Origin of the sequence: Sneathiella chungangensis, from assembly GCF_009882935.1 — a bacterium.
Taxonomy (GTDB): domain Bacteria; phylum Pseudomonadota; class Alphaproteobacteria; order Sneathiellales; family Sneathiellaceae; genus Sneathiella; species Sneathiella chungangensis.
The window spans coordinates 169,397-1,082,760 of sequence record NZ_WTVA01000015.1 but is presented as its reverse complement, the minus strand read 5'-3'; the positions used below and the strand labels follow the sequence as shown (position 1 = coordinate 1,082,760).

The window sequence follows — 913,364 nt, the reverse complement described above, 5'->3', positions numbered from 1 at the left end:
CGCGAACGGACCCGACGCCTTCGTACAGCGTGTAGATCGCCTCATTGATCATCGGCAACAGGATGCGATTGACGATGAAGGCGGGAAAATCCTCTGCTGGCGTCGGTGTTTTATGAAGCCGGACCGCCAGTTCCCGGATGGTCTCGAAAGTTTCCTCATTCGTTGCGATCCCGCGGATAAGCTCGACCAGCTGCATCACCGGAACCGGGTTCATGAAATGCATGCCGATGAACTTCTCCGGCCGGTCCGTAATCGCGGCAAGGCGCGTCACGGAGATCGAGGAGGTGTTGGTGGCAATAATCGCTTCCGGTTTCAGTTTCGGGCCGAGAGCAGAGAGAATGGACTTCTTTATCTCTTCATTCTCGGTCGCCGCCTCAATCACCAGATCGACTTCCGCAAGATGGGCATCGTCGGTTACGGGATTGATATGAGCCAATGCCTTGGTGATATCCCCTTCAGAGAGCGCCCCGCGGCCGACTTGCCGCCGCAGGTTATGCTCAATCGTCTCCAAGGCTTTATCAAGCTGTTCCTTGGAGATATCCTTCAGGAAAACATCGATATCGGCAATCGCCAGAACATGGGCAATACCATTGCCCATCTGGCCGGCGCCAATCACACTTACTTTTTTTATCATTGCCTCATTCCAAGCATAAAGTTGAGCGCGATTAAACCGCCGAAAATCTGACCCTGCCGCGTCATCCGAGAGCTTCATCCAGCTCCGGCAGCGCCTTGAACAGGTCTGCCACAAGGCCATAGTCCGCCACCTGGAAAATCGGGGCCTCCTCGTCCTTGTTGATGGCCACGATGACCTTGCTGTCTTTCATGCCGGCCAGATGCTGAATGGCGCCGGAAATACCCACGGCGATATACAGCTGAGGCGCGACAACCTTGCCCGTCTGGCCCACCTGATAATCGTTGGGGACGAAGCCCGCATCAACGGCCGCGCGGCTCGCGCCGACCGCCGCACCGAGTTTGTCGGCCACTTTCTCAAGCAGATGGAAGTTATCGCCCGACTGCATGCCACGACCACCGGAGATCACGATCTTTGCAGAAGTAAGCTCGGGCCGTTCGGATTTTGACAATTCGGCGCCGACAAATGTTGAAAGGCCGGTGTCCGCCGCCGCGCTTGCCGCTTCGACGCTGGCGGAGCCGCCTGTCGCTGCCGCAGCCGCAAAATTGGTCGAGCGAACCGTGATCACCTTCTTGGCATCGCTCGACTGCACGGTGGCCATGGCGTTACCGGCATAGATCGGACGGACAAAGGTATCGGGGGACACAACCTCGACAATTTCGGAAATCTGCGCGACATCGAGAAGCGCAGCAACCCGCGGCAGGATATTTTTACCGGACGTCGTCGCCGCGGCGAGAATGACGTCGTAGCTGTCCGCGAGCGAGACAATCAGCGCCGCCATGTTTTCCGCGAGCGCATCGGCATACATCGCATCTTCCGCCAGGAGAACCTTTGCAACGCCGGCAACCTTGGCCGCCTCGTCCGCGACCGCCGCACATCCGTTCCCCGCGACAAGAACATGAACATCGCCGCCAAGTTCCGTCGCGGCCGTTACCGCGTTCAATGTCGCCGCGCCAAGCGCCTTATTGTCATGATCGGCAAGAACAAGAACAGTCATCAGATAACCCCCGCTTCATTTTTCAGCTTGTCGACCAGTTCGGCGACAGACTCTACCCTTACGCCGGCTTCGCGTTTCGCCGGTTCTTCCACTTTCAGCGTCTTCAGACGCGGTGAGATATCAACGCCGAGATCTTCCGGCGTCTTTTCATCGATCGGCTTTTTCTTGGCCTTCATGATGTTCGGAAGCGAGGCATAGCGCGGCTCGTTCAGGCGAAGGTCCGTCGTAACGACCGCCGGCATTTTCAGCTCGATCGTCTGCAGGCCGCCGTCGACTTCGCGGGTGACCTTGGCGGTGCCGCCGTCGAGATTGACCTCGGAGGCGAAAGTGCCCTGGGACCATCCCAGCAACGCCGCCAGCATCTGGCCGGTCTGGTTGGAGTCATCGTCAATGGCCTGCTTGCCGACGATGATCAGGTCCGGCTTCTCCTCTTCGGCGACCGCCTTCATCAGCTTTGCCACACCGAGAGGCTCAACGGTTTCGTCAGTCTTCACCAGAATACCCCGATCGGCGCCCATGGCGAGCGCAGTCCGCAGAGTTTCCTGCGCGGCCTGCGGACCGACGGACATGGCAACAACTTCGGTGGCCACGCCGGCTTCGCGAAGGCGAAGTCCTTCCTCGACGGCAATTTCATCAAAGGGGTTCATGGACATTTTAACGTTAGCGAGGTCTACACCAGTCTTGTCCGCTTTAACACGGATCTTAACGTTGTAGTCCACGACACGTTTAACAGCGACGAGAACTTTCATGGATCGGTCTACTCCCGGGGTCATAGTTTCTTCAAGATCCTACGGAAACCCATTTTCCGCAGGCATGAATTTCAGATTATAAGACACTCAAATTCGGCAGTGCACAATAAATAGCTAATGACAATCTGTCAATTCGCCCAAGCAGGACATTTTAACGCAGCCATAAGGCGCGGTTTCGAGGGCGAAATCCACCAGATTCCGTCATCTGTTGGCGCCGGGAACCCAAAGAACGTCCTCTCTGCCCTTATTATTGAGAAAACGGCCCAGAACGAAGAGAAAATCGGAAAGTCTGTTCACATAGGCGATCGCAACCGGGTTGATGTCTTCCGAATCACCAAGCGCGATAATCCGCCGCTCGGCCCGTCGGCAAACGGTCCGGGCAAGATGGAGATATGCCGCCGCCGCCGATCCCCCCGGCAGAATGAAGGAGTTCAGCGGCGCCAGATCGGCATTGAGCCGGTCGATTTCCTTCTCCAGCCGCTCGACCTGTTCCTGTGCGATGCGCAGCGGCGGATATTTCGGATTTTCTTGCGACGGCGTACAAAGATCTGCGCCAAGGTCGAAAAGGTCATTCTGGATGCGCGCGAGCATTTCATCCGCCTCGCCGTCGACATGCAGGCGCACCAGGCCGATCACCGCATTCGTCTCGTCGACGTCGCCATAGGCCTCGACTCGCGCATCCGTCTTGCTGACGCGGGCGCCATCGCCCAGCGAGGTTTTTCCCTTATCGCCGCCGCGTGTATAGATTTTTGTCAGCTTTACCATGATTGCCTTTGTGTTTGCTGTCAGCTGCCCGAATTGGCAATCCAAAGACCTACCATGATCAAAACAACGGCAAGGGCTTGCATCGCAATGCGCAGGCGCATCAATTTGTTCCCATAGCGGCGGTTGAAATCGCCGCCCCGGGCAAATGTCAGCACGCCGAACAGGAGGACGAGGGCCGTTGCGACGACGGCGGCAATAATGAAATAATTGATCATAATCGGTCCGATCTGTCATATAAGAATGCGGCACCTAACGCTACACCCTCATGTCTTATATGGACAGGATTTTTCATGGAAGCAACCCGGGATATTGTAATTATCGGCGGCGGCGTTATCGGCTCCGCCATCGCCTATTTTCTGACGGCGGCGCCAGGGTTCGCCGGCACGGTCACCGTTCTGGAAAAAGACCCGAGCTACGAATTCGGCTCCACGGCGCGCTCCTGGGGCGGTGTCCGGCAGCAATTCTCAACACCCGAGAATATCCTGATTTCCCGATTCACTGAGGAGTTTTTGGGTGAAATTACGCGCCATCTCGGCATTGATGATACGCCCGTGGACGTGAATTTCCGGGAGCGCGGCTATCTGTTCCTCGCCGAGGACCGCCATATCCCGCAACTCTACAGCAACAACGCCATCCAGCGCGGGCTCGGCGTTAATGTCGCGCTGCTGGATCAGGACGATCTCGCCAGTGGGTATCCCTGGATGAATGTCCACGACCTTGCCGGCGGGTCTCTCGGCCTGAGCGGCGAAGGCTGGCTGGACGCCTACAGCCTAAATCAGGCGTTTCGGAAAAAGGCAATTTCCCTCGGCGCGGAATATCGGGCAGTCGAGGCCGTGGGCCTTGATAGGTCGGAAAGCCGGATTCTTGCCGTCCGGCTCGCCGACGGATCGCGCATTGCCGCCGGCGCCGTCGTCAATGCCGCCGGTCCCGCCGCGGCCACCGTCGCCACCTGGGCGAAAATCGACCTTCCCGTCCGGTCCCGCAAGCGCTTCGCCTATTCCTTCAGCTGCCGGAGCGAAATATCGGGCTGTCCGCTGGTGATCGATCCCAGCGGGGTCCATTTTCGCCCCGAAGGCACCCAGTTTCTCGCCGGTTGCTCCCCGGATCCCGCGAATGATCCCGACTGCACCGATTTCGAAATCGACTATGGCTGGTTCGAGGAACATATCTGGCCGATCCTCGCCCATCGCGTGCCGGCCTTTGAGGCCATCAAGCTCGAAAACGCCTGGGCCGGGCATTATGCCTATAACCTGCTCGATCAGAACGCGGTCCTCGGGCCCCATCCGGAGATTGCTAATTTTTACTTTGCGAACGGTTTCTCGGGCCATGGACTGCAGCAGTCGCCCGCGGTCGGACGCGCCATCGCCGAACTGATCATCCATGGCGAATACCGCAGCCTTGACCTCTCCCGCCTCTCCTTTTCGCGGCTGGTGACAGGCGAGGCTGTTTCTGAGCATAATATCGTTTAGGTAAACGTGAGGGATAGGGAATGCCAATTGTCAGGATTGATATGTTTGAAGGCCGGGACCGCAAGACGAAGCAGGAACTGGTAAAATCGATTACCTCTGAAATGGTGCGGATCACCGGATGCAGCGAAGCGAGCGTACATGTGGTCATCAATAATGTCGCCAAGGAGGATTGGGGACTTGGCGGGGAGCTCGCTGCGATAAAATTTCCGGACTAGACAATGATGGTAAGGGACTGAGGTGCGGAGAATCTTTTTGATCGCGTTGTTGGCGCGGATCTGGCGTCACTTCAAGGAGCAGCATTGTCTGCGCATGGCGACGGCGCTCAGCTATCAGACGCTGCTGGCCATTGTCCCGCTGGCGGCGGTTGTTTTTGCCCTGTTCACCGCGATTCCCGCCTTCACCCATTTAAAACAAAAGGTGACGACGCTCTTATTCGACAACCTGTTGCCCTCGAAGATATCCACCGTCGACGCGGCGCTGAGTAACTTCGCCGTCAATGCGGGACAGCTGACCTATATCGGCCTTGCCGGTATCGCCATTACGGCGCTGATGCTGATGGCAAGCATTGAAGAGATTTTCAGCCAGATATGGCAGGTGGCGGCGACACGCAATCCGTTCAAGCGATTGATGACCTATATATTGATAACACTGATCGGGCCCATCGCGGTCGGCTCCAGCCTGACGCTCGTTCGTTGGATCATTGATATCAGCGAGGAGGCAACCGGATTTCACCTGACGGGCGCAATGGCGGTATTAAGCTCAATTATGCCCATCCTGTTGCCCTTCATCATTCTTTTCATACTGTATAGGATCGTTCCCGCCTGCGACGTTAAATGGCGGCATGCCTTTATCGGGGCGGCAATTGCGACGGCGCTTTTCCTGTTCGGAAAGTTCATGTTCAAGCTCTACCTTGAATATTTTCCGTCCTATGAGGTCGTCTATGGCGCCATGGCTGCCATTCCGCTCTTTCTCATCTGGCTCTATGTCAGCTGGGGGATTGTTCTTTTCGGCGCGACGATCGCCGCCGTTCTCGGTTTCGAGTTTACCGCCGACATGAAAAAACGGTAACGGTCCCGATTAATCCGGAAGGTTCACGGCACCGGTCGCATCGATCTCGAAACCGGGATTCCAGGCCACCTCCCAGAGGTGCCCGTCAAGATCCCGGAAATAGCCCGAATAGCCACCCCAGAAGACATCCGCGGCGGGCTTGACGATGTCCGCGCCGAGCGCCTGGACGGCCGTCAGAACCTCGTCGACCTCTTCCTTGCTGCGGGCGTTATAGGCGATGGAGAAACCTTCGAAGCCGGACCCCTCCGGCGAGACGCCCGCATCATTCGCAAGCTCGTCACGCGGAAACAGGCCAAAAGCAATCGAGCCACACTGAAAAAAGGAGACGCCGGGAGCGTCCTTCACGGAACGCTTCCAGCCGAGTTTTTCGAAGAACGCCGTGCTTCGCGCCAGATCCCTGACGCCAAGCGTGATCAGCGAAAGTCGTTGATCCATGGGGAACCCTTGTTAGTTCGCCCCCTCAAGCAGGCGGCGGGCGATCACCTGTGCCTGAATTTCACCGGCCCCTTCGAAGATATTGAGAATGCGCGCATCGCACAAGACCCGGCTGATCGGATATTCCAGCGCGAAGCCGTTGCCGCCGTGAATCTGCAGCGCATTGTCCGCCGCATTCCAGGCGACGCGGGCGCCGAGAAGCTTGGCCATCCCGGCCTCAAGATCGCAGCGCCGGCCTTCGTCCTTGGCCCGGGCGGAGGCATAGGTCAGTTGCCGCGCCATCATGATTTCCACCGCCATCCAGGCGAGTTTGCCGGCGACACGCGGGAATTTGATGATGGGGCGCGAGAACTGGATACGGTCGAGCGCATAGCGAAGCCCAAGTTCCATGGCGTTCTGGGCAACCCCGAGGGCGCGGGCCGCCGTCTGGATGCGGGCGCTTTCGAACGTCTGCATCAACTGCTTGAAACCATTGCCCTCTTCCTCGCCAAGAAGGTTTTCCGCCTTGATCTCGAAGTTATCAAACCCGAGTTCATATTCCTTCATGCCGCGATAGCCGAGAACCTCGATCTCTCCGCCGGTCATGCCGTCGGCCGGGAAATCCTCGTCCTCGGTCATATGCGGCTTTTCTGCGAGGAACATCGAGAGGCCCTTGTAGCCCGGCTCATTCGGATTGGTGCGGACCAGCATTGTCATGACATCGGCGCGCGCCGCATGGGTAATCCAGGTCTTGTTTCCCGTCACCTTGTAGACATCGCCATCCCTGACGGCGCGTGTCTTGAGGGAGGCGAGATCGGATCCGGTGTTCGGCTCGGTGAAAACGGCGGTCGGCAGGATCGCGCCCGTGGCAATGGCGGGAAGCCATTTTTCCTTCTGCACCTCCGTGCCGCCGGTCAGAATCAGCTCCGCCGCAATTTCCGACCGCGTGCCGAGGGAGCCAACGCCGATATAGCCGCGCGACAGTTCTTCCGACACCACGCACATTGACATCTTGCCAAGCCCGAGCCCGTCATATTTTTCCGGCACCGTCAGGCCGAACACGCCGAGTTCCGACATTTTCTCGACAACCGGCATCGGGATCAGTTCATCCTTCAGGTGCCAATCATGGGCGAACGGCATCACCTCTTCATTGGCGAAGCGGCGGAACTGATCGCGAATCATCGCGAACGTCTCGTCCAGGCCGGGATCGCCGAAATGGCCGGTGTCCATGCCTTCGGCGACCAGCTCGGCGATGCGTTCCTTGACATCGGCGGTATATCCGGCCTCGATCAGCGCCATGACCGCAGGCGTTTTAAACTTGGCAATCGCCGCGTCGTCCAGACCAAGGTCGGCCGGACGGATAATTTCGCCGAGCGTCATCGGAATGCCGCCGGTGATCTGGCTCAAATACTCGCTGAATCCGGCCTGCAGGATCAATTGCTCCAACTCGCCATATTTTCCCTCTGCGGCGAGATGACGCGACCAGTTAAGGGTCTCCCGCAAGGCCTCGACATAGGTCGCAAGCCAGGCAAGGCCGTGGGTCGCATATTGATTGGCTTCCACCAGTTCGGCGCTGATCCGGCCGTTGCCGCCACGGGTGATATCCGCGACCGCCATGATCGCCTGTTGCTTGAATGACTCGGCGGCGCCCAGTGCTTTTTCACAAAGGCCGTCCAGCCCGTCCAGCAAGAGTGCGCCGGGCGCGTCAATCATTTCCGACATTGTCATTATTTTTCTTCCTTTTGGGTTATGACTTTCGCTTATTCGTTACCGGCTTCGATTGCATCCTCGACCGTTCTCAGGCCCGGGTACTTTGCCGAAACCAGCACGGCCATATTGCCCGGTTTATGCTGATTATTCATCATTTTCGTATGGGCGCGCGGAATATCGTCCCAGGAGAAGACTTCCGACATGCAGGGATCGATCCGCCGTTCCACCACCAGATTGTTGGCCTGCGACGCCTGTTTCAGGTTGGCGAAATGGCTCCCCTGAATCCGTTTCTGGCGCATCCAGACGAAGCGGGCATCCATGGTCAGGTTAAAACCGGTCGTTCCGGCGCAGAACACCACCATACCGCCGCGCTTCACGATGTTGCACGATACCGGGAAGGTCTGTTCGCCCGGATGTTCGAACACGAAATCAACGTCGTTGCCCTTGCCGGTGATTTCCCAGATCGCCTTGCCGAATTCGCGGGTCTTCTTCATATAGTCGCCAAAGCCCTCGCCGTTGACCTTGGGCAGCTGACCCCAGCAGTCAAAATCCTTGCGGTTGAGAACGCCCTTGGCGCCAAGGGACATCACGAACTCGCGCTTGCTTTCATCGGAAATAACGCCGATGGCATTCGCCCCGGCGGCCGCGCAAATCTGGATCGCCATGGAGCCGAGGCCGCCCGACGCGCCCCAGATCAGAACATTATGGCCGGGCCGCAGGATATGAGGGCGGTGACCGAACAGCATCCGATACGCCGTTGCAAGGGTGAGCGTGTAGCAGGCGCTCTCTTCCCAGGTCAGATGCTTGGGGCGGGGCATCAGCTGACGGTCCTGCACGCGCGCAAACTGCGCGAAAGAGCCATCCGGTGTCTCATAACCCCAAATCCGCTGGCTGGGGGAGAACATCGGATCGCCGCCGTTGCATTCCTCATCGTCGCCATCGTCCTGGTTACAATGCACGACCACTTCATCCCCGATCTTGAAGCGCTTGACCTTGTTGCCAACCGCATAGACGATCCCGGAGGCATCCGACCCGGCAATATGATAGGGCTGTTTATGGTAATCAAAGGGAGAGATCGGCTCGCCAAGGGCGGCCCAGACGCCGTTATAGTTGACGCCCGCCGCCATCACGAGGATCAGCACGTCATGACTGTCCAGTTCCGGCGTATCGACGACCTCAACCTGCATCGCCTTTTCCGGCTCGCCGTGGCGTTCGCGGCGGATCGCCCAGGCATACATCTTGGAGGGGACGTGACCGAGCGGCGGGATTTCCCCGACTTCGTACAGATCCTTTATCTCGCCGGCCGGCGTTTCGATACCTTCTTCAGACAGCGCAGAAGCTTGCGTATTTGACATTAAAAAACATCCCTCATCTTTTGCATGGTTTTTGGTTTATAGGGCGTCGGTATTTAGAATTCATAAATTCCCGTTTTCTCGCCCTCTTATATCGCATTGCATCAAAAAACGAAACAGAGACCTTTACTTTGGCCCGGTTTATGAGAAGATTACTGACCTTTGATCAGATAACAAGTTTTTTTTGCGCTGCAGCACAAAGTTATGTTATTACGTGCGGCAACAAGAACACGTAACAACCGGTCTTTTAAGAGTAATAAAACGAAAGAAAATTATGGCAAAAGACGACAAGGAAGCCGTAAATACCGGCGCCCAAAGGAAAGATCGCCCCTGGCTGTTCCGCACCTATTCCGGCCATTCCTCGGCGAAAGCGTCGAACGAACTCTATAAAACGAACCTGGCGCGCGGCCAGACCGGTCTGTCCGTCGCCTTCGATCTGCCGACACAGACGGGTTATGATTCGGATCATATTCTCGCCCGCGGTGAAGTTGGCAAGGTCGGGGTGCCGATCTGCCATCTTGGCGACATGCGCACCCTGTTCGACGGCATCCCGCTGGAAAAAATGAACACCTCGATGACGATCAACGCGACGTCGGCCTGGCTGCTTGCGCTCTATGTCGCGGTTGCCGAGGAACAGGGCGCCGACGTCTCCGCGCTTCAGGGTACCGTGCAGAATGACATCATCAAGGAATATCTCTCGCGCGGGACCTATATCTTCCCGCCGACGCCGAGCATGCGTCTGATTACGGATGTCGTCAGCTATACCTACCGGGAAATGCCGAAATGGAATCCCACCAACGTCTGCTCCTACCACCTGCAGGAAGCGGGCGCGACACCGGTGCAGGAACTCTCCTTCGCCCTCGCAACGGCGATTGCCGTGCTTGATGCCGTGAAAGAGAGCGGACAGATCAGCGCCGAGGATTTCCCCTCCGCCACTGGCCGGATCAGCTTCTTCGTTAACGCCGGTATCCGCTTCATCACCGAAATGTGCAAGATGCGCGCGTTCGTCGATCTCTGGGACGAGATCCTGCGGGACCGCTATGGCGTCAAGGACGAAAAATTCCGCCGCTTCCGCTACGGGGTTCAGGTGAACTCCCTCGGCCTGACGGAGCAGCAGCCGGAAAACAATGTCTATCGCATTCTTCTTGAGATGCTGGCAGTCGTGCTGTCCAAGAAGGCGCGTGCGCGTGCCGTTCAGCTTCCGGCGTGGAACGAGGCGCTGGGCCTTCCCCGCCCCTGGGACCAGCAATGGTCGCTCCGGCTGCAGCAAATCGTTGCCTATGAAACCGACCTCCTGGAATTCGGCGATATTTTCGAAGGCTCCGTCGAAATCGACCGCAAGGTGGAGGAGCTGAAAGCCGCCGCGCGGGAAGAGCTTCGCCTGATCGAGGAAATGGGCGGCGCCGTTGCCGCTGTCGACACCGGGTATCTCAAGGAAAGCCTCGTCAATTCGAATACCGCGCGGGTGCAGTCCGTCATTGCCGGTGACCTCCCTGTCATTGGCGTCAACAAATTCACCGAATCCGCCCCCTCCCCCCTCACGCAGGAGGCCGATGGCGGCATCATGACCGTCGATACGGCGGCGGAAGCCGAACAGATCGAACGGCTTCGCGACTGGCGCGCGGGCCGGGACGACGCCGCCGTCAACAAAGCGTTGGAGGCTCTCACACGAGCGGCGAAAGAAGGGCAGAATATCATGCCGCCGTCGATCGCCGCCGCCAAGGCGGGGGTTACCACCGGCGAATGGTCGGAAGCGCTCCGTCATGTATATGGCGAATACCGCGCCCCGACCGGTGTTGGCACCGCCGTTTCAAATGCCGAGAATGACATTCTGGAACCGGCGCGCGAAAAAGTCGCCCTCGCGGCGCAGAAGCTCGGCCGTCCGCTCAAGGTACTGGTTGGCAAGCCCGGCCTTGACGGCCATTCGAACGGCGCGGAGCAGATTGCCGTTGCTGCACGCGATAGTGGTATGCAGGTCGTCTATGAAGGCATCCGCCTGACGCCGGAGCAGATCGTCACGGCGGCCAAGGCCGGCACCGTCGATCTTGTCGGTCTGTCGATCCTGTCCGGATCGCATGTTCCGCTCGCGAGGGAGGTCTGCGAGAAGCTGAAAGCGGCCGGTCTTGGCGATGTCCCCGTCGTCGTCGGCGGCATCATCCCGGCGGAGGATGCCGACACGCTCAAAAAAGCAGGGGTCAGCGCGATCTACACGCCGAAGGATTTCGACATGGCCGGGATCGTTATCGATATGGTCGACATGATCATGAAATACGAGGATGTCGCCTGATAGAAAGCCCGGTGGGAAGATTCGCAGAAAAGTGCCGAAAATTAACCATAATCGACCATTTTCAGAACCTCCTCGGGACGGTAACCATATTCACGTAAAGATTTGATTGTTGCATCCTTGTCACGTTTCGACAGGCGCCGGCCCTTGTTGTCGGAGATCAGTCCATGGTGAAAATAGGCGGGCGTCGGCAGGTCAAGAAGCGCCTGCAGTAACCGGTGAATATGGGTCGAGGGGAACAGGTCCTGCCCCCGGATAACATGGTTAACATTCTGGATCGCATCGTCAAAGGTGACCGTCAGATGATAGCTCGCCGGTGTCTCTTTCCGGGCAAGTACGATGTCCCCGAAGGGCAACGGATCACATAGGATGAAGCCCTTTCCGATTTCCTCAAACCGCAGGGCGGCGAGGTCAACCGAGGCAACCGCATTAACCATATTCAGCCGAAGCGCGTATGCGTCACCGCGCGCGAACCGGGACTGCCGCTCGGCATCCGTCATGTTACGGCAAGTGCCCGGATATGCTGGACCTTCGGGGCCATGCGGCGCGGTATTGCTGCGGGCGATCTCCGCCGCAATTTCCTTTCTCGTGCAAAAACAGGGATAGATCAAATCGCGGTCGCTGAGCTTCTCGAGCAGGGCGGCATAGTCGTCTAAATGATCGCTCTGGCGGCGTACCGGCGCATCCCAGTCGAGACCCAGCCAGGCCAGGTCCTCGTAGATCGCCTCCTCGAATTCCGGGCGGCATCTGGTGACATCGATATCCTCGATCCGGAGCAGGAATTTCCCGCCATCCTCACGCGCCCTCCTGCGGGCGAGCGATGCCGAATAAACATGTCCGAGATGAAGAAAACCTGTTGGGCTTGGCGCGAAACGCGTTATAGTTACCATATAGTTAACAAGGAGGTCGGTCCGAAAAAAATACTCAAATACATCTAAAATTTTATCTGTTTTTCTTGTCAGCCAACCGGCCCGGCGCTAGCCTTTGTTAATATTTTGTTAATTATAAAAAATTTCAACGGGCGAGACAAATGTTTAAAAGAATATTGATCGCACTGAACATATTGATGCTGGTGACGGCCTGTGCGATTCCGATTACCAGAGACCATGATGTCAATGTTGCGATGGACCGGTACGAAATGGCCTATCGCGAGACGGTCAAGAATGATCCCATGATGGCGCAGAATATTGGCATTATGGCCGATGTGCTGCAGACAGTGGATCGGCGCTATGTGGATGACGTCAACCCCGAAGATCTTATCGACAAGGCCATAGAGGGCCTGAAAGCAATTCCCGAGGACGATGAAGGAGAGAGTGATCCGACCACCCGCGCGCTGAATGCCATGCTCGCGTCGATGGATCGCTATACCGGCTATATGGCGCCGCAAAGCTTTTCCTCTTACCGCGAAAGCCTGGACGGCCATTTCGTCGGCCTCGGCATACATATCCGGACGATTGACGGCCAACTGACCGTCATGAGCCTGCTTGCCGGCTCCGGCGCCGAGGAAGCCGGCGTGCAGGAAAAGGATATCATCACCCATGTTGATGGCGATCCGATCGATGGCCTTACTCTGGCGCAGGCGCGCAAACGGCTGCGCGGCCCAGAAAATACTGTGGCGGCGCTGACCATCAAACGGGTGAATGCGCCGACACCGCTCAAGATTTCCGTGACACGCCGTGAAGTGGAAGTTGCCGCCGTCGCCCATCATATCGAGGGGAATGTCGGCTATATCCGGATTTTCTCCTTTACCAAGAAAACCGGCCCGGGCGTGACCACCGCGCTACAGGATATCCGGTACAGGCTGGGGTCCGGCCTTTGCGGTATCGTTCTCGACATGCGGAACAACCCCGGCGGCCTCGTCTCCGCCGCCGAGATCGTTGCGGATGCCTTTCTCGATGGCGGCAATATCTATTCCGTCGAAAACCGCGGCCGCGAACTTGTCGCCCGCGAGGCGGACAGCGGAGACCAGACGCAAGGCGCGCCTATCGTTGTCATGCTGAACAAGAAATCCGCCTCGTCGTCTGAAATCGTGGCGGGCGCCCTCAAATATCAGGCCCGGGCAAAGCTGTTCGGCGAACAGAGTTATGGCAAGGGCCTGATGCAGTCGCTGATGCCGCTGCGCAATGGCGGCGGGCTCCGCCTGACCACCGGACGCTTTACCACAGGCGGCGGCCCGACCTTCCACGGCGTCGGCCTGACGCCGGACATCCCGCACAAGGTTGAAGACGGCGAAAGCGATGCGCAGCAGATCGCACTGGCCGCGCAAAGCCTGAACTGCTCGACCGGGATGACGACGGCCTTTGCGACAACGCAATGACGGCGGACGGCGATAGTGCAGCGGCTCTGGCATTTATCGCCGACCGCGACCCGGACTTCGCTCATGCCCTCACCCTAATTCAACCCCTGCCGGATCGCGGGCGACCGGCTGGGTTTGAACATCTGACGAAAATCATCGTCGAACAGCAAGTGTCGCTGGCCAGCGCCGAGGCCATCTGGCGGCGGCTGACCGCTGCGGTGACGCCGTTTACGCCGGACCGCCTGATCAGGCATGGCGAGGAAGAGTTGCGCGCCCTCGGGCTCAGTCGTCAAAAGGCGCGATATTGCCGCGCCCTCGCCGAAGAGATCATCGAGGGCCGACTGCTTCTGGAGGCGCTTCACGGCCATGATGACGACGCCGTGCGAGACCAGCTCACCCAGGTGAAGGGGATTGGCCGATGGACGGCGGAAATCTACATGATCTCCTGTCTCGGCCGGACGGATATCTGGCCGGCGGGCGATGTCGCGCTGCAGGCCGCCCTCGGTCATCTTAAGAAACTGCCCGACCGGCCGGACATCGCCACAATGGACGCGCTGGCGGAACCGCTTCGGCCCTACCGGACGTTCGCCGCGCGGATCCTCTGGCGCTATTATGCCGATGTCGTCCAGGCGCCAACACGCCGGAAAAACACCGCGCAATAAGGCGGCGTTATCTCCCGGACCGCTCGACAATCTACCCGGACAACTCTATCTTAAAGGGAGCGTCGGTTTGGCAGAATAAAGCCCTCAACATGCGGTAGTTTCAAAAATATTTCATACAAAATGCTGTATTAGGGTTTGCAATTTTCGGAGGGACAGGCCAAACTTTCAACGAAAACATCCTGTTTGGAGACTACGATAGCCTTGCAAACGTCCGTGGAAAAATATCCGGCCCTGGTTTTAAACGCCGATTACCGGCCGTTGAGCTATTTTCCGCTGTCATTGTGGTCCTGGCAGGATACGCTCAAATCGGTGTTTCTTGAGCGCGTCGATATTGTCTCTGAATATGACCGGGTCGTCCGCTCCCCCAGCTTCGAGATGCGCCTGCCGAGCGTGATCAGTCTCAAGCGCTATATCAAACAGAGCAAGCAGCCGGCCTTCACCCGCTTTAACGTATTCCTGCGCGACGGATTCCGTTGCCAGTACTGCGGATCGCTTGAGGAACTGACCTTCGATCATGTGCTGCCGCGCCGCCTCGGCGGACAGACCGTCTGGGAGAATATCACAACGGCTTGCGCGCCCTGCAACATGAGGAAAGGAGGCAGGCTTCCCCGGGAAGTAAATATGTTCCCGGAAATCCGTCCTTACATACCCACGCCGCAAATGCTCAACAAACAGGGCCGCGCCTTCCCGCCCAATTACCTGCATGAAAGCTGGCGGGATTATCTCTACTGGGACACAGAACTCGAAGAATAAGCGATTTTCCCAACCCCCACTTGCCTTTACCGCGCTTCGGCGTCTATATAATAGCCAATTTACACCTGTTCCTTTCACCGTTGAGATGTGACGCACAATGAGTTATGGCCTCGGTCTTTCAGAAAAAAAACTAGCGCGGCAACGGCGCAACCGCTTCTTCAAGTTCGTCTTCTACATCGCGCTGCTGGCCGGTGCCGGCGTCTATGGATATTATGAAGGCCAGGCAAATGCGGATCGGCGCATTGCCGATATCGAAGGCCAGGTCATCGTTTTGACGACAGAAAATGACCGCCTGAACGATCAGGCCCGGGCCGCACTCGACAAGCAGAGCGCCGCGCTGGCGGAAGCCCGTGTCTGGCGCGACAAGTTTGAGAATGAAATCCCGAGCGGGCCGACGCGCGATATTCTCGATCTGGTGCAGAAACGCCTGGCCGACGGGCTGGAGCCGGAGCGGCTGATTTCCCTGATTACGCTCGCGCAGAACAGCCAGAATTGCGACGCGGCGCCCGAAACGAAGCGCTTTATCGTCAATACCCCGATTTTCTCGAGCCCGGGAAATTCCATCAGCCTTGGCGATGGCACCATTACGGTAACGGGAAACGGGACCTCGGTTACCAATTCGGAAGGAAAGGTCGAAGCCTGGTATGACCCGAACCAGCCGGTCGAGATCCTCTTCACGCAGCTGGGTGGCCAGACGGAAAAACTCACCGGTGTTCTGCCGCTGCATAAAAGCGTGGTTTTCGGACCCAACGAGTATCGCTTCAGCATTCTTGCCGGCAAGCAAAGCTTCGCCACCATTTCGGCGACGCGCTGCGATTTCCCGTAAGTCTATGGATCGTCAGATCCGTGAGGACAGCCAGATGGCAAGCTTCGATCCGGCCTTTACGGCGGAGGTCAGAAGTTCATAGCCGGGCGCTTCACTTGCGCCCTGCTCGCGGGCGATATCCCGATGCTCAATCTCTTCATCGCGATATCTGGATATAATTTCCTTCAGCTCCCCCTCGCTGTCATCCAGCGTGTCGAGCTGATCGCGATAATGCTCGTCAATCACTTCCTCGACGGCCTCCGTGCAGGCCATCGCCGCTTCCTTGCCCAGCATCGCCGTGCCGGCGCCAAGAGCGAATCCGGCGACGTGCCAGAGCGGGCTTAAAATAGTCGGGCGGACGCGTCTCTCGCTCAGCAATTCCTCGAATTTCTGCCTATGAACCTCTTCCTGCGCTTTCATATGGCGAAGCGTCTCTCCGGATTCGGTTTTTTCAAGGACGGCAAGCTGACCTTCGTAAATCCGCACCGCGCCGAATTCACCGGCATGATCGACACGGATGATCCGTTCAATCTGCTCCCGGGGGCTGAGGTCGCCGGGCTGGCGCCCGAAGGCCGGTTTGGTGTCTTTCGCGGTCTTTTTTCTCATTTACGCCTCCAACTCGCTCTTCCTTGAAGTTAGCGCGGAGAACAGGCAAAAAACAGCAAGAATCGTCGCCGCAATGACATTATATCCCGCCATCGATATGCCAAAGAGCGACCATGCCACCTCATCGCAGCGGACAATCGGCGTCGACATGATCTTGGCCTTCAGATCCTGGAGATTATCCACCTTGCTGGTATCGCCGACACATTCCGCGGTTCCTTCCCACCAGCCCTGCTCGACGCCCACATGGAAACCGCCAATTGCGGCGGTTGCGAGAAACCCGACGGCGCACAGGAGGAGGAAGGGTCCCGCCCCCATACGCCGTTGCAGGGCGATCCCGGCAATCGCGATCACAATGACGGCCGCATAGGGCCAGCGCTGATAGAGGCAGAGGACGCAGGGCCAGAGATCAAATACATACTGTGCGACAAAAGCAGTTCCCAAGGCTCCCATACTCGCGAGCAGGGCCACCCAAAGTGCGTTTTTTCTCAAAATTGGCAAAGCGGCCGGGTCCTTTCTCGTCTTCTACAGCATATATTTGATCGCCACGAACCCGCCAATGAGCAGAATGAAAAAGAGAATGGTCAGGAGGCCGAGGTATTTCTCGATAAACAGCTGTATCGGCGCCCCGAACTTCCAGAGAAGCCCGGCGACCAGGAAGAACCGGAGGCTGCGGGACAGGACCGATGCGACGATAAAAACCAGAAGATCGAGATGGGTGACGCCGCTGGCGATCGTGATGACCTTGTAGGGAAACGGCGTCAGCCCGAAAAAGGCGACGATCCATCCACCCCATTCGTTATAGGCGTCGGTAAAATTGTCAAACTTGTCCGTATAGCCGTAAAAATCGATAATTGGCGCGCCGATCCAGTCGAAAAAGAGATAGCCGACCAGATAGCCGAACATCCCGCCAACCACCGAGGTCAGGCTGCAGAGAAACGCAAGGCGCCAGGCTTCCTTGCGATTGGCCAGCACCATGGGGATCAGCAGAACATCGGGCGGGATCGGAAAGAACGAACTTTCGGCGAAGGAAACGCCGCCGAGAAACCATTTCGCTCGCGGCTTTGCCGCCAGTCCCATCGTGAAATCATACAAACGTCGCAACATAGGCGGACCAAAAGCTAGACAAAACCAAATAAAGACTAAACTTTCTAGCCGTTTTCGCGCGCGGCCACAATGCTTATCGTCGATTTCATCTAATGATATCATCGGCGAGAAGTCCTATTGACCCTTCAAAATTCATCGCTATAGTGCGGATTTTCCACACGGGCCCCTGTGGCGGAATTGGTAGACGCGACAGACTCAAAATCTGTTGTCCTTAGGGCGTGCCTGTTCGAGTCAGGCCAGGGGCACCACCGGCATATCGCAGATTTCCCACTTTCGCGGTCGCCTTTCCTTAACCATATCCTAATAACTGGCGGCTAGGATTTACGGCAATCGTTACTGCTTTGCTCCAGAGGATGCGTAAATGCCTGTCCTGATGATGTCCGCCGGTGGCCTGGTTCTTCTTGCTGCGGCATGGGATGTATTCTCCCGCCGGATTCCGAATTTGCTGCCGCTCATTATCGCGGCGCTGTACTTCGTCGACGCGGGATTTGCCGGAGACTGGGCGGAAATGCCCTGGCATCTGCTGTGCGGAATGGCCGTTCTCGTCGTCGGGATTTTCATTTTTTCGCTGGGCTGGCTCGGCGGTGGCGATGTCAAGCTGCTGGCGGCTCTCGCCTTCTGGGCCGGGCCGGATCAACTGATGCTGCTTTTGCTGATGACCTGCCTTGCCGGCGGCATTCTCGCCCTGATCTATGTCATTCCGATGATAATTTACCGAATGCCGGCCGTTTCCGGGCTGGTTGACTGGTTTTTCATGACTGTTCTGAAGAAACCGGCGCCGATGTTACAGGCCGGTAAGGCGTTGGGCTTGCAGCTTCCTTATGGCGTTGCCATCGCCGCGGCCGGCTTCGTGGTTTTCTACCAGTTTATCAAGGTCATGTGACGTTCAGGCCGTCCGGGCCAGCCAGATCCCGAGAACGATAAAGGCCGCGCCCGCCAGATACCGGAGACTTATCGGCTCCTTCAAGAACCAGTAGCTCAACAGCGGCACGAAAACAAAGGTGAGGCCCATGAACATATAGGCCTTGCTGAGCGGAAAATGCCGCAGCACATAAACCCAGGCCACGGTCGCCACCGCGTACAGCAGCAACGCAACAATAAAATAGCCGTTCACGGATAGCTTCAGCAGCGACGCGACATCCAGCGCCGCGACGTCGCGGCTGGTGATCTTGAAGAGGATCTGCCCAACGGCAATAACGATGGGCAGCATGATCAGGGCCGCATCTTTTGCAAAATCCATTACTTCCTCCTCACGACTCGCGCGTCTCGCAGTAAAAAATGTCCCGGTTGATGTCCTCGCACGAATAATCGGCGGGCACCGGCTGCATCGCCCTCAGGAAACTCTCCGGGTACGGGAAAAAATTGAAATGCGGGTTGAACGTATACCGATACTCCCGCTCCCGCGGCACAACGATGATAAGCTTCCTGCGGCAGATACGGCGAAGCTCCTGTATCGCGGTGCGGTAGTCGAGGATATGTTCAATCACATGCGTGCAGATCACCGTATCGAACGCGTCGTCCGCAAACGGCAGTTTCTCGATTTTCGCCGGGACGAGTTCGATGCCCTCCTGCGCGTCGGGGACGATCAGGTCCGTTCCCGTCACCCTGTCAAATTCTTCCCCGCGGATTTCCATAATTCGCCGGAGCAGATATCCGGTTCCGCATCCGACGTCGATTATGGACCGTCCGACAACTTCCTCGGCAATGCGGCGAATGCAGGCGTCCGAGTTATCCGTGAGGTCATGGACGCGGGGATGCTGGCGGTAGAGCTTCTCATATTCCTCGTCGGTCAGAAAAGGCGCATTCTTGCGAAACTCCGCGAGCGCGACGATATGGTCGCCCCAGATGGCCTTGGCGAGCCATTTGAACAAAACCGAATCCCGCAACAACGGCGGCAATAAATCTTCCAGTACAAACCTGATTTTATTCGTGGTTTCGCGGTTCATCCGACATCTTACGCAAACTGCCAACTAGTCCGCGTACTCCCTGAATTCCCGCGCCGGGGCAGCCTCGGTCTGCGATCGCACGTTGATCGCCGCCGGACCGGCAATGGACAGGTAGGAAATTCGCTTCCGTTCCCGTCTGCCGCGGGTCACCGAATCCAGGATAAATCCGCAGGCAAGGAAGAGAAAGGATAGCAGCATGCAGGCACTCGACAGCACCGCCGTCGGCAATCTCGGAACCAGTCCCGTCTCGATGAAGGTGAGGGTGATGGGGATGGCGAGAATGATCGACATCGCCGCAAACAGGAGAAACAGCGCCCCGAAAAAGGTCATCGGGCGTTCGTCCTTGACCAGCTTGAAGATGAGTTTTGAGATCTTGAGCCCATCGGAAAAGGTATGTAGCTTGCTGTCGGACCCTTCCGGGCGTTCATTATAGGCACTCGCAATTTCAGCAACCGGCATATTCAGTTCAAGCGCATGAATGGTGAGCTCGGTCTCGATCTCGAAGCCTTCCGACAGGATGGGAAAGGATTTGACGAAACGCCGTGAAAATACCCGATACCCGGTCAGGATATCGGCAAACCGCCGGCCGAACACGCGGGCAACGATGCCGGAAAACATCCGGTTTCCGAAAACATGCCCCTTGCGATAGGCCGCATTCGCCGATGCAACGCGCTTTGCACAAACCATATCGAGGCGATGTTCCCACAGCTGTGCAACCAGTTTTGGCGCAAGGCCGGCCTCGTAGGTGTCATCGCCGTCGACCATCACATAGATATCCGCGTCAATGTCGGAAAAAAGCCGCCGGATGGCGTTGCCCTTACCGGGCAGCTCTTCATAGATGACCTCGGCCCCCGCATTTTCGGCGACAGCCGCGGTATTGTCGGTCGAGGCGTTATCGCAAATGACGATCCTGGCCCGTGGCAGCGCGGCCCGGAAGTCGGCGATGACCTTGCCGATCGTCAATTCCTCGTTCAGGCAAGGCACCATGACCGCAATCGACGGAACATATTCCGTCTTCGCGGTTTTCTCATGAACCTCCAGCCGTTCGCGCAAATAACTTTGGGTCACATCGCATTACCCCTATATTCGAAGAGCATCCAGGGTTTGGGCGCCGCCTCAACGGGCACCAGTTCCTCCGGCAAATCTCCATTGACCAGACGGTTATAGAGAACGGATGCCTCTGCAGACTTCCGAAAGTATGTTTCGTCCGAAGCATTGGGGCATATAAGAATATAGTCAATCCCGTATTTCCCGAGAAGGTCGCGGCTCCGGCTGAATTCCACCGCCGTCATCAGGTCATATGTGTCCAAAATCGTCTCGCCGTTCCGGTGATAGGGCACGGCAAGAAAGTGATGCCGCGTGCGGTATATAAGCTCCGGTCCGTAATCGAGGTTATTGGCAAAGCGCAGAACGCCGCGGCCCTGAATGAATTTATCATCGGCGAGAAAACCGGCGATGTCCCGGACAGTGCACTCTGTCTCCGCCGCCTGTGTCACCGTGGTGGCCGCCGCCGGTTTCAGTCCGTTTGCAAAGGCACCCACCAAAACCGCCAGCGAGAAGGGGCCGAGAATAATGACGGCGCGGACCAGCAGGCCCGTCGCTCCTTTTCTCCATCCGCTGAAACGCGCGCTCACGGCGTTCAGCACGTCCTCCATGAGGGGGCCGGCCGCGATAACCCCGGCAACCGAGAGATACAACGCCGTCCGCATATGCGCGAGGGCAAGCGCGCCCGTGCAAACAAGGACTAGCGACAGCAGAACCCATGTATGCCGCTGCTCCTGATGCCGCTTCCCCGAGAGAACGAACAGGCCGTAGACAATTCCGCAGAACGGCAAAAGACAAAAGAGGATCATCTTTCGAATACTGGTGAACAGGGGAAGCATTTCGCTGACATTGTCATACCAGATTGCGGCAATGCGCGGGTCCGCCTCCGCTTCCGGTCCGATAAACAGACCCGGATACCAGAATTTTATCAGCGCCAGACAGACGATGGCAAACAGCCCGGCCCCGACCATGCGAGCAGTAATAGTGCCGCCGCATTCGCTTGTCTTTGCCACAAGAATCCAGAAGACGGCCGGACAGGAAACCAGGAAAAGCTGGGCAATTGAAATGCGATCGTAACGGGCCGTCAGCCAGTTATCCGGTGACACATCGACAAGGACGGCCGCAAGGCAGGCGAGACCGACGCCGAGCGCAAAATCGCGATTTATCCGCCGCCAGGATGTTCCCCACAGGAGCCAGCAAACACCGAGACCCAGCGTTACCGGAACATAGACGACAAGAAATTCCAGGCTGATCCATATGCCAAGACCAGTCAGAATTCCCGCGAGCAACGCCGGGCGCGAATTACTGCCGGATTTATCAAGCCGGATAAGATACCCGAGGACGGCCGCCGTTAGGACCGCAAGGACCATATGGTGATCCACCCGCCCGATACCGAAATAGTTCTGGATAATCGGCTGGACGGCGAGGAGTATGACGATCGAGAACAAATTCCCGGGCTGCATCAACGGCATCACCGCCCAGATACAGACGAAGACGAGAATGAGTGACATAAGCGCCGGCAATGCAACGCCCGCGATCTCTATGGCCTGCCTGGTTTGCATAAACGGGACCAGGGGCGCCGCGACGCCAAGGATCAGCAGATCCATCGGCCGCGTCCAGTGAATATCGGCACCCTCCGCGCCGGCGGCGCGGGCGATATGGCCATCATACCAGTTGCCCGTCTCGACCAGCGTATTCACCCGCTCCAGACGCATAAAGGCATCCGGCTGCTTGGGCGCGAAGATGTCCGGATCGGTTGCAAGTTGCGCCGGCAAAACCACGAAACAGGTAAGCCATAGCAGCAAAAACATAAAAACGCGTTCAGCGGTCAAAACAGGTCCCTAAATTCAGAAAACATCGTTCAATGCAGATGGTCTGAAATGTACCGCAAATTCCTTAACAAAAAGGAAGGATGGCGATGAAATCTTGAGCAACCTGAAGTCGTTTAAAGAGATGCCGGGAACGCTATCTGTTCTTGTTTTTCGAAAGCAGTCCGGCATCGGACGTGGTGGCGGGATTATGGGGCGCAGGGTCGCTGGCCAGCGCCTCGGTCACTTTTTCACAGATTTCATCAAGGGTGAAGGGTTTGGCAATGACGTCGTGGATGAGCATGTCCAGGTTATAGGCCCGCTGCCGTTCCGCCGCGTAGCCCGTCATCATCAGAACCTTGAGGCCCGGAAAATCCTTGGATACCTTGAGGGCAAGGGCGATTCCGTCCATGATGGGCATGACAATATCGGTCAGCAAAAGATCGAACGGCGTTTTCTTTTGCAGGACGGAAAGCGCCTCCGCGCCATCCGCGACCGCCACGACTTCATGGCCATGATGGGTCAGGGCGCGGCTGATGAATTCCCGAAGGGCGGCTTCGTCCTCAGCAATCAAAATGCGCGCCATACCTGCCCTCCGTTCAATGCTTGACGATATACCCGATATAGGGAAGTTCGCGGTAGTAATGGGCGTAATCGAGGCCGTACCCGACGACAAACAGGTCGGGACAGTCAAAGCCGACGAAATCCGCCTCGAAATCGGAGACGCGCTTTCCCTTCTTATCCAGCATCAGGCAGGTCTTCACCGTCGCGGCGCCGCGACCGAGCAGTTCCGCCGTCGCGAAGGCCATGGTGCGCCCGGATTCCAGAATATCATCGATCAGCAACACCTTGCGACCCTTGACCGTATCGACGATGTCGCGGGTGATGACCACGGAGCCGCTGCTGACGGTCTTGTCGCCATAGGAGGAGAGGGCCATGAAATCGATCTGCGGATTGACCCCGGCATGATGCAGAGCCCGGATCAGGTCGGCCGCAAAAACAAAGCTCCCCTTGAGAACGGCGATAACAAGGATATCCGACCCCATCGTCGCGGCGATTTCCTCCGCGAGCTCTTCGTTGCGCTTCGCGATATCCGCGCTTGCGAACAAAATTTCGATGTCCGGCTTCATTTCAGCCTTGCTCATAATGGTCCTTCCAAAAATAGCGGCGGTACCGGCCTCACGAATGGCCGGCGATTAATTCTCGGGGTCGATAAGATCGACTTTGACATTTTTCGCCTCTTCGGGCGGCTGATTCATACTGCTGGAAAACTCCACCTGCCCCCAGGGCATGACTTCCGGTTCCTCGACAGTCGTTGTCCAGCTGTAGACACTTTGCCCCTCGGCATCGATAAGTGCAATCTTGATCCGCGGCAATGGTTGCGGACTGTCGGTGATATTCTTGATAATGCCGGAGACCGTCAGCGTGGTCACGCCATTTTGCAGGACGGACTTGGTTCGAAGGTCATGGATTTCGAGGCCGAGCATATTCTGTGTTTCAACATCGATGCGCAGATACTGGTACATTTGCGCCGAGGCGGGCCACGCCATGACCACGTAATTGCGCCCGAAATAGGCGCCGCCAACAAGCGCAGCCAAGACCAGAAGCAACAACAGCCAGGCGATCCAGCGCCGGGGTTTGCCGGAGGCGACCTTCGCCGGGCCGGGCGCTTGCCCCTTCGTCATCTGCTCGATGCTCATGCCCTGCTCTTGCGGCGGGGCGCTGTCAACTGCCGGCGGCGGCTCGGTCAGTGTCTTCGGCATATCCGTCGGCGGATACTCCCGCCATTTATGCCCGCATTTGGCGCATTTCACGGCGCGCCCTTCCGGGCCGATGGTAATCGCGTCAATCGAATAACGGGTTGCGCAACTTGGACAGGTTAAAATCATTGGCGAGAGTCACCATCTCACGGATTAAAGTTTCTTTTTTATAGGCGTTTGCTTGGACATGCACAAGACTGGCTGATAAATCTAACATAGTTTATGTTCAGTCGCGTAACCTTTGGGAGGAATGATTGGTCAGGTTCGAAAATGTCGGCATGCGTTATGGCCTGGGACCGGAGGTCTTGCGCGATATCAGCTTTCACCTGCAGCCCGGCTCCTTCCATTTTCTGACCGGGCCGACGGGCGCAGGCAAAAGCTCGCTGCTGAAACTGCTCGCGCTGTCGCATAGGCCGAGCCGTGGCCTGATTACCCTGTTCAACAAGGAGGTTTCCTCCCTTGCGCGCGACGATCTTCCGGCGATGCGCCGTAAAATCGGCGTTGTTTTTCAGGATTTTCGCCTGCTCGACCATCTTTCGGCGCTGGAAAATGTCGCCCTGCCGCTCAAGATAGCCGGCGCCAAGAACAGTCAGATTTACCAGCATGTCGCGGAACTGCTCGAATGGGTGGGCCTCGGCCGGCAGGTGGATGCGAAACCGCCAACCCTCTCGGGCGGCGAGAAACAACGCGTTGCCATCGCCCGCGCGGTCATCAACCGCCCGCAACTCCTGATCGCCGACGAACCAACGGGGAGCATGGACGCGGAAATGGGACTGCGGCTGATGTATCTGTTCCAGGAGCTGAATAAGATCGGAACGACGGTCGTTGTCGCGACCCATGACCTCGGGCTGATTAAACGGTTCGGAAATCCGGTCATGTTCCTGAAAGACGGGATGCTGACTACGCGCAAGCAGGATGAGCTGCCCTCGCAATTCAGTCGGGACGGCGGATGATGCAAATTATCGGCAAATCTGCGGAACTGCAGCTGGAGAAGGATGTATCCACCCGCTATCTTCCTGTCGTCATCGCGGCCATGATCTTCCTTGCGGCGCTTGCCATCGGTGGGCTGTTTTCATTGAGCAACGCCATCAGTGACTGGTCGGCAACCCTGACCGGCAACCTGACGGTCGAGATTGCCTTCGATCCGACCGCCGATCTCGACAAAAAAGTCACAGATGCCGTCGAACTCCTTTCGAAGACGCCCGGCGTCGCCGCGGCGAGGGCCATCGAGCAGGAGGAAACCCTGAAACTGCTGGAGCCATTCCTCGGCCGGAATGCCGCGCTTGGCGATCTGCCGATCCCCCGGCTTATCGAAGTGATTATCGACGAAGACAGTGCCATCGATCTTGCGGCACTGAACGAAAAACTGGGCGAGGCGGTTGCCGGCGCCCGTCTCGACATCCACCGGCCCTGGCTCGACAAGATGGTGCTGCTCGGCCGCTCCGTCCAGATCCTGGCGGCCGCCATCATGCTGCTGATCGGCGCGGTAACCGTCATTATCGTCATATTCGCGGTCCGCACCGGCCTCATCATGCATGCGGAGGTGATCCAGGTCCTCCATCTTATCGGCGCGCGCGACCAGTATATCGCCGAACAGTTCCAGAATTACTTTGCCCGCCTCAGTTTTCTCGGCGCCCTTCCCGGCCTTATCGTCGCCATCATTGTCATGTTTATTTTCAACTTTCTCGTTGGATCGCTGGAGGCATCGATGCTGCCGCCGCTTTCCCTGGGAGTTGAAGGAATTATCGCCTTGTTGCTGCTGCCGTTGATGGTCGCCCTGTTGACCAGATTTACCGTTCGGCGGGTGGTTCTGGGGTCGCTTGAACGGATGATGTAGGATGCTCGTATTGCTGGACAGGGATGGTGTCATCAATGAAGATCGGCCTGATTTCGTCAAGAATCCGGGGGAACTTGTCTTCATTCCAAATTCGCTTGAGGCGATCGCGCGGCTGAACAGTCACGGCCACAAGCTGGTTGTGACAACCAATCAATCCTGTATCGGGCGCGGCATCATCACTGAGGAGCAGCTGGCGGCGATCCACGGCAAACTTATCGAGGCTCTCGCCAAGGTATCCGGGCGGCTTGACGATATCATCGTGGCCCCTGATGCCCCATGGGCGGCGACGGATCGGCGCAAGCCCGGGCCCGGAATGCTGATCGAGGCTATGCGCAAGTTCAATGCGCGGCCCGGCGAGACCGTCATGATCGGCGACAGCACGCGCGATATCGAGGCTGCCGGAGCAGCGGGATGCCACCGCATCCTGGTGCGCACGGGCAAGGGCCGGAAAACGCTGGCGGAGGGCCTCGGACGGCATTTGCTGCCCGTCCATGTCGCCGACGATCTTGACGAAGCCGCCGACTTCATTCTCGCGGGGAGGTTTTAACGAATGCCCTTTTTCCCCGGAAAAATAATCGCGGCCGTCTTTCTGTTCCTGTGCCTTTGGGCGGGCGGCTTCCTCACCTTCATGGGAGAGGTTGAGAAAACGACGCCCGTCCCCGCCCAGAACGTTGACGGCATCGTCGTCTTGACCGGCACGCCCGCCCGCCTGACCGCCGGATTTGATCTCCTTAAGGAGAACGAGAATGCGCGCCTCCTCGTCTCGGGCGTGAATTCGAAAGTCACGCGTGAAACCCTCCGTCAGGCGACGGGCCAAAGCGAGGAGATCATGAACTGCTGCGTCGACCTCGGCCGTCTCGCCCGGAATACCGAGGGCAATGCCTATGAAACCTCTCTCTGGGCCAAATCCCATAACTTCGACAACATCGCCATCGTGACCAGCGCCTATCATATGCCGCGCAGCCTGGTGGAGCTGAAACGCCAGATGCCGGATGTAAAACTGATTGCGTATCCGGTCGCGAGTGATACGCTTGAGCTTACCGGCTGGCGGAAAAACCCGCGGGCTTTCCTGGTCGTTGCCGGGGAATTCAACAAATATGTTTTCAGCCTCATACGTGCCCGGCTCTATGATTAGGCGATAAGAGAGGAACGCGTGACGCATATTCGATCCCTGGGGTTTTTTATCTGCTTCTTTGCCTGGTCCGTGATCATGAACCTGGCATTTCTGCCGTTTCTCCCGTTTGACCGGAGATGGATCGTCTTGGGGCAACGGATCTGGACAAAGGGAATCATTTTCCTCCTCCGAAATATCTGTGATCTGCGCCTCGAAATCCGTGGGCGAGAACATCTTCCCAAAGGGGCGGCGATTGTCGCCTGCAAACATCAATCCGCATTTGAAACCATGGTCTTTCATGAGATCACCGACGATCCGGCGGTAATTCTAAAAAAGGAGTTGCTGAACATTCCGGTCTACGGCTGGTATTGCCGCAAGACAAAGATGATCGCCGTGGATCGGAAAGGGCACGCGGCGGCACTTAAATCAATGCTCGCACAGGCGCAGGAAGCCATTGAGGATGAACGGCCGATCATCATTTTCCCGGAAGGCACGCGTTCCCCGCTCGACCAGGATCTTCCCTTCCAGCCGGGTATTGCGGCGCTTTATACGAAACTGCAGCAGCCGGTAACGCCCGTGGCGCTCAACACGGGCCTGTTCTGGCCACGGAGAAGCTTTTTCTGCCGCCCCGGCGTCATGGTCATCGAGTTCCTGCCGCCCATCGAGCCCGGACTCGACCGCAAGCTTTTCATGAAGGAGCTGAAAACCCGCATTGAGGAAAAAACTGAATCCCTGGTTGCGGAAGGCCGCGAGAAATTTCTCTCATAGGGGCGGACAGGCACATTAAATTTTACGTCAGGCACCTTTCGGACTATATTTAAAGAGAAGCATTTTTAACGTCTCAAGGTACTTAAATGTCACCTGTCGCCCCGATATCGCAACAGATATGGGATATGAAATACCGGCATAAATCCGCCGATGCCAGCAGCAAGGAACGCTCCATCGAGGATAGCTGGCGCCGTGTCGCCCGCGCCATGGCCGCGGCGGAGCCGGAGGAGGCGCGCGCGCATTGGGAAGAGCGCTTCTATGCGCTTTTGGAGGATTACAAGTTCCTGCCGGCGGGCCGCATCCTGTCGGGTGCGGGAACGGAACGACGAGTTACCTTATTCAATTGCTTCGTCATGGGCGATATCGAGGACGACATGTCCTCGATCTTCGATAACCTGAAGGAGGCCGCCCTCACCATGCAGCAGGGCGGCGGGATCGGATATAACTTCTCCACCCTCCGGCCGAAGGGCGCGCCCGTGCATGGCATGGGGTCGGACGCCTCCGGCCCGCTCAGCTTCATGGATGTCTGGGACAGCATGTGCCGCACGATCATGAGCGCGGGCTCGCGCCGGGGCGCCATGATGGCAACGATGCGCTGCGATCATCCGGACATTCTCGATTTCATCAAGGCGAAACAGGATCCGGGACGGCTCCGGATGTTCAACCTGTCGGTCCTGGTGACAGACGCCTTCATGGAGGCCGTCCGGCGCGACGACGCGTGGGAGCTTCGCTTCAACGGCACCCTTTACAAAACTGTCCAGGCGCGGGAGCTTTGGGACGAGATCATGCGCTCGACCTACGCCTATGCGGAGCCGGGCGTCATCTTCATCGACCGCATCAATGCCCGCAACAATCTTTATTATGCGGAAACCATCACCGGCACCAACCCTTGCGGAGAGCAGCCCCTGCCCGCCTATGGCGCCTGTCTTCTAGGTTCCGTCAATCTCACCAAGATGGTGGTTCGCCCGTTCGAGAAGAAAGCCGCGATCGATCTGAAAAAGCTCGACGGCGTCGTCCGCGATGCCGTCCGCCTTATGGATAATGTCGTTGACGTTTCCGGCTATCCCCTGCCCGAGCAGGCGAATGAGGCCCGCACGAAGCGGCGCATTGGCCTCGGGATTACCGGTCTTGCCGATGCGCTGATCATGTGCGGCGTGCGTTATGGTTCGGACAAGGCGCTGGCGCTTACCCGCAAATGGATGGCGCAGATCCAGCGCTCCGCCTATCTTGCGTCAACGGACCTCGCCGCGGAAAAAGGCTCCTTTCCGCTCTTCGACAAGGAGAAATATCTCGCCGGGGAAACGATCAAGGCACTGGACAAGGATATCCGCGACGCCATTGCCGAAAAAGGTATTCGCAACGCGCTGGTCACCTCCGTTGCGCCGACGGGCACGATCTCCCTGCTTGCGGATAATATCTCCAGCGGGATCGAGCCTGTCTTCAGCTTCTCCTACACCCGCAATGTGCTGATGCCGGACGATACCCGGAAATCGGAGGAAGTGACCGACTATGCCCTGCGGCTGTTCCGGCGCTTAAAGGGCGAAGACGCGCCCCTTCCCGACTATTTTGTCGATGCGCAAGTGTTGACCCCGCCGGATCATGTCAAGATGCAGGCCGCGGTGCAGGACTATATCGACAGTTCGATCTCCAAAACCATCAACTGCCCCGAAGATATCAGCTTCGAGAATTTCAAGGATATCTATCTGCAGGCCTATGAGCAGGGCTGCAAGGGCTGCACGACCTATCGTCCCAACGACGTCACCGGCGCGGTGCTGGAAGTCAAGAAGGAACAATCAGAGGAAGGTGCGCAGCCTGATTTACCGCTCGATGTGCCTTACAGCAAACCCTCCGACAGCTTCGAGGCGGGCGGCATTGTCTATATGACGAAACCGCTGGACCGGCCCGGCACCCTGCCCGGCCAGACCTACAAACTCCGCTGGCCGGAGAGCAACCACGCCATATATATAACACTCAACGACATCATTCAGGACGGTCGCCGCCGCCCGTTCGAGATTTTCATCAACTCCAAAAATGTCGAGCATTTCGCCTGGACGGTCGCGTTGACCCGCATGATTTCCGCCGTTTTCCGGCGCGGTGGCGATGTCAGTTTCGTGGTGGGCGAGTTGAAGGCCGTGTTCGATCCGCGCGGCGGTGCCTGGGTGAAAGGGAAATATGTCCCCTCCCTCCTCGCGGCGATCGGGGAGGTGATCGAAACCCATATGATCCAGATCGGCTTCCTGCCGCCCCCTGCGGAGAAGAATTCCGACGCGAGCGAGGCCGTCTCGAAAGTGGTCGTCGCCGGGACAAGCAAGCCGAAGGAAGGGTTGCTCCGCCAGTGTCCGCAATGCGGGGAGGCTGGCCTCCTCCGGATCGAGGGCTGCGATACCTGCACGACCTGCGGCTATTCGAAATGCAGTTGACCGCCGGTTTCCCGAATTGAATTGCGATCTAGATTCCGCTTTCAATGGGGGGCAAAAGGCGGTAATAACGCCTTATATTCTGTAGCGGAGACAGCAATGACGGAACAAACGATCTTCCCCTTTCATCTCGCCTTTCCCGTTGATGACGTGGAGGCGGCGCGGGGCTTTTACAAGGGCCTGCTGGGATGTGCAGAAGGGCGGAGTTCCGCCGACTGGGTCGATTTTGATTTCCATGGCCATCAAATCGTTGCCCATCTCGCACCGGAGGAAACCGGCACCGCCAAAACGAGCAATGTGGACGGACATGGCGTTCCCTGCCGTCATTTCGGGCTGGTTATGTCGATGGACAAATGGCAGGAAACCGCTGACCGACTTACGGCGGCGGGCGTTGACTTCATCATCGAGCCTTATATCCGCTTCAAAGGCGAAGTCGGGGAACAGGCGACAATGTTCTTCAGCGATCCCGCCGGAAACGCCATTGAACTCAAGGCCTTCAAGAATATGGATCAGCTCTTCGCGAGCTAAATGCCGTTTTCGATCAGCTCCATAATACGATGGAGCGGCCCGTCGGCGATGCCGAACTCATCGAGATGCTCAAGCGTGCTTTTCAGATACTCCACATTCGGCCCGCCCCGCCCATGGGCCCGGGCAATGATCCGCGCCGCCTCCTCCAGTGAGGGTTTGCCGCAATATTGTTCATGGCCCGGATTGGCGACGAAGGTAAGCGCGGACGCCATGGCGCCACTCTCCAGAAGCCGGATGCGTACCATCTTCGGCCGATAGACACTTGTCACCATTTCCCGGCGATAGAGGTAATCGATCACAGGTTCCCGGATGTCCGACGGGCAGAGGATGCCTTTTCCGCGGCAGGAACCGCCCCGGTCAAGACCGAGCACAAGGCCCGGATTTTCCCGCGTCCCCCGATGCACAACCGACGTCACGCAAAAGGCGCGGTGATAGCCATAAAGCTGGGCATCCTCTATGCCGAGATGATCGAACCCCGGCCGCCACATGAGGGAGCCATAGCCGAATATCCAGAGGTCCTCCTTTTCCGGCAACTCCGGAAGCGGATAATCGACCGGCGGCAGGTCCGGCTCTAAAGCCAAATCATACTTACGTGTCATATGTTTCCCGTTTTTTTGAACCGATAATTTACCAGCGCCACGCCGAGCACCGCAATTCCCATGCCGATCAGGGCGAGAATGCCCAGCGTCTCGTCAAAAAGGAAATAGGCGACCACCGCCGTACAGGGCGGTGTCAGGTAAAAGAGGCTGGAGACATTCGCCGCCGCCCCGCGCCGCAGCAACAAATAAAGGAGCGTCATGGCGCCAAGAGAGAGAACGATCGTCAACCATGCCAGGGCAAAAACAAGTTCCCCCGACCAAGTAATGTCGCCCGTCTCGAACAACAGGGACATGAGCAAAAAATAGACGGCCGCCGCCGCGAACTGGATCAGGTTCCCGCTTTTGATGTTCATATTGGCACAGAATTTCTTCTGATAGAGCGTTGCCGCCGCAATGCTGAGGAGGGCGACGAAGGAAAGGCCCATGCCGAACAGCGTCCCCTCGCCAACCGACAGTTTGTCGAATACCACCAGAAATACCCCGGCGAGCCCGAGCAACAGGCCGATCCATTTCTGTAGAGTTACATTCTCGTTCAGGAGAAGCCCGGCAAGTGCCGCAACGATCAGCGGCTGAATGCCCGTTATCAGGGAGGAAATCCCGGCCGGCGTGCCCAGGGATATCGACAGAAAGACAAATCCGAGATACCCGCCATGCATCAGGAGCCCGCCGATGGAAATATGGACGTAATCGATTCCCCGTGCGGGCCAATGCGTCCGCGTCAACAGGACCACCGGGATCATCAGCAGGACGCAAATACCGAACCGGACCGCAAGGAAGGTCATCGGTTCGATATAGGGAAGGCCCATCTTCGCGCCGATAAAGCCCGTGCTCCAGAAAAAGACGAAAATAACGGGCATTGCCTTGATGAACAGGGTATCGGGCGATGGAGTAGGGTTTTCGGTCATGAAACGTGGTCGGCCCGGGTCAGGAAATTCTGTAATTACGCCAGTTCTTTCTATATAGAGTGCAGATAGGTTTCACAAGCAATCACCGGACGGGTAATGCGTATTCTATACAGCGGAATTCTGGCCCTTGTCGCCATTGGTGGCGGCTATAGCTACTGGTGGCACCATGTTGCCGACCGGATGGTTGAACTGGCCGAGAACTGGCGGGATCAGAGGGTCGCCGAAGGCTATGTCATCAGCCACAAACCGCTTGTCGCCTCGGGATTTCCCTATCGGGTCAAGGTGACGGCGGAGACCCTTTCCATCGCCAATCCCGCGCATCTCCAGACGCCGCAAGTCAACATTCCGCTGTTCTGGGCCGTCGTGCAACCCTGGCAAATCAATCACGTGATTTTCGGGATCGACGGCGCCGGCCGGGCCGAATGGCAAGAACGCGGAGAGGAAAGGCGCGTCGATTTCACCGCCGCCTCCGCGCTTGGCAGTGCGACGTTCAACACACGCGGCCGCATGGAGACTGTCGCTATCGATGTAAAGGAGCTTACGGTCCTGCCGTCCTGGCGGCCCCCGGTCATGGCCGAACGCCTGCAGCTTCACGGCCGACCGAAACCCGCGCAAGGGTCGGATGAGGCGGACGGGCAACAGATCGCCGTCCGGGCAAACAACATGATAATGGAGGGCATGGATGATTTCCCGCTCGGCAAAGAGATTGCGGATTTCTCCCTCTCCTCTGTCCTCTATGGCACGATCCGCAAGCTTCCCGCCGCCGATACCCTGGCCGAATGGCGCGAAAAGGGCGGTTTTGTCGGTATCGAAGCGTTGAATATCGCCTGGGGCCGTGTCGCCCTCAAAGGCGAGGGGGCCCTCACCCTGGATGACCGGATGCGCCCGTTGGGCGAGCTCGATACCCGCATTTCCGGATACAAGGATATCCTCAAAGCCCTTACCAGCACGCGGCAGATCAATGCCGATGCCGCCCGCACGATCGGTTTCGGGCTGGAGTTGCTGGCGAAAGAAGACAAGGACGGCACAAAATATATCGGCCTGCCCCTTTCGGCGCAGGATGGCGGGGTCTATCTCGGCCCCGTCTATCTGATGCGGCTTGGCTCGGTTATCGGCAGCAAATAACGACTTCAGGGTTTCTTCGGTGATTCATCCGCCGAATGAACGCGGCCGAAATCCGGCTCCGGCGTTTCCTGACCGGCGTCAATGATCTGTCGGCGGATCGCCCGGGTGCGCGAGAATATCTTGAAGAGAGTGTCGCCGTCATCCCAGCGGATCGCCCGCTGCAGCTGCGCAAGATCCTCGGTGAAGCGGCCCAGCATTTCCAGCACCGCCTCCTTGTTATGCAGGAACACATCCCGCCACATGGTCGGATCGGAGGCGGCGATACGGGTAAAATCCCGGAAACCGCCGGCGGAATATTTGATCACTTCCGACTGGGTCACATCCTCCAGATCATCCGCCGTACCGACGATATTATAGGCGATCAGATGCGGGATATGCGAGGTGATGGCGAGGACGAGATCGTGATGCTCCGCGTCCATGGTCTCGACTTTGCTGCCCATGGCGCTCCAGAAGGCCGAAAGCTTTTCAACGGCCTCGTCCCGCGCCGTGTCTGTCGGCGTCAGGATGCACCAGCGATTGATAAAAAGCTCCGCGAAGCCTGCGGCCGGGCCGGATTTTTCCGTTCCCGCAACCGGATGCCCGGGAATGAAGTCAACATAGTCCGGCATATGCGGGCCGATCGCCTTGACCACGGCCGCCTTCACCGATCCGACATCAGTGACAATCGCGCCTTGTTCCAGCGCCGGGGCAATCTGCTCCGCAAGTTTGCTGTAGGTGCCGACCGGCGTGCAGAAAATAACCAGATCCGCGCCCCGGACCGCCTCAACCGGATCGTCATAAGCGGCATCGACAATTTTGAGCTCTTTCGCAACCCGGCGACTGTCGGCGGTGCGGGCCGCGCAAACAATCTCCTCCGCAAGCCCGTGCTGGCGCGCGGCGCGTGCGATTGAAGATCCGATAAGGCCGATGCCGATCAGCGCCAGCCGTTTGAATGTCACTTCCGTCATAATCTATTTGCCGAGGAATTCCCTCAACGCCTCTATCACTGCGTGGTTCTCGTCATCCCGCCCGATCGTCATGCGCAGGCAGGTGGGAAGCCCATAGCCCGCCACGGCCCGGAGCAGCAGGCCCTTTTCCGTCAGAAAGTTTTCCGCCTCCGCCGCCGTCTTCCCGCTGCCGTCAAAATCGAGCAACAGGAAATTGCCGACACTCGCCGTCACACCAAGGCCCATTCCCCGGAAACTTTGCGTCAGGATCGGCAGCCATTTATCGTTATGCACGCGCGCCTTCTCGATATGCGCCTGGTCGCGGACCGCCTCGACACCACCCGCCTGCGCCAGCGCGTTGACATTGAAGGGGCCGCGCACCCGGTTGAGCACGTCGATGATCGCCGGCGGACAATAGGCCCATCCGAGACGCAACGCGGCCAGGCCATAGATTTTCGAAAAGGTGCGCGTCATGACGACGTTATCATGCGCATCCACAAGCTCGGCGCCCGGGCGGTAGTCATCATTGGTGACATATTCGGCATAGGCCGCGTCGAGCACGAGCAGGATATCCTCGCGAAGGCCCGCGCGCAGCCGCCTGACTTCCGAATCCGGCAGATAGGTTCCCGTCGGGTTGTTCGGATTGGCAAGGAAGACAATTTTCGTATTTTCCGTCACCGCCGCAAGCAGATTATCGACATCGGCGGTGCGGTCGACTTCCGCCGCCCTGACCGGAGTTGCCCCGGCCGCGGATGCGGAAATCGCATACATCAGGAACCCGTGCTCGGTGAAAAGAACCTCGTCCCCCGGTCCGGCATAGGCCATGTTGAGCAGGGAAATAAGTTCGTCGGAGCCATTGCCGCAGACGATGCGGGCCGGGTCGAGTTTATGAATTTCGGCGATTGCGCCGGTCAACAGCAGCGAGCCGCCATCGGGGTAGCGGTGTGCGCTGGCGGCGGCGGCTTCGATCGCGGCGATGGCCTTGGGGCTCGGCCCGAGCGGCGACTCATTGGAGGAGAGTTTCGCAACCGTCTGCTGTTCGCCCGCCTTCGACTTGCCGCCGACATAGGGCGATATATTCATAATACCTGGTTGGGGGACCGGTGTCGTCATGGGTCTGCTTTCAACTGGGATATCTATCAGGCTACTTTATGGGAACGGCATAGGCCCCGAGGATCACGGCCTTGATAAAGCCGTCACCGCTGATCTTGCCAAGATCGACAAGGCGCGGGTCCGTCTTGGCGACGAATTCCGGCATCTCGATGAGATGGAGCCAGTCCCCCTCACCGCCATCGGGCAGGCGGGAATCCGCGCAATAGCCTTTAAGGCCGGCCTTGATCAGGTTTTCATTGAGGCGGGCGCGGCTCACTTCCTCGCGGGTCGCCAGCACCATCAGGGTAACGTCGTCGCCCGAGGGCTCCGGTTCCGCGCGGCCGATCACCAGTGAGTTCAGATCCTCGAATTCACCGGACGGGTTATCGAGGAACGGCAGCGCCGCCAGGATTCTCGGCACATTCTCCCCGCCCTGCGCGAGATGCGTCCACCAGGTATCGCGCTCTCGCGTGAGCCAGGGCAGCACCCCGAGCGTCGCCGGGTTCTCATAGACTTCGCGCAGAACGACCGTCGGTAGCTGGTGCAGCTTCATCGGCGTCGCGGAGCCAAAATGAAACCGCGCCAAATCCCAGTAGCCTACGGATTTATCGGGCGCGGTTATGGAAACCGAATAGGGCCGCTGCATCCAGCCGACGGCCGAGATCAGTTCACGCCATATGGCGGCAACCACCGTGTCGGGAAGCTTGCTGGAATGCGCGCTGAGGATTTTGCGCAATATGGTGGCTTCCCTGCCGGGCCGGAAGGCCAGCGGATTGCCATCGTCCTTCTTCGCCGCCGCAATGTCCCCGACGATCGCAACGCGCTTTTCAAGCACCGATAATAGTTCCGCGTCCAGCCGGTCAATTTCAGCCCGCAGCGCGTCCAGTTTTGAATTTGTTATTGTCACCATAGTTACCTGAATGAACGAACCGTTTTGTCAAAATTGGACCACAAAGCCCGCTGTTTGGCAAAGAATATATTGACAGACCTCGCCCCGCCGCACTAGCTAACAGCAAAGTCATCCAAAACAAAGATTTTTCTAATCCAATTGCGCGAAAAGAGAAGTAAACGTGTCCATTAGTCCTCCACATTCGGATAATCAGACCGTTATCCTCGGAAGGGAGACGCCGCTCAAGCTCGACTGCGGTGTGACGCTGGACGCCATCAGCATGGCCTACTGCACCTATGGCACGTTGAACGCCGACAAATCGAACGCGATTCTGATCTGTCACGCGCTGACCGGTGATCAGTTCGCGGCGAGCCGGCAGCCGGTGACCGGCAAGAACGGCTGGTGGGAGATGATGATCGGACCGGGCAAGGTTCTCGATACCGATAGATATTTTATTGTTTGCAGCAATGTGCTGGGTGGCTGTATGGGCACCACCGGCCCCGGCGATATCGATCCCAAGACATCTAAGCCCTATGGCCTCAATTTCCCGATTATCACGATCGGAGACATGGTGCGGGCGCAGGCGATGTTGCAGGATCATCTCGGGATAAAGAGCTGGTTCAGCGTCATCGGCGGGTCCATGGGCGGGATGCAGACCCTGCAATGGGCCAGCGCCTATCCTGAGCGGGTCTTCAGCGCCATTCCGATTGCCTGCGCCGCCCGTCACAGCGCGCAGAATATCGCCTTTCATGAGGTCGGGCGGCAGGCCGTCATGGCCGATCCCAACTGGCAGGGCGGCGACTATTACGCGAGCGACAAACGGCCGACCGCGGGCCTTGCGGTCGCGCGCATGGCCGCGCATGTGACCTATCTTTCGGAGGCGGCGCTGCACCGCAAGTTCGGCCGCAACCTTCAGGACCGCGACAACCTTACCTACGGGTTCGATGCGGACTTTCAGGTCGAGAGTTATCTGCGCTACCAGGGGATCAATTTCGTCGATCGCTTCGATGCCAACTCCTATCTTTATATCACCCGGGCCATGGATTATTTCGATCTGGTAGAGGATCATGGCGGCTCTCTTGCCAGCGCGTTCGAGGGGACAAAGACCCGATTCTGCATTGTCTCCTTTACCAGCGACTGGCTGTTCCCGACCTCGGAGAACAAGGAGATTGTGCATGCGCTGATCGCCGCGGCGGCGAATGTGAGCTTTGTCGAGGTGGAAACCGACAAGGGTCATGACGCCTTCCTGCTGGATACCCCGGAGATGTTCAAGACCATCGACGGATTTTTGCAGTCAAGCGCGAAGAGCCGGGGCCTGATCGCATGAACGATCCCATCAAATTTGTGCCCAAGCGGGATATCCGTGTCGATTGGCAGCTTATTGCGGATATGATCGAGCCGGGAAGCCGCGTTCTCGATGTCGGTTGTGACGACGGGCAGTTGCTTGCGCATCTCGCAGAGACAAAAAATGTCGAAGGGCGCGGGCTGGAGCTGAGCCAACATGGCGTCAATATCTGTGTTGCCAACGGATTATCGGTGGTCCAGGGGAACGCCGATACGGATCTTGTCTATTATCCCGATGACAGCTTCGATTATGCGATCCTGAGCAAGACGCTGCAGACAACGCATCAGCCGCATGTAGTACTGGAGCAACTCCTGCGCATCGGCCGGCGGGCAATCGTTTCTTTTCCGAATTTCGCCTATTGGCGCTGCCGCACCTATCTGGCCTTCCAGGGCCGCATGCCGATGACGAATTCGCTGGATATTCCCTGGTACGAGACGCCGAACATCCATTTCTGTACGCTCACGGACTTCACGGCGCTTTGCGAGGAAATGGACGTCAAGATCGAACAGTCGGTGATCGTCAAGGCTTCGGGCAAGGTGATGACCCGCTCGACCTATGGCGCCTTCGCCAATTTTTTCGGCTCTGACTGTATTTTCATGCTGTCGAAGAAAGATTAAGCGTCATCGCGGGTGCAACGGGCTTCCCGGCTCGCGATCACCGGGCGCGCGGCGGGCAGGATCACCGGGCGCTTGCGCACTTTCCGTTCAGGCTGCGCCGTCAGCGCATAGACCTGTTTTTCCGCCTCCATGATGCGGACACCGCTGAAATGGCTCCACCATTTTTCGCCGATATTCTCCCACGCCTTGGCAAGGCGGAGATTGATCCGCCAGTTGCTGGGCGGCAGATAGAGCGCGCCCTGCCGATCCCCGGGCGTAAAGCTGTTATCCCTGAGCAGACGGTTGAGCTGCTTGTCACTATAGGGATGGCCATAGCCGAAAGGCGTGTTTTCAGTGCGCGCCCAGAGACCGCGCCGACCCGGCACCACGACCATCAATTTTCCGGTCGAGGTGAGTACGCGCCAGAGTTCCTGAAGAATCGGATCGACATCCGTCGTGTTCTCAAGGCCATGCACCCAGATGATTCTGTCGATCGATGAATCGGGAAGCGGCAATGTCCGCTCATCGACGAGGCTGACCAGGCTGCCGCCTTCGCGCGGCCATTGAATAACCCCCTGCTCAAGGGGCATGAAGGAAATCACCCGTTCGGCCTCTGCGCGGAATACATTGAGGTAGGGCGTGGCGTAGCCGATACCAAGCACGCGAAAATTTTTAAGGTCGGGCCACATCAGCCGGATCTTGCGGCCAATCGTCCGCCGCACCACCTGCCCGAGAGAGCTGTGGTAAAAATTCCGCAAATCGATAACATCGGGTCTGATCATGGTGGTATACTGCCATACTATATAGAAATGGAAACGTAACAAAAAAGCGGAAACGCGAAAGAAAGACCCATGAGCAAGCTTGAAATTCATCAGATACCCGTTCTGAGCGACAACTATGTCTATCTTTTCCGGGACCCCGACAGTGGCCAGGTGGGCGTTGTCGATCCTGCCGTCGCCGGCCCTGTCCTCGACAAGCTGAAGGAACTTGGCTGGACATTGACCCATATCATCAACACCCATCATCATCCGGACCACACCGGCGCCAATCTGGAGCTGAAGGAAAAAACCGGTTGCACGATCGTCGGGGCGAAAAACGACGCGGCGCGCATTCCCGGGATCGATATCAAAATCGAGGACGGGGATATTTTCGAATTTGGCGGGGCAACCGCAAAAGTCTTCGAGGTGCCGGGCCATACGGTCGGGCATATCGCCTACTGGTTCGCGGAATCGGAGGCGCTATTCTGCGGCGATACGCTTTTCGCGCTCGGCTGCGGACGGCTGTTCGAGGGCACCCCCGCCCAGATGTGGAAAAGCATCGGCAAGTTCCGCAATCTTCCCGACAGCACGCGCGTTTACTGCGCCCATGAATATACGGAGGCAAATGGCCGCTTTGCCGTCTCGGTCGATCCGAAGAACGATGCGCTGAAAAAGCGCTTCGCCAGGATTGTCGAGATGCGCAGGAACAAGCAACCGACTGTCCCCTCCACCCTCGGCGAAGAGAAGGCAACGAACCCCTTTATGCGCGCCGACGATCCGGTTCTGGCGTCGGAACTGCACTTAAGCGGCGCCGACCCAGTCGAGGTGTTTGCCGAAACCCGCCGCCGCAAGGATAGTTTCTAGACGATGACCCTCACCGCCGCCGATATCATCCGGAACCTCGACATGAAGCCGCATCCCGAAGGCGGCCATTTCGTCGAAACCTTCCGTGATAATCTGACGCTTCCCGGTCAGGACCGCGCCATGTCCACCGCGATTTACTATCTTCTCGAAAGGGGGGAACGCTCCCACTGGCACAAGGTCGACGCGGTGGAAATCTGGCATTACTACGCGGGCGCGCCGCTTGTCCTATCTATCGCGGCGGAAGATGCGCCGGGGGAGGAATGGATGCTGGGACCGGATATCCTTGCCGGCGAACGCCCGCAGATCATCATTCACCGGGGATCCTGGCAATCCGCCCATTCAACCGGGGACTGGACTCTGGTCGGCTGTACCGTTGCGCCGGGCTTTGAATTTACCGGCTTCGAGATGGCGCCAAGGGACTGGTCGCCGGGCGGCGCCTAGGCGCGTCCTTTCGCGGTGAAGACCCCCTGCAGTATCTTGAGCGATCCGACGATTGCGCCGCCTGTTATCAGAAGACAGCCGAAGAGGAGCGAATAGGAAAAGCTCGCGACACCCATGGCAAGCAGGATCAGGGTAGATAGCAATGGCGAGAGATAGGACAGCACGCCGAGCGTCTGGATATCGCCATGCTTCATTCCGCGGTCCCAAAGGAAGAAGGCCGCACCGACCGGCCCGATGCCGAGCCCGACAACCGCCAGCCATTGCAGGACATTTTCAGGCCAGAGGGTCACCTCAAACAGAAGATGGCAGAGAAGGGCCAGACAGGCCGTAATTCCGCAAAAGAGCCCGATGACGTCGGACGAAACGCCGGCATATCGGCGGCTCAGGACGGAATAGCCGGACCAGATAAAGGCGCAGCAGATGGCGGCAAGATATCCCGTGGCAAATTCCGGCTGGAAGTCGAACGCCGTTCCCTTGCTGATCAGGAGGCCGGCGCCGGCAAGGCTCAGGAAACCGCCCGCGAAATGAAACCAGTAGAATCGCTCCCCCGGCAGGAGGGTCGAGAAAAGGACGATCAGCAGCGGCCAGAGATAGGCGATCAGGCTCGCCTCCGCCGCGGGCGCATTCTTGAGGGCAAGAAAATAAAAGAAATGGTAGCCGAACAGCCCGGCAACGCCGAGCGCCCAGAGCCCCGCCGGGATGCGGAAGAACGGCCGGACATTCTGGCGATAGAAAAGCCATTTCAGCGACACGCCGCAAAAGGCAATAAAGAATGTCATCGCCGTCAGCTGGAACGGCGGAATCTGCGCTGTCCCGGCGGTAAACAACGCGAGTAGCGCCCACAGCAGGATCGCCCCGAGGCCACACAGACTCGCAATCATTCGTCCCTTGGTCTGGTCGGTCATGAAGTTTCCGGAATGAATAGGGTCAAAATGAAAATGGCATGCGCCGGTCGCCCGGCATCATGCCATTCCCGATTGGAGCCGTAAAGAGCGGCGCGTCAGTACATATGCTGGCCGCCGTTGATCGAGAGCGTCGAGCCGGTAATGAATCCGGCATCGTCGGCGGCAAGGAAGCAGACCCCGCGGGCAATCTCGGACGCCTTGCCAAGCCGCCCGACTGGAATCCCGGCAACGATTTTCGCCAGCACATTCTCCGGCACCGCCGCCACCATATCCGTATCGATATAGCCCGGCGCGATCGCATTCACCGTGATGCCCTGCGCCGCGCCCTCCTGCGCCATGGCCTTGGTAAAGCCATGAATGCCCGATTTCGCAGCGGCATAATTGACCTGGCCATACTGTCCGGCCTGCCCGTTGATCGAGCCGATATTGATCACACGGCCGAACTTGGCGGCGCGCATATCCTCGATCGTTACCCGGCACATGTTGAAGCAGGAACCGAGATTGGTATCGATCACCTTCTGCCAGTTTTCATGGCTCATCCGGTGCAGCGTCCCGTCCCGGGTGATCCCGGCATTATTGACAAGAATTTCAATCGGACCGAGATCCGCCTTCACCTTTGCCACACCTTCAACACAGGCATCAAAATCGGAGACGTCCCATTTATAGGCGCGAATGCCCGTCCGGGCCGAAAACTCTTTCGCCCGTTCGTCGTTCCCGCCGTAGTTCGCCGCCACTTTGTAGCCCTTCTCGTGCAGCATTACGGAAATGGCTTCTCCAATCCCACGGGTCCCGCCCGTTACGATTGCTACTCTCGACATTGTCTGCCCCCTTTTGGTCTATGGAAAAATCTATCTTTCGACACACATGGCGATACCCATACCGCCACCGATACAGAGCGTCGCCAATCCCTTATGCGCGTCGCGCTTCTGCATTTCATGCAGCAACGTGACCAGCACGCGGGCACCCGATGCACCAATCGGATGGCCAATGGCAATGGCGCCGCCGTTCACATTGACCTTGCTGGTATCCCATCCAAGGTCCTTGTTCACCGCGCAGGCCTGCGCGGCAAATGCTTCGTTCGCCTCGACAAGGTCGAGATCATCCACCGTCCAGCCGGCCTTGGCGAGCGCCGCCCGGCTTGCCGGAATCGGTCCGGTGCCCATGATGGCGGGATCGACACCGCTCTGCGCCCAGGACACGATCCGCGCGAGCGGTTTCAGTCCCTTGGCTTCGGCCGCCGCCGCCGTCATCAGGACAACCGCCGCCGCGCCGTCATTGATGCCCGAGGCGTTGCCCGCCGTGACCGATCCGTCCTTGGCGAACGCCGGGCGCAGGGCGCTCAGCTTTTCGAAGGTGGTGCCGCCGCGGATATATTCGTCCTGATCGACAACCACGTCGCCCTTGCGCGTGGAAATCGTAACCGGCACAATCTCATCCTTGAAGCGGCCCGAGGCCTGGGCTTCCGATGCCTTGCGCTGCGATTCGGCGGCAAACTGATCCTGAACCTCGCGGGTGATCTGCCATTTGGCGGCGACATTTTCCGCCGTGTTGCCCATATGATAGCCGTGGAAGGCATCGATCAGGCCGTCCTTCAGCATGGTATCGGTAAATTCGAGGGGGCCCATTTTCTGGCCATTGCGCAGATGGGCGCAGTGTGGCGCCTGGCTCATGCTTTCCTGACCGCCCGCGACGACGATCTGCGAATCCCCGTTGAGGATCGCCTGATAGCCCAGCGCAACGGCGCGAAGGCCGGATCCGCAAAGCTGGTTCACGCCCCAGGCAGGCACTTCATAGGGCACGCCCGCGTTGACCGACGCCTGACGCGCCGGGTTCTGGCCCTGACCGGCGCTCAGGATCTGGCCGAGGATGACTTCGGAGACTTCGGACGCTTCGGTCTGTGAACGCGCCAACGCCTCCTTGATGGCGATTTCGCCAAGCTTATGCGCCGACAGCGGCGACAACGCACCGTTGAAAGACCCGACAGGTGTGCGCGCGGCACCGGTAATGACTACGTCCATTTTTTCTTTCTCCTGTTTCTCAAAAGAGTAATTAAAATTCAAAAATTACATCGCATGAGAAATTTTACGTCGATTTGACTTCTTCATACGAAATAACGTTAGTTTTCTTCAACCGCAACCCTTTATTTCGGTTTGTCCGCAAATTTCCCGCCTGAGGCGATCCAGTCACCGAGCTGTCGCCACAATCCCGTTTCCGCCTGGCGGCCGGCCATCATGCCGACATGCCCCGAAGGGGGAGTAATGACCGTTGCCTCGGGCAACGCGTTCGAGAGCGCAAGGGCGGAGGGGCGCGGAACGATTTTATCGGATTTCGGAACGGCGACAAGCGACGGAACCCGTATATCCTGAGGCCGGACAATCTGTCCGTCAACCTCCCAGCGCATTAAATTCGGCTCGTTGCGGCCGTACCATTTGTCAAAAACTTCCTTCGCAACGCCCTTGACGAGGGGATAGCCGTCGTTCAGCCAATCCTCGATCGCGACAAATTCCAGGGCACGGTCCGAGTCCATGTCCATCTGTGCAAACTTGCTGAATTTGCGAAGCCCGAGGTTCGGATCGAGGCTTGTAAAGAATGTCTGCAGGAGATCGACCGGAAGCTCGCCGAAGCCGGTGATGATATTATCCCACATCTGCCGCTGGCTGAGCAGGGTTTTTGCCTCTCCGCCGAAATCGGCATGGAAATCCCAGGGCGAGGCAATGGCGATGAAACTTCTGATCTTCGTCTGCCGCCGCTGCGCAACGGCGGCGGCAAGCGTCCCGCCCATGCAATAACCGGCGAGATGTAGCGGCGCGTCCGCCATATTCTCGGCGACGAAATCGACCGCCGGCAGAATGCGCGCCCGGACATAGTCCGACATGTCGAAATTCCGCTCCTCCTCCCCCGGTGCGTTCCAATCGAGAAGCAGCGGCCGGAAGCCGCGGGCCGCGAGATAATCCAGCAGGCTGCGGCCCGGCATCAGATCAAGCACATAGGCCCGGTTGACGAGCGAGGGAACCAGGAAAACGATCGGCGCAGAGCCCGGCGCATCTGGCGCGCCATCCAGCAAAGTGGTGGTGCCGGACTGCCAGATAACCGGCCGGTCGCGGGATTGCCGCCGGTACGGATGGTTGTGGTACCGGCGAATCCCGTCGATCATGTCGCGGACCATGTCGCTGCCCTGATCGGCGAGCGCCTGCAATATATCCGCGCGCCCCTCCTCCGCCATTTGCCGCGCCGAGGTCTCCAGAGGATCCGGCAGCGGCAACGGCAGATCGGCGACACCCTGCTGCCGCAGGGGAAGCGTCGCCAGTGAGGTCGCCACGGATGTCGTCGCCAGACCGAGATGCAGCGCCAGCGGTCGCGGGCCGAGGCGCGGCGGGGCGGGCGTCATTTGCGGGGCATCTCTCGTCATTGGTAAATCAGGGTTCCGGCGGATCGGTTGATACAGCGCAAACCGGTCGCATCATCCGGCCGGTCCGGCTGCATATCATAATAGTCTATATATATACCAGATATCCCGGTTGCCATAAATCACCGCGAATAATTTCGACAATAAACCGCATTTTTACCAACGGCATTGCACAATAAACTTGCGCAGCGCAACAATTACAGGCGAAAATGCGTCCCTACACCTCTTCCAACACAAGTTAGGAGACACTGTGGTTGAAAAAACGTCAGATGACAAAAAGCCCATTGTCATAAAAAAATACGCGAACCGTAGACTGTACAACACGGCCACGTCCTCTTACGTCACGCTCGATCACCTGAGCCGCATGGTCAAGGAAGGCACCGAGTTTGTCGTGTTCGACGCCAAGACGAATGAAGATATCACCCGGTCGGTCCTGACCCAGATTATCTTCGAAGAAGAAGCCAAGGGACAGAATCTTCTCCCCATCAACTTCCTGCGTCAGCTGATCAGCTTTTACGGCGACAGGCTGCAGACGGTTGTGCCGGATTATCTCGAAATGTCCATGCGCTCTTTCTCCGACAACCAGGACAAGATGCGCGAGATCCTGCCGGACAACCTGATCGCCAACCCCATGTTCAAGCAGTTCGAGGAGATGGGCCGCAAGAATATGGAAATGTTCAGCCAGGCCGTCCGGATGTTCGCCCCGCCGACCCTGTTCGGCGCTGGAGAGAGTGAACCGGACAAGGAACAGGCGGCCGCATCGACGAAGGACGCGCCCGATCACACCGCGGAAATGATGCAGGAACTGAAAGATCAGCTGCAATCCATGCAGAAACGCATCGACGAAATGAGCAAGAAAAAATAGGTCGGCGCGGGGCGGGTCTCGGCGGAAAGTTGTATTCCGCGCAATTTTGAGGTAAATTAAGGGGAAAGCTAAATCTTCCGTTAAGGATTTTTTGTCGATTTTCTGACAAAGTTTTGACGGGATTGCCCGGGATAGACGGAGAAGCCGTCATACCCGTCATTGTCAAAAGGCTTCAGAACGACCGCCTTTGCCTCCGATAAATGTTTGATCCGGGATCGGATATCGATGGACGCCACACGGCCCATATCCAGCATCATTTCCCTGCCGCCGAAGCGGGAGGATAGCGGCGCTTATATAGTTGGCCGGAAAAATGCGGCGTCACGGCAGGATCCCGTTCGCATCGACGCGGAGCAGGGGCTTTCCGCAAAACGCCAGCATGCCCAAGCACAGACCGCCATCGCCAGAAAAACGGCGATCGTTCCGGTCGATCTTCGGGATATCCAGCAGACGTTTGTCTCGCCGCGCGAAGGTGCGGATCGACTTCACACCCCCTATTCCGCGCAATTTCTGGCCCAGCAGTTGAGCCAGCAGGACGAGGTCGACCTCCCTCACGATCCGGCTCGCGCGCACCACCAGGCCGCCGCCGCCTATGACAACAGCCTCGGGCTTACCGCGACAGTGATCGGATTTGCCGGCCGCGCGGAACGCATCGCCTGACCGGCGGCCCTCCCATCTAGATATGACAGGTGGCGAGGCCGCGTTTTTCCAGATATTGCTGGTGATAATCCTCCGCCGGATAGAAATCGAGGGCCGGTGAGATTTCGGTGACGACCGGTCGGCGGAAAAGGCCTCGCGTCCCTTGCGCCTGTTTCGAGTCCTCGGCAATCCGTTTCTGCGTCTCGTCCGCATAGAAGATCGCACTCCGGTATTGCGTGCCGATATCCGGTCCCTGACGATTGAGCGTCGTCGGGTCATGGCTTTGCCAAAAGACATTGAGTAGATCCTCGTAGCTCACGACCGCCGGATCATAGACGACCTTTACAACCTCGGCATGCTGGGTGCGGCCCGTGCAGACATCCTCATAGGTCGGGTTGGCGGTGACGCCCCCCTGATAGCCGACGACCGTCTCTCTCACGCCCCGGACCTGGCGAAAGGCAGCCTCGACCCCCCAAAAGCATCCCGCAGCGAAATAGGCGATTTCCGTTGTACCCGTCATTTTCCTCTCCTCGCACTCAAGATATCCGTAGATCCTTATCTTGCGCTTTTTTTGAAGAATACAACATCGCGCAAGAAAACTTGACCGCAATGTTACCGCAGGCAAATAAATCTTGGTATTGGTCTGAAAAGAACCTAGAATTTGCGTTTATTCTGAACCAATTTGGTGTGCCCATGTCCCGGCGGCTCAAGAATGCGCAACTGCAGACGCTTACCCTCGACAGCGACGGCAAGGTCGCCCTGCATCAGCAGCTATTTCTGGCGTTGCGGCAGGCGATCCTGGACGGCCGCCTGAAGCCGGACACCCGCCTGCCCTCCAGCCGGTCACTTGCCGCTGATCTGAACATCTCGCGCAATACGGTGCTGAGCGCCTATGACCAGCTGACGGCGGAAGGTTATCTCGTCAGCCGCATCGGCGCCGGCTCCTTCGTCTCCGACCAGCTGCCCGATGATCTTCTCCAGCGGAAAACCGACGGTGCACATCCGGACCTGCGAGAGCGGGATATCTATCTTTCCAAGATGGCCGCGCCCTTCAAGGGGAAAGTTTTACGCCCGGCAAACCGGGGCCTGCCCTTTTCGCCAGGGCTTCCGGCGCTCGAGGTTTTTCCTTTCGATGACTGGGCCCGCCTTCTCGCCCGGCACTGGCGGCGGCCGGCCCGCGAATATCTGGTCGACAACCCCATTGGCGGCACGAAAGCGCTGCGCGAAGCCGTCGCCTCCCATCTCGGACAGACGCGCGCCGTGCGCTGCCATGCCGATCAGGTGATCATCCTTTCGGGATCGCAGCAGGCGATCCATCTCGTCGTGCGCGCCTTCGCCGAACCGGGCGATGCGATCTGGATGGAGGAACCGGGCTATCCCGGAATTCGCGATTCCATCCTCGCCGCCGGCGCGACGCCCGTCTCCATCCCGGTTGACGAGGAGGGATTTTCGCTTGCACTGGCGCGCGAGATTGCGCCCGACGCCCGCCTCGCCTGCATTTCGCCGTCGCATCAATACCCGCTTGGCCAGACGATGTCGCTCGCGCGGCGTCTCGATCTCCTGAAATGGGCGAAGGAGGAGGGTCGCTTCATCCTGGAGGATGATTACGACAGCGAATATCGGTACGCGGGCCGGCCCCTCTCCTCCTTGCAGGGGCTCGATGACGACAACCGGGTTCTCTATGTCGGCACCATGAGCAAGGTGATGTTTTCCGGCCTCCGGGTCGGCTATATGGTGGTGCCGGAGGATCTGGTCGACGTCTTTCTCTCGCTCCGCCGGATCATCGACAACCATTCCCCGGCGGTGCCCGAGGCGGCGCTCGCCGATTTCATCAATGAAGGCTATCTCGCCGCCCATGTCCGTCGGACACGACTGCTGTATGAACAGCGGCAGAAGCGCCTAGTGACATTGCTCGAGGACAAGCTCGGCGATATCGTCACGGTGACGGGGCAGGAGTCGGGCATGCATCTCGTCGCCTTTCTTCCGCCGCATATCCGCGATACGGAGATCGAGCGCGCCGCTGCGGAGAGCGGCATGCTGGTGCGAGCACTGTCCGGTTTCTACAACCTGCCGACCGACCAGACCGGCCTGATCCTCGGTTTCGCCGGAACACGGGAAGAAGAAATGCCACACCTCGTCGACAAGCTCGCCGCCATCATCCGCGCGCGGGCGAAATAGCTTTTTATGCCGTCTTTTATCACATTCCTTTTGCTCTTGCTTGTCTTGACCGGCCCCATGGCGAAGCCGGCAGTTTCGGCGGAAAAGCGCCATGCCATCGCCATGCATGGGGCGCCGAAATATGCGCCGGGATTTCAGCATTTCGACTATGTAAATCCGCAGGCGCCGGTGGGCGGGCAATTGCGTCTTGGCGCCATCGGCAGCTTTGACAGCCTGAACCCCTTCCTGCTCAAAGGGATCAGCCCGCGCGGTCTCGGCGATGTGTATCAATCCTTGCTGGAACGATCCCGGGACGAGCCCTTTACGCTCTATGCCAACATCGCCCGGTCGATAGAGGTGGCACCCGATCGAAGCTGGATCATCTTTAATATCGATCCGAAGGCGCGGTTCTCGACCGGCGATCCGATTACCGCGGAGGACGTGCTTTTCTCCTATCAGACATTCCGCGACGAGGGCCGCCCCAACGTCCAGAGCTATTACCGCAAGGTGACAAGCGCCGACATTCTCTCCCCCCTCTCGATCCGCTTCACCTTCGAAGAGGAGGGCCGGTTCGAGATGCCGCTGATCCTGGGCCTGATGAGCGTGCTGCCGAAATCCGCCTTCGAAACGGTCGATTTCAACGAAAGCTCGCTCACGCCGTTTGCCGGATCGGGGCCCTATCTCATTGAAAAGGTCGAGCCCGGACGCCGCATTGTCTATCGCCGGAACGAGCATTTCTGGGGCTGGCACCTGCCGCAAAACAAGGGCCGCTATAATTTCGAGCGGGTCATCTATGACTACTTCCGCGACGATGATGTCGCGCTCGAGGCGTTCAAGGCGCATAACATCGACGCCCGCTTCGAATCCAGCGCCGCGAAATGGAGCAGCGCGTATGAAAGCGCGTCGGGCTATCGCAAATCAATGCCGAGGATCGGCCTGCCCGCGCCCATGCTGGGGATTGTCTTCAACACCCGACGCGCCAAATTCGGCGATCTCCGCGTCCGCATGGCCCTGACCTACGCCTATGATTTCGAATGGGTCAATGCCAATATCCTCCATGGCCTGTATAAACGCACGCAGAGTTATTTCGAGAATTCGCCGCTGGCTGCCAGGGGCGTCATAAATGATGCGGAACGGCTGCTGCTCTCCCCCTTCGCCGATGAGCTCCCCGATGCGGTTTTCGGCGCCGCATTCCGCCTTCCCGAAACCGACGGGTCGGGCCGCGCCCGGGACAACCTTCGCGACGCGCAAAAACTGCTGATGGAGGCCGGCTATCGAATAGAAAACGGCGTGCTGAAGCAGGGGGAAACGGGCCAACCCTTCGAGATCGAGTTCCTGATCAATAACGCCGATTATATCAAGCTGATTTCGCCGTTTCAGCGCAATCTCGAAATCCTCGGAATCAAGAGCACGATCCGCCAGGTCGATACCGCCAGCTACCAGAACCGCCTTACCGGCTATGATTTCGACATGATCATCAACAGCTGGGGCCAATCCCTGTCGCCCGGAAACGAGCAGGCCTTCTACTGGAGCCGTGACGCCGCCGCAACGCCGGGAACGCGGAATTATCCGGGAATAAGCCTCGCCTCCGTGGATATGCTGATCGAAAGGATCGCCACCGCGCGAACGCGCGAGACGCTGGTCACTTCCGTGCGGGCACTTGATCGCGTCCTGCTCGCCGGGCATTACGTTATTCCGCTTTACTATACCGATCGGCAGTGGCTCGCCCATTGGCCGGAGATCAGGCTGCCCCAAATCCCGTCATATTGGGGAACCGAGCCGGATGTCTGGTGGTATGAAGAAGCGAAACAGCCCTAGCCGAACCGCCCCTTGTCCCGGCTTTCCCAGATGTCGCGGGCCCGGCCTTCCGCGGCTTTATAATCAAGGTCCGGCTCCGCGAGTTTGAGCGCGAAGGCAAGGGTCCCGATGATCGCAAGTTCGGGCACCGGAAGAATGAGCTTTCCCTGCCACATGCGAAGAAGTTCCGCGGGAGAAAGATCCTCTTCGCGCCATTTATAGACGCTTTCACCGGTCATCTCCGGCCATTCCTGGACCTGATGCTCCCCGCCCACAAGCGCATCGACCAGCACCGGCTTCATGGGATTGCGCTGCACTTCGCCGCCGCCGCCCTTGAAAATCAGGCTGTTCGGCTGCTTCAGCGCTTTCAGTGTCTCCAGATGCAGTGCCTTGTAGGGCGGATGGAACACGCCCTGCAATTGATGGGGAGCGGCGAAGGGATTGAGGTCGCGGCCGAAGGTATTGACCGCGGTGCGCACGTCAAGGAGCGGACGCAATTCAAACAGCGCCTGCACCGACGGGCAGAAATGCTCGAGCCCGAGATAGACGAGATTTTCTGCTTGCAACGCCGTGGCCGCCTCGGAAAGGGAGGTTGCCTGACGGATCCCGAAAATATCGAGCGCAGGACGCGTCGGCGCATAACCCTCTGTATATCCCGCGATGCCATGCATGAGGATCCTGTACCCCTGATCGGCGAGCAGAATGGCGGAGAGAATGAACCAGGGCTGCTGCCGGTGCCGGTCGGCATAGGACGGCCAGTCGAAATCAACGGGGGCACGGACATCCGTCTCGAGGAAGTGATCGCGCGCCGCCGCAACCATCCCGGCGAGTTCCTCTCCCGTTTCTCCCTTGCGCCGCAACAGCAGCAGAAAGGCGCCGAGTTGCAGCGGTTCGACCTCCCCCGCCAGCACCATATTCATGGCGGCGCGGGCCTCGTCGAACGTCATGTCACGCCACATTTTCGGGCCCTTGCCGAGAATGCGGACATATTGCGCAAAGGGATGATCACTTGTCATGTGCGGAACTTTAACAGGAATATGCGGGAGACTTCAGAAAATATCGAGAAGGCGCCTGAGATAATCACGCTCCAGCAGCGGGCGCGCCGGATCGGACAGACGCCGCTGTAATTCATTGCGGATGTCGCGGCTCTTGCTGAAGCCTTCGGACTCCCCGCGCAACATGGCGCCGTCGGAGATGCTGCCCTCATTGCCATCCTGCTCCATGGACCGGCCGAGGGGGTCGCGGCCCTGTCCCGGCTGCCCGGGGCCGGCCTGCTGCTGGCCCTGGCCTTCGCCGTTCTGCATCATCTGCTGGGCCAGGGATTCCGTTCCCTGACGCAGGCTTTCAAGGGCGTTGCTTTCCGATTCCATGGCCGACTGCCCCTGCCCCTGCTCAAGCGCGCCCCGGGCGTCATTCATCGAACGCTCCGCCTGTCCCAGCGACTCCGGGATTTCGCCATTTTCCCCGATCCGCCCCATCAGATCACCGAGCATTTGCCGGATCGCCTCCTGAACTTGGGCAAGGTCCTGCAGATTGCCCCGCTGTCCGGACTGGCCCTGCTGGCCCTGCTGGCCCTGTTGCTGGCCATTTTGCGGTTGCTGGCCGGGCTGCTGCCCCCGCCGATCGCCCTGTTGCGGCTGTCGGCCCTGCGACTGACGGAACGTCTGGTCAAGAAGCTCCCGCTGCTTCTGCATCAGCTTGCCGAGCTCGTTCAGCATCTGTTGCCCGGCCTGCTGGGAGGCGGAAGGCGGCATCGCCTCGGCATTCTTCAGGTTCTCCATGATATCCTGAAGCTCGCTCAACAGCTGCCGCGCCGCGTCCCGGGCGCCGCCGCGCGCAAACTGGTCGATCCGGTCGAGCATTTTCTGCAGGTCCTGCGAATTAATGAACTGATCCTGGCTGTTGGGATCGCCCGCCGCCGGATCATCCATCGGCCGCTGCTGCTGCGCCAGGGCCTGGAGGAAATTATCCATCGCCGCGCGCAGCTCCTCGACAAGGCGTTTGATTTCCTCGTCGCTGGCGTTGTTGTTGAGCGCCTCCATAAGCGCCTCCTGAGCGGCGCGAAGGGCCGCCTCGGCCTGCGACAGATCGCCATTTTCAAGGCGCAGCGCCGTATCCCACAGGAGCTCGATTACCTCATCGAAGGACTCCTGGCCCACCCCGTTGGCAAGAATAGCCCGCGCAGTGGAAAGCGCGAGAATGACGGTCACATCGTTGTTGAAACTGTTCGGCAGGCCCGCGATCGCTTCCAGCACAAGGGCGACATTTTCCGCGTTCGCCTCCGGGTCGGTGACAAGGTTTTTTCGCTGCTCGATCAGCGCCTTGGCGACAGGATGCGTGAATTTGCGCTCGGGAAGGACGAAGGACAACGGCTCCGAATAGCCTTTCTGGCCAATCTGATCTTCGGCAAAGAGCGTGAGCGTCACCGGAAGCCCGGCCCAGGGATGGGCCGTCAGGTCATGATAACTCTTGCTGACGATCTGTTTGGACCCCCGCCCCGGCGTCGGCAATCCGAGCTCGATTTTTTCCCCGTCTTCCCCGCGCGAGATTTCGCCGCCAATCTGCATAACGCCGTAATCATCCGTCGCCTGATACTGTAATTTGAAGGCCGCCCGGTCGGTCACTTCGGGATCGCTGATCAGATCCACCGCCGGCAGCTCGTCGACGACGATCGTCAGGCGCCAGTGCGCGATGACCTCTCCGTCCTTTTCAATTCGGACGGTCGTCGAATTATCGAAGGCGGACTGAATCTGGAAATTCTGGGCATCGGTTGCCGTAAATTCCTCGCTCTGGTCTTCCAAGATCAGGGACGGCGCCTCCGGTCCGCCGCCGAAAACATGGGCGATAAAGCTGCTTTGCGCAGGAACGATGTAGGTCTTGACCGGTGCCTCTTCACTATCGAGCTTGTTCAGCAGGATGGGGGCCCGGCCCGTGTAGGCGGGCGGCGTGACCCAGGCGGTAACGTCGACCGGCACCTCCGGCGTTCCGATTGTCGGCGTCACGGCGGCATAAAGCCGCTCCCCACTGCGCGGACCGGCGATAACGACGGCGGCCACCAGAAGCAGGATGATCACAGCCCTGAGGCCGTAGCCATCCTCGGATCCCATATCAAGGTTCGGAAAGCCGACCTTCAGCCCGTTGACATAGCGGCGCAATGATTTCTGATAAATCCGCCACATCAGGCTGCCCGAGGTATTGTTCAGCTTTTCCGCCTCGGAATGCCCTCCGAGGGATTGAAGCGGCCGGTGGCTGAGCTCATTCCGCCGCTCCAGATAGCGAAGGGCGCGCTTGCGGCTCGGCAATCTGAAACGCCGCAGTCCCGTGAACAGGCTGTAAAGACCGGCTATTGCGAATAGAGCGAGGGCGGCAATATGCAGCCAGTTTGCGGTGAATGACCAGAAGTCGAGCAGCGACAGCCCGATAAAAAGACCGATGATGCAGAAAAACAGCCTTCCCCGTCGCCAGACTTCTTCGAGAAGAAGGTTGGCTTCGGCAAGCAGGATACGGATTTCAAACGTTAATCCATATCCCCTGTCACCTGTGTTGTCGCGACGCTGCATTCATCCTCGATTCACCCCTCGAGCCACTGAGGCAGTATATCAAGCTTCAGCAATTCCTCCAAGCTCGGCCGTGCCCTGATCACCGCATATTGATCGCCCTTCACCAGAACCTCCGGCACCAGCGGCCGGGTATTATAGGTGGAGGCCATCACCGCGCCATAGGCCCCGGCGCTTCGAAAGGCGACAAGATCGCCGCGCGCAAGCTCCGGCATGTCCCGTTCCCGCGCGAAGGTATCGCCGGTCTCGCAAACCGGACCCACCACATCGGCGGGAGAGTATTTCCCTTGCTTCTGGTCCTCCCGGATCGGATCGATCTGATGGTAGCCGTCATACATGGCCGGACGGATAAGGTCGTTCATCGCCGCATCCAGAATGATGAACTTGCGCTGCGTCGCCTGCTTCACATAGATCACCTCGGACACCAGCACGCCCGCGTTGCCAACGATCAGGCGACCGGGCTCAAAAATAATCTGGCAGCCGAGATTGCCAATGGCCTCCAGCGCGACGGCGGCATAGGCCGTCGGGGCGGGCGGAATTGTGCTGTCATAGGGAATACCGAGCCCGCCGCCAAGATCGACGCGGGTAATGTCATGCCCTTCGCCCCTAAGCTGCTGGACAAGGTCGCGCACCCGGTTGAAGGCATTCTTGTAGGGTTCAAGATCGGTAAGCTGCGACCCGATATGGACATCCACGCCCTTGATCGCAATGCCGGGCAGGGCGGCGGTCTCGGCATAGATGCGGGACACATCCTGCCAGGGCACGCCGAACTTGTTTTCCGCCTTGCCGGTGGAGATTTTGGCATGAGTTTTCGCATCCACATCCGGATTGACGCGGAAGGTGATGGGCGCCATGACGCCCATGCTGCTCGCCACCTCGCTCAAGGTGCGCACTTCGGGCTCCGATTCCACATTGAACTGATGGATTCCGGCCTCCAGCGCATAGCGCATTTCCTCCGGTTTCTTGCCGACGCCGGAAAAGACGATTTTCTCGGGCGGCACTCCGGCCTCAATCGCGCGGCGCAGCTCCCCTTCGGAGACCACATCCGCGCCCGATCCCAATTTCGCGAGGGTGCGGATCACCGCCTGGTTGGAATTGGCCTTCAGCGCGTAGCAAACAAGTGCATTCGCCCCGTCAAACGCACCGGAGAACACCTTGTAATGGCGTTCCAGCGTTGCAGTGGAATAGCAGTAAAAGGGTGTGCCCACTGTCTCGGCAATGGCGCTGAGGGGAACATCCTCGGCATAAAGCTCGCCATTCTTATAAGTGAAATGATCCATTTCTTGGTAATCTTTTCTAAAACTAGTCTGTCTTCTGTTCGGATTTTGGCGCATCCGGGGAATATTTGGGTGGGCTTTTTACACCGCAGGCCGACAATAATCCGAGTGTCATCACAATCAGGACGGCCCCTGCTAGCAATCGTTTCATTTTCCGCCCCCTTCTTCCGCCCGCCGTTTGCGCCAGCGCGTAACCTGCTCGCGCACGTTCGAGGGCGCCGTACCGCCGTAACTCACTCGGCTGGCAACAGAATTCTGAACGCCGAGCACCTTATATATATCATCCGTGATGCCGCTCTCGACCGATTGCATCTGGGCGAGGGACAAATCCTCAAGCCCACATTTGTTATCCTCGGCGAGCTTTACAAGGGCGCCGGTTACATGATGCGCCTGGCGGAAGGGCATGTCGAGTTTCTGCACCAGCCAGTCGGCAAGATCGGTTGCCGTGGTGAAGCCCGCGCCGGAGGCCGCCGTCATCACCTCCCCATTGACCGTGATATCGCGGATCATCCCGCTCATGGCGGCGAGGCAAAGCTGCAGGTTGTCGGCGGCATCGAAGACCGGTTCCTTGTCTTCCTGCATATCCTTTCCATAGGTCATGGGCAGGCCCTTCATCATCATCAGGAGCGACGTGAAGGCGCCCGCGCTACGCCCAGCCTTGCCGCGGATCAGCTCCGCCGCATCCGGGTTCTTCTTCTGCGGCATGATCGAGGAACCGGTCGAGAAACTGTCGGAGCATTCAACAAAGCGGAACTGCGCGCTCGACCAGATGACGATCTCCTCCGCGAGGCGGGAGAGATGCATCGAGCAGATGGAAGCAAAGCCGAGGAATTCCAGCGCAAAATCCCGATCCGACACGCCGTCGAGCGAGTTCGCCGTCGGCCGATCGAATTTGAGCGCCTTCGCCGTCATCTCCCGGTCGATGGGAAAAGAGGTGCCGGCCAGCGCGGCGGAGCCCAGCGGGCTTTCGTTCAGCCGCGCCCGCGCGTCCTTGAGCCGCCCGCGATCACGGCTGAACATCTCCACATAGGCAAGCATATGATGACCGAAGGTGACCGGCTGCGCCGCCTGCAGATGGGTGAAGCCCGGCATCACCGTATCGGCCTCCGCCTCCGCCTGATCCAGAAGCGCATCCTGCAGATCGGCAAGCTCCCCATCCAGATGATCCATGGTGTCGCGCACCCAGAGCCGGAAATCCGTCGCCACCTGGTCATTGCGCGACCGCGCCGTATGCAATCGTCCCGCCGCATCGCCGATAAGCTCGCGAAGCCGCGCCTCCACATGCATATGGATATCTTCAAGCGCCGGGTCGGTCTTGAAATTCCCCGCCTCGATCTCACGAAGAATTGTCTGCAAGCCTTCCTGAATTTTCCTACCATCTTCCTCGGAAATGATTTTGCAGGCCATCAACATACTGGAATGCGCCATCGAACCCATTATATCCTGGGCATAGAGCCGGCGATCAAAGTCAATGGAGGCATTGATCCGTTCCATAATTTCGGCGGGGCCTTTGGCAAATCTGCCACCCCAAAGCTCGTTTGCGCTCATAATCTGGCTCGCTTAGTAACAATTGGACGTTTAACAACCATGATGAACAAACCCATGAAAGTCACAGGCCTGCTTTTCTTGCTTACATTTACAGGGCTTGTGGCGGGAACATCAACAGCTTTCTCGGAAAATCTGAACGCGTTGCTGACCGGCGAGATGCAGAATTTCGCCCCCTATGAGACGCCCCGCGCCTTCAAGGATTTCACCTTCCTGAATAGCGAGGGAGCGGAGGAGACGCTTTCCGATCATCGCGGCAAGGTCGTCCTCATCAATTTCTGGGCCACCTGGTGCGCGCCCTGCCGCAAGGAAATGCCGAGCCTTGACCGGTTGCAAGGGGAAATGGGCGGTGATGATTTCGAGGTTCTCGCGATCGGTCAGGACCTTCAGGGCATGGAAAAGGTAACAGGCTTTTTCAAGAAGCTGGGCATCCGGAACCTTGCGCCGCGCAACGATAAAACCGTGAAATCCGGCCGCGATTCCGGTGTTTTCGGGCTGCCGGCGAGCATCCTGCTGAACCGGGACGGAGAAGAAATCGGCCGTCTTGTCGGCCCCGCGGAGTGGGATTCGCCGGAAGCCAAGGCATTGATCCGCCACATCATCGACGGGTCATGACGTCGGCGGCGAGCGATCTTTCCGGCGCTTGAGCAGATAAAGGCGAAAGAGCCGTTCGACCCCCCAGCTGATGGCGAAGTAAAGCACGACATTCGTGATCGTGACGATCATCAGCTCCATGCCGAGCGCCATATCCTCTTTCTGGATGCCGATATAAAGCTGAAAGCCGAGGATTGCGGCAATCCCGGCGGTCGCCAGCACGGCCAGAACCACCCGTATTTTTCCGTCGGTCCAGGGAATCGCCATTAAAGAGAGGAAGGAGGCCGCCTGAAACACGGCGCCCCAAAGATCAATCCCGAGTTCGGTCATTCGCCGTCCAGAACCGTCAGCGCCACATCGACCATGGGACGAAGCACCGCTTCATCCGGGTTGACCTTGCCGACGACCCGCATGCCCTGCATGACGCCGACAAAAAAAGACGCGAGGCTGGCCGCATCGCGTTTTGTGTTGAAGGTTCCCTCGCGCTGCCCGCGGGCAATGAGCTCTTTAAGCGCATCCTCCATGTCCTCAAAGAAGACGCGCACCCGTTCCGCACATTCGTCATCGCGGGAGCAGAGCTCGACCGCCGCATTGGTCATGAAGCAGCCCCGGCGTTTCGGGTCCATCACCTGTTTCTGCATGAAGACATACATGAAGCGGGAAAGGATTTCGCGCGGATTTCCCTCCCCGCGCAGCACGTCCGTGCGCAGCAGCGCCCCGGTGCCATACTGATCGAGTGCTTCGAGAAACAGCCTGTGCTTGTCGCCAAAGGTGTCATACAGGCTGCCGCGGTTGATGCCCATGCATTCGACGAGGTCCTGGACGGACGTGGCCTCATAGCCCTTCGCCCAGAAAGCCTGCATGGCTTTTTCCAGCGCCTCTTCGCGATTAAAGCATTTCGTCCGTGCCATCTACTGTTCCATCCGGCCTCAAATACAGTCTTTAGAATGGTTATATACCGATTCTGGCGGGAAGCAAAGCCGCCAAACCTTCCCTGTATGTGGGATATTTTAGGGAAATCCCAAGCTCCGACTTGATTTTCGCGTTGCTGACCCGCTTGCTGTCCGCATAAAAGCTGCGGGCCATGGGGCTGAGATCGGCGGAATCGAAGTCGATCAGGGGCGGCGGATCCATGCCGAGAAGCTCTGCGGCGTAGGTGACCACATCCTGCGGCGGGGCGGGTTCGTCATCGGCGACATTAAAGATGGCGCCCGGATTCGGCCGTTCCATCGAGGCCATCAGGATCGCGGCAAGATCGGCGACATGGATGCGCGAGAAGACCTGGCCGTCCTTGACGACGCGCCGGGCCTTGCCCGACTGCAGCGAGACAAGCTGGTTGCGGCCCGGTCCGTAAATCCCGGGCAGGCGAAAAATATGGACCGGCAGGCCTTTTCGTTCATATAGCCCGCGCCAGTCCTGTTCCGCCCGCATCCGCCGCCGCCCGCGATCGCCGGAGGGGTTGTAGGGGGTATCCTCATCGACCCATCCGCCGTCGAGATCGCCGTAGACGCCGGTCGTCGAGAGATAGCCGACCCATTCCAGCTTCGGCAGGCGGAGAATATCCTCCGCCATCACGTCGAACACCGGATCCCCCGCGTCATCCGGCGGGATGGAGAGCAGGATATGGCTCACATTCCTGGCGATTTCGGCGAAACTCTCGATCCGCTGGCCGCGTCGGAAGGCGAACAGCGACGGCGCGTGCGGCGCCGGATCGAAGGCAGGCGACCGGCTTGTGCCCATCACCCGCCACGCCGGATAATCCGCCGCGATCTGGCGCGCCGTGAAGCCGAAACCGAAACAGAAAAGCCGCTTCGTCATGCTATTCCTGTTTCATCGGCATGGCGCTCCGGCCAAGCACGACCTGCGCGGAGACCGACTGCTTGACCGAGACGAGAAGCTCGGCCCCGCCCTGCGAGCCCGAGGATTCGGCCGCCATGCCCGATTTCATCATCATCGTGCGCGGCGCCGCGTCCATGGCCTGCACCGGATAGAGCTGCACGAAATCGACCTTGCGGACATGATAATCCGCGCCCGGCATTACCTTGTTGAGCCGCGCAACTTCATCGAGCGCCTGCTGGTAAATCTGCTCGCGCAAATCCGCCTTCAGTTTCTCGAACTCGGCGAGGGAAGGCGTGAAATCCACATCCGAAATGTTGACCTTGTACCCCGGGCTGCTCGCTTCCTTCGCCCTGTCCTGCAGGCCCGAGATCGCGGCTTCCGGAATGCGCGCCTCGGCAGTGACATACCAGCGGTTCAGGCCCGTCTGGTCGAGCTGCTGCCGCGAGGAGGTGATGCGCCAGTCGACATCCTTGGCGAGGGACTGGAGCGAGCCATCAATCTTCTTTTTCAGCGCGTCGGCGCCTTCCTCCTGCTGGACAAGCTCGATGAAGACGGAAACCCGCGCCGTATCGGTTTTTACCCAGCCCTCGCTTGTCAGGTTGAGGACGACCTGGTCCTGCTGGGCGAAGGTGCGGTGAGGCATGTCCGCCGCCGCGGCAAGAGGGGCAAAGCTGAGAAAAGCAACGGTAGCGATAACCAGTCTGTTCATGGTAGAACTCCCAAAATAATCAATCCGTTTCGGCATGTAAGGTCGAATCAAGACCAATTTAAGGCATTTTATGCGCGCGCAAACCCTCTTCCTCTTTCTTGCACCGGCAATCTCGCTCGCCCTCCCGCAATCCGCCGCGCTCGGTGCGGGTGCCGCGGATGGGATCCGGACGCAGGAAAGCGAGTATGAAGCCTGCCTCACGCTGACACGGCGGGAGCCGGAGAAGGCCTTCGAATCCGCCCTCGCCTGGCGCGATTCCGGGGGCGGATTTCCGGCCCGCCATTGTGTCGCGCTGGCGCTGGTGGCCATGAAGAAATATGATCATGCGGCGCTGACGCTCGAGGAACTGGCGGAGGATATGCAGGCGGCAGGCTCCGATCTTGTCGTCCCGGTGCTGACGCAGGCCGCCAATGTCTGGCTTCTGGCGGAGGAATATGAACGGGCCAACGCGGTCGCCACGACGGGGCTCGGGATCGAACCCGAGAATATCGACCTTCTCATCGACCGCAGCCGGATTCTCGCGCGCGTCGGCGACTACAAGCGCGCCTTCGATGATCTCGATCTCGCGCTCAAGCTCGACCCGGCCCGCGCCGATGCGCTCACCTTCCGCGCCGCCGCCTGGCGCCAGCTCGGGGATGATGTGCGGGCGCTCGAGGATGTCGAGCTCGCCCTGTCGCTTGAGCCCGACCTCGCCGATGCGCTGATCGAGCGGGGCATCCTCTACCAGAAATCGGGGAAAACCGATCTCGCCCGGACGGACTGGCTCCGCGTGCTTGAGCTTGTCCCCAACTCCCCGGCCGGCGACGAAGCCCGCCGCCATCTGGAAGCCATTGACGTCAACAAGGATAAATAGCGGCGTCTACCCGCCCATCGCGAGGCGGCGGCGGTATTCCAGCGCCTCGGCGATATGGGAGCGGCTGACGGCCTCGCTTGCCTCCAGATCGGCGAGGGTGCGGGCGACCCGCAAGACCCGGTGATAGCCGCGCGCGGAGAGTTTCAACTTGCCGATGGCGTCCTGCAATAGGTGTCGCGCCGGCGTATCAAAGTCAACGAATTGTTCCAGAATTTCCCCTTCCGCATCGGCATTGGTTCGGATGGGCGTCGCGTGATCGATATCCTTATAGCGTTCACGCTGGATTTCCCGGGCCCGAAACACGCGCGCGGCGACCATCTCCGTCGTGTCCGTCGGCGGCGGCAGGGTCAGGTTTGCGGCGGAAACGGCGGGCACATCGACATGGATATCGATGCGGTCCAGCATCGGCCCGGAGATGCGGGAGCGGTACTCCATCGCGCATTTCGGCGCCCGCGCGCAGGCCAGCGACGCATCATCCAAATGACCGCAGCGGCAGGGGTTCATCGCCGCGACAAGCTGCATCCGCGCCGGATAGGTGACATGCAGGTTGGCGCGCGCAACGACGGCCTTGCCGCTCTCGACGGGCTGACGCAGGGATTCCAGAACCTGGCGGTTGAATTCCGGCAACTCATCGAGGAAGAGAACGCCGAGATGGGCGAGCGAGACCTCTCCCGGCTTCGCGCCGCGGCCGCCACCGACCATGGCGGCAACCGACGCCGAATGATGGGGGTCGCTAAAGGGACGGCGGCGGGAAAGCCGGCCCTCCTTCATCTCGCCGGCAATACTGGATATCATATTGACTTCCAGCGCTTCGGCGGCATCGAGCGGCGGCAGCAGGCCGGGGAGCCGTGACGCCAGCATTGATTTGCCCGACCCCGGCGGCCCGGTCATCAACAGGTTATGTCCGCCCGCCGCGGCAACTTCAAGCGCCCGCTTCGCCGTTTCCTGCCCCTTTATGTCTTCAAGCTTGAGAGACAGCACCTCATCGAGGATGTCGCCGTGCGCGGGCGGGGTCAGCACCTGCGTTCCCTTGAAATGATTGATGAGAGCGAGCAGGCTCGGCGGCGCCAGCACCTCAAGCTCCCCCGCCCAGGCCGCTTCCGGGCCGGAGGCTTCGGGGCAGATGATGTTTCTGTCCTCCGCCACGGCGGCGACGGCCGCGGGCAGCACGCCGGAGACCGGATTGCAGCTCCCGTCCAGCGACAGCTCGCCCATGACGTAGTAATCATCCAGCTCATCGGCGGGGAGGATACCCATCGCCGCCAGCACGCCAAGCGCGATGGGAAGATCGTAATGCGCCCCTTCCTTGGGCAGGTCCGCCGGGGCGAGATTGATGGTAATGCGTTTGGGCGGCAGGCCGACGCCGAGGGAGGTCAGCGCCGCGCGCACCCGCTCCTTGCTTTCGGCAACGGATTTGTCCGCAAGGCCGACGATCGTGAAGGCGGGCAGCCCGGAGGCCATCATCACCTGCACATCCACCTCCCGCACGTCGAGCCCCTGAAAGGCAACGGTCTTTATCTTTGCCTGCATACCAATTTTCAGAATATTACCGCATCATGCGTTCAACGATAGCATGTGCCGCCAGATTCTTCATGGTTAAAATTGACAGGAAAATGTCAGTAATTGCGGGCGGCTTTTACCTTTTCCTCGATCCGGTCCCAGATGATGGTTTCCAGTTTGGCATCGTCGAAGCGGTTGATTTCCTGAATACCGGTCGGGGAGGTCACGTTGATTTCCGTGAGATAATCCCCGATCACGTCAATCCCGACGAAGATCAGCCCCTGCTCTTTCAGCGCCGGACCGATGGCATGGCAAATCTCTTCCTCCCGCGCGGTAAGGGCGGATTTCATGGCCTTTCCCCCGACATGCATGTTGGAGCGGACCTCGCCTTCCTGCGGCACCCGGTTGATGGCGCCGACTGGCTCCCCGTCCACAAGGATGATGCGCTTGTCGCCGACACGCACTTCCGGCAGGTATTTCTGCACGATCATCGGCTCGCGATAGAACTGCGTGAACATCTCGCAGAGCGCCGTCAGATTTTCATCCTCCGGCTTGATATGGAAAATCCCGGCGCCGCCGTTACCATAGAGCGGCTTGACGATGATATCCTTGAATTCGGCCCGGAATTCCTTGATTTCCCGTAGGTTCGAGGAAATCAGCGTTGGCGGCATGATGCCATCGAAATGGGTGACGAACAGCTTTTCCGGCGCATTCCGCACGCTGACCGGATCGTTGACCACCAGGGTCTGCGGATGAATATGCTCAAGAAGATGGGTCGCCGTAATATAGGACATATCGAAGGGCGGATCCTGGCGCATCAGCACCACATCCATGGTGGCAAGGTCGATCCGCTCCGCCTCGCCGGCGGTGAAATGATTGCCGAACTCCCGCTTGAGCTTGATCGGGCGGGCGCGTGCGATGATGCGTCCCTGTGAGAACGACATATCCTGCGGACCGTAATGATACAGGCCGTGGCCGCGCGCCTGCGCCTCCAGCCCGAGGACGAAGCTGCTGTCCCCGTTGATATCAATATTTTCGATGGGATCCATCTGGATGGCTACGGCAAGACTCATTCTTCACGACCTTCTGTTTATTGTGATGCGCCGCTGTTGTTTCTGTGGCGGGAGCCTATCCCGCCCGAGCCATCGGTTCAAGCCTCGTTCAGCTCCGATTTCAATTTGACATAGCTGACGATATGACGGACGCCGGAAATCTCCTTGGCGTGGTTCTTGACGCGCTGCAGTTCCGCCTCGTTCTGGGCGATCCCCATCAGGTAGACCGTCCCGTCCACCGTATCGACGGAATAGTTGATGTTCATGATTTCCGGATCGCGCAGCAGCAGCAGTTTCAGCTTGGTCGTGATCAGGCTGTCGGACGCGAAATTCGAGAGGCCCTCGCTATCCGCCACCTTCACTTCGTTATGCAGTTCCTTGACGCCCTTCACGCCCCAGATCAGGCGCGAGATTTCCACCCGGTCTTCAGGCGTCGGCACCTCGCCGGTTATCAGGACGACGCCGTCGATCACCGTGGTCGAGGTGGAGGTGAACATGGGCTCGCTCTTCTGGAAAATGGCGTTGCCGATCTGGACCTTGATGGTCGCATCGTCAATCACCGTGCCGACGGAGCGTTCCTCCGCCACGGCGACGCCGCCGATTGCCGCACCACCAAGGATCACCGTCGGCGTGCAGCCGCTCAGGGTAAGGAGGGAGGAGAGAGCGAAGAGAGCATAAGCAACTAATTTCATTCCGGTACGCCTTTAACTATGATTGTCCGGCCACTATAAAACCAATTTCCGCCGGTTGAAAGGGCTTGATCGCCCTATTCCCACGCCGCCACGACATGATGGGGCAACCGCCAGGCCGAGGTGACCAGCAGCACGTCGAAGCGAACATTCAGACCATTGAATTTTGGCCTTTCCATGACGAAGGCTTCGAGTGCCCGGGAAATGCGCCGCCGCTGTTTGGCGCTGATGGCATCCGCCGCATCGGTGATTCGCGCGCGCGCCTTGACCTCGACGGCGATGAGAAGATCACCGCGGCGGGCGATGATGTCGATTTCGCCGAAGGGTTTGCGGTAGCCGCGGGCAACGATATGATAGCCCTTGAGCCGGAGCAGGCCCGCGCCCAGAAACTCGGCCCAGCGCCCCCTTATATAGGCGCGCCGCCGTTTGCGTTTAAGCGCGTCTTTCGACGGATGTGCCAAAATGTCGCCCCATAATGCCGTTAATGATACCGCGTTCAACAATTTGCTTGCCCGCCTGACGGGCCTTACCTAGTCTTTTGGATCAGGAGTCCTTTAGAAAACCAGCGGAGTGGAAAGTTGCTTCCCGGAAAAACTGTCATGGCGTTACTTTACCAGTTCAATTGGAAATCCGTGGGTTCCCTCTGCCTTGCCGGTATCCTCCTGCTCCTGATCTCCGCCTGTCAGCCCGCCAAGGTGAGCGAAAGCGAACAAAAGGACATCAAGGAAGATACCACAAATGCGAAAGGCGCCCAAGATCTCAAGGACCTGCTACCGCCGAAACGCACGCCGTCCTATGAGGATCTTACCAATACGCCGACGGTTGATCCGCTCGCCCGCCTGATCGAGCCGGGCCCCGCCGTTACCGGCCTGCGCGCGACCGCGCCGGCGGGCCTAACCGAGCCCATAAAAATCGCCATCCTGCTGCCCCTGTCCGGCCCGGCGGCGGCTGTCGGCAATGACCTCCTGAAGGCCGCGAATATTGCCCTTTTCGACCTCGCGAACGGTCAGGTGCAACTTCTCCCCTTCGATACGCAAGGGACGCCGCGCGGCGCGGAAAGCGCCGCGGCGGAGGCGCTCGTCTCAGGCGCGGAGCTTATCCTGGGTCCGCTTTTCTCCTCTTCCGTTGCCACGGTCCGGCCGCTTGCGCAATCGCGCGGCGTCAATGTCATCACCTTCTCGACGGATACGACGGTTGCCGGTGACGGGGTCTATGTGATGGGACTGACGGTCGGACAGCAGATCCGGCGGGTGATGGAATTCGCCTACCGGCAGGGCCTGTTCAATTTCGCGGTGCTCGCGCCGAATACGCCCTACGGCGACGCGGTGGTCCGGAATGTCACCGAAACCACGGGCAATCTCGGCCTTTTCCTCGATCGGACAGTGCGCTATCCGGTCAATGTCGCGCCAGGCTCGCAGGACCTTCACGAGATCGCGAAAACCCTCGGCGATTACGATCTCCGGCACAAACAGCTGCTCAAGGAAATCCAGCTCTACAAGAGCAAGGAAGACGATCAGTCGAAAGACTATGTCAAACGGCTGGAGAAGCTGGACACGTTCGGCGAGGTGACGTTCGATGCCCTGGTCATCCCTGAAGGCGGCGCGCGCCTGAAGGAACTGGCGTCGCTCCTCTCCTATTACGACGTCGATCCGGAAATCGTGCAGTTTATCGGCACCGGCCTGTGGGAAGATCCGTCCCTGTCGGCGGAACCGGCGCTGGTGGGCGGCTGGTTTTCCGCCCCCGCCCCCGCCAAGGCGGCGGAATTCCGGAAGCGGTTTGAAAGCCTCTATGGCTATCAGCCCTCCCGCATTGCCAGCCTTGCCTATGACGCCATGGCGCTTGCCGGGATCATGGCGCTCGATCCCGTCGATGCCCGTTTCAAGCGCGAGGATATTGAAAACCCCAGCGGCTTTACGGGATATGACGGCATCTTCCGCTTCCCGGAAAACGGCGTGGCGGAGCGCGGCCTTGCGGTGCTGGAAGTCGGACCGAAGGGGCAGCTTGTACTGGAACCCGCCCCGGACAGCTTCGCGCCCGCGCTAAACTAGGATTTCCGGCAGCAGGCTATTGAGGACGAGACGGCCGCGATCCGTTGCGCGCAGCCGCCGCCCGTCCATCTCCATCAATCCCGCGTCTATCAGCCGACGGAGCCGCGGCCGATCCAGAAAGTCGGTTATGGGCGCCCCGATGGCAGCGGAGAAATTCTCGAACCAGACGCCTTCGGCAAGTCGCAGCCCCATCAAGAGCAGTTCCTCCGCGCCCTCAAGCGGCCGGTCGAGCGGTGTTTCCGCTTCCGTGCCATGGCCCGCGGACTCGACCGCCGAAAGCCAGCTTTCCGGACGCTTCCTCTGTTGCGAGGCCGTTCTCACCCCACCGCGAACCAGTCGCCCATGCGCACCCGGGCCGACGCCGATATATTCGCCATAGCGCCAGTAAGTGAGGTTATGGCGGCATTCGAATCCGGGCCGGGCATGGTTTGAAATCTCATAGGCCGGCAATCCCGCCGCCGCGCATACCGCCTGCGTCATCTCGAAAAGCGCTTCGGCATTCTCTTCGGGCGGCAGGGCGAAGTCACCCCGGCGGACGGCACCGGCAAATCCCGTGTTGGGCTCGATCGTAAGCTGGTAGAGCGAGAGATGATCGCCCGCCAGCGAGAGCGCCCGCTCAAGATCGGCCCGCCAATCCTCGATGCTTTGTCCCGGCAGGGCGTAGATCAGGTCGAAGGAGATATTGGCGAAGGTCTCCCGCGCTAGCTCGATCGCCTGCAACGCCTCACCGACGGAATGTTCCCGCCCAAGGAATCTCAGCGCCTCATCCCGCATCGACTGCACCCCGAGGGAAAGCCGCGTCACCCCGGCCCCGGCATATCCTTTAAAAGACGCCGCCTCGACCGAAGTGGGGTTGGCTTCCAGCGTGATCTCGATATCGCTGGCAAAGGCGAAATGCGATCGCGCGCCGTCGATCAGCGCCCCGACCGTCTCGGGCGCCATGAGCGAGGGGGTGCCGCCGCCAAAGAAAATACTGGTCAGCGTTTTTTGCGAGGATTGCCGCGCGAAATGATCGAGCTCCCGCAGCAGCGCCGCGGTCCAGCGTCGCTGGTCAACCGTCTCGCGGACGTGGCTGTTGAAATCGCAGTACGGGCATTTCTTCCGGCAGAAGGGCCAGTGAAAATAAAGTCCGAAGCCGGGATCAGGGGCCCTATTTTTTGTCGAAGCAGGCATCGATCAGCTGCCGGAAGGCGTCGGCACGGTGGCTCATGGCATGCTTTTCCTCCGGCGCCATCTCGGCGAAGGTCACCTCATACCCGTCGGGCTGAAAAACCGGATCATAGCCGAAGCCCTTGTCGCCGCGCGGCGGCCAGATGGCCGTGCCCTCGACCGTGCCTTCAAAACTCTCCACATGACCGTCGGGCCAGGCGAGGGTGAGCGCGCAGATGAACCGGGCGCGGCGCTGCTCTGGCGTCATGGCGCCAGCTTTTCGGAGTTCGTCCTCAACCTTCTGCATGGCGAGCGAGAAATCCTTTGTCGGCCCCGCCCAGCGCGCCGAGAAAATGCCGGGCGCGCCGTCAAGCGCCGCCAGCGCAAAACCGGAATCGTCGCTGAGCGCCGCCATATTCGCGCCCCTTGCCGCGGCCAGCGCCTTGATTTCAGCATTGGCGATAAAGGTCTTCCCATCCTCCACCGGTTCCGGCAGGCCAAGATCACCGGCAGAGACAGGCGTCACGTCGAACGCCGCCAAAAGATCGCCAATCTCGCGAAGCTTGCCCGGATTATGGGTGGCGACGACGAGCTTCGAGCCGTCGAATTTCCGATGCCCGCTCAAATGCCGAGGGCCTGGCGCTGCAACACGCACAGATCCCTGACGCCCTTCTTGGCGAGCGAGAAGAGAGAGGCGAATTCCGCTTCGCTGAACGGGTTTTCCTCAGCCGTGCCCTGAATCTCGATGATCTGCCCTTCCGAGGTCAGGACGAAATTAGCGTCGGCCTGGGCATTGCTGTCTTCGGGATAATCAAGGTCGAGAACGGGCGTGCCCTGATAGATCCCGCAGGACACGGCCGCGACCTGCCCCTTCATCGGGATTTCGAGAATTTTCCCCTGCTCAACCAGCTTGTCAAACGCCTGATAGAGCGCAACATAGGCCCCGGTGATGGAGGCCGTGCGCGTCCCGCCGTCGGCCTGGATAACATCGCAATCAACCGTGATCTGGCGTTCGCCGAAGCCTTCAAAATTGACGAGCGCCCGCAAGGACCGGCCAATCAGTCGCTGAATTTCGACGGTGCGGCCCTGCTGCTTGCCCCGCGCGGCCTCCCGGCCCATGCGCGATCCGGTGGAGCGGGGCAACATGCCGTATTCCGCCGTCACCCATCCCTTGCCCGTGTTGCGCAGGAACGGCGGCACCCGATCCTCGATACTGGCGGTGCAGAGCACGTGGGTATCGCCGCATTTGATGAAACAGGACCCTTCGGCATTCTTCGCATAGCCGGGTTCCATAACGATGTCGCGCAATTGGTCGGGGGCTCTGCCGGAGGGGCGCATGAAACTTCCTTTACTTGAGATTATCGGTCGGCGCCTGTTGTACCCGCTGCACCAGATTGACGCAAGCCTCCCGCGTCACTACATTCAAACGGCAAGAAGGAACCGCCGTCAGGCATGAAAACGATATGACGATACAGGAACTTAATGAACGCAGCCGCGTCGTCTTCCGGCATATAGTCGAAACCTATATGCAAACCGGGGAACCCGTCGGCTCGCGCACATTGTCGCGCATCAGCGAGCTGGACCTTTCGCCCGCGTCCATCCGCAATGTGATGGCGGACCTCGCGGACGCCGGTCTCCTGTATTCTCCCCATACCTCCGCCGGGCGGCTGCCGACACAGCAGGGGCTGCGGCTGTTCGTCGACGGCATCCTCGAAATCGGCAATCTGACCGAGGCCGAGCGCGCCGATATCAAGGCGCGTTGTGCCGTCGAAGGCCGCAATATGGAGGAAATGCTGGGCGAGGCCTCGTCCATGCTGTCGGGACTGTCGAACTGTGCGGCGCTGGTGATCGCGCCGAAAAGCGACAGTTCGATCAAGCAGATCGAGTTCGTCCGCCTCGGCGTCGACCGGGCCCTGGTGATCATCGTCACCGCCAACGGCATGGTCGAGAACCGGGCCATCGAGCTGCCGCCGGGCCTCAGCGATTCTGCGCTCCGCGAGGCGTCCAATTATCTCAACGCCAAATTTGCCGGGCGGACCCTGCAGGAGGCGAAACAGGAGATTCAGCGCGAACTCGACAATCATCAGGCGCAGCTCGACGAATTGACGCAGGATCTGATCGCCCATGATATCGCCAGCTGGGGCGGCGGCGAAACGCTGATCGTCCGCGGCCATGCCAACCTGCTCCAGAATGTTCAAGCCCTTGAGGACCTTGAGAAAATCAGGGAACTTTTTGACACACTTGAAGTCAAGAAAGAACGGATTAAATTGCTGGAACTTGCCGAGGCCGGCCGCGGCGTCAAAATTTTTATTGGTTCGGAGAATAATCTTTTCTCGCTTTCCGGCACCTCAATGATTATCTCTCCCTACCAGAACAGCCGCGAACAGGTCATCGGCGCCATTGGCGTCATTGGCCCGACACGGCTAAACTATGCGCGTATCGTGCCGATGGTGGACTATACCGCGAAAGTTATTGGTAAATTGCTGGACTAAGGTCGAGATTAGGAAGCAGACAGGATGAATGAACCCAAGCAGCATCCCCTGAACGATCAGGAGGAACAGGAAAAAATGTCACAGGCAGCGGACACGCCGGAAACCGAAGCGGCCCCGGAAACGGAGGCAGCGGAAGACGGCGGCGAGAACGATATCGTCGCGGCGAAAGACGCCGAAATTGCCGAATTGAGGGACAAGCTGCTCCGGGCGATGGCGGATGTCGAGAATATGCGCCGCCGCACCGAGCGTGAGAAGCAGGATGCGCATACCTATGCGGTGACGAAATTCGCCCGGGACATGCTGGGCGTTGCCGACAACCTGCGCCGCGCAATCGAGAGCATTCCGGCGGCGGCCAGGGAAAATCCCGACGTGAAGAATGTCCTGCCCGGCATCGAATTGACGGAATCGGAGCTGCTCAACACGCTCGAGAAATACCAGATCCGCAAGATCGACCCGAAAGGCGAGAAATTCGATCCCAATCTGCATCAGGCGATGTATGAGATCGAGGATCCGACGGTGGAACCCGGGACCGTCCTTCAGGTCACGCAGGCCGGCTTCGTCATCGCCGACCGTCTGTTGCGCCCGGCCATGGTCGGCGTTTCCAAGGGCGGGCAGAAGCGCAGCGAAGCCCATGTCGACGAAAAGGTGTAGCCCCGGCGCTATGCCTTGACCGCGGCGGGACGGCGGCGGCCACGATATCCATCGATACTGTAGATTATCAGGCTAAGCCAGATCAGGCCGAAGGCGATCAGCCGCGACTGGTCGAACGGCTCGTTGTAGATATAGACGGCGATAAAGACATGCATCGTCGGCGAGAGATACTGCATGACGCCGATTGTCGTGAATTTGAGATAGCGCGCGGCGGTCGTGAACAGGATGAGCGGCGTCGCCGTCACCACGCCCGTGCCGATCAGCAAAAGGAAACTCCCGGTGTCGTAAAGAAAACCGCCGCCGGTCTCCCCGCTGGCGGCCGGATCCACGGTGAAGGTGAGATACAGCAGAAAGCCCAGCGCGAGGGGAAAGAGAAGCGTCGTCTCGACCACAAGCCCGACGGCGCTGTCGGTAGCAACCTTCTTGCGCAGCAATGCATAGAAGCCGAAGGAAAAGGCGAGCACGAGGGACACCCAGGGCAGATATCCGAGCTGAATCGTCAGGATCGTCACCGCCGCGATGGCGAGAAGGATCGAAACCGTCTGCCACCGGTTCAGCCGCTCGCCGAGGAACAGCATGCCGAGAAGGATATTGACGAGCGGGTTGATATAATAGCCGAGGCTGCCCTCGAGAATGCGGTCATTGGTGATCGCCCAGATAAAGGTCAGCCAGTTTCCGCCGATCAGCGCCGTCGTCAGCACGAATACCGACAGCTTTTTCGGATCGCGGTAAATCTCGATCAGCTGCCCTACCTTGCGCATCATCACCACCATCAGCAGGACGAAGACCGACGACCAGATCGCCCGATGCGCAATCACCTCCATCGGCGAGACATGGGAAAGCCACTTGAAATACACGGGCGCCCAGCCCCAGACGATGAACGCGCCGAATGCGCTGAGGAGTCCACGGGTCTCGTCAGGAGAGAAAAAAGGCGCGGCGGGGCGGTTCCCGCTACTTGGCGGCTCGCTGGTCAATCGAATTCCCTGTTATAACTTATGGTTTTATCGCTCCTCCCTCGTAACAGAGCAATTCGGGTAGGTAAAGCGGGGATAATGCATGGCCGGCATTCTTTTCCTGACGCGCGATGCCGCGCTTGCGACTGCAATATTATGGCACGCTTTGGCCATTCCAGCCCTTGCACTGAAATTGTTTCGAACTTATATACACGGCAACAAACGCAATGTTTTGACTCCCGGGGATCGCCTTGGTGCATGATGTGGCCATGACGGTCTGCCAATATTAGAGAGGATATGATGGCTAAAGTAATCGGAATCGACTTGGGAACGACCAACTCCTGCATCGCCGTTATGGACGGCAAGAATGCGAAGGTCATTGAGAATTCGGAAGGCGCGCGGACGACCCCGTCGATGGTCGCGTTCACGGAAGATGGGGAAAAGCTCGTTGGACAATCGGCAAAGCGCCAGGCGGTGACGAACTCGCAAAATACCTTCTTCGCAATCAAACGTCTTATTGGACGCCGGTTTGACGATAAAACCACCCAAAAAGACAAGGAGATGGTCCCCTACGAGATCGTCAAGGCCGATAATGGCGACGCCTGGGTCGAATCCCGCGGCGAAAAATACTCACCGAGCCAGATTTCCGCCTTCATCCTGCAGAAAATGAAGGAAACCGCGGAAAGCTACCTGGGTGAAAAGGTAACCCAGGCCGTGATCACGGTTCCGGCCTATTTCAACGACGCCCAGCGTCAGGCCACGAAAGACGCGGGCAAGATCGCCGGTCTTGAAGTGCTGCGTATCATCAACGAGCCGACGGCCGCCGCCCTTGCCTATGGCATGGACAAGGCGAACCAGACCGTTGCCGTCTATGACCTTGGTGGCGGTACGTTCGACGTCTCCATTCTTGAAATCGGCGATGGCGTCTTTGAGGTCCGCTCGACCAACGGTGACACCTTCCTCGGCGGTGAGGACTTCGACCTCAAGCTGGTCGACTATCTCGCCGATGAGTTCAAGAAGGAACAGGGCATCGACCTGCGCTCCGACAAGATGGCGTTGCAGCGCCTGAAGGAAGCCGCCGAAAAGGCGAAGATCGAACTGTCGTCTTCCCAGTCCACGGAAATCAACCTCCCCTTTATCACCGCCGATGCCTCGGGTCCGAAGCATATGCAGCTGAAGCTGACCCGCGCACAGTTCGAGCATCTGGTCGAAGACCTGATCAAGCGGACTTTGTCCCCTTGCGAAAAGGCATTGAAAGACGCCGGATTGCAGAAAGGCGAAATCGACGAGGTTATTCTCGTTGGCGGCATGAGCCGTATGCCCAAGGTGATCGAGGCCGTGAAAACCTTCTTCGGCCGCGAGCCGCACAAGGGCGTGAACCCGGACGAGGTTGTCGCCATTGGCGCCGCGATCCAGGCCGGCGTGCTGCAGGGCGACGTGAAGGACGTTCTGCTGCTCGACGTGACGCCGCTGTCGCTCGGCATTGAAACGCTGGGCGGTGTCTTTACCCGTCTGATCGACCGCAACACGACGATCCCGACGAAGAAGAGCCAGACCTTCTCGACCGCCGAGGATAACCAGCAGGCCGTGACCATCCGCGTGTTCCAGGGTGAACGCGAAATGGCGGCGGACAACAAGCTGCTTGGCAATTTCGACCTGACGGACATTCCGGCCGCGCCGCGCGGCGTACCGCAGATCGAAGTGACCTTCGATATCGACGCCAACGGTATTGTCAATGTCTCGGCAAAGGACAAGGGCACCGGCAAGGAGCAGAAAATCCAGATTCAGGCCTCCAGCGGCCTGAGCGAGGAAGATATCGACAAAATGGTCAAGGATGCCGAGGAGCATGCCGCCGAGGACAAGGCCCGCAAGGAAAAGGTCGAGGTGCTCAACCAGGCCGACAGCCTGATCCACGCGACCGAGAAAACGCTTGCGGAAGCGGGCGATAAGGTCGGCGACGACGTGAAGGGCCCGATCGAAACGGCGCTTGGCGAATTGAAGGAAGCCAAGGACGGCGACGACGTCGAGGCCATCAAGTCGAAGATGGAAGCCCTGCAGGCCGCCTCCATGAAACTTGGCGAAGCCCTCTATGCCCAGTCGCAGGGCGACGCCGGCGATGCCGCCGGGGCGGAGGACGCACAGTCGGAAAGCAGCGCATCGGATGATGACGTTGTTGACGCCGATTTCGAAGAAGTCGACGACGACAAAAAGGACAAGTAAGGATTTTGTTAGGGGGAACCCGCTAAGATCCTGTCTTCCAACATACCGCCTCGATCCCGGAATTCCGGGTCGGGGCGGCATTCGTTAAGTGATAGAGTTGATGGCCAAACGCGACTACTACGAAATTCTTGAGGTGGACAGCACTGCCGAGGCGGCGGCGATCAAGTCCGCCTACCGCAAGAAGGCGATGCAGTATCACCCTGATCGCAATCCCGGTGATGCCAAGGCCGAAGCCGCCTTCAAGGAAGTCAATGAAGCCTATGAGGTCCTGAAGGACCCGCAAAAACGCAGCGCCTACGACCAGTATGGTCACGCCGCGTTTGAAAACGGCGGCGGCCCCGGCGGCGCCCGCGGTTTTGGGGGCATGGGCGGTTTCAGCGATATTTTCGAGGACCTCTTTGGCGACTTCATGGGCGGCCAGGGCGGCGGACGGGCCCGGGCGCCGCGCGGCGCCGATCTTCGCTACAATCTCGAAATCTCCCTCGAGGATGCCTATCACGGCAAAAAGATGGAACTGAAAATCCCGACAACCGCCCCTTGCGAGAGCTGCGACGGGTCGGGTGCGGAGGCAGGCTCCGAGCCGGCGACCTGCGAAAGCTGCCATGGCGCCGGGAAAATCCGCGCCCAGCAGGGCTTTTTCACCATCGAGCGCACCTGCCCGACCTGCCAGGGCCAGGGTCAGGTGATCAAGAACCCCTGCAAGACCTGCCGTGGCCAGGGCCGCGTCCACCGCGAGAAAACCCTTTCGGTCAATATTCCGGCGGGCGTCGATGATGGCAACCGCATCCGCCTCTCCGGGGAAGGCGAAGCCGGCATGCGCGGGGGCGCGCCGGGCGATCTCTATATTTTCCTGACCGTCCAGGATCATCGCATCTTCCAGCGCGACGGCCAGAATATCCATTGCCGGGTTCCCATCCCGCTGACGACGGCGGCGCTTGGCGGCGACATCGAGGTGCCGACGCTTGACGGCGCGAAGGCGAAGGTCAGCATTACCGCCGGCACCCAGTCGGGACGCAAGTTCCGCCTCCGCGGCAAGGGCATGCCGGTGATGAATTCCCACAGCCACGGCGATATGTATATCCATACGATTGTCGAAACCCCGGTCAATCTCACGAAGCGCCAGAAAGAACTTCTGAAGGAATTCGAGGCCGAGGGAAAGGGATCCCACAGCCCTGAATCCGAGGGCTTTTTCGCCCGCGTGAAGGATTTTCTCGCTGACCTGAAAGACTGACCGGCGCCGCGCCGCAATCGCATCTCGCAACTTTCCTCCGTCTGTGGTAAATCCAGTGCGCGAGACGAAAGGTGTGTGACATGAGCGATTTAAGGATTGGAATTGTCGGGGCGGCCGGCCGCATGGGACGGATGCTGGTCCGGCAGATCGACGGCACGGCCGGATGCGTCGTTTGCGGCGGCACCGAGCCGGCGGGATCGGATTTTCTCGGCAAGGACCTGCAGTCCCTCGCGGGGCTGGAACCATCGGGCATCCTCATCAGCGACAATACCGCAAAACTGTTTGACGAGGCCGATGCGGTCATCGACTTCACCATGCCCGCCGCGTCGATCGCGCATGCGGCGCTGGCCGCCGAAAAGGGCAAGATCCTGGTTATCGGCACCACCGGCATCAGCAACGATCAGCAGGCGGAAATCACGGCCTGCGGCGACCGGGCGGTCATCGTCCAGGGCGCGAATATGAGCCTTGGCGTCAATCTGCTCGCCCAGTTGACACGGAAAGTCGCCGCCATTCTCGATGACGATTTCGATGTCGAAATTCTCGAGATGCACCATCACCACAAGGTCGATGCGCCCTCCGGCACCGCGCTGCTGCTTGGAAAGGCCGCCGCCGCCGGGCGCGGGGTCGATCATGACAGCGTCGCCGATCGCGGCCGGGACGGCATTACCGGCGCCCGCAAGCGCGGCGATATCGGCTATGCGGTGCTGCGCGGCGGCAATGTGGTCGGCGATCACACGGTTATCTTCGCCGCCGAGAACGAGCGGATAGAGCTGACCCACAAGGCGGGCGACCGCTCCATCTTCGCCCGCGGGGCGGTGCGCGCCGCGCTCTGGGCGCGGGGCAAGCCGGCCGGCAATTATGACATGATGGACGTGCTCGGGCTCGCAGACTGACCAAGGTCACCGGCGCGATAGGCACGCAGCGTCCTGGTGATCAGATCGCGGACCTCCAGCTTTTCCTCTTCCCCGAGGAAGGCGCCAATCTCGTAGGCCAGGCCGCGATTGACCAGCTGTAGCCTGCCCTTTTCTATCAGCGCCCGCGCCCAATAGGCGTCAAACGCCACCGCCTTTTCCCGGCCGTCCGGGGCAATGCGGGTAATGGTGATCCGGTCATCGCCGATGCGGATCGTCTCGAACAGGCGGGCGGCGCGGAAATTGTAGCGAAAGGCGAGGTAGATCAGCACAACGTCAAGCCCGAAGAAACCGAAGATCGGCCAGGCGCCAAGCGACCAGAACAGCAGCCCCGTCACGAAGCTGATACCGGTGATCAGGCTCATCAGAACGAGAAAGCCGGAGCGCGAGAGGCTCTGGTTCGGGTGAAGCGAGAGAAAGAGGGTATCCGCCGCGCCGGGCGGCGCGCCGTCGTCCGCTGTCATGTCATCCTGTTTCGCCACCCGCATCCTCCATATTGATTATTGCGCATGAATTCCGCCTATGCCAATAAGATAGAATGAAAAAAGCCGATATCAGAGAATTTTTTCGTCGTCTTCAGGAAAACAATCCGGAACCGCAAGGGGAACTCGACTATGTGAACCCCTTCACCCTGCTTGTCGCCGTAGTGCTGTCGGCGCAGGCCACCGATGTCGGCGTCAACAAGGCGACGGGACCGCTGTTCGCCGTGGCCGACACCCCGGAGAAAATGCTCGCCCTCGGCGAGGAGACGTTGCGCGATTACATAAAGACCATCGGGCTTTACAAGACGAAGGCGAAAAATGTCATCAAGCTATGCGACGCGCTGATCCGCGACCATGGCGGAAAAGTACCCGAAACCCGCGAAGAGCTGGAAAAGCTGGCCGGTGTGGGCCGGAAAACCGCAAATGTGGTGCTCAATATCGCCTTCGGGCAGCCGACGATCGCCGTTGATACCCATCTCTTTCGAGTCGGCAACCGGACCGGCCTGGCCCCCGGCAAGACGCCGCTGGAGGTCGAGAAGAAGCTTGAGAAAAATATCCCGAAGGAATATCTCCGCCACGCCCATCACTGGCTGATCCTGCATGGGCGCTACATCTGCAAGGCGCGAAAGCCCGAATGCTACCGCTGCCTCGTCGCCGATCTCTGCGCCTTCAAGGGAAAAACCGTCGCCTAACGGCAGTCAATGCGCGAGGCCGCGGCGTCACGACGCCTTTTTCGCGATAAAGGCCTCTTCCGCGCCGACGGCACGCAGATGATCGTTGAAGCATTGCTTGCGATCCAGATCGGAGAAGGAGGCGACGCTGCGGCCGTTGATGGCGATGTAGCGCACGACCAGCGAATCGCCTGATCCGCCCGGATAAAAGAACAGATGCAGCGCGCAACCGGGCGTCAGATACTGCCAGACTTCCGCCGGGCTGTCTTTCCGCCGCAGATTGGGATCACCGAAGGCCTTCATGATTTCCGCATCGCTCCGGCCGACGACGACCTCCGGTTCCAGCAGGATCGGCGGCTTGATCGCGGCAACGGCGGGCGGGGCCTGTTTTTTCGGCGCGGGGGCCGTCATCGGCTTCGCGGGCGTCGCCACCACCGTCTTCTGATCGCCGGATTTTGCCGCGGGGGCCGGCGGCGTTTGCGCACAGGCGCCAAGCCCGAGAGCCATGATGAGGAAAGCTGCAGATCCAGCCTTCATCGCGTCGCCAGTTCCCGGCCCTTTGGAACGCTGCCCACCCGCTTCTTATAGAGATGCACCATTGCCGCCGTGGCCACGATCGGCGCGACCAGATTGACGATCGGAATGGTCAGGGAGAAGGCGATGACGATGCCCATCATATACAGCTCCGTCGCGTTCTTCTTGCGAAGCCGGGTCACCTCCTCCATGTCGTGGTGGCGAATGGCCACCATCTGGAAATATTCGCGGGCGATGAGATAGCCGTTCAGGAGATAATAGACGAACAGATTGATCACCGGCATGAAATAGAGCGGCAGCACGATGATATTGCAGACAATGACCAGCGCGAGAAACTTGACCGCATCCCAGATACTGGACAGCAGCGGGACATTATGGGCCGGCGCATCCTGGGGATAATGCTCTTTTTCGACGGCATCGGAAATATCATCGAGAAACAGGCCGATCAGAGCACTGATAACCAGCGGAAACAGAAAAAAGCCGCCGAGCAGGAAGCCGAGGCCGGCCAGAAAGCTGATGACCGTATTGACCCAGCCATATTCAAACTCGGGGACCAAATTAAGGGATTCCGATGCGCCAAAGCCGACGAGAATGAAGATACCCGCCGTCAGCGCCAGGGCCTTGAGAAGAACCGAGCGGAACGCCTTGTCATCGAGCTGGCCGATGGCCTTGGTAATTGCGGAAAACAAATTACGCCCTTTTGTTTTTCAAACCAAAATACTGCTGGGTCATGTATGTGTTTATTCCCTCCGTTGCAAGAATTTTAAGGCTCAGGCGGGGGTTATCGGATCAATGGGAAGGCGCGCCGCGAAATCGTGGTCGCGTTCGAACGCATAGGCGGCCTGAAGCACGCGATCCTCGCGCGCATTCGGTCCCATGATCTGCAAACCGACCGGAAGGCCGCTTTTCGTGAAGCCGCAAGGAATTGAAATCACGGGACAATTGGTGACCGTCAGGATCGACGGCAGCGCCAGCCAGGACATATAGTTATCGAATTTCACCCCCGCGACTTCCTCGACATAGCGTTTCTGATGGCTGAACGGCGGCACGATCGACGTCGGCGTCAGAAGGAAATCATATTCGCTGAAGAATTTGACGACCCGCTGATAAAGCGCCCCCTGCGCCCGCTGGGCGGCGCCGATCTCGTCGGCCGTCAGTTTCGCGCCCTTCTCGACATTCCAGATGACCTCGGGCTTCAGCTTGTCGCGATGCGCCTTCAGGAGCGGCGCGTGATTGGCAATGAAAATCTGCGCCCGCAGGGTCTGGAAGATTTCCTCCCCGTCATGGAGATCCGGGCAGGTCTCCTCGACCCCGTCGCAATAGCGGGCGAAATCCTCCGCCGCTTTGGCGCAGATATCGCGAACCTCCGGATCGATCGGACATTGGCCAAGGTCGGGGCTATAGGCAACTCGGCCGAATTTCGGAATGGTCTTCAGGCTGTCGACATAGGAAATTTCGGGCGCGGGCAGGCTGCTCGGATCGAGAATATGCGCGCCGGACATCATATCGAGGAAAAGCGCCGCATCGGGCACGTTGCGGGCCATCGGGCCTTCGACAGGGTAGATCGAGAAGGGCAGTCTCAACGGGCCATGCGCCACCCGTTTCGGCGACGGACGCAGGCCGACAATGCCGGTAAAGCTCGCCGGTGTGCGCAGGCTGCCGCCAAGGTCGCTCCCTTGCGCAAGCCAGACCTGACCGGCCGCCAGCGCCGACGCCGCGCCGCCGGATGATCCGCCCGGCGTCAGGGTCGTGTTCCAGGGATTTGTCGTCGTTCCGAAAACTTCATTGAAGGTCTGCCCACCCGCGCCGAATTCCGGCGTGTTCGACTTGCCGACGACGATACCGCCGCGTTCCTCCAGCCGCTCCACCATGACATCGGACATCTCCGCAACCTGGTCGGCGAAGATGGGAGATCCCAGGGTGAACCGCACATCCTTGACCGGCGTCAGATCCTTGATCGCGATGGGAAGGCCATGCAGATGCATTTCCGGCCGGTCGGCGGGATTTTCCTTTTCAAGCCGCGCCGCATGCGCCCGGGCCCGGTCGAAGCACAGCGTCGGGATGGCGTTCACCGCGCCGTCCGTTTCCCCGATGCGCGCCTCGGCGGCGTGGAGCAGCTCGCCGGGAGACACCTTTCGCGCTTTCAGAAGACCGACAACGTCGGTTGCCGTCATTTTTGTTAATTCTGTCATTCTGTCGTCCTCTAAATAGTCGCGAGGCGCAAAGCCTGCTTGCTCCGTCGGGCGCAGCGACTATACTCGCCCGGTGCCGGAGTAACGAGTGAGAATATTATGACGAAGCGGATGTTTGACACAACCTGTATCGGCAATGCGATTGTCGACGTGATCAGCAAGGCGGACGATGCCTTCCTAAAGGCCGAGAATATAACGAAAAGCGCCATGACGCTGATCGATATGGCGCGCGCCGAAGATCTCTATGCGAAAATGGCGGCCGGGATCGAAATGTCTGGCGGCTCGGCGGGCAACACGGCGGCCGGCATTGCCTCTCTCGGCGGCAATTGCGCCTATATCGGCAAGGTTCGCGATGATCAGCTCGGCGCCATTTTCACCCACGATATCCGCGCGAGCGGCGTCACGTTCGAGACCGGCAAATCGACCGACGGCGCGGCCACGGCCCGCTGCCTGATCCTGGTGACGCCGGATGCGCACCGCAGCATGAATACCTATCTCGGCGCCTGCATCGAGCTGGGCCCGGAGGATATCGATCCCGACATGATCGCCGCCTCGAAGGTCACCTATATGGAAGGCTATCTGTGGGATCCGGAGAACGGCAAACAGGCGTTCCGCAAGGCCGCGGAGATTTCCCATGCCGCCGGGCAGCGCGTCTCCCTCACCCTGTCCGACAGTTTTTGCGTCGATCGCTACCGCGCGGAATTTCGCGACTTCATCAAAGGCGGGGTCGATATCCTGTTCGCCAATGAGGAAGAGATAAAATCCCTCTATCAGACGGAAGACTTCGATGCCGCCCTTGCCGCCGTGCGGGGCCAGGTCGAGATTGCCTGCCTGACGAGAAGCGAAAAGGGCTCGGTCATCGTGACGGAGACCGAATTGCATCAGATTCCGGCCGATAGGGATATCAAGGTGGTGGATACCACGGGCGCGGGCGATCTTTTCGCGGCGGGCTTCCTCTATGGCTTCACCAACGGTCACGACCTTGCAACAAGCGGGCGGATTGGCGCCATGGCCGCCGCGGAGGTGATCAGCCATTACGGCGCACGCCCGGCGGTGAGCCTCAAGGAACTGCTCCAACAAAAACTGGCCGCCGCATTGTAAGCAAGGCAACTGAATGGAATTGTCGACGGGTCTGAAGCGAAAAGCGGTATCGGTGCGAAAGATCTTCCGGCCGGACCGGATTCGTCTGGCAAGCGGGTTGGTGTTGATGTTCTTCCTTGCGGGGCATCTCATCAACCACGCGCTCGGGCTGATCTCGCTGGACGCCATGGAGGCCGGACGCGACATCTTTCTCGGCTTTTGGCGGAGTTCCCCGGGCACGGTCCTGCTGATTGCCGCGATGAGCGCGCATATCATTCTCGTCTTTGTAAAGCTGCTCCGCCACCGGTCATACAGCCGCCTGCCCGCGCGCGACATCGTCCAGATCATTCTTGGCCTCCTGATCCCGCCGCTTGTCATCCTGCATGTGATCGGCACGCGCGTCGTCCATGAAGTCTTCGGCGTCACTGACAGCTACGCCTACCTGCTGTTCTCCATCTGGGTTGCCACCCCCGTCTATGCCTTGCAGCAGAGCATCGTGCTTCTTGTCGCCTGGCTTCACGGCTGCATGGGCATTCACTTCTGGCTCCGGCTGAAGCCGTGGTACAGCCGCCATGTCACGCTGCTCTACAGCCTTGCGCTGATCCTGCCGATCCTCTCGCTGAGCGGCTTTATCAATGGCGCGAACGAGCTGGAGCATCTCTATGCCGACGCCGCCTGGCGGGAGGCCTTCTTCACCGAGATGAACCTGCCCCCGAACCTGGAGGGATGGGCCTATGAGGTCCGTGACATCGGTTACTGGGTCATTTTCGCCGCCCTCGGGCTGTTGCTGGCCAGCCGGATTTACTGGCTGATCCTGTACCGGCGGCGCAAGGTCAATGCGATTTCCTATCCCGACGACAAGGTCGTGCTGGCCTCGCCGGGCCTCACCATTCTGGAGGCAAGCCTGCTTGGCAATGTTCCCCATGCGCATGTGTGCGGTGGCCGCGGACGATGTTCCACCTGTCGTGTCCGGGTGACGGAGGGCGCCGACAATCTGAACCCGCCGAGCGACAAGGAAACCGCCGTCCTGCGCCGCGTCGGCGCGCCCGAGGGAACCCGCCTCGCCTGCCAGAGCATTCCGGCCGGCGACGTTGCCGTCATTCCGCTGCTGCCCGCCACCGCCACCGTGCGTCAGGCGTTCAACCAGCCGGGCTACCTGCAGGGGCAGGAACGGGAAGTTGTCATCCTGTTCGCGGATCTGCGCGCCTTCACCAAGTTTTCCGAGCAGAAACTGCCCTATGACGTGGTGTTCGTGATCAACCAGTATTTCCGCCATATGGGCGAGGCGATCGAAGCCAACGGCGGCCATCTCGACAAATTCATCGGCGATGGCGTCATGGCGCTTTTCGGGCTCAATGAAAACAGCCGCGAGGCAAGCCGGCGGGCGCTCAACGCCGCGCGCGCGATGGCGATGGAGCTGGAAATCATGAACCGCAACCTCGCCTCCGACCTGCCGAGCCCCTTGAAGATCGGCATCGGCCTTCATCTCGGGCAGGTGATCGTCGGGCAGATGGGATATGGCCGCGCGACCTCTGTTACGGCGATCGGCGATCCGGTCAATACCGCAAGCCGGCTTGAGGCGCTGACAAAGGACTATGCCAGCCAGCTAATCTTCTCGGGCCAGGTGGCGGAACGGGCGGAGGAGGATTTTTCAGACCTGCGCCATGAAAGCGTGGAAATCCGCGGCCGGATCGAGCCCCTCGGCATCTATATCGTCGATGACGCGCGCCGCCTGCCGGAACTCCCTGTCTGAGGCGGCGGGAAACAGGGCTTACATACCCCGCGCCATGCTGCCTTCCTTGATCCGCTGACCGCCCATGATATGGACATGGAAATGCGGCACGATCTGGCCCGCGTTTTCCCCGTTGTTGGTGACCACCCGGTATCCGCCGTCATGCAGTCCAAGCGACCGCGCGATCTCTCCCACCTTGATGAAAAAATGCCCGATCTCTTCGGGGGAACCATTGGCCGAAAAATCATCCATGTCGATATAGGGCCGCTTCGGGATCACGAGGACATGGACCGGCGTTTTCGGCGCGATATCGTTGAACGCGAGGACCGCTTCATCTTCGTAGACGGTGGTATTGGGGATTTCCCCCCGCAGGATTTTCGCAAATATATTGTCGTTGTCATACGCCATTATCGTTCCTCTTCTCCGCTTTTGCGCGCCGCCTTTTCCGCAAGGCCGGATTGCCCTTCCCGCTGCGCCAATTTGGCATAAATTTCCGTCGGGTCAATGCCGGCATCCGCCCAGAGCACCGCCAGATGATAAAGCAGATCAGCGCTTTCGGAAATAATGTCATCGCGATCCTCAAGCGCGGCGGCGATGGCCAGCTCGACCGCCTCTTCGCCGACCTTCTGGGCGATTTTCGCCGCTCCCCGGGCATAGAGCGACGCCGTGTAGGAACTCCCGGGGTCCGCCCCCTGCCGCGACGCCACCAGCCGGTATAGCCGCTCCAGCCCCATCTCTTCTTTCTCGCTCATGCCGCTTCCTCCTCTTCCAGCCGGACCGCAATCCCCGCATCGCGCATGGCCCGCTTCGCTTCCGTGATCGTAAACTCGCCGAAATGGAAGATCGACGCCGCCAGCACGGCCGTCGCATGACCGTCGCGAATACCCTCCGCCAGATGGTCGAGCGTGCCAACACCGCCCGAGGCGATCACCGGAACGGGTATGGCGTCGGCGACGGCCCGGGTCAGCGGAATATTGAACCCGGCGCGCGTTCCGTCCCGGTCCATGGAGGTGAGCAGGATTTCCCCCGCCCCGTAGTCGGTCATCCGCTTTGCCCATTCCACGGCATCGATGCCCGTCGGCTCGCGCCCGCCATGGGTAAAAATCTCGAACTTGCCGGGCGCCGTCTGCTTTGCATCGATGGCGACGACGACGCATTGGCTGCCGAACTGCTCCGCCGCCTCGCGCACGAAATCGGGACGCTTGACCGCCGCGCTGTTGATCGAGACCTTGTCGGCCCCGGCCAGCAGCAGCTTGCGCACATCCTCCACCTGCCGGACGCCGCCGCCGACGGTAAGCGGCATGAAGCATTGCTCCGCCGTCCGCCGCACCACGTCATAGATGGTCTCGCGATTGTCGGAGGTGGCGGTGATATCGAGGAAACAAAGCTCGTCCGCGCCCTGCGCATCATAAATGCGTGCCTGCTCCACCGGATCGCCCGCATCGATCAGGTCAACGAAATTGACGCCCTTGACGACGCGGCCGTCCTTGACATCGAGGCAGGGAATGATGCGGGCCTTAAGCATTTGCGCCCCTCACCAGAGCCAGGGCCGCCGCCGGATCGATGCGCCCGTCATACAGCGCGCGGCCGATGATCACCCCTTCGATGCCGCTTGCCTGCACGGCAAGGAGGTTTTCGATATCGGCGATTGACGCCACGCCGCCGGAGGCAATCACCGGGATGGAAATCGCCGCCGCAAGATCGCGCGTCGCCTCGACATTGACGCCCTGCAGCGCGCCGTCCCGGTCGATATCCGTATAGATGATGGCTTCGACCCCCGCATCCTCGAACTTGCGGGCAAGATCAAGCGCGGAGGTCTCGCTTGTCTCCGCCCAGCCTTCGACCGCGACCATGCCGTCGCGGGCATCGATACCGACCGCAATATGCCCGGGGAACGTTTTGCAGGCGTCCTTCACCAGCCCCGGATCACGGAGCGCGATGGTGCCGAGAATGACCCGGCTCAATCCCTTGCCGAGCCACATGTCGATGGTCGCCAGATTGCGGATCCCGCCGCCGAGCTGAACCGGCACGTCCGTCGCGGCGAGAATTTTCTCGACCACCCCCGCATTGACCGGCTTGCCTTCGAAGGCGCCGTTGAGATCGACAAGATGCAGCCGTTCGAACCCCGCATCGCGGAAGGCCCGCGCCTGGTCCGCCGGATCGGTGTTGAACACCGTCGCCGCCGCCATCTCGCCGCGCAGGAGCCGGACGCAGTTGCCATCCTTCAGGTCAATCGCCGGGTAGAGGTTCATGATCGTCACAGCTCCGCCAGTTCTTTTTTAAAGTAAAAGCCGTCGACATAGCGCTCGCCATTCCAGGCGTAGTTCTTTTTCGTCGCCCATTTCTCGTAGCCGTTCGCCTCGAGAAGCGCAATGGCCGCCGCCTGGGTTTCGCGCACATCAACCTCGAGGACCTTGAAGCCCTGCTCCCGCGCGCTGTTTTCAATCACCGCAAGAAGACCGATGGCAAGGCCGTGGCCGCGCGCATATGGCGCAATGAAAAAGGTCGCAACCTGCGCTATATGGGCCCCCGCCTCGTTATTCGAAAACGGTTTCACAAGCTGACCAGAGCCGACGATGCGCCCCTCGAAACGAGCGCAGTAAAGCTCGCGCACCGGCACCATCAGGACGCCTCTCCAGAAATTCTCCTGAACGCTGCGGCGCGGCGGCGTCAGCCAGCCGAAACCGTTGCCATCGATGATGGCTTCCTCCGCCGCCTCGCAAAGATCGTCGAGATCCGCCTGGCTGAATTCGGTTATCGCCTCGATAACCGGCTGCTGAATAGGTCTGGAGCGATCTGCCATCAGGGGGTCCACCTTAAAAAGTTCTCGATCAGCCGGAGCCCGGTTTCCTGACTTTTCTCCGGGTGAAACTGGGTGCCGATCATGTTGTCGCGGCCGACGATTGCCGTCACCGGCCCGCCGTAATCCACCGTCGCCAGAATATGCGCCGGATCCCGCGCCGCCAGATGATAGCTATGCACGAAATAGGCGTGGCAACCGCTTGCAATGCCATCGAAGAGCGGATGGGCCGCCCGGAATTCCAGTTCGTTCCAGCCCATATGCGGAATTTTGAGGTCCGGATCGTCCGGCGTCAGTTTGACGACATCCCCGCCGATCCAGCCAAGCCCGTCCGTCGTGCCATGCTCGATCCCGCGGTCCGCCATCAGTTGCATGCCGACGCAGATGCCGAAAAACGGCCGGCCTTTTTCGATGACCGCCTCCTGCAGGGCCTCGACCATGCCCGCAACCGCCAGAAGGCCGTTCTTGCAGGCGCGGAACGCCCCGACGCCGGGCAGGACGATGCGGTCGGCGCGGGCGACTTCGTCGGCATGGCTGGTGACATTGATCTTCATCGAAAGACCGGCGTCGCGGCAGGAACGCTCGAACGCCTTCGCGGCGGAGCGGAGATTCCCCGAGCCATAATCGATAATGACAGTTTCCATATCAGGTACAAATCCTCCGGCGGAGACGCCGGGCTCTGAAATTACAGGCTGCCGCCCAGCACGCCCTTTGTCGAGGGAACGGCGTCGGCGCGGCGTGGATCGATTTCCGTGGCGTCGCGCAGGGACCGCGCGAGCGCCTTGAAGCAGCTTTCCACGATATGATGGTTATTGGTTCCGTAAAGATTTTCCACATGCAGGGTGATGCCGGCGGCCTGCGCGAAGGCCTGGAACCATTCCTTGAACAGTTCCGTGTCCATCTCGCCGAGCTTGTCGCGGCTGAACTCCACCTTCCAGATGAGATAGGGCCGGTTGGAGATATCGAGCGCCACCCGCGTCAGCGTCTCGTCCATCGGGATAAGCGCGGATGCATAGCGGCGGATGCCCTTGAGGTCCCCGAGTGCCTTGGCGAAGGCTTCCCCGATCGCAATGCCGGTATCCTCGGTCGTGTGGTGATAATCGATATGCAGATCGCCTTGCGCGCGGACTTTCAAATCCATCAGGCTGTGGCGCGACAGCTGTTCCAGCATATGATCGAGAAAACCGATGCCCGTCTTGACATCATAGACGCCGGTGCCGTCGAGATTGAGCTCAACCTCGATATCGGTTTCTTTCGTCTTCCGCTTTACCGTTCCTACGCGCATGGAATTTCCTTCCGGCCTGGCATCTCGCCGCGTGAATGTCTGGCGAGGATATAGCAGGATCGGTGAGGAAAACCAAGCCTTTGCAGCGCATGGCCGCGCAAAAGACCGAATATTATACGCCGATCACTTTGTCCGGAATAGTCACCGCCGGCGGGATATCGCCGCTGGTCCCGTCACCCGTTGTCGCGTCGGTCCCGCGGCCGGCCTTGATCAGCTCCTCCGCATGGTTGAGCGCAAACTCGATGCGTTGGGCAAGTTCCTTGTAGTTGTCCCGCGCGGCATCGACATGGATATAGCTCAGAATCTCGAATATCGCCCGAAGGTTCGAGGCTTTTTCCGCCGTTTCGTCCAGGGCATCGCGTTCGGTTGGCATCGGTTTCTCCTGCGTTGTGCTTTGGCTTCCCTGGGATGACGTCCGCCACCGGCAATTGTGAAGTCCGGTATCGGCAAAAATACAGGCGTCATCACCGGCAACACCCTTTCAACCTTGACCCTTGGCGGAAAATGGTTACATCGTCAGGGCAACCCCAATTACAGAAGAGTTTCTATGTCCGAAAAAATTGACAGCTGGCACGGGACGACAATTCTGTCTGTGCGCAAGAACGGAACCGTTGTCGTCGCCGGTGACGGGCAGGTTTCGCTCGGTCAGACGGTGATCAAGTCCAATGCCCGCAAGGTGCGCCGGATCGGCGCCAAGAATGACGTGATCGTCGGGTTCGCCGGCGCCACCGCCGATGCCTTCACCCTGTTCGAGCGGCTGGAAGGCAAGCTGGAGCAGCATCCGGGCAATCTCACCCGCGCCTGCGTCGAGCTGGCCAAGGACTGGCGGACCGATAAATATCTCCGCCGGCTGGAAGCCATGATGGCGGTCGCCAACCATGAGGTGTCGCTGATCCTGACCGGCACCGGCGACGTTCTGGAACCCGAAGACGGCATTATCGCGATCGGATCGGGGGGCAATTATGCCCTTGCCGCCGCGCGCGCGCTGGTCGACCGCGACGACATGGAGGCGGAGGATATCGCCCGGAAAGCCATGGCGATCGCCGCCGGGATCTGCGTCTATACGAATGAAAATGTAATCATCGAAAGTATCGGTAAAAAATGACAAGTCTATCGCCACGGGAAATCGTCTATGAGCTTGACCGCTTTATCATCGGTCAGTCGGATGCCAAGAAATCCGTTGCAATCGCCCTTCGCAACCGCTGGCGCCGCCAGCAACTGCCCGAAGAGCTGCGCGAAGAAGTCCTGCCCAAGAATATCCTGATGATCGGCCCGACGGGCGTCGGCAAGACCGAAATCTCCCGCCGCCTCGCGAAACTCGCCAATGCGCCGTTCCTGAAGGTGGAAGCCACGAAATTCACCGAGGTCGGCTATGTCGGCCGGGATGTCGAGCAGATTATCCGCGACCTGATCGAGATCGCGCTCAACATGGTGCGCGAGGCGCAGCGCCAGCAGGTCGTCGCCAAAGCGGAACTCGCCGCCGAGGAACGGGTTCTGAACGCGCTGGTCGGCGAGAAAGCCTCTCCCGATACGCGGCAGAAATTCCGCAAGATGCTGCGCGAGGGCGAGCTCGACGACAAGGAAATCGAGCTGGAGCTGGTGGATACCGGCGGCATGGGCCTTCCCACCTTCGATATCCCGGGGATGCCCGGCGCGCAGATGGGCATGCTCAATCTCAATGACATGCTGGGCAAGCTCGGCGGACAACGCACCAAGCCTCGGAAAATGCTGGTGAAAGACAGCTACAAGGTGCTTATCGACGAGGAGAGCGACAAGCTCCTCGATGAGGATGCCGTTGTCCGCGACGCCATCAAGCTCGTTGAAAATAACGGCATCGTCTTCCTCGACGAGATCGACAAGATCTGCGCCCGCAGCGACCGCCAGGGGGCCGATATCAGCCGCGAAGGCGTGCAGCGCGACCTGCTGCCGCTGATCGAGGGCACGATCGTCAGCACGAAATACGGGACGGTGCGCACGGACCACATCCTGTTCATCGCCTCCGGCGCCTTCCATATCGCCAAGCCCTCGGACCTGCTGCCGGAGCTTCAGGGTCGCTTGCCGATCCGGGTGGAGCTTCGGGCGCTGACCAAGGATGACTTCAAGCGAATCCTCACCGAGCCGGAAGCGAGCCTGATCAAGCAGTATGTCGCGCTGATGGAGACCGAGGAAGTGCATCTCAACTTCACCGATGATGCCATCGACGCCATCGCGACGATTTCCGCGGATGTCAACGCGGCGATCGAGAATATCGGCGCCCGGCGGCTGCATACGGTGCTGGAACGGGTGCTCGAGGAGATCAGCTTTCAGGCGTCCGACAAGGGCGGCTCGGTGGTCAATATCGACAAGGAATATGTCGATGAGCATCTTGGCGAGCTGGCCACGAATATGGATCTTTCCAAATTCATCCTCTGATCGAAAACGCCGGCGGGATCAGGCCCCTTTGAACTTCGCCGGCCTTTTTTCGGCCATTGCCTGCTTTCCCTCGCGGAAATCATCAGATTGCAGGCAGTCGGCCTGAAACCGCCGCGCCTTCGCGATGTCAAGCTCCCCGCGGGCGATATCGTTCAGCGTTTCCTTCATGCCGCGCAGGGAGAGCGGGGCAAGGCCCGCAATATCCTGAACCAGCGCGGCGGTCCGCGCCGCCAGCGCCTCCGGTTCGACGAGGTAGTCGAGAAAGCCGATGGCTTTCAGTTCTTCCGCCGACATCTTTTCACAGGCGAGGAAAAAACGCTTTGCCGGACCGAGACCGAGCCGGGCGACGGCGCGGGCAAGGCCCGCCGGCGGATAATGAATACCGATGCGGGCCGGCGGGATAAAGGCACTCATCGTTGTGATGCCGATCCGGAAATCGCAGGAAAGCGCAAGATCCGCCCCGCCGCCATAAACCCCGCCGTTGAGCGCGCAAATCGTCGGAAAGGGCAGCCGCTCGACCACATCCGTCAGCTGCTCCAGCGGATTTTCATCGAAATTATAGCGGCCAAGCTCGCCAAGGTCGGCGCCCGCGCAGAAGCTCTTGCCCGTGCCGGTCAGCACCATCACGCGGAGCGATCTGTCCTCCGCCTTCCCGGTAAGTTCCTCCCGCAGCGCCTTCATCGTCGCCGGCGAGAGTTTGTTATGCTGCGCGGGATTATCAAGGCGCACTCTAAGAGTGGTATTTTCAACGGCTATATGAAAAGATGCGCCCATCAGCAGTATCCTTTTTGCTTTTCTTGAGTTGAGCCGACCATAAAGAGATTGCCGCAGCCGCGCCATGCAAAATAATCAAACAGTTGAATTTCGGAAGACCTTGTCATGAATTTGCGCCGCCTGCGCATGGGCCTCAAGACCGTCCTTGGCCTGAAGAAAGAGGGGTTTTTTATTCCCTACCGCTATGCTTCGAGCCTGCCGGACGCGGGCGAACGCAGGCCCTATCCCGCGATTGCGGCGTTGATGGCAGCTCGGGAGGGGCAATTTGCGGAAATTCTGGACAGCCTCGCCGCCTACGCGGATGACTTCAAGACCTTCGGCACGGCCCCGCCGCCGGACCCGCGGTTCGAACAGGACTGGTTCCCGAGGCTGGACGCCGCCGTCGCCTATGCCATGGTGCGGCAGAGAAAACCGGCGCGCATCGTCGAGGTCGGCTCCGGCCATTCGACGCGCTTCATGGCCCGCGCGATCAAGGACGGCAATCTCGCGACGAATTTCACCGCGATCGATCCGGCGCCGCGTGCCTCCATCGAGACGCTTCCCGTCACGATCGTCCGCAAGACGCTGGCCGACGCCGGGGAGGCATCGTTCCGTGACCTTGCCGCGGGCGATATTCTCTTTATCGATTCCAGCCATATCGCCATGCCGGGGAGCGATGTCGATGAGCTGTTCCTGAACATCCTTCCCGCCCTACCGGACGGCGTTTTTATCCATATCCATGATATTTTCCTGCCCGACGACTATCCGCCAAGCTGGGACTGGCGCGGCTATAACGAGCAGCTCCCCGTCGCGACAATGTTACTCTCCGGCGGATATGAGCTGCTCTTCTCCAGCGCCTATGTCGCAAGCCGGATGACCAATCAACTTGCCCGCTCCGCCATCAGCGGATTGCCGCTGCCCGACGGGGCCTTTGAGACAAGCCTCTGGCTTCAAAAACGACTGATCACGCAAATATGAACCTTTTTGCTTTTCAATTACCCGAAAAAAGATTCATATGACGGGAATGTGGAAAAGCCTTCTAAGAACAGTTCTCGGCGAGAAGATAGAGGGAAACCTGCCCGCCCGGGTGCAGGAGGCGATATCCCGCCAGCAGGCCCAGTCGGAAATCCTCATCGCCTGGGTGCAGGTCTTCATTGTCGTCACCTTCTCGATCCTGTATGCGCTGTCGCCGAAAACCTTCGCCGCCGACGTCATGTTCGCGCCTGTTCCCTACGCGCTTCTGATCTATGCGCTGTTTACGGCGCTGCGCCTGTTTCTCGCCTATTTTCAAAAGATGCCCTGGTGGTTTATCAGCCTGTCGGTCATCGCCGACATGGCGCTGCTGATGTTCCTGATCTGGAGCTTTCACCTTCAGTATGAACAGCCGCCCTCCTTCTATCTGAAGGCACCGACGCTGCTCTATGTCTTCATCTTCATCGCGCTCCGTGCCCTCCGTTTCGAGGTGAGCTACGTCCTGCTTGCGGGCGCGGCAGCGGCGGTCGGCTGGCTTGTCCTGATTGGCTATGCCGTACATGAAGAGGGCGGCATGGCGCAGATCACGCGGGATTATGTCGAGTTCACCATGTCCCACAAAATCCTGCTCGGCGCGGAATTCGACAAGGTGATCAGCATCGTTCTCGTCACGCTGATCCTCGCCCTCGTCATCGTCCGGGCGCGGCGGCTGCTTGTCCATTCGGTCGCCCAGGCAACCGCGGCGGCGGACCTGTCGCGCTTCTTCTCGCCGGAAATCGCCGCGCAGATCACCCATTCCGAAAGCTGGATCGAACCCGGCACCGGCGAAGCGCGCCAGGCGGCGATCCTCCATTGCGATCTGCAGGGCTTCACCAAACTCTCCATGGAACGGCCCGCCAACGAGGTGATTTCGCTGCTGGCGGAATATCAGTCGCGCATGGTGCCCGTCATCCAGAAGCATGGCGGCACCATCGACAAGTTCCTTGGCGACGGCATTCTCGCGACTTTCGGCGCGGCGGTGCCGACGGACCGCTATGCCGCCGATTGCCTGCGGGCGATGGAAGATCTTGCGACGGAGGCCGCCCGCTGGTCGGCGGAGCGCGACGCGGAGGGCAAGGATCCGATGACCGTCCGCTTTGTCTCCGCCGTCGGCGCCATCGTTTTCGGCGCGGTCGGGGACAGCAGCCGACTGGAATATACGGTGATCGGCGAGCCGGTCAATCTCGCCGCCAAGCTCGACAAGCATGCGAAGGAGGAGCAGGCGACCGGCGTCACGACGCGCGAGGCGCTGGACCTTGCGAAAGCGCAGGGTTACGCGCCGCGAACGAAACTGGAAATCCGCGAAGGGCGGGCGGTCGACGGCGTGAAGGGCACCGTCGATCTTGCGATTTTCCGCGCCTGACCGCCCCTATTTGTAAGGATCGGCGGCGTCGCGCAGGCCGTCGCCGAGGAAATTGAACGCCAGCACGACCATGATCACCGGCAGCACCGGATAGATCAGCCAGGGCGTCGTCGCCACCGCGTTGATATTCGTCGTCTCATTGAGCAACACCCCCCAGGAGGTGATCGGCGGCCGCAGCCCGAGCCCGAGGAAGGACAGCGCCGTTTCCCCCAAAATCATGCTCGGGATCGCAAGGCTCGCGCTGGCGATCAGATGGCTCGCGAAGGAGGGCAGCAGGTGCCGACCGATAATCCGCCTGGGCTTCGCGCCCATCAGCTGCGCGGCGGTGCAGAAATCCTCCTCCCGGAGCGAGAGGAATTTCGATCGCACGGCACGCGCAAGCCCCGGCCAGTCGAGCAGCCCGAGAATAACCGTCAGCCCGAAGAAGACGAGGATCGGCGACCAGGTCACCGGCAGCGCCGCGGACAGCGCCAGCCAGAGCGGCAGCTGCGGCAGCGATTTCAACAGCTCGATCGTCCGCTGGATGACATTATCGATCCAGCCGCCGTAATAGCCCGATATACCGCCCAGAATGATGCCGAGGGTGAAGCTGATGGCGATGCCGATCAGCCCGATGGAGAGCGAAATCCGCGCGCCATAGATGATGCGCGAAAGAATATCCCGGCCCAGCCGGTCGGTGCCGAGCCAGAAGAAGGACGCCAGCTTCTTGTCATCGGGGCAGACCAGATGCAAATTCGCCTTGAACAGGCCCCAGAATTCATACTCATCCCCGGCGCAGAAGAAGCGCAAGGGATAGGGCTTGTTGGTATTGACTTCATATTCGCGCTTCAGGGTTTCGCGGTTAAGCCGCTGCTTGTAGCCATAGACGAAGGGTCCGACAAACTCGCCGTCATGGAACAGATGGATCGATTGCGGCGGCGCGAAGATATATTTCGTATGCCGCGTCTGCAGGTCATAGGGCGCAAGAAATTCGGAGATCAGAATCGAGAGATAGAACAATAGCAGCACAATCCCGCTGATGACGGCGACCTTGTGGCGACGGAACTTCCACCACATCATCTGCCATTGCGAAGCCATGTAGAAGCGTTCCTGCTCAGCCGTGAACTTCTCCACCGAATAGGGATCGAAGGGCTCGCGGGAATACCAATGCTCGAGCGGCGGTTCCTTGTTCGGTCCGGTCGTGTCCGTCATTTCGTCGCCCCCCCGGTCAGCCTGATACGCGGATCCAGAACCGCCAGCAGCACATCGGAAATAAACATGCCGACAACCGTCAGAAGCGCGAGGAACATCAGCAGCGAGCCCGCCATATACTGATCCTGATTGCGCAGCGCCTCCAGCAGGAGCGGCCCCACCGTCGGCAGGCTCAGCACCATGCTGACGATCACCGAGCCGGAAATCACGTCGGGCAGCAGGTTGCCGATATCGGCGATAAAGGGGTTGAGCGACATGCGGATCGGGTACTTGATCAGTGCCTTCAGCCGCGGCACGCCCTTCGCCTTCGCCGTCGTCACATATTGCTTTTGCAGCTCATCCAGCAGGTTCGCCCGCAACCGCCGGATCATCGAGGCGGTGCCGCTCGTGCCAATGACGATCACCGGTACGATCATATGATCGAAGACCGACATCGCCTTCTCGAAGCTCCAGGGCTGGTTGATATATTTATCATCCATCAGCCCGCCGATGGAAATGCCGAAATAGACGTTCGCATAATAGAGAAGCACCATGGCGAGCAGGAAATTCGGCGTCGCCAGGCCGAGATAGCCGATGAGCGTGAACCCATAGTCGCCGATGGAATATTGCCGCGTCGCCGAATAGACGCCGATGGGAAAGGCGACGATATAGATAAAGAGAATGGTCGAGAAATTGATCAGGAACGACAGGCCGAGCCGGTCTCCTATCACTTCCTTTACGGGCAGGTCATAGGCAAACGACTGTCCCCAATTGCCCTGGATCAGGCCGGAAAAACCATCGGGCCCCGGCCAGAAGCCCATCCAGCGCGCATATTGTTCGAGCGGCGATTTATCGAGCGCATATTGTTCGCGGTAAAATTCGATCTTCGCCATCGCCGAGGCGGACTCGCCCTGCGATTTAAGCTCCTCCAGATGGTTCGAAAGATAGTCGCCCGGCGGCAGCTGAATGATGACGAAGGTCAGAATGCTGATCACCAGCAGGGTGGGGATCATCACCAGCACTCTGTGTACGAAATAAGTAAACATTCAACCCTGCCCCGTAAGGTTCCGGGTTTTCCCCGGCGTCGCCCCTGCCCTTTTCGCATTGTTCGCCGAAAAGTCGCGCGCCGTCAACAGCTTGGCCGGAATTAACCGTGGTGAATATGCCGTTATCATCCGCGCCAATGCCATCCCCTTCCCGCCCGGTTATTTGTCGAACCAGAACAGGTCCGGATGATACACGCCGAACTGGGCGCCGGGATCCCAGTTATAGACCCCTTCTTTCGGGACATTGCGCAGGCTGTTGGTAACGACGACGGGTTGCAGAATGGCGCCGACGACCCCGATGGTGAATTGCTGATCGGCGTGGATTTCCAGCATCTCGCGCCAGATTTTCGCCTTTTCGTCATCATCCGTTGTCGCCAGCCAGCGTTCATACAGATCGAACAGCTTCTGCGCCTCGGGCAGGTCGATCGGCTCCCCGGACTTCCCCTTGGTTTCGAAATACTGGCCCCATTTCGGCCATTGATAGCTGGTCTGGCTGGTCGGCGCGCGCGTCGCCGGGCTCGATTGCGCCGTCGGGATGCCGTCTTCGAAACCGGACCAGACGGACATCACCGTCTCGCCGGAGAAAATCCGGTTGCGGAAAACCGCCCGCTGGGAGGGTTTGGTGAACAGCTCGACCCCGATCTTTTCCCAGGATTCGTTGATCAGCTCCAGAATGTCCGACTGCTCCGTCTCCTCGCCCGCCGTCTCGATCACGATCGTCAGCGGCTCGCCGTTAGGCAGCAGCCGGACGCCATCGCCATCCCGCGCGGTGAGGCCCATGTCATCGAGAAGGGCGTTGGCCTTGTCGAGATCGAACGTCGCCCATTTCGTGCGCAGCTCCTCGGTGTAAAAGGGGCTTTGCTTCTGCACGGCGTTGTTGCCCTCCACCGCCAGGCCGAAGAAGAGGATGTCGTTCACCTCTTCGCGGTCAATGGCAAGCGACAGGGCGCGGCGGAAGCGCACATCGCGCATCAGCTTGCGCCAGATCGGATCCTCGGCATTGAGATTGGGAAAGAGCGTGAAATGCGACCCCCGCGCCGTTTCCCAAAGCAGGACTTTGTAATGGGAGCGTTCCTCGTTCTCTTTCAGGAAGGTGGCATCCTGAAGTCGCAGGCCGCGCGCCTGCAGATCGACATCGCCCGAGGCCGCCTTCGCCGGGATCAGCTTCCCCTCGGACACCGTGAAAATCAGCTTGTCGATATAGGGAAGCTGGTTACCTTGCGGGTCGACCCGATGGAAATAGGGATTGCGCTCACCGACAAACCGCGTCGCCGGGGAGGGGGTGACATTGCGCCAGGGCTGCAGGGTCGGCAATTCGGGATTATCGAATTTATACAGGTTATCCAGGCGGTTATGGTTCGCCGCCCAGGATTTCATCATGATCCGCTGCTTCGGCGTCAGCTTCTTCTTGTCGATATGCCTCTCGTGATGATGCTTCAGGTAATGCGCCGGGCGGTAGATCAACAGCGGCGCCGCCCCGGCAAGTTCCGACAGGAAATTCGGGTTCGGCACGGACCAGGAATAGACAACCGTCAGGGGATCGGGAAATTCGACCACCGGCATTTCTCCGTTGATCAGCAGCGACGCCGGCGGTCCCGCCGGAGACAGCTTTTCGTTATTCGCGATATCTTCCCACCAGTAGCGGAAATCCTCTGACGTGAACGGCGCCCCGTCGGACCATTTATGACCGGCGCGGATCTTCATGGTGAAGATGCGGCCCTCCTCGACGGTGACCGATTCCAGGATATCGGGCCGGATTTCAAAATCGGGCGTATAGCCGACAAGCCGCGCATAGCCGTTCACGAACATCAGCTTGACGTCGGAGGGATTGCCGATCAGCGTGCGCAGCTCTCCGCCGTATTTACCGAGGGTCTGACCCTCCATCGGCGTGACGACCAGCGGATTTTTCGGCAGACGTTGGTCCATCGGCGGCAAATCCCCCGCCTTCACCGCCGCTTCAAAAAAGGGCACCTCGGCCTGCGCAGCATGAAGGGGCGCCAGCGCCAGCAGCACCGGCAACAGCATTCCCATCCCCAATTTGCGCATCCCGATCACAATTTCAGCTCCGTCACGTCCGTATTTTCATGCACCCGCACATAATGTCCCCCTCCAATATCCATCATAATCGGGTTGGTATGCAAATCCGCCGTGAAGGGCGCGGGCCAAAGCTCGGGGTTGGAGGCTTTCTCCTCCACCAGATTGGCGAAATTGAGCCGGTGATTGGGATCCGGTTCCGGCACCGCGGCAAGCAGGCGCTTGGTATAGGGATGCACGGGATTAGCAAACAGCACTTCCTTCGGCGCCGTTTCGACAAGGCGTCCCTTGCACATCACGGCGATCCGATCGGCGATATAGTCGACCACCGCGAGATTATGGGAAATGAACAGATAGGTCAGCCCGAGTTCCGCCTGCAAATCCTTCAACAGATTGAGGATTTGCGCCTGGATCGACACATCGAGGGCGGAAACCGGCTCATCACAGATCAGCAGGTCAGGCTTCAGCGCAAGCGCCCGCGCGATGCCGATCCGCTGGCGCTGACCGCCGGAGAAGGAATGCGGATAGCGGCGCAGGAAGCGAAAATCAAGGCCGACGAGGGTCATCAGCTCGCGCACCGTTTCCTCCCGCTCCGCCGCCGTGCCGACATTATGGATGATGAGCGGCTCGGAGATAATGTCGTAGACCGTCATCCGCGGATTGAGGGACGAAAACGGGTCCTGAAAAATAAACTGGACCTTGTTGCGGTAGTCGAACAGAGAATCACCGGTGAGCGCGAGCACGTCGATATCCCGCCCGCGGTCATTATAGACCACCTCCCCCTCCGTCGCGGTAAGGGCGCGCAGGATCAGCTTCGAGAGGGTCGTCTTGCCGCAGCCGCTCTCGCCGACGAGGCCGAGACATTCGCCCGGGCGGATAAAGAAGCTGACATTGTCGACCGCCAGAACCTCTCCGGCCGGCTTCGCGCCGAACAGCGAGGATTTGCGCGTCGTGAACCGCTTCGTGAGGTTCGTCACCTTGAGGATCGGCTTCTCGTCGCCACTGAGGATCGGGCGGGGGTTCGCCTGCTCCAGGAACTTGCTGTCGGCATCGCGCTTGATCTCGCGGATCGGCGTCAGCCGCTCTCCCGGTTTCATGTTGAAACGCGGGATCGCCCGCATCAGCGCCTTGAGATAGGGATGCTCGGGGCTCCTGAAAATATCCTCAAGCGTGCCCTGCTCCATCACCTTCCCATGGTACATGACGATGATCTCGTCGGCCATGCTGGCAACGACGCCGAGGTCATGGGTAATGAGCAGGATGGACATCCCGAGCTGCTTTTGCAGGTTCTGCATCAGATCGAGGATCTGCGCCTGGATCGTGACATCGAGCGCCGTCGTCGGCTCATCGGCGATAAGCAGCGCCGGGCGGCAGATAATCGCCATGGCAATCATCGCCCGCTGGCGCAGTCCGCCCGAAAGTTCGAAGGGATAGGTATGAAACGCCTGCTCCGGTTCGGGAAAGCCGACAAGGCGGAGCATGTCGACGGTGATCTGCGCGCCTTCCTGCTTCGTCTTCTTGTGGTGGAGATGCAGGGCCTCGGAAATCTGGTCGCCGATGGTATGCAGCGGCGAGAGGGAGGTCATCGGCTCCTGGAAGATGATCGAGATGCGGCCGCCGCGGATGTTGCGCATCTCCTTGCTGTCGGGTTTCAGCTTCGCGATATCATAGAAAACACCGGGCTTTTCCGGATCGAAGAAGAGGATTTCGCCGCTGGTGATATGCGCGGGCTTCGGCAGGATGGACATGATCGCCTGGCTGATCACCGACTTGCCCGACCCGGATTCGCCGACCAGCGCGACGGTCTTGCCGTCGGGCACGCGGAAACTGACCCCGTCTACCGCCTTGATCGTTCCCTCTGCAACACGAAACTCGACCTTCAGATCCCGCACCAGCAACACATTCGTCATCGGTTCACCGTTCCATACGCAGCCGAACGGCCGCTTTCGGGCCGGGAAATGCCGAGCGCCTGAAGGTTCCGGACCGTCTTCGCGTCCGGCATCAGGCCGTTTCTGGCCGCCGCGCCGAAACTCAGCCGCACCAGCCCTTCGAAATCACTGATTGTTGAATCGATGCCCAATCGCGCGCCCCCGCCCTTAAGTTTCAGCTGCATCCAGCCCGCTTCCCGATCGCGCCGCGTCGAGTAGTAATTCAGGCTGAACCCCTCCAATTCCTCCCAGTTTATTCTCCGATTTACGGGGCCGGACATGACAATGCCCGTCCCGCTCACCTCGAAGCGGGTGAATTGCCGGATTACCGCACGAACGCCGAAACCGACAAATACGCACAACAGGAAAACCAGCAAATAAACAATGACAGATATCGGGTTTAACAACAAGAGCGGAACAAGCGTCAGGGCGATCCCGAACCCGGCCCGCGCATAACCGCCGAGGATGATCCTTACGGGATAGGCATGGACCGTCGTCATTCGTCTTCCTCCGCGGCCTCCCGCATGAAGGCCGCCTCGGGAAGTCCGTCGATGAGCGCGAGCGCCCCCTCGATGGGGAGAAACCGCACGGCCGGGTGAGCCGTCAGCACCGACAGCAAGCGATAGAGCGCCGCCCAGATATCCTCGTCATGCACTAGATGATGGGTCAGCAGGCCCGTCGGCTCCTGCGGGTCGGCGGGGCCGAGGCGCCGTGACCCCAGATGCCCGACAACCATTTCCAGCAGCGTATCTTCCGCCACCACGCTCCTACCGCCGCGCCAGTCGATCGGATCGACATGGGTGTTGATCTCGGCAAGATGCGGGGCCGCCAGTTCGCCCGCGCGGGCGGTATAGCGGGAAATGCCGAGATAGCCGAGCCCGGCCAGGGCACCAAGATGGTGGTTCGCGATACGGTTCCAGGGTGGCACCATTATGGGGACGAACTGGTCGGTGAATATCCGCGTGAGGATCTCTTTCCCCCTGACGAGGTCGGCCATCGCGTCTTCGGATGCCCGGTTTTCCGGGAATTCCGACTTCTTCTTGCCCTCGGCGGCAAAATTCCGGTGCTGATAGCCATGCTGGAGAATGGCGCAAGGCTCCAGATGCTCGACCAGTTCCGCCTCCACATCGGCCGGGATGACCGCAAGCGCGAGGGGCAGATCGAAATGCGCCTGCAGGTGAAGCAGCCGCGCCAGCGCCGGCGTCATCCGGGTCGCATCGTCGTCGCGCCACCAGAAGGTGGCGATACGGCCTTCCGATTGCCAGTTGTCAAGCTCCCGCGAGAGGCGGTCCCAATCACTCATCAGTCCGGTTTCGTCCACATTTTCAGCAATTCTATCGTTTTCGCGGCGCCGTTGACATCTATTTCGGCGCGCGCCGGCGGGCCGTTCAGCGCGTCATCCACCCGGGCCGCCAGAATCTCCGGCGTCAGCCCGTCCTCATCGGCGATCTGCAGCACCCCTTTCTCGGCCAGCAGGCGGGCGCGCAGGGTCTGCTCGGTCTCGAGGCCGCCGGCGTAGGGCACGATCACCGCCCGGCACCGGGCATGCAGGGTTTCCATCACCGTATTATAGCCGCCCTGGCTTATCGAGAGGGCGCAGTTCATGAGAAGGGTCGTGAAATCGGGACGCGCGCGCTCGACAATCACGCCCTCGGGCGCAAGGGCGCAAAGTTCATCGAAGATTTCCGCCTCCACCGTGACGCCGACCAGCATCCGCCAGATGCGATCCTTCGCCGTGCTCAGGGCGCGCGCCGTCATCGCAGTCTTGAGAAGGTTGGTCCCGACCGCGCCGCCACCGCTGGAGACAATCACCTCGCCCGCGCCCGGCGCCTCCGCCCCGCCCCGGACGCCCGTGTGATCGACCACATAGCCGGTATAGAAGATCCGCTCCCGGATCCGCTCTGTATGGGGAAAGGTCTTGTCGAGGGAGATAAGCTCGGGATCGCCATGCACCAGCACATAATCGAAATAGGTCCGGGCGAGATCCAGCATTTCGTCATTGCGGCCGGGCTTCTTCTGCGCGACCAGGATATCCCGGACCGAGGAGATGACGAGCGGACGGCGGCGATCGGCGCGCGCCGCCTCCAGCAGCGGCAGAAGCTCGAACCGCATTTGCCGCCGGCCGAAGGGGAACAGCTCGGTGATCAGGATTTCCGGCTGCAGATCGCGATAGATTTCAAGCAGGCGGTCCGCCCGCCGCTGCCGCCATTCATCGTCGATCTGCTGGCCGTCCTCGTCGACCAGCACCTTGAAATATAGGTCCGTCGCCCGCGTCGCGGGAAGCTGGATCAGCCGCGCGCCGCCAAGATCGACGTCAATCTCATGCCCGCCGGAGACGACGGTGACATCAAAACCGGCCCGCATCATGTTGCGCGCCAGCGTCGCCGTCCGCTTCAGATGCCCGATGCCCAGCAGATGCTGGACATAGAACAGGATTTTTACCGGCCGCGTTTGTTCCATCATGCGTCTTTCATTTCTATATTGATCCGGAGCGGTGTAAGCCCGCCCCCGGGGCTTACCTCGAACAGATGTCCCGTCGCCCAGTCGAATTTCACCGGCGCCTGCGCGGTCATGTCCCAGTCATAGGCGAGGGATTTGAGCGCGCGGATCACCCCCTTGTGCGTGACCGCGATGGTATCCGTCTCCAGGCTTGCAAGCCAGGGCCGGAGCCGCGCCACCACATCGGCGGGGCTTTCGCCGCCCGGCGGCGTCATATCAAGGCCGCGCGATTCATTATATCTGAATTCCGCGCCGTATTTCGCCCGAAGATCGGCAAGGGTCTCCCCCTCCCACGCGCCCCACTGCATTTCAATGAGCGCCGGTTCGATCTTGATATCTTTCGCCCCCAGCAGCTCCGCCGTCTCGCGCGCACGGTCGAGCGGGCTCGCCGTCCATTCGAAGCCGCGGAACTCCTCCGGCACCCGTTTGCCCGCCAGTTCCGCCCGCCCGTCGGCGCATAACGGGATATCCGTCCGGCCCTGGATCTTTTTTTGCAGGTTCCAGTCGGTCTTGCCGTGCCGGATGACGAGAAGGCGCGGCATCACAGAACCCCTCCGATATGGGATTTCAGCAGCGCCGCGGCGCGGGCGATTGTCCGTTCACGCCGGACGAATTCCCGCGCCTTTTCCCCCATTGCGCGGCGGCGGTCGTCATCCCTGAGCAATATCTCCACCGCATCGGCAAAGGCCGCCGCATCGCCGGGCGGCGTCAGCAGGCCGGTTTCCCCGTCGCGCACGACATCGGGAACACCCCGGATATTTCCCGCGACGACGGGAAGGCCGCAGCCTTCGGCTTCCAGAAAGGCCATGCCATAGGCTTCGCCATGGGCGGGCCAGACATAAAGATCGGCCATGTCATACCAGGCCGGCACCTGCTCCGGCGTCATGGCGCCAAGGAAAACGGCGCGCCCGCCAAGCGGGGCCAGCGCCGCCTCGACCTCGGGCCGCTTCTCGCCGCCGCCAACCACCAGAAGCTGCCAGTCATCGCCGCCGAGACGGGCAAGGCTCTCGCCAAGCTGGCGGTAGGACATCATCTTGTCGCCGCCGCGCATCATCGCGACTGACAGCAAGGTCTTCACCCCCCGCCGCCCGCCGGCCGCCGCCATCGCCGCCGCGGTATCGACCGGGACGGCGCGTTCAAGATAGGTGTCGATATCGATGAAGGGCGGCAGCATGACCAGCGCGTTACCGGGCGACATCAAGGGTTTCAGGCAGGCCCCGTCGAGCGTCGTCATATGAAAGACGATCCGCGCGGAGGCAATGGCGGCGGCGGCGGCCTCGAAACCCGTCTGCCAGTCACCGCGCGCGCGCTTCGGCGCATGGCTCGCCTCCGCCACGATATAGGGAATATCGAGCGCCCGGCAAACCTCCGGCCCGATCCAGTCCGGCGCCTTGTGATACAGGTGATAGGTGAACCAGCCGTCGGGCGCGTCATCGGGGCGGTCGCGCCATTTTCTGATCAATTCCGCCGCCTCTTTCGCGCCCTGCGTCTTCACCGCCGCCTGAAAAGCGGGATCACCCTTACCATCGAAACTGCGCAGGCCGGAGGCGAGCGTCACCTCGAACCCCGCCATCTCCAGCGCCGACCGGAGCAACCGGCCCATCCGCCGATCACCGGAGGGGACCGGATGGTCCGGCGATTTCATCGGCGCGTAGAAGGCAAGCTTCATGATCCGGTTCCGGTCCGGGGCAATTCACCCGGGGCGCCAAGCTTGCGGGCAAGCTGGCCGACCCAGGCGTTGACATCGAAAAGTTTCCTGAGGCGCGCATTCCCCGCCTCCGAGAAGACGCGCCGGAGGTCCGGATCACGGGCCAGCGTCAGGAGCGCCGCCGTCATCGCCGCCGGATCGCGCGGCTCGACCAGAAGGCCGGTTTCCCCGTCGATCACCAGTTCGGGAACCGCCGAGACATTGGTGGCAACCGTTGCGAGCTTCTGGCTCTGCGCCTCCATCAGCACATTCGGCAGCCCGTCGCGGTCGCCATCCTCGGCAATCCGGCTGGCCAGAACGAAGATATCCGCCGCCTTGAGGGCCGCGAGCACCTCCTCCTGCGGGCGCGCGCCGCGCCAGTCGATGCGCGCCGCAATGCCAAGCTGCTGCGCCTGCGCGCGCAATTCGCCAAGCAGCGGGCCGCCGCCGATATGCGTAAAGCGCCAGTGAAGATCCCCGGGCAATCCGGCAAGCGCGGTCAGCAGATCGTCATATCCCTTCTTCGCCACCGCCCGCCCGACGGAGAGGATTTCAACAGGCGCCGCCGGGTCCGATCCGTCCCGGACATGGCGGCGATCGGGGAATTCCGGAAACCGGGTCATGTCAAGGCCGTGATACATCAGCGACACGCGGGATTTATCCGCCGCCAGACCGGCCAGATACTCGGCATTGACGGAGGTGCAGGTGACAAGCCAGGAAAGCGCGTCCAGCTTTTCGCGCAACTCCCATTCCGGGGTCGTCCAGATATCCTTCGCATGCGCCGAACAGCTCCAATCGTGGCCAGTCATAAGGCTGGCGTAGCGGGCGACGGAGGCGGGCGTATGCAGGAAATGCGCGTAGACCATGGCGGTGCCTTCGGGCATCTCGGCGGCGAGCACCAGTGCCTGTCCGAACCGGCGCACCCGGTTCGGCGTCAGATCCCGCCGAAGGTCCTTGAGCCAGACCGACCGCGCCGCCGCATAGCCCGGCAGGCGCCGCGCCCTCCACCAGGATTTCAGGACACGCAGCGGCTCCTGATACAGATATTCCGGCAGATAATTGACCGGCGCCGAGATTTCATCATTCACGGGATGGGTGGATTTGTCCGTCGGATGACGCAGCGAGACCAGCTGCAGACGCAGACCCAGCCGCTCCAGCGCCAACAGTTCCTGCGCGATAAAGGTCTCCGACAGGCGCGGATAGCCTTTCAGCACCACGACAACGAGAGGGGCTTGATTTTGCAGGTCAGACATGGCGCTCCGCTTCGGAATGGATGTACCGGCATTGTTAAGGGCAGATCGGCTAAATATCAACAAGCAAAGGCGCTATCGGCGTCCATCTCGGGCCCGCATTCATATTTCCCGCTTGCAGCGGAGGATAAAACTATGAAAAACTAAGTCCTCGCTGGGCCCGCGCTTTCTGCGGGATCGATGGGAAGCAGGCAGGTCGCGTTCAATGGAACATAGCATCTACAAGTATATTCTGCGCTACAGCAAGAAGCAGCAGATTATACTGACGTTAATGTCGATCCTGTCTTTCCCGGCGCTTTACTATTATCTCGAGCTGCCGAAAATCATCATCAACCAGGCGATCCAGGCGGACGATATCGCCTTTCCCGTGGAATATGTCGGCGTCGAATTTGACCAGACGGACTTCCTCTACCTGACCGTCGGCCTGTTCCTGCTGATGGTGATCGTCAACCAGGCCTTCAAATATGTGATCAATGTCTATCAGGGCATCACCGGGGAGCAGATGCTGCGCCGGCTCCGTTATGAGCTCTATTGCCGGATCCTGCGTTTTCCCCTGCCGACCTTCAAGAAGAAGAGCGCGGGCGAAATCATCCCGATGATCACGGGCGAGGTCGAGCCGCTTGGCGGCTTTATTGGCGAGGCCTTCGCCCTGCCGATCTTCCAGGGCGGATATCTGGTCGTCATCGTCAGCTTTCTCGTGGTGCAGAACTGGATTATGGCGGTGGCGGCGATTGCGCTCTATCCGTTGCAGGCCTATTTCATCCCGATCCTGCAAAAGAAGGTCAATCTTCTTGGCAAGACGCGCGTGCGGCTGGTCCGCGTCCTGTCCGATCAGCTCGGCGAGTCGGTCAGCGGCGTCGAGGAAGTCCATGCCCATGACGGATCGAACTTCATGCGGGCGAACTTTTCCAACCAGCTCGACAAGATCTATGTCGTCCGCTACCGGATTTACCTGCTGAAATTCGTCATCAAGTTTCTCAACAACTTCATCCAGCAACTGGGCCCCTTCTTTTTCTATGCCATCGGCGGCACGATGGTCATCAACGGAACGCTGGAGGTCGGGACGCTGGTTGCCGCGATCGGCGCGCATAAGGAAATGGCCGCGCCCTGGAAGGAACTGCTCGCCTATTACCAGCGGCGCGAGGATGCCCGCATCAAATATGAGCAGGTCGTTGAACAGTTCGAGCCGGCCGGGATGCGCGATGAGGATAACCAGCTTATCGAACCGGAGGAAATTCCGGTGCTCACCGGGGAATTCGTCGCCGGCAATGTCGAGCTTTCGGACGATACCGGCAACAAGATCCTGGACGGGCTCAGCACCCGCTTCAGGCTGGATGAGCGGATCGCGGTCATCGGGCCCGCGGGATCGGGCCGCGAAGCGCTGACCCATGTACTCTCGCGCCTCATCGATCCGGATCGCGGCCGGCTGACGGCGGGGAAAATCAATCTCGTCACCGCGCCCGAGGCGATTGTCGGCCGCAAAATTTCCTATGTCGGCCAGCATGGCTATGTGTTCAACACGACCCTCGGCGAAAATCTTTTCTTCGGCCTCAAGCACCGGCCGCTGCATGAAAAAAGCTATGAGGGCGAGGAAGCGGAAGAGCGCGAGGCCTATATCAAGAACGCGCAGATTACCGGCAATTCGGCGGATGATATCGAGGCGGACTGGCATGACTATGCCCTTGCCGGCGTCAAGAACAAGGAGGAGCTGAACGCCCGCGCCCTCGAAGTCCTGGAGATGGTCGATCTCAGCGAGGATGTCTACCGCCTGGGCCTGCGCAGCACGATCGACCCGAAGGAGGCGCCGGAAACGGCCGAGCTGGTCCTGAACGCCCGGCGCCGGTTTTTCGAGAAGATCGAGACCGACCCGAGCCTCAAGAACATGATCGAGGCGTTCGAGCAGGACAGCTACAACACCAACGCCTCGGTCGCGGAAAACCTCCTGTTCGGCACGCCGGTCGGCGATGATTTCGATCTCGACCGGATGGCGGAGAACAAATATGTGCAGAAAATCATCGAGGAAGCGGGGCTGACGGAAACCTTCCTGAAAATGGGCTATCAGGTCGCGACGCTGATGATCGAGCTGTTCGCCGACCTGCCGCCGGATCACGAATTCTTCCAGCTTTACGGCTTTATCTCGTCCGACGACCTGCCGGAATATCAGGCGATGCTGAGCCGCATCGATTCGGAACGGCTCGACAGCCTCAAGGAAGAAGACCGGCTGCGCTTTATGTCGCTGCCCTTCAAGGTCATTCCCTCCCGTCATCGCCTCGGCGTGCTGACCGATGACATCGAGGAAAAAATCGTCGCGGCGCGGCATCGCTTCGCCGAGGAACTGCCGCCGCATCTCAAGGACAGCGTCGCCTTCTTCGACGCCGACGCCTATAACCCGGCGACCAACCTTCAGGACAATATCCTGTTCGGCAAGATCGCCTTCGGCTACGCCCAGGCCGCCGAGAAGATCGGCGCCGTGCTGGCCGATGTGGTTCAGGAAATGTCGCTGCGCAGCGCCATTATCGCCGTCGGGCTGAATTTCGCCGTCGGTTCCGCCGGCGCGCGGCTCAATGCAACGCAGCGGCAGAAACTCTGCATCGCGCGTGCTATAATCAAAAAACCGGATGTGCTGATCCTCAATCAGGCCACGTCCTCTTTCGACACCGCGACACAGACGCGCCTGATGAAGAACATTCTTGAGGAGTTCGAGGGACGCTGCCTGATCTGGTCGCTTGATCATGCGGAGAAGACCGCCGGATTCGATCATGTCCTGGTCATGCGCAGTGGCCGGGTGGTGGAGCAAGGAAATCCGGAAAAGCTGAAGCAGGGAAGCGGGCCATTTAAGGAAATGCTGTCGGCTTCCTAGAAAGAGAAGGGAGAAAATCGGTGAGCCTGAAAGAAGAAGTTGAGATCCTCCGGCAGATACCGTTGTTTGCGAAAATTGATCCCTCCAAGATCAAGTTGCTGGCCTTTACGTCCGAACGGCTGACGTTTCAGCCCGACGACCTGGTCTGCCAACAGGGCGACAATGGCGACGCCGCCTATTTCATCATGGCCGGCGAGGCCGAGGTCATCGTGGATACCCCCTCGGGTCCGCTGACGGTGGCGACGCTGGGCAAGAATGACGTGGTCGGCGAGATCGCCATCCTGATCGATGTTCCGCGAACGGCAACCATCAAGGCGAAGACGGAGCTGACGACCCTCAAGATCACCAAGGACGTCTTCTTCCGGATGGTAACGGAATTTCCGGAAATGGCGGTGGAATTGATGCGCGTGCTCGCGGAACGGCTGGTGCGGACAACGGACGATCTGCAAAAGGCAAAGGAAATGCTTCGCAACGAGTCCTAGCGGGCGACGGCCCGTCCCATTTGGAGTAGAGTCACGCGTATGAGTAACCTTATCAAGACACCCGCATAATGACCCGTTGGATTTCCGCGCTTTCCGTCTATCGCGACAAACGTATCCTGAGTATCACCCTGCTCGGCTTTTCCTCCGGCGTTCCGCTACTTCTGACCGCGAGCATCCTGCAGGCCTGGCTGACGCAGGAAAATGTCGATCTCACCTCGATCGGCCTGTTCACCCTCGTCGGGCTGCCCTACACGCTGAAATTCCTCTGGGCGCCTGTCATCGACAATATCCGCATCCCCGTGCTGTCAGCCTTGATTGGCCGGCGGCGAAGCTGGCTGCTCCTGCTCCAGGCCTTCCTGATCGCGGCGACGCTGGCGCTGGCCTTCAGCGACCCGAAGGCGGACCTTTTCCATGTCGCCGTCGCGGCGCTGGTCGTCGCCTTCGCCTCCGCCTCCTACGATATTATCGTCGATGCCTTCCGCATCGAGATCTGCGACGAGAAGAACATGGCGGCGGGCGCCGCGACCTATGTCTATGGCTATCGCGTTGCCATGTGGCTGACCGGTTTTTCCAGCTTTGTCATCGCCGATTATTTCGGCTGGACGATCAGCTATATGGTGATGGCCGCCTTTATCCTGATCGGCACCGTCACGGTCCTGTTCACCGCCGAGCCGGAGGTCGGGGAGACCGCTGCGGAAGAAAAAGCCCCGGCGACGGCAAACGCCTATCTCGACTGGCTGAAAACCTCCGTTATTGATCCCTTTCTCAATTTCATGGGCAAGCCCGACTGGCTGATCATCCTTCTCTTCACCGTGCTCTACAAGTTCGGCGACAGCCTCGCGGGCGCCATGACGAACCCCTTCTACCTGCAGACGGGCTTCACCCTCACCGAGATCGCCGAGATCGTCAAAACCCTTGGCACGGTCGCCATATTCGGCGGTCTGTTTCTGGGCGGCTGGCTGCTCGCGGCAACCACCATGTACAAGGCGCTGTGGATTTCCGGTCTGCTGCAGATGGTCTCCAACCTGATGTTCGCCGCCCAGGCCGCCATCGGGCCGGACCTTTCCTTCCTTGCGCTGACCATCGGCATCGAGAATGTGGCGAGCGGCATGGGCACCGCCGTTTTTGTCGCCTATCTGTCCAGCCTCTGCAACGTCGCCTATACGGCAACGCAATATGCCTTGCTCACCTCGCTGATGGCGGTGGCGCGCACGGTGCTGGTCTCTCCCGCCGGCTGGCTGGTCGAGCGCACCGGCTGGATCGAATTTTTCATCATCACCACCGCAGCGGCCTTGCCCGGTCTGGCGCTCCTCTGGTATCTCTCATATCGTCAGCCAATCGAACAACAAGAAGAGGCGGCCTGAAACCCCTCGGGAGTCAGTAAACAATGAATATCGCAAATCTGCTGGAGCGGACGGCCAAGACCTATCCGGACCTGCCGGCGCTGGCCTATGGCACGAAAATCACCGCCCGTTACCGCGACTATGCGGATCAGGTTGCCGGCCTCGCCGGGGCGCTGCGCGGCAAGCTTGGCCTCAAGGCCGGGGACCGGGTCGCGCTGATCATGAAGAACCATCCGGAATACTGGATCGCGCTGTTCGCAGTCTGGCGCGCCGGACTTGTCGCCGTGCCGGTCAATGCCAAGCTGCATATCAATGAATTCCGCTATATCCTTGAAAATTCCGACAGCCGCATTGCCTTCGCCACCGCGGAACTGGCCGATGAGCTGGCGTCCCTGATACCGGACCTTCCCGAGCTGGAGACGGTCATCTCCGTCCATGACGACAGCTATCAGGCCCTGAAAAAGGAGCCGCCCCTCGCCATGCAGGAGGCCGCGCCGAACGATCTTGCCTGGCTGTTCTACACCTCCGGCACGACCGGCAAGCCCAAGGGCGCGATGATCAGCCACCGCAACCTGCTGACCGCCGTGCTCAGCTATTTTGCCGATGTCACCTCGATCGACCCGGGCGATGCGGTGATCCATGCCGCGCCGCAGACCCATGGTTCGGGCATGTATGGCCTGCCGCTGATCGCCAAGGCGGGCATTCAGGTGACCCCGGAAAGCGGCGGTTTCGATCCTGCGGAAACGCTTGAGCTGATCAATCATTATCCCAATTCCTGTTTCTTCTTCGCGCCGACCATGGTCCATCGGCTGATCTCCAGCCCGGCCTTCGAGGGGGCGGATACCAGCAACCTCAAGGTCATTGTCTATGGCGGCGGCCCGATGTATGAGGCGGATATCCGCCGCGCCATCGAGGCGCTCGGCCCCCGTTTCGCGCAGATCTACGGGCAGGGGGAATCGCCCATGACCATCACCGGCCTTTCCATAGCGCTGATCCGCGACGAAACCCATCCAAGACGCAGCGAAATCCTCGCCTCCGTCGGGACGGAGCGCACGGATGTCGAGGTCAGGGTGGTCGATGCCGACGACAATCCACTTCCCGCCGGCGAAGTCGGCGAGGTGGTGGTGCGCGGCGATGTGGTCATGCAGGGATACTGGAAAAACCCCGAGGCGACCGCCGAAACCCTGCGCGGCGGCTGGCTGCATACCGGCGATATGGGCTGTTTCGACGAGGAGGGGTTCCTTACGTTGAAGGACCGCTCGAAAGACATGATCATCTCCGGCGGCACCAACATCTATCCGCGCGAGATAGAGGAGGCGTTGCTCACCCATCCCGCTGTCGACGAGATTTCCATCGTCGGCCGCCCGCATGCGGACTGGGGCGAAGAAGTCGTCGCCTTCGTCGTTGCCCGCAAGGGAAGCGCCGTGACGGCCGAAGAGCTCGACCGGCACTGCATCGAGCAGATTGCCCGCTTCAAGCGGCCGAAGGAATATTTCTTTATCGAGGAATTGCCCAAAAACAACTACGGCAAGGTCCTGAAGACGGAACTGCGGGAGCGGCTGGGCAGTTAGTCCCGCCCGGTCATGAGGCCAGCTTGCGGATGGCGGCGGCGGGGACGGAGGCATTTTCGACACCCCAGAGGCCATCGGTATATTGCGTAAAAGGGGCCGAGCCATACCAGCTCGTCCGGCCGCGCCAGTATTTCTCCTTGTCATCCTGATAGGGGTTCGGGGCGTTTGCTTCACTGAGGCGGAGGCGGATATCCCCGCGACTTCCGGTGAGGCGCTTGAGCTCGAAATTCGTAATCTCGCTCGCCTGAAACGCCCTTTCATGCACGCGGAACAGGCCCTTGCGCAGGATGACCACGCGCTTGTCCGTCACGAAATAGGCCGTGCGATACGCGCGCCAGCCATAGCGCAGCGGACTTGAGAGAAGCCAGAAGGAGCCGAGCGCCAGCACAATCTCGGGCAGGCGCGGATCGCTGATCCCCTCGGACGTCCACCAGAAGGCGGCGAGCAGGGCGGTCAGGAAAGCGCCCGCAATGCAGAACCAGAAATTAAAGAAGAGGGAGCGGAAAATGCCCGGCCTGCCTGACCAGATCAGCGTTTCATCCGGCCAGAGAACAGAATCGCGAAACCAGGTTTCTGCGGGAGAATAGGGTGGCGCGGCAGGGGTCATTTCACATCCTCATGATTTGGGTATATATTAAGGGCAATGGGTGCGCATAAACAACCTTGAGGAAATAATGAACAACAAGCTCACGCGGCCGATAACGGATGAGGAAATCAGGACATTTCAGGAGGATGGCGTCGTCTGTCTTCGCGGCTTTTTCGATATGGACTGGGTCGAACGCCTGCGCGATCTGATCGACGAGGATATCGCCAATCCATCGGGCATGGTCAAAAGCATCGATGCCAAGGGCGCGAGCGGCTTTTTCTTCGGCGATACCTTTGTCTGCCATCATCTCGACGGTTTCAAGGATGCGGTGTTCAATTCCCCGGCGGCCCGGATTGCCGCCTCGATCCTGAAGGCGAAGAAGGTCAATCTGCTGTTCGACCAGATTCTGGTGAAGGAGCCGGACACCTCCACCCCGACGCCCTGGCATCAGGATTATACCTACTGGCCCGTCGCGGGGGATCAGGTGGCGACGCTCTGGCTCGCGCTCGATCCCGTCACCTTCGAGAGCGGCGCGGTGGAATATCTTCGCGGCTCGCATCGCTGGGGCAAGAAATTTCTCGCCATCAGCTTCGATCCCGACCAGAAGTATGAGGAGGAACTGCCCGAAGTGCCCGACGTGGAAGCCGCGCGCGAGGAATATGACATCGTCTCATTCGAGCTGGAACCGGGGGACTGCACACTTCATCACGGCCTGACCCTGCATGGGGCGCAGCCGAACCGGACGCCGAATGTCCGCCGCCGCGCCTATATCCAGCGCTGGGCCGGCCATGATGTCACCTATAATCCGCGGCCAAATCTTCAGAAAATGCTGCGCGATCCGATGATTCCGCCCGGCGCGCCCCTCGATAGCGACCTTTTCCCGGTCGTCTGGCAGGCCTAGCCCGCTTTTCGCGCACGCGCGGCGGTTTCCCTATCCAGATACAGCTCCTCAAGGGCCGCGAGCCCCTTGAAGAGCGCGGCGCTGTTTTCCGTGCCCAAGCGGGCGATCATTTCCTTTTCTATCTGCTGCATCTTCGGCACCAGCTTTTCATAGGCCCGTTTTCCCGTCGCCGTCAGGGTAATGCGTTCCAGCCGCCGGTCATTTTCATCAACCTCCCGCACCAGCCAGCGTTTCTGTTCCAGCGCGAAGATGGCGCGGCTGACCTTCGTCTTATGCATGGTCGAGTAATAGGAGATCTCGGTCGCCGTCATCGTGCCCTTCTGGCCCAGCAGCGCAAAGGCCCGCCATTCCGGCCGTGTCATTCCATATTCCGATTTGTAGGTGACACTCGCATTGCGACTGAGCGCCTCGGCCAGGCGATTGAAGCGGTAGGGAAGAAATTCCTCCAAAACGAGATTCATCAAAAAAAACTTTCTTGATAGTTACAAAACAGACTGTTACAAATGTTACTAATTTCTACGGAGAAGATCAACAAGGATTTGTCCCAATGGCTCTTGCCTACATGACCGGTTTCAATAATGAATTTGAAACGGAGGCGCTTCCCGGCGCGTTGCCGCAAGGTCGCAACAGCCCCCAGAGATGCGCCTATGGTCTCTATGCTGAACAGTTTTCGGGCACTGCCTTCACCGCGCCCAACGCGACGAACGCCCGAAGCTGGCTCTACCGGATGCGCCCCTCTGTCCGCCATGTGCGGCATTTCACGCCGGCGGATCGGCCGCTGTGGCTGTCCGCGCCCGCTGTCTATGAAAACGCCCCGCTCGGGCAGTTCCGCTGGAACCCGATTCCCCTGCCCGACGACGCGACATCATTTATCGGCGGGATTCGCACCATCACCACGGCGGGCAGCGTCCTCTCCCAGGCAGGAATGGCGGCGCATGTCTATGGCGCCAACAAAGGCATGACTGATGACTATTTCTTCAATGCGGACGGGGAGATGCTGCTGGTGCCGGAGATGGGCCGGCTCCGGATCGTAAGCGAGCTTGGCATATTGGAGGTCGAGCCGCTGGAGATCTGCGTGCTGCCGCGCGGCATGATGTTCCGGGTGGAGCTGATGGACGGCAAGGCGAGAGGCTATATCTGCGAGAATTACGGCCCGCGCTTCACGCTCCCTGAACGGGGGCCGATCGGCGCGAACGGTCTCGCCAATCCGCGCGACTTCAAAACCCCCACCGCCGCCTATGAGGAGAAGGAAACCCCCTGCCGGGTGGAGGTGAAATGGGGCGGAAAGTTTTTCCAGACCGAAATCGGTCATTCTCCGCTCGATGTCGTCGCCTGGCACGGTAACTATGCGCCCTATAAATATGATCTACGCCATTACAACACCATCGGGTCGATCTCCTTCGATCATCCCGACCCGTCGATCTTCACGGTGCTGACGGCGCCAACGGGGGAGCCCGGGACGGCGAATATCGACCTCGCCATCTTTCCGCCGCGCTGGATGGTGGCGGAGGATACCTTCCGCCCGCCCTGGTACCACCGCAATATCATGAGCGAGTTCATGGGCCTGATCGAAGGGCAATATGACGCGAAGGAGGAAGGCTTCCTGCCCGGCGGGATCAGCCTGCATAACATGATGCTGCCGCATGGGCCGGATACCTTCGGCTTTGAAAAGGCGAGCCATGCGGACCTGTCTCCGCAAAAACTCGACAATACCATGGCCTTTATGTTCGAAACCCGCCTGCCGCAGCTCGTCACCGAGTTCGCCGCGCGGCACGACAGCCTGCAAAAGGACTATATCAAGTGCTGGGACGGGCTTGAGAAGAAATTTGATGGAACCATTGAGGGGAAGACATGAAGCTTGCAACCTTGAAAGACGGCAGCCGGGACGGAAAGCTCGTCATTGTCACGAGGGATCTTTCCCGCTGCGTCGCCGTGCCGGAGATTTCCGACCATTTACAGGGCGCCCTCGATAACTGGACGGAAGCGGCCCCGAAACTCCGCAAGATCGCGGAAAAGCTGGAGAGTGACGGGTCTTTGGGTGAGAAATTCGACGAACGCACGGCGCATTCTCCGCTGCCGCGCGCCTATCAATGGGCGGACGGCTCGGCCTATGTCAATCATGTGGAGCTGGTGCGCAAGGCGCGCGGGGCGGAAATGCCGCCGTCCTTCTGGACCGATCCGTTGATGTATCAGGGCGGATCGGACAGCTTCCTCGCGCCCCATGACCCGATCCGCATGGCCGATGAGGCCTATGGCATCGATATGGAGGGGGAAATCGCTGTGATCGTCGATGATGTGCCGATGGGTGCGACGGCGGATCAGGCGCGGGCGGCCATCCGTCTCATTATGATCGCCAATGACGTCTCCTTGCGCGGCTTGATCCCGGCGGAACTTGGCAAGGGGTTCGGCTTTTTCCATGCCAAACCGTCGAGTGCCTTCGCCCCTGTCGCCGTGACGCCCGACGAACTTGGCGAGGCCTGGGACGGCGGACGGCTGCATCTGCCGCTCCTTGTTGACTATAACGGAAAGCCCTTTGGCAAGGCCAATGCGGGCATCGACATGACCTTCGATTTTGGCGAGCTGATCGCCCATGCGGCGAAAACCCGCCCGCTCTGCGCCGGTTCGATCATCGGCTCGGGCACCGTCTCCAACAAGCTCGGCGACGGGCCCGGGAAATCCATCGCGGAGGGCGGCGCCGGATATTCCTGCATCGCGGAAATCCGCATGATCGAGATGATCAACGGCGGCAAGCCCGTCACCCCCTTCATGAAATTCGGCGATACCGTGCGAATTGAGATGAAAGATGCAACCGGCGCCTCCATCTTCGGCGCGATTGACCAGACTGTTGAAAAATACACCGCGCCCGGCGCGTAAACCTATAGGGAAAACATCATGAGCAAAGCATTTGCCTCGCAAGGCGACATGGAAGAAAAAACCATCTCCTTCACCGAAATCGGCCGCGATCTCTGGGCCTTCACGGCGGAGGGGGACCCCAATACCGGCGTGATCATCGGTGATGACAGCGTGATGGTCATCGATACGCAGGCGACCCCGCGCATGGCCAATATGGTGATCGAACGCATTCGCTCCGTCACCGACAAGCCGATAAAATATGTCGTTCTCTCCCATTATCATGCGGTCCGGGTGCTCGGTGCTTCCGCCTATCAGGCCGAGGAAATCATTGCCTCCGATAAATGCCGCGCCATGGTCGCCGAACGCGGACAGGAAGACTGGGACAGCGAGTTTGAACGCTTCCCGCGCCTGTTCGAAGGGCATGAAGGGATTCCCAGCCTCACCTGGCCCACCATGACTTTTTCGAAAAAGATGACCGTCTATCTTGGAAAGCGGCGCGTCGATCTGATGCATCTCGGCCGCGCCCATACCGCCGGTGATGTGGTGGTCCATGTGCCGGATGCGGGTGTGATCTTTTCGGGCGACGTGGTCGAGTATCATTCTGCCTGCTATTGCGGAGACGGGCATTTCAACGACTGGGGCAAGACCCTGGACGCCATCGCCGCCTTCAACCCGAAATCCATCGTGCCCGGGCGCGGCGATGCGCTTGTCGGTGATGAGATGGTGACGGCCGCCCTCACCAACACCCGCGATTTCGTCGAAAGCACCTATCGCCCGGTCGCCGCCGTTGTCGCGCGCGGGGGCAGCCTGAAAGAGGCCTGGGATGCGGTGCGCGCCGAGTGCGATCCGAAATTCGCCGATTATGCCATTTACGAGCATTGCCTGCCGTTCAATGTCGCCCGCGCCTATGACGAGGCGCAGGGAATCGATACCCCGCGCATCTGGACGGCGGCGCGGGACAAGGAAATGTGGGCGTCCTTGCAGGGTTAATCCGGCCATGCATTATGAAAACAGGGAATATCCGTTTCGAACGCCGCCGGAGCTGAAGGGCGAGACCCCGGGCCGATACCCCGTCGCCATTGTCGGCGCGGGGCCCATCGGCATGGCTATGGCGATTGATCTGGCGCTGAAGGGCATCCGCTCGGTCATTCTGGACGATAATAATGTGGTCTCCGTCGGTTCCCGCGCCATCTGCTGGGCCAAACGCACCCTTGAAATCTTCGACCGTCTCGGCATCGGGGACAGGATGCTAGAAAAAGGCGTCACCTGGAAGGTCGGTCGTTTGTTTCATGGCGACAAAGAAGTCTACAACTTCGATCTGCTGCCCGATGACGCCCATAAAATGCCGGCCTTCGTCAATCTTCAGCAATATTATGTGGAGGAATATCTCGTTGACCGGATTGCCGATTTCCCGGACCTCATTGATCTCCGCTGGCTGAGCAAGGTGACGGGGGAAGAGGTTGTGGCGGATGGCGTCACGCTGACCGTGCAGACAGCGGAGGGGGATTACCAGCTTGCCGCCGACTATGTGCTTGCCTGCGACGGGGCGAAATCCCGGATCCGCCAGCGCATGGGCCTCAAATTCGAGGGGCATACCTTCGAGGAACATTTCCTGATCACCGATGTGGATATGCCAAAGCCCCCGTTCGAGAGCGAGACGCCGGAACGCTGGTTCTGGTTCAAGCCGCCCTTTCACACGGGGCAGTCCGCCCTCCTCCACAAGCAGCCGGATGATATCTATCGCATTGATTTACAGCTGGAATTCGGCTCCGACCCGGCCGAGGAAGCGAAGCCCGAGAAGGTGATCCCGCGGCTCAAGCAGATTGTCGGGGACCGCGCGTTCGAGATTGACTGGGTCAGCGTCTACAGCTTTACCTGCGCGATGCTGGAAAAATTCGTTCATGGCCGGGTGATTTTCGTCGGCGACAGCGCCCATGTGGTTTCCCCCTTTGGGGCGCGCGGCGGCAATGGCGGCATTCAGGATGTCGATAATCTGGGCTGGAAGCTGGCCGCTGTCCTCAAAGGCGAGGCGCCGCCGGACTTGCTGATGACCTATGATGAGGAACGGCGCCATGGCGCAGCCGAAAATATCATGAATTCCTCCCGCGCGACCAACTTCATGACCCCGAAATCGAAGATGGAGGCGGTGTTCCGCGATGCCGTCCTCAACCTCGCGAGCGATCTGCCCTTCGCCCGCCGCCTCGTGAATTCGGGCCGGTTGTCGGTGCCCTGCTCGCTGGAAGGGTTGGCCCTGCAGAGCCCGCGCAGAACGGACCGGGGCCTCGCGCCCGGTACCCCCTGCCCCGATGCCCCGCTTGGCGAGGGCTGGCTCCTCAACAAGCTCGGCGGCGAATTCATGCTGCTCACGGTCGGGAAAAAGACGCGCGACGATGCGCTTGCCGGCGTGAAATCCCTGCATTTCGAAAACCATCCCGACGTCACCGCCCATTATGGGGATAATATGATCTATCTGATCCGCCCGGACCAGCATGTCGCCGCCGCCTTCGAGGCGGGAACAGACGTTGCCACCCTCACTCAGGCGCTGGCCCGCGCAAAAGGCCAAGCCGCCCTGGAGACCGCATCATGAGCAAGAGAATAAGCCCCGAGGATAACCTGCAACCCCATGGCGATGAGTTTTACGAGCTGTTGATGAAGGCGCATGAGGGGCTGGATTTCGATCAATCCGCGGCGCTGAATGCCCGGCTTGTCCTGATCCTCGCCAATGAGGTGGGGGATTTAACCACCCTCTCCGCGGCCATCGACCGCGCGGCCAGAAGCTGACCGGCGGGGCGGGGATGAGCGACATCACGCTATATGACTACTGGCGGTCCAGCGCGAGCTATCGCGTTCGCATCGCGCTCAACCTCAAGGAAATCGCCTATCGCGCCGTGCCGGTCAATCTGCTGACAAGGGAGCATCTCTCCGCGGCGCATCTTGCGCGCAATCCGCAGGGTTTTGTGCCCGCACTCGATATCGACGGGCAGATGATGACGCAATCCCTCGCCATCATCGATTATCTGGAGGAAACGCGGCCGCATGTCCCGCTGCTGCCGGAAGGGCCCCTCGACCGGCAGAAGGCCCGCGCCATGGCGCATGTCGTCGCGATGGATATTCACCCCGTTTGCAACCTTAATGTCGCGGCGCGGGTGGTGGAGCTGACCAACGGCGGGGATCGGGAGAAGGCCGACTGGATGCGGCATTTCATGGCCAAGGGCCTCGCCGCCCTTGACATCATGGCGAAAGAGCCGGGACGCGGTGACTTCTGCGTCGGTGACCGGCCGACAATCGCCGATATCTGCCTGATCCCGCAGCTTTATAATGCCGAACGCTGGGGCGTCGATCTATCCGCCATGCCGCGCCTTCGCGCGATCGGCGACCGCTGCGCCGCCATCGATGCCTTTCAAAAGGCCGCCCCCGACGCCGTTCATCCGCCCGCAGCTCACTAGCCGGCGCACAACAGGCACCGTGCGCGCCCTATTTCCCGGGGCCCGCGCCAATCTCCGCCCGCCAGATCCCGACAAGTTCCGCCGCGCCGGGCACCTGCTGCATCGGCTGTTCGGTGAACCCTTCCTTCAACTCCCCGGTGAGGTCCGTCTCCTGCACCTTGGACATGAGCGCTTCCGAGATCACGACGTCCGCCCCTTTTGCGGCGACGGATTTGTCGAGGCGGCTGGCGAGCCCGATGGTATAGCCGGACAGGCTGATATCCGGATTGTCGTCGTCGCCGCCCGCATGGACGCGGACAGGGCCGAAATCGGCGGCAATGCAGAAATCGACGGTTTTTCCGGCGGGGAAATCCTGCTGCGCCGCCCAGTCCGCCAGCGCCTTCGCCAGATCCCGCGCCGCCCGGACGCAGCTTTCCGCATCTTGCGAATCGCCCTCGGGCAGGCCGAAAAGCCCCATCACATCGTCATCGCCGAACTGCTCGAGAAAGCCGCCATGGGCGGTGATTGTTTTTTCGATAAGCTGGTATAAAGAATGCAGAAACTGGACCGCCCGCGTCGGCCCGAAGCCCTTCGCGGCGGCCCGGAAACCACTCATATTGAGGAAAAGAACCGCCACATCATATTTGTTGGCCGACCGCGCGCCGAGCGCCGGACCGGCCACCGAGGTGAGCGCGACCTTTTCCCGGCGCGGCGCCGGTTCCAGCACCGGAATAAGCGAGGCCGGCTTTTTATGTTTCTGCGCCGTGGCGGGCGTTTCCTGCTTTTCCGTCGGCGGCGGCGTCACGGCCTGCACCGGCGGCTCTTTCACGGCGGGCTTTGGCGGAACCGGAAGCGCACCGGGTCCCGGCGCGGGATTGGCCGCTGGCTTGAAGGGCGCAACATTCGATGGCGGCGCCGGGCTCGCGGGCGTTTCCTCTTCCGCCGCCGCGCCCTCCACCATTTCCTCGGCTTCCCCGTCGCTCTCGTCGCTCTCGCCGCTCTTTTCCGGCTCGGCCTGGAAATCGGGCATGCCGGCAATTTCTTCCTGAACGGCAGTGAGGGTCAGGACCTCGTCTTCGGGCTTCGGCTCACCCGCCTCGTCCTCGCTCTCCTCCTCCGCGGCCGCGGTCTCCGCCATCTCCGGCTCCACTTTTCGCGCCACCCGATCGAACGTCCAGGGGGCGCTGAACTGGGTTTCCTCCGCCTCCTCGGCAGCCTTGAGGGCCAGCCGCCGCCGCCGCGAAATCTGCTTGGTCGCCACCAGCACAAGGGTGCAGATCACCATGGCCATCAGCGGGAAGGTGAGGCCGAGCCAGAGGTTGAAAAGGACAAAGGCCTGAACATTCCCGACCACCAGCAGCGCCGTCGCGATAATCGCCAGGGTGACAACCGCCCAGTTCCGCCGCGCCGCCGAGACCAGCGCGAAGAACAGGCCGATCAGCGCCAGCAGCAGGATATCGAGGACAATCACCTGCTGGGAGCGGATCAACGGATTCGCGCGCCCGAGATTGTCGATGACATTGGCAAGAAACTCGACCTCCGACATCGCCGGATCAAAGGGTGTCGTAAAGGCCCCATCGGTGACGGAGGCGGCAAAGCCCATCAGCACCAGCTTCCCCTTGAAGTTGTCCTCCGGCAGCTCGCCGGCGAGCAGGTCGGTGAATCTGGTCCGTTTGTAGCTGCCGCCGGGACCGTGGTAATTGACGGCAAGCCGCATTTTGCTATCGGTCGGGATATAGAGGCTGCCGATGCTGATCCCCTCGCCGAAATTCACTTCGATATCCGCGATCCGCATATCCGCCGAATGCCGATAGGCCTCGATCGCGAGGGAGGGATAATAGGAGCCGCCGTACCCGATCACCGGATAGGCGAACTGCCGGCTTCTCGAATGGCGCACGGAATAGGTCACATGACCGGGCTGACCGGCGGCGAGAAGTTCGGCGCCCGGCGCGAAATAGCCGCCCGCCTCGACGGGGCGCTTGACCGACGAGGTATCCCGGGTTCTGAATTCGCTATAGGCCGTCCGCTGGATCGCCGAGGGAAGCGCCGTCCGCCCGCCCGCCGACGGCGTCAGCGAGAAGACATAGGGCACCATCACATTGCCAACCTCGTTCAACGCCTTGGCAAGGTCGATATCCTGGGTCGGGTCCGACTGCTTGGCGCCCGGCGCGCTCATCCGCACCAGCCGTGGATCGAGGACGATCGTCCTCGCGCCGAGTTTCGCAAGCGCCTCGACGCCGTCGATCAGCTTGGCCGCGGAAACGGTTGTGCCCTCTCCGGCGATGGCGTCGCTGTCCTCAATCAGGATCAGTTCAATATTCCGGTCGACCGGGACCGGGCCGCGCAGGATAAACCGCCAGTCGAGCAGTTGCCCCTCGATCAGCTGGACGATCGGCTTGTCGCGCAAATTCACGAAGGCGACAATCAACGCCGCGCAGATGCCCAGAACGATCATGGCCTGGCTCATTCGTGTTATCGGGGATCGAAGGCTTTTCTTCATTCTCTGTTATACGAACCAGTCTGCGGCATGGTCATTCTTTTCGAAAAAAAATCCGGTTGATTGAAGGCCTTAGCCTATCAGCATCGGATAAATTTACTACTGATTTTTTGCGGCGAACCCCGTCAAACCGCATCTTTTGCGCCGGAACAAGCAGGGCTTTACCTCGGGCGATAAATTTGAAATACTTTGCGAACCGGTAAAGAAGAAACAACAACAACCGGTCTTCCCGAAGGGGGAGAGGGAGGAAACCATGCCCGCGCATAATTATGTCCGGCTGCGGCAGATCTGTCTGGCCGCCGCCGATATCGCCCGAACAGAGCAGGTTTTTAACAATGTCCTCGGGCTCGAGGTCTGCCACCGGTCGGAGCTGTCGCAGTTCGGGCTGGAAAATATCATGTATGCGATCAACGGCTGTTTTCTAGAGATTGTCGCGCCGACAAAGGAAAACACCGCGGTCGACCGCTTCCTTTCGCGCAACAACGGGCGGGGCGGCTATATGGCGATTTTCGACTGCGCCGATGTCGACCGCCACAAGCGCCTTGCCGGCGAGGTCGGTGTCGAGCCGATCTACGAGCGGCGGAACGAAAAGGCCGATCTTCTGCAGCTCAATCCCAAGCAGACAGGTGCCACCATGATGGAGTTCGACCACCATTATGGTGACGACGGCCTGCTCGGCCATTATGAATGGGCCGGGGACGACTGGCACCGCTTCGTCAATACTGGCGTGACCGGCGATATCCTTGGGATCGAGATTGCCAGCCCCGATGCGGCGGCGCGCGCGAAGCACTGGGCCCATATCTGTGACCGGCCGGTGACGACAGAGGGCGGCGCCGGCCGCATCACGCTCGATCACGGCTCTATCCGCTTCACGGAGAGGGCGGGGCCGGAGCTCTTTACCGCCATCGATCTCACGGCGGCCGATCCGGAGGGCATGAAACAACGCGCCGCCGCCGCGGGCTGCGCGCTGACCGACGCGGGCTTTGATTTTTGCGGCGTCGAATTCCGCCTCAAACCGGCGGCCTGACGAAAAGACACGGAAAAACAGGCGCCACGGCGCCGCATAACTGCCCTGGGAGGGGGAAACATGACGATACTGGATCTCGACAATTTCGAAACCGATTTCTGGAAGGACGTGGACAAGCGCGCGACCTGGGATGAAATCATTCCCGGCGAATTGCGCGATACCACGCCGGTCACCCTGACGCAGGAAGTGATCGCCCGCTATGCCAAGGGCGTCGGCGAGGACAATCCGCTCTATTTCGATGAGGAATACGCGAAAACAACCATTTACGGGGGTATCATCGCGCCGCCGTCGATCCATATCCTGCTGATGTTCGCCTGCACCACGACGGAGGACTGGATGCGCTCCCCCGGCACCATCAATGCCGGGCAGAACTGGTCCTATCACGTGCCGATCCGCCCGGGCGACACCATCACCATGCGCGGCACGGCGCTCGATCGCTTCATCCGCAAGGACCGGCTGTTCGCGGTCCATGAAAATACCTTTACCAACCAGTTCGGCGAAGTGGTCTGCACGGGCCGTGGCCAGACGATCCGGCCAGCCTGACCGACGAGGGAGCATAAAATGACGGCAGAAGAACAGTTTAACAAGGTCGAGGAAGGCGAGGTCATCACCGGGCGCCCCTTCACGGTCACCCGCGACACCATTCAGGCCTTCGCCGATGCGTCGCTCGACTACAACCCGCTGCATTTCGACGACAATTACATGAAGAACAAGTTCGGCAAGACCAGCTTCGACGGCGTCATCATGCATGGCATGCAGAATTTCGCGCTGATCACCCGCACGCTCACCGACTGGCTGGTCCCGCGGGGCGGCTTTCACCGGCGGCTGGAGACGCGCTGGCTGAAACCGGTGCAGCTCGGCCATACCATCACGCCCGTCGCAACCCTCCGGAACAAGAAAAGAACCGAGAAAGGCTACTGGCTGCTGTTCGATGTCGAGGTGAACAACCAGGACGGCATGCTCGTCGCCACCGGCAACGCCATGGCCGAATTCCTCGACGTGATCCCGGGACAGCGACGGTAAGGCTATAGCTTTCACCTCGTGACCGGCGACCCGTTTAGCAAGCTTTGGTCCGGTGAATTGATTGCTTTATTCCGTGTTTGTTCTCCTTTTGATAGTATATATTATCTTATTATAATATTATGGCAATGGGAAACGGGCGGGAAGATTCATTCGCGGTGAGTGAGGATGTTGACGACGCGGCCAAACGGGTCCTTGAGGTAGAAGCGGCGGACGCCCCAGGGCTCCTCCACCGGGCCGTAGAGGATGGGGATTTTCGCGGCGATGGCATTCTGATAGACCTCGTCGAGATTGTCGACCTCGATGGACAGATCGGGAACGTCGGTCCCCGAGCCGCCTTCGCGCGCGAAACTGACCTGCGGCGCGGCAAGGCCCGTGCCCACATATGTCTGTATCCAGCCGAGGTCCATTGCCATTTCCAGCCCGAGGATATCGCCGTAAAAGGCGCGGGCGCGGTCGAAATCCTGTGTCGCAATATTGACAACGATGCGCTTTACGGCCATGCCGCCGCTCCTTTCTATCCGTCAGATTTTAGGATGCCGACGCCATCATGGCGGCGGCAATTTCGTGATATCCGTTGCGTTCGGCCTCTTCCAGGGCCGACAGGCCCTCATCGATGCGGGTCTTGAGATGCGGATCGGCGCCGCGGGACAGCAGGATCTCGACCGCCCGCAAATCCCGCTGCGCCGCCGCGTAATGGAGAGGGGTCCAGTCATTGATCCCGCGCCGGTGGATATCCGCGCCATGATCAAGAAGATGCGCCAACAACTCATATTTATCCGCGCGGTCTGTCTCAAGCAGGGTGAAAAGCGCCGGAAACCCGTCGCCCGCGTCATAGTTCACATCAGCGCCGAGCGCGAGAAGCGCGTAAATCATCGCCGCGGGGGACCAGCAGAAGGCGTAATCAAGCGGCGCGCCCGCGCAGCCGAGCTCAAATGGCTGGGGGCAATTGGGAAATCCGGGCGGATCGCCGAGCAGCCGCCGGACGGTTTCAAGATCACCGGCGCGGTAGGCAGCGTCCAGTTCAATGGCCCGACGCTGTATATCGGTTGGGTCTTTTGACATGGCCGCATCATATCAGGAAATTGGCCCCGGCGAACATCGAAAATATCCGCCTCGGTTATTCCGCCGACGGCGCGCGGTAGACGCTGGTGATGGCCTCCTTCCAGGCGGCATCGGTCCAGAAATCGTCGGGCCGCGATATCCGGATCCCGCGCGCGGCAAGATCCTCACAAAAAACATCGATGATCAGGTCTTTCGTCAGGTCATTGCTGTGATCGTCATAGGCGGCGGCCTCCGCTTCATCCCGGAAGCAATATCCCTTCCAGAGAACCGACAGGCGGACAACGCCGAAGTCAAGATCGGCGACCGTCGTCCCCTCATCCGCCACCTGCCAGCGGTTGTCCGCCGTCAGGGTCAGCGTGGCGTCATGGCCGAGGGCATCATAGCGATGATGCTCCGCCTCCGGGCCGACACTGCCAACCCGGTGGTACATATATTCATTATCGGCAAGCACGCAGCAGTTGGAATAGGGCGGCCGCTCGGTCTTCGAGGGCGCGTCCAGGCCGTCGGGCCAGTATTCGAACTCCCCGCCCTCGCCGTCATAGAACCAGGTGATCGCCGAGGCTACCGGCACCGCCCAATTGTGAAAGAGCCCGGAATAGCCCATCGGCTCCAGCATCCAGCTCGGCACCTCGCGGTTCTGCGCGCCCCGGAAAAACGGCAGGTCCTGATGCGCCGGAAGCCCCGCGGCCGGGAGGTTGAGATTGGTCATCATGGCGACGGGGCGGATCACCTCGGCCTGGAAGGAGGCTTTCGCCGCATCGATAAATCGCTGGTTATGAAAGTACGGCTCGGCGCCGTCGAAAACGACCTTGCCGCCCAGCGCCCAGAAATTGCGGAACCAGCCGCCCGAGGTTTCCCCCGTGTTGCGATGCACCGCCGATAAGGTCTTGTAGGGACTGCCCTTCCTGATCAGGGCGACGACGCCGTCCGGGTCGTCAAATGCCGGATCGAGCCGGACCGGCGGCGCGAGAAGATGTTTCGGGCGGACAGTGAGCGCAATCCCCATGGCGGTTTCCCCTTGTTCTTGTTTTCCGAAAGTATGGCACAATCGGGGCTGGGCGGCAAATACCGCGATCCGCCCTACTCCGCCGGGGACAGCGTCGTCTGTGGCGATGGGCGCACCCGGCCGGGGAGGATCAGCGCGGCCAGCGAAATAAATACCGCGACAATGGCAACGACGGTGATCACCCCCTGAAAACCGGCGCCGGATTCGAGGATAAAGCGGGCCGCCATGAGCGACAGGGCGCCGATCACCAGATTCAGCATCAGCTTGACCGACATGACTTTCGTCCGCCAGACATCCGGCACATAGCGGGCGATCACCGTATCGGTGATCGGGATCTGGCCAAAGACGAAGGCCATGGCGGCCAGCGTCGCGGCAAACAAGGCATAGTTTGTCTGCAACGCCATGATGCCGATCAGCACCGGCTGCGCGAGCGCAATCGCAAAGAGCACCGGCTTGATCCGGTAGGTGTCAATCAAACGACCGACCACGAGCTGCGCAAAGGCGGCAATGGCATACACCAGCGCCGCCAGCAGCCCCGTGGTGGCGATATTCGTGGTGACGTCCGGCAGGCTCACCTCGAACATGCGGGGGATGACGAAGGTCATGGTGCCGAAGACAAATCCGCCGGCCGAGGTGACCAGCGAGATCGCGACCAGCGCCCGTTTCCAGCCGGGCATGAAGCCGACAATCTCTTTCTCACCGGTCGCGTAACTCGGCGCGGCGCCGCCGCCCCGGCGCACGAAGACAAGAAAGGCGATACCGGCCAGAATGGCGACAATCCCCGGCAGGATGAAGGCAAGCTGCCAGTTATAGCCGGCAAGGATAAAGCCGGTGATCAACGGCGCGGCGGCCACGCCCATATTGCCCCAGACGCCGTTCATCCCGACGCGCCAGCCGACGCGGCCGCCGCCCTGGACGACCATGGCGATGCCGACCGGATGATAGATCGAGGCAAACAGGCCGATCGCGGCAAGGCCGACCGCTATCTGCAGCGGGGATTGCGCGAACCCCGTGGCGATGGCCGAGATGCCGATCCCGACGAAGAAGACCGTCATCATACCGACGCGGTTCCATTTATCCGCCAGATAGGCGGCAAGCGGCGCCCCGGCGCCAAACAGGACCAGCGACGGGATGCCATAGGGCAGCATTTCCGCATAGGCGCCGTCTTCCGCAAGGCCGAAGGCGAGGCCGGCGCTGAAGGCCGCTTTTGCGAAAATCAGCATGAACAGATGGTCGACGAAGTGACCGAAGTTGAGAAAAGTAAACCGAACCTGCTGCTGGGTCACGAGATATTCCTGCTATTGGGCGGGGCCTGAAGCCCTTCTTCGCGCTTTATTATTATAGAAAAGTAGCATAAAGCCGGACAGGTTGTCACACGAGATTTCCTCATGTTTCGGCTTAGTTTTTTCGACATGATATTTCCCGTTGCAAATCCATCGAATGGTCCTAATATGGCAGTCACTCATCGGGGTGCCCTTGGAGGCTGAGAGGCAAGATCGCCGACCCGCAGAACCTGATCCGGTTAGCACCGGCGGAGGGAATTGAGGCCGGTTCATCGAAGTATATGCACATCGCGCCCTTCCCTCAAACGAACGAATGGAAGGATGACGGCATGCGCGAAGACATATCTAGACATCTGTTGCAGGAGATGAACAGCCGCCGCCCGGCGGTGCATTGCCTTACCAATACGGTGGTGCAGGCGCTGACCGCCAATATGCTGCTCGCCGTCGGCGCCATTCCCTCCATGTCCTCGGATATTGCGGAGGTGGCGCATTTCACGAAAAGCGCCAACGCCCTCCTCGTCAATATCGGGACCCTGGACGGGGATCTGAAAAACTCGATCAAGGCCGCCATCGGCGCCGCGCGAGACCATAACATTCCCTGGATATTCGATCCCGTATTTATCGACCGGTCCGAGCCACGCGCCGCCTATGCGATGGAGCTTCTCTCGCTTGGCCCGGCGCTGATCCGCGGGAATAGGGGGGAAATTGGCCTTCTCGGCGGTAATCCCGCCGATCTTGCGCGAAAAACCGGCGCCATCGTTGCCATGACCGGCGTGACCGACATCGTCACCGACGGCAGCACCGAAATCACGCTCGAGGGTGGCCACGAACTGATGAGCCTGGTCACCGGCATCGGCTGCGCGGGGACGGCCCTGCTCGGTGCCTGTCTCGCCATCGTCCCGGCGGAGGAACGCTTGCAGGCGGTCGCGGCGGGCCTTTCCCTTCTGGGGGAGGCCGGAGAAAAAGCCGCCGCCGAGGCGACCGGCCCCGGCAGCTTCGCCGCCCTGATCCTCGATAAGATATACCAGATTAGCCAATCCAGCCTCCAGGAAAGGAAGGAAAATGAGTAAGACATCCCTCACCCGTCGAAAATTTCTTGCCGCCGGCGGTGCCGGTGCACTGGGCGCCGGTTTCGCGGCGACCCCGGCCATCGCGAGCGGCGCGCGGGAATGGAAGATGGTCACCTCCTGGCCGAAGGGCGCGCCGGGCGTCGGCGTCACGGCGCAACGCCTTGCCGACCGGATCACCCTGATGAGCGGCGGCAAGCTGACCGTGAAGTTGTATGCGGCGGGGGAGCTGGTTCCCGCGCTGGAGGTGTTCGGCGCCGTTGGCGGCGGCACGGCGGAGCTTGGCCATACCGCTTCCTTCTTCTGGCAGGGCAAGGCGAAGGCCAGCGTCTTCTTCACCACCGTTCCCTTCGGCCTTACCTCGCTCGAGCATATGGCCTGGATCAACCAGGGCGGCGGTCAGGAGCTTTGGGACAAACTCTATCAACCCTTTGATATAAAACCCTTTATGGCCGGTAATTCGGGCATGCAGATGGGCGGCTGGTTCAAACGGGAGATCAAGTCCCTCGATGATCTGCGCGGGATCAAGATCCGCAGCGCCGGTCTCGGCGGCGATCTGTATGAGAAACTTGGCGCGACCGCGGTCCTGCTGCCACCGGGGGAGATTTATCCCGGCCTGCAAAGCGGGCTGGTGGACGCGGTCGAATTCCTCGGACCCTGGAGTGATCGGGCCTTCGGATTCTACAAGGCCGCGCCCTATTACTACTGGCCGTCCTTCAACAAGCCGAACGGGACGGCGGAATGCCTCGTCAACCGTCAGGCCTACGACTCGCTGGACGATGACCTCAAGGCCGTCGTCGCCAATGCCTGCCAGGCGGAGAATGCGGTCGGCCTGACCGAGGCCGAGTGGGAAAATGCCCGGGCGCTGGCCGATCTGGTCGCCAACAAAAAGGTCGAGGTGCGGGAATTCCCCGCCGATCTCATCAGCAAGGCGAAGGAACTGACGCCGGCGCTGATCGACGGGTTCGTCGCCGGCGATGCGATGGCGGAGGAAATTCTCAAATCCTACCGCGCGGCGCTCGATCTCTCGCAAAGCTGGTCCCGGGTCGGACGGGAGGCCTATTTCGCCGCCCGCGACCGCTAACGGTCAACCACCATTATGGTTAACGAAGGGTAAATCCGGCACCATAATGGTGCCATCGGCAGTCTTTCGCCGCGAAACGGCAACCATAATGGTGGCATTACCGCCGCAATAGGCCTTGACCGGCCCCGGCAGGCTTCGCACAATTGCCGGGCGGGTCAGGGGCGCATCTGAAAAGGGGAAATCCATGTCGATCCAGAACGGGATGATAATTTTGGGCGTCGTGATCCTCCTCGCCCTGCTCGCGGGGGCCGTGGGGCTCTATCTTTTCTACGGATCGATCTACCGCTTCGATCAGGCGACGGACGGCCCCGAGGCCTATGACCTTGCCGGCGTCCGCGACGTGACATTTCCCTCCGAAGACGGCGCGGAGATTTCCGCCTGGATCCGCCCGCCCGTGGGCGATGCGCCGGTGATCCTCTATTTCATGGGGAATTTCACCTCCATCGGCCCATCGGTCCAGCGGCTCAAACCCCTGCTTGAAAAGGGCTTCGGGGTCGCGGCGCTCGTCTACCGGGGATCGAGCGGCAAGCCCGGCACCCCGTCGGAGGAGGCCTTCGCCGGCGATGCCCGCGCGCTCTATGACCGCCTCGACGACCTGATGGCGGCGGAAATTCCCGCCAACCGGCGGATTGCCTATGGCTATAGCCTGGGAAGCGGGATTGCCGTGCGGCTGGCCGCCGACCGGCCCGTCGCCGCGCTCACGCTGGAGGCCGCCTATGCCCGCTTTTGCGATTATTTCACCGACAGATATTTCGGCCTGCCCTTCTGTGCCGTCATGACGAAGGAGCGGTACGATTCCATCGACCGGATCGCGAGCATCGAGGCGCCGCTGCTCATGTTTCATGGGGAACAGGACAGCGCCATCCGCATTGCCTCCGCCCGCCGCCTGTTCGACGCGGCGTCCGAACCGAAGCGGTTCATCGCCTATCCCGCCGGCAGTCACGTCAATCTCTGGCAACAGGGCCTGCCCGAGGAAAGTCTTGAATTTTATGGGAAAATTGTCCCCTGTGGCTGGATCAACGGTTGAGCAGCAACTCGTTCAGGATCTTGCCGATTTCACTGATCGTCGGGTCGATCATCATATTGAAATGATCGCAGTTGAAAACCATCACCTCGATATTGCCCGAAACGAATTTATCCCAGCCCAGATGCTGGCCGGCCCGCAGGAATTCGACGCTGGCCTGCCGACCCTTGAACAATAGGACATCCGCCGGATAATCCTCCGGGCGGTAGCGGTTTTCCGCCGACAGATAGGCCTGCGTCATCCGCTGGCCCACCAGCTCGTCCGGCAGCTGTTCGCCTTTTGCCAGAAGCTCGGCAATCTGCGCCATCTCGCGTCTCGCGGCCAGGCTCCGCCATTTGCGCAGCGGCCAGCGCAGCGCAAAACCGAGGCTCCAGTGCCGGGCGGTCCAGAGTTTCTCGAGCAGATTAAGCGTTACCGGCTCCGGATCGGGGGCGAGGGTATCGAAAAAGATGAGGTTCCCGACCTCATGGCCCGCCTTTCGCAGCTGCTGCGCCATTTCGAAGGCGATTACGCCGCCGCCCGAATAACCGGCGAGGTGATAGGGCCCCTCGGGCTGGTTCTTCAGAATGGCGGCGACATAGCAAGTCGCCATTTCCTCAATGGATTCATGGATTTCCGCCTCCCCGTCCGAGCCGAGCGCGCGCAGCGCATAAAACGGCACCCGGGGGTCGAGATAGCCGGACAGGGACCGGAAATTAAGGACATTCCCGCCCGCGCCATGGACAAGATAGAGCGGCTTCACATCGGCGGCGCCGGCCTTGATCCGAACCAGCGGCGACCAGCCGTCGGCGTCCGCGGGCGTCTCCGCCGCGGCCATCTCCGCCGTTGCCGCGACCTCGATATTCCCCTTCTTGATCACCATGTCGGAGAGAAGCCGCAAGGTCGGCGCCTGGAACAGCGTGGCGAGCGGCAAATCCGTCGCATATTCCTTGCGTATTTTCGCGAACAAGCGCACCGCCGCCAGTGAATGGCCGCCCAGATCGAAGAAATCGGCATCCGGCTCGGGCTGGCCAACGCCAAGAAGGTCCGACCAGAATTCGGCGATTTTCTCCTCCACCGCATTGGCATAGACCGTGCCGGCACCGGCGCCCTCCGCCGCCTTCGCGCTGTCCTTCTTCCGGCGGTGAGCCCCGATCCGCGCCATTTCCCGGGCGATATCCGCCATCGCGGTCGGCGAGATCACCATCGCGCGGGCGTCGGAATTGAGCATCCGGCTGAACACCGCCGGGGCATCGGCGGCGGCGATCCCCTGGGCGATCATGACATCAACAAGCTGCGCCGGGGAGCTGCCCTGCTCGAACGAGGTTCCTTCGACGCGGCTGAGCGCAAATCCTTCCATGATGATCAGCGGCGTGCCCTGGTCATCCATGAAGAGGACATCAAAACTTGCGTAGCGGCCGGGCGTCTCCGCGACCAGGCGGGCGCGGGTCCGGAACCGCGATGGCAGCGGCGCAAGGATGCGCAGCCGGTCGATAGACATCGGCGCATAGAAGGCGCCCTGCGTCCCGACATCGCTCAGCAAATTGAGCCCGATCGTCGCCGCGGTATCGGTCAGGCCCGGATGCGCGGCATAATCGTCAAGATCCGCGAGAAAGGCATCGGCAAGCGCGAAATCCGCCTCGATTTCCTTCCTGCCGCACCGGATCTCGCCGATATTGTCCCAGCGCGGGCCGAAATCGATCAGGTCGGCTTGCGAATCCTGACCGCTGTTGTCGGAAACCGCAAGGGCCGACGTCAGTTGCAGCTCGCGCGGGACCTTACGGTCGGTCAGGCGTTTGAAAACGATCTGCGCGCGGCAATGCTCGACAAGCGGCGCCTCCGGCGAGGGGCTGCTGCTGACCTGAAACTCATAGCCGCGCTCATCCGGCGTCAAGGTCACGACGACACGCATGCGCGTCCCGTCGGGGAAGATCATCGGGCTGAAGAGGGAGAGCGACTGGAGTTCCCATTTTCTGCCTGCAGCCGCCGCCTCCATCGCCGCATGGGCAATCTCGATATAGGCGGTGCCGGGCAGCACCGGCACGCCGCCGACCACATGCTCGCTCAGCACCCAGAGCGCCGCCGGATCGTAATAGGAGGTGAAGGAGATTGCGCCGTTGCTCTCTGTTTCCGGGGCGCCGAGCAATGGATGCGGACCTGCCGCGCTGTCTTCCAAATTGCGATAGGCGCGCGCTGCCATGCCGACATCGCGCCAGACGCCCCAGGAAATCGCAAGACCATCGGTGCGCGAGGCCGCGAGGCTTTCCAGATAGCTGTTCGCCGCCACATAATCGACCTGGCCGGGCGGGGCGGTAATGACCGAAGTCGAGGAGAAGACGGCAAAGAAATCAAGACTGCCATCGGGCAGCAGCGCCGCGAGATTGGCGCCGCCCGTCACCTTGGGCGCCAGGACATTATGGGCATCGTCAAGGCTCTTGCCCAGCATCGGCGCGTCATCCATGATGCCGGCCCCGTGGAAGGCGCCGTCGATGCCGCCAAATTGCGCCCGCGCCGTTTCAAGGGCCTTGCCGAGCGATGCCTTGTTGGTCACATCGGCGCTTAACAGCAGGACCTCTCCGCCCGCCGCCTCGATCTCCTGCAGGATCCGGATGGCATGGGCAGTGCGGCTGTTCGGGGATTTGGCGAGCACGACAGGCCAGTCACCGCCACCGGGGAACCGCGATCGGCCGATGAGCGCAATGCGCGCCCGGGCCGTGGTGCCAAGATAACGCGCGAGCTCGAGCCCGATGCCGCCGACGCCGCCGGTGATCACGTAGCGCCCGGCCTCCTTCACCCGCTTCGGAAGCACCTCCGTCGCCGTGACCGGTAGGGGTTCCAGCTTCTGCGCATAGCGTTGACGGGCGCGGAAGGCGATGCAGTCATCGGCGCTCGCGCCGTCATGCTCATCGAGAATGGTTTTCGCCGCCCAGCCCGGATCTTCGGTCGCCTCCAGATCGATATATTGACCATGCAGCCCCGGAATTTCGCGCGGCGCGACCCGGACCGGCCCGATCAGCGTGCTGAGCGCCGGATGCAGGACCGGTTCTCCGTTCACCGAGAAGGCGCCGCTGCCGATAAAGCTGAGGCGGATATCCCCGGACGGGTCCGCCGACTGGATGGCGCGGGCGAGGCAGAAACCGGCGTCAAACAAACCCGTCTGACCGTCCGCCGCCGACGCCATGGGCCAGCCGTTCAGGATCTGCGCCGGGATCTCACCAAGCTCGGCAAAGAGCGCCTCGTAATCCTCCGGCACGTCCGGGGCGAGGCGGTATTCATCCCCGTCGCGGGTGAAATGATCGCCGGGACGGACTATGACCAGGGTCTCCCGCCGCTCCGCAAGCGCCGCGGCGAGGGCGTCCGAGACCGGATCGCCGCCATGGAAGAGCAGCCAGCTGCCGCCATGGCGCATTTCCGCCGGCGGGACGGGCGCAACCACCCATTTTTTCGTGACATACCAGTCATCGGGATTATCGTGCCGCGTCAGGCGGATGGCGCCCTCGGCGATGGCCGTTTCGGTATCGGCGACGAGGCCCATCCCCGGTTCGATCCAGTGGCGTTCGCGCGCGAAGGCATAGGTCGGCAGCGAAACCCGCCGCCCGCCGGCGCCCGGCAGTTTTTCCCAGTCAAGCGCGCCCCCTGCCGCCCAGATCCGGCCCGCGGCGAGCAGCGCCCGCGCCATATCGTCATCCGCCTCCTTCGGCGGGCGGCCAGAGGAAAGGACGGCGCGCGGTTCATTCTCTCCGTGCCCCATCTCGGCGAGCGGTCCCAGCGTCTGGCCGGGCCCGACCTCGAGCAGGATTTGCCCCGGCTTCTTGAGGACGGTTTCCACCGCATCGGCGAAAAGAACCGTATGGCGCAAATGGCTGACCCAATAGTCGATGGTCGAGAAATCCCCGTTTTCCGGCCAGTCCCCACGCAGGGACGACACAAAGGGAATCTCCGGATCCTTTAGGCGGATCCCCTGGATCCCGTTGCGGAAGTTATCAAGCTGGTCATCGAGGATGCGGCTATGGGCGGCGACATTGATGCGCACCCGCGTGGCCTCATATTCCGTGCCCTTCAGCTCGTTCTCCAGGGCGTCGATTCGCGCGACCTCCCCCGACACGACACAGAGATCGGGGGCATTCAGCGCCGCAATGTCAAGGCTGTCGCCGATCATCTCCAGCACCTTTTCGCGCGGCGCGGGAATGATGCTCATGGCGCCGGCGGCGGCGGCATCCATCACCTTGCCGCGCCAGACAACGATTTTAAGCGCGTCGGCAACCGACATCACCCGGGCGATCACGGCGCCCGCATATTCCCCGGCGCTATGGCCGAGAACCGCGGCGGGCTCTATCCCCCAGCTCATGAACATCCGGGCATAGGCATATTCAAGGATGAACAACGCCGGAATGGCATAGCCCGACCTTTCCATCCTGGCGCGGGCATCCGCATCCTCGAGGCATTTATCGAACATCACGGCGCGAAGATCGGCAGGCGCATCCGCCGGCATCTGCGCGAAGCATTCATCGACGGCGGCGCGAAAAGGCGCAGAACTCCTTAACAGTCCCGCGCCGGCGCCGGGATATTGCGCCCCGCCGCCGGGGAACATGAAGACCACCTCCGCCTTCGCGGTTCCGGCGGTCCCCTCGCCGACATGGGCGGGCGCCTCGTTCCACAGCGCCGCCTTGAGATCGTCCCGGGACCGGGCAACGATCACCCGGCGCTCGGAAAATTCGCGGCGGCCATGCCGCAGGGTAAAGGCGGCATCGGCAAGATCGGGCATCTCCGGCGATGTAACGAAATCGCGCCATTTCTCCTGAAGACCATCGAGGGCGTTTCGATTGCGCGCCGAGAAAGGGAAGAGCCGCCAGCTTTCCTCCCGTGGCATATCGGGGCGCCGTGGCGCCTCCTCGACAATCGCATGGGCGTTGGTGCCGCCGACACCGAGCGAGTTGATCGCGGCACGGCGCGGAATATCCCCGCGCGGCCAGGGCTTGCTCTCGGCGACCACATAGAAAGGACTGTTGGCGATATCGAAGCGGCTGTTCGGCGTCTTGTAGTGAAGCGAGGCGGGGATCATCTCATGGCGCAGCGCCTCCACCACCTTGATCAGGCTGGTGGCGCCCGCCGCCGTGTCGAGATGGCCGATATTGCTCTTGACCGAGCCGATCCCGCAATAGCCGGTGCCGCCGGCCCCGTACACTTGCGCGAGACCGGCCAGCTCGATCGGATCGCCGACCGGCGTGCCGGTGCCATGGGCTTCGACGTAACTTACGGTTTCCGCAGGCACACCCGCAATGGCGAGGGCCTCGGCCGCGGCTTCCGCCTGACCGTCGACGCTGGGCGCGAGATAGCCCGCCTTCTGCGCGCCGTCGTTATTGACGGCGGAACCGATCAGCACCGCCTTGATATCGTCGCCATCGGCAAGCGCATCCTCGAGCCGACGCAAGATGACGAGCGCCGCGCCGGAGCCGAACACCGTGCCCTCACTGTCATCATCAAACGGGCGGCAGAGGCCATCGGGCGACTGGATCTCCCCTTCAACGAATTTATAGCCATGGCGATGCGGCAATTCGATGGTGACGCCGCCGGCAATCGCCATGTCGCACTCCATGGAGAGCAGGCTGGCCGCCGCCTGATGCACGGCGACGAGCGAGGTCGAGCAGGCCGTCTGGATCGCCACCGACGGCCCCTGCAAATTCAGCAGATAGGACAGCCGTGTCGTCAGGAAATCCTTGTCATTACCGGTATGGCGCAAGAGGAACATGCCGATTTCCGCGACAAGGTCGGGATTGGTCAGCAGATTGAACGGAAGATAGGCCTGCATGCCGGAGCCGGCAAAGACGCCGATCCGCCCGTCGAAACTTTCGGGCATATGGCCGGCATCCTCCAGCGCCTCCCAGGCGCATTCAAGGAAATGGCGGTGCTGCGGATCGAGGATGGAGGCTTCGCGCGGCGAAAAGCCGAAAAAGCCCGCATCGAAACATTCCATATCGGAAAGATAATTCGCCGCGCGCACATAGTTCGGGTCGGCCAGCTCTGTCGCGCTGACGCCGTTCGCCAGCATCTCCTCGTCCGTGAACCAGCGCGTGCCGATGCGCCCGCCCGCCAGCATGTGCCAAAGCTGCGAGACGGTGCGCGCGGACGGGAACCGTCCGGCCATGCCGACGATGGCAATCTTTTCAGAAGCCTGAAGTCCTTCTACGCCGTCTGTCATCTTCCCGCTTATCCCCACCGCAACCGGCGGTGCCGCTCGTCCTGACAGAAATCATATCCTGCCAAGGCTCATGTTTACTATACAGTTGTCCCGGTTCTTTGCGTCATCCGCGCCCGGCGCGCCGCCGCCCGCTGCGCCCCGCGCATCGCCGCCGTCGATTCCCCCTCCGCCTTGCCGCCGCCGTCGAGATGTCGGGCCAGCGCCTGAATGGTGGAGAAGCGGAACATGTCGGTGATCGCGACTTCCTTGTCGAACAGCTCCTTCAGCCGCCGCTGCACCTGCACCACGAGGAGAGAATGCCCGCCGAGATCGAAGAAATTGTCGGTAACGCCGACCTCGGAGAGGCCCAGCGCCTCGCACCAGATCTTGGCGATCGCCGCTTCGGTATCGCTCTGCGCCGTTGCGGCCGCCGCGCTCGCCTGCCCCTGCGGTTTCGGCAGCGCCTTGCGGTCGATCTTGCCGTTCGGCGTCTCGGGCATTTTATCGAGCACGACCACCTGCGAGGGCGTCATGAATTCGGGCAGCATCTCGCCGAGTTTCCGGCGCACCTCCTGCGGATCGATCTTGTGCCCCGGCGCCACGGTCGCAAAGGCGACGAGGCGCTTGTCGCTGTCGCCGGTCTCGAACACGGTCACGGCGGCATCCTTCACTTCCGTGAGCGATCCGAGCTTCGCCTCGATCTCGCCAAGCTCGATCCGGTGGCCGCGCACCTTGACCTGGTTGTCCATGCGGCCATGGAATTCAAGCCGGCCGTCGGGCATATGACGGACAAGGTCACCGGTCCGGTAAACGCGCCCTTCCGGCGTGTCCAAAAACCGTTCCGCCGTCAGTTCTTCGCGGTTCCAGTAGCCATCGGCAACGCCATCGCCGCCGATCCAGAGCTCGCCGGCAACCCCGCTCGGCAGCGCCTGACCAAATTCGTTGCGGACGGAATAGATCGTGTTGGCAATCGCCTCGCCCAGCGGGATGGTCTCGCCCACCGTTTCAAGATTGGCGACCGACGACCAGACGGCGGTTTCCGTCGTGCCATACATATTGAGAAGTGTTCCCTTGAGATTGGCGCGGAGATTGCGCGCAAGTTCCGGCGGGAAGCCTTCACCGCCGACCATCATCACGTCAAGCTTGCCGAGCGCCGTCCGGCCTGCCTGCTCAGCGACGAGGAAGGAGGCCATCGACGGCGTGCATTGGAAATGGGTGATGTCATGCTCGGCGATCTGCTCGGCGACCGAGGCCTGACGGGCAACGCCGCCTTCGGCCAGCAGGTTGTTCTTGAGATCATTGATATAGGTGAGATGCTTGAGCACCAGGTCCGTATCGACGCCGAAATCGATGAGGCAGGCAATCTCGTCAACGCCCATGCGGGCAATCTCGCGCACCAGCTCCTGACAGCTCTCAGGCGTGCCGAACAGACCGCTCGTCTGGTAATAGCGCTCGAACGCATGATCGAGAAGCGCTTCGGTCTCTTCCTCGGTAAGTTCCTGTTTTTCAAAGACTTCCTGCGGCGTTAGACCGGTCGCGTCGGCCTTCTGCTTGAAGGTCGGGGAGCTCCAGGAGGCGCGGCGCAAGAGATCGACCGAGCTTTTCAAATATCCCTTCATCGGTTCGCGCACCGTCTCGCGCACCTGATCCTCATCCTCACCGACAAACGTATGGAGCATGAGGGAGACCTTGCCGTTGCCCGGATGCCCCGCCTCGCGCCAGGCCATGCGGTAGGCACGGATTTTCTCGGCCACATCCTCGAATTTCTGGCCCAGCAGATGGGTCAGCACATAGCAGCCCTTTTCCGCCGCCGCCGCGAAGGTTTCCGGGTTCCCCGCCGCCGTCAGCCAGAGCGGAATCTCGCCGCGCACCGGGCGCGGCAGGGTCGAAATCTCGATTTCCTCGCCCTTGTGGTTGGGCAGCATGACGCTTTCGCCCCGCCAGAGCTTGCGCAGCGTATCAATGCCATCCAGCATGACCTCCTTGCGGGGTTCGAAATTTTCGGGCTGCAGGACAAAATCGTTGGGCTGCCAGCCGCTGGCGATGGCAATACCGGCGCGGCCCGCCGAGATATTGTCGACCAGCGCCCAATCCTCGGCGACACGGACCGGATGATGCAGCGGCAGCACGCAGGACCCGGCGCGAATATCGACGTTTTTGGTGAGCGAGGCCACGGCCGCGGAACTCACCGCCGGATTGGGATAGAGGCCGCCAAAGGCATGGAAATGCCGCTCCGGCGTCCAGATCGCCTCAAAACCGTTCTCATCGGCGAATTTCGCGCCCTGCAACAGGAGACGATAGGCGTCCGGCCCACTGCCCGCGACTTCGGAGGCAAAATAGAACAGGCTGAAGCCCGGAACCGGGGTCGAGGAGACGCCGTCCGTCTGCAGCACCACGGTGAATCCGCGGGCCAGGCTCCAGAAAATCTCCAGCACGGAAATATCGAAGGAAACCGAGGTGATGGCCAGCAGCCGGACCTCGCCCTCATGCGGCACGGTCAGGTCGGTGCCGGTGAAGAAATTGACGATATTCTGATGGGTCAGCATCACGCCCTTCGGAATCCCGGTCGAGCCGGAGGTATACATCAGATAGGCGAGATCGGAGGGCGCGCCGGCGGGCGCCGTGAAGCCATCGGCAACCGTCGCGTCCGGATAAACAATCTTTTTCGCATCCAGGCGGAACTTGTATTCGGTCGCCGGGCTCGCCACGATCAGCGGCGCGTTGCTGTCCTCGATCATGAAGGCAACCCGCTCCGCCGGATAGGACGGATCGAGCGGGAGATAGGCCGCCCCCGTTTTCAGGATCGCGAGCAGGGAAACAATTAGGTCGGTCGACCGATCCAGGCATAATCCAACGATGACGCCCCGTCCCGCGCCGCGCGCGGCAAGGGCGGCGGCAAGCGCATCGGTGCGTTTGTCGAGTTCCGCGTAAGTAAGCACATCGTCATCGGCCTTCAGCGCGATGGCGTCCGGCGTCTTGGCGACCTGGTCGCGGATGACATCGTGAATGCGCTTGTCGCGCGGATAATCCACGCCCATGGCATCCATCCCGGCCTGTTTCTGGTTCGGATCGGTGAGCGGCAGGTTTTTGAGCGCCGTCTCTTTTTTGGCGGCAAAAGCATTGAGGAAGAAAGCGAGATCCCGGCCCATGGCGGCGAGCATGTCCCGCGCGTAAAGGCCGGTTTTCGCGATCAGGCGCGGGCCCTCTCCCAGCGCGAGCACGAGGTTGCGATCCCCCAGAAGGTCGGCATCGGCCCCGTCGCGGGGCGTCACGGCGACATTCAGCGCGCGCAGGGCGACATCGCGTGCGGCCATGTCGGGCAACCGCGCGATCAGATCGATGCTGCGCGGACCGGCGGCGCGGCCGTCCGCCTGTATTCTCGATACCGCGTCAATCGTCTCCGCGGCGGTCTTTTCGGCCGCAAGGGGGAGCGTGACAAGCTGGCTTTCGGCGATCAAGGGATGCGTCTCGGCCCCTGAATCCATGCCGCAGGATACCGACTTCGCGCCCATGAGCAGCGCATGCCAGACAAGAAGACCGGCGGTCGCCACCTCCAGCGCCAGCGGTTGATCGAGCATGAGGGGCACGGCAACCGCGCCGGAGGCCGTATCCCGGTTCGACGGATAGGGCGATTGCAGCGGCTGCGCATTGGAAAGCGCGTCCTGCCAGTAATTTTCCGCCTTCGCGGTGGCCGAGAGAAGATCATCCGGCATGGCGGGCAGTGGTGGCAGCACGGCGCCTATCTGAAGCCCGACGGCGTTGGGATGGCGCGGCTCGCCCTTAAGGCAGCGGAACCCGCCCAGCCTTACATTGTGATCGGCGGCGGCAATGGTGATGCTGTCATCGTCAAGGCCGATCACCTGACCGGGCGCCCCCGATGCCGGACCGTCAAGGATATCGAGCGTACCGACGAGGGAGATGGCGGCGCCCGTCCACAGCTTCGCGGCGCCGAGCGGATTGGCATAGGCGCCGAAATCGAGCGCGCGGACAAGCCGGTCGAGGTCCGCGGCGGGTTTCGTGAAATCCAGCGCGCCAAGCTGCGCGGGCCGCATGGCGGCGGTGTAGATGTTTTTCTCCGTCCCCTGCTCCACCGGCCGGGCGGCGTCGGATTTGAGCTCCGCCACCAGCTCGGTGAAGGAGGCGAGCCCCGCCTCATAACATTTCGCATTGAGGCTCATCGAGGTTTCATCGGGCGCGATGTCAACGCGGCGGGATTTCAAAATCCGTCCCGCATCGGGACTTTCCTTCATCTCGTGCCAGGTGACCGCATGCGAGGTCTCGCCGTTTATCAGCGCCCAGGAAGTAACATTGATGCCGGTATATTTCGGCAGCGGTCCATCGAAGAAATTCACGGCAAACTTGCGGGGCGGGACGGGCAGGGCTTGCGGAAAGATCGTCAGGTTGACGACGCTGAACAGATAATCATAGGCAAGGTCGTTCAGCCCGGCATCGCCGGGATCACCGAAAAGCGGCAGGCCCTCCGCCTCCGCCCAGGCCCGAACCCTCGGTTCGTGACTTAGAATGCCGGCGATTTTGCCGCCCGCGCGCGTGAATGCCTCCGCGCATTGAACGAGAAGCGTTCCTTCCCCAATGAATAAACCGTTCATTGTTAAAATACGGTCCTTCGGCCGTGATCTTATTTGTTATTGAATACTCCTTAACCACACCATAGAAAAAACCTGTTTATTATCCCTTAACGGGCGGAGAAAACACCAATTCAACGAGGGGTTTAATCCGCCCGGGGGATATCCGTGACAAACTTGGGGACGTGATATCCCTTCTGCACCGCCGGACGCTCGAAAATACGGTTATACCAGCCCTTTACATTGGGATAGTCCGCGAGGTCGATCGTCTGCCATTCGAAGCGCGAAATCCAGGGCCAGATCGCGATATCGGCGATGCTGTAGTCCCCGGCGACGAAATCCCGGTTGGCGAGCGCGGTATCGAGCACCCCATAGAGCCGTTTGGCCTCCGTCAGGTAGCGGTCTTCCGCATAGGGCGCCTTGCCGGGGTTGAAGCGGACGAAATGATGGACCTGTCCGGCCATCGGCCCGAGGCCACCCATCTGCCACATCAGCCATTCCATCATCTGCCAATAGGCTTTCTCGTCCGTCGGCACCAGCTTGCCGCCGGCCTTCTTTGAAAGATACAGCATGATCGCCCCGGATTCCATCATGCGGATACCGGTATCATGATCGACAATCGCCGGGATCCGGCCGTTTGGCGAAATTTCAAGGAATTCCGGCGTCTTCTGCTCGTCGTTGCCGATATCGATGGATTTCACATTATAGGGAAGCCCCAGCTCTTCGAGCAGGATGGAGACTTTCCGTCCATTCGGTGTTGTCCAGGTATACAGATCGATCATGTTTTCATGTCCTCCTAGGATGCTTTTGCCGCATTTCCCTGCGCACGGGCGGCCGACAGGCTCTGCTCCGGCGTCAGGGCTTCCGGATCGACGACGATCTCGATCACCGCCGCCCGGTTCGCGGCCTCGGCCGCCTTGAAAACCTCCGCGAAATCCTCTGTCCGGGTGACTTTTTCGCCGAATGCGCCATAGGCGCGCGCAAGCGCGGCAAAATCCGGATTGGCAAGCGTCGTGGCATGAACGCGTTCGGGAAATCCGCGCTCCTGATGCATGCGGATGGTGCCGAGCATGCCGTTATTGACGATGATGAAGATGACCGGCGCATTGAACTGCATCGCCGTCGCCAGCTCCTGCCCCAGCATCATGAAACAGCCATCGCCGTTGAAGCTGACGACCGTGCGGGCGGGTTCGGTGATCTTGGCGCTGATCGCGGCGGGCACGCTGTAGCCCATCGCGCCGCTGGTCGGGGCGAGCTGCGTGCGGAATTTCTTGTGCTGGAAAAAACGGTGCGCCCAGACCGCGTAATTGCCCGCTCCGGCGGTGACGATCGCATCCTCGGGCAGGGTTTCATTGAGATAGGCGACGATCTTGCCAAGATTGACGGGCCCTGGCACCTCGGTCGGTTTGATCCGCGCGAGATAGTCGTTGCGGGCATTCAGAACCCAGCCCTCCCGCGCCTTTGCCGCGCCTGGCGCCATGGCGCATGCCGCCGCGGCAAATTCCGGCATCCTGGCATTGATGGCAAGATCGGGGAGATACACCCGGCCGAGTTCGGAGACGCCCGGATGCACATGCACCAGCGTCATCGCCGGGTTCGGCACCTCTAGCAGCGTATAGCCCTGCGTCGTCATTTCGCCAAGGCGCGGCCCGACGACGAGGAGAAGGTCGCTCTCCTTTATGCGCGCCGCAAGCTTGGGATTGAGGCCGATCCCGACATCGCCCGCATAGTTGGGATGGCGGTTATCGAAGCAATCCTGCGAACGGAGCGACGCCCCGACGGGAATTCCGTGGTTTTCGGCAAATGTCTGGATATCCCGGACCGCCGCTTCGGTCCAGGTCGCGCCGCCGACGATCATGAAGGGTCGCTCCGCCGCGGCAAGATGCGCCTCCAGCGCCATCATATCGGCGGCGGCGGGGGCAATGGCGGGCGCCGTCGCCGGATGCGCGATATCGGCCACCTCCGCCACCTCGGCCAGCATATCCTCGGGCAGGGCCAGCACCACCGGACCCGGCCGGCCCGACAGCGCGGTATAAAAGGCACGGCTGACATATTCGGGGATGCGGCGGGTATCGTCGATTTCGGCCACCCATTTCGCCATTTCGCCGAAAACGCGGCGGTAGTCCATCTCCTGAAACGCCTCCCGGTCCAGCGCGTCGCGCCCGACCTGCCCAACGAAAAGGATCATCGGCGTGCTGTCCTGAAACGCGGTATGCAGGCCGATCGAGGCGTTGGTCGCGCCGGGGCCGCGCGTCACCATGCAGATGCCGGGCCGGCCGGTCAGCTTGCCATAGGCCTCCGCCATATTGGCGGCGCCGCCTTCGTGGCGGGTATTGATCATGCGGATGCTGTTGGCGTGATTGTACAGCCCGTCGATCACCGCGAGATAGCTCTCGCCGGGCACGCAAAAGACCGTGTCCACCCCCTGCAACGCGAGTTGGTCGGCGAGTATCTGCCCGCCCGTTCTTGCTTTCAGCGATTGCGGCATTTCATCCTCTTGATTTTGTCCTTGTTCTGCGGATGCGTGATCCTAGCAGATTGCGCGGTCAAACCAATGACAAGATTCGGCATTTGGAAAATTCCGGGGGGCTCAGGCGCGCCGCCGGACCACCGCGGCGGCAACGGAGAGAAGCGCGAACATCACGGCGGCGGCGGTGACGATGCTCGGACCGGAGGGGGTATCGAGCTCGACCGAGCCGGAAATGCCGACAATCACCGCGATAATCCCGAAGACCCCTGCCCAGATCGCCATGCTCTCGGGCGAGGAGACGAGCTGGCGCGCCGTCGCCGCCGGGATGATCAGCATCGAGGTGATGAGCAGGATGCCGACAATGCGGATGGAAACCGCGACGACGATGGTCATCAGCAGCATGAGCAGGATATTCGCCCAGACCGTATTGACCCCCTCGGCGCGGGCCAGATCCTCATGAATGGTCATCAGGGTCAGCGACGACCAGTTGAAGACCAGAAGCCCGATCACCACCAGCCCGCCGCCGTAAATCCAGTAAAGGTCGATCTGCCGCACGGTCAGGATATCGCCGAACAGATAGCTGTAGAGATCGAAGCTGACGTTATCGAGAAAGCTGATCGCGACCATCCCGATGGACAGCGCCGCATGGGCGAGAATGCCGAGCAATGTATCCGTCGCCAGCACCCGGCGCTGCTGCAGCCAGACCAGCAGAAGGGCGAACAGGGTACAGACGATGACCGTGCCGAGGTTGATATTGATGCCGTACAAAAGCCCGAGGGCGATCCCGAGAAGGGCGCTGTGGGCGAGGGAATCGCCGAAATAGGCCATCCGCCGCCAGACGACGAAACAACCGAGCGGGCCGGCGATCAGCGCGACCCCGATCCCCGCCGCCAGCGCGCGGAGAATAAAATCGTCAACCATCAAGCTCTTCCATCTGATCGTGGGTATGGTCCGCATGCGGATGGGCATGATCATGGGTATGATCATGGTTGTGACTATGGTTATAGACCGCCATCAGCCGCGCCATGTCATCGCCGAACAGGCTGATGAACTCCGGATCGCGCGTCACCATATGCGGCTCCCCGTGACAGCAGATATGATGATAGAGGCAGACAACCTCCCGCGTGCTCGACATCACCAGATGCAGGTCGTGCGAGACCATCAGGATGCTGACATCGCGCTCGGCATAGATCTTCTCGATCAGCTTGTAGAACGCGAGCTGGCCCGTCACATCAAGGTTTTGCGCCGGCTCGTCCAGCACCAGAAGATCGGGATTATCGAGCAGCGCGCGCGCCAGCAGGACCCGCTGCAATTCCCCGCCCGAGAGCACATGAAGCGGCTTGTCGAGAAATTCCGTAATGCCTGTCTCCGCCGCGACATGCTGCAAATCGTCCTTCGCGGCCTTTTTTCGCAGGCTGAGAAACCGGCGCACGCGGATCGGCACCGTATGATCGGCGACCAGCCGCTGCGGCACATAGCCGATCTTAAGGTTGGCCCGCCGCTCGATGCGGCCCTCCGAGGGGTCGAACAGGCCCATCATGCATTTGAGAAGCATGGATTTCCCGGCGCCGTTCGGCCCAATGATGGTGATGAAGTCCTTCTCGCCGATGCTGAGCGAGACATCCTCGAGGATGGTTTTGCCGTCGCGATAGACGCTGACATGGCGGGCGGAAAGCAGGTCGGTCATGAGGCGGCGGACCCGCGGCAATCGCTGCATTCACCGGTGATTTCCAGCGTGACATGCTCGGCCTGGAATTCGTTCCGCTGGCTGGTTTTCGAGATCGCCTCGATGATGTCCGGATTGCAGCATTCCTTCGCCTCGCCGCAATCGGAGCAGATGAGGAAATAGCATTCCTTATGCCTGAGCGGATGGCTGCAGCCGACAAAGGCGTTGAGGCTGTTGATCTTGTGGACAAGGCCGTTCTCGGTCAGGAAATCGAGCGCGCGATAGACCGTCGGCGGCTTGATGGCGGCGATCCGGTGATCGAGCCCGTCCAGCCGGTCGAGAATATCATAGGCCTTGACCGGACCATGGTTCTGCCAGACCAGCTCCAGCACCTTGCGCCGGATTTCGGTGAAGCGCAGATGCCGCGCCGCGCAGATTTCCTCCGCCTGATGCAGGGCATCGGCGATGCAGTCTTTATGGGACGTGCAGTTATACATGGTCATTTCCCGAAAAGGCGATTGACATGGATATGTTATAATATAACATTCGCCGCTTCCGCAACCGAGAACTTTATATCTGCCGTCATGCGAATACGTTTTTTATCCAGTCTGATCGCCGTCTTTTTCCTTGTAACCTCCGCCCATGCCGAGGCTCCGGGGGGTGTCGTCGTCACCGTCAAGCCCTTGCATTCCCTGGTTCAGGGGGTGATGGGCGACACGGCGGAGGCAACGCTTCTGGTGACGGGGACGGCCTCGCCCCACGGCTTTTCCCTCAAGCCCTCGCAGGTTGGCGCGCTGCAGGCGGCAACCGTCGTCTTCTATATCGACGAGACGATGGAGACGTTCCTCAAGAACGCGCTGGATTCCCTGCCCGACACGGTTCGAAAGCTGCGGCTATCGCAGGCCGACGGGATCGTTCTGCTTGAGCGGCGCGACAGCGGCGCCTGGGAGGCGGAGGATCATCACGGCGGCCATTCCCACCATGCAGGAGAGGAGCATGGCGACGAGGCCCATAACATGCATCTCTGGCTCGATCCCCGCAATGCCGTGAAGATGGTGCGGGCCATCAATGAGACGCTCGCCGGGATTTATCCCGAAAATGCGGCGCTCTACACCGCGAATGCCGCCCGGCTTATCGCCCGGCTCGGCGCCCTCGATGAGGAGCTGGCCGGACGGCTGGCCCCGGTTCGGAACCGGCCTTTTGTGGTACTCCATGACGCCTATCCCTATTTCGAGGCGCGCTACAGCCTGACCGCCGTCGGCTCCCTGACCCTGGAGCCGGACAGCCCGGCCTCGGCGAAAAAGCTGAAGGAGATTCGCCACAAGCTGGAGGCGACGGGCGCCCGCTGCCTGTTTCGCGAGCCGCAATTCTCCGACCGGCTGCTGCGGACGGCGGCCGAGGGGCTCGACGTCAACATCGGCACGCTCGACCCGCTCGGCGGCGAACTCGAACCCGGGGCGGATCTCTATTTCATCCTGATGCGGACCCTCGCCGGCAATCTCGCCGACTGCCTCGCGGATTAGGGATCAGCGGCGGTTGGCCGTCAGGATCTTGCCGCTTCTTTCCTGCGCGCAGGCGATGCAGAGGGTGGTATAGGGCAAGGCCTCCAGCCGCGCGGCCCTGATTTCCTTGCCGCAGGAGGCGCAGCTCTTGTAATTGCCCGCCTCGATCCGGTCCAGCGCCGCCTTGATCATCTCGATCTCGTGGATGACGGTTTCCTCGAGGCGCTCATCCACCTGGTCGCCCTCGCGCTCGACCGCCTGTTCCCCGAAGGAGGCGCTATGCGCGCCGCGCAATCTCTGCTCGATCGCTTCCAGGCGGCGAATTTCCTCCGCCAGCCTATCCCGTAACTGCGTTTCGACTGCTTTCATATCCACGACACATCCTCCAGAAAAACATCTAATCAGACGAAACTATTTCCTTTGCCGCCAATACACATTGATATGGATCAATGCCGTCAACTCTCAAGGGTTTGCCCTCTAAAGCACCGAACCGGACCAGAGGGAATACAAACCGGTTGCAATAAACGCCACGGCGGCGACAATCCGGGCGACGCGAAAGGGAATATGCTGCATCAGGGCCGCGCCCAGAAAGACGACGGGAACATTGGCGATCAGCATGCCAAGGGTCGTGCCAAGGGTAACGATGATCGGCGCGCCGAAATTTGCACCCAGCAGGACCGTGGCGATTTGCGTCTTGTCGCCGATTTCAGCGAGAAAGAACAAAAGGCTCGAGACCAGAAACGCGCCATATCCATCCCAGCGCGAGGTTGGTGCATCCTCCTTGTCCGGAGTCAGCAGCCAGAGACCGACGGCAATGAAACTGCCGCCGATAATCCAGCGCCCGGTCTCGCTCTGAAGAAACTGGCCAAGCCAGACACCGGCGCCCGCCGACGCCGCGTGATTGAGAAGGGTCGCAACCAATATCCCGGCGATGATACTCCAGGGTTTGTTAAAACGGGTAATGAGAAAAAGCGAGAGAAGCTGGGTTTTATCGCCAATTTCCGCCAGCGCAACGGTAAAAACAGAAGTAAGAAACGCATCCATGATTTTCTTCCGGCGGGACGATAAACCAAAGACAAACAGCGGCCTCCCGCGGATGGGCCGTCATTTGCCTTAGGTCTTGTCGGCGTGGCGCCATGGCGCCACGCGAACCAGCCACAAGCCGTGAGGGCTCGAGTATGTTGACAGGCTCACTCACCGGATGTGAGCGGACTACTCCCCTAAAACGCGGCGAAAATTAACAGCGGCGTCGGCTTTTGTCCATGGCACAGGCCTTCGGTTTGAAGTTTTTTGAAAATAAGATAAATTTAATATATCCCCCGAAAGCGGAATCGCCCGTGCAAGAGGAAAGGACGCATCATGATCCGAAACTATTTCAAAATCTTTCTCCTATTGACGATTATCGGCACAATTTCATTCACGGCCGGATGTGCCTATAGAAACCCTGACGGCACTTTTTCCGAGGATCATCGCGGCGGAGAATGATGCAGTCAGGTTGAAATTGCGACGGTAACGCCTCATCAAATTTGACGACAGAAAACGGATAGTCGGCGCCGGCATTAAATGGCATTGTGCGTCCATCGGGTTTTCCGGTTTTGAGGGTAGAAAATGTCGCTGCGTGCCTGGGTCATATTGCTTTTGCTTTCGTTTCTCTGGGGCGGCACCTTTTTCTTTATCGAGCTGGCGCTGGTGGATTTCACCCCCTTTACCATTGTCTGCCTGCGCGTCGTCATCGCCGCGCTCGCGCTTTACAGCTATCTCAAGCTGAAGGGCGAGGCGATCCCCCACGATCTGCGGCTCTGGGGCATCTTTCTGGTGATGGGGCTGCTCAATAATATCATCCCCTTCAGCCTGATCGTCTGGGGCCAGACCCATATCACGGGCAGCGTCGCCTCGATCCTGAACGCGACGACGCCGCTTTTCGCGGTCATCCTCGCGCATTTCCTCACCACGGACGAGACGCTCAACCGCCACAAGTTGCTTGGCGTGCTGATCGGGTTCGGCGGCGTGGTGGTGATGATGCAGCCGAGCATGGCGGAGGGGTTCAATTTCGAAAGCATCGGCCAGCTCGCCATTCTTGGCGCGGCGCTTTCCTATGGTTTCGCCGGTATCTGGGGCAAGCGCCTGAAGGGGACATCGGCGCTCGTCAACGCCTTCGGGATGCTCGCCTGTTCCAGCTTCATCATGCTGCCGGTGGCGCTGATTGTCGATGAGCCCTTCGCGGCCAGCCCCGACTGGATCAGTCTCTCCGCTGTCGTCGCCCTCGCGATTTTTGGCACCGCGCTCGCCTATATCTTCTATTTCCGGCTGCTCGCGCTCGCCGGTGCGGTCAACCTGTTGCTGGTCACTTTCCTGATCCCGGTGACCGCGCTCCTCCTCGGGGTCGGCGTCCTTGACGAGGCGATCCACCCCCTCGCCCTGGTCGGCACGGCGATAATTTTTGCCGGTCTCGCCCTGATCGACGGGCGGATCCTCGTTTTCTTCAGAAAACCGCGGAAGGTGTGACGACGACCACCTCCGCCGCCTTGCAATCCGCCGCGGTTTATTACACTTTACGTTCAAGGGTTCATGAAAGACGGGGATTTGCCATGTGGCCGAACGAGAGACTGCTTGATCTGCTTCAAATCGAGGTGCCGATAATCCAGGCGCCCATGGCCGGGGCCAACGGATCGGCGCTGGCCATCGCGGTGAGCGAGGCGGGCGGCCTCGGGTCCCTTCCCTGCGCCATGTTGAACGAGGACAAGATGCGCGCCGAGGCGGGCAATATCCGCCAGCAAACCGCCAAGCCGTTCAGCATGAATTTCTTCTGCCATACCGTCACCACGCCGACGGCGGCGCAGCAGGCGGCCTGGAAAGACCGGCTCGCGCCCTTCTACGCCGAATACGGCCTTGATCCGGCCGACGTTCCCCCGGCCGCCATCCGCCGCGCCTTTGATGAAGGCATGTGCGCATTGGTCGAGGATATCAAACCGAATGTGGTCAGCTTTCATTTCGGCCTGCCCGATGCCACCCTGCTCGCGCAGGTCAAGGCGACGGGCACCCGCGTGCTTTCCAGCGCGACAACGGTGAAGGAGGCGCGTTGGCTGGAAGAAAACGGCTGCGATGCGATTATCGCCCAAGGCTCCGAGGCGGGCGGTCATCGCGGCATGTTCCTGACCAAGGACGTGACCGCGCAGGCGGGCAGCATGGCGCTTCTGCCGCAGGTGGTCGATGCCGTGACCGTGCCGGTCATCGCCGCGGGCGGCATTGCCGATGGCCGGGCCATTGCCGCGGCCTTTGCCCTGGGCGCCGCCGGTGTGCAGATCGGAACAGCGTATCTCTTTACACCGCAATCCCTGATCAGCGATCTCCATCGCGCCGCCCTTCATCAGGCGGCGGATGACCAGACGGTCATCACCAATGTCTTCTCGGGCAAGCCCGCGCGCGGCATGATAAACCGGGTGATCCGCGAGGTCGGGCCGATGTCAACCGACACCCCGCCCTTCCCGACGGCCGGCAACGCGCTGGCGCCCCTGAAAGCCCGGGCGGAAGCCGACGGATCGGGCGATTTCACCTCCCTCTGGTCTGGTCAGGCGGCGGCGCTGGCGCGCGATATGGACGCCGGGGAGCTGACCCGCAGCCTCGCGTCGGACGCCCAGAAACGCCTGAAGTCGCTGGCCGGTAAATAGAGAAAGTTTGACATTCCGGTAATTTAGCGTATAACTCGCCCCATTGCCGAAGCGATACCAGTAGAGTGTCGCGTTGCAGCTTTTCGCATGGCGCTAATTTCGATCTCTATTCATTAGGCCGTCGAAACCACCCCCGAAACAGCAAAACATCCGCATCGATCGAGAAACTCGACCGGTCGTTTGTGTTTGTTTGGATCGGGAAGCGTCTGCGCTGCAACAGGCCTTATAAAAACTGGAAAGTAACTAAAGTAATGACCAAATTTACAGACCTCGGTCTGAACCAATCCGTCCTTCGCGCTGTCGAAGAGGGCGGCTATGAAACCATGACGCCCATCCAGAAGCAGGCGATTCCCGCCGTGATGGAGGGCAAGGACCTGATCGCGATCGCGCAGACCGGCACCGGCAAAACCGCTGCCTTCTCGCTGCCGCTGATCCAGAAACTATTGACCGGAGAGGGCAAGCGCACGCCGAAGGGCGCCCGCGCCCTGATCCTCGCGCCAACCCGCGAGCTGGCCATCCAGATTTCCGAAAATGTCCAGGCCTATTCGAAATATCTGCATCTGAAGACCACCTTGATCTATGGCGGCGCCGGCGCCAAGCCGCAGATCAAGGCGATGACCGCCGGTGTCGATATCCTGATCGCAACCCCGGGCCGCCTGCTCGATCTCATGAACCAGCGCCATGTCAATCTCGGCAAGGTCGAGTATCTGGTGCTGGACGAGGCCGACCGGATGCTCGATATGGGCTTTATCCGCGATATCCAGAAGATCATCGCGCAGCTTCCCACCGCGCGCCAGACCCTGCTGTTCTCGGCGACCATGCCGACAAGCGTTGAAAAGCTGGCGAACAGCATTCTTCGCAATCCCCTCCGTATCGAGGTTGCCCCGGCGGCGACGACGGCGGAAAAGGTTGACCAGCATGTGCTGATGGTGCCCAAGGGCCGCAAGCGCGAACTGCTCGCCCATGTGCTGAAGGACGAGAGTCTCAGCCGCGTGCTCATCTTCACCCGCACCAAGCATGGCGCGAACAAGGTGTCCCGCCAGCTCGTGCAGCTCGGCATTTCCTCCGACGCCATTCACGGCAACAAGTCGCAGAACGCCCGGCAGAAGGCGCTCAACTCCTTCCGCGCCGGTGAGACCCGCGCCCTGGTGGCGACGGATGTGGCGGCGCGCGGGATCGATGTCGACGGCGTCACCCATGTGATCAATTTCGAGATTCCGAACGAGCCCGAAAGCTATGTCCACCGGATCGGCCGCACGGCCCGCGCCGGTGCGACCGGATCGTCCCTCTCCTTCTGTGATCATGAGGAACGCGCATTCCTAAAGGATATCGAGAAGAGCATCCGCCAGCCCGTCCCGGTGCTGGAAGATCACCCCTTTCATGCGGAAGGCATCGCCAATGCCCCGGCCGGTGAGGACAGCAAGCCCGCAAATGGCGGACGCGGGCGCCGTGGCGGTGGAAATGGCCGCTCAGGCGCCGCTTCCGGCAGCCGGCAGAATAACGGCGGCGGCCGCTCCGGCGCGCCGAAACCCCAGAACGCCGGATCGGGCAGGCCCCGCAACCGCAACCGCCGCCCGCAACGCGCCGCGGCGTAACCAATCACCGCATCGCGCGTGAAACCAAAAAAAGGCCCCGCTTGGTAAGCGAGGCCTTTTTAGATTCTGGTGGAGCCAAACGGGATCGAACCGTCGACCTCTTGAATGCCATTCAAGTGTTCCGTTATGAGACGTTTACCACAACAGATCGCAAAACGGCTATTTTGAGGAGTTTTCCGCAAATCATAACGAGCCGTTTACTACAATGGGCGCATATGTTACCTTAACCGGAGGTCACTTATAGGTCACTCGGAATGGTCACTCATAGCAGATACAGGCTCACAAAGCGGTTAATCGATAGTTTCGAATATGGGGGCGGAACGGATGTAAGATGGGATGAGAGTATCCCCGGCTTTGGGCTTCGCATTTATCCGTCCGGCAAAAAGGCTTTCATTCTTCGATACAGGGCACAGGGTCGCAAACGGCTATTAACGCTTGGCAGGTTCGGCGCTGATTTGACGCTAGAGGAAGCGCGGGACAAGGCGAAGGCGCACCGCGTAAGTGTCCGCGACGGCAAAGACCCGCTGGAAGAAAGAAAGAAGTTCTCACAGGGTAAAACTTTCAAGGAACTGAGCGAAAAGTATATCCGGGATCATGCCAAGCCCCATAAGAAGACGTGGAAGACAGACGAGAGCAGGCTTGAACGCCATATTCCCGCGTCATGGAATAGCCGCCTTGTTACGACAATAAACCGCGACGACGTTAGCGGGCTTCATGCCAAGATTGGCGTCACGGCTCCATATGAAGCCAACCGGACATTGGATTTATTGCGCGTCATCTTCGAGAAGGCGCGGGGCTGGTATTTCATTGAAAGCATGGCGGAGAATCCGGCCACGGGTATCAAGAAATTCCGGGAACACAAGCGCAAGCGGTTTGTGACACGGGAGGAATTGCCCAAGCTGGCGAAGGCAATAGACAAAGAGCAAAGCATTTATGTGCGCTCGGCCCTCTGGCTTTATCTACTGACCGGGCTGCGTAAGAATGAACTATTGAGGGTTAAGCGGTCGGAGGTAGATTATTCCCGGCAGATGCTTCGCCTCCCCGATACGAAATCAGGCGACGAGCAGGAAGTAACCCTGAGCGCCGCCGCAATGGCAATCATTAATGCAATCCCGGCAGAACAAAAGAACCCGTACCTCTTCCCCGGCAAAATCAAGGGTAGACATATCGTCAATATCGACAAAGCTTGGCGGCGCGTTCGTGCGTCCGCAGGAATAGACGATTTGCACCTGCACGACCTCCGCCGCTCCGTTGGAAGCTGGCTCACACAGACCGGTGTTGACCTGAATGTCATTAAATCCGCCCTCCGGCATTCCAACATTGCAACGACGCTGACATATGCTCGCCTAGGCGATGACCCTGCGCGCGCGGCAATGGAGGCGCACGGCGAGAGTATTATGACCGTGGCGGGGAAGGCCCGTCCTAAAGGAGCCGTTTGAATGATTGACGAGCTTTCGTTCCTAGACGACCACTACGAACTTCCCGAAGCGTTCCGCTATATTGCCTACGGTTCGGCTGAAATAAACGCAGATGTGAATTTCGTGTCGGGATGGGAGGCAGAGCACTGCCGCGAATTTCCGGTAAGCGAGCTCTATAAACATCAGTTATACGCAATTGATGTCCTGAGAAAAGTGGCATACGCAGGAAAGCTGCATGTCAGGGGAACACAAAAAGCTAGTGATAGTGAAATTGACCTAGATCGATACATATTTGAAAGATTTAGTTTTGACCCGACTATAGCAACAAGCATTGATCCAGACGCACAGCTTGCGGGCGGTCTGGCGTTGCGCGAGGGCAAAGGGTACTACGACAACGGAATAGGGGATATCTACCAGATAAGATTTATTAAGGACGAGATACATGAATTAAGAGAGCGCGTTGCAAAAGAACTAAAGAGGCGCATTTATAATCAAACTTGGATAAACGATCTTCCGACGCTTGGGAACAGCAATAAAAAAGATGGGAAAGCAAAGAAATCCGCCGGACGCCCAAGCATAAGGGATGATTGGTTTCCTCTCGTAAAAAAGTATGTTGATGGACTTGAAAACGAACAGGATGAGCCCTCGCCCACCAATATAGAGATGGCAAACTCTATAATTCAGGAATTAGTCCAGGGGGGATACCATCAAAAACGCCTGCCAAAAGCAAAAACCATTGCCGACGAAATAGGCCGCCAGAAAAAAACGCGATAAATTCAACGCGATATATCCCTCAATAAGCTCAAAAAACGCGATAAATTGCGCGATAAATATTGAATAAGCGCGATAAATCCCGGCAAGCCGATTGCTGTTTTTTCGCGTTTTAAAGCCGGGCAAAATACGCTCATTGCTACATCCTACTATGGAGATAGACGTTGAGCGCACTACAAAACCACAGGCCAGACATAGGGCCGAATATCCCCGACGAGGGCGATCCTGATTATTGGTTTGCCCTCATAAATGAGGACAAGGGAGCAGAGTTTGTCGGCCTTGATCCTCGCACCCTCCAAGCAAGACGACAACGGGGCGGTGGACCTAGGTTTGTCCGCATATCTTCTCGCTGCATCAAGTATCGAAGAATTGATTTAAAGGAATGGGCTGACGGCCTGCTCCGGCAATCAACTTCGGACACTGGCGAGGCCGCGTAATGACTACCCAGCTTCTCAATAAAAAAGCACCCGAGCAAGTTTTGGACAACGCCGCTCAAGGTGCTTTCTTTTCATCCCTTACCACAAAGGACACTCACAATGAAAATTATAAACTATGAACCCCAAAATCACAAGCCGTATGTTGTCGGCGATCATGACCCCGACCTACCTCTAACAGCATCGCTTGTCCGGCACCGCCTTGGCGTATCGCCCAACCTCGCCCGCTTAATTAACCGGGAACATTACGGAGGCGGCGAATGATATTGGTAGACGAATTTGATCAGTGCGTCAGCAATATGACGGACTGGCACCTTAGAAACCTCCAAGGGCTTGGCGTCGATGGCAAGACAATCGCGGCGGCTGGATGTGTCGGCACGGCAAAAGTTGAAGTCGGTAAGACGTATTGGCAGCCGGAGGAGTCCGGGAAACCGGCCCTGATTGTCCCGGTCACGCCAGACGGCAGCTTTAAAGGTATCGTTGATCTGGTTGCACTACAGACAGCAAATCCCCTCATATGGTGGCTCCGCACGGGCAACGGTTCAATCCTTGGTGCTTGGAACCTTGAGAAGGCCGCACACTTCAATGAGCAGCTAACAGTCCATTCAGATCCATTGACATGGCTACAAGCTGGTTGCGAGGGGATCGTTATCGTTGATTGGAAGGCTCATTTACCTCTCTGGTTTGGCAGTATCGAGCATCTTTATTGCCCCTGCCCGATGACAGGCCAAAAACTGAAAACAGCACTCAAGAGGCAAACATCACTGCCGGAAATTAGAGTAGGAACGACACGCCATGCAGCATAGTTCAGTACAAACCTTGAAGGGCGTTCCTCTCAATGAGGCAGCGCCAATTTTTGCACCGCTAAATATGGGTATTTTCAACGGCAATCGAAGCGATCCACCGCCGTTACCCTTGGAGGCTTTCAGAGGGTGGTCAGAATGGATATCAGCCGCGTCGGAGAAAAGCGGCGCTCCTATTGATTATCCCGCTATTGGCCTTGTCGCAGCCGCCAGCACCCTAATTGGCAATTCACGATGGGTAAGCCCATGGGATGGCTGGAAGGAGCCGCCGGTATTGTGGCTGTGCGCGGTTGGCGATCCATCAAGCAACAAATCCCCTGGACTCGATGTGACATTTGAAATCCTCAGCAAGTTTGAAATGGAAATGGCCGAAAGCTTCCCGGATGAACTGCGGGACTATGAGCGGAAAAAAGAAATTGCTGGTGCAGAGCGGGCAAAGTGGAAATTGAATGTTAGCGAGGCCGTGAATTCTGGTCGTAGCCCGCTGGAAATGCCGGAGGAAGCAGTAGAGCCGGAGCCGCCTGTAAGGCCCCGCCTGATGGTTTCAGATGCCACGCCAGAGGCGCTAGGGGGGTTGATATCGAGGCACCCCAAAGGACTGCTTTGTAAACGCGATGAATTGTCAGCACAGATCGCCAGCTTCGACAGATATTCTGGCGGTGGTGAGCGGGGGTTTTTCATAGAAGCGTACGGCGGGCGGCGGCATACGGTTGACAGAGTAAAGAACGCTACGCCAATCCAGATCAAGAGGCTGACGCTCGGTTTTGTTGGCGGAATCCAGCCGGAGAAACTGGCTGAACTTATCGGCAAATGTTCCGATGACGGTTTTCTCGCTCGTTTCTTGATGAGTTGGCCTAACCCAATCCCGCCAAGGCGGCCAACCTCCCCACCCATCTCTTCTGCTTATGAGGCAGCCCTGCGCAACCTTATGGCTCTTGAAATGGCGTTAGACGAAGACGGGGAGCCAACGCCAAGAGTGATGATGTTTACGGACGAAGCGAGCGCAAAGTTTCAGGAGTGGCGAGAGGAAAACGCAGCGGCGGAAGGTCACGTATACGGTTTAATGCGAAGCCACAACGGCAAACTCCCCGGCACGGTTCTGCGATTGGCGATTACGCTTGAATACCTTCATTGGTGCCTTGAGGGTGGACGGGAGCCAGAGGCGATTGGACTAGCGGCGGTTGGACGCGCGATTTATCTGGTTGATGAATATTTTTTCCCTATGGCTATGAGAGTTTATGGAGAGGCAGCACTTCCACCAGTGGAGAAAGCCGCGACGATCCTTGCTAGGCGGATCAGACGGGAACGTGCATCAGTGGTGAATGTCAGTGAAATGCTCCGCTTCTGGAAATTGCCGGGACTCACGCGAAAGGAGCCTTTAGCAGAGGCGCTAGCGGTTCTAGAGGAATGCGGCGTCCTCGCCAGAACAACGGAAAGACATAAGGATAATCGGCTGAAGCTGGACTACATCGTCAACCCCGAAATCTACGGAGATGATCATGAATAAGTATCTGGCAGCGGCATTAGAAGCAGATACGAAAGAGGCGGACAATGTAGCCGCTCCCCCTGTGCAAAAGGTGTATCAGGTGCAAGAGCTACCCGAAAAGGAACTAAAACCGAGCTCTTACACCTCTTACACCTCTTACACCAAGGAAAACAAAAACGGAACGCGCTACACAATATCCGAGCCGGAAGAATGGCGAGACGGTTTTGACAGGCTGATATCGTCGCCCGCTCCCAAAGGAATAACCGTCACTCGCTGGCGGCAATTCATTGAGGACGTGGAACGCTTCATGACTGATTGGGCGGAGAAGGCCCACGCGCTTGGCTGGACCGCCGTCGATGTCTTCGGCCTGCACCCGGAGGCCCCAACGCACCGACCGGACTCAGCGGGGCTTATATGGCTCCTAAGTGGGCATGAGGTTGCTGCTATGTCCGGGAGTGAAGCGGTGATCAAAATATCCGGCAACCGGACACAGACATTTCACAGGCGGGCGCAGGGTGGAGTCCCGGCTTGGAAATTGACGGAGGCCCGGAATGAGAGCTAGAGGATTTATTGATAGCTACCGGCCCAAGGGTGAACGGCTGGCCCTGATCGAGGCGGTAAACTCTATCCTTGCGGATAATGAAGATATTCTTCCGCTGACGATCCGGCAGATATTCTACATGCTGGTAACAAGCGGATTCCAGAAGGATGAACGCGCCTACAAACGGCTCACGGAGGCGATAGGGCAGGCCCGCCGCGCCCGTATGATCGATATGGACGCAATCCGGGACGATGGATTTCATGTTGAGCAAGCGAATGGGTGGCTAAACAGCGGAATGCTCCTTGACAGCTTTCGCCGGACAGCCGCCAGTTTCCGACTGGACAGGCAGACAGGGCAGAGCACACGGCTGATGCTTTGGTGCGAAGCCAAGGGCATGGTTCCCCAACTGGCGAGCGCCGTCAATGACTACGGCGTGAATGTGTATTCGTCCGGAGGGTTTGACAGCCTGACGGCAAAACACGATATGGCCCGAACGATAGCGCAGTATGATTTTGTTGAGATTCTTCATATCGGCGATCACGATCCGAGCGGCGTCCATGTTGCAAATTCGCTTTATGAAGATTTGGCCGCATTCTCAAAGCATTATCGCGGACGCCCGAGCCTCACCAGAATCGCCGTGACGCCAGCCCAGATCGAGAGCATGGGGCTGCCCACAGCGCCACCCAAGAAGACTGACAGAATATCCTTTGACGGGCCTGACAACACAGGCAGAGGCAATACCGCCAAGGCGGTTAAGAGAGATTGTGATCGATGCCGTCACTTCGAGGATGGACGGCGGCATATATGACGCCTTGTTGCAGCGTGAGGCGGCAGAGCGCAGAGGAGTGGTTGAATGGCTGGAAAGTCGATAGTCGGAGAAAATAAAATGAACGCAGTTGTGGTTGATATGGAAGATGCAGGACGGGAAGAAAAAAAGTCAGCATTTGTCCATATGCGGGCGGTTGGAAAATCTTACAGCCGAATATCGGCGGAGCTAGGTGTTTCGAAGGGGGCGCTATCAAACTGGAACGCTGAACTTGAGGAAGAAATAGCCGCCGCCAAAGCCATCGAGCTAGATGCCCTGCAAGAAGAATTCTTCATGACGAAGGAGCGGCGCATACGGGTTCTTGGCGAGCAGTTGAAGCGACTGGATGAGGAATTAAAAAACCGTGATCTATCGGAACTATCTACTGACAAGCTGATTGCGGCCCACATGCAACTCACACTGGCTTTGAAGGATGAGTTCATAGAGGCGCGGCCCTTACCGGCGTCGGAAATCCAGAAATTGAAGAACCTGAAAGTGTGAGAGCATGAACGAAGCTGCTACGAAAGTGAACGGCGAGACAATTTTGCAGGACTTGAACAGGACACTGCAGAAGTTCCGGGCGGGCCTGATTTCAGAAGGTCGGGCAACCAAGGAGACGGCCATACTTAACGCCATGTTGCGGGCCTATGACGTTGCCGATCTACAGAAGAAGATAGAGGCGCTTGAAAGCGCAATGGGGAATAGAAAATGACAGAAGGAGTAATTGATTTGGCTGGTGCACGTAAATTGAGGGCGGCGATGACGGGAAACCTGTCCGCCTTGGAGATAGTCCGTTTGAAAATGGGGGCCTATGTCTCAGCCGTCAGGGAGGAAAGCCCCGCATTCACGGAGTCCGAGATCGAGGACATTGTAAGGCGTAACTTAAGGAGCAATCCAGAGAAAGTGCGGTTTTACAGCAAGTGGATGTCGTTGGGGGCCGAATTTCAGGTAGAGGCGACATTGTGTCTATCGTTTTGCCTTGAGGCACAGGCGACGATCAACCGAATTCAAATATATCTGAACCTTGGTGAGTTGGCGTTTCTTCACAAGGACGACGAGCTTTTTCAGCCATTGGCGATGACGGAGGAGGCCGCGAAAAAATACAGGATCGACAGCGTAGAGGTGCAGAAAAAAAGGCGGCTGGATGGCTGGTATTCCATACAGGATATCTTCACCGAAAGGGCATTTGCACTACTTCCCGAAGCGGAGAGGAAGAAAATCAAGGCCAATGAATATGATAGCTCCCTGTGGTGGAGTTACCTAGAGGCATTCCCGGAAAAAGCATGGAAAATTGGCGAGGCGGCGTTAGAGCATATCAAGGCACTGATACAAAGCGAAAGGCTTGTATTCGAGGTAAGCGGGCCGACAAAGGACATGCTGGAAATGTGGCCGGAGATAAAGGGGGATGAGGCCGTCAATGTAAAGGCAGGCTGGCTTTGTTTGAATACCCTGATGGGAGAGAAAACAGGGGAGGCATTAGAGACGCTGCACGGCGAATATGTGATTAGCGGTTGTCAGGGGCATCAACTCTATGCCTTGAAAGACGATCTCCCTGAGTGGCAGGAGATAATCGCGAAGTATGTCCAGGCGGAGAGTCTTTCTGACCTTCCCTATTGCCGCCCCGTCGCGATAATTCAGGAGCCGTACAATGGCGGGCATTTAGACGAAAACGGGCATTTCATTCCAAGTGTGACAGATGTGGCGATCAAAGCATCGGCATTCCATAGAGCGTTGGATAAGGCAGGCCCTAATCTCTTTGACCAGCTCAACGAACGCGCCCGCAGGGCGGCACAGTCTTTTGTTTTGAAGGCCAGTCAACTGGAAGTGATTTCAGAGGCCGTTGGTATAGACATCTTCTCGCCATTCATAGCAAGCCTTCGGGCCGATCTGGAAGAAGCCGTACGGACGTTTAATGTCTCAATGGCACACCTCTATTTCGCCTGCTCAACTACGGCGGAAGGGTATGCCCACAGGGAGTATATCGAGCGATCGAAACCCGCCGATATCGTACTGGACGACCTTCGGCCAACTCAGGACGATATTGATATGCTTCACCGGCGCTTGGATGACCCAAGCCTAGACAACTGGTTTACCGAAACCTTCAAGCAACTGATGGTGGCGGCGGGGTAACTATAAAAATTGTCGGTTAACTTTCTATACATGAATATGTTTAAACTATATTCTACTAAGTTGAATGTAGTTTATTGGTCGCAGGCTTTGTTAAAAGGAAATCAAATCAGATTTTTGAGAAGACTTTATGAAAATATGCGAAGCAAAAGAATTCGAACTCCTTGTTAGCTCGATAGAAGAAGTGTCGAAACACTCTCGAAATCTGGTTTTTGCGTTAGTTGTTAGCTCCATTTACATTTTAATTACCGCTTATTCTCCGTCAGACGAAACCGAACTGACTCTTCCTGCGGTCGGTGTAAAAGTTACCAAAGATTTCTTCTTTGCGGGCGCGCCGCTTATTTTGCTTGGAATATATACCTATTTACATATTTACGTGAATCAGCTTGCCGAAAAACTGAGAGTATTTGATCAGGTGGATTTCGAGGTATCGTGGGTTTCGGACTCAAGAAACCTCCTTTTCCCCTGGCTCTTGATTTTTTCCAACTTCCCAAACGACGCGAGTGAAGACCCCGAGGCGCAGGTTGATGTAAGTCTGCAGGAAATCGCTTTGCCGACGAAGGTCGCCCAGCACATAATAAATATCGTTTCTTTTGTGATTGTCTGGATATTGGGTCCAACTGCAATGGGGTTGTTGTGGATACAATATGTAGTTCAACAACAAACAACCTCCTTAATTCCTTGCCTTTGTTTTCTGGTATCAATGCTAATATTATTTTCACGCTTCGGAGAAAAGAGACTGAACACTAGATTTTGGATTATTGTTAGTGGGATATTTTTACTTTTTACTATGATATCCGTATCCGGTATCCGACAAAGTATAGGATTAGACAATTATTGGAATCCTTTGCGATTTATATTGATTGCCTACAAAGACGTGCTTGAATTGACGTTTGAAGTTCTTCGATGGACCTTCGTAGGAATAATGTTCATTGGCAGTGCCTTTGGAGATAATATTAAGAGTGCGCTAGCTCATATGGAGGAAATCAGAACGAAAAACGGACGTGATAGTGAGGGGCGAACTTTTATTAATCGCTATAATCTCTTCAAAGGACTTGAGAAACTGTTGGTAATCTCTCTCTGTCTGTATGCGTCCATTTTCCTCGCAATTGGTGCCTTAATGTTCGTTCTATTTAGCAAATGAGCTTCCTGAGGCCATTTATTGATTGCATTCTCACTAGCATTGAGCAGGGATGCAAGAAAAGGATTTTTCCGAGGCACTATACGCACGGTTGTTTCTCTGCAAGATTGATTATATATTAAAATATTCTTGAATGGAGAGCGTCGCCGAAAAGGAGATTCTTTATGAGATACACAAGCATAGCCATTACAGCCCTTATACTGTCAGCCTGCAACACAACGCCAGTCGATACCAGTATCCCCACAGCAGCGGGCACGGCCTATGATGGTGTATGGTCCGGAGGTATGGGGAAGGGCACCGGGACAAGTTGCCATGATGTGGAGATAGAAACAACTATCACGAACGGTCACGCTTCCGGGGATATTGCGATAAACAACAACGGGCATGTCATCACCGATAGTTTTGTAGGCAATCTGAACAAGAACGGCGAACTGGTGCCGGAGCTTCGAAAGTATCCTGCCGATGTATCCGGGGTTATCCAGTTTCACAAGGACGGCACCACTACCGGCAAGATGGAAACAACGGTTTGCTCAACTGACAGAATTAACCTCAAGCGCACCTGACAAGCATTCTGCCAGCAAAGCCTATAGTAGACTTAAATAGACTATACGCCCATAAACGCCCGTACAGCGGTTTTGCCTGTTTTTGGCACCCCTGCTAAGGAATTGCTTGGCAACGCGGAAAATTGGCGGCCCCCAGCGGCTTTTTACAGCAATTAAACGCATGTAGTTACCGGTCGATTATTCCCCGACCGCAATAACAGGCCCGAAAGCACAAGTAATTCCGCCCCGCTATTTCCCTTTAACTTTATGAATACATTGGCAAATTCGCCGTGAAAATCACCGCTCCGCGCCGTATTTGTGCCTAATTCTCCCCATAATGTTCATGATGTGTTCAGGGTATACAGGGGCAGGAAATGTCATATAGCGATTGGAGTACAACGGCGGCAAACAACAACAGCGCCCCGCCGAACGGATTCCCGGAGGGGATGAAGGCCAGCACGGTGAACAACAGCGCCCGGCAATTAATGGCGGACCTTGCGCAGTTGCGGAATGACATCGAGGACGGTTCGTTCTTTGACAGCGCCCTTGATTTATCAAGCGCAACACTGACCCTTGCCGCAGGCGTGATTGATACCGACGAACTTGCAGCGGATGCGGTGACTACGGCCAAGATAGGCGATGCCGCCGTTACGCTCGCCAAGATGGATGACGTATCGCAAGGCGCGATACTTATCGGCGGGGCGTCGGACAGGCCGGTTGAACTTGACGTTTCCACAGACGGCAAGGTTCTCATGGGAAACGGGACGACGGCCACTATGGCGGATGCTCCCTACCCGCCCGAATTTAAATCAGGCTGCGTTGTTACCGCCGGGACAGACGACGAACACGATCTCGACATTACCGCAGGATATGTCAGGGACAGCACAAACGCGGTGAATATAACCGTTGCAGCCATGACAAAGCGGGCGGACGCCGCATGGAGCGCGGGCGACGGGAACGGCATGATGCTAACCGGTACTCTTGCCAACAGCACGGACTACGCCCTTTACGTGATAGCGAAGGCGGACGGAACGCAGGATTTCGGTCTGCATACCTCAATGACGGACCCGTCAGGCGATCTTCCGGCAGACTATGTTTACTACCGCAAAATCAAGCGGGTGAGAACGGATTCAAGCGCCAATCTCCTCGACGTGCCGGTAGAGATTGGGGGATATAACGAGGTTACGTTCGGCGACCTGACGGTAACGAATGGCGGCCCAATATCACTAAATCACGCGCTTGGGACCGACGACATAGAACTTAGCCTCTCCCTGATTATGCAAACGAATGAGGATGGCTATACGAGCGGGCAGATAATCCCTATCCCGCCGAATATGTTCTCTAGCGCGACCGTCAACGGTGGTGCGGCCCTTGTAGTTTCCTCCACCACCATTACCGGCAGATATAATACAAACTCGCCCGTTTTTAATCTCCTGAATTTTAGCACTGGTGGCGCAACGGGAATGACGGACTCGTCTGCCAAACTTCGAATTAAAGCGAGGGCAGCCATCCAATGAAACCAACACCCTTTGTAGATAAAGACGGGAACTATCTCGGCATTTTCAATTCTGCGCCGGAGGGCGGAATTCCCGTTGATACGGCCCCGGCACATGCGGGCCAGAAATGGAATAACGGCTGGGGCGATATCCCGGAAAGGCCGCAGGAGGAACAAGACAAGGATGCTCTTGCCGACACCGAGGCGCAGGCAACCATTCTTGTTGAACTATACAAGGGGCTTGTCAGGGAAGGCGGGCCGATTGACCCGGCCAGCGTTGACGTGAAGGCAAGCGCGAGTTTTCAGAAACTCAAGACCGCAATCGACCGGAGGAAGGCATGAGGGAAAAAGCGACATTTGACAGGCACATGCACTTGTGTTTCACCCCGCAGCTTGCAGAGCGGGCGCAGCGCCACGCGGCACGGCAGGATATGAGCCTTTCAGAGTTTATCCGGCAGGCAATCCGGCAACACCTGGACAACGCGGAGCAGGCCGCATGAGGTACGACAGGGCCGGAGTTTTGCCGCTATTCATCAAGCGGATTATTGAGGACGAAGAAACGCCGGAGGACGCAATCAGCCGAATTCGCAGCGCCTTGCCCTACTGGTCACTAGAGGCCCTTCACCGGGGCGCACTGGCCGACAGGGGCGCATATCAGGACAGAAAATATCAAACGAGGCTGGAAGAATTCATTCAGCACACGGGGGAACATTGTGAATTTACTCAATCAGTATGAAATGCCATACGGCCTGCTCAATATGCCGCCGTTAAATACGCAGCCAAACTATATTTTAAACAGCTATCCAAATATCTATGCGCCATCTCCTAATGCGCCGGTATCAACTCCAACGGTTGCGCCGCCGGTTGTCAGCAAACCTTGGAATGCAGACCCGTCGCCAAGCGCGACACATAGCAGCGGGCCAAGCGAACCTTATTCCGGTCAAGGTAACCTGAATGCGGCAGACGTAGGCAAGGGCTTACAGGCGGCGGGCACTGTGGTAGGCCTTCTTGGTGGGCCAACCCTCGCGGCGACAATAGCATCGCTGGCCGGTAAGGGTTTCTCCATGTTCGGCGGAAGTGATAATGAAAACGACAGTGTGCCGGATATTTCCATGAGCGGCGATGCGGGCATAGGGGGCGGCACTGGCGTAGCGGGCAACCAAGCAGCTACCCAAAGCGCGAACGACCCACAACCCGCCCCGACAGGCATTGCTGCGGATGGGCAGGGCAGCTTGTCTGGCAATGACACTGCAGGACCGGGCGCAGGCCCTAAAATCATTTGCAATGAACTTTACCGGCAAGGATACATGCCAAAGCATATCTGGGAAGCGGATGAAAGGTTCGGCGCAACGCTCGATGCGAGAACGCTAGAGGGTTATCACCGGTGGGCGGAGCCTTGGGTCAGGGTAATGCAGCGGTCCCGCCTAGCCACCCGCCTTACGTGGACTGTAGCAAAGCCCTGGGCGGAACATATGGCATTCAGGATGCGGGCGGTTGAGGAAGATAACCCCCTTGGCCGGGCAATGATGAAAATCGGCCTGCCGCTTTGCAAGGCATTAGGGAAACGGCAATCAGATTTAAGAGGGTGGGTTTAAGTCATGGGACTTCTCGACGACGCAAATATGCCGATGCTGATGGGCGGCATGGGGCTTCTGTCAGCATCCGGCCCCTCTTTGGTGCCGAATAACCGATATGCCGGACTTTCTGACGGCATGTATAGAGGCTTGTTGTTTGACCAGAAGGCCGCGCAGTTTGCCCAGCAGAAACAACAGCAAGAGCAAATGATGCAGATGCGGCAACAGCAGGCCGCCTTGCAAAAGTCACAGTACGACGCCGACCAGAAAAAGGCGGAAGTCTACGCCAATATGTTCAAAACCCCGACCGGGCAGGACGCCGCGCCCATTCGCAAGCTATTCCCGAACGCCCCGGAATCGGAGATTGCAGCGGCGGCGCAAATGGCCCCGGCGCAGGGGTATAAATATCTTGCCGACAATCAGGCGATACGCAATGCCCCCGCCAAGCCTAATATCATCAAGGGCGCGGACGGCTACCAGTATGACGCCAACACGGGCAAGCGTGTCTTGCCGGGTGTGGTCAAGCCAAAGACCCCAGCCGAGACGCGCGAACTAAAAACCGGCGACGCCATCGAGACGCAGGAATTCAACACCGCAACCGGGCAATGGGAAACCATATCAAACGCCCCGCGCTTCAAGGATGAAAACAGCACGTCGGCCCGCGACGATTTCATGATTGATAACGACCGCCGGATATTGCTGCAAAAGCTGGAAGGCATGACGCCGGCTGAATTGTTAAGGCGAACGCAGAAAAGCACAGACACCGGCTTTGACAACAAGGATTATGACCCCGTGCTTGAGAAGCAGATTAAAAACGCGCTCAAGAAGAAACGCGGCGACGACCCGGAGTTTGACCGGTTCCAACAGCTATTTGCCGGGGCACATGGTCCGCACAATCCGAAACAGCAGCCGAAAATCGAAGCCCCGCAGGCCGCTATCGACTATCTGAAAGCCAACCCCAATCTTGCGGCAGACTTCGACGCCAAATATGGGAAGGGGGCGGCTAAGGCTGTTCTTGGTGAATGAGTAACGCCTTCGACCAATTCGACGGACCCAAGAAAGCGAACGCCTTTGACCGTTTCGACGCGGGGAAGAAAGAAAAATCTTCCCTGTTTGTGCGCGGGGCGAAATCCGGCTTTATGGATGAAACGCTTGCCGGGCAGGTCATTCAGCATATCACGGCGGGAGAGCCTTACAATCTGGAACGATTGAAGCAGACCCCGAACATCGACCGAGGGCCGAAGGATACCTATAACTTTGAGCAGGCCCGCCCGGAACTGTTCGACCCGGACTTTGAAGCCATGACGGGAGAGGATGCGCCTATCACCCGCATGAGCCCGGCCATGCAGAAACGCTTTCAATCCAGATATGAGGCGTTGACCCCGGAGCAGAAAGAACGCTTCGCCAAGGAATACGCCGAGAAGCAGGCGGACTATAAAAAATGGCGCAAGGGTTTTGAGGAAAGTACGGCTGTTAGTCCGGAGGAATTCGAAGGCGTCGGCGATTATCTCGCCTATGGCGCGGGCACCCTGACAGGCACGGCGGCAAGCCCTGAATCCCTGATAGGCCCCGCAGGCGTGCGCACCGTCGGCAAAGGGGTAGTGGCAACCGCCAAGACTATCGGCAAGGCGTCAGTCGGCAACGTGGCGGCAGAGGCGGCAATTGACCCTGTTGTCCAGGGGCTACAGGTTGAGCATGGGCAGCGCGAGAAATTCGACATTCGCGATACCGTTCTATCAGCCATGGGGGCAGGCGTTTTGGGCGGTGTTCTATCGGGTGGCGGAATCCTCGCAAAGAAGGTTATTGACGCCGTGCGCGGCGCTAAACTTGTTCCTGACAGCATGACGGATGCGGAGATACTGACGCGGGCAAAAGAGGACGTGCCGGAGTTCGCAAAAGCCATGGAGGGCAACCCCGCAGACAATCAAGAATCATTTCGTGACCAGTACGTGCGCGAGGGAGACGCTAATCAGGCGCAGCAACCTAATCCGTTCGATGTATTCGACGAGGGCACGGGAAGGCCGGAGAACCTGACAAAACCTCACATTCAGGAAAATATTTCAGATCCCGACAACTTAGAATCAACTGGGGAAATTCCCCAGTTAGATAAAACCATTGAGACAGGCCCTGACTTAGCAAAACCTGACAATCAAGAAGGCCTGTTAAGTAATGTTAAGGTTCAGGATGACTTGCCCGACACCGCCAACATGGAGCCGGGCGAAAACTACACCGGCATGAGGCAGGACACCCCCGGAGCGGGAGGCCGGGAGTTAAACGACCCGATACGCCGGGAAACCATTATCAGGGATTTTTCAAAGGCGCTTGGTGTTCCGATTTACGAGGGCCGCATACCCGAACAATCGAAGGTGCTTGGCTTCTATCGCAAGGGGATTGAGGAAGTCCGCTTGAGGAAGTTTAACGACATCGAGGTCGCCGCCCATGAAATCGCGCATTTGCTGGATGACCGGGTGCCCGAACTATCCAAGCAGTACAAGGGAAACAAAACCTTCAAGGAGGAATTGCGCGGTGTTTCCTATGACAGAACGAAACTCTTTGAGGGCTTCGCCGAGTTTCAGCGGCTTTGGATGACGCAACCGGAGAAGGCGGCGGAACTGGCCCCGCGCTTCAATGCTTGGTTTGAGGATTTCGTCGCCCGGTCGGAATATGGTCCGGCGCTCCTGAAAGCCCGCAAGGACATGACAGCATGGTTTGACCAAGACGCGCTGAAACGTGCCCGCTCGAAGATAGGCGAGGCAGAGAAGGGGCTACCTTCAAACTTTGCCGGTCGATTGCGGCAGGCCACCATTGACGACCTGCAGGGCATTAAGGAAATGGAGCAGGAACTAACCGGCGGGCTATCCCCACGGGGCGCATATGAAACCGCCAGACTGACCCGTGCCAAGCATTCAATTACCGAAGGCGCGATGACAATCGGTGCGCCTATCGTGAAAGAGGACGGTTCGCATAGTTTCACCGGCAAGGGCTTAAAGCAGATATTGGAACCCGTCGCCAACCGGCAAGACGATTTCTGGACCTATGCCGTAGGACGGTCGGCCAAGGAATTGATGGGGCAGGGCCGGGAGCATCTATTCACCAAGAACGAAGTTGACGCCATGCTCAAGCTGGAAACCCCGGCATTCAAGAAGGCGTTTCAGGAGTATCAGGTCTGGAACAACAAGATACTTGATTTCGCGCAGGCCAAAGGCGTGATTGACCCCAAGGTGCGCCAGCTATGGAAACGCGCGGCCTATCTCCCCTTCTATCGTGTCGGCGGCGGAAGCCAGAAGGCCACCAAGGGAACGCAAGGCAACTGGAAGGGCATACAGGCGCTCACGGGCGGCACAGAGAACTTGCAGGACATTGCACGAAATGTTGTCCAGAACGCGGCCACCCTGATTGACGTGGCACTCACCAACGAGGCGCGGCTAGAGGTTGCCAAACTTGCACGGGGCAAGCGCGGCGCTCACTTCATGGCGAAGATCCCGAAAGAGCAGATTCCTATCGACATCGACAGCCGACAGGTTGAGGACGCCATCGTCAAGGCTCTTGGCGCGGACAAGAAAACGCAACTTCCTATTCACGTTCAAAGCACGGTTGACGATATCTCGACCGGGCTTGGACCGCTCACCACCTTCCTGCTAAGAGGGCAGGCCCCACGGGGCGGCAATGTGGTCGCGGTTCTCAATGGCGGCAAGCCGGAGTTTTACGAGGTCGCGGACCCGGTTCTATTGCGCTCCCTGACCAACCTCAACCGGGAGGCGCGGGGCTGGATTACCCGTGTTCTCTCAATCCCGAAACGGCTGGGGCAGGCAAGCATTACGCTCACCCCTGATTTTATGGTTGCGAACATTGCCCGCGACACCCTGCTAGGCAGTATCGTATCGCGCACCGGATTCAAGCCCGTTGTGGACAGTATCAGGGGCATGAAATCCCGCATAACCCATGACCAGAACTACAAGGATTTTATCGCCAATGGCGGCGGCTTTTCCTCTTACCTTGTCGATGAGGAAGCCTTTGCCAAGCATCTTGAGAAGTTCTACACCAAGAAGGGCATTAATCCCCATAACGTCCTGAACACCCCGGCCAAGCTGTTGTATGGGCTTGAGACGATTGCCGACGCCTTCGAAATGTCTACCCGGCTGGGCGAGTACCGCAGGGCCATGGCGCAGGGCGAACACCCCCGCCATGCGGCCTATCTGGCGCGGGAAGTCTCTACAGATTTCGCCATGAGGGGCGGCGGACTGCCGCGCGGCCATGAACTGCACGACAAATTTGATGACGTGGCGGAGGGGCTGGGCTTCATGTATGACACGGTTATCTTTTTGAAGGCGGCGGCGAACGGTATAGACCGGACCTATCGCGGATTCGTGCATGACCCCAACCGGGCAGCCATTGCCGCCAAGACCGGCCTGCTGGCGCTTGCCAGTATGGGGCTTTACCTGATGAACAAGGACAACCCGCTTTATCAGGATTTGGAGGACTGGGATAAAGACGGGCATTGGCATTTCTTTGTTCCCAAGCTGGATGCCCCGATAGATGCCACGCCGGAGGAAAGATATATTCACCTTCGCTATCCGAAAATCTGGGAGGTCGGCGCGATTTCTTCCATTGCCGAGCGGACTCTTGAAGGCATTGAGAAAGGCACCCCGGCGGAGACATTCAAGAACATTGCCGAGGTCATATCAACCACCTTCGGCGTTGAGTATCTGCCGCAGGCGATTGCCCCAGCCTACGAGGTTTACGCCAACAAAAACCGCTTTACGGGCAGACCGGTCGAGGGCATGGCGCAAGAAGCCGTGCAGCCTTGGGCGCGGGCGAACAACGGCACGTCGCAGACATTACGGGCCGCAGGCGAGACCGTCAGGAACATTCCCGGATTGAACAAGATTTCCCCTGTCCAGGCGCAGCATTTGATAAGGGGATATTTCAACACATGGGCGGCTTACGGCCTGATGCTTTCCGACGCTGCGCTGTTTGACGATGCCCCGGACTTGCGGGCGGACCAATACCCGGTCTTGCGGCGGTTTTACCAGCAATCCCCCTCCCGTCATTCAAAGGCGGTCGGCGATTTCTACGACATGCTCAAGGAAGCCACAGAGACGCGGCGGACTATCAGCAGCCTTGTCAGGAGCAACCGCGAGGACATGGCGCGGGAGCAGGAACATTCGAAGGCGAACAGGCTTTATACGCCGCTCACGCGGGCCAATAAAATCATGCAGGCCTATAACTCCGAGACCAAGAAGATTTACAACGCGAAGGGGCTGGAAGAAACCCGCCAGCTTGCCAAGGAGCAGGAAAATCTCGGCGAGGGCAGACTGCAAAGCCGCGCCCTGAAAGAAGGTGTCTGGAATGATGCGGGGGCGCTTAAAGCCTTCCTGCTGGATAACATCATTGCCGCCCGGAACGAGTACGCCAAGCGGGTCATGGAAGGGATTAAGGAACAATGACGGCAGTTCATGGAAACTACGGCTTCGACGTCAAGAATAAATTTGTTCCGTTCGCGGACCCGATAAAGGTCACATACAAGATTCTCGGCATGACGCCGGAAACGATTGTCAAAAGCGGTGACAGATTGTCGGAAGTCTGCGAGGCGGCGCGTCACCTGCTGGCCGTCCCTTGCGTGAGTGATGAATATTTCGATGATGCTTGGAGTATCGCGACCGAATCCATCATGGCGAACTGGCCGCAGTTTCCGCGCGAGAACCTGCCCGCCAATGACAGCCCGAAACAGGAGCGGCGGGAATGGGTGCATAACCAGATTAGCGAAATTCTACTCGCCAAGGAATTATACGAGCGGCGGTTAAGGGAAGTGACCGCAGGCGAAATTTCTTAACAATTGCCGGAATTTTTGGGCACGGTAAAAAGGGCCAGAGAAGCCCGTACAGCGGCGCTAGGCGTTTTGGGCACCCTGATGGCCTATTGCTTGGCAGGGGCGAAAATTTTCTAGAACCGGGGAGCACAATTCAGAAGCGGAAAGAGTGGGCGCACAACCAGATTAGTGAGGCGTTGATGTTGCGGGAGATATTCGATAGACGGCGGGCACGGGAAGTTAACTTACCCTAGTTTTGACGCAAGCCACGAACTTGCTTTAACTGGGAATTTCAACCTCCCATGAATGGAGGGAGAATAGGATGAAACATTCTTGTCCTATTGTGATGTTGCTTGTCTCCAGCAAAATTCGTCTTCGCCAATCCGTTTGAAAATTAGGCGGTTTGTCATTGTTCACATTAACACGTGATTTGTCCAATCGGCTCCGAGCAGACATTAAATAGAATCCACTGGAATATTAACCACGAATTAATGTAAAATTGACTCTACACCCGTTCATGAATAAACCTAAAAACAACTAATAAGGGGGTCTATTATGATAAGGATTCTTGCATTTTTATGCTGCATGCTGCCGATTACGGCTTTTTCTGCTACCTATAACCTAACGGGCACGGGAAGCTGTATTGGCTCACACCCAAATGGCGATCCTTGCCGTGTTTCTATTTCATTTGACATCGCTGAGGCCGATTTTGGTACTGAAGCGCGATTATATCGTACTTCGGGCCTTGATATAATCAATGAGGGCCATGCCGTTATTGGGACTGTCCATGTGTCGTGGCACGAAGATATTGAGGATATTTGTACAGATACGTGCGCCTATGCGACAACAGACCCGCTTGGCAATCTCATAGGGTTTAGTTATGTCTCGTTCAATACAGCCGGTCTCGAGGGACACGGTTTTTGGTCAGATACCCAAAATTATTGGGATGTAAGCAACGGTAACGGGCCATTTTATGCAGGCAGAGGAACCTGGGATGTTTCTTTGTCTGCCGTTCCACTTCCTGCCGCTCTTCCTCTTTATGGCGCTGGACTCGCTCTAATAGGATTTATTGGATTACGCGGTAGGAAATCGAAAGGGAAGCAAGTTTAGGACGGAAGGAAATAAAATTCATTTTGGAATACTGCAAATTGTTACGGAATGAATTAAGGGCGAGAACCGAAGCCCTCGCCCCCTTCCCGGAGAAACCGTTTAACTTGTTATCCCAGCCTTTCGACATCTTCAAAGATGCTTGTCAGGACATCACACCCGCCCAAGCAACCGTTATTGAAGTTTTCCGGGCGGCGAAGCCAACGGACCTTTTCCCGAACACCAGCCAAACTATCGGCGGGGATTTCGTGCAATGTGGCGGTCGCGTTGTTTGCGGCTTCCATGGCGGCGGTTAAATCGTCATCGGTTTGACAATCGGGACTACCAGCCCAATCAGAAAGCCGGGCATGTTCGGCGACCATTGCCGCAATAAGCCTGTCATTATCGCCAGCAACGGCGGCGGTCGGAATAGCTACCGCAGGAAGCGCGGCTATCGTTTTGAGAAATGTCCGCTTGTCCATTACGCTGCCCTCCTGACAAGAGCGGGGAGGCGGCTTACGAGGTCCGCGCAGCGTTCGCTTGGCTGGAAATCCTCGCCCAGACAAAACAATTCCTCTACCCGTCTGGCAAGCCCTTCCGCCGTGGTCGGGTCTGTATCCAGATATTCAATCAGCAGAGCCTTGCCCTTGGCGGCTTCGGCTTCATAGGTTGCCGCCAGTCCGGAAATGTTAAGCCGTGCCTCGGCTTGCCTCCGGCCTGCCAGAACCTTATCAAGCCCCTTGTGATAGGCGGCGAATTCGGTTTTCAAGTCGGCTTGAATGCCCCGCGCGGAGTTGAATTTTTCCCATGCGGTGCGCACATCTTGCAAAGCCTCGTGACTGTCAACAACGCCATAGCGGAATTTATATTCAACACGGGGCAAGGATGCCGCCGCTTCCTCAAGCCGGTTTAGCGCCTCAATTTCGATTGATTGTTGCGCCTCATACTTGGCCCAAAGCTGCAATGACGGGTCGGTATCAGCAAAAGCTGGAACGGCAGCGAGTGATAAAGCCGCCGCGCCCTTTAGTGCAGAACGCCTATCGAACTTGGGGGATTTAGAGTCTATATACAGGTTAGCCATGATTGAAACTCCTTTGCAGTTTCAGTTGTGGTCAGGGCTGGGATGGTGGTAGGACACCTTCTCGGCCCGCTTTATTGCAATTCTACGCTTGCAATATCCGCAATACTAGATTATTATGCGTACCATGTCAACATATAATGAAATGGTAATAACTCCGGCACAGTTAAGAATGGCCCGTGCCGCCCTCAAATTGACGGTAAGGGAGCTTGGCGCATTGTCAGGCGTTCATGCCACCACAGTCACCCGGATAGAGAATGAGCAAACAAAACCCCATGCGGCATCCATGCAGGCGTTTGCCAAGGTGTTCCGGGAGCGGGGACTATTATTCGTCGCCGGGGACGATCTGGCGGGGCCGGGGGTAAGAGTGGCAAAAAGTGGTTTGGCACCGGCGGAATAAATGTCTGATGCCAAAGGTGTATCCCCAGACAAAAGTTTGACTACTTGTAATCATTGTTCTATATTATTGCCAAATGGACAGGGCATTCCCAGTCGGCGTTATGGCCTCGGTTTTCCGGGGCCTTTCGCTTTATTATGGGAAGATTTTAATGCCATAGCCCTCGATACTACCTCGTTGGCTTCGCCGGAATTTCGTTTCAATAACCTCATAGGCCCTATTTGTTTGATTGGGGCGGAGAGCTTTCAAACCTATTGGACGCGCAATGAGATCGGCTATCTGCAGGCCCGATGAATTTGCTTTTTTATCGACAAATAAAATGTCTAAGCAATCAATTTTCCCAACAAAGTTTTGACCGTCACAAATACGGCGGAACTCAAGCTCCAATCCTTCGTCTTCATTTTTACCCCTGCATTCTACAATGATGTGTGTGAGTTTATCGCTTTGTCCCAAGTCTTTCAGGAATAAAACGGCTCGCTCAATGCAAAACCGAAGCGCAAGTTCATATGGATTGGCAGGCACCGCGTATCGGCTTTTGTGATTATCCTTATGAATAACTGCTGAGATAACCGTCATGGGTGCGTCCGCAACGATTTTTCCAAGCTCCGCCATAAAAGCATCGTTTGCCGCCTTGGTGTAAAGAACTTCAAATGGCCTTTCGCGTTTACGAATTTCTCTCTCATGAAGCACAATTGCATCGTGTCCAAACCAGCGAAATTTCAAATCTTGCAGCCTGGGAACCACCTCGTCAACGTACCTTTTTTTGTTAAAAATGCAGAATGCTAGAGAGAATATTGGGTACGGTGATTTGACCTGCGTAAGGTCATGGTCACCGCTTTCGTCCACATAGATAATGAAATCGCTATAATCCATTTTGTAAGAATAATAGAATATTGTTGATTTGTCTCTATGAGTGGACACAACAGCGCACGACCAAAGAGTATACCATGAGCAAAAACAAAACTCTTAGCCGTAAAGAGCTCTATGATCTTATTTGGTCGGAGCCTATGAAAACGCTGGCAGAGCAATTCGGCTTGTCCGACGTCGGAATGGCAAAAGTATGCAAGAGATCCAACATCCCGAAGCCACCAAGAGGTTTTTGGGCAAAACTTGCCGCCGGTAAAAACGTTCGTCGACAAGGGTTACCAGATCGCGGCCCTGGTATGTCCGATGTCATTACGATAGGTGGCTCTCAATACGACCTTCATTTTTATCGTCGGATGGATGATGAGATACTCGCAGTCGATCCGACGCCTCACTTCTTCGATGTGTCGATAGAAGAAGTCAGGGCCAAGGTAAAAGCACACATCAAGAGCGTCACGATGCCAGTGTTTCCGAAAAGAGCCCATCGCGCTATCCGTAAGCTTCTTGAGAAAGATGAGGAGAAGCGAAAGAAGCGTTTGGCATCACCCTACCCGTATCTCTTTGACAAACCGCTATTCGATAATTCTTTTGAAAAAAGGCGGCTGAAGATTTTAAACGCTGTATTCACGGCCCTTGAAAAAGCAGGGATGAAACCGAATATTCGAGGGGGAGACGCCAGCGAACTTTCCGTTCAAGTTAATGATACCCGCGTAGAAATCTCGCTTGAGAGCGCTTCCGTAACACCCGAGCGGTATCCGAGACGGCCATCCAACCCACAGAGAACAACTGACGATTTACGTTTCTCCGTCTTTTGCGGTGGTGTCACCGGAGATGTCCGAAGGTCTTGGGTAGATGGTAAGGGCGACAATAGGCTTGAAAAATATCTATTGGAAATAGTGGTCAGCATAATAGTTGCTGGTGAAGAGCAATATCGCGAGATTTGTCAGTGGTGCTATGAGAGGGAGGTTGAGCGAAAAAAAGACCTCATTGCAGAAATTCAAAAGCAAAAGGCCGAGGCGGGGCAAAAAGAACGAGAACGGCAAGCTGCATTGGATAAAGCTAGAATGGATCGTTTGCTGTCGGACGCCGACGCAATGCGCAAGGCTACGGATATAAGGCAGTATGTAGAGAGCGTTCTCACGCTATGGGGAAGAGGTAAAGTAGATATATCATCAGAAGAAATCATGCTTTGGAAGAACTGGGCAAGTGCACAAGCAGATCAGATAGACCCAGTACGGTCTGGTCAATTTCTGAAATCTCTAAAAGGTAACGATACTTAAGAATAGCTATCGCACCTAAAACAGCTTTTGCGCTCACTCACATATAGAGATAGGCCGGAAGTTTTGTTTCCGAGACGTGTAGGGATTCCATGAGGGTTTCTGCTTCACTGGCGGCAGGGCGACCGTCGCCACGTTCTTTGATCCGCAGCCGCAAACCATATGGGCGGCGATATCTTTAACAGCCATGGCGCAAATGTCGTTTGTCGGCTTCCTCAACCGTCGCTCCAGCCTCTTGACGATATCGACCACGGGAGGCGCAGCTATCCGGTCGCAGTCACAGCACATAACCTCGATGCCGTACCCTTTGATAATTATCTCCCGAAGTGTCGTCATGAGCGGATTCATAACACGACGGCTAAAGCGCGAGTCAAGGGGCTTGAAATCACTCCCGGCGGTCACTTATAGGTCACTTGGAAAGAAGAAGGGCCTAGCGTATTTCAGCTAAGCCCTTGAAATTATTGGTGGAGCCAAACGGGATCGAACCGTCGACCTCTTGAATGCCATTCAAGCGCTCTCCCAACTGAGCTATGGCCCCATGGAGGGCGGGCATGCCCGCCGCGGGTTCGGAACCTATGCCGAAGCCCTTTCAGATTCAAGTCAAAAATGCACGCTGGGCAGATTCAGCTTTCGTCATCGGATTTCGGCGCGCTGATGACTCCGGAAAGATCGTCGTCATCCTCATCGTCGTCATCATCGAGATCGACCGTATCCGGATCGACAAGATCGTCGGCGATGTCATCGTCGAAATCATCCTCGAGACCTTCTGTCTCGAGTTCCGCGGCCTTCTTTTTAAGTGCCGCCGCCTTCTTTTCCGCCTCCGTCGGTCCGGTGCTTGCAGGACGCCTTGGCTTCAGCAAGCGCTCCGGGACATGTTCCGTGCCGCAGGACGGGCAGATGATCGGCGATTTCTTCATATCGTAAAAGGGCTTGCCGCACGCGTTGCAGCGATGCTTTTCACCCCATTCCGCTTTTGCCATTGTCACCTCATTCTCAAGCTGGCGCCGGACCAGTAAACGGCACCCAAACCCACTTTTAGAGAGGGTGAATTGCCAGAATAACGGATCGCTGTCAAAAGTTTCTTTCATTTGGCGGCAGCTTTATGTGACATCCCTGAAAAAGCTTGCTAAAACCGTCGGTATTTTCATGCCCGTATTGCAAATTCCGGCCAGTTATCCATGACCACACATTCTTCTGTTCCCCTTCCTGTAACCGCCCGCCGGACCGGGCCGCTTGCCGGGACGATAAAAGTGCCCGGCGACAAGTCGATTTCGCACCGCTCGCTGATCTTTGGCGCGCTCGCCGCCGGGACGACGCGCATCACCGGCCTGCTGGAGGGGGAGGATGTTCTGCGCACCGCCGCCGCCATGCGCCAGCTCGGCGCGGAGGTGGAGAAGATGGAGGACGGCAGTTGGCAGGTACGCGGCAACGGCGTCGGCGCGCTTGCCGAGCCGGATACGGTTCTCGACATGGGAAATTCCGGCACCGCCGCGCGCCTGTTGATGGGCCTGGTCGCCAGTTGCCCCTTCACCACCTTCTTCATGGGCGACACCAGCCTGCATCGGCGCCCCATGGGCCGGGTGCGCCTTCCGCTTGAGGAAATGGGCGCGTTGATCACCAGCCGGTCGGGCGGGCGCTTCCCGCTTGCCGTCACCGGGCGCGACCTGATGCCGATCGATTATGAGCTGCCCGTCGCCTCGGCGCAGGTGAAATCGGCCATTCTGCTCGCCGCGCTCGATACCCCGGGCCTCACCCGCGTGACCGAACCCAAACCGACCCGCGATCATACGGAAAACATGCTGCGCCATTTCGGCGCGACCGTCACCGTGACCGATCTCGACGGGGGCGGACGCAGGATAGACTATCAGGGGCAGCAGGAACTGACCGCCGCCGATATTATCGTGCCGGGCGATCCCTCCTCTGCCGCCTTTATCGCCGTCGCCGCCGCGATCCTGCCGGGCTCCGACGTCACCATTACCAATGTCGGGCTCAACCCCTTGCGCGACGGGATCTTCGTTACCCTCAAGGAGATGGGCGCGGATATCGAGATTATGAACCTCCGCGAGGAAGCCGGTGAGAGGGTCGGCGATCTTCATGTCCGGGCGAGCCGCCTTAACGGGATCGAGGTGCCGCCCGAGCGCGCGCCGACGATGATCGACGAGTTTCCCGTGCTCTTTGTCGCGGCGTCTTTTGCCACCGGTAAAACGGTGATGCGCGGCCTGCATGAGCTCCGGGTCAAGGAATCGGACCGCATCGCGGCGATGGCCGCCGGGCTCAAATCCTGCGGCGTCAAATTCGAAGAGCTGGACGACGGCCTGATCATCGAGGGAAATGGCCGCGCGCCCAAGGGCGGCGGAAAGATCGAGACCCATCTCGACCACCGCATCGCCATGTCCTTCCTCGTCATGGGCCTCGCCGCGGAGAAACCGGTCACCGTCGATGATGGCCGGGTGATGGAGACGAGCTTCCCGGGATTTGCCGACCTGATGGGCGGACTTGGTGGCCAGATCACAGCGGACAACCACCGATGATTATCGCCGTCGATGGCCCCGTCGCCGCCGGAAAAGGCACCCTTGCCCGACGAATCGCCCATATATATAAGCTGGATTATCTCGATACCGGCGCGCTTTACCGCGCGGTCGGGCTGAAGATCCTGCGGGCCGGTAGGGATCCGGAGGATCCTGCGGCGGCGGTTGACGCGGCGCGTCATGTCGGCGACGTCGCGCTCGACGATCCGGCGCTGCGGGAGGAGGCAACGGGGGAGGCCGCCTCCATCGTCGCCGCCAATCAGGAGGTGCGCGCGGCGCTTCTTCAATATCAGCGGGATTTCGCCAAACGCCCGCAGGGCGCGGTTCTCGACGGACGGGACATCGGCACGGTTGTCTGCCCGGAGGCCGACGTGAAGCTGTTCGTGACCGCCAGCGCCGAGGTCCGGGCCCGCCGCCGCTTTGACGAGTTGATCGCCAAAGGAACGGATACAACTTATGAAGCTGTGCTGGAAGATTTGCACGCCCGCGATGCCCGCGACGCCGGCCGCGACAGCGCCCCGCTTAAAAAAGCCGAGGATGCGCACTTGCTTGATACCTCAAAATTGGATATAGAGGCGGCTGTTAACGCGGCGTGCAAGATTATCGACGCCGCCTGAATAGAAGGAGAATGTTCCGACCACGCCGGAATTTTATGAACAGCGCTTCTCTTGCGTGCGTATCCTGATTTGGAGAAGCCAGTGGCCATTGATCCGCCGGACGACCGGTTTGGCCTGATACCAGGATCGTGAAGGAAATCAAATATGTCAGATAATTCACTTGCCGAAGAAGGCATGCCCGCTGTCGAGGATTTCGCAGCGCTGCTCGACGAATCCTATGGCGCCAGCGACAGCCTTGAAGGCACTGTCATCAAGGGCACCGTTATCAATATCGAAAACGATCTCGCCATCATTGATGTCGGACTCAAATCCGAAGGCCGCATTCCGCTGAAGGAATTCGCCGCCCCCGGCCAGGACGCAGACCTGAAAATCGGCGATACGGTCGAGGTTTTTCTTGAAAGAATCGAAAATTCCGCCGGTGAAGCGGTTCTCTCCCGCGACAAGGCCCGCCGCGAGGAAGCCTGGGAGAAACTGGAAGTCGCCTTCGACAAGAACGAACGCGTCGACGGCATCATCTTCGGCCGCGTCAAGGGCGGCTTTACCGTTGACCTTTCCGGCGCCGTGGCCTTCCTGCCCGGCAGCCAGGTTGACGTTCGCCCGGTCCGCGACATCGGCCCGCTTCGCGGTATTCCGCAGCCCTTCCAGATCCTGAAAATGGATCGCCGCCGCGGCAACATCGTTGTTTCCCGCCGCGCCGTTCTGGAAGAAAGCCGCGCCGAAGCCCGCTCCGAGCTGATCGGGACGCTGGAAGAAGGCCAGACGCTGGAAGGCGTCGTCAAGAATATCACCGATTACGGCGCCTTCGTCGATCTGGGTGGTGTCGATGGCCTCTTGCATGTGACCGATATCGCCTGGCGCCGCGTCAACCATCCGTCGGAAGCCCTGACCATCGGCGAAACCGTCAAGGTCCAGGTGATCCGCCTGAACAAGGACACCCAGCGTATCAGCCTCGGCATGAAACAGCTTGAGGAAGATCCGTGGGAATCGCTGGAAGCGAAATATCCGGTCGGCGCCAAATTCACGGGTCGTGTCACCAACATCACCGACTACGGCGCCTTTGTTGAGCTTGAAGCCGGTGTGGAAGGCCTCGTCCATGTGTCCGAGATGAGCTGGACGAAGAAGAACGTGCATCCGGGCAAGATCGTCTCCACCTCGCAGGAAGTGGAAGTCATGGTGCTCGAGGTCGATCAGGCCCGCCGCCGTATCAGCCTCGGCCTGAAGCAGTGCATGGATAATCCGTGGGACAGCTTCGCCCAGACGACTCCGGTCGGCACCGAGATTGAAGGCGTGGTCAAGAACATCACCGAATTCGGTCTGTTCGTCGGCCTTGAAAACGACGTCGACGGCATGGTCCATATGTCCGACATCGACTGGAACCAGCCCGGCGAGCAGGCCATCCAGGCCTACAAGAAGGGCGATACGGTGAAGGCGAAGGTTCTCGACATCGACGTCGAGAAGGAACGCGTTTCCCTCGGCATCAAGCAGTTGAGCGAGGATCCGTTTGCCGGCGCGGCCGAACTGAAGAAGGGCGCCGTCGTCACCTGCACGGTCTCCAAGATCCAGGATGCCGGCCTCGATGTTGAAATCGGCGAAGGCGTTGTCGGCTTCATCCGCAAGGGTGAGCTGAGCCGCGATCGCGCCGAGCAGCGTCCGGACCGGTTCGCGGTCGGTGACAAGATCGACGCGAAGATCACGGCCATCGACAGCAAGACCCGCAAGGTCACTCTCTCCATCAAGGCCCGCGAGGTTGCCGAGGAGAAAGAGGCTGTCGCGCAGTACGGTTCGTCCGATGCGGGCGCGTCCCTTGGCGATATCCTTGGCGCGGCCATGCGCAAGGCGTCGGAAGACGGCGATGCCGGCCCTGACGACAAGACCGAAGGGTAATCCGCCCATGAAACCCGCTATCGACCGTCCGCTCGACCGAAAGGCTGAACATGTCAGTCGATAGCGACTCCTACCAGATCAGGCGCCGTCTCAAGCGGCGCCTGACTTTTTGGCGCGTCTTCGCCATCCTGCTGCTGATCGGCATCGGCGTCTGGATTTTCGCCGATTTCGAGAGCGACGAGGTGGCGGACCATATCGCCCGCCTCGACATCACCGAGATCATTGTCGAGAATGACCGCCGCGAAAAAGCCATCGATGACATCATCAGCGATCCGTCGGCCAAGGCGCTCATCGTCTATATCAACAGCCCCGGCGGCTCCACCTACGGCAGCGAGCGGCTCTACAAGGCGCTCCGCCGGGTTGCCGAAACTAAGCCCGTCGTTGCGGTGATCGGCACGGTCGGCGCGTCCGGCGGCTATATGACGGCGCTCGCCGGGGATCGCATCTTCGCCGGCGAATCTTCCATCGTCGGCTCCATCGGTGTGATCGTCCAGCTCACCGAAATATCGGAATTGATGAAAAAGGTCGGGGTCAGCGCCACCGCCATCACCTCCGGCGCGCTGAAAGGCGAGCCTTCCCCCTTCAAGCCGATTTCCGAGGCGGGGCGGGAGAATCTCCAGGACATGGTCACGGCCACCTATGACTGGTTCGTCGGCCTTGTGACCGCGCGGCGGCCGCTGGCGGAAAACGAGGTCCGCACCCTTGCTGACGGGCGGGTCGTGATCGGTCTCGTTGCCGTGAAAAACGGCCTGATTGACGAAATCGGCGGCCTCACCGAAGCGCAAAGCTGGCTGGAATCGGAGAAGCAGATTCCCGCCGGACTTCCGCTTCGCACCGTCGACTATAGCGAGCCAAAACCTCTGATTGCGAGGCTTTTGGGAGAAATGATGGGGAAAACTGTTTTATCAGAAAGACTTACACTTGACGGACTGCTTTCCCTTTGGCAACCTGACTGAATTCGGGAAAATGCCAGACAAATGATAAAAAATTATCACTGACGGGGAGAGTCGAATGATAAAATCTGAACTCATTGCAATCATCGCGGAGAATAATCCCCATCTGTACCAGCGCGATGTGGAGCGTATCGTAACCACGATTTTTGACGAGATTTCCGATGCCCTTGCGCGCGGCGACCGGGTCGAATTGCGCGGCTTCGGGGCCTTTTCCACCAAGGAACGGGCCGCCCGCGTCGGCCGCAATCCGCGCACCGGGGAGGCTGTGCAGGTGGAGAAAAAATACGTTCCCTATTTCAAATGCGGCAAGGACCTGCGCGACAGGTTGAACGCCGACGCTTAATAGGGATCGCTTTTGACCCGTAACATCGTTAATCTGGCAGAAACGCTTGTCTGAACCAGAAGGCCGTTCATGCTCAAATTTATCTCCTGGATCCTGTTCCTTGCTATCGCCCTCGTCGTGGCGGCACTCAGTATCGCCAACCGCGAGATCGTGACTTTTTCCCTCGATCCGCTGCCCTTCGCCTTTGATTTGCCGCTCTACGGGCTGCTGCTCGCGGCGGGCTTCCTCGGTATTCTTGCCGGATCGGTTTGGACCTGGCTGCGCGGCCACAAGGTGCGTCAGGAGAACCGCCTCCACAAGCGCGAGGTCGAAGAACTCAAGGGCAAGACCCTCAATCTCACCCGCGAACTGGAGGAGGCGAGAGCCCGCAACAGCGCGGGTCCCGCGCCGGACGCGCTGGCCCCGCCGATCACCGACACCCCGCGAATCGAACATCGCGCAGGCCGGTAGAGCCGGATGCGGATTATCGAAACCTCCGACATCGCGGCGGCGCTGCATTATCCGGCGCTGATTGCCGCGTTGCGCGATATGTTCGCCAAGGGCTGCACCCAGCCGCTCCGCCATCACCACGCGCTCGACCCGGAAAATGAGCGCAAAGGCACCCTGCTGATCATGCCCGCCTGGCAATCGGGCGGCTTTCTTGGTCTCAAAACCGTGACGGTGATGCCGGAAAATGGCACGAAGGGCCTGCCCTCGGTGCAGGGGACCTATCTGCTGTTCGATGCGGAGAACGGCAGCGCGCTCGCCCTGATGGACGCGGGCGAGCTCACCACCCGCCGGACCGCCGCCGCCTCGGCCCTCGCGGCCGATTATCTTGCGCGAAAAGACGCGTCAAGCCTGCTGATGGTGGGGGCTGGCGCCATGGCGCCCTGCCTGATCCGCGCCCATGCCGCGATCCGCGATTTCACCACGGTCTCGATCTGGAACCATCGTCCGGAAAAAGCGGAAATACTCGCCGCCGAGCTGACCGGGGAAGGGATCCCCGCCCGCGCCGTTACGGATCTTGAGGCCGCCGCGCGCGAAGCCGATGTTATTTCCTGCGCAACCCTTTCCACCGAGCCGCTGATCCAGGGGGACTGGCTGAAACCGGGGGCGCATCTCGATCTGGTCGGCGCCTTCACGCCGCGAATGCGCGAGAGCGACGATGCCGCCGTGAAAATCGCGTCGCTGTTCGTCGATACCCGCGAAGGCGGCCTGCATGAGGCGGGCGATATCGTCCAGCCGCTTGCCGCCGGCGTCATCACGGAGGCGGATATTCGGGCCGATCTTTACGATCTTTGCCGCCGCGCGCATCCGGGCCGCACATCGGAAGATGAAATCACCCTCTTCAAATCGACCGGCGCGGCGCTCGAGGACCTGGCCGCCGCCATTCTCGCCTATCAGGCCGCACCCTGATTTTTCGCGCGGTTTTCCGTCAAAAGACGCGTCTATCGCTTTTCATTTTGACAAAAGCCTCTATTATCGCCGCTAATTCCGCCTATATCTCCAACTTGAGGATGACTGGACATGAGACTGCCGCCGCAAAATGCCGTTTTCACCGCCATCGATACGATCGATCTTGAGGCTGCGATTGCGCTCGGCCGCGCGCTGGCGCCCATCTCCGGCGGCCTCAAGCTCGGCAAGGAGTTTTTCACCTCCCACGGGCCGCAGGGCGTGCTCGCGGTGGCCGGTGACAGGACGCCGCTCTTCCTCGATCTCAAGTTCCACGATATCCCGAACACGGTGGCGGGCGGCGTGCGGGCGGCCGCGAAATTCCTGCAGCCGAGCATGCTGACCATCCATGCAAGCGGCGGCCCCGCGATGATCCGCGCCGCCGCCGACGCATCGGCGGAATTCGGGGAGGGACGCCCCCTCATCCTCGGCGTCACCGTGCTGACCAGCATGGACGATGCGGACCTCAGGGCCGTTGGCGTGAACAGCCCGGCGGAGGAACAGGTGCTGCGCCTTGCCGAACTTGCGCAGGCGAACGGCGCCGATGGCGTCATCTGCTCGCCGCGCGAAATTCAGGCGCTCCGCCAGACTTGCGGCCCCGATTTCAAGCTGGTCGTGCCGGGCATCCGCCCGCTGGGCAGCGATCACGGCGATCAGAAGCGGGTCAAGACCCCGGTCGAGGCGATCACCGACGGCGCCAGCTATCTCGTCATTGGCCGCCCCATCACGGGCGCGCCCGATCCCGCCGCCGCCGCCAGCGCCATTGTCGGGGATATCGCGGCCTGAATGACAATTGATGCGAAAATATGCGGCCTCAATGACGCCGCCGCCGTTGACGCCGCCGTCCAGCATGGCGCGCGCTTCGTCGGCTTTGTCTTTTATGGCCCCAGTCCGCGCAACGTCAGCCCGCAAACGGCCGCCGAGCTTGCCGCGCGCGTTCCCCGCCATGTCCGGAAGGTCGGGCTCTTCGTCGATCCGGAGGACCGGCTGATCCAGGCCGTACTCAACGCCGTATCCCTTGACATGATACAGCTGCACGGCTCGGAAAGCCCCGACCGGGTCCGCGAAATCAAGCAGAAATTCCGTCTTCCGGTGATGAAGGCGGTGAAAATCGACAGCGCCGCCTCGCTTGAGGAGATTGCCCGCTATGACGGCGTCGCGGATATGTTGCTGTTCGATGCAAAAGAGCCTAAAACCATGAAAAATGCCCTTCCGGGCGGCAACGGGCTGGCCTTTGACTGGGAATTGCTGGCGGGCGCGACGGTCGACAGCCCCTGGATGCTGGCAGGCGGGCTGCAATCGGGGAATGTCGCCGAGGCGGTCCGTATCTCGGGCGCGAAAATCGTCGATACCTCCTCCGGCGTCGAATTTGAGCCCGGACGCAAGAACCCGGCGGAGATCGCGGCCTTTCTGGCGGCGGTCGCCGCGATTGAAACCTGAATTGAAGCTTGAGGCGTAAGACATTATGGCGAAACTGAACAGCTATCGCACGGGTCCGGATGAAACCGGCCATTTCGGTATTTTCGGCGGACAATTCGTGGCCGAGACCCTGATGCCGCTTATCCTCGAGCTGGACGACGCCTATGAGGCCTCGAAAAAGGATCCGGAATTCGCGAAAGAGCTTTCCGGGCTGCTCAAGCATTATGTGGGACGCGAATCCCCGCTCTATTTCGCCGAGCGGCTGACCGAGCATTACGGCGGCGCGAAAATCTATCTCAAGCGCGAGGATCTGAACCATACCGGCGCGCACAAGATCAACAACTGCATGGGGCAGATCCTGCTCGCCCGCCGCATGGGCAAGAAACGCATCATCGCCGAGACCGGCGCGGGCCAGCATGGGGTCGCCACCGCCACCGTCGCCGCGCGCTTTGGCCTTAAATGCGCGATCTATATGGGTGAGACGGATATCGAGCGGCAGAAACCCAACGTCTTTCGCATGAAACTGCTGGGCGCGGAGGTAATCCCCGTGAAATCCGGCGCGCGCACCCTCAAAGACGCGATGAACGAGGCGCTTCGTGACTGGGTCACCAATGTCGAGGATACCTTCTATATCATCGGCACGGTCGCCGGGCCGCATCCCTATCCGGAGCTTGTCCGTGATTTCCAATGCGTGATCGGCGAGGAAACCCGCCGTCAGGTGATGGCGGCGGAGGGACGGCTTCCCGACACGTTACTTGCCTGCATCGGCGGCGGATCGAACGCCATGGGCCTGTTCCATCCCTTCCTCGATGACGAGGGCGTCGAGATTATCGGCGTCGAGGCCGCGGGCCTTGGCATTGATACGAACAAGCATGCGGCCTCCCTGAACGGCGGGCGGCCGGGCGTGCTGCATGGCAACCGCACTTATCTGCTGCAGGATGACGATGGCCAGATCCTGGAAGCCCATTCCATCTCCGCCGGGCTTGATTATCCCGGGATCGGGCCGGAGCATTCCTGGCTCAACGATGTCGGGCGGGTCAAATATGTGAATGCGACGGACGCCGAGGCGCTGGAGGCGTTCCAGCTCTGCTGCAAGCTGGAGGGGATTATTCCCGCGCTCGAAAGCGCCCATGCGCTCGCCTATCTCGAAACGCTCGCCCCGGGCCTGCCGAAGGATCATATCATCGTCGTCAACCTGTCCGGGCGCGGCGACAAGGACATTTTCACCGTTGCCAATGCACTGGGAGTTGAGTTGTGAGTGAGACCCGTATTGACCGCCGCTTCAAGGCCCTGAAGGCCGAGGGGCGCGCCGCCTTCGTCACCTATGTCATGGCGGGGGATCCCGATTATCAATCCGCGCTGGCGATCGTCAGGGGCCTGCCCGCCGCCGGTGCGGATATTATCGAGGTCGGCCTGCCCTTCACCGACCCGATGGCGGACGGCCCGGCAATTCAGCAGGCGGGCTTGCGCGCGCTGGCCGGCGGCATGACCCTGAAAAAGACGCTGCACCTGATTTCCGAGTTCCGCGAGGACGATGACGACACGCCGATCGTGCTGATGGGCTATTACAATCCCATCTACAGCTATGGCGTCGACCGGTTTCTCTCCGATGCGACGGCCGCCGGCGTCGATGGCCTGATCGTCGTCGACCTACCGTCGGAAGAGGACAGGGAGCTTTGCCTGCCCGCGCGTGCGGCCGGGCTTAACTTCATCCGCCTTGCCACGCCGACCACCGATGACAAGCGCCTGCCGAAGGTTCTCGCCAATTCCTCGGGCTTCCTTTATTATGTCTCGATTGCCGGAACGACCGGCGCCGCGGCGCCAAGCCCGCGCGACGTGGCGACCGCCCTCACCCGTATCCGCAAGACGACGGATCTGCCGATTGCGGTCGGTTTCGGGCTTCGTACCGGGGCGCAGGCGGCGGAAATTGCAAAGATCGCCGATGGCGCCGTTGTCGGCACCGCCCTGGTCGAGCAGGTCGCCCTTGGCAGCGACAATGCGGATGCGGTAAAACGGGTGCTTGGTCTCGCGCGGGAGATATCCGCGGGCATCCGAAGCGTAAAAAAGACGTAACAGGACACGAATATGAACTGGTTGACGAACAAGGTCCTGCCGAAATTCCGGCAACTCACGGCAAAGCAGGATACGCCTGACAATCTCTGGGTCAAATGCCCCGATTGCGGTCAGATGCTGTTCCATAACGACCTGCAAGCGAACCAGAATGTCTGCACCCATTGCGACTATCACATGCGCGTCACCCCGAAGGAGCGTTTCGACGCGCTCTTTGATGAGGCGAAATACGACATGATCGAGCTGCCCAATGTGCCGCTCGACCCCCTCAAATTCCGCGATTCCAAACGCTATACCGAGCGGCTCAAGGATGCCCGCAACAAGACCGGCGATGTCGATGCGATGAAGGTCGCCCATGGCAAGCTGGACGGAAATCCCGCGGTGGTCGCCGTGCAGAATTTCGATTTCATGGGCGGATCGCTCGGTCTCGCGGTCGGCGAGGCCATCGTCGCCGCCACCAAGCTCGCGATTTTGCAAAAAGCGCCGCTGATCCTCTTTTCCGCGGCCGGCGGCGCGCGCATGCAGGAAGGTATCCTCTCGCTGATGCAGATGCCGCGCACCACTGTCGCGGTCCAGCGCCTCAAGGAAAGCCGCCTGCCCTTTATCGTCGTGCTCACCGATCCGACCACCGGCGGGGTCACGGCCTCCTATGCGATGCTGGGCGATATCCAGATTGCCGAGCCGGGCGCGCTGATCTGCTTTGCCGGTCCCCGCGTGATCGAGGAAACGATCCGCGAAACCCTGCCCGACGGGTTCCAGCGCGCGGAATTCCTGCTCGACCATGGCATGCTCGACATGGTGGTCCATCGCCGCGAGATGCGCGAAACCCTGAGCCGCATCATCAGCCTGCTCTCCAGCAAGCTGAAACTGGCGCCGGTGCCGGTCAAATCAAACGGCAAGAAAGCGGCGGAAAAGGCCGCGTCCGGGAAATAGACAAACCCCTATGACCGGACAGGACAGCGATCGGATTCTGGCGCGGATGATGACGCTGCATCCGAAGATCATCGACCTCACGCTTGATCGCATGATGCCGCTCCTCGCAAAGCTCAACCATCCGGAGCGGCGCCTGCCGCCGGTCGTCCATGTCGCGGGCACCAATGGCAAGGGTTCCCTCCTCGCCTATCTCCGGGCGATGCTGGAGGCGGCGGGATACCGGGTGCATGTCTATACCTCGCCGCATCTGGTGCGCTTCGCCGAACGCATCCGTCTTGCCGGGAAAATCATCGACGAGGAAGCGTTGAGCGAGCTTTTGCTCGCCTGCGAGACGGCCAACGGCCAGACCCCGATCACCTATTTCGAGATTACCACCATCGCCGCCTTCAAGGCCTTCGCCGAGACGGATGGCGATATTCTGCTTCTGGAAACCGGGCTTGGCGGGCGCTTTGACGCCACCAACGTGGTGGCACATCCGGCACTCACCGCGATTACGCCGATCTCCCAGGATCACGCGGAATTTCTCGGGACGGATCTTGCCGGGATCGCGCGGGAAAAGGCCGGAATCATGAAACCCGGCGCCCCGATCGTTATCGGCCCGCAGGAGGGGGTGGTGCTCGATGTCCTCCGGAAAACGGCGGAAAAGCTGGGCTCTCCGGCTTATATATATGCCGACGACTGGTCCTGCACCGAGGAGGCCGGCGGCTGGCATTATCGGGGGCGTGGGGGCATCCGCGCCTTTCCTGAGCCTGCGCTCCACGGGGTTCACCAGATCGCCAATGCCGCGACGGCCATCGCCTGTCTCGACCGGCTGTCGGACTTTAGCGTCCCCGACACGGCAATCGCCGAGGGGCTTCGCACCGTCGAATGGCCCGCCCGCATGCAGCGGCTGACGAGAGGGCCGATTGTCGAGGCGCTTCCCGGTCATGTCGAAATCTGGCTCGATGGCGGGCATAATCCGGCGGCGGCGGCGCAGATCGCGGAAAGCTTCCGCCGCTGGCACCAAGAGGATGCGAAACCCGCCTTCCTGATCGCCGGAATGCTGAACACCAAGGACCGGACGTCATTTTTCCGGCAGCTTGCCCCGGTGATCGAAAAGGGCCATTGCATCCCCATCCCGGGCGAAGCGGCGGCAACACCGGCGGCGGAGCTGACCGATCTCGCCCGCGCCGGCGGCCTCGATGCGACGGAAATGCCGTCCCTGATGGCGGCGGTGGCGGCGTTGGAACCTGCGCTCAGCGAAAAGCCCTGCCGCCTGCTGATCTCCGGCAGTCTCTATCTTGCCGGGCAAATTCTCCGCGATAATGGATGAGCGAGGTTACGGAACGAGGCGATAACCGCCCGGCTCGGTGATCAGGATTTTGGCGTCCGACGGTTCGGTCTCGATTTTCTGGCGCAGCCGGTAGATATGTGTCTCCAGCGTATGGGTCGTCACCCCGGCGTTATATCCCCAGACCTCGTTGAGCAGGATATCGCGGGTCACCACCTTGTTACCGGCCCGGTAGAGATATTTCAAAATCGCCGTTTCCTTCTCCGTCAGGCGCACCTTCTGTGCGGTTTCCTTATGCAGCATCAGCTTGGCCGCCGGGCGGAAACTGTAGGGACCGATGGTGAAGACCGCATCCTCGCTCTGTTCATGCTGGCGCAACTGGGCGCGAATCCGCGCGAGCAGCACGCCGATGCGAAACGGCTTCGCCACATAATCGTTGGCGCCGGATTCAAGGCCCAGAATCTGGTCGCTGTCGCTGTCCTGCGCGGTCAGCATGATGATCGGCGCCTTGTTGCCGGATTTGCGGATCAGCTTGCAGGCCTCGCGCCCGTCCATATCCGGCAGCCCGACATCCAGCAGGATCAGATCGAAATGACTTTTCTTGATCTTGTCCAGGGCCTCGCACGCCGTTTCCGCCTGCTGCGTCAAAAATTCCTCATGCAGATCAAGCTGTTCCGCCAGTGTTTCCCGAAGGCTGTTATCGTCATCGACCAGTAGAATCTTTTTCCCGCTCGTCATCTGTTTCCTTCCCGATAATTGTCCGCGCGCGCCGACCGGCGGCCCCGCTGACTTAAAAATTGGTAGCACATGGGGGTATTCAAGGGCAAGCCGGTCGCGAAGGGCCCTGCCTTCACGCGAATGTGAAGCTCCTTGAGGAAAATCCGGTCTTTCGGCCGCTTCGGCGCGCCTGCGGCAACTTAGTATTTGCGGCGGTGCGCCCGGGCCTGCTAATAGTCTTGCTGTATCACCAATTATCGCCGACCGGAATTCAAGGCAACATGAGCAAAAGCAACAAGAAAGACACCGAGCTCAAGCGGCTGCGCGCCGTCGACCGCGCCATTGCGGATTTGCGCCGGGGCCTGAGTGTCATCGTCAGGGGAGAGGGGGAAGCCTCCCTCGTTCTCGCCACCGAAATGGCGTTCGACGTGGAGCTGGAGGATCTGGCGGCAAAAAGCGGCGAGACACCGGTCCTCGCGCTCACCGCCCATCGCGCCAATGTCCTGCATATCCCGCCGACGGGCGATGACGTCGTCCGCCTGGTGATCGAGGACTGGATGGATGCGCCGCTGATGCGCGCCCTCGCCGATGCGGTGCATGACCTCGATCAGCCGTTCCGCGGCCCCTTCACCCGCCTGAAGGAAGGCTTGCCCCCCAGTATTTCCGCGGCCATCAAGCTGGTCAAGCTCGGGCGGCTCCTTCCCTCCGTCCTGGCTTCGGCAATCCCGATTGAGAAAGCCGGCAGCCTTGCCGAAAGCGCCGACCTTTCCGCCGTCGATATCGCGGATATCCTGGCGTTCGAGGAAACGGCGGCGCTTCAGCTTCGCAAGGTCGCGGCCGCCAGGGTGCCGCTGCAGGCGGCGGAAAACACCACCTTTTACGCCTTTCGCCCCAAGGATGGCGGGATCGAGCATCTGGCGATTGTCGTCGGCGAGCCGAACCGGCGCGCGGCGGTGCTGGCGCGGCTGCATTCGGAATGCTTCACCGGCGATCTCCTCGGCTCGCTCAAATGCGATTGCGGCGAGCAACTGCGCGGGGCGCTCAAGGCCCTCGCCGAGGAGGGCGGCGGCGTTCTCCTCTATCTCGCCCAGGAAGGGCGCGGCATCGGGCTGATCAACAAGCTGCGGGCCTATAAGCTGCAGGAACAGGGCTTCGATACCATCGATGCCAACGAACGCCTCGGTTTCGATGCGGATGAGCGCGTGTTCCAGCCCGCCGCCGAGATGCTGAAACAGCTCGGGTTCCGGAAAATCCGGCTGATGACCAACAATCCGGAGAAGGTCGAGGGGCTGGAGCGGCACGGGATCGAGATCGCCGAGCGGGTGTCGCATACATTTCCCTCCAATACCCATAACGAGCTTTATCTGGCGACGAAGAAAAAGCGGAGTGGGCATTATCTTTAGGTAAAACCGGCCGCGCCCGGCAGATTTTGCCTCCTTGTCCGATCCGGCGCCCAGAAATCCCCGTAAATCTGCGGTTGCTTTTGGCACGCTCCTTGCTTTTTACTCAGGCAAGGAGATGAATATGTTGAGCAATACCGTCACACATGACCCTTACGCCTATCTGAACCGGGCCCTGCCGAACGACCCGGTGGCGATGTATGTGCCCAAGGAACGCGTGAATGCGGACGGCGAAATGATCGCCAGCGAAGACGGTTTCGGCGAGGACGGCTTCGGCTTCGACGATTTTCTCGATATCATCAACCCCCTGCAGCATATTCCCGGCGTTTCCTCAATTTACCGCGAAATCACCGGCGACGAGCTGAGCCCCGGCGCCCGCATGATCGGCGGCACCATCTATGGCGGCGGCATCGGCTTTGTTGCCTCGCTTCTCAATTCCGCGGTGGAACAGGCGACCGGCCTCGATATCGGCGGCAATGTCATCGCGCTGTTCTCCGGCGGCGAAGGCGACACCACCGAAGGCGCAATGATCGCCGCCACCCCGGCGGACGCAAAACCGGAGGACGCAACCGCCGCCACAACACCGCTGGCGACCGGAACCGCGGCGCCTGGCGCCGTGGCGCCCGTTGTCACCGCACCGCTGGCGGCCCCCGTTCCGCGCGCCGAACCGCGCACGACCACCATTGACGATGAACTTGCGGCGACGCCGATCGGCCTTGAATGGAAGGGGGACAAGCCGGCCATACTGCAGCAGCTGCAACAGGCGAAGACGCAGGACCTCAGCGAAGAACAGCTGCATGCCATCTTCCGGAGCTTCCGCGCCGACCCCCCCGCCGCCAGCGAACCCGCAGTGAACGCCGGAACCGCCAGCGCCGCCTATCAGAAAACCGCCACCGCCATGGAACAGGCGCGACCGGCGGCCCCTTCGCGTATCGATCTGTTCGATAAACCCGCACCCTGATCCATCGGACAGGTGACTTGGCGGGAAGGCTCGCTTAAACTCCGCCTCATGGACATCATTGTAACTCTCATCGACGGGGCGCGTGGCCGGTTACGGTTCGGATCGCTTGACGTCGATTGCGCGCTTGGAAAATCGGGCATTACCACGGAAAAACGCGAAGGCGATCATGCGACGCCGGCCGGCCGCTTTCCCTTGCGCAAACTTTTCTACCGCGCCGACCGGATGGCGGCCCCGCGCTGCGCCCTGCCGACGGCCGAGATCGACATTCTGGATGGCTGGTGCGACGATCCGGACCATGAACTCTATAACAAATATGTCCGCCTGCCCTTCGGCGCGCGTCATGAGCGGCTGTGGCGCGAGGACCCCCTCTATGATCTGGTGGTCGTTCTTGGCCATAATGACGATCCGCCCGTTGCCGGCGCGGGAAGCTGCATTTTCCTGCATGTCGCCCATGGCGACTACCGGGGAACGGAGGGCTGCGTCGCCCTAAAAAAGGAGGATTTGCTGACACTTCTCGCGGCGATCGGGGAAGACACCCGGATGGAGGTGCGGGCGCCCTAGTTACAGCTCGTCGCGCGCGCCGAAAAGCGCCGTCCCGACCCGCACGGACGTCGCGCCGAACTGCACCGCCGTCTCGAAATCCGCGCTCATCCCCATGCTGAGACGGGAAAGGCCGTTGCGCGCGGCGATTTTCGCGAGCAGCGCAAAATGCGGCGCGGGCTGTTCTTCCACCGGCGGGATGCACATAAGCCCGACAACATCGAGGCCGAGATTGTCGCGGCATTCCGTGATGAAGGCATCGGCATCCTCGGGAAAAACGCCGGCTTTCTGCGGTTCCTTGCCCGTATTGACCTGGATATAGACCGGTAGGGCGCGCCCGGCCTCGGCCATTTCCCGGGCGAGAACGCGGGCGAGTTTGGGCCGGTCCACCGTCTCGATCACATCAAAGAGCGCCACGGCATCCTTCGCCTTGTTCGTCTGCAGCGGGCCGATGAGATGCAGTTCGATATCCGGAAACTGCTGCTTCAGCGCCGGCCATTTACCCGCCGCCTCCTGCACCCGGTTCTCGCCGAAATGCCGATGGCCATAGCCAAGCGCCGCCTCGATCAGCTCGACCGGCTGGCGCTTGCTGACGGCAATGAGGTCGACCGCCGCGGCATCGCGCTGCCATTTTTCCGCCGCCTTCTGGATGCGGGCCCGGATATCATCAAAATTGGCGGCGATATCACGGGCGATCCCTGTGTCGTCACCTGTCATCTGTCCCATTCTCCCGATGAAATTGAAAATCTGCAAATTTGCCGAATTAACAGGCTTTTTTCTGCGAAATCCGGATTTATAGGGTTAATTTTGTGTAAATTTCTCATTTATATCCCGGCGGCAGATACTTGAATTTCTTCATCACATCGTAATGCGCCGCGACAATCTTCTCGACCTGCTCCTGTGTCAGAGCCGTTTTCCACTGTCCCGCCTTGCCGACGCGGAAAAACCTTTCCGCCTTATCCGACCGCTCATTGAACCCTTTCGTGTCCTCAAGCTTTCTCAGTTTTTCAAAGGACGAAAACTTGATCGCCTTGCGAAGATGCTCCCGGCTTGGCTTTACGCCGAGAAATTTCGCCATCCCGCCGAAGGTTTTTTCCGGCTTGTAGAGCATATCCTCGTAGCGCATGACATGCACGCGGGACTTATTCCCTTCCTGCAGCCAGGAATTTACGTGATCGGACCAGGAGCAGAGAAATTCCGGGATTTTTTTATCCGTTCCTTCGGTCGAGGCATTATGATTGTTCATCATGTCGATGCTCTCGTCGACGCTTTGGCCGAAATGATTGGCGAGCGACAGGACGACATCGAGCGGATTGCGGATGAAATAAATCGCGCCCGCCGTATATGTCGGTGTGACCAGCGGGATGCCGTTGATCAGCCGGAGCGCATTATGGGTTTTGACGAAAACCGTATCGAACCTTGTCCGCGTGTAGAGTTCATGCACCTTCGGGATCAGCGCCGTGATCTCGGCCTCGGAAAAATTATCGATGCTCCGGCCCGCCGCCCTCTCGAACCATTTTTTCTTGCCGTCCCCCATGGTGAACTTCGTCAGCGAATTCAGATCCGCCGGCTCATCGCCATTGAGAAACAGGTTATGCAAAAAGATGCGCGCCCAGGTATTCCCTGACTTGGGGTAGGAGGCGAGCCAGACAATATCACCCATATTTCTACTTTCCGAACAGGTCCTGCAAAAGGTTACTTTGGAAGATACCCGAAAGTTTTCATCACGTCATGATGCACGTCGACAATTGCCTCGACCTGGCCAGGCGTCAGTGTGGTTTTCCACTGACCGGCCTTGCCGACGCGGAAGAACTTTTCGGCCTTGTCGGAGCGTTCGCTGAAGCCCTTTTGGGCTTCCTGCTTGCGCGATTCATCAAAGGATGAAAATTTGATCGCCCGTCTAAGCCGTTCCTTTGGCGGCTTGAGCCCGAGAAATTTCGCGAGATCGCCGAAGGTTTTCTCCGGCTTGTAGAGCATATCCTCGTAGCGCATGAGATGCAGCCGGGATTTTTCCATCGCCTGCCAGGAAGTGATATGACTGGACCAGTCGCTCAGGTAATCGGGGAGCTTACGGTCCGTCTCCGCGCTATAGGCTTCCTTGTCATTCATCATGACAACCCCGCCGTCGATCGACATGCCATAGTGATCGGACAGTGAAATCACCACATCGAGGGGATTGCGGACAATATAGATGGCGCCGGCCGTAAATTCCGGCGTGATCAGGGGAACCCCGTGGACCTTGCCCAGCATGTTATGCGTCTTGACGAAAACCGAGTCCGGCCGCGATTGCGCATAGGCCCGGTGCACCTTCGGGATCAGGGCCGCAATTTCCTCGGCGCTAAAGCTGTCGAATGGTTTTCCGGTGACATGCTCGTACCAGGACTTGTTGCCATCGCCAATGGTGAATTTCGTGAGCTCGTTGAGATCGGCAGGGCGCGTCGCGTTCAGCAACAGATTATGCAGGAAGGTGCGTACCCAGGTATTGCCGGATTTCGGATAGGAAGCCAGCCAGATTATTCCGCCCATGAATGTCGTCCCAACCTCATCCTGGATCTTATTTCGGAAGGTAGTCGAAGTGTTTCATCATGTCATGGTGACATTTAACGATTTTATCGACCTGCTTGTCGCTGAGGACATCCTTCCATTGATCTGCCTTGCCAACGCGGAAGAAACGGCCGGTTTTGGCTTTATGCGATCGCTCGCTAAATCCTTGTTCATCTTCCAGCTTGCGAACAGTTTCAAAGGAAGAAAACTCGATTGCTTTTTCCAAACGTTCCTTCGGCGGATTAAGCCCGAGAAACCGTGTCAGGCCACCGAAAGTTTGTTCTGGCTTGTCGAGCATATCCTCGTAGCGCATCAGATAGAGATACTGCCGGTTAAACAGCAGCCAGGAACTGACATGATCGGACCAGGAGCCGAAGACCTGCTCTATCGTACCATGTTCAACTCCTTTCTCCGCGCCTTTTGCCGACCCTTTCGGGTTATTCAGCATTCTTATGCCGTCATCGAGGCTAAGACCGTAATGGTCGGCAAGGGATATGACCACGTCGAGCGGATTCCGGACGATATAGATGGCGCCGGCGGTGCATTCCATGGTGATCAGCGGAATGCCGAAGGCGGTTCCGAGGCCGCTATGGGTCTTGACGAATACCGAGTCCGGATGCGCCTCGGTAAATGCCTTGTGAACCTTGGGCGTCAGCCAGGCAATCTCCCGCGCGGAAAGCTGGTCAACGGGCTTACCCGCGACTTTCGTGTACCAGGCCTTGTCCCCATCGCCCAAGGTGAATGTCGCTATACTATTGATATCGACAGGCTTTTCCGGGTTGAGGAACAGATTATGGATGAAAGTCCGCGTCCAGGTATTCCCCGATTTGGGATAGGATGCCAACCAGATGATGCCGCCCATGATTACTTTCCGTCAAAATTTTTTGCCAACCTAGCGGATGCCTCCCCGACGGACAACAAAAAAGGGCGGGAAATCCCGCCCTTTTCCGTTTAGCAATTCTCTCAAATTAGAAGGAGAGAGACGTACCGATGAAGTAGATGTTGGAGTCACCAGCAATACCAGCGCCCGTCGTGTTGTCATAAAGTTCAACACCACCGAATGCGGTGATACCCGGGCCAAGTGCGTACTGACCACCGATAACCCAGTTTTCGAGTTCGGTTTCAGCACCGGCCGGCGGCTCGTTCGTGCGCTTGGAGTACTGAACACCAACTGCCCACGGACCCATGCCGTATTTAAGACCAGCGGACCAGGTCTTCGCATCGTTATCAGCCGTGCCGCCGATATCGCTCTGCTTGCGATAGCCACCACCGATGGTGAAGCCAGCGAAGCCGATCTGCGTACCGAAGGAGTATTCGGACTGATCTTCAAAGGTCGTAACCGGACCAGACGGAGCTGTCTGCGTGCTACCAACGTTTGCACTCTGGTAACCAGCGGAAATCGCTACGTCAACGCCACCGAACTTGTTCACATAGTTGACAGCTGCTGAGTAACCGCGATCCAGACCACCTTCGATCAGGGTCGGAGCATATGCAGAATGCTGACCGGTTTCAGAAGATCCGTCCGGAACATAAGAAACACCCAACTGGAAGCCAGCGAAACGCGGCGTGAAGTAGGTGATCTTGTCGGTGTCGGAGAACATCGTCGGACGCGTGGAGTTCGTCGTGCCGATCGGATAGATGTTCGGTGAGTCAGCGGAGTACATCGGAACCGGTGACGGTGCATCATAATGCATCAGGTAACCGGCGGAGTCCTCTGAACCGAACAGGATACGACCGAAGGAACCGTCAACATAGATGTAGGTTTCGTCGATCTGGTCAGCCGTTGCATAGGATTCAAGCTGAACGTTGACACCGAATTTCAGGCCGTTGTCGAGAGTGGTTTCGCCGGTGAAGAAGATTTCACCTTCCTGCGTTACACGATCGTCAATGCGGCTCAGGTGGTTGGAAGAACCGGTCGGGTTCACACCATCATTGTCGTAGTCAGCGAAGTAATAGGTCGACTGCATGTAGCCGCCGAGACCCAACTTGATTTTTTCAGCGGCAGAAGCCGGTGCTGCAGCCAGTGCACCAACGGCAACGAGCGCTGTCGTACCCAAGATTGCTTTTTTCATTTTGTCTCCCCTCTGCTCAGAAAGCCAGAGAACTAGATTAAAATACAGACGCAAGGCCAAAGAGCCCTGTTAGTCAAGACGGAGTAAAGAAGGTTAATGGCCTCACCGTCAAGCGCAAGACGATGGGCTTTTTACCAAAATCAGCCGACTGTGCCGAAAAAGTCACATTCCGGTCACAGTTTTGATTTGCGGCCAATCGCCGCGCCGACGGAAAAGACGGCAATACCGCAATTTTCTGCTGTTGTCGGGACAAGAAAGCTGGCATAAACTCACCGATCTTGATTTCGCCCGATTTGGCGGGTCTAGTGGCGAGAAACATGAGGATTTTGACGGATATGACGCGAAGACAAATATACGCCCTGGCGGGAGGGGTCTGCCTGGCGCTTTTGCTGGCCGGTTGTGAATCTGATCTTGGCACGGACTCCACATTTCCGACATCGAGCCGCGGACAGGTGTACCAGACGGGGAACGCCCCGAACGATACGATCTTCGGCAAGGGCGGCATTTTCGGCGGCGATGACAAGGATCTGGAGAGTGGCGTCGGCTCGGGCGGCGGCCTTGGCGTCAATGCCTATCTGTGGCGCGCCTCGCTCGATACGCTCTCCTTCATGCCCCTCTCCTCGGCGGACCCCTTCGGCGGGGTGATCATCACGGACTGGTATTCCTCCCCTGATTCGCCGAACGAGCGGTTCAAGGTGACCGTCTATATCCTCGACCGGCGCCTGCGGGCCGATGGCGTCCGCGTCACCGCCTTCAAGCAGAATCTCGATACCGCGAACCAGTGGATCGCCGTCCCGCTCGCGCCGAAAGTCACCACCGACCTGGAAAACGCGATTCTTGCCAAGGCCCGTGAACTCCGGGTGGCGCGCGAAGGCGAATAACCCTATAACAGCCGGGCCGGAGCGCCGTCGGGCCCTCATCTCATAGCGGAAAAGAGGACCGGCCCCGCCCACCCTTGTAAATATTGACCAGATGAAACGGGAAAAAGCGATGTCCCGCTATAATGCAAAAGAAGTTGAAGCCAAATGGCAGGCCAGCTGGGCCGAGCATAAAAGTTTCGAGGTAGAGGCCGATCCGGCGCGCCCGAAATACTATGTGCTGGAGATGTTCCCCTATCCGTCGGGACGCATTCATATCGGCCATGTCCGCAATTACACCATGGGCGATGTCGTCGCGCGCTATAAGAAGGCGCAGGGCTTTAATGTCCTCCATCCCATGGGCTGGGACGCCTTCGGCCTGCCGGCAGAGAACGCCGCCCGCGACAAGGGCGTACATCCCGCCGACTGGACCTATGCCAATATCGCCCATATGCGCGATGAGCTGAAGGGCATGGGCCTCTCCCTCGACTGGAGCAAGGAAATCGCCACCTGCCACCCCGGTTATTACGGGCATCAGCAGAAGCTGTTCCTGGATTTCTTCAAGAAGGGCCTCGTCTACCGCAAGGAAAGCTGGGTCAACTGGGATCCCATCGACATGACCGTGCTCGCCAACGAGCAGGTGATTGACGGCAAGGGCTGGCGCTCCGGCGCCGTGGTCGAGAAACGGAAACTGGATCAATGGATGTTCCGCATTTCCGATTACAGCGAGGAACTGCTGAACGCCCTTGAAAAGCTCGACCGCTGGCCGGACCGCGTCCGCCTGATGCAGCAGAACTGGATCGGCCGCTCGACCGGCGCCCATATCGCCTTCGATATTATCGGCGAGGACGACCCGCTCAATATCTATACGACGCGCCCGGACACCCTGTTCGGGGCGAGCTTCATGGCGGTATCGGCTGATCACCCGCTGACCCAGCGCCTGGCCAAAGACAACCCTGCCGTCCGCGACTTCGTCGCCGAATGCCATCGCATGGGTACCAGCGAGGAAGCCATTGAAAAGGCGGAGAAAAAGGGCGTCGATATGGGCCTGAAAGTCGCCCACCCCTTTATAAAGGGCAAGACCCTGCCGGTCTATGTCGCCAACTTCGTGCTGATGGACTATGGCACCGGCGCGATCTTCGGCTGCCCGGCCCATGACCAGCGCGATCTGGATTTTGCACGGAAATACGGCCTGGACGTCACGCCCGTTGTCTCCCCGGATGATCAAACCCCGGAAATCGGGGATACCGCATATGTCGGCCCCGGCAGGATCATCAATTCGGACTTCCTGAACGGCCTGGAGGTTGAGGCCGCGAAGGCCGAGGTCATCCGCCGGCTGGAGGAATTGGGCAAGGGCGCGGAAAAGGTCAATTACCGCCTGCGCGACTGGGGCCTCTCGCGTCAGCGCTATTGGGGCTGCCCGATCCCGATGATCCATTGCGCAAAATGCGGCACGGTTGCGGAACGCGAAGAAAACCTGCCCGTCAAGCTCCCCGACGATGTCACGTTTGACAAGCCGGGCAACCCGCTCGACCATCACCCGACATGGAAGCATGTCAACTGCCCGGAATGCGGCGGCGAGGCGACGCGCGAGACCGATACCATGGATACCTTCGTGGATAGTTCCTGGTATTTCGCGCGCTTCTGTTCCCCCCGCGCCGACAAGCCGGTGGAGCGCGACAAGGTCGATTACTGGCTGCCCGTCGATCAGTATATCGGCGGGATCGAGCATGCGATCCTGCATCTGCTCTATTCGCGCTTCTATTCCCGCGCGATGATGCAGACCGGCTGGTCCCATGTGGAGGAACCCTTCGCCGGGCTGTTCACGCAGGGCATGGTCACCCATGAAACCTATAAATCCGCCTCCGGTGAATGGCTGCTCCCCGACGAAGTCGACCAGAATGACGCCGGGAACCTGATCGAGATCGCGACCGGCAAGCCGGTCACCGTCGGCGGCGTCGAGAAGATGTCGAAATCGAAGAAAAACGTTGTCGATCCCGGCGCGATTATCGAAAAATTCGGCGCCGATGCCGCGCGCTGGTATGTCCTGTCCGACAGCCCGCCCGATCGCGACATGGAATGGACCGACGCCGGCGCGACCGGCGCCTGGCGCTTCGTGCAGCGGCTGCATCGCTACATCCTTGAAAATCGCGACATGGCCGCCGCCCCCGGCACGGCCATGCCCGGTGAATTTTCCGACGCGGCGATGAAACTGCGCAAGGCGGCGCATAAAACGATCACCCAGGTCACCGAGAATATCGAGGAGTTGCATTTCAACAATGCCATCGCCCGCATCTATGAATTTATGAAGGCGCTCAGCGAGTATAAATTCGAAGCGGGCGAGGATGGGAAATGGGCGCTGCGCGAAAGCATGGAGGTTATCGTCCAGCTCATCGCGCCGATGATGCCCCATCTCGCCGAGGAACTCTGGCAGGCATTGGGTCATGACACCATGCTGGTGGAGACGGCCTGGCCAAAGGCAGACCCTGTGCTGATCGTGGAAGACCGGATTACCATGGCGGTGCAGGTCAAAGGCAAGCTGCGCGCCACCATAGAGGTTGCACTCAACGAGGAAAGCAAACGCGTTGAAGAAATTGCACTGGCCGAGAAAAAAGTCCAGAATGCGATTGGGGATGCCCCTATCCGAAAAGTGATCGTCGTACCGAACCGGATCGTCAATGTCGTTATTTAGGACCAGCCTTGTTCTCCTGATCCTCAGCCTGCTGACGGCCTGCGGGTTTCAGCCGCTCTACGGCAGCCAGACCCGCAGCGCCGATGTCCAGGAAAAGCTGGCGCAGGTCTATGTTGAACCGATCCGCGGGCGGACCGGGCAGATCCTGCGCAACGAGCTTCTCGACCGCGCCAATCCGCGCGGGATTCCGGCAACGCCCGCCTACCGGCTGAAAATCCAGATCGAGGTGCTGTCCGAAGGCCTCGCCATCCAGAACGACGATACGAAAACCCGCTTTAACCTGACGCTCAACAGCAAGTTCAGCCTGACCGACGTCGCCAGCCGGCAGGTGATCTATAATGGCTCGACGCAGAATATCGCCTCCTACAACGTGGTCGAGTCGGAATTCGCCAACCTGTCGGCCTCGAACAATGCGGAGAAGCGGGCGGCCCTGGTGGCGGCGCAGCAGATCAACCAGCAGCTGGCCGTTTTCTTCTCGGGACGCTGAGCGGTGGAGCTCGCAAGCGGCAAACTCCCGGCCTATCTCAAATCCCGCGACCCGAAACACCGCATCTTTCTTGTTTTCGGGCCCGATGAGGGGCTCGTGCGGGAACTGTCCCGCGCCCTTTGCGTTGCCGTCGCGGGGAGTCTGGACGATCCCTTCCGCTTTGCCGAGCTCGACGCCGGGGCCCTGTCCGCCGATCCCGCCCGCCTGATGGATGAGGTGACGGCGATTTCCATGATGGGCGGGGAACGGGCGGTGCGCCTGCGCGGGGCGAGCAACAATTCCAAGGGCTATCTTGAACCGCTCCTCGAGATGGATCTTGCCGATTGCGTCCTGGTGATCGAGGCGGGCGATATCCGTAAAGACAGCGCGCTCGTCAAGATGATCGGCAAGGCGCCCCAGGGCGTCGTGACCCATTGCGCCCATGACAAGGCGCAGGATATTCTCAGCCTGATCAACGAGGTGCTGGGCGCGGCAAATCTCGCGCCGTCCCGGGAAATCATCGACTATTTGCGCGAAAATCTCGGCAGCGACCGCGCCATATCGCGCCAGGAACTCGACAAGCTGGTTCTCTACATGGCCGGACGGACCGAGCCGATGACGCTTGCGGATGTGCGCGCGAATATCGGGGATTCCAGCGCCCAGACCATCTTCGACGTGGTCGATGCAACGCTGCTTGGCGATCTGGACGGGCTGGAACGGCGCCTCACCCGCGCCTTTTCGGCGGGCGAGAGCCCGATCGGCTTCCTGCGCATGATCCAGAACCAGCTCAAGCAGCTGCATAAGGCGGCGGCGCTCCGCGATGCCGGCGCGCGGCCTGAAGATGCCATCCGCAAGGCCGGCATTCCCTACTTCAACCAGAAGAAAGCGGCGGCGCAGATCGGCGGAAAATCAAGCGCCCATATGGCGACGAGCCTCGAGATCACATTGGAAGCGGAAATCAAGTGCAAGTCGACCGGCTATCCCGACGAAGCCATCTGCCGCCGGGCGTTGATGCGCCTCGCCATGGCCAACCGGCGGCGCTAGCACCATGGCCCGGCCCGATCTCGTCATTTTCGATTGCGACGGCGTGCTTGTCGATACGGAACCGGTCTCCAACGCCGTGCTTGCTGCCAATCTCACCCGTCACGGGCTTGCCCTTTCGACGGCGGAATGCACGGCGATGTTCACCGGCTGGAGCATGGCGAATGTCAGGACGGAGGCGATCTGCCTGGGCGCGACGCTTCCCGAAAACTGGATCGACGCGGTCTATGCGGAGGAGTTCGAGGCCCTGCGGCAGGGCGTTCCGCCGGTGGCGGGCATTCCCGAGATCCTCGACCGGCTGGACGCGGCCGCCATTCCCTACTGCGTTGCCTCCAACGGGAGCGAGGAGAAAATGGCGATCCCCTTGGGCCAGACCGGCCTTCTCCCGCGCTTTCAAGGCGCGATGTTCTCCGCCCACAGCCTCAACACCTCAAAACCCGACCCGGCGCTGTTTCAGGCCGCGCTTGCCGCCTTCAAGATGGCGCCTGCCCGCGCCGTGGTGATCGAGGACAGCACCCTTGGAGCAACCGGCGCCGCGCGCGCCGGCATCCCCTGCTACGGCTTCGCCCCGCACGAGGGCGGCACCGACCTCGCCGCCGTGGGGGCCAGAATTTTTAAGGATATGAGGGAGTTACCGGATTTGCTGGGGGTTTAGTCCTTCGCGTTTCTAGAGAGGCTTATTTTCAACATCGCCAGTCGGAATAAAAACACAGCGAGATAAATTGAAGCCGCTATAAGTATAATGCCCATGAAAGGTTGAGAGCTTTCAGCAAAATACCAAATGATGGCCCACAAAACAAAGATCGTGTTTAGCGCCGCCAAACTGATCCAGAACCAGCCTATGGATTGCGCTTGCTTGATCCTCATATCTGATACATTGAGCTTTTCAGAAGATCTTGGGAGGCCCTTCGTCAGTTTGCGAATTCCAAGAATGAACCAGATCACGTAAATGGGGCCAATCGCAAGCCCCCACCAGCCGCCGAATAAAATCATGCAGGCCATCGCCGCCAAGAAAAGCGCCAAATAGGTCAGCTTGACGAAGTTTCGAATTTTCCGTTCTGTTTCATCGGAATCGATAACATATGCCGATCCGCTATTCCCCCACGGAAAATATAATGTTCGTCCATCGCCATCTTTCTTAAAAAACGGGTCAACATAGCTATCTAAAATACCCATCCGTCCTCGCCACCGATTAATCCGTGCTTTGATGCGAGAAAATTACGCGATATAGATGTATTTGTACATCTTTTCCAGTCTTTAACCCTCATTACTCCGGAAACTTCGCGGCGAAATCCTCTCCCTCAATCCGCGCGATATTGGCGGTGAAACTGACCGTGTGGTAGGCGCCGCAGAGGGCGATGATCTCGAGCTGTTGATCGAGGGTCCAGGCGGACTGGAACTTTTCGAGCGTATCGTCGCTCAAATTGCCCGTCTCGCAGATTTCATCGACCACGCGGAGGAGAAGCGCCTCCTCCGGCGGCCAGCAGGGCGCATCGGCAGCGTCCAACCGCGTCGCGCGGACCTGTTCGGGGCTAAAATTCACATGATCCGCGAAGGCGCCCACATGCACGCCCCATTCATATTCACAATCCCGGTTCGCGGTAACGCGGAGGATGACGATCTCGCGCGCGCGCATGGAGAGCGGGCTCTCCCGGTCCAGCAGGTTGGAAACGCCCTTTCTGAGGAACCGGGCGCTGTTTGCGAAAATGCGGAAGAGTTTCAGGATATAGCCGTTCCGCTGCGGGTAAGTTTTTAATATTGCGGCAATTTCCGGCGCAAACGGTTCCACGATCGGTTTCAGAACATGCTTCATTTCTGGCGTCCTTTGTGCTATTTAATTTGTAGCAACATACTGCTACTAAAACCGTAGCGTCAAGGGAAAACGGGATGGACCAGAAAAAGCCGGGAACAAGAGTGCGCGGATCGACCACCGGCCGGCCGGTCATGGTACTGTTCGATGTGCTGGGACAGCGCTGGACATTGCGCATTCTCTGGGAGCTACGCCACGGCCGGCTTAATTTTCGCGATCTCCGCGGCCGCTGCGACGACATCTCGCCGACGGTCCTCAATGCCCGGCTCAAGACGCTGCGGGAGCTCGGATTTGTCGATCATGATACGGACGGCTATGGATATACCGCGCTCGGCGCGGATTTGGCGAAAAAGCTTGCCACCTTCGACCGCTGGGCGGAAAACTGGGCGCAATCCCTCGACAAGTCTTGAGGCTGGCGCAGGGTCGCCGATAGAAAACGGAGAATGAATGACACAGTCCCATGACATCACCACGATCGAGGCGCTGGAGGCGCTGTATGAGGCGGTTAATCCCGTGTCGCTCGCCAAGGAAACCCCGGCGCTGACGGCGGAATACCGCCGCTGGCTGGAAAAGGCGCCGTTTCTGGCGCTGGCAACGGTTGGACCCGGCGGGCTTGACTGTTCGCCGCGCGGCGATGCGGCGGGCCAGCTGTTCCGCATTCTCGATGACCGGCATATCGCCCTTCCCGACCGGCGCGGCAATAACCGCATCGACAGCCTGCGCAATATCGTTCTGGATCCGCGCGTCGCGCTTCTCTTCCTGATCCCCGGCATAGAGGAGACGCTGCGGATCAACGGCCGCGCCCGCATCACGACGGAAGATCAATTAATTCAAAGCTTTAGGGTTGGCGCCACGACGCCACGGTCGGTTCTTCTCATTGAGATCGACGCGGTGTTTTTCCAATGTGCGCGGGCGCTGAAACGGGCCGGGCTCTGGGATCCGGCGGCGCAGCTTGCCCGGGGCGATGTTCCGACGGCGGGACAGATGACCAAGGCCGCCCTGCCCGATTTCGACGCCGTTTCTTATGATGCCGAGCTCCCCGCCCGCCAGCAATCTTCCCTTTATTAGGGGACGACAGGTTGAGTGGCGGGCGGGGTCACCAGAGATGGGTTATTGCGGCCGTTTGGACCCGGCGTCAGCCGCAAAACCTGGATCCGCGAGGGAAAAAATCCCCGTCGTCAGACCCCTCTGGTGGGAGAAAGTCGCGCCGAATTTCTCGGCAAGCCGACGCATCGGCATATTGTGCGGCATGAAATCGACCTCGAGCCGCGTGATATGATGGTCGCGGGCGCGTTCAAGCGCGAGTTCCATCAATTTGCTGCCGATCCCGATATCCTGCCAGTCATCCTCGACGCTGATGGCGATTTCCGCCTGCGATGTCGGCGCATCCTTGCCGAAACGGATCTCGACAACGCCGCGAAGCACGCCGCCGATAAAGGCCCCGCAGATGATCGGCAACGGTTTGCCGTCATTCCGGCAGTAGCGTTGAACCGTCACCAGCGAGACCGCGGAACCGAAGCGCAAGTTCCGGCTGGCCGGGCTGAGGCGCATCAGATGCGGCTCCAGCAGGCGGTGTTCCGCCGGCCTCAGTTCCCGGTAGACCGGCGGCAGCAGACCCGGATGGAGCCCTGGCGCCAGCGTCTTTTGTGACCTAGTCATGATGCACCCGTGACTGCTGCATCCGGAGGGTCATGGCCTCCAGACCGTGCAGGGCCGCTTTGCCGGCCTTGGCGGCAACCCGCCCGAGTTCCAGAAATTCCTTGCGGACAAATGCGCTTGCGCATCCCGACAGCCTCCGGAGCTCTTCGCTCCTCATCCGTCGGCCCTCCCGGATGCCGCTCTCTATGTCCGCAAGCGAGATTTTCTCAATGGAGTGGCTCTGTAACAGATCATTCATCGGATTTTCCTCTTTTACTCTTGCGAAAGTTGGTGTCTGCAGCCATATTTATGCTGCATTGCAATAATATATGATGCATTGCAGCATTTTAATAAGGGTGAGATTGCTCATAACAGCTTTGCCCTGCAGGAATAGATGGAGACTCACGTCCCATGGACATTGCCAGCCAGATGATCCTGTTCGCCAATGTGGTCGATCACGGCAGTTTCTCGGCAACGGCGCGCAGCCTCGGCCTGACGCCCTCTGCGGTCAGCAAGCAGATCAGCCAGCTCGAGGACCGGCTCGGGGTGCGGCTTTTGAACCGCTCCACCCGGCATATTTCGATGACGGCGGAGGGTCAGTCCTTCTATGAACGCTGCGCCGAGATATCGGCGGGTGTCACCCGCGCGGAGGAACTGGCGCAGACGTTGAGCGGCAAACCGCAGGGAAATCTGCGGATTGCGGCGACGGTGGCCTTTGGCAAGGCGCGGCTATTGCCGCTCATGTCCGCCTTTATCGAGGCCTATCCGGAGATCAAGGTCGCGCTGGAGCTGACCGACCGGCATATCGATCTGTCGGATTCGGAATTCGATCTCGCCATCCGCTTTCCCGAGCAGATCACCGATGCCTCCCTCGTCGCCTGCAAGCTGGCGAGCAGCAAGCGCATTCTCTGCGCGTCGCCGGCCTATATCAAGGCCCATGGCGCGCCGCTCGGCCCGAATGATCTCAAGAACCACAACTGTCTCCGGATTTCAACGGTATCGCATTGGAATGACTGGCATTTCCGGCGCGGGGACGAGACCTGGACCTTCACCGCGACGGGCAATTTCGACGCCAACAGCGCCGATGCGGTCTATCATGCGACCCTCTCCGGGCTTGGTATTGCGCAGCTGTCCTCCTATCTGGTGGAGCCCGACCTCGCCGCCGGCCGTCTTGTCGCCCTGCTCCCGGATTATGAGGAGGAGGCGTCAGACATCTTCGCCGTCTATTCCGACAAGCGCAACCTCTCGCCCAAGGTCCGCGTCTTTATCGACTACCTCGTCGAACATTTCCGCCCCCTGCCACATTGAGGGGGAAAAATAACCACTGATGATTGAATCAGTCTTTCAGGGCGTCGCCGAGGGCGCCTTTGATTTCGTCGTCGTAGTTATAGTCTTCCTCATCCTCCGCATCATCCGCGTCGGCGTCTTTTTTGGCCTTGGCGGGCGTGTCGTCGGTTGCCTCCGCGGTCCCGGGCTCGTCCGCCTCAGCAGGCTCATCCGCTGCCTCCGCGGCGGTCTCGTCGGGCTCCGCGTCGTCCGCGGCCTCTTCCTCCTCCGCGGTTTCCTTCTTCGTCATGAAGATATTTTCCTCGCGCAGCGGCGGGTCATGTAACACGACTTCCGGCCCGCCCGTATAGGGCTCCGGCTCATAGATCTCTGCATCGGCGAATTCCTCATGCGGATCGAAATCCTCATCGAGCGGATCTTCCTCATATTCCTCGCGGATCATATGCAGCGGCTCGCGCGTCAGGCGGCGGCAGGCATCGTCGAGCTGGTCGAGCGTGGTATAGCGAATGGTGATCCGGCCGTGACCATCGGGCTGATGATCGATGGAGACATCCATGCCGACGGCGGCAGTCAGGTCGCTTTCAAGCGCCAGCACATCCGCGCCTTTCGCGTCCATCCGCTGGAATTTGCGCGCCATTTTCCCGGGCTTTCCCTCTCCGTCCGGGCGGCGTTCCTCGGCGATTTTCTTCGCCAGTTTCTCGGCGCCGCGAACGCTGAGCCCCTGCGCGACGATCTTCTTCGCCACTTCCTCCGCCCATTCGTGATTGATGAGCGTGCGCGCCGCGCCGGCGGCAAGACTTCCCTCGCGCACCATCTTCTGCACGGAGGCCGGCAGGGTCAGCAGCCGCATCATGTTGGCGACATGGGCCCGGCTCTTTCCGACATGCAGCGCCAGGCTTTCCTGGGTATGGTCGAACTCGCCCATCAGCCGCTTATAGGCCTCCGCCTCCTCGATCGGCGAGAGGTCTTCGCGCTGGATATTCTCGATCAGCGCGATTTCCATGGTCTCGGCGTCGGTCAGCTCCTTGATGATGACCGGAACCTGGTGAAGCCTTGCAATCTGCGCCGCGCGCCAGCGCCGCTCCCCGGCGATAATCTCGTATTCGCTGTCCGCCGTCGGTTTCCGGCGCACCAGAATAGGTTGCAGAACCCCTTTTTCGGCGATGGAGGCCGCGAGGCTGTCGAGTGCCTCCTGATCCCAGTCGAGGCGAGGCTGAAACTGGTTCGCGCGCATCTGTTCGACGGGCACTTCCTTGGTCGAGCGGACCTTGTCAAGATCCGCGTAATCGGCGGCCATGTCGTCGCCGAGGAGCGCGGAGAGGCCCCGCCCCAGTTTCTTCTTTGAATTATCGTCTGTCATCTGGTCAATCGCATTCCGGCGTATCAGGCCGCGTTGAGATGGCGTTCCCGCCGGATCACTTCACTGGCAAGGCGGATATAGGCCTGGCTGCCGGCGCAACGGTGATCATAGATCAGCACCGGCTTGCCATGGCTGGGCGCTTCGGAAATCCGGACGTTGCGGGGAATGACGGTCCGGTACACTTTTTCCCCGAGGAAATCGCGGACATCCTGAGCCACCTGAAGCGAGAGATTATTCCGCTTGTCGAACATGGTCAAGACAACACCCTGGATTTCAAGCCCCGGATTGAGGGTGAGCCGCACCCGCTCGATGGTTTTAATCAGCATGCTGAGGCCCTCGAGCGCGAAAAACTCGCATTGCAGCGGCACGATCACCGCATGCACGGCGACCATCGCGTTCAGGGTCAGGAGATTGAGGGACGGCGGGCAATCGACCAGAATATAGTCATAATCGGCGCGTACTTCGGACACCGCATCATAAAGGCGGTGGCTGCGGCGGGGCAGCTCGATCAGCTCAAGTTCCGCGCCGGAAAGGTCCGCCGTCGAGGGAACCAGGTCAAGCTGCGGGATATTTGTCTTGTGAATGGCGGCGTGGATCGTCGTTTCGCCCATCAGCACGCCATAGACGTTCTTTTCCCGGTCGTCGCGGCCGATTCCGAAGCCCGTGCTGGCGTTGCCCTGCGGATCGATATCGATGATCAGGACTTTCTGGCCAATGGCCGCGAGCGCGGTGGCGAGATTGATGGTCGTCGTGGTCTTGCCGACCCCGCCCTTCTGGTTGGCAATTGCCAGGATACGCGCCGATGCCGGATTATGAAGACCTGCCCCACTGTTACTCATGATATTCAGCCTCTCGTGTCGGTGACCGGCGGCGCAACTTGGTGATCTTCAGAATTGAGCCGTCTTCACTTGTTAAACTACGATGTCTCTCGATCTCCATAATCCAACATTTAGAGGCTTTGGTCAATTCCTCATCTACATCTTGTCCCTTTAAAAAGAGAATCTCTGTGGCGTCGTGAACGAATGGCGCCGCGAGGTCAAGCAGCCGGTCGAGTGGGGCGAGGGCCCGGGCCGAAATAATATCCGCCGGAACCGGGGCCATTTCCTCGATTCTCTCCTTATGGACGACGAGATTGGCCGATGTTTCACGTGAAACATTGCTCATGAAAAGACATTTGCGCTGATCGCTCTCCACCGCCTGAACGTCGAACTCGCTGCAGATGGCGACGACGAGCGCCGGAAAGCCGGCACCGCTGCCAAGATCGATCCAGCTGCCGCGTGCCCTGTCCGTCAGCGCGAGAAGCTGGAAACTGTCGAGCATATGCCGCCGCCAGATATCGGAGAGTGTCGATTTGCCGACGAGATTAATCGCCTTTTGCCATTTTTCCAGAAGGCCCGCGTAAATCGTCAGCCGGTCCAATGTTTCACGTGAAACATTGCTCGCCTTCTGAAATCCATCGGGTCCGAGGGGGGAAGGCGGTTCAGCCATGCTGGCGATGCGCCCCGCGCTTAACATAGGAGAGCAGCGCCGTCAGGGCCGCCGGGGTCACGCCGGAGATGCGCGCCGCCTGCCCCAGGGTCGCGGGCCGGACCGCCGCGAGTTTCTGGCGCACTTCGATGGACAGGCCGCCAACGTCCTCAAAGCGGAGATCCTCCGGCAGCTGCAGGGATTCGTCTTTCCGGAAATCCCGGATGTCGGACTTCTGCCGCTCCAGATAACCGCTGTACTGCGCGTCGATGGCCAGCTGCTCGAGAATTTCGGCCTCTATTTCCGCCACTTGCGGCCAGATCCGGGCGATCTCGACAATTCCGATATCCGGATAGGCCAGAAGATCGGTCGCGGAGCGGCGCACGCCGTCCTGATTGACCGTGAGGCCATGACGCCGCGCCTCGTTGGGAGTCAGCTTGAGGCCGTCGAACAAGGATCGCGCCGCCTCCAGATCCGCGAGCTTGCTTGTAAAGCGCCCCGCCCGCGCCGGCCCGATGCAGCCGAGTTCCATCCCGAGACCGGTCAGGCGCTGATCCGCGTTATCGGCGCGAAGGATCAGCCGGTATTCGGCGCGGGAGGTAAACATGCGATAGGGTTCCTTCGTGCCCCGCGTCACCAGATCGTCGATCATCACCCCGATATAGGCATCGGCGCGATCAAGGATCACTTCCGCCTCGCCGCCGGCCTGCCGCGCCGCGTTCAGCCCGGCCATCAAGCCCTGCGCCGCCGCCTCCTCATAGCCAGTGGTGCCGTTAATCTGACCCGCGAGATAGAGATTTTTCAGCCGCCGGGTCTCCAGCGTCGGCTTCAGTTCGCGGGGATCGACAAAATCATATTCGATGGCATAGCCCGGGCGATACCATTCCACCTTCTCCAGCCCCGGGATCGAGCGGAGAAACGCCCGCTGCACATCTTCGGGCAGGGAGGTGGACATGCCGTTCGGGTAAATCGTGTCATCCTCCAGGCCTTCGGGCTCGAGAAATATCTGGTGGCTCGATTTATCGGCAAAGCGCACCACCTTGTCCTCGATCGACGGGCAATAGCGCGGCCCCGTCCCCTCGATCTGGCCGGAATACATGGGCGCGCGGTGGAGATTGTCGCGGATGATCCGGTGGGTCTCCTCCGTTGTTCCCGTGATATGGCAGGAAATCTGCAGCGTCGTGATGCCATCGGTCATAAAGGAAAACGGCACGGGTCTGTCATCGCCCGGCTGCTCCTCCAGGATCGACCAGTTGATGGTTTTTCCATCCAGCCGCGCCGGGGTGCCCGTTTTCAGCCGCCCGAGCGCGAATCCGGCACGCTCCAGCGTCACGGACAGCCCGTTGGAGGGGGCATCGCCGATCCGTCCCGCCGGAATCTTCTTCTCCCCCATATGGATTAGGCCCCGGAGGAAAGTCCCCGTCGTCAGGATCACCTTCCCGGCCGGAATTTCCTCTCCCGTCGCGGTAATCACCCCGCCGACCGCCCCATCGCGGACGATCAGGTCTTCCACCGCGGCGGCGCGAATGTCGAGATTGGGCTGATCGCGGAGCGCGGCCTGCATGGCCTCCCGATAGAGTTTACGGTCAGACTGGGCGCGCGGGCCCCGGACGGCGGGACCTTTGCGACGATTGAGGAGACGGAACTGGATCCCCGCGGCATCTGCCACCCGGCCCATCACACCATCCAGCGCATCGATCTCCCGCACCAGATGGCCCTTGCCCAATCCGCCGATCGCCGGATTGCAGGACATTTCGCCGATGGTCTCCAGCTTATGCGTGATCAGGAGCGTGGCGGCGCCAAGACGTGCGGAGGCCGCCGCCGCCTCGCAGCCCGCGTGGCCCCCGCCAATGACAATGACGTCATATCCGCTCATCACACATTCCTTATAAAGATGCCGCCTTACATATAGCCTCGCCCGAAATTTGACAAGCGGGATCCACCGGCGGGCGCAAAATGTTTCACGTGAAACATCGGTCCCGGTCCCAATTCGCAATGTTTCACGTGAAACATTGGCCGGGAAATCATTTTCCGATGCAGAAATCCCCGAAAACGACGTCGAGAATGTCTTCGACATCGACCCGCCCGGTAATCCGCCCGAGCGCCCGAACGGCCAGCCGCACATCCTCCGCCGCGAGTTCCGGCTCCGGCGCCGCCGCGAACCGGCGCAGCGATTCGACACAGTCCTCGAGCGCCTGCCGATGGCGAACCCGGGTGAGCGCGGGCGCACCGGAGAGATCGAGACGGGTTGTCACATCCGCCTCCAGCGCCGCAAGAAATGTCTCGATCCCCGCCCCCGATTTGACGGATATCGGGAAAACCCGGGCGGCCGCGTCCTCAGCCATCGCCAGATCGGCCAGGTCGATCTTGTTGATGAGCCGGTAATCCCCCGCCTCGCAGAGATCGGCAAATTCCGCCGCAATCTCCGGCGCGTCCGCCGTCGTCATGAAAAGCCGGATATCGGCACGCGTCGCCCGATCCCGCGCCCGGCGCACCCCTTCGCGCTCGATCACATTCGCGGCCTCCCGCAATCCCGCCGTATCGGCGATCGTCACGGGATATCCGGCGAGATCCATCGGCACCTCGATAATATCGCGGGTCGTCCCGGCCTCCTCAGAGACGATGGCCGCCTCTTTCCGGGCGAGCGTATTGAGAAGGCTGGATTTCCCGACATTCGGCTGTCCGAGGATTACCACATCCAGCCCCTCGCGGATTTTCTCGCCGCGATGCCCATCGGCGAGATGCGCCTCGATGTCCCCGCGCAAGGCCGCAATTTTCGGGGCGATCGCCGAGGCGACGCCGTCCGGCAGATCCTCATCGGGAAAATCGATATCCGCCTCAAGATGGGCGAGCGCCCGGATCAGCGATTCCCGCCAGCCGTCATAGAGCCGCCCGAGGTCGCCCTGCATCTGGCGCAGCGCCTGCCGGGCCTGGGCCTCCGTCTCCGCATTGACGAGATCGCCGAGCCCCTCCGCCTCGGTCAGGTCCATCTTGCCATGCTCGAACGCGCGGCGGGTGAACTCGCCGGGAAGCGCCGGTCGAAAGCCGGGCCGCGCCGATAATTCGTCGAACAGCGCGCTCAGGATCGCCGGTCCGCCGTGCAGGTGCAATTCCACCACATCCTCGCCGGTAAAGCTGTTCGGCCCCGGAAAAATGATGGCAAGAGATTGATCTATAAGAGATTTATCCCCGCTTTTATATATGGGCCGGAGAACCGCCCGACGCGCAGCGGGAAGCGGAATTTGGCTCAAATCCTCAAGCGCCGCCATCGCGCCGGGCCCAGAGAGGCGCACCACCGCGACCCCGGCGCGACCCCGCCCACTCGCGAGCGCGAAGATCGTTTCCGAAAAACTCACCGCCCTCTCCCGCCGGGAGCTGCGCGCCTATTTCTTGTCATTCTCGCCGGTGTTAAACTGCGACCAGAACATTTTCTGCATCTGCTCCAGGCTCTGCACCCCGACCGGAAGCCAGGTCTTCATCATATTTTCTGGATCGAGATTGGCGATATTGTCGAGCATCTTCGCCTGCAGCTCCTTCATCACCGCCTCCTGCATTTTCTCGACTTCGGGAAGGCCGAGAAAAGTTCTTGCTTCCTGCGGCGTGCAGTCAATATCAACAGTAATCTTCATGAACGGGGCGCTCCTCATTGATCCGGCGGCGGTTGCTCTGCTACAACAGAACTCACTTGTCCCTATATACCGAAACGGGGGCCCAAGAACAGGGTTATAGATGAAAAATTTACTGAAGTTCGAGACCAGCCCCTATCTTCTTCAACATCAGGATAATCCTGTCCATTGGCAACCCTGGAGCGCGGAAACCCTGGCGCTCGCCAAAAAAGAGGGCAAGCCGATCCTGCTCAGCGTCGGTTATGCGGCCTGTCACTGGTGCCATGTGATGGCCCATGAAAGCTTCGAGAATGAGGAGACGGCGGCGCTGATGAACGATCTCTTCATCAATATCAAGGTCGATCGGGAGGAACGGCCCGATATCGACCAGATCTACCAGAGTGCCCTCGCGCTTTTGGGGGAGCAGGGCGGCTGGCCGCTCACTATGTTCCTGAATTCAAACGGAGAACCCTTCTGGGGCGGGACCTATTTTCCGCCGCAGAATTCCTATGGCCGGCCCGGTTTCAGGAATGTCCTGCAGACGGTTTCCGATATCTTCAAGAACGAGCCGGAAAAGGTCGCGAAGAACCGCGATGCGCTGAAATCCGCGCTGAAAAGCCTCAATGACACGCAGGCGGGAGAGCGGCCGAAACTCACCCTCGAGGTGCTGGAACGGATCGCCGCCCGCTATGCGGAGGAGGCGGACCCGGTCCATGGCGGGATCGGCTCGGCGCCGAAATTCCCACAAACCTATGTGCTTGAGAATATCTGGCGGAGCTATCTCCGGACCGGCAACGCCGCGCTGTCGGAGGTGGTGGTGAAGGCGCTCACCGGCATGTCGCAGGGCGGGATTTATGATCACCTCGGCGGCGGATATGCGCGCTATTCCACCGATGCGGAATGGCTCGCGCCGCATTTCGAGAAGATGCTTTATGACAATGCGCAAATCCTTGATCTGCTCCTGCTGGTCCATCACGAGACGAAATCGGAACTGTTCGAGGAACGCATTTATGAAACCATTGGCTGGCTGCTTCGCGAGATGGTGACGGAGGACGGCGGCTTCGCGGCGACGATCGATGCGGACAGCGAGGGGGTCGAGGGGAAATTCTACACCTGGTCGAAGGCGGAAATCGACGATATTCTCGGCGACCATGCCCCGCATTTCAACGAGATTTACGGCGTCCTGCCCGAAGGGAACTGGGAAAATACCAATATTCTCAATCGCTTGAAATATCCGGACCGGCTCGATGAGAAGAGCGAGGCGGCGCTGGCGCCATGGCGCCAGGCTCTATTCGAGCATCGCGAAAGCCGCATCCGGCCGGGCCTCGATGACAAGGTGCTGACCGACTGGAACGGCCTGATGATCGCCACCCTCGCCCGCGCCGGACAATATTTCGAGGAGGTGCACTGGATCGAGGCGGCGGAGACGGCGTTCGTCGCCCTCACGACCCATTCCATGGAACCGACTGGCCGCCTGTTCCACAGCTATCGTCTGGGGCGGGCGCAACATACCGGGCTTCTCGATGATTATGCCAATATGGCGCGCGCCGCCCTCACCCTCTATGAGGTGACGGGCAAGGCCTTCTATCTGGAGCGGGCCGGACAATGGGTGGAAATCCTCAATGCGCATTTCTGGGACGAGAAGGGCGGCGGCTATTTCTTCACCGCCGATGATGCGGAGGCGCTGATCGTTCGCAGCAAGAACGCCCATGACAACGCGGTGCCCGCCGGCAACGGCACCATGCTGGAGGTGCTGGCGAAGCTGCATCTGCTGACCGGCGCGCGCGAACCGTTCGAGAAGGCGACCAGTCTGCTGCGTTGTTTCACGGCCGGGCTTGCCCGCAATTTCTTCCCGCTGGCGACCCTTCTCAATAATTTCGAAACCCTGGTGAACGCCCGCCAGATCATCATCATCGGCACCCGGAGCGACGCCGAAGTCATTGATTTACTTAATGTAATGAAGGATTTCAGCCTGCCCTCGAAGGTCGTGAATGTGCTCGAGGATACCGAGACCCTGCCCTTCGATCATCCGGCCAAGGGCAAAGGCAAGCTGGAGGGTAAAGCGACCGCCTTTCTCTGTACCGGGCCGACCTGCTCCCCGCCCGCCAATAGCGTCACTGCCTTCGCGGCCTTGCTCAAGGAGACCTCTGCCCATGGCCCTGCTTAGCCTCCATAGCCCCGTCGGCGATCTCACGGTCACTGAAGAAGACGGGAAAATCATCTCCCTCGATTGGGGATGGGTGCCCAAGGAATGGCAATCCTCCACCCCGCTATTGGAGGACGCCATAAACCAGCTCAACCGCTATTTCGATGGGGAAATCGGCGATTTCGACCTGCCGCTGGCCCCGCCGGGAACGGAATTCCAGAAAAAAGTCTGGGCGGAGATGCTGAAAATCCCCGCCGGGAAGACGAAAAGCTACGGGGAAATCGCCAAGATATTAGGCTCCGCCGCACAACCCGTCGGCACCGCCTGCGGCGCCAACCCGATCCCGATCATCATCCCCTGCCACCGCATATTGGCGGCGGGCGGGAAAATGGGCGGTTATTCGGGAGATGGGGGACTGGAGACCAAGAAAGCCCTGCTAAGGCTCGAAAATGCCTTGCCAATGGACCAACAATTGCTTGATATTTAAGATGAATTTGCGGGCGCATCAAAAAAGGACAAGAAAATGGTAAAAGCAATCGTACAGCATGAACATGGCGGCCCCGACACCATGAAATGGGAGGATGTGACCCTTGGCAAGCCCGGACCGGGCCAGGCCCGGGTGCGTCACACGGCTGTCGGTCTCAACTATATCGATGTCTATTTCCGGACCGGGCTGTATCCGTCGCCGCTCCCCCTCACCACGGGGATGGAGGCCGCCGGCGTGATCGAGGAACTGGGCGAGGGCGTGACCAGCTTCAAGGTCGGCGATCGCGTCGCCTATGCGGGCCGGCCCGTCGGCGCCTATTCAGAGGCGCGGATCATGCCCGTCGACAACCTGATCGTGCTGCCCGACAGCATCGACGATACGACCGCCGCGGCGATGATGCTGCAGGGCATGACCACGGAATATCTGCTGCAGCGAACGTTTCACGTGAAACAAGGCGATACGATCCTGTTCCATGCGGCGGCGGGCGGCGTCGGCCTTTTTGCCTGCCAATGGGCGAAACATATCGGCGCGACGGTCATCGGCACCGTCGGATCGGAGGAGAAGGCGGAACTTGCCAAGGCCCATGGCTGCACCCATACGATCCTTTACCGGGAAGAGGATTTTCACAAGAAAGTCATGGAGATCACCGACGGCAAGGGGGTGCCGGTGGTCTATGATTCCATCGGCAAGGATACCTTCGAGAAATCCCTCGACTGTCTTCGCCCGCGCGGCCTGATGGTCTCCTTCGGGAATTCGTCGGGGCCGGTGACCGGCGTCGATCTCGGCATTCTCGGCGCAAAGGGCGCGCTCTATGTCACCCGCCCCTCACTGATGGTCTATAACGCCACACGTCCGGATCTTGAAAAATCCGCCGCCGATCTGATGAAACTGGTCGCGAGCGGCGCCATCAAGGTCACCATCAACCAGACCTACCCCTTAAGCGAGGCCCGCAAGGCGCATGAGGACCTTGAGGCGCGCAAAACCACCGGCTCAACGGTGTTTACGGTTTAACCAGCAAAAAAACCCCAACAAAAAAGGCGCCTCATCCGGGCGCCTTTTTTAGTGTAACTATCTGATTTAATTACGTATTCATGGAATCGAAGAAATCGTCGTTGGTCTTGCTCTGCTTGAGCTTGTCGAGCAGGAATTCCATGGCATCGGTGGTGCCCATCGGGTTGAGGATACGGCGGAGCACCCACATTTTCTGCAAGGTTGCCTTGTCGACCAGCAATTCCTCTTTCCGGGTGCCGGATTTGGTGATGTCGATGGCCGGGAAGACGCGCTTGTCGGAAAGCTTGCGATCGAGGATGATTTCGGAGTTACCCGTGCCCTTGAATTCCTCGAAAATAACCTCGTCCATGCGCGATCCGGTCTCGATCAGGGCGGTGGCGACGATGGTCAGCGAGCCCCCCTCCTCGATATTACGGGCGGCGCCGAAGAACCGCTTCGGGCGCTGCAGGGCGTTGGCGTCCACACCACCGGTCAGGACCTTGCCGCTGGAGGGCACAACGGTGTTATAGGCGCGGGCCAGACGCGTGATACTGTCGAGCAGGATAACAACATCGCGTTTATGCTCGACCAGGCGTTTTGCCTTCTCGATCACCATCTCGGCGACCTGCACATGGCGCGCGGCGGGTTCATCGAAGGTGGAACTGACCACTTCACCGCGCACGGAGCGCTTCATGTCCGTCACTTCCTCCGGCCGTTCGTCGATCAGCAGGACGATCAGATAGACTTCCGGGTTATTGGTGGTGATGGAATTGGCGATATTCTGCAAGAGGACGGTCTTACCGGTCCGGGGCGGCGCAACGATCAAGGCACGCTGGCCCTTGCCCTGCGGCGAGACGAGGTCGATCACGCGGGCGGAATTGATATTGTTGGCAGTGGGATCGGGGGTTTCCAGCTTGATACGCTCATCCGGATAAAGCGGGGTCAGGTTATCGAAATTGATCTTGTGGCGGGCTTTTTCGGGATCTTCGAAATTGATTTTCTGCACCTTCAGGAGGGCGAAATACCGCTCCCCGTCCTTCGGGCTCCTGATCTGCCCTTCCACCGTGTCGCCGGTGCGCAGCGAAAAGCGGCGGATCTGGCTCGGGCTCACATAGATATCATCCGGCCCGGCGAGATAGTTCGCATCGGGCGAGCGCAGGAAGCCGAATCCGTCCTGCAAAATTTCGAGCACCCCGCCGCCGGTGATCTCGGCGCCGTTTTCCGCCTCATATTTCAGGATGGCGAAAAGCTGTTCCTGCTTGCGAAGGGTCGAGGCGTTCTCAATCTCGCGCGCCTCCGCCAGTTCAAGGATTTCGGAGGGGGATTTTTTCTTGAGCTCTTGAAGATTCATTGATTTTTACTGTGTCTGGTTTCTGGAAAAGGGAAAAAAATCGGGCAAATGAATGACGGGGAAGTCAGGAGTCGCTTGGGCGATGGTCTTATAGAAAATTGCTGGTTAACTCGTGATGCAATGAGACCGTGGAACAGAATTCGTCCGAAGAAGTTTCGCCTCTATTGCATGATTTCAGGGCATTAGTCAAATGAAATATGCGATTATTCCCGCCGCTCAAAAAGGTTTTACAACGACCAAAATCACGATGCCGATCATGAGTACCGTCGGTATCTCATTGACAAGACGATAGAATTTCGATGGCCGCTGGTTTTCATCCGCCTCGAATTCCTTGCGCCACCTGGATAGGTGGCCATGAAAACCGGCCATCAGAAAAACAAGCGCCAGTTTCAACCAGATCCAGGGCTCTCCCCAATCGACAATCCCCGGGGTCAGCAGCAATAATCCGCCGAAAATGAAGGTGGAGATCATCGCCGGATTGATGATCCCGCGCAAGAGCCGCCGTTCCATGACCTTGAAGGTTTCCGACTGCACGGATCCGATCTCCGCCTCCGCGTGATAGACATAGAGCCGCGGCAGGTAGAACATGCCCGCCATCCAGGCGATGACCGAGATGATATGCAGGGATTTAACCCAGGGGTAGATGTCGGCCAGAATGTCGTCCAAGGCGGTTCCCTCTCCGTAAAGGTCAGTGCAATCCGATATTTACGGGATTTTGCGTCATGACGCCAGCATCAAACAATCTTTAAATCCGCCGGGGCAGATGCGGGTGCCGCTTTCGCTCGAAATCCGGCCGGGTGGCAGCGCCGTGATCATGCGGGCGAGACCGGCGATAAAATCCGCCTGCACGCCGACCGTGCGGATGCGGTGATATTCCGGCACCCCGGCCTCGCGCGCCAGATGGGCATATTCGATATCAAGCTCGACCAGCGTTTCCGAATGCTCCGAGACGAAGGCGATGGGCACGACGATCAGGCTGATCGCTTCCGCACCCGCCCGCTCGATTTCCGTCTCCGTCGAGGGTTCCAGCCATTTCATCGGCCCGACCCGGCTCTGGTAGCAGACTTTCCAGTCCAGCTCCGGCACCGCCAGCCGATCGACGATCTTTTCCGCCATTCTCTCCACCTGCCACTGATAGGGATCGCCCGCATCGACGATTTTCTGCGGCAATCCATGGGCGGAGAACAGGACCCGGACCTTCTGCCCCGCCATTTCCGCGACTTTCGGCGCGATCAGCTCCGTGCAGGCGGAAATCAGGCCTTTCTCGAACGGATAACAGCAGAGCGACGCCGTCGGCGCGGCAAGTCCGGCGGCGTTTGCCGCGCGGGTCCATTCCTCCAGCGAGGAGGCGGTGGTTGTCGAGGAAAACTGCGGATAGAGCGGAAGCAGGATCACCTCCTCCGGGGTCCAGTCGGCGACCGCGCGCGCAACGTCATGGGCGAAGGGATGCCAGTAGCGCATGGAGACGAAAACCCGGTAGTCATCGCCCGCTTCCTGATCGAGCAGGTCCTGAAGCGCCGCCGCCTGCGCCTCGGTCTGCGGCAAAATCGGCGAGGCGCCGCCGATCTGCGCATAGATTTCCTGCGCGACGGGCGCACGGCGACGCGATATCATCTTCGCGACCAGCCAGCGGAGCGGTTTGGGCAGGCGGATAATCGCCGGATCGTAAAAAAGGTTGAACAGGAAGGGCTCGACCGCCGCCGGACCGTCGGGACCGCCGAGATTGAACAGGACTACGGCTTTTTTTGTCATCTCTCGTCCTCAGGCGCCGCGGATGATCTCGGCGAGGCGCGCCACATTTTCCGGCGGCGTCTGCGGCACGATGCCATGCCCGAGATTGAAGATAAACGGCTTCCTGCCGAGCGTCTCGATGATATCCCGCGCCCGTGCCTCCATCGCCTTGCCCCCTTCGACAAGCAGCAGCGGATCGAGATTGCCCTGAACGGGGACGAGGCTCTGCACCTCCTTCGCGGCCCAGCCGACCGGCGTTCCGGTGTCCAGGCTGACGGCGCTGACGCCGGTCTCCCTCACGAAGTCGATAATATTGCCCCCCACGCCCTTGGGAAAGCCAATGACGGGCAATTCGGGGTGCTGGCGACGCAGACCCTCAATGATGCGCCGTGTCGGCTCTATGACCCATTTGCGGAACTCGTCGTCGGGAAGCACCCCGGCCCAGGTATCGAAAATCTGGATCACCTCCGCCCCTGCGGCGACCTGGTGGAGCAGATAGTCCGTGGTCGCCTCGACAAGAAGATCGATAAGCGTCGAAAATCCCGCCGGATCGCTGTAGATCCAGTGCTTGCTGTGGAGATAGTCCTTCGATCCCCGCCCCTCGACCATATAGGTTGCCACCGTCCAGGGCGCGCCGGCGAAACCGATCAGCGTACAGTCCTTCGGGATCGACTGGCTCAGCCGGGCAACGGTCTCATAGACCGGGTCGAGGGTCTTCTGAATGGCGGAAACATCCAGTTTGCCAAGATCCGTCGCCGACCGGACGGGATCAAGCACCGGTCCCTCCCCTTCGCGATAGGCAAGCGGTTGACCGAGCGCATGGGGGATCAGCAGGATATCGGCGAACAGGATGGCCGCATCCATGCCATAGCGGCGCAGCGGCTGCAGGGTTACTTCCTCGGCCAGCTCCGGATTGTAGCAAAGATCGAGGAAATTTCCCGCCTTGGCGCGGGTGGCGCGATATTCGGGGAGATAGCGTCCCGCCTGACGCATCAGCCAGAAGGGCGGCCTTGATGGCACCTCTCCTGCCAGGCTTTTGAGCAGGGGTTTGGTTGTCGATACTCTCACGCGGGTTTCCTTCCCGAAAACTTATCCCTTTTAATATATATATTAATATAAAAGGTGGTGGTTGTAGTATGGCGCTGTGGGTTACGGGGATTAAACTTTATCCCCGCCCTTTATAGAAATTCTGGGGATAAAATCCAGCCTTTCGCCTCTCTGGTGATATCTACGTTAAAAACGGCGTTCCGGCTCATAAAAAAAAGCGGGGAAACCGGGGATAAGTGATTTTCGCACCCTTCTTGGGGAAAATATACCCGTTTTTCGGTGACGGGGACTGTCTTCTTCCACAGTCGGACAAGAGGCCTTCAAAAAAACCCGTATCGGGGAGAAAATTTTTGCGGTATTCCGAATAGCCGTGTTATCCCTGTTATTCCCATTATTCACAGGACGCCCAGCGAAACAGCATGACGGAATTTCATCTTCATCTGGTCTCGGATTCGACCGGCGAAACCCTCCAATCCATGACGAAGGCGGCGCTGGTCCAGTTTGAGGGCGCCTCCCCGATCGAGCATGTCTGGACGCTGACGCGCACCGTTCGCCAGCTTGACGATATCCTTGAATCCATTGTTAAAAAGCCGGGTCTTGTGCTCTATACGCTGGTCAACAAGGAAATGCGCGACATTCTCGAAATGGGCTGCCAGCGGGTCGGGGTTCCCTGCGTGTCGGTGCTCGATCCGGTGCTGACCGCGTTTTCGAACTTCCTCGGCCAGGAAATGCGCCGCCTGCCCGGCCGTCAGCATATGCTCGACAAGAACTATTTCGGCCGGATCGAGGCGCTCAATTTCACCATGGCCCATGACGACGGCCAGATGCCGGAGGATTTGTATGAAGCCGAGATCGTCCTTGTCGGCGTCTCGCGCACCTCGAAAACGCCAACCTCCTTCTATCTCGCCCATCGCGGATACAAGACGGCGAATGTGCCGATCGTGCCGAGTATCCCGCTGCCGCCCGCGCTGTTCCGGCTGTCGCGGAAAACCATGGTGGTCGGCCTGACGACCAGCCCGGACCGGTTGTCGGAAATCCGCAAGAACCGCCTGCTCAGCCTCAACCAGAAGGTCGATACCGACTATGTCGACCGCGAGCGCATCAAGGATGAGGTGATTTTCGCGCGCAAGCTCTGCACCAAGGAAGGCTGGCCGGTGATCGATGTCTCGCGCCGCTCGGTCGAGGAAACGGCGGCGCAGATCATCACGCTGCACAACCGCCGCCGCGAAGAGGCGAGATAGCAGGGATGCCGGAGGAGAAAGTGCTTGTTCTGGCCTCGCAAAGCCCCTCCCGCGCCCGGCTTCTGGCGCGTGCCGGGCTTGTCTTTGACATTCAGCCGGCCCGCGTCGATGAAGAGGAAGTGAAACATGCCATGCGGGGCGCTGGGGCGGCGGCCAGGGATACGGCGGTGGCGCTTGCCGAGCTGAAGGCGAGCCGGGTGTCGCGACTGCTGCCGTCCGCGTTCGTGATCGGCGCCGACCAGATCCTGGAATGCGGCGATCTCTGGTTCGACAAGCCCGCCGACATGGATCATGCCCGGGCGCATCTTCTCAGCCTGAAGGGCCGGACCCACCGGCTCGCCAATGCGGTCTCGGTTGCCAAGGGCGGGGCGGTTCTCTGGCGGTATGTGGACGAGGCGCGCCTGACCATGCGGAATTTCGACGAAGCCTTCCTCGATAATTATCTCGCGCTCGCGGGGGAGGATATTCTCACCTCTGTCGGGGCCTATCAGCTGGAAGGGCCCGGCGCCCATCTTTTCGCCCGGATCGAGGGGGATTTCTTCTCGATCCTCGGGCTACCGCTGCTGCCGCTGCTGGATTTCCTGCGCGGCCATAAAATCGGGATCGCCGCATGACGGAAACAATAAAAATCGCCGGTGTCATGGGCTGGCCGATCAGTCATTCCCTCTCGCCGCGCCTGCATGGCTACTGGATCCGGAAATACGGCCTCAAGGCCGATTACCGCGCCTGGCCGGTAAAACCGGAGGAACTGGCGGAAAAACTCGCCTCCCTGAGGGTGGATTGCGCGGCGGAGGGCGGCGTTTTCCGGGGCACCAATCTCACCATTCCGTTAAAGGAGGCGGCGCTCGGCCTTGTCGACAGCCTCGATCCCTCGGCGACGCGGATCGGCGCGGTCAATACGGTGGTCGTCGGCGAAGATGGCCGGCTTTCGGGACGGAATACGGATGCCATCGGCTTTACCGACAGCCTTGCGGAACATATGGATATTGCATCGCTTAAGGGCGGCACCGCGATCCTCCTCGGCGCAGGCGGCGCGGCGCGGGCCGTTGCCGTTGCGCTTTCTGATCTCGGCCTGGCGAAGATCGTGATCTGCAACCGCTCGCTGCCGCGGGCGGAAACCCTTGCCAGGCATGTTGGCGCCATGGCGTCCGCCGCCCCGTGGGAGGATCGCGAAACGCGCCTCGCCGATGCGGACCTGCTCGTCAATACCACCAGTCTCGGGATGACCGGGCAGCCGCCGCTCGACCTATCGCTTGATCGCCTAAAAAAATCCGCGATTGTCACCGATATCGTCTATGTCCCGCTTGAAACCGGCCTGCTTGAGGCGGCAAGATCACGGGGGAATGTCGCCATCGACGGCCTCGGCATGCTGCTGCATCAGGCGAAGGCGGGCTTCGCGGCCTGGTTCGGCGTGACGCCGGAGGTCGACGCGGAGTTGCGCCGTCATGTGCTGGATGGATTGAAAGGGAACTGAAAATGCTGCTTCTGGGGCTGACCGGCTCGATCGGGATGGGGAAATCAACGGTGGGCGAGATGTTCCGAAAGCTCGGCATCCCGGTCTATGACGCCGATGCCGAGATTCACAAGCTCTATGCCAGGGGCGGCGCGGGCGTCGAGCCGATCCGCGAGGCGTTTCCCGATGCTGTCGTCGACGATCAGGTGGATCGCCAGCGGCTCAGCAAGCTTGTCGTCGGCAATGAGGCGGAAATCCAGCGGCTCGAGCAGGTTATTCATCCGCTTCTCGCCGAGGGACGGGCCGAATTCTTTGAAAAAGCGCAGAAAGAAGGGCATAGTATCGTCGTGCTCGATATCCCGCTGATTTTCGAGACCGGCGGCGAGGACCGGGTGCATAAGATCGCGGTTGTCTCGGCCCCCGCCGATGTGCAGCGGGCGCGGGTCCTGGCCCGTCCGCAGATGACCGAGGAAAAGTTCGAGGCTATCCTCTCCCGCCAGGTGGACGATGTGGAAAAACGGAAAAGAGCGGATTTCGTGATCGATACCCACTGCACGCCGGAGGAAACCTTCGCGCAGGTGAAAAAACTGGTGGAGCAGCTGAAAAATGCGTGAAATCGTTCTGGACACGGAAACAACGGGGTTCGAGCCTGACGAGGGCCATCGCATCGTCGAGATCGGTTGTATCGAGCTGATCAACCATATCCCGAGCGGCGAGACCTTTCACCGCTATCTCAATCCGGAGCGCGACATGCCGGAGGCGGCCTTCAAGGTGCATGGCCTCAGCGAGGAATTCCTGCGCGGCCACAAGGTGATTGCCGAGGAAATCGACGCGTTTCTCGCCTTTATCGGTGAGGACAAGCTGGTGATCCATAACGCGCAGTTCGACATGAAGTTTCTCAACGCCGAGCTGGCGCGCCTCGGCCGGCCGGCCCTTCCCATGCAGCGCAGCATCGATACGGTGTCCATGGCGCGCCGCAAGTTTCCGGGGGCGCAGGCGAATCTCGATGCGCTCTGCCGCCGGTTCGGGATCGACAACTCGGCGCGGACCAAGCATGGCGCGCTGCTCGATGCGGAATTGCTGGCGGAGGTCTATCTCGAGCTGATCGGCGGGCGTCAGCGCGGCCTGTCGCTGGAGGATGACGGCGCCGACATGGCCTCCAGCATCGCCGCGGAAATCCGCCCCCCGCGCCCCCATAGCGCCAGCGACGCCGAACGCGCGGCGCATGCGGCCTTTCTCGATAAAATCACCGACCCGATGTGGCGGCAATTATCCGGCAAATCGGATCAGGCGTGACCGGCGGGCTGCTGCTGAGCCGCCATCTGGTGTTTGTGGTCCTGGTAAAGCCGTGTGAAATCAATGGGATCGAGCATCAGCGGTGAATAGCCGCCGTCGCGCGTCGCATCGGCCACCACCCGCCGGGCGAAGGGGAAAAGAAGTCGCGGGCATTCGATCATGCAGACCATTTCGAGGGTTTCCGGCGGAAAATCCCTGAGCTGGAAGAGCCCGCCATAGACCAGCTCGACCACGAAGGCCGTCTGATCCCCGTGGCTGGCCTTCACTTCGATACGAAGTTCGACCTCGTAGAAATCGCGCTCGCCGGACCGGGCCTGGATATTGACGGCAAGCTGCACTTCCGGCTGGCCCTTGTCGGGATCGAGGCTGGCCGGCGCATTCGGGTTTTCAAAGGAAATATCCTTAACATACTGGCGAACGATCGCGAGCGAGGGCTGTTTCTTGGCTGTCTGTCCTTCCGCGCCGGCGCCTTCGGCGCCTGCCTGTCCTTCATCTGACATCGACGGATATCTCCTTGACTGTAGCGGCCGTTTTTGGGGCCGGATTGGCGATTGCCGCATTGGCTAGCATGGATGACCGCGCCGGACAAGTCCGAAGCGGCTATTTTTCCTTTGACCAGGGGCTGTCCGGATTGGGCTTTCGCGTGGTTTCGATGGAAAGGGCGTCTTCATCGACCACCTCATAGTCGCCGTCGATGACGGTTCCCCGGGGCGATCCGCCCGGACGGCGAACGTTCGCCGCCACGAATGTCGAATGACGCGCCATATAGGCGGCCAGCATCCGCCGGAGCGGCGGAATCAGCAGCAGAAAGCCGATGGTATCGGTGACAAAGCCCGGAATGATCAGGAACAAACCGGCCAGCGCCAGGAAAATTCCCTCGAATATTTCATGGACGGGCGTTTCCTGCCGGTCCAGCGTCGCCCGCGCCCGCATGAGCACGCCAAGACCCTGAATACGGATCAGCGCCACGCCGATCAGCGCCGTCGCGATCGTGATGATCACGGTGTTCAGCGCGCCGATTTCTCCGCCGACCTTGACGAAGACGAGAATTTCTATCAGCGGAATTCCGATGAGGGCCGCCAAAAACAATAGAGCCAAGCTTGTTTATCCCACGCAAAGTTTCTATGTAACTAACAGGTCCGGCAGAGGTGGGCGCGGGACAAGGCACTGGACCTTGGACATGGAACCCTTTAACCTCTTGTACAGACCTATCCTTTACATAAGGGCTGTGGGAAATTTTACCAAACCCAAATTGAAGATATCATCATGGACAACGGTTTTCAGTTCCTGGACATTATTTTGCTCGCCGCAGTTGCCGGGTTTATCTTCCTGCGCCTGCGCAGCGTGCTCGGGCGACGCATGGGACATGAACAGCCCCCGCGCGAAGAAAAGCCGCGCCGCCCGGTAGAAGGACATAAAGGCGATTTCGAGGACGCGCCGGTCGAGGATAATGTCGTCCTGCTCGGCGACAAGGGCCGTGCCACCGAGCCCAGCCCCTTCGCCGGCATGCCGCTGATGCGCACCCTCAATAATATCCGCCAGATCGACAAGAGCTTCGATCAGAAGGTATTCGTCGAGGGCGCCCAGGCGGCCTATGAGGCGATTGTCATCGCCTTCGCCAAGGGGGACCGGGAAACGCTGAAAATGCTGCTTTCCGACACGGTATTCGACAATTTCGAAAATTCCATCAAGGAGCGCGAGGATCGCAACGAAACGATGTCGACGGATATCGTCGCCATTCATTCCGCCGAGATCATCGACGCGACGCTTGAGGGCAAGGAAGCCGAGATCACCGTGCAGTTCGAGGCGGAGATGATCTCCATGACCAAGGACGAGGACGGCGTTGTCGTCGCCGGCGATCCGCAGCCGCATACGGTGAAGGAGCTCTGGACCTTCGCCCGCAACCTGAGATCCCGCAACCCGAACTGGCTATTGATTACCACCCGTCGCGCAAACTAGGAACCGGGCCCATAGATGCTGCTGCGTCCGCTCTTTTCCGTGAACAGAAGAACCGGCGCCGGCCTTGTTCTGATTGCGGTGCTTCTGGTCGGTATCGCGATCTGGTATTTCCAGATCAAGCCGCCGGCGGAAGACAAGCTCTTTCTTGAAAAAACGGCATTTTCCGACCTTCCCGGATGGGAGAAGGAGGATTTTGCCGGATTCTACCCGGCCCTGCTGAAATCCTGCGCGAAAATCGCCAGCCTGCCGGAAACGCGGGAAATGGGCGGCGATGGCATGGCGGGCACCGCCGCCGACTGGCAGCCGCTCTGCGCCGAGGCGCTGGCCCTGCCGCCGGAACCGGCCCTCCTCCGGGGGTTTTTCGAAAAGAACTTCACACCCTTCCAGATCACCAATAACGGCGAGGCGACCGGGCTGTTCACCGGCTATTACGAGGCGAGCCTGAAGGGCAGCCGCGAGAAGAAGCCGCCCTATCTCACCCCCCTCTATGTGCGCCCGCCCGAGCTGGTCATGGTCGATCTCGGCCGTTTTCGCGACGAGTTGAAGGGCCAGCGCATCGCCGGGCAGGTGGTGGCGGGGGATCTTGTCCCCTATCCCGATCGCAGCGGCATCGAGAAGGGCGCGCTTGAAAACCGCGATCTGGAACTCGTCTGGGTCGACAGCGACATCGACGCCTTTTTCCTGCATATCCAGGGTTCCGGCGTAATCGAGATGGACGACGGCAGCGAGCTCCGGGTCGGCTATGCGGCGCAGAACGGCCATCCCTATTTCGCCATCGGCCGCGACCTGATCGAGAACGGCCATGTCGCGAAGGAGGAGATGTCGATGCAGGCGATCCGCCGCTGGCTTGAGGAAAATCCCGGCGCGGCGACGGAGCTGATGCAGAAAAACGCCTCCTACGTCTTTTTCCGGGAACTGGGAACCGGCGACGGGCCGATCGGCGCGCAAGGGGTGGAACTGACGCCCGAACGCAGCCTCGCCATTGACCGCAAATGGTTGCCGCTCGGCGTGCCGCTCTGGCTGGCGACGGAAGTCGCGCCGGCGACCAGCGCCAGCGAGGTTGATAAATTCGAACGATTGATGATGGCGCAGGATACCGGCGGCGCGATCCGCGGGCCCGTGCGCGGCGATGTTTTTTGGGGCCATGGCGATTACGCCTATGACATGTCCGGCGGCATGAAAAGCGACGGCGAACTCTGGATCCTGCTGCCCAACGCACTTGCCGCGCGGCAGGCGGAAATGAACTAAGACAATGGACTTTCTCACCGATTACCATATTTGGGGCAGTTTTCTGTCGCTGACGGCGCTCGAGATCGTTCTCGGCATCGACAACATCGTTTTCATCGCCCTGCTGGTCAATCATCTGCCGGCCGAAAAACGCCAGAAGGCGCGGATCATCGGCCTCTCGCTCGCGCTGTTCATGCGGATCGGCCTGCTGTTCAGCGCCCTCTGGCTGATCGGGCTGAAGGAACCCTGGCTTGAGTTTTTCGATTTTTCCCTCTCGGGCAAGGATATGCTGATGCTGGGCGGCGGCCTGTTCCTGATCGCCAAGGGCACCACCAGCATCCGCGAGGAAATCACCGGCGAGCAGAAAGAGGGGTATCATGGCTATGTGGGCGGTTTCGCCGTGACGATCCTGCAGGTGATCTTCATCGATTTCATCTTTTCCTTCGATTCCATCATCACGGCGGTCGGCCTGACGAACAATATCTGGGTGATCATTGCCGCCATGGTCGTCGCCATGGTCGTCATGATGGTCTCGTCCAAGTTCGTTGCCGACTTCATCGCCGCCCATGCGACGCTCAAGATGCTCGCGCTGGCCTTCATCATGATGATCGGGGTCTTCCTGGTGGCCGAGGGTCTCGGCTTTCATGTGCCGCGCGGCTATATCTATTTCGGCATGGCCTTCTCGCTCGGCGTGGAAATCCTGAATATGAAGGTCCGGAAAAAGTAACCGCAAGATTGCTGGCGAAACGCGAAGCCAGGCGGTATAGTTCCCGGGATTAAAGGGAGAGTAATATGTCCGCGTCGAGTGAGAAGAAAAATGTCGCGCTGTTCGTCACCTGCCTCGTCGATCTGAACCGCCCCTCGGTCGGGTTTGCTGCCGTGAAATTGCTGGAGGCTGCCGGCTGCACCATCGTGGTGCCGGAGGTGCAGACCTGCTGCGGCCAGATCGCCTATAATTCCGGGGATAAGGAAAGCGCGAAAGCCATCGCAAAGGCGGTTATCCGCGCCTTTGACGGCTTCGACTATGTGGTTGCGCCGTCGGGCTCCTGCGCCGGGATGATCCGCCATCATTACAGGGAGCTGTTCGAGGGAGATGACACCATGATGGTGGCGGTCGAGGAGCTTTCGACCCGCACGTACGAGCTGACCTCCTTCCTCCATGACATCTGCGGCTATCAGCCGGAGGGCGTCCGTCTCGACACCAGCCTCACCTATCATGACAGCTGCAGCTCCTTGCGCGAAATGAAGGTGCGGGATCAGCCGCGCGCGCTTCTGGGCGGCATCGACGGACTGGAAATCAAGGAGGCGGAGGATCGCGAGGCCTGCTGCGGCTTCGGCGGGACCTTTTGCCTGAAATATTCCGAAATCTCCGAATCCATGGTCGATACCAAGATCGAGAACCTGCTGGCGAGCGGGGCGGACACCTTGGCCGCCGGGGATCTCGGCTGCCTGATGAATATCGCCGGGCGCCTGAAACGCCGGGGCGCCGATATGAAAGTGCTGCATGTCGCGGAAATCCTTGCCGGGATGGGCGACAAGCCGGGCCTTGGGGAGGGGGATAACTGATGCAGGTCACCAGTCGCCGCTTCAAGGAGGGCGCCCATGACGCGCTCCATGACAAGAATATCCAGCAGGCCTTCTCCAAGGTAAAGAGCGGTTTCCCCGTCGCCCGCGCAAAATCCGCCAGCGAGTTGCCGGAATTCGAGGAACTGCGCGATTCCGCGCGCGACCTCAAGAACCATATCCTGGAAAATCTCGACTATTATCTCGAATATTTCGAGGAACAGGTACAGCTTCAGGGCGGGCGCGTGCATTGGTGCAGCTCCTACGCGGAAGCGCGGGAGGTGGTGCTGCATATCTGCCGCGAGGCCAAGGCGAAGACGGTGACCAAGGGCAAATCCATGATCACCGAGGAAATGGCGCTCAATGATTACCTGTCGGAGCATGGGATCGAGCCGATCGAGACGGACCTTGGCGAATATATCATCCAGCTCGCCCATGAATATCCGAGCCATATCATCGCGCCGGCGCTGCATAAAACCAAAGACCAGGTGACCGAGCTGTTCCATGAAAATCACGGGAAATATGGCTTTAACGAACGGCTGACCGATCCGCAGGCGCTGGTGAACGAGGCGCGGAGTGTCCTCCGTGATAAATATGTCGCCGCCGATGTCGGGATTACCGGCGCGAATTTCCTGATCGCCGAGACCGGATCGACAGTCATCGTCACCAATGAGGGCAATGGCGACCTCACTCAATCTTTACCGAAAACCCATATCGCCGTCTCCAGCATCGAGAAGGTGGTGCCGACCCTGGAGGATGCGAGCCTGTTCCTCCGTCTACTCGCCCGCTCCGCGACGGGTCAGGAAATGTCCGTCTATACCACCTTTTCCACCGGCCCCAAGCGGATGGAAGATATTGACGGGCCAGCGAATTTCCATGTGGTGCTGGTCGACAGCGGGCGCAGCGATCTTCTGGGAAGCGATAAACAGGACCTGCTGCGCTGCCTCAAATGCGGGGCCTGCATGAACCATTGCCCGGTCTATCAGGCCGTCGGCGGCCATAGCTACGGCTGGGTCTATCCCGGGCCCATCGGCGCGGCGCTCAATCCGCATATGGTGGGGCTGGAGGAGGCGCGGCATTTGCCCAACGCCTCCACTTTCTGCGGCCGTTGCGAGGAGGTTTGTCCTGTGCGCATTCCGCTGCCCAAGATCATGCGGCACTGGCGCGAACAGGCGTTCGAGACCCAGGTCACCCCGAAACCCGAACGCTGGGGCATCGGCATCTGGGCATTTTTCGCCAAAAGACCCAAGCTTTACCGCCTGATGACCCGCGTGAGCGCCCGCGCGCTGAAACTGATGGCCGGGAAGAAGGGCGTGATCCATAAACTCCCCCTGATGAAGGGCTGGAGCTCGGTCCGGGATTTCCCGGCGCCGGAGGGGGCAACCTTCATGGAGCAATGGAAAAAGCAGCAGCGGGAGGGAAAATAATGCCGTCCCGCGACAAGATCTTCTCCCGTATCCGCCATAATCTCGGCCGCGGCCCCCTCAAGGAAGAGGCGGCGAACGCCCTGAAGACCCGGATCGAGGGGCACGCGCCCCATACCATCCCCAAGCGCACCGATATTCCCCATAAGGAACAGGTCGACCTGTTCGAGGCGAAGGCGACGGCGTTGGCCGCGACGGTCGCGCGCCTAAACGCGCTGGAGGATGTGCCCGAAGCACTCCGTGATTATCTCGCCGCGCATAATCTTTCCACCAAGGTCAAGATGGCCCCCGATAAAATCTTCGATGACCTGCCGTTCGACAAAACCCCGATGCTGGAAATCACCCGCGGCGCCGCGGCGCCGAGCGATGAAGTGAGCCTCACCCCCGCCTTTGCCGGCATCGCCGAGACGGGCACGCTCTGTATGGCCTCAGGCCCGGACCGACCCTCGACGCTCAATTTCCTCCCGGAAAATCATGTGGTGGTGATCAGGGCGAGCGAGATTACCGGAACTCTGGAGGACAGCTGGGCGCGGCTTCGCGAGAAATTCGGCGCGGGCAACCTGCCGCGCACCGTCAATTTCATCTCCGGCCCGTCGCGCACGGCGGATATCGAGCAGACGCTGATCATGGGCGCCCATGGGCCGCGCCGGTTGCATATCCTCATTGTTGACGATGACGGCTAGGAAGAACCGTCCGACAGGCCTGTCGGCGGCCGACCGCGATCTCTGGGATCATGTGGCGCGCAATATCGAACCGCTCAAAAGCGACCGCTACAGCGGCAAGGAAAAGGCCACCAGCATGGTGCCACAAAAAGCCGCCAAAGCCGAAAATGCCACCAACATGGTGGTAAAAGAGCCGCCGCCGGGCACCGCCACCCCCCGCCGCCTCAGCGCGGAGGAGATGGCGCGGGCCATGTCCGAATGGCCGAACGCGAAACCCTCCCGCCAGCCTGCAACGATCGAACCCTCGCTCCGCCAGAACGTGCCGGGGCTCGATAAACGCAGTGCCGAGCGCCTGCGCAAGGGCAAGATGGAAATCGACGGCCGTCTCGATCTGCATGGCCTGACGCGGGCCGAGGCGCATCGCCGCCTCCGGAGTTTCATCACCGCCGCGCAAATCCAGGGCAAGCGCTGCGTACTTGTCATCACCGGCAAGGGCTCGTCGAAGCAAAAGACCGACGATGCCCCCTTCATGGCGCCGGAGAAAACCGGAATCCTGCGCGAGGCGGTGCCGAAATGGCTGATGGCGGCGGATTTAAAGAATCTTGTCATTGACATCCGCCACGCACAGCCGAAACATGGGGGCAGCGGCGCGCTCTATGTCCTGCTCCGGCGCAGCCGAAACTAAGGATGAGGACCGGATCATGACCCCCTTTGGCCTTCGGGTGCGCGCCCTTCGCAAAAGCCGCGGGATAACCTTGAAGCAAATGGCCGCCGATCTCGACATCAGCTCGGCCTATCTCTCGGCGCTCGAGCATGGCCATCGCGGCCGCCCGTCCTGGTCGCTGGTCGCGCAGATCTGCGATTATTTCAACATCATCTGGGACGACGCGGAGGAATTGCAGCGTCTCGCCTCCCTCTCGCATCCGAAAGTCACCCTCGATACCAGCGGCCTCAGCCCGACGGCGACGGAATTCGCCAATCTGCTCGCGGCGGAAATCCGCGCCCTGCCCGAGCCGCGCCTGCGCGAAATGCTGGCCTATCTCAAGGCCAACAAGGCCGGGCGATGAGCGAGAGCCGCGCCGACAAGGGCGTCCGGCTGGCCCGCGGGGTGCAGAAACTGCTATACGACATGGGCTACGACAGCCTGACCGAGGTCAAGCTCCGTATCCGCCGCCGGGTCGATGTGATGGGCATCAATGACAAGGGGCGGATCATCGTGGTCGAGGTGAAATCCGGTCCCGCCGACTACCGCGTCGATGAGAAATGGAGCGACTATCTCGAATTCTGCGATGAATTCTACTTCGCCGTCGATGCGGACTTCCCGACGGCGCTGCTGCCCGACAGCCATGGGCTGATCATCGCCGACGCGTTCGGCGGCGCGATCCTGCGCCCGTCCGCCGATTTCACCCTCAATGCCGCGCGGCGGCGCAATGTGACGCTCCGTTTCGCGCGGATCGCCGCCCGCCGGCTTCTGGAAGCCGAAAATCCGATAAAGGAGAAATTCAATGTGTTCTAGCGCCCCCGACGGCTCCGCCACCCCCACCGTCTTTATCGATAATCCCCGGACTCGTGTCACGGAATGGAAGTTTGCCAAGCGCGGCGACGCCACCGGATGGCATGTTCATGAATATGATTATGTGGTCGTCCCGCTGTTCGACGGATTTCTCGATATCGAGCTGCCGAACGGCGAGAATATACGCGCCGAGCTCAAGACCGGCGTCCCCTATTTCCGCGAAACCGGCGTCGAGCATAACGTGAAAAACGGCAACGACTTCGACTGCGCCTTTATCGAGATCGAGTTTCTAACGCCCCAGCCGAAGGGGTTTTAGGGGGTTTGCTTTCAAAGCTAACAAATTTAATCGCTAAAGGAGAATTCAAAACGCACAATTTCTTGTAATAACTTTGATTGCTGCTATTCTAATTAGCGTTGGAGGCATACGATCACATGAAGATATCCAAGATAGAGATTCATAACTTTCGGTCAATAATTGATGCCGTTTTTCATCTGAACGATTATAACATATTAGTAGGGCCCAACAATGCAGGGAAAAGTGCATTTATAAATGCCATTAGAGCAGTTTATGAAGATTATAAATTCGTAGCTGATGATTTTCCTAAAACTGGCGCGCGCGACAAAGAATCTTGGGTTGAAATTACTTATAAATTACAAGAAGAAGAATGGGCTGGATTGGCGGATAAATATAAAATCCGTGGCCTAGATTATACACTAAAAATTCGACGATATTTTAAGTCGAGCACAAAAGATCAAGTTAAATCTAATCAAACCAACATATATGGCTACACGGAAAAGGGACTAGATACAGAATTGTTCTACGGAGCAAAAAATATCAGTGCTGCTAAGATCGGTGAAGTCATTTACGTACCGGCTCTCACCACCATTTCAGAACAAACGAAGATGTCCGGTCCATCTCCTCTTCGAAACATGCTGAACTTTCTACTAAAAAAGATGGTGGAAAAAAGCGACGCATATAAGGGTGTAACGGAAGCTTTTGAAAAATTTAATCAGGAAGCAAAAGCAAAAAGTGGATTCTTAAATGAGGTCGCTTCTCCTATTAATTCCGCGTTGTCAGACTGGCAAATACAAATCGATTTATCTGTAGATAATGTTAAACCGGAAGATATTACAAAGTCACTTATTAGCTATGAATTTGTGGACTTAGTTCTTCAAGAAAGCGGCAATGGGTTTGAATTAGAGCGTTATGGTCATGGGTTTCAGCGGTCAGTAATTTACGAGCTGATCAGGCTTGCTCCTACTTTTAAAGATGTAAAATCAAGAGAGAGAAAAGATTTTAATCCTGATTTTACGCTAATACTTTTTGAAGAACCTGAAGCATTTCTACACCCAAGCCAACAAGAAAATATGGCAATTAATCTTCGGAAGCTTGGAGCAGTGCAGGGACAACAAATAATTATTACAACCCATTCCCCAACGTTTGTTGGCAAGGCTGCCGAAGATATTGGTCAAATCGGAAAAATGCAACGAACCGATGGAATCACAAAATTGTTCCAGCCTAGTCAAGGCGATATTCAAGATTTGTTTGAACAAGGGGGAAATCTTTTAGCTGCGCTGCGTAGTTATATCGACGATCCAAATATAGAAGAAGACGCTAAAAGGGAAGCGCGGCGTTTAGTTGCAAATCCACCACAAGAGGAAATAGCGTTACAAGAAGAAAAATTTCGATATCAGCTTTGGTTGGATGGCGAAAGATCTTCCATGTTTTTTGCTGATCGGGTATTGCTTGTAGAAGGAGCAACGGAAAGAGCGCTGTTCAACTACCTTCTCGCTGACGATTGGCATGACCTTACCAGAAATAGAATTTACGTGGTTGATGTCTTAGGTAAATTTAATTTTCACAGATATATGGGGTTACTAACAGCGTTTGGCATTTCTCACGGCGTTCTTTTGGATGACGACGACGATCGTGGACATCACTATGCAATAAACCGACTGGTTTCTAATTCAAAAACCAAACTTACATTGTCTGAACCTGTGAAATTCTCTCCAAATCTAGAAGGATTTTTGGGGTTGGATATTCCTGGACGAAACGACATGAAACCAATTGAGATTTTAAAGGCTATCACAGGTAATCAAATATCAGAAGAGAAGCAGGCAGAACTAAAGCAAAAATTTAAAGAAGCTTTGGCAATTACTGATTAATTTTTCCACTCCAAAAAGTAAAGATTTTAAAACCTCACCGATACGGGTCATCTTTCGCGAGGTAGTTGGTGACGTAGTCGCGGATGCCGTCCTCCAGGCTGTGGAAGTTGCCGCCGAAGCCTTGGCTTCGGAGTTTCTGCATGTTGGCTTCGGTAAAGTATTGATATTTATCGCGGATCTCGATCGGGGTGTCGATGAATTCGATCTTTTCCGGCTTGCCCGCGGCGGTGAACACGGCGGCGGCGAGGTCCCGAAAACTGCGCGCCTTGCCGGTGCCGAGGTTGAAAAGGCCGGATACCTTGCCGTTATCCAGGAGCCAGAGCACCACATCGACGCAATCCTTCACATAGACGAAATCGCGGAGCTGGCCGCCGTCCTTATAATCCGGGTGGTGGGATTTGAAGAGGGTCACGGCCTCCCCCTTTGCGACCTTCGGATAGCATTGGGCGATCACGCTTTTCATGCTGCCCTTGTGATATTCATTCGGGCCGTAGACGTTGAAAAACTTGAGCCCCGCCCATTGCGGCGGCGTCGTGGCGCCCCGGGAAATCTCCCGCGCGACGAACTTGTCGAAGGCATGCTTGCTCCAACCATAGAGGTTGAGCGGCTGCAGCTTTTCCAGCGCCGCCTCGCTCATCTCATCGTCGAACCCCGCCGCCCCGTCGCCATAGGTCGCGGCGGAGGAGGCATAGATAAAGGGGATTTTGTTGTCGGTCGCGAAGCGCCAGAGCATTTTCGTCGGGCGGAAGTTGCGCTTGAGGATGAGATCGCCGTCCGTCTCCGTCGTCGCGGAGATCGCGCCCATATGGATGATCGCCTGCAGGCGGCTGTCGTTTCTATGCAGCCAGCCTTCCAGCTCGTCCGGGTCGATAAAGTCCGAAATCGTTGATTTGGCGACGTTTTTCCACTTCTCGCCCTGCTCCAGCCAGTCGCAGACAACAATCTTTTCCCCGCGTTCGGAGAGCGCCGCGACAATATTGGAGCCGATAAAGCCCGCGCCGCCGGTGACCAGGATCAGATTTCCCATTTCTACGCCTCTTTCTTGGTGGCGAGCAGCCGTTGGATAGTGCCGGTGGTGCTGAAGCCGTCCTTCAAGGTCGCCAGATGCACCCGCCCGCCATAGGCCTCGACAATATCGGCGCCGACGACGGTCTCGCGCGTGTAATCGGCGCCCTTCACCAGCACATCGGGGCGGATCGTCTCAATCAGGCGGATCGGCGTATCCTCCGCGAAGGGCACGACAAGATCCACATCCGAGAGGCTGGCGAGCACGATGGCGCGCGAATTCTCGTTGGTGACCGGTCGTCCCTCGCCCTTGAGCCGGCGGATGCTGTCATCGGTGTTGAGCCCGACGATCAGCCGGTCGCATTCGGCGCGCGCCTGCCGCATGAGGGAGATATGCCCCGGATGCACCAGATCGAAACAGCCGTTGGTAAAGCCTACTTTAAGCCCGCGCGAACGCCAGTTGGAGACCCTTTCCAGCGCCCGGTCGAGGCCGAGGATCTTGGCATCGAGGTCGCTGATCTCGAGACTGTGGAGCGACTGGCGGATTTCCGCCTTGGTGACCGCCGCCGTGCCGGATTTGGAGACCGCGATACCGCCCGCGAGATTGGCAATCCGCGCCGCATCGGCAAGCCCCGCGCCCGAGGCAATGGCAAGCGAGAGCGCCGCAACGACGCTGTCACCGGCGCCGGAAACATCGAACACCTCCTGCGCCTCGGCGGCGATATGATGGGCGGCGTCCTTGGTGATCAGGCTCATGCCCGCCTCCGACCGGGTGACGAGAATGGCGGAAACGCCCGCCTTTGCCAGGATCGAGCGGGCCGCCTGCTCAACCTCGTAATTGGTGCCGCAGGGCAGGCCGCTCGCCGCGATCATTTCCTTGCGGTTCGGCGTCAGCAGGGTGACGCCCGCGTAACGGCTGAAATCCGCCGATTTCGGATCGGCGATGACCGGAATATTCTTCTCCCGCGCCGTCGCGATGACCTGTTTCAGGACGGTATCGGAGAGCACCCCCTTCGCGTAGTCGGAGAGGACGATGATATCGGCGGATTTCACCACCTCCTGAAAGGCTTTCAGCAGGCTGCCCGCGGTTTTCGGCTGCAGCTGATGGGTCGCTTCATGATCGCTCCGGAGCAGTTGCTGGCCATCGGCGATGAACCGGGTCTTCACCGTGGTCGGTCGACCGACCGATTTCACCAGATGTGGCGTCATGGCGCCCTGGCTTCCGAAGATATGCTCGATTTCCCGCCCTTCCGCATCCTCGCCGACGACGGAGATCAGCCGCGCCTTGCCGCCGAGGGAGGCGATATTGCGCACCACATTGCCGGCGCCGCCCAGCATCTGCGACTGATGGGTCACGCTCAAGATCGGGATCGGCGCCTCGGGCGAGATGCGCCGGGCGCTACCATAGACGAAGCGGTCCAGCATCACGTCGCCGATCACCAGCACCTCGACCGACGCGGCGTCATCCATGATTTTGAGAAGGGAATTGCGGTTTTCCATGAGCTTCAGACCAGTTTCAGCGATTTTTCAAGGGCGCCGCAGAGCATATGGCCGAGCGTGATATGCATTTCCTGGATGCGCCGGGTGGACTCTGCGGGCACGATCAGCACCGCATCGGCGAGTTTTGGAATGACGCCGCCGTCGCGGCCGGTGAAGGCGGTGGTCACCAGGCCTTTTTTACGGGCCATTTCAAGGGCTTTCACGATATTCGGGCTGGTGCCCGAGGTGGAGATGCCAACGGCGACATCGCCAGGCTGGCCGAGGGCGTCGATCTGGCGGGCGAAGATCTCCTCGAAGCCGAGGTCATTGGCCCCCGCCGTCAAGGCCGAGGTATCGGTATTGAGCGCGATGGCGGCGATGGGCCGGCGATCCTCGACAAAGCGGATGACCAACTCCGCCGCCAGATGCTGCGCGTCCGCCGCACTGCCGCCGTTGCCGAAAAACAGGATCTTGTTGCCGTTCTGAATGGCGTTGACCCAGAGCCGCAGGATATCCTGGAACGGTTCGGCGAGCGCGTCCCGGCTTTTCGCCAGAACCTCGCGATGATCGTCCAGCTCGCGGTTATAATATTCTAGCGGATCCAAACCTGCCTCGCGCCTGATGGTGGAAATGTAATGGTCATAGTATAATCTCGCCGCCCCTGCAAATACGGAGTTGTTCCCGGGCCTAATTCGCCGACCTTTCGCGGGGCGGAAGGCGGCCTGCCGCCACATCCTCTATCAGCCGCAGCTGGCGTGGCAGCAGCTTTTCAAGCGCATATTTCTCCACCGCCGTTTTTCTTGCCGCCGCGCGGATATCCTGCATGTCATCGGCAGTGTCCAGCACCTCCTCGATCTGGGCGGCGAAGGCCTCGACATCGTCGAAGGGCGCGAGAAAGCCGTTTTCCCCGTGGCGGATCACCTCGCGCACCGGCGCGGTGTCGGATCCGACGACAAGACCGCCGCAGGCAAGGCTTTCAATCAGCGACCAGCTGAGGACGAAGGGCACCGTAAGATAGGCGCGCACCGTCGAAAACTGCAAGACCTTGACATAGTCGCCATAGGCGAGCGGTCCGGTGAAATGCAGCCGCGCCGGGTCCGGCTTCAGTTCGGCCACCATGCGTTGACCCCAGCCCTCCCCCTCGGGAAGCCTCTTGCCATAGGCGACTCGGTCCTCGCCGACGACAAGCACATGGAGGTCCGGCCGCCGGTCCATCAGCAGCGCCGCGGCGCGCATGAATTCCGGAAAACCGCGGTAGGGCTCCATCCCTCGCGTCGCAAAGGTCAGGATTTCCCGCGCTTCGCCGAGGTCGAGATTGCCGATTTTTTTCTGAACCCGCCGGTCGGGCTTGAAAAAATCCGTATCCACCCCGTCATGCAGAACGGACAGCCGGGCGTGAAAAACAGGCGGAATCTGCGCCAGCTGGAAGCGCGTCGGCACCTGGCCCCAGTCGCAGGTCGCCAGATCCATCAGCAGCGGCATGTTCTTGCTGTGAATGCGCGCCGCATCGTCATAGCCCATGGCGCCGGGGTCGAGAAAATCCGCATCCGTCCCGCGCGCGTGATAAAACCATTCGAAATAGCTGAGCAGCCGGGCGTTGGGAAACACCTCCTTGACATAGAGGCTGTTGCCCCAGCCGGAATGGGCGCAGACGATATCCGGCTCGAACCCTTTCTTCTTCAGCTCCAGGCAGTTGCGAAAAACCGCCTGCGCATTCACCACCGCCGCTTCCGTCGGGCGCAGGTAATGATGGGTCTCCGCCTTCACCTCGCGGTGCGGTTTAGAGAGGATGTTCGTGACGCCGGGGATTTTCCCGGGCACCCGCTGCGAGATAAAAACGACCCGGTTGGCCTTGTCGGCGGCCAGACGGCGGGCGACATGGCGGTATTGCGCCGGAAAATTATTGTGCAGAAACAAAATGTTCATCGGGCCTGGCCGGGTCCCTTCGGCAGGTCTTTTGAGGTGCGGGCGGCGCGGGGGTCTTGGCTGTCGAAGGCCTCGAACGGGGTTTTCAGGCGCGTTTTCGCCATATCGATATAGTCCGGGTTGATGTCGATGCCGATCGCGTGGCGGCCAAGGACATTGGCGACGCGCGCCGTGGTGCCGCTCCCTAAAAACGGATCGAGAACCACATCTCCCGGATCGGAGGAGGCGCGGATGATCCGCTCCATCAGGGCTTCGGGCTTCTGCGTCGGATGGGGTAGCCGCTCCGCCGCGCAATAATGCACATGGCTGAACTGCCAGACATCGCCGGGATTGGCGCCCGCCATATTGTTGCGCTTGCGGTAGTATTTCTGCGGCACCCGCACGTCATCGAGGTTGAAGCGCGCCTCCGCGCCCTTCGAGAACCAGAGAATATCCTCATGGCGCGGGGAAAAGCCGCGCTTGCGGCCCATGCCTTGTGTGTAATGCCAGGTGATCCAGCCCTGCGGCGTCAGGCCGAATTCCTCCTCCAGCATCAGATAGAGCCGGGCGATGAAGCGGACCCCCATGAAGCAATAGAGCGACCCGCCGGGCCGCAGCAGGCGCACCGCCTCCGTCAGCCAGCCCTTGGTGAAGTCGTGATAATCCCGGCTGTCCTTGAGGTCGATATTGTTGCCGTAGTTTTTGCCAAGGTTATAGGGCGGATCGGCGAGGATCAGATCGACGCTGCCCGCCTTGAGCCTCGCCATTTCCCCGGCGGCATCGCCACAGATCAGGGTACTTTTTTGAACGATCTGGTCCATCCGGCTATTGCGGGGACCGCTTGGCCATGATGCGTTGCAGGGTGCGCCGGTGCATGTTCAGCCGGCGGGCGGTTTCCGAAACATTATGATCGCAGAGTTCATAGACGCGCTGGATATGCTCCCAGCGGACACGGTCGGCGGACATCGGGTTTTCCGGCGGCGTCGGCATGGCGTCCTTGTCGGCGAGCAGGGCGTTGACGATATCCTCGACATTGGCGGGCTTGGCGAGATAGTCGATGGCGCCCGCCTTCACCGCCGCAACCGCCGAGGCGATATTCCCATAGCCGGTCAGCATGACGATGCTGGCCTCCTCGTTGACCTTGCGGATGGCCTCTACTACCTCAAGGCCGTTGCCGTCCTGCAGCCGGAGATCGACAACCGCGTAATCGGGCGCCGTCTCGGCGGCGCATCGCTTGCCTTCGCTGACGGAATTGGCGAGCGTCGGGCGGAAGCCCTTGCGCTCCATCGACCGGCCGAGCCGGTTCAGAAAGATTTCATCGTCATCGACGATCAGCAGCGACTTCTTGTCGTCCATTACACGCTCTTTGTACCTATACGCCTTCGAAACAAGCCGTCGAGGCTAGATTAACATATTTTCTAATTACTGAAAGGATCAGATTTTTCAAGTTGTCTGCGCGCCCAGAGGATTTCGACGACCGCGCCGCCGGCCTTGCGGTTGCGGAAGCTGAGCTCCCCGCCGCTGCGCTTGATCAGCATGTCGGCGATAAAAACGCCAAGGCCCATGCCGCCCTTGCCGCGCCGGGTCGACATATAGGGCTCGCCAAGGCGGCTGAGGATTTCCTCGGAAAATCCGGGGCCGTCATCGAGGATTTCCGCGCGCACCAGCTTGTCGTTCCAGTAAAGCTCGACGGTGACCGCGCTGTTCGCGAATTCGGCGGCATTGCTGATCAGGTTGCCAAGGCCGTGGCGCAGCTCCGCCGTCATGAACAGCCGCGGGATCGTCGCCGCATCGCCATGGCTGTTGATGACGAAGCTCTTGCCGCTGTCCGCGTATTTTTCGGTGATCAGCGAAAAGAGCGTGTCGAGCGCGAGAAAATTGTGATGCTCTGAGCCCCGGATGAAGCGCTCCGTCTCCGGGCCCCGGGACAGCTGCGCCAGCACCTCGGCGCATTTGCGCGCCTGATCGTGAAGAAGCGCCGCATCCGCCGCTGCGTCGCTCCCCTCGGGCAGCATCTGGCGCAACTCCTCCGCCACCAGCAGGATGGTGTTGAGCGGCGTGCCGAGCTCATGGGCGGCGGCGGCGGCAATCCCGCCGACGGCAGAAAGCTGCTGTTCGCGCGCCAGCTCGGCGCGGGCGATGGTCAGCGCATCCGACATCTTCCGGGAATCCGCGGCGATCAGCCAGGCATAGCCGGACAGAAAGGCGGTGCCGAGCACCAGCGCCGACCAGATCGCCAGGATATAGGTTTGCGAGAGCACCAGCGAGCCCGGCGGCAGCGGCAGCGGCCGGTAGACAAGCGCAAGCACGGTGATGCAGGCAAGGGTCGTCAGGCCGAGGAACACGGTGCCCTGGCGCGGCAGGTTGGTCGCCGAAATGGTTACCGGCACGAGGAAGAGCACCGAAAACGGGTTGGTCAGGCCGCCGGTGAAGTAAAGCAGCCCCGCAAGCTGGAGAATATCGTAGAAAAGATAGAGGATCGCGCCGCGGTCCGGCAGCCGCGCCGTCGGCTTGCGGTTAAGGCTGATCAACAGGTTGAGGATCGCGCTCGCCCCGATCAGCAGGCCGATCGGCATCAGCGGAAACTCGAACTTGAAAATAAGGGATACGATAAGAACCGTCAGCGCCTGTCCGAATACGGCGATCCAGCGGATATAGACCAGCGTCTTGAGACGCATCCCGCTGGCTGCGAGATTGATCTGGTCGGTCTCGTCCCCGGTCCGGCCGATTTGTCTGATCCTGTCGCCGATCGTCACGGAATCACGCGCATCGGTTTATTTTTCACAAGATTGTTCGACATATTAATGCCATCATTGATCCCTTACTCTATATCAGTATCCAGTTTTCCAACGATTATTCAAAAAGGATGGAGAAGATGCAAACGACAATTAGGGCAACCCGTCGAAAATTCCTGTCGATCGTGGGCGCAGGCGCGCTGGTTCTGGGATCCGGCAGCCTTGCCCTAGCCGGCGACGCGCAGGACCAGATGGTGGAAAAAGCCAAATTCACTATCACGGACCTTGCCGCGAAACCGGATATGGAACAATTCCGCCGGCTGCTTGCCGTCTCGAAGGGCGTGATCGTCTTCCCGCAGGTTCTTAAAGCGGGCTTCTTCCTTGGTGGCGCGGGTGGCGGCGGCGTGCTGCTGGGCCGCGATGAGGCCGGCAACTGGTCCTCGCCCGCCTTCTATAAAATGGGCCAGGGCAGCATTGGCCTGCAGTTTGGCGCCCAGGTGAACGAGCTGGTCCTCGTCATCATGACGGAAAAGGGCCTGCAGGCGATCATCAACAACCAGGTCAAGCTCGGCGGGGATCTGAGCGCGGCGGTCGGCCCGGTTGGCACGACGCTCGGCGCCTCGACAACCACCAACCTGAAGGCGGATGTTTTCTCCTTCGCCATTTCGAAGGGCCTGTTTATCGGGGCCTCGGTCGAAGGGTCGGTCCTGACGTCGAATGCCGAAGCGAACCAATCCTATTACGGCCAGCCGGTGACATCGCAGCAGATCGTGATCGAAAGAACCGTTTCCAACGCCCAGGCCGATGGCCTGAAGACGGCGCTGACGGCGGCGGAAGCGAAATAACCGCCTAGCCGCCCGCCTTTACCAGCACGGCGACAACTTCGGGATGACGGTTCTGTTTCGCATGATCCAGGGCCGTCCTTCCGGTAAAATCCGTGAGATCCACCGTCGCGCCCTTTTCAAGAAGTAATTTCGCAACCGCCGTATGGCCGGTTTTGGCGGCCTTGATCAGCGCCGTCTCCCCCTGCCGGTTTTCCTCATCGATTTTCGCGCCGTTTTCAATCAGGATCGCCGCCACCGCCGTCGATCCATAGGCCGCCGCCTGCATCAGCGCCGTATTGCCGAACGGATCGGCAAGATCGACCGTGGCGCCATGGCCGAGCAGCACCGTCACCGTTTTCGGAACGCCGGCAATGGCCGCATGATGGAGCAGCGGAACTTTCTTGAGATCGCGGATGTTCGGGTTATTGCCGGTCAGGAGAAATTTCTCGACCGCGTCCGTGTTGCCATAGTCGGCACTTTGGAAAACCGCGTCCTCGCCGAGAAGGGACTGGGCATGTGAGGGCGGCGCGATCAGGAGAACCAGCAAAAAAGCGAGCCAACAGAACCGCATAAATCGTCTCATATACATATTCTGTGTTAGATTCCCCACATGTTAAGTGTCAATTATTAATCAATTATCGGTAAAATCGCAAAAAAAACTGACAATTTAATAACTTTTCCTATATTATGTTGCAGTGCAGCGAAGAGTCGCTCGAAGAAGAATAACATGATCCACAGGTCCGGGTCCTGGCAAATAAGGAGAGTACGACGTGCTTTACCAGTTTAATGAAATGCAGAGATTGGCGCTTTCCCCGGTTCGTATGGCGGCTCAGTTTTACTCCCAGGTTCTGCGAAATCCGTTCAATCCGATATCCGAAACAGCGCCCGCGCAAACCCTCGCGGCGGGCTTCGATCTGTTTTCCGAGACCACACAGTATCATGGAAAGCCGGCCTTTGGCATCACCTCGACGAATATTGATATGCGCACCGTCGCCGTGACCGAGGAGATCCTGCATCGCAAGACCTTCTGCCAGCTCAAGCATTTCAAGCGTGATACGACCCGCAAGGATCCGAAGCTGCTGATCGTCGCACCGATGTCTGGCCATTTCGCCACGCTTCTGCGCGGCACGGTCGAGACGATGCTGCCGAACCATGACATTTATATCACTGACTGGCGGGACGCCGCCAATGTGCCGGTGTTCGAGGGCCGGTTCGATCTCGACGACTATATCGACTATATCATCGACTATCTGAATATCCTGGGCCCGGACACCCACGTCATGGCGGTGTGCCAGCCGGGCGTGCCGGTTACGGCCGCCGTCGCGCTGATGTCGGAAGACAACAATCCGAATGTGCCGCTTTCGATGACCCTGATGGGCAGCCCCATCGATACCCGCCGCCATCCGACGGAGCCTTGCAAGCTGGCGATGAACCACTCCATCGAATGGTTCGAGCATACGGTGATCCATCATGTCCCGCTCGGCTATCCCGGCGCGTTCCGGCGTGTCTATCCGGGCTTCATGCAGCTGACCGGCTTTGTCAGCATGAATTTCGGCCGCCATATGGAAGCCCATATGAAGCAGTTCGATCATCTGGTGCAGGGCGATGGCGACAGCGCCGACAAGCATCGCGCCTTCTATGCCGAATATAACGCGGTGATGGACCTTACGGCGGAATATTACCTGCAGACGATCGAGACCGTGTTCCAGAAACAGTCGCTCGCCAAGGGCGAGATGATGTACCGCGGCGAGCGCCCGGTGCGCCCGGAGCTGATCAAGAAGACCGGCCTGATGACCATCGAGGGCGAGCTCGACGATATCTCCGGCATCGGCCAGACGGTCGCCGCGCATGATATCTGCAGCGGCCTTCCCGACAGCATGAAAGCCCATTACGAGCAGAAGGGCGTCGGCCATTACGGCGTCTTCAACGGCAGCAAGTTCCGAAGCGAGATTGCGCCGCGCATTTCCGATTTCATCCTCAATCTTGAGCCGCGCAACCGCGTACGCCTCGCCCTTGTACCGGCAGCATCCGACGCCCCGGCCGCGAAAGCCGCGCCGAAAGCGGCGGTAAAGAAGCCGGCGGCAAAGAAAGTCGCGGCAAAGAAAGCGCCGGAGAAGAAAGCGGCCGCCCCGAAAGTCGCGGCCAAGACGGCGCCCGCAAAGAAAGCGGCACCAAAGACGGCACCGGCAAAGAAAGCCGCCGCGAGCAAGCCGGTAGCGAAGAAAGCACCGGCACGGAAGGCCGCCGCAAAACCGGCGATTGCCAAAGCGGCGCCCGCGGCCAAACCCACGATGACGGCCCCGGTGGCCAAGGCGGCAACGATTGAGGCGCAGGCGACAAAAAAACCCGCCGCCGAAGCCGCGCCGCTCAAGGCCGCGAAATCCCCGACGAAAACCAAAGCGGCGACGCGCCCCCGGCGCAAACCGGCAAAAAAGGCCTGAGATGGGGTGAGCGAGAAACCTTTCTGGGAGACGGTACCGCTTGATAAAATGACGACGGAGCAGTGGGAATCCCTCTGCGACGGCTGCGGCAAATGCTGTCTTCTCAAGCTCGAGGATGAAGATACGCTCGAGCTTGCCTATACAAATGTCGTCTGTCGCCTGCTCGATATGGGCAGCTGCCAATGCACCCGCTATCCCGAGCGCTCCCGCCTTGTTCCCGATTGCATCACCCTCACACCGGAAATTATCCCGAACCTGCGCTGGATGCCGCGCACCTGCGCCTATCGCCTGCTGTCGGAGGGAAAGCAACTGCCCTGGTGGCATCCGCTTGTCTCCGGCGATCCCGACACCGTCCATCAGGCGGGCATTTCCGTGCGCGGGCGCGTGATATCGGAGCGGCGGGCGGGCGATCTGGAAGATCACATCGTCGACTGGCCGGATGAAAACATTGAGTAACGGCGGCGCGCCGCTGCTGGTCGCCGGGCCGCAGCCGCATATCGATTTCGGCGGGCGGAAAATTCCGATCGAGATCAAGCGCTCCCCCCGCGCGGTCCGCATCCGGGTCCGGATCGACCCCCGGCGCGGCATCGTCCTGCTGCTGCCGAAACGTGCGTCGGTGGGCGCGGGGCTTGCGTTTCTCGACAAGGAAATCGACTGGATCGCCAGCAATATCAAGCGGTTGCCGGAAAGTGTGCCGTTTCGCGATGGCGCCATGCTGCCCCTGCTGGGGGAGCCGCACCGGATCACCCATGCGCCGGACCGGCGCGGCTATGTCTGGGCGGAGGCGGGCCATATTTACGTAACCGGCCGCGAAGAACATCTGCCGCGGCGTCTTCGTGACTGGACCCGCAAGCGGGCGAAGGCAGAAATCGGCCCCCTCGCGGAAGGATATGCGGCCGAGATCGGCAAAAGCTACAGCGGCATTACGCTCCGCGACCAGGTCTCGCGCTGGGGCAGTTGCTCCTCGACGGGGCGGCTGAATTTTTCCTGGCGATTGCTGCTGATGCCGGCGGAGGTGATGAGCTATATCGTCGCCCATGAAGTCGCGCATCTGCGCCATATGAACCATTCGCCCGCCTTCTGGCAGGTGGTTGACGAGCTCCATCCCGGTGTTGCGGCGGCCAAGAAATGGCTGAAAAAGCACGGCGCCGATCTACATAAATATGGCGTTGAACCCGCGGAGAGGGTATGACAGGGGCGTCCTCAGTCGAAAGCCGCCCATGAACCGCCTCGCCCCCAATTCCATTGCCTTCACGCTCTATCTTGCCGCCGCGGTGGCGCTCGGGCCGCTGTCGACGGACATGTATCTGCCGACCTTCCCGCAGCTTGCCGCCTTTTTTAACGCGAGCGCGGCGGAAGTGCAGCTCACCCTCAGCATTTTCACCTTCGGCATCGGCGGCTGCCAGCTGATTTACGGGCCGCTCACCGACCGCTTCGGGCGCAAGCCCGTCATTGTCATTGGCCTGTTTATCTATGTGTTTGCCAGCATCGCCTGCCTGTTCGCCTATCATATTGATCAGCTTGTGATTTTGCGCTTTATCCAGGCGCTCGGCGTCTGCGCTGCCATCGTCGTGCCGCGGGCGATCGTGCGCGATCTGTTCAAGCGCGAACAGGCGGCGCAGCAGCTGTCCCGCATGGGGACGATCATGGGGCTCGCGCCCGCCATCGCGCCGGTGCTGGGGGGATATATCGCCGCCTTCTACGGCTGGCAGTCGGTGTTTTTCGTGCTCGGCCTTGCCTCCCTGATCGTCGGGCTGGTGACCTTGCTGCTGGTCGATGAATCGCTTGCCGAGAAAAATTTCAACGCGCTGCGCCCCAGCCATATCGTCCGCAACTATCTGGATTTGCTCAGGCACCGCGAATTTCTCGGCTATGCGCTGACCGGCGGGCTCAGCTTCGGCGGCCTGTTCTCCTTCATTTCCGGCTCGCCCCTCGTGCTGATCGAGGTGCTGGGCGTGCGGGCCGAGAATTTCGGCTATTTCTTCGGGATTGTCGTGCTCGGCTATATGAGCGGGACGCTGCTCGGGCCGAAGATGACGAACGCCCGCGGCCTTTCCTTCTCGGTCGGGATCGGCACGGTGATTTGCGCGATCGGCGGCGGCAGCATGGTGCTGGCGGCCTGGGCCGGGATGAACACCCTGACCGCCGTCGTCCTGCCGATGGTCATCTATACGCTCGGCATGGGGGTTGTGCTGCCGCAATCGCAGGCGGGCGCCATGGCGCCATTCCCCGATAAGGCAGGCTCCGCCTCGGCTTTGATGGGTTTCCTGATGCTCGGCTTCGCGGCCTTCCTCGGCTTCATGATCGCCTATTTCTATGACCAGACCCAGTTTTCGATGGTCTATGCCATCGGGTTGATGGGCCTCAGCACGCTGGCCGTCTTCCTTGTGACGGTGCGCGGGTCATCCGACGAACAATGGGAAGAGAACTGACGCGCCCTCAGGGCTGGCGTCGCTGCTGATCCATATAGTCAAAGGAATCCTTCTTCTCCGGCGTGTTCAGATCAGCCGGCCCCGTCGCGTCGCCCGCCGCCGGCGGCGTCTTGCTTGAAAAGGCGCGGACGATCTTATCCCAGAGGCTTTGGCCGGACTGCTGATCCTCCACCCGGTTGAAGGCGACCGCATGGGAGGTTTCCGAATGGGTGATGAAATCCTTCCAGGTGATGGCCGGCAGGTTGCTGCCGTTCACCCGTTTCGTCGCCGAGCCGTCGTCATTGCCGAACCAGACGCCGGCGACCAGGTCCGGGGTGAAACCGATGAACCAGGCGTCGCGGTAATCCTGCGTGGTGCCCGTCTTGCCCGCGGCGGCGAAGCCCGGATTGGCCGCCTTGCCGGTGCCCCATTTGATCGTCGCCGTCATCACGTCCTGCATCTTGTTGATGGTCGCGGCGCTGACGATGCGCCCCTGCCCGGAGGTCTGGCGCTGGTACAGCACCGCGCCGTCCTTTTCGCGGATTTCAAGAACGCCGTAGGGAACCACCGCCGTGCCGCCATTGGCGATCACCGCGTTGGCGGCGGTCATCTCGAGAAGCGACACCTCATAGGTGCCGAGGGAGATCGACGGATGCAGCGGGAAATTCCCCGTCAGGCCGAGATTGCGCGCCATATCGGCGACTTTCTCCCGGCCGACCCGTTCGGTCACCCGCACCGCGACCGTATTGATGGAGCGGGCGTAGGCCTCCCTGAGGCTCATATCGCCATTATAGAGCTTGGTATAATTCTCCGGGGTCCAGCCGTCGATATTGACCGGGCCGTCGTTGAAAATATCGTCGGGCGACAGGCCATTTTCAAAGGCGGCCGCATAGACGATGGTCTTGAAGACGGATCCCGGCTGGCGGCGGGCAACGGTCGCCCGGTTATAGACGGATTCGGCATAGGACCGCCCGCCGATCATCGCCTTGACGGCGCCGTCGGGCGACATCGCGACAAAGGCGCCCTGGCTCACATTCATGGCCTTTCCTTCCGCCTTCAGCCGTGCCTCGATCGCGCGTTCCGCATCCGACTGCATCTCAAGATCGAGGGTTGTCGTGATCACCAGATCCTTTTCTGTGCGCCCGATATAGGCCTGGACTTCGCTGACCACCCAGTCGGCGAAATAACGGACATTGCGGAAATCCTGGCTCGCATTGACCAGAACCGCCGGATTGGCGCGGATTTTCTCGGCCTCCGCCGGGGTCAGATAGTCTTCATCGACCATCCGCGCAATCACGACATTCGCCCGGCCTTGCGCCCGTTCAAGGCTGCGGGTCGGGGCATAATAGCTCGGCGCCTTCAGCAGGCCGGCCAGCATCGCCGCCTCCGCCGTTGTCAGTTCCGTCGCCGGATGCGAAAAGTATTTCCGCGACGCCGCATCGATGCCATAGGTGCCGGAGCCGAAATACATGCGGTTGAGATAGAGCGCGAGGATTTCATCCTTCGTATATTCCGTCTCCAGCCAGAAGGCGAGCAGGGTCTCGCGGATTTTCCGCCCCAACGTGCGCTCCGGGGTGAGGAACAGGTTCTTTGCCAGCTGCTGCGTGATCGTGCTGCCGCCCTGGACGACGCGCCCGGCCTCGTAATTGCGCCAGGCGGCGCGGATCAGGCTGACCGGATTTATGCCGAAATGATTATAGAAATGGCTGTCCTCGGTCGCCAGCACGGCCTGCTTGATATTCTCGGGGATATCCTCGATCGGCAGCATGTCGCCGTAAAGGTCGCCATAGGTCGAATAGCGGATGCCTTCACGGGTCTGCAACACCATGGAGGGGCGCTTCTCGATGTCGCCGATGCCGGAAATATCCGGAAGCGTATAGGCGAAATAGCCGATGAACAGCCCGCCGATCAGCACCGACCAGAGAATGATCGTCCCGCCCCAGTTGACGAGCGGCGCCCAGATGCCGGACGCGGCCTGGCGTTTGCGCGCGCGGCCGCTCGCGCCCTTTTTCGGGCGGCGTTTGGCGGCGGTTTTCGTGGATTTCGCGGCTTTCGCCCTGGCGGCCGGTTTCGGGCGCTGCGGATAGCTGGCCCCGGCGGCCGACGCCTTCCTGCCTGATCCCTTAGATGCCTTCTTCATAATCGAACTCGATCGTTACTCCGGGTTACTCTGATTTCCCGACAAAGGCGGCACTATCGTCCAAATATAAGGCGAAAATGAGGTTTCGGGAATATCCCCCTCATCCCGCCTCAGGCATCCAGGAAGCTGACTTTCAGGGCATTATCCTGAATGAAATTGCGTCGTGGCTCCACCACATCGCCCATCAGGGTCGAGAACACCTCGTCCGCCTCGTCGCCGTGGTTGATCTTCACCTGCAGCAGCGTCCGCGCCTCGTGATCGAGGGTGGTTTCCCAAAGCTGTTCCGGGTTCATCTCGCCGAGACCCTTGTAGCGCTGGATCGTGAGGCCGCGCTTGCCGAGTGTCGTCACCGCCTCCATCAATTCGAGCGGGGAGTAGATCACCTGACGCTTGTCCTTATGGATAAAGACGGAGGGTTTCGCATAGATCGCCTGAAGCTCGTCCTTCATCGAATCCAGCTGCCGCGCCTCGGCGGAATGGATGAGATTGCTGTCGACAAGCTGCACTTCCGTGACGCCGCGTACCTCGCGGCTGAATTTCAGGCTGAAATCGGGCATCACCTCGCCGCTCCAGCCGCGCTCCGTCTCCGAGGAGATGGCGTCGAGCCGTTCGGCAACAAATTTGGCCGCCTCGGGGCCGCGGGTCGGATCGCTCAGCACCTCGTCGCTGAGCGCGCCGGCGATGGCCACCTGCTCGACGACCGGGCGGTTCTGGATGCGGGCGATGGCGTCGATGAGATCGCGGGCCTGGCGGGCGCGTGAGACGAGGGCGCGAAGATCCTCCCCGCTCCTTTGCTCGCCTGAGGCCAGCTCCAGCACCACCTCTTCCATGCCCTGGTCGATCAGGTAATCGTCCATGGCCTTCTGGTCCTTGAGATAGACCGAGGATTTGCCTTTCGTCACCTTGTAGAGCGGCGGCTGGGCGATATAGAGATAGCCCCGCTCGATCAGTGCCGGCATCTGCCGGTAGAAGAAGGTGAGCAGAAGCGTGCGGATATGCGATCCGTCGACATCGGCGTCGGTCATGATGATGATCTTGTGATAGCGCGCCTTCTCGATATCGAACTCCTCCGGCCCGATGCCGGTGCCGAGCGCGGTGATCATGGTGCCGATTTCGTTGGACGACAGCATGCGATCGAAGCGCGCCCGCTCGACATTGAGGATTTTACCGCGCAGCGGCAGCACCGCCTGATTATGACGGTCGCGTCCCTGCTTGGCGGAGCCGCCGGCGCTGTCACCCTCGACGAGGAACAGCTCGGAAACGGCGGGGTCCTTCGACTGGCAATCGGCGAGCTTGCCCGGCAGGCTGGAGATATCGAGCGCGCCCTTGCGGCGGGTGAGTTCGCGTGCCTTGCGCGCCGCCTCACGCGCGGCGGCCGCCTCGACCACCTTCGAAATCACGATTTTCGCGTCATTCGGATGTTCCTCGAACCACTGGCTGAGCGCGTCGTAGACCGAGCTTTCGACAATCGGGCGCACTTCGCTGGACACCAGCTTGTCCTTGGTCTGGGAGGAGAATTTCGGATCCGGCACCTTGACCGAGACGACGCAGGTCAGCCCCTCGCGCGCGTCATCGCCGGTAATCGTCGCCTTTTCCTTCTTGGCGATCCCGCTCGAGGCGGCATACTGGTTGATTGCCCGGGTCAGCGCCGCCCGGAAGCCGGCCAGATGGGTGCCGCCGTCGCGCTGCGGGATATTGTTGGTGAAGCAGAGGACGTTTTCGTGATAGCTGTCGTTCCATTCGAGCGACGCCTCGACCGTCACCCCATCCTTTTCCCCGGCGAGATCGATGGTTTCCGTGATCAGCGGGTTTTTCGACCGGTCGAGATATTTGACGAAGGCCGAAATGCCGCCTTCATAATGCAGATCGACCGTCACCGGCTCGGCCGAGCGGAGGTCGTTGATCTGGATATAGACGCCGGAATTGAGGAAGGCGAGCTCCCGCAGGCGGTGTTCGAGCGTCGCAAAATCGAACTTGATATTGGTGAAGGTCTGCGGCGAGGGCGTGAAAGTGATTTCCGTCCCCGTCTTGCCGACCGCATCGCCGAAGATTTCGAGCGCGCCGAGCGGCTCCCCATGCGCGAAACTGAGGCGGTATTCCTTGTCGTTGCGCCAGATCTTGAGATCGAGCCGGGTCGAGAGCGCATTCACCACCGAAACGCCGACGCCATGCAGGCCGCCGGACACCTTGTAGGAGTTCTGGTCGAACTTGCCGCCCGCATGTAGCTGGGTCATGATCACCTCGGCGGCGGACACCCCCTCCTCCTGATGGATATCGACGGGAATCCCGCGGCCGTTGTCGCGCACCGTCACCGATCCGTCACCGTTGAGCGCGACAAAGATCAGGTCGCAATGACCGGCCAGCGCCTCGTCGATGGCATTGTCGACCACCTCATAGACCATGTGATGCAGGCCCGATCCGTCATCCGTATCGCCGATATACATGCCCGGGCGTTTGCGCACCGCATCGAGGCCCTTCAGGACCTTGATCGATTCCGCGCCATATTCTTCCGCTTCCACATGACCCTCAATGTTACTCATTACGTCGTCTTCCCTTTCAGCGGGCGACCGTCTGGCGGACTGCGCCATTGTCGACCGTTAAAAACTGCGCCCGGCTTCCGAGTTCGGAAAACTGGGCATAATCCGTGCCTGTCATCCAGGCCTGTGTCTTCATCTCCTCGATCTCGTCGAACAGCGCGGCGCGCCGCGTTGCATCGAGATGGGCGGTGATCTCGTCGAGCAGCAGGATCGGCGCCTGCCCCTGCAATCCCGCCTGCAGCCGGGCATCGCCGAGGATGATCGAGATCAGCAGCGCCTTCTGCTCTCCCGTCGAACATAACTCCGCCGGCATGCCCTTGTCCTTGTGCAGCACGCCAAGATCGCTGCGGTGCGGCCCCTGCCCGGTCGCCCCGGCGAGCGCATCCTGACGCCGTGACGCCTCCAGCGTCGCCCGATACCGATCCTCGACGTCCAGCGCCGACATTTCCTCTTCCAGCCAGCCTTCCAGCAGCCCCCGGGCGCTTAGCTCCGCCTTCGGAAAGGCGCGCCCGCCCGGGCCCTGGTCCGCCGTGGCCATCGCCTTATTCAGCCGCTCCGTCGTTTCCCGCCGCGCCGCGGCAATGGCGGTGCCGGTCCCGGCGAGCGTGCGTTCCAGCGACGCCAGCCAGTGGCGGTCGTGACGCCCCTCCTTCAGCAGCCGGTTGCGTTCCCGCATGACCTTCTCATAGGCCGTCATCCGCTTGCCATGGGCCGGATCGAACCCGTAGGTCAGCCGGTCGAGAAACCGCCGCCGCCCCGCCGCGCCCTCCTGGAACAGGCGGTCCATCTGCGGGGTCAGCCAGCTGACCTTGATATGCTCCGCGAGCGCATTGGACCCGCTCATGGTCTGTCCGTCGATGCGGACCGAGCGCCGCTCCGCCATATCGGCGGTTCCGGCCTCCGTCCCCCCCGAGACGAGCCCGGTGCCCAGCGTGCTCTCGCCCGCGTCCGATCTCACATCCGCCGCCACGGCCCAGCCGCCGCCGCCGTTCGTATTCGCCGCCTCCAGCAGTTTCGCGCGGCGCAGCCCCCGTCCCGGCGTGAGAAAGGAGATCGCCTCCAGAAGGTTGGTCTTGCCGCTGCCGTTGGCGCCGGTAAGTACGACAGGGCGTCCGTCCGTTTCCACCTTCAAATGCGTATAATTGCGAAAATCTGTCAAAATCAGGCGCGTGATAACATAGGCGGACACAAATGGCTCCTCTATGGCGACACCCATCGTCCGGACCCCGTGAACCAGGGCGCAGCGAGGGCCGCCACCTTACACCCGCATCGGCATCAGGACATACAGCGCCCCTTCGTCGGCACTGTCCCGGACGATGGTCGGCGATCCGGAATCGGCGAACAGGAAGCGCGCATTCTCCCCGTCGATCTGGCCGGTGATATCCAGCAGATATTTCGAGTTGAATCCGATATCCATGTCGCCGGAATGATAGGAGGCCGCGACTTCCTCGGTCGCGCTTCCGGCGTCGGCACCCGTCGCCGAGAGGGTGATCAGGTCGTTGCTGAGCGAGAGCTTGATGGCCCGGGTCTTCTCGGTCGCCACCGTCGACACCCGGTCGACGGCCTGGGCGAAGGACTTGCCGTCCAGCTCCAGCACCTTGTCGTTATTGGCGGGGATCACCCGCTCGTAATCGGGGAAGGTCCCGTCGATCAGCTTCGATGTCAGGACCGTATCGCCGAAGGAGAAGCAGATTTTCGTTTCCGACAGGGCGATCGAGACATCCTCCTCGCGCTCGTCGATCAGGCGAAGAACCTCCGACACCGCCTTGCGCGGCACGATCACGCCGGGCATGCCTTCCGCATCCGACGGGATCGGCGTCTCGACGCGGGCCAGGCGATGGCCGTCCGTCGCCACGGCGCGCAGCATCGGCACGCCGTTCGTTTCCGCCGTATGCAGATATATGCCGTTGAGATAATACCGGGTTTCCTCCGTCGAGATGGCGAACCGCGTTTTATCGATCAGCCGCTTCAGAATGGCCGCCGGCAGGGTGAAGTTATGGGGCAGCTGATTGGTTTCCATGACCGGAAAATCATCCTGCGGCAGGCAGGCCAGGGCGAATTTCGACTGGCCGCAGCGCACATAAATCCGCTGTTCGGCGGATTTGTAGTCCAGCTCCACCTGGCTCCCCTCCGGCAGTTTGCGGATGATGTCATAGAGCAGATGGGCCGGCGCGGTGATGGCGCCGTCGTTGCTGATATTGGCGGCGACCTTTTCATTGATCGCGATATCAAGATCGGTTGCCGTCAGGCCAAGGAAACCGTCCCGCGCATCCAACAGGATATTGGCAAGGATCGGAATGGTATTGCGGCGCTCGACAACGCTTTGCACATGGCTCAGGGAGGTCAGCAAGGCGGTGCGTTCTATGGTCAGTTTCATTGGCTCAATCAGGCTTCAAATAGGTTACTCGAATAGGGCGATTATTATGCCCGAAAAAGACCGGCTACATCAATATAATTCTCCCGGTAACCGGTAAATCCGTCCGGCCTTAAGAATTTGATTCATAACCTTGAATCCTTTTTCGGCCGGCCGCGGGAGAGGCCTCGCCACTATAGCAGAGAGAGCGGGAGAAACCTAGGCTTTTCGCCCCCTGCGGGAGGCCGCTGCCGGACTGGAAATTGCCTGCAATATCAGGGGGTTGCGCGGCCCTCTTCCGGGCGCTGCAAAAGCGGTGCGAAAAAGCCCGCCGGCGGGCCGCTGAAATCGCCGGTCGGTTGCCGGTTCAGGACGGCGTTTTCGCCCGCGTGAAGAAAAAGGTGCCGACAAGTCCGATGGCGGCGGCGGGCAGGCAGGCGAGCGGCACCACCCAGGCGACCGTGGTGATGATATCCGGCCCGGCGTCCCCCGAAAGGCCCGCGGCATTGGCGAGGATGCCCGCATAGGCCGCGCCCAGCGCATAGCCGAGCCGTTGCAGGGTCGGAATGGCGCTGGCGACGCGCTCATGCTCGTCTTCGGGCGCGAGGCGGATGGCGCGGCGCAGGATGAAGGTCCAGGCGGAGCCGAACCCGGCGCCCTGCAGGGCCGCAAAAAGCGCGATCAGCCAGACCGGCCCGTTCGGCAGGCTGTAGGCGTAGCCCGGCAGGCTGAGGGTGACCAGGGACATCCCGAAAATGATCATCCGGCCGTCATGCTTCTCCGGAACGCCGGAGACGAGAAAGGCGACGAAGGCCCAGCCGATCGACATGCAGGCCATCACATAGCCGCCGACGATGGGCGGCTCATCATGCAGAAGGGTGATCAGATAGGGCCCGTAAACGGTGATCGCCACCGTCGTCGTCGAGAAGGCGAGGACGAGGATGAGCCCCGCGCCAACCGGGGTTCTGAGGCTAAGCGGCCGGTGCGGCAGCAGCCGGTTCTCGGTCTTGCGGCCATCGAGAATGAGAAAGACAATGAGCGCCATGACGCCAAGCGCAACAAAGAAGCTGGTTTGCAGGACCGACACCTCGATCCCGCCATAGGCGATGAAAAAGACACCGAGGGAGAGCCAGGCAAGCCGCCATACCGGGAAGCGGCCCCGCGCCGCCTCCCCCGGCTTTTTCGCCTTGCGCAGCGCGAACTGCACCCAGATCGCCATCAGCAGCGCCTGGACGGCGAAAAACCAGAAGCCGCCCTGCCAGGTGCCATATTCGACGAAAAGCCCGCCCACCAGCGGCCCGATAAAGGCGGAGACGCCCCACAGGGTGCCGATCGCCCCCATCGCCCGGGCGGTCAGGCGGCGCGGAAACAGCGAGCTCACCGCGACGAAGGCCATGGCCATCAGGCCGCCGCCGCCCAGGCCCTGGAACAGCCGTCCGACCAGCACGACCCACATTTCCGGCGCCAGCGCGCTGACCGCGCAGCCAAGGGCAAAGAGAAGCGCCGCCAGCGTCATCGGACCGCGCAGGCCATATTGCAGGGCGAGAAGCCCGCTCGCCGCGCCGGCGACGATCGAGCCGATCCCGTAGAGCGCCACCGTCCAGGAGATCAGCTCCGCCCCGCCGATATCCGCGACGATCTCCGGCACCATGGTGGCGACCAGCAGGCTGTCCGCCGCATGCAGCCAGATGCCAAGGCAGACGAGCGCCAGCGCAAGCCCGTATTCCCGGTTGAGAATCTCGCTCCAGCGTACGGCTTCTGTATTTTCGTTATCGGCCATTTCAGGAGAACCCCATCGTACTTTTTATTTGATTAAGTAAAAACTTTATATATTATTATTGCAATGAAAAAAACACCGCTGGATCAAATTTTATATTTCCTGAAGAGCCGCGGGCCCGCAACCGCCGGCGATATCGGCAATTTTCTCGATATTTCGAAGCCCGGGGCACAGCAGAACCTTGCGAAGGCGGCGCGCGAGGGGTTGATCTATTTCGAGGATCGGGCCGAAGGCCGGGGCCGCCCCCGCCGCTACTGGCATTTGACGGAAAAGGGCCACGCCCGCTTTCCCGACCGCCATTCCGATCTTTCGGTGGACCTGTTGAAGTCGGCGGAAAAGTTATTCGGCGCGGAAGGTCTTGAAAAACTGATCCGCGACCGGGAAGCGGAAACACTCGCGAAATACCGCGAGAAGCTGGAGAGCGAAGCCGATATCGCGGGAAAGATTGCGCGCCTCGCGGCTCTCCGAAACGCCGAAGGCTATATGGCGTCCTGGCGCGAGATTGGCGGCGGCGAATATCTGTTCATTGAAAATCACTGTCCCATCTGCGCGGCGGCGGCCTTCTGTCAGGGTTTATGCCGCTCTGAACTGGAGATTTTCCGAAAAGCCTTCGGGGCCCACGCGACGGTGGAGAGGACGGATCATATTCTTTCCGGTGCCCGGCGATGCGCCTATCGTATCTGCAAGACCCCGCAAGCGGAATAATAGGCCGGGCGCCGCCAACTTATTTTCTTCATAAATATAATTTCTGGGTCTATAGTGATCCGCGTAAAACAAACAGCCGGTTATTTGCGCGCCGAAGGCGCGAAAGTATGAAAAGGGAACCTGGTGCGGTTTTCAGATATGACGGAAACCAATGCCAGGGCCGCCTCGCGACTGTAGACGGAGAGCGACTGTTCATTGTCCACTGGCGTTTTTGCCGGGAAGGCGAACACAAGCTGTGACCCGTAAGCCAGGAGACCTGCCGGGAGTTTTGGGTCCAACAGGCCGCCGAAGGAGCGGTTTAGGGAGAGAAAAATGATATCAGCATCAACAAGCCGCGTCTCAGTCCAATCCAACGCCCGGACAATCGCGCTGACCATGTTCATCCTCGGCGCGGGCCTCGTGTTCCTGACCGGCTTTGCGCCGTCGACCACGTTGCATAATGCCGCGCATGATTCCCGGCATACCCTGTCCTTTCCCTGCCACTAGGGCGTAACTCATGCTTATACGATTTCTTTGGGTCGGCCTGATGGCCGGGCTGCTCGCTGGTGTGCCGACGGCGGCGATCCAGCATTTCACCACGACCCCGCTCATCATCCAGGCTGAACTCTACGAGCAGGCGGAGCATTCCGATCATGCGGCCCTGGATGGCCCTACCCTCCTTCAGGGCGGCGCCGTCATTCCGGCCGGATATCTTCTTGCCCATGGACCGGCAACGGAGGGCGCGGCCGATGAATGGGCGCCCGATGAGGGGCTGGAGCGGACCTTCTACACGTCAATCGCCACCATTATCACGGCCATCGGCTATGCCTTCATGCTGCTTGCCGCCATGTTCCTTGCGAAAAGCGAGATCACGCCAAGAACCGGGCTGCTGTGGGGCCTGGCCGGATTCGCGGCGGCGGGCCTCGCCCCCAGTCTCGGCCTCAGTCCGGAATTGCCCGGCGCGGCGTCGGCGGGCTTGCTGTCCCGGCAAATCTGGTGGATTACGACGGTTGTCACGACCGCCTGCGGGCTCTGGATGCTGCTGCGGATTTCAACGCCGCTGGCGATCGGGATCGGCGTGGTGCTGATGGTTGTGCCGCATTTCATCGGCGCGCCGCATCCGGAGTTGCTCACCAGCGAGGTTCCCTCCGAACTCGCCGCGCATTTTGCCTCCAGCTCGCTGGTGCTGCATGCCATCATCTGGGCGCTGGCGGGGACCTTTGTCGGGTTCATGTGGCAGCGCGGGGAGACGCCCGCTGAGCAATAGCCCCGTCACGGTCTTTGTCTGCACAGCCTGCGGGCAGGCGGCGCAACCGGACTCGCCGGAGGGGAGCGATGGCCAGCGGCTCTTCTCGGCGCTGAGCGCGGAGGCGGCGCGCTTTCCCGATATCACGATTGCCGACGTCGACTGCCTCGCGGTCTGCGAGACGCCGGTGGTGATCGCCTTTTCCGCGCCGGGCAAATGGTCCTATGTGATTGGCGGCGCCGATCCGGCCCGGGATGCGGGCGATATTCTCGCCGCGGCGACGGCGGTTGCCGCCTCCCCCCACGGGGTTCCGGCGATAAAGGACCGCCCGCCGTTCTTCAAAAAGGGTGTGGTTTCACGGATACCGCCGCTCCCCTCCCGCGCCTAGGCGCGCGCGGGCGGTTATTCGAGCATCCGCCGGAGCAGATCGATATCCTCCGCCAGGGCGACATCCTGCTGGCGTAATTCCTCAATCTTGCGCAGCGCATGCATGACGGTTGTATGGTCACGGCCGCCGAATTTCCGGCCGATATCCGGCAGGGAGCGGGAGGTCAGCTGCTTGGCGAGATACATGGCGACCTGGCGCGGCCGGGCGACGGCGCGGGCGCGGCGGGCCGAATGCATGTCGGACATGCGGATGTTGAAATGCTCGGCGACCTTTTTCTGGATTTCCTCGATCGTGATCCGCCGGTCATTGGCGCGCAAAAGATCGCGCAGCACTTCCTGCGTGCTTTCCAGCGTCACCGCCCGTCCGACCAGATCGGAATAGGCAAGCACGCGGTTGAGCGCGCCTTCCAGCTCGCGCACGTTCGAGGTGATGCGATGGGCGAGGAATTCGAGAATGCGCGGATCGATCTCGATCTTCCCCTGCTCGACCTTCGATTGCAGGATGCCGAGGCGCAGCTCGTAATCGGTCGGGTGAATATCGGCGACCAGCCCCCAGCCGAGGCGGGAGCGCATTCGTTCCTCCATCCCCTCAAGGTCGGTCGGCGAGCGGTCGCCGGAGATGATAATCTGGTGGTTCTGGTCGACCAGCGCGTTGAAGGTGTGGAAGAATTCCTCCTGCGTGCTGTCCTTGCCGGCGATGAACTGCACATCGTCGATCATCAGCACATCGACGGAGCGGAACTGGTCCTTGAAATTCATCGTATCCTTGAAGCGGAGCGCGCGGATAAAGCGGTACATGAATTTTTCCGCCGACAGATAGATGACCCGCTTCGTCGGGCAGTTGGCGGCGATGGCATGGCCGATGGCATGCATCAGATGGGTCTTGCCGAGCCCGACTCCGCCATAGATATAGAGCGGGTTGAAGGGCACGGAATCCTTCGCCTCCGCCACCCGGCGGGCGGCGGCATGGGCCAGCTCGTTCGATTTGCCGACCACGAAATTATCGAAGGTGAAGCGCGGATCAAGCGGCGCCATCAGCGACGCATCCTGCCCCGCCGTTTCGGCGGCAACGGCCCGCGCGCCCTTGAAGGTTTCGGTTATCTCGCCAAGGCCGAAGGTCGGCTTGTGCCCGGCCCCGTTCTTCCGGTCGAGCGGCTTGACGCGGATATCGACGGATTTGACGGAGTCATCGGCGGCGCACCAGAGCTGGCGGATGCGGTTGGCGTAATTGTTGAACACCCAGTCGCGCAAGAATCTCGTCGGCAGCGTCATCGACACCTTTCCGCCATCGATCTTTTCTAGCTCGATATTCTTGAGCCAAGAGTTGAAGGTCGCCTCGCCATATTCGGTACGAAGCTTCTCGCGGATTCGTTCCCAATTATCGTTATCTGTCATTACGGACGTCCCTGATCCTGCACCGGCGGTCATCAACCCTGTTTCCATTTCAGTCCCGCGACTTTCCAGCCGCCGACGGTTCCCCGGTGGCCGTCCGCATCGGGCGCGCCCTCGAAACCCTCAAGCACGTTGTAGCTGCGGTTGTAGCCCGCGCGCGTCGCCGCCTCCGCCGCCGCGATCGAGCGCACGCCCGAGCGGCAAAGGAAGATCATCGGCGCCGTTTTCTTCGGCTGAATGGCGGAAATCTCGTCGATGAAAGCCTCGTTTCTGGACATATCGGGGAATTTGACCCAGGAGACGGCCTGGACCGTTTTGCCGAGCGGCGATAAGTCTGGCAGGCCCACATAGGCCCATTCTGCTGTCGTTCGGACGTCGATCAGGACGGCGTCGGGATCGCTTGCCAGCAGATCCCATGTCTCCCGAACCGTCATATCCCCGGCGTAGGTGTTGCTGGCGCCGGACATCCCCCCGTTTGTCATCCAAAATTCCTTCACATCAAGTTGCTGGGCATGTCCAGAGATGTCTGGACATTACTGACGAAATCTTCCGGCGGCTCTCCCCCAAGCTCCGCCTCGATTTTACGCTACGCACGACTTTCGCTACTGAACACGCTACCGGATACGACATTTCCCGAGCGGCGGTAATGCCCCTTCATCCACTCAAAAAAATGGGCGATTTAGGTTCGGGTGTCCTCCCTAAGAGGGGGCAGATTATGCCCATCGACCTGCCCCTTGCAAGGGAACGCTTGTGGGATTGTTGAAATTTATTTTACCAATTGATGGAACAAATTCTTGACCTACAAGATGTAGTGAGCGGTTCCACAGCATCCAAGTTAACTGGTAAAAGACAACGCGAAATCCACATCGGGGACACGCCTATAAGGCGCAAAATCCACAAAAAAAACCGCGGCCCGTTTTCCGGGTCGCGGTTTGATTCTTGCCTGATTCTTTTGTTACGCGGAAAGGGCCTTTACCTTCGCGTTCAGGCGGGAAATCTTGCGGGAAGCCGTGTTCTTTTTGTACACGCCTTTGACCACGCCGCGGTCCAGTTCAGCCTGGGCCACCCGAAGGGCTTCGTTCGCCTTTGCCTGATCCCCTTCCGCAACGGCCATGTCCACCTTTTTCACGAAGGTGCGGATGCGGCTGCGGCGAGCCCGGTTGCGTTCGGTCCGGACGTCTGTCTGCCGGATGCGTTTCAATGCAGATTTATGATGCGCCATGACAATCCTGTCTTTTAGCTTCGAAATTCGGAAGCCGGGTTATAACCAGCGGAAAATACGCCGTCAACAGAAGAATATGCATTCTCGGCCGGAATCCGCAAAAAACGGCCTATCCGGCCCGGACGGCGCGTATTTTTCCCCGGAATCGCGGTCGATTACCGGTTCTTGAAGTTCGGTGAGCGCTTTTCGGCGAAGGCGGACATGCCCTCTTTCTGGTCCTCCGTCGAGAAAGTCGAATGAAAGACCCGCCGCTCGAACATGATTCCCTCCCTGAGGGTCGTCTCATAGGCCTTGTTGACGCTCTCCTTGCACATCATGACGATCGGCTGCGACAGCTTGGCGATTTCGCCCGCGACCTTGACGGCTTCATCCATCAGATCGGCGAGCGGGACGATCCGGCTGACGAGGCCGGCGCGCTCCGCCTCCTCGGCGCCCATCATCCGGCCGGTGAGGCACATCTCCATCGCCTTCGATTTGCCGACGGCGCGGGTCAGGCGCTGGGTGCCGCCAAGGCCCGGAATGGTGCCGAGCTTGATTTCCGGCTGGCCGAACTGGGCATTGTCGGCGGCGAGGATAAAGTCGCACATCATCGCGATCTCGCAGCCGCCGCCAAGGGCGTATCCGGCAACCGCCGCGATGACGGGCTTGCGGAAGGTGGCAAGCCGCTCCGATTCATTGCACAGGAAATTGGTCTTGTAGACATCCATATAGGTCTTGGGCTGCATCTCGAGGATGTCGGCCCCGGCGGCGAAGGCCTTGTCGGACCCGGTCAGGACGACGGCGCCGATTGCCTCATCCGCCTCGAACTTGTCGAGGGCGTCGGCAAGCTCGATGAAAAGCTCGGCGCAGAGGGCGTTCAGCGCCTTCGGCCGGTCCAGGCGGATAATGCCGACGGCGCCTTTTGTATCGATGACAATATTATTATAGGCCATGGGGAATTCCTGTTGTTCATGGGATGTGTAATTTGCGCCCATTATGTTCAAGCCGGGCGCGTTGTCCAGTCAAAGCTTGGGGATCTAGCGCTGGCATTTCGGGCAGTAAAAGGTTGAGCGGCCCGACTGGGTGATTCGCCGGATCGTGCCGCCGCAGCCATCCTTCGCGCAGGCGCCGCCTTCCTTGTCATAGACGAGAAAGCGATGCTGGAAATAGCCGAGCTCCCCCGTCGTATGGCTGTAGTTGCGCAACGTGGAGCCGCCGGAGAGGATCGCCTCCTCCAGCACCGTGCGGATGGCCGCGGCGAGAAGGTCGGCCCGCCGCCCCGTCACGTTTTCCGCCAGGCGCCTCGGTGAGATGCCGCTCCGGTGCAGCGCCTCGCAGGCATAGATATTGCCGACCCCGGCCACCACCGTCTGATCGAGAAGCGCGGTCTTGATCGGGGATTTCCGCCCGCGAAGCCGGTCGGCGAGCACGGGCCCGCTGAATTCATTGCCGAGCGGTTCGGGCCCGATCCCGGCAAGCTGCGGATGGCTGTCCAGCAGATCGCCGCTTGTGAGCAGCATGAAGCCGAACCGGCGCGGATCGTGATAGCGCACCCGCAGGCCCCGCTCGGTTTCGAAAATCACATGGTCATGCTTGTCGAGCGGGCTTTGCGGGTCGGGCGCGGGCTCGATGCGGAAACTTCCCGACATGCCGAGATGGCCGATCATCACCGTCCCGCCCTCGAGGCTCATCAGGATATATTTCGCGCGTCGGCGGATCGCCTCGATCCTGCGGCCGGTCAGCGCCGCCGCGAATCCGTCGGCAAACGGAAAGCGCAGGTTTTCCCGCCGCAAGGTCACGGCGGTGAAGCGGTCGCCGATCAGCGCATCGGCAAGTCCTCGGCAGACGGTTTCGACTTCGGGCAGTTCAGGCATGGCGCGACAGTAGCCTTATTTTACCCCTTGCGCTATGCTCTTGTTTCGCCCAAACAGGGGCGGTGATTTCAACGGGCGGACGGATTGCGCTATGACGGCATCGGACAATTCATCGGACAGCACACATTTCGGCTTTCGCGAAGTCCCGAAGGACGAGAAAGCGGGCCTCGTGCGCGGTGTTTTCGACAGCGTCGCGGAAAATTACGACCTGATGAACGACCTGATGAGCGGCGGCGTCCACCGATTGTGGAAATCGGCGATGATCGACTGGCTGATGCCGCGAAAGGGCCAGCATCTGCTGGATGTGGCCGGCGGCACCGGCGATATCGCCTTTCGCTTTCTCGATGCGGTGGAGGGTGACGGACGGGTGACCGTCCTTGACATCAACCATGCGATGCTGAGCGTCGGGCAGGACCGCGCCATCGATCAGGGGCGGTTGACCGGTCTCGACTGGGTGAACGGCGATGCGCAGTCCCTCCCCCTTCCCGACAAATCGGTCGATGCCTATACCATCGCCTTCGGCATTCGCAACGTGACCGACATTCCGAAGGCACTCCGGGAGGCGTATCGCGTGCTGAAGCCCGGCGGGCGCTTTCTCTGTCTCGAATTCAGCAAGGTCGAGGCCCCGGCCCTCAAGGAATTTTATGATTTCTATTCCTTCAAGCTGCTGCCGGAGATCGGCGGCCTTGTCGCCAAGGACAAGCCCTCCTATCAGTATCTGGTGGAAAGCATCCGCCTGTTTCCGGATGCCGACCGCTTCGCCGAGATGCTGCGCGAGGCGGGATTCGGACAGGTCAAGTATCGCCGTCTTTCCGGCGGCATCGCGGCATTGCATTCGGCCTGGCGGCTCTGAGTAGGAGCGGAACTTCGTGATCAGGACATTCAAAAATTCCCTGCGGCTGCTCTTCGTTGCCCGGACGATGGCGCGTCATGACGCCCTCTTCTTCCTGGATAAACTGGAACGCCTGCCCTTCTATCTCGTGGCGCTTCGCAAGATCATGCCGCTGTTCGCCCTCGGCGCCACCCGCAGCAAGGATCTTCGCGACGGGGAACGGCTCGCCAATGCCCTGCAGGAGCTGGGCCCGAGTTTTATCAAGCTCGGCCAGGCGCTCTCCGTGCGCGCCGACCTGATCGGCGAGGATATGGTGCTCGATCTCGGCAATCTGCGGGACCGCCTGCCGCCCTTCCCCTTCGAGAAGGCCCGCGAAACCATCGAATATGAACTCCAGACCCCGCTTGAGGAGCTGTTCGCCGAGTTCAATCCCGCGCCGGTCGCCGCCGCCTCCATCGCCCAGGTGCATTTCGCCAAAGTCCGCGAAACGGTCCCTGCCCCGACGGACGAGGATCCGGACGCGACGGAGGAAATTCTCCGCGATGTCGCCGTCAAGATCCTCCGCCCGGGGATCGAGGAGGCGTTCGAGCAGGATTTGCGGCTCTTCTTCTGGCTTGCCGGGCTCGTCGAACGCTATCAGCCGCATTTCCGCCGCCTCCGGCTGACGAAAATCGTCGAAACCATGGCCGATTCCGTCGAGCTGGAGATGGATTTGCGCCTTGAGGCGGCGGCGGCCTCCGAAATGGCCGAAAATTTCGCCGAAGATCCCGAATTCGACGTGCCGGAAATCGACTGGCAGCGGACGGCCAAGCGGGTGATGACGCAAAGCCGGATCGAGGGGATCAGCATCTCCAAGAAGGACGAGCTGGTCGCCGCCGGGCATGACCTGAACGCCCTTGCCGACAATGTCATCCGGGTTTTCCTCCATCAGGTTCTGCGCGACGGCTTTTTCCATGCGGACATGCATCACGGCAACCTGTTCGTGACGGCGGACGGGCGTCTTGTCGCCGTCGATTTCGGCATCATGGGCCGGATGAGCCGGGAGACGCGGCTGTTCATGGCGGAAATGCTGCATGCCTTCCTCACCCGCGATTACCTGCGGGCGGCGGAGGTGCATTTCGAGGCCGGCTACGTGCCGCCGCACAAGTCCCTCGCGAGCTTTGCGCAGGCCTGCCGCTCCATCGGTGAGCCCATCCTCGGGCGGCCGGTCAGTGAAATCTCCATCGCCCGGCTGCTGGTGCAGCTGTTCCAGATTACGGAAACCTTCGAGATGGAGACGCAGCCGCAGCTCCTGCTCCTGCAGAAAACGATGGTGACCGCCGAGGGCGTCGCCCAAAGCCTCAATGCGGAGATCAATTTCTGGGAATCGGCGGAACCGACCGTCGCGCACTGGATGCGCGAGAATATGGGCATCGAGGCGCAGGCCGCCGATATCGTGAAAGACGGCATCGCCCTGCTGCGCAAAATTCCCGCCATCGTGACCAAGGCCGATGACCTGCTGACGGAGCTTGAGGCGCGGGAAAAGGCGCTCGATCAGGCTGCCGATGCCGGGGAAACCGCGGCGGCGGAGCGTCGCAATCGCGCCGGTTACCTTGTCGCCGGCGTCGTCCTTGGCGCCCTCGCCGCCTGGATACTGCTGCTCGCCGCGTAAGGCGCCGCGGCAGATTAATTCCCGCCCCGGTCAAGAATTAGCTTGCCTGACGCCTGCGGAATATTTATTTTTTACAGAAAAGATCAGTAAAATATGGGGAATGCTTCATTTTGGGCGCAAATAGCATGAATAAGTCTGTACTGCTGATCATTGGCGGCGGGATCGCGGCGTTCAAGTCGCTGGAGCTGATCCGCCTGCTCTCCAAACAGGGCATTCGCAGCCGCGCCATTCTGACGGCGGCGGCCAAGGAATTCGTAACCCCCCTTTCCGTTGCCTCGCTCACCGGCGAGAAGGTCTATGACGACTTGTTTTCCCTGACGGACGAGGCCGAAATGGGCCATATCCAGCTCTCGCGCAGCGCCGATCTTCTCGTTGTCGCCCCGGCGACGGCGGATCTGATGGCGAAAATGGCGACGGGACAGGCGAATGATCTTGCCACGACCGCCCTGCTCGCGACCGACAAGCCGGTGCTGATCGCCCCGGCGATGAATGTCCGCATGTGGCAGCATCCGGCGACGCAGCGCAATTTGCGGACCCTGACGGCGGACGGGATAATGACCATCGGCCCGGATGAAGGCGACATGGCCTGCGGGGAATACGGGCCGGGCCGGATGTCCGAACCGGAGGCGATTTGCGCCGCCATCACCGATTTTTTTCAACATAACGCCGAAAAGCCCCTCCGGGGGCGGAAAATGCTCGTGACCGCCGGTCCGACCCATGAGCCCATCGACCCGGTCCGCTATATCGCCAACCGGTCGTCGGGCAAGCAGGGCTACGCCATTGCCGCGGCGCTCGCCGATCTCGGGGCGGAGGTGGTGCTTGTCTCCGGCCCGACCCGCCTTGACTCCCCGCGCGGCGTGACCCGGCAGAATGTTGAATCCGCAAACGACATGCTGGCCGCCTGCGAGGCCGCGCTTCCCGTCGATGCGGCGATTTTCGCGGCCGCCGTCGCCGACTGGCGGGTGGCCAGCGAGGCGGACCAGAAGATCAAGAAGAAAGAAGGCCGGCTCCCCAGCCTGTCGCTTGCCGAAAATCCCGATATCCTGGCAACGGTCAGCGCGCTGACGCAGGGCCGTCCCGCGCTGGTGGTCGGCTTCGCGGCGGAGACCGAGGCGATCATCGAGAACGGCAAGGCAAAGCTCGCCCGCAAGGGCTGCGACTGGATCGTCGCCAACGATGTCGGGACCGGAACCGGCACCTTCGGCGGTGACGAGAACCATGTGTTCCTGCTGACCCGCGAGGGGGTCGAGGATTGGCCGAAGCAGAGCAAGGACGCCGTCGCGCGCGACCTCGCGGCCCGAATAACGACGTTTTTTCAAGGTGTTGATGTATGACTGACGTAACAATCTCGATCACCCGCCTGCCCCATGGCGAAAGCCTGCCGCTGCCGTCCTACGAGACAGCGGACAGCGCCGGCATGGATATCCGCGCCGCCGTCGAGGCGCCTGTCGAAATTCCGCCGGGCGGCCGGGCGCTGATCCCGACGGGCTTCAAGATGGCGCTGCCGACAGGGTTCGAGGCGCAGGTTCGCCCGCGCTCCGGTCTTGCGCTGAAAAAGGGCATTACGCTGCCCAACAGCCCGGGCACCATCGATGCCGATTACCGGGGCGAGGTCGGGATCATCCTCCTGAATACGGGGGAGGAAACCTTTGTCATCGGGCGCGGCGACCGGATCGCGCAGTTGGTGATCGCGCCGGTATTGCAGGCGTCCTGGCGCGAAGTCGCCAGCCTTGACGAGACGGCGCGCGGCGAGGGCGGCTTCGGCTCCACCGGCGTTGCGGAAAAGGCGGGCTGACCATGCTGCATCTGCCGAAAAAAATGCTCTATGCACTGGAGGCGGTGGTCGATATCGCCTTCAACGCCCGTCCCGACCCGGTGCAATCGAAGGAAATCACCAAACGGCAGGGGATTCCGCTGCGCTATCTCGAGCAGGTGATGCAACAGCTCGTGCATGGCGGCATCCTGAAAGGCGTGCGCGGCCCGCGCGGCGGCTACCGGCTCGCGCGGGAGCGGCGGCGGATCACGGCGGGCGATGTCATCCGGGTGATCAGCGCCGCGGAAGCGGAGGAGGAGGCGCAGATTTTCACCTCCGAGATCGGGCAGAAAGTCGTCGGCCCGCTCTGGAACGATGCCCAGGCCAGCCTGCTTGCGGAGCTTGACAGCGTAACGCTTGAGGACCTCTGTCAGCGGGCCATGAAAAAGGGCCGGGTGGAGGCGCCAAGCGACGGCTCGCATTTCGAAATATAGGTTAAAAAACAAGACGTTGAGAAGATAAATGAAAAATGATCCCCCGCGCGGAAAAATCTATGACTCGATCGTTGACACCATTGGCGCAACGCCTCTCGTGCGGGCGCGCCGCATCGCCGCCGACCTGCCGGCGAAGGTGAATATCCTCCTCAAGCTGGAGTTTTTCAATCCCCTCGCTTCGGTCAAGGACCGCATCGCCGCCGCCATGATCGAGGCGATGGAAGAGGCGGGCCTGATCAAGGAAAATACGGCGATTATCGAGCCGACGTCGGGCAATACCGGGATCGGCCTCGCCTTCGTCTGCGCGGCGAAGGGATATCACCTGACGCTGGTCATGCCCGAGAGCATGTCGATAGAGCGGCGCAAGATGCTGAAGCTGCTCGGCGCCAATCTCGAGCTGACCGACGCGGCCAAGGGCATGGACGGGGCGATCGCCCGGGCGGAGGAGCTGAAGAAGCAGATCGGCGATGCGGTCATCCCGCAGCAGTTCGAAAATCCCGCCAATCCGGCCATTCACCGGGTCACCACCGCCGAGGAAATCTGGGAAGATACGCAGGGCAAGGTTGATGTGGTCGTCATGGGGGTCGGCACGGGCGGAACCCTGACCGGCGTCGGCGGCTTCCTGAAGGCGAAAAACCCGGGGATCCGCATCGTCGCGGTGGAACCGGAGGACAGCCCCGTCCTGTCCGGCGGGCAACCGGGTCCGCATAAGATCCAGGGCATCGGCGCCGGATTTTCGCCGAAAAACCTCGATGAAAGCCTGATCGACGAAATTTTGACCATCGGCAACGAGACCGCCTTTGAAACCGCCCGCGAGGTGGCGCGGCTTGAGGGTATTCCCGTCGGCATTTCCTCCGGCGCGGCGGTTGCGGCGGCGCTGGAAATCGCCGAGCGCAAGGAAATGGAGGGCAAGACCATCGTCGTCGTCATCCCGTCCTTCGCCGAAAGGTATCTCACGACCGCGCTGTTCGACGGTCTGTGACGCCATGGCGCTCAGCGATGACCAGCTCGACCGCTACGCCCGCCATATCATCCTGCGCGAGATCGGTGGCGCGGGTCAGCAGAAACTTCTCAGATCGAAAATCCTGATCGTCGGGGCAGGGGGGCTGGGCTCGCCGCTCGCGCTCTATCTTGCGGCGGCGGGGGTCGGCACCCTCGGGATCATCGATGACGATGCGGTGGATCTCTCCAATCTGCAGCGGCAGATCGCCCATGGCACGGCGGATATCGGCGCGTCGAAGGTGGAAAGCGCAGCCCAGTCCGTCGCCCGCCTCAATCCGGACGTGACGGTGATCGCGCATAAGGAACGGCTGACGGCGGACAACGCCGCGCGGATCATCGCGGGTTATGATCTGGTGACGGACGGGACCGATAATTCCGAAACCCGCTTCCTGCTCAATGATGCCTGCTATTTCGGCAAAAAACCCCTGGTTTCCGGGGCGATTTTGCAGTTCGACGGGCAGATCACCACCTTCAAGGCCTATGAGGAGGGCGCGAATCCCTGTTATCGCTGCCTGTTTCCCGTGCCGCCGCCGCCCGATGTGGCGCAGACCTGCGGGGAGGCGGGGGTCCTCGGCGCGCTCGCCGGTGTGGTCGGATCGGTCCAGGCGGTGGAGGCGGTAAAAGAACTGCTCAGCATCGGGGAGGGGCTCTCGGGCCGCCTCCTGCTGTACGACGCATTGGCCGCCGAATTCCGAAAGATCAAGGTTCCCCGCGATCCAAACTGCCCGCTCTGCGGCAACAGCCCGTCGATCACCGGGTTATCGTAGCCTTACATGAAATAGGCGGCGGCGAGGGTGAGCGACAGGGGCAGGGTGATCATGGAGATTATGGTCTGGATGGTAATGATTCCGGCCATCACTTCCGCATCCGCGCCAAGTAGCTTTGCCAGCGCATAGCCGGAACTGGCCGTCGGAATCGTGCCGTAGATGATCAGGATCATCGCCGCAACCCCCTCCATCCCCGTGGCGATGGCCGCGCCGGCGATAACCAGCGGGAACAGCACAAGTTTCAGAACCGTAGAGATCAGGACATAGGTCGCGCCGGTATGGATTGCCTTGATCTTCAGGCCGGCGCCGACGCACAGGAGAGCGAAGGGCAGGGCGGCCTTTGCCAGAAGCCCGGCAAAATTGCTGATGACGGGCAGGGGGCCGATCCCGGAAAAATTGAGAAAGGCGCCGATGGCGATGGCGATCAGCAGCGGATTACGGGCGATTTCCCCGATCAGCCGCCGCTTGAGCGAGTGGCTGCCGGTCCGGCCCTGATAGGTAACCAGAACGGTCACGCAGAACAGATTGGTCGGTGGCACAAGGACGGCGGTGGCGACGGCGGCAAGCAAAAGCCCCTCCGGCCCGAACAGATAGTCGGCAACCGCAAAGGCGATAAAGGTGTTGTGCCGCGCCGCGCCCTGAAACACCGCGCCGCCGATGCGGCGGTCAATACGGAATATCCGGACGATCAGCAGCGACGCAAGACCGGTCACCGCAAGACCACCCAGCAGGGCAAGGGCGTAGCTGCCCACGAGGTCATCGCTGAACGGCGCGGTCGTTGTATTGTAGAATAACAGGGCCGGGAACAGCACCCAATAGACCATCCGGTCCGCGTGATGCCAGAAATCGCCGCCCGGAAACCCGTTCCGGCGCAGCAGGTTGCCAAGAACAAGCAACAGGAATATCGGCAGCACGGAAAGCGATATCGCCCACATGTCGTTTTTGTCCCCTGTTTATTTTCAGGCTTCGGTTCTCCGCCGGCCCGCTGTGTGGTCGATCGCCCGCCGGTCCGCCGGCGGAATACTGTCGGTTTTAGTGCTTGCCCGCTTTCGGTATGACGAAGGCCTTCTCGCCCGCGTCGAAAAGCGCCGGGTTCGGATGATATCCGGGGCCGACGGTGAGCGCAACACCGGGAAGGTCGGACTGGTCCATGCTGGACTTGAATTCTTTGGAATAAACGGCGAGCGTCTCCCCGGTTCCCGGTTCCTTCAGGCTGACGGAGACCTTGTAGGGGCGGTCCTTGACGACACCCTGAACGCCGGGCGTGCGGAACATATATTGCAGCTGCGACGGCTTGGCGAGGGCCGTGACGATGATCGGGTCCCCGCCGGCCGGGTCTTCGAATTCCGCAATGATTTCAGTGCCTTCCGGTATCTCGCGGTGGGGTTTCACGACAAATCCGTAGAACGCCTCGCCGATGCGGTAGTTGAAGATGAAGCCGCCGCCGGTGAACTCGAGATAGGGCGTGCCGGGATCGTCGCCGCATCCTGCCAGCAGCATCCCCGCCATCAGCAACACCGCCGCCTTGATCCTCATTGCGAAATTCTCCCTGCGTCGCCATGCAATTATGATACGCTTCACGCCTGGTCCTGTCCATCATCCGAAGGAGCCGTCCCGGCCTGTCCATGCTTTACGTTTTTCAGCAGCTGTTGAATGCGGTGCAGGTAACGGCAATCTATGCGTTGCTGTCGGCGGCTTTTGTGCTGTTTTACGGCGTGACGAATCGCATCAACCTCGCCTTCGGCGCCATTGCCATGTGGGCGGCCTATGTCACGATCATGATGATCTCGCTGCTGGAAGGGGTGACCTTCTGGCCGCTGCTCGCCGTGGTTCTCGCCGGCGTCGTGATTGCCCTTGCCAATACGACGCTTCTCGGGTTCTCGCTGCATCATCTTGCGCTCCGGCGGCTTGTCGCCCGGCCCGTGCAGGCCATGCTGATCGCGACCATCGCGATTGCCATTGTGCTGGAGGAGACCATGCGGCTAATCAACAACTCCCGGGAACTCTGGCTCCGCCCGATCTTCGCCGACCCGGTTTCGCTCGCCGGCGCCGGAGAATTCCCGGTCCAGATAACGGCGCTGCAGATCGTGGCGGTCACCGTCGCGTTCGCCGTTGTCGTCATGCTTATCCTGTTGATGAAGCGGCACCGCTTCGGCGTTTACTGGCGGGCCTGCGCGGAGGATCTGCATATGGCGGCGCTCTGCGGCGCGAATATCCCGCTGATCCTCGCGGCCTCCTTCGTGCTGGCGAGCCTTGCCGCCGCGCTTGGCGGATCGCTGATCGCGCTGCTCTACGGGAGCGCGAGTTTCGTGATGGGCACGGTGATCGGCCTGAAAACCATGTTTATCGCGGTGATCGGCGGGCTTCGCTCGCTCACCGGGGCGCTGATCGCCTCCGCCGCGCTCGCCCTGTTCGAGACCTTCTGGTCCGCCTATCTCGATCTTGCCTATCGCGACGTCGCGGCCTTCTGCGCGCTGACGCTGGTGCTGGTGCTGAAACCGGAAGGATTGCGGGCGCGGTAATAAAAAACCCGGCCGATGGGGCCGGGTTTCATGGGGTGGTCGGGAGGCTGCGCGTCAGGCGATTTTCGGCGCCGACTGCAACACATCATCCTCGACATAATCGGTGAACTGCTCGAAATTCTCGATAAAGCGGGAGACGAGGTCTTTCGCCTTCGCGTCATAGGCCGTCTTGTCCGCCCAGGTATTGCGCGGGTTGAGAATATCGGAGGGCACGCCCGGGCAGGAGGTCGGCATGGCGAGACCGAAGAAGGGGTCCTTCTCGGTTTCCACCGCGGCCAGCGTCCCGTCGAGCGCGGCATTGACAAGCGCGCGGGTATGAGCGATCGGCATGCGGTGGCCGGTGCCGTAGACACCGCCGGTCCAGCCGGTGTTGACCAGCCAGCAATTCACTCCATGTTTGGCGATCTTCTCGCCGAGAAGCTTGGCGTAGACCGCCGGATGCCGCGGCATGAACGGCGCGCCGAAGCAGGTGGAGAAGGTCGCCTGCGGCTCGTTGCCAAGGCCCTTTTCCGTGCCGGCCAGCTTCGCGGTATAGCCCGACAGGAAGTGGTACATCGCCTGTTCCGGCGTCAGCTTCGAGATCGGGGGCAGCACGCCGAAGGCGTCCGCCGTCAGCATCACCACATTGGTCGGATTGCCGGCAACGCCGGTATCGGAGGCGTTGGGGATAAAGTCGATCGGGTAGGAGGCGCGGGTATTTTCCGTATAGCGGTTGTCGTCGAGGTCGAGCTCGCCGGTCGCCGGGTCCATCACCACATTTTCAAGCACCGTGCCGAAGCGGCGCGTCGTCTCGAAGATTTCCGGCTCCGCTTCCTTGGAGAGCTTGATCACCTTGGCGTAGCAGCCGCCTTCGAAGTTGAAGACGCCGTCATCGGACCAGCCATGCTCGTCATCGCCGATCAGCATCTTGCTGGCGTCGGCGGACAAAGTGGTCTTGCCGGTGCCAGACAGGCCGAAGAAGACACTGGAGTTCCCTTCGTCGCTGACATTGACGGAGCAATGCATCGGCAGCACATCTTTTGCCGGAAGCAGGTAGTTGAGAATGGAGAAAACCGATTTCTTGATCTCGCCGGCATAGGAAGTGCCGCCGATAATCACCAGCTTTTTCGCGAAATCCGCGAGGACGAACACTTCCGAGCGGGTGCCGTCAACGGCGGGGTCCGCCTCGAAGGAGGGAACCTGCAACACCGTGAATTCCGGCTTGAAATTCGCCAGCTCACTGGCCTTTGGCTGTATAAACATGTTGCGGGCAAAGAGATTGTGCCACGCGCATTCGGTGATGATCCGGACGGGCAGGCGGTGCGCCGCATCGGCGCCGGCGTAGCAATCCTGAACAAAAACGTCCTTCCCGGCGAGATAGTCGCACATTTTCTGGTGCAGGGCGGCGAACTTGTCCGCCTGGATCGGTTTGTTGACCTTGCCCCACCAGATATCCTTCTGGCTGCTCGGCTCCTCGACGATGAATTTGTCATTGGCGGAGCGGCCGGTATGCTGGCCGGTCAGGGCGACGAGAGGCCCGCCGGCGGCAAGAGAAGCCTCTCCGCGGGTGAGGGCTTCCTGATAAAGGGCTGGCGTTGACAGATTCCAGTATGCCTTGCCGACATTTCCAAGACCATTCGTCTCAAGCCCATAATTGCTCTTATGGGGTCCTAACTGCTCCACATTCATTCTCCAGTGCTGTATAAAGAGGGCCCGTTTTCAGGCGTTTCGTTACAGAATATGTTGCTTGATATACCGGCGCAACATAACTATCACCAAAAAACTGACTCCCGATCCCGCTTTTTTCGCGGCTGTTACAAATTTCCCTTAGATTTATGCTACTTAATACCCAACAGTTAAAAATATTGTTAATTTCTTTCGTTATTCAGCATCCTGACAAGGCTTTTCCGGACGTCGCCCGGGGTTGAAACCGGCGCGTCGAAAAGAATCCGCCGGTAGCGCCAGCCGCAGCGCAGATCGATGCCGTCGCGGTCAACGCCGCACATTTCAAAGGCTCCGTCCGGTTCCGGCCCGGCGGCGGCAGCCAGCGTCTGCACGGCATCCGCATGATCTTTGTTCATATGCTCGATAATATCGCTCTCGACATCGATATCGGTGGGAAAACCCGGGTCGAGAAGGAAATCACGCGCGTCAATCCAGTGAATGTCGCCGAATCCGGCAACCAGATGCGCGCGCGCGACCTCCATCCGGTATAAATTGAAATCGCGAAAGCCGGCGAAATCGCGGGCCGAGGGATAGCGGTTGACGTAGCGCGCTAACAGGCCGCTGTCCTCGACCTTGCGCAGCGATCCTTCAAGGGAGATGCGCGGCAGGGTCAGCGGGTCGCGATCCGCCGGATCCTCCGCGATCAGCAGCGAGACAGCCGGGCCTGCCGCGATATTCTTGCTGTGAACGGCGAGATCGGAAAGCAGCAGCAGCGGCCGCGCCTGCGGGTCCGTCGCCATCAGCACCAGCGACGCATAGGGCTGCGCGCCGGTCGGCATGGCGGTGGCCAGCGACGCGGTGGTCGCCGTCCGGAGCAGTTTTCGCACCGTTGCCGCGCGGGCATCTGTTGTTGCCGAATCCATCATGCGTCTGTTTTGCGGAATTCGCCGCGAAATGCAAAAGGTATTTTTTCTCCCCGTGGAATAAAATCGGCGGAGAACAAGGTTTTTTGATGGCGGCGGCCCGCTATTTTCGGCTTGGACATTCTCTTGCCTTATTTTGACGAAATGTAGATGGCAATTACCGGCGACAGATCATAGAATAAGGTGATGACATGACTCTGGGGACTGACATGGCCACGAAAGTAGCCCTGGTCGATGACGACCAGAATATCCTGACCACCGTTTCAATCCTTCTCGAAAGCGAAGGGTTCGAGGTGGATAAATATTCCGACGGGGAGGAGGCGCTCAAGGGCCTCGCCGACAGCCCGCCGGATCTCGCCGTGCTGGACATCAAGATGCCGCGCATGGACGGGATGGAGCTGCTCAACCGGCTGCGCCGCACCAGCAGCCTGCCGGTGATCTTCCTGACCTCCAAGGATGACGAGATCGACGAATTTCTCGGCCTCAAGATGGGCGCCGACGATTATATCCGCAAACCCTTCTCGCAGCGCCTGCTGGTCGAGCGGATCCGCACGGTCCTGCGGCGTCACGGCGCCGGCAAGGAAAGCCCGGGCGAAGGCGAGGAAGATATCCTGCTGCGCGGCAAGCTGAAACTCGACAGCGTGCGGCATGCGTGCTTCTGGGACGGCAAGGAAGTGACCCTGACGGTGACCGAGTTCATGCTGCTGCATGCGCTGGCGCTGCGCCCGGGTCATGTAAAAAGCCGCGATCAGCTCATGGACGCGGCCTATGATGACAATATATATGTGGATGATCGGACAATCGACAGCCATATCAAGCGGCTGCGCAAGAAGATCAAGGCAACGGACCCCGACTTTTCCGCCATCGAAACATTGTATGGCGTCGGATATCGGTTCAAGGAAAAATAACACGGGAACGGTTCTGACTGTATGACTGCAGACGCCAAGCCCTATGTGGGAAAATCGGTTCCTGACAGAAAAGCGGAAAAGCGTGAGAAGGAACAGAAGGTGCGGCGCGGCCCCTTCTCGTCCCTCGGTCGCCGGATCATGGCGATCAACCTTTTTTCCGTTATTTTTCTGGCGGGCGGAATTCTATACCTCGACCAGTTCCGCGACGGGCTGATCGAGGCGCGGTTTCAGGCGCTCACGACAAACGGGCGGATGATCGCCGGTGCGCTGGGCGAGGCGGCGCTTCAGGAAGTCTCCCTCGACGGTCAGGTGCAGTATCTGACGCTCGATTCCCTGCCGATCAAGCGGGTGCTCCGGCGCCTGTCCATCATCACCAACACCCCGGCGCTCCTCTTTGATCGCGAGGGGGTGCTGATTGCCGACAGCCGCCGGCTGATTTCCGCGGGCCGCAATATCGTCTCCGAGGAGCTGCCGCCGCCGGAGGTCAAAAGCCCCGTCCGCCTCTTCTTCGAGGAACTCTACGACGGCTGGGAAAAGCTGTTTCCGACGAAATATGACTATCCGCTCTTCCCGAGCAATCCGATCCCGAGCGGCGCGGATTTCCAGGAAATCGGCACCGCCATCAATGGTGATAACGGCCGCATGACCCGGCAAACGCAAAAGGGGGAGCTGGTGCTCTCCGTGTCCGTGCCCGTGCAGGGGTTCAAGCATATTCTCGGCGGCCTGCTGCTGACCGAAAGCGGCAGCAGCATCGACGATGCCGTGCGCTCGGCGCAGGTGACGACCCTGATCGTCTTCGCGGTGACGCTGGTGATTACCCTGCTGCTCTCGCTGTTCCTTGCCCGCACCATCGCCTCGCCGATCCATGTGCTGGCCGAGGCGGCGGACAAGGTGCGGCGCGGGATCGGGCGGCGCATGGTGATTCCCGACTTTTCCGATCGCAAGGACGAAATCGGCGACCTCTCGGCGTCCTTCCGCGCGATGACGACGGCGCTCTATGACCGGCTGGACGCGATCGAGGCCTTTGCCGCCGACGTGGCGCATGAGCTGAAAAACCCGCTGACCTCCCTCGGCACCGCGGTGCAGGCGTTCGAACGGGTGAAGGATGAGGAAACGCGCGAGAAACTCCGCGTGGTGATCGCAAGCGATGTGAAGCGGCTCGACCGGTTGATCACCGATATCTCGGCCGCCAGCCGCCTCGATGCCGAGCTGTCGCGCGCCGAAGGCGTGCCGGTTGACTTGATCAAGCTGGTCGAAGGCGTGCTGGACGGCTACCGGACGACGCAGATGTTCAGCTCCATCTCCTTCGACTTCAAGCGGCCGAGTAAGGACGTGACCGTCAACGGGCTTCCGGGCCGCCTCGGTCAGGTGCTGCGCAATCTCATCGATAACGCCATCTCCTTCTCGCCGGAGACGGGCCGGGTCGTGATCCGGCTGGAAACCCGCGAGAAAACCGTCGAGCTCTCCGTCGAGGATGACGGACCCGGCATCCCGGAGAACAAGCTTGAAGCCATTTTCAGCCGCTTTTACACCGAACGGCCGAAGGCTGAGGGGTTCGGCCGCCATTCCGGCCTTGGCCTCAGCATTTCGCGGTTGATCGTCGAGGCGCATGGCGGCACCATCACCGCCCGCAACCGGACCGACGACAACGGCACGATATTGGGCGCGCAGTTCCTTATAAAGTTGCCAAGATAGGCACAAGTATCTAGGCTCCGCGCATGATCAGATGTCACGCCAGTTCCGTTGCGATCGAGGGCAGGGGCGTCCTGTTGCGCGGGCCCTCGGGTGCCGGCAAGTCGGACCTTGCGCTCCGGCTCATCGATGGCGGCGGCCAGCTTATTTCCGATGACTATACGGAAATCCATGTCCGTGACGGCGCGGCCTTCCTCTCGGCGCCCGCCGGGATTGCGGGGCGGCTGGAAGTGCGGGGCCTCGGCCTTATGCCGCTTGCCGCCGTTCAGGATATTCCGCTTGCGCTCGTCTTCGATTTGAGGCCCTATGAGACCATCGAACGCATGCCCGATGCCGATGTCGAAACATTTGAAGGAATAGAGGTTCCGCGGCGCGTCCTCGATCCCTTCATGGCGTCGGCGGCGGCCATCGTCCGGCTGGCGCTTCGACAGGATCCGCTGCTCACAGGCTATGAATAACATGGACCCCGATAATCGATCCCCAAATCAGGTTGTTATCGTCTCCGGGCTTTCGGGCGCGGGGAAAAGCACGGCGCTCCGCCAGTTTGAGGATATGGGCTGGGAGGTGGCCGACAACCTGCCGCTGTCGCTGCTGACGCGCATGGTCGATGAGGCGGGCGAGGGCGGCGGCGCCAATCTCGCGATCGGCATCGATTTGCGGACGCGCGGTTTCTCGACCGAGCAGGTGCTGGCGGTGATTGACGAGCTGCGCGAAAAAGGCAATGACCCGGTGCGGCTGCTTTTCATGGATTGCGACGAGGCGGTGTTGCAGCGCCGCTTCACGGAAACCCGGCGGCGCCATCCGCTGGCCGCGGATCGCCCGGTCGGTGACGGAATTCGCCAGGAAAAACAGCGTCTTGCCGGGCTCAAGGATGCGGCGAGCCTCCGGATCGACAGCACCAACCTGTCGCTGCCCGAACTCAAGCGCATCCTGACCGGTCATTTCAGCCTGCAACGCTCCTCCCGGCTGTCGGTGACGGTGATGTCCTTCTCCTATATCAACGGCATCCCGAGGGAGGCCGACCTGATGTTCGACGTGCGGTTTTTGCAAAACCCCTTTTATGATAACCGGCTGCGGCCGATGACCGGCCAGGATAGCGACGTCGCGGACTTCATCGCCCGCGATCCGGCCTTTACCGATTTCATGGACCAGGTGGAAAAACTGATCCTGCTGCTGCTGCCGCGCTATGTGGAGGAGGGGAAATCCTATCTCACCATCGCCTTCGGCTGCACCGGCGGGCGGCATCGCTCTGTCTGTGTTGCAGAAAAAATCCATGACCTCGTGGTAAAATCCGGTTATTTTGCAAATTTGGTGCATCGCGATCTGTCCGATGCCAGAACGACGTAAACGTGAGCAAGACGTGCCATTTCAACGGAAGATGAGGGAAATATGATCGGAATGGTATTGGTGACCCACGGCCGGCTGGCGGAAGAATTCGTCAATGCGACGGAGCATGTGGTCGGGCCGCAAACACAGGTTCGCGCCATCTCGATCGGGCCGGACGACGATATGGAGCAGCGGCGCCAGGACATCCTCGCGGCCGTCTCCGATGTCGAGAGCGGCGCCGGCGTGATCATTCTGACCGATATGTTCGGCGGCACGCCGTCGAACCTGGCGATCTCGGTGATGGAGCGGGCGAATGTCGAGGTGATCGCCGGCGTCAACCTGCCGATGCTGATCAAGCTGGCGAGCGTGCGGACCGAGGACAATATGGCGAATGCGGTTGCCGCGGCGCAGGAATCGGGGCGTAAATATATCAATGTTGCCTCCCACCTGCTCGCCGACAAATCGTAACATGCGGCGCGCCAGCTTTTGCCGAGACAGGGCCCGTGATCATGAAGCGTGACCTGGTGATCGGAAATGCCCGGGGCCTGCATGCCCGCGCCGCGGCCAAATTCGTCAAATGCGCCGAGAAATTCGATGCCGACATCCGCGTGACCAAGGGCGAGAGCGAAGTGTCGGGCGCGTCGATCATGGGGCTGATGATGCTCGCCGCCGCCACTGGCACAACCATTTCCGTGACCGTCTCGGGCCCCGAGGCGGCGCCCGCCCTTGACGCCATCACCGAACTGGTCGCCGACAAATTCGGCGAGGAGTGAAATTTCGACAGCATTTGTCGTTATAACGATATAAATATTTCTTTATATGACTATTGCTAAAGCGGGGCAGGATTGCTATACAATCGGCAATCGCGGCCGGCCCGGCTGATCGCAAGGGCGCTCCGCTATGATGAGAAATTGACGCGAAAGAGCAGAAAATGACGAAATTTGAAGACTACAAGGTCGCGGATTTGTCGCTGGCCGACTGGGGACGCAAGGAAATCAAAATTGCGGAAACCGAAATGCCGGGCCTGATGGCGCTGCGCGAGGAATTCGGCGCGAAAAAACCGCTCAAGGGCGCGCGCATTGCCGGCTGTCTGCACATGACCATCCAGACGGCGGTCCTGATCGAGACGCTGACGGCGCTCGGCGCCGAAGTGCGTTGGTCGTCCTGCAACATCTTCTCGACCCAGGATCAGGCGGCGGCGGCAATCGCGGCTGCGGAAATTCCGGTCTTTGCCTGGAAGGGCGAAACCGAGGAAGAGGCGCTCTGGTGCATTATCCAGACGATCGAGGGGCCGAACGGCTGGCGTCCCAACCTCATTCTCGATGACGGCGGCGACCTTACACAGGTCATGCATGACGAGTATCCGGAATTGATGAAGGATGTTCTGGGCCTGTCGGAGGAAACCACGACCGGCGTTCACCGCCTCTATGAAATGGCGAAGGCGGGCACGCTCAAGGTTCCGGCGATCAACGTCAATGACTCGGTCACCAAATCGAAGTTCGACAATCTCTATGGCTGCCGCGAGAGCCTCGTTGACGGGATCAAGCGGGCAACCGACGTGATGATCGCCGGCAAGGTCGCGGTTGTCTGCGGCTACGGCGACGTCGGCAAGGGTTCCTCCGCCTCACTCCGGAGCCAGGGCGCCCGCGTGCTGGTCACCGAGATCGACCCGATCTGCGCGTTGCAGGCGGCGATGGAGGGGTATGAGGTCGTTACCCTCGACGACGCGGTGAAACATGGCGACATTTTTGTCACGACCACCGGCAATATCGACGTGATCACCATCGACCATATGCGCGAAATGAAGGACCGGGCGATCGTCTGCAATATCGGCCATTTCGACAGCGAGATCCAGATCAACGCGCTGCGCAACTACCCCTGGCACAATGTCAAGCCGCAGGTCGATGAGGTTGAGTTCCCCGATGGCAAGCGTCTGATCGTTCTCGCCGAAGGCCGCCTGGTCAATCTCGGCTGCGCGACCGGCCATCCGAGCTTCGTGATGAGCGCGTCCTTCACCAACCAGGTGCTGGCGCAAATCGAGCTTTGGGAGCGCCATGCGAACTACAAGAACGAGGTTTACGTGCTGCCCAAGCATCTCGACGAGAAAGTGGCGCGGCTGCATCTTGACAAACTCGGTGCGAAACTCACGGAACTGACGCCAGAGCAGGCGAAATATATCAGCGTGCCGCAGGCCGGCCCGTTCAAGCCCGATCACTATCGCTACTAGACATGAGCGGACAAAAATCTCAGGATTGACAGAAATGGCCGGCAGGACTATCCCTCCGGCCATTTTTTTTCTATTCTTTAACAAATTGCGCCGCATACTACGGGTGACACCATAAAAGCGGCCCCATTATGGTGGAATAGTCAGATAATGGCGTTGAGCCGGCAGGGATGATAGAAAATTTAACCTCAACACAGCTGACACTGGTCTGGTTGCTGTCGCTTGCTGTTATCGGTTTGCTGATGGCTGTCTTCGTGATGCGCAAGAAGGCGCTGGCGCTGCTCGCCCAGAATGACCGCGACGGCGAGAGGCTGCAGGCCAGCGAGGAGACGATCGAGGCGCTGAAGGCGGAGCAGGAACGCACCCAGGCGGAAATGATCGCGCTGAAATCCTCCCTCGCCACGGCGCGCGAGGAACGCGACGATTTCATCGAGCTTCTGAACGCCGCGCCGATCCCCATCTGGCGGCGCGACCAGAATTCGACCATCATCTGGCGGAACCGCAAATATGAGGAAATCGTCGGGCTGGAGGAAAATGCCGCCTCGGTGCCCGAACTGGCGCCGAGCCGCGATCCCGACCAGGCGCGCAAGCTGGCGACAAAGGCCCGGGTGACCGGCATGACGCAAAGCGAGACGCGCCGCTATATCGTCGAGGGCGACCGGCTCAGTTTCAAGATCGTCGAAACGCCCCTTGACTATGACAACCAGCTCGCCGGTTTCGCCCTCGATACCACGGCGGAGGCGGAACTGTCGGCGGAGCTCAAGCGCCACATCGACGGCCATGCCGACGTGCTGGAGAATATCGCCACCGCCATCGCCATCTACGGGCCCGACCAGCGGCTTGAATTCTTCAACCAGACCTATGCCAAGCTCTGGCGCATCAGCGATGACTTCCTGTACGGCAAACCGACGATCAGTGAGGTCCTCGACAAACAGCGGGAGCTTCGCCGGCTTCCCGAACAGGCGGATTTTGCCTCCTACAAGGAAAAGCGCCGCGCCCTCTTCACCAATGTCATCGAAATGCGCGAAGAACTGGTGCAACTCCCCGACGAGACGGTCCTGCGCACCATCATCACGCCGCACCCCTTCGGCGGCCTGCTCTTCCTGTTCGAGGATGTGACGGACAAGGTGGTGCTGGAGCGCGCCCGCAACACCCAGATCGCGGTGCAGCGCGCCACCCTCGACAATCTCTATGAGGGGGTTGCGGTGTTCGGCTCGGATGCGCGGCTCAAGCTTTTCAATGCGGCCTTCTGCGCCATCTGGGATATCGATGAGGACTTCCTCACGGAAGATATCCATATTTCGCAGATCATCGACCGCCATCTGGAAAGAAACAACCTCAACTGGAGCGATGAGCTGCGCGAGAAATATATCGCCAACGTCACCCGCCGGGATGCGGCGAGCGGCCGGCTCGAGAATAACGGCGGGAATATCATCGACTTCAACCGGGTGCCGCTGCCGGACGGCAATGTCCTCTTCACCTATATCGATGTCACCCATGAACTCCGGGCCCAGCGCGCGCTGCGCGAACGCAACGAGGCGCTGGAGGCCGCCGACAAGATGAAGACCGAATTCGTGGCGAGCGTCAGTCATGAGCTCCGCACGCCGCTCAACACCATCATCGGCTTTGCGGAAATCCTGGTGAAGGAGTTTTTCGGCCCGCTCAATCCCAAACAGGCGGAATATGGCCAGGGCATCCTCGACAGCTCCGACCATCTGCTGCTCCTGATCAACGATATCCTCGACATGGCCAATATCCAGGCAGGCCGGATGGAGCTCGAAAAGACGCCCGTCGATCTTGCCGCGACGCTGAACAATGTCGTGACCATGGTGCAGGAGCGGGCGAAGAAGCGCCATCTCGAGATCAGGACGGAGATCGACGCGGACCTCGGCGTCGTCGAGGTGGACGAGCGCCGGGTCAAGCAGGTGATCTTCAACCTGTTCAGCAACGCCATCAAATTCACGCCCTCGAAAGGCGAGATCGTGCTGGCCGCGCACCGCACGCCGGACGGCTATGTGATGACCGTCCGTGATAACGGCAAGGGGATTGCCGAGGACCAGATCGAGCAGATTTTCGAGCGCTTCTCCAAGGGCGACACGACGCGGCAGAATGCGGGTGCCGGTCTCGGGCTGTCGCTGGTCAAGAGCTTCGTCGAGCTGCATGGCGGCCGGGTCGAGCTGACATCCGAGGAGAATATCGGCACCACCGTTTCCTGCTATCTTCCCGCCTCCGTCGCCGCCGACCCGTTGGCGATGGCGGAAAACTCCTGACGGGCGCCATGGCGCATCCGGCGATATTCCGCTGCCGCGCGGCCTCCCTCGGTGATACCGCGTCGATCGCGGCGCGCCTTGCCGATCTCCTGAAGCCGGGCGATGTTATCGCCCTTGGCGGCACGCTCGGCGCGGGGAAAACCGCCTTTGCCCGGGCCGTGATCCGCCATCTCGCCCGCGAGGAGATCGACGTCCCGAGCCCCACCTACAACCTGCTGCTCACCTATGATTTCGATGACTATTGCCTCTATCATTATGATCTCTACCGGCTCGAAAGCCCGGAAGAGGCGTTGGAGCTCGATATCGATGAGGCCTTCGATCAGGGCGTGTCGCTCATCGAATGGCCGGACCGGCTGGGCCGCTATCTGCCCGAAAATCACCTGTTGGTCGAGATCACGGCGGAAAAGGACGGCGCGGGGGCCCGCGTTTTCACCTTCTCCGGCGATGAGCGCTGGCGCGCGCGGCTGCGCCCGCTGATGGAGGTCGGCGATGCGTGAGCGCCTGCGCGCCGGTTTCCTGAACGATCACGGGCTCGGCGAGGCGGACCGCCGGCCGCTTGCCGGTGATGCCTCCGCGCGCCGCTATGAGAGACTTTCCGCGGACCGGCCGCTGATCCTGATGGACACGCCGCCGCCGGAGAATGTCGGCATTTTCGCGGATATCGCCGAGGCGCTGCGGGCCCGCGGCTATAGCGCCCCGGAGGTGATCGCCGAGGATCGGGAAAACGGTTTCCTGCTGCTGGAGGATCTTGGCGACGATATCTTTGCGCGGCTGATCGAGGCGGGCGCGCCGGAAAAAGAGCTCTACCGCCTTGCCGTCGATTTCCTGATTGACCTTGCCGCCGCAAAGCCGCCCGAATTCCTGCCCCACTTCTCCGATGACTATGTGATGGCGCAGAACGCCCTGTTCGTTGATTTTTACCTCGCCGAAAAGCTCGGTCACCCGCTGGAGGCCGAGCCGCGCGCCTTTTATGACGATATCTGGCGCAATCTGCTGCCCCGCATGCGCGCCGGGCCGGAGGTCATGCTTCTGCGGGATTTTCATTCGGAAAACCTTCTGTATCTGAACGACCGGGACGGGGTGAAGGCGCTCGGCCTTCTTGATTTCCAGGATGCGCTGAAAGGGCCGCCCGCCTATGATCTCGTCTCCCTGCTCCAGGATGCCCGCCGCGACGTCACCGAGCCGATGGCGGCGGAGCTGGTCTATCACTATCTCGACAATACGGGGATCGAGGAGGCGGCGTTTCGCGAATCCTACGCCATCCTCGGCGCCCACAGGGCGCTCCGCATCCTCGGGATTTTCACCCGCCTCGCCAAAGTCGACGGCAAGACGCGATATCTTGACATGATCCCGCGCATGCAGAAGCATCTTGCGGCCAATCTGGCGCATCCGGGCCTTGCGGGACTGCAGAACTGGCTCGCGCTCACCATCGGGGAGGGAAAATCGTGACGGGACTGCCGGATATTTCTGACATACGGGCGATGATCCTCGCCGCCGGGCTCGGCACCCGGCTCCGCCCGATCACCGACGTCACGCCGAAGCCGCTGGTCAAGGTCGCCGGGCGCGCCCTCATCGATTACTGCTTCGATCTTCTCGCCGCCGCCGGAATCCGGCGGGTGGTCGTCAACAAACATCATCTGGCGGCGCAGATTTCGGATTATCTGGCGGGCGTTGCGGGCTTCGATATCGCAATTTCCGACGAGACCGCGTCCCTGCTCGAGACCGGGGGAGGGGTCAGGAAGGCGCTGCCTCTCTTGGGCGATGCGCCCTTTTTCGTCCTCAACTCCGATGTCATTGTCCGCGATCGCGCCGCGAGTTCCCTCCGGCAGATGTATGAACGCTGGGACAGCGCGGAGATGGACGCCCTCCTGCTCCTCCATCCGGTCAAGACGGCTGTCGGCTACGCCGGGGCGGGCGATTTCCATATAGACCCCAAGGGACGGCTCACGCGCCGGATCAAGGGCGAGGGCGCGCCCTATCTTTTCACCGGCGTCCAGCTTTTGAACCCCGCGCTGTTTGACGAGACGCCGGCCGGGCCCTTCTCGCTCAACCTCCTCTATGACAGGGCGCTCGCCGGGGGGCGGCTTTACGGCCTGCTGCATGAGGGCGACTGGCTGCATGTCGGCACGCCCGACGCGCTGGACGAGGCAAGCCGCAGGATCGCGGGGGCATAATGGCGGAAACGGCGAAAACTCCGGAAGTTTACAATATTCCGACGCAGTACAGTTTCGTCGATGTGCTGGCGCGGGAGCTGTTGCGGCGCCATGGCGCCAGCGGTACCGACCTCAGCCATGTCACCGTTCTCACGACGACCCGCCGGGCGGCGCGGGCGCTGCAGAATGCCTTCTTGCGGGAGACGGCGGGAAAGCCGCTGATGCTGCCGCGCATGCGGCCCATCGGCGATGTCGAGGAGGATGAGCTGCTGCTCGAAAGCGATATCGGCATCGGCGGCGCGGCGGAGGAACTGCTGTCCCTGCCGCCGGCGATCGATCCGCTCCGTCGCCAGCTGCTGCTGAGCCGCCTGATCCAGGCGCGCGGCGGCACCGACGGAAGCATCGCCGATGCCGCCGGTCTTGCCGCCGCGCTTGCCCGCTTTCTCGATCAGGTACAGACGGAGGGGCTGGATCTCAAGGGCCTGAATGACCTGGTGCCGTCGGAATATGCGGCCCATTGGCAGGTGACCCTGGAATTCCTCGAGATATTGAGCCTCAACTGGCCGGCGATCCTGCAGGCGGAGGGCGCGGTCGATCCGGCGCTTCGCCGCGATCTGCTGCTGCGCGCGCAAGTGCGGCACTGGCGGGAAAATCCGCCGCCGGGGCCGGTTTACGCCGTCGGCTCCACCGGCTCGATCCCGGCGACGGCGCTGCTTTTGAAGACGGTGGCCGGGCTGGAGCAGGGCGCGGTGGTGCTGCCGGGGCTTGACCGCCATCTCGATGAGAAAAGCTGGCAGGCGGTCCAGAAGGATCCCGGCCATGCCCAGCATGGCCTCGCGCTGCTTCTCGACAGGCTCGGGATCACGCGGGAGGATGTTGCGGATCTTACGGACGCGGCGGCGCTCTCCTCAAGCGCGGCGCGAATGTCGCTGCTCTCTGAAGCGTTGCGCCCGGCAACGACCAGCGACCAGTGGCAGTCTGCGGAACCGCCCGAAAAAGCGGCGCTCGACGGGGTTCGCCTGCTTGATTGCCTCGATGCCCAGAGCGAGGCGCAGTCGATTGCCCTTCTGATGCGGGAGGCGCTGGAAACACCGGAAAAGACGGCGGTGCTGATCACCCCGGACCGCGACCTTTCGCGCCGGGTCGGCGCCGAGTTGCGGCGCTGGGATATCGAGGTGGACGACAGCGCCGGCATCAGTCTCGACCAGTCGCCACCCGGCGTGTTCCTGCGCCTTCTCGCCCGGCTGATCGAGAGCGAGGCGGAACCGGTGGCGCTGTTGTCGGCGCTCAAGCATCCGCTGGCGGCGGGCGGCGCGGCGCCGGAGGCCTTCCGCCGCCATGTGCGCGAGCTGGAGCTGGCGATCCTGCGCGGTCCGCGCCCGGCCTCGGGCCTTGGCGGCATCGAGCGGGCGCTGAGGGAAAGCGGGGCAGGCGAGGAGCTCAAGAGCTGGTTCTCGGGGATTGTCGCGCTCGCCGCGCCGCTTGAGGATCTGGTGCGGCACGATGAGATCGATTTCGCCGAATTCCTGCGCCTGTTCATCCGCTTTGCCGAACGGCTCTCGACCGCGCAGGAGACCGGGCTGCCGGCGCTCTGGCAGGGGAATTTCGGCGAGGCGGCGGCCGGTTTCATCTCCGAGCTTCTCCGCGCCGCCGATGTGCTGGACGAGTTCGACCCCGCCGCCTGGCCGGAGCTGCTCGACAACCTGATGCGCGGGCGCATGGTGCGGCCGCAATATGGCCTGCATCCGCGATTGCAGATCTGGGGGCCGATCGAGGGACGGCTTGGCCGCGCCGATCTCGTCATTCTCGGCGGTCTCAATGAAGGAAGCTGGCCGCCCGATGCGGGGAGTGACCCCTGGATGAGCCGGCCGATGCGGGAAAAATTCGGTCTGCCGCTGCCGGAACAGAAAATCGGCCTTTCCGCCCATGATTTCCAGCAGGCCTTCGGCGCAAGAGAGGTGGTCATGACCCGCGCCGGCAAGATGGACGGCACGCCGACCGTGCCCTCGCGCTGGCTGCTGCGGATCAAGACGCTGCTTGAGAAATTCGGCCTCGCCCTTGAACAGACCGGCGCGGAACGCGTTCTCGACTGGCAGCGGCAGCTCGACAAGCCGGAGACCTATGCGCCCATCCTCGCGCCCCGGCCGACCCCGCCGGTGACCGCGCGCCCCCGCCGCCTCTCGGTGACGCGGATCGAGAAATGGATCAAGGATCCCTATTCCATCTTCGCCGAACAGATTCTGAAGCTGACGCCGCTGGAGGAGATCGCCATGGACCCCTCCGTCGCGGATCGCGGCACCTTCATCCATGCGGCGCTGGAGAAATTCGTCGATTATTACCCGGTGAAGCTGCCGCCGGATGCGCGGGACCGGCTGCTCGATTTCGGGCGCGAGGCCTTTGGCGATGCGCTCTCCTATCCGGCTGTCTGGGCCTTCTGGTGGCCGAAGTTCGAGCGGATCGCCGACTGGTTCGTCGGCTTCGAGACCGCGCGCCGCAAGATATACCGGACGATCAGGACCGAGGCGAAGGGCGAAATTGCCATCCCGGCGCCGGAGGCGGCCTTTATCCTGAGCGGCACCGCCGACCGGATCGATCAGTCCCTCGGCGATGGGACGCTTGCCATCCTCGATTACAAGACCGGCGCGCCGCCGTCGGTGAGCGAGGTGACGACCGGCGTCTCGCCGCAGCTCGCGCTCGAGGCGGCAATGCTGGCCCGTAACGGCTTCCCCGGCGTGACCGTCGCCCCGGTGACGGAGCTTGCCTATATTCAGCTGAATGGCGGTGATCCGGCGGGGAAATTCTCCGATGCGGCCGGGCGGCAGGGCCCCGCCGCCGAGGATCTGGCGCGCGAGGCCTATGACGGGCTGCAACGGCTGATCGCGCAGTTCGACCGCCAGGCAACGCCCTATCTGAGCTGTCCGCGCCCGGATCTGCCCTACCGGTTCAACGATTATGATCATCTTGCCCGCGTCAAGGAATGGTCGAGCGGCGAGGAGGAGACGGAATGAACCACACCGCCCTCGTCGAGAACGGCATCGCCCGCCAGAAACAGGCGGCGGACCCGGCGAAATCCGTCTGGGTGTCGGCCTCCGCCGGATCGGGCAAGACCCGGGTGCTGGTCGAACGCAGCCTGCGGCTGATGCTCGCGGGCACGCCGCCCGAGAAGATTCTCTGCATCACCTATACCAAGGCGGCGGCCGCGGAAATGGCCAACCGCCTCAATGGCGTGCTGGGCGGCTGGTCGGTGATGACCGACGCGGAGCTTGAGAAGAGCCTTATCGACCTTCTGGGCCGTCCGGCGAAGGGGCCCGAGAAAATATGGGCCCGCCGTCTTTTCGCCAGCGTCCTCGATGCGCCGGGCGGGCTCAAGATCCAGACGATCCATTCCTTTTGCGAATCCGTCCTTGGTCGCTTCCCACTGGAGGCCCGGCTGTCGCCCAATTTCGAGGTGATGGATGACCGCAGCGCGGACGAGATCATGCAGATCGCCCGCGATGATACCCTGCTGGACTGCCAGCGGCCGGAAAATGCTGCCCTCGGCGCGGCGCTCCGCCTGGTGAGCGAGAAAGTCAGCGAGGATAATTTCACCGCGCTTCTGAAAGACCTTGGCAACAAGCGAAGCCGGCTTTTGCGCCTCCGGCGCGCCTTCGGTGGCGTGAATAACGTGATTTCGGCGCTGGCGAAGAAAATCGGCATCGATGAAGCCCTCACCGAAGAGCATCTGATCACCCGCGCCTCGCGCGAGACGACCTTCGATGCCCCCTCGCTTCGCCGCGCCGTCGATCGCCTGCTGATGGGCAGCAAGACCGACGTCGCGATGGCGGAGATGATGGCGCCATGGCTCCTCAAGCCGGAACAGCGGCCGGCCCTGTTCTGGAGCTATGTCTCGGCCTTTTTCACGCAGACGGGCCATATCCGCGCCAAGCTGGCGACGAAAAAGGTTTCCGACGCCTGGCCGGAAATTCTTGATATTCTGGGCGCGGAGGCGGAGCGGCTGCAAAAGGTGCGGGAGACGATCCGGAAGGCGCGGGTGCTGGCGTCGACGGCGGCGCTGATCCGCCTCGGCATGGCGCTGGTCGATCGCTATGAAGCGGAGAAGGCCCGGCGCGGGCGGCTCGATTATGACGACCTGATCCTGAAGACCCGCGATCTGCTGACCGGTGATGGCGTCGCGCCCTGGGTGATGTACAAGCTCGATGGCGGGATCGAGCATATCCTCGTCGATGAGGCGCAGGATACCAGCGCCGAACAATGGCAGGTGATCGCCGCGCTGGCGGAGGAATTCTTCGCCGGGGAGGGCGCCGTCGCGGCGGAACGGACGCTGTTCGTCGTCGGCGACGAGAAGCAGTCGATCTACTCCTTCCAGGGCGCCGATCCGGCGGCCTTCGATGTGATGCGCCGCCAGTTCCAGGAACGCGCGCGCGCCGCCGGTAAGGCATGGCAGAATGTTCCCCTCGACCTTTCCTTCCGCTCGACCGAGACCGTGCTCGACCTTGTCGACCGGGTCTTTGCCGAGGAACCGGCGCGCACCGGCCTGACGGCGTCGGGCGATGTGGTGACGCATCTGGTGCGCCGCGCCGGCGAGGCGGGCCTTGTCGAGATCTGGCCGACCGTCAAACCGCCGGAGGCCGCCGCGGGCGATCCGTGGGAAATGCCGATGGCGCAAAATCTCGACGCCAAGCCGCCGGCCCAGCTCGCCAAGAATATCGCGCTCCAGATCCGCGACTGGCTGGACAAGGGCGAGGTTCTGAGCGCGACCGGCCGGCCGATTGCGCCCCGGGACATCATGATTCTCGTGCAGAGCCGCAACGCCTTTTTCGGCCATGTGGTGCGGGCGCTGAAAATTGCCGGGATTCCGGTCGCCGGAACGGACCGGATGGTGCTGACCGAACAGCTGGCGGTGATGGACCTTCTCGCGCTCGCCCGGTTCGTGCTGCTGCCCGAGGATGATCTCAATCTCGCGATTGTCCTCAAAAGCCCCTTTGTCGGCTGCGATGACAACCAGCTGTTTGAACTTGCCTATGGGCGCAAGGGCAGCCTCTGGCGGGCGCTCAGGGAAAACCGGACAGGCCTTCCCGTCTTCGATGGCGCGCGGGACTTGCTTCGCGAGTTGCTGGCGCGCGCCGATTTCGTCCCGGTCTATGAATTTTTTGCCGATATTCTCGGGCGGCTCGGCGGCCGCCGGAAGCTGCTCGCCCGGCTGGGACAGGAGGCGGCGGACCCGATCGAGGAATTTCTCTCCCTCGCGCTCGGCTATCAGCGGACGGAGGCAAGCTCGCTCCAGAGTTTCCTGCACTGGATCGAGGCGGGCGCGGCGGAAATCAAGCGCGATATGGAGCAGGGCCGGGACGAGGTGCGCATTCTCACCGTCCACGGTTCCAAGGGATTGCAGGCGCCGATCGTCTTCCTGCCCGATACCTGCCAGGGGACGCGCGCGCAGCCATCCGTTTTCTGGACGGAGGATGACACGCCGTTCCCGCTCTGGCCGGTCAAGACGGCGAATGACGATCCCCTGACGGCGGAGGCCCGGGCGCGCGCCAAGGCGCGACAGCTCGAGGAAAAGAAACGCCTGCTCTATGTCGCGCTCACCCGCGCCGAGGACCGGCTTTATATCTGCGGCTGGGAAGGAAAGAATAAACGGCCTGCCGATTGCTGGTATGAGCTGATCGACCCGGCCTTCGGCGAGGGGGTCGAGGAAGTCGCGCTTCCCTGGGGCGAGGTTGCCCGGCGCTGGTCCGGCGGCACGGCGCCCGAGGCGAGCGAGGCCGTGGTCGAGGCGCCGCCTTCCCCGGAAAGCCTGCCCGCCTGGATCCACCGCCCGGCGCCGGAGGAACCGACCCCGCCGCGGCCGTTGACGCCGTCGCGTGACATGGATGAGGCCGAGGTGTCTTCGCCGCTCGGCCCGGACGACGGCCGCCGCTTCCATCGCGGCCTGCTCATTCACCGATTGCTCGAAACCCTGCCGGGAATTGCCGCGGCAAATCGCGAGCGGGCGGCGCGGGCCTGGCTTGCCCGTCCGCTGCACGGGCTGGACGACGCCCAGCAGGAGGAAATCCTGCGCGAAACCCTGCGGGTCATCAATGATCCGGAATTCTCCGCGATTTTCGGACCCGCCAGCCGGGCCGAAGTGCCGGTCAGCGGCGTGTTCGAGGGCCGCGTCATGTCCGGCCAGATCGACCGTTTGATGGTCGGCGAGGACGAGATTCTCATTGTCGATTACAAGACCAACCGCCCGTCCCCGCGGGCAATTGACGCCGTTCCTGCCATATATATAAGGCAGATGTCGCTATACCGCCGCGCGCTCATGGAAATGTATCCCGGAAAAGCCGTGAAATGCGCGCTTTTATGGACGGAGGGTCCGCATCTGATGACCCTGCCGCCGGAATTTCTGTGATCTTGCTCTCTTGACGTCGGCGGGGGGGATACGTAATTATAACAGGGAAGAGTTTCCGCCGGGGTGCCGGAGAACTTGTAATTTATTGCCTGAAATGAGGATATTATGACCACTACGAAAGTCACCGACGCTTCCTTCAAAGAGGATGTCCTGGATAGCTCTGGCCTGGTTTTGGTCGACTTCTGGGCCGAATGGTGCGGTCCTTGTAAGCAGATTGCCCCGGCGCTTGACGAAATTTCCCAGGAAATGGGCGATAATCTGAAAATCGCCAAAATTAATATCGACGAAAATCCGAATACGCCGACGAAATACGGCGTGCGCGGCATTCCGACGCTGATGCTGTTCAAGGACGGACAGATTGCGGCGACGAAAGTCGGCGCCTCGCCGAAAAGTGCCATCGAAGACTGGATCAAGTCGGCGGGCTAACGAAAAATTCGAGATAAAACACTGAAAAGCGGGCCATTCTGGTCCGCTTTTTTATACGGAAAAGGGACCTCCCGCCCATGGCAAACCTGATCAGCAACGGCCTCTCCCTTGAATATGAGACATTCGGCGCCTCGTCCGATCCGGCGGTGATCCTGATTGCCGGGCTGGGGTTCCAGCTGATTGACTGGCCCGCCGCCTTCTGCGAGGCGCTCGCGGCGGAGAAATTCCATGTGGTGCGGTTCGACAACCGCGATATCGGCCTCTCCCAGAAGCTGGAGCAGAAGGGCCTGCCGGATCTGCCGCGGCTCATGCAGCAGCTGCAGACGGGGCAGCCGCCCGAGGTTCCCTATCATTTGAGCGATATGGCCGCCGATGTCGCCGGGCTGATGGCCGGGCTCGGGATCGATCGCGCGCATATGGTCGGCATGTCGATGGGCGGGATGATCGCGCAGCTGATGGCGATTTTCTATCCCGAAAAGCTGTATTCCCTGACCTCCATCATGTCATCGAGCGGCAACCGCCACCTGCCGCCGTCGACCCCCGCCGCAACCTCGGTGCTGATGTCGGCGCCGGCCAGCCAGGCGGTCGAGGATGTGGTCGCCTTTGGGCTGCAGGTGAATGACGTGATCGGCAGCCCGGGATTCCGCTGGGATCGCGCGGCGCTGGAAGAGCATATCCGCGCCTGTGTGGTGCGCAGCTATTGCCCGACCGGCTATCTGCGCCAGTATGCGGTTGTGCTTGCCGCCAATCCGCGGGTATCGGAGCTTCCCGGCGTCACGGCGCCAACCCTGGTGATTCACGGCAAGGATGATCCGCTTGTCCCCTACGCCGCCGGGGAGGATACGGCGCGCCTGATCCCCGGTGCAAAACTGGAACTGGTGGACGGCATGGGGCATGATCTCTCACCCGCGCTCTGTGATCATCTGGCGGGCCTGCTGATCCCGCATCTCGCCGCCAACCGCGCGGGCTAGCGGAAGGCCGGCTCGTCGAAACTCCGTAATTTCCGCGAATGCAGGCTCTCCACCCCGCGCAGGCGGAGCTGCCGCAGCGTATCGATCCCGATATGCAGATGCTTGGCCGTCCGGTCCTGATAGAATTTATTGGCCATGCCGGGCAGCTTGATTTCGCCATGGATCGGCTTGTCCGAGACGCATAGAAGGGTGCCGTAGGGCACGCGGAAGCGAAAGCCGTTGGCGGCGATGGTCGCGCTCTCCATATCGACGGCAATCGCGCGCGACTGGTTGAAGCGGATGGCGAGGTCTTTATGGCGCAGCTCCCAGTCCCGATCATCGGTCGTATAGACGGTGCCGGTGCGGAAATGCTCCTTGATATCGGCGCCGCCCGTGGAGAGATCGGCGGCGCGCGCCACCGCGTCGGTGAGGGCGACCTGGATCTCGGCGATGGCGGGAAGCGGGATCGAGGGGTGCAGATCCTCGTCCAGCACATGATCCTCGCGCACATAGGCATGGGCGAGGACGAAATCGCCGAGCCGCTGCGTATGGCGAAGGCCGCCGCAATGACCGACCATCAGCCAGCAATGGGGCCGCAGCACGGCAATATGGTCGGTAATCGTCTTCGCATTCGACGGCCCGACCCCGATATTGACGAGCGTGATGCCCATATGCCGCTCCCCTACAAGGTGATAGGCGGGCATCTGCGGAAGATGCCCCGGCGGCGTGCCGGTCGGCGGCCTGTCCGTCAGCTGCGGATTGGGGGTGACGACATTCCCCGGCTCGACGAAGGCGTGATACTCATCCCCCTCCAGTACCTGCTTTTTTCCATATTCGATGAATTCGTCGACATAGCGCTGGTAGTTGGTGAACAGGACGAACCGCTGGAAATATTCCGGCACCGTGCCCGTGTAATGGGAAAGCCGGGCCAGCGAATAATCCACGCGTTCCGCCGTGAACAGCGCGAGCGGGCGCGGCAGCCCCTCGGCCGGTACAAAGGTGCCGTTGGCGATGCTGTCGTTGATATTGGCCAGCTCCGGCATCGTGAAAATCGCCTGCAGCGCCGGAATGTCATCGGCGGACACGTTCGACGACGCGGCCTCGATCACGAAGGGAAGCGGCATCTGCCGGTTGCTGAGGCCGACATAGACCGGCCGCTGATGGTTCTTGAGGATGAGGCGGATCTGCTCCTTGTAATAACTCTCGAACAGGTCCGGCTGCGTCAATGTCGTACCGAAGGTGCCCGCCGCGTCGATCTTGCCGTAGGACCGCTTGCCGGAACGGGTGATGTCGGTGGATTCCACCGTCAGGCCGAGATAGGGATAATAGCCGGGTTCCGCCGGGCTTGTCTTGTCGCCGGCCTCGAACCGCGCGAAGCGGTGCTTGACCTTGGCGATGTTCGCCTCATAGAGCGACTTGATATAGTCGAACGCCGCCTCTGCGTCGGTGAATTCCTGAAGGTCCGTTGCATTTCCGTGGGGTTGGGCGGTGCCGGTCAGAAATTCACTCATTTTAATCTTCCTTTTACATTGAACTGCCCCTATGACAGCTCCGATAATATCTTTCTTTGTGATCGGTGTGATTTTACCATTAAAATATGACAAGGAAAATAGAGGAATAAAGTCGGTGGCAACAGTGACGCTGGCCCCCATGGAAGGGGTCGTCGATGTCTATATGCGCGATATGCTGACGCGGATCGGCGGGTTCGATCTGTGCGTGTCGGAATTCGTGCGCGTCAGCCAGCATCTCTATCCGGCCTCCGTGTTCCATCACCTCTGCCCGGAACTGAAACAGGGCGGCCAGACGGCGGCGGGCGTGCCGGTGCATGTGCAGATCATGGGTGGAGAGGCGCAGGTCATGGCGGAAAATGCTGCCTTCGCCGCCGAGCTTGGCGCGCCGGGGATCGATCTCAATTTCGGCTGCCCGGCCAAAACCGTCAATCGCCATGATGCCGGGGCGACGCTGCTGCAATGGCCGGAAAGACTGCATGAGATTGTCTCTGCCGTGCGTCGCGCGGTGCCCGGGAATGTGCCGGTCAGCGCGAAAATGCGCCTCGGCTTCTCGGACAAGGCGCTGGCCCTCGACAATGCGCTGGCGGTTGCGGCGGCCGGTGCGGGCAAGCTTACCGTGCATGCGCGCACCAAGATGGAAGGTTACCGCCCGCCCGCGCATTGGGACTGCCTCCGCCCGATCCGGGAACGGCTGGACATTCCGGTGGTCGCCAACGGGGAAATCTGGACGGCGGCGGACTATGCGATCTGCCGCGAGATCAGTGGATGCGATGACGTGATGGTTGGCCGCGGCGTGATTGCGCGCCCGGGCCTTGGCCGGGAAATTGCCGCCGCCCGCAAGGGACAGCCGTCGACGCCCGCGCTTGACTGGCCAGACATTCTTTCCCTGATCACGGAGTATCGCGCCCTCATCCGCGGCATGGATAATCCCCCGCGGGAGGCCGGGCGGTTGAAGCAATGGATCAAGTTGCTCGGGCGGACCTATGGCGATGCCGGCGACCTGTTCCTCAAGATCCGGCGCCATGACACCCCGGACGATATCCTGCGGGATGTCGAAAGGGCGCGGGCCGACCTGCCGGCGGCGGCGTAAATGGGAAAGGGCGCAAGGAGTCCGGTGCCAATTGCCCGATCGCAGGAAAGCAGCCGCGCGGGCATTTTTCTGCGGCTTTTCGCGCTTCTCATGGCTGCCGGGGTGAGCGTCACCAGCTGTACCGCCCCGCCGCCGCCACCGGCGGCGACCTTGCCGGGCGCGCTCCTGACCGAGACCGGATATCGCCTCGGCGAGGGGGCGGTTGCAGAGGAAATCGCGGGCGCCGAATGCGCCGCCGAAAGCCGGTATGATGGCGCCGCCGGGCCCGTCCAACTGCTCGTCTGCGTGGCGCCGCATGCCGCCGACGGCCGCCGCATCCGCTATCGGATCAGCTTCTCCCCGCCCGAGGACGGGCACCGGATCTGGAAAATCGATGCGAGCCTGCCGGACCAGACATTGCGGCAGTCGGAAATACCGGCGGAATTCGCGAAGAAATATGGCCCGCCAGAGGTGCAACAGGGTGGTAAAACATTGAAATGGCAGGTCGGTACCGCCTATCTCGAGATTCGCGAAGACCGCTACGGCGTGCAGTTTTCCCTATGGGATCGCAGCCTGAGACAGCGTTAGCCCGGGGCCTTCGCGGCGCGGCGGCGCAGCAGGAGAAACATTATCCCCATTCCGGCCAGAATTCCGGACATATTTGCCACAATGTCCAGAACTTCAAAGTCGCGGCCGGTTAAAGGCTGGAGAAACTCGACGAGGATGCTTACCATCAATGTGAGGGCGCAAAGCGTGGCGCGTGACCGCCAGGTCCCGACGGCGTGACAGGCAATCAGGGACAAAATTGCATAGGCGGTGAAATGCCTGATCTTGTCACCGACAATATTGGTGAAGGATGGCTCGCTCCCCGGCGGCAATAAAGATAAGATCACCAGAGCGAACAAGCCGGCGACCCATAAATAAAAGGCAATTCGTTCGCTTTTTTGCGCATTAACGTTTAAAACAGACATAGATTTTACAGGCGCCACTGAGTTTAGGAAAAATTAACCTTAAGCAGTGTAAATTACCGGCAAGAGTTTGTAAAAGTTATAGTATTTTTTGCGGGCACCGTCGAGATAAGCTTCATCAACCAGGATAGGCCAGAGGGTAATGGGCTGCGTTCTCAAAGCGCCTGACGTCGGAGAAATTCGTTGAACAAGATTTCGGATAACGGGTTAAACAGTAAGAAGATTTCCTCCGAGAATGTATCTTCCCAGGGGGGCGGCTATCCGCTGTCGTCGCGCGTTCTGTCGCGGATTTTCAATTTTCTCGATATTTTCTGGCTGTTTCTGGCGGGATATGTTTCCCACTATGTCGTGATCGGCAGCAGCCTGTTCGCCCATGAGAGTTATCTCTATGCCGTGGTTCTGGCGCTGATTGTCTTCTTCTTTCTCGGCCGCTATGCGGGGATTTCCTCCTTCTCGACGCTGCTGGCGCCGCTGACCAATATTCCAAATCTGGCGATCGTCTGTCTGACGACCTTCATGCTGCTGCTGGCCGTGGCCTTTTCGCTCAAGGTGTCGGACGAATATTCCCGCATCTGGCTCTACAGCTTCGGGCTGTCGTCGTTCGCCGTCATTGTCATCTACCGCCTCATCGCGTTTTTTATCATCAATTACCTTGCGGACCGCGGGATCTGCACGCGGAAAATCGTCGTGCTGGGCGGCGGCAAGCAGACGGAACAGCTGCTGCGCCAACTGGAAAATGAAAAGCCGACGGTGAACAAGGTGATCGGCATTTTCGATGACCGCATCGGCCGCGTCGGCCCGACGGTCGCCGGATATCCGCTCCTTGGCAATCTCGATGCGTTGATCAAGTTCGTGCGGAACAACCATGTCGATGACATCATTGTCGCCTTGCCCTGGAATGCCGACGAGCGGCAGCTGGAAATTGTCAGCCGCCTGCGCGAGCTTCCCGCCCATGTGCATCTGGTGTCCGATCTGGTCGGATTCCGGTTTCCCCATCGGCCGTCCCCCAACCATTTCGGCGGCCTGCCGATGATCGAGGTGGTGGACTCCCCCCTCTCCGGTTTCAAGATCGTCGTCAAGGCGCTCGAGGATCGCATCCTCGGTTCGCTGGCGCTGCTCCTCTTCTCGCCGCTGCTGCTTATCATCGCCATCGCCATCAAGATGGAAAGCAAGGGCCCCGTCCTGTTCAAGCAGAAGCGCTATGGCTACAACAACAAGATTTTCGAAATCTACAAGTTCCGCTCGATGTATCACGACGGTGAAGAGCGGGAGAAAACCGTGCAGGCGTCCAAGGACGATCCGCGCATCACCAGGGTCGGCAAATTCATCCGCCGGACGAGCCTTGACGAGCTGCCGCAGCTTTTCAATGTCGTCAACGGCACCATGTCCCTGGTCGGCCCGCGGCCCCATGCCATCGACCATAACGAGGAATATTCGGCGCTGATTGACGGCTATTTCGCCCGCCACAAGGTGAAGCCCGGCATTACCGGCTGGGCGCAGGTAAAGGGCTATCGCGGCGAGACGGACACGCTTGAAAAAATGGAGGCCCGCGTTAATTACGATACCTATTATGTCGAGAATTGGTCGTTGTTTTTCGATCTGCAGATACTCGTGATGACGGTGTTCGTCGGATTCATCAATAAAAACGCCTACTGACCGTATGAGCGCTTGACAACAAAGCCGTTGATGCGGACAAAGAGGATGTGATTTTGTATGGTTTTCCCTGTGGTATTATGCCCATGAATAATCTTCCTTCGGGCCGATACGGGTAGCGGGAAAAGTAAAATTTAGCGCAATGTTGCCAATTTATATCAGTTACCAACCATTCCTTAACTCTTTGAGCCTAAAAAGGCCTGTGGCATTTGTTGATCGGCTTGGATGGTTGTAAAATTCTAACCATAAATGCGGGCGGCAATGCGCCGCCGGAAATTTTCTTAGTCGATTGAATTGAACGAATTCGAGCAATAATATGAGCCAAGACTACACCTTACATGAAGAAGAGGCTTCGCCGATCAACATCGAGCGGATTATTTCGGCAGCGCGGCGGCGTTTCCTGTTCTTTCTGATCCCCTTTCTTCTGGTTCTGGCCGGAAGCTTTGCGGTTATCCTGGTCTTACCACCGCTTTATTCGTCCTGGGGCACCATTCTCGTCGAAACGCAGCAGATTTCTCCTGATCTGATCGAGTCAACCATCCAGACCGATCCGGATCAGCGCATCCGGGTGATTGAGCAGCGGGTGATGACGCGGGAAAACCTGCTCAAGATCATCGACAAATACAATGTGTATGGGGATGACCGGAAGTTTCTGACGGTAACGGATCTTGTCGGCAAGATGCAGGATGAAATCGGCATCGACGTCATTACCTCCTCCATGAGCGGTACCCGCCGGAGAGGGGATACGACGATTGCTTTTACGGTCGCCTTCAATCATGAAAATCCACAGATTGCGGCGGATGTCGCAAATGAACTTGTCACGCTTTTCCTGAGCGAGAATGTGCGGACACGAACTGAACGCGCCTCCGAGGCGACGGCCTTCCTCTCCGATGAGGCGGAAAAGGTCCGGCGCCAGTTGACGCAGGTTGAAAGCGAGATCGTTGCCTATAAACAGAAATACCGGGAGGCGCTTCCCGAACATCTTGGGCTGCGCCAGAGCATGCTGGACCGGTCCGAGCAGCAAATCCGCGATTTACGCCGCGATTTGCGGGCGCTTGAAGAAGACAAGCGGTATCTGCAGATCGAGCTGACATCGGCGCGGACGGGCCGCGTCGGCGGCGCCGGTGAGCAAACGGAACTGGCACGAAATCTCTCGAGCCTGAAGGATCAGCTGCTTGAGGCATCGACCCGCCTGACGGAATCGCATCCCAACGTCATTGCGCTGAAAAAGCGCATTGAAGCGCTTGAAAAGCAGGTTGAAGAGGAAGCGGCCGCCGCGCTCGCCGCCGCATCGCAGGATCAATCTGCGGCAAGCACCGCCTTCAATCCGCTCGTCGAGACGCTGCAGATACGGCTTGCCGCGGCAGATGACAAAATCGCGGAAACCCGCCGCCAGATCGCGACGATGACCAAGAAAATTGCCGATCTTGAGGCCATCATCCTCGAAATCCCGCAGGTCGAACGCGGCCTGACAGTCTTGAACCGGACCTATTCGGACCTTCTGGAGAAACTGAATTCGCTGGAATCCAAGCAGACACAGGCGCAGCTTTCGCAAAATCTCGAAGAAGAGAAAAAGGCGGAACGCTTTGTCATGCTGGAACCGCCGGTGGTGCCCACCGAGCCCGTTTCGCCGAACCGGACCAAAATCCTGGGTGTTGGCGGATTTGTCGCCTTCGCGCTTGGCGTTGCCTGCGTGTTCCTTGTCGAGCTTCTTGACAAGCGGATCCACAGCGCGTCGGAACTCGAAGCCGTTCTCAAGCATCCGCCGATTGTTTCCATTCCCTATATTCACACAAAGGATGAAACAATCCGCCATCGGCTGAAAGTTGTCGTGTATATGCTTATTCCAATATTGCTGATCGCCGGGTTGCTGGCGGCGGTGCATTATCTATACGAGCCGCTGGACGACCTTTTCTACCGGGTCTGGGTAGCCTTCGACAGGCTCATCGTCACACTTTAATAGGGGGTTCACGTGGAACGAATTAAAGAAGCAATCGCGAAGGCCAGAGAAAGCAAGACTGGCGGTTTGACCGATGCCCCCGGTGCGGCGCGAAAGGCCGTTAAGGGCGCGGATGTCATTGACGGACCGATTGTCTATAACCAGACCCGTGTCGTCGATCTCGACCTTGGGCATCTGGAAGAAAACCGGATCATCACGATCGATAATGAAGATCCCAATTCGATCAGTTTCGATATCCTGCGCACGCAGGTCCTGGCCAAGATGGAGGCGAACAACTGGCGGACCCTCGCCATTACCTCGCCGACGCCGGCCTGCGGCAAGACGGTGGTCGCCATCAACCTCGCGCTCAGTATCGCGAAGCAAACCGACTATACGGCCCTGCTTGTCGATTTCGACCTGCGCCGCCCACAGGTTGCCGCCTATCTCGGGCTGCCGAAGGATATCAGCTTCGCCGACTATCTCGATGGCAAGATCGAATTCAACGATACGCTGGTCAATCCCGGCATTCCGCGCTTCGTCGTGCTGCCGAACCGCCGGCCTGTCAAGAACTCCACGGAAATCCTGACGTCACGCAAGGTGAAGTCCGTCGTGGCGGATTTGCGCGACCGCTATGAGAAGCGCATCTGCATTTTCGATTTGCCACCCCTGAAATCAACGGACGACGCCATCGCCTTCCTGCCCCAGGTCGATTGCGTCCTGATGGTCGTGGCCAGCGGCGAAACAAAGCCCAGCGAAGTCAAGGACTGCCGCCGGCAGCTGCAATCGAGTAACCTCTTGGGTGTTGTTCTGAACAAATCAACGGAAGTCGCCAAAACATACTATTACTAGACCCAGACGGCGGATCCGAGGTTCCGGTCGCAAAATTGCCGCAATTGCCGCGTTGATATGGGAAAAGGAGCAGTAGCGAGAGGATGAATGGAACTGGCATTACAAAGGATTGACCGCACCCGACTGTTGCTGCCAGCCCTTCTGTGCCTGGTTCTGCTAATCTATATTCCCGACGGCCTGCTGCTGTGGCATGACTGGATGAATGTCGAGGAGTTCAGCCATGGACCCCTCATGCTTGTCGTCGCGCTGTATCTTCTCTGGGCTCGGCGGCCGCTGCTGCAGTCCCATGACAGGCGCGGCAACTGGGCCGGGCTCGTTTTCTGCATCCTTGCCGCGGCGGCCTATGCGCTGGCCATCAAGGCGGGGATCATCAATGTCCGCCATATCAGCCTGCTGCTGATGATCCTTGGGCTTTTCGTCGTTTTCGGCGGTGTGACCTACGGCCGTTATGTCCTCCCCTCCCTCGTCCTGCTTCCCTTCGTCGTGCCGCCCCCGGCATTTCTGAACGCCAATCTGACCTATGGCCTGCAACTGCTCTCGACGGATATGAGCGTCGGCCTGCTGCGCTTCGCCGGGCTGTCGGTGTTTCAGGACGGCAACATCATCGACATGGGAACCATCAAGCTCGCGGTTGTCGAGGCCTGTGCGGGCCTGCGCTATCTTTACCCGATGATCGGCCTTGGCGTCCTGCTGGCGATGCTGTTCGACATGCCGCTGTGGAAGCGGGGGCTCTTCGTCCTGCTCGCCGCCGTCGTTTCGGTCATTATGAACAGCGTGCGGATATTTCTCACCGGCGCGTTTGCCGAATGGACGGACACGGCCGTCTCCGACGGGTTCTTCCATCTGTTCGAAGGCTGGGTGTTTTTCCTGTTTTCCTTCGCGGTGATGCTGGCGATCTGTTATCTGACGCTGACGAAACGCGAGAAGGCGACGATTGGCGGCGGTGTTCTCAAGGTATCCGTCCCGGAAGAGCAGCGCGAGGAAAAGCCGTTGCGGCTGGGCCCCGTGATCGGTGCGATGCTGCTCTGCATTGTCCTTGTCCCGTCGATTTTGGCGCTGCGCAACATTCCGCCGGAAATTCCGGAGCGGCGGGCGTTCAACAGTTTCCCGCTCAAGATCAACGATATGATCGCCGAGGAGGATGTGCTGCCCGGGGTCGAACAGACGATCCTCAATATGAGCGATTATTTTCTTGGTCATTACCGCGACGGAAATGTTCCGCCCGTTACGTTATTCATTGGGTACTACGAGCAACAATCGGCCGGCAGCACCCCGCATTCACCGCGGGTCTGCATCCCGTCCGGCGGTTGGAAGATCGAGGACCTTTCCGAAATCACGATAACGGACGGAGAACGGCAGGTTCCGGTCAACCGCGTGCTGGTGACCCATGGCGAGGACAGGCTGCTTGTCTATTACTGGTTCAAGCAACGCGGAAAATATATTGCAAACGAGTATATTGCGAAGTTCAATCTGTTGTGGGGCGGTTTGTCATCGGCGCGGACCGACGGCGCACTCATCCGTCTCACCATGCCGATCGAAACGACGATGTCGGAGGTTCTGGCGGACCGGGAGCTTACCGGTTTCGCCCAGGAATTGTTCAAGGTTCTCCCGGCCTATGTGCCGGACTAGGCGGTTGGGTCAGAAGGGTTAGTCAGGTAAGTACAGGAAAATGTCTGAAAAAGAATCTGTAATCAAGATCGGGTTGTTCGGCGCCGCTCCCGACACCTATAATATGGGCGTCTCGGCTCTCTTCGCATCAACCGTCGAAGGCATTACCCGGCTGTTGCCGAATGCCCGTTTTTCCGTCTTCGATAACGAGCTTGGAAAAAGGACGAAAACCCATCATTTCTCGCAAGGCAACACGATCGATATCGACCATATCGGCATTCGCGCCGGCCACCGCTATTACCTGCAGGAAAATATCATTGCCATTTCCGTCGCCTCGCATCTTGGCGCCCTTGGCGGCCTGCTGAATTCGGTGATTCACGATATTGACCAGTTCGATGTGGTTCTTGATGTCTCCGGCGGCGACAGCTTCAGCGATATCTATGGCGTCAAACGTTTCATGAGTGTCGTCCGGCCCAAATTGATCACGCTCAAGCGGCATGTCCCGCTGATCCTGCTGCCGCAAACCTATGGCCCCTATTACGATCCGAAATTCAACGATATTGCGGTCAAGGCGGTGAAGGGCGCGGATATGGCCTGGGCCCGCGACCCGAACAGCTTCAAGATCCTGCAAAACATGCTGGGCGAGGAATTCGACGCGGACCGGCACAGAAGCGGGGTGGATATTGCCTTCGCCCTTGGCGCCAGAAACGCCGAGGAGCTGATCGATCCGGCGCTCCTGCAGACGATTTCCGAAACAGATACGAATTCGCCCCTCGTTGGCCTGAATGTCAGCGGCCTGATCTATAATGATCCCGATGCCGCCTATTCCCGATATCACTTCAAGGCGGATTACGGGCAGATCATCCTCGGGTTCTGTAACTGGCTGCTCGAGGAGACGGGCGCGCGGCTTGTCCTTATCCCGCATGTGATGAGCGGACGGCAATATACGGAGTCGGACTATGCGGCCTGCGAGAAAGTCGCGAAAACCCTCGAAGACAAATATCAGGGCCGCGTCTTCGTTTCGCCCGATACCCTTGATCAGAACCAGGTCAAATGGCTGATCTCGAAGATGGACTGGTTTTGCGGCACGAGAATGCATTCGACGATTGCGGCGCTGTCGCAGGGCATTCCGGCGGCCGCCATCGCCTACAGCGACAAGACCCGCGGCGTTTTTGACACCTGCGGTCAGGGCGGCGAGGTTTTCGATCCCCGCGAGCAGGACACGCAAGAGGTTATCGACGGCATGAAGGGGTCTTTCCTGAGGTGGAAGGAAATCAGGCAATCCCTTGAAAAAGCGCTCCCGGAAATCAAGGAGCGGACCAACAGCCAACTCTCCATTATTGCGAATACGATAAAAAATCTATCCAGCGCCCGCAGCCCTGAAAATAGAGAAAGTAACTAGATTGCGTCTACATGGCTTCATAAAAAGCGGGCTACTTCTTTCATCAGGCAGCGCGATAGGCGCAATTTGCACTTTTGCGCGCAACATCATCATCACCCGTTTGATCAGCGTCGAAGACTACGGTATCGCCGCGACCTTCGGCATCACCATGGCGTTGATACAAATGGCGACGGGCCTTGGTGTCGACAGGCTGATTATCCAGGCGGTTGATGGCAATGAACCCAAGCTGCAGGCGACGGCGCAAGCGTTTAACATCCTGCGCGGAATTTTTCTCGCCATAGTCCTCTATGCAGTGGCCAGCCCGGTTGCCCATCTGTTCAAATTACCGGAAGTCGTCTGGGCGTTTCAGTGGCTTGCCGTGCTGCCCCTTATCACCGGATTTGTCCATATGGATTCCGCCCGGTTTCAGCGGGCCATGCGGTTTGGCCCCCTCGCCATCATCGGCAGTGTGCCGCAGGTTATTACGCTGGCGGTCTCCGCGCCTCTTGCGCTTTATTTCGGCGACTACCGGGTGATGCTCTGGATCATTACCATTCAGGCGGTAACCACCGTCCTGCTGTCCTTTCTGCTGGCGGAGCGAAAGTTCAAGCTGGCGATGGACAAGGAATATCTGCACCGCATATTTACCTTCGGCTGGCCCCTGATGCTGAACGGATTACTGATGTTCGGCATTTTCCAGGCCGATCGCGGCATTGTCGGGATCGCCTATGATATGGAGAATCTGGGCTGGTTCAGCGCGGCATTCACGCTGACGCTGTTTCCGGCAATTGTTCTGATGAGTGCGGCGCAAAATCTCATGACGCCGATGATTGCCAAAACCCAGACGGATCCGGAACTGCTTGGGAAAAGCGCCGTGGCGTCAACCAAGGCGTTCTTTATTCTCGGAACATTAATGGCCGTCGGGCTGGCCCTTGGCGGCCCGTCCCTGTCGGTGGTGCTTTTCGGCGAAAAATACCTGGGCGGGGCCTATATCATCCCCTGGCTTGCCCTGATGCAGGGCATTCGGATGATCAAGGCGGGACCGACAACGGTTGCCGTCGCCTGCGGAAAGACGAAACTGCCGCTCTATTCGAATATGCTCAGAAGTACCGCGCTGCCCCTGGCGTTGTTCTCGGTCTGGAATGACTGGGGCGTGATCGGCATTGTCCTGAGCGGTGTTTTCGGCGAATTCCTGGCCGCTGTCTTCTTCATTTTCCTGATCCGGAAAGTGACGGGATTGCATCTTGCCTCTCTATACGGGACGATGATTATTTCTATCGCCCTGATGGCGGCGGCCATGATCTTGTCGCTGTACCTGGTGACGGGACTGAGCCCGGTTCTGGAGATTTCCGGCGCGGTGGCCTTCTCTCTGGTGGCGCTGGCCGTTTTGTTGCTGTTTGCCGCCGACCTGATTGCCTGGGTCAAGGAACATGGCAAGACGCCGCAGGCGACTTCGGGCAGCATTGAACAGTAAGTACGGGGAATTTTCTCTTTCGCCATCCAAACGAAACCGCCCGGGATAAACTTTGCGCTATTTTAAGGAAAGTTTTTGCGTCTCAGCGTTCATTTTATGCAAATTTAAACTCTTTTCATGTGAGTATCGACAGCGGTGAATTGATTAATATGCCGAATTTCGGTTCTATGGATCGGTGACGGCCGCAAGGGCGTCGATATGAACGGCCAATTGGAAATAACGGATAGAGAATGGGTTCAGCCGGCGGTCCGCCTGTCGGCGCGTCCAGAAATATAGGGATTTGAGTAGTGAGTAACCGTATCAAGGGAATAACGGACGTTGTCCGCAATCAACTTTGCACGGGATGCGGTGTTTGCGCCTTCATGGAGCCTGATCGGTTCAAAATGGCGGAGTCCCTGGACCTCGGACGGCGGCCTTTCCTCCGCGAAAATCCGGCCGATGAAACGGGGGCGGCGCTGAAATCCTGCCCCGGCGTCAATTTGAAACACGACTACAGCCTTGATACGCCGCATCTGAAAAAAGACATGGCGGCGGCCTGGGGGCCGGTGCTCGACGTTTGGGAAGGATATGCGTCCGATCCTGAAATTCGCGGCAGCGGGTCAAGCGGCGGCGCGGCGACGGCGCTTTCCACCTTTGCGATCGAGCAACAGGGATTCTCCGGCGTGCTGCACACGAATGCCCGCAAGGACTATCCCTACCTCAATGAAACGGTGATGAGCAAAAGCCGTGAGCAGCTGGCCGCGGCGACAGGATCGCGCTATGCGCCGGCCAGCCCCTGCGACGGTCTGGACCGTGTCGTCAAAGAAAGTGCTCCGGCCGCCTTCGTCGGCAAGCCCTGCGACGTTGCCGCCGTTCAAAAGGCGCGACTGATTGACCCGGAACTCGACAGGAAGATCGGCGTGACCATTGCTTTCTTTTGCGCCGGCACGCCGTCGACCAAAGGCACGCTGGACTTGCTGAAGAAGGCGGGCGTCGAGGATCCGTCACGGCTCAAAAACCTGCGGTATCGCGGAAACGGATGGCCGGGGATGTGGACGGCGATATATACCGATCACGACGGCGCGGAAAAGTCGGTGGAAATGACCTATGCGGACTCCTGGGGGTTCTTGCAGAAATACCGGCAATGGCGCTGTTATATCTGCCCGGACCATACCGGAGAATTCGCCGATATCGCCGTTGGCGATCCGTGGTATCGTGACATTGAAGAGGGGGAAACGGGAAAGTCGCTGATCGTTGCCAGAACCGGCAAGGGACGCGACTTTATTCTCGAGGCGGCAAAGGCGGGATATATCACGCTTGAAAATCATGACGCCTCGCTGTTTCCAAGATCGCAGCCGAACCTGCTCGGCACGAGAGGAAATGTCTGGGCGCGGCTTCATCTTCTCCGCCTTTTTGGCGCCGCCGTTCCCAAATATACCGGGTTCCGCATGGCGCGGTTCTGGTGGACAAATCTGACGAATTACGAGAAAGTGCAGTCAATTACCGGCACGGTCGTCAGAATTTTCAGGAAGCGCCTCAACAAACAGATAGAGGTTGAAAGCTGGACGCCTCCGGCGAAGGAAAAGAGCTAATGGTTGGCGTAACCGCATTTGTAACCGTATTTTTTGGGATAATGGCCCTTTGGGTGCGCCCCGGCGCGGCCGTCGGCATTCTCGTCTTTTCCATGCTGATCTGGCCGGAATATCTCCGGGTGCCGCTGGGACCGGCGGACATGTCCGCGCCGCGTCTTATCGCGCTGGCGCTGCTTGTTCGCTTCGTCGCCCAGGGCCGGAATATCCGGATAAATATCTGTTCCGTCGATTATCTCGTCTTCTTTCTGTGGCTGTGGTACGTCCTTTCGACATTTCTGGGCGGCGCAGGGTTCGACAAAACCACCGAGATGATCGGCTATGGTTTCGATACGGTCCTGATGTATTTCGTTGCCCGGCTGGGCATTCGCTCCATGCAGGATGTCGGATCAATGGTCTTTCCGTTGTTTGCCATTTCCGCCGTGATGCTTGTGATGGGCTGGCAGGAAGGCATTATGACGTCGTCACCCTATACCGGCCTTGATGCCTACAAGACCTGGTCCTGGATTCCCAAGGCGCCCGAATTCCGCCTTGGCATCATGCGGGCGAAGGTCAGTACGTCCGTGCATATCTTTTTCGGCATGGCGATGATGCTGATTGCCGGTATTGCCTGGGCCCTGCGCAGCAATCCGCGCAAGAAGAAGATGTGCACAATTACGATCATCCTGGCCATCGGGGCCGGCCTGTCCTCGATGTCAAGCGGACCCTGGCTTGCGATTATCACGCTGATCATCTGCAATCTGTATGTTCTTCGCCCGAGCATGATCAAGCCGACTCTTTATAGTTTGGTGGCGCTGGCGATATTCCTTGAGCTTGCGTCCAACCGGCATTTCTATCACCTGATCGACTATCTGGCGCTGAGCTCGGGTAATGCCTGGTATCGAACCAAGCTTCTTGAGGTCGCGGTGGCGCAGTGGCGCGATTACTGGCTCGTCGGGACCGGCGGCACGGACATCAACTATTGGGGCGGGCTGCTCGACGGGCGGCAGCATATCGACCTGGTGAACCATTTTGTGGTTGTTGCCGTTCAGGGCGGGATTCCGGCACTCCTGATGTATGTGTTCTCGCATGTGAATGCGGTCCGCTACGGGATAAAGGCGCGGAAAAAGTCGATGGATCCGTATCGCCGGAAACTCATATTTTACCTGACAAGCGCGCTTATCGCGGTGGACGTCTCCAGCATGTCGGTGGGACTGTTTGGGCCGCCGCTGCTGTTGACCAACATACTCCTCGGGATGCTGACCAGCGCAGGCGTTGCCTGGAACGAGGTGCCGGTAAAGGCGCGGCCCGGAACGGCGCCGAGACCGATACCGCAAGAGCAGGCCGGGGCGGTTTCCAACCCACCAGGTCTTTCAAAATCATAATTTCCGGACCGGGTTGGAACGGGCGGCAGGATCGCGGAAGAATGCGGTGTATGCAAGCCGACCGGCTCGACGAAAAAGAACTGGGATCAAAGGGTTAATATATCATCGTGGAACGTTTCGAGTTGAGCATCGTTATCCCGCATTTCAACGACCCCGCCGGTCTGGCGGCGTGTCTTGCGTCGCTGGATGCGCAAAGCTGCGACAAGGCCGAGTTTGAAGTGATCGTCTGCGACAACAATTCCCGCCAACCGGTTGAGGGGCTGGAAAAGTATAACCTGAACGCGCGTCTGGTGGTCGAAACGAAACGCGGGGCCGGGCCGGCGCGCAATGCGGGCGTTGAGATCGCACAGGGCCGGTTTCTTGCCTTTACCGACTGCGACTGCCTGATCGATCCGGATTTCGTGAAAAACGGCCTTCGGCGGATGAAAGAACAAGGCGAACGGAGCGTGATGGCGGGAGAGATCGTCATGTATCCCCGGCACGAACGGCCAAACAGCGTCGAGGCCTTCGATATCGTCTATTCAACGAACCAGGAAAATTACGCGAAGAAGAATGAAGCGGCGACGGGGAACCTCTGGACAAGCCTCGCGCTTTTCCGCGAAGTCGGTCCGTTTCGATCCGATGTCGCCGAAGATACGGACTGGTGTCACCGGGCCTTTGCGGCCGGCGCAACATTTCACTATGGCGGCGATTGCATCGTAAAGCATCCGGCGCGGGCGACATTCGACGAACTCAGGGCAAAATGGAAACGGCAATCCGCCATGACCTTCAATGTCCTGAAACAGAAGCCGGGGTTCAACGCGCGGTGGCTCGCGCTGTGTTTCGCGACCGCCGCCTCGGCGGTACCCCATAGTATCAAGGCGCTCAAGAACAAAAGGCTTGTCCGGATGTCCGATAAGCTGAAGGCGATTGTCGTGTTGTTCTGGTGCCGCCTTTTCCGTGCGCGGATTATGCTCGGGTTTCTCGCCAGCGGGCAGGACCATATAGATCCCAACAAACACTGGACGCGCGCGTGATGCGTCATGGCGCCCGCGCCCGCCGTCCTATCGCCGCAGGTATTTTTTAAGCATTTCCTTCAGGCCCGGCGGCATCGTCGCCGACAGTTCCTGCCGAACGAAAAGCAGTTTTCTAAGTCCCGCCGCCCGGTTGATCGGAATGGACAGAAGCTCCGGCCAAAGACGTTTCGCGATATCCTTGCACAGGCCGCCGTCGGCGCGATAGCGGTCGGAAAAAGACATCATTGTCTGAAATGTATCGACGCTGTTGAAGGGCGAAATAGACGGCAGGGGAATATCATGGCCGGTCATGGCGACTCCCGCCCAGCAGCCCAGGCGCAATTCGATATAGGCGAGGTCGTACACCCAGCAGGCGCTTCCTTTCGGAAGTCCCTCCAGCCATCGCCTTGCCTCGTCGTTCAGGATTTCCGTATTTTTAAATCCAAGCCTCTGCAATAAGATTTCCGGCGTTGGCGGGCTCTTGCCGATATCATCGGAGTTCCAGTAGAACGCGCGGGCAACCTCGCCCGCGGCGCCGGCAAGCGTAACCTCGCCCGCTTGCGCGACACCGCATTCGGTTGTCGATAATCCGATAACATGATCGTTCAGGCAATATCCCGTGCGCCACATCCAGTCGCGCCGCTCCGCCTCCGACACGGGCAGCAAATCGACGAATTCATGTTTCAGTTTGAACCTGTCCGAGAGTAGTCTGGCGAGCTGCTGGTCCAGCTTGCCGCCGCTTCCGCCCGTCCGGTAGGTTCTGAAATCGATATCGCGGATGCTTTCCCGGGCGGCGGAGAGCATCATGCGCGTATCCCATCCGCCGGTCAGATGCATGATTGTCGGCTGTGCCGCCGTGACGGTTTTTACTCTTCCGCTCAGGCTTTCGCATAATCTCTGCAACAGCGTTTCATCGCTTTCCCCGTGATGCTTGCGAAAGTCGTCCTCGTCTTCCAGGGGCCAGGTTCGCGTGGCGTCGAACGAGGCAAGATTGAGGGCGCGATTGGGAAGCAGCCGCCTTATTCCGGCATGGGCGGTCAGGCCGAAGGGATACCAGCCGCGCTCCGTCAAGAGATCGAGATCGGCGATCGTTGCCGGATCCCGGTTCTCGGCGGTCACCTCCGGTATCATGCAGGAGGAGGAGGCGATGATTTCCCGCGACTTGTCATACACGACCGGAAACAGGGCGCCGGCATCGGTCAACAGCGATGGATTTCCATCATATTCACAGAATACGACGAACCGGCCGCACAGGGAGTTGAAGGGATTACGGCTCCGCGAGGGCGCCGCCGCGATCTCAATTGCCGAGTCACTGCTGATAAATTCATCGTCCTTGATGAACCAGCCAAGCAGGAGCCCTAAAACCCGGCCATCCCCATCGCGGATTTCGGAAACAGGTAAACCGGGAGAGACCCAGATAGTCCAGTCCAAATAGGTCTTCGACCGGAAGCCGTCGGGCGGCGATAGCTTGGTACGCGCACAGATGAACTGTTTGTACACTCTGTTTCCTTCAATATTTTGCAGCGGGAAGGAATGATTACCCGTAAACAATAAATCTTTTATTATTACAACGCCGTCGGATTGTCGACCGCGACGTTGCCGGCCATTCCCGGGTTGCCATATCTTCCGGCGACCCTGGTTTCAGGGAAAGGCCAGCCGGCCCTGCCTAGGGCTTGGCGGTATAGCTCGGGCCGATGGGCTTTGCCTCCTTCCATCGGCTGAAATCATACTGCGGGAAAAGCTGGACCGGCAGCAATCCATAAATATTGTCGCCAATCGGCATATCGAGCTCCGGCCGCTTTTTCGAGAAATTCTCAATATCGTCAACGAACCCGTCATCGAGGTCGCTTTCGGGTTCCATACTCCAGCCGTATTTCGGCGATTGCGTCCAGGCCAGGGCCGTATAGATATTGTGCGACATCGTCCAGTCCGTCGCCGGCGGCTTCACGATCATCCCGTCAATAATATTGTTCTTGAAGGTCGTCCGCGGCTCATAACCGGAAATTTGCACGGCCTTGCCCACTTCATCTTCGGCGAAGATCAGATTGTGGAGATAGGTAACTTTGTCGAACTGGCTTCCCCAGCTGCGCACCGGACCAAGAATCACATTGTTGAGCAGCCACATATTGTTGGCTTCGTCGACATCGTCGGTTCCGTGATAGGTAAAGGCGAAGGGCACGTTTCGCAGAATGTTATCGGCGATGAGGATATTCCGGTTCTCCAGGTACACGGACATGCCGTTTCCGTGAATGCCGTAAATATTGGACAGCTGATTGCCCGAGATTTGCATGTTCTCGGTATTGATCAGGCGAATCCCGGTGCGCCCGATCCGGTCAATGACATTATCCCGCACGATGATATTGCGCGCCTCGTTAAACCGGATGCCCGAGCTTTTCTGAGAGTTGGCAATGACATTGTTGCTGATGACGGAATCGGCCGAATTATCAAGCTGGATGGCGCCAACGCCTTCCACCGACCGGAGATGGTCGATAGTGTTATCGCGAACGATGATATTGCGGACCGGGCTTTTCCCGTTGATAACGGCGGTTCCGCTCTGCCATCCGTCATGATCGCCGAAATAACGGCTGATATGAAATCCTTCGATGACGATGTTGCTGTTCCCATTCAGCGCAAATGCCGCCGGAAGGTCATTGACGCTGAGATCATTGCTCGTTGCCGCGTCGGCGCTTTCCGGCCAGAGGAGGATCACCCCGGTGTCATTATCGACAAAATATTCGCCCACCTGGTCGATGTCGGACGGGCGGTTGAACAGCGCATAATAGGAGTCCCGGTCGGTGTAGGGTTCATTGCCCGGCGGATCGAAATTGATGGTCCCGCTCGCCCGATCAATCCCCGTCACGTCCGTGAGCACGACCTGGTTCGGTTTCATCCAGAGCGCAATAATGGCGTTGCGCCAGTTTTCATCGGAGGTGTCGTCGAGGTCGGACCCGAGAATGAGCGAGCTTTCGGTCATTTCCGTGCCCCATCCGCCAACGGATTCATAATGTTCATAATCGTCGAACCAGAAGGGGTCGGGCTGGTTGGGTTCGCGGGACAGCCATATCCGTTTGCCGGACAGAAACATCGGCGTCAGCGGATTGACCTCCCCGTCGATGCGGGTTTTATAAAGCTTCTCCCAGTTCGAATTGCCGTAACAATCCTCCGCCGACTGGCAGGGCTTGAAATCGACGGCCAGTTTTTTCGCGCCGCTGATGATCGCCTGCGCCTCGCCCCATCCGTTTCCCTTGTAGGTTACGGGGTTTGATTGGGACCCTCCGGCGGAAAAGGTAATGCCGCCCAGATACTCAACGCCGCCCTTGAAATAGATGGTATCGCCGGGCTCCAGATCATACCGGCTCACATTGCCGCCGGCATTCGGGTCTCCCGGCGCATGCTTCCAGGGGGTTTCCCGGGTGAGGCCGTCATTTTCATCCTTGCCATTTTCGTAATCGACGAAAAGATCCTTGGCAAAGGCCGGGGACGTTGCTGTCATACCGAATAAAGCGAGCAAAATTATCAGATATCGCGTGCGCATTTTCCCTCCATCCCTTCGGCATCATGAGATGCCAGGATCATATTAGTTCAAAATGACCGGGCACCGCAAATTCGATCCCGCGGGGCATGTTCGGCGCGGTTAGTCCGCCACCTTCGACCATATATTGCGGCGCTGCCAGACGCTTTTCCAGACTTTGGCGGCGTCGCGTGATTTGGCGCGCCCGATCCAGCCTAAAAGCTGATGCGCAATGTATCGGGACAAGGGCCACAGGGTCATGAGTGTCATGGCAATGCCACGCGTCGCCGGCGGGAAATGTTTGTGGATGAGGGTCATTTTCGCCTTGATCAGGCGAACGAGCTTGTCGGACTGTATCGTTTCCGACGCGCCGCCATGATGGATGATCGTCGCCTCCGAGGTGACCATGGGCTTGGCGCCCGCCTTGGCCGCGCGGGCGCAGAGGTCCGCTTCCTCCGCATACATGAAGAAGGCCTTGTCGAAACCGTCCAGGCGGTTCCAGAAATCGCGGCGGATCAGGAAGAAACAGCCGGTAACGACATCGACCTCGCGGATACCCTCGCGGTCCCAGCCGCCCATGCCTTCGGGATTGAAAAAGCTGGACCTGCGGAACATCGACGAAAAACCAAGCGCCTGACTGGTCAGGCTCCACAGGGTCATGTTGGACCAGCAGGACGTCGGATTGAGGCTTTTATCCGCGAACAGGGTCCGTCCGCCCCAGATCCCGGCCTCCGGATAGGCGTCGGCGAAGGCCACCAGCTTGTCGATCGCGCCATCGAGCACTTCGGTGTCCGGATTGAGAAGCAGCAGGAAGTCCCCCGTCGCCTCCTTCGCCGCGAGATTGTTCGCGGCCGCAAACCCGAGATTTTCGTCAAGGCACATCACCGTCGCCTTGTCGGCATATTTCTCCTGGAGTGCTTCCGCCGAGCCGTCCGTCGAGGCGTTATCAATAACGATCATCTCGAACGGCGTGTCCCGGGTTTGGGCAAAGGCGGTGTCCAGCGCCTTCAGCGTCATCTCGCGCGTGTTATAGCTGATGACGATGATGGAAAGCTTGGGTGACTGCACCGGTTCAGGTTCCTGCTGCAACATAAGGCTCATAAACTAAAGATCCTAAAACTAACATATTCTCTGACGCGAAAAATCCATTTAACGTTCCGTAGGGCAAGACACGGCCGGTCGAGACCATCCCGCCAACGGAGAAATCAGTCCCGACTATTGCCGAATTTAATTAATATCTTGTTGCAATGGGAATTTTTGCATCCACTCTTGTCCATTTTATGGCCGGAGTTTTAAAAAAATTAACTAAATATCGAGATTCTGTTACCTATATTGATGCATGACATCGGGGATTGGAACTTAACCTATCAGGGAACGGAAATGCTAGCAGTTGTTGGTCTTGGCCTAGCGATCGTCGCGGCGGCGGGACTTTGGATAATACTTCCCTATCTTTACCGGATGAGGAAGGTGAAGCAGCTGGAGCGGCTCTGTCGCGCCACCAATACCCTTGTCTTGACATATGACGACGGGCCGAGCACGAATTTCACGTCGGAACTTCTCGATCTGCTTGCGGAATATGACGCCCCCGCCACGTTTTTTGCGCTGGGGGTTCAGGTGGATAATAATTCGAACGTCGTGCCGCAGATCGTCGCGAAAGGCCATGAGGTCGGAAGTCATTCCTATGCCCATCTGAATGCCTGGAAACGGATGCCCTGGAAAGTGGCGGCCGATATCGAGGCGGGGTTTGCCAGCCTTCGCCGCCAGAATGTTCCGATCGAATATTTCCGCCCGCCGAACGGCAAAATCACTCTGGCAACGCTCCTCCAGACCCTGTTCAAGGGGCGGAAAATGGCGTGGTGGACCATTGATTCAACCGATACCAAACCACAAACCATACCGGTGGACGAACTGGCCGAGACTGTCAAGAACGCCGGTGGAGGGGTCATTCTCCTCCATGATTTTGAGAGAAAAACCGACAAGGAGCGCAACCGCTTCGTGCTGGACGCGACGCGCAAGCTGCTTGAGATGGCGAAGGCGGAAAACTATTCCGTCCGCACCTTTGGCCAGCTTATGCGGGATGCCTGAGTCATAGTAAGTAAAGAGATCGATTGCCCATGCCAAAAAAACCAAAGATTCTTGCGATATCTTCAGCCGGTGGCCATTGGGTGCAACTGCAACGGCTACGCGTCGCCTGGGATGATTGCGATGCGGTCTATGTCACGACGAAGGAAGGCTATCGCGAAGACCTGATTGCCGATGCCGCCCGGCGCGGACAGTCCGAACCCCGCTTCTACCGTGTCGTGGACGCCAATCGCTGGCAGAAATTCCGGCTGCTGCGGCAGCTGCTCGGGATTGTCCTCATCCTTCTTCGCGAGCGGCCGGATGTGATCATTTCGACCGGCGCGGCGGCGGGCTTTTTTGCCCTGAAACTCGGCAAGATGATGGGTGCGCGCACGATCTGGATCGACAGCATCGCCAACGCCGGCACCCTGTCCCTGTCGGGCCAGAAAGCCGGGGGCTGCGCCGATCTCTGGCTGACGCAATGGGAGCATCTTGCAGGCGGCGCCGGCAAACGGGCGCCGGAATTCAAGGGGTCTGTCGTATGATTTTCGTAACCGTTGGCCATGAACTGCGTTTTGACCGCCTGATCGAGGGACTTGACGACTGGTCCCTCGCGACGGGCTATCAGGATATTTTCGCGCAGGTCGCCGAGCTCGGCGACGACGGGTACCGCCCGAAAAACTTCAAATGGCAGAGCTTTCTCGATCCCGACAGCTTCAAAAGCAACTTCGATCAGGCCGACCTGATCGTTGCCCATGCCGGGATGGGGACGATTATCACGGCGCTTACCCTCAAGAAGCCGTTGCTGATCATGCCGCGCAAGGGGTCGTTGAAGGAAACCCGGAACGATCACCAGATCGCGACGGCGGAACAATTCTCGCGGCGCACCGGCATTTATGTGGCGAAGGACGAAACGGAACTCGGCGCAACCCTCGATCATCTGATCGCCAATCCGCCCCCGAAAATCAACGAGGCCGCCAGCCAGTTCGCCGAGCCGCAGTTGATTCAGGCCATCCGCAGCTTCATATATAATGGGAAACCGCAAGAGTTGACATAAACGGAGCGATTTCGAGGCGCGAATTTAAGCATATCTTGAGAAATCAGGCCTATTCTTGTCCAATCCGGCGGCCGGGACCTTCGTTCGTTGGTTTTGCGTTTGTCCGGATTTGATGTTATGTGCACCAAGGCGCTGATTTAGCGCGAAGAATACGGCAATTGGTTATATATATCCTATTTGCGGGAAACGAAGTTAGTTAATACAATCGGGACGGAAAGCTTGATCAATGACCCTTGGAAGTGCCTACGCGTTTTTTAAATCACGGCTGGTGAACAGCATCGCGCTTGCGGTTATCCTTATGACGCTTGCAGCATGCGACACGCCGGAGGAGAAAGCGCAGGCCCATTACGAAGCGGGCATGGCGTTCATCGAGCAGGGCAACTACGTCAAGGCGGGCATCGAGTTTCGCAATGCCTTGCAGCTCAGGGAAAATTTCGCAGACGGCTGGTACGGACTCGCACTCGTCGAGGAGCATGAGGGGAACTGGCGCAAATATGCGGGCGACATCCTCAAGGCGATCGAGATCGATCCCAAGCATCTGAAGGCGCAGGTGCGATACGGCAAGATCATGCTGTTGTCCGGGCGTCTGGAAGATGCACTGGAAACCAGCGACCATGTTAACGAGATCGCCCCGAAACATCCCGAGGCGCTGGCGCTCAAATCTGCCGTGATGTTCCGTCTTGGCGACAAATCCGGCGCGATTGCCGCGGCGGAAGAGGCGCTTGCCGTCGATCCGTCCAACATCGACGCCATCCTGATCCTCGCCGCCGAGAAGCTCTCAACCGGCGGGGCCGCGGAGGCTGTGACCATTCTGGATGAGGGGCTTTCGCACACGGCGGGAAATTCCCAGCTCCAGGTCGTGAAAATCCGGGCGCTTGAAAGCCTCGGGCGGAATGACGAGGCTGTCGCCGTCTTCAAGGAACTCATCAGGGATAACCCGGACAACCACGCCTTTCGCAAAAGCCTTGTCCGCTTCTATTTGAAGAACGGGAAGGAAGTCGAAGCGGAAGAGGAAATCCGCAAGATCGCCACGGATAATCCCGAAGACGTTGCGGCCAATCTTGACGTTGTCCGTTTCGTTAAATCGGTGAAGGGCGATGACGCCGCGGCGGCGGAACTGGAACAGCTCATCGAGCAGCATCCGGATGTGGTTGACTATCGCTTTGCGCTCGCGACCCTTGCGCAGGCCGCCAATGATGACGAACGGGCGATGGTTATCCTGGGCTCCATCATCGACCGGGCGAGAACCGTCGAGGATGAAATCGCGGCGCGCAACAAGCTGGCGCAACTTCATTTCGCCAAAGGGGAATTCAGCGAGGCGTGGGAATTATCGGAGGATGTCCTCGATATCGACTCGACCAGCAGTGACGCGCTTATCCTCATCGGCGCCATGCAGATTGACCAGGGCAAGATCGATGCGGCGATTTCGAACCTGCGCTCCTCCATGCGCCAGCAGCCGGAATCCGTGCGTGCGGCGCTCCTGCTGGCGAAGGCCCATGAAATCAATGGCAGCCTGGAACTTGCCGAAGACCGTTTTTCGGCGGCCTACCGGTTCAGCAAGCAGCAGCCGCAGGTCGGACTTGTTTACGCGCAGTTTTTCATCCGCCATGGCGAACTTCAGCGGGCGGAGCGCCTGCTCGAGAAGATGGCGCAAAACGCGCCCGGGCAAACCGACGTTCTTAAAATGCTGGCCGAGGTCAAGCTGAGAAAGCAGGACTGGGTCGCCGCCGAAAATCTTGCGGAGCAAATCCGGGCGCTGGATAAAATGGACTCCGCCGCCTATCAGATCAGCGGCGCGGCACTGGCCGGCCTGCAAAATCTCGATGAAAGCCGGGATGCCTTCGAGAAGGCTTACGAGGTCACGCCCGAAGCGGGCCAGGCCATGAAGGCGCTGGTGGAGGCCTATCTCCGGGACGGCGATGTCGAGAAGGCGGCCACATTTCTGGAAAGCGTTCTGGAAAGAAGCCAGAATAACTATCTTGCCCGAACCCTGCTTGCGAATATCGAATTTCAGAAAAAGAATCCCGAAGCGGCGGAAAAGCTGATCCGCGACGCCATCGCCGGTGACCCGAAGGAAGAATCCGGTTACGTCATGCTGGCGCGCTATTATATGGCGACGGGCCGGCAGGAGGATGCGAAAGCCATTCTGAAACAGGGGCTTGAGGTTTCCCCGAACGGATTTCTCCTGAATATGACCGAGGCGGGCCTGCTGGAGTCGGAGGGCGCCTACAGGGACGCCATCAATATTTACGAAAAGCTGCTGGAGGAGCGGCCGAATTCGGAAATTGTCGCCAACAACCTCGCGAGCCTGATCGCCGAGGACTCCGATGAGGAGCGGGACCTGCGGCGTGCCTATACGCTGGCCAAGCGATTCCGCAATTCGAAGGTGCCGTATTTCCTCGATACCCTTGGCTGGATACATTACCGGCTTGGCGAATATGACCAGGCGATACCGCTTCTGCGCAAGGCAGTCGAGAATGAGCCGAAGGCCGCAATTCTGCGCTATCATCTGGGGATGGCCTACAAGGCGGAAAACAACCGCGATAAAGCCATTCGCGAGCTGGAGCAGGCCGTGACGCTTGGCAGGACGCAGCATTTCGCGCAAACTGAGGCGGCGGAAAAAGCGCTGGCGGACGTCAAGGCCTTGCCGAAAACGAATTAGAAGAATGACGCGTATTTTATTTTAATCAATCCGGATTGACGGGTGAAAGCAGACATAGATGTATAGAGAATTTTACGGACTGACGCAGAAGCCATTTTCTATTCTCCCCGATCCCCATTACCTGTATTGGGGCCACAGCCATTCGCTCGCCTATTCAATGCTGGAATATGGCGTCATGAACCGCGCCGGATTTACCGTCGTTACCGGCGAAATCGGCTGCGGCAAGACTACGCTTATCCGCCATCTTCTCGACCGGCTGGACGAGGAATTCACCGTTGGCCTGGTTTCCAACATCCAGGACGGGGATCTGCTGCAATGGGTTCTCATGGCCTTTGGCCAGCCCTATGAAGGCAAGTCCCACGTCGGGCTGCATGACGAGTTGCAGCAGTTTCTGATCCGTGAATATGCGGAAGGCCGCCGGACGATCCTGATTGTCGACGAAGCCCAGAATCTCGGCCCGAAATTGCTGGAGCAGTTGCGGCTGTTGTCGAATATCAATGCCGACAATGACCAGCTTCTGCAATTAATTCTGGTCGGCCAGCCGCAGCTGAAAGGGCTCCTGCAGGCGCCGGAGCTGGTCCAGTTCGCCCAGCGAATTGCCTCTGATTTTCACCTGGCGCCGCTGACCGCCGAGGATATCGACGCCTATATCAAGCACCGGCTTCACATCGCCGGTCGGGATTTGCCGCTGTTCACGATGGAGGCGTGCGAAAAGCTGTTTGAAGCGAGCCGCGGCATCCCCCGCATTATCAATATTCTTTGCGATACCTGCCTGGTTTACGGCTTTGCGCGCATGGCGCCGGAAATCGACGGCACCATCGTTGATGAAGTGATCCGGGACAAGCGCACGCACGGCATTTTCGATGTCGGCGCGCCCAAAGGGGTTGAGGAAACCCGCCGCCTTCCCGTGCAGACGAAGGAAGAGGCGGAGGAGGAGCAACCCGCCCTCGTCATTCATGACAAGGAACTTGCCAAGCTTATCTTCAAGAAGCTGCGGTCACACGGCTAGACGCAGAAACGCCCGGAACTCCGGTTCGGGAAAAGTCCGACAGGATCGTCCGGGCGCTGCGTAGGCGGTTAAAATTCTTTTCTGAGCGTTACTGAAATCGTATTTTCCCGAAAGCTGTCAGAACTGGTTTCGGCATCGCTGTTATAATGGCCATAGGCCACCCCGCCAATAAGGGTCGGGGTAAACTGATAACGGATGCCGGTCTCGCCGTAGAAGGTCTGTTCCCTGCCACCGGTAACCTGGGAATCAATAACTTCCGAATAGCCGCCCATCAGCGACCATTCAAGCCTTCTTGACAGTTGCCGCGTATAGCTGCCGTCAAAGGAGACGACATCCTCATCCGTGCCATCGTCGAGGAACCGGCGCATGACATAGCTGGCCGACGCGGAATAGATGTTTCTTCCCTTCTCGCCGGCCAGACCCATGGAAAAGGCCTTGGTTTTTGTAATGCCATCAGCATAACCGCCCGAAAAATAGTTCGGGTTCACGAGGCGGCCATTTTCGTCCAGATTGCTCGTATTGGCGAAGGCGGAGCCGGAACCCGCGACGTCGACATGATAGCCCGCGAAGAAACTTGCTTCGCTGGAAATCAGGTATGTCAGGTCTGCGTCAACAATGCCGCCGCCGAAACGGTGACCGACCTGAATGCTGAAATCGGTCCGCGGTCCCGGGGTGAGGCGCACGCCCCCGCTGTAGAACTCGCCGCTGATCGCGCTGTTGTCGATATTCTCACCGTCGAACTCATCCCAACCCGCCGAGGCGAGCAGCGCGACATAGCGGTTGATCGGCATCTGGCCGGAGCCCTTGAACGTTGCCCGCTTGAGATCGTCGCCGTTTTTCACCTGGTTGTCATAGGCAAACGCCTCTGCCGCCCATTTCGTCCTGGAAAATTCCCGGCCGCTCAGCAGGCTGAGGTCAACCCGATTGGTGCGGGTATCCGACGGTTCCGTTGATGCGATGTCCGAATTCGTATCGGTGAAGTCGACCATGCTGTAGGTATAGCGCGCAATCCCCGTGGCGTAGCCACCGAAATCATGCTGATAGTAGGGGCTGATGCGGGTATTGAGAACCCGCGTGCTGTCGCCCGACGTGGTCCGGTCGGAAAAAGCGGTTGATCCGTCGCTGGAATACCGCTCTTCCGTCAGGGCGATGTCCGTGTCCAGGAACAGATGCTCGGAGACAAATTCCACCTTGCTGGAGGCCAGCAGATTGTGGTTGAACCCGTTCAGTTCCGAATACCGCGAATAGATATCGTACCCGAGATCATACGCGGCAGTCAGTTGCAGGCGTCGACCGACGCCTGTCACTTCAAAGCCAGTGTTCAGACGCGTAATAAAATCGTCTTTCCGGTCGCTGGCATCTCCGAAGGCGTTGTCTGTGTAAATTTCGTCCACGCCGATATATGGATTGAACATCCATTCCGCGGCAAGGGCGTTTCCGGACATTGCCAGAACTCCTCCGGCAACGGCACATCCGATTGCCAGAGAAGTCCGTGACTTCTTCCTTCTGAAAACGAGCTGGTTTGCATTTAGCACAATGCGACTACCTTCTAATTGATTCCACCCTCAGTACGCACGGCAATCCGCTTGCCGCAACTCCTCCTAGAACCAGCTTTGCGGAATGATCAGGATATCGCCCGGAAGCAGCGGAACATTGGCCGACACGTCGCCATCGATGATCAGGTCGTCAAGACGGACATTGTAGGACTTCTTTTCGCCGCCTTCATTGCGGACAATAACGGCGCGGTTACCGGCCGCGAATTCTGTCATACCGCCAACGGCGATAATCGCATCAAGAACCGTCATTTCGTTGCGGTACGGAATTGCCTTCGGCTCTGCGGCCTGGCCGACAATGCGGATCTGCTGGTCATAGGGACCGTTGAAGGTCTTGACCGTTACGGTTACGAGCGGATCCTTGACATATTTGGACAGGACTTTCTCGATATCACGTGCAAGGACCTGCGACGTTTTCGACGCGGCCATCATGTCATCAACCAGTGGCGTTGAAATTCGGCCGTCGGGGCGCACCGGGACAGTGACCGAAAGATCCGGGTTCTGCCATACGAAAACATCAAGCTCGTCCTGCGGGCCGATAACATACTGGGGCGCCTGTGAGAGCGATGCCGGTGCAAGCGTTGCCGCCTCGTTTTTCGCGGCACATGCAGAAACAAACAGTGCCAGTGAAATCAAGATTGTCCGGGTGGCTGCGGACTTGATCTTTTGAAGTGTAAACACGTAAGTGCCTCCCCCTTGGTCTAAATAATTCTGACATGCCTATCAGAAACGGTTAAAATCATTTATTGAAGCCTTGTAACACAGCATATCCGCTATTTCTAAGGGTAACGCCATATTTTTATCCAGTATTTCCCTAAAAATGGCCATAATGCAACAATAGTTTGTGCGCGCATTGCAACGGGGATGTCACAATTTCCCCTGGAAATGCGTTTCTTAGAAAAAATATTAATCTTTTTTCAGCGTTTTTTATGTAGGATCTGCCGTGATCCAGCGTTGGCAAAGACGCCGATTATTTATATGATCCAGCCATGGCTGGTTTCGACTTATTGAGGGAAGCGTGAGCATACAGAAAAACCCGCTTCTGAAGGAAACTTTAGACAAATGTTCCCGGGTCTTCATCATCATAGCGGTTTTCGGCCTGGCCATTAACCTGCTTATGTTGACGGCCCCGCTGTTCATGATGCAGGTGTTTGACCGGGTCATCACCAGCCGCAACACGGATACATTGATATTGCTGATGCTGATTGCCGCCCTGGCTCTGTTGACCATGGCGATGCTTGAGGGTGTCCGCACCTTTATTCTCGTCAGGATGAGCCGCTGGCTGGACGGCCAGGTCGGCGGCGCGGCGCTGACGGCAAGTATCATGTCCGGCCTGACGACGGGACGGGAAGCCAGCGTCCAGGGACTTCGCGATCTCAGCACCTTCCGCTCGTTTCTGACCGGCCCCGGCATTTTTCCGATCCTTGATGCGCCCTTCGCCCCGATTTTTCTTGGCGTCATGTTTCTGCTGCATCCGCTTCTCGGCTGGATCTCCCTGATCGGCGCCGTCTTCCTTCTCGCGATCGGTATCGCCAACGAACGCTTCACCCGCAAGCTTCTCGCTGAATCCAACGGCCAGCAGATGGTGGCGATGAAACAGGCGGAGACGGCCTCGCGCAATGCCGACGTCATCGAGGCGATGGGAATGATGCCGCAGCTGATCAAGCGCTGGAATACCCGCCATGCTGATTCGCTGGCCCTGCAGGCGCAAGCCAGCGACCGCGGTGGCGTCCTCTCGGCGGCGTCCAAATTCGTCCGCGTGATGTTGCAGATCGGCGTGACCGGCGCGGGCGCCTGGCTGGTCATCCGGGCGGAGATGAGCCCGGGCGCGATGATTGCCGGATCGATTATCATGGGCCGCGCCCTCGCCCCCGTTGAGCAGGCGATCGGTTCCTGGAAGGGCTTCCTGACCGCGCGGGCGGCCTATGGCCGGCTGAAAGCGCAACTGGAAAGCAGCCCGCCGACGGGAACGGACATTATGCCGCTTCCCCGGCCGAAAGGCGCTGTTTCGGTTGAGGGGCTGAGCTATACGCATATCAATACGAAGGAGCCGATCCTTCGCAATATCAATTTCCGCCTTGAACCCGGTGAGGTGCTCGGCATTATCGGTCCGACGGCAGCCGGCAAGACGACGCTTGTGCGGCTGCTGGTCGGCAATCTCAAGCCGCGCTTCGGCCATGCCCGCCTCGACGAGATGGATGTCGCCGAATGGAGCGCCGACGACCGCGGCCAGTATATCGGCTATCTGCCGCAGGATATCGAACTGTTCGCCGGCACGATCCGCGAGAATATCGCCCGCATGAACGAAGGGGATCCGGCGCTGGTCATCGCCGCCGCCAAGAAGGCGGGCATCCATGACATGGTTCTGCGGATGGAAAAGGGCTACGAGACCGAGATTGGCGAAGGCGGCGCGGCGCTGTCGGGCGGACAGCGGCAGCGCATTGCCCTTGCCCGCGCCCTTTACGGCAATCCCAGCTTGCTGGTACTTGATGAGCCCAATGCCAACCTTGACAGCGTCGGTGAATCCGCGCTGATGCGCGCCATGGATAATCTCAGGGCCGAGGGCATGACGGTGATCGTTATTGCCCATCGGCCGAATATCCTGCGCCATGTCGACAAGATCCTGGTCCTCAAGGACGGCATGCTTCAGGAATTCGGTCCGCGCGATGAAGTGATGATGAAGCTCCAGGGTGTGCAGAAGGCGCTGCCCGGTCCGAACCAGACGATCCAGGTGAGGAAAGAAAAAGATCAGGCGGATAAGCCGGTGCGGACGAAAGTCCGAACCCCCGAACCAACCGACGCGGCGGGGATCAAGGTTGCCAAAAAATTCACACCGACACGAAGTGCGCCGTTATCTAAGGTGCCGCTGAAAAAGGCGAACGGGGTGCATATGAATGGCAGCGGGCCGCGAAAGAAACCGACTGTGCTGACCATGGGACCGAGCGAAAAGATCAAGGCTAAAATCCAGTCGCTGACGTCCCATCCGCTCAGCGATTCAGACATTTCGAAAATTTACTCCCTGTTCGTCCAAGGCGATCAGGAGGGCGCATTGAAGTATATCGAGGAAATCAAAAGATGATGAATGTACGCGGGCCGGTGCTTTTTGGCCTGGTCATAATTTTCCTCTTCTTCGGCGCGTTTGTCGGATGGGCGGCTTTCGCCCCCTTGGGAAGCGCGGCGATCGCCCAGGGGGTGGTCAGCGTGGAAGGAAACCGCAAGTCCGTGCAGCATCTTGAGGGCGGCATTGTCTCGGAAATCAAGGTCAAGGACGGCGATATCGTCAAGAAGGGCGACGTTCTGATCGTTCTTGACGAAGTGCAATCCAAGGCCTCCATGGAAATCGTCCGCAGCCGGCGCGCCGTCGCCCTGGCCCAGAAAGCGCGCCTGACCGCGGAGCGGGACGGTCTGGACAAGATCGATTTTCCGGAATGGCTTCTGGAACGCAAGGATGAGCCGAACATAAAGGAGGCCATGCAGGGCCAGCAGAATATCTTCGAGTCCCGGCGGACGTCGCGCGAAGGCCAGATCACAATACTCCGCCAGAAGGCGTCACAGCTGGAAGAGGAGATCAAGGGGCTGGAGGGACAGGTTTCCTCCTCCGACCGGCAGATTTCGCTGATTGCCGACGAGATAAAAGACGTCGAGAGCCTGGTCGAGAAGAACCTTGCCAAACGCCCGCGGCTGCGCGCCTTGCAGCGGAGTCTTGCCGAACTGAAGGGCAATCGCAGCCAGAATGTGTCGAGAATTGCCCAGACGCGGCAGGCGATCGGCGAGGTCGAGCTGCAGATCAACGAACTCAACAACAGCCTGATGGATGAGGTCGTCGCGGAGCTGCGTGACGTGCAGGCGCAAATTTTCGATCTCGAAGAGCAGACGCGCGCCTCCGAAGACGTGCTGAACCGGACGGAAATCCGGGCGCCGACCGATGGCTATGTGGTGAACCTGCAGGTCCATACCACCGGAGGCGTCATCAAGCCGGGCGAAACGGTCCTGGATATTGTTCCGGATAACGTCCAGCTGATCGTCGAGGCAAAGGTCAATACCAAAGATATCGACTCCGTCTATATCGGCGCCCAGGCGCGCATCCGCTTTCCCGCCTTCAGCCAGCGCTTCTCCCTGCCGGCGGAGGGAACCGTTTTGAGCGTATCGGCCGACAGCCTGGAAGATGATCGAACCGGGAATTTCTATTATCTTGCGCGGGTTCAGATAGACAATCTTGAAAATGCGGATATCAAGGTGACGCAACTGCGCCCGGGCATGCAGGCGGATGTGATGATTGCAACGGGCGAACGGACCGCGCTTGATTATTTCGTGAACCCGATCATTCTCAGCTTCAACCGCGCGCTCAGGGAAGATTGAGGGCGGCGGGCGGTCTGGTGCAAATTACGCCGGCTCGTGGGGAAACCCTTTCTTTCTCCGGCGCGTTTGCTATAGATTGATGGAGGAAGCTTAAAAGCAACCCCGGCGTAATTTTTTGAAGTACTGGCTCCGTGCGCATTCTGAACATCATCATTTCAAGTGCTTTTTGTATCTGCGCAGATTTTATTTAACATTCAAATGACATATTAGCCGCGAGATGTCTTGGACAAGGAACAATTTTACACTTTTTAAACCTTACTTCTCTAGATTGATGGTTACCAATTCCGGAATTGAAAGCGCGAGTAATGAAGATTGCGATAGTTTCACGGCATGACCCCACGAATATGTCCGCGTGGTCAGGGACGCCTTATTTCATTACCCGTGAAATAAAGAAAATCTCTGATGACGTGGTCGTTATTCGCGCGCAGAAAATGGGATTGTTGCTCGGCCTGACGAGAGTGATCCGGTATATTTCCAAATTGTTCGGCTCGAGTATCGATCTGTCGGTTACGAACGCCTATAGCAAGGCCGTTGGCCACGAAATTCAGAGAAAAATTGACCAGGCGGATCCGGAAGTCGTCATTGGCATTGCCGCCTCGCCGGAACTTGCCAATATCAAAACCTCCGCGCCCATCCTGCATATCTCCGATGCGACCTATGCGGTCATGACGAATTACTATCCGGAAGTGAGCCGTGTTCCGAAATGGCTATGGCGGGAAGGAAACGAGATTGAGCGGCGCGTCATCGAGAATTCCACCTATTCCATCTTCCCCTCGCAATGGGCGATGAAATCGGCGCAGCAGGATTACGACGCCAATCCCGCGAAGCTCCAGTTTATCCGCCTTGGCGCAAATGTCGGCGAGCTGCCGGGCGTGGATGAGCCCTATCTCGCGCGGAAGTTTGACGACGAGTTAAGACTCCTCTTCATGGGGAAAGACTGGGATCGCAAGGGCGGCGAGATAATCCTCTCGGCCTTCGAGAAACTCAGAAAAGACGGAATAGCCGCTGAGCTTTCCATTGTCGGCTGTGACCCGTTTCCGGGAAAACCGCCGGCGGGTGTCACAGTCTATGAGAATATCCGAAAGAACGATCCTGAACAGTTTGCGCTCTATAACAAGCTGTTTTCCGAAGCCTCCCTCTTTGTACTGCCGACGCGCGCCGAGGCATATGGCCTGGTCTTTGCGGAGGCCGCCGCCTTCGCAACACCGGTGATCGCGCCGATGACGGGCGGCATCCCGTCGGTGGTCGATGACGGAAAATCCGGCATCCTGTTGCCGCTGTCCGCCAGCGGCGAAGACTATGCCGACGCCGTCCTCGACCTTTGGCGGGACAAGGCACGGCTAAGGGATATGGCCAGTTATGCCCGCGACAAATATGTGAGCGAATTGAACTGGGACAGATGGCGGACGGACTTCAGCGCGATTCTCGCGGATCTGCAAACCAGCTCCGGGCAGGAGGACGATGCTCCGATCCGCCCATCGGCGATCCATTGAATTATCGTTACCTCGGGCTGCCGCGGGATGACAGGCGGGACTTGTACAGACGACAGCGCTTCGCCCGGATTGTTTGATGACTGAAGGAAAGAGCATGCCCACCCAGCGGATATCTGTCGTCATAGCGACCTATAACTGCGATGCGACACTACCCGTCACCCTCGACTCTCTGCTCGGTCAGACGCGCAAGGCCGACGAAATCATCATCGTCGACGATCACAGCGCAACCCCGGCCGCTGAGCTTCTCGGCGACCTTGATCCCGAGATACGGATTATCCGCCACGAGACAAATAAAGGGGTTCGATACACCCGCAATACCGGCTTTGCGGAGGCGACTGGCGATTATATTTTTTTCCTCGACGGTGATGATATCCTGTGCCCCGAGTTTTTGGCGGTCGCGCTTGATGCCCTGGACAAAAATGAGAAGGCCGGCGCCTGTTTCGCCAGCTTCTATAAATGTTTCGATGGCGACGCGGCACCAATTCTGGCGAGCCACCGCGAGCAGGTCCCCGATATAGAAACCCGTCCCAAAGGCGACGGACTGACCTACTATCTGAACCATACGGGCGCGATCATTCCCTCTTTCAGTATCTTCCGCAAAACGGCACTCGATGACATCGTGGAGGCGGACGGACTCTTTCCGACGGATCTTCTCAGCAACGAGGATTTTCACCTATTCGTCCGTATTCTGGCGAAAAACGATACGCTCTGGATTAACAATCCGATGGGCGTCTATTTCCTGCGCCCGGACAGCATTTCACGCGACCAGCTCAAGATATGGTCGTCGCGGGCGGCGGCGGTGGCCTCCCTTGTCGGGCTGGCGGACCGCCTGTCTCTCTCCCGTTTTCACGTTGCTTTCCTCAAACGAATGCAGGCCTCCGCAATGCGTCAATATGCCCGCATTCTTGCAAATGGCGGCGATCGAAACAAAGCGATGCGGTGCCTTGTCAAGGAACTCGGACGGTCACCGGATTTAAAAACATTTGCTGTTCTGGTGTTGGTCATGTTGGGTCTTCAAAAAAAGAAGATTGAATATGGCGGTGCGGAATATTAAGGCTACGTCATGGCTAGTGAAACAATCTCCATTATTATCCCGGCGTATAATTCCTCGGGCACGATCTGCGAGACAGTTGACGCTGTTTTAAACCAGACCCGCGTGCCCGATGAAATCATCGTTGTCGATGACTGCGGCCCGGACGATTTGCCGGCGGCGCTCGGGGAGCGCATGAAGCATATCACCTATATTCGCCATGAAACGAATACGGGCGTGGCGGGCGCCCGCAACACCGGCTTTTTGGCGTCAACCGGCAGCCTGATCTCCTTTCATGACGGAGACGACATACTTTTCCCGAAATTTATGGAAACGGCATCGCGCGTTCTTGCGGAAAGACCCGACATCCAGCTTTGTTTCGGCGCCTTTCACAGCGCCTTCGACGACCAGATCCCGTCGATAACCGATCGTGACATTCCGGAAAACCCGGAACTGACCATTTATAAAGCCGGAGAAATTCTGCAAGCCTATCTGTATGATGCAACCTCTCCGCTGATCAACTTCGGCCTGACACGGCGGAGCACGCTAGAACAGATCCTGAAAGACGGATGCGTTTTGGACCCGGCAAATAGGATGACCCCGGACTTCAATTACATGCTTGAGCTGTTCGTTCAGTTCAATCTTGCTTTCATTGAAAACCCCTGCGGGATCTGGCGTCTCCGGGCGAACAGCCTGTCGCAGGACCAGTTGGCGATGTGGGAAAGCCGCGTTCATAGTCTGACCTCTGTCCTTAAGGCCATATCCTCGCGGCCGGTCGCCAAGAAAAGCGTCGAATTGCTGGAGGAAAACCAGCGGGCATCCGTAAGATATTGCGGCAAGCTTCTTGCGCTTTCGGGGAAAAAATCCGCGGCTCTGAAGGTTCTCCTGAAGGAATTTTTTGCACATCCCAGAATAAAGACGGCGGCCTTGTTCGTGCTCATCGCTCTCGGGCTCCGGTATCGAAAGCAGGAGCAAAAAGAGGGCGATTGGCGGGGGAGCCGAATTAAGTAGCTGTTTTCGCTGCGCTTTCACAAAAAAACCGGCGGCCCTTTCGGAACCGCCGGTTTTCTTTTGTCCGTTTTTCGCGGCTTACGCGAAGTCGAGCGAGTCTTCCACAAGCGCGACGCCGATCACATCGAGATTTGAGCTGTTCAAATCGTCGTGCGCGTCGATATAGGCGGTCCGTTCGAACACCGACATGCCTGAGTCAATATCGAGGGACTCGTCAATGATCGAGAAGTCGGCGATCCGTCCCTGGAAATCGTCATTATTCTGGAAGGCGGTACCGCCCACCGTGACATCCCACCATTTCGGATCGGCAACCCCTCCGGTCACGCCGCTCTGCGACTGCAGCAGTTCACCGTCGAAGTAGATCGAGAAGGTGTCGGCCTCGTCATCCAGAACCAGCTGCACGTCGTGCCAATCGGTGTCCTTGATGGCATCCTTGAAGGTATAGACCTGCAACCTCTGTCCGTCTTCGGCGAAGTAGACCATAAGGTCATCGTCCTGGACCTGAATACCGTAATTCATGTGGTTCCAGAGCAGACGTCCCCGTCCGGCGTCAAGATCGTCGAGTGCGAAGGTGACACTTGCCGTGAAGTCATCCTGACCGAAATATTCGTCGCCCCGGCCGAGATTGAGAATACCGTCGCCGATGGCCGTTGCGGCCTGGTCGAGCGCGGCGATTTCCAATTCGTCGTCGAGATCCGGAATATTGCTATCGCCGGTATCCGTATCCGAGTCGCCCGTATCGGTATCGTCATTTCCGGTTTCGGTTTCATCGGGATCCTGCGGATCGGGCGTCGTGTCGTCGTCGGTCGTGTCGGTTTCATCCGGAGTTTCGGTTTCATCCGTCGTATCGTCGGTCGTATCGTCCGTACCCTGATCATCGTCATTCGTATCGTCCGTACCCTGACCATCGTCATTCGTCGAACCGTCGGTATTCTCGACCATGCTCTTGTACAACTCTTCGGCCTGGTCGCCGTTAATGGCGCCTTGCGCAAAGGATACATTATCGATGAGGCCGTTGAACGAGCCGCCGTATTCACCGCCAACGAAGAAGTCATGCCACTGGTTGCCGGTCTGGACGGCGCCGTCAAGACCCGTGACCGTCGCCGCTTCAACGCCGTCGACATAGAAAACAGCCTCGCCATTATCGCCGGAGAAGGTCAGCGTGAACTGATGCCAATCCGTATTATGGATATCGATATTGTCGATATTGACCCAGTTTGTGCCGTTTGACGTCTGGACCATCGCCGTAATGGTTTCGGAGTTGATCTTCACAACGAAGCTCGAGGAGAAGTAAATGGCGTAGCCAGAAGCGTTCTCCGCGCCGGCTTCCTTCTTGAAGTCGAAGGAGAGCGTGTAGGCGTCGTTATTCAGGAATTGCCCCGTGTTGTCATAGCTGATGGCGCCATCATTGAGCTTCACCGCCTCGCGATTGCCGTCCTTCACAAACGAGACGGAATTGGAAACAGTTTCATCGTCGCTGTTCGGATCTGCGGCGTTATTGGCATCTCCGTTCATGTTCGCCCGTATCAGGTCATCCGTTTCCACGGGATCGTTCGAGCCGGTCGTGTCGTCACCACCATTGCCGTTGTTGCCCGTATTGGTATCATCATCGGAATTATCCGGTGTTTCGTTGGAATCGTCCGGCGTTTCCGTATCTGAATCCGTCGTATCATCCGGTGTGTCCGGCGTTTCGTTGGAATCGTCGGGCGTCGAATTGTCGTCCGAGCCATTGTCATGGGTCGTACCGGGACCAACCTCCGTCAGATCCGCACCGGCGCCGAGATCTTTAACCGGCTGCAGGTCGTCCAGATCCGGGTTGCCGGACATGGCATCAACAAACAGCTTGCCGATATAGTTGCTGGCGCCCGAGTTCGATTCCTGAACATAATAGTTGTTGGAATTCTTCAGGATGCCGATGTCGTCGGTATATTCAGCAATCGGCGCCGAAATGACGTTGTCGGTGACGACGACATTCTTCGTTGCCAGGCTGAAATTAATGCCGGGAGAGTTCTTCGGGTCATCGACACTCGGAAGCATCGTGTTGTTGGTCACCTGAACGCCGTCGGCACCTTCAATCAGGATTGCCTGGCGATGACCGAGATGCATCACGTTGTTGTCGATCACGACATTTTCAAACTTGGCGGCCGTATTGCCATGATCTTCGATATAGACGCCCATGATGGGGAAGCCGTCCGACTGATCGAAGAAGTTGTTTGTAATGGTGATATTGGCGCTGTCTTCCGACTGGCTGCTGTCGATCCAGAAGTGAATATTGTCGCCATGGTCGTTGGAACCGCCATAACCGTAGGGGTTCGACGCACCGAAATAGTTTCCGTCCACGGTTACATCATGAACATCCGCGCCGACGATATGCGATGTACGGACATTTTCGATCGACCCGTTGAGAATTTCAACCTGCTCGGATTCATGAAGAACAACGCCCTTGCCGAACGTGTCAATGACGTTGCCGTCAAGTTTCACGTCGTCGGAATACTGAATGGTGACACCGCGTCCCGCGGCATATCCGGCAGCATTTCCGTTACTCGTCGTGGAGGCCAGCTCGCCCTCGATAACCGAATTGACGATGCTGATGTCCGACGACCGGTTCACCATGAATGCGCTGTCGTGAGAATAGGACGACGCGGTCGGATGGTAATCCACTTCGATGGAGTCGAAGGTAACGTTCGACGAATAGCTTACGTTAACGGTGCTAAATACCGCCATATTGTCGGGATTGGCAGAGACAATGGTAACTTCCGAACTGAAGTTAAGATTGCTGACACTTAAACTGCCGTAATTACCACTGTTCAAAACAATGGTTTCGCCGCCAGTGGCGCTCTTGAGTGCTGCGCTTAATTGGGAGCTGTTTGAGACTATAATTGTCGTATTCGCCATTTTATTTATGCTCACTTTTACCGGAATGGTTTTTATTTAATAAAATCTGGTTACTGGCAACACTTACTGGCCTGGTCTCAAAGGAACTGACCTTGTTATACGTGCATTCAGTAGACAGTATATTTGTTAACATGAAATTAATTTTTTAACCTCTGTGATCTCTCACGCTTAATATTAACAATTCGTTTACGATTACTTCGATTTCGTCCACATACAAAGTTATAGACACCTTATTTACGGGCGATTTTCTCGAAAAATCTCACGTGTAGACTAGTATGTCCACGAATAAGGCTAGAATATGGCACGGAAAGGGACTTTTTGCGGCCAATTTTTTTGTAAATCATTTGTTAATATAAAAATTATTTCTTAAAAATCATCAGTTTTATTTAAAGAGAAGTAATTAAAGGTTACTTTTTTATTAACTCTCGGAATGATATGCTGGTTTCGCCGCATTATTGTAAAAAATATTAAATTAAATAATTTTTTAATTTGCGAATTTATTTCGCTTATTCTTCGCAACTCCCGCCGAATAAACTGTGGGGCGTCAAACAATAATTTTTTTACGGCCTGGACCGGTCAAATTTTCGTCGGATGACTGGCATCGGCGGGTTTCGACCAAATTGGGCGGCTGCCCTATTTCCCGGAAAAAAGGTGAAAATTTTCTCCGGTCGGCCGGAAATCAGCCGGATTTTGCGCCGTAGATCATAGGAATATGCATTTTTTTGACCCTATCACCCATATGAGGGATGCAGGAAAGAGACGAGCGTCATATTCCTGTAGGCAATGAGGAATACCAAATCCGTGTCTCCAAAGTCGGGCGGACGGAAATCCGGGAGTAAAAAAGTGCTGTTTCAAAAGTTTGCAGTGACAGGTCTGGCGATGCTGTTGATGGGCGCCGTAGCCGCGTCCGCCGCGCCGGTGAGCGTGGAGAAGGCGTCCGTGGGCGTGACATTGCCACAACAGCCTGCCGTTGGGGAAACAGCGGAAGCGGGCGCCCTGTCGGCGCATCAGGCGACCGCATTCGCCCTGTTCAAGGATAAGCCGGCAACGGACATTGCCGAGAAGGGATCGACAGGCGGAAGTTTCATGAGTTCCGTGCCCTTGCCGCCGGCCGTTTTGCTCTTTGGCGGGGCGCTGGGCGCCATATTTTGGCTCGGCCGTCGCCGCAAGCAGGATAATTCAAACTGGGAATAAGTGAATTTAAATTGCCAGACTATATTACAAAGTAAATTTTCTATCGTCGCCGATCCCGTTTCGGGTGAGGCTTCAAAAGTAACATTTCAGTACCCATATAAAGTGGTGGCCGGTTGGCCACCACTTTTTTTTATTCTTCGAAAGATCACAATCTTGTTTGTAGAATATATGGATCAACCGCGTTAACATGGCGCCTTCGCCGTTGCGAGACGACGACAACTTTCAAATGCGCAGATTGGAAGAAGCATCTAATGCCCCTGACCCGGCTTAACAGGTTAATTTCAAGACGCTCGACGAACCTGGCCGAAGCAAAGCCCGACGACTTCGCCGGCGGTTCGGTTTCCCTCAAAAGCGCGACCCTGCCCGAGGGGCAGCGTGCCTATGTCATCGGTGACATCCATGGTCGCAAGGATCTGCTGCTGCCATTGCTGGACAGGATCGAGCGGGACCGGTCGCATAGCAACGATGTCAGGACCCACCTGATATTCCTGGGCGACTATGTCGACCGCGGCCCCATGAGTTCCGGCGTTATCGATCAGATGCTGGACATTGTTAACTCCGACATGAATGTCATCGCGCTCAAGGGCAATCATGAGGCGGCGATGATGTCCTTTTTGCAGGACCCGGTGAAAGGCAAGCGCTGGCTGCACTACGGGGGTGACGCGACACTCCGAAGCTATGGCGTGGACATTGACCTTGCGGGTCTGTCCGAAGAGACAATCGTCAAGGCGGGACGGCGGCTTAAAAAGAATCTCCCCGATTCCCATCTTAAATTTATCGGAACGCTGAAAAGCGGCCATTCCATGGGCGATTATTTCTTTGTGCATGCCGGTATCGAGCCCGGAACAGCGATTGACGAGCAGCGCGAGCATGATCTTCTCTGGATTCGCGACAGTTTCCTCGCCCATGAGGGCCTGTACGAGAAGGTCGTCGTCCATGGCCATAGTATTATTCCCGAGCCTGAGTTCAGGGAAAACCGGATCGGGATCGACACCGGAGCATTTTATTCGAACATTCTGACCTGTCTCGTTCTGGAAGGGGACCGCAAGGAGATCCTATGAATGTCCGGCCGTTTGCCTGCGTTATCCTGACCCTCGCTTCCCTCCTCTGCTCCCTTCCGTTCAATCCGTCTTTTTCTCAAACCGGCGCCGAGGTGCCCGCCGCGTTTCTCGATCGGCAGGATGTCTTTCCGGTCGGCGTATGGCTTCAGGATCCGGTAAATGCCCGCGCGTATCAATCGATCGGGATTAATTTCTATGCCGGTCTGTGGGAAGGGCCGACCGTCGCGCAGCTGGAACAGTTGCAGGCGGCCCGCATGCCCGTCTTCGCTCCGCAAAATGATATCGGCCTTTCCGGCCGCTATCGGGATATCATCGCCGGATGGATCATGCCCGATGAGCCGGACAATGCGCAGGCGAAAGATGGCGGCGGTTTCGGCCCGCCCATCCCGCCGGCCGAACTGTTGGCGCTCTACCGGAAAATGAAGGAACGGGATCCGGACCGGCCGATCCTTCTTAACCTTGGTCAGGGCGTCGCCTGGGATCAGTGGTACGGCCGGGGAACACGGACAAACCATCCGGAAGATTATAAGGAGTATGTCCGGGCCGGGGATATTCTCTCGTTCGATATTTATCCGGTCACCCACCGCGATGCCGGTGTCCGCGGGCGCCTTGATTTCGTTGCGCGGGGTGTCGATCGGCTGATCGGTCTGACCGGCGGCGCCAAACCCGTCTGGGCGGTGATCGAGGCGAGCCGCGTGTCCAATCCGAAGCTTCTCCCCACCGGAGACGAGGTGCGCAAACTCGTCTGGCTCAGCATTATCCATGGCGCGCGGGGCATCATATATTTCGTCCACCAATTTTCCCCCCGCTTTATCGAAGCCTCCCTCCTCGGGAACCGGGCGTTAAGCGCCGATGTCGCGGCGATTAACAGGCGGCTGCAGTCGTTGGCGCGCGTCCTTAAAAGCGACTCGCTGCCCGGCGCCATTCGTATCGAGACGGACGCCACGGCGCCGTCGGGAAGCATCTCGGCGATCGTCAAGAAAGACGACTGCCATCTTTACGTCTTCGCCGGTTCCGTCAGTAAATTTGCCGCCTCTGTGCGTCTCGTGCTGACCGGCGAGGCGGTGATGCCGCAAGTCGAGGTGCTCGATGAAGACCGGACGCTGCCGCTTGAGAAGGGGGCCTTCCGGGACGCATTCGAGCCCTATGCCGTGCATCTTTATAAAATACCCCGGAGCGACACGAAAAACTGCCATTAGCGCGGGACGCTGTTCGCCGGCGGCCCTCCGCGCCATGACGCCCTGCCCACTGAAAAGACGGACCCGAAAAGACAATCGGCGACTACCAAACGTTCGTTTTATATACAGAATAATTCTCTTATATAGGGGTGCGCCCTTACAGACGGATGATGCCGTCCTTGCTAATCCTCTGCCATGGTTGACGAATTTCCGCTGCGGTGATAAGCGGCTTTTATTAGGACATGAAACAAATTCAAATTTTGTTGATACACAAATAAAGCTTTGAAAAAAATAAGATTTTTAATGGTTAATATCCTTTTCAAATTTGGTCTTAAAGGATAATTTAAACAAATTCTTCTATTCTTGTTGCATACGGATGCAATGTCTGAAGGGGTGGGATTCAGAAAATGGTCGCGAAGGCGCAGGATTTAAAACAAGAGCAGATCGAAAAAGTTCTCTCTATAGTAGAAAATCGCTTGGACAAAAAGACGGCGGCGGATGCGATAAAATTCGTGCGTCAGTTCTATGAACGGCCGGCGCCGGAGGATGTGCTCGGCGTGCCGCCGGAATATCTCTATGGATCGGCATTGTCACTCTACAAATTCGCCGCGGTGCGCCTGCCGGGCGTGGCGAAGCTGCGCGTCTTTACCCCGGATCTGGAAGAGCATGGCTGGAAAACGACGCATTCCGTGATCGAGATCGTCAATGATGACATGCCCTTTCTCGTGGACAGCGTGACGGCGGCGCTGAACCGGCGGGGGCTTACGGTCCATCAGGTTGTCCATCCGGTGGTGTATGTCGAGCGCGACAGCAAGGGAAATCGCCTTCGGACCTACGACGCGGAGCCTTCGGGCAAACAGAAATCGGTGCGCGAAAGCGTCATGCATTTCGAGATCGACGAGCAATCCGACCCGGCAGTGCTTCTCGAGGTCGAGGCAAATCTTGCGGATATCCTCAATGACGTCCGGATTGCGGTTGAAGACTGGAAACCCATTCTCGCCCATGTTGATGCGATTAGCGAAAATCTGAAGAAAAATCCGCCGCCGCTGGACAAGGGCGAAATCGACGAAGCCCTGGCGCTGCTGCAATGGATGTCCGACAACCATTTTACCTTCCTCGGGTATCGCGAGTTCGAATTCGCCGCAGACAGCAAGGGAAAACTGGATCGCTGGGGCCTTGTCGAAGGGTCCGGCCTTGGTATCCTGCGAGATCCGACGCGCCGCATCATGACCGGCAGCACGGAAATATCGCCGGAAGTGAAGGATTTTCTCCGCCGCCGTGAACTGATCATCGTGACCAAGGCGAATGTCCGCTCCACGGTCCACCGCGCCGTCCATCTCGATTATGTCGGCGTCAAGAAGTTCAACAAGAAAGGCGAGGTTATCGGCGAATGCCGGTTTACCGGCCTGTTCACCTCGGCCGCCTATAACCGGATTCCCCGCGATATCCCCTATCTTCGCCGCAAGGTCAGCCAGACGCTGGAACTTGCCGGTTTTGCCAAAAACAGTCACGACGAAAAGGCCTTTACGCATATTCTGGAGAGCTATCCGCGCGATGAACTGTTCCAGATTTCCGTCGAGGATCTCTATGAGAACGGGACCAAGATACTTTCCCTGCAGGAACGGCCAAGGATCGGCGTGCTTCTGCGTCGCGACCGGTTCGAGCGGTTCGTCTCGGCGATTGTCTATACCCCGCGGGAGAAGTTCAACACGGACATCCGGCGTAAATTCGGCGATCTGCTGGCGGACGCCCATAACGGCTCGCTGTCGTCCCATTATGCCCTCGTCGGCGATGATGTCCTCGCGCGCATACATTATATCATCGCCCTCAAGAGCAAGCATAAACCGAAGGTCGATGAAGAAGACCTGGAACGACGGCTGGTTGAAGCGTCGCGGGACTGGTCGGACGATCTTCTCGATGCGTTGCTTGAAAAATGGGGTGAGGAAAAGGGCCTGCGCCTGAAGACGCGCTACGGCGACGCGTTCCCCGCCGGGTATAAAGAAAGATTCAATGCCGACCTCGCGCTCTATGACATCGAGAAGATCGAGGCTGTCTTTAAATCCCGGGAACTCGGCCTCAATCTGTATCGCTGGGTGGAGGACCCGGAAAACAAGGTGCGTTTCAAGGTCTACAGCCAGGAAACACCGCTGACCCTCTCCGATTGCCTGCCCATGCTCGAGAATATGGGGCTCAAGGTGCTGGCGGAAAATCCCTATCTCGTCCATTCGGAGGATATGCCGGGGAAAGTCTGGATACATGATTTCGAGCTGATCGAACCGGGCGGCTATGCCCTCGATCTCCATGACCTGAAGGCGAAATTCGAGGAAACCTTCCGCCGGGTCTGGACCGGCAATATGGAAAATGACGGCTTCAACCGTCTGGTGATGCGCGCCGGCCTCGACTGGCGGAATATTGTCGTGTTGCGGGCCTATGCGAAATATCTGCGGCAGGCCGGCATCACTTTCAGCCAGACTTATATGATGAACACGCTTTCGGGCAATCCGGAAATCGTCAAGCGCCTTGTCGAGCTTTTCTATGCCCGTTGCGACCCGGCGCAGGACAAGGATCGCGATGAGAATGTCGCGCGTATCCTGGAAGGCATCTGGCAGCAACTCGACGCCGTGGCCAGCCTTGATGAGGACCGCATTCTCCGCCGCTTCGTCAACCTGATTCTCTGCACCCTGCGTACCAATGTGTTCCAGGCGCGCGTCGACGAACAGGGCAAACCCTATTATTCCTTCAAGCTCGACAGCCAGAAGGTGGAGGAACTGCCGCTTCCCCGGCCGTTCGTCGAAATCTTCGTCTATAGCCCGCGGGTCGAAGGCGTGCATCTGCGCGGCGGCAAGGTCGCGCGCGGGGGCCTGCGCTGGTCCGACCGGCGGGAGGATTTCCGCACCGAGGTTCTGGGCCTGATGAAGGCGCAGATGGTCAAGAATACGGTTATCGTGCCGGTCGGCTCTAAGGGTGGATTCTACCCCAAGAACCTGCCGAGCGCCGGATCGCGGGAGGAATTCCTCGCGGAGGGGATCAACTGCTACAAGATATTCATCTCCGGCCTGCTCGATATTACCGATAATTACGTCGGTAGCGACGTCGTGCCGCCCGAGAATGTCGTCCGTCATGACGGCGACGATCCCTATCTCGTCGTTGCGGCGGATAAAGGCACGGCGACCTTCTCCGATATCGCGAATGAAGTGGCGATTTCCTACGGCTTCTGGCTGGGGGATGCCTTCGCCTCCGGCGGTGCCGCCGGCTATGATCACAAGAAGATGGCGATTACCGCGCGCGGCGCCTGGGAATCGGTGAAACGGCATTTCCGCGAGATGGGGATCGATACCCAAAGCCAGGAATTCGATGTGGCCGGCATCGGCGACATGTCCGGCGACGTGTTCGGCAATGGCATGCTGCTGTCCGAGAAAATCCGGCTTGTCGCGGCGTTCGATCATCGCAACATCTTCATCGATCCCGCGCCGGACGCGGCGAAAAGCTTCAAGGAGCGCAAGCGGATGTTTGCCCTTCCCCGCTCGTCCTGGGAAGATTACGATCCCAAGCTGATCTCGGCCGGCGGCGGCGTGTTCGACCGCAAGGCGAAGGCTGTTCCGGTGACGCCGGAAATCAAGAAACTGCTGGACATCAAGGCCGACCAGGTTACGCCCAACGAACTCATCATGGCCATTCTGAAAATGAAAGTTGACCTGTTGTGGTTCGGCGGGATCGGCACCTATATCAAATCAAGCCACCAGAGCAACGCCGAGGTCGGCGACCGCGCCAATGATTCCATCCGCGTCAACGGCAAGGAAGTGCGCGCGAAAGTAATCGGCGAGGGCGGCAATCTCGGGGTGACGCAACTCGGCCGCATCGAATATGCGCTGAACGGCGGCCGGCTGAACACCGATGCCATCGATAATTCGGCCGGTGTCGACTGCTCCGACCATGAGGTCAATATCAAGATTTTGCTGCGCGCCGTTCTCGACGATGGTGAGATGACGGACAAGCAGCGGGACCGCCTGCTTGTCGATATGACCGATGACGTGGCCGCCCATGTGCTTGAGGATAATTACCTGCAAACTCAGGCCCTGACCACGGCCGAGCGGCAAAGCGTCGACAATTTCGCCGAGAATATTCTGTTCATGCGGTCGCTCGAGAAGGCGGGGCGGCTCGACCGGGCGGTGGAGAATCTGCCCGATGATGAGGAAATCGCCCGCCGTCAGGCGGCGAATATCGGCCTGACCCGGCCGGAAATGTCCGTGCTCCTCGCCTATGCCAAGATGACGCTTTACTCCGATATCCTTGAAACGGACCTTCCGGACGATCCCTATTACGCCCTCTGGCTTGCCGACTATTTCCCGCCGCAACTGCGCGAGAAATTCGCCGCCTACGTGGCGGGGCATCGGCTGCGCCGTGAAATCATTACGACGATTATCATCAACCGGCTCGTCAACCGCGCCGGTCCGACCTTCGTCTTTCAGATGATGGAAGAGCAGGGGTGCCGGGCAGAGGATGTCGCCCGCGCCTTCGCGCTGGTCTGCGCCGTCTTCGATCTTGAAAAACTCTGGTCGGGGATCGAGGCGCTGGACAACAAGGTAAGCACGGATGTCCAGGGCCGGATGATCGACGTCACCCAGAAACTCGCCCGGCGGGCGACGCTCTGGTGTCTCCGTCATCTCAGCCGGTCCGATGACATCGCCGGTGAAGTCAAGCGGCTTTCGGCCGACATGCGCAAGCTCGAAAAAGGTCTTGAAGACCTGTTGAGCGAGGAGGGGTGCCGCCGCTTCGTCGCCCGGGCGAACCAGCTTTCCGCCGATGGCGTTCCGGAAACCCTCGCGCGCCGGGTTGCGGCGCTGGGGCCCCTGCGCTCTTCCCTTGATGTGGTGCAGGCCGGCAAGATGGCCAGCCGCCCGATCGCCGAGGTTGGCGAGGTGTATTTCGCCGTCGGCGCGGACCTCAATCTCGACTGGCTGCGGACCGCCGCAGAAACGATCGAGCCCGCCAATAACTGGGACCGGCTCGCCATCACCGCGATCATCGACGATCTCTACGGCCAGCAGCGCGCCATCACGGCCTCGATCTTTGCCGGGGCGAATGGTCACAAGGGACGCGCCGCGTTCGATTTCTGGGCGGGCAACAACCAACTGGCGATCCGGCGGTCGAAAGAGCTTATTCAGGAATTCAAGTCGACCGGCGCGCTGGATATTTCCAAACTCGCCTTCGCCAACCGGCAGTTCCGTTCCATGATTACGTGATTGTCTAATCCGGATCTTTCGCGTAGCGTGATCGTCTCTGGCGGGACGTGTAGGGGGAAGCGGCATGAGTGCGATCAGTGAAGGGACTCCGCAGGCGGCGGGGAAACTCGGGAAATTTTCCTGGGCGCTGTTTGACTGGGCGAACCAGCCCTATTTCACCGTCGTCACCACCTTTATCTTTGCGCCCTATTTTACGACCTTCGTCGCCGCCAGCCCGGCGGAGGGGCAGGCCTATTGGGGCTACACCCAGGCGATCGCCGGCGCGCTGATCGCGATTTTAAGCCCCGTGTTCGGCTCCATTGCAGATGCGGGCGGTGCGCGTAAACCCTGGATCCTGTTCTTCACGATCATCTGCGCCATCGGCGCCTTTTCACTTTGGTGGGCGGTGCCGGGCCAGCAAAGCGGGATCCTCTGGATATTGGCGGGGATCGTTCTCGGTACCATCGGCGTCGAGTTCAGCATCGTCTTCAATAATGCGATGCTGCCGACCCTGACGACGCCGGAGCGGTTGGGGCGCTTAAGCGGCTTCGGATGGGGGCTTGGCTATATCGGCGGGCTGATCGCCCTGTTTATCGTATTGCTCGGTTTCTCGCTGCCCGAAGTGCCGCTCTTCGGCCTCAGCAAGCCGATGCATGAGCCGGACCGGATCACCGGCCCGATGTCGGCCATCTGGTTCCTTGTCTTCATCATCCCGATGCTGATTTTCACGCCGGACCGGGCGCCCACCGGAATTTCGAAAGTGGCGGCGGTGAAGCAGGGCCTCGGCGCATTGGCGAATACCCTCCGGTCCCTGCGCGATTACCGCAATGTCGTGTTCTTCCTGATCGCCCGGATGTTTTATAACGATGGCATTCTCGCGCTCATCGGATTTTCCGGAATTTATGCCGCCGGGCTGTTCAAATGGGGAACGACCGAGCTTGGTATTTTCGGCATCCTGATCAATTTCTTTGCCATTGCCGGATGCTTTATCGGCGGCTATCTCGACGACAGGCTTGGCTCCAAGCCCACGGTCGTCATTTCCGTCCTCGGACTTGCCTTCGCCTCCGTCGGGGTGCTGTCGATCAGCGACGGCCAGGTCCTGTTCGGGCTGCCCGCCGCCATGCCGGTCGAGGGCGGCGCGCTGTTCGCGAGCCCCGCTGAAATGGTCTTCATGGTGTTCGCCTTTATCATGGGGCTGTTCTTCGGCCCGGCCCAGGCGGCCAGCCGGACCCTGATCGCCCGCATGTCGCCGCCGGACAAGGCCGGGGAATTTTTCGGCCTGTTCGCGCTGTCGGGCAAGGCGACGGCCTTCGTCGCGCCGCTTCTGATCGGGATTGTGACCTCGGCCACCGGGCAGCAGCGCCCGGCGATGATCGTGATCTTTACACTTCTGATGATCGGCGCGGCGCTGATGAGCTTCGTGCGCGAACCGGACCACGGATAGCGATCAGGCCAGCTTGACCGCCGTTCCCGAGACCGTGACCATCAGCATGCTGTCGCCGATTACCTCGACGTCGAGACTGATCCCGACAATGGCATCGGCGCCGATATCGGCGGCCTCCTCTTTCATATCTGAAAGCGCATGGGCGCGGGCATTGCGGATTTCCTTTTGATAGGCACCGGACCGCCCGCCGAGCGTATCGGACACCCGCGCGAAGAAATCGCGGATAAAATTGGAGCCCATGACGGCCTCGCCGCCGACCACGCCCAGATAGGACGCAATGGTATGGCCCTCAACGGACCCGGTTGTTGTAATAATCATCGCGTCGCTTCCCTGCCTGCAAATCTCAATGACGGAAATGTCGCATGCCGGTAAAGACCATGGCAAGCCCCGCGTCGTCGGCGGCGGCAATTACTTCATCATCGCGCATGGAACCGCCGGGCTGGATTACAGCGGTCGCGCCTGCCTCCGCCGCCGCGAGAAGACCGTCCGCAAAGGGGAAGAAGGCGTCAGAGGCAACGACGGAGCCTTTTGCCCAGGCGACGCTGTCCCCTGCATTCTGCGCGGCTTCCAGCGATTTGCTGGCGGCGATTTTCGAAGAATCGACCCGGCTCATCTGCCCGGCGCCGACGCCGACCGTGGCGCCATTGCGGACATAGACGATGGCGTTTGATTTCACATGCTTGGCGACGGTGAAGGCGAATTTGAGATCCTTCAACTCCTGCTCGCTCGGGGCGCGCTTGGTCACGACTTTCAGCTCAGGACCGGCGGTCAGGGCATTGTCGCGATCCTGAATGAGATAGCCGCTTGCCAGCGATTTCACGAGCCGACCCGGAACGCCCGGATCCGGCAGGCCGCCGGTCAGTAACAGCCGGAGGTTTTTCTTCGCCGCAATGATTTCCTTTGCGGCGTCATCGGCATCGGGCGCGATGATGACCTCGGTGAAAATCTTGACGATCTCTTCGGCGGTTGCCGCGTCCAAAGTCTGGTTAAGCGCGATAATCCCGCCAAAGGCCGACGTCGTATCGCAGGCGAAGGCCGTTTTATAGGCGTCCACGAGTGTTGGCGCCATGGCGACACCGCACGGGTTGGCATGCTTGATGATGGCGCAGGCCGGCCCGCTTACCTTCGGATCGAATTCCGCGACCAGTTCGAAGGCCGCGTCGGTGTCGTTGAAATTGTTGTAGGAAAGCTCCTTTCCCTGCACCTGCGTCGCTGTCGCGACCCCGATGCGTTTCTCGTCATTGGCATAGAAGGCGGCGGATTGATGCGGGTTTTCGCCGTACCGCAAGATCTGCTGACGGGTCCCGGCAAGGACGAGGCGGTCGGGATAATCCTCCCCAAGCTGGGCGGCGTACCAGTTGGAGATCGCCGCGTCATAGGCGCCGGTGCGGGCATAGGCCTTGGCGGCCAGCCTCTTGCGAAGCTCGATGCTTGTCTTGCCGCCGGTCTCGGTAAGTTCGTCGATCACTGCCTGATAGTCGCCGGCATCGACCACCACCGTGACGAAGCCGTAATTCTTGGCGGCGGAGCGGATCATGGCCGGGCCGCCGATATCGATATTCTCGATGCAGGTATGGAAATCGGCCCCCTTGGCGACCGTCTCCTCGAACGGATAGAGATTGACGATCACCAGGTCGATCCCGCCGATTTCGTGATCCTGCATTGCCTTGGCGTGATCCGGGTTGTCGCGAAGCGCCAGGATGCCGCCATGGATGGTCGGATGCAGCGTCTTGACCCGTCCGTCCATCATTTCCGGAAAGCCGGTATGATCGGCGACTTCGGTGACGGCAATTCCCGCCTCCATCAGCATTTTTGCGCTGCCGCCGGTCGAGAGAATTTCAACATCAAGCGCGGCCAGCGCCTTGCCGAGATCGACCAGGCCGGACTTGTCGGAGACGGAAATAAGGGCACGGGAAACGGGTTGCAAATCGCTGCGGGACATCGACGGAATCTATCCTTCAGAACATGGGTTGCGGGAGTATGCGCCCTATAGCACGCAGTAGGGATTTGCGGAACCTTTTAACGAAAAAAAAACTTGGACAAACTAATATCCGGGCGTTACCAACTACTGGCTTATATATAACTGGACAAAATATCTCATGGTGAAATCAGTACCGGCGGCCCTCAAGGGACGCGACAAGGTTAGCGGCAAGACGAAAATTTCGATTGTTGGTCTTGGCTATGTCGGGCTTCCGCTTGCGGTTGCGCTCGCGAAAAGCTTCGATGTGATCGGTTTTGACGTGAATGAAGGCCGGGTCAAGGAACTTCGCCATGGCCATGACCGGACCATGGAGATCGATACGCCGGCGCTCCGTGCCAGCAGTGTCCGCTTCACCACGGATGTTAACGACACGCGCGATGCCGATGTTCATATCGTCACCGTGCCGACACCGGTCGATGACGACGACAAGCCGGACCTTGGCCCGTTGCAGGGCGCTTGCAAGGCGGTCGGACCGGTTCTCAAGAAAGGCGCGATCGTCGTTGTTGAAAGCACGGTCTATCCCGGCGTCACCGAAGATGTCTGCGGCCCGATCCTGGAGGAAACCTCCGGCATGACATCGGGGGAGGATTTCTATCTCGGCTACTCGCCGGAGCGGATCAATCCCGGCGACAAGGTGCATACGGTCGACAAGATCATCAAGGTCGTCTCGGGCCAAACCGAGGAAGTGACCGACATCCTGGCGGATATCTACGGCTCCGCGACGACGGGCGGCACCTACCGCGCCCGCAACATCAAGACGGCCGAGGCCGCCAAGGTGATCGAGAACGCCCAGCGCGACATCAATATTGCCTTCGTCAACGAGGCGACGATGATTTTCCAGAAACTTGGCATTTCCGCCTATGACGTGCTGGAGACCGCGGGAACGAAGTGGAATTTCCTGAATTTTACGCCGGGCCTTGTCGGCGGCCATTGCATTGGCGTCGATCCATTTTACCTGGCGCATCGCGCCAATGAGGTTGGCCATTTCGCGGACCTGATCCTGACCGGCCGCCGGATCAACGAGAATATGGGCAAGTTCATCGCTGACAGCGTGCATGAGAATCTCGACGGCAAGAAAAGCAAAATTCTCGTGCTCGGCGTGACCTTCAAGGAAAATGTGCCGGACCTTCGCAATACCAAGGTGGTCGATATCATCAAGGTGCTCCGCGATCACGGTCATGACGTGGATGTGCACGACCCGCTCGCCGATAAGGACGAGGCGCAGCAGTTCCTCGGGATCGACCTTATCGAAAGCCTGTCGGACCTGAACGGCTACGACGCGATTGTCGGCGCCGTCGCGCATTCCGTCTATCGCGATCTTTCGCCGGCGGCGCTGGAAGAGATGGTGGGTGGCAAGGGCCTGCTCGCCGACGTCAAGGGCATCTGGCGCAACACGGAATTCTCTCCGGCCATCAAGCGCTGGCAGCTTTAGTCTCTAGTCGGACAGGCGGGTAAGGGCCCATTTGATCAGGATCGGTTCCTGATCAATAAGCTGGCCGTTGATCACGATCTGCTGGTTGTGGCGCCGCTCGCCCGGCTCGCTGCAATAGACGCTTTCCTCAAGCGACAGGCGCGGTGCCGCCGTCAGGAATTTCCAGCCCGTGCCGCTTGGCGTTCGGATCAGGATATTCTTGCCGCTGGCGCTTCGGGAAATGCTCAAGTCCGGATGCAGGTGGAAGCGCAGGCTGAAATGCGAGCGGCCGGAGGCCGGCATCCGTTCGGGGATGATCTGATCCTCCCCGCGCAGGGCGAGACCGCTGGCATCGAGATAAAGCCGTCGCCGGTGCAGAACGCCGATCGTGTCGAGATAGCCCCGGCTTTCAAGGTCAAGCCATATATTCCCCTCGTCCTCATTGCGGACGACCTGGCCCTGCTCCTCGCCGGAGGTGTCGCGCGCCGGGAAGACGGCGTTTATATTATCAAAGCCGAGCGTTGAATGGGCGGCGGTTGCCGCAAGCGCCTTGCCCCAGGCCGAGTCCGCATCGCGCACGGCACCGCAATTGACGATCAGCCGTTCGCGGCCATAGCTGAATTCAAAACTTAGCAAGCCATGATGACGCTGGTCTCCGGCGTTTCTTCCCCCCTCGCCGCTTTCCAGAATGACAAGCGCGCGTCCGGCCTTCAATCTTTCGAACCCGCCTTGCGGAAAGCGCTGCGGGGAGCGGCCCGTCGCGTCGGAGAGCGACAGGAGGTTGTCGCAATATCCTTCCGGCAGCTTGAGACCGCCGTTGAACATCGCGAGACAGCCGTCGCCATGCTGAAAAAACCGGATCGCCGGCGCCAGCCGGTCGATGGCATTGTTTATCGCGACCGGCACCATTTCGTTCGCCGCCATCAATGTATTACGGATGCTGATCAGATTGCCAAGGAGAATAAGGTGCCGTTCGGGATTGCGCGAGATGTGACAGCCGTCGGCGAGCACAACACGGGCGAGCTCCGTTTCAAGACCTGCGAGATATTTTGCCGTGGCCTTGCCCATATCCGGAAAGGCCAGCGCCCCATAGAGAAGGGCCTGCCAGCTCGACACCTTGTCGTCGCCTTGCGCCTTGCTCTTCGCAATGCGGCCGAGATGGATATATTGGCGGCGCAGCGAGCGGAGGAACTGATAATTGAAATCGCTCTCCTCCGCCTCGAGAAGAAAGCCGCTGTGACAGAACCAGGCGACCAGGCGCCGTGACAGCACATCCTCGTCCCAGATGTAGGGATGATAGCCGTCAAAGCAGTCGATCCAGGAAAGCACAAGCCCGCGGGCGTGGCGCTTCGCCGCTTCGGTTCCGTTCGCCACGAAATGCCGCAGCCAGGCGAATTCGTTTAATTCCTTGTACCAGACAAGCGGCATTCCCTCGACCTGCCAGGGCTCCTGACTGTCCTGATCGAGGCTGAAGCCGGCGAATTCGAAATGTCCCTGGAAAATATTGTCGGCCAGTTCGCCGTTGCCGGGGAAAATATCGACCGGCGCCCGGGCCAGCCGCTTGGGCACCCGGCTTTTCAGCAGCGCCTGATAGGCGCCGCTCGCGTAGATTATATCGGAAATCAGTCGCCGCGACGGCAAGCCTCCTTTCGCAGGCGATATCGCGGCTTTACTCATGTCCGTCCTAACACCGCGTTGATATTGGCGGCATATTGATCCGGCCCACCCTTGAAGACTGCACTGCCGGCCACCAGAAGGTCGGCGCCGGCCTCGATCACCAGCGGCGCCGTCTCGGCGTTGATGCCGCCATCGACCTCAAGATCGATGTCGCGCCCCGACGCGTCGATCATCGCCCGTAGCGTGCGGATCTTGTCAAGCTGGGAGGAGATGAATTTCTGCCCGCCAAAGCCCGGGTTGACACTCATCACCAGGATAAGGTCAACTTCGTCCATCACATGTTCAAGCGTCGAGGCCGGGGTCGATGGGTTCAGGGATACGCCCGCTTTGACGCCAAAGGACTTGATAAGCTGCAGGCTGCGGTGAAGATGCGGCCCCGCCTCCTGATGCACGGTGATGATATCCGCGCCGGCATCGGCGAATTCCGCAATATAGGGATCAACGGGCGAAATCATCAGATGACAGTCAAAGGGCAGGTCGGTATAGCCGCGCACCGATTTCGTGACCGCCGGACCGAAGCTGATATTCGGGACAAAATGGCCGTCCATGACGTCGACATGGATGAAATCCGCCCCGGCGCGGGCGACATTTTCCACTTCCTCCCCGAGCTTCGCGAAATCGGCTGCGAGAATGGAGGGAGATATTCTGACCGGTTTACGCATGACTCTTCCTTAAATCGACCAAATGGCTGTCGCAACGCCAGGTTAGGGAATTCTTTACCATGACAATATGGGGGGCTCAAGCGGCGCTATGACATTTTGCGAAGACGGGCGGCATAAAAGCCGTCCATTCCGCCAAGATGGAAGGGAAGAAAGCGCAGATCGCCATCGGGATTGATCACCTCCGCCAGGCCGCCGATTTCCTCCGCCGTGACCGGTTCCCGGACGAGCGTCGGATTGCGGGCGAGCAGGCTGGCGATTTGCGCTTCGCCTTCTTCCGCCTGCAACGAACAAACGCTGTAAACCAGCAATCCGCCGGGTTTGAGAATACGGGCCGCATGATCGAGGAGGCGTGCCTGAAGCGCGCAAAACTTGTCGACATCCGCCTGCGATTTAAGATACGCGACGTCGGGATGCCGGCGCAGGGTCCCGGTGCTGGAACAGGGGGCGTCGAGAAGAACCCCGTCCGGCGGGTCGGCGGGAACGAAATTTTCGGCATCGCCGAGCTCAATCTGCACCGGCAAGTGCAGCCGTTCCATATTCTCCGTCAGCCGCTTGAGGCGTCCCTTCGACCGGTCGAGCGCGATGACATTTGCGCCAGTGGCAGCAAGCTGCGCCGTCTTTCCGCCCGGCGCGGCGCAAAGATCGATGATGCGTTTTCCCCGGACATCGGCGAACAGCTTCGCGGGCAGCGCGGCGGAGGCATCCTGCACCCACCAGTCACCCTCCGCAAACCCGGGCAATTCCGTCAGGTCTCCCGTTGTCTCGCGGCGGAGCGTTCCGGTCGGCAGCGTTTCAGCCCCTAGCGCGGCGGTCCATTTTTCCGGGTCATTCTTGACGGAGATATCGAGCTTTGCCTCCTCAAGATGCGCGGTGGCGATTTTCCGCGTTGTCTCTTCCCCATAATGCGTTGACCAGCTGGTCCAGAGCCAGTCCGGGGTATTGCGGCGCGGTATATCGGTTTTGAGAAGGAGTTTTTCCCCCTGCCGGTCGCAGCGCCGGAGAAGCGCGTTGACAAGCCCCTTGTGTTTGCTGCGCTCCGCCACCAGTTCGACCGTATCGTGAACGGCGGCGTGCGACGGTATTTTCAGGAACAGGATCTGCGTGATGCCAATGCGCAGGATATGCCGGATATCATGCGCCTTTTCGGGCAGCGGCCGGTCAAGCATCATATCGATCAGGGAATCGATGACGCCGAGATGACGCAGTGTCGTCGAGGCGATGGCCCGTGCCAGCGCCCTGTCACGGCCCGAGAGACCGTAAAGGACGGCATCGAGCACATCCTCCAGCGGCTGATGTTTCTGAAGGACGCGGATCAGCAGTTGAACGGCGGCGGCGCGTGAACTTGCGGGAGGTGCTTTCATGTCCGGCTTCTAGCCGAATTTTGCCTTGCGGTCTATAGGCGCATCGGAAATACTGTCAGCGCCGGGAGAGATGCCCCGGAACCACCGCAATGCAGGATAGCTTACGCAAATGACCGAGAAGAAGACGGACAGCGAACCGGCGAAAAAGCCGAAAAAGGAGCCGGCCATCACACAGAAGCAGGCGACGGGCGAAATCGGCGGACCGAAGGGCCTTGAGCCGACCCGCTATGGCGATTGGGAGCGCAAGGGGATCGTCAGCGATTTCTGATCCGCTGACGTCCTAGGCGGGCGGCTTGCCCCGCTCTGACAGCCAGATCCCCAGAAGGACCAGAGTCAGCGCCGCGCCCTGGAATATCTCGAAGGGTTCGTCAAGTAAGGTGACCGCGAAAATCGATGCGAATATGGGCACCAGATTGACGAAAACCCCGGCCCGGCCGGGACCGATAATGCGAACGCCGGTCATGAAGCTGATTTGCGCGATAAGGGACGGAAAGACCGACACCATGACGACGATGATCCAGCCCGTTGGCGTCGGCGGCAGGAACTTCCCGAGCCCGATCTCGATGAAAACGAAGGGGACGGAGGTTAAGAAAGCCGACGCCGCCATGATCGAGAAGAAGGAGAGGGCCGAAATCTCCGGGCGGGAGCGAAGGGCGACCGTGTATCCGGCATAGAGCGCGCAGGCAAGCAGCATCAGCGCATCGCCCTCATTGATCTCGAAACCGGCGAGACGCGCGAAGGAGCCGCCGGAGGCGACGATCATGACGCCGATAATCGTGACGATCACGCCAACGGACTGCAACAGAGTAACCCGGGTTTTGTAGACCAGAAAGGCGCCGATCAGCACGAACACCGGAATTGCCCCCTGAAGAATTCCGATATTGACGGCCGTCGTCGAATGGGCCGCGAGATAGAACAGCATGTTGAAAGCGGTAAAGCCGAACGCGCCCATAATCAGCATATGGAAAAAATGCTTTTTCAGCACCGGCCAATCGCGCCGGACGGGACGCTGCGCGATGACCGACAGAATGATCACGACAAAGAACCAACGCAGGCACACCAGCGCCATCGGCGATATTTCCCCGACGGCAAGACGCCCCAGAATCGCATTCATCCCCCAGCAGGTCGTCGTCAGGGTCAGGAGCATATACGCCCGCATGTTGGAGGCCTGGCTCAGCGAGGGAGGGATTGGGGACATGATAACTTTCCGAGCTTTTGGAGCCGTGCTGCGACCTTACGCGATCGGGCGGCAATCGCCAATCCCTTTCATTGTCGATCCGGCGCTCAGAGAATATGGGAGCCGGAGAGGTCGTCCGTATCGGATTTTTCGGCCTGGTCGCCGTCCTTCTTCGGCGCGAAGCTGATGCTCGGTTTCAGGTTTGACGTGCCGATCTGCACGGTCGCCTGCGCCACAGGTCGGCTGCTTTGCTGGCGGCCGAAGACCGGACCGCTGAACCCGCCGAAGGTGACACCCGGTTGCGGCGCGGCGACGTCCGTCTCTCCGCGCATATGCCGGAGCAATTCGTAGTGATTGGGCAGGCCAGAGAGTTGCCGTTGTTCATATTTGATGAAATCCGCCATTCTCTGATCCCAGTCCTGGCGCGAAATAAACCGCTCCGCCGGGTAATGGATGCCGTTCAGATAGCCCTTCGAAAACAGGACGGTGTTATAGCTGAAATAATTGAAGAGATAGACGCCGTCGAATTCCGTATTGACCGGCAGCGTATGGCGGTATTCTTCGAGAACCGCCTCGACACTGTCCGGGATTTCCATTTCCTCGCGGGCGGTGCGCCAGTAATCGCTGTCGGTGCGGTTGTTGGTGCAATAATGCAGGATGATGAAATCGCGAATGGCCTGCATCATTTTCTCGGTTGTCTCGTTGAACCGGCGGGCGAGGGCCGGCGCGAAGGTCTTGTCCGGGAAATTGATGAGGATGAGCTTCACGAAATTCTCGATCATGTAGATCGCCGTCGATTCGAGGGGCTCGATAAATCCGGCGGAAAGTCCGATCGCGATGCAATTCTTTTCCCAGGCCTTCTCCATCCGGCCGATACGGACCGGGATCACGCGGGGGTCGGCGCCCTTGCCATCTTCGCCAAGATGGGCGATGAACTCCTCCTTCGCTTCGTCGTCGGACCGGAAATGGCTGGAAAAGACATAGCCGGTGCCGATCCGGTTATAAAGCGGAACCCGCCAGACCCATCCCGCGCCAAGCGCCGTTGAATTGGTGCAGGGCTCGATCTGGCGGACATCCCGATGCGGAATCTGAACCGCCAGCGCCCGGTTGTTGAGGAGATATTTGCTGTAATCGCGGAACGGCACGCCAAGAACCTGATTGATGATCACGCCCTTGAAACCCGTGCAGTCAATTACCAGCTCGACCGGTCGCCGGCCCTGCCGTTGGAGTTTGAGGGCGGTAATAAAGCCGCGCTCGTCCTGCTCCACTTCCTCGACATCGTCGAGGACATGATTGACGCCCCTCTCGATCGACACCTCGCGCAGGAACTCCGCGAATTTGCCCGCATCGAGATGGTAGGCATAGTTGAGCTTTCTTTCGTAGTCTCCGTGACTCAGGAGTTTCGGTCCAACCTTTGCGGCGATCGCCGCCCCGCTTACCGCCATGCAATCATCAATATTCTCCCGGCCCGGCGGGCCACCATATTTATTGAAATGATAGGCCGGATTCTGTCCGCCAAGCTGGGTTGCGATTGCATCGAAGGGATGAATGAAGGACGTGCTGTTGCCGTTTTCGTCATGGTTCCAGTTGGAAAACCGCACGCCCAGCTTGAAGGAGGCGTTGCAGCGGATAAAAAATTCCTTCTCCGAGATACCCAGACTCTGAAGGAGGGCGGGCATCGTCGGCACGGTTGCCTCGCCGACACCGATGGTGGGCACATTCGGCGATTCAATCAGGGTAATCTTTGTCGGCTTTTCCTCATTGCGCAAATTCATGAAGCGGACAAGAAAAGCGGCGGCCAGCCATCCCGCCGTTCCGCCGCCGACAATTGTTATTTCGTTGATCTGTTTGTCCATGCCAAGCCCCCACTTGCGCGAACTTTTCCCGGAAAATACTAGGGATTGGCTGAATAGCCGTCAAGTTCATAGGGAAATGGTGGTCCGCAACCGAACCCGGAAGTGGCCCTAAAGCCCGCCCATCTTGCAGATCAGGTTCCAGGTTGCCTCGTCGACGGGAACGACGGACAGGCGACTCTGACGGACCAGCCCGAAATTCTCAAGGCGCGGATCGGCCTTGATATCGGCGAGAGTTACAGGGTTGGGCAGCGCCTTCACCGCCTTCACGTCAACCATGCCAAAACGGCCCTTTTTATCGCTGGGGTCGGGGTAATATTCCTTGATGACCTCGACAATGCCGACGATCTGTTTCTCTTTGACGGAATGATAAAAGAAACAAAGGTCGCCGATTTTCATTTCCTTGAGGTTATTCGAGGCCTGGTAATTCCGGACGCCGTCCCAAAAGGTTCCCTTGTCGCCCGCATCGAGCTGATCCTGCCAGGACCAGGTCCCGGGTTCCGATTTCACAAGCCAGTAATTCATCAATTCTCCTTCGAGTGAGGCTAGTTCCGCTTTCCCGGATAAATTCCCATCTGCTTGGCGATAATCTCCAGCATGATCTCGTTGGCGCCGCCGCCGATCCCGGTCAGGCGAAGGTCGCGATAGGCGCGGGAAATCCAGTTCTCCGACATAAAGCCCTGTCCGCCCCAATATTGCAAGCAGGCGCTCGGGATTTTATTGGCGAGGCTGCCCATCATGAACTTGGTCATGGAGGCGAGCTTGGTGACATCCTCACCGGCGACATATTGCTCCGTCGTCCGGTAGAGGAGCGCCCGCGCCGCTTCCAGCTCGCTCTGCATCTCCGCCATTTTGTGATAGACGACCTGGTTATCCAGGATGGTGCCGCCGAAGACTTTCCGCTGGCCCGTATAGTCGATGGTATCCTCGATCGCCATCTCCATGCCGCGCAGTGCCCGGGCGGCGACGAACAGCCGTTCCTCCTGAAACTGCCGCATCTGATAGGTGAAGCCCATGTTTTCCTCGCCGATCCGGTTGCGCGCCGGCACGCGGACGTCATCGAAGAAAAGCTGCGCGGTATCGGAGCATCGCAATCCCAGCTTATCGAGCTTGCGGGCAACCGAGACACCCTTGGTTTTCAGCGGCACGATGATCAGGGATTTGTTGCGATGCGGCCCTCCGTCCTCCGACGTGTTGGCAAGAAGACAGATCCAGTCCCCCTGCACGCCGTTGGTGATCCACATCTTCGATCCGTTGATCACATAATCGTCGCCATCGCGCCGGGCGAATGTCCGGGTGTTGGCGACGTCCGAACCGGCGGTCTCCTCGCTGACGCCGATGCAACCAACAAGGTCTCCGGCGATCGTCGGGACCAGGAATTCCTGTTTCAGCTCTTCGCTACCATATTTGGTGAGTGCAGGCGTGCACATGGTGGTCTGCACGCCGATGGAGGTCGAGACACCGTTCGCGCGAATACCGCCGAGGGACTCGGCGAAGACCATCTCATAGGAGAAATCGAGATCGAGTCCGCCATATTGCTCGGGCTTTCCGATGCCGAGCAGGCCGGCCTCCGCAAGGCGTTTCATCACCTCATGCGCGGGGAAGATTCCGGCGTCCTCCCATGCATCGACATTGGGATTGATATGCTCGTCAATGATCCGGTTTACAGTATTTTTGAGCGCGATATGCTCTTCTGAAAATAGCATGTGACCACCCGTTCTTGTTTTTATTGTTATTTGGAGGGGGGTACTACATCACAATTTCAACCGAAAGGCAATCTTGGCCGCCGCCTTTACAATCCGCCGCCGATGGCATGTTTCCAGGGCTGTACAATGACGCTTTCAAAGAGACCGGCGGCGCCGTAAGGATCTTTGGCGACCCAGGCTTTTGCGGATTTGAGGTCGGTGTCTTCGAATATCAGAAGGCTGCCGTTCGGCGTTTCGCCGTCTTCAGCGAGCGTCGGTCCGCCGATTTTCAGCGCGCTGCCCTTTTCGGCCAGGAAGGCGAGATGGTCAGGACGGGTGTCGAGCCGGACCTGCAAATGGCCAGCCTTGTCGGTACAATGAGCGATGAACAGCATAAAAGTCTCCCTGTAATTTAAAATCCTGCGAGTCGTTCGTCCCTGAACGGCCGCGCCAGCAATTCCTCAACCGCGTTGGAAACGGCCACGCCGCCATTCAGTATTTCGTTGACGGCAAAGCAGATCGGCATCTCGATATTGAATTTTTCCGCGAGGCGGCAGATCGCGGAGGCGGTATATACCCCCTCGGTAACAGCGATACGTTGCTGCAATATTTCGCCGAGAATATCTCCCTGACCAAGGGCCGCGCCGAGTGAGAAGTTGCGAGAAGCGGGAGAGCTGCAGGAAAGGACAACATCCCCCAGTCCAGATAAACCCATCAGTGTTTCCGCCCGCGCGCCGAGCTTTTCCCCGAGCCGCAGGATTTCCGCCATGCCGCGGGTGATCAGGGCCGCGCGGGCATTCTCCCCAAGCTTGCCGCCCGATACGACGCCGCAGGCAATAGCCAGCACATTCTTTACGGCCCCGCCGACCTGGGCGCCTATTACGTCATCGGTCAGATACGGACGAAAGGCCGGTAGGCCAATGGCCTTCACGATATCCTCACCAATTTCCCGATCTCGGCAGGCGAGCGTCGTCGCCGTCGGTAGCCCCAAAGCAATTTCCCGGGCGAAGTTTGGTCCTGACAGGATCGCGATCGGATTGGTAGGCGCGATCTCCGCCATGACTTCGCTCATCAACAATCCGCTGTCCTGCTCAATCCCCTTGGCACACATTACCAGCACTGTTTCCGGCGCGAGCCATGGTTTGAGCTGGGCTAGGATTTCCCTGACATGTTGCGCAGGGACCGCCAAGAGCAGGATATTTGCATTACCTGCCCGCGCCAGTTCCGAAGTTGCCTCAACCCCGGGCGTTAAAGAAACATTATCGAGATATTTGCTATTGCCTTTTTCTGAATTGATCGCGTCAGCATGATCGCGATGCCGGGTCCAGAGGAGTACATCATTTCCGGCTTTCTTGGCCGTTATTGCCAAGGCCGTTCCAAACGCACCGGCGCCGATTACATTTACTTTGGTCATCTGCCTCGCTTGTCCTGATTTTCCGGCGTTTCAGATAGGCTTGATTACCATGATCCGCCGCCAACAAGAAGTGGAGAATGAAACGGCGCGACGTGACGGCACGCTAGACTTCGATCACTTCGACACCGCTGTCCGTGCCGATCAGGACGAGATCGGCATAGCCGATAAACAGGCCATGCTCGACGACGCCCGGCATGGTGCTGAGCTCGAGGGCCAGCCCCTCCGGATCGTCGATCACGCCGAAATCGCAGTCATAGATATAGTTGCCTTCGTCCGTAACGAAGGGATTGCCGTCCTTGCCCTGGCGCAATATCGGGGTGGAGCCGAGGGCCTCCAGCTTCGGTTTCAACGCCGGCGCGGCAAATCGGATCACCTCCACGGGGAGCTTGAAGGCGCCAAGTCGGGCCACCTTTTTCTTGGCCTCGGCAATGACAATCATTTTATCGGAGAGGGAGGCAACGATCTTCTCGCGGAGATGCGCGCCGCCGCCGCCCTTGATCAGGCGCCCTTCCGGATCGACCTCGTCGGTGCCGTCGATGGTAAGGTCGATGACGCCGACTTCATCCAGACCGACAACCGGAATGCCGAGCGCGCGCGCCTGGGCCGCCGTCGCCTCGGACGTCGGAACGCCGGTGACATAGAGTCCATGCGCGACCTTTTTCCCGAGCAGGTCGACCATCTTTGCGGCGCAGGATCCGGTGCCGAGGCCGACAACCATGCCGTCTTCGATATATTCAACCGCCTTTTCGGCGGCGGCCTGTTTCTGTTCGTCTTCGGTCATCGTCACTTTCCATTTCTAGTCAAGCTTTATATCCGGCGAAGGGGGCCGGTTCGGCATCCGGGTCGAGCGGCCAGCGCGCGCGGGCCGCAAGGTCAAGCGTATCCGTAAATCCGGCATTAAGGCGTTCGATCCCCGCCCAGGCGATCATCGCCCCGTTATCGGTGCAGAGTTTCGGCGGTGGGACCCGCAATGTCACGCCTTTATCCCGCGCCAGTGTTTCAAGCGCCGCCTTCAGGCATTGATTGGCGGCGACTCCACCGGCAACAACCAGCTCGCGGCCGGGTCCATATTCGTCGTTGAAAAGATCAAGCGCCTTGCCAACGCGATCCATCAGGCTTTCGACCGCCGCCTTTTGAAAGCTGGCGGCCAGATCGGCTATATCCTGTTCGCCGGCTGTCTCGCCCAGCGCTTCGCGCGCCTGCCGCACCGCCGTCTTGAGGCCGGAAAAGGAAAAATTGCATCCCTCCCGCCCTTTCATCGGCCGCGGAAAATCGAAGCGGTCCGGATCGCCGGATTTTGCCGCTTTCTCAACCGCCGGGCCGCCCGGAAAGCCGAGGCCGAGCATCTTCGCCGTTTTATCGAAGGCCTCGCCGACCGCATCGTCGATCGTCGTGCCCAGACGCCGGTACCGTCCCACGCCCTCAACCACCAGCAATTGCGAATGCCCGCCCGAAACCAGCAGCAGCAGATAGGGAAAGTCCGCCTTTCCGGTTAGCCGCGCCGTCAGCGCATGTCCCTCCAGATGATTGACGCCGATCAGCGGCACGCCCGCGACCGACGCAATCGCCTTTGCCGTCATCAACCCAACAAGGACACCGCCAATCAGGCCTGGCCCCGCCGTCGCGGCGACGGCCGAGAGGTCGGAATAGGAAAGGCCGGCCTCCGTCATCGCCTGATCGACCAGACGGTCCATCTCGGTCACATGCGCGCGCGCGGCAATCTCCGGCACCACGCCGCCAAAGGGCGCATGGGCATCATTCTGCGAGAGGACGACATTGGCAAGAATTTCACGTTCCGCCGTCACCACCGCAGCCGCCGTTTCATCGCAGCTGCTTTCCAGCCCGAGGACGATTACTTGTTTGTTTGGCATTTGTTTTCTATTACAAAGCAATGCAAATTGCGCGAAGCACTAACATCTGAGGGAATATCCCGCAACATGGCCTTTGTCAAAAAATACAGGATCGGCACCCGGGGAAGTCCGCTTGCGCTCGCCCAGGCGGAGGAGACCCGCACCCGGCTTCTCGCGGCGCATGAGACTGCGCTCACGGCGGATCAGCTCGAGATTGTCGTGATCAAGACCACGGGCGATCAGATTCAGGACCGGGCTCTCAGTGAGGCGGGTGGCAAGGGCCTGTTCGTCAAGGAAATCGAGGAGGCGCTGCTCTCCGGCCGTATCGATTTCGCGGTTCATTCGATGAAGGATATGGAGACGACATTGCCGCCGGGTCTGATAATTGACTGCATCCTGCCGCGCGAGGATGCACGGGACGCCTTTATTTCCGCGAGCGGGAAGGGCTTGGCCGATCTGCCGGCGGGTGCGCTTGTTGGAACGTCGAGCCTTCGGCGGCAGGCGCAAGTGCTGAACCGGCGGCCCGATCTGAAAGTCGGTATTTTCCGCGGCAGCGTCGAGACACGCCTGCGTAAGCTTGCGGAAGGTCAGGCGGACGCCACCTTGCTCGCGCTCGCCGGGCTCAAGCGCCTCGGCAATGAAGCGGTTATTACCGAGCTGCTCAATGTCGATGACATGCTGCCGGCGGTGGCGCAAGGGGCCATCGGGATCGAGCGGCGCGCCGATGACGATGACGTCGCCGCCCTGCTTGCACCGATCAGTGATTCGGTCAGTCTCGCCCGGATTTCCTGCGAGCGGGCCATGCTCGCGGTTCTTGACGGATCCTGCCGGACGCCGATTGCGGGATATGCGGAACTGGTCGAGGGCAACATTCTTTATTTCCGCGCCAGCCTGCTGGCGGAAGACGGCTCTGTCCGCCTTGATGCAAGCGGACGCGACGACATCGAAAACGCGGTAAAACTCGGCGAACGTATCGGCGCGGAGTTAAAGACGCAGGCGAGGGGTGCCAAATTGTCATTTGGCCTGTAAACTAAGCCGCAATGAAAATATTGATCACCAGACCGGAACCGGATGGCAGCCGACTTGCCCGCATCCTGAAAAAAATGGGGCATGAAACGCGTATTGCGCCGATGATGCATATCGAAACCTTCGGCGACAGGAAGATTGACGCCGACGGTGCGCAGGCGTTGCTCATCACCAGCGCGAACGGCGCCCGGGCGCTGGGTCCGGCGCTGAAAGAGAGGAAGATAAAGGTCTTTGCCGTTGGCGACGCAACGGCGGAGGCGGTGCGCCAGGAAGGCTTTAACGACGTCGCGGCGGCGGGCGGCGATGTGCATTCCCTGGCCGCAAAGGTCGTTGCTGACGCCAAGCCGGAAGATGGGAGGCTTATCCATGTCGCGGGATCGGAAGTTGCCGGGGATCTCTCCGGCATGCTCACCGAGAAGGGATTCCAATGTGAGCGTGTCGTTCTTTACGAGGCGCTGCCGGTTACCTCCCTCGAGACGCGGATCGTAAAGGAGATCAAGGCGGGGGCGATTCCGGCGGCTCTTTTCTATTCGCCGCGCACAGCAGCCATTTTCGCCGGGCTGGTCGTCGCCTCCGGCCTGGCGCCCTATCTGAAAAACATGACCGCCTATTGCCTGAGTGCGGCCGTTGCGGAAAAGATATCCGAATTGTCCTGGGAGGCCGTCGAAGTCGCAGCGGAGCCCAATCAGGAAAACCTGCTTGCCTTGCTGACGGCTGTCGGCCAAGCTAAGCATAAGTTACACAGCGACGAGACGCCAAGGGAGCGAAAAATGTCCGATAAAAATTCTGGCAAGACAGAGGGTGAGGCGAAAACCGCCGTGCCGGTCGCCGGTACGGATAAGAGCGAAACGAAAACCGCCGGGAATACCGCAAGCGAAGGCGCCACGGAATCGGCGGCAACGGAAAAGCCGAAATCCCGCGCAGGTCTGATCGTCGGCGCCCTTGTCGTTGTCTTCTGTCTCGGCCTTGCGGCCTGGCCGCTGCTGTACCCCAAGGTCGAACCCTATCTGCCGGCGGAAACAGCGGCGATCATCTCGGGCCAATTCGGCAAGGCGACGGCATCGGATATGTCGGATGCCACGGCCGCGATCGAAGCCGTCCGGGACAATCTGAAAACGGAATATGCCGCGCTGTCGGATCGGATTTCGGCGCTGGAGGAGAAGGTTGCCAACACGGCGGGCGGGACGGTCACGGATGACGGCCAGCTCGCGACATTATCGGGGGCGCTGAAAGAAGAGCTGAACGGCCTTTCGGGCAAGATCGAGGAACAGCAGGAAAATCTCGCCGCTGCGCTTGAAAAACTCGACCGCCAGCAGGACAGCATCGCCGAGCTTGAAAAAGCGGAACCCGCGGTCGCCGACCTCAGCCCGGAAGTCCAGAATCAGATTGTCGATCTGAAAACGGCGCTGCTGGATATCAAGACGCAGATGAGCAGCCTGCAGACGGAACTCGCCAGTGACCGCGATACCGTGAAGGCGCAGGCGTCGCAGATTTCGTCCCTTGAAGGGGCGTTGAAGGCGGAAATTGCCGGCAAGACGGAGGAGGAGGCGGAGAACCAGCGCACGCTGATGCTTCTCGCTGTCGGTCAGCTTCAGCGCGAAACCCGCACGAACGAACCGTTTGAAAACGGCCTGAAACAGGTATCCGCGGTTGCGAATGACAAGTTTGCCGGATTGCTTGAGCAATTGCAGCCGATCGCCCCGGTCGGCGCGCCGACCATGGCCTCTCTGCAACGGGATTTCGCCTCCATCGCCACGGATATCAGCCAGTCGGCGCGGCTTCCCTCCGAGGAAACCTGGTATGGTCAGGCGCTCCATCGCATTGCCTCCGCCATTAAATTCCGCCGGGTTGATGATTATGAAGGCGACGATGTCGACGCCATCGTCGCCCGGGCGGAGCAAAGCCTTGCGAATAACGATCTCGACAAGGCGGTCGCGGAAATCGACAAGCTCTCTGGTGCGGCGGCGGACGTCGCCGCTCCGTGGCTTGAAAAAGCAAAAACCCGCCTGACCGTCGAGCAGTCCATCAACGGATTGCTGCAGGCCGCAACGACAACGGCGGTTTCCGCCCCGACGTCCAACTAGAGGGGCCGACATGTTACGCATCATCATCGTCTTTGCCCTGATCGTCGCCATTGCGATGGCCGCCGTCTGGCTGTCCGAATATCCGGGTGACGTGCGTCTGAATTGGGGCGGCTATGTGGTCGAAACATCGATCGTCGTCGTCGGCGCCATGACGCTTGTGTTTGCCGTCCTTGTCGCGCTTGCCTACCGGTTCTGGATCTGGCTCAAGCATGGCCCGGGGCGTATCGGCGCCATTTTTTCCGCCCGCCGCCGGGACAAGGGGCTTGAGGCGATTTCGAACGGCATGGTTGCGATTGCCGCCGGCGATGCGGATGAGGCGCGCCGCCAGGCCATTGCCGCGGAGAAGCATCTCTCGGGCGAGCCCATGACCCTCCTGCTGGCCGCGCAGGCGGCGGAACTCAACGAGGATAATCGCGCAGCCAGCATATACTACGACCGGATGATGGCGCGGCAGGATACGGAGTTTCTGGGGCTTCGCGGCCTGATCAACAGGGCGATAAAGGAGGGCGATCTTGAAAAGGCGCGCGATCTGGCCCGCCGCGCCGATGAACTCCGGCCCGGGACCTCCTGGGTTGTCAAGGAGCTGTACGAACTGGCGCTGAAGCTGCGCGACTGGGAGGCGGCGGAACAGGCCCTGACCCGGATGGCGCGCGGCAAAGCGGCCAAGGGTGACGCCGTGCGCCGCGCCCGGGCGGTCATTACCTACGAACAGGCGCTGGCGGCCGTCAGGAACCAACGGGACGCGGACGCGCTCTCCCTGGCCGAGCAGGCCCATGACCTGGACCCCACCTTCGTGCCCGCTGCCGTTCTGGCCGTGAAGCTGACGGCGGATCAGGGCTCGTCGCGCAAGCTGCACAAGCTGATCGGCGAAACCTGGAAACATGCGCCGCATCGCGATCTGGCGGAGGCAATCCGCAAGACCGTCTCTGGCGAGCAGCCTGCCGACTGGCTGCGCCGGGCCAAGGAGACCGTGGCGCCGCATAACCCCGATCATGTGGAGACGCATCTGATGCTGGCCAAGGCGGCGCTGGCGTCTCGGGACTGGGGCCCCGCGCGGGAGCATTTGATGAAGGCCGGCGGGGATCATCCCTCGGCGAGTATCCTCCGGATGCTGGCCGAGCTGGAGGAGAAGGCGAATGCCGACGCGTTCGCCGCCCGGGAATGGATTGTCAAAAGCGCGGTGGCGCCGCAGGACCCGCTCTGGATCTGCAATGCCTGCGGACGGCAGGAAGAGAACTGGCACGCGCATTGCCCGGCCTGTGATAGTTTTGACAGTTTCACCTGGCGCACCGCTGACCGCGGACCCCATAACCCCGATCTGATCGAAGCCGAGATTGTCCGCGAGATCAGCGCCGGAAGTTAACCCGCGACAAATTAACGGGACGTCAGGAAACGCTTGCTTCTCATTTCGGGACAGACTATATGTTGCCGAAATTTACGATCCGCCGCTGTAGCTCAGTTGGTAGAGCACCGCATTCGTAATTATAAGGTCGAATACGGATAGTGGTTGAAGATTAAAGGGTTACGATCTGCCCTTAGCCTGTAAAAAGGCTATAAAAAGGTCGGCAATGAATTTGTGCCGCTGTAGCTCAGTTGGTAGAGCACCGCATTCGTAATGCGTAGGTCGGGTGTTCGAGTCACCCCAGCGGCACCATTTTCTTAAATTAAATCAACGTCTTAGATGATTTAAAGCTTCGGACGCCATAAAGCTTAGACAGCTGGGCCGACAATCCCTTCAATACTCTCGAAAATCGGCTTGAAGGCTGCAAAGTGTTCAGCTGAAACAGTCGGCACGACGTCGGTTGCAAAGTGGACCTTGTCACCAATGAACCGGGTAAAACGCTCTGGACGCGACTGATCGATTTCAAAGTATGCGTTTAATCCAGGAACGCCGTACAATAAGAGCTCGATGGTCAGAAGAGACCGGTTTGCGTAATGACCGCCAGTGTCCGAATTCAGCACTTGCTGTCTAATATGGGGGTTTTGTGGAACAGGTAGCAGCATTGCATAACCTTCTCTGCCGTTTAGTTTCTTTCCCAAACACTTAGTCGGGTCGGTCTCGAAATCAGCACCCAGTTGCACCCAGTCGTTATAAGCTTCATCGAAGTCGAAAAGGCCCAGAAACTTCCTCCCTGGGTTCGAGTCATAGAGATTTTGCTCTTTCAACAAATTGCGAAGGAAGCCGCAACTAAAAGCGTTCTGTATCTCAAATGGACGTTGAACTCCATCGCGCAATTTTTGCCATGCGGTCTCAAGTATCAACTCATCTGTGATGCCCTCGGTGAAGAGAATAGGCCTAGTCGTGTTCTTCAATATGAATGAAATGTTCAATCTGGCTTCAGTTTCCGAGAATGTAATCAGGCCGGCAGAAAGAGATCGGATGATAGCAGACCTATTTGAGCTATGGATGGTGACAAAATCACCATCAAACTCGAACATCCGGATATCTTCTTCGCTCGTCCTAGCGATGGTCGACGCACTGTGACTGCTCAACAGAACATGATTGCTTTGTGATGCAGCCCCGGTGATCTCAGTGACCTGCTTCAAAAAATCGAACTGCCACTCTGGGTGCAGAAATGAATCCGGCTCATCGAGCAAGCTGACGCAGTTCCGATCTTTGAAAAGTTCCGAAATTGAATAGATGTAGATCGATTGAAATTGGCCGTCACTGAAATGACCGGTAGTCGCTTTGATCCCACCCTCCAGCGTGATAGGAACCGATATGTCCTTGATCATTTCCAAGGTCCGAATGTTGTCGAAACTGCGGAATAACTCTGAGGGCTCAACCTTTTCGAAAGCGGTGCGGAACAAGTCCAGATTTATCGGAATGGAAAACTGATCGGCGTCGCGATCATATAACGATCCGGGAGTGTATTCATCCTTTATGCAGCCTAAAAGCTTGTCCAGAAAGTCGCGAACGATCCCCTCTATGCCCCAAAGGAATGTTCCGGCATCAAATGGATCGACTTCCATCCCCTCGGCAAATCGAGGGCGGGAGAGGACGAGATTTGTCTCGGTGCCCAGAATTTCAATTTTAAGTTTTTCCTGGATGAAATCCCGTGCCTGACAATCAACTGGCTGCATTAGGAGTATCGATAACAACAGTTGTTTGTACTCTGGGCCAACTCCGATGAACTTCCGGCTTTCACCAACCTCGGCGCCACGAATACGCCGCCGGAAGGTCGTTTCGTAGCGTTTTATCAGCGTTGCAATCGTGTCGTTATGACCTGAGTAATAGACGAGCACATTGTCTGGCACGGGGGTTCGCCCGACTGTCTTTCTTTCACGACCGTTAATCGTTAAGACTTCACCCCGAAAGGCTATTGTGGTTTCCGTGCCTTCAATCTCATACGATATTTCATAGTCGAAACTGATTGCATCAAGCTCGTTGGTGCTGTCGTAAATGTGGCGAAATATCTCAATGAGTGCTTCGAAGAAATTTGACTTCCCTGTCCCGTTTTTGCCGACAAAGACGTCAAGAAAACTGTTCCCGTCGAAAGTGAGGGAGAAGTTATGGAGGTTCTTGTAATCTCCGATCCAGACGGATTTCAGGCGCATCTAGTTTCAATGAATCCTTAAAGTAAGAGCATCGGCCAGGTCACGCTCTATTGATCGTGCACTTTGCATATGGCCGTCGATGAGACTGCAGCGCTGAACCAAATCTCTGACGCGCCGCAAAATTCTCTTTTGTTCGTCCATGGGGGGGACAGGAATAGGATAGGCTCGAACCAGCGTCATATTCACCCTTGGAGCTGCGCCACCCGTGGTCTTTTCTTCCGCGAAATTTGTGATCCAAGGAGAGTTAATTACTAACTCAAGGAATTCTGCCAGGACCGCTTCACCGGCACGGATAAGCATCAAGCGCTGCCCAAGGCACACCCGCGTTCCTTTGGGAATTCGCGCACCTACTCCAAGGATTCCGCCCTCTCTTTTGTAAAGAATGTCATCTTCTTTTGGTTCTAGCCGTTCGATCCGCTCCAAGTAGGTCTGGGAAGACACAAAATTAGGTTCAGAAAGATCAAGGTGTCTCGCATAAATCTGATTAGACTTGACGCACAACTCTCCAGAATCGGTCCATTTTGGGGTGGTGTGAGGGCAGTCGACGATGTGAGAAGTTACACGACTTAATGGTTGAATTACCCAGCCTTTGGGAAGCTGGAACTTCTTTGCCTGTTCTTCAAATGCTGAAAGGTCGTATTTCTCAGCCTGCGCGTCTGGTCGAAGGTTTTTTTGATTGCTTCGATTTTCGTATTCTATCTGCTCAACCAAGTGCCCGCTGACCGCTAGTTTGAAAACGGTGTTTTTTAATTGTTTAACACTCTCCTGGGTCGTGAAGAGAGTGTCGAAGTGGTTCTCGATGCGGGCCCAGTTTTGGGAGAGGTCTTCGGGGGTTTGGCTGTTGGTGAGGGTGGCGAGGCAGGTTTCGACGAGGGTTTGGTGCGCCTTGAGGCTGTCCTCGGTCTGCGTCTCCAGCGCATCGCAAAGCCCCATCAGTTCTTTTACCTTAGCCACGATACGGTGTTGTTCAGCAAGCGGAGGCACAATTATCGGCATCTCAGCCAACTTCCCCAAATATATTCCTTTTTGAGCTGTACCCTTTGCGTTTCTCCAAAAATAGTCCATACAAAGAGGTGATTGAAATAGCAAACAGAGAAATTCGGGCTCCAACCCGGTTTGGACAACCGCAACGCTTCTCTGAAGAGCAAATTCAGGGAAGTTATTTGGCACCACAGCGGAACGCCCTAAGGATGCAACTATCGTCAGCAAGACATCACCAACTTCAATCGCAGTCCGCTCATTCTCGGCAAGATAATCCGATCGGGTCACAAATCTAGTAGGATTGTCAAAATCGATGCGGCCAAAATTCACATTCTGGCTGCTGAGCATTGGAATACCGGAACCAACATTCTTAGGAGGATTGTGGGAGCCGTCAGTTATCTTTGTAGCTATTTTTCCAAGTCGAACGCTCGACCAATTCGTTGGTACCGCGAAACCAATTTCCGCGTGAGACACGTCAGAGTATTTTTTGGGCTTACGGATTTTTCCTTGCTTATAGAGGTCATTCTTTTTATCCAACAGTTGCGAAACGTACGCGGATGATTCTTCACTCGAAAGCTCTTTAGCCTCCACCAACTTCCCGCGTACAGCAAGCTCTAAGATCAACTCACGAAGCTTCTTGATTCCATAGAGGCTGACCGCGCCACCATTTCCGCGACCCGCGCTAGATTTCTTCTCAGTCGCCGAAGTCCAGATATCCAGATGCTCGGTGATAAGCTGGTTTACATCCGTCACTTTCGATCTCCAGCTAGTGCCTCAGATAGGATCGCTTTCAACTGGTCGCGCAACACCTGGATTTCTCGTTGCGTAATAGCATAGTCGGCCAGCAATTCGTCCGGATCGTGGCTAACTCCTTCTTCCACATGGGGGTTCTTGAGGTCGAAGTTATAGCCGCGCGCGGCGAGTTCTTCGGCGCTGACTTTCCAAGCCTGCGGGGTCTCTAGGCGCGCTTTGAACCCGTCTGCCTCTTCTCCCCACCAGTCGATCTCGGTTTGGAACTCCTCAAACTGCATGGGGCGGCCTTTGTTGTAGTTCTTCACACCCTCTGGATAGGGATGTTCGTAGAACCAGACATCCTTGGTCGGCTCGCCTTTGGTGAAAAACAGAATGTTGGTCTTGATGCCGGTATAGGGAGCGAAGACGCCGTTCGGCAGACGGACGATGGTGTGAAGGTTGGCTTCCGTCAGGATCGCTTCCTTTAAGCGAGTCTTCATACCTTCGCCAAAAAGGAACCCGTCTGGAAGGACCACGGCCGCACGTCCGTTCTGCTTCAGCAGTCGCAAGATCAAAGCCAGAAACAAATCGGCTGTCTCACGTGTTCGATATTGAGACGGAAAGTTATTCTCGATCCCATCTTCTTCCATTCCGCCGAAAGGCGGGTTGGTGACGATGATGTTTACGCGGTCCTTCTCGCTATAGTCCTTATAGGGTCGCTCCAAGGTGTTGCCATGGATGATAGATGAAGGTGTGTCGATCCCGTGCAGGATCATGTTTGTAACGCAGAGCATATGTGGGAGCGCCTTCTTCTCCACGCCCTTGATTGATCTTTGAAGAACTTTTTCATCAGCACCCGAATTGACGTATTTTTCTCTCTTGTGGTCCACGACACAAGCTAGGAAGCCACCTGTACCGCATGCCGGGTCGAGTACAGTCTCATCAAGCTTGGGATCAACGCGGTTTACGATGAATCGCGTTACGGCACGAGGTGTATAGAATTCGCCAGCATTCCCCGCGCTTTGCAGGTCTCTTAGGATTTGCTCATAGATGCTGCCGAACGTGTGCCGGTCGGCCGTATTGTTAAAATTTATCTCGCAAATTTTGTTGATGACCTGACGCATCAGTGTGCCAGACTTCATGTAGTTGTAGGCATCTTCGAAAACGCCGCGGATCACCTGCGCGCGTGCAGCCTGCGGTCCATAAGTAGGTAATTTTTGTTTTAATGTTGGGAACAGCTGAAGGTTTACAAAGTCTGACATCGCATCGCCGGTGATGCCCTCCGGGTCCTTTGCCCAAGAGCGCCACCGGATATGTTCTGGCAACGGAGATTGGTAATCATCCTCCAGGAGCTCCATTTCAGCTTCCCGATCATCAAAGATCTTCAGAAAGAACATCCAAACCATCTGGCCGATACGCTGCGCATCGCCGTCGACACCAACGTCTTTGCGCATGATGTCTTGGATGGATTTGATGATGCCCGAAATGTCGCTCATTATGCGTCTGCCTGTTTGTATATTTGTTCTTCAAGCTCTTTTATAGCTTGTTCATACTGGTCTTTACCACCGAACACATCGTTGATGATCTCCATTGGGGTACCAATTGAGTTGAAGGGCTGAAGGCGCAGTACCTTAGCGCTTTCGATGGTCATGATCCCTTCGTCCGCGTACTTTTCCAACAAGGCCGACAGAACTGCTCTCGCTTGATCGCCATATTTCGTGAAGTAGTCCCGCTTCTTAACATTGTTGGCACGTTCCTTTCGCGTCAGTGGCGGCTGTTCGTAGGCGATGTGACATAGGAGATCGAAGTCACCAAAGTCTTTGCCGACCTCTGCTGCCAGGTTTTCCAGAAGCACTCCGTACTCTTCGAGTTCCTCGATTATTGCTCGTTTTTTATCAGTTTCGTTCCAATTGCGGATAAATTCGTCCAATGAGGCATATTCCGAAAGGACCTGCTTCTTGGCGAAATCTTTGTAGGACTCTGTGATCAGTGTTCCGTCTGGGCCAAGGTACTCGATCCGCTCTGCAATGATGTTTGCGTCTACGCCGCTAACGCGAATTTTCGTGATGCCCACCGGGCCTTCATCATCAGGTCCGTCACCATCACCGTCAGGATCATCGGGTGGATCGGGTGGAACCGGATCATCATCAATGTCAGGTGCATAGATGACGACTGGGTTTCCATCGAAGTCTGGATCCCGAAACAAATCTGTCGCGCCCTTGAAATCCATGATCGTAAAGAAATACTTGTTGTGCTCTTCATCGATCCGAGTACCTCGACCAATGATTTGCTTGAATGTGGTCATTGAAGAAATGGTTTTATCCAGCACTATGACTTTGCAGGTCTTGGCGTCCACACCGGTCGTCAAAAGCTCGGACGTCGTCGCAATGACGGGGAATTTGCTTTCCGGGTCGATGAAATTGTCGAGTTCAGCTTTACCTTCGACGCTATCACCCGTAATTCTCATAACGTACTTTGGATTCTTAAGAGCTAGTGGACCTGCAGCATTGACGATGGCTTTACGCATGCGTTCAGCATGGTCGATGTCCTCGCAGAAAATGATCGTTTTGGAGAATGGATCGGTAGCTTTAAGTAGTTGCATGACTCGGGTGGCAACGAGTTTCGTCCGCTGGTTCAAGACCAGAATCCTGTCCATATCCTGCCGATTGTACTCGCGCTCGTCGATCTCTGCACCCAGGTCGTCCGTCATGCCAGGCGGGGGTGTCCACCCTTCCACGTCCCGGTCGATATCGATCTTGACCACCTTGTAAGGCGCTAGGAATCCATCGTCGATACCTTGCTTCAGACTGTAGGTATAAACCGGTTCCCCAAAGTACTCAGTGCTTGAGACGTATTTGGTTTCCTTTGGAGTAGCGGTCAAACCAATCTGTATGGCATCCGAGAAATACTCAAGGATTTCACGCCATGCCGCGTCCGCGGCAGCACTGCCCCGATGGCACTCGTCAATGACAATCAGGTCGAAGAAATCTCTTGAGACCGATTTAAAAATCTTGTCGCTTTCGTCTGGGCCAGTTAGGGCTTGGTATAGACCGAGATGTATCTCGTAAGAAGGATCAATCTTCCGATTCCGTACTTTTGTCATAACTGCGCCAAACGGCTTGAAATCATTTACTAGAGTTTGGTCCACGAGAATGTTGCGATCAGCCAAGAAGAGAATGCGTTTCGCTTCACCGGCCTTCCAAAGTCGCCAGATAATCTGAAATGTGGTGTATGTCTTTCCCGTCCCGGTTGCCATCACCAGAAGAGCGCGTTTCTGACCATTCGCGACGGCCTCGATAGTGCGGTTGATGGCCTCGACCTGATAGTAACGAGCTTCTTTGCCAGAGGGATCTTCGTAGTATGGCTGAAGAATCAGGCGTTCGTCTTCATCCTTGATCCCGCGAAACTTTTTGTAGCGTTCCCAAAGGGAATTTGGAGAGGGGAATTCCGATAACGAGAATTCCGTTTCAATGTCTTCTCCTGTTTCTGGCACCTTATTATGACTAGCAAATGCGTCCCCGTTGGAGCTAAAGGCGCTGGGGACTTCGAGTATGTCTGCGTAGCCCAGCGCCTGTTGAATTCCGTGACTGACACCGACATTGTTGTCTTTTGCTTCGATGACTCCGACAGGGACTGAGGGTTCCTGGAAAAGCACATAGTCTGCAAACTTCTTCTTTTTCTTGTTGCGCGATGACATGTTGCCACGGACGATAACTGGCCCTGGCGTCAGCGTGACCTCACGTCGGATTTGGGTCATAGGATCCCAACCGGCATCACGAATTGCAGGCGAAATAAAGAGGTCGCAAATGTCGCTTTCGCTTAGTTTCTTTTTTTCGCTGTCGTCCATGATGGCGGTCATTTCGGATTAGTCTTTAATTGAATTTCGGTCATAGTAGCGGTTAAGTTGAATTTTTCCAGCCGAAACTTAGGCTTGTCCTGGGAGTCGATCTCGACTAAGGGCTGCAAAATGTACTGTGTTTTTTTATGACATAGAAACCTCAGGCACAGACACGACAGGCGACCAAGTCGTGCAATTTGCGGCGATCTTGACGGATGCGGACCAGAACTAATTCATCTTTAAGAAAAGCAGCCGTTGTTAAGGTAAAGACGGAAACGACTTAGCGGGCGCCAGAGGCCTATATCTGGACAAATCTGGGGGGGTGAGGCCATGTTTTTCCCTAATTGCCGATCCTGCGGCGTTTCTGGGCCTTTTGGGCCCTTTTCCGATATGATGGGGATAGATGTCGCATCGCTTGCCGACAGTGCCATTATGCAATTTCGTTATTTAAGACCATAAGCGCTGACGGGGAACATATTAGCCAGATTCTATTCCCATCATTAATTCAGACGGTTTAATTTCGAACCCCCTCGCAATCTTGCAAAGAGTCTCCACTGAAATCTCCCGCTTGGCATTTTCAATATGGCTGATGTAAGTGCGATGCAGCCCCGCGCGATCAGCAAGCTCCTCTTGCGACCAGTTTTTCTCATGCCGTAGTTTGCGAATTCTTGTCGCCAGTTGCTCATAAACATTCATCCGGAAAGTAGGATGATATGTAGACGAACAGTCTATAGACTATCTGTAACAATCCGCTGGATAGTGCTGCGGTATTTCTGTATACCATCTGTAACAGTGAAAGTCAGTGGAGTTACAGGGCATGATTACAGGAAATTCGATTGAAGCCAAAACAGCAAAATACATTAAGCTTGGCGAAAAAGGGAGTTGGGAAGCTTCTTGTATCGAGGAAGGCGTGCTCCGGTTGGGTTACTATGAGGTGCCCCATGAAATGGCGCTGGCAGGCGACGGAGACGCAATCAGGGACCTTTTTGTGGCAAGGGGTGTTTCCGCAATGTCGGCGCGGGGCCATGCGCGTCAAGTCCTGGATTTCTACCAAGCGGGTCCCGAAACTATCTGGTTAACGTTTTGCAACGGTCAGCTATGGTGGTGTCAAACGGCATCGCCCGTCGATTTTCAGGGAAGCGACAGGGAACAATTTCCGGATGGCAGCCGAGCTAGACGAACCATGGCGGGCTGGAGCGGGACCTCCTTGGAAGGAAAACCGCTCGTAATGAATAATCTGAGCGGACGCTTGACTCGGGTCGTTGGCTATCGCCAGACCATATGCGATGTCAAGGGCGTGGCTTTTGATTACCTGCTCCGCAAAATCAATGATCGAAACCTGCCGGAAGTTGAAACGGCGCAGGCGATACGAAATGATTTATGGCAAGCTGTTGTTGATCTTATCAAGCTTCTTCAATGGAAAGATTTCGAATTGTTTGTCGAACTCGTTTTTAGCAATAGTGGATGGCGACGAGTATCCGCAACCGGCGGCGCGCAAAAGACCATTGATCTTGAATTGGTTCTTCCCTTAACCAATGAAACAGCTGTTGTGCAGGTAAAGTCAGAAACGAGCCAGGCGGAGCTGGAGGTCTATATTGAGGCTCTGGCAGGGTATCGCGCCGACCGGGCTTTTTTTGCCTACCATACGGCTTCGCAGGGCCTTTCCAGCGATAATTCTGATGTGATGGTAATGGACGTCGCATCGCTAGCTGACAGCGCCATACGGACAGGGCTTGTTGATTGGCTGATTGACCGCGCTGGATAACAATTCCTTGGATCTTTGATTTTCATATTTATCAGGTGAAGTTGAAAAAACGCCAGAGGAGCGCAGTAGGCCCATATCAGGATATTGTAAGGGAAAGTTTATCCACAGGCCCTTTTTTGACGATCCTGGGGCATCTCTCGGCCTTTTCGGTAGTAATTTCGATGATGAGTGAAGAGGCTGCCGATGCGTTAGTCATCGGCGTCATACGGATGGGGCTTATTGTGCCCGATAGCTTTGTAAAATACCATAAAGAAACCGGGCCCACCGCCTTGATCGGTCTTTCACTTCCTTAAAACTAATCGGAAATGTTATTGCGTGATCGAGGCGGTGGACCCGGTTATCCCGGAAAAAGATATAAAACAAAGTTATTTAGTGAATCTCGACTCGGCTTTAACCCGGTTTCTTTTCGGAATTAGAACGGTGGTTCCAAATCACGGATCCAGGCTGTGATATCCGCGTTCCATTCCGCACGGAATCTTTTACTGTCCCATATCCGCCGCGCTTCTTTTAAACTCGGCGTTATCCATCCGGACGGTCGGCGATTGCGATCCTGCCGGCAGCCCATTTCTTTTAGAATTTTACCGGCCTTTGTGTCGTTCGGGTGATGTGTGTTGGCTTCCTTCGCAAATTCCCGCGTCGGAATACGGAAGCCATCATCGCAGGGCTCGCCGATAGGAACGTCACCAGTTGACAGATAGCCAAACCACAGCAGGTCGAGTCCTTTTAATGATTCAATCCGTTGTCCATTGAGGGCGCTGTTTGCTGGGATATCTTCACGTGGATGCCATTTTTTTAAATCTAGATTCTGAAGAAAATGCATCATCGCTTCAGCGCCGCCATGTCGCATTTCATCGTTGATCCCTTTGAACCAGTCCTTGTTACCCGAAACTTTGCCCGAGACATCGAAAACTGCGTAACGACGTTCGTCGGCTGAGGCCGGAACAACCCACGAATTATTTGAAGCCATAACGACATGCAGATGATTTCGCGCTTGAATCAAATCTCGACCCTTGGCTTCAATCGGCAGGATGTGTTCCGTTATTAGCCCTTTCAACACACTTTCCGCGTCATGATCCTGGGGAGCTACCGCTTCGTCGGCAAAAAGAAGTACGAGTGCGCGAAGATGTGCGTTGAACCGACCAGATACATGTTTTGAAGAAAATATCTGCAATCCGTGTGAACCGAATAGATCGGTCAGCCAGCGAGCGAATGTTCCTTTGCCGGTCCCTTTGCCGCCCTTGAACACCAGCGCCACCTCTGCGGGACGATCAGGGTTTTGAACAGCCCAGGCAGACCACTTAATAATGTATCTGAACGCTTCGGAATCTTCATCTGCCAGGACCGTCCAGATATGCCGTCGCATTTTGCACCAGCCGCCCTGCACAGAAGGGTATTGAAATCCCCTCCATAGATTAAAGATGGTCGGCGGTGGCGTTTTTCCGGGAAGGAAATCAATCTGATCATATTCCCGGCGGTCAGAATGTTCCAACCAGAATTTGCCGAGCGGGACTGTTTTTGGTATTCCTGATTCAAATTCGCCAACGGTGACCCGTTTATTCATCATGAAGTTTTTGAAGTCCGAGAATGATTGATAAACCATAATTTCTCGAACCTGATCGTTTTCAAAATGCCGCTTTTCAAAGAATACGACGCGGCAACTTCCGCCGTCATTGCCGACGACGAAGTACTTTTCATTTAGCTCGGCTACCATTTCATCTGGTGATTTTCTATGGGAAGTGCTTTTTAGCCACTTTTGTAATTTTGGCTCTAGTTCTGCAATGCCCAACAAATCGCACAACGTCGGCAATCCGGTCACGTCCTCGCCAGCATCCAGTTTTCCCTTGGTACTTTCCGCCTTGAGACGAGCTTGCGCTTCCTCATCACCCTTGCTTTCAGCGATAAAGACAATCAGCCTATCGACCTGCTCGGGCGGCATACCCATTCGCAACAGGGTGCCGGCCAATGCCAGGCATATGTTGTCCCTGTTTCCCGCTTGTGCCGGGTATTTTTTCAGGACGATAGCGAGGAATGCGCAGATACCGGCCTTTTTCTCCATATCCGCCCATTTGACTGATGGGATTTGTTTCGGCAGTTCACTCAGCCATTCAATCGACTCTCCGGTCGGATGTATCGACCCCGGAAACATCGTATATCCACCAGTAGAGCGCAACTCCAGGATCATGGCTTTATCATCGCCATGAAGACCGGTAAGAGCGGCCTCTTCTGGTGTTAATCCGAACTGCGTTGTTTTGCCTGGATCGTCGCATAATGCGATACGATGGCTGCAGGGGGATGACTTTCTGCCGAAGCCGGGAAGCATATCGAAAAGAATGTTTCCTATTGCAGAGGCTTCCGAACTATCGAAATCAAGATCGATAAGGCCACCGCTTGCGGTACCCAAGGCAACACCAATGTTACTGTCCGGCTTAAACAAGGTCGGCAGCGTTTCTAGTGTTGCTTTTTGATCCTTCCATTTTCCAGTGGGTTCTTTCGAATTCGGGCGAAGCGGAAACACTTGCCAACCCTGCTGGATATATTCTTCGATCAGCTTTGCGTGTTTATCCGTCATCACGCCCTCCGACATATTCCATCGTGGAGGTGAATCGCTGCCGTTCCATATAAGCGTCAATATCTTCGATCTGATAGCGGACACTGCGGCCGATTTTTAAGAATGGGATTGGACTGCCAATGCGGCGGTCCTTTTGAAGCTTGTATATGCTACAGCCTAAACGCAGGGCTGCTTCTTTTTCATTTAATAAAGTACTCATTTGCTCTCTCCATAATTGGAAAGATACCTACTTTATTCATGGAATTTCGTAGCGGAAGGGAGCTAAATGGATGCCTAAAAGGTTAATTAACTGGAGCGTTCTTTTTCATATTTTGCAAGCCAATTGCGAATTAGAGATAATTCGTCGTCATACATATCTTCAAAACCTAGACCAGCATCATCACCATAATCATAATCTGCGGGATTTATGTCAGGCAGGCTTTGGTATACGGAAATTATTCTTTCGCGAACGCTCTCATGGTCAGTATCGTATTTTCTTTTCTCCGCTTTTTCGACATACTTATCCAGAAGAGCTTCCCGGGTTTTTCCGGTTGCTTTCATTTCTGCTTTCATCTGAAACATAAGCTTTTCATCGTTGGCCCTAAAACTTCTGTTCCCGCGTCTTTTGCGAACTGTTTCTTCGCCAAACAATATTGCGATAATGGCATCGGATTTCTGTTGTGGTGTGTAGAGGGGAAATTTTCGGCTGACTGCTTTTTTCTCATCCCCAGGAAATTTCTCGGCGCCATAAGGCAACTCTTGAAGAGTTTCGCTATATCCCACAAGATACTCAATCAAGTCACATAGTACCGTCCACGATTTTACGATCTTCGTCGCCATTAACTTTCCCTAAAATAAACTCCGCAATCCTTTCAACCGGATCCCGCAAGCGCTCCACATCCAGAATGATATAGCCGCCCGTGATATCCGTTACCCGATGATTGATCAGGCGCTTTAAGGCATAGGCGCTTATATCCAGTCCCTCGGCGATGGTAATGAAGGTTCGCCGCAGGTCATGACAGGTGAATTGTACCCCGGAATTATTAATAACCTTGTAAACGCCCTTTTTGGGTTCAGCCAGATATCCCAGCTTGCCGGGACCGGGAAACACATACTCGTAATTGCCATATCGCTTTCGCCGGGACATCAATAGGCCAATAAGGTAATCGCTCAGCGGCAAAGTTAGTGGATCGCCATTTTTCGTGTTTTCGATAGTGAATGTTTTTTCGCTGAACCGAATATCGCTCCATTTAAGCTTTGCGCCTTCGTTCCGCCGCAGTCCGGTGAATAGCAGGAACAAGAGAAAGTCGCGATAGGTATCGTTTTCCAATCTGTGGACGGCATTCCACCATGCCTTAAGGTCACTCGGCTTAATATGGGTCCGTCTTCTTGTCTCCTTATACCACCCCCTGACATGAGTTAGATACATGACCGGATTTGTGGGGCAGATGTCGTGGGTGGCATGCACATAGTTAAATAGGGCCCGGAGCACCCTCATTACCTTATTGGCCGTCGAAGGGCCGTTCTCGCGCGCAATTTTTTCGTGACGCAATCCGATCATATCCTTGGTAATGCCGGTCATTGCTTTAATTTTCCAATCAGCAAGATATCGATCAAGGATGTATTGATAATCGGATTTCGTTCGGGGCTTCAGGTTGCGTCGGGCGATCAGATATTCTTTTAGGGTTTCTTCTAACGAAATGGCTTCTTTAGCCTTCTGCTTTTGTTCCGCGTTGGGATTGATGCCTTGCGACATCATGTAAAGCTTGTCCTTGGCGATCTTGCGGGCATTGTCATGTGTGACCTGTCCATTTTTACCAATGGAATAACGCACAGTCTTTCCTCGAATGTCTTTCTGGGCAACGAAGGTTTTGGATTGATTGCCGACAATCAGATAGAAGCCCGGTAAATCTCGATCGCTGTACAAAACTTGCCCTTTTTCGGTGTATGGCAATGCATTGATTGTTGTCTGCGTAAGTTTGAGCTTTGGCATATGAGAATTACCCTTTCCTGATTTGGATCAGGCGGTTCTATAAAACTCATTCGTTGCAAAAGACAACATAAAATCAATAATATCAATGGTTTGTATGATTTCGTCTTAGATAGAATTACTCGGTACTATTCGAAAACTGAGGGTGATTGTCTGGAATGGCCAAATATACTGAAGGTTGAATAAATAACGATTCGGCAATAGCCGATTTCCTATCTGGAAAATACGGAGCTTTTTACTCAGGTAGTCCAGCATCAAGGTTTTGACTAGATCACGGCTTAAGCCAGATGTCTACTTGGGGCGGGGACAATCAATCTTGAAACAAAGCGAAAGGATCAAACTGACAACATTCAAACAACGGTGCTTGCAATACGGCAAGACCGCCGCATAATATCAACAAACTGAAGAGCCATACCTCTCTTAGCTTAAGCCAACACTAAGCTCATATTATATGACGACGGACAATCAATACACGAATTCACTATTTCTAATAGAAGCTCCCTTTTTATCCATTTAAAAAGCCTATTCAGAAGTATCAGGTCATCTCGACAAGTAGGTGGAGAAATTATGGGAGATCCGAAAGGCGAGCGGTGGCTTCGATTTCCACTAAACCACCTGAGGGTAAACTACAAACGCCGATAGCGCTGCGAACATGACGGCCTCTATCACCAAAAATATCGACCAAAATGTTGGATGCAGCGTCCAACACGTGAGAGTGTTTGGTGAAGTTGGGAGAAGCACAGACGTATCCTCGAAGAGTAAGCACTTGGGAAATGTTCTCCAGATTACCTGCAGCCTCCTTGAAAATTGACAGACAACGTAGAATAGATAGCTGCGCAGCTGCTCGAGCATCTTTGAGGGTATCACTTTCAGAAGCCTTGCCGACAATGGTTTGATGCCCATCCCTGGAAAGTTGGCCCGCAGTATATAATATCCCATTTTCAACAATCCAAGGACGATAGTTTCCATGCGCCTGAGGTGGCGCAGGCAGTACAAACCCTAGAGTATGAAGGCGGGTTTCAACGGTGCATATAGTTTTGGTTGTCGACATGGTATCTCCTTGAATCTAGCTTACTTGACATATATTTATTTACGTTACATATATGTAACGTAAATAAATATCAATGTGAAGGAGAGACTTATGGATTTGGTTCAAATCAACCACTTTATAGGAGGACAAGAGGTCGGGGTGGATGCTACTTCGCGCTTTGAAACTATTAATCCATCCAATGGGAAGGCTTATGCAAGTGTTGCACATGGTGATGCTTCGGATGTAGATACTGCTGTTGCCAATTGTGCCCAAACATTTGCAGAAGGGGCCTGGTCCAAGATGCCCCCTGCCGAACGGTCTGCTGTTCTTAGCAAAATTGGTGACATCATTTTAACAAGAATTAACTTTCTGGCATTGCTTGAAAGTCGCGATAGTGGAAAACCAATAATTAATGCACGCCGTGATGTGATGCGTGCTTCAAGTTTGATGAAGTATTTCGCAACGCTCCCAGAAATTGCAATTGGGGCAAACTTCAGTGAAGAGCCGGGCTATCACTCCTACTCAACCAGAGTTCCTTTTAGTGTGGTCGGCTCGATTGTCCCCTGGAATTTACCGTTTTTGTTTGCAGCCTGGAAATCTGCCCCGGCAATAGCACTGGGCAGCTCCGTTGTATTGAAACCGTCTGAGGAAACATCAGCCTCTGCAATTGAATTCGCGCGAATTTGTATAGATGCTGGATTGCCTCCGGGTGTTGTCAATGTCGTGCTAGGTGACGGCAAAACAGGTGCGGCACTGGTCGATCATCCTAAGGTTGAGATGATTTCTTTCACTGGGAGTACCTATGTTGGCCGAAAAATACTTCAGGCCGCCTCATCCCGACTTAAGGGTGTACATCTTGAATTAGGTGGTAAATCTGCCAATATTGTTTTTGCTGATGCCGATCTTGATAAGGCTGTAGAGGCAACTCTATTCAGTAGTTATTGGAACACGGGGCAAATATGCACATCCGGAACAAGACTGCTTCTTGCAGATGAAATTGCGGATGAGTTTATCAAACGGCTAAGTGTACGGCTACGTGATGCAGATTTGGTGGGGGATCCGTCTTTGACGACAACCCAAATTGGGCCGGTGATTTCGAAGCGTCAATTTGAGAAGGTGCAAAGCTACATTTCTCTGGCTGTAGAAGAAGGGGCTGAGTTGGTCTTTGGGGGGAATACGCCAACAATAAAAGACTGCGAAGACGGATTTTTTATCAATCCAACATTGTTTAAAAATGCTTCCCCTAAAATGCGAGTCGCTCAGGAGGAAATTTTTGGTCCGGTTACAGTGGCAATGACATTTTCGTCAGAATCAGAAGCAGTTGAAATAGCTAATTCTACACAATTTGGTCTGGCCGCGGCAATCTGGACACAAGACATCGCCCGTGCACATCGAATTGCAGAACAGCTTACAGCAGGAATCATCTGGACAAATTGCATTAACCGAATACGTTGGAATATTCCTTACGAGGGCCATGGTGTGAGCGGAATGGGTGAAGATCTCGGGGTTGAATGTATAAAAACATTCTCAAAACTCAAAGTTAACCAGATCAATTTTAGCGGCAATCCAAACGTAAGCTTTCCAGTATCAGCCTGAATGGAGATGGGTCGACGTGCGAATAAAGAAAGCTCACAACAGCGCGTTGACCATATCCTCAACATCCTTGTCAGCAGGGATGCCGTCTCTGAAAATTAGACGGAAATATATTCCGCCTAACAGCTGATCGATAGCCAAATTGACATTAATGTTGGGGTCAATATCTCCCCTCATCTTTCCTCGCATGATTGCTTTTGCCAAAAACAATCGACGCCCTATTTCAATTTTTTTGAACAATAACCCTAATTCGTCGTCGCGGCGAATCTCCGGGATGATACTGAGAATAGCCTGATCCATGCCATCTTTTCGTAGAAGGCTTAAAAAGCTTTTAAGCATGGTTGCTACATCCTTTTGCGTGCTACCTGTATCCACAACAATTGGAATGACGTCATTGAATCGCTTTGCGAGAGCCGCAACCACTAATTCTTGCTTAGATTTCCATCTTCGGTAAATGGCTGGCCGACTTGACCCGGCTTCAGTTGCAACGAGCTCCATTGTCATTTCATGATATCCAACACTTGCTAAAATGCTAATGGTGGCTCGAATTATCTCGAGCTCAAGCTTTTCACTTCTTGGACGGCCCCTAGGGCGTACCTTTGATTTAGTTGAATTGCTCATGCTGGCTCGTTACTCTTTATTTGCGGGTGCGATGTGATCGGCCCAAAGTCCATTTGTTATACAACTAACATGATTTGGTGGACTGAATTTTAAACCGTTGGGCAGATCGTTGGTCAATGCTTGAACGCAACTAAGGTCGACAAAATCCGCAAACGGGGCCAATGGTAAGAGTGGTGCAGCTGCTCGAGAACTAGCTGCAGCGGCTTCAAGGACGATTTTCAATCCCATTTTATTTGCTAAGGAAACGGTAGCAAATGCTTCAGTAAGGCCACCCGCCTTATCAAGTGAAATTACTACTCCTTGATATTTATTTCCGATTGACGCCAAGTCAGCCCTGGTATTGCAAGCTTCATATGCGCAAACTGGCGTCGTCAAAGTTAAATTGGTTAATTGCTCGTCTTCATAGTGTGAAAATGGTCTCAAAAGCAGTTTTACTCCGAATTCACTAAGAAGTGTATCAAGAGAAATCAAGTTCTTCTTCGTCCACTGCTTCCGGCCATCAACGATCAGTTCGGCGTTTGGTGATTGTGACCGTATAGCTATTAAGCGAGACTCAATCTCTTCTGGGAGAGCTGAAAGCCGTATGGACGAGACATTCTCAAACTGCCCCTTTTCAAGATCTTCAACGGATGACAGGTGTGTAACCAGTGGCACGGTGGGTGGTTTTTCCACATTTAGGATTTCCCAAACTGTTTTTTTGGACTGGCGTGACTCCAAATCCCACAGCGCGCAATCCAGAGCGTTACGCGCAGAATCTGCAGGAAATATTTCATTGAGTTCACTTCTAGTAAGCCCGCGCTCAATTAGAGGGCTTATCTCAGCGATTTCATCCATTGTCGAGGCAATGTCCTCCCCCAACTGAGGAATAGGAACACATTCGGCATGCCCAACAGTTTGACCCAATTGAATTTTTACGGCGACTGAATGTAAGGATTCGCCATCAGCTAACGTCCATTTTCGGGATTCGGCGAATACTGTTGTTGACTTCATATATTTCTAACTTTCAACCGTATACGGGAATAAGAAGATACTAGATTGTTTCCAGAAATGCTTGCAGAGTTTCATTGAAAACCTCTGGGACCTCATAATAGGGTGAGTGCCCAGATTCAAGTTCTACAATGCGTGCGTTTGGTATGTGTTGACTTAGTTCTTTGAGAACCTCAGGCGGCCAAAATTCATCTTCATTTCCAGCAATGACTAAGACCGGGGCGTTCAAATTAGTAGCTCGTTCAAGCGGTACTAACACGTCTGGATGAAACATCTGACCATATAAATCTAGCGAGCGTATGGCCACATTAAATGCGGAAATTTCGCGATACAGATGTGCATCCGAGTGTTGATTTTGGCGGAAAGCTGCCCCAAGAGCAACATTTGAGCCTCCGACTTCCTTTAGGCGCTCGATGACAGGCCCTATTTCTGAGACCCCGCTGGGAATATCAAATCCACCGATAGTGTCCCCAAGGGTAAGCGAACGCACTCTTTCTGGATGTTTAAGAGCGAGTTGGACTCCGGTCCAGCCGCCCATAGATTGGCAGACGATATGCGCTCTCTCAACCTTGGCTGCATCAAGTACAGCGAGGGCATCCTCACCAAATTTACTGACATCAAAATACTCTGAACTGCAAGATGAGCGGCCGAAGCCGCGATGATCCATGGCAATACAATGGTATTGTCTACTGAAATGGGCAAATTGTTGCCACCAAATTGTGCTATTACCACCTGCTCCGTGACAAAACAAAATGGGGTCAGATTCTCCCAATTCAGTATAATAGATTGGAATGTCGCGTTCTGCATAACTCATCACATGCCCCCCCAAGTGATTTGGCCACTGATTGTAGCAATACCCAACAAAATCAATATCCCACCTGTCGCGCGCGCTGTTATATGCCCGAAAGGAAGAATTTTTTCGACAAGTAGGTAGAGTGTTAAACTTGCCATGACGACCAGGTTCATCGTACCGATAGCAAACATTATGAGCATGAGTGCCCAGCAGCATCCGATACAATACATACCGTGGCTCAGACCCATCAAAAAGGCGCCCCACTTTCCTTCTCTCCATTGGTTCATTATATGGCTCATAGGTGAACGGCAATGAGATAAACAAGCATGCTTGTAGACCGTAAACTGATAGGCACCCGCAATGAGAAGAATAGTAGCCGCTAAGATGGGATCAGCGATCGCCATTTCTTTCATGATAGAGAGCGACTGCAACGCAAGCTGCAATCCTGCCGCCGCGACACCAAAACCACTCCAGACGACCAAATATCCAGAGAGAAATACTGGTGTTCTTACATACGCGCGGCCTTGCAGCCGCTTCTGGAGGTTAATCCCAGAGAATGCCAGGATCATCGCCGAAAAACTCGGAACCATCATGCCGACCATCATGGCAATCCACATTACGATCATAGACATAACTGCGCCAACGCTCATCCCGTTAATGGGCATTGAGTCTTTTGGCATTCCACTCATGGGCATCGTGTTTTTTTGCATGTCACCCTGGCTTTCCGAACCATGCATAGTCGCCATGGGTTCCATTTTCATTCCCTGCATATCTAGGCTCAGATATATTGTGTATGACCATGCCAATATGCTTACCACTATGAGTGACGACATTATGATCATGCGATCACGATAAAGGGTATTTTGATAGTACATGTTTATTACCTCACGCTTCTTCAAACCAGACTTCTGCTGGTGCGGGGCCCTTGAGATCAAATGGCATATGCTTTGAACTTTGGCCCTCCCAGTCCCAGTTAAATCCTTGCGTACTAACCTGACTTACTTTTGATTTGCCCCAAGTTGCTAATGCATCTGCACCAACTTCTGATCCCGGCGGATTGGTTGTCTGTACAAGAGTGCCCGGTCTTGTGGTTGGGCCGCCTAAGGCTTCAACATGCGCTTTTGCACGCCCTGGGCTCTCGGCTTTCCACCAAGTCAGATCATCAGCAATTTCAAATGTGATAGGGACATACTCAACCGCAACTATCTCAGCGATCGTTGAGAAAATATGGGACATAAATCCTCCTGCGTCTTCGGAGAATATAACGCCAAGTGCCTCGCGTTGTTCAGAAGTAGCTCGCTCGTCCACTAGCATTGTCACAGACATTTTGCACTCACCGGCCCACAGGTTTCCGTAGAATATCCCAGGAATAAGCACTGATAGCCCGTCAATTCTAATACCGCCGTAAGCACCTTCCTTGATGTTATAGGCCACAAAACCTTCGCATCGATTGTCTGAGGGTGCTTGCGCAAATTCGCAAGGGCAAGGGATATCGCAGCTGCAACTATCGAACCAGTCACCTTTCATCCACCAGTCTTTTACATTTGTCATCAGTCTCTCCAAATTGTTATTGACTATATACGTTACATTAATGTAACGTATATTAACAACCCGATATTGGTCAAGTCGTAAATACATTTAGAGATGAGTAGAAATGTTTCCGGAGAGCCCACAAGAAGGCCCGCAGAGGGAAATAAATACCTCCTGTCAGGCGCTGCTAGCATTGAACGACATTCGGAAGGAATATCCTGGTGTTGTTGCCTTGGATGATGTCAGTTTCGATTTGATGGAAGGCGAGATTCATGCTTTGCTGGGATCGAACGGTGCTGGAAAAAGCACGCTGATAAATGTTATGTCCGGTGCCGTTGTTCCTGAAGCTGGCTGTATTACTATAAATGGAGAATTGATCGCATTTCGCTCCCCCTTAGAAGCATTAGCGGCAGGGATTCATGTCATTCATCAAGAGCCGGCACTGGCCCCAGACTTAAGTGTGCTCGACAACATTTTTCTAGGGCGTGAAATACGCACTCGTTCAGGGGAAATAGATCGAAAAGCTGAGAAAGTAGCGGCTTCTGAAGCATTTTCCAAGCTGGATGTAGAATTTGATTTGGATATCTTGGTTGCAAGTCTTGGTTTTGGGCAACGACAGTTGGTCGAAATTGCGAAAGCCATTCTCGAAAGCCCACGTGTTCTAATTCTGGACGAGCCAACATCGGCCTTAAGTGAATCCGAGTCCACGAAGTTGTTCTCTCTACTTAAAAGTATGGTGGAGCAAAATGTAGGTGTGATTTACGTGAGTCATCGCCTAGACGAGATCGCGCCTTTGTGTTCGCGCGCAACGGTTTTACGAGATGGGCATTCTATCGGAACTTTTCCAACGGAAGAACTTGATCGTGCACGCTTAGTTAGCCTGATTTCGGGCAATATTAGCATGACAGAAATGAGTGAGCTGGCCAAACAAGGTGAACGTTTGCTTGAGATAAAGGGCTTAAGCTGCGTGAACATTTTTGACGATGTGTCTTTCAGTGTGCATCGCGGTGAAACTCTCGTATTAACCGGACTTATCGGTTCCGGCCGAACAGAGATACTGGAGACAATTTTCGGCTTGAGAGAGGCAAGTTCTGGTGTAATCGGCATAGACGGTCGAGCGCTTAAGATTGCTACTCCTTCAGACGCCATTGCGGCGGGCTTGGCATTAATCCCTGAAGATCGCCCGGGTCAAGGGGTAGCACTAAATCTTTCTATTAACGATAATATCACGCTTCCCAGTCTTAAGCGTTTTCTTGGTTACATGGGGCTGTCAGCTTCAAAGCAGAAAGCGCACTCAGTTCAAAAAATGAGTGATCTCTCCATTCGTGCGATCAGCGAAAAAGACCGGACCGGATCATTGTCTGGCGGAAATCAGCAAAAAGTAGTCTTGGCTAAATGCCTGACTACTAATACGCAAATATTCCTGTTTGACGAGCCAACACAGGGCATAGACGTTGGCGGAAAGGCTGAAATCTACGCGTTGATCGAGCGCTTGAAGCAGAAAGGCTGCGCGGTTCTCGTCGTGTCATCTGACCTCGAGGAAGTTCTTCACATCGCAGACCGAGTTTTGACCTTAAAGAATGGGTCAATAACCGGATCATTTGATCGTTCCACAATGTCGGCCGAACAAATCGTTGCCGCTATCACACACGGGGTCTAAGCATGAGTACGATTGCACCACAGGCAGCTTCCTTTTCTTCAAGAATTCCATTTGAGCCCGCAGTATTCGGCCCGGTGGCAATTTTACTAATCATGTTCGCGGGATATTCAATTGCAAGTCCCCACTTTCTAACGGTTGAGAATATCACAAACGTCCTGGTGCAATCGGCACCTCTCATCATACTTGCAGTTGGTCAAACTTTTGTTCTTCTAATTGGTGGTTTAGACCTTTCTCAGGGATCAATTGTCAGTGTGGTGAGCGTTGTTACTGCATCAACCATGATGGCTTTTGGGATCGAAATCGGTGCCTTCGTTGGGATCGGATCTGGTATATTGATTGGTGTGGCAAATGGACTGCTCGTCGGGTGGGCGCGCATTCAGTCATTTATTGTGACACTGGGAATGTTGTACATGGCAGCTGGGCTGGCCATGGTCATTTCAGACGGCTCATCCATTTTTGGCTTACCTCGTCCAGATGTCGATTTGTTCTTTTGGTTTGGAGGAGGGCGCCTAGGTCCCATACCGGTGCCCCTGCTTATCGCAGTACTAACTGTCGGCATCGCTCACTACGTCCTGCAGTACAGGCCGCTTGGCCGCTATATTTACGCGGTAGGGAGCAATGAACGTGTCGCTCACGTCTCGGGCATTAAGGTTGAACGAATAAAGATGACCGTCTTTATTTTCTCGGGAAGCTTAGCTGCTATGGGTGGTTTCCTTCTCAGTGGCCGGGTTATTTCGGGGCAACCTCTTCTAGGTGCAGGTGACCTACTTCTTCAGTCCATTGGAGCAGTAATTATCGGCGGAACAAGCATATTTGGCGGGAGTGGTGGTGTTCTGCGTTCTTTGCTAGGCGTTCTTGTTATTGCCTTCATGATCAACGGCCTCAATCTCCTTGCGATTTCGACATTTACCCAGCAGGTCATTGTTGGGGCGATCATCGTCGCTTCAGCTTGGCTAAATGCCATTCACCGTCGGAACTAGTCGGCGGAACTTTATCAACAACGAAAGGAATACGTAATGAAATTACATTTATTGAAAAAGACATTTGCCATAGTGTCGCTCGCCATAGGTTTGCAAGGAGCGACCATGCTGCCTGTCGCGGCACAGGACAAGGAAGTTGTTGTTATGTTGCCGGCCGCAGGCGCGCCATATTTTAAACTAAAGACTTATGGCTACCTAAATGAAGGGAAAAAGCTGGGTTATAAAGTCAGTATTTATGATGCGGGTGGCTTTGGAAATCTGCAGCAACAGATCACACAGATAGAAGACGCTATCACCCGCGGTGTTTCTGCCATAGTACTTGTCCCGGCTAGCTCAGACGGCACGGCACATGTTGTAGAAAAAGCGGCAAAAGCGGGGATACCAGTAGTTAATGATGGTATAGCAACAACAAGTGATAAGGTGTCAGGGTTTGTTGGTGAACCGTCCTATGTTATGTCCCAATTGCTTGGCGCCTACGCAGCAGAAAAGTTGGCTGCAAATGGGAAAATTGCAATGTTGACCGGGCCGGGAGGGCTCGATTTAACAGATGTTCGCACCGCGGGTTTCAAAGACTATATTTCCAAGTTCACGAATATGCATGTGGTGGCTGAAAAGGCCACACAAGTCAGCTCTAACGTAGCCATGAATACCATGCAGGATTTTCTCCAGGCCAACCCAGATATCAGTGCGGTGTATACGTTTACTGGATCAATGGCAGTAGGTGTCGTGCAAGCACTTCGAATTTCTGGGAGAAATCCAGGCGATGTTGTGGTTTTGACTGCTGACCTAGAACCAGAAACGAAACGCATGATCGAAGACGGTTGGATTCAAGCGACGGTAATAAGCCAGCCTGTTGAAATGGCCCGAATTGCAATACGCATGGCGGTTGATGCCGCAGAAGGCAAACAAATTGCTAAAGAAACCCTAACTCTTCCAAGTGTAGTGACTGCCGCAACTATTGCATCAGTGGACCTTTCAGGGCAAGCGGTCCCAGAGGGTTCTGATTAGTGGTAAACCTTTGGGAATATTCACCCTAAACCCTTAACGAAGTATGCGAATGCTAATGTCATTCGACCGTTCCTATTAAAAAACTAGAGAGCCAAATTATGAGTAATCAAACACAATCAAATACACGTGTTTCTGCCCTTCTTGACGCACTTGGAGATGGCCTGGATGGAAGTGCCCCCACAAGCCAACAATGGCAGCGCATACTCGGCCGTGATCAAGACGCGCCGCTCACCCTCGTCAATTTCTTCAAACTAAATGATAAAGCTGCCTATAGGGACGGTACCACCGGTACTGGTCAAGAAGCCTTCGATCGATATGCCGCTGTCAGCATGCCAACTATGGAACGAGTAGGAGGAAAATTTCTTCTTGCAGCGCCATTTGCTGGCATGTTTGCGGGTCAAGAAGAAGACTGGGATTTAGTTGTCCTGGGTTCTTATCCCAATACAAGAGCGCTATTCGCGTTATTTGAGGATGGCGAATACCAGAAGGTATTTCATCACAGAACCGCAGCCTGCGCGCGGCAAAAGGTTCTCGTTGTAAATGGGTAAGTGGTAGTTTGTATTATTACCTCCCTGTGAACGGCTCTATCTATTTCTTGATGGAGCCGTTCGACTATTTAGAGAAAATGTATCGTCCAGTCGTTATGCCCAAAAATCAATTACTTATTTGGAATTCGAGTTGATAGATTCACGATTTTTGTCATCAGCGGTTAGTAATATTCTGGCTCAATCAATTGTATTCGGTTTAGGAATTTGTCCTTCCCCCTATAACTGAGCCACGGATATTTGTAATATTCTACGAAACTGCTGGGGGTTATTTGGATGGCGAGGAAACGGTATACGGATGAGGATATAATAAATTTGTTGCGTCAGATTGAGCTGAGTTTGTCATCAGGAAGTGATGTTCAGACAGCCTGTCGGTCAGCTGGTGTGAGTGATGCAACCTATTATAATTGGCGCGAGCGTTATGGCGGGATGGGGCGATCTCAGCTCTCTGAGCTCAAGGGACTGGAGAAGGAGAATGCCCAGTTGAAACGGATTGTCGCAGAACTTGAGTTAGACAAACTCATTCTCAAAGAGAGTCTTGATTATTTAAAACCCAAGGCCTGACGGCTGCTGATCTGCGTCAGGCTGTGATCCATGTGCGCCAGAAACTCAGGTCTTCTGAGCGGCGCACCTGCAGAACGATCGGCATAGCCCGCTCCACCCACCGGTTCAAAGCAACTCCCAAAGAAGATGATAGCCTTCGACTGGCTTTGATTAGATTGGCTAAGGCCTATGGCCGTTATGGATATCGGAAGATTGCCGAGTTGCTGCGTATGGAAGGATGGAGGGTCAATCACAAGAAGGTTGAGCGTCTGTGGAGAGAAGAAGGCCTGCAACTCCTACAGCGCCACAAGAAGCGCAAACGCCTGTATCATAAAGACAGTTCCATTATCCGGTTACGCCCCAGATACCCCAACCATATCTGGAGTATTGAATTTGTCCATGACAAGCTTAGCAATGGTCGGCCTTACAAGATGCTGACGGTGCTGGATGAATATACTCGGGAGGCTCTTTGTGTTGCCGTGAAGCCCCGAATGGGGAACCAAAATGTACTCGATGCCCTGTACCCGATTTTTCTCACTCATGGAAAGCCGGAGTTCCTCCGCTCCGACAATGGACCGGAGTTCGTTGCAAAGGCATTTCAGACATGGCTCACCAAAGTGGGAATTAAACCAATCCGTATCTATCCGGGCAGTCCTTGGGAGAATGGCTACAACGAACGCTTCAATAGAACGCTCCGCAGAGAAGTGCTCAATGCTGAGTGGTTCTTAACTATTGATCAGGCCAAAACTGTCATCAACAAATGGCGCAGGCAGTATAGTCACATCAGACCTCATCAAGCCGTCAACATGAAACCGCCCGTTCCCGAAACTCTATCAAATAATGGTACATAGCAAGTGGGCTTTACAACTGTTGGGATGCTGTTGCAGTTTCAAAACGGCGGCTGGGAACTCACGAGATTAATTTTGCCAGCGCCGTGACGTCATATAAATGTATATTTGACTCTTTGCATCGTAGCGATGCGTAAGCTGGCTTTTCCAAACGAGACCGAATTTGTGGTGACATTTTTTGCCAGAGCCCTACGGACTGGGTTTTTTAATTGCGGATTGATCTCACGGGATGGTAATTCCTCGACTCTCGATTATCATATTTGTCACTCTACGCGCGGGCGCGCAGGTGGATGGTGGATTAGGTTCTCGCGGGTTGCGGTACATTACCGTGCATTGGCAATGCATTCTGATTGCCCGACCCGGCGGCGAGGAGTAACTCGGTGGTGAACCCGGAGTAAATTACTTCCTAATATTTCATAAAGAAACCGGGTCCGCCGTGTTGACCGAGTTTCCATTCTGACACAAAAGGTTTCTCAATAGTGCCATGGCCTCTAATTCCACATCTTTCAGTTTCAAAATAACGCATCGTCTCTATGTAACCTACAAATGCGGGTTATGAAGTTGGTTTAGCGATTTGTATAACCAAGACTGTCAGACACTGCCGAGCGTTCTTTAAAAAAAGGCTATAATAAGGTTGCAGGAAACTAATGGGTATTAAATCAGGCAGCAAACAACCGATATATTCTGCTTCCAATGAGCTAAAAATTCCTTATATTTCAAGATATTAAATTGATTAGTATTAAGCGGAACGGCCTCATATTAAATGACATGGAATATAATTCGTAATGCGTAGGTCGGGTGTTCGAGTCACCCCAGCGGCACCATTTTTTCCAATAACTTAACGATTGTTCCCCTCCCCATGCGATGCTTGGGGACACCCTAGGCACACGCAATTTAATATTTCGTATGCCGCTGTGACTGCGCCCAATGGGCAAGCCGTTTCACCAGTCCGCACCAACTAGGCAGAACGTTCAAAAGCCTTGTTCTTTTTTGGGTGCCTCCCTTTCGGAGCAATCAGCAACAATTCCGGCAACGCTCAATGAGGCGGGCCAGTGGGAGTTTGATGTCCACGAGGCTGGTAAGGCCTATGAAGTTGTAAAGGCTATCCGATCTCGAGATTATGTAAACCAAACGGCCGTCGCGGACGGGCTTGGGGTGGTCCAAGGGAGAGGTCTCCAAACAACTTAAAAAGGCCTATGCAGCAGGTATCCTTTCACATGAAGAAGATCATCAGTGTTTTGAGGATGCTAGAAGCTTGGTGGATGATTTGGATGACGACGATGACTTCTAGTATCGCTCAACGATGGTGCTACGAGGCTTAATCCGTAACGGGAGTTTCCATGTTTCTTTACTCTACTAGGGTGGAAACATGGAAACCCATAGGATTTCTGCGGGCATATGTATTCAGCGGCATTCAGCAGTTCCCCCATACCCCTTGAGGTGGAGGAGGGTCGGGGAGAAACCGCCGCGTTGTTTTGATGTAATTATATCAAGGAGTTAGAGATACTCTGCCTCCTTGCAATGCTGAATCCTGTGTCTATTTTCTACTCACTGATTCAGACAGGCAACCATACCGTCGGCGATGTCTTTTAGTAGGGCTGAATAGAGGCCGGGTCCCGGCGTCAGATTGGCGCCTATCGGATCGAGGGTTCCGATCTTTGCCTCTGTTCCTTCAGCGACGACAAGAGACAATTTGTCCGAAAACTGTGGCTCGCGGAAGATACAAACGGCTCCGCTATCCTTCACCTTTTGTCGCAAATCCGCTATCCGCTTCGCAGACGCCGCCTCTCCAGACTCAAGGACAATCGATCCAACAGCCGTCAGGCCGTAGCGCTTTTCATAATAAGGATAGGCATCATGAAAGACGATAAACGGCACGTTCTTAACAGGGGTGAGCATGGCCTTCACCTGTTCATCACTCGCCTCTATTTCTGAGATCATTGATAGTGCATTTGCTTTATAGGCAGACCGGTTCTCCGGATGCACCGCCGATAGCTCTTTGGCAATCGTCTTGATCATCACAATTGCATTTGCGGGATCCAGCCAGATATGAGGATTCACCGCTTCATGATCATGGTGGTGATGCGCATCCCCGTCTTGATGGCCGTGCGCCGAATGGTCGTGCTCTTCCCAATTACCGCCTTCTCTTACGTCGAGGATCGTCATTCCCGGTTGGTCCATCATGGCAACTTTATCGACATTCTCAGGAAGGGCTTCCAAGGCTCGCACCAAGAATGTTTCGAGATTTTCGCCGATATAGAATACGACCCGCGCCCGCTGCATCATTTTCATCTGGGAAGGTTTTAATTGGAAGTCATGAGGGCTTGCCGTGCCCCGCAACAATAGCTCGGCCGTTCCGGTCTCCCCCATAACGCCCTGAACGAGGGAATGCAGGGGGGCAATCGTCACCACGACCTCGGGAGCGGGCGCCGCATTTCCCCGCGCAACAATTGCCAGCACCAACCCGATAGCCAAAATATACGTCTTCATAGGATCACCATTCGTCCTTTTGTTCGTCCATCGCCATCAATAAAGCGACCTGCCTTGGCATTTTCCAGCGCGAGATTTCCGTCGCCCCGCAAGCCACTTGACAGGCCTCATTTTTTAATATTGTTATGTTATAACATTACAATTTAGGAAAGCAATGACGAATGAGACTTAAAACCCTACTTCCCTCACTTACCCTTTTCGTTCTTCCTGCCGTTGCTGCTGCGGAAGATCATAATCACGAGCATAATCATGACCACGGGACGAGCGGTTTTTACGGTCACCTGCATGTCAAAATTCTCTATGACCATGTCTATAAGGCGGAAGAGGCCGATGAGGAAATAGACGAGGCCTATACCCACTCCCATCTTGAAATGGGATACGGGTTTGGTAACGGGTTTTCAGTCAATACAAATATCGAACTGGAAGGCGAGCCCGCCGGTCACGATCACGGCGGGGGCGGCGCCACATTGGATGGCAGTAACCGATATTTCGAGGATGAACCGCTGTTCGTACGCGCCCTCACAGCGAATTACGACAAGGATTATTTTGGCGCCTACGCGGGTAAGTTCGACCCCGTTATCAGCTTCGATCAGCATATCATGCCGGGTATTTACGGATATCAGATTGTCGATGAATATACCGTCCGGGAAAAAATCGGCTTTGGTGGATATGCCAAGTTGAAAGCCGGAGATTTCGGCACTCACCGGCTTGATGTGAGCACCTTCTTTGCCGATACGACCTTTCTCAGCAACTCCATCCTGTATGAACGGGGCGTTAATCACAAAAGCGACGGCGGCGTTTCCAACACGGAAGATTTTTCATCCTTTGCGGTTTCGCTGGGCGGCTCGGATTTTTACTCCCTGAGAAGCGATATTCCGGAGGGACTTTCCTACCGCATCGGTTTTGCGCACCAGGCTGCCGGAGAGGGAGACGAGACAAGCGAGGACCGATACACCTTGTCCGGTCAGTATGAGCATGTCTTCACTTCTGACCTAAGGGGCCGGATTCTGGGCGAGATCGTCCATATCAACCATCTCGGCGGTGAGGCACCGCATGACCGGACCTATAACACTGTTGGGGCTGAGCTTAGATACCAACAATGGGTTCTGGGGTCGACCTATACCTATATCAACAATAAAAATCCCGAAGACGCGGATGAGGCGCAGAACGGAGAAGTCTTTCAAGCGTCATTGGGATATGTCTTTGAAAACGGCATAGCAGTTGGTGCAGGTTATAAATATCAGGAGGAAGAGGGGGAGAAGAACCACCGCATCGGCGCGATGGTCGGTTATTCCCTGACCTTCTAGCTTTCCTGAAACAACCCTTATTGAGCGCAACGCATAGGCATTTCCCCGGATTCACAAGCCGTCTATTGTAGAAAGCGGTTTGCTGCTTTATCTAAAGAGATGTCCTGTGGGACAGGTCAACCGCCTTCATCTCGGGAACAGTTTATGCGTTCTTTTTTTATTGCTTGCAGTCTTTTTCTGCTTACCCCGTTTCAGCCCGCGCAAGCCCATCCCCATGTCTGGACGGATATGACCATAGAGATCCTGTTTAACGATGATGGCATGGTCACGGGTCTACGCCAAACCTGGCTGTTCGATGATTACTATACGGCTTACGCGGTCGAAGGGATGGATTTGGACGGGGATGGCAATCCGGATCCGGAAAACCTGAATGAAATCATGCAGGTGAATTTGGAGCATTTGAAGGAATATGGCTATTTCACCGAGGCGCGGGAAAATGAAAAAATCCTAAAGCTGCAACCCTTAACCGGGAAATCCACAAGGATGCTGGGCAAGCGACTGGAAATGACCTTCACATCTCCGTTTGAAAACCCAGTCTCCCCGAAAGGTAATAATTTTTCCTATGCCATTTTCGATCCAACCTATTATGTCGAAATGCTTCATGCCGAAACGGAAAATCCCGTCATTCTCTCCGGCGCACCGGCCGGGTGCAGCTACAAGATCAATCCGCCCAACCCTGATCCGAGTGCGGTAGCGCAAGCGGCAATGCTTGATGCATCGGTACGGGGCGAGACGGGGCTGGGCTCATTTTTCGCGGAGCGGGTCAGCCTGACATGCCCCGAGGACTAGCAATTGTTATTCCTGCCGGTCTCACCCTGCTCACCTGCACGGTTCTGATCTCCCCGCTTGCCATTGCGGCAACCGGCGTGACCGAGCCAGGCCTCTGGGCCCAGGGTATAAACTGGATCATGCAACAGCAACGCGCTTTTCATGAAGAGCTCCTTGCGGCACTTAAGACCTTGACCGCCGGTGGTGGCCTAACCGCGGCCTGGAGCCTTATCTTCGGAAGTTTTCTTTATGGAATTTTTCACGCCGCTGGGCCCGGACATGGCAAGGCCGTTCTGACGACCTATCTGCTGACCCATCCACACAGAATCTCTCGCGGCGTGGGGATCGCCGCCGCGGCCGCTTTCTGTCAGGGCCTTGTGGCCATCGCCCTGGTTTACGGCCTGATTTATCTCGCCGGATGGATTCCCCGCGAGACCGGCACAGCCGTCGCCTGGAGCGAAAGAATAAGTTATGTCCTGGTGGCGGCCATAGGTGCTTTCCTCATCTGGCGTACACTGCGGCCGGTGATTGATCGGTATCTCACGAAGACGCAGGTGACGGACACTCATTCCCATCATCATGACGATGACGATGACGATTGCTGCGGACACACCCATATGCCGAGCGGAGAGCAACTGGAGCAGATCCGCGATTTACGCTCTGCCGCGAGCGTTATTCTCGCCATCGGACTCCGGCCCTGTACGGGCGCAATTCTCGTTCTGGTGCTCGCAAAAGCACTGGCGCTACCTGCCGCCGGCATCGGGGCCGTACTCGCCATGTCTGCGGGAACCGGTATCGCCGTTGCCGCACTCGCGTTTCTCGCCGTGACCGCACGCCGAAAGGCGGTCGCGCTGACAGAAGGCGGCAGTCCCTTCTGGAGGGTGGCAGCCAATGCCGTGGCCCTCGCCGGAGGCGGGCTGCTGGTCGCCATCGGCATTTCCCTCTTAAGCGCGTCCTTTTACAGCCGCCATCCACTTGGGCTTTAGTCGCAGCAACGACCAGTTTCACCCAAAAGCCTCCTGCTCTACTCTAATAGCGGAGATCGTTGATACTCAGGCGATAAATATGGGAATATGCATAAACGTTTTTCAAAAAATTTAATTTGTATAGCGAGCCCCCACATCAATCACCGTGTTTCCATAATTCCCCCATACCCCCTCAATCCAGTTTTGTTTGATCTCACTGGCTCAGAACGGCCAGAGGGACTTGTTGGCTGGAGTAAGCAAACTTGGAAGGGGAAATTTAACATTCTAAGCTAAACCCTATCAGAGATGCCCAAGAGCGGCTGACGACAATTACGACACTCATGAGACCTTGCCTTAATGAGACATTATAAGGACTCCTAGAAGTCTCTCATATAAATCAGTACTGACATATGAAATGCACCTTCGCGGATATGTATTGCGCGATCTTCATAAAATAATTCTTTAAAATCAATAGCTTAATAGAAAAATATAACGAACGGTCGATTTTTTTAATTACAGACACGTAATTAACGTTATAGTCATGTTAATGCGCCAGCGAAAAATAAGGCGCAACAGCAGGGGGAGAATGCCGTGGCCTCTTGGAAGTACGGCAGAGGGGGAGGTCAACTCTCCAAAGAAGCTATATGCACGCGAATTCTTGAGCGTCATCGCGCCACCATCGATGTCCGCAAGGACCACGTGGCGATTGCCAATCTTGAACGCATCATCCAAGCCACACTGAAACTGTCCAGCAAGACCGGGTTCCAGGCCATGAGCATGCGCGAGCTTGGCAAGGAGGCGGGCATCAGCATGGGCGGGCTTTACGTTTACGTTGCCAATAAGACGGTGCTGTTGTCGATGATCCTGGAAGAGGTCGTCGAGACGATGATCGATGCCATGAAGGCGGCACCGGAAGAAATTGCCGCGGATCCGCGCGCCCATCTGCGCTGGCTGATCGAGACCCATATTCGGCTGTCCAACGAAATGGTGCATTGGTTCGTGTTTGCCTTTCTGGAAGTCAAATCCTTTCCCGAAGCCGAGCGGCGCTATGCCATCGAAGCGGAAGAGCGAACCGGCGAGATCCTTGCCGGGGTGCTCAAGCGCGGCATGGACGAGGGTATCTTTGTCCGGCGCGACGCGGACCTCACGGCATCCCTCATCAAGCCGATGTTGCAGGACTGGTATGTCAAGCGCGGCAAATACCGCAAGCGGGGGACCACGATGGACGAATATATCGATGCGGTGATTGAACTTATTGAAATGCCTTTTGTCCCGGGTGCGGCCGCCGAACGTACCGTGGCTCGAGACTTTGGAGGCGCCCGGCTGAGCCGGGATGGTTGAGAATTTGCGTCGGTTCATGGCGGTACCGAACGGAAAAGGAAGTGGCGATAGAAGATGAAGAATTTCCGCGTAACCCAACAGGAAATCGTGCTGGTGGTGTTTGTAGCGCTGTTTGCGATTTGCTCGGTCTTCCTTAACGGCTTTCTGACGACGGATAATATCCTGACCTTGCTTCAGAACGTGGCTGTTTTGGGTATTCTGGGCCTGGCCATGGCCATCGTGGTGATCGGCCGCGGCATTGACATTTCGTTGATTGCCGCGCTGGCGGTGCCGCCGGGGCTGGTCCTGCAGTTGGTGCAGTATGGCTATACCCTGCCCTTCGCCATTTCCCTGGGCCTGGGGATCGCGATTATTTTCGGGCTCGTCAATGGCTGGCTGATCGCCTACGCGGAGGTGCCGTCGCTGTTCGCGACCCTCGCCACGGGCATATTTTTCGCCGGCCTGGGTCAGGCGTTCCTTTTCGAGCTGGAAGTGGTTCAGTGGAGCGAGGGGATGAACGGTTTTGAATGGTTGGGACAAGGCAGCCTCCTCGGGGTGCCGATGCCGATCGTGATGTTTGGCATTGCCTGTCTGGCGGTCGCCTTCCTGTTGAGACGCACCCGGGTTGGCGCCTATATCTATGCGATCGGCGATAATCTTGCCGCATCGCGCGTGACCGGCATCCCGGTCCGTCCGATCGTCGTTCTGCAATATGTTCTGGCGGCGCTGATCGGCTGCTTCGCCGGGTTGGTGCTGGCATCGTCGGTCAATTCCATGCCGACCCGGATCTACAGCTCGACCCTGATCTATGACGTGATCCTGGTCGTGGTGCTGGGAGGCATCGGCCTGTCGGGCGGCAAGGGCGGTGTCATCAACGTGATCCTGGGCACGCTGCTGATCGGCACAATGCTGAACAGCATGACCATCATGGATCTGCCCTATGCGGCACAGAATCTTTTCAAAGGCATCGTACTTCTCATTGCGGTGATTGCCGACACCTTGCTCAATCCACGCAATGAAGAGACGGCACAGCAAGGCGACATCTGAACTAACAAAACGATAATAAAAGGGAGGACTTAAAAAATGTTGATTTCAAAATTTATCCGCTACGGCCTGGTGGCCGTCGGCATGACGGCAGTGGCAAGCACGGCTGCGCTGGCCGATAAGGGGCTGGACGAACCGTTCCAGGCCGCCTTCCGCGCGGCGATGAAGGACAAGACAGTGGCCTATGTCCCCGTCGCCATGGGCTTTGACTTGGGCGAAGGCTGGTGGGCCGGGCTGAAGAACGAGCTTGAACCGCTGGGCATCAAGATGGAACTGCGCGACCCCAACTGGAACACCAGTGCCGGCGCGCAGGCGGTGACCTCGCTGATCTCGCAGCATCCCGACGTGATGGTGATCCATAACCCCGACGTGCAGACTTACGCACGCCTGCTCAAGCGGGCGGAAGAGGCCGGGATCTTCGTGATCCAGATTAACATGGGCTCGGCCTATCAGAGCACCGGCTTCGTCGGCGCCAACTGGATCGAAATCGGTGAAAAAGAAGCCGAAGCGGTGGTGGCGCATTGCAAGGGCAAGTCCAACAAGATTGCCATCGTGCAGGGTGCCCTTTCCGCGGCGGCGAGCGCCTATACGCTGAAGGGCGTGGAAAACGTGCTGGCCAAGCATCCTGAAATCCAGGTTGTGTCCAGCCAGGCAGCCGACTGGGATGCCGCCAAGGCCAAGGCGATTACCCAGACCGTGTTGAAGCAGCATCCCGATCTTTGCGGTATCGTTGGCTTCTGGGACGGTATGGATATTGGCACGGCCGCGGCGGTCAAGGAAGCCGGGCTGACCGATCAGGTCTTCGTCGCGACTTCGGGTGGCGGTGAGCGCAAGGGCGCCTGCGATCAGGTCAAGTCCGGCGCGTTCGACCTGAACCTGAGCTACAATGTGCCCAACCAGGCGGCGCAGATGGCCGGCATGATCAAGTGGCTCCTGTCTTCGGACTTGAAAGCCGGATCGGTCAAGGGCATGGCGTACACCACACTCATCCCGATCACCAAGGAAAACGCCGACTTGGCGATGACGTGCTGGAACCTCAGCGACATGAAGAAGTAGGCCGGCGGGCTTGCCAAAAAGCCTGGCGGGCATGTCCCGCCAGGCTGGTTCCCTTTAACTCATCGCCCTGGAGAGTATCGATCCGATGCGAGATACACTTGTGCGCTTGCGCTATCATTACTGGCCTGATCACTGGATTGGGGAAATCCTGTCGAAGCGTTGGACCGAAACGGCCATCCCGGTTTTCGTTCTGCTGATTGTCGGATTCTGGTTGAGCCAGACGATCGACAATTTCCTGTCGCCGACCAGCCTTGCCGATACCGCGCGTCAGGCGAGTGAAATCGGCTTTATCACCCTGGGCATGGCGCTCGTCGTCATCGTCGGCGGGATCGATCTCTCGGTGGGCTCGATGTTCGCGCTGTCCAATTTCTTCGCCCTGTTCGCGCTGAATGTGCTGGGATGGCCGGTACCGGTGGTGGCGGTCACGACAATTGTTTGCGGCATGTTGCTGGGGGCGGTGAACGGTATCCTGATCGGCTATCTCAGGCTCAGGGCCTTTATCACCACGCTGATCACGCTGATCATCTATCGCTCGGCCTATGAGCTGCTGATCCAGGACTATTCCAACACCATCGCCGCGTCCTTCCCGGATTTCCCGTCCTGGGATTTCCTGGGCTATGGCGAGGTCTATGGCTTTCCGAGTGTTGCCATCCTCTTTATCGCGGTGGCGATCTTCGGCCATATCTTCCTGACCCGCCTGCGCCCCGGCTGGCATATCACCGCCATTGGCGGATCGCGCCGGTCGGCGCATAATTCGGGCGTTGCGGTGAGGCGCACGATTGCGCTGTGCTATGTGGCAAGCGGCGGATTGACGGCGCTTGGATCGCTCTTTTTTGCGGCGCGTCTGGGCACCGTCGGGGGCGATATCGGCGTCGGCTGGGAGGTGACGGTGTTGACCGCCACCGTGCTGGGCGGCATCACGCTGGGCGGCGGCAAGGGCTCGGTCACGAAGGCGGCCGTGGGCACGCTGATCGTGCTGATGATCACCAACGGGCTGACCAACATGAACGTCAGTGGCGGCGTCAACCGCATGGTGCTGGCCAGCATCCTGTTGATCGCGGCAATGATCGATATCCGCTGGCAGAAGAACCGCAACCGGATCATCTCCAAGGTTTATGTCAGCCCGACCTACCTTGGCCTGCCGGAACCGCCCGAAACCGAGATTGGCCGCGGCGGCCCGTTTGAGCAGAATGACAAGCTGCGCGATGTCTCGCTGATCGGGCTGGGCCGGATCGAGGCGCCCGAGGATGTCATCCTGGACAAGAACGACAACCTTTATGCCGGGTCCCGCCATGGTGACATTATCCGCTTCCTCGCGCCGGATTACGAGGAGATGGAAGTCTTCGCCCATATCGGCGGACAGCCGTTGGGTATGGCGTTCGATCGCCAGGACAATCTCTATGTCTGTATCGGGGGCATGGGTCTTTACAAGATCGACCCGGACGGCAAGGTCGAAAAGGCAACGGACGAGACCAACCGGTCGATCTATTCGGTGAACGACGACAGCCGCCTGCGGCTGGCCGATGACCTTGATATCACCGACGAGGGGCTGATCTTCTTCTCGGAGGCGACGGTGCGGTACGAAATGGACGAATGGCCGGTTGACGGGCTTGAGGCGCGCGGCAACGGCCGGATCATCTGTTACGACACCAACACGGGCAAAACCCGCACGGTGCTGCGCGGGTTGCGCTTCCCCAACGGAATTTGCGTGGCCAGTGACCACCAGTCGATCCTCTTTGCCGAGACCTGGGGCTGCTCAATCAAGCGGTACTGGTATGCCGGTCCGAAGAAAGGCAAAGTGGAAACGGTGATCGACAACCTGCCGGGATTCCCCGACAACATCAATCTGGCGTCGGACGGCAATTACTGGCTGGCGCTGGTCGGTATGCGCGGCCCGGCGCAGGATCTTGCCTGGAAAATGCCGGGCTTCCGGATGCGGATGGCCAAGCGGGTGCCGCTGGATGAATGGCTGTTCCCGAATATCAACACCGGTTGCGTGGTGAAGTTCAATGAGAAAGGTGAAATTCTCGAATCCTACTGGGATCTGAAAGGCGAAAACCACCCGATGATCACGTCGATGCGGGAGCATAAGGGATACCTCTATCTTGGGGGCATTCAGAACAATCGTATCGGGCGCTACAAACTTGAAAATGCCGATCCCGAGTTTTCACAATACGGCACGCGGTGGGGGAAATCGTAATGTTAAGAACCATACGCGATATCACCCATTCAATTCTGGGCCGCGGTGAGGCGTCGATCACCGTTCCATCCTTTGACGGCGCGCTGAAACCGAACCAGGCGCTGGAAGGGGCCGAGATCCTGTTTGAATGCGCGGCGCCGGAGGATCTGGCAACGGATGGGAAGGATGTCTTTCTCGCCGACGGCTTAAAGCTGACCCGGATCGAGAGGGGCAAGGCGGTTCCGGTTAGGGAATTCGACAAGCCGATTACCGCGCTGGCCTGCCTGCCGGGCGGCGCTCTGGCCGTTGCGCTGAACGGGCGCGAGGTGCATGTCTATGCCACCCCCGGCGCGGCTGAACCGGAGATGAGCTTCGCCGGCGCTGATATGCGCAGCGTCAACGCGCTCTCCCCGGATGGAGAGGGCGGCCTTATTGCGACCGACGGATCGGCGGATTGCGATACGGATGATTGGGCCTGGGACCTGATGAAACGTGGCAGCTCTGGTCGCGCGCTCCGGCTCGATCGCAAAACCGGCGACGTCTCGCTGATGGCGCGCGGATTGCAATATGCCTTTGGCGCAGTGGCGACGGAGAATGGCCATGCGATTGTTTCCGAAAGCTGGCGGCATCGCTTGATGGCTGTGGCCCCCGACGGGGCGACCCGTATCGCGCTGGCCCATCTGCCGGTCTATCCGTCGCGGATGAGTCCGGGAGCGGGGGGAGGCTGGTGGATGACCGCCTTTACCGCGCGCACCCAGCTGGTCGAGTTCGTGCTCAGGGAAAAGACATATCGCAAGCGCATGTTGGCCGAGGTGGCGCCGGAATACTGGATCGTGCCGCGGCTGAGTTCGGGACATAGCTTCAAGGAGCCAATGCAGGGCGCGCATCTGAAGACAATGGGCGTGGTGAAGCCCTGGGCGCCGCCGCGCTCTTACGGGCTGGTGGTGCGGCTGGATGAAAATGTGCAGCCGGTATTTTCGCTGCACAGTCGTGTTGACGGCACCAATCACGGCGTCGTCGCCGCCGTGGAATGCAACGGGGCGCTTTACATGATCGCCAAGGGCCCGCGCCGCGTGCTGCGGTTGCCGGTCGAGGGACTCGCAGAGGAATTCATGGTATGACCGACACTGTTATTTCGCTGGAAAAAGCCACCAAGCTCTATTCAGGCGTGGCGGCGATTGAAGATATTGATTTCGATCTCTGGCGCGGTGAAATCCACGCGCTGGTGGGTGAAAACGGCGCCGGGAAATCGACCCTGACCAAGGTAATGGCGGGGGTTGTGACGCTGTCATCCGGCACGATGAAGATCGACGGAAAAGAGGCGGCGCCGAGTACGCCGCTGGAGGCCCGCCATCTGGGCGTTGCCATGGTGTTTCAGGAAAACAGCCTGGTGCCCACGATGACCGTGGCGCAGAACCTGTTTCTGGGGCAGGAGCGTTATTTCAACCGTCTGCGCGGGATCAACATCGCCGCCCAGCAGTTCCTGCAATCGCTCAATTTCGATGTCTCGCCGACAGCTGTGGTTGATACGCTGGGCGCGGCCAAAAAGCAGATGGTGGAGATTGCCCGCGCCGTGCTGCACAAGGCTAAGGTGATTATCTTTGATGAACCGACGGCGAGCTTGACCCCGGAAGAGCGGAAATATTTCTTCGATCTGGTGCGCAATCTCAAGGGGCGCGGCGTTTCGATCATCTTCATCAGTCACGCCCTGGAAGAAGCGCTGGAACTGGCGGACCGGATCACCGTGCTGCGCGACAGCAAAGCGGTGGTGACGGACGATGCTGCCAATTTCGACCGCGCGCGGATCGTCAAGGCGATGGTGGGCCGCGACCTGTCGGATACGCTTTATGGCACGAAAAAGACCACGGTGCGCCGGGCGGGCAAGAGGGTGCTGACCATTCAGAATCTGAAGATGGCGCCGATGGTGAAGAACAACTCGCTGTCGGTCTTTGCCGGTCAGGTAACCGGCGTGTTCGGCCTCGTGGGGGCCGGGCGGACCGAGACGTTCAAGATCGTCGCGGGCGTGATCAAGCGCGACTTTTTCCACGGGGGCGAGGTTATCCTGCATCAAAAGCCGGTGCGCTACCGGGTGCCGGCCCCGGCGATCAAGGCGGGCATCGCCTATATCACCGAGGACCGCAAGGCCGAGGGCTTTTTCGAAACCTTCTCAATCGCCCGCAATATCTATCTAGGCCTGTTGGCGAAGTTCCCCAAGGGCCGGGCCATCCTGTCAAAGCGCGAGCAGACGCAGGCCGGCAGCAACTGGATCGAGCGGCTGAACGTGCGGGCGATCGGGGATGCGGCCAAGATGATTGAACTGTCGGGCGGCAACCAGCAAAAGGTGGTGATCGCCAAGAGCTTGGTTCAGGAGCCCGATATCATCATCTTCGACGAACCCACCCGCGGCGTTGATGTCGGGGCAATCGAGGAAATTCATGAGCTGATCAACCGGCTGGCTGACGAAGGCAAGGCAGTGGTGATGATCTCGTCCTATCTGCCGGAGGTCATGGGGCTGTCCGACCGCATTCTGGTGTCGCGGCAGGGCAAGGTGGTCGAGGAATTATCGGCGCTTGAGGCGACCGAGGAAAAGATCATGTACGCCGCAATTCACTAAACTATTAAATAACGCGGAATGTAATTCGTCCTGTCCAGGTCGTGACGCTCCCGCTATCCCATCCGCTCCGAGGCGTAGCTGTTCGGGCTGGCCGGAAAGACAACCGTCTTGCTGCCGTTCACAAATACCCGCCGGTGAATATGGGCGTGGATGGCGCGGGAGAGGACCTGGCTTTCCACATCGCGGCCAAGACTGACATAGTCGGCGGGGCTTTGCGCATGGCTGACCCGGACCGTGTCCTGCTCGATAATCGGTCCTTCGTCGAGATCGGCGGTGACATAATGCGAGGTTGCGCCGATCAGCTTGACGCCGCGCTCGAAGGCCTGCTTGTAGGGATTGGCACCTTTAAAGCTCGGCAGGAAGGAATGATGGATATTGATGATCCGCCCTGACATCTTCTGGCACATTTCATCGGACAAGACCTGCATGTAGCGGGCGAGGACGATCAGTTCGGCGCCCGTTTCTTCGACGATGGCCATCTGTCTTGCCTCGGCGTCCTTCTTGTTCTCCTTCGTCACCTTGATGTGGTGGAACGGGATATCGTGATTGACGACGAGTTTCTGATAGTCGAAATGATTGGAAATCACCGCGACGATATCGATGGGCAAGGCGCCGATCCGCCAGCGATAGAGCAGGTCGTTGAGGCAGTGACCGAAGCGGGAGACCATGATGACGACCTTCATCTTTTCCGCTTCGTCATGGAAGCTGTACTGCATGCCGAAGGGGTCGCTGACGTCCGAAAATCGGCGGTTCAATGTTTCGAGGTCCGCCCCCTCTTCACTGAGAAAGCTGATCCGCATGAAGAAATTGCCGGTCTCCTGATCATCGAACTGGGCACTGTCGGTAATGTTGCAGCCATTCGATGCCAGGAATGCCGAAATGGCCGCGACGATGCCGCGCGTGGATTTGCATTTGACGGTAAGGGCAAAGGTCTTCATGTCGAATAACTTTCCGGAAGCTGCGGGCGGTCAGGCAATACTTCGCGCCGCCGTGACAAGAGTATGATGAAGCGAGGCCGCGGAAGACCGGGGCCCCAGTAGAGTGAAACTCCTAGCGGATTCCCGGCAAAGGATCAAGCAGCCCAGATGTTCGATCAGGCATCTTGTCGCATCGCCCGCCATCATGGCTTTGGTATCAAGGCTGCAAAGACGCTCAAGAAGCGGGATCAGGTTGGCCCCCGTAATATCAAAAACGACCCAGCCGTCGGTCTGTTCCGTGACGCTGGCGGTGTCCGCGACGAGGGCTTTTATTTCGGCGGCAAAATCGGGATGTTCGGGCAGGGGCGCCATCAGGAACCATTGATCAACCCCCGTCCAGACGGCGGTCACATCCCTTGCGCCAATCGCATGACCCGGTTGCGGCAGACTATCTCCCAGAACCGGCTGGATAAGGGCGCGAAGTTCCTGGTCTTTACCCTTTCGTGCGGAAAGCGAGGCAATCGCGAGACTAGTGTTCTCGCCTATGGTAACGCCGCCGATGGTCTCGATCATCGGGGCGTTCATTCCGAGCGCTGTCAGTGGAGCAAGTAAAGGGTCAGACACGGAGCCGTTCTCCTTCCGGGTCGATGAAATGCGGGCTCGAAACGGTTGCGTCAAATTCGCTGCCGCCAAGCGGGTTCACGACGCGGATCACCTCGCCGTGGCGTTTATCCCCGCTTTTGAGAAAAGCAAGCCCGATCGAGGACTTGAGATGCGGTGAATAAGCGGCGGAGGTAACCCATCCCTGATCATTTTGCGCAATTGCGGCCTCCCCCACCGTCATCAGATGCGCGCCGGACAGCAATGTGTCCTCCGGTTTTACCGGCACCAGACCTACCAGTCGATAATCATCCTCGCGGATAAGATGCGGCCGACCCGCAAGAATACGGCCAATACTGTCTTTCGTTTGCGAGACCATGCGCCCCATGCCGAGCATAGCGGCGGTGCTCTGGCCGTTGAGCTCATTCCCGGCGGCGTGGCCCTTCTCGATCCTGAGCACGCTCAGGGCTTCGGTGCCATAGGGGACAACATCAAATTCCTCGCCCGCGTCCATCAGCCGGCGGATGAGCGCATCTCCGTAGCGCGCCGGCACTGCAATCTCATAGGCGAGCTCGCCGGAGAAGGAAATCCGGAAGAGCCGGGCGCGCAAACCGCCGCAAATGGTGATCTCCCCGCAGGCCATATAGGGAAAGGCCTCGTTCGAGATGTCATGCGCCGGATCGACTATTTTCTGCAGGAGCTTACGGGAATTTGGCCCGGCAACGGCGAATTGCGCCCAGGCCTCGGTGGTCGAAATAAGCTGGACGTCGAGCCCCGGCCAGAGACACTGGCGGCAGAATTCCATATGCCGGAAGACGGAGACTGCATTGGCGGTCGTGGTGGTGACGATGAAATGATCTTCCGCGAGCCGCGCCGCAGTGCCGTCATCCATGGCCATGCCATCCTCGCGCAGCATCAGCCCATAGCGGGTCTTGCCGACGGGCAGTTTCGCAAAACCATTGCAATAGATATGATTGAGAAATTCCGCGGCATCCGCCCCCTGCACGTCGATCTTGCCCAGCGTCGTCACATCGCAGATGCCAACGGATTTTCGCACCGCCAGCACCTCCCGGTCGACGGATTGTCGCCAATGGGTTTCCCCGTCTAGCGGGAACCATTGCGCCCGCATCCAGTTGCCGGCCTCGACAAAGATTGCGCCTTGTTCCTCGGCCCATTTATGGCTGGGCGTCAGGCGACGGGGGCGAAATTCCTTGCCCCGCGATCGTCCGGCGAACGCCCCGATGGTGACCGGTGTATAGGGCGGGCGAAAGATCGTCGTGCCCACCTCCGGGAGGGATTTGCCTTCCAGCTCCGCGATGATGGCAAGCGCGCCAATATTCGCCGTCTTTCCCTGATCCGTCGCCATGCCGAGGGTCGTGTAGCGTTTGACATGCTCGACGGATTTGAACCCCTCCTGATGGGCCAGCCGGATATCCTTGATCGTTACGTCATTTTGCAGATCCAGCCAGGCGCGGCCCTTGCCACCGGTGACATGCCAGAAGGGAGCCACATTAACCGGCGCATCCTCCGCCGTCGGCAGCGGTATCGGTCCTGCGCGTCGGCCGAGATCGGCAAGGGCGTCGATGGCACCTTGCATTCCGGATTGCAGCGCGCCATGCGTCGAGAAGATGCCCGCCGCCGCGCCGGCGGCCCGCAGGAGCGGATCGACGTTTGGGTCCGGCACAAAGGCGGAGATGGCGGCATCCCACGCGGGCCGTCCGCGCTTGTGGCAAGTCAGATGCACATTCGGATTCCATCCCCCCGCGACACCGAGCGCGCCGCAGGCGATTTCCCGCGTCGATCCCCCTTGAAGACGAACTTTCACCGATTTGAGGCCGAGGCGCCCGCGGCTGTCGACAACCTCGGCACCCTTGAGGACTTCAAAATCGGCTGAAGCGGGGGCGTCGGCGCGACAATCGACCAGAGCCGAAATGCGGACACCCTTCGCCGCGAGATCTCTTGCCGTCCGGTGGCCGTCGTCATTATTGGTGAAAATCACGACGTCTTTTGCGGCGGTAACCGCCCAGCGGTTGGCAAAGGCCCGCATCGCTCCCGCCAGCATAATCCCGGGCCGGTCATTATTTTCAAACCCAATCGGCCGTTCCGTTGCACCGGCGGCGAGCAACGCCCGCTTCGCATAGATCCGCCAGAGGATCTGGCGTGGCTTATCCGCGGGCGGTTCAGATAGGTGATCCGCCGCCCGCTCAATCGCGCCGAAAGTACCGTGATCATACATGCCGAAAATGGTCGTTCGCGGCATGACGCGGACATTGGGAAGGCTCGCCAGCTCGCCCCTGACCTTGCCGATCCAGCTGTCTGCCGTCTGGTCCGACAGGAGGCCCGCATCGGCAAGCAGCCGTCCGCCCGGCATGAAATCCTCGTCGGCAAGGATGACGTCGGCGCCAGCGCGGCCTGCCGTCAGTGCCGCCGCGAGACCGCTGGGGCCCGCTCCAATCACGAGAAGGTCGCAATGGCGAAATCCCTTGTCATAGACATCGGGATCCTCCTCCGTCGACAGTCGGCCGAGACCGGCGGCGCGGCGGATGGCCGGTTCATAGACCTTTTCCCAGAAGGCGGAAGGCCACATGAAGGTCTTGTAGTAAAATCCGGCCGCAAGAAAGGCCGAGAGCCTGTCATTGATGGCAAGCACGTCGAAGGTAAGCGAGGGGAAGTGGTTCTGGCTCCGCGCCTGCAGGCCGTCATAGAGTTCGGCGACGGTTGCGCGGCTGTTCGGCTCCCGCCGGGCGCCGCCGCGAAGTTCGACAAGCGCGTTCGGTTCCTCCGATCCGGCGGAGAAGACACCGCGCGGACGATGATACTTGAAGCTTCGGCCCATCAGCCGGACGCCGTTGGCAAGAAGGGCGGAGGCGAGCGTATCACCGGCAAAGCCGCTGTAGCTTTTTCCATCGAACGTAAAGCTCAAAGGTTGGTTGCGGTCGATGAGGCCGCCGCCCAGGCGATTTTTCTGGCTCATCTGTCCCGACCCCGTTGTTTGGCATAGTCTGACGCCAGCTCGACATGGAGGATTTCATGGGTTGTCGTATCGCGGGTGACAACCAGCCAGGACCGATCCCCCTGCTCATGGTACCAGAGCTCCCTGTGGCTGCCCGCCGGATTGTCACGAAGATAGAGATAGGCGTGAAAATCATCGAGCGCCGTTTCCGACATAGTGTCCGGACGGTCGATCAGGCGGGCGTCGCCCAGATAGACGAATTCCTGCGCATCTCTCGGGCCTAGAAGGGGGTGGTTGATAATCATGCGGCCCTCAATGCAGGTTCGGCTGGGCGCCCGCGCCCTTCTCGTCAATCATCGCACCGGATTGAAACCGGTCGAGCCGAAAGGCGGTCGCCGTTTCATGGGGCGTATCGGTCGCCAGCAGATGCGCCAGCGCATAGCCCGACGCGGGTGTCGCCTTGAAACCGCCGTAACACCAGCCGCCATTGAAATACAGGCCCTTTATAGGCGTCCGGTCTATGACGGGGGAGCCGTCCATCGACATATCCATCAGTCCGCCCCACATACGCAGAAGACGCGCCCGCCCGATCATCGGCATCAGCGCCATGCCGCCTTCCAGCACATCCTCAACCACCGGCAGGTTGCCGCGCTGCGCATAGCTGTTGTAACCGTCAATGTCGCCGCCAAAAACCAGCCCGCCCTTGTCTGACTGGCTGATATAGAAATGCCCGGCGCCGAAGGTGATGACGCCCGGGATCACGGGTTTCAGCCCTTCCGAGACGAAGGCCTGCAGGACATGGCTTTCAATCGGCAGGCGCAGGCCCGCCATCGCCATCACGCGGGAGGAATTACCGGCGACGGCGACGGCGACTTTTTTCGCGCCGATATATCCCCGGTTCGTCTCGACGCCCCGAATCTCGCCATTGACGATCTTCATGCCGGTGACTTCGCAATTCTGGAGGATGTCCACCCCGTGACTGTCGGCGGAGCGGGCATAGCCCCAGGCAACGGCGTCATGGCGTACCGTGCCGCCCCGCCGCTGCAGCAATCCGCCCTGTATCGGAAATCTCGCGTTATCGAAATCGAGGAACGGCGCCATTTCCCGGACCTTTCGCTGATCGAGCAGTTCCGCGTCGGCGCCGTTCAGGATCATTGCGTTGCCACGGCGGCGGAAGGCGTCGCGCTGGGCATCCGAATGGCAGAGATTGAGGACACCGCGCTGGCTCACCATGGCATTGTAATTGAGATCCTGCTCCAGACCTTCCCAGAGCTTCAGCGCGAATTCGTAGAAGGGCTCGTTGCCATCGAGCAGGTAATTGGAGCGGATGATCGTCGTATTGCGGCCGATGTTGCCACTGCCGATCCAGCCTTTTTCCAGCACCGCGATCCGGGATTTCCGGAAGGTTTTGGCAAGGTAATGCGCCGCCGCCAGCCCGTGACCGCCGCCTATAATGATATAATCATACTCCGCCTTGGGTTCCGGGTTGCGCCACGCCGGTTTCCATCCGGCGTGCCCCGTCAATCCTTCCCAAAAGACTCTCATCGCGGAATAGCGCAATTGCGGCTCCCTGTCTGTTTTGCAAAAACCATCTCATAAAGCGGGCCTGCCGATTGTTCTGACAGGGTCATTCTTGACGTCAGAAAAGACATGGCGCCTGCAATGACAACGACGCCGAGGGTTGTACAATTTTATTATGAAGTAAAGACCGGAAAAATCGCCTTCTGCCGATACGCGCCGTTGACACTGCTGTGCCGCTTTGCCAAGTTTGAACAATCGGGCCGCGCGTGCCGTGTGGTTGTATTATGAAAATGGGCGGGATTATCAATGGCTGGGGAGCAGCAACCATCACAGAGTTCGGCGCGGCTTCCGACTGACCAGCATATTCCGATCCTGCTGTCCTTCATTTCCGCCTTTGTTGATGTGATCTGCTATCTCGGGTTGTTTCGGACCTTCACTGCCTTTATTACCGGAACCCTGATTATTCTTGCCGCCGAGACGATACATCCGGACGGCGTCTGGCTTATGAAGGCCGTTGTCGTGGCCGCGTTTATCGCAAGTCTTTTTCTCTGGGTTCTTTTGTTTCGCCGGCTGGCGCGATGGCGGTACCTGCCGGCGCTGGCGCTCGGGACGGAGGCGGTTTTGCTGGCGGCCTTCGCGATATCGGGCGAAGTCCTGTCACCACTCGCCGGCGCTGATTCTCCCGCGACGATCCTGGTGGCCCTGACGGCGGTATTCGCCATGTCGCTCCAGAATGTCGCGATGGCGCAGATTTTCCACCAGCATGTGCCGACGACGGTTATGACCGGAAATTTTACGCGATTTACCATCAGTGTGATCGACATTTTCAGGCCGGGCCGTTTTGACGTCAGGAAAGACGAAGCCGCCGTGTTCAAAACGCGGGCGCAGCTGCGCCATTACCTCTTCGTGCTGCTGGCCTTTACCGCCGGAGGTGTCGTCGGCGCGGCCGGATTTTTCGCGGCGGGATTCCCGGTGCTGGCCTTTCCGGCGATGATCCTCTGCCTGCTCGCCCTGCTGCTTTGGCGCAGGCAACATACGGCAACAATTTTACCGCAAAATCAGGAGTAACAGTTGATGGATGACCTATCCACGCTCTCGCCCGCCATTCTGACAGTTGCGCCCAACGGCGCCAGAAAGACAAAAAAGGATCATCCGATGCTGCCGATCACGCCGGCGGAACTGGCGGATGAGGCGGACGCCTGCCTCAAGGAAGGTGCGGCCATGATCCATCTGCATGTGCGCGACGATCAGGACGGACATACGCTCGATGTCACAAAATATCGCCAGGCCATCGCGGCCATCCGGGACGCGGTCGGCGACAGGATTGTCATTCAGGCGACGACGGAGGCTGTCGGCATTTACAGTCCGGAACAGCAGATGGACATGGTTCTGGAGCTGAATCCGGACGCGACTTCGCTCGCGATCAAGGAACTGGTGCCCAACGGCCAGGAGGAGCGGGCCAAGGCATTTTTCGCTGACGTCCAGGCGCTCGGTATCCTGCCGCAGTTCATTCTCTATTCGCCGGAGGATTTGCGGCGGTTCGAAAAATTGACGGCGGACGGCATTATTCCCTTCAACAACCCGTTTCTTCTGTTTGTGTTGGGCCGCTATACCTCCGGTCAGCAATCCGACCCCCGCGATCTGATCCCGTTCCTGACCGACCTGTCGGAAGGGGCATCTTGGGCGGTATGCGCTTTTGGCAGGCTGGAGAATGCGATCGCCGGCGCCGCGCTCTCCATGGGCGGCCATGTGCGGGTCGGGTTCGAGAATAACATGCTCCTGAAATCCGGTGAAACGGCGGGGCGCAACGCGGATCTTGTCGGCCAGGCGCGCCAACTCGCCGAGGCGATCGGACGTCCGGTCGCGACGGCGGCGGATCTGCGAAAAAAGTTTGGCAACTGAGATCGGGATTAAATGGTGCGATCCGTCCATAAGTCTTTTCCGCGATCCCGCTCCTGACGCGGGGGTGGGCCTAAAACGCGGGGCGGCAACTCAAGCGAAGGACGGGCATATCAATACAAAGGGCCATTCTTCGAAGTTGATATAAGTTCAATATTTCCAATCAACGTATCCGCCCCGGATCCTTGCGCGACAATGCAAACAGTCCACCGCCGCCCACGCGCTATCAGAAGGCGTAGAACGCTCACATCTCCGGTAATCCATGACACCAGTAAACAAACGGCAATTCGTGAAAAAATTGGCGCACCCGACACGATTCGAGCGTGTGACCTCTGCCTTCGGAGGGTAGGTGTCATATGTTTTCCCGTACTTACTCGGGTGCCCTGGTGCTTGATGAGAATCAATAAAAGAATTGTATTTCAATAAATTATGATTACTGTGAGGGTAAGGGTAATGATCTTAACATGATCTGAATTACTCTCTCTGGGTGCCCTATGGGTGCCCAAGGGATAGCGGGGCACCCAGAAAGGGTAATAGCATGGCACATCTGACAAAACGACAAATCGATACAACGCTGGCTAATGCTACGACGGAAATACGGTTATGGGATGATGATCCACGTGGACTTGGGTTGCGAATTAAACCCGGGGGCACGGGCACGTTCTTTGTTCAATACCGCAGCCCTGTGACATATAAGAAAGTGCGTTTTTCATTCGGTCAGTATGGGCGTCTTACGATAGTCCAGGCTCGAGATAAAGCTAAACGACTATTTGAGAACATTTCCAAGGGAATTGATCCGGCAATCGAAAAACGCCTCGCCAAACAGACTGCAGAGACTGCTGCTAGGATGGCAGAATTTTGCGACGACTATATGCACGATGCTCGAATGGGGATTGTGACATACCGAGGGAAAGCAAAAAAGGCGAGTACTTTGGCAATAGATAGTGGCAGAATAGAGCGTCACATTAAACCGCTTCTGGGCAACAAATTCGTCCGAGACATCACGACTAAAGACATTGAAAAGGCGATGCATGATATCCGCCTTGGTAAAACAGCAGTAGATGTCAAAACGGGATTCAGAGGCCGTGCCATTGTAAAAGGTGGCTCAGGAACTGCCGCACGCACTATCACACTGTTGGGTTCAATCTTCTCCTATGCAGTCAAACAGGGATTACGTGATGACAATCCGGTTCGGGGCGTAGAAATTCCAAAGGATGGAAAGAGAGCTCGGATACTGTCACCAGACGAATACAAGGCCCTTGGTGATGCTATGGCGGATTTTGAAAATAGCGGCGCCAACCCTATCGCTATTCGAGCATATAGAGCGTTGGCTCTTTCTGGATGTCGACGCGGAGAGATATTCGGTTTGAAGAAGTCCGAGGTTGATCCTCATAGCTCTTGTCTAAGACTGGAAGATACCAAAACGGGACAACAGGTGCGCCCTGTCGGTAGGTTGGTGATTGAGTGCGTAAGCCAATCTCACATTGATCAAAACTCTGTCTATGTTTTTCCAGCTTCGTCAGGCGATGGACATCTCAAAGACGCCAAGCTGTTTGGGCGCATTTGCGCTGCAGCAAAACTCAATGATGTTACTCTCCATACATTAAGACATTCATTCGCTTCAGTCGCGCTGGAACTGGAATATTCTGAAATGACTGTAGGAGGGTTGCTGGGTCATCGCGTCAACAGCATTACCAGCCTTTATGCTCATCATGTTGATAAGGCTTTGGTCGCAGCAGCAGATAGGGTCTCAGCATTTATTGCCGCGCGAATGGAAGGCAACGAAGCAAAAGGGGCGGATGTAATTGAGCTGCACAATAGGCGGTAGATACGTTGCTCCACTGAATAAGGGAATTCGATGGTAAAAAAGAATATTGATGGCAAAGGCTTGTTTTCTGTCTCACGTACCGGCTCATTTTATACGAATGAATCCATAATGAAAATTATAGATGGAGTGGGCAGTGACATCTCGACTAGTAACCAGATCATACTTCAGAATAAACTTGAATTAGCCGCTGAAGGATGGTCAATCGAAGATTATCTACAGCGTCAACCGACATCAAAAATGATGTTAAAAAAACTGGAAAAAATAGAGAAATCAGCGGCGCTACTCTTGAAATCATTGGGGTCCACCAACAGTGGATCAATATCAGGAATGTCTCCTGCTTTGCTTCAGAATTTCCAAATAGCTGCAGGCGAGAAGGCTCGACGTCTCGGTAATAGTCGTATTGGTCAATTGCGAAAGGAGATCAGTGGCATAGTACAAATCCGAAGGTGGGCTTTGAAAGTTATTAATACTGAAAATGGCAAGCAGTTGGCAGGGGAAAATCTAGCTCCACCAAATGTAGGTGATATCGCACTTAAAAAATGGATTTTGGAACTAGCCACTATTTATAAAGACGTTGGATGGGGTGATCCTGGAATTTCCTTGTCTCCAGTTACACTGGAGTATGGCGGCCCCTTTTTTAGATTTGTCGTTCTTTCTTCCGAAGGGATCGTTCCATTGAATGTGAATATTGGTAAGTTCATACGGCGCTCACTCCAGCGAAAGGACAAATTAGAAAATTAAGTAATTCAATATGTCCTTTTAGACGCTATTGATCACGATGGTTAAATTTCACTTCAAGTTCTCTAAACTGACTTGAGGTGGAAATAATGAAGAATACGTTGGAAGGCCGTCGTCTACGTCGCGCTGAAGCAGCTAAATATCTTTTCGATACCTGGGGGATATCCCGTACTCCTAAAACCCTTGCCAAACTCGCCGTCACAGGTGGTGGGCCTCCATACCAGAAAGATGGCAGGTTTCCGCTCTATTTGAAATCAGACCTTGATGACTGGGTTATCTCACGTTTGTCACCTTCAGTAACATCAACGGCGGAACTATCAGCATTAAAAAAGGGGATGTCCCATGACTAACCTCCTGGCCGATATTGATTTCAGTTACGAGACTTGGAATCTGAATGGGGGGAGACCCCTAATTCCAAATTCATATCCCCCGGTCGTTATATGTCCTACCTTCATAATGGACCGGCATCATGAAAAATAGATTTTTATTTCATCTGGCGGATGGTTGGGCATTAGGCGCTGACTCGCTTCAGTGGATGTTGCTAAGGGCTCGAAAGCGGCATGCAGAGACCGTTTGGCAGCCTCAGTCATACATTGGGTCCACAAAGGCAGTTTTATACTCCTGCATGCGCGACAAAGGCGTCAACCCCACCAATGAGGCAAAAGCGAAACTTGATGAACTGCCAGAAAAATTTCGGGATTGGTGGAAGGAGGACCTTGAACGTAAGAGCAGCAATATTGAGCAAAAGTCAATTTACCGTACTCGCTGCAGTGGGGCCAGCAATGAAAAATTCACTCCCAAAACGGATAAAGCTAATGGTTGATAGCATTCCAATAGAAACAAAAAATGGCGACACAGATCCAATTTGGTTTAAAGAAACTGCACCAAAGCTTGCTGGTTTGGGATATCTCCCAGTCCCGCTCGCGAAAGGCAGCAAAGGTCCTCGTCTGCTAGATTGGCCAAAATATAAATTTGGGATTGGTGACGAAGAAAAGCATTCTGATTTGGGATGCGGTATAATTTGCGGTCAAGTAATTGCTCTCGATCTAGATATACCCGACCTAGAAATTCTCAAAAAAGTCTGCGAAGCGATCGGCGTATCGAACGATAAGTTCTATGACGCACCAGAGCGCATTGGCTCCGCTCCAAAGACCTTACGAGTATTCCGTACAGAAACTCCATATAGGAAAAAAATGACGGGTGATTATTTTCTCACCTCTGGTGTCAAAGTTTCGGTGGAAATTCTCGCTGATGGGCAACAGTTCGCGGCATTTCATATTCACCCAGATACTGGACAACCCTATCATTGGCCGAAGGATTCTATTCTCGACTTTCCCGTGCACGAACTTCCAATCTTGAGCGAAGAGGAAGCAACTGAAATAATCGAACTTTGTAAATGTTTGTTTGAAAGTATGGGAGCACAATCGACGGCGGAAAATCAAGAATCGAAAGCTCGGGCAGGCCGCCCGTCAGAAAGTCATTTTGAACAAGAAGGAGATTTGCTCGCTATATCGAGCGCAGTAGCTGCAATACCTAACAATAATTGCTCCTACGATGATTGGCTAAAAATGCTATGCGCTATTAAAGGCGCATTAGGGGAAGCTGGGAAAAGCTTATTTCTTTGCTGGTCTGCAAATTCGACAAAAAACAACGCTGAATATTCTATGAATAAGTGGGAACACGAGACAAATTCAGTAAAAAGTGGCGCAGGGTCAATATACAAGAAGGCACAGGAGAACGGTTGGAACATTCCCAACCATATTTCTTTCAATCCAGAAAAACTTGCGACCAAGCTTCAAAGCTTAAAATATGCGGAAGTGTCGGAAAGTAAAATATTAGCAGATGCAGCCGCGGGTTGGCCTGAACCTGTAGATCCGTTTGGTGACTTTCCATGCCCTAAGATGACCAAAGGCCTGTTACCAAAGACAGTTGAACGGTTCTCCTTCACAGAAGCAGAGATAATTGGCGTTGATCCAGCAGCGGTGTCTCTAGCCGCCCTAGTTTCATGCGCAGCGATGATTTCCGATACCATAACTATCCAGCCGAAGGAACATGACACTGGTTGGCAAGAATCAGCACGACTTTGGAGCATAATTGTAGGTGCGCCAAGTACAAAGAAAAGCCCGGCAATCTCCGCCGCAACTCAGCACGTAAAGAAAATTTACTCAAAATCATACGCTCACTATCAAGAAAAAATGAACGACTATGAGAATGAGCAAAACCCGGATCATCCTGATGAAACGGAAGAAATTGTTGAGCCGAAACTGCCAAGGCGTCTATATGCAAATGACACGACGATTGAAGCGATGCAAGATATTCTGTCGCAAAATACTGATGGCTTGTTACTTGAACTGGATGAACTATCCGGCTGGATTGGCTCAATGGAAAAATATTCATCTGGCAAAGGGCCAGCAGCTGATAGAGCTTTTTGGCTTAGTTCATGGAATGGAGGCCCATATCAAGTCGATAGAGTAGTGCGCGGAAGTACTTATATCCCTAATCTTTCTGTCAATATTATTGGAGGAATCCAACCGGATGTCATTGCAAAGGATGCCAAAAAAACGCCTGATGATGGACTTATGCAACGATTTTTACCGATCATCCTTGATAATGCAACGGTGGGCGAAGATACAGTATTTGACGAGTCGATTAGGTCAGATTTTAGTTCGTTGATAATTCGATTGTGCGAAATCCAATCACCGATATCAGATGACGGGGAAACTCAATATTCCGTTAAATTTAGTAAAGAAGCTCAAGAAATTCGCAGGCAATTTGAACAGCATAGCTTTGATCTAACAAAGACAGAAGATGTAAGCACTCAATTTTCTGCATGGTCGGGAAAGCTGAACGGGATGTTCGCTAGAATGTGTCTTACATTCCATTGTATTCAAGCCGTGGAAACAAATCCGTTTACATTAAGTGTTCCTCACGAGGTTGAAGCGGGTACAGCGAAATTAGTCGATAATTTATTTCGGAAGTTTTTGATACCCCATGGTTTGCGGTTCTATTGCTCAGTTTTGGAGAAAAGTACGTCTTTAGTCCATGCTAAGGAGATCGCTGGGCTAATACTTTCTAAGGACTGGCAGCGAATTGTGCGATCTGACCTTGCACAAAATTATCGGCCAGCAAAGAGCGCAGAACAACACGAGGTTGATAAATGGATGATGACACTTGAATCCTTTGGGTGGCTGGAGGCTGAACAGATGAAAGGGTCATCTCGTGTAAAGTCCTGGCTGGTAAATCCTCGCACACACGAGATGTTTGCTGAGCAGGCAAAGCGAGAGCAGGAAAGACGCAAAGAGAAAAGGGAAATTGTCTTAAATAACATTTCGGGTTTTGCTAATTAGACGTTCTAGATCACGCACGCATAGTAAATATTAATCTGTTTATAAATAGAAAAAGAGAGTACTTTATTTTTCTCCGCACGCGCGATCTAGGTTGTCTAGTTTTTGAGCTTTCACCATACCCATACCGATAAAGCTCGAGTTTACTTCCTGTGTTTTGTTTGGTTAATACTCTGGCTCACAACCTAAGAATATATCCTGACGATATATATTTAGAGTTAATCGGCTGACCTTTTTTGGAGTGTTAGTTTCTCATATTTACTAATACTAAAGACATTAAAAAATTCTGCTCAGTCTAGAGAATGCCAGATACAATACGACAGCATTTTGGTTAGTAATAATAGGCATTTGACGGGTTTACTAACTTATATGAAATGGTCTTACGCGCACGCTCGTCATGGGGTACGGTTATGAGAGAAAAAATTATATGTGGCGCCAAAACCAGGCAGGGAACACCTTGCCGCGCAAAAGCATTGAAAAATGGAAGATGTCGTAATCATGGTGGTCTGAGTACAGGTCCCAAAACTTTAGAGGGCAAAGAACGGTCACTAGCGGCATTAAAATATGGAAAATATTTATAAATCTAGCCAAGTCTTAAGAGTAGCATTGAAGAGGATACAGCCGTTTCGGTTGGGTGGAATGGCTGCTTCGTTATGACACTTATTGGATAGGTGATTGGCGCTAAAAGTGGGTGTAGTGAAGAATAAAATCATGGGTTATGGTACAGGCTATTTGTCTTTGGGGTTCCAATAGAGCGCAATTGCCTTGTGGCGGACATGAAAATCCAATCCAGAAGATGGATGTATATGCTTAGAGAAAAACTGTAATGGGTTGCTGCAAGAGTCTTCAGTTTTTACATCTGAATTGCGACTTTCCAGCTCTCCCCGCCATTTTTGGATCTTGGTTTTGGCATCGGCAGCGTAGCAATACACCAGCACGTCACCATGATCCTGTCCTTTGACACCCGTGGAGTACCGAGTGGCCAGTTGCTGGAAGCCTTTATCCAACCAACTATAGCTACTGTGCTTTTTAGCTTCGGCAAGCCACAGGAACATATCCTTCCCCTCGATTGAAATGTCGCAATGTCCGCCAACATCTTTGTCATGAACCGCCTGAAAACCTGCCATTTTTAACATCGAACACAATTCAAGAGTAAGTGCATCTTCCCCAAGACCCTGCTTTTTGTGTTTGTGCTGCTCTAATTCATTGCAGGCGAAGTCCACCGCTTTTTGAACGGCTGCCAATCGTGCCTCATGATTTTGAGCAAGCATATAATCTATCGTCGCAGCGGTAGGACGTCCGTCAACCTCTCGGCGTAATTGGGCTACTGAAAACTCCGGCTTGTTCATTCCTCCTTCCCTTCGAAAATTTCACGAGCTAAAGCGAAAACAGGGGCGACGCGATTAGACGCTTTGTGTAACTCCTCTTTAGTAATCGGATGTATGAGGGTGTCGTGGTCCAAAACTTTTTGAAAATCTTCGGGTGAAAGTGGATAACGCCCACCCTCTGCATCTATATACTCACCACCCGATTTCAGTACTGCGAATTTCGATTGAGCAAGAATTGCGAGAGCTGAAATGATTTCACCATTCAGTTCACCGACATTGAGTATATCTAGAATGTCACTAACTCGAAGTGATTCCGTTCCCTTTGAGTTATTGAACTCTATAGCCTCGACGATTTTGAGTGCTATATCTGCCGCCGGCATGCCGTGCCATTTTTCTTTTATTCCAGCCTTGATATCATCTATTGAGGGGAGCTCTTTAATTGTGTCTTTTGCCTCATCAGAATCGATATCCAGCTTTGGTAGTCCTCGTACGATTTTTATTGTCTCAAGACTTACCGTGATCACGCGTTGGAACAGTAGCATCGGGTAACGCGGGTCGCCGATCGTTTCGTTGGCGTAGTCGTTGGCGTCATTCACAATACCGCTGGCCTTATCGGTTTTGACCACCTGCCGTTCCATCACCCATTCGAGTGCAGGCTTGCCGTTGACGACGTAGTCATAGGCCTCCAGCGGGATATTCTGCATGGTGATGTGTTCGTTATAGATGACGGTGGTCTTGTCTTTTTCCTTACCCTTGCCGCCGAACTTCATTTTTTTCACACGGTAAAATTTCTTTGGATCAGCCTGGGCTTCGGGGATCAGGCGGTGGTCGCCTTCCTTGTAAGTGACCATGTATGGCTCGACGCTTTCGAAGTTCACATGCAGATCACCGAGCGCGCGGCCCGCATCGCGGAAGGCGGCGAAGTCGGAAAAGGTTTTGACAGCTGGGATGCGGGGCAGTTGTTTGGCGAGGTTGTTTTTGAACCGCTCGCGGTAGTCGGGCGAATGCAGCAGGCCGTAGATGTAATAGAACAGGTCTTCCTTGCTGATTTCTTCCCCCGGATAGGCGGCTTGGAAATGCGCGAGGCCCTCATCGGTAATCGCGTCGCGGCGGGTAAGACCGCTGGCCTGATCGCTCGAAGCGGAGAAGAGGCCGTCATCTGGTTGGGCTTCTTCGTAGAGATAGAGGGGGAAACATTGGCCCTTTTCAATAGTATCCAAGCTTGGCATTTGATTGCTCATGATAGCGGAGAAGCCAGCACGCGCGCCTACACCAGACACCTGAACTACCAGATTTTCGGCTTCGGCGGTGGGGAAGATATGGGGTATTTGACCGCGGCGATCATTCAAGACCGCGTCGAAATATAGAAATTGGAGCGAAAACGGCCTATATAGATTTCGCCTAATATACTCTTGGTGAAAACGTTGCTCTGATACTCGCCCTGCTTTGGGAATGAGCGTGCTGGACCACTTGATTGAGCGCTCATCATACTCTACCGAGGTCGCGCCATCAATCAACGCGCGCCGCTGATCATTAAAAAATTGTTGTGTTTTCTTAATGTTGTGTTTGAGCTTGTTGGCGCTTGAGGAAATCACCCAAGGGTCTCGATTGGTGCTCACTCCGAGGCTGTAATTTTCAAAAATGACCGGAGCTAGATCATCTTTATTCTTGTCGCCCATTGGCAGAAAGCGATCAAAGCTGCGGTCTGCCTGATCAAGCCAATCATTGTTCTCGTCCGGTGTAATTGTGCTCCAGCCGCCAACCTTGGTAATGCCGTTAATTGAGGCATAATTGCGGATGATGTTCCGCTTTTGCGTGGTCGTTAGGTCTGGGCCGATGTCATGGAAATGGATCTGCCCCTGTTTCTCAGCATTAGGGTTCTTGACCAGAACGGAAATGGAAATGCCAGTCATGCTGCCCGAAGCAAATATGTTCTGGCCCTCGCGTGCGGCCCCTTTCGACAGCATATTTTTGCGGATATCGCCGCGCAGATGAAAGACGTAGATTTCGCTGAACTCGTCGGCCAGACATTTGCGCATCCCATCTGCGAAAGACCGTTCGATCCATCCGCTGCCCGAAACGAAAGCCATGACACCCGCATCGCCAATCCGTTCACTCGCCCAGCGGAATGCACGAATGTAGCTATCATAAAGTTTGTTGCTAAGGCTTCCTTCTGAATGAGCAACATAAGTGTAGCGGATCGCTGCGTCTAATCTGGGATATACGATATTTGCTGCTACATCATGGGCGTTCTTCTGCCCCGCCGAATATGGCGGGTTGCCGATGATCACTCGGATATCTAGCGCCTTTTGCTTGGTCCGGCGTTCCGAGTTGTCAGGCAAGAGGTTGGCGACCATATCGCGCTCCTGCTCATACATCTGAAAGGTGTCCGTCAGCAGGATACCTTCAAAAGGGTCGTATGGCGCGTTTTCGCTCAATGTGCCATAGGCCAGTTCGTGATAGACCGTTTCGATATTGATAGCAGCGATGTAATAGGCCAGCAGCACGATCTCGTTGGCGTGAATTTCGTGCTTGTATTTATGCTCCAACTCGTCTTGCGCGATCAGACCCGATTGCAACAGGCGGGTGATGAAAGTGCCGGTACCGACGAAAGGATCAAGAATATGTATTCCCTTGGAACCAAGCGTCTGGCCAAATTGAGTCTTCAGTACGTCATTCACTGAGTGGATGATGAAATCCACCACCTCGACCGGTGTGTAAACTATGCCAAGTCGCTGGGTTAGCCTTGGGAAGGCGTTGCGGAAAAACTTATCATACAGCTCTGTGATGAGCGTCTGACGACCATGCGCGGTTTTCACATCTGCGGCACGACGTTCCACACTGTCATAGAATTTGGAGAGGCTTTCTGACTCCTTTTCCAGATTGTGTTCGTGTAATTGCACTAACACGACCTCCATCGCGCGGGAGACGGGGTTTTCCTTGGTAAACCGGCTGCCTTTGAAGAGTGCGTCAAATACCGGTTTGGTAATGAGGTGCTGCGCCAGCATCTCAATCGCCTCGGCCTCGCTGATTTCCGGGTTCAGGTCATCCTGCAACTCTTCTAAGAATTCGAGGAAAGAAGTTCGTTCAGGCCCCTCTTGTGCGACGATTGTGGCAATACGGGTAATATGTGTCTGGGCGATCTTGGCGATGTCTTTCGCCCAGGTATCCCAATATTCACGCGTGCCGCATTTTTCGACAATCTTGGCCATGATGGCACGGGTAAACTCATCGAAGACAAGCTCTCCCTGCACAACTTCATCAATTTGGCGGCGTTCGGGACTATCACTTCCGATTCCTGCACTGCCTTTTGCTGCTTTGGTCTTGGTGGTCGCAAAATCATCGACGACAGCTGTAAGCTCTTTCAATTCGGTTTCCGAGGATATGCGCACAAGTTCGATTTTGTCGCTTATATCTTCGCCAATCTTGGCTTGGTTAATCCGCGCATCAAGGCGTTCATCATGTGCGCGCAGAGCGTTCAGGATTTGCCAAACAACTTTGTACCGCTCGTTGTCATTCAGCGCCTCTTCGGGCTTAACATCCGGGGGGATGGCAACGGGCAGGATGACATAACCAAGTTTCTTTTGCCCAGCCGGGTCTTTACGCATTACGCGACCTACCGATTGCACCACATCAATTTGGCTTTTGCGCGGGTGCATAAACATGATGGCATCGAGGGCAGGCACATCCACACCTTCGGAAAGCACCTTGGCGTTGGTCAGAATGCGGCAAACGTTATCGCCCGCGTCTTCCTTGAGCCAGTTCAGCAATTCCTCGCGCGCACTGGATTTAAAGCTACCATCCACATGGCGAACTTCCGTTTCAAGATTGCGCGCATCGTCTATCTGCTGGTTGCCTGTGTATTCCGCTATAACCTTTGTAAATTCATCTTCAATGATTTTGGATTTGGCAATGGTTTGGCAGAATGCCAAGGCCCGCTTCATCGGTTTTGGGTCAAATTCGAGATCAGCTGCAAGGTCACTCTTCGAAAGCGCCTTGTAGCAACCGATGATTTTTGTCGCATCGTCGAGTGTCAACTCCGCGCCGCTCTTGAGACGGTTTTGAATGGTGGTTGAGATCAACCCCTCATCCACGGCTAGTACGACAACCTTGTAATCAGTCAGCAGATCATTCTCGACAGCCCAGCCAAATCCACGATGGAACAGGTCTTCGCCGAACTTTTCCTTATCATCCATCGAGGCCAATTTGGCATCATATTCATTGGCTTTTTGCTTTGCGGCTTCCCCAAAGATGCGCGGAGTGGCGGTCATGTAAAGACGTTTTTTTGCGGCCACAACGTCATTGTCATGGATACGTACAAAAGCGCTGTCGTCTTCATCCTTTAACGTCACACCCGTAGTGCGATGAGCTTCGTCGCAGATCACCAGATCGAATTCTGGCAAACCAAATTGTTTTTGAGCACGTGTCAGCACGTCGATGGAATGATAGGTCGAGAAGACCACTGTCATTTTGTCCTGGCTTGCCTGATTTACCTGATGCGCGATCTTTTCAGGATCAGTTGTTGCAGGAAACGCAAGATCGTGCACATTTAGATCAAGACTATCAGCATCGACCTTCCGACCAACCCTGACATCGGAACAGGCCGAAAAGGCATTAAAATCCTCTTGGCAGTCATTCTTCCATTCACGCACAGTCTGCGACATCAGTGCGAGCGATGGCACCATGAAAAGGACATGCTTGCCTTTCCCAGCCAATGTTTCAGCTATCCGAAGTCCGGTGAACGTTTTCCCGGTACCGCATGCCATAATGAGCTTGCCGCGATCAGCTTCCTGCAATCCTTCAGCAACCGCTTCCAAGGCATCGCGCTGATGATCCCGAAGCTCTTTCTTCGGGGCAAGGCTGACATTTCCCGTCCGAACAAACTGTGACCAATCTATCCGGCTGGCTTCTAATTGAGCTATTCCAATCCGGTTCCAGTCCTTGGATAATTTATTAAGGGTGTCCGCTGCATTTTTCCCAAACTCTTTTCGGGTAGTGTCTACAACGATAAGGCGAGTGAAAATGTCATTTGAAGACGCCGAAATAAAACTATCTATGTCAGGCTTTTGGATACTATGCTCGGGAGCATAAAACTTACACTGAATTGCAGCAAAGCCTGACCCGTCTGCAAGCGTCGCAACCAAATCAATCCCTGTATCGGTATTGCTCCAGTTATGCAATTTCGCCCATTCAGCAAAAGGTACTACTTCCGAATAAAACTGTTTTTGAACATCGTCATGAAGCAGATATACTCGAACTAACCGCTCGAAATAATCACCCTTCTCGCGCTCGCTGTGCGCGGATGCACGATAAGTATCCAAAATATCTTGCAGCTGCATATGAACTTTCGGTCCCAAATCTGTCTTAATTTTTCACACCAGTTTTTATTTTAGTAGTTCTAGCGAAATACGGAAGCCTTTACCACCAATGATAGAGGAGGCGGAAGGGTTGCGCAAACCATCTGATAATTGGAACTATACAATGACGTCAAGAAATTTGACGTTATGATCTCGGGCATCCCCAATGCTATAGGTTTGGTTTGTAATGCTACAGCTTCGTGCTGCACCAGAGTATATGGTGAATATAGAGTGCACCTACTTGGCGTCACGTTGGGGCGTGTAAGTTGAGATAATTCATCATATCTTCGCAGGCTTTAAAGCCGCATGGGGATTTTCCAAGAGATTTAACGATGTATGGAGACACGCCACTAGCTAAAGATTAGTCATTCCATGGCACCGAGCAGAAGTTATAAACACGCTCCAGAAATGTTCCTTTTTCGTCGCAGACCAGACGTGAATTTCAACCAGACTTTACGCTATTGAATAAACCGTTGTACCTTGCGAGGAAGCCCTACACAGGGGTTGGATTATACTTCCCAGGTCCTGGTTCCCCGTCTCTCTTCACTGCAGCAATGTTAAGTTTGGATCGTTTGACGTTCAAATTTCCGCCAAGTTATACCAACCATCTCGCCGGAGGCGGTGCAACTGAAATCCAGCTAAAGATATCAACTGGGAGTGAAGACTTCCGCATTATCCCCAGAAGCGCCTAATCAATATTTGGAGCATTAGCTATTGTCGTAGGGTGCCCTATGGGTGCCCCAATCGCATATGATCGGAGCAGTTCAAGCTGATGTACCTTTAAGAATTTGATTTTTTTGAAAAAATTGGCGCACCCGACACGATTCGAACGTGTGACCTCTGCCTTCGGAGGGCGGTGGTATATGTTTCTTTATATATTTTGATATTTTAATAAGTCCTATAAACCAATATGTTAGTTTCCTGAAGTTTCCGCTTGTTTCCTGTATTGTGATTGCTGATGATTGCTATATGATTGCTGGAGCCGAAAATCGGGAGAGCGAGCATGCAGGCAAAGATCATCAAGCGAAACGTCGACGCAGCACGTCCGCAGGAACGGGACTGGTTTATGTGGGATACGGAACTTAAGGGATTCGGCCTTAAAGTCACCCGGTCGGGAAACCGTATTTATATTGTTCAGTACCGCATGAGCGGACGTGGCATGCCAACACGGCGTCTTACAATCGGAAAGCATGGATCGCCCTGGACGCCAGAAAAGGCGCGTGCAGAGGCTAAGCGCGTCTTGGGCGAGGTGGCGGACGGGCAGGATCCGCAGCAGGTCAAAATGACAGAGAAAGCCGCAATGACGGTATCGGAGCTCTGTGACCGTTACCTTGAAGAAGGCTGTGCAACCAAAAAGGCGTCGACGATTGCAACAGATAAGGGGCGGATAGAACGACATATTAAACCATTGTTGGGAAGGCGTCGGGTTAAGGATCTTACCGTAAATGACATAAAACGCTTCATGACGGATATCGCAAAGGGCAAAACGGCCATTGATGAGAAAACCGGGCCGCGTGGAAGGGCGCGCGTCGTTGGCGGGCAAGGGACAGCATCACGGACAACCGGACTTTTAGGCGGTATTCTATCCTTTGCCGTTGCCGAGGGAATTCGGAGTGATAATCCGGCGCATGGTGTTAAGCGATTTCCTGACCGGAAGAATGAGCGGTATCTCAATTCTCAAGAATTGGCGAAGCTTGGTGAAACCTTGCGCATCGCCGAAACCGCCGAAAAAGAACGCAACGAACTGGAGCGTATTTTAGGCCACATAAAAGATGAAACGGAACGGGCAGCGCTTCGTAGCAAGATAAACGCTCTGGCAAAGCAAGGCGAAAATGAAATGGCGATTGTCGCCATTCGTCTGTTGATCCTGACAGGATGCCGCAAGACAGAAATCCTCTCGTTGAAATGGCATGAAGTTGATTTTGAATACGGTTGCCTACGTCTGGATGATTCCAAGACCGGGCAGAAAATTGTCATGCTGGGCGCGCCCGCTTTGCAGTTACTCGCTGGGTTATCGCGAGATGAGCAGTCACCTTTCGTTTTTCCGGCATTGAGAGGGGAAGGGCATTATGTCGGATTGCCGAAGGCCTGGAATCGAATTCGAAAGCGGGCAAGATTGGAGGATGTACGCCTTCATGATTTGCGGCATACTTTTGCAAGTGCTGGCGCAGGAAGTGGCGTCGGACTGCAAGTACTTGGAAAGTTGCTAGGGCATTCAGATCCTAAAACCACGGGCCGTTACGCCCATATCGCGAACGACCCGATTAGGGCGGCAGCTGATCGGACTTCAAAGCAACTTGCAGAAGCAATGAATATGCATCATTCTAACAACGGGGAAATAATAAACTTAGTCAAAAACTAAATGTCGGATCGCCATGGAGAAGAACAATCCATACGTCGATATCTATGATGAAATTTTCTTCTTTTTATGGGATGTAACGACAGGAACGGCCGTATCAAAGAGGGCAGCGTACAAGGGAGCAAGGTTGTATGGCGAGTTTCTTCTTAGTGAAATTAGTCGATATGAGCGAGTAAAGAAAGAGGGCGGACATGCAATCGAACGCCACGGATTGGCGGCCCCAATGTCTGTCATGAATGCTTGGGCCTTCAATGTTCTGGAAGATTGCCACAGTTACCGAGTTACGCCTCCTCTGGAACTTTGCCATGCGATCTATCACTTAATGGGCTGTAGGCATTTAAATCCAAAAAGAGGAAAACACAAAGAGAGGGAAGCGTTTTCTAGACTTTCAGGTAACGTCGGAATAAGAGAGGCTTCTCGAAAGCTTGGAGTTAATCCGACAACGATACTAAGATGGAAAAACGAGCCTCGAAACAGATTTTATCCAGAATTTCCTGGCGGCGAAGATGCCCGGCTAAAAGAATACCAACGCATAAGAAAATTGACGAATGTAGATGATTTTTATCCCATGCGTTGGCGGGTGTTGCGAAAGAAATAATTAGCGCAACACGAGCAAGATGTTCCATAGTTTTCCGCAAGCCTTACCGGCTTTCGGTAACTACTAGAGGAACAGAATTTGAAGAAATCAGTATCTTACTCTCGCCGTCTAAGAACCCTTGATGCCGCATCTTATTGTGGTTCTACTAAATCAACCTTCGAAAAATTGAGATTAGTTGGCGACGGACCGACCTATGCCAAGATTGGCCGCGTCGTTGTTTACGATGTCGAAGATCTCGACGCATGGCTTGACAGCAAGAAGCATCGCTCAACCTCTGAGTATTCATCATCGCTTTGATCCGTGGAAGTATCGCGGCTGATATCAACTTATGAAGCCGCGAGAAGACTCGGAATCTCAGTCAGAACGTTAGAGCGCCACCGCCAGAACAAGACCGGCCCGGTCTTTCTCCGGCTGGGCAGGCGGGTGCTCTATAGCGTTTCGGAGCTCAATCGATGGTGTGAAGAAAACAAAACTGTTTGATGGTAGAGCCTAGTTGGAAACCGCCCTTTATCTTTCCGGGTGTTTCCGCCACAGGCCGCCAGTATTGAAGCTATTCCTCAATCTATTGATAGATAAAAATATCTGAATTTCAATGGGTTACTACGGGTGTCGACGGACCTTTACTTTATATAGTTATCTTATGATCGTAAGCATGAAATGAAGGTATCTCACTACATACATTACCCGGAAGCTTGCCGGTTTTTGGGGGCCGTGGAACAAAGCCAATTGATGGGCAGGCCGGTCAATACGCTCACGACTGTAAACCTTGAGCAGCTTGGCATTCCTCCAGAGGATTGCTCTTGCCAGCTTCGCTATTCCTTGCAGAAGCTTCGTAAGCTATTCGATAGGCGAGGTTGCCCATGGTGCGTCGCGTGGGTGCTAGAAAATAGCGACAGGAACGGCGTTCATACGCATATCCTGATCCACCGGAACCCTCCTCTGATGCGTGACTGGCGAGCCTTTCGGGCGCTGGTTCTGAAAGCTTTCAATCAACCGAAGCCGCCGCCCCGCGCCATCCGCTCCTGCAAATTCAGGACATGGTTTCAAAGTTACGAGCAAAGTCGCGGCAATCTAGAGAATTATCTCCTGAAAGGCATCCGCCCGGAGATCGCAGGCCTGCTCGACATTAACGCGACGCCACAAGGGATGATTTATGGAAAACGAATTGGATGGAGCAGATGAATTTAATGGCTGATTTTCAGTTGAGTCCGAAATGTTTCGTTTTTAATCTAGGTTTATATTTTCATGTGTCGGTATACTAGGTTTTGCTCGTTTTAGCGGTATCAGGGGAAACATGTTCGAACAAACCTTCAAAAATATAGACGATGTTTTATGGAAAGAGGCGGGCTGCACGACGGAGCTTGATTATACGGAGCAAACCTCCTGGATGCTCTTCCTGAAATATCTTGATGACCTTGAACGCGAGCGGGCATTGGAAGCCGAGTTGAGCGATACGCCCTATCTGTTCATCATTGATGAGGAACATCGCTGGAACCGCTGGGCTGCACCCAAGAAAGCGGATGGCAGCTTCGATCACGACACGGCGCTAACGGGCGATGACCTGATTGCCTATGTCGATGACAAACTCTTTCCCTATCTCAGAGGGTTCAAGCAGCGCGCCTCCAGCCCGGATACGATTGAATATAAAATCGGGGAGATCTTTGGGGAGATTAAATCCAAGTTTCAAAGCGGGTATAGCCTGCGGGACGCGCTGGAGCTGATCGATCAACTTCACTTCCGCACCCAGGACCAGAAGCATGAACTGTCGGCTCTCTATGAAGAGAAGATCAAGAACATGGGCAACGCGGGGCGCAATGGCGGGGAATATTACACGCCCCGCCCGCTGATCCGCGCCATGATTGCGGTGACGAAACCGAAAATAGGGGAGCGCATCTATGACGGTGCCGTCGGATCTGCGGGGTTTCTATGCGAAGCCTTCGACTATATGCGGCAAGGCGATTTGAGCGCGGGGCAGCTCGATACCCTTCAGCGGAAAACCTTCTACGGGAAGGAGAAGAAGAGCCTCGCCTACGTTATCGCCATCATGAATATGATCCTGCATGGCATCGATACACCCAATATCCTGCATATGAATACACTGGCCGAGAATATTACGGATATTCAGGATAAGGACCGTTTTGATGTCGTGCTGGCCAATCCCCCCTTTGGCGGGAAGGAGCGCAAGGAAGTTCAACAGAATTTTCCGATCAAGACGGGGGAGACCGCTTTCCTGTTCCTGCAGCATTTCATCAAGTCCCTGAAGGCGGGCGGGCGCGGGGCTGTGGTCATCAAGAACACGTTTCTTTCAAATTCGGATAATGCCTCCCGCGCCCTGCGGAAAGAACTGCTGGAAAGCTGCAATCTTCATACGGTTCTTGATTGCCCAGGCGGAACCTTTATCGGCGCGGGTGTGAAGACGGTGGTGCTGTTTTTTGAAAAGGGCGCACCAACACGGAACATCTGGTTTTACCAGCTTGATCCGGGCCGGAATATGGGTAAAACGAATCCACTGAATGATAACGATCTGAAAGAATTTATCGAATTTCAGACGGATTTCAAGGAGAGCGAGAAATCATGGTCAGTCGCAATTGAAGATATAGAAGAGACGACCTTTGATTTATCGGTGAAGAACCCGAATGCACTAGAAGAAGCGCCGCTCAGGGAGCCTGAAGAGATTATCGCGGAGATTGCTGCGCTGGATGCTGAGACTGCGAGTATTCTCGCGAACATCAGAGGTATGTTGTGACCATGGAATGGGCGATCAAAAAATTAGGTGATGTTTGCCAAGTCATTGCCGGTCAGTCGCCTGACGGCAAGTTCTACAATGACAACGGTAACGGCCTTCCATTTTATCAAGGGAAGAAAGAATTCGGCGACAAGTATATTGGTGAACCAAAAAAATGGACTTCTTATACGACAAAGGAGGCTATCAATGGCGACATTCTAATATCTGTCCGAGCACCTGTTGGCCCTATCAATTTTGCGACACAGAGAATTTGTATTGGACGAGGACTAGCGGCAATTAGGCCTACTGAACAGCTTGACCGAAACTTCTTATTCTATGGTCTGTTGAATATGCAAAAGGACATTAGTGGAAATGAGGGTGCTGTATTTGCGTCGATAAATAAATCGCAAATCGAACGAATTGAATTTTCTTTCCCACCGCTTTCAGAGCAGAAGCGGATTGTTGCTATTCTGGATGAGGCCTTTGCGGGAATCGACGCGGCGATTGAGAACACAAAGCGGAACCTGGTAAACGCCCGAGAGCTGTTCGAAAGCTACCTAAACAATGTCTTCATTCAGAAAGGTGAAGGCTGGGTTGAAAAGAAGCTTTCAGATATATGCCAGAATTTAGACAGCAAACGAATTCCAATTACAAAGTCGCAACGAGAGAGTGGCATTATTCCATACTATGGAGCATCGGGTATTGTGGATTATGTTGCGGGGTACATTTTTAACGAAAGCCTTCTTTTAGTTTCAGAGGATGGAGCTAACCTTCTCGCTCGCACCTATCCAATTGCATTTTCAATATCAGGAAAAACTTGGGTTAATAATCATGCCCATGTATTGCGGTTTGATAATTTATCGTCGCAGAAGTTTGTTGAATTTTATCTAAACTCAATTTCTCTAAAGCCTTATGTAAGTGGAATGGCTCAACCAAAATTGAACCAAAAATCACTAAATGAAATTCCGATTCCGTATCCAGATATTAATATGCAGGCAAAAATAGTAGAAGATTTGGAACGTCTATCATTCGAAACCCAATTGCTTAAGTCGACTTACCAACAAAAGCTCGAAGCCCTTAATGAATTAAAACAATCCATACTCCAAAAGGCCTTTAACGGTGAACTTACCAGAGAAGAGGTTGCCGCATGAACGAGGCGGACACGCGAGCTGATCTGATTGACCCAGCCCTGCGAGAGGCTGGATGGGGTGTGGTTGAGGGAAGCAAGGTCAAGCGGGAGGTTATCTCTCAGGGCCGCCTGGTTGGCGGCGGCAAGCGGGCGAAGCAGGAAATCGCCGATTATGTTCTTCTATATCGCGGGATGAAGCTCGCGGTTATTGAAGCGAAGAGAAGAGATCTTCCTGATACCGAAGGCGTTGGCCAGGCCAAGCAGTATTCCGCAAAGCTGCAAACGCGCTATGCCTATTCGACGAATGGCGTTGGTATTTATCAAATCGATATGCAGACGGGCGCGGAAGGCTATGTTGATGCCTATCCCACGCCCGATGATCTTTGGAGCATGGTTTTCGCCGAACAAAATGAATGGCGGGACCGGTTCGCAGATGTTCCCTTCGAAGACAGGGGCGGCGCATGGGAGCCAAGGTATTATCAGGACCTTGCGATCCAGAAGACCCTGCAGGCCATCGCGGACGGCAAGCAGCGCATTCTCCTGACGCTGGCCACGGGCACGGGCAAGACGGCCATTGCCTTTCAAATCGCCTGGAAACTCCATTACAGCCGTTGGACCCTCGCCCGTGACGGTGCGCGCCGTCCGCGCATTCTTTTTCTGGCGGACCGTAACATTCTTGCCGATCAGGCCTATAATTCCTTTTCCGCCTTTTCAGAAGATGCGCGGGTGCGCATTGCGCCGGATGAGATCCGCAAAAAGGGCCGGGTGCCGAAGAATGGCAGCGTCTTTTTTACGATCTTTCAAACCTTCATGTCCGGTCAGGATGCGGACGGGAACCCGGCTCCAAACTTTGGGGAGTATCCGCCCGACTTTTTTGATTTCATCATTATTGACGAATGCCACAGGGGCGGCGCGGATGATGAAGGGAACTGGCGCGGCATATTGGAGTATTTCTCTCCCGCCGTTCAGCTAGGCCTGACCGCCACGCCCAAGCGCAAGGACAATGTCGACACCTATGCGTATTTTGGGGAGCCCGTCTATATCTACAGCCTGAAAGAGGGGATTAATGACGGCTTCCTGACCCCCTTCAAGGTGCAGCAGATTGCAACGACGATGGATGAGTATGTCTATACCGCCGACGATGACGTGCTTGAAGGCGAAATAGAAGAAGGCCGCCGGTACAGGGAAGATGAGTTCAACCGTCTGATTGAAATAAAGGAGCGGGAAGCCTATCGCGTCCGGCTGTTTATGAACGCCATAGACCAGTCACAGAAGACGTTGGTGTTTTGCGCGACCCAAACCCATGCGCTGGCCGTGCGGGACCTGATAAATCAGATGAAGCAGAGCAAAGATCCGAACTACTGCGTTCGCGTGACGGCCAATGATGGAGCCATAGGGGAGCAGCATTTACGGACCTTTCAGGATAACGAAAAAACGATCCCGACGATCCTCACCACATCACAGAAGCTTTCAACCGGCGTTGATGCCCGCAATATTCGCAACATCGTGTTGATGCGCCCCGTGAATTCCATGATTGAATTCAAGCAGATTATAGGGCGCGGGACGCGGCTGTTTGATGACAAGGATTATTTCACCATCTATGACTTTGTGAAGGCTTACGAGCATTTCAACGATCCGGAATGGGATGGTGAACCGCAGGAGCCCGTCGCGACGACGACGACAACCGGAACAGGTGGCGGCGGAATTGATGAGCCGGGCGGCGGGGGAGGTGAACCCCCTGCGCCCCGACAGAAGATCAAAATTAAGCTTGCGGACGGAAAGGAGCGCACCATCCAGCATATGACCGCCACCATGTTCTATAGTCCCGATGGCAAGCCGATGTCTGCTGCGGAATTCATCAGGCGGATGTTTGGCGAGTTGCCGGAGCTGTTCAAGGATGAAGATGAGCTTCGCAAGCTATGGGGGCAGCCGGATAGCCGGAAAGCTTTGCTGGACAGCCTCTCGGAGCGTGGCTATGGCCGGGAACAACTGGATGAGATCAAGCGCATGATCAATGCGGAGAAGAGCGATGTTTATGACGTTCTGTCCTATATCGCCTTTGCGCTTACACCGATTACACGGCAGGAGCGCGTCGACATCCGGAAGGCGAAAATTCTTGATCAGTATGATGATAAGCTGCAGGCGTTTCTCGATTTTGTTTTGTCTCAATATGTCAAAGAGGGAACAAGCGAGCTGGAGGTTGAAAAGCTGACATTGCTGCTTAAAGCTAAATACGGCACGACAACGGACGGGGTGGAAACATTGGGCGGAACCCAAAGGACCCGAGACGCTTTTATCGGTTTCCAGCAGCATCTTTATGAATGATGTTCTGTAAAATTACCCGATAAAAGATCGGAGAAGGCGAGAGGAAAAAAAATAACGCCTTTCCGGCTGACATCGTGAGGATACGCAAAAAACTGCTAGACAATAGTTTTATATGTGCGGGAATCAGGCAGTTGCTTGTCCATCGTGTATCCCAGAATTTGAGCGATAGTAGTTGGGTACCTAATTCTCTCCAAAAGAAAGCGATCGACAGCAACCTCGTTTCTGTGGCTTTCCGCTTATCATGAACTGTACCAGATCTATCGTCTGTAAATGTCAGAAATCCGAAAATCTCATCGCTGCTGGCTTCACCCGCTTCTTAAGCTCCATCAAAAATAAAATAGTCCAAAATGGGCAGAGAAAGTGATCAAAATTTTCTCAATAATTCACATATATGAATTTATGGCTTTTCTAAATATAAAGATTTTTAATCTGCATATATCTAACTTATTGCAATATTTAATATAAAAATATTTACAAAATTATATTGACACAAAATTTCTGGAATTTAGTATATATATACGAATTAAGTTTATATATGTGAATTAAATGGTCAAATCAGCAGATCGAATAATTGATATCCTTGAGATGCTTGTCGCGAGTGAAAGGCCGCTCACGCAAACCGAGATTGCGTCCCAGGTCAAAATCCCGAAAAGCAGCGCATTTGCATTGCTGGCCACGCTTGAGAAGCGGGCATACGTCATTAGAAGCAAAGTAGGATATGAGTTGAATCTGCAATCACCAATTCAGTTCCGTATCGTTGATGAGCGGGTAACTTTGCGGCAGATTGCAAAACCCATACTTGATCAAGTAACAGCGACGACGCGGGAGTCGACATTTATTGGTGTCTTAACCAAAGGATATGAAGTTCGATATCTAGACAAAAGCGTTTCAGAACAAGAGATACGTTATGACGCTGACGTAACCAAACTTCGACCTGCTTATTGTACATCTACAGGGCAGGTGCTTCTGGCGGGCTTGTCGGATAGCGAATTTGAGCTTTATCTGAAAACTGTTCCAAGAGAAATGAACACTGAAAACACCCTAGTCTCGGAAGATCGGCTGCGTCAGAGGATTCTCGATGTTCGCCAATATGGTTATGCAAAAAACATCAATGAGAGGGTGGTGGGGGCGTCCGGCATTGCCGTGCCGATTAAAAATCAAAAGGGTTCAACTGTCGCAAGCATATGTGTTTCGGCCCCAACCCAGCGCTTTGAAAAGATTGAAGGCGAGTTGGAGTCAGCAATCATAGATGGTGGTGCGAGATTGTCGGATACATATGCTCGACTTCAGCACATAATTCACAACGAAAAGTAGATTATAGAAACATTAAAACTATTTAAGGAGATATAGTATGAAGAGTCTAATTTCTGCGATTGCGTTGACGGTAATAGCCTTTCAGCCGGGCGTCGCAATGTCTAACGAGTTTGTAACCTTTGGGGCTTCTGACTCCGGTGGCACATATGGTGTGATCGCGGCAGCCGTATCCAAAGTTGCTAATGTTAGTGATGGTGATCTAAATGTCTCGGTTGAGGCAACTGTCGGAGGCGGGCGCGGTAACGTCAGATTGCTATCGAAAGAAAGGCTAACTTTTGGGCTTGCGACAGTTGCTGATGCCGTAAACGGTTATCGCGGAACTGGGGCTTTTGAGGATTCAAAAGCGGAAAACCTCAGGACGGTTATGCTCGGCCCCGATCTCCCATTTCATCTAATGGTTCGAGCTGATTCTGATATATCGTCACCCGCGGACCTTAAGGGCAAGCGATTGGTGTCAGCTTCGGCGGGCAATGCATTGACCTTCGTTCCAGGAGGACTGTCAGGGTATGGCTTAGATAAAGATAGCTATACTATCACACAGCTTTCAGGCGCCGAAGCGGTGGAAACATTTCGAGATGGGCGGGTGGACGCTTATGCCAATTTCAATTTTATGCCGTCTGCAAATCTTTCTGATCTAGCTACTTCAATTGATATCAGAATATTGGGGTTTGATCCGGAAAAATTGGCAGAGCTTATAAAAAGTGTCGAAATGTTTAATGAGAGCACGATACCCGCAGGTACATATCCTGGCCAAACCGACGATATCAATGTGCCAGGGATCGCGGTTGGCATTTTTACGACCGACAGCGTTAGCGACGATGTTGTATACGCTTTAACAAAGGCTGTTATGGAAAGTAATGCGGAAATGAAAGAAATGCATTCTATGGCAGGCACTCTTACAAAAGAGCGGCAAGGCAGAATGCTGAAAGCGGGTCGAATCATTCCACCGCTTCATCCAGGTGCTCTTCGCTACTACAAAGAAATCGGCCTGAACTAAACCAACAATTTACATTGTTTTAGGAGAGAGTGCGATGATTTCGCTCGCCCAAATATTAACTTTTGTACGCACATATAAGGCGAGTGGAATCATCAGCATTATTTTTTGTTGCTTTCATCTTTACACAGGTTTTATGGGGTTGTTGCCGGGCCTGGATCAGCGAATTGTCCATTTAGGCTTCGCATTACTGATCACGTCTTGCCTTATTATTGAAGACGATGAGGGTATTTGGAACAAGGCAGTCGGTGTGGGACTGATGATTTCCTCGCTGGCGGCTTCCGGTTACGCATTTATTGAAGCTGAAAACGCGATTGGCATCCGTGCCGGTCTGACACTCCCGGGCGACATAATAATGGGTGTTGTCTTAACTGTATCGCTTCTGGAGGCGACCCGTAGACTTATGGGGGCGGCACTCCCAATAATTTGCATTGTGTTCCTGGCATTTGGATTTTTCGGTTATTTGTTACCAAATATGATAGCTCATCGGGGATACGATCTAGAAAGAGTGGCCCAGCAGCTTTACTTGTCGAATGAAGGGTTTTATGGTCTTCCACTTGGCGTATCCGCTAATTATTTGATTTTATTTATTATTTATGGCGCGGTCCTTAACGCTACGGGCGCGGGGAAATTTTTTATCGATATTTCTTTTGCAATGGTTGGCTGGGCTCGTGGCGGCCCTGCCAAGATGGCAGTTGCCGGATCTGCATTGTTCGGATCCATTTCCGGCTCCTCAGTTGCCAATGTGGCAGCGACTGGGACGCTCAGTATACCGCTAATGAAGAAAGTAGGGCTGCGACCTTCAACAGCCGGCGCGATTGAGGCAGTTGCCTCTTGCGGCGGGCAGGTCATGCCACCCATAATGGGAGCAGCGGCCTTTCTTATCGCTGAAATTGTCGGTGTGAGCTATGGGCAGGTACTTGTGGCCGCCACAATTCCCGGGATTTTATACTTTGCGTCATTGTTTATAGCTGTTGACCTGCGGGCTCAGCGAATGAATATCAAGGGAATTCCGAAATCAGAGCTTATGTCAGCACGGGAATTGATGAGAGATAATTACCATCTACTATTGTCTCCATGTTTACTTGTTTATCTAATTACGATTGAGGAAAGATCACCACTTTATGCTGCGGTCTGGTCGATTGTTGCAGCTTTAGTTGTGGCAACATTTCGCAAACATACGCGGCCAACGCTTGGGCGACTGGTGGACGCTTTTTCAGAAGCGGGTCGGCAGGGAATAGTTATTGCCGTAGCATGCGCAACAGCAGGAATTATTGTTGGCATATTTAGTTTAACTGGACTTGGCTTCAAGATATCCAGCCTTCTGATTACAATATCTGACGGAAACCTTGCTATTCTGCTGCTATGTACGATGGTGGTTTCCTTGATTTTGGGAACAGGTCTACCAACAGTGCCAGCGTATCTGTTACTGGCTGTTCTGGTGGCACCGGCCCTTGCCAAGATCGGTGTGGAACTATTGGCGGCCCATCTTTTCATTTTCTACTTTGGCGTTTTTTCGGGAATTACACCGCCGCTTGCTCTTGCCGCCTTTGTCGGTGCTGGAATTGCAGGAGCAAATCCAATGCGTACTGCCGTTGAGGCGTTTAGGATTGGTATTGCTGCATTTTTGCTCCCATTCCTCTTTGTGTATAAGCCTGCACTTTTAATGATGGGTGATCCTGTCAGTATACTTTTCGCTATTGTAGAAAGCTTGCTCGGGATATTCGCATTTATTGCAGGAATTGAAGGATTTTTGCTAAACCGTTTGTCAATTATTTTGCGATTACTTCTTATTGTATCCGGTATTCTTTTGGTTTCAAACGGCGTCTTGGTTACGACCGGCGGAATAGCCTTATTCCTGCTTGTCCTAGCATATCAGTATTTAGCGCGCTCTAAGTTCTCCAGCACGCGAAATAATCAGCAAACCTAGTAAATACGTATATGAAAGGGATTTTAATGCCTAAGGTAAGTGAACTACGAGCAGGCTTAAGAAGCCGTATTGAAAATGGCCCAATTGTTGTGGCGCCAGGCTCGGGAGATGCGCTCGGCGCAAGACTAGTGCAGTCTCAAGGGTTTGAGGCGGCTTACATGTCAGGTTTTGCGGTTGAAGGCACATATGGGAAGCCGGATGTAGGCTTGCTCGGATTGAAAGAAATGGCAGATCGTGCGGCGCAGATGGTTGATACCATTGAAATTCCGCTAATTTGCGATGCAGATAATGGTTATGGAGGTGCCATTAACGTTATCCGGACAGTTCGTGAGTTCGAGCGTGCTGGTGTAAGTGCGATACATATTGAAGATCAAATTTTTCCAAAGAAATGCGGTTCGATGGAAGGGCGTACGTGTGTTGAGACGCCAGAAATGGTCGGGAAAATCAAAGCAGCCCTAGACACCCGAACAGATCCGAATTTTATGATCATAGCGCGAACGGATATTTTTGTCAGCGAAGGGCGCCAGGCTGCAGCAGATAGGCTGGCTACATATGCTGAAGCGGGCGCAGATATGTTGCTCGTTACCGGACCTTACACAACTGAAGACGCCGAGTCTTTGATTAAGGGAGCGTCTCGGCCATTGGTATATCTTAATGCCGAAACACTAACAATGCCGATGATGCCAGTTAGTCGTCTGGAAGAATTGGGTGTTGGTCTAGTGTTGTTCCCACTCTCGCTCCTTCTGTCTAGCACACAGGCGATGTTGCGCACATTGTCCGTTATCAAAAATCAAGGGACAACATTAAACACGATGTCTGAATCCTCTGTTCCATGGAAAGAATTTACTTCCCTGGTCGGATTTGAGGACATCAAACGTTATGAAGAGGAATATTCTAAATGAATACTCACTCTCCACAAACGATAGCCCAGAAAGTATTTGCGCGCACTGCAGGTAAAGAATTTTCGAATATCGGGGAGCTGTTGATGTGTGAACCTGATTTATTTCAGGCTATTGATCTTACCTTGCCGCATTATTTGCAGACAATTAAGGAGCGTGGAATATATAAACTGCGTAATCCAGAAAAAATAATTGTATTTGCGGATCATGAAGTGCCAGCTCAGTCTGAGAGGGTGGCGGCTTTAAAACGTGATTTGCGCCTTCAATTGAAGGAGCTAGGTATTTCGCATTTCTATGATGAGGGCAGGCATGGAATCAGCCATCAGGCAATTGTCGAGAATGGTCATGTCCTGCCCGGAATGCTGGTGACCGGGAATGATACTCATATTACTACATTGGGTGCAGTTGGGGCGTTGGCAACACCCATTGTCTATGAGGCGTTGCAGGCTTTTGTAACAGGTGAAATGTGGTTTCGCGTTCCGGAGACCATCCGAATTAACTATTCCGGTACCCTAAATGAAGGTGTCATGTCACGAGATATAAGCCAATGGCTTATCAGTAAACTTGGCAGAGATCGGGTTGATTACCGTGTGTTGGAGTTTGGGGGAACTGCGACTGCTTCGATTGATATGGATTTTCGTATGACGATTTGCAATGTCGCCGTAGACATTGGTGCGAAGGCGGCTTTGTTTGAACCAGACAGTGTAACGCGTGACTATCTTGCCGCCCGAGTTAAGGGAGAATATGAGATTGTATCCAGCGATGCCGGAGCCTCCTATTCTGAGGTTTTCAACGAAGATCTTTCCGACTTTGAGCCGATGATCGCACTGCCTCCACGTCCAGAAAATGTTGACAAGGTCAGCGCGGCGGCGGGCGTAAAGGTTGATCAGGTTTATATCGGCTCATGCGCTGGTGGGCGTATGGAGGATTTGCGTGCGGCAGCTCGCATTCTCGAAGGTCGTACGGTTAGGGAGGGGGTGAGAATGGTAGTTGTGCCGACCTCTCAGCAAATTTACAGCGCCGCTGCGAAAGAGGGACTATTGAGTATCTTCGTTGACGCAGGGGCGATGGTTACTGCGCCTAGTTGCGGCCCTTGTTACGGTAGCCTGGCGCCGTTAGCCGATGGCGAAGTTTGTATCGGCACTGGCACCACGAACATACCTGGACGGATGGGTAGTCAGAAAGCCGATATTTACTTGTCAAATGCCATGACGGCTTCCGCCGCAGCGATTGCAGGTGAAATTGTCGATCCGAGAAATTACTTATAAAGGAATATATAGGCATGCAATGGCGTAAGACAGGCACAGCCTGGGTTTTTGGCGATAACATATCTAATGACGACGGCATTATGTCGCTTAAATTTGTGCGTGAGCAGGAATATCGGCCCGAGGTACTCGCACATCATATTTTTGAGCAAATTGATCCGACGTTACCCTCAAAAATTAAAGTTGGAGATTTTATTGTCGCGGGCCGTAACTTTGGTTTTGGTAATCCTCATGTGCAAGGGTTCCTGGGCCTCAAAGGAGCGGGAGTTTCTATAATTGCAGAATCTGTTCTGAGAGGTCCGTTACGCACTTGTATTAACGCAGGCGTTCCTATCTTGTCTCCGGTCTCCGGGATTAGGGGTTTGGTAGAGAGTGGTGATGAGTTAGAGGTAGATTTTATTGAAGGTTTAATAATTAACCTGACAACGCAAAAGGAACTTAAGACAGATCCAATTCCAGAGATAATGCGGGAAATTGTCGAGGCAGGTAGTGGAATGGATTTTATGTTTAGAAGAGCCGGTATCGTAAATACCTAGAAAGATCTTGCGCGCAGAATCCCTCTCTACTTGAGTGAAATAGTTTTCCTTACCTTCGAATAATAATCCCAACATTTATTTTACATATGGAGCAAGATAATGAGTGATAGTCGTTCATTGCCTGCAGAACTTTTCATTGCCACAGATATCGATCCGCTTTTTGAAGACGATTTCAATCGGTGGTATGATCGCGAACATATGGAAGAGCGTTGTGCTATTCCCGGATTTCAATGGGCCAGAAGATACAAATCTATTGCTGGCAATGGGCCTCAGTATCTAGCGATATATCGAGCGCGGAGTATTGATGTCTTTACGTCGGAGAAATATCGCGAAGCATTTAGCAATCAGACAGATTGGTCACTGCAGAGTTTTTCTCGGATGATAAATACTAATCGCCGTGTGATGAATGTTCCGTTCGACCAAGGTTTTGGAGTGGCCTCGTTCGCTGCACTAATTCGGTTCCCTGCGTCACGGTTGGATATGAGCTTTTGTTTTGATGACGTTGCAAATGTACTTAAAATCGACAACGTTCTGCGAATCCATTGTCTTGAACCGGACCCAAAGCTTTCCACTCCACTGCCATCGGAAGAAATTAAGAATAGAAAGTTAGAGGTAGTCTTTATCATAGATGCAACAAATTATGCTGCTTTGCAGAATGTTATCCAGTTCTTTTCTGAAACTCTTGGATTGGATCCAAATGGGCATCAGATCTTCCATTTGATCTGGGAACTTCGATCAGAAGATATTGACTAGGTTTGTGGTTAGATTTTTAATCTAATACTACGCACTATTAGATGAAAAGCGGTGCAGAAATCCGCCATTTATAGTAAAATTTCCTAATGATTTCGACGAAAAACAATCGGGTGGATTTTGGGTGGTGATGGTTCCGGTACGTGGTATCGGTGGAGCAAGAAAACGGTTGTAGAAGACGGCTTGACGTTGGACTTGTTCAAGCTGCTTCGGGAAAAGGCCATTATTCCGGGAAAGCATGTTAGAGGTTCCCTCACCTGGTGGAATAACCACACAGATGAAGCGCGGGCAAGCATTAGCTATGAAGCGGACCTGATCGATCCGTATGCGGCGTGGGTGCGGCTGCACTATCGGCACGATGGAACGCCAGAGGATTACAAGGTTCGATTGACGGTGACCTGCCCTCACTATGGCGGCCTGCGCTGGTGGTTTGTATGCCCCGCAAATGGCTCCAGGGTGGCAAAACTACATCTTCCTCCAGGTGGCAACCTGTTTGCGAGTAGATCGGCCTACAGGCTCGGATACACCAGCCAGCAGGAAAGTCCGATGTTCCGGTATCTATCGCAAGCGCAAGCTATCCGCCGTCGGCTTGGCGGTAGCACCTGCATTGATGAGTGGTTTCCCGAAAAACCCAAAGGAATGCACTGGAAAACTTACGAGAAATTGCAGGCAAAATGCGAGAGCTATGAGCGACGCTGCAACGCGATGGCCGCACAGCGGTTTAGGATTGGGTTTTGAAATCTGCTTGGGAAAAAATTGGTCAGATGTGTGTTTGAATTTATTCGCTTAACCGCATGCTATTCACTTCCGAAAAATGCTGACCGTTGGCATCTTCATCTGGAATATATTCAAAAGGATTCTTGCCGATATTTAACAGCGAGGTTGTAACCAGCCGCACATTTCTGCAATTTTTTAGTTTAAACTTTTATAAAGATAGCAAAAGGTATATTATGTTTATGCGACTTATAACAACTATTATAAGTAGTAAGGGGAAGGCAAATGATCGCTATGCTAGAAGAAAGATTTGAAGAGAAAGTGGGAAAAGGCGTCAAATTTGACAGCAACTTGTCGGAGGAACTTCAGCTTTTTTTACAAAATATTTCGAATAACAGAGTTTCATTTTACGATCTGTCCGACAGTGATAAACAATTGGTTTATAGACTTGCGGCATTGAAACTTGTTCAACCAATCGAGGAAGATTGCGAAATTTACGTCGAGCCAACAAATTTTACCAATTTTTTTCGGTATTTTAAGAGCATACCCTCATTTGAATGAGCAGGCATTTTAACGCATACTTGGGTTGGCGGCCCGTTGGTAGCGTGCCAATTGGAAATATACCCGTTAAAAATCGAGCAACTGAACTTTCGAAACAAGAAATCAAAGAAGAATTTGAAAAGTGTAATTGTGAAGGACTCTTGGAAAGGGATACTTCGATTAGGGTAGGCTTTCAGCAAAAGTTAGATGGCCTATTTACTATCGTTATTTTTTCCGACCTAGAGATCAAATCGAGTATTGCAGATCGAATTGCAAAGCACATATCAGACTTTGTGAAAGAAAATAAACTTGGTCACAATCATGATTTCCACGGATTGCGGCCCAAGTCTTTCTTCGCGCAACCGGATCGAGAATTTTTGGAAAGCCAGCCAGTTAAAATACGAGTTCCAGCAGACTATATTGTACGAAACTTATCACTAAAATCCTTATTGGAAAAGCTGGTAGAAAATATAGGAAATCTTGAATGGGATTCTAAGAAACATCGCGGTGATAACGCTGTCTTGGCGATCTTGAAAATTCGACAACAACAAATGAAAAAAAGAAAAACCTGTTTTGAAATGATCGGTGATTTTAATGTAAATAGAGCGTCAAGAAATTACGCCAAAACTATATTTATTATATTCATCCTTATTGTATTATACATTGTTCCTGCATCTTTGTTTATAGTAACTCTAACTAATCTACCGGAGAGTAATCAAAAGACCGCAAATTTTATATATAATAATATTTGGCCCTTACTTGGACTCTTGTCCGCTGCCGGATTTTTAATTTTAGCAGCTATGAATTATCTAAATATTTATATGGTGCGAATTCCAATTTTAAAAATATTAAGGGATACGCAGGGCTATTTTGTCTATACTAATGTTTACAATTTCGTACTACAAGATTGCTATGTTAGTGAGAAGGGGATCCATGATTATAGTGCTCCAATTGAGGCTATAAAAGTAAGAATAGACGGAGAATCTCAAGCAATGATATCTCAAAGGGATATTGGGCGATTGATGTTGGTGCTTGGAGGGCTTATATTCTCCGTCACTACATATTTGACTAAAAACAGCCTCTTAACTTGATTGTTCTGGCGACAAACGCTGCTATTTTTTCAACATAAATCTAATCTTTCTGACATATGGATTTGCGTAAATCGCGGCAGAAATCCCAATTAGCAGTCAGAAAATATCAATGAAAATAGATTAAGTTAAGAATCATCAAATTTGATTGCTATTTGATTGCTGACAACAACATCAAATACACTAAAATAATCTAACCCATTGAAAAGATTGGCGCACCCGACACGATTCGAACGTGTGACCTCTGCCTTCGGAGGGCAGCGCTCTATCCAGCTGAGCTACGGGTGCTGAGATGAAGTCCCTGCTATAGCCCAAGCGGTCTGCGGTTGCAACGATTTTAGGGCGCCGCCCTGCCCATTTGGCGCCGACTGTCAGCGGTTGCGCTTCAGTTGATCAATCTTTTCCCGGTTTTCCGCTCTCTCGCGATTGGCGGTCACGGTAATCATGAGATCGTCTTCATGCGGATCGGCGAGGCCCTTTCTAAGGTTTTTCTCTCCCTCCTCCCGCTGACGGCGACGCAGGTTCTTTTCCTGAATACGTTCAAAGTCCGATTTCATTGACATGAAACACTCCTTTCCGAACATGACAGTTCCCTTATACAATAGGTAGTCCGGATCGCGTTTGATGCCAATCAATTCTGCGAAAAAATCGTCAGAGACCACCAGATCTCAGGGGAAATCCACCTTCCGGCCGTTCTTGACGACCATCCGGTGGTTTGTCTTGGCGGCCGCCATCAGGATATCCTCCGCCGGATTTCCGTCGACAATCAGGAGATCTGCCTTGAATCCGCTCTTGATCTGGCCGCGATCTTCGAATTGCATCAGGCTGTGGGCGACGGACGTCGCGCTTTTCAGGGCATCCATGGGCGTCATGCCGCAATCGACCATATAGGCCATTTCCATGGCATTCTCGCCATGGAGGTTGAAGGGGGTGCCCGCATCCGTTCCCATGGCGATCTTGCCGCCTGCCTTGTAGAACATCTTGAAGCTTTCCTTGTGCTTTTCGAACACGCGGCGCGATTTCTCGACAACATAGGCGGCGATGCCCTTGTCGGCGTTATTGAGAATGTTCTGGACGGCGGCAAGGGTCGGGACAAGATAGGTCCCCCGTTCCATCATTGCGTCCAGGCATTGCTGGTTCATGAAAATGCCATGTTCAATCGAGGTGATGCCGGCGCGGACCGCATTCATGATCCCTTCCGCGCCCTGCGCATGGCTTGCGGACGTCTTGTGAAAACGGCTTGCCTCGGCGACGCCGACGCGCATTTCCTCGGCCGAATAATGGGCATCTTCCGGATTGACGCCGGGTGTCATGACGCCGCCAGTTGCCATGATCTTGATCAGGTCGCTGCCGGCATGTATCTGCTCGCGGACCGCTTTCACCACCTCATCGCAACCGTCCGCGACCCGGCCGTTTTTATTGCCATGGCCGCCGGTCATGCAGATCATTTTGCCCGATGCCATGATGTTCGGACCGAAGAGGCGGCCGCTGTTGCAGGCGTCGCGCACCGGAAACTCCAGATAGTCGCGGCCGCCGCAATCGCGAACCGAGGTGATGCCCGATTTAAGCGAGAGTTGGGCATTTTCGAGAACCCGGAGGGTGATTTCGCCGGGATTGACCCCTTCGATGCTGCCGCGCGGGTCGGCTTCGCCCTTATAGACCAGATGCACATGGCAATCCGCAATGCCGGGCATGAGTGTTCCGCCGCTGGTATCAACGCGCGTCCCCTGGTAATTCGCATATTTCTCGGCAGGCGCGACATCCTTGATGGTATCGCCGTCAACCAGCACCGCATGATTTTCAAGGAGGGTGTCAACGCCGTCAAATACATGACCGCCAGAATATAAAGTCGTCGTCATTTGTCTCGCCTATGATTTTTGTTTGACCGCAAACTATTTGCCACAAGATAACGCAATACAGGGCGCGGATCGAGACTTTATTGCCGTGCCGACGTCATCTGCAGGAAGGCATCTTCGAGGTCGGGCTCCTCCGTGGTCAGGTCGACAATGTCAAGACCGTCCTCCGTCACCGCCTTCAGGATCTTCGCCATTTCCGTCTCGCTCGGCCGGTAGGCGATATTGATCCTGCGGCCATGGGAGAGGGTGGCGTTGAATTTCCGCAAACCCGGCGGTACCTCGGAAATGTCATGACCGAGAACCAGGCAGACATTTTTCATATCGAGCCGGCCAAGAAGGTCTTCCGTTGGCTCGCAGGCAACCACCTCGCCATGATTGATGATGGCGATGGTATCGCAAAGCTCCTCCGCCTCCTCCAGATAGTGAGTGGTGAGGATAATTGTCGTGCCTTCATCATTGAGCTTTTTGACATGGGCCCAGAGTTGCTGGCGCAATTCGATATCCACGCCCGCCGTCGGCTCATCAAGGATCAGGACGTCCGGGCTGTGGACCATGGCCTTGGCGACCAGAAGCCGCCGCCGCATGCCGCCGGACAGCGTCCGGGCGTAGACATCCGCCTTGTCTGTCAGGCCCATGGCCGCAAGGATTTCGTCGGTGCGGCGTTTTGATTTCGGCACGCCATAAAGCCCCGCCTGAAATTCCATGACTTCGCGCGGCGTGAAAAAGGCGTCGAGATTGAGTTCCTGTGGCACGACGCCGATGGCGCTTCGGGCGGCGCGCATGTCTTTTTCCGTGTCGAAACCACAGATGCGCACTTCGCCGCCTGTCTTGTTGACAAGCCCGGCAATGATGTTGATCAGGGTCGATTTACCGGCGCCATTGGGCCCGAGCAGACCAAAGAAGGATCCCTGCTTGACGTCGAGGTTAATGCCCTTCAACGCGGTTTTGTCGGGACCCGGGCCCTTGACCTTGTAAATTTTCACCAGATCCCGAACTTGCAGGGCAGGCGTTGACGGCGCTGTTTCAGTCATTCTTTTATTTTCTTCAGTATTTATTGTTGGATCGCTACCGATCTAAATCCAGTAAGTGAGGGCGAGCGGTACGACCAGAATGGTCAGCAACGTTGACGCCATGATGAAGCTGGCAACGTCGGATGCATGTTCATTCTGGTAACGCTCAACCCAAAGATAGGTGGCGACGGACGCCGGCATCAGGCACATCAGAATGAAGACTCCGCGCGTCGTGCCCGTAAAACCGAAAAGCCACACGATCATATAGGCGACAGCGCCGGCCATGGCAATATGAAAGGCCGCAAGATAGAGGCCGGTGATCATGCCCTCGACCCGGAGAGTGGCAAGTGTATAGCCAAGCGTAAGCAGCATCAGAGGAACGGCAAGGCCGCCCAGAATCTTGGAACAGGCGGCGATGGGACCCGGAAGGCTGGTCCCTGTTCCCATGAGGAGGAGGGCGATAACCACACTGTAGACCGCCGGTTGGCGGATCAGGTCGGTCAGCGATACCTTGCCAATGGGAAGCCACATGCCGACCGTAAAAATACCGGCGATTACCACGGCGACAACCGCAAGGGCGATGGCCATGCCGTCGCTGCCGAAGGCCAGCAGGCTGATCGGCAGGCCGATATTGCCGACATTGTTCAACATCATCGGTGACAGAAAAGCGCGCACCGGCCGCCGGATGATCTTGAGAAAGGCATATCCGATGAGGGTAAATCCGGCGATCATCACGGCCGCGGCGGCCATGACATCGAGAAACTCACCGAACGAGATGTGGTTCTCGGTGAGATGCGAGAGGATCAGCGTCGGATAACCGACATTCGCCACGACATCGCCGACGGTTTTGGTATCGAACCGCTTGCGGAACCGGGCGAGAGCATAGCCAACCAGAATACAAAGCAGCACCGGAACCAGCACGTTGCTGACATGAAAAAACAGTGCTTCCACATTCCCCCCTGTTCACGCCCGGTCCCAGCGTAAGGGCAGCATGGTATGCTGACAATATATTCTTTATCCGGCGAGGAGAGCGGCGGGCGGGCAGAAAGCGCCGCGCGGCGACATTTCTCGGTTGCGTCATCGGCTGCAATCGATATCATCCATGCCGTGCCGGATGGTCGCGAAAAGCCTCGTGTCCGGCAATCTGCGATGACCATCTGAAGAAGTGAGACGGCTTTATGCAAGCGTTTGAGACAATTGAAGTTGATAGCCCGAAAGTTGCCTGCGATGGTGGCAAAGGCCCCCTCGGGCATCCGCGTGTCTTTCTCAATATGGGGGACAAGGACAAGGTGGAATGTCCCTATTGCAGCCGGCTCTATGTGTTGAAGGCGGGCGCAAAAGCCGCGGGCGGTCACTGAGGCTGCGCGACGATTATACGAAAAGCGAGGCGGTATGACCGAACCGGACGTCACAGGCGATCCAGACCAGAAGCACAGGATTTATCTTGTTGACGGATCGGGGTACATTTTCCGCGCCTATTTCGCGATGATTCGCGGGCGGCGCCCGATGTCTCGATCCGATGGAACCCCTACCGGCGCGGTTCTCGGCTTCTCCAACATGCTGTTCAAGCTGATCCAGGACACCCAGGCCGACGGCCGGGTGAGCCATCTCGCGGTCATATTCGACACGAGCCGGAAAACTTTCCGCTCCGAGATTTACCCCGAATACAAGGCGAACCGCGACGCGCCGCCAGAGGACCTGATCCCACAGTTTCCCCTCGTGCGGGAGGCAACCCGGGCCTTCAATGTTCCGGCCATCGAGAAGGAGGGGTTCGAGGCGGACGACATTATCGCGACCTATGCCGCGCAGGCGCGCGCCAAGGGGATGGAATGCGTCATTGTGTCGTCGGACAAGGATCTGATGCAGCTTGTCGGCGGGGATGTCACCATGCTCGATCCGATGAAAAACAAGGAAATTGGTGTCGCCGAGGTGGAAGAAAAATTCGGCGTCGGCCCGGACAGGGTGATTGATGTGCAATCGCTGGCGGGCGACAGCGTCGATAATATTCCCGGGGTGCCGGGTATCGGCATCAAGACGGCGGCGCTTCTGATCAATGAATTCGGTGATCTCGACAGCCTGCTTGAGCGCGCCGAAGAGATCCCGCAAAAGGGCCGGCGCGAAAAACTGATTGAGAATGCCGACTTGGCCCGTGTCAGCCGTGATCTCGTGACGCTGAAGACTGATGTCAATCTTGATATCGATGTCATGGACCTGACGGTCGAAATGCCGAAGCCGGCCGACCTGATCGCTTTCCTTAAAGAGAATGAATTCAAGCAGCTCACCGGGCGGGTGATGGAATTTTTCGGCGAGGGGTTTCGGGACGAAGTGGCGGCGCTTCCCGACGATGACCCGCCGGAGGAAAACGGCGTGCCCCAGGTCGACGAGGTTCACTATACGACAATTCTTGACATGGACGCGCTAAAGTCCTGGATAAGGGAGGCGGAGCGCGTCGGCCATGTTGCGGTCGATACGGAAACCACCAGCCTGAATGCCATGCAGGCGTCGCTGGTCGGAGTGTCGCTCTCCATCCATCCGGGAAGCGCCTGCTACATTCCGGTGGGGCATGTCAGCAAAAAGGCACAGGGCGGATTCGATTTTGACGGCGCTGCGGAAGGGCAGGCCGATGACATGCCGCGCCAGCTCCCGAAAGAGGACGTCATCAAGGCGCTTAAGCCGCTTCTGGAGGATCCCGGTGTCCTTAAAATAGGCCAGAATATAAAATATGATCAGGTCATTCTGGCGCAGGAGGGGATCACGGTCGCGCCGATCGATGACACGATGCTGCTGTCCTATTGCCAGGATGCCGGGCTTCACGGCCATGGCATGGACGAACTGGCCCAGCTTCACCTGGGCGTCACGCCGATCTCCTTCAAGGAGGTGGCGGGTACCGGTAAATCGCAGATTACATTCGCTGAAGTCCCGATCGACAAGGCGACGGAATATGCGGCGGAAGATGCGGATATCACACTCCGATTGCATAACCATTTGAAACGCCAACTGGTAAAGGCGAAAGCGGTCAGTCTCTACGAGACGATCGAGCGCCCGCTCGTGCCGGTTATCGCCCAGATGGAGCAGGAGGGCGTCCGGGTGGATGCCAAGCTCCTCAGCCATCTGTCGTCGGATTTCGGCGCCCGCATGGAAGATCTGGTCAAGGAAATCCACAATCTGGCGGGAGAGGAATTCAACGTCGGATCGCCGAAGCAGCTTGGCGAGATCCTGTTTGATAAAATGGGGCTTTCAGGGGCGAAAAAGGGGAAGACGGGCGCCTATACGACCGACGTCAACGTGCTGGAGGGTCTGGCCGCGGACGGGGTTGAACTGGCGCAGAAAGTGCTCGACTGGCGGCAGCTTTCGAAGCTGAAAAGCACCTATACCGACGCGCTGCAAGGCCAGATCAATCCCCGGACCGGGCGGATCCATACATCCTTCGCGCTTGCCGCGGCATCGACCGGGCGCCTGGCTTCCAGCGAGCCCAATGTCCAGAATATCCCCGTCCGCACGGAAGAGGGGCGCAAGCTGCGCGAGGCGTTTGTCGCGGAACCGGGCAACAAGCTGATCAGCGCCGACTATTCGCAGATCGAACTGCGCCTGCTGGCCCATATCGCCGATATCCAGTCCCTGAAGGAGGCCTTCGAGCAGGGCCTTGATATTCACGCGAAGACGGCATCGCAGGTGTTCAACACGCCGATTGAGGGCATGGATCCGATGATGCGCCGCTCCGCCAAGGCGATCAATTTCGGGATTATTTATGGGATCAGCGCATTCGGTCTCGCGCGGCAGCTCGGCGTCTCGAGAACGGAAGCTCAGGGGTATATCGATCAGTATTTTATCCAGTATCCGGGCATCCGCGATTATATGGAAAAGACAAAAAGTTTCTGTCACGAGCATGGCTATGTGCAAACGCTCTTCGGTCGCAAGGTCCATCTTCCCGGGATCAATGACAAGAACGGCGCCCGGCGAAGCTTCTCGGAGCGTGCCGCCATCAACGCGCCGATCCAGGGCTCAGCCGCCGATATCATCAAGCGGGCAATGATCCGTTTGCCGGATGCGCTGAACGAAGAGAAACTGTCGGCCCGTATGCTGCTTCAGGTGCATGACGAACTGATTTTCGAAGTGCCCGCAGATGAGGTCGAGAAAACGGTCGCTGTCGTTAAATCCGTGATGGAGGGCGCGGCGCTTCCGGCGCTGGAGCTTTCCGTTCCGCTCACTGTCGATGCCGGGATTGGCGATAACTGGGGCGAAGCGCATTAACGGGCCAGCCCCGGCCTGCTTGCCCAGCCGGAGCATGAAGGCTAGGATGCCGTAAATAATGCCTTCTTGCCGGGAGCCTCATGCTGGAAATCGCCCTGATCGCCTTTACAACCTTTTTTGCGACGATTGGCCCGCTTGACGTGGCGGCGTTGTTCGCGGCGCTGACGGTGAATGCCTCGGCGCGGGAAAAACGGCAGATGGCGCTCAAGGGATCGCTGATTGGCGGTGGCATTCTTTTCTTCTTTGCGCTTTTTGGCAAGGCGGTCCTCACCAGTTTCGGCATTACCCTTCCCGCGCTCCAGGCCTCCGGCGGCATACTCCTTCTGCTGATTGCCATCGATATGGTGTTCGCCCGGGATTCAGGCAGCACGACGCCGACGGATGAGGAACAAGCGGAAGCGCGCGGAAAAAAGGATGTTTCCGTCTTTCCGCTGGCGACCCCTCTCATCGCCGGGCCGGGCGCCATCGGCGCGGCAGTGCTGCTGGTGGCGGAGGCAAAAGGCGACACCGTCCATACGGCGATAGTCATCGGCGTTCTGGTTGGCATGATACTGCTGACCTTTCTGCTGATGCTTCTTGCAACCCAGGTGCAGAAGCTGCTCGGCGTGACGGGCCTTCATGTGATCTCCCGCGTTGTCGGCGTCCTTCTCGCGGCACTGGCGGTTCAATTCATATTCAACGGTATTCGCGATAGCGGGCTGTTAGGCTGATGCCGCCGGTCGCATGTCCCATCGCAAGAGAATCAATTCCCGCAAAAAATTAACCATTTATTTAAAAAAATTAACTATATCAACGGCATAGAAATTCGATTGAAGGGCAGAGGAAAGATCAATGTTTCCGCAGGATTGCAAGAAGTTTCATAAAATTTTATGCAAATCCTAGGTGAATTTTGTTGACATTTAGGCGCTAAATTGTCACTTTCATGGCATTGGAGAAGATGTAAGTCCTTTGCGCAGGTAAGGGGCGGACAGAAATCGCTGTAGTGCAGGTATATTTTTCTGCCGCCGGGCGAAATATTTTAAGATTTTCGCAATTCGACGAATTAAGATTGCAGTAGGAGTAAAAATATTATGATCAAACATGTTAAATCATTTATAGCGGTGGCGGGGCTCGCACTTGTGTTTGCCGCGCCGGCGCAATCAGCCGTTGTCTCCTGGACAACTGACTTGCCGGTTGCCGATACAGGCGTGCCCGCTCCGACCTCTACGGTTGGGACGGTTCTGCAGAATCTCACAACATCGGTTAAGAACGAATATCGGTCTCCCTGGCAGGGAACGGCCCTTGACGGCATTGGTACCTACACCGCTGTACAGGCGGATGCCTATGCGTCCTACGTTTTCGACAAAGGTTACTATGCGGTCGATTTTCTGTGGGGGTCTGTCGACAACTATAATGGCCTGGAATTCTACTATCAGGGTAACTGGGTAGATTCCCTTTATGGTGATGACGCCCAGTTGAACAGCGTTAACAAGGGTCTCGGCTTTATTGTCGCCACCGTCATGGCAACCGGTGTTTTCGATGAAATCCGCTTTAATTCAGGCAGCAACGCCTTTGAATATGGGAATATTTCGGTTTCCGCCGTGCCGCTTCCCGCCGCATTGCCGCTCTATGGCGCGGGTCTTGCCGCACTCGGCTTCCTTGGATGGCGCAAGCGTCGCAAATCCGCAGCGATTGCAGCCTAACACCAATTTGCATACTCCTATTGGAACGGCGGCTTTTCGAAGCCGCCGTTTTTTATGTCAACGCGATCATTTATAAATGCGTCCCGCCCGTTGTCTGTATCGCGGCAGGGACCAGCCAAAGGTAATCGCGCCCGCCCTCAGGCCAAACCCGATCGCGATTGCAAGGCAGGCGGCATTCAGCCGGGGCGTATCCAAATAGGTAATGGCGGCGATATAGGTGGCGGCACTCAATAGCGCCGCCGTCGCATAAACCTCCTGTTTCAAGAGCAAGGGTATTTCACCTGCGACCAGATCCCGCGCCAGTCCGCCGAACGTCGCGGTCGCCATACCGAGAATGATTGCCACCAACGGGCTTACCCCGCTTTCGCGGGCGATTTCCGCCCCCATGACGGCGAAGGCCGCCAAACCGGCGGCGTCGGCCCAGATCAACATCACGTAGCGTTTCTGAACGCGGGAGGCGAAGAAAAAGAGCAGCACCGCAATTGCAAGGCAAACCAGCAGATACCGCTGATCGTTTATCCAGAATACCGGTCGGTCGAGAATGATGTCCCTAAGGGTACCGCCGCCGATGCCCGTAAAGGTCGCCATCATGCCGAAGCCGATCAGGTCCATTTCCTTGCGGCTGGCGACCAGGCCTCCTGTCGCGGCGAAAACCGCCACCCCGACAAGGTCGAGTATCGTGATAAATTCTGCAAACATGGCGCCCCTCACTTGAAAGGCGCATCATCCGTCAGAAAAAATGAAAGAGCAAGACCTCCGAAATCAGAGCATTGCCTGCAGAACGCGATCCGGAGGCGTATGGCCGTCGATGAATGTTTTTATATTGATCAGCACTTTCTCACCCATATCGATCCGCCCCTCAATCGTGGCCGACCCCATATGCGGGAGCAGAATGACGTTATCGAGTTCCAAGAGACGGGGGTTGACCGCCGGCTCATGCTCGAACACATCAAGCCCGGCGCCGGCAATCTTGCCATTTCGCAGCAATCGGGTCAGCGCGTTCTCATCGACAACCTCCCCGCGGGACGTGTTGACCACGTAGCAGGAGGGCTGCAACAACGCGAGGCGCCGTGCATTCAGGAGGTGGAACGTCGCCGGGGTATGCGGGCAGTTGACCGAAACAATGTCCATCCGGGCCAGCATTTGGTCGAGGCTTTCCCAATAGGTCGCCTCCAGTTCGTTCTCGACATAGTCCGGCAGGCGGTTCCGGTTGTGATAATGTATGGAAAGCCCGAAAGCCCGGGCGCGCCGCGCGACGGCCTGACCGATCCGGCCCATCCCGATGATGCCGAGACGCTTGCCCCAGATCCTGTGACCGAGCATGCTTGTCGGCGACCAGCCATTCCAGTTGCCGGAGCGCATCAGACGCTCCCCTTCCGTGAGCCGCCGCGGCACCGCCATAATCAGCGCCATCGTCATGTCCGCCGTATCTTCCGTCAGTACGCCCGGCGTATTGGTGACGGTGATGCCGCGCTGGCGCGCGGTCGCAAGATCGATATGATCGACGCCGGTCCCGAAACTCGCGATGAGTTTGAGATTGGGATTCGTCTGGCTCAAGACGCCCAGGTCGATTTTATCGGTAACCGTCGGGACCAAGACATCGGCCATCTTGACCGCTTCGATCAGCTGGCTTTGAGTCATCGGCGTGTCGTCATGGTTCAGCCGGGTATCGAATAACTCCATCATACGGGTTTCGATAACGTCCGGCAGCCTTCTCGTGACGACAACTACGGGTTTCTTCTGCGGCATAGGATGACTCTCTTGTTCCTGATTTTTCGGCAAGACCAACAGACTTTATCTAGCAGATAGCGTTGATGGATACAATTGCGACCTTGGGATAATGGCCGGAGATTTTTTGCGGACTTGACCAAGGGGCCTCCCGCACGGCATAAGATGGACGACCTCCGCTTACATTTAAAGGTAATGGCACTTTGAAGCGCAGCATCTATCTATTTAGTTTTTTCCTTCTGGTCCTTGTCCCGATGCAGGCGTTGGCGGCGTCCACGGGGTCGGAAACCGGGCTGCCGCTGCCGCGTTTCGTTTCGCTCTCTTCCGACAAGGTAAATGTGCGCGCCGGGCCCGGAACGCGCTATCCCATCAAATGGGTTTTTGTCCGGCGCGGCTGGCCGGTGGAAATTATCGAGGAATACGAGCTCTGGCGTCAAATCCGCGATATCGATGGATCGATCGGCTGGGTTCACCGAAACCTGGTAAGCAACCGGCGCACGCTTATCATCACGGGCGATTTGCGGGCCGTCTATGAAGAGCCGGATGAGAAGAGCCCGGTCGTGCTTCTTGCCGAGCCCGGCGTCGTCGGCAAGCTGAACGAATGTGACGGTCGCTGGTGCGAGATCGAGATTGCCGGGCTCACCGGCTGGCTCCTGGCCAGCCAGTTCTATGGCGTTTACGAGAACGAGAAAATCCGCTGACGGCCTGTCCTAGTCGCTAAGGTCTTCGGCAAGGGCCGTCCGGGTATCCCCCTTGATCAGGGCGATATGGCCGTAATTTTCATGTTCCACCCCCAGCTGAAGCTCGACCGAAGGGTCCCTGAAAGCCGCTTTCTGTGCGCTCGTCAGGGGAAAATGAAGGAAGTGGATGGAGGAGGCCTTGCCATCGTCCGTCGTCCGCTCGACGTCCTGCTCAGGCACGGCGTAGATTTTCTCCCCGCCAATCGACAGATAGATCGTTTTTTCTATATGACCTAACTGGCGCAGCATGAAATCGCGACGCACCGGGTCGTCGATCTCGATCATGAAGGTCGCGACCAGTTCCGATCCGTTCGGGATGAGCGGGTTATAGGCGGCAAGCTCGTCCGCAAGCTGTTCGTCGCCGCCCTGCTCGATATAGAGCATCTCCTGGATCTGCGACCACATCGTTTCGTAGTTCTCGAAATAGAAAGTGGCGAAGGGACCGATTTCGACCCGCCGGTTTTTCTTTATCGGGATCAGCTTCTGTTTATGTTCCTTGCGGATCTTCTGATAGTCAGCAACCGGCAGGATATCTTCCGGCGTGATTTCACGTTTCTTAAGTGCTGTCATAACAGTTTCTCCTCTCAGAGGCCGTAGGCTTTGGCCAATAGTTCAATCGGATGCAGCGCGGTTTTTTCCGGTGCTGCGCCGGCATCAAGTTTTTCTATTCCCTGCAAAAGATGCTCCGCCGCCAGCGGGCATTCCGAGGCAATATATTTGGCTTTTGAATTCAGCGCGGTCCGCGCCGCCGGTTTGCCGACCTTGATAGCCGTCTCGAAATTTTCCTTCATGATCCCCCAGGACCCGCCATGGCCGGAGCAGCGCTCGACCACCGTGACCTCGGCCTGTGGGATGAGGCGGAGGATTTCTGCCCCTTTCGCGCCCATATTCTGGGCCCGGGCGTGGCAGGCAAGATGCACCGCCATGCTGTCCCCGATTGGCTGCATGCCATCGGCCATACCTTCCTTCTTGGCGAACTCCATGACATATTCCGCAACATCGAAAGTCGCCTTGGAAAGCTTTTCGATGGCGGGATCACCAGGGGCGAGGAGGGGCCATTCGAACTTCAGCATAAGCGCGCAGGAGGAGACGAGAGCGATCACGTCATAGCCCTTGTCAATCCAGCCGCCCAACTCGGCCGAGACCTTTTTCGCGTTCTCGACGACGCCCGCAAGATCCCCCTGCTCCATTAGCGGCATGCCGCAGCATCCCGGATAGACGACTTCCGTTTCGATGCCGTTCTTGGCGAGAACCTTGCGGGTGGCTTCGCCGGTCGCCGGATTGTTGTAATTGCCGAAACAGGTGGCGTAGATAACCGCTTTCCGGCCAAAAGCCGGGGCATCCTTGTTGATCTCCAGCGGCGCCTCTTTTGCGCGGGCCACCAGGCTTTTCGACTGGTATTTCGGCAGGGCGGCGTTTTTATCGATACCGAGAGTAGCCTCCATAATGCCGCGGGTCATTTTATTGGATGTATTGGTCGCCCAGTTCGCAAGTGGCGCAACGGGGGCGGCCAGCTTTCCGTTCCGGTCGGTCTTGGAAAGTTCGCGGCTGACGAATTTATCCTTGCCGTTCTTCTTTTCAACGGCGCGGTAGCGCAGCATGAGATGCGGAAAATCAAGGTTGAATTCATGGGGCGGCACATAGGGACATTTCGTCATGAAGCACATATCGCACAGCGTACAGGCGTCAACGACGGGCTTGAAGTCCTCCGACGAAACGGAATCGAGCTCCTCCGTCTCCGAGGCGTCGATCAGATCGAAAAGCCGGGGAAAGGAATCGCAAAGATTGAAGCAGCGCCGACAACCATGACAGATGTCGAAAACCCGGCGAAGTTCCTCGTCCAGTTTTTGCTCGTCATAGAAATCGGGATTGTTCCAGTCGATGATATGCCGTGTCGGCGCGTCAAGGCTTCCTTCGCGCATAATATTCCCCTGAATATAGGTGATTTGGAAAGGGGTAGCGAATTACGTAATCCGCTACCCCGTCAAACGAAAATCGTGATCCGGCGGATTAATCGTCGAGATTATCGAGAGCCTTCTGGAAACGGCCGGCGTGGCTTTTCTCTGCCTTGGCGAGAGTTTCGAACCAATCGGCGATTTCGTCATGGCCTTCTTCGCGCGCGGTTTTCGCCATTCCCGGATACATATCCGTATACTCATGCGTTTCGCCGGCAATGGCCGCTTTCAAGTTGGCGGAGGTTGCGCCTATCGGCAGGCCGGTCGCCGGATCGCCGACGGCTTCAAGATATTCCAGATGACCGTGCGCATGGCCGGTCTCGCCTTCCGCAGTCGAGCGAAAAACCGTTGCAACATCATTGTACCCTTCAACGTCGGCTTTCTGCGCGAAATAGAGATAACGGCGGTTTGCCTGGGATTCACCTGCAAAGGCATCTTTCAGATTTTTTTCGGTTTTGCTTCCCGCTAGAGACATGAAGTCCTCCTGGAATGAGAGATTGGAATGAGTCTGTTCGAGGATGAACAGGTTTACCCAGTCAATATAGGTCCAGGGAAAAGGGCTGTCAATAGATTAGAATTCTTCTAAAGAAGAAAAATTAGCGCCGCGGCGAATTGACCCGGACGATTACATCGACGCTGCTGATTTCGGTCCCTTCGGGCAGCGGCGGAATATTGGCGACTGTCAGATCGCTCTTCGCGATATCTTCAAGTGTGCCTTGTTCTTCATGGAAGAAATGATGATGCGGCGCGACATTCGTATCGAAATAGGAGCGGCTGGAATCCACCACAACTTCCCGAAGAAGGCCGGCGGTGGTAAATTGATGCAGGTTGTTGTAGATCGTCGCCAGTGAAATCGCGACACCGGCTTCCATGGCTTCGCTGTGCAAACGCTCCGCCGTGATATGGCGATTGCCCTGAGAATACAGCAGTTGTGCCAACGCCAGGCGCTGCTTGGTCGGACGCAACTCGGCGTCTCTCAGCTTCTTCTCCAATTCAACAAAATCTGACTGCGTCATCGGGCACACTCTTGTAATCCGGCCCCTTCCAATAAGAAGCCTTATCGCAAATATATAGTATTTATTTTAATAATTCAAATCTGCAATAATGATTCCACCGATTTTTCGTCTATTTTCCGGTCATAATGCGTTCAACAAGCTGTTTAACCGTTGGAATAAAACCGTTCGCATAAAACGGGTCGCTGGCAAAGCGGTATGCGCCATGCCCGGCAAACATCAAATTATTCTCGATATTCGCTTCTGAATGGATGACATCCTGCAACGTCTTCTGAATGCAGAAGCTCCGGGGGTCGGCTTTCCGGCCCGTATTGCCTTTCTCGCCTTCCGCCCAGTTGGAGAATTTGCACTGGGACAGACAACCCATGCAGTCGATCTGGTCCTTGCGGATTTCCGCCATCTTTTCCGGCGTTACAAAAATCAGGGTTGAGTCCGGGGTTTTAAGCCCCTCGGTATAGCCCTCGGCGACCCAAGCTTCCGCGCGTGCCTTGTCTTCTGCCGTCAGAAACACTTCGCGTTTGCGCGCGCCGATGCCAAAGGCGGTGTCGTGGGCGCCAACCGCTTCATGAGAAAAGGCGACCTGACGCTCGGAGCGGGCTTTCAACTCGTCCAGGAACTCGTTGCGCACCGCCGACGACCAGAATCCTGTCGGGCTGAATTTATTGAGGAAGACATCGCCCTTCTTCAGGGTGCCGAGCTTCTTCTTCCAGGCATCGGATATCGGGCTTTCCTTGGTCAGCAGCGGACGCGTTCCAAACTGAAATGCGATCGGCCCGATTTCCGGATTGTCCAGCCAATGCTCCCATTCGTCGATATGCCAGACGCCGCCGGCCATGATAATAGGCACCTTGTCAAGGCCGATCTCGTTCATCAGCTTGCGCAGGTCGGCAACCCGGAGGTAGGGATCTTCCGGCTTCAGCGGATCCTCGACATTGCTGAGCCCGTTATGACCGCCCGCGAGCCAGGGGTCCTCATAGACGACGCCGCCAAGCCATTCGGAGAATTTGTAGTAAGCCCGCTTCCACAACGCGCGAAAGGCGCGCGCCGACGAGATGATCGGGTAGTAGTGGACCTTGTAGTCGGCGGCGATCTGCGCAATCCGGTAGGGCATGCCCGCCCCGCAGGTGATGCCGTGAATGAGGCCTTTCGTTCCTTCAAGAACGCCATGCAGAATACGTTCCGCGCCGCCCATCTCCCAAAGCACATTCATATGAATCCGGCCGTCGCCGCCCGCCAGCTCATGGGCAATCTGGGCCTGCGCTATGCCGCCGCGGATGCCATAGGCGACCAATTCCTCATGGCGGTCACGGCGTGTCCGGCCATGATAGACCTGCGGAATGATATTGCCGTCATCATCAAAACTGTCGGCATTGACGCCGGAAAAAGTCGCGACGCCGCCCGCGGCCGCCCAGGCGCCGGAGCTCTGTCCCGAAGACACAGCAATCCCTTTCCCGCCCTCGATGAGAGGCAGGACTTCCTTGCCGGACAACAAAATTGGATTTAACGGCTTCACGAAATCATTCCCATGGCTACATACCTAAGTACTAACCTAACACTTAGAGCATGGCAGCCCAAGCATCAAGAGACATTACAAATGAGGGCGGTCGGACCATTTCGCCCGAGCCGCCCTCGTTTCTTATACTCGGTCAGGCTGGGGTTTATTCCTGCGCTGCCGTTTTCGCCTCATCCGCCAGAACGGCTTTCATCGACAGGCGGACTTTGCCGCGTCCGTCGATTTCGAGAACCTTGACGCGGACCTCATCGCCTTCGTTGACGATATCCGTGACTTTGGCGACACGTTGCGGTGCCAGTTCCGAAATATGAACCAGACCGTCGCGGTTTCCGAAGAAATTCACGAACGCGCCGAAATCTACGACTTTCACGACTTTACCTGTATAGGTTTCTCCGACCTCAGGGTCATCAACGATCGATTTGATCCATTTGATGGCCGCATCGGCGCTTTCCGCCGTCGTTGCCGCAACCTTTACAGTGCCGTCATCCTCGATGTCGATCTTGGCGCCGGTCACTTCGCAGATTTCACGAATGACCTTACCGCCCGTGCCGATGATATCGCGGATCTTGTCCTTATGGACCTGCAACTGCGTAATCCGCGGGGCTCCTTCACGAACGCCGTCACGGGCGCTGTCGATGGCCTTGCCCATTTCCTTGAGGATATGCAGACGGCCTTCGGTCGCCTGAGCCAGCGCGATGCGCATGATTTCCTCGGTAATGCCGGCAATCTTGATATCCATCTGCAGGGACGTAATACCCTTTTCCGTTCCCGCAACCTTGAAGTCCATGTCACCGAGATGATCCTCATCGCCGAGAATGTCGGACAGAACGGCGAATTTGCCGTCTTCTTCGAGGATCAGGCCCATGGCGATACCGGCGACCGGGCGTTCAAGCGGAACACCGGCATCCATCAGCGCCAGCGACGTGCCACAAACGGTCGCCATGGAAGACGATCCGTTGGATTCGGTCACTTCCGAGACAACGCGGAGCGTATAGGGGAACTTGTCCTTAGCTGGCAGAAGCGGATGAATTGCCCGCCAGGCAAGCTTGCCATGGCCGACTTCCCGGCGTCCGGTAAAGCCAATGCGGCCAACTTCGCCGACCGAATAGGGCGGGAAATTGTAATGCAGCATGAAGTTTTCGCGATATTCGCCTTCAAGGGCATCGACGATCTGCTCATCCTGGCCGGTGCCGAGTGTGGCGACGACCAGGGCCTGGGTTTCACCGCGGGTAAAGAGGGCGGACCCATGGCTGCGCGGCAGGGAACCGATTTCCGCGATGATCGGCCGAACCGTCTTGGTATCACGGCCGTCGATGCGTTCACCGGTTGCAATGATGTTCCCGCGAACGATCTTCTTCTCGATCTTTTTAAGGATGCCAGCGGCTGCTTCGCGTTCGTCTTCTTCAAGCTCCGCAAGCGCCGCGTCTTTTGCGGCGGTGACTTTTTCAACGCGGGTCTGCTTGACCTGTTCCTTGTACGCGTCGGAAAGGACACCCTCGGCGGCGGCTTTCACCTTCGCTTCCAGATCCTTGTCTGTTTCTTCCGGCTTGAAGTCCCAGGGCTCTTTCGCGCAGACTTCGGCAAGCTCGATGATGGCATTGATAACCGTCTGCGTTTCCCGGTGACCGAACATGACGGCGCCCAGCATTTCTTCCTCGGTGAGCTCATGTGCTTCCGACTCGATCATCAGGACCGCTTCGGATGTCCCGGCGATAATGAGGTCGAGCTTGGTATCCGCCATCTGCGAGGCAGTCGGATTGAGCACGTAGTTTCCATCGATAAATCCGACGCGGGCTGCACCCACCGGACCAAGAAACGGAATACCGGAAATCGTCAATGCGGCGGATGCGCCGATGAGGGAAACAACGTCCGGATCATTTTCCATATCATGAGCCAGAACCGTGCAGATGACCTGCGTTTCGTTTTTGAATCCGGTGACAAAAGACGGGCGCAGCGGCCGGTCGATAAGACGCGAGGTCAGCGTTTCCTTTTCGGATGGACGGCCTTCGCGCTTGAAAAAGCCGCCCGGAATTTTACCGGCGGCAAAAGCTTTTTCCTGATAGTTGACGGTCAGCGGGAAAAAATCCAATCCCGGCTTCGGTGTTTTTTCGGCAACGGCGGTGCAGAGAACCTGCGTTCCACCGTAGGTTATCATGACAGCACCGTCCGCCTGACGGGCAATCTTGCCGGTTTCCATAATGAGCGGACGTCCGCCCCACATCACTTCCTTGCGATGTACTTCAAACATTTTTTTTCCTTCCAACGCAGGAACAGCCCCATGCCGTCCTGCCCTAATCTGAGACCCTATGCCTCAGTCATTTTCTCTTTTTACTATATTTGCGCTGTCGAAAAGCGAACCTTCCTAAACGCGGCAAACGCCGATGTGCATTGGGGCTGGCCCAAGACAGTCACCGGCGTTTGTGGCTTCTGCGGACCGCTATTTGATCCGCGCAACTTGTTGTTATTTACGAATACCAAGACGCTTGATCGTATCCTGATAACGGTTTTCTTCGACTTTCCGAAGATAGTCGAGCAAACGACGGCGGCGGCTGACCATTTTCAACAGTCCGCGGCGCGAATGCACGTCGCCTTTATGTTCCTTGAAATGATCGGTCAGATTGCTGATTCGTTCAGTCAAAATGGCAATCTGTACTTCCGGGGAGCCGGTGTCCCCGTCCTTTGTCGCATATTCTTTGATCAATTCTGCTTTACGCTCTGCAGTAATCGACATCGGGTTCTCCTGAGTTAAATATTAAAAATACGAACAGGATACAGCCGCCCGGCCTCGATTTTCGCGATACCGATCGGGATGTTTCCGTCCATGGCGCAGACGATGCCGTCTGCCTGATTTGGAACCGCCACGTCATTTCCGTGACGCAGGCGACATGCCTGCTCTTCCGTTGCGGCCAGTGCCGGGATGTCGTCCAGCGCGGTCGTTAAGGGAAGCAAGTCCTCAAATTCTGCGGGACACTGCCACAGCTCGGCCAACTTATCCAGCGAAATCGCATCCTTTTCAGAAAATGGACCTACGCGAGTGCGCCGAAGGGCTGTCAAATGGGCAACAGTGCCAAGTTTCAGGGCCATATCACGGGCGAGCGAGCGAATATAGGTCCCTTTTCCGCAGATCACCTCAAAGACAGCGTGATCATCATCGAGCATGTCGACAAGTTTCAACGACTCGATATGGACATCGCGTTCGGGCATATCAAGCTGTTCCCCGGCCCGCGCCCGTTTATAGGCACGCTCACCGCGGATCTTGATGGCGGAATAGGCGGGTGGGCGCTGCCGGATGGTTCCGGTAAATGCGGGGAGAATGGCGTCGATATTTCCTCGGGTGGGACGGACTTCGGAGGTGGCTTCTATCTCACCCTCTATGTCATCGGTATTGCGCGCCTCGCCCCAGCGGGCCGTGAAACGGTATTCCTTTGTTTCATCAAAGATATAACCGACCGTCTTTGTCGCTTCGCCAAGGGCAATCGGCAGGACGCCGGTCGCGAAAGGATCCAGCGTTCCCGCATGCCCGACTTTCGCCGCGTCGGTGATGCGTTTGACGCGGCCGACAACCTGGGCCGAGCTCAGCCCCGCGTCCTTGTCGATATTGAGCCATCCATGGATGGGGATGCCGCGCCGTTTTCTTGCCATATGCGGCTATTGCGGCTCTTCTGGCAGCCTGTTTTTTCGGATCAGGGCGTCGATGTGACTGCCATAGGCGAAGGAATCGTCCTTTTTAAACACGAGCTTCGGCGTGAATTTCATGGTCAGGTGACGACCCATTTCACCTTGGATGACGCCCGCAGTCCGGTTAAGCCCGGCGATTACCGCGTCCTCGTTGACGCCGCCAAGCGAGGTAACATAAACCGTCGCGTTCCGCATATCCGGGCTCGGCTTCACTTCCGAAATAGTGACGGACACGCCCGCAACATCCGGATCATGGATCAAGTCTTTCGACAGGATCCCCGCGATAATATGGCGGAGTTCCTCGCCCACGCGCAATTGCCGCTTGCTCGCGGTTCTCGGACCTCGTTTCGAATGTGCCATGGGAACTCTCCCGCGTAATGAACGCGATTCCGTGACCGGCGGGCCCTAAAGCGCGCGGGCCACCTCCTCAACCTCGAAACATTCGATGAAATCGCCGACTTGCAGGTCGTGGTAATTCTCGAACGCCATTCCGCATTCCATTCCGGATTTAACCTCCTTCACCTCATCCTTGAACCGTTTGAGGGTAGAGAGCGTTCCTTCATGGATCACGACGTCATCCCGCAAGAGACGGACTTTCGCGCCGCGCTTGACGTTGCCTTCGGTGACCATACAGCCTGCAATTTTGCCGACCTTCGAAATATTGAATACCTCGCGGATTTCCGCATAGCCCAGGAAATTCTCCCGCAATGTCGGCGCCAGCATACCGGACAGCATCGCCTTCATATCGTCGATGACATTGTAGATCACCGAATAATACTGAATATCGACGCCTTGATGCTCCGCTTCCTCCCGTGCCTGTTTATTCGCCCGGGTATTGAAGGCAATGACGATCGCGCGCGATGCCGCGGCCAGCGATACGTCGGATTCCGTAATGCCGCCGACGCCGGAGAACAGGATCTTGACGGCAACCTCATTCGTCCCGAGGTTTTCAAGAGCGTTGGTAATCGCCTCTGCCGAACCCTGTACGTCCGCCTTGATGACAACCGGAAGCTCGTCCACCGTACCTTCCTTGATGGCACTGAACATCTGCTCAATCGTGCCGCGCGCGGTGGCGGTGACCTTCTTGTCCTTGTCAAGGCGCTGGCGGTAGCTGGCAATTTCCTTCGCCTGGCTTTCCGTTTCCGTTACGACAAAATCGTCGCCTGCCGTCGGTGTGCCCTGAATGCCGAGAACCTCGACGGGAACGGACGGCCCCGCTTCCTCGACATTCTGCCCGCGATAGTCGAGAAGGGCACGTACCTTGCCCATTGCCGGCCCCATAACGAAAAAGTCGCCGACATGCAGGGTGCCCCGGTTGACGAGAACCGTACCGACCATCCCGCGGCCGGTTTCCAGCTTCGCTTCAACGACTGTCCCATGCGCGGACCGGTTGGGATTTGCCTTCAGTTCCAGCAATTCCGCCTGAAGAAGAATGGCTTCCTGCAGTTTGTCGAGCCCGGCGCCGGTTTTTGCCGACACTTCCACGTCCAGCACGTCGCCGCCCATGTCCTCGACAAAAATTTCATGCTGCAGAAGTTCCTGACGCACCTTGCTGGGATCCGCCGCCGGCTTGTCGCATTTGTTGATTGCGACAATAATCGGCACTTCCGCCGCCTTCGCGTGTTTGATGGCCTCGATGGTTTGCGGCATGACGCTGTCATCGGCGGCAACCACCAGAATCACGATATCGGTCACCTGTGCGCCGCGCATCCGCATTGCCGTGAAGGCCTCATGGCCCGGCGTATCGAGAAACGTAATCATTTCGCCGGAAGCGAGCTTAACCTGATAGGCGCCGATATGCTGGGTAATGCCGCCGGCTTCGCCGGACACAACGTCCGACTTGCGAAGGGCGTCCAGCAGCGACGTCTTGCCGTGGTCGACGTGACCCATGACGGCAACAACGGGCGCGCGAGGCACAAGATCCTCTGGCGCATCCTCTTCCTCGCCGCCAAGGCCGATCTCGACGTCGGATGCAGCGACCCGCCTTGCTTTATGACCAAGTTCATCCACCACCAGTTCCGCCGTATCCGCGTCGATGGTTTGATTAGCCGTCGCCATGATGCCTAGTTTCATCAACGCTTTGATGACATCGACGGAACGTTCCGACATGCGGCTCGCCAAATCCTGAACGGAAATAACTTCCGGGATCGTCACTTCGCGGAAAATTTTCTGTGGCGGTTCGCTTATCTGTTGCTGTTTCTTGCGGGCGCGCCTGATGGAGGCCAGGGACCGCTGTTTCGGGCCGCGATCATCCAGTGCTTCCCCTATGGTGAGGCGCCCGGATCTCCGGCGCGGCTCATCCGGTTTACGTACCGGCGCGAACCGTTCTTCGGCGGCCCGGGCATGCTTCGGCACCTTCTTGCGTCCGCCGGCGGTGTCATCGCCGCCCCGAGCATCCTCTTCGACAGTACGGAAATGACGCACCGGTGCGCCTTTCGCTTCGCGGCGAAGTTCTTCCTCGCGCTCGGTCGATTTTACCTTTTCGCGATGTTCGGCCACCTGGGCATTCTTGGTCGCGTTCGCCTCTTCCAGCAGACGGCGTGCTTCTTCCTCTTCCGCCCGTCGGCGCTCTTCGGGAGAGCGGCGTTTCGGTTTCGCCGGAGCTTCCTCGGCTTTTGCCGGCGCGTCGGCGGCGGCTTCCTCTTTCGGCTGTTCCGCCGATTTTTGCTGTTCTTCTTTCGCTCGTGCCTCTTCACGCGCCTTGCGTTCCGCGGCCTCTCTCAAAGACTGTTCACGCGCCCCGGCAAGGGCAGCGGCCCGCGCAGCCTTCTCGTCGCTTGTCAGGTAATCCGCCGCCTCTTTTGCATCCGCTGACTTCGGCGCCTCGGCGGGCTTGCCCTTACTCGCAACGGGCTTCGCCACGTGAAGCGTTTTCTTCGCCGTTGCGTCCGCCGCCGTCGACGGTTTCGCCGCTGCCGGCTTCTGAGCACCCAGACCCAGCGTGCCGCGCTTTTTGCGCACCTCGACCTGCACGGTCTTGGAGCGACCATGGGTAAAACTCTGACGGACCTGACTATTGCCGCCAGCGGTCTTTTTCGCTTCTAACGGTTTGTTCAGGCTAAGCGATTTACGCCCATCCTTGTCATTTGTCTCAGTCATTCTTACTCCGACACTTCGGTATTTTAATCAGCCCCGGCCCCTGAATTTTGCCAATCGGGAAGCCGCCGCCATAATTTTTGTCGTCAACGCGCCTCTCCCCAGACAGGCATGGACAACATTCTCCTTGCCTAACGCCTGACTGAGTTCAGCGCCGCTGAACGTATCTATCAACGGCAGCGACCCGGCAATTCGCCGAAGTTTCTGCCGTCCGTCTTCCGCGCCATCCGAGGCGGCGATCAACAGCGCCACCTTGCCCGATTTCAGCGCCTTTTCAACCTTCGCAAAGCCGACCGTTACCAGTCCGCCCTTTCGCCCCAGCCCCAAAAGCGCCAGGCTTTGTCTCGTCAATGCCTGGTCAATTGTCCCGACCAGATCTTCCGGCACCTTGACCGCCTGTTTCGCCGACTTCGCGAATAGCCGCTTTTTGACAGCGAGTTCGACAGCGTCTGCATTGCAGCTCACCCAGATACCGCGCCCCGGCAGATCCATCCTGATATCATGGACCAGCATACCATCCGGCGATACCGCAAAGCGAAGAAGCGCGTCTTTTTCGCATATCTGTCCAGTGGCTATACACCGCCGCTGCGGATCACTCAAGTCTACTTCTCCGCTTGCCGTCTCAGCCGGCCGGAATTTCTTCCTCATTTGCTGCATCTGCAGTATCGGTTTCCGGCTCTTCGTCGTCAAACCAATGCGCCCGTGCGGCCATGACGATCTGGTTGGCTTCGTCTGCCGTCAGTCCAAATTCGCGCAAAATCCCGTCTTCCGGGCTTATCAGTTCGTCGCCAGAGAGGTCCGCGAGATCATCAAGCTCTTTTACGCCAGCCTCACCAAGGGCAACAATCATGGCAGGGGTCAAAAGCTGCAGGTTGACGATATCGTCGCTGACGCCCATTTCCTGACGCTTGGCTTCCAGCTCGGAATTCGTCAGCTCGACATATTCCTGCGCCCGCCTATGCAGCTCCGCCGCGATCTCATCGTCAAACCCTTCGATCTCGGCAATTTCGCTGACATCCGAATAGGTGATGTCCTCAACGGAAGTAAATCCTTCCGAGGCCAATAATTGGGCAATCGTCTCGTCAACATCAAGGGCCGTCATGAAGTTTTGCGTGCGTTCCGCAAACTCGGCCTGTCGGCGGTTGCTTTCCTCCTCCTCGGTCAGGATATCAATATCCCAGCCGGAGAGTTGCGATGCCAGACGGACATTCTGTCCGCGGCGGCCGATGGCGAGAGAGAGCTGATCATCCGGCACAACGACCTCGATCCGGTTGGCATCCTCGTCAAGCACCACCTTGGCGACTTCCGCCGGGGCCAAGGCGTTGACGATAAAGCTGGCCTGATCGGGGGACCATTGAATAATGTCGATTTTCTCGCCCTGCAATTCATTGACCACAGCCTGAACGCGCGATCCGCGCATGCCCACGCAGGCACCGACCGGATCGATGCTGGGATCGTTGGAAATGACGGCGATTTTCGCCCGGCTTCCGGGGTCGCGGGCAACCGCCTTCACTTCGATAATGCCATCGTAGATTTCCGGCACTTCCTGGCCGAACAGCTTCGCCATAAATTGCGGATGGCTGCGCGAGAGGAAAATCTGCGGTCCGCGGGGCTCCTGCCGCACGTCGTAAATATAGGCGCGGATGCGATCACCCTGCCGGAAAGTTTCACGGGGCAGCATCTCATCGCGGCGGACCACGGCATCGGCCTTGCCCAGATCAACGGTCACGTTGCCATATTCGACCCGTTTGACGATACCATTGACGATTTCGCCGACGCGGTCCTTATATTCGTGATATTGCCGTTCGCGTTCCGCTTCGCGCACTTTCTGGACAATCACCTGCTTGGCCGTCTGCGCGGCGATGCGCCCGAAGTCAATTGGCGGCAGCGGATCGATCAGCAGGTCACCGACAACGGCGCCCTCTTTCTCGCGCTGTGCCCCGGCGACGGAAATCTGCGTCGCTTCATTGTCGACCTCTTCCACCACTTCGCGCACTCGGGCCAAGCGGATTTCGCCGGTACCGCGATCAATATTGGCACGAATATCATTTTCATGCCCGTATTTGGCCCGGGCGGCTTTCTGAATTGCCTCTTCCATCGCTTCGAGAACGATGTCGCGGTCAATGACCTTTTCCCGGGCGACTGCGTCGGCGACCTGCAACAATTCAAGGCGGTTTAAACTAGCTGCATTTTCCATGACCAAATGTCCGTCCAAAAAACATGTCTGTGAACCTAGGCGCGACGCATGCTTGCCGCGATAAGTTCGTCTGTCAAAATCAATTTTGCCTTTCTCACTTCCGAAAAAGGCAGTTCAAGCCGGCCGCCGTCGTCTGCCTGCATCAGGACCAGTTCGTCCTTCAGGCCCAACAGCTTCCCGCGATATCGGCGTTGGCCTTCAACAGCCTGCTCCAATTCCACTTTCGCTTCAAATCCGGCCCAGCGCTCGAAATCCTTCGGCCGCGTCAACGGCCGGTCAATCCCGGGAGACGAAACCTCGAGTTCATATGCTCCCTGTATCGGATCTTCGACATCCAGGAGCGCCGAAACCATCTCGCTTACTTCCGTGCAGCCGGCGATGGTCATCGTTCCATCGGGCTTTTCGGCCATTATCTGAAGCACTTTCCTGTCGCTTCCGGTGAGGCGGACACGCACGAGTTCATACCCCATATCATTGAGGGACGGCGTGATAAGCTTCTCAATTTTTTCGATCGCGTTCAGGGTTCTTCTCGTCTTCAACACTAAACATAAAAAAACAGCGGACCAGAGGCCCACCGTTCCAAAGCTCATCCTGACGGTGAGCGAACAGTATGTATGCGACATATAATAGACGAGATGCCGCCAAAGCCAAGCATTTTCTTCTGGTTTCGCCGCCCCGACGGGCATTAACGGCGGAGAAAGCGGTAATAAACCGGTCGAAGGCCTTTTTTGACCGCTTTCATCTCATAGCGGGTGGCGGGCCAGTCATCCTTGCGCTCCCGCCAATCCTCCGGACTTTCCGCTTTCCAGTCGAAATCCCGTGATTGCAGCATATGCCAGAGAATCCAGGCGCCATAATCCGTATGATCGGTGGCGATTCGAAGTTCCGCTCCCGGTTGCAGGACACGGGCGAGGGCGGCAATATTGGCGGTCGCAACGAATCGGCGCTTGTTGTGGCCGCTTTTCGGCCAGGGATCGGGGAAAAGAATGAAGGCCCGCTCGATACTGGCGTTGGGGAGTTGGTCGATCAACAGCTCCGCGGCTTCGTTATGCAGGCGGACATTGCGGGCGCCGAATTCATCGAGTTTGCCGAGCAGCATCGCGACGCCGTTGATATAGGGCTCACATCCGATAAAGCCGACGTCAGGATTGGCCTTCGCCTGCCAGGCCAGATGCTCTCCGCCGCCAAAGCCGATCTCCAGCCAGTAGGCGCGGCAGGGATCGGGAAACAGGGACGGAAGGTCAAGGCAATCCGCGTCGAGCGGTATCGCCAGCCTCGGCAAATCCCGGTCTATCAGTTTTTGCTGGCCTTTGCGAAGGGGTTTCCCGCGGCGGCGCCCATACAGGATACGTCCGCCCTTCGCCTGCTGCTCCGGCATAACTAATCCGTCAGGAAAGAGCGGATTTCAGGCTGTCCGCGAGATCAGTTTTCTCCCAGGAAAAACCGCCATCGGCTTCCGGCATCCGACCGAAATGCCCATAGGCGGCGGTCCGGGCGTAAATCGGCTTGTTGAGGCCGAGATGCTCGCGAATGCCGCGAGGACTGAGATCCATGACCTCCATAAGAACCTTGGCAAGCCTGTTTTCGTCCACCTTGCCGGTACCAAAAAGATCGACATAGAGCGAAAGCGGCTTTGACACGCCAATTGCGTAGGAAACCTGAATGCAGCAGCGGTCAGCAAGGCCGGCAGCCACGACGTTCTTCGCGAGGTAACGCGAGGCATAAGCCGCCGAACGGTCGACCTTGGTCGGGTCCTTGCCTGAAAAGGCGCCGCCGCCATGAGGCGCCGCGCCGCCGTAGGTATCGACGATAATCTTGCGGCCGGTCAGCCCGGCGTCGCCATCGGGTCCACCGATGACGAATTTTCCCGTCGGGTTCACGTAGAATTCCTCCTCCGGGCACATCCAGCCGTCGGGGAGTACCTTGGTTACATATTTCCGGACGATTTCGCGAACCGCGTCGCCATCAAGACCGGCATCATGCTGAGTGGACACGACGACAGATGTCGCCCGCACCGGCTTGCCGTTTTCATAGGCCAGGGTGACCTGACTTTTGGAATCCGGCCCGAGCCCTTTTTCGGCGCCGCTATGACGGGCATCCGCGAGAGCCTTGAGGATATTGTGGGAATAGTAGATCGGTGCCGGCATCAGGACGTCCGTCTCGTTCACGGCATAGCCGAACATGATGCCCTGGTCACCGGCGCCCTCGTCCTTGTTGCCCGAGGCATCGACGCCTTGCGCGATGTCGGCCGACTGGGCATGCAGAAACACATCGACGGCGGCGTTTTTCCAGTGGAAGCCGTCCTGCTCGTAGCCGATATCCTTGACAGCCTCCCGGGCCGTTTCCTCGATCAGTGATTTGGTAATGCTGGACGGGCCGCGCACTTCCCCGGCAAGAACGATGCGATTTGTCGTCGTCAGGGTTTCGCAAGCGACGCGCGAATAAGGATCCGCAGACAAATAAAGGTCGACAATGCTGTCCGAAATCCGGTCACAAACCTTATCGGGATGTCCTTCTGAAACTGATTCACTGGTGAAGAGATAATTTTTGGCTGGCACGCGAACATCCTCTTTCGTCAATGGGCGGTACCCGGTGTCGATGTCGGACATGTCTATCGTCCGTCGGGTATGAAAATCTGCCGCACTCTAGCAAAATCGGGTTGGCGGTCAAGAAAATCTGCGCGGGAAGTGATCAGGCGGACTTGGAAGAGGTTTTTTCCGATTCTTCTGTCGCCAGCGCCTTGATGACGTCAAACACCCTTTTACGAACTTCCAGATTGTCGATTTTGTAGTAGGCGCGGACGAGTTCCAACGTTTCCCGTTTACCAAGGAATTCATGTTCAAACTCATCGGCAGGTTCCTCAACACCCTGTGCGAGGGCGCTACCGCCCGCCGGCATCTCTTCAAAAAAGAAGGACGGCTTGATATCCAGTATCCGGCTCAGCTCAAACAGGCGGCTTGCGCCGATCCGGTTGGCGCCGCGCTCATATTTCTGTATCTGCTGAAATGTGAGTCCGAGCTTCTCTCCGAGTTTTTGCTGGCTGAGTCCCAAAAGCGTCCGGCGCATTCGCAGTCGGCTTCCCACGTGCACATCCACCGGATGGTTTGGCATTAAAATCCCTCTTGATAACGACAGGTCGTGAAATGAATCATGTGCTGGCGATAACGCGGCTAATCCTTTAAGTTGTTTTAATCAGTATCGTCAAAAAAAATGCTAGTCAAGAAGACAAGCGTATGTTTTTCGCCTTTCGCCAGGTGAGCATTAGCCCTATTCCGGCGAATATAACTGTCAGGAAAATAGGAATAATTTCGCCGCGACGCGCATAAAAAGTGCGATCCGGAATAGGTAATGGCAGGCCGCCGTCAATGATGCCCGCCTCGTTTAGTTCCAGCTTTTCCTCAACTCGGCCGTAGGGATCGATGATTGCCGAAATACCCGTATTGGCAGCGCGAACGACCGCCACGCCCTGCTCTATGGCACGGGTGCGGGTGATCGCAAAGTGCTGATAGGGACCCGAGGTATCACCGAACCATCCATCGTTGGTGATGTTGAGTATCCAGGAGAAGGCGGTCTTCGGGGCAACTTCCCATGGAAAGGCAATTTCGTAGCAGATCATTGCGCGGGCCGGAGGGAGGCCGGGAACTGAAATGACTTTCTTCGCGGCCTTGTCGGGTGTGGCGAAATCCGACATCCGGTCAAGTGCCGGAATGATCTCCGTCAGTCCCGTCGCAACCATCAACGGACGAAGCGGCATATATTCGCCGTAAGGGACCAGATGCTGCTTGTCATAGATATCCAGTATCTCGCCCGAACTTCCAAGCACTTGAAGACTGTTCCAGTAACGACGGACATCCGGATCGCGGCGCGGTGCACCGGTAATGATGGCGCCGCTCGGCGGGATGATTTGCGCAAGCTCCTTTTTAAGTTGCTTGGCGGTTGTCAGATAATACGGGACGGCAGTTTCTGGCCAGATATAGAAACGCGGCGGCACCCCCTCGTCGATCAGGCTAAGCGACACGATCTTGCGCAAATGGTCGAGCAGAAGGTCCGGCTGCCATTTCAGGCTCTGGCGGATATTGGGCTGGACAATGCGAAGGGATGCATTTTCAAAGGAGTCAACGGGGCCGGAGGGAATTCGAAGAAATCCCGCGCCGAAGATAGCGGCGAACAGCGCAATTGATCCGACAAGCGATGCGCCCGCCGCTTTTCGTGAAACGCCGTCCTCGCCGAACAGCGCGGGCAGGCTGGCAATGAAGACGGTGAGGAGTGTCAGGCCATATATGCCGATAAAGGCCGTCGACTGCATGACCGGAAGAAAAGCGCTCCAGCTGTAGCCGACGAGGTTCCAGGGAAATCCGGTAAAGAGGACGCCGCGGATATATTCAAACAACAGCCAAAACGCGCTGAACACAAAAATCCGGCCGACGGACCGGGCTCCGGTAAGATGGGTCGCAAGGGTTGCGCCGCCTGACAGAACCGCGAGAAAAGCCGGCAGGACCAGAACCGGCAAGGGCATCAGAACCGCATGGGTCTTGGCATCTATAGTAAAGGCGACGCCGATCCAATACAGGCCGGCGATGAACTGGCCCCAGGCAAACCACCAGCCGGCGAAAAAGGCCTGCGTCCGGGTTTCTGCCGAGCTTAGTATCCAGATAAGGCCCGTAAAGCTGACCGGCAACAGAAAGACCAGGTTAAGGGGGGGCAGGGCGGCGGCAACAAGCGCCCCCAACAGGAACGCGAGGAGGGATTTCTTAAAAAAGGAAAGTCCCGCGATCCGGCGGTTTAAAGCCGTCATTCAGCCTCTTCCGAATCCGGTGTACGCCGGCGAATGCGAACCCGTTTCACTTTCCGGGGATCGGCGTCGATGATTTCGAATTCCAGGCCGTCGGGATGGGAAATGATTTCTCCCCGGGTCGGAATCTGGCCCGCCAGCTGGAATACAAGGCCGCCAACCGTATCAACCTCCTCGTCCTCTTCTTCGGGGAGCAAATCCATACCGACAAGGGCTTCAAGTTCCTCGATCGATGCGCGGGCGTCGGCTTCAATCATGTCGTTGGCGCCGACGACAATCAGCGGACCTTCCTGTTCGTCATGCTCATCCTCGATGTCTCCGACGATTTCCTCAACAAGATCTTCGATGGTTACCAGCCCGTCGATACCGCCATATTCATCAACCACCGCCGCCATGTGAATATGCGTTGCCCGCATTTTCAGCAGCAGATCCGGCACGGACATGGATGGCGGCACGAAGAGAATCTCGCGGCGGAAATTCTGCCATTTTCCGGCATCTTTGCGGCCCCAGAAATTAATCAGGTCCTTGATATGGAACATGCCGGTGACATTGTCGAGCGTTTCGCTGTAAACCGGCAGTCTGGAGTGGCTGGTTTCCTTGAACCGTTCCACCACATGTTCCAGCGTCGAATTGGCGTCAATCGCCTCGATATCGGCGCGGGGCACCATGACGTCGCTGATGCTGAGTTCCGAGAAACTCAGGATGTTGGTCAGCATCAGCTTTTCAGATGGATTTATGGATTGTTCGGGATCGTCATGTTCTTCGATTAGTTCTTCAAGCGTGGAGCGCACACTTCGTTCTGTCTGCTGCCCGATTCCCAAAACGCGTTTCAGGATATGTAGAACCGTATTCTCGGATTTTTGCGATGTCGGACCTTCCGGAGTTTCCGAAAGACTCTCGCTCGACAAATTATCGGTCATTTTAAGTCAGGGGTCTCCTGTCGCGGCTGATCAGAAAGTTCGTAGGGATTAGCGATATGTAAGCGCCGCAAGATCATAATTTCAAGATTTTCCATCTCTACGGCTTCATTTTCGTCCATATGGTCGAAACCGGCAAGGTGTAAAACGCCGTGACAGAGAAGATGAGCGAAATGATCGGAAACATTTTTGTGCTGGGCTTCTGCCTCACGGATTAATGTCTCGCGCGCGAGGACGATATCGCCAAGGAGAAGCGGCTCTCCCAATCGCACCGCCTGTTCGAGTTCCGCCTGGTCCAACGGGCTGTCGGGAAAGGAGAGCACGTTGGTCGGCTGGTCCTTTCCCCGATAATCTCGGTTGAGCGCGCGAATGTCCGAATCATTGGTGAACACGAGGCTGATTTCGACGCTGGGCTGCTGGCTGCCGGCAATGGGTTTCAATTCGAAAACCCGGCTGATTTCCTGCAGCGCAATGGACGTAATCTCTTCCGTCCGGGTCTGGAGATTTGGGGTCAGGTCGGCCCATGCCGGATCCGGCATGGAGACGGCAAGGTCGAGCGTAAACGGAAGGTCGGTCATAGTGCCATCAAGTCTTGCGTGACTTGAGTGCAAGCTGCTTCTCCCGGTCATGTTCCCCGTAAGCTTTCACGATGCGGGTGACCAGAGGGTGCCGCACCACATCGGCCTCGCCGAAATGAATAAAATCGATGCCCTTGACGCCCTTCAAAATATCGACGGCCTCATGCAGGCCCGATCGCATCCCGAGCGGCAGGTCAATCTGGCTAAGATCGCCCGTGACCGCCATGCGTGAATTCTCGCCCATCCGGGTGAGCAGCATTTTCATTTGCACAGGCGTGGTGTTTTGCGCTTCATCGAGGATAATTGCCGCATTGGAGAGCGTGCGCCCGCGCATGAACGCGAGCGCGGCGACTTCGATCTCTCCGTTTTCGAGCCGCTTGACGACTTCTTCGGCGGGAAGCATGTCATAGAGCGCATCATAGAGGGGGCGAAGATACGGATCGATCTTATCGCGCATGTCGCCGGGAAGGAACCCGAGTTTTTCGCCGGCCTCCACCGCGGGGCGTGCAAGGATGAGGCGGTCGACCTTGTTCTCGATCAGCATGGCGACGGCATTGGCGACGGCAAGGTAGGTCTTGCCGGTACCTGCCGGACCAAGGCCGAAGACCAGTTCATGCGTGCGCAGGGATTTTACATATACCGCCTGATTCGTAGAGCGCGGCGTAATCCGCCGCCGCTTTGTCACGATCATGTCCTCGCCGGAGACGGAACCGCGGCTGCCGTCTTCCGCCGGGGCGTTGCCCGCCATGCGAATGGCGCCGTCGACTTCACCTTCCGCGACATCGAGGCCTTTTTTCAGCCTCTCATACAAATCGAGCAATACCGATTTGGCGGACGCGCGCGCCGAATTACTGCCGGATATGGCCATCTTATTGCCGCGCGAGACGACGGAGACGTCCAGTCCCTGCTCGATACGCGCAAGATATCGATCATGTTCCCCAACAAGCTGGGCAAGCAGGTAATTGTCATCAAATTCGAGGATCGTCGCGTCGGTCTGGTCAGGAGTGCGTTTCAAGGTTTTGGAGCTCGATTGATTTTTTGCCACGTTTGTTCCTAGGCCGCATCCGCGACGCTACCGGGTTTCAGTTCGCCACGCAGAGAGTTTGCATTTCCCTCTTGTACGATGACAGTTGCGATGCGGCCGATCCGATGCGCCGGGGAGGGAACGAAAACGGACTGCATGTAAGGACTCCGGCCAACCAGTTGGCCCTCGCGCTTTCCCTCTCTTTCCAAAAGGACATCGATCTCCTTACCGACGAATGACCGGTTGTAGGCAAGCTGCTGTTCGTTCAGCAGCTGCTGCAGGCGGGCAAGTCGCTCGGATTTCACTGTTTCCTCGACCATCTCATCGCCGAGGGCGGCCGCCGGCGTTCCGGGTCGCGGACTGTATTTGAAGCTATAGGCCTGCGCATATTCAACGTCGCGAACAAGCTGCAGGGTGTCTTCAAATTCCTGCTCGGTTTCCCCCGGGAACCCGACGATAAAATCGCCCGATAGCGCCAGGTCCGGCCGGTAGTGACGGAGCTTGTCGATAATGCGCCTGTACTCATCCGACGTGTGACGCCGGTTCATCGCGGCAAGGATGCGGTCGGAGCCGGCCTGAACCGGCAGGTGGAGATAGGGCATCAATATCTCGACATCCCGATGCGCGCGGCAAAGGTCTTCGGTCATTTCCAGCGGATGCGATGTCGTATAGCGGAGCCGGTGAAGACCATCGATCTCGGCAAGTTTCTGGATCAGAGTGGCGAGACTTGCTGGTTTTCCGTCCGCCCCCTCGCCATGGTAGGCATTGACATTTTGTCCGAGAAGCGTGATTTCCTTGGTGCCGCTGGCGATCATGCGTTTGGCTTCATCGACGATGGACGCCACCGGACGCGAGAATTCGGCGCCCCGTGTGTAAGGCACCACACAGAAGGCGCAGAACTTGTCGCAGCCTTCCTGTACGGTCAGAAACGCGCTCAGGTTTTTATCGATCGCGTCTTCCGGCAGATGATCGAATTTTGGCTCAACCGGGAAATCCGTCTCCAGGATATGGCCAACGCCGCGGGTCGCCTGCGCCACCATCTGCGGCAGGTGGTGATAGGACTGCGGCCCGAACACCATATCGACATATGGCGCGCGCTTCATGATTTCCGCACCCTCGGCCTGGGCCACGCATCCGGCGACGGCGATGATCATATCGCCATCTTGCTTTGCCTTCTTGTCCTGACGCATGTTGCGCAGCCGGCCAAGTTCCGAGAAGGTCTTCTCGGACGCTTTTTCCCGGATATGGCATGTATTGAGAATCGCCATATCGGCGTCCGCCGGTTTGTCTGTCAGGGTATATCCAAGGGGGGCCATCAGGTCTGCCATGCGGGCTGAATCATACACGTTCATCTGGCAGCCATATGTGGAAATATACAGTTTTTTGCTCACGCTTTCTCGCCAACCTCGCCGGTTCTTAAGGCCCTAAATGTCAAAATGCTCCGCGCTCCTTATCACGAATAAAATAGCAGTTATATGACAAATAGAGAAGCGCTGGATGTATTTCACGGGAAAAATCACCTATCCCGGCTAATTCCTCGTCAATTTCCCCATCAAGGCTCTGCGCGACCGGTAAGGGCGCGGCTCAGGCTCTTGGCGATTGTCAGCTGGCAATCACTCGCCAGCGTTTTTCGAGAATCATAGTCGTCGATGGTCACCGGCGGATGAAACCGCAACTCCGCGGTTACTGTGCCACGCTTCAAAAACGCCCAGACATGGCTCAGCAATTCTTTATCGCCGACCCAGGCGACGATGCTCATGGTTCCGCGGGTGAGCGGAATACCGTTCAGTCGGCTGTAGGCGATCGTAACCGGTTGCACCTTCAGGTGATGGCCATTGATTTCACGTTCCGCCAGCCCAAAATAGGCGCTTTTGAAATTCTGGATTATGATGCCGTTTGACGAGGTGCCTTCCGGAAAAAGAAAAAGATTGTCGCCGTTTTCCAGATGTTCCTGCATTTCGCCTTTGTGGCCCTTGATGGCCGGGCGGGAGCGCTCGATAAAAATGGTTTGCTGTAGTTTGGAGATCGGGCCTACAAGCGGATATCCCTCTACCTCCTTTTTGGCGACGAAGCTTCCCTGAAGAACCTTTCCGATTACCGGAATATCCAGCCACGAGATATGGTTGATGACGAACAGCGTCGGGCGGCTTTCCTCAATTTCACCGGAGACAACAACTTTGACCCGTAACAGCCGACACAGGCCGGCATGGAAAAACTGCGGAATTTTGTATCGATGCTGCTTGAAAAACAACAGTACAATCAATTGCAGGGGCACGAGTAACGCCGCCCAGAGCAGGGCGGCCAGTGCGGTAAGGGTTGATCTTATATTACTCATAAACAACGCCGGGCGCGGACGGGTCCACTAGTCTTTTTTTCGGCTGTGCGCCGTCTGCTTGATGTTGACAACCGATTCCTCCGGCGGTACCGCGGCCACCGCGGACTTGGATAGAGGTTTTCCGTATAGTTCCAGCCTATGGTCGATCAATTCAAACCCGAGTTCTTTGGCGATTTTCTTCTGAAGTTCCTCGATCTGTTCACTTGTAAACTCGATCACCTGACCGGTCTGCACATTGATCAGATGGTCATGATGCTCTTCCGACGCTTCCTCATAGCGGGCGCGGCCATCCCCGAAATCATGACGTTCCAGAATGCCATTTTCCTCAAACATGCGGACAGTGCGATAGACCGTTGAGATGCTGATGGTGTCATCGATATCCGACGCCCGTTTATAAACGAGTTCCACGTCCGGATGGTCTTGTGATTCGGAGAGGACGCGCGCAATTACGCGCCGTTGCTCCGTCATACGCAGGCCCTTGTCGAGGCAGATCTGTTCCAGGCGAGTTGGCATGTGAACCTCTAATAACCAAATGACTGCCGACATGTCCGCCAGCAGTCATGATTTTATACGAATAATTTTTTAGGGCCAGCGAAAGTAGGGATTACTTGCTCCGCGCTTTCTTGCGGCGGGTTCCCAGGCCGATTTTCTTGGCCAGAGTGCGGCGTTGCTCAGCATAATTCGGCGCGACCATCGGATAATCGGCCGGCAGGCCCCAGCGCTCCCGATATTCGTCGGGCGTCATGTCGTAGGATGTTTTTAGATGCCGTTTGAGCATCTTCAACTTCTTGCCGTCTTCGAGGCAAATGATGTAATCGGGATGGATCGATTTGCGAATGGCGACGACGGGCTCCGGCTTGTCTTCTTCTTCCGGCGCTTCACCGACGGTTGAAAGAGTGTTAAAAACGTCGTTGATCAGCGTCGAAATTTCCGCCGCGTCCACCGGGTTGCGCGATAAGTGTGAGGTCACAATATCTGTCGTCAGGGCGAGCAGCTCCAGTTTCTCTATTTTTTCAGACATTGTAATTGAACCTCCATCTACTTCAATTGTCTTGCAGTGTATAGTCAATATATATCAAGAAATCGAATATAAAATGGAATAAAGAAAAAAAATAATGAGGATCAACATTTATACCGATTAACGTTTATTGGGGCATTTAAAGGTTAAAGCTGTAATTTCATCATGATCGCATCTTCGCCGCCCGCGCCATGGTTGTAGTAATTTGGGCGGCGGCCGATTTCCCGAAACCCTTTCGCGCGATAAAGCTGTTGAGCAGCAATGTTTTGCACCCCGACTTCAAGAAGCAGAATTTGCGTTTTTCTTTCCCGCAAAAATTTAATTCCATCATCCAGAAGGCGAGTGGCAATTCCTTTTTCGCGCAACTCGGGCACCGTGCCCAGAGACAGGATTTCGGCTTCATCCAGAATTTGCCGATATAGCGCAAAGGCGGTCGGTTCCTTCGCAACGCACATGACCTGGAGTATTGTTCCCGGAATATTGAGTGCAGATACAAACGCTTCTTCATTCCATGGGTCATCGAAGCAGCGTGCATGCAGCGCGCTCGCGAGCGTCGCGGCGGAGCTGTCAGTAAAAAAGTCGGTTTCCGTAAATAAGTCGGTCATGGATCCTCCCACTCAGGAGGCGGTCGGGTCTTTACCGCCCGGTAGCTTCGCATCCGGCGCCCTCAGATATACCGGCGCAGGCGGCGGCGTGTCGGCGGGAGGACGGCCGCGACCAAACGCCAGCCGTGCCACCTGGATTGCATCCGGATCATCGTCAATAGCCAGCAGTTCAAATTTTTGCGGGTCAAATCCGCCCTGCGCGGCGAGAAGCGGCGCGCCGGACCCGACAAGGACGGCGCGGTCCAATCCAACGGAGGCGAGGGCATCCTCTGTTTTCACGGCGGCCGCATCGGTCAGCGGCGTGATGAGCGAGTCATTTTCAATCCGCCTGAAGGCCTGTAGATAAATCTCTCCGCGCCGGGCATCGGCGGTCGCGATAACGGGGCGTTCGGCGGCCATGGAGGGCGACACCGCGGCCGAGATCGCCTCAAGCGTGGTAATGCCGATCAGCGGTTTTTTCGCTGCAAGCGCGATCCCGCGTGCGGCAGCCAGTCCGATCCTGAGTCCCGTGAAGGTTCCCGGCCCCACAGTAACGGCGATCAGGTCGATATCCGGATAGCCAAGGCCGGTCTCGCGCATCGATGCTTCGATCATTGGCAGAAGGGCTTCGGCATGGCCCCGCCGCCGTTTTTCATGGACATGGTGAAGGACCAGGGTTCCCTCCGTTATGGCGACGGAGCAGGCGTTCATTGCGGTATCAAACGCCAGAATCTTCATTATATTGCCTTCCGTATTCGAGCCATGTAGGGTCACCGTGAGGCCAGAGTGTTACGCTCTCTGGCGCGTGATTTCAAGTCAACAGGTTAACGATGACACTAAATGCGAACCTAGTCGAAATAACACCGCAAGAGTTTGATGTTGAGCTTGATCTGCGGTATGTGAGCGGGAATAATTTCACCGGCAGGCCGGTCTATCGGCGGGGCGCGTGCTACCTTAATCTCGAGGCTGCCGATAATTTACGGCGCGCCGTCGAACTGGCGGCGGCCATCGGCCTTCGCATCAAGATATTTGATGCCTTTCGCCCGACCGAGGCCGTTCAGATGCTCTGGGATCACACGCCGAACCCCGATTTTCTGTCGCATCCGAGCAGCGGGTCCCCCCATTCGCGGGGGGCGGCAATCGACCTCACCCTGATGGACGGCTCCGGTCACGAACTTGAAATGGGAACAGGATTTGACGCCATGACGCCATCGTCCTTTCACGGCGCGCTAGATATATCCGCTGAGGCTCAGCAGAACCGGGCAATCCTGCTCGGATTGATGACGGCGGCCGGATGGGATTTTTACCGGAATGAATGGTGGCATTACCAATTGTTTAAACCTCGCCGATATCCTACCCTTTCGGACAAGGCGGCGGGAAGCCGGATGATGGGCGATACAGGTCAGTCGAATGCGGGTTGAAGGCGGATGAAACGGGCAGGAACAAGAATTTTTGGGCTGTTTGGTGCGGCGGCCATATTTTTCGGTGCATTGGTATGGACGAATGCCGCGAGCGCTGCTGACTGGGCAAGCGTCATCATGTATCACCGGTTTGGTGAGGATCAGTATTCATCGACCAATATCCGGGTCGATCAGTTCAAGGAACATATTCAGGAGCTACAAAACGGCCAGTATACGGTGTTGCCCCTGAACGAAATTGTCGATCGGCTGGAAAGAGGTGAGTCGCTTCCCGACCGCACCGTCGCGCTTACCGTCGACGATGCCTACCTTTCCGTTTACGACGTTGCCTGGCCGCTGTTGAAAGAGGCGAATTTGCCGTTCACGGTCTTTGTTGCCGTCGAGTCGGTGGACAAGCAGTATGCAGGCTACATGAGCTGGGACCAGATCCGCGAGCTTCGGGATGCGGGCGTGCATATCGGGCATCATACCTATTCCCATGCGCATCTGCCGCTTATGAGCCCGGAGGAAATCGAAGCGGATATCAATCTGGCAAGCGAGCGTTATCAGGCGGAACTCGGCTTCGTGCCCGCGATATTCGCCTATCCCTACGGAGAATACGGTAACGACGTGAAGACGGTTATTCGCAATATCGGTTTCAAGGCGGCGTTTGGGCAGCAATCGGGCGTTGCCTATTCCGGTTACGACAGGCTGGAACTTCCCCGCTTCGCGATGAGCGAGAATTATGGCGGTATTGGGCGTTTCAGGCTGGCCGCCAACGCACTGCCGTTGCGGGTTACGGATGTAACGCCCTCCGACAACGTGCTGAAACGCAATCCACCGAATTTCGGTTTCACGATCGCCGAGGATTACGGCAACCTCAATGGTCTGTCCTGCTTTTCTTCCAACCAGACAGGCGGGGCTGTGCCGATTGAAAAAATTGGCGACTCGCGTATTGAGATCCGGCTGGCCGCTGCTTTCAAACCGGGCCGGGGCCGGATTAACTGCACCCTTCTCGGGCCCGACAGGCGCTGGCGCTGGTTCGGCTCGCTGTTCTACATTCCAAAATAAACCCCAAAAAAGAAAAAGGAGTGCCAATGCATCGCCCGAATAAACTAAAACAAAAACTTCAGGCCGGCGGAAAGGCGGCGGCCTGCTGGCTCTTCTCCAATTCGTCCGATATGGCGGAGATCGTCGCGGGCGCGGGCTTCGATGCCCTGATGATTGATCATGAACATGGCTCGGGAAGTCTGGAAACCGCCATCGACCAGCATCGCGCCGTCCGATCGGTAAGCGACGTGACCGTCCTCATGCGGGTTCCGTGGAACGATACCGTCCTGATCAAGAGGGCGCTTGATACCGGAATGGACGGCATAATGGTGCCATCCGTCAATACGGCGGAGGAGGCCCGGGCCGTCGTCGCCGCCTGCCGATACCCGCCGACGGGCATCCGCAGCGCAGGGTTCGGCGCGGCGCGCGCTGGCGGTTACGGGCGGACGGCACGCGAATATCGGGATAACCTGGATCAGGACCTGATGATCGTCTGCCAGATCGAAACGAAGGAGGCTGTCGGCAATATCGAGAGCATTGCCGCCGTCGATGGCGTGGACATGCTTTTTATCGGTCCTAACGATCTGTCCGGCAGTATCAACAAGCTCGCCGAATTCGATGACCCCGAAGTCAAGGCGCTGTTTGAGGAGGCGCGGGATCGCATCAAGGCGAGCCCGGCCTATCTCGGCTGCATATCGAAGGGGCCGCGGCAGACCAACGAGCTGTTCGCCCAAGGCTTTGATTTTCTTCTTTGCGCAGGCGATACAGGCCTTGTTGCGACGGCGGCGGATGACTTGCTGAAAAATCTCAAAAGATAGCTAATTACGCTTATATATAACAACAATTAATCAATATTGGTGTGTATTAGGGAGGACATTGACGCTGGCGGCGGCTTCGGTGATCTGCCGCCAGGTTTCCGCGTCGATCTCGATGCCATTTGATTTGCGCTCGGCACGCTGCTCGCGTTCGGGATCGCCCGGCAGGATGACATTGCCATAACCTTTGCGCGGCGGCGACTCCCGCACATAGTCGCACATGGCCTTCAATTCGCTGGCGATATAGTCCGTTTCGGTCAGCCGGGCCGGGTCAAATACGATCGAAAGCATATTGTTGATGACGCGGGAATCACGCACATTGCCCGGCTGGATTGTCCCGCCGCCGCCAATCGCGCCAGTAAGAAGCTCGCACATAAGCGCAAGTCCATAGCCTTTATGCTCTGCAAGAGGAAGAAGCGAGCCGGATTCTTCGGCAAACATCACGCCCGGATCGGTCGTCGAGTTCCCGTGATTGTCGATCAGCAGGCCTTCCTCGACTTCCTTGCCGCTGTTATGGGCGACCCGGATCTTGCCGAGCGCGACCTTGCTTGTTGCGAAATCGAGAATGATGCGCTTTTCGTGCTGGGTATCGGGAAGCGAAATACAGATGGGGTTGGTGCCGTAGCGGGCGTCTGATCCGCGATGCGGGGCAACGAGCCCCCTGTGTCCCGTTACATTGACGAAATGAATTGAGACGAGGCCGGCGTCCGCACATTGCTCCCCGTAGGTTCCAACCCGTCCGATATGATGGGCATTGCGCAAGGCCGAGAGGGCGAGGCCCGTCTTTCGCGCAACATTTATGGTTTGCGCCATGGCTTCCCGGGCGACGACCTGACCGAAGCCGGCACGGCCATTGAAAACGAGAATGGATCCGTCCTGCCTGACAAGTTCGGCATGTTCATTGGGTACCAGATAGCCGGCCTCGATATTTTCGACATAGCGGGGAATCATGCCAACGCCATGGCTGTCATGGCCCGAAAGGTTGGCGAGGACAAGATGATCGGCAACGATGGCGGCTTCTATTGGTTCGCTGCCGGCCGCCTTGAAAATCGCCTCGACAAAAGTCGTTAGTTCATCATGGTCTATCCGCATCGGCTGGTTTCTCCCGTAACAAATCTGGTGATTCTAAATCGCGGTCATGCCGCCGTCGACGACAAGCTCGGCCCCCGTGATGTGCCGCGCTTCATCTGACGCAAGAAAGAGGATGCTGTTCGCGATGTCGACGGGTTCGCTTGGGGTCTTGAGTGGGACTCGGGCCGGTAGAGCCTCCCATCCCGCCTGGATATCGCCGCCATACATACCCATCAGCTCGTCGCCCATATTGGTGCGGACGGGATCCGGGTGAACGGAATTGCAGCGAATACCATATCCGTTGTTGGCGCTATGGATTGCGACGGTTTTTGTGAGCTGCCGTACCGCCGCCTTCGAGGCGCCATAGGCAGCAAGTGTCGGCGTGCCGATTATCGCGGCGACGGAGGAGATATTGACGATCGATCCGCCGCGCTCCTTCATCGCCCTGACCGCCGCCTGACAGCCGAGAAAAACACCTTCCACATTTACTTTTTGAATTGCCTGCCAATGCGCGAGATCGGTATCCTCAATCGTCTGACGCTCCCCGATGGCAAGAATTCCGGCATTATTCACCAGAATATCGATGCCATTCACGTCCGCCACGGCCGTGGATATCACCTTCTGCCAGTCCGCCTCTTTCGTTACATCATGCGAAAGGAAACGGGCCTTTGCGCCAAATTCCTTCGCGGCCGTCTCGCCGGCTGCGCTGTTGATGTCTGTCATCAGGACAAAAGCGCCCTCCTCCACGAACCGGCGACTGGTCGCCAGACCAATTCCGGTGGCAGCTCCTGTTATGACGGCAACTTTGTTTTCCAGGCGGCCCATGATCTCCCCTCGCTTTTCTTTATTTTTACGGATCACGCTCTCATCGCGGCATCGCCTGATTAGAAGGCGCGCACGGAACATATTTCCATATCCCTCCCGATTTTGCGAGATGGAATGTGCAGGCGATGAAATACGGAGGGGGTTGGGGGTTAGCGGCGGCTGTCAGCAAACCGTTCCGGTGCAAGCACGGCATCTTCGAAGTCATCGAGACGGTTCATTTCGATCAGGGAGCGAAGATTATTGACATATTCCACTCCTTTTTCAGAGTAGACATGCAGCGTATCGATCAGACCCATTGCATCGGCCGTGAAACCGGGTTCGAGATGCTGGCGGGCACGGACCTGACGGAAATCGGCGTAAGCGGGATGCGAATTCAGATTATGGATATATGCCCTGATCGACTCTGCGATCGACTTGAAGGATTTCACTTCATGGGATTCGTCATGATCGCGGTCTTCCGGAACCAGCCCCTTGCCGGTTGCCCAAACTCGCTGCCCGAACAGGGCATTCCCCTCCCGGGCGAAGCGCGACGTGCCCCAGCCGGATTCCTCGACAGCCTGCGCGATCGCCAGCGATACCGGCACTTCATCCACTCTAACCAGCAGGGATTCGGGGTCGCTTTCTTCGGCGCGGTAGCGAATGGCAATTTCGTCCAGCCATTTGCGATCTGTTTCGCGAAGGCTCTTGCCGTCAGATTTTGCCTCCACAAGAGTGGCGAGCCGGGAGCGTTGCGCGGCGATTTTCTCGTTGACGTTCAGGATCAGCGGCAAAACCAGCTTGATAAAGGTCCGCTTTCGCTCCTCCACATCGGGGATGTCGAGTATATCGACCGGCATTTGCTCCACATAAAACCGTGGCACCGGCTCGCCGCGCCGGACATCGCGCAGGCGATAGTCGACCTGCGAAAGGCGCGCCTTCAGGCTTTCCATATCGAACTGGTCCGGCTGGTCGACTGCCGGAATATCGCTTGGTTTGCGCGGCGGAAGGGGAACGGCCTTCGCGAACAGCTGTTTGCCGACGCCATAGGATGCCGTTCGCACCTCACGGGTGCTGTCGATAAAATCCGGCACCAGATAGGTAATCGCCAGGGCAATACCTACCAAAGTCGCAATTTTATTGGATTTAAGACCGGATATCAGTAGCTGCATTACATAAACTGCGATGTATTTCTCTGCTCAAGAACGCGCTATTCCACGAAATACCGCGACATATAGTATGTACTGTTACTGCTTCCACAATATTTAGGCCCAAAAAGTGTTTTTCCTTCACTCTGGGCCGGACCCGAAATATGAGGGCGGTCGATAGCAAGATCAAGTGCGGAATTTTTTACAATAATTTTTCCAAGAGTTTCAGCTGCTTAAGTAAATACTTATAATTTATGCCAAATTTTCGACGCCGCAAAAACCCGTCCTGATGCCGAATCGCCTTGATCCGGGCCACTGGCGATGGACAATTGATTCGAGTTGCTCAGGTAACGGCGTCGAGTTGGCGGGTGGTGAGATTTCCCGGGACGACCGTAATCGGAATGGCGAAAGTTCCTGACATTTCACCAACCAGGCTTTTGATCAGCGGTCCCGGTCCTCCGGAATCGGGCGAGGCGGCGAGGACAAGGACGCGGATATCGGAATCTTCTTCGATCAGTGCCAGCACTTCTTCCTTCTTGTAGCCGTCACGGATGACGAATTCCGGTACGATCGTCGTTTCCTTCTGAATTTCCTCGGCCAGATTTTGCAGGATTTCTTCGGCGGCCTCCCGGGCTTCCTCGCGCATCGCCTGTTCAACGCCCATCCAGTGCTGGAACTCCGGCGGCTCTATGACATAAAGCAGGATTACCCCGCCGCCAACATGCCAGGCGCGGCGGCTCGCAAACCGGATGGCCGATTTGCATTCCGGGGTTTCATCGACGACAACAAGGAACTTGTTGCGGACGCCGGTTGGGGTTTCCTCTGACATAAAGGCTCCGTCAGTTATTCACGTTGAAATTTATCCTGCCACTATCGGCGCGTTTATTTCAAGAGAATGTTGCTGATCTCCTGGAGCTGAGTGCGGGCGCGCAGGATATAGAAGCCCTGCGCGGTCAGGTGGTTGGGGAGAAACTGGGAATCAGGAACGGCATTAACGACGATAATGGGATCCAGATCGATGACGGACTTCAGGCTGGCCAGCATCTGTGCCCAGGCGTTGGTAAGCCCGCGTTCCTTGATCAGGGTTTCATAATCCTGCGAGAGCGCTTTCAGAAGCAGGTAATAGCCATAGGCCTGCCCCTTGACGCCGTAGAAGATGTCATCCGCTTTGAAATCGATGATCTGGCCGGAATTTTCGTCAATATGCTTGTCGATCGTCGCGGTGGAGGAGCCGATATCGAGGGCAATGCGGTCGAGAGTCGCAAGGAGGTTGTCGGCCCGCTTTTCAAATACGGCCTTCCCTTCGGCAAGCCGCTTGTTATAGCTGATAAGCGAGGAACGGGCTTTTTCATATTGCTCTTCCGATGCTGCCGTCGGTAAAAGCGAGATCGTCGGGTCCCATGCCCATTTCGTGCCCGAATATTGAAGAAGGCCGGCGGCTTCCTGCAAATCCGGGTCCGTCTGGCTGGAACCGCGTGTCCGCCCAATCTGGTCGGTCAGCTCGAAACCGAAGCGCGCGAGGGCCGAAATAATCCCCTGCTGGTAGTTCGGCATATTGTCGAGTGCCGCGGAGGGCATGAAAAACGGATCGTTCGCCGTCCAACGGTTGATGTTGATCTCCCGGTCGATCAATCCGGCCATCATATCCACGGCATGGCTGCCGCCCGCGACGACATTCGTGCCGGTCGGCACAAAATCGGTGTCGTCTTCGATATTGTTGATCATGATCATGCCGATCGGATAGTAGAGCAGCAGGAACAGGAGTATCAGGAAGACGAACACTTTCCAGCTTCGTCTCGCGCCTTCTTTCACAGCTTGCGCGCTTCGACCAATGCGTTTGGTTTCCGTGCCGCTATTGCCGATTTCGCTCATCTATCCCGTCCCGTCACTTCCTCATCCACACTTATGGCTTCGGTGAAAGATGTATGTCGTTTCGTATCGACTTACAAGTTGGGCGGCTTACGGTCGAAGAAAACCGACGACTTCCTTGACCTCCGCCAATACCGGCGCGGCGAGGGCCTCGGCCCGTTCCGCGCCTTCATGCAAGATTGCGTCAACATGCGCCGGATCGGCCATCAGGCGTTTCATTTCTTCGCCGATGGGGCCGAACTTTTCCACCGCAAGATCGGTCAGCGCCGGCTTGAAGACCGAGAAGGGCGCCCCGGCAAATTCGTCGAGTACCTTCTGCTTGGTGAGATCGGCGAGGGCCGCATAGATCCCGACAAGATTGGCGGCTTCAGGGCGGTTCTTCAACCCCTCTTCCCTCTCGGGAAGCGGATCCGCATCCGTCCGCGCCTTGCGCAGTTTCAGCGCAATGCTGTCGCGATCGTCCGTAAAAGTAATGCGCGAATAATCACTCGGATCGGATTTCGACATCTTCTTCGATCCGTCCCGCAGCGACATCACCCGTGTCGCTTCGCCGAAAATAAGCGGTTCGACCAGCGGGAAGATTTCCGCGCCGTAATCATTGTTGAACTTCTGCGCGATATCGCGGGTCAGTTCCAGATGCTGTTTCTGGTCCTCCCCGACCGGCACATGGGTTGCCTTATAGACCATAATGTCCGCCGCCATCAGGTTGGGATAGGCATACAGGCCGACAGAAGCGTTCTCGCGATTCTTCCCCGCCTTCTCCTTGAACTGGGTCATCCGGTTCAACCAGCCGAGGCGGGCGACGCAATTGAAAATCCAGGCGAGCTCGGCATGCGCGGGAACCGTGCTCTGCGCGATTATTATGGAACGTTTCGGATCAACGCCGGCTGCAAGATAGGCGGCGGCGACTTCCCGCGTATTGCTGCGAAGCGCCGCAGGATCCTGCCAGACGGTGATGGCATGCATATCGACGGCGCAATAAATGCATTCATAATCTTCCTGCAATCCGACGAAATTACGGATGGCGCCAAGATAATTGCCGAGATGAAGGTTGCCGCTCGGCTGAACGCCGGAGAAAATGCGAGACATAATTGAAAAGCTCCTCACGCTTTGGACACGAGCCCCGATCTTGCGGGCTGACGGTCAGGCCGCCGGGGCTGGGATTGGGTATTACGTTGATATCGTTCACGGCCTTATTGCAGGCGATTGGTGGATCGTCAACAGATTTACGTTTTCGGGCGCCGTTTCAGCATGCTTTTTACCTCGTGCAGACTGGCGGCGCCGGTGACGAGAATAGCGATCGCGTAGAGAAGGCCACCGATAGCCACCAGGGCAACAAGGCCGCTGATCCGCAACACCAGATCATCGCTGAAAAGGTCCGCCAGGAATTTCTGTGAGGCGACGAGCCCGCCGCCCATGACGGCGGCCGAGACCACCATTCCGACAAGTCGCCGCAACAGTCGCGCGTCCGCTGCGTAATGCCCGCGACGGCGAAGGACGGCGAAGAGAACAAGCACGTTGAACCATGAAGAAAGGGACGTCGCAAGCGCGATGCCCACATGATCGATGTAACGGATAAGCACAAGGCTTAAGCCGACATTCAGGATCATCGCAAGAACGCCGGCGATAACCGGTGTCGTGGTGTCTTCGCGGGCAAAAAACCCGGGCGCCAGTATTTTGACAAGCACATATGCCGGAAGCCCGGTCGCGAAGGCAAGCAGGGCGGTGGCTGTCGCCTCGCTCGCGGCAGCCGTAAACTCGCCATGTTGGAAAAGCACCGAAGTGATCTCCCGGGGAACAATCATCAAGGCGGCCGCTGCCGGCAGGGTCAGCAGCATGGAAAGCTCCACTGCGCGGTTCATGCTGTTCATCGCCGTCTTGTCTTCGCCCGCCCGCAGCTGCCGCGACAGCATCGGCAGCAACGCCGTTCCGACAGCGATGCCAATCACGCCGAGGGGAAGCTGATACACCCGGTCCGCATAGTAAAGATAGGAAATGGAGCCGGTCGCAAGATAGGACGCGATGATGGTTCCGACCAGGATATTGATTTGCATGACGCCGGCGCCGAGCGCGCCGGGAAGCATAAGGCGGAAAAGCCGTTTGACATCCTTATTGACGACGGGGCGGGCCAGCGGAATACGAATATCCGCCCGCCGACAGGCAATAACAAGAAAGATCACTTGCGCAAGGCCGGCGAGCGCGACTCCGCCCGAGAGGAGCATCCCGACGAAATTTTCCGTCTTGCCAAAGCCGAGGAGGAGGCAGGTGATTAATATGATATTGAGCAGGATGGGCGCCGCCGCCATGGCGGCAAACTTGTAAAAAACGTTGAGGATGCCGCCCAGCAGCGCGACGATCGCCATCGCGGTCAGATACGGAAAGGTGATACGGGTGAAGTCGACCGCAAGGTCGAAACGCAAACCATCGGGACTGAATCCCGGCGCCAGCAACAACATCATGACCGGCATGAAAATCATGAACAGGGCTGAGAATATCAGCAGGAAACCGACGAGGATGCTCATCGCGTGGCCCGCAAATTCGAGTGCGATATCTTTCCCCTCCGTTTCCAGCTTGCGGGCGAAAAGCGGAATAAAGGCGGCGGAAAACGCGCCCTCCGCCACCAGTCGGCGGAACATGTTGGGTATCCGGAATGCGACGAAAAAAGCGTCCGCGACCGGCCCCGCGCCAAGGACCGAAGCCATCAGGATATCGCGCAGGAATCCGAGCACGCGACTGATCATGGTATAGCCACCAACGGTGGCAACGGACTTAATCAAACTCATGGCTTTCCTATAGCACAGGTAAGCCGGAACTGCCCATCAGCTTCCGCCGCCAGCGGCTTTTTTTGCGGGCGTGGAAATTTTCTGCTTTTCGGTCCCATCCGACAGCGCCGCCAGAAGTTTCTTCTCGATACTGGCGAGTTTGACCTTGTTCGTGATTTTGAGTCCGAAACTGTCTTTCACATAAAAGACGTCCACGGCACGCTCGCCGTAGGTCGCGATATGCGCCGAAGAGATCGAGAGGGAGAGATTAAACAACGTCCGGGTCAGGCCGGCAAGCAGACCGGGCCGGTCGCGTCCGCGCACTTCAATAACGGTGTGGGTGTTCGACGCCTTGTTGTCGAGGATCACGCCGGGTTGAACCTTGAAGATCTCCGTGCGGCTCGGCAGGCTTGCTTCACGGCGGTCGATGATTTCCAGATGCGGTTTTCGGGCGCCCTGCAGGGTGTCCTCTATCGCCTGCCGCAATTTCTTCATGCGGCCGCGCTGGTCATAAACCTTGCCTTCCGAATCCTGAATGAAAAATGTATCAAGCGCCATGCCATCGGTCGTCGTATGGATTTTTGCATCGACAATGTTCGCGCCGCTGACCGACATCGCGCCGGTTATCCGCGAGAAGAGCCCGGGATGGTCTGCGGTATATACGATGACCTCGGTGACGGAGCGGAACGGGTCGCTTTTGGTCTCGATGGTAAAAAGCGATTTCTCCTTATCTGCCTTGCGCATCAATGCGGCATGTTTCATGCGGTCTTCGTTGCTCGTCGCGATCCAGTAGGATTGATAGAAGCGGCTGATATGATCGTCGATTTCCTTCTTCTTCCACCCTTTGAGCTGGCTGCGCAATTCTTCCTGATAATGCTTGGCCCGTTCGGCGCGGCCCTCAGAGATATGGCCGCCCGTCAATGCGGTTTCGCTTGCATAGTAAAGCTCGCGCAGGAGCTGGCCCTTCCAGCCATTCCATACATTGGGGCCGACGGCGCGGATATCGGCGACGGTCAGCACCAGCAAAAGCCGGAGCCTTTCCGGGCTTTGGACAATCTGGACAAAATCCTCGACGGTTTTCGGATCCGCGATATCCCGCTTGAAGGCATACCCGCTGAACGCGAGGTGATAACGCACGAGCCATGAAACCGTTTCGGTTTCCGATGGCGATAGACCGAGTCGCGGACATAGTTTTTCCGCGACCTCTGCACCGAGGATCGAGTGATCGCCGCCCCGGCCCTTGGCAATGTCGTGGATCAGCACGGCAACATAAAGGACGTTACGCGAGACGATTTTCGGCATAATATTATGGGACAGCGGGTGATCCTCTTTCAGCGCGCCCTGCTCGATCTGCGAGACAATGCCGATTGCCCGGATCGTATGCTCATCCACCGTATAGACATGGTACATGTCATGCTGCATCTGGGCAACGACGCGACCGAAATCAGGAACGAAGCGACCGAATACGCCGGCTTCATTGAGGCGCCGCAACGTCGTTTCCGGATCCTTGTGGCTGGTCATCATTTCCAGGAAAAGCTGGTTCGCCCTCGGGTCGTTCCGGACACTCCGGTTGATCAGCTTGAGGTCCTGGCGGATCAGGCGCAGCGCGTTGGGATGCACATCGAGGCCCTTCTCCTGCGCCAGATGGAACAGTTCGAGCATTTTGACGGGTTCTTTCTTGAAATCGTCCTCATGCTCGACATTGATGCGGCCGCTTTCGACCACATACCCTTTGAGCTTGCGTCGACCAAGGCCGAGCCGCGGGATCGGCAAACGGCTTGTCTTCTGCTGCTCGGCCTCCAGCTTGGCGCAGAAAATCCGCGTCAGGTCACCAACATCCTTGGCGACGAGGAAATAATGCTTCATGAACCGTTCCACGCCGCGCGTTCCCGCATGGTCCTTGTAATGCAGGCGTTTGGCAAGTTCGGTCTGGACATCGAAGGTGATCCGCTCTTCGGGTCGGCGGGTCAGGTAATGCAGATGACAGCGGACGGAGCGAAGAAAATTTGACGCCTTCGTCAGCTTGCGCCGTTCCTTTTCCGTAAAGACGCCAAGTTCGACAAGGCGGGAGATATCCGTCGTGCCATGGAGAAATTTTCCGATCCAGAACAGGGTCTGCAGATCGCGGAGGCCACCTTTGCCTTCCTTGATGTTGGGCTCAACCAGATAGCGGGAATTGCCATAGCGCTCGTGGCGTTCTTTTCGTTCCTGCAGTTTTGCCTCGATGAATTCCCGGCTATGCCCGGCGGCGACTTCTTTCAGGTACCGGCGATACATTTCCTTGAACATATCCTGGTCGCCCCAGACGTAGCGCGCCTCCAGCAGGGCGGTCTGGATCGTCGTATCCTTCTTGGCGAGGCGGATACATTCGTTCACATTGCGTGTTGAGTGACCGACCTTGAGGCCCAGGTCCCAGAGCATATAGAGGACGAATTCGATTACCTGTTCGCACCATGGCGTCTGTTTATAGGGAAAGAGGAACAGAAGATCGACGTCGGAATAGGGCGCCAGTTCCCCGCGTCCGTAACCGCCGACGGCAACAAGCGACAGTTTCTCCTCCGATGTCGGGTTGCTCAACCGGTAGACATATTGCGTGGCCGCGTCATAAATAGTGCGGATAAGCTGATCGACCAGGAAGCACTGCGCATACATCGTCGCCCGGCCTTTGTTGGTCTGCAAGAACCGCTTCTCTACCGCCTTGTTGCCATTATCGAACGTCACTTTAAGCTGTTTCAGGACATCGCGGCGAAACTCGAAACTGCTCGGCGCATGTTGCTCGGCAATTTCGGAAATCGCCAGTACCAGCGCGCGCCTGTCTATTATTTCTTTCCGGTTTGGAATTTTTTCCATGTAACATCCAATTAACGGCCCAGATTGTTTTTATCGCTTGGGCCTTTTAAACTCCGCTGACTGCTGTTTAACAAAATTCGGGGCCGAAAGCCCGAAATATATCGACGCTTCCTGATAATTTAGGGCGCAAAACCCAAGTGAGTATCCGAGATGGACCAATTTGAGTTTGAAGATTTATCGGTCGCCGCCGTCTATAAATCCTATCCGAAATCTCTCAGAAGCAAATTGCTGGGATTTAGGCAGCTGATTTTCGAGGCCGCCGCCGACATGGACGGCGTTAAAATTACTGAAACGCTGAAATGGGGCGAGCCTAGCTATGCGGCTAATGGCGGAATTGGCACGCCGATCCGCCTTGCGCCGGCGAAAGAGCCAGATCACGTCGGGATTTATATTCATTGTCAGACGAGCCTTATCAACGACTTCAGGGCATCACGCCCCGGCGCTTTCCGCTACAGCGGCACTCGCGCTCTCCTTATCGGACCCGACGACAGGCCCGCGGAGAAAGACCTGCGGGACTTTATCGCCGCGGCGCTGACCTATCACCGAAACAAGGCGAAGGCGGCGAAAGCCTGACAATGCATTTTTTTGCGTATACAGATGGCGCAATACTCGGTGCGGCGTTGATCATCGCCATTGGCGCACAGAACCTGTTTGTCCTCCGGCAGGGTATCCACCGTGATCAGGTGTTTATCGTTTGCCTGCTATCCGCCCTTATCGACGCGACATTGATCCTTGCGGGCGCATTGGGATTGGGATCCGCCATCGCGGCCTTTCCCTGGTTGGTTTCCTGGGCAAGCTGGGGCGGTGCCGTTTTTCTGATTGCCTTCGGTCTGCTCTCATGCCGCCGGGTGATTTGGCCGGATCCCGTGCCCGCCGAAAACGGCGCGCCCGTTGCGTCATCAAGAAGAAAAGCCGTTTCGCTGACGCTCGCCTTCGGCTTCCTCAACCCCCATGTTTATCTGGATACAGTCATTCTCCTTGGAGGGATCGCCTCCGGTTATGCGCTGGATGACCGGATTTACTTTGTCCTGGGCGCGATTACGGCATCCTTTGGCTGGTTCTTCACCATTGGATATGGCGCGCGTTTCCTGGCTCCGCTCCTGCGAGATAAAACAGGCGCGCGTATCCTAGATCTGCTGGTGGCGGGGATGATGTTTTTCGTCGCCGCCAGCCTGATTTACGACCGGATGGCGGCAACGAACTGACAGACGGATCAGGCGATGGTCTGACCGCCGTCGATCACGAGGGTCTGACCGGTGAGGAAAGTCCCGGCGCTTGATGCCATATAGATCGCCGCACCGGCAATCTCTTCGGGCTGGCCGATCCGTTGAAGCGGGGCGCGGGATGTCGCGCGTTTCAGAATATCCGGGTTTTCCCAAAGGGCACGTGCGAAGTCCGTCTGGATCAGTCCCGGCGCAATGGCGTTCACCCGAATGTTGTCCGCGCCATGCTCTACGGCGAGGTTGCGGACGAGCTGCATGTCCGCCGCTTTGGAAATGCTGTAGGCGCCAAGAACCGGCGAGCCGCGCAAACCGCCGATGGAAGAGACGATAATGATCGCGCCGTCCTTGCGGGCTTTCATTTCCGGCAGCACCATGTTGCAGAGCCAGTGATTGGATTTGATATTCGCCGACATGATCTTGTCAAACGCGTCATCCGGAATGTCGGTCGATGGACCGAAATAGGGGTTAAGCGCGGCGTTGCAGACAAGAACATGGATGTCGCCGAAAACCTTGTGGGTTTCATCGACGAGATTCTGCAGCGATTCCTTGGAATTGATGTTGCAGGGTATCGACACGGCCTTGCCACTGCTGCCCGCCGGCAGGCTGTCGTTGATTTCCTTCGCCACCGCCTCGCAGGCATCGGCCTTGCGGCTTGAGATCGTGACTTTCGCCCCCGCAAGTGCCATCTGATGGGCGATGGCCTTGCCGATGCCCTTGCTGGACCCTGTAATGACGACATTTTTTCCCGATAAATCAAACATGCGCTGTCTCCCTTTATTTGTTTTTATTTTGTTGCTGAGGTGAAAAGTAATGGCCGCAGGCCGCCTTGTCATTAACTAGATGACGCCTTTTCCATTATTTCTTTGAGTTCATAAAGCAGGCTCAGGGCATCTCGCGGCGACAGATCATCCACGTTGATTGATGCCAGCCGTTCTTCAAGGGCGGACGGTATTTTCTCGGTTTCTCGCGCCGCCGCCTCGTTGACGATGGTGGAAAAGAGAGGAAGGTCATTGGCAAGCCGCGTCGCCGCCGAACCCTGGTCTTTTTCCTCCAGCGCCGTCAGAACACTTTCCGCGCGGCTGATCACCGCCTTTGGCAGGCCGGCGAGTTTCGCGACCTGGATCCCGTAGGACCGGTCCGCCGATCCATCCGCGACTTCGTGAAGGAAAATCACGTCGCCTTTCCATTCCCGGACCCGCATGCTGTGATTCTGCAGCGCGGAGAGCTTGGCGGCGAGGGCCGTCAGTTCATGATAATGCGTCGCAAACAGGGCCCTGCATTTATTCACATCATGAAGATTTTCGACCGTTGCCCAGGCAATCGACAGGCCATCGAATGTCGCCGTGCCCCTGCCGATTTCATCAAGAATAACCAGGGAGCGGGCGCCCGCCTGATTAAGGATCGAGGCCGTTTCCACCATTTCGACCATGAAAGTGGAGCGCCCGCGCGCGAGATCGTCGGCGGCGCCGACGCGGCTGAACAGGCGGTCAACTATTCCGATATGGGCGGACGTCGCGGGGACAAAAGACCCCATCTGCGCGAGAATCGCGATCAAGGCATTCTGCCGGAGGAAAGTGCTTTTACCCGCCATGTTCGGGCCGGTAAGGAGCCACAGCCGCCGATCTTCATTAAGGCAGCAGTCATTGGCGACAAAATCCGCTTCCGCATTCGATTTCAGGGCGGCTTCAACGACGGGATGGCGGCCGCCGGTAATCTCGAAGCGGAGGCTGTCATCAATCGCTGGCCGGCAATAGGACTGCTCGACCGCCAGTTCCGCATGGCTGGCGGCGACGTCAATGCGCGCGATCGCTTCGGCGGCGGAGAGAATGGCGGGCCCCGCCTCTTTCACCTTTTCGACCAGCTCATCGAACAGCGACAGTTCAAGGGCGAGCGCCCGCTCGCCGGCGCGGGAGATCTTGTCCTCCAGCTCGCCAAGAACGACTGTCGTATAGCGAACCGCATTCGCCATTGTCTGACGGTGGATGAAATCGGTCGTCATCTTGTCAACAAAGCGTGGCGTGATCTCGATAAAATAGCCAAGCACGTTGTTATGCTTGATCTTAAGCGCAGGGACACCGACTTCCTTTGCATATGCCGCCTGCAGATTGGCGATATGGCGGCGGCTCTCATCCCTAAGGGCCCGATGCTCGTCAAGGTCGGGGCGATACCCGCGTGCTATAAATCCGCCGTCGCGGGCGAGCAATGGCAGGTCCGGGGCAAGGGCCGTCGTGAGAAGTTCGACAAGGTCGGCGTGATATCCAAGCTGTTCGCTCGCGTCCGCCAGACCGTCCGGGAGAGAATCAAGACCGCTTGTCGAGAGGCTGGCGCGAATATTCGCCGTTTCCGCAAGTCCGTCGCGGATAACGGCAAGATCACGGGGACCGCCGCGTCCCAAAACCAGGCGGGAAAGCGCCCGCTCCGTATCCGGGCAGCGGCGGAGGATGTCCCGCAGGCGTTCCCGTCTGCCGTGATCGCTCGTAAAGAAATTCACCATATCGAGCCGAGCGGAGATCTTTTCCGGTTCCGTCAACGGGCCCGCCATATCCGCGGCGAGCCGTCGGCCGCCGCCACCGGTTACCGTCCTGTCGATCGTGGCAAGCAGGCTGCCGTTCCGCTCGCCGGTCAAGGTGCGGGTAAGCTCGAGATTACGGCGCGTCGCCGCGTCGATGGACATGACGTCGCCCGGCGCCATCTGCACCGGCGTCTTGATCAGCGGAAATTTCCCTTTCTGCGTCAGTTCCACATAATCGACAAGCGCGCCGGCCGCAGCCAGTTCCGCCCGGCTGAACGCGCCGAACGCGTCGAGGGTTGCCACGCTGAACAGGTCTTTCAGCCGTTTCTCCCCGTTTTGGCTATTGAAGCGGACGGACGGCAACGGCGTCAGTGCCTTTCCCCAATCGCGCAGCCCCTCGGACAGGTCTTCCTCCTCAAGCCATTTGTCCGACACCAGTATTTCACCCGGGTGAAGGCGGGCAATATGCGCTGGCAATTCCTCCGGCCGCAGGGCAGTCGCAAAAAATTCGCCCGTCGAAATATCTAGCCATGCCATGGCATAGTCTTTCCCGGCGCGCGCCAGTGAAAGCAGAAAGTTATGGCTGCGGGCATCCAGAAGACTGTCTTCCGTGATGGTACCGGGCGTTACCAGGCGCACGACTTCGCGCGCGACGACAGCCTTGTAGCCCCGCTTTTTCGCCTCCGCCGGACTTTCCGTCTGTTCCGCCACGGCGACGCGGTGACCCTTGCGGATCAATTTTTGCAAGTAGCTGTCCGCGGCGTGGATCGGGACGCCGCACATGGGGATATCTTCCCCGGCATGCTTGCCCCGTTTGGTGAGGGCGATATCCAGCGCCTTTGACGCCACCACCGCGTCGTCAAAAAACAATTCGTAAAAATCCCCCATCCGGTAAAACAGCAGGCTGTCGGGATGCGCCTCCTTGATGGCCAGATACTGCGCCATCATCGGGGTTGCTGATTTATTCAGTTGCGACTTGGTTTTGACTAGGGTAGGCATGAAGGAAAACTACCATAGCAGGCTGTTTTGCCAACTGCTTAATCGTAAAATTTTAAACTTGAATTCAGATGAACAAGAAGAGTGTGAGGACGCGGGTCGATGAGCGAGAAACCGGATTTAAGCCAATATGAAGAAGCCTTGCGATATCATGCGCAAGGCAAGCCGGGAAAACTTGAAATCGTCGCGACCAAAGCCGTGGCGACCCAGCGGGATCTTTCGCTCGCCTATTCGCCGGGCGTTGCCGGACCCTGCCTCGCGATCGCCGATGATCCTGAAACGGTTTACGACTATACGACAAAGGGCAACCGCGTTGCCGTTATCTCGAACGGGACGGCGGTGCTCGGCCTCGGCAACCTTGGGGCGCTAGGCTCCAAGCCGGTGATGGAAGGCAAGGCTGTCCTTTTCAAGCGGTTCGCCGATATCGATTGTTTCGATCTCGAAATCGACAGCGAGGACGTGGATGAAATCGTCAACTGCGTGCGTCTTTTGGGCCCGAGTTTCGGCGGCATCAATCTGGAAGATATCAAGGCGCCGGAATGTTTTATTATTGAGCAGCGTCTCCGCGAACTTATGGATATTCCGGTCTTTCATGATGACCAGCATGGAACCGCAATTATTTGTGCGGCCGGAATTATCAATGCGCTTGATCTTACCGGGCGCTCCCTGAAAGATTGTAAAGTGGTTGTCAATGGCGCTGGTGCGGCGGCGATTGCCTGCCTTGAGCTGATCAAGGCGATGGGCCTGCCCCATGATCAGGCGATCCTGTGCGACACAAAAGGCGTGATTTACCAGGGCCGTGAAGACGGCATGAACCAGTGGAAATCCGCCCATGCCGTTGCAACGGAGTCCCGTAGCCTCGAGGAAGCGATGATCGGCGCGGACATTTTTCTCGGCCTCTCCGTCAAAGGTGCCGTCAGCAAGGAAATGGTGAAAACCATGGCCGACAAGCCGATTATCTTCGCCATGGCCAATCCGGATCCGGAAATCCGGCCGGAAGATATCGCCGATGTGCGCCGTGATGCCATTGTCGCGACAGGCCGGTCCGATTTTCCGAATCAGGTCAACAACGTGCTGGGCTTTCCCTATATCTTCCGTGGCGCGCTTGACGTCCGGGCGACGACGATCAATGAAGAAATGAAAATTGCCGCCGCGGAGGCGATTGCCGAACTGGCACGCGAGGACGTCCCGGACGAGGTGGCCGCCGCCTACAAAGGGAAGCGACCGATCTACGGGCCGGAATATATCATCCCCGTGCCGTTCGATCCGCGGCTGATCAGCCATGTGCCGACGGCGGTGGCGAAGGCCGCAATGGACAGCGGCGTTGCCCGCCGGCCCATTATCGACGAGCAGGCTTACCGGAATGAACTCCGCGCCCGCCTCGATCCGACCGCAGGTTCCCTGCAACTCATCCTCGATGAAGTGCGCGCAGCGCCCCGTCGTGTTGTTTTTGCCGAGGGCGAGGAGGAGAAAGTCATCCGCGCCGCCGTTGAATTCCAGAAGGCGGGCTACGGCATTCCCGTGCTTCTTGGCCGCGAGCATGAGGTAAAGAAAACGATGGCCGAAATCGGCATTGAAGGGTCCGAGAGCATTGAAATTTACAATGCCAGCGAAATGGAGCACCGTGAGAAATATTATCATTTTCTCTATGAACGGCTTCAGCGGAAAGGCTATCTGTTCCGGGATTGCGCTCGCCTTGTCAATCGCGACAGGAACATCTTTGCCGCCTGCATGGTGGCCATGGGCGATGCGGACGCCGTGTTGACCGGTGTGACCCGGCGGTTCTCGGTGGCCTTCAAGGAAATCCAGAAAGTCATCGACCCCAAGCCGGATCAGCGCGTGATCGGCGTTTCCGTCATCGTGGGGCGCGACCGTACCGTCTTCATGGCGGATACGACGGTCACGACCCTGCCAACGGCGGAGGAACTGGTGTCCATCTGCAAGGAGGCGGCAGAAGTCGCGCGGCGGCTCGGGCATGAGCCGAGGGTCGCGCTGCTGTCCTATTCGAACTTCGGCAATCCGAAGCATTACACGGCCGACAACATTCGTGAGGCCGTTGAATTGCTGGATGCGGAGGAACTCGATTTCGAATATGAAGGCGATATCTCGGCGGATGTTGCGCTGGATCCCGAACTGATGGCGAGCTTCTATCCGTTTTGCCGCCTGTCAGGGCCGGCCAATGTTCTGGTGATGCCGGGCCTGCATTCCGCCAATATCGCATCGAAACTGATGCCGGTCCTTGGGGAAAGCAAGGTGATCGGACCGCTGCTCGTCGGCCTCTCGAAGCCCGTGCAGATCGTTCCCATCGGCGCAACGGTATCCGACCTTGTCAATATGGCGGCGCTGGCGGCCCATGAAGCCGGACAGTAATCCGGCTCCATTGGGATCAGTCATAGAGTCGCTGGTGCAGCCGCCGATAGGCAATCCAGAAAGAGGCCGCGCTGAAGACGATAATATAGCAAATATGAAGCGCGATGGCGGCTCCGTCCAGCGGTGTCACTGCGGTCAGCGGCCGGATCGCGGCGACCAGATGCGTCATGGGGAAAAACCACGCGAGATACTGGATGATCTCGGGAAAGCGCGAGATATCGAAAAACACGCCGCAGAACACAAACATCGGCGTCACCCAGAAGGTGAAGAAGTAAGCGAAGAACTCATATCCCTTCGCATAGGCCGTTGCGACGAGACCGGCGCAGGCAAAGCAGATCGATCCGAGGAAGACAATCGGCAGCGTGACGAGCGGGAGGAACGACAGCGGCACGCCGCCCCAGATCCAGCCGACGATCAGAACGCAGACCGCCGAGAAGAGAGCTTTTGCCGATGCCCAGAATACTTCCCCCAACAGGAGCTCGAACAGGGTAACGGGGGTCGACAGAACGGCATCCCAGTTTTTCTGCATGAAGTACCGGGTAAACGAACCGATTGTCGTCTCGAAGCTCGCGGCGAAGGCCGCCGAATAGGCGATCATGCCGGCGACGACAAATGTCAGGTAGCTCATGCCGGACATTGTATCGATGAACGATCCCATGCCGAAGCCGAAGGCGAAGAGAAACAGGATCGGGTTCGCTACATTGGAAACGAGGGACGAGCCGATCAGCTTTTTAAAGACGACAAACTGGCGATGATAGACCGCCAGCACATATGCGGATTCTGGCATTCTCATTGGCCTAATTCTCCCTCAGTTTCCGACCGGTCAGCCGCAGGAACACATCCTCAAGATTGGCCGGGCGGTGCAGGTAGATCGATTCTTCGGGCAAATCGGCAATGAATTCCGCGGTGTCATTGACGAAATACAGCACCGAATCCCCGATATCCTCCTGATCCCACCGCTCCGCCGCCGATGCCGCCAAACCGGGTTTCTGTACTTCGAACACAAAGCCCTTCACATGCCGTGAAATCAATTCCTTCGGCGTGCCCTGATCGAGAATTTCCCCATTATCGATAATGACGATCTGATCGCAGAGCCGTTGGGCTTCGTCCATATAGTGGGTGGTCAGAAGCAGCGTCCTTCCGTCTTTTTTGAGTTCCGTAAGTTGTTTCCAGATCAGGACGCGGGCCTGTGGATCCAGTCCCGTCGTCGGTTCATCGAGAATGACCATTTCGGGATCGCCGATCAATGCGCGCGCAATCGTCAACCGCCGCTGCATGCCGCCCGACAGCGCGTTGACCGGCGCAAATTTTCGCTCCGTGAGTTGCATGAACTCCAGAAGTTCTTTTGCGCGGGCGTCAATGACCGTGGAGGGGAGGGCAAAGTATCGGCCGAACGCCTTGAGGTTTTCAAGAACGGAGATATCCGGATCGAGATTGTTATCCTGCGGGACCAGGCCGATTTTGGCCTTGATGTTCCGTGGCATATTGTTGGCGGGTTCGCCGAAGACCGTGAGCTCGCCCGCGGTAATCTGGGACAGTCCCATAATCATCCGCATCGTCGTGGATTTTCCGGCGCCGTTCGGCCCGAGAAGGCCAAAGCATTGTCCGGCGGGAACGGTAAAATCGATCCCCCTGACGACTTCCAGCGCGCCATATCTCTTGTTGAGTTTCGTGGCGGTGATGACCGCGGTATTTTCCATAATGCCCTCGCAAACCCCAGTGGAAGCATAGAGGGCATCGCCCGCCCTACAACCGGGCGAGGAGGTTATGGAATTGGAAGGAAAAGCACAAGACCCGTGATCAGGATATTGTGACCGCGCGCACGCACACCTATTGCAATTTTACGGACAGCGCGTCGGTCCCGTCGTCTGCGTCGCGAATGCCAAGGCCGAGGACAGTACGATTGACATAGGAGAAATAGCTGACCGCCTGATTAATCTCGAGAATCTCCCCGTCCTCAAGACCCGCATTTCGGAGCTCCTCAATCATGCTGAGCGAGATCTGATGCGGTCGCGTCGTCAACAGATTAGCATATAACATCATCGCCAAATCTGCGCCGGCGAACGCCTTTTCCGGCTGGTCGGCGTCAAGCGCGGCGCGCAGACGCGCCGAATCGGTATCGTCATCCAGGAGTTTCTGCAATTCCGCGAAATAATGATCCGCGCAATAGTCACAGCCATTGAGCAGGCTTACATAGACGCCGATGGCGTCAAGCTTCCATTTCGCAAGCGCATTGGCGGTGCTGTTCAGGACATGCTCCGAGAGATTGATGTGACCTTCCAGAAGATGCGGCCTCAGGGAGTGCGCCATGATGACGCTGTCTATCTGTCGGTCCGAGCCTACTATCCGGTCATAGAGATTTTTCAACATCCCGTCGGCATTCTCTAACGGGATCGTCCTTATCCATGTCATGTCGTCCCCTTCGCGATTGCATTTCGGACATAAATTGCTTTTCAAAGCCACCAGCCTGCGAACAGGAAAATTTCCGCAATTGCTTTTGTGCTCCGTAAAGATACGGCTTATATTCCATGATAGAAGCTTAACGAACTGTTAAGAAATTCCGACACCTCCGGGAGACTGGGAAGATGACATCCAAACACAAGCATGGCGACCCGTTGCCCGAAACCGTGCTGCGCGTCAAAAGTCTTGAATCTCTGCTCATTGAAAAAGGCCTGGTGGAGGCAGACGCGCTTGACGCGTTGATTGACCGCTATGAGAACAAGGTCGGACCGAAGAATGGCGCGAAGGTGGTCGCCCGGGCCTGGGTGGATGCGGATTTCCGAAAACGCCTGCTTGCCGACGCGACGCTTGCCGTGGCCGAGTTCGGATATTCCGGCGCACAAGGAGAGGAACTGATCGCGCTTGAGAATACGGACGATGTTCATAACGTCGTCGTTTGCACGCTTTGCTCCTGCTATCCCTGGCCGGTGCTGGGCCTTCCCCCGGTCTGGTACAAGTCGGAGCCGTATCGCGCGCGCGTCGTCCGCGAACCGCGAAAGGTTCTGGAAGAGTTCGGCACGAGCTTGCCCGAGAGCACTGAAATCCGCGTCTGGGACAGCACGGCAGAAACCCGTTACCTCGTCGTTCCAAAACGCCCGGTGGGGACAGAGGGGATGAGCGAGGAGGAGCTGGCGGACCTTGTCAACCGGGATAGCATGATCGGCACGCGTCTCGCGGATACGCCGGCGATGGTGAAGGAGGCCTGAGATGGACGGCGTACATGATCTGGGCGGCATGCATGGCATGGGGCCTGTGGAGCCGGAGGAAAATGAACCGGTCTTCCATGCCGATTGGGAGAAGCGGATGTTCGCCATGAACAATGCGATAACGGCGATTGGCGTTCGCAATATCGACGAATCACGCCACGCGCGCGAGCGTATGAACCCCGGCGCCTATCTAACAAGCAGTTATTATGAAATCTGGCTGGACGGCCTTGTCCGTGTCCTCTGCGAGAAGGGCCTGATCTCCGAGGCCGAACTTTCGGGCGACGTGGCGCCCCGGCCTGTATCGTCCCCGAAACCGGCACTGAAAGCCGCGGATGTCGATGCCCTTATGGACAAAGGCGGAAATTATGTTGCCGAAAAAGGAAAACCGCCGCGGTTCAGGGTCGGCAGCAAGGTCCGCACAAGAAATATCCATCCTTCGGGGCATACCCGCCTGCCGCGCTACGCAAGAGGCCATGTCGGCGAGATAGTTGCTGATTACGGGCTGCATGTCTTTCCGGATGCCAGCGCGGAGGGGAAAAGCGATCCGCAACCTCTCTACAATGTCAGATTTGCCTCAACCGAGCTTTGGGGCCCTGACGGAACCGAGGGCGATTTCATCTATATCGACCTTTGGGATGACTATCTGGAGGCGGTCGACGATGCAGCTTGATCCCGCGCTTCGCGCCATTGATATTCCACGTGACGGTGAGGGGCCCGTGTTTGAAGAACCCTGGCAGGCCCAGGCCTTTGCCATGACGGTCAAGCTGAATGAGGCGGGCCTGTTCAGCTGGAGCGAATGGGCGGAACTGTTCGGCGCTGAAATCGCCGCCGATACCGCCAGCGGACGGGGCTCGGGGAACACGGCCTATTACCTCTGCTGGCTCGCCGCGCTTGAAAAAATTGTTGCGCAGAAGAGAGTGACGACGCCGGAAGAATTGGCCACGCGTAAAGAGGAATGGCGCGAGGCGTCGGAACATACGCCGCATGGTCAGCCGATAGAAATCCATAAATAGTGGGAATACATTTGCGAAACGCGGACCGACGGCTTATGTCTTTCGGACGTGCAATATAAAATACTGGAAAGCCTGTGTCTGACGAAATTTCATCCCCGCTCCCCGATGACGATACCAAAGAGAAGCTTGATAAGGCCGCTGAGATCATCACCGGTCATCTTGATAAGGCGCTCGAGGATTGCATATCAGCCGGGCTGGAACGGGATCATTTTACCGCCGCTGTCATCGCCACGATGATGCAGGCCGTGGAAACCAGTCTCGGCGGCAATACGGCCGGGGCGCTGCAGGAAATGGCGCAGATGGCCATTGAGCGCGAAAAGGAGACGCCCGTCCAGTAGACGGGCGTCCGTCTTTCAACGTCAATCCGGTGTATGGATCGGTAGATCCAGAAGCGCCCGGCGACGGAGCCACTGGCTTGGCCGGTAGCGGTCTTCTCCGGTAATCGCCTGTAAATTCTCAAGTATCTTAAGGCAATTTCGGGTTCCCATATTCTCGGCGAGTTCAACGGAGCCAAGCGGGTAGTTAAGCCCGAGCTTCATGCCCTTGTCGATATCTTCGGGCGACGCCACGCCAATCTGCGCCATTTCACATCCCAGATTTGCGATCATCGCACGGATGCGCTGCGCGACGAAGCCGGGATTGTCCTTGATGCGCGTCACGCCGCCGGAATTTTCCTTCAGCATCGCCATGACGGATTGAACGATCTCCTCGTCGGCACCGGGCGCCGCCATCACGGTTGCGCGGGAAAATACCCCGGTATGTGTATCGATCGCCACCAGACGTTTGTAGTCAACGCCAAGCCGGACGGAGAGGGCGGTGCAATCTTCACCGACCGGATCGGCGAGGATCGGGGATTCGCCATCGTCATTTACAAGAACGGTTACGCCAAGATCCCGAAGCAGGCTGTCCAATGCGGCGGAGGGTTCCGCGAGCACAACGCGACGCGCTGGCGCCGCGGTAATTTTCTCGTCCACGGCCGGGCGGATAATTGTTCCATCGTCGGCATATTCATAAAATCCGGCCCTGGTTTTTTTGCCAAGGCGACCTGCCTCCATCATGCTTTCATGCAGGGGGTAGGTGGACAGGCGTTTGTCCTGGAAATAGCCATTGTAAATGATCTGGCTGACCGGGAAGTTGACGTCGATGCCGGTGAGATCGAGGAGCTCGAAAGGACCCATGCGAAAGCCGCAGGCCTCACGCATGATGGCATCGACCTGGAACGGTGTCGCGACGCCTTCAGAAACGATCCGCAGGGCTTCCGTCGAATAGGCGCGTCCGCCAAGGTTGACGAGAAACCCCGGCGCGTCTTTGACGACGACAGGCACGCGGCCCATCCGCTTGCCGATGATTTCCAGCGCCTTGGTGACGTCCTCGCTGGTATCGGTTCCGTTGATCACTTCGACGAGCTTCATAAGCGGCACGGGGTTGAAGAAATGCAGGCCGGCAATGCGATTGCGATGCGTGCAGGCGGAGGCAATGGAGGAAATGCGGATACTCGAGGTGTTGGAGGCAATGATGGCATCCGGCCTGACGATCTCTTCAAGCTGCTGGAAGACTTTCTGCTTGATATCGATATTCTCAACAATGGCTTCGACCACGACATCGCAATCGGCAAGGCCCTCCATATTCTCGGCGACATTGATCCGGCCGACGGAAGCATCGCCCTCGCTCTTGTCCATCCGGCCCTTTTCCACGGACCGTTCGATCATGGAGGCTATGAAATCCCGGGCTGCGGCGGCGGCACCGTCGGCGGCGTCATAGATATAGACGGTCATGCCACCAGTCGCGGATACCTGGGCAATGCCCCGGCCCATCGCGCCGGCGCCAACGATACCAACTTTCAAATCCTGCTTTTGCGGGTCGATGCTCATAATCATTCCTAATTATTGTTCTTGTTGTAAATTGTGACAGATTTATACCCTGCAGAGGAAATTTGTAAAACCCTACCTTGATGCTGTGGGTCGCAATCCTTACATTAATTTCTGAATAGTGCCTTTTTTGGGCTATTCCCTGCCATGGCCGAAAGCTGGCCGGCAGTTATCTCGCTCGATTGAGGAGGAAAGAGATGCCGCGTACAATGTCACTTAATCATCCCTTGATGCTGGGCTTTGATCGTTTCGAACAGATTCTCGATCAACTATCAAAGTCTTCGAATGACGGCTATCCCCCTTATAATATCGAGCAGATTGGCGATAATGCGTTGCGAATTACCCTGGCTGTTGCCGGATTCACAGAAGAGAACCTGCAAATAACACTGGAACAGAACCAGCTTATCATTCATGGTAAGCAAAGAGATGAGACGGAACGTGTGTTTTTGTATCGTGGTATTGCGGCCCGTCAGTTTCAGCGTAAGTTTGTTCTTGCGGAGGGGTTGGAAGTAACAGGCGCCGAAATCGAAAACGGGCTCCTTCATATCGATCTGGAGCTCCCGACGCCAAAAGTTGAAAGCCGCCAAATCAAGATCAACAGCAAAAGCTCAAAAAAAGAAATGAAGACGGTCAATCCGTCGGAACTTATTGACTAATAAATTTTTGGGGTCGCGTTAAGGAGTTTTAATAATGCAGTATCAGGAAGCTACTCTTCGCCATTTGAGTCCGGCCGCCTTTGGCATGCTGGGGTCTATGGATATGGCCTATGTCCGTGCCGTAGAAGAAAACGGATCCGTCGTTTTCCGCATTTTTGCGGCGAATGGACAGCGACTCGGCGAGGAAAAGACCGCCGACGCCGCGCTTGTCGTCGCCCGTCAAAATGACTTCGAGGCGTTTCTCGTCAATTAAACGGCTGAGCTAAAAATCCCCAAAAAAAGAGCTACGCTGCAGATTGCGCATCTTCTTCGGTAAGAATTGCGTAAAGGGCGTCTGTATCGCGGCTGCCTCGCAGTTTTTCACATCGCCCCTTGTCCCGTAGAGTGCGCGAGACGCGCGCGAGCGCCTTAAGATGATCCGCACCGGCGGAATCAGGCGCAAGCAACAGAAACAGAAGATCGACGGGCAGGTTGTCCATCGAATCGAAATCGACGCCGGTGCTGAGTTTCGCGAATATCCCATATACCTGGTCAATGCCGCGAAGCTTTCCATGCGGAATGGCAATACCCTTGCCAATGCCGGTCGTGCCAAGGCGTTCGCGTTCGATCAGTACGTCAAGGATCTCCCTCTCAGGACGTCCCGTAATGGTCGCGGCACGGCGCGCGAGTTCCTGTAAAGCCTGCTTTTTGCTTGTGGCTTTTACATCCGCGAATACCGTGTGCGGCTTAATAAGATCACTGATTTCCATGATACCTGATCAAATTGGTGGTTGGGGCGACGAAAAGCAATAACTCAAGCGGACTTTTCTGTTTTCTCGATCTTGGGATCGATCCATCCGATATTGCCATCGGGCCGCCGGTAGACCACATTCAGTCCTTTGGTGAGAGAGTTGTGAAACATCATCGCCGGCAGATTCGCAAGGTCCATGCGCATGACGGCCTCGCCAACGGAGCAGTCGGGGATATCCGCGCTGCTTTCCGCGATGATCATCGGTTGCCATTCATCCTGCGCTTCGGCTTCCGGCTGCTCATCTTCGGGTTCCGGCGCAAGAACATAGCTCTGCGCGGCGAAGGCCAATTTGGCTTGGAAGCGCTCTTTGCCGTGGTGGCTTTTGAGGCGCCGTTTATACCGACGGAGTTGCTTTTCAATGCGATCGAGAGCGGAGTCGAAGCTCATATACGGATCGGCATTATCAGCCGAGGCCGTTACGTCGATACCCGAACCGATATGGACGCTACACTCTGTATGGAAGTTGTGACTGTTCCGGCTCAGGGTCACCTGCGCATCAATTGCGTTGTCGAAATATTTGGATACGCCATTTTCAAGACTCTCTTCAATATGCTCGCGCAGGGCATCGCCGACATCAATCTGCTTACCTTTTACAATCACATGCATCACAATGATCCAATCCTAGAAGTGAGACCAAAATCCGCCTAAAAACAGCGTTCAATTCCGTTTGAGGGCGGGACCATAGTTTTTGCGCGTGGTATTGTCAACACACGCTATCAGATACGGAAAAATGCGGTGGTGGCGGCGACATTTTCTGCACCTCTTGTTACGAAGCAATCAATTGCTTCTTCAGTCTTCTCCGTTCGACGGAAGACGGAATATTCATAGCATCACGATACTTTGCAACGGTACGTCGTGCAATATCTATCCCCTGAAGTTTCATCAATTCGACGATTTTATCATCGGAAAGAATTCGATTTGGCGATTCATCATCAACGAGTTGCTTCAATTTATGACGGACCGCGGCGGCGGAATGGGAATCGCCGCCCGAGGTCGAGTTGATGGCGGATGTGAAGAAGTATTTGAGTTCAAAAATCCCGCGCGACGTTGCCAGATATTTGTTCGACGTCACCCGGCTTACCGTACTTTCATGCATGGAAATCGCTTCCGCGATGGTTTTCAGGTTAAGCGGGCGGAGAAATTCGATACCCTGCGTGAAAAACATCTCCTGCTCCTCGACCAATGCCGTCGCGACTTTCAGGATGGTCTGCGCACGCTGATCCAGCGATTTCACCAGCCAGTTTGCCGAATTCAGGCATTCGGAGAGATATTCCTTCTCATCCTTGCCATTCGATTTCTTGCTGATGACGGAATAGTACCGGTTATTTACAAGAACTTTCGGCAGGGTGTCGCTGTTAAGCTCGACCTGCCATCCGCCGTCGGGCCGTCGGCGGACAAAGACATCCGGGACAACCGTCTGCGCAACCTCGCCGCCGAACTTGAGGCCGGGTTTCGGGTCGAGCGCCTTGATCTCCGTGATCATTTCGGCCAGGTCTTCCTGATCGACCCCGCAGACATCCAGCAAGCCTTTTAGATTCCCACTGGCGAGCATCTCGAGATTCTCAAGAAGCGCGGCGATGGCCGGATCGTACCGGTTTTTCTCCTTAAGCTGAAGGGCGAGGCAATCGGCGAGATCATGGGCAAAGACGCCGGTCGGTTCGAAACCGCGAAGTTTCTCCAAAATTGGGTGAATTCGCTCTATCGAACAACCCAGATTTTCCGCCGCCTCGGCAATATCGCCGACCAGATAACCGGCATCGCTGACCAAGTCGATCAGGTAGGAGGCAATCATCTTGTCGCCAGGCGACAGGGAGAGGAGATTGAGCTGCTGCGTCAGATGATCGCGGAGCGACAGGTCGTCACTCAGCGTATTTTCGAGGTTGAGATCGGAGCCCGAGTAGGAACTGCTGCCGCCCATGCTGGCGGCGAGGAGCCCTGTATTGGCGGCATCGGCCGCGAGATTGTCCGCCGGAGCATCAAGCGTTGCGTCGCTCGTGTAAATATTGTCATAATCCGTGTCGATGGCAGTGTTGTCAGCGGCCGAAAGCGGCGCATCCTCGGATATGCTGATTTCTTCCAGCGCCGGAAAGTCCGCCTCGTTACTCAAATCCGTATCATCGTCTCCGGCGACATAGTCATCGTCCCCCGGCAGAGCGTCCGCCCGTTCTAGAAGCGGGTTTTTCTCCAGTTCCTGCTCGACATAGGCCGCGAGATCCAGATTGGATAATTGCAACAGCTTGATCGCCTGCTGCAGCTGTGGAGTCATCACAAGCTGCTGGCTTTGTCTCAGATCAAGTCTCGGCGTTAGCGCCATTGCCACTCCTGATCCCTGTCAATCCCCGTTGGACTAGAGATTGAAGCGATCCCCCAAATAAACGCGTCTCACTCCTTCGTCGGATACAATCTCCGACGGGATTCCTTCTTTTATGACACGGCCTTCGTTAAGAATATATGCACGGTCAATGATATCAAGCGTTTCACGTACGTTATGCTCGGTGATCAGAACACCGATGCCGCGATCCTTGAGGTGGGAGACTAGATCGCGGATATCCCCGACGGCGATCGGGTCGATGCCGGCAAGGGGCTCGTCCAGCATGATATAGTTGGGTTTCCCCGCCAGCGCGCGGGCAATTTCAACGCGGCGGCGTTCGCCGCCGGACAGTGCGATAGCCGGCGTCCGGCGAAGATGGGAGATCGAGAATTCCGCCAGCAAACCTTCCAGCATGTTCTCTCGCTTTTCGCGGATCGGTTCAATGAGTTCCAGCACGGAACGGATATTCTGCTCGACATTCATCCCGCGAAAAATGGAGGCTTCCTGGGGAAGGTAGCCGATACCAAGACGCGCGCGGCGATACATGGGAAGATCCGTCACGTCGCGGCCATCGAGATAAATGGTGCCATAGTCGGGACGCAGGAGGCCTGAAATAATATAGAAGCTGGTCGTCTTGCCGGCGCCGTTCGGCCCGAGAAGGCCAACGGCTTCCCCCCGGTTGACGTCGATATCCACACCACGAAGAATAGGCCGTTTTTTGAAGGACTTACCAATATTCTGGGCTTTGAGGCCCGTATTTTCCGCAACCAGTCTCGGGCCTTTATCTATTTCCTGTATTCCTGTCGTCATCACCGTTCCAAACTCTACTCGCCGGCTTTTTTCTCAGGAACAAATATCCCCTTTACGCGGCCCTGATTTGCATTCGTTGCCGCGCCGCCTTCAACCCGGCTTTCGCCGGTAATCAGATTAAGGGTAAGCGTGTTGCCGCGCAGCACATTCTTGCCTTGCGTTAGTACCACATTTCCCTGCAAATTGATTAATTTATTTGTGACGTCGTAAACGCCTTTATCGCCCTGGGCCGTTTCGCGCGGACTGGAGAGGAAGACGTTCCCCAGGGCGTCGATTTGCCGGATATTGGCAGGGTCGCCATCCTTTTGCTGATCTTTTTCCGAGTAATGGACGATCAGCTTGGCCGAGCGCATGCGAATATCGCCCTGAACGACCTGAACATTGCCCTCAAAAATAGCAAGCTGCTTGGCCTGCTGGACCTCAAGGGAGTCGGCTGTGATCTCGATCGGTTGATCGGTATTGGCTCCGCCTGTAAGGGCCGATTGCGCCCCGGCAATCGAAACCCCTGCCAAAAGCATCAGGCCAACGAGGGCAGGCAAATGTTTTATATCGGGGGTCAGCCTCAGCATAAGGGAATTTTCCGTGGTCCGTTTCAAGGGTTGATGATCAGCTTGACATTGCCGTCAAAGCGTATGTTACCAGTTATCTGGTCCGCGGCAAGACTATCCGCTTCAATTGCGCCAAGGGGGCCGTGGCCCTTCATCGGATGATCGCTTTTGATCGTTCGATTCTTGAGATCAACCCGCGCCGAATTGGCGGCCAGCTGGTTTCCGCTGTCGCTGAAGATATCGATTTCGCCATAGAGATCGAGAATGCCGGTTTCGGTGTCCAGATCTCCCGTCGGCGCGGTAACTGAAATCCAGTCACCGGACGACAGCGTAATATCCGCCTGCAGGTTTTTTAGCGAAACGAGAGACGCCGTCGCCGATTTCTGCGTTGCCGTATCGGCGGTGACGACATACTGCCGTTCGTTGATATCGCTCGCTACATATTGCGGATTCTTCATCGTCAATCCGTCATCGGAAACCGTGACATCCGCGTAATCGAGCGTAAATCCCTCCGGCTTGTCGAGATTGGGCAGGATGAACGCCAGACCAACCAACAATATGGCAAGCCCCAGTAAAATGAACTTGATGATGGCGACAAAGTGGCTATAGCGCGCGTTGAATTTCATCTCGGCGAAACTCGGCGTGCCAATGAAGTCCTGTGTGCCAGCTATCGTTTCATTCGGGATTTCTTTGTCGGCGGGTAGTATGTCGGCGGGTTTCATAAAATTACATGACCCCGCTTCTTAGGCAGTCATGAACGCTGATAATGCCGACGGTCCGGCCCCTGTCGACCACAAACAGGCAGGTGATACCGTTGAAGCCCGTTGAATTCATCTTTGCCAGCGCCTCACCGGCAAGCGCCGTCGGCGAAATCGTCTGCGGATTACGCGTCATCACGTCGCTGACCGATTTTTTCAGAAGATCGGCGCCCATGTGACGTCGAAGGTCGCCGTCGGTGATGATGCCAACCAATTCCTGATCCGCGTTCATGATCCCGACACATCCGAAACTTTTCGCCGAAATTTCGATGAGTGCCTCGCTCATCAAGGTGCTTTCTTCGACGAGTGGCATGGCATCGCCGCTATGCATCAGGTCTTCGACCTTGATGAGTGAACCGCCCAGCTTGCCACCCGGATGGAAGACACGGAACTGTTCGGCATCGAAGCCGCGGCGACAGAGCAGCGCAACCGCCAGCGCATCGCCAAGCGCGAGCGCCGCCGTTGTCGACGTCGTCGGGGCAAGGCCCATCGGACAGGCTTCCGGCACATCGGGGAGCAGCAGTACCGCGTCCGCCCGGCGGCCGAGCGTGCTGTCGGCCTTGCCGACAATCGCTATCAGGGGGATATTGAAACGCCTTGTGTAGGCTATGATATCGCTGAGTTCCTTCGTCCCGCCGGAATTCGACAGGCATAGCACGACATCATTCTTCGTAATCATGCCAAGATCGCCATGGCTGGCTTCGGCCGGATGGACAAATTGTGCAGGCGTGCCGGTAGAGGCAAGAGTTGCGGCAATTTTATTGCCGATATGGCCGCTTTTCCCCATACCGCTGACGACGACCCGGCCCTTCGCCTTGAAAATAAAGTCCAGGGCTTTGACGAATTCGCCATCAAGATCCTCCAGAAGCCGCATCAGCGCATCCGCTTCCGTTTTCAGGACCTTTCGGGCGGCAACAAGATCGGGAGTCTCGTCAAGCCTGGCTGCTACCGCTTCCTTCGAAATTGTCATTAATCGATCCGTCGTCTGGTTACTTTTCCCGGTGTGCTTTGTGCCGGGCCGGCGCTCTATCGTCGAGGTCTCTTAATATATAAGAAAATTGCGCCTTCATCACAAGGTTAATAGCGCGTTCCATCCGACTCAGCTATGGGCGAAAATGTCCGTTTCCGACCAGCCTTCGAGATCGAGGCGGGCGCGGACCGGAAGAAATTCGAAGCAACGTGCGGCAAGTTCCTGGCGTCCTTCGCGGGTGAGCATCTCGTCAAGGCGATCCTTAATCTGATGGAGGTAGAGAACATCGGAGGCCGCATATTCCAACTGTGCATCATTTAGTTCCGCCGCGCCCCAGTCCGAAGACTGCTGCTGCTTCGAAATGTCGATGGCGAGTAATTCCTGGCAAAGGTTCTTGAGGCCGTGACGGTCGGTGAAGGTCCGGACAAGGCGGGAGGCGATTTTTGTGCAGTATACCGGGCCGCAGCTTATGCCAAGGTAATGCTCGATCACCGCAATATCGAAGCGTCCGAAATGGAAAATCTTGAGCCGGCCCGGGTCCGCGAGCTGGCGCGCCAGATTTGGCGCATCGTAGCTCTGGCCATCAAATTTCACGAGATGCGCATCCCCGTCGCCGGCGGAAAGCTGGATCAGGCAAAGCCGGTCGCGGTGCGGCAAGAGGCCCATTGTCTCGCTGTCCACCGCAATCGCCGAGCCGAGATCAACGTCGTCCGGTAAATCGCCGTGATGCAGAAAAATTGCCATTTCATCCTCCGGTAACGGCTAGTGCGGCGTGAAGGATAGGGGCATAACCGTAAATATATGCTAAAGCAATGGTGCCCAGGAGAAGACTCGAACTTCCACTTCCATTCGGAAACTAGCACCTGAAGCTAGCGCGTCTACCATTCCGCCACCTGGGCAACTATCGTCGCCTCTGATATAAAGCGGTTGCACGGATGTCAACTAACTTCGTCAAAACTTTTCAAGAATTTTGCGGTTTGCTCTTGGCGTCGATGGCCTTAGCAGGTAGATATTGGCGTCAATCATGACATATCGGGGGCCTGTCGCGCGCGCCCCGCAGCCAGAGGAAGAGAAGAATGTCAGGTCAATTGATTACCATTTTTGGAGGCTCCGGTTTTATTGGACGCCATCTGGTGGGTCGGCTTGCGGCAAAAGGCAATCAAATCAGAATTGCGGCGCGCGATCCCGAGGTTGCGTCGCAGCTGATGACGCAGGGCAATGTCGGCCAGGTTGTCGGCTTTAAAACCAATGTCCGCGACCCGCGTTCGGTGGCGAGGGCTGTCGCGGGCGCGGATATCGTGATCAATCTTGTCGGCGTTCTTTACGAGAAAGGCGCTCAGAATTTCGGCCGCCTGCATGTGGATGCGGCGGAACGGATCGCGGCGGCAGCGAAGACGGCCGGGGCGCAGCAGCTCGTTCACATGTCGGCGCTGGGTGCGACAAAGGATCACGAGGCCGCCTATGCGCGCAGCAAGGCGGTTGGCGAGGAACTGGCGGCAAAGGAATTCCCCGGCGCGACGATCCTCCGCCCGTCGGTCGTTTTCGGCCGCGATGACGATTTTTTCAACCGATTTGCCTGCATCCTGTCGATTGCGCCGGTTTTTCCGCTGTCGGACGGTGGAAAAGCGAAAATGCAGCCAATCTTCGTCGAGGATCTTGCCGATGCGATTGTCCGGATTATCGAAACACCGTCGGAGCAGGGTAAAACCTGGGAGCTTGCGGGGCCGGATGTCTACAGTTTCCGTGAACTCATGGAAAAAGTCCTCGAATTTACGGGGCGTAAATGCCTGCTGGTGCCAGTTTCCTCCAGCCTGATGTCGGTTATGGCGACCCTGATGGCCTTGGCGCCCGGACGCCCTCAACTCACCCCGGATCAGGTCAAGTTGCTGAAGTATGACAATGTCGCCAGCGGTACCTATCCCAATCTCAAGGACCTGGGAATTCATCCAACCGCCATTGACGCTGTGGTGCCGGACTACTTGCGCCGATTCCGTCGTGGCGGCGGCCTGACTCCCATGACTGCCGTATAGGTCCGAAACGGACCTATAATTTTCCGAGTATCGATGGGAAATAGCGACAGCAAGCGGATTTTCGACGATTTCGCTAAAATTTAAGTCAGCGTGTATGACTTAAATTGCTTTTTTTGCTGGCGTTACTCCATTATTTAGGGTATTCAGTGACTTCGGTCTTTTGCGTTGGTCCGGCATTCTGCCTCTGGGCGGGAGATTTGCGGGGAGACGGCGGACTGCGGCCGAGATTAACTTGTAATTTGATTGATGTAGTCAATTAAGACCGCGCCTGTTTTTTTACATGTGCGGAACGGGAATGCCTGATGACTGAAAAAATGCTTAAATTTGTCTCGCTAGAAAAGAAAATGCCGACGAAACGTTCGGCGGATCAGCGGCGTCAGGATTTTAATGAAATTTATGACGAATTCGACAACGACCGCGCCACCGCGCAGGCGAGCCGGTGCTCGCAATGTGGCATTCCCTATTGCCAGGTTCATTGCCCGGTCCAGAACAACATTCCCGACTGGCTGATGATGACGGCGGCGGGCCGGCTGGAAGAAGCTTATGAAGTGAGCCAGTCGACAAACAACTTTCCGGAAATCTGCGGCCGTATCTGCCCGCAGGATCGCCTTTGCGAAGGCTCCTGCGTGATCGAGAAGGGGTTCGAGTCGGTCACGATCGGCGCGGTTGAAAAATATATAACGGATACCGCCTGGGAAAAGGGATGGGTAAAGCCGACGAAGCCGAGCGTCGAGCGGGACCAGGCCATCGGCATAATCGGGGCCGGCCCCGGAGGTCTCGCGGCCGCGGACCAGCTTCGCAAGAAGGGGTACCAGGTGCATGTTTATGACCGCTATGACCGCGTCGGCGGGCTGATGATTTACGGCATTCCGGGTTTCAAGCTTGAAAAGGAAGTGGTGGAGCGGCGGGCGAAACTGCTGGCGGACAGCGGCGTGACCTTTCATCTGAATTTCGAGGTCGGTCGTGATGCAACCCTCGCCGAGCTTCGCGCCAAGCATGACGCCATCATCATCGCGACGGGGGTTTACAAATCGCGCGATATTTCGGTGCCGGGAAGTGGCCTCGGCGGTATTGTTCCGGCGCTTGAATATCTGACAGCTTCCAATCGTAAGGGTCTCGGTGACGAGGTTCCGGAATTTGACAATGGCACATTGGACGCCAACGGCAAGCATGTCGTCGTCATCGGCGGCGGTGACACGGCGATGGACTGCGTCCGCACGGCGGTTCGCCAAGGGGCGAAATCCGTGAAATGTCTTTATCGGCGGGATCGCAAGAACATGCCGGGTTCACTTCGCGAGGTCGTGAATGCCGAAGAGGAAGGCGTGGAATTTGTCTGGCTTTCCGCGCCCAAGGCCTTTCTCGGCGATGAAAAGGTGCGCGGCGTCAAGGCAATCAATATGCATCTGGGAATCGCCGATTCCACGGGCCGGCAGGTGCCGGTCGAAATTGACGGGTCCGAGCATGATATCCCCTGCGATCTCGCGATCAAGGCGCTTGGTTTCGATGCCGAGGATATCCCGCAGCTGTTCGATGAACCGGGGCTGGAAGTCTCCCGTTGGGGAACCGTATCGGTGAACTTCAAGACGGCGATGACCAACCTGGAAGGCGTATTCGCCATTGGCGATATTGTCCGCGGGGCGTCGCTGGTCGTCTGGGCGATCCGGGATGGCCGCGATGCGGCGGCGTCGATACATAGCTATCTCGTCGAAAAGCAGGCAAGTGAAAAGCAGGTGCTGGCGTCCTAGTGCAGGGAATGAGAAAATGAAAAAAGTAACCGAGAATAATATGACTGCTCTCTCCGCGGGCGAAGAATTTGTCAAGTCCTGGACGGAGAACGCCGCTTATCTCGAAGCTGAGGGAATGTATGACCCCGCCGAGGAGAAAGACAATTGCGGCGTCGGCCTGGTGGCCGCCATCGACGGCAAAGCATCGCGCGCGGTTGTCGAGGCCGGCATCGATGCGCTGAAAGCCGTCTGGCATCGCGGCGCGGTCGACGCGGATGGCAAGACCGGCGACGGGTGCGGCATTCATGTGCAGATACCGCAGGACTTCTTCAAGGAACATATCATGCGCACCGGCCATGAGCCGATCGACGGCAGGCTCGCCGTTGGCATGGTTTTCCTTCCCAAAACCAATTTTGAGGCGCAGGAAACCTGCCGGACGATCGTCGAAAGCGAAATTCTCGCCTTCGGTTATTATATCTACGGCTGGCGGCAGGTGCCGGTTGATGCGAGCATCATCGGCGAAAAAGCCAACGCGACGCGCCCCGAGATCGAACAGATCATGATTGCCAACACGCGCGGTGTCGATGACGACGAGTTCGAGCGCGATCTCTATATCATCCGTCGGCGGATCGAAAAGAAGGTGCTGGCCGCCCATATCAGCGGTTTCTATATCTGTACGCTATCCTGCCGTTCAATCATCTACAAGGGCATGTTCCTTGCCGAACAGCTCTCGAGCTTCTATCCGGATCTTCTGGATGACCGCTTCGAGTCGACCTTTGCGATCTACCATCAGCGGTATTCGACCAATACCTTTCCGACCTGGAACCTGGCGCAGCCGTTCCGGATGCTGGCCCATAACGGCGAGATCAACACGATCCGTGGCAACATCAACTGGATGAAAAGCCATGAAATCCGCATGGTCTCCAACACCTTCGGGGACAAATCGGATGATGTGAAGCCGATTATCCAGGCCGGGAGTTCCGACAGCGCGGCGCTTGACGCCGTGTTCGAAGTGCTGGTCCGCGCGGGCCGCAGTGCGCCGATGGCGAAGACCCTTCTCATCCCGGAAAGCTGGGGTAACAAGGAGAATATGCCAGCAAAACACAAGGCGCTTTATGCCTATTGCAACTCCGTAATGGAGCCCTGGGACGGCCCGGCCGCGATTTGCGCAACCGACGGACGGTGGGTCATTGCGGGCATGGATCGCAACGGGCTTCGGCCGCTGCGTTACACGCTGACCGGCGACAACCTGCTGCTTGTCGGCTCAGAAACGGGCATGGTGCCGGTCAATGAATCGCGGATCACGCGGAAAGGCCGGGTCGGTCCCGGCCAGATGATCGGCGTCGATCTCAAAAAAGGCCGCTTCTACTTCGATCGGGAGCTGAAAGACAAGATGGCGAACGCGCAACCGTTCGACAAATGGATCGAGAATACTGTTGACCTCGGCGGCAGGCTCGCCGACTCGAGCGAGACACGGCGGTTTGACCGTCAGGAATTGCGTAAGCGCCAGCTATGCTCCGGCTGGTCGATGGAAGACCTTGAACTGATTCTCCAGCCGATGGTTGAAGACGGGAAGGAGGCGGTCGGATCAATGGGAGATGACACCCCGCTTGCGGTTCTCTCCAAGCATTATCGCGGCCTGCATCATTATTTCCGTCAGCGCTTCAGCCAGGTCACGAACCCGCCAATCGACAGTTTGCGCGAACGTCGGGTCATGACCCTGAAAACCCGTCTTGGCAACCTCAACAATATTCTCGATGAGGACAAAAGCCAGGCGGAAATCCTGTCCCTTGAATCGCCCGTTCTGACAAATGGTGAATTCGATGCCATGCAGAAATATATGGGTGATACCGCGCAGGAGATCGATTGCACGTTCGACGTCAACGATGGGCCCGAGGCGCTTTCGAATGCGCTCCGCCATATCCGCGCCGAAGCGGAAAATGCGGTGCGCGGTGGCTGCGCCCATCTTATCCTCAGCGATATGAACGCCGACGAAAACCGGGCGCCGATTCCGTCTATTCTGGCGGCGGCGGGTGTGCATACGCATCTTGTCAACGAGGGGCTGCGTACCTTTACATCGGTCAATATACGCTCCGGCGAATGCCTGGATGTCCAGTATTTTGCTGTTCTGATCGGCGTCGGGGCGACGACCGTCAATGCCTATCTGTTGCAGGAATCGATCATGGACCGTCATGAGCGGGGCCTGTTCCCGGGGCTGGATATCGAGAGCTGCCTGGCGCGTGCGAAAGACGCGATCGACCAGGGACTTCTCAAAGTCATGTCGAAGATGGGGATTTCGGTCATCAGCTCATATCGTGGCGGCTACAATTTCGAAGCCGTCGGCCTGTCGCGGGCGCTGGTTGCCGAATTCTTCCCGGGCATGCCCTCGCGTATTTCCGGGATCGGCCTGCCGGGCATCCAGCACAAGGTTCTGGAGCAGCATGACAAGGCCTATCGTTCTGATGTCATCAGCCTGCCGGTCGGCGGTCTTTACAGGTTCCGCGCGTCGGGCGAGGTGCATTCCTTTGATGGGGAACTGATCCATCTGCTACAGACGGCGGTGGAGAAGGACAGCTATTCGCTCTACAAGAAATTCAGCGACGGCATGCGCAAGATGGCGCCGGTCAACCTGCGTGATCTTCTTGATTTCAAGTCACCGCGTCAGCCGATCCCGATTGACGAGGTGGAAAGCATCACGGAAATCCGGAAACGGTTTGTGACCGGCGCGATGAGCCTTGGCGCGTTGAGCCCGGAGGCGCATGAAACCCTCGCCATCGCCATGAACCGCATTGGCGGCAAATCAGACAGCGGGGAAGGAGGCGAAGATGTCCGGCGCTTCAAGCCGCGGCCAAACGGGGATAATGCGAATTCGGCAATCAAGCAGATTGCGTCGGGGCGCTTTGGCGTCACTGCGGAATATCTTAACAACTGCGAGGAAATCGAGATCAAGATCGCCCAGGGCGCAAAACCCGGCGAGGGCGGTCAGCTGCCTGGTTTCAAGGTCTCGGAGATGATCGCAAAGCTGCGGAATTCGACCCCGGGTGTGACCCTGATTTCCCCGCCGCCGCATCACGATATCTATTCGATCGAAGATCTGGCACAGCTGATCTATGACCTCAAGCAGATCAATCCGGATGCCCGGGTCTGCGTGAAGCTGGTGGCGGAGGCGGGCATTGGGACGGTCGCCGCGGGCGTTGCCAAGGCAAAAGCCGACGTGATCATGATCTCCGGGAATTCCGGTGGTACGGGTGCAAGCCCGCAGACCTCGCTCAAATATGCGGGCGTTCCGTGGGAAATGGGCCTGCCAGAGGTTAATCAGGTGCTGACCCTCAACAAGCTCCGGCATGGTGTTTTGCTCCGGGTCGACGGCGGCATGAAGACCGGCCGCGACATTGTCATCAGTGCGATGATGGGAGGCGAGGAATATGGCCTTGGCACAGGCGCGCTGGTCGCGCTCGGATGCATTCTCGTGCGTCAATGCCATTCCAATACCTGCCCAGTTGGCATTTGTACGCAGGATGAGGACCTTCGCAAGAAGTATGAGGGGAATGCGGACAAACTGGTCAATCTCTTCAGCTTCCTTGCCGAGGAAGTGCGAGAGATTCTGGCGCAGCTCGGATATCGCTCGCTCCAGGAAATAATCGGGCACAGCAGTCTGCTGACGCAAGTGAGTCGCGGCTCCGCTCATCTCGACGACCTCGATCTGAACCCGCTGCTCGCGGAAGCCGATGCGGGGAACAACCCGAGATATTGCGTGAATGAGGGGCCGATTCCGGTTCCGGAAACGCTGGATGCCCAGATGATCATGGATGCGGCCAGCGTCTTCACCAAGGGCGGCGAGAAGAAGCAGCTCGCCTACAGTATCCGCAATACCCACCGGGCGATCGGCACGAAGCTTTCGTCGCGAATCGTCCGGACCTTCGGCATGACGGGGCTCGAGCCGGGTCATATCACGGTCCGCCTTCGCGGCTCTGCCGGCCAGTCTCTCGGCGCTTTTGCGGTTCAGGGGCTCAAGCTTGAGGTCCTAGGGGATGCGAACGACTATTGCGGCAAGGGCCTTTCGGGCGGCACGATTGTCATCCGTCCGCTGACGTCGAGCCCGCTGAAATGGAATGAAAATGCCATCATCGGCAACACGGTCCTGTATGGCGCGACGTCGGGTGCGCTATATGCGGCCGGTCAGGCCGGTGAGCGCTATGCCGTCCGTAACTCAGGCGCGGTTTCTGTCGTCGAGGGCTGCGGGACCAACGGGTGCGAATATATGACGGGCGGAATGGTGGCGATTCTCGGCGCGGTCGGGGATAACTTCGGCGCCGGGATGACGGGCGGCATGGCTTTTGTCTATGACGTCGATGATGTCCTGCCGGTACATATCAACGAAGAATCGGTGGTCTACCAGCGGCTTGCCTCCCGCCATTGGGAGGAGGTGCTGAAAGGCATGATCGCCGATCACGCCGAACATACCCATTCCCCGCTTGCGCAATCGCTGCTCGCCGACTGGGGATGGGAGCGCGAGCGGTTCTATCAGGTTTGCCCGAAGGAAATGCTCAAAAAGCTGTCCCACCCGCTGTCCGACGAGGCCGAGCAACGACGGGCCTGAACGCGGCGAAAATCCGAATAAGGAAGCCGGTGCCGATGGGCGCCGGCTTTTTTTGTTCGGCAGAAATTTCCCCATGTACCCTTCATGCCTATCCGGCAATCGTGAAAATTTCAGGAGTTTCAGGGGGTTGTGCGGCAAATGCGCTGGCATGCGGTTTGCTTGATACTGAGGCAACAGAAAATGCATGCGTCCCAAAAGGAGAACCTGAAATGGAATATTCAATGGCTGTTGCCGCCAACGAGTCGGGCACTTTGTCCAACCCCTATGCCGATCAGATTATCAGCACGGAGGACGTAAAATGGGCAGCCCGCCGTTACATTCTCATTTATGGCGATGAGGCGCCGGAAATGGCGCTCAAGCAGGTCAGCCGTCTCGACCGGCAAGGCAAGATCCGTGTTGCCGAGATGTTCGAACGCATCCGGCGTGAATGCGCACGGCTTTTGAAGCGCAGCGAAAGCCTGATGATCCATCCAGTTAACTGACCCGGCCGGCGCCGATCGGGATATTTTTAGTAAATTCCTGCAATCAGCCTATTCTACATTTTATCCGCATGGGGTAATGTCGCCCCATGCGAACACTCTATCATTTCTGGATTTCCCCGGCCTGCCGCAAAGTCCGCCTGGCGCTTGGGGAAAAAGGCCTGAAATTCGACCTTGAAATTGAAAAGCCGTGGGAACGGCGACATGAACTTCTCGCCCGCAATCCCGCCGGCGACGTGCCGGTTCTCGTTGATGAAAACGATATCGTTCTCGCCGACAGCCAGGCAATTTGTGAATATCTTGAGGAAACCTATGAGGATGTTCCCCTCCTTCCGAAAGACAGGATAGACAGAGCCGAGACCCGCCGGCTTGTCGGCTGGTTTGACCGGAAGTTCTTTTTCGAGGTGACGGACAACCTTGTCGAGGAAAAGATCATGAAGCGGCTGACCAAATCCGGAACGCCGAATACGGCGGCCATCCGCGCCGGTCACCATAACATCCATTATCATCTCGAATATATAACCTATCTGGTGGAGCGACGGTCCTGGCTGGCGGGCGATAATTTCAGCTATGCGGACATCGCGGCGGCGGCGCAGCTTTCCAGCGTCGATTATCTCGGCGATGTCCCGTGGGAGCAGCATCCCACTGCTAAAATCTGGTATGCGCGGGCCAAATCGCGGCCGAGTTTCCGCTCGATACTGGCGGATAACCTGCCGGGAATGCCGGCGCCCTCTCACTATGCCGACCTCGACTTCTAGGGTGGTCCAGCGCCCCGTCGACAAAGCGCATATACGCAAGATGGCCGTGGCGGTGGGGTTTGATGCCGTCGGCTTTACCGCCGCCGATATCAGCACGACGCCAGGTGATCGGCTTGGGGAATTTATCGCCGCCGGTCGTCACGGTGACATGGACTGGCTGGAGCAAAAGGCGGATCGCCGCCGCCATCCCAACGCATTATGGCCCGACGCGCGGTCGGTCATCATGCTGGGGATGAATTACGGGCCGGAGCAAAATCCGCTCGCCTTTACCGGCGCGCCTGACCGGGGCGTCATTTCCGTCTATGCGCAAGGGCGGGACTATCACGACGTGGTCAAAAAGAAACTGAAACAGATCGCGCGGGACCTCATCGGGGAATATGGTGGGGATGTGAAAGTCTTCGTTGATACCGCCCCCGTTATGGAAAAGCCGCTCGGCGAGAGGGCGGGGCTCGGTTGGCAGGGCAAACATACGAATCTTTTAAGCCGGGACTTTGGGTCGTGGCTGTTTCTCGGCTGTATTTTCACTACGCTTGAAATCGTGCCCGATGACACGGCAGAGGGAAGCTGTGGCTCCTGCACAGCCTGTCTCGATATTTGTCCGACACAGGCCTTTCCCGCGCCGTACCAGCTCGATGCCCGGCGCTGCATTTCCTATCTCACGATTGAGACGAGGGCGCATATCGACCGGGATTTGCGGCCGCTGATCGGCAACCGTATTTATGGATGCGATGATTGCCTCGCCGTGTGTCCCTGGAACAAATACGCCAAGGCCGCCAAGGAGATGAGCCTGCACGCGCGCGCCGAGCTCGTTGCGCCGAAACTCGCGGATCTTGTGAAACTCGATGATGCCGCCTTCAGAACGCTGTTCAGGGCGACTCCCGTTAAACGACTTGGCCGCAACCGGTTTATCCGCAATGTTCTGATTGCGATCGGCAACAGCAATAGTCCCGAGTATACTCCGGAAGTAACGTCGCTTCTGGAGGATTCCTCTCCCATCGTTCGGGTCGCCGCGGTGTGGGCCCTGGGCAGATTGGCGACGTCTGAGCAATATAGCCGGATGAGAGAAAAGCTGATAGAGGGAGAGACGGATGCGGAGGTGCGAGGCGAATGGGAACTAAGCAAGGGAAAGAAGGATGAGCAGGCTTGACAGCTTCATTCGGAGAATGAGCGCCCAGCGCGACTGCCTGAACCATGCGGCGGAACTGATCAGGGATCTTCCCGGCAGCGTGCTGGAGCTCGGTCTTGGAAACGGCCGGACGTTTGACCATCTGCGCAGCCTGATGCCGGATCGGGACATTTATGTTTTCGATCGCCATGTGCAGGCGCATCCAGACTGTATCCCGGATCAGGATCATATGATTGTCGGGGATTTTCTGGAAACGATCCCAAATGCGGCTGAAAGAATGGCATCAAAAGCCGTGCTCGCCCATTGCGATATCGGCTCCGGGGACAAAGCGGCAAGCGTCGCGCTGGCGAAGGCGCTCGGCGACAGCTTGCCGCGTCTCCTTGCCCCCGGCGCCATCATCGTCAGTGATCAGCCGTTTGAGGTGGCGAAATGGCAATCTCGCCCGCTTCCCGAAGGTGTGGCCGAAGGCCGCTATCACATCTATCAGCAGATGTGATCGGTCCTACTTCGCGAGATATCCGCCATCGGCAACGAACTCTGCTCCGGTAACGAAGGCTGCCTCATCGGATGCGAGATAGAGGATCATTGAGGCGATTTCCTCCGGTTTGCCGAGACGACCCAGCGGATGTGATTGTTTTAGCCGAGTTTCCTCCGCCTCTCTTTCTTCTTCCGCAATTTTGTCGAAGCGCCGCATGACCATTGGTGTCTCGATATAGCCGGGATGAACGGAATTGATCCGAACATTAAAGCCTTTCTCGGCGCATTCGATCGCGGCGGCCTTCGTGAAAAGCCTGACGCCGCCCTTGCTTGCGGCATAGGCGGAGATATTTGACATTCCGACAAACCCGAGAACCGACGAGATATTGACAATCGCGCCACCGCCGGAGTCTTTCATGCTGTCCACAGCAGCCTGGGTTCCGAGGAAGGTCCCGTCGAGGTTGATGGCGATCGTCTGGCGCCAGAAATCATAGGACATATCCAGAAGACCCTTGGCGCGGCCAATTCCCGCGGAATTGACGAGAATGTCGAGCCGCCCCCAACGGGCGACGACCGCATCGACCACGGCACGCCATTCTTCCTGATCAACCACATCGAGATTCTGGTAGAAGGCGTCGTGGCCATTGGCGGCCAAATCCTCCGCGAGGGTTTGACCTTTCTCCGGCTCGATATCGGTAAGCGCAACTTTCGCGCCCTCGCGCGCGAACCGTTCCGCCGTCGCCCGTCCAATGCCGGATGCGGCCCCCGTGATCAGCGCAATTTTTCCGTCCAGACGGCCGTTTCCGTGACTCTCCCCTGTCATGCTCTTTTCTCTCCCTTGTTCTTGTTATTTTCGAAAGAGTGTGCAGTAACCCGTTGCAAGGCGCAAGTCCGATCCCGCCTAGCTCCGCGCCCTTCTTCCCAAAATGTAAGTGACAACGGGCGTATGGCCCTTAAGCTCGGTTTCTCCCTGCGGCAGCAGCGTAAAGTCGTCGCCAAGCAGGTCAGCGGTGTTTTTTGACAACAAAATCTGCCCTGGTTTGGCCGCCTGTTGCAGGCGGGCGGCGACATTGACCGCGTCTCCCCAGATATCATAGGAAAATTTGGTATGGCCGATTACGCCGGCGACAACGGAACCGGTATTCATTCCCACCCGGATGTTTAATCCATGGTACTGCGTTGCGCAAATGGCGGTGAGGTATGCAATGGTCTCGCAGGCGAAATTCGCGGCGTTCGCCGCACTTTTTTCCGGATCCCCCTGCAATCCACCACAGACCATATAGGCATCCCCGATCGTCTTGATCTTCTCAAGCCCGTATCGCGAGGCCATTTCATCGAACGCCGAGAAAACCTGATCGAGCAATGTCACGATTTCTTCCGGCGTCCGGTTCATCGAATAATTCGTGAAACCGGAGATGTCGGCGAACAGGATGGTGACATTTTCAAGCCTGTCGGCAATTGGGCTTTTCTCCCGCTTCAATCGCTCGCCGATCGCCTCGGGGAGCATATTGCAAATAAGATCCTCCGAACGCTGACGTTCAATCGCTAGCAAATTGAACGTCTGGTCCTTCTGGCCGACGAAATAGACAAGCAGGACAAAGGCAACGATAGAGACGCCGCTTAAATTCATGACGAACAAAATAACGATCAGGGCGGGGGGCAGCCTATTGTCGATTGTCCCGTCACCAAAGCTGATCGCGGCGCCGATGATAACCAGCAGGATAAACGCGATAAACCACCAGGTGGCGACCCGGCGGTTGGCAAAAACGAGGGCGCCCATCGGGCTGGTAAGGGACCAGATGACGACGGCTGAGGAGTTAATAAATCCGCCCAATTCCCACATCAATAGGAAGGGCAGCAAGAGGGAGAGCAAAAGCTGGCTGGTGCGAAGAAGGACGAAGCCATGCTCGTGACGAAACAGGAGCAGGAAAATGAAGGAGATTACCGAATAACCCCAGGGAATTGCGGCGGCTCTGAATTCCCCGAAATAGGCATATAATCCCCCCCAGAAGACCGCCGCGATAGCCATCATCAGGGCGGATAATACAAGAAGCCGATGCGACAGGTCCGTATTTTCAGACGGTTCCGGGGGCGATTTCTTCAAAGGCGTTTCCAGTTGACGTTGCATGGCTATCGCTGATCCGATTGTCGCCGGCTCTGCGGTGCGGGCAAGCTATAATAACAGCCGATGCGTTCCTCACGTCAATCCGCTGAAATCAAAATCGACGGCAATCGGCGCGTGATCTGACGGCTTTTCCCAACCGCGCGGTTCCAGGTGAATATTCATGGATTTAAGATACGGCTTTAAGGCGGGCGTCACCCAGACGTGATCGAGCCGGCGGCCCTTGTTTGCGGCTTTCCAGTCAGGGGATCGGTAGCTCCACCAGGAAAATAACGGTTCAGGTTCCGGAACGAAATGGCGCATCGCGTCGATCCAATCATGCGAGCCGTAAATTCGCGCCATATGGTCGACCTCTATAGGCGTGTGGCTGACAACTTTCAGGAGTTGTTTATGGTTCCATACGTCGGTTTCAAGGGGCGCAACATTAAGATCGCCAACCAGGATCAGCTTGTTGTCGTCGGCCCGTCGCTTTGCAAACCAGTCCGTCATCTCGGACATGAATTCGAGCTTATGGGCAAATTTGTCGTTCACAGTAACGTCCGGGATATCACCCCCTGCCGGAACGTAAAAATTATGGAGTTCCACCCCGTTTTCCAATGTAACGGCGAGATGACGCTTATCATCCTTTCCACACCAGATTTTCGAGTCTGTTGTCGAAAACGGAAGTTTTGAGAAGATGGCGACGCCGTTGTAGCTTTTCTGTCCGGCGATGACATGATGCTCATAGCCGAGGTTCCTGAATGCCTTGACCGGAAATTCGTTGTCCGTCACCTTGGTTTCCTGAAGACAGAGGATGTCAGGCTGAATTTCTGTCACAAATTGCTCGACATGGGAGAGACGGGCGCGAACGGAATTGACGTTCCAAGTAGCTAATCGCAAAGGGATTCCAATCTTTGATAAAATTCAGATACTGTTAAATTTTTTAGCACTTTTGATGGCCATTGATAAAGACTTTGAACCATCCTTCTATCTTGATTCTGCCTCCGGTGTGACCTTGTTTGTAGTTGCCTGTCTGGATATTCCAAGAAAAACCATGAAACTCCCTGTTGGCGGCTGATCCAAATCATCAATCCTTTTTCGGCAAGCGTGATTTAAGATAACTCTCGATGGACGCCGGTTCTTCATAGTAAAAACCGAGAATTTCCTTTTCTCCAACAGTCAGGCCGTCAGCTTTCATATTACGGGGCAAATTGATCTGTTGTTTGAAATAGGGAATGTTGAAAACATGATTGACCGCCCGACGTTCTTTTTCGGTGCGATTGAATCCGCCACTATGAAACAGCATGCAATCCAGCAGGATATACTGTCCGGCCTTCGCTTCGACTTGCAGGGCATTTTTCTGAATGTAGGTGTCGGAAGGAAAGGCTTTATCTTTATGCGAGGCCGGCAGAACAAAAGTTGCGCCATTTTCTAACGTAAAATCATCAATACAGAAAAGCGCGTTGATGGCCAGCGGGGTGCTCGACACAAAGTGCTGGTAGGGCAGGTCGCGATGCCAGAACGCCTGATTATAAGTCTCGTTTGGCGGATTGATAATGCCATTTTGCTGATTGAGGATATATTTTCCCTCGATAAGCAATTTTAAGACCGCCTGCAGGTTCTCATTCATCACGAGCTTTAGAAACGCCGGTCCTCCATGCGATATCGGCGCTCGTATGGTATGAATTTCGTTCGCCTGTTTGAGGTCCGTTTCACCCCATTTTTCCACGTATCTTTTGCGTGTCCGTTCAAATTCTTCGGAAATTTCAGAAAGTTCCACCCGGGTATATCCGGAGTCCACAATGGCAAATCCGAGTCGGCGGACCTGTCCCGCGGTCTCTTCAAGTTCGGACGAGAATTGATCCTGTCTGAGAATGCCGTAAGACGTACTGGGTGGTGTGTTGCGTTGGCTCATCGCAAATTTCCTCCTGCGAATACCCTCGTCATCAAAATATATTGAAACTGCTGCCTGTGATGGCGATTGGCCAGTGGCCCTGCTCGAACAGTTTGTATTTAAGGGCAAAGGGATGGCTGTCTTCTTCACCTGCGGCGAGGACGAGCGCGGCCTGGTGGCAGCTTTGCACTGCGGATCCGATGGCGGCGCGGATAAGCTCCTGATCCTCGATGCCGACATCCTCGGTTATTTCTTCCATGGCTTGCGTAATAAATTCCGAGGCGGTTGCCGATACGTGCGTGAGGGCGAGATTGAGATCCTCCTCGCCCATCAATTCAAGCGCATTGGCGGTCAGTCCCATACGGAGCTGTTCCTCCGCCTCCCACCATTCGCTATTGAACTCCGGATTGGCGGCGGCATAGGCGGCATCTTCCCAATCCTCCACTTCGGCCACGAAGGCATCGGGAAAACCCAGCATGTCCATGTAGTCCCGCGCCGCCTGAAGTTCCTTTATCTTTAAGGGGTCACCGACGGAGGAAAACCAGGGAATCGACGGGATCAGTTTATTAAAGCGGACGACGGAAACCAGCGTCGGATAATCGTCGATATCCGGGAGATCTTCGTCGAAATCGTCATCATAATCCATGGTCATGTCCCGGCCTGTTAACATGCCCAATTATCTAACACGGATGCGCATGTCAATTCATGCTTATTCGTAGTCGCTGTCGAAGAAGGTGAAAAGTTCCGGCTTGAGTTTAATATTCTTCTCAAGCTTGCCAAGACTGATGCTGGTTACTTGACCTTGCGCGTCGGTCACCAGCCATTGCCGGAGTTGAAGCGGATTGTCGCTGAAGATCAGCACGATGTTGCCCTCATCCGGATTGGCCGTATCAACGATCGTAATTCGGAGCGTATTGGCTTCATGATCGACCTTGGTTACCGTCACGTCGCCGCTCAATTTCACATTCTCTTTCAACAGAATGTTGACGGGAGTCGCCGAAAGCGGAAGTCGCGTGGTCTCCTTCAGTTCCTTGTCGTGAAAGACGAGCCATAGACCGTCCGCGACGACCAGAATCTGCGCCGGCGGCTTGTATTCAAAGCGCATGCGGCCGGGCTTGCGCAAGTAAACTTCGCCTTCCGCGATGCCTCCGAGGGAGTCGATTTGCAGAAAATCGGCCTTCAGCGTCTTCAGCGTATCGAGATAGGCTTCGACGCGGGCGATTTGTTCCCGGTCGGCGTCACTCGGCGCCGCGACGGAGGGGGTGACACCTGCCACCGTTAAGAACAGCGCAAGCAACAAACAGACGGATTTCGAGAAAGAACGCATCAAGCCTCACTCTATTTTTGACGGGTCATTTGCACTGATATGGGCGAGATAGGATAAAATTGCCACCTATTTCACTAAACTTAGCGTTCCCGGTCGTCAATGTCTCGGGCAAGCACTTCGCGCTTGCCGACATGGTTGGCGGCGCCGATCACGCCTTCCTTCTCCATCTGGTCGATGATGCGGGCGGCGCGGTTATATCCTATCTGCAGGTGGCGCTGTACAAAACTGGTGGAGGCTTTTCTCTCCCGGCAGACCAACTCGACGGCCCTGTCGTAGAGTTCATCTCCCGAGCCGCCCCCGCTGCCACCCATCATACCATCGAAGTCGCCCTGGTCTTCCTCTGTCACTTCTTCCTTGTAATCGGGTTCGCCCTGCGCTTTGAGGAAGCTGACGACCTGTTCGACTTCTTCGTCGGAAACGAAGGGGCCATGGACACGCTGGACGCGCCCGGCGCCCGGCATATAGAGCATGTCGCCCTGCCCGAGAAGTTGTTCAGCCCCTTGTTCGCCCAATACTGTTCGGCTGTCGATCTTCGACGTCACCTGGAAGCTGATCCGGGTCGGGAAATTGGCCTTGATTGTACCGGTGATGACGTCGACCGACGGGCGTTGAGTTGCCATGATCACATGCAGGCCGGCCGCGCGCGCCATCTGGGCGAGCCGCTGTACCGCCACTTCAATTTCCTTGCCCGCGACCATCATCAGATCTGCCATCTCATCGACGATGATCACGATCATCGGCAGCGGCGCCGTATCAAGCGCCCGTTCTTCGAAGACGGGCTCTCCGGTCGCCGCATCAAAGCCCGTTTGGACCGTTCGTTTGAGTACTTCGCCTTTTTTCTGGGCGTCGCGGATGCGCTGGTTGTACCCATCGACATTCCGAACGCCGAGTTCCGCCATTTTGCGGTAGCGGTCCTCCATTTCCTTGACGGCCCATTTCAGGGCAACGATTGCCTTTCCGGGCTCCGTGACAACCGGCGCCAGCAGGTGCGGAATGCCGTCATAGACAGACAGTTCCAGCATCTTCGGGTCGATCATGATAAAGCGGCATTCTTCCGGCGACAGGCGGTAAAGAAGCGAGAGGATCATCGTATTGACGGCAACTGACTTGCCCGAACCTGTGGTACCTGCGATCAGGAGATGCGGCATCCGCGCCAGGTCGGCAACCACCAGGTCGCCGCCGATGTCCTTGCCAAGCGCGAGGGTGAGCTTGGAATTCGTGCTCTCATACGCCGCGGCGGAGAGAAGCTCGCGCAGGAACACGGTTTCCCGCCGCTGATTGGGAAGCTCGATCCCGATGGCGTTGCGCCCCGGAATGACGGCAATTCGGGTTGATATTGCGCTCATCGACCGCGCGATATCATCGGCAAGCCCGATCACGCGGGAACTTTTAAGGCCTGGTGCGGGCTCCAGTTCATAGAGAGTGACCACCGGCCCCGGCCGGACCCGGCTGATCTCCCCCTTGATGCCGTAGTCATCAAGAACGGATTCAAGCAGGCGTGCATTCTTGGAGAGAGCCTCCTCGCTTACCGGTTTGGAGACAAGTTTTGCGTCGGGAAGCGCCAACAGATCAAGGGGCGGTAACTGATATTCGCCGGCGGGACCAAGGTCGAGCGCGGGCTGCTTCTCGGCCGCCACCCGTTTGCCGACGGCGGCGCCGACTTTGCGTTGTTCGATCTGCGGTTCGGCCGTTTTGCGAATGACAGGCGGCTTTTCTTTTTTCAGACGGCTCTTTCGTTTCTTTTTCGGGGCGTCGTCTGAAGTATCAAGCTCCGCATCGCCCTCCTCGTCCCGCTCGCGGCGGAAACGGAAGTCGCGAAGGTAGCCGGGCGCGAGCAGCAGCGTCTGGACGACGGCTTTCACGGACAGGCCTATCACCCGCCATTCCTGGGTAGACACGCCAAAGGAAACGAGGAGCAGCGCGAGCGCGATGATGAGCAGGATGGGGCCAAGAATGGCGAAATGAATATCGAGGCCGACCTGCTGACCGGCCACGATGATCGAGTTGAAAATCACCTCGCCGACGATGCCGCCGTAGCCTGAATTGAGAGGCCAGCCTTCCGAAACTGGAAGGGCCGCAAGGGCCGCCGATGCAAAACATACGCCGAAGGGCAGCACGGCAAGGTGGATCCAGCCCCATCGTAACCCCCGATGCGAAACAACCCGCCATGACCAGGCGATCAGGCCGAGGATGAGGGCGACAGAGCCAAACCCAATGGTCTGCAATAACAGATCGGCTAGATGTGCCCCGCCGCGGCCCAGCAGGTTGCTCGCCGGATTTGCCGTTGCATGATTGAAGTTGGGATCGTCCGGAGAATAGGACACAAGCGACAGGACGCAGACCAACGCGAGCAGAAGAAGCGCCAACCCACCCAATTCGACAAGCCGTCTGTGAATAAAATCAACACTTCCGCTTGGCAAAAGGGAAATCGATTTAGAGCCTTTGGATTTAAACATCATACGGGTATTCTATAAGCTATTGGCCAATCTAGATAAAGCCTCTTTGCTATTCTCCGGTGTCGCGACCAGGGCAACACGGATGTAGGGATCTCCGGGATTGACGCCGTCGGGGCCGGCAACGCTTAAATAACGGCCGGGCAAAACCCGGATTGCCGCGTTCATCCAGAGCCTTTTTGCCGCCTCCACGCCGTCGCCAACATCGAGCCAGAGAAAAAAGCCGCCTTCCGGGCGATAAAAGCCGAAACGAGAGCCGAAAATATCCGCCGCCATATCGAATTTCTGCCGGTAAAGATTACGGTTTTCCTCGACATGGTCGTCATCATTCCAAAGCGCCGTCGCCGCCGCGTAAACCGGTAGGGGTGACGCCGCCCCCGCAAAACCGCGTAAATTCAGAAACGCCTTGATAGTCGTTGCTTCCCCGACGCAGAAACCGGAGCGAAGGCCCGCCGCGCTCGATCGTTTCGAGAGGGAATGAAAGGCGAGTATATGGTCGATATCGCCGCCTTCTTCCGCGCATACTTCAAGAATCCCGGTGGGCGGCACGCGATCATAAATCTCCGAATAGCATTCATCGACAACCAGCATGAAATCATGCTTGCGGGCGAGGGCGAGCGCCGCCTTCAGATATTCCCTGCTGGCGACGGTTCCTTGCGGGTTGGACGGGGTGCAAAGGTAGAAAGCGGAGGCCCGCTCCAGCATTTCCACGTCAATTGCCTCAAGGTCGGGGAAAAAGTTCGTCTCCCGTCCGGCGGGCAGAAACACAGGCTCAGCTCCGGCCATGACGGCGGCGGCATGATAGACATGGTAATAGGGGGTCGGCAACAGAATGACGGGTTTCGGCTGATTATGGCCGGCCCGCTCCGTAATGACGGAGGCGATCATATACAGCGCCTCCTTGGTGCCGTTCACGGGGGCTATATTCCGCTCGCCATCGATCATGCCTGGCGGAAGTTTGTAGCGCCGGCCAAGCCAATCCGTGATTGCCGTCCGCAATTCCGGCGTGCCGTCGATCGGCGGATATTTCCCATAAAGATGCTCGTTCGCACGCAGCGCATCAATCATCAACTGCGGCGGCTTATGTTGCGGCTCGCCGACAGTCAATATAACGGGATCGAGACCCTGTGGCGGCGCCAGGGGGTCGAGAAGGTTTCGAAGCTCGCCAAAAGGGGAGCCGCGTAAGTGGGACAGTTCGGAATTGATCATATGCCCTGGATACCGAAATAATACGGAATTAACGGGCTTCGAATTTAGATAAATCGTCCAAGGGATACAAGCCGCACCATCCGAATAGACGCGTTATTTGGTGCGGCCTTGTTTTTGTATCACTCTTTTGGTGAAAAGACCTCGGTCAGCGCAGATCCTCTTCCGGATAGGCGCCAATTTTATGAATGCTGAGATCGGCACCGATGAACTCGTCCTCTTCCGACAGGCGGATGCCGCTCACCATTTTCAGAAGACCGTAAACGATGAACCCGGCAATCAGCGCATAAGCACAGCCGAGGAGGCTCACCACGACCTGCGCAATGAAGCTCACCCCGCCAAGCCCGCCGAGGGCTTCAAGTCCGAAAATACCTGCGGCAATACCGCCCCAAAGTCCGCAAAGGCCGTGCAATGGCCAGACGCCGAGGACGTCATCGATCTTGAGCCGGCTCTGGCAGTAGGTGAAGGCGAAGACGAAAAGGGTGCCCGCAACGGCGCCTGTCGCCAGCGCGCCGATGGGGTGCATGATATCGGAGCCCGCGCAGACGGCGACAAGCCCGGCGAGGGCGCCGTTATGTACGAAGCCCGGGTCATTTCGCCCGGCAACGAGCGCCGCGATGATGCCGCCGACCATGGCCATAAGGGAATTCATCGCGACAAGGCCGGAGATGCCGCCGATCGACTGGGCGCTCATCACGTTAAATCCGAACCAGCCGATACAGAGGATCCAGGAGCCGAGCGCAAGGAAGGGGATATTCGACGGCGGAATGCCATTTACCCGGCCGTCCTTTGCATAGCGGCCCTTTCGCGCGCCGAGAAGCAGGACGGCGCCGAGGGCAATCCATCCGCCGATCGCATGCACGACAATGGAGCCCGCGAAGTCATGGAAGCTTGCGCCGGTCAGGGTTTCGACCGTTTCCTGAAGGCCGAAATTGCCGTTCCAGACAAGCCCCTCGAAAAAGGGATAAATCAGCGCCGTCAATATTGCCGTTGCGATCAGCTGCGGCCAGAATTTGGCCCGTTCGGCGATACCGCCGGATATAATGGCGGGGATTGCCGCGGCGAAGGTCAGGAGAAAGAAAAATTTGACGAGGTCATATCCGTTGCTCGCAAAAGCATATCCTTCCGCCTCCATCTGGCCAGACAATACCGCGGCGTTGACCAGAAAATCGACGCCATAGGCGACGGCATAACCGATAAAAAAGTAACTGATCGTGGAGACGCCGAAATCGGTGATGATTTTGATCAGCGCGTTGACCTGGTTTTTCCGGCGGACAGTACCGACTTCCAGAAATGCAAAACCGGCATGCATGGCGAAGACAAGAATGGCGCCTAACAGCACAAACAGGACGTCTGTGCCCGTAATTCCCTCAGACATTCAGCTTAGCTCCCTCATAATCAAAGACCGCGTTGGGGCGCGGATTGACTATATTGTTATCAAGGAGCGTGCCAGCTCGGAATTGCCCAATTTTTGGCGCTTTTTGGAGGGCATTCGCGGAGAAACAATAGAATTTGCCCAATTTCTGATCAAATTAATGATCAAAAACTGGGCAAATGCCTTTTTGCTAAGCGGCCAGGCCGCTTGTTACGGGTTTAGAACGACTGGGAACCTTGCCCGAATTCCGGATAGGCTTCCAGACCGAGTTCCGCTTTGTCGAGGCCCTCGATCTCGTCTTCGACGCTGGCCCGGATACCAATCGTGTATTTCAGGATCAGCCAGAAGATCGAGCTCAAGACGAGTACGAAGAGACCGATTGACACGACGCCGGTCAACTGCGTGACGAACGTCGCCTCCGGATCGGAAATCGCAACGGCGAGCGTCCCCCAGATGCCGCAGAACAGATGGGCGGGGATTGCGCCGACAACGTCGTCGATCTTGAGCTTGTCAAGAAGCGGCACCGCGAAGACAACGATCACACCGCCAACTGCGCCGATCAGAATAGCCAGACCGATCGTCGGATCAGCAGGTTCCGCCGTGATGGAGACAAGGCCGCCAATCGCGCCGTTGAGCGCCAGTGTAAGGTCAACCTTCTTATAGATGATCTGGGTAACGATCATCGCCGCGAGTACGCCACCGGCTGCCGCCATGTTCGTGTTGGCAAAAACATTCGCCATTTCGATCGCGCTGGCCGCTGAACCCAGTGCAAGGACGGAGCCGCCGTTAAAGCCGAACCAGCCGAGCCAGAGAATGAACGTGCCGAGTGTTGCAAGTGGCAGATTTGCGCCCGGAAGCGGGTTGACCCTGCCTTCTGCGGTATATTTGCCTTTACGCGCGCCGAGGATGATGGCGCCTGTCAATGCCGCCCAGCCACCGACGGAATGCACGAGGGTCGAACCCGCGTAGTCGGAGAAGCCCATCTCGGACAGCCAGCCGCCACCCCATACCCAGGAACCCTGGATCGGATAGATGATCGCTGTCAGCAGAACGACGAAGGCCAGAAATGACCAGAGCTTTGTCCGTTCGGCCAGGGTTCCGGAAACAATCGACGCGGCGGTGGCGACGAAAACCATCTGGAAGAACCAGTCGGAGGAGGCGGAGTAGCCGCCATCCGAGAAGGTCCCGGCGAGAGCCTCAGCGTCATCCGGGCCCCAGAACGGGCTGAAGCTGCCGATATAGCCGGTCACGTCCATATACATAAGATTGTAACCGACGAGGTAAAAAGTCAGGCCCGAAAGGGCATAAAGGGCAATGTTCTTCAGGCAGATCGTCGCGGTGTTCTTGGAACGGACGAGGCCGCTTTCCAGCATGGCGAAGCCGGCGGCCATCCACATGACGAGCGCGCCGTTCACCAGGAAGGAGAAAGTGTTCAGCACATAGGCTGTTTCACTGTCGACGGCCGCAAAAGCAGGAGCGGCGCCAATCAGAGCAAAGGCCGCGGCGGTTGCGGCGGCGGTTTTTAGGTATGTCAAATTACGCATCGATTATCTCCTAGAGCGCGTCTGCGTCAGTTTCGCCCGTGCGAATACGGACGACGTTCTTCAAATCAAAGACAAAGATTTTCCCGTCGCCGATCTGTCCGGTTTTCGCGGCGCCGGCAATGGCTTCCACCACCCGCTCCGCCAAATCCCCCTTTACGGCGACTTCGATTTTAATTTTGGGAAGGAAGGAGATGGCATATTCCGCTCCGCGGTATATCTCCGTATGCCCTTTCTGACGGCCATACCCCTTGACTTCCGTTGCTGTTAGCCCGTCGACACCGATCGATGTCAGGGCGTCGCGCACTTCATCCAGTTTGAAGGGCTTGATTACAGCCATAACCAGCTTCATGATGCTCACCTCATTGACTTGTTTTGACCGGGAATGAAATAGCCCGGCTTCGGGTCTCTTTGTTCAAGACCCGTGCCAGTTGAGGTTCAGATTTCTTTCTGGTTTGTATTCAATGGGTTATGGGAGGGGTGCCGAAAATTTATGCGCAAAAGGGTGGAAATTTTGCTCAAAAAATAGGCAAATAGGACGTATTGCCTAAAAATTAGCCATTCAACGGCTTGAGAGTCTTCTCAACCGCTGCTGACAGGCGGAGCAGTTTGCCCTCGCAATCGCCCGGCGCCATCAGCATCAGGCCCACCGGAAATCCGCTTTCCATGCCGCAGGGCAAAGTGGTGGCGCAAAGACGCAGCAAATTGGCGAGCCGCGTCAGGCTGATGGACATCATTGTCGCGCGTAAATAGGCATCGACGCTTTGCAAGAGGGGTCCGATGGCCGGCGGATGCTCTGGCTGCGTCGTGCCGACAACCAGATCATAGCCAGCCGTCTGCTTTATATATTCCGCTCCGAGCCGTTCCATCCCACGGTAAAGCGCGGCGGCATCAACGGCGGTGTATTTTTCCGCGGCCAGTATGCGTTCTTCGATGGGTTCATACATACAGCCCCGATTTGCGCGGATCTGGTCGCCATACATCATGCAGGCTTCAATGGCGGCAGGGCTGCCGTGCTTGGTGGAAAGCGCACCCACCTCATCAAAGGCCGGAACCGGCCCCTCGGTGATTTCGGCGCCCGCGGCTTCCAGAAGCACGAGGCCTTCTTTAATTTTTGTCGTGATGGCGGGATCGGTCAGCTCATCGAACTGGCTGGTTGCACGCAGGATGCGAACGCCCTTCAGCGATACGCCCGAAAGATCCGCGGCGGGTCTGCCGGACAGAATGCTGTAGAGGATATTGGCATCGGCGACATCCCGGGTCAGCGGCCCGATGGTATCCTGCGAATAGGAGAGCGGAATGACGCCCTCCAAGGAAATCTGGCCATGCGTGGTTTTAAGGCCGGTGATACCGCACCATGCCGCCGGAATTCGGACGGACCCGGCGGTGTCCGATCCAATGGCAGCGGGCGCAAGACCTTCGGCGATGGAGAGCGCGGCGCCCGCGGATGATCCGCCGGGCACCCTGTCGACCTCCCGGTCGAAGGGATTCGGGCCGGTCCCGGTCCAGGGATTGACGCCGATGCCGGAAAACGCGATGTCCGGCATATTCGTTTTGCCCAGGCAGACAAGTCCGGCGCGGCTCGCCCGCGTGAGACATTCCGCATCTGCGGTCGGGATCCGCCCTTCATAAAGCCGGGTGCCCGCTTCCGTTGCGACGCCCGCCGTGTCAAAAAGGTCTTTCCAGGAAATCGGCACACCATCGAGCGGGCTGAGGCGGCTCCCCCTCTCAGCGCGGATCGCGGCGGCTTCTGCTTCCTTCAAAGCTCGATCTTCGGTAAGGCGGACATAAATGCGCCGCTCCGGATCAAATTTCTTGATCCGTCCCAGAAAATATTGCGCCAGATCAATTGGATTAATCGACCGTTCGCCTATAAGATGCCCAAGTTCAAGGGCCGTCATATCGTGCCAGGGTTTTGCCATGGGGCCAGATTAGGGCTATATCCATAAAGTGGCAAGAGAGGCTGAACAGAATAAAAGCGATGGTGGGAAAAATGCCGGAACAAGGGATTGATATGGACCTTCTGGTCGTCGGAGGCGGGTTAAATGGCCTCCCGTTCGCCATAGCCGTTGCGGACGCCGGGATGCGCGTGCTGGTTCTCGAGCGGGAAGAGCCGACGCATCTTGTCGATGCCACGTTCGATGGCCGCGTGTCGGCAATTGCCCATGCATCGCGAAACCTGCTGCGGTCCTGCGGCGTGTGGGAGCATGTAAAGGCCAAGGAGCCCATGCTCGATATCCGTATCACGGATGGCCCGTCAAAATTTTTCCTGCATTACGACCATCGCCAGCTTGGTGACGAACCCTTCGGACATATGGTGGAGAACCGGCATTTGCGCGAGGCGCTCTACCGCCGGGCCGCTGAAATCCCGACTCTGACCATCATGGCGCCGGCAGAATATAAAACTGTGACCCGGGATGCGGCGGGTGTCACGGCCGAGCTTGCTGGCGGCGAGAGGGTAACGGCGCGTCTTCTGGTCGCGGCGGATGGCCGCAATTCCCCATTGCGCAAGCTTGCCGGAATCAAGACGGTCGGCTGGTCCTATGACCAGATGGGCGTCGTCTGCACGATCGCCCATGAAATCCCCCATCACGGCGTGGCGCAGGAGCGGTTCCTGAAACTCGGTCCTTTCGCTATCCTCCCGATGACCGGCAACCGGTCTTCCCTCGTCTGGACCGAGCCCACGGACAGGGCAAAAGTCATCATGGCCTTGCCGGACGCGGAGTTTCACCGTGAAATGGCGAAACGCTTCGGTGATTACCTTGGCGAGTTGAAAGTCGTCGGGCCACGCTGGAGCTATCCGCTGACCTTGCATCAGTCGGAGCGCTATGTCGACCAGCGGCTTGCCCTGATAGGCGATGCGGCGCACGGCATGCACCCCATCGCCGGGCAGGGCCTGAACCTCGGCCTGCGCGATGTGGCGGCCCTTGCGGAAGTGGTGATCGACGCGGCACGGCTGGGTCAGGATATTGGCGGCGCCACAGTCCTTGAGGATTATCAGCGCTGGCGGCGGTTCGACAGCATTGTACTACTGGCGATCACCGACGGGCTGAACCGTCTCTTTACGAATGATATCCCGCCGATCCGGCTGGCGCGTGATCTGGGGCTCGCGGCGGTAAACAAGATGCCGAAACTCAAGGGCTTCTTCATGGAGCATGCGCGCGGCACGGTCGGAAAAATGCCACGGCTGCTGCGCGGCGAGGCCCTGTGACGGAACTTACGGGTCTCGGCTGAGACCCTTCTTCGCCAGGTTATCGAGATAGGTTTCCCATATGTTCTCCTGGTTCAGGCCAAGCTCGTAAAGGTAGGCCCATGAGAACAGGCCGGTATCGTGCAGGTCATCGAAGCTGATGCGAACCGCGTAGTTTCCGACCGGCTCCAGCCCCATTATCCCCACATGCCGCCGCCCGGCGACGAGCTGCTTTTGACTTGCGCCATGTCCCTGTACTTCGGCGGACGGGCTCTCGACGCGCAACAGCTCCGCAGGGAACTGAAAAGAATGCCCGTCGTCAAAGGAAACGACAAGCGCCTTTTCGGCTTTCTTCAAGCGGATTTCCGTCGGCTTCGGCCGCCCCGCACGGTCATAAATTTCGCCGCTCATTACCCTTGGGTCTCGTCGATTTCGCGGGCCTCATCCATCAGCATGATGGGAATACCGTTTCTTATCGGAAAGGCAAGCCCGGCCGATTTGCTCACCAGCTCGTTATTCTCACGATCAAAAATAAGCGGCCCTTTAGTCAAGGGACAAACAAGGATTTCAAGAAGTTTCGGATCAACGGCGAGGGTCTTGTTATCGGTCATGAGGGATCTCTCAAATTAGGATTACTGCACGGTACGGTGAGTTTCCACTTGCTGCAGCATCATCTGCAAGAGGCAGATCAGCAGGTTGCACCGTGCGGTGACGTCTTCCGCTTCGAGCAACGCCTGTTTCTCCACCGGCGAAAACGGGCAGATCATCGAGAGGGAATTAACAAGACTGTCGTCTTCCAGATGATCGAGCGTCTGCCAGTCGCTCGCGCCGTCCTCGAATTCCAGAAAATGATGGAGTGCGTCATGGAGGGCGCCGCGGTCGACGCCATTGCGATGCGCCGGTTCCAGATCATGCATGAATCTGCTGTAGCCGGCCTTTACTTGGCGGTATGGCGTCGCGACGTCCAGTTCCTCGACCACTTCGAAGCGGCAAAGCCCTTCAAGGGTAATGCGCAGCATCCCGTTCGGCAGTTCGCCATATTCGCAGATTTTCCCGGCGCAGCCGATCTGGTAAATTTCCGGCGTCATCTGGTTGGAGTCCGGATCGCGCGGCTGGATCATGCCGATCAGGCGATGCGTCGCCAGGGCGTCCTGCACCATCGCAAGATACCTCGGCTCGAATATATTCAGGGGCAGATGTCCATTGGTCAACAACAGCGCGCCGGTCAGCGGGAAGATCGGGAGAACGGGTGGAAGTTCCTCCAGTCCCGTATTCGCGACCGTATCCGTCATGAGAAGAGGATCGATGACAGTTGCCGGCGCAGGGATTTGGTGAGCGGGTTCGTCGGCCCCATCATTTCCAGAAGTTTCAACAGTTCTTGTCGCCCGGCCGCCTCGTTCCAGTCACGATCGCGGCGGATGATTTCAAGAAACTCTCCGCCGCCGGTTTCGTAGTCGCCATTGCCCACGAGGGCTTTTGCATACTCCAAGCGGGCGTCAAGATCGTCCGGATTTTCCTCGACCTTGGCGCGAAGGGGTTCGAGTTCCCCTGCATTCGCGGCGTTTTCGGCAATCGAAATGGCTGCGAGCGCCGCCGAGACGGCTGGCGATTTCTTGGGGCTTTCGGGAATGGTTTCCATCAGGCTTTTGGCCGCCTCTACCTCGCCAAGCTTGACATAGACGCGGGCAAGCTGCGCCTTGGCGTCCGTATGCTCGGGTTCAATTTCCAGGATTTTTGCGAATGCGGCGAGGGCGACTTCCGTATTCCCCGCTTCCAGCGCCTCGCTGCCCGATTGATAGGCCTCCTCGACCGGAGAGGGGCCGATAGGTCCGGCATGCCGCTCAACGAATTCCTTGATTTTGCTTTCCGGCAGGGCGCCCATGAATCCGTCGATGGGGCGTCCGTCCTTGAAGGCGAAAACGGCGGGGATGGATTGCACCTGAAGGCTCTGGGCGATCTGCGGATGCTGATCAATGTCGATCTTGACCAGCCGGACCGCGCCTTTCGCATCCTTCACCACCTTTTCAATCAAGGGCCCGAGCTGCTTGCAGGGGCCGCACCAGGGGGCCCAGAGGTCGACCAACACGAGGGTATCCTTGCTGGCTTCAACGACATCTTGCATGAAAGTCTGGGTGGAGCCGTCTGTGATCAAGTTATCGGCCGTACCGGCGCTTTCGCCAATCAGAGTTTCCATAAGCTTATTTTACCAATATCTGTTCGTTATCAAAGAAGAGCAAACCGCAAGTGCCGTTTGTTGTCCGCTCAATGGGATAGCACCATAAACCCGCTTTGTTAAGAGGTCCTGTCGATGATTTAGGCCAGGGCGATAGACAATCAAGCCGCGAATGATTTATCCGTCCCGCTCCGGCAGCTCGAGAAGGCGGACCTCATGACCGCAATGGCGGATGAATTTTTCAAGATCTCTCGCGGCCAGCTGCGTCGTCATGGTGTTGCGAAGCGGATGGTAGTTGAGGAATTCGTGCTCCATCATCCGCTTCTCCAAAACCACTGAAACCTTTCGTTCCGCATCATTGATCAGCGAGAAGGGGGTGACCGATCCGGGTTCGACGCCAAGTGTTTCGTAAAGAAGGTCGGGCTTGCCAAAGCTCAGATTCTTGGCGCCCACCAGTTTTCTGAACGCCTTGAGATCGACGGCGGTTTCCTGCAGGCAGACAACCAGGTAAAGGTCTCCCGTCTTGTCTTTCAGAAACAGATTCTTGCAATGCCCGCCCGGAATGTCACCGGTATGTTCCTGCGCCTCCTCGACCGTGAAAACCGGCGCATGGTGATGGGTTTCATAGGTGATTCCCAACGCATCGAGTTTTTCAAACAAATCCTCTGGTGTTGCCGGCATTGGCCGTCCTTTCTCTCCCCTCGCGAAGGAGGAAATTAGCGGCTCCATCCGTTTGGGGAAATAAAGAATTGTCAAAAGCGGAATTTTTTCGGAAAACGCGCTTGCATTCGGAGCCCATTTACGTATTATCCCGCCTCGCAACGCAGTTTGCGCGCTCGAGCGGGCGTAGCTCAGGGGTAGAGCATAACCTTGCCAAGGTTAGGGTCGTGAGTTCGAATCTCATCGCCCGCTCCATTTATCAAAAAAAGCCCTGCCGGAAACGCGGGGCTTTTTTGTGTCTATCCTCTCTCTTCCAAGAGCCGAAACACCCCGCTCGCATTAAAAATGATATTCTCGCCGACCCGGGCTTCGGCCTCGACGAAGGCGAATCCGTCGTTTAGCCCTGTCTGATGCGCAGTCCCCTCCAGCCAGTCACCGATATCGGCGGCCGCGCAGATATTGCAGTTGAGATTGATGGTCACGGCGGTAACCTTGTTGGCGCGGGCTACGGCGGTGGCCATCAGGCCGTCGGCGAAGGTCGTCATCATGCCGCCATGAAGACGCCCGCGCGAGTTGCAATGACGCGCGGTTACAAAGAGACCATGCCAGAAACGGTCTCCCTCCACTTTGTGAAAGAACGGCCCGTTATGGGTTGAAAAGGGGCCGCGCGTCCGGCTTTCGACGAACCCTGGCGGAATGTCACCGGGCAGTGGTTTGCGTGTCATTTTCGACAATTTCCCTTCCACAATTTTTGCGGTTGACTTTCGTTATTAGACTTTTTATAAATCTTATAACGAAAGTAGCATTGAGAAAATCGCTAAACAAGAAGAACCGAACAGGGAAGGAAAAAGAATGAGCGATTACAAGAAATTGATTTTCGAGCGCAAGGACGAAGTCACGACGATCACCTTGAACCGGCCGGAAGTGCATAATGCGCTCGACCGGGAATTATCGGCGGAGCTAAAAGACGCCATTCTCGCCGTTCGGGCCGACAGGGAATGCCGCGTCATGATCCTTCGCGGCGCCGGAGATACCTTCTGCGCAGGCGACGACATAAAAGAATTCAATGAATGGAAAGGCGACGAAGCCTACTGGCAGGTCCGCCTTTATCAGGAAACCGTACAACTGATAGAAGATCTGACGCCTGTCACCATTGCCGCCGTCGATGGCGTCTGCACGGGTGGCGGGCTCGAGCTTACGCTTGTTTGTGATTTTGTTGTCGCGACTAACCGCTCCCGTTGGGGAATGCCGGAAATCGACTGGGACATCACGCCGGGTTGGGGTGGTCTTTCCAGAATTCCCCGGTTCGCGGGACGGCGCAAGGCGAAGGAATGGAACCTGATCGGCATGTTGTTCTCGGCGGAGAAGGCCGAGCGCTATGACCTTGTCAACCGGGTTGTCTCACCGGAAAAGCTTACCAGTGAGGTCGCCAAGCTGACGGAAATCATGCTGCAGAAGCATCCAATGACGGTACGCCGGACGAAATTCGCCCTTAACAAGAGCGCCGACCTGTCGGTACAGGGGGCGCTCGCGTTCGAGGTTCCCATCATGCCCTATGCGCGCGGCTCATCTGGGCTCAAGGATTTCACGAAAGCGGAAAGCCGCAAGAAGCGGCGGGAATTGTCCAAGGATTTCTGGTCTGACTGATACATTATTTAAGGGGAGCGCCTGAGCGCGGTCCCGAACTGGTGCCCGAAGAATGTTTCATCTAACGCAAGTCCTCGATTGTGTATGCAATGCCGTCCCTGAGCGGGAGGCGATTGTCTGCCGTGGAAAAAGATGGACATTCGCGGATTTTGCGGATCGCTCCAGCCGCCTCGCCAATGCGCTTGGCGCGCTGAAGCTCGGTTGCCATCAGGAGCGGGAAACAGTGGAGGATTGGCAGTCGGGACAGGACCTGATTGCGATCTATCTGCATAACGGCAATGAATATCTCGAAACCATGTTCGGGGCGTTCAAGGCGCGCGTCGCCCCGTTCAATGTGAATTACCGCTATGTTGAGCAGGAGCTTGCCTATCTTCTCAATAACGCGAAAGCAAGGGCGATTGTCTACCAACGGAGCTTCGGCGAAAAGCTTGCGGCGATCAGGGATCGCCTTCCCGACCTCCAAATCTTTATCGAGATCGACGATGGCGGCCCTTCCTATATTGATGACGCGATCGATTACGAGTTTCTCCTGGAAGCAGCCACGCCGGATACTGTGATGCTTCCTTACAGCCCGGACGATCTTTATATCCTCTATACCGGAGGCACCACCGGTAAGCCGAAGGGCGTGCTCTGGCGGCAGGGGGATATCTGGATCTCGGTTCTGGGCGGGCGGCGACTATCGGACAAGGGCATTATCGAAAGCCTCGACGAAGTCGCCGCCATCGCTCGGGAGGGAACAATGCCGGTGATGCCCGCGCCCCCCTTTATGCATGCGGCGGGGCAATGGAATGCCATCATGGGCCTGTTCGCCGGGAACACGGTCGTTATTCAGGATCAGGTCGCGCATTTTGACGCGGCGGATATTCTCGATACCATCGAACGCGAAAAAGTCGTGATGCTCTCCATCGTCGGAGATGCCTTTGCCATTCCATTGATTGAGGAAATCAAAATGGGAAGCCGTGATCTTGGAACGCTTCGCTTTTTTCTGAACAGCGGAGCCCATTTGTCGGCGCGCACGAAGAAGGAACTTACCCGCTTGTTGCCGAAAACAAGAATTCTCGATTTCCTGGGGTCGACCGAAGGCGGCAATCAGGGGCAGCATGTCGAGGATATCGAGGGGCATCCGTCCGGGACCTTCAAAATGTCGCCGAGCAGCGCCGTTCTGAGCGAGGATCGCACGGCGTTGCTTGAAGAAGGACATGATGGGCTCGGTTGGTGGGCTCGTCGCAAATATGTTCCCATCGGTTATCTGAATGACGAGGTGGCGACGAAAAAAACCTTCGTCAGGATCGACGGGGAACGCTTTGCCATTGCCGGTGATCGCGCGCAGTTGTTGGGCGGGGATCTGGTCCGGCTCTTCGGTCGGGATTCCCTCGTGATCAATAGCGGCGGTGAAAAAATATTCGTCGAGGAAGTGGAAGAAGCGCTGAAAAAACATGCTGCCGTAAAGGATGCGCTGGTTGTCGGCCGGGAAAGCGCCCGCTGGGGACAGGAAGCTGTCGCCGTCGTCCAGCTACATCCTGATACCGAGGCGCAAGAAACGGCTATTCATGAAGAATCTTCCCGGCATATCGCCCGGTATAAGTTACCCAAGCAGATCTTCTTCGTGCCGGAAATCGTTCGGCACGCCAATGGCAAGCCGGATTATCGATGGGCGGCCGCCTACGTGAAGGGGCAAAAGGTTCAAGAAGGGGCCTGATATGCCACATCGTCGAGGGTCACCAGGCTGTCGCAAGTCCGACAACGAAGTTCCGCGGCAAACTGATGACCGCACGCCTTATGCGTGAGAATAAGCGGCGGCCCCTTTGCATCGGCAAGCCATTTGTCACCCCAGGCAATGATGGCGAGCGGCACGGCATAAAGCGCCAGCCCCTTCTCCGTCATTCTGTATTCTGAAAGATGCGGCTGGTCGGCAATCGGCTGCGTCCGGAGCACACCTGCCGCGACAAGCCGTTTGAGACGCGCTGTCAGGATGTTGCTCGCAATGGACAGGCGCCGCTGGAAGGCATCGAAACGCCTGACACCATAAAAGCACTCGCGAATGATCAGAAAACTCCAGGGGTCGCCTATGGCCGCCATGGTCCGGGCAATCGAGCAGGGCCGCTGACGCTCCAGAAGCTCCTGCTCGACATATCGCATTTTCGCAAATTTCGCGCGGCCCTTGCTCCGGTTCTTGATCCGGCTTTCAAAGCTGACCTCCCGCGCGTCGACTGTCTGATGGCAGTGAGAGCAGACAATGGCGCGCTTAAGGGGATGGCCGCATTTCTTGTGAATGAGGCTTTCTGGGCTGGGGCCCTCTCCGACCCAGTCTTCGCCCCAGTTGAGCGCCGCTACAAGTGCCGGCAGCAGATCGCGGCCCCGTTCGGTCAGGAAATATCCTTTGCGTAAACCCCCGGGGACGAGCGCCTTTTGCTCCAGCACGCCGTGACGCACAAGGCGCTTGAGGACACGTTTGAGCGATTCACGTGCGATTCCGAGATTGGCCTGGAAACTGTCGAACTGAACGACGTCGTGAAACAATGCCTCCCGAAGTACGAGGAAGGTCCAGGCGCCGCCAAGGATCTCGAAGGATCGCTCAACGGAACAGCTGCTTTCCGGCAAGATTTCTTCCTGTAACATTCTGCCTGTATAACATTTTCATGCTTTCAGTACGAGACTATTTCTACTTGCGATATGAGACTTTTTGCGATATTCTCATGATCTAAGACAACAAGACGGAATAAAAAGAATGAAAGCGATTGTTGTTAACGGCACCGCGGGCCTTGATGGCCTGCAACTTTGTGAATTCCCGAAACCCACCGTTCGGCCACGCGGCCTGATCGTTGAGATCAAGACGGCTGCGCTCAATTTCCCGGATATACTGCAGCCAAAAGGACTTTATCAGGACCAGCCGGAGCCGCCCTTTGTTCTCGGTCTGGAATTTTCCGGTATCGTTCGGGAGGCCGGCGAGGATTGCAAACGCCTCAAAGTCGGGGATCGGGTCGTTGGCATGGGACAGGGCGCGCTTGGCCAGTTCAGTTCGGTTCGCGAACAAATGTGCTTCTTGCTTCCGGAAAATCTGTCCCACGATCTCGGCGCCGCGGTCCCGCTTGCCGGAGGGACAGCGATGTATGGCCTGAAATACTGCGGCCGGCTCCGCGAAGGCGAGACGCTTGTCGTTCTGGGCGCGGCCGGCGGTACCGGCAATTATGCCGTCCAGATCGGCAAGGCCCTCGGTGCCCGGGTGATCGCCGTCTGCTCCAGCGAGGAAAAGATGCAATCGGCCAGAGAAGTCGGCGCCGATATTGCCATAAATTACCGTCAGGAAGATTTGGCGGAACGGCTCAAGGAACTAACCGACAATCGCGGGGTCGACGTCATTTATGATCCGGTTGGCGGCGAACTTTTCGATATATGCTCCCGCAGACTTGCGATCGGTGGTCGGTTGCTGATCGTTGGATTTGCATCCGGCACGATACCGGACCTTCGCATGAACATGCCGCTTATCAAGTCTTACGGCGTCCTCGGCGTGAACTGGTCGCTGACCGCATGGCGGCGGCCCGAGATATCAAACCTTGTCATGGCGGACCTCTTTGATCTGTGTGAACGAGGTCTCGTGCGTCCCGTCATCGACAAGGTTTTTCCGCTTCATCACGCGCGGGCCGCCCTCGCTCGCCTTGAAAATCAGCAGGCGATCGGGAAAACCCTGGTACATGTCGGCTAATCCGACGCCGTCGCCGCGTTTTTGCGTCGCTGCATCCAGACGTCAAGCGACCAGTGATCCCGGTGCCGGAGGAGCCAGAGCGCCGTGAAACCCGCGAGAGCGGCTAATGCGATGGCATTGTTCCGGTTGATAGGAAAACCGTCTTCAATAACGAACGGAGAGACAAGGCTCGGGAAAATGACAATCACGGTCACCAGATGCATCAAGAACAAAAGACCGTAGGAAACCACGCGCCAGAGACCCAGCGCGGCCAGTAGACAAATCGCGATCTGCGCGCCTCCCATCAGGTAAGGCATTGTTTGGCCGATCTCCACCCCGTGAAAGTAACCCCAGATGCGGACATATTGTCCCGGTTCTATGATCTTGTTGACCGCCCAGACAAAAAGAAACCAGGCAAGGCCGGTGCGAAGGATCAACAGGGCAAGCGCCTCTCTCGTCTCCGGGTTTTTCATCGGCAATCTCCTCGTCAAATAGAGCGGACTATTTTCCGGTGATATCAGAAATCCGTCGGCGATCCCGCACACGAAGTCTCACTATTGCGTGAGCCGGCCGCCGCCTGCCGCCCTTGAGAAAACCCGTAACATATTGCGCGAAATCAATGCGCAAGATCTTGTATCGAACTTTAAACGTCTTAGCTGCATTACATAGCATCGTAACCAACAACTCAGGGAGAAGAGCAAGACCATGTCACATGTCCCCCACGAACTCGCCGAAGAATTTCCCGACGCCAAGGACCAGATTCATGAATTGACGCAGTCGGACGCGCATTTTGTGAAGCTTGCCGATGAATATCATACGGTCAATCGGGAAATTCACAGGATTGAGACGAATGTGGCTCCGGCGGACGAAGGCTATGAGAAACAGCTCCGCCGTCAGCGATTGGCGCTCAAGGACCAGATCAGCACATATTTGAGCTGAACGGCCTTATGCGCTCTTTCGCAAGTAGATGATCCAGTAGACAAGTGCGACAAGGGCGCTCCCGCCTAATATATTTCCGGCCGTAACCACCAGCAGGTTCAAAAAGAACCCGCCAATAGGGATGGTGTCAACGCCGTGGAAATAGGCAACCGGGATCAGGTACATATTCGCAATCGAATGCTCGAAGCCGAGGGCGACGAAAGCGGATACGGGAAAGAGGATTGCCAGAATCTTTCCGCTAACGTTCCGCGCGGCAAAGCAAAGCCAAACCGCAAGACAGACGAGTGTGTTGCAGAGAACCGCGAGAAAGAAGGCGTTTACCAGGGGCAGCGCGATTTTGGCGTTGGCGATGGTTGCTGCGGCGTCGCCAACGGCGCCGCCATTAAAGTTGAGAACGCCCGACAGGTTGACCAAAAGAGCGGTGCCAAGCGCACCGATAAAATTTCCCGCATAGACGATCAGCCAGTTTCGAAGGAGTTCGCGGCTGGATATCTTGCGGCTCGCCCATGCCATGACGATGAGATTGTTGCCGGTAAATAACTCCGCCCCGCCGACGATCACGAGGACAAGGCCAAGGGAAAAGGCGATACCACCCAGGAAACGGGTCGTGCCAAATCCAAGCTCGCTCCCCGTGATCACCAATGTATAAAAAGCGGCCCCGAATGAGATAAATGCCCCGGCCAAAATCGCGAGCATCAGCGTTTGCGTGAAACCGAGATGGGCTTTCGTGACGCCGGCCGTCTCGACCTTCTCGGCCATCTCTTTTGGGCTGAAGGCATCGATTCCAAGATCGATAGGCGTATTTGGCATCTCAATTCACCGCGGTCGAAGAAGGAGAGGGCCAGTCTAGCTGATGGCACGGGCAAAGAATAGTCTTCGCATATTCTTGCAATTGCACCGGCTTTCTGCTTAACGGAATGACTATGATCAGGATCAACAGCGATATTTCCCTTGCGGAATCGGAAATTACGGAAAGCTTTCTGCGCGCGCCCGGCCCCGGCGGACAAAATGTCAATAAGGTCGAGACCGCCGTTCAACTGCGATTCGATGCGAAGAACAGCGTCAACCTGACGCCGGCGGTTTTCGAACGCCTGCGGAAACTGGCGGGACAGCGTATGACGAAGGACGGCGTCCTTGTTCTTACGGCAAGTGAATACCGGTCGCAGGACAGAAATCGCAAAGCCGCGCTGAGCCGTCTGGTTGATCTGATACGCGACGCGGCGGTTGTCCCGAAATATCGGCGTCCGACCAGGCCCACCCACGCGTCCAAGCTCCGGCGACTGGAGAAAAAGCAAAAACGCGGCCATCTTAAAAAGAGCCGCGGCAGAGTGACCGACGATTAACTCAAGGACGTTTTTCGGCGCGGCTTGGGGTCGATATACCGCCATCCGACCAACGTGCCTGGCCGAGTTTCCCTATTTATATTTTCTTTAAATCGTTGACTTATCAAAAATAATCTATAAGTAGTCGCTACGTGTTACATTCGTTATCGACTTGCCTAACTAACCGGCTTACCGGTTACCTTAGTTATCCCCTGACAATGTGATCGTTAGAAAACCGCAGACCTGCACGGTGTGGGTGGCGCGTTTCATGTTGCTATAAGAGGAAAATACTATGGCTACTGGTACTGTAAAATGGTTTAACCCGACAAAAGGCTTTGGATTTATTGAGCCTGAAGACGGATCAAGCGATGCTTTCGTTCATATTTCTGCCGTCGAGCGCGCCGGACTTCGGAGCTTGAACGAAGGTCAGAAAGTTTCTTATGAACTTGAAGCTGGCAAAAACGGCAAATCGTCAGCTGAAAATATTACGCTGGTAAAATAACCGGCAAAATAAACGCCGCCGTCAGTGAATTCTGACGGCGGCTTTTTTATGTCCGCTGCAAACAGCGTCGTGTTTTTCCTATTTGCGGGTGATCACGATTTCCAGATACTCGGACGGAACGACCAGAGTTTCATCACCGGACGTATTGAAGCTCTCCAGGAGATATAGAATATCTTCGCTGAGTTCGGCCTGCTGGGAAGAGCCAAGCGCACCGAACGCTTTTAGAACCGGCCCGTAATAGTTTCTGAAAACCTCCAGCCAATGCTGGGCAGAGCGGTAGCGGAACGCATAATGCCGCCGCGTGATGTCTATTTTCTGCGCGGTCGCGCCAAAGAAATCTTCGATCCGGTCTTCCGTACCCCATAGCGCCGGTGAATTGACGCCGGCGGGCGGCGGTACGTAACGGCCGATGATTTTGAACAATGCGCCGATGAACCCTTCCGGCGTCCAGTTTGCGAGGCCGATTTTTCCGCCGCTGCGGCACACGCGATCCATTTCATTGGCCGCTTTGCGCTGGTTCGGTGTGAACATGACCCCGAAGGTCGACGCGACGGCATCAAAGCTGTCGTCCGCGAAGGGCAGGTCTTCGGCGTCGGCAATTTTATATTCCACATTGACACCGTCCGCTTCGGCGCGCGCCTGGCTCTGTTTCAACAGGCTCTGAACATAGTCCGTCGATGTGACGTCAGTCCAGCGCCGGGCGGCGGCTAAGGTAAAATTACCGTTTCCGGCGGCGACATCCAGCACTTTCTGTCCCCCTCGGAGATCCATTGCCTCGGCAAGGGATTCGCCTGTTATCTGCAGCGTGGCGCCGATGAGGGAATAATTCCCCGACGCCCAGGTCGCATTCTGCTTCGCTTTGATGGCGTCGAAATTCGGTGTCGTGTCCATTTCCAATGCGATTGCCATTTTTTTTCTCCTTCAGTTTTCGCCGCGACCGGCATTCGGTCGTTGCGGCAATTCGACTAATCAAGAACCGCACAAGCTGCGGTGATGAAGGGAATATGGCGGAGGCTTCGCTTGATTGCTTGAAGGATATCTGGAGATTTCCTGACGATCCTGTGAATTAATCTGGCGGAAACCTGGCAGGTCCGTGACAGTAACAGGTGGTTGTGATATTTTTCGCACCAGCCGCGCCGGAAGAGAACTTCATGATTTACCGATTTGAGAATTTCGAATTTGATACCTATCGCATGGAGTTACGGCGGGATGGTGAGGTTATTGCCATTGAACCCCAGGTCTTTTCATTGCTGGAGCTGTTGATCACAGCGCATGATCGGGTGGTCAGCAAAGATGAAATCAACGAGATTGTCTGGGGTGGGCGGTTCGTCTCGGAATCCGCGCTCAGCAGTCGGGTCAAGCTAGCCCGTAAGGCGCTAAACGATAACGGAAATGACCAGCGATTGATCAAAACGGTGCATAACCGCGGCTTTCGGTTTCTTGGTGAGCCGGAAACAGTGGAAGTAATTCCCGGCGCTGCGAAGACGGAGCTGTCGGCGGCGGCGCAGCAAACCCTCTATAATCCCGCTCATGCCGAGCCGTTTACGCCCCTGCAACCGGGGACGGCGGACCAGGGCAGCCACTATGTCCGTGACCGGCCGACCATTGCGGTATTGCCGTTTGAGCAGTTGGGCGGGGAAATTGCTGTCAGGGGCTTTGCCAAGGCGATTTCCCATGAGCTGATCCAGGAGCTGTCGCGCCTTCGCTGGTTATATGTGATCGCGCGCGGGTCCTCCTTTCGATTTAACGGTGCGAACTACGATCCCGAGGTCATCCGTAAATCTCTCGGCGCGGATTATATTCTAACGGGCGCGGTCGACATCATGGGGAACGAGAGTTTCATCAATGTCGAACTCTACGGCGCCGAGGATGGGCGGATTATCTGGGCCGACCGATACAAGGAACGGTCGGATGAGCTGATCGGGGTTCGGCAAACATTGGCCGCGCAAGTTGTTTCGGCAATTGAAGTGCGCGTCCCGATGGAGGAAGCGGCGCGTGCCGCGACATTCGCGACGGAGAATCTTGGCGCCTGGGCTGCCTACCATCGAGGGCTTAGTCATATGTATCGGTTCAACAGCCATGACAACGCCGTTGCCGCGGCGCTCTTCAAGCGGGCGATCGAGGCTGACCCCAACTTTGCGCGGGCTTATGCGGGGCTCTCTTTTACGCATTTCCAGAACTCTTTCCTTAACTTCGTTCCGAATACCCGGGAGGAGAGGGTGCTCGCCCATCGTACGGCGGAGAAGGGGTTCGAGATAGATTCCCTTGACCCGTTCACCAATCTGACGATGGGCCGCGCGAGCATGCTTCAGGGAAATGTCGAGACGGCGCAGCATTGGTTTGAGCGCAGTATTGCGCTGTCGCCCAACTACGCCTTCGCCAAATACAATCTCGCCTTCGTGAATATGCTTTGTGACAATGCAGAGTCCTGCAATGAGAATGTGTGCTCGGCCATGTTGCTTAGCCCTCTGGATCCTCTGAAATATGCGATGCTCTGCGCGCGCGGAATGGCGCATATGGCGATCGGGGAGTATAAGGACGCCAGCTTTTACTGTACGCAAGGCGCGCTTGAGCCGAACGCCCATATCCATATTCACGCGATGGCGGCGGTTACTAATCATCTGGCGGGCAACGCCGTTGCCGCATCCGCCTGGGCCGACATTGTCAAAAAGCGGAAACTCGGGAATTATCAGGAACTGTTTTTCCGGGGCTTTCCGCTTCGTGAAGAGAAAACAAGACGCATCGTGCAAAAGGCGCTCAAGGAACTCGGATTTTAAGACGGCAACCAGGTGTCGGGATGGTCGATGCTGCGGAATCCGGTCAATCGCGCAGCTTGGACATGGGCAAAATACCCGGGACCCATAAAGACCTAACGGGGAAGCTGGTTGGTTTCCTTATCGGTCGGCGTTTCCCCGACGTAAAGATAGAGCCCCTGCCATTTCATTTCGATATAGGTGAGAAGGGCAAAGATAAAGGTCAGTACGCCGAAGATTTCACCTACCTCCTCAATCGTTGCAATTAAGTAGTAACTGCCATCGGCCAATTTTTCCCAATCGAGTGGCTGATACCAGGACTGGCCGATATACATGCTTCCAATGAATTCAAGGCCAATTGCACCGCCGACATACAAGATGGCCGCGAGAACAAACAGGATCATGACTTTTCTCGGCAATGATAAAACGAATTTGAAGTAAATTGCCGCCAGCAGAAGAAACAGGACGCCGTAGACTGTGGGCCAGACGTAGTTGTCAAAACCGGAGGGTTCATGCACGCGCCAGAAGATTTTTACCAATGATTCATGAAGGGCCGCCGCTTCATCAAAGGCGAGAAATAGAAAGATAAGAGTTAATCCGAGCCAGTATAAAAATTCGCGCGACTTCTCCTTGCGATGAATTAATGTGATCGCCAGTAATATGTAGAACGTCAGCAATAAAATCGAAGATGAGAAAAAGGCGGGAACATTCCCTTCATCATCAAGGATGAATTTCTCGAATACGGTGACGATATGGATCCCAAATTTGAACTTAATTGTGATAACAGCCAAATCCGCGGCGATTAAAAGCAGTGCAATTGCCGTGAGAACAAAAATAATCTTCGTGATGCTGAATCGAATGTACATGGTGTTTCTAAATGCTACTCATGAATGTGGCGGTCAACATAATAATAACGTGGATGAGCAGTATCACGGAAAACTTAAGAAATCAAAAATCAAATAATCAGGCCGCTCATCTGCGAAACAGATGAGCGGCTGTGTAGGAACTCAATAACGGCCACCGCCGTTAGATTGCTAGTCAGGCACCTAGTTCGCTTTGGTCATATGTTCCAGTTTCAGGCCTTTGGCGGTTCTTTTGGGAAAACCTTTCCAATAGCTGTGCTCAGCCTTCGGCGTGCCATCCTTTTCAACTGCGAATACCCCTTCATTGGCCACCGGGATAATATCGAGATAGCTTTGCATGCTATCATCGCCCTTCAGGTGAACCGCAAAATAGGCGGTGACGAAATGCTGGGTGATATTGTTCATGCGAAGGGTATCCCACACGGCATCCGCATAATGCTCGAATGGGACGAAATCGAGGTTATCCACCGGCTTCCAGGATTCAACGGGAGCGGGAATAGGCGCCGCTGCGTTATGGTTGGCATTTTCGAATGTCAGGAGATAGCGATCGGTATTTACTGCATTTTCGAAAATCGCTTTCGTGCCTTTTTCATATCCGGAGACGTCATCAACGCTGCCCGCGATAAAGAACATGGGTACTTTTACTCCGGCAAGTCCGGCCGCATCCCAGAAGCCGTATGTCATTCCCCAGGGGGCGATCGAGACGATGGCTTTGAAGCGGTCATCCATCAGGGCCTCATGCTCGGGACTTCCCGCCATCATCCTTTTCAATGTGCCGGCGGGGGCGCCCCATGCCAGTTCCGTCGCGGCCTGTGTGACACCGCCTCCGGCTGTAATGACCGATCCATAGGCGCCCATAGAATAACCAATCAATCCGGTATCGTTCGCATTTACAAGGCCGTTCAGAAAGCTGCCGGGATCCTTGCCAAGGCGATCCATCTCGTCGAGAACGAATTTCTGATCCAGCGGCCGATTGACCAATGTGCTGCCGAATGCCGCCTTGTCATGATACATGCTGTCCGTATGGTCGATCGACGCAACCACGTAGCCTTTGGACGCCAGATTTTCAGCAAGATGGCTTAGCAGGAAACGGTTTCCCGGATAGCCGTGCGAGATGATGACCAGCGGATAGGGTGTTTCGGCTTTTGCCGGGGCCGCATCGCGGACCGCCTGCCCGTAGAGCGTTACCTGTGTTTTGCCGTCCCGGATAAATACATTCTTATATTGGCCGCCTCTTTTTGCGCCATCGGAGGGGTACCAGACCTCAACCGTCAGAGGCCGGTCATATTTGGGAAGCGGCTTGTCGGCTTCCACCTTCAATATGTCCACCTGGTCCTTGTGAAGGAGTTGAATTGTCCGGACACCAATTGCGCTTGCGCCAGGCGCGGCAAGTTCAGGTGCATCCGGGCGGAGTCCATCGACCCTGTTGTCCGCCGCCCAAGCCGTTCCGACCATCAGTACCCCCATCATTAGCATAGGAACTATTTTTTTCATTTCTTCCTCCCAGTCTGAAATAACCGTCCCTTAGAGGTTTGCATTGTTTCATGACGACAGGGGAAAAACCATCACGAAAAAGCGGATGGATTTAGTTGAAATGCTCAAAAATTAGACAAAAGATCGGCCTCATATGGGAAAATCGCCATTTGTGCCTAAAAAATACTCAAATTTCCTTTTTTGCTCACTTCTTAAATAAGGTGAAATCCGGCCGACAAGTCGCAACTTCCTTAAAAACCACGCTTTATCAAAAGGTTAAATTTTTCTTACCATCTAATCGATCCTTCTGGCACGACCTTTGCTTTTTGTATTGCACTGCAAAAATAACAATGGGCTAATGGAGGCATCATTAAAATGTTAGGACTACGCAAAGTCGCAGGTGCGATTACCGGCGCGGCCATGTTGGCGACAAGCGCTTTCGGTCTGGGGTCCGCCCAGGCGGCCGATGACGTGATCAAGGTGGGGGTCCTGCACTCCCTTTCCGGCACGATGGCAATTTCCGAAACCACTTTGAAGGACGCGGTCCTGATGATGGTGGACGATCTTAATAAAAATGGCGGTCTTTTGGGCAAAAAGGTTGAGGCGGTTGTCGTCGACCCCGCGTCAGACTGGCCGTTATTCGCGGAAAAAGCGCGCGAGTTGATCGAGGTCGAGAAGGTAGACGTTGTGTTCGGCTGCTGGACGTCGGTTTCCCGGAAATCGGTTCTGCCGGTATTTGAAGAGCTGAACAGCATGCTTTTCTACCCGGTCCAGTATGAGGGTGAAGAAAGCTCCCGCAATGTATTTTACACCGGCGCGGCGCCGAACCAGCAGGCAATCCCGGCCGTTGAGTATCTGATGAGTGAAGAGGGCGGCAACGTCAAACGCTGGGTCCTTGCCGGCACCGACTATGTCTACCCGCGCACGACGAACAAAATCCTCGAGGCATTCCTGAAATCGAAAGGTGTCGCCGAAGAGGATATCATGATCAATTACACGCCCTTCGGTCATTCCGACTGGCAGACGATCGTTTCCGACATCAAGAAGTTCGGCTCCGAAGGCAAGAAAACCGCCGTGGTCTCCACCATTAACGGTGACGCCAATGTTCCTTTCTATAAGGAACTGGGTAACCAGGGCATCGACGCGGCGGATATTCCCGTGGTCGCATTTTCGGTGGGTGAAGAAGAGCTTGCCGGTCTTGATACGGCTCCGCTGGTTGGGCATCTCGCCGCCTGGAACTATTTCATGAGCGTTGAAAGTGAAGAGAACGACGCTTTCATCAAGCAGTGGAAAGCCTTCATCGGCGATGACAAGCGCGTCACCAACGATCCGATGGAAGCAACCTATATCGGCTTCAAGATGTGGACGCAGGCTGTCAAGCAGGCCGGCACCACCAACGTGGACGCAGTTCGTCAGGCAATGTACGGCCAGAAGGTCAAGAACCTTACCGGCGGTACGGCAGTCATGAACACCAACCACCATCTGTCCAAGCCCGTTCTGATCGGTGAAATTCAGGACGATGGCCAGATTGAAACCGTATGGCGGACCGAAGACGTCGTTGTTGGCGATGCCTGGAGCGACTTCATCCCGGAAAGCGCCAAGCTGATCGCAGACTGGACCTATCCTGTCGTCTGCGGTGGTTGCGAAAAGCCGATGTACTAATCGGCATCAAACCCGGAGGGCCGGCAACTGGCCGGCCCTTCTTTCCTTCCACCCAACTTCGCGAGAATCCGGTTACCCCCATGCGGATTACAATAAAAACCATCATTGCGGCCTTGATGTATCTGTTGGCGACCCAAGCCACCGCATATGCGGACCTGGCGGATGCGGCGAAAGGCCTGCTCTCAAAAAGCTACAATGAGAAAATCGCGGCGACAGAGGCAATTGCCGCAACGGGCGACGCGCAGGCTGCCCTCCTTCTGGAGACCCTGCTGTCCGGCGATCTCTATGCAACGAAGTCGGACGACCGACTGGTTTACCGGGAAAAGACCGGTGGCGGCTATCAAATCAGGGATATTGTCACGGACGAGGATCTCGGCGTTGTAAAAAGCGGCGATATCATCAAGATCAGGATCAACAACCGGATGCGCGGCCTCATCAAGGATCTGCTGGGGCGGTTGACGCTTCTTAACGAAGATCCCGCGCTGCGGTTAAAGGCCGCGAATTCGGTTTTCAAAAGCCGCCCAAAGGAAATGATTGTTCCCCTGACCGATGCGCTGGCCGCGGAGGAGGATGCGTCGGTGGCCGCCGCGATGCGCCGGGCGCTTGCCGCGTTGAATTTCGTTCACGGCGATACGACAGAGGTACAGGCAGACGCGCTCCTGATATTGGAGGAGCAGGCAAATCCGGATGTTAGATCGCTTTTAAGCGCGGAGGCGAACAGGCTCGCCGCCATTCAGGATCCGTCACCGGAAATTCAAGTGCTCGCGACCGCGGTTAGCAAGGCGCTCGCCAAGGTCGAGGAAAAACTCGAGATGCTGGGCCTCGTCGAGAATGTGTTTCAGGGCATTTCTCTGGGGTCCGTCCTGCTTCTCGCGGCCATTGGTCTTGCCATTACCTTCGGGGTGATGGGGGTTATCAATATGGCGCATGGGGAGATGGTGATGATCGGCGCCTATACGACCTATGTGGTGCAGGAGCTCTGTCGCAACTTTGCGCCGGACCTGCTTGTTTATTCTCTGATTGCTGCGATACCGGCGGCCTTTATTGTGGCTGGGCTTTGCGGTATCGCCATCGAGCGCAGCATTATCCGGTTTCTCTATGGCCGGCCGCTTGAGACCCTTCTCGCAACTTGGGGGTTGAGCCTTATCCTGCAACAATTCGTCCGGACAATTTTCGGCCCGACGAACAAGGAAGTTTCCTCTCCCGAATGGTTGAGCGGCGCCTGGGAAATCACGGGCGGCCTCGCGCTTACCTATAACCGGATCGCCATCATTCTCTTTGCGGCGGCGGTGCTCTTCATGCTGATGCTGGTGTTGCGCAAGACATCATTCGGCCTGCAGATGCGGGCCGTCACCCAGAACCGCAAGATGGCCGCCTCAATGGGCATTCGCACCGGCTGGGTCGATGCCATGACCTTTGGCCTTGGCTCCGGCGTTGCCGGGATGGCGGGCGTCGCCCTAAGCCAGATAGATAATGTCAGCCCCAATCTCGGACAGGCCTATATCGTCGACAGTTTCATGGTTGTTGTCTTCGGCGGGGTCGGCAATCTCTGGGGCACGCTGGTCGGCGCCCTCAGCCTCGGCGTGACCAACAAGTTCCTTGAACCCTATACCGGTGCAGTTCTCGCCAAGATTTGCATTCTGATATTCATCATTTTGTTTATCCAGAAACGACCCAGGGGGCTGTTCGCCCTGAAGGGCCGAGCTGTGGAGAATTGAGCCATGGCTGATGCGATGTACAAGACCAATAAAGGCCCGTTCGTTTCCCTCATGACGGGTCTTCCGGGCGGTGGCAAGACGTTTTTGGGGATTCTTCTTGTTGCCGCCCTCCTCGTTCCGTTGAGCAACCTTCTGCTCCCGGCAAGCTCGCCCTTCCATGTGCCGACCTATCTGGTCAGCCTGATGGGAAAATATGTCTGCTTCGCGTTGCTGGCGCTCAGTGTCGATCTAATCTGGGGATTTGCCGGCATTCTCAGCCTCGGGCATGGTGCCTTCTTCGCGCTTGGCGGATATTCGATGGGCATGTATCTAATGCGGCAGATCGGCGATCGCGGTGTCTATGGCCATCCGATCCTGCCGGATTTCATGGTGTTCCTCAACTGGACGGAGCTGCCCTGGTACTGGTACGGGTTCGATATGTTTCCCTTTGCCATACTGATGGTCATGCTGGTGCCGGGTGTGCTTGCCTTCGTCTTCGGCTGGTTTGCGTTCCGCTCCCGCGTGACCGGCGTATATCTCTCGATCATCACGCAGGCGATGACCTATGCGCTGCTCCTTGCCTTTTTCAGGAATGACATGGGCTTCGGCGGCAATAATGGCCTCACGGATTTCAAGGATATTCTCGGCTTCGATCTGCAGGCGACGGGAACACGGCTTGGGCTCTTCGTTGCCTCCCTGATCGCTCTGGCCCTTGGGTATCTGGTGTGCTGCTTCATCACCCAATCGAAGCTCGGGCGCGTTCTCATCGCCATTCGCGATGCCGAAAGCCGAACCCGCTTTTCCGGCTATCGGGTGGAATATTACAAGCTTTTTGTCTTTGTCGTTTCGGCGGTGCTTGCCGGGATCGCCGGCGCGCTCTATGTGCCGCAGGTCGGAATCATCAATCCATCGGAATTCTCCCCGGCGAACTCCATTGAGGTCGTGATCTGGGTGGCGGTTGGGGGCCGCGGCACCCTTTGGGGCGCTGTTCTCGGGGCCTTCCTCGTCAATTGGGGTAAAAGCTATTTTACGGGCAGCTTCCCGGAGGCCTGGCTCTACATGCTGGGCGGATTGTTTGTCTTTACGACCTTGTTCCTTCCCAAGGGTATCGTCGGGACGTCAGGCACATGGATCGAAAAATTCAAGGAAAGGCGGCGGGGAAGCCCTGAGCTCGCCCCTGCGGCGGCTGTGAAAGAAGAATGATGTCAACGCAAGTAAAAGAGTCAAAAAAACAGGATTTGACGTCGATCCTATATCTCGACGGAGTCAGCGTCAGCTTTGATGGCTTCAAGGCGCTCAATAATCTCAGCTTCGTCGTGGAGCCGGGCGAGATGCGGGCGATCATCGGCCCGAATGGCGCCGGCAAGACAACGATGATGGATGTGATCACCGGCAAGACGAAGCCGGATACCGGCGAAGTGTTTTTCAAGGGCGGCATCGATCTCACTAAGCATGACGAGGCGTTTATTGCCAATCTTGGTATCGGCCGCAAATTCCAGAAGCCGACGGTGTTTGAAAGCCAGACCGTCTTTCATAATCTCGAACTCTCGCTGAAGGGGGAGAAGGGGGTCATGACGACCCTTTTCGCGGCGCTCAACGATGCGGAAGTGGCGCGGATCATGGAAATACTCGGTGTCATCCGGTTGACAGAAAAGGCGGGCGATCTGGCGGGAAGCCTGTCTCACGGGCAGAAGCAATGGCTGGAAATCGGGATGTTGCTGATGCAGGACCCGGATCTCCTTCTGGTGGATGAGCCTGTCGCGGGAATGACCGATGCGGAAACGGAACAGACCGCTGATCTTCTGCGCGATATCTCCAAAACCCATTCGGTCGTGGTTGTCGAACATGACATGGAGTTTGTCCGGGCGCTCAATTCAAAGGTGACGGTGCTGCATGAAGGATCTGTGCTCGCCGAAGGCAGCCTGGATACCGTGCAGAATAACCAACGCGTTATCGAAGTCTATCTGGGGCGCTGATCATGCTGACCGTCGAAAATGTCGATCTTTTCTATGGGGCGAGCCAGGCGTTGCGCCATGTCTCGCTGACGGTCAGGAAGGGGGAAGTGACTTCCCTGCTCGGGCGGAACGGAGTCGGAAAAACCAGCACGCTCCGCGCCATTGTCGGGCAGCATCCGGTCTCAGGCGGTAAAATCACCTGGGAGGGAAAGGACATCACCACCATGAGTGCGCATCAGCGCGCCCGGGAAGGCATTGCCGTTATCCCGCAGGGGCGGGAGATTTTTCCGCTGTTGACTGTGCATGAGAACCTCAAAACCGGATTTGCCGCACTCCCCCTGAAGGAAAGATATATCCCGTCTGAAATCTTTGATCTGTTTCCCATCCTCAAGGATATGCTAAAAAGGCGGGGCGGGGATCTTTCCGGCGGACAGCAACAGCAGCTGGCAATCGGCCGGGCGTTGGTCATGCGACCAAAGCTTCTTGTACTTGATGAACCGACGGAGGGAATCCAGCCGTCCATCATCAAGGATATCGGCAACGTTATCGAGATACTGCGCGAACGCGGCGATATGGCCATTTTGCTGGTGGAGCAGTATTTCGAATTCGCCCGCGATCTCGCGGACCGTTTCGCGGTCATGGATCGCGGGGAGGTCGTTCTGGCCGGCGCGAAGGGGGATATGCAGGAAAGTGACGTTCGAAAATACCTTACCGTCTGATGCCGCGCCGACAGTGACATCAATGACAACGCGCAAGGAGCCGGCGGCGCTTGCCCGTTCGGAAGGGCGCGTCGAACTGAGGTATCGTCAGAGGGAGGCTATCTCCTCGCTCGCCCATCTCTATCAGCGTGGCTGCGGGCGGGTCCGGTTCCCCACCGTCGATCATGCAGAATATCCCGAAGCGGTGCTGATCAACACGGCGGGAGGGCTGACAGGCGGCGATCATATGTCGTATCAGGTCACGCTGGAGGCCGGGGCCGGGCTCACGATATCCGGGCAGGCGGCGGAGAAAATATACCGCTCGATCGGTTCGACAGCGGTGATTGAGGCCGAGATGCATGTGGCCGCCGGGGCGGTTCTTGAATGGTTGCCACAGGAGACGATCCTGTTTGACAATAGCCGCCTGCGCCGGATGAATAAGGTGAATCTGGAAAAGGGAAGCCGGTTGCTTGCCCTTGAGGCGACCCTGTTTGGCCGCACGGCACATGGCGAGACGCTACGATCCGCCAGCGTTCGTGATGGCTGGAAAATCTGGCGGGACGGCAAGCTCCTCTGGTTCGATAATTTCGCGCTGGAGGGTGATATTCATGGCCAATCTCAGCGGCGTGCCGTTCTGGATGGCGCGAAGGGGATGGCGACGATCCTGATCGCGGATGATCAGGCCGAGAGCTATCTTGAGGTTGCCCGAAATTTGTGCCGGGAATGCGATGGTCGCGCGGCGGCCACCTGTCGGGATGAGCTGTTGATCCTCCGACTGCTGGCGGAGAGCGGTTATGAACTTAGAAAAAGCCTCGCGCGGATTTTGAATGGCATGCGGTCGGAACTGGCGGGTCATCCTGTGGCGCTGCCAAAAGTATGGGAAAATCAATAAGAAGGGCGGAAGATGCAGTTTACACCGAGGGAGAAGGACAAATTGCTGGTCTCGCTGGCGGCGATGGTGGCGCGCGAGCGGCTCGCGAGAGGGGTGAAGCTGAATTACCCGGAATCCATTGCGCTCATTACGGATTTTGTCATCGAGGGCGCGCGCGACGGGAAGTCCGTGGCGACCCTGATGAGTGAGGGCGGCACGGTCGTCACCCGGGACCAGGTCATGGATGGCATTGCCGAGATGATCCATGAGGTTCAGGTCGAGGCGACGTTCCCCGACGGGACCAAGCTGGTCACCGTACATGATCCCATACGATAAGGAGGGCGAGATGAAGCCAGGAGAGATTATCCCCGCCACGGGCGAAATCGAGCTGAATGCCGGTCGCCAGTCCATGACCCTGACCGTCTCCAACACCGGGGACCGGCCCGTTCAGGTGGGCAGCCATTTTCATTTTGCCGAAGCCAACAGCGGACTTGATTTCGATCGGGAGGCTGCGAAAGGATTTCGTCTCGATATTCCGTCGGGCACCGCCATCCGGTTCGAGCCCGGGCAGACACGGGATGTAAATCTCGTCGCGATTTCGGGTACGCGCACAATTTATGGATTTAATCAGGCCGTCATGGGCCCGCTGGATAAGGGAGAATAAAATGGCGGTAACCTTTTCACGGGGCGCCTACGCGGGCATGTTCGGTCCGACAACGGGGGATAAGGTTCGCCTTGCCGATACCGAGCTTTTCATCGAGGTCGAGAAGGATTTCACGACCTACGGCGAGGAAGTCAAATTCGGCGGCGGCAAGGTCATTCGCGACGGCATGGGCCAATCGCAGGTCACACGCGCGGGCGGCGCTGTCGACACGGTCATCACCAATGCGTTGATCGTCGATCACTGGGGGATTGTGAAAGCCGACGTCGGCCTCCGCGATGGGAAAATACAGGCGATCGGCAAGGCCGGAAATCCGGATATCCAGTCGGGCGTCAATATCATCATCGGCCCGTCGACCGAAGTGATCGCGGGGGAGGGGAAAATCCTCACGGCGGGTGCGCTCGATGTGCATATCCATTTCATCTGCCCGCAGCAGATTGATGACGCGCTCTATAGTGGTGTGACGACCATGATGGGCGGCGGCACGGGCCCGGCGACCGGGACGAACGCGACGACATGTACGCCCGGGGCCTTCCATCTTGCGCGGATGATGCAGGCGGCGGAAGCATTTCCCATGAACCTCGGGTTTTTTGGAAAAGGCAACGCAAGCCTTCCCGACGCGCTGGTGGAGCAGGTACAGGCCGGCGCCTGCGGCCTCAAGCTCCATGAGGACTGGGGCACCACACCCGCCGCCATCGATTGCTGCCTTGCCGTTGCCGACGATATGGATGTGCAGGTGCTGATCCATACGGACACCTTGAATGAATCCGGTTTTGTCGAAAACACCGTCGCGGCCTTCAAGAAGCGGACGATCCATGCCTTTCATACGGAAGGCGCGGGGGGCGGTCACGCACCGGATATCATCAAGGTGGCGGGGGAGCCGAATGTGCTTCCCTCCTCCACCAACCCGACGCGGCCCTTCACGGTCAATACAATTGACGAGCATCTCGATATGTTGATGGTCTGCCATCATCTTGATCCGAATATCCCCGAAGACGTAGCTTTCGCAGAGAGCCGTATCCGCAAAGAGACGATTGCCGCCGAAGATATCCTGCATGACATGGGAGCGTTTTCCATCATTGCCTCCGACAGTCAGGCGATGGGTCGGGTCGGCGAAGTCCTGATCCGCACCTGGCAAACAGCCGACAAGATGAAGAAGCAGCGCGGCCGCCTCGTAGAAGAGACGGGGGATAACGATAACTTCCGCGTTAAGCGCTATATCGCGAAATACACGATCAATCCGGCCATTGCGCAGGGCGTAGATACTTACGTTGGCTCTGTCGAGACAGGAAAACTTGCCGATCTGGTGCTCTGGTCGCCAGCCTTTTTCGGCGTAAAACCGGATCTCGTCTTGAAGTCCGGAACAATTGTTGCCGCCCCCATGGGCGATCCGAACGCCTCCATCCCGACGCCGCAGCCGGTCCATTACCGTCCCATGTTCGGTGCGTTCGGGAAAAGCCTGACAGCAAGCTCGGTCACCTTCGTGAGCGAAGCGTCACTTCAATATGATTTGAAAGGGGAACTGGGGCTGGATCGGGATCTGCTGCCGGTCAAGAATACCCGCTCCGGCATCAGCAAGGCGTCGATGATCCATAACAGTGCAACACCAAAAATCGACGTTGATCCGGAAACCTATCTTGTCCATGCAGATGGGGAATTGCTGACCTGCGAACCGGCATCCGAACTTCCCATGGCGCAACGCTATTTCATGTATTAAGCCATGAAACATGCCCATGCCATATATACATCCGGAACGCCATTTGACGGCGTGATCGGTGATACGGTCACTTTGGATTTTGATCATCGCCGCCGGCGTCGGCTGAAGCTCGAAACGGATGGTGGGGAATCTTTCCTTCTCGACCTGCCGGAATTGAAAACCTTGCGCGATGGCGATGTCCTCTTGCTTGATGACGGCTCCGGAATTGGCGTAAGGGCCCGCAATGAACCGGTTGCGGATATCAGCTGCAAGGATACGCTGCATCTCGTGCGCATCGCCTGGCACCTTGGCAACCGCCACCTGCCGACCGAGCTGATGGGAAACCGGCTTCGCATTCGTCAGGACCATGTCATCGAGGAAATGGTCACCAAGCTTGGCGCCACGGTCACACGGCTCGATGCGCCGTTCAATCCGGAAGGCGGCGCCTATGGCCATGGGGAGACGGCAGGGCACAGCCACGGGGATGGACATAGCCACGGGCATTCCCATCATGGATAACACGGCGCTTTTTCACCTGATGTCCTGGATGTCACCGTCCTACCCGATTGGCGCCTATACCTATAGCCACGGGATCGAATTTGCGGTGGAGGAAGGGTTGGTCACCAGTCTTGACGATCTGGTGCCCTGGATTGCCGATATTCTCGCGTTTGGCGGCGGCACATCGGACAGTATCCTGCTGGCGGCGGCCTATGGCGCGGCGCAGGAAAAGGATATCGAGGCCTTGAGGGAGATTGCGGAAATCGGCCATGCCTTTTCCCCGACGAAGGAAATCGCCCTCGAAACAACCCAGCAGGGCCGCGCCTTCGTGAATGTGATCAAGGATGTCAGCCCCGAAGTTCCGACGCTGAGCGCACTTCAGAAGATCTGGCCGGGCCAGCTGATCCATTCGGTTGCCGTCGGGATCGTCGCCGCGGATCATGAGGTGCCGCTTGCCGAAACCCTGACCGCCTATCTTCATGGATTTGTTTCCAATCTTGTCTCCGCCGCCGTCCGCCTTGTTCCGCTTGGCCAGACAGATGGTCAGCGGGCAATCGCCGCCCTTTCCGGCGACGTCCGGCGCGTCGCCAAGCAGGCTTTGGACAGCCGCATCAATGATTTGGGCTCAGCGACCCTGATGGTTGACTGGTGCTCCGCTTCTCATGAAACGCAATATACGAGGTTATTCAGATCATGACGTCAGCAACGAACGGACCCTTGCGTGTAGGTATCGGCGGGCCGGTGGGGTCGGGAAAAACGGCGCTTACCGACGCGCTCTGCAAATATATGCGGGACCATTATAATATTGCGGTCATCACCAACGATATCTATACGCGCGAAGACGCCGAGTTTCTGACGCGTTCGGGCGCGCTTGCGCCTGAGCGGATTGTCGGGGTCGAGACCGGCGGCTGCCCGCATACGGCCATTCGCGAGGATGCATCGATCAATCTCGCGGCGGTCGCGGATATATCCGAAAAATTCGAGGGGCTGGAGTTGATCCTGATCGAATCCGGTGGCGATAACCTTGCGGCAACCTTCAGCCCGGAACTTGCCGATATCACGATCTATGTCATCGATGTGTCGGCGGGGGATAAAATCCCGCGGAAAGGCGGACCGGGGATTACCCGATCCGATCTTCTTGTGATCAATAAAATCGATCTTGCCCCTTATGTCGGCGCCGATCTTGACGTGATGGACCGGGATTCAAGGAAAATGCGCGGTGACCGGCCCTTCGTCTTCACTAATTTCAAGGCCGGCAATGGCGTCGCGGAAGTGGCCGGCTTCATTATCGACAAGGGTGGGCTCCGGCAAATGCCGGCGGAAAGGTCGATTTGACATCATGGCGCCATAATGGTGCCATAGTCTGCTGTTAGTGACTGCCTTCCTTTGATATTTTATTGTCGTTTTTTCAGTTGAGGATGAGTATGGCCTGTCCGTTATGTGGCGGTGACGTTGAACGTCAAATCCGCACCTATGCAATCAATTACAAGCATTTACAAAGCTATGTCGATCTTCCGGGGTTATATTGCGTAAATACTGACTGCGGGGAAGGAATGGTCGAGGAAGCGGCGTGGGATGACGTCGAACGGATCAAGGCGGAACTGAAAGCGGAATATCTCGGTGTGATGACGCCGGAAAAAATCCGCGAGGTACGGACGCATCTCAAGCTCTCCCAACGCCGCGCCGGGCAGATTTTCGGCGGCGGCCCCAATGCCTTTCAAAAATATGAGAATGGCAAGGTCACGATTTCCCAGCCGATGAACAATCTGCTGCGTCTGGTTGCCAAATATCCGGAATTGATGGTCGAGTTGCAGCGCTGATGCGTCGATGGCGTCGATGTCGGCGGCCATAACAGAAAAAAATAGCCAAAATACGCATCTACAGTATTATTCCTGTTAGAAAATACGGGAGTAACGCGTTTCGTATGGCTAAATTCTGGACCTCCTTGTTTAAACCCCGCGCCTGGGTCGCCAAGCTGCTGCTGGTCGTGGCGATTGTTGGTTTCGCGGTGTTCGGGTATCTGGGGTATCTTGACCCGGTCAGGGAGTTTCTCGATTCTGACAATTTCGCCTTCAACATTGGCGAGATGCGCTTTTCCGCCTATTTGCTGGTTAAGGCGGTCATCCTTGTCATTCTTTTGTTCTGGCTGGTCGGCATCCTGTCAGAAGTTCTCGAAAACCGGATCAAGTCGATCCATCGGATCAAGTCGAGCAACAAGGCGCTGATCATCAAGGCGATCCAGATCGTCATTTACTTCCTTGCATTTCTGTTCATTCTGGGAGTTCTCGGGATTGACCTGACGGCGCTCACCGTATTCAGCGGGGCAGTTGGTATTGGTGTCGGTTTCGGCCTTCAGAAGATTGCGTCCAATTTCATCAGCGGCATTATTCTTCTTTTCGAGAAATCCGTCGAGGAGGGCGATCTGATCGAACTCAACGATGGCATCACCGGATTTGTCCGCGAGACCGGCGCGCGTTATACACGGATTGAAACCTTTCAGGGTCATGAAACCATGGTGCCCAACGAAGATTTCATCACCAACAGGGTCACCAACTGGACCTACAGCAATTCGCGGACCCGCGTTGATGTCAACATTGGCGTCGCCTATGGAACCGATCTCGAGCTTGCCGCAAAACTGATTACCGAGGCGGCAAAGGAGCATCCGCGCTGTATGGCGGACCCTCCGGCGGAATGCTATCTCGTGGACTTTGGCGATAGCTCGGTGAACTTCACCCTCTATTTCTGGATCGAGGATGTCTCCCAGGGACGCATCCGCCCGCGCAGCGACGTTCTTTTTGCGATCTGGCGGAAGTTTGGCGAAAACCAGATCGAGATACCCTTCCCGCAGCGGGATCTGCATATCAAAAATCCGGAGGCGTTGAAATGAGCAGCCCCATCCTGCTGGCGTATGATTTCGATGGAGAGGGCGGCGGCAAGTCCGTCAGCGACAAGGCAATCGCCCGCGAACTGAAAAAGAAAAATCTTGCGTGGGTGCATCTCGACCTGAACCATCCGGATACCAAAGAATGGCTGGACCGGGAGATATCCTATCTTGATCCGTTCGTCGTCGACGCGCTTCTGGCGGATGAGACGCGGCCGCGCATCGCCGAGATTGGCGATGGTGCAATCATTATTCTGCGCGGCGTCAACCTGAATGAAAATGCGGACCCGGAAGACATGGTGTCTATCCGCATGTGGGTTGACAACGAACGGATTATCAGCGTTCAGCGACGAAAGCTGCAAGCCGTACTGGATCTGGAGGACAGGCTCAAGGCCGGCAAGGGGCCGAGAAATTCCGGCCAGTTTCTCAATATGCTGCTTTCCTGCCTTTCCGACCGGATGGCGCCGGTATTGCTGGAACTGGATGAAGCGACTGATGATGTCGAGGAACAGATTCTCGACAATCCCGATACCGCATTCCGCGAGAAGATTATCGATATTCGCAAGGAAGCGATCATCCTGCGACGGTATATGGCGCCGCAAAAGGATGCGATAGGCCAGCTGCGCCTCGCCGAATTCACGTGGCTTGATCCCGGGCAAAAGCGGCATCTTCAGGAAAATTACGATCATTCGATGCGCTATGTCGAGGATCTCGATGCCATCCGGGAGCGCGCGCAAATCGTAAAGGATGAATTGGCAAATATCATTGCGGATCGGCTCAACAGAAATCTTTACGTGCTTTCGGTGATCGCCGCGATTTTTCTGCCGCTCGGATTCCTTACCGGGCTGCTCGGCATAAATGTCGGCGGCATACCGGGAAGTGAGGATCCATATGCCTTTTTCGTCTTTTGCGGAATGTTGATTATTCTTGTGATAATTCAGATACTGCTGTTTAAAAAATTGAAATGGTTTTGACGGCAGGAACCATCTGAGGAAATTTTAGGGGCGCGATCGTGAGTTCATTGTTTTTGGCGGTTAATGGAACCCTCATGCGGGGGTTGGAGTTGAATGGCAATCTTCTTGCCGTCGGCGCCGAGTTTGTGAAAGAGGCGAAAACATCGCCAGCCTATCGGCTCTGGTCCATTAACGACGTGCACCCAGCAATGCAGCGGGTAACGGCGGGCGGTGTCTCGGTCGATCTGGAGATATGGGACGTGCCGGCCGATGGCGTTGCCACCGTTCTCCTGCAGGAACCCCCGGGCCTCTGCATCGGCAAGATTGAACTTTCGGATGGCGACTGGGTTCTGGGTGTACTTGGGGAGGCCACTCTCTGCGAAGGGAAGCGCGAGATAACGGAATATGGCGGTTGGCGGGCCTATTGGGCGGATCGTCAAACGGCAACCGCCGGGCCGTCTTCATGATCCATATAAACAGCGCCTTTGACGGGGGGAATATTATCTGCGATGCCTGCGCTGATCCCGCGGATATCCGATTGCGCATCCGCCCCGATACCAAGGCGGAATTTCTTCAGTGGTTTTATTTCCGGCTGAACGGTGCACGGGACACCGAATGCACAATGCGCCTGACAAATGCGAAGGATTGCTCCTATACGGCGGGATGGGATGGGTACCGCGCCGTTGCCTCCTATGATTGGGAAAACTGGTTCAGGATCGACACAGAATATCGGGACGGGGAACTGCTTCTCCGTCACCGGCCGGAGCTTGATACGGTCTATTATGCGTATTTCGCCCCCTATTCAATGGATCGCCATGCCAGTCTGATCGCCCGCGCCGGCCAGTCGCCCCGGGTTGTCCATAATGTTTTGGGCCAGACGGTTGAGGGACAGGACATTGACCTTCTGACCATCGGCGAGCCGCGAACGAATAAACGGAATTTCTGGCTGATCGCGCGCCAGCATCCGGGTGAAACCATGGCGGAATGGTGGATGGACGGATTTCTTGACCGCCTGCTCGATCCCTCTGACGCGGTGTCAAACGCCTTGCTGGACAGGTCGGTTTTCCACGTTGTCCCGAACATGAACCCCGACGGGAGCCGCAGTGGTCATCTGCGCACCAATGCCGCGGGCGCCAACCTCAATCGAGAATGGAGCGATCCCGATATGAGCCGGAGCCCCGAGGTCTATCTGGTGCGGGAACGGATGCGGGAAACGGGTGTTGACCTCTGTATCGACGTCCATGGAGATGAGGCCTTGCCTCATAATTTCATCGCGGGCGCGCAGGGAATTCCCGGCTGGAATGCCCAGCGCGATATGTTGCTCACCGATTTCAAACGGACCTGGCAGCAGATTAATCCCGACTTTCAAACCCGTCACGGCTATCCCATCGCAAAAAAAGGCGCAGCAAACATGACGATCTGCGTCAATCATGTCAGCGAATATTTCGGTTGCCTCGCCATGACGCTCGAGATGCCGTTCAAGGATACGGCGGACCGGCCCGACCTAGAATTCGGCTGGTCGCCGCAACGGGCGCAGAAGCTCGGAAAGTCGGTAATCGATGTCGTCTACCGGTTATTCGATCGTCTGGTCGGAACAACGGCGGCAACCGCCCCGTCAAACAGCATTGATTGACAGCGCCTGAACGCTAGATCAGATCCGACGTTTCCGAGGTCAATGTCTGGCCGAGCGCGCTCGCCGTATTGTCGAGCGCCGCGAGGCAGTTATCTGTTCGTCCGGCTGGAATATAGACGGAAAAGAGGGTGATGAATTTTTTCTCACCGCCGATTTCAACCTGGTCGGACCGGAGATAGACGATATTCGCATCGAAATTGATAAACACCTCTGACAGGCGCGCCAGGACGCCAGGCTGGTCCTGTCCCTCGCAGCGGATGCGATGGGTGATTTCCGTCGGTGGCGTATTTGCATCTTCAAAGGCGAAGCGACGGACATCGATATCCGCATCCTCCATTCCCTCAAGCGAGCGCAGGCCGTCAACCAGCTCCGCTTCCGCTATGTCGGCCGGAACTTCGATCACGCTCGTGAATTCGCCGCCCTTGTCGAGAACCGCAAAAGATGTGTCACCGAGGTTGACGCCCTTGTCGAACAAAAAGCCGGTGACGAGGGAAATCAGTCCGACGCGATCCTTCGAAAAGACGGACAATAACGCTTTATATTCTGCCATGGCGGTTCCCCTGAAGCCGGTTTTAATTGAGTTGGGAAGAAGCAATACTACCTTCGGATCAATTCAACAACAAATTTGCCGCATTCTTGATCGGACGACAAGGCAAACCGGAAAAGGCGGGATGGCGAGATATTGCGCCAAATTCTGCTTTTTCCCCCATAGATAACCTGACGTTAACGAAATGCGTGTAAGACTCAGGCGTGAATTGGCGGAAAGTCCGCCGGATTTCGGCGATTTTTTGCTGTCGGGTATGAATTGTCGGGAACAAAACTGGAGAATATGAATGCTCATCGGTGATATCTTGGTGGCGCAGAATTTGGTGACGCCTGAGGATATAAAAATTGCGCTCCATCGGCAGAAGGAGAATGGCGGTCGCCTTGGCGAGAACCTCGTTGCGCTTGGCGCATTGACGCAGGAACAGCTGGACCGCGCAATTTACGAGGCGCCGCGGGCGCCGAAAACCATTGAAGACACGGGCATTCCCAGCACCAACCTGTTGCGTATTCTCCTCAAGCTCATGTATGTGAACAGTCTTGAGACGGCGTCGGAGATGTCCGGCGCCATCAAACTTCCCCTCGGCGTTGTCAATCGCCTCATTCAGGAAGCCGGAGACCGCAAGTTTCTGGAATCTCTGGGTAACACGGATCAATCCACGTTCTCCGAAACCCGCTATGTGATGACGGAATCCGGTAAGCGTTATGCCATCGAGTCGCTGGAGCAGAATCAGTATGTCGGGCCCGCGCCGGTGTCGCTCGCGGCTTATCAGGCGCGGATCAACCAGCAGAAAATCACGAACGAGCGGGTTGAGCAGGAAAAAATCCACGAAAGTTTCAAGAACCTGGTGATTACCGAAGACTTCGTGCGTCGCCTCGGCCCTGGTGTCAACGCCGGCAAGAGCATTCTGTTATATGGCCCGCCCGGTAACGGTAAAACCACGGTCGCCGAAAAGGTTGCCGAGATCTTCGCCAATGTCATCTATATCCCCTATTGCTTCGAGGTGGATGGTCAGATCATCAAGGTCTTTGACCCTGCGATCCACAAGCAAAAATTCGGCAGGTCGCATGAAAAGACAAAGAATTCGGGCCTCCGCCGTGAAGAATTTGATGGCCGCTGGGTTCCCTGCGAACGTCCTGTCGTCATTACGGGCGGTGAATTGACGCTCGAAATGCTTGACCTCAGCTTCAATGCGCATGCGAAATATTACGAGGCGCCGCTGCATGTCAAAGCCTCCAACGGCACCTTCATCATCGATGACTTCGGCCGTCAGCTGGTGAGTCCGGAAGATCTTCTCAATCGCTGGATCGTTCCGCTGGAAAGCCGTATCGATTATCTCAAGCTTCACACCGGCAAGAGTTTTTCCCTGCCGTTCGATGAACTCGTGATCTTTTCGACAAACCTTTCGCCGGACGATCTGATGGACCCGGCCTTTCTCCGCCGTATTCCCTACAAGCTTGAAACCGTCGGTCCATCACGCGAACAATATTTCGAAATTTTCAAGATGGTCGGCGCGGCCCGCGGTCTGGAGATCACGGAAGACGTTCTCGATACCGTTATTGAGGAATTGCAGGTGAACAACAGCTTCGATCTTGCCTGCTACCAGCCGAAATTCATCGTCGAACAGATCATCGCCGCCTGCAAGTATCAGGGCACGGATCCGTATGTCAGCAAAGAGCTGGTCGTTGACGCCCTCAAGAATCTGTACACCTCGTCCGCGAAGGGCGCGGGCAAAACGGCGGCCAAGGCGCATAGCAGCAGCGATCCCGTGAAACCCGCGGTGGCGGCTGTCTGATATCCCTGTCGGCCCGGCAGTTTAGCCGAGCTGAATGCGATTGCCGGGGAAGACAAGCCGGGCGGCGGACACGATGTCCTCGCCCAGCCAGCTTTTCCGGTTGATGACGATACAGGCCGTGGTCGCCTCCAGTTCCAGAAAATGATTGATTTCTGCGTTTGAGACCGCCGCCTGTATTACATGGGCGTGCGACAACAGCGCAAATTTGCGACTGAGGTGCGTATCGGCGGTGATGCGGCTGAAATCGGCATCAAGATATTCCGGCATGAACGCCGGATTGACGTACCGGTCTTCCAGCATTACCGGCAGACCGTTTTCGCGATGAACGAAATAGGACCGGTACACGTCCGCTCCGACTTCCATTCCCATCATGTTTGCCGCGTCCTTCTCGGCGGGTTCGCCCTGCAGAAAATGAACTTCGCACTGGTGCCGTCCGCCGCGGGCGCGAATGATATCGTCGATTTCCTGAAGCTCCAGCTTTTTGGGCTGTTTTTTAGGCGCGGCGACAAAGGTGCCGACGCCTTGAATGCGTTCAAGGTAACCGGCCTGCGTCAGTTCGCGCAACGCCCGGTGAATTGTCATGCGCGAGATTCCCATTTCGCGCACCAGGGTATGCTCCGATGGAAGCTGGAAATAGGCCGGCCATTCGCCGGATTCCATATTTTTCAGCACATAGGATTTAACCTGTTCATACAGTGGTTTCGGCGGCGCGTAGGAGCGATCGTCATTCTGCGGTTTAAAATGGGGCATCGGCGAAGTCCGTCATCTCTGTTGGCATATACAGGAGGACGTCACCACGGCGCCGGATGTGAAATCTATAATCCGGGACTTACGAAATTTCTAAAAATAATACTTGAACGATCATTCCAATTAAATATATGATAGGGACACTGATCAGCTCCATCTATGCAAATTTGATGATGATCCGTGAAAGGCCTGCCCCGATTTTCTGCGCCCCTCGGGGTGGGCCTACTTCCTTCCTCCCCTAAAAATCCGTCGATTTATCCTTGAATGAATTTGCCTCACTGGTCATATAGACTGCAACGGAATTTATTCTGAAATACAGGACGGAAATGACAGAACATACGCATGAATTTCAGGCCGAAGTCGCCAAGCTTTTGGATATAGTGACTCACTCCCTCTATAGTGAAAAGGAAATTTTCCTGAGGGAGCTTGTCTCCAATGCCTCTGATGCGTGCGATCGCCTGCGCTACGAGGCGTTGACGAACCCGGATCTGATCAAGGATGACCCGGATTTTAAAATCACCATTTCAGTGGATGAAAAAGCCCGCACCCTGACCATTGAGGACAATGGCATCGGCATGTCCGAACAGGATATGATCGACAACCTCGGAACCATCGCGCGATCCGGAACGTCGCGGTTTTCCGAACAGATGACGGGAGATGCCGCCAAGGATGTGACATTGATCGGGCAGTTCGGTGTCGGCTTTTATTCCGCCTTCATGGTCGCCGATAAGGTTACGGTCACAAGCCGGCGCGCGGGTGAGGAAAACGCAACCCTCTGGGCGTCGGAGGGGCATGGCACCTTTGTCACGGAGGCGGCAAGCCGGGATAAGCGGGGGACGTCGATCGTCCTTCATATGCGCAAAGACGCCAAGGAATATCTGGAACCGGCGCGTCTTCGGCAGATCATCAAGACCTATGCCGATCACATTGCGATCCCTGTTGTCCTCAAGGCAACGAAGGAGGGGGAGGAAGACCAGACCCTCAATACGGCGAGTGCGCTCTGGACCCGGCCGAAATCGGAAATCACCGAAGAGCAATATACCGAATTCTATCATCATGTGGGGCAGGCTTTTGACAGCCCCTGGCTCACTCTTCACAGCCGGGCCGAAGGGCGCATCGAATATACGATGCTGCTGTATATCCCCGAGCAGCCGCCGTTTGATCTTTTCAATCCGGAACGCAAGTCGCGCCTCAAGCTTTATGTAAAACGCGTCTTTATCACGGACGACTGTGAAGAACTGATCCCTGCCTATCTTCGGTTCCTTCGCGGGATCGTCGATTCCGAAGACCTGCCGCTGAATGTCAGCCGCGAGATGCTGCAGCACAATCCGGTCCTTCAGAAGATCCGTAACGGCCTGATAAAAAAGGTCCTGGGTGAGCTTGAGAAAAAAGCGGAGAAGGATAAGGAGAGCTTCGCGAAGTTCTGGAGCAACTTTGGCGCGGTTCTAAAAGAGGGCATTTACGAGGATGCCGTCAACGGTGAGCGTATTCTGAAAATGGCGCTGTTCAATAGCACGGCGTCGGATACGCAAACGGATCTCGCCGGGTATGTTTCGCGGATGAAGGAAGGGCAAGATGCCATCTTCTATATTTCCGGCGACGATCTCGGCGCCCTGAAATCCAGCCCTCAACTGGAGGGATTTGCGGCAAAAGGCGTGGAGGTTCTGTTGCTTGGCGATGCCGTGGACAGCTTTTGGCTTAGCCGGATAAGTGAATTTGACGGCAAACCCTTCAAATCCGTGACCCGCGGCGCGGCCGATCTGGAAAAGATTACGGGCGCGGAAGAGGCGAAAGACGAGACCCCCAAGGCGGACGAGGGGGAAATGGATCGGCTGATTGCCCTTTTTAAAACGGCGCTGGATGGCAAGGTGAAGGATGTTCGCGCCTCCTCCCGCCTGACCGGAAGCCCCGTCTGTCTCGTCGCTGATGATGGCGACATGGATATTCACCTGGAAAAACTCCTCAAGGCGCATAAACAGTTCGGCGGGGGCGCGAGCCTTCGTATTCTCGAACTCAACCCCAAGCATATGCTGATCAAAAAGCTGGCGGCAAGCGCATCAAAAAATGGCGCATCAGATGCGCTGGAAGATGCGGCGCTCCTGCTGCTCGATCAGGCGCATATTGTCGAAGGTGATCCCGTTGCCGACCCGGTCGCCTTTTCCAAGCGGATGGCTGATTTCATGGCGGAAAGCATCGCTGTTTGAGATATAGCCTGGAAAATTGCCGTTGGACGGTCGGAAAGACTATCCGCCGCTAGCGGCAATCCCCAGCGCGACTCCCGCTCTGATCGTCCTGCCGCCCCAAAGGCGTCGATCCCCACCATTTCCTGTTCGCATCGTCGATTGCATGCATCGGTATGCTATTGTTTCATGTGAAACACCACTTATGATTTTTTAGATTGTAATTTATACAATCAATATACAAATAACCCGGAGGGCTCTCTCTAATCCATCTTGTTATCGTATGCGCCAGTTGCCACACATAATCCTTCTCGCTTTTTTCCTGACTGCAGCGGCATCGTGCACCGCGGTGGATGATACATTGCTGAGCGAAGAGGTGGATGATTTCGCCCGCGGAGTCGTGACCGTCACGGCGCTTATCGCCGAAGAATTCGAGATTGCGGAAGAAATCAACAACCTTGGATTCACAGACAACCTGCAATTCCAACTCGAGCTTGGCGGCAGCCCGGAGACGGATCTCAAGCCGCTTTTTGGCGCGACGGACATCGCGGCGCGTCAAAATCTGCTTTCGGCCCTGCGCGGATATGCCGAGATGCTCGTGGCCGTTGCCAGCGGTGAATCTGTTTCTGCGCTTTATGCCGGTCTCGCCGGAACGGCGAACGATCTGAAATCGCTCAACAGCGGCAGCTTCAATCTCTCGCACTCCCTGTCTTTTCTGGAATCCAACCGCCTCGTCAGTGACGTCAGTTTTTTTGACGAGCTGTTTATTTTACCGGAACGGGACAAGCGTCTGCTGCCGATTGTGGAAAAAGGCGCCGATACGGTGAAGAAAACGGCGATCCTTCTGTATTTCGATATCGGCGCAAAAGAAGACCAGTCAAGCAAATGCAGCTTTACCTATCCCGGCAACGATCTCACGGCGGCCATGTCGACACTGCGTCTGTGCAAGGGGGGCCTGCGGTCGATTGTCAGTAACGCCATCGCCTTTGATACCGGGATATGGAAGGACCGGCTCGCCTATATGAAGGGCGGCGGATCGGGCAATTCCGGCGGCCGCGCCATTGCCATTAACCGGCTCGTCAGGCTGCAAAAACTCGGCCAGAGCCTCGACCGGCTTTTGGCCGACACGCAATCGGCCTTGGCGGCGATGGTGGCAGCTCATGAGTCAATCGGGAGCACGCTTGGCGCTACGCAAAAATCCTTTAGCCTGTCGTTATCGGAAACGTCGAAAAATCTTATTTTCACGGAAAAAGTCCGGGCGTTGGCAAGCACTGCTGCCGATATCAAAACGGCGCTCGCCGACATTACAGCCACGTCTATCACGGCACAGGATTTTCAGGGAACGCCGCAACAAAATCTGCTATCGGGAGACAGCGATGACAAATAGCTATCAGGACGCGCTTTCAAAATTACAGCAGGCGCAGGACGCACTTAATGTGCAAGACATTTCCCAATTGCCGGCACCGCAACTTGCCAATCTCGAGAAATCCAAGGCGGCGGTCTATGGGGAGATACAGGCTTTGCAGGCCAAGGCAATCGAAGATAGAGATGATCTCTATGCCGCCATGACCGACAGCTTTCGCGACTGCAAATCGGACCTTACCCGCCTGTCCGACTGGGTAACCGGCCGGAAGGCGCGCGACCAGGCGATTTTCACCATGCTGACGAAAGGGATCAGTATCGCCCTTTCGCTGCTGGCATAGCTATTTATCCATGATCTCGTCGATGCGGCGGCGGGTCACGCTGTAACCGGCTTCTTCCGGAATGAGGAGAAACTTCCCGTCGTCCGTCACTTCCATCTCGGGAAGCACCGTGAAGGTGTCCGTTCCATGAGCATGGGCAACGGCGTCCTTACTGGAATCGAAACGGCTCAGAACCTCGACATTCATGCGTGTCGGGAAAATCACCGTATAGATGCCTTTATCCGCATCCGTCAGAACTTCATTGGGGCCGATCCAGACGGAATCCACGGATTCCTCGCCGTCGTGCGCCGCCAGTTGGTGTGGCGGCGCCTCGGCAATGAAAAAATGGGTATCGAAGCGCTTGGGCATATGCGCCGGGGTGATCCAATGGGCAAAATGCCCGAGAAGATCGGTCGCGAGCTCGAGATTCTCGGCGCGTACCATATCGAGGATCGGCAATTCGCCATTCTGAAGCGGCATTCTGTACTTATCGGCGAGTGCATCCAGCCGCTCATGCGTCACCAGCCGGCCGGTCTGCCGGTTGCGGGCAAGCAGGATATTGGCCTCCTCAAAACTCTCGCGGATCGAGGCGATTTTAAAGGCGCGCAACGGATCGTCCCGCCGCTCGCTTTCGGGCAGGAAATCGATAAGCGCCGCATCCATATCGCCGTCATCCACCTTGCCTCCCGGAAAGACGAGCGCGCCCGAGGCAAAGTCGATCTGGTGATGGCGGACCACCATGAAAACTTCGATCTTGTCGTTAATCTTGACGTGGTCGCGGACCAGCAAAACGGTTGCGGCGGGCTTCAGGGGAACTTGTCTGTCTGTCATGGAACACCATTATTGTTCTTTTTGAACGATATAGTGCCCGAGAGTGAAATGGGGATCAACTAAATAGGACTTAAAGCAGAACTTCCAGCGCCGCGAGGATGGGCCCATAGCCGTCCTGCTGAACGATTATGGCGCAGCCATCGCGACCCTCCGCCCGCATGTCCGCGAGATTAACCTGGATCGATTTTGCCTCCCCGGTCCAGTCTCCGAGGGGCCGTATTTTCCGCACAACGTTATGATAGGTAATGATCCGGCCGGTATTCTCGCCCCGGCGGATATTCACATCGCGTTGCCGGTCGATATCGACAACCCAAACAGTCGCCTTGCCAGTGCCGGCCGGCAGCCGGATATCCAGATCATCGCCGTTCAATGTCCAGTCAAGCAGAAGGCTCTTGGCGTGACCCTCATGTTTCGCAATCAGGCCCTCAACGCCGCTGCGGTCCGAGCCAACGATATGTTCCGTGCCGGCGACGACCATTTGCGGCGTATAGACGTAGCGTGAATTGAACCGGCCCCGGTATTCGACCTGCCGGGCGTCATTGTCGCTGCTTCCGAATATATCTTTCCAGCCGATGTAATCCCAGTAGGTGACCCCGAAGGACAGGCCGAGAACATCGTCGTTTTTGACTAGTTCACCGAGGAGTTCATCGGCGGGCGGACAGGAGCTGCAGCCTTGCGAGGTATAAAGCTCGACGACGGTGGAGGGTTGATGCACGCTCGCGGCGACGGCCGAGTTGACGGCGCCCATGGCAATAAGGGCGACAAAAGCTGAAACGGCGATCATGGGCGCTATACGTATGTTCATATTCCCTAAATAGCTCATTCCGGCATCACAGACAAATCACCTGTCAGTGAGAGCGCGGTGAATAAAAAACGGCGGCCGTTTTGGGCCGCCGTTTGTTTCTGGATCGCAGGCAATGCTAGCTTGCCGAGAGATTCCTGAGAACATACTGCAGGATGCCGTCATGGCGGTAATACTCGACTTCATCCAGCGTATCGATCCGGCAGAGCAGATCGATCTCCTGTGACGATCCGTCAGTCCGCGTGATTTTGCAGCTAACCTTCATCCGCGGTGTGACCCCCTCCTCGATGCCGGTCAGGTCAATGACCTCGCTGCCATCGAGATTGAGCGTCTTGCGGGTCACGCCTTCCGGAAACTGGAGCGGGAGAACGCCCATTCCGACGAGGTTGGAACGGTGAATACGCTCGAAACTCTCGGCAATAACCGCCTTGATGCCAAGGAGCAACGTCCCCTTGGCCGCCCAGTCGCGGCTGGAGCCCGTGCCATATTCCTTGCCGGCAAAGACGACAAGCGGCGTTCCCTCTTCGCGATATTTGACGGCGGCATCATAGATCCACATCTGCGTGCCATCCGGCATATGTTTCGTCACGCCGCCTTCGGTACCCGGGGCGACTTCGTTGCGCAGCCGGATATTGGCGAAGGTGCCGCGGGTCATGACCTGATCGTTCCCGCGCCGGGAGCCGTAGGAGTTGAAATCCTTCGGCGCAACCTGATGTGCCTTCAGATATTCACCGGCCGGACCGTCGGCCTTGATCGCACCGGCAGGTGAAATATGGTCGGTCGTGACCGAATCACCAAGGAGTGCGAGAACGCGCGCGCCCCTGATATCCTCGAACGCGCCGGGCTCTTTCTGCATTCCGTCAAAATAGGGCGGATGCTGCACATAGGTCGAGGTGCTGTCCCAGGTGTAGGTCTGCCCTTCCGCCGTCTTGATTGACTTCCAGGCATCATCGCCGGAGAAGACGTCCGCATATTCTTTTTCGAACATATCGCGGGCGACCGCCTCACGCACGGTCTGAAGCACTTCCGCATTGCTCGGCCAGATATCCTTCAGATAAACCGGGTTGCCAGCCTTATCGGTGCCCAGCGCGTCTTTCGTGATATCGATATTGAGCGAGCCTGCGATGGCATAGGCAACGACCAGTGGCGGAGATGCCAGATAGTTCGCCTTCGCCTGCGGGCTGACCCGGCCTTCGAAGTTACGGTTACCGGAAAGGACGGAGCAGGCAACGAGCTCACCTTCGGCAATGGCATCGGCAATGGCCGGATCGACCGGACCAGAGTTTCCGATGCAGGTGGTGCAACCATATCCGACCAGGTTGAAGCCGAGCGCATCCAGATCGTCCTGAAGGCCAGCTTTTTCCAGATAGTCGGTCACCACCTTGGAGCCCGGGGCGAGAGATGTCTTCACCCATGGCTTGACGGTAAGACCTTTCGCCAGCGCATTGCGTGCCACCAGACCGGCGGCGAGCATAACGTTCGGGTTCGAGGTGTTGGTGCAGGAGGTAATGGCGGCAATGATCACCTTGCCATGGCCGATCTCGAAGTCCTTGCCCGCAACCGGAATTTTCTTGTCAAGATCACTGCTCGTGCCGGCAAGTTCCGGAAGTGCCCCCTTGAAAGCATTCGCGGCCTCGGTCAGCAGCACCCGGTCCTGCGGGCGTTTCGGACCGGCGAGGCTCGGCTCGACGGTTGAGATATCCAGTTCCAGCGTTGCCGTGAATTCCGGATCTGGTGTGTTGTTATCGCGCCACATGCCCTGCGCCTTGGCGTAAGCCTCTACCAGTTTGACCCGTTTCGGATCGCGTGCCGTGAAGTTGAGATAATTGATGGTTTCGGCGTCGATCGGGAAGAAACCGCAGGTCGCGCCATATTCCGGCGCCATGTTGGAGATGGTCGCGCGGTCGGCGAGGCCGAGCTCGGCAATGCCGGGACCATAGAATTCAACGAACTTGCCGACAACACCCTGCGCGCGCAGCATCTGGGTCACCGTCAGCACGAGGTCGGTCGCCGTCGTGCCTTCCTTGAGTTTGCCGGTCAGCTTGAAGCCGACAACTTCCGGGATCAGCATGGAGATCGGCTGGCCGAGCATAACGGCCTCGGCCTCGATCCCGCCAACACCCCAGCCAAGCACCGCAAGGCCGTTCACCATCGTGGTATGGCTGTCCGTGCCGACAAGCGTGTCCGGATATGCGACTTCCTTGCCGTTCTGGTCTTTTGTCGTCCAGACGGTCTGGGCAAGATATTCCAGGTTCACCTGATGGCAGATGCCGGTTCCGGGCGGCACAACGCGGAAGTTGTTGAAGGCTTTCTGACCCCAGCGGAGGAAGGCATACCGCTCGCCGTTCCGCTCCATTTCCAGCTCGACGTTCTGACCGAAAGAGGCGGCGGTACCGAATTTGTCAACCATCACCGAATGGTCAATCACCAGATCGCACTGGGCCAGCGGGTTAATCTTTTCCGGATCCCCGCCGAGGGCCACCATCGCATCGCGCATGGCGGCAAGGTCGACAACAGCCGGCACGCCCGTAAAATCCTGCATCAGCACGCGGGCCGGACGATAGGCGATCTCGCGATCCGCCTTGCGGTCTTTCAGCCAGCCGGCAATCGCGCTCACATCTTCTGATGTGACGGTGCGGCCATCTTCGTGACGCAGCAGGTTTTCAAGCAGGACTTTCAGGGAAAAGGGGAGGCGGGAGACATCCCCAAGGCCGGCTTTTTCGGCTTCCGGGATGCTGTAGTAGTCATATTTGTCGCCGTCGATATCGAGTGTGCGGCGAATGTTCAGGCTGTCGTGACCAGTTGTCGTCAACGTTTCGCTCCTTGAAGGTAGGGGGAACGGGGAATGCCGGTTTGGCGGCACCGTTTAAAATACTGTGCGTATGTGCCCTAAATTTGAAAAATTCTCAAGAGCTAAGGTGTGTTCAGCGCCGTCGGAAGCCCCAAAATGTAAATCCTGTATATGAAATTGCGTTGGCGGCCCTCGAAAGCGGGATGCAAATATTTGCGAAAGCGGGATTCTTCCTGTAGTCAGTGAGGGGGCTCGTGCCCTTGCCGTTGTCTCCCCGGAGTGATATGCCGCCGACATGCGATTTTCCGTCCAAAACCTGGCCTGCCAGCGCGCCGATCAGCTGATTTTCGAAGGCCTGTCATTCGCGCTTGGCCCCGGCGAAGCGATATGGGTGCAGGGGCGGAACGGCGCCGGCAAATCGTCGCTTCTTCGTATTTGTGCCGGACTTCTTCGCCCCCATGCCGGCGGAGTTGCTTGGGCGGATGAAGATATTTTCACAGAATCGGATCGCTATCAGGGCGCGTTTCATTATGTCGGCCATCAGGACGCGCTGAAACCGGCGCTCACGGTGAGCGAGAATATCAAATTCTGGGCTGCCTACCACGGCCATTCCGATATCGAAACGGCGCTCGCGGAATTTGAACTCGCGCCTCTTCGCGACACGCCGGCTGGTATTCTTTCGCAAGGACAGAAGAAACGCACGAATCTGGCGCGGCTTGCCGCGTCCTCGGCGCCACTGTGGATTCTCGATGAACCGGTCAGTGCCCTCGACAAACATTTTATCGCGCTTTTCAAAGAAAAACTCCTGCGGCATCTGGCGGGAGGCGGCATGGCGATTTTCGCCACCCATCAGGACCTCGGGATCGATCAAGTCCGGCGGCTCAACCTCGATGAGGTTGCCGTATGAAGCGATTTTTCCGTCTGATCTTGCGTGATTTAACGCTTGCGGCCCGGCAGGGGAGCGCGGTGACGCTCAGTCTGTCGTTCTTCGTTATCGTCGTCGTCCTTTTTCCTCTCGGTGTCGGACCAGAACTTTCCGTCCTCGCCCGGATCGGGCCCGGTGTTCTCTGGGTGGCGGCCTTGCTCTCCTGTCTCCTCACGCTCGATCGGATGTTTCAGGCTGATTTCGAGGATGGATCGCTGGATCTCCTGATGATTGGGCCGCTGCCGACGGAAATGATTGTTCTGGCCAAGGTTATTGCCCATTGGCTGACGTCGATCTTGCCGTTAATCGTCATTGCGCCCATTCTGGCCCTTTCCCTCAGCATTCCGGGCGACGGTGTATTGGCGCTGACGACAGCGCTCCTTGTTGGCACGCCCACCCTCAGCCTGATTGGCGCCGTCGGTGCCGCCCTGACGATGGGAATGCGCCGCGGTGGTGTTTTGTTGTCACTTCTGGTACTTCCGCTATATATACCGGTATTGATTTTCGGTGTCGCCGCGGTTGATGCCGCGATCGCGCTCCTGCCCATGACGCCGCATCTTCTATTGCTTGGCGGCGTCTCGCTCGGCGCGCTTGTGGTCGGGCCGGTGGCCGCTGCCGCGGCATTACGTTTGTCTCTATCCTGAGGGGCTTTGAGGTACAGAATTAGGTCATGGCCATCGACTTGCACAAATACGCCAACCCGAAGCGATTTCTCGCCATTACGGCGGCGATCTACCCCTGGAGCGTCTGGCTGACCGTCCTTCTCCTGGTGTCGGGCCTCTATCTGTCCCTGTTCGTTGCGCCGCCTGATTATCAGCAGGGCGATACCGTCCGCATCATGTTCGTGCATGTGCCGGCCGCCTGGATGGCGCTGATGATTTACACGATGATGGCAGTTTCATCCGCCGTCGGACTGATCTGGAAGCACCCGGTCGCCGATCTCACGGCCAAGGCGGCGGCGCCGATCGGCGCCTGCTTCACCTTTCTCGCCCTGGTGACGGGATCGCTCTGGGGGCAGCCGATGTGGGGAACCTTCTGGGTCTGGGACGCGCGGCTGACCAGCATGCTGATCCTGTTTTTCCTCTATCTTGGTTATATGGCGGTTTGGGAGAGTTTCGATGATCCGGCCAAGGCGGCCAAGGCGGCGGCGATCCTTGCGCTGGTCGGGGTCGTCAATGTGCCGATCATCCGTTTTTCGGTCGACTGGTGGAATACGCTGCATCAACCGGCGAGCGTCGCCACAATGTCGGGGCCGAAAATACATAGTTCCATCCTGATCCCGCTTCTCGTAATGGGCCTCGCCTATACGGCGTTCTTTGTCATGGTGCTGATTATCCGGGTGAAGGCGGAAATATTGCAAAGGCGGCTTCGCGTGCTGCAGGTATCGGAATTGAGGGAGCGGTAGGACCGGTCCGGACAGTGATCGCGGCATTGTGACGCATAACGGCTGTTCGTTTGTGTATTTTGATGGCAAAACCACTATATTCGCGCGAAACAAAAGGCTTTGAGGATCGATTTGGATCAGATGGCGACATTCTTTGATATGGGCGGCTACGGCCTGTTTATCTGGCCCTGCTTCGTGATTTCCGCGATTGTGCTGCTCGCCCTCTACTTTCTCAGTCGTCAGCGCCTGAAGAGGGTTGAGCGCGAGCTTTCGGTTATGGAGTCCCGGCGCGGTGAGCGGCGGCGCGAGGGCGGAATTTCTGAGCCAGCGGGAGAAACCATGTCATGACGCGGAAGAAGCGCCGCTTATATTTTGTCCTGTCCGGGATGTGTGTTCTTGCCATTGCCGCCGCGCTCGTTCTGACCTCCTTCGAGGATAGCCTTGTCTTTTTCCGCAGCCCTTCCGATCTGGTTGAAAAACCGATGCCGGCGGGGCGCAATTTTCGCCTTGGCGGACTGGTGGAGGAAGGGAGCGTCGAAAAGGACGGCGTCGTCACGCGCTTTCGCGTGACCGATCTCAACGAAAGCGTCCCGGTCACCTTTGAGGGCCTGCTGCCCGATCTCTTCCGGGAAGGACAAGGCGTGGTGACCGAAGGCGCGTTCACGGACGATGGCGTGTTCGTCGCCTCCAATGTTCTGGCCAAGCATGATGAAAACTATATGCCGCCGGAAGTCGCAGAGGCCCTCAAGAAATCGGGCCAATGGAAACCGGAGGCGAAAAACTGATGGTCGCGGAGGTTGGACAATTCGCACTCATCCTCGCTCTGGTCACGGCTGTTTTTCAGGGTGGCATACCGCTTTTCGGCGCGGCGCGGGGCAGCCAGCCCATGATGCGTTTCGCCAATAACGCCGCTTTCGTTCAATTTGCCGCGATTACGATCGCGTTCATCTGTCTGACCATAGGCTATGTGACGAGCGATTTCTCGATCCTGAATGTCGCCAATAACTCCCACTCCCTGAAACCGATGCTTTATAAAATCAGTGGTGTCTGGGGGAACCATGAAGGATCGCTTCTTCTGTGGAGCTGGATCCTCGCGCTTTTCGGTCTTGCCGTCGCCTTTTTCGGCAGAAGCCTGCCCGATACCTTGAAATCGCGGGTGCTGGCGGTCCAGGGGTTGATCGGCATCGGATTTCTCCTGTTCATCCTTTTTACCTCCAATCCATTTGAGCGACTCGACCCGGCGCCCCTTGACGGGACCGGACTCAACCCGCTTTTGCAGGACCCGGGCCTCGCCTTTCATCCGCCGTTTCTGTATCTCGGTTATGTCGGGCTTTCCGTTACTTTCTCCTTCGCCATTGCCGCATTGATCGAAGGCCGGGTGGATCCGGCCTGGGCCCGCTGGGTTCGGCCCTGGACCCTTGCCGCCTGGGGATTTCTCACGATCGGCATCGCCCTTGGTTCCTGGTGGGCATATTACGAGCTGGGATGGGGCGGCTGGTGGTTCTGGGATCCGGTGGAGAATGCCTCCTTCATGCCCTGGCTGGCGGCAACGGCGCTTCTTCATTCAGCGATTGTTGTCGAAAAGCGCGACGCCCTCAAGAACTGGACCATTCTGCTGGCCATTATCGCCTTCAGTCTGAGCCTGATGGGCACCTTTCTCGTGCGCTCGGGCGTGCTGAATTCCGTGCATGCCTTCGCCACGGACCCGGCGCGCGGCATCTTTATCCTGATTTTCCTGATTGTGGTCATCGGCGGCTCGCTCCTTCTCTATGGCATTCGCGCGCCGATGATGAAGGGCGGGGGCCTCTTCGCGCCGATCAGCCGCGAAGGGGCGCTGGTTCTCAACAACCTTCTCCTCTCGACGGCCACTGCGACAATCCTGCTCGGCACGCTCTATCCGATTTTTCTCGATGCCGTTTCGGGCGCAAAGGTGTCCGTCGGGCCACCCTATTTCGAGGCGACTTTCCTGCCGCTGGCCATCCCGCTCGTGATTGCGATGGTATTCGGGCCGTTTCTCGCATGGAAGCGGGGTGATATTTCCGGTGTCCTCGCCCGTCTAAAGTTTGCGCTCCTGCTCGCCCTGGTGTTGGTTGGCGTGATCTGGTGGCAGAAAACGGGAACAACGGTCATGGCGCTTGTCGGTATGGGAATTTTCGCCTGGCTATTGGTTGGAACGCTTCTCGAATGGGCGGATCGTATCCGGTTATTCCGGATTCCTCTGTCGAACAGCTGGAAAAGAATGGTGCAGCTGCCACGAAGCGCCCATGGCATGACCGTTGCCCATATCGGTGTCGCGCTTGTGATCCTTGGGATAACAGCGTCGGGCGCCTGGCAGTCCGAGCATCTTGGCGTCATGAAGCCCGGTGAGAGAGTAACGGTTGGCGGCTATGATTTCCGTTTCGATGGCGCGGAGAATGTTGCCGGTCCCAATTATGATGCGGTCCGCGGCACCTTCCTTGCTTCAACCGGTACCGAAAAGGGCTTTTACCTCTATCCTGAACAACGGCGCTACAGCAATCCGCCCATGGACACGACAGAGGCGGCCATCCGCCCCATGTTAAGCGCGGATCTCTATGTGGTCATCGGGGAGGCGGACGGAAAGGGCGGCTATGCGATCCGGATCTATCACAAGCCCTTCATCTCCTGGATATGGATCGGATGCTTCGTCATGTTCGCGGGCGGCGCGCTCAGCCTGAGTGACCGGCGGTTACGCCTTGGCGCGCCCGGCCGAGTGCAGAAAAAAGCCGCATCCGCCGCGGGTCTCTCCGGCGCGAAAGGGTAGCGCGATGCGATTTCGTTTTCTGATTCCGGTGCTGACATTCGCGGCGATTGCCATTGTCATGTGGTATGCGCTGTTCAACCTCAATCCGACGGAAATCCCGTCGGAACTTGTCAGCAAGCCGGCCCCGGAATTCGCCCTTGACGCCGTTCCGGGATACGGGCCGGAACTGTCCAAATCCGATCTTGCCACCGGAAAAGTGGTTCTGCTCAATGTCTTTGCCTCCTGGTGCGTTGCCTGCCTGGCGGAGCATCCTTTCTTCATGGAGATCAAGCAACAGAACCTCGTCGAAATTTATGGCCTCAATTACAAGGACACGCCCGACGCGGCGGCGCAATGGCTGGATCGCCACGGCAATCCTTATTCGCGGACGGGCATGGATATCAAGGGGCGGGTCGGCATCGATTTCGGGGTCTATGGCGTGCCGGAAACCTTCGTCATCAGCCCCGACGGCAAAATACTCGACAAGATCATCGGGCCGGTCAGCAGGGAAATGTTCGAGGAAAGAATACGGCCGCTGCTAAACGGGGCGGGATCGTGAGATCGCTTTTTCGGGCATTGCTGCTGCTCCTCTTGCTCGCGCCGGCATGGATCGCGCCTGCGGTCGCCGTGTTCGTTGAAGAAAAGCTCGATGATCCGACGTTGGAAGCGCGGGCCCGCGACATTTCAGCCGGCATCCGGTGCCTCGTCTGCCAGAATCAGTCAATTCTCGACAGCAACGCCGATCTTGCAAAAGACCTGCGCCAGATTGTGCGCGAACGCGTCGCCATTGGTGAGAGCGACACTGAGGTTCGCGGCTATCTGGTGACCCGTTACGGGGATTGGGTTCTTCTCGATCCTCCGTTCAAATTGACGACGCTGCTTCTTTGGCTTGGGCCGGCCGTCATCTTCATCCTGGGCGCAATTGCGGCGATTGTCTTTCTCCTCGGGAGGAATCGCCGCCCGGACGACGCGGAGAGCGCCGGGCTTAGTCCGCAGGAAGAAGCGGAAATCGACCGTCTTCTGGATCCGGAAGGGCATGAACAGAAATCATGATCTGGGTCGTCGCATCGCTGATCCTGCTTTTTGCAGTTGTCGTTCTTGTCTGGCCGTTTCTGCGGCCCGCCGAGGAGACGCGTGATCACGCGGACCAGGGGCTGGCGGTCTACCGGCGGCAACTTGAAGAACTCGCGCTTGATGTTGACCGTGGCGCCATCAACCGGGCCGATGCGGAAAGCATGGAGACCGAGATCAAACGACGCGTGCTCCGTTTACATCGAACGGCGGATACGACAGGGACGGGCGCCGGCGGGATCAAATACTGGCCCGTTGCGCTGATCCTCGCCATTGCTCTGCCCGCCATAAGTTTTGCGTTATATGCGGACATCGGATCCCCGGAAAAGCCGTCGCGGCCGCTGGCGGTGCGCGATTTGGCCGCGGAACAGGCGGCGCGGCAGGCGCAGGATGTATCCTCCCTGATCCAGCGCCTTGTTAATGCGCTGAAGGAGCAACCGGACAATCTCGACGGTTGGGTGCTGCTGGCGCGGACGCTCAGCCGCATGGAACGATATGAGGAAGCGGCGGAAACCTACATGAAGGCAACGGTGCTCGCACCGACGGCCGTGGAACTTTACGTCGGCGCTGGCGAAAATTATTACTTTGCGGCGGAGGGAAATATTTCGGCGGATGCCGCGAGGGCGTTTGAGACGGCCGCCGAGCTTGATCCGCAAAATCCGGGTGTGCGCTACTACCTGGCGCTTCGCGATGCGCAAGAAGGGGATGTCCAGGGGGCGCTTCGTAAATGGATTTCCCTCTATAATGAAAGCCCGGCGGACGCTCCCTTTATGCCGGTACTGGCAAGCCGCATTGAACGGACCGCGGAAGAGACGGGCACCGACCTCGCCGGTCTATGGGCACGGAAAGACGTGCCGCCCGCGTCCGCAGGGCCGAGCAGTGATGATGTTGCGGCGGCGGCCGACATGAGTGCCGAGGAGCGTCAGGCGATGATCTCCTCGATGGTCGAGCGACTGGCGGCTCGCATGGAGGAGACACCGGAGTATGACGGCCTGATGCGGCTTGGTCAGGTTTACGGAACAATCGGGAATTACGAGAAATCGGCGGACGCCTATGGCCGGGCGAGGGCGCTTAAACCCGGGGATCTCGCAGCTCTCGAGGCGGAAGCCTTTGCCCGGATTCAGGCCGCCGGATCAGACGGTGTTCCTCCTGAGACCGCGGTCGAACTCTATCGCGACGTGATTGCCGAAAACCCAGATAACCCGAGAGCCTTATGGTACCTTGGCGTTGCGGCGGCGGCCGGCGGCGATAATGATGCCGCGATCGAATACTGGACGCGCCTTCAGGAGGTAACCCAGGCGGGGAGCCCTGTTCATCTGGCGGCGAAAGAGGCGATAAAGAGCCTTTCCGCGACAGATAAAAATTGATACCGTCTTTTTTTTATACCCATCCTTATCGGTAAAGCATTGGCATCGACAAACCCAGATGATTACGCGTTTGAGCGCAAGGTCCCGGCGGGCGACAATATGGAACGTCACGTCTGCGCGGATTGTGGCTGGATTCATTACGACAACCCGAAAATAGTCGTTGGATCCATCGTCACCTATGAGGACAAGTTCCTGCTGTGTAAGCGGGCGATTAATCCACGCAAAGGCTTCTGGACGCTGCCGGCAGGGTTTCTCGAGCAGAATGAAACAACGGCTGATGGCGCCGTCCGCGAAGCCTTTGAGGAAGCGCAGGCCAAAATTCGCATCCGCGACCTTCTCGCCGTCTATAGCGTCACGCATATCAGTCAGGTGCAGATTATGTATCGCGCGGTTCTGGATCGTCCGGAATTTTCGGCAGGTCCGGAATCGCTGGAAGTCCGGCTTTTTGACTGGTCGGAGATACCATGGAACGATCTTGCCTTTCCAACCGTCTATTGGGCGCTACATCAATATCAGGACATCAAGGACCGAGAGAGTTATACGCCGTTCGCGAACGCGACGGGCGACATACTGAGAAAATCACTTGAAATTATACGGCGCTGATTGGCCGGAGAGGATCGCGATGATGAAAAAAATGACGGCGGCAGCCCTTATGGGGACGTTTCTTGCACTGGCGATGACCGGGAGTTCGGCCGCCGGACTGCTCGACAAGATACAAAAGACGATTACGGACACGACGTCTTCCGCGACCGGTGGCTCGAGCAGTGGGGCCACGACAAATGGTCTATCCACGGAACAGATCACAGAGGGGCTCAAGGAAGCGCTCCGTGTCGGCACCGAAACGGTCGTCGAGCAGATTGGGACGGTTGATGGATATAACGGCGATCCGGCCATCCATATTCCGCTTCCCGAGAAAATGCAGCAGGCGCAGGAGTTGTTGAGAAAATTCGGTCTTTCCGGCATGGCGGATGAAGTGGAGGAGCGGCTTAACCGTGGCGCGGAAGCGGCCGCCCCGAAAACCAAGGAAATCATCTATAATGCCATTTCCTCGATGACGCTTGAGGATGCGCAGTCAATCTATAGCGGACCTGATGATGCGGCAACGCAGTATTTCCGCAAGGTCTCGACGGCGGAACTGACAGAAACGGTGCGTCCGGTCGTCGAACAATCCCTGCAGGATGTCGGCGCGATCACCGCCTACGACAATCTGGTCTCCCAATATAAAACCTATCCCCTGGTTCCGGATATCCAGACCGACCTGACAGAGTATGCGACAGAGATGACGCTGGAAGGATTGTTTCACTATCTCGCTGAGCAGGAGGCGGCCATTCGGAAGGATCCTATCAAGCAGACAACGGAAATCCTGAAGACGGTGTTCGGGAACTAAGCGGCGGTTTTTCCAAGGAAATCAAGGAGCAGCGATTTATAGCGGGGGAGAGATTTATAGCGCTGCATGTCGGCGCCCATCGTCTCAATCCCGTTTAGAAGCCGCGCGGCGCGGTCCTGGCTTTCGCAAATTTCGGACAGGCTGTTGTTGAAAATCCGGATCGTAAAGAGGATGTCCGAGGCATTTGGAAGACGCTGCAGCGTTTGCCGTTCGACCCGGAAGAATATCCGCTCACCGATATTTTCAGCCGTTATCGAGCGATCGACCGACCGGTCGCGGCGCCACCATCCCGGCTGAAACAGGGTGTCGCTGTCATAGAGCCCCCAGTTGAACCGTTCGACTTTTTTCCCGGGTCTCAAATTGCGGAAAAACCGGTCGATGGGGGCGCCGATGTGATCGTTGAGCCCGGGTACGGGCTGGTGAATGGACTGCATGGGGCGACCGACTTTCTCAACGAGGTTCCAGCCCGTCGGAAAGCAGACACAGGCCGCCGCAAGAATATAACCATCCGGGGATTCCCGCATCAGGACGAGGTCTTCCTGCACGTGAAGCGCCGCCTGGACGAGCGGTGAGGATTCGCTCTCCGGTATCAAGGGCGCCGGGGCATCCGGATGATGGGCGTTGCGTTCCGTCTTGATAAGGGCGAGGATTTCATTCTGTGCGGTTCGCGTTCCATCTGTCTCCGCCACGACATGATCGCGATATTCGTCAAGCAGCCGTTTCTTCTCGGCAATGTCACGTGCAAAATCCTGATCGATGTCGAGGAAGGACCGGCTTCTCAAGGCCTGCAGTCCCATGCTCAGGCGGAAATCCGTGCCGTCGAGTGGAAAGTAGCGCAGGCTCATGCGTCCGGATCTGTTTTTTCCTGTCTCATGTGACGAGTGATCATCGGAACCTGTGCGATGAAAAAGAGGAATGTGGCCGCGGTAAAGCCGAAAACCTTTATATTCACCCAAAGCTCCGTCGAGACGTTGCGCCAGATAATCTCGTTGGCAACCGCCATCAACAAAAAGAAGATACCGAGCCGGATCGTCAGCTTGTGCCATCCGCTGTCATCGAGATTCCAGAAATTATCAAACAACACTTTAACGAAAGACTTTCCGAGCAGGATCCCGGCAAATAATACGGCGGCAAAGATGCCGTAGATGATTGTCGGTTTCATCTTGATGAAGGTTTCATCATTCAGATACAGCGTGAGTCCGCCGAACACCATGACGACAACCGCCGTGACCATTGGCATCATGGGGAGGGTTCTGGTGTAGTAATAGGAGATGGCGAGGGCGATCACCGTCGTGATCATGATCGCGCCGGTCGCAACGAAGAGATCGCCGAAATAATACGCGGCGAAAAATACGGCGATCGGCCCAAGCTCCGTTGCCGGCTTCAATCCCTTCGGCATTTGTTTTCCCGTCGCCATCTGTACTTCTTTCCTTTTCAGAGACTGCCGACGCCGGAGAGGGCGCGGGCAAAATCCCGCGCGGCGAAGGGCTGCAGATCGTCTTCGCCTTCCCCAACGCCGATGGCATGAACCGGCAGGCCGAACCGATCCGCGATTGCCACCAGAACGCCGCCGCGCGCCGTGCCGTCAAGCTTCGTCATCACCAGGCCGGTGACATTGCAGACTTTGCCGAAAATCTCCACCTGGTTCAGCGCATTCTGCCCTGTCGTGGCATCCAGCACCAGAAGACAGGAATGGGGCGCGTCGGGGTCGAGCTTCTTGATAACGCGCAGGACTTTTTCGAGCTCCGCCATCAGATCAGATTTATTCTGAAGCCGTCCCGCCGTATCGATCAGCAACAGATCAGCGCCGTCGGCCTTCGCCTTTTCCATGGCGCTGTAGGCCAGGCCCGCGGCATCGCCGCCAACCTTTGTCGTGACGACGTCGCATCCGGTCCGTTGACCCCAGACCTGGAGCTGTTCTACGGCGGCCGCGCGAAATGTATCCCCCGCGGCGAGAACCACTTTCTTGCCTGCTGCCCGGTATTGCTTCGCGAATTTACCGATTGTCGTTGTCTTTCCCGAACCGTTCACGCCGACAATGAGAGCGACATGGGGCTTGCGGCTTTCATCCAGCGTGAAGGGTATTGCAACGGGATCGAGAATGGCCGCGACCTCATCCGCAAGCGCGGCCCGGATTTCCTCCGGCGCGATTTCCTTGTCGTAGCGTGTTTTGGCGATATTGGCAGCGATGCGCGCTGCCGTGGTGACTCCAAGATCCCCGCTGATCAGCAATTCCTCCAGCTCCTCGATGACGTCGTCGTCGAGCTTGCGCTTTGTGAAAATATCGGTGATCCCGCTGGAGATCGCGGAGGAGGAGCGCTTCAACCCGTCGCGGAGTTTGCCGAACCAGCTTTTTTTCTCTTTCGTTTCGCTCATGCTACGTTCGCTTTCACTAGAGTCGGGGCGATCAGTTTCCTGCCATCGGTCTGTGCAATATGGACTGATATGATGTCGCCGCTTTCCGCCTTGAATCCGAAATCAACGGGGGCGTAATGGCGGGTGCGGCCGGTCGTCTCATTCTCTACGAGAACGGACTGTTCGCTTCCCACCAGACTTTCAAGAAAGCGGGAAAGGTTCCGTTCGCCGGCTTCGCGCAGGACAGCCGCACGCGCCTTACGGATGTCGCCCGGTACCTGCGGCATCTTCGCCGCCGGCGTTCCGGGTCGGGCGGAATAGGGGAACACATGTAGATAGGCGACGTCGCATTCTTCGACCAGCCGGAGGCTGTTGGCCGCCATGTCGTCCGTTTCCGTGGGGAACCCGGCAATGATATCCGCGCCGAAGACAACATCGGGCCGAAGCCGCCGCGCCTTCTCCACGAAATCATAGACATCGCCTCGCAAGTGCCGCCGTTTCATCCTTTTCAGGACCATGTCATCGCCCGCCTGCAAGCTGATATGAAGATGCGGCATCAGACGGGGTTCGTTCTCGATCAGCCGCCAGAGGTCGTCATCCACTTCCACGGGATCGAGGGAGGAAAGCCGCAGATGCGCGATTTCCGGAACCGCCGCAAGCAGGCGGCGACACATCTGCCCCAGGGTTGGCCGGCCCGGCAAATCTTCGCCATAGGCCGTGATGTCAACGCCGGTCAGGACAAATTCCTTGTAACCGTTCCCGGCGAGGGAGCGGGCCTGATCGACAATGGCGCCAAGGGGCACGGAGCGGCTGTTGCCGCGACCATAGGGAATGATGCAGAAGGTGCAGCGATGATTGCAGCCGTTCTGGATCTGGAGAAATGCGCGCGCCCGGCCGTCGAAGCCTTCGATCAGGTGGCCCGCCGTTTCTTCCGCTGACATGATGTCATTGACCTGGACCCGTTCCGTCTCTTCAAGGCCGAAAGACTGCGGTTCGAGCTTTTCCAAATTGCCGAGGACCTGATTTACCTCCGGCATCCGTGCAAATTGATCCGGATTGGTCTGGGCGGCGCAACCGGTGACGATGATCTTGGCGTCCGGATGTTCCCGGCGCGCCTTGCGCACCGCTTGCCGGGCCTGACGTTCCGCTTCATTGGTGACGGCGCAGCTATTGATGATGACGGTATTGGTCATTCCTGCGGACAGGGCATGGCCGCGCATCACTTCGGATTCGTAGGTATTCAGGCGGCAGCCGAAGGTGACGATCTCCGGTGCGGTGAGCGGCTTGATCTCTCCCACTAGGCCGCTCCCGTCAGCAGGCCAGCGTCGAGAACGCCGCGATAGGACGTCGCAATCGGTCCGCCCATAAAGACATGCCCATTGTCGCCAATCCGCATATCGAGGGGGCCGCCATCCAGATGCAGGCGCGCGTCCTTACCGGCAAGCCCGCGGATATTTGCCGCGACGATCGTGGCGCAGGCCGCCGAACCGCAGGCAAGCGTAATGCCGACACCGCGCTCCCACACCCGAAGGCGGAAATTGCCTGCATCCATTTTGCTCGCGATACTGATGTTGGCGCGTTTCGGGAAAATCGGATCGATTTCCGCAATCGGTCCCCATTTTTCAAGATCTACCGTATCCGCATCGTCGACGAAAAAGACCGCGTGCGGATTACCCATATTCACCCCGACAGGATCGGCCAGCGGCCCGACCGTCAGATTAATATGGGCCGTATCCTCCTCCCGCGAGAGGGGGATGTCCCGCCACCCGAGTTTCGGCGCGCCCATATCAATCACAATGTGCTGGCGGTCTTCTGTCGTTCCGGCAAGAAGCCCGGCGCGTGTTTCTATCGTGACCGCGTTCTTGCCGGCCTCTTCCATCAGCAGATGCGCAACGCAGCGGGTGGCATTGCCGCAAGCCTCCGCCTCGCTGCCATCGGCATTATATATGCGCATGAAGATGTCGGCGCCGTTCGCCGTCGGTTCCATGACGATCAGCTGGTCGTAACCGACGCCGCGGTGCCGGTCGGCAATGGCCCGAAGCGCAGCGACCGAGAGATCGGGCAGCCGCGAACGCCCGTCAATAATGACGAAATCATTGCCAAGGCCATGCATCTTTATGAACGGTATCTGTTCCATATCCCGCGATATAGGCGTTTCGGCGCGTCCGGTCCAGCATATTTATCGGAGAACTGTCGCGGTTCTGCTTGACTTATGGTCGGGTCTATGGCTAATTCCCGCCAATCTCGACAACCGAGTCGCAACATAGAAGTACCTGTAACGGTATCCGCCAGCCCGCGAGTTTCGCGCCCTGGCGTTTTTTGCGTTGTAGTATTCGGCCGACGGATGACGAAATTTAAACTGGTTTGAACGGGTTCACAACCGAATGTTCGAAAGCTTGACAGGCAGACTGGGCGACGTCCTCGGGCGGTTGACCAAGCGCGGCGCGCTCACCGAGGCGGACGTCACGGAGGCGTTGCGCGAAGTGCGCGTTGCCCTCCTTGAGGCGGACGTGGCGCTGCCGGTTGTCAAAAGCTTTGTCAAACGCGTCAAGACCAAGGCGATCGGCACGGAAGTCCTGAAATCGGTCAATCCGGCGCAGATGGTCATCAAGGTTGTCCATGACCAGCTGGTTGAAATGCTGGGCTCGGAACAACAGGAACTCAACCTCGTTGCCGTGCCGCCGGTTGTCTACATGATGGTCGGGCTGCAAGGCTCCGGTAAAACCACCTCGACCGCAAAAATCGCGAAATGGCTGACGGAAAAACAGGGCAAGAAGGTCCTGATGGCGTCTCTCGACGTGCGCCGCCCGGCCGCTCAGGAACAGCTGAAAATTCTGGGTGAGCAGACGGGGATCGCGACCCTGCCGATCATTCAGGGCCAGATGCCGGTCGATATTGCAAAGCGCGCCGTCCAGTCCGCGAAGCTGCAGGGTGTCGACATCGTCATGCTCGATACCGCCGGCCGGTTGCATGTCGACGAATCCCTGATGGCGGAGATGGATGCCGTTCACAAGGAGGCGCATCCGACGGAAACCCTGCTGGTGGTCGACAGCCTGACCGGTCAGGACGCGGTCAATGTCGCCGAGCAGTTCAAGTCCCGCGTCGATGTCACCGGTATCGTCTTGACCCGGATCGACGGCGACGGGCGCGGCGGCGCGGCGCTTTCCATGCGCGAAGTCACCGGTTGCCCGATCAAGCTCCTGGGTACCGGCGAAAAGCTGGATGCGTTGGAGGCTTTCCATCCGGACCGGATCGCCAATCGTATTCTGGGCATGGGCGATATCGTTTCGCTGGTCGAGAAGGCCGCGGAAACCATTGAGAAGGATGAGGCCGAGAAGCTTGCCCTCAAAATGCAGAAGGGCAATTTCGACCTTGATGATCTGGCGAGCCAATTGCGCCAGATGCGCAAGATGGGCGGCATGAACAGCCTGGTCGGCATGCTCCCCGGCATTGGTAAAATGAAGAAGCAGCTGGATTCGGCCAACCTCGACGATCGTCTTTTGATCCGTCAGGAGGCAATGATCCAGTCCATGACGCCGAAGGAACGGCGCAATCCGCAGATTATTGCCGCCTCCCGCAAGAAACGTATCGCCGCGGGTTCCGGCATGAGTGTTCAGGATGTCAACCGCCTGCTGAAACAGCATAAGCAGATGGCGGACATGATGAAAAAAGTGAAGAAACTCGGCAAGAAAGGCATTGCACGCGGAGGCATGCAGGGGCTTTTGCCGCCGGGAATGAAGTTTTAACCGAAATTGAGTTCGTTAAAGGAAAGAGCGTAATATGGCACTTAAAATTCGCCTTACCCGTCAGGGCGCGAAGAAGCGTCCCTTCTACCGCGTTGTTGTTGCAGAAGCCAGCAGCCCGCGCGATGGACGGTATATTGAGCGTCTGGGCACCTATAACCCGATGCTTCCGAAGGATGATGAAAACCGTGTGTCCCTGAACGGGGAGCGGATCCAGTACTGGATCGGTAACGGTGCGAAGGCAACCGATCGCGTTGCCCGGCTGATGGCGTCGGCGGGTCTCGGTGAGAAGCCGGTTTCCAACAACCCGGAAAAAGCCAAGCCGAAAGCCAAGGCACAGGAACGCCTGCGCGAGCAGGAAGAGGCTCGCAAGGCAGCGGAAGAAGCCGCCGCTGCGGAAGCGGAAGCTCCGGCAGAGGAAGCACCGGCTGAAGAAGCTCCTGCGGAAGAGGCTCCTGCTGAAGAAGCCGCCGCGGAAGAAGCGCCTGCAGAGGATGCCGAGCAGAAGGCCGAGGCTTAAGGGCGCAAAGCCGTGCCTGAGGCAAAATTGTTGCTGCTTGGCGTGATCGTCGGGGCGAAGGGTATCAAGGGCGAGGTGAAGATCAAGAGTTTCACCGAATATCCGGAGGATATTGCCGCCTATGGCCCCCTGCGGGATGCGTCGGGCAAGACGACTTTCGAATTGAAGGTCGTCGGTGTCAGCAAAGGTTTGCCGGTGGTGCGGATAAAGGGTATATCAGATCGCAACGCGGCCGAAGCCCTCAAAGGGGTAGAGCTTTATGTGTCGCGGGACAGATTGCCCGAAACGGAAGAAGCGGAAGAATACTATCATGCTGACCTGATCGGCCTGCCGGTATTCTTTCAGGACGGTGAGAAATTCGGTACCATCCTGCGCCTGCATGATTTTGGCGCGGGGGATATGCTGGAAATCGTGCCGGACGGGAAAGGCGCCAAGGCGGCGGTCCTCGTTCCGTTTACCGTCGAGATGGTGCCCGAGGTGGACGTTGCTGGCGGCCGCGTGGTTGTTGATCTGGCAGAGGATTTCTTTGAAGTCCCCGAAGAACCGGCATAACGACGCGCGCGGCAACGCGGGAAGAGGGAAAAGCGGATGGTCTGGACCGCCCATATTTTGAGCCTTTTTCCCGAGATGTTTCCGGGGCCGCTTGGGCATAGCCTCGCGGGAAAGGGTCTTGAGGACGGGGCCTGGAACCTGACGGTCAGAGATATTCGCGATTTTGCCATTGGCAAGCATCGCAACGTCGACGACAGTCCCTTTGGCGGCGGCGCCGGAATGGTGATGCGGCCGGATGTGTTGGGGCCGGCGATTGATGCGGCACTGGCCGGGTCGGACAATGTGACGCGGGTGATCTATTTCAGTCCCCGCGGCCGGGTCATGGATCAGGCCTTCGTACGCGAGTTGTCGGACGGCCCGGGCGCGGTCATGGTCTGCGGCCGTTTCGAAGGGGTCGATCAGCGGGTTCTGGAAACCCGCAACGTGGAGGAAGTCAGCCTCGGCGACTTCATCCTGTCGGGCGGCGAAATTGCCGCGCTGGCGTTATTGGATGCGGTGGTTCGCCTGCTGCCCGGCGTGACGGGAAACAGGGAATCGCTGGAGGAAGAGAGTTTTGCGGACGGGTTACTGGAATATCCCCATTACACCCGCCCCCCGGTCTGGGAAGGCCGGACGGTCCCGGAAGTGCTGCTTTCGGGGCATCATGAAAAAATCAAGGAATGGCGTTTACGCCAGTCCGAGGAGTTGACCAAGGAACGAAGGCGGGACCTGTGGGACCGTCGGAAGCGTAATTTTTGAGAAAAGGGTGAAAGCCATGAATACGGTTGAAAAGCTAGAGCAAGAGCAGATTGAAAAGCTGACGGCGGAACGTCCCGTTCCCAAGTTCCGTCCCGGGGATACCCTTCGGGTCCATGTGAAGGTTGTCGAGGGCACGCGTGAGCGTATCCAGGCGTTTGAAGGCCTCTGCATCGCCCGGAATGGCGGCGGGATCAACGCCAACTTTACGGTGCGGAAAATTTCCTATGGTGAAGGCGTGGAACGTATTTTCCCGCTGTATTCTCCGCGGATCGATCGCATCGAAGTCGTTCGTCAGGGCGTTGTCCGCCGGGCGAAGCTTTATTACCTGCGCGAACTGCGTGGTAAGAAGGCCCGTATCCGCGAGCGCCGCGAGGATCGTTACGGTAACAAGAACGGCGAATAACGCGCCGTTTGCGGACCTGCGGGAATTTAGTGACAAGGACAATTGACGATTTGTGAGGATAGAAAATGGGAACCCCTAGAACGTTGTATGACAAAATCTGGGACAGTCACGTTGTGGATCAACTGGAAGACCAAGCCTATATTCTTTACATCGATCGTCACCTTGTTCACGAAGTAACCAGCCCGCAGGCTTTCGAAGGGTTGCGCAACGCGGGGCGCAAGGTTCGCCGTCCGGACGCGACCTTTGCCGTGGCCGACCATAACGTGCCGACCAAGGACATTGAAAAAGGGATTACCGATCCCGAAAGCAAGCTGCAGGTGGATACGCTGGAGGCCAATACGGCTGAATTCGGTATTCCCTATTTCTCGATGACGGACGACCGCCGCGGCATCGTGCATATCATCGGTCCGGAGCAGGGATTGACCCTCCCGGGCATGACCATCGTCTGTGGCGATTCCCACACTTCCACCCATGGGGCCTTCGGCGCGCTGGCCCATGGCATCGGCACCTCCGAGGTTGAGCATGTGCTGGCAACGCAAACGCTGGTCCAGGAAAAAGCGAAGAACATGCGGGTGACGGTTCATGGCGACCTTCCGCTCGGTGTGACGGCGAAAGACGTTGCCCTCGCCATCATTGGCAAGATCGGAACGGCAGGCGGTACCGGCCATGTGATCGAATATGCGGGCGATGCCATCCGCGCGCTGTCCATGGAAGGGCGGATGACGCTCTGCAACATGACGATCGAAGCCGGTGCGCGCGCCGGCCTGATTGCCCCGGACGAGACCACCTTCGAATATATCAAGGGTCGCCCCTATGCGCCGAAGGCCGGTGCTTATGAACAGGCAGTCGCCTATTGGAAAACACTGAAATCCGATGACGGCGCAAAATTCGACACCGAGGTCGAGCTCGATGCAAGCGAACTCATTCCCTTTGTCACCTGGGGAACCAGCCCGGAAGATGCGCTTCCCATCAGCGGCACCGTCCCGGCGCCAGAAGATTTCGCGGATGAAGGCAAGCGCGGCGCGGCGAAGCGGGCGCTTAAATACATGGGACTGACGGCGGGCATGAAGCTTTCCGATATCGAAGTTGACCATGTCTTTATCGGCTCCTGCACCAATGGCCGGATTGAAGACCTGCGCGCGGTCGCGAAGGTGGTCGAGGGACGGAAAGTCAAGGATACGGTCAATGCGATCATTGTTCCGGGTTCCGGTCTCGTCAAGCTTCAGGCCGAGGCGGAGGGGCTCGACAAGATTTTCGAGGCTGCCGGATTTGAGTGGCGTCAGCCGGGCTGCTCCATGTGCCTCGCGATGAATGCCGACAAACTGAATGAGGGCGATCGCTGCGCATCGACGTCCAACCGCAATTTCGAGGGTCGTCAGGGCCGCGGCGGGCGTACCCATCTGGTGAGCCCGGCGATGGCCGCCGCTGCTGCGGTAACGGGTCATCTGACCGATGTGCGGGATTTGGTGTAGGGGGAGATTACAATGGAAAAGTTCAATAAACTGACAGCCGTCGCGGCGCCCATGCCGCTTGTCAATATCGACACGGACATGATCATCCCCAAGCAGTATCTCAAAACCATCAAACGGGCCGGCCTTGGCAAGAGCCTGTTTGCCGAAATGCGCTACGACAATGACGGCAAGGAGATCGAGGATTTCGTGCTGAACCAGCCGGCCTACCGGAACGCGGAAATTCTTATCGCCGGAGATAATTTCGGCTGCGGCTCAAGCCGCGAGCATGCGCCCTGGGCGCTTTTGGATTTTGGTATCCGCTGCGTTGTGTCGACCAGCTTTGCGGACATTTTCTACAACAACTGCTTTCGCAACGGTATCCTTCCCATCGAAGTCACGCCGGAAGAGCTTGAAAAGCTCATGGAGGATGCCGAGCGCGGTGCCAACGCGACCATCTCGATCGATTTGGAAGCGCAGGAAATCAGGGGTCCGGATGGCGGCGTTATCCATTTCGAGATCGACCAGTTCAACAAGAATTGCCTGCTGACGGGGCTCGATGAAATTGGGCTTACCTTGAAAAAAGAAAACAAGGTCGCGGAGTTCGAGGAGCGCCGCAAACTCGCACAGCCCTGGCTGTGATTTCCGATCCGTTAATCAAGAGAGTATTTTGCTATGGCATCTAACAAATCCCTGCTGATCCTGCCCGGCGACGGCATTGGCCCCGAAGCAATGGGCGAAGTCCGGCGCATCGTCAACTGGATGGAAGACAACCGCGCCGTTTCCTTCGACATTGATGAAGATCTGGTCGGCGGGTCGTCCATCGATGCGCACGGCATTCCGGTGACGGACGAAGTCGTCGAGAAGGCCATGAATGTGGATGCGGTGCTGCTGGGCGCGGTTGGTGGCCCCAAATGGGATAACCTCGATTTCTCCATCAAGCCGGAGCGCGGCCTTTTGCGTCTTCGCAAGGATCTGGAACTTTTCGCCAATCTCCGACCGGCGGTCTGTTTTGATGCGCTGGTCGATGCGTCGAGCCTGAAGCCGGAACTGGTAAGTGGCCTTGATATCATGATCGTGCGCGAACTGACCGGTGGTGTCTATTTCGGCGAGCCGCGCGGTATTGAAGATCTCGGCAATGGTATCCGCCGCGGCGTCAACACGCAGGTCTACACGACGCCGGAAATCCAGCGCGTCGCCCGCGTCGCGTTCGAACTGGCGAAGAAACGCGATAATCGCGTTTGCTCCAGCGAGAAGGCCAATGTGATGGAATCGGGCGTCCTCTGGCGCGAGGAAGTCCAGAAGATCCACGACACCGAATTCCCGGAAGTGGAGCTGAGCCACATGTATGCGGATGCGGCTGCCATGGAACTCGTCCGCAAGCCCAAGCAGTTCGACGTGATCGTCACGGATAACCTGTTCGGCGATATTCTCTCCGATTGCGCGGCGATGCTGACGGGCTCTCTCGGCATGCTTCCCTCCGCATCGCTCGGTGATGTGGACGATTCGGGCCGGCGTAAGGCACTTTACGAGCCCGTACATGGCTCGGCCCCGGATATTTCCGGGAAAAACATCGCCAACCCCATCGCGACCATCCTCTCTTACGCCATGGCGTTGCGTTATAGCTTCGATATGGGCACTGAGGCGGACCTTGTAGAGACCGCCGTGCAAAAAGTACTTGCAAGTGGTATTCGCACTGGCGATATCATGTCAGCGGGCATGACGCAGGTGTCAACGACGGAGATGGGGAACGCCATCATCCGCGAGTTGGACAAGGCCAACGGTTGATTTTTTGCCAAGTGCGCGATTGATTTAACCCCCGGCGTGGAAACGTCGGGAAATGGAAGAGATTAAAATCATGGGATACAGAGTTGCGGTAGTCGGCGCCACCGGGAACGTGGGCCGCGAAATGCTGAATATTTTGCATGAAAGACAATTTCCGGTGACGGAAGTTGTCGCGCTCGCTTCGAAACGTTCCGTCGGGCGCGAGGTTTCTTTCGGCGACAAGAACCTGAAGGTCAAGGCACTCGAAGATTTTAATTTCACGGGAACGGATTTCGCCCTGTTTTCCGCAGGCGGCTCCGTGTCGGCAAAATATGCTCCCATTGCGGCGTCGCAGGGCGCGATCGTCATCGATAATTCGTCCCATTTCCGCATGGATCCGGACGTGCCGCTTGTCGTGCCGGAAGTAAATCCTGAAGCTGCCGCCGGATATACCCGCAAGAATATTATCGCAAACCCGAACTGCTCGACCGCGCAGCTTGTTGTCGCGTTGAAGCCCCTGCATGATGTGGCGACGATCAAGCGCGTGGTTGTTTCGACCTATCAGTCGACTTCGGGCGCCGGGAATGCCGCAATGGATGAATTGTTCACCCAGACCAAGGGCATCTATGTGAACGACGCGCCAACGCCGGATAAGTTCACCAAGCAGATCGCGTTCAATGTGATCCCGCATATTGATGTCTTCATGGATGACCGCTACACCAAGGAAGAGTGGAAGATGATGGTCGAAACCAAGAAGATCGTCGATTCCGCCATCAAGTTGACGGCGACCTGCGTGCGAGTGCCGACCTTCGTCGGCCATGCGGAGAGCGTAAATATCGAGTTCGAGAATGAACTGTCGGCAGACCGCGCGCGCGAAATTCTGCGCGAAGCGCCGGGGATCATGGTGGTCGATAATCCGGAAGAGAACGGGTACATTACGCCGGTGGAATGCGTCGGTGACTATGCGACGTTCATTTCGCGTATCCGGGATGATGCAACGATTGAAAATGGCATCAATCTGTGGTGCGTCTCTGACAACCTCCGCAAGGGCGCGGCGCTGAATACCGTTCAGATCGCCGAACTGGTTGGCCGCGAGTATCTGAAAAAAGCGGCCTAGTCGCTTCAACGACCCGAAAGAAAAATGGGCCCGACGCAATTGATGGTGCGCCGGGCCTTTTTTGCGTCCTCATATATTTGCCCCTAATTGTTGCGTCGCAATAAAAACCCTTTATGATGCGCCTCGCATTTCTCAATTGACTGATGACAAAAGAAAAGGGCGCCACGCCCGAGGGATCACCAATGACAAAAAACATTCGCCCCCGCAGGTCGGTTCTTTATATGCCGGGCTCCAACGCCCGCGCGCAGGAAAAAGCAAAAACGCTCGCGGCGGACGCCCTTATCCTCGATCTCGAAGATGCGGTAGCTCCCGATGCCAAGGCAGAGGCGCGCGACATCGTCTGCGCGAATGCAGCCTCCGGCGGCTATGGCAAGCGTGATATCATCATTCGGGTCAACGGCCTGGATACGCCTTGGGGGAAAGACGATATCATCGCCGCGGCAAAGGCCGGTCCTGACGCCATTCTTTTACCGAAAGTCGAAAGCGCCGCGCAGGTCCATAAGCTTGAAAAGATAATGACCGAAGCCGGCTCGCCCGGGAAAACGAAGATCTGGTGCATGATGGAAACGCCGCTCGGTATCCTGAAGGCGGAGGAAATTGCGGCGGCAAGCCCGCGCATCGACTGCTTTGTCATGGGCACATCGGATCTGGTAAAGGATCTTCAGGCCCAGCATACGCCCATGCGCCTGCCGGTGATCACGTCACTCGGGCTTTGCCTGCTGGCGGGCCGGGCCTATGGACTGACGGTTCTGGACGGCGTTTACCTCGATCTCGCGGATGATGACGGTTTCCATGCCTCCTGCGTTCAGGGGCTGGAGCTCGGCTTTGACGGCAAAACACTCATCCATCCGAAACAGCTCGCCTCAACAAATGAGGTCTTCGCACCCTCAGAGGCGGAAGTCGCCCATTCCCGCAAAATTATCGAGGCCTTTGAGGCGGCGGAGAAGGAGGGCAAGGGCGTTGTCCTTGTCGATGGCAAGCTCGTGGAAAATCTCCATGTCGAGATTGCCAAGGCGAAGGTTGCCATGGCGGATGCAATTGCCGCGGCCGCGGAATAAAGGGGGCATCTGATGAGCAAAACGAACCCTGGCAACTATTTCGAGGATTTCAAAGTCGGACAGGTCCTCGACCATGCGACGCCGCGCACGATAACGGAAGGCGATGTGTCGCTTTATACGGCGCTTTACGGCGGGCGCTTTGCCCTGCAGTCGGCAGACAGCTTCGCCATGGAGTGCGGACTTGATGCGGCGCCGGTTGACGATCTTCTGGTCTTTCACGTCGTCTTCGGTAAAACCGTGCCCGATGTTTCCCTGAACGCCGTCGCCAATCTCGGTTATGCGGATGTCCAGTTCAAGGCGCCCGTGTTTCCGGGCGATACGGTGAAAACGAGCTCGACGGTGATCGGCCTTAAGGAAAATTCGAACGGCAAAACCGGCGTCGTCTATGTCCGCTCCACCGGTACCAACCAGATGGGGGCGACTGTCCTTGACTATGTTCGTTGGGTCATGGTGCGCAAGAAAGACGAAAAGGCACCGGCGCCGGAAGAGGTGGTTCCGAACCTTCCCGATCGCGTCGATCCGTCCTTTATCTCCCTGCCCGAAGGTCTGGATTTCTCTGGTTTTGACGCGACACTAGCAGGCTCGCCGCATTATTTCGAGGATTATGACGTCGGGGAAAAGATCGATCATGTGGACGGCATGACGATTGAGGAAGCCGAGCATATGATGGCGACGCGGCTTTACCAGAACACAGCGAAAGTTCATTTCAATCAGCACCAGATGCAGCACGACCGTTTCGGCCGCCGGTTGATCTACGGCGGTCATATTATCTCTCTTGCGCGCGCCCTTTCGTTCAACGGCCTCGGCAATGCGCAGCTAATTGGGGCAATCAACGGCGGATCGCATACCGCGCCAACGTTTGCCGGCCACACCATCTATGCCTGGAGCGAGGTGCTGGAGAAGGCTGAACTGGCGTCCAATCAGACGGCGGGCGCCTTGCGCATCCGGACGATTGCGACGAAAGACATGCCCTGCGATAGCTTCCCGGACAAGCAGGAAGACGGAAAGCGCGATCCCGCGGTTGTTCTGGATCTTGATTACTGGGTTATCTTGCCAAAAAAGACGATGGCGGTGTAAATATGCACATAGTTCTATTGACTTGCCATTGAGGAGGCTTAAACTCTTCGGCAAAAAGAATAAAATATGGAAATATATCAGCGAGAAAGACTTCCACATGGCGAAAATTGAAAGACCGCTATCGCCACATCTGCAAATCTACAAGCCGCAGATTACGATGGTTACCTCAATTACCCATCGGGCCACAGGTATCGCGCTTGGTGTCGGGACATTGTTGCTGGCCTGGTGGCTGATTGCCGTCGCCAGCGGGCCGGAAGCTTATGCGACAGTAAGCGCCTTCATGTCCTCCTGGTTCGGACAGCTCGTCCTGTTCGGATTTACCTGGTCGTTATTCTATCATCTTTGCAACGGTATTCGGCATCTGTTCTGGGACATGGGCAAGGGGTTTGAGTTGCCGACCATGCGCAAGTCAGGTATGGCGGCGATCATCGCGTCCGTCGTCCTCACCTTGCTCACCTGGATAATCGCCTACGCCATAGGAGCCTGAACCATGGAAATGAGAGCCCCGTTAAAAAATGTTCGTGGTCTTGGTTCCGCAAAGGAAGGGACATCGCATTGGTGGCATCAGAAGATCACGGCAATAGCCATGATACCGCTTTTTTTGATTGCCCTTGGATGCGTCATCAGTCTTGTCGGCGCTGAATACGATCATGTTCGCAACGTCCTGGGCCAGCCCTTCATATCGCTTGTGATGCTGCTGTTGATCGCCACAACCTTTTATCACCTCAAGCTCGGCCTTCAGGTCGTGATTGAGGATTATATTCATACGGAAAGCACCAAGGTCTTTTTGTTGCTGCTTAACAGTTTTTTATGCGCGGCCGTCGGTCTGGGCGCGGCGCTTGCTGTCCTGAAGCTTGCGCTCGGGGGTTAGAGAAAAATCATGTCAGAAGCCTATCCAATTACAGAACATAAATATGACGTGGTTGTCGTCGGCGCCGGCGGTGCGGGTTTGCGCGCGACGATGGGCATGGCCGCGGCCGGTCTGAAGACGGCGGCCGTCACCAAGGTGTTCCCGACACGCAGCCACACCGTTGCGGCGCAAGGCGGTATTTCCGCCTCGCTCGGCAATATGGGCGATGATAACTGGCAGTGGCATATGTATGACACCGTCAAGGGGTCTGACTGGCTCGGCGATCAGGATGCCATTGAATATATGTGCCGGGAAGCGCCGGCAGCGGTATTGGAGCTGGAGCAGTTCGGCATGCCGTTCAGCCGGACCGAGGAAGGCAAGATTTATCAGCGCGCCTTCGGCGGCATGACCACCCAGTTCGGTGAAGGCCCGGCGGCGCAGCGCACATGCGCGGCGGCAGACCGGACCGGGCATGCCATGCTGCATACGCTCTACAGCCAGAGCCTCAAGCACGACACGGAATTCTTCGTCGAATATTTCGCCCTCGACCTGATCATGGACAAGGATGGAGCCTGCAAGGGCGTTCTTTGCCTGTGCCTCGAAGACGGGACGCTGCATCTGTTCCGCTCGCACATGGTTGTGCTGGCGACGGGCGGATACGGCCGGGCTTTCTTCTCCTGCACCTCCGCTCATACCTGCACCGGTGATGGGGGTGGCATGGTGTTGCGCGCGGGACTGCCGCTTCAGGATATGGAGTTCATCCAGTTCCACCCGACCGGTATTTATGGCGCGGGCTGCCTGATCACCGAGGGTGTGCGCGGTGAGGGCGGATTCCTTGTCAACGGGGAAGGCGAACGCTTTATGGAACGCTACGCACCGCATGCCAAGGATCTGGCGAGCCGTGACGTCGTTAGCCGTTCGATGACCATTGAAATTCGCGAAGGCCGCGGCGTTGGTCCGCGCAATGACCATATCTACCTGCATCTTGACCATCTTGATCCGGCGATGATTGATGAACGCCTCCCCGGCATTTCGGAGAGCGCCCGCATTTTTGCCGGCGTCGATGTGCATAAGGAACCCATTCCGGTGCTGCCAACAGTGCATTACAACATGGGCGGCATCCCGACGAACTATCATGCGGAAGTTGTCGACCTGAAGGACGGCAATCCGGACGCGGTTGTTCCGGGCCTGATGGCGGTGGGTGAAGCCGCCTGTGTGTCCGTTCATGGGGCAAACCGTCTCGGATCAAACTCCCTGATCGATCTGGTCGTCTTTGGCCGGGCGGCGGCGCTCCGGGCAAAGGATGTGGTGAAACCCGGTCAGGCCCATTCGCCGTTGCCGGCAGATGCCTGTGATGCGGCCCTTGCGCGGCTTGATAAATTCCGGCACGCAGATGGCGGAAGTTCAACGGCAGCGGTACGCGACAATATGCAGCGTGTCATGCAGGACGACTGCGCCGTCTTCCGCACCAGCAAGACGCTCGCCGAGGGCGTTGAAAAAATCAACAAGGTATGGAACCGGATGTCCGACATCAAGACGACCGACCGCTCCCTCGTCTGGAACTCGGATCTCGTGGAAACCCTGGAGCTGGATAACCTGATCCGACAGGCTGTTGTCTCGATGACGGCGGCGGAAAATCGCAAGGAGAGCCGCGGTGCGCATGCGCATGAGGATTTCCCCGATCGCGACGATGAAAACTGGATGAAGCATACGCTTACCTATCACAGCGATAATGGCGGGGTGAAGCTCGACTACCGGCCGGTGCATGACTACACGCTGACCGACGAGATCGATTACATCAAACCAAAGGCACGTGTGTACTAAGCGCGTTAGGAATGAAAAATGGTTGAACTGACATTACCCAAGAATTCAAAGGTCGGCACTGGCAAAACCCATCCGAAGCCGGAAGGTGCGACAAATTTAAAGACGTTCAATGTCTATCGTTGGTCACCCGATGACAATCAGAACCCGACCATTGATACCTATTATGTCGATCTGGATACCTGCGGACCGATGATTCTGGACGGGCTGATCAAGATCAAGAACGAAATCGATCCGACCCTGACGTTCCGCCGCTCCTGCCGGGAAGGGATTTGCGGTTCCTGTGCGATGAATATTGGCGGCACCAATACGCTGGCCTGCACCACGGGCATGGACGAGATCGATGGCGATATCAATATCTATCCGCTTCCGCATCAGCCGGTGGTGAAGGATCTGGTGCCGGACCTCACCAATTTCTATGCGCAATATGCATCGATCAAGCCCTGGCTGCAGGCGGAAACACCGTCCCCGTCGAAGGAACGGCTACAGTCGAAGGAAGATCGGGAGAAGCTCGACGGGCTTTATGAATGTATCCTTTGTGCCTGTTGCTCGACGTCCTGCCCTAGCTATTGGTGGAACTCTGACCGGTTCCTTGGCCCGGCCATCCTGCTGCAGGCCTACCGCTGGATCATCGACAGCCGCGACGAGCATACGGGGGAGCGTCTCGACAATCTTGAAGACCCGTTCCGGCTCTATCGCTGCCACACGATCATGAACTGCACCAACACCTGCCCGAAGGGCCTGAACCCGGCGAAAGCCATCGCCGAGATCAAGAAGATGATGGTGGAACGCCGGTAACTGGTTCCAACAGATTGCAGAAATTGGCGCTGGTTTCGAACCAATTTGTCGCTTAAATAAGGCCGCTTCTTTAAGCGGTCTTTTTTATGGAATAAGCCGATGTATGTCCCTCCGCATTTTTCCGTTCCCGGCAAGGAAACCCTGATCCGGCTGTTGCCCGGAGCGTCCTTTGCCACTCTGGTCTCCACCGGCGATGATGGCGTGCCTTTCGCCACGCATCTTCCCTTCGCCTATGATGAAAAGCGCGGGGAGTTTGGGACGCTGGTCGCCCATATGGCGCGCGCCAATCCACATGGAAAATGCCTCGAGGACAGGGAGGCGCTGGTCATTTTTCAGGGACCGCATGCCTATATCTCACCGAGTTACTATGCGACGGATATCAATGTCCCGACATGGAACTACGTGGCGGTGCACGCCTATGGCACGCCCGCGATCATCGAGGAACGGGAGAAGGTCCGGGAACTCCTGGATCGGCTTACCTTTGACAACGAGAAAGACCGGGCCGCGCCATGGCGGGCCGATCAGCTCGATGGCAAACGGCTGGAAGGCCTGATGCGCGGGATTGTCGCCTTCGAAATCCCGATCAGCCGAATCGAGGGGAAAGCGAAACTCGGACAGAACAAGAGCGCGGAAGACCAGGCGGCGGTCGAAGCGGCGATTGGCACGCTTTGGAAGTAGAAGCGGGTTCCATTATAATAAACTTCCCGTAGAAATTCTTGACCCGATGCGAATATGCGGCGACTATATGCCCGTCAAAATTTTAGCATCTATGGGTTGATTTATGTCGGATACTGTTTCGGAGAAATTGGAGAGCGGTGGGCCTGCGGCGTCGAACTGGCGCAAGGTTGTCGTGGCCGGACTGATCGGCAATGTTATGGAATGGTACGATTTCGCCGTCTACGGCTATTTCGCCAGCATTATCGGTACGCAATTCTTTCCCTCAGAAAATCCGGCGATTTCGCTTATTTCCGCGTTCGGCGCTTTTGCCGCAGGCTTCCTCATGCGGCCAATCGGCGCAATCCTGTTCGGACATATCGGGGACACCTTGGGACGGAAGCGGGTGCTCACGCTTTCGGTTTTGGCTATGGCGGTGCCGACGACGCTGATCGGATTGTTGCCAAATTTTGAGACGATCGGAATCCTCGCGCCGATACTGATTGTCCTGTTGCGGATGATGCAGGGCCTGTCAGTCGGCGGCGAATATACCAGCTCTGTTGTCTTCATGGTGGAACGCGCGCCGGAAAGCAGGCGGAGCTTTTTTGGCATGTGGAGCATGTGGGGCGCGATTTTCGGCATCATGCTCGGTTCAGGCATTGGCGGCGCCGTCGCGACGATTTTTGGCGACGAGACGCTGGCAAGCTGGGGGTGGCGCATACCGTTCCTGCTTGGCTCCCTCGTCGCGCTGACGAGCTATCTGGTGCGGCGGGCAATGGACGCGGATGAGGAAGCAAAAAAATCGGACTCGCCGGTAAAGGACACCTTCGTTACGCATTATGCCGACGTAATCAAGGTGATCCTTCTGGATATCGGGTATGCCGTAACCTTCTATGTGGCCTTTGTCTATCTCGTAACCTATTTAAAGGTCATAGATAAACTCCCGGCGGAAGAGGCGCTGAATATTAACACCGGCAGCATGATCATTCTGTTGTTGCTGATTCCGCTGACATCTTACCTATGCGACCGGATTGGCAGGAAGCCCGTCCTCGTTTTTGGATACATGCTCCTGACATTCGGCTCGGTCCCATTTTTCGCGATGATTCATACAGCGGACTTGCCCCTCATCTTTTTGGGGCAATTCGGCTTCGTTCTCGGATTTGCCTGTGTTTCCAGTGCGGCAACCGCTGCGAATGTTGAAATGTTGCCGGCTGCCGTTCGATGTACAAGCTATGCCGTGGCGTATAATGCGGCGGTTGGGCTGTTCGGCGGCGTTACGCCAATGATCGTCACCTGGCTGGTGACCACAACCGGAAATCCAATCATGCCGGCGTACTGGGTTGGCGGTGCATCGGCCATTTCACTCGCCGTCGCGATTTTCGTTTACAAGGAAACCCGACACCGCGCCTTCGTGAAATAGGGATGGCGCCGGTCATCCGGAAAAGAAAGTCAACCGGATAGCGAAATGATTTCGGCAACATCCTCGACCCTGGTGATCGGCCGCGGATTGGCCTGAACGACCGGATGGGTCAGGGCGGCCGATTTGATTTCGCCGACCGCCTCGTCTGAAATGCCGAGCAGGCTGAACCTGTTTGGCAGGCCGAGATCGCCGATAAACTGTTTGACGGCAGGTGATACATCGGCGGCCGTCGCGACCTTCAACACCTCGGCCAATGTCGTCTGCGGGCCATCGGTTGCCGGAAGATTATAGGCAAGCACAGCCGGCAGAAAGACGCAGGACGTGATTCCGTGGGGTACATGGCCAATGACACCGAGGAGATATCCGAGACCATGACTTGCGCCCATTCGGTAGCGGGAAATGCCCGCTGTCGCATAATAGACGCCGAGCTGGCTGTTCTCCCGGTGCACAAGATCCTCGGGGTCATTCCGGGTGCCGAGCATTCCTTCATGGAGCAGGCCAAGGCCTTTTGCGCAAAAATCGGCGGTTTCCGGATCGACAGCCGGCGCGCAGATGGTCTCCACCGCGTGATCGACCGCGCGGATGCCGGTTGAAAGCCAAAGTCTTTCCGGCGTGTATCGGCTCAGCTCCGAGCTCAGCACAATAAAGGTCGGAACCAGATGAGCATGGGCGAATCCCGTCTTTCGGCCAGTTATGCTGCTGGTCGCGCCGGCAATTGGGGTAAATTCGGCGCCGGATAGCGTCGTCGGTACCGCTATGTGTTTAATGGGCCAGGACGAAATGTCGGGGCGCTTTCCGCCGGCTGAACTCAATCCCTCGAGATCCGCGGCGTCCTTGATATTCAGATTGGCGACCAGCAGGCCGATTTTTCCGCCGTCAATCACGCTGCCGCCGCCGATCGACAGCAGGTGTGTCGCCCGGCTATCGGCAATTGCCGCGGCGAGCTCGAATACGCTGTCATACGGCGTATGCTCGGTAAGGGCGCTGACCACATCCACGATTGCATCGCCGAGTTTTATCTTGAGTTCGTCGACGATCGGCGAATTGGCGTTTAGGCTGCGGGAGATGGAAACAAGAATTCGGGGGCTGTTTTCCGTTTCGGCGATTGACGCCACGGCATCGGAAATATTCCGGTTGATGACAAGCCGATCCTTTATGTCGGCCATATTCGGAAATGCTGGATCCGTCATTTTCTCCCCGCTGCAGTCTTTTTTATTAGCTTCTTGTGAAACTATAAAGGCATTGGCAGCAAAAGCATATGGAGTATCAGCCTTTTTCCAGCCGTCCTTTCAGATAGTCTTCCGAGCGCATCTCCATCAAGCGGGAGACGGTGCGCGCAAATTCAAATTTTCCGTCGCCTTCCATGTAGAGTTCTTCCGCGTCAACCTCTGCCGAGATGACCAGATTGGCCTTCGCCTCGTAAAGGATATCGACGAGGGTCACGAAGCGCTTCGATTCGTTGCGTCGCGCGGGCGTCAGCTTCGGCACATTTTCCAGCAGGATCGTGTGGAAATGCTCCGTCAATGTGAGATAGTCGGAGGCGCCAAGCGCCCGCGCGCAGAGTTCCTCAAAAGAGAAGCGGGCAACGCCGCGAGCGGCGGCCTTCACCTCGAGCTCCCGCCCTTGCGTCACGAGAGTTTGCGAAGACAGTGCGTAGCCTTCCGTCATCTCCTCGAAAATACGGTTCATTTCGGAGGCCGATTTTTCATTTAACGGACTGAAATAGACGGGATGCTCGGCGAGCCTTTCCAGGCGGTAGTCCCGCCCGCCGGCAAGATGAAGGATGTCCAGCTGTTCCTTTAACATGTCGATGAAGGGAAGAAATAGTTGCCGGTTAAGCCCGTCCTTGTAGAGATCGTCCGGAACCCGGTTGGACGTTGCCACCACAACAACGCCGCGATCGAACAGGAGCTCGAACAAACGCCCGAGGATCATGGCATCGGCGACATCGGTCACCTGGAACTCATCGAAACAGAGCAGCCAGGCATTTTCCGTTATCGAATTGGCAAGCGCGATAACAGGATCGCTGTCACCCCTGTCCGGATTCTGCCGTTCTTTATGCATGAAGGCATGAACCTCCAGCATAAAAGCGTGAAAATGGACCCGCCTTTTATGGTCAACCGGTGCGCTTTCGAAAAAAAGATCCATGAGCATCGACTTGCCACGGCCGACATCGCCATAAATATAGAGACCCTGCGGCGGTTCCACCCTGGGTTTGCGCGCGCCGAGGCGGAAAATATTTGTCCATTTCTGGCTCGTCCCGGGATCGTAATTGATCAGACGCCTGTGCAGCGTTTGCAATTTCTCAACGGCCAGCATCTGGATCGGATCGCGTTGCAGGTGATGGGTCGCTACCAGGTTACGGTAGGCGTCTAGAGGGCCGGGTACATCAGTCATAAGAATGCGGGCGCTTATTACGGCAAATAAAAAAAGGAAAATCAAGAACTGACGTTGTTCTTTACAGGCAAGGTTCGCGTCTGGCAACGACAAGACATTTTTTGATTCATCTTTGCGCTGAAATCCGTTTTCTTTACCCGTGCGGCATTGGCATAAAATGGCCGCAAAGAGAGGGGCAAAAGCGACATTTTGCCGAAACGGGATGCATTCTTTCTTAACACGCAAAAAATGGAAAGAATTTTACTTGGCGATCTTGCTCTTGATCAAGAAACACGCTAGTACCCACGATAATATTCACAAGAGGACTTTCTGTCTTCTCAGAGAGCCCTCCTATCTTTATGACTTCGGAGAATATAATGGCTCGAAAAAAGATTGCTTTAATCGGCAGCGGGAATATCGGCGGTACCCTTGCGCATCTGGCTGGTTTGAAAGAACTCGGCGACGTGGTTCTCTTTGATATCGCGGAAGGGCTGCCCCAGGGTAAAGCCCTTGATATCGCCTCCTCTTCACCGGTTGATCGGTTTAACGCCAATTTCTCCGGCGCCAATGATTACAGCGCGATTGAGGGCGCGGATGTATGCATCGTCACCGCCGGAATTGCCCGCAAGCCCGGCATGAGCCGCGACGATCTTCTCGGTACCAATATCAAGGTCATGCAGTCCGTCGGCGAAGGTATCAAAAAGCATGCGCCGAACGCGTTCGTCATCTGCATCACCAACCCGCTCGATGCGATGGTCTGGGTGCTGCGTGAAAAATGCGGCCTTCCGCATAACATGGTTGTCGGCATGGCCGGCGTTCTAGATAGCGCCCGGTTCCGTCTTTTCCTCGCCGAAGAATTCAATGTCTCGGTCGAAGATGTCACCGCCTTCGTCCTTGGCGGCCATGGCGATACGATGGTGCCGCTGATCCGCTATTCGACTGTCGCCGGCATCCCGGTTCCCGATCTTATCAAAATGGGGTGGAGCACGCAGGAAAAGATCGACGCGATTGTCGATCGGACGCGCAACGGCGGCGCTGAAGTTGTGGCACTCCTCAAGACCGGTTCCGCCTTCTACGCCCCGGCGTCGAGCGCCATCACCATGGCGGAAGCCTATTTGAAGGACAAGAAACGGGTTCTGCCCTGCGCCGCCTTTGTGGACGGGCAATATGGCCTTGACGGAATTTACGTCGGCGTGCCGACGGTGATTGGCGAGGGCGGCATTGAACGCATTGTCGAAATCAACATGGATGCCGAAGAACGCGGCATGTTCGATAAGTCGGTCGATGCTGTCAGGGGCCTGATCGACGCCTGCATCGGGATCGATCCAAGCCTTGGGAAATAGGACTAATTGAAAGGGCGCAACAATAACCGGTTGTGCCCTTTTTTATCGTGCGATACCGTAACCTTCGAAATTTTGACGAAAATGCGTAGCTCCACAGAAATAGACGTTCTTAAAAAGCAGCAATAGCGGAAAACAATGAATATTCATGAATATCAGGCGAAAAGCCTGCTTGCAAAATATGGCGTGACCGTGCCCAAGGGCGGCGTTGCCTATACCTCCGAAGAAGCGAAGACAGTCGCGCAGGAACTGGGCGGCCCGGTTTGGGTCGTAAAGGCCCAGATCCATGCCGGCGGCCGCGGGAAAGGCGGCGGTGTCAAGGTCGTGAAATCCACCGAGGAAGTCTCCGCGGCGGCCAAGGCGATGATCGGGATGCAACTGGTCACCCATCAGACCGGGCCGGAAGGCAAGGAAGTCAAGCGCGTTTACATCGAAGACGGCTGCGATATCGCCCGCGAGCTTTATCTCGGAGCCATCATCGACCGCGCCAAGGATTGCGTGACCTTCATGGCCTCCACGGAAGGCGGCATGGAAATCGAGGAAGTGGCCGCGAAAACGCCTGAGAAAATCCTGATGGTCAGCATTGATCCGGCGACGGGCATCATGCCTTTCCACGCGCGCAAGATTGCCTTCGGTCTCGGGCTGGAGGGTAAGCAGGTTGGCGCCGCCGTCAAATTCATCATGGCGCTCTATCGGGCGATTGTCGATACAGATGCAAGCCTTGTCGAAATCAATCCGCTCGTCGTCACCGGCAGCGGCAATGTCATCGCGCTGGACGCGAAGATGAATTTCGATGATAACGCGCTGTTCCGCCACAAGGATATCGCCGAGCTTCGCGATCCGGATGAAGAGGATCCGGCCGAACTGGAAGCCGCGCAATATGACCTCAACTATATCAAACTGGACGGCAACATCGGCTGCATGGTCAACGGGGCGGGCCTCGCCATGGCGACGATGGATATCATTCAGCTCAATGGCGGTACGCCGGCCAACTTCCTCGACGTTGGCGGTGGCGCGACGAAGGAAAAAGTTACCGAAGCCTTCAAGATCATTCTGAAGGACGAGAATGTCGAAGGTATCCTCGTCAATATATTCGGCGGCATCATGCGCTGTGACGTGATCGCGGAAGGTGTCGTCGCGGCGGCAAGAGAAGTCGCGCTCAGCGTTCCGCTGGTTGTGCGGCTTGAAGGAACGAACGTGGATTTGGGCAAGAAAATTCTTGCGGAGTCGGGTCTGCCCATTCTCTCGGCTGACGATCTGGGCGACGCCGCGGAGAAAATTGTAAAAGCAGTGAAGGAGGCAGCGTAATGGCCGTTCTCGTCAATAAGAACACAAAGGTCATCTGTCAGGGCTTCACGGGCTCACAGGGGACATTCCATTCCGAGCAGGCAATCGCTTACGGCACCAAAATGGTCGGTGGCGTAACGCCGGGCAAGGGCGGTGAAAAACATCTCGATCTGCCGATTTTCAATACCGTCGGCGAAGCCCGGGAATCGACAGGGGCAAATGCGAGTGTCATTTACGTGCCGCCGCCCTTTGCTGCCGATGCCATCCTGGAGGCGATTGATGCTGAAATTGAACTGATCGTTTGTATTACCGAAGGCATTCCTGTCCTAGATATGGTGAAAGTCAAGCGGGCGCTGAAAGACAGTGGATCGCGTCTGATCGGCCCGAACTGCCCGGGTATTATCACCCCCGATGAATGCAAGATCGGTATCATGCCGGGCCATATTCACCGGCGCGGCAACGTCGGCATTGTCTCCCGCTCGGGCACGCTCACCTATGAGGCTGTGGCGCAGACGACGGCAGCGGGGCTTGGGCAGAGTACCTGTATCGGTATCGGTGGCGATCCGGTCAACGGCACCAACTTTATCGATTGCCTGGACCTGTTCCTCGGCGATGATGAAACGGAATCGATTATCATGATTGGTGAAATCGGAGGCTCGGCCGAAGAAGAGGCGGCGGAGTTCCTGAAAGCCTCCAAGATCAAGAAGCCGGTGGTCGGATTTATCGCCGGTGTCACGGCCCCTCCGGGTCGGCGGATGGGTCATGCCGGCGCAATTATTTCGGGCGGCAAAGGCGGCGCCGAAGACAAGATGGACGCGATGCGGAGCGCCGGAATTACGGTATCCGACAGCCCGTCTGCTTTGGGATCGACACTGGTAAGGGTTTTGAAAGGTTGACGCGCTAGTGTTAACCATTAGTTTTATAGTGACTCTTATAGGGGGCGGGAGCGATCCCGCCCATTACACAGAATGGCTCAGCAATTGGAAAACTCCTCTTTCCTCTTTGGATCAAATGCCGGATTCATTGAGCAGCTTTACGCGCGCTATTTAGATGATCCGTCTTCTGTCGACGTAAGTTGGCAACAGTATTTTCAGTCGCTCGGCGATGACGTCGAGACTGTCGTTGCAGAAACCCGCGGTGCTCCCTGGACCCCGTCAAACGGACTGGAACCCGAGGACGAGTATGAAATTCTCGGCGATGCGGCCAACCGCGCAACGGAACGGGCCGAAAAGTCGGGTGCATCGCAGGAAGATGTCCGGGCAGCGGCGATCGATACCATTCGGGCGCTTATGCTTATCCGCTCCTATCGCGTGCGGGGGCATCTCAAGGCCAATCTCGATCCGCTTGGTCTCGAAATTCCGAAGGAACATCCCGAACTTAACCCGACCACTTATGGCTTCAAGGAAAGCGACTGGGATCGTCAGATTTTTCTCGACAATGTGCTGGGTCTAGAGACCGGCAGCATCCGCGAAATTCTTGCCATCGTAAAACGCACTTACTGCTCGACCATCGGCGTCGAGTTCATGCATATTCAGGAACCGGATCAGAAAGCCTGGATCCAGGAGCGCATTGAAGGGCGGCACAAGGAAGTTTCCTTCACCAAGGAAGGCAAGATCGCGATTTTGCGCAAACTGATCGAAACCGAAGGGTTTGAGCATTTCCTGAACGTCAAATATACCGGCACCAAGCGTTTCGGGCTGGATGGCGGGGAATCGCTGATCCCGGCAATGGAAGGGATCATCAAGCGGGGTGGTCAGCTCGGTGTTCAGGAAATTGTTCTCGGCATGCCGCATCGCGGCCGTCTTAACGTGCTCACCAATGTGATGGCGAAGCCTTTCCGGGCCGTCTTTTCGGAATTCCAGGGCAATCCCGCGAACCCCGAAGATGTCGAGGGGTCGGGGGATGTGAAGTATCATCTCGGTACGTCATCGGACCGGGAATTTGACGGCAACAAGGTTCATTTGTCGTTGACAGCCAATCCGTCGCATCTCGAGGCCGTCAATCCGGTCGTGCTCGGCAAGGCGCGGGCGAAACAGGCGCAGATCGGCCCCGATGTCGGCGGCAAGGTTATGCCGCTCTTGATGCATGGCGACGCAGCCTTCGCCGGTCAGGGGATTGTCGCCGAATGTTTCGGCCTGTCCGAACTGAAGGGCTATCGCACGTCAGGCACGATCCATTTTGTCGTCAACAACCAAATCGGCTTCACGACGAGCCCGAAATATTCCCGCTCTAGCCCCTATCCCTCCGATGTCGGGAAAATGGTCCAGGCGCCGATTTTCCACGTGAACGGCGATGACCCCGAGGCGGTCTGCCATGTAGCCAAGATCGCCACGGAATTCCGCCAGCTTTTCCAGATCGATGTTGTCATCGATATGTTCTGCTACCGCCGTCATGGCCATAATGAAGGCGACGAACCGGCCTTCACGCAGCCGCTGATGTACCGTACCATCGCGCAGCATCCGACGACCATGCAGATCTATGCAAAGAAACTCATCGCCGAAGGTGTGGTGACGGAGCAGGAAGTCGAAGGCTGGATTGCCGAATTCAAGGAGTATCTTGAAAAGCAGTATGAAACCGCCAACAGCTTCAAGCCCAACAAGGCGGACTGGTTCGAAGGCCGCTGGCAGGGGTTTGAGCGCGCCGATGAAGGCCCGCGGCGCGGTACGACGGCCGTCGACATCGACAAACTGAAAGAAATTGGCGCGAAGCTCACGGAAATTCCCGAAGGGCACAATGTGCACCGGACCCTTCAGCGGGTCCTGAAAGCCAAGAAGAAGATGATCGATTCCGGAAAGGATATCGACTGGGCAACGGCGGAGGCGCTGGCCTTCGGATCGCTTCTCATGGAAAAAGTCCCTGTCCGGCTTTCCGGCCAGGATTGCGGCCGCGGTACCTTCTCACAGCGGCATTCCGTGATCGTCGATCAGGTGACAGAGGACCGTTATATTCCGCTGAACAACCTCGGGGAAGAGCAAGCGCATTTCGAAGTGATCGACAGCCTCCTCTCCGAAGCGGCAGTCCTCGGGTATGAATATGGCTATACGCTTGCGGAACCGAATGCGCTTGTCCTTTGGGAAGCGCAGTTCGGCGACTTCGCGAACGGCGCGCAGGTCATCATCGACCAGTTTATTTCAAGCGGAGAAGCAAAATGGCTCCGCATGAGCGGCCTGGTCATGCTCCTCCCGCACGGTTATGAAGGCCAGGGGCCGGAGCATTCTTCCGCCCGGTTGGAGCGGTATCTGCAGCAATCCGCAGAGGATAACTGGCAGGTTGTCAATTGCACGACGCCGGCGAATTATTTCCACGCCCTGAGACGGCAAATACATCGCAAGTTCCGTAAACCCCTCGTCGTGATGACGCCGAAATCCCTTCTGCGTCACAAGTTGGCGGTCTCAACCCTTGAGGATATGGGGCCGGGCTCCGCGTTTCACCGCGTCCTTTACGATAATGAAAAGCTTTGCGATGACAAGGATGTCAAACGCATCGTGCTGTGTTCGGGCAAGGTTTACTATGACCTTTACTCCCGTCGCGAGGAGCTTGGCGATAAGCATACCTACTTCCTGCGGCTGGAACAGTTGTATCCCTTCCCGTATCAGGCGCTGGAACAGGAACTGGAAAATTTCCGTCATGTCGATGAGGTTGTCTGGTGCCAGGAAGAGCCGAAGAACATGGGCGCCTGGACGTTCGTCGAACCTCACCTTGAACAGGTTTTCGCTAATCTGAAAATGAAGAAGGTCAAACGGGCGCGCTACGCCGGTCGCAAAGAAGCTGCGGCGACGGCGACGGGCCTTCTTAAGAAGCATAATCTGGAACAAAATGCTCTGGTGAATGACGCCCTCGGCGTCAAATCTGAATAGGAAAGTCAAATGACGGTTGAAATTCGTGTTCCCGTGCTTGGGGAATCAGTTACCGAGGCTACGGTAGGTCAGTGGTTCAAGAAAGTTGGCGACACTGTTACCAAGGATGAGCCACTTGTTGAACTGGAAACGGATAAAGTTACGCTTGAGGTCAACGCGGCGGAATCCGGTCGGCTCGATGAGATTCTGGCCGCCGAAGGAGAAGACGTGGAGGTTGGAGCGCTGCTCGGTCATCTGACGGCGGGGGCGGCCGGCGCCACCTCGGCGGCAAAGACGGAAGCGCCAAAAGAGAAGGCGGAAGATAAACCGGCCGCCGCACCGGCACCGGCGGCAAAAGCAGAGCCGGCGCAAACACCTGCCCCTGCCGCCAAAGCGACATCGGTCGAAGTGATGCCGGCGGCGCAGAAACTGATCGACGAGAATAACCTTGACGCCGGAAAGATTCGCGGCACGGGCAAGGATGGCCGGATCACCAAGGGCGACGTCCTCGAAGCGCTTGAAAATGGCGGCGCATCTCCGGCTCCGGCGGCCCCCGCCGCGACGCCCGCTCCGGCCCCGGCTCCCTCCGGACCGCGTCCTGAAGAGGCCCGCGAAGAGAGGGTGAAGATGACCCGCCTTCGCAAGAGTATCGCAGCCAGGTTGAAAGACGCGCAGAACACGGCGGCGATGCTCACCACCTACAACGAGGTGGATATGTCGGCGATGCTGGACCTGCGCGCGGAATATAAAGACCTGTTCCTCAAGAAGCATGGCGTCAAGCTTGGCTTCATGTCCTTCTTCACGAAGGCCTGCATTGCGGCCCTCAAGGAAACTCCCGCGGTGAATGCGGAAATTGATGGCGACGATCTGGTCTACAAGAATTACTACAACATGGGGATTGCGGTCGGCACGGACTCCGGTCTCGTCGTGCCGGTGCTGCGCGATGCGGACAGGCTTAGCTTCGCCGAAGTGGAAAAAGGCATTGCCGAGCTTGGAAAAAAGGCGCGCGACGGCAAGTTGAGCATGGCGGATCTGCAAGGCGGCACCTTTACCATTACCAATGGCGGTGTCTATGGGTCCCTGATGTCCTCCCCGATCCTGAACCCGCCGCAGGCCGGCGTTCTTGGTATGCACAAAATTCAGGAACGGCCGATGGTAATCAAGGGCGAGATCAAGATCCGCCCGATGATGTATCTGGCGCTGACCTACGATCACCGGATTATTGATGGCAAGGAAGCCGTGACGTTCCTGGTCCGTGTAAAAGACGCCCTGGAGGATCCGCAAAGGCTTTTGCTGGACCTCTGATCCTTCCAATTCGAAAACGAGGCAAATTATGAGCGAGGAAATTTTCGATCTCGTCGTGGTGGGCGGAGGCCCGGGCGGCTATACCGCCGCTATTCGCGCGGCGCAACTCGGCATGAAAACGGCTTGCGTTGAAAAGCGCGGCGCATTGGGGGGTGTCTGCCTGAATGTCGGCTGTATTCCTTCAAAGGCGCTGCTGCAATCGTCCGAACTCTTTGAAGAAGCGCAGCATAGCTTCGAAGACCGGGGTATTTCGGTCGGCTCTCTCAAGCTTGACCTTAAAAAGATGATGGACCAGAAGGAATCGACGGTGACCGGGCTGACGCAGGGCATCGAGTTTCTGTTTAAAAAGAACAAAGTCACCTATGTTAAAGGGACGGCGAGCCTGCAAGGCGGCGGCCGGATTGACGTGACAGGCGACAATGTGCAGACCCTTAAGGCGAAGAACATTCTGATCGCGACAGGATCCGAGGTAACGCCCCTTCCCAATGTAGAGATTGACGAAAAGCAGATCGTCTCCTCCACCGGCGCACTCGAACTGCCGAAGGTGCCCAAGAAAATGATCGTCATTGGCGCGGGCGTGATTGGACTGGAACTTGGTACCGTCTGGCGCCGGCTTGGCGCGGAGGTCACCGTCGTCGAGTTTATGGACCGCATTCTGCCCGGCACGGATAACGAGATTGCCAAAACCACGCAACGGATTCTGAAAAAGCAGGGCATTAATTTTATGCTCGGCAAGAAGGTAACCGGCGCGAAAAAGACTAAAACCGCCGTCACCCTGACGATGGAGCCCGCGAAGGGGGGAGATGAGGAAACCCTCAAGGCCGACGTGGTTCTAGTCGCGATCGGCCGCCGTCCCTACACGGATGGTCTCGGGCTTGATGATCTCGGCGTCGAGAAAGATAAGGCGGGACGCATCATTGTCGATGGTAACTTCAAGTCCAGCGTCGAGGGAATCTATGCCATCGGTGATGTCATCGAAGGGCCGATGCTGGCCCACAAGGCGGAGGACGAAGGCGTCGTCTGCGTTGAAAAACTTGCCGGACAGAAGCCGCATATCGATTACAATCTCATTCCCGGCGTGATTTACACCTGGCCGGAGGTCGCGACCGTCGGCAAGACGGAAGAACAGCTGAAAGAAGCGGGCGTTGACTATAATGTCGGTAAGGTTCCCTTCATGGCGAACAGCCGGGCGCGTGCGAACGGTTTTACCGACGGTTTCGTGAAAATTCTCGCGGATAAAAAGACGGACAAAGTGCTGGGTGTTCACATCATCGGGCCGGATGCCGGTACAGTGATCCATGAATGCGTGCTGGCCATGGAATTCGGCGCCTCGTCAGAGGATATCGCGCGCACCTGCCATGCGCATCCCACCCTGAATGAGGCGGTGAAGGAAGCCGCCCTCGCCGTGGCCGGGCGCACAATAAACAGTTGACGTTTTTTGCAATCGGTTACCAAAATGAGGGGCTGGAATTTTCAGCCCCTCTTTTTTTAACGGCCATATCCCCAAGGAGACGTCATGAAGCTCTGTTACAGCGCCCTGTCACCCTTCGTCCGCAAAGTGCGGGTTACGGCGATCGAGCATGATCTGATGGGCAAGATCGAGATTGTTGATTCCGACCATAGCGACATGTTCAAGGGTATCAATCCGGCAAATCCTCTTGGCAAGGTCCCAAGCCTCACCCTGGCAAACGGGGAGACCCTGTTTGATTCCTATGTCATCTGCGAATATCTCGACAGTATCGGTAGCGGCCCGTCCCTTTTCCCGGAAAAAGGACCGGAACGCTGGAAAGTCCTGACCCTTCATGCGATGGCGAACGGAATGACCGATGCGGCGTATCAGCGGCGAATGGACAGCTTGATGCCCGAGGGGGAAGGCTCGCCGAGCTGGAGTAATCGCCTGAAACTGGCCATGGAAAGCTCGCTCGATGAGATGGAAAAACAGGCGGAAGGATATGGCGATACCGTAAATATCGGAACGATCGCCGTCGGCTGCGCGCTCGGATATCATGATTTTCGCTTCAGCCACGAACAATGGCGCAATGGCCGTCCGAAACTTGCGGCCTGGTACGAGCGCTTTGCCGCGCGCCCATCAATGGCACAAACCGTCCCGGCATAGAAAATGGGCATCGCCCTGTCAGGAGCCCGGCTGACGCTGGCAATTTGCATCGCCGAAATTCTGGCGATGTCCTCCTTTGCGACTTTTCCGGCTTTAACTCCGTTCTTTTTTGATCACTGGGAACTTACCGGTGCGGATGCGGGCTGGATCAATGGCGCCTTCTTCTTCGGGTTCACGCTTGTGGGGCCGCTTTCAACGTCGCTGACGGATAGAATAGATGCTCGAAGGGTGTTTCTCACCGGATGCATCATGGCCCTGGTCGGGGCTTATGGATTTGCCTTTCTTGCATATGATTTTTCATCGGCGTTACCCTGGCGGTTTATATCCGGCGCGGGGCTTGGCTGTACCTATATGCCGGGCCTGAAATTACTGACCGACCGTCTGCCGCCAGGAGATCAGTCGCGATCGATTGCTTTTTACACGGCAAGTTTTTCAACCGGTTCGGCAATTTCCTTCCTTCTCGTCGGGCAGGTGGATCTGTGGCTGGGGTGGGAGGCTGCGCTTATCTCCGTGATCGCCGGTCCGCCCGTCGCCATCGCCATCATCCTTTTCTATACATCGCCGAAACCACCCGGGCTGCCGCGGCCCTGGGCGCAGATATTCAATTATGCGCCGGTCGTCACCAACCGCTTCACCATGGGCTATATACTGGCCTATATCTGCCACACTTGGGAACTGGTGGCGATGCGCTCCTTCATGCTTGCCTTTCTCGCCTATTCCCATGCGCTGACAGATGCGCCGCGCTGGATGGATGTGTCGGTTATTACCGCCGCCGCCGTTTTTTTGGGGCTGCCCTCCAGCGTCCTTGGCAACGAGCTTTCCCTCAAGATCGGGCGACAGCGCTCGATCACGCTGGTCATGATTTGCTGTCTCGCATTTTCCTTCACGATCGGCTTCACGGCATCGATGCCGTTCCTGTTTGTTGTCGTGATGGCGTCCCTGTACGGCGTGATGATCACGGCGGATTCGTCCTCCATAACAGCAGGCGCCGTTGGCAGTGCGCCTGCCGATCTGCAGGGCGCCACCATGGCGGTTCACAGCTTCCTTGGCTTTGGCGGCGGCATGATCGGGCCGGTTGTCGCCGGAATTGTTCTGGACAGGGCTGGCGGGCCGGAATCGACCCTGGGCTGGGGATTGATGTTCATATCCATGGGGGCGGTGACGTTGCTGGGGCCCTTTGCCCTTCGCCTGACCAAGAAGGAATAAGTCTCAGGATTTTGGATGGGCCTTGTCATATACGGCGAGCAGTTTTTCCGTATCGAGATCCGTATAGCGTTGCGTAGAGGAGAGAGAGGCATGTCCCAGCAACTCCTGTATTGACCGGAGGTCACTGCCGCCGGCAAGCAAATGGCTGGCGAAGCTATGGCGAAGCGCATGCGGCGTCGCGGTTTCCGGCAGGCCAAATTTCCGACGGAGCATCTCCATTTTCAGCTGTATCGCGCGCGGGCTCAATCTCTTGCCCCGTCTTCCGATAAACAGGGGATCGGAGCCCTTAAACGTAAACGGGCATTCCTTCAAATAAAGATCGATTGCCTGGCGGACGGCCGGAAGCACGGGAACCATTCTTTCCTTGTTGCCTTTGCCGATCAGGGTCATTGCATCGGATCGCGGCCGGGTCTCATAGTTGAGGGCAAGAGCCTCGCCAATGCGAAGACCGCACCCATAGAGCAGCGTCAGGACGGCGAGATCGCGGTGATGGACCCAGTTCGGCTCCCATTTCCCTCTCGGTCCGTCAAGCAGTTTTTTTGTATCTTCGGCGGCAAGGGGGCGGGGCAGCCTCGTTCCGGCCTTCGGTGTTTTCAACGTTTTGAGATAGGGGTTGTGAAGATATCCTTCCCGTTCCAGGCGTTTGAAAAAACTGCGGATTGACGATAAAACCCGTCTCAGGGAGGTCGCGGTCAGCCCTTCCTGCCGGCGATAGGCGAGATAGGCGCGAAAATCCGCTGCCCGCAAATCCTCCAGATCGGAAAGCTCGGGTTCGCCGCCAATATGTCCGGTCAGGAATGCGAGGAAATCCCGCATGTCCCGCTCATAGGCTTCGACGGTATGCGGGCTTGATTTTTTGACATGAACCAGCCAGTCGATCCAATCTTCAAACGCATGGGTGAAGGACGGACGGGTGGCCATGGCTAAGCCGGTTTCTGCTCCAGCCACATCTGCAGGCAGGATTGCATGACGATGCCGAGGAACCGAAGCAGGTCGGTCGCCTGATCCTCATGAAAATGGGCTTCCTGCCGGCTGCCGAAGGCAACCATCGCCTGGGCATGCAGGGACGGCACATCCAGCCTTATGAGCGCATCGGAATGTACCAGGTCCTTCGCGGGGCCGAATATAGCCTTCGATTTTGGTGCGACGGGCCGTAACAGGATCGCATGCCCGCGCCAGGGTGCCCGATCGATGCTGCCTTCTTTCAGGCGTTGCAATCCGGTCATATCGGGAAGGGGGATCGGGCCATCCTCAACGCAGAGGGTGATGACGTCGATTTCCAGAAGTTCCGGCAAGTCCTGCGTCAGGATATGCACGAAATGGGCAAGGCTTGTCGCGCCGAGCACCGCCTGGATCGAGGCATGAACCATATCCTGCGTATGCATGTTGGTGCGCGCAGCTTCGACAAAATCGTCTTGAAGCGCCGTCAGCTGGGTGACCTCCTTTTGTAGACGGTTGACCAGATAGGATTGCATATCGATGACACCGTCGCCGGAAACCCGCTCCGGCGGAATAATTGTCGTCAGAAGATCGGCATTTCTGGTGAGAAAATCGGGGTGATCAATCAGCCAGTTCCGGACGTCCTCCTCGGTCAGGCCAGGTTTCGCCTCGCGGCCGGTACTCGCTTTCTTGTCAGAAATTTCTGTCACGTAAGCTACTCACTCTTTATTACGATCACCCAAGGATATTCTGGCCTGTTTTCTCCCAATCCGCAAGGAACGCGGCGAGCCCCTTGTCGGTGAGCGGATGCGACACCAGTTGCTTCAGAACGGCGGGCGGGATGGTACAGACATCCGCGCCCATCAGGGCCGCGTCGACGATATGGGTCGGATTGCGGATCGAAGCGACAAGCACTTCCGTCGTGATGGCCGGATAATTGTCATAGATCTGCACGATGTCACCGATAAGATCCATGCCCGTCTGGCCGATATCGTCGAGACGACCGACGAAGGGCGAGACGAAGGTGGCGCCGGCCTTGGCCGCCAGGATGGCCTGGGCCGCGGAAAAGCACAGGGTGACATTCACCTGCGTTCCCGCCCGGCTGAGCTCTGCACACGTCTTGAGGCCCGCCATGGTAAGCGGTACCTTGACGGCGATATTCTCCGCCAGACCGGCGAGTTTTTTCCCCTCTTCCAGCATCGCCTTATATTCTGTTGCGGCGACTTCCGCACTTACCGGACCATCGATAAGACCGCAGATTTCCTTTAAAACCTCAAAGAAATCCCGGCCGGTTTTGGCGACAAGCGACGGGTTCGTCGTCACACCGTCAAGTAAACCTGTATCCGCAAGTTCGCGGATTTCTTCAGTATCCGCCGTATCGACAAAAAATTTCATGGGTGGCTATTAAATCCTGATGCTAATGACTGGTTCGAAATGTCAGAATAGTCTATCGCATAGATATGAGCAGCACAATTAAACATCGCCGGGTCCGCGTTCTCCTGCCCCTCGCCGCGGGAGATATGTATGATTATCGCGCGCCCGATTCATTGGACGTGGAAATCGGTCATTTCGTGACGGTGCCGCTCGGCAAACGGGAGGTCACCGGCGTCGTCTGGGAGGAAGCTGCCGACTCCGATCTTGCGGAAGACCGGATGAAGGACGTTCTTTCCCTGCTTCCCTGCGCCAAGCTTCCCTCTGACAGCATCAAATTTATCGACTGGGTCGCGCAATATACAATGCAGAGGCGGGGACGTGTCCTTCGCATGGCGATGAGCGTGCCGGACGCGCTCTATCCGAAAACGCCGCGTGTGGGATACCGCTACACGGGCGCTCTGCCCGAAAAAATGACGGCGGCAAGAAAACGCGTCCTTGACCTGATAGAAGAAGGCGGCGTTCAAACGGCTGCCGATCTTGCGGCGATTGCCGGCGTGAGCACTTCCGTCGTCAAGGGGTTGGCCGATAAGGGTGCCCTTGAAGCGGTTGATCTGCCGGCGGAAAAGCCGATCGACAGACCGGACTGGCAATATGCCAGATTCGATTTGTCGGATGATCAGCAAGTGGCGGCCAAGTCGCTTGCCTCTGATGTCGCGCGCCAAAGTTTTAGTGTGTCTTTGCTGGATGGCGTAACGGGATCGGGAAAGACAGAGGTTTATTTCGAAGCCATTGCCGCCTGCCTGAAGGAAGGACGTCAGGCGCTGGTGCTGCTTCCCGAAATTGCGCTGACCGCGCAGTGGCTTTCCCGGTTTGAGGCGCGATTTGGCGTACGACCTGTTGAATGGCATTCGGATCTCGGGCAGGCGGAACGGCGGCGAAACTGGCGGGCGGTAATCGAAGGGCGCGCCGATATCGTCGTCGGCGCGCGATCGGCGCTGTTTCTGCCCTTCGACAATCTTGGCCTGATCGTCGTCGATGAGGAACATGAAACGTCCTTCAAGCAGGACGAGGGGGTTCCCTACAATGCGCGGGACATGGCGGTGGTGAGAGGAAAAATCGGCGATTTCCCCGTTGTCCTCGCCTCGGCGACGCCGTCGCTGGAAAGCCTGATGAACGCCAAGGCGGGAAAATACAAGCATCTCAAGCTGCCGTCGCGATATGGCGGCGCGCTTCTTCCGAATGTCGACATCATTGATCTGCGACAGCATAGACCCGGATCGCAGCGCTGGATATCCGACCCTCTCCGCCTCGCGATCGAGGCGACACTGGCCGAGGGGCAGCAGGTCATGCTGTTTCTCAACCGGCGCGGATATGCCCCCCTTACATTGTGCGATTCTTGCGGACACCGGCTGCAATGCCCTAACTGCAGCGCCTGGCTGGTGGAGCATCGCCTGGCGAACCGCCTGCAGTGCCATCACTGCGGATATACGGCCGTCTCGCCTAAAAGCTGCGTTGAATGTGGCGCTGAAGATAGTTTTAAAGCCTGTGGACCGGGCATCGAGCGGTTGTCCGAAGAAGCCGAGATGCTTTTTCCGGGCCGCCGGATCGCGATGATGGCGAGTGATACGGTCGCCAGCCCGCGCGCGGCCGCGGAATTTGTCGCGGCGATGGAACGCGGAGAGATCGACATTCTGATCGGCACGCAGATCGTCGCCAAGGGATATCATTTCCCGAACCTGACGCTGGTCGGGATTATCGATGCGGATCTGGGCCTTGCCGGCGGCGATTTGCGGGCGGCCGAGCGAACCTATCAGCTATTGTCCCAGGTGACAGGCCGGGCGGGGCGCGAATCCAGTCCCGGTAAAGTCTTTCTTCAGTCCTACTTGCCGGAGCATCCGGTTATCGAAGCCATCGTGCGTCAGCAAAGCGATGATTTTTTCGCGTTGGAGGCGGCGGGACGGGAATCAGCCGGAATGCCGCCCTTCGGCCGGCTCGCCGCCCTTGTCCTGTCCAGTCCGAAAGCCGAATCGGTCGCCCGTTTTGCCAGGGACCTCGCCCGCTGCGCGCCGATGGGCAGGAAAATAACGGTTCTGGGCCCGGCACCTGCGCCGCTTTCGATGATCCGCGGACGGCATCGATATCGGTTTTTGGTGAAATGTGAGAAAGACGTCAATATTCAATCCGTTGTCGCGAAATGGCTTAAGGGCCGAAAAGTGCCCGCTGATATCAGGCTTCAGATTGATATCGACCCCTATAATTTCATGTAAAAATTGGATTTTCCGACCCTGTCACGGATAATTTGGAGTTTTTGGTGCATAAACTACCGCGCAGCATATTGCCACCCGGAATTCACTGTGCTAATAACCCCGTGCCTCGACGATGAGGGCCCTTAATTGTGCCCGCTCGGGAGGGGGAATTCAAATTAGCTGGACGTAATTCACGTCCGATTTCAGGCCTGGGGATCGTTTCTTGTCAGCTGAGAACATAACAGTTTCCGGTATCGCGGGTCGTTATGCGACGGCCCTTTTTGATTTGGCCGCCTCGGCCAAAGAACTTGATGCCGTTGCCGCCGATCTGGCGACGTTAAAATCGATGATGGAAGAGAACAAGGATCTCGCCCGTCTGATCAAAAGCCCGATTATCAGCCGTGCCGATCAGGCGCGCGCAATGGGCGCCGTTCTTGAAAAGCTGGGTGTCGGTGATCTGGTTCGCCGGTTCGTCGGAACCGTCGCGCAGAACCGGCGGCTTTTCTCGCTGCCCGGTATGATCAATGCCTACGGCCAGTTGCTTGCCGCCGAACGCGGTGAAGTGGTGGCCCGGGTTATCTCCGCCAAGAAGCTCAGCCAGAGTCAGCTTGACGCTGTGTCAGCGGCCCTCAAATCTGCCATCGGCAGTGACGTCAGTCTCGAATCGGATGTCGATGAGAGCCTGATCGGGGGCCTTGTAATAAAGGTTGGTTCGCGTATGGTCGATAGCTCGATCCGGACTAAACTTCAGAATCTTAAGTTTGCGATGAAAGGGGTTGGGTGATGGACATCCGCGCCGCAGAAATTTCCGAAATTCTTAAACAGCAGATTGCGGGTTTTGACACGCAAGCTGAAGTCTCAGAGGTTGGCCAGGTGCTGTCCGTTGGTGACGGTGTTGCCCGCGTTTATGGCCTGGACAATATTCAGGCCGGTGAAATGGTCGAATTTCCGGGTGGCATTAAAGGTCTGGCCCTCAACCTTGAAACCGACAATGTCGGTGTCGTGATTTTCGGTTCTGACCGTGATATCCGTGAAGGTGATACGGTTAAGCGGACCGGCGCCATTGTCGAGACAGGTGTCGGCAAAGGCCTGCTGGGCCGTGTGGTCGATGGCCTTGGAAATCCGATCGACGGCAAGGGCCCGATCGAAGCGACGGAAACCCGCCGCGTGGACGTCAAGGCGCCGGGCATTATGCCGCGTAAATCGGTGCATGAGCCGATGATGACCGGCCTTAAGGCAATTGACAGCCTTGTACCGGTTGGACGTGGTCAGCGCGAGTTGATCATCGGCGACCGTCAGACCGGCAAGACGGCGGTTGCCGTTGACGCCATTCTCAATCAGAAGTCCGTGAATGCAACGGATGATGAAAGCAAGAAGCTTTATTGCGTATATGTCGTGATCGGCCAGAAGCGGTCCACGGTTGCGCAGGTGGTGAAGACGCTCGAAGAAAATGGCGCGCTGGAATATTCCATCGTTGTCGCCGCGACGGCCTCCGATCCGGCGCCGCTGCAGTATCTCGCACCCTTCACCGGCTGCGCCATGGCGGAATATTTCCGCGACAACGGCATGCACTCGCTGATCATCTATGATGATCTTTCCAAGCAGGCTGTTGCTTATCGTCAGATGTCCCTGCTGCTCCGTCGTCCGCCGGGACGTGAAGCATATCCGGGTGACGTTTTCTATCTTCATTCACGCCTTTTGGAACGTTCGGCTAAGCTGAATGAAGCCAATGGTTCCGGCTCCATGACCGCGCTGCCGGTTATCGAAACCCAGGCCGGTGACGTGTCGGCCTATATTCCGACCAACGTGATCTCGATTACCGACGGTCAGATCTTCCTCGAAACCGAACTGTTCTATCAGGGTGTTCGCCCCGCCATTAACGTGGGTCTGTCGGTGTCTCGTGTGGGCTCCTCCGCCCAGACGAAAGCCATGAAGCAGGTCGCCGGATCGATCAAGCTGGAACTCGCTCAGTACCGTGAAATGGCCGCTTTCGCCCAGTTTGGCTCCGATCTTGATGCGGCAACGCAGAAGTTGCTAGCCCGCGGTTCTCGTCTTACGGAACTGCTGAAGCAGCCGCAGTACAGCCCGCTGACCATGGAAGAACAGGTTGTCGTGATCTTTGCCGGTGTGCGCGGTTACCTCGATGGCATCGAAGTCGGCCAGATCGGAAGCTTTGAAAAGCAGTTCCTCTCGGAAATGCATGCCAAGCATCAGGGGCTTCTGGATACGATCCTGAAGGAAGGCGCGTTGTCGCAGGAAAGTGAAGCGAAGCTGAGCGAAATTCTCAACGGCTTCTCGAAGACATTTGCGTAGAAATTGAGCTTAGGAAAGGGGTAGCCGGAATATGGCGAACCTTAAGGAACTCAAAAACCGGATCAGCAGCGTTACATCGACGCAGAAGATCACCAAGGCCATGAAGATGGTGGCGGCTGCCAAGCTGCGCCATGCGGAAACGGCGGCAAATGCCGCGCGCCCCTATGCGGAGCGCATGGACAGCATGATGGCGTCGCTTGCAAGCGGAATGGTCGGTCGTGAAGATGCGCCAAAGCTGCTTGCGGGTACGGGCTCGGATCAGCGGCAGCTTGTCGTCGTCGCGACCGGTGAACGCGGCCTTTGCGGCGGGTTTAACAACTCGATCTCCAAGGCGGCGGCCCAGAAAATTGACAGGCTGATGTCCCAGGGCAAGGATGTCAAAGTTCTGTGTGTCGGCAAAAAGGGCCGGGATGCCCTGAAGCGTAAATATGGCCATCTGATCCTTGATCTCGTCGATCTCTCCGGCTCCAAAAGGATCGGCTTCGATGATGCCCAGCCGATTGCGCAGCGCGTCCTTTCGATGTTTGAGGCCGACGAATTTGATGTTTGCACGATCTTCTACGCGAAGTTCATTTCCGTCCTCACCCAAGAGGTGACGGAGCAGCAGATCATTCCGGCGTCCATTCCGGATGGCGCGGCGGATGAGTCGAACGACGTGGTTTATGAATATGAACCGGATGAGGAAGAGATTCTTGCGGAACTACTGCCGCGAAACCTTTCGGTTCAGGTTTTCCGCGCGCTTCTTGAGAACGCGGCTTCCGAGCAGGGGGCACGGATGTCGGCCATGGAAAACGCGACACGCAATGCAGGGGAAATGATCGACAAGTTGACCCTGCAATATAACCGTGAACGCCAGGCGGCGATCACGAGCGAACTGATTGAAATTATTTCCGGTGCGGAAGCGCTCTAGCTTTCACATTGATTGTTAAGAACTAAAGTGACCCTGTAGGGAGCATGAAAATGGCAAAGAATGTCGGCAAAATCACCCAGGTATTGGGCGCCGTCGTGGACGTACAATTTGATGGGGAACTGCCCTATATCTTGAACGCTCTGCATTGTGACAACAACGGCCAACGGCTGGTGCTGGAAGTGGCGCAACATCTTGGTGAGAATACCGTTCGGACAATCGCCATGGACGCCACCGAAGGGTTGGTTCGTGGGCAGGAAGTCACGGATACAGGCGATGCCATCCGCATGCCTGTGGGGCCGGAAACGCTCGGCCGCATCATGAACGTGGTTGGCGAGGCTGTGGATGAACGGGGCCCGATCAAGACCGATAAATCCGCGCCGATCCATGCGCCGGCTCCTGACTTTGCCGATCAGTCCACGGACGCGGAAATTCTCGTCACCGGTATTAAGGTTGTTGACCTTCTCGCGCCTTACGCCAAGGGCGGCAAGATTGGCCTGTTCGGCGGCGCCGGTGTCGGCAAGACGGTTCTTATCATGGAACTGATCAACAACGTTGCCATGGGCCATGGCGGGTATTCGGTGTTTGCCGGTGTCGGTGAACGTACCCGTGAAGGTAACGACCTTTACTACGAAATGATCGAAGGCGGTATTATCGACCTTGAAGGCGACAAGTCGAAAGTGGCACTTGTGTATGGCCAGATGAACGAGCCTCCCGGAGCCCGTATGCGTGTGGCCCTGTCCGGTCTGACGCAGGCGGAATATTTCCGTGACGTCGAGGGTCAGGACGTGCTGTTCTTTATCGATAACATCTTCCGCTTTACGCAGGCCGGTTCGGAAGTGTCCGCCCTCTTGGGTCGTATTCCGTCCGCTGTGGGATATCAGCCGACACTCGCGACGGATATGGGGGCGCTGCAGGAACGTATTACCTCCACCAACAAGGGTTCGATCACATCGGTTCAGGCCATTTACGTTCCGGCCGACGACTTGACCGACCCGGCGCCGGCAACTTCGTTTGCCCATCTGGACGCGACCACCGTTCTGTCACGGCAGATTGCGGAACTTGGTATTTACCCGGCTGTGGACCCGCTCGACTCCACTTCCCGTATGCTGGATCCGGCGGTTGTCGGAGAACGTCACTATGCGATCGCTCGTGAGGTGCAGGAAACACTGCAAACCTATAAGTCACTGCAGGATATTATCGCCATTCTGGGTATGGACGAGCTTTCGGAAGAGGACAAGCTCATCGTTGCCCGCGCTCGTAAGATTCAGCGTTTCCTCAGCCAGCCGTTCCATGTGGCTGAAGTCTTTACCGGATCTCCCGGTAAATTCGTGAAGCTCGAAGATACGCTCGATGCATTCGAGAAGATCGTCGCGGGTGAGTATGACGAACTTCCCGAGGCCGCCTTCTATATGTGTGGCGGTATCGATGAAGTGCTCGAAAAAGCGAAGAAGCTGGCTGCGGAAGCGGCCTGATCATCGCGACCTGAAGGAGTATTGAAATGGCCGACATGATCACCATGGATCTGGTATCACCCGAAAAGCTGCTGCTTTCGGATGAGTTTGAAATGGTTGTGCTGCCGGGCGCCGAAGGAGATTTCGGCGTTCTCGCCGGTCATTCACCCGTCACCTCATCGCTGCGCCCCGGTGTTATCAGCATTTATGAGGGAGACAAGGAAAAGGAACGCATATTCGTCAATGGCGGATTTGCCGAGATTTCCAATGACAAGCTGACTGTTCTGGCGGAGGAGGCGGTTTATGTGGCCGATCTCGATCGCGCCAATCTGGAACAGCGCATCCAGGACGCCCGCGAAGACGAAGAAGACGCAAAGGATGACGAAACCCGCCGCCGCGCCGCGGAAAACCGCGATCATCTGCAGCAGCTTCTTGATGCGATGAACTGATCCCTATTCAGATTTCAAGATGCTAAAGGAGCCTACGGGCTCCTTTGTTTTATGTCCATCAGCCAAAGCTGTTTTCAATTTCTGGCTGATGACGTAGGCTGTGATCGGTTTGAATTGTAAAAGTAAACATGCGTAATGACGAAAACCGCGATCATTGCCGGCGGGAGTATCGCCGGACTGGCCACAGCGAGGGCTCTCGCACAATCTTTTGACCGGGTGCTGGTCCTGGAATCGGATCAGATAGAAAGTGGCGTCGCGGCGCGCAAGGGAACGCCGCAGGCTAATCATGTGCATGGGTTGCTCAAGGGCGGAGGGGATGCCTTCACCGAATTATTTCCCGGCCTGCCCGAGCATCTTGCGCGGGCCGGGGCCGTCTCGTGCAATTTTTGCAATGAAGTCCGCTGGTACATCAATAAAAAATGGATGCCGCGGTTTGCCGGATCATTGGTGATTTACTTTCAATCCCGACCACTTCTTGAGACATGTATTCGCGAAGAGGTGGCCGCGCAGCCGAATATCGAAATCCTCGATCAATGCCGTGTGGAGGATTTCGTGCTCGATGACAACCGGCGGAAGATAATCGCCGCCGTTGTCCGCAATCGAAATGGTGAGGACGAGACGGTTGCGGGCGATTTCTTTGTCGATGCGATGGGTCGGGGTAGTTTTTTTCCGCGCTGGTTGAAGAGGGAAGGATTTGGGGATGTGCCGGAAGACCATGTGAAGGTCGATCTCGGCTATGCCAGCTGTTTTATGGAACTCCCGGACGAACCGCGGGACTGGAAGAGCATCCTGATCTATCCGAAAGGACCGGCGGAGGTTCGCGGCTCAACCCTCGTGCAGGTCGAACAGGGTAAATGGCTGTTGACCCTTGCCGGCTATCATAACGATCACCCGCCAGCGGATATCAACGGATTTTTGGATTTCGCGAAGTCGCTTCCACAGCCCGACATCTATGAGGCGGTCAAGAATGCGCGGACACTCAGTGATATCCGGTTGCACAAATTCCCGCATGGACAATGGCGTCATTATGATGAACTTCCCGATTTTCCGCTTGGCATCGTGCCGGTGGGCGATACAAACGCGAGCCTCAATCCTCTGTTTGGTCAGGGGATGAGCGTCGCCGCACTATCCGTTGCGGCCTTGGCAAAATATGCGAAAACGACAAATTTTGACGACCCCGAAAGCCTTCAAGATCTCACCGCGACTTACTTTAAAGCGCTCCGGAGGATATTCGCGACGCCCTGGGATCTCGCGCTCGGCCAGGATTTCAGATACCCGGAAACCGCCGGGAAAAAGCCTGCCGGTCTGAAACTCAAAAATATTCTCAAAAGTATTATATTGGGATCTTCCTCCACGGAGATTATCGAAAATTTCTACCGGATTGTTCATTTGGTGGAGAAGGAAACATCTTTTTACCACCCTAAATGGGTTCCTAAATATATCACCGGCAGAGTAAAAAAAGATCCATAAAGTAGTATTAAATCCTATTAGAAATAAATACAGATTGTATAAATACTTAGCCGCTGCGTCGCTCTGTTGTTAAGATAAAATTAACCACCATTTAGTATATTTTTTCTAAGAATTTTGTATGCGCGAATAGGATTGGCGGCGAAGTTGCAATTTTTGGGACAATTGAGAACGATTGAATCTGTACTGAATGGTACGGAGTTAAACAGATTCTCGTTGCGTTTCGTGGACCGCGACGTCGAAGGCGCCTATAATGATGCCGCAATCGGGCGGTCCCTCGTCGTGATGCGGCTTTCGTTATTTTCTGCAGTCGTTATTTACGGCTGCTTCTCTGTTCTTGACTATTATGTCATCCCGGAAGTCTTCGAAATTGCGCTTTTTATCCGGTTTTGCATTGCATTGCCGATTTTTCTGATCACTTTCGCGCTGACCTATACGAAATATTATTCCATCGTCGCACAGCCGGGCGCCGCCTTTTGCATGCTGGCATCCGGACTGAGCATCATCGTGATGACGGCGATCGCCGATCAACCGGGAAGCTATCTTTACTATGCGGGCCTCACCCCCCTGATCATTTTTTGTTGTTGCTTGCCACCGACGCGCTTTCTGTACGCAACTTCGGTAACGGCATTTCTTGTTATTGCCTATCATATCTCCGCGATCTGGGTTAATCCGATTCCGCCGTTGATCCTGATGGCAAATGATTCCTTCCTGATCACCGCGGCCGGGATGGGCGTGTTCGCCGCCTATTTCCAGGAACTGGCGCAACGGCGTGACTTTATCAACATGAAGACGCTCGATGAGGAGCGGGTGAAGAGTGATATTCTGGCGGAAAAGGCCCAGGCCGCGAACCATTCGAAATCCGAATTTCTCGCCATCATGTCGCATGAGCTGCGCACGCCGCTTAACGCCATTATTGGTTTCTCCGAGATTCTTGAGAAGGAAATGTTCGGCCCTCTGGGCAAGGAACAATACAAGGAATATTCGAAGGACATTAATGTCAGCGGCCAACACCTTCTTAGTATCATCAATGACATTCTCGATCTGTCCAAGGCGGAGGCCGGCAAGCTGATATTGCAGGAGGAAGAGGTTTCGATCGTAGATATCGTCAACTCGACCCTGCGCATCATCCGTGATCATGCCGCCGAGAGAGGGGTTCGCCTCGCCTTCGATGTGCCGGGGTATGACTATCACATGATCGGCGATCCGCGTCTGCTGGCGCAGGTATTCCTCAACCTGTTTTCCAACGCGGTGAAGTTCACCCATAAGGGCGGCGCGGTAAGCATCAGTTTCGAAGAAATGACGAGCGGTAATCTCAAAATCAAGATCAAGGACACCGGCATCGGGATCGATCTAGAGAATATCGAGAAGGTTTTTGACCCGTTCGTTCAAATCGAAAGTTCTATGGCACGAAACTATGAGGGCACGGGACTCGGCCTGCCGCTTACCAAGAACATCATGGAACTTCATAGTGGCAGCATTACCCTCGACAGTAAACTTGGCGAGGGTACGGTCGCAATTGTCGAGTTCCCGAAAGAACGTTTGATTAGCCGTTTAAATGACGGTGAGGACAAACAAGTACGCGCGCGGGGTTAATTAACGCCGCGTTGCCGACATGCCCGCAATAAGCCTTTGTATATTACTCGGGCTTGGTAAGGGTCAGAAGGTGACAGTGACCCGTTGAGTCGACGGTCACATCGCGTTTCGCTTCCGGCTCGATATCCCGGGCGAGTTCAAACATTTCCTTTTCATCGCGGTGAACGAGTGTCCAGTCCACGACATATTCGACCTGCCATTCAAGGCTTGTCTCCGAGGTTCGCATACAGCCGATGATCAAGGTTCCACCGGGCGCGAGATTGCTGTAAAGGTCGTTTACCATCTTCGTTGCCCGTTTCGTGCCGAGGTAGTCTGCGAGGCCGACCGCATAAATCAGATCCTGCTTTTCCAGCTTGCGGAACAATTTACCGGTTGCCAGAAACTCGAGGAACGTTGCATGCAGGCATTTGACGGACGCAATGCCGTCCAGCCGCGCGACCTGCGGGTAGGTGCTGTTATAGGCATAGGAAAGAGCGTCATGATCCTGATCGATCAGGGTGAATTCCATTGCCAGCGGTAGCGTCGTCGACTTCAGAAAGTTTGCAACCTCCTGTGCGGGGCCGCAGCCAAGACTTGCGACCTTAAAACGGGTCTGACCTTTCCTTGCCGCCTTGGCACTTAAATTGGCGATGGCCTGTTTCGTCATGGTCATACGGGTTGCAATAAACTCTCCCGTTGATGTGCCGAGACGGTGGCAGAATTTAGCGTAGGCCGTATCCCCCTCCAACGTGAGGTTATAGGCGTAATTCATAACCTGGTAGTCGCCCGGATAGCCCAATGGCTTCATATATGCCCGGTGCCAGCTCGCGCCCTCCAAAAGTTCGGGCGTCAGTACCAGTTCGGTATATCTTTTTGTCGCGGCGATTGCGTCTTCGTCATCACCGAGGGCCTGGGTGATCTTATGACATTTTTTTGAGATTTCTCTCCAGCGGGCGAGTGCCTTCGTCTCGCAGGCAAGGATGATATCCTTTATCCGTTCTTCGCGGCGGGAGTCGTCGCGGTTGAGGTCTTTTTCGACCTTGTCGAGCACTTTATGAATGGAGCGCAGCATATAGACAGCATCGCCAATGGCTTCCTTATACTCGGCAGGTACCAGATGCGACTGATCCGCAAGACCGCCGGTGACAGCCTGCTGTAGTGCAAGGTCGTCATGCTGGTCGAGGATTTTCTTGATATCAAGAAACCCCTTGGTCAGTTCAATGGCGACTTTGTGCTGGTTCTCGTGGGGTTCGATCCGGCGGATTTTGCCGTTGCCCGCAAAAATCTCCGTCGCTCCGAGGCTCAGCTTCAACGGAACATCCTTATTCATCTCTTCGAGCCACGAGAAGTTCTGCGGGCTCACGAAGCTTATGCCACTCATGCTGATGTCAAAGAGATCAAAGGATTTATCATCGACCTTGACGATCGGCGCAATACTGCTCATCAAGGTTTTGGCATTAAACCGTTCAGCGCGGTAGAAAACGCGTCTACCCTCTCCTCCGGTAAGCTCCTCATAATGTTTCATATTACGCTCACTAAACGATTACTAATCTGATTTATAAAAAACTACTGGTAGTGCAATTTTTTTGCAAGCCATTAAAATTTATCAATTTTATTTAATGGTGCAAAGAACAAATGCGCTGTGATTCCTCTGTCTCAAAAAATTAACCATAGATATTAACTATAGGCAATTATTTACGATTAACGACTTGTTAAGATTATAAGCGGATCGCAAATGGAAAGACAACCAGATTAGCGATGATTTCTGATGCTCGAAATTAAATACTAGATATTGGTAATTTTCGCCAAAATATTATTTTTTTTACTACAAATTGTGGCTACGCCCGTCGAACTTTGATCAATCACTCAGACGTAAGGCGCGAATTTTTGTAAAATTGTCTCATATAGATCACGTTTGAAAGGCACGATTAACTGCGGCAGTTCCGCGAAATCCGCCCATTTCCACTCTGAGAACTCCGGATGCTCGGTGAGGAGATTTATGTCGTCGTCCGCGCCCAAAAACCGGAACAAAAACCATTTTTGTTTTTGACCGCGATATTTTCCCTTCCAAATCTTACCGATCAGGTTTTCCGGCAGGTCGTAGATCAGCCATTCGTCGAGCGCGTGGACAAGCTCGACATTCCGCGTGCCTATTTCTTCTTCAAGTTCACGGACCGCGGCGTCGATAGGGTCTTCATTTTCATCAATGCCGCCTTGTGGCATTTGCCAATGCTCGCTGACCATGTCAATGCGGCGGCCAACAAAAACCTTGCCCTCTCTGTTCAGGACCATCATGCCGGCGCAGGGTCGGTACGGGAGATCTTCACGGGATGCTGTTTTGCTCATCTAATTTCCTGCCTGTTGACTAGTGCCGACACCGGCGCCAGCGCGAGGCCTTTTTCCTCTAGCGTCTTGGCCCAATCTGCGAGATGCCGGAACGTTTCCTCGTGAGGGTAGGCGATGCCAATCGCTGACCCGGTTCTTCGCGCAATTTCTTCCAATTCCTGCAATCGCGCATCAATAACGTCGCCATCCGCCTTATGATCAAGAAAACGGTTGTTGATCGCAACCGGTATTTCAAGCTCGGCGGCAATTGCCGCCGCAACACTGTTACTGGCGGTTCGACTGTCGAGATAGAGGAGGCCTTTTTCTCTGATGAGGTCAAAGGCCGGACGGAGTGCCTCTGCCGTCGCCGTGAATTTCGATCCCATTTGATTGGTGAGTCCGGCATATCCGGTAATCCGGTTTAAGGTCCACTCCAGCCGGGCGAGATTTTCCATATCGGTGAGGTCCGTCCTCAACGCCTGCGGTCCAGGGTCAATCGCCGGATAGCCGAATGGCTCCATTGGCACCTGCAGCAGCACTTCATGCCCGGCCTGCCGCGCCTCGTCGACGAGGAGCTGGAGATTGTCGCCGTAAGGATTAAACCCGAGTGTGATGGCAGCGGGCAGATTGTTGATGGCCATCCGCGTTTTTTCGGAATTCATCCCGGCCTCGCTGATGACAATCGCGATGCGCGGGAGATTTTCCTGCGCAGTGAACGCCGCGGCAAATTCTTTCCATGGCGGCGTCGGGTCAATGCCCTGACTGTTCTCCGCGTCGGCGTTTATTTCCGGCTGGGTCTCCGCCGGCATTTCCGGCATCGGTTGAGGAGCAGGGCCTATTTCCAAAACAGGGGCACCGGTGCTTGTGTCCGCTGGGGCGGCCGTAGCATCCTCCACCGGTTCAACCGCTGTTTCGCCGGATTGCTCGGCAGTCTCTGAGGCGGGGGTCGCGTCGACCGGCGCCGCGGCGATAGAATCGCTTACTTCGCTAGCGGCATCTGTCGCGACGTCAGGCACAGGTTCCAGTGCGGGCGCTATGACCGTGCTCTCTTCTTCCGGGGCAGGTTTCGGCTCTGCTTCCTGAGGCGGTGGGTCCGCTACAGGTTGCTCCTTCAAGTCGTCGGCGGGCATTTCAAGTATCTTGAGGTCGGTTTCCGAAGAGTCTGGCAGTTCCTCATTCATGAGCTCACGCGACTCCTCGCGATCCGATGCCGCGTCGCTTTCCGGGAGTTCGGGAACCGAAGGACTTTCCTGCGTGGCCATTGGCTCCGTGGTCGGGGGCTGCAGTGTCACCGAAGCGGCGGCTTCTTTTGCGGGCGCTTCTCCAGAAACGGCACCAGACTCCAATTCTGTTGTGTCATCCGCTGTCGCGCTGACCGGTGGCGGAGATACGAGGGGAGGGGTGGCCTGAATTGGCGGCGGCGCGTCCGGCTCCTTGACGACGTCCTGAACACCCTCGTTGTTCGCCGGCGGAATTTCTTCGGGTGCCAGAATTGCCGTACTGGCGGTGACATGGACGGGAGAGCGCTCAGCCTGGGATCCGAGATAGCTCCAGCTGCTGACGCCGATAATGGCGAGCACGAGGGCCAAAGACAGAATGAATAAAACCGACACCCTGTTGTCGGGCGTCGGTTTCTCAAGGCGGTCTTTGTTCAGAGTTCCCAAGGTAATCGGCCGATATAAACGGGCCTTCCGACGGTCGGTACTAAGACGCCTGAATTGCGCCGCCGGAAGGTCAAATGCGACAATTCAGATTATTTGGCATCCTTCTTGGCAAAAAGCCAGACGCCTTTCAACAGGTCCTTGGCGCGAAGAAGCTGATAATCTTGAACTTCCTCGCCCTTTTTCTGATCATTGGCATCCGCTTTGGAGGCGTCAGACTCCTCACCATTTTCAAGATGGTTACGCAGATCCGCTTCCGAACGGCTACCAACCGGCTCCAGTACCTCGAGCTTCGCTTGCTCGACTTCGATGTCCGGAACAATTCCCTTTGCCTGAATGGACGTGCCGGATGGGGTATAGTAGCGGGCCGTCGTCATGCGCATGGCACCGTTACCCTGCAGGGGAACGATGGTCTGAACCGACCCTTTGCCAAAGCTCTTGGTGCCGAGGATGACTGCGCGGCCATGATCCTGCAGCGCGCCAGCAACGATTTCCGACGCACTGGCGGAGCCTCCGTTGATCAGTACGATGATCGGCTTGCCGTCGATGATATCGTCCGGCTTTGCATTATAGCGCTGCGCGTCGTCCGCCTTGCGTCCGCGGGTCGAGACGATTTCACCTTTTTCAAGGAAATCATCCGATACGGCAATCGCCTGATCGAGGAGGCCGCCGGGATTGTTGCGAAGATCGAGAATGAGGCCCTTGTAATCATCTCCCGCTTCTGCTTTCAGCTTTTCGATCGTCTTGCGCAGTCCGCTGTCCGTCTGCTCGGTAAAACTCGAGATACGGACATACAGTATATCATCGCCTTCAAGCCGACCCCGGACCGACTGCACGGTGATAATGGCGCGCGTCAGGGTCAAGACCATGGGTTCTTTCTCGCCGGCGCGACGGATGGTGAGCTTGAGGTCCGTATCGACCAGACCGCGCATTTTCTCGACCGCCTCGGCAAGGGTCAGTCCCAGAACGGGCTCATCATCAAGATGGGTGATGAAATCACCGGCGAGAATGCCGGCCTTCGCAGCCGGTGTGTCATCGATCGGCGCAACGACCTTGACCAGGCCATTTTCCATGGTCACTTCAATCCCGAGCCCGCCGAACTTGCCACGCGTCTGCACCTTCATACCGTCATAATTTTTCGGGTTGAGGTAGCTTGAATGCGGATCGAGAGAGCTCAGCATGCCATTGATCGCTGCCTCGATAAGCTTCTCGTCATCAACTTCCTCAACATAATCCTCGCGGATCTTCGCGAAAACATCGCCAAACAGGTTCAATTGACGATAGGTTTCGGAGCTTGCCTCCACCCGGTCGTCCGGTGTCGCAATAATGACAATCGACAGCAACACAACCGCCGTTGCCAGTACACCTGTTACAACATGTCTCATTATCCGCTAACCTTTCCGTTCTCAGCCATCAACCAGGGCATCGGGTCAATGGGCGCGCCGTTGTTTCTAAGCTCCATATAGAGCTTTGGTTTTTCTTTGCTACTATTTTTCATTTGCCCCACAGGCTCCCCTGCAAGCAGGAGCTGGCCGACAGTTCCGTCGATCGATCCCATGCCCGCGAGCAACGTATGAAACCCATCCCCATGATCGATTATCAGTAGTAAGCCATAATGCCGGAACGGTCCGGCAAAGGCAATCTGGCCGTCGAAGGGCGAAATAACCGCGGCGTCGGGCCGCGTTTCGATCACGATACCTTTTTTGTGGCCGACGTTGTCGCTCTCATCGTAATTCGTAACGATCCGGCCCCCGACGGGAAGCGGAAGCATTCCTTTGGCGTCCATGAAATGTCGTGTCGCGCCGAGACTAGCGAGCCTGCGTGGCGCTTCCTTGATTACAGGCGGTTTCAGATCGATCTTGGCTTTTTCCTCCGCCGCTTTCGCCTTTTGCGCCTGACGCTGCCTTTCCGCGATTTCACGCTCTAGCCGGCTCTTTTCCTCGGCCAGCTGCCGGGCCTTGTCTTCTTCCAGGCGCGAGATCAATGCGGTGGTATCCTTGACGTCAGCGGTCAGCTTTTCAAGCCGCTTTTGTTCCGTTTGGCTGGCCGCCATGACCTTTTCCTGTGCGCGGCGCTTTTCGGCGAGCAGTTTGTCGAGCATTTCCTGTTCCGCAATACGTTCGTCGCGAAGCGCATTGAACTCTTCGCGTTCGGTAGCATATTGCGCCCTAAGGCTGGCAAGCGTATCGAGCTGCTCCGACAGCTGATCTGCATCTTTCTTCAGCTTCGGAAGGATGGACTGAAGAAGGGACGAGGCGCGGAGGCTTTCCACAAGGCCCGCCGGATTGCCGATCAGCGTGCCTTCGGGTTGACGGCTGAGATTGATCAGGGCGGAAAGGGTCACCGCGAGATCGGCATTTCGGTTCTCGAGATCGGCGAGCGTGTCATCCTCCACCTGCCGGATTTCATCAAGACGTCGTTCGACCGCGACAAGTTTTTGATCCAAAGCGGTGAGGGTGCCGGCCGCCTTGACGAGCTTTCGTTTAACGGCCTTGATTTCACCATCAAGATTCTCGAGCTGTGCGGAAAAGGTCTCCGTGCGGCTTTCCGATGCCGCCAGGGCTTCGCGCAAGGCCTTGAGCTCTTCATCCGGTGTTGCGGCAATGGCGGACGTTGAAACAGCCAGTGATAGCCACAGCATGCCACAGGCAAGTGGCCGGGAAAACCGACGCAAACGCAGATTACTGAACTCAGGACGCAACACGGTCGTTTTCCAGCCCCTCCCGTTCCTTAATCAGGCATGTGCCTGTCATTTCCGACGGGATGTCCAGGCCCATCAGGGTGAGAACCGTCGGCGCCAGATCCGCCAGGGTTCCGTTGCCAAGCCAGACATTTTCCGCGCCCACCGCCAGAACGAGGGGCACGAGATTGGTCGTATGTGAGGTATAAGGCGCATGGGTTTCGGGATCGCGCATCAACTCGATATTGCCATGATCCGCCGTTATCAGCATCGCCCCGCCCGCTTTTTCAACGGCATTAGCCAGCTTGCCTATGCATTCGTCGATGACTTCAACGGCTTTGATCGCCGCCTCCATGACACCGGTATGACCGACCATGTCCGGGTTGGCAAAATTGACGACAATCATGTCAAATTTTTGCGCGCCTACCGCCTTCGTAAGTTCATCCAGTACTTCAAAGGCGGACATTTCCGGCTTTAGATCATAAGTCGCGACTTTCGGACTTGGAACGAGTATACGCTCCTCGCCTTGATAGACCTTTTCTTCTCCGCCATTCAGAAAGAAGGTGACATGAGCGTATTTTTCCGTTTCCGCAATCCGGAGCTGCGTCTTTCCCGCACTCGCTACCATTTCTCCCAGGGTATGTCGAACGTCGACTGGAGGGAAAAGGGCCGGAATGGACTTTGCCAGTTCCGAGGAATATTCGACCATTCCCTTTACCGCAACAAGTTCGGGACGTTTCTTGCGGTCAAACCCCGTAAATCCGTTGTCAGTGATTGCCGTCAAAATCTCGCGGGCCCGGTCGGCGCGGAAATTCGCCATGATAAAGGCGTCGCCATCTTTGACCCCCGAATATCCGTCCGCAACGAGGGGTTTGATGAACTCATCCGTTTTGCCCTTCGCATAGGCGGCCTCAAGCGCCGCGACCGGATCAGTGAACGGTATGCCGTCGGCGCCGAAAATAGCATCATAGGCTGTCTCGACGCGGTCCCAATTGGTATCGCGGTCCATCGCAAAATAGCGTCCGACGAGGGTCGCTACGTGGCTCTTTCCGAGCGCGTTGATTTTATTGCCGAAATCCCGGATATATGTTGCGCCGCTTGTCGGCGGCGTGTCGCGGCCATCCATAAAGCCGTGAATATGGGTCTCTATGCCGGCGTCATCCATGATCTTGGCGAGCGCGGCCATATGATCCTGATGCGAATGGACGCCACCGGGAGACAGCAGGCCGGCAATATGGCAGCTACCGCCGGAGGCTTTCAGCTTGGCGATGGCGTCCAGCAATTCGGGATTTTCGGCAAGTTCTCCGGTTTCAATTTCCCTGTTTATCCGCGGCAGATCCTGCAGGATGATGCGGCCGCTCCCGATGGTCATATGGCCAACCTCGGAATTGCCCATCTGCCCGTCCGGAAGTCCGACGTCGGCGCCTGAGGTGCTGAGCAGGCTATGCGGGCGCGTCGCCAGCATGTGATCCCAGTTCGGGGTTTTCGCGGAGGCAATTGCGCTGTCGATGCCACTTTCACTGTGGCCCCAACCGTCGAGAATACAGAGAACGACGGGACGCGGGTTCCTGGAATGATCGGGATGGATTTTCATAATCGCCTTTATAATGCCGTTAAACTTAAGATTCCATTATTATCATGCGCGATGATATGGATGGTTCGCCAAAATCGACGACGCCCTGTACAGCTGCTCCGCCAGCAGGCCCCGAACCATCAAATGAGGCCATGTCATGGGACCGAGCGATAGCAGCCTGTCCGCCTTTGTCAGTGTCTCCTGACTATGTCCGTCGGCCCCGCCAATCAGAAAGGCGACCGTCGGTACGCCATCGTCGGCATAATGACCGAGCATCGTCGCGAATTCCGGGCTTGTCATGCTTTTGCCCTTCTCATCAAGGGCAATCAGGATGGCCCCGTCAGGAACGGCGTCCATCAGAAGGGCGGCTTCGCGGACCTTGCGTTTTTCGCCTTTCAGCGGTTTCTTTTCCTCGACTTCCTTGAGGTCAATCGGCCAGGGCAGGCGGCCTGCATAATCCGAATAAATCGCCTGCAGTGGGCCACCCCGAAATCTACCGACGCTGGCAATAACAAGGCGCATCCACCAGTCCTTCAAATATAGAAGCCCAAGCCCTTGCGGGAGGTCAGTTAATCATTTCCATCGGAATGTCCGGGGCCCAGATTTTTTCCAGGTTATAAAAATTCCGAACTTCCGGCCGGAAGAGATGAACAATCACATCGCCGGCGTCGACCAGAATCCAGTCGCCTCCGGTTTGTCCCTCCATCCGGACCGCACCGAAACCCGCTTCCTTGATACTATCTTTCAAATGATCAGCCATCGCCGCCACCTGACGGGAGGAGCGGCCGTTGGCAATAATCATGTAATCAGCGAAGGAGGTTTTTCCGGCAAGGTCGATAGAGACGAGATCTTCCGCTTTGTCGTCATTCAGTGTTTTTTCAACGAGATCGCGGAGCTTAGCAACTACAGCTTTGTTAGCTTTCATAATAGGGATCAATTATTCTCCAAATAGTAAGTGATCATATTTCGTCCTCACACACCTAATTTGGGAATTTTTAGGCTTAAGAGCAAGTATTTCCTTCAGTGTCACGATAATTTCTTATTTGCGTGCTGCTAAGCTTTATGGTCGTTTCCGGCAAAAAGGTCCATGCGGGGGGCGTCAGGGCGGCCAGATTGCGGCGCTTTCGGTCGGATGCATGGCCGATAATGCGACTTTTTCGATACTTGATGGCGGCCTTACCGTTCAAGGCCTTGTAGGTATAGCCGGGTCGGTTGAAAATGGCGATGGGTACGAGCGCCATTATCCGTTCCCACTGCTGCCATTTGGGAAGCTGCACCAGGTTGTCCGCCCCCATTAGCCAGACGAATCTATGTTGCGGATAAGTCACTTTGAGGGCAGCAAGGGTGCGGGCCGTCCGTTGTTCGCCAATGCGCGCTTCAAAATCCGAAACCTTTATTCTGGGATTACGGGCGATTTTCCTTGCCGCCACGATGCGATTTTCGAATTCCGCCATGCCTTCCTTGGGCTTTAACGGATTTTGCGGCGAGACCAGCCACCAGATTTCGTCAAGATCAAGCAACCGGATCGCGGCAAGGCTGATCCGCCGGTGCCCGTCATGGGCCGGATTGAAGGAGCCGCCCAGTAGGCCGATTTTACGTCCCCTCATGACAGGTCAGGGCCGGGTCTGGCCGTTACCTTTGACGACATATTTAAAACTGGTGAGTTGCTCGACGCCGACCGGGCCGCGGGCATGCATTTTCCCTGTGGAAATTCCGATTTCGGCGCCCATGCCAAACTCGCCACCATCGGCAAACTGGGTTGAGGCATTGTGAAGCACGATCGCGCTGTCCACTTCCCGCATGAAGGTGGCGGCTGCCTCCTGATCTTCGGTGATAATGCAATCCGTATGATGAGAGCCGTAAAATTCGATATGGTCAATGGCGGCCCGCAGATCGTCGACAATGCGTACGGACAGGATGGGTTCCAGATATTCCGTCCGCCAGTCCTCTTCCGTGGCGGGTTTGACGCGGGCATCCAGCGCCTGCACGGACGTGTCGCCGCGGATCTCGCATCCCGCCGTGATCAGATCGTCCAGAATGCCGGGAAGCACCGTATCGGCGACGGCTCGGTTGACCAGCAACGTTTCAAGCGCGCCGCAAATGCTTACCCGCCGCATCTTGGAATTAAAAACAATATCCTGGGCCTTCTCGGCGTCGGCTTTTTCATCGATATATATATGAACAAGGCCGTCCAGGTGAGAGAACACCGGAATACGACTTTCCCGTTGGACTCGCTCGATCAGGTTGCGGCCACCCCGGGGCACGATGACGTCGACATAGTCGGACATTGTCAGCAATTCACCAACGGCGGCGCGATCCGTTGTCGGTATCATCTGGATGGCCTCGACCGGCAGGCCGGCGGCGGACAGTCCCTGCTGCAGGCAAGACCAGATGGCGCGGCTGGAATGGTAGCTTTCCGATCCGCCGCGCAAGATGCAGGCATTCCCGGCCTTCAGGCAAAGGCTGCCAGCATCGGCCGTTACATTGGGCCGGGATTCATAGATGATCCCGATAACACCCAGGGGAACGCGAACCCTTGAAATTCGCAGCCCGTTGGGTCGGTCCCATTCGGCAATAATATCGCCGACAGGATCTTTCAATTCCGCGATGGCGTCGAGACCAGCCGCCATCGACTCAACCCGGGCGTCGTTAAGCTCCAGCCGATCCAGAAGGGCGGCCGAGATGCCCTTAGCGCGCGCCGCTGCCATATCCTTCGCATTTGCCGCCAATATCTCGTCGTTGCTGGCGCGAAGGGCCTGGGCAGCCTCACGAAGGGCCTTGTTTTTGGCGTCGGTTGGGGCCAGTGACAGTATTTTCGCGGCTTTCCGCGCACCGCGACCCAGTTCTTTCATCATTGCGGCGATGTCGCCGCTTGTGCTGATTTGAGGCTGTGCTGTCATCTTGGTATTCCCGTTATTATCGGATTAGTTTAAGGCAAGTTCATCCCGGTGAATCATCTCGTCGCGGCCAGAATAGCCGAGAATTTCGGCAATCTCACCACTTTTATGGCCAATGATGCATTCCGCATCTTCCGAAGAATAGGCGGTAAGGCCGCGTCCAAGCTCGACGCCGTCCGTATTGACGACGGTGACAAGGTCGCCGCGTTCAAACGGTCCCTCTACTTTCGTCACGCCTGCTGGCAAGAGACTTTTCCCGGACTTGAGAGCTTTTTCCGCGCCCTTGTCGATAATCAGCCGCCCCCGGGAAGAAAGGCTGGCGGCGATCCATTTCTTGCGCGCCTTGCGGGGCGTCTCGCGGGCGATGAAGCAGGTCGCATTTGCGCCCTCCTCCAGGGCCATTAACGGATGCAGAACCGTGCCGCTGGAAATGAACATGTTGCAACCGGCCGCCATCGCGATCTGCGCGGCCTTCAGTTTTGTCTCCATGCCGCCCCGGCCGACGTCGGTTTTTGTCTTGCTGGCCATGGCGAGGATGTCGCTGCCGAGATCTTTCACTTCGCGGATAAGGGTCGCGCCCTCTGAGGCCTTGGGATCCGCCGTGTAAAGTCCGTCCACATCGCTGAGGAGGACAAGGCAGTCCGCGGAAATCATTTGGGCGACACGGGCGGCGAGGCGATCATTGTCGCCATATCGTATCTCGCTTGTGGCGACCGTATCGTTCTCATTCACGACAGGCAGGGCGCCGAGAGCGAGAAGGGTGGTGATCGTGCTGCGCGCATTTAAATACCGGCGCCGTTCTTCCGTATCCCCGGGCGTCAGGAGGATTTGGGCCACCTGGATTTTTTCAAGCGCCAGTATCTCCTGATAGGCATGGGCGAGCTGGATTTGTCCTGCCGCCGCCGCCGCCTGACTTTCCTCAAGGCGCAAGGGGCCGTTCTTGAGGCCCAATGCGTGGCGGCCCATGGCAATCGACCCGCTGGAAACGACCAGCACTTCCTGACCGCGCCGGCGCATGGCGGCAATGTCCTGTCCGAGGGCAATGAGCCAATCACGGCGCAGTTTTCCGGTGGCGCTATCCACCAGCAGGGACGAGCCGATCTTCACAACAACGCGCTTGGCGCGGGTAAATCTGTTTATCAGGGGCGCCATGTCGTCGCGTCTTCTCCGGCTTGCTTTCGTTCTTCCGCTTCCATTTCCGCCTGCTCGTCCGCCTTGCTGTCATCCACGACCTTCAGCAGCGCATAGAGGAGAGGTTCGACATTTTCACCGATCACGGCCGAAATCACATGAGCCGTCTTCCCCGACGCCTTCTTGATTGCCTTGACCTTTTCTTCAAGTTCCTCTTCGGTTACGGAGTCGATCTTGTTAAGGGCAATAATCTCCGGCTTTTGCGCCAGCCCGTCATCATAGGCGGCGAGTTCGTTCCTGATCGTCTGATAATTATCGACGACGTTCTCCTCCGTCGCGTCGATCAGATGCAACAGAACACGGCATCTTTCGACATGCCCGAGAAACCGGTGGCCCAGACCGACGCCTTCGGAGGCCCCCTCGATCAGCCCGGGAATATCGGCCAGCACAAACTCCCGCTCGCCGACGGCGACGACGCCGAGCTGCGGCACCAGCGTGGTGAACGGATAGTCGGCAATCTTCGGTTTCGCCCGGCTGGTCACGCTGAGGAAAGTGGATTTTCCGGCGTTGGGAAGCCCGACCAGTCCGACATCGGCAATCAGCTTGAGCCGCAGCCATATCCAGCGCTCCTCGCCAGGCCAGCCGGGTTCGACCTTCCGCGGCGCGCGGTTGGTCGCAGTTTTGAAGGCAGCGTTGCCCCGCCCGCCGTCGCCGCCTTTGCAAAGCACTATTCGCTGGCCGACCTCCGTGAAATCGGCAATCAGCGTTTCATTATCCTCCTCAAGCACCTGCGTGCCGACAGGAACTTTCAGGACTATATCGTCCGCAGCGGCGCCGGTCCGGTCGCGACCCATGCCGTGGCCACCGTTCTTCGCCTTGAAATGCTGCTGATAGCGATAGTCGATCAGTGTGTTCAGGCCCTCGACGCATTCGATGACGACAGATCCTCCCCGCCCGCCGTCTCCGCCGTTCGGTCCACCGAACTCAATAAATTTTTCACGTCGGAAACTGAGCGCACCCGGACCGCCGTTGCCGGAGCGAAGGTACACTTTTGCCTGATCGAGAAATTTCATAGTGCTGTTGCCTGTATCTTATTCCGCCAGCGGCCCACATTGCCTCCGGTCAAATAAAAAAGGGGAATGGCCGGACCATTCCCCTTCTTCAAATCCTTTAACCGGTTGCGGCTGGCGTTACGCCTGCTGCTCCACGGATACATAGATCTTTCCGCCACTTTTCTTGGTAAATTTCACATTACCGTCGGTAACGGCGAAGATGGTGTGATCCTTGCCCATGCCAACATTCTCACCCGGGTACCATTTGGTGCCGCGCTGGCGCAGAATGATGTTGCCCGGGATAACCTTCTCGCCACCATATTTCTTTATGCCCAGGCGACGACCGGCCGAGTCGCGACCGTTGCGGGATGAACCGCCAGCTTTCTTATGTGCCATCTAGATTACTCCTCGGTTTTCTTTGCGGCTGCCTTTTTCGGCGCAGCTTTCTTGGCAGGTGCCTTTTTGGCAGCGGCTTCCTTCTTGGGAGCCGCTTTCTTCGGGGCGGCCTTTTTAGGGGCCGTTTCCGCCTTCTCTTCCTTTGCCGGCGCATCCGCCTTGGCTTCGGCTGCCTTCTTCGGTGCCGGTTTCTTCGCGCCCTTGGCGGCGATGTCTGTGATTCTCAGAACCGTCAGGTCCTGCCGATGGCCGGCCTTGCGGCGATAGTTCTGGCGGCGTTTCTTCTTGAAGACAACAATCTTGTCGGCCCGCGCCTGCTCCAGCAGGGTGGCGGAAACAAACGCGCCGTCAAGAAGCGGCGTTCCGACTGTCAATGCACCGTCATCGCCCGAGATGGCCAGAACCTGGTCAAGTTGCACGCTATCACCGGCTTCGCCCGACAGGCGCTCCACCTTGATAACATCGTCTTTGGCGACTTTATATTGCTTGCCGCCGGTTTTGATCACTGCAAACATGGCTGATCCGTTTCGAACATAATAAGTAGGCCGCCAAGACCGATTTCTTAGCGCACCGCGATAGAAGGGCGCAATATATCCATGGGAAGGGCGAAGTCAACATGATTCCGGCCCCGCAAAGAAGATTTTACCCCAATCTGCCCTTGCGCCGTCAAATCCTATGCGCTACAAGCCGTTTTCCATAGATATTTCGGATCGCGCAGCCCGGTTTCTCAGGCAATAAAGTGCGAAATCCTTATGCGGTCGGTTGGCAGAGTGGTTGAATGCGCTGGTCTCGAAAACCGGTAAGGGTGCAAGCCCTTCGAGAGTTCGAATCTCTCACCGACCGCCACCTTCATATTTTGCCGGCAGGGCGGAATAGTAAAAATTGCCGCAACGCGTGTAAAAATACCTGACAATTCGCTGTAAAATGCTACTCTGGTTCACGTTTGGAAGACACGGGGTACCACAGTATGTTCGATATAAGCGCTTTAGATCTGGCCCGGATGCAATTCGCCTTTACGGTGTCATTTCATATTATTTTCCCGGCGTTTTCTATCGGTCTCGCCAGCTATCTCGCGGTGCTGGAGGGGATGTGGCTCTGGAAAAAGGAAGACCGCTACATAGAGGTTTTCAATTACTGGAAAACGATCTTCGCCGTCGGCTTCGGCATGGGGGTGGTTTCCGGCATTGTGATGGCGTATCAGTTCGGCACCAATTGGGCTGTTTTCTCCGACAAGGCAGGGCCGGTGATTGGCCCTCTCATGGGGTATGAAGTCATGTCCGCCTTTTTTCTGGAGGCTGGCTTTCTTGGCGTGATGCTGTTTGGGCAGAAACGTGTCGGACCGCGCCTGCATTTTTTTGCGACCCTGATGGTTGCTGTCGGCACGCTGTTCTCCGCCTTCTGGATCCTGTCGGTGAATTCCTGGATGCAGACGCCGACCGGTCACATTATCAACGCGGCCGGGCAGTTTGTCCCCGATGACTGGTTCAACGTGATTTTCAACCCGTCCTTCCCCTATCGGTTTGTCCATATGGTGCTTGCGGCCTATCTGACGACGGCTTTCGTGGTCGGCGCGGTCGGCGGGTTCCACCTGCTCCGGGACAAGACCAATAAACATGCGCGGCTGATGTTCTCGATGGCCATGTGGATGGCCGCCATTGTGACTCCCTGTCAAATGCTAGCCGGTGACCAGCAGGGGCTCAATACGCTTAAGCACCAACCTGCCAAAATCGCTGCCATCGAAGGACATTATGAGAATGTGAAAGGGGCGCCGCTGGTCCTTTTCGGCATACCGGACAATGAAAAAGCAGAGCTTCTTTATTCGATCGAGGTGCCGCGGCTGGGATCGGTCATCCTGACCCATAGCTGGGACGGCGAATTGCCGGGGCTGAAATCCTTTCCAAGGGAGGATTGGCCAAATACCTTTCTGGTGTTCTGGTCGTTCCGGATCATGGTGGGCATGGGCATGATCATGCTTCTGGTCGGGCTCTGGAGTTTGCTTCGGCGCTCTCAGGGGCGCCTTTATGATGACGTTTGGCTCAAGCGGGCCGCTGTTGCGGCGGGTCCGGTCGGGTTTGTCGCGGTGCTATGCGGCTGGATCACGACGGAAGCGGGGCGGCAACCTTGGACAATCTACGGCCTGCTGCGTACCGCCGACAGTGCTTCGCCTCTTAGCGGCGCCGAAGTGGGCGCCACGCTGCTCGCCTTTATCCTTGTCTATTTCACGCTGTTCGGGACGGGAGTTTATTATATGTTGCGCCTGATGGCGAAGCCGCCCGCGGCGGCGCGCGAAACCGCGACGACAAGCTTGAAGCGGGCGTCCGGCTTGACCGGCGCGCCTTCCACTCTTGACCAGACCGATAGATAAGGGAGGAAAAAATATGCTGGAATTCGATTTACCTCTCATCTGGGCCGCCATCATCGCCTTTGCCATTCTTGCCTATGTGTCGCTGGACGGGTTTGATCTCGGTGTGGGAATTCTGTTTCCGCTGGTGCCGGAGAAATCAGGGCATCGCGACGTGATGATGAATTCGGTCGCGCCGATCTGGGACGGGAATGAAACCTGGCTGGTCCTCGGCGGCGGCGGTCTTCTCGCGGTATTCCCACTCGCTTACGCAGTCGTTCTTCCGGCGCTTTACCTTCCGATAATCGCAATGCTTCTTGGCCTGATCTTCCGCGGCGTCGCCTTTGAATTCCGCTGGCGCGCGTCGGCAAGGAACCGCGTCTGGTGGGACAGGTCCTTTGCCTTTGGTTCGCTGCTCGCGACTTTTGCGCAAGGGGTTTGTCTTGGCGCATTGATTCAGGGAATCGAGGTTGTTGACCGGAGTTATGCCGGTGGCTGCCTGGACTGGCTCAGTCCCTTTTCCATATTGACAGGCGCGTCTCTCGTCGTTGGCTATGTGCTTCTGGGGGCAACCTGGCTCGTCATGAAAACGGAGGGTGAGCTTCAGGGGCTAGCGAGAAAATTCGCCATGGTTTCCGGTGTCGGGACGCTGGCCCTTATCGGGATCGTAAGCATTGCCACGCCTTTTCTGGACGCCGAATATCATCATCGCTGGTTCGAAGGCGGTAATCTCGTCTTCAGCATTGTCGTGCCCGTCTTGCTCGCGATCTGTGCGGCCGTTCTTTTTCTGGGGTTGAAACGGCATCATGATATCCGCCCTTTCTTCGCCGCCCATGGCATTTTTCTGCTCTGCTATATCGGTATTGGCATCAGTTTCTATCCGCGCATGGTTCCGCCCGATATCACAATCTGGGCTGCGGCCGCGCCGGAAAAGAGCCTGCATTTCCTGATCGTCGGCACGGTCGTTTTGGTGCCGATCATCCTCGCCTATACGATCTATAGCTACTGGGTGTTTCGCGGCAAAGTCGATAAGAGTGGGGGATATCATTGATGTCGCCGCAGTGGCGGCGATATTTCTGGTTCGTCGGGCTCTGGGCGGCCGGGGTATTAGCGGTGGGCGCCATCGCACTGGTGATCCGGCTAATCCTTATGCCGTGAGTCCGTCGTGCACATCGCACCGGCTAACCCTCTCGGCTCACGACATAATCCCAAACTTGATTTAATCCCTCTTGCGTCGGATAGAGCTCTGTCATACGGTAATAGTTGATCATCCGGTCAGCTTTTGGGAAGGAAGATGTCCGGGTTTCGTATTGGCAGTAACTGTCGGAACGATGAGTTAAGGGGTTGTTCGGTTTCTTCGACGAACGCTATCTCCGGGGGGAGTTCGATGGAATATTTTTTACAGCAGTTGATTAATGGCATCACTCTGGGATCGATCTATGGATTGATTGCGATCGGCTATACGATGGTCTATGGGATCATCGGCATGATCAACTTCGCGCATGGTGATATTTTCATGGTGAGTTCGTTCATCGCGCTGATCGTCATTACCGCGCTTGGTCTCACCGTGTCGACCGGTCTTGGTCTGACTATTCTGGCGCTAATTCTTGTTCTTGTAACTGCGATGGTGATTGCGTCGGTCTTTGGCTGGACGACGGAAAGAATGGCTTACCGCCCTCTTCGCGGGTCCTTTCGGCTGGCCCCGTTGATCACCGCCATCGGCATTTCCATCGTGCTGCAAAACTATATCCAGATTACCCAGGGTGCGCGCGTTAAGCCGCTGCAACCGCTTATTGAAGGCGGCTATACCCTGATGACCCGCGTGGATGCGAACGGCGAATTCGCGGTTCGTTTGTCCAATATGCAGATATTGATAATTGCGATCACGGTTATTCTGATGATCGTCTTCTCTCTTATGATTGCAAAAACGTCCCTCGGACGGGCGCAACGCGCCTGTGAACAGGACCGCAAGATGGCCTCCTTGCTCGGGATCAATGTTGACCGGACAATTTCCATGACATTTGTCATGGGCGCGGCGCTTGCGGCTGTCGCGGGCCTGATGTTCCTGCTCTATTACGGGGTTATTGACTTCTTTATCGGCTTTGTCGCCGGCGTGAAGGCCTTTACCGCCGCCGTCCTGGGCGGGATAGGCTCGCTCCCGGGTGCGATGTTGGGCGGGCTTGTTATTGGATTGATCGAAACTTTCTGGTCGGCCTATTTTTCGATCGAATACAAGGATGTCGCGGCCTTTTCGATGCTGGCGATCGTCCTGATTTTTCTGCCGCAAGGCTTGCTCGGTAAGCCGGAGGTGGAGAAAGTATAATGACAGAAATGACCAACAGCAGCGCGCGGCCCGGACGCCATCTCGACGTCCCGCGGGTGGCGAAGGATCTTGTCGTGACGGCGCTGATCGCCACGGCCATCTTTGGTTCAACCATCGCCTTTCGGACGGTTTCCGCCGCGGGCGGCCTTGGGCTTACGACACGCTTCGATGTTGCCTTTTACGTCATTGCGGCCGTCGTGGTTGGGCGATTGCTTCTGTGGATATTCTTCTGGAGCAAGCCGGCGGGGGAGCCTGCGGTAGAAATTCCGGCCGGGATAAAATCCGGATTCGCACATGTCGCGGCAAGACTTGGCAAGATATTCGGGCCGGCCATGCTGATCATCGCCCTCGTGTTCCCGTTTCTACCCTTCACGGACCGGTATCTTCTTGATTTGAGCATTCTGATTCTCACCTATGTGATGCTGGGGTGGGGGCTGAACATCGTTGTCGGCCTTGCCGGATTGCTCGACCTTGGATATGTGGCTTTCTATGCGATCGGCGCCTATTCATATGCATTGCTTGCCCAGTATTTTGGATTTTCTTTCTGGATGTGCCTGCCGCTGGCGGGCATTCTCGCCGCTTTCTGGGGGATCATTCTGGGATTTCCGGTCCTTAGATTGCGCGGCGATTACCTTGCCATCGTGACGCTGGCATTTGGCGAGATTATCCGGGTCGTCCTTCTCAACTGGTATAAGTTTACTGGCGGGCCTGACGGTCTTTCCGGTATCCCGCGGCCGAGCTTTTTCGGCATTCCCTTTAACCGGGGCGAGGACGGTTTTGCAGAAATCTTCGGTCTCGAATATTCCTCCATCCACCGCATCGTCTTTATGTATTTCCTGATTCTCGCCCTTGCGCTGATCACGAATTTCGTCACCAATCGGCTCCGGCGGTTGCCGATCGGCCGCGCCTGGGAAGCCCTTCGTGAAGATGAAATAGCCTGTCGTTCGCTGGGACTGAACACGACGTCCGTGAAGCTGACGGCCTTCGCCACGGGGGGCATGTTTGCGGGCTTTGCGGGCTCCTTCTTTGCGACGCGCCAGGGATTTATTTCGCCGGAAAGTTTTACCTTCATCGAATCGGCGCTCATCCTTGCAATTGTTGTCCTCGGCGGCATGGGTTCGCAAGTTGGCGTGGTGATTGCCTCGATCGTGATGATTGGCGGATTCGAGGTGTTTCGAGAGGCTGAACAATACCGGATGCTGATATTCGGTCTGGCCATGGTGGTTATCATGATCTGGCGTCCGCGCGGGCTGATTTCGACCCGTATTCCGTCGATATTCCTCAAGGAGAAGAAGGCCGTATCGGCGGATATGGTCTCGCAAGGGGAGGGTCACTGAGATGGCGCACCTTATTGACGATCCGATCCTGACCGTGGAACATCTGAATATGCGTTTTGGCGGCCTGCTGGCCGTCGATGACCTGTCTTTCAGCGCGGGACGGCGCGATATCACCGCCCTGATCGGGCCGAATGGCGCGGGCAAGACAACCGTTTTTAACTGTATCACCGGCTTTTACAAGCCAACGGAAGGGCGGATTACGGCGCATCATGAAGGGGGAGAGAAGTATCTCCTCGAGAGGATGGATGACTTCAAGATCCCGAAGGTCGCCAAAGTCGCCCGGACTTTCCAGAATATCCGCCTGTTCGGTGGAATGACGGTGCTCGAAAATCTGATGGTGGGTCAGCATAACACGCTGATGATCGCCTCGAACTTTACGTTCGGCGGTATCTTCGGGCTGAGCGGGTACAAGAGGGCCGAAAAAGAGGCCTTGGAGCTCGCCGAATACTGGATGGAGCAAACCGGCCTGACCTATCGCGCCGATGATGCGGCGAGCGATCTTCCCTACGGCGAGCAGCGGAAGCTCGAAATCGCTCGCGCTATGTGTACGAAACCGAAACTGTTGTGCCTGGACGAGCCGGCGGCTGGTCTCAATCCGAGAGAATCGGAAGAATTGAACAAGCTTCTGCTCTTTATCCGGAAGGAGCGCGATACAGGCATTCTTCTAATTGAACATGATATGAATGTGGTTATGGGTATTTCGGATCATATTATCGTACTTGATTACGGCAAGAAAATCGCCGATGGAACGCCAGAGGAAATCCGGAACGATCCAAGCGTTATTGCGGCTTATCTCGGCGTTGCCGATGAAGAAGTTGAAGAGGTGGAACATGAAATAGAAGAAGGAGCCTCGTCATGACAGCGACGCCTCTTCTCGAAATCAGGAACGTCGAGACCTATTACGGCAAGATCCAGGCGCTCAAAGGCGTCACGATGGAGGTGAAAGCCGGTGAAATCGTTACGCTGATCGGCGCGAACGGCGCGGGCAAGTCGACCCTGATGATGACGATCTGCGGAGATCCACGCGCGGCGGCAGGGCAGATCATTTTCGACGGGCAGGATATCACCAAGCTTCAGACGCATGAAATCACGCGGATGAGGATTGCCCAATCGCCGGAAGGGCGGCGAATTTTCCCCCGAATGACGGTCTATGAAAATCTGATCATGGGGGCGACGACATCGGACCCCGCCTATTTCGACGAAGACCTGTCGCGGGCGTTCGAACTGTTTCCACGATTGAAAGAGCGGCGGGACCAGCGTGGCGGCACGCTTTCGGGCGGGGAGCAGCAAATGCTGGCCATCGCGCGGGCGCTGATGGCGCGGCCGCGATTATTGCTTCTGGATGAGCCGTCGCTTGGTCTCGCGCCACTCGTCGTCAAACAGATTTTCGAGGCGATCAAGGAACTCAATGACAAGGACGGTCTGACGGTCTTTCTGGTGGAGCAGAACGCCTATCACGCACTCAAACTTGCGGATCGTGGGTATGTGATGGTCAACGGCAATATCACGATGAGCGGAACCGGAAAGGAGCTGCTCGCCAGCGAAGAGGTTCGGGCCGCCTATCTCGAAGGAGGAGCGCATTAATGGGTATTCTCTGGGAAAACAGCTTTATGACCTTCCTCTTCGTGACGGTGATCATCGGCGGTGGGGCCGGATATCTTGCGGGACGCTCGCTCGCATCAAATTGGCGTCCCATTCCGCAGCTGATCTTCTTTATGATGTTGTTGGCGCTTGCCGTGAGGTTTTTTCACTTTGCGTTGTTTGACGGGACCTTGCTGTCCCTGCATTATTATGTTGTCGACGCCGCGGTGGTGGTCGGCATATCGCTATTGGGTTACCGATTGACGCGTGTGCGGCAAATGGTGACACAATATCGCTGGCTCTATGAACGGGCAGGGCCTTTTTCCTGGCGTGAAAAGAAGGGCGCCGGAGGCTGACAGCTGCCACAGAATTCGCTTTCAATCTTCAATAAAAGTTTGATATAATTGCGGAAAACCAGCGTAGGTTATAAATTCTTTTTCAATCAACTGGGAGTATTAAGATGAGAAAAATTCTAGTTGCCGTATCGGCCCTGTCGATGGGCATGATGATCGGTTCAGGCGCAGCCTGGGCGGACATCACGATCGCGACCGCAGGTCCAATGACCGGTCAGTATGCAAGCTTTGGCCAGCAGATGAAGGCCGGCGCTGAGCAGGCTGTGGCCGACATCAACGCAGCAGGCGGCGTTAACGGCGAAATGCTGAAATTGGAAATCGGCGATGACGCCTGCGATCCGAAGCAGGCTGTTGCTGTCGCCAACCAGATGGTGTCCAAGGGCGTCGTCTTCATGGCGGGCCATTTTTGCTCCGGCTCTTCCATTCCGGCATCTGCTGTGTATACGGAAGAAGGAATCATCCAGATTTCTCCGGCATCGACCAACCCGAAGCTGACCGATGAAGGCGGCCCGAACGTTTACCGCGTCTGCGGCCGTGACGATCAGCAGGGTAAAGTCGCCGGAGCTTATTTGGCGGACGAAGCAAAGGCTGGCAAGAAAGTCGCCATCCTGCATGACAAGACCGCCTATGGTAAAGGCCTCGCCGATGAAACCATGGCTTCCATGGAAGCTGCTGGTGCGAAGCCGGTGATGTACGAAGCCTATACGGCTGGTGAAAAAGACTACACCGCCCTCGTCTCCAAGATGAAGCAGGAAGGCATCGATATCGCCTATGTTGGCGGATATCACACGGAAGCCGGCCTGATCGTTCGTCAGATGCGGGATCAAGGCATGAAGACGCAGCTGGTCTCCGGTGACGCGCTGGTGACGGACGAATACTGGTCAATCACCGGTGATGCCGGCGAAGGCACGCTGATGACCTTCTCTCCGGACCCGCGCAAGAACCCCGGCGTTGCCGATCTTGTCGCAAAGTTCCGCGAGAAGGGTATCGAGCCTGAGGGATATGTTCTTTACACCTATGCGGCTGTACAGGCATGGGCAGATGCGGCAAAGGCTGCCAAGTCCGTCAAGGAAGCCGATGTCATGGAAGCTTTGAACAACGGCAAATTCAACACTGTTCTGGGTGAACTCTCCTTCGACGACAAGGGTGACGTGACCCTGCCGGGCTATGTCTGGTACGAATGGAAAGACGGCAAGTACGACTATAAATAAGTTGTCCACTGCTTAATGATCCGCCCCGGAAGTTTCGGCTTCCGGGGTTTTCCTTTGCCGTCAATGAAGGTTGGAGGCGATCGCAGCGCGGACGGCGTTGAAACGGTTCAGGATGATCTGGTAATCCTGTTCGTTCGTTGCCGCAAGCCCGGTCAATAAAAGGTCATCCCGTGTCGACTGCGAAAGGGACGCCATTGCTTCCACAACAGCCTGATGGAGACGATCCACGTCTCGCAAATGCTGTCTTGCGGTAATCAGGGGAAGGCCCGGCGTCGGGTCGGTCATCCCGATAACGCGCAGTTTCTCAGTAGCTTTTTCATGGCGTCTGGCGATCTCCCATGTCACGGCGTCAATCGATGCAATGTCGATTTGCCGTTCGGCAAGTTGGCGGATTGCATTGCGATGAGAAAAGACGCGCGTGAACTTCCGAAGAGCGGTATGGGATATTCCCCTGTTTGAAAGATGAAAGAAAAAGGCGGCAACGCCGGATTGGGAAAGCGGGTCATTGTAACCGAAGACCGCCCCGTCGATATCAGCGATATCCTGGATACGGCTTTCCTGATGCACGACGATTACGCTGAAATAGGAGCCCGCTCCGCAGTCAATATTGTAGGCGGGCGTCCCGACCACGGCGACCTCACCCGCAAGCTTTTCCACCAAGGGAAGACCGCAGGTCTGCGCGAGCAAAAGGTCGGGATGACGCCAGCAGGCCAGCGGATCCTCCGGCCGGGTTAGAAACTTTGGCGCCGGAAAGCCATAATCTGCGAGGCTTTCCCTGAGAGACACCCAATACTGGTCCGTTGCTTCACGAAGTTCCGGCCAGTCATACATGGGAAGAAGTGCGAGGGACGCGGTCATTCGGATAAATCTGTGCGACGCATCAGGTGCGGTCAAGCGGAAAGGCAACCGGCTCCTTGGGCGTGAAGATATGCGACCTGATCACGGCCCCATAGCTTTTATAAAAATACCCTTGATTCATTTCCATAAACCGGTCGCGATGAAGGCGAAACAGACCCGGCAGGCGATACCACGCGACCGAGGGAAAGGCGTGGTGAACCGCATGCAGATTATTGTTCAGGAACAGCAGGCGCAGCGGACCCTTGTCATCAATGAGAACAGACCGCGCGCGTCGGTCGGGATGCGCCTGATGCTCGAGAAAGGTCCGTACCATGAGCAGCGACATGCCGAAATAGGCGGCAATCAGATACCCGATAACAGAAATTGTGCCAAATGACCCGATGAGGGCCAGCAGCGCGAAACTCGCGGCGATATGGCCAAACCAAATGACCATTAAATGCCGGTCGCCCTTCCTCATCTTTTTCGTATCCGTCTTTACCAACGAAAGGATGCTTAATGCCGGACCGATCAGAAATCTGCCGGCAAGGGTATTATTGCAGCGGAGAATGAATTTGTGAAAATCGCCAAATGTCTCCCATCTGTCGGCCACAACATACCAGCTTTCGGGATCCTCAACCGGATCGCTGATCCTCGCGCGCTGATGGTGGGTCAGGTGATTTTCCTTGAATCGCGGGTAAGGCAAAAAAATCCCGACAGGAAGGTAGGCGATAAGGTCATTCAAGCGGCCATCGGTAAACGGATGTCCATGTATGCATTCATGTTGCAAGGAGGAATGAAAGGCAATAACCGGAACAAGGAATAAGGTGACAAGCCATTGAGGTCCAAATGCCGGCCCGAAAAGAATAATACCCCACATCCCGTAGCAAAGGACAATTAAAGCCAGAGTTCTGATTTCCTGCCGTTCACGCAACCGCACTTCTTGATTACCTCCTTCCGCAAAATTCCAACATTTGAATTATGCGCTGTCGGACGAGGAATATACAATGCGACAGTTCGCTAATTTTTATGTTAATATAAAACTTAAGTTTGTTTACGTTATTTAAATGGAGAAACGGTGTGAAAATACAACATTCGGACTGGGAAAGCATCGACAAACGCGATGTTGCCGAGATTTTTCGCGACCGGATGGCTCTTCTGCTGGCGCGTAAAGGGTTCAATTTAAGCCAGTTTGCCGCCAGCATCGGTATTGATCGATCCGCTTTGAGTCAGTTTCTCGCTCCCGGCTCGACCCGTCTACCGCGCGCGGAGACGCTATGTGTCATCGCCCGGGCCTACGGCGTCTCGGTTGATTGGCTCATGGGGCTGATTGCCAACGATGAAACGGCAAGCGAAGCGGTACCCATGATCGAGATCGAGCGGGTCACGGAAACGTCGGCGAGCATCATGCTCGCGAAATGGCATCACGAAGCGACCGGATATAAAATCCGTTATGTCCCAAGTACGCTTCCCGATCTTCTAAGAACCGAGGAAATGGGGGACTATGAGTTTGGGGATTTCAGTACGGTTGAGCGGGAAGCAAAGGAACGGCAACAACAGAATCAGCTCAACTATTCGCGCCGGCCGGAAACGGATATGGAGGTTTGCATGCCGTTTCAGGTGATTGAACAGCTTGCCAAAGGCGAGGGGATTTGGAGCCAGGTCCCGATTTCCATCCGGCGCAATCAGATAAACAACATGATCCGGCTGACGGAGGAGCTCTACCCGACATTCCGTTTGTTCCTTTTCGATGCGCGAAAAATATACTCTGCGGCCTATACTTTATTTGGTCCGTTGCGCGCGGCCATCTACGTTGGCAACATGTATCTCCTGGTGAATTCCGTGGATCATATACGGGCGTTTACCGGTCATTTCGACGGATTGATCCGGAGCGCCGATGTCTCTCCTGATAAAGCGCCTGAGATTATCTCCGGCTATCTCAAGGATATCCGCTAAGGGACAAGCCAGAGCACTTCAGGGGGTAGTTGAACCATTACCTGCTGCCCCGATTGAAGAGAGGCGGCGGAAAATGGGGATACAAGGGCTTCAAAACGGATATCCGAACTGGTAAGTTGAAGGCGTGTCTGGCTTCCAAGAAACTGGATTGACTTGATTATTGCGGGGAAACTGTTGATGCCTCCCGCCTCGCTGACGAGTTTCACATTTTCCGGCCGAAAAGTCAGCGTGTGGCCGCCGACCGGGGCGTTGTCGGGGAGCCGGATCTGGCCGAATGCGCAGTCAAAAATTCCCGCTTGCCGTTGTCCCTCGATAAAGTTCTTTGCACCGAAAAATGTGGCGACGCTGCGATCTTGCGGTCGCGCATAAAAGCCGTCCGGCGTGTCATGCTGGCGCAATTTTCCGTCCAGTAAAAGCGCAATACTGTCGGCAAGAGCGACGGCTTCTTCCTGATCATGCGTTACGAATAGCATCGTCGTGTCGAACTCCGCATGGAGTGTTCTTAAAAGGCCCTGCATCTCGACGCGTAGATTTGCGTCAAGACTGGAGAAGGGTTCATCGAGCAAAAGTAACTTGGGGCGTAGAACCAATGCGCGTGCGAGGGCGACCCGTTGTTGTTGCCCCCCCGATAGCTGGTTCGGTTTTCGGGCCGCCAGCCCGTCAAGTTGCATCAGTTCCATCATTCCGTCGACAGCCGACGAAATCTCGTCCTTAGGCCTCCGCCGCATTTTGAGCCCGAAGCCGATGTTTTCGGCGACGGTCATATAGGGAAAGAGAAGATGCTCCTGAAACACCAAGACCGCGTCGCGTTTGTCCGGCGGCTGGCGAAGTACAGATCGTCCGTCAAACAGAATATCGCCCGAGCTTGGCGACAGCAATCCGGCGATCATTTTGAGGACAGTCGACTTTCCGGAGGCGGAGGGACCGAGCAATGCGGTCAATGATCCGCTTCCAATGTCGATGGAGATGTTGTCGACGGCGGGTCGGTCCGCGCCGGGATAGCTTTTCGTCAATTTCTCCAGAGTAACGTCGGTCATATCTGTTTAAGATTTTCTAGCGTGCGGTTGCGGCCGGTCAGATGCCGCGCGCCCAGAAACAGGAGAAGGATCCCGGGAAGGATGTAAATGATACTAATTGCACCGGTGATGTCATTTCTTCCGGCACTTGCAAAATTGAACAGGAGCAGCGGCAGGGTCACCACACGTCCACTGCCGATCAACAGCGTCAGGATATACTGGCTCCAGGACACCAGGAAGGCAAAGAGCGATCCGATAAGGAGGCCCGGTAGGATGGCCGGTAGGGTGACATAATAAAAGGTCTGGAAATATCCGGCGCCGAGGCTCCGGGCCTGCGCTTCGGCATCAGGATTATAGTTTGAAAATATTCCGGCCATAACCAATACCATATAGGGAAGGGTCGGGATCAGATGCACGATCACGACGCCGCCGGCGGTTCCGGCCAACCCGAGTTTCAGGAAGACGACATGCAGGCCAAGGGCAACGGCGATTCCCGGAACAATGGTCGGCGCGAGTATCAGCAGTTCGACAATCGCTTTGCCGCGAAACTGGTACAGGCCGAGTGCCCGTCCCGCCGGAAGACCCACCAGGGCGGACAGGAATGTCGCGCCGAGGGCGATTAATGCTGTCCGGCCGAGCGCTGGCAGAATGTCGGAGGTAGGCGAAAATACATAAGTCCAGGCCCGGGCGCTATAGGCGGAGGGCAAGAGGTCTGGGAAGTACCAGCTCCGGCTCACGGACCAGACGGCAAGAGGGAGGAGCGGCAGAATAAGCCAGGTGACGAGGAGGGCGAGAGAAAACCACACAAGAGTTGGTAAACCCTGACCATTCTTCCCCGGTGCCATCGCCGCCCTCCGTCCTTCAGGTCCGGACATGGCGTCGCGAAAGATATGCATATCCCATAATCATGGCGGCGCTTAGCAGGGCGATAATCATCGTCATGGCGAAGGCTTCCGGCCGGGCATGGAGATCGACATGGGTAAAGGACTGATACGCGAGAACCGGTAGGGCCGCCGGATAATTCTGTCCGAGCAATGCCGGGATTTCATAGGCGCCGAAGGTAAAGGCAAAGACTATCATCGCCGCTGCCAGAAGCCCCGGCGTGAGCAACGGCAAAAGGACGTGACGGAAGCTCTGCCAGCGGCTGGCGCCAAGCGACCGGGCCGCCGCCTCATAATCCTTGCCAATCGTTTGCATGTTGGCGAGCAGGATCAGGCCGATAAAGGGAACCTCTTTCCATACATATTGCAGGATAATTCCGATCGCGAGCGGGTCGTAAATCATCGCCGGAAATTCGGACGGCTTCGAGATCAGTTCAAATTCGTAGGCCAGCCGCGCGAAGAAGCCCGACTGCGAGAATAGATAGAGAATGCCGACGGCGCCGACGAGATGCGGCACGGTGAGATTGATCTGGAAAAGAAAAGAGATAAAGGTGCGGCCGTAAAAGCTGCGCCTTAAGGCCAGCGCTGCGCCAAGGGCAATGGCTGATGCGATCACTGTCGAGGTAAAGGCGATATGGAAAGTCAACAGAAACGACCGATAGAAGCCTTCCGAGGATAGAATGCTTCGGTAGGCGTCGAGATTGAACTCTTCCCGCCCGATAAATGGCATATAGCCGAAACTCCCGACAAGGCCCAGCGCTAACCCGCCCAGAAAAAGTCCGACGATGATAATTAACGCCGGAGCGAGCATCAGCGGAATGTTCCATCGCTCAGTCATGGGCTCAATTCCTAATCGGCGTCTGTCCAAAATGGTGATCTGACTGCGAGCCTAACAGAAGTGCAGCATCATTTCGCGACATTTTCCTGCCAGCCTTTTTCAATGGCGTCGATCCAGGCGGGATGGAGTTCCGGGAGTGCATTTTTCGCCAGCGCTTCGGGCGCAACGACTGCCGGATTGCGGGGAAGCCCGGCAAATTGCGCCTGTTGCGCGTCGGAAAGCCGGGAAACGTCGATCGCCGGCGCCGCGCCCCAGATGCTGGCTTTCGCCTTTTCGAACTGGGCGTCAAAAGAAAGCAGGAAATTCGCCGTCACCATTGCTGCCGCCTTGTTCGGTGAATTATAGGGAATTGCCACATAATTGGTGTTGCCGATTGTGCCGTCCTTGAGACCATAGGAGCGGGTGGATTCCGGGAAGATACCATTCTCGACGTTAATGCCGAAGATTGCCGGATCATAATCGAAATAGAGGGCGACTTCGCGGTTGGCAAAGAGTTGCGCCAGGTTTGCAATCGCATTTGGATAGGTTTTCCCTTCCCGCCAGAGGTAGGGTTCCATCTCGTTCAGTATCGCCCAGGCCTTTGGCGCGACCGCGTCGAATTTTTGTTGATCGAATTCGCCAAGCAGGGCATCGACGCCGCCCGCCGCATGATAAAAGACATGGCGGATAAAGACGCTGCCGTTGAAATCCGTTGCCGCCGGATAGGTAAACTCTCCGGGATGCGCCTTGACCCAGTCGATCAGCTCCGGAATGCTTTGGGGCGGATTCTTCGTGCGGGCGCTGTCATAGGCAAAAGCGAATTGCGCGCGGTTCCAGGGTACTTCGCATCCGTCGACAGCGAGACCGAAGTCATTCGCGATGGATTGGTCCTGCCAGTTGACCTGCCGGTTATTGGGGAGGAGGTTCTGATAACCGCAATAGAGTAACTCACCCTGCTTCATGGAGCGAAAGTTCCCGCCGTTGATCCAGATAAGGTCGACGGAGCCGTTCTCGTGGTTCCCGGCCTGCTTTTCGCCAAGGACAAGGTTGACGGCCTCTGCGGTATCATTGATGCCGATCCGATTGAGGGTGATGCCATAGCGCTTCTTGAGCTCGCTGCCGACAAAATCCGAGACATAGCTGTTGATATTATCGGCGCCGCCCCACATGAACCAATTGACGGTACCGCCCTCTGCCGCGCTGACAACGTCGTCCCAGTTTTTGTATGCCTTTTCTGCCGAAATCGCGGTCTGCGCGAATATCATCGAAATGGCCGCGATCACTACGGCGATGACGTGCGGCAAAACAGATTTTATCAATGGGTAACGAGGCATAGTATCCAATCCATATTTGTATCGCCAATAAGGTTGCGACGGCCATCCTAACGCAAACATTCTTTTCCGTCCGCTGATTATCGGTCAAAAAACTACACAATTTCGAGATCATCGACGACGATATATCTGCGGTCACCGGAATTTCGCTGGGCATTCCCCGGCGATTTTGTTTAAATCCGTAAATATGCCCGGAAATTGGAAGTAAACTGGTATTTTGGAATGGCACAGCTGGATCTCGACAGAACCGACTATCGCATCTTACGCGAAATTCAGGCAAATGGCCGGATCTCCATGGTCGAGTTGTCCCGTCGTGTAAATCTTACGAAAACGCCCTGTGCCGAACGTGTTAAACGGCTTGAAAAAGAGGGCGTGATCAAGGGGTATTTCGCGGCGCTGGAACCAGCGGCCGTCGACGCGGGGCACATTGTTATCGTACAGGTCCAACTTTCAAGCACAACGGCGGCGGACCTTGATGAATTCAATTCCGCGGTCCGCCAGGTTCCCGAAATTCAATCCTGCATGATGATGGCCGGCGGGTTCGACTATAGCCTGAAAGTCCGCACGCGCGATATCGCGTCCTATCGTGAACTTCTCGGCAATGTGATCTCGCGTCTGCCGCATGTCCTTCAAACCCACACCTATGTCGTGATGGAAGTTGTCAAGGACGAGGTCGTCCTGTCAATGCCGGACAGGCCCTGAAGGTGGGATGACATGAAAAAAGCAATTCGCGGTCAGCTGATTTCATATTACGACAATCCTTTTTCCAAGCCGGTTGAGGACTGTCTTTATTACGAAGAGGATGCCCTACTCGTCATGGACGGCGGGAAAATCATCGCCGTCGGCCCGGCGTCCAGGCTTCTCTCGGATCTCTACCGGGACGTAGAAGTTACGCATTATAAAGATGCCATCATCTGCCCCGGTTTTATCGATTGCCATGTCCATTACCCGCAGACGGAAATGATCGGCGCCTACGGCAAGCAGTTGATCGATTGGCTGAACAAATACACTTTCGTTGCCGAACAGAAATTTGCGGACGAGGCATATGCACGCGCGGCGGCGGAGGTTTTCCTCAAGGAACTTATCCGCGCCGGGACGACAACGGCGGCTGTTTTCTGCACCGTTCATCCGCAGTCGGTGGATGCCTTCTTCGAACAATCGGCCAAAATCAAGATGCGCAACATCGCCGGAAAGGCGCTGATGGACCGCCATGCGCCCCCCGGCCTCATGGACACCGCCCAGAGCGGCTATGATCAGACGAAAAGCCTGATCGCGAAATGGCATGGGAATGGCCGGGCCCTTTATGCCGTGACCCCGCGGTTCGCGCCCACCAGCACGGAAGAACAGATGGAGCTGACTGGGGCCGTCTGGAAGGAACATCCTGGGACATATCTGCAATCGCATATCTCGGAGAACAAGGCGGAACTTGAGTGGGTGAAGGAACTCTATCCGGAACGGAAAAGCTACGTCGATGTATATCAACATTATGGCCAGCTTGGACCGCGCGCGATTTACGGGCATGGGGTGCATTTCACGGAAACGGATTTCCGGACCTTTGCAGAAACCGGAACGGCAATTGCACACTGCCCGACGTCAAATCTCTTTCTTGGAAGCGGTCTGTTTCGTCTTGAACGGGCGATGACCGGATCGCCGACGGTCCGCACCGGCCTCGCCACCGACCTTGGCGGCGGAACCAATTTTTCGCAGCTTGTCAGCATGAATGAGGCGTATAAAATCGCGCAGTTGAATGGCTATGCGCTGAATGCACACAAGGCCTTTTACCTGGCGACACGGGGGGCAGCGGACGCCCTCTATCTGGGAGGTCAAATCGGCAGCCTTGCCGAGGGTCACGAGGCGGATATTGCTGTTCTTGACCTCAAGGCAACACCCATCCTCGACTACCGGCTCGGTCACGCAGAGACAATCGAAGAAGTTTTGTTCGCCTTTATAATTTTAGGCGACGACCGGGCGGTGAGGGCAACCTATGTTGCCGGAGAACTCGTATATGAGCGGGACAGGGATACATTGCTCGAGACGTTCAACGGGTTCTAGGCCGGAAGGCGTCCACCGAGCGCTGCTGTCACTTCGGCGGCGATACTGACCGTGATTTTGCCAAGCTCCTTGAGCCTGTCTCTTGAAATACGTGCTGCCGGACCGGAAATGGACAGGCCAGCGAGCGGCTCCGAATGCTCGTCATAGATAAGGGCCGCGACACATCTCAGGCCGATGGCATGTTCCTCGTCATCAAGCGCGAAGCCGCGCCTCCGTGATGTTGTCAGTTCATCGCGAAGTTTGTCCAGGTCGGTGATCGTTTTATCGGTCAGCTTTATCAGTTTCTGCTCCTCGAAGATGCGGGCCACATCCGTTTCCGGCATGGCCATCAGAATAGCCTTGCCAACACCGGAGCAATGCATGGGAACGCTGTTCCCGGGTTTCGAGAAAACGCGCATCATCTCCCGGCTTTCAACCTGGGCAAGATAGATAACCTTGTCTCCATCCGGGATGGCGAGATTTACCGTCTCGCCGCTCAATTCCATCAGCCGGCGCATATACGGACGGGCGACAGTTGACAGATCGCGCGATATCAGAAATCCATTTCCCGTCACGAACGCCTGCATCGCTATCTGCCATCGGCTCGTATCCCGGTCATATTGGACGTAGCGTTCTTCCTGCAACGTCGTGAGCAGACGGTGGGCTGTCGACGGGGCAAGGGTCAGCGCCTTCGCGATAGACGTCAGCGAGAGGCCCGGAGGATTCTCTGCAATAATGTTCAAGATGGAGAGGGCCCGCGTCAGCGATTGGACCTGTCCGGTTCGCACGGTAGTATCGCCGATCGGTTCCGTTTTCATCATTTCCAGTATTCCATAATGCGAAAATAATTCCATTTTAGTTTATTCTCTTTACCGAACCTGTCAATATTGCGTTGATTATTGATCGGCGCGCATCCTTTGTGTCGTTGATTTCCATGCGTTCGAGGACGAGAGAAAACATATGACAGAACGTGTAATGAAGGCCGGACTGCAGGTTGCACCTGAAATCGTGAAACTGGTGGAGACAGAAATTCTTCCAGGACTGGAGTTGACGGCGGATAAAGTGTGGGATCTTCTTGCCCGCCTCGTCGCTGAATTTGCGCCGCGGAACCGCGCATTGCTCGACAAGCGGGAGGAATTGCAGGCGAAAATTGACGCCTGGCATCTTGAGCGTAGGGGCAAGCCCCATGATGCCGCCGCCTACAAGTCCTTTCTTCGGGAAATCGGGTATCTTGTCGAGGAAGGACCTCAATTCAAAGTCACCACGGCGAACGTCGATCCTGAGATCGCGGATGTCGCGGGACCGCAGCTCGTCGTGCCTGTCATGAACGCCCGATATGCCCTCAATGCCGCGAATGCGCGCTGGGGCAGCCTGTATGACGCGCTTTACGGCACGGATGTTCTGCCGGAAACAAACGGCTGTGAGAAGGGCACCGGCTATAATCCCAAACGTGGTATGAAGGTCATCGAATATGGCTTTGGCGTACTTGACCGGGCGGCGCCCCTTGCCAAGGGAAGCCATCGGGATGTGCGGGCCTACCGCCTCTCTGATCAGGGAGGCCGCAAATATCTTGAGTCGGAGCTCGCCGATGGTTCGGTGACCACATTGGCTGATTCATCCCAATTTGCCGGTTATCTAGGGGCTGCGGCGCCAACCTCTGTTCTTCTTTGCAGAAATGGACTGCATCTCGATATCCAGATCGATCCGACCCATCCTGTCGGCAGGGATCATCCTGCCGGGGTCAAGGATATCCTGATGGAATCCGCGCTCTCGACAATTCAGGACTGCGAAGACTCGGTCGCGGCCGTCGATGCGGAAGACAAGGCACTGGTCTATCGCAACTGGCTCGGCCTGATGAAAGGCGACCTTGAGGACCGCTTTGAAAAAGGCGGGAAGACGATCACACGCGCGCTCAATCCCGATCGCACCTATGTCGATCCTTCGGGCCGGGAGATTACACTTCATGGCCGCAGTCTGCTGCTGGTTCGCAATGTCGGGCATTTAATGACAATAAACGTCGTGCTGGATAGCAATGGCAATGAAATTCCGGAAGGCATACTGGACACGGTGATGACGACGGCGGCCGCCCTCCATGACCTGAAAGGGCTTGGTCGTTTCCGCAATAGCCGGGCTGGCAGCCTCTATATCGTAAAGCCGAAAATGCACGGGCCGGAGGAAGCCGCGTTCACGAATGATCTTTTCGCCGCGGTGGAGGACGGATTTGATCTTCCGCGCAATACGCTCAAGGTCGGCGTGATGGATGAGGAACGGCGGACGACCATAAATCTCAAGGAATGCATTCGCGCGGTTTCCGAACGGATATTCTTTATCAATACCGGCTTCCTCGACCGGACGGGCGATGAGATCCATACCAGTATGGAAGCCGGCGCCTTCATGCGCAAGGAAGATGCGAAAGGCGAGCCCTGGATTGCTGCCTATGAAGACTGGAACGTCGACATCGGGCTGGAAACCGGTCTTCCGGGACATGCCCAGATCGGCAAGGGGATGTGGGCGATGCCCGATGAGATGGCCAAGATGATGACAGCGAAAATCGGCCATCCGAAGGCGGGTGCCAATTGTGCCTGGGTTCCATCGCCGACGGCCGCGACGCTGCATGCGTTGCATTATCACGAAGTGTCCGTCAAGGAACGGCAAAAGGAGATTGCGTCGCGCGGGCGAGCCAGCCTCGATAGCATTCTGACGCCCCCGCTGCTGCAAGGCGCGAATCTTTCGGAACAGGAAATCCAGGCAGAGCTCGAAAACAACGCGCAAGGCATTCTTGGTTATGTCGTGCGTTGGATCGACCAGGGCGTAGGCTGCTCGAAGGTGCCCGATATAAATAACGTTGGTCTGATGGAAGACCGGGCGACCTTGCGTATCTCGAGCCAGCATATCGCCAACTGGCTGCATCACGGCATTTGCACGGAGAGCCAGGTGAGGAAGACGATGGAACGCATGGCGGGCGTGGTTGATGAACAAAATGCCGGTGATCCCTTGTATAAAAACATGGCGGGAAACTTCGACGGCTCCGTGGCGTTCAAGGCGGCCTGCGATCTCGTTTTCAAGGGCCGGGAACAGCCAAGCGGATATACGGAACCGATCCTTCATGCACGCCGAATTGAGGCGAAAGCAGGATAATTTTCCGATATGAAGCTATTGAAAATTCGAAATTACTGATCTGGAGGGGTGGATGCTCACGATAAACCGGCTGTCCCATGCCGATGCGTTAATTCTTATCCGCGGAGCGCGGGAAAAGGCGTTGGAAATCGGCGTACCGATGTGTATTTCGGTTGTCGATGAAAGCGGCAATCTCATCGCGTTCGAGCGGATGGACGGCGGCAAGGTGACAAGCATTACAATTTCCGCGGACAAGGCCTACACCGCCGCCGCCGCCCGCAAGGCAACCCATGAATATAATGCGGTCAATGTGCCGGGAAATCTCGCCTTCGGCATCCATACGGAAGTTGGCGGGCGCGTCTCTTCCGTCGGTGGCGGTCTTCCGGTCGTGGTCGATGGCGAGGTTGTGGGCGGCATCGGATTAAGCTCGGGCACCCCCGCCCAGGATATGGAATGCGCGGAAGCCGGGCTTCGGCATTTTTACCAAACACTCGAATAATCTCTCGTTCACTTGTGCTGCGCCTGTTTCTGTGGCTATAACAAGTTATTAGTCAGATAAACTATTGGTTATGGCGGGAAAGCAGGAGCCCTGTTAGGCACAATGACGGGTGACAGTTCAAAAAACGGAAAATCGGCGTCCTCCGACTTGGAGATGACGACCCTTGAGGGGATCGTCGGTTTTCACATGCGCAAAGCGATTCTTCGTGCGCAGAGCAGCTTTGCGACCGTGGCTGGCAAGAAGCTTATGACCGGGCAGTATTCCGTCATGGCGATCATAAACGAGAATCCGGGACGCACGCAGAGTGCCATTGCGGAGGCGGCGGGCCTCGACCGCTCGTCCCTCGTTCCCATCCTCAACAAGTTTGAAAAGGATGGTCTAATCCTGCGGGCGCCGGTGAAAGGCGACAAACGGGCCTATGCGGTCCGCCTCACGAAAAAAGGCGAACGCGAGCTCGCGGCCCTCGAAAAAAATGTCAGGGAGATTGAAGACAGGGTAATTTCGGGCCTCGGCGAGAAGGATCATAAAAAGCTGATCGACCTGTTGAAGAGATTTCACGACATTATTTGATGAGCGGTAATGACCCACTCGGATGACGCCCCCTGCGGTTAGCGTCTCAGATATCAATCCGGAAGCCCTTTCCGATTAGTGGAAAATTGTCAGGTGCGGATCTTTTTTCGGCCGGCGATTCGTCAGACGGCATGAAATTCTCCACTCTCCATTCCCTCGATTTCAAGCAACTTGTCATTCTCTTCGCCAGGGGCAACTATATCTTGTGATAGAATGATGATCATTTTGTGCGCGAAAAAATATACGTCCTTAAAAGTGTATAAAAATATCAAATAGCAACCATAGCGCTAGCCTCCCTCCGTTCGCTTCCATATACTGATGGTATCGACAGGATGAAAAAGCATTGCGGCCGATTAGGGCGGCATTGGGGGGTAACATGGGAATGATATTCGGGGATCTGAACAACGCGCTTTCCGTTAAATGCTGTTATTCGAAACTTGTTCTTTCCTCGGCTGTATTTATTCTGACATTGTTGCTGTCTGCCGCCTTTTTCCTTCAGGAAATGCCGCAAGGTAAAAAGGATGACATCCCGTCGGAAACCACGGCATTGCTCGATTGACGGTCTAAAAAGGAATGAAAATCCCGAAATTCCGCCAAGTTCAGAGCCGCAAACAATTCCTTAATGAAATAGCTGTTAGATTTTACCTCTGGCCGGACTGATCCGGTTGAGGTCAATAACGAACAGCGATTTGAGATGAGTATTGAGACCAGCGCGCTGGAGAAATTCCGTGCCCGCGCCCGAAATACCAATGTAAACGATGTCACTCTTTTGGCGACGGACTATCTGAACCACTTCAACGAAGCTTTGATGCTGGCTGAACTGGTTGTCGATATGCCCGATATGCTGGAGGATTTCGCGACTTGGGCGCCCCGCTCCTACTCAGATCATTTCCGGGCAAGCGGGATCGCGGACCGCGAACTGGCCATTGAAGCCTATGAGTTTTCGCCGCCGGAATATAAGGAGCCGTTCGAGAAGACAATGCGGCGGCTGGACATCGAGATCCTCTCTCTTCAGGATGAACTGCGCCTTTCCGCGGATATCCCTGATGACGCCGACGCCGGCGAATGTACCGCGGAGCGATGCCTTGTCATTCGTGAATTGATTGATCATGCCGGCGCGATAATTAATGGGCAGCTCTGTGGCGATCTACAGTCATCGCCGAAGGGTGAAGAGGAAGCGACACTCGATCAGGATGAGATAAATGCAATGTTCGGGTAGAAAATTATCGCGACTGTCGGCAGGAGCCTGCCGATCCGGCAGGATGCTCCATGCCCTTTTCGAAGTCTTTTTCCTCGGACTCCTCGGCAGCATCGCCTACCTTCCATCCGCACAGGCAGCGACCGATGCGGCTTGTCGGGCCATCTGGAAGGAACCGGAGGTCGACATTAAGGTCGTGTCTGCTGCACCCAGTCTTGACCATGGAAAATCGTCTGATCAGATTGAGAGGATTGCCAAAAAGAGCGGATTTGCCAAATCGTCCAGCCATGCCAATCTTCTGGGGCTTACCCACTCATCAACTGGCCCGACCTTGAGCGCCGCGACCAATTCCCAGGAAGTTGCACCGGGAAAATACTGCGTGCGTTTGGACCGGGTTCGGCTGACCATTGGCTCCCGGAAGACAAACGTCTATATCGACCGGAAATACCGGAAAAGCAGCTGCGCTTATAAAACGATACTGGCGCACGAGATGGAGCATGTCCGGATTAATGAGCAGATCGTTCAGGATTATATGCCAAAAATAAGACGGGAGCTGAAAGAACGCGCGGCGGGAATTGAGCCCTTCTATACAAAAAACCCGAAAAAGGCCCGCCGGTCCATCGCCAACCGGTTGCTGTTCGAACTCGACCCCTTGCTCGAGGAGTTTAATGAGGCGCGGCTTCGCGCGAATGATGTTATCGATACGCCCGAGGCCTATGCCGCGACGCAGGCAAAGTGCCGCGATTGGTAAGATTCTCTGTATAAATTTGCGAATTATTAACAGTTTCTTGATTAAGTAAAACAATGTCAGCGTAAGGATTTACTCCGGTTGAGAACTCATCCGACAGGAAACAGAGAACTGAGATGATCATTGCGAAAGATATCAAGAAAATGCTGAGAGCTCTTGATGTAGAGAGCGATCATAAGAAGACTGGAACCGCCGCAGATCGCAAGTACCGGCGCGCGGACGTTAGATGGCCGGCGACAATCCGGGCCGAACGCGGTCACGCCTGCCTCCATGAAGAAGAACGCGAAGTGACCGGGATTATCAAGGATATTTCCGCGAACGGGGCGAGGATTGACGTCGACGGGTTATTTTTCGAAAAGAATAATCTTCTGTTGCACGCGACTCAGCTTGGTGCCATTCGTTGCGATCTCGTCTGGCGCCGTGGCAACAAGATCGGCCTGCAATTCTCGGAGGATCCAAGGATGATCCTCGAAAAACTCCAGGAATTGATACCCGGCTTCGATACTACGCATTCCTGATGACGGAAACGCGGTTTCAATCGGCGACGGTTCTTCTCTATGATCCCGAACCGTCGATGCGCCAGAACACGCGGAGCGCCCTCTTGAACATTGGCTTCGGTGAGGTAATCGCCTGCGCCGACGGGCGGGAATTTGTTGAACGGGCGGAACGCGGCGATTTCGATCTGATCGTTGCCGAAACCGCCGGTGAAAAAGCCGACATTCACCACGTCATTCGCGATATCCGCCGCCATCGCCTTGGCAAGGATCCCTTCATCAACGTCGTTCTTTCCCTTTGGAATACGGCGCCGGATATCGTGGGCGACGTCATGAATGCCGGGGCGGATGACCTGATCACCCGCCCCATGTCGCGCACGCAGATATCTACGCGGATCCTGCGCCTGATTTCTGCGCGCAAGCCCTTCATCGTCACGGCGGACTATATCGGGCCGGACAGGCGTCTGGTAACCCGTAGTTCGCCGACGAAGCCCATGCTGATTGTGCCGAATTCATTGCGGGCGAAGGTCGAGAACCGTCCCGAGCTTGCCGCGACGCCCGAAGCGGTTCGTCTCGCCATGACTGTCGTGAACGAGCGCAAGATATCCATCTATGCGGAACAGCTGATGCGGCTTTCCTCCGCGGTGATCCTGTTGTCGGGGTCGCGCGATTCCTTCGGTGACCGTGCGGATGTTGTGGTCGCCATGCGCGAGCGCAACAAATCCCTTATTGAGAGCGTGGCCGGAACGGAATTTACTCATATTGTTTCACTTTGCGATGCGCTTGAGAGCCTGTTGCTGAGGATCGAAAAGGCGACAACGAAGCTTGACGATAAGGATCGTGATCTGCTCTCGCAGATTCCCTATGCCATTCACAAGGGGTGCAGTGAATTGCATCTTTCCGCAGGGCTTGCCTTTGATATTCGCGAGATTTCTAACCGTGTTCGCGATACGCAAAAGAACTCCGGCGCCGAGTCAGGGGCGGAGAATGCAAAAAATAGTGCCCTTTTTGCGTAAATCGCGCTTTGTTCCCTCGGGTAAGCGACTATTATTAGTATTATGATGTGGATGCCGCAGAAGGAGGGCTGGGCCATTTTGAATGTTAATCCGACGGCGCGTCTTGGACTGCTCGCTTCTGTACTCATTCTGTTGACGGTGACATTCGGCGCCGTGACGGCGCAGCAGATTTCTTTTCTTCGCATCGGAACGGGGTCGACAGCCGGCACTTATTATCCGATCGGCACGTTACTCGCCTCCGTGATTTCCAATCCACCGGGAAGCCGCGCTTGTGAAAGCGGGGGATCCTGCGGTGTGCCGGGGCTTATTGCAACGGCCCAGACCACGCATGGCTCCGTTGATAACATCAGCGGGGTTTCGAAAGGTGTATTTGAGACTGCCCTCGCGCAGTCCGATGTGGTGGCGGCCGCTTTTAACGGCACGGGAATCTATGCAAAGAAAAAGCCCGTTAAATCGCTGCGGGTGATCGCCAATCTCTATCCCGAAGATGTCCATCTGGTTGTCCGTCATGATGCGGGGATCAAAAACGTCAAGGATTTGAAAGGAAAGCGGGTATCGATCGACGTCCCCGGTTCAGGCACACGGGAGAATGCCAAGCAGATTCTCCGTGCATATGGCCTGTCGACCAAGGATATTGATGCGATTACCGCTGTACCGGACAAGGCTGTCAGTCTGATGTTGGCGGATAAGCTGGATGCCTTTTTCATCGTCGCGGGCTATCCGGTAACGGCGGTTTCAGAACTTGCCGATGTCGGCAAGATCGACCTGCTGCCGATCAGCGGAAAGATCATTGACGATTTCGTGGCCAAGCATGGATATTATTCTGTTTCCGATATCCCCGAAGGGACATATGCGGGCGTGGGCGCGATCCCGACCCTGGCGGTGAGCACTCAGTGGATCGTCGATGCAGATACCCCAGAAGATCTTGTATATGCAATCACGCAGGCTCTCTGGAATAATAGAAACCGGCATCTGCTGGACCGTGGTCATGCCAAGGGACTGTTGATCCATCTTGATACAGCGACAAAAGGGGTTTCCATTCCGTTGCATCCTGGCGCTGCCCGCTATTACAAGGAAGTAGGTGTTCTTACTGACTAGGATGCCGGAGACAAATTTCATAGACTTGCCGTAACCGGATTGTGGCGGCGAAGGGATAGCAGTTGTCGGCCAGTCCCGGCTTTGATATGGTCGCCGAAAACTAAAGGAGTTCAACGTGATCCCGTTCGTAGTGGCAAGCTCGAAGATCGAAGCCAAACCTATTGTTGTTGTCGAAAAATCAGACTTTGACGGATGGCTCGCCGGGCAGCCCGAGTTCCACAGAAGCTGGGTTGCGTCGCAAGACTTCGACGCGGAAGGTGGGAAAACGCTGCTGTTGCCGAATGAGTCGGGAAACACCGAAGCCGTTGTCTATATCAAGGACGGGGACTGGAATATCTGGTCGCTCGCCGATTTGCCGGCGCGATTGCCGAAGGGTCATTATACCATCGCAACCGAGCTCTCGCCAAAGGACGCGACGGACTTAGCAACCGGTTGGTCGCTTGGCACCTACGCCTTTGATCGTTTTAAAACGGATAAGAAGAAATATGCAACTCTGGTGCTGCCCGAGGGTGCGGACGAGGACATGGTCGCGCGCACGGTCAAGGCCGTCACTTTGGTGCGCGATCTGATCAACCTCCCGGCCGGCGATTTGGGGCCGACCGCGCTCGAGGCGGCGGCGTCACAGGTTGCCGGAGAATTCGAAGCGGGCCAGGGAAATATCGTCGGCGACGATCTCCTCACCTATCACTATCCGATGGTGCATGCCGTCGGGCGTGCTGCCGCCGACGCGCCGCGCTTGATTGACATCAGCTGGGGCGACAAGAGTGATCCGAAAGTGACGCTGGTCGGCAAGGGCGTATGTTTCGACACGGGTGGTCTTGATATCAAGTCGTCCGCCGGGATGCTGATGATGAAAAAGGACATGGGCGGCGCGGCAACCGTACTCGGCCTCGCCTATATGATTATGGATGCAAATATTCCAGTGCGTCTTCGCGTTCTCATTCCCGCCGTTGAAAATGCTATTTCCGGGAACGCCTTTCATCCCGGCGATATTCTGACCAGCCGCAAGGGACTGACAGTCGAGATCGGCAATACGGATGCAGAGGGACGCCTGATCCTTGCCGATGCATTGGCGGCGGCCGATGACGAGGCGCCGGACCTGTTGATTGACGTTGCGACTTTAACGGGCGCGGCGCGGATCGCAGTCGGAACGGAAATCGCCGCGACCTTTACCGACGATGATGCGCTTTTTGCTGATATTGCGGCCCATGGGGAGAAAGAAAAAGATCCCGTATGGCGATTGCCGTTATGGGATGACTATCGGCATCTTCTCGATAGCAAGTTCGCCGATATTAACAATACCGCCTCCGGCGGTGGATATGGCGGCGCGATTACCGCGGGCCTCTTCCTCAAGGAATTCGTCGAGAAAGCCAAAAGCTGGGTTCATTTCGACATAATGGGCTATAACGTCCGCGCCCGGCCGGGCCGCCCTGTCGGCGGCGAGGCTTTTGCGATGCGCGCGCTCTTCGCGCTGATCCGGGAGCGGTATGGCCGTTAAGGTCAGGGATCGGGGCCTTAATATCCTTTTTCAACATCCACCGCATGGAGCAGGTCTTCGCCCTTCTCCGTGCGGATGATATTTTCCGCGACCAGCCGGGCAACGCTCGCCGGATCGGAAATGCTGGCGACATGCGGCGTGATGCGGATTTTCGGATGGTCCCAGAAGGGATGATCCTCGCGTAAAGGTTCCACGTGAAACACGTCGAGCGTTGCGGCGGACAGCTTCCCGCTGTCGAGTGCCGGTATCAGGTCTTCCTCCACGAGATGCGGACCGCGCCCGGCATTGATGATGCCCGCGCCCTTCGGCAATTTGGCGAACAGCTCGGCATTCAGGATATTTTCCGTATGTTGTGTGAGCGGGAGCAGGCAGACCAGAATTTCGCTGCGCGCAAGAAATGCGTCAAGCTGGTCGTCGCCGAAGAAACTCTCGACACCGTCGATTTTCTTCTCTGACCGGCTCCATCCCGCCACGTCGAAATTCAGAAGATGGAGCGCCTTAGCCGCCCCGCTGCCCAATTCACCCATTCCAAGGATGCCAACTTTCCGCTCGCTGGCGAAGGGGGCGAAATGTTCCTTCCAGACATGCTCCCGCTGCTGCGCGTCATAGGCATGGCAGAATCGGTGGTGATTGAGCACATGCTGTACAACATATTCCGTCATGCGTCCCGTCAGGTTCGGATCGACGACACGGGAGAAGGGCAAGTGCCGCGGAAAATCCGGATCGGCAAGCAGATGGTCGACGCCGGCACCCAGCGAATAAATGGCCTGGAGGTTTTTAAGCTTGGCGAGTTCCCCATGGGGCATCTTCCAGCAGAGCGCATACTTTATCTCGTCCGGATTGCCGATATCCGGCCAGATTCGCACTTCGAGGTCGGGAATATATTTACCCAGTTCGCGCCGCCACCAGTCTGCGCGGTCGATATTACTCTTGAACAAAAGGGCCATTTTTTTCTCCGGTATCTTATCTGGATACCTTAACTGCTGACAACACCTGCGGCCGCCGTTTCCAGATCGAACGCCGCTTTCATAAGAGCCTTTGTATAGTCTGTTTCAGGATTGTCAAAGATTTGTGCCGAGGGACCCTGCTCAACAATTTTTCCGGCGCGCATGACGATCACGCTGTCGGCGATTGCCCGCACAACCTTAAGGTCATGGCTGATGAACAGGTATGTCAGGTTATGGCGGTTTTGCAGGTCACGCAAAAGATCGACGATTTGCGCCTGCACCGACATATCAAGCGCCGATGTTGGCTCATCGAGTACAATGAATTTCGGTTTCAGAATTAGGGCGCGGGCAATGGCGATACGCTGCCGCTGGCCACCGGAAAATTCATGAGGATAGCGATCCTGCGCATCCGGCAAAATGCCGACTTCCTTCAGAACATCTGAAATCCGGTCCCGGCGCTCCATCCTATCGCCCCGGCCTTCATGAACAATCAATCCCTCCTCGATGATCTGTCCGACGGAAAGGCGCGGGCTCAGACTTGAATAGGGGTCTTGAAATACGATCTGCATTTCGGCGCGCAAGGGTCGAAGTTCCGACCAGGTCGAATGCTGGATTTCTCGTCCTTCAAACTGGATTTCGCCGTCCGATGTAATAAGTCGCAGCATCGCGAGGCCGAGTGTCGATTTGCCTGATCCGCTCTCACCGACGATGCCGACCGTATGGCCCTGCTTGACGTTGACGGAAATATCGTCGACCGCCCGGACATAATCGACTGTTCTTTTTAACAAACCCTTCTTTATCGGGAAATAAACCTTGAGGTTCCGGCAGGTCATGACGTCAGGTAAGGCGTCATTCTTGCGAAGCGGCAGACCCTTCGGTTCCGCCTCGAGCAGCATTTTCGTATAGGCATGGCGCGGGCGGGAGAAGAGCTCCTTCGATGAATTCGCCTCGACGATTTCGCCCTGCGTCATGACGCAAACATCCTTGGCCATCTTGCGGACAATTCCGAGGTCATGGGTAATCAGCAGAATCGCCATGCCGAGGCGCTTTTGCAGGTCCATCAGCAGTTCCAGGATCTGCGCCTGAATGGTTACATCAAGAGCTGTCGTTGGTTCATCCGCGATCAGCAGTTCGGGCTCATTGGCAAGCGCCATGGCGATCATCACGCGTTGCCGCTGCCCGCCGGACAGCTGATGGGGGTAAGCATTGAGGCGCTCATCAACTGCATCAAGACCGACCAGCTCAAGAAGCTCCCGCACTCGGGTTGCCGCCTCCTTCGGGCTCATACCTTTATGGACGAGAAGGGTTTCGTTGATCTGCTTCTCGATAGTGTGCAGCGGGTTGAGGGAGGTCATCGGCTCCTGGAAGATCATGGAGACATGGTTGCCGCGAAAATTCCGCATTTCCTTTTGCGGCCGTCCGACAACCTCCATTCCGTTAATCTTGATGGATCCTTTGGGATGCTTGGCGAGCGGATAGGGAAGAAGTTGCAAAATGCTGAGCGCGGTTACCGATTTTCCGGACCCGCTTTCCCCGACCAGCGCGACCGTCTCCCCTTTTTCAATATTGAAGGTGACGCCTTTTACGGCCGGTACGTCCTTGCCGTCGGATTTGAAGGTGACCCAAAGGTCGTTTATCTCTACCAATGCCATTACTGAAACGTCTTTCTCGGATCGAAGGCGTCACGAATGCCTTCCTGCATAAAGAAGGCGAGCGTCAGCATGATCGATAGCGTCAGGAAGGCCGTAATGCCGAGCCAGGGGGCCTGCAGATTGGCCTTGCCCTGGGCGAGCAACTCGCCGAGCGATGGTGAGCCGGGGGGAAGGCCGAGCCCCAGGAAGTCGAGCGAGGTCAGGCTGACGATGGAGCCTGTCAGGATAAAGGGCAGGAAGGTGAGCGCGGAGACCATGGAGTTCGGCAAAAGATGCTTGAACATGATAACGCTGTCGCGGACGCCAAGCGCCCGCGCCGCTCGCACATAGTCGAAATTTCGCGACCGGAGGAATTCGGCGCGCACCACGCCCACAAGGCTCGGCCAGCTGAAAAGCAGCAACAGGACGAGCAGGATGAGAAAGCTCGGCTCGATCAGCGCCGCCAGAATGATCAGGATGTAGAGGCTCGGCATGCCGCCCCAAATTTCCAGCAGGCGCTGGAATATCAAATCTGTCCAGCCTCCGAAGTAGCCCTGCACCGCGCCGGCGGTGACGCCGATGATGGAACTGAGGATGGTGAGGATAACACCAAAAGCCACCGAAATACGGTAGCCATAGATGACCCGGGCGAGCACGTCGCGCCCCTGATCATCGGTTCCTAGCCAGTTCTCCGCATCGGGAGGCGAGGGCGCCGGTGTTGTCAGATCATAATTGATCGTTGAATAGCTGTAGCGGATCAGGGGCCAGACTTGCCAGCCGTTTTCATTGATGAGATCGGCGACAAAGGGGTCGCGATAATCCGCCTCCGTCTCGAAATCCCCGCCGAAGGTCGTCTCGGGATACGCAACCAGAAAAGGGAAGTAAAGCTGGTCCTTGTAGGAAACAAGCAGCGGTTTGTCATTCGCGATCAGTTCGGCGAATAGGGAAATCACGAACAGCGTCACGAAAAACACCATCGACCAGTAACCGCGTCGGTTGGCCTTGAAGTTGTTGAGGCGGCGCTGATTGATTGCGGAAAGGGCCATGGCTTAAGCCTCCCGCGCTTCGAAATCGATCCGGGGATCGACTAAAGTGTATGTAAGATCCCCGACGAGGTTCATGATGAGGCCGAGCAGGGCGAAGACATAAACGGTCGCGAAGATCACCGGATAATCGCGATTGATGGCTGCCTCGAACCCCAGAAGGCCAAGCCCGTCGAGACTGAAAATCACCTCGATCAATAGCGAGCCGGTAAACAGGATGCCAATAAAGGCGCTCGGAAACCCTGCGATGACGATCAGCATCGCGTTCCGGAATACGTGGCCATACAACACGCGCCGTTCGCTAAGGCCCTTGGCCCGGGCGGTAAGTACATATTGCTGGCTGATCTGGTCGAGAAACGAGTTTTTAGTGAGCTGGGTGAGCGCGGCAAAGCCGCCGATAACGAGGGCGGTGACCGGCAGCGCGATGTGCCAGAGATAATCGGTTATTTTCCCGAAAAGGCTCAGTTGCTCCCAGTTATCCGACGTGAGACCCCGCAAGGGGAACCAGTTGAAATAGGAACCGCCGGCAAACAGAACGATGAGCGCCACGGCGAAAAGAAAGCTCGGGATTGCGTTGCCGACAATAACCAGGCTGCTTGTCCAGATATCGAATTTTGTCCCGTCGCGGACGGCCTTGGCAATGCCAAGAGGGATCGAGATCAGATAAACCAGGAGAGTCGTCCAAAGCCCTATAGAAATGGAGACGGGAAGCTTTTCGATCACAAGATTGACGACGGTTTCGTCGCGGAAATAACTCGTGCCGAAATCGAACATCAGGTAGTTCTTCATCATCATGAAGAACCGCTCATGGGCCGGTTTATCAAAGCCGAACTGTACCTCCAGTTCCTTGATAAATTCTGGGTCGAGCCCCTGCGCGCCGCGATAGGTGCTATCGGATCCCAGGGAGGACGATGCGGAGCTGCCGCCGCCGCCGGTATCACCGGTGCCGCTGCCGCCGATGCGAGCCGTGGCGCCAACCGCCGTTCCCTGGATTTCGGCAATGATCTGTTCGATGGGGCCGCCGGGGGCAAATTGTATGACTACGAAGTTGAGAACCATGATGCCAAACAGCGTCGGTATCATGAGCAGGATACGTCTCAAAATATAGGCAAACAACGACTACTCCTCTGTCCGCAAGCTTGAAACTACTTATCCCGGCGGGCAGCCAATTCCTCGGCTTTCGCCTGATCATACCACCAGCTTTGCAGAACCGCACGGTCAAAACCCGGCTTTTTTGATTCCGGCCAGCCGAACTTGTCCCAATAGGCAATAAAGTGGCTCGCCTTGTACCATTGCGGAATGAAATAATAATTCCACATCAGCACCCGGTCGAGTGCGCGCGCCGCCGTCACAAGCTCATCCCGCGTCTTGGCTTCGATGATTTTCTCAACCAGGAAATCGACAGCAGGATTTTTAACGCCTGCGATATTCAGCCCTCCCGTGACATCCGCGGCGGCGGACCCCCACCAGTCCCGCTGCTCCACTCCGGGCACCTGTGGCTGTGGAAAACGGCGTACGACGATGTCGAAGTCAAATTCACGCACCCGGTTCTGCCAGCTTGCCGCGTCAATAACGCGCACGCTGGCATCGATCCCGACGCGCCCCAGATTGGCCACAAACGGATTGATCACGCGGGTAAAGGAATGCTCATAGAGAAGGAACTCGACCTTCATCTGCTGACCGTTGGAATTCACAAGTTTTCTGTCCTGAACGACCCAGCCCGCTTCCTCGAAAAGATCGAGGGCGGCTCGGGTTTGTGTGCGGATATTTCCCGATCCGTCCGTTTTGGGCGGCGCAAATTCTTTTGTGAAGACGTTTTCGGGCAGGATATTCTTGTAGGGCGTGAGAAGATCGAGTTCCGCAGGCGACGGCGGCCCCGCAGCCTTCATGTCGGAATTCTCGAATACCGATCCGAGCCGGTCATACAACCCATAAAAAAGATTCTGGTTCGTCCATTCATAGTCGAACAAAAGCCCGAATGCTTCACGCGCCCGGATATCATCGAAGGGTGCGCGCCGACTGTTCATGAAAAAGGCCTGCAGACCGGTCAGCTTGGCATCCTTCAGAACATCGCGCTTGATGAATCCTTTTTTGACGGCGGGCTTGGTATCATATTCCGTCGCCCAGGAGCGGGAGGTATACTCCTCGCGGAAATCATACTCGCCGGCGAAGAATGCCTCCAGGGCAATCGTCCGGTCCCGATAATAGTCGACCTGGATCACATCAAAATTGAACCGCCCCTTATGAACGGGAAGATTCTCCGCCCAATGATTTTTAACACGCTCAAAGGTCAGCGTCCGACCCGGACTCACTCTGACAAGCTTGTACGGCCCGGATCCCAGCAGCGGCTCCATCGTCGTCACGCCAAATTCACGGTTCTCAAATGACGCTTTTGAAAGGATCGGCATAACCGCCACCTGATAGGGAAGGTCGCGCGTGAGAGCACCGCTGCGAAATTCAAAACGGATCTTATGCGGATCAAGAACTTTCGCGGCTATGACGTCCCGGTACAGCAGTCCGTACCGCGGGTGCCCCTTGTCTTTCAAGGCGTTGAAGGTGAAGGCGACATCCTCGGCCGTTATCGGTGTGTCATCATGAAAGCGCGCTTCCGGCCGAAGTGCGAACTCAACCCAGAGGCCGGCGTCATCTATCGTCACGCTTTTGGCAAGAAGGCCATAGACGGCGTCGGGCTCGTCATAGGAGCGCGTCATCAGCTGAGTGAAGTTGAAATAGAGATCGCCGCCCTTGTCGCCGTTGATGACGCCGGGATTCCCCTTCAGCAGAAACGGGTTGACGGTATCGAAGCTGTCGAGATCGCGGAGTTTGATCATGCCGCCCTTCGGCGCATCCGGATTAACATAGTCGAAATGGGTGAAGTCCGGTCCATATTTCAGATCGCCGAAAACAGAGAGGCCATAACTTGTTTCAGAGGCGGCAAAACTGCTGTCCGTCCCGAAAATCAGCAACACCGCGGTAATAGGTGCGAGTAACTTTTTCATCTCAACCTCCCTGACGGCCGTTCAAGCTATTGTTGCTGGCGTAGTTTCTTCATGCCCTCCTGCAACCGCTTTTCTTTTTCCGGATCAACCCACCAGGCGAGTATGTCCGGCCCCTGGCCCGGATTGACATCTGTATGACCGAATTTGTTCCAATAAGCGATGCGGTCGTAAGCGGCATGGAACTGGGGTACGACATAGAAATTCCATGTCAACACCCGATCGAGCGCGCGAACGGCGGGAATCAGGTCTTCATAAGTCGGCGCCGAGATCAGGTTCTCAATAAGCGCATCGACAACCGGATTATCGATCCCCATCACATTCCGGCTGCCCGGGCGTTTGCCCGCTTCGCTGCCCCAGAATTCGCGTTGCTCGTTGCCGGGGCTGATGGACTGCCCGAAACCGGCGGTCGTGATGTCGAAATCGTAATTGCGAAGCCGTTCCGTATATTGCGCCGTGTCGACAACGCGGGTCGAGGCGTCAATCCCCAGCTTTTTAAGATTCTTTATAAAAGGCCCCGTGATGCGCAGGCTGTTCGGATCATACATCAGGAATTCAATGGTGAGTGGCTTGCCCGTATTCGGGTCAATCAGCTTGCCATTCTTCACTTCCCATCCCGCGTCCTCAAGAATTTTTCGGGCCACGCGAAGCGGCGCGCGATCCTGGCCTGATCCATCGGTCACGGGCGCCTTATAAGCCGGGCCGAACACGCGCGGAGGCAATTGATCCCGGTAGGGTTCCAGGATCGCCAGTTCCTCCTTGGTGGGCTCACCCGTGGCGGCCATCACCGAGTTTTCGAAGAAGCTGTTGGTCCGGCTGTATTGGTCATAGAAAATATTGCGGTTCAGCCACTCGAAATCGAATGCATAGGTCAGGGCTTCACGCAGGGCCGGATCCTGGAATTTCGCGCGCCTCAGGTTGAACGCATAACCCTGCATCCCGGCTGATCGTTCGTTTGGCACTTCCTCAAGGATGACCAGCCCTGCCTTCACGGCAGGAAAATCATAGCCGGTGGCCCAGTTCTTGGCGCTGTTTTCCGCGCGATAATCATATTCGCCGGCCTTGAAGGCCTCCAGCAGGACAGCCGTGTCCCGGTAAAAATCATACCGGATCGTCCCGAAATTATATCGACCCTTGTTGACCGGAAGATCGGCGCCCCAATAATCGTCGACCCGTTCATAGGTGATGTACCGGTTCGGTTCGAAAGATTTCACACGATAGGGGCCGGAGCCGAGGATCGGTGTCAGGGTCGTTTCGTCAAAACTCCGCCCTTCGAAATGCTTTTTCGAAAGAACCGGGAGGAGCTGGCCGACAATCTGCGGAAGTTCGCGGTTCGGCGGGCCTGAGAAATTGAACTTGATGCGATGATCGCCGAGTTTTTCCGCCGATTCCACATCGGCATAATAGTAACGGAAAAGCGGCGTGCCTTTTTCCTTTACTTCCGCAAGGCTGAAAATCAGATCATCTGCCGTAATCGGCGTGCCGTCATGAAACCGGGCTTCGGGGCGCAAATTGAAGATTGCGAATGAGAGATCTTCCGCGACCTCAATACTTTCGGCCACCAGTCCGTATTCCGCGCTGGGATCGTCATAGGACTGGGTCAGCAGAGTTTCGAAAGTCAGGCCGAGACCGTTCGCAGACTGGCCTCGGGAGATAAAGGGATTGAGATTGTCAAAGCCGCCTACCGCCGAAAGTTTGACATCGCCGCCTTTCGGGGCGTTGGGATTGACATAATCAAGATGCGTGAAATCGGGGCCGTATTTCAGCGGGCCCGCAAGCGAGAGGCCATGACTCTTCGTCGTTTTTACCTCTTCTGCAGCAACTGGAAGGGGGAGGCTTAGCAGCAAAATGGCGGTGACGGCTGATCTCAAGAATCCCATGGATGTCCTCACTTGACGGCTCCTGTTTAGACTTATTCACCAAGATGGGAGGTTAACCGGGCGACATCAAGGAAAAAAACCGATTGTCGCGCTGACTTAATTACGCCATTATTTCAAGGGCTTGCTGATGCAGCGCCGGATCGCCGGTTGCAAGGACGTAGCCGGGATTGGCAAGTGTCATGGGATGCCCCGACCAGTCGGTGATCCTGCCGCCAGCATTTTCCACAATGGGGACGAGCGCGCAATAATCAAAAGGTTTCATGTCGCAATCCGCGATGATATCGACGAAGCCGAGCGACAGCAGGCCATAGGCGTAACAATCATAGCCGAAGCGCTTGCGTTTTATCGCCCCGTAAAGTCGGCGAAAGCTCGGGCCGTGATCTCCTTCCAGCAACTCCGCGCCCCAAGCAAACAGGGTCGCGTCGGCAAGGCGTGCGCAGGACCGCGTATTAACAGCGCGACCGTTTAGCGTCGTCCGGCCATTCGCGCCGAGCCAGCGTTCGCCGGAGATAGGCTGATCCAATATTCCCATTATGGGAACCCCTTTCCGGGTCAGCGCAATCAGGATGCCGAAAGTCGGGCTGCCGGAAATAAAGGAGAGGGTCCCGTCAATGGGATCCAGAACCCAGACATATTCCGCGTCAGTTCGGATGTTTCCGTGTTCTTCGCCAATGATGCCATGTTCGGGAAAGTGGGATTCAATGAGGTCACGCATCACGGCTTCAGCGTTGCGATCGGCGATTGTGACCGGACTGTTGTCTTCCTTGCCGATAATGCCAATCGGTTGGCGAAACAAGGGGCGGATCACCTCACCGGCGGCGTCCGCCATCCGGTGAGCGAGAGTAACAAATTCCTGCGGGCAATCTTTAGTCACGCAACCCGCGGGCCTGGTTATTCGGCCGGCGGAAGAGGAACGTCGCTCTTGCCGAGGGTCCGGAGATAGGCAATCAGGTCAGCGCGGTCTTCCGGCTTTTTGATGCCGGCGAAGGACATTTTGGTTCCCTTGATATAGGTGCTCGGCTTGGCCAGGAAGACGTCAAGGTCTTCATATCCCCAGGCACCGCCCTTTTCATGGAGCGCGTCGGAATAGCTGAAATCGCCGACGGCGCCTTTATCCCGGTTGAGAACGCCGTAGAGGTTCGGACCAATTTTATTGGCCCCGCCTTCTTCCGCCGTGTGGCAGGCGCCGCATTTCTTGAAAACCTTCTCACCTTTAGCCGCATCAGCGGAGGCGAGCAAAACGCCAAGGGATGGACCAACAACTTTATCGTTCGAGGCGACTTCCGAAGAGGCAACTTCACCGGTATCGATCGCGTAGGCAGGTTCTTCCGGATACGTCGGATGGACCGCAAGCGTCGCGACTTCATTGATGACCATAATAATCAGGACACCGGCCAGAACGGCACCGGCAATTTTGTTAAACTCGAAAGTATTCATTGCTGACCTCAGCTATCAAACCTGCCGGTACATTTACCAGCCGTGATAAAAAAAAGCGAGGGCAAATTAACCGCTTTCTCATTAGGTGCGCAAGACGTATATATGCTTTTTTGGGTTAAAATTGACGTTTTGGATCATAATCATGGGCGCTCCGTCGCGAAAACCGCTGATTGTCATACCGGCCCGGATGGCCTCAACCCGTCTGCCGGGAAAACCGCTTGCCGATATCAACGGGTTGCCGATGATCGTTCAGGTGCTCCGGCGTGCGGAAGAGGCGGAAATCGGTCCAGCCGTTGTTGCCTGCGCCGAAGAGGAGATTGCCGCTGCGGTCCGCGATGCCGGCGGCAGGGCGATTTTAACGCGCCCGGATCATCCCTCCGGCTCTGATCGGGTCTTTGAGGCGGTGCAGAAATATGATCCTGACGGCACCTTTGATGCCATCGTCAATCTGCAGGGCGACTTGCCGGCACTGGATCCGGCCGCGATCGCCGCGGTCTTCGAGCCGCTTCAAAATGTCGCAGTCGATATCGCGACCTTAGTCGCCGAAATCAAGGACGACGGGGAACTCGGGGACGAGAATGCCGTCAAGGCCGTCGTTTCTCTTCGTGGCGGGGAGCGGATCGGCCGGGCGCTCTGGTTCAGCCGGCTAGCAACTCCCTGGGGGGCGGGGCCGCATTATCATCATATCGGGCTCTACGCCTACCGGCGTTCCGCGCTCGAACGGTTCATCGCCCTGCCTCCGGCGCCTCTGGAGCAACGGGAGAAGCTCGAGCAGTTGCGCGCCCTTGAAAATGGCATGCGCATCGATGCCGCCGTCGTTGACACGGTGCCCCTTGGTGTCGATACTCCCGAGGATTTGGCGCGTATCCGCCGTATGTTTGTTTCCTGAAAAATTGAGAAGTTAAAATGTCAGATATCGATCCCGAAAATCGTATTGCCTTCCAGGGCGTTCCGGGGGCCTATGGCCATCTGTCCTGCAGCACAGTCTACCCGCAGATGGAGGCAATGGCCTGTGATACCTTTGCGGATGCGCTGGCGATGGTGCGGGACGGGGAGGCGGCCCTTGCCATGATTCCGATTGAAAATTCGCTTGGCGGCCGTGTTGCCGATATTCATCATCTGTTACCGGACTCCGGCCTATATATCATCGGCGAGCATTTTCAGCCAGTAAAGCATCAACTTCTCGGCGTCCCGGGGGCGGTTCTGTCGGACATCAAGGAGGTGCACAGCCACGAGCAGGCACTGTCCCAATGCCGGGGTCTGACCCGCGATCTCGGGATCGAGCCGATGATTCATGCGGACACCGCCGGATCGGCGAAGATGATCGCGGAACTCGGAGACAAGTCAAAGGCCTCCATTGCGTCCAGCCTGGCCGGGGAGATTTACGGCCTGACCGTTCTTCGCGACCGGGTTGAGGACCGCATCGGAAATACCACCCGCTTCATCATCATGTCCCGGCAGCGGCAGGACCCGGACCCTAAAGACGGAAGCTGCATGATGAGTTTCGTTTTTCAGGTCCGAAGCCAGCCGGCGGCATTGTATAAGGCGCTTGGCGGATTTGCGACCAATGGCATCAATGTGACCAAGCTGGAAAGCTATATCACGGACGCGAGTTTCGAAGCGGCGCAGTTCTACATAGACATCGAGGGGCATCCGGACGAAGCGCGGGTTTCCCGGGCGATTGAGGAATTGCAGTTCTTCTCCGCCAAGCTCAAGATTCTCGGTGTGTATCCGGCCAATCCCTATCGGCGCCAGTATGGCGCCTGATTCGGCTTGATCGTTTCACATTTAATTCATATATAGCGACCGCAGTTGCGAAATTTCTTTGGACGGTGCTGTTCGCGTAAATGCGAGAGGGACGTGATGTTTAGAAAATATATGGATGACCTCTTAGGGCTCAGCTTCGGCCAGAAAGTTTTTCTCCTCGCGGGTGTTGTCGCGATGGCGATCGTCGTGACGGGGTCCAATATCCTTGTCGAGCTGCCGCTCAATGACTGGTTCACCTGGGGCGCGATATCCTATCCGGTCGCCTTTCTCGTAACGGACATCACCAACCGGACGCTCGGCGTCCGACTCGCGCGGAAGGTGGTCTTTGTCGGCTTTATCGCCGCAGTTGTCATGTCCATCCTGTTTGCAAATCCGCGCATCGCGATTGCCTCCGGCACCGCGTTCCTGATCGCGCAGATGCTTGACGTGGCGATTTTCGACAGGCTGCGGCGGCAGAGCTGGTGGAAAGCACCGGTTGCCTCATCCTTCATCGCATCCTTTGTCGATACCGTTATCTTTTTCACCCTGGCTTTTGCCGGAACAGGATTGCCTTGGCATACATGGGCGCTTGGCGACTTCGCGGCGAAAATCATTATGGTGGCGGTGTTGATTCTGCCCTTCCGCGGTCTGATCAAGATCACCGATCCGTTGACCCTGGCGCCTGCCACACGATAGGCGGGTTTCTCACTCCACCCAGAATTTCGCGAGTTGATGGGCGAGGGCGATCGGCCCGCCCATTCGCAGACCGGTGGGTTTCGTGCTCTGTTCCAGCATCGCGCGGACTTCCTCGCGGCTGAACCATCGCGCATCGTTTAGCTCCGTCCGGTCGACCGTTATCTCCTCGCTGAGGGCTTCGGCAAAGCAGCCGATCATCAGGGACGACGGGAACGGCCAGGGCTGCGACTGGTGATATCGGACATCACCGACCTTGATGCCGGATTCTTCGAGAACCTCCCGCCGAACGCCCTGTTCGATGGTCTCCCCGGGTTCGATAAAGCCGGCGAGGCAGGAATAGAAATCGCCCGGGAAATTGATCCCCTGTCCGAGCAGGCATTTGTCGCCATGCGTTACCATCATGATCGCCACCGGATCGGTGCGCGGAAAATGCGTGGCCTTGCAGTTGGAGTCTTCGCAGACTCGCGAATACCCGGCCTCCTGAGGCCGGGTTGATGATCCGCAGACGGCGCAAAAGCCATGCCGGTTATGCCAGTCGATCATGGAGCGCGCCTGTGCGAGCGCGCCCGCCTCGCCGGGGCTCAGCTGCGGTGCGATGGAGCGCACGTCAATGAATTTTCCCCAATCGCCATTCGGTGGATTTTTCGGATTTTCGATCGCCGAAACGTCAATTGCGAAATGACAGGCGAAATCCGCTATTCCAAGGAATATGAACGCTGCGCCAGCGTCGATAAATTCTCGGACATCCGCAGCTCCGCGCCAGTCAATCGACGGATTCCCCATCAGATCGATCAGGGCCTTCAGCTGATGCATCGGGAGAAACCGGCTGCTCGGATCCTGTAATTTTTCTTTTATCCAGTTCGGGTCGGTCCGAAGGTGGGATGCGCGGTCAAATCGACCGCCGGCAAAGACTATCGGTTTATTCATGAGCGGCAGATTGTCACAAGTTTTTCTTTCCTGCAATCGTCAAGACGGCAATTTTTGAATGATTGTTCCATAGAATGAGCAAAAAAATCATGAAAAAGGCTTGCTTCCGGACCGCAGTTGCATGATATAGGCGGTGGAAGGCTGGCGATGGGCGTGCCTCTCGCCAATCCGGTCAGGTCCGGAAGGAAGCAGCCGTAACGAGTTTCGGCGCGGGTTGTTGCCAGTCTTCTTTTTCCCAATGAAATCCCGCAAATAAGATTGGTAAATTCGTCGCCTTTGGCTGGTCTTTTCAAGACGAACTCTGCTATGATCGCGCCATGACAAGCGATCAGGTCAACAGCCCCTACCGTGTTCTGGCCCGGAAATACCGTCCCTCGACATTTGACGAGTTGATCGGTCATGAAGCCATGGTGCGCACCCTTTCCAACGCGCTGGAAACGGGGCGTCTTGCGCATGCCTTCATATTGACCGGAACGCGGGGAATCGGCAAGACGACGACGGCCCGCATCATTGCCCGTGGCCTTAATTGCACGGGCGCGGATGGCACGGGCGGACCGACGATCTCGCCCTGTGGCGTTTGTCCAAATTGCGTCGCGATTGCCGAAGATCGCCATCAGGATGTCCTGGAAATGGACGCGGCAAGCCGGACAGGCGTCGATGACATACGCGAGTTGATCGACGGTGTCCGCTATCTTCCTGTCGCGGCACGCTTCAAGATCTACATAATCGACGAAGTGCACATGCTCTCGAAGAATGCCTTCAATGCGCTACTGAAAACGCTGGAAGAGCCGCCGGAGCATGTGAAATTCATCTTCGCAACGACGGAAATCCGTAAAATCCCGGTCACCGTTCTCTCCCGTTGTCAGCGGTTTGACTTAAAACGTGTCGACGGAGATACGCTCGCCGCTTATTTCGCCACCATTGCCGAAAAGGAGCAGGCGGAGATAGAGACGGACGCCCTTGCCCTCATTGCCCGTGCGGCGGAGGGATCGGTCCGGGACGGTCTTTCCCTGCTCGATCAGGCAATTGCCCATGGTGATGGCAAGGTAACGGCGCTACAGGTACGCGACATGCTCGGCCTTGCCGACCGAACGCGTATTCTCGATCTGCTCAGCCTCGTAATGGAGGGGAATATAAAGGCGGCGCTAGCGCTCTTTCGCGGGCAGTATGACAGCGGTGCCGATCCGGTGGTCGTCATTCAGGATCTTCTCGAACTCACGCATTGGCTGACATCGCTCAAGGTCACGCCGGAGGCCGCCAATAATATCGCGATGGCGGGCGGGGAGGTAAAGCGCGGCGAAGAAATGGCGGCGAATCTGACGATGCCCGTCCTTGCACGCAGTTGGCAGATGCTGCTGAAGGGTCTGGAGGAAGTGAGCCATGCGCCCATGCCGCTTGCCGCCGCGGAGATGGTGCTCGTGCGCCTCGCCTATGTCAGTGAACTTCCAACGCCGGGAGAGTTGGCGCGCCAGCTTGCCGAGGGCCCTAAGGAAACCGCTGCAGCGTCTCCTGCGGCGAATGGTGGCGGGACCGCCGCAGGACCTCGCGTCGGGACGGCAATGCCGACGGCGCGTTCAGGGGGTGCAGCAATGGCACTGTCTCCCTCGCCGGCGCCGCAACCGGAGACGGAGCCGCGCGCGCATTTGTCGCTGGTTGCCAGGAACGACAGTCTCCCCGAAGCCGAGCCGGTCCAAAGCGAACCAACAGTCGAAAAAGCGCCGCTTCAGTCGATGGAAGATGTCGTCAACCTGCTTACCGACCGTCAGGACATCAAGCTGAAGGGAGAGGTTCTCAATTTTGTCCGCCCGGTAACTTTCAGGCAAGGTCTCATCGAGTTCAGCCCGGCGGCAGGCGCTTCGGCGGATCTCGCAAGCAGGCTTGGTCGACGACTACGGGATCTTACGGGCGAAATGTGGGAGGTGCGCCTCACTGCTGATACGGAAGGAACCGCAACTGTTGCGGAAAAGCGCCAGAGCGACAAGGCGGCGGAAATTGCCGCGCTGGAAAGCCATCCGGTTGTCCAGAATATCAAGTCGCATTTTCCCGCCGCATCAATTCGTGAAGTCCGGCATCTTGGGCCCTCACTTGACATTATGCTTCCCGATGACATATCCGGTGAAGACGAAATCGACGATGGAGAGACATTCGAATGAAGAACCTTGGCAGCCTGATGAAACAGGCCAAAGAGATGCAAAACAAGATGGCCGAAATGCAGGCCGCATTGGAGCATCACGAAGTGACGGGGCAATCCGGGGCCGGAATGGTCAAGGTGACCCTCAATTGCAAGGGCGAGATGCGAAAACTCGATGTCGATTCTTCACTTGTGGATCCGGAAGACAAGGAAGTTATGGAGGATCTGATCGTCGCCGCCCATGCTGACGCCCGGACCAAAGTAGAGGCCTATTCGGCCGAAAAAATTAAGGAAATGACCGGCGGGCTGGAATTGCCGCCGGGCATGCAGCTGCCCTTCTGACGAGGCGGTTTCAGTTTATATGAGCCAGTCCGAAATTGATCATCTGATACAGCTTCTCTCGAAACTGCCGGGACTGGGCTCGCGATCGGCACGGCGTGCCACTCTCTATCTGATCAGCCGCCGGGAAAGTCTGCTCTCGCCGCTGGCCTCCGCCATGCAGGCGGCGGCGGAAAATGTCAAAGTCTGCGGTACCTGTGGCAATCTGGATGTCATGGATCCCTGCGGCATTTGCCGTGATGACAGGCGGGACAAGAGTCTTCTCTGCGTCGTTGAGGATGTCTCCGACCTGTGGGCGCTGGAGAGATCGGAAGCCTTTCGCGGAACTTATCATGTGCTGGGCGGGACGCTGTCCGCACTCGACGGAATCGGGCCGGATGAACTCAATGTCGAACCGTTGGTCCAGCGTGTCGGCGAGGGAGGCGTCACCGAGGTAATCCTCGCGCTGAACGCGACCGTCGACGGTCAGACGACCGCTCATTATCTCTCCGATCGGCTGTCAGAACTGGGTGTGCAGATTACCCGGCTTGCTCATGGGGTGCCCGTTGGCGGAGAACTAGACTATCTCGACGACGGAACGCTGTCGGCGGCGCTTAAATCCCGCCGGTCCATGGGTTAGCTCTCCTGGTTTACCTTTTGCGGCATATCCGGCGGGCTTGACAGCAGGCTGCCATCTTCCTCGCCCAACTGCAACTCCTCGATCTTTTCAGCGCGGCTGCTGATTTTCCGGCTTGATGTTTCAATCAGCTCGACATCCTTGCTCGCCTGCAGGAAATGCTTTCCGAGACTGTCGACCCTCGCATCGAGCCGTTCAACATCCTTCAACAAGATGCCGACTTCCTTTTGTATGACCCCGGCTTGCGCCCGCATCTGACTGTCTTTCAGGACTGCCCGCACGGTGTTTAGCGTCGCCATCAGCGTGGTCGGCGAGACAATCCAGACCCGCGCCTTGTAGGATCGTTCCAGTATGGCCGGAAAATTGGCATGAAGCTCCGCATAGACGGCTTCGGAGGGAAGGAAGAGAAGTGCCGATTCCGCGGTTTCGCCCTCCAGGATGTATTTCTCGCTGATATCTGCGATATGTTTCTGCATGGCGCCGGTGAACGCGCGTGTCGCCTGCATCCGGTCGCCATCCGTTTCGGCCTGTCTTAGCAGGTGATAGCTCTCAAGCGGAAATTTCGCATCGACAACGATGGACCCGGGAGGATTGGGAAGTTTTATCAGGCAGTCGGCGCGCCGCCCGTTGCCGAGTGTGACCTGAAATTCATAGGCTGATGGCGGCAACGCGGATTTCACGAGATCATTGAGCTGGATTTCCCCGAATGCGCCTCGCGCCTGCTTGTTGGCGAGAATATCCTGCAGCCCGACGACTTGGTTGGAAAGCTCCGTCAGGTTGCTCTGTGCTTTGTCGATCACCGCAAGGCGCGCTTGCAACTCTGTAAGGCTTTGCCCGGTTTTCTCCGCCGACTGGCTGAGGCTGTCGCCAAGGCGTTTCGAGACCGTGTCCAGCCGCTCGCTCAAGGTCTGGTTGATCTCCTGACGGCTTGCGGCGCTGTCTGTGGAAATCTGTTTGAGCTGTCCTTCCAACTGTGCGTGCTGATTGAGAAGGCTTTCCGTGAGACGGGTCAGATTTTCACTGTTGGCAGAGGCGCTTTTCGCCAGCTTCTCCGCCTTCGACATCTTGAAGAAGAGAACCAGTGTAATAACCGTCAGAAAAGCAATGATCGCAATTAAGGCGATTTCCATTAAAAACACTCTCCGTAACGCCGTTCGTCGCTGGTCAATAGTCTTGACGAACGCGAACAGGCATAATACCTACTCATCTGTATATCGTAACGTGAACAACAACGGAACACCATGGCCCTTTTGCCCATTTATACAGCGCCGGACCCGCTTTTGAAAACCATCTCGAAACCGGTCGAGGATGTGGACGATAAAATCCGCACGCTGGTCGAGGACATGTTCGAGACCATGTATGCCGCGCCGGGTATCGGTCTCGCCGCCATACAGGTTGGCGTTCCAAAGCGCTTGTTGGTCATCGATGTCGTAGGCAAGGGCCGCGACGACGAGGAGCCGCAGCCTCTGGCGCTGATTAATCCCGAGATTGTCTGGGTGTCCGACCATGATGCGACCTATGAAGAAGGCTGCCTCTCCGTCCCCGATCACTACGCGGACGTTGTGCGGCCGGCCGAAGTTGAAGTGACGTATCTCGACGTCGAAGGAGAGCGGCAGACCCTTCGCGCCGAAGGGTTGCTCTCCACCTGTATCCAGCATGAGATGGATCATCTCGACGGTATTCTGTTTCTTGATCATTTGTCCGCGCTCAAGCGCAATATGATTCTCCGCAAATTGCTCAAACAGAAAAAACTGGCGAGCTGAAAGGGCCGGTATGGCGGGATTGCGACTTGCCTTTATGGGAACGCCGGCGTTTTCTGCCCATATCCTGAAAGCGCTGTTGGATTCTCCGCATGAGGTGGTCTGTGTTTATTCCCAGCCACCGCGACCGGCGGGCCGGGGCAAGAAGCTGTTGCCTTCTGCCGTACACCAACTTGCCGAGGCGGAAGGCGTGCCTGTCCGCACCCCCGTTTCGCTTAAATCTCTCGAAGTTCAGAAGGAATTCGCCGACTTGCAACTCGACGTGGCTGTTGTCGTCGCCTATGGACTCATACTTCCGGGGCCGGTACTAGAGGCGCCAAAGCACGGCTGCCTCAACCTTCATGCATCGTTATTGCCGCGATGGCGCGGCGCGGCGCCGATCCAGCGAGCCATCATAGCCGGAGACAAGGAGACGGGCATCGCTGTGATGCAGATGGAGGCGGGGCTGGATACGGGTCCCGTTTTGTGCGAAGCGCGGCTGCCTATCATGGCGGATACAACGGCCGGATCGCTTCATGACGCATTGGCGAAGGCCGGCGCGGAAATCCTGCTGAAGACCCTCTCCCGGCTTGGCGATCCTGCTCTGGTGGCGCTGCCGCAGGCGACGGATGGCGTTATATACGCCGAAAAAATATCGAAGTCCGAAGCGGCGATCGACTGGACGCGAAGCGCTGTCGATCTGGATCGGCATATTCGGGCGTTGAACCCGGCGCCCGGCGCCTATTTCGAGTATCAGGGGCAGCGGATCAAGTTGCTGGCGGCGGCGCCGGTTGACGGTGACGGGCAGCCCGGTGAGGTCCTGGATGATCAACTGACCGTGGCTTGCGGCGAGGGGGCGTTGCAACTCCTGACCCTTCAGCCAGCTGGGAAGGGCGCGATGAGTGCGGTCGCCTTTCTCAATGGCCGTCCCGTCAAAAAAGGCGAGGTGCTGGGCTGATGCCCTGTTACCGGATAACGATCGAGTATGATGGGCGAGAGCTTGTCGGTTGGCAACGCCAGAAGAACGGCCCTTCGGTCCAGCAGCATATTGAAGAAGCCATTTTCGAATTTTGCGGCGAAGAGATACGCATTCAGGGCGCGGGCCGGACAGATGCCGGGGTTCATGCGTTTGGGCAGGTCGCGAGCTTTGAGCTAGCCTCGAACCGAAAGCCGCAAGTCGTGATGAACGCGCTCAATCAGCATTTGAAACCGGCACCAATTGCAATCCTGGCATGCGAGGAGGTGGATGCGGACTTCAGCGCCCGGTTTAGTGCGACCAAACGGCATTATCTCTACCGGATCATCAATCGCCGGGCACCGTTGACGGTAGATGCGGGTCTTGCCTGGATTGTCAAACGGGAGCTGGATGCGGATGCCATGAATGAGGCCGCAAGGATTCTCATAGGGCGGCATGATTTCACCAGCTTTCGCGCGGCCGCCTGCCAGGCAAACTCACCGGTAAGGACGCTTGAAAAGCTGATGGTTTCACGAGACGGAGAAGAGATACAAGTCCGCGCGTCCGCCATTTCCTTTTTGCATAATCAGGTTCGCTCGATGGTCGGCAGTCTCGCCCTCGTCGGGACCGGGCAATGGACGAAGGGTGATCTAAAAGCGGCGCTGGATGCGAAGGATCGCCAACGCGCCGGGCCGAATGCGCCGCCTTACGGGCTTTATCTGACGCAGGTTGATTATGACTAGACCGGTGCGGTAAAAAGCCAGCCGGAAAAGACAGCCTGCACAAGAACGACTACCAGAAATTCAAGGAAGGCAAAGCCCACGGCCTGCGTAGTCGTTACCTTCAGCGTGACCTTCAGAATATACCAAAGATAGACATAGGTTGCGCCGATAAAGATGAGATTGACGGCGCTTGCGAAAGCGACGGGGAAAATTCCGCTGATGATAATTGAGACCGGTAGCCAGACGAGAATAATTGCGAACTGAGCCCAGTTATAGACGATAACAAAGACGCTATAGCGGTCCGGAAAGCCGATATATTTGGCGAGAATTGCCATTACCAGCAAATAGGCGCCCCAACTCGACCAGAGCGCAAGACACAGCAGCAGCAGAAAGGGGACGATCGATGTCCCTGTCGGCAAGGTTTTGTAATCGACGGCATTTTCAATAGCGAAAAACGGGACCGCCAGCAGCATCGCGAAGAAGGAGCGATAGAAACCTTCCGCCGAAATATCAAAATAGCCAAGGGCCCGCGGATCGCGCCGTGCGAGGAGATAAGCGCCGAAAAAATAACCCGAAATTTCCTTGAGGGTTATCATCCAGGTTATCTGAAATAACTCTCGAGAATATCCGAGTAGATATCCGCAAGTGCTTCGATATCGGCAACGCTGGCCCGTTCGTCAATTTTATGCATGGTTTGGCTGATAAGGCCGAATTCCACAACGGGGCAGAAGTCCTTGATGAAACGGGCGTCCGACGTACCGCCGGTGGTCGAAAGCACGGGTTTCCTGCCAAGGCGCTTTTCTATGGCATCGACGACAAGTCCGCTGAAATGCCCTTCCGGGGTCAGGAAGGGAGAGGAATTTTTCTGGCTGACAAGCTCATAACGGCAATTGCGGTCGGCGGCGACACTGTCGAGCAAGTTGCGTACGGTCCGATCAAGTGAGTCAAGCGTGTGATGCGTGTTGAAGCGGATATTAAAGGTCGCTTGCGCCGACTTCGGAATGACATTGGTGGCCCGATTGCCGACGTCTATCGTGGTAAACTCAAGATTGCTTGGCTGAAAATGCTCCGTTCCCTCATCGAAAACGAGATTATCGAGCGCCGTCACCATGGCTGCCATATGGGGCAGCGGATTGTCGGCAAGGTGCGGATAGGCGACATGACCTTCCGTCCCGGTAACTGTCAAGTGCCCAGTGAATGAACCGCGCCGCCCGATCTTTACCATTTCGCCCATTTCGGACGGGTTGGTTGGTTCGCCGACGATGCAATGATCAATTTTTTCGCCCTGTTCCTGCATCCAGTTGAGGACTTTCTGCGTGCCATTGATTGCCGGGCCCTCCTCGTCACCGGTAATGAGAAGGCTGATGGAGCCATCAAATTTTCCGTCGGATCTCTCGATAACCCGCTTCGCGGCGATCGCGAAGGATGCGACGGCCGCCTTCATGTCCGCCGCGCCGCGACCGAAAATCATACCGTCTTTGATGGTTCCGTCAAACGGATCGACACTCCAGGCGTCGCGATCTCCCGCCGGCACAACATCGGTATGGCCTGCAAAGCAGAAATTTGGCGCGGCTGTCCCATAGCGGGCGTACAGATTCTCCACATCCGGCGTTCCTTCCTCGCTGAACGTCAGCCGATGGCAGGTGAAGCCGATTTCCTCAAGGCATTGCTGAAGGAGGTCAAGCGCGCCGGCGTCCTTCGGCGTAACACTGGGACAGCGCATGAGCGCCTGGGTCAGGGAGATCACTTCCGAATTTTGTTCGTATTTGTTCATGATTGACCTTTACCGTTCGCCGGGGCATCCGGTCAATGGCGAAGGTGGCGCGGACCAAATAAATGTCTTCTCCATTGCGGTTTCCATATTCACGATATAAGACTGCCTGCCGAAACAGGAAAGAAAGATCATGTCGTTTGTCGCCGCCCTCAGTTCAAGAAATATCCGCGGGATCATTTTCATGACAGCGGGTATTTTCTTTATGAGTTCCATGGATGCCGTGGCGAAATTTCTCGTCGAGGCAAGTTATCCCGTCGTTCAGATGCTCGCTATCAGGGGAGTGGTGCTCATACCGCTTCTCGTCATATGGATGTTTATGCACGGCGGGCCGGGTCTCATCAAGACGCGGCAGGTCGGCCGTCATACGATTAGAGTTGCTTTCGGCGTTTGTGCGCCGCTCCTGTTCTTTCTATCGCTAAAGGAACTGCCGCTCGCCGATGCAACGGTGATCTTCTTTATCTCGCCGTTCGTTATGACGGCGCTTTCGGTTCCGCTATTCGGGGAAAAGGTGGGGGTTCATCGTTGGAGCGCGATTATCATAGGTTTCCTCGGCGTTCTCGTGGTTATGCAGCCGACGTCGGGCCTCCTGCAACTGGAGGCGTTCATGGTGCTCGGCGCAAGCCTCTGTTATTGCGGGGTTATGTTGACCGGTCGTGTGCTTAGCCGGACAGAGTCCACCTATACGATAATTTTCTACAGCAATCTGGGCGTTACGGTCATTACCGGTTTTCTCACCGTTTTCTTCTGGACGCCAATGCCGGTTGTGGATCTGGGCCTCGTCATCCTGATGGCGTTGTTATCCCTTGCCGGAAACATCTGCCTCATCAAATCATTCGCGCTGGGAGAGGTCGGGGTGATCACACCCTTCGAATATACCGGGCTCTTCTGGGCGGTATCGCTCGGATACTTTATTTTTGCCGATTTCCCCGCCGCTAATGTCTGGATCGGCGTTGTGATCATCGCAGGCAGCGGTCTTTACATGGTATACCGCGAGAATTTACGGCGCCGGTGAGGCGCGGCGGAGATAATCCCCGCCGCCCTTAGGTCCGTTAATCCCTCAGAAGATCGTTAATCGAGGTTTTGGAGCGTGTTTGCGCATCGACTGTTTTTACAATGACCGCACAATATAGGCTCGGCCCCGGTGAACCGTCAGGAAGCGGCTTGCCGGGCAGGCTGCCGGGAACGACGACCGAGTAGGCGGGCACGCGGCCGATATGCACTTCGCCGGTCTCGCGGTTGATGATCTTGGTCGACGCACTGATGAAAACGCCCATCGACAGAACGGACCCTTCTTCGACGATGACGCCTTCCACGACTTCAGAGCGGGCGCCGATAAAGCAGTTGTCTTCGATGATCACCGGATCGGCCTGCAACGGTTCCAGAACTCCGCCGATGCCGACACCTCCTGAAAGATGCACATTCTTGCCGATTTGCGCGCAGGACCCGACGGTTACCCAGGTATCGACCATCGTGCCGCTGTCGACATAGGCGCCGAGATTGACGAAGCTTGGCATCAGGACGGCGCCGGGCGCAATATAGGCGCTTTTGCGGACAATGCAGTTGGGGACCGCGCGGAAGCCGGCGTCGCGGAAGCGGTTTTCACCCCAACCTTCAAACTTGCTCGGGACCTTGTCCCACCAGTTGGAGTTAGCCCCCGGACCGCCCGCAATCATTTCCATGTCGTTCAGGCGAAAGGACAACAGCACAGCCTTTTTGGCCCATTGATTGACAACCCAGCCGCTCTCGCCTTTCTCCGCAACGCGCAGCGCTCCGCTATCGAGTGCCTCGAGTGTGGCGTTAACGGCGTCGCGGATTTCGCCCGTCGTCGTGGCGGAAATTTGGTTCCGGTCGTCCCATGCCGCGTCAATGATCGGCTGCAATTGCGCTACTGTCATGTTTATTCCCTGAAATCTGCTAATTCATTGATCGCGAGAACATACCCGGCCTCTGGCAGATGTCAATCTGCCGCGGGCTGTATTTTTCAGGGGATGCTGCGGCGATCGGCTAGGAGCTCGGTCAGCCAGCGGGCAAGGTCGTCGGTCCGGTAATGAATATGCTCGCCCTCCGACCCCTCGTTGGACCAATGGGCGTCATTGGGGATCCAGACAGTAATCATCCCCATTTCATGCGCTGGGGCGAGATTGATCGCCATATCTTCAAAAATGACCGCTTTTTCCGGATTGACATCAAGTTCTTTGACCAGTTTCTCATAGACGGGCTTATGGGGCTTCGGCTTGTACTCCGCGGCGGCGATATCGAAGATATGCTCGAAATGATGATCGATGCCGAGTTGGCTCGATACATTTGTCGCGTGAAAATGCGAGCCATTGGTAAAGATGATCTTTTTACCGGGGAGTTGGGCAAGAGCCGCACTAAGTTCAGGCGCGGCTTCCAGATCGGAAACATCTATGTCATGGACGTAGTCGAGAAAACCGGTCGGATCGATACCGTGATTTTTCATCAACCCGCTAAGGGTCGTCCCGTGGTCGCGGAAGTACTGTTTCTGGACATTCTTTGCTTCGACGAGATCGACATTCAGGAAATCGGAAATAAATTCGCCCATCTTCCTGTCAATTTTTGCGAACAAATTTGATTTGGAGGGATAGAGCGTATTGTCGAGGTCGAAAATCCAGCTATCGACATGCTCAAAGTTTTTCCACACGGGCATCTTGATCATGGGGCTGACTTTGCCGCCGAAAACGAATTCCGACAAGCCCGAATCGGAGTTTATCTGTTGATGCCGGATTTTAAGAGGCTATTAAGCTAACAATCCTATAATTTACCGCCATGAAATTCATTGCGAAACTTTTTCAGGTGCGACAGTCGTGACATATCCTGCAGGGAAAAGAGCAGGTGATTCTGCGACCTATGAGGACCACAAGGCACGGGCGCTCAGCACGGATGTCGCAGTGCGTACAGAACTCGCGGCCAGTGAGGAAACCGAGCCGGAGATCCTTTATTACCTGACCGACGATACGTCCGGCGCGGTTCGCAAGGAACTTGCGATCAATCCCTGTACCCCATCAAAAGCAAATCTGATCCTCGCCGAAGATGACAGCGATGACGTGCGCATGGAGCTTGCACGCAAGATCTGCCGACTGTTGCCGGATCTTTCGGGCGAGCAATCGGCCTTGCTTCTGGACAAGACAATTGAAGTTCTGGAAATTCTCGCTCAGGATCAGGCGACGGCTGTCCGCACCATCATTGCCGATGCGCTGAAGGACAGCCTTGATGCGCCGAAAAATGTTGTGATGTCTCTCGCCCGGGATATCGAAGAAATCGTCGCCAGCCCGATCCTGGAATATTCACCGCTGCTATCGGATGCGGACCTTCTGGAAATAATTGCCGGTGGTATTGCCGCAGGCGCTCTGCCGGCGATTGCGCGCCGCAAAAATCTCGGCGAGGAGGTATCCGATGCCGTCGTCGCGCAGCTTGAGGTGCCGGCAATTTCGGCCCTGCTCGCCAATCCTTCGGCAAAAATTCGCGAAGACACTCTCGACGAGATCATGGATCAGGCGGAACATGTCGTGCCGCTTCATGAACCGCTGGTCATGCGGCTTAACCTGTCACTTCGCGCGATGCGGCGGATTGCCGGGTTTGTTGCCTCGTCGCTTGTCGAAACGCTGGTTGAGCGGCATAACCTCCCGGCGGCAACCGAAAAGGAACTCAAGAATATCGTCCGGCGCCGCATTGATAAGACAACCGAACTTAGCGCCAATCCCGAGGAGAGCGGAAAATCACGGGCGGAGAAACTATTCGCGGCGGGAAAACTCGATGAAGAGGCGATTGCCGACGCGATCGATGCGAAGGATCCGGATTTTGTCGCGGCGGCACTTTCCCTGTTAAGCGAATACGGCCAGAAAAAAATCGAATCCATGTTGGCTTCCCGCAACGGCAAGGTTGTTACATCGCTATGCTGGAAAGCCGGGCTTTCAATGCGCCTCGCCTTCAAGATCCAGACGGCAATCGCGCATGTCGCCCGCGGGGACATCGTGAATGCGCGGAACGGGATAGAATATCCCTTCACTCAAAAGGAAATGGACTGGCAGCTTTCCTTCTTTGACGGATAGTGAAAGCAGCCTATTCGGTTGCCTCTGTGATCATGGTGCCGACGCCATGCTCCGTGAAGGTTTCCAACAGCAGAACATGCGGAATTCGGCCATCGAGAATGGTCGCAGACTCCACGCCTTCTTCAAGCGCGTAGAGACATGTTTCAAGTTTGGGAATCATGCCACCGGCAATGGTCCCGTCCTTCTGCAGTTTGCGCACTTCGGCCGGAGTTAAGCGGTTGATTAGCTTTTTGTTCTTGTCCAGCACCCCCTCAACATCGGTCATCATGATCAGCTTTGTGGCGCCGAGGGCCGCGGCAATATGCCCGGCCGCCGTATCTGCATTGATGTTGAAGGTCTGTCCGTTTGATCCGACGCCGATCGGCGCGATGACCGGGATCAAATTATTTTCCTCGAAGCTTTCCAGAATCTCTGGATTAATGCGGCTGGGCTCGCCGACAAAGCCGAGATCGAGAATCCGTTCGATATTGCTGTCGGGGTCGCGCTTGGTTCGCGTCAGTTTCTGCGCCTCGATCAGGTTGCCGTCCTTGCCCGAAAGGCCAATCGCGAGCCCTCCCGCCTCGTTTATGGAGGTGACGATTTTCTTGTTCAGGGATCCCGAAAGGACCATTTCGGCAATTTCGACCGTTTCCTTGTCGGTCACGCGAAGCCCGTCGACAAAGGAACTCTTGATTTTGAGTCGGTCCAGCATGTTGCCGATCTGCGGGCCGCCGCCATGAACGATCACCGGATTGATCCCGACCTGTTTCATGAGCGCGACGTCGCGCGCAAAGAGATGCGACAACTCATCGTCGCCCATCGCATGGCCGCCATATTTGATGACAAATGTCTGGCCGTTGAAGCGATGCATATAGGGGAGGGCTTCGGATAGGGTCCGCGCCTTGACGAGCTGTTCCTCGACTGACAGTGGCTTATCACTCATAATTTTACCCGGCCTCCTCTGCCAAAGCGGCAAGCTCCGCACGGAGCTCCTCTATCCCGATCCCTTTCATCGAGCTTGTAAGCAGGATTTCCGGGTGCGCGGCCGGCCGCTTCGCAAGTTCCGCCTCGATTTTTTGGGTGAGAGATTTCACGTCACTTTTGTTGCTTTTGTCAACCTTTGTCAGAATGATCTGATAGCTGACGGCGGCGACGTCCAGCATGTCCATTACCTCTCGGTCGGTCGCTTTGAGGCCGTGACGTGCATCCACCAGCAGCAGAACCCGCCGCAATACAGCACGGCCCCGGAGATAGTTGTTCACAAGGTCCGTCCAGGTATCGATCTTTTCTTTCGATACTTTCGCATAGCCGTGACCGGGGAGGTCAACAAGGTACAGCTTGCCGCCGAGATCAAAAAAATTGATCTGCTGCGTGCGTCCGGGCGTGTTGGACGTGCGGGCAAGTGTATTGCGGTTTGTGAGCGCGTTGATCAGGCTCGACTTGCCGACATTGGACCGTCCGGAGAAGGCAACTTCAGTCAGTCCCGACTCCGGTAGCATCTCAAGCGTCGCCGCTCCCGCCACGAACTGGCATTCCTTGGCGAAAAGGAGGCGGCCGGTCTCAAGATAACTTGCGTTGTCGTCGGCGGGACCGGAGGCATCTGTCATATTGCCACCTGCATCAGGCCTTCTCGCCAGAAGCAGATACTCCCATGCGCTTCATGATCAGCCACTGTTGTGCCATGCTGAGGATATTGTTCCAGGTCCAGTAAATCACCAACCCGGCCGGGAAGCTTGCCAGCAGGTAGGTGAAAAAGATTGGCATGAACAGGAAGATTTTCGCCTGCACGGGATCAGCCGGTTGCGGGTTAAGCCGCTGTTGTAAAAACATGCTGAGACCCATCAGAAGCGGCAAAAAGCCGATCATCAGGAATTGCGGCGGATCCCACGGGATAAGGCCGAAAAGATTGAAGATCGTCGTTGGATCTGGCGCCGCAAGGTCCTTGATATATCCATAGAACGGCTGGTGCCGCATAAGGAGGGTGACAAACAACACCTTGTAAAGCGCGAAGAAGATGGGAATTTGCAGCAGGATCGGCAAGCAACCGGCCGCCGGATTGGCTTTCTCGCGCTTATAGAGCGCCATCATTTCCTGGTTGAGTTTCTGCTTGTCCTCGCCAAATTTCTCGCGCAGTTTCAGCATCTCCGGCTGCAGCCGTTTCATCTTACTCATCGAGACATAGGATTTATGAGCGAGGGGCAGCAATATGATCTTGATGATCACGGTCAGGGCCATAATGGCGAGACCAAGATTGCCGATCCAGCTGTTGAGAAATTCGAGAGCGAAATAGATTGGTTTGGTCAGGAAATAGAACCAGCCCCAGTCAATCGCAAGATCGAAGCGATCAATATTATATTCTTCTTCGTACTCATCCAGAACCGAAACGACCTTGGCGCCGGCGAAGAGATGGTTCGTGATTCCAACCGTTTCACCCGCCGGAACATTAATGCCTTCCTGATTGAGGAAGTCGGTTTGGTACCGTGCCCCCTGTTGTGCATATGAGAAGCGGGCCTTGATATTCGTTTGCTGATCCGGGACGAGCGCCGTCAGCCAGAACTTGTCAGTGATGCCAAGCCAGCCGCCAACGGAAGTAAAGTTTTCATTGTTGCCCTCTTCAAGATCGCTGTAGTCAATCTCTTCCAGGGTATCATTGAGAACGCCGATTGGACCTTCGTGAAGGATGTAGAAATTCGTGGTCTCGGGCGTGCCATGGCGCGAGATAAGGCCATAGGGATACAGCGTGACGGCGCCGCCAGTATTGTTCTCAATCATCTGCTCGATCGCAAACATATAATGCTTGTCAATCGAGATCGTGCGATGAAAGACAAGACCTTCGCCATTATCCCATGTCAGTTTGAGGGGCTTTTCAGGTGTGAGTTCCGTGCTGTCGGTGCTCCAGACCGTCTGCGCGGTCGGAAGCTTTATGTTCGCGCCGGGAGCGGGGCTCCAGCCGAATTCCGCGTAGTAGGGATGGGGGCTTCCCACCGGGGATAACAGCTTGATTTCCGGGCTTGTCGGGTTAACGGTTTCGCGATAATCGATCAGCGTCAGATCGTCGAGGCGCGCGCCGGTCAGCGAAACGGACCCGTGCAGGGCCGGTGTATTGATCCGGACGCGTTCCGATTTTTTGAGGCTTTCTGCCCGGGTCAGGCCAGTCTGCGCCATCGAACCCTGTGCACTGGGCGCGCTAGCGCCGTCCGCATTTCCAGGTATTTGCGACGGTGTGTCGGTTCCGCTTGCGGCTGTTGTCGCTTCTTGTTGCTTCGCCTGTTCGATTTGCGGGCCTTCAACGAAATACTGGAACCCGAAAATAATCAGGAAGCAAAGAACGATCGCGATGATCAGGTTTTTCTGATCTGACATTTTTACAGCCCTAACGTTTTAATCAAAAGGGGCGCGGGGGGTCAGATCGACCGCGCCGTGATGACATTTGTTTTCTTTTTGCGGGACAGGGTCATACCCCTCGCCGCCAAATGGGTGACAACGTCCGATCCGACGCAATGTCAACCAGCTGCCTTTCAGGGGGCCATGCACCGTCAGCGCTTCCATAGCATAGGAAGAACAGCTCGGGTAGTAGCGACAGCTCGCCGGCAGCATTGGCGAAATGAAATAGCGATAAAACCTGATCGGCGCCATAAGCACGGAGAGGAGAAGCAATCTGATCATCGGCTCCTCTTCTCCTCGGTTGCCGCCGCCCCGACCTTGCCAATTGCCTGACGAAGGTCAGCCTTGAGCTCGCTAAAATCCCTGTCCACTGTGCCAATTCGACCGATCAGCACGAAATCCCAGCCGCGCGCCGCGTGGGTCGGAATAACTTCCTGTACGACGGCGCGCAGGCGCCGCTTGATACGGTTGCGCGTGACCGCGTTTCCAACTTTCTTGGTCACAGTAAAGCCGACGCGTGCAACGTCGGCTTTTGTCGGACCCTTGTCGCGGGCGGCTTGAACCACCATTCCCGGCGCAGCCCATTTGCGGCGAACAGACGCAACACGGAGAAATTCTGCGCGTTTTTTAAGCCGTTCGACGCCTATCGGCATGGACTAAGCTGAAAGGCTCTTGCGGCCTTTGGAACGGCGATTGGCAAGAACACGGCGTCCGCCGACTGTCGCCCGGCGAGCACGAAAACCATGGCGGCGTGCGCGAACAAGTTTGCTCGGTTGATATGTACGTTTCAAGAGACTTCTCCGTCGGATCTTCCGCGCCATTGACGCGAAGGGAAAACAAGCCCCGCTGTATAAGGTTTCTCCCCCGTGAAGTCAATGCAGGAGATGAATTTTGCGCCCGGGAGCGCGCGCAGGGTTCAATTCGGCTCACTTTTGGGTGAATGGACCTTACGAAACTACCCGCGATCCATATGTTTCGATAAGGTCAATCGCGTGCCTTTTCATTCTAAAGGGAATAAGCCGGTGCATGCAAAGTTTTATCTCTCTGGAGAGGAATATGGTAGGTTTCGAAAAAGAGGTTCGGGTAATGGGCGCGGGGAGCGAATCACCAATGGGTAAAGCGGCCGATGGAACCGGCAATGCCGGCAACTGGTTGACGTTCAAGAAACTGGCTCCCCTCCTGGTCATCGCAATTGCGATTATCTTGTTTTTCCTCTTTGACCTTGATGAATACCTGACCTTTCAGGCGCTCAGCGAGCATCGGGATCGTCTCATGGAATTCGTGACGGCGAATTACCTTGTCGCGGCACTTATCTATATGGGCCTGTACATCGTCGTCGTCGCGCTTTCGCTTCCGGGCGGGCTCTTGATGACGGTAACCGGTGGCTTCCTGTTTGGCTGGATAGCGGCTGGGGTCATGACCGTTTTTGCGGCAACGATCGGTTCGACGCTGATATTCATGATCGCGGCAACGTCGCTTGGCGAACCCTTGCGGAAAAAGGCAGGACCGACGCTTAAAAAACTCGAGGAGGGATTTCGCGAAAATGCGCTGAGCTATCTCCTCTTCCTGCGGCTCGTCCCCGTCTTTCCATTCTGGCTCGTCAATATTGCGCCGGCCTTTCTCGGGGTGAAGCTTGGTACCTATGTCATCGGGACCCTGCTGGGCATCATCCCCGGAACTTTCGTTTTCGCCTATCTCGGCGGAGGACTCGACAGCATCATTCGGGAACAGCAGTCGGTGTATCAGGCCTGCCTCGATAGCGGCCGAACGGACTGCGTTCTTGATTTTCAATTTTCGTCATTGGTGACGACGGAAATTCTTCTTTCATTCATCGCTCTCGGCGTAATTGCTCTTCTGCCGGTCGTGGTGAAGAAGTTCCGCAAGGCCAAATAACAGCGTAACGGGATCCCTAACATGGCAAGATTGATCAAGGCGGATATTTGTGTGATTGGTGGCGGCTCGGGTGGACTTTCCGTGGCGGCGGGAGCAAGCCAGATGGGCGCGAAAACGGTTCTTGTCGAGGCCGGAAAGATGGGCGGCGACTGCCTCAATTTCGGCTGCGTGCCGTCCAAAGCCCTGATCGCCGCCGCTAAAAAAGCGGCCTGTCTGAAAGACGCAGATGATTTCGGGGTTACGGGTCCTCTTCCGTCGGTCGATTTTCCGAAAGTGATGGATCATGTACAGGATGTGATTGGCTCCATCGCCCCGCATGACTCGGTAGAACGGTTTGAAGGATTGGGCGTCGAGGTTATTCAGGAGTTCGGCCGCTTCGTCTCCGAAAGCGAAATCGAGGCCGGTGGCGTCCGGGTAAAAGCCCGCCGGTTCGTCATCGCGACGGGATCGCGCGCAACAGCGCCACCTATCCCGGGTCTTGAAGAAGCGGGATATCTTACCAACGAGACGATCTTCGAGAATCGGGTTCGGCCTGACCATCTGATCATAATCGGCGGGGGCCCCATCGGACTTGAAATGGCGCAGGCACATGCCCGGCTCGGTGCGAAAGTAACCGTACTGGAGGCGTTCAAGGCATTTGGACGCGATGATCCCGAATTAAGCGCCGTTGTCCTTTCCGTATTGCGCCGCGAAGGCATTGAAATCCGTGAAGGCGTTAAAATCGCCAATGTCGAAAAAGACACCACGGGAGCTTACCAGGTAACCCTTGGCGAAGGCGAACAGACGGAAACACTTACCGGATCACATTTGCTGGTCGCTGCCGGGCGCAAGGCAAATGTGGAGGGTCTCAATCTCGAGGCGGCGGGCGTCGAATATTCGGCAAAGGGGATTAACGTTGATAATCGGCTTCGCACTTCGAACAGGAAAATCTTCGCGATCGGCGATGTGGCAGGCGGATACCAGTTCACCCATATCGCCGGATATCATGCGGGCATTGTCATACGGAATGCGCTTTTCCGCCTGCCGGCGAAAGTTGACTACAGCGCGGTCCCCTGGGTGACCTTCACGGATCCTGAACTAGCGAGTACCGGCCTCAACGAGGCGGCGGCGCGCGAACGATATGGCGACAAGATAAAGGTGCTGACCTTTCCATTCGCCGATATCGACCGGGCCCGCACCGAAAGGCAGACCGAAGGCCTGATCAAGGTGATTACGACTCGCAACGGGCGGATACTGGGTGCCGGCATCGTGGGTCCGCATGCCGGCGAACTGATCCATCCCTGGGTTCTCGCTATCACGGAGAAGTTAAAGATCGGGACCATGGCGAGTTTCATCGCGCCATATCCGACCTATGGCGAGATCAGCAAGCGGGTCGCCGGCAGCTACTATACGCCCAGCCTTTTCAGCGCCCGCACGCGCACCGTTGTTAAATTTCTCTCCCTTTTCGGATGAAGGAAATCGATAACGCGTTCGTTATCGCAGTTGATTCGGAATTCACCCGCAAAAGGGGCATCCTCTTGGCAAGCAATCATTGCTTGAAAAGTCAACAGGACGAAACAGGAGAGATTCATGTTCAAGGAAGTATTAACCGCTGCCGCGATTGCTTCTATGGCTGCGACCGCGATCGTGCCCGGAGCCGTCGCCGCTTGCGCACCGAAGAAGGCATGCAACGCATGCTCGGCGAAGAAAGTCTGCAACCCCTGTGCAGCCAAGAAGGCCTGCAATCCCTGCAACCCCTGCGCCGCGAAAAAGAAATGCAATCCTTGTAACCCCTGCAAGGCAAATCCCTGCGCAGCTAAAAAGAACTAACACAGTTACTAGAGACGTCATTCCCTTTAAGAGATCTGATGCTATCAACGGGCTGGTATCATTAAGTTGATGCCAGCCTCATTTTTTGATCTATTCTGAAGAATGGCAATTTTGAGAAAAATAATGGCGCCCTTTCGCAGTCTTTCCGCAAGACTGCTGATCCTGACGCTTTTATTCGTTATGCTGGCGGAAGTATTGATTTTCGTTCCGTCGATTGCCTTCTTCCGCCTGAACTACCTAGTCAAAAAAACGGAATTCGCGCATCTTGCGACGCTTTCGCTGCTGGCATCGCCTGACAACATGGTCTCAGAGGAACTTCGCGAGGAATTGCTGTTTCGTGTCGGTGCCCGAAGCGTCGTCCTTCATGGTGCCAATTCCCGGCTTTTGATCCTGCGCGAGAACATCCCTCACGGCATCGATGCGGAGTTTAATCTCGCGGATCAGAATCCGCTTCTGCTCATTGAACATGCCTTCATGAGCCTCATGGTCGGGCCGGGCCGGATTATCCGGATCATCAGCCCAATCGCCAACGAGCCGAATTCTTCCCTGGAAGTCGTGATCGATGAAGCCCCCTTGATAGAGGCGATGTATGCCTATGCGTGGAATATTTTCTGGTTGTCGCTGATCATCTCGACGCTCACCGCGATATTGGTCTATCTCACACTGCATTGGCTGATGGTGCGGCCAATGCGACGGTTAAGCGAGAGCATGATCGCCTTTCGCCGGGCACCGGAGAATCCCAGTACGGCGCTGGTGCCCTCACGGCGGCGGGACGAGATCGGCGTAGCTGAACGCGAGCTGGAGATCATGCAGACCCGACTTCGCACCGCGCTTAAACAAAAGCAGCATCTGGTCGCGCTCGGAACGGCGGTTACCAAGATCAGCCATGATCTTCGCAATATTCTCTCGACCTCGCAGATCGTCAGCGACAGTCTGGCGGATGTGAAGGATCCAAAGGTGCAAAAAGTGGTTCCCCGCCTTATGACCAGCATCGACCGTGCCATCGATCTTTGCACGCAAACCCTGAAATACGGGCGCGCGGACGAGCAGGAACCGAGAAAAGAGCGTTTCCTGCTCGAGCCCCTCGTAAATGAAGTCAAGACGTCCGTCGGACTTCGTGAAAATAACGGCATCGTCTGGCAGAACAAGATTCCGGCCGGCATGATGCTCAATGCGGATCGGGATCAGTTCTACCGGATTCTTCTGAATCTTTGCCGCAATGCCGTTCAGGCGATGGAAGGACAGGGGACGATAGATATACATGCTCTGCGCGCTGGGTCACGGATCCTTATTCGAATATGTGATACTGGGCCGGGGTTGCATGCCAAGGCGCGAGAGCATCTGTTCGAGCCTTTTTCCGGGTCCGCCCGTGCCGGGGGAACCGGGCTCGGTCTCTCCATTGCGCGCGAGCTGATCGTTGCCCATGGCGGTGAAATCACGCTGGAGAGGTCGGATGGCTCCGGCACCGTTTTTTGCATCGAAATTCCGGATTAACCCTATTTAAACCCTCCTTCGTTAGGCTATCACGCAGTAATTTCTGGCTTTTTAGCCGTCAAAGGACGATCTGCATGAGCAATATGCGTCGATTGAAAATAATTCTTATGGTGAGCATAGCGGTTTCCACCGCCGGCTGTTCCAGCGATGTTTTCAAGACTGTCGATAAAAAAGTCGCGGGTGTTTTCGGCGATTCCTGTTCGTTTGCCAACCTTTCAAAGGGCGATGACTTCTGCCCGACGAAGAAGGAAATTTTCGTCCAGCCGCCGCTATATTGCTACAAAACCCTTGGCAGCGTAAACTGCTACAGCGAGGAAAATCCCTATATTACGGAACGATCCGAGCGGGTGAGAAAAGTCCCGGCCCTGGCATCTTCCGGGGTGGAGAATATCTCCGTTGAGGAGTTCGAGCGGCTTCAGGCCAGCCAGGTTGGAACCCAAGCCAACGATTGATCCGTTGAAATTTTGTGAATCATCGCTGCAATTGCCGCGTAAAATTGCTACCTTGTTGAAAACCCCCAACTTGGAGGCAATTGCGCAATGGCATGGAATCCGGACCAGTATATACTTTTTTCTGATCACCGGTTGCGCCCGGCACTCGATCTCCTGTCACAGGTTCCGCTGATATCGCCATCGGTTATCTATGATCTTGGGTGCGGAACCGGGAATGTCACGGCCCTATTGTCGCAGCATTGGGGGGAAGCGATCATCACGGGCATCGACAACTCCCGAGAAATGCTGGCAAAGGCGCGACAGGATCATCCCTCTATCGAATGGCAGTTTGGCGACATCAGCAATTTCTCGCCCACCAGCAAAGGCAACCTGATTTTCAGTAATGCGGCGCTGCATTGGCTCGATGATCATGAAAACCTGTTTCCGAAGCTGCTTTCACAGTTGCGTCCCGGCGGTGTCCTCGCCGTCCAGATGCCCAATAACTTCAGCGCGCCGTCCCATCAGAATCTTTACGATCTTGCGCAATCGCCGGAATGGATCGATAGATTGGGCGCGCTCGTCCGTCCCGCGCCCGTCCATAATATCAACTGGTATTTCGACCTTCTCTCGCCGCTCGCTGAAAAGATCAATATTTGGGAGACGACCTATTTTCAGGTGTTGAAGGGTAAGGACGCCGTCCTCGAATGGACGCGGGGGACCGCCCTTCGCCCGTTTCTTGCCGCCCTTGATGAAAAGGACGCGCAGGTATTCGAAGGACAATATGCCGAACGCCTGCTGGAAGCCTACCCGATCCGGCAGGATGACTCGACGCTCTATCCCTTTTCCCGCCTTTTCATCGTTGTCCAACTGCCCGAATGACGAGCCTCTTTACTGGCTGAGGACAATCCCCTCGCGGCGCGGATCGGCACCTCCTTCAGGTCCGTCCGGCGTGATCCGAATGCCATGCAGTCCGCTGTTGAGTGTGCGCAGGTTCACCTTGTAGCCCATGGCCTCCAGTTCCGGCTGCAACTCAGCGAGTGGCGTATTTTCCTCCAGATCCAGCGTGCCGTTCCGGTTGATGAAATGCGGCGACGCAATGGCGGACTGGATGTCCATATTCCAGTCGAGTGAGGAAATGATCGTCTTCATCACATAGCCGATAATACGGCTGCCGCCGGGCGAGCCGATGACCATCTCGAGGTCTCCGTCCGCATTGAAGACCATGGTGGGCGCCATCGAACTGCGGGGCCGTTTGTTGGCCTGTATCCGGTTGGCGACCGGGCCGTCTTCTGTCACGGGTGTAAAGGAGAAATCCGTAAGCTGATTGTTGAGAATGAAACCGTTGGCCATCAAACGCGAGCCGAAGACATTTTCCACTGAAGTTGTCATCGAAACCGCGTTTCCGTACTGATCGAGAATGCTGACATGGCTTGTCGATGGCAATTCGATAGCGTTGTCGACACCTAATTTTCCGTGTTTCTCCAGCGGATTTCCCGCGTCGAACGGGAGAGGCGATTCGCCTTCACGAATAAGTTTGGCCCTGTCTCCCGAATAGGCGGGGCTCAATAAGGCCGGGATCGGAATATTAACGAAATCGGCATCGGCCAGATATTTTCCGCGATCGGCAAAAGCAAGCGCGGATGCCTGCGATATGATGTCGATCGCTTCGGCACTTCTCGGACTGATTGTAGGCAGGTCCCACGTCTCGAGAATCTGCAGCGCCTGGAGGAGGGTGATGCCACCTGACGTCGGTGGTCCCATTCCGCAGATCTTATAGGTGCGATAGGGCGCGCAGACCGGGTCACGTTTGACGGCCCTGTAATTCGCCATATCCTCAAGTGTCAGCAGTCCGGGTTTCATGTTGTCGCCACGGACCGTTTCAACAATCGCTTTTGCTATTGCCCCGCGGTAGAAGGCGTCCGGGCCGTGCTCTGCTATTGTCTTCAGGGCTGCCGCCAGAGCGGGATTGCGCAGGATCGTGCCGACCGGTTTGGCCGTCCCGTCGGCTTCATAAAAGTAGGCCGCCGCGGGAGATTTTGTCTTCAGGTATTTATCTCGCGCCAGCAGGAAGTGGAGCCTTGGGGAAATTTCGAAACCTTCCTGCGCCAGTCTGATAGCGGGCTGAAACAGGTCTTTCCATGGCAGCTTTCCATGGTCCTGATGGGCCATCGCCATCATCGCGACCACCCCTGGGGCGCCGACGGACCCGCCGCCGACCACAGCGTCGTAGAACTTTTTCGGGCTGCCGTCGACATTCAGGAAATGGGTCTCCTTGACGGCCGCTGGCGCGGTTTCGCGCCCGTCGTAGGTTTCGAGTTTCCCGGCAACACCGTCAAAATAAAGCAGGAAGGCCCCGCCGCCGATACCGGACGACTGGGGTTCCACGAGGGTCAGAACCATTTGCGTTGCGATAACCGAATCTATCGCGCTGCCGCCACGTTCAAGCATGTCCCTTCCGGCACCGGCGGCAAGCGGGTTCGCAGCGGCTATCATGTATTTTCCGTTTGCTCCCGCCTGACGCGGCGTTGCGGCCAGCAGGAAAACGACGCTGATCGATAGAACCAGTTGAAAAGATTTGAATAAGCGGGTCATGGATGGGCTCCCAGATTTCATGCCTCGCCAGTTGTTAAGATCAGTTGACCGGCGTAAAGGCCAAGGCTAACGTTGTGGAAATAAAAACAAAAGATGAAATGCATGAACAAGCCTGGCACCAAAAACCTTATCACGGATGTTGATGGGATAAAAATCGGCAATGCCGAAGACGAAGACGTAATGACCGGTGTCACGGCCATTGTTCCTGACAATGCGGCGGTTGCCGGTGTCGATGTCCGGGGCGGCGGGCCCGGCACGCGGGAAACAGAGGCTCTGAACCCGGATTGTCTCGTCGAGCGGGTCGATGCTGTCGTTTTAAGTGGCGGCTCTGTCTATGGGCTTGAGGCGGCGGCCGGGGCGGTGATGGCGCTTGCCAAACTTGGACGCGGTTTCCAGATGAAAGTTATTCGGGTGCCAATCGTCCCGTCGGCGGTCCTTTTTGATCTTGGCAATGCCGGAAACAAGGAATGGGGCGACATGCCTCCCTATCGACGACTAGGTATGGCGGCGGTCGAGACTGCTGGCGATGACTTTGCGCTTGGCAATATCGGTGCCGGTTATGGCGCCGCGGCGGGCCGGATAAAGGGTGGGCTTGGCAGTGCGTCGCTGATAAGCGCGGATGGTGTGCAGGTTGGCGCGGTATTCGCCGTGAATCCGGTTGGCAGCGTGGTCATTCCGGGAACCCGTCATTTCTGGGCCTGGTCGTTCGAGCAGGATGGGGAGTACGGCGGATTTGGTCCACCCGAGTTTCAAGGAGACATGCCGCTTGATATTCCGGCGGAGTCGCGGCTGGCGGAAAATACAACTATTGGTGTTGTGGCAACGAATGTCACCCTCACAAAATCGGAAGCCAAGCGGATTGCCATAATGGCGCACGATGGTCTCGCGCGTGCAATTAGGCCTGTACATACCCCCTTTGACGGCGATAGTATTTTTGCAATATCGACGGAGAAAAAAGAGTTGTCGGAGCCAAGGCCGTTTGGTGTCGCGAAGATCGGAGCAATGGCCGCAGATTGCGTCGCCCGGTCGGTTGCCCGCGCCGTCTACAACGCCAGAAGTTTAGGCGGCGTTCCAGGTTTTATGTCTTAGATTTTATGGTTTTATATTAGGGAGATAAGTCTATGAAAAGATTGCTTATTGCCGCCGCCCTTGCCGGTGCCGTTCTGGCGCCGTTATCGGCTCAGGCAGCGAATGACAGCGTGACCTTTGCCCAGCGGCTGGAACCGCCGGGGCTCGACCCGAGAACCGGTGCGGCCGCTGCAATTTCTCTTACCACCCTTTACAATGTCTATGAAGGCCTGACCCGAATGGATGAAAAGGGAATGGTGCATCCCGGCCTTGCCGAAAGCTGGACGATCAGCGACGATGGCTTGACCTATACATTCAAGCTTCGCGAAGGTGTGAAATTTCATGACGGTGCGGATTTTGACAGCTCCGACGTGAAATATACCTTCGAAGCCAATGCCGCGGAAGATAGCCAGAACAAGCGCAAAGATCGTTTCGAGGTGATGGAAAGCATTGAAACGCCTGATGCGAATACTGTTGTCATCAAGCTGAAAGAACGCCGCCCTGCGCTGCTTGAGCAACTGGCCGAGTCCACGGCCGTGATTGTCGACCCCGCTACGGACGCGACGAATGCAACGAATCCGGTGGGCACTGGTCCTTACAAGTTCGATAGCTGGACGAAGGGCGATAGTCTCAAGCTCACGCTTGCCGATACCTACCGCGACAAGGACAGCATTGCGATCAAGAATGTAACCTTCCGGTTCATTGGCGACGGGTCGGCCCGTCTTGCCGCCCTGCTTGCCGGTGATGTGGATTCTGCGGACATTCCGAACGAACTTGTTGGCAGCGATTCCCTGAAGGCTGATTTTAATGTGCTGGTTGGCAATACGAATGGCGAGACCATTCTCAGCACCAACAATGCGAATGAGGCACTGTCCAAACTGAAGGTACGCCAGGCGATTGCCCATGCTATCAACCGGCAGGAAATCATCGATGGTGCGATGTTTGGTTACGGCACGCCGATCGGATCGCATTTTGCACCGCATCATCCAGACTATATTGATCTGACAGGCACCTATCCGTATGATCCTGAGCTTTCCAAGAAGTTGCTGGCAGAGGCCGGATATCCGAACGGGCTCGAGCTTTCCTTGAAGCTGCCGCCGGTGGATGACTATGCCCGCCAGGGCGGTCAGATTGTCGCGGCTCAGCTTGAAAAGGCAGGGTTCAAGATCAATATCGAAAATGTTGATTGGCCGAAGTGGTTGGACGAGGTTTACAAGAAGAAAAACTATGACCTTTCCATCGTATCGCATGTAGAGCCGAACGATATCGGGATCTATGCGCGTGAGGGCTATTATTTCAACTACAATAACCCCAAGTTTAATGAAATTATTGCGGCTTCCGAATCTGCTGCGTCGCCGACGGAGCGGACGGAATTGCTGCAAGCCGCACAGAAAATTTTGGCGGAGGAAGCGGTAAACGGATATCTGTTCCAGCTTCCGCGTGTCATCGTTGTGCGGAAGGGATTGAATGGCGTGTGGAAGGATATTCCATTCTTCGTCACTGACGTTGCCAATATGTCCTGGAGCAACTAAGCGACCCGGAATCATATCCTTATAAGGACAACAAAACCCGCCGGCTCTCACCGGCGGGTTTTTTTTGAAGAGGGAGTATAGACGAGCCTTCTTCGCGGGATGGGCTGGTTACGCAGCGGCGGATTGCGCAGTCCCGAGATATTTCTCGAGATCGTCGGCGCCGCCGATTTTCTGGCCGTCGACAAATATCTGCGGCGTTGTCAGCTCGCCAGATACGGCTCGCAGGGAGCGCATGGTCGCATCGGTTCCCAGAACAATCTCCTCATAGCTGAGACCGGCCTTTTCGAGAGCGGCTTTCGCCCGCGTACAATGGCCACAGCCGGGTTTGGTGAATACCGTAATCGCCTTGGGCTTTTCCGCGGCTGGATTCAGGTAGTTCAGCATCGTATCCGCGTCGGAAACCTGAAAGGGGTCGCCTTCCACTTCCGGTTCGATAAACATTTTCTCAACCACGCCGTCGTTTACCAGCATGGAATAGCGCCAACTCCGCTTGCCAAAGCCAAGATCCGCTTTGTCGACCAGCATTCCCATGCCGTCCGTGAAGGTGCCGCAACCATCCGGAATAAAGGTGATATTGTCGGCCTTCTGGTCCTTTTTCCATTCGTTCATGACAAAAGTGTCGTTGACCGATAGACAGACGATCCGGTCGATGCCGTGTTGCTGAAACGTTGGCGCAAGTTCGTTATAACGGGGCAGATGCGAAGAAGAGCAGGTTGGCGTAAATGCGCCCGGCAGGGCGAATACGATCACTTTTTGACCCTTGAACAGTTCATCCGTCGTGACGTCGCACCAGCTATCGCCGGAACGGGTTTTAAACGTGACATTCGGGACTTTCTGGCCTTCCATGTTTTTCATCTCTATCAGCTCCAATACTTTGTGAAATTGTCGATGATCCACATATAGCCGCTCATCCATAAATTGCAAGTAATTTTTAGAATTATTTTAATCTATATCCCTAAAAGAATGTTGAGCGAGTAAGATTGGCGCAGTGTCAGAAGGGGAAATGGCAATGATTTTGTCGTTGCCGCCTGCAAGTCAAGAAATATGGAAGGCCCTCGACCTCAAGAGACAACTTACGGCGTGCAACAAGAGAATATTTGGGATACGGATGTTCAGTAGGCGCTAATCAAGGACACAGCTAGCGAACGTAGACATGCACTTCATTTGCGGCGACGTTCGCATTTGCTGTACTGGATAGCTTAATTCGCGACGCCGGCAGCCCCATATCGGTGAGGGAGCGCAATACCCGCTCTGCGTTGCGGACAGATTGCGCCTGGTTGCTGGCGAGATTGCGGTTAAGCGGCGCAACGGAAACCACATCAAAATTCGATTGCGGCCGTTCCTGCATTGCGCGGCTGACAGCATCATAGAGCGCCTGTTCATAGGCAACATCCTCGCGATCAAAGCGAATAATGACGAGGGCCTGGCGTTCGGCTGCCGCCGGCTCTGCCGTTGCGGTTTGCAGATAATTGCGAGAACCCGCGCTGGTGCCAAGGAAGCCGCCATTCTTGATGGCTATCGAGGTGTTGGTCAGGTTCATCCGTTCCGTCCCGACATAGGCTGTCTGGCGGTTGATGTCGTTGGTGAGTTGGGAGAGGAGCCGGTTTGCCAGCACTGACGTACGGCTCGTCTCATCTTCAAGAACGGTGAGCTGGCGATGGTCCTCTTCGATTGCGCCGCTAAGCTCAAAAGCGGACTGCACCGATTCGAGCAGGAACCCGACTTCGCCCGCATCCTCCGCGACCGTATTGGCGAGGCTGTTCATTTTCGACACATCGGCAGCGATCTGCTCGAGATCGCCCTGTGCTTCATTCCACTGGTTGATCAGGATCGGATTACCCTTGGTTGTGCCGATCTGAAGCCGCGCATTGATGGCGGCCATGGTGCCGTGATACCGCTGCGAGGTTTCGGTGGTAGAGGTTTCGATCGCTTCAAACTCGCCGCTGCTTTGATTGATGCGCGCCTGCAGGGCCCGAAGGTCGTCGCGCAAGGCCTCGACCCGCTGACCGACGACCGTGCCGGTGCTCGGCGCCGAGGTGACCTCGGGGAGTTGGAACCGGCTTGCCTGCGCGGGCGCTGCCGCCGGTGCGGGCATTGCGGGCTGCGTCGCTGTCGGATCGCTCGGCATCGCTGCGGCTTTCTCTGTTCCCGCCGGAGCCGCAATTGCCGTCTTAGCCGGCGCCGGATCTCCCGTCAGGGGCGGCAGAAGCTGTTCATCGACGAAAGAGCAACTCGCAAGCAGGAGAGCGGCGGTGATTGCAACGGGGCGGGAAAGGTTGAATACCATGGTTGTAAAACACTCTTCGTTTCTGTGCGCGCAATAAACCGGTAGCGGAGGGCAAAAAAATTACCTTTCCATGCCGGGCGGTTTTTGTAACCGGAAATCAGTGCCAGATAGTATCTAATGAAAAGCGTGGCGACAAGAACCGATTTCGCTGCAACTTTTTGCGAATTTCCGGTTTAATCGCTTGCAATGCCCACCCCTTTTGATTAATTTCCCGATCCTCGGGCGGACGCAAGCCGCGCCACCGCCCCGCCATTGCGGCAATTAAGCACCGGTAGCTCAGCTGGATAGAGCACTAGACTACGAATCTAGGGGTCGGGAGTTCGAATCTTCCCCGGTGCGCCACTTTCTTTTTATACTTCTAAATCGATAGGGCCTTACACGTCTCGCACCTTGGATGCGTTAGGACGACGTCCCCTCTTTCCGTTTGGAGAGCGCTCTCGCAATAGTCTCGGTGTTTCTTTCGCCCCAGCTGCATAGTGGGACCATGGCTTCAATGAGGCTCTCGCCAAACGGCGTCAGCGTATAATCGACACGTGGCGGGATTTCTTTGTAGTCCGTGCGTAAAATGACACCATGCGCCTCGAGTTCCTTTAATTGCTGGATTAGCATCTTGTGGCTGACGCCGCGCACTTCCCGCTTTAACTCGCCGTACCGTTTTGTTCCGTGACCAAGGAAAAAGAGGATCAACGGTTTCCATTTTCCGCCAATGATACGCAGGGATGCGTCGAGACCGCAGATAAAGGGGGATGGTTCTATGAATTCTTTGTTCATTCCTTATACTTACCAAAAGGTGCATACTTGTCAAAAAGAAACTGTCCCATATCTCCAAATCAGTTTCAATTGAAGGAGATCAAATCATGGGTAAGCTTGAAGGAAAAACAGCTGTCATCACGGGTGGCGCAAGCGGGATCGGCTTGGCGACAGCGAAGCGGTTTTTGGCCGAAGGCGCATTTGTCTATATTTTCGGACGTCGGCAGGATGCTCTTGACGCCGCGTTGGATGAACTTGGCACGAACGCACGCGCAATTCGGGGGGATATCACAAATCTGGAAGATCTGGATAATCTGTTCGAAACGGTGAAAACCGAGAAGGGCCATGTCGATATCTTGTTCGCCAACGCCGGGGTTGGTGAGTTTTCCTCCCTTGGCGAGATTTCCCCGGACCATTATGCCCAAACATTTGAGATAAACGTCAAGGGTACACTCTTTACGGTTCAAAAGGCGCTTCCGCTGCTTGAACCTGGCAGCTCAATCATCCTGACAGGATCGACTGTCGGTGTCACAGGCACGCCCGCGATGAGCGTTTACAGCGCCTCAAAAGCGGCAGTGCGAAACTTTGCCCGAAGCTGGGCTCTCGATCTCAAGGGGACGGGAGTCAGGGTCAACGTCCTCTCCCCCGGGGCAACAGAAACGCATAAAGTCAGGGACTTATTTGCAACAACCGGTATGGAAGACGAAATTGTCGCAGGCTTCATTGAAAACACGCCCTTGGGCCGGATCGGCGATCCGTCCGAAACTGCGGCGGTTGCGGCGTTCCTCGCCTCTGGCGATAGCAGCTTTATGACCGGAAGCGAAGTGTTTGTCGACGGTGGGTACGCCCAGATCTGAGGCGTCATAAGGAGAGATGACAAACGAATATTCTTCTATTATCTGCCGCCAATAAAAACGATATTGGCGGCAGCTTTGATAGTGACGTCTAGTGGTAGGTAATCCTATCTCTTCCGCAGTTTTTGCAGCGTATTCTCCAGCATGTTCAGGAACTGGCTGCGGTCTTTTTTGCTGAACGGGGCGTTGCCGCCGGAGATATCCCCGGTTTCCCGAAGATGCGCGTTGAGGTCGCGCATGGCAAGGGACATGCCGATGGATTGTTCCGTAAAGGGTTTCCCTGTTGGGCCGAGAACAACGGCACCGTTTTTGAGGGACCGGTCGGCGAGCGGAATATCCGAGGTAATGACCACATCCCCCGCAACAACTTTCTCGGCGATCCAGTTATCGGCGGCATCGAAGCCGTCGTCGACCACGACTTGCTCGATCAGCGGGTTCTCAGGAATACGCATCCAGCTGTTACTGACGACGAAGGTCATCAATCGATGCCGCCCGGCGACGCGATAAATCTCCTCCTTTACCGGGCAGGCATCCGCATCAATAAAGATTCTGGTCACGCCTGTCGCGATCTAGCTGGCTTGCTGGATCGCATCCCATACCCGCCTCGGCGTTGCCGGCATATCGATATTGTTGACCCCAAGATCAGCGAGTCCGTCAATGATGCTGTTGATCACGGCGGGCGGCGCGGCGATGCATCCCGCCTCGCCGCAGCCCTTCACACCCATCGGGTTCATGGTGCAGGGAACCTCGATTGTCTCATATTGCAGATCGAGTGGGATGTTATCCGCCCGCGGCATGCCATAGTCCATATAGGAACCGGTGAGAAGCTGACCATCGTCGTCATAGACGGTATATTCGGTGAGCGCCTGACCGATACCCTGTCCCACCCCGCCGATCACCTGATTGCGGACAAGCGCCGGGTTGACGATGGTTCCGAAGTCATCGACGATGATGTAGCGGACCACATCGGTCGCGCCCGTAAGTTCGTCTATCTCGACTTCGGCGATATGGCAGCCGTTGGGATAGGTAAAGGCCTCCACTGTGAAGCTTGCCTTGGAATCGAGGCCTTCCGCGAGATTTTCCGGAAGCTGGCCCAAACCGCGGGCACGGTGGGCGAGTTCCAGAATGCCGATCTTGCGGTCCGTTCCGGCAATGGCGAATTCGCCTTCTTCAGGAGAAAACTCGATATCCACGGCTGCAGCCTCCAGGAAATGACCCGCAAGTTCCTTGCCCTTGTTGATCACTTCATCGCTGGCGGCGTGGATGGCCGGACCCTGCGTCGTCAGGGAGCGGGAGCCGCCCGTGCCACCGCCGGTCTTGATCTTGTCCGTATCGCCCTGAATAATCTCGATATTCTCGAAAGGAACGCCGAGCCGCTCCGCCACGATTTGGGCATAGGCGGTCGAATGACCCTGCCCGGAAGATTGAGTGCCAACAGCAACCGTCACCCGGTCGTCGTCTTCGAAGCGAATGGTGGCGGTTTCCGTCGGATTGCCGGCCGTTGCCTCGATGTAATAGCACATGCCAATGCCGCGTCGCTTGCCGTTCGCCGCGGATGCCGACTTGCGCGCCGCGAAGCCAGCCCAGTCGGAGGTTTCAAGCGCCCGGTCCATGATCCGTTCAAACTCCCCGCTGTCATATACGCAGCCTGTCGCGGTCGTATAGGGGATGGCGGAGACGGGAATGAAATTGATCCTGCGGATTTCCTCCTGTCCGAGGCCGAGTTCCCGCGCAGCCGTGTCCATCAGCCGTTCGATCACATAGATGGCTTCCGGCCGTCCGGCACCACGATAGGCATCAACCGGCACGGTGTTGGTGAAAACGCCGAGGCAGTGATAGTAAAAATTCGGAATGTCATAGACGCCCGGGAGCACCTTCACCGCCGCCATTGTTGGGATCAACGGCCCGAAAGTGGAGAGATAGGCGCCGAGATTGGCGTTGGTTTCCACCTTCATGCCCGTGATCTTGTGATTGGCATCGAACGCCAGTTTGGCGCGTGTGACATGGTCGCGCCCCTGGGTATCGGAGAGGAATGCGTCGCTCCGTTCCCCGATCCATTTGATGGGACGGCCAAGCTTGCGCGATGCCCAGACCGTCACCGCGCATTCGGAATAGAAGAAAAGCTTCATGCCAAAGGCACCGCCGACATCAGGGGTAATGACCCGGACGTTCTCTTCGGGAATATGCAGGATCGCATTGGCGAGGAGGGAGCGAAGCACCCAGCCCCCCTGCGTACCCATGCGGATCGTCATTTTTCCCTCGTTGCTGTCCCAGTCCGCGATGAGCCCCCGCGGTTCCATCGAATTGACCACGACGCGGTTGTTCACGAGTTCTATTTCCGTGACATGGGCCGCCCTCGAGAAGGCATCGGCCACACCTTGCTCATCGCCCTGACCCCAGTCGAAGGCGATATTATTTGTCGCCTGCTCATGCACCAGGGGCTGTCCCGGCGCGTTGGCCGTCTTCGTATCGACGACGACGTCGAGTTCATCGAAATCAACGACAATCAACTCGGCCGCATCTTTTGCCTGCGCAAGCGTTTCCGCGATGACGAAAGCGATATTGTCGCCGACATAGCAGACCTTGTCGGTCGCAAGTACCGGATGTACCGGGTCCGTACGATCGCTGCCGTCGCGGTTTTTGAGCGGGATCATGCAGGGCAGCTGGTTCGCCTTGTCCGCGGCCAGATCTTTGCCGAGGATGATGTCAACAACCCCGGGAGCCTGCCGCGCGTCGTCAATATCTATGGACAGGATTTTTCCATGGGCGATGGGAGAGCGGAGCATATATCCGTAAAGCTGGCCATCGAGCGTAATGTCGTCCGTATATTCGCCCGATCCGGTAATGAGACGAAAATCCTCCTTGCGCTCAACTGACTGGTTTACACCGAATTTCACCATGTTGTTTTTCCACTTTGTTTGAGGTGGCGGCCCCAGCCGCTTTTGTCCATTGTCAATAATACTATCAGACGGGTGCCGGGTGACTTCAACCCCTGAATTAAATTTATGCGGTCATCGCTATTGCTTGGGTTGCTCCCATAGTACCCCGCCCGTCAGAAAGCTTTCAATCTCGCCGTCACTGAATCCATGTTCCTTCAGGATATCGCGGCCCTGTGCCCCGAATGCGGGCGGGGCGGACTTGGCCGACCCCGGCGTGCGGCTCAGCTTGACGGCAACGCCCGTGCCGGAATAACCGTCCATTTCCACCACCATGTTGCGATGGCGCGTATGTGGATGATTTATGGCCTCGGGGACGGACATGGCTGCGCCGGCAGGCACCCCGGCGGCCAGCAGCTGGGTCGCGACTTCAACACCGTCCTTGTCCGCGAAAAGCGCGGTCAGCGCATCGTTCAATGCCTCGCGATTGGCGACGCGGAGCGAATTGTCGGCAAATCTCGGGTCGCTGGACAATTCGGGTGCGCCGAGGGAGGCGCAAAGCTTAGTGAACTGGCCATGGTTGCCGACGCCGAGAAACACCGGCGTCGTCCGTGTGGGATAAAGATCGTAGGGCGCAATATTGGGATGGGAATTGCCCGTCAGTTTCGGCGCATTGCCTGACATCAGGTAATTCGGCGCATGCGGGTGCTGGAGCTGGATGCCGGTATCATAAAGCGAGGCTTCTACCGACTGCCCTTTGCCCGAGACATGCCGCTCGTTCACCGCCATCAGAATGCCAATCGCCGCGTTCATGCCGGTACCGAGATCGACCAGCGGAATACCGATGCGAACCTGACCGGAATCAGGTGATCCGTTGACGCTGATCAGTCCGGCCCAGGCCTGTATTACGGCGTCGTATCCCGGAAACCCGCCAAACGGACCATCTGCGCCGAAGCCGGTGACCCGGCAATGGATGAGACGCGGGAACTTCTTCGAGAGAACGTCTTCATATCCAAGGCCCCATTTTTCAAGACTGCCCGTCTTGAAATTCTCGATCAGCACATCCGCATCTTCGAGCAGTTTCAGAAGGATGTTCTTCCCGTCTTCCTGACGGATATCGAGGGCGATGGATCGTTTATTGCGGTTGGTCCCCGAATAATAAGCCGCAAGGCCCGCTTCGTTATAGGGCGGGCCCCATCCCCTCGTCTCGTCGCCCTGCGGCGGCTCGACCTTGATGATATCCGCGCCATGATCGCCAAGGATCTGTGTGCAGAATGGCCCTCCAAGTACACGGGAGAGATCGATTACTTTCAAGCCTGAGAGGGCACCTTTACTCGACATGTCGGTCCTATTTCTTTTTTTTTTACGGTGAATGGCTATTTTACGTGTTCAACGCCGGAAGTCATTGGAAATATGGCGTCCGCGAAGTTCGGATAGACCTCAGCGACTTTTTGCCGGACGTCCCTGTCTAAAATAGCCAGCAGTTCCGGATCCGGTGACGGCGTTTCCGGCGTATCTTCTGAATAGTCGAAATGAAACCCGGTGTTATCGAGGATATCCTCAAGCGAGCTTGTCGGATGAACAGAAACCAACCGAAACCGCTCTTTATCCTTGTCAAACCTGAAAAACGCCTTGCTCGTGATCAGGCCGAACGGCCCGCCTTTACGGTAGATATGGTCCGCTGAGGTACCGGGTGCGCTGATAAAATCAACTTTTTCGACCAGTGTCCGGCGGGAATGCTCCTCGCGGAAAAGAATAACCTTCGGGATCAGGAAATAAAGATAGGCGGACCCGAAAGTGCCGGGCCAACGGGGGCTCGACTTTGGATAGTCGCCCAGGCCCATCAGGTTGATATTGGCCTTGCCGTCGATCTGCCCGCCGCCCAGGAAAAAGGCGTCGATCCTTCCTTGTGCGGCGCAGTCGAAAAGTTCTCCGCCTCCGCCGGTGAAGAAATTATTGGCGACGGACCCCAGAATATTGACATGCTTCGGGCTTCCCCAGGCCGCCTTAGCAAGAAGCGCGGCGGCGCCCGGAATGGGGGAGGCCGCGCCGACGGCTACATGGTTGCAGTCGCGCAAAAGCCCGGCGATCAGGCAGATCAGCGCTTTCTTTTCATCCGCTACCGTCATGCCATCGCACTTTCGCCGAATACAAACTGCTCGAGATAATCCTCGAAACCGGAATCGCTTGCGGCCATCTCCATATAGCGGCGCATGTGGCTATCATCCCCTTGCGCTCCATTCCAGAAAGGCAGCGGCCAGCTCCCGTTTGGCGCGACAGCAATCTTGCCGACATATAGGGCGGGTAAAACTCCGGCGGCCATTTCCTCAGTTTCGAAGAGACTTGTTTCGCTAATTGCATCCACCGTAACGAACGCGGTTTTCGAGGCATGGGTCATATTGACAAGCTCCCGTTTGCGCCCAAGCCAGACATTTCCGTCGCGGTCCGCGAGTGGCGCATGAAAGAGGGCGATATCAGGCCGGATTGCCGGGATGGCGACGATCGGGTCATCGTCCTCCGCGAAGGGATTCTGGATCACTTTCCAGTCCGGATGATTTTTAAGGATGTCACTTCCCAGAATGCCGCGAAGGGGAATAAATGGTGTTCCCTTTTGCGACGCCTGCAGGCCCGCGTGAATTGCCGGACATGTCGCATCGATGAGGCGGATCGAGCCGTCGCGGACGGCTTTGGTGAAGCGGGGAGCGGGACCGTACTCACCGAGTGTGAGGGCGGAACTCTCCAGCGTCGTGACGCAGCCTGCACCGATCAGAAGTTCTGCCTGAAGACCGCTTGTTGGAACGCCGACAAGATGCAGACTCCGAACGCGCCTTCGGATAAGTGCGCGCGTCGCCGCCATGGAAACGCCGGCATAATCCGCCGGCACTGCGACTTTGGCGCCGTCAGGGACAGCGCCGGCCAGCTCATCAATAGGTGTGATATTGGTAGGCGAAGACAATTTCTTATTCCTTATATTTCGTCCGATCCCATTATGATTGCGATCGTATCTCTCTTACAAGGATAAATGGGGAGGCGCCGACAAATAGGCAAATAATCGAATAGGTGAAGACAACCTGGTAGCTTCCGGTCAGATCGTAGAGCAGGCCGGAGAAGAACGAGCCGCTCGCCACCCCGAGACCACCGCCAACGGAAATACCGCCGTATATCGCCCCAAAACTGCGGCCACGGAAAAGACGCGAGGCGATGGACCCGATCATCGGGCCACGCGACCCCATGGAAAGTCCGAAGCAGATGATAAATCCGTAGAGCGGTAGAATATGATCAGCGCTGTCGAGAAGCCACAGACAGATTACGGCAGTTATCGTAATGACATAACTCAACATCGCTGTGCGGAATAATCCGATTTTGAGCGCTAGGTAGCCGGCGCCGAGCATTCCAACAGGTATCAAGAGGCCTGTAAGACCGAAGTTTACGGACGCTTCAATCGGCGTCAGGCCAATCTCGATCAAATAGGTAACGGCTTGGATGACGATGGAAAACATTCCATTCCCGGTGAAGAAAAAGACCGAAGCAAGACCCCAGAATGACAACGTCCGGACCGCGGCCGCCATTGTCCATTCGACGTCCGGCAATTCAATATCGGAAGATTTGGGCCGGATCAGGTCCCGGCTACCGGCTGCGATGCGGCGCCAGGGCAAGACGAGGATCAGGCAAAGTAAGCCCAATACACTAAACCCCAGCAGCAACTCCGCGTGCCGCCAACCATAGGTTTCGATAAAAATCTGCGAAAATGTGAGGCCGAGCAGAGATCCCAGACCCATGGAAGAATAGATGATGGCCAGTGCCAGCGGTATTTGGCTCCGAAACCACCGGCTCGCCAATGCTGAATTCGTCACATTCCCGAGACAAGAAGCGGAAAAACCGACGAGCAGGCTGATGCTGAAATAAAAATGCCAGATATTCGTGGCAAAGCTCGCGCCGATCAGGCCAATGCCCGCCGTCAGAATGCCGAGGCCATAGACATTTCTCGGGCCCAGGCGATCGAACAAAGTGCCGACGATAGGGCCGGTCAATCCTGTGATAAGACCGCCCATGGAGTAAATCGACGCGACCGTTCCGCGCGGCCAGGAAAATTCGTCTCCTAAGGGAGAAACGAGATTCGGAAAATTTTCCGACGCAAAGCGGCCGGCCACGCCCATCAGAAAACAAATTGCGAGAATGCCGATTGCGATGGGGACGAATTCTGTGGTTTTGGGTTGGGTCAATACCCCCGCTCCGTTCTTATTTTTCTGCCGGGATGACGTGGCACGGATGAATCTTTCTGGGCATTCTAATCCACCCCATGGCAAATAAGAAAGCCCCTTGTTATCAACCCGCTAATCTTTACGGAAAATTGCCGAGGCAATCCAGCCGGCGATGAGAGCAAGAAGAATGGCCGCGATACCATATAGCGCCGGGTAACTATAGGCGAAGTCATAGATGGTTCGTCCGAGGCCCGACTTCTTGATGAACAGCGGTGACGATGTCGCGCTCAGAAGCTCCCCGTCTTTGAAAAGATAAAATTCCGCAATATAGTCGCCGACGGGAACGTTCGCCGGAATAGTTATCGTCGTCCTGAAAAGTTTGTCGCCAAGGAAATAGACGGCCGTTTCCTGGTCCGAATAAAGGTCGTTCTCGGATTTTTGACGGATTATCGCTTCTTCAAAGGACAGGCTTTTTTCTGCCGGTTCATTTGCCTGGAAGCGCAGGCGGGTCGGGCCGATGCGAAGTCGTTTCAAGACGTCGGGAGAGGCTATTTCCTCGACGGCCCGATTGCTTGCAAGCGCATAAAAGCTCGGAACCCGCTTGAATTCCACCGCTTCCGTGTTGACCCAAATCCCCGCGACGCGTTCTTTGCGCCGTACGACGACTTCCTTTTCCGGGCCTCGTACGACAACCAGAACATCGCCAGGGCCGAGATTGTCCTCGTCATCGATCTGGATCGCGCCGAATAGCAGCAATTCCGTTCCCGTGAAATCGGACGTCACAGAAACCAGATGCGACGAGATATCTGTCACGAGGGAAGATTGAGCCGTCGCAGAACCCACGGGAAACAGGCATCCGATCAATACGGCGAAAAGCGATTGCCTAAAGTTGCGGGGCAATTTTTTCATGCGGTCAATGCCCCCCGTCGCTCAGGGTGAAGAGATCGTCCGGCGTGACGACAAGGTCAAACGCCAGCTTCAGGCATACGATGATGACCATGAGGGCGAGAAGGCCGCGCAGTTGTTCCCCGCGAAGTTTGGCGCCGAAACGCGTGCCGACCTGCGCGCCTACGACGGAACTACTCATCAGCAGGAGCGCCAGCATCACATCGACAGTCTGGGTGCTTATCGCATGCAACAGGGTGACGTTGGCCGTTACGAATATAATCTGAAAAAGCGAGGTGCCGATAACGACACTGGTTGGCATTCCAAGCAGATAAATCATCGCCGGAACCATGACGAAGCCGCCGCCGACACCCATGATTGCGGAAAGGATTCCGACCAGAGCGCCGATACCAAGCGGCATCAGGGCGCTGATATACAGCTTTGACTTGCGAAAGCGCATCTTGAAGGGCAAGCCATGTATCCAATAGTGCTGATGCAGCTTCTTGCGCTTTATCGATCCTTTGCGGCTGTCGATCAGGGCATTGACGCTTTCGATGAACATCAATGCGCCGATGGTGCCGAGGAAGATGACGTAGGATAAAGAAATCATCAGGTCGACCTGGCCGACCGATTTAAGGATTGTGAAAATCCAGGTGCCGGCCGCCGAGCCTACAATGCCGCCGATCAGCAGGACTATGCCCATTTTGAAGTCAACGTTTCCGCGCCGCCAGTGAGCAAGCACGCCCGACACGCTCGCCGCGGTAATCTGGTTGGAGACGGTTGCCACGGCGACCGCCGGCGGGATTCCGATAAAGATAAGAAGTGGCGTCATGAGAAAGCCGCCGCCGACGCCGAACATGCCAGACAAAAGACCTATCGCACCGCCCATGCCCAGGATCAGAAACAGATTAACTGAAATCTCGGCAATGGGCAGATAAACAGTCATTCGACAGCTTTGGCCTTCTTGATTTTATGCGGTTGGACGGGGCGAGGCGCCGATTCTCTTGGCTATACATGAAAAGGCTAAAGAAGGGAAGGGGACGGCAGGAAAACTTCCCGACATATCCGGCATTCGCGGCCATTTTGCCGCAGGTTGCACGAACATGCCGCGCAACCGGTGAGGATTTTGAGAAAAGGCTTGTGAAAATCGGGTTCGCCAAGCTATCTAAACGCCATTCTGACTGCCGAAAAAGCAAACCGGAGCTGCGATGCGAGTCCTATACGTCGGTAACTTCAACGAAAAGCATGATGGCGGCGCCTTCTACGATTCCAACCGGAAGCTCGCCAACGGTTTTATCCGAAATGGTCATCAGGTCTACCAGTTTAGCGACCGCGATATTGCGAGGTCCTCCACCTGGTTCGGATCCCGCAAATTCGGTGTCGTTCCTGCGAATATGCGATTGATCAAGACCGCGAAGAATTATTGGCCGGATTTGCTCTTCATCGGTCATGCGGATCCGATTTTTGCGCAGACCCTCAAGGAAATACGCAAAGCCGTCCCCCATATCAAAATCGCCGTTTATGATTTCGATCCACTCTGGCAGGCCCAGACTGTGGCCCGTACGGCAAAACATGCGGCTATTGCCGATGCTACTTTTATTACAACTGCGGGCGATGGGCTGAAGCAATTTGCGAATAAGCGCAATGTCGTCAGCTTTTTCCCCAATCTCGTCGATCCCAGCATTGATACGGTGCGTGCCTTCGATAATCCCAATCCGAAATTCCGTCTCTTCTACGGCATGGGCAATGCGAAGGAGGGCAGTGAGCGGCGACAGGTTGCCGAAATGATCCTTGACCGGTTTGGCACGCAGACGATGGAAATTCTCGGAATGTCCGGAAAGCCGCCGATTAGCGGTATTACCTACCAACGCCGGATCGGAGATTCCCGGATGGGTCTCAACCTCAGCCGTGATGAAATATTCCCGCTATATAGCTCCGACCGGATGGCGCAATATACCGGAAACGGACTTATGACCCTTATCCACCGGCGGACGGGATATGATCAGATTTACAAGGAAGATGAACTTGTCTTCTATGATGATTTCGACCAGCTTCTTGAAAAGATCGCCTATTTCAATGACCATGATGACGAGGCGCGGACCATCGCCCGGAACGGTTGGAAACGGACACATGAAATCTTTAATGAACGACTGGTGACCAAATATATTACCGAAGTGACGTTCCGTCAGGAGCTCAGCGAAGATTATCAGTGGCCCACGGAACTGCACCGGGCCTGACTAATCAGATACCCGCTTTTTTCAGTTCAGCCGGCAATCTTCCGCCGATCCAGTAAAAATACATCCTGAAATCGCTGTAAAGTGACCAGAGGGGGTAGGTGAACGTCGCGGGGCGGTTCTTCTCAACGAAGAAATGCGCGACCCAGGCCGGACCGTAGCCGGCCACGAGCGCCAGTAAAATCAGCCATGGCGTCTTTAGGGCAATGGCGGCAATCAGGCAAAACAGGGCAAGCGTCGTTCCGAAATAATGCAGCCGGCGGCAACTCACCTTCGAATGTTCCCTGAGGTAATAGGGCCAGAATTCGTCATAGCTGCTAATCTTGTCCGCCATTTCCTGTGTCTCCCAACAAATTTACGCGCTATTATAATAGAAAAACCCGCCTCAAATCCATCCGGACAAATTTCCTGCAGGAGGTTGACGTTTACGTAAACGTCAACTATATTCATCGCAGGGGTCAGGATTGGGAATCATATGAACGCCAGAACAAAAATTGAGACGGAAGACCGGATAAGCTTCTCCATTACAGAGCTCGCCGAGGAATTCGGCGTCACTTCCCGCACCATCCGTTTTTATGAGGACAAGGGTCTGATAAATCCGGCGCGTGAGGGAACAACGCGGATCTATTCCCGGAGCGATCGCGGCCGGCTGAAGATTATCCTGCGCGGCCGACGTTTGGGATTCAGCCTTCAGGATATCAAGAAAATGCTGGACATGTATTCACCAGAAAGCGGCAGTACAGACCAGCTCACCTTCACACTGAAAAAATGCGAAGAGCAGCTTGAAAAACTGAATGCGCAGCGAACGGATATCAATGAAGCGATTGCGGAGCTTGAAGATGGTATCGCCCAGTTGAAGGAACATCTGGCGTCAGGCGGAAAGCCGCTGGGCGGTTGCAAGAAGACGATCGCGTAGCTACCCGGTAAGTGAGTCAACCAAATTTCCAAACGTGAAAAGCATGCTCTATGTAAAAGGGCAGAACGAAAATAACGACCGGGAGTAGCCGGTTCATCTAATTGATCTGAAAGGAAGTTGAGACAATGAAAAATGTCGTAATCGCGGGATATGCACGCTCTCCCTTCACCCTTGCAAACAAGGGGGAGTTGATCAAGATCCGCCCCGATGAAATGACGGGACAGGTGGTCAAGGGGCTGATCGCCAATACCGGCGTGAATGTCGAGGATATTGAGGATGTGATCATCGGCTGCGCCTTCCCGGAGGCAGAGCAGGGCCTAAATGTCGCCCGTATCATCAGCTTCCTTGCCGGCATTCCGAAATCCGCCGCGGCAACGACGGTCAATCGTTTTTGCGGTTCCTCCATGCAGGCCATCCATATGGCCGCTGGCGCGATCCAGATGGGCGCAGGCGAAGTATTTGTCTGTGGCGGGATCGAGAGCATGACCCGTGTGCCCATGGGTGGTTTCAATCCCGCGCCGCACCCGGGGCTTTATAAATCCTATCCGGAGGCCTATGTCTCCATGGGAATTACGGCGGAAAACCTCGCAAAAAAATATAACATCTCCCGTCAGGAGCAGGAGGAAATGGCGGTGGAAAGTCATGCCCGCGCCACCGCCGCCCGCGAAGCCGGTAAGTTCAGTGACGAGATTATCCCGATTGTCGATGGCAATACCCGCGTTGAACAGGATGGCTGCATTCGTCCCGAGACGACAATGGAAACCCTCGCGGGACTGAAGCCGGCTTTTGATGCGAATGGAACAGTCACGGCGGCGACTTCCTCCCCGCTCACCGATGGCGCGTCGGCCACGCTCGTCTGTTCCGAAGAATATGCCGATGCGAACGGGCTTAAGAAACTCGCACGCATCAGGTCGATTGCCGTCGCGGGCTGTGCGCCGGAGCTGATGGGTATCGGACCGGTTCCGGCCACCAAGAAAGCGCTGGAGCGTGCGGGCGTCACTCTCGCGGATATGGATATCATTGAACTGAACGAGGCGTTTGCGGCGCAGGCCTTAGCGGTCCTGAAAGAATCCGGCATGGATTTCGCCAAAACCAATCTTGATGGCGGCGCTATAGCCCTCGGCCATCCGATGGGCGCGACAGGGGCCCGTATCACTGGCAAGACGGCAAGCCTGTTGCAGCGCGAAGGCAAGGCGCTCGGTCTTGCCACACAATGCATCGGCGGCGGTCAGGGTATCGCCACGGTTCTGGAGGCCTGCTAATCATGGCGATTGAAAAAGTTGCCGTTATCGGCGCAGGTGTCATGGGCGCGGCGATTGCCGCCCATGTTGCCAATGCGGGCGTTCCGGTGGTGTTGCTGGATATCGTTCCGAAAGATGCCAAGAACCGGAATATGCTGGCTGAGGGTGCGGTTGCGACCATGCTGAAAACCAAGCCCGCGCCCTTCATGCACAAGAAGAACGCGCGGCTGGTCACGACGGGCAATCTTGAAGACAACCTCGATCTCGTTGCCGATTGTGACTGGATCTGCGAGGCAATTATCGAGAATACGGGGCTAAAGCAGGACCTTTACAAGCGTCTCGACGGCGTACGTAAAGCAGGCTCCATTGTTACTTCCAACACCTCCACCATTCCGCTCAAAACACTGATGGAGGGGATGCCGGAAAGCCTACAGAAGGATTTTGCCATCACCCATTTCTTCAACCCGCCGCGTTATATGCGGTTGTTTGAACTGGTCGGCGGTGAACATACCCGCAATGAAGCGCTGGATGAGTTGCGCAAATTCGCGGACGTATCTCTGGGTAAGGAAGTTGTCGACTGTTACGACACGCCCGGGTTTATTGGTAACCGGATCGGCATTTACTGGTCCTCTGTGGCGACACGCTCCGCCTACGATCTCGACCTCACGGTTGAAGAGGCCGATGCGGTTTGCGGTAAGCCGATGGGCATCCCCTCCACCGGGATTTTCGGTCTCGGCGACCTGACGGGTATCGATCTGGGACCAAAGGTGATTGCCTCCATGCTGGCGGAGCTGCCTGCAAGCGATGTGTTTTCTCGGGAATATGACGAAAATCATCCGCTGGTCGCGATGACCGCGAAGATGATCGAAGAGGGCTATACGGGCCGCAAGGGCAAGGGCGGTTTCTACCGCATGAATAAAGAGGGCGGCAAACGCGTCAAGGAAGCCCGCAATCTCAAAACCGGTGAATATGCCAAGGCCCAGAAACCACAGCTCGGGTCCGTCAAGGCGGCGAAGAAGGGCCTGCGTGCCCTCGTCGAATATGACGACAAGGGCGGGCAATATGCCTGGGCGATCCTCTCGAAGACGATTTCCTACGCGGCCTCGCTGGTGGGTGAGATCGCCGATGACATCATCGCCATCGATACGGCCATGAAAACCGGCTATGCCTGGAAATATGGTCCGTTCGAACAACTCGATCAGCTCGGCAACCAATACTTTATTGATCGGCTGGAAGCTGAAGGGCTACCGGTGCCGGAATTCCTGAAAAAAGTTGGCGATCGCCCGCTCTATAAGGAAGAGGGTAAGGACGCTTTCTACATGACGGTTGACGGCGACTATGCAGTCGTTCCGGTGGCGGAAGGCGCGTGGATGCTCGCCGATATCAAGCGCGGCAGCGAGCCGGTAATGTCTAACAAGGGCGCAAGTATCTGGGATCTCGGAGACGGTGTCGCCTGCCTTGAAATTCACACAAAGATGAACTCCATCGATCAGGATGTGGTCGCGATGTTGCAGGAAGCGGGCAAGATCGACAAGAAGGGCTTCAAAGCATTGGTTATCGGCAATGATGCGGATAACTTCTCCGTTGGCGCTAATGTCGGCCTCGCGCTTTTTGCGGCCAATGCGGCGATGTGGCCGGTGATCGAGAATTCGATCTCTGAAGGTCAGAATGCGTTGATGAAACTGAAATACGCACCCTTCCCCGTGGTTGCGGCTCCGGCTGGTATGGCGCTCGGTGGCGGCTGTGAAATTGTACTCGCGGCATCAGCTGTTCAGGCTCATGCAGAAAGCTATATGGGTCTTGTGGAAGTTGGTGTCGGGGTGATCCCTGGCTTCGGCGGCTGCAAGGAACTGGTCATCCGCGCGATGATGAACAAGAAACGCCCGGGCGGCGCAATGCCGGCGCTATCCGGCGTGTTCGAGGCTATTTCCACCGCAAAGGTTGCAACAAGCGCGGCAGAAGCGCGGGACATGATGATCCTGCGCGAGGGTGACCGAGTCACCATGAACCGCAAGCGTGTTCTCGCCGATGCGAAGAAACGCGCGCTTGAAATGGTGGAGGGTTACACCGCGCCCGAACCCGTGGAAGTCAACCTTCCCGGCGCGACGGCGGCGGCGGCCTTCGATATGGCGGTTTCCGGGTTCGTGAGCATGGGCAGGGCCACCGCCTATGACGGTGTAGTCAGTGAGCAGGTCGCCCGCGTCCTCACCGGCGGGGATACGGATATCACCCAGCCGGTGACCGAAAAGAAGCTGCTACAGCTGGAACGCGAGGGGTTCATGACTCTCATCCATAACCATAAAACGCTTGACCGGATCGAGCATATGCTCACCACCGGCAAGCCGCTTAGAAACTAGAAGGGAGTATCGAGATGCCTGTTTATAACGCACCGGTAAAAGACTTCAAATTTGTCCTCAACGACCTTCTGGGTCTCGACAAGATGACCAATATGCCGGGTTTCGAGGACGCGACACCGGACATGATTGATGCGATCCTTGAAGAGGGCGGCAAGCTGATGAGCGAGGTAATACAGCCGCTCAACCAGGTCGGCGACAAGGAAGGCTGCACCTGGAACAATGGCGAGGTAAAAACCCCGACCGGATTCAAGGAGGCCTATGACGAATATCGCGCCGCCGGATGGATGGGCCTTGATGCCGATCCGGAGTATGGCGGGCAGGGCCTTCCTCATGTCATAGGGATCGCCTTCGCCGAAATGATGAGCGCGGCCAACATGGCGTTCGGCATGTATCCGGGCCTCACTCATGGCGCCTATGCGGCCATTCATAAGCATGGCACCGATGAACAGAAGCAGACGTGGCTTCCGAAAATGGTCACCGGTGACTGGACCGGCACCATGAACCTGACCGAGCCGCATTGCGGCACGGACCTTGGCCTTATGCGTACCAAGGCGGTGCCGCAGGACGACGGCAGCTACAAGATTACCGGCACGAAGATTTTCATCTCCGCCGGCGAGCATGATATGGCGGATAATATTGTCCATCTGGTGCTGGCGAAAATTCCGGGGGGCCCGGACGGGATCAAGGGTGTCTCACTCTTTATCGTGCCGAAATTCCTGCTGGACGCGGATGGAAACCCTGCCACCCGCAACGGGGTTGAGTGTGGTTCCATCGAGCATAAGATGGGTATTCATGGCAACTCCACCTGCGTCATGAATTATGAGGATGCGACGGGCTGGCTCTTGGGCGAGAAGCACAAGGGCATGCGCGCCATGTTCACGATGATGAATGCCGCCCGCCTCGGCGTTGGAATTCAGGGCCTCAGCCAGGCCGAAGTCGCCTATCAGAACGCGGTGATCTATGCGAAGGACCGTCTGCAAGGCCGGTCTATTTCCGGTGTCAAGGCGCCGGACAAGCCCGCCGATCCGATCATCGTGCATCCGGACATTCGCCGGAACCTGCTGATGATCCGGGCCTTTACCGAAGGCGCCCGCGCCTTGGGGCTTTGGGCAGGCTTGCAGGTCGATATGGTGGAGAAGCACCCGGATGAAGAGGGACGCCGCGCCGCCGATGAAGCGCTCTCGCTTCTCACGCCGGTCATCAAGGCCTATTTCACCGATATGGGCTTTGAACTCGCTGCGACCGCGATGCAATGTTATGGCGGTCATGGTTATATCCATGAATGGGGAATGGAGCAGTTCGTCCGCGATGCCCGCATCACCCAGATCTATGAAGGGGCGAACGGTATTCAGGCGCTTGACCTCGTCGGTCGCAAGCTGCCGCAGAATATGGGCCGCAACCTTCGTCAGTTCTTCCATCCGGTGGATGCTTTCATCCAGGAAAATATGATGGACCCGGACCAGAAGGAGTTTGTCATGCCGCTCGCGAAAGCCTTCGCGAAGCTGCAGCAGGGAACGGCGCTTCTCGGCGAAAAAGGCATGAAAAATCCCGATGAAGCCGGAGCGGCGTCGACGGAATATCTTCGCATGTTCGGCCTTGTCGCACTTGGCTTCATGTGGGCGCAAATGGCGAAAATCGCCAAGGCGAAACTCGCTGAGGGAACCGACGATCCAGAGTTCTACAAGACCAAGCTGGTGACCGCGCGGTTCTTCTTTGAGCGCATGATACCGGATGTCTCCTCCCTCCTTGTGAAAATGAGCGCGGGATCAAAAACGATGATGGAACTCGACGCTGAAGCGTTCTAGGTCGTCAGGTATGAGATATACGAAAAGGCGGGTCTTTTGGCTCGCCTTTTTTTGTGGAGAAATGCGATACAAAAGGCTAGACTTGGACAAAATTGACAAATTGTCAAATGCAGGGAAAGTCGCACGAAAATTAAAAACAAAGGTGGCGAGATGATCGAGAGAAGCATTTTCAGCGAAGAGCATAATATTTTCAGGGAAACGGTCCGCCGCTTCTATCAAGAACATATCATCCCGCATCATGCCCAGTGGGAGAAAGACGGGCAGGTGAGCCGCGAAGCCTGGCTGGAAGCCGGCAAACAGGGGCTTCTCTGTATGCCGATCCCGGAGGAATATGGCGGCGCGGGCGCCGACAAGCTTTACAGCATTATCATGATGGAGGAGCAGGCGCGCGCGGGGACGTCTGGGCCGGGCTTCGGCCTTCATTCCGAGATTGTCGGACCCTATATCCTGAACTACGGCACGGAAGAGCAGAAGAAGAAATATCTGCCAAAAATGGCGCGCGGCGAAATCATCGGCGCCATTGCCATGACGGAACCGGGCGCCGGATCCGACCTGCAGGGGGTCAAGACCCGCGCGGTGAAGGATGGCGATGACTACATCATCAATGGCTCCAAGACTTTTATCACGAACGGCTTTATGTCGGATCTGGTCATTGTCGTGACGAAGACGGACCCGACGGCGGGCGCTAAAGGTACCACTCTGTTTTTGGTTGAAGCAGGCACGCCCGGTTTTGAGAAGGGCCGCAATCTCGATAAACTCGGGCTCAAGGCCCAGGATACGGCGGAACTTTTCTTCGATGACGTCCGCGTCCCGGCAAGCAACATGCTCGGCGGCGAGGGAAAGGGTTTCTTCTGCCTGATGCAGGAACTCGCCTGGGAACGGCTACAGATCGCGATCGGCGCCACGGCGACGATGGAAGCGGTTCTTGAAGAAACCATTGACTATGTGAAGGAGCGGGGTGCCTTCGGTAAGAAGATTATCGAATTCCAGAATACGCGTTTCAAGCTTGCTGAACAGAAGACGCAAGTGCAGATTGCCCGAGTCTTCGTTGATAAATGTATTGAGGAATTGCTCAAGGGCAACCTCCAGGTGGCGACCGCCGCCATGGCAAAATACTGGTGCTCCGATCTCGAAAACAAGGTGATTGACGAATGCCTGCAATTGCATGGCGGCTACGGTTTCATGTGGGAATACCGGGTTGCGCGATCCTACGCTGATGCCCGGGTACAGCGCATTTACGGCGGCACCAACGAGATTATGAAAGAACTCATCTCCCGAGAATTGTAAAAGTGATGACACGCGCCATTCGCTGACTCGGCTGCTTTATTTCCGTCAATTGTGGCGCTCACCGTCGGGCGCGTAGATAATTGCCTCGCCTTCGGCGTTGTTTGTAAAATGAACTGCTTTTGCGTAGTATGATCCGGGGCTATCGGGAAGGAGCAAATGCAATGAAGCAGTTCGCGAAATTAATGACTGTGGTTTGCGCCACAGTTGCAGGGATTGGCGTATCGTTCGCATCGGCAGAAAATGTAAAGGTGACACCCCTCGGCGGGCAGGAAGGGGAGTTCTGCCGACTGGATCGGGCCATGGTATTTGAAGATCCGAACGGAACCCGGGTTCTGTATGACCCCGGCATGACGGTCGCCGGTCCGGAAGATCCAAGGCTTGGAAACATAGATATTGTCTTGATCAGCCATATGCACGGGGACCATGTGGGGTCCCGTCACAATGCGGCGCCGAATACGGGGAGTTGCGCGGAACCAGATTTATCCGTTGTTGCTGTTCCCAATACCAATGTGGTCAATATCGTTCTAGCCAAGAACGCCAAGATTGTTACCGGAAGTGAAATGCCAGAGTTCTTTGCGAAGAAACTTGCCTCCCTAGGCGGCGATCCGAAGAATTCGATGCTTGTCCGCTTCGGGGCAAACAAGGAAATTGGCGGCGTGAATATTACAACGGTACCCGCTGTCCACAGTAACGGCGTTCATCCCAGTATGATTGGGGGCGATCTTGGGGATTCCCTGGCCGCCGCCGGGCTTGGCGGGCATGTCGGGCCGCCAACCGGATATGTGCTTAAGTTTTCCAATGGACTTGTCGTCTATCTCTCCGGTGATACGGGCATTACGGCGGAACAGGAACTCGTTGTCCGCGATTATTATGCGGCAAAACTGGTCGTGATGAATATTGGCGATACCTTCACCACAGGCCCGACCGAAGCGGCCTATGTCATTAATGAAATGGTCAAACCGGCTTCCGTGATTGCGTCTCATGCCAATGAAGAGGCGACGAAAGACGGGAAAATTATTGAAGGAACACGGACGGATATTTTCAAGAAAGCAGTAAAAGTTCCTGTCTATGCAGCCTTGAGCGATAAGACGCTGGAATTTAACGCCGAAGGCGCCTGCGTTTCGGGTTGCTGATGTAAAAGTCAATCGGCGTTCAAGATAAGAGGCCGGTTCTCCGGCCTCTTTTAATTAGGGCGTCTTGTGATTTCTTCGCCCACCGCGAATTTCGCGCGCCATCTAAGGGGACCAGAACCCATTCGACGGCGCGCGCGGGCGTATAGGCGTGGCTGTTTAGGGCTTGGTGGCTTAGAGCCGAAACTCCAATTATATCTGAAGAACATTTACCCATCTCCGGCCGTTGACCCCGGGGCGCAGAATATGGCCCCGGGCGACGTGTGGCAATTAACGCAAATGCTGATGAACCGCGCCTGATGTAAGGTCATTGCCTAGAGCTGTGATTTTAGCAATTTCTCCTTCGGGAAACTCGTGAATTCCTCCGGTAGCGGGACGGATTTCCGCGTGGTCATGTCGAAATAGCATCCGATGACAGTTGTTGTAACCGCGATGGTTCCCTTGTCCATATCGATCAGATTATGACCGAAACGGAATATTTTTCCATCAGCGCCCATCAGTCCGCTTTTAAGCAGGATTGCCGCCGATTTCTTAATTGGCGCATGGAACTCTGAATAGTAATCGAGGGCGGCAGATCCGAGATTGCGGTTTCGGATAATCTCGCGCGTCAGGCCAACGGCATTTATGATATGGGTCGCCGCATCCGAGAAATAACCGACGATGTGGCGCATCTCGATCGTATCGAACTGGTCACATTCCCATACGTCGACGGAGCCACGCGCGCTTTCGAACATGTGATTTAGGGGTCTGTTGGGCATCAGGTCTCCGGCAAAGGGCGCCGGGCGATAAACGGCCGGATGCTCGTCCATCAACCTTTCTGCCGCGTCGCGCACATCGGCGGGAAGCGGAAGTTCCTCGTCCGTATCATAGTCCGTATACCCGGCAGAGAATTCGTAAACTGCGGACAGCCTGTCCTTGACCGCATCATAGATATGTATAAAGGCCTGAATGCCCTCTTCCGTCACGTGTCTAATTCCGCAAATTCCGTATAGCGGCGTTCCCTCGTGAACTTCCGATTTATACTGAATACGCAGGGTTTTGAAGCGGAGTCCCTTGCGCGTACTGCGGATGACAGTTGGGGAAAGGCCCAGTGCATGCTGCAAATGCGCGAAGGCATCAGAACCCTTCGACATATAGAACTGAACGTTCATATGGCGCATCTGGTCGCATTCCCAGGATTCCACGCCACCACGGTAACAGGGGATCAACTTGCTCATGCCGCGTCCTCCGCTTCCGTTATAATTTCGGTTATTTTCCGGCGGATTTGCTCGCTTAAGGGAACGGATTTGCGCCGCTCCAGATCCATATAGACGGAGGTCATCTTGTTGATGAAGGCAAGGGCGCCGGTTTCGCTGTTATAAAGCCGGTGATCAAATGAAATTGATTTTTCGGAATGTCCAATAACCGCGCTTTCCATATGGATGATGTCGCCGGCTCGGAGTTCGGCAAGATATCGGCTTTCCTGATGGACAGCGGCGAGACCGCGCCTGCCGCCCTTCATGTCGGCCGGATCGATCCCGATGAGATAAAACATATGGCACATCGCCTGGCTTATCCTGGCATTGTAGAATTGAATATTCATGTGACCCAAAAGGTCGCATTCTCGCATCAGAACCTGGCCGCGATAGCTCTCTACATAGCCGCTCATGAAAGGGGAACTCCTGTCTTCACAATTGTTATTCTTCTTCTTATTGCGCCAACCTTAATAACATCCGTTTTGCATACCGGTCGACCATTTCTTGCGGTTGCTGATTCAATAGTTGCAGTCTCCCGCCGTTTTCCAGCATCAAGAGCCCGAGGAGAAAGGCGACAAAATCAATCGTTTCCTCCTGCGAGAGTGCGGGCGGCACGGAATGTATCCGGTGAAGACTGTTTGCAAGCAACCCCATCAGCGTGAGCAGCCTGCTATCGAACTCCTTCCTCACGACTGGCGGTATTTTTGCATCTTCCGCCGCAAGTCCCGGCAGCGTCAGCAACAGAAGCCGCCGTTCTTCCGGTCGTTCACAAAAATAATCCGCGACCAGAGAGAAGGCGCGTCTGTTTGTGGACTTATCCTCAGTGGGCGACGTCGATGCCGCTTTGATATGGCGTGTCAGTTCATTCAGAATGGTCGCCAACAGTTCAAGCTGAATCTCTTCTTTCGTCTGAAAATACGCATAAGCTGCGCCGAGGGAATACCCGGCCTCCGCCGCAATGGCCCGCATATTCAGGCCATCCAGTCCCTTCTCGGCAAATATGCGCCTTGCCGCGGCAAGAATATGTCGACGTTTGAAGGACCGAATGCTATCCGTACGGTTTTGCTTTTTTCCCGGTTTTGCCATTGAATGCCCTCGCAGATTATACATTATCATAAAAAATGAACATTGTTTAATTTTTCTTTAGATGATCTACCCGATAGTTTTTGAAATTTTTTCGACGGAATAAATTCGGACGGCGCGTTGAAAGGTTAGTCACATAATGAAGGAGACTAAAGTTATGAAACGTAAATTTATTATCGCCTCTATGATTGCTTCCCTGACTATCCCCGCACTTGCCATCGCTGCGACGGACGGCGCGCCGAAAAAATCACATAAAGGCGATATTTTTGAGCGCCTGGATACCAATAAGGACGGCGAGATCAGCTTCGAGGAAATGACGGCCAAATCTACCGAGCGCTTTTCCAAGCTCGACAAGGATGGCAACGGCACCGTCACTGTTGAGGAAATGACAGTTAGCAAGAGAGAGTTCTTTGACAAGCTCGATGCCGACAAAAACGGCACCATCAGCAAGGAAGAGGCCAAGGCGTTTCACGAAATGAAGCGGGAAATGCGGAAAGAACGTCATGCTGCACGGATGATGGAGATTCTGGATTCGAATGGTGACGGCACCGTTTCAAAAGAGGAATTCACCGCTGCATCCGATAAGCGCTTCGAGGCGGCCGATACCAACAAGGATGGGATTCTCTCCGCGGATGAGCTTCAGACCATGGGCCCGAAGAAACACGGCATGAAAAAAGGCTAACAGAAGTAAACGCGAGTCCTTGTCATCGCGTTTTAAAGGCCCGCTCTCCTTCCCTTTGAAAGAGCGGGCCTTTATGTTTCAGGCGGAAGCTTTTCCTGTGAAATAGCTGTCAATAAACCCGGTCGTCGCGTTGCCGTCCGTAAACGCGGGATGCGAAACGCATTCTTTCAGAAAATGCCGGTTGGTGACCAAGCCGTCGTCGACCGTTGAGTCGAGGGCGCGAATAATATTCGCTTGCGCCGCCGCGCGGGTCTCGCCAAATCCGATAACCTTGGCGATCATCGCATCGTAATAAGGCGTCACTTCATAGCCATCCACAAGGCCGTGATCCGTGCGAATTCCGATGCCCTCCGCCGGGCGCCATTTATTAAGCACGCCAACCCGGGGCAGGAATTTTTTTTCGGGATCCTCCGCGTAGAGCCGCGCCTCTATCGCGTGACCTTTAAGAGAAATCTTTTCTTGTGTCAGCGGCAACGGTTCGCCGGCGGCGACCCGGAGCTGCCATTCGACGAGATCGAGTCCGGTTATACATTCCGTGACCGGATGCTCGACCTGCAGGCGCGTATTCATTTCAAGGAAATAAAAATCTCCTTCCCGATCCAACAGGAATTCGAAGGTGCCGGCCCCCGAATATCCGATGGTCTTTGCCGCGGTGGCGGCCGTTGTTCCCATTTTATCGCGCAGCTCGGCGCTGACGGCGGGGGACGGGGCCTCCTCTATTACCTTCTGGTGCCGCCGCTGAATGGAGCAGTCTCGCTCGAACATGTGGACGGCATTGCCGTGATTATCCCCGAAGACCTGTATTTCGATATGCCGGGGCTCGATGATCGCCTTTTCAAGGATGAGTTCCGGCGATCCGAAAGACCGTTCGGCTTCCGAGCGCGCGGTCTTCAGGGCCTTGAGTAATTTCTCCGGTTTTGCGACCAGGCGCATGCCGCGCCCGCCGCCACCGGCCGCCGCCTTCACCATGATAGGGAAGCCAATGCCCTCCGCCGCGGCGATCAGGGCGTTATCCGATTGATCCTCGGCTTCATACCCCGGAATGCAGGGCACGCCCGCCGCGATCATATATCGTTTTGCCGCTGCCTTGTTGCCCATTAGGGCAATTGTATCCGGATCCGGACCGATAAAAACGATGCCTGCGTCCGCACATGCGCGGGCGAAATCGGCATTTTCAGAAAGAAATCCGTAACCGGGATGGATGGCCTCCGCGCCTGATTTCCTCGCCGCCTCGACAATCTTCGCTATCGAAAGATAGCTGTCCGTCGCAGGCGGAGGTCCGATCAATATTGCCTCATCCGCCATTCGGGTGTGGCGGGCATTTGCGTCCGCTTCCGAGTAAACCGCGACGGTTTGGATATCCAGTCGTTTCGCCGTTTCAATTATTCGACACGCAATTTCGCCACGGTTGGCAATCAGGATTCTTGAAAATAGTGGCATTGCTCTATCGTCTTTCATCCGCGCCGTTGTTTGGGCAGGGTATCCATATATTTGCAGATGATACCGAGCATCACTTCATCTGCGCCGCCGCCAATGGACGAAAGCCGCCCGTCGCGATAAAGCCGGGTAATCGGCGTTTCATTCATGAAGCCCATACCGCCATAATATTGGAGACAGGCATCGGCAATCTCCCGGGTCAGGCGCCCGACCTTCAGTTTCGCCATGGAGGCAAGCATCGTCACATCTTCGCCCCGGACATAATCATAGACCGCGCGATAGGCGAGGGAACGGAGTTGCTCGACTTCGGTCAAAAGCTCCGCGAGGCGGAAATGGATATACTGATTGTCGATGAGCGGTTTGCCGAATGCCACGCGCGTCCGGGTGTAGTCAATGACGTCATTAATCGCTTTTTCAAGCGGTTTCAATCCGGCCCCGGCCGCCCAGAGCCGTTCCTCCTGAAACTGCATCATCTGGTAGGTAAAGCCTTTGCCTTCTTCCCCGATCAGGTTTCGCTGCGGAACGCGGACATCTTTGAAAAAAAGCTGCGCCGTGTCGGAAGAACGCATGCCCATCTTGTCGAGCTTGCGCGCGAGCGTGATGCCGGGGCTATCCATCGGAACGACGATCAGGGATTTGCTCTCATGCATGGGACCGTCACTGGTGTTGACCAGCATGCACATGAAGTCTGCCTGCGCGCCATTGGTGATCCACATCTTCTGGCCGTTAATGATGTAGTCATCGCCGGCTTTGCGGGCATGGCTCTTGATCGCCGCAACATCCGATCCGGCCCCTGGTTCCGAGACGCCGATGCAGGCAACAAAATCACCGGCAATGGCAGGCCGTAGATAAGCCTCCCGAACGTAGTCGGAGCCGAAGCGTGCAAGCGCCGGGGTTGCCATGTCCGTTTGCACACCGATCGCCATCGGCACGCCACCACAGTTTATCTGCCCGAGTGTTTCGGAAACCGCGAGGCTGTAGGAATAATCAAGGCCGAGTCCGCCATATTTCTCCGGCTTGCAGACGCCGAGAAATCCCTGATCGCCGAGTTTCTTGAAGAGCTCATGGGCCGGGAATGCACCGTCCGCCTCCCATTCATCGACATAGGGGTTTATTTCCTGATCGATAAATTTGGTGAGCGAGCGGATGATTTCCTGATGTTCGGGTCCGTAAATCATTCCCCGTCCTCCTGTAAAAACTTGGGGATCTCAGCGAGGTGAAACCCGTTGAACGCCTTGTTGTTCTTATGGTCCGGCATGTCCCAGTTCATACGGATATTCGGTGCACCCCCATCAACGCGCAGGCAGCTTCCCGTTATGAAGGCCGCTGCCTCCGAGAGCAGAAAAACAATGCCGGCGGAAATTTCCGATTCCGTTCCCATGCGCTTGACCGGGTGCGAAGCGATACGGGCCTTGACCCGCGCCTTCCACCAGTCGGGATAGGTATCCATTCCCGACGAGACAATCATGCCCGGAGCGATGGCATTTACCCGGACACCGGCCGGTGCCCATTCAAGGGCGGCAGTTTCTGTGAAACTCAGCATCCCTTTCCGGGCCGCTCCCGAATGACCCATCCCCGGCATGGAGTTCCACATATCGGCGATCATATTGACAATCGGGCCGCCGCCATTTTCCTTCATCCACTGGACGTAACATTCCCGGGCGAAGAGAAAGCCGCCTGTCAGGTTGGTTTTGATCACCGCGTCCCAGCCCTTCAACGATATCTCCTCAAGCAGCGCTGGAAACTGACCGCCGGCATTGTTGACGAGGCCGTGTATAGCACCGTGTTGCGCGACAATATCGGCAACGGTTTGCTTGACGGCGTCTTCATCCCGGATGTCGCAGGTATGGATTGTCGCACTGCCGCCGGCCTCATCAATTTCCCGCTGGACGGTTTCCAGTTTTTCCAAAGACCGGCCCACAAGGGCAACCCGTGCTCCCAATGAGATAAGTTCATGCGCCGTACAGCGGCCGATGCCGCTGCCGCCGCCGGTCACCACGATGGACTGTCCGTCGAACAATCCGGGCCGGAAAATGGATCGGTAACTCATAAGTTTCTCCCACGTTTCTTTTTCTTTTTTATCGCGGTCCTGCGCATCCGAGAATGTCACCCGGGCGTCAGATCGGGAATTGACAGACTGACGCTTGACCTTTACGTTAACGTCAAGATCAAAACCGGAGATCCTTCGCGGATCTTCATTGTAGTTTTATAGACATTTTTGGTGCAATCCTGAAAGGAAAAGAAAATGGCGACGCTGGAAGAAATTACCGAAGGCATGCGGGCGCGGGTCGGCGAAGATAGCGGTCTTAACGCGACGCTGAAATTTGATTTCGGAGACGATGGCGTCGTCTATCTTGATGCGGCCACTGTGCCCAACGTCGTTTCGAACGAGGATAAGGAAGCGGACTGCACGATCACAATTACCAAGGAAAATTTTGAGGCGCTGGCCAACGGCGACCTTGATCCGACGACCGCCTTTATGATGGGCAAGCTTAAAATCGGCGGAAATATGGGTATTGCGATGAAATTGCAGAGCGTTTTCGCCTGAATCTGGAAATTTTGCGCTTTCGGGCGAAATTTTCTCTGTACCTTTTCGCCGCGAGCCATTATGAAAGGCGCTTCGAATTTTAGTTGCAAGCGAGTGGAGCTAGTCACATGACTGCGAGATCAGCACGGAATGGCCGCAACCAGGGCGGCAAGAGCCGGAAAAAAGGCGGCGGCGGAAGCGGCGACGGACTGACCAAGAACAGCCGGTCCAACCAGCAGCGCGCTGCCCGTAAAATGAATCTGAAGGCGCATGGCCGCCATGCAGCACGGCGGCAGTTGAAGAAAGTTCAGGCTGCGACCCGTACCGCTGCCTGAGGCGCGAGCCTAAACGGAAAAGAAATGGGCGGTTCCGGTTTTACCGGGGCCGCCCTTCTTTTTGGCCTTGAATGACATAAAGCATTTGCGAATGACCATATGGCTCGACCGGCCGGTCACATGACAGGCGCGTCGCCCGCTGTTCTTCCGCCACTTTCACAAGTAGCGATCCCAACTCGGCGGGAGGAAGGTACCTGATTCGAATCATAATGGGCTCCAGTAATTGCGAATGATTTGCATTATTAAATAATATGAGGGCCCGGGCGTCAATCTTTTTTAAGAATGATTTGCAGTTATGAGACGGCTGAGGAGTGAGGCGCGGAGGCTAAAGCTGGTCGATGGCGATATAACGCTCTCTGACATTGTCATAACCCGTCTCGAACGACCAACCATCCCGCTCCGCAGCGAGGACGATGTTCGCGCAGGCGCGGCTGTCCGAAAGGGCGTCATGATGCGTGAGCTCGAGCCCCAAAAAATGTGCGACATTCGGGAGCTTCGTCGGTCGCACTTCCCACATGCCGCGGGCAAGTTTGACGGTGCAGGTGAAGTCCTTCGTCGGGATATCAAGGCCGTATCGATCACAGCAGCTCCGTAACACGCGCGAATCAAACCCCGCATTATGGGCTGCGAAGAAATCCACCCCATCGAACAAGGGGGCCATGTCCGGCCAAAGATCCCCGAAATCCGGCGCATCCGCGACATGCTCCCAGGTGAGACCATGTATATGGGTGAAAAAGAAATCCGGACTTGGCGGGCGAATGAGAAAGGCCTCCTCCCGGATTATTTTCCCGTTCTCCGCCCGAACCAGACCGATTGCACAGGCGCTGTCGGACGCATTGTTGGCCGTCTCGAAATCAATCGCAAGAAAACTGCTCATACTCTGGTCTTGCGCTCCTTCTCGTTAAGTCAGGCGGATGCCTCCGCCCCCTTGCGGGCCTCGTATTTCTTTTTCTCCTCTTCCACCAGCTCTTTCTTGGAAAGCTTGCCAACGAGCGTCTTGGGAAGTTCGGCGCGGAATTCCAACGCCGCAGGCAGTTCGTGCTTTCCAAGCTTGTCGGCGAGAAATCCGCGAAGCTCCTCCAGAGTGAATTCCTTGCCGCTCGGCGTCAGTTTGATGAAGGCCTTGGCGGCCTCGCCGCGATAGTCATCGGGAATGCCAATTACGGTTACCTCGGCCACAGACGGATGCTCAAAAATCGCTTCCTCGATGATCCGCGGATAAACGTTGAAGCCGCCGGAGGTGATCATGTCCTTGGTCCGGTCGACAATATGCATATAGCCATCTTCGTCTATATAGCCGGTATCGCCGGTAAGAAAGAAGCCCTCGACAAACGCCTCTGCGGTCGCATCGGGCTTATTCCAGTAGCCCTTCATGACATTGGGGCCCTTGATCGCAATTTCCCCGATTTCGCCTGTTGGCATGATTTTGCTCTTGTCGTCGACATCGAGGATGCGGATTTCGACGCCGGGAACCGGAACGCCCGCGGCGCCCGCGATCCGCTTTTCGGTCATTGGCGTGGACGTGCCCGACGGGGAGGTTTCCGTCATGCCCCATCCCTCGAGGAGGCGGCATCCCGTTACCTTCTGGAACTGGTCCTGGACTTCTACAGGAAGCGGTGCGCCGCCGGACGCGCAGAACTTGAGAGACGACAGGTCATAGCTCTTGATATCGGGATGATTGGCGATAGCCATATACATGGTCGGGACGCCGGGGAATACCGTCGGTTTTTTCTTGTCGAGGTCCTTCATCACGTCGTTGAGCTCGAATTTCGGATGGAGGATAATCTCCGCGCCGCCGGCAATGCCGAAGTTCATGATGACTGTGAGCGCATAGATATGGAAGAGCGGCAGGACGGCAAGCACTTTTTCCGTGCCGTCGACAAGCACCGCGTCGTCGCCCTGCTGCATGGCGCGAAGCTGCTGGCAGGCCGCAATGAGGTTTTTGTGGGTGAGCATCGCACCTTTTGGAAGGCCGGTCGTGCCGCCCGTATATTGCAGAACGGCAACCTGTTCAGCCGGGTTCGGGACGGGGCTTACGTCAATCTTCCCGTCGTTGGCGAGCAACCGCTTGAAGGTCACATGGTTGTCGTCATTCGGAACTTTCGAGATTTCCTTGGATTTGACAATTGGGTAAAGGAAATTCTTCGGAAAGGGCAAAACTTCCTTAAGGCAGCCGACAACGATTTTCTTCAATCGCGTCTCTTTCAACATCGTCGCGATCTTTGGATAAAGAACCTCCAGATCGAGCGTGACGATAAAATCGGTATTGCTGTCCTCGATCTTGTGGCGGAGTTCCCGTTCGGCGTCGAGCGGGGAATAGTTGACGACCGTCCCGCCCGCCTTGAGGATGCCAAAGAAGCAAACGATATAATGGGGTGTATTCGGCAGATAGAGGCCGACATGCACGCCTTCCTTCACGCCGAGTTCGCGAAATCCCTTGGCGGCGCGGTTCACCATGTCATCCAGGTCAAAATAGGTGTAGCGCTTGTCGAGAAAATCGATGACGTAATTATTCGGCCAATTCTTTACGGCCTCATCCAGAAGAGCGTAGACCGGCTTTTCCTCGATATCGATTTCCCACTTAACCCCTTTCGGGTATGATTTTTCCCATAGAAAGTCAGACATTAAAAAAACTCCCTGGACTTTTTGTTATCCCTGTTATGGATAAAGGTACGTCGCAAAGGGGAAGGTGGTCAATGGAAACCGTGCGCGGATTTCATTATCCCGTGAAAGAAAAACCGTCCGGGCCGGCGCCACAGATGACGACGCCGGTTTTCGCCCCCGCCGGAGGTTTGTATTCTCCGGAACGCAGCGCGGCAATGGCGGCTGCGGCCGAAAGTTCGACGCCCAGCCCAACATTCTCCCAGAGCCATTCCGCCGACTGTTTCATGGCTTCGTCTGTCACTAGAACAATGTCATCGACAAGCTCTGAAATAATCCGAAAATTTATTTCCGCCGAACGGCGGGGGGCGAGGGTGCCGGCTTTCGTTTCGATCGACTCCAGCGTCACAAGCGCTCCGGCTTCTATGCTGGATTTAAGCGTCGGGGCGCCGACCGCTTCCACGCCGATGATGCGGATATCGGGGTTCCGTGCCTTGACCGCCGTCGCAATGCCGGAGATCAGGCCGCCGCCGCCAATTGCGACAAGCAGAACGTCAATATCCGGCGCCTCCTCCAAAATTTCCAGACCGATGGTTCCCTGCCCGGCAAGGACGCTGATGTCTGCGAAAGGGTGGATATAGCGTTTGCCTTCCTCTTCTGCGGCCCTGAGCGCAAGGGCATTGGCGTCGTCCCATACGGCTCCTACGACAATAACATGTGATGCAATTTTCTTGAGCTTTTCGATTTTCGACAGGGGGGTGTTCTCGGGCAGGAAAATCGTCGTCGGCGTGCCGGTCATCGCGCCCGCTGTCGCAACTCCCATGCCGTGATTTCCGCCCGAGGCGGTCACCAGGCCGCGCGTCAGCTCATCTCCGTCAAGCCCCAGAACGGTATTCAGGGCGCCGCGTATCTTGAAGGATCCGGAAATCTGCAGGTTCTCAAGCTTGGCAGATATTCTGAGGCCGGTGTCCAGATCAAACTCCATCTGCGGTGTCCGACGGATACGGGTTGACAGTCGTTGCCGCGCCGCCTCGATATCCTCAATGGTGAAATTCCGAACCATCGCGCCCTACTTTCCGATAATCTTCCATATCCCGTCCGCCGTCATGATCCTCTCGCCCCGGACAAGGAGTTCGCCGCGGACAAATACGACGGCGAGGCCCTTGCGGCTGATTTCGGATCGGGTTTCGATCCAGTCTCCGGGTTTGGCAGAGGCAACGAAATCGCAATTGAGGGTTATAGTCGCACAGCGTTGCCGGTCAAGGGAGCGCCAGACGATCTGGCCCAGCACCTCGTCAAGAAAGCTGAACAGCATGCCGCCGTGGACGACGCCATTGCCGTTCGTGTGGCTTTCATCGGCGAGGAAGCCGTAAACAAAGCTGTCACCGTCTTCCTTATAATAAAGCGGCCCGATTTTTTCCGTGAAACGACCCCGGGATGCGAAGGGACGGAAGCCTTCGGGGATAGGAGAAGCTGTCATACTGGGTCTCTGATTTATTGTTTTGTCCCAGTATGACCAATATCAGGTGTAGCGCAAGTGGCGGGTGAGTTATCAATCCGCGTCCTCGTCATAGCCGTTGCGAACGGCATTTTCGACGCATTCTTCCCTTTCCGCATATCCCTGGGTTGAGGCGCCGACTCTGCGTCCGTTCGGCGCCATTCGCCGCCATCGCCATTTATGATGCTTCTCATTGTGGTCCTGGTAAAATTCCCACTTATCTCTGTCGCCTTTATCTGTCATCCTTCACTCCATTGACTAAATATAGAGTCAGACGCCTCAACGCAGATTTTGTGAACAGGCAACGGGTGACGACCGCTGATTTTTAATGATGGCGATTTTGGAGGCAGCATGAAAACGATCATTATCGAAATTGATAAGATCTACGTACCGGCTAAAACACGGAAGTCACTTAACCCTGCGCGCGTCGATGAACTGGCGGAAGATATCCTTGAGAATGGACAGAAATCGCCCATACAGGTTCGTCTCGGTAAGGAGCGCTATGTGCTGATAGAGGGGCAACACCGACTGGAGGCAATCCGGGCGTTGGGCGAAAACACCATTGGCGCCGTTATTGTTCAGGCGCGCCGGCACTAGACGTGTCTAGCCCGCGACGTTCTGCATCAGGCGGCGGTAGAACTGGATGATTTCCGCATAGTTATCGATCATGATGCGCTCGTTTGTGCCGTGTACACGCGCCAGATCTTCCGGACCGAAGCGCATGGGGATGAAGCGGTAGCTGTTTTCGGCGATCGCTTCATAATGCTTGCTGTCGGAACCTGCCAGCATCAGGCCAGGTGACACAAGAACGTCCGGCAGGGTTTCGCGGATGGTCGTCTCAATCAGACGATAGCCTTCCCCGTTTTGATCGGAAACCTTCGACGGGTCATTTCCCTGTTTCACGGTGATCTCTATATCAGGATCGTCGACGACCGCCGTGACATGATCAACGACATCCTGAATAGTGGTTCCGGGAAGCATCCTGAAATTGATCGTCGCCATCGCGATTGTGGGAAGAACGTTGTCTTTAGTGCCGCCTTCCGCGATCGTAACTGCGGTCGTCGTGCGAACCATGGCATTGGTTGCCCCTCCCTTGCCAAGTTCCCCGAGCAGGATCGGATCGAAAAGCCAGCGGTTAGAGATAATGGCTTTGAGCGGCATCGACATATGCGGGGCGAGCGTGTCGAACATATTGGCCGCCGGGCTGATCAACGCGGCAGGAAACCGGTTGTCCTCAAGGCGCGCGACGGCCCGGGCGATCTTGCCAATCGCTGTCGTTCTCGGCGGTATCGATGAATGTCCGCCCTCGGCCATCGCGGCAAGTTGCAGGGTCAGGTAGCCTTTTTCGGCAAGTGCAATAAACGCAATCGGCTCGTCAACGCCCGGCATCAGTCCATCGACGATGACCATCCCCTCATCGAGCGTGAAGGAAAGCTTTACGCCGCGTTCCTTCAGCAGCGCCGCGATTTTCCCCGCGCCGTTCTCACCGCCGATCTCTTCATCATGGCCGAAGGCGAAATAAATTGTCCGTTTTGGCGTAAAGTTCTCAGCAAGCAGATATTCCGCTGCCTCGAGGATGGCGAAGACGGACAGTTTGTCGTCCAGTGTGCCGCGGCCCCAGATGGCACCGTTTTTGATGGTGCCCGAGAAAGGGCCTTCCTCCCAGTCCTGCTCCGTTCCCGGCTCGATGGGAACCACATCCATATGCCCCATCAAAAGAACCGGCGGGAGGGAAGGATCGCTTCCTTTCCACGTATAAAGAAGGCTGTGATCCCCGACGACGTCGCGCTGCAATGTCTCCTGCACGAGCGGGAAGGAGCTGCTGATGAGAAGATGCAGCCGGTCGAATTCCGCAGCCGCAGGCGGATCGTCCCGGCCTATTGAAATGGTCTCAATGCGCACGGCCTCCGAAAGCCGGGCTGCGGCGGCGTCGGCATCAATTGGCGGCAATTTGATCGGGTCTACCGAAGCTGTCGACGGGGTATTGGTGAAGGTGTTGAAGGCGACAACCCCAACTAGGGCGATAAGGATTGCCCCGACCAATAGACCGATTTTTTTGAACATTTTTCCGCTCCCCGGATCGATTTTATGGCGCTTGTTCTTTCCTTGAAGGGTGCAGGATGCTAAATGTAAAGGCAAACAAAAAAGGAGAAAGAGGATGGCGAAAGAAGAGCGTCGAAGGGCAGTCTCCGAATCTGTCGAGCGAATTAAAAAGAAAGCATCCGGACAACAGCTATCAAAGGCGGATCTTGGCGAGATCAGGGATGAGTTGATCGCGCTCGCCCGGCGGAAGGAGCTATTCTCTATCGATGATTTTCCGCCGCCTGCGGCGGATTCCAAACGGCGGAGCTGCCTTTACCGTTTGTCGGAAGATCCCGATCATCGCTTTGCCCTTTATCTCAACGTCGCCAGGGGTTCGGTAAATGCGCCGCCGCATGATCACACGACCTGGGCCGTGATTGTCGGCATAGAAGGGCAGGAGGAAAACCGTTTTTACAGGAAGGTATCTGACGGCGTCGAACAAATCGGCAGTCACGTCGTTGAACCCGGGACAGGCGTCGCCATGCTTCCGGACGACGTTCACACCATTCATATTGAAGCGGACAAGCCGGTTTTGAATTTTCACATGTACGGCCTTGGGCTGGAGCAGCTTCACGGTCGGCGGTTCTGGAATGACAATACCCGGGAATGGAAGGTTTTTCCTGCCCATACGGACATCCGTGAGGCACGCAATTGACCTTTGAAACGATTTCGCCTGCGGCCCTTCGCGATATCATGAAGGAAGACGCGGCAGAATATACCCTGATTGATGTGCGGGAGCAGGGGGTCCATTCCCAGGGGCATCCCTTCTTCGCCGTCCCTTTGCCGCTCAGCCATCTCGAGCTCAAGGCGCCGCGGCTGTTACCGCAGAAATCCGCGCCGATCTATCTTCTGGATCAAGGGCCTGACCTGCCCCTCGCGGAACGGGCGGCAAAGGTGTTGCGGTCCCTCGGCTATAAGAACCTCACGCTCGTTGAGGGTGGTGTGTCCGGATGGCATGATGCCGGGTTCGAGCTTTTCACAGGCGTAAATGTCCCGAGCAAAGCCTTCGGAGAGTTTGTCGAGGAAACCTACGGCACACCTCACGTCACGGCTTCTGATCTCGCGGCTCGATGTGCGGCTGGCGAGAAAATCGTTATTCTCGACAGTCGGCCGTTCCCGGAATATCACCGGATGTCCATTCCCGGCGGAATCGACATGCCGGGCGCAGAACTCGTCCATCGGGTACATGAGACCGTGACGGATGAAACGACGCAGATTATTGTCAATTGCGCGGGTCGAACACGCAGCATCATCGGCGCCCAGTCTTTGATCAACGCCGGAATCAAAAATCCGGTGTCGGCGCTTAAAGACGGGACGATGGGCTGGTATCTCGCGGGATTGGACCTTGCCCATCGGGAGGATGCCGTCGCGCCGCCGCCGGGCCCCGATGCCCTGGCCAGAAGCCAGAAATATGCGAAGGAAGTCGCCACCCGGTTTGGCGTAAAGAGCCTTGATGTTGCAGGACTGCGATCCTTGATGACTCAGAGCGGTGACCGGACCGTCTATCTTCTGGATGTGCGGACGGAAGCGGAGTTTCTGGAAGGCCATCTTCCGGGAACGCAGCATGCGCCCGGCGGCCAGCTGGTCCAGGCCACGGATGAATATGTCGGTATACGCAATTCACGGATTGTCCTGATCGACGACGACGGCGTACGGGGCATCATGACGGCGTCATGGCTCATTCAGATGAACTGGCCGGAAGTATTCGTACTTACGGCGGATGCCGCCGATATGACGGAAGCCGGGCCCGCTCCCGTCCCGGCGGTTGATCGCGCCGATACAGTTTCGGCGTTCGAGCTTGATGCGGTATTAACATCCGGCGAGGCCGTCGCCGTGATCGATCTTGCCACGTCGCTGGAGTACAGAAGCGGCCATATCCCCGGCGCCTATTGGGCGATCCGGTCTCGCCTCGAAAAAGACCATATATATATCCCGCCGGTGGGGCTGATTATTCTGACTTCACCGGATGGCACCCTCGCCCATCTCGCGGCAAAGGAAATGGCGGGCCTTCGGCCGCAGACGATAATCCGCGTTCTTGAGGGTGGAACGCAAGCGTGGGAAGCCGCGTCCCTTGCCCTCGAAAGCGGTGAGACGCGGATGCTCAGCCAGACGGATGACGTCTGGTATAAACCCTATGATACCAGTGACAAAGAAGAGGTGCAGCGACGGATGGAAGACTATCTCACATGGGAAGTCGGCCTTGTCCAACAAATCGCGCGGGACGGGCTCGCCCGATTCCGCAAATTCTAGCGTCAAAGCTTGCTTTTCGAGACTTTTAAGCGGCGCTTGACGCAAGGGAATGCTTGTTCAGTGCGCGTTGCGCGGGCATAGTGAAAGGCGTGCTTGCCAAGAAGAAAAACCCGTCCTAGCATGGGGTGCAAATGGGCCTGAAGAAACCCATGAAAATAATGGAGAACCCCGATGGATTTATCATTTAGCAAGGAAGATTTGGCATTTCGCGATGAAGTGCGTGAATTTCTCGCGACGTCGCTGCCGGCGGATGTGAAGGATCGTTGCGACAGGGGCCTGCACCCAACGAAAGAGGGACAGGTCAGGTGGCAGAAGATTCTGAATGAAAAAGGATGGATGGCGCCGAACTGGCCGAAGGAATATGGCGGTACGGGCTGGACCATCACGCAGAAATATATCGCCGCCCACGAATTCGGGCACGCCTCCGCGCCGATCGCGCTTCCTTTCGGCGTAAGCATGGTCGGCCCGGTGATTTACACTTTCGGTAATCAGGAGCAGAAGGATTACTATCTTCCGCGTATCCTGAATTCCGACGATTGGTGGTGCCAGGGATATTCGGAGCCGGGATCAGGATCCGACCTGGCCTCCCTGCAGACCAAGGCGGTTCGTGATGGAGATCATTATATCGTCAACGGGCAGAAAATCTGGACCTCCTTTGCGCATCTCGCGGATATGATATTCTGTCTGGTGCGCACGGATAGTTCCGCCAAGCAACAAGAAGGAATTTCCTTCCTCCTGATCGACATGAAAACGCCGGGGATTACCGTCAAGCCGATTATCGGTCTTGACATGGAGCACAGCCTCAACGAAGTCTTTTTCGAAGACGTCCGGGTGCCGGTCAAGAACCGTATTGGCGAAGAAAATAAGGGTTGGACCTATGCTAAATTTCTTTTGGGAAATGAACGAACAGGCATTGCGCGTATAGCCCGTTCTAAGCGGCAGGTTGAACGACTGAAAGAGATTGCAAAGGCTGAACGCAGTGGAGGGCGACCACTCGCCGAAGACTCGGACTTTAGCAACAAGCTAAGCCGTATAGAGGTCGATCTAATGGCGCTGGAATATACCGAACTTCGGTATCTTTCCATGATCGCTAGCGGGAAGCAACTCTCCGCCGAGCCTTCCTTGCTGAAGATCAAGGGGTCGGAGATTCAGCAGCGTCTGACGGAGCTCCTCGTTGAATCACTTGGTATGTATGGCGTGCCGTACGAACCGGAAAGATCATATGCAGGCCGGAACGAAGCACCGGTCGGCCCCGATTATGCGCATGGTCCTATGGCTGAGCATCTTTACCTGAGAGCTGCAACCATCTATGGCGGCAGCAATGAAATTCAACGCAATATCATTTCCAAAATGGTTCTGGGATTATAAGGATAACAATAAGATGGATTTTGAACTTTCTGATGAGCAAAACCTGCTCAAAGACAGCGTCGAACGGTTCGTGAAAGACAACTACTCCGCTGAGGCAAGGGCGAAACTTGCCGATACGGAGCTTGGCTTCAGCCGGGACCACTGGAAACAAATGGCGGAGCTTGGCTGGCTCGGATTACCGTTTTCCGAAGACGTCGGCGGTTTTGGCGGTACGGCCATTGAGACGGCGATCATGATGGAGAGCATGGGTCGTGGCCTGGTGCTGGAGCCATTTCTGACAACCGTCATATTATGCGGTGGCCTAATTGCGGAAGCCGGCAATGAGGCGCAGGTCGAAGCGATCATACCGGAAGTTATCGAAGGCAAGATGATGCTCGCCTTTGCCTATGCGGAGGCGCAATCACGCTTCGATCTTAACGACGTGGAGACAAGTGCCGCCAAATCCGGTGACGGTTATGTGCTGAACGGTCACAAGGCGGTTGTCTATCATGGCACGACAGCGGACAAGATAATCGTGTCTGCCCGCACCAGTGGCGGTTCCCGTGATGAAGCCGGGATCTCGCTTTTTATCGTCGACAATAATACCGCCGGCCTAACGCGCCGGGACTATCGGACGATCGACGGGCAGCGCGCCGCCGATATCATGCTAAAAAATGTCAAAGTCGGCGCCGATGCGCTTCTCGGTGAGGAGGGTAAAGCATACCCGGTAATTGAGAAAGTCGTTGATCGCACGATTTCGGCTCTTTGTGCGGAGGCTGTCGGCGCTATGCAGGCCGCCAATCATATCACCAATGAGTATATGAAAGAGCGCAAGCAGTTCGGCATACCGATCGGCAAGTTCCAGGTTCTCCAGCATCGCATGGTCGATATGTATATGGAGGCGGAGCAGTCCAAATCCATGTCGGACATGGTTGCGATGAAGCTGGAGATGGATGACGAAACCGAAAAGCGCAAGGCCGTTGCGGCAGCAAAGGCGCAGGTTGGCAAGGCCGCGAAATTTATCGGCCAGCAATCGATCCAGCTGCATGGCGGCATGGGCATGACCGACGAATATTCTATCGGTCATTACTTCAAGCGGTTGACGACCATTGAAATGTTGTTCGGCAACACCGATCACCACTTCAAGAAATATGCCGCCCTGACGTCGTAAATGTGAGCCCGCGACGTAGATTTTTGCCGGAAATGCCGAGGGTGTTTCCGGCTTTTTTTATGAGTAGACCGATTCCTTGAAATGCAGGCGACAGAGCGCGATATAGCGGTCGTTGCCGCCGATTTCCTTCTGAGCCCCTTCCTTCGCGGGTTTCCCATCGGCGTCGACCCGTATCACCATGGTGGCCTTCTTACCGCAATGACAGATGGTTTTTAGTTCGCGAAGCTCGTCCGCCCAAGCGAGCAAATACTGGCTGCCTTCAAACAGATTACCCTGAAAATCGGTTCTGAGACCATAGGTCAGCACCGGTATCTTCAGCTTGTCGGTAATCTCGGTGAGCTGAAAGACCTGGTCGCGCGTCAGGAACTGCGCCTCGTCCACCATAACGCAGTCGACGGGCCCCGTTTCGAGCTCTTCCTCCACTGCTTTTAACAGATCCGTTTGCGGCGTGAACAAACTGGCGTCCGCCTGCAATCCGATACGCGAAGCAATCTTGCCCACGCCGTATCTGTCATCCAGGGCGGCGGTAAACAGGAATGGTCTCATCCCCCGTTCCTGATAATTAAAGCTTGATTGCAGGAGCGTCGTCGACTTACCGGCATTCATGGTGGAATAATTGAAGTACAGCTTGGCCATTCATCTCTCGAATTTAGAAGTCCGCCCATAGCACCGGCTGTCGTGAATAGGGCAGGTATAGTGGATGTCCCGGAAGTCCCTTCGCGGTGAGAGAAAGGACATGCGGCTTTATACCATGTTTTTTAAGAAGCTGGCGAACCTCCTGATGGCGGTTCAAATGGTCGCCATGTCCTCCCCACGCGCAGATCACCAGATCCGATTTCTTCGCCGTCTGAAGAAGCAAATCGTCATTGTTTGGTCCGATCGGGTGAGGGCTGCTCTTAAGCTCGCGTGGATCGGTCGCGCGATAGGCGAAGATATTGACCACCTCGAGTGCGGCAAACCCCATAGTCACCGCACGACGATGACATCTTTCGATTGTCGGATCGTTTTGCGTCGCATCCGCGGTTGACGGGTTGAGCATGATAAACGCAACGGTTGGCCCCTCCTGCCAGCGCCGCCAGAGCCGGTAACGATAGGTGCCGCAGGGACTAAAATCAGCCCCGGATTTCTCGAAATACCTAGCGTCCATCGGATTTCGGGAATATCTCTGCTGTTGATCCGGGGGTCCAGAGGGGGCGTTTAATCATAATTTCACGAAACCGTTGGGAGGTGAGGATTCCATCGAGCCAGCGCCGAAGATTTGGAAAAGGAGCGGCGGCAAACCAATCCGCATCGACATTCGCGAATTGCCGTATGAAAGGAAATATGGCCATATCCGCGAGCGTGATTTTTTCGGACAAAAGATATGCCTGCCTGCCAAGTTTCCGATCCAACTTTCCGAGAAATATTTCCCCGTCTTCGCGGTATTTTTCGCGGGTATTTTCGGGGAACCGAACATGATATTTGTAGCGATCGAGGCTCATTTTGAACGGGCCATCGTTATCCGCGATAAGCGAGAATATTTCATCGCGCGCACTCGTCTCTTCAGGTAGCCAACCCTCCGGGTCATGACGTTCTAATGCCCAGAGCATAATGTCCAGACTTTCGTCCAAAACCTCTCCGTCCGGCAGTTCCAGGACGGGGACAGTGGCTTTCGGACTTGCCGCAATCATCTCGGCCGGTTTATCCCTTAAAAGTATGTCACGAAGCTCGACTGTGGACCCTGAATAGGAAATCGCCATGCGGGCCCGCATGGCATATGGACATCTACGGAAACTGTAGAGAATTGGCAGCGGGTTATCTAGTTGACGTTCTGCAAGTAAAGGCATTCGCTTTTTTCAGATTATTGAAACCGGTAGTGACGCGGCGCTGCGTCATTAACCGTAACGGTTTCCGTGAGTTTTTACCAGCGCAGCCGGTTTACCCGTCGCCGCATTGCCGCCCGCAAGCTTTCCTTGCGTTCGAAATCAATATCGACCACGGGCTCGTCTTCAGGGAACTCAAAGGCGGGCACGTCTGAGAAGCTTGTGTCGCCCGGCTCATATCGTTCCGCCGCGTCTGCTTCCGAATGGTCGGCCGGATGCAGGTCTACTATATCGACCGTTTCCCGCAGAACCGGATTTTGGCGCCGACGGTCCCGCGTTGGTGACTTTAGAATATCGATTTCCTCAGGCGCAAGTTCCGGGGAGATGAAATACTCATGAGATACGGTACTGTCGTCTTCCGCCGCTTTCGCATCGGTTCTTTGGCTGGTCGTCCCGAACCGCATTTCCGGGGCCGGTTCGCCAAATTCAATGGGCTCATGAAAGGTCTCATAGACCTCCATTTTCGGAGGTGTGGCCGCGCGATACCGGCGAAAACGTTCCCGATATGCCTTGTCGCGGGCGCTGTCCCTGTCGCGCGCGCGATGTTTCGGCTGTTCGAAACTCTGGGACTGCTCCTTCAGGTAAGGAAGCTGCGTTTCAATACGCTCGACGAGGGTCAGCATCGCGTCCTTCAGGCGCTTGTTCTTCTCACGCAGTTGCCGGTTCTCTGCCACGAGTGCCCGTTCCCGCGCCGAAACGATATCGGTGTGGCTGAAGAGGGGTTTTTCACGGTGATGCCGAGCGAAACTCATCTGATGCGCTTTTTCCGTCCCATCCTCGAGTGATTGGATGCAATTCCGGTCTGTTTAACCGCGAAGAAAAATTTTTAAATTGCGTCGCATATTTTAACGGGAAAAACGGGTCAAAACCACCGAAAAACTAAATTTTATGGTTAATTTCGCGTAAAATATCGATAATTTATTCGCGAAATCGGCAGGGCAGCAAAAAGGGCACGTTTATTAACCAAGAAATTGCTGTTTTATTGAGCAATCAATAAAAATATCTAACTTATTCATATAGTTATGGTTAACGCGAATCATTTATGCGGGGTCAGATAACTTATGGAGAATCGCATTATTTCTTGGCGAGAACATCCTCCAGACGACAGCTGCCCATGGGATATTCTGATAAAATCTGACAGGATTTGTTCATGTTGACGACATAATTTCCCGTGCAGTTATTGAAATTTATCCAGCCCTGATAATTATATTCGTTTCCGGATTCGCTGTCAGAAATATAGAAGGTGATATAATCGATTTTCGTTATTTTTTGGCGGTCTATGTGCAGGCGGTCGATCTCCTGCTCAACGACCGGTTTGCAGTCTTCCGGTCCGTATGCCGCTATCCGGCTCGGCAGATAATCCGGATTTCCGAAACAGGACGAAGCAGCGAAGAAGATGGTTCCACATATTGCTAGTTTGTATGAATATCGCATTCATCACCTGTCAATTTATCATGTTCTTTATTGGCGGAAATTCCCGCTCAATCCGTACCCTAATGTCGATGTAACGTGGCGGCCTCATTAATCAAAGGCTTTTTATGTCGACGGCGCATAAAGCGTCAAATTAGGGTGACTTCAACTGACGACAGCCCCTCCAGGCTGCCGACAACGACATCTCCGGCAACAAGAGGGCCGACGCCCGCGGGGGTGCCCGTGTAGATCAGATCTCCTGGCGCCAGGCGGAAAGATTGTGACAGAGTTTCAATGATTTCCTCGATTGACCAGATAAGATCGGCGGTCGTCGCGGATTGCCGGATTACGCCGTTGACGGTCAGCCAGATCTTGGCCTGTTCAATATTCGCGGCACCGGCCGCCGGCGTTATCGCGCCGCAGGGGGCGGACTGATCGAATGCCTTGCCGCTATCCCATGGCCGGCCTTTTTCTTTCGCTGCCTGTTGAAGATCGCGGCGGGTGAGATCGATGCCGACGGCATAGCCATAGATATGGGCCTTGGCCTCCTCCTTCTTGATATTCTCGCCGCCCTTGCCGATCGCCACAACCAATTCGACCTCATGATGGAGATCTTTCGTCAGCTTCGGAAAAGCCATCCGGGTTCCACTCTCAACCACCGCATCCGCCGGTTTCGTGAAGAAAAAAGGCGCTTCCCGCGACGGATCGCCGCCCATTTCCCGCGTATGTTCCGCATAATTGCGGCCAACGCAAAATATTCGCCGGACCGGAAACCGTTTATCGCTTCCCTTCACGGCGACGGAAGGGGTTTCAATGGGATCAACTACATAGGACATGCCGGGAAGGTCTCCAGATATGGTTATTTTTCATTCGCATTTTTCAGCCAGCTTTTCAGGTCTTTCAGCAAAGCGTTCTGCGCCTGACCGTCGAGAGACTGCACCCAGTCTTTAAAGCCGAGAATAAGTTCCGCTGCCGTCAATTCCTCATCATAGGCGTTGAACAGCATTTCCTTGTATTCTTCCAGCGTACTGCATTCAAATTCATTATCTTTCGGATCGAATGCCTGGATTTTGTCTTTTACTTCGGGTTTCGCCATCGCGGCAAAAAAGGGAATGTCTTCCTCCAGGTCGTAGCCACCCCATCCAAGCCACCAGGCGTCGCTCTTCGGTTTATTCAGGTCCCAGGCGTACATGACCTCCGCTTCGATATCCCGCGCGGCTTTTTTGGCCGCCGCTTCCAGCTTTTTGGCATCGCGGGTTTCATCCAGGAATATCCGGGCAACCTTGAAGTAACCTGTGCCGTCCGAATCCCAGGCTGTGATAAATTCATCAAATTTTTTATGGCCGGTCACTGATTTTTCCTTTTTGAAGACGCGTCCTCATTCCTCAGGGTTTGAACGAAATTTGTCAAGCGCCCGTCGATCCGCTTTTGTTGGCCGACCGCTGCCCGCATCCCGTTTGGCGACAGGATCGGCGCGGGTCTCCGCCTGTTGTTTGTCGACTGGCGCGAGATCGTCATAAAGGGCCTGCGCCTCAGGTGCCGGGCCTCTCCTTGTGCCGATATCGAGGATGCGCACCACGCGTATATTTCGCCCTTGCGCAAAAGTAAGCACATCCTCGGCCTTCACTAGAGCGCTTGCCTTGGCGATGACAACGCTGTTGACGCGAAGCTTCCTGGACAGGACGAGTTTCGCTGCAAGCGAGCGGCTTTTGAAAAAACGGGCGTACCATAACCATTTATCAACACGAATGCTGGTGGTCGCCGCGTTCTTCTCGTCGTTCATATGTTACTTTTTGCCGAGTGTCTTCAATATGGCAAACGGCGAGTCAGGGTCGATTGCCTTTTCCTTGGCCTGAGGCCGTCTTTGCTCCGCGCGGGTGCTCTTTTGCTTTTTCTGATCCGTCATGCCGGCTTTCGCATTATTTTTCTTGGGGGATTTCGTATCCCGCGCCTTCTTTTTGAAGGATTTCCTGCGATAGGTGATTTCCTCACCTTCGCCTTCGGCGACATATCCGAGCTTATCCAGAATGAGCGAAAACTGTTCGCGCGTAGTGCCAACAAGTGAGAGCATTTCATGGGTCGGCTTGAAAGGAAGGTTGCGGGGCAGGTCCTTCTTTTTCTCCGTTTTGTCGGGTGTGATTGCCTTGCCTTCGACATTTTTGTCGACCGGGACTGTCTCGTCCGCGGCGGGTGCCGGAGCTTCCGATTGCGACGGCGCCTCTAGCGATGGGGCAGGGAGCGCCTCAGCAGGAGATGGGGTCGCTTCTTTCACAATTTCCGCCGGCGTTGCCTCCGTTGCTTCCGTCGCCTTCGTCGCCATATCCGCTATGTCGGCTGTATCGGTAATATCGACGGCCGCCACGGGCTCATTATTGGTCGGCGTACTTGTTTCAAGCAGTCCGCGTGACGCGCGGCGGAGCATTCCGGCAAGCCGGTCAAGCATGTCGAGCCGGACCGCCAGCCTGTCGAAAACCGCATATCCGGCCGTGAGGTAATAGGTCCAGGGCAGTTTGCTATCGGTTTCAAAGGAGACGCGGCCGGCGGGCGGCGCGGGCGGAATTTCCTTCCGTTCCTGATAAATCGCCCAGAGCAGGCAGCGGAGCGCGGTCGGATCGGGTTTCAACAGGATTGGCATGAAAACGTGCTCATATCCCACCCGAATGCCGCCGAATTTGAGGCGCCCGTAATCCTTTTTGTCGAGCAGACGAATCTGGTCGCCGAGTTTATAGCGTTGCAGGGCGCCGAGATTTTCACTGACCTGAAAGGCGATGCCTCTCGCGGCGCCTGTCAGCGGCAATGTTTCAAGCTGGACAAGCGGTTTGAGCCTGCTCTCGATCTGCGATGTTACCCAGTCATTTAGACGCTTGGCGACGGCATCCTGAGCACTGCCGTTCAACTGCTCGCTTGCCAGAAGCTGGACGCGAGGTTTCAGAACGGTCTCTCCCTTGGCAAGCGAGGCAACCGGCGTTTCTTGCCAGATCAGCCTGCCCTGGTCATCGAGTGAAATTTCCGCATCCTGGGCGGAGGCGAGCCGGGACGCCCGCATTGCAATTTCCGCGGCAACGGCCTTATTCCCGATATTTCGGAGAGTCCTTGCTTCCGTATTGTTAAGGCTAGTGTCGGCGTTGAATCTCAAACCCTTGAGGGTCCCCAGAAAATGTCCTTCCACATGGACTTCTCCGGTCTCGCTAATCTGTGCTTCCAATTGACTTCGGTCTTTCAGTTTTCGCACCAACATCGCGGTGCGTCGGTCTACAAATCTTTGCGTCAGGCGCTCATGAAGGGCATCCGACAGTTTATCTTCTATGTTTCGCGCCGTTTCCTGCCAGTATTTATAATCGTCCATCCAATCGGAAACATGGGAAATATACGTCCATGTGCGCGTATGAGCAATACGTGTTGCAAGTGTGTCTATATCTCCATCTGTTTTCTCAAGGCTTTTCAGATGTCCGGCAACCCAGTCAGTCGGCAACTTCCCCCGCTTGCCCTGAAGGTGAATGAAAATTTCACGTAGCAGGCGGACATGGACGTCATGCATGGTTTTTCGAAAGTCGGGCACCTGGCAGACCTGCCATAATTGACGAACCTTAGCCGTTGATTGTGAATGACGCCTCACCTCCTCGTCATTGATCAGGGTTTTAAATGCCGTGTAATCGTCAGGGTCCCGGGGCGAGACCATGCCGTCGACCGCCGGCAGCATTTCAAGCGATCGCAACAGGTCCCTCGTCGTCGTGAAATTCAGGTCCTGATTCCGCCAGCGAATATTGCGCACCGGTTCGAACTCATGGTTTTCGATTTTTTCGATCAGTTCGTCCTCAAGGGGATCGACATTAGCCGTCGTGCCAAAGGTGCCATTATTCATATGGCGTCCGGCACGCCCCGCAATCTGGGCAAATTCCGCCGGGCGTAGACGGCGGGAAAGCGCCCCGTCGTATTTTACCGTGCCGGCAAAGGCGACGTGATCGATGTCCATATTGAGGCCCATGCCGATGGCGTCCGTGGCAACGAGATAATCAACGTCGCCGGACTGATAGAGCTCGACCTGTGCGTTTCGGGTGCGCGGAGAGAGGCTTCCCATAACGACCGCCGCACCGCCGCGCTGGCGTCGTACCAGTTCGGCAATCGCATAAACGTCGTTGGCGGAGAAGGCGACAATTGCGGTGCGCGGCCGCAACCTGGATATCTTCTTGGCGCCGCGGTACGTCAGCTTCGAAAATCTGGGCCGGGAGACGAAGGAGGCATCGGGGATCAGGCGCCTGATCCATGGCCGGATAGTTTCCGCGCCTAAAAACAGGGTTTCCTGACGGCCGCGGGCATAAATGAGACGATCGGTGAAAATATGTCCGCGCTCCGGATCTTCGGCCAGCTGGATCTCGTCAATCGCCAGGAACTCAAACCCACGATCAAGAGGCATGGCCTCCACCGTGCAGACGAAATAGGCGGCCTGCGGCGGAATGATTTTCTCTTCCCCCGTCACCAGCGCAACATTTGCGGCGCCCTTTACGGCGACTACGCGCTCATAAACCTCCCGCGCAAGCAAACGCAGCGGCAGGCCGATTATCCCATCTGAATATCCCATCATGCGTTCGACCGCGAGATGAGTCTTGCCGGTATTGGTGGGGCCGAGAACTGCCGTCACCTGGCTGGTCTTAAAATTGACGGGGGATGTCGTGGAAGTTGGGCGCATCGCAAACCTGGTCTGCCGGTTGAGGCTTATGCCATCCTTTAATACATCATATACGTGGCCGTCCTTGCAATGAACAGGGAAATGTCTGCACCCTGGTCGTGACGACCTGTTTTCCATATATGGTGATTGTGTCCAAAATATCTTTGTAAATTGATGACATTCCGGACGATCAATCAAACAGTTGCAAATTCCGCGTTGAACTTGCTTTGCAGTACAGTACCATAAAGCTAACGCTCGTTTGGTATTTCAAGAATTTTATGATATAGCACCATCCCTATGATACCATTATTCTAATACAGGCCAATCGACAAACTATTGAGGCAGCGGCTAAAGCACGGCGGGAAAAGGGTAAAAAAGATCATGAGCGACTTTCCAAAGCGAAATCTGCAGGATTGGGAAAAGCTGGCGGAGAAAGAGCTGCGCGGCCGCAAGGTTGAGGATCTGAACTGGCAAACTCCTGAAGGAATTACGGTGAAGCCGCTCTACACGGCGGCCGACCTTGAGGGAATGGAGCTTGATGGCGCGTTCCCCGGAATCGCACCATTCCAGCGCGGCGTCCGGGCGACCATGTATGCGAACCGCCCTTGGACCATCCGCCAATATGCCGGTTTCTCTACTGCTGAAGAATCTAACGCCTTCTATCGTCGTAACTTGGCTGCCGGTCAAAAAGGGCTTTCCGTCGCTTTCGATCTGGCTACCCATCGCGGATATGATTCGGATCATCCACGCGTTGTCGGGGATGTCGGAAAGGCTGGCGTGGCCATCGACAGCGTTGAGGATATGAAAATCCTGTTCGACAGCATCCCGCTCGATCAGATGTCCGTTTCCATGACAATGAATGGCGCGGTTCTTCCTATTCTGGCGAACTATATCGTCGCGGCGGAAGAGCAGGGCGTGAAGCCGGAGCAGCTATCCGGTACCATTCAGAATGACATCCTGAAGGAATTCATGGTCCGCAACACCTATATCTATCCGCCGGCACCTAGCATGCGGATTATCGGCGACATCATCGGTTACACCTCCGCCAATATGCCGAGGTTTAATTCCATTTCTATTTCCGGCTATCATATGCAGGAAGCGGGCGCGACGCAGGTGCAGGAACTCGCCTTCACGCTTGCTGACGGGCTGGAATATGCGCGCGCCGCCATGGCGTCGGGCCTGAAAATCGACGACTTTGCCCCGCGCCTCAGTTTCTTCTTCGCCATCGGCATGAATTTCTTCATGGAAATCGCCAAGCTGCGGGCCGCGCGCATGCTTTGGGCGAAGATGATCAAGGAATTCGAGCCGGAAAACCAGAGTTCCCTGATGCTGCGGACCCATTGCCAGACATCGGGCGTCAGCCTGACGGAGCAGGACCCCTACAACAATGTGATCCGCACAGCCTATGAGGCCATGGCCGCCGTTCTTGGCGGCACGCAGAGCCTGCATACCAACGCATTGGATGAAGCGATCGCCCTGCCGACGGACTTCTCTGCCCGTATCGCCCGCAATACGCAGCTTATCCTCGCCGAGGAAACCGGTGTTCCGAATGTGATCGATCCGCTCGGCGGCAGCTATTATGTGGAAAGCCTGACCAATTCCATCGCAACGGAAGCCTGGAAACTGATTGAGGAAGTCGAGGAAATGGGCGGCATGACCAAGGCCGTCGAAAGTGGCATGCCAAAACTTCGCATTGAGGAATCCGCTGCCCGCCGTCAGGCCCGTATCGACCGCGGTGAGGAGGTCATTGTCGGTGTCAACAAGTATCGGATCGACAAGGACGACAGCAATATCGAAATCCTCGATGTCGATAATACGGAAGTCCTTCGTCAGCAGGTCGCACGGCTTGCGAAAGTCCGAAGCACGCGGGATGAAGCCGCCTGCCAGGCGGCGCTCGATGCGCTAACGAAGGGGGCCGCGGGCAAGGAGAATTTATTGGAACTCTGCGTCAACGCGGCGCGGGCGCGGGCGACGGTTGGCGAAATTTCCGATGCCATGGAAAAGGTGTTCACCCGCCACCGCGCGGAAATCCGCTCCATTTCCGGCGTGTATGGCGCGGCGTATGAGGGAGATGAGGGCTTTATGAAAATCAGCAAGGATATTGACGCGTTCACCCGCGAGGAAGGCCGCCGCCCGCGCATGCTGGTGGTCAAGCTTGGGCAGGATGGCCATGACCGCGGCGCCAAGGTGATCGCGACGGCCTTTGCCGATATCGGCTTTGACGTGGATGTCGGCCCGCTTTTCCAGACACCAGCCGAAGCCGCGCAGGACGCCATCGAGAGCGACGTGCATGTCATCGGCATCTCGTCGCAGGCTGCCGGGCATAAAACCCTCGTCCCGCAGATCATCGATGAGCTCAAGAAACAGGGCGCGGAGGATATCCTCGTCGTCTGTGGCGGCGTCATTCCGGCGCAGGACTATGATGCCCTTTATAACGCTGGCGTCGCCGCCATCTACGGCCCCGGAACCAACATCCCGAAGGCCGCAGCAGAGGTGCTTGAGCTTATCCGCAAGAAACGCAAGGCGGCTTAAGACACCTCGCTTACCATCTGATCTCGATTGCCGTGCCGACAGGCACGAGGGAGAGGAATTCGTCCATTTCGGAGTTGCTGAGGGCGATGCAGCCATCGGTCCAGTCGAACAGCTGCATAAGGCCGCTGAACATACCGGCGCCGTTTCTCTGGCCATGAACCATTATCATGCCGCCCGGGTCGACTCCGCGCTCCACCGCTGACTGACGGTCGGCGTCGTTCGGGTAGTTAATATGCATTGACCGGTGGAAAGCTGAATTCTCATTGATATAATCCAGAATATAGACGCCCTCGGGCGTCTTCTGATCGCCTTCTTGCTCTTTGTGGCCTTTGGGAAGGCCGCCAAGCGCAATTGTGTACTGGCGGACGACCTCATTCTCCTTATAGAGAAACATTTTGCGCTGAGATTTATCGACAAGCACGCGGTCAATCTCTCCAAAGGCGGCGCCCGGCATCAATATAAACGCGCCGATTAGCAGAGAAGCCAAAGCAGGAGACAAGCCTGATTTTATGAAACTCATTAACGCCATAACTTACTGAGAATGGTATCTATTGCGGTCAAGCGCCTGTATTTTATCATTTTCGCGCATTTTGTCAGTATGATAGTTATTGAAAAGGCATTGGGAGCAAAGGGACAAAAAATGAAAATCATCTATAGCCCCGATCACGCGAAGCATGATCCGAAAACCTATTTCAAGGGTGGGGCCTTTCATGAGCCGCAGGAAGTGCCGGGTCGGGCGGAAGCGCTGGTGCAGGGCTTGAAAGGAGCCGGGCATGAGATTATTGCTCCGGCCGAGTTCGGCCCGTCCCCGCGCGCAGCGGTGCATACGCCGGGCTATCTCCATTTCCTCGAGACCATACATGCGCGCTGGCGCGCGGCGCAGATGGGCGGGGAAGAGGTGCTCCCCAATATTCATCCGGGACGGCATATGTCGTCAATGCCGAGTGGGATCGTTGGGGAGGTTGGCTTTTATACCACCGATATCTCCGCCCCTGTCGGCCCGACCACATGGGAGGCGGCTATTGCCTCCAACAATGTTGCGCTGACGGCGACAGATTATGTCTTGTCCGATCTGAAGGGAAATCTGTCCGCCTATGCCCTCTGCCGCCCGCCGGGGCATCATGCCTTCAAGGATCAGGCAGGCGGTTTCTGCTTTCTCAATAATATTGCTATTGCCGCGGAATATGCCCGCCGGACGGTGAACCGGGTCGCGATTCTGGATGTCGATGTGCACCACGGAAATGGCACGCAGGGCATTTTCTATGACCGCGCGGATGTGTTCACAATCTCGCTCCATTGTGATCCGACGGATTTCTATCCCTTCTTCTCAGGCTATGCCCATGAGCGTGGTACCGGCGCGGGGGAGGGATACAACCTCAACCTGCCGCTCGCCCCGGAAAGCGCAGACGATGCGTTTATGACCCGGTTGGAGGAGGCCATGGTCGCGCTTCGTGCCTATGCGCCGGATGTGCTGTTCATCGCGCTCGGGCTCGATGCGTTCGAAGGCGACCCTTTAATAGGGCTTTCGGTCACGACGGAAGGGTTCGGACGTATTGCCGCCCGCATCGCACAGCTCAACCTACCGACTGTACTGGTGCAGGAAGGGGGGTATAACCGTGATTTTCTAGGCGCAAACATCACAAGTTTCATCTCGGGATTTGAAAGGGCGCGGTAATGGCGGGAAAGGATGTCAGTGGCCTTACACAACTTGGCAAGGCAGTGGAGCAACCGAAGAGCCCGGAGGAAGCTATTCTTGAGCGCGTTCCGAACGGACAGGAGGATGTGAATTGTCTGGTTCGTTTTACCGCGCCGGAGTTTACCTCCCTCTGCCCGATGACGGGACAGCCGGATTTCGCGCATCTTGTTATCGATTATGTGCCGGATCAGTGGCTGGTCGAATCAAAATCACTGAAGCTGTTTCTCACGTCATTTCGCAACCACGGCGCCTTTCATGAGGACTGCACGGTGATGATCGGAAAACGGATCGTTGATCTGCTAAGCCCCCGCTGGCTCCGGATCGGCGGCTACTGGTATCCACGCGGCGGCATCCCGATAGATGTCTTCTGGCAGACAGGCGCGCCGCTTGCCGATATCTGGCTGCCGGATCAGAGCGTAGCGACCTATCGTGGTCGCGGCTGATTTCAGAAGCGGAAGCTTTCCGGAAGAAGTTTTTTGACGGTTGTGACGACATCTCCGCTTTCGCCGGGATAGGTAACCTGCGTCGAGGGGCTGGAAAACTCGATCATAAACTGCCGACAAGCGCCGCAGGGCGAGCAGGCTCCGGAATCGCCGTTTTCATTGTGATTGGTGACGACAATCTCTTTCAGTTTCATGCCGGGACCCTCAACGGCCACCGCATGGACAATGGCATTCCTCTCTGCGCAAATGGAGAGGCCGTAGGAAATATTCTCGACATTACATCCCGTAAAGACATTCCCTGCCTCGGTCAGGATGGCCGCCCCGACCTTGAAACGGGAATAGGGAGAATAGGCATTGGCCATCGCGTCTCGTGCTTTTGCTTTTAGATCGATTTCGGTCATCGTTCTCACTCGTCAATCATTGCTATTTCAGCAGGAAACCGCCGCCAAGCGGGTCGTCGCCTTCATAGGTGAATTCCGCGGAGCCGGAATAATACGCTCGCCCTCCAACTTCGACCGTAACGGCGCTGAATGGCCCAACTTTGGTTTTGCGTAAAAGCCGGCCGGTGAATATCGCGCCCGTCACGCTTTCAAACTCGCAAATCTCGCCGCTATCAACCAGTTTTCTGGCGGCCGCTATCGCCATGCGGGCGGTGACGCCGGAGCCGGTCGGGCTGCGGTCCACCTGTTCGTCGGCGAAGATACAGATATTGGCGCTCGGTTTCCGCGGTGCGCCGCTATCTCCGTCGGTAAGAATTATGCCATAGAGATAGCCCAGATCGGGCGCGTCCGGATGATCAATCGGAATTTGCGATTTTATGGCATCCGAGATATGTGTGGCCGCGGCAACCAGATCCCTTGTACTGGAAGTCCGGACATCAAGTCCCAGAGACGCCGCATCAAGAACGCCATAAAAGGCGCCGCCATAGCCGATATCGAGCTCGACGGGTCCATAGTCGCGGGTTTCGACATATTGCCCAAGCTTGTAGGCAAAAGCGGGCACGCTCTCGAAGCGGACCGCGCCCGTTACCCCCTCCGTCGTCGCGACATGGGCGCGCACAAGGCCGCAGGGGCACTGGATATTCACCGGCGTCTCCCCGTCCTCCTTAACGACCAGCCCGAAGTCGAGCGCATAGCGACCGAGCGCCATGATGGCATGGCCGCACATGGTGCTATAGCCCTCGTTATGCATAAAGATTACAGCAAGATCCGCTTCGGGATCGTCCGGCGGAACCAGGAGCGCGCCATACATATCCTTGTGGCCTCTCGGCTCGAACATCAGGAAACGGCGGTAGTGATCGGCGTGATCCCGAAGATAGGCCCGCTTTTCCAGAAGGGTTCTCCCCTCCGGCATCGGCACGCCGCTGGTGATGATGCGAAGCGGCTCGCCGCCGGTATGCATCTCTACTGTCTGGATAAGGCTGATCATTATGTCTGTCATTTGCGAAAAGAATAAAGGCTTCCGATAAATTCCGATAGTGCTTTCAATTGACTTGACGAAGGCGCGGGATTTTCCGATACCCAAGGATATGAATGAAATGGGCAAGAAAACGGCGGCAGACGCGGAATTGATGGCAGACAAACTTCGCCGGGGCGACAGGCGGGCGCTCGCACGGGCGATTACGCTTGTCGAATCAGTCCGCTCCGATCACCGCGCGACGGCGCAGATCCTGTTGAACCGTTTGCTCCCCGATACCGGCAAGTCCGTGCGGATTGGCATTTCGGGAACGCCGGGTGTCGGGAAGTCGACCTTTATTGAAGCATTCGGGAAGCTTCTTACCGGGGCAGGGCACAAGGTCGCGGTGCTGACTATTGATCCCTCGTCCCAGCGTAGCGGGGGCTCCATACTTGGGGACAAGACCCGCATGGAAGAGCTGGTGCGGGATCCCAACGCCTTTATCCGGCCGTCTCCGTCCGGCGGATCGCTCGGCGGCGTTGCGCGTCGTACGCGCGAAGCAATGCTGCTGACGGAAGCGGCGGGGTTCGACGTCATTCTGGTTGAGACCGTTGGCGTCGGCCAGTCGGAGACCACTGTTGCGGAAATGGTGGACGTCTTTCTCCTTCTTTTGGCACCCGGCGGCGGCGACGAGTTGCAAGGCATCAAGCGCGGCGTGATGGAACTTGCGGATATTATCGTCATCAACAAGGCGGACGGCGATTTGAAGGCGGCGGCATCCCGCGCGGCCGCGGAATATAAAGGCGCCGTTGGCCTTATGCGGGCGAAAAGCAAAAACTGGCGGCCGAAAGTGCTGATGGTCTCTGCCATGAACAAGACCGGAATAGACAGGCTCTGGGATACAATTGAAGAATACCGGGCCGCCCGCGGCGTTGACGGAGAGCTCGCTGAGCAGCGGAAGGAACAGGCCGTTTCCTGGATGTGGTCGGAACTTGGCGATTCTCTTATGTCACGGTTCAAGGCGCATGAGGGGGTCGCTGCGCATCTCGGCAAGATGGAGGCCGACGTGAAATCCGCACGCATTGACCCGACGACGGCGGCGGAAAAGTTGCTGGCAATCTTTTTGGGAAAATAACGCGATAGCCGCCTAAATTGCTTGACGGATGCGCCGCCATTCCTTAAATAGCGTGCTCACGTCCGGCGTACTGCGCCGGGCTCCCTATTTTTTGGTTAAAGAGGTCCAGGATGGCGCGTCGTTGCGAATTGACAGGTAAAGGTGTTCAGGCCGGCAATAATGTCAGCCACGCCAACAACAAAACCCGTCGCCGGTTTTTGCCGAATGTGCAGGAAGTCCGTCTGATGTCCGAGACGCTTGGCCGTTCCTTCAATATGAAAGTGTCGGCGGCGGCGCTGCGCTCCGTTGAGCATAATGGCGGTCTTGACAAGTTCCTTCTGAAAGCTCGGGATACGAACCTGTCGTTGCAGGCCCAGCGCGTCAAGCGCGAGATTAAAAAGGCGACTGCCACCGCATAATCCGGACAGTCGGACCGATGGTTATTGAAACGGGCGAGAAGAAATTCTCGCCCGTTTTTTCATATCGGATTTGCTTCACGGATCGAGCGTGCTATTTGATGAAGCATCAGGGCGCAGTTTAGACATTTGGGGAGACATTCGATGTATGCACGACGTGACATTGTAAAAGGCGTGGCAACCCTTCCTCTGGCGGCGATCCTCGCCGACCCGTTGCTGGCGCGCGCGGCCGCCGAAATGACGGAAGATGTAAGTATCACATTAAGTAGCGGGCAGTCGGTTACCGCCTCGGTCATTTATCCGGAGGTAACGCCGGCGCCGACCGTTGTTCTGGTGCACGAGTGGTGGGGGTTGAATGACCAGATCAAGGCTGTTGCCGCTGAACTTGCCCGCGAAGGGTATGTCGCGCTTGCCGTTGATCTTTACGAAGGGAAAGTCGGAACGACACCGGATGAAGCCAAGCAGTATATGCAGGGCGTTAAGCCCGATCTTGCAACGGAAACACTGACAAGCTGGATTGACTGGGCCCGCAAGAACGAAAAGACCAATGACAGTCTCGGGACCGTGGGCTGGTGTTTTGGCGGTGGCTGGGCGCTCAACGCCTCGATCGCCGCGCCAACAGAAGCGACGATCGTATATTACGGAAGCGTCGCGCGGTCTGCCGATCAGTTGAAAGCTCTGAAAGGTCCGGTCATGGGGCATTTTGCGGAACGGGATCAGTGGATCAACAAACTGATGGTCGATGAATTTGTCGAGCAGATGAAAATCGCCGGCCAGCCCGCTCCAGAAGTATTCTGGTACAGCGCGGATCATGCATTCGCCAACCCTTCCGGCGCCCGCTATGACCAGGAGGATGCGCAACTCGCCTGGTCGCGCAGCCTCGAATTTTTCGAAAAGAACCTGGCGGGATAAGCAAGACTACCAGCGGTCGGTCTTGCCGCGCCGGACCGGCTTCTTTTCATCGAACAGATCGGCGAGCTGTTCCATCATCACGCCCCCGAGTTGCTCGGCGTCGATGATGGTAACAGCCTGCTGATAGTAGCGCGTGACATCATGGCCGATGCCGATAGCGATCAGTTCGACCGCGGAGCGTGTCTCGATCCAGCGAATGACATCGCGCAGATGTTTGTCGAGGTAATTCCCGGGGTTGACGGAAAGGGTGCTGTCGTCCACCGGCGCACCGTCGGAAATCACCATCAGGATTCGCCGCTGCTCTGGCCGCCCCAACAGGCGGCTATGCGCCCAGAGCAAGCCTTCGCCGTCGATATTCTCTTTCAGCAGCCCCTCGCGCAGCATAAGGCCCAGTGACTGGCGCGCACGACGATAGGGATAGTCCGCCGACTTATACACGATATGGCGTAGATCGTTCAGGCGACCGGGATTTGGCTCTTTCCCCTGTTCCAACCATTTCTCACGTGACTGTCCGCCCTTCCACGCACGGGTCGTGAAACCGAGGATCTCGACTTTCACGGAACAGCGCTCCAGTGTTCTTGCAAGGACATCGGCGCACATAGCGGCGACGGAAATTGGCCGTCCGCGCATCGAGCCGGAATTGTCGATCAGGAGGGTCACGACAGTATCGCGGAAATTGGTGTCTTGCTCCACCTTGAACGACAGCGGAAGCTGCGGATCGACGACGACGCGGGAGAGACGGGCGGCGTCGAGAATGCCTTCTTCGAGATCAAATTCCCAGGCGCGGTTCTGTTGCGCGAGCAGTTTGCGCTGCAGCCGGTTGGCAAGCTTGCTGATCAGGCTGTGCAGATTGGTGAGTTGCTGGTCCAGCTGCTGGCGAAGTCGCGCCAGCTCCGCGGGTTCACAAAGATCTCCCGCCTGGATGACCTCATCGAAATCGGTGGTATATGCCTTGTAGGCCGCGGCTTCCGGTGAATTCCGGAAATCCTCCGGATAGACGGGCCGGCGGTCGCGCCCCGCTTCCTCCCCGGTGCTTGTCGCTTCCATATCGGCGCTTTCGCCAGCCTCTGTGTCGGTTCCGTCCTCGCCCGAGCCCTCCTGCGCATCCGCATCTTCAGCGGCGCTGGCTTCCTGCGGCTCGTCGTCGCCCTCGGCCCCGCTGCTTTCGGCATCCGGCTGCTGTTCGCCGTCATCGCTGTCGCCGCCGTCCTCTTCGTCTGAAAACTCGCCCTCGGCGTCGTCGATGAGATCGAGATCCTTGAGCAGCTTGCGGGCGGCGCTGGCGAACTCTTTCTGACTGCCGATGGCTTTCAGCATGTCAGCAAAATCATCGCCGCTTTTTTCCTCGATTTCCGCGCGCCAGAGGTCGACCATATCGCGTGCGCTGTCTGGAATTGGGATGTTCGCGAGCTTCTCCCGCGCAAGCAACCCCAGTACCTCGGATATGGGTGCATCCGCCTTGTCGTAAACGCGGTCAAAACCGCTTTCCTTACAATGAGTGTCGAGCCGGTTGAACAGGTTGTCGGCGACGCCCTTCATGCGGCCTGCGCCTATCGCTTCGACGCGCGCCTGTTCAATTGCATCGAAGACGGCTTTCGCATCACCGCCTTCGGGAGAGTAACGGGCATGCATTCCGTCATCGTGATAGCGTTTGCGAAGCGCGAGACTATCCGCCAGCCCGCGCACAAGCCGAACGTCCGCCGCCGGCAGGTCCCGTGCCGGGTTGGGCAGTCGGGCGCGGTCGCCGGTCATGCCCGGCGCGTCGTTGCCATAGACTACCTCGAGTTCCTTCTCGCGGGACATTGCCCGCATTGTCGCGCTGACGGCACGTTTGAAGGGCTCGGCGGCGGGCTCCTTGTTTTTGATAAAGGCCACGGGATTCTTTACACGACAATATTCGCGGCGGATTCCGGAAGTTCCTCGCCAAAGCTGCGCTGATAATATTCAGCCACCAATGGCCGTTCCATCTCGTCGCATTTGTTGAGGAAAGTGACGCGGAACGCAAAACCGATATCGCCAAAAATCTGTGCGTTCTCCGCCCAGGTGATGACCGTTCGCGGGCTCATCACGGTGGATATATCCCCGGCGATAAAGCCGGCGCGGCTGAGCTCGGCGCAGGCAATCATGGCGCGGACGGTTTTGCGGCCTTCTTCATCATCGTATCCCGGCAGTTTTGCGAGGACGATCTCGTTTTCGACTTCCTCTGGCAGGTAATTCAGGGTCGTCACAATATTCCAGCGGTCCATTTGGCCCTGATTAAGCTGCTGCGTTCCGTGGTAAAGACCGGTCGTGTCGCCAAGGCCCACGGTATTGGTCGTTGCGAACATGCGGAAGGCAGGATGCGGGCGGATGACCCGGTTCTGGTCAAGAAGCGTGAGTTTTCCCTCGACTTCGAGGACGCGCTGGATCACGAACATCACGTCCGGCCGGCCGGCATCATATTCGTCAAAGACAATAGCGGTTGGAGATTGCAGCGCCCAGGGAAGAATGCCTTCACGGAATTCAGTAACCTGCTTGCCATCGCGAAGGACGATGGCGTCCTTGCCAACCAGATCGATGCGGGAAATATGGCTATCGAGATTGACCCGGACGCAAGGCCAGTTGAGACGCGCGGCGACTTGCTCGATATGTGTCGATTTCCCCGTACCGTGATAGCCCTGTACCATAACCCGTCGGTTAAAGGCGAAGCCGGCCAGAATGGCCAGTGTCGTATCATGATCGAAGACATAGGCGGGATCCAGATCCGGTACCCGCTCCGTGGTCACACTGAAAGCAGGTACCATCAGGTCGCTGTCAATCTTGAATACTTCCCGAACGGCAACTTTCGTGTCGGGTAAATCAATTTTCAATTCCGGGGCTTCTCCGGCGAGCTCTAAAGACGTCATAAATAGCAATTCCGTGTCACAATTTGTGGTTATTCTTTTACGGGCAAGCTTACGAGTTACCGCAAGTTCGCAAATGTGTATAGGCCTGATTAATATTTTTTAGAATTTCTTCGGCCTTTTTGTCGCCACCACGGATATCAGGGTGGTATTTTTTTGCAAGCTCCTTGTGGCGGCGCTTGATTTCCTCGAGTGTACTGCCCGGCTGCAAATTTAAAATAGCGAGCGCTTCACGTTCCTTCGGGTCGATCGCTACCTTGCCGTTTGATCCGTTCCCATTCGCCGCATGGTCGTCACCACCCATTTCCTCGCGAAAATTGAACGGATCCTGATATCGGGTATCCTTCCGGGGGCTCGCCGTTCGCGATCCGAGTTTCCAGGTCGGACGATGGCCCGTAATATCTTCATCCTTGTAACGGAGGACCTCTTCATCCGTCATGCCGTCAAAGAAATTCCAGGATTTGTTGAATTCCCGTATATGGGCAAGACAAAACCATTGATAATCGTCCGGGCTACCCCGGTCGAGAAGCCGCGATTTCGGTGCACGGTATTCGCCCCCTTCGAAACAATCCGGGTGCTCGCATTGCCGGGCATTCGTTGCTGCGTCGCCAAGCGGTATTTCTCTTTTCTTCGACATGAAAATATTATGGGCGCCGCACTTCGTCTTAGCAAGACTGCTCAAAAGCAAACCGTTCTTTTAGGGCGTTTGAGGCGTTAAAAGGGCAACAGGCGTAAATATGGCAAAAAATTCTTGTCCGGCCCTGCCAGTCGTTTCGTCAAAATGGCAACGAACCATTGCAAATCGTCTCACAATAAACAAGATAGGGTCGGGAACTGCAAAATTAAAGGGAACGTTTTTACATGTCCGTTGCGAAGACCATAGAACAAAAACTTCGGAATGCATTTTCGCCGACAGAACTTAAGGTGATCGACGAATCACATTTGCATGCTGGACATGCCGGCGCCAGGCCGGAGGGCGAAAGCCACTTCCGGGTGGAGATCGCTTCTGGTGATTTCAAGGGCATGAGCCGGGTGGCCCAACAGCGCGCCATATATGCGGTCCTGGCGGAAGAACTCAAGACGGATATCCACGCGCTGGCGTTGACGGTCCGCTCCTGAAATCTCCCCTCAAAAAACTTTAGCGAAACTGTTGAACAGTCTTGTCACGCCCCTATATGCTCTTTTTGAGTGTTTAGTAAAAAAAACGGCAACCTATAAGCGCATATACAGGAGATCATCGTGACACAGTTAAGCCAGACCCTTGTAAATCGAAATATCTCGGTAATCGATCCGGTTTCGGGACAGACCCATCGTACCAGCATCCGGCTGGAGGAAATCGAATGGGCCGCGCTACGCGACATCTGCGCACGCGAAAATATGTCGATCAATGAATTTTGCTGCAAGGCGGACCGTGACGAAAGGCGCCGTGAACATTCGCGAACATCGCGGATTCGTTCCGCCATTCTCGATCACTACCTGAACCAAAACCGAAAACTCGATTCCTAAAACGGTCAAAGCAGGAAGAGTAATAACGCGGGGAGGGTGACAAAGGAAAGCAATGTAGATATCAGCACCATCCCTGCAACGTGACTATGGGCCCGTTCATAGCGAAGCGAAAAGAGATAGTTGAACACGGCGACGGGCATCGTGCATTCCAAAATCAGGACGCCCCGTTCGACCCCCTCCAGTCCGAATAAGGTGGCAAGCCCATACCCGACAGCAAATCCCATTACCAGGCGGAGAATCGATAGTCCGGTTGCCAGGCGGATATGGCTGACGGACAGGCTGGCGAGGCTGACGCCGAGAGCGAACAGCATCAGCGGGATCGTAAGGCTGCCGACAAGTGTCGTGGAGTTGATAACCCAAAGCGGGAAAGATAGGCCCAATGCTTTCGAGCCCAGTCCGATGAGAACGGCGTAGATCAGCGGCGTCCGAAATAGCTGGGCAAGCGAACTGGCACCCGAGGAGAGCCAAATCCCGAACGTGAACTGCAGTGTTGAAAAAACCGTGAAAACAGCAATGGCCAGCGCAAGCCCTGCCTCGCCAAATGCGAACAGGCAAAGCGGCAGCCCCATATTGCCGGTATTGGGAAACATTAGCCCCGGCAGATAATCCCGCACATTGAGACGGAATAGCAAAAGTACGACAAGCCCAATGAGGCAGAATGCAAGCGCGGATAATGCGGCGAACATTGCAAATTCAAGAAAGTCACCGAGTTCCATGTTGAGTTTCATAAGGGTAGAAAAAATCAGCATGGGTGAGCCGACATTGGTTACCAGCAATGTGATGGTTTCCGTGTGAAACGCACGGCCGGTCTTGGCCCAAAAAAAACCGATGCCCGCGGTCACCACAACCGGCGCAATGATATTCAGCAGAATTTCATACATACGATCTGTTCCCCCGACAAATCTCTGCAGAATCTCTAGAGATCAAGCGGAGTTATCCGTAGTTCGGTGATCTGGTTATGTTCTTTCTTGAGAATTTCGAACTTATATCCGTGAAAAATGAACGCCTGGCCGATATCCGGAATGATCTGGGCTTCATGTATGACCAGCCCCGCGATCGTCGCCGCTTCTTCGTCGGGAAGTGCCCAGTTCAATTGGCGGTTCAAATCGCGGATCGTAACGTCGCCTTTGGAGATGATGCTGCCATCCTTCATCAGCCGAATGTCACTCACGGCGAGATCATGTTCGTCGGCGATATCGCCAACAATCTCTTCCAGAATATCCTCGAGCGTTACCAGACCCATCAACGCCCCATACTCGTCGACAACCAACGCGAAATGACTCTTTCTCTCCAAAAAGGCGTTCAGCTGACTGCGAAGGGTCGTCGTTTCAGGGACGAACCACGGTTCTAAAGCGATGGCCTCAATATCAAGTCTTTCGTAATCGCCGTCGAGCGGAATAAGGGCGCGCAGAAGATCCTTCGCATGAATAATGCCGATAATATTTTCCGGATTTTCCTTCCATAGGGGAAGTCTTGTGTATGGGCTGCCAAGAACCTGATCGATTATTTCCCGCACAGGCCGTTCCGCATCCACCATTTCGACATTTTTGCGGTGGACCATGATTTCCTCAAGATCAACCTCATCCATATCGAGGATCGTGTCCAGCATGTAGCGTTCGTGCATAATGACGCCCGCATCTTCCGAATGCAGTTCGATAGCGCCGCGGAGTTCGTCCTGGGCGGCATCCGTAAGCGTGTCGGAATCCCCGTCTTGGCCTTTCAGGCCGAGCAAGCTCAACGTCACATCGACGATGTAATTGACGCTCATGACAATCGGCGAGAGGAGGAATATTGCGGGCTGCAGAACTGGGGCGACAAACAGGGCGACGGGAATTGTCCGGCGCAGGGCTACAGTTTTCGGCAAAACTTCCGCGAACACCAGCACGAGTACCGTCATTACAAGGGTTGCGTAGGCAACACCGATATCCCCGAATAGGGAGATAAAGATACTGGTCGCAAGGGACGAGGCGAGAATGTTGACCAGGTTATTGCCGAGCAGAATGGCGCTGATCAGCTTCGTATGTTTGTCGCGGAGACGATTGACCAGTCCCGCGCGTTTGTTTCCCGCCTGCTCCATCTGGTGGAGGCGCGCGCGCGATGCTCCGGTAAGCGCGGTTTCCGAACCCGAGAAAAAGGCGGATAGCAGCAAGAGCAGAAAAATCGCAAGCGGTAGTAAGATCAGTTCAACATTCATGACACCGGTTTCCATCTCCCCCATCTATCCCGGTAATTCTTGCGCAAGTAAAGCCAGAATATCCTGTTCGGATATGTCTTTTGTGCCGAAGGCCTCGCCAATATCCTTCAGCAGGATCAGCGTGATCTTGCCGCCGCTGATTTTCTTGTCCTGGCGCATATGCCCCAGGATCTTTTCCGGGGACCAGACGACGCCTGGAATGTCGGGAACTTGAAGGGGGAGGCCGACAGCTTCGAAATGCGCCCGGATACGACCGCAATCCTGACGATTGAGGCTCCCCGCCCGCACCGAAAGTTCCGCCGCCATAATCATGCCGATTGCAACGGCCTCGCCATGATTTAGGTGCTGTCCGTAGCCGGTTTCCGCCTCCAGTGCATGGCCGAAGGTATGGCCGAGATTTAGAAGCGCCCTTACGCCGCCCTCTCTTTCATCCTGCGCCACGATACGGGCCTTGGTTTTTACGCTTTGCTCAACCGCATGAATGCGGGCGGCCGTATCGCCGTCGACGACCTTCTTGCCGTTGATTTCCAGCCACTCGAAAAAGTCACGATCGCCGAGAAGGCCGTATTTGACCACTTCCGCATAGCCGGCAAGGATTTCCCTCTGCGGCAGACTGTCGAGCAGGGAAATATCCGCAAGAACAAGACGCGGCTGGTAAAAGGCCCCGATCAGGTTCTTTCCTTGCGGGGCATTAAGGCCCGTCTTGCCGCCAACGGAACTGTCAACCTGTGACAGCAGCGTTGTCGGAATCTGGATGAAATCGACGCCGCGCCGCAGCGTTGCCGCCGCAAATCCCGTAAGGTCCCCGATCACTCCGCCACCGAGCGCGATCAACGCTTCGTCCCTCTGGATGCGGGCGTCCAAAAGACGGTTCATCAGATCACTATATATGGCAATGCTTTTGCTTCCCTCGCCGGGTGGAAAAATGATTGCCGTATGGTCGATACCGGCCGTGTCCAGAGCCTCCTGCAATTTTTCCAGATGACGGGCGGCGACCGTTTCATCGGTGACGATGGCGACGCGGGAGTTCTTGAGTATTGGCTTGAGGATCGTGCCGGACGAGGCAATCAATTTAGTGCCGATCAGAATATCATAGGACCGCGCATCAAGAGATACCGGTACCCGAGATTCAAGTGTGTCAGGGGCCAGGGAAGTGTCGGTCATGGTTTGCCTGCAGTGCCATTGGTAGCCGCTGGTTTCTTGAACGCGTCCAGCGCCGCGATAATTTTATCCACGACGATCTCATGCGGCCCGTCGCCGCTGTCGATAGTAATATCTGCTTCCGCGTAAACCGGATAGCGTTCCTCCATCAGCTTTTTGAGGGTCGCTTTCGGATTACCGGTTTTCAGGAGAGGACGATTGTTGCGTTTCATGCAGCGCTTATAGATGACATCAAGTTCTGCGCGCAACCAGATTGAACAGCCCTTTCTGGAAATTAAGGCGCGTGTTTTCTTGTTCATGAAGGCACCACCACCGGTTGCCAGGACATGCCGCGGTTCATTCAGCAGGCGGGCGATGACCTTCCGCTCTCCCTCGCGGAATGCAGCTTCGCCGTGAATTTCGAAAAATTCCGCCACCGTCAAATTCGACGCCGCCTCTATCTCTGCATCCGCATCGCGGAAAGGAAGGCCGAGCTGGCTCGCAAGACGGCGACCAATCGAACTTTTTCCTGCGCCCATCAAACCGACCAAAACGATCGGCCGGCTTTCGAAATCAACAACCGCAGCGGCCGCGCCGGCTTCGGCACTCTCTGTCTTTTTCATCCTGTCACTTTTCGACGTTCGCGCGAATACCCTCGAAATAGATGAGGGGCACAATATCTTTCCCTAAGGTTATTGATGTAATTCGCCGAACCGTGCTAATCAATAAAGCCTAATTTTTAACATAATCGCAGCTTAGCGCTTTAAATAGCAACAGTTTTACCCAACGGGCACCATTTTTTGGTGGCCAGACTTCGGATACCGTGATCGAAAATGTCTAAGTTTTCCCTTTTTCTGCTTTTTTTGGTTGCTGCCCTGGTTATTGGTGGCGGCGTGTTCCTCTCGGCCTGGGACATCCCGGCGCCGACGGTCGAGGTTGAAAAGGTTATTCCGAATGACCAGTTCCCGAAGTAGGACGGCACGCCTGCTTGCAGCGTCGTTGATGGCAAGCGTCGCGATCACCGTTTATAGCGCTGAGGCCCAGGAAAAACCGAGGAGCCTTGTGCCCCCTCTCGGCCAGACGCCGTCGCAACAAACGGACAGCACATCTCCCGCTTCATCGACGCAGACGCCGCCGGAGCAAACGAAAGTCATCGAAGGCAGCCGGATCAAGGGCGCTGTGGTTGTGCAGTCGCTTGGCGGCCTTGACCCGGCGTCCATCGGTACCTTGACGGCGTCGACCGGCGGTTTCGGTCCGAATATGTGGCAGGGGACGAAGCCCGAGCGTGTTGTAACGCTGCTGAAATTTTTACCGATCCCGTCCGCATCGCCCGAAATGCAGCGACTTTTCCGGCGGCTTTTGTTGACGGCGGCCGTAATTCCGCAAGGGCTTAAACAACCTCTGGAACTGATCAAACTGCGGCTCGATAAACTGCTGGAGGCTGGACTGGTTCCCGACGCTGCGGAATTGATCGCCAGGATTCCGGCATCGAGTATGAGCCCGGATATTAACCGCGTCGCTGTTGAGCTCAACATGCTGCAAGGAAAGAATGAAGAAGCCTGCAGGCTGGCCGATGGCAGTCAGGCTGTCGCGGAGGACAATTTCTGGACGAAAACAGATGTCTTCTGCAATCTCATTTCAGGCAACATGGCGCGGGCCGAGATCGGCATCAATCTACTCGACGAAACGGCCGGTGAAGACCCGCTGTTTTTTGCGCTTTTCGACCGTCTGGCGGGAGGGTCGTCGACGCTTCCCGAAAATGATCAGGCTCTGACCCCTCTCCATTTTGCCATGATGAGCCGTGCGGGCGCGCATCTTCCCTATCCGGATATCGAAAAGGCCGGTTACGCCTTTCTGTGGGCACTGGCGACCGATGAAAAGGCCAATATCAACGAACGGTTTACGGCCGCCTATGAATCGCTTGGCGTGGGAAGCATCCCGCCGGTTCTTCCCAGGCGCCTGATCAGTGCAGGCGCCTTCACCGATGGTGCGGAAGAGGTGGCGGACTTGGGACGGATCGCGTCGCTTTACCGTGATGCCATCGCCGCCACCGATGATCTTGAAAAGGCACGCATCCTTGGCGAACTATGGACCGCGGGTGAAAGCGACGGATCCTACCTGGCGGCGTCGAGCCTGACGATGCCTTTGCTGCTTCAAATGACGCCGGCAGATTACGGCGGCGCCTTTGAGTTGGACGCTCTGCGGCTTTCGCTCGTCGCCGGGGAAGAGCAAAGTGCGATAGCTTGGGAACGCGGCGTGCGGCGGGGCGCTCTTAAAGGAGATTTCGCGGCACGGGAAGCCGCGCGCAAACGGATCGCGCGCGCCAGCGCCTATATGCTGATTTCCGGAACGTCCGGCATCGCAAGATGGAATGCGGCAACGTTCGATGTCGCCGATCTGGATCACGGGGACGATGTCGCCCAGACCGAAAATGTCGGCCTGTACCTGAATGTGATGGAAATTTTTGGCGAACCAGTCCCTGAAGACCTGTGGTCATCGGCCCTTGATCTCGGGCAGGTTCCGAGGCTCAGCCTTTCCAATCAGGTCATTCAAAGAAATCTCGCCAGTGCCGCTGCTGCAGGCCGGGTCGGCGAAACTGTTGCGCTGGCGCTTTCAGCGCTGGGCGAAGAAGGCCCCGGTATGGTGTCGACAGAGACGCTCGGCTCCGTCCTGACCGCGCTCAAAACTGTCGGGCTTGAAGCAGAGGCGCGCCAACTCGCACTGGAGGCCGCTGTTTCGCGGAATCTTTGATATGTCCGCCCGTTATCTGGAAGGCTTTCTGGAAATGTTGTTGACGGAACGGGGGGCGGCGACAAATACCCTCGCGGGTTATCGCCGGGATCTGACGGATTTTGCGGATTTCATCGCGCGTCGCGGGGTATCGCTCAAAACGGCCTCTGCCGCCGATATCCAGGCATTTCTCAAGTTTTCCGATGACATCGGGCTTAAAAGTTCAACGCAGGCGCGGCGCTTGAGCGCCATTCGACAGCTGTTCTCCTATCTACTTGGGGAGGATATCCGCCGCGACGACCCCGCGCTAAACATCGACAGCCCACGGGCCGGAAGACGCCTGCCGAAATATCTATCGGAGGAAGAAGTTGATCGTCTGTTGGCGGCGGCCGACGGTGAAACTCCGGAGAAAAAACGCCTGTTTTCCCTGTTGCATCTGTTATATGCCGCCGGACTTCGGGTCTCGGAACTGGTATCGCTTCCCTTTCCGGCACTCCGGGATCAGGATCGGTTTCTCATCGTGCGCGGGAAGGGCAACAAGGAACGGCTTGTGCCGGTCAATCAGGCCTGCAAACAGGCGTTGGCTGCCTATCTGGAAGTCCGGGAGAATTTCTGCCCAGACGGCCGTCATTCGAAATGGCTCTTCCCGTCGCGTGGCGGGCAGGGCTTTCTTACGCGCCAGCGGCTTGGGCAATTGCTGAAAGACCTCGCGATTGAAGCAAATATTGATCCGGCGAAGGTCTCTCCGCATGTGCTGCGCCATGCATTTGCCAGCCATCTCCTTGCCAACGGCGCGGATCTCAGGAGCTTGCAGAAAATGCTCGGTCATGCGGATATCTCGACCACGCAGATCTACACCCATGTGCTGCAAAAAAGGCTGATGGATATTGTATCGACGCATCATCCACTGGCCTGACGGGAATTTATTGAATGGGAAAACTTGACTCTCCCGTGAGCCTAACGCAATTTCCACACAACCAATTCAAAACAGACCGAAGAAAGAGTGATCCTCATGAGCTTTACCGTTCCGGAACCCTGCGTTTCGCGCCTCAATCGTTGTGAACTTGCCGTTCCCGGCTCCAGCCCGCATATGTTCGAAAAGGCCGCCAAATCCGACGCGGACGCAATTTTCCTTGATCTCGAGGATGCTGTGGCACCGAACGACAAGGCTCAGGCCCGTAAAAACATCATCGAGGCGCTGCATGATGTGGATTGGGGCGACAAGGTTATGTCTGTCCGGATTAACGGGCTCGATACGCATTATATGTACCGCGACGTCGTTGACGTCGTTGAAAAGGGCGGGGAGCGCCTTGACCTGATTATGATCCCGAAGGTCGGGACTGCGTCTGACGTGTATGCCGTAGATATGCTGGTGACGCAGATTGAGGCGGCGACAGGCCGTAAAAAGAAAATCGGGTTCGAGCATATTATTGAAACAGCGCTCGGCATGCAGAATATCCATGAGATCGCGGCCGCCAGCAAGCGGAACGAGAGCCTGCATTTCGGCGTTGCGGACTATGCGGCATCGACCAAGGCACGGACAACCTCCATCGGCGGGCCCAATCCGCTGTATGGCGTACTTACCGATCCCGCCGAAGACGGCTCCCGTGATTTTCATTGGGGCGATATGTGGCATTACGCCATTGCCCGCATGGTTGTTGCTGCGCGCGCGAATGGTTTGCGTCCGATCGACGGTCCGTTTGGCGATTTCTCCGATCCTGATGGCTATATCGCCCACGGCAACCGCGCGGCCATCCTCGGCTGCGAAGGGAAATGGGCAATCCACCCGAAGCAGATCCCGCTCGCCAATGATATTTTCACGCCGGCCGAAGCGGAAGTGGCGAAAGCCCGCCGAATTCTGGAAGCCATGGAAAAGGCGCAGGCGGAAGGTGCGGGCGCCGTGGCGCTCGATGGCCGCCTGATCGATATTGCCTCCATCAAGCAGGCTGAAGCGCTGGTGAATCAGGCAGATATCATCGCCGCACGCGGTTAATTTATCGCGTCATCAAACCATCACAATTTTAAAACCCGGCGGAACGGTTGATTGACGTAACCGTTCCGCCAATTTATTAATCAGATCGTCGATATCTGCGAAGTTTGGACATTTTATGAATAATTTCCTTGATTTTGAGAAGCCGATCGCCGACCTCGAAGGCAAAATCCGTGAACTGGAAGGGTTGGAAGATGGCAGCGATATTGAGATCAAGGAGGATATTGCCAAACTGCGCCAGAAAGCGCTTCAGCAACTGGAGCAAACCTACTCCAAGCTGACGCCATGGCAAAAGACACAAGTCGCTCGCCATGTCGACCGGCCGAAACTCAGTGATATTACGGCCCAGCTTATAGATGATTTTACGCCGCTTGCAGGCGACCGGGCGTTTGCCGATGACAAGGCAATCATAGGCGGCCTGGGGCGTTTTCGTGGCCGCAGTGTTATCGTCATCGGTACGGAAAAGGGCAAGGATACCGAAACGCGCCTTCGTCATAACTTCGGCATGGCCCGTCCCGAAGGCTACCGCAAGGCACAGCGGCTGATGCGCATGGCCGATCATTTTGCCATTCCTATCCTCACCTTTATCGACACGTCCGGTGCCTATCCCGGTATCGGCGCGGAAGAACGCGGCCAGGCGGAAGCTATCGCCCGGTCAATCGAGGTTTGCCTGGATGTCCGGGTGCCGATGGTTGCATCGATAGTCGGGGAGGGTGGCTCCGGCGGCGCCGTTGCGCTCGCGGCTGCCAATCGCGTGCTGATGTTCGCCCATGCGGTTTATTCGGTGATCTCGCCGGAGGGCTGCGCAGCGATCCTCTGGAAAACACGGGACAAGGCCCAGGAAGCCGCGACCGCCATGAAAATCACGGCGCAAGACCTTCTGAAACTGAAGGTGATTGACCGGATCGTTGACGAACCGGTCGGCGGCGCGCAGCGCGACGTTCAGGCCGCCATCGCCTCGCTCGGCGATGCGATCGAGGAGGAATTGTCGCTGCTTGCCAAAAAAGAACCCGGCGAGCTCCGTGAAGAGCGTCGTCGCAAGTTCCTTGCTATCGGTCGTCTCGAAGGAAACTGAAGGCAGATACCTGCTAACCCGTAAAGGCCTTTCCGAGATTTCGGACACTCTCCTGATGCGCGGACCAGTGACGGCCGCCGATCATACCGCCGTCGACAAGGATGTCGGCCGCATTAACGAAAGTGGAATCATCGGAGGCGAGGAAAAGCGCCGCCTTGGCAATATCGTCCGGAAGGCCCGCCCGGCGAATGGGTTGGGCCTGAGATAAAACCTCGCCGGCGATTTTTGCTGTGTCCTCTGCCGCCTGCCCCTTGAGGCCCAGAGCTTTGCCAAAAATTCCGGTGGCGATTGCGCCGGGCGAAATGGAGTTTACCCGGACGTTACTCTCGCCGAGTTCCATCGCCGCGCTTCGGGTCAGTTGCAAAACGGCGGCCTTGGCGCTGCTATAGACCATGGAGGTCGAGTAGCCCGCAAGATGGCCGGCGATGCTGCCATTATTGATGATGCTGCCATACCCCTGCTTTTTCATAATCGGCGCCGCATGCTTGATGCCAAGGAGAACACCGCCAAAAAGCAGCGTCATGGCGGTCATCGATTTTTCGAAATCAACAGTTTCGATACTGCCGACAGGCGCCGGGCCGCCCGCATTGTTGAAGAGGCAGTCCAGCTTGCCGAATTTGTCGGCGGTGCCTTTTATCAGGGCTTCCATGTCCGCCTCGACGCTTGCGTCGGCGCGGACGAAACTCACCTTGTCTCCCAGCCGGTCCGCAATTGCGTTGCCTTCAGCCTCCCGGCGTCCCGAAAAGACAACCGTGGCGCCCTCTTCGGCAAAAATCTCGACCGTGCGAAGGCCGATCCCGCTCGTGCCGCCTGTAATGATTGTAACCTTGTCCTGTAGTCGATTCATTTTCATTCTTCTTCGGTTAAAAAATCTGGATAGGGAACAATTGACTATAACAAGATTGGCGCGCGGGCGAACAGGCCTTTTCGCAATTTCCTTCGTAGATTGGCTTCCCTAATCGGAAATTTTGACTAAACTGGCGCCTGTAACTTCAGGGGGATTATTGTCGCGTGCTCTATCATAGCATCATCGTTATAGCCTATGCGCTGACGGCAACGGTGATTGCTGTACAGGCTCCTGTGTATATGCCGGGAATCGAACCGGCGGCAGGATATTGGGCCGGGGGTGTTTTCTTCCTCATTTGCGCGCTTGTGCATGATTTCATCATGCGGCATGTGGAACGCGCCCGTTTTCAACGCGATCTGCAGAAAATGCGCAGCGATCTCGATATGGCGGAATCCGGTCTCGACCGATTTGACAACATCCTGGGCCGCCTTGCCGGTAAAGACGGTAATATGGATAGTTTCGCTGCCGAAATGCAAATTCTGCGCAAGCTTTTAAAGCAGCTGTCCACGGATCAGAAACCTCGTGAAAAAGAGGCGGAGGAGGAATTCGTCCTATCCGCCGACGCGGAGGTCGCGGAGGAACGGGAAGAAGGCACCAAAGATAAGGAAATGCCGAGGAACAGCAGCGGCCCGAATGAAGAGATGCTGCCGCGCGATGAGGAGATTCTGGAAATCGTACGGGCCGGTTTACAGGAAAACAAGGTTGATCTCTATCTCCAGCCGATCGTGCGCTTGCCGCAACGGCGGACACTTTTCTATGAGGCTTTCTCCCGTATTCGCGGGCCGCGCGGCGAAGTGATCACGCCGGGTCAATATTTGACGGTGGCAGAGAACGCTGGCCTTATCGGAACGATTGACAATCTCCTGCTGATCCGTTGCGTGCAGCTGATCCGCCGGGTCCGGCAACGAAATGCCGATATCGGTTTCTTCGTCAATGTCTCGTCTCGGACGCTCAACGATACCGCTTTCTTCCGTCAGTTCGTTGAATTTCTGGATCAGAACAAGGATTTGAGCGAAAGCCTGATCCTTGAATTCCCGCAGGAGGATTTTGACAACGCAACCGAGGCGACCCAGAAAAATCTCGCGACGCTTGCGAAGATGGGGTTCGCTTTTTCGGTGGATCACGTGCACAGGCTCGATTTCGACTTTGGCGAGTTGGGTAAACGGAACGTCCGTTACCTGAAAGTCGCCGCCGTGGAGTTATTGCCCGGCAGGCCGGGATTGCCGATGGAAATTCACCCGGATGATCTTCACGAGGCGCTGTTGCGAGAGAATATCGAACTGATTGCCAGCATGGTCGAAGATGAAGACACCGTTATCGGGCTTCTCGATGTGGAAGTCGGTTTCGGTCAGGGCTTCCTGTTCGGTGTGCCCCGTCCGCCGCAATCCGTAAATTAGCAGGTTTCTCCCTATGACTTTCAAGATGATTACCGGCATGGCCGGAATAGCGGCTGATTATGACGGTTATATTCTGGATCTATGGGGCGTCGTACATAACGGCCATCATCCTTATCCGGGCGTGCTTGAATGTATGACGAAACTCCGAGAGAAGGACCGACCTCTTATCCTGCTATCTAACGCGCCGCGAACCAATGGTTTTGTCATCACCTTTCTTGAGAAAATCGGCGTCGGACGGGAATGTTACGACTATATTCTGACATCCGGTGACATCACCCGTGAAGTGCTGGCGACGCGTAATCACCCCTATTTGAAAAAATCCGGCAACGCGTTCTACCAGATCGGCGCAGACCGCGACAAAGGGCTTGAAGACGGTCTTGATTACCATCGGGTTTACTCAGTTGCGGACGCGGATTTCCTGATCTGCACGGGACTTGCCGATGACGAAACCGAAACGCCGGAGAATTACAGGTCTCTTTTATTGGACGCTCTGTCACGGGATCTTCCGATGCTCTGCGCCAATCCGGATCTCACCGTGATGAGAGGGAACAGCTCACATTACTGTGCGGGTGCGATTGCCGCGCTTTACGCGGAGCTTGGCGGGCGGGTCGAGCTTTTTGGCAAACCCTATCCGGAAATCTACCGGCAGGCGATGGAACGGCTGCAAATCTCTGAACCGTCCCGCATTCTTGCCATTGGCGACAGCATGCGCACCGATATAAAGGGCGCGACGGAAATGGGGATGGACTGCGTCCTGGTAAGCGGTGGTATTCACGCGGAGGAATGGGGACTGAAAGACGGCCAGTTGCCAACCGCAGAGCAGATCACATCAACTGCGCGCCAGCACGGATTTTCCCCGAAATATGTCACGGGACATATGGTCTGGCAGGAAAACGCCCTTTAGACGTTAGTCAAAAAGGGCGTCGATCTCATCCTGAGCCTTGTTGCTTTCATCACTTGCTGATTTCGCAACGGGCTTTTTCTGTTGTTTTTCCGCGCCGGCCTCGTCGAAAAGTGTGTCGATTTCGTCCTGATTGACGCCTTCGCCATCAAGCGCCGGCCCGTTCAGCAGTTCCGTTTCCTCATCGTCTTCGGCTTGCATCGCATCGGCCGAATCCGTGCTGTCGATATGGTGACCCCAGGCCTTGGTCAGCCGTGCGAGATACTCTTCGATATAGTTGAGGGTAGAGACGACCTTGCTGATTCGCTGGCCGGTAATGTCCTGAAAGGAGCAAGCCTCGAAAATCTCCATACAGGCATCGTTGACGACATCCGCGTCCGTCACCTTTGCCGACATGATCGTTTCCGTCGCGTTCATGATCTGGTTGGTGGCCGTCTCTGTCGCCTCGACAATTGCATCAAGTTCCTTGCCAGCACGAGGCAGTTTTTCTTGCTTAAGGTCATTCGGCCGGATTTCGGCAATCTCGGACCGGGCCGCCATGATGAAATTGGCGAGATCCTGACAATCCTGATGAAGGGCGGCAATCGCCTTTCTCAGGTGAATGACCTCATCCGTATCGGACATTAGAAATCACCCAGTACCGAAGCGATTTTTGTCTTCAGGGTCGCTGCGTTGAACGGTTTCACGATGTAGTTGTTGACGCCGGCTTTTTTGGCGGCAACCACATTGTCCGTCTTGGATTCGGCCGTGATCATAATGAACGGCGTGCTTTTCAGCGTTTCATCTGCGCGGACTTCCTTGAGCAACTGGTAGCCGGTCATCGGTTCCATGTTCCAGTCGGATATGACCAGGCCGTATTTCTTGGTGCGCATTTTCGAAAGCGCGGCCGAGCCATCGGCAGCTTCGTCAACGGCGTTGAAGCCAAGTTGCTTGAGAAGATTGCGGATAATACGCAACATTGTTTTGTAGTCGTCAACGATCAGAATCGACATGTTCATATCGACAGCCATAGAAATGCCCTCTTACTTTCCTTCTATTAGGTTCCAATCAGGTGGGAGCTAGAAAATCCGCCTTACCTATTCGTCGAAGATTAGGTAGGGAAACTGAAAAAATGGTTAATTTGAGCGCAGTTTTACGAAAACTGGCTGGAACCGCTATATTAGTGCCCGTCGATTTCGTCCTGGCACTTGCGGCAGCACCCGTTTTCCTTCTATATAACCCGGCTGTCCACCGGTTATAAGGAATTGAAAACCAATGTCGGTTTATGAAGATTTACACGGTTACTTCCTCGAGGATTTGGAAATTGGCATGACGGCGCTCTATGCCAAGACGATTACGGAATCCGACATTGTCATGTATGCCGGCATCTCCGGCGATACGAATCCCGTTCATCTGAACGCAGAATTTGCCGAAAAAACGATTTTCAAGGAACGTATTGCCCATGGCATGTTGTCCGCCGGGCTGCTCTCGACCGTGTTCGGAACGAAATTGCCTGGCCCCGGCGCGATCTACATGAATCAGAATCTCAATTTCAAAGCGCCCGTCTGTATCGGTGATACGGTCGTCGCCAGAGTGAATTTGCGCGAGATCAATGGTAAACGGGTAACCTTTGACTGTGTCTGTACGATCGGGGAAACGGTTGTGCTGGATGGAGAGGCGACCTTGATGGTATCCAGGCGCTCCTGAAGGTTAATCAGATAAAGCTGGGTAGGAATGATGCGGATATTACGCGACTACACTAAGGTGCCGGAGGAATGCCGTGGATTGGTTCTTGCCATCGGCAATTTTGACGGCGTCCATCGCGGACATCAGGCTGTCATTTCCGAAGCGCAAAACATTGCCGACCGGCTTGGTGTCGCCTCCGGGGTCATGACCTTCGAGCCCCATTCACGAGAATTTTTCGCACCCACTGCGCCGCCGTTTCGTCTTTCGACAATGGAAACGAAGGCGGCCCATCTGAAATGGCTTGGCGTTGATGTGATGGTTGCGCTTACTTTCGATCTCCCCTTTTCGCAAAAATCAGCCGAGGAATTTGTCCGGGACGTACTCGTCGAAGGATATAACGTCGCCCATGTGGTGGTCGGCTATGATTTCATTTTCGGTCACAAGCGGCAGGGGACGACGGTGGTTCTGGCCGATCTTGCCAAGAAATATGGCTTCGGCGTCACCGTGGTGGAGCCCGTCGGCGAAGAAACGGTAATCTTTTCGTCCACCGCAATACGCGACTGCCTTAAAGCTGGCGATCCGGGAAAAGCCGCTGCGCTTCTCGGTCACTGGTGGGAAGTTGAGGGACCTGTCATCGGAGGCGACAAGCGGGGTCGCACGATTGGCTTTCCAACGGCGAATATACCGCTCGTTGGGTATCAGCATCCGAAGCTGGGCGTTTATGCCGTGCGGGTCGGCCTGCATCGGGGGACACATGTCGACTGGATCGACGGCGTTGCCAATTTCGGAATGCGCCCGACTTTCGATAAAAAGGATGTCCTCCTGGAAGTTCATTTGCTCGACTGGAGCGGTGATTTGTACGATCAGAGTCTGCGCGTGGCCTTTGTCGACTATATCCGTGCAGAAATGAAATTTGCAGGGATTGAGGAATTGACGGCACAAATCGCGAAGGACGTTGGCAGGGCGCGCGAAATACTCGCCAACCATGAGAACCGGCAGACAAAATATGCTGACAAGAAAGTGCATAGCTAGAATTTGCCTGGCGCAGTTCTATTGCGGTTTTCTTTTCGTCCTGTTTGCCTTGTTCCCCGCGCACGCCTCTGAACTCGTATCCTTCCCAAGTCTAGACAAGAAAACTCGGCTGACTGCCTATCTGGCGAAACCCGGCGGGCCGGGACCCTTCCCCCTGGTTGGCCCAAAATCAGCCGTGCGCGACGACGCACAAAAACGGCTGCTGGAGTTTCTGAAAAAATATCTTTTGCCGGAAAAGCCGGGCTAGCGGGACGAAATGGCCGAAAAAGAGCGATTTTTAGCGTTTTGTCTCTATGTTTTCTCGACAGTCGATTAGGGAGTTGATAAAACACGTGCCATGATCGAATTATGGAAATCTACCGCTGGCTCGCGGGGACATCATGTCGTCTGCGATCGAATTATCTGCCCGGCCTTTCCTGCATAAGGCCGGGTAATATAGGTTCGCACCTGATGATCAGGTTGAAAACCCAGAAATTGGCGAGATGTCGCCCCTTATATACCAATATTTTGAGATACTGTTAGGATCAGTTCGCTACCATGAGCACTGACTATAAATCGACGCTATTTTTACCTCGGACCGATTTCCCGATGAAGGCCGGCCTGCCCGCGAAGGAGCCCGGGCTGCTTGAGCGCTGGGAGGAGATGGATCTGTTCACCCGTCAGCGGGAACAATCCAAAGACCGCGAGAAATTCATTCTTCACGATGGCCCTCCTTACGCGAACGGCAATCTGCATATCGGTCATGCCATGAACAAGATCCTCAAAGACGTGATCAGCCGTTCGCAGCAGATGATGGGCAAGAATGCCCATTATGTTCCCGGCTGGGACTGTCATGGGCTGCCCATCGAATGGAAGATCGAGGAGAAATACCGCAAGGCCGGAAAAGACAAGGATCAGGTTCCGGTCGTCGAATTCCGCAAGGAATGCCGGGATTTCGCAACCCATTGGGTGGGCGTGCAGAAGGAGGAGTTCAAGCGTCTCGGCGTCATCGGTGATTGGGAGCGTCCCTACACCACCATGAGCTTCGATGCCGAAGCGCAGATCGTCCGGGAACTTTTGAAATTCCTGATGAACGGCGGGCTCTATCGTGGATCGAAGCCGGTCATGTGGTCGCCCGTCGAAAAGACGGCTCTGGCCGAGGCCGAGCTTGAGTATCACGATCATACCTCAACGACGATCCATGTGCGCTTTCCCGTGAAATCCGGGCAGGCCGAATTCATGGGCGGATCCATCGTTATCTGGACGACGACCCCCTGGACGATGCCGGGCAACCGGGCAATCTCCTATGGTCCGGACATGGAATATGTCGGGATCGAGGTGAAAGAGGTGGCGGACGGGTCACTTGCCGTTGTCGGCGAGAAACTGTTCGTGGCGACTGAATTGCTTGAGGTAGTTAAAAAAGAAGCTGGAATAGTAGCCGCCGATGTGATCTGGCGCGGCAAGGGCGACGCGTTCAAGGGCGTCATCTGCCTGCATCCGTTTAACGGTCAGGGATACGACTTCGATGTACCGCTGATCGATGGCGATCATGTGACGGTGGATGCCGGTACGGGATTCGTTCATACGGCCCCGGGCCATGGTCAGGAGGACTATGAAGTCGGCATGATCCACGGTATCGAGGTGCCGCATACGGTCGACGAGGACGGGACGTTCTATGATCACGTGCCGATGTTCGCCGGCCAGCATGTTTACAAATGCAACGAGGGAGTGGCGGACGAGCTTGAAAAGGTCGGCGCATTGCTGAAGCGCGGCAAGCTTGTTCATTCCTATCCGCATAGCTGGCGGTCGAAGGCGCCGCTGATCTTCCGCAATACCAGCCAGTGGTTCATCTCGATGGAGACGAATGATCTGCGAGAGAAGGCGCTCAAGGCCATCGACGAGACAAAATGGTATCCCGCCTCGGGCCGCAACCGTATCCATGCGATGATCGCCGGACGACCGGACTGGGTGCTCTCGCGTCAGCGCGCCTGGGGCGTGCCGATCACGGTCTTCACCCATAAGGAAACGGGCGAATTGCTGCGGGATGAAAAGGTCAACGCGCGTATCCTGAATATCATGGAGGATGAAGGATCGGACGCCTGGTTCGATTCACCGGCGCAGCGCTTCCTCGGCAATGATTACAATCCCGACGACTATGACATGGCGAAGGATATCCTCGATGTCTGGTTCGATTCTGGTTGTACCCATGCCTTCACCTTGGAAGCACGGCCGGAGCTGCAATGGCCCGCCTCCCTCTATCTTGAAGGCACTGACCAGCATCGCGGCTGGTTCCATTCGTCACTGCTCGAATCCTGCGGAACTCGCGGCCGGGCGCCGTACGAAGCGGTGCTGACCCATGGTTTCGTGATGGACGGACAGGGACGCAAAATGTCCAAGTCCCTGGGCAATGTTGTCGCGCCTCAGAAGATCATCGAACAGAATGGTGCGGATATCCTGCGCCTCTGGGTGGTCGCGTCGGATTATTCTGAAGATATGCGTATCGGCAATGAAATCGTGAAGGGGCAGGTCGACAGCTATCGCCGCCTTCGCAATACCCTTCGTTTTATCCTCGGCAATCTTGATGGCTGGGACGAGAGTGAGCGGCTCGAATATTCTGAGATGCCGGAGATGGAACGCTGGGTGCTCCACCGGCTATATGAGCTGGATAAGATGATCCGCCATAACTGCGACATTTATGAATTCAGTCGGATTTTTACGGCGATCCATAATTTTTGTACGCTGGAACTCTCGGCCTTTTACTTCGATATCCGCAAGGACGTGCTTTATTGCGACGGGGCGACCGATACCCGCCGCCGCGCCGCCCGGACGGTGCTGGACTATCTGTTCCATTGCCTGACGGCATGGCTCGCGCCGATGCTGGTCTTTACGGCTGAGGAAACCTGGCTCACCCGATATCCCGGGGAGGACAGCAGCGTTCATCTTCGTCTGTTTCCGGAAATTCCAGCAGAGTGGGAAAATGGCGCACTTATGGATCGCTGGTTCAGTATACGAGCTTTCCGCCGTGTCGTCACCGGCGCGTTGGAAATTGAACGGCGGGAGAAACGGATCGGCTCCAGCCTGCAGGCCGCCCCAACCGTCTATGTGAGTGAGGACTATAAGGCACTGCTGGATGGTCTCGATCTTGCGGATATCTGCATCACGTCGGGTGTCACGCTCTCAACCGATCCCGCGCCGGAGGGGGCCTTTACCCTTGAAGATGTGAAGGGCGTTGCCGTTGTCCCGGCGTTGGCCGACGGCGAAAAGTGCCAGCGGTGCTGGAAAATCCTCGACGAGGTTGGCTCTCATGAAACCTATGACGACCTTTGCCATCGCTGCGCTGACGTCGTCAGCGCGCTTCCCTTTGAAGTCGAGGCCTGACGCCGTGTTTCGTCTCGGTCTCGTCATTGCCGCCGTGATCCTCGCCGTTGATCAGATCAGCAAGGTTTATCTGATCGATCTGATGATCCGTTATCCCGGCGGGATCGAGGTGACGCCTTTCTTTAATCTCGTCATGGTCTGGAATCGGGGCGTGAGTTTTGGCATGTTTGCCGGTGAGGATATGCGCTGGATACTCGTCGGTATTACAGCCGCCATTGCGGTAATTGTTGCCTTCTGGCTAAGAAAAGCCACAAACCGGTGGTTGGCTATCGGTCTTGGTCTGGTTCTCGGCGGTGCTGTTGGCAATATCATTGATCGGATCCGGCTCGGCGCCGTTGCGGATTTTTTCGATTTCGACCTTATTTTTATGCGCTGGCCCGCGTTCAATGTTGCCGATATGGCCATTGTTGTCGGCGTCGCCGTTATTCTGCTAGAGAGCTTGTTTCAGGGACGCAAGTCCGATAAAATGCCGTCATGAGGGAAGGCTTAAAGAATATGCGCCATAACGGTATTATAGTCGGTGTTGTTTTGCTGTCAGCGATAGCATTGACGGGCTGTGAAGGCACGAAACAGGCACTTGGTATCGGCGGAAAAAAGGCGCCGGATGAATTTACCGTGATTACGAAGGCGCCATTGATAATTCCGCCTGATTTCTCGCTGCGGCCGCCGGCACCCGGGCAAAAGGGACCGCAGGATATCCTTGCCGAGAACAGTGCTAAAGCCGCACTTCTTGGCTCGGGCCGCAATCCGGCGCCGGTAACTCATTCGGAGGCAGTGGCCGCCGGAATTTCGGCGGGCGAGCTTGCTCTGCTGCGCCAGGCCGGCGCGGAAAATGTCAATCCGAATATCCGTGAAATTGTCGATACGGAAACGACCATCCTTGCCGAGAACGACGTGACTTTTATGGAAAAGATCATGTTCTGGCAGGAACAGCCGCCGTTCGGTACCGTTGTTGATCCGGTCAAGGAGAAGAAACGGCTTCAGGAAAATGCGGCGCTTGGCGAAAATCCGGCCGCTGGCGAGGACACCCCGATTATCGAACGGCGCAAGCGCGCGTTGCTGGAAGGCTTGTTCAACTAGCCTAACCGTGGTCAGTTTTTCCTGATTCCTTTCGTCGCCACTGACATTTCATTAGAAATAATCGTGGCATAACCTTGTAAATGAATGCCGCTTGCCCTTTATTCTAGGAATACAATTTTATTGCGTCCGGAGGCTGCCGATGGGCTCGTTGCGACCGTTTTGGGGTTTTGTACTGGTATTGTGGATAGTTGTCGCCGGTGGCGCGGCGCCGCTACTTGCCGAGGATGAAATCCCGACCCTGTTCGACCCGAAGGTGACAACGCTTGATAACGGCCTTGAGGTCGTCGTCCTCGAAGATCACCGCGCCCCCATCGTGACCCATATGGTCTGGTATAAAGTCGGGGCAGCCGACGAAAATCCACTTAAGTCGGGCATTGCGCATTTCCTCGAGCATTTGATGTTCAAGGGAACCGACAAGCTGGCGCCTGGTGAATTCTCGGCCATCGTGGCGAAAAACGGCGGGCAGGAAAATGCCTTCACGTCGCAAGATTACACGGCCTATTTCCAGAATGTCAGCGTAGATAAATTGCCCCTTTTCATGGAAATGGAAGCCGATCGGATGAGCAATCTGGCGCTCACTGACGAGACCGTCGGACCGGAGTTGAATGTTATCCTGGAAGAAAGGTCCCAACGGACAGACAATAACCCCAATGCATTGTTCGGGGAACAGTTTGATGCCGCGCAGTTTCTTGCGCACCCCTACGGAACACCCGTCATCGGCTGGCGGCATGAGCTTGAGAAGCTGACAACGCAGGATGCGATTGACTGGTACAATACCTATTACGCGCCGAATAACGCCATTCTTATTGTTGCTGGGGATGTAAAGGCGGATGAGGTCTTTGCGCTTGCCGAAAAATACTACGGTCCGATTCCCGCGCGCGAAATTCCGAAACGCGAGCGGGTGCAGGAGCCGCCCCAACTTGCGAAACGGGTTGTGGAGATGAAAGATAAACGGGTGCGTCAACCATCCTGGCGGCAGAGTTATCTGGCGCCCTCGGCCCGAAGTGAGGATCAGAAAAACGTACGGGCGCTCGAAGTTCTCAGCCAGATACTGGGCGGCGGCGTCACCAGCCGGATATACAGCGACCTTGTTGTCGACCGGAAAATCGCGACTAGTGCCGGCGCTTATTACAGTTCAGGTTCCTATGATAAGTCGACATTTGTCGTCTATGGAAGCCCTACCCCCGATCATAGTCTCGATGACGTGGAGGCCGCGGTTCAGGCGATCATAAAGGATGTCATCGAGAACGGCGTGACGGAGCAGGAACTGACGCGCGCAAAGAAGAGAATGCTCGCGGATGCGGTCTACGCCCGCGACAGCATTCGCGGCGCCGCGAATATATTCGGCTCGGCCTTGGCGAGTGGCGAGACGATAGAACAGATTGTCAACTGGCCGAAGCATATCTCCGACGTCACGCCGGAAGAAATTCAAAAAGCCGCCCAACAGGTATTCGACGAGCGGCAGTCCGTTGTCGGTCGCCTGTTGCCTGAAGACGCGAAAAGCTGAAGGAGATATCATGCAATGCGCCCGTCAACTTATTGCGCCGGTCCTGCTTTTTGCCTTTTTCCTCCTAGCCAGCCAGCCGGCTCGCGCCGTTGACATCCAGGAGGTGACCAGCCCCGGCGGAATCAAGGCATGGCTTGTCGAAGAACCATCTATTCCCATCGTCAGCCTCAATGTGTCGTGGCGCGGCGGATCGAGCCTTGATCCTGCCGGCAAGGCGGGGCTTGCCTATCTTGCCTCCTCGACAATGGACGAGGGCGCGGGGGAATTTGACAGCAAGGCCTTTCAGGGGCGGCTTTCCGATCTCGCCATCCAGCTTGGATTTGATGCAAGCAAGGACAGCTTTTCCGGTGAATTTAAGACGTTGAGCGAGAACACCGAAGAAGCCTTCCGGTTGTTTGGTCTGGCGATCACCGATCCCCGCTTTGATGAGGAGCCGGTGGAGCGCATCCGTGGTCAGATACTGGCGTCTCTTGACCGCAAGCTTTCCGATCCAAACAGCCTCGCGGGACGCGCCTGGTTCGAGCTTGCCTTTGGCGATCATCCCTACGCGCACCCCTCGGAAGGGACGCTGGAGACAATGGCCGCCATAACGCGCGAGGACCTTGCCAGGTTTGCCAAGACACATCTTGGAAAGGACAACATGTTTGTTGGCGTCGTCGGGGATATAACGGCGGCGGAACTTGGCCCGCTCCTCGATATGACATTTGGCAAGCTTCCCGAGAAGGTCGATGTGGCGCAAGTTCCGCAAACAGAACCATTGCAGGAAGCGGCCGTCATGATTATCCCGCAGGACATTCCGCAAAGTGTGGTCATTTTTGGCGGTCAGGGTGTGAAACGGGATGATCCGGACTATTATGCGGCCTATGTGCTCAACTACATTCTGGGCGGCGGCAGTTTCCAGTCACGGCTGACGGACGAGATCCGGGAGAAACGCGGCCTTGTGTATTCAGTCTACAGCTATCTTTATCCGATGAAGGCGGCCGGACTTCATATGGGGGGATTCGGCACAAGCAATGCCTCCGTGAAGGCGGCCCTGGACCTCGTCGAGGAGGAGCTCAGGCGAATCCGTAAGGACGGTGTCACGGCGGAGGAACTTGATGCCGCCAAAACCTACATTAACGGATCCTTTCCGCTCAGCCTGTCGTCCAACGACCGCATTGCCGATATTCTGGTCGCCATGCAATTCAGCAATCTTCCGCCAAGTTATTTGAATGACCGGGCGGCACTAATCAATTCTGTAAGTCAGGATGATATCAAGCGGGTTGCCAGGCGTCTTCTTGATCCTGAAAAGCTGATTGTCGTCGTCGCCGGAAAGCCGGAGAATCTTGAGGCGGTCGGCCCCGGTATGGAAAAGAAATAGTGCACAGACCTAGGCCGCCTCAGTCATATTTGCTAAGTTCGGACGGAAGCCGCCAGTTGGATCCGAGATGCCGCTAAGACGCCTGCCTGAAAACATAGTCAATCAGATTGCCGCCGGTGAAGTGGTGGAACGGCCGGCCAGTGCCGTCAAGGAACTCGTTGAAAATGCGATTGACGCAGGCGCGACGAAAATCGATGTTGTCATGCGGGATGGCGGTCGTTCCCTTATCACGGTCACCGATAATGGTTCGGGCATGAGCGCGGAGGAACTCGAGCTCTGTTTCGAACGTCATGCAACGTCCAAGCTGCCCGATGATGATCTCGTCTTTATCGAGAATCTCGGATTTCGCGGCGAGGCAATCCCGTCTATCGCCTCGGTCAGCCGAATGACGATCACGACCCGGCGGGAAGGCGATGAGAACGCCTGGAAACTCGCCGTCGAAGGCGGGCGGAAAGGCGCGTTGGAGCCGGGAAGCGGCGTCAAGGGCACGCGCGTCGAGGTGCGCGATATCTTTTTCGCGACGCCGGCGCGGCTCAAGTTTCTCAAAACGGAACGATCGGAGTTTGGCGCGGCGCTTGATGTCCTGCGGCGCCTTGCCATGGCATTTCCCGCCATTTCTTTCACGCTGGCCGATAACGACCGTATGGCGCTTCGTGTCACCGGCGCAGAGGGGGATCTATTCGATAGCCGGCTTGATCGGCTTGGCGCGGTTATGGGGCGGGATTTCGCCGACAATGCGATCCGGATTGACGCCGAGAGGGACGGGGTCAGGCTGACAGGCTACGCCGGTGTGCCGACCTTCAATCGCGGCAATGCAAATATGCAGTTCATGTTCGTCAATGGCCGGCCGGTGCGGGACAAACTTTTTACCGGTGCGGTGCGCGGAGCCTATATGGATCTGCTCGCGCGGAACCGGCATCCACTCCTGGCCCTGTTCCTCGAGCTGCCGCCAGATCAGGTGGATGTCAATGTCCACCCGGCAAAAGCAGAGGTGCGGTTTCGCGATTCCGGCGGTGTGAGAGGCCTGATTGTTGGCGCGCTTCGCAGTGCGTTGGCGGAACATGGACATCGCGCCGCCTCCACGATTTCCGGGCAGGCGCTGGGGGCGTTTCGTCCGCATAGCGATCCGCTCCCCTTTCAATCTCAAACCCGTCCATCCGCTAGCTGGGGGCGGTGGGGGGATAGCGCAAGCCAGACAGTTTCTCCCGGTCTTTACGAGGCGAGCGCGGAATTCCAGGCGCCATTCGGACAGCAACCGGCACCGATGGCACGCCATCAGGAGGAGACGCCCAGGCAGCAGGAACAGACGCGGTCGCTTGAACAATATCCGCTTGGCGCCGCCCGCAGCCAGCTACATGAAACCTATATCGTTGCGCAGACGGCAACCGGACTGGTTCTTGTCGATCAACATGCAGCGCATGAGCGTCTCGTGATGGAAAGAATGAAGAAACAGCTCGCGGAAAAGGGGGTCGCGCGTCAAATGCTGCTCCTTCCGGAGGTGGTCGAGATTGATGAGATATCCGCAAACCGGCTCGCGGAGCGAGCGGAGGAGTTCGCGGAAATGGGATTGGTTCTGGAACCTTTCGGAACCGGGGCGGTCGTCGTGCGTGAAACGCCCGCCATGCTGGGCGAATGTAACATCAAGGGGCTGATCCAGGACTTGGCGGATGATCTTTCGGAACTTGATACCGCCCTGTCGCTAAAGGACCGGATGGACGATGTTTGTGCAACAATGGCCTGTCATGGATCGGTTCGCGCCGGCCGCCGGCTCAGTATCGATGAGATGAACGCCCTTTTGCGCGAGATGGAGGTGACGCCGCATAGCGGGCAATGCAATCACGGGCGTCCGACCTATGTCGAGCTGCAACTCGGCGATATTGAAAAACTATTCGGTCGCCGCTAAAAACCATCCCTGACCGTTTTCGTAAAAGGTGGCATGAATGGCGTCTGAGGAGTCGCGGAAATTCGACGTGGTGATCATTGGCGCCGGTGCCGCGGGCCTGATGTGTGCGATCGAGGCCGGACGGCGCGGGCGCAAGGTGCTGCTGCTCGAAAAAGCCGAGAAATGCGGCAAGAAAATCCTGATTTCAGGAGGAGGTCGTTGTAATTTTACCAATTTGTTCGCCGCCCCTGACAAATTTATCTCCGACAATCCGCATTTCTGCAAATCGGCGCTTAGCCAATATACTCAGTCCGACTTTATCGCCCTTGTCGAGAAACATAGGGTCGCCTATCACGAGAAGAAGCTGGGGCAGCTTTTTTGCGATGGAAGCGCGTCTGAGATCGTGGCGTTGCTCGAGACGGAATGCGCCGCGCATGGCGTCATCATCTGGCGGGGATCGGGCGCCGATAAAGTCGAAAAGGAAGATGATCATTTCCTCATCGCGACAGGTGGTCAGGTTTTATCGGCGAAGAGCCTTGTGGTCGCGACGGGCGGGCTTTCCATTCCGAAAATTGGTGCAAACGACTTTGCCTATCGCGTCGCCAAGGCCTTTGGTCTCGCCCTTGTTCCGGCGCGCCCGGGGCTTGCGCCTTTGACGTTCGAGGCCGCAGATAAAAAACGGTTCGCGAGACTTACCGGAATTTCTGCCGATGTCAGCATAGGATATGAAAAGACGCGCTTTCGCGAGAATCTTCTCTTCACGCACCGAGGGTTGAGTGGTCCCGCGATTTTGCAGATTTCGTCATTCTGGGAATTGGGCAAACCGATTACGATCGATTTTCTTCCGGATATCGATCTTGAGCATATTCTGAAAGAAAAACGGCAGCCGCAGCCGCGAACGAAAGTGAGCAGTTATCTGAAAGATCACCTGGCAAGTCGGCTTGTTGACGTTCTGCTGGAGGAGTTTGTTGATTTGCCGGAACTCGGGAATTGTTCGGACAAGACAATCCGTGAAATAGTAAAATCTATTAAACTGGTTAAATTAGTTCCAGTGGGAACGGAAGGCTATGCCAAAGCGGAAGTGACGGTTGGCGGCGTCAGCACAGAGGTCCTGCATTCAAAAACCATGGAATGCCGATCGGTGCCGGGCCTCTTTTTCATCGGGGAGGCGGTGGACGTAACGGGATTTCTCGGCGGGTACAATTTCCAGTGGGCCTGGTCTTCCGGTTATGTGGCGGGTCAATATGCATGACACTTTTACCCTGAAGGATTGGAAGGCCCTCGCACCCGACCTCACCATCGGTGAACCGATGAACGTGAAGGAGATTCCGTTCCCCGATGCGGCTCTTGCCGAAATTTCCGAAAAATTCTGGACGGATGGCTATCTCGCGCTTCCACCACTTTTCGATGCGCAGGAAATTGAACCGGTTCTGGAGACGGTATATACGCTTGGTCGCCACGGGATACCGCCCGTATTTATCTATCTCTATGACCAGCCCTGGTGGATGTTTGCCCGCCTTGGGCGATTGATCCGTCATTTTCTTGGCGAGAATTACGCGATCCTTCCCAATCTCTGGGCTTGGCACCTGTCCCGAGAAGGGGATGCCGGCTGGCCGCCCCACCGCGATTGTGATGCTAAGACCGTCTTCGGGACGGGAGATGACCGTATTCTGATGAGCCTTTCGCTTTGGCTGCCCCTGACTGATGTCGATGAGAATAACGGCTGCATGTATATATTGCCACATGGCCGGGAGGAGACGGAAGACGAGCTGACGGAAATCGGAAAACTCAATCTTCTTGAGGCGACAGCCCTCCCCGCCAGGGCGGGTTGTCTTCTCGGCTGGCGGCAGGACGTTGTCCATTGGGGCGGGCGGTTTGGCGAGGCTGCAAAAAATCCCCGGGTAAGCCTTTCCTTTGAATTTCAGAACCGGGCGTTTGCCCCGCTGGCCGAACCATTGATCGACATGTCAGCGCTTCCTCCGTTTGCCGACCGCCTGGCCCTTATTCAGGAGCAGTTTGCGAAGTATCGTCATATCGACCCGGTATATTCTTCGCGAAAATAAGTCGCGCTGCGCCATAGGTCCGGTCTTTAAGCATCGCCAGACTTGGCGGCAATGTCAGTTTTTCCTTTTTTGACAGCTCAATGACGACAATGGCGCCTGCGGTCAGCCAGCCGCCGGAAATCAGCGCTTCCATGCAGGGATGCGCAAGTTCCTGTGCATAGGGGGGATCCATCAGAATTAGATCATAAGGTGCCCCGGGTTTTCCGGGATGAAGCGCGTCGCGTCTCAGGATATCGGTGCGCCGGGTCTGCCCCATATCCTTTATGTTCCCCTCAATAAGTTTAAGGCTGCCGGGGTGGTTGTCGAGAAATGTGACATGTCCGGCGCCACGTGAGAGCGCCTCCAGCCCAAGCGCGCCGGTTCCGGCGAAAATGTCGAGGACGCGCGCGTTCAAGGGAAGCGCACCGTCTGCGCGACGCATCTCGCTGTCATGGGCAAGAATATTGAAAAGCGCTTCACGCGTTCGCTCGGCGGTTGGACGGATGCGATTGTCTTCCGGAAGCCGCAGCTTCTTGCCGCGGAATTCGCCGCCGACAATCCGCATCAGCTTTTCCGGCGGGTTGCCGGTTTGGCCTTAAGGGTCGGCCTTTTACCGGATTTCGCCGACGGGCTATTTACGACGGGCGTTTTTTTCGACCGATCGCCCCGTTTGCCGCGAGGGGGCCTCTGGCCCTTATCGAGGCCCGCCTGTTCTTCTTCGAATTTTTCAACCCCCATCTGATCGCGGAGGATTTTCGATCGCACCTCCTCGACGGCGCTTGCGGGCAAATCACCCAACGCCATGGGGCCATAGGAAATCCGGATAAGGCGGGTAACCTGATAGCCGAGATGTTCCAGAACTTTGCGAATTTCCCGGTTCTTCCCCTCCCTAAGTGAGATCGTCAGCCAGCTATTGGCGCCTTTGGTGCTGTCGATGGTACCTTCGATAGCCCCGTAGCGTATGCCCTCGATGGTCAGACCTTTCACCAGCCGCGCCATGTCGGCTTCATTTGGATGGCCGTGAACGCGAACACGGTATTTTCGCTTCCAGCCCGTCGTGGGAAGTTCAAGCTTGCGGGCCAGTTCCCCATCATTGGTGAGCAGCAGAAGCCCCTCCGAGTTGAGGTCCAGCCGGCCTACGGATATGACGCGCGGTAAGTCCTCGGGCAATTTGTCGAAGACCGTATCGCGACCCTTCTCGTCCTTATGGCTCGTTACAAGACCAGGCGGTTTGTGATAGCGCCAGAGACGCGGGCGCTCGACTTCCGGGATATCCTTGCCATCAACCGCAATTTTATCTTCCGGCGTCACCGTAAAGGCGGGGGTCTCCAGCAGCTTGCCGTTGACCGAGACCCGGCCGGCCTCTATCCAGCGTTCCGCTTCGCGGCGGGAACAAAGCCCCGCCCGCGCCATTCGTTTGGCGATCCGTTCGCCCTGGCTATTTTCCGTTGACATGCTTCCTACGCCGCGGAGGTGCTGATAATGGCGTCGATAATGAGCCGGTCTCCCTGCGATATCAAGTACTCCGGGTGCCATTGGACCCCAAGGCAGAAACGGTACCGGTTATCCTCAATCCCTTCGATAACACCGTCCTCCGCCACGGCATTGACGACAATATTATCGCTGATGTCTTTCGCCGCCTGGTGATGGGCGCTGTTGACGGCCAGCCGGTCGGCGCCGACAATTTTATGCAGGAGAGTGCCCCGGGTGACGATGACGTCATGCCCGGCCTCGGTGCGCGGGTTCGGTTGTTCATGGGCGAGCGCATTCTCGACTTCATCGGGGATATGCTGGATCAGGGTGCCGCCCAGGATCACATGAAGGAGCTGTTGCCCCCCGCAGATTCCGAGGACAGGTTTATTCGCCGCGAGCATCGCTTCCGTGATTGTTTTTTCAAAAAGGGTGCGGCGGTCTTTCGTAACAACAGTTTCATGTCGTGTCGTCGCCCCGAAAAGGCTTGGATCGACGTCAAAGGCGCCGCCGGTCACGACAAGACCATCAAGCTTATTCACATAGTCGCCAACACGATCGGGTTCATGGGGCAGGGCGAAGGGCAGGCCGCCGCTCGCGACGATCACGTCGGCATAATTTTGCCGAAGTGCGTACCACGGCATGTTGGAATAGCCGCCGGGGTCCTCCGAATCGAGGGTTATGCCGATAACAGGGATACTCATGCTTCCTTTTAGTCCTCTCGCCGCAATAACTCAACTGGCCTCTTTCGCAAGCTTCCACTAATTTCCCTAAATTTCTATTGCTTGACGGGGTGAGGCCGAATTGCGAGGCTGTTCATATGGATAACGAACTACCCGATTTTATGGAAATGGCCCTTGGGGCTGCTGAGATTGCCGCCCGTCGTGGCGAAGTGCCGGTGGGCGCGATCATCGTTGACACGAAATCCGGGCGCATCGTCGCCAATTGTGGTAATCAGATGGTGGGCAGGAACGATCCCACGGCGCATGCGGAAATGCTGGCGCTTCGCGCGGCCGGAAACATGCTGGGCAGTCAGCGGCTTGTCGATTGCGATCTTTACGTGACGCTGGAACCCTGTCCAATGTGCGCAGCAGCGATTTCTCTCGCCCGGATCAGACGGCTCTATTTCGGTGCCTATGATTCCAAGGGTGGCGGCGTGGAGCATGGCGCGCGCATCTTCGAGCAGGCGAGTTGCCATCACCGGCCGGAAATTTACGGTGGACTGCTTGAGAGCCGATCGGCGGCGCTGTTGAAGAATTTCTTTGAAACGCGACGCTAAATATTGAAAGATGCCACCATAATCTCAAGAACAACAAGAACCCGAAATAACAAAAAGGAACAGCGGATGATCTTCGAATTTTCAGACAAGGTGAAGGAACTGCAGAGCAGGGTGCAGGCCTTTATGGACGAACATGTTTACCCCAATGAACAGCTTTTCTACGATCAGGTGGCGGAAGGAGATCGCTGGCAGCCGACTGCAATCATCGAGGAGTTGAAGGCGAAGGCCAAGGAAGCCGGGCTCTGGAACCTGTTCCTGCCGGAGAGCGATCGTGGCGCGGGGCTGACCAATCTGGAATACGCGCCGCTCTGCGAAATTATGGGGCGGGTCAGCTTTGCCCCGGAAGTCTTCAACTGCTCGGCGCCGGATACCGGGAATATGGAGGTGTTCGAGCGCTATGCGTCAGAGGAGCTGAAAGAACGCTGGCTGAAGCCCTTGTTGAACGGCGAGATTCGGTCGGCCTTCGCCATGACCGAACCGGCGGTTGCCTCTTCGGATGCGACCAATATTGAATCGGAGATCACCCGTGACGGCGATGAATATGTGATCAACGGCACCAAATGGTGGACGTCGGGCGCCTGTGATCCCCGCTGCAAGGTGCTGATCTTCATGGGCAAGACCGATAAAAGCGCATCGCTCTACAAACAGCAGTCGATGATCGTCGTACCGATGGACACGCCGGGAATTAATGTGAAGCGCTTTTTGCCGGTATTCGGTTATGATGACGCGCCGCATGGCCATGCGGAAGTGGAATTCAAGAATGTTCGCGTGCCGGCGGATCACATTCTCCTTGGCGAAGGCCGCGGGTTCGAGATTGCGCAGGGGCGCCTCGGCCCGGGCCGCATCCATCATTGCATGCGCCAGATTGGTGTTGCCGAACGGGCGCTTGAAAAAATGTGCAAGCGTGTGAAATCGCGCGTCGCTTTTGGCAAACCGATTGCCGAACAGACGGTTACGCTGGAACGCATCGCCGAATCCCGCGCGATGATCGAACAGGCGCGACTCCTTACCTTGAAGGCGGCCTATATGATGGACACGGTCGGCAACAAGGAGGCGAAAGCGGAAATCGCCATGATCAAGGTGGTTGCGCCGAACATCACCGGCAAGATCATTGACTGGGCGATCCAGGCGCATGGCGGGGGAGGTGTCAGCGATGATTTCGGCCTTGCCTTCGCCTATGCCCATTCACGGACACTGCGGCTTGCCGACGGTCCCGATGAGGTGCATCGCAACCAGATCGGCCGGCTGGAGCTTAAAAAATACAACTGATATAAGTTGGTTGGCTGGTGAAAACGGCGGAAAAGCTTCCCGATGGGGAAGCTTTTCTTTTTTTGTCGCGCCGATTTTTCGTTAGCATGGCGCTCCGCATTTCCTATATACAGGCTTGTTCCTGATAATGACTGCGTAAGGCCGGGATAGAGAATGATTAAGTTTCTGGGTTGGGTAATGTTGGGCGTTATCGTCGTGGTCGCCGGCTTCTTGTATCGTTATGAAAGCCTTGATCCCTGCGAATGGTTGACCCAGGACCTTGCCGCCCATGCCGGTTTGCAGCCCATCTCAGGCCTTGGCGAAGCCGCGGGCCTTGTCATGGAGCCGTCCGAATGCGTGCGGCGCTGGGCCAACTTGAGAATTGAGGATGCCGAAAATCACTAGCTCAGGAGAATATCCTCGAACGGATAGCGGGTTATATTCTCATATCCGTCATCCGTGATCACGACCTGATCCTCCAACTTGACCCCTTCCGTGCCGCCCTGGACGCCGATATAGGCCTCCACGCAAATCACCATTCCCGGCAGGATCTCATAGTCGAACGCGCCCTCATGGTAATCCTCGGGATAGGCAATATGCGGCCATTCATCGCATAGCCCAACGCCATGCATTTTCACGGAATAACGGGAGTTCACAAATTCGTCCGCCAGAAGATGCCCGCCAAAGACAATTTCCTTGAAGGGAACACCTGGGCCCAAGAGGCGCATGTTCTGCTCAATATGTTCATAGGCATATTGATAGAGGCGCTTTTGTTCCGACGTTGGTGTTCCGTCCCCAATGAACCAGGTACGAGAAATATCCGCGCACATACCGAAACAGCCGATCAGATCCGTATCGAAGGCCAGCAATTCGTTGTTCCCGATAACTCTCGGGCCGCACTCCTGAAACCAGGGATTGGTCCGCGGACCTGATGCCAGAATGCGCGTCTCGATCCATTCGCCGCCGCGTTTGATATTCTCCGCATGAAGGACGGCCCAGACATCATTCTCCGTGATGCCGGGACGCGCAATCTTATGCATTTCATGGATCGATTGCTCGGTAGCATGGACGGCACAGCGCAGAGCCTTGATTTCCTCTTCCTGCTTGTAAGCGCGGGTTTTTTCCGTAACTTCTTCACCGTCGAGAATCTGAAAGCCCAGTTTTTCGAGAGCCCGCAAGCCATGTATCTGTATTTTATCGACGGCGAGACGACGGTTGTTGCCCGCATGTTTCCGCATAAGCTCGTCAATCTGGCCGGCGAACCGCGCCGCATTCTCAACGGATTTATCGCCGCTCGTGAAATAAAAGAAGGAGGCGCCAGTTCTGGTCTCCCGCACCAAGGGATTGAAGGCCGTCAGGAGGTCCGACTCACCGAAATCCCAGACCACCATATATCCATCCGCCAGAACCAGACAGGCGCGGAACGGGTTGTGTGCCGCCCAGAGCTGCATATTCGTCGTGTCAGAGGCAAAGCGGATGTTGAGCGGATCATACATCAGAATACCACCGTAGTCCCGTTGATGCAGCGCCCTAACCAGACGGTCAAGTCGCTGGGCACGCATGACCGGAAGGTTGGGGATATCAATGCCTGCGGCCGCCCATTCATCAAACGCGAGTTGGGTCGGACCGATTTCAACACGGTTGTTGTCAAGCGGTGTTCCGTCCGGTTTTAGGAGAGAAGTGGCTTCGCCGCCGATAGAGTTACGTTCCGAAAAGACATCATGCTTCATCTGCCGACCTCCAGAGCGTCAGCGGCGCTGAAAGCTCAAAAAGTGGTAACCGAAATCACAATATCAGTGGAAAATAATATTAAACAACCTGACTGCGACAGCTTATAGCCGGCTTTCGACCGTCTGCCAGCCCAAAGTCGCGAGCATATTGGCAAATGACGCATACTCCTTACCGACTTTAGAGCTGGCATTGCCGTCCAGTCCCCGCTTGTAAACGCCCTGTACAATGGCGGCGATGCGGAAGAAGGAAAAGGCGAGATAAAATTCCCAGTTATCGATTCCATCACGCCCGGTACGTTTGCAATAGGCCTCAATATATGCGTCTTCTGTCGGAATACCTGTTGCCGCGAAATCTACACCCACGAGCCCGCCGTTCTTCGGATGCATGTAGTGATAATTCATGCAGTTGTAGGCAAGGTCAGAGAGGGGATGGCCGATTGTCGAGAGTTCCCAGTCAAGGACTGCAAGCACTTCCGGTTTCGTCGGATGTACAATCATATTCCCGAGCCGGTAATCCCCGTGAACGATGGTGCTGTCATCGCTCTCCGGCAGGTTTTCGGGCAGCCATTTGATCAGATTTTCCATCGCCTCCAGATTGTCCGTCTGGGACGCGCGGTACTGTTTCGTCCAGCGTCCGATCTGCCGCTCGAAATAATTGCCTTTCTTGCCGAAATCCGACAGGCCGACGGCATCAATATTGACGTTATGCATTTTGGCGAGCGCGTCGTTCATGGCGTCATAAAGTCCGGCGCGCAGCCGCGGATCCGCCCCTGGAATTTCCGGAGACAGGATGATCCGGCCTTCGACTTTCTCCATGATATAGAAGGCGGTCCCGATGATGCTGTCGTCCTCGCACAGGCAATAGGTCTTGGGCACCGGGACATCCGTATTCTGAAGTGCCGAAATAACCCTGTATTCCCGGTCAACCGCATGCGCGGATGGAAGCAGGTTTCCCGGAGGTTTCTTGCGCATCACATATTCGCGTTCCGGCGTGCTCAATAGGAAGGTCGGGTTTGACTGTCCACCCTGAAACTGGCTGACGGTCAACGGCCCCTTGAATCCGTCGACATTCTCTTTGAGATAATCGACGAGTGCGCCTTCGCTAAACTTGTGCGCTTCCCGAACCGGTATAAGTTCTATTCCGTCGGTCATAATTCCCCTCTGTTTTTGGATATTTTTATCGGGAGGTAGGGACGGCTAAACGCCCTTGATGATTTTTTCCGCCTGTTCCCATCCGCGGATCGCCAGGGGCTTGACCCGGACAGCAACATCGGCGGCATTCTTGTTTGACGCGGTCCCGTCTTTCACCCGACCGACGATCCCCTGAAGGATGGCGGCAAGGCGGAACATATTGTAAGCGGCATAAAAGTCCCAGTTTTCGATACCGTCCCGTCCGGTCCGCTCGCAATAGGCCTGGACATATTGCTCTTCTGTCGGAATGCCGAGCGCGGGAAGATCGAGGCCGTTAAGGCCACGGAAAAGCTCCGGTTCAAGTCGCCAGGTCATGCAGTGATAGGAAAAATCGGCAAGCGGATGACCAAGCGTCGCGAGTTCCCAGTCAAGGATCGCCATAACCCTGTGGCTTTCCTTGTTCAGGACGGTGTTATCGAGCCGGTAGTCGCCATGCACGATGGCCGTCTCGTCTCCCGGCGGGATATTGTCAGGCAGCCACGCCATCAGATTGTCCATCGCCTCGATGGTTTCCGTCTCGGACGCTTTATACTGCTTCGTCCATCTGTTGATCTGCCGCGCGAGATAGTCGGTTGGCTTGCCAAAACTTTCGAGGCCCACAGCCTTGTAATCCACCATATGCAAGGCTGCCATCGCGGCATTCATGCTATCGAAAACGGCAACTCGGTTGGCCTTTGAATAGCCGGGGAGGGAGGGGTCCCATTCGATATCGCCGTTCATGAATTCCATTACATAGAACATCGTGCCGATAACGTCCTCGTCCTCGCAAAGACAATATGTCTTGGGTACCGGCACATCGGTTCTGGCAAGCGCCGTCATGACCCGGTATTCGCGATCGACCGCATGAGCCGAAGGAAGGAGTTTGCCCGGTGGCTTGCGGCGAAGCACATACCGCCGGTCGGGGGTCGTCAGCATATAGCTCGGATTGGATTGTCCGCCCTTAAATTGCGCAACGTCAAGTGGACCCTTGAAGCCGACAATGTTTTTCTTGAGGTAACTTTCCAATGCTGCAACGTCGAATTTGAGACGTTCACGAACTTCCATGGTACCCGAAAACTGGGTTGAATCGTCGGACATTTATGCCCCTTCTTGTTGTTATTTACCCCTGTTCTTCACGATTTACCGCCCGCCAGCCAATGTCGGAACGGCAAAATCCTTGCGGCCAGTTTACGGCCTGGACGCCACTATACGCTTTTTTTTGTGCTTGTTTAACGGTTTTTCCAATTCCGGTGATCCCGAGCACACGTCCGCCGTTCGCCCGTATCCTATCGGCCTCCCGTTTCGTGCCGGCATGAAATACGATCACGTCCTCGATCGCGGCGGCGTCCGCCAGGCCTTCGATGACAGAATTTTTCTCATAGGATCCGGGATATCCGGTTGCCGCCATGACGACCACAAGGGCTGTCTCGTCACGCCATGTCAATGCCACATCCGAAAGAGTGCCGGTTGCCGTTGCCATGAGGGTCGGCAGCAGATCGCTTGCCATGCGGGCACATAGTACCTGGCACTCGGGATCTCCGAAGCGCACATTATACTCAATCAGCTTCGGGCCGTCTTTTGTGATCATCAGGCCGGCATACAGGACGCCGGTGAACGGCGTGCCGCGTTCCTTCATCGCCCGGACCGTCGGCTTGATAATCTGCTCAATGGTCTTTTCGATTATGTCGTCCGTCATAATCGGCGCCGGAGAGTAGGCCCCCATACCGCCCGTATTCGGTCCCGTATCCCCGTCACCAACAGCTTTATGATCCTGCGCCGTCGCGAGTGGTAATATATTCTCTCCGTCAGTCAGGACAAAGAAACTTGCCTCTTCCCCTTCCAGAAATTCCTCTATGACAATTTCCGCGCCGGCGCCGCCGAAGAGCCCGCCGAAAATTTCATCAATCGTCGCATTGGCCTCTGCCAGGGTCGGCGCAATGATAACGCCCTTACCGGCGGCCAGCCCGTCCGCCTTGATCACTATTGGAAGCGACCCGCCCGCGACATAGGCCTTCGCTTTGTCGGCATCGGTAAATCTCTGGTAGGTCGCCGTCGGAATATTATTTTCGCGGCAGAGGTCCTTCATGAAGCCCTTCGAGCCTTCCAGAGCGGCAGCGGCGGCGCGTGGGCCGAAGCTTTTGATGCCGGCAGCGTCGAGTGCGTCAACCAGTCCCATCACAAGCGGCATTTCCGGGCCGACGACGACAAAGTCAATTGCTTCCTTCCGGCAGAAATCAACGATTTTCTGGATATCCTCCGCCCCGATGGCGACGCATTCCGCCACGTCCGCGATGCCGCCATTGCCGGGAGCGCAGATCAGTCTCTTGATCAGGGGAGATTTTTTGAGAACCCAACATAACGCATGCTCGCGGCCGCCGGAGCCGATTACAAGTATATTCATGATTTCCGAACTTATTTCCTTTGAAGGACTGTGCAGAGTTTGTAGCATACTGCGACGGCAGGCTAAACAATGTTGAAGGAAAAACGTGTCAGAAAATTTGAGTTCCGGCTCTTCCAACATTCATGAATATACGGTTTCGGAATTGAGCGGTGCGCTCAAGCGGACTGTTGAGGACGTCTTCGGCCATGTCCGCGTGCGGGCGGAAATTTCAGGTCTCAAGCGTGCCGCCTCCGGACATGTCTATCTTACATTGAAGGATGACAAGGCGGTACTCGATGGCGTGATGTGGCGGGGCACCGCGGACAGGCTCAGTTTCCGGCCCGAGGATGGGCTTGAAGTAATCTGCACGGGCAAGCTCACGACCTATCCGGGGCGATCCAAGTACCAGATCGTCATTGAGGCGATGGAGCCGGTCGGCGTCGGCGCGCTGATGGCGCTGCTCGAGGAGCGAAAGAAAAAACTTGCGGCCGAAGGGCTGTTCGATCCCGCGCGGAAGCGACCGCTTCCCTATCTTCCGAGCGTTATCGGCGTTGTTACCTCTCCGACCGGCGCTGTTATCCGCGATATTCTGCATCGGCTGCGGGACCGATTTCCGGTCCATGTCCTTCTATGGCCGGTATTGGTTCAGGGAGAGACGGCCGCCGGTCAGATTGCTGCCGCAATCCGGGGGTTTAACGCATTGCCGGAGAACAGTGACATTCCTCGACCGGACCTTCTTATCGTTGCGCGCGGCGGCGGCAGTTTGGAAGATCTCTGGGCGTTTAATGAGGAAGAGGTGGTGCGCGCGACAGCGGAAAGTGCAATTCCGCTGATATCAGCGGTCGGCCATGAGACGGATACCACGTTGATCGACTTCGCGTCCGACCAGCGAGCGCCGACACCGACCGCCGCCGCCGAGATCGCGGTTCCTGTCCGCGCCGAGCTGATCGCCTATGTGGACGATCAGGAGCGGCGCATCAAACGCAGCCTCAATCGGTCACTCGTCGACAAACGTGAACGCCTTGCCGGTCTCTCGCGAGGTTTGCGTGATCCCGCATCGCTGATTGCGGAAAGGGTCCAGCATCTCGATCACCTCGAAAGCCGCCTGCGCCAATCGGTGGTCGGTAACCTCAATTTCAAGCTCCAGCTGTACACGGGGGCAGCCGCAAAATTGCGTCCGCAATTGCTGGACCGTTCTTTGCAGCAATACCGCGAAAAGATGATTGTCATCGACCGGCAGATGGCGCGCAGCATCGGCATCAAGCAGGAGCGCGCTGGAGATCGCCTGAATAGCGCCGTGCGGTTGCTGGAAAGTCTCTCCTTCCGCCGCGTTTTAAAGCGCGGTTACAGTATTGTATGGGATGAGACGGGCAAGCCGATTTCCTCCATAAAAGAGGCCACAGCCGGCAAGTCTGTTGACGTCGAGTTTGCTGATGGAAAATCCGCCGCTGTTTTCGCCGACGGATCACAAATGGGTGGCAAGAGCCCTCCTCCCAAGCCTAAGGCCAAAAAGACATCGCCACAATCCAAACAGGGGCGCTTGCTTTGATGCGATATTTTGTCTTCATTTGTACGCTGTTTTTTGCCATCAACGCTTTCGCGGAGCGGACAACGCTAACCGGCGACATGACGCAGGGCGGCCTCGTCACAGGTATTACGGATCCAGCGGCGAAGGTATATTTCGAGGGACGACCGGTTTCCGTATCCGCCGGTGGACGCTTTGTATTCGGATTTGGCCGTGATTTCAAACCCTCCGCGTCGCTCAGGATCGTCTATCCCGATGGCACGGAGGAGAGCCACTCGCTGGTCATATCCAAACGCGAATACCAGATTGAAAGAGTGGACGGGTTGCCGCCGTCAAAGGTAACACCCAGCCCTGAAGCGCTCGCCCGCATCAAGAAGGAAAATGCCGAAATAGCCAGAATTCGGGGGATTGAAACGCCGGAGGAATGGTTCTTGTCCGGTTGGCAATGGCCAGCCAAGGGACGGATAAGTGGCGTATATGGCAGTCAGCGCATCCTCAATGACGTTCCCAAACGCCCGCATTTCGGTCTGGATATCGCGGCGCCGGTGGGAACGCCGGTGATCGCCTCGACGGACGGCATGGTGCGCATGGCGGAGCCGGACTTGTTCTATACGGGCGGCACGGTGATGATCGATCATGGATACGGCCTGGTTTCCGTCTATTCCCATCTGAGCAAAATCGACGTGAAAGCCGGTGAATTCATCCGCCAAGGCACAAAATTAGGGGAGATTGGTGCGACAGGGCGGGCGTCGGGCCCGCATCTCGACTGGCGTCTCAACTGGTTCAATGAACGGCTCGATCCGGAATTGCTGCTTCGCACAGCGCCCTCAAACTAACGAATTCTCCACCTGCGACGCCTCATGATCAGATAAAATGCAGCGAGCCCTCCGGCAAAAAGGGGCAGGGCCGCAGGCAACGGAATTGATGACGTCGAATGCACTGAGATGGAGATAAATCCCTCATCATCTTCAAACTTCCATGGCTGGAAGCCAAACATCAACTCTATCCAGTCATTATGATGGTAATCGGCACCACCGGTCGCGTTCCGTGAAGATAGCCCGAGGGGATCGCTATGCTTGCCATCGAACGACAGTGATATCTCTTTCCCAGAGGAAATGTTTCTGAACTTTTCGCTCGCGAACGCCAAGACATTTTGTGTTTCGCGGGATTGGAAATAGTCGAAAATACCCTCAGTTTTTGTCAGCCAGGCCGCCATGTTATTTTCGTCATGAAGCGACGCCGCCTGCACCGTAGATACGGTGAGGACGAACAGTAACGCGAAGGAGACAGCCTTTAAAAACGATTTCATCCAGTCCTCTAACCGAGTCTGTTGTCTAACAGGATGTTGAAATCAGTACTGATGCGTAAGAAATCGCCCCTCGAACCCTCGAAAAGCGGCGATAATCGAATTGTATTTAAGTCTGTATTATTCCGTCAATTACTGCCCCAAGGTGTTTCGATGAGGCAATTTAGGGGATCTTTTACTAAACGTTAGTGATAAAATTAGTAATAACAACGCGTTAGCTACGTTTTTGGAATTAGAAAATTGTTGCGCTATGACAAAATGGACAAAATTTTATTCAAATTTTTTGCGAATTATAGTTAATAAACATAGTTAATATTTGATATCTGCCGGCAAATTGTTGTGCGGTGCATCAATCGGCAGAAATCAAAGCGCGAATCGGCAAATGTTAGCGCAATTCCCAAGATGTCGGCTTCAGGCCCGTCCGGCAATCACGCAAAGTACAATAAAATTTTATGACTATCTGCGATCAACGCGACAAACTACAGTAAGTAAACCGCGATCGGAAAATAAACGGACGAGCAATATCCTATTCGGACTTCAGTTTCTCGCCGGCCTTGACGACGATATCGCCCGCCTTGTTGAGATTCTCGTTTGTGTCTTTTTTGACGCCCTGCCATGTATCGCTGCACCCGCCTGTCAGGAGAGCAAAAGACAACATCGCTGCGGCAATAACTGCGCGAGAAACTGGTTTCATTCCATGTCACCCCGGTTTGTCACAATATCGCTGATTAAATTAGTCGGCGATAACGGTTTTTGCAACCGTTTCCGGTTTCCGAAAATTCGATCATTCTTCATTCAAAATGACTTGGCGGTACCGAAGCTTTCCAATAGTTCCATCAGTTTCGGATGAATATTCTTGCCCGAGGAAATGACATTTATCTGATTGATGGATTTTCTGTTGTAGATGAGTTCGTCGCCCCGGGTCGTTGTTGTTATGCCACCGGCTTCCGACAGGATTAAATCGGCTGCGGCAATGTCCCAGTCACTTTTTTCGGTGAGTGACAGGGATGCGTCGGCGTGGCGGGAGGCAACTTTCACCATACGATAGGCGATTGAATTTACATGGCTGAATTTTGCGCCTTCGACATCATCCAGCCAGCCGTGCCAATCAAATGCCTTCTTGCTGGCGATAAGATGGGCATTGGTGAGATTCGATTTGTTACCGCAGGTGATTATTTCACCGTTCAATTTGGCGCCGCGCCCTTTGACGGCCTCATAGTATTCTTCCAGGATCGGATTATAGACGATGCCGACAACCGGCTTGCCATCTTCGACGAGGGCGGCCGAAATTGTAAATTCGGGCTTTCCGGCGATAAAGGAACGGGTGCCGTCGATTGGATCAATGATCCAGACCCGCGATTTTTCAAGTCGCGCCTTATCATCCGCGGTCTCTTCCGACAGCCAACCATAGTCCGGCCGGGCAGCCGTCAGTTTACTCCTGAAATGCGTGTCGAGGGCGAGATCCGCCTCACTTACCGGATCACCCGGCTTTTTCTCCCAGCTTTTTACATTGCCATTGAAATATTGGCGGGCAATGTCTCCGGCTTCCTGCATGACGCGGGTGAGCAGGTGAAAATCCTTATCATAAAGATCTGTCATGTGCCGGCAACCATCATTCCATCAATTCGCAGGCTCGGCGCATTCGTTCCATGGCGGAATTCGAGGTCGTTGGCCGGAACAAGATTCATAAACATATCCTTGAGATTTCCGGCGATGGTGAGTTCGGAAACCGGGAAGACGATCTCGCCGTTTTCTATCCAGAAACCGGAGGCGCCTCGGCTGTAGTCACCCGTAATGCCGTTAACCCCGAACCCGATGAGGCTGGTGATATAGAGCCCGGACTTTATATCTTTGATCAGTTCGGTGAGCGAGCTTTCTCCCGCTTCCAGATAGAGATTGGTCGTTCCCGAACCCGGAGGCGAGGCGGTTCCCCGGGTGGCGCGCCCGTTTGTCTCCAGACCAAGTTGTTGTGCCGAAGCCGAGTTAAGGATCCAGCATTGCAAGACACCTGCATCGATCAGGTCGAGGCGGTTGTTCGCGACACCCTCGCCGTCAAATGGCTTGGACGCCGCCCCTCGTGGTCGGTGCGGGTCGTCCGTTATGCGGATATCCTTGGGGAAAACCTGTTTGCCCATGCTGTCCTTGAGGAAGCTCGTCCCCCTGGCGATCGATGAGCCGGATACGGCACCGGCAAAATGCCCGAGCAGGCTTCCGGATACTCGGTTGCTGAATATGACGGGGACCTGGGCGCTCGGCATTTTACGCGGATTAAGCAATTTTACCGCTCTTTCTCCAGCGGTTTTGCCGACCTCTGCCGGCGATTTGAGGTCGGAATAATAATGCCGGCTGTCATAGTCATAATCGCGCTCCATCCCCTGGCCCTCACCGGCGATAACCGACGCGCTCACGGAAAAGCTGCTTGAAGTATAGGCACCGGCAAATCCGCCCGACGTTACAAGGGCAATCGACGCGCGGCCCGTTGAGGCGCCGCCGCCTTCCGAATTCGTTACGCCTTCGACAGCCAATGCCGATTCTTCGGCTTCCCTGGCGATGGCAACAAGATCATCCGGCGACAGCACGGTTTCATCGAACAGATGGAGTTCGGGAAAATCATGCGCGAGTTTCGCCGGATCCGCCAATCCGCAGAATTTGTCTTCCGGCATGCTGCGGGCCATGGCCAGCGCCCGGTCGGCAAGTTCTTCCAGAACTTCGGGCCTTGTATCGTTGGAGGAAACAAAGGCCTGCTGCTTGCCGATGAGGACACGCAATCCCAGGTCATGCGCTTCCGAGCGCTCAACCTCCTCCGTTTCGCCCTGACGCACCGAAACATGGACGGAGGTACCCTGAATTCGGACGGCATCGGCCGCCTCCGCCCCCTTGCGACGCGCAATGGCAATCAGGTCGTTCAGAATATTGAGTGAATTTTGCGTCTCCGCAACTTGCTGCGACATGGGCATCCTGACTGATTAATAACAACCCTTCATACATAGGGAGTGTCGAGCCAAAATGGAATCAGAAAAGCAAATTCATTCCCGCAAGGCCATCCCATAAAAGCTTGCCGCCGGTCACGAGAACGAGGACATAGGCGATCCGGTAGAAAAGATCCTCCGAGATCAACTTATGCGCCTTGACGCCGAGCCAGATACCGATCGGAGCGAGTGGCAGAAGAACCAGCGACGTTCCGATGTTCTGGAGAGAAAACTGGTCCAGCAACGCGTAGGGAATGAGTTTCACGTAATTCACGACGAAGAAGAACCAGACGGACGTCCCGACATAGAGAGTTTTGTCAATCTTTTGCGGCAGCATGTAAAATTGCAGGGGTGGCCCGCCCGCATGGGCGACGAAACTCGTAAAACCGGCGATGGACCCCCAGAATGATCCGCGGGTCAGGCTGGCTTTCGCCACATGGTCAACCGGCCGCTTGCGGATGTAGTGATTGAGGGTGAAGACGACGCAGATCACGCCCAGAAGCACCTTGATGAAATCTGCGCTCAGGTAGTTGTACAGCAAATATCCGGCCAGGATGCCGGTCACGGCTCCGGGCAGCAGATATCCGAGATTGCGCCAGTCGGCGACGCGCCGATAGGCGATCAGGCCAAAAATATCCATCACGCAGAGGATGGGAAGCACGATTGCGGCAGCCTGAACCGGCGAAATCATAAGCGAGAGAATTGGGACGCTTAAAATGCCGAGAGAGCCAGCGAATCCGCCCTTTGATATGCCGATCAATAGGACAACCGGAATCGCCAGTAGGTAAAAAACGGGATCTGAAATGAGACTCATCGAGGTTTCCGCGGACTGCTCCAGTTTAGTAATTCCTGGACGCAGCTATTTTTAAACTTCTTGACTGGCATCCGCTGATATGAGGAGGTACCGTTTATCTGAATGCAGATTAACTGAGGAATCTCCATATGTCCCGATTTTTAAATTGCTGCTGCGCAATCTTTGCCGCTTTTCTGGTGGCAACTCCGGCTCTCGCGGAGGATCAGCCGGCCTGGTCCTATGACGGAGCCACGGGACCCGCGAACTGGGCGTCGCTGTCGCCGGAATTTGGTACTTGCGACGGCAGCCAGCAATCGCCGGTCGCCCTTCAATCAACCACCGCCGTTGGCGCCGACGTGCCAACTGCTTTTCTGGATCTGCAACAGTTTGAACCGGTTGTGGTCAATGACGGCCACAAGATCAAAGTGACGACCGGCGGAGAGGGTGGGCTGGTAACCTATCAGGGGAACGACTACCAACTTCAGGAATTTCATTTCCATCATCAGTCCGAACATGTGGTTGATGGCCGCAGTTATCCGTTGGAGGCACATTTCGTTCTTAATTCGGCGGCCGGGGATATGTTTGTGCTGGGCGTCCTGTTTGGAGAAGCAGAGGCCAATGCGACGCTGCAAACCATTCTGGACAAGGCCCCGGCAACGCCGGGCAAGGCACGTCTGGATGCCTATATCGATCCGAATGATCTGCTGCCTGTCGATACGCGCTTTTTCCGCTACAAGGGATCGCTGACAACCCCTCCGTGCGGCGAAAACGTCACCTGGCATGTTTATAAGGAAACCCTTTCGGCGTCCAAGGCACAGATCGACGCGTTCAGCAGGCTGTACCGGGACAACCATCGTCCGCCCCAGCCGCTCAATCGCCGCTATGTTCTGGAAGGGGAATAAGGGAAAGCTCTATTTCCAGATGGATTTGCCGTCTCCCGGCAGGCCCAGTTTTTCCCAAAGGCGGTCAATTTTCTCGATAACCGCGTCATCCATGCGGATTTGCCGGCCCCACTCACGGTGGGTTTCCGGCGGCAGCTTGTTGGTGGCATCGAGGCCGATCTTGCCGCCCAGCCCCGATTCAGGAGAGGCAAAGTCGAGATAGTCGATCGGCGTGTTCTCGATCAAGGTGATATCGCGCACCGGATCCATCCGGGTCGAGACGGCCCACATCACGTCTTTCCAGTCGCGCGCGTTGATGTCATCATCCACGATAATCAGAAATTTCGTGTACATGAACTGCCTGAGATAGGACCAGGCGCCCATCATCACCCGCTTCGCATGCCCGGGATAGGCTTTCTTCATGGAAATCACGGCAATCCGGTAGCTGCACCCCTCTGGCGGTAACCAGAAGTCTATGATTTCCGGAAACTGTTGTTGTATGAGCGGGATAAACAACTCGTTCAGCGCTTCGCCGAGAATACTTGGCTCATCCGGCGGCCGCCCCGTAAAGGTCGAAAGATAAATCGGCTTAGCGCGCATCGTGATCGCCGAGATGGTGAAAACGGGAAAACTCTCAACGGAATTGTAATATCCGGTATGGTCTCCATAAGGCCCCTCATCCCCATAATCATCGAGGGAAACATGACCCTCCAGAATGATTTCGGCGCTTGCAGGGACTTTTAACGGCACGGTTTTGCACTCAACCAGTTCCACCTTTTCTCCGCGCAGGAGACCGGCAAACTGATACTCCGACAGTGTGTCCGGGATCGGCGTGACGGCTGCGAGAATGGTCCCCGGATCCGCCCCGATGACAACGGCGACGGGGAGCGGCTCAGTTTTTTCCTTTCCCCAACGGGCGTGATGCTGGGCGCCGCCGCGATGCTTGAGCCATCGCATCAGTGTCTTGTTCCGTCCAAGCTTCTGCATCCGGTAAATACCGAGATTATAGTCATCGGTTCTGTCGGTGCCGGGCCCCTTGGTTACGACCAGCGGCCAGGTGATCAGCGGCGCCGGCTCCCCGGGCCAGCAGGTCTGGATCGGAAGTTGGTCAAGGTCGATATCGTCACCGGTGAGGACCACCTCCTGACAGGGCGCCTTGCTCACCGTTTTCGGCCGCATGGTCATCACAGTCTTAAGCACCGGCAGCATGCCCATCGCTTCGCGAAAGCCTTCTGGCGGCTCAGGCTGACGTAAAAACGCGAGTGTTTCTCCAATTTCCCGCAATTCTTCGGGCTTTCGGTTCATGCCCATGGCGACGCGGTCAACCGTGCCGAACAGGTTGACGAGAACCGGTATTGGGCTTTTCTCGCCTTTCTCGTTTACGGGAGTCTCGAAGAGAACGGCGGGGCCACCATCCGCGAGCAGGCGGGTCTGTATTTCTGTCATCTCGAGATCTGTGGAGACGGGCTCTTGCACCCGGACGAGTTTGCCGGAAGCTTCAAGCTTTGCCATAAAATCCCGAAGTGACCCATACGCCATGACGTCTCTATCCTGTCCCTTTATCCGCCGCCGCGACTATGCCCGAGAACACCGGCACCCGTAAAGTAAAAGCATCGCCTAACCGAACAGGGTGAACTTGCCAAGGATTATGGCCGCGAGGACAATGAGGCCGAAAATCTTGTTGGATTTGAACAGCAGCAAGCAGATATCGGGATTGTCGATATCAAGGTTTTTGATCTGCCAGGCAAGCTGGGCCCCGGCGCCCGCCATGACGATATAAAAGGGGACTGTCAGTCCCGCGACATATCCGCTCAATATTAACGCAATGAAGATGACGGAATAAAACCCGATCAGCCAGCTGCGGGTACTTTCGCCGAACTTGAGCGCCGTTGACTTGACGCCGATCAGGACGTCGTCTTCCTTGTCCTGATGGGCATAGATGGTGTCATAACCGAGGGTCCAGGCAATCCCGCCAAGATACATGATGACCGGCGCGATCCCAAGATCACCCTTCACGGCAGTCCATCCAAGCAATGCGCCGTAGTTGAACGCGAGGCCAAGGAAAAACTGCGGCCAGTATGTGAAGCGCTTGGCGAAGGGATAAATTGCCACCAGGATCAGGCTGGCGGCCCCCAGCATTATGGCAAATGTATTGAACTGCAACAGGATCAAGAAACCAATCAGACACTGGAATCCGAGCCACAAGAATGCCTGAAGAAGAGAAACCTGACCGCTCGGGATCGGACGTTTTTTCGTTCGCTCCACCTGGCCATCGAAATTCCGGTCCGTGATGTCATTGAGCGTACAGCCCGCGCCGCGCATGACAAGCGCACCGATGCCAAAGAGGATGAAGAGCCACAAGTTGGGGAATCCACCCGTTGGCGCCGCAAGCGCGATCGACCAGAGACAGGGCAGCAGCAACAGCCAGGTGCCGATCGGCCGGTCGAGGCGGGAGAGCTTCATATAGGGTTGCAGCCCCTCCGGCGCATACAAATCCACCCAGTTCTGTTTGCTGGCATCGGCAATGATCCGGTCGAGTCGGCGCATTTCAGTACTTCTCTTATCTATCCAAAGGTGACGGAGATGACATTAATTGCTATTTATCGCAATAATTTATCCAAGAGCGTGACAAGAGTTCAAATATCTTATGATACCAAAACCATATTCCCTTCGCCTTTTTGTTCCAAGCGATCTTGGCAAGAATCTCGGCGTGGTGCTGGATAAAACCCAGTCCCACTATGTGGCCACCGTAATGCGGCGTTCGGCAGGAGACAGGATCGCGCTGTTCAACGGGCGAGATGGAGAGTGGCTTGGCGAGTTGCAGGACGTTCACAAAAATCATTGTCTTGTTCATGTCACGGAACAACTTCGTCCGCAACTGACGGAACCCGACATCGAACTTTTGTTCGCGCCGGTCAAGAAAGTGCAAACCGCGCTAATCGTTCAGAAAGCGACGGAGCTTGGCGTCGCGAGCCTTCAGCCGGTGCAGACACAACGGACCAATGCAGAACGCGTGCGAGAGGACAAGATGGAGTTGCAGGCGATGGAAGCGGCGGAACAGTGCGAGCGGTTGAACCTGCCCGTCGTCCATGGCCTGGTCAGGCTGGAACAGGCGCTGGCGGCGCTGGAGCCTGAACGAGCCCTCGTATTCTGCAATGAGCGGCTGACGGGAAAAAGCGCGGGAACTGTTTTGCCGAACCTTGCGCCATCCGAAAAATGGGCGGTGGTTACCGGGCCGGAAGGCGGGTTTACCGATGAGGAGATCGAGCTCATCTCCGCCCGTCCCAATACCTACGCGATTTCGTTGGGACCCCGGATATTGCGAGCGGAAACGGCCGTTATTGCAAGTCTGTCACTTCTCCAGGCCTTCCATGGAGACTGGACGTAAAGATATCAAGAGAGTTGCAATTTGTGATCGTTGGACAAAAATAATAATTTGGGCTTGATGCAGGCCCTGCAATTCTTTAAGTCGGATGACAAAGGCCGGACCTGGGGCGCTTTGCCCGGCCAGTAGAAAAACAAGGGGAATACATGTCCGGACCTTCCAAAGGCGAAGCGGTAGAAATCGCCGATAAAGCGCAGCTCGTCGACTTTGCCGGCAGCGGTTGCAAACCGCGCGACAAATGGCGCATTGGCACTGAACACGAAAAATTCGGCTTCACGCTGGATACTCACGAACCTCTGACTTACGAGGGACCCAAGGGCATCCGAACGATGCTGGAGGGACTACAGCGGTTCGGCTGGCAGCCGGATTACGAGGGCGACAATGTTATTGCCCTGTCGAAGGAGGGTTGCTCCGTCAGTCTGGAGCCCGGCGGGCAGCTCGAGCTCTCCGGTGCCGCGGTCGAGAACCTTCATGAAACCTGTAGCGAGGTGCATACCCATCTTGCCCAGGTCCGCGAAGTCGGCGATGAGATGGGGGTCGGATTCCTGGGTCTTGGATTCAGCCCGAAATGGACTCTCGGCGAAACCCCAATGATGCCCAAGGGCCGATACCAGATCATGAAAAGATACATGCCCACGCGTGGCCAGCATGGTCTCGACATGATGTTCCGCTCCTGCACTGTGCAGGTCAACCTCGACTATTCTTCCGAAGCGGACATGGTGAAAAAGTTTCGCACCAGCCTTGCGCTTCAACCTCTTGCGACGGCGCTTTTTGCAAATTCCCCCTTTACCGAAGGCCGTCCCAACGGACATCTCAGTCACCGCAGCTATATCTGGACCGATACCGACCCGGACCGCACCGGCATGATACCCTTCGTTTTTGAGGAGGGCTTTTCCTTCGAGCGGTACGTCGACTATGCGCTCGACGTGCCCATGTATTTCGTTTATCGCGACGGAATATATCTGGACGTTTCCGGCCAGTCATTTCGGGATTTCCTGGCCGGCAAGCTGCCCGGATTGCCCGGAGAGAAGCCGAATCTCGCCGATTGGGACAATCACCTGACCACCCTTTTCCCCGAAGTCCGCATGAAACGCTTCCTGGAAATGCGGGGAGCGGACGGCGGACCCTGGCGTCGGCTTTGCGCGCTTCCAGCGCTATGGGTCGGGCTTCTTTATGATGATGCGGCGCTGGAGAGTGCCTGGGAGTTGGTGAAGAATTGGACGGCGGAAGACCGTCAACGAATCAGGAATGACGTTATTACCCACGCGCTGAAAACCAAAATGCCGGACGGCCGGAGTATGCAGGCGCTGGCGGTTGATATATTGGAAATCGCGTCGGCCGGACTGGAATCGCGAAAGCGGCTCGACAGTTTCGGCGAGGACGAAAGTCATTTCCTCAATGCCCTTAAAACCATCGTCAAGATAGGCAAGACGCCAGCGGAAGAAATGCTCGAACGGTACCACGGCGCCTGGAAGCAAAAGATCGATCCGGTTTTTGCGGAATACGCTTACTGAGCCTCAACTAGGTTCTGATAACCTGTAATCGCCGCCGCAAAATCACCTGCGGCGGCTTTTTTCCTGATCTCACCAAGCATCACGACATTGCGGCGGAAATTTTCGATTGACCCACCCTCTTTCGCGGCACGGCGGCCATAGTCGCTGCGGATCAGTTCGTAAAGTTCGTCCAGCTCCTCTAGATTCTTGGTTTCCAGCGGGGACAGCAGAAGTGGGAGATAGGAAATCTCCGACGCGTTCACCTCTTGCGCTGAACCGCCGGAATCGAGAGATTCCATATAAACGATCAGCGCCTCCAGGATTCTCTTGCTTGGTTTGGGTCCCGCGAATTCAGTTACGATGACATGATTGGTGAAGGATGCGAGATTGGGAAAAATCTTCGCTGAGCCATAGGGGGCGTTGTCCCGCGATCCCCGCAACGACGGGATATCCAGCGGGTTCGAGACGCCGTCGTCGAAGCCGGCCTGCCAGAAGCGATGGGTCACATCGACGCGCCCCGGCCGATCCGACAGGCCGCTGATGAAAAAGTCCGAATTCACATGCCCGTTTGTATGGCAGCTATTGCAGGAAAGGCCAATGCGGACAGCTTTTTCGCCAAGGATGGAAGGACTGCGAAATAGCAGCCGGCCAAATTGCCATTTATCGTCTTGAACCGTCCCGGATCTGATGAGTTCGGCCGGCGGGTTGCGCCGCATTTCCGTTGCGCTTCCCGGCGGAAGCCAACTCTGCTCATCCGCTAAAGCGGATCCGGATAATTGCAGCGTGAGAAAAGCGGACAGGACGAATGTGCAGGTCGCTGTCCGCGCGTGAAAAATCCCTTTATGCCGTCCCGCCAACCGTCAGTCCCTCAATCAGCATGGTCGGTTGGCCGACGCCGACCGGCACGCTTTGCCCGGCCTTGCCGCAGGTGCCGATTCCGCTGTCGAGCGCCATGTCATTGCCAATCGCCTTTACTTTCTTCAAGGCCTCGCTGCCGGTGCCGATGAGGGTTGCGCCCTTCACGGGTGCCGTCAGTTTTCCATCTTCGATGAGATAGGCTTCGGTGCAGGAGAATACAAACTTACCCGATGTGATGTCGACCTGCCCGCCGCCGAAATTGACCGTATATAGACCCTTTTTCACCGATTTGACAATTTCCTCCGGGTCCTTGTCGCCGCCGAGCATGTAGGTGTTTGTCATGCGCGGCATGGGAAGATGGGCATAACTCTCTCGCCGCCCGTTTCCCGTCGGATCAACGCCCATAAGGCGCGCATTCTGTCGGTCCTGCATATAGCCGACAAGAATACCGTCCTCAATCAGCGTTGTGGAACTGGTGGCGGTGCCTTCGTCATCAATGGTGAGGGAGCCGCGGCGGTCGGCAATTGTGCCGTCGTCGACAACAGTGACACCCGGGGCGGCAACCCGTTCACCCATCAGGTTGGAGAAGACGGAGGTTTTCTTGCGATTGAAATCGCCTTCAAGGCCGTGGCCGACTGCCTCATGAAGGATGATGCCGGGCCATCCCGGTCCGACAACGACATCCATTTCACCGGCCGGGGCGGCAACGCTGTCGAGATTGACAATCGCCTGACGGTAGGCTTCGTCGACGGCGGCCTTCCATGTCGCTTCCTCAAGGTAAAAACCGTACCCGGTTCGTCCACCCATTCCGTGGGAACCGGATTCGCGCCGTCCGTCCTTCTCGACCACGACGGAGACATTAAGCCGGACAAGCGGGCGGATATCTCCCGCGCGTTCGCCGCCGGTGCGGATGATCTCGATGCCCTGCCAGGACCCCGCAAGAGAGACTGATACCTGAACAACCTTGCTGTCTTTTCCGCGCGCATAGGCGTCTATGTCCGCGAGCGCCTTCACCTTTGCGTCAAAGGGAATTTCACTTAACGGATTGTCATCGCTATAAAGGGCGCGGTTTGAGCCGGCCGATGGCAGCGACATGACGCCGCTTTTCCCCGTTTGAACGGCCTGCACCGTTTTTGACGCATTTTTTATGGCCTGCTCGCTTAATTCTGACGCATGTGCAAAACCTGTCGCTTCCCCGATTACGGCACGGAGCCCGAAGCCCTGCGTGGTGTCAAAACTCGCGCTTTTAAGGCGGCCATCATCAAATGAAAATCCTTCTGACTGGCGGTACTCCAGAAACAGCTCCCCATCATCCGCATTTTTTAGGGCTTCGGACACCTGCGTTTCGACCCTTCCACGGTGCATTCCCGTTGCATTAAAAAAGAGTTCGTTGGCGGTGGATACGTCAGTCATAAAAAGCTCCGGTCACTGTCATTTCTGTCATCATTATGTTGAATATGTGGCTTTCGCGCCGAATTGTCGAGGCGTGCCATGCAATGATTTGAAAGATTCTAAACGGGCCGGATTGTTTCGCCGCAATTCGGTGTGACAAAATGTCACAATATGTTGCCTATTGAACTGGATAGCCGTGTTTCCGTTTGCGGCCGGCTTGTTTATATAAATATTTGAATTATCAAGATATTTTAGAAATTGCGTTGCGGCGGAGCTCAAAAAAAATGCGTCTGACAGCGGATTATGTGCAGTCTTAGGCTTGTTATTAGGCATAGCGGTGGTGTAGTTTCCGGCGCAATCTGATTGAAAGCTTTTTGATTTGGCTCAAGGGGCCGAGTATAAGTCAAAAAACTGTCCAAAATCGGGCTGTGCCGGAGTATACTGGCCAGCACAAGGGACTGGGATGAATAGTCACGTTATCAAAGACGGGAATTGAAGATGGGTATGGTAAGAAATCTTGTCGCATTTATGACCGCAGTTGCGGGCACGGTATTGACGATGGGAGCTGCGGCAGCAGGGGAAGGGCAGCCGTCACCATGGCAGACAACTTTTCAGGCGGCCCTCTCACCGGTCGCCGAACATCAGCATGTGTTCCATGACATGTTGCTATGGATTATCAGCGCCATTTCCCTTTTCGTTCTGGCCCTGCTGATTTTCGTGATCCTTCGCTTTAACCGGCGCGCCAATCCCACCCCATCCAAGACTTCGCATAATACGTTGATCGAGATTGTCTGGACGGTTGTCCCAATCATGATCCTTATTGTCATCATGATCCCGTCGCTGAAGTTGCTGTATTACGGTGATCGGATCGAAGAGCCAGACATGACGCTGAAAGCAATCGGCTATCAGTGGTATTGGGGCTATGAGTACATGGATGAAGAGGGCCTTGCTTTCGATGCGGTCATGCTCGAGAAAGACGAGCTCAAGGACGGTCAGCTTCGCCTACTAACGACTGACAATGCGATTGTCCTTCCGGTCGAGACCAACATTCGTGTTCTCGTAACGGCAGAAGATGTTCTGCATTCATGGGCCATGCCATCGCTGGGCGTCAAAATGGACGCGGTTCCGGGTCGTCTTAACGAAACCTGGATGCGGATTGACAAGGAAGGCATGTACTATGGGCAATGTTCCGAGCTGTGCGGTGCCCGCCATGGCTTCATGCCGATCATGATCAAGGCTGTCAGCAAGGAAGATTACGCAAAGTGGCTTGTTGAAGCCAAAAAAGAATTCGCAAGTGGCGGAACGCCGGCGATCAAGTTCGCCCAGGTAAAGACCACAAGCGCAGAGTAAACAGGCTAGGAAAGAGGCAAGACATCATGGCTTACGGATCAGCAGCCGCTCACGACGAACATACTCCATCGGGCTGGAAGCGTTGGGTCTATTCGACCAATCACAAAGACATCGGGTCAATGTATCTGATTTTTGCGATTATCGCCGGGATTATCGGTGGCGCAATGTCCGTTTATATCCGGGCGGAATTGCAAATGCCGGGCGATCAGTTCCTGAACGGCAATTTCCATTTCTTTAATGTCCTGGTAACCGGCCACGGCCTGATCATGATCTTCTTCATGGTGATGCCGGCCATGATCGGCGGATTTGGAAACTGGATTGTGCCCTTGATGATCGGCGCGCCGGACATGGCCTTCCCGCGGATGAACAACATCTCTTTCTGGCTGTTGCCGCCGGCGCTCGGCCTTCTGCTGATTTCGATTTTTGTCGAGGGACCTGCCGGTGCCAATGGAGTGGGCGGTGGCTGGACGATTTATCCGCCGCTTTCCTCGACAACCGGCCATCCGGGAATGGCAGTCGATTTCGCGATCCTTAGCCTTCATCTCGCCGGTGCCTCCTCCATTCTGGGCGCCATCAACTTTATCACGACCATTTTCAATATGCGCGCGCCAGGCATGACCATGCACAAAATGCCGCTCTTTGTCTGGTCGGTCCTGGTGACGGCCTTCCTTCTGCTGCTGTCCTTGCCGGTGCTCGCAGGTGGTATCACGATGCTCCTGACTGACCGGAATTTCGGCTCGACCTTCTTCGTTCCGCAGGGCGGAGGGGATCCGATCCTGTTCCAGCATCTGTTCTGGTTCTTTGGCCACCCCGAAGTGTATATTCTGATCCTGCCGGGCTTCGGCATTATCAGCCAGATTGTCTCGACCTTCTCCCGCAAGCCGGTTTTTGGCTATCTTGGGATGGCCTATGCCATGGTTGCGATCGGGGGCGTCGGGTTTATCGTCTGGGCCCACCACATGTATACGGTCGGCATGAACGTGGATACGCGCGCCTACTTCCTCGTGGCGACGCTGGTGATTGCGGTGCCGACGGGCGTCAAGATTTTCTCCTGGATCGCGACGATGTGGGGCGGTTCCATTGAGTTCAAGCCGCCGATGGTCTGGGCGCTTGGCTTCATTTTCCTCTTCACGATTGGTGGTGTGACGGGCGTTGTTCTGGCGAATGCCGGCCTCGACGTTGCGCTCCATGATACCTATTACGTTGTGGCCCACTTCCATTACGTCCTGAGCCTTGGCGCCGTGTTCGCGATCTTCGCCGGCTTCTACTACTGGTTCGGCAAGATTACCGGCTATACCTATTCGGAAAAGCTTGCGCATCTGCATTTCTGGGTGACGTTCATCGGTGTGAATATGATCTTCTTCCCGATGCATTTCCTCGGGCTCGCGGGCATGCCGCGGCGTATTCCGGACTATCCGGATGCCTTCGCCGGGTTCAACGAGATTTCGTCCTATGGCTCCTATATTTCCGCTTTCGGTGTTCTGATCTTCCTGATCACAGTTGTGCATGCCTTCATGCGCAAGGAACAGGCCGCCGACAATCCATGGGGTGAAGGTGCGACGACGCTGGAATGGACCCTTCCGTCTCCGCCGCCATTCCATCAGTTCAACGAACTGCCGGTCATTAAGTAAGACCAAAGGAGCAACTTGTGTCCGACACAAGCGTCGTAAAGGAAACAATCGAGGCCCGCGCCAATACGGATTTGACGCGGGTCGGCGATTATTTCGCCCTGCTGAAACCGCGGGTGATGTCGCTTGTCGTCTTTACAGGGCTCGTAGGACTTGCCGTGGCCCCCGGAACAATTCATCCGGTCCTCGCCTTTACGGCCCTGCTTTGTATCGCGGTTGGTGCCGGTGCATCAGGTGCCATAAACATGTGGTATGATGCCGATATAGATGCGGTAATGGAACGGACGAAAGAAAGGCCGATCCCCTCCGGTCGCGTCAGCGCTAACGAAACCCTCGCGTTCGGAACCGTGCTTTCCGTTGCTTCCGTGGTCCTGATGGGGCTTGCTGTCAATTATGTGGCGGCGGCGCTGCTCGCCCTCACCATCGCATTTTATGTCTTTGTCTATACCATGTGGCTGAAGCGCAGGACGCCGCAGAACATCGTGATCGGCGGCGCCGCGGGCGCATTTCCACCCATGATCGGCTGGGCGGCGGTCACCGGAGACGTAAGCGCGGAATCGCTTGTTCTCTTCGCCATCATTTTCATGTGGACGCCTCCCCATTTTTGGGCGCTGTCGCTCTGGCGCGATATAGATTACGCCAAGGCAGGCGTTCCGATGTTGCCGGTCGTCGCCGGTCGCGACGTGACCCGGCGGCAGATTGTCCTATACAGCGCGCTGCTGTTCCCGGTTGCGGTCATGCCGTATTCCCTCGGCTATGCGGGAATCCTGTACGGTGTCGGCGCGGCAGTATTAAGCGGTCTTTTCCTACTCCTTTCGTTTAAGGTTTGGGTTGCAAAGGATGAAAAAAGCGCGAAGCAGCTTTTTGCTTTCTCGCTTCTGTACCTCTTCCTGCTCTTCGCCATGTTGCTTGGCGAGAGCCTCATTCGGACAGTGATTTGAAATGGCGCGTGATGAAGAATATCGCAAACGTCAACGCGTTCGCAACCTCGCCGTGGGGGGAATTCTGATTGCGCTGGTGGTGCTGTTTTACCTGATCACCATCGTCAAGATGTCGGGAGGGTCCGGCGCATGAGTGCGACGTCAAAAACCAAGTCGAAGCGGCTCGCGTTGATCCTTGCCTCCGTCGCCGCTGGCATGGTCGGGGCGGCCTATGCCTCTGTGCCGCTTTATGATCTGTTCTGCCGGGTGACCGGATATGGTGGGACGACGCAGCAGGCGAGTATTGCGCCGGATGTCATTCTGGATCGGGAAATGGTTATTGAATTCGACGCCAACACCAGCATCGAGATGCCGTGGGATTTCAAACCGGTGCAGCGCAAGATGACAATGAAAGTCGGCGAAACCGGGCTTGCCTTCTATGAAGCGTACAATCCGACGGACCGCGTCATTACCGGGACGGCGGCCTTCAATGTGACGCCGCAAAAAGTCGGACAGTATTTTACCAAGATCGATTGTTTCTGTTTTACCGAGCAGGTATTGCAGCCTGGTGAACGGGTTCAGATGCCGGTTACTTTTTTTGTAGACCCGGAAATTGACAAGGATCCGAACGCGAAGGAAGTCAAGGTAATCACGCTTTCCTACACCTTCTTCGTCGCGGAAGACGATAAGGCAACGGATGTTTCGGCGAAGGCTGAAAAAAAATCGGTTGATGTAAATTGACCTTTGGGAGAATTGGGTAGTTATTGGGACCGGAATTAATCCGGCTGAATTGCAGGAGTTTAGGAATGGCAGATTCTCACGCCAAACAACATGATTATCATCTGGTGGATCCGAGCCCCTGGCCGGCGCTTGCGTCGATCGCAGCTTTTGCCGCCGCCATCGGTGCGGTTATGTGGATGCATGACAAGGGCTTTGCCGTTTTTGTGATCGGCTTTGTCGTTCTGTTGTACACCGCCTTCGCCTGGTGGCGCGATGTCGTCAAGGAAGGCGAACATGAAGGGCACCATACCCCGGTCGTACAGCTGGGACTGCGCTACGGCATGATCATGTTCATCGCCTCCGAGGTGATGTTCTTCGTTGCCTGGTTCTGGGCCTATTTTAATGCTGGGTTGTTTCCCACTGAGGTCGGCGGCGGCGTCTGGCCACCGGAAGGTATTCTCACCTTCAATCCTTGGCACATTCCGCTTCTTAACACGGTGATATTGTTGCTCTCGGGAACGACAGTGACCTGGGCTCATCATGCGCTTCAGCATGGTGACCGGAAGGGGCTGGTGCAGGGGTTGTTGCTGACGGTTATTCTTGGCGCTTGCTTTACCGCCGTGCAGATTTACGAATATTCCCATGCTCAATTCGGCTTCACAGACGGTATTTATCCGTCGACCTTCTATATGGCGACGGGCTTTCATGGGGCCCATGTCTTTATCGGAACGGTTTTCCTTCTTGTGTGCCTGCTGCGCGCTATAAAAGGCCACTTCACGCCGACCCATCATTTTGGTCTGGAAGCTGCGGCCTGGTACTGGCATTTCGTCGATGTCGTCTGGCTGTTCCTGTTCTTTGCCGTTTACTGGTGGGGGGCAGGACCGGAGTGGACCTGATTCAGTAGTAGCGAATGCCTTATTCTTATGGCATGCCAGTTTCCCCTTTGCGCGCCGGGCTTACCTGCAAATGCCCGGCCTGCGGAAAGGGGAAACTTTTTAAGGGCTTCCTGGATGTTGCGGAATCCTGTGATACGTGCGGCCAGGATTTTAGCGCGGTCAACAGCGGCGACGGCCCGGCGGTTTTCATTATCCTGATTGTGGGCTTTATCGTCGGCGGTCTCGCTGTTGCCACGGAACTCGCCTATCATCCGCCGTACTGGCTGCAGTTGACCATCTGGCTGCCGACCATATTTATATTAAGTATCGGACTTCTCAGGCCCTTCAAGGCCTACCTGATCGCCCTTCAATTTAAACATAAAGCCAGCTCCGAGATCGAGCGTTATTAAATATGAAAAATTTTTCCCCCGGACTAGTGCCGACGCTGATTACGGTGCCTTGCGTCCTCATATTGCTCGCGCTGACGGTCTGGCAGGTAAACCGCTATAGCTGGAAGGTTGATCTTATCGACGAAATCAACAGCCAGCTTGCCGCGGCCCCGGTCAATCTTCCGAATGCCGATATCGTTCCGCAAGAATGGCAGTACCGGCGGGTCAGCTTGACGGGCACTTTCGATCATGAAAAGGAAATACACCTCTTTGCCCATGCGGAAGGCGGCCGTTCGGGATTTCAGATAATTACTCCTTTCGTGCGCGCCGAAGAGGGGGATGTCGTTCTCGTCAACCGGGGCTGGGTGCCGGAAGAGAAAAAGGAGCCGCAAACGCGGTCGGAAGGTCTTGTGGAGGGGCAAGTCACGGTGACCGGAATCGCCCGCAAACCCTGGGGAAAATCCTGGTCGTTTCTGCCTGAGAGCAATGCTGAGGATAACGTCTGGCTTTATGGCGAACTTGCCGCGATGGCGGATCATCTCGGTATGACGGTCGGGCCGGTCTTTGTCGAGCTGGATGCGGTCGATGTCCCGGGCGGATTGCCGATAGGCGGCCAGACGCGGATTACGCTGCCCAACAACCATATCCAGTATGCGTTTACATGGTTCGGTCTGGCCGGCGCCATGGTTGTTATATATATCCTCTACGGCCTGAGACGGGGCCGCAGCAAACAGGGATAAAATGCCGGATACGACGACAGCTTACCAGGCGCTCGAGAAAAAATTCGCGCGTCTCTCGGCGATTTCAGGGGCGGCAGCGATGCTGCACTGGGATAGCGCCGCCATGATGCCGCCCGGCGGCGCGGAGGCGCGGTCGGAACAGCTCGCGACCCTCAGCCTGCTATCGCACGAAATTCTCACCAGCGGGGAAATATCCGACCTGCTCGATGGCGCAGAAGACGATGCGGCGGTACTCACCAATTGGCAACAGGCTAATCTGCGCGAGATGCGCAATCGGTGGTGTCATGCAACGGCGGTTAAGCCCGATCTGGTGGAGGCTCAATCTCGCGCCACATCGCGTTGCGAAATGTTGTGGCGGGAGGCGCGCCTGAATAATGACTTTGCCTCCTTCGCGCCATCCATGGAAGAGGTCATCCTGCTCACCCGCAGGATTGCCGATGCGAAGTCGGCGGCCTTTTCCCTGGCCCCCTATGACTCGCTGCTCGATGAGTATGAGCCCGGCTGTACCTCCGACAGCATCGACCGCATATTTTCGGATCTCGAAATATTTCTTCCGGATTTTCTTGCCGCCGTACTCGAGCGTCAGAAAAGTGATCCGCCGCCGGTGCCGCCGAAGGGTCCCTTCAATCAGGAAATGCAAAAGGCCCTTGGCCTTGAATTCATGACGTCGCTTGGATTCGATTTCAATCACGGCCGGCTGGATATCAGCCATCATCCGTTCACCGGCGGTATCCCTGATGACGTCCGTCTCACAACCCGGTATGAAACAGAGGATTTCGCCCAGAGCCTCATGGGAACGCTTCATGAGACAGGACATGCGTTATATGAACAGGGCCTGCCGAGGGAATGGCGCTCGCAACCCGTCGGCGCGGCGCGCGGCATGGCGCTTCATGAAAGCCAGTCGCTGCTGATCGAAATGCAGCTCTCACGGAGCGAAGACTTCCTGGCGTTTGCCCTTCCGAAGATAAAGGCGGCCTTTGGTGGCGACGGCGCAGCCTGGGACGAGGAGAACATTCGGCGGCTCTATCAAAAAGTTGAGCCGGGATTCATACGTGTCGATGCGGACGAAGTGACATATCCGCTGCATGTGATGCTACGTTACCGGTTGGAGAAGGCGTTGCTTGCGGGCGACTTGGCGGTGAAGGACCTGCCCGCGGCCTGGAACAGCGGCATGCGGAATGTCCTTGGCATAACGCCGCCAAACGACAGGCTCGGCTGCCTTCAGGATATTCATTGGCCAAGCGGTGCAATTGGATATTTCCCGACCTATACATTGGGAGCGCTGGCCGCCGCCCAAATTTACCGCGCGGCGGGCCAGAAAATTCCCGACTTGGCGACAAAGGTCCGCGCGGGGAGGTTCGAGGATTTGATTGCCTGGCTCCGCGAAAATATCCATTCACTCGGCAGTTCGCTCCCGACCGGCGATATCATGACGTCGGCAACCGGGTCCCCGCTGGAGACCGAGGCTTTTAAGGCACATCTGCGGAACCGCTATCTGAAATGATCCGGCAAGTGCCGAGAGCGGCGATCCAACCATATCCGTGCTTGCGCTATCGCGTCGCATATGGTTACTCTCTCCCGCCATTCGATCCGATTAAGGGAGTGTGACGTTGCGCTATATCAGCACACGCGGCAAGGCGCCGGTGTTGAATTTTGAAGAAGTTGTCCTGACCGGACTTGCCCGGGACGGCGGACTTTATCTGCCGGAAAGCTGGCCGCAGTTTTCAACGGACGATATCCGGGGCCTCGCGGGCAAGAGCTATGCCGACGCGGCTGCCTTTTTGCTTCAACCATTTCTCGGCGACAGCATCTCCCCCGCTGATTTCAGAGAAATGACGAAAAAGGCCTATGGTGCCTTCTCTCATCGAGCCGTGGTGCCGGTCAGTCAGCTTGGCAGCAACGAATTTCTGATGGAGCTTTACCACGGGCCGACCCTGGCCTTTAAGGATGTGGCGTTGCAGCTACTGGGCCTTCTATATGACCATCTCCTCGCGCGGCGCGGCAAGCGGGTGACCATCGTTGGCGCCACGTCGGGTGATACGGGTTCGGCCGCTATCGAAGCCTGTCGCGGCCGGGACGCGGTCGACATTTTCATCCTGCATCCCAAGGGCCGCGTCTCCGACGTCCAGCGGCGCCAGATGACGACGGTGCTCGATGCCAACGTTCACAACATAGCCGTTGAGGGGGATTTTGACGATTGCCAGGCAATGGTCAAGGCGATGTTCAATGATCACGATTTCCGCGATGAACTTGCCGTGTCTGCCGTGAATTCGATCAACTGGGCGCGGGTGATGGCGCAAATCGTCTATTATTTCACGGTTGGCGTTAGTCTGGGCGCGCCGTCCCGTGCGATTTCCTTTTCGGTGCCAAGCGGCAATTTCGGCGATGTCTACGCGGGCTATGCGGCGAGCCGGATGGGTTTGCCGGTCGAACAGTTGATCGTTGCAACCAACAGAAACGATATTCTCTCGCGGTTTTTTAACAGTGGGGAATACCGGAAGGCGGGCGTCGATCCGACGATCAGCCCGAGCATGGATATCCAGGTTTCCAGCAACTTCGAGCGGTTCCTTGCGGACCTTTATGGCCGGGACGGCGCAGCGGTTTCCGACCTAATGCGCAGGCTGGATAACGACGGCGGATTTTCAGTGGAAATGTCGCGTTTGAACGAAAGCATTTTTTCCGCCGGCCGTTGCGATGAAGAAGAAACGCTGGCGACCATCGGCCGCACGCTGGAGGAGACCGAACGTCTCGTCGATCCGCATACGGCGGTTGGACTTTTCGTGGGCGACAAATGCCGGAAAGATAGCTCGACGCCACTCGTAACGCTGTCGACGGCGCATCCGGCGAAATTCCCTGATGCGGTTGAAAAGGCGACAGGTGAGCGACCGAAATTGCCGAAACATATGCAAAACCTTTTCGGACGAAAAGAACGGCTGACAGATTTGCCAAATGACATTGACGCGGTAAAATCCTTTATTAAGGAGCGGGCGCGCATATTGAATGCGGCCTGAGGTGAAAGAATTTGATGGACGTTAAAGTCACCACGTTACAGAACGGTTTACGCGTGATCACCGATCCGATGCCGGGCCTCGAGACTTCAGCGGTCGGGGTTTGGGTTGATACCGGGGCTCGCCATGAAACGGCGGCGGAAAACGGCATTTCGCATGTTCTGGAGCATATGGCCTTCAAGGGAACGGCGCGCCGTTCGGCCCTTCAGATAGCAGAAGTGATCGAATCCGTCGGTGGACATCTTAACGCCTATACAAGCCGCGACCAGACAGCCTATTTCGCACGCATTCTCAAGGAGGATGTACCGCTGGCTGTGGATATTCTCGGCGATATTCTGCAGCATTCGAGCTTCGACCAGGCAGAAATTGCACGCGAGAAGGAAGTTATCGTACAGGAAATCGGGCAAACCTTTGATACGCCAGATGACATAATTTTCGATCATCTTCAGGAAACGGCTTATCCCGATCAGCCTATCGGCCGTTCCATCCTCGGAACGGCGGCGCAGGTCCGCAGTTTTGACCGGCCGTTGATGGCGGGCTATATGAAAAGCCATTATCTTGCGCCGAAAATGGTTCTGAGTGCCTCCGGTGCCGTCGATCATGATGCCCTGATCCGTCTTGCGGAGGATGCTTTCGGTGAACTCGCGGTAACTGGAAAGACGGACATGGACCCGGCGAAGTACCGGGGCGGGGAGTATCGGGAGGAGCGGAATCTGGAGCAGGTGCATTATGCTCTCTCCGTGCCGGGGGTTTCTTATTCGGATCCGGATTACTACACTATTCAGATATTGTCCGGCTTGCTTGGAGGCGGCATGTCGTCGCGTCTCTTTCAGGAAATCCGGGAACGCCGGGGGCTCTGCTACTCGGTGTTCAGCTTTGCGTCGTCCTTTGCTGACACCGGGACATTTTCCGTTTATGCGGGAACCGGCGAGGATCAAATCGGCGAACTCAGCCATGTATTGACGGACGAGCTTTTGCGGGTGAGCGAAGACATCGATATCGTTGAGGTCGATCGCGCGAAGGCGCAGCTAAAAGCGTCCCTCCTGATGGGGATGGAAAGCCCGGCATCGCGCTCCGAGGCGCATGCCCGCCAGTTGTTGATTTACGGCCGCGTGCTACCGGCGGCGGAAATCGCCGAAATGATCGACGCCGTGACGGTCGAAGATACTAAAAACCTCGCCGGGCGGCTGTTCTTTGGCGTCACCCCGACAATGGCGGCGCTCGGGCCACTTAAAAAGCTTGATCCCTTTGACCGGATTGCAGCAAGATTTAGCTAAGTAGACGCACGCCGGGAGATCCGCATCAGATGTTGGAAAAGCTGTCATTGATGGGAAGCGGTCCCCGGGTGGTGACAGACAGGCTCGTGCTGCGTGCGCCAAAGCTTTCCGACTGGGATCAATGGACAACGCTCAGGGAGCAGAGCCGTGATTTTCTCGTGCCATGGGAACCCCTCTGGGGTCTCGACGCCCTCTCCAAAGGGAGTTACCGGATGCGCCTGCGGCGGTATGCGAAAGACGTCAAAGAGGATATGGGGCAGGCCTTTTTCTTATTCCATCGTGACAATGGCGAGCTTGTCGGCGGGATAACGCTCGGGAACATCCGCCGTGGCGTCGCGCAGACCGGCACGCTCGGCTATTGGACGGGGCAACGCCATGCGAGGAAAGGGTATATGTATGAGGCGCTCTGCGGTCTGTTGCCTGTCCTGTTCAGCGAGTTTGGATTGCGACGCATAGAGGCGGCCTGCCTTCCGTCAAATATCCCGAGTTACCGGCTGCTGGAAAAGGTCGGATTTTCGAAAGAAGGTCTTGCGCGGGAATATCTGTGCATAAACGGCGTCTGGCACGACCATCTTCTTTACGCGATTTTGGACAAGGATCCGATTGCACCGCGACAGGAATAACGCTCAGGCATGCCCGATATCGCCGGACAGCAGCGTCGGGTCGATTCCCAGCTTGTGAATGGCGACGTCCCATTTCGTGTCAAGTTTTGGGCCGAACACGATGTCGAGATCCGGATCTACGACAAGCCAGCCATTTTCCTGTATTTCCTTTTCGAGCTGGCCGGGCCCCCATCCGGAATATCCAAGCGCAAGGAAACTGCTCTCCGGTCCATCACCGCCTGCAATAGTCTTCAACATGTCAATCGTCGCCGTCAGCGCCATGTCATCACCGATCACCAGCGTCGTGTCATATAGCAGGTCCGTCGAGTGAACGACGAAGCCCCGCTCCGTATCCACCGGGCCGCCGAAATGGATATTGATATGGCTCGTCTTGTCCGATTTCGGGATTTCGAGCTGCTCGAGCAGATCATCGAAGCTGAGGGCATCGAGTGAACGGTTCAGGAGAATTCCCATGGCCCCCGATTCCGAATGGGCGCAAAGTAATATCACAGCCTTTTTGAACCGCGGATCCCCCATGCCCGGCATTGCTACCAGAAGCTTTCCGTCCAGATAACCCGTGTCAATTTTACTTACGGTCATAATATGAATATGTATCTTCTAACAAAATATACCAGACGTCGGAATTTCCATGACGTGATTGTGACACATCAACCCTTAATAATGTTTTATATAAGCTGAAATAGGCCCATTTTAAGACAGAAGGTTCCCTCTCCATGCGATTTCCGAGATTCCGTGTTCTTGAAATTGCGATCCTGTGCCTTGCCCTCTCTCAAATCGTAAATGTGAGGGCGGAGACTGCCACGGATTGGGCGCGAACCGACCAGTCCGGTTTTCGCTTGATCTCCGAACGCGAAGGCGTGAAGGGCCTTGGTTCCGTCCGCATTGGCTTGCAAATCAAGCTGGCACCCGGATGGAAAACCTATTGGCGTAGCCCCGGGGATTCGGGAATTCCGCCTCGCTTTGACTGGACTGGCTCTAAAAATGTGAAGGACGCTGTCGTCCTCTGGCCGCTTCCTGAACTCTTCGAGACCTATGGATTATTCAGTTGGGGTTATCATGACGAGGTAGTGTTTCCCATCGACATCACGCTTGCGGAGCCGGGTAAGCCTGTCGATCTGAAGCTGAGCCTACAGATCGGCATATGCGAGAATGTCTGCATCCCGGTCACGCATGAATTCGCGCTTTCGCTGGGCTCTGGCAGCGCAGAACTTTCATCCGAGGCGGTGGTCATACAGGAATTTGTCCGCAGGGTGCCTCGTGCAATCGGCGCGGCCGGTGCGGTGTTGCGCGATGTCACCGCCGCCGCAGACAGTGAAAACGTCTTTACTGTCACGGCGCGGGCGGACCAGCCGTTCAACGCGCCGGATATTATCGTGGAGGGGAAGGACGGATCGTATTTCGAACTTGTCTCCAAGAAACGCTCGCCGGACGGTCTGAAAGCCTATTTCACACTGCGCGGGTATCTGCCAGGGAAGGATGAGCGCATGACGGCGCAGACTGTGACGGTTACGGTCTTTGACGATCAATTTTCAGGCGAAAAAACCCTTCGCGTCGAGTAAAATTATCATCGGGCTGAAACAGAATACTTTTTATTTTCGCCTGCATGATTATGTTAGAGTATCCAGAAAAGAATTCGCAGCCACTAAAACATGGGAAACTGAAATGACGATAAAAGTTGGTGATAAACTTCCGAATGCCGAGTTGATGATGATGACCGAGAAGGGGCCGACAAAAATGTCTACGGCGGATTTGTTCGGCGGCAAGAAAGTGGCGTTGTTTGCCGTGCCCGGCGCCTATACCCCGACCTGCTCAGCGAAGCATTTGCCGGGTTTTGTCGATAATACCGCGAAAATTACCGCCAAGGGCGTCGATGAAATCGTCTGCCTTTCGGTCAACGATCCCTTTGTGATGGCCGCGTGGGGTAAGGATCATAGTGCCGGCAGCATCAAGATGGTTGCCGATCCGGATGCGTCCTTTACCAAAGCCCTCGGCGTCGAGTTCGATGCATCGGGCGCCGGTCTGGGGGTTCGTTCGCGCCGCTATTCGATGATTCTCGATGACGGTGTCGTAAAACAGCTCAATCTGGAAGAAACCGGCGGTTTCGAGGTTTCCGACGCGGAAACGCTGCTTGGCCAGCTTTAAGCGAAAAACAGGGGAAAGCGCCGGCTTTCCCCTTACCTTCGCGGCGTTCTTACCGCCGCCTATTTCTTGAATTTTTCCATTCCCTTGTTCGCAAGTTCGTCGGCTTTCTCATTGCCGGGGTCGCCTGCGTGCCCTTTGACCCATTTCCATCTGATCTGATGTTGGGAAATGGCGTCGTCCAGAGCTAGCCAGAGATCCTTGTTTTTCACCGGCTTTTTTGCAGCCGTTTTCCACCCGTTTTTCTTCCACCCGATCATCCATTTTGTAATGCCATCTTTGACATACGTGCTGTCGGTGTGCAGCTCGACAGTGGATCGACGCGTGAGCGAATTGATCGCGTTGATTGCGGCCGTCAGTTCCATCCGGTTATTGGTGGTTTCGGCCTCCCCCCCGCAAAGCTCCTTCGTCTTGCCTTTATACTCTAGAAGTGCGCCCCACCCCCCGGGACCCGGGTTGCCCGAACAGGCGCCATCCGTGTAAATCACCACAATATTATCCGACACGATCGAACTCCTGACCCGCAACTCCAGCCAAAAAACAACGGCCTTTCCGGTCATTAGCATGATCAGAAGCAGGCCGCAATTTCAGAAAATTTATAATTTTAACTGAATGTTAGCGCATTCCGGGCAAATTTGGGCGAGGCAAACGCAAGGGTTTATTCTCCTTGCCGAAACTCAATGTATATGTGGGCAAGATGCAGAAAAAATTATTCTCGGCGGAAATCCGGCAGTTTGGCGCAAGTAATCTTCCGGAGTCATCACCTTTAGAAAATACCATGAGCAGCGCCCAGTATCAGGAGATTATTGACGCGCTCAATGATATCAAGACGCAACTTGGTCCGGATGATGCCGTCACCGTCTCTGCGGCCGAGGAGGTGGAGACAAAAGCCTCTGAGGAGCTTGAAAAGCTGCGGCAGGAGCTTCAGGAGCTTTCCGATGTCATCCTGGAAACCCGCCGTGAAATTGCCTCGCTGAGTTCATCCAAGAACGGTCAAAAGATTAATTCCGTGACCGATCAGCTCGATGCCGTCGTCGGCGATACCGAGACAGCGACCAATGCAATTTTGGAAGCTGTCGAGACCATTGAGGACAAGAATGAAAGCCTGGAGCTGCATGCCGGTTCTCCCGAGGAAGTGGAAAGTATCGAAGCGATCAGCAATGCGGTGATGAAGATATACGAAGCCTGCAATTTTCAGGACGTGACGGGGCAGCGCATTTCAAAGGTTGTGTCCACCTTGAGCTTCGTCGATGAGCGTATCAGCAAGATGATCGATATTCTGGGCGGGGAAGAGGAGCTTCAGGAGCTTGAGGGCATCGAGCTCGCGGGTCAGTTCGACGACGACGTCGAATTGAGCGGACCGCGCCCCGAAGGCCATGAAATTTCCCAGGACGAGATCGACTCCCTCTTTGATTAAATAAGGCCGGGCGGCCGTCAATCGAGACCGTAGGCGGCAACAGTTGTCACGGCCTGATGAAACTGCAATTTCTTGAAATACTCCAGCGGATCCTTTGGTTTAACAAGGGCCCCTTCCACTTGGTTTAGCCAATCATAAAGCCGCGTCAGCAGGAAGCGGATCGCGGCACCCCGGCATAGCAAGGGCAGGAATTCAAGCTCCTGCTGGGAGAAAGCCCGTACCTCACGATATCCGTTGAGGAGTTTTCGGGCTTTCGTGATATTAAAGCTGCCGTCTGTCTCGAAACACCAGGCATTCAGGCAGATTGCAAGGTCATAGGCGAAAAAGTCGTTACAGGCGAAATAGTAGTCAATGACGCCACTTACTCGGTCTTTGAGGAAAAAGATATTGTCAGGGAATAAATCCGCATGGATGACCCCGCTCGGCAAATCGTTGGGCCAATGCTTTTCCAGAAAGTCGATTTCCGCCGCTATGTCAGGTAGCAAGTCATCTTCCAGGCTGCTGCCGTTGCTGTTCAAGCAGGATTCGTAGAGAGGCCGCCAGCTGGCAAGCGACAGCGTGTTGGACCGCGTGAGCTTGAAGTCGCTGCCGATTGTGTGCAACAAGGCGAGGGTTTGGCCGAGAAGGGCGCAATGGTTCGGGGTGGCCCGTCTTACCGACCGGCCGTCGAGGAACTCGATGATTGCCGCTGGCCGCCCGGCGACTTCTTTTAGATTGCTGCCGTCCTTCGCCGTTATCGGCGTAGGTGACATGAAACCGCCCGCGGCGAGATGCTCCATAAGGCCCAGAAAAAATGGTAAATCCTTGGCATTAACGCGCTTTTCGTAGAGGGTCAGAATAAAATATCCGGCCTCGGTGTGAAGCAGGTAATTCGAGTTTTCCACCCCTTCGGCAATGCCCTTGCAGGAGAGTGCCTGGCCGAGATCATACTGATCCAGCAACGCATCCAGTTCGTCATCGGAGATTTCGGTGTAAACGGCCATTAATTATTCTGCGGCCTCGGTCTCGAGAATCTTCGGCATCTTGAAGACGACCTGCTCCTGATTGGTAACAATTTCCTCAACCGTAACGTCGTAACGCTCCGAGAAGGCCGAGACGACCTCTTCAACCAGTGTTTCCGGGGCAGAGGCCCCTGCGGTGATGCCGATTGTGCGCGCGTCCTTCAGGCAGTTCCACGGAATGTCCGTTGCGCGCTGCACCAGTTCCACTTTCGCGCATCCTGCTTTCTCCGCGACTTCGACAAGCCGCATGGAATTTGAAGAATTGGGCGCGCCGATCACCAGCATGCCGTCGCAGCGATCAGCCAGAATTTTCACGGCGGCTTGCCGGTTCGTGGTCGCGTAGCAGATATCTTCCTTTCTCGGCGCCTGGATATCCGGGAAGCGTTCCTTCAGGATATCGACGATCTCCCGTGTTTCATCGACGGACAGGGTCGTCTGGGTAAGATAGGCGAGGCCTTTGTCGGATTGTTTCTGCACGAAGGCGCGGGCTTCATCCGCTGTTTCGACAAGCGTGATCTGGCCTTCCGCGAGCTGGCCCATCGTTCCGATTACCTCCGGATGGCCGCGATGTCCGATCAGGATAATTTCGTGATTGTCCCGTTCGTGACGTTCCGCCTCGCGATGGACTTTGCTGACCAGCGGGCAGGTCGCATCGATATAGAACATCGCGCGGCTTTCGGCCTCTTCAGGCACCGATTTCGCGACACCATGGGCGGAAAATATAACCGGCACGCCTTTGGGCACGTCCGCAAGTTCGTCGACGAAAACCGCCCCCTTCTTCTCAAGATTTTCGACCACGAAACGATTATGCACGATTTCGTGGCGCACATAGACCGGCGCGCCGTACTTTTCCAACGCGCGTTCGACAATCTGGATCGCACGATCGACGCCGGCGCAGAACCCGCGCGGCGCGGCCAGTAGCAATGTCCGTTTTTCTCTGTTCATTATTTCCATGCCCGGATGGCTCTAAAATGGGTTAATTCCCTAGAAAACTTGCTAATTGCGCCGGTCCATCCTAGATTTGCCGAACTCATACAACAGTTTCAAGGGTAACGCCATATCAAGGCGAGGTAAATTGAAATGACGACAGGTAAGATTGCGCGTAAATCCCCTTATAAGGTAGAGGTGCAGGAAGGAAAAAAATATGCTTGGTGCGCCTGTGGCCTGAGCGGCAATCAACCTTTCTGCGACGGGTCCCACAAGGTGACGGACTTGAAACCGCTGATTTATAAAGCGTCAGAAACGCAGGAGTTGTATTTTTGCGGATGCAAGCAGACCGGCAGCGCGCCCCTTTGCGACGGAACTCACAACAAACTCTAGCCAACAATTCGCCGGTAAAACATGTCCCTGTATTTGAAACTTCAAACTCTGACGCGCGCGACATCCGTTATGCTCGCGCTGTTCCTCCTGACGGCCTGCAGCGGGACCGTCGAAACCGATGTTCTGAGTATCTTCAGTAAGCCAAAACCGCTGCTGCCCTGTCCGCAGGTCGAAATTCTTCCGGGCGCCGAAACGATTACTATTTTCCGCGAAGGCGAGGGGCGTGATCTGGTCGATGTCCGATTTGAAGGAATTATTGTGCCGGTTAGCGGTCAATGCCAGTATGTGGACGATGATACAGCCGTAATTGTGGAACTGATCCTGAGGATTGGCGCGACCAAGGGTCCGGCCGCAACCAGCCAGAGCGAGGAATTTCCCTTTTTCGTCGCGATCGCAGAGAAGACAGGCAAAATTATTGCAAAAAAGATTTTCTATAGCCCCATCGAGGTTGAAGAAGGGCGTCGGCGCGCCACGGTACAGGAGGAACTGGAACAGCGTATCCCGCTACCGGGCCTCAAAACCGGCGGTGATTATGTGATTATTATCGGCTTTCAGCTCACGCGGGAGCAAATGGGCCTGCAGAGCTGAAATAGCAAGAAGGTCCATTACCGGATTGACTAATCGCATTTCGGCTTTATTATTCTGACACATTCAGTCGATCCCCGCGGGAGAGATGGCCATAGAGACCATCGCCGAAGGAGCAACCACCCCGGAAACTCTCAGGCAAACGGACCGCAGGGGGATGAAACTCTGGAAAGCAAATCGCGTATGTGATTTCACCGAAGGGGTAAGCGATTCGTTTGGCAGTTAAGACCGCCATGTGAAGCGTCAAATCTCTCAGGTTATAGGACAGAGGGGGTAGGTTTCAGCATTTGCCGTGCTGGGCTTTCAACCTTTGTCTTGAACCGGGATCGATGTATGAGTGAAACTTCCTCGACGAAAAAAACTGTCCTTCATGATCTTCATGTTGAATTAGGGGCGAAAATGGTCCCCTTTGCGGGCTATGACATGCCTGTGCAATATCCGGATGGAATAATCAAGGAGCATTTGCATACGCGGGCGGCTGCCGGTTTGTTCGACGTCTCGCATATGGGGCAGGTGATCGTTTCAGGCGCGAACCCCTCCAAATCGATTGAAAAATTAATTCCCGGCGATATACAGGCGCTGCAACCTGGTGAAATGCGTTACAGCTTCCTGACCAATGACAACGGCGGAATTCTTGACGATCTGATCGTCACGCGCAGGGAAGGGGACCTTTTCGTCGTCGTCAATGCGGCCTGCAAGGAACAGGATATCGCGCTCCTGACCGAGGGGCTCGCGGGGGAAGCGTCGGTGACGGAATTGACCGATCGGGCGCTGGTTGCATTGCAGGGGCCCAAGGCCGCGGCAGTACTCGCTCGGTATTCAGCGGAAATAGCGTCAATGCCCTTCATGAGTTTTCGGGAGGTTGCGATTGACGGCGTCGCCTGTTTTGTGACGCGATCCGGCTATACGGGCGAGGATGGGTACGAAATTTCGATCCCGAACGAACAGGCTGTTGGATTTTGTCGAAAACTGCTGGCGGAGCCCGAAGTTAAACCGATAGGTCTTGGCGCCCGCGATTCGCTCCGGCTAGAGGCCGGACTTTGTTTGTATGGCCATGACCTTACGGAAAAGACGACACCGGTTGCGGCGGGCCTTCTCTGGGCTATTAGCAAACGCCGTCGAGAAGAGGGCGGTTTTCCGGGTGCTGCCGTTATTCAGGCCGAGATCGCCAATAAGCCGGCGATGAAACGCGTTGGAATACTGCCGGAGGGGCGGGCGCCGGCGCGTGAACATACCGAAATCACGGATGAGGCCGGTAACGTCATCGGCGAAATTACCTCCGGTGGTTTCTCTCCTAGTTTGGAGATTCCCATCGCGATGGGCTATGTCCCGCTTGCCTTTTCCAGCATAGGCACGAAAATAAATCTTCTTGTCAGAGGCAAGCCCCGCCCTGCGGTGGTGGCAAAAATGCCTTTTGTCGAACAGCGGTATTATCGAGGTTAATTTTTACTGGAGTGTAATGGATGTCTTACAAGTTCACAAAAGATCATGAATGGGTTTTGCTTGAGGGCGATGTGGCGACAATCGGTATTAGCGATTATGCACAGGGCCAGTTGGGCGATGTTGTATATGTCGAGGTGCCGGAAGTTGGAAAGGAAATATCGAAAGCGGACGAACTCGCCGTGGTCGAGAGCGTTAAGGCGGCCTCCGAAGTTTACTCTCCGGTCAGCGGCGAAATCGTAGCCGTCAACAGCGAACTCGAAGGCGAGCCCACGATGGTCAATGAAGATGCGATGGATAAAGGCTGGTTCGCGAAGATCAAAATCACAGACGCATCGGAGCTCGATGACTTGATGGATGAGGAAGCCTACAAGGCTTTCATTGAAGGTCTCGAATAATGAGATATATGCCTCATACCGCGTTGGAGCGGGAAGAAATGCTGGCTGAAATCGGAGTGGGATCGATTGACGATCTTTTCGCCGATATTCCCGAGGAGGCGCGGCTTGGCGATCTTCTGGACCTGCCGCTTCATGAAAGCGAAATGAACGTCGAGAAGAACTTCAGGACGCTGGCGGCGAAAAATCTCTCGCCCTATTCTGCGCCCTGTTTTCTGGGTGCCGGCGCCTATCAGCATCATGTGCCCTCCGTCGCGGACCATGTTATCCAGCGGTCGGAATTTCTGACGTCCTACACACCCTATCAGCCGGAAATCAGCCAGGGCACGCTTCAGGCGTTATTTGAATTTCAGACTCAGGTTGCCCTGATCACCGGTATGGAGGTCGCAAATGCCTCTATGTATGACGGCGCGACGTCCTGCGCCGAAGCCGTTTTGATGGCCTGTCGGGTCACACGGCGGAAAAAGGCTGTCATTTCCGGTAACCTCCATCCTCATTATCGGGACGTCACCCGAACGACGCTGCAGTTCACTGAATTCGAGACGGAGGATCTCTCGCCGATGTTGGAAGGCGATGAGGATTTTGATACCCGTATAACGCCGGATGTCGCATGCGTTGTGGTGCAGACTCCGGATTTTTTCGGGCGGCTTAAGGATTATACGGCCCTCGCGGAAAAATGCCATGAGGCGGGCGCGCTGCTCGTTGTCGTGGTCAACGAAGTCGTATCCCTCGGCGCCGTCAAATCTCCGGGCGAAATGGGTGCCGATATCGTCGCCGGGGAGGGGCAGTCGATTGGCGTTCCCCTGTCGTACGGCGGTCCCTATGTCGGCCTGCTGGCGACACGGCAGAAATATGTCCGCCAGATGCCGGGCCGCCTTTGCGGTCAGACCGTCGATCAAAACGGGCAACGCGGTTTCGTTCTCACGCTTTCGACGCGCGAACAGCATATCCGCCGCGAGAAGGCGACCAGCAACATCTGCACGAATGCAGGGCTTTGCTCGCTCGCTTTCACGATCCATATGAGCCTGCTTGGGGAGACCGGATTTGCGAAGCTGGCGGCCCTCAATCACAGCCAGGCGGTTACACTTGCGGAAATGCTCGAAAAAATTGACGGCATCAGTATCGTCAATGACAGCTTCTTCAACGAATTTACACTCAGATTGCCGGCGAATGCGGCGATGATTGTCGAAAAGCTGGCAAGCAAAGGGATACTGGCAGGCGTTCCAGTCTCGCGCCTTATGCCGGACAATCCGGATATGGCGAATTTATTACTGGTCGCGGCGACGGAAACTTGCTCGGATTCAGATATGAACGCATTTGTCACTGCGTTGGCGGAGGTGCTCTGATGTTGAACAATAAAGGACGCCCGACCCAGCCTGTCGCGGTCGACAATGGCGAAATATCGATAGAAACCTTTACGGGGAATATGGGGCTCCGGCTGGAATCGCCGCTCATTTTCGAACAAGGGATGCCGGGCCGAATTGGTGTTGATATGGCCGATCCGAGGCCGGTCAAAGTACGCCTCGGCGGTCTGGAGCGGAAAGGCCCCATCGGACTGCCCGATCTTTCCGAGCCCCAGGTGCTTCGGCATTTTGTGCGGCTCAGCCGACAGAATTACGCGATCGACGCCGGGTTCTATCCGCTCGGATCCTGCACGATGAAGCATAATCCGCGGATCAATGAAAAAGTTGCCCGCCTTGCCGGGCTTGGCGATTTGCACCCCCTGCAACCGACCAGCACGGTGCAGGGCGCCCTTGAGCTCATCGACGATCTTGCACACTGGCTGAAGACCATTACTGGCATGCCGGCGGTGGCCATGTCACCCGCGGCTGGCGCGCACGGGGAGCTGTGCGGCGTTATGGCCATCCGGGCGGCGCATGAGGCCAACGGCGAGAGCCGGACGCGCATTCTGGTGCCGGAGTCGGCGCATGGAACCAATCCGGCGACGGCGGCGCTTTGCGGCTATAAGGTGGAGGCGGTTCCCGCCCGCAAAGATGGACGAATGGATCTGGAGGCCTTTGCCGAAAAGCTCGGACCGGACGTCGCCGGCGTCATGCTCACCAACCCCAATACCTGCGGACTTTTTGAAACGGATGTCAAGAAGATCGCCGATATGGTGCATGAGGTCGGTGGATATTTTTACTGCGATGGCGCCAACCTCAATGCCATTCTGGGGCGGGTCCGGCCCGGCGATCTCGGCGTCGATGCGATGCATATCAATTTGCACAAAACGTTCTCAACGCCGCATGGTGGCGGCGGTCCGGGCGCAGGCCCGGTTGTGCTGTCCGATGCGTTGGCGCCGTTTGCGCCGATCCCCTATGTCGTGCATAACGACAGCGGCTTCGACCTCGTCGAGCAGGCGGAAGGGCAGGCCCAAAAGAGCTTTGGCCGGATGAAGGGCTTTCATGGGCAAATGGGCATGTTTATCCGGGCGCTCGCCTATATGCAGAGCCATGGCGCTGACGGACTTCGCCAGATTGCAGAAAATGCGGTCCTTAACGCCAACTATGTCCGCGTGGGGCTTAACGACAAACTGCACTCGCCCTTCGACGGCATTTGCATGCATGAAGCCCTGTTTGACGACAGCACGCTAAAAGGCACGGGGGTCACGACGCTTGATCTTGCGAAAGCGATGATTGATGAGGGGTATCATCCGATGACGATGTATTTCCCGCTGGTCGTCCATGGTGCCATGCTGATCGAGCCGACAGAGAGTGAATCGCGTCAGACGCTGGATGAGTTTATCGGCGCTATGCGTCACTTGCTTGATCGCGCGGCGGCCGGTGATACCGACTATTTCCTGGGCGCCCCGCATTACGCGCCGCGCCGGCGGCTCGATGAAACCGCGGCCGCGCGTAATCCTGTGCTTCGATATACACCGCCGGCGCCGACAGAAGGCGAGGAAACGGCTTTTTCTGCAGCATCTTAGCCTCCCATTGACTGCTGCAAACCTGAGCCCCACCTTTTTGGTGGGGCTTTTTTTGTCCTTAATGGCGCATAAAAAAAGCCCCGCTTGGGGCGGGGCTTTGTATCGGATCGGGTTGCCGGTCTAGTTCAGCTGTTTTTCCAGACCCTCGATTGACTGATTGATCAGGCCATCGGCCTTCTCACCCTTCAGGCCATCCTGCATCAGTTTCGTTGCGGCGGCGATCGCGACGTCAACGGCAATGCCCTGAACTTCCGCAACAGCTTTTTCCTCCGCCTGGCGGATCTTGATTTCCGCAAGTTCCTGACGGCGCGCCAGAGTTGCTTCCAGTTCCCGAATGCTTTCTTTGCGCAGGATTTCGGCGTCTTCCTTGGCCCGCGTAACGATGTCTTCTGCGGTCTGCAGCGCATCATGCTGTCGCCGCTGGTAATCGGCAAAAAGCGACTGGGCTTCTTCACGCAGCTTTTTGGCCTCTTCAAGCTCCGCACGGATCTTGTCCGCGCGGGCGTCAAGTTGCTTGGCAATTAGCGGCGGCACCTTGAAATACACAAGAACCGCAAGAAACCCGAAAAAGGCAATGGCGACCCAAAAGGCGGGATCATGTAGCATCAGGCCTCTCCCTTCATGCTGCCGGCAACGGCGGCTTCCACATCCTTGTCGGAGACATCAATGGCAACGAGCTTGGTCACCGCCGATTTTGCGGTTTCGGCCGCAATCTCCCGCACATGGCTGAGCGCTGTTTCCTTGGCTTCGCGAATGCTGGCTTCCGCAGCCTTGGCTTTTTTCGCCAGTTCCGCATCCAGTTCGGCCTTGCTTGCTTCCTGTTCCTTGGCCATAGAGGCCTTCAGTTCCGAAACAATGCCATGGGCTTTGGCGCGGGCCTCGGCTAGGGCTTGCTCATAGTCAGCTTTTGCCTTGTCCGCATCTTCGCTCAGCCGTCTTGCCTCTTCCAGATCCGAAGAAATACGGTTTTGCCGGCTTTCCAGTACCTCGGAAATGCCCGGTATCGCGACTTTCGCCATCAGGAAGTAGAGGATGACGAAAGTAATCGCGAGCCATACAAGCTGCGGTGGGAAGTCTGCGATATTAAGTTGCGGCATACCGGCTCCTTAATCCTATCGATCCAAATTCTCTTGTTTCAAGAGAGGTTGATTAACCGAACAGGATCAGGAAGGCGATAACCAGCGCGAACAGCGCAACAGCTTCTGTCAGGGCGAAGCCCAGCAGCACGTTACCGAATACCTTCGGTGCAGCAGCCGGATTGCGCAGGGAGCCAGAAACGTATGATCCGAAGATATTTCCGATACCCACGCCCACACCTGCAAGCGCGATAGTCGCAAGGCCGGCACCGATCATCTTTGCGGCTTCTAATTCCATAATATTCTTCCTTCTAAATCAAGAACAACCAATGTTGAGGACTAAACTTATACTCAATGATGCAGGTGAAGCGCATCGTTAAGATAGAGGCATGACAGGATTGCAAACACATAGGCCTGCAGGAATGCGACGAGGAATTCCAAGCCTGTCAGAACAACGATAAACCCGAGCGGCAGCCATCCGAGATAAATCCCGAGGCTCACGACAAATCCGCCAAACACTTTCAGCAGCGTATGGCCAGCCAGCATGTTGGCGAACAATCGGACAGACAGGCTGATGGGGCGAACGAAATAGGAGATAATCTCGATCGGAACCAGAATGATCAGCAGAACGAAGGGCACGCCGCTGGGCACGAAAAAGGTCAGAAATTTGAACCCATGGCGGATGATGCCGATGATGGTTACGCCGACGAAGACGACCGCCGCAAGGGCGAAGGTCACGATAATCTGGCTCGTGACCGTGAAGGTGTAGGGGATCATGCCAAGGAGGTTGCAAAACAGCACGAACATGAACAGCGTGAAAATGAAAGGGAAATATTTCCGCCCGTCCGAGCCCACATTGTCCTTGATCATGTTGGCAATGAATTCATAGCTGATCTCGGCCATGGACTGCATCCGCCCCGGCACCATGGCGCGTCCGCGCATGCTCCAGGTCAGGAAGAGCGTAATCGCCGCGATCGCGATGACCATAAACAGGGAAGCATTGGTAAAGGAGACGTCAAGACCGCCCACATCCATGGGAATCAGGCGCTTGATCTCGAATTGTGCAAGAGGGCTATGTTCTGCCGCCACGATGCTCTTCCTGTCTTTACTGTTTCAACCTACCTCACGGCCTCCGACCGAAGCCAGATGCCTATTCGTCAAAATTGCCGTTATTCATGCGTCTGGCAACTTTTATCGCGTTGTATAGACCGACAACGCCGCCGACAATCAAAAATACCAGCATTAACCACGGCTTTGTGTCCAACCACTTGTCGAGCAACCAGCCGAACCAGCCGCATACCAGCAACGCCGCGACCATTTCCACAGATAGTCGCCAAGCCCTGCCGGCGCCGCCGGTCTGCTCAACCTTCAAGTCGCTCCGCTTCCAGGAGGCTTGCTCCTGTTGATGTCGCGCCTTTTCCAGACGAGCCTTGAATTCTTCTTTCGTGGGAGGTTCCGGTTTACTCATTCGCGTCTCCCGATGGAAAGCCAATTGGTGCCCTTCCACCCCCATAGAAAGCGCGGGAAACATACGGTCTGCCCCCCGGAGTGTCAAGACCCTACGCGCCGCTTTTTCGCCTTGCCAATAAATGTTTGTCCGGAGCGTTGCCGCGCTGCCTCAACAGGTCTATGCCGCGCTTTCCGTAATCTCTTTTGCCTTCTCAAGATCGACGGAAACTAGCTGCGAGATTCCCCGCTCCGCCATGGTCACACCAAAGAGCCTGTCCATGCGCGCCATCGTGATCGGATGATGGGTGACGACGAGGAAACGGGTGTCGGAATTATGGGCGATGCTCTCGAGAAGATGGCAAAGGCGTTCGACATTGACGTCATCGAGCGGCGCATCCACCTCGTCGAGGACGCAGATGGGGGCGGGGTTCGTCAAGAATACCGCAAACAGCAGAGCGACCGCTGTCAACGCCTGCTCCCCGCCTGATAGAAGCGACATCAGTTGCAGCTTCTTGCCGGGCGGGCTGGCCATGATTTCAAGTCCCGCGGCCAGCGGGTCATCGGATTCCGTCAGGGTCAAATGCGCCTGGCCGCCACCGAAGACCTGTTTGAAGAGCTGCTGGAAATGTTCATCAACCTTGGTGAAGGCGGCGAGCAGCCGTTCCCGGCCTTCGCGGTTGAGGCCGGCGATCCCCTGCCGCAGCCGCGCAATGGCGGCGAGTAGGTCCTCGCGTTCCGTCGTCAGGGTGGTGAGTTGCTCCTGCACTTCCTCGGCCTCGATTTCGGCGCGCAGGTTGACCGGGCCCATACCGTCTCGTTCCCGTTTCAGACGCTCGAGTTTGCGCTCGCTGTCGTCGATGGGCGGAATTTCTTCGTTGCCTTCGATGCCGCCCGCCGCCTTGATCTGATCCGGGTTGCAGTCCAGTTTTTCACGAATTTGCTCGGCGAGACCTTTGAGCACGTCCGTCATATGTTCGACATCGGACTGATGGCGCACACGCTCTTCCCGGCATGTGGCGAGAGCATCCTGGCATTTCTTGAGCGCAGAATCGCAATCCGCCAAAATCGATTCGGCCTCGGCCAGCTTGTCCCGGGCATTTGACCGGCGCCCTTCGGCGAGGGCAATCTCGTCCATGAGATTGTTCCGTTTCAGCGCAATTTCCTCGGGCTTACCCTCGATTTCCGCAAGTTCTTCCGCCGTATTCTTGAACCGCATTTCGAGTTGAACGAAATGTTCCGCCATATTTTTATTTCGGTCGATCCAACTTGTGACTTCCCGGTCAATCGCGGCGAGTCGGTCCTTGCGGGCGCTGGATTCGCGTTCCAGGCGGTCCGATTCGCTGCGCAACACCGCGAGCTCGTCCCGCTTTTCATGAAGTTCTTTCCGAAGCGCTTCAATTTCCGCGCGGCTTCCTTCCATTTCCGGCATGTCGGCAAGAAGCTTCTGTTTGCTCATGAGGCTGTCGGAAAGCGACTCTTTTTCGCCGGTCAGTTCCAGGATCGTTTCGCTTAATGACGCGAGGCGGGATTGACGGGCGGCGCTTTCGCGGATCTCCTCCGCATGCACGGCCCGGAGTTTGGAGAGTTGCTGCTCCTGTTCCCGTTGTTGGCGGCGAAGGTCTTTCAGCTTCTCGGTTTCCCTTGCCAGCAAATCGGCGCAGGCTTTTAGGTCATTCGTCGTATTGGCCAGAATGTTCCGCTTTCCGACGAGGCTCTTCGCGATTTCCTCGAGGCGGTTGCGCTGTTCCAGACGGGCCGCCGCGGCGGTCTTGGCGCCTGCCTTTCGTGTATAGCCGTCCCAGCGCCAGAGATCGCCGTCGCGCGTGACCAGACGCTGCCCCGGCTTGAGTCCGCCCTGCATCTTGGCACCAACACTTGCGTCAACGACGGCGATCTGCGAAAGCCGGGCCTTCAACGCGGGATGGCCGGTTACAAATTGACCGAGTGTGGGGATGCCGGCCGGAAAGCCCTGTGAAATTTTTCCGCCATCCAAGGTTCGCCAGTATGCGGAGGCCGCCTCATTCACCGGGGCCTCCAACTCGTCGCCTATTGCCGCGCCGAGAGCGACTTCATACCCCTTACTGACGGTCATCTCTTCAATCACGCCGGGCCATTCGCCGTCATCGACATTTTCAATAAGGCGGGCGAGCGCAGTTTCTTCCGCCTCCAGCGTCGTCACGTCTTTTTCGGCGATCTTGACTTTCTCTCTGGCCTCCCGTTCGGCGCCATCAGCGGCCTGCCGGAGGAGTTCCGCTTTATCGCATGCCGCGTTGAGGTCATTGAGCGCCGCAATATTTTGCTGCAGGGATCCCAGGGAAGAACTATCCCCTCCGCTTGCGCCGATTTTTTCTTCGAGGGCTGTCTTCTCCCGGTCAAGATCTGCCAGCCGCGCGGTGATTTTCTCCAGTTGCGACGTCGCCGCTTCTATTTGTTGGACCAGACTATTGCGTTCGGCGAGTTCCGCCGCGACCTTTTCTGTTTTCGCATCAAACGCCGCCTGGCGCTCCTGAAGCGCCGCCGCCTTCTCTTCCACCTCGGCGCGCAGGCTTTCCGCGCGCGGGCCCGCCGCTTCCATTGCTTCTGCAATGTCCGCTTTTTCTGCTTCAAGCCGCTTTATCGCTTCCGCAGCGTCCTGCTCCAGATCCTTCTCGCGCACCATATCGCTTGAGATCTGCCGCTTGCGATCTTCGAGCTGTTGTTTCGTGCGCTTGGCCCGCTCTTCTTCCGCATCCAGATTTTCTCGCGCTACCGTCAGGCGATGAACGGCGGAGGCGGCTGCGGCTTCTGCATCCCGCAGGGGTTTTAGCGCCTCATTCGCGCGCAAGGTCGCGGATTCCGCCGCCGCCGCCTGCCGCGTCAGTTCATTGACCGCCATCACGGCCTGCTCATACTTTTCACGGGCCGTCGCTGCCTTTTCCACGGCCTGCTGATGCTTGCGATAGAGAAGTAAGGCCTCCGTCTTGCGGATATGGCCCGAAATATTGCGATAGCGGTTCGCCTGCCGCGCCTGCCGTTTGAGGTTGGCGAGTTGCGCTTCGAGTTGTTCGATAACGTCGTCGACCCGCTCCAGATTGGCTTCCGCGGAGTTGAGGCGCAGCTCCGCCTCGTGCCGCCGGGAATGCAAGCCGGAAATCCCTGCCGCCTCTTCGAGGAGATGCCGCCGCTCCTTTGGCTTGGCGTTGATGAGCGCGCCGACGCGGCCCTGACTGACGATCGCGGTGGAATGGGCGCCAGTGGCAAGATCGGCGAAAAGCAGCTGCACATCGCGCGCCCGGACGACCTTCCCGTTTATACGGTAATCCGAACCGGTATCGCGGCGAATCCGACGGGTGATATCCAGATCCGCCGAATCGTTATAACTGGCCGGTGCCTTTCGCTCGCGATTGTCGAGACCAAGTGTGACTTCGGCCGCATTGCGAGGCGGGCGCGAGGTCGTTCCCGCGAAGATCACGTCGTCCATCGCGCCGCCGCGCAAATTCCGGGCGGAAGTCTCCCCCATCACCCAGGTCAGCGCTTCAACCAGGTTCGACTTGCCGCACCCATTCGGGCCGACAATGCCGGTGAGGCCGTCCTTGATAAGGAGTTCTGTCGGTTCGACGAAGGATTTGAACCCGGACAGTCTTAAATGTGCAAACTTCACAGCCTCTCCATCACTCGGAAATCTACGCTAATGTTTTCAGGTAGCTGTCCATGGTCTCAAAGTCCCGGTTACGCTCGTACTTTTCGCCCTGGATAAAAATCGTAGGGGTCGAATCGACGCCAAATTGCGACGACCCGATCAGGCTTTCCGAAGCGATCGCATCAACCAGCTCCTGATTGGTCAGGCAATGCACAAAACTTTCAAGCGGAACGCCGTTTTCCTTTCCGAGCTCGATAAGAGCGAGCGCCGGGTCTTTCTCGCGCGTCCAGGTGCCCTGGCGTTCGAAAATGACATCAATCATTTGAAAGAAATTACCTTGCTCACCGGCGCATTCCGCAAGGATCGCGGCGATAAAGGCATACCGATCGAGAGGGAAATGGCGGTAAACGAATTTCACCTTGCCGGTATCGATGTAGTTTTTCTTCAAGCCACCGAAGGTGAGGTTATGAAAGTTGCCGCAATGGCCACAGGTCAGCGACGCATATTCGATGATCGTGATCGGTGCCCCGGGCAGCCCCATCACATGATCGCTTTCAAGGATTTGCGGTTTCGCCGCACGGGCCTCGCTGGGTGCGAGAAGTCCTGTCGCCGTCGCCGCAGCAAACGGGAGTGCGCCGCCAGCTGCTACAAAATGTCGCCGAGATATAGCCAATTTACCATCTTTCCTACTATATATGGTGGGAGTATAACTTTTCATTCTTCAATCCTCAAACGATTCCTGCGATCAAACGCAACATAATGGGGAAATAAATAATTTGTAGCGGATAATCGGAATTTCAGCGCTTATCTTTTGCCGCCTTAGACTGGTTCCGGGCGCTCAGCATGGACGCAGCGACGGCCTCAAGCCGTTTTCTAAGCATATCATCCGTGACGGTTGCGACGGTCGATTCTATCCACTCTTTTTGTGTTGGGCTCAGCGGTGCGGGTGGCACTTTCTCTATAATTTCTGGCTTTTTTACCGGCGCTTGTATGAGTTGCAGCCGGGCAACCGCATGATATCCGAAAAAGCTGTTTATGCGATCAATAATCAGCGGTTCAAAATGTTGAAACTCCGGTGCCCATCCGGGGGCGACCCTGATCCGCAGCGTCGCATCCTTGTTGCTTTGTCGGGCATAGCTGAGTTTTTCAGGGCTTGAAAAGTTGGAGAGATTCGGCCCGACGATGGATGGCCAATGAGAAAGGATATCGGCCTGGGCAAAGCCGCGCCTTACCAGTGCCGCCCGCGCATTTTTTCCAACCAGTCCGGCGATGGATCGAAGCCCCGATTGCGTTTTTGTCTGTCTCACCTTGTTCCTTTGACGAGCTGTGAAACTTCCGTTTCCCATGACGACCGAATTTATCATAACATATCGCCAATATGATTGATCCAGTGCCGTCAAAAAAGTCCTTTTCCACAAATATTCTCGACTGGTACGACCTGCATGCACGGTCGCTTCCCTGGCGGAGCCCGCCTGGCGTGCGCCCTGATCCCTATCACGTCTGGCTGAGCGAGATCATGCTGCAGCAGACGACCGTCGCGACTGTGGGGCCTTATTTCGAGAAATTTCTGAAGGCCTGGCCGACCGTGCATCACATGGCATCTGCTCCGCTCGACGATATCCTGACGGCATGGGCGGGTCTTGGCTATTACGCGCGGGCGCGCAATCTTCATAAATGTGCCGTAGTCGTCTCTCGGGATTTTGGCGGCGTATTTCCGGATGACCTGCCGTCGTTGCTCTCTCTGCCCGGAATAGGCCCCTATACGGCGGCCGCAATTGCGGCGATTGCTTTCGACAGATCGTCGACGGTTGTCGACGGTAATATCGAGCGCATCATCAGCCGCCTGTACCGGATCAATACGCCCCTGCCGGCGGCGAAGAAGGAAATCACCAAAAAGGCGGCAGCACTGACGCCCGAGAAGCGAGCTGGAGATTATGCACAGGCGCTTATGGATATCGGCGCGGTCATCTGCACCCCCCGCCGTCCGAATTGCGGCACCTGTCCTGCTGCGCATGCCTGTGCCGCGTTTGCCAAAGGAGACATGGAAAAATATCCGGTCAAGGCGCCCAAAAAAGTAAAGCCGACCAGGCGCGCGCTGGTGTTCTGGCTTCAATTGCCGGACGGTCGGGTCCTTCTTCGCCGGCGGGCCGAGACAGGACTGCTGGGCGGCATGATGGAGTTCCCCTCAACCGACTGGGTAGAAGAGGCGGTTGAGATTGAGGCCGCGCTGGACAGTTTCTTCGCGGACGAGCGGCGGGAATTTTTTGGTGAAATTACCGCCGGTGACCTTGTCCGCCATACCTTCACGCATTTTCATCTGGAATTGCAGCCCGTCGTGGTTCATGTCGACGAGCCCGGCAGGCCTGATCTCGCCGACGGGCTCTGGGTTCGACCGGCGGATTTCGGAAATTACGCGCTTCCGACCTTGATGACGAAAGTGGTTCGTGCGGTAACTGACCGCTAGAGGCCCGGGCTTACGAACTCTTCTTTCGAAACTTTCCCGTCGTTATTTTTGTCCAGCATTTTGAAGCGTTTCACGCCCGCCGCCTTGATCTCGTCGAGCGTAACGATGGTGTCGCCGTCGCTGTCCATTTCCCGGTATTCATCGGGCACCGGTACTTCTGAATGAGCAGGCGCGGTGACCGGACGCAAATTCTCGGCCTGGACATATTCCTCATATTCGACGCGGCCGTCGGAATTGAGATCATATTCCTTGAAAAGCCGTTCACGATACGCTTCGGTTTCGGCTTGCGAGATCACGCCGTCGGCATCCCGGTCAATGCCAAGAAACCGGGATTCTTCATAAGCGGAAACGGGATTCGCGAAGAAGACGGCAAACCCGACGCCCGCCAGAAAAGAAGTATTGAGAATTTTCATTGCACCCCTCCCTTTAATGTAAGGGGCATCATACCCCTAATTCATTTCTGCGCGCACTTGCTGGCGCAATACGTCAATGGATACCGCCTTGCCTTCCACGTCAAAATGCCAGAAGGTCCAGCCGTTGCAACTGCTGGCCCCCTGTAGCTGGGCGCCGACCTTGTGGATCGAGCCTGTGACATCTGACGCGACAAGGCTGCCGTCGGCGCGCACACGCGCTTTATAACGCTTTCGCGCGTCGAACAGGACCTGACCGGCAGATAATAACCCTCTTTCGACGACCGACCCAAAGGGAATTCGCGGTTCCTGCCGCTTGCTTCGGGTGAATTCAAGGTCATCTTCCGGCATTTGGCGCACTTTGCGGATGCGTTCAAGAGCGACCGCGATATATTTTTCCTCGCGCTCCAGGCCGATGAAATGCCGCCCGAGTTTGCGGGCAACGGCGCCGGTCGTCCCGGTTCCGAAAAACGGATCAAGAATGACGTCCCCGGGATTGGAGGCGGCCGTCAACACGCGGTAAAGCAATGCTTCGGGTTTCTGGGTCGTATGCGCTTTTTCTCCCGCGACCTTGAGGCGCTCTCCGCCGCTGCAGATCGGCAGATGCCAGTCGGATCGCATCTGAACATCGTCATTCATGACCTTAAGCGCATCGTAATTGAAGGTCAGGTTCCTCGCATCCGGTCCCTTCGAGCACCAGATCAGGGTCTCGTGGGCATTGGTGAAGCGGGTGCCGCGGAAATTCGGCATGGGATTGGTTTTTCGCCAGATGACGTCATTCAGGATCCAGAACCCAAGATCCTGCAAGCTTGCGCCGACGCGGAAGATATTATGATAGGAGCCGATTACCCAGAGGGTGCCGTCGTCCTTCAACACCCGCTTTGCCGCCGCCAGCCAGTTTCGTGTGAAGGTATCATAGGCCTCGAAGCTCTCGAACTGGTCCCAGTCGTCGGTAACCGCATCGACGAAGCTGTCGTCGGGCCGGCGGAGCTCGCCGGAGAGCTGCATATTATAGGGCGGATCGGCGAAAATCATGTCCACGGAATTCGCAGGCAGGCTGTTCATCAAATCGATGCAATCGCCTTTCAGTATCCGGTCAAGCGGGAGCGTCTGTTTCTGTGTCATGTGAATTATTCTGCTTTTTCAACTGGCAATATAGTGATTCGGTCGATTCCCTGCGTCAATATATTTTGTTGAATCAGTATGTTAGAGAATAATTCTGAACTTTCGCTTAATCCTTGTCGAGAAGGGCGCGGATCGGGGCAAAACTTCGCCTATGTTGTGGTGTGATACCAAATCGACTCAATCCCTTGCGGTGCTCCTCGGTTCCATATCCCGCGTTTTTCTCCCATCCGTAGTGGGGAAATTCCGCCGCAAGCGCACACATTTTCCGATCCCGTGTCACTTTTGCCACAATTGAAGCCGCAGCAATCGAGAGAGACAGACTGTCGCCTTTCACAATTAACCGGCTCGGAATGCCAAGTCCGGGGTCACGATTTCCGTCTACGAGGGCGACGTCGGGGCGGCGGGGCAGGGCGTCGACGGCACGCCGCATCGCCAGGAGGCTCGCCTCAAGGATATTGAGGCTGTCTATCTCGGCGACAGAGGCTTCCCCTATGCCGACAAGCGATCCGGCCATGATATCTTCAAACAGCCGTTCGCGGATTTCTTTCCTTATTTTCTTGCTATCCCGAATGCCGGATGGAATTCGGTCGCGATCGAGAATGACCGCCGCCGCGACTACCGGTCCGGCGAAGGGCCCCCGTCCGGCCTCGTCTATTCCGGCGACGCATCCGTCTTCCCTACTTTCGAAGGATAAGTCAGGGGATTTTTGTTCGGCTCTCCTCATTCCTTTCTATTAGCATGGGCTGTCTCTCAGAATAAATTCATTTGTCGCCTGTCTCTGCCCGGTTTCACAAAACGGTCTGTGGCAAGATCGTATTTGCTTCCGGCAAATCCCAACTGACGGCAGGCGAGGCGGAATCTCTTGTTGATGAGCGCTGCATATGCCCCGGTTCCGACCATGCGCGTTCCGAATTCCGGGTCATAGTCCTTGCCGCCGCGCGTTGACCTGACCAGTTTCATCACGCGCGATGCTCTATCCGGAAAATTCTCCAAAAGCCAATTTTCAAAAAGCGCGGCGACTTCTCTCGGTAACCGGAGCAGGAGGTAAACGGCGCTATCGGCCCCCTTGTCCCGCGCCGCGACAAGAATCTGTTCAAGCTCCTGGTCATTGAGCCCCGGGATCATCGGAGAGGCCTGCACAAGCGTCCTGATGCCGGCCTTTGAGAGCGCCTCAATGGCGGCAAGGCGTTTGTAGGGTGCGCTGGCTCTCGGCTCCATAACGCGGGAAAGATGAGTGTCTAGTGTCGTTACGGAAATACCGACGGAAACGAGATTGTCCCTTGCAAGCGGCGCCAGCAAATCCAGGTCCCGCAAAACAAGATCCGACTTTGTCGTGATGGAAAAGGGATGCTTTGTTTCCGCCAGCAGTTCAATGATCTCTCTCGTGATTTTCAGCTTTCTTTCAATCGGCTGGTAGGGGTCGGTATTTGTCCCAAGAGCAATCGGCTTGCATTTGTAGGCGGAGCGGGAAATTTCCCGGGCCAGCAATTCCGCCGCATTCGGTTTTGCAAAAAGCCTGCTTTCAAAATCTATCCCGGGGGAAAGATTCAAATAGGCGTGCGTCGGTCGCGCGTAACAGTAAATACATCCATGCTCGCAGCCGCGGTAGGCATTTACAGACTGATCGAACGGCAAATCAGGCGAGGTGTTCCGGCTGATTATGGATTTCGGCCTTTCAATCGTGACAGTCGTTTTCAGGATTTCTTCTTCGCTCTCTGCCGACGGATTTCTCCAACCATCGTCGATAAAATCCCGTTGCTCGGATTCAAACCGGCTATCGGGATTGTGCGTCGCCCCGCGTCCGTGCCGTCGGCTCTTGTCAAACGGTATGATCTGACTTTGTGACATTCTGCTATTCTACTCTCGCTAAAAGAACAAAACAAGAACATTTTCTTGAATTTAGAACGACGGTATTTCGCTGCACCATCGTTAAATGGATATGTCGGCCAGATGAAAGGGACGGGAAAATGCAAAAAATCAGCTATTTTCTGCTCGGAGCAATATTGCTGAGCGGCTTTACCTTTGGACAGGCAGAGGCGCGGCAGGACGGGAAATATACGTTTGACTCAAAAAAGTCGTATCAACGCTTTGATGACCGCAGCGATCGGGGCCACCGTGACGGCAAGGACTATCGGAACAGCAAGGACCATCGGAACGGCAAGGACTATAGGAACAGCAAGAATTATCGCGGCAACAAGGCGCACGGTAAATCATCGAATGTCGGGCGTAATGTCACCTATGGCCGCCAGAGTGAAAAGCCGCGGAACCTGTACAAAGCGCCACCGCCCAAATACAAGGCCCGGGCCTACTACGCGAAACCCCATCACAAACATTATTTTAAATATCCGTACCGGCCGAAGTATGTTTACATAAAGCCATATTATGCGCCGAGATACTGGGGCTATTACCCCTACCGGGGACATTACTGGCCATTCGTGAATGTGAACTTTGTCTTTGATCTGACGGCGCGTCAGGTCGAATATCACCATCAGGCCGTTTATGCCGCCCTCGACGCGCCGGTCGGTGAGGTCGTCCGCTGGCGGGATGGCGCGCGCCGGGGCACCATCGTCATTCTCCGCGACGGCTATGATGAATATGGGAACCTCTGTAAGGAATATCGTCAAACCGTAACCTATCGCGGCCGCACCATGAACAGCGTCGAAGTATCCTGCCTGTCACCGGAAGGTTACTGGATATCGGTTTAGAAGAGGATTTGCGGCGATGCCGTTCGGTCCCTTTTGGCACCGGGCGGCTTTTGCCAAAGTAGAGATTATTTCCCGGCGAGACGGGCGAGGCGTTTCATGCTCGCGTTTTCAAGGAGTTCATAAGCGGGTTCGTCAAGTTTGTTAAAACTGAAAGCAACCTGATTTTTCCCGATCAGAATACGCGTGACGACAGCAATCGAGTTCGTGGCGGTGGAGTTCTCCGCGTCATAGGCCATGTGGCGCACTTTCATTTTTTCACCGACGGGCGGGCGTTCCCTGAAATCGTCGATGCGAAAACCGCCCAGGCTCCAGTCATAGGTCTCGAATTCCCTGTCACCCAAGGTGAGGCGGAGTTTCGGGACGTCATGCCGCCGATCCTTGCGGTTATGAAGGCGGTACCTTGTGGTCGTGAAATAACGCTTCATTTACTCTTCGGTTATCGCTGTTTGCTTCACTGGCGCGGATTCTACCGCCGCAAAAATTAAGATTGCGTTGATGGCGAACGGGTTTTCCCAATCGCGATGACCGCCCTCAGCTCTTGGATCGTCTCTCGTGTTCGCGCAGGCGGCTGAATAATTCAACGAAGTTGCAGGGCATGAAGCGGTAGTCAAGCTGATGAACCAGGATATCATCCCAGGCATCTTTTACTGCGCCGGTCGAGCCGGGCAAGGCGAAAAGATAGGTGCCACGCGCCACGCCTGCCGTCGCCCGGGACTGGATCGTGGAGGTGCCGATTTTCTCATAGCTCAGCATCCGGAATAATTCCCCAAACCCGGGGATTTCCTTCTCATAGAGCGCCGCGAATGCTTCCGGCGTGACGTCCCGACCGGTAACGCCGGTGCCGCCTGTTGAAATAACCACGTCGACATTTTCGTCGTCGATCCAGCGGTTGACTACCTTTTGGATCTCCGAAATTTCATCCTTCACGATGGCGCGGTCCGCCAATATATGCCCGGCGGCTTCCAATCGGTCGACCAACGTCTGGCCGGACCGGTCTTCGGCAAGGCCGCGGCTGTCGGAGACCGTCAGCACGGCAATGCGAACGGCGATGAAAGGGCGTGATGTGTCAATTCCCGGCATTGTCAGCGACTTTATTTTCCGTTTGATCCAAGGGCGTATATTCAGGCCATTCACCACGCGCGATCTGGTCGAGCCCGGGCAGGTCCTGCCCCATACGATGGCGGTAAATCCAGAAATTTGTCAAAACCCTTTTGATGAAATTCCGGGTTTCCTTGCTCGGCATCGCTTCAATGAAGAACAGCGGATCGGCGCTGTATTCCGTCTCGGCCTTCCATTTTTTTAAATTGCCGGGCCCGCCATTATAGGCGGCGGTCAAATTGAACAGGTTCGTATCAACGTCTTTATATTCCATCAGATGGGTCAGATATTGTTGACCCAGTTCAAGATTGTAGGACGGATCGAACAGCTTTTTGTTATTCCGGTTGCGAAGCGATCGGTCGCCGGCAAGAAAGCTTGCCGTGGAGGGCATGATCTGCATCAGGCCTTTCGCCCCGGCGCCACTATGCGCACGGGAGTAAAAGCCCGATTCCTGACGCATGAACGCGTAAAGAAGCGCACGGTCGACCTTAAACCCCTCTTCGGGGAGCCATTTTGGCATCGGATAGATGGCGGCATCCCAGGTCACATTCTCGGTTTCCCAAAGATACAGCCCCATTCGCATGGCAACCGATGGCGCGCCAATTTGCTCTGATAGCGCCAGCAGCAACGGCGCAAGTTTTTCGTTGGCGCTGGGAAAGGCGCCTCGGAGTTCCTGCGCGGCGAGGTCATATTCGCCGATCTCGCTGAGAGCGACGGCACGCTTCGCGGAAGGGATTTTCATGAGCCAGGCGATCTGATCGGGCGTAAGTGCGGGCAGGTCCCAGTTGAACGGCTTTTCGACACCAAGCTGGCGAAGCGCGAGCAGGCCGTAAAAGGTTCGCGGCTGGCTCGCCGTCCGTTCAAGATAGCGATAGGCCTTATCAGGCTCGCCGAGCTTCAGATAAGCCCGCGATGCCCACCAGTTGGCGGCGGTATAGTTCCAGTCGGAAATCCGGCTAGTCTTTGCAAGGGCCGCAAAATGGCGGCCAGCTTTGTCGATATCGCCCTTCCGCCATGCCGCGAGACCGGCTGTCCAGTCCGCGAGCGGGACATATTTACGTGATTTTTCAAGTGCCGCTTCGGCAAATTCTATGGCCTTGTCATCGCGGGCATAGAGGAAATAGCTCTTCGCGATTTTTTCCCGAAGCTGATCAATCTCGACCTGGTCGAGAAGTTTCCTGATTTTCTTCTGCGCGAGATAGTTCGCGGCGTTGGTCGGCTGTCCGCGATAGAGATAGCGATTTACGACGCGCTTGGCATGGGTAACGTCATTGCGCACTTGCGCGGATCTTGTGCGCTGGCTTTTATAGGGGCGAGAGAGAAATACCGGCTGCCCGGGGCCGGTTCCACCGAGATAGCGACCGTGGAGTGGCTCAGGAAGGGGTTTCCACCCGTCCAGGCGACGGCTTTTGGCGAGCTTGTAGAGGCGGTGCGCACCGGGATGGTCATAATAAGCCTTCATCCATAAGTGCAGCTCTTCATAGTTCGCACGGTATTTCGTCGGATGCATGTAGCGCTGGAACTTGACATGTCCCAGAAGAATTCTATTTTCCAGCGCGGCGATGAGCTTGTCGGCTTTCTTCCAGTCGCCTTCTTCCTGATACTCGAAGATTGCTTGATATCTCGAGATATCTTCAGGCGAGAGCAACGGCGGTATGCTGCTGGCATGCGCAGACGGGCTCGCAATTATCACCGCCGAGATAAGAAAAGCCAGCGAAACGGCCAATCTGGAGAAGGTTTTCATAGACCAGACACTAAAAAAGACAAAATAGATCCTAGAGGGTAAGACGAACCCGTTAGGAAAAGGTTATTGTTCTTGTTTCATTGCCGCCTTCAGGTTCAACAGGTCCGCCCAGGCATATTTCTTCAACGCCGGTTGGTCTATCAGAAAGGCCGGATGAAATATCGGCAGCATTTTTGCCCGGCCCGGCCCGATTTGCAAATCTTTCCATCGCCCGCGCAGTCTATTGATCCCGGTTTTCTCGTTGAGGAGGTATCCCGCCGCCTCCCCGCAAGCAAGGATATATGCGGGTTTGGCAAGTTCGATGTGCCGACGTGCGAAGGGGAGGCAAAGTGCACGTTCTTCGTCCGTCAGTGCCCGTTCGCCGGGGGGGCGCCAGGGAATCGCACTTGCCAGATAGACATCGCCGCGGGTGAGATCGATGGCCGCCAGCATTCTATCCAGCAAAAGGCCGGCGGCACCTGAAAATGGCAAGCCGTTCCGGTCTTCGTCACCGGAGGGCTGCCTGTCGATCATCATCAGCCTGGCGTCCGGATCGCCGTCCGCGAACACGGTATGGGTCGCCAGCTTTTTAAGGGCGCAATGCTCGAAATTCTCAAGGGCGCTGCGAAGCTCGGCAATCGTTTGACAGCGCCGCGCCGTCTCCTCGGCGTCGCGTACTCCCTCGGCAAGAGAGGGGAGCGGAGTTGGCCTCGCGGCTTCCGGCTTTCTGATTTTCACGCCGGCCGCGGCCGGGCGAGGGGCCGCGCTTTCTGCCGTTTCCTTGATCGCGCGCGCGCTGAGGCGGTTGACCGGTTCCTCGCCAATGGTCTCGTCAACGCCTGCGTCGAGATAGAAGCGCAAGAGTGAATTTATGTCGATATCCGTTTGCATAGGCTGATCATAGCAGTCCGGAGGACCATTCGAGAAGAGAGGAGAGTTCTTTTTCGAAATCTTTCCTGAAAACAGATGATCGTTTGCGGCTTGCCGTATGACCGCGGAACCTTTGTGGCGGAAGGGTTTCGCAACTGGAACGGCTGGAAACCGCCAAAATCCATTGTAATCGGGATTGACGCCAAATAAAAAAAATATAGTGTCAGGGGGAAATTTGCCGGAACATGGTTTAGGGAAGGTCAGTACCTCGCTTACCGGGCTAACAATCTACAACGGCTGTCAATCAGCCGGAGAAGCAAGAAGAGGCTTGTGATGGAACGCGAATCTATGGAGTTTGATGTTGTTATTGTTGGCGGCGGCCCGGCCGGGTTGTCTGCGGCAATAAAATTGCGCCAACTCAGTGCCGAGGCGGGCATTGAGATTTCGGTTTGCGTTCTCGAGAAAGGCTCTGAGATCGGGGCGCATATCCTTTCCGGTAACGTTTTCGAGACGCGCGCGCTGGACGAGTTGATCCCCGACTGGAAAGACAAGGGGGCACCGCTGAATACGCCGGTCAAATCCGAGAAATTTTTCTTCATGACCGAGTCGAGCGAGCTGCGATTCCCGAATTTCCTGCTGCCGAAACAGCTTCATAACCATGGCAACTATATTATCAGTCTTGGCAATCTGTGCCGTTGGCTGGCCGAGCAGGCAGAGGAACTCGGTGTTGAGGTTTATCCGGGCTTTGCGGCAGCGGAAGTTCTGTATCATGAAGATGGCAGCGTGAAGGGTGTCGCGACGGGTGATATGGGCGTCGGCCGCGACGGCGAGAAAAAAGGCTCATTCGCACCCGGGATGGAACTGCATGCGAAATACACGCTCTTTGCGGAAGGGGTGCGCGGTTCGCTGACGAAAACACTCTTCGATAAATTCAATCTCCGGGAAAATTGTGATCCGCAGACTTTCGGTATCGGCATCAAGGAGCTTTGGGAACTTGACCCGGAGCAGCATAAGGAAGGTCAGATTTTCCATAGTTTCGGATGGCCGCTTGACCGCAATACCTATGGTGGCTCCTTCGTTTATCATCTGGATAATAATCAGGCCTATGTCGGTTTCGTCGTCGCGCTAGATTATGAGAATCCCTATTTGTCGCCTTATGACGAGTTCCAGAAATTCAAGACCCACCCGATGATGAAAGAGATGCTGAAAGGCGGAAAACGAATCTCATACGGCGCGCGGGCGATTAACGAAGGCGGTTTCCAGTCAGTGCCGGAGCTTGTCTTCCCGGGCGGCGCACTGATTGGCTGTACGGCGGGCTTCCTGAATGTACCGAAGATCAAGGGATCGCATACGGCGATGAAGTCGGGCATGATGGCGGCCGAAGCGATTGTCGCGGAACTGAAGCTGAATGCAGAGGCGCCTGCGAAAGTTCTCGACGCCTATCCCGCGCTGTACAAGGATTCGTGGGTCTATGATGAACTTTACCGCGTGCGGAACAGCCGACCGGCATTCAAATGGGGCCTGCTCGCCGGGACATTGTATACGGGGCTTGATCTGAAAATACTACGCGGCAAGGCGCCCTGGACATTTAAGCATCACGATGATTATTCGGTGCTGAAAAAGGCCAAGGATTGTAAAAAAATCGAGTATCCCAAATATGACGGCGTCTATACGTTCGACAAGCCGTCCTCTGTTTTCCTCTCCAATACCAATCATGAGGAAGACCAGCCAATTCATTTGACGCTGAAAGACGCCAGCGTGCCGGTCGCCGTCAATTACGCTGAATATGCCGGGCCGGAACAGCGCTTCTGTCCGGCCGGGGTCTATGAATTTCTGACGGATGACGACGGCTCCAATCCGCGCCTGCAAATCAATGCGCAAAATTGCGTTCATTGTAAAACATGCGATATCAAGGATCCGAGCCAGAATATCAACTGGGTCGTGCCTGAAGGCGGCGGGGGTCCGAATTATCCGAATATGTAGAAAATCAGACCAGCAAGCCGGAAATTTGTTTAATGCGGGTTCGGGGCGCCCTACATACTATGAGAATGTGGTGGCCCGGGCAGCGTGAACGTCGAGCCGCGATATAATGTGTAAATTGAAGAGAATGGCGGACGCAGGCGTGAAAAAGTATAAAACTGTTTTTGGTGGCGTAATTTTGACGGTTGCGCTTGGCGCCTGCGCAGCGAATAGCGCGTCGAGCGAGCGTGATGTATTGCCAAATGCTTTTCAGGATGCCGGCGGTACGGCAGACGCTTTCCCCTCCTCCTATTTCGGCGAATATCTGGCTGGCAGAGAGGCGCTTCGTGAACAGGATGCGGCGGTTGCCCTCGATTATTTCGAAAATGCGCTTCGTCAGCAAAAAGATGACAGCATCCTTCTTGGCATCGCGCTTCAGGCAGCGCTGGCAAAGGGCGATATCCAACGCGCCATTGCCCTTGCGCCGGAAGTTGTCAAAGGCGAAGGCGACAACTCGAGCGCTTATCTCGTGCTGGCGATTGACGCGCTCTCGCGGAAGGATTTCACGTTGGCCGAGGAGAATTTGGCCAAGACGGAGAACACCGGTTTCAATGTCCTGCTGAAGCCGTTGCTGATGGCTTGGATCAAGCTCGGGCAAGGCAAGACGGATGCGGCAATCGCCGAACTCGATGCGCTTGATAAATACAATGGGTTTGATGCCCTCAAGCAGTATCAGGCGGCGCTTCTTGCCGATGTTTCGATGGACCGGGCGCGAGCGGATGCGCAATATGCCAAATCGCTCGCCGGTCCTTCCGGGCGCGCTGTCCGGCTTGTTCAATCCTACGGCGCGTATCTCGACCGAACCGGCCGACGTGACGAGGTTCGGGCACTTTTCGAGGATTATCTCGATAAATATCCGCTAAGCCCCACCATACAGATTGAAATGGAAGACCTTGAAGCGGGTAGGCCGCTGGAGCCGATTGTAAGCAGCCCACTCGACGGCGCGGCGGAGGCACTCTACAGCGCTGCGTCCATCATCGGTCAGGAACGCGCCGTTGGCGTCGCCGCCACCTACATCTATTTCGCCCTCCTGCTCGAACCCGATTTCCCGATGGCGCGGGTGCTGCTCGCGGAAACCGCGGAGGATCGCGACAAATGGCAGGAAGCCCTGGATCTTTACAGCGACATCAATCCGCAATCACCTTATGGCAAGAATGCGCAAATTCGCGCGGCATGGGCCACCTATAAGCTGGGCCGTATGGATGAGGCAAAATCGCGCCTTGAGGCGGTCGCGTCTGAATATCCCGACGATATTGAATCGCTCGTCGTTCTCGCCGATGTCAGCCGCGATGCCAAGGATTGGGCTCAGGCCGCGCGGGATTACGGCCGCGCCATCGACCGCCTTCCGACGTTTGAGGAGCGTCACTGGTCGCTTTTCTATGCCCGCGGCATCGCCTATGAGCAATCCAAGCAATGGCCGCTCGCCGAGGCCGATCTCCTGAAGTCGTTGGAACTGAGACCCGATCATCCGCAGGTCCTGAATTATCTCGCCTATTCCTGGGTGGACCGGAATGAAAATCTGGAAACGGCGAAGGATATGTTGATCAAGGCGGTGTCCCTGCGCCCACGAGATGGATTCATCGTGGATAGTCTTGGCTGGCTCTATTATCGTCTTGGCGAATATCAAAACGCGGTTATCCAGCTTGAAAAGGCAGTCTCGCTGGAAGCGGCGGATCCGACGATCACCGACCATCTGGCTGATGCCTACTGGCGTGTCGGACGGCGGGAGGAGGCGCGCTATCAATGGCAGCGCGCGCTCTGGCTCGATCCGGCGGACGATCAGGTCCCGCTGATCACGGAAAAGCTGAAAAATGGCCTCAAGGATGACATCAAGGCGCAAAACTGACGCGGCGGGTCCTCGATGATCACCGCAACCGCCCGCGCCAAGGTCAATCTCTGTTTGCATGTCACGGGCAAGCGCGCGGACGGGTACCATCTTCTTGAAAGCCTTGTTGTGTTCGCCGAGTGTGGCGATGACATTTCGGTCGAATGTGACAAGGAACTCTCCCTTGAAATCTCCGGACCCTTTGCCGACGGAACAGGGCTTACCGACGACAATCTTGTTCTGAAAGCGGCCCATCTGTTGCAAACAGAAAGCGGCGCGAACCTTGGCGCAAAGATCAGGCTCGTCAAAAATCTCCCGGTTGCGGCGGGATTGGGCGGCGGTTCCGCCGATGCGGCGGAAACGCTTAAGCTCCTCAACCGGTTATGGAAAACGGGATTTTCCGCCCAAAAACTCGCCGATATGGGGCTTTCCCTCGGCGCCGACGTTCCGGTATGCCTCGTGGGAAGACCGGTTCTCATGTCCGGCATTGGGGAGCATCTCCGCGAAATTCCAGCCTTTCCGAAGCTCTACATATTGCTGGTGAATATAGGGGTGACTGTTTCGACGGCGGAGGTTTTCCGACGGCTCGAGCTCCGTGCCCGTGGGGATATGCCGCCCGTTGATCGGTTCATGACCGCAGAGGACGTTCTGGACTTTCTCGAGAATACCCGAAATGACCTCGAGGCACCGGCACGTGACCTGGCTCCCGATATAGCGATGGCGCTTTCGGTGATAGGGGCGCAAGATGGTTGTCGCCTTTCCAGGATGAGCGGCAGCGGGGCAACCTGTTTCGGACTGTTCGAGACGGAAGACAAGGCCGCCATCGCCGCGTCCGCAATACAATCGCATTATCCCGATTGGTGGGTGCGCGCCTGTCCGGTTTCCCGGTGAAACCACCACCCGTTGCCATTTATACATTTTTTCAAAAATGGCTTGAGCTTGATCGGGCCTTTGGATAGAAAGAGGCTCCTCATTGGGGTGTAGCCAAGCGGTAAGGCAGCGGGTTTTGATCCCGTCATGCGCAGGTTCGAATCCTGCCACCCCAGCCAGAACCTCATTTCACCTAATCCAATATCATCCAAAATATCGCACAAAAACAATGATTTATTGGGAACTCGCCGACGGTATGGGGCCTGTCTGAAACAGTGACTGGCATTGCAGTTTTCGTGCCGCTATTTGCGCGAGAGCAAAGTCCGGTGGACGCCGTTTTGATATGCAGGATTATTTACTGCAGGGAAATATCATTGGGCGGACCGGACAGAAAATTCAATTTGGACATGTCGGTCGATGAAATCATGCGAACTTGGCCGGCAACCATTTCAGTATTCTTGAAAAACCATATGCAATGCGTTGGCTGTCCGCTCGCGACGTTCCACACTGCCGTTGATGCTGCAAAAGAGCATGATATGCGCCTCTCGCAATTGCTGGATGATCTCGATTGGGCAATCGACGAAGCGGAGGATGGTTAGCTGCGCTGGTCCCCACCTGCGAGGACGGCCAGTTTATGTCCCTCAATCACCGTAATTTTCTTGCGGCCGCTTTTAACAATGCCTTCCTGTTCCCACGCGCTCAACAATCGTGAAACCGTATGCAACGTCGTCCCCGTCATTTCGGAGATATCCTGGCGGGAGACCGGAAAGTCGATCAGGATGCCGTCCTCCGTTTTCTTTCCTGTCTGATTGGCGAGTTTCAAGATAGCATTTGCGACCCGCTGCTCCACCCGCTCCGTCGCCAGTTCGACGACCTTGTCTTGCGCTTCCTGCAAACGGGCACCGACGGTTTTGTAGGTATTCGCCGTGAAAGCCGGAAATTTTTCTGAAACGGATTTCCAGATTGCGCCGGGCCAGGACAGTACGACGCAGTCAACGGCGGAAACGGCATTGGCAGGATATTTATCCAGACCGAGCGCATGCGCAATCCCGAAAAGCTCGCCACTTGAGATATACCGCACGATGACCTGTTCGCCCTCGGGGGTTATCCGGACGACGCGAATATGCCCGTCAAGAAGAAGAAAAAAGGAATGCGCATCCTCGCCCTGATTGAAGATCGTTCTCTCTTTGACATAGCGTTCTGACTTTGCCTTGGAGAGCAATTCCACGAGATCCTGCCGTGCGACACCCTGGAAGAGCGGAATATCGGCAATAAGGGACGCATCAAGCAAAGACATCAAAAACCTTTTTATTTGTCAAAACGCAAATCCTTCGCGGCGCTGTATTGCTATTGTCCGAGCCTGGAAAATTATCTGTTCCCGGGACGATATTCTATGCGGCAGACGATAAGCGTGGCAATGGCAATAAAAAATTTCTCGTCATTGACATTTCCATAATTCAACGATCGACAGATCGCAGACTCGCGCGGACATTGATGGCGGAAATTGCCGCTAGACAGGATGACAACGATGGCTATTCCAAGATTGAAAGACTACCAGGGGCCAGCCCTATTAAGCTATGGCTACCGGCCCTTCTTCTTTTTTGGTGCGCTTTATGCGGGACTGTCGGTCCTTTTGTGGATTCCGCTCTTTTACGGCGAACTTTCGCTGATGACCGCCTTCACCGGCGTCGACTGGCACGTGCATGAGATGTTTTTCGGATTTCTCGCCGCCGTCGTGACCGGATTCCTGTTTACCGCCATCCCGAACTGGACAGGGCGAATGCCCATTCAGGGGATGCCGCTATTACTACTTCTGCTGCTGTGGATGGCGGGGCGGGCGGCCGTTACTTTTTCCGGTCAAATCGGCTGGATCGCCGCCATGGCGATCGATCTTTCCTTCCTCGGCACAATTCTCGCTGTTCTGGCGAATGAAATCATTGTCGGTAAAAACTGGCGGAACTTGAAAGTTCTGCTTCCGTTGAGCCTGCTGCTCCTGGCCAATATTTGCTTTCATCTTGAGGTGCATTTTTCGGGATCGAGCGGATATAGCTACCGGTTGGCGATGACCGCCGCCATATCGCTTATCATGTTGATCGGCGGGCGGATCATCCCGAGTTTTACCCGCAACTGGCTGGTTCAGAATAATCCCGGCCGGCTTCCCGCGCCGATTAGCAAGTTTGACATGCTGACCATCGCCGTCACCGTTTCGGCGTTGATCCTATGGATTGCCATTGATCTGGATCTTGTCTCGGGCGTGCTCCTGTTCATCGCGGCCGGTCTGCAATTCATTCGGTTGATCCGCTGGGGCGGGGAACGCAGTATACGGGAACCGTTGGTCCTTATTCTGCATCTGAGTTACTTTTTTATTCCGCTCGGGCTGGCGCTTCTCGGCATCGCCGGCGTTTTTCCGGATTACTTTTCACCGCTGGCAGGCATTCACGCACTTGGGACGGGCGCCATCGGTTGTATGACGCTCTCGGTAATGCTGCGGGCGGCACTCGGCCATTCGGGTCAAAAGCTTCGCTCCGGATTTCGGGCGAATACGATCTTTCTTCTGATTTTGCTGTCCGCGTCGACCCGCATCGTGGCGGAATTCATGGGGGATTATTATGGCCCGCTGCTACAGCTCGCGGCTCTTTCATGGTTTCTCGCATTTGCAGGATTTAGCATCGGATATAGCCCTTTGTTTTTCAAACCACGGGCCTGAGATTTTGCGCGCGGCGATAAATGTCGTCTGAAGTTGATATAGGACAAATAATCGCTTTTTGCGGTCTGTATTATGTTGTTATCATTTAAGCTGCTCATGTCAGCGGGATTGACGCCCTGACAGAAAGATGCAACGGGAATTATTGGCGACATGCAAAATCGAGTTTCCCCACCACCGCATATGGCCGCGCTGTTTCAACAAATTCTCCTTAGTCTTTGTATATATCTGCTAACCGCAACTGCGGGAATGGCGGCGCAGCCCGGACAGCTTAGCAAGTATCTCGAAACAATACCCGCGGCGGAATTGATTGATGGCGCGGATGGCTACGGCGCGCAACCGGAAGGAATTCCCGTTACACCAATTCTCAAAGGGCAGAAAATAACCGGATATGCGTTCCTCAACACTGATTTTGTGAGCGCCATCGGATATTCAGGAAAGCCGATTGAGGTGCTGATTGCCATGACGCCGGAGGGGCGCATCGCGGCTGGTCGTCTGATGCATCATGCGGAGCCGATTGTCCTTTCCGGCATTCCGGAGCAAAAAATCATCGATTTTATTGCCGGGTATAAAGACACCGACATTTTGCAGGTGGCGCGCGAAAAGGGCGGCGAACCACCGCCTGTTGATATCGTCTCCGGTGCAACCGTTACCGTCATGGTCATCGATGACAGTATCAAGAGAGCGGCTGTCCGTGCGGCTGCCGCCCTCGGGCTCGGGGGGCTGACGGCAACGTCGAAAGCCGTGACCGCAAAGAAAACATTGATTGCGGATGATGGCGATATCCAGGATTGGGAAACACTGGTTGGCAACGGATCTGTACGTCGGCTTCGGCTCAGTCTTAAGGACGTCAACGACGCCTTCGTTGCCCAAGGGAATGCGAAGGCGATCGAAAGACCCGAGACAGGCGATGACGACGAGGCGTTTATTGATCTCTACGTGGCATCTCTCGCGGTTCCGACGATTGCCAAAAGCCTGTTGGGGGAGCGCGAATATCAAAATCTGCAAAAGAAACTGAAACCCGAACAGGATGCATTCCTCGTTATGGGAACCGGACGGTACTCGTTTCGGGGGTCCGGATATGTACGCGGCGGTATTTTTGATCGTATCCAGATCGTCCAGGGCGAAGAGGCATTTCGTTTCAAGGATCGCGGATATAAAAATCTCGGCCGCGTCGAAGCCGAAGGCGCGCCTGATTTCAAGGAAGTCGCGCTTTTCCGGACACCTAAAGGAGCGGTGTTCAATCCCGCTGAACCATGGGAATTGCAACTGCTCGTGCAGCGGGCGATCGGTGCGCTTGAAAAGGTGTTCGTTGCATTTGAGCTGACCTATCAGCTTCCCGACGCCTACGTCCATGTTGAGACGCCGGCAGTCGCTCCGCCGCCGGCGGAAAATCCTGTGATGCGTAATTCAGAGGACGTGGCGGCCGCGAATGCGTTGTGGCAGCGGATCTGGAAACAGAAACTGCCGGAGATCGTAATTCTCGTAGCGGCGCTTGTTATTCTCACAATCCTTTTCTTCATTCAGGACCATGTGGTCCGCTACAAGAAATTCACTGATTGGTTCCGCATTGGCTTTCTCGCGTTCACGCTCTTCGGGATTGGATTTTATGCCCAGGCGCAATTGTCCGTCGTCAATGTGTTTGTCTTCGTCAATGCGCTGCTGACGGATTTCCAGTGGCAGTTCTTCCTGATGGAGCCGTTGATTTTCATTCTCTGGTGCTCGGTTGCGGTCTCCCTTATTTTCTGGGGGAGAGGGGCCTTCTGCGGTTGGCTTTGCCCATTTGGCGCGCTGCAGGAACTCACCAACAAGATCGCCCGGTTTGTCGGCGTCAAGCAGTTTACCGTTCCCTGGTGGCTGCATGAACGGCTGTGGCCCATCAAGTACATCATATTCCTGGGCTTGCTGGGTCTGTCCGTTTACTCCCTGCATCTCGCGGAGACCTTTTCCGAAATCGAGCCTTTCCGCACATCCATTGTGCTGCGGTTCATGCGGGGTTGGCCATATCTGTTGTTCGTATTCTCGCTGCTGTTTGCTGGTCTTTTTATCGAACGGTTCTTTTGCCGGTATCTCTGCCCGCTTGGCGCCGCGCTCGCCATTCCGGGCAAGCTCGCCATGTTTAACTGGCTGAAACGATACCGCAACTGCGGGGATCCGTGCCAGACATGCGCGAAGGAGTGCATGGTCCAGGCTATCGACCCACTGGGCAATATCAACCCGAACGAATGTCTCTACTGCCTACATTGCCAGCAGAATTACTACGACGAGCATGTGTGCCCTGTTGTTATCCATGCCTTGGCCAGGGCCCGGAAAATGGATCCGAATGCCAAGACAACTGTCGCCGATCAGGACCCTGCCTACCGCAGGGGAAGACGGCTTAACCAACCCAGGGAGTACGAGTAGGTACATGGGTTTCTCGCCAATACGCGGGGATATTATTGGAGAAGGAAGAGAAAATGACGGACAACTCGGAGAAGATTGCGGACGTGTCTCGACGGTCATTGTTGAGGGGGTCGGCTGTTGCTGCCGGGCTGGGTGTTGTGAGCGGGGCGTCGTTGATGCCCTTATCATCGGCGCGCGCTGCAACCGGCAAAAATGAAGTCGCCCCTGGCGACCTCGATGAATATTACGGGTTCTGGAGCGGAGGACAATCCGGTGAACTCCGGATTTTGGGCGTTCCCTCAATGCGCGAGCTGATAAGAATTCCCGTTTTCAACCGTTGCAGTGCGACCGGTTGGGGACAGACGAATGAAAGCGTCAAAATCCTGACCGAGAACATGCTGCCGAAGGAAAAGGAGTTCTGGAAAGACAAGGGCGGGTTCCCGAGCAATGGCGATACCCATCACCCGCATATGTCCTTCACCAACGGAACCTATGATGGCCGTTATATCTGGGTGAATGACAAGGCGAACACTCGCGTCGCCCGCGTTCGTTGCGACATCATGAAGGTCGACAAGATCATTTCAATCCCGAACGCCGCGGATATCCACGGCTTGCGGCCTCAGAAATTCCCGAAGACCAAATATATCTTCGCGAACGGGGAGCATCGGGTGCCGTTGCCGAATGACGGGTCTGTTCTCGACGATCCGACACAATATCACGCGGTTTTCACGGCGATCGACGGCGAGAAGATGGAAGTCGCCTGGCAGGTTATCGTTGACGGCAATCTAGATAACGTCGATGCGGATTATCAGGGGAAATACGCGATCTCTAGCTGCTATAACTCGGAAGAGGGAGTCACCCTCGCCGAGATGACGGCAAACGAGCAGGACTGGGCCGTTGTCTTCGATATTGCTGCGATCGAAGCTGGTGTCGCCGCCGGCGATTTCAAGAAATATGAAGGGGATGTGCCGGTTCTGGATGGCCGCAAAGGATCCAGATATACGCGCTATATCCCGATTTCAAATAGCCCGCATGGCGTGAATGCCTCGCCCGACGGGAAATATATGATGGTCAACGGCAAGCTTTCGCCGACGGTATCGGTTATTGAAATGGCGAAGTTGCCGGATGTCTTTGCGGATAAAATCAAGCCCCGCGATGCCGTTGTAGCGGAGCCGGAACTGGGATTGGGGCCGCTCCATACGGCGTTTGACGGGCGGGGCAATGCCTATACGACCCTATTCCTCGACAGCCAGATCTGCAAGTGGGATATCGACAAGGCGATCCGCAAATTTGCCGGAGAGGATGTCGATCCGATTGTCGAGAAGCTCGACGTTCATTATCAGCCGGGTCATAATCACACATCAATGGGTGAAACCAACAAGGCGGACGGGAAATGGCTGATTTCCCTGAACAAATTCTCGAAGGACCGGTATATCAATGTAGGGCCGCTGAAGCCCGAAAACGATCAGCTTATTGATATCTCCGGCGACAAGATGAAGTTGGTGCATGACGGCCCGACATTTGCCGAGCCACATGACTGCATTATCGTTCACCGCTCAATCGTCAATCCGAACCAGACATATGATCGTGAAGACCCCATGTTCGACGCTATTAAGGCGCAGGCGAAAGCCGACGGCATCGAAGATCTGGATTATGCGGAAGATGTGGTTCGCGACGGCAATAAGGTCCGGGTCTATATGTACTCGTCAGCGCCGACCTTCTCACTGGAAAAATTCACCGTCAAGCAGGGGGATGAGGTGACCGTCATTATCACCAATATCGATGATGTTGATGACCTTACCCACGGCTTTACGATTTCCAATTACGGCGTGGCGATGGAAATCGGTCCGCAACAAACGGCGTCGGTTACCTTCAAGGCCGATATGCCGGGTGTTCACTGGTTCTATTGCCAGTGGTTCTGTCATGCGCTGCATATGGAAATGCGCGGACGCATGCTGGTCGAACCGGCTTAAACGATGTATGCCCAAAGAAAAATTCTTTGGCTGATTTGCGCTGCGGCGGCCTTTGTCGCCGCAGCCGCTACGCTGCCCTATGCTATGGCCCGTAGTATTACGGTTTCCGGGAGCCTGCAGGCGGCAATTGATGCGGCGGAGGCCGGCGACACCCTGATCTTATCTCCCGGTACATATTCAGGGCCGCTTGTAATCACCAAGCCTCTATCCATTCTTGGCGGCGGGGAAACGGAAATCATCGGCACTTCCTCCGGGTCTGTCATTCAGGTAAAGGCGCCGGATATAACCCTGAAAGGCCTAATGGTGACCGGTTCCGGTCTTTCTCTCGAAACGCAGGATAGCGGGATCTTTCTGCATCCCGAGGCGGTGCGTGCGGTCGTTGAAGATAATGAGGTCGCCAATAATCTGATCGGTATCTACGTTTCCGGTGCGAAAGACGCGCGGGTGTCCGGCAATCGCATTACCGGCCGCCAGGATCTCAGGATGAACGAGCGCGGGAATGGCATACAGATTTGGAATGCGCCGGGGGCGATAATCGAGGGAAACGACATCCGCTATGGCCGGGACGGAATATTCGTAACGACGAGCAAGCGAAATATATTTAAAAACAATCGGATGCGCGATCTGCGTTTCGCGATCCACTATATGTATACCAACCGGAGCGAAGTATCGGGCAACCGTTCCGCCCGGAACCACATCGGCTATGCGATCATGTCATCGAGCGATCTGGTGGTGACGGATAATGTTTCCGAACAGGACCGGGACAGGGGATTGCTGTTCAATTACGCCAATCGTATTCTGGCGAAAGGCAATATTGTCCGGGGCGGAACGGAGAAATGCATCTTCATCTATAACTCGAACAATAATGAATTCGAGGAAAACCTGCTTGCCGATTGCGATATCGGTGTCCATTTCACGGCGGGATCGGAGAAGAATACGTTGACGCGCAACGCCTTCGTCAACAACAGAAATCAGGTCAAATATGTCGGAACCCGCTGGCTGGAATGGTCAAAGGGGGGCGTCGGCAACTACTGGTCGGATCAGGTCGCGATGGATCTGGACCGCGATGGCATCGCTGATAGCATCTATCGTCCCAACGATCTCACGGACCGTATCATCTGGCAGTATCCGTCAACGCGGCTCCTGATGAACAGCCCGGCGGTACAGATTTTGAAATATGCGCAAGGCAACTTTCCCGCATTGCATCCGGGAGGCGTTGTCGACGGTGCTCCGCTCATGGAGATGCCGAGAAAACTCGCGGCCCGGAGCAAGTCATGAAAATGGAAAATTTCCCCGCAATCGAGCTTTTGAATGTCGGCAAGTCCTATGGTAGGAAAAATGCCCTTGAGGATGTCTCGCTCACCTTGTCGGCGCGGCAATGTCTGGCCCTCGTCGGACACAACGGCGCCGGTAAAACAACATTGATCAAGATCATTCTCGGCCTGCTGAAACCCGACGCGGGGACGCTCAACGTCTTGCACGCCGATCCGGGGAGACGGCAATTCAATCAACTCCGCCGAAACATCGGGTTCCTTCCCGAGCAGGTGCTTTTTCAGAAAACCCTGACGGGACGTGAGACTCTCGCCTTCTACGCGCGGCTAAAGGGGGTGGCGGTTAATAACCTCGACCCGTATTTCGAACGTGTCGATTTGCAGGATGCCGCAGACCGGCGCGTCGGCACCTACTCAAAAGGCATGCGTCAGCGTCTTGGTATTGCTCAGGCGCTCCTTGGGCAGCCGAAACTGCTGGTGCTTGATGAGCCGACCAGTGGCCTCGACCCTGTGGCGCGGCAAAATATCTATCGAATACTGGATGATGAGAAGAAAAATGGAACGGCGGTGCTGATCTCATCTCATGTTCTGACGGAACTCGATGACCGTATTGATCGGGTGGCTATTCTCAATCAGGGCAGACTGGTGGCGCAAGGGTCCATCCCGCTTCTCCGCCATCACATCAATATGCGCTCGCGTCTTAGGATCAGGGCGCGGCAGGATACCTGCGAAAGCCTTGTCGCTGCATTTAGATTGGAGCTACCGGTTGAGCGGATTTCCGGTGAAGAAATTCTGCTCCGATGCCGGCCCGATCAGAAGATGGACGTCCTCAGCCGGGTTATGGCGATGGAAGAGGGCATCCTGGACATCGAACTTGTCGATCCGTCGCTGGAAGAAGTTTTCAACGCCTATTCTGCAACGGGTCCGGCATTCAGGGAAGATTCCAATGGGTAACATACTGACCTTGATACAGAAGGAAGTCCGGGACGGATATCGCAATAAATGGATTGCCGTCATGACCTTCCTGATGGCTGGTTTTGCGCTGGTTCTTGCGCTTCTCGGCAGCGCCCCCGTCGGCACAACGGCGATCAGCCCGCTTGCCGTCACCGTCGTCAGCCTGTCGTCTCTTGGCATATTTTTCATCCCGCTGATTGCGCTTTTGCTGTCCTATGACAGTATTGTTGGTGAAGACGAGCGCGGCACGTTGATACTGCTGCTGGCATATCCGGTGACACGGACCGAGATTGCCCTTGGCAAGTTTCTGGGGCAGCTTTTAATACTTTCCTTCGCAATCGTGGTTGGATACGGGGTCGCCTTGGTGGTGGTCGCCGCTAAGGGAGAGGCGCCGCTTGAGCAAATTCCATGGACCATATTTCTTAAACTAGTTGTGTCATCGGTCATGCTGGGCGGTGTTTTCCTGGCGCTGGGCCTGCTGTTGAGTACGATCACAAAAGACCGTGGCACGTCGGCGGCTGGCGCTATCGGTCTTTGGCTTGTATTTGTCGTGCTGTTCGATATGGCGCTTCTCGGCATTCTTTCTTCGGGAGCCGCAAGCCTGATACAGGATGAGGCGGTGAAATGGATCATGCTTGCAAGTCCGTCAGATGCCTATCGAATGTTCAACCTCGCCACCAATGCTGATACGGCGCTGTTGTCGGGAATGTCGGGATTGCGTGAGGATCAGGGCGTGGCAGGATCGGTCTTGTTGCTTCTCCTCGGTGCCTGGATCGTCGTCCCCCTTTCTGTTGCTTGCGCCTTATTCCAAAGGAGGACGTCGTGAAACCAATTCTGAGACTGGGCGTTGCGATATTGCTGCTGACGGTCGCTGCGGCCTGCGACGATATTGCCGACATAGCGCCGCCACCGCAGGCGTTAAAGGATGATGCCGTCGGGGCTTACTGCGGCATGATCCTGGTGGAGCATGCCGGTCCGAAGGGGCAGGTCTTCGAAAAGGGGCGCAAGGATCCGCTCTGGTTTACCGCCGTTCGGGACGCGATCGCCTATACAAGGCTGCCAGGCGAGAGCCAGCATACCGTTGGTTTTTACGTTCATGATATGGCGCTGGCGACAAGCTGGGAAGAACCGCAGCGCGATGGCATCTGGATTGCCGCTGACAGTGCGTTCTATGTTGTCGGCAGCGACAAGCGCGGTGGTATGGGAATGCTGGAGATGGTCCCGTTCGGCACAAGGGATGCGGCAGACGCTTTCGCGGCAGAACACGGCGGCAAGGTCATGAAACTTGACGAAATTCCCGATTCCCTTCTGCTACCCGAAAGCGGCAGTGCCGGCGAGACCGTCGCTGAAAATCCTCGAGCAATGGGAAATCACAAATGATGACGCAATCTTCAAATTCGACTATGTCCCGACGCCGGTTTCTCGTCACGGCGAGTGTTTTTGGTGCCTTGCCCGTCCTGCCCGCCGCGGCGGGGGAATTGCAAAAAATTACCTGGACGGGATCGGCGCTGGGAGCGGAGGCGACGATACAACTCTACCATAATGATCCGGACTGGGCCCGGGCGCAGCTGGATCGATGCCAGAGAGAAATCCGTCGCCTTGAAAATCTTTTCAGCCTGTACCGGCCCGGTTCGGCAATTTGCCGGCTGAACGCCGCGGGCCGTCTCGATAATCCGGATATCGAGTTTCTGGAGCTTATGTCGGCGGCGGTCTCTTTCTCGGCGCGGACGGACGGATTGTTTGATGTCACTGTGCAACCGCTATGGGAGCTGTTTGCCGATCATTTCTCGGATGGGAACGCAGATCCGGCGGGGCCGGATGCCGTTCGGATCAAAGCGGCGCTCGCCAAAATCGGCTCGATGGACATCAGCATTTCCGTCGACCGGATCGCATTTGAAAAGCCGGGAATGGCAATTACCCTGAACGGTGTTGCCCAAGGCTATATCACGGACCGCATTTCGTCCTTGCTCAAGACCGCCGGATTTGAAAGCGTTTTGGTCTCTTTGGGAGAGACCTATGCCTTGGGCCGCAAGGCGGATGGCGCGCCGTGGCGTGTCGGCGTTTCGGGGGCGGAAAATAACATGCAACCCGTCGCAGTTCGCGAGCTTACGAATAAGGCGATTGCGACCTCCGGCGGATACGGCAGCCCATTTGCGCCGGGAACGACCGCGAACCACTTGCTCGACCCGAGGACCGGGGAGTTCGCCGAATTCAAACGGTCCGTATCCGTGATCTCGGCTTCCGCCACCTATGCGGATATGGCCTCAACGGCTCTCTCTCTTATGACCGAGACCGATGGCGAGACCTTCGCGCGCGGCGATCCCAGGATCGAAGAAGTAATTTACGGCTAGTCTGCCCGGGACGGCAGACAGTGTTAGCTCTTCTCCCAGTCCAGAATGAAGCATGTGCCGTCCGGTGGCGTTTCCGTATTCAGGCTCGCCGTGTCAAGGGCACTCAAAATCACATTAATCCTGCCCTCCTCGTCGCAAAGAGGAAACAACGCAACTTCTACAATGACCCAGGATTTGTCGACAAACTGAACCTGTTCGCGGACAGCAATCGGGTGTTTCACCTCAACGCACTGCCGGAACGACCAAAGCATGTCATCGGTTTTTTCGCCGTAAAGCTCTTCGTCGAGCCATTTGCCTGTTGCATTTCTGCCGGCAAGCTCGGTAATCCGGGTTCCCAATAGCCGGTAACGAAAGCGCAGCGGGTTATAAAAGACGTCCGTCAGAGAGACAATTGGAAGATGCCGGGCGATGCTGGCCGGACTGAAGTCCCCGCGCGCCGGTATCTCCCGATCCTTTTTCAAGGCGGTCCAATAGTCTCGAATTTCAAGAAGATTGGGTGAAGACAGCGGACTGTCTTTTTTTACTCGATCCATTTAGCTCCTGACGATCACAAGCCTTTATCTGAACGTTACCGTCGCAAGTGCGGCTTCCGCACGTGCGCTACCCCAAGCCTCTGCTGCAGCGGGCGCTTTGTCTGCACCGTCAACATCAACACCGGTCCCGGGGACGCTGACAATTCGTCCACCCTGTGCATTGAAGACGACAATCGTGCCCTCGAACAGAAATACACCATAGGTACCCTGTGATGGTCCACCCCAAAAATCTGTACCGCGGATGCCGATCGTGGCAAGGCTGCTTTTTACTTCAATGCGTTTGTTTTTGAGTTCCCCGATTTTCCCCGTTATGAAACGGAACGGACCCTGTAGGGCGCCAATAATCGCGTTTCCGACGTTGTTGTCCGGATCGTAGAGAAATTCGTCAATCCCGATCCGCGCATTTTCGCCTATCCGCAGGGTCGTGCCATCGGTAAAGGTGATCTCAACTCGCGCGTCCTTGCCGGACGTAATCTCGTCATTTTCCTTAATCGCGGCCCCTATCTCGAGCGGTATTTCACTGCCGGCGCGAATGATGCTGGCATCGTTTTCCAGGCGTGTTACCGATCCGACGTCGGGGTTCGCGGCCAAACTCTGCGCCGTAGAGGCGACAATTCCTACAATAATCATGGCCGATGCCAGACAGAATTTCTTAAACATACCGTTCTCCTTGTGGCGACATTGCCATGTCCGGAATGACCTTCGGCGCATAAGCCGAACCCATCGGATTATATTTTTCTACGTAATGGTCCTTGTTATGGATCACCGTAGTACAAGTTATATGCTTGCCGGCGAGTGGTCGGGGCGACCAGCGTCGATAGATAAACATTCCGGAAGCTAGAACGCGACGGCGGCGAGCGCGTCAGCAGCCCGTTCTGCGCCCCAAGCGGTTACTTCACTTGGCGGCGCGTCATTACCCGTCAGGTTGACGCCGGTTCCCGGCGCGGTAAGGATACGCTGACCCACCGGATTGGTAACCGAAATTGACCCGTCCAGAAGAAGAACACCATATACCCCTCTCGACGGCCCGGCCCAGAAATCCGTTCCCCGTACGCCGATCACGCCAAAGCGGCTTTGAACGACGATTTGCGGCTGGTTGACCTTGCCAATATTGCCGGTGACAAAACGAAAGGCACCTTCCAGGGAGCGCAGGATTGCGATGCCAAGGTGGTTGACCGGATCAAACAGGAACTTGTCGATGACGATATTGCTGTGCTCGCCGATATTGAGCTTTGTCCCGTCAATGAAGGTTATTTCAACGCGGGTATCCTTGCCGGTAAGAACCTCATCAAATTCCTCTATCTTGAAACCTTCGTTGAGCGCAATCTGCTGGCCCTTGCGAAATACATGCGCGCTATTGCGCAGCTTGGTTACGGTCGCAACCTCGTCGGCCGCCACAGCCAGGTGCGGGTCGAATGACATGAATATCACCGCAACAAGGAAAAATAGAAGGTTTCTCATCAGTTTTCGCGTCCTTATGTTCCGTCCGTATCTATTACAGGAAATAAAAACGCACTATGGTTAACGAGCCAATCTGTGAGATTAAGCACAAATCTCGGTATCGATTTCCTTCTTGCTAAGTAATCCGCTTTGCGTATCGGGGGCGGCGATGATTGCTCTCGCATTCGCTGTCGCCGCTTCGAGACAACGCGCAAGATCCGCCCCTGCGGCGGCATAAGCGGAAAAAGTTGTCGCGAAGGCGTCGCCTGCGCCGGCGGTGTTGCTCACCTCCGCTTTGCTGGCAGGGTGAAAGCGGATGCCATCCGGCGTTCCCGCATAGGCTCCCTCGGCGCCATTCGTGACCAGGACAATCCGCGGCCCGAGGCTGCAGACTTCCTTGATAAAACTCTCAAATGACCGCCCTCCCAGCCCTTTTTCCAACAGCGCCGGTCCGTCGCCCACCGGCGCATCCGTTGCCACCGGCTGTCCTTTGGGCAATAGCGTCAGGGCAAGCTGCTCCGCTTCGACTGCGTTGATCGATAGTAAATCGACATTGGCGAGGGCCTCGATGATATCCCCCGCCCAATAGGTGATCTGGCGGATGCCCGGGTTTGTTGCGACGAAGGACCCGGCTTGCTTGGCGAGGCGCGCAATTTTCGTAAGGCACGCAGCGGAATTGCCGGACAGGCTCGCAATATAGACGAGGTCAACCCCGTCGAACATGGCCGGCGAAATTTCGTCATCTGTCAGGGCCGTATTGGCCCCGCGGTTCGTGAAAATGGTCGGGTTGCGCACATGGGACATGACCATGATCGCCTGTCCTGTGGGTTTTGCGCCATCTTCTACGACCAGATGCGTGTCTATATTTTCTGCGGCCAGCACCTCCTTGATTTTTTGCCCTTCCAGATCTTTTCCGATCCGGATAAAGACGCCCGTCCGGTATCCAAGCCGGGCCAAGGCGACCGCCGAGTTGGTGCCGCCGCCGCCAACCGAGGATTTGATCGAGCTCACATCGATCTTTCGTCCTTCTTCCAGCAGCAAAAAGGAGGATGTCGCGTTATGCATGGTCATGCGTTCGATATCATGGTCTTCAACCGAGGCTATGATATCAATGGTGGCGGAGCCGATTGTCAGCGCCTTCAACTTGGTAAATTCATTCATGGTGTTTTCGCATTCCGGCTCTTTGTTGTCCTGCCTATTGCGGCGACGTCCCTGACAGGGTAGCTTGATTTTATAATAAAAACATGACGGGCGAGGATAAAAAATGAGCCCCTATATTGTTTGCCTTACCTTCGATTTCGATGCCGTTTCAAGCTGGATAGTAAACGGGCGAACCACGCCGACCCTGATGTCGAGGGGCGAGTTCGGCGCCGCCGGTGTCCCGCGCATTCTCCATCTGCTCAGCGAGTACAATATTCCCAGCACCTGGTTTATACCCGGCGTCACCCTCTATAGCTATCCCGAAATATGCCAGAAAATTGCCGAAGAAGGTCATGAAATCGGCCATCATGGCTGGTCCCACATCCCGCCGGCGGGTCTTAGCCGGGAAGAGGAGCTGGAACAGCTGGTCCGGGGAAATGAGGCAATTGCAAAGCTGACAGGACAGCGGGCGCGGGGATATCGCTCGCCGTCCTGGGATTTAAGCGTAAACAGCGTCGACCTTCTGTTGCAGGAAGGCTTTCTCTATGACAGTAGCATGATGGGGGACGACTATAATCCTTATCCGGTCCGGCAGGGCGACGTCATCCATCCGGATGCGCGCGTGGATTTCGGCACTCCGACATCGTTGATGGAAATGCCGATCAGCTGGTCGACGGATGACTTTCCGCATTTTGAATATCTGCGCAACAAGACGTCGGTTCTTCCGGGTTTGCGGGCCGGCAGCGCCGTTCTCGAGAACTGGATGGGGGATTTCGATTATATGCAGCAGAAGCTGGACGAGGGTATTCTGACCTATACCTGTCACCCGTTTTGTATCGGTCGCGGCCACCGGATGCTGATTCTGGAAGAACTGATCGTGAAACTTATCGACCGGGGCGCCCGCTTCATGACCATGGAGACTGCGCTTGACGAATATCTGGAACGTCAGAAAATATAGGAAAACTCCGTCCGCGGGAAAAATGGCGGGCTCCGGCGTCGCGGCGGCGAAATTGATTTGTATCTTGCCCTGTATCTGGCATCATACGGTTCAATGGAAGGATGGCGAACCATCCTCAAAAGAATAAGAAAAACGGGAGGGAAAGAATGGCGGAAGCCTTCAGGAAGTTTAATTTACCCTTTGAGAGCCTTGCGGACGTCGAAAAATTTGAACAGACGCCGATCGAGGAATGGGTGCCTTACAAAAATGTTTACGATGCCTTTTGTGCGGTCGTCGAGCAATATGGCGACAAACCGTCGCTGATTGCGCTGCCGCCGGGTGATCCGATGGGGGAGGGCAAGGTCATCTCCTATCGGGATCTGCTTGCCAAGGTCAACCAGACGGCCAATCTGTTTCTTTCGGCAGGCCTCCAAAAAGGGGAGACGGTCACCTATCTCATCCCGCTCTGTCCGCAGGCCTATTTCACGATGCTGGGGGCGGAGACGGTGGGCACGGTCAATGCCGTCAATCCGTTGTTGGAGCCGGAGCATATTCTCGGTATTGCCGAAGCGGCCAATGCGACCATCCTGATCGCGACGGGGCAGGCGTTAAGCCCGGAACTCTGGGCGAAGGCCGCCTATGTGATCGACCGGATGCCGAACTTGAAGGCGGTATATGTTCTGGGCGGCGGCGCGGAATGCGACGGCAAAAAGATATTCCCCCTCGATGACATGATCGCAAAACAGGACGCGAGCGCAATTAACGGGCCGCGCAACGAGCAATTGGATGACGTTGTCGGCTATTATCATACCGGCGGCACGACCGGCGTTCCGAAACTCGCGCCTCATACCAACCGGATGCAGCTGTCCCAGGTCGCCTCGAGCGGTTTCGGTCTCGGTTACTCGTCCAAGGATTGCCTGCTTGCGGGGCTACCCATGTTTCATATCAGCGGATCCATCGTCGTCGGCCTCGTGCCGATACTGAACGGGGTGACGCTGGTCATCGTCAGCCCGCAGGGTTTTCGCGATCCGCTGGTTGTCGGCAGTTACTGGCGTTTGGTCGAAAAATATGGCGTCACCGTACTTGGCGGCGTGCCGACCATGTTGTCGGCGCTGTTGAACATTCCTGTGGGCGATACCGATATCAGCAGTTTGCGCGCCGGGTTGACCGGTGGATCGGCGGCGCCCGTAGAGGTGCTGAAGGCGATAAGCAAGCAGGCGGGCGTGCCGATGCTGGAAGGCTATGGTATGACGGAAGTGACCTGCTTCACCACCATGCAGCCGCAGGACGGCGAAGTGCGCTTCGGCTCCGTCGGATTGCGGTTTCCCTATGTCGACGTGAAATCCGCGCATATCGACGAGACTGGCAAGATCACCCGGTTTTCAGACCCCGACGAAATCGGTGAGATCATCATGAAGGGCATCTGCGTGATGCCGGGCTATGTCCAGACCGCCTATAATCAGAAGGCCTTCACCACCGATGGCTGGCTGCGATCGGGAGACCTTGGCCGCATCGATAAAGACGGCTATGTCTGGCTGACCGGTCGGGCGAAGGATGTGATCATCCGTGGCGGTCACAATATCGACCCGTCCATTGTCGAGGAGGCGCTGCACGAGCATCCGGCCGTCGAGCTGGCCGCCGCCGTCGGCAGGCCAGATTCATATGCCGGCGAAATTCCCGTCGCCTATGTTCAGTTGAAACCGGGTGCGAAAGCGACGCCGGACGAGCTCAAGGACTTCGCGCTTGAGAGGATACCGGAACGGGCGGCGAATCCGGCGGATCTGACGATTATTGATGCCATGCCCCTGACCGGCGTTGGCAAGATATTCAAACCGGCGCTTCGTCATGATGCCGCCGTGAAGGTCTTCGATGCGGATCTTGCCCCCTTCCGCGTCAATGGCGTCGATATTTCCGTTAGCGTGGATAATCACCCTGTTCATGGGAGCGTCGCGGAGATTACCGTTACCGGCGGGGACAAGGAAGTGCTGGGACAACAGATCGCCGACAAGCTTGGGTCATATACCCTTCGCCACGAGGTGATTTGGCAAAACTGATAACGCGATACATATAGAAGGGTGTCACGTCTGTCGCAAAGGAGCTTCGCTATGACCATCCGTAGCCCGATTTCCAGTCTGCCCACCCACGAGGTGACGAATGTTCCGCCTGTGCTCGGGGATCAGGATCTCTATGGCAAAGATCAGGCGCTACAGGAGGGGTTGCAGCGCGAAGGGGCCGGATGGGCCGAGCGGGCCGTCATCGATTTCGCCATGAAGGCGGGATCGGAAGAAACGCTGGAATGGGCCAATCAGGCGAACCGCTTTCCACCCGAGATGAAGGCCTTCGACCGCAACGGCATGCGGATCAATCAGGTAACCTTCCATCCGGCCTATCACAACCTGATGGATCTTGCGATTGCCAATGACGTGCCGAGCTTTGCCTGGAACAACCCGCGTGAGGGCAATCATGTGGCCCATGGCGCTCTTTCCTATCTGCTCAATCAGATTGAGGGCGGCGTTCTCTGCCCGATGGCGATGAGCTACGCGGTGGTGCCAGCGCTCAAAGCCACGCCGGAGATTGCAGATGAATGGATTCCGCGCCTGTTAAAGACGGAATATGACCCTCGCGATATCCCGGCGAGCGAGAAAAAGAGCATCACCATGGGCATGTTCATGACGGAAAAGCAGGGGGGATCGGATGTCCGCGCGAATTCGACCACTGCCCGACCGGAGGGAACTGCGACGGGGCCCGGCGCGTCCTATATTCTCACCGGTCACAAGTTTTTCTGCTCGGCCCCCATGTCGGACGCGTTCCTCTCGCTTGCCTATACGGACAATGGCCTGAGCTGCTTTCTGCTGCCGAGATGGCGGCCGGACGGGACGCGGAACGGCCTCTATATCCAGCGCCTGAAAGACAAGCTGGGGAACAAGTCCAACGCGTCAAGCGAGATGGAACTGGTTGATGCCTGGGGCCTGATGCTCGGCGAGGAAGGGCGCGGCGTGCGCACGATCATCGAGATGGTGCAGGGAACCCGCTATTACTGCGCTGTCGGTTCCGCGGCGCTGATGCGCCAGGCCCTCACCCAGGCGATCCATCACGCGAGTTACCGGTCCGCATTTCAGAAGAAATTGATCCAGCAACCCTTGATGCAGAACGTGCTGGCCGATCTCGCACTGGAGTCGGAGGCGGCGACGACGCTATTCCTCCGGCTTGGCCGCGCGATCGGGGCGGGCGAGACAGACCCGGCGGAAGCGGCGCTTGCGCGTATTGGCACGGCAATCGGCAAATACTGGATATGCAAACGGACCCCGGCCCATGTTTATGAAGCGATGGAATGTCATGGCGGTCCCGGTTACATAGAGGAGAGCATTCTGCCGCGGCTATACCGCGAGGCACCGGTCAACAGCATCTGGGAAGGATCCGGGAATGTGATTTGTCTCGATGTGCTGCGCGCGCTGTACAAGGATCCCGGCGCGCTTCCCGCCTTTTTTGCGGAGGTCGAGCAGGCGAAGGGCGGCAACCGCCTGCTGGATGCGCATTTGACCCGCCTGCAGGCCGAAGTTCGGGAAACCGGTAATTTCGAAACGCGCGCACGGCGGATTACCGAGATGATGGCGCTCGCCTGGCAGGGCGCTTTACTGGTGAGGCATGCCCCGCCGTCGGTGGCGGACGCCTTTTGCGCGTCGCGCCTCGGAGAATACTGGTCCGGGGCTTTCGGAACCCTTCCGGAGGACACAGATTTTGACGGAATTCTCGAGCGGGCGGGGGCGTCCATGTGATTTTCGATACGGATGAGCATTTGTTCATTGCCAATTCGTTCCCGGAACCGTTAAATAATCACATATAAGGATTGCCTCTTGCGACGGGTCGTTGCGCCGCAGGTGATCACTTCCTATAAAGAACAAAAAACAACAATGCGCTGGAGGCATCCATGAAAACAAGAATTACAGAACTTTTCGGTATCAAGCACCCGATCATCCAGGGCGGCATGCATTATGTCGGCTTCGCCGAACTCGCCGCTGCTGTATCTAACGCGGGCGGCCTCGGTATCATTACCGGACTTACGCAAAAGACCCCGGCGGATCTCGCCAATGAAATCGCTCGCTGCAAGGACATGACGGACAAGCCCTTTGGTGTCAATCTGACCTTCCTGCCGAGCTTTACGGCGCCGCCCTATCCCGAATATATCGAAGCTATCGTCAAAGGCGGGGTCAAGATCGTTGAAACCGCCGGCCGCAGCCCGGAAGCCTATATGCCGGCGCTCAAAGATGCGGGCATCAAGGTTATCCATAAATGCACCTCTGTGCGCCATTCCCTGAAGGCCGAGAAAATCGGCTGTGACGCCGTCAGCGTCGACGGGTTCGAATGCGGGGGCCATCCCGGGGAAGACGATATCCCGAACATGATCCTTCTGCCGCGGGCCGCCGAAGAATTGACGATTCCCTTTGTTGCCTCTGGCGGTATGGGTAACGCCCAGCAGCTTGTTGCCGCGCTCGCGCTGGGCGCGGACGGTATCAATATGGGCACCCGTTTCATGGTGACGAAGGAAGCGCCGGTGCATCAGAACGTCAAGGATGCGATTATCGCCGCAACGGAGCTGGACACCCGGCTGATCATGCGCCCGCTTCGCAATACCGAACGGGTGCTCGACAATCCGGCAGTCGAGAAAGTTCTCGAAATCGAGCGGGAGAAAGGCGCCAATACCAAGATCGAGGATATAGTCGATCTGGTGGGCGGCGTTTATCCCAAGGTCATGCAGGAGGGGGATGTCGGCATCGGGGCCTGGAGCTGTGGCATGGTTGCCGGCCTGATCCACGACAATCCGACCTGCAAGGAACTGATCGACCGGATTATGAACGAAGCGGAGGAAATTATTAAGGGACGCCTGAAAGCCCTGGCATCCGCTTAAAGGCGACCCATTAACCCAGGGGGGCAGCCTATGAATACGCAAGAGTTCAAGAAGTTACTGGCACGGTTTTCGGCGGCGGCCGAAGCGGGCGACGGGGACGCCTTCGCCGCCTGCTTCACGGAAGACGCCGTCTATCATGACTATGTCTATGGCGATCACAAGGGAAGGGCCGATATCGCCCATATGATGTCCGACTTGTTTCATCGAGATGCGGGAGAGGATTATCGTTGGGAGATGTTCGATCCGATATGCGAGGGCAATCTCGCTTACGCATGGTCGCTATCCAGCTTTACGTCAAAAGTGCCGGAGTTCGAGGGCAAGAGAGTGATTATCGACGGGATGAGCCGTTTTGAGCTGAGAGACGGCCTCATTTCGGATTATCGCGAATCCGTCAATGGCGGCGTTGCCATGGCGCAGCTCGGCGTCCATCCGGAAAGGCTGGCGAAAGTTTGCGCCAAATGGGGCCGGATGCTGGTCGCGCAGCCGGAAACCCAGGCCTATCTCGCCCGTCCGAAAGGTTCCTGGAAAGACGGATCCTAGGCGATGGCGCCGTCCGGCCGCGAGGGCGAGTCAGGAAGCGGGGCGGGGTTGGCTGCCGGCATTCCCTACGGTCCTTTGCTCCTGACCCTGGCCATGCAGACGCTGGCGACGATGGCGGCCTTTTCCGCACCGACGCTCGCGCCAAAAATTGCCATGGACCTCGGTGTGGATGGGCATCTCATCGGATTTTTCGTGTCCACCGTTTATGGTGTCGGCATCGCCTCGGCGTTATTCTCGCCAGATTTCATCCAGAAATTCGGCGCTGTTCGGGTCGGGCAATTTGTCATGCTGGGCGTCGTCGCCATGCTGGTGATTGCCGGATCAGGTGGATTAGGCGCCCTTGCGCTCTGCGCCTTCGTGCTGGGCAGCGGATATGGCGCGACGGCGCCGGTCTCAACTCATTTGCTCATTCCGCGCACGAAACCCAACGTCCTTAATCTGGTGTTTTCGATCCGGCAGATCGGGGTTCCTCTTGGCGGCGTTCTGGGGGCCTTGCTCCTGCCGTTCGTGGCCGTCGAATTCGGTTGGCGGATGGCGTTCTGGGTTCAGGTGCTGCCGGCCGTGCTGCTGATTGCCGCCTTTCAATATTATCGGAACAGCTGGGATGAGGACCGGAACAGGACGCATCGCCTCTTTAAGGCGGAACTCTGGCGTCCGCTCTATCTCCTCCGTGATAGCGCCCTCATGCGGCTGCTTTCCCTCGCCAGTTTTTCCTATGCGGGATCGCAACTCTGTTTCATCGGCTTCATGGCTTTGCATTTGACGGAAAGAACGGGCCTTGACCTGATCGCAGCCGGGCAGGTGCTGGCACTGTACCAGATCTCAGGTGTCGCCAGCCGCCCGATCTGGGGCTGGCTTGCGGATCGTTATATCTCCTCGATCCGTCTCCTCGGCCTGCTGGGGATTGTCATGGCGTTTGCGGCGATTGCTGCGGGCCAGCTATCTGAAAGCTGGTCCATCTGGTTTGTACTTCTTGTCGCGGTTACCGCCGGCGCGACCGCGAGCGGCTTTACCGGTATTGCCTATGGCGCCTTTGCGGCCTTCGGCGGGAAATACAGAACGGAAGCGACCGCGCTCGGCTCAAGCGCCATGTTCTTGGGCGTATTGATCCTGCCCACGATCTTTGGCGTGATCGTCGGCGATTCCCGGGAATACTGGCATGCCTATGGCCTGATCGCCCTGATTGTCGCCTCAAGCGGCGCCTGGCTGATGCTGGCGAAAATTAAAACTGAGCTATAAGGGTAAAACGCATTCTTTCTACTTTGGGAACTAGAGGAAAAGATAATGGAAATTGTCGGATTAGGACTGCATTACGAGGAATTGCCGATCGGACGCAAATTCCAGACCATCGGCCGGACGGTCACCGAGGCCGATATCGTCAATTTTATCAATTGCACCGGCATGACCGAGGTGCTCTTCACGGATATGGAGTATCTGGAGGCCCATTCCGATATCCGCGGGCGCGTTGCGCCGGGTGCGCTTGCCTATACGATTGCCGAAGGCTTGCTTGTCCAATCCACCATGCAGCACACCGGTCTCGCTTTCCTCCATATGGAGCTCAATGTCCGTGCGCCGGTCTTTGCCGGAGATACATTGCATGTCGAATGCGAAGTGATTGAGGCGCGGCTCACCTCGAAGGGAACCCGCGGGCTTGTCAGAACACGTAATCAGATCGTGAACCAGCACGGTCAGGTTGTTATTGAATATACACCACTTCGTATGATTAAATGCCGGGACGCTGACTAACACGAGCATGCACATAAGGGATTGCGATGGCGGGACGGCAGAAACTGACGGCAACGCAATTGGCAGGACTTGTGGCGCTTCTCCTTGGAACGTTGGTCATCTGCAACGACTTCACCGCGCTCAATGTCGTTATCCCGTCGATCGAAACGGCCTTCAAAGTTGACGTCACGACCGCCCAATGGGTGATCAGCGGATATGCGTTGGTATTCGGAGTATGTATTGTAACCGCCGGTCGCCTTGCCGATATGTTCGGTCGCCGACGTATTTTCTTCATCGGAATGACAATCTTTTGCTCGTTCTCGCTTATTGGCGGCCTTGCGGAGAATGCGTGGGTCTTGCTTGGGGCACGGGCCCTCATGGGGATTGGCGGATCAATGATCTGGCCATCCTTGATCGGCATGATGTACGGCTTACTGCCGGAGGAACGCGCGGCGCTCGCGGGCGGACTTTTGATGGGGGTTGCCGGAATAGGCAACGGCATGGGACCGATGCTCGGAGGATTCTTTGCCGACTATCTTAGCTGGCGTTGGATTTTCTTCATTAACGTTCCAGTCGGAATAATCGCAGTTCTTGCCATATTCTGGGCTGTTCCCAAAGATGGTGACGACGATACCAAGGAAGGAATTGACTATCCCGGTATCCTCGCGCTGTCTCTTGGCCTTTTTCTGCTAATGTTGCTTCTCGATATTAGCGCGGATTTTGGCTGGCTCAGTCCGATGGTAATTTCGATGTTTGCCGTCTCGATTTTCCTTTTATCCCTCTTTGCCTTTATCGAGAAAAGAGCGGGGTTGGACGCGCTGGTGCCCGAAGATGTCTTCTCCAACAAGGATTTTCGATTTTCAAACATTTCCGTATTGCTGGTTTCCGCCATCTATTTTGGCACGCTATTGTATCTCCCGCAGTTCATGGTAAAGGATCTCGGATTTTCTGCGCTGCAGGCGGGTGCCGGCCTTTTGCCGATGCTTGGTATGTTTGCGCTTTCCTCTTTTGTCGCGGCGCCACTCTATGACCGTCTGGGACCCAAGCTCGTGATCAGCATCGGCGTGCTCTGCCTGGGGGTGGGCGTATTTATTCTGTCCTGGCTGCAGGCCGGAACCACTTTCGCCTCTCTCGTGCCCGGAATGTTAATTGTCGGGATCGGGACGGGGCTTTTTTACTCTTCCATCACGACGGCGGCGATTACCTCTATCGATCCCGCACGCAGCAGTCTTGCGAGCGCCATTATTTTCATGGTTCAGAATGCGGGCGGCGCCGTTGGCCTCGGACTGACGACGGCGATAGTCGTGAGTGCACCATCCCTGGCGGACGGCATCGACCGTGCCTTTTTCGTCAATGCGATTATGGCGCTCGTCGCCTTGGTCGTATCCCTGTTGTATGTTGCAGGCCCGCTAACGCGGGATAACCTGCTCCCGTGGCGCAAGGAAAATGCGGAAGAGCTCGCCGAGTGATCTGTCCTCCCTCAGGCGTTCTTGATCGTCAGGCCGGCGTCAACGGGGAGCGCCACGCCGTTGATATAGGATGATGCGGGCAGGACCAGACTGAGTGTCGCGTGCGCGACTTCTTCCGGAATTCCGTATCGTTTCAGCGGTATGCGGCGGCGCGAGAAAATCTCTTTATGCTCGTCCTTGATCCGCGCGGTGATGCCGGTGTGGATCGCGCCGGGGCAGATACAATTAACCGTTATGCCGTATTTCGGAAGCTCGACAGCGAGCGAGCGGGTGAGCCCGATCACGCCATGTTTTGCGGAGGTATAGGGGGCGATCTCCGGCGTTGCCCCAAGTCCTTCTGTGGACGCTATATTGACAATCCGGCCCTCTCCGCATGCCTTCAGATGGGGGAGGGCCGCCCGGACAAGGCGGACATGCGCGGTCAGCAGAACATCCATATGCCGCTGCCAGTTCGCCTCGAAATCCTCATCCTCGACCGACATGTGATGGGAAAATCCGGCATTGTTGATCAGGATGTCCAGCGCGCCGAAATGATCCGCAATTGCCGAAACGACGGTCGTGATCTGCGCCTTGTTCGCGACATCCAGAACCCACCCTTCGGCGGACCCGCCCGCCTCCCGTATTTCGCGGACGACCTTTTGAACACCTTCCTCGGTGATGTCCGTTACGGCGACATTCGCGCCCTCGTCGGCGAAAAGATGGGCAGTTGCACGGCCCATGCCGCTTGCCGCCCCGGTAATGAGAGCTGTTTTGCCCGCAATGGACCGGCTCAATGTCGAAAGTCTTGCCATTGACCTATTCCTTTTGTCTTGAAATTAAGGACGCTAGAGGATTAGTCCGCCGTCAACGACGATCGTCTGGCCGACGACGTAGCTTGCAAGCGGTGAGGCGAGATAAAGCACGGCGCCTGCTATGTCCTCAGGCGTGCCAAGGCGCTCCTGGGGAATGGTAGAGATCGCCGCCTCCCGCCGCTGTGGATTGTCGGTCGTCACCTTGGTAAGCTTGGTATCGACAAGGCCCGGCGCGACGCCGTTGACGCGGATCCCTTCGCCGGCCCAGGCCTGACCAAGAGTGCGAGTAAGCCCGATCGCTCCGGTTTTTGACGCGTTGTAGGCCGGGTTGCCCTTGGTCGCATGATAGCCGGCGGTCGAGCTGATGATAATAAGCGATCCCCCAGTATTCGCCAGCATGTCATGAAATTTCGATGCGCAGGCCATCAGGCTGTTAAGATTCGTATCGACGACCTTCATCCACCCCGGCATCTCGAACTCACCACGGCGGTAGACGACCGTTCCTTGCGACAGGATCAATATATCGAGTTTTGAAAATGGCGCCTTATAGTCCGCGATCGCCTGAAAATCGCTGACATCCATTTGGTCATAGTGAAGTCCGTTCAGGTCCGATCCCGCAACGCCGTCATAATCCGCGGCTGACGCCCGCGTACCCCATACGTAAACCTCTGCACCGCGCGTTTTCAGGGCATGGGCAATGCCATTTCCGATCCCGCTCGATCCGCCGACGACAAGGGCTGTTTTATTGGTGAAATCCAGATCGGTCACAAGCGCCTCCCTTTTTCTTTTTTTTTGAACTTTACGGCCTCCGGGGCGAGAGAGTAAAGCATAACTTGTTTGATTTAACGGCTTGCAAAGGAAAGAGCGGAAGATGACGCTTCCCAATATCAGCGCGGCAGAAGCATTCGCCCGGTATGAGGCGATCCGGTCGCGGTTGCCTGTCGCCCGTTTCCCGGCCGCGAGTAAAACCGTGGAAAATCTTGCCGCCCTTGCCGAGGAGATCGACGTTTTTCTGCTCGATGCCTTTGGCGTCCTCAACGTCGGGGAGCGGGCAATTGCCGGCGCGAAGGAGCGCCTTGAAGAGCTTTCCCGGCTCGGCAAGCAGATTTTCGTCATAACCAATGGCGCGACTTATGGCAGCGCGGACGCGCTTCGCAAGTACCGTGCTCTAGGTTTTGATTTCGCCGCAGCACAGGTGATCTCCAGCCGCGATATCGCGTCTGCCGCGCTGGAGCAATATTCGAAGGAAATCGTCTGGGGTGTCGCCGCGACGGCTCAATCAGGAATCGCGGAGATGCCGTTCGCGACACGGCTGCTGTCCGATGATCCTCAGGTTTATGACGCGGTTGACGGCTTCCTCTTCTTGAGTGCCGCCGAATGGTCGGCCTCCCGTCAGGCGTTGCTGTCCGTCTCGCTTCGGCGAAATCCGAGACCATTTATCGTCGGCAATCCGGACCTGGTTGCGCCGAGGGAAGAAGGATTGTCGCTGGAGCCCGGTTTCTTTGCTCATGAAATTGCCGATACCCTCGGCATTGAGCCGCTTTTTTACGGAAAACCCTACGCAAATGTATTTGAGCGCGCGATCCAGGCCGCTTTGGCGGCCGGCGCCGACCGCCGGCGGATCGCCATGGTCGGCGATACGCTTCATACCGACATTCTCGGCGGTGCGGCCGCAGGGCTTCGCACGGTGCTGATTACTGACCATGGACTTTACAAAGGCATGGATGTTGCGCCGCTTGTTGCAAATAGCGGCATCGTTCCCGACTTTATCGCCGCGACGACGTGAGCGCCGCTGTCTAGTCCGGGGCACCGTTGCGCGCCGCGAGCGCGGTAAAGATCAGCGCCATTCCGGCAAACAGCATATTTATCCCGACGAGCAGGCCGATTGCCCAGCTTGCGGTATCCGGCCAGCCGCGCCAGATGAGATAGGCGAGAAACAGGTCCACGATGCCGCTCAGCAGGGTCCAACCCCAACTGCGGATATGCGCGCGGAACTGTAATGCCAGCAGGACCGAGATAACACCCTGAATAATGAAGAAGGCGACCATGATCATGGTAAGGGTCAATACGCCCTCTGCCGGTTTCAGGACGAGAAGGAGACCGAAGATCACCGCAAGCACGGCGGCCAGTAGTGACCAGAATGTGCCCGGAAGAGATCGTCCGCGAAACAATGTCAGGCCGCGGACAATACCGCCAAATACGAATATCCAGCCGATAAACAGATCGACGACCAGCGTGGCGACTTGCGGAACGATGATGGCGATCGCGCCCAGCAGTCCGACGATTATTCCCTGGAAGAGAAATAGTTTCCAGTGCTTCGCAAGTTCAGCGGCCATTAATCGCCGCATCTCTTCAAGGTTCGACGGAACATTGTCACTCATAACGCTCTCCTACAGAAGTTTTTATCGATCTTCGTTCGACACTATAGGGGCAATGTCGCGGATGGCGAAAGAGGAAATCTCTCGCCTCGGTGCATTCAATTCAATTTAATCGTGCGAAGGCGAAGCGCGTTGGAAATGACTGATACGGACGACAGGCTCATCGCTGCCGCCGCAATCATCGGCGATAACAGTGTTCCCGTGAAGGGATAGAGTATTCCCGCGGCAATCGGGATGCCCGCCCCATTATAGGCGAAGGCGAAGAATAAATTCTCCTTGATGTTGCGAAGCGTTCCGACCGCGAGTTTGCGGGCCCGGACGATGCCGGTGAGGTCGCCCTTGACCAGTGTGATCCCGGCGCTTTCGACCGCAACATCCGCGCCGGTTCCCATGGCGATCCCGACATCGGCCGCGGCAAGAGCGGGCGCATCATTCACGCCGTCGCCCGCCATCGCGATGCGATGACCCGTTTCCCGAAGTTCCTCGATAAGCGCCTTCTTATCCGCCGGCAGAACGTCGGCGCGGACATCGTCGATCCCGAGACGGCTGGCAACGGCTTTCGCGGTCCGTTCGTTATCGCCCGTTGCCATGATGATCTTGATGCCAAGCTCGTGCAGTGCGCGAATGGCCTCCTCTGTCGTCTCCTTGACGGGATCTGCAACCGCGACAATCCCGGCAACAGCATTATCCCGCGCGACATACATGACCGTCTTTCCCTCTTGCTGCAAGTCGGCGGCGCGTTTCTCGAAATCACCGGGATCGAGGTTTTTTTCCTCCATCATCGCGCGGTTTCCAAGGGCGACGGATCGGCCTTCGACTGTGCCTTCCACGCCTTTGCCGGTAACCGCATTGAAATCGCCGGCGGGCGGTATTTTCAGGCCGCGCGCCTCCGCGCCCGAAACAATCGCTTCGGCGAGGGGATGCTCGGAACCCTTCTCAAGCGCCGCCGCAATGGTAAGAAGGGCATCGTCCTCGCCGGTTTGCAGGGCGATCACATCGGTCAGCTTCGGCCGTCCTTCGGTGAGCGTGCCGGTCTTGTCGACAACCAGGACATCGACGGAGGCAAATCTTTCCAATGCTTCGGCATCGCGGATGAGGACGCCGGCCGTCGCGCCGCGTCCGGTTGCCGTCATGATTGACATCGGCGTCGCGAGGCCGAGGGCGCAGGGGCAGGCGATGATGAGAACGGAGACGGCGGCGACGATCGCATGGATCATGGCCGGAGAGGGGCCGAAAACAGCCCAGATGAGAAAGGAAAGAATTGCCACGACAACGACGCTCGGCACGAACCAGGCGGCGACCTTGTCGGCGAGGCCCTGAATGGGGGCGCGGGAACGCTGGGCGGAGGCGACCATTTCAACAATTTTAGAGAGCATGGTGTCGGCACCGACAAGCTCGGCCTTCATAATGAGGGTCCCCGTGCCGTTAAGGGTCCCTCCGGTGAGTTTGTCGCCCTCGCTTTTTTCGACCGGCACCGGCTCGCCGCTGATCATGCTCTCATCGACCGCGGAATGCCCCTCGAGCACGACGCCGTCAACCGGTACGCTGTCACCGGGACGAATGCGCAACTTGTCGCCTTCAAGAATATTCTCGAGCGGCACATCATATTCTGATCCGTCGGAGTTGATCCGCCGTGCCGTTTTCGGGGCCAGATCAAGCAGGGCCTTGATCGCCGAGCCCGTCTGCTCGCGCGCACGGAGTTCAAGCACCTGCCCCAAAAAGACAAGGGCGATGATCACCGCCGCGGCCTCGAAATACACCGGGACAATTCCCGCGGCGGTCCGAAATGAAGACGGAAAGCTTCCGGGAACCAGTGTTGCGACAAGACTGAACGCATAGGCGGCGGCCACGCCGAGCATGATCAGCGTCCACATATTGGGGCTGCGATTGATGATTGATGACCAACCCCGTTTAAAGAAGGGAATTGCCGCCCAGAGGACAACAGGGGTCGCCAGCGCAAGCTGGATCCAGGTTGAAAGCCGCGCGCCGATCCAGCTGTCAAAGGGCAATCCCACCATTTCGCCCATCGTAAGGACAAGAAGCGGCAAGGCGAGCGCCGTGCTCACCCAGAAACGGCGGGTGAAATCGATAAGTTCGGGATTTGGGCCATCGTCGGCGCCGGGCGCGCCCATCGGCTCCAGGGCCATTCCGCATTTCGGGCAATCGCCGGGTTGATCCCGGATAATTTCCGGGTGCATCGGGCAGGTATATTGCGTCGCTTTGGGCTGGGATTTCTGGTGCTTTTTATGACCGCCGCTCAAATAGAAAAATGGATCGGCCACAAATCTGTCATGGCATTTTTGCGAGCAGAAATGATAGGTCTCGTCATTGTGAACATGGTTCGGCTTGCCGGCGTTCAGCGTCACTGTCATACCGCACACCGGGTCGGTTGCCGTTTCTTTTTCCGCAGAAGTCAAGGTCGTGGTCCTATCTCGCAACGATGGGGATCCAGCCTGCCTTCTCGCGCAGCCACTGGAAGGCCACGTATAACATGGGGATTAGAAGCATGCCAACAGTCGCGGCAGCCAGCATTCCGGAAAAAACGGGGATGCCAAGGGCGACCATCGCGCCCGCGCCTGCCCCCTTGGCCAGAACCAGCGGGACCAGGCCCATGATGAAGGCAAAGCTCGTCATCATGACGGGACGGAAACGAAGCCTTGCGCCATCGGCGGCGGACTCGTTGAGCGAGTGACCGAGATTGCGTTGTTCCAGGGCAAAGGTATTGATAAGGATAGCATTCTTGGCCGCAAGCGCAATCAGCACAACGATACCAATCTGCGCGTAAAGATCGAACGACAGCCCCGCGATCCGGATGCCAGCGAGAGCGCCAAGCACCGCAACCACGACGGAGGCGAGAATGGCGATCGGAATGCTCCAGCTCTCATATAGCGCGACCAGGAAAAGATAGGCGAATACAAAGGCGAGGCTGATGACCAGCGAGGTCTTGCCAGCCGCCTCCACCTGCTGCAGGGCCAGGCCGGTCCATTCGTAGGCGTAACCCGACGGCAAGCTGTTGGCGGAGATTTTTTCCATATTCGACATGGCAACGCCGAGCCCGCTCTCTGCGGCGGGATTACCAAGAACCGAGGCGGCCTGATAGTTATTGTACCGGGTGATCTGGCGCGGGCCGCTGCTGAGCTTGGCTTCCGTGAAGCTGGAAATCGGGACCATTTCGCCGGAGGAATTGCGGACCTGTATCTTGTAAATATCCTCGATCTTCGCGCGAAACTCCTCGCTTCCCTGCACATATACCGTCCATGTGCGGCCGAAGAGGTTGAAATCATTGACATAGTAACCGCCCAGCTGGCTTTGCAGCGCCGCAAATATGTCGGAAATCTCAATCCCGAGCGTTTTTGCCTTGTCCCGATCGATCTTGAGGGAAACCTGCGGGGTGTTTGCCTCAAAGGTCGAGAAGGCGCTGGCGATCGCGGGGTCCTGATTGGCTTCGACCACGAGATTGCGCAGCACGGCGCCCATCTCGAACGGTTCCTGCCCTTCCAATGCTTCCAGCACATATTCGAAGCCGCCGGCATTCCCGAGGCCATCAATGGCCGGGGGATTGAGCGGGATATAGACGGCCTCTGCGATACCCGAGAGCTTTTGCGCCGCCCGTTGAAGCACCGCGCCGGCGCTTAATTCCGGCGAATTGCGTTCCGCATAGGGTTTGAGGTTAAGAAACACGACGCCGGCATTTGATGCGTTGCTGCCGCTCAGAAGGTCGAGGCCTGTAACTTGACCGATGATTCGGACGGCCGGATCGCCTTTCAGCGCCGCGGAAGTCATTTCTGCAACCTTCAAGGTGCGGTTGAAGGACGCGCCTGCCGGAAGCTGGAAGATGACCATGACATAGCCCTTGTCTTCCTCCGGTACGAAGCCGGCCGGAGTGGATTTTATACCGTAACCCGCCAACAGGCCGAACCCCGCCGCGACGGCAAGGGACAAGGCCGAAACACGCACAAGCTTCTTGATGATCCCGGCGTAGCCATCGCCGACTTTATTTATGAAACCGGTTACCGGCCGCATAAAGACGACGGGTTTGCCCGGGCGCAGGAAAAGAGCGCAGAGCGCGGGCGAGAGGGTCAGGGCATTAATGGCCGAGATGACCATCGCGGCGGAAATGGCAACGGCAAACTGCCGGAACAATACGCCGGAGGAGCCGGGCAGAACCGCCACGGGAACAAACACCGCGAGCAGCACGAAAGTGATCGCGATAATCGATCCGGCGATTTCCGTCATCGCTTTATGTGCCGCCTGCGCAGGCGACAGATGCGGATCCTCTTCCATCACCCGTTCCACATTCTCGACGACGATGATGGCGTCGTCGACAACGATCCCGATAGCCAGCACAAGCGCCAGAAGCGAAATGATATTCGCGGTATAGCCCAGCGCGTAAATGACGGCGAGGGCGCCAATAATCGCGACGGGAACGGCGAAAAGCGGAATGAGGGTCGCACGAAAGCGCCCGAGGAAAACGAAGACGACGATGGCGACAAGCACAAAGGCTTCTATCAGTGTCTCGATCACTTTCGAGATCATGTCATCAACGAATTCTGCGCTGTCGACGAACTTGTGGTAGGCCAGACTGGTCGGAAACCGTTCCGATAGATCGGCGATTTTCTCTTCCACGGCCTTCGCGGTGATCACCGCATTGGCCCCGGGGGAGAGATATATGGCGACGCCCGCCGCTTCGGCATCCCCTAAATTGATTTGCTGCTGCGCACTTTGTGCGCCGAGCTCGACGCGGGCGACATCCCTGATACGAATGATCGAACCGTCGTCCTGCGCCCTCAGGATGATGCTACCGAATTCCTCCGCCGATGAAAGCCGTCCCTTCGTATTGACGGTGAGTTGAAGGCTCTGGTTATCGGAGATCGGCGGCGCCCCGAGGCGGCCAGCGGGGGCCTGGATATTCTGGTTGCGGATCGCGTCGATAATATCCTGATTTGTCAGGTTCAGATTGGCCATCAATGTCGGATTATCGATCCAGATCCGCATGGCATAGGAGGAGGCGCCGAGAATGGTGGCATCACCAACCCCGGGAAGACGTTTCAGCTGATCGACAACGTTGATCGTGAGATAGTTGCTGATGAAAAGCTGATCGAGGCTGGCGTCTTCCGAATAGAAACCGAAAATCTGCAGGATCGAACTTGATTGTTTCTGCACGGTGACGCCGTTCTGCTGCACCGTATCGGGGAGGGACGACAGCGCCTGGCTTACTCGCGTCTGTGTATTCACCGTTGCAAGATCCGGATCGGTGCCAACGGCGAAAGTCGCCGTCAATGCGTAGCTCCCGTCGGAATTGCTGACGGATTTCATGTAGATCATGTCATCGACGCCATTGACCGCGCTCTCAATAGGCTGGGCGACCGTATCCGCGACGACCTTGGCATCAGCGCCGGAATAGGTCGTGGTCACCTGCACCGTCGGCGGCGTGATTTCCGGATATTGGGAGACCGGGATCACGAACATGGACAGAATGCCCGCCAGCGTGATGACGAGAGAAATGACGATGGCGAATTTCGGGCGGCGGATGAAAAAATCGAAAATCATCAATTCGCCTCGCTCTGCGGGGCGGTTTTGGGATTTACGGATATGCCGTTCCGGACCTTCTGCTGTCCGGCAACAATGACGCGATCACCAAGGTTGAGGCCTTTTTCAACGACCAGGGAAAGCCCCTGCTGTGCGCCGGTCACAATGCGCCGGACGGCCACTTTGTCATCCGCCTCGACTGTAAAGACATAGGGGCCCTGCTGATCAAGCAGCAAGGCGTCTTGCGGAATGACCAGATGTTTTTGCGCTTCCTTGCTTTCGATAATGACGCTGACGAGTTGCTGGTCGACCAGCAGCATATCCGGGTTCGGAAATTCGGCGCGGACCGTTATGGTATTGGTCGCATCATTTGCGCTTGGGTCCGCATAAATGATCCGTCCCCCCTGCTGGTAAAGCGTATCATCCGGCAGCCTTAATTTTACCGTCACGTCATCGGCGTTGAGGCGCCGTTTGCTGATTTCCGTAAAAAGCCGGTCGGGAACGGGCCAGGCCACGTGAACAGGATCCTGCGCGACGAGCAGGGCGAGCGCCTCGCTTGATGGCCCGACAAGGGATCCCTTGGTTTCATTGGCCTTACCGATGCGGCCTGTTATCGGCGCCCGTATCTCGGTATAGCCAAGATTGATTTCCGCAAGAGAAAGTTCCGCCTTTCGCGCGGCGACAGTGGCCTGGGCACCTTCATATTGTGCGAGATCCTGATCAAGTTGCGCCTGAGAAACCGCCTTTCGCGCCACCAGTTCCTTTGAGCGTTCATAATCAAGTTTGGCCAGCTTTTCTGTCGCGACGGCGCTCGCCAGGTTCGCGCGGGCCTCTGCGACGTTCGCCTCATAAATGCTTTTTTCGATCTTAAAGAGCAGATCTCCGGCATTCACGCGGCTGCCTTCGACGTAGGATACTTCGGAGAGATACCCTTCTATCCGGGCATTGATCTCGACGCGGGCAGTGGCCTCCACCCGGCCATAAAAGACGGATTCGTTCGCAATTTCCTTCTCAATCACCTTTGCGACGAGAACGGCGGGAGCGGCCGGCGCGCCGGCGGCGCCCGATTGCGCGGCGACGAAATGGACCGGCCCGAAACTGACGACAACAAGCACGAGGGACGCAAGAATAAGACCGGAAAGCCGTCGCATGAGGCCCCCTCCATTTTATAAATTCAGCCGGATTTTATTGTTTCATTTATTGCCCGTTCCGTAAACCTTGCGGTGAGAAAAACGCCGCGAAAATTTTCTGCGCCTGTCGCGGAATTTGATCTGCAATATTTGTTTGAACGGCGGTGCCTATCGACAATTCAGGCAGGGATCATTTACGTCGAAGGCGGGCAATGGTTTCAAGGAGGCCGCGGGTCGATCCGTCTTTTTCGTCAAGCCCGCTCTTCTCTCCGATCAAGGGCAGCAGGGTTGCCGCAAGTTCCTTACCGAGCTCGACCCCCCATTGATCGAAGCTGTTGATCCCCCAGATTACCCCTTCGACAAAGACGCGGTGCTCATACAGAGCAATTATCCGACCCAAAGTATAGGGATCCAGCTTCCGGTAAATGAGCGTTGTGGAGGGGCGGTTTCCGGGAAAGGTCTGATGAACCGCCGCGTCGAGGCGCTCTTGCGATGCGCCCATGGCGGTGAGGTTTTCGATCACCTCTGCAAGGCTGCGCCCGCGCATCAACGCTTCCGACTGCGCGAGGCAGTTCGCGAGCAGCAGGTGATGATGATTTTGCAGATCCGTTTCATGAGACTGTGCGGCGACCAAGAATTCGCAAGGGATCACCTGGCTTCCCTGATGGATGAGCTGGTAGAAGGCATGCTGTCCGTTGGTTCCCGGCTCGCCCCAGACAATAGGGCCGGTTTTTTGGGGAACAACCTCACCTTCAAGCGTAATGCTCTTGCCGTTGCTCTCCATATCGAGTTGTTGGAGATAGGCGGGAAGGCGCGCCAGTCTCTGATCGTAGGGCAGAACCGCCCGGCTGCCATATCCGCGGATATTGTTGTGCCAGATACCGATCAGGCCAAGCATTACGGGCATGTTTTTGTCAAGCGGTGCCCTGCGGAAATGGCGATCCATGGCATGCCCGCCTTCCAAAAACTCGGTGAAGTGCTCCGGGCCGATGGCGATCATCAGGGGAAGGCCAATGGGCCCCCAGACCGAATATCGGCCGCCGACCCAGTCTTCGAACCCGAAAACGCGTTCCGGCGCGATGCCGAATGCGGAAGTTCTTTCAAGCGCGGTTGAAACGGCGGCGAAATGATTGGTTGCCTTGTCCCCGACGGCCCGGGTCATCCAGCTTTTCGCCGTTTCGGCATTCGTCATCGTTTCAATCGTCGTAAAGGTTTTTGATGCGACGATGAAAAGCGTTCTTGCGGGATCAAGATTTTTCAACAGGTCGGCGATATCGGCACTGTCAATATTGGAGACAAAATGTAGCCGGGGGCCGTTGTGATAGGGGGCAAGAGCCCGGGTTGCCATCGCCGGGCCCAGATCCGACCCGCCGATCCCGATGTTGACGACATCCGTAAATGCGCTGCTATCACTGGCGCCAATCTCTCCGGACCGGATTCCCGACGCAAATGCGGCCATTTGCCCCAGAGTGTCATTGATGCCCGGCATAACATCCTCGTCGCCGACAAAGACCGGTTCGTTGCTCCGATTGCGAAGGGCAGTATGCAGCGCCGCACGGCCTTCGGTCCGATTGATGCGCGCGCCTTTGAACATGGCCTCGCGTTTGTCCGCCAGGCCAGACGCCTCTGCAAGTTTGACCAGCAGGTTGCGGGCGGTCTCGTCGAGACTGGTTTTCGAGAAATCGAGCAACATATCATCAAGCGTAATCGAGAAGGTCTCAAAGCGCGCCGGATCGCGCTCGAAGAGTTCGACAAGCGAGGTCGCCTCGATTTCCTTATTATATTCGGCCAGTTCAGACCAAATATCTGCGCTCATCGCGTTTCTCCAGACAGGACGATTGATCGGCTTCCACCAATTTTCGTCTTCGATACTACGCCGGACCGGTTAATGAACTCTCAAAAGCCGGGATATTTTTCCCGGTCCCGATCCGCTACGCCGTTGAATTTACATATCTTCCAAGAGATCGATCAGTTCTTCGCCGTCGGCACCCGTCGCGGCAAGAAACGCCCTGGAGAAAGCCGGGCGCATGATTGCCTTCAATTTCTCGATTTCCGGCTCCGTCGCGATATGAACCTTCATGCCTTCGTCTTTCAGAAGTTTGGGGGCGGCGGCGGCCGAAATTTCGCTGGCCTCGATCGCCCAAAGCGCGGCCTTGCCGCTGGCCTCCCGGATCGCCTGCCGGCTCTTTTCAGGAAGCTTGTCGAACCATTCCGAATTGACATAGCCGTTATAGTAAATCGTGAACAGCGGCAGAATGGTGACATGATCCTGCACATCGTAATATCGCGCCGACAAAGCGGCTGAGATATTGGTCAGCCCGGCATCCAGCTCGCCTTTTTCAAGCGCCTTATAGGCGGCCATGTCGGACATATCGACGGGCGTCGCGCCCATCGCCTCAAAGGCGGCATTGGAGATCGGGCCGAGCCCCTGTATCCTGATATTCTTGAAATCTGACGGCTTGGTCAGGAACCGGCCCTTTGATGTGATCGCCGTTCGCCAGGTCGTGAAAAGCCAGGCGACATTTGTCAGGCCGGTTTCGGCGACTTCCTGCTCCAGTATCTTCGCCGCCCGAGAGCCGTTCCATTTTTTCAGAATCTCGACATTGCGCAGCGCGAAGGGGTCCAGCGTAACATCCATCAGGGGAAGGCTCTCGGCCCAGCGGCTGTTCATTGTAAAGGCGCATTCGATCTCGCCCGCACGGACAGCCGCGGCGTTGCGCGGCGCTTTGACCAGGCTGTTGGCGCCGTTCACCTGAACGTCGATGGCATTTTCAGAGAGGGTTTCGATTTCCGCGGCCCATTGGTCGATAATCTTGGCAATATGATTATCCGGCGGGAGCTGATGGCTGCAGCGCATGATTTCCGCCGACTGGGCGGCGGTCGTGATGCCCGCGACAAGCATCAGGCCGAAGAAGGCGCCCAAAAAAGTTCTCAACGTTATTCTTCCCTCATGCAAATACTTCGGTCGCGCCGATTGGATCGGCACGCCGTCTTTTGATTGCGCAGACTATAATTGGATTGCGGCCCCTTTGTCACGCTTTCGCTTTATGCGGCAACGCTTGCCCGCTCTTCCCATTTCACCGCTTTCAGATCCAGCACGAAAATGGAGTAAATCACGGGAACAAGAAGCAACGTCGTGAAGGTGGCGATGGTCAGGCCGCCGATCTGGGCATAACAGAGCGGCTGCCAGAGGGGTCCGCCATGCAAGGCCAGGGGGCCGAGGCCGAACACCGTCGCGCCAACGGTAATCAGGACGGGGCGCAGCCGGACAATCCCGGCATCAAGCAAGGCTTCGCGCAAGGGTTCCCCTTTTTCGTGCATTTCTTCGATAAAGTCGAAAAGCACGATGATATGGCTGACAATCACGCCGATCAGCGCTACGATCCCGAGAAACGCCATAAACCCGAACGGACTGTTGGTTACGGCGAGCGCGACCAGCGCCCCGATAACGCCATAGGGAACGGCCGCCAGGACGATCAGCGGCTTGACCGCATTTTTGAACTGGAAGACGAGCGCAACGAAAATCAGACCTATGGAAATGCCCATCACCTTGGTCAACTGCTTGAAGCCTTGCTGGGCATTGGCCTGCTCTCCCGTGATTTCCATGGTGAAACCGGGCGGCAGACGCTTTGCGAAGGCGTCAAGATCCTCTTCGATGGCCTTCATCACCTCGGAGGGGAGAACACCGGCGAGTGGAAAGGCGCGTACATTTACGGTGCGGAAATGCTCCTCGCGGAGAATGCGCTCCGTATGCAGTTGATATTCCACGGTCGCGATCTGGCCAAGCGGGACCTTGTTATTGTTGGTCGTCGCAAAGACATAGAGATTGTCAAGATCGGAAAGCTGCGCCCTTTCCGACGGTTTCAATATGGAAACGACAGGAATATCCTTGTCACCGCGTTGCAAGGTCGTTACCTGATTGCCGTTCAGTCCGGCGGACGAGGACGCGGCGATATTCTGGTTCGTCACGCCAGCCAGAAACGCCCGGTCCGGGTCAATCTCGATGCGCAGGCGCAAGGATTCTTCGCCCCAGTCATCGCGTGCCCGCGCGGCATTCGGCGCCTCGGCAAGGATTGCCACCATTTCGGCGGCCAGTTGCCGCAGCGTCGCAATCTCGGCTGCTGATTCCGGGCCTTCCGATTGAACGGCGGATTTGGCGGAAATTCTGATTTCCACAGGATAGGGCACCGGATTTGTCTGCAACTGCCGAACGTCGATGACGGCCTCTGGAATTTTTGCACTTAGGGCCTGTTGCAGATGCGGGATCAGTTCTGCCGTCAGCTCCTTGTTGTTCAGCCGCATCACAAGCTGCGCATAGTTCCGCTGATGCAATTGCGGTGTGACCGAGAACCAGAAACGCGGCGCGCCGCCCCCAACAAAACTCGCGATCAAGGTGAGAGGATCGCCCCCGCCGTCCGGGCCGAGGCTAGCGCCGAAATCTTCGGCGATTTCCTGAACAATCCTGACTGCCTGGTCGGTGACCCTCTGGGTTTCATGGATGGTGGCGTTATTCCGGAGATTTATATCGGCGTAGAAAAGATACTGCACATCGTCGGGAAAGAACGACGTTTTCAGCGTCTGACTAAGTGGGATGATCAAGGCGATAAAGGCCAAGGACGCAAGCAGGGCTTTCTTGCGGTGATCGATCAGGAAGCTGCCGACGCGGAAATAAAGACCGCTGAACCCGCGCGTCCGCCGCTCTTCAATCGTCGGCTCATGTTTGTTGCGCGGTCTCAGGAGGTAATAGCCGAGAAACGGCAGGAAACTCATGGAGACCAGCCGCGAACAGACCAGCGCCGTCGTCATCACCACCGGCAGGCTGTAGAGGAATTCGCCCGTATTGCCGGTCAACAGCAAAAAGGGAAGATAAGCCACGACATTTGTAATTGTCGCGAACATGATGGCATGGGCGAGTTTGGTGGGGCCGAGCCAGGCAGCAAGAATTCGCGGCTGCCCGGCGGCGAGGCCGCGCTTGATGGCGTCCCCGGCAACAACCGGATCATCGACAAGCAGACCGAGCGCGATGATCAATGTCGCAATGGATACCTGTTGTAACTGTATCCCCAGCGTATCGATGATGCCGAAGGTCATGGCGAGCGTGATCGGGATCGATATCATCATCAGAAGAGCCGAGCGCCATTCCCAGAAGCCAAGGAAGGAAATCGCGACGACAAGCACGATGGCCTCGATCAGGGCGGTCATGAACAGGTCGATATTCTCTGCGACCTGGGACGGCTGATTGGATATGCGCTCGATGACGATGTCGTCGGGCAAGTGTGGCTGCACCTCCTTCAGGACCTGATCAACGGCCTCGCCAAATTTGCCGATCTGACCGCCGTCGCGCATCTGGATGGCGAGCGAGATGGCTTTGCCGCGCTGCCATTTTCCGTTCTCATCCCGCCAGTTATAGTAGTTGAGGAAGGAGGGCGGGGAGACATATCCCGGAACAACCTCGCCGATGTCCCTGAGATAGACCGGCGCGCCGGAGGGGGATTTCGTGAAAGCAGTGCCGCCGATCTGGTCGGGGCTTGTATATTTGCCGATTGGCTCGACCAGGACGCTGGACCCGCTCGCGTAAAACTCGCCGCCGGAAATATCGCTGTTCCGCGCGGCGATCGCGCTGCTCACGTCGTTCGGCGTCAGGCCGTAGGACGCAAGAAGATCCTGCGAATATTCGAGATAGATCCTTTCATCGACGACGCCGGAGCTGTTGACGACGGTGACCAGCGGAATTGTCTGCAGATTGCGGATAATGAGGTTCGTAAAGTCGTCAAGCTCCCGGTAGCTGTATTTACCGCCGGGCGAGGCCTGCAGCTTTTCGTCTGTTTTCTCCGGATCATCGATAACGATGGCGGGCCAGGCATCTTCATGAAAACTGACCTGCGCGAGCTTCGTCAGTAGAAACTCATCCAGTTCCTTGAGGATCGCTGAATCAGAAAGGGTGGTTGTGAAATCAAGCCCGATAAACCCCGCGCCTTTTATAAAAACCGCATCGGACACATCCCCGCGTTTGACAAGGTAGTCCTTGAACAGGTCCATATTCCGTCCGGGCGCGGTGAGGGCGATATCACGCGGCATGACAACAACAAGGGAACGGCGCGAGGCTTCGCTTTTACCACCGGTTTTCCGGGCATTTTCGATCGCGGTTTTGATATCCCGGGCCCTTAAGGAAATTTCCACCGGATTTTCTGTCGGGCTCGCCACCGTCATCAGGATCGCCGCTGTATCGCCGAAACCGTCATTGAACTGGATCGGCCCGGCGCCGGCCGGCAGACTTAAGGATCTGAGGTTCAGGTCGATTTCGTTGAACGCCGCCTTGGTATCATCCAGCGTTTCTTCAAGCTGGATCTGGACGATCGAGAGATTGGGAAGCGTCAAGGATTTAACGGCAAATTTCGTCGGGCTGACGGGGTGCAGGGTTGAGCTGAGCGCGATCTGCTCCTCGATAGGGCGGGTAACCAGCTGTTCTATTTTTGTCGCGTCGGCGCCGGGCCAGCTTGTAATGACCGACGCCACGCGAACCTGGATTGCCGGATCCTTGGCCTTCGGCATCGAGAAATATCCGTAGAGCCCCCACATGAAGACGGCGATCAGCAGGACCCAGGAAATATGCCGGTTTTCGGTAAAATAACGGGCAGTATTGTGGGTTTCCGTAATGTCCTTCATTGGCTAGGCTCCCCTGTCCCAAACAAAGACAACATTACGGAATCACCGCGACTTGCTGGCCGTCCCTGACGAACGAGGCGCCATTGACTACAACCCGTGAATTCGCATCCAGACCGCTCAGAACAGCGATCCGGTTTCCATGCACATCCCCAAGGTCGACGTCGGTCAGCCGGACGATAGTCTTGTCACCCTCCGTCGCAAGCACGAAAACCGCATAT

General features: G+C 56.8%; 873 protein-coding genes, 10 tRNA genes, 1 other RNA gene, 3 pseudogenes and 4 riboswitches (2 of these 891 running past the window's edge). Of the genes and pseudogenes, 471 read left to right on the top strand and 416 right to left on the bottom strand.

Annotation, left to right across the window (positions count from 1 at the left end):
* From GQF03_RS18255 to GQF03_RS18235, 5 genes are all read right to left on the bottom strand, one after another.
* Positions 1-634 carry the 5' portion of a 3-hydroxybutyryl-CoA dehydrogenase gene (locus GQF03_RS18255; RefSeq protein WP_161340729.1) on the bottom strand. 239 nt of this gene lie to the left of the window's left edge, so only the first 634 of its 873 coding nucleotides appear in the window; it begins with the start codon at positions 632-634; the stop codon falls past the left edge of the window.
* A 61-nt stretch (positions 635-695) separates the two neighbouring features.
* Positions 696-1,628 (bottom strand): electron transfer flavoprotein subunit alpha/FixB family protein, encoded by a 933-nt coding sequence (locus tag GQF03_RS18250; protein WP_161340728.1) that lies wholly within the window; start codon positions 1,626-1,628, stop codon positions 696-698.
* On the bottom strand, positions 1,628-2,377 hold the full coding sequence (locus tag GQF03_RS18245) for an electron transfer flavoprotein subunit beta/FixA family protein (protein ID WP_161340727.1): 750 nt from the start codon (positions 2,375-2,377) through the stop codon (positions 1,628-1,630). Before GQF03_RS18245 ends, GQF03_RS18250 begins: the two co-directional genes overlap by 1 nt.
* Positions 2,378-2,578: 201 nt before the next feature.
* Positions 2,579-3,142: a cob(I)yrinic acid a,c-diamide adenosyltransferase gene (locus GQF03_RS18240; RefSeq protein WP_161340726.1), complete on the bottom strand. Its 564-nt coding sequence runs from the start codon at positions 3,140-3,142 to the stop codon at positions 2,579-2,581.
* Positions 3,143-3,162: 20 nt separating this feature from the next.
* Positions 3,163-3,357: a twin transmembrane helix small protein gene (locus GQF03_RS18235; RefSeq protein ID WP_161340725.1), complete on the bottom strand. Its 195-nt coding sequence runs from the start codon at positions 3,355-3,357 to the stop codon at positions 3,163-3,165.
* 75 nt (positions 3,358-3,432) lie between these two features.
* Here GQF03_RS18235 and GQF03_RS18230 point away from each other — a divergent pair, with 75 nt between their 5' ends.
* Genes GQF03_RS18230 through GQF03_RS18220 form a run of 3 tightly spaced genes read left to right on the top strand, consistent with a single transcriptional unit; the run spans position 3,433 to position 5,679 of the window.
* Positions 3,433-4,611, top strand: a complete 1,179-nt coding sequence (locus GQF03_RS18230) for an NAD(P)/FAD-dependent oxidoreductase (RefSeq protein WP_161340724.1) — start codon at positions 3,433-3,435, stop codon at positions 4,609-4,611.
* Between the two features lie 20 nt (positions 4,612-4,631).
* Positions 4,632-4,826, top strand: coding sequence for a 2-hydroxymuconate tautomerase (locus GQF03_RS18225; RefSeq protein WP_161340723.1), 195 nt, complete (start codon positions 4,632-4,634; stop codon positions 4,824-4,826).
* Between the two features lie 37 nt (positions 4,827-4,863).
* Positions 4,864-5,679 (top strand): YihY family inner membrane protein, encoded by an 816-nt coding sequence (locus GQF03_RS18220; RefSeq protein WP_161340722.1) that lies wholly within the window; start codon positions 4,864-4,866, stop codon positions 5,677-5,679.
* Positions 5,680-5,688: 9 nt separating this feature from the next.
* Here the strand turns inward: GQF03_RS18220 and GQF03_RS18215 are convergent, their stop codons facing one another.
* The 3 genes from GQF03_RS18215 to ccrA are packed head-to-tail and all read right to left on the bottom strand — an operon-like array spanning position 5,689 to position 9,158.
* Entirely contained in the window at positions 5,689-6,114 is a 426-nt protein-coding gene (locus GQF03_RS18215; RefSeq protein ID WP_161340721.1) for a VOC family protein, read from the bottom strand.
* Positions 6,115-6,126: 12 nt separating this feature from the next.
* Positions 6,127-7,821, bottom strand: coding sequence for an acyl-CoA dehydrogenase family protein (locus GQF03_RS18210; RefSeq protein WP_206375875.1), 1,695 nt, complete (start codon positions 7,819-7,821; stop codon positions 6,127-6,129).
* Positions 7,822-7,853: 32 nt separating this feature from the next.
* Positions 7,854-9,158, bottom strand: a complete 1,305-nt coding sequence (ccrA, locus tag GQF03_RS18205; protein WP_161340720.1) for a crotonyl-CoA carboxylase/reductase — start codon at positions 9,156-9,158, stop codon at positions 7,854-7,856.
* Between the two features lie 271 nt (positions 9,159-9,429).
* Between ccrA and GQF03_RS18200 the strand changes: the two genes are divergently transcribed.
* Positions 9,430-11,442 carry a methylmalonyl-CoA mutase family protein gene (locus tag GQF03_RS18200; protein ID WP_161340719.1) on the top strand — a complete coding sequence of 671 codons (2,013 nt, stop codon included), beginning with the start codon at positions 9,430-9,432 and terminating at the stop codon, positions 11,440-11,442.
* 41 nt (positions 11,443-11,483) lie between these two features.
* On the opposite strand, the gene gluQRS is transcribed toward GQF03_RS18200, so the two are convergent.
* Positions 11,484-12,329 (bottom strand): tRNA glutamyl-Q(34) synthetase GluQRS, encoded by an 846-nt coding sequence (gene gluQRS, locus GQF03_RS18195; RefSeq protein WP_161340718.1) that lies wholly within the window; start codon positions 12,327-12,329, stop codon positions 11,484-11,486.
* 140 nt (positions 12,330-12,469) lie between these two features.
* Between gluQRS and GQF03_RS18190 the strand changes: the two genes are divergently transcribed.
* The 4 genes from GQF03_RS18190 (at position 12,470) to GQF03_RS18175 (ending at position 15,976) form a co-directional block, all read left to right on the top strand.
* Positions 12,470-13,756: a S41 family peptidase gene (locus GQF03_RS18190; protein ID WP_161340717.1), complete on the top strand. Its 1,287-nt coding sequence runs from the start codon at positions 12,470-12,472 to the stop codon at positions 13,754-13,756.
* Entirely contained in the window at positions 13,753-14,397 is a 645-nt protein-coding gene (locus tag GQF03_RS18185; RefSeq protein ID WP_161340716.1) for a DNA-3-methyladenine glycosylase family protein, read from the top strand. The genes GQF03_RS18190 and GQF03_RS18185 overlap by 4 nt, the downstream gene beginning before the upstream one ends.
* Before the next feature lie 195 nt (positions 14,398-14,592).
* Positions 14,593-15,150, top strand: coding sequence for an HNH endonuclease (locus GQF03_RS18180; protein ID WP_161340876.1), 558 nt, complete (start codon positions 14,593-14,595; stop codon positions 15,148-15,150).
* Between the two features lie 97 nt (positions 15,151-15,247).
* Positions 15,248-15,976, top strand: a complete 729-nt coding sequence (locus GQF03_RS18175; protein ID WP_161340715.1) for a hypothetical protein — start codon at positions 15,248-15,250, stop codon at positions 15,974-15,976.
* Positions 15,977-15,988: 12 nt separating this feature from the next.
* On the opposite strand, the gene GQF03_RS18170 is transcribed toward GQF03_RS18175, so the two are convergent.
* From GQF03_RS18170 to GQF03_RS18160, 3 genes are read right to left on the bottom strand one after another with little or no spacing between them, the layout of a single operon-like run.
* The gene (locus tag GQF03_RS18170; protein WP_161340714.1) at positions 15,989-16,561 is read right to left on the bottom strand and encodes a demethoxyubiquinone hydroxylase family protein; all 573 of its coding nucleotides are present in this window, start codon (positions 16,559-16,561) and stop codon (positions 15,989-15,991) included.
* Complete coding sequence (locus tag GQF03_RS18165) at positions 16,562-17,059, bottom strand: disulfide bond formation protein B (protein WP_206375884.1); 498 nt, start codon at positions 17,057-17,059, stop codon at positions 16,562-16,564.
* A gap of 24 nt (positions 17,060-17,083) precedes the next feature.
* Entirely contained in the window at positions 17,084-17,665 is a 582-nt protein-coding gene (locus GQF03_RS18160) for a YqaA family protein (protein ID WP_161340713.1), read from the bottom strand.
* A gap of 162 nt (positions 17,666-17,827) precedes the next feature.
* Between GQF03_RS18160 and GQF03_RS18155 the strand changes: the two genes are divergently transcribed.
* Together GQF03_RS18155 and GQF03_RS18150 are read left to right on the top strand one after the other, a co-directional pair.
* Positions 17,828-17,913, top strand: a tRNA-Leu gene (locus GQF03_RS18155).
* Between the two features lie 113 nt (positions 17,914-18,026).
* Complete coding sequence (locus GQF03_RS18150) at positions 18,027-18,548, top strand: A24 family peptidase (RefSeq protein ID WP_161340712.1); 522 nt, start codon at positions 18,027-18,029, stop codon at positions 18,546-18,548.
* Between the two features lie 3 nt (positions 18,549-18,551).
* Here GQF03_RS18150 and GQF03_RS18145 read toward each other — a convergent pair whose 3' ends face one another.
* The 7 genes from GQF03_RS18145 to GQF03_RS18115 form a co-directional block, all read right to left on the bottom strand.
* Complete coding sequence (locus tag GQF03_RS18145; protein WP_161340711.1) at positions 18,552-18,905, bottom strand: EamA family transporter; 354 nt, start codon at positions 18,903-18,905, stop codon at positions 18,552-18,554.
* Positions 18,906-18,915: 10 nt separating this feature from the next.
* On the bottom strand, positions 18,916-19,611 hold the full coding sequence (locus tag GQF03_RS18140) for a class I SAM-dependent methyltransferase (RefSeq protein WP_161340710.1): 696 nt from the start codon (positions 19,609-19,611) through the stop codon (positions 18,916-18,918).
* Positions 19,612-19,635: 24 nt separating this feature from the next.
* Positions 19,636-20,679 carry a glycosyltransferase gene (locus tag GQF03_RS18135; RefSeq protein ID WP_206375887.1) on the bottom strand — a complete coding sequence of 348 codons (1,044 nt, stop codon included), beginning with the start codon at positions 20,677-20,679 and terminating at the stop codon, positions 19,636-19,638.
* Positions 20,676-22,466, bottom strand: a complete 1,791-nt coding sequence (locus tag GQF03_RS18130) for a hypothetical protein (protein ID WP_161340709.1) — start codon at positions 22,464-22,466, stop codon at positions 20,676-20,678. Before GQF03_RS18130 ends, GQF03_RS18135 begins: the two co-directional genes overlap by 4 nt.
* Positions 22,467-22,620: 154 nt before the next feature.
* Positions 22,621-23,049 carry a response regulator gene (locus GQF03_RS18125; RefSeq protein ID WP_161340708.1) on the bottom strand — a complete coding sequence of 143 codons (429 nt, stop codon included), beginning with the start codon at positions 23,047-23,049 and terminating at the stop codon, positions 22,621-22,623.
* Positions 23,050-23,062: 13 nt separating this feature from the next.
* Positions 23,063-23,608: a hypoxanthine phosphoribosyltransferase gene (hpt, locus tag GQF03_RS18120; protein WP_161340707.1), complete on the bottom strand. Its 546-nt coding sequence runs from the start codon at positions 23,606-23,608 to the stop codon at positions 23,063-23,065.
* 51 nt (positions 23,609-23,659) lie between these two features.
* The gene (locus GQF03_RS18115) at positions 23,660-24,352 is read right to left on the bottom strand and encodes a DUF3426 domain-containing protein (RefSeq protein WP_161340873.1); all 693 of its coding nucleotides are present in this window, start codon (positions 24,350-24,352) and stop codon (positions 23,660-23,662) included.
* A 125-nt stretch (positions 24,353-24,477) separates the two neighbouring features.
* Here GQF03_RS18115 and ftsE point away from each other — a divergent pair, with 125 nt between their 5' ends.
* The 7 genes from ftsE to GQF03_RS18080 all read left to right on the top strand — a co-directional run bounded on the left by ftsE (position 24,478) and on the right by GQF03_RS18080 (position 30,887).
* On the top strand, positions 24,478-25,176 hold the full coding sequence (gene ftsE / locus GQF03_RS18110; RefSeq protein WP_161340706.1) for a cell division ATP-binding protein FtsE: 699 nt from the start codon (positions 24,478-24,480) through the stop codon (positions 25,174-25,176).
* Complete coding sequence (locus GQF03_RS18105) at positions 25,173-26,060, top strand: cell division protein FtsX (protein ID WP_161340705.1); 888 nt, start codon at positions 25,173-25,175, stop codon at positions 26,058-26,060. Before ftsE ends, GQF03_RS18105 begins: the two co-directional genes overlap by 4 nt.
* A 1-nt stretch (position 26,061) precedes the next feature.
* Entirely contained in the window at positions 26,062-26,607 is a 546-nt protein-coding gene (locus tag GQF03_RS18100) for a D-glycero-alpha-D-manno-heptose-1,7-bisphosphate 7-phosphatase (protein ID WP_161340704.1), read from the top strand.
* A 3-nt stretch (positions 26,608-26,610) separates the two neighbouring features.
* Positions 26,611-27,195, top strand: a complete 585-nt coding sequence (locus GQF03_RS18095; RefSeq protein ID WP_161340703.1) for a YdcF family protein — start codon at positions 26,611-26,613, stop codon at positions 27,193-27,195.
* A gap of 18 nt (positions 27,196-27,213) precedes the next feature.
* Positions 27,214-27,942, top strand: coding sequence for a 1-acyl-sn-glycerol-3-phosphate acyltransferase (locus tag GQF03_RS18090; protein ID WP_161340702.1), 729 nt, complete (start codon positions 27,214-27,216; stop codon positions 27,940-27,942).
* 86 nt (positions 27,943-28,028) lie between these two features.
* The gene (locus GQF03_RS18085) at positions 28,029-30,362 is read left to right on the top strand and encodes an adenosylcobalamin-dependent ribonucleoside-diphosphate reductase (RefSeq protein WP_161340701.1); all 2,334 of its coding nucleotides are present in this window, start codon (positions 28,029-28,031) and stop codon (positions 30,360-30,362) included.
* 96 nt (positions 30,363-30,458) lie between these two features.
* Positions 30,459-30,887 (top strand): VOC family protein, encoded by a 429-nt coding sequence (locus tag GQF03_RS18080; protein WP_161340700.1) that lies wholly within the window; start codon positions 30,459-30,461, stop codon positions 30,885-30,887.
* Here GQF03_RS18080 and GQF03_RS18075 read toward each other — a convergent pair.
* The gene (locus GQF03_RS18075) at positions 30,884-31,486 is read right to left on the bottom strand and encodes a gamma-glutamylcyclotransferase (RefSeq protein ID WP_161340699.1); all 603 of its coding nucleotides are present in this window, start codon (positions 31,484-31,486) and stop codon (positions 30,884-30,886) included. The two genes, GQF03_RS18080 and GQF03_RS18075, sit on opposite strands and share 4 nt — an antisense overlap.
* The gene (locus tag GQF03_RS18070; RefSeq protein WP_161340698.1) at positions 31,483-32,391 is read right to left on the bottom strand and encodes a DMT family transporter; all 909 of its coding nucleotides are present in this window, start codon (positions 32,389-32,391) and stop codon (positions 31,483-31,485) included. The genes GQF03_RS18075 and GQF03_RS18070 overlap by 4 nt, the downstream gene beginning before the upstream one ends.
* 96 nt (positions 32,392-32,487) lie before the next feature.
* On the opposite strand from GQF03_RS18070, the gene GQF03_RS18065 reads away from it, so the two are divergent.
* Entirely contained in the window at positions 32,488-33,516 is a 1,029-nt protein-coding gene (locus GQF03_RS18065) for a DUF2125 domain-containing protein (RefSeq protein ID WP_161340697.1), read from the top strand.
* A 5-nt stretch (positions 33,517-33,521) separates the two neighbouring features.
* On the opposite strand, the gene GQF03_RS18060 is transcribed toward GQF03_RS18065, so the two are convergent.
* From GQF03_RS18060 to GQF03_RS18050, 3 genes are read right to left on the bottom strand one after another with little or no spacing between them, the layout of a single operon-like run.
* Positions 33,522-34,463, bottom strand: a complete 942-nt coding sequence (locus tag GQF03_RS18060; protein WP_161340696.1) for a prephenate/arogenate dehydrogenase family protein — start codon at positions 34,461-34,463, stop codon at positions 33,522-33,524.
* Between the two features lie 3 nt (positions 34,464-34,466).
* Positions 34,467-35,555 carry a histidinol-phosphate transaminase gene (gene hisC / locus GQF03_RS18055; RefSeq protein WP_161340695.1) on the bottom strand — a complete coding sequence of 363 codons (1,089 nt, stop codon included), beginning with the start codon at positions 35,553-35,555 and terminating at the stop codon, positions 34,467-34,469.
* 31 nt (positions 35,556-35,586) lie between these two features.
* A complete protein-coding gene (locus GQF03_RS18050; RefSeq protein WP_161340694.1) occupies positions 35,587-36,444 on the bottom strand; it encodes a chorismate mutase in 858 nt (285 codons plus the stop codon).
* 160 nt (positions 36,445-36,604) lie between these two features.
* Here GQF03_RS18050 and metX point away from each other — a divergent pair, with 160 nt between their 5' ends.
* Both metX and metW read left to right on the top strand, forming a co-directional pair.
* Positions 36,605-37,750: a homoserine O-acetyltransferase MetX gene (gene metX, locus GQF03_RS18045; protein WP_161340693.1), complete on the top strand. Its 1,146-nt coding sequence runs from the start codon at positions 36,605-36,607 to the stop codon at positions 37,748-37,750.
* Positions 37,747-38,385, top strand: coding sequence for a methionine biosynthesis protein MetW (gene metW / locus GQF03_RS18040; RefSeq protein ID WP_161340692.1), 639 nt, complete (start codon positions 37,747-37,749; stop codon positions 38,383-38,385). Before metX ends, metW begins: the two co-directional genes overlap by 4 nt.
* Here the strand turns inward: metW and GQF03_RS18035 are convergent.
* Complete coding sequence (locus GQF03_RS18035; RefSeq protein WP_162858500.1) at positions 38,382-39,146, bottom strand: class I SAM-dependent methyltransferase; 765 nt, start codon at positions 39,144-39,146, stop codon at positions 38,382-38,384. The two genes, metW and GQF03_RS18035, sit on opposite strands and share 4 nt — an antisense overlap.
* Before the next feature lie 69 nt (positions 39,147-39,215).
* Between GQF03_RS18035 and gloB the strand changes: the two genes are divergently transcribed.
* Complete coding sequence (gene gloB / locus GQF03_RS18030) at positions 39,216-39,986, top strand: hydroxyacylglutathione hydrolase (RefSeq protein ID WP_161340691.1); 771 nt, start codon at positions 39,216-39,218, stop codon at positions 39,984-39,986.
* Positions 39,987-39,989: 3 nt separating this feature from the next.
* Positions 39,990-40,427: a cupin domain-containing protein gene (locus tag GQF03_RS18025; protein WP_161340690.1), complete on the top strand. Its 438-nt coding sequence runs from the start codon at positions 39,990-39,992 to the stop codon at positions 40,425-40,427.
* Here the strand turns inward: GQF03_RS18025 and yddG are convergent.
* The 4 genes from yddG to GQF03_RS18005 form a co-directional block, all read right to left on the bottom strand.
* Complete coding sequence (gene yddG / locus GQF03_RS18020; protein ID WP_161340689.1) at positions 40,424-41,332, bottom strand: aromatic amino acid exporter YddG; 909 nt, start codon at positions 41,330-41,332, stop codon at positions 40,424-40,426. The two genes, GQF03_RS18025 and yddG, sit on opposite strands and share 4 nt — an antisense overlap.
* Positions 41,333-41,427: 95 nt before the next feature.
* Positions 41,428-42,150 (bottom strand): acetoacetyl-CoA reductase, encoded by a 723-nt coding sequence (gene phbB / locus GQF03_RS18015; RefSeq protein WP_161340688.1) that lies wholly within the window; start codon positions 42,148-42,150, stop codon positions 41,428-41,430.
* A gap of 30 nt (positions 42,151-42,180) precedes the next feature.
* Complete coding sequence (locus GQF03_RS18010; protein ID WP_161340687.1) at positions 42,181-43,350, bottom strand: acetyl-CoA C-acetyltransferase; 1,170 nt, start codon at positions 43,348-43,350, stop codon at positions 42,181-42,183.
* A 122-nt stretch (positions 43,351-43,472) separates the two neighbouring features.
* The gene (locus tag GQF03_RS18005; protein WP_161340686.1) at positions 43,473-44,741 is read right to left on the bottom strand and encodes an alpha/beta fold hydrolase; all 1,269 of its coding nucleotides are present in this window, start codon (positions 44,739-44,741) and stop codon (positions 43,473-43,475) included.
* A 247-nt stretch (positions 44,742-44,988) separates the two neighbouring features.
* Here GQF03_RS18005 and phaR point away from each other — a divergent pair, with 247 nt between their 5' ends.
* A complete protein-coding gene (phaR, locus tag GQF03_RS18000; RefSeq protein WP_161340685.1) occupies positions 44,989-45,603 on the top strand; it encodes a polyhydroxyalkanoate synthesis repressor PhaR in 615 nt (204 codons plus the stop codon).
* Positions 45,604-45,828: 225 nt separating this feature from the next.
* A complete protein-coding gene (locus GQF03_RS17995; protein ID WP_161340684.1) occupies positions 45,829-46,260 on the top strand; it encodes a hypothetical protein in 432 nt (143 codons plus the stop codon).
* A 16-nt stretch (positions 46,261-46,276) separates the two neighbouring features.
* Here GQF03_RS17995 and msrA read toward each other — a convergent pair whose 3' ends face one another.
* Positions 46,277-46,759 carry a peptide-methionine (S)-S-oxide reductase MsrA gene (gene msrA / locus GQF03_RS17990; RefSeq protein WP_161340683.1) on the bottom strand — a complete coding sequence of 161 codons (483 nt, stop codon included), beginning with the start codon at positions 46,757-46,759 and terminating at the stop codon, positions 46,277-46,279.
* Between the two features lie 173 nt (positions 46,760-46,932).
* On the opposite strand from msrA, the gene pdxR reads away from it, so the two are divergent.
* Positions 46,933-48,417 (top strand): MocR-like pyridoxine biosynthesis transcription factor PdxR, encoded by a 1,485-nt coding sequence (pdxR, locus tag GQF03_RS17985; protein WP_161340682.1) that lies wholly within the window; start codon positions 46,933-46,935, stop codon positions 48,415-48,417.
* A 57-nt stretch (positions 48,418-48,474) separates the two neighbouring features.
* The gene (locus tag GQF03_RS17980; RefSeq protein ID WP_161340681.1) at positions 48,475-50,214 is read left to right on the top strand and encodes an extracellular solute-binding protein; all 1,740 of its coding nucleotides are present in this window, start codon (positions 48,475-48,477) and stop codon (positions 50,212-50,214) included.
* Here GQF03_RS17980 and GQF03_RS17975 read toward each other — a convergent pair.
* The 4 genes from GQF03_RS17975 to argH form a co-directional block, all read right to left on the bottom strand.
* A complete protein-coding gene (locus GQF03_RS17975) occupies positions 50,211-51,209 on the bottom strand; it encodes a glycosyl transferase family protein (protein ID WP_161340680.1) in 999 nt (332 codons plus the stop codon). The genes GQF03_RS17980 and GQF03_RS17975 overlap by 4 nt on opposite strands.
* Before the next feature lie 33 nt (positions 51,210-51,242).
* Positions 51,243-53,753, bottom strand: coding sequence for a TIGR02302 family protein (locus tag GQF03_RS17970; RefSeq protein WP_161340679.1), 2,511 nt, complete (start codon positions 53,751-53,753; stop codon positions 51,243-51,245).
* 11 nt (positions 53,754-53,764) lie between these two features.
* Complete coding sequence (gene lysA / locus GQF03_RS17965) at positions 53,765-55,030, bottom strand: diaminopimelate decarboxylase (protein WP_161340678.1); 1,266 nt, start codon at positions 55,028-55,030, stop codon at positions 53,765-53,767.
* 144 nt (positions 55,031-55,174) lie between these two features.
* Positions 55,175-56,575 (bottom strand): argininosuccinate lyase, encoded by a 1,401-nt coding sequence (gene argH, locus GQF03_RS17960; protein WP_161340677.1) that lies wholly within the window; start codon positions 56,573-56,575, stop codon positions 55,175-55,177.
* A 39-nt stretch (positions 56,576-56,614) separates the two neighbouring features.
* On the opposite strand from argH, the gene GQF03_RS17955 reads away from it, so the two are divergent.
* Positions 56,615-57,187: a TlpA family protein disulfide reductase gene (locus GQF03_RS17955; protein WP_161340676.1), complete on the top strand. Its 573-nt coding sequence runs from the start codon at positions 56,615-56,617 to the stop codon at positions 57,185-57,187.
* Here GQF03_RS17955 and GQF03_RS17950 read toward each other — a convergent pair.
* The 4 genes from GQF03_RS17950 to GQF03_RS17935 are packed head-to-tail and all read right to left on the bottom strand — an operon-like array spanning position 57,182 to position 59,714.
* Complete coding sequence (locus tag GQF03_RS17950; protein WP_161340675.1) at positions 57,182-57,496, bottom strand: hypothetical protein; 315 nt, start codon at positions 57,494-57,496, stop codon at positions 57,182-57,184. The genes GQF03_RS17955 and GQF03_RS17950 overlap by 6 nt on opposite strands.
* The gene (locus tag GQF03_RS17945; RefSeq protein WP_161340674.1) at positions 57,493-58,077 is read right to left on the bottom strand and encodes a TetR/AcrR family transcriptional regulator; all 585 of its coding nucleotides are present in this window, start codon (positions 58,075-58,077) and stop codon (positions 57,493-57,495) included. The genes GQF03_RS17950 and GQF03_RS17945 overlap by 4 nt, the downstream gene beginning before the upstream one ends.
* A 40-nt stretch (positions 58,078-58,117) precedes the next feature.
* The gene (locus GQF03_RS17940) at positions 58,118-58,984 is read right to left on the bottom strand and encodes an SDR family oxidoreductase (protein WP_161340673.1); all 867 of its coding nucleotides are present in this window, start codon (positions 58,982-58,984) and stop codon (positions 58,118-58,120) included.
* Position 58,985: 1 nt separating this feature from the next.
* Positions 58,986-59,714: a hypothetical protein gene (locus GQF03_RS17935; RefSeq protein WP_161340672.1), complete on the bottom strand. Its 729-nt coding sequence runs from the start codon at positions 59,712-59,714 to the stop codon at positions 58,986-58,988.
* Positions 59,715-59,784: 70 nt separating this feature from the next.
* Here GQF03_RS17935 and GQF03_RS17930 point away from each other — a divergent pair, with 70 nt between their 5' ends.
* On the top strand, positions 59,785-60,567 hold the full coding sequence (locus tag GQF03_RS17930; RefSeq protein ID WP_161340671.1) for a tetratricopeptide repeat protein: 783 nt from the start codon (positions 59,785-59,787) through the stop codon (positions 60,565-60,567).
* Between the two features lie 6 nt (positions 60,568-60,573).
* Here the strand turns inward: GQF03_RS17930 and GQF03_RS17925 are convergent, their stop codons facing one another.
* From GQF03_RS17925 to GQF03_RS17910, 4 genes are all read right to left on the bottom strand, one after another.
* The gene (locus tag GQF03_RS17925) at positions 60,574-62,097 is read right to left on the bottom strand and encodes a YifB family Mg chelatase-like AAA ATPase (RefSeq protein ID WP_161340670.1); all 1,524 of its coding nucleotides are present in this window, start codon (positions 62,095-62,097) and stop codon (positions 60,574-60,576) included.
* A gap of 86 nt (positions 62,098-62,183) precedes the next feature.
* On the bottom strand, positions 62,184-63,140 hold the full coding sequence (gene gshB, locus GQF03_RS17920; RefSeq protein ID WP_161340669.1) for a glutathione synthase: 957 nt from the start codon (positions 63,138-63,140) through the stop codon (positions 62,184-62,186).
* Positions 63,141-63,217: 77 nt separating this feature from the next.
* Complete coding sequence (locus GQF03_RS17915) at positions 63,218-63,811, bottom strand: BON domain-containing protein (protein ID WP_161340668.1); 594 nt, start codon at positions 63,809-63,811, stop codon at positions 63,218-63,220.
* A gap of 74 nt (positions 63,812-63,885) precedes the next feature.
* Positions 63,886-64,269 (bottom strand): YraN family protein, encoded by a 384-nt coding sequence (locus GQF03_RS17910; protein WP_161340667.1) that lies wholly within the window; start codon positions 64,267-64,269, stop codon positions 63,886-63,888.
* 138 nt (positions 64,270-64,407) lie between these two features.
* On the opposite strand from GQF03_RS17910, the gene GQF03_RS17905 reads away from it, so the two are divergent.
* The gene (locus tag GQF03_RS17905; protein WP_161340666.1) at positions 64,408-65,856 is read left to right on the top strand and encodes a penicillin-binding protein activator; all 1,449 of its coding nucleotides are present in this window, start codon (positions 64,408-64,410) and stop codon (positions 65,854-65,856) included.
* On the opposite strand, the gene hemW is transcribed toward GQF03_RS17905, so the two are convergent.
* The 3 genes from hemW to rph are packed head-to-tail and all read right to left on the bottom strand — an operon-like array spanning position 65,848 to position 68,343.
* Complete coding sequence (gene hemW, locus GQF03_RS17900) at positions 65,848-67,029, bottom strand: radical SAM family heme chaperone HemW (RefSeq protein ID WP_161340665.1); 1,182 nt, start codon at positions 67,027-67,029, stop codon at positions 65,848-65,850. The genes GQF03_RS17905 and hemW overlap by 9 nt on opposite strands.
* Positions 67,007-67,630: an RdgB/HAM1 family non-canonical purine NTP pyrophosphatase gene (gene rdgB / locus GQF03_RS17895; RefSeq protein WP_162858498.1), complete on the bottom strand. Its 624-nt coding sequence runs from the start codon at positions 67,628-67,630 to the stop codon at positions 67,007-67,009. Before rdgB ends, hemW begins: the two co-directional genes overlap by 23 nt.
* Positions 67,627-68,343 carry a ribonuclease PH gene (rph, locus tag GQF03_RS17890; RefSeq protein ID WP_161340664.1) on the bottom strand — a complete coding sequence of 239 codons (717 nt, stop codon included), beginning with the start codon at positions 68,341-68,343 and terminating at the stop codon, positions 67,627-67,629. The genes rdgB and rph overlap by 4 nt, the downstream gene beginning before the upstream one ends.
* 125 nt (positions 68,344-68,468) lie before the next feature.
* Here rph and hrcA point away from each other — a divergent pair, with 125 nt between their 5' ends.
* Together hrcA and grpE are read left to right on the top strand one after the other, a co-directional pair.
* Positions 68,469-69,497 (top strand): heat-inducible transcriptional repressor HrcA, encoded by a 1,029-nt coding sequence (hrcA, locus tag GQF03_RS17885; protein ID WP_161340663.1) that lies wholly within the window; start codon positions 68,469-68,471, stop codon positions 69,495-69,497.
* Between the two features lie 24 nt (positions 69,498-69,521).
* Positions 69,522-70,148, top strand: coding sequence for a nucleotide exchange factor GrpE (gene grpE / locus GQF03_RS17880; RefSeq protein ID WP_161340662.1), 627 nt, complete (start codon positions 69,522-69,524; stop codon positions 70,146-70,148).
* 8 nt (positions 70,149-70,156) lie between these two features.
* Here grpE and rarD read toward each other — a convergent pair whose 3' ends face one another.
* Positions 70,157-71,122, bottom strand: coding sequence for an EamA family transporter RarD (gene rarD / locus GQF03_RS17875; RefSeq protein ID WP_161340661.1), 966 nt, complete (start codon positions 71,120-71,122; stop codon positions 70,157-70,159).
* Positions 71,123-71,204: 82 nt separating this feature from the next.
* On the opposite strand from rarD, the gene GQF03_RS17870 reads away from it, so the two are divergent.
* From GQF03_RS17870 to dapB, 4 genes are all read left to right on the top strand, one after another.
* The gene (locus GQF03_RS17870) at positions 71,205-71,363 is read left to right on the top strand and encodes a hypothetical protein (RefSeq protein WP_161340660.1); all 159 of its coding nucleotides are present in this window, start codon (positions 71,205-71,207) and stop codon (positions 71,361-71,363) included.
* Positions 71,364-71,401: 38 nt separating this feature from the next.
* Entirely contained in the window at positions 71,402-73,321 is a 1,920-nt protein-coding gene (dnaK, locus tag GQF03_RS17865; protein WP_161340870.1) for a molecular chaperone DnaK, read from the top strand.
* Positions 73,322-73,421: 100 nt separating this feature from the next.
* The gene (gene dnaJ / locus GQF03_RS17860; protein WP_161340659.1) at positions 73,422-74,552 is read left to right on the top strand and encodes a molecular chaperone DnaJ; all 1,131 of its coding nucleotides are present in this window, start codon (positions 73,422-73,424) and stop codon (positions 74,550-74,552) included.
* An 80-nt stretch (positions 74,553-74,632) separates the two neighbouring features.
* Positions 74,633-75,445 carry a 4-hydroxy-tetrahydrodipicolinate reductase gene (gene dapB / locus GQF03_RS17855; RefSeq protein WP_161340658.1) on the top strand — a complete coding sequence of 271 codons (813 nt, stop codon included), beginning with the start codon at positions 74,633-74,635 and terminating at the stop codon, positions 75,443-75,445.
* Here the strand turns inward: dapB and GQF03_RS17850 are convergent.
* Positions 75,409-75,945: a DUF2244 domain-containing protein gene (locus GQF03_RS17850; RefSeq protein ID WP_161340657.1), complete on the bottom strand. Its 537-nt coding sequence runs from the start codon at positions 75,943-75,945 to the stop codon at positions 75,409-75,411. The two genes, dapB and GQF03_RS17850, sit on opposite strands and share 37 nt — an antisense overlap.
* A 56-nt stretch (positions 75,946-76,001) precedes the next feature.
* Between GQF03_RS17850 and nth the strand changes: the two genes are divergently transcribed.
* The gene (nth, locus tag GQF03_RS17845; protein WP_161340656.1) at positions 76,002-76,637 is read left to right on the top strand and encodes an endonuclease III; all 636 of its coding nucleotides are present in this window, start codon (positions 76,002-76,004) and stop codon (positions 76,635-76,637) included.
* Positions 76,638-76,664: 27 nt separating this feature from the next.
* On the opposite strand, the gene GQF03_RS17840 is transcribed toward nth, so the two are convergent.
* The 3 genes from GQF03_RS17840 to GQF03_RS17830 form a co-directional block, all read right to left on the bottom strand.
* Positions 76,665-77,153, bottom strand: coding sequence for a hypothetical protein (locus tag GQF03_RS17840; protein WP_161340655.1), 489 nt, complete (start codon positions 77,151-77,153; stop codon positions 76,665-76,667).
* Complete coding sequence (locus GQF03_RS17835; protein WP_161340654.1) at positions 77,150-77,839, bottom strand: EI24 domain-containing protein; 690 nt, start codon at positions 77,837-77,839, stop codon at positions 77,150-77,152. The genes GQF03_RS17840 and GQF03_RS17835 overlap by 4 nt, the downstream gene beginning before the upstream one ends.
* A gap of 81 nt (positions 77,840-77,920) precedes the next feature.
* Positions 77,921-79,342 carry an amidase gene (locus GQF03_RS17830; protein ID WP_161340653.1) on the bottom strand — a complete coding sequence of 474 codons (1,422 nt, stop codon included), beginning with the start codon at positions 79,340-79,342 and terminating at the stop codon, positions 77,921-77,923.
* A 99-nt stretch (positions 79,343-79,441) separates the two neighbouring features.
* Between GQF03_RS17830 and GQF03_RS17825 the strand changes: the two genes are divergently transcribed.
* Entirely contained in the window at positions 79,442-80,443 is a 1,002-nt protein-coding gene (locus GQF03_RS17825; protein WP_161340652.1) for an adenosine kinase, read from the top strand.
* 13 nt (positions 80,444-80,456) lie between these two features.
* The gene (locus tag GQF03_RS17820; RefSeq protein ID WP_161340651.1) at positions 80,457-82,175 is read left to right on the top strand and encodes an adenylate/guanylate cyclase domain-containing protein; all 1,719 of its coding nucleotides are present in this window, start codon (positions 80,457-80,459) and stop codon (positions 82,173-82,175) included.
* Positions 82,176-82,193: 18 nt separating this feature from the next.
* On the opposite strand, the gene GQF03_RS17815 is transcribed toward GQF03_RS17820, so the two are convergent.
* The 8 genes from GQF03_RS17815 to GQF03_RS17780 all read right to left on the bottom strand — a co-directional run bounded on the left by GQF03_RS17815 (position 82,194) and on the right by GQF03_RS17780 (position 86,612).
* Positions 82,194-82,562, bottom strand: coding sequence for a histidine triad nucleotide-binding protein (locus tag GQF03_RS17815; RefSeq protein WP_161340650.1), 369 nt, complete (start codon positions 82,560-82,562; stop codon positions 82,194-82,196).
* Entirely contained in the window at positions 82,562-82,906 is a 345-nt protein-coding gene (locus tag GQF03_RS17810) for a phosphoribosyl-ATP diphosphatase (RefSeq protein WP_161340649.1), read from the bottom strand. Before GQF03_RS17810 ends, GQF03_RS17815 begins: the two co-directional genes overlap by 1 nt.
* Complete coding sequence (hisF, locus tag GQF03_RS17805) at positions 82,903-83,679, bottom strand: imidazole glycerol phosphate synthase subunit HisF (protein ID WP_161340648.1); 777 nt, start codon at positions 83,677-83,679, stop codon at positions 82,903-82,905. The genes GQF03_RS17810 and hisF overlap by 4 nt, the downstream gene beginning before the upstream one ends.
* Complete coding sequence (gene hisA, locus GQF03_RS17800) at positions 83,672-84,406, bottom strand: 1-(5-phosphoribosyl)-5-[(5-phosphoribosylamino)methylideneamino]imidazole-4-carboxamide isomerase (RefSeq protein ID WP_161340647.1); 735 nt, start codon at positions 84,404-84,406, stop codon at positions 83,672-83,674. The genes hisF and hisA overlap by 8 nt, the downstream gene beginning before the upstream one ends.
* Positions 84,407-84,411: 5 nt before the next feature.
* Entirely contained in the window at positions 84,412-84,957 is a 546-nt protein-coding gene (locus GQF03_RS17795) for a GNAT family N-acetyltransferase (protein ID WP_161340646.1), read from the bottom strand.
* Positions 84,957-85,598: an imidazole glycerol phosphate synthase subunit HisH gene (gene hisH / locus GQF03_RS17790; RefSeq protein WP_161340645.1), complete on the bottom strand. Its 642-nt coding sequence runs from the start codon at positions 85,596-85,598 to the stop codon at positions 84,957-84,959. The genes GQF03_RS17795 and hisH overlap by 1 nt, the downstream gene beginning before the upstream one ends.
* 41 nt (positions 85,599-85,639) lie before the next feature.
* Positions 85,640-86,239, bottom strand: a complete 600-nt coding sequence (hisB, locus tag GQF03_RS17785; protein WP_161340644.1) for an imidazoleglycerol-phosphate dehydratase HisB — start codon at positions 86,237-86,239, stop codon at positions 85,640-85,642.
* Between the two features lie 112 nt (positions 86,240-86,351).
* Positions 86,352-86,612 carry a hypothetical protein gene (locus GQF03_RS17780; RefSeq protein WP_161340643.1) on the bottom strand — a complete coding sequence of 87 codons (261 nt, stop codon included), beginning with the start codon at positions 86,610-86,612 and terminating at the stop codon, positions 86,352-86,354.
* A 174-nt stretch (positions 86,613-86,786) separates the two neighbouring features.
* Between GQF03_RS17780 and hslV the strand changes: the two genes are divergently transcribed.
* Together hslV and hslU are read left to right on the top strand one after the other, a co-directional pair.
* Complete coding sequence (gene hslV, locus GQF03_RS17775) at positions 86,787-87,344, top strand: ATP-dependent protease subunit HslV (protein ID WP_161340642.1); 558 nt, start codon at positions 86,787-86,789, stop codon at positions 87,342-87,344.
* Positions 87,341-88,651 carry an ATP-dependent protease ATPase subunit HslU gene (gene hslU, locus GQF03_RS17770; RefSeq protein ID WP_161340641.1) on the top strand — a complete coding sequence of 437 codons (1,311 nt, stop codon included), beginning with the start codon at positions 87,341-87,343 and terminating at the stop codon, positions 88,649-88,651. Before hslV ends, hslU begins: the two co-directional genes overlap by 4 nt.
* Positions 88,652-88,669: 18 nt before the next feature.
* Here hslU and GQF03_RS17765 read toward each other — a convergent pair whose 3' ends face one another.
* Entirely contained in the window at positions 88,670-89,425 is a 756-nt protein-coding gene (locus GQF03_RS17765) for an enoyl-CoA hydratase/isomerase family protein (RefSeq protein WP_161340640.1), read from the bottom strand.
* Positions 89,426-89,530: 105 nt separating this feature from the next.
* Here GQF03_RS17765 and GQF03_RS17760 point away from each other — a divergent pair, with 105 nt between their 5' ends.
* Both GQF03_RS17760 and GQF03_RS17755 read left to right on the top strand, forming a co-directional pair.
* Entirely contained in the window at positions 89,531-90,382 is an 852-nt protein-coding gene (locus GQF03_RS17760) for a class I SAM-dependent methyltransferase (RefSeq protein ID WP_206375888.1), read from the top strand.
* A gap of 37 nt (positions 90,383-90,419) precedes the next feature.
* Complete coding sequence (locus GQF03_RS17755; protein WP_161340639.1) at positions 90,420-91,778, top strand: adenylate/guanylate cyclase domain-containing protein; 1,359 nt, start codon at positions 90,420-90,422, stop codon at positions 91,776-91,778.
* Positions 91,779-91,784: 6 nt separating this feature from the next.
* Here the strand turns inward: GQF03_RS17755 and GQF03_RS17750 are convergent, their stop codons facing one another.
* The 10 genes from GQF03_RS17750 to GQF03_RS17705 all read right to left on the bottom strand — a co-directional run bounded on the left by GQF03_RS17750 (position 91,785) and on the right by GQF03_RS17705 (position 103,395).
* Positions 91,785-92,969: an ABC transporter permease gene (locus GQF03_RS17750; protein ID WP_161340638.1), complete on the bottom strand. Its 1,185-nt coding sequence runs from the start codon at positions 92,967-92,969 to the stop codon at positions 91,785-91,787.
* Positions 92,966-93,994 (bottom strand): ABC transporter permease, encoded by a 1,029-nt coding sequence (locus tag GQF03_RS17745; RefSeq protein WP_161340637.1) that lies wholly within the window; start codon positions 93,992-93,994, stop codon positions 92,966-92,968. Before GQF03_RS17745 ends, GQF03_RS17750 begins: the two co-directional genes overlap by 4 nt.
* Positions 93,995-94,153: 159 nt before the next feature.
* On the bottom strand, positions 94,154-96,019 hold the full coding sequence (locus tag GQF03_RS17740) for an ABC transporter substrate-binding protein (RefSeq protein ID WP_162858497.1): 1,866 nt from the start codon (positions 96,017-96,019) through the stop codon (positions 94,154-94,156).
* 26 nt (positions 96,020-96,045) lie between these two features.
* Positions 96,046-97,938 (bottom strand): ABC transporter ATP-binding protein, encoded by a 1,893-nt coding sequence (locus GQF03_RS17735; RefSeq protein ID WP_161340636.1) that lies wholly within the window; start codon positions 97,936-97,938, stop codon positions 96,046-96,048.
* Positions 97,935-98,456 (bottom strand): hypothetical protein, encoded by a 522-nt coding sequence (locus GQF03_RS17730; RefSeq protein ID WP_161340635.1) that lies wholly within the window; start codon positions 98,454-98,456, stop codon positions 97,935-97,937. Before GQF03_RS17730 ends, GQF03_RS17735 begins: the two co-directional genes overlap by 4 nt.
* On the bottom strand, positions 98,453-99,259 hold the full coding sequence (locus GQF03_RS17725; RefSeq protein ID WP_161340634.1) for a polysaccharide deacetylase family protein: 807 nt from the start codon (positions 99,257-99,259) through the stop codon (positions 98,453-98,455). Before GQF03_RS17725 ends, GQF03_RS17730 begins: the two co-directional genes overlap by 4 nt.
* Positions 99,259-100,419, bottom strand: a complete 1,161-nt coding sequence (locus tag GQF03_RS17720; RefSeq protein WP_161340633.1) for a glycosyltransferase family protein — start codon at positions 100,417-100,419, stop codon at positions 99,259-99,261. Before GQF03_RS17720 ends, GQF03_RS17725 begins: the two co-directional genes overlap by 1 nt.
* Positions 100,416-100,997: a histidine phosphatase family protein gene (locus GQF03_RS17715; protein ID WP_161340632.1), complete on the bottom strand. Its 582-nt coding sequence runs from the start codon at positions 100,995-100,997 to the stop codon at positions 100,416-100,418. Before GQF03_RS17715 ends, GQF03_RS17720 begins: the two co-directional genes overlap by 4 nt.
* Positions 100,997-102,124, bottom strand: coding sequence for a glycosyltransferase family 4 protein (locus tag GQF03_RS17710; RefSeq protein WP_161340631.1), 1,128 nt, complete (start codon positions 102,122-102,124; stop codon positions 100,997-100,999). The genes GQF03_RS17715 and GQF03_RS17710 overlap by 1 nt, the downstream gene beginning before the upstream one ends.
* The gene (locus GQF03_RS17705) at positions 102,121-103,395 is read right to left on the bottom strand and encodes a glycosyltransferase family 4 protein (protein WP_161340630.1); all 1,275 of its coding nucleotides are present in this window, start codon (positions 103,393-103,395) and stop codon (positions 102,121-102,123) included. Before GQF03_RS17705 ends, GQF03_RS17710 begins: the two co-directional genes overlap by 4 nt.
* Positions 103,396-103,597: 202 nt before the next feature.
* On the opposite strand from GQF03_RS17705, the gene GQF03_RS17700 reads away from it, so the two are divergent.
* From GQF03_RS17700 to GQF03_RS17685, 4 genes are all read left to right on the top strand, one after another.
* On the top strand, positions 103,598-106,252 hold the full coding sequence (locus tag GQF03_RS17700) for an ABC transporter transmembrane domain-containing protein (protein WP_161340629.1): 2,655 nt from the start codon (positions 103,598-103,600) through the stop codon (positions 106,250-106,252).
* Positions 106,253-106,272: 20 nt separating this feature from the next.
* Complete coding sequence (locus tag GQF03_RS17695; protein ID WP_161340628.1) at positions 106,273-106,734, top strand: cyclic nucleotide-binding domain-containing protein; 462 nt, start codon at positions 106,273-106,275, stop codon at positions 106,732-106,734.
* A gap of 68 nt (positions 106,735-106,802) precedes the next feature.
* Positions 106,803-108,098 carry an AmpG family muropeptide MFS transporter gene (locus GQF03_RS17690; protein ID WP_161340627.1) on the top strand — a complete coding sequence of 432 codons (1,296 nt, stop codon included), beginning with the start codon at positions 106,803-106,805 and terminating at the stop codon, positions 108,096-108,098.
* 23 nt (positions 108,099-108,121) lie between these two features.
* Positions 108,122-109,648 (top strand): acyl-CoA synthetase, encoded by a 1,527-nt coding sequence (locus tag GQF03_RS17685; protein WP_161340626.1) that lies wholly within the window; start codon positions 108,122-108,124, stop codon positions 109,646-109,648.
* Between the two features lie 10 nt (positions 109,649-109,658).
* Here GQF03_RS17685 and GQF03_RS17680 read toward each other — a convergent pair whose 3' ends face one another.
* Complete coding sequence (locus GQF03_RS17680; protein WP_161340625.1) at positions 109,659-110,255, bottom strand: PH domain-containing protein; 597 nt, start codon at positions 110,253-110,255, stop codon at positions 109,659-109,661.
* Positions 110,256-110,322: 67 nt separating this feature from the next.
* Between GQF03_RS17680 and GQF03_RS17675 the strand changes: the two genes are divergently transcribed.
* Positions 110,323-111,135, top strand: a complete 813-nt coding sequence (locus GQF03_RS17675; protein WP_161340624.1) for a phytanoyl-CoA dioxygenase family protein — start codon at positions 110,323-110,325, stop codon at positions 111,133-111,135.
* On the opposite strand, the gene GQF03_RS17670 is transcribed toward GQF03_RS17675, so the two are convergent.
* On the bottom strand, positions 111,132-111,596 hold the full coding sequence (locus tag GQF03_RS17670) for a MarR family transcriptional regulator (protein WP_161340623.1): 465 nt from the start codon (positions 111,594-111,596) through the stop codon (positions 111,132-111,134). The genes GQF03_RS17675 and GQF03_RS17670 overlap by 4 nt on opposite strands.
* A gap of 86 nt (positions 111,597-111,682) precedes the next feature.
* Here GQF03_RS17670 and hmgA point away from each other — a divergent pair, with 86 nt between their 5' ends.
* The 6 genes from hmgA to maiA are packed head-to-tail and all read left to right on the top strand — an operon-like array spanning position 111,683 to position 117,434.
* Positions 111,683-112,990: a homogentisate 1,2-dioxygenase gene (gene hmgA, locus GQF03_RS17665; RefSeq protein WP_161340622.1), complete on the top strand. Its 1,308-nt coding sequence runs from the start codon at positions 111,683-111,685 to the stop codon at positions 112,988-112,990.
* Complete coding sequence (locus tag GQF03_RS17660; RefSeq protein ID WP_161340621.1) at positions 112,987-114,009, top strand: fumarylacetoacetate hydrolase family protein; 1,023 nt, start codon at positions 112,987-112,989, stop codon at positions 114,007-114,009. Before hmgA ends, GQF03_RS17660 begins: the two co-directional genes overlap by 4 nt.
* Before the next feature lie 18 nt (positions 114,010-114,027).
* A complete protein-coding gene (locus GQF03_RS17655) occupies positions 114,028-114,978 on the top strand; it encodes an MBL fold metallo-hydrolase (protein WP_161340620.1) in 951 nt (316 codons plus the stop codon).
* A 7-nt stretch (positions 114,979-114,985) separates the two neighbouring features.
* A complete protein-coding gene (locus GQF03_RS17650) occupies positions 114,986-116,575 on the top strand; it encodes an FAD-dependent oxidoreductase (protein ID WP_161340619.1) in 1,590 nt (529 codons plus the stop codon).
* A complete protein-coding gene (locus tag GQF03_RS17645; RefSeq protein ID WP_161340618.1) occupies positions 116,572-116,769 on the top strand; it encodes a DUF2783 domain-containing protein in 198 nt (65 codons plus the stop codon). Before GQF03_RS17650 ends, GQF03_RS17645 begins: the two co-directional genes overlap by 4 nt.
* Positions 116,770-116,783: 14 nt before the next feature.
* Positions 116,784-117,434 carry a maleylacetoacetate isomerase gene (gene maiA / locus GQF03_RS17640; protein WP_161340617.1) on the top strand — a complete coding sequence of 217 codons (651 nt, stop codon included), beginning with the start codon at positions 116,784-116,786 and terminating at the stop codon, positions 117,432-117,434.
* A gap of 28 nt (positions 117,435-117,462) precedes the next feature.
* On the opposite strand, the gene GQF03_RS17635 is transcribed toward maiA, so the two are convergent.
* Positions 117,463-119,880 (bottom strand): adenylate/guanylate cyclase domain-containing protein, encoded by a 2,418-nt coding sequence (locus GQF03_RS17635; protein ID WP_161340616.1) that lies wholly within the window; start codon positions 119,878-119,880, stop codon positions 117,463-117,465.
* A gap of 283 nt (positions 119,881-120,163) precedes the next feature.
* Between GQF03_RS17635 and GQF03_RS17630 the strand changes: the two genes are divergently transcribed.
* From GQF03_RS17630 to GQF03_RS17620, 3 genes are read left to right on the top strand one after another with little or no spacing between them, the layout of a single operon-like run.
* Positions 120,164-120,937, top strand: a complete 774-nt coding sequence (locus tag GQF03_RS17630) for a VOC family protein (protein ID WP_161340615.1) — start codon at positions 120,164-120,166, stop codon at positions 120,935-120,937.
* A gap of 60 nt (positions 120,938-120,997) precedes the next feature.
* The gene (locus GQF03_RS17625; RefSeq protein ID WP_161340614.1) at positions 120,998-121,480 is read left to right on the top strand and encodes a MaoC family dehydratase; all 483 of its coding nucleotides are present in this window, start codon (positions 120,998-121,000) and stop codon (positions 121,478-121,480) included.
* An 18-nt stretch (positions 121,481-121,498) separates the two neighbouring features.
* Entirely contained in the window at positions 121,499-121,960 is a 462-nt protein-coding gene (locus GQF03_RS17620) for a MaoC family dehydratase (protein ID WP_161340613.1), read from the top strand.
* 146 nt (positions 121,961-122,106) lie between these two features.
* Here GQF03_RS17620 and GQF03_RS17615 read toward each other — a convergent pair whose 3' ends face one another.
* The 4 genes from GQF03_RS17615 to GQF03_RS17600 form a co-directional block, all read right to left on the bottom strand.
* On the bottom strand, positions 122,107-122,460 hold the full coding sequence (locus GQF03_RS17615) for a VOC family protein (protein ID WP_161340612.1): 354 nt from the start codon (positions 122,458-122,460) through the stop codon (positions 122,107-122,109).
* A gap of 28 nt (positions 122,461-122,488) precedes the next feature.
* Entirely contained in the window at positions 122,489-123,022 is a 534-nt protein-coding gene (locus tag GQF03_RS17610) for an ankyrin repeat domain-containing protein (protein ID WP_161340611.1), read from the bottom strand.
* Positions 123,023-123,077: 55 nt separating this feature from the next.
* A complete protein-coding gene (locus tag GQF03_RS17605; protein WP_161340610.1) occupies positions 123,078-124,028 on the bottom strand; it encodes a hypothetical protein in 951 nt (316 codons plus the stop codon).
* Between the two features lie 74 nt (positions 124,029-124,102).
* Positions 124,103-125,314, bottom strand: coding sequence for an MFS transporter (locus GQF03_RS17600; protein WP_206375889.1), 1,212 nt, complete (start codon positions 125,312-125,314; stop codon positions 124,103-124,105).
* A gap of 170 nt (positions 125,315-125,484) precedes the next feature.
* A riboswitch (TPP riboswitch) is annotated at positions 125,485-125,586 on the top strand.
* A gap of 54 nt (positions 125,587-125,640) precedes the next feature.
* Here GQF03_RS17600 and thiM point away from each other — a divergent pair.
* Both thiM and GQF03_RS17590 read left to right on the top strand, forming a co-directional pair.
* Positions 125,641-126,381 carry a hydroxyethylthiazole kinase gene (thiM, locus tag GQF03_RS17595; protein ID WP_161340609.1) on the top strand — a complete coding sequence of 247 codons (741 nt, stop codon included), beginning with the start codon at positions 125,641-125,643 and terminating at the stop codon, positions 126,379-126,381.
* Complete coding sequence (locus GQF03_RS17590; RefSeq protein ID WP_161340608.1) at positions 126,374-127,462, top strand: TRAP transporter substrate-binding protein; 1,089 nt, start codon at positions 126,374-126,376, stop codon at positions 127,460-127,462. Before thiM ends, GQF03_RS17590 begins: the two co-directional genes overlap by 8 nt.
* Positions 127,463-127,465: 3 nt before the next feature.
* On the opposite strand, the gene GQF03_RS17585 is transcribed toward GQF03_RS17590, so the two are convergent.
* Positions 127,466-127,648 (bottom strand): hypothetical protein, encoded by a 183-nt coding sequence (locus tag GQF03_RS17585; RefSeq protein WP_161340607.1) that lies wholly within the window; start codon positions 127,646-127,648, stop codon positions 127,466-127,468.
* Here GQF03_RS17585 and GQF03_RS17580 point away from each other — a divergent pair.
* Entirely contained in the window at positions 127,647-128,489 is an 843-nt protein-coding gene (locus tag GQF03_RS17580; RefSeq protein WP_161340606.1) for an alpha/beta hydrolase, read from the top strand. The genes GQF03_RS17585 and GQF03_RS17580 overlap by 2 nt on opposite strands.
* Here the strand turns inward: GQF03_RS17580 and GQF03_RS17575 are convergent.
* From GQF03_RS17575 to GQF03_RS17545, 7 genes are all read right to left on the bottom strand, one after another.
* Positions 128,479-134,664 (bottom strand): type I polyketide synthase, encoded by a 6,186-nt coding sequence (locus GQF03_RS17575; protein WP_161340605.1) that lies wholly within the window; start codon positions 134,662-134,664, stop codon positions 128,479-128,481. The two genes, GQF03_RS17580 and GQF03_RS17575, sit on opposite strands and share 11 nt — an antisense overlap.
* A gap of 77 nt (positions 134,665-134,741) precedes the next feature.
* Entirely contained in the window at positions 134,742-139,250 is a 4,509-nt protein-coding gene (locus tag GQF03_RS17570; protein WP_161340604.1) for a MupA/Atu3671 family FMN-dependent luciferase-like monooxygenase, read from the bottom strand.
* Positions 139,251-139,372: 122 nt separating this feature from the next.
* Complete coding sequence (locus GQF03_RS17565) at positions 139,373-140,008, bottom strand: glutathione S-transferase family protein (protein ID WP_161340603.1); 636 nt, start codon at positions 140,006-140,008, stop codon at positions 139,373-139,375.
* A gap of 14 nt (positions 140,009-140,022) precedes the next feature.
* The gene (locus GQF03_RS17560) at positions 140,023-141,714 is read right to left on the bottom strand and encodes a thiamine pyrophosphate-binding protein (RefSeq protein ID WP_161340602.1); all 1,692 of its coding nucleotides are present in this window, start codon (positions 141,712-141,714) and stop codon (positions 140,023-140,025) included.
* Between the two features lie 102 nt (positions 141,715-141,816).
* Entirely contained in the window at positions 141,817-142,617 is an 801-nt protein-coding gene (locus GQF03_RS17555) for a metal ABC transporter permease (protein WP_161340601.1), read from the bottom strand.
* Entirely contained in the window at positions 142,610-143,413 is an 804-nt protein-coding gene (locus tag GQF03_RS17550; RefSeq protein ID WP_240958591.1) for an ATP-binding cassette domain-containing protein, read from the bottom strand. The genes GQF03_RS17555 and GQF03_RS17550 overlap by 8 nt, the downstream gene beginning before the upstream one ends.
* Positions 143,380-143,859, bottom strand: a complete 480-nt coding sequence (locus GQF03_RS17545; protein WP_240958592.1) for a Fur family transcriptional regulator — start codon at positions 143,857-143,859, stop codon at positions 143,380-143,382. Before GQF03_RS17545 ends, GQF03_RS17550 begins: the two co-directional genes overlap by 34 nt.
* Before the next feature lie 87 nt (positions 143,860-143,946).
* Between GQF03_RS17545 and GQF03_RS17540 the strand changes: the two genes are divergently transcribed.
* Positions 143,947-144,885, top strand: a complete 939-nt coding sequence (locus GQF03_RS17540) for a zinc ABC transporter substrate-binding protein (protein WP_161340599.1) — start codon at positions 143,947-143,949, stop codon at positions 144,883-144,885.
* Between the two features lie 3 nt (positions 144,886-144,888).
* Here the strand turns inward: GQF03_RS17540 and GQF03_RS17535 are convergent, their stop codons facing one another.
* Both GQF03_RS17535 and GQF03_RS17530 read right to left on the bottom strand, forming a co-directional pair.
* A complete protein-coding gene (locus GQF03_RS17535; RefSeq protein WP_161340598.1) occupies positions 144,889-145,233 on the bottom strand; it encodes a TraR/DksA family transcriptional regulator in 345 nt (114 codons plus the stop codon).
* A 108-nt stretch (positions 145,234-145,341) separates the two neighbouring features.
* Positions 145,342-145,908 (bottom strand): TMEM165/GDT1 family protein, encoded by a 567-nt coding sequence (locus tag GQF03_RS17530; RefSeq protein WP_161340597.1) that lies wholly within the window; start codon positions 145,906-145,908, stop codon positions 145,342-145,344.
* 564 nt (positions 145,909-146,472) lie between these two features.
* Between GQF03_RS17530 and GQF03_RS17525 the strand changes: the two genes are divergently transcribed.
* The 22 genes from GQF03_RS17525 to GQF03_RS17420 all read left to right on the top strand — a co-directional run bounded on the left by GQF03_RS17525 (position 146,473) and on the right by GQF03_RS17420 (position 170,183).
* Positions 146,473-147,369: a DMT family transporter gene (locus GQF03_RS17525; protein ID WP_161340596.1), complete on the top strand. Its 897-nt coding sequence runs from the start codon at positions 146,473-146,475 to the stop codon at positions 147,367-147,369.
* Positions 147,370-147,452: 83 nt separating this feature from the next.
* Positions 147,453-148,532: an NAD(P)H-dependent flavin oxidoreductase gene (locus GQF03_RS17520; protein WP_161340595.1), complete on the top strand. Its 1,080-nt coding sequence runs from the start codon at positions 147,453-147,455 to the stop codon at positions 148,530-148,532.
* A 251-nt stretch (positions 148,533-148,783) separates the two neighbouring features.
* Positions 148,784-150,127 (top strand): DEAD/DEAH box helicase, encoded by a 1,344-nt coding sequence (locus GQF03_RS17515; protein WP_161340594.1) that lies wholly within the window; start codon positions 148,784-148,786, stop codon positions 150,125-150,127.
* A 254-nt stretch (positions 150,128-150,381) separates the two neighbouring features.
* Positions 150,382-151,566: a tyrosine-type recombinase/integrase gene (locus GQF03_RS17510; protein WP_161340593.1), complete on the top strand. Its 1,185-nt coding sequence runs from the start codon at positions 150,382-150,384 to the stop codon at positions 151,564-151,566.
* Complete coding sequence (locus GQF03_RS17505; protein WP_161340592.1) at positions 151,567-152,319, top strand: hypothetical protein; 753 nt, start codon at positions 151,567-151,569, stop codon at positions 152,317-152,319.
* Positions 152,320-153,010: 691 nt separating this feature from the next.
* The gene (locus tag GQF03_RS17500; protein WP_161340591.1) at positions 153,011-153,556 is read left to right on the top strand and encodes a hypothetical protein; all 546 of its coding nucleotides are present in this window, start codon (positions 153,011-153,013) and stop codon (positions 153,554-153,556) included.
* The gene (locus tag GQF03_RS17495) at positions 153,546-155,060 is read left to right on the top strand and encodes a DUF3987 domain-containing protein (RefSeq protein WP_161340590.1); all 1,515 of its coding nucleotides are present in this window, start codon (positions 153,546-153,548) and stop codon (positions 155,058-155,060) included. Before GQF03_RS17500 ends, GQF03_RS17495 begins: the two co-directional genes overlap by 11 nt.
* The gene (locus GQF03_RS17490; RefSeq protein ID WP_161340589.1) at positions 155,053-155,601 is read left to right on the top strand and encodes a hypothetical protein; all 549 of its coding nucleotides are present in this window, start codon (positions 155,053-155,055) and stop codon (positions 155,599-155,601) included. The genes GQF03_RS17495 and GQF03_RS17490 overlap by 8 nt, the downstream gene beginning before the upstream one ends.
* Positions 155,591-156,388 (top strand): hypothetical protein, encoded by a 798-nt coding sequence (locus tag GQF03_RS17485; protein ID WP_161340588.1) that lies wholly within the window; start codon positions 155,591-155,593, stop codon positions 156,386-156,388. Before GQF03_RS17490 ends, GQF03_RS17485 begins: the two co-directional genes overlap by 11 nt.
* A gap of 45 nt (positions 156,389-156,433) precedes the next feature.
* Positions 156,434-156,886 carry a helix-turn-helix domain-containing protein gene (locus GQF03_RS17480; protein WP_161340587.1) on the top strand — a complete coding sequence of 151 codons (453 nt, stop codon included), beginning with the start codon at positions 156,434-156,436 and terminating at the stop codon, positions 156,884-156,886.
* Positions 156,887-156,890: 4 nt separating this feature from the next.
* Positions 156,891-157,097 carry a hypothetical protein gene (locus tag GQF03_RS17475; RefSeq protein ID WP_161340586.1) on the top strand — a complete coding sequence of 69 codons (207 nt, stop codon included), beginning with the start codon at positions 156,891-156,893 and terminating at the stop codon, positions 157,095-157,097.
* Positions 157,094-158,515, top strand: coding sequence for a hypothetical protein (locus GQF03_RS17470; protein WP_161340585.1), 1,422 nt, complete (start codon positions 157,094-157,096; stop codon positions 158,513-158,515). Before GQF03_RS17475 ends, GQF03_RS17470 begins: the two co-directional genes overlap by 4 nt.
* A gap of 127 nt (positions 158,516-158,642) precedes the next feature.
* Complete coding sequence (locus GQF03_RS17465; RefSeq protein WP_161340584.1) at positions 158,643-159,656, top strand: hypothetical protein; 1,014 nt, start codon at positions 158,643-158,645, stop codon at positions 159,654-159,656.
* A gap of 161 nt (positions 159,657-159,817) precedes the next feature.
* A complete protein-coding gene (locus tag GQF03_RS17460) occupies positions 159,818-160,216 on the top strand; it encodes a hypothetical protein (RefSeq protein WP_161340583.1) in 399 nt (132 codons plus the stop codon).
* A 353-nt stretch (positions 160,217-160,569) separates the two neighbouring features.
* Complete coding sequence (locus GQF03_RS17455) at positions 160,570-161,712, top strand: hypothetical protein (protein ID WP_161340582.1); 1,143 nt, start codon at positions 160,570-160,572, stop codon at positions 161,710-161,712.
* Entirely contained in the window at positions 161,709-162,032 is a 324-nt protein-coding gene (locus GQF03_RS17450; RefSeq protein ID WP_161340581.1) for a hypothetical protein, read from the top strand. The genes GQF03_RS17455 and GQF03_RS17450 overlap by 4 nt, the downstream gene beginning before the upstream one ends.
* Positions 162,029-162,190: a ribbon-helix-helix domain-containing protein gene (locus GQF03_RS19225; RefSeq protein ID WP_161340580.1), complete on the top strand. Its 162-nt coding sequence runs from the start codon at positions 162,029-162,031 to the stop codon at positions 162,188-162,190. Before GQF03_RS17450 ends, GQF03_RS19225 begins: the two co-directional genes overlap by 4 nt.
* A 213-nt stretch (positions 162,191-162,403) precedes the next feature.
* Positions 162,404-163,285 (top strand): hypothetical protein, encoded by an 882-nt coding sequence (locus GQF03_RS17440; protein WP_161340579.1) that lies wholly within the window; start codon positions 162,404-162,406, stop codon positions 163,283-163,285.
* A gap of 3 nt (positions 163,286-163,288) precedes the next feature.
* Positions 163,289-164,290: a hypothetical protein gene (locus tag GQF03_RS17435; protein ID WP_161340578.1), complete on the top strand. Its 1,002-nt coding sequence runs from the start codon at positions 163,289-163,291 to the stop codon at positions 164,288-164,290.
* Positions 164,287-168,711: an LPD38 domain-containing protein gene (locus GQF03_RS17430; protein WP_161340577.1), complete on the top strand. Its 4,425-nt coding sequence runs from the start codon at positions 164,287-164,289 to the stop codon at positions 168,709-168,711. The genes GQF03_RS17435 and GQF03_RS17430 overlap by 4 nt, the downstream gene beginning before the upstream one ends.
* Entirely contained in the window at positions 168,708-169,097 is a 390-nt protein-coding gene (locus GQF03_RS17425; protein WP_161340576.1) for a hypothetical protein, read from the top strand. The genes GQF03_RS17430 and GQF03_RS17425 overlap by 4 nt, the downstream gene beginning before the upstream one ends.
* A 531-nt stretch (positions 169,098-169,628) precedes the next feature.
* Positions 169,629-170,183, top strand: coding sequence for a VPLPA-CTERM sorting domain-containing protein (locus GQF03_RS17420; RefSeq protein ID WP_161340575.1), 555 nt, complete (start codon positions 169,629-169,631; stop codon positions 170,181-170,183).
* 107 nt (positions 170,184-170,290) lie between these two features.
* Here GQF03_RS17420 and GQF03_RS17415 read toward each other — a convergent pair whose 3' ends face one another.
* Together GQF03_RS17415 and GQF03_RS17410 are read right to left on the bottom strand one after the other, a co-directional pair.
* Positions 170,291-170,641 carry a hypothetical protein gene (locus GQF03_RS17415; RefSeq protein WP_161340574.1) on the bottom strand — a complete coding sequence of 117 codons (351 nt, stop codon included), beginning with the start codon at positions 170,639-170,641 and terminating at the stop codon, positions 170,291-170,293.
* Positions 170,641-171,240, bottom strand: coding sequence for a hypothetical protein (locus GQF03_RS17410; protein WP_161340573.1), 600 nt, complete (start codon positions 171,238-171,240; stop codon positions 170,641-170,643). The genes GQF03_RS17415 and GQF03_RS17410 overlap by 1 nt, the downstream gene beginning before the upstream one ends.
* A gap of 169 nt (positions 171,241-171,409) precedes the next feature.
* Between GQF03_RS17410 and GQF03_RS17405 the strand changes: the two genes are divergently transcribed.
* Complete coding sequence (locus GQF03_RS17405) at positions 171,410-171,637, top strand: helix-turn-helix domain-containing protein (protein ID WP_161340572.1); 228 nt, start codon at positions 171,410-171,412, stop codon at positions 171,635-171,637.
* Between the two features lie 132 nt (positions 171,638-171,769).
* On the opposite strand, the gene GQF03_RS17400 is transcribed toward GQF03_RS17405, so the two are convergent.
* The gene (locus GQF03_RS17400) at positions 171,770-172,507 is read right to left on the bottom strand and encodes a DUF3800 domain-containing protein (protein WP_161340571.1); all 738 of its coding nucleotides are present in this window, start codon (positions 172,505-172,507) and stop codon (positions 171,770-171,772) included.
* Positions 172,508-172,581: 74 nt separating this feature from the next.
* Here GQF03_RS17400 and GQF03_RS17395 point away from each other — a divergent pair, with 74 nt between their 5' ends.
* Positions 172,582-173,778 (top strand): hypothetical protein, encoded by a 1,197-nt coding sequence (locus GQF03_RS17395; protein ID WP_161340570.1) that lies wholly within the window; start codon positions 172,582-172,584, stop codon positions 173,776-173,778.
* A gap of 459 nt (positions 173,779-174,237) precedes the next feature.
* On the opposite strand, the gene GQF03_RS17390 is transcribed toward GQF03_RS17395, so the two are convergent.
* Positions 174,238-174,313: transfer RNA gene (locus GQF03_RS17390), tRNA-Ala, on the bottom strand.
* 85 nt (positions 174,314-174,398) lie between these two features.
* Positions 174,399-174,755, bottom strand: a complete 357-nt coding sequence (locus GQF03_RS17385) for an FYDLN acid domain-containing protein (RefSeq protein ID WP_161340569.1) — start codon at positions 174,753-174,755, stop codon at positions 174,399-174,401.
* 198 nt (positions 174,756-174,953) lie between these two features.
* Between GQF03_RS17385 and aroA the strand changes: the two genes are divergently transcribed.
* From aroA to GQF03_RS17320, 13 genes are all read left to right on the top strand, one after another.
* Positions 174,954-176,306 carry a 3-phosphoshikimate 1-carboxyvinyltransferase gene (gene aroA / locus GQF03_RS17380; RefSeq protein WP_161340568.1) on the top strand — a complete coding sequence of 451 codons (1,353 nt, stop codon included), beginning with the start codon at positions 174,954-174,956 and terminating at the stop codon, positions 176,304-176,306.
* On the top strand, positions 176,303-176,920 hold the full coding sequence (gene cmk, locus GQF03_RS17375; protein ID WP_161340567.1) for a (d)CMP kinase: 618 nt from the start codon (positions 176,303-176,305) through the stop codon (positions 176,918-176,920). Before aroA ends, cmk begins: the two co-directional genes overlap by 4 nt.
* A 144-nt stretch (positions 176,921-177,064) precedes the next feature.
* Positions 177,065-178,804 (top strand): 30S ribosomal protein S1, encoded by a 1,740-nt coding sequence (gene rpsA / locus GQF03_RS17370; protein WP_161340566.1) that lies wholly within the window; start codon positions 177,065-177,067, stop codon positions 178,802-178,804.
* A 50-nt stretch (positions 178,805-178,854) separates the two neighbouring features.
* Complete coding sequence (gene sppA, locus GQF03_RS17365) at positions 178,855-179,760, top strand: signal peptide peptidase SppA (RefSeq protein ID WP_161340565.1); 906 nt, start codon at positions 178,855-178,857, stop codon at positions 179,758-179,760.
* 55 nt (positions 179,761-179,815) lie between these two features.
* Positions 179,816-180,100: an integration host factor subunit beta gene (gene ihfB, locus GQF03_RS17360; RefSeq protein WP_161340564.1), complete on the top strand. Its 285-nt coding sequence runs from the start codon at positions 179,816-179,818 to the stop codon at positions 180,098-180,100.
* Between the two features lie 69 nt (positions 180,101-180,169).
* A complete protein-coding gene (locus tag GQF03_RS17355; protein WP_161340563.1) occupies positions 180,170-180,550 on the top strand; it encodes a lipopolysaccharide assembly protein LapA domain-containing protein in 381 nt (126 codons plus the stop codon).
* Between the two features lie 6 nt (positions 180,551-180,556).
* On the top strand, positions 180,557-181,495 hold the full coding sequence (gene lhpI / locus GQF03_RS17350; protein WP_161340562.1) for a bifunctional Delta(1)-pyrroline-2-carboxylate/Delta(1)-piperideine-2-carboxylate reductase: 939 nt from the start codon (positions 180,557-180,559) through the stop codon (positions 181,493-181,495).
* A gap of 111 nt (positions 181,496-181,606) precedes the next feature.
* Positions 181,607-182,317 carry an orotidine-5'-phosphate decarboxylase gene (gene pyrF, locus GQF03_RS17345; protein ID WP_161340561.1) on the top strand — a complete coding sequence of 237 codons (711 nt, stop codon included), beginning with the start codon at positions 181,607-181,609 and terminating at the stop codon, positions 182,315-182,317.
* Positions 182,318-182,971 (top strand): phosphoribosylanthranilate isomerase, encoded by a 654-nt coding sequence (locus GQF03_RS17340; RefSeq protein WP_161340560.1) that lies wholly within the window; start codon positions 182,318-182,320, stop codon positions 182,969-182,971.
* A gap of 25 nt (positions 182,972-182,996) precedes the next feature.
* Positions 182,997-184,208, top strand: coding sequence for a tryptophan synthase subunit beta (gene trpB, locus GQF03_RS17335; protein ID WP_161340559.1), 1,212 nt, complete (start codon positions 182,997-182,999; stop codon positions 184,206-184,208).
* Positions 184,205-185,023 carry a tryptophan synthase subunit alpha gene (gene trpA / locus GQF03_RS17330; RefSeq protein WP_161340558.1) on the top strand — a complete coding sequence of 273 codons (819 nt, stop codon included), beginning with the start codon at positions 184,205-184,207 and terminating at the stop codon, positions 185,021-185,023. Before trpB ends, trpA begins: the two co-directional genes overlap by 4 nt.
* A gap of 12 nt (positions 185,024-185,035) precedes the next feature.
* Positions 185,036-185,953 carry an acetyl-CoA carboxylase, carboxyltransferase subunit beta gene (gene accD / locus GQF03_RS17325; RefSeq protein ID WP_161340557.1) on the top strand — a complete coding sequence of 306 codons (918 nt, stop codon included), beginning with the start codon at positions 185,036-185,038 and terminating at the stop codon, positions 185,951-185,953.
* A 10-nt stretch (positions 185,954-185,963) separates the two neighbouring features.
* Positions 185,964-187,265, top strand: a complete 1,302-nt coding sequence (locus GQF03_RS17320; RefSeq protein ID WP_161340556.1) for a bifunctional folylpolyglutamate synthase/dihydrofolate synthase — start codon at positions 185,964-185,966, stop codon at positions 187,263-187,265.
* A 6-nt stretch (positions 187,266-187,271) separates the two neighbouring features.
* On the opposite strand, the gene GQF03_RS17315 is transcribed toward GQF03_RS17320, so the two are convergent.
* Complete coding sequence (locus tag GQF03_RS17315) at positions 187,272-187,961, bottom strand: response regulator transcription factor (protein WP_161340555.1); 690 nt, start codon at positions 187,959-187,961, stop codon at positions 187,272-187,274.
* A 260-nt stretch (positions 187,962-188,221) separates the two neighbouring features.
* Here GQF03_RS17315 and ribA point away from each other — a divergent pair, with 260 nt between their 5' ends.
* The 3 genes from ribA to GQF03_RS17300 all read left to right on the top strand — a co-directional run bounded on the left by ribA (position 188,222) and on the right by GQF03_RS17300 (position 190,862).
* Positions 188,222-189,343 (top strand): GTP cyclohydrolase II, encoded by a 1,122-nt coding sequence (gene ribA / locus GQF03_RS17310; protein WP_161340554.1) that lies wholly within the window; start codon positions 188,222-188,224, stop codon positions 189,341-189,343.
* Between the two features lie 121 nt (positions 189,344-189,464).
* Positions 189,465-190,301 (top strand): hypothetical protein, encoded by an 837-nt coding sequence (locus tag GQF03_RS17305; protein WP_161340553.1) that lies wholly within the window; start codon positions 189,465-189,467, stop codon positions 190,299-190,301.
* 12 nt (positions 190,302-190,313) lie between these two features.
* Positions 190,314-190,862: a L,D-transpeptidase family protein gene (locus tag GQF03_RS17300; protein WP_206375890.1), complete on the top strand. Its 549-nt coding sequence runs from the start codon at positions 190,314-190,316 to the stop codon at positions 190,860-190,862.
* Here GQF03_RS17300 and GQF03_RS17295 read toward each other — a convergent pair whose 3' ends face one another.
* The 5 genes from GQF03_RS17295 to GQF03_RS17275 form a co-directional block, all read right to left on the bottom strand.
* Entirely contained in the window at positions 190,863-191,558 is a 696-nt protein-coding gene (locus GQF03_RS17295; RefSeq protein ID WP_161340552.1) for a YggS family pyridoxal phosphate-dependent enzyme, read from the bottom strand. It lies immediately after the preceding gene.
* Positions 191,559-191,661: 103 nt separating this feature from the next.
* Positions 191,662-192,504, bottom strand: coding sequence for a sulfotransferase domain-containing protein (locus GQF03_RS17290; protein ID WP_161340551.1), 843 nt, complete (start codon positions 192,502-192,504; stop codon positions 191,662-191,664).
* Positions 192,505-192,536: 32 nt separating this feature from the next.
* Positions 192,537-193,367, bottom strand: a complete 831-nt coding sequence (locus GQF03_RS17285; protein ID WP_161340550.1) for a sulfotransferase domain-containing protein — start codon at positions 193,365-193,367, stop codon at positions 192,537-192,539.
* A 28-nt stretch (positions 193,368-193,395) separates the two neighbouring features.
* Positions 193,396-194,247: a sulfotransferase domain-containing protein gene (locus GQF03_RS17280; RefSeq protein ID WP_161340549.1), complete on the bottom strand. Its 852-nt coding sequence runs from the start codon at positions 194,245-194,247 to the stop codon at positions 193,396-193,398.
* A gap of 106 nt (positions 194,248-194,353) precedes the next feature.
* On the bottom strand, positions 194,354-195,457 hold the full coding sequence (locus GQF03_RS17275; RefSeq protein ID WP_161340548.1) for a porin: 1,104 nt from the start codon (positions 195,455-195,457) through the stop codon (positions 194,354-194,356).
* A 335-nt stretch (positions 195,458-195,792) separates the two neighbouring features.
* Here GQF03_RS17275 and GQF03_RS17270 point away from each other — a divergent pair, with 335 nt between their 5' ends.
* The 5 genes from GQF03_RS17270 (at position 195,793) to GQF03_RS17250 (ending at position 201,168) form a co-directional block, all read left to right on the top strand.
* The gene (locus GQF03_RS17270; protein WP_161340547.1) at positions 195,793-196,338 is read left to right on the top strand and encodes a DUF3576 domain-containing protein; all 546 of its coding nucleotides are present in this window, start codon (positions 195,793-195,795) and stop codon (positions 196,336-196,338) included.
* A gap of 109 nt (positions 196,339-196,447) precedes the next feature.
* The gene (leuS, locus tag GQF03_RS17265; RefSeq protein ID WP_161340546.1) at positions 196,448-199,006 is read left to right on the top strand and encodes a leucine--tRNA ligase; all 2,559 of its coding nucleotides are present in this window, start codon (positions 196,448-196,450) and stop codon (positions 199,004-199,006) included.
* Positions 198,993-199,493 carry an LPS assembly lipoprotein LptE gene (gene lptE, locus GQF03_RS17260; RefSeq protein WP_161340545.1) on the top strand — a complete coding sequence of 167 codons (501 nt, stop codon included), beginning with the start codon at positions 198,993-198,995 and terminating at the stop codon, positions 199,491-199,493. The genes leuS and lptE overlap by 14 nt, the downstream gene beginning before the upstream one ends.
* A 3-nt stretch (positions 199,494-199,496) precedes the next feature.
* A complete protein-coding gene (gene holA / locus GQF03_RS17255; RefSeq protein ID WP_161340544.1) occupies positions 199,497-200,516 on the top strand; it encodes a DNA polymerase III subunit delta in 1,020 nt (339 codons plus the stop codon).
* A 4-nt stretch (positions 200,517-200,520) separates the two neighbouring features.
* The gene (locus GQF03_RS17250) at positions 200,521-201,168 is read left to right on the top strand and encodes an HAD family hydrolase (RefSeq protein ID WP_161340543.1); all 648 of its coding nucleotides are present in this window, start codon (positions 200,521-200,523) and stop codon (positions 201,166-201,168) included.
* Here the strand turns inward: GQF03_RS17250 and GQF03_RS17245 are convergent.
* Together GQF03_RS17245 and GQF03_RS17240 are read right to left on the bottom strand one after the other, a co-directional pair.
* Positions 201,165-201,689, bottom strand: a complete 525-nt coding sequence (locus GQF03_RS17245) for a hypothetical protein (protein ID WP_161340542.1) — start codon at positions 201,687-201,689, stop codon at positions 201,165-201,167. The genes GQF03_RS17250 and GQF03_RS17245 overlap by 4 nt on opposite strands.
* Before the next feature lie 91 nt (positions 201,690-201,780).
* Positions 201,781-202,326, bottom strand: coding sequence for a carboxymuconolactone decarboxylase family protein (locus GQF03_RS17240; protein ID WP_161340541.1), 546 nt, complete (start codon positions 202,324-202,326; stop codon positions 201,781-201,783).
* A 74-nt stretch (positions 202,327-202,400) separates the two neighbouring features.
* Between GQF03_RS17240 and GQF03_RS17235 the strand changes: the two genes are divergently transcribed.
* Together GQF03_RS17235 and GQF03_RS17230 are read left to right on the top strand one after the other, a co-directional pair.
* Positions 202,401-202,733, top strand: coding sequence for a winged helix-turn-helix transcriptional regulator (locus tag GQF03_RS17235; protein ID WP_161340540.1), 333 nt, complete (start codon positions 202,401-202,403; stop codon positions 202,731-202,733).
* Positions 202,734-202,770: 37 nt separating this feature from the next.
* Complete coding sequence (locus GQF03_RS17230; protein ID WP_161340539.1) at positions 202,771-203,391, top strand: pyridoxamine 5'-phosphate oxidase family protein; 621 nt, start codon at positions 202,771-202,773, stop codon at positions 203,389-203,391.
* A 42-nt stretch (positions 203,392-203,433) separates the two neighbouring features.
* Here GQF03_RS17230 and GQF03_RS17225 read toward each other — a convergent pair whose 3' ends face one another.
* Together GQF03_RS17225 and GQF03_RS17220 are read right to left on the bottom strand one after the other, a co-directional pair.
* On the bottom strand, positions 203,434-203,982 hold the full coding sequence (locus tag GQF03_RS17225) for a GNAT family N-acetyltransferase (RefSeq protein ID WP_161340538.1): 549 nt from the start codon (positions 203,980-203,982) through the stop codon (positions 203,434-203,436).
* Positions 203,975-204,220 (bottom strand): hypothetical protein, encoded by a 246-nt coding sequence (locus tag GQF03_RS17220; protein WP_161340537.1) that lies wholly within the window; start codon positions 204,218-204,220, stop codon positions 203,975-203,977. The genes GQF03_RS17225 and GQF03_RS17220 overlap by 8 nt, the downstream gene beginning before the upstream one ends.
* 152 nt (positions 204,221-204,372) lie before the next feature.
* On the opposite strand from GQF03_RS17220, the gene GQF03_RS17215 reads away from it, so the two are divergent.
* Complete coding sequence (locus GQF03_RS17215; protein ID WP_161340536.1) at positions 204,373-205,269, top strand: LysR family transcriptional regulator; 897 nt, start codon at positions 204,373-204,375, stop codon at positions 205,267-205,269.
* A 28-nt stretch (positions 205,270-205,297) separates the two neighbouring features.
* Here the strand turns inward: GQF03_RS17215 and GQF03_RS17210 are convergent, their stop codons facing one another.
* The 6 genes from GQF03_RS17210 to GQF03_RS17185 form a co-directional block, all read right to left on the bottom strand.
* Complete coding sequence (locus GQF03_RS17210; protein ID WP_161340535.1) at positions 205,298-206,608, bottom strand: ParB/RepB/Spo0J family partition protein; 1,311 nt, start codon at positions 206,606-206,608, stop codon at positions 205,298-205,300.
* A gap of 23 nt (positions 206,609-206,631) precedes the next feature.
* Positions 206,632-207,447, bottom strand: coding sequence for a ParA family protein (locus GQF03_RS17205; RefSeq protein ID WP_161340534.1), 816 nt, complete (start codon positions 207,445-207,447; stop codon positions 206,632-206,634).
* Complete coding sequence (gene rsmG, locus GQF03_RS17200) at positions 207,440-208,096, bottom strand: 16S rRNA (guanine(527)-N(7))-methyltransferase RsmG (RefSeq protein ID WP_161340533.1); 657 nt, start codon at positions 208,094-208,096, stop codon at positions 207,440-207,442. The genes GQF03_RS17205 and rsmG overlap by 8 nt, the downstream gene beginning before the upstream one ends.
* A complete protein-coding gene (gene mnmG / locus GQF03_RS17195) occupies positions 208,089-209,951 on the bottom strand; it encodes a tRNA uridine-5-carboxymethylaminomethyl(34) synthesis enzyme MnmG (protein WP_161340532.1) in 1,863 nt (620 codons plus the stop codon). The genes rsmG and mnmG overlap by 8 nt, the downstream gene beginning before the upstream one ends.
* A gap of 148 nt (positions 209,952-210,099) precedes the next feature.
* Entirely contained in the window at positions 210,100-211,431 is a 1,332-nt protein-coding gene (mnmE, locus tag GQF03_RS17190; protein ID WP_161340531.1) for a tRNA uridine-5-carboxymethylaminomethyl(34) synthesis GTPase MnmE, read from the bottom strand.
* Between the two features lie 27 nt (positions 211,432-211,458).
* Positions 211,459-211,704, bottom strand: a complete 246-nt coding sequence (locus GQF03_RS17185) for a DUF6489 family protein (RefSeq protein WP_161340530.1) — start codon at positions 211,702-211,704, stop codon at positions 211,459-211,461.
* Between the two features lie 100 nt (positions 211,705-211,804).
* On the opposite strand from GQF03_RS17185, the gene GQF03_RS17180 reads away from it, so the two are divergent.
* From GQF03_RS17180 to GQF03_RS17170, 3 genes are read left to right on the top strand one after another with little or no spacing between them, the layout of a single operon-like run.
* Positions 211,805-213,847: a thioredoxin domain-containing protein gene (locus GQF03_RS17180; RefSeq protein WP_161340529.1), complete on the top strand. Its 2,043-nt coding sequence runs from the start codon at positions 211,805-211,807 to the stop codon at positions 213,845-213,847.
* The gene (locus GQF03_RS17175) at positions 213,834-214,313 is read left to right on the top strand and encodes a methylated-DNA--[protein]-cysteine S-methyltransferase (protein WP_161340528.1); all 480 of its coding nucleotides are present in this window, start codon (positions 213,834-213,836) and stop codon (positions 214,311-214,313) included. Before GQF03_RS17180 ends, GQF03_RS17175 begins: the two co-directional genes overlap by 14 nt.
* Before the next feature lie 36 nt (positions 214,314-214,349).
* Positions 214,350-215,324 carry a quinone oxidoreductase family protein gene (locus GQF03_RS17170; protein ID WP_161340527.1) on the top strand — a complete coding sequence of 325 codons (975 nt, stop codon included), beginning with the start codon at positions 214,350-214,352 and terminating at the stop codon, positions 215,322-215,324.
* A gap of 70 nt (positions 215,325-215,394) precedes the next feature.
* Here GQF03_RS17170 and rho read toward each other — a convergent pair whose 3' ends face one another.
* From rho to hemE, 4 genes are all read right to left on the bottom strand, one after another.
* Complete coding sequence (rho, locus tag GQF03_RS17165) at positions 215,395-216,654, bottom strand: transcription termination factor Rho (protein WP_161340526.1); 1,260 nt, start codon at positions 216,652-216,654, stop codon at positions 215,395-215,397.
* Positions 216,655-216,870: 216 nt separating this feature from the next.
* Positions 216,871-217,320 (bottom strand): protoporphyrinogen oxidase HemJ, encoded by a 450-nt coding sequence (gene hemJ / locus GQF03_RS17160; RefSeq protein WP_161340525.1) that lies wholly within the window; start codon positions 217,318-217,320, stop codon positions 216,871-216,873.
* Positions 217,321-217,374: 54 nt separating this feature from the next.
* The gene (hemH, locus tag GQF03_RS17155; RefSeq protein WP_161340524.1) at positions 217,375-218,406 is read right to left on the bottom strand and encodes a ferrochelatase; all 1,032 of its coding nucleotides are present in this window, start codon (positions 218,404-218,406) and stop codon (positions 217,375-217,377) included.
* Positions 218,407-218,415: 9 nt separating this feature from the next.
* A complete protein-coding gene (gene hemE, locus GQF03_RS17150; RefSeq protein WP_206375893.1) occupies positions 218,416-219,453 on the bottom strand; it encodes a uroporphyrinogen decarboxylase in 1,038 nt (345 codons plus the stop codon).
* A 398-nt stretch (positions 219,454-219,851) separates the two neighbouring features.
* On the opposite strand from hemE, the gene GQF03_RS17145 reads away from it, so the two are divergent.
* The 5 genes from GQF03_RS17145 to dnaQ are packed head-to-tail and all read left to right on the top strand — an operon-like array spanning position 219,852 to position 223,422.
* Positions 219,852-220,673 carry a pyruvate, water dikinase regulatory protein gene (locus tag GQF03_RS17145; RefSeq protein ID WP_161340523.1) on the top strand — a complete coding sequence of 274 codons (822 nt, stop codon included), beginning with the start codon at positions 219,852-219,854 and terminating at the stop codon, positions 220,671-220,673.
* Between the two features lie 5 nt (positions 220,674-220,678).
* Positions 220,679-221,287 carry a Maf family protein gene (locus GQF03_RS17140; protein ID WP_161340522.1) on the top strand — a complete coding sequence of 203 codons (609 nt, stop codon included), beginning with the start codon at positions 220,679-220,681 and terminating at the stop codon, positions 221,285-221,287.
* Positions 221,284-222,147 carry a shikimate dehydrogenase gene (locus GQF03_RS17135; RefSeq protein WP_161340521.1) on the top strand — a complete coding sequence of 288 codons (864 nt, stop codon included), beginning with the start codon at positions 221,284-221,286 and terminating at the stop codon, positions 222,145-222,147. The genes GQF03_RS17140 and GQF03_RS17135 overlap by 4 nt, the downstream gene beginning before the upstream one ends.
* Positions 222,148-222,149: 2 nt before the next feature.
* Positions 222,150-222,740 carry a dephospho-CoA kinase gene (gene coaE, locus GQF03_RS17130; RefSeq protein WP_161340520.1) on the top strand — a complete coding sequence of 197 codons (591 nt, stop codon included), beginning with the start codon at positions 222,150-222,152 and terminating at the stop codon, positions 222,738-222,740.
* Positions 222,733-223,422, top strand: a complete 690-nt coding sequence (gene dnaQ, locus GQF03_RS17125) for a DNA polymerase III subunit epsilon (RefSeq protein WP_161340519.1) — start codon at positions 222,733-222,735, stop codon at positions 223,420-223,422. The genes coaE and dnaQ overlap by 8 nt, the downstream gene beginning before the upstream one ends.
* Here the strand turns inward: dnaQ and secB are convergent.
* Entirely contained in the window at positions 223,413-223,922 is a 510-nt protein-coding gene (secB, locus tag GQF03_RS17120) for a protein-export chaperone SecB (protein ID WP_161340518.1), read from the bottom strand. The genes dnaQ and secB overlap by 10 nt on opposite strands.
* 100 nt (positions 223,923-224,022) lie before the next feature.
* Positions 224,023-224,520, bottom strand: a complete 498-nt coding sequence (locus tag GQF03_RS17115; RefSeq protein ID WP_161340517.1) for an FxsA family protein — start codon at positions 224,518-224,520, stop codon at positions 224,023-224,025.
* A gap of 168 nt (positions 224,521-224,688) precedes the next feature.
* On the opposite strand from GQF03_RS17115, the gene GQF03_RS17110 reads away from it, so the two are divergent.
* From GQF03_RS17110 to GQF03_RS17060, 11 genes are all read left to right on the top strand, one after another.
* A complete protein-coding gene (locus GQF03_RS17110) occupies positions 224,689-225,381 on the top strand; it encodes a Tim44/TimA family putative adaptor protein (RefSeq protein ID WP_206375894.1) in 693 nt (230 codons plus the stop codon).
* 15 nt (positions 225,382-225,396) lie between these two features.
* A complete protein-coding gene (mltA, locus tag GQF03_RS17105) occupies positions 225,397-226,629 on the top strand; it encodes a murein transglycosylase A (RefSeq protein ID WP_161340516.1) in 1,233 nt (410 codons plus the stop codon).
* A 4-nt stretch (positions 226,630-226,633) separates the two neighbouring features.
* Positions 226,634-227,335, top strand: a complete 702-nt coding sequence (locus GQF03_RS17100) for a TerC family protein (RefSeq protein WP_161340515.1) — start codon at positions 226,634-226,636, stop codon at positions 227,333-227,335.
* A 65-nt stretch (positions 227,336-227,400) separates the two neighbouring features.
* Positions 227,401-228,174: a (Fe-S)-binding protein gene (locus GQF03_RS17095; protein ID WP_161340514.1), complete on the top strand. Its 774-nt coding sequence runs from the start codon at positions 227,401-227,403 to the stop codon at positions 228,172-228,174.
* Positions 228,174-229,598, top strand: coding sequence for a LutB/LldF family L-lactate oxidation iron-sulfur protein (locus GQF03_RS17090; RefSeq protein WP_161340513.1), 1,425 nt, complete (start codon positions 228,174-228,176; stop codon positions 229,596-229,598). Before GQF03_RS17095 ends, GQF03_RS17090 begins: the two co-directional genes overlap by 1 nt.
* Positions 229,598-230,278, top strand: a complete 681-nt coding sequence (locus GQF03_RS17085) for a LutC/YkgG family protein (protein WP_162858496.1) — start codon at positions 229,598-229,600, stop codon at positions 230,276-230,278. Before GQF03_RS17090 ends, GQF03_RS17085 begins: the two co-directional genes overlap by 1 nt.
* A complete protein-coding gene (locus GQF03_RS17080; protein WP_161340512.1) occupies positions 230,268-230,942 on the top strand; it encodes a Smr/MutS family protein in 675 nt (224 codons plus the stop codon). The genes GQF03_RS17085 and GQF03_RS17080 overlap by 11 nt, the downstream gene beginning before the upstream one ends.
* A gap of 16 nt (positions 230,943-230,958) precedes the next feature.
* Complete coding sequence (locus GQF03_RS17075; protein ID WP_161340511.1) at positions 230,959-231,324, top strand: helix-turn-helix domain-containing protein; 366 nt, start codon at positions 230,959-230,961, stop codon at positions 231,322-231,324.
* Positions 231,321-231,773: an MmcB family DNA repair protein gene (locus GQF03_RS17070; protein ID WP_161340510.1), complete on the top strand. Its 453-nt coding sequence runs from the start codon at positions 231,321-231,323 to the stop codon at positions 231,771-231,773. Before GQF03_RS17075 ends, GQF03_RS17070 begins: the two co-directional genes overlap by 4 nt.
* Positions 231,763-232,086 carry a cupin domain-containing protein gene (locus GQF03_RS17065; RefSeq protein ID WP_161340509.1) on the top strand — a complete coding sequence of 108 codons (324 nt, stop codon included), beginning with the start codon at positions 231,763-231,765 and terminating at the stop codon, positions 232,084-232,086. The genes GQF03_RS17070 and GQF03_RS17065 overlap by 11 nt, the downstream gene beginning before the upstream one ends.
* 116 nt (positions 232,087-232,202) lie before the next feature.
* Entirely contained in the window at positions 232,203-233,936 is a 1,734-nt protein-coding gene (locus tag GQF03_RS17060; RefSeq protein WP_161340508.1) for an ATP-dependent nuclease, read from the top strand.
* A gap of 34 nt (positions 233,937-233,970) precedes the next feature.
* On the opposite strand, the gene rfaD is transcribed toward GQF03_RS17060, so the two are convergent.
* From rfaD to GQF03_RS17025, 7 genes are all read right to left on the bottom strand, one after another.
* A complete protein-coding gene (gene rfaD / locus GQF03_RS17055) occupies positions 233,971-234,963 on the bottom strand; it encodes an ADP-glyceromanno-heptose 6-epimerase (RefSeq protein WP_161340507.1) in 993 nt (330 codons plus the stop codon).
* A 2-nt stretch (positions 234,964-234,965) separates the two neighbouring features.
* Complete coding sequence (gene rfaE1 / locus GQF03_RS17050) at positions 234,966-236,441, bottom strand: D-glycero-beta-D-manno-heptose-7-phosphate kinase (RefSeq protein WP_161340506.1); 1,476 nt, start codon at positions 236,439-236,441, stop codon at positions 234,966-234,968.
* A 5-nt stretch (positions 236,442-236,446) separates the two neighbouring features.
* On the bottom strand, positions 236,447-237,025 hold the full coding sequence (locus GQF03_RS17045) for a D-sedoheptulose 7-phosphate isomerase (protein WP_206375895.1): 579 nt from the start codon (positions 237,023-237,025) through the stop codon (positions 236,447-236,449).
* 82 nt (positions 237,026-237,107) lie between these two features.
* Positions 237,108-238,346, bottom strand: a complete 1,239-nt coding sequence (locus GQF03_RS17040; RefSeq protein WP_161340504.1) for a glycosyltransferase — start codon at positions 238,344-238,346, stop codon at positions 237,108-237,110.
* Complete coding sequence (locus GQF03_RS17035; RefSeq protein ID WP_161340503.1) at positions 238,343-239,146, bottom strand: DNA-methyltransferase; 804 nt, start codon at positions 239,144-239,146, stop codon at positions 238,343-238,345. Before GQF03_RS17035 ends, GQF03_RS17040 begins: the two co-directional genes overlap by 4 nt.
* A 4-nt stretch (positions 239,147-239,150) precedes the next feature.
* Positions 239,151-239,681, bottom strand: a complete 531-nt coding sequence (locus tag GQF03_RS17030; RefSeq protein WP_161340502.1) for an ActR/PrrA/RegA family redox response regulator transcription factor — start codon at positions 239,679-239,681, stop codon at positions 239,151-239,153.
* A 62-nt stretch (positions 239,682-239,743) separates the two neighbouring features.
* A complete protein-coding gene (locus GQF03_RS17025; protein ID WP_161340501.1) occupies positions 239,744-241,081 on the bottom strand; it encodes an ActS/PrrB/RegB family redox-sensitive histidine kinase in 1,338 nt (445 codons plus the stop codon).
* Positions 241,082-241,200: 119 nt separating this feature from the next.
* Here GQF03_RS17025 and GQF03_RS17020 point away from each other — a divergent pair, with 119 nt between their 5' ends.
* Positions 241,201-241,905, top strand: coding sequence for a lipid-binding SYLF domain-containing protein (locus GQF03_RS17020; protein WP_161340500.1), 705 nt, complete (start codon positions 241,201-241,203; stop codon positions 241,903-241,905).
* A 4-nt stretch (positions 241,906-241,909) separates the two neighbouring features.
* On the opposite strand, the gene GQF03_RS17015 is transcribed toward GQF03_RS17020, so the two are convergent.
* Complete coding sequence (locus tag GQF03_RS17015) at positions 241,910-242,455, bottom strand: ankyrin repeat domain-containing protein (protein WP_161340499.1); 546 nt, start codon at positions 242,453-242,455, stop codon at positions 241,910-241,912.
* A gap of 199 nt (positions 242,456-242,654) precedes the next feature.
* On the opposite strand from GQF03_RS17015, the gene GQF03_RS17010 reads away from it, so the two are divergent.
* The 4 genes from GQF03_RS17010 to GQF03_RS16990 are packed head-to-tail and all read left to right on the top strand — an operon-like array spanning position 242,655 to position 246,757.
* Positions 242,655-244,325 (top strand): polyhydroxyalkanoate depolymerase, encoded by a 1,671-nt coding sequence (locus tag GQF03_RS17010; protein WP_206375896.1) that lies wholly within the window; start codon positions 242,655-242,657, stop codon positions 244,323-244,325.
* A gap of 6 nt (positions 244,326-244,331) precedes the next feature.
* Complete coding sequence (locus GQF03_RS17000; protein ID WP_161340498.1) at positions 244,332-244,781, top strand: YcgN family cysteine cluster protein; 450 nt, start codon at positions 244,332-244,334, stop codon at positions 244,779-244,781.
* On the top strand, positions 244,765-245,517 hold the full coding sequence (locus GQF03_RS16995; RefSeq protein WP_161340497.1) for a M48 family metallopeptidase: 753 nt from the start codon (positions 244,765-244,767) through the stop codon (positions 245,515-245,517). The genes GQF03_RS17000 and GQF03_RS16995 overlap by 17 nt, the downstream gene beginning before the upstream one ends.
* Positions 245,518-245,545: 28 nt before the next feature.
* Positions 245,546-246,757, top strand: a complete 1,212-nt coding sequence (locus GQF03_RS16990; protein ID WP_161340496.1) for a multidrug effflux MFS transporter — start codon at positions 245,546-245,548, stop codon at positions 246,755-246,757.
* Positions 246,758-246,764: 7 nt separating this feature from the next.
* On the opposite strand, the gene GQF03_RS16985 is transcribed toward GQF03_RS16990, so the two are convergent.
* From GQF03_RS16985 to GQF03_RS16965, 5 genes are all read right to left on the bottom strand, one after another.
* Positions 246,765-248,876, bottom strand: a complete 2,112-nt coding sequence (locus GQF03_RS16985) for a transglycosylase domain-containing protein (RefSeq protein ID WP_161340495.1) — start codon at positions 248,874-248,876, stop codon at positions 246,765-246,767.
* A 110-nt stretch (positions 248,877-248,986) separates the two neighbouring features.
* Positions 248,987-251,416, bottom strand: a complete 2,430-nt coding sequence (gyrB, locus tag GQF03_RS16980) for a DNA topoisomerase (ATP-hydrolyzing) subunit B (RefSeq protein WP_206375897.1) — start codon at positions 251,414-251,416, stop codon at positions 248,987-248,989.
* Positions 251,417-251,432: 16 nt separating this feature from the next.
* Entirely contained in the window at positions 251,433-252,602 is a 1,170-nt protein-coding gene (gene recF / locus GQF03_RS16975) for a DNA replication/repair protein RecF (protein ID WP_206375898.1), read from the bottom strand.
* Between the two features lie 69 nt (positions 252,603-252,671).
* Positions 252,672-253,790: a DNA polymerase III subunit beta gene (dnaN, locus tag GQF03_RS16970; RefSeq protein WP_161340492.1), complete on the bottom strand. Its 1,119-nt coding sequence runs from the start codon at positions 253,788-253,790 to the stop codon at positions 252,672-252,674.
* A 343-nt stretch (positions 253,791-254,133) separates the two neighbouring features.
* Positions 254,134-255,546 (bottom strand): MFS transporter, encoded by a 1,413-nt coding sequence (locus tag GQF03_RS16965; RefSeq protein WP_161340491.1) that lies wholly within the window; start codon positions 255,544-255,546, stop codon positions 254,134-254,136.
* A 63-nt stretch (positions 255,547-255,609) separates the two neighbouring features.
* Between GQF03_RS16965 and GQF03_RS16960 the strand changes: the two genes are divergently transcribed.
* The 4 genes from GQF03_RS16960 to GQF03_RS16945 all read left to right on the top strand — a co-directional run bounded on the left by GQF03_RS16960 (position 255,610) and on the right by GQF03_RS16945 (position 257,861).
* Positions 255,610-256,248 carry a helix-turn-helix transcriptional regulator gene (locus GQF03_RS16960; RefSeq protein ID WP_161340490.1) on the top strand — a complete coding sequence of 213 codons (639 nt, stop codon included), beginning with the start codon at positions 255,610-255,612 and terminating at the stop codon, positions 256,246-256,248.
* Between the two features lie 60 nt (positions 256,249-256,308).
* Positions 256,309-256,526: riboswitch (cobalamin riboswitch) on the top strand.
* A 34-nt stretch (positions 256,527-256,560) separates the two neighbouring features.
* A complete protein-coding gene (locus GQF03_RS16955; RefSeq protein WP_161340489.1) occupies positions 256,561-256,734 on the top strand; it encodes a CbtB domain-containing protein in 174 nt (57 codons plus the stop codon).
* Positions 256,735-256,744: 10 nt separating this feature from the next.
* Positions 256,745-257,494 (top strand): CbtA family protein, encoded by a 750-nt coding sequence (locus GQF03_RS16950; RefSeq protein ID WP_161340488.1) that lies wholly within the window; start codon positions 256,745-256,747, stop codon positions 257,492-257,494.
* Positions 257,448-257,861, top strand: coding sequence for a DUF1636 family protein (locus GQF03_RS16945; RefSeq protein ID WP_161340487.1), 414 nt, complete (start codon positions 257,448-257,450; stop codon positions 257,859-257,861). The genes GQF03_RS16950 and GQF03_RS16945 overlap by 47 nt, the downstream gene beginning before the upstream one ends.
* A gap of 14 nt (positions 257,862-257,875) precedes the next feature.
* Here GQF03_RS16945 and dnaA read toward each other — a convergent pair whose 3' ends face one another.
* The 5 genes from dnaA to mutM all read right to left on the bottom strand — a co-directional run bounded on the left by dnaA (position 257,876) and on the right by mutM (position 262,327).
* Positions 257,876-259,255 (bottom strand): chromosomal replication initiator protein DnaA, encoded by a 1,380-nt coding sequence (gene dnaA, locus GQF03_RS16940; protein WP_206375899.1) that lies wholly within the window; start codon positions 259,253-259,255, stop codon positions 257,876-257,878.
* Positions 259,256-259,287: 32 nt separating this feature from the next.
* Positions 259,288-259,734, bottom strand: coding sequence for a rhodanese-like domain-containing protein (locus GQF03_RS16935; protein WP_206375900.1), 447 nt, complete (start codon positions 259,732-259,734; stop codon positions 259,288-259,290).
* A gap of 473 nt (positions 259,735-260,207) precedes the next feature.
* Positions 260,208-260,474, bottom strand: coding sequence for a 30S ribosomal protein S20 (gene rpsT / locus GQF03_RS16930; protein WP_161340485.1), 267 nt, complete (start codon positions 260,472-260,474; stop codon positions 260,208-260,210).
* Between the two features lie 155 nt (positions 260,475-260,629).
* A complete protein-coding gene (locus tag GQF03_RS16925; RefSeq protein ID WP_161340484.1) occupies positions 260,630-261,406 on the bottom strand; it encodes an enoyl-CoA hydratase in 777 nt (258 codons plus the stop codon).
* Between the two features lie 84 nt (positions 261,407-261,490).
* Positions 261,491-262,327 carry a bifunctional DNA-formamidopyrimidine glycosylase/DNA-(apurinic or apyrimidinic site) lyase gene (gene mutM / locus GQF03_RS16920; RefSeq protein WP_161340483.1) on the bottom strand — a complete coding sequence of 279 codons (837 nt, stop codon included), beginning with the start codon at positions 262,325-262,327 and terminating at the stop codon, positions 261,491-261,493.
* Between the two features lie 91 nt (positions 262,328-262,418).
* Between mutM and ubiE the strand changes: the two genes are divergently transcribed.
* The 7 genes from ubiE to GQF03_RS16885 all read left to right on the top strand — a co-directional run bounded on the left by ubiE (position 262,419) and on the right by GQF03_RS16885 (position 268,826).
* A complete protein-coding gene (ubiE, locus tag GQF03_RS16915; protein WP_161340482.1) occupies positions 262,419-263,180 on the top strand; it encodes a bifunctional demethylmenaquinone methyltransferase/2-methoxy-6-polyprenyl-1,4-benzoquinol methylase UbiE in 762 nt (253 codons plus the stop codon).
* 16 nt (positions 263,181-263,196) lie between these two features.
* Positions 263,197-264,810 carry a 2-polyprenylphenol 6-hydroxylase gene (ubiB, locus tag GQF03_RS16910; protein ID WP_161340481.1) on the top strand — a complete coding sequence of 538 codons (1,614 nt, stop codon included), beginning with the start codon at positions 263,197-263,199 and terminating at the stop codon, positions 264,808-264,810.
* A 125-nt stretch (positions 264,811-264,935) separates the two neighbouring features.
* A complete protein-coding gene (gene coaBC / locus GQF03_RS16905; RefSeq protein WP_161340480.1) occupies positions 264,936-266,144 on the top strand; it encodes a bifunctional phosphopantothenoylcysteine decarboxylase/phosphopantothenate--cysteine ligase CoaBC in 1,209 nt (402 codons plus the stop codon).
* Positions 266,141-266,605 carry a dUTP diphosphatase gene (gene dut, locus GQF03_RS16900; protein WP_161340479.1) on the top strand — a complete coding sequence of 155 codons (465 nt, stop codon included), beginning with the start codon at positions 266,141-266,143 and terminating at the stop codon, positions 266,603-266,605. Before coaBC ends, dut begins: the two co-directional genes overlap by 4 nt.
* Positions 266,606-266,607: 2 nt before the next feature.
* The gene (locus GQF03_RS16895) at positions 266,608-267,057 is read left to right on the top strand and encodes an RrF2 family transcriptional regulator (protein WP_161340478.1); all 450 of its coding nucleotides are present in this window, start codon (positions 266,608-266,610) and stop codon (positions 267,055-267,057) included.
* Positions 267,058-267,085: 28 nt separating this feature from the next.
* Positions 267,086-268,039 carry a cysteine synthase A gene (cysK, locus tag GQF03_RS16890; protein WP_161340477.1) on the top strand — a complete coding sequence of 318 codons (954 nt, stop codon included), beginning with the start codon at positions 267,086-267,088 and terminating at the stop codon, positions 268,037-268,039.
* 4 nt (positions 268,040-268,043) lie between these two features.
* On the top strand, positions 268,044-268,826 hold the full coding sequence (locus GQF03_RS16885; protein ID WP_161340476.1) for a HesA/MoeB/ThiF family protein: 783 nt from the start codon (positions 268,044-268,046) through the stop codon (positions 268,824-268,826).
* A gap of 2 nt (positions 268,827-268,828) precedes the next feature.
* On the opposite strand, the gene GQF03_RS16880 is transcribed toward GQF03_RS16885, so the two are convergent.
* Entirely contained in the window at positions 268,829-269,761 is a 933-nt protein-coding gene (locus tag GQF03_RS16880; protein WP_161340475.1) for an AEC family transporter, read from the bottom strand.
* Positions 269,762-269,858: 97 nt separating this feature from the next.
* A complete protein-coding gene (locus tag GQF03_RS16875; RefSeq protein WP_161340474.1) occupies positions 269,859-270,362 on the bottom strand; it encodes a hypothetical protein in 504 nt (167 codons plus the stop codon).
* An 89-nt stretch (positions 270,363-270,451) separates the two neighbouring features.
* Here GQF03_RS16875 and GQF03_RS16870 point away from each other — a divergent pair, with 89 nt between their 5' ends.
* A complete protein-coding gene (locus tag GQF03_RS16870) occupies positions 270,452-271,348 on the top strand; it encodes a branched-chain amino acid ABC transporter permease (protein WP_161340473.1) in 897 nt (298 codons plus the stop codon).
* A 54-nt stretch (positions 271,349-271,402) separates the two neighbouring features.
* On the opposite strand, the gene GQF03_RS16865 is transcribed toward GQF03_RS16870, so the two are convergent.
* From GQF03_RS16865 to GQF03_RS19065, 3 genes are all read right to left on the bottom strand, one after another.
* On the bottom strand, positions 271,403-273,016 hold the full coding sequence (locus GQF03_RS16865) for a phosphoenolpyruvate carboxykinase (protein ID WP_161340472.1): 1,614 nt from the start codon (positions 273,014-273,016) through the stop codon (positions 271,403-271,405).
* A gap of 179 nt (positions 273,017-273,195) precedes the next feature.
* Positions 273,196-273,918 carry a HugZ family pyridoxamine 5'-phosphate oxidase gene (locus tag GQF03_RS16860; protein WP_161340471.1) on the bottom strand — a complete coding sequence of 241 codons (723 nt, stop codon included), beginning with the start codon at positions 273,916-273,918 and terminating at the stop codon, positions 273,196-273,198.
* Positions 273,915-274,037 (bottom strand): hypothetical protein, encoded by a 123-nt coding sequence (locus GQF03_RS19065; protein WP_277346427.1) that lies wholly within the window; start codon positions 274,035-274,037, stop codon positions 273,915-273,917. Before GQF03_RS19065 ends, GQF03_RS16860 begins: the two co-directional genes overlap by 4 nt.
* 87 nt (positions 274,038-274,124) lie before the next feature.
* Between GQF03_RS19065 and GQF03_RS16855 the strand changes: the two genes are divergently transcribed.
* The 15 genes from GQF03_RS16855 (at position 274,125) to GQF03_RS16785 (ending at position 292,279) form a co-directional block, all read left to right on the top strand.
* A complete protein-coding gene (locus GQF03_RS16855) occupies positions 274,125-274,823 on the top strand; it encodes a response regulator transcription factor (RefSeq protein ID WP_161340470.1) in 699 nt (232 codons plus the stop codon).
* Between the two features lie 21 nt (positions 274,824-274,844).
* Positions 274,845-276,518 (top strand): sensor histidine kinase, encoded by a 1,674-nt coding sequence (locus GQF03_RS16850; protein WP_161340469.1) that lies wholly within the window; start codon positions 274,845-274,847, stop codon positions 276,516-276,518.
* Positions 276,519-276,541: 23 nt separating this feature from the next.
* Positions 276,542-276,973 carry an HPr kinase/phosphorylase gene (locus tag GQF03_RS16845; protein ID WP_161340468.1) on the top strand — a complete coding sequence of 144 codons (432 nt, stop codon included), beginning with the start codon at positions 276,542-276,544 and terminating at the stop codon, positions 276,971-276,973.
* Between the two features lies 1 nt (position 276,974).
* Positions 276,975-277,862, top strand: coding sequence for an RNase adapter RapZ (rapZ, locus tag GQF03_RS16840; protein WP_161340467.1), 888 nt, complete (start codon positions 276,975-276,977; stop codon positions 277,860-277,862).
* Between the two features lie 42 nt (positions 277,863-277,904).
* Entirely contained in the window at positions 277,905-278,309 is a 405-nt protein-coding gene (locus GQF03_RS16835; RefSeq protein WP_161340466.1) for a PTS sugar transporter subunit IIA, read from the top strand.
* A 41-nt stretch (positions 278,310-278,350) separates the two neighbouring features.
* Entirely contained in the window at positions 278,351-278,614 is a 264-nt protein-coding gene (locus GQF03_RS16830; protein ID WP_161340465.1) for an HPr family phosphocarrier protein, read from the top strand.
* A gap of 158 nt (positions 278,615-278,772) precedes the next feature.
* A complete protein-coding gene (gene ahcY / locus GQF03_RS16825) occupies positions 278,773-280,068 on the top strand; it encodes an adenosylhomocysteinase (protein WP_161340464.1) in 1,296 nt (431 codons plus the stop codon).
* 167 nt (positions 280,069-280,235) lie between these two features.
* Positions 280,236-282,335 (top strand): sensor histidine kinase, encoded by a 2,100-nt coding sequence (locus GQF03_RS16820; RefSeq protein WP_161340463.1) that lies wholly within the window; start codon positions 280,236-280,238, stop codon positions 282,333-282,335.
* An 8-nt stretch (positions 282,336-282,343) separates the two neighbouring features.
* Complete coding sequence (gene tsaE / locus GQF03_RS16815) at positions 282,344-282,832, top strand: tRNA (adenosine(37)-N6)-threonylcarbamoyltransferase complex ATPase subunit type 1 TsaE (protein WP_161340462.1); 489 nt, start codon at positions 282,344-282,346, stop codon at positions 282,830-282,832.
* Positions 282,825-283,784 (top strand): aminoglycoside phosphotransferase family protein, encoded by a 960-nt coding sequence (locus tag GQF03_RS16810; RefSeq protein ID WP_161340461.1) that lies wholly within the window; start codon positions 282,825-282,827, stop codon positions 283,782-283,784. Before tsaE ends, GQF03_RS16810 begins: the two co-directional genes overlap by 8 nt.
* Positions 283,781-284,509 carry a sugar phosphate nucleotidyltransferase gene (locus GQF03_RS16805; protein ID WP_206375906.1) on the top strand — a complete coding sequence of 243 codons (729 nt, stop codon included), beginning with the start codon at positions 283,781-283,783 and terminating at the stop codon, positions 284,507-284,509. Before GQF03_RS16810 ends, GQF03_RS16805 begins: the two co-directional genes overlap by 4 nt.
* Entirely contained in the window at positions 284,509-287,496 is a 2,988-nt protein-coding gene (gene addB / locus GQF03_RS16800) for a double-strand break repair protein AddB (protein ID WP_161340460.1), read from the top strand. The genes GQF03_RS16805 and addB overlap by 1 nt, the downstream gene beginning before the upstream one ends.
* The gene (gene addA, locus GQF03_RS16795) at positions 287,493-290,882 is read left to right on the top strand and encodes a double-strand break repair helicase AddA (protein WP_161340459.1); all 3,390 of its coding nucleotides are present in this window, start codon (positions 287,493-287,495) and stop codon (positions 290,880-290,882) included. The genes addB and addA overlap by 4 nt, the downstream gene beginning before the upstream one ends.
* Positions 290,883-290,987: 105 nt before the next feature.
* Positions 290,988-291,308 (top strand): thioredoxin, encoded by a 321-nt coding sequence (gene trxA / locus GQF03_RS16790; protein WP_161340458.1) that lies wholly within the window; start codon positions 290,988-290,990, stop codon positions 291,306-291,308.
* A 77-nt stretch (positions 291,309-291,385) separates the two neighbouring features.
* Positions 291,386-292,279 carry an alpha/beta fold hydrolase gene (locus GQF03_RS16785; RefSeq protein WP_161340457.1) on the top strand — a complete coding sequence of 298 codons (894 nt, stop codon included), beginning with the start codon at positions 291,386-291,388 and terminating at the stop codon, positions 292,277-292,279.
* Here GQF03_RS16785 and GQF03_RS16780 read toward each other — a convergent pair.
* Positions 292,276-293,769, bottom strand: a complete 1,494-nt coding sequence (locus GQF03_RS16780; protein ID WP_161340456.1) for an AMP nucleosidase — start codon at positions 293,767-293,769, stop codon at positions 292,276-292,278. The genes GQF03_RS16785 and GQF03_RS16780 overlap by 4 nt on opposite strands.
* Positions 293,770-293,884: 115 nt before the next feature.
* On the opposite strand from GQF03_RS16780, the gene GQF03_RS16775 reads away from it, so the two are divergent.
* Together GQF03_RS16775 and GQF03_RS16770 are read left to right on the top strand one after the other, a co-directional pair.
* A complete protein-coding gene (locus tag GQF03_RS16775; protein ID WP_206375907.1) occupies positions 293,885-294,859 on the top strand; it encodes a tRNA-dihydrouridine synthase in 975 nt (324 codons plus the stop codon).
* Between the two features lie 24 nt (positions 294,860-294,883).
* A complete protein-coding gene (locus tag GQF03_RS16770) occupies positions 294,884-295,426 on the top strand; it encodes a hypothetical protein (RefSeq protein ID WP_161340454.1) in 543 nt (180 codons plus the stop codon).
* Here the strand turns inward: GQF03_RS16770 and GQF03_RS16765 are convergent.
* Positions 295,423-295,731: a VanZ family protein gene (locus tag GQF03_RS16765; RefSeq protein ID WP_161340453.1), complete on the bottom strand. Its 309-nt coding sequence runs from the start codon at positions 295,729-295,731 to the stop codon at positions 295,423-295,425. The genes GQF03_RS16770 and GQF03_RS16765 overlap by 4 nt on opposite strands.
* A 258-nt stretch (positions 295,732-295,989) precedes the next feature.
* Between GQF03_RS16765 and GQF03_RS16760 the strand changes: the two genes are divergently transcribed.
* From GQF03_RS16760 to GQF03_RS16720, 9 genes are all read left to right on the top strand, one after another.
* Positions 295,990-297,462 carry an undecaprenyl-phosphate glucose phosphotransferase gene (locus tag GQF03_RS16760; protein ID WP_161340452.1) on the top strand — a complete coding sequence of 491 codons (1,473 nt, stop codon included), beginning with the start codon at positions 295,990-295,992 and terminating at the stop codon, positions 297,460-297,462.
* Between the two features lie 313 nt (positions 297,463-297,775).
* The gene (locus GQF03_RS16755; RefSeq protein ID WP_161340451.1) at positions 297,776-299,419 is read left to right on the top strand and encodes a lipopolysaccharide biosynthesis protein; all 1,644 of its coding nucleotides are present in this window, start codon (positions 297,776-297,778) and stop codon (positions 299,417-299,419) included.
* 12 nt (positions 299,420-299,431) lie between these two features.
* A complete protein-coding gene (locus GQF03_RS16750) occupies positions 299,432-300,247 on the top strand; it encodes a P-loop NTPase family protein (protein WP_161340450.1) in 816 nt (271 codons plus the stop codon).
* An 87-nt stretch (positions 300,248-300,334) separates the two neighbouring features.
* Positions 300,335-301,876 carry a VPLPA-CTERM-specific exosortase XrtD gene (gene xrtD / locus GQF03_RS16745; RefSeq protein WP_161340449.1) on the top strand — a complete coding sequence of 514 codons (1,542 nt, stop codon included), beginning with the start codon at positions 300,335-300,337 and terminating at the stop codon, positions 301,874-301,876.
* Positions 301,877-301,916: 40 nt separating this feature from the next.
* Positions 301,917-303,257: a polysaccharide pyruvyl transferase family protein gene (locus GQF03_RS16740; RefSeq protein WP_161340448.1), complete on the top strand. Its 1,341-nt coding sequence runs from the start codon at positions 301,917-301,919 to the stop codon at positions 303,255-303,257.
* 1 nt (position 303,258) lies between these two features.
* Positions 303,259-304,710, top strand: a complete 1,452-nt coding sequence (locus tag GQF03_RS16735) for an oligosaccharide flippase family protein (RefSeq protein WP_240958594.1) — start codon at positions 303,259-303,261, stop codon at positions 304,708-304,710.
* A 287-nt stretch (positions 304,711-304,997) separates the two neighbouring features.
* Positions 304,998-306,281, top strand: a complete 1,284-nt coding sequence (locus GQF03_RS16730) for a Coenzyme F420 hydrogenase/dehydrogenase, beta subunit C-terminal domain (RefSeq protein ID WP_206375910.1) — start codon at positions 304,998-305,000, stop codon at positions 306,279-306,281.
* Complete coding sequence (locus GQF03_RS16725) at positions 306,281-307,642, top strand: O-antigen ligase family protein (protein ID WP_161340446.1); 1,362 nt, start codon at positions 306,281-306,283, stop codon at positions 307,640-307,642. Before GQF03_RS16730 ends, GQF03_RS16725 begins: the two co-directional genes overlap by 1 nt.
* Positions 307,643-307,749: 107 nt before the next feature.
* Positions 307,750-308,658 carry a glycosyltransferase gene (locus GQF03_RS16720; protein ID WP_161340445.1) on the top strand — a complete coding sequence of 303 codons (909 nt, stop codon included), beginning with the start codon at positions 307,750-307,752 and terminating at the stop codon, positions 308,656-308,658.
* Positions 308,659-308,685: 27 nt separating this feature from the next.
* Here GQF03_RS16720 and GQF03_RS16715 read toward each other — a convergent pair whose 3' ends face one another.
* The 3 genes from GQF03_RS16715 to GQF03_RS16705 all read right to left on the bottom strand — a co-directional run bounded on the left by GQF03_RS16715 (position 308,686) and on the right by GQF03_RS16705 (position 313,249).
* Entirely contained in the window at positions 308,686-310,137 is a 1,452-nt protein-coding gene (locus GQF03_RS16715) for a hypothetical protein (RefSeq protein ID WP_161340444.1), read from the bottom strand.
* A gap of 166 nt (positions 310,138-310,303) precedes the next feature.
* Positions 310,304-312,172, bottom strand: a complete 1,869-nt coding sequence (locus tag GQF03_RS16710; RefSeq protein WP_161340443.1) for a right-handed parallel beta-helix repeat-containing protein — start codon at positions 312,170-312,172, stop codon at positions 310,304-310,306.
* A gap of 99 nt (positions 312,173-312,271) precedes the next feature.
* Positions 312,272-313,249 carry a glycosyltransferase family 2 protein gene (locus GQF03_RS16705; RefSeq protein ID WP_206375911.1) on the bottom strand — a complete coding sequence of 326 codons (978 nt, stop codon included), beginning with the start codon at positions 313,247-313,249 and terminating at the stop codon, positions 312,272-312,274.
* A gap of 279 nt (positions 313,250-313,528) precedes the next feature.
* Here GQF03_RS16705 and GQF03_RS16700 point away from each other — a divergent pair, with 279 nt between their 5' ends.
* From GQF03_RS16700 to GQF03_RS16680, 5 genes are all read left to right on the top strand, one after another.
* On the top strand, positions 313,529-314,233 hold the full coding sequence (locus GQF03_RS16700; RefSeq protein WP_161340442.1) for a polysaccharide deacetylase family protein: 705 nt from the start codon (positions 313,529-313,531) through the stop codon (positions 314,231-314,233).
* Positions 314,234-314,262: 29 nt separating this feature from the next.
* Entirely contained in the window at positions 314,263-314,754 is a 492-nt protein-coding gene (locus tag GQF03_RS16695; protein WP_161340441.1) for a glycosyltransferase family protein, read from the top strand.
* Complete coding sequence (locus GQF03_RS16690) at positions 314,751-315,266, top strand: glycosyltransferase (RefSeq protein WP_161340440.1); 516 nt, start codon at positions 314,751-314,753, stop codon at positions 315,264-315,266. The genes GQF03_RS16695 and GQF03_RS16690 overlap by 4 nt, the downstream gene beginning before the upstream one ends.
* 226 nt (positions 315,267-315,492) lie before the next feature.
* Positions 315,493-317,928 (top strand): tetratricopeptide repeat protein, encoded by a 2,436-nt coding sequence (locus GQF03_RS16685; RefSeq protein WP_161340439.1) that lies wholly within the window; start codon positions 315,493-315,495, stop codon positions 317,926-317,928.
* A gap of 58 nt (positions 317,929-317,986) precedes the next feature.
* Entirely contained in the window at positions 317,987-318,937 is a 951-nt protein-coding gene (locus GQF03_RS16680; protein WP_161340438.1) for an ExeA family protein, read from the top strand.
* A gap of 68 nt (positions 318,938-319,005) precedes the next feature.
* Here GQF03_RS16680 and GQF03_RS16675 read toward each other — a convergent pair whose 3' ends face one another.
* Both GQF03_RS16675 and GQF03_RS16670 read right to left on the bottom strand, forming a co-directional pair.
* Positions 319,006-320,382, bottom strand: coding sequence for a TIGR03016 family PEP-CTERM system-associated outer membrane protein (locus tag GQF03_RS16675; RefSeq protein ID WP_161340437.1), 1,377 nt, complete (start codon positions 320,380-320,382; stop codon positions 319,006-319,008).
* A 156-nt stretch (positions 320,383-320,538) separates the two neighbouring features.
* Positions 320,539-321,171, bottom strand: coding sequence for an XrtA/PEP-CTERM system exopolysaccharide export protein (locus tag GQF03_RS16670; RefSeq protein ID WP_206375912.1), 633 nt, complete (start codon positions 321,169-321,171; stop codon positions 320,539-320,541).
* A 337-nt stretch (positions 321,172-321,508) separates the two neighbouring features.
* Between GQF03_RS16670 and GQF03_RS16665 the strand changes: the two genes are divergently transcribed.
* The 5 genes from GQF03_RS16665 to GQF03_RS16645 all read left to right on the top strand — a co-directional run bounded on the left by GQF03_RS16665 (position 321,509) and on the right by GQF03_RS16645 (position 328,383).
* The gene (locus tag GQF03_RS16665; protein WP_161340436.1) at positions 321,509-323,569 is read left to right on the top strand and encodes a type I secretion system permease/ATPase; all 2,061 of its coding nucleotides are present in this window, start codon (positions 321,509-321,511) and stop codon (positions 323,567-323,569) included.
* The gene (locus GQF03_RS16660) at positions 323,566-324,849 is read left to right on the top strand and encodes an HlyD family type I secretion periplasmic adaptor subunit (protein WP_161340435.1); all 1,284 of its coding nucleotides are present in this window, start codon (positions 323,566-323,568) and stop codon (positions 324,847-324,849) included. Before GQF03_RS16665 ends, GQF03_RS16660 begins: the two co-directional genes overlap by 4 nt.
* A 344-nt stretch (positions 324,850-325,193) precedes the next feature.
* Positions 325,194-326,342 (top strand): glycosyltransferase family 4 protein, encoded by a 1,149-nt coding sequence (locus GQF03_RS16655; RefSeq protein ID WP_161340434.1) that lies wholly within the window; start codon positions 325,194-325,196, stop codon positions 326,340-326,342.
* Between the two features lie 76 nt (positions 326,343-326,418).
* On the top strand, positions 326,419-327,396 hold the full coding sequence (locus GQF03_RS16650) for a glycosyltransferase family 2 protein (protein WP_161340433.1): 978 nt from the start codon (positions 326,419-326,421) through the stop codon (positions 327,394-327,396).
* A 9-nt stretch (positions 327,397-327,405) separates the two neighbouring features.
* A complete protein-coding gene (locus tag GQF03_RS16645) occupies positions 327,406-328,383 on the top strand; it encodes a glycosyltransferase family 2 protein (protein ID WP_161340432.1) in 978 nt (325 codons plus the stop codon).
* Between the two features lie 78 nt (positions 328,384-328,461).
* Here the strand turns inward: GQF03_RS16645 and GQF03_RS16640 are convergent, their stop codons facing one another.
* The gene (locus GQF03_RS16640; protein ID WP_161340431.1) at positions 328,462-331,278 is read right to left on the bottom strand and encodes a LamG-like jellyroll fold domain-containing protein; all 2,817 of its coding nucleotides are present in this window, start codon (positions 331,276-331,278) and stop codon (positions 328,462-328,464) included.
* An 843-nt stretch (positions 331,279-332,121) separates the two neighbouring features.
* Between GQF03_RS16640 and GQF03_RS16635 the strand changes: the two genes are divergently transcribed.
* The 5 genes from GQF03_RS16635 to GQF03_RS16615 all read left to right on the top strand — a co-directional run bounded on the left by GQF03_RS16635 (position 332,122) and on the right by GQF03_RS16615 (position 341,377).
* Complete coding sequence (locus tag GQF03_RS16635; protein WP_161340430.1) at positions 332,122-332,472, top strand: hypothetical protein; 351 nt, start codon at positions 332,122-332,124, stop codon at positions 332,470-332,472.
* Positions 332,473-332,723: 251 nt separating this feature from the next.
* Positions 332,724-333,533: a metallophosphoesterase family protein gene (locus tag GQF03_RS16630; protein ID WP_161340429.1), complete on the top strand. Its 810-nt coding sequence runs from the start codon at positions 332,724-332,726 to the stop codon at positions 333,531-333,533.
* The gene (locus tag GQF03_RS16625) at positions 333,530-334,732 is read left to right on the top strand and encodes an alpha-amylase family protein (RefSeq protein ID WP_161340427.1); all 1,203 of its coding nucleotides are present in this window, start codon (positions 333,530-333,532) and stop codon (positions 334,730-334,732) included. Before GQF03_RS16630 ends, GQF03_RS16625 begins: the two co-directional genes overlap by 4 nt.
* A 455-nt stretch (positions 334,733-335,187) precedes the next feature.
* Entirely contained in the window at positions 335,188-339,954 is a 4,767-nt protein-coding gene (locus GQF03_RS16620) for an NAD-glutamate dehydrogenase (protein ID WP_206375913.1), read from the top strand.
* Between the two features lie 64 nt (positions 339,955-340,018).
* Positions 340,019-341,377 (top strand): MFS transporter, encoded by a 1,359-nt coding sequence (locus tag GQF03_RS16615; protein ID WP_161340423.1) that lies wholly within the window; start codon positions 340,019-340,021, stop codon positions 341,375-341,377.
* Between the two features lie 3 nt (positions 341,378-341,380).
* On the opposite strand, the gene GQF03_RS16610 is transcribed toward GQF03_RS16615, so the two are convergent.
* On the bottom strand, positions 341,381-341,695 hold the full coding sequence (locus GQF03_RS16610) for a YbjQ family protein (RefSeq protein WP_161340421.1): 315 nt from the start codon (positions 341,693-341,695) through the stop codon (positions 341,381-341,383).
* A 25-nt stretch (positions 341,696-341,720) separates the two neighbouring features.
* Positions 341,721-343,319 carry a bifunctional phosphoribosylaminoimidazolecarboxamide formyltransferase/IMP cyclohydrolase gene (purH, locus tag GQF03_RS16605; protein ID WP_161340419.1) on the bottom strand — a complete coding sequence of 533 codons (1,599 nt, stop codon included), beginning with the start codon at positions 343,317-343,319 and terminating at the stop codon, positions 341,721-341,723.
* Between the two features lie 157 nt (positions 343,320-343,476).
* Between purH and GQF03_RS16600 the strand changes: the two genes are divergently transcribed.
* Entirely contained in the window at positions 343,477-344,790 is a 1,314-nt protein-coding gene (locus tag GQF03_RS16600; protein WP_161340417.1) for a nucleotide sugar dehydrogenase, read from the top strand.
* A gap of 3 nt (positions 344,791-344,793) precedes the next feature.
* On the opposite strand, the gene GQF03_RS16595 is transcribed toward GQF03_RS16600, so the two are convergent.
* From GQF03_RS16595 to GQF03_RS16585, 3 genes are all read right to left on the bottom strand, one after another.
* Positions 344,794-346,446, bottom strand: a complete 1,653-nt coding sequence (locus tag GQF03_RS16595) for a heparinase II/III family protein (RefSeq protein ID WP_161340415.1) — start codon at positions 346,444-346,446, stop codon at positions 344,794-344,796.
* Positions 346,443-347,108 (bottom strand): ribulose-phosphate 3-epimerase, encoded by a 666-nt coding sequence (gene rpe, locus GQF03_RS16590; protein WP_161340413.1) that lies wholly within the window; start codon positions 347,106-347,108, stop codon positions 346,443-346,445. Before rpe ends, GQF03_RS16595 begins: the two co-directional genes overlap by 4 nt.
* An 86-nt stretch (positions 347,109-347,194) precedes the next feature.
* The gene (locus GQF03_RS16585) at positions 347,195-348,469 is read right to left on the bottom strand and encodes an RsmB/NOP family class I SAM-dependent RNA methyltransferase (RefSeq protein WP_161340411.1); all 1,275 of its coding nucleotides are present in this window, start codon (positions 348,467-348,469) and stop codon (positions 347,195-347,197) included.
* Between the two features lie 109 nt (positions 348,470-348,578).
* On the opposite strand from GQF03_RS16585, the gene GQF03_RS16580 reads away from it, so the two are divergent.
* A complete protein-coding gene (locus GQF03_RS16580) occupies positions 348,579-348,737 on the top strand; it encodes a succinate dehydrogenase assembly factor 4 (protein ID WP_161340409.1) in 159 nt (52 codons plus the stop codon).
* A 12-nt stretch (positions 348,738-348,749) separates the two neighbouring features.
* Here GQF03_RS16580 and GQF03_RS16575 read toward each other — a convergent pair whose 3' ends face one another.
* From GQF03_RS16575 to tsaD, 8 genes are all read right to left on the bottom strand, one after another.
* Positions 348,750-349,667, bottom strand: coding sequence for a DMT family transporter (locus GQF03_RS16575; protein ID WP_206375914.1), 918 nt, complete (start codon positions 349,665-349,667; stop codon positions 348,750-348,752).
* An 86-nt stretch (positions 349,668-349,753) separates the two neighbouring features.
* Positions 349,754-351,502 (bottom strand): tryptophan halogenase family protein, encoded by a 1,749-nt coding sequence (locus GQF03_RS16570; protein ID WP_161340407.1) that lies wholly within the window; start codon positions 351,500-351,502, stop codon positions 349,754-349,756.
* Positions 351,503-351,610: 108 nt separating this feature from the next.
* Positions 351,611-352,024, bottom strand: coding sequence for an EVE domain-containing protein (locus tag GQF03_RS16565; RefSeq protein ID WP_161340405.1), 414 nt, complete (start codon positions 352,022-352,024; stop codon positions 351,611-351,613).
* Between the two features lie 20 nt (positions 352,025-352,044).
* Positions 352,045-353,205: an acyl-CoA dehydrogenase family protein gene (locus GQF03_RS16560; protein ID WP_161340403.1), complete on the bottom strand. Its 1,161-nt coding sequence runs from the start codon at positions 353,203-353,205 to the stop codon at positions 352,045-352,047.
* Positions 353,206-353,291: 86 nt separating this feature from the next.
* Positions 353,292-353,579: a YciI family protein gene (locus tag GQF03_RS16555; protein ID WP_161340401.1), complete on the bottom strand. Its 288-nt coding sequence runs from the start codon at positions 353,577-353,579 to the stop codon at positions 353,292-353,294.
* A gap of 17 nt (positions 353,580-353,596) precedes the next feature.
* Positions 353,597-354,598 carry an NAD(P)H-dependent glycerol-3-phosphate dehydrogenase gene (locus tag GQF03_RS16550; RefSeq protein ID WP_161340399.1) on the bottom strand — a complete coding sequence of 334 codons (1,002 nt, stop codon included), beginning with the start codon at positions 354,596-354,598 and terminating at the stop codon, positions 353,597-353,599.
* 103 nt (positions 354,599-354,701) lie between these two features.
* A complete protein-coding gene (rpiA, locus tag GQF03_RS16545) occupies positions 354,702-355,379 on the bottom strand; it encodes a ribose-5-phosphate isomerase RpiA (RefSeq protein WP_161340397.1) in 678 nt (225 codons plus the stop codon).
* 19 nt (positions 355,380-355,398) lie between these two features.
* Entirely contained in the window at positions 355,399-356,469 is a 1,071-nt protein-coding gene (tsaD, locus tag GQF03_RS16540; protein WP_161340395.1) for a tRNA (adenosine(37)-N6)-threonylcarbamoyltransferase complex transferase subunit TsaD, read from the bottom strand.
* 66 nt (positions 356,470-356,535) lie between these two features.
* Between tsaD and hemC the strand changes: the two genes are divergently transcribed.
* From hemC to GQF03_RS16520, 4 genes are all read left to right on the top strand, one after another.
* The gene (hemC, locus tag GQF03_RS16535; RefSeq protein ID WP_161340393.1) at positions 356,536-357,477 is read left to right on the top strand and encodes a hydroxymethylbilane synthase; all 942 of its coding nucleotides are present in this window, start codon (positions 356,536-356,538) and stop codon (positions 357,475-357,477) included.
* 11 nt (positions 357,478-357,488) lie between these two features.
* Positions 357,489-359,558 (top strand): uroporphyrinogen-III synthase, encoded by a 2,070-nt coding sequence (locus GQF03_RS16530; RefSeq protein WP_161340391.1) that lies wholly within the window; start codon positions 357,489-357,491, stop codon positions 359,556-359,558.
* A 10-nt stretch (positions 359,559-359,568) separates the two neighbouring features.
* Positions 359,569-360,921, top strand: a complete 1,353-nt coding sequence (locus tag GQF03_RS16525) for a heme biosynthesis protein HemY (RefSeq protein ID WP_161340390.1) — start codon at positions 359,569-359,571, stop codon at positions 360,919-360,921.
* Between the two features lie 215 nt (positions 360,922-361,136).
* Positions 361,137-361,212, top strand: a tRNA-Thr gene (locus GQF03_RS16520).
* A 56-nt stretch (positions 361,213-361,268) separates the two neighbouring features.
* On the opposite strand, the gene GQF03_RS16515 is transcribed toward GQF03_RS16520, so the two are convergent.
* From GQF03_RS16515 to GQF03_RS16495, 5 genes are all read right to left on the bottom strand, one after another.
* Positions 361,269-363,116 carry an ATP-dependent nuclease gene (locus tag GQF03_RS16515; protein ID WP_161340389.1) on the bottom strand — a complete coding sequence of 616 codons (1,848 nt, stop codon included), beginning with the start codon at positions 363,114-363,116 and terminating at the stop codon, positions 361,269-361,271.
* A 6-nt stretch (positions 363,117-363,122) separates the two neighbouring features.
* Positions 363,123-364,850 (bottom strand): restriction endonuclease subunit S, encoded by a 1,728-nt coding sequence (locus GQF03_RS16510; protein WP_161340388.1) that lies wholly within the window; start codon positions 364,848-364,850, stop codon positions 363,123-363,125.
* Complete coding sequence (locus GQF03_RS16505; RefSeq protein WP_161340386.1) at positions 364,847-366,325, bottom strand: N-6 DNA methylase; 1,479 nt, start codon at positions 366,323-366,325, stop codon at positions 364,847-364,849. The genes GQF03_RS16510 and GQF03_RS16505 overlap by 4 nt, the downstream gene beginning before the upstream one ends.
* The gene (gene hsdR / locus GQF03_RS16500; RefSeq protein ID WP_161340384.1) at positions 366,325-368,676 is read right to left on the bottom strand and encodes an EcoAI/FtnUII family type I restriction enzme subunit R; all 2,352 of its coding nucleotides are present in this window, start codon (positions 368,674-368,676) and stop codon (positions 366,325-366,327) included. The genes GQF03_RS16505 and hsdR (GQF03_RS16500) overlap by 1 nt, the downstream gene beginning before the upstream one ends.
* A 468-nt stretch (positions 368,677-369,144) precedes the next feature.
* Positions 369,145-369,363, bottom strand: coding sequence for a helix-turn-helix domain-containing protein (locus GQF03_RS16495; RefSeq protein ID WP_161340382.1), 219 nt, complete (start codon positions 369,361-369,363; stop codon positions 369,145-369,147).
* A 121-nt stretch (positions 369,364-369,484) separates the two neighbouring features.
* Here GQF03_RS16495 and GQF03_RS16490 point away from each other — a divergent pair, with 121 nt between their 5' ends.
* Both GQF03_RS16490 and GQF03_RS19060 read left to right on the top strand, forming a co-directional pair.
* Positions 369,485-370,432, top strand: a complete 948-nt coding sequence (locus tag GQF03_RS16490; protein ID WP_161340380.1) for a restriction endonuclease — start codon at positions 369,485-369,487, stop codon at positions 370,430-370,432.
* Between the two features lie 161 nt (positions 370,433-370,593).
* Positions 370,594-370,725: a hypothetical protein gene (locus tag GQF03_RS19060; RefSeq protein ID WP_277346428.1), complete on the top strand. Its 132-nt coding sequence runs from the start codon at positions 370,594-370,596 to the stop codon at positions 370,723-370,725.
* 119 nt (positions 370,726-370,844) lie between these two features.
* Here the strand turns inward: GQF03_RS19060 and GQF03_RS16485 are convergent, their stop codons facing one another.
* The 5 genes from GQF03_RS16485 to GQF03_RS16465 all read right to left on the bottom strand — a co-directional run bounded on the left by GQF03_RS16485 (position 370,845) and on the right by GQF03_RS16465 (position 376,021).
* Positions 370,845-373,001, bottom strand: a complete 2,157-nt coding sequence (locus GQF03_RS16485) for a DUF5906 domain-containing protein (RefSeq protein ID WP_161340378.1) — start codon at positions 372,999-373,001, stop codon at positions 370,845-370,847.
* The gene (locus GQF03_RS16480; RefSeq protein ID WP_161340377.1) at positions 372,991-373,200 is read right to left on the bottom strand and encodes a helix-turn-helix transcriptional regulator; all 210 of its coding nucleotides are present in this window, start codon (positions 373,198-373,200) and stop codon (positions 372,991-372,993) included. The genes GQF03_RS16485 and GQF03_RS16480 overlap by 11 nt, the downstream gene beginning before the upstream one ends.
* A gap of 86 nt (positions 373,201-373,286) precedes the next feature.
* Positions 373,287-373,820 (bottom strand): hypothetical protein, encoded by a 534-nt coding sequence (locus GQF03_RS16475; protein WP_161340375.1) that lies wholly within the window; start codon positions 373,818-373,820, stop codon positions 373,287-373,289.
* Positions 373,780-374,973, bottom strand: a complete 1,194-nt coding sequence (locus GQF03_RS16470) for a tyrosine-type recombinase/integrase (RefSeq protein WP_161340373.1) — start codon at positions 374,971-374,973, stop codon at positions 373,780-373,782. The genes GQF03_RS16475 and GQF03_RS16470 overlap by 41 nt, the downstream gene beginning before the upstream one ends.
* Positions 374,974-375,535: 562 nt before the next feature.
* Positions 375,536-376,021: a RidA family protein gene (locus GQF03_RS16465; protein WP_161340371.1), complete on the bottom strand. Its 486-nt coding sequence runs from the start codon at positions 376,019-376,021 to the stop codon at positions 375,536-375,538.
* A gap of 90 nt (positions 376,022-376,111) precedes the next feature.
* On the opposite strand from GQF03_RS16465, the gene GQF03_RS16460 reads away from it, so the two are divergent.
* A complete protein-coding gene (locus GQF03_RS16460) occupies positions 376,112-377,596 on the top strand; it encodes an aldehyde dehydrogenase family protein (RefSeq protein WP_161340369.1) in 1,485 nt (494 codons plus the stop codon).
* Between the two features lie 33 nt (positions 377,597-377,629).
* On the opposite strand, the gene GQF03_RS16455 is transcribed toward GQF03_RS16460, so the two are convergent.
* The 5 genes from GQF03_RS16455 to GQF03_RS16435 all read right to left on the bottom strand — a co-directional run bounded on the left by GQF03_RS16455 (position 377,630) and on the right by GQF03_RS16435 (position 381,545).
* On the bottom strand, positions 377,630-378,214 hold the full coding sequence (locus GQF03_RS16455) for a TetR/AcrR family transcriptional regulator (protein ID WP_161340367.1): 585 nt from the start codon (positions 378,212-378,214) through the stop codon (positions 377,630-377,632).
* A 9-nt stretch (positions 378,215-378,223) separates the two neighbouring features.
* Positions 378,224-379,204, bottom strand: coding sequence for an enolase C-terminal domain-like protein (locus tag GQF03_RS16450; RefSeq protein ID WP_161340365.1), 981 nt, complete (start codon positions 379,202-379,204; stop codon positions 378,224-378,226).
* Between the two features lie 40 nt (positions 379,205-379,244).
* The gene (locus GQF03_RS16445) at positions 379,245-380,015 is read right to left on the bottom strand and encodes an alpha/beta fold hydrolase (RefSeq protein WP_161340363.1); all 771 of its coding nucleotides are present in this window, start codon (positions 380,013-380,015) and stop codon (positions 379,245-379,247) included.
* Positions 380,015-380,749, bottom strand: a complete 735-nt coding sequence (locus tag GQF03_RS16440) for a DUF2182 domain-containing protein (RefSeq protein WP_161340362.1) — start codon at positions 380,747-380,749, stop codon at positions 380,015-380,017. The genes GQF03_RS16445 and GQF03_RS16440 overlap by 1 nt, the downstream gene beginning before the upstream one ends.
* A gap of 130 nt (positions 380,750-380,879) precedes the next feature.
* On the bottom strand, positions 380,880-381,545 hold the full coding sequence (locus GQF03_RS16435) for a DUF1326 domain-containing protein (RefSeq protein ID WP_161340361.1): 666 nt from the start codon (positions 381,543-381,545) through the stop codon (positions 380,880-380,882).
* A gap of 172 nt (positions 381,546-381,717) precedes the next feature.
* Here GQF03_RS16435 and GQF03_RS16430 point away from each other — a divergent pair, with 172 nt between their 5' ends.
* The 5 genes and pseudogenes from GQF03_RS16430 (at position 381,718) to GQF03_RS16410 (ending at position 387,111) form a co-directional block, all read left to right on the top strand.
* Positions 381,718-383,184 carry a sugar ABC transporter ATP-binding protein gene (locus GQF03_RS16430; RefSeq protein WP_161340359.1) on the top strand — a complete coding sequence of 489 codons (1,467 nt, stop codon included), beginning with the start codon at positions 381,718-381,720 and terminating at the stop codon, positions 383,182-383,184.
* A gap of 2 nt (positions 383,185-383,186) precedes the next feature.
* The gene (locus tag GQF03_RS16425; protein ID WP_161340358.1) at positions 383,187-384,164 is read left to right on the top strand and encodes an ABC transporter permease; all 978 of its coding nucleotides are present in this window, start codon (positions 383,187-383,189) and stop codon (positions 384,162-384,164) included.
* A gap of 36 nt (positions 384,165-384,200) precedes the next feature.
* A complete protein-coding gene (locus GQF03_RS16420) occupies positions 384,201-385,172 on the top strand; it encodes a sugar ABC transporter substrate-binding protein (RefSeq protein WP_161340356.1) in 972 nt (323 codons plus the stop codon).
* A 98-nt stretch (positions 385,173-385,270) separates the two neighbouring features.
* Positions 385,271-385,720, top strand: coding sequence for a DUF1330 domain-containing protein (locus GQF03_RS16415; RefSeq protein WP_161340355.1), 450 nt, complete (start codon positions 385,271-385,273; stop codon positions 385,718-385,720).
* Between the two features lie 273 nt (positions 385,721-385,993).
* Positions 385,994-387,111, top strand: a pseudogene (locus GQF03_RS16410) (IS3 family transposase).
* 1,545 nt (positions 387,112-388,656) lie between these two features.
* Here the strand turns inward: GQF03_RS16410 and GQF03_RS16405 are convergent.
* Positions 388,657-389,598: a zinc ABC transporter substrate-binding protein gene (locus GQF03_RS16405; protein WP_161340353.1), complete on the bottom strand. Its 942-nt coding sequence runs from the start codon at positions 389,596-389,598 to the stop codon at positions 388,657-388,659.
* Positions 389,599-389,759: 161 nt separating this feature from the next.
* Between GQF03_RS16405 and GQF03_RS16400 the strand changes: the two genes are divergently transcribed.
* The 9 genes from GQF03_RS16400 (at position 389,760) to GQF03_RS16360 (ending at position 400,851) form a co-directional block, all read left to right on the top strand.
* Positions 389,760-390,905 (top strand): hypothetical protein, encoded by a 1,146-nt coding sequence (locus tag GQF03_RS16400; RefSeq protein WP_161340352.1) that lies wholly within the window; start codon positions 389,760-389,762, stop codon positions 390,903-390,905.
* 144 nt (positions 390,906-391,049) lie between these two features.
* Positions 391,050-391,694, top strand: coding sequence for a DUF1007 family protein (locus GQF03_RS16395; RefSeq protein ID WP_161340350.1), 645 nt, complete (start codon positions 391,050-391,052; stop codon positions 391,692-391,694).
* On the top strand, positions 391,679-392,659 hold the full coding sequence (locus GQF03_RS16390) for a nickel/cobalt transporter (protein WP_161340348.1): 981 nt from the start codon (positions 391,679-391,681) through the stop codon (positions 392,657-392,659). Before GQF03_RS16395 ends, GQF03_RS16390 begins: the two co-directional genes overlap by 16 nt.
* Before the next feature lie 570 nt (positions 392,660-393,229).
* Positions 393,230-393,979 (top strand): TetR-type transcription factor C-terminal domain-containing protein, encoded by a 750-nt coding sequence (locus tag GQF03_RS19140; protein ID WP_161340346.1) that lies wholly within the window; start codon positions 393,230-393,232, stop codon positions 393,977-393,979.
* 54 nt (positions 393,980-394,033) lie between these two features.
* On the top strand, positions 394,034-395,005 hold the full coding sequence (locus GQF03_RS16380; RefSeq protein ID WP_161340345.1) for an ABC transporter permease: 972 nt from the start codon (positions 394,034-394,036) through the stop codon (positions 395,003-395,005).
* 81 nt (positions 395,006-395,086) lie between these two features.
* Entirely contained in the window at positions 395,087-396,058 is a 972-nt protein-coding gene (locus GQF03_RS16375) for a sugar ABC transporter substrate-binding protein (RefSeq protein ID WP_380743739.1), read from the top strand.
* 85 nt (positions 396,059-396,143) lie between these two features.
* Positions 396,144-398,258 (top strand): ABC transporter permease, encoded by a 2,115-nt coding sequence (locus GQF03_RS16370; protein WP_161340341.1) that lies wholly within the window; start codon positions 396,144-396,146, stop codon positions 398,256-398,258.
* Positions 398,258-399,358, top strand: coding sequence for an SMP-30/gluconolactonase/LRE family protein (locus GQF03_RS16365; RefSeq protein ID WP_161340340.1), 1,101 nt, complete (start codon positions 398,258-398,260; stop codon positions 399,356-399,358). Before GQF03_RS16370 ends, GQF03_RS16365 begins: the two co-directional genes overlap by 1 nt.
* Positions 399,355-400,851, top strand: a complete 1,497-nt coding sequence (locus GQF03_RS16360; RefSeq protein WP_161340339.1) for a sugar ABC transporter ATP-binding protein — start codon at positions 399,355-399,357, stop codon at positions 400,849-400,851. The genes GQF03_RS16365 and GQF03_RS16360 overlap by 4 nt, the downstream gene beginning before the upstream one ends.
* Before the next feature lie 53 nt (positions 400,852-400,904).
* On the opposite strand, the gene purU is transcribed toward GQF03_RS16360, so the two are convergent.
* From purU to GQF03_RS16335, 5 genes are read right to left on the bottom strand one after another with little or no spacing between them, the layout of a single operon-like run.
* A complete protein-coding gene (gene purU, locus GQF03_RS16355) occupies positions 400,905-401,789 on the bottom strand; it encodes a formyltetrahydrofolate deformylase (protein WP_161340338.1) in 885 nt (294 codons plus the stop codon).
* Between the two features lie 30 nt (positions 401,790-401,819).
* Positions 401,820-402,392 carry a sarcosine oxidase subunit gamma gene (locus GQF03_RS16350; RefSeq protein ID WP_161340337.1) on the bottom strand — a complete coding sequence of 191 codons (573 nt, stop codon included), beginning with the start codon at positions 402,390-402,392 and terminating at the stop codon, positions 401,820-401,822.
* Positions 402,385-405,342, bottom strand: a complete 2,958-nt coding sequence (locus tag GQF03_RS16345) for a sarcosine oxidase subunit alpha family protein (RefSeq protein ID WP_161340335.1) — start codon at positions 405,340-405,342, stop codon at positions 402,385-402,387. The genes GQF03_RS16350 and GQF03_RS16345 overlap by 8 nt, the downstream gene beginning before the upstream one ends.
* A complete protein-coding gene (locus tag GQF03_RS16340) occupies positions 405,339-405,626 on the bottom strand; it encodes a sarcosine oxidase subunit delta (RefSeq protein WP_161340334.1) in 288 nt (95 codons plus the stop codon). Before GQF03_RS16340 ends, GQF03_RS16345 begins: the two co-directional genes overlap by 4 nt.
* Positions 405,627-405,633: 7 nt before the next feature.
* On the bottom strand, positions 405,634-406,881 hold the full coding sequence (locus GQF03_RS16335) for a sarcosine oxidase subunit beta family protein (RefSeq protein WP_161340332.1): 1,248 nt from the start codon (positions 406,879-406,881) through the stop codon (positions 405,634-405,636).
* A 267-nt stretch (positions 406,882-407,148) separates the two neighbouring features.
* Here GQF03_RS16335 and GQF03_RS16330 point away from each other — a divergent pair, with 267 nt between their 5' ends.
* Positions 407,149-407,910: a YoaK family protein gene (locus tag GQF03_RS16330; RefSeq protein WP_161340330.1), complete on the top strand. Its 762-nt coding sequence runs from the start codon at positions 407,149-407,151 to the stop codon at positions 407,908-407,910.
* Between the two features lie 6 nt (positions 407,911-407,916).
* Entirely contained in the window at positions 407,917-408,744 is an 828-nt protein-coding gene (locus GQF03_RS16325) for a beta-keto acid cleavage family enzyme (RefSeq protein ID WP_161340329.1), read from the top strand.
* A gap of 296 nt (positions 408,745-409,040) precedes the next feature.
* On the opposite strand, the gene GQF03_RS16320 is transcribed toward GQF03_RS16325, so the two are convergent.
* A tRNA-Arg gene (locus GQF03_RS16320) sits at positions 409,041-409,123 on the bottom strand.
* A gap of 156 nt (positions 409,124-409,279) precedes the next feature.
* Here GQF03_RS16320 and GQF03_RS16315 point away from each other — a divergent pair.
* From GQF03_RS16315 to GQF03_RS19220, 6 genes are all read left to right on the top strand, one after another.
* Entirely contained in the window at positions 409,280-410,569 is a 1,290-nt protein-coding gene (locus tag GQF03_RS16315) for a tyrosine-type recombinase/integrase (protein WP_161340328.1), read from the top strand.
* A 30-nt stretch (positions 410,570-410,599) separates the two neighbouring features.
* The gene (locus tag GQF03_RS16310; protein ID WP_161340327.1) at positions 410,600-411,310 is read left to right on the top strand and encodes a hypothetical protein; all 711 of its coding nucleotides are present in this window, start codon (positions 410,600-410,602) and stop codon (positions 411,308-411,310) included.
* Positions 411,311-411,396: 86 nt separating this feature from the next.
* A complete protein-coding gene (locus GQF03_RS16305; RefSeq protein WP_161340326.1) occupies positions 411,397-411,657 on the top strand; it encodes a helix-turn-helix domain-containing protein in 261 nt (86 codons plus the stop codon).
* A 119-nt stretch (positions 411,658-411,776) separates the two neighbouring features.
* Positions 411,777-412,130: a hypothetical protein gene (locus GQF03_RS16300; protein ID WP_161340325.1), complete on the top strand. Its 354-nt coding sequence runs from the start codon at positions 411,777-411,779 to the stop codon at positions 412,128-412,130.
* The gene (locus GQF03_RS16295; protein WP_161340324.1) at positions 412,123-414,654 is read left to right on the top strand and encodes a DUF3987 domain-containing protein; all 2,532 of its coding nucleotides are present in this window, start codon (positions 412,123-412,125) and stop codon (positions 414,652-414,654) included. Before GQF03_RS16300 ends, GQF03_RS16295 begins: the two co-directional genes overlap by 8 nt.
* Before the next feature lie 371 nt (positions 414,655-415,025).
* Positions 415,026-415,232, top strand: a complete 207-nt coding sequence (locus tag GQF03_RS19220; protein ID WP_422125161.1) for an HGGxSTG domain-containing protein — start codon at positions 415,026-415,028, stop codon at positions 415,230-415,232.
* A gap of 147 nt (positions 415,233-415,379) precedes the next feature.
* On the opposite strand, the gene GQF03_RS16290 is transcribed toward GQF03_RS19220, so the two are convergent.
* Positions 415,380-416,000: a hypothetical protein gene (locus GQF03_RS16290; protein WP_161340323.1), complete on the bottom strand. Its 621-nt coding sequence runs from the start codon at positions 415,998-416,000 to the stop codon at positions 415,380-415,382.
* Positions 415,997-421,318 (bottom strand): DEAD/DEAH box helicase, encoded by a 5,322-nt coding sequence (locus GQF03_RS16285; RefSeq protein ID WP_161340322.1) that lies wholly within the window; start codon positions 421,316-421,318, stop codon positions 415,997-415,999. The genes GQF03_RS16290 and GQF03_RS16285 overlap by 4 nt, the downstream gene beginning before the upstream one ends.
* Before the next feature lie 1,021 nt (positions 421,319-422,339).
* Here GQF03_RS16285 and GQF03_RS16280 point away from each other — a divergent pair.
* The 17 genes from GQF03_RS16280 (at position 422,340) to GQF03_RS16200 (ending at position 440,505) form a co-directional block, all read left to right on the top strand.
* Positions 422,340-423,698 carry a tyrosine-type recombinase/integrase gene (locus GQF03_RS16280; protein WP_161340321.1) on the top strand — a complete coding sequence of 453 codons (1,359 nt, stop codon included), beginning with the start codon at positions 422,340-422,342 and terminating at the stop codon, positions 423,696-423,698.
* Between the two features lie 13 nt (positions 423,699-423,711).
* The gene (locus GQF03_RS16275; protein ID WP_161340320.1) at positions 423,712-424,293 is read left to right on the top strand and encodes a hypothetical protein; all 582 of its coding nucleotides are present in this window, start codon (positions 423,712-423,714) and stop codon (positions 424,291-424,293) included.
* Between the two features lie 300 nt (positions 424,294-424,593).
* Positions 424,594-424,773 (top strand): helix-turn-helix domain-containing protein, encoded by a 180-nt coding sequence (locus GQF03_RS16270; RefSeq protein WP_161340319.1) that lies wholly within the window; start codon positions 424,594-424,596, stop codon positions 424,771-424,773.
* A gap of 231 nt (positions 424,774-425,004) precedes the next feature.
* Complete coding sequence (locus GQF03_RS16265; RefSeq protein ID WP_161340318.1) at positions 425,005-425,475, top strand: hypothetical protein; 471 nt, start codon at positions 425,005-425,007, stop codon at positions 425,473-425,475.
* 112 nt (positions 425,476-425,587) lie between these two features.
* A complete protein-coding gene (locus GQF03_RS16260; protein ID WP_161340317.1) occupies positions 425,588-427,039 on the top strand; it encodes a class I SAM-dependent DNA methyltransferase in 1,452 nt (483 codons plus the stop codon).
* A gap of 2 nt (positions 427,040-427,041) precedes the next feature.
* Complete coding sequence (locus GQF03_RS16255) at positions 427,042-428,169, top strand: restriction endonuclease subunit S (RefSeq protein ID WP_161340316.1); 1,128 nt, start codon at positions 427,042-427,044, stop codon at positions 428,167-428,169.
* Positions 428,166-430,472, top strand: a complete 2,307-nt coding sequence (gene hsdR, locus GQF03_RS16250; RefSeq protein WP_161340315.1) for an EcoAI/FtnUII family type I restriction enzme subunit R — start codon at positions 428,166-428,168, stop codon at positions 430,470-430,472. The genes GQF03_RS16255 and hsdR (GQF03_RS16250) overlap by 4 nt, the downstream gene beginning before the upstream one ends.
* Positions 430,473-431,018: 546 nt before the next feature.
* Positions 431,019-431,786 (top strand): IclR family transcriptional regulator, encoded by a 768-nt coding sequence (locus tag GQF03_RS16245; RefSeq protein WP_161340314.1) that lies wholly within the window; start codon positions 431,019-431,021, stop codon positions 431,784-431,786.
* Positions 431,787-431,823: 37 nt separating this feature from the next.
* Positions 431,824-432,783 carry a TAXI family TRAP transporter solute-binding subunit gene (locus GQF03_RS16240; protein ID WP_161340313.1) on the top strand — a complete coding sequence of 320 codons (960 nt, stop codon included), beginning with the start codon at positions 431,824-431,826 and terminating at the stop codon, positions 432,781-432,783.
* Between the two features lie 34 nt (positions 432,784-432,817).
* On the top strand, positions 432,818-434,710 hold the full coding sequence (locus tag GQF03_RS16235; RefSeq protein WP_161340312.1) for a TRAP transporter permease: 1,893 nt from the start codon (positions 432,818-432,820) through the stop codon (positions 434,708-434,710).
* A gap of 11 nt (positions 434,711-434,721) precedes the next feature.
* Positions 434,722-435,612, top strand: a complete 891-nt coding sequence (locus GQF03_RS16230; protein WP_161340311.1) for an isocitrate lyase/PEP mutase family protein — start codon at positions 434,722-434,724, stop codon at positions 435,610-435,612.
* Positions 435,609-436,877, top strand: coding sequence for an aconitase/3-isopropylmalate dehydratase large subunit family protein (locus tag GQF03_RS16225; protein WP_161340310.1), 1,269 nt, complete (start codon positions 435,609-435,611; stop codon positions 436,875-436,877). Before GQF03_RS16230 ends, GQF03_RS16225 begins: the two co-directional genes overlap by 4 nt.
* A 14-nt stretch (positions 436,878-436,891) precedes the next feature.
* A complete protein-coding gene (locus GQF03_RS16220; protein WP_161340309.1) occupies positions 436,892-437,410 on the top strand; it encodes a 3-isopropylmalate dehydratase small subunit in 519 nt (172 codons plus the stop codon).
* A gap of 99 nt (positions 437,411-437,509) precedes the next feature.
* Positions 437,510-438,163 carry a DUF4286 family protein gene (locus tag GQF03_RS16215; RefSeq protein ID WP_161340308.1) on the top strand — a complete coding sequence of 218 codons (654 nt, stop codon included), beginning with the start codon at positions 437,510-437,512 and terminating at the stop codon, positions 438,161-438,163.
* 117 nt (positions 438,164-438,280) lie between these two features.
* Positions 438,281-438,898: a hypothetical protein gene (locus tag GQF03_RS16210; protein WP_161340307.1), complete on the top strand. Its 618-nt coding sequence runs from the start codon at positions 438,281-438,283 to the stop codon at positions 438,896-438,898.
* A gap of 261 nt (positions 438,899-439,159) precedes the next feature.
* Complete coding sequence (locus tag GQF03_RS16205) at positions 439,160-439,435, top strand: hypothetical protein (protein WP_161340306.1); 276 nt, start codon at positions 439,160-439,162, stop codon at positions 439,433-439,435.
* A complete protein-coding gene (locus GQF03_RS16200) occupies positions 439,432-440,505 on the top strand; it encodes a hypothetical protein (protein WP_161340305.1) in 1,074 nt (357 codons plus the stop codon). Before GQF03_RS16205 ends, GQF03_RS16200 begins: the two co-directional genes overlap by 4 nt.
* A 208-nt stretch (positions 440,506-440,713) precedes the next feature.
* Here GQF03_RS16200 and GQF03_RS16195 read toward each other — a convergent pair.
* From GQF03_RS16195 to GQF03_RS16175, 5 genes are all read right to left on the bottom strand, one after another.
* Positions 440,714-440,790, bottom strand: a tRNA-Arg gene (locus GQF03_RS16195).
* An 83-nt stretch (positions 440,791-440,873) separates the two neighbouring features.
* A complete protein-coding gene (locus GQF03_RS16190; protein ID WP_161340304.1) occupies positions 440,874-441,065 on the bottom strand; it encodes a hypothetical protein in 192 nt (63 codons plus the stop codon).
* A gap of 105 nt (positions 441,066-441,170) precedes the next feature.
* A complete protein-coding gene (locus GQF03_RS16185; RefSeq protein WP_161340303.1) occupies positions 441,171-442,361 on the bottom strand; it encodes a metal-dependent hydrolase family protein in 1,191 nt (396 codons plus the stop codon).
* Positions 442,362-442,438: 77 nt separating this feature from the next.
* Positions 442,439-443,389, bottom strand: coding sequence for an ABC transporter ATP-binding protein (locus GQF03_RS16180; RefSeq protein WP_161340302.1), 951 nt, complete (start codon positions 443,387-443,389; stop codon positions 442,439-442,441).
* Positions 443,390-443,431: 42 nt separating this feature from the next.
* Positions 443,432-444,319: an AEC family transporter gene (locus tag GQF03_RS16175; protein WP_161340301.1), complete on the bottom strand. Its 888-nt coding sequence runs from the start codon at positions 444,317-444,319 to the stop codon at positions 443,432-443,434.
* A 45-nt stretch (positions 444,320-444,364) separates the two neighbouring features.
* On the opposite strand from GQF03_RS16175, the gene GQF03_RS16170 reads away from it, so the two are divergent.
* The 5 genes from GQF03_RS16170 to GQF03_RS16150 all read left to right on the top strand — a co-directional run bounded on the left by GQF03_RS16170 (position 444,365) and on the right by GQF03_RS16150 (position 449,301).
* Positions 444,365-444,529 carry a hypothetical protein gene (locus GQF03_RS16170; RefSeq protein WP_161340300.1) on the top strand — a complete coding sequence of 55 codons (165 nt, stop codon included), beginning with the start codon at positions 444,365-444,367 and terminating at the stop codon, positions 444,527-444,529.
* 17 nt (positions 444,530-444,546) lie between these two features.
* Entirely contained in the window at positions 444,547-444,726 is a 180-nt protein-coding gene (locus tag GQF03_RS16165; protein WP_161340299.1) for a zinc-finger domain-containing protein, read from the top strand.
* Between the two features lie 34 nt (positions 444,727-444,760).
* Positions 444,761-447,619 (top strand): DNA polymerase I, encoded by a 2,859-nt coding sequence (gene polA / locus GQF03_RS16160; protein ID WP_161340298.1) that lies wholly within the window; start codon positions 444,761-444,763, stop codon positions 447,617-447,619.
* An 80-nt stretch (positions 447,620-447,699) separates the two neighbouring features.
* Entirely contained in the window at positions 447,700-448,329 is a 630-nt protein-coding gene (locus GQF03_RS16155) for a MarC family protein (protein ID WP_161340297.1), read from the top strand.
* A 360-nt stretch (positions 448,330-448,689) separates the two neighbouring features.
* Entirely contained in the window at positions 448,690-449,301 is a 612-nt protein-coding gene (locus GQF03_RS16150) for a VPLPA-CTERM sorting domain-containing protein (RefSeq protein WP_161340296.1), read from the top strand.
* A 66-nt stretch (positions 449,302-449,367) separates the two neighbouring features.
* Here GQF03_RS16150 and GQF03_RS16145 read toward each other — a convergent pair whose 3' ends face one another.
* Positions 449,368-450,000, bottom strand: coding sequence for a trimeric intracellular cation channel family protein (locus tag GQF03_RS16145; RefSeq protein ID WP_161340295.1), 633 nt, complete (start codon positions 449,998-450,000; stop codon positions 449,368-449,370).
* Between the two features lie 63 nt (positions 450,001-450,063).
* Positions 450,064-451,050 carry a 2-hydroxyacid dehydrogenase gene (locus GQF03_RS16140; RefSeq protein WP_161340294.1) on the bottom strand — a complete coding sequence of 329 codons (987 nt, stop codon included), beginning with the start codon at positions 451,048-451,050 and terminating at the stop codon, positions 450,064-450,066.
* Between the two features lie 182 nt (positions 451,051-451,232).
* Here GQF03_RS16140 and GQF03_RS16135 point away from each other — a divergent pair, with 182 nt between their 5' ends.
* The gene (locus tag GQF03_RS16135) at positions 451,233-451,730 is read left to right on the top strand and encodes an SH3 domain-containing protein (RefSeq protein WP_206375919.1); all 498 of its coding nucleotides are present in this window, start codon (positions 451,233-451,235) and stop codon (positions 451,728-451,730) included.
* A 9-nt stretch (positions 451,731-451,739) separates the two neighbouring features.
* Here the strand turns inward: GQF03_RS16135 and GQF03_RS16130 are convergent, their stop codons facing one another.
* The 26 genes from GQF03_RS16130 to tsaB form a co-directional block, all read right to left on the bottom strand.
* Positions 451,740-452,339: a DUF3501 family protein gene (locus GQF03_RS16130; protein WP_161340293.1), complete on the bottom strand. Its 600-nt coding sequence runs from the start codon at positions 452,337-452,339 to the stop codon at positions 451,740-451,742.
* Between the two features lie 14 nt (positions 452,340-452,353).
* Entirely contained in the window at positions 452,354-453,691 is a 1,338-nt protein-coding gene (locus tag GQF03_RS16125) for a heterodisulfide reductase-related iron-sulfur binding cluster (protein ID WP_161340292.1), read from the bottom strand.
* 88 nt (positions 453,692-453,779) lie between these two features.
* Entirely contained in the window at positions 453,780-454,199 is a 420-nt protein-coding gene (locus GQF03_RS16120; RefSeq protein ID WP_161340291.1) for a rubrerythrin family protein, read from the bottom strand.
* Positions 454,200-454,320: 121 nt separating this feature from the next.
* Positions 454,321-454,740, bottom strand: coding sequence for an iron response transcriptional regulator IrrA (irrA, locus tag GQF03_RS16115; RefSeq protein ID WP_161340290.1), 420 nt, complete (start codon positions 454,738-454,740; stop codon positions 454,321-454,323).
* A gap of 109 nt (positions 454,741-454,849) precedes the next feature.
* On the bottom strand, positions 454,850-456,250 hold the full coding sequence (locus GQF03_RS16110) for a nitronate monooxygenase (protein ID WP_161340289.1): 1,401 nt from the start codon (positions 456,248-456,250) through the stop codon (positions 454,850-454,852).
* Positions 456,251-456,395: 145 nt separating this feature from the next.
* Entirely contained in the window at positions 456,396-458,498 is a 2,103-nt protein-coding gene (gene pnp, locus GQF03_RS16105; protein ID WP_161340288.1) for a polyribonucleotide nucleotidyltransferase, read from the bottom strand.
* A gap of 213 nt (positions 458,499-458,711) precedes the next feature.
* A complete protein-coding gene (gene rpsO, locus GQF03_RS16100; protein ID WP_161340287.1) occupies positions 458,712-458,981 on the bottom strand; it encodes a 30S ribosomal protein S15 in 270 nt (89 codons plus the stop codon).
* A 14-nt stretch (positions 458,982-458,995) separates the two neighbouring features.
* The gene (gene truB, locus GQF03_RS16095) at positions 458,996-459,892 is read right to left on the bottom strand and encodes a tRNA pseudouridine(55) synthase TruB (protein WP_161340286.1); all 897 of its coding nucleotides are present in this window, start codon (positions 459,890-459,892) and stop codon (positions 458,996-458,998) included.
* A 6-nt stretch (positions 459,893-459,898) separates the two neighbouring features.
* Entirely contained in the window at positions 459,899-460,288 is a 390-nt protein-coding gene (gene rbfA / locus GQF03_RS16090; protein WP_161340285.1) for a 30S ribosome-binding factor RbfA, read from the bottom strand.
* A 45-nt stretch (positions 460,289-460,333) separates the two neighbouring features.
* Positions 460,334-463,027 (bottom strand): translation initiation factor IF-2, encoded by a 2,694-nt coding sequence (gene infB / locus GQF03_RS16085; protein WP_161340284.1) that lies wholly within the window; start codon positions 463,025-463,027, stop codon positions 460,334-460,336.
* Between the two features lie 27 nt (positions 463,028-463,054).
* The gene (locus tag GQF03_RS16080) at positions 463,055-463,624 is read right to left on the bottom strand and encodes an RNA-binding protein (protein ID WP_161340283.1); all 570 of its coding nucleotides are present in this window, start codon (positions 463,622-463,624) and stop codon (positions 463,055-463,057) included.
* 22 nt (positions 463,625-463,646) lie between these two features.
* The gene (gene nusA, locus GQF03_RS16075; protein ID WP_161340282.1) at positions 463,647-465,221 is read right to left on the bottom strand and encodes a transcription termination factor NusA; all 1,575 of its coding nucleotides are present in this window, start codon (positions 465,219-465,221) and stop codon (positions 463,647-463,649) included.
* A gap of 35 nt (positions 465,222-465,256) precedes the next feature.
* A complete protein-coding gene (gene rimP / locus GQF03_RS16070; RefSeq protein ID WP_240958595.1) occupies positions 465,257-465,760 on the bottom strand; it encodes a ribosome maturation factor RimP in 504 nt (167 codons plus the stop codon).
* Positions 465,761-465,906: 146 nt separating this feature from the next.
* A complete protein-coding gene (trmB, locus tag GQF03_RS16065; RefSeq protein ID WP_161340281.1) occupies positions 465,907-466,599 on the bottom strand; it encodes a tRNA (guanine(46)-N(7))-methyltransferase TrmB in 693 nt (230 codons plus the stop codon).
* A 10-nt stretch (positions 466,600-466,609) separates the two neighbouring features.
* Positions 466,610-467,779 carry a methionine adenosyltransferase gene (metK, locus tag GQF03_RS16060; protein WP_161340853.1) on the bottom strand — a complete coding sequence of 390 codons (1,170 nt, stop codon included), beginning with the start codon at positions 467,777-467,779 and terminating at the stop codon, positions 466,610-466,612.
* Between the two features lie 133 nt (positions 467,780-467,912).
* A complete protein-coding gene (locus GQF03_RS16055) occupies positions 467,913-468,332 on the bottom strand; it encodes a helix-turn-helix transcriptional regulator (protein WP_161340280.1) in 420 nt (139 codons plus the stop codon).
* Between the two features lie 106 nt (positions 468,333-468,438).
* A complete protein-coding gene (gene lnt / locus GQF03_RS16050) occupies positions 468,439-470,016 on the bottom strand; it encodes an apolipoprotein N-acyltransferase (protein WP_161340279.1) in 1,578 nt (525 codons plus the stop codon).
* Positions 470,013-470,933, bottom strand: coding sequence for a hemolysin family protein (locus tag GQF03_RS16045; RefSeq protein ID WP_161340278.1), 921 nt, complete (start codon positions 470,931-470,933; stop codon positions 470,013-470,015). Before GQF03_RS16045 ends, lnt begins: the two co-directional genes overlap by 4 nt.
* Positions 470,930-471,508, bottom strand: coding sequence for an rRNA maturation RNase YbeY (gene ybeY / locus GQF03_RS16040; RefSeq protein WP_161340277.1), 579 nt, complete (start codon positions 471,506-471,508; stop codon positions 470,930-470,932). The genes GQF03_RS16045 and ybeY overlap by 4 nt, the downstream gene beginning before the upstream one ends.
* A gap of 7 nt (positions 471,509-471,515) precedes the next feature.
* Positions 471,516-472,523 (bottom strand): PhoH family protein, encoded by a 1,008-nt coding sequence (locus GQF03_RS16035; RefSeq protein WP_161340852.1) that lies wholly within the window; start codon positions 472,521-472,523, stop codon positions 471,516-471,518.
* 38 nt (positions 472,524-472,561) lie between these two features.
* Positions 472,562-473,923, bottom strand: coding sequence for a tRNA (N6-isopentenyl adenosine(37)-C2)-methylthiotransferase MiaB (gene miaB / locus GQF03_RS16030; RefSeq protein ID WP_161340276.1), 1,362 nt, complete (start codon positions 473,921-473,923; stop codon positions 472,562-472,564).
* Positions 473,924-474,084: 161 nt separating this feature from the next.
* A complete protein-coding gene (locus GQF03_RS16025; RefSeq protein WP_161340275.1) occupies positions 474,085-474,867 on the bottom strand; it encodes a lysophospholipid acyltransferase family protein in 783 nt (260 codons plus the stop codon).
* A gap of 27 nt (positions 474,868-474,894) precedes the next feature.
* Positions 474,895-475,380 (bottom strand): Fur family transcriptional regulator, encoded by a 486-nt coding sequence (locus GQF03_RS16020; protein WP_161340274.1) that lies wholly within the window; start codon positions 475,378-475,380, stop codon positions 474,895-474,897.
* A gap of 91 nt (positions 475,381-475,471) precedes the next feature.
* Complete coding sequence (locus GQF03_RS16015; protein WP_161340273.1) at positions 475,472-475,888, bottom strand: Ros/MucR family transcriptional regulator; 417 nt, start codon at positions 475,886-475,888, stop codon at positions 475,472-475,474.
* Between the two features lie 143 nt (positions 475,889-476,031).
* Positions 476,032-476,490: a ribosomal protein S18-alanine N-acetyltransferase gene (gene rimI, locus GQF03_RS16010; protein WP_161340272.1), complete on the bottom strand. Its 459-nt coding sequence runs from the start codon at positions 476,488-476,490 to the stop codon at positions 476,032-476,034.
* A gap of 12 nt (positions 476,491-476,502) precedes the next feature.
* Positions 476,503-477,207, bottom strand: a complete 705-nt coding sequence (gene tsaB, locus GQF03_RS16005) for a tRNA (adenosine(37)-N6)-threonylcarbamoyltransferase complex dimerization subunit type 1 TsaB (RefSeq protein ID WP_161340271.1) — start codon at positions 477,205-477,207, stop codon at positions 476,503-476,505.
* A gap of 92 nt (positions 477,208-477,299) precedes the next feature.
* Here tsaB and ddpX point away from each other — a divergent pair, with 92 nt between their 5' ends.
* From ddpX to GQF03_RS15990, 3 genes are read left to right on the top strand one after another with little or no spacing between them, the layout of a single operon-like run.
* Positions 477,300-477,890, top strand: coding sequence for a D-alanyl-D-alanine dipeptidase (ddpX, locus tag GQF03_RS16000; protein WP_161340270.1), 591 nt, complete (start codon positions 477,300-477,302; stop codon positions 477,888-477,890).
* A gap of 6 nt (positions 477,891-477,896) precedes the next feature.
* Positions 477,897-478,937, top strand: a complete 1,041-nt coding sequence (locus GQF03_RS15995) for a polysaccharide deacetylase family protein (RefSeq protein WP_161340269.1) — start codon at positions 477,897-477,899, stop codon at positions 478,935-478,937.
* 26 nt (positions 478,938-478,963) lie between these two features.
* On the top strand, positions 478,964-479,734 hold the full coding sequence (locus GQF03_RS15990; RefSeq protein WP_161340268.1) for an HpcH/HpaI aldolase family protein: 771 nt from the start codon (positions 478,964-478,966) through the stop codon (positions 479,732-479,734).
* A 30-nt stretch (positions 479,735-479,764) separates the two neighbouring features.
* Here GQF03_RS15990 and GQF03_RS15985 read toward each other — a convergent pair whose 3' ends face one another.
* The 8 genes from GQF03_RS15985 to GQF03_RS15950 form a co-directional block, all read right to left on the bottom strand.
* Positions 479,765-480,823, bottom strand: a complete 1,059-nt coding sequence (locus GQF03_RS15985) for a malate/lactate/ureidoglycolate dehydrogenase (protein WP_161340267.1) — start codon at positions 480,821-480,823, stop codon at positions 479,765-479,767.
* Positions 480,824-480,856: 33 nt separating this feature from the next.
* A complete protein-coding gene (locus GQF03_RS15980) occupies positions 480,857-481,627 on the bottom strand; it encodes a glucose 1-dehydrogenase (RefSeq protein ID WP_161340266.1) in 771 nt (256 codons plus the stop codon).
* Positions 481,628-481,776: 149 nt separating this feature from the next.
* Positions 481,777-482,775, bottom strand: a complete 999-nt coding sequence (locus GQF03_RS15975; protein WP_161340265.1) for a glucosaminidase domain-containing protein — start codon at positions 482,773-482,775, stop codon at positions 481,777-481,779.
* 319 nt (positions 482,776-483,094) lie between these two features.
* Positions 483,095-483,580, bottom strand: coding sequence for a universal stress protein (locus GQF03_RS15970; RefSeq protein WP_161340264.1), 486 nt, complete (start codon positions 483,578-483,580; stop codon positions 483,095-483,097).
* Positions 483,581-483,633: 53 nt separating this feature from the next.
* Complete coding sequence (locus tag GQF03_RS15965) at positions 483,634-484,623, bottom strand: DUF2333 family protein (protein WP_161340263.1); 990 nt, start codon at positions 484,621-484,623, stop codon at positions 483,634-483,636.
* Between the two features lie 87 nt (positions 484,624-484,710).
* Complete coding sequence (trpS, locus tag GQF03_RS15960; protein ID WP_161340262.1) at positions 484,711-485,709, bottom strand: tryptophan--tRNA ligase; 999 nt, start codon at positions 485,707-485,709, stop codon at positions 484,711-484,713.
* A gap of 137 nt (positions 485,710-485,846) precedes the next feature.
* A complete protein-coding gene (gene murJ, locus GQF03_RS15955; protein WP_161340261.1) occupies positions 485,847-487,403 on the bottom strand; it encodes a murein biosynthesis integral membrane protein MurJ in 1,557 nt (518 codons plus the stop codon).
* A gap of 36 nt (positions 487,404-487,439) precedes the next feature.
* Positions 487,440-490,232 carry a [protein-PII] uridylyltransferase gene (locus GQF03_RS15950; RefSeq protein ID WP_161340260.1) on the bottom strand — a complete coding sequence of 931 codons (2,793 nt, stop codon included), beginning with the start codon at positions 490,230-490,232 and terminating at the stop codon, positions 487,440-487,442.
* A gap of 150 nt (positions 490,233-490,382) precedes the next feature.
* Here GQF03_RS15950 and GQF03_RS15945 point away from each other — a divergent pair, with 150 nt between their 5' ends.
* Together GQF03_RS15945 and GQF03_RS15940 are read left to right on the top strand one after the other, a co-directional pair.
* Complete coding sequence (locus GQF03_RS15945) at positions 490,383-490,805, top strand: DUF1801 domain-containing protein (RefSeq protein WP_161340259.1); 423 nt, start codon at positions 490,383-490,385, stop codon at positions 490,803-490,805.
* Between the two features lie 2 nt (positions 490,806-490,807).
* Positions 490,808-491,437: a LysE/ArgO family amino acid transporter gene (locus tag GQF03_RS15940; RefSeq protein ID WP_161340258.1), complete on the top strand. Its 630-nt coding sequence runs from the start codon at positions 490,808-490,810 to the stop codon at positions 491,435-491,437.
* 8 nt (positions 491,438-491,445) lie between these two features.
* Here the strand turns inward: GQF03_RS15940 and GQF03_RS15935 are convergent, their stop codons facing one another.
* Entirely contained in the window at positions 491,446-492,216 is a 771-nt protein-coding gene (locus GQF03_RS15935; RefSeq protein ID WP_161340257.1) for an SDR family NAD(P)-dependent oxidoreductase, read from the bottom strand.
* Between the two features lie 71 nt (positions 492,217-492,287).
* Complete coding sequence (mutS, locus tag GQF03_RS15930) at positions 492,288-494,966, bottom strand: DNA mismatch repair protein MutS (RefSeq protein ID WP_206375922.1); 2,679 nt, start codon at positions 494,964-494,966, stop codon at positions 492,288-492,290.
* 99 nt (positions 494,967-495,065) lie between these two features.
* Between mutS and GQF03_RS19135 the strand changes: the two genes are divergently transcribed.
* Entirely contained in the window at positions 495,066-497,333 is a 2,268-nt protein-coding gene (locus GQF03_RS19135) for a phosphate acyltransferase (protein ID WP_161340256.1), read from the top strand.
* A 16-nt stretch (positions 497,334-497,349) separates the two neighbouring features.
* Here the strand turns inward: GQF03_RS19135 and GQF03_RS15920 are convergent, their stop codons facing one another.
* The 3 genes from GQF03_RS15920 to GQF03_RS15910 all read right to left on the bottom strand — a co-directional run bounded on the left by GQF03_RS15920 (position 497,350) and on the right by GQF03_RS15910 (position 499,745).
* Positions 497,350-498,120 (bottom strand): ABC transporter permease, encoded by a 771-nt coding sequence (locus GQF03_RS15920; protein ID WP_161340255.1) that lies wholly within the window; start codon positions 498,118-498,120, stop codon positions 497,350-497,352.
* Positions 498,121-498,130: 10 nt separating this feature from the next.
* Positions 498,131-499,033: an ATP-binding cassette domain-containing protein gene (locus GQF03_RS15915; protein ID WP_161340254.1), complete on the bottom strand. Its 903-nt coding sequence runs from the start codon at positions 499,031-499,033 to the stop codon at positions 498,131-498,133.
* 130 nt (positions 499,034-499,163) lie between these two features.
* Positions 499,164-499,745, bottom strand: a complete 582-nt coding sequence (locus GQF03_RS15910) for a carboxymuconolactone decarboxylase family protein (protein WP_161340253.1) — start codon at positions 499,743-499,745, stop codon at positions 499,164-499,166.
* Positions 499,746-499,918: 173 nt separating this feature from the next.
* On the opposite strand from GQF03_RS15910, the gene nthA reads away from it, so the two are divergent.
* From nthA to GQF03_RS15890, 4 genes are all read left to right on the top strand, one after another.
* Entirely contained in the window at positions 499,919-500,539 is a 621-nt protein-coding gene (gene nthA / locus GQF03_RS15905; protein WP_161340252.1) for a nitrile hydratase subunit alpha, read from the top strand.
* Position 500,540: 1 nt separating this feature from the next.
* Positions 500,541-501,209 carry a nitrile hydratase subunit beta gene (nthB, locus tag GQF03_RS15900; protein ID WP_161340251.1) on the top strand — a complete coding sequence of 223 codons (669 nt, stop codon included), beginning with the start codon at positions 500,541-500,543 and terminating at the stop codon, positions 501,207-501,209.
* Positions 501,199-501,552, top strand: coding sequence for a nitrile hydratase accessory protein (locus GQF03_RS15895; protein WP_161340250.1), 354 nt, complete (start codon positions 501,199-501,201; stop codon positions 501,550-501,552). Before nthB ends, GQF03_RS15895 begins: the two co-directional genes overlap by 11 nt.
* A 74-nt stretch (positions 501,553-501,626) precedes the next feature.
* On the top strand, positions 501,627-501,890 hold the full coding sequence (locus tag GQF03_RS15890) for a hypothetical protein (protein ID WP_161340249.1): 264 nt from the start codon (positions 501,627-501,629) through the stop codon (positions 501,888-501,890).
* 21 nt (positions 501,891-501,911) lie between these two features.
* Here GQF03_RS15890 and GQF03_RS15885 read toward each other — a convergent pair whose 3' ends face one another.
* Entirely contained in the window at positions 501,912-503,423 is a 1,512-nt protein-coding gene (locus GQF03_RS15885) for a 3-hydroxyacyl-CoA dehydrogenase (protein WP_161340248.1), read from the bottom strand.
* A 194-nt stretch (positions 503,424-503,617) separates the two neighbouring features.
* On the opposite strand from GQF03_RS15885, the gene GQF03_RS15880 reads away from it, so the two are divergent.
* Together GQF03_RS15880 and GQF03_RS15875 are read left to right on the top strand one after the other, a co-directional pair.
* On the top strand, positions 503,618-504,076 hold the full coding sequence (locus GQF03_RS15880; RefSeq protein WP_161340247.1) for an Hsp20 family protein: 459 nt from the start codon (positions 503,618-503,620) through the stop codon (positions 504,074-504,076).
* Between the two features lie 34 nt (positions 504,077-504,110).
* Positions 504,111-504,329, top strand: a complete 219-nt coding sequence (locus tag GQF03_RS15875; protein ID WP_161340246.1) for a DUF1150 domain-containing protein — start codon at positions 504,111-504,113, stop codon at positions 504,327-504,329.
* Between the two features lie 31 nt (positions 504,330-504,360).
* Here the strand turns inward: GQF03_RS15875 and ptsN are convergent, their stop codons facing one another.
* From ptsN to GQF03_RS15830, 9 genes are all read right to left on the bottom strand, one after another.
* Complete coding sequence (gene ptsN, locus GQF03_RS15870) at positions 504,361-504,825, bottom strand: PTS IIA-like nitrogen regulatory protein PtsN (RefSeq protein WP_161340245.1); 465 nt, start codon at positions 504,823-504,825, stop codon at positions 504,361-504,363.
* A 44-nt stretch (positions 504,826-504,869) separates the two neighbouring features.
* Entirely contained in the window at positions 504,870-505,472 is a 603-nt protein-coding gene (gene hpf, locus GQF03_RS15865) for a ribosome hibernation-promoting factor, HPF/YfiA family (RefSeq protein WP_161340244.1), read from the bottom strand.
* Between the two features lie 160 nt (positions 505,473-505,632).
* A complete protein-coding gene (gene rpoN, locus GQF03_RS15860) occupies positions 505,633-507,180 on the bottom strand; it encodes an RNA polymerase factor sigma-54 (protein ID WP_161340243.1) in 1,548 nt (515 codons plus the stop codon).
* 33 nt (positions 507,181-507,213) lie between these two features.
* Entirely contained in the window at positions 507,214-507,987 is a 774-nt protein-coding gene (gene lptB / locus GQF03_RS15855) for an LPS export ABC transporter ATP-binding protein (RefSeq protein WP_161340242.1), read from the bottom strand.
* Positions 507,988-508,001: 14 nt separating this feature from the next.
* A complete protein-coding gene (lptA, locus tag GQF03_RS15850) occupies positions 508,002-508,556 on the bottom strand; it encodes a lipopolysaccharide transport periplasmic protein LptA (RefSeq protein WP_161340241.1) in 555 nt (184 codons plus the stop codon).
* A gap of 23 nt (positions 508,557-508,579) precedes the next feature.
* Positions 508,580-509,257 carry an LPS export ABC transporter periplasmic protein LptC gene (gene lptC / locus GQF03_RS15845; RefSeq protein ID WP_161340240.1) on the bottom strand — a complete coding sequence of 226 codons (678 nt, stop codon included), beginning with the start codon at positions 509,255-509,257 and terminating at the stop codon, positions 508,580-508,582.
* Between the two features lie 4 nt (positions 509,258-509,261).
* A complete protein-coding gene (locus GQF03_RS15840; protein WP_161340239.1) occupies positions 509,262-510,263 on the bottom strand; it encodes a KpsF/GutQ family sugar-phosphate isomerase in 1,002 nt (333 codons plus the stop codon).
* A gap of 129 nt (positions 510,264-510,392) precedes the next feature.
* The gene (locus tag GQF03_RS15835; RefSeq protein ID WP_161340238.1) at positions 510,393-511,007 is read right to left on the bottom strand and encodes a ribonuclease D; all 615 of its coding nucleotides are present in this window, start codon (positions 511,005-511,007) and stop codon (positions 510,393-510,395) included.
* A 69-nt stretch (positions 511,008-511,076) separates the two neighbouring features.
* Positions 511,077-511,162, bottom strand: a tRNA-Leu gene (locus tag GQF03_RS15830).
* Positions 511,163-511,339: 177 nt separating this feature from the next.
* On the opposite strand from GQF03_RS15830, the gene GQF03_RS15825 reads away from it, so the two are divergent.
* The 7 genes from GQF03_RS15825 to GQF03_RS15795 all read left to right on the top strand — a co-directional run bounded on the left by GQF03_RS15825 (position 511,340) and on the right by GQF03_RS15795 (position 521,476).
* Positions 511,340-512,293: a complex I NDUFA9 subunit family protein gene (locus GQF03_RS15825; protein ID WP_161340237.1), complete on the top strand. Its 954-nt coding sequence runs from the start codon at positions 511,340-511,342 to the stop codon at positions 512,291-512,293.
* 302 nt (positions 512,294-512,595) lie between these two features.
* Positions 512,596-514,038 (top strand): NAD(P)-dependent oxidoreductase, encoded by a 1,443-nt coding sequence (locus GQF03_RS15820; protein WP_161340236.1) that lies wholly within the window; start codon positions 512,596-512,598, stop codon positions 514,036-514,038.
* Positions 514,039-514,054: 16 nt separating this feature from the next.
* A complete protein-coding gene (gene gltB, locus GQF03_RS15815; protein WP_161340235.1) occupies positions 514,055-518,617 on the top strand; it encodes a glutamate synthase large subunit in 4,563 nt (1,520 codons plus the stop codon).
* 209 nt (positions 518,618-518,826) lie between these two features.
* Positions 518,827-519,099, top strand: coding sequence for a hypothetical protein (locus GQF03_RS15810; RefSeq protein ID WP_161340234.1), 273 nt, complete (start codon positions 518,827-518,829; stop codon positions 519,097-519,099).
* A gap of 86 nt (positions 519,100-519,185) precedes the next feature.
* Complete coding sequence (gene fzlA / locus GQF03_RS15805) at positions 519,186-519,854, top strand: FtsZ-binding protein FzlA (protein WP_161340233.1); 669 nt, start codon at positions 519,186-519,188, stop codon at positions 519,852-519,854.
* Positions 519,835-521,001, top strand: a complete 1,167-nt coding sequence (gene queG / locus GQF03_RS15800) for a tRNA epoxyqueuosine(34) reductase QueG (RefSeq protein ID WP_161340232.1) — start codon at positions 519,835-519,837, stop codon at positions 520,999-521,001. Before fzlA ends, queG begins: the two co-directional genes overlap by 20 nt.
* Positions 520,988-521,476: a class I SAM-dependent methyltransferase gene (locus GQF03_RS15795; RefSeq protein WP_161340231.1), complete on the top strand. Its 489-nt coding sequence runs from the start codon at positions 520,988-520,990 to the stop codon at positions 521,474-521,476. The genes queG and GQF03_RS15795 overlap by 14 nt, the downstream gene beginning before the upstream one ends.
* A 6-nt stretch (positions 521,477-521,482) precedes the next feature.
* Here the strand turns inward: GQF03_RS15795 and GQF03_RS15790 are convergent, their stop codons facing one another.
* From GQF03_RS15790 to xth, 3 genes are all read right to left on the bottom strand, one after another.
* Positions 521,483-522,280, bottom strand: coding sequence for an SDR family NAD(P)-dependent oxidoreductase (locus GQF03_RS15790; RefSeq protein WP_161340230.1), 798 nt, complete (start codon positions 522,278-522,280; stop codon positions 521,483-521,485).
* Between the two features lie 78 nt (positions 522,281-522,358).
* Positions 522,359-523,585 (bottom strand): adenylate/guanylate cyclase domain-containing protein, encoded by a 1,227-nt coding sequence (locus GQF03_RS15785; protein WP_161340229.1) that lies wholly within the window; start codon positions 523,583-523,585, stop codon positions 522,359-522,361.
* A 69-nt stretch (positions 523,586-523,654) separates the two neighbouring features.
* A complete protein-coding gene (gene xth / locus GQF03_RS15780) occupies positions 523,655-524,458 on the bottom strand; it encodes an exodeoxyribonuclease III (RefSeq protein WP_161340228.1) in 804 nt (267 codons plus the stop codon).
* On the opposite strand from xth, the gene GQF03_RS18685 reads away from it, so the two are divergent.
* Positions 524,433-524,636 carry a hypothetical protein gene (locus GQF03_RS18685; RefSeq protein WP_162858486.1) on the top strand — a complete coding sequence of 68 codons (204 nt, stop codon included), beginning with the start codon at positions 524,433-524,435 and terminating at the stop codon, positions 524,634-524,636. The genes xth and GQF03_RS18685 overlap by 26 nt on opposite strands.
* A 9-nt stretch (positions 524,637-524,645) precedes the next feature.
* On the opposite strand, the gene GQF03_RS15775 is transcribed toward GQF03_RS18685, so the two are convergent.
* From GQF03_RS15775 to GQF03_RS15735, 9 genes are all read right to left on the bottom strand, one after another.
* Entirely contained in the window at positions 524,646-525,473 is an 828-nt protein-coding gene (locus GQF03_RS15775; protein ID WP_161340227.1) for a phytanoyl-CoA dioxygenase family protein, read from the bottom strand.
* 31 nt (positions 525,474-525,504) lie between these two features.
* Positions 525,505-526,098 (bottom strand): hypothetical protein, encoded by a 594-nt coding sequence (locus tag GQF03_RS15770; protein ID WP_161340226.1) that lies wholly within the window; start codon positions 526,096-526,098, stop codon positions 525,505-525,507.
* Positions 526,099-526,161: 63 nt separating this feature from the next.
* Complete coding sequence (locus GQF03_RS15765) at positions 526,162-526,779, bottom strand: LolA family protein (RefSeq protein WP_161340225.1); 618 nt, start codon at positions 526,777-526,779, stop codon at positions 526,162-526,164.
* Between the two features lie 80 nt (positions 526,780-526,859).
* A complete protein-coding gene (locus GQF03_RS15760; protein ID WP_422125162.1) occupies positions 526,860-529,235 on the bottom strand; it encodes a DNA translocase FtsK in 2,376 nt (791 codons plus the stop codon).
* Between the two features lie 12 nt (positions 529,236-529,247).
* Positions 529,248-530,441 carry an aminotransferase class I/II-fold pyridoxal phosphate-dependent enzyme gene (locus GQF03_RS15755; protein ID WP_161340223.1) on the bottom strand — a complete coding sequence of 398 codons (1,194 nt, stop codon included), beginning with the start codon at positions 530,439-530,441 and terminating at the stop codon, positions 529,248-529,250.
* Between the two features lie 145 nt (positions 530,442-530,586).
* On the bottom strand, positions 530,587-531,816 hold the full coding sequence (locus GQF03_RS15750) for an ammonium transporter (RefSeq protein ID WP_161340222.1): 1,230 nt from the start codon (positions 531,814-531,816) through the stop codon (positions 530,587-530,589).
* A 215-nt stretch (positions 531,817-532,031) separates the two neighbouring features.
* Complete coding sequence (locus tag GQF03_RS15745; protein ID WP_161340221.1) at positions 532,032-533,357, bottom strand: ammonium transporter; 1,326 nt, start codon at positions 533,355-533,357, stop codon at positions 532,032-532,034.
* Positions 533,358-533,367: 10 nt separating this feature from the next.
* On the bottom strand, positions 533,368-533,706 hold the full coding sequence (locus GQF03_RS15740; RefSeq protein WP_161340220.1) for a P-II family nitrogen regulator: 339 nt from the start codon (positions 533,704-533,706) through the stop codon (positions 533,368-533,370).
* 202 nt (positions 533,707-533,908) lie between these two features.
* Positions 533,909-535,255, bottom strand: coding sequence for an amidase (locus GQF03_RS15735; protein ID WP_161340219.1), 1,347 nt, complete (start codon positions 535,253-535,255; stop codon positions 533,909-533,911).
* An 80-nt stretch (positions 535,256-535,335) separates the two neighbouring features.
* Here GQF03_RS15735 and GQF03_RS15730 point away from each other — a divergent pair, with 80 nt between their 5' ends.
* Positions 535,336-536,565, top strand: coding sequence for a UbiH/UbiF/VisC/COQ6 family ubiquinone biosynthesis hydroxylase (locus GQF03_RS15730; protein WP_206375924.1), 1,230 nt, complete (start codon positions 535,336-535,338; stop codon positions 536,563-536,565).
* 6 nt (positions 536,566-536,571) lie between these two features.
* On the opposite strand, the gene GQF03_RS15725 is transcribed toward GQF03_RS15730, so the two are convergent.
* The 5 genes from GQF03_RS15725 to GQF03_RS15705 form a co-directional block, all read right to left on the bottom strand.
* Positions 536,572-536,955 carry a gamma-butyrobetaine hydroxylase family protein gene (locus GQF03_RS15725; RefSeq protein ID WP_161340218.1) on the bottom strand — a complete coding sequence of 128 codons (384 nt, stop codon included), beginning with the start codon at positions 536,953-536,955 and terminating at the stop codon, positions 536,572-536,574.
* Positions 536,955-537,155 carry a Trm112 family protein gene (locus GQF03_RS15720; protein WP_161340217.1) on the bottom strand — a complete coding sequence of 67 codons (201 nt, stop codon included), beginning with the start codon at positions 537,153-537,155 and terminating at the stop codon, positions 536,955-536,957. The genes GQF03_RS15725 and GQF03_RS15720 overlap by 1 nt, the downstream gene beginning before the upstream one ends.
* A 21-nt stretch (positions 537,156-537,176) precedes the next feature.
* Positions 537,177-537,836, bottom strand: a complete 660-nt coding sequence (locus tag GQF03_RS15715; protein WP_161340216.1) for an LON peptidase substrate-binding domain-containing protein — start codon at positions 537,834-537,836, stop codon at positions 537,177-537,179.
* Entirely contained in the window at positions 537,833-538,738 is a 906-nt protein-coding gene (gene trxA / locus GQF03_RS15710; protein WP_161340215.1) for a thioredoxin, read from the bottom strand. Before trxA (GQF03_RS15710) ends, GQF03_RS15715 begins: the two co-directional genes overlap by 4 nt.
* Positions 538,739-538,894: 156 nt before the next feature.
* Positions 538,895-539,398 (bottom strand): prolyl-tRNA synthetase associated domain-containing protein, encoded by a 504-nt coding sequence (locus tag GQF03_RS15705; protein ID WP_161340214.1) that lies wholly within the window; start codon positions 539,396-539,398, stop codon positions 538,895-538,897.
* A 159-nt stretch (positions 539,399-539,557) separates the two neighbouring features.
* Here GQF03_RS15705 and GQF03_RS15700 point away from each other — a divergent pair.
* Positions 539,558-539,632, top strand: a tRNA-Gly gene (locus GQF03_RS15700).
* A gap of 44 nt (positions 539,633-539,676) precedes the next feature.
* Here GQF03_RS15700 and GQF03_RS15695 read toward each other — a convergent pair.
* Complete coding sequence (locus tag GQF03_RS15695) at positions 539,677-540,102, bottom strand: PaaI family thioesterase (RefSeq protein ID WP_161340213.1); 426 nt, start codon at positions 540,100-540,102, stop codon at positions 539,677-539,679.
* 127 nt (positions 540,103-540,229) lie between these two features.
* Between GQF03_RS15695 and GQF03_RS15690 the strand changes: the two genes are divergently transcribed.
* Positions 540,230-541,024 carry an enoyl-CoA hydratase/isomerase family protein gene (locus tag GQF03_RS15690; RefSeq protein WP_161340212.1) on the top strand — a complete coding sequence of 265 codons (795 nt, stop codon included), beginning with the start codon at positions 540,230-540,232 and terminating at the stop codon, positions 541,022-541,024.
* Positions 541,025-541,076: 52 nt separating this feature from the next.
* Entirely contained in the window at positions 541,077-542,723 is a 1,647-nt protein-coding gene (locus tag GQF03_RS15685; protein WP_161340211.1) for an acyl-CoA synthetase, read from the top strand.
* Here GQF03_RS15685 and GQF03_RS15680 read toward each other — a convergent pair.
* On the bottom strand, positions 542,708-543,625 hold the full coding sequence (locus GQF03_RS15680; protein WP_161340210.1) for a winged helix-turn-helix transcriptional regulator: 918 nt from the start codon (positions 543,623-543,625) through the stop codon (positions 542,708-542,710). The two genes, GQF03_RS15685 and GQF03_RS15680, sit on opposite strands and share 16 nt — an antisense overlap.
* A gap of 127 nt (positions 543,626-543,752) precedes the next feature.
* On the opposite strand from GQF03_RS15680, the gene GQF03_RS15675 reads away from it, so the two are divergent.
* Positions 543,753-544,727 carry an NADPH:quinone oxidoreductase family protein gene (locus GQF03_RS15675; RefSeq protein WP_161340209.1) on the top strand — a complete coding sequence of 325 codons (975 nt, stop codon included), beginning with the start codon at positions 543,753-543,755 and terminating at the stop codon, positions 544,725-544,727.
* Here GQF03_RS15675 and GQF03_RS15670 read toward each other — a convergent pair.
* Entirely contained in the window at positions 544,724-545,179 is a 456-nt protein-coding gene (locus tag GQF03_RS15670; protein ID WP_161340208.1) for a hypothetical protein, read from the bottom strand. The two genes, GQF03_RS15675 and GQF03_RS15670, sit on opposite strands and share 4 nt — an antisense overlap.
* 232 nt (positions 545,180-545,411) lie before the next feature.
* On the opposite strand from GQF03_RS15670, the gene GQF03_RS15665 reads away from it, so the two are divergent.
* Positions 545,412-545,645, top strand: a complete 234-nt coding sequence (locus tag GQF03_RS15665) for an HP1242/YdcH family protein (protein WP_161340207.1) — start codon at positions 545,412-545,414, stop codon at positions 545,643-545,645.
* Between the two features lie 6 nt (positions 545,646-545,651).
* On the opposite strand, the gene GQF03_RS15660 is transcribed toward GQF03_RS15665, so the two are convergent.
* A complete protein-coding gene (locus GQF03_RS15660) occupies positions 545,652-546,455 on the bottom strand; it encodes a formate/nitrite transporter family protein (RefSeq protein WP_161340206.1) in 804 nt (267 codons plus the stop codon).
* Positions 546,456-546,568: 113 nt separating this feature from the next.
* Here GQF03_RS15660 and arfB point away from each other — a divergent pair, with 113 nt between their 5' ends.
* Both arfB and GQF03_RS15650 read left to right on the top strand, forming a co-directional pair.
* Positions 546,569-546,988 (top strand): alternative ribosome rescue aminoacyl-tRNA hydrolase ArfB, encoded by a 420-nt coding sequence (gene arfB / locus GQF03_RS15655; RefSeq protein ID WP_161340205.1) that lies wholly within the window; start codon positions 546,569-546,571, stop codon positions 546,986-546,988.
* 271 nt (positions 546,989-547,259) lie between these two features.
* On the top strand, positions 547,260-547,469 hold the full coding sequence (locus GQF03_RS15650; RefSeq protein WP_161340204.1) for a cold-shock protein: 210 nt from the start codon (positions 547,260-547,262) through the stop codon (positions 547,467-547,469).
* 78 nt (positions 547,470-547,547) lie between these two features.
* Here GQF03_RS15650 and GQF03_RS15645 read toward each other — a convergent pair whose 3' ends face one another.
* Entirely contained in the window at positions 547,548-548,378 is an 831-nt protein-coding gene (locus tag GQF03_RS15645; RefSeq protein WP_161340203.1) for a class I SAM-dependent methyltransferase, read from the bottom strand.
* 242 nt (positions 548,379-548,620) lie between these two features.
* On the opposite strand from GQF03_RS15645, the gene GQF03_RS15640 reads away from it, so the two are divergent.
* The gene (locus GQF03_RS15640; protein WP_161340202.1) at positions 548,621-550,246 is read left to right on the top strand and encodes a winged helix-turn-helix domain-containing tetratricopeptide repeat protein; all 1,626 of its coding nucleotides are present in this window, start codon (positions 548,621-548,623) and stop codon (positions 550,244-550,246) included.
* Positions 550,247-550,338: 92 nt separating this feature from the next.
* Here GQF03_RS15640 and GQF03_RS15635 read toward each other — a convergent pair whose 3' ends face one another.
* Both GQF03_RS15635 and GQF03_RS15630 read right to left on the bottom strand, forming a co-directional pair.
* Positions 550,339-551,088, bottom strand: coding sequence for a hypothetical protein (locus GQF03_RS15635; protein WP_161340201.1), 750 nt, complete (start codon positions 551,086-551,088; stop codon positions 550,339-550,341).
* A 180-nt stretch (positions 551,089-551,268) separates the two neighbouring features.
* Complete coding sequence (locus GQF03_RS15630) at positions 551,269-552,579, bottom strand: alpha/beta hydrolase family protein (protein WP_206375925.1); 1,311 nt, start codon at positions 552,577-552,579, stop codon at positions 551,269-551,271.
* Between the two features lie 354 nt (positions 552,580-552,933).
* Here GQF03_RS15630 and urtA point away from each other — a divergent pair, with 354 nt between their 5' ends.
* The 17 genes from urtA (at position 552,934) to GQF03_RS15545 (ending at position 567,763) form a co-directional block, all read left to right on the top strand.
* A complete protein-coding gene (gene urtA / locus GQF03_RS15625; RefSeq protein ID WP_161340200.1) occupies positions 552,934-554,220 on the top strand; it encodes an urea ABC transporter substrate-binding protein in 1,287 nt (428 codons plus the stop codon).
* Positions 554,221-554,300: 80 nt separating this feature from the next.
* Entirely contained in the window at positions 554,301-555,938 is a 1,638-nt protein-coding gene (gene urtB / locus GQF03_RS15620; protein ID WP_161340199.1) for an urea ABC transporter permease subunit UrtB, read from the top strand.
* Between the two features lie 51 nt (positions 555,939-555,989).
* Complete coding sequence (urtC, locus tag GQF03_RS15615) at positions 555,990-557,120, top strand: urea ABC transporter permease subunit UrtC (RefSeq protein ID WP_161340848.1); 1,131 nt, start codon at positions 555,990-555,992, stop codon at positions 557,118-557,120.
* Positions 557,117-557,893 carry an urea ABC transporter ATP-binding protein UrtD gene (gene urtD, locus GQF03_RS15610; protein WP_206375927.1) on the top strand — a complete coding sequence of 259 codons (777 nt, stop codon included), beginning with the start codon at positions 557,117-557,119 and terminating at the stop codon, positions 557,891-557,893. Before urtC ends, urtD begins: the two co-directional genes overlap by 4 nt.
* Positions 557,894-557,895: 2 nt before the next feature.
* Positions 557,896-558,591 carry an urea ABC transporter ATP-binding subunit UrtE gene (urtE, locus tag GQF03_RS15605; RefSeq protein WP_161340198.1) on the top strand — a complete coding sequence of 232 codons (696 nt, stop codon included), beginning with the start codon at positions 557,896-557,898 and terminating at the stop codon, positions 558,589-558,591.
* Positions 558,592-558,613: 22 nt separating this feature from the next.
* Positions 558,614-559,462, top strand: coding sequence for an urease accessory protein UreD (locus GQF03_RS15600; protein WP_161340197.1), 849 nt, complete (start codon positions 558,614-558,616; stop codon positions 559,460-559,462).
* Positions 559,463-559,474: 12 nt separating this feature from the next.
* On the top strand, positions 559,475-559,777 hold the full coding sequence (locus GQF03_RS15595) for an urease subunit gamma (RefSeq protein WP_161340196.1): 303 nt from the start codon (positions 559,475-559,477) through the stop codon (positions 559,775-559,777).
* 10 nt (positions 559,778-559,787) lie between these two features.
* On the top strand, positions 559,788-560,105 hold the full coding sequence (locus tag GQF03_RS15590; protein ID WP_161340195.1) for an urease subunit beta: 318 nt from the start codon (positions 559,788-559,790) through the stop codon (positions 560,103-560,105).
* A gap of 1 nt (position 560,106) precedes the next feature.
* Positions 560,107-561,819, top strand: coding sequence for an urease subunit alpha (ureC, locus tag GQF03_RS15585; RefSeq protein ID WP_161340194.1), 1,713 nt, complete (start codon positions 560,107-560,109; stop codon positions 561,817-561,819).
* Positions 561,820-561,822: 3 nt separating this feature from the next.
* Complete coding sequence (gene ureE / locus GQF03_RS15580; protein WP_161340193.1) at positions 561,823-562,317, top strand: urease accessory protein UreE; 495 nt, start codon at positions 561,823-561,825, stop codon at positions 562,315-562,317.
* Positions 562,283-562,993 carry an urease accessory protein UreF gene (locus tag GQF03_RS15575; RefSeq protein ID WP_206375928.1) on the top strand — a complete coding sequence of 237 codons (711 nt, stop codon included), beginning with the start codon at positions 562,283-562,285 and terminating at the stop codon, positions 562,991-562,993. The genes ureE and GQF03_RS15575 overlap by 35 nt, the downstream gene beginning before the upstream one ends.
* Positions 562,990-563,631 carry an urease accessory protein UreG gene (ureG, locus tag GQF03_RS15570; protein WP_161340192.1) on the top strand — a complete coding sequence of 214 codons (642 nt, stop codon included), beginning with the start codon at positions 562,990-562,992 and terminating at the stop codon, positions 563,629-563,631. Before GQF03_RS15575 ends, ureG begins: the two co-directional genes overlap by 4 nt.
* An 89-nt stretch (positions 563,632-563,720) precedes the next feature.
* Positions 563,721-564,116: a type II toxin-antitoxin system MqsA family antitoxin gene (locus GQF03_RS15565; RefSeq protein ID WP_161340191.1), complete on the top strand. Its 396-nt coding sequence runs from the start codon at positions 563,721-563,723 to the stop codon at positions 564,114-564,116.
* 104 nt (positions 564,117-564,220) lie between these two features.
* Complete coding sequence (locus GQF03_RS15560; protein ID WP_161340190.1) at positions 564,221-565,183, top strand: mechanosensitive ion channel family protein; 963 nt, start codon at positions 564,221-564,223, stop codon at positions 565,181-565,183.
* Complete coding sequence (locus GQF03_RS15555) at positions 565,180-566,151, top strand: zinc transporter ZntB (RefSeq protein WP_161340189.1); 972 nt, start codon at positions 565,180-565,182, stop codon at positions 566,149-566,151. Before GQF03_RS15560 ends, GQF03_RS15555 begins: the two co-directional genes overlap by 4 nt.
* 74 nt (positions 566,152-566,225) lie before the next feature.
* Positions 566,226-566,597: an allophanate hydrolase-related protein gene (locus GQF03_RS15550; RefSeq protein WP_162858519.1), complete on the top strand. Its 372-nt coding sequence runs from the start codon at positions 566,226-566,228 to the stop codon at positions 566,595-566,597.
* Positions 566,543-567,763 (top strand): M14 family metallopeptidase, encoded by a 1,221-nt coding sequence (locus tag GQF03_RS15545; RefSeq protein WP_206375930.1) that lies wholly within the window; start codon positions 566,543-566,545, stop codon positions 567,761-567,763. The genes GQF03_RS15550 and GQF03_RS15545 overlap by 55 nt, the downstream gene beginning before the upstream one ends.
* A gap of 13 nt (positions 567,764-567,776) precedes the next feature.
* On the opposite strand, the gene GQF03_RS15540 is transcribed toward GQF03_RS15545, so the two are convergent.
* Positions 567,777-568,313 (bottom strand): glycine cleavage system transcriptional repressor, encoded by a 537-nt coding sequence (locus GQF03_RS15540; RefSeq protein ID WP_161340188.1) that lies wholly within the window; start codon positions 568,311-568,313, stop codon positions 567,777-567,779.
* 283 nt (positions 568,314-568,596) lie between these two features.
* Between GQF03_RS15540 and GQF03_RS15535 the strand changes: the two genes are divergently transcribed.
* Entirely contained in the window at positions 568,597-570,102 is a 1,506-nt protein-coding gene (locus tag GQF03_RS15535; protein WP_161340187.1) for a cyclic di-GMP-binding domain-containing protein, MshE-related, read from the top strand.
* A 21-nt stretch (positions 570,103-570,123) separates the two neighbouring features.
* Here GQF03_RS15535 and GQF03_RS15530 read toward each other — a convergent pair whose 3' ends face one another.
* The gene (locus tag GQF03_RS15530; protein WP_161340186.1) at positions 570,124-570,852 is read right to left on the bottom strand and encodes a UTRA domain-containing protein; all 729 of its coding nucleotides are present in this window, start codon (positions 570,850-570,852) and stop codon (positions 570,124-570,126) included.
* A 323-nt stretch (positions 570,853-571,175) separates the two neighbouring features.
* Between GQF03_RS15530 and htpG the strand changes: the two genes are divergently transcribed.
* The 3 genes from htpG to GQF03_RS15515 all read left to right on the top strand — a co-directional run bounded on the left by htpG (position 571,176) and on the right by GQF03_RS15515 (position 574,732).
* Positions 571,176-573,053, top strand: coding sequence for a molecular chaperone HtpG (htpG, locus tag GQF03_RS15525; protein WP_161340185.1), 1,878 nt, complete (start codon positions 571,176-571,178; stop codon positions 573,051-573,053).
* A 325-nt stretch (positions 573,054-573,378) separates the two neighbouring features.
* Positions 573,379-574,416 carry a hypothetical protein gene (locus GQF03_RS15520; protein WP_161340184.1) on the top strand — a complete coding sequence of 346 codons (1,038 nt, stop codon included), beginning with the start codon at positions 573,379-573,381 and terminating at the stop codon, positions 574,414-574,416.
* On the top strand, positions 574,406-574,732 hold the full coding sequence (locus tag GQF03_RS15515; RefSeq protein ID WP_161340183.1) for a hypothetical protein: 327 nt from the start codon (positions 574,406-574,408) through the stop codon (positions 574,730-574,732). Before GQF03_RS15520 ends, GQF03_RS15515 begins: the two co-directional genes overlap by 11 nt.
* Here GQF03_RS15515 and GQF03_RS15510 read toward each other — a convergent pair whose 3' ends face one another.
* From GQF03_RS15510 to acnA, 3 genes are all read right to left on the bottom strand, one after another.
* Positions 574,733-575,542: an NUDIX hydrolase gene (locus GQF03_RS15510; RefSeq protein ID WP_161340182.1), complete on the bottom strand. Its 810-nt coding sequence runs from the start codon at positions 575,540-575,542 to the stop codon at positions 574,733-574,735.
* Between the two features lie 70 nt (positions 575,543-575,612).
* Positions 575,613-576,347, bottom strand: coding sequence for a DUF1223 domain-containing protein (locus GQF03_RS15505; RefSeq protein ID WP_161340181.1), 735 nt, complete (start codon positions 576,345-576,347; stop codon positions 575,613-575,615).
* Between the two features lie 115 nt (positions 576,348-576,462).
* The gene (gene acnA / locus GQF03_RS15500; protein ID WP_240958596.1) at positions 576,463-579,156 is read right to left on the bottom strand and encodes an aconitate hydratase AcnA; all 2,694 of its coding nucleotides are present in this window, start codon (positions 579,154-579,156) and stop codon (positions 576,463-576,465) included.
* A 274-nt stretch (positions 579,157-579,430) separates the two neighbouring features.
* Between acnA and ccmA the strand changes: the two genes are divergently transcribed.
* From ccmA to GQF03_RS15445, 11 genes are all read left to right on the top strand, one after another.
* Positions 579,431-580,042 carry a heme ABC exporter ATP-binding protein CcmA gene (gene ccmA, locus GQF03_RS15495; protein WP_161340180.1) on the top strand — a complete coding sequence of 204 codons (612 nt, stop codon included), beginning with the start codon at positions 579,431-579,433 and terminating at the stop codon, positions 580,040-580,042.
* The gene (gene ccmB, locus GQF03_RS15490; protein ID WP_161340179.1) at positions 580,039-580,704 is read left to right on the top strand and encodes a heme exporter protein CcmB; all 666 of its coding nucleotides are present in this window, start codon (positions 580,039-580,041) and stop codon (positions 580,702-580,704) included. The genes ccmA and ccmB overlap by 4 nt, the downstream gene beginning before the upstream one ends.
* Before the next feature lie 26 nt (positions 580,705-580,730).
* A complete protein-coding gene (locus GQF03_RS15485; protein ID WP_161340178.1) occupies positions 580,731-581,465 on the top strand; it encodes a heme ABC transporter permease in 735 nt (244 codons plus the stop codon).
* Between the two features lie 120 nt (positions 581,466-581,585).
* Positions 581,586-581,792, top strand: a complete 207-nt coding sequence (ccmD, locus tag GQF03_RS15480; protein WP_161340177.1) for a heme exporter protein CcmD — start codon at positions 581,586-581,588, stop codon at positions 581,790-581,792.
* Positions 581,789-582,229, top strand: a complete 441-nt coding sequence (ccmE, locus tag GQF03_RS15475) for a cytochrome c maturation protein CcmE (RefSeq protein ID WP_161340176.1) — start codon at positions 581,789-581,791, stop codon at positions 582,227-582,229. The genes ccmD and ccmE overlap by 4 nt, the downstream gene beginning before the upstream one ends.
* On the top strand, positions 582,229-584,226 hold the full coding sequence (locus GQF03_RS15470) for a heme lyase CcmF/NrfE family subunit (RefSeq protein ID WP_161340842.1): 1,998 nt from the start codon (positions 582,229-582,231) through the stop codon (positions 584,224-584,226). The genes ccmE and GQF03_RS15470 overlap by 1 nt, the downstream gene beginning before the upstream one ends.
* Before the next feature lie 4 nt (positions 584,227-584,230).
* Positions 584,231-584,764 (top strand): DsbE family thiol:disulfide interchange protein, encoded by a 534-nt coding sequence (locus tag GQF03_RS15465; protein WP_161340175.1) that lies wholly within the window; start codon positions 584,231-584,233, stop codon positions 584,762-584,764.
* Positions 584,761-585,258, top strand: a complete 498-nt coding sequence (locus GQF03_RS15460) for a cytochrome c-type biogenesis protein CcmH (RefSeq protein ID WP_206375931.1) — start codon at positions 584,761-584,763, stop codon at positions 585,256-585,258. Before GQF03_RS15465 ends, GQF03_RS15460 begins: the two co-directional genes overlap by 4 nt.
* On the top strand, positions 585,255-586,643 hold the full coding sequence (gene ccmI / locus GQF03_RS15455) for a c-type cytochrome biogenesis protein CcmI (protein WP_161340174.1): 1,389 nt from the start codon (positions 585,255-585,257) through the stop codon (positions 586,641-586,643). The genes GQF03_RS15460 and ccmI overlap by 4 nt, the downstream gene beginning before the upstream one ends.
* Positions 586,644-586,682: 39 nt before the next feature.
* Entirely contained in the window at positions 586,683-587,246 is a 564-nt protein-coding gene (locus tag GQF03_RS15450; protein WP_206375933.1) for an NUDIX hydrolase, read from the top strand.
* A gap of 19 nt (positions 587,247-587,265) precedes the next feature.
* Positions 587,266-588,030, top strand: coding sequence for a DUF4197 domain-containing protein (locus GQF03_RS15445; protein ID WP_161340173.1), 765 nt, complete (start codon positions 587,266-587,268; stop codon positions 588,028-588,030).
* Here GQF03_RS15445 and GQF03_RS15440 read toward each other — a convergent pair.
* From GQF03_RS15440 to dapF, 5 genes are all read right to left on the bottom strand, one after another.
* Positions 588,027-588,875 carry a heme-dependent oxidative N-demethylase family protein gene (locus GQF03_RS15440; RefSeq protein WP_161340172.1) on the bottom strand — a complete coding sequence of 283 codons (849 nt, stop codon included), beginning with the start codon at positions 588,873-588,875 and terminating at the stop codon, positions 588,027-588,029. The genes GQF03_RS15445 and GQF03_RS15440 overlap by 4 nt on opposite strands.
* Positions 588,872-589,447 (bottom strand): septation protein A, encoded by a 576-nt coding sequence (locus GQF03_RS15435; RefSeq protein ID WP_161340171.1) that lies wholly within the window; start codon positions 589,445-589,447, stop codon positions 588,872-588,874. Before GQF03_RS15435 ends, GQF03_RS15440 begins: the two co-directional genes overlap by 4 nt.
* Before the next feature lie 17 nt (positions 589,448-589,464).
* The gene (gene ftsY / locus GQF03_RS15430) at positions 589,465-590,406 is read right to left on the bottom strand and encodes a signal recognition particle-docking protein FtsY (RefSeq protein WP_161340170.1); all 942 of its coding nucleotides are present in this window, start codon (positions 590,404-590,406) and stop codon (positions 589,465-589,467) included.
* On the bottom strand, positions 590,403-591,605 hold the full coding sequence (gene mtaB, locus GQF03_RS15425) for a tRNA (N(6)-L-threonylcarbamoyladenosine(37)-C(2))-methylthiotransferase MtaB (RefSeq protein WP_161340839.1): 1,203 nt from the start codon (positions 591,603-591,605) through the stop codon (positions 590,403-590,405). The genes ftsY and mtaB overlap by 4 nt, the downstream gene beginning before the upstream one ends.
* A 77-nt stretch (positions 591,606-591,682) precedes the next feature.
* The gene (dapF, locus tag GQF03_RS15420; protein ID WP_161340169.1) at positions 591,683-592,522 is read right to left on the bottom strand and encodes a diaminopimelate epimerase; all 840 of its coding nucleotides are present in this window, start codon (positions 592,520-592,522) and stop codon (positions 591,683-591,685) included.
* Positions 592,523-592,769: 247 nt separating this feature from the next.
* On the opposite strand from dapF, the gene ffh reads away from it, so the two are divergent.
* The 17 genes from ffh (at position 592,770) to GQF03_RS15335 (ending at position 608,348) form a co-directional block, all read left to right on the top strand.
* Entirely contained in the window at positions 592,770-594,131 is a 1,362-nt protein-coding gene (gene ffh / locus GQF03_RS15415; protein WP_161340168.1) for a signal recognition particle protein, read from the top strand.
* A 34-nt stretch (positions 594,132-594,165) separates the two neighbouring features.
* A complete protein-coding gene (gene rpsP, locus GQF03_RS19215; protein ID WP_161340167.1) occupies positions 594,166-594,648 on the top strand; it encodes a 30S ribosomal protein S16 in 483 nt (160 codons plus the stop codon).
* Positions 594,649-594,660: 12 nt separating this feature from the next.
* The gene (rimM, locus tag GQF03_RS15405; protein ID WP_161340166.1) at positions 594,661-595,200 is read left to right on the top strand and encodes a ribosome maturation factor RimM; all 540 of its coding nucleotides are present in this window, start codon (positions 594,661-594,663) and stop codon (positions 595,198-595,200) included.
* 36 nt (positions 595,201-595,236) lie between these two features.
* Complete coding sequence (gene trmD, locus GQF03_RS15400) at positions 595,237-595,938, top strand: tRNA (guanosine(37)-N1)-methyltransferase TrmD (protein ID WP_161340165.1); 702 nt, start codon at positions 595,237-595,239, stop codon at positions 595,936-595,938.
* A gap of 16 nt (positions 595,939-595,954) precedes the next feature.
* On the top strand, positions 595,955-596,341 hold the full coding sequence (rplS, locus tag GQF03_RS15395) for a 50S ribosomal protein L19 (RefSeq protein ID WP_161340164.1): 387 nt from the start codon (positions 595,955-595,957) through the stop codon (positions 596,339-596,341).
* 65 nt (positions 596,342-596,406) lie between these two features.
* Complete coding sequence (gene leuC, locus GQF03_RS15390) at positions 596,407-597,813, top strand: 3-isopropylmalate dehydratase large subunit (RefSeq protein ID WP_161340163.1); 1,407 nt, start codon at positions 596,407-596,409, stop codon at positions 597,811-597,813.
* A gap of 12 nt (positions 597,814-597,825) precedes the next feature.
* Positions 597,826-598,431, top strand: coding sequence for a 3-isopropylmalate dehydratase small subunit (gene leuD, locus GQF03_RS15385; protein WP_161340162.1), 606 nt, complete (start codon positions 597,826-597,828; stop codon positions 598,429-598,431).
* Between the two features lie 33 nt (positions 598,432-598,464).
* Positions 598,465-599,577: a 3-isopropylmalate dehydrogenase gene (leuB, locus tag GQF03_RS15380; protein WP_161340161.1), complete on the top strand. Its 1,113-nt coding sequence runs from the start codon at positions 598,465-598,467 to the stop codon at positions 599,575-599,577.
* 70 nt (positions 599,578-599,647) lie between these two features.
* The gene (locus tag GQF03_RS15375; RefSeq protein ID WP_161340838.1) at positions 599,648-600,670 is read left to right on the top strand and encodes an aspartate-semialdehyde dehydrogenase; all 1,023 of its coding nucleotides are present in this window, start codon (positions 599,648-599,650) and stop codon (positions 600,668-600,670) included.
* Between the two features lie 182 nt (positions 600,671-600,852).
* A complete protein-coding gene (locus tag GQF03_RS15370; RefSeq protein ID WP_161340160.1) occupies positions 600,853-601,728 on the top strand; it encodes an HpcH/HpaI aldolase/citrate lyase family protein in 876 nt (291 codons plus the stop codon).
* 12 nt (positions 601,729-601,740) lie between these two features.
* Positions 601,741-602,805, top strand: a complete 1,065-nt coding sequence (locus tag GQF03_RS15365; protein ID WP_161340159.1) for a MaoC family dehydratase — start codon at positions 601,741-601,743, stop codon at positions 602,803-602,805.
* Positions 602,806-602,902: 97 nt separating this feature from the next.
* Positions 602,903-603,292 (top strand): succinate dehydrogenase, cytochrome b556 subunit, encoded by a 390-nt coding sequence (sdhC, locus tag GQF03_RS15360; RefSeq protein WP_161340158.1) that lies wholly within the window; start codon positions 602,903-602,905, stop codon positions 603,290-603,292.
* Positions 603,293-603,295: 3 nt separating this feature from the next.
* The gene (sdhD, locus tag GQF03_RS15355; RefSeq protein WP_161340157.1) at positions 603,296-603,676 is read left to right on the top strand and encodes a succinate dehydrogenase, hydrophobic membrane anchor protein; all 381 of its coding nucleotides are present in this window, start codon (positions 603,296-603,298) and stop codon (positions 603,674-603,676) included.
* Between the two features lie 9 nt (positions 603,677-603,685).
* A complete protein-coding gene (gene sdhA, locus GQF03_RS15350; RefSeq protein ID WP_161340156.1) occupies positions 603,686-605,479 on the top strand; it encodes a succinate dehydrogenase flavoprotein subunit in 1,794 nt (597 codons plus the stop codon).
* A gap of 18 nt (positions 605,480-605,497) precedes the next feature.
* Positions 605,498-606,274, top strand: a complete 777-nt coding sequence (locus GQF03_RS15345; protein ID WP_161340155.1) for a succinate dehydrogenase iron-sulfur subunit — start codon at positions 605,498-605,500, stop codon at positions 606,272-606,274.
* A 99-nt stretch (positions 606,275-606,373) separates the two neighbouring features.
* Entirely contained in the window at positions 606,374-606,952 is a 579-nt protein-coding gene (locus tag GQF03_RS15340; protein ID WP_161340154.1) for an FMN-binding negative transcriptional regulator, read from the top strand.
* A gap of 103 nt (positions 606,953-607,055) precedes the next feature.
* Positions 607,056-608,348: an MFS transporter gene (locus GQF03_RS15335; RefSeq protein ID WP_161340153.1), complete on the top strand. Its 1,293-nt coding sequence runs from the start codon at positions 607,056-607,058 to the stop codon at positions 608,346-608,348.
* A gap of 29 nt (positions 608,349-608,377) precedes the next feature.
* On the opposite strand, the gene GQF03_RS15330 is transcribed toward GQF03_RS15335, so the two are convergent.
* Together GQF03_RS15330 and zapE are read right to left on the bottom strand one after the other, a co-directional pair.
* A complete protein-coding gene (locus GQF03_RS15330; RefSeq protein ID WP_161340152.1) occupies positions 608,378-609,538 on the bottom strand; it encodes an iron-containing alcohol dehydrogenase in 1,161 nt (386 codons plus the stop codon).
* Between the two features lie 76 nt (positions 609,539-609,614).
* Positions 609,615-610,745: a cell division protein ZapE gene (zapE, locus tag GQF03_RS15325; RefSeq protein ID WP_161340151.1), complete on the bottom strand. Its 1,131-nt coding sequence runs from the start codon at positions 610,743-610,745 to the stop codon at positions 609,615-609,617.
* A gap of 356 nt (positions 610,746-611,101) precedes the next feature.
* Between zapE and mdh the strand changes: the two genes are divergently transcribed.
* From mdh to GQF03_RS15285, 8 genes are all read left to right on the top strand, one after another.
* A complete protein-coding gene (gene mdh / locus GQF03_RS15320; protein WP_161340150.1) occupies positions 611,102-612,067 on the top strand; it encodes a malate dehydrogenase in 966 nt (321 codons plus the stop codon).
* Between the two features lie 135 nt (positions 612,068-612,202).
* A complete protein-coding gene (gene sucC, locus GQF03_RS15315) occupies positions 612,203-613,372 on the top strand; it encodes an ADP-forming succinate--CoA ligase subunit beta (protein WP_161340149.1) in 1,170 nt (389 codons plus the stop codon).
* Positions 613,372-614,247 (top strand): succinate--CoA ligase subunit alpha, encoded by an 876-nt coding sequence (gene sucD / locus GQF03_RS15310; protein WP_161340148.1) that lies wholly within the window; start codon positions 613,372-613,374, stop codon positions 614,245-614,247. Before sucC ends, sucD begins: the two co-directional genes overlap by 1 nt.
* A gap of 72 nt (positions 614,248-614,319) precedes the next feature.
* Complete coding sequence (locus GQF03_RS15305) at positions 614,320-617,208, top strand: 2-oxoglutarate dehydrogenase E1 component (RefSeq protein WP_161340147.1); 2,889 nt, start codon at positions 614,320-614,322, stop codon at positions 617,206-617,208.
* 9 nt (positions 617,209-617,217) lie between these two features.
* Entirely contained in the window at positions 617,218-618,492 is a 1,275-nt protein-coding gene (gene odhB / locus GQF03_RS15300) for a 2-oxoglutarate dehydrogenase complex dihydrolipoyllysine-residue succinyltransferase (protein ID WP_161340146.1), read from the top strand.
* A gap of 28 nt (positions 618,493-618,520) precedes the next feature.
* The gene (gene lpdA / locus GQF03_RS15295; RefSeq protein ID WP_161340145.1) at positions 618,521-619,924 is read left to right on the top strand and encodes a dihydrolipoyl dehydrogenase; all 1,404 of its coding nucleotides are present in this window, start codon (positions 618,521-618,523) and stop codon (positions 619,922-619,924) included.
* A gap of 84 nt (positions 619,925-620,008) precedes the next feature.
* Entirely contained in the window at positions 620,009-620,608 is a 600-nt protein-coding gene (locus tag GQF03_RS15290) for a glutathione S-transferase family protein (protein WP_161340144.1), read from the top strand.
* A 3-nt stretch (positions 620,609-620,611) separates the two neighbouring features.
* Positions 620,612-621,814 carry an MFS transporter gene (locus GQF03_RS15285; RefSeq protein ID WP_161340143.1) on the top strand — a complete coding sequence of 401 codons (1,203 nt, stop codon included), beginning with the start codon at positions 620,612-620,614 and terminating at the stop codon, positions 621,812-621,814.
* A gap of 3 nt (positions 621,815-621,817) precedes the next feature.
* Here GQF03_RS15285 and GQF03_RS15280 read toward each other — a convergent pair whose 3' ends face one another.
* The 3 genes from GQF03_RS15280 to fsa are packed head-to-tail and all read right to left on the bottom strand — an operon-like array spanning position 621,818 to position 624,148.
* Positions 621,818-622,735, bottom strand: a complete 918-nt coding sequence (locus tag GQF03_RS15280) for a tyrosine recombinase XerC (protein ID WP_161340142.1) — start codon at positions 622,733-622,735, stop codon at positions 621,818-621,820.
* A gap of 2 nt (positions 622,736-622,737) precedes the next feature.
* Positions 622,738-623,463, bottom strand: coding sequence for a DUF484 family protein (locus tag GQF03_RS15275; RefSeq protein ID WP_161340141.1), 726 nt, complete (start codon positions 623,461-623,463; stop codon positions 622,738-622,740).
* Positions 623,464-623,488: 25 nt separating this feature from the next.
* Positions 623,489-624,148 (bottom strand): fructose-6-phosphate aldolase, encoded by a 660-nt coding sequence (gene fsa, locus GQF03_RS15270; protein ID WP_161340140.1) that lies wholly within the window; start codon positions 624,146-624,148, stop codon positions 623,489-623,491.
* A 65-nt stretch (positions 624,149-624,213) separates the two neighbouring features.
* Between fsa and GQF03_RS15265 the strand changes: the two genes are divergently transcribed.
* The 8 genes from GQF03_RS15265 to GQF03_RS15230 all read left to right on the top strand — a co-directional run bounded on the left by GQF03_RS15265 (position 624,214) and on the right by GQF03_RS15230 (position 634,559).
* Positions 624,214-626,394 (top strand): primosomal protein N', encoded by a 2,181-nt coding sequence (locus tag GQF03_RS15265; protein WP_161340139.1) that lies wholly within the window; start codon positions 624,214-624,216, stop codon positions 626,392-626,394.
* A 202-nt stretch (positions 626,395-626,596) separates the two neighbouring features.
* A complete protein-coding gene (locus tag GQF03_RS15260; RefSeq protein ID WP_161340138.1) occupies positions 626,597-627,157 on the top strand; it encodes a F0F1 ATP synthase subunit delta in 561 nt (186 codons plus the stop codon).
* A complete protein-coding gene (gene atpA, locus GQF03_RS15255; RefSeq protein WP_161340137.1) occupies positions 627,157-628,686 on the top strand; it encodes a F0F1 ATP synthase subunit alpha in 1,530 nt (509 codons plus the stop codon). Before GQF03_RS15260 ends, atpA begins: the two co-directional genes overlap by 1 nt.
* Before the next feature lie 31 nt (positions 628,687-628,717).
* Positions 628,718-629,596: a F0F1 ATP synthase subunit gamma gene (locus tag GQF03_RS15250; protein WP_161340136.1), complete on the top strand. Its 879-nt coding sequence runs from the start codon at positions 628,718-628,720 to the stop codon at positions 629,594-629,596.
* Positions 629,597-629,646: 50 nt separating this feature from the next.
* On the top strand, positions 629,647-631,068 hold the full coding sequence (gene atpD, locus GQF03_RS15245) for a F0F1 ATP synthase subunit beta (protein ID WP_161340135.1): 1,422 nt from the start codon (positions 629,647-629,649) through the stop codon (positions 631,066-631,068).
* Between the two features lie 26 nt (positions 631,069-631,094).
* Positions 631,095-631,496 carry a F0F1 ATP synthase subunit epsilon gene (locus GQF03_RS15240; protein WP_161340134.1) on the top strand — a complete coding sequence of 134 codons (402 nt, stop codon included), beginning with the start codon at positions 631,095-631,097 and terminating at the stop codon, positions 631,494-631,496.
* Positions 631,497-631,631: 135 nt separating this feature from the next.
* On the top strand, positions 631,632-632,966 hold the full coding sequence (locus GQF03_RS15235; RefSeq protein ID WP_161340133.1) for an FAD-dependent oxidoreductase: 1,335 nt from the start codon (positions 631,632-631,634) through the stop codon (positions 632,964-632,966).
* A 222-nt stretch (positions 632,967-633,188) separates the two neighbouring features.
* Positions 633,189-634,559 carry a sensor histidine kinase gene (locus GQF03_RS15230; RefSeq protein WP_338401319.1) on the top strand — a complete coding sequence of 457 codons (1,371 nt, stop codon included), beginning with the start codon at positions 633,189-633,191 and terminating at the stop codon, positions 634,557-634,559.
* 43 nt (positions 634,560-634,602) lie between these two features.
* Here GQF03_RS15230 and GQF03_RS15225 read toward each other — a convergent pair whose 3' ends face one another.
* The 14 genes from GQF03_RS15225 to rplU form a co-directional block, all read right to left on the bottom strand.
* Positions 634,603-636,063 (bottom strand): hypothetical protein, encoded by a 1,461-nt coding sequence (locus tag GQF03_RS15225; RefSeq protein WP_161340131.1) that lies wholly within the window; start codon positions 636,061-636,063, stop codon positions 634,603-634,605.
* Positions 636,064-636,404: 341 nt separating this feature from the next.
* A complete protein-coding gene (locus GQF03_RS15220) occupies positions 636,405-636,884 on the bottom strand; it encodes an RNA pyrophosphohydrolase (RefSeq protein WP_161340130.1) in 480 nt (159 codons plus the stop codon).
* Complete coding sequence (locus GQF03_RS15215) at positions 636,881-638,527, bottom strand: divergent polysaccharide deacetylase family protein (RefSeq protein ID WP_161340129.1); 1,647 nt, start codon at positions 638,525-638,527, stop codon at positions 636,881-636,883. Before GQF03_RS15215 ends, GQF03_RS15220 begins: the two co-directional genes overlap by 4 nt.
* An 89-nt stretch (positions 638,528-638,616) precedes the next feature.
* Positions 638,617-639,909, bottom strand: a complete 1,293-nt coding sequence (locus GQF03_RS15210; protein WP_161340128.1) for a S41 family peptidase — start codon at positions 639,907-639,909, stop codon at positions 638,617-638,619.
* The gene (locus GQF03_RS15205) at positions 639,909-641,165 is read right to left on the bottom strand and encodes a murein hydrolase activator EnvC family protein (RefSeq protein WP_161340127.1); all 1,257 of its coding nucleotides are present in this window, start codon (positions 641,163-641,165) and stop codon (positions 639,909-639,911) included. The genes GQF03_RS15210 and GQF03_RS15205 overlap by 1 nt, the downstream gene beginning before the upstream one ends.
* 49 nt (positions 641,166-641,214) lie before the next feature.
* Positions 641,215-642,798, bottom strand: coding sequence for a 2,3-bisphosphoglycerate-independent phosphoglycerate mutase (gene gpmI / locus GQF03_RS15200; RefSeq protein WP_161340126.1), 1,584 nt, complete (start codon positions 642,796-642,798; stop codon positions 641,215-641,217).
* A gap of 42 nt (positions 642,799-642,840) precedes the next feature.
* Positions 642,841-643,299 (bottom strand): 23S rRNA (pseudouridine(1915)-N(3))-methyltransferase RlmH, encoded by a 459-nt coding sequence (gene rlmH, locus GQF03_RS15195; RefSeq protein WP_161340125.1) that lies wholly within the window; start codon positions 643,297-643,299, stop codon positions 642,841-642,843.
* Positions 643,300-643,342: 43 nt separating this feature from the next.
* A complete protein-coding gene (rsfS, locus tag GQF03_RS15190; RefSeq protein ID WP_161340124.1) occupies positions 643,343-643,702 on the bottom strand; it encodes a ribosome silencing factor in 360 nt (119 codons plus the stop codon).
* 76 nt (positions 643,703-643,778) lie between these two features.
* Complete coding sequence (locus tag GQF03_RS15185) at positions 643,779-644,384, bottom strand: nicotinate-nucleotide adenylyltransferase (RefSeq protein WP_161340123.1); 606 nt, start codon at positions 644,382-644,384, stop codon at positions 643,779-643,781.
* Between the two features lie 6 nt (positions 644,385-644,390).
* Entirely contained in the window at positions 644,391-645,677 is a 1,287-nt protein-coding gene (locus GQF03_RS15180) for a glutamate-5-semialdehyde dehydrogenase (RefSeq protein WP_161340122.1), read from the bottom strand.
* A gap of 24 nt (positions 645,678-645,701) precedes the next feature.
* Positions 645,702-646,826: a glutamate 5-kinase gene (gene proB, locus GQF03_RS15175; protein ID WP_161340121.1), complete on the bottom strand. Its 1,125-nt coding sequence runs from the start codon at positions 646,824-646,826 to the stop codon at positions 645,702-645,704.
* On the bottom strand, positions 646,814-647,878 hold the full coding sequence (gene obgE / locus GQF03_RS15170) for a GTPase ObgE (RefSeq protein WP_161340120.1): 1,065 nt from the start codon (positions 647,876-647,878) through the stop codon (positions 646,814-646,816). The genes proB and obgE overlap by 13 nt, the downstream gene beginning before the upstream one ends.
* Before the next feature lie 117 nt (positions 647,879-647,995).
* Positions 647,996-648,253: a 50S ribosomal protein L27 gene (rpmA, locus tag GQF03_RS15165; protein WP_161340119.1), complete on the bottom strand. Its 258-nt coding sequence runs from the start codon at positions 648,251-648,253 to the stop codon at positions 647,996-647,998.
* Between the two features lie 5 nt (positions 648,254-648,258).
* Positions 648,259-648,768: a 50S ribosomal protein L21 gene (gene rplU / locus GQF03_RS19130; protein WP_161340118.1), complete on the bottom strand. Its 510-nt coding sequence runs from the start codon at positions 648,766-648,768 to the stop codon at positions 648,259-648,261.
* 241 nt (positions 648,769-649,009) lie between these two features.
* Between rplU and GQF03_RS15155 the strand changes: the two genes are divergently transcribed.
* From GQF03_RS15155 to GQF03_RS15110, 10 genes are all read left to right on the top strand, one after another.
* Positions 649,010-649,099 (top strand) — tRNA-Ser (locus GQF03_RS15155).
* A 121-nt stretch (positions 649,100-649,220) separates the two neighbouring features.
* Positions 649,221-650,618 carry a cytochrome ubiquinol oxidase subunit I gene (locus GQF03_RS15150; protein WP_161340117.1) on the top strand — a complete coding sequence of 466 codons (1,398 nt, stop codon included), beginning with the start codon at positions 649,221-649,223 and terminating at the stop codon, positions 650,616-650,618.
* Positions 650,619-650,634: 16 nt separating this feature from the next.
* The gene (gene cydB, locus GQF03_RS15145) at positions 650,635-651,645 is read left to right on the top strand and encodes a cytochrome d ubiquinol oxidase subunit II (RefSeq protein WP_161340837.1); all 1,011 of its coding nucleotides are present in this window, start codon (positions 650,635-650,637) and stop codon (positions 651,643-651,645) included.
* Positions 651,645-651,752 (top strand): DUF2474 family protein, encoded by a 108-nt coding sequence (locus GQF03_RS15140; protein ID WP_161340116.1) that lies wholly within the window; start codon positions 651,645-651,647, stop codon positions 651,750-651,752. The genes cydB and GQF03_RS15140 overlap by 1 nt, the downstream gene beginning before the upstream one ends.
* Before the next feature lie 229 nt (positions 651,753-651,981).
* Positions 651,982-652,917 carry an ABC transporter permease subunit gene (locus GQF03_RS15135; protein ID WP_161340115.1) on the top strand — a complete coding sequence of 312 codons (936 nt, stop codon included), beginning with the start codon at positions 651,982-651,984 and terminating at the stop codon, positions 652,915-652,917.
* The gene (livM, locus tag GQF03_RS15130) at positions 652,917-654,254 is read left to right on the top strand and encodes a high-affinity branched-chain amino acid ABC transporter permease LivM (protein WP_162858494.1); all 1,338 of its coding nucleotides are present in this window, start codon (positions 652,917-652,919) and stop codon (positions 654,252-654,254) included. Before GQF03_RS15135 ends, livM begins: the two co-directional genes overlap by 1 nt.
* A 1-nt stretch (position 654,255) precedes the next feature.
* Positions 654,256-655,113 carry an ABC transporter ATP-binding protein gene (locus tag GQF03_RS15125; protein ID WP_161340114.1) on the top strand — a complete coding sequence of 286 codons (858 nt, stop codon included), beginning with the start codon at positions 654,256-654,258 and terminating at the stop codon, positions 655,111-655,113.
* Positions 655,110-655,838, top strand: a complete 729-nt coding sequence (locus tag GQF03_RS15120) for an ABC transporter ATP-binding protein (RefSeq protein ID WP_161340113.1) — start codon at positions 655,110-655,112, stop codon at positions 655,836-655,838. The genes GQF03_RS15125 and GQF03_RS15120 overlap by 4 nt, the downstream gene beginning before the upstream one ends.
* A complete protein-coding gene (locus tag GQF03_RS15115) occupies positions 655,838-656,191 on the top strand; it encodes a DUF6867 family protein (RefSeq protein WP_161340112.1) in 354 nt (117 codons plus the stop codon). The genes GQF03_RS15120 and GQF03_RS15115 overlap by 1 nt, the downstream gene beginning before the upstream one ends.
* A 104-nt stretch (positions 656,192-656,295) precedes the next feature.
* Positions 656,296-657,399: a branched-chain amino acid ABC transporter substrate-binding protein gene (locus GQF03_RS15110; protein ID WP_161340111.1), complete on the top strand. Its 1,104-nt coding sequence runs from the start codon at positions 656,296-656,298 to the stop codon at positions 657,397-657,399.
* Positions 657,400-657,459: 60 nt separating this feature from the next.
* Here GQF03_RS15110 and GQF03_RS15105 read toward each other — a convergent pair whose 3' ends face one another.
* Positions 657,460-658,257, bottom strand: coding sequence for a phosphate/phosphite/phosphonate ABC transporter substrate-binding protein (locus GQF03_RS15105; RefSeq protein WP_161340110.1), 798 nt, complete (start codon positions 658,255-658,257; stop codon positions 657,460-657,462).
* Positions 658,258-658,279: 22 nt separating this feature from the next.
* Entirely contained in the window at positions 658,280-659,113 is an 834-nt protein-coding gene (locus GQF03_RS15100; protein ID WP_240958631.1) for a fatty acid desaturase, read from the bottom strand.
* Positions 659,114-659,313: 200 nt separating this feature from the next.
* Between GQF03_RS15100 and GQF03_RS15095 the strand changes: the two genes are divergently transcribed.
* Positions 659,314-660,189 carry a helix-turn-helix domain-containing protein gene (locus tag GQF03_RS15095; protein ID WP_206375936.1) on the top strand — a complete coding sequence of 292 codons (876 nt, stop codon included), beginning with the start codon at positions 659,314-659,316 and terminating at the stop codon, positions 660,187-660,189.
* On the opposite strand, the gene GQF03_RS15090 is transcribed toward GQF03_RS15095, so the two are convergent.
* The 4 genes from GQF03_RS15090 to GQF03_RS15075 all read right to left on the bottom strand — a co-directional run bounded on the left by GQF03_RS15090 (position 660,186) and on the right by GQF03_RS15075 (position 664,237).
* Positions 660,186-661,226, bottom strand: a complete 1,041-nt coding sequence (locus tag GQF03_RS15090) for an ABC transporter ATP-binding protein (protein ID WP_161340108.1) — start codon at positions 661,224-661,226, stop codon at positions 660,186-660,188. The two genes, GQF03_RS15095 and GQF03_RS15090, sit on opposite strands and share 4 nt — an antisense overlap.
* Positions 661,223-662,050 (bottom strand): ABC transporter permease, encoded by an 828-nt coding sequence (locus GQF03_RS15085; RefSeq protein ID WP_161340107.1) that lies wholly within the window; start codon positions 662,048-662,050, stop codon positions 661,223-661,225. Before GQF03_RS15085 ends, GQF03_RS15090 begins: the two co-directional genes overlap by 4 nt.
* 16 nt (positions 662,051-662,066) lie before the next feature.
* Positions 662,067-662,924 carry an ABC transporter permease gene (locus GQF03_RS15080; RefSeq protein ID WP_161340106.1) on the bottom strand — a complete coding sequence of 286 codons (858 nt, stop codon included), beginning with the start codon at positions 662,922-662,924 and terminating at the stop codon, positions 662,067-662,069.
* Positions 662,925-662,992: 68 nt separating this feature from the next.
* Complete coding sequence (locus GQF03_RS15075) at positions 662,993-664,237, bottom strand: ABC transporter substrate-binding protein (protein WP_161340105.1); 1,245 nt, start codon at positions 664,235-664,237, stop codon at positions 662,993-662,995.
* Positions 664,238-664,456: 219 nt separating this feature from the next.
* Between GQF03_RS15075 and GQF03_RS15070 the strand changes: the two genes are divergently transcribed.
* Positions 664,457-664,936 (top strand): winged helix-turn-helix transcriptional regulator, encoded by a 480-nt coding sequence (locus GQF03_RS15070; RefSeq protein ID WP_161340104.1) that lies wholly within the window; start codon positions 664,457-664,459, stop codon positions 664,934-664,936.
* A 12-nt stretch (positions 664,937-664,948) separates the two neighbouring features.
* On the top strand, positions 664,949-666,286 hold the full coding sequence (gene guaD, locus GQF03_RS15065; RefSeq protein ID WP_161340103.1) for a guanine deaminase: 1,338 nt from the start codon (positions 664,949-664,951) through the stop codon (positions 666,284-666,286).
* Here guaD and GQF03_RS15060 read toward each other — a convergent pair.
* Positions 666,283-667,086 carry an IclR family transcriptional regulator gene (locus GQF03_RS15060; RefSeq protein ID WP_206375937.1) on the bottom strand — a complete coding sequence of 268 codons (804 nt, stop codon included), beginning with the start codon at positions 667,084-667,086 and terminating at the stop codon, positions 666,283-666,285. The genes guaD and GQF03_RS15060 overlap by 4 nt on opposite strands.
* 139 nt (positions 667,087-667,225) lie before the next feature.
* On the opposite strand from GQF03_RS15060, the gene GQF03_RS15055 reads away from it, so the two are divergent.
* From GQF03_RS15055 to GQF03_RS15010, 10 genes are all read left to right on the top strand, one after another.
* Entirely contained in the window at positions 667,226-669,403 is a 2,178-nt protein-coding gene (locus GQF03_RS15055; RefSeq protein ID WP_161340102.1) for a malate synthase G, read from the top strand.
* Between the two features lie 52 nt (positions 669,404-669,455).
* Entirely contained in the window at positions 669,456-669,881 is a 426-nt protein-coding gene (locus GQF03_RS15050) for a GlcG/HbpS family heme-binding protein (RefSeq protein ID WP_161340101.1), read from the top strand.
* 102 nt (positions 669,882-669,983) lie between these two features.
* Complete coding sequence (locus GQF03_RS15045; protein WP_161340100.1) at positions 669,984-670,451, top strand: MarR family winged helix-turn-helix transcriptional regulator; 468 nt, start codon at positions 669,984-669,986, stop codon at positions 670,449-670,451.
* A 376-nt stretch (positions 670,452-670,827) separates the two neighbouring features.
* Entirely contained in the window at positions 670,828-671,010 is a 183-nt protein-coding gene (locus tag GQF03_RS15040) for a hypothetical protein (RefSeq protein WP_161340099.1), read from the top strand.
* Positions 671,011-671,145: 135 nt separating this feature from the next.
* Positions 671,146-671,670 carry a hypothetical protein gene (locus GQF03_RS15035; protein WP_194237079.1) on the top strand — a complete coding sequence of 175 codons (525 nt, stop codon included), beginning with the start codon at positions 671,146-671,148 and terminating at the stop codon, positions 671,668-671,670.
* Positions 671,671-671,713: 43 nt separating this feature from the next.
* Positions 671,714-672,400 carry a hypothetical protein gene (locus tag GQF03_RS15030; RefSeq protein WP_161340098.1) on the top strand — a complete coding sequence of 229 codons (687 nt, stop codon included), beginning with the start codon at positions 671,714-671,716 and terminating at the stop codon, positions 672,398-672,400.
* Between the two features lie 113 nt (positions 672,401-672,513).
* On the top strand, positions 672,514-672,915 hold the full coding sequence (locus GQF03_RS15025) for a PilZ domain-containing protein (RefSeq protein WP_161340097.1): 402 nt from the start codon (positions 672,514-672,516) through the stop codon (positions 672,913-672,915).
* A complete protein-coding gene (locus tag GQF03_RS15020; protein ID WP_161340096.1) occupies positions 672,915-673,907 on the top strand; it encodes a response regulator in 993 nt (330 codons plus the stop codon). The genes GQF03_RS15025 and GQF03_RS15020 overlap by 1 nt, the downstream gene beginning before the upstream one ends.
* Before the next feature lie 51 nt (positions 673,908-673,958).
* Positions 673,959-675,005 (top strand): TAXI family TRAP transporter solute-binding subunit, encoded by a 1,047-nt coding sequence (locus GQF03_RS15015; protein ID WP_161340095.1) that lies wholly within the window; start codon positions 673,959-673,961, stop codon positions 675,003-675,005.
* 115 nt (positions 675,006-675,120) lie between these two features.
* Complete coding sequence (locus tag GQF03_RS15010; protein ID WP_206375939.1) at positions 675,121-676,503, top strand: leucyl aminopeptidase family protein; 1,383 nt, start codon at positions 675,121-675,123, stop codon at positions 676,501-676,503.
* 17 nt (positions 676,504-676,520) lie between these two features.
* On the opposite strand, the gene GQF03_RS15005 is transcribed toward GQF03_RS15010, so the two are convergent.
* From GQF03_RS15005 to GQF03_RS14970, 8 genes are all read right to left on the bottom strand, one after another.
* Entirely contained in the window at positions 676,521-677,450 is a 930-nt protein-coding gene (locus GQF03_RS15005; protein WP_161340094.1) for a 2-hydroxyacid dehydrogenase, read from the bottom strand.
* A gap of 29 nt (positions 677,451-677,479) precedes the next feature.
* A complete protein-coding gene (locus tag GQF03_RS15000) occupies positions 677,480-679,102 on the bottom strand; it encodes an ABC transporter ATP-binding protein (protein ID WP_161340093.1) in 1,623 nt (540 codons plus the stop codon).
* Entirely contained in the window at positions 679,102-680,127 is a 1,026-nt protein-coding gene (locus tag GQF03_RS14995) for an ABC transporter permease (RefSeq protein WP_161340092.1), read from the bottom strand. The genes GQF03_RS15000 and GQF03_RS14995 overlap by 1 nt, the downstream gene beginning before the upstream one ends.
* Before the next feature lie 3 nt (positions 680,128-680,130).
* Positions 680,131-681,240 (bottom strand): microcin C ABC transporter permease YejB, encoded by a 1,110-nt coding sequence (locus tag GQF03_RS14990; protein ID WP_161340091.1) that lies wholly within the window; start codon positions 681,238-681,240, stop codon positions 680,131-680,133.
* Between the two features lie 29 nt (positions 681,241-681,269).
* Positions 681,270-683,123: an extracellular solute-binding protein gene (locus GQF03_RS14985; protein WP_161340090.1), complete on the bottom strand. Its 1,854-nt coding sequence runs from the start codon at positions 683,121-683,123 to the stop codon at positions 681,270-681,272.
* A 26-nt stretch (positions 683,124-683,149) separates the two neighbouring features.
* On the bottom strand, positions 683,150-685,000 hold the full coding sequence (locus tag GQF03_RS14980; RefSeq protein ID WP_161340089.1) for an extracellular solute-binding protein: 1,851 nt from the start codon (positions 684,998-685,000) through the stop codon (positions 683,150-683,152).
* A 100-nt stretch (positions 685,001-685,100) separates the two neighbouring features.
* On the bottom strand, positions 685,101-685,874 hold the full coding sequence (hisN, locus tag GQF03_RS14975; protein ID WP_161340088.1) for a histidinol-phosphatase: 774 nt from the start codon (positions 685,872-685,874) through the stop codon (positions 685,101-685,103).
* A gap of 17 nt (positions 685,875-685,891) precedes the next feature.
* Positions 685,892-686,437: a c-type cytochrome gene (locus GQF03_RS14970; RefSeq protein WP_161340087.1), complete on the bottom strand. Its 546-nt coding sequence runs from the start codon at positions 686,435-686,437 to the stop codon at positions 685,892-685,894.
* Between the two features lie 142 nt (positions 686,438-686,579).
* Between GQF03_RS14970 and GQF03_RS14965 the strand changes: the two genes are divergently transcribed.
* From GQF03_RS14965 to GQF03_RS14955, 3 genes are all read left to right on the top strand, one after another.
* Positions 686,580-687,326 carry a 3-deoxy-manno-octulosonate cytidylyltransferase gene (locus GQF03_RS14965; RefSeq protein WP_161340086.1) on the top strand — a complete coding sequence of 249 codons (747 nt, stop codon included), beginning with the start codon at positions 686,580-686,582 and terminating at the stop codon, positions 687,324-687,326.
* 17 nt (positions 687,327-687,343) lie between these two features.
* On the top strand, positions 687,344-688,204 hold the full coding sequence (locus tag GQF03_RS14960; RefSeq protein WP_161340085.1) for a prephenate dehydratase: 861 nt from the start codon (positions 687,344-687,346) through the stop codon (positions 688,202-688,204).
* 111 nt (positions 688,205-688,315) lie between these two features.
* Positions 688,316-688,879, top strand: coding sequence for a queuosine precursor transporter (locus GQF03_RS14955; RefSeq protein ID WP_161340084.1), 564 nt, complete (start codon positions 688,316-688,318; stop codon positions 688,877-688,879).
* A gap of 9 nt (positions 688,880-688,888) precedes the next feature.
* On the opposite strand, the gene nudC is transcribed toward GQF03_RS14955, so the two are convergent.
* Complete coding sequence (nudC, locus tag GQF03_RS14950) at positions 688,889-689,806, bottom strand: NAD(+) diphosphatase (protein ID WP_161340083.1); 918 nt, start codon at positions 689,804-689,806, stop codon at positions 688,889-688,891.
* A gap of 136 nt (positions 689,807-689,942) precedes the next feature.
* Here nudC and ffs point away from each other — a divergent pair.
* The 4 genes from ffs to recR all read left to right on the top strand — a co-directional run bounded on the left by ffs (position 689,943) and on the right by recR (position 692,895).
* An RNA gene (gene ffs / locus GQF03_RS14945) (signal recognition particle sRNA small type) lies at positions 689,943-690,038 on the top strand.
* A gap of 85 nt (positions 690,039-690,123) precedes the next feature.
* Positions 690,124-691,959 (top strand): DNA polymerase III subunit gamma/tau, encoded by a 1,836-nt coding sequence (locus tag GQF03_RS14940; RefSeq protein ID WP_161340082.1) that lies wholly within the window; start codon positions 690,124-690,126, stop codon positions 691,957-691,959.
* A complete protein-coding gene (locus tag GQF03_RS14935; protein WP_161340081.1) occupies positions 691,956-692,279 on the top strand; it encodes a YbaB/EbfC family nucleoid-associated protein in 324 nt (107 codons plus the stop codon). The genes GQF03_RS14940 and GQF03_RS14935 overlap by 4 nt, the downstream gene beginning before the upstream one ends.
* A 19-nt stretch (positions 692,280-692,298) precedes the next feature.
* Positions 692,299-692,895: a recombination mediator RecR gene (recR, locus tag GQF03_RS14930; protein ID WP_161340080.1), complete on the top strand. Its 597-nt coding sequence runs from the start codon at positions 692,299-692,301 to the stop codon at positions 692,893-692,895.
* Here the strand turns inward: recR and GQF03_RS14925 are convergent.
* On the bottom strand, positions 692,892-694,022 hold the full coding sequence (locus GQF03_RS14925; RefSeq protein WP_206375942.1) for a DNA recombination protein RmuC: 1,131 nt from the start codon (positions 694,020-694,022) through the stop codon (positions 692,892-692,894). The two genes, recR and GQF03_RS14925, sit on opposite strands and share 4 nt — an antisense overlap.
* A gap of 111 nt (positions 694,023-694,133) precedes the next feature.
* Here GQF03_RS14925 and def point away from each other — a divergent pair, with 111 nt between their 5' ends.
* From def to truA, 3 genes are read left to right on the top strand one after another with little or no spacing between them, the layout of a single operon-like run.
* Complete coding sequence (gene def, locus GQF03_RS14920) at positions 694,134-694,655, top strand: peptide deformylase (protein ID WP_161340079.1); 522 nt, start codon at positions 694,134-694,136, stop codon at positions 694,653-694,655.
* 19 nt (positions 694,656-694,674) lie between these two features.
* Positions 694,675-695,589, top strand: a complete 915-nt coding sequence (gene fmt, locus GQF03_RS14915) for a methionyl-tRNA formyltransferase (protein ID WP_161340831.1) — start codon at positions 694,675-694,677, stop codon at positions 695,587-695,589.
* Positions 695,589-696,329, top strand: a complete 741-nt coding sequence (gene truA, locus GQF03_RS14910; RefSeq protein ID WP_161340078.1) for a tRNA pseudouridine(38-40) synthase TruA — start codon at positions 695,589-695,591, stop codon at positions 696,327-696,329. The genes fmt and truA overlap by 1 nt, the downstream gene beginning before the upstream one ends.
* Here truA and GQF03_RS14905 read toward each other — a convergent pair.
* Positions 696,326-696,904, bottom strand: a complete 579-nt coding sequence (locus GQF03_RS14905; protein WP_161340077.1) for a hypothetical protein — start codon at positions 696,902-696,904, stop codon at positions 696,326-696,328. The two genes, truA and GQF03_RS14905, sit on opposite strands and share 4 nt — an antisense overlap.
* Before the next feature lie 5 nt (positions 696,905-696,909).
* Positions 696,910-698,082, bottom strand: coding sequence for a succinyl-diaminopimelate desuccinylase (gene dapE, locus GQF03_RS14900; protein WP_161340076.1), 1,173 nt, complete (start codon positions 698,080-698,082; stop codon positions 696,910-696,912).
* Between the two features lie 130 nt (positions 698,083-698,212).
* On the opposite strand from dapE, the gene GQF03_RS14895 reads away from it, so the two are divergent.
* Entirely contained in the window at positions 698,213-699,094 is an 882-nt protein-coding gene (locus GQF03_RS14895; protein ID WP_161340075.1) for a DMT family transporter, read from the top strand.
* A gap of 37 nt (positions 699,095-699,131) precedes the next feature.
* Here GQF03_RS14895 and dapD read toward each other — a convergent pair whose 3' ends face one another.
* Together dapD and GQF03_RS14885 are read right to left on the bottom strand one after the other, a co-directional pair.
* Positions 699,132-699,977: a 2,3,4,5-tetrahydropyridine-2,6-dicarboxylate N-succinyltransferase gene (dapD, locus tag GQF03_RS14890; protein ID WP_161340074.1), complete on the bottom strand. Its 846-nt coding sequence runs from the start codon at positions 699,975-699,977 to the stop codon at positions 699,132-699,134.
* A gap of 86 nt (positions 699,978-700,063) precedes the next feature.
* A complete protein-coding gene (locus tag GQF03_RS14885) occupies positions 700,064-700,759 on the bottom strand; it encodes a pyrimidine 5'-nucleotidase (RefSeq protein WP_206375946.1) in 696 nt (231 codons plus the stop codon).
* A gap of 148 nt (positions 700,760-700,907) precedes the next feature.
* On the opposite strand from GQF03_RS14885, the gene GQF03_RS14880 reads away from it, so the two are divergent.
* Positions 700,908-702,152: a DUF2336 domain-containing protein gene (locus GQF03_RS14880; RefSeq protein ID WP_161340073.1), complete on the top strand. Its 1,245-nt coding sequence runs from the start codon at positions 700,908-700,910 to the stop codon at positions 702,150-702,152.
* A gap of 10 nt (positions 702,153-702,162) precedes the next feature.
* Here GQF03_RS14880 and argB read toward each other — a convergent pair whose 3' ends face one another.
* The 6 genes from argB to rpmH are packed head-to-tail and all read right to left on the bottom strand — an operon-like array spanning position 702,163 to position 706,306.
* On the bottom strand, positions 702,163-703,074 hold the full coding sequence (argB, locus tag GQF03_RS14875) for an acetylglutamate kinase (protein WP_161340072.1): 912 nt from the start codon (positions 703,072-703,074) through the stop codon (positions 702,163-702,165).
* Positions 703,075-703,078: 4 nt separating this feature from the next.
* Positions 703,079-703,738, bottom strand: a complete 660-nt coding sequence (gene yihA / locus GQF03_RS14870) for a ribosome biogenesis GTP-binding protein YihA/YsxC (protein ID WP_161340071.1) — start codon at positions 703,736-703,738, stop codon at positions 703,079-703,081.
* A 13-nt stretch (positions 703,739-703,751) separates the two neighbouring features.
* Positions 703,752-705,494, bottom strand: a complete 1,743-nt coding sequence (yidC, locus tag GQF03_RS14865) for a membrane protein insertase YidC (protein ID WP_161340070.1) — start codon at positions 705,492-705,494, stop codon at positions 703,752-703,754.
* 18 nt (positions 705,495-705,512) lie between these two features.
* On the bottom strand, positions 705,513-705,797 hold the full coding sequence (gene yidD / locus GQF03_RS14860) for a membrane protein insertion efficiency factor YidD (RefSeq protein WP_161340069.1): 285 nt from the start codon (positions 705,795-705,797) through the stop codon (positions 705,513-705,515).
* The gene (rnpA, locus tag GQF03_RS14855; RefSeq protein ID WP_161340068.1) at positions 705,794-706,168 is read right to left on the bottom strand and encodes a ribonuclease P protein component; all 375 of its coding nucleotides are present in this window, start codon (positions 706,166-706,168) and stop codon (positions 705,794-705,796) included. The genes yidD and rnpA overlap by 4 nt, the downstream gene beginning before the upstream one ends.
* A 3-nt stretch (positions 706,169-706,171) precedes the next feature.
* Complete coding sequence (gene rpmH, locus GQF03_RS14850; RefSeq protein ID WP_161313830.1) at positions 706,172-706,306, bottom strand: 50S ribosomal protein L34; 135 nt, start codon at positions 706,304-706,306, stop codon at positions 706,172-706,174.
* A 265-nt stretch (positions 706,307-706,571) separates the two neighbouring features.
* Here rpmH and GQF03_RS14845 point away from each other — a divergent pair, with 265 nt between their 5' ends.
* Positions 706,572-707,408 carry a TVP38/TMEM64 family protein gene (locus GQF03_RS14845; RefSeq protein ID WP_206375947.1) on the top strand — a complete coding sequence of 279 codons (837 nt, stop codon included), beginning with the start codon at positions 706,572-706,574 and terminating at the stop codon, positions 707,406-707,408.
* A 21-nt stretch (positions 707,409-707,429) separates the two neighbouring features.
* The gene (locus GQF03_RS14840) at positions 707,430-708,860 is read left to right on the top strand and encodes a dihydrolipoyl dehydrogenase family protein (protein ID WP_161340067.1); all 1,431 of its coding nucleotides are present in this window, start codon (positions 707,430-707,432) and stop codon (positions 708,858-708,860) included.
* Here GQF03_RS14840 and GQF03_RS14835 read toward each other — a convergent pair.
* Positions 708,794-709,186 (bottom strand): hypothetical protein, encoded by a 393-nt coding sequence (locus GQF03_RS14835; protein ID WP_161340066.1) that lies wholly within the window; start codon positions 709,184-709,186, stop codon positions 708,794-708,796. The two genes, GQF03_RS14840 and GQF03_RS14835, sit on opposite strands and share 67 nt — an antisense overlap.
* A gap of 154 nt (positions 709,187-709,340) precedes the next feature.
* Here GQF03_RS14835 and GQF03_RS14830 point away from each other — a divergent pair, with 154 nt between their 5' ends.
* From GQF03_RS14830 to GQF03_RS14820, 3 genes are all read left to right on the top strand, one after another.
* Positions 709,341-710,711, top strand: a complete 1,371-nt coding sequence (locus tag GQF03_RS14830; RefSeq protein ID WP_161340065.1) for a sensor histidine kinase — start codon at positions 709,341-709,343, stop codon at positions 710,709-710,711.
* Positions 710,712-710,785: 74 nt separating this feature from the next.
* Entirely contained in the window at positions 710,786-711,163 is a 378-nt protein-coding gene (locus tag GQF03_RS14825) for a hypothetical protein (protein WP_161340064.1), read from the top strand.
* Between the two features lie 87 nt (positions 711,164-711,250).
* A complete protein-coding gene (locus tag GQF03_RS14820; protein WP_161340063.1) occupies positions 711,251-712,021 on the top strand; it encodes a methyltransferase domain-containing protein in 771 nt (256 codons plus the stop codon).
* 9 nt (positions 712,022-712,030) lie between these two features.
* On the opposite strand, the gene ggt is transcribed toward GQF03_RS14820, so the two are convergent.
* Complete coding sequence (gene ggt, locus GQF03_RS14815) at positions 712,031-713,734, bottom strand: gamma-glutamyltransferase (protein ID WP_206375948.1); 1,704 nt, start codon at positions 713,732-713,734, stop codon at positions 712,031-712,033.
* Between the two features lie 102 nt (positions 713,735-713,836).
* Here ggt and GQF03_RS14810 point away from each other — a divergent pair, with 102 nt between their 5' ends.
* Together GQF03_RS14810 and GQF03_RS14805 are read left to right on the top strand one after the other, a co-directional pair.
* The gene (locus GQF03_RS14810) at positions 713,837-714,823 is read left to right on the top strand and encodes a P1 family peptidase (RefSeq protein WP_206375949.1); all 987 of its coding nucleotides are present in this window, start codon (positions 713,837-713,839) and stop codon (positions 714,821-714,823) included.
* A gap of 32 nt (positions 714,824-714,855) precedes the next feature.
* On the top strand, positions 714,856-716,334 hold the full coding sequence (locus GQF03_RS14805) for an ABC transporter substrate-binding protein (protein WP_161340060.1): 1,479 nt from the start codon (positions 714,856-714,858) through the stop codon (positions 716,332-716,334).
* Positions 716,335-716,442: 108 nt separating this feature from the next.
* Here GQF03_RS14805 and GQF03_RS14800 read toward each other — a convergent pair whose 3' ends face one another.
* The gene (locus GQF03_RS14800; RefSeq protein ID WP_161340059.1) at positions 716,443-717,189 is read right to left on the bottom strand and encodes a glutathione peroxidase; all 747 of its coding nucleotides are present in this window, start codon (positions 717,187-717,189) and stop codon (positions 716,443-716,445) included.
* Between the two features lie 283 nt (positions 717,190-717,472).
* Positions 717,473-718,621, bottom strand: coding sequence for a hypothetical protein (locus GQF03_RS14795; RefSeq protein WP_161340058.1), 1,149 nt, complete (start codon positions 718,619-718,621; stop codon positions 717,473-717,475).
* A gap of 265 nt (positions 718,622-718,886) precedes the next feature.
* On the opposite strand from GQF03_RS14795, the gene GQF03_RS14790 reads away from it, so the two are divergent.
* Positions 718,887-718,963 (top strand) — tRNA-Arg (locus tag GQF03_RS14790).
* Between the two features lie 57 nt (positions 718,964-719,020).
* Here GQF03_RS14790 and GQF03_RS14785 read toward each other — a convergent pair.
* Positions 719,021-719,392 (bottom strand): winged helix-turn-helix transcriptional regulator, encoded by a 372-nt coding sequence (locus tag GQF03_RS14785; protein ID WP_161340057.1) that lies wholly within the window; start codon positions 719,390-719,392, stop codon positions 719,021-719,023.
* A gap of 86 nt (positions 719,393-719,478) precedes the next feature.
* On the opposite strand from GQF03_RS14785, the gene GQF03_RS14780 reads away from it, so the two are divergent.
* A complete protein-coding gene (locus GQF03_RS14780; RefSeq protein ID WP_161340056.1) occupies positions 719,479-720,228 on the top strand; it encodes an SDR family NAD(P)-dependent oxidoreductase in 750 nt (249 codons plus the stop codon).
* Positions 720,229-720,332: 104 nt separating this feature from the next.
* Here GQF03_RS14780 and GQF03_RS14775 read toward each other — a convergent pair whose 3' ends face one another.
* The 8 genes from GQF03_RS14775 to GQF03_RS14740 form a co-directional block, all read right to left on the bottom strand.
* Positions 720,333-720,794: a YaiI/YqxD family protein gene (locus tag GQF03_RS14775; RefSeq protein WP_161340828.1), complete on the bottom strand. Its 462-nt coding sequence runs from the start codon at positions 720,792-720,794 to the stop codon at positions 720,333-720,335.
* Positions 720,795-723,125 carry a xanthine dehydrogenase family protein molybdopterin-binding subunit gene (locus GQF03_RS14770; RefSeq protein ID WP_161340055.1) on the bottom strand — a complete coding sequence of 777 codons (2,331 nt, stop codon included), beginning with the start codon at positions 723,123-723,125 and terminating at the stop codon, positions 720,795-720,797.
* A gap of 117 nt (positions 723,126-723,242) precedes the next feature.
* Positions 723,243-724,442: a CaiB/BaiF CoA transferase family protein gene (locus GQF03_RS14765; RefSeq protein ID WP_161340054.1), complete on the bottom strand. Its 1,200-nt coding sequence runs from the start codon at positions 724,440-724,442 to the stop codon at positions 723,243-723,245.
* 35 nt (positions 724,443-724,477) lie between these two features.
* Positions 724,478-725,230 carry a CoA-transferase gene (locus tag GQF03_RS14760; protein ID WP_161340053.1) on the bottom strand — a complete coding sequence of 251 codons (753 nt, stop codon included), beginning with the start codon at positions 725,228-725,230 and terminating at the stop codon, positions 724,478-724,480.
* Complete coding sequence (locus tag GQF03_RS14755; RefSeq protein ID WP_162858493.1) at positions 725,227-726,057, bottom strand: CoA transferase subunit A; 831 nt, start codon at positions 726,055-726,057, stop codon at positions 725,227-725,229. Before GQF03_RS14755 ends, GQF03_RS14760 begins: the two co-directional genes overlap by 4 nt.
* Before the next feature lie 31 nt (positions 726,058-726,088).
* Positions 726,089-727,324, bottom strand: coding sequence for an MFS transporter (locus tag GQF03_RS14750; RefSeq protein WP_161340052.1), 1,236 nt, complete (start codon positions 727,322-727,324; stop codon positions 726,089-726,091).
* A gap of 111 nt (positions 727,325-727,435) precedes the next feature.
* Entirely contained in the window at positions 727,436-728,146 is a 711-nt protein-coding gene (locus tag GQF03_RS14745) for a TIGR02186 family protein (RefSeq protein ID WP_161340051.1), read from the bottom strand.
* Between the two features lie 70 nt (positions 728,147-728,216).
* Positions 728,217-729,134, bottom strand: coding sequence for a sulfite exporter TauE/SafE family protein (locus tag GQF03_RS14740; RefSeq protein ID WP_161340050.1), 918 nt, complete (start codon positions 729,132-729,134; stop codon positions 728,217-728,219).
* A 262-nt stretch (positions 729,135-729,396) separates the two neighbouring features.
* Here GQF03_RS14740 and GQF03_RS14735 point away from each other — a divergent pair, with 262 nt between their 5' ends.
* Positions 729,397-730,425 (top strand): glycosyltransferase family protein, encoded by a 1,029-nt coding sequence (locus GQF03_RS14735; RefSeq protein WP_161340049.1) that lies wholly within the window; start codon positions 729,397-729,399, stop codon positions 730,423-730,425.
* A gap of 4 nt (positions 730,426-730,429) precedes the next feature.
* Here the strand turns inward: GQF03_RS14735 and GQF03_RS14730 are convergent, their stop codons facing one another.
* The gene (locus GQF03_RS14730; RefSeq protein WP_161340048.1) at positions 730,430-730,756 is read right to left on the bottom strand and encodes an Mpo1-like protein; all 327 of its coding nucleotides are present in this window, start codon (positions 730,754-730,756) and stop codon (positions 730,430-730,432) included.
* A 141-nt stretch (positions 730,757-730,897) separates the two neighbouring features.
* Between GQF03_RS14730 and GQF03_RS14725 the strand changes: the two genes are divergently transcribed.
* From GQF03_RS14725 to GQF03_RS14700, 6 genes are all read left to right on the top strand, one after another.
* Positions 730,898-731,338 (top strand): MerR family transcriptional regulator, encoded by a 441-nt coding sequence (locus GQF03_RS14725; protein ID WP_161340047.1) that lies wholly within the window; start codon positions 730,898-730,900, stop codon positions 731,336-731,338.
* Positions 731,339-731,463: 125 nt separating this feature from the next.
* Complete coding sequence (locus tag GQF03_RS14720) at positions 731,464-732,600, top strand: thiolase family protein (RefSeq protein WP_161340046.1); 1,137 nt, start codon at positions 731,464-731,466, stop codon at positions 732,598-732,600.
* A 2-nt stretch (positions 732,601-732,602) separates the two neighbouring features.
* Positions 732,603-734,936, top strand: coding sequence for a 3-hydroxyacyl-CoA dehydrogenase/enoyl-CoA hydratase family protein (locus GQF03_RS14715; RefSeq protein ID WP_161340045.1), 2,334 nt, complete (start codon positions 732,603-732,605; stop codon positions 734,934-734,936).
* 14 nt (positions 734,937-734,950) lie between these two features.
* The gene (locus tag GQF03_RS14710; protein WP_161340044.1) at positions 734,951-736,741 is read left to right on the top strand and encodes an acyl-CoA dehydrogenase C-terminal domain-containing protein; all 1,791 of its coding nucleotides are present in this window, start codon (positions 734,951-734,953) and stop codon (positions 736,739-736,741) included.
* Between the two features lie 150 nt (positions 736,742-736,891).
* Entirely contained in the window at positions 736,892-738,028 is a 1,137-nt protein-coding gene (locus GQF03_RS14705; protein WP_161340043.1) for an acyl-CoA dehydrogenase family protein, read from the top strand.
* A 161-nt stretch (positions 738,029-738,189) separates the two neighbouring features.
* On the top strand, positions 738,190-739,161 hold the full coding sequence (locus GQF03_RS14700; protein WP_161340042.1) for an MBL fold metallo-hydrolase: 972 nt from the start codon (positions 738,190-738,192) through the stop codon (positions 739,159-739,161).
* Between the two features lie 311 nt (positions 739,162-739,472).
* Here GQF03_RS14700 and GQF03_RS14695 read toward each other — a convergent pair whose 3' ends face one another.
* From GQF03_RS14695 to GQF03_RS14685, 3 genes are read right to left on the bottom strand one after another with little or no spacing between them, the layout of a single operon-like run.
* A complete protein-coding gene (locus GQF03_RS14695; protein ID WP_161340041.1) occupies positions 739,473-740,375 on the bottom strand; it encodes a thioesterase family protein in 903 nt (300 codons plus the stop codon).
* Entirely contained in the window at positions 740,372-740,806 is a 435-nt protein-coding gene (locus GQF03_RS14690; protein WP_161340040.1) for an acyl-CoA thioesterase, read from the bottom strand. The genes GQF03_RS14695 and GQF03_RS14690 overlap by 4 nt, the downstream gene beginning before the upstream one ends.
* Before the next feature lie 40 nt (positions 740,807-740,846).
* Positions 740,847-741,479, bottom strand: a complete 633-nt coding sequence (locus tag GQF03_RS14685) for a TetR/AcrR family transcriptional regulator (protein WP_161340039.1) — start codon at positions 741,477-741,479, stop codon at positions 740,847-740,849.
* Between the two features lie 154 nt (positions 741,480-741,633).
* Here GQF03_RS14685 and GQF03_RS14680 point away from each other — a divergent pair, with 154 nt between their 5' ends.
* The gene (locus GQF03_RS14680; RefSeq protein WP_161340038.1) at positions 741,634-742,158 is read left to right on the top strand and encodes an EF-hand domain-containing protein; all 525 of its coding nucleotides are present in this window, start codon (positions 741,634-741,636) and stop codon (positions 742,156-742,158) included.
* A gap of 99 nt (positions 742,159-742,257) precedes the next feature.
* Here GQF03_RS14680 and GQF03_RS14675 read toward each other — a convergent pair.
* The 3 genes and pseudogenes from GQF03_RS14675 to GQF03_RS14665 form a co-directional block, all read right to left on the bottom strand.
* Positions 742,258-743,598, bottom strand: a pseudogene (locus GQF03_RS14675) (acetyl-CoA carboxylase biotin carboxylase subunit); the annotation flags it as partial.
* Between the two features lie 14 nt (positions 743,599-743,612).
* Entirely contained in the window at positions 743,613-744,773 is a 1,161-nt protein-coding gene (locus GQF03_RS14670) for an acyl-CoA dehydrogenase family protein (RefSeq protein ID WP_161340036.1), read from the bottom strand.
* Complete coding sequence (locus GQF03_RS14665; protein WP_161340035.1) at positions 744,770-745,645, bottom strand: SDR family oxidoreductase; 876 nt, start codon at positions 745,643-745,645, stop codon at positions 744,770-744,772. Before GQF03_RS14665 ends, GQF03_RS14670 begins: the two co-directional genes overlap by 4 nt.
* Positions 745,646-745,840: 195 nt before the next feature.
* Between GQF03_RS14665 and GQF03_RS14660 the strand changes: the two genes are divergently transcribed.
* Entirely contained in the window at positions 745,841-746,143 is a 303-nt protein-coding gene (locus GQF03_RS14660; RefSeq protein ID WP_161340034.1) for an SCP2 sterol-binding domain-containing protein, read from the top strand.
* Between the two features lie 107 nt (positions 746,144-746,250).
* The gene (locus tag GQF03_RS14655) at positions 746,251-746,457 is read left to right on the top strand and encodes a hypothetical protein (protein ID WP_161340033.1); all 207 of its coding nucleotides are present in this window, start codon (positions 746,251-746,253) and stop codon (positions 746,455-746,457) included.
* 325 nt (positions 746,458-746,782) lie between these two features.
* On the opposite strand, the gene GQF03_RS14650 is transcribed toward GQF03_RS14655, so the two are convergent.
* The 5 genes from GQF03_RS14650 to GQF03_RS18680 all read right to left on the bottom strand — a co-directional run bounded on the left by GQF03_RS14650 (position 746,783) and on the right by GQF03_RS18680 (position 750,799).
* The gene (locus tag GQF03_RS14650) at positions 746,783-747,334 is read right to left on the bottom strand and encodes a 3'-5' exonuclease (protein WP_161340032.1); all 552 of its coding nucleotides are present in this window, start codon (positions 747,332-747,334) and stop codon (positions 746,783-746,785) included.
* Between the two features lie 29 nt (positions 747,335-747,363).
* Positions 747,364-749,082, bottom strand: coding sequence for a long-chain-fatty-acid--CoA ligase (locus tag GQF03_RS14645; protein WP_161340031.1), 1,719 nt, complete (start codon positions 749,080-749,082; stop codon positions 747,364-747,366).
* Positions 749,083-749,176: 94 nt separating this feature from the next.
* Entirely contained in the window at positions 749,177-750,121 is a 945-nt protein-coding gene (locus GQF03_RS14640; protein ID WP_161340030.1) for a threonine/serine dehydratase family protein, read from the bottom strand.
* A gap of 6 nt (positions 750,122-750,127) precedes the next feature.
* Complete coding sequence (locus GQF03_RS14635; RefSeq protein ID WP_161340029.1) at positions 750,128-750,538, bottom strand: PaaI family thioesterase; 411 nt, start codon at positions 750,536-750,538, stop codon at positions 750,128-750,130.
* A 72-nt stretch (positions 750,539-750,610) separates the two neighbouring features.
* The gene (locus tag GQF03_RS18680; RefSeq protein WP_162858485.1) at positions 750,611-750,799 is read right to left on the bottom strand and encodes a YegP family protein; all 189 of its coding nucleotides are present in this window, start codon (positions 750,797-750,799) and stop codon (positions 750,611-750,613) included.
* A gap of 108 nt (positions 750,800-750,907) precedes the next feature.
* On the opposite strand from GQF03_RS18680, the gene GQF03_RS14630 reads away from it, so the two are divergent.
* On the top strand, positions 750,908-751,153 hold the full coding sequence (locus GQF03_RS14630) for a ParB N-terminal domain-containing protein (RefSeq protein WP_161340028.1): 246 nt from the start codon (positions 750,908-750,910) through the stop codon (positions 751,151-751,153).
* Between the two features lie 6 nt (positions 751,154-751,159).
* Here GQF03_RS14630 and GQF03_RS14625 read toward each other — a convergent pair whose 3' ends face one another.
* Positions 751,160-752,620, bottom strand: a complete 1,461-nt coding sequence (locus tag GQF03_RS14625; protein ID WP_161340027.1) for a M20 family peptidase — start codon at positions 752,618-752,620, stop codon at positions 751,160-751,162.
* Positions 752,621-752,714: 94 nt separating this feature from the next.
* Here GQF03_RS14625 and GQF03_RS14620 point away from each other — a divergent pair, with 94 nt between their 5' ends.
* From GQF03_RS14620 to GQF03_RS14605, 4 genes are all read left to right on the top strand, one after another.
* Positions 752,715-753,293, top strand: coding sequence for a cysteine dioxygenase family protein (locus tag GQF03_RS14620; RefSeq protein ID WP_161340026.1), 579 nt, complete (start codon positions 752,715-752,717; stop codon positions 753,291-753,293).
* Complete coding sequence (locus GQF03_RS14615) at positions 753,290-754,888, top strand: rhodanese-like domain-containing protein (RefSeq protein ID WP_161340025.1); 1,599 nt, start codon at positions 753,290-753,292, stop codon at positions 754,886-754,888. Before GQF03_RS14620 ends, GQF03_RS14615 begins: the two co-directional genes overlap by 4 nt.
* A gap of 171 nt (positions 754,889-755,059) precedes the next feature.
* On the top strand, positions 755,060-756,256 hold the full coding sequence (locus tag GQF03_RS14610; protein ID WP_161340024.1) for an acyl-CoA dehydrogenase family protein: 1,197 nt from the start codon (positions 755,060-755,062) through the stop codon (positions 756,254-756,256).
* Between the two features lie 13 nt (positions 756,257-756,269).
* On the top strand, positions 756,270-757,406 hold the full coding sequence (locus GQF03_RS14605) for an acyl-CoA dehydrogenase family protein (protein WP_161340023.1): 1,137 nt from the start codon (positions 756,270-756,272) through the stop codon (positions 757,404-757,406).
* A 57-nt stretch (positions 757,407-757,463) separates the two neighbouring features.
* On the opposite strand, the gene GQF03_RS14600 is transcribed toward GQF03_RS14605, so the two are convergent.
* The 9 genes from GQF03_RS14600 to GQF03_RS14560 form a co-directional block, all read right to left on the bottom strand.
* Entirely contained in the window at positions 757,464-758,042 is a 579-nt protein-coding gene (locus GQF03_RS14600) for a thymidine kinase (protein WP_161340022.1), read from the bottom strand.
* 13 nt (positions 758,043-758,055) lie between these two features.
* Positions 758,056-758,553 carry a DUF1643 domain-containing protein gene (locus tag GQF03_RS14595; protein WP_161340021.1) on the bottom strand — a complete coding sequence of 166 codons (498 nt, stop codon included), beginning with the start codon at positions 758,551-758,553 and terminating at the stop codon, positions 758,056-758,058.
* A complete protein-coding gene (locus GQF03_RS14590; protein WP_161340020.1) occupies positions 758,543-759,232 on the bottom strand; it encodes a glutathione S-transferase in 690 nt (229 codons plus the stop codon). Before GQF03_RS14590 ends, GQF03_RS14595 begins: the two co-directional genes overlap by 11 nt.
* Before the next feature lie 74 nt (positions 759,233-759,306).
* Positions 759,307-760,020, bottom strand: a complete 714-nt coding sequence (locus GQF03_RS14585; protein ID WP_161340019.1) for a hypothetical protein — start codon at positions 760,018-760,020, stop codon at positions 759,307-759,309.
* Positions 760,021-760,342: 322 nt separating this feature from the next.
* On the bottom strand, positions 760,343-760,702 hold the full coding sequence (locus GQF03_RS14580; protein WP_161340018.1) for a hypothetical protein: 360 nt from the start codon (positions 760,700-760,702) through the stop codon (positions 760,343-760,345).
* Between the two features lie 125 nt (positions 760,703-760,827).
* On the bottom strand, positions 760,828-761,514 hold the full coding sequence (locus tag GQF03_RS14575; protein WP_161340017.1) for a fumarylacetoacetate hydrolase family protein: 687 nt from the start codon (positions 761,512-761,514) through the stop codon (positions 760,828-760,830).
* 23 nt (positions 761,515-761,537) lie between these two features.
* Complete coding sequence (locus tag GQF03_RS14570) at positions 761,538-762,029, bottom strand: hypothetical protein (protein WP_161340016.1); 492 nt, start codon at positions 762,027-762,029, stop codon at positions 761,538-761,540.
* 27 nt (positions 762,030-762,056) lie between these two features.
* Entirely contained in the window at positions 762,057-762,461 is a 405-nt protein-coding gene (locus GQF03_RS14565; protein WP_161340015.1) for an RNA-binding S4 domain-containing protein, read from the bottom strand.
* A 3-nt stretch (positions 762,462-762,464) separates the two neighbouring features.
* Positions 762,465-765,365, bottom strand: a complete 2,901-nt coding sequence (locus tag GQF03_RS14560) for a helicase-related protein (protein ID WP_161340014.1) — start codon at positions 765,363-765,365, stop codon at positions 762,465-762,467.
* A gap of 360 nt (positions 765,366-765,725) precedes the next feature.
* Here GQF03_RS14560 and scpA point away from each other — a divergent pair, with 360 nt between their 5' ends.
* Positions 765,726-767,876, top strand: a complete 2,151-nt coding sequence (scpA, locus tag GQF03_RS14555) for a methylmalonyl-CoA mutase (RefSeq protein WP_161340013.1) — start codon at positions 765,726-765,728, stop codon at positions 767,874-767,876.
* 10 nt (positions 767,877-767,886) lie between these two features.
* On the opposite strand, the gene GQF03_RS14550 is transcribed toward scpA, so the two are convergent.
* A complete protein-coding gene (locus GQF03_RS14550) occupies positions 767,887-768,363 on the bottom strand; it encodes a L,D-transpeptidase family protein (RefSeq protein ID WP_206375952.1) in 477 nt (158 codons plus the stop codon).
* A 153-nt stretch (positions 768,364-768,516) separates the two neighbouring features.
* Here GQF03_RS14550 and GQF03_RS14545 point away from each other — a divergent pair, with 153 nt between their 5' ends.
* The gene (locus GQF03_RS14545) at positions 768,517-769,551 is read left to right on the top strand and encodes a histone deacetylase family protein (protein ID WP_161340011.1); all 1,035 of its coding nucleotides are present in this window, start codon (positions 768,517-768,519) and stop codon (positions 769,549-769,551) included.
* Entirely contained in the window at positions 769,551-770,015 is a 465-nt protein-coding gene (queF, locus tag GQF03_RS14540) for a preQ(1) synthase (RefSeq protein WP_161340010.1), read from the top strand. The genes GQF03_RS14545 and queF overlap by 1 nt, the downstream gene beginning before the upstream one ends.
* A 2-nt stretch (positions 770,016-770,017) precedes the next feature.
* Here queF and cdd read toward each other — a convergent pair whose 3' ends face one another.
* Positions 770,018-770,416 (bottom strand): cytidine deaminase, encoded by a 399-nt coding sequence (gene cdd, locus GQF03_RS14535; protein ID WP_161340009.1) that lies wholly within the window; start codon positions 770,414-770,416, stop codon positions 770,018-770,020.
* 22 nt (positions 770,417-770,438) lie between these two features.
* Entirely contained in the window at positions 770,439-771,443 is a 1,005-nt protein-coding gene (locus tag GQF03_RS14530; RefSeq protein WP_206375953.1) for a proline racemase family protein, read from the bottom strand.
* Positions 771,444-771,543: 100 nt separating this feature from the next.
* Between GQF03_RS14530 and meaB the strand changes: the two genes are divergently transcribed.
* From meaB to GQF03_RS14515, 3 genes are all read left to right on the top strand, one after another.
* Complete coding sequence (meaB, locus tag GQF03_RS14525; protein WP_161340825.1) at positions 771,544-772,545, top strand: methylmalonyl Co-A mutase-associated GTPase MeaB; 1,002 nt, start codon at positions 771,544-771,546, stop codon at positions 772,543-772,545.
* 110 nt (positions 772,546-772,655) lie between these two features.
* Entirely contained in the window at positions 772,656-772,943 is a 288-nt protein-coding gene (rpmB, locus tag GQF03_RS14520) for a 50S ribosomal protein L28 (RefSeq protein ID WP_161340008.1), read from the top strand.
* A 141-nt stretch (positions 772,944-773,084) separates the two neighbouring features.
* Positions 773,085-773,852, top strand: coding sequence for a dienelactone hydrolase family protein (locus GQF03_RS14515; protein ID WP_161340007.1), 768 nt, complete (start codon positions 773,085-773,087; stop codon positions 773,850-773,852).
* Between the two features lie 6 nt (positions 773,853-773,858).
* On the opposite strand, the gene cobT is transcribed toward GQF03_RS14515, so the two are convergent.
* Genes cobT through GQF03_RS14500 form a run of 3 tightly spaced genes read right to left on the bottom strand, consistent with a single transcriptional unit; the run spans position 773,859 to position 777,371 of the window.
* Positions 773,859-775,727: a cobaltochelatase subunit CobT gene (gene cobT / locus GQF03_RS14510; protein WP_206375961.1), complete on the bottom strand. Its 1,869-nt coding sequence runs from the start codon at positions 775,725-775,727 to the stop codon at positions 773,859-773,861.
* An 8-nt stretch (positions 775,728-775,735) separates the two neighbouring features.
* On the bottom strand, positions 775,736-776,737 hold the full coding sequence (cobS, locus tag GQF03_RS14505; protein ID WP_161340006.1) for a cobaltochelatase subunit CobS: 1,002 nt from the start codon (positions 776,735-776,737) through the stop codon (positions 775,736-775,738).
* Between the two features lie 49 nt (positions 776,738-776,786).
* On the bottom strand, positions 776,787-777,371 hold the full coding sequence (locus GQF03_RS14500) for a J domain-containing protein (protein ID WP_161340005.1): 585 nt from the start codon (positions 777,369-777,371) through the stop codon (positions 776,787-776,789).
* Positions 777,372-777,595: 224 nt separating this feature from the next.
* On the opposite strand from GQF03_RS14500, the gene GQF03_RS14495 reads away from it, so the two are divergent.
* Entirely contained in the window at positions 777,596-777,853 is a 258-nt protein-coding gene (locus GQF03_RS14495; RefSeq protein WP_161340004.1) for a BolA family protein, read from the top strand.
* 120 nt (positions 777,854-777,973) lie between these two features.
* A complete protein-coding gene (locus GQF03_RS14490; protein ID WP_161340003.1) occupies positions 777,974-778,240 on the top strand; it encodes a ribbon-helix-helix domain-containing protein in 267 nt (88 codons plus the stop codon).
* 5 nt (positions 778,241-778,245) lie between these two features.
* Here GQF03_RS14490 and GQF03_RS14485 read toward each other — a convergent pair whose 3' ends face one another.
* Genes GQF03_RS14485 through GQF03_RS14470 form a run of 4 tightly spaced genes read right to left on the bottom strand, consistent with a single transcriptional unit; the run spans position 778,246 to position 782,197 of the window.
* The gene (locus GQF03_RS14485) at positions 778,246-779,121 is read right to left on the bottom strand and encodes an AEC family transporter (RefSeq protein WP_161340002.1); all 876 of its coding nucleotides are present in this window, start codon (positions 779,119-779,121) and stop codon (positions 778,246-778,248) included.
* 35 nt (positions 779,122-779,156) lie between these two features.
* Positions 779,157-780,449, bottom strand: a complete 1,293-nt coding sequence (locus tag GQF03_RS14480) for an HlyC/CorC family transporter (RefSeq protein ID WP_206375962.1) — start codon at positions 780,447-780,449, stop codon at positions 779,157-779,159.
* A 9-nt stretch (positions 780,450-780,458) separates the two neighbouring features.
* Entirely contained in the window at positions 780,459-781,598 is a 1,140-nt protein-coding gene (gene aroB, locus GQF03_RS14475; RefSeq protein ID WP_161340001.1) for a 3-dehydroquinate synthase, read from the bottom strand.
* Complete coding sequence (locus tag GQF03_RS14470) at positions 781,595-782,197, bottom strand: shikimate kinase (RefSeq protein ID WP_161340000.1); 603 nt, start codon at positions 782,195-782,197, stop codon at positions 781,595-781,597. Before GQF03_RS14470 ends, aroB begins: the two co-directional genes overlap by 4 nt.
* Positions 782,198-782,407: 210 nt before the next feature.
* Between GQF03_RS14470 and GQF03_RS18675 the strand changes: the two genes are divergently transcribed.
* The 5 genes from GQF03_RS18675 (at position 782,408) to GQF03_RS14450 (ending at position 787,369) form a co-directional block, all read left to right on the top strand.
* On the top strand, positions 782,408-782,548 hold the full coding sequence (locus GQF03_RS18675) for a hypothetical protein (protein ID WP_162858492.1): 141 nt from the start codon (positions 782,408-782,410) through the stop codon (positions 782,546-782,548).
* Positions 782,529-784,325, top strand: coding sequence for a hypothetical protein (locus GQF03_RS14465; RefSeq protein WP_161339999.1), 1,797 nt, complete (start codon positions 782,529-782,531; stop codon positions 784,323-784,325). The genes GQF03_RS18675 and GQF03_RS14465 overlap by 20 nt, the downstream gene beginning before the upstream one ends.
* Positions 784,318-785,220, top strand: a complete 903-nt coding sequence (gene xerD / locus GQF03_RS14460) for a site-specific tyrosine recombinase XerD (protein WP_161340822.1) — start codon at positions 784,318-784,320, stop codon at positions 785,218-785,220. The genes GQF03_RS14465 and xerD overlap by 8 nt, the downstream gene beginning before the upstream one ends.
* 96 nt (positions 785,221-785,316) lie before the next feature.
* Positions 785,317-786,297 (top strand): HpcH/HpaI aldolase/citrate lyase family protein, encoded by a 981-nt coding sequence (locus GQF03_RS14455; protein ID WP_161339998.1) that lies wholly within the window; start codon positions 785,317-785,319, stop codon positions 786,295-786,297.
* Positions 786,298-786,412: 115 nt separating this feature from the next.
* Positions 786,413-787,369 carry an acetyl-CoA carboxylase carboxyltransferase subunit alpha gene (locus tag GQF03_RS14450; RefSeq protein ID WP_161339997.1) on the top strand — a complete coding sequence of 319 codons (957 nt, stop codon included), beginning with the start codon at positions 786,413-786,415 and terminating at the stop codon, positions 787,367-787,369.
* Positions 787,370-787,382: 13 nt separating this feature from the next.
* On the opposite strand, the gene GQF03_RS14445 is transcribed toward GQF03_RS14450, so the two are convergent.
* On the bottom strand, positions 787,383-788,216 hold the full coding sequence (locus GQF03_RS14445; protein WP_161339996.1) for an SDR family NAD(P)-dependent oxidoreductase: 834 nt from the start codon (positions 788,214-788,216) through the stop codon (positions 787,383-787,385).
* Positions 788,217-788,380: 164 nt separating this feature from the next.
* Here GQF03_RS14445 and GQF03_RS19125 point away from each other — a divergent pair, with 164 nt between their 5' ends.
* Both GQF03_RS19125 and GQF03_RS14435 read left to right on the top strand, forming a co-directional pair.
* The gene (locus tag GQF03_RS19125) at positions 788,381-789,613 is read left to right on the top strand and encodes an EAL domain-containing protein (protein ID WP_161339995.1); all 1,233 of its coding nucleotides are present in this window, start codon (positions 788,381-788,383) and stop codon (positions 789,611-789,613) included.
* Positions 789,614-789,626: 13 nt separating this feature from the next.
* Entirely contained in the window at positions 789,627-790,517 is an 891-nt protein-coding gene (locus GQF03_RS14435) for a TIGR01459 family HAD-type hydrolase (protein WP_161339994.1), read from the top strand.
* Between the two features lie 3 nt (positions 790,518-790,520).
* On the opposite strand, the gene GQF03_RS14430 is transcribed toward GQF03_RS14435, so the two are convergent.
* Both GQF03_RS14430 and GQF03_RS14425 read right to left on the bottom strand, forming a co-directional pair.
* Positions 790,521-791,138, bottom strand: a complete 618-nt coding sequence (locus tag GQF03_RS14430) for a protein phosphatase CheZ (protein ID WP_161339993.1) — start codon at positions 791,136-791,138, stop codon at positions 790,521-790,523.
* Positions 791,138-791,524, bottom strand: coding sequence for a response regulator (locus GQF03_RS14425; RefSeq protein WP_161339992.1), 387 nt, complete (start codon positions 791,522-791,524; stop codon positions 791,138-791,140). Before GQF03_RS14425 ends, GQF03_RS14430 begins: the two co-directional genes overlap by 1 nt.
* Before the next feature lie 244 nt (positions 791,525-791,768).
* On the opposite strand from GQF03_RS14425, the gene GQF03_RS14420 reads away from it, so the two are divergent.
* The 11 genes from GQF03_RS14420 to GQF03_RS14370 all read left to right on the top strand — a co-directional run bounded on the left by GQF03_RS14420 (position 791,769) and on the right by GQF03_RS14370 (position 804,460).
* A complete protein-coding gene (locus GQF03_RS14420; RefSeq protein ID WP_161339991.1) occupies positions 791,769-792,200 on the top strand; it encodes a MaoC family dehydratase in 432 nt (143 codons plus the stop codon).
* A gap of 27 nt (positions 792,201-792,227) precedes the next feature.
* Positions 792,228-793,211 carry a bifunctional riboflavin kinase/FAD synthetase gene (locus GQF03_RS14415; RefSeq protein WP_206375965.1) on the top strand — a complete coding sequence of 328 codons (984 nt, stop codon included), beginning with the start codon at positions 792,228-792,230 and terminating at the stop codon, positions 793,209-793,211.
* Complete coding sequence (locus GQF03_RS14410) at positions 793,186-793,458, top strand: hypothetical protein (protein WP_161339990.1); 273 nt, start codon at positions 793,186-793,188, stop codon at positions 793,456-793,458. The genes GQF03_RS14415 and GQF03_RS14410 overlap by 26 nt, the downstream gene beginning before the upstream one ends.
* A 290-nt stretch (positions 793,459-793,748) precedes the next feature.
* Positions 793,749-796,568, top strand: a complete 2,820-nt coding sequence (ileS, locus tag GQF03_RS14405; protein WP_161339989.1) for an isoleucine--tRNA ligase — start codon at positions 793,749-793,751, stop codon at positions 796,566-796,568.
* Positions 796,495-797,046: a signal peptidase II gene (gene lspA / locus GQF03_RS14400; RefSeq protein WP_241691220.1), complete on the top strand. Its 552-nt coding sequence runs from the start codon at positions 796,495-796,497 to the stop codon at positions 797,044-797,046. The genes ileS and lspA overlap by 74 nt, the downstream gene beginning before the upstream one ends.
* A 50-nt stretch (positions 797,047-797,096) precedes the next feature.
* Complete coding sequence (locus GQF03_RS14395; protein WP_206375969.1) at positions 797,097-797,648, top strand: DUF3035 domain-containing protein; 552 nt, start codon at positions 797,097-797,099, stop codon at positions 797,646-797,648.
* Between the two features lie 139 nt (positions 797,649-797,787).
* The gene (locus GQF03_RS14390) at positions 797,788-799,155 is read left to right on the top strand and encodes a M16 family metallopeptidase (RefSeq protein WP_161339987.1); all 1,368 of its coding nucleotides are present in this window, start codon (positions 797,788-797,790) and stop codon (positions 799,153-799,155) included.
* A 10-nt stretch (positions 799,156-799,165) separates the two neighbouring features.
* Complete coding sequence (locus GQF03_RS14385; protein WP_161339986.1) at positions 799,166-800,515, top strand: M16 family metallopeptidase; 1,350 nt, start codon at positions 799,166-799,168, stop codon at positions 800,513-800,515.
* A 67-nt stretch (positions 800,516-800,582) separates the two neighbouring features.
* A complete protein-coding gene (mutL, locus tag GQF03_RS14380; RefSeq protein ID WP_161339985.1) occupies positions 800,583-802,418 on the top strand; it encodes a DNA mismatch repair endonuclease MutL in 1,836 nt (611 codons plus the stop codon).
* A gap of 37 nt (positions 802,419-802,455) precedes the next feature.
* Entirely contained in the window at positions 802,456-803,649 is a 1,194-nt protein-coding gene (locus GQF03_RS14375; protein WP_161339984.1) for a BaiN/RdsA family NAD(P)/FAD-dependent oxidoreductase, read from the top strand.
* On the top strand, positions 803,642-804,460 hold the full coding sequence (locus tag GQF03_RS14370; protein ID WP_161339983.1) for a phytanoyl-CoA dioxygenase family protein: 819 nt from the start codon (positions 803,642-803,644) through the stop codon (positions 804,458-804,460). Before GQF03_RS14375 ends, GQF03_RS14370 begins: the two co-directional genes overlap by 8 nt.
* Here GQF03_RS14370 and rsmD read toward each other — a convergent pair.
* The 3 genes from rsmD to GQF03_RS14355 are packed head-to-tail and all read right to left on the bottom strand — an operon-like array spanning position 804,399 to position 806,613.
* Positions 804,399-805,004 carry a 16S rRNA (guanine(966)-N(2))-methyltransferase RsmD gene (rsmD, locus tag GQF03_RS14365; RefSeq protein WP_161339982.1) on the bottom strand — a complete coding sequence of 202 codons (606 nt, stop codon included), beginning with the start codon at positions 805,002-805,004 and terminating at the stop codon, positions 804,399-804,401. The genes GQF03_RS14370 and rsmD overlap by 62 nt on opposite strands.
* Positions 805,004-805,894 (bottom strand): pseudouridine synthase, encoded by an 891-nt coding sequence (locus GQF03_RS14360; RefSeq protein ID WP_206375971.1) that lies wholly within the window; start codon positions 805,892-805,894, stop codon positions 805,004-805,006. The genes rsmD and GQF03_RS14360 overlap by 1 nt, the downstream gene beginning before the upstream one ends.
* A gap of 5 nt (positions 805,895-805,899) precedes the next feature.
* Positions 805,900-806,613, bottom strand: coding sequence for a gamma-glutamyl-gamma-aminobutyrate hydrolase family protein (locus tag GQF03_RS14355; RefSeq protein ID WP_161339980.1), 714 nt, complete (start codon positions 806,611-806,613; stop codon positions 805,900-805,902).
* A gap of 116 nt (positions 806,614-806,729) precedes the next feature.
* Between GQF03_RS14355 and GQF03_RS14350 the strand changes: the two genes are divergently transcribed.
* The 3 genes from GQF03_RS14350 to GQF03_RS14340 all read left to right on the top strand — a co-directional run bounded on the left by GQF03_RS14350 (position 806,730) and on the right by GQF03_RS14340 (position 808,841).
* The gene (locus GQF03_RS14350) at positions 806,730-807,188 is read left to right on the top strand and encodes a nucleoside deaminase (protein ID WP_206375972.1); all 459 of its coding nucleotides are present in this window, start codon (positions 806,730-806,732) and stop codon (positions 807,186-807,188) included.
* A 66-nt stretch (positions 807,189-807,254) separates the two neighbouring features.
* Complete coding sequence (locus GQF03_RS14345; RefSeq protein ID WP_161339979.1) at positions 807,255-808,457, top strand: acyl-CoA dehydrogenase family protein; 1,203 nt, start codon at positions 807,255-807,257, stop codon at positions 808,455-808,457.
* A gap of 153 nt (positions 808,458-808,610) precedes the next feature.
* Entirely contained in the window at positions 808,611-808,841 is a 231-nt protein-coding gene (locus tag GQF03_RS14340; protein ID WP_161339978.1) for a hypothetical protein, read from the top strand.
* Here GQF03_RS14340 and dddP read toward each other — a convergent pair.
* The 4 genes from dddP to purD form a co-directional block, all read right to left on the bottom strand.
* On the bottom strand, positions 808,838-810,166 hold the full coding sequence (gene dddP, locus GQF03_RS14335) for a dimethylsulfonioproprionate lyase DddP (RefSeq protein ID WP_161339977.1): 1,329 nt from the start codon (positions 810,164-810,166) through the stop codon (positions 808,838-808,840). The two genes, GQF03_RS14340 and dddP, sit on opposite strands and share 4 nt — an antisense overlap.
* A 102-nt stretch (positions 810,167-810,268) precedes the next feature.
* Positions 810,269-811,318, bottom strand: coding sequence for a phosphotransferase (locus GQF03_RS14330; protein ID WP_161339976.1), 1,050 nt, complete (start codon positions 811,316-811,318; stop codon positions 810,269-810,271).
* 45 nt (positions 811,319-811,363) lie between these two features.
* Positions 811,364-812,434 carry a phosphotransferase family protein gene (locus tag GQF03_RS14325; protein WP_161339975.1) on the bottom strand — a complete coding sequence of 357 codons (1,071 nt, stop codon included), beginning with the start codon at positions 812,432-812,434 and terminating at the stop codon, positions 811,364-811,366.
* A 22-nt stretch (positions 812,435-812,456) separates the two neighbouring features.
* Complete coding sequence (gene purD / locus GQF03_RS14320) at positions 812,457-813,737, bottom strand: phosphoribosylamine--glycine ligase (RefSeq protein ID WP_161339974.1); 1,281 nt, start codon at positions 813,735-813,737, stop codon at positions 812,457-812,459.
* A gap of 85 nt (positions 813,738-813,822) precedes the next feature.
* Between purD and xseA the strand changes: the two genes are divergently transcribed.
* Positions 813,823-815,265 (top strand): exodeoxyribonuclease VII large subunit, encoded by a 1,443-nt coding sequence (gene xseA / locus GQF03_RS14315; protein ID WP_161339973.1) that lies wholly within the window; start codon positions 813,823-813,825, stop codon positions 815,263-815,265.
* The gene (locus GQF03_RS14310) at positions 815,265-816,077 is read left to right on the top strand and encodes a M23 family metallopeptidase (RefSeq protein WP_161339972.1); all 813 of its coding nucleotides are present in this window, start codon (positions 815,265-815,267) and stop codon (positions 816,075-816,077) included. The genes xseA and GQF03_RS14310 overlap by 1 nt, the downstream gene beginning before the upstream one ends.
* On the opposite strand, the gene GQF03_RS14305 is transcribed toward GQF03_RS14310, so the two are convergent.
* The 5 genes from GQF03_RS14305 to GQF03_RS14290 form a co-directional block, all read right to left on the bottom strand.
* On the bottom strand, positions 816,074-816,550 hold the full coding sequence (locus GQF03_RS14305; RefSeq protein ID WP_161339971.1) for a hypothetical protein: 477 nt from the start codon (positions 816,548-816,550) through the stop codon (positions 816,074-816,076). The two genes, GQF03_RS14310 and GQF03_RS14305, sit on opposite strands and share 4 nt — an antisense overlap.
* Before the next feature lie 523 nt (positions 816,551-817,073).
* Positions 817,074-817,241 (bottom strand): hypothetical protein, encoded by a 168-nt coding sequence (locus tag GQF03_RS18670; protein ID WP_162858490.1) that lies wholly within the window; start codon positions 817,239-817,241, stop codon positions 817,074-817,076.
* 101 nt (positions 817,242-817,342) lie between these two features.
* Entirely contained in the window at positions 817,343-818,146 is an 804-nt protein-coding gene (locus GQF03_RS14300; protein ID WP_161339970.1) for a 3'(2'),5'-bisphosphate nucleotidase CysQ, read from the bottom strand.
* On the bottom strand, positions 818,143-819,498 hold the full coding sequence (locus tag GQF03_RS14295) for a TldD/PmbA family protein (protein ID WP_161339969.1): 1,356 nt from the start codon (positions 819,496-819,498) through the stop codon (positions 818,143-818,145). The genes GQF03_RS14300 and GQF03_RS14295 overlap by 4 nt, the downstream gene beginning before the upstream one ends.
* Positions 819,499-819,559: 61 nt before the next feature.
* Complete coding sequence (locus tag GQF03_RS14290) at positions 819,560-820,330, bottom strand: sulfite exporter TauE/SafE family protein (RefSeq protein WP_161339968.1); 771 nt, start codon at positions 820,328-820,330, stop codon at positions 819,560-819,562.
* Positions 820,331-820,458: 128 nt separating this feature from the next.
* Here GQF03_RS14290 and GQF03_RS14285 point away from each other — a divergent pair, with 128 nt between their 5' ends.
* Complete coding sequence (locus tag GQF03_RS14285) at positions 820,459-821,211, top strand: carbonic anhydrase (RefSeq protein WP_161339967.1); 753 nt, start codon at positions 820,459-820,461, stop codon at positions 821,209-821,211.
* Between the two features lie 9 nt (positions 821,212-821,220).
* Here the strand turns inward: GQF03_RS14285 and GQF03_RS14280 are convergent, their stop codons facing one another.
* Positions 821,221-822,729 carry a UbiD family decarboxylase gene (locus tag GQF03_RS14280; protein ID WP_161339966.1) on the bottom strand — a complete coding sequence of 503 codons (1,509 nt, stop codon included), beginning with the start codon at positions 822,727-822,729 and terminating at the stop codon, positions 821,221-821,223.
* Positions 822,730-822,807: 78 nt separating this feature from the next.
* Positions 822,808-823,737 carry a 4-hydroxybenzoate octaprenyltransferase gene (gene ubiA / locus GQF03_RS14275; protein WP_161339965.1) on the bottom strand — a complete coding sequence of 310 codons (930 nt, stop codon included), beginning with the start codon at positions 823,735-823,737 and terminating at the stop codon, positions 822,808-822,810.
* Between the two features lie 100 nt (positions 823,738-823,837).
* Here ubiA and GQF03_RS14270 point away from each other — a divergent pair, with 100 nt between their 5' ends.
* Positions 823,838-824,578 carry a 16S rRNA (uracil(1498)-N(3))-methyltransferase gene (locus tag GQF03_RS14270; protein ID WP_161339964.1) on the top strand — a complete coding sequence of 247 codons (741 nt, stop codon included), beginning with the start codon at positions 823,838-823,840 and terminating at the stop codon, positions 824,576-824,578.
* Positions 824,579-824,721: 143 nt separating this feature from the next.
* A complete protein-coding gene (locus tag GQF03_RS14265; RefSeq protein WP_161339963.1) occupies positions 824,722-826,089 on the top strand; it encodes a glutamate--cysteine ligase in 1,368 nt (455 codons plus the stop codon).
* On the opposite strand, the gene GQF03_RS14260 is transcribed toward GQF03_RS14265, so the two are convergent.
* A complete protein-coding gene (locus GQF03_RS14260) occupies positions 826,083-826,925 on the bottom strand; it encodes a hypothetical protein (protein WP_161339962.1) in 843 nt (280 codons plus the stop codon). The two genes, GQF03_RS14265 and GQF03_RS14260, sit on opposite strands and share 7 nt — an antisense overlap.
* Positions 826,909-828,339 (bottom strand): metalloprotease TldD, encoded by a 1,431-nt coding sequence (gene tldD, locus GQF03_RS14255; protein ID WP_161339961.1) that lies wholly within the window; start codon positions 828,337-828,339, stop codon positions 826,909-826,911. Before tldD ends, GQF03_RS14260 begins: the two co-directional genes overlap by 17 nt.
* A 477-nt stretch (positions 828,340-828,816) precedes the next feature.
* Here tldD and coxB point away from each other — a divergent pair, with 477 nt between their 5' ends.
* The 12 genes from coxB (at position 828,817) to GQF03_RS14200 (ending at position 839,848) form a co-directional block, all read left to right on the top strand.
* The gene (gene coxB / locus GQF03_RS14250; protein ID WP_206375973.1) at positions 828,817-829,668 is read left to right on the top strand and encodes a cytochrome c oxidase subunit II; all 852 of its coding nucleotides are present in this window, start codon (positions 828,817-828,819) and stop codon (positions 829,666-829,668) included.
* Positions 829,669-829,694: 26 nt separating this feature from the next.
* The gene (gene ctaD, locus GQF03_RS14245; protein WP_161339960.1) at positions 829,695-831,299 is read left to right on the top strand and encodes a cytochrome c oxidase subunit I; all 1,605 of its coding nucleotides are present in this window, start codon (positions 829,695-829,697) and stop codon (positions 831,297-831,299) included.
* Positions 831,300-831,316: 17 nt separating this feature from the next.
* Positions 831,317-832,237 (top strand): heme o synthase, encoded by a 921-nt coding sequence (gene cyoE, locus GQF03_RS14240; protein ID WP_161339959.1) that lies wholly within the window; start codon positions 831,317-831,319, stop codon positions 832,235-832,237.
* Between the two features lies 1 nt (position 832,238).
* A complete protein-coding gene (locus tag GQF03_RS19050) occupies positions 832,239-832,370 on the top strand; it encodes a hypothetical protein (RefSeq protein ID WP_277346430.1) in 132 nt (43 codons plus the stop codon).
* On the top strand, positions 832,367-832,957 hold the full coding sequence (locus tag GQF03_RS14235; RefSeq protein ID WP_161339958.1) for a cytochrome c oxidase assembly protein: 591 nt from the start codon (positions 832,367-832,369) through the stop codon (positions 832,955-832,957). The genes GQF03_RS19050 and GQF03_RS14235 overlap by 4 nt, the downstream gene beginning before the upstream one ends.
* Before the next feature lie 65 nt (positions 832,958-833,022).
* Positions 833,023-833,832 (top strand): cytochrome c oxidase subunit 3, encoded by an 810-nt coding sequence (locus tag GQF03_RS14230; RefSeq protein WP_161339957.1) that lies wholly within the window; start codon positions 833,023-833,025, stop codon positions 833,830-833,832.
* Between the two features lie 14 nt (positions 833,833-833,846).
* Complete coding sequence (locus GQF03_RS14225) at positions 833,847-834,221, top strand: DUF983 domain-containing protein (protein ID WP_161339956.1); 375 nt, start codon at positions 833,847-833,849, stop codon at positions 834,219-834,221.
* Between the two features lie 2 nt (positions 834,222-834,223).
* On the top strand, positions 834,224-834,940 hold the full coding sequence (locus GQF03_RS14220; protein ID WP_161339955.1) for an SURF1 family protein: 717 nt from the start codon (positions 834,224-834,226) through the stop codon (positions 834,938-834,940).
* Between the two features lies 1 nt (position 834,941).
* A complete protein-coding gene (locus GQF03_RS14215; RefSeq protein ID WP_161339954.1) occupies positions 834,942-836,444 on the top strand; it encodes a carboxypeptidase M32 in 1,503 nt (500 codons plus the stop codon).
* A 106-nt stretch (positions 836,445-836,550) separates the two neighbouring features.
* Positions 836,551-837,951, top strand: a complete 1,401-nt coding sequence (gene thrC / locus GQF03_RS14210; protein WP_161340817.1) for a threonine synthase — start codon at positions 836,551-836,553, stop codon at positions 837,949-837,951.
* Positions 837,952-837,965: 14 nt separating this feature from the next.
* The gene (locus GQF03_RS14205) at positions 837,966-839,225 is read left to right on the top strand and encodes a M16 family metallopeptidase (protein ID WP_161339953.1); all 1,260 of its coding nucleotides are present in this window, start codon (positions 837,966-837,968) and stop codon (positions 839,223-839,225) included.
* Positions 839,226-839,257: 32 nt separating this feature from the next.
* Entirely contained in the window at positions 839,258-839,848 is a 591-nt protein-coding gene (locus GQF03_RS14200) for a GNAT family N-acetyltransferase (RefSeq protein ID WP_380743755.1), read from the top strand.
* Positions 839,849-839,851: 3 nt separating this feature from the next.
* Here the strand turns inward: GQF03_RS14200 and GQF03_RS14195 are convergent, their stop codons facing one another.
* Positions 839,852-840,427, bottom strand: a complete 576-nt coding sequence (locus GQF03_RS14195; protein ID WP_161339951.1) for a YqgE/AlgH family protein — start codon at positions 840,425-840,427, stop codon at positions 839,852-839,854.
* Between the two features lie 134 nt (positions 840,428-840,561).
* Here GQF03_RS14195 and GQF03_RS14190 point away from each other — a divergent pair, with 134 nt between their 5' ends.
* Together GQF03_RS14190 and GQF03_RS14185 are read left to right on the top strand one after the other, a co-directional pair.
* Positions 840,562-841,407, top strand: coding sequence for a protein-disulfide reductase DsbD domain-containing protein (locus GQF03_RS14190; RefSeq protein WP_161339950.1), 846 nt, complete (start codon positions 840,562-840,564; stop codon positions 841,405-841,407).
* Between the two features lie 103 nt (positions 841,408-841,510).
* Positions 841,511-841,990, top strand: coding sequence for a peroxiredoxin (locus tag GQF03_RS14185; protein ID WP_161339949.1), 480 nt, complete (start codon positions 841,511-841,513; stop codon positions 841,988-841,990).
* A gap of 59 nt (positions 841,991-842,049) precedes the next feature.
* Here GQF03_RS14185 and rnhA read toward each other — a convergent pair whose 3' ends face one another.
* Entirely contained in the window at positions 842,050-842,481 is a 432-nt protein-coding gene (gene rnhA / locus GQF03_RS14180; RefSeq protein WP_380743758.1) for a ribonuclease HI, read from the bottom strand.
* Between the two features lie 284 nt (positions 842,482-842,765).
* On the opposite strand from rnhA, the gene GQF03_RS14175 reads away from it, so the two are divergent.
* A complete protein-coding gene (locus GQF03_RS14175; RefSeq protein WP_161339947.1) occupies positions 842,766-843,404 on the top strand; it encodes a hypothetical protein in 639 nt (212 codons plus the stop codon).
* 17 nt (positions 843,405-843,421) lie between these two features.
* Here GQF03_RS14175 and thrB read toward each other — a convergent pair whose 3' ends face one another.
* Positions 843,422-844,387, bottom strand: coding sequence for a homoserine kinase (thrB, locus tag GQF03_RS14170; RefSeq protein ID WP_161339946.1), 966 nt, complete (start codon positions 844,385-844,387; stop codon positions 843,422-843,424).
* A 3-nt stretch (positions 844,388-844,390) separates the two neighbouring features.
* On the bottom strand, positions 844,391-845,350 hold the full coding sequence (ispH, locus tag GQF03_RS14165) for a 4-hydroxy-3-methylbut-2-enyl diphosphate reductase (RefSeq protein ID WP_206375977.1): 960 nt from the start codon (positions 845,348-845,350) through the stop codon (positions 844,391-844,393).
* Between the two features lie 135 nt (positions 845,351-845,485).
* Between ispH and GQF03_RS14160 the strand changes: the two genes are divergently transcribed.
* The 6 genes from GQF03_RS14160 to gcvPB all read left to right on the top strand — a co-directional run bounded on the left by GQF03_RS14160 (position 845,486) and on the right by gcvPB (position 851,074).
* Positions 845,486-845,725, top strand: coding sequence for a CDGSH iron-sulfur domain-containing protein (locus tag GQF03_RS14160; protein ID WP_161339944.1), 240 nt, complete (start codon positions 845,486-845,488; stop codon positions 845,723-845,725).
* A 21-nt stretch (positions 845,726-845,746) separates the two neighbouring features.
* Positions 845,747-846,313: a hypothetical protein gene (locus GQF03_RS14155; RefSeq protein ID WP_161339943.1), complete on the top strand. Its 567-nt coding sequence runs from the start codon at positions 845,747-845,749 to the stop codon at positions 846,311-846,313.
* Between the two features lie 67 nt (positions 846,314-846,380).
* Positions 846,381-846,470: riboswitch (glycine riboswitch) on the top strand.
* A gap of 3 nt (positions 846,471-846,473) precedes the next feature.
* Positions 846,474-846,580: riboswitch (glycine riboswitch) on the top strand.
* Positions 846,581-846,643: 63 nt separating this feature from the next.
* Positions 846,644-847,753 (top strand): glycine cleavage system aminomethyltransferase GcvT, encoded by a 1,110-nt coding sequence (gcvT, locus tag GQF03_RS14150; RefSeq protein ID WP_161339942.1) that lies wholly within the window; start codon positions 846,644-846,646, stop codon positions 847,751-847,753.
* A 20-nt stretch (positions 847,754-847,773) separates the two neighbouring features.
* Positions 847,774-848,148, top strand: coding sequence for a glycine cleavage system protein GcvH (gene gcvH / locus GQF03_RS14145; RefSeq protein WP_161339941.1), 375 nt, complete (start codon positions 847,774-847,776; stop codon positions 848,146-848,148).
* A complete protein-coding gene (gene gcvPA, locus GQF03_RS14140; RefSeq protein ID WP_161339940.1) occupies positions 848,148-849,491 on the top strand; it encodes an aminomethyl-transferring glycine dehydrogenase subunit GcvPA in 1,344 nt (447 codons plus the stop codon). The genes gcvH and gcvPA overlap by 1 nt, the downstream gene beginning before the upstream one ends.
* Positions 849,491-851,074, top strand: a complete 1,584-nt coding sequence (gene gcvPB, locus GQF03_RS14135) for an aminomethyl-transferring glycine dehydrogenase subunit GcvPB (RefSeq protein WP_174238734.1) — start codon at positions 849,491-849,493, stop codon at positions 851,072-851,074. The genes gcvPA and gcvPB overlap by 1 nt, the downstream gene beginning before the upstream one ends.
* Before the next feature lie 120 nt (positions 851,075-851,194).
* On the opposite strand, the gene GQF03_RS14130 is transcribed toward gcvPB, so the two are convergent.
* The 8 genes from GQF03_RS14130 to GQF03_RS14095 form a co-directional block, all read right to left on the bottom strand.
* On the bottom strand, positions 851,195-851,680 hold the full coding sequence (locus GQF03_RS14130; protein ID WP_161339939.1) for a F0F1 ATP synthase subunit B family protein: 486 nt from the start codon (positions 851,678-851,680) through the stop codon (positions 851,195-851,197).
* Positions 851,680-852,171, bottom strand: a complete 492-nt coding sequence (locus GQF03_RS14125) for a F0F1 ATP synthase subunit B family protein (protein WP_161339938.1) — start codon at positions 852,169-852,171, stop codon at positions 851,680-851,682. Before GQF03_RS14125 ends, GQF03_RS14130 begins: the two co-directional genes overlap by 1 nt.
* 52 nt (positions 852,172-852,223) lie before the next feature.
* Positions 852,224-852,448 (bottom strand): F0F1 ATP synthase subunit C, encoded by a 225-nt coding sequence (locus GQF03_RS14120; RefSeq protein WP_161313699.1) that lies wholly within the window; start codon positions 852,446-852,448, stop codon positions 852,224-852,226.
* Positions 852,449-852,501: 53 nt separating this feature from the next.
* The gene (locus GQF03_RS14115) at positions 852,502-853,239 is read right to left on the bottom strand and encodes a F0F1 ATP synthase subunit A (RefSeq protein WP_161339937.1); all 738 of its coding nucleotides are present in this window, start codon (positions 853,237-853,239) and stop codon (positions 852,502-852,504) included.
* A 61-nt stretch (positions 853,240-853,300) separates the two neighbouring features.
* The gene (locus GQF03_RS14110; RefSeq protein WP_161339936.1) at positions 853,301-853,618 is read right to left on the bottom strand and encodes an AtpZ/AtpI family protein; all 318 of its coding nucleotides are present in this window, start codon (positions 853,616-853,618) and stop codon (positions 853,301-853,303) included.
* Positions 853,619-853,777: 159 nt separating this feature from the next.
* Complete coding sequence (gene smc / locus GQF03_RS14105; RefSeq protein ID WP_161339935.1) at positions 853,778-857,239, bottom strand: chromosome segregation protein SMC; 3,462 nt, start codon at positions 857,237-857,239, stop codon at positions 853,778-853,780.
* Between the two features lie 22 nt (positions 857,240-857,261).
* A complete protein-coding gene (locus GQF03_RS14100) occupies positions 857,262-857,891 on the bottom strand; it encodes a DsbA family protein (RefSeq protein WP_161339934.1) in 630 nt (209 codons plus the stop codon).
* A 124-nt stretch (positions 857,892-858,015) separates the two neighbouring features.
* On the bottom strand, positions 858,016-858,618 hold the full coding sequence (locus GQF03_RS14095; RefSeq protein WP_161339933.1) for a DUF721 domain-containing protein: 603 nt from the start codon (positions 858,616-858,618) through the stop codon (positions 858,016-858,018).
* Here GQF03_RS14095 and mutY point away from each other — a divergent pair.
* Positions 858,609-859,682, top strand: a complete 1,074-nt coding sequence (gene mutY, locus GQF03_RS14090) for an A/G-specific adenine glycosylase (RefSeq protein ID WP_206375979.1) — start codon at positions 858,609-858,611, stop codon at positions 859,680-859,682. The genes GQF03_RS14095 and mutY overlap by 10 nt on opposite strands.
* On the opposite strand, the gene GQF03_RS14085 is transcribed toward mutY, so the two are convergent.
* The 4 genes from GQF03_RS14085 to GQF03_RS14070 all read right to left on the bottom strand — a co-directional run bounded on the left by GQF03_RS14085 (position 859,679) and on the right by GQF03_RS14070 (position 863,065).
* Positions 859,679-860,095, bottom strand: coding sequence for an EF-hand domain-containing protein (locus GQF03_RS14085; RefSeq protein WP_161340815.1), 417 nt, complete (start codon positions 860,093-860,095; stop codon positions 859,679-859,681). The genes mutY and GQF03_RS14085 overlap by 4 nt on opposite strands.
* A 36-nt stretch (positions 860,096-860,131) precedes the next feature.
* Positions 860,132-861,217 (bottom strand): site-specific DNA-methyltransferase, encoded by a 1,086-nt coding sequence (locus tag GQF03_RS14080; protein WP_161339931.1) that lies wholly within the window; start codon positions 861,215-861,217, stop codon positions 860,132-860,134.
* Between the two features lie 106 nt (positions 861,218-861,323).
* A complete protein-coding gene (locus GQF03_RS14075; protein WP_161339930.1) occupies positions 861,324-861,941 on the bottom strand; it encodes a ribonuclease HII in 618 nt (205 codons plus the stop codon).
* A gap of 26 nt (positions 861,942-861,967) precedes the next feature.
* Positions 861,968-863,065, bottom strand: a complete 1,098-nt coding sequence (locus tag GQF03_RS14070; protein ID WP_161339929.1) for a PA0069 family radical SAM protein — start codon at positions 863,063-863,065, stop codon at positions 861,968-861,970.
* 119 nt (positions 863,066-863,184) lie between these two features.
* Between GQF03_RS14070 and GQF03_RS14065 the strand changes: the two genes are divergently transcribed.
* Positions 863,185-863,922 (top strand): hypothetical protein, encoded by a 738-nt coding sequence (locus tag GQF03_RS14065; protein ID WP_161339928.1) that lies wholly within the window; start codon positions 863,185-863,187, stop codon positions 863,920-863,922.
* Between the two features lie 65 nt (positions 863,923-863,987).
* Here GQF03_RS14065 and GQF03_RS14060 read toward each other — a convergent pair whose 3' ends face one another.
* From GQF03_RS14060 to GQF03_RS14045, 4 genes are all read right to left on the bottom strand, one after another.
* Positions 863,988-864,347: a hypothetical protein gene (locus tag GQF03_RS14060; protein ID WP_161339927.1), complete on the bottom strand. Its 360-nt coding sequence runs from the start codon at positions 864,345-864,347 to the stop codon at positions 863,988-863,990.
* Between the two features lie 106 nt (positions 864,348-864,453).
* Complete coding sequence (gene moaB / locus GQF03_RS14055; protein ID WP_161339926.1) at positions 864,454-865,002, bottom strand: molybdenum cofactor biosynthesis protein B; 549 nt, start codon at positions 865,000-865,002, stop codon at positions 864,454-864,456.
* A complete protein-coding gene (locus GQF03_RS14050; protein WP_161339925.1) occupies positions 864,989-866,764 on the bottom strand; it encodes a lytic transglycosylase domain-containing protein in 1,776 nt (591 codons plus the stop codon). Before GQF03_RS14050 ends, moaB begins: the two co-directional genes overlap by 14 nt.
* A 63-nt stretch (positions 866,765-866,827) precedes the next feature.
* Positions 866,828-867,634 (bottom strand): uracil-DNA glycosylase, encoded by an 807-nt coding sequence (locus tag GQF03_RS14045; RefSeq protein WP_161339924.1) that lies wholly within the window; start codon positions 867,632-867,634, stop codon positions 866,828-866,830.
* A 312-nt stretch (positions 867,635-867,946) separates the two neighbouring features.
* Here GQF03_RS14045 and GQF03_RS14040 point away from each other — a divergent pair, with 312 nt between their 5' ends.
* The 5 genes from GQF03_RS14040 to GQF03_RS14020 all read left to right on the top strand — a co-directional run bounded on the left by GQF03_RS14040 (position 867,947) and on the right by GQF03_RS14020 (position 872,926).
* Complete coding sequence (locus tag GQF03_RS14040; protein WP_161339923.1) at positions 867,947-869,596, top strand: electron transfer flavoprotein-ubiquinone oxidoreductase; 1,650 nt, start codon at positions 867,947-867,949, stop codon at positions 869,594-869,596.
* Between the two features lie 139 nt (positions 869,597-869,735).
* The gene (locus GQF03_RS19120; protein WP_161339922.1) at positions 869,736-871,478 is read left to right on the top strand and encodes a tetratricopeptide repeat protein; all 1,743 of its coding nucleotides are present in this window, start codon (positions 869,736-869,738) and stop codon (positions 871,476-871,478) included.
* Between the two features lie 15 nt (positions 871,479-871,493).
* The gene (locus tag GQF03_RS14030) at positions 871,494-872,348 is read left to right on the top strand and encodes a 4-(cytidine 5'-diphospho)-2-C-methyl-D-erythritol kinase (protein WP_161339921.1); all 855 of its coding nucleotides are present in this window, start codon (positions 871,494-871,496) and stop codon (positions 872,346-872,348) included.
* Between the two features lie 83 nt (positions 872,349-872,431).
* Positions 872,432-872,506: transfer RNA gene (locus tag GQF03_RS14025), tRNA-Gln, on the top strand.
* A gap of 195 nt (positions 872,507-872,701) precedes the next feature.
* Positions 872,702-872,926 (top strand): DUF1858 domain-containing protein, encoded by a 225-nt coding sequence (locus GQF03_RS14020; protein ID WP_206375982.1) that lies wholly within the window; start codon positions 872,702-872,704, stop codon positions 872,924-872,926.
* Here the strand turns inward: GQF03_RS14020 and GQF03_RS14015 are convergent.
* Positions 872,923-873,624, bottom strand: a complete 702-nt coding sequence (locus GQF03_RS14015; protein WP_161339920.1) for a Crp/Fnr family transcriptional regulator — start codon at positions 873,622-873,624, stop codon at positions 872,923-872,925. The two genes, GQF03_RS14020 and GQF03_RS14015, sit on opposite strands and share 4 nt — an antisense overlap.
* A gap of 231 nt (positions 873,625-873,855) precedes the next feature.
* Here GQF03_RS14015 and GQF03_RS14010 point away from each other — a divergent pair, with 231 nt between their 5' ends.
* The 8 genes from GQF03_RS14010 (at position 873,856) to GQF03_RS13975 (ending at position 883,962) form a co-directional block, all read left to right on the top strand.
* Positions 873,856-875,034: an NnrS family protein gene (locus GQF03_RS14010; RefSeq protein ID WP_161339919.1), complete on the top strand. Its 1,179-nt coding sequence runs from the start codon at positions 873,856-873,858 to the stop codon at positions 875,032-875,034.
* Between the two features lie 246 nt (positions 875,035-875,280).
* Complete coding sequence (locus tag GQF03_RS14005; protein WP_161339918.1) at positions 875,281-877,434, top strand: NosR/NirI family protein; 2,154 nt, start codon at positions 875,281-875,283, stop codon at positions 877,432-877,434.
* 53 nt (positions 877,435-877,487) lie between these two features.
* Positions 877,488-879,386 (top strand): TAT-dependent nitrous-oxide reductase, encoded by a 1,899-nt coding sequence (gene nosZ, locus GQF03_RS14000; RefSeq protein ID WP_161339917.1) that lies wholly within the window; start codon positions 877,488-877,490, stop codon positions 879,384-879,386.
* A gap of 3 nt (positions 879,387-879,389) precedes the next feature.
* A complete protein-coding gene (locus tag GQF03_RS13995; RefSeq protein WP_161339916.1) occupies positions 879,390-880,664 on the top strand; it encodes a nitrous oxide reductase family maturation protein NosD in 1,275 nt (424 codons plus the stop codon).
* Positions 880,661-881,611 carry an ABC transporter ATP-binding protein gene (locus GQF03_RS13990; RefSeq protein WP_206375984.1) on the top strand — a complete coding sequence of 317 codons (951 nt, stop codon included), beginning with the start codon at positions 880,661-880,663 and terminating at the stop codon, positions 881,609-881,611. Before GQF03_RS13995 ends, GQF03_RS13990 begins: the two co-directional genes overlap by 4 nt.
* Entirely contained in the window at positions 881,604-882,437 is an 834-nt protein-coding gene (locus GQF03_RS13985; RefSeq protein ID WP_161339915.1) for an ABC transporter permease subunit, read from the top strand. Before GQF03_RS13990 ends, GQF03_RS13985 begins: the two co-directional genes overlap by 8 nt.
* Positions 882,434-882,991, top strand: coding sequence for a nitrous oxide reductase accessory protein NosL (locus GQF03_RS13980; protein WP_161339914.1), 558 nt, complete (start codon positions 882,434-882,436; stop codon positions 882,989-882,991). Before GQF03_RS13985 ends, GQF03_RS13980 begins: the two co-directional genes overlap by 4 nt.
* The gene (locus GQF03_RS13975) at positions 882,988-883,962 is read left to right on the top strand and encodes an FAD:protein FMN transferase (protein WP_161339913.1); all 975 of its coding nucleotides are present in this window, start codon (positions 882,988-882,990) and stop codon (positions 883,960-883,962) included. Before GQF03_RS13980 ends, GQF03_RS13975 begins: the two co-directional genes overlap by 4 nt.
* Before the next feature lie 23 nt (positions 883,963-883,985).
* Here GQF03_RS13975 and GQF03_RS13970 read toward each other — a convergent pair whose 3' ends face one another.
* The 4 genes from GQF03_RS13970 to GQF03_RS13955 form a co-directional block, all read right to left on the bottom strand.
* Positions 883,986-884,495 carry a PAS domain-containing protein gene (locus GQF03_RS13970; protein WP_161339912.1) on the bottom strand — a complete coding sequence of 170 codons (510 nt, stop codon included), beginning with the start codon at positions 884,493-884,495 and terminating at the stop codon, positions 883,986-883,988.
* Between the two features lie 24 nt (positions 884,496-884,519).
* Positions 884,520-885,155 (bottom strand): FecR family protein, encoded by a 636-nt coding sequence (locus GQF03_RS13965; RefSeq protein WP_161339911.1) that lies wholly within the window; start codon positions 885,153-885,155, stop codon positions 884,520-884,522.
* A gap of 177 nt (positions 885,156-885,332) precedes the next feature.
* Complete coding sequence (locus GQF03_RS13960; RefSeq protein WP_161339910.1) at positions 885,333-885,956, bottom strand: FecR family protein; 624 nt, start codon at positions 885,954-885,956, stop codon at positions 885,333-885,335.
* Between the two features lie 81 nt (positions 885,957-886,037).
* Positions 886,038-887,096, bottom strand: a complete 1,059-nt coding sequence (locus GQF03_RS13955; protein WP_161339909.1) for a carbohydrate kinase family protein — start codon at positions 887,094-887,096, stop codon at positions 886,038-886,040.
* Positions 887,097-887,199: 103 nt separating this feature from the next.
* On the opposite strand from GQF03_RS13955, the gene GQF03_RS13950 reads away from it, so the two are divergent.
* From GQF03_RS13950 to GQF03_RS13915, 8 genes are all read left to right on the top strand, one after another.
* Positions 887,200-888,033 (top strand): polysaccharide deacetylase family protein, encoded by an 834-nt coding sequence (locus GQF03_RS13950; protein ID WP_161339908.1) that lies wholly within the window; start codon positions 887,200-887,202, stop codon positions 888,031-888,033.
* Between the two features lie 146 nt (positions 888,034-888,179).
* Positions 888,180-890,066, top strand: a complete 1,887-nt coding sequence (locus tag GQF03_RS13945) for an acyl-CoA synthetase (protein WP_161339907.1) — start codon at positions 888,180-888,182, stop codon at positions 890,064-890,066.
* A 51-nt stretch (positions 890,067-890,117) separates the two neighbouring features.
* A complete protein-coding gene (locus GQF03_RS13940) occupies positions 890,118-891,788 on the top strand; it encodes an acyl-CoA dehydrogenase family protein (protein ID WP_161339906.1) in 1,671 nt (556 codons plus the stop codon).
* A 152-nt stretch (positions 891,789-891,940) separates the two neighbouring features.
* Complete coding sequence (locus GQF03_RS13935; protein WP_161339905.1) at positions 891,941-892,918, top strand: NAD(P)H-dependent flavin oxidoreductase; 978 nt, start codon at positions 891,941-891,943, stop codon at positions 892,916-892,918.
* 30 nt (positions 892,919-892,948) lie between these two features.
* A complete protein-coding gene (locus tag GQF03_RS13930; RefSeq protein ID WP_161339904.1) occupies positions 892,949-893,458 on the top strand; it encodes a nuclear transport factor 2 family protein in 510 nt (169 codons plus the stop codon).
* Between the two features lie 3 nt (positions 893,459-893,461).
* The gene (locus GQF03_RS13925) at positions 893,462-894,697 is read left to right on the top strand and encodes an MFS transporter (protein WP_161339903.1); all 1,236 of its coding nucleotides are present in this window, start codon (positions 893,462-893,464) and stop codon (positions 894,695-894,697) included.
* Positions 894,698-894,742: 45 nt separating this feature from the next.
* Positions 894,743-895,204 (top strand): FAS1-like dehydratase domain-containing protein, encoded by a 462-nt coding sequence (locus GQF03_RS13920; RefSeq protein ID WP_161339902.1) that lies wholly within the window; start codon positions 894,743-894,745, stop codon positions 895,202-895,204.
* Between the two features lie 26 nt (positions 895,205-895,230).
* Complete coding sequence (locus GQF03_RS13915) at positions 895,231-896,652, top strand: MFS transporter (RefSeq protein WP_161339901.1); 1,422 nt, start codon at positions 895,231-895,233, stop codon at positions 896,650-896,652.
* Positions 896,653-896,663: 11 nt separating this feature from the next.
* Here GQF03_RS13915 and GQF03_RS13910 read toward each other — a convergent pair whose 3' ends face one another.
* Both GQF03_RS13910 and GQF03_RS13905 read right to left on the bottom strand, forming a co-directional pair.
* Entirely contained in the window at positions 896,664-897,443 is a 780-nt protein-coding gene (locus tag GQF03_RS13910) for an SDR family NAD(P)-dependent oxidoreductase (protein ID WP_161339900.1), read from the bottom strand.
* A 33-nt stretch (positions 897,444-897,476) separates the two neighbouring features.
* Complete coding sequence (locus tag GQF03_RS13905) at positions 897,477-898,211, bottom strand: SDR family oxidoreductase (protein WP_161339899.1); 735 nt, start codon at positions 898,209-898,211, stop codon at positions 897,477-897,479.
* Positions 898,212-898,314: 103 nt separating this feature from the next.
* Between GQF03_RS13905 and GQF03_RS13900 the strand changes: the two genes are divergently transcribed.
* On the top strand, positions 898,315-899,229 hold the full coding sequence (locus GQF03_RS13900) for an HAD-IIA family hydrolase (RefSeq protein WP_161339898.1): 915 nt from the start codon (positions 898,315-898,317) through the stop codon (positions 899,227-899,229).
* Positions 899,230-899,239: 10 nt separating this feature from the next.
* On the opposite strand, the gene GQF03_RS13895 is transcribed toward GQF03_RS13900, so the two are convergent.
* From GQF03_RS13895 to GQF03_RS13860, 8 genes and pseudogenes are all read right to left on the bottom strand, one after another.
* Entirely contained in the window at positions 899,240-899,824 is a 585-nt protein-coding gene (locus tag GQF03_RS13895; RefSeq protein ID WP_161339897.1) for an HdeD family acid-resistance protein, read from the bottom strand.
* 95 nt (positions 899,825-899,919) lie between these two features.
* Positions 899,920-902,277, bottom strand: a pseudogene (locus GQF03_RS13890) (heavy metal translocating P-type ATPase); the annotation flags it as partial.
* Positions 902,249-905,371, bottom strand: coding sequence for an efflux RND transporter permease subunit (locus GQF03_RS13885; protein WP_161339895.1), 3,123 nt, complete (start codon positions 905,369-905,371; stop codon positions 902,249-902,251). The gene GQF03_RS13885 and the pseudogene GQF03_RS13890, both read right to left, overlap by 29 nt.
* Entirely contained in the window at positions 905,371-906,501 is a 1,131-nt protein-coding gene (locus GQF03_RS13880; protein WP_161339894.1) for an efflux RND transporter periplasmic adaptor subunit, read from the bottom strand. Before GQF03_RS13880 ends, GQF03_RS13885 begins: the two co-directional genes overlap by 1 nt.
* A 169-nt stretch (positions 906,502-906,670) precedes the next feature.
* Positions 906,671-908,296: a glucose-6-phosphate isomerase gene (pgi, locus tag GQF03_RS13875; RefSeq protein WP_161339893.1), complete on the bottom strand. Its 1,626-nt coding sequence runs from the start codon at positions 908,294-908,296 to the stop codon at positions 906,671-906,673.
* A 129-nt stretch (positions 908,297-908,425) separates the two neighbouring features.
* Positions 908,426-909,415: a TRAP transporter substrate-binding protein DctP gene (gene dctP / locus GQF03_RS13870; protein ID WP_206375988.1), complete on the bottom strand. Its 990-nt coding sequence runs from the start codon at positions 909,413-909,415 to the stop codon at positions 908,426-908,428.
* 110 nt (positions 909,416-909,525) lie between these two features.
* On the bottom strand, positions 909,526-913,146 hold the full coding sequence (locus tag GQF03_RS13865) for an efflux RND transporter permease subunit (protein ID WP_161339892.1): 3,621 nt from the start codon (positions 913,144-913,146) through the stop codon (positions 909,526-909,528).
* 34 nt (positions 913,147-913,180) lie between these two features.
* On the bottom strand, positions 913,181-913,364 hold the final stretch of the coding sequence (locus tag GQF03_RS13860; RefSeq protein WP_161339891.1) for an efflux RND transporter periplasmic adaptor subunit. 947 nt of this gene lie beyond the right edge of the window; the window shows 184 of its 1,131 coding nt (coding positions 948-1,131); the start codon falls outside the window, past its right edge — the gene reads right to left on this strand; it ends in the stop codon at positions 913,181-913,183.

Bases quoted from the DNA above. Each gene is read 5' to 3' on its own strand.
- GQF03_RS18210 (WP_206375875.1), bottom strand. From the start codon at position 7,821: ATGACAATGTCGGAAATGATTGACGCGCCCGGCGCACTCTTGCTGGAC.
- ileS (WP_161339989.1), top strand. From the start codon at position 793,749: ATGAGCACTGACTATAAATCGACGCTATTTTTACCTCGGACCGATTTC.
- GQF03_RS15365 (WP_161340159.1), top strand. From the start codon at position 601,741: ATGAGCAAAACGAACCCTGGCAACTATTTCGAGGATTTCAAAGTCGGA.
- GQF03_RS17795 (WP_161340646.1), bottom strand. From the start codon at position 84,957: ATGGCAGATCGCTCCAGACCTATTCAGCAGCCGGTTATCGAGGCGATA.
- GQF03_RS14005 (WP_161339918.1), top strand. From the start codon at position 875,281: ATGGCGGCGCAGCCCGGACAGCTTAGCAAGTATCTCGAAACAATACCC.
- GQF03_RS19220 (WP_422125161.1), top strand. From the start codon at position 415,026: ATGGTCTTACGCGCACGCTCGTCATGGGGTACGGTTATGAGAGAAAAA.
- GQF03_RS17080 (WP_161340512.1), top strand. From the start codon at position 230,268: ATGACGGCTAGGAAGAACCGTCCGACAGGCCTGTCGGCGGCCGACCGC.
- GQF03_RS14270 (WP_161339964.1), top strand. From the start codon at position 823,838: ATGATACCAAAACCATATTCCCTTCGCCTTTTTGTTCCAAGCGATCTT.
- GQF03_RS15035 (WP_194237079.1), top strand. From the start codon at position 671,146: ATGAGTATTGAGACCAGCGCGCTGGAGAAATTCCGTGCCCGCGCCCGA.
- GQF03_RS17110 (WP_206375894.1), top strand. From the start codon at position 224,689: ATGGACAACGGTTTTCAGTTCCTGGACATTATTTTGCTCGCCGCAGTT.
- lptC (WP_161340240.1), bottom strand. From the start codon at position 509,257: ATGAAACCCGCCGACATACTACCCGCCGACAAAGAAATCCCGAATGAA.
- GQF03_RS14040 (WP_161339923.1), top strand. From the start codon at position 867,947: ATGGAACGCGAATCTATGGAGTTTGATGTTGTTATTGTTGGCGGCGGC.
- hisB (WP_161340644.1), bottom strand. From the start codon at position 86,239: ATGCGCGTAGGAACGGTAAAGCGGAAGACGAAAGAAACCGATATCGAG.
- hrcA (WP_161340663.1), top strand. From the start codon at position 68,469: ATGACGATACAGGAACTTAATGAACGCAGCCGCGTCGTCTTCCGGCAT.
- maiA (WP_161340617.1), top strand. From the start codon at position 116,784: ATGAGCGACATCACGCTATATGACTACTGGCGGTCCAGCGCGAGCTAT.
- GQF03_RS16310 (WP_161340327.1), top strand. From the start codon at position 410,600: ATGGTAAAAAAGAATATTGATGGCAAAGGCTTGTTTTCTGTCTCACGT.
- GQF03_RS15940 (WP_161340258.1), top strand. From the start codon at position 490,808: ATGCATTTTTTTGCGTATACAGATGGCGCAATACTCGGTGCGGCGTTG.
- GQF03_RS18060 (WP_161340696.1), bottom strand. From the start codon at position 34,463: ATGACGGAAGTGACATTCAAACGGCTGGCGCTGATCGGCATCGGCCTT.
- GQF03_RS14970 (WP_161340087.1), bottom strand. From the start codon at position 686,437: ATGAATACTTTCGAGTTTAACAAAATTGCCGGTGCCGTTCTGGCCGGT.
- GQF03_RS15745 (WP_161340221.1), bottom strand. From the start codon at position 533,357: ATGCGTAATTTGACATACCTAAAAACCGCCGCCGCAACCGCCGCGGCC.
- GQF03_RS14545 (WP_161340011.1), top strand. From the start codon at position 768,517: ATGAAAATCATCTATAGCCCCGATCACGCGAAGCATGATCCGAAAACC.
- sdhD (WP_161340157.1), top strand. From the start codon at position 603,296: ATGGAAATGAGAGCCCCGTTAAAAAATGTTCGTGGTCTTGGTTCCGCA.
- GQF03_RS17250 (WP_161340543.1), top strand. From the start codon at position 200,521: ATGGCCCGGCCCGATCTCGTCATTTTCGATTGCGACGGCGTGCTTGTC.
- GQF03_RS14580 (WP_161340018.1), bottom strand. From the start codon at position 760,702: ATGCGATATTCATACAAACTAGCAATATGTGGAACCATCTTCTTCGCT.
- GQF03_RS14780 (WP_161340056.1), top strand. From the start codon at position 719,479: ATGGGTAAGCTTGAAGGAAAAACAGCTGTCATCACGGGTGGCGCAAGC.
- GQF03_RS17810 (WP_161340649.1), bottom strand. From the start codon at position 82,906: ATGAGCGAGAAAGAAGAGATGGGGCTGGAGCGGCTATACCGGCTGGTG.
- GQF03_RS13935 (WP_161339905.1), top strand. From the start codon at position 891,941: ATGAAAACAAGAATTACAGAACTTTTCGGTATCAAGCACCCGATCATC.
- GQF03_RS14820 (WP_161340063.1), top strand. From the start codon at position 711,251: ATGGCATGGAATCCGGACCAGTATATACTTTTTTCTGATCACCGGTTG.
- GQF03_RS13930 (WP_161339904.1), top strand. From the start codon at position 892,949: ATGAATACGCAAGAGTTCAAGAAGTTACTGGCACGGTTTTCGGCGGCG.
- GQF03_RS16625 (WP_161340427.1), top strand. From the start codon at position 333,530: ATGAATGTCCGGCCGTTTGCCTGCGTTATCCTGACCCTCGCTTCCCTC.
- mutS (WP_206375922.1), bottom strand. From the start codon at position 494,966: ATGCCTACCCTAGTCAAAACCAAGTCGCAACTGAATAAATCAGCAACC.
- GQF03_RS17675 (WP_161340624.1), top strand. From the start codon at position 110,323: ATGAACAACAAGCTCACGCGGCCGATAACGGATGAGGAAATCAGGACA.
- GQF03_RS16220 (WP_161340309.1), top strand. From the start codon at position 436,892: ATGCAATGGCGTAAGACAGGCACAGCCTGGGTTTTTGGCGATAACATA.
- GQF03_RS17015 (WP_161340499.1), bottom strand. From the start codon at position 242,455: ATGCGGTTCTGTTGGCTCGCTTTTTTGCTGGTTCTCCTGATCGCGCCG.
- GQF03_RS18185 (WP_161340716.1), top strand. From the start codon at position 13,753: ATGACGGCGGACGGCGATAGTGCAGCGGCTCTGGCATTTATCGCCGAC.
- GQF03_RS17930 (WP_161340671.1), top strand. From the start codon at position 59,785: ATGCGCGCGCAAACCCTCTTCCTCTTTCTTGCACCGGCAATCTCGCTC.
- GQF03_RS14640 (WP_161340030.1), bottom strand. From the start codon at position 750,121: ATGGTTCGGAATTTCACCATTGAGGATATCGAGGCGGCGCGGCAACGA.
- GQF03_RS16780 (WP_161340456.1), bottom strand. From the start codon at position 293,769: ATGAGTGAATTTCTGACCGGCACCGCCCAACCCCACGGAAATGCAACG.
- GQF03_RS15690 (WP_161340212.1), top strand. From the start codon at position 540,230: ATGAGCGATTACAAGAAATTGATTTTCGAGCGCAAGGACGAAGTCACG.
- rpiA (WP_161340397.1), bottom strand. From the start codon at position 355,379: ATGACCGAAGACGAACAGAAACAGGCCGCCGCCGAAAAGGCGGTTGAA.
- GQF03_RS15945 (WP_161340259.1), top strand. From the start codon at position 490,383: ATGGACCAATTTGAGTTTGAAGATTTATCGGTCGCCGCCGTCTATAAA.
- GQF03_RS17545 (WP_240958592.1), bottom strand. From the start codon at position 143,859: ATGTATAACTGCACGTCCCATAAAGACTGCATCGCCGATGCCCTGCAT.
- GQF03_RS14795 (WP_161340058.1), bottom strand. From the start codon at position 718,621: ATGGTATTCAACCTTTCCCGCCCCGTTGCAATCACCGCCGCTCTCCTG.
- cobS (WP_161340006.1), bottom strand. From the start codon at position 776,737: ATGACGTCTTTAGAGCTCGCCGGAGAAGCCCCGGAATTGAAAATTGAT.
- trpS (WP_161340262.1), bottom strand. From the start codon at position 485,709: ATGTCTCGCATTTTCTCCGGCGTTCAGCCGAGCGGCAACCTTCATCTC.
- GQF03_RS16965 (WP_161340491.1), bottom strand. From the start codon at position 255,546: ATGGCCGATAACGAAAATACAGAAGCCGTACGCTGGAGCGAGATTCTC.
- GQF03_RS14290 (WP_161339968.1), bottom strand. From the start codon at position 820,330: ATGAGTCTCATTTCAGATCCCGTTTTTTACCTACTGGCGATTCCGGTT.
- GQF03_RS15565 (WP_161340191.1), top strand. From the start codon at position 563,721: ATGGCCTGTCCGTTATGTGGCGGTGACGTTGAACGTCAAATCCGCACC.
- GQF03_RS16390 (WP_161340348.1), top strand. From the start codon at position 391,679: ATGCCCCGAGGACTAGCAATTGTTATTCCTGCCGGTCTCACCCTGCTC.
- GQF03_RS16875 (WP_161340474.1), bottom strand. From the start codon at position 270,362: ATGAGGATCAAGGCGGCGGTGTTGCTGATGGCGGGGATGCTGCTGGCA.
- GQF03_RS13910 (WP_161339900.1), bottom strand. From the start codon at position 897,443: ATGGCAAGACTTTCGACATTGAGCCGGTCCATTGCGGGCAAAACAGCT.
- dnaA (WP_206375899.1), bottom strand. From the start codon at position 259,255: ATGACAGATAACGATAATTGGGAACGAATCCGCGAGAAGCTTCGTACC.
- hisH (WP_161340645.1), bottom strand. From the start codon at position 85,598: ATGGAAACTGTCATTATCGATTATGGCTCGGGGAATCTCCGCTCCGCC.
- GQF03_RS14420 (WP_161339991.1), top strand. From the start codon at position 791,769: ATGTCGGTTTATGAAGATTTACACGGTTACTTCCTCGAGGATTTGGAA.
- GQF03_RS14885 (WP_206375946.1), bottom strand. From the start codon at position 700,759: ATGATCAAGATGCCCGTGTGGAAAAACTTTGAGCATGTCGATAGCTGG.
- GQF03_RS14070 (WP_161339929.1), bottom strand. From the start codon at position 863,065: ATGTCACAAAGTCAGATCATACCGTTTGACAAGAGCCGACGGCACGGA.
- pgi (WP_161339893.1), bottom strand. From the start codon at position 908,296: ATGAGCGCAGATATTTGGTCTGAACTGGCCGAATATAATAAGGAAATC.
- GQF03_RS15735 (WP_161340219.1), bottom strand. From the start codon at position 535,255: ATGACGGCCCTTGAACTTGGGCATCTTATAGGCGAACGGTCGATTAAT.
- GQF03_RS15645 (WP_161340203.1), bottom strand. From the start codon at position 548,378: ATGGCAATCGCATTGGAAATGGACACGACACCGAATTTCGACGCCATC.
- GQF03_RS17450 (WP_161340581.1), top strand. From the start codon at position 161,709: ATGAAACCAACACCCTTTGTAGATAAAGACGGGAACTATCTCGGCATT.
- GQF03_RS14185 (WP_161339949.1), top strand. From the start codon at position 841,511: ATGACGATAAAAGTTGGTGATAAACTTCCGAATGCCGAGTTGATGATG.
- GQF03_RS15535 (WP_161340187.1), top strand. From the start codon at position 568,597: ATGCTCATCGGTGATATCTTGGTGGCGCAGAATTTGGTGACGCCTGAG.
- infB (WP_161340284.1), bottom strand. From the start codon at position 463,027: ATGACTGAGACAAATGACAAGGATGGGCGTAAATCGCTTAGCCTGAAC.
- GQF03_RS15575 (WP_206375928.1), top strand. From the start codon at position 562,283: ATGGACATAGCCACGGGCATTCCCATCATGGATAACACGGCGCTTTTT.
- GQF03_RS15185 (WP_161340123.1), bottom strand. From the start codon at position 644,384: ATGAGGGGACGTAAAATCGGCCTACTGGGCGGCTCCTTCAATCCGGCC.
- GQF03_RS14565 (WP_161340015.1), bottom strand. From the start codon at position 762,461: ATGAACGACGAGAAGAACGCGGCGACCACCAGCATTCGTGTTGATAAA.
- GQF03_RS14385 (WP_161339986.1), top strand. From the start codon at position 799,166: ATGCAATGCGCCCGTCAACTTATTGCGCCGGTCCTGCTTTTTGCCTTT.
- GQF03_RS16295 (WP_161340324.1), top strand. From the start codon at position 412,123: ATGGTTGATAGCATTCCAATAGAAACAAAAAATGGCGACACAGATCCA.
- GQF03_RS17065 (WP_161340509.1), top strand. From the start codon at position 231,763: ATGTGTTCTAGCGCCCCCGACGGCTCCGCCACCCCCACCGTCTTTATC.
- GQF03_RS16240 (WP_161340313.1), top strand. From the start codon at position 431,824: ATGAAGAGTCTAATTTCTGCGATTGCGTTGACGGTAATAGCCTTTCAG.
- GQF03_RS15950 (WP_161340260.1), bottom strand. From the start codon at position 490,232: ATGGAAAAAATTCCAAACCGGAAAGAAATAATAGACAGGCGCGCGCTG.
- GQF03_RS15280 (WP_161340142.1), bottom strand. From the start codon at position 622,735: ATGGCCACCCGTCCGTCCTTCACCCATGCGTTTGAAGATTGGATCGAC.
- GQF03_RS15060 (WP_206375937.1), bottom strand. From the start codon at position 667,086: ATGATGAAAACGGAACCGATCGGCGATACTACCGTGCGAACCGGACAG.
- GQF03_RS16650 (WP_161340433.1), top strand. From the start codon at position 326,419: ATGACTGAAGGAAAGAGCATGCCCACCCAGCGGATATCTGTCGTCATA.
- GQF03_RS16360 (WP_161340339.1), top strand. From the start codon at position 399,355: ATGACCGACACTGTTATTTCGCTGGAAAAAGCCACCAAGCTCTATTCA.
- GQF03_RS16560 (WP_161340403.1), bottom strand. From the start codon at position 353,205: ATGCTATTTTCAGAAGAGCATATCGCGCTCAAAAATACTGTAAACCGG.
- GQF03_RS17580 (WP_161340606.1), top strand. From the start codon at position 127,647: ATGTCGATCCAGAACGGGATGATAATTTTGGGCGTCGTGATCCTCCTC.
- GQF03_RS14300 (WP_161339970.1), bottom strand. From the start codon at position 818,146: ATGACAGATCTTTATGATAAGGATTTTCACCTGCTCACCCGCGTCATG.
- GQF03_RS16455 (WP_161340367.1), bottom strand. From the start codon at position 378,214: ATGAGCAATTCAACTAAATCAAAGGTACGCCCTAGGGGCCGTCCAAGA.
- GQF03_RS16585 (WP_161340411.1), bottom strand. From the start codon at position 348,469: ATGAAAGCACCTCCCGCAAGTTCACGCGCCGCCGCCGTTCAACTGCTG.
- rfaE1 (WP_161340506.1), bottom strand. From the start codon at position 236,441: ATGGAAAACCGCAATTCCCTTCTCAAAATCATGGATGACGCCGCGTCG.
- GQF03_RS16215 (WP_161340308.1), top strand. From the start codon at position 437,510: ATGAGTGATAGTCGTTCATTGCCTGCAGAACTTTTCATTGCCACAGAT.
- GQF03_RS14805 (WP_161340060.1), top strand. From the start codon at position 714,856: ATGAAAAGATTGCTTATTGCCGCCGCCCTTGCCGGTGCCGTTCTGGCG.
- yidD (WP_161340069.1), bottom strand. From the start codon at position 705,797: ATGATCAGATTGCTTCTCCTCTCCGTGCTTATGGCGCCGATCAGGTTT.
- GQF03_RS17915 (WP_161340668.1), bottom strand. From the start codon at position 63,811: ATGAAATTAGTTGCTTATGCTCTCTTCGCTCTCTCCTCCCTCCTTACC.
- GQF03_RS14650 (WP_161340032.1), bottom strand. From the start codon at position 747,334: ATGAGCAGTTTTCTTGCGATTGATTTCGAGACGGCCAACAATGCGTCC.
- GQF03_RS15345 (WP_161340155.1), top strand. From the start codon at position 605,498: ATGGTTGAACTGACATTACCCAAGAATTCAAAGGTCGGCACTGGCAAA.
- GQF03_RS18005 (WP_161340686.1), bottom strand. From the start codon at position 44,741: ATGACGAGAGATGCCCCGCAAATGACGCCCGCCCCGCCGCGCCTCGGC.
- GQF03_RS18070 (WP_161340698.1), bottom strand. From the start codon at position 32,391: ATGACCGAAAACCCTACTCCATCGCCCGATACCCTGTTCATCAAGGCA.
- GQF03_RS14310 (WP_161339972.1), top strand. From the start codon at position 815,265: ATGCGATATTTTGTCTTCATTTGTACGCTGTTTTTTGCCATCAACGCT.
- GQF03_RS16275 (WP_161340320.1), top strand. From the start codon at position 423,712: ATGGAGAAGAACAATCCATACGTCGATATCTATGATGAAATTTTCTTC.
- rho (WP_161340526.1), bottom strand. From the start codon at position 216,654: ATGAATCTTCAAGAGCTCAAGAAAAAATCCCCCTCCGAAATCCTTGAA.
- nusA (WP_161340282.1), bottom strand. From the start codon at position 465,221: ATGGAAAATGCAGCTAGTTTAAACCGCCTTGAATTGTTGCAGGTCGCC.
- hpt (WP_161340707.1), bottom strand. From the start codon at position 23,608: ATGAGCAAGGCTGAAATGAAGCCGGACATCGAAATTTTGTTCGCAAGC.
- GQF03_RS15335 (WP_161340153.1), top strand. From the start codon at position 607,056: ATGTCGGATACTGTTTCGGAGAAATTGGAGAGCGGTGGGCCTGCGGCG.
- GQF03_RS19135 (WP_161340256.1), top strand. From the start codon at position 495,066: ATGAGCGAGAAACCGGATTTAAGCCAATATGAAGAAGCCTTGCGATAT.
- GQF03_RS15080 (WP_161340106.1), bottom strand. From the start codon at position 662,924: ATGACTGAGCGATGGAACATTCCGCTGATGCTCGCTCCGGCGTTAATT.
- GQF03_RS18230 (WP_161340724.1), top strand. From the start codon at position 3,433: ATGGAAGCAACCCGGGATATTGTAATTATCGGCGGCGGCGTTATCGGC.
- GQF03_RS15885 (WP_161340248.1), bottom strand. From the start codon at position 503,423: ATGAGCATCGACCCGCAAAAGCAGGATTTGAAAGTTGGTATCGTTGGC.
- GQF03_RS16395 (WP_161340350.1), top strand. From the start codon at position 391,050: ATGCGTTCTTTTTTTATTGCTTGCAGTCTTTTTCTGCTTACCCCGTTT.
- GQF03_RS18160 (WP_161340713.1), bottom strand. From the start codon at position 17,665: ATGTTGCGACGTTTGTATGATTTCACGATGGGACTGGCGGCAAAGCCG.
- GQF03_RS17495 (WP_161340590.1), top strand. From the start codon at position 153,546: ATGCAGCATAGTTCAGTACAAACCTTGAAGGGCGTTCCTCTCAATGAG.
- GQF03_RS16630 (WP_161340429.1), top strand. From the start codon at position 332,724: ATGCCCCTGACCCGGCTTAACAGGTTAATTTCAAGACGCTCGACGAAC.
- GQF03_RS17435 (WP_161340578.1), top strand. From the start codon at position 163,289: ATGGGACTTCTCGACGACGCAAATATGCCGATGCTGATGGGCGGCATG.
- GQF03_RS14690 (WP_161340040.1), bottom strand. From the start codon at position 740,806: ATGAGCGGCTATGTAGAGAGCTATCGCGGCCAGGTTCTGATGCGAGAA.
- GQF03_RS14845 (WP_206375947.1), top strand. From the start codon at position 706,572: ATGGTAGGTTTCGAAAAAGAGGTTCGGGTAATGGGCGCGGGGAGCGAA.
- GQF03_RS17460 (WP_161340583.1), top strand. From the start codon at position 159,818: ATGAGATACACAAGCATAGCCATTACAGCCCTTATACTGTCAGCCTGC.
- lysA (WP_161340678.1), bottom strand. From the start codon at position 55,030: ATGGATCATTTCACTTATAAGAATGGCGAGCTTTATGCCGAGGATGTT.
- GQF03_RS14455 (WP_161339998.1), top strand. From the start codon at position 785,317: ATGAGCTTTACCGTTCCGGAACCCTGCGTTTCGCGCCTCAATCGTTGT.
- GQF03_RS17905 (WP_161340666.1), top strand. From the start codon at position 64,408: ATGGCGTTACTTTACCAGTTCAATTGGAAATCCGTGGGTTCCCTCTGC.
- zapE (WP_161340151.1), bottom strand. From the start codon at position 610,745: ATGACTGATGTACCCGGCCCTCTAGACGCCTACCGTAACCTGGTAGCG.
- GQF03_RS15375 (WP_161340838.1), top strand. From the start codon at position 599,648: ATGGGATACAGAGTTGCGGTAGTCGGCGCCACCGGGAACGTGGGCCGC.
- GQF03_RS16450 (WP_161340365.1), bottom strand. From the start codon at position 379,204: ATGAAGTCAACAACAGTATTCGCCGAATCCCGAAAATGGACGTTAGCT.
- GQF03_RS13990 (WP_206375984.1), top strand. From the start codon at position 880,661: ATGAAAATGGAAAATTTCCCCGCAATCGAGCTTTTGAATGTCGGCAAG.
- GQF03_RS16860 (WP_161340471.1), bottom strand. From the start codon at position 273,918: ATGATGGATTCGGCAACAACAGATGCCCGCGCGGCAACGGTGCGAAAA.
- GQF03_RS17180 (WP_161340529.1), top strand. From the start codon at position 211,805: ATGAAAAATTTACTGAAGTTCGAGACCAGCCCCTATCTTCTTCAACAT.
- GQF03_RS16405 (WP_161340353.1), bottom strand. From the start codon at position 389,598: ATGAAGACGTATATTTTGGCTATCGGGTTGGTGCTGGCAATTGTTGCG.
- GQF03_RS17955 (WP_161340676.1), top strand. From the start codon at position 56,615: ATGATGAACAAACCCATGAAAGTCACAGGCCTGCTTTTCTTGCTTACA.
- GQF03_RS17725 (WP_161340634.1), bottom strand. From the start codon at position 99,259: ATGAGTGATTGGGACCGCCTCTCGCGGGAGCTTGACAACTGGCAATCG.
- GQF03_RS17205 (WP_161340534.1), bottom strand. From the start codon at position 207,447: ATGAGTAACAGTGGGGCAGGTCTTCATAATCCGGCATCGGCGCGTATC.
- GQF03_RS17560 (WP_161340602.1), bottom strand. From the start codon at position 141,714: ATGCCGCAATCGCTGAAAGCAAGAACGGGCGGGCAGATACTCGCCGAC.
- GQF03_RS15630 (WP_206375925.1), bottom strand. From the start codon at position 552,579: ATGAAAAAAATAGTTCCTATGCTAATGATGGGGGTACTGATGGTCGGA.
- GQF03_RS14940 (WP_161340082.1), top strand. From the start codon at position 690,124: ATGACAAGCGATCAGGTCAACAGCCCCTACCGTGTTCTGGCCCGGAAA.
- rnpA (WP_161340068.1), bottom strand. From the start codon at position 706,168: ATGCCGATAGGCGTCGAACGGCTTAAAAAACGCGCAGAATTTCTCCGT.
- GQF03_RS16530 (WP_161340391.1), top strand. From the start codon at position 357,489: ATGAAAATATTGATCACCAGACCGGAACCGGATGGCAGCCGACTTGCC.
- GQF03_RS13915 (WP_161339901.1), top strand. From the start codon at position 895,231: ATGGCGGGACGGCAGAAACTGACGGCAACGCAATTGGCAGGACTTGTG.
- GQF03_RS15715 (WP_161340216.1), bottom strand. From the start codon at position 537,836: ATGACGGATACGGTCGCGAATACGGGACTGGAGGAACTTCCACCCGTT.
- GQF03_RS16025 (WP_161340275.1), bottom strand. From the start codon at position 474,867: ATGAGTAATATAAGATCAACCCTTACCGCACTGGCCGCCCTGCTCTGG.
- GQF03_RS17565 (WP_161340603.1), bottom strand. From the start codon at position 140,008: ATGATCGATCTGTATACCTGGACAACACCGAATGGACGGAAAGTCTCC.
- GQF03_RS15330 (WP_161340152.1), bottom strand. From the start codon at position 609,538: ATGACGGATCCAGCATTTCCGAATATGGCCGACATAAAGGATCGGCTT.
- GQF03_RS14010 (WP_161339919.1), top strand. From the start codon at position 873,856: ATGGCTATTCCAAGATTGAAAGACTACCAGGGGCCAGCCCTATTAAGC.
- GQF03_RS17645 (WP_161340618.1), top strand. From the start codon at position 116,572: ATGAGCAAGAGAATAAGCCCCGAGGATAACCTGCAACCCCATGGCGAT.
- scpA (WP_161340013.1), top strand. From the start codon at position 765,726: ATGAGCGACTTTCCAAAGCGAAATCTGCAGGATTGGGAAAAGCTGGCG.
- sucD (WP_161340148.1), top strand. From the start codon at position 613,372: ATGGCCGTTCTCGTCAATAAGAACACAAAGGTCATCTGTCAGGGCTTC.
- GQF03_RS16325 (WP_161340329.1), top strand. From the start codon at position 407,917: ATGGATGACCTATCCACGCTCTCGCCCGCCATTCTGACAGTTGCGCCC.
- mutM (WP_161340483.1), bottom strand. From the start codon at position 262,327: ATGCCTGAACTGCCCGAAGTCGAAACCGTCTGCCGAGGACTTGCCGAT.
- GQF03_RS17760 (WP_206375888.1), top strand. From the start codon at position 89,531: ATGAATTTGCGCCGCCTGCGCATGGGCCTCAAGACCGTCCTTGGCCTG.
- GQF03_RS18235 (WP_161340725.1), bottom strand. From the start codon at position 3,357: ATGATCAATTATTTCATTATTGCCGCCGTCGTCGCAACGGCCCTCGTC.
- GQF03_RS17755 (WP_161340639.1), top strand. From the start codon at position 90,420: ATGACGGGAATGTGGAAAAGCCTTCTAAGAACAGTTCTCGGCGAGAAG.
- GQF03_RS15915 (WP_161340254.1), bottom strand. From the start codon at position 499,033: ATGGAAAATACCGCGGTCATCACCGCCACGAAACTCAACAAGAGATAT.
- GQF03_RS17400 (WP_161340571.1), bottom strand. From the start codon at position 172,507: ATGGATTATAGCGATTTCATTATCTATGTGGACGAAAGCGGTGACCAT.
- GQF03_RS13865 (WP_161339892.1), bottom strand. From the start codon at position 913,146: ATGAAGGACATTACGGAAACCCACAATACTGCCCGTTATTTTACCGAA.
- GQF03_RS14485 (WP_161340002.1), bottom strand. From the start codon at position 779,121: ATGTATGAAATTCTGCTGAATATCATTGCGCCGGTTGTGGTGACCGCG.
- GQF03_RS18115 (WP_161340873.1), bottom strand. From the start codon at position 24,352: ATGATTTTAACCTGTCCAAGTTGCGCAACCCGTTATTCGATTGACGCG.
- GQF03_RS16290 (WP_161340323.1), bottom strand. From the start codon at position 416,000: ATGAACAAGCCGGAGTTTTCAGTAGCCCAATTACGCCGAGAGGTTGAC.
- GQF03_RS15590 (WP_161340195.1), top strand. From the start codon at position 559,788: ATGAAGCCAGGAGAGATTATCCCCGCCACGGGCGAAATCGAGCTGAAT.
- ahcY (WP_161340464.1), top strand. From the start codon at position 278,773: ATGACGAAATTTGAAGACTACAAGGTCGCGGATTTGTCGCTGGCCGAC.
- urtA (WP_161340200.1), top strand. From the start codon at position 552,934: ATGTTAGGACTACGCAAAGTCGCAGGTGCGATTACCGGCGCGGCCATG.
- GQF03_RS17635 (WP_161340616.1), bottom strand. From the start codon at position 119,880: ATGAGCCAGGCCATGATCGTTCTGGGCATCTGCGCGGCGTTGATTGTC.
- GQF03_RS16055 (WP_161340280.1), bottom strand. From the start codon at position 468,332: ATGCCAAACCATCCGGTGGATGTGCACGTGGGAAGCCGACTGCGAATG.
- GQF03_RS14645 (WP_161340031.1), bottom strand. From the start codon at position 749,082: ATGTCTGACTTTCTATGGGAAAAATCATACCCGAAAGGGGTTAAGTGG.
- GQF03_RS17245 (WP_161340542.1), bottom strand. From the start codon at position 201,689: ATGGGTATTTTAGATAGCTATGTTGACCCGTTTTTTAAGAAAGATGGC.
- GQF03_RS17095 (WP_161340514.1), top strand. From the start codon at position 227,401: ATGTCCGCGTCGAGTGAGAAGAAAAATGTCGCGCTGTTCGTCACCTGC.
- secB (WP_161340518.1), bottom strand. From the start codon at position 223,922: ATGTCAGATGAAGGACAGGCAGGCGCCGAAGGCGCCGGCGCGGAAGGA.
- xrtD (WP_161340449.1), top strand. From the start codon at position 300,335: ATGGAACTGGCATTACAAAGGATTGACCGCACCCGACTGTTGCTGCCA.
- rapZ (WP_161340467.1), top strand. From the start codon at position 276,975: ATGGACCCCGATAATCGATCCCCAAATCAGGTTGTTATCGTCTCCGGG.
- rbfA (WP_161340285.1), bottom strand. From the start codon at position 460,288: ATGGCACATTCGAAACGAGGTCCGAGAACCGCGAGCAAGCGGCAATTG.
- GQF03_RS18225 (WP_161340723.1), top strand. From the start codon at position 4,632: ATGCCAATTGTCAGGATTGATATGTTTGAAGGCCGGGACCGCAAGACG.
- GQF03_RS15070 (WP_161340104.1), top strand. From the start codon at position 664,457: ATGGCACAGCTGGATCTCGACAGAACCGACTATCGCATCTTACGCGAA.
- GQF03_RS17505 (WP_161340592.1), top strand. From the start codon at position 151,567: ATGATTGACGAGCTTTCGTTCCTAGACGACCACTACGAACTTCCCGAA.
- ccmI (WP_161340174.1), top strand. From the start codon at position 585,255: ATGATCTGGGTCGTCGCATCGCTGATCCTGCTTTTTGCAGTTGTCGTT.
- mnmG (WP_161340532.1), bottom strand. From the start codon at position 209,951: ATGAGCGGATATGACGTCATTGTCATTGGCGGGGGCCACGCGGGCTGC.
- GQF03_RS14985 (WP_161340090.1), bottom strand. From the start codon at position 683,123: ATGAAAAAGTTACTCGCACCTATTACCGCGGTGTTGCTGATTTTCGGG.
- GQF03_RS14620 (WP_161340026.1), top strand. From the start codon at position 752,715: ATGGCGAAAGAAGAGCGTCGAAGGGCAGTCTCCGAATCTGTCGAGCGA.
- tsaE (WP_161340462.1), top strand. From the start codon at position 282,344: ATGGCGCATCCGGCGATATTCCGCTGCCGCGCGGCCTCCCTCGGTGAT.
- urtE (WP_161340198.1), top strand. From the start codon at position 557,896: ATGCTGACCGTCGAAAATGTCGATCTTTTCTATGGGGCGAGCCAGGCG.
- GQF03_RS17145 (WP_161340523.1), top strand. From the start codon at position 219,852: ATGACGGAATTTCATCTTCATCTGGTCTCGGATTCGACCGGCGAAACC.
- GQF03_RS15020 (WP_161340096.1), top strand. From the start codon at position 672,915: ATGACGGAAACGCGGTTTCAATCGGCGACGGTTCTTCTCTATGATCCC.
- GQF03_RS15305 (WP_161340147.1), top strand. From the start codon at position 614,320: ATGGCTCAGCAATTGGAAAACTCCTCTTTCCTCTTTGGATCAAATGCC.
- GQF03_RS16960 (WP_161340490.1), top strand. From the start codon at position 255,610: ATGAAAAAAACACCGCTGGATCAAATTTTATATTTCCTGAAGAGCCGC.
- GQF03_RS17650 (WP_161340619.1), top strand. From the start codon at position 114,986: ATGCATTATGAAAACAGGGAATATCCGTTTCGAACGCCGCCGGAGCTG.
- GQF03_RS15120 (WP_161340113.1), top strand. From the start codon at position 655,110: ATGACAGCGACGCCTCTTCTCGAAATCAGGAACGTCGAGACCTATTAC.
- GQF03_RS18075 (WP_161340699.1), bottom strand. From the start codon at position 31,486: ATGACACGTAAGTATGATTTGGCTTTAGAGCCGGACCTGCCGCCGGTC.
- GQF03_RS14725 (WP_161340047.1), top strand. From the start codon at position 730,898: ATGAACGCCAGAACAAAAATTGAGACGGAAGACCGGATAAGCTTCTCC.
- GQF03_RS17515 (WP_161340594.1), top strand. From the start codon at position 148,784: ATGACCAAATTTACAGACCTCGGTCTGAACCAATCCGTCCTTCGCGCT.
- GQF03_RS17715 (WP_161340632.1), bottom strand. From the start codon at position 100,997: ATGCCGCGCCTTCTCGTCATCCGGCACGGCAAGACCGACTGGAACCTG.
- GQF03_RS15100 (WP_240958631.1), bottom strand. From the start codon at position 659,113: ATGTGGGGTATTATTCTTTTCGGGCCGGCATTTGGACCTCAATGGCTT.
- GQF03_RS13945 (WP_161339907.1), top strand. From the start codon at position 888,180: ATGGCGGAAGCCTTCAGGAAGTTTAATTTACCCTTTGAGAGCCTTGCG.
- urtB (WP_161340199.1), top strand. From the start codon at position 554,301: ATGCGGATTACAATAAAAACCATCATTGCGGCCTTGATGTATCTGTTG.
- polA (WP_161340298.1), top strand. From the start codon at position 444,761: ATGACCGAACCGGACGTCACAGGCGATCCAGACCAGAAGCACAGGATT.
- GQF03_RS16555 (WP_161340401.1), bottom strand. From the start codon at position 353,579: ATGCTGTTCATCGCTCATTGTACCGACAAGGCTGGCCATTTGCAGGTC.
- GQF03_RS18215 (WP_161340721.1), bottom strand. From the start codon at position 6,114: ATGGATCAACGACTTTCGCTGATCACGCTTGGCGTCAGGGATCTGGCG.
- mdh (WP_161340150.1), top strand. From the start codon at position 611,102: ATGGCTCGAAAAAAGATTGCTTTAATCGGCAGCGGGAATATCGGCGGT.
- rpsP (WP_161340167.1), top strand. From the start codon at position 594,166: ATGGCACTTAAAATTCGCCTTACCCGTCAGGGCGCGAAGAAGCGTCCC.
- GQF03_RS15025 (WP_161340097.1), top strand. From the start codon at position 672,514: ATGATCATTGCGAAAGATATCAAGAAAATGCTGAGAGCTCTTGATGTA.
- GQF03_RS15685 (WP_161340211.1), top strand. From the start codon at position 541,077: ATGTTTCATCTAACGCAAGTCCTCGATTGTGTATGCAATGCCGTCCCT.
- GQF03_RS18190 (WP_161340717.1), top strand. From the start codon at position 12,470: ATGTTTAAAAGAATATTGATCGCACTGAACATATTGATGCTGGTGACG.
- GQF03_RS17480 (WP_161340587.1), top strand. From the start codon at position 156,434: ATGGCTGGAAAGTCGATAGTCGGAGAAAATAAAATGAACGCAGTTGTG.
- GQF03_RS14935 (WP_161340081.1), top strand. From the start codon at position 691,956: ATGAAGAACCTTGGCAGCCTGATGAAACAGGCCAAAGAGATGCAAAAC.
- dnaN (WP_161340492.1), bottom strand. From the start codon at position 253,790: ATGAAACTGACCATAGAACGCACCGCCTTGCTGACCTCCCTGAGCCAT.
- GQF03_RS16570 (WP_161340407.1), bottom strand. From the start codon at position 351,502: ATGGACAAACAGATCAACGAAATAACAATTGTCGGCGGCGGAACGGCG.
- sppA (WP_161340565.1), top strand. From the start codon at position 178,855: ATGTCAGTCGATAGCGACTCCTACCAGATCAGGCGCCGTCTCAAGCGG.
- GQF03_RS13880 (WP_161339894.1), bottom strand. From the start codon at position 906,501: ATGCGACGGCTTTCCGGTCTTATTCTTGCGTCCCTCGTGCTTGTTGTC.
- GQF03_RS17220 (WP_161340537.1), bottom strand. From the start codon at position 204,220: ATGAATGATCTGTTACAGAGCCACTCCATTGAGAAAATCTCGCTTGCG.
- GQF03_RS18175 (WP_161340715.1), top strand. From the start codon at position 15,248: ATGAGTTATGGCCTCGGTCTTTCAGAAAAAAAACTAGCGCGGCAACGG.
- GQF03_RS17825 (WP_161340652.1), top strand. From the start codon at position 79,442: ATGACGAAGCGGATGTTTGACACAACCTGTATCGGCAATGCGATTGTC.
- ccmD (WP_161340177.1), top strand. From the start codon at position 581,586: ATGGCGACATTCTTTGATATGGGCGGCTACGGCCTGTTTATCTGGCCC.
- GQF03_RS13920 (WP_161339902.1), top strand. From the start codon at position 894,743: ATGGAAATTGTCGGATTAGGACTGCATTACGAGGAATTGCCGATCGGA.
- GQF03_RS17575 (WP_161340605.1), bottom strand. From the start codon at position 134,664: ATGACAGACGGCGTAGAAGGACTTCAGGCTTCTGAAAAGATTGCCATC.
- GQF03_RS16315 (WP_161340328.1), top strand. From the start codon at position 409,280: ATGGCACATCTGACAAAACGACAAATCGATACAACGCTGGCTAATGCT.
- GQF03_RS17230 (WP_161340539.1), top strand. From the start codon at position 202,771: ATGACACAGTCCCATGACATCACCACGATCGAGGCGCTGGAGGCGCTG.
- rpmB (WP_161340008.1), top strand. From the start codon at position 772,656: ATGGCGCGTCGTTGCGAATTGACAGGTAAAGGTGTTCAGGCCGGCAAT.
- GQF03_RS15540 (WP_161340188.1), bottom strand. From the start codon at position 568,313: ATGGCAGAATATAAAGCGTTATTGTCCGTCTTTTCGAAGGATCGCGTC.
- GQF03_RS15750 (WP_161340222.1), bottom strand. From the start codon at position 531,816: ATGTCTGAGGGAATTACGGGCACAGACGTCCTGTTTGTGCTGTTAGGC.
- GQF03_RS16445 (WP_161340363.1), bottom strand. From the start codon at position 380,015: ATGAGTTATGCAGAACGCGACATTCCAATCTATTATACTGAATTGGGA.
- GQF03_RS16895 (WP_161340478.1), top strand. From the start codon at position 266,608: ATGCTGCATCTGCCGAAAAAAATGCTCTATGCACTGGAGGCGGTGGTC.
- GQF03_RS15965 (WP_161340263.1), bottom strand. From the start codon at position 484,623: ATGAGCGAAATCGGCAATAGCGGCACGGAAACCAAACGCATTGGTCGA.
- purH (WP_161340419.1), bottom strand. From the start codon at position 343,319: ATGTCCCGCAGCGATTTGCAACCCGTTTCCCGTGCCCTTATTTCCGTC.
- pyrF (WP_161340561.1), top strand. From the start codon at position 181,607: ATGAGACTGCCGCCGCAAAATGCCGTTTTCACCGCCATCGATACGATC.
- GQF03_RS16425 (WP_161340358.1), top strand. From the start codon at position 383,187: ATGAGTACGATTGCACCACAGGCAGCTTCCTTTTCTTCAAGAATTCCA.
- trxA (WP_161340458.1), top strand. From the start codon at position 290,988: ATGACCACTACGAAAGTCACCGACGCTTCCTTCAAAGAGGATGTCCTG.
- GQF03_RS17420 (WP_161340575.1), top strand. From the start codon at position 169,629: ATGATAAGGATTCTTGCATTTTTATGCTGCATGCTGCCGATTACGGCT.
- GQF03_RS15765 (WP_161340225.1), bottom strand. From the start codon at position 526,779: ATGCGTTCTTTCTCGAAATCCGTCTGTTTGTTGCTTGCGCTGTTCTTA.
- GQF03_RS17410 (WP_161340573.1), bottom strand. From the start codon at position 171,240: ATGGCTAACCTGTATATAGACTCTAAATCCCCCAAGTTCGATAGGCGT.
- GQF03_RS17680 (WP_161340625.1), bottom strand. From the start codon at position 110,255: ATGACCCCTGCCGCGCCACCCTATTCTCCCGCAGAAACCTGGTTTCGC.
- GQF03_RS16495 (WP_161340382.1), bottom strand. From the start codon at position 369,363: ATGAATGTTTATGAGCAACTGGCGACAAGAATTCGCAAACTACGGCAT.
- GQF03_RS15560 (WP_161340190.1), top strand. From the start codon at position 564,221: ATGGCTAAATTCTGGACCTCCTTGTTTAAACCCCGCGCCTGGGTCGCC.
- GQF03_RS16515 (WP_161340389.1), bottom strand. From the start codon at position 363,116: ATGCGCCTGAAATCCGTCTGGATCGGAGATTACAAGAACCTCCATAAC.
- GQF03_RS16190 (WP_161340304.1), bottom strand. From the start codon at position 441,065: ATGTCAATGAAATCGGACTTTGAACGTATTCAGGAAAAGAACCTGCGT.
- addB (WP_161340460.1), top strand. From the start codon at position 284,509: ATGGCGGAAACGGCGAAAACTCCGGAAGTTTACAATATTCCGACGCAG.
- gcvPB (WP_174238734.1), top strand. From the start codon at position 849,491: ATGTTGAACAATAAAGGACGCCCGACCCAGCCTGTCGCGGTCGACAAT.
- GQF03_RS15695 (WP_161340213.1), bottom strand. From the start codon at position 540,102: ATGACACGCAAACCACTGCCCGGTGACATTCCGCCAGGGTTCGTCGAA.
- GQF03_RS15030 (WP_161340098.1), top strand. From the start codon at position 671,714: ATGCTCCATGCCCTTTTCGAAGTCTTTTTCCTCGGACTCCTCGGCAGC.
- GQF03_RS17075 (WP_161340511.1), top strand. From the start codon at position 230,959: ATGACCCCCTTTGGCCTTCGGGTGCGCGCCCTTCGCAAAAGCCGCGGG.
- GQF03_RS14800 (WP_161340059.1), bottom strand. From the start codon at position 717,189: ATGAAAAACATGGAAGGCCAGAAAGTCCCGAATGTCACGTTTAAAACC.
- GQF03_RS16020 (WP_161340274.1), bottom strand. From the start codon at position 475,380: ATGCCAACTCGCCTGGAACAGATCTGCCTCGACAAGGGCCTGCGTATG.
- GQF03_RS15795 (WP_161340231.1), top strand. From the start codon at position 520,988: ATGAGCAGGCTTGACAGCTTCATTCGGAGAATGAGCGCCCAGCGCGAC.
- GQF03_RS14530 (WP_206375953.1), bottom strand. From the start codon at position 771,443: ATGATCAGCCTTATCCAGACAGTAGAGATGCATACCGGCGGCGAGCCG.
- GQF03_RS16755 (WP_161340451.1), top strand. From the start codon at position 297,776: ATGAGCCAAGACTACACCTTACATGAAGAAGAGGCTTCGCCGATCAAC.
- GQF03_RS15785 (WP_161340229.1), bottom strand. From the start codon at position 523,585: ATGCAACGTCAACTGGAAACGCCTTTGAAGAAATCGCCCCCGGAACCG.
- gpmI (WP_161340126.1), bottom strand. From the start codon at position 642,798: ATGAAAATCCATCCCGATCATTCCAGGAACCCGCGTCCCGTCGTTCTC.
- GQF03_RS15670 (WP_161340208.1), bottom strand. From the start codon at position 545,179: ATGAAAAACCCGGAGACGAGAGAGGCGCTTGCCCTGTTGATCCTTCGC.
- irrA (WP_161340290.1), bottom strand. From the start codon at position 454,740: ATGACGCAGTCAGATTTTGTTGAATTGGAGAAGAAGCTGAGAGACGCC.
- argH (WP_161340677.1), bottom strand. From the start codon at position 56,575: ATGAGCGCAAACGAGCTTTGGGGTGGCAGATTTGCCAAAGGCCCCGCC.
- GQF03_RS17405 (WP_161340572.1), top strand. From the start codon at position 171,410: ATGGCCCGTGCCGCCCTCAAATTGACGGTAAGGGAGCTTGGCGCATTG.
- GQF03_RS16400 (WP_161340352.1), top strand. From the start codon at position 389,760: ATGAGACTTAAAACCCTACTTCCCTCACTTACCCTTTTCGTTCTTCCT.
- GQF03_RS15125 (WP_161340114.1), top strand. From the start codon at position 654,256: ATGGCGCACCTTATTGACGATCCGATCCTGACCGTGGAACATCTGAAT.
- GQF03_RS15140 (WP_161340116.1), top strand. From the start codon at position 651,645: ATGTCGCCGCAGTGGCGGCGATATTTCTGGTTCGTCGGGCTCTGGGCG.
- rlmH (WP_161340125.1), bottom strand. From the start codon at position 643,299: ATGCGCCTTGTTATTGCCAGCGTCGGTAGATTTCGGGGTGGCCCACTG.
- GQF03_RS15085 (WP_161340107.1), bottom strand. From the start codon at position 662,050: ATGGCACCGGGGAAGAATGGTCAGGGTTTACCAACTCTTGTGTGGTTT.
- GQF03_RS15090 (WP_161340108.1), bottom strand. From the start codon at position 661,226: ATGACCGACGTTACTCTGGAGAAATTGACGAAAAGCTATCCCGGCGCG.
- GQF03_RS14220 (WP_161339955.1), top strand. From the start codon at position 834,224: ATGAAAAATTTTTCCCCCGGACTAGTGCCGACGCTGATTACGGTGCCT.
- rph (WP_161340664.1), bottom strand. From the start codon at position 68,343: ATGCGCCCCTCCGGCAGAGCCCCCGACCAATTGCGCGACATCGTTATG.
- GQF03_RS17070 (WP_161340510.1), top strand. From the start codon at position 231,321: ATGAGCGAGAGCCGCGCCGACAAGGGCGTCCGGCTGGCCCGCGGGGTG.
- gcvH (WP_161339941.1), top strand. From the start codon at position 847,774: ATGTCTTACAAGTTCACAAAAGATCATGAATGGGTTTTGCTTGAGGGC.
- coxB (WP_206375973.1), top strand. From the start codon at position 828,817: ATGGGTATGGTAAGAAATCTTGTCGCATTTATGACCGCAGTTGCGGGC.
- GQF03_RS16180 (WP_161340302.1), bottom strand. From the start codon at position 443,389: ATGACTGAAACAGCGCCGTCAACGCCTGCCCTGCAAGTTCGGGATCTG.
- thiM (WP_161340609.1), top strand. From the start codon at position 125,641: ATGCGCGAAGACATATCTAGACATCTGTTGCAGGAGATGAACAGCCGC.
- hmgA (WP_161340622.1), top strand. From the start codon at position 111,683: ATGGCTCTTGCCTACATGACCGGTTTCAATAATGAATTTGAAACGGAG.
- truB (WP_161340286.1), bottom strand. From the start codon at position 459,892: ATGGCAAGAAAACGGCGCGGCATCCCCATCCATGGATGGCTCAATATC.
- GQF03_RS17720 (WP_161340633.1), bottom strand. From the start codon at position 100,419: ATGATGGAACAAACGCGGCCGGTAAAAATCCTGTTCTATGTCCAGCAT.
- GQF03_RS17735 (WP_161340636.1), bottom strand. From the start codon at position 97,938: ATGACGAATGTGTTGCTGGTGCGGGATCTGAAGGTCGAGTTTCGTGTT.
- GQF03_RS16485 (WP_161340378.1), bottom strand. From the start codon at position 373,001: ATGACGGATAAACACGCAAAGCTGATCGAAGAATATATCCAGCAGGGT.
- GQF03_RS14840 (WP_161340067.1), top strand. From the start codon at position 707,430: ATGGCAAGATTGATCAAGGCGGATATTTGTGTGATTGGTGGCGGCTCG.
- GQF03_RS16870 (WP_161340473.1), top strand. From the start codon at position 270,452: ATGCTTTACGTTTTTCAGCAGCTGTTGAATGCGGTGCAGGTAACGGCA.
- GQF03_RS17305 (WP_161340553.1), top strand. From the start codon at position 189,465: ATGTTGAGCAATACCGTCACACATGACCCTTACGCCTATCTGAACCGG.
- def (WP_161340079.1), top strand. From the start codon at position 694,134: ATGGCCCTTTTGCCCATTTATACAGCGCCGGACCCGCTTTTGAAAACC.
- GQF03_RS17740 (WP_162858497.1), bottom strand. From the start codon at position 96,019: ATGCTGTTGCCGGTGCTGCTGGCGCTGGCGCCCCTTCATGCTGCGCAG.
- GQF03_RS16420 (WP_161340356.1), top strand. From the start codon at position 384,201: ATGAAATTACATTTATTGAAAAAGACATTTGCCATAGTGTCGCTCGCC.
- GQF03_RS17185 (WP_161340530.1), bottom strand. From the start codon at position 211,704: ATGAAGATTACTGTTGATATTGACTGCACGCCGCAGGAAGCAAGAACT.
- GQF03_RS16640 (WP_161340431.1), bottom strand. From the start codon at position 331,278: ATGGCGAATACGACAATTATAGTCTCAAACAGCTCCCAATTAAGCGCA.
- GQF03_RS16725 (WP_161340446.1), top strand. From the start codon at position 306,281: ATGGTTGGCGTAACCGCATTTGTAACCGTATTTTTTGGGATAATGGCC.
- GQF03_RS14585 (WP_161340019.1), bottom strand. From the start codon at position 760,020: ATGAGTTTCGCTCGGCATCACCGTGAAAAACCCCTCTTCAGCCACACC.
- GQF03_RS17285 (WP_161340550.1), bottom strand. From the start codon at position 193,367: ATGGGCGGAATAATCTGGCTGGCTTCCTATCCGAAATCCGGCAATACC.
- GQF03_RS16345 (WP_161340335.1), bottom strand. From the start codon at position 405,342: ATGAGCCAGAAAAATCGCCTGGGCGGCGGCCTCATCGACCGCAACCAA.
- GQF03_RS16435 (WP_161340361.1), bottom strand. From the start codon at position 381,545: ATGACAAATGTAAAAGACTGGTGGATGAAAGGTGACTGGTTCGATAGT.
- argB (WP_161340072.1), bottom strand. From the start codon at position 703,074: ATGAGTGATAAGCCACTGTCAGTCGAGGAACAGCTCGTCAAGGCGCGG.
- ispH (WP_206375977.1), bottom strand. From the start codon at position 845,350: ATGAACAGAGAAAAACGGACATTGCTACTGGCCGCGCCGCGCGGGTTC.
- GQF03_RS17765 (WP_161340640.1), bottom strand. From the start codon at position 89,425: ATGGGCGCATCTTTTCATATAGCCGTTGAAAATACCACTCTTAGAGTG.
- GQF03_RS14235 (WP_161339958.1), top strand. From the start codon at position 832,367: ATGAGTGCGACGTCAAAAACCAAGTCGAAGCGGCTCGCGTTGATCCTT.
- GQF03_RS17085 (WP_162858496.1), top strand. From the start codon at position 229,598: ATGCCGTCCCGCGACAAGATCTTCTCCCGTATCCGCCATAATCTCGGC.
- GQF03_RS16865 (WP_161340472.1), bottom strand. From the start codon at position 273,016: ATGAATGTGGAGCAGTTAGGACCCCATAAGAGCAATTATGGGCTTGAG.
- GQF03_RS16990 (WP_161340496.1), top strand. From the start codon at position 245,546: ATGAACCGCCTCGCCCCCAATTCCATTGCCTTCACGCTCTATCTTGCC.
- GQF03_RS16705 (WP_206375911.1), bottom strand. From the start codon at position 313,249: ATGAGCCTTATGTTGCAGCAGGAACCTGAACCGGTGCAGTCACCCAAG.
- GQF03_RS17685 (WP_161340626.1), top strand. From the start codon at position 108,122: ATGAATATCGCAAATCTGCTGGAGCGGACGGCCAAGACCTATCCGGAC.
- GQF03_RS14760 (WP_161340053.1), bottom strand. From the start codon at position 725,230: ATGACGGTAGCGGATGAAAAGAAAGCGCTGATCTGCCTGATCGCCGGG.
- GQF03_RS14445 (WP_161339996.1), bottom strand. From the start codon at position 788,216: ATGAATCGACTACAGGACAAGGTTACAATCATTACAGGCGGCACGAGC.
- dapD (WP_161340074.1), bottom strand. From the start codon at position 699,977: ATGACAGTAGCGCAATTGCAGCCGATCATTGACGCGGCATGGGACGAC.
- GQF03_RS16260 (WP_161340317.1), top strand. From the start codon at position 425,588: ATGTTCGAACAAACCTTCAAAAATATAGACGATGTTTTATGGAAAGAG.
- GQF03_RS14305 (WP_161339971.1), bottom strand. From the start codon at position 816,550: ATGAAATCGTTTTTAAAGGCTGTCTCCTTCGCGTTACTGTTCGTCCTC.
- GQF03_RS16470 (WP_161340373.1), bottom strand. From the start codon at position 374,973: ATGCCAAAGCTCAAACTTACGCAGACAACAATCAATGCATTGCCATAC.
- GQF03_RS14155 (WP_161339943.1), top strand. From the start codon at position 845,747: ATGTCCCTGTATTTGAAACTTCAAACTCTGACGCGCGCGACATCCGTT.
- GQF03_RS16575 (WP_206375914.1), bottom strand. From the start codon at position 349,667: ATGTCCCCAATCCCTCCCTCGCTGAGCCAGGCCTCCAACATGCGGGCG.
- GQF03_RS15000 (WP_161340093.1), bottom strand. From the start codon at position 679,102: ATGGCATTGGTAGAGATAAACGACCTTTGGGTCACCTTCAAATCCGAC.
- GQF03_RS16185 (WP_161340303.1), bottom strand. From the start codon at position 442,361: ATGACGACGACTTTATATTCTGGCGGTCATGTATTTGACGGCGTTGAC.
- cysK (WP_161340477.1), top strand. From the start codon at position 267,086: ATGAAAAATGATCCCCCGCGCGGAAAAATCTATGACTCGATCGTTGAC.
- GQF03_RS18035 (WP_162858500.1), bottom strand. From the start codon at position 39,146: ATGATCAGACCCGATGTTATCGATTTGCGGAATTTTTACCACAGCTCT.
- ctaD (WP_161339960.1), top strand. From the start codon at position 829,695: ATGGCTTACGGATCAGCAGCCGCTCACGACGAACATACTCCATCGGGC.
- GQF03_RS17980 (WP_161340681.1), top strand. From the start codon at position 48,475: ATGGCGAAGCCGGCAGTTTCGGCGGAAAAGCGCCATGCCATCGCCATG.
- GQF03_RS15730 (WP_206375924.1), top strand. From the start codon at position 535,336: ATGGTGGGAAAAATGCCGGAACAAGGGATTGATATGGACCTTCTGGTC.
- GQF03_RS16480 (WP_161340377.1), bottom strand. From the start codon at position 373,200: ATGAGTACTTTATTAAATGAAAAAGAAGCAGCCCTGCGTTTAGGCTGT.
- GQF03_RS17820 (WP_161340651.1), top strand. From the start codon at position 80,457: ATGGAATTGTCGACGGGTCTGAAGCGAAAAGCGGTATCGGTGCGAAAG.
- GQF03_RS14470 (WP_161340000.1), bottom strand. From the start codon at position 782,197: ATGAAAAAGACAGAGAGTGCCGAAGCCGGCGCGGCCGCTGCGGTTGTT.
- rpoN (WP_161340243.1), bottom strand. From the start codon at position 507,180: ATGGCGCTAACGCCGAGACTTGATCTGAGACAAAGCCAGCAGCTTGTG.
- GQF03_RS13940 (WP_161339906.1), top strand. From the start codon at position 890,118: ATGACCATCCGTAGCCCGATTTCCAGTCTGCCCACCCACGAGGTGACG.
- GQF03_RS14465 (WP_161339999.1), top strand. From the start codon at position 782,529: ATGACCAGTTCCCGAAGTAGGACGGCACGCCTGCTTGCAGCGTCGTTG.
- GQF03_RS18145 (WP_161340711.1), bottom strand. From the start codon at position 18,905: ATGGATTTTGCAAAAGATGCGGCCCTGATCATGCTGCCCATCGTTATT.
- GQF03_RS13950 (WP_161339908.1), top strand. From the start codon at position 887,200: ATGAGCCCCTATATTGTTTGCCTTACCTTCGATTTCGATGCCGTTTCA.
- GQF03_RS14735 (WP_161340049.1), top strand. From the start codon at position 729,397: ATGCGAGTCCTATACGTCGGTAACTTCAACGAAAAGCATGATGGCGGC.
- GQF03_RS14015 (WP_161339920.1), bottom strand. From the start codon at position 873,624: ATGTCTTTGCTTGATGCGTCCCTTATTGCCGATATTCCGCTCTTCCAG.
- grpE (WP_161340662.1), top strand. From the start codon at position 69,522: ATGAATGAACCCAAGCAGCATCCCCTGAACGATCAGGAGGAACAGGAA.
- GQF03_RS15640 (WP_161340202.1), top strand. From the start codon at position 548,621: ATGATTTACCGATTTGAGAATTTCGAATTTGATACCTATCGCATGGAG.
- metW (WP_161340692.1), top strand. From the start codon at position 37,747: ATGAACGATCCCATCAAATTTGTGCCCAAGCGGGATATCCGTGTCGAT.
- GQF03_RS16465 (WP_161340371.1), bottom strand. From the start codon at position 376,021: ATGTCGACAACCAAAACTATATGCACCGTTGAAACCCGCCTTCATACT.
- GQF03_RS14500 (WP_161340005.1), bottom strand. From the start codon at position 777,371: ATGTCGAAGAAAAGAGAAATACCGCTTGGCGACGCAGCAACGAATGCC.
- rsmD (WP_161339982.1), bottom strand. From the start codon at position 805,004: ATGCGGATTGTCGGCGGCGAATTCCGCGGCAAGAAGCTGCGGCTTCCG.
- GQF03_RS14350 (WP_206375972.1), top strand. From the start codon at position 806,730: ATGGATAACGAACTACCCGATTTTATGGAAATGGCCCTTGGGGCTGCT.
- GQF03_RS15995 (WP_161340269.1), top strand. From the start codon at position 477,897: ATGAAACGGGCAGGAACAAGAATTTTTGGGCTGTTTGGTGCGGCGGCC.
- GQF03_RS15055 (WP_161340102.1), top strand. From the start codon at position 667,226: ATGACAGAACGTGTAATGAAGGCCGGACTGCAGGTTGCACCTGAAATC.
- hemH (WP_161340524.1), bottom strand. From the start codon at position 218,406: ATGACAAAAAAAGCCGTAGTCCTGTTCAATCTCGGCGGTCCCGACGGT.
- leuD (WP_161340162.1), top strand. From the start codon at position 597,826: ATGGAAAAGTTCAATAAACTGACAGCCGTCGCGGCGCCCATGCCGCTT.
- GQF03_RS14980 (WP_161340089.1), bottom strand. From the start codon at position 685,000: ATGGGATTCTTGAGATCAGCCGTCACCGCCATTTTGCTGCTAAGCCTC.
- GQF03_RS15760 (WP_422125162.1), bottom strand. From the start codon at position 529,235: ATGTTTAAATCCAAAGGCTCTAAATCGATTTCCCTTTTGCCAAGCGGA.
- GQF03_RS15935 (WP_161340257.1), bottom strand. From the start codon at position 492,216: ATGTTTGATTTATCGGGAAAAAATGTCGTCATTACAGGGTCCAGCAAG.
- GQF03_RS16935 (WP_206375900.1), bottom strand. From the start codon at position 259,734: ATGACAAACGGGGGGATGTCCGGCGCCAGCAACACCTACGCCGGGGAT.
- GQF03_RS18125 (WP_161340708.1), bottom strand. From the start codon at position 23,049: ATGGCGCGCATTTTGATTGCTGAGGACGAAGCCGCCCTTCGGGAATTC.
- ubiA (WP_161339965.1), bottom strand. From the start codon at position 823,737: ATGCGCCGACTCGACCGGATCATTGCCGATGCCAGCAAACAGAACTGG.
- GQF03_RS15515 (WP_161340183.1), top strand. From the start codon at position 574,406: ATGACAAATAGCTATCAGGACGCGCTTTCAAAATTACAGCAGGCGCAG.
- hisA (WP_161340647.1), bottom strand. From the start codon at position 84,406: ATGAACCTCTACCCGGCGATTGACCTGAAGGATGGCAACTGCGTCCGG.
- GQF03_RS15445 (WP_161340173.1), top strand. From the start codon at position 587,266: ATGATGAAAAAAATGACGGCGGCAGCCCTTATGGGGACGTTTCTTGCA.
- GQF03_RS17040 (WP_161340504.1), bottom strand. From the start codon at position 238,346: ATGAACATTTTGTTTCTGCACAATAATTTTCCGGCGCAATACCGCCAT.
- GQF03_RS17290 (WP_161340551.1), bottom strand. From the start codon at position 192,504: ATGGGTGATATTGTCTGGCTCGCCTCCTACCCCAAGTCAGGGAATACC.
- GQF03_RS14125 (WP_161339938.1), bottom strand. From the start codon at position 852,171: ATGCCGCAACTTAATATCGCAGACTTCCCACCGCAGCTTGTATGGCTC.
- GQF03_RS16645 (WP_161340432.1), top strand. From the start codon at position 327,406: ATGGCTAGTGAAACAATCTCCATTATTATCCCGGCGTATAATTCCTCG.
- GQF03_RS14695 (WP_161340041.1), bottom strand. From the start codon at position 740,375: ATGAGCAAGTTGATCCCCTGTTACCGTGGTGGCGTGGAATCCTGGGAA.
- GQF03_RS15835 (WP_161340238.1), bottom strand. From the start codon at position 511,007: ATGGCAATTTTTCTGCATCACGGCGATTTACCGGACGACGTTGATCTC.
- GQF03_RS16375 (WP_380743739.1), top strand. From the start codon at position 395,087: ATGACGGCAGTGGCAAGCACGGCTGCGCTGGCCGATAAGGGGCTGGAC.
- moaB (WP_161339926.1), bottom strand. From the start codon at position 865,002: ATGCCGGGAATTGACACATCACGCCCTTTCATCGCCGTTCGCATTGCC.
- GQF03_RS15485 (WP_161340178.1), top strand. From the start codon at position 580,731: ATGGCCATCGACTTGCACAAATACGCCAACCCGAAGCGATTTCTCGCC.
- GQF03_RS14280 (WP_161339966.1), bottom strand. From the start codon at position 822,729: ATGGCGTATGGGTCACTTCGGGATTTTATGGCAAAGCTTGAAGCTTCC.
- GQF03_RS14425 (WP_161339992.1), bottom strand. From the start codon at position 791,524: ATGGCTGTCGATATGAACATGTCGATTCTGATCGTTGACGACTACAAA.
- GQF03_RS14575 (WP_161340017.1), bottom strand. From the start codon at position 761,514: ATGTCCTATGTAGTTGATCCCATTGAAACCCCTTCCGTCGCCGTGAAG.
- GQF03_RS16855 (WP_161340470.1), top strand. From the start codon at position 274,125: ATGGCCACGAAAGTAGCCCTGGTCGATGACGACCAGAATATCCTGACC.
- thrB (WP_161339946.1), bottom strand. From the start codon at position 844,387: ATGGCCGTTTACACCGAAATCTCCGATGACGAACTGGATGCGTTGCTG.
- GQF03_RS15770 (WP_161340226.1), bottom strand. From the start codon at position 526,098: ATGGATTATGATGACGATTTCGACGAAGATCTCCCGGATATCGACGAT.
- GQF03_RS16170 (WP_161340300.1), top strand. From the start codon at position 444,365: ATGCTGACAATATATTCTTTATCCGGCGAGGAGAGCGGCGGGCGGGCA.
- GQF03_RS15235 (WP_161340133.1), top strand. From the start codon at position 631,632: ATGACGAAAACCGCGATCATTGCCGGCGGGAGTATCGCCGGACTGGCC.
- GQF03_RS14625 (WP_161340027.1), bottom strand. From the start codon at position 752,620: ATGTTCAAAAAAATCGGTCTATTGGTCGGGGCAATCCTTATCGCCCTA.
- GQF03_RS17745 (WP_161340637.1), bottom strand. From the start codon at position 93,994: ATGTTTACTTATTTCGTACACAGAGTGCTGGTGATGATCCCCACCCTG.
- ccmE (WP_161340176.1), top strand. From the start codon at position 581,789: ATGACGCGGAAGAAGCGCCGCTTATATTTTGTCCTGTCCGGGATGTGT.
- lnt (WP_161340279.1), bottom strand. From the start codon at position 470,016: ATGACGGCTTTAAACCGCCGGATCGCGGGACTTTCCTTTTTTAAGAAA.
- GQF03_RS15895 (WP_161340250.1), top strand. From the start codon at position 501,199: ATGCAGCTTGATCCCGCGCTTCGCGCCATTGATATTCCACGTGACGGT.
- GQF03_RS16120 (WP_161340291.1), bottom strand. From the start codon at position 454,199: ATGTCTCTAGCGGGAAGCAAAACCGAAAAAAATCTGAAAGATGCCTTT.
- GQF03_RS14435 (WP_161339994.1), top strand. From the start codon at position 789,627: ATGACTTTCAAGATGATTACCGGCATGGCCGGAATAGCGGCTGATTAT.
- GQF03_RS16525 (WP_161340390.1), top strand. From the start codon at position 359,569: ATGTTACGCATCATCATCGTCTTTGCCCTGATCGTCGCCATTGCGATG.
- GQF03_RS17840 (WP_161340655.1), bottom strand. From the start codon at position 77,153: ATGAAGGCTGGATCTGCAGCTTTCCTCATCATGGCTCTCGGGCTTGGC.
- ureG (WP_161340192.1), top strand. From the start codon at position 562,990: ATGACGTCAGCAACGAACGGACCCTTGCGTGTAGGTATCGGCGGGCCG.
- GQF03_RS16340 (WP_161340334.1), bottom strand. From the start codon at position 405,626: ATGATTATCAACCACCCCCTTCTAGGCCCGAGAGATGCGCAGGAATTC.
- GQF03_RS15290 (WP_161340144.1), top strand. From the start codon at position 620,009: ATGAAGCTCTGTTACAGCGCCCTGTCACCCTTCGTCCGCAAAGTGCGG.
- guaD (WP_161340103.1), top strand. From the start codon at position 664,949: ATGAAAAAAGCAATTCGCGGTCAGCTGATTTCATATTACGACAATCCT.
- hsdR (WP_161340384.1), bottom strand. From the start codon at position 368,676: ATGGACGACAGCGAAAAAAAGAAACTAAGCGAAAGCGACATTTGCGAC.
- GQF03_RS14450 (WP_161339997.1), top strand. From the start codon at position 786,413: ATGAATAATTTCCTTGATTTTGAGAAGCCGATCGCCGACCTCGAAGGC.
- ccmB (WP_161340179.1), top strand. From the start codon at position 580,039: ATGAAGCGATTTTTCCGTCTGATCTTGCGTGATTTAACGCTTGCGGCC.
- aroA (WP_161340568.1), top strand. From the start codon at position 174,954: ATGACCACACATTCTTCTGTTCCCCTTCCTGTAACCGCCCGCCGGACC.
- GQF03_RS17525 (WP_161340596.1), top strand. From the start codon at position 146,473: ATGTCGCTGCGTGCCTGGGTCATATTGCTTTTGCTTTCGTTTCTCTGG.
- GQF03_RS14360 (WP_206375971.1), bottom strand. From the start codon at position 805,894: ATGTCAACGGAAAATAGCCAGGGCGAACGGATCGCCAAACGAATGGCG.
- GQF03_RS14765 (WP_161340054.1), bottom strand. From the start codon at position 724,442: ATGTCGAGTAAAGGTGCCCTCTCAGGCTTGAAAGTAATCGATCTCTCC.
- GQF03_RS15920 (WP_161340255.1), bottom strand. From the start codon at position 498,120: ATGCCAGAATCCGCATATGTGCTGGCGGTCTATCATCGCCAGTTTGTC.
- lspA (WP_241691220.1), top strand. From the start codon at position 796,495: ATGAAACCTATGACGACCTTTGCCATCGCTGCGCTGACGTCGTCAGCG.
- GQF03_RS16125 (WP_161340292.1), bottom strand. From the start codon at position 453,691: ATGCGCGAAGGAAGCCTTGACGCGCCGACACGGCATATCATCGACTGG.
- addA (WP_161340459.1), top strand. From the start codon at position 287,493: ATGAACCACACCGCCCTCGTCGAGAACGGCATCGCCCGCCAGAAACAG.
- dapE (WP_161340076.1), bottom strand. From the start codon at position 698,082: ATGAACAAATACGAACAAAATTCGGAAGTGATCTCCCTGACCCAGGCG.
- GQF03_RS16365 (WP_161340340.1), top strand. From the start codon at position 398,258: ATGTTAAGAACCATACGCGATATCACCCATTCAATTCTGGGCCGCGGT.
- GQF03_RS15015 (WP_161340095.1), top strand. From the start codon at position 673,959: ATGCCGCAGAAGGAGGGCTGGGCCATTTTGAATGTTAATCCGACGGCG.
- GQF03_RS16550 (WP_161340399.1), bottom strand. From the start codon at position 354,598: ATGACCAAAGTAAATGTAATCGGCGCCGGTGCGTTTGGAACGGCCTTG.
- sdhA (WP_161340156.1), top strand. From the start codon at position 603,686: ATGTCAGAAGCCTATCCAATTACAGAACATAAATATGACGTGGTTGTC.
- GQF03_RS14175 (WP_161339947.1), top strand. From the start codon at position 842,766: ATGAGCAGCGCCCAGTATCAGGAGATTATTGACGCGCTCAATGATATC.
- GQF03_RS16505 (WP_161340386.1), bottom strand. From the start codon at position 366,325: ATGAGCGACATTTCGGGCATCATCAAATCCATCCAAGACATCATGCGC.
- accD (WP_161340557.1), top strand. From the start codon at position 185,036: ATGAACTGGTTGACGAACAAGGTCCTGCCGAAATTCCGGCAACTCACG.
- GQF03_RS18150 (WP_161340712.1), top strand. From the start codon at position 18,027: ATGCCTGTCCTGATGATGTCCGCCGGTGGCCTGGTTCTTCTTGCTGCG.
- GQF03_RS16700 (WP_161340442.1), top strand. From the start codon at position 313,529: ATGCTAGCAGTTGTTGGTCTTGGCCTAGCGATCGTCGCGGCGGCGGGA.
- GQF03_RS15740 (WP_161340220.1), bottom strand. From the start codon at position 533,706: ATGAAGCTGGTTATGGCTGTAATCAAGCCCTTCAAACTGGATGAAGTG.
- GQF03_RS15790 (WP_161340230.1), bottom strand. From the start codon at position 522,280: ATGACAGGGGAGAGTCACGGAAACGGCCGTCTGGACGGAAAAATTGCG.
- mtaB (WP_161340839.1), bottom strand. From the start codon at position 591,605: ATGCGCGGCCATGCCCTGTCCGCAGGAATGACCAATACCGTCATCATC.
- GQF03_RS17275 (WP_161340548.1), bottom strand. From the start codon at position 195,457: ATGAAAAAAGCAATCTTGGGTACGACAGCGCTCGTTGCCGTTGGTGCA.
- GQF03_RS17225 (WP_161340538.1), bottom strand. From the start codon at position 203,982: ATGACTAGGTCACAAAAGACGCTGGCGCCAGGGCTCCATCCGGGTCTG.
- GQF03_RS15135 (WP_161340115.1), top strand. From the start codon at position 651,982: ATGGAATATTTTTTACAGCAGTTGATTAATGGCATCACTCTGGGATCG.
- trxA (WP_161340215.1), bottom strand. From the start codon at position 538,738: ATGGAAACTCTGATTGGCGAAAGCGCCGGTACGGCCGATAACTTGATC.
- GQF03_RS14830 (WP_161340065.1), top strand. From the start codon at position 709,341: ATGGCGCCCTTTCGCAGTCTTTCCGCAAGACTGCTGATCCTGACGCTT.
- GQF03_RS16245 (WP_161340314.1), top strand. From the start codon at position 431,019: ATGGTCAAATCAGCAGATCGAATAATTGATATCCTTGAGATGCTTGTC.
- GQF03_RS16285 (WP_161340322.1), bottom strand. From the start codon at position 421,318: ATGCAGCTGCAAGATATTTTGGATACTTATCGTGCATCCGCGCACAGC.
- GQF03_RS16045 (WP_161340278.1), bottom strand. From the start codon at position 470,933: ATGACCGATAATTTGTCGAGCGAGAGTCTTTCGGAAACTCCGGAAGGT.
- rpmA (WP_161340119.1), bottom strand. From the start codon at position 648,253: ATGGCACATAAGAAAGCTGGCGGTTCATCCCGCAACGGTCGCGACTCG.
- GQF03_RS16150 (WP_161340296.1), top strand. From the start codon at position 448,690: ATGATCAAACATGTTAAATCATTTATAGCGGTGGCGGGGCTCGCACTT.
- GQF03_RS14345 (WP_161339979.1), top strand. From the start codon at position 807,255: ATGATCTTCGAATTTTCAGACAAGGTGAAGGAACTGCAGAGCAGGGTG.
- GQF03_RS16710 (WP_161340443.1), bottom strand. From the start codon at position 312,172: ATGCGCACGCGATATCTGATAATTTTGCTCGCTTTATTCGGTATGACA.
- GQF03_RS13985 (WP_161339915.1), top strand. From the start codon at position 881,604: ATGGGTAACATACTGACCTTGATACAGAAGGAAGTCCGGGACGGATAT.
- GQF03_RS15775 (WP_161340227.1), bottom strand. From the start codon at position 525,473: ATGAGCCAACGCAACACACCACCCAGTACGTCTTACGGCATTCTCAGA.
- GQF03_RS17240 (WP_161340541.1), bottom strand. From the start codon at position 202,326: ATGAAGCATGTTCTGAAACCGATCGTGGAACCGTTTGCGCCGGAAATT.
- coaE (WP_161340520.1), top strand. From the start codon at position 222,150: ATGCTGCTTCTGGGGCTGACCGGCTCGATCGGGATGGGGAAATCAACG.
- GQF03_RS15285 (WP_161340143.1), top strand. From the start codon at position 620,612: ATGGGCATCGCCCTGTCAGGAGCCCGGCTGACGCTGGCAATTTGCATC.
- GQF03_RS16440 (WP_161340362.1), bottom strand. From the start codon at position 380,749: ATGGAACCCATGGCGACTATGCATGGTTCGGAAAGCCAGGGTGACATG.
- GQF03_RS16995 (WP_161340497.1), top strand. From the start codon at position 244,765: ATGAAAACATTGAGTAACGGCGGCGCGCCGCTGCTGGTCGCCGGGCCG.
- GQF03_RS17815 (WP_161340650.1), bottom strand. From the start codon at position 82,562: ATGGCGTATGACAACGACAATATATTTGCGAAAATCCTGCGGGGGGAA.
- GQF03_RS17035 (WP_161340503.1), bottom strand. From the start codon at position 239,146: ATGGACCAGATCGTTCAAAAAAGTACCCTGATCTGTGGCGATGCCGCC.
- GQF03_RS13955 (WP_161339909.1), bottom strand. From the start codon at position 887,096: ATGAATGAATTTACCAAGTTGAAGGCGCTGACAATCGGCTCCGCCACC.
- GQF03_RS14375 (WP_161339984.1), top strand. From the start codon at position 802,456: ATGGCGTCTGAGGAGTCGCGGAAATTCGACGTGGTGATCATTGGCGCC.
- rimI (WP_161340272.1), bottom strand. From the start codon at position 476,490: ATGACCGACTTATTTACGGAAACCGACTTTTTTACTGACAGCTCCGCC.
- fzlA (WP_161340233.1), top strand. From the start codon at position 519,186: ATGCGAACACTCTATCATTTCTGGATTTCCCCGGCCTGCCGCAAAGTC.
- GQF03_RS15595 (WP_161340196.1), top strand. From the start codon at position 559,475: ATGCAGTTTACACCGAGGGAGAAGGACAAATTGCTGGTCTCGCTGGCG.
- odhB (WP_161340146.1), top strand. From the start codon at position 617,218: ATGACGGTTGAAATTCGTGTTCCCGTGCTTGGGGAATCAGTTACCGAG.
- GQF03_RS14965 (WP_161340086.1), top strand. From the start codon at position 686,580: ATGGGCGCTCCGTCGCGAAAACCGCTGATTGTCATACCGGCCCGGATG.
- GQF03_RS16015 (WP_161340273.1), bottom strand. From the start codon at position 475,888: ATGTCTGAAAAAATAGAGAAACTGGAGCTGCTCGCCCTGACGACAGAT.
- GQF03_RS16565 (WP_161340405.1), bottom strand. From the start codon at position 352,024: ATGAATTACTGGCTTGTGAAATCGGAACCCGGGACCTGGTCCTGGCAG.
- GQF03_RS18065 (WP_161340697.1), top strand. From the start codon at position 32,488: ATGCGTATTCTATACAGCGGAATTCTGGCCCTTGTCGCCATTGGTGGC.
- GQF03_RS16680 (WP_161340438.1), top strand. From the start codon at position 317,987: ATGTATAGAGAATTTTACGGACTGACGCAGAAGCCATTTTCTATTCTC.
- GQF03_RS18010 (WP_161340687.1), bottom strand. From the start codon at position 43,350: ATGGACGTAGTCATTACCGGTGCCGCGCGCACACCTGTCGGGTCTTTC.
- GQF03_RS17175 (WP_161340528.1), top strand. From the start codon at position 213,834: ATGGCCCTGCTTAGCCTCCATAGCCCCGTCGGCGATCTCACGGTCACT.
- GQF03_RS15975 (WP_161340265.1), bottom strand. From the start codon at position 482,775: ATGCAGCTACTGATATCCGGTCTTAAATCCAATAAAATTGCGACTTTG.
- GQF03_RS17730 (WP_161340635.1), bottom strand. From the start codon at position 98,456: ATGACGACGGTCCATGCCTATCCCGTAAGGATCATCCTCGGCGGTTAT.
- GQF03_RS14740 (WP_161340050.1), bottom strand. From the start codon at position 729,134: ATGACTGTTTATCTGCCCATTGCCGAGATTTCAGTTAATCTGTTTCTG.
- GQF03_RS18100 (WP_161340704.1), top strand. From the start codon at position 26,062: ATGCTCGTATTGCTGGACAGGGATGGTGTCATCAATGAAGATCGGCCT.
- GQF03_RS15555 (WP_161340189.1), top strand. From the start codon at position 565,180: ATGAGCAGCCCCATCCTGCTGGCGTATGATTTCGATGGAGAGGGCGGC.
- GQF03_RS16925 (WP_161340484.1), bottom strand. From the start codon at position 261,406: ATGGCCTATAATAATATTGTCATCGATACAAAAGGCGCCGTCGGCATT.
- GQF03_RS15205 (WP_161340127.1), bottom strand. From the start codon at position 641,165: ATGCTGTGGCTATCACTGGCTGTTTCAACGTCCGCCATTGCCGCAACA.
- GQF03_RS14705 (WP_161340043.1), top strand. From the start codon at position 736,892: ATGATCGAGAGAAGCATTTTCAGCGAAGAGCATAATATTTTCAGGGAA.
- GQF03_RS13975 (WP_161339913.1), top strand. From the start codon at position 882,988: ATGATGACGCAATCTTCAAATTCGACTATGTCCCGACGCCGGTTTCTC.
- GQF03_RS15250 (WP_161340136.1), top strand. From the start codon at position 628,718: ATGGCGAACCTTAAGGAACTCAAAAACCGGATCAGCAGCGTTACATCG.
- GQF03_RS16225 (WP_161340310.1), top strand. From the start codon at position 435,609: ATGAATACTCACTCTCCACAAACGATAGCCCAGAAAGTATTTGCGCGC.
- GQF03_RS18200 (WP_161340719.1), top strand. From the start codon at position 9,430: ATGGCAAAAGACGACAAGGAAGCCGTAAATACCGGCGCCCAAAGGAAA.
- GQF03_RS15225 (WP_161340131.1), bottom strand. From the start codon at position 636,063: ATGAAACATTATGAGGAGCTTACCGGAGGAGAGGGTAGACGCGTTTTC.
- GQF03_RS13965 (WP_161339911.1), bottom strand. From the start codon at position 885,155: ATGTTTAAGAAATTCTGTCTGGCATCGGCCATGATTATTGTAGGAATT.
- GQF03_RS15840 (WP_161340239.1), bottom strand. From the start codon at position 510,263: ATGACAATTTCGAAGGAAGCGGTAGCAGCCAGGCTTGACGAGACTCCC.
- GQF03_RS16255 (WP_161340316.1), top strand. From the start codon at position 427,042: ATGGAATGGGCGATCAAAAAATTAGGTGATGTTTGCCAAGTCATTGCC.
- GQF03_RS17630 (WP_161340615.1), top strand. From the start codon at position 120,164: ATGCCCGCGCATAATTATGTCCGGCTGCGGCAGATCTGTCTGGCCGCC.
- GQF03_RS17540 (WP_161340599.1), top strand. From the start codon at position 143,947: ATGCGAATACGTTTTTTATCCAGTCTGATCGCCGTCTTTTTCCTTGTA.
- GQF03_RS14660 (WP_161340034.1), top strand. From the start codon at position 745,841: ATGGCGACGCTGGAAGAAATTACCGAAGGCATGCGGGCGCGGGTCGGC.
- GQF03_RS16820 (WP_161340463.1), top strand. From the start codon at position 280,236: ATGATAGAAAATTTAACCTCAACACAGCTGACACTGGTCTGGTTGCTG.
- GQF03_RS16155 (WP_161340297.1), top strand. From the start codon at position 447,700: ATGCTGGAAATCGCCCTGATCGCCTTTACAACCTTTTTTGCGACGATT.
- GQF03_RS16490 (WP_161340380.1), top strand. From the start codon at position 369,485: ATGATTACAGGAAATTCGATTGAAGCCAAAACAGCAAAATACATTAAG.
- GQF03_RS18105 (WP_161340705.1), top strand. From the start codon at position 25,173: ATGATGCAAATTATCGGCAAATCTGCGGAACTGCAGCTGGAGAAGGAT.
- ptsN (WP_161340245.1), bottom strand. From the start codon at position 504,825: ATGGAAATCAGTGATCTTATTAAGCCGCACACGGTATTCGCGGATGTA.
- GQF03_RS15650 (WP_161340204.1), top strand. From the start codon at position 547,260: ATGGCTACTGGTACTGTAAAATGGTTTAACCCGACAAAAGGCTTTGGA.
- GQF03_RS14285 (WP_161339967.1), top strand. From the start codon at position 820,459: ATGTCCCGATTTTTAAATTGCTGCTGCGCAATCTTTGCCGCTTTTCTG.
- GQF03_RS15470 (WP_161340842.1), top strand. From the start codon at position 582,229: ATGGTCGCGGAGGTTGGACAATTCGCACTCATCCTCGCTCTGGTCACG.
- GQF03_RS14225 (WP_161339956.1), top strand. From the start codon at position 833,847: ATGCCTTATTCTTATGGCATGCCAGTTTCCCCTTTGCGCGCCGGGCTT.
- trpB (WP_161340559.1), top strand. From the start codon at position 182,997: ATGGCGAAACTGAACAGCTATCGCACGGGTCCGGATGAAACCGGCCAT.
- GQF03_RS15075 (WP_161340105.1), bottom strand. From the start codon at position 664,237: ATGCCTCGTTACCCATTGATAAAATCTGTTTTGCCGCACGTCATCGCC.
- pnp (WP_161340288.1), bottom strand. From the start codon at position 458,498: ATGTTTGAAGTACATCGCAAGGAAGTGATGTGGGGCGGACGTCCGCTC.
- GQF03_RS18680 (WP_162858485.1), bottom strand. From the start codon at position 750,799: ATGACAGATAAAGGCGACAGAGATAAGTGGGAATTTTACCAGGACCAC.
- ureC (WP_161340194.1), top strand. From the start codon at position 560,107: ATGGCGGTAACCTTTTCACGGGGCGCCTACGCGGGCATGTTCGGTCCG.
- GQF03_RS15550 (WP_162858519.1), top strand. From the start codon at position 566,226: ATGCGGGGGTTGGAGTTGAATGGCAATCTTCTTGCCGTCGGCGCCGAG.
- queF (WP_161340010.1), top strand. From the start codon at position 769,551: ATGGCGGGAAAGGATGTCAGTGGCCTTACACAACTTGGCAAGGCAGTG.
- meaB (WP_161340825.1), top strand. From the start codon at position 771,544: ATGAATGAAATGGGCAAGAAAACGGCGGCAGACGCGGAATTGATGGCA.
- ihfB (WP_161340564.1), top strand. From the start codon at position 179,816: ATGATAAAATCTGAACTCATTGCAATCATCGCGGAGAATAATCCCCAT.
- GQF03_RS18095 (WP_161340703.1), top strand. From the start codon at position 26,611: ATGCCCTTTTTCCCCGGAAAAATAATCGCGGCCGTCTTTCTGTTCCTG.
- GQF03_RS14390 (WP_161339987.1), top strand. From the start codon at position 797,788: ATGGGCTCGTTGCGACCGTTTTGGGGTTTTGTACTGGTATTGTGGATA.
- ribA (WP_161340554.1), top strand. From the start codon at position 188,222: ATGAGCAAAAGCAACAAGAAAGACACCGAGCTCAAGCGGCTGCGCGCC.
- GQF03_RS14410 (WP_161339990.1), top strand. From the start codon at position 793,186: ATGCTGACAAGAAAGTGCATAGCTAGAATTTGCCTGGCGCAGTTCTAT.
- rpe (WP_161340413.1), bottom strand. From the start codon at position 347,108: ATGCGTAAACCGGTCAGAATATCTCCCTCCATTCTCGCAGCCGATTTC.
- GQF03_RS15660 (WP_161340206.1), bottom strand. From the start codon at position 546,455: ATGCCAAATACGCCTATCGATCTTGGAATCGATGCCTTCAGCCCAAAA.
- GQF03_RS17780 (WP_161340643.1), bottom strand. From the start codon at position 86,612: ATGCCAACCGAACGCGATGCCCTGGACGAAACGGCGGAAAAAGCCTCG.
- GQF03_RS16685 (WP_161340439.1), top strand. From the start codon at position 315,493: ATGACCCTTGGAAGTGCCTACGCGTTTTTTAAATCACGGCTGGTGAAC.
- GQF03_RS17320 (WP_161340556.1), top strand. From the start codon at position 185,964: ATGACCGGACAGGACAGCGATCGGATTCTGGCGCGGATGATGACGCTG.
- GQF03_RS17945 (WP_161340674.1), bottom strand. From the start codon at position 58,077: ATGGCACGGACGAAATGCTTTAATCGCGAAGAGGCGCTGGAAAAAGCC.
- yddG (WP_161340689.1), bottom strand. From the start codon at position 41,332: ATGACCGACCAGACCAAGGGACGAATGATTGCGAGTCTGTGTGGCCTC.
- murJ (WP_161340261.1), bottom strand. From the start codon at position 487,403: ATGAGTTTGATTAAGTCCGTTGCCACCGTTGGTGGCTATACCATGATC.
- rsmG (WP_161340533.1), bottom strand. From the start codon at position 208,096: ATGGCTGAACCGCCTTCCCCCCTCGGACCCGATGGATTTCAGAAGGCG.
- GQF03_RS16475 (WP_161340375.1), bottom strand. From the start codon at position 373,820: ATGGCGACGAAGATCGTAAAATCGTGGACGGTACTATGTGACTTGATT.
- GQF03_RS13925 (WP_161339903.1), top strand. From the start codon at position 893,462: ATGGCGCCGTCCGGCCGCGAGGGCGAGTCAGGAAGCGGGGCGGGGTTG.
- purU (WP_161340338.1), bottom strand. From the start codon at position 401,789: ATGAAGACCTTTGCCCTTACCGTCAAATGCAAATCCACGCGCGGCATC.
- GQF03_RS17415 (WP_161340574.1), bottom strand. From the start codon at position 170,641: ATGGACAAGCGGACATTTCTCAAAACGATAGCCGCGCTTCCTGCGGTA.
- GQF03_RS17465 (WP_161340584.1), top strand. From the start codon at position 158,643: ATGAAAATATGCGAAGCAAAAGAATTCGAACTCCTTGTTAGCTCGATA.
- GQF03_RS14605 (WP_161340023.1), top strand. From the start codon at position 756,270: ATGGATTTTGAACTTTCTGATGAGCAAAACCTGCTCAAAGACAGCGTC.
- GQF03_RS16835 (WP_161340466.1), top strand. From the start codon at position 277,905: ATGATCGGAATGGTATTGGTGACCCACGGCCGGCTGGCGGAAGAATTC.
- GQF03_RS17030 (WP_161340502.1), bottom strand. From the start codon at position 239,681: ATGGACGACAAGAAGTCGCTGCTGATCGTCGATGACGATGAAATCTTT.
- leuC (WP_161340163.1), top strand. From the start codon at position 596,407: ATGGGAACCCCTAGAACGTTGTATGACAAAATCTGGGACAGTCACGTT.
- ddpX (WP_161340270.1), top strand. From the start codon at position 477,300: ATGACACTAAATGCGAACCTAGTCGAAATAACACCGCAAGAGTTTGAT.
- GQF03_RS17705 (WP_161340630.1), bottom strand. From the start codon at position 103,395: ATGTCTGACCTGCAAAATCAAGCCCCTCTCGTTGTCGTGGTGCTGAAA.
- GQF03_RS14065 (WP_161339928.1), top strand. From the start codon at position 863,185: ATGCAAAAAATCAGCTATTTTCTGCTCGGAGCAATATTGCTGAGCGGC.
- rsfS (WP_161340124.1), bottom strand. From the start codon at position 643,702: ATGAAAGCTAACAAAGCTGTAGTTGCTAAGCTCCGCGATCTCGTTGAA.
- lptB (WP_161340242.1), bottom strand. From the start codon at position 507,987: ATGACGACAGGAATACAGGAAATAGATAAAGGCCCGAGACTGGTTGCG.
- GQF03_RS17950 (WP_161340675.1), bottom strand. From the start codon at position 57,496: ATGACCGAACTCGGGATTGATCTTTGGGGCGCCGTGTTTCAGGCGGCC.
- ybeY (WP_161340277.1), bottom strand. From the start codon at position 471,508: ATGACCGACCTTCCGTTTACGCTCGACCTTGCCGTCTCCATGCCGGAT.
- GQF03_RS14325 (WP_161339975.1), bottom strand. From the start codon at position 812,434: ATGTCCGACGATTCAACCCAGTTTTCGGGTACCATGGAAGTTCGTGAA.
- GQF03_RS17520 (WP_161340595.1), top strand. From the start codon at position 147,453: ATGTGGCCGAACGAGAGACTGCTTGATCTGCTTCAAATCGAGGTGCCG.
- GQF03_RS14110 (WP_161339936.1), bottom strand. From the start codon at position 853,618: ATGAGTAAACCGGAACCTCCCACGAAAGAAGAATTCAAGGCTCGTCTG.
- atpD (WP_161340135.1), top strand. From the start codon at position 629,647: ATGGCAAAGAATGTCGGCAAAATCACCCAGGTATTGGGCGCCGTCGTG.
- GQF03_RS19050 (WP_277346430.1), top strand. From the start codon at position 832,239: ATGGCGCGTGATGAAGAATATCGCAAACGTCAACGCGTTCGCAACCTC.
- gcvPA (WP_161339940.1), top strand. From the start codon at position 848,148: ATGAGATATATGCCTCATACCGCGTTGGAGCGGGAAGAAATGCTGGCT.
- nth (WP_161340656.1), top strand. From the start codon at position 76,002: ATGAAAAAAGCCGATATCAGAGAATTTTTTCGTCGTCTTCAGGAAAAC.
- GQF03_RS14495 (WP_161340004.1), top strand. From the start codon at position 777,596: ATGTCCGTTGCGAAGACCATAGAACAAAAACTTCGGAATGCATTTTCG.
- GQF03_RS16580 (WP_161340409.1), top strand. From the start codon at position 348,579: ATGACCGAGAAGAAGACGGACAGCGAACCGGCGAAAAAGCCGAAAAAG.
- GQF03_RS15675 (WP_161340209.1), top strand. From the start codon at position 543,753: ATGAAAGCGATTGTTGTTAACGGCACCGCGGGCCTTGATGGCCTGCAA.
- GQF03_RS14715 (WP_161340045.1), top strand. From the start codon at position 732,603: ATGGCGATTGAAAAAGTTGCCGTTATCGGCGCAGGTGTCATGGGCGCG.
- GQF03_RS16595 (WP_161340415.1), bottom strand. From the start codon at position 346,446: ATGAGTAAAGCCGCGATATCGCCTGCGAAAGGAGGCTTGCCGTCGCGG.
- GQF03_RS17710 (WP_161340631.1), bottom strand. From the start codon at position 102,124: ATGAAGCTTGCCTTCTACGCGCCGATGAAATCGCCGGACCATCCGGTC.
- GQF03_RS14045 (WP_161339924.1), bottom strand. From the start codon at position 867,634: ATGCAAACGGATATCGACATAAATTCACTCTTGCGCTTCTATCTCGAC.
- GQF03_RS14635 (WP_161340029.1), bottom strand. From the start codon at position 750,538: ATGACAGCTTCTCCTATCCCCGAAGGCTTCCGTCCCTTCGCATCCCGG.
- GQF03_RS17470 (WP_161340585.1), top strand. From the start codon at position 157,094: ATGACAGAAGGAGTAATTGATTTGGCTGGTGCACGTAAATTGAGGGCG.
- gltB (WP_161340235.1), top strand. From the start codon at position 514,055: ATGAAAAAAGTAACCGAGAATAATATGACTGCTCTCTCCGCGGGCGAA.
- GQF03_RS14600 (WP_161340022.1), bottom strand. From the start codon at position 758,042: ATGGCCAAGCTGTACTTCAATTATTCCACCATGAATGCCGGTAAGTCG.
- GQF03_RS13960 (WP_161339910.1), bottom strand. From the start codon at position 885,956: ATGAGAAACCTTCTATTTTTCCTTGTTGCGGTGATATTCATGTCATTC.
- GQF03_RS17620 (WP_161340613.1), top strand. From the start codon at position 121,499: ATGACGGCAGAAGAACAGTTTAACAAGGTCGAGGAAGGCGAGGTCATC.
- GQF03_RS14960 (WP_161340085.1), top strand. From the start codon at position 687,344: ATGTCAGATATCGATCCCGAAAATCGTATTGCCTTCCAGGGCGTTCCG.
- GQF03_RS15150 (WP_161340117.1), top strand. From the start codon at position 649,221: ATGTTCGATATAAGCGCTTTAGATCTGGCCCGGATGCAATTCGCCTTT.
- GQF03_RS14680 (WP_161340038.1), top strand. From the start codon at position 741,634: ATGAAACGTAAATTTATTATCGCCTCTATGATTGCTTCCCTGACTATC.
- GQF03_RS17550 (WP_240958591.1), bottom strand. From the start codon at position 143,413: ATGCAGCGATTGCCGCGGGTCCGCCGCCTCATGACCGACCTGCTTTCC.
- GQF03_RS16880 (WP_161340475.1), bottom strand. From the start codon at position 269,761: ATGTGGGCGATATCGCTTTCCGTGCTGCCGATATTCCTGTTGCTTGTT.
- GQF03_RS15755 (WP_161340223.1), bottom strand. From the start codon at position 530,441: ATGATCAATTCCGAACTGTCCCACTTACGCGGCTCCCCTTTTGGCGAG.
- GQF03_RS15435 (WP_161340171.1), bottom strand. From the start codon at position 589,447: ATGGCGACGGGAAAACAAATGCCGAAGGGATTGAAGCCGGCAACGGAG.
- GQF03_RS14895 (WP_161340075.1), top strand. From the start codon at position 698,213: ATGTCGTTTGTCGCCGCCCTCAGTTCAAGAAATATCCGCGGGATCATT.
- GQF03_RS19065 (WP_277346427.1), bottom strand. From the start codon at position 274,037: ATGTCCAAGCCGAAAATAGCGGGCCGCCGCCATCAAAAAACCTTGTTC.
- GQF03_RS16230 (WP_161340311.1), top strand. From the start codon at position 434,722: ATGAAAGGGATTTTAATGCCTAAGGTAAGTGAACTACGAGCAGGCTTA.
- tldD (WP_161339961.1), bottom strand. From the start codon at position 828,339: ATGACTGACGTATCCACCGCCAACGAACTCTTTTTTAATGCAACGGGA.
- GQF03_RS16810 (WP_161340461.1), top strand. From the start codon at position 282,825: ATGCGTGAGCGCCTGCGCGCCGGTTTCCTGAACGATCACGGGCTCGGC.
- GQF03_RS13895 (WP_161339897.1), bottom strand. From the start codon at position 899,824: ATGAGTGACAATGTTCCGTCGAACCTTGAAGAGATGCGGCGATTAATG.
- GQF03_RS18130 (WP_161340709.1), bottom strand. From the start codon at position 22,466: ATGTTTTTGCTGCTATGGCTTACCTGTTTCGTGGTTTTGCCGGCGCAA.
- ggt (WP_206375948.1), bottom strand. From the start codon at position 713,734: ATGACCCGCTTATTCAAATCTTTTCAACTGGTTCTATCGATCAGCGTC.
- GQF03_RS17100 (WP_161340515.1), top strand. From the start codon at position 226,634: ATGGACTTTCTCACCGATTACCATATTTGGGGCAGTTTTCTGTCGCTG.
- GQF03_RS18675 (WP_162858492.1), top strand. From the start codon at position 782,408: ATGTCTAAGTTTTCCCTTTTTCTGCTTTTTTTGGTTGCTGCCCTGGTT.
- GQF03_RS18140 (WP_161340710.1), bottom strand. From the start codon at position 19,611: ATGAACCGCGAAACCACGAATAAAATCAGGTTTGTACTGGAAGATTTA.
- GQF03_RS17430 (WP_161340577.1), top strand. From the start codon at position 164,287: ATGAGTAACGCCTTCGACCAATTCGACGGACCCAAGAAAGCGAACGCC.
- GQF03_RS14770 (WP_161340055.1), bottom strand. From the start codon at position 723,125: ATGGTGAAATTCGGTGTAAACCAGTCAGTTGAGCGCAAGGAGGATTTT.
- GQF03_RS15510 (WP_161340182.1), bottom strand. From the start codon at position 575,542: ATGACAGACAGACAAGTTCCCCTGAAGCCCGCCGCAACCGTTTTGCTG.
- GQF03_RS15045 (WP_161340100.1), top strand. From the start codon at position 669,984: ATGACGGGTGACAGTTCAAAAAACGGAAAATCGGCGTCCTCCGACTTG.
- GQF03_RS18085 (WP_161340701.1), top strand. From the start codon at position 28,029: ATGTCACCTGTCGCCCCGATATCGCAACAGATATGGGATATGAAATAC.
- GQF03_RS17570 (WP_161340604.1), bottom strand. From the start codon at position 139,250: ATGAACGGTTTATTCATTGGGGAAGGAACGCTTCTCGTTCAATGCGCG.
- GQF03_RS17270 (WP_161340547.1), top strand. From the start codon at position 195,793: ATGACGCGAAGACAAATATACGCCCTGGCGGGAGGGGTCTGCCTGGCG.
- lptA (WP_161340241.1), bottom strand. From the start codon at position 508,556: ATGCTGAGGCTGACCCCCGATATAAAACATTTGCCTGCCCTCGTTGGC.
- GQF03_RS14190 (WP_161339950.1), top strand. From the start codon at position 840,562: ATGCGATTTCCGAGATTCCGTGTTCTTGAAATTGCGATCCTGTGCCTT.
- GQF03_RS16985 (WP_161340495.1), bottom strand. From the start codon at position 248,876: ATGAAGAAGGCATCTAAGGGATCAGGCAGGAAGGCGTCGGCCGCCGGG.
- GQF03_RS14075 (WP_161339930.1), bottom strand. From the start codon at position 861,941: ATGAGGAGAGCCGAACAAAAATCCCCTGACTTATCCTTCGAAAGTAGG.
- GQF03_RS14195 (WP_161339951.1), bottom strand. From the start codon at position 840,427: ATGACCGTAAGTAAAATTGACACGGGTTATCTGGACGGAAAGCTTCTG.
- GQF03_RS14160 (WP_161339944.1), top strand. From the start codon at position 845,486: ATGACGACAGGTAAGATTGCGCGTAAATCCCCTTATAAGGTAGAGGTG.
- GQF03_RS17995 (WP_161340684.1), top strand. From the start codon at position 45,829: ATGGACGCCACACGGCCCATATCCAGCATCATTTCCCTGCCGCCGAAG.
- GQF03_RS15115 (WP_161340112.1), top strand. From the start codon at position 655,838: ATGGGTATTCTCTGGGAAAACAGCTTTATGACCTTCCTCTTCGTGACG.
- GQF03_RS17475 (WP_161340586.1), top strand. From the start codon at position 156,891: ATGAACGAAGCTGCTACGAAAGTGAACGGCGAGACAATTTTGCAGGAC.
- rpsO (WP_161340287.1), bottom strand. From the start codon at position 458,981: ATGTCGATTACTGCAGAGCGTAAAGCAGAATTGATCAAAGAATATGCG.
- GQF03_RS17935 (WP_161340672.1), bottom strand. From the start codon at position 59,714: ATGAACAGACTGGTTATCGCTACCGTTGCTTTTCTCAGCTTTGCCCCT.
- GQF03_RS15720 (WP_161340217.1), bottom strand. From the start codon at position 537,155: ATGACCGATAACAAGACCCTCGCCGTTGATCCGAAACTTCTTGAAATC.
- GQF03_RS16460 (WP_161340369.1), top strand. From the start codon at position 376,112: ATGGATTTGGTTCAAATCAACCACTTTATAGGAGGACAAGAGGTCGGG.
- dapB (WP_161340658.1), top strand. From the start codon at position 74,633: ATGAGCGATTTAAGGATTGGAATTGTCGGGGCGGCCGGCCGCATGGGA.
- GQF03_RS16695 (WP_161340441.1), top strand. From the start codon at position 314,263: ATGCCAAAAAAACCAAAGATTCTTGCGATATCTTCAGCCGGTGGCCAT.
- GQF03_RS14265 (WP_161339963.1), top strand. From the start codon at position 824,722: ATGTCCGGACCTTCCAAAGGCGAAGCGGTAGAAATCGCCGATAAAGCG.
- GQF03_RS14050 (WP_161339925.1), bottom strand. From the start codon at position 866,764: ATGAAAACCTTCTCCAGATTGGCCGTTTCGCTGGCTTTTCTTATCTCG.
- GQF03_RS16740 (WP_161340448.1), top strand. From the start codon at position 301,917: ATGTCTGAAAAAGAATCTGTAATCAAGATCGGGTTGTTCGGCGCCGCT.
- trmB (WP_161340281.1), bottom strand. From the start codon at position 466,599: ATGCCGGAGCAGCAGGCGAAGGGCGGACGTATCCTGTATGGGCGCCGC.
- GQF03_RS14080 (WP_161339931.1), bottom strand. From the start codon at position 861,217: ATGACACAGAAACAGACGCTCCCGCTTGACCGGATACTGAAAGGCGAT.
- GQF03_RS17315 (WP_161340555.1), bottom strand. From the start codon at position 187,961: ATGACGAGCGGGAAAAAGATTCTACTGGTCGATGACGATAACAGCCTT.
- dddP (WP_161339977.1), bottom strand. From the start codon at position 810,166: ATGAAGCATGATGTCTTTTCGGAACGTAACTCTATCGGCGGCGAAGCC.
- GQF03_RS19060 (WP_277346428.1), top strand. From the start codon at position 370,594: ATGATGAGTGAAGAGGCTGCCGATGCGTTAGTCATCGGCGTCATACGG.
- GQF03_RS15050 (WP_161340101.1), top strand. From the start codon at position 669,456: ATGCTCACGATAAACCGGCTGTCCCATGCCGATGCGTTAATTCTTATC.
- rplU (WP_161340118.1), bottom strand. From the start codon at position 648,768: ATGTTTGCAGTGATCAAAACCGGCGGCAAGCAATATAAAGTCGCCAAA.
- gloB (WP_161340691.1), top strand. From the start codon at position 39,216: ATGAGCAAGCTTGAAATTCATCAGATACCCGTTCTGAGCGACAACTAT.
- GQF03_RS16885 (WP_161340476.1), top strand. From the start codon at position 268,044: ATGGCGCTCAGCGATGACCAGCTCGACCGCTACGCCCGCCATATCATC.
- GQF03_RS18050 (WP_161340694.1), bottom strand. From the start codon at position 36,444: ATGGTGACAATAACAAATTCAAAACTGGACGCGCTGCGGGCTGAAATT.
- GQF03_RS17355 (WP_161340563.1), top strand. From the start codon at position 180,170: ATGCTCAAATTTATCTCCTGGATCCTGTTCCTTGCTATCGCCCTCGTC.
- htpG (WP_161340185.1), top strand. From the start codon at position 571,176: ATGACAGAACATACGCATGAATTTCAGGCCGAAGTCGCCAAGCTTTTG.
- GQF03_RS14810 (WP_206375949.1), top strand. From the start codon at position 713,837: ATGAACAAGCCTGGCACCAAAAACCTTATCACGGATGTTGATGGGATA.
- GQF03_RS17660 (WP_161340621.1), top strand. From the start codon at position 112,987: ATGAAGCTTGCAACCTTGAAAGACGGCAGCCGGGACGGAAAGCTCGTC.
- GQF03_RS15180 (WP_161340122.1), bottom strand. From the start codon at position 645,677: ATGACAGCACAGCCTCAAATCAGCACAAGCGGCGACATCGCCGCAATG.
- GQF03_RS15340 (WP_161340154.1), top strand. From the start codon at position 606,374: ATGTATGTCCCTCCGCATTTTTCCGTTCCCGGCAAGGAAACCCTGATC.
- GQF03_RS16655 (WP_161340434.1), top strand. From the start codon at position 325,194: ATGTCCGCGTGGTCAGGGACGCCTTATTTCATTACCCGTGAAATAAAG.
- rpsT (WP_161340485.1), bottom strand. From the start codon at position 260,474: ATGGCGCATCATAAATCTGCATTGAAACGCATCCGGCAGACAGACGTC.
- GQF03_RS17280 (WP_161340549.1), bottom strand. From the start codon at position 194,247: ATGGGCGGCATCATCTGGTTGGCATCCTATCCCAAATCGGGGAATACC.
- cdd (WP_161340009.1), bottom strand. From the start codon at position 770,416: ATGACCGAAATCGATCTAAAAGCAAAAGCACGAGACGCGATGGCCAAT.
- GQF03_RS16140 (WP_161340294.1), bottom strand. From the start codon at position 451,050: ATGCCGCAGAAGAAACCCGTAGTTGTCGTCACGAGAAGGCTGCCGGAC.
- GQF03_RS16370 (WP_161340341.1), top strand. From the start codon at position 396,144: ATGCGAGATACACTTGTGCGCTTGCGCTATCATTACTGGCCTGATCAC.
- GQF03_RS16615 (WP_161340423.1), top strand. From the start codon at position 340,019: ATGAGTGCGATCAGTGAAGGGACTCCGCAGGCGGCGGGGAAACTCGGG.
- GQF03_RS17625 (WP_161340614.1), top strand. From the start codon at position 120,998: ATGACGATACTGGATCTCGACAATTTCGAAACCGATTTCTGGAAGGAC.
- GQF03_RS16200 (WP_161340305.1), top strand. From the start codon at position 439,432: ATGAGCAGGCATTTTAACGCATACTTGGGTTGGCGGCCCGTTGGTAGC.
- proB (WP_161340121.1), bottom strand. From the start codon at position 646,826: ATGGCGCCCCTGATAAACAGATTTACCCGCGCCAAGCGCGTTGTTGTG.
- leuS (WP_161340546.1), top strand. From the start codon at position 196,448: ATGTCCCGCTATAATGCAAAAGAAGTTGAAGCCAAATGGCAGGCCAGC.
- GQF03_RS14700 (WP_161340042.1), top strand. From the start codon at position 738,190: ATGAAGCAGTTCGCGAAATTAATGACTGTGGTTTGCGCCACAGTTGCA.
- GQF03_RS17925 (WP_161340670.1), bottom strand. From the start codon at position 62,097: ATGCAGGCAAAGATAAAGACCGTTGCCTTTCAGGGGCTCGACGTGCGG.
- hpf (WP_161340244.1), bottom strand. From the start codon at position 505,472: ATGCATGTGATTGTAAAAGGTAAGCAGATTGATGTCGGCGATGCCCTG.
- GQF03_RS18670 (WP_162858490.1), bottom strand. From the start codon at position 817,241: ATGAAACCAGTTTCTCGCGCAGTTATTGCCGCAGCGATGTTGTCTTTT.
- GQF03_RS17940 (WP_161340673.1), bottom strand. From the start codon at position 58,984: ATGACGAAGCGGCTTTTCTGTTTCGGTTTCGGCTTCACGGCGCGCCAG.
- gshB (WP_161340669.1), bottom strand. From the start codon at position 63,140: ATGAGTCTTGCCGTAGCCATCCAGATGGATCCCATCGAAAATATTGAT.
- GQF03_RS15040 (WP_161340099.1), top strand. From the start codon at position 670,828: ATGGGAATGATATTCGGGGATCTGAACAACGCGCTTTCCGTTAAATGC.
- GQF03_RS16415 (WP_161340355.1), top strand. From the start codon at position 385,271: ATGAGTAATCAAACACAATCAAATACACGTGTTTCTGCCCTTCTTGAC.
- GQF03_RS17170 (WP_161340527.1), top strand. From the start codon at position 214,350: ATGGTAAAAGCAATCGTACAGCATGAACATGGCGGCCCCGACACCATG.
- ureE (WP_161340193.1), top strand. From the start codon at position 561,823: ATGAAACATGCCCATGCCATATATACATCCGGAACGCCATTTGACGGC.
- GQF03_RS14630 (WP_161340028.1), top strand. From the start codon at position 750,908: ATGAAAACGATCATTATCGAAATTGATAAGATCTACGTACCGGCTAAA.
- GQF03_RS16280 (WP_161340321.1), top strand. From the start codon at position 422,340: ATGCAGGCAAAGATCATCAAGCGAAACGTCGACGCAGCACGTCCGCAG.
- sucC (WP_161340149.1), top strand. From the start codon at position 612,203: ATGAATATTCATGAATATCAGGCGAAAAGCCTGCTTGCAAAATATGGC.
- mutL (WP_161339985.1), top strand. From the start codon at position 800,583: ATGCCGCTAAGACGCCTGCCTGAAAACATAGTCAATCAGATTGCCGCC.
- GQF03_RS15440 (WP_161340172.1), bottom strand. From the start codon at position 588,875: ATGAGCCTGCGCTACTTTCCACTCGACGGCACGGATTTCCGCCTGAGC.
- GQF03_RS16330 (WP_161340330.1), top strand. From the start codon at position 407,149: ATGGCTGGGGAGCAGCAACCATCACAGAGTTCGGCGCGGCTTCCGACT.
- GQF03_RS14590 (WP_161340020.1), bottom strand. From the start codon at position 759,232: ATGCCTTTACTTGCAGAACGTCAACTAGATAACCCGCTGCCAATTCTC.
- GQF03_RS14480 (WP_206375962.1), bottom strand. From the start codon at position 780,449: ATGGAAACCGGTGTCATGAATGTTGAACTGATCTTACTACCGCTTGCG.
- GQF03_RS17395 (WP_161340570.1), top strand. From the start codon at position 172,582: ATGAGCAAAAACAAAACTCTTAGCCGTAAAGAGCTCTATGATCTTATT.
- coaBC (WP_161340480.1), top strand. From the start codon at position 264,936: ATGAATAAGTCTGTACTGCTGATCATTGGCGGCGGGATCGCGGCGTTC.
- GQF03_RS17140 (WP_161340522.1), top strand. From the start codon at position 220,679: ATGCCGGAGGAGAAAGTGCTTGTTCTGGCCTCGCAAAGCCCCTCCCGC.
- GQF03_RS16660 (WP_161340435.1), top strand. From the start codon at position 323,566: ATGATGAATGTACGCGGGCCGGTGCTTTTTGGCCTGGTCATAATTTTC.
- GQF03_RS14905 (WP_161340077.1), bottom strand. From the start codon at position 696,904: ATGATAACCCTCAAGGAAATTTCGGGTTATTTTTTCGGCGCTTATCTC.
- GQF03_RS17135 (WP_161340521.1), top strand. From the start codon at position 221,284: ATGACGGAAACAATAAAAATCGCCGGTGTCATGGGCTGGCCGATCAGT.
- GQF03_RS16205 (WP_161340306.1), top strand. From the start codon at position 439,160: ATGATCGCTATGCTAGAAGAAAGATTTGAAGAGAAAGTGGGAAAAGGC.
- gcvT (WP_161339942.1), top strand. From the start codon at position 846,644: ATGAGTGAAACTTCCTCGACGAAAAAAACTGTCCTTCATGATCTTCAT.
- GQF03_RS15635 (WP_161340201.1), bottom strand. From the start codon at position 551,088: ATGTACATTCGATTCAGCATCACGAAGATTATTTTTGTTCTCACGGCA.
- GQF03_RS17485 (WP_161340588.1), top strand. From the start codon at position 155,591: ATGAGAGCTAGAGGATTTATTGATAGCTACCGGCCCAAGGGTGAACGG.
- GQF03_RS14430 (WP_161339993.1), bottom strand. From the start codon at position 791,138: ATGTCCGATACGGATGAGGTCATTCACCTGAGAAAGGCGATTGCCGCC.
- dapF (WP_161340169.1), bottom strand. From the start codon at position 592,522: ATGGAACAGATACCGTTCATAAAGATGCATGGCCTTGGCAATGATTTC.
- hslV (WP_161340642.1), top strand. From the start codon at position 86,787: ATGTCCGAAAAAATTGACAGCTGGCACGGGACGACAATTCTGTCTGTG.
- sdhC (WP_161340158.1), top strand. From the start codon at position 602,903: ATGGCGAAAATTGAAAGACCGCTATCGCCACATCTGCAAATCTACAAG.
- GQF03_RS18080 (WP_161340700.1), top strand. From the start codon at position 30,459: ATGACGGAACAAACGATCTTCCCCTTTCATCTCGCCTTTCCCGTTGAT.
- GQF03_RS16235 (WP_161340312.1), top strand. From the start codon at position 432,818: ATGATTTCGCTCGCCCAAATATTAACTTTTGTACGCACATATAAGGCG.
- GQF03_RS15005 (WP_161340094.1), bottom strand. From the start codon at position 677,450: ATGGCCCTTTTGTTCAAGAGTAATATCGACCGCGCAGACTGGTGGCGG.
- GQF03_RS17530 (WP_161340597.1), bottom strand. From the start codon at position 145,908: ATGGATGCGTTTCTTACTTCTGTTTTTACCGTTGCGCTGGCGGAAATT.
- GQF03_RS18025 (WP_161340690.1), top strand. From the start codon at position 39,990: ATGACCCTCACCGCCGCCGATATCATCCGGAACCTCGACATGAAGCCG.
- pdxR (WP_161340682.1), top strand. From the start codon at position 46,933: ATGTCCCGGCGGCTCAAGAATGCGCAACTGCAGACGCTTACCCTCGAC.
- GQF03_RS13885 (WP_161339895.1), bottom strand. From the start codon at position 905,371: ATGATTTTCGATTTTTTCATCCGCCGCCCGAAATTCGCCATCGTCATT.
- hslU (WP_161340641.1), top strand. From the start codon at position 87,341: ATGACAAGTCTATCGCCACGGGAAATCGTCTATGAGCTTGACCGCTTT.
- GQF03_RS16130 (WP_161340293.1), bottom strand. From the start codon at position 452,339: ATGACAGCACTTAAGAAACGTGAAATCACGCCGGAAGATATCCTGCCG.
- GQF03_RS15810 (WP_161340234.1), top strand. From the start codon at position 518,827: ATGGAATATTCAATGGCTGTTGCCGCCAACGAGTCGGGCACTTTGTCC.
- ccrA (WP_161340720.1), bottom strand. From the start codon at position 9,158: ATGTCAAATACGCAAGCTTCTGCGCTGTCTGAAGAAGGTATCGAAACG.
- nthB (WP_161340251.1), top strand. From the start codon at position 500,541: ATGGACGGCGTACATGATCTGGGCGGCATGCATGGCATGGGGCCTGTG.
- GQF03_RS15875 (WP_161340246.1), top strand. From the start codon at position 504,111: ATGCAGTATCAGGAAGCTACTCTTCGCCATTTGAGTCCGGCCGCCTTT.
- arfB (WP_161340205.1), top strand. From the start codon at position 546,569: ATGATCAGGATCAACAGCGATATTTCCCTTGCGGAATCGGAAATTACG.
- yidC (WP_161340070.1), bottom strand. From the start codon at position 705,494: ATGTCAGATCAGAAAAACCTGATCATCGCGATCGTTCTTTGCTTCCTG.
- GQF03_RS16785 (WP_161340457.1), top strand. From the start codon at position 291,386: ATGGCAAACCTGATCAGCAACGGCCTCTCCCTTGAATATGAGACATTC.
- GQF03_RS15505 (WP_161340181.1), bottom strand. From the start codon at position 576,347: ATGAACATACGTATAGCGCCCATGATCGCCGTTTCAGCTTTTGTCGCC.
- truA (WP_161340078.1), top strand. From the start codon at position 695,589: ATGCCCTGTTACCGGATAACGATCGAGTATGATGGGCGAGAGCTTGTC.
- GQF03_RS14355 (WP_161339980.1), bottom strand. From the start codon at position 806,613: ATGAGTATCCCTGTTATCGGCATAACCCTCGATTCGGAGGACCCCGGC.
- msrA (WP_161340683.1), bottom strand. From the start codon at position 46,759: ATGACGGGTACAACGGAAATCGCCTATTTCGCTGCGGGATGCTTTTGG.
- GQF03_RS14515 (WP_161340007.1), top strand. From the start codon at position 773,085: ATGTATGCACGACGTGACATTGTAAAAGGCGTGGCAACCCTTCCTCTG.
- GQF03_RS17670 (WP_161340623.1), bottom strand. From the start codon at position 111,596: ATGAATCTCGTTTTGGAGGAATTTCTTCCCTACCGCTTCAATCGCCTG.
- GQF03_RS14595 (WP_161340021.1), bottom strand. From the start codon at position 758,553: ATGGACGCTAGGTATTTCGAGAAATCCGGGGCTGATTTTAGTCCCTGC.
- GQF03_RS16305 (WP_161340326.1), top strand. From the start codon at position 411,397: ATGAAGAATACGTTGGAAGGCCGTCGTCTACGTCGCGCTGAAGCAGCT.
- GQF03_RS14230 (WP_161339957.1), top strand. From the start codon at position 833,023: ATGGCAGATTCTCACGCCAAACAACATGATTATCATCTGGTGGATCCG.
- nthA (WP_161340252.1), top strand. From the start codon at position 499,919: ATGACATCCAAACACAAGCATGGCGACCCGTTGCCCGAAACCGTGCTG.
- lhpI (WP_161340562.1), top strand. From the start codon at position 180,557: ATGCGGATTATCGAAACCTCCGACATCGCGGCGGCGCTGCATTATCCG.
- GQF03_RS17615 (WP_161340612.1), bottom strand. From the start codon at position 122,460: ATGGCCGTAAAGCGCATCGTTGTCAATATTGCGACACAGGATTTCGAC.
- recR (WP_161340080.1), top strand. From the start codon at position 692,299: ATGAGCCAGTCCGAAATTGATCATCTGATACAGCTTCTCTCGAAACTG.
- GQF03_RS17500 (WP_161340591.1), top strand. From the start codon at position 153,011: ATGATATTGGTAGACGAATTTGATCAGTGCGTCAGCAATATGACGGAC.
- GQF03_RS17605 (WP_161340610.1), bottom strand. From the start codon at position 124,028: ATGGGGATTGCGCTCACTGTCCGCCCGAAACATCTTCTCGCGCCGCCG.
- GQF03_RS14130 (WP_161339939.1), bottom strand. From the start codon at position 851,680: ATGCTACATGATCCCGCCTTTTGGGTCGCCATTGCCTTTTTCGGGTTT.
- hsdR (WP_161340315.1), top strand. From the start codon at position 428,166: ATGAACGAGGCGGACACGCGAGCTGATCTGATTGACCCAGCCCTGCGA.
- GQF03_RS17210 (WP_161340535.1), bottom strand. From the start codon at position 206,608: ATGACAGACGATAATTCAAAGAAGAAACTGGGGCGGGGCCTCTCCGCG.
- GQF03_RS15220 (WP_161340130.1), bottom strand. From the start codon at position 636,884: ATGAGCAAAACAGCATCCCGTGAAGATCTCCCGTACCGACCCTGCGCC.
- GQF03_RS17590 (WP_161340608.1), top strand. From the start codon at position 126,374: ATGAGTAAGACATCCCTCACCCGTCGAAAATTTCTTGCCGCCGGCGGT.
- rplS (WP_161340164.1), top strand. From the start codon at position 595,955: ATGAATACGGTTGAAAAGCTAGAGCAAGAGCAGATTGAAAAGCTGACG.
- GQF03_RS17970 (WP_161340679.1), bottom strand. From the start codon at position 53,753: ATGCAGCGTCGCGACAACACAGGTGACAGGGGATATGGATTAACGTTT.
- GQF03_RS14340 (WP_161339978.1), top strand. From the start codon at position 808,611: ATGATTAAGTTTCTGGGTTGGGTAATGTTGGGCGTTATCGTCGTGGTC.
- dnaQ (WP_161340519.1), top strand. From the start codon at position 222,733: ATGCGTGAAATCGTTCTGGACACGGAAACAACGGGGTTCGAGCCTGAC.
- GQF03_RS14060 (WP_161339927.1), bottom strand. From the start codon at position 864,347: ATGAAGCGTTATTTCACGACCACAAGGTACCGCCTTCATAACCGCAAG.
- GQF03_RS15530 (WP_161340186.1), bottom strand. From the start codon at position 570,852: ATGCCCCATTTTAAACCGCAGAATGACGATCGCTCCTACGCGCCGCCG.
- rfaD (WP_161340507.1), bottom strand. From the start codon at position 234,963: ATGGGAAATCTGATCCTGGTCACCGGCGGCGCGGGCTTTATCGGCTCC.
- yihA (WP_161340071.1), bottom strand. From the start codon at position 703,738: ATGACAGATGCCTCCGGTCCCGCCGACGACAACGCAAGTTATCTTGAG.
- livM (WP_162858494.1), top strand. From the start codon at position 652,917: ATGACAGAAATGACCAACAGCAGCGCGCGGCCCGGACGCCATCTCGAC.
- GQF03_RS18240 (WP_161340726.1), bottom strand. From the start codon at position 3,142: ATGGTAAAGCTGACAAAAATCTATACACGCGGCGGCGATAAGGGAAAA.
- urtD (WP_206375927.1), top strand. From the start codon at position 557,117: ATGATGTCAACGCAAGTAAAAGAGTCAAAAAAACAGGATTTGACGTCG.
- GQF03_RS14995 (WP_161340092.1), bottom strand. From the start codon at position 680,127: ATGGCCCTTTCCGCAATCAATCAGCGCCGCCTCAACAACTTCAAGGCC.
- ccmA (WP_161340180.1), top strand. From the start codon at position 579,431: ATGCGATTTTCCGTCCAAAACCTGGCCTGCCAGCGCGCCGATCAGCTG.
- GQF03_RS16845 (WP_161340468.1), top strand. From the start codon at position 276,542: ATGATCAGATGTCACGCCAGTTCCGTTGCGATCGAGGGCAGGGGCGTC.
- GQF03_RS14560 (WP_161340014.1), bottom strand. From the start codon at position 765,365: ATGCGCCCAACTTCCACGACATCCCCCGTCAATTTTAAGACCAGCCAG.
- hemW (WP_161340665.1), bottom strand. From the start codon at position 67,029: ATGCCTGCTTCGACAAAAAATAGGGCCCCTGATCCCGGCTTCGGACTT.
- gluQRS (WP_161340718.1), bottom strand. From the start codon at position 12,329: ATGGTAACTATAACGCGTTTCGCGCCAAGCCCAACAGGTTTTCTTCAT.
- ftsY (WP_161340170.1), bottom strand. From the start codon at position 590,406: ATGAGCGAAACGAAAGAGAAAAAAAGCTGGTTCGGCAAACTCCGCGAC.
- GQF03_RS15970 (WP_161340264.1), bottom strand. From the start codon at position 483,580: ATGTCAGAGGAAACCCCAACCGGCGTCCGCAACAAGTTCCTTGTTGTC.
- GQF03_RS19225 (WP_161340580.1), top strand. From the start codon at position 162,029: ATGAGGGAAAAAGCGACATTTGACAGGCACATGCACTTGTGTTTCACC.
- GQF03_RS15110 (WP_161340111.1), top strand. From the start codon at position 656,296: ATGAGAAAAATTCTAGTTGCCGTATCGGCCCTGTCGATGGGCATGATG.
- lpdA (WP_161340145.1), top strand. From the start codon at position 618,521: ATGAGCGAGGAAATTTTCGATCTCGTCGTGGTGGGCGGAGGCCCGGGC.
- GQF03_RS14120 (WP_161313699.1), bottom strand. From the start codon at position 852,448: ATGGAATTAGAAGCCGCAAAGATGATCGGTGCCGGCCTTGCGACTATC.
- GQF03_RS17585 (WP_161340607.1), bottom strand. From the start codon at position 127,648: ATGGATTTCCCCTTTTCAGATGCGCCCCTGACCCGCCCGGCAATTGTG.
- GQF03_RS17090 (WP_161340513.1), top strand. From the start codon at position 228,174: ATGCAGGTCACCAGTCGCCGCTTCAAGGAGGGCGCCCATGACGCGCTC.
- GQF03_RS16380 (WP_161340345.1), top strand. From the start codon at position 394,034: ATGAAGAATTTCCGCGTAACCCAACAGGAAATCGTGCTGGTGGTGTTT.
- ffh (WP_161340168.1), top strand. From the start codon at position 592,770: ATGTTCGAAAGCTTGACAGGCAGACTGGGCGACGTCCTCGGGCGGTTG.
- fsa (WP_161340140.1), bottom strand. From the start codon at position 624,148: ATGAAATTTTTTGTCGATACGGCGGATACTGAAGAAATCCGCGAACTT.
- GQF03_RS17340 (WP_161340560.1), top strand. From the start codon at position 182,318: ATGACAATTGATGCGAAAATATGCGGCCTCAATGACGCCGCCGCCGTT.
- GQF03_RS14295 (WP_161339969.1), bottom strand. From the start codon at position 819,498: ATGTCGCAGCAAGTTGCGGAGACGCAAAATTCACTCAATATTCTGAAC.
- GQF03_RS14415 (WP_206375965.1), top strand. From the start codon at position 792,228: ATGATGCGGATATTACGCGACTACACTAAGGTGCCGGAGGAATGCCGT.
- GQF03_RS16600 (WP_161340417.1), top strand. From the start codon at position 343,477: ATGGTGAAATCAGTACCGGCGGCCCTCAAGGGACGCGACAAGGTTAGC.
- GQF03_RS17975 (WP_161340680.1), bottom strand. From the start codon at position 51,209: ATGACAAGTGATCATCCCTTTGCGCAATATGTCCGCATTCTCGGCAAG.
- aroB (WP_161340001.1), bottom strand. From the start codon at position 781,598: ATGACCGACACTTCCCTGGCCCCTGACACACTTGAATCTCGGGTACCG.
- GQF03_RS13970 (WP_161339912.1), bottom strand. From the start codon at position 884,495: ATGGATCGAGTAAAAAAAGACAGTCCGCTGTCTTCACCCAATCTTCTT.
- GQF03_RS14665 (WP_161340035.1), bottom strand. From the start codon at position 745,645: ATGAGTTACCGATCCATTTTCCGGCCCGGATTGTTCGACGGACAGTCC.
- cmk (WP_161340567.1), top strand. From the start codon at position 176,303: ATGATTATCGCCGTCGATGGCCCCGTCGCCGCCGGAAAAGGCACCCTT.
- GQF03_RS14730 (WP_161340048.1), bottom strand. From the start codon at position 730,756: ATGGCGGACAAGATTAGCAGCTATGACGAATTCTGGCCCTATTACCTC.
- GQF03_RS15825 (WP_161340237.1), top strand. From the start codon at position 511,340: ATGTCAGGTCAATTGATTACCATTTTTGGAGGCTCCGGTTTTATTGGA.
- GQF03_RS14655 (WP_161340033.1), top strand. From the start codon at position 746,251: ATGACTGCGAGATCAGCACGGAATGGCCGCAACCAGGGCGGCAAGAGC.
- GQF03_RS18170 (WP_161340714.1), bottom strand. From the start codon at position 16,561: ATGAGAAAAAAGACCGCGAAAGACACCAAACCGGCCTTCGGGCGCCAG.
- tsaD (WP_161340395.1), bottom strand. From the start codon at position 356,469: ATGCCAAACAAACAAGTAATCGTCCTCGGGCTGGAAAGCAGCTGCGAT.
- GQF03_RS17610 (WP_161340611.1), bottom strand. From the start codon at position 123,022: ATGTCAAAAGACCCAACCGATATACAGCGTCGGGCCATTGAACTGGAC.
- GQF03_RS14825 (WP_161340064.1), top strand. From the start codon at position 710,786: ATGAGCAATATGCGTCGATTGAAAATAATTCTTATGGTGAGCATAGCG.
- GQF03_RS16610 (WP_161340421.1), bottom strand. From the start codon at position 341,695: ATGATTATTACAACAACCGGGTCCGTTGAGGGCCATACCATTGCGTCC.
- GQF03_RS16300 (WP_161340325.1), top strand. From the start codon at position 411,777: ATGAAAAATAGATTTTTATTTCATCTGGCGGATGGTTGGGCATTAGGC.
- GQF03_RS17385 (WP_161340569.1), bottom strand. From the start codon at position 174,755: ATGGCAAAAGCGGAATGGGGTGAAAAGCATCGCTGCAACGCGTGCGGC.
- GQF03_RS15370 (WP_161340160.1), top strand. From the start codon at position 600,853: ATGACAAAAAACATTCGCCCCCGCAGGTCGGTTCTTTATATGCCGGGC.
- GQF03_RS15210 (WP_161340128.1), bottom strand. From the start codon at position 639,909: ATGAGACATGTTGTAACAGGTGTACTGGCAACGGCGGTTGTGTTGCTG.
- GQF03_RS17750 (WP_161340638.1), bottom strand. From the start codon at position 92,969: ATGACGGACACGACCGGACCGAACAAGGAACCGCCGCTCGAGCATTGG.
- GQF03_RS17830 (WP_161340653.1), bottom strand. From the start codon at position 79,342: ATGACAGAATTAACAAAAATGACGGCAACCGACGTTGTCGGTCTTCTG.
- GQF03_RS17555 (WP_161340601.1), bottom strand. From the start codon at position 142,617: ATGGTTGACGATTTTATTCTCCGCGCGCTGGCGGCGGGGATCGGGGTC.
- GQF03_RS17690 (WP_161340627.1), top strand. From the start codon at position 106,803: ATGACCCGTTGGATTTCCGCGCTTTCCGTCTATCGCGACAAACGTATC.
- ubiE (WP_161340482.1), top strand. From the start codon at position 262,419: ATGACGGCATCGGACAATTCATCGGACAGCACACATTTCGGCTTTCGC.
- lptE (WP_161340545.1), top strand. From the start codon at position 198,993: ATGTCGTTATTTAGGACCAGCCTTGTTCTCCTGATCCTCAGCCTGCTG.
- GQF03_RS17060 (WP_161340508.1), top strand. From the start codon at position 232,203: ATGAAGATATCCAAGATAGAGATTCATAACTTTCGGTCAATAATTGAT.
- GQF03_RS16955 (WP_161340489.1), top strand. From the start codon at position 256,561: ATGATATCAGCATCAACAAGCCGCGTCTCAGTCCAATCCAACGCCCGG.
- GQF03_RS15465 (WP_161340175.1), top strand. From the start codon at position 584,231: ATGCGATTTCGTTTTCTGATTCCGGTGCTGACATTCGCGGCGATTGCC.
- GQF03_RS15665 (WP_161340207.1), top strand. From the start codon at position 545,412: ATGTCACATGTCCCCCACGAACTCGCCGAAGAATTTCCCGACGCCAAG.
- GQF03_RS17425 (WP_161340576.1), top strand. From the start codon at position 168,708: ATGACGGCAGTTCATGGAAACTACGGCTTCGACGTCAAGAATAAATTT.
- GQF03_RS18250 (WP_161340728.1), bottom strand. From the start codon at position 1,628: ATGACTGTTCTTGTTCTTGCCGATCATGACAATAAGGCGCTTGGCGCG.
- GQF03_RS16850 (WP_161340469.1), top strand. From the start codon at position 274,845: ATGACTGCAGACGCCAAGCCCTATGTGGGAAAATCGGTTCCTGACAGA.
- GQF03_RS14685 (WP_161340039.1), bottom strand. From the start codon at position 741,479: ATGGCAAAACCGGGAAAAAAGCAAAACCGTACGGATAGCATTCGGTCC.
- GQF03_RS14720 (WP_161340046.1), top strand. From the start codon at position 731,464: ATGAAAAATGTCGTAATCGCGGGATATGCACGCTCTCCCTTCACCCTT.
- GQF03_RS14330 (WP_161339976.1), bottom strand. From the start codon at position 811,318: ATGACCGACGGAATAGAACTTATACCGGTTCGGGAAGCGCACAAGTTT.
- GQF03_RS17455 (WP_161340582.1), top strand. From the start codon at position 160,570: ATGTCATATAGCGATTGGAGTACAACGGCGGCAAACAACAACAGCGCC.
- atpA (WP_161340137.1), top strand. From the start codon at position 627,157: ATGGACATCCGCGCCGCAGAAATTTCCGAAATTCTTAAACAGCAGATT.
- GQF03_RS14610 (WP_161340024.1), top strand. From the start codon at position 755,060: ATGGATTTATCATTTAGCAAGGAAGATTTGGCATTTCGCGATGAAGTG.
- GQF03_RS15910 (WP_161340253.1), bottom strand. From the start codon at position 499,745: ATGACATGGATAAGGACGATCCCGTTAGAGAATGCCGACGGGATGTTG.
- dnaK (WP_161340870.1), top strand. From the start codon at position 71,402: ATGGCTAAAGTAATCGGAATCGACTTGGGAACGACCAACTCCTGCATC.
- hisF (WP_161340648.1), bottom strand. From the start codon at position 83,679: ATGCTTAAGGCCCGCATCATTCCCTGCCTCGATGTCAAGGACGGCCGC.
- GQF03_RS17235 (WP_161340540.1), top strand. From the start codon at position 202,401: ATGGACCAGAAAAAGCCGGGAACAAGAGTGCGCGGATCGACCACCGGC.
- gyrB (WP_206375897.1), bottom strand. From the start codon at position 251,416: ATGAGTAACATTGAGGGTCATGTGGAAGCGGAAGAATATGGCGCGGAA.
- GQF03_RS14215 (WP_161339954.1), top strand. From the start codon at position 834,942: ATGCCGGATACGACGACAGCTTACCAGGCGCTCGAGAAAAAATTCGCG.
- GQF03_RS16830 (WP_161340465.1), top strand. From the start codon at position 278,351: ATGAAGCGTGACCTGGTGATCGGAAATGCCCGGGGCCTGCATGCCCGC.
- phbB (WP_161340688.1), bottom strand. From the start codon at position 42,150: ATGTCGAGAGTAGCAATCGTAACGGGCGGGACCCGTGGGATTGGAGAA.
- nosZ (WP_161339917.1), top strand. From the start codon at position 877,488: ATGACGGACAACTCGGAGAAGATTGCGGACGTGTCTCGACGGTCATTG.
- GQF03_RS17870 (WP_161340660.1), top strand. From the start codon at position 71,205: ATGGCCGGCATTCTTTTCCTGACGCGCGATGCCGCGCTTGCGACTGCA.
- GQF03_RS14925 (WP_206375942.1), bottom strand. From the start codon at position 694,022: ATGGAAATCGCCTTAATTGCGATCATTGCTTTTCTGACGGTTATTACA.
- GQF03_RS15985 (WP_161340267.1), bottom strand. From the start codon at position 480,823: ATGCGGATAGACCATGATGAACTAACGACTTTTGTCGAGGCGATTTTC.
- GQF03_RS15265 (WP_161340139.1), top strand. From the start codon at position 624,214: ATGAGCAGCACAATTAAACATCGCCGGGTCCGCGTTCTCCTGCCCCTC.
- GQF03_RS16165 (WP_161340299.1), top strand. From the start codon at position 444,547: ATGCAAGCGTTTGAGACAATTGAAGTTGATAGCCCGAAAGTTGCCTGC.
- hisC (WP_161340695.1), bottom strand. From the start codon at position 35,555: ATGACGACACCGGTCCCCCAACCAGGTATTATGAATATATCGCCCTAT.
- dnaJ (WP_161340659.1), top strand. From the start codon at position 73,422: ATGGCCAAACGCGACTACTACGAAATTCTTGAGGTGGACAGCACTGCC.
- GQF03_RS15240 (WP_161340134.1), top strand. From the start codon at position 631,095: ATGGCCGACATGATCACCATGGATCTGGTATCACCCGAAAAGCTGCTG.
- GQF03_RS15600 (WP_161340197.1), top strand. From the start codon at position 558,614: ATGACAACGCGCAAGGAGCCGGCGGCGCTTGCCCGTTCGGAAGGGCGC.
- mltA (WP_161340516.1), top strand. From the start codon at position 225,397: ATGCTGCTGCGTCCGCTCTTTTCCGTGAACAGAAGAACCGGCGCCGGC.
- GQF03_RS14955 (WP_161340084.1), top strand. From the start codon at position 688,316: ATGGATGACCTCTTAGGGCTCAGCTTCGGCCAGAAAGTTTTTCTCCTC.
- GQF03_RS14785 (WP_161340057.1), bottom strand. From the start codon at position 719,392: ATGAACAAAGAATTCATAGAACCATCCCCCTTTATCTGCGGTCTCGAC.
- GQF03_RS18245 (WP_161340727.1), bottom strand. From the start codon at position 2,377: ATGAAAGTTCTCGTCGCTGTTAAACGTGTCGTGGACTACAACGTTAAG.
- purD (WP_161339974.1), bottom strand. From the start codon at position 813,737: ATGAATATACTTGTAATCGGCTCCGGCGGCCGCGAGCATGCGTTATGT.
- leuB (WP_161340161.1), top strand. From the start codon at position 598,465: ATGGCATCTAACAAATCCCTGCTGATCCTGCCCGGCGACGGCATTGGC.
- GQF03_RS17510 (WP_161340593.1), top strand. From the start codon at position 150,382: ATGGTCACTCATAGCAGATACAGGCTCACAAAGCGGTTAATCGATAGT.
- GQF03_RS17215 (WP_161340536.1), top strand. From the start codon at position 204,373: ATGGACATTGCCAGCCAGATGATCCTGTTCGCCAATGTGGTCGATCAC.
- trmD (WP_161340165.1), top strand. From the start codon at position 595,237: ATGGTCTGGACCGCCCATATTTTGAGCCTTTTTCCCGAGATGTTTCCG.
- GQF03_RS14030 (WP_161339921.1), top strand. From the start codon at position 871,494: ATGATCACCGCAACCGCCCGCGCCAAGGTCAATCTCTGTTTGCATGTC.
- dut (WP_161340479.1), top strand. From the start codon at position 266,141: ATGACTGACGTAACAATCTCGATCACCCGCCTGCCCCATGGCGAAAGC.
- GQF03_RS14670 (WP_161340036.1), bottom strand. From the start codon at position 744,773: ATGATTTACGGACCCGAACATCAGGAAATCATCCGCTCGCTCACCAAA.
- GQF03_RS14085 (WP_161340815.1), bottom strand. From the start codon at position 860,095: ATGAAAATTCTCAATACTTCTTTTCTGGCGGGCGTCGGGTTTGCCGTC.
- GQF03_RS17490 (WP_161340589.1), top strand. From the start codon at position 155,053: ATGAATAAGTATCTGGCAGCGGCATTAGAAGCAGATACGAAAGAGGCG.
- GQF03_RS17700 (WP_161340629.1), top strand. From the start codon at position 103,598: ATGGAACATAGCATCTACAAGTATATTCTGCGCTACAGCAAGAAGCAG.
- GQF03_RS14205 (WP_161339953.1), top strand. From the start codon at position 837,966: ATGGACGTTAAAGTCACCACGTTACAGAACGGTTTACGCGTGATCACC.
- GQF03_RS15105 (WP_161340110.1), bottom strand. From the start codon at position 658,257: ATGACCGCGTCCCTCGCACTTCTTCCCATGTATGACTGGCCGGAACTT.
- GQF03_RS14370 (WP_161339983.1), top strand. From the start codon at position 803,642: ATGCATGACACTTTTACCCTGAAGGATTGGAAGGCCCTCGCACCCGAC.
- rpsA (WP_161340566.1), top strand. From the start codon at position 177,065: ATGTCAGATAATTCACTTGCCGAAGAAGGCATGCCCGCTGTCGAGGAT.
- GQF03_RS15725 (WP_161340218.1), bottom strand. From the start codon at position 536,955: ATGAGCGGCGAAATTTATGACCGTGCGGGGCGGCCGAAGCCGACGGAA.
- GQF03_RS16145 (WP_161340295.1), bottom strand. From the start codon at position 450,000: ATGTTTGCAGAATTTATCACGATACTCGACCTTGTCGGGGTGGCGGTT.
- GQF03_RS17655 (WP_161340620.1), top strand. From the start codon at position 114,028: ATGAGCAAAGCATTTGCCTCGCAAGGCGACATGGAAGAAAAAACCATC.
- GQF03_RS13995 (WP_161339916.1), top strand. From the start codon at position 879,390: ATGTATGCCCAAAGAAAAATTCTTTGGCTGATTTGCGCTGCGGCGGCC.
- GQF03_RS16950 (WP_161340488.1), top strand. From the start codon at position 256,745: ATGCTTATACGATTTCTTTGGGTCGGCCTGATGGCCGGGCTGCTCGCT.
- urtC (WP_161340848.1), top strand. From the start codon at position 555,990: ATGACGGGTCTTCCGGGCGGTGGCAAGACGTTTTTGGGGATTCTTCTT.
- GQF03_RS15880 (WP_161340247.1), top strand. From the start codon at position 503,618: ATGCCGCGTACAATGTCACTTAATCATCCCTTGATGCTGGGCTTTGAT.
- GQF03_RS13900 (WP_161339898.1), top strand. From the start codon at position 898,315: ATGACGCTTCCCAATATCAGCGCGGCAGAAGCATTCGCCCGGTATGAG.
- queG (WP_161340232.1), top strand. From the start codon at position 519,835: ATGCCGACCTCGACTTCTAGGGTGGTCCAGCGCCCCGTCGACAAAGCG.
- hemC (WP_161340393.1), top strand. From the start codon at position 356,536: ATGGCCTTTGTCAAAAAATACAGGATCGGCACCCGGGGAAGTCCGCTT.
- nudC (WP_161340083.1), bottom strand. From the start codon at position 689,806: ATGAATAAACCGATAGTCTTTGCCGGCGGTCGATTTGACCGCGCATCC.
- tsaB (WP_161340271.1), bottom strand. From the start codon at position 477,207: ATGAAGATTCTGGCGTTTGATACCGCAATGAACGCCTGCTCCGTCGCC.
- GQF03_RS15705 (WP_161340214.1), bottom strand. From the start codon at position 539,398: ATGCCGGCAACACCAGAGGATTTGTTTGAAAAACTCGATGCGTTGGGA.
- GQF03_RS16690 (WP_161340440.1), top strand. From the start codon at position 314,751: ATGATTTTCGTAACCGTTGGCCATGAACTGCGTTTTGACCGCCTGATC.
- GQF03_RS15980 (WP_161340266.1), bottom strand. From the start codon at position 481,627: ATGGGCCGCCTGGAAAACAAAGTTGCCGTCATAACAGGAGCTGCCACC.
- GQF03_RS15990 (WP_161340268.1), top strand. From the start codon at position 478,964: ATGCATCGCCCGAATAAACTAAAACAAAAACTTCAGGCCGGCGGAAAG.
- GQF03_RS17295 (WP_161340552.1), bottom strand. From the start codon at position 191,558: ATGACAGGTGACGACACAGGGATCGCCCGTGATATCGCCGCCAATTTT.
- GQF03_RS14710 (WP_161340044.1), top strand. From the start codon at position 734,951: ATGCCTGTTTATAACGCACCGGTAAAAGACTTCAAATTTGTCCTCAAC.
- GQF03_RS17020 (WP_161340500.1), top strand. From the start codon at position 241,201: ATGCAAACGACAATTAGGGCAACCCGTCGAAAATTCCTGTCGATCGTG.
- GQF03_RS16675 (WP_161340437.1), bottom strand. From the start codon at position 320,382: ATGTCCGGAAACGCCCTTGCCGCGGAATGGATGTTCAATCCATATATC.
- GQF03_RS17535 (WP_161340598.1), bottom strand. From the start codon at position 145,233: ATGAAAGCAGTCGAAACGCAGTTACGGGATAGGCTGGCGGAGGAAATT.
- obgE (WP_161340120.1), bottom strand. From the start codon at position 647,878: ATGAAATTTCTCGATCAGGCAAAAGTGTACCTTCGCTCCGGCAACGGC.
- GQF03_RS15820 (WP_161340236.1), top strand. From the start codon at position 512,596: ATGACTGAAAAAATGCTTAAATTTGTCTCGCTAGAAAAGAAAATGCCG.